The sequence below is a fragment of the Streptomyces sp. LN549 genome (assembly GCF_043203805.1).
Lineage (GTDB): Bacteria > Actinomycetota > Actinomycetes > Streptomycetales > Streptomycetaceae > Streptomyces.
In genome coordinates, this window is the sequence record NZ_JAZHRI010000002.1 from 3,831,070 (window position 1) to 4,749,042 (window position 917,973).

General features: G+C 70.3%; 793 protein-coding genes, 21 tRNA genes, 9 rRNA genes, 1 other RNA gene, 21 pseudogenes and 3 riboswitches (2 of these 848 cut by a window edge). Of the genes and pseudogenes, 385 read left to right on the plus strand and 460 right to left on the minus strand.

Annotated features, from left to right (window positions below; translation table 11 throughout):
* The 4 genes from SH922_RS17205 to SH922_RS17220 all read left to right on the plus strand — a co-directional run.
* A protein-coding gene (locus SH922_RS17205; RefSeq protein ID WP_393058837.1) for an aldehyde dehydrogenase family protein crosses the window boundary here: on the plus strand, positions 1-272 show its end. The gene continues 1,036 nt to the left of window position 1, outside the view; 272 of the gene's 1,308 nt are visible here — the last part of the coding sequence; its start codon lies beyond the left edge, outside the window; the stop codon is at positions 270-272.
* The gene (locus SH922_RS17210; protein WP_393058838.1) at positions 269-724 is read left to right on the plus strand and encodes a nucleoside deaminase; all 456 of its coding nucleotides are present in this window, start codon (positions 269-271) and stop codon (positions 722-724) included. Before SH922_RS17205 ends, SH922_RS17210 begins: the two co-directional genes overlap by 4 nt.
* A gap of 127 nt (positions 725-851) precedes the next feature.
* Positions 852-2,972: a hypothetical protein gene (locus SH922_RS17215; protein WP_393058839.1), complete on the plus strand. Its 2,121-nt coding sequence runs from the start codon at positions 852-854 to the stop codon at positions 2,970-2,972.
* On the plus strand, positions 2,965-4,533 hold the full coding sequence (locus SH922_RS17220) for an ABC transporter substrate-binding protein (protein WP_393058840.1): 1,569 nt from the start codon (positions 2,965-2,967) through the stop codon (positions 4,531-4,533). The genes SH922_RS17215 and SH922_RS17220 overlap by 8 nt, the downstream gene beginning before the upstream one ends.
* Positions 4,534-4,600: 67 nt before the next feature.
* Here the strand turns inward: SH922_RS17220 and ccsB are convergent, their stop codons facing one another.
* The 7 genes from ccsB to hemL all read right to left on the minus strand — a co-directional run bounded on the left by ccsB (position 4,601) and on the right by hemL (position 12,547).
* Positions 4,601-5,683, minus strand: a complete 1,083-nt coding sequence (ccsB, locus tag SH922_RS17225; RefSeq protein ID WP_393058841.1) for a c-type cytochrome biogenesis protein CcsB — start codon at positions 5,681-5,683, stop codon at positions 4,601-4,603.
* Entirely contained in the window at positions 5,680-7,467 is a 1,788-nt protein-coding gene (locus tag SH922_RS17230) for a cytochrome c biogenesis protein ResB (RefSeq protein WP_393058842.1), read from the minus strand. Before SH922_RS17230 ends, ccsB begins: the two co-directional genes overlap by 4 nt.
* 7 nt (positions 7,468-7,474) lie before the next feature.
* Positions 7,475-8,230: a cytochrome c biogenesis CcdA family protein gene (locus SH922_RS17235; RefSeq protein WP_393058843.1), complete on the minus strand. Its 756-nt coding sequence runs from the start codon at positions 8,228-8,230 to the stop codon at positions 7,475-7,477.
* 4 nt (positions 8,231-8,234) lie between these two features.
* Positions 8,235-8,843, minus strand: a complete 609-nt coding sequence (locus SH922_RS17240) for a TlpA family protein disulfide reductase (protein ID WP_393058844.1) — start codon at positions 8,841-8,843, stop codon at positions 8,235-8,237.
* A 67-nt stretch (positions 8,844-8,910) separates the two neighbouring features.
* Positions 8,911-10,173 carry a hypothetical protein gene (locus SH922_RS17245; RefSeq protein ID WP_393058845.1) on the minus strand — a complete coding sequence of 421 codons (1,263 nt, stop codon included), beginning with the start codon at positions 10,171-10,173 and terminating at the stop codon, positions 8,911-8,913.
* Between the two features lie 359 nt (positions 10,174-10,532).
* The gene (locus tag SH922_RS17250) at positions 10,533-11,234 is read right to left on the minus strand and encodes a histidine phosphatase family protein (RefSeq protein ID WP_393058846.1); all 702 of its coding nucleotides are present in this window, start codon (positions 11,232-11,234) and stop codon (positions 10,533-10,535) included.
* Positions 11,231-12,547 (minus strand): glutamate-1-semialdehyde 2,1-aminomutase, encoded by a 1,317-nt coding sequence (hemL, locus tag SH922_RS17255; protein WP_393058847.1) that lies wholly within the window; start codon positions 12,545-12,547, stop codon positions 11,231-11,233. Before hemL ends, SH922_RS17250 begins: the two co-directional genes overlap by 4 nt.
* A gap of 129 nt (positions 12,548-12,676) precedes the next feature.
* Between hemL and SH922_RS17260 the strand changes: the two genes are divergently transcribed.
* A complete protein-coding gene (locus SH922_RS17260; protein WP_393058848.1) occupies positions 12,677-13,261 on the plus strand; it encodes a hypothetical protein in 585 nt (194 codons plus the stop codon).
* A gap of 137 nt (positions 13,262-13,398) precedes the next feature.
* On the opposite strand, the gene SH922_RS17265 is transcribed toward SH922_RS17260, so the two are convergent.
* The 4 genes from SH922_RS17265 to SH922_RS17280 all read right to left on the minus strand — a co-directional run bounded on the left by SH922_RS17265 (position 13,399) and on the right by SH922_RS17280 (position 17,908).
* Positions 13,399-13,938 carry a hypothetical protein gene (locus SH922_RS17265; protein ID WP_393058849.1) on the minus strand — a complete coding sequence of 180 codons (540 nt, stop codon included), beginning with the start codon at positions 13,936-13,938 and terminating at the stop codon, positions 13,399-13,401.
* Positions 13,939-14,018: 80 nt separating this feature from the next.
* On the minus strand, positions 14,019-16,004 hold the full coding sequence (locus tag SH922_RS17270; protein WP_393058850.1) for a hypothetical protein: 1,986 nt from the start codon (positions 16,002-16,004) through the stop codon (positions 14,019-14,021).
* The gene (locus SH922_RS17275; protein WP_393058851.1) at positions 16,001-17,164 is read right to left on the minus strand and encodes a purine phosphorylase; all 1,164 of its coding nucleotides are present in this window, start codon (positions 17,162-17,164) and stop codon (positions 16,001-16,003) included. Before SH922_RS17275 ends, SH922_RS17270 begins: the two co-directional genes overlap by 4 nt.
* A complete protein-coding gene (locus tag SH922_RS17280) occupies positions 17,165-17,908 on the minus strand; it encodes an NUDIX domain-containing protein (RefSeq protein ID WP_393058852.1) in 744 nt (247 codons plus the stop codon).
* A gap of 209 nt (positions 17,909-18,117) precedes the next feature.
* Here SH922_RS17280 and SH922_RS17285 point away from each other — a divergent pair, with 209 nt between their 5' ends.
* The 3 genes from SH922_RS17285 to SH922_RS17295 all read left to right on the plus strand — a co-directional run bounded on the left by SH922_RS17285 (position 18,118) and on the right by SH922_RS17295 (position 19,915).
* Positions 18,118-18,843, plus strand: coding sequence for a helix-turn-helix transcriptional regulator (locus SH922_RS17285; RefSeq protein WP_393058853.1), 726 nt, complete (start codon positions 18,118-18,120; stop codon positions 18,841-18,843).
* A 48-nt stretch (positions 18,844-18,891) separates the two neighbouring features.
* Positions 18,892-19,428, plus strand: coding sequence for a DUF3291 domain-containing protein (locus tag SH922_RS17290; protein ID WP_393058854.1), 537 nt, complete (start codon positions 18,892-18,894; stop codon positions 19,426-19,428).
* Between the two features lie 169 nt (positions 19,429-19,597).
* Positions 19,598-19,915 carry a hypothetical protein gene (locus SH922_RS17295; protein ID WP_393058855.1) on the plus strand — a complete coding sequence of 106 codons (318 nt, stop codon included), beginning with the start codon at positions 19,598-19,600 and terminating at the stop codon, positions 19,913-19,915.
* Here the strand turns inward: SH922_RS17295 and SH922_RS17300 are convergent.
* Positions 19,848-20,420: a TIGR03086 family metal-binding protein gene (locus SH922_RS17300; RefSeq protein ID WP_393058856.1), complete on the minus strand. Its 573-nt coding sequence runs from the start codon at positions 20,418-20,420 to the stop codon at positions 19,848-19,850. The genes SH922_RS17295 and SH922_RS17300 overlap by 68 nt on opposite strands.
* An 89-nt stretch (positions 20,421-20,509) precedes the next feature.
* Here SH922_RS17300 and SH922_RS17305 point away from each other — a divergent pair, with 89 nt between their 5' ends.
* The 4 genes from SH922_RS17305 (at position 20,510) to SH922_RS17320 (ending at position 23,745) form a co-directional block, all read left to right on the plus strand.
* On the plus strand, positions 20,510-21,331 hold the full coding sequence (locus tag SH922_RS17305) for a DUF6597 domain-containing transcriptional factor (protein WP_393058857.1): 822 nt from the start codon (positions 20,510-20,512) through the stop codon (positions 21,329-21,331).
* Positions 21,332-21,360: 29 nt separating this feature from the next.
* Complete coding sequence (locus SH922_RS17310; RefSeq protein ID WP_393058858.1) at positions 21,361-21,891, plus strand: GNAT family N-acetyltransferase; 531 nt, start codon at positions 21,361-21,363, stop codon at positions 21,889-21,891.
* A gap of 182 nt (positions 21,892-22,073) precedes the next feature.
* Complete coding sequence (locus tag SH922_RS17315; RefSeq protein WP_393063595.1) at positions 22,074-22,913, plus strand: SDR family oxidoreductase; 840 nt, start codon at positions 22,074-22,076, stop codon at positions 22,911-22,913.
* Between the two features lie 73 nt (positions 22,914-22,986).
* A complete protein-coding gene (locus SH922_RS17320; protein WP_393058859.1) occupies positions 22,987-23,745 on the plus strand; it encodes a Mut7-C RNAse domain-containing protein in 759 nt (252 codons plus the stop codon).
* Here SH922_RS17320 and SH922_RS17325 read toward each other — a convergent pair.
* Positions 23,742-24,248, minus strand: a complete 507-nt coding sequence (locus tag SH922_RS17325) for a MarR family winged helix-turn-helix transcriptional regulator (RefSeq protein WP_393058860.1) — start codon at positions 24,246-24,248, stop codon at positions 23,742-23,744. The genes SH922_RS17320 and SH922_RS17325 overlap by 4 nt on opposite strands.
* Before the next feature lie 95 nt (positions 24,249-24,343).
* Entirely contained in the window at positions 24,344-24,865 is a 522-nt protein-coding gene (locus SH922_RS17330) for a hypothetical protein (RefSeq protein WP_393058861.1), read from the minus strand.
* Positions 24,866-24,954: 89 nt separating this feature from the next.
* On the opposite strand from SH922_RS17330, the gene SH922_RS17335 reads away from it, so the two are divergent.
* Positions 24,955-25,290, plus strand: coding sequence for a YnfA family protein (locus SH922_RS17335; RefSeq protein ID WP_393058862.1), 336 nt, complete (start codon positions 24,955-24,957; stop codon positions 25,288-25,290).
* A 54-nt stretch (positions 25,291-25,344) separates the two neighbouring features.
* The gene (locus tag SH922_RS17340; RefSeq protein ID WP_393058863.1) at positions 25,345-26,103 is read left to right on the plus strand and encodes an SDR family NAD(P)-dependent oxidoreductase; all 759 of its coding nucleotides are present in this window, start codon (positions 25,345-25,347) and stop codon (positions 26,101-26,103) included.
* Positions 26,104-26,175: 72 nt separating this feature from the next.
* On the opposite strand, the gene SH922_RS17345 is transcribed toward SH922_RS17340, so the two are convergent.
* A complete protein-coding gene (locus SH922_RS17345; RefSeq protein WP_393058864.1) occupies positions 26,176-27,369 on the minus strand; it encodes an RtcB family protein in 1,194 nt (397 codons plus the stop codon).
* 170 nt (positions 27,370-27,539) lie between these two features.
* Between SH922_RS17345 and SH922_RS17350 the strand changes: the two are divergent.
* The 3 genes and pseudogenes from SH922_RS17350 (at position 27,540) to SH922_RS17360 (ending at position 31,087) form a co-directional block, all read left to right on the plus strand.
* Positions 27,540-28,431, plus strand: a pseudogene (locus SH922_RS17350) (DUF3558 domain-containing protein).
* Positions 28,432-28,574: 143 nt separating this feature from the next.
* Positions 28,575-29,420, plus strand: coding sequence for a DUF3558 family protein (locus SH922_RS17355; protein ID WP_393058865.1), 846 nt, complete (start codon positions 28,575-28,577; stop codon positions 29,418-29,420).
* Between the two features lie 260 nt (positions 29,421-29,680).
* On the plus strand, positions 29,681-31,087 hold the full coding sequence (locus SH922_RS17360; RefSeq protein ID WP_393058866.1) for a DUF2637 domain-containing protein: 1,407 nt from the start codon (positions 29,681-29,683) through the stop codon (positions 31,085-31,087).
* A gap of 92 nt (positions 31,088-31,179) precedes the next feature.
* Here SH922_RS17360 and lysS read toward each other — a convergent pair whose 3' ends face one another.
* On the minus strand, positions 31,180-32,937 hold the full coding sequence (lysS, locus tag SH922_RS17365; protein ID WP_393063596.1) for a lysine--tRNA ligase: 1,758 nt from the start codon (positions 32,935-32,937) through the stop codon (positions 31,180-31,182).
* Between the two features lie 134 nt (positions 32,938-33,071).
* Here lysS and argS point away from each other — a divergent pair, with 134 nt between their 5' ends.
* Entirely contained in the window at positions 33,072-34,844 is a 1,773-nt protein-coding gene (gene argS / locus SH922_RS17370; protein WP_393063597.1) for an arginine--tRNA ligase, read from the plus strand.
* 313 nt (positions 34,845-35,157) lie between these two features.
* Positions 35,158-35,559, plus strand: a complete 402-nt coding sequence (locus SH922_RS17375; RefSeq protein WP_393063598.1) for an ATP-binding protein — start codon at positions 35,158-35,160, stop codon at positions 35,557-35,559.
* Positions 35,560-35,580: 21 nt separating this feature from the next.
* Here the strand turns inward: SH922_RS17375 and SH922_RS17380 are convergent, their stop codons facing one another.
* Together SH922_RS17380 and SH922_RS17385 are read right to left on the minus strand one after the other, a co-directional pair.
* Complete coding sequence (locus SH922_RS17380) at positions 35,581-36,819, minus strand: phosphatidylserine/phosphatidylglycerophosphate/cardiolipin synthase family protein (RefSeq protein ID WP_393058867.1); 1,239 nt, start codon at positions 36,817-36,819, stop codon at positions 35,581-35,583.
* A 379-nt stretch (positions 36,820-37,198) separates the two neighbouring features.
* Complete coding sequence (locus SH922_RS17385) at positions 37,199-37,627, minus strand: hypothetical protein (RefSeq protein WP_393058868.1); 429 nt, start codon at positions 37,625-37,627, stop codon at positions 37,199-37,201.
* A gap of 226 nt (positions 37,628-37,853) precedes the next feature.
* Here SH922_RS17385 and SH922_RS17390 point away from each other — a divergent pair, with 226 nt between their 5' ends.
* Positions 37,854-39,131, plus strand: a complete 1,278-nt coding sequence (locus SH922_RS17390; RefSeq protein ID WP_393058869.1) for a choice-of-anchor A family protein — start codon at positions 37,854-37,856, stop codon at positions 39,129-39,131.
* Between the two features lie 249 nt (positions 39,132-39,380).
* Here the strand turns inward: SH922_RS17390 and SH922_RS17395 are convergent, their stop codons facing one another.
* Entirely contained in the window at positions 39,381-40,847 is a 1,467-nt protein-coding gene (locus SH922_RS17395; protein WP_393058870.1) for a helix-turn-helix domain-containing protein, read from the minus strand.
* Positions 40,848-41,263: 416 nt separating this feature from the next.
* Between SH922_RS17395 and SH922_RS17400 the strand changes: the two genes are divergently transcribed.
* Positions 41,264-42,001 carry a DUF4232 domain-containing protein gene (locus tag SH922_RS17400; protein ID WP_393058871.1) on the plus strand — a complete coding sequence of 246 codons (738 nt, stop codon included), beginning with the start codon at positions 41,264-41,266 and terminating at the stop codon, positions 41,999-42,001.
* A 122-nt stretch (positions 42,002-42,123) separates the two neighbouring features.
* Positions 42,124-42,873: a DUF4232 domain-containing protein gene (locus SH922_RS17405; protein ID WP_393058872.1), complete on the plus strand. Its 750-nt coding sequence runs from the start codon at positions 42,124-42,126 to the stop codon at positions 42,871-42,873.
* On the opposite strand, the gene SH922_RS17410 is transcribed toward SH922_RS17405, so the two are convergent.
* Positions 42,867-43,298 (minus strand): DUF3224 domain-containing protein, encoded by a 432-nt coding sequence (locus SH922_RS17410; RefSeq protein WP_393058873.1) that lies wholly within the window; start codon positions 43,296-43,298, stop codon positions 42,867-42,869. The two genes, SH922_RS17405 and SH922_RS17410, sit on opposite strands and share 7 nt — an antisense overlap.
* 120 nt (positions 43,299-43,418) lie before the next feature.
* Here SH922_RS17410 and SH922_RS17415 point away from each other — a divergent pair, with 120 nt between their 5' ends.
* The gene (locus SH922_RS17415) at positions 43,419-44,228 is read left to right on the plus strand and encodes a HEAT repeat domain-containing protein (protein WP_393058874.1); all 810 of its coding nucleotides are present in this window, start codon (positions 43,419-43,421) and stop codon (positions 44,226-44,228) included.
* A gap of 25 nt (positions 44,229-44,253) precedes the next feature.
* Here the strand turns inward: SH922_RS17415 and SH922_RS17420 are convergent, their stop codons facing one another.
* A complete protein-coding gene (locus SH922_RS17420; RefSeq protein WP_393058875.1) occupies positions 44,254-44,649 on the minus strand; it encodes an ATP-binding protein in 396 nt (131 codons plus the stop codon).
* Positions 44,650-44,801: 152 nt separating this feature from the next.
* Here SH922_RS17420 and SH922_RS17425 point away from each other — a divergent pair, with 152 nt between their 5' ends.
* From SH922_RS17425 to SH922_RS17440, 4 genes are all read left to right on the plus strand, one after another.
* Entirely contained in the window at positions 44,802-45,587 is a 786-nt protein-coding gene (locus tag SH922_RS17425) for a Scr1 family TA system antitoxin-like transcriptional regulator (protein ID WP_393063599.1), read from the plus strand.
* Entirely contained in the window at positions 45,584-45,823 is a 240-nt protein-coding gene (locus SH922_RS17430) for a DUF397 domain-containing protein (RefSeq protein ID WP_393058876.1), read from the plus strand. Before SH922_RS17425 ends, SH922_RS17430 begins: the two co-directional genes overlap by 4 nt.
* 59 nt (positions 45,824-45,882) lie before the next feature.
* Positions 45,883-46,671: a DUF4253 domain-containing protein gene (locus SH922_RS17435; RefSeq protein WP_393058877.1), complete on the plus strand. Its 789-nt coding sequence runs from the start codon at positions 45,883-45,885 to the stop codon at positions 46,669-46,671.
* 122 nt (positions 46,672-46,793) lie between these two features.
* The gene (locus tag SH922_RS17440; RefSeq protein ID WP_393058878.1) at positions 46,794-48,761 is read left to right on the plus strand and encodes a transglycosylase domain-containing protein; all 1,968 of its coding nucleotides are present in this window, start codon (positions 46,794-46,796) and stop codon (positions 48,759-48,761) included.
* A 101-nt stretch (positions 48,762-48,862) separates the two neighbouring features.
* Here the strand turns inward: SH922_RS17440 and hemB are convergent, their stop codons facing one another.
* The 6 genes from hemB to SH922_RS17470 form a co-directional block, all read right to left on the minus strand.
* Positions 48,863-49,867 (minus strand): porphobilinogen synthase, encoded by a 1,005-nt coding sequence (gene hemB / locus SH922_RS17445; protein WP_393058879.1) that lies wholly within the window; start codon positions 49,865-49,867, stop codon positions 48,863-48,865.
* A gap of 153 nt (positions 49,868-50,020) precedes the next feature.
* Positions 50,021-51,688: a uroporphyrinogen-III synthase gene (locus SH922_RS17450; RefSeq protein ID WP_393058880.1), complete on the minus strand. Its 1,668-nt coding sequence runs from the start codon at positions 51,686-51,688 to the stop codon at positions 50,021-50,023.
* A complete protein-coding gene (gene hemC, locus SH922_RS17455) occupies positions 51,685-52,671 on the minus strand; it encodes a hydroxymethylbilane synthase (protein WP_393058881.1) in 987 nt (328 codons plus the stop codon). Before hemC ends, SH922_RS17450 begins: the two co-directional genes overlap by 4 nt.
* Positions 52,668-54,164, minus strand: a complete 1,497-nt coding sequence (locus SH922_RS17460; RefSeq protein WP_393058882.1) for a glutamyl-tRNA reductase — start codon at positions 54,162-54,164, stop codon at positions 52,668-52,670. The genes hemC and SH922_RS17460 overlap by 4 nt, the downstream gene beginning before the upstream one ends.
* Positions 54,161-54,934 carry a redox-sensing transcriptional repressor Rex gene (locus SH922_RS17465; RefSeq protein ID WP_393058883.1) on the minus strand — a complete coding sequence of 258 codons (774 nt, stop codon included), beginning with the start codon at positions 54,932-54,934 and terminating at the stop codon, positions 54,161-54,163. Before SH922_RS17465 ends, SH922_RS17460 begins: the two co-directional genes overlap by 4 nt.
* A gap of 272 nt (positions 54,935-55,206) precedes the next feature.
* On the minus strand, positions 55,207-55,482 hold the full coding sequence (locus SH922_RS17470) for a glutaredoxin family protein (protein ID WP_393058884.1): 276 nt from the start codon (positions 55,480-55,482) through the stop codon (positions 55,207-55,209).
* A 203-nt stretch (positions 55,483-55,685) separates the two neighbouring features.
* On the opposite strand from SH922_RS17470, the gene SH922_RS17475 reads away from it, so the two are divergent.
* From SH922_RS17475 to SH922_RS17485, 3 genes are all read left to right on the plus strand, one after another.
* Positions 55,686-56,639: an HAD family hydrolase gene (locus SH922_RS17475; RefSeq protein ID WP_393058885.1), complete on the plus strand. Its 954-nt coding sequence runs from the start codon at positions 55,686-55,688 to the stop codon at positions 56,637-56,639.
* Between the two features lie 363 nt (positions 56,640-57,002).
* A complete protein-coding gene (locus SH922_RS17480; protein ID WP_326736903.1) occupies positions 57,003-57,779 on the plus strand; it encodes an ECF subfamily RNA polymerase sigma factor, BldN family in 777 nt (258 codons plus the stop codon).
* A 225-nt stretch (positions 57,780-58,004) separates the two neighbouring features.
* Positions 58,005-59,207: a DUF5667 domain-containing protein gene (locus tag SH922_RS17485; RefSeq protein ID WP_393058886.1), complete on the plus strand. Its 1,203-nt coding sequence runs from the start codon at positions 58,005-58,007 to the stop codon at positions 59,205-59,207.
* Positions 59,208-59,241: 34 nt separating this feature from the next.
* Here the strand turns inward: SH922_RS17485 and SH922_RS17490 are convergent, their stop codons facing one another.
* The 12 genes from SH922_RS17490 to SH922_RS17545 form a co-directional block, all read right to left on the minus strand.
* Complete coding sequence (locus SH922_RS17490) at positions 59,242-60,270, minus strand: lysophospholipid acyltransferase family protein (protein ID WP_393058887.1); 1,029 nt, start codon at positions 60,268-60,270, stop codon at positions 59,242-59,244.
* Positions 60,271-60,285: 15 nt separating this feature from the next.
* A complete protein-coding gene (locus tag SH922_RS17495) occupies positions 60,286-61,365 on the minus strand; it encodes an NAD-dependent epimerase/dehydratase family protein (protein WP_393058888.1) in 1,080 nt (359 codons plus the stop codon).
* Between the two features lie 233 nt (positions 61,366-61,598).
* The gene (locus tag SH922_RS17500) at positions 61,599-61,697 is read right to left on the minus strand and encodes a 30S ribosomal protein bS22 (RefSeq protein ID WP_003948845.1); all 99 of its coding nucleotides are present in this window, start codon (positions 61,695-61,697) and stop codon (positions 61,599-61,601) included.
* A gap of 110 nt (positions 61,698-61,807) precedes the next feature.
* Positions 61,808-62,020, minus strand: a complete 213-nt coding sequence (locus SH922_RS17505) for a helix-turn-helix domain-containing protein (protein ID WP_123460011.1) — start codon at positions 62,018-62,020, stop codon at positions 61,808-61,810.
* A 128-nt stretch (positions 62,021-62,148) separates the two neighbouring features.
* Positions 62,149-62,964, minus strand: a complete 816-nt coding sequence (locus SH922_RS17510) for a phosphatase (RefSeq protein ID WP_393058889.1) — start codon at positions 62,962-62,964, stop codon at positions 62,149-62,151.
* Between the two features lie 100 nt (positions 62,965-63,064).
* On the minus strand, positions 63,065-64,237 hold the full coding sequence (locus SH922_RS17515; RefSeq protein WP_393058890.1) for an acetoin utilization protein AcuC: 1,173 nt from the start codon (positions 64,235-64,237) through the stop codon (positions 63,065-63,067).
* Entirely contained in the window at positions 64,206-65,411 is a 1,206-nt protein-coding gene (locus SH922_RS17520; protein ID WP_393058891.1) for an MFS transporter, read from the minus strand. The genes SH922_RS17515 and SH922_RS17520 overlap by 32 nt, the downstream gene beginning before the upstream one ends.
* Before the next feature lie 42 nt (positions 65,412-65,453).
* Positions 65,454-66,098: an HAD family hydrolase gene (locus SH922_RS17525; RefSeq protein WP_393058892.1), complete on the minus strand. Its 645-nt coding sequence runs from the start codon at positions 66,096-66,098 to the stop codon at positions 65,454-65,456.
* Positions 66,099-66,169: 71 nt separating this feature from the next.
* Positions 66,170-66,286, minus strand: a 5S ribosomal RNA gene (gene rrf, locus SH922_RS17530).
* 79 nt (positions 66,287-66,365) lie between these two features.
* A 23S ribosomal RNA gene (locus SH922_RS17535) occupies positions 66,366-69,490 on the minus strand.
* A 296-nt stretch (positions 69,491-69,786) separates the two neighbouring features.
* Positions 69,787-71,312: ribosomal RNA gene (locus tag SH922_RS17540) — 16S ribosomal RNA — on the minus strand.
* 641 nt (positions 71,313-71,953) lie between these two features.
* The gene (locus SH922_RS17545; protein ID WP_393058893.1) at positions 71,954-72,976 is read right to left on the minus strand and encodes a GlxA family transcriptional regulator; all 1,023 of its coding nucleotides are present in this window, start codon (positions 72,974-72,976) and stop codon (positions 71,954-71,956) included.
* Between the two features lie 74 nt (positions 72,977-73,050).
* On the opposite strand from SH922_RS17545, the gene SH922_RS17550 reads away from it, so the two are divergent.
* Positions 73,051-73,635: a cysteine hydrolase family protein gene (locus SH922_RS17550; protein ID WP_393058894.1), complete on the plus strand. Its 585-nt coding sequence runs from the start codon at positions 73,051-73,053 to the stop codon at positions 73,633-73,635.
* A 1-nt stretch (position 73,636) separates the two neighbouring features.
* Here the strand turns inward: SH922_RS17550 and proC are convergent, their stop codons facing one another.
* The 9 genes and pseudogenes from proC to SH922_RS17595 form a co-directional block, all read right to left on the minus strand.
* Positions 73,637-74,446 (minus strand): pyrroline-5-carboxylate reductase, encoded by an 810-nt coding sequence (gene proC, locus SH922_RS17555; protein WP_393058895.1) that lies wholly within the window; start codon positions 74,444-74,446, stop codon positions 73,637-73,639.
* Positions 74,447-74,505: 59 nt separating this feature from the next.
* A complete protein-coding gene (locus SH922_RS17560) occupies positions 74,506-75,291 on the minus strand; it encodes an ABC transporter permease (protein WP_393058896.1) in 786 nt (261 codons plus the stop codon).
* Positions 75,288-76,055 carry an ABC transporter ATP-binding protein gene (locus tag SH922_RS17565; protein WP_393058897.1) on the minus strand — a complete coding sequence of 256 codons (768 nt, stop codon included), beginning with the start codon at positions 76,053-76,055 and terminating at the stop codon, positions 75,288-75,290. Before SH922_RS17565 ends, SH922_RS17560 begins: the two co-directional genes overlap by 4 nt.
* Positions 76,056-76,126: 71 nt before the next feature.
* Positions 76,127-76,942 (minus strand): class I SAM-dependent methyltransferase, encoded by an 816-nt coding sequence (locus SH922_RS17570; RefSeq protein WP_393058898.1) that lies wholly within the window; start codon positions 76,940-76,942, stop codon positions 76,127-76,129.
* Between the two features lie 46 nt (positions 76,943-76,988).
* A complete protein-coding gene (locus SH922_RS17575; protein WP_393058899.1) occupies positions 76,989-77,561 on the minus strand; it encodes a hypothetical protein in 573 nt (190 codons plus the stop codon).
* A 193-nt stretch (positions 77,562-77,754) separates the two neighbouring features.
* Positions 77,755-79,605, minus strand: coding sequence for a dihydroxy-acid dehydratase (gene ilvD / locus SH922_RS17580; protein ID WP_393058900.1), 1,851 nt, complete (start codon positions 79,603-79,605; stop codon positions 77,755-77,757).
* A gap of 362 nt (positions 79,606-79,967) precedes the next feature.
* A pseudogene (locus SH922_RS17585) lies at positions 79,968-80,585 on the minus strand (TetR family transcriptional regulator); the annotation flags it as partial.
* Positions 80,582-81,406: a sugar phosphate isomerase/epimerase family protein gene (locus SH922_RS17590; RefSeq protein WP_393058901.1), complete on the minus strand. Its 825-nt coding sequence runs from the start codon at positions 81,404-81,406 to the stop codon at positions 80,582-80,584. The pseudogene SH922_RS17585 and the gene SH922_RS17590, both read right to left, overlap by 4 nt.
* 91 nt (positions 81,407-81,497) lie before the next feature.
* Positions 81,498-82,448, minus strand: a complete 951-nt coding sequence (locus SH922_RS17595) for a Ppx/GppA family phosphatase (RefSeq protein ID WP_393058902.1) — start codon at positions 82,446-82,448, stop codon at positions 81,498-81,500.
* 95 nt (positions 82,449-82,543) lie between these two features.
* On the opposite strand from SH922_RS17595, the gene SH922_RS17600 reads away from it, so the two are divergent.
* Positions 82,544-83,383 carry a hypothetical protein gene (locus SH922_RS17600; RefSeq protein ID WP_393058903.1) on the plus strand — a complete coding sequence of 280 codons (840 nt, stop codon included), beginning with the start codon at positions 82,544-82,546 and terminating at the stop codon, positions 83,381-83,383.
* Positions 83,384-83,438: 55 nt separating this feature from the next.
* On the opposite strand, the gene SH922_RS17605 is transcribed toward SH922_RS17600, so the two are convergent.
* On the minus strand, positions 83,439-85,319 hold the full coding sequence (locus SH922_RS17605; protein WP_393058904.1) for a hypothetical protein: 1,881 nt from the start codon (positions 85,317-85,319) through the stop codon (positions 83,439-83,441).
* Positions 85,320-85,503: 184 nt separating this feature from the next.
* On the opposite strand from SH922_RS17605, the gene radA reads away from it, so the two are divergent.
* Together radA and disA are read left to right on the plus strand one after the other, a co-directional pair.
* Positions 85,504-86,916 carry a DNA repair protein RadA gene (gene radA / locus SH922_RS17610; RefSeq protein WP_362552998.1) on the plus strand — a complete coding sequence of 471 codons (1,413 nt, stop codon included), beginning with the start codon at positions 85,504-85,506 and terminating at the stop codon, positions 86,914-86,916.
* A 123-nt stretch (positions 86,917-87,039) separates the two neighbouring features.
* Complete coding sequence (gene disA / locus SH922_RS17615) at positions 87,040-88,164, plus strand: DNA integrity scanning diadenylate cyclase DisA (protein WP_351003023.1); 1,125 nt, start codon at positions 87,040-87,042, stop codon at positions 88,162-88,164.
* 138 nt (positions 88,165-88,302) lie between these two features.
* Here disA and SH922_RS17620 read toward each other — a convergent pair whose 3' ends face one another.
* The gene (locus tag SH922_RS17620) at positions 88,303-89,085 is read right to left on the minus strand and encodes a hypothetical protein (protein ID WP_393063600.1); all 783 of its coding nucleotides are present in this window, start codon (positions 89,083-89,085) and stop codon (positions 88,303-88,305) included.
* Positions 89,086-89,554: 469 nt separating this feature from the next.
* Between SH922_RS17620 and SH922_RS17625 the strand changes: the two genes are divergently transcribed.
* From SH922_RS17625 to cseC, 5 genes are all read left to right on the plus strand, one after another.
* On the plus strand, positions 89,555-90,457 hold the full coding sequence (locus SH922_RS17625; RefSeq protein WP_393058905.1) for an A/G-specific adenine glycosylase: 903 nt from the start codon (positions 89,555-89,557) through the stop codon (positions 90,455-90,457).
* A 207-nt stretch (positions 90,458-90,664) separates the two neighbouring features.
* Complete coding sequence (locus tag SH922_RS17630) at positions 90,665-91,309, plus strand: SigE family RNA polymerase sigma factor (protein WP_393058906.1); 645 nt, start codon at positions 90,665-90,667, stop codon at positions 91,307-91,309.
* A complete protein-coding gene (locus SH922_RS17635) occupies positions 91,297-92,040 on the plus strand; it encodes a hypothetical protein (RefSeq protein WP_393058907.1) in 744 nt (247 codons plus the stop codon). Before SH922_RS17630 ends, SH922_RS17635 begins: the two co-directional genes overlap by 13 nt.
* A 10-nt stretch (positions 92,041-92,050) precedes the next feature.
* The gene (gene cseB / locus SH922_RS17640) at positions 92,051-92,755 is read left to right on the plus strand and encodes a two-component system response regulator CseB (RefSeq protein ID WP_393058908.1); all 705 of its coding nucleotides are present in this window, start codon (positions 92,051-92,053) and stop codon (positions 92,753-92,755) included.
* On the plus strand, positions 92,752-94,143 hold the full coding sequence (cseC, locus tag SH922_RS17645) for a two-component system sensor histidine kinase CseC (RefSeq protein WP_393058909.1): 1,392 nt from the start codon (positions 92,752-92,754) through the stop codon (positions 94,141-94,143). The genes cseB and cseC overlap by 4 nt, the downstream gene beginning before the upstream one ends.
* 79 nt (positions 94,144-94,222) lie before the next feature.
* Here the strand turns inward: cseC and SH922_RS17650 are convergent, their stop codons facing one another.
* Positions 94,223-95,794: an MDR family MFS transporter gene (locus SH922_RS17650; protein WP_393058910.1), complete on the minus strand. Its 1,572-nt coding sequence runs from the start codon at positions 95,792-95,794 to the stop codon at positions 94,223-94,225.
* A 124-nt stretch (positions 95,795-95,918) separates the two neighbouring features.
* On the opposite strand from SH922_RS17650, the gene SH922_RS17655 reads away from it, so the two are divergent.
* Positions 95,919-96,503, plus strand: a complete 585-nt coding sequence (locus tag SH922_RS17655) for a TetR/AcrR family transcriptional regulator (protein ID WP_393058911.1) — start codon at positions 95,919-95,921, stop codon at positions 96,501-96,503.
* Between the two features lie 21 nt (positions 96,504-96,524).
* On the opposite strand, the gene SH922_RS17660 is transcribed toward SH922_RS17655, so the two are convergent.
* From SH922_RS17660 to SH922_RS17670, 3 genes are all read right to left on the minus strand, one after another.
* Entirely contained in the window at positions 96,525-97,262 is a 738-nt protein-coding gene (locus SH922_RS17660) for a M23 family metallopeptidase (protein WP_393058912.1), read from the minus strand.
* A gap of 411 nt (positions 97,263-97,673) precedes the next feature.
* A complete protein-coding gene (locus SH922_RS17665; protein WP_393063601.1) occupies positions 97,674-98,837 on the minus strand; it encodes a PQQ-binding-like beta-propeller repeat protein in 1,164 nt (387 codons plus the stop codon).
* Between the two features lie 267 nt (positions 98,838-99,104).
* Positions 99,105-101,633 (minus strand): ATP-dependent Clp protease ATP-binding subunit, encoded by a 2,529-nt coding sequence (locus SH922_RS17670; RefSeq protein WP_350997971.1) that lies wholly within the window; start codon positions 101,631-101,633, stop codon positions 99,105-99,107.
* A 430-nt stretch (positions 101,634-102,063) separates the two neighbouring features.
* Between SH922_RS17670 and SH922_RS17675 the strand changes: the two genes are divergently transcribed.
* Entirely contained in the window at positions 102,064-102,684 is a 621-nt protein-coding gene (locus SH922_RS17675) for an SCO3374 family protein (RefSeq protein WP_393058913.1), read from the plus strand.
* On the opposite strand, the gene SH922_RS17680 is transcribed toward SH922_RS17675, so the two are convergent.
* The 10 genes from SH922_RS17680 to SH922_RS17725 form a co-directional block, all read right to left on the minus strand.
* Positions 102,663-102,998, minus strand: coding sequence for an Lsr2 family protein (locus tag SH922_RS17680; protein WP_350997977.1), 336 nt, complete (start codon positions 102,996-102,998; stop codon positions 102,663-102,665). The two genes, SH922_RS17675 and SH922_RS17680, sit on opposite strands and share 22 nt — an antisense overlap.
* 144 nt (positions 102,999-103,142) lie before the next feature.
* The gene (locus tag SH922_RS17685) at positions 103,143-103,700 is read right to left on the minus strand and encodes an amino-acid N-acetyltransferase (RefSeq protein ID WP_350997980.1); all 558 of its coding nucleotides are present in this window, start codon (positions 103,698-103,700) and stop codon (positions 103,143-103,145) included.
* A 9-nt stretch (positions 103,701-103,709) separates the two neighbouring features.
* Positions 103,710-104,219 carry a BlaI/MecI/CopY family transcriptional regulator gene (locus SH922_RS17690; protein WP_393058914.1) on the minus strand — a complete coding sequence of 170 codons (510 nt, stop codon included), beginning with the start codon at positions 104,217-104,219 and terminating at the stop codon, positions 103,710-103,712.
* A gap of 123 nt (positions 104,220-104,342) precedes the next feature.
* Positions 104,343-104,522, minus strand: a complete 180-nt coding sequence (locus tag SH922_RS17695) for a hypothetical protein (protein ID WP_393058915.1) — start codon at positions 104,520-104,522, stop codon at positions 104,343-104,345.
* A 43-nt stretch (positions 104,523-104,565) separates the two neighbouring features.
* Positions 104,566-105,150, minus strand: coding sequence for a hypothetical protein (locus SH922_RS17700; protein ID WP_393063602.1), 585 nt, complete (start codon positions 105,148-105,150; stop codon positions 104,566-104,568).
* 138 nt (positions 105,151-105,288) lie between these two features.
* Positions 105,289-106,086 (minus strand): type III pantothenate kinase, encoded by a 798-nt coding sequence (locus SH922_RS17705; protein WP_393058916.1) that lies wholly within the window; start codon positions 106,084-106,086, stop codon positions 105,289-105,291.
* A complete protein-coding gene (gene nadC, locus SH922_RS17710; protein ID WP_393058917.1) occupies positions 106,086-107,129 on the minus strand; it encodes a carboxylating nicotinate-nucleotide diphosphorylase in 1,044 nt (347 codons plus the stop codon). The genes SH922_RS17705 and nadC overlap by 1 nt, the downstream gene beginning before the upstream one ends.
* A gap of 2 nt (positions 107,130-107,131) precedes the next feature.
* Positions 107,132-108,868, minus strand: coding sequence for an L-aspartate oxidase (locus tag SH922_RS17715; protein WP_393058918.1), 1,737 nt, complete (start codon positions 108,866-108,868; stop codon positions 107,132-107,134).
* Positions 108,865-109,881: a pantoate--beta-alanine ligase gene (gene panC / locus SH922_RS17720; protein WP_393058919.1), complete on the minus strand. Its 1,017-nt coding sequence runs from the start codon at positions 109,879-109,881 to the stop codon at positions 108,865-108,867. The genes SH922_RS17715 and panC overlap by 4 nt, the downstream gene beginning before the upstream one ends.
* Positions 109,878-110,834, minus strand: a complete 957-nt coding sequence (locus tag SH922_RS17725) for a Rossmann-like and DUF2520 domain-containing protein (RefSeq protein WP_393058920.1) — start codon at positions 110,832-110,834, stop codon at positions 109,878-109,880. The genes panC and SH922_RS17725 overlap by 4 nt, the downstream gene beginning before the upstream one ends.
* A gap of 185 nt (positions 110,835-111,019) precedes the next feature.
* Here SH922_RS17725 and SH922_RS17730 point away from each other — a divergent pair, with 185 nt between their 5' ends.
* Together SH922_RS17730 and SH922_RS17735 are read left to right on the plus strand one after the other, a co-directional pair.
* Entirely contained in the window at positions 111,020-112,237 is a 1,218-nt protein-coding gene (locus SH922_RS17730) for a threonine aldolase family protein (RefSeq protein ID WP_393058921.1), read from the plus strand.
* Between the two features lie 80 nt (positions 112,238-112,317).
* Positions 112,318-113,436 (plus strand): DUF5937 family protein, encoded by a 1,119-nt coding sequence (locus tag SH922_RS17735; RefSeq protein ID WP_393058922.1) that lies wholly within the window; start codon positions 112,318-112,320, stop codon positions 113,434-113,436.
* 37 nt (positions 113,437-113,473) lie between these two features.
* Here SH922_RS17735 and SH922_RS17740 read toward each other — a convergent pair whose 3' ends face one another.
* The 3 genes from SH922_RS17740 to SH922_RS17750 form a co-directional block, all read right to left on the minus strand.
* Positions 113,474-114,082, minus strand: coding sequence for an AAA family ATPase (locus tag SH922_RS17740; RefSeq protein ID WP_393058923.1), 609 nt, complete (start codon positions 114,080-114,082; stop codon positions 113,474-113,476).
* Positions 114,083-114,085: 3 nt separating this feature from the next.
* Complete coding sequence (locus SH922_RS17745) at positions 114,086-114,760, minus strand: response regulator (RefSeq protein WP_385277380.1); 675 nt, start codon at positions 114,758-114,760, stop codon at positions 114,086-114,088.
* A gap of 84 nt (positions 114,761-114,844) precedes the next feature.
* Positions 114,845-116,053, minus strand: coding sequence for a sensor histidine kinase (locus SH922_RS17750; protein WP_393058924.1), 1,209 nt, complete (start codon positions 116,051-116,053; stop codon positions 114,845-114,847).
* Positions 116,054-116,149: 96 nt separating this feature from the next.
* On the opposite strand from SH922_RS17750, the gene SH922_RS17755 reads away from it, so the two are divergent.
* Entirely contained in the window at positions 116,150-117,157 is a 1,008-nt protein-coding gene (locus tag SH922_RS17755; protein ID WP_393058925.1) for an SAM-dependent methyltransferase, read from the plus strand.
* 174 nt (positions 117,158-117,331) lie between these two features.
* On the plus strand, positions 117,332-118,474 hold the full coding sequence (locus tag SH922_RS17760) for an NADH-quinone oxidoreductase subunit D (RefSeq protein WP_136326460.1): 1,143 nt from the start codon (positions 117,332-117,334) through the stop codon (positions 118,472-118,474).
* Positions 118,475-118,520: 46 nt separating this feature from the next.
* On the opposite strand, the gene SH922_RS17765 is transcribed toward SH922_RS17760, so the two are convergent.
* The 4 genes from SH922_RS17765 to SH922_RS17780 form a co-directional block, all read right to left on the minus strand.
* Positions 118,521-119,570, minus strand: a complete 1,050-nt coding sequence (locus tag SH922_RS17765; RefSeq protein ID WP_393058926.1) for a hypothetical protein — start codon at positions 119,568-119,570, stop codon at positions 118,521-118,523.
* 182 nt (positions 119,571-119,752) lie between these two features.
* Entirely contained in the window at positions 119,753-120,739 is a 987-nt protein-coding gene (locus SH922_RS17770; RefSeq protein WP_393058927.1) for an ABC transporter substrate-binding protein, read from the minus strand.
* 70 nt (positions 120,740-120,809) lie between these two features.
* Positions 120,810-121,484: an ABC transporter permease gene (locus tag SH922_RS17775; RefSeq protein WP_306070622.1), complete on the minus strand. Its 675-nt coding sequence runs from the start codon at positions 121,482-121,484 to the stop codon at positions 120,810-120,812.
* Positions 121,485-121,488: 4 nt separating this feature from the next.
* Entirely contained in the window at positions 121,489-122,202 is a 714-nt protein-coding gene (locus SH922_RS17780; protein ID WP_393058928.1) for an ABC transporter permease, read from the minus strand.
* Between the two features lie 129 nt (positions 122,203-122,331).
* On the opposite strand from SH922_RS17780, the gene SH922_RS17785 reads away from it, so the two are divergent.
* Positions 122,332-123,519, plus strand: coding sequence for a betaine/proline/choline family ABC transporter ATP-binding protein (locus SH922_RS17785; RefSeq protein WP_393058929.1), 1,188 nt, complete (start codon positions 122,332-122,334; stop codon positions 123,517-123,519).
* A 68-nt stretch (positions 123,520-123,587) separates the two neighbouring features.
* On the opposite strand, the gene SH922_RS17790 is transcribed toward SH922_RS17785, so the two are convergent.
* The gene (locus SH922_RS17790; protein ID WP_393058930.1) at positions 123,588-124,709 is read right to left on the minus strand and encodes an alpha/beta hydrolase; all 1,122 of its coding nucleotides are present in this window, start codon (positions 124,707-124,709) and stop codon (positions 123,588-123,590) included.
* Between the two features lie 140 nt (positions 124,710-124,849).
* Between SH922_RS17790 and SH922_RS17795 the strand changes: the two genes are divergently transcribed.
* The 6 genes from SH922_RS17795 (at position 124,850) to SH922_RS17820 (ending at position 129,804) form a co-directional block, all read left to right on the plus strand.
* Positions 124,850-126,691, plus strand: coding sequence for a phosphatidylglycerol lysyltransferase domain-containing protein (locus tag SH922_RS17795; RefSeq protein WP_393058931.1), 1,842 nt, complete (start codon positions 124,850-124,852; stop codon positions 126,689-126,691).
* Positions 126,692-126,784: 93 nt separating this feature from the next.
* Positions 126,785-127,582, plus strand: a complete 798-nt coding sequence (gene folP / locus SH922_RS17800; protein ID WP_393063603.1) for a dihydropteroate synthase — start codon at positions 126,785-126,787, stop codon at positions 127,580-127,582.
* Positions 127,579-128,061, plus strand: coding sequence for a nuclear transport factor 2 family protein (locus SH922_RS17805; RefSeq protein ID WP_393058932.1), 483 nt, complete (start codon positions 127,579-127,581; stop codon positions 128,059-128,061). The genes folP and SH922_RS17805 overlap by 4 nt, the downstream gene beginning before the upstream one ends.
* 234 nt (positions 128,062-128,295) lie before the next feature.
* Positions 128,296-128,655, plus strand: a complete 360-nt coding sequence (gene folB, locus SH922_RS17810; RefSeq protein ID WP_326736961.1) for a dihydroneopterin aldolase — start codon at positions 128,296-128,298, stop codon at positions 128,653-128,655.
* Entirely contained in the window at positions 128,652-129,263 is a 612-nt protein-coding gene (folK, locus tag SH922_RS17815; protein WP_393058933.1) for a 2-amino-4-hydroxy-6-hydroxymethyldihydropteridine diphosphokinase, read from the plus strand. The genes folB and folK overlap by 4 nt, the downstream gene beginning before the upstream one ends.
* 58 nt (positions 129,264-129,321) lie before the next feature.
* Complete coding sequence (locus SH922_RS17820; protein WP_393058934.1) at positions 129,322-129,804, plus strand: DUF3180 domain-containing protein; 483 nt, start codon at positions 129,322-129,324, stop codon at positions 129,802-129,804.
* Between the two features lie 31 nt (positions 129,805-129,835).
* Here SH922_RS17820 and folE read toward each other — a convergent pair whose 3' ends face one another.
* The 6 genes from folE to dacB (SH922_RS17850) all read right to left on the minus strand — a co-directional run bounded on the left by folE (position 129,836) and on the right by dacB (SH922_RS17850) (position 137,460).
* The gene (gene folE, locus SH922_RS17825; RefSeq protein ID WP_393058935.1) at positions 129,836-130,441 is read right to left on the minus strand and encodes a GTP cyclohydrolase I FolE; all 606 of its coding nucleotides are present in this window, start codon (positions 130,439-130,441) and stop codon (positions 129,836-129,838) included.
* 187 nt (positions 130,442-130,628) lie between these two features.
* On the minus strand, positions 130,629-132,653 hold the full coding sequence (ftsH, locus tag SH922_RS17830) for an ATP-dependent zinc metalloprotease FtsH (protein ID WP_393058936.1): 2,025 nt from the start codon (positions 132,651-132,653) through the stop codon (positions 130,629-130,631).
* Between the two features lie 195 nt (positions 132,654-132,848).
* Positions 132,849-133,388 (minus strand): hypoxanthine phosphoribosyltransferase, encoded by a 540-nt coding sequence (gene hpt / locus SH922_RS17835; protein ID WP_350998112.1) that lies wholly within the window; start codon positions 133,386-133,388, stop codon positions 132,849-132,851.
* A 99-nt stretch (positions 133,389-133,487) separates the two neighbouring features.
* Positions 133,488-134,570, minus strand: a complete 1,083-nt coding sequence (gene tilS / locus SH922_RS17840; RefSeq protein ID WP_393058937.1) for a tRNA lysidine(34) synthetase TilS — start codon at positions 134,568-134,570, stop codon at positions 133,488-133,490.
* Positions 134,571-134,771: 201 nt separating this feature from the next.
* Positions 134,772-135,905 carry a zinc-dependent metalloprotease gene (locus tag SH922_RS17845; RefSeq protein ID WP_393058938.1) on the minus strand — a complete coding sequence of 378 codons (1,134 nt, stop codon included), beginning with the start codon at positions 135,903-135,905 and terminating at the stop codon, positions 134,772-134,774.
* Positions 135,906-135,954: 49 nt separating this feature from the next.
* On the minus strand, positions 135,955-137,460 hold the full coding sequence (gene dacB / locus SH922_RS17850; RefSeq protein WP_393058939.1) for a D-alanyl-D-alanine carboxypeptidase/D-alanyl-D-alanine-endopeptidase: 1,506 nt from the start codon (positions 137,458-137,460) through the stop codon (positions 135,955-135,957).
* Between the two features lie 86 nt (positions 137,461-137,546).
* On the opposite strand from dacB (SH922_RS17850), the gene SH922_RS17855 reads away from it, so the two are divergent.
* Both SH922_RS17855 and SH922_RS17860 read left to right on the plus strand, forming a co-directional pair.
* Positions 137,547-138,041 (plus strand): inorganic diphosphatase, encoded by a 495-nt coding sequence (locus SH922_RS17855; RefSeq protein WP_123525235.1) that lies wholly within the window; start codon positions 137,547-137,549, stop codon positions 138,039-138,041.
* Between the two features lie 140 nt (positions 138,042-138,181).
* A complete protein-coding gene (locus tag SH922_RS17860; protein WP_393058940.1) occupies positions 138,182-139,879 on the plus strand; it encodes a threonine/serine exporter ThrE family protein in 1,698 nt (565 codons plus the stop codon).
* A gap of 59 nt (positions 139,880-139,938) precedes the next feature.
* On the opposite strand, the gene SH922_RS17865 is transcribed toward SH922_RS17860, so the two are convergent.
* Positions 139,939-140,655: a DedA family protein gene (locus SH922_RS17865; RefSeq protein WP_393058941.1), complete on the minus strand. Its 717-nt coding sequence runs from the start codon at positions 140,653-140,655 to the stop codon at positions 139,939-139,941.
* 147 nt (positions 140,656-140,802) lie between these two features.
* On the opposite strand from SH922_RS17865, the gene SH922_RS17870 reads away from it, so the two are divergent.
* Positions 140,803-141,168, plus strand: a complete 366-nt coding sequence (locus SH922_RS17870; protein ID WP_393058942.1) for a YbjQ family protein — start codon at positions 140,803-140,805, stop codon at positions 141,166-141,168.
* Positions 141,169-141,230: 62 nt separating this feature from the next.
* Here SH922_RS17870 and SH922_RS17875 read toward each other — a convergent pair whose 3' ends face one another.
* Positions 141,231-141,989, minus strand: coding sequence for a MerR family transcriptional regulator (locus tag SH922_RS17875; RefSeq protein WP_393058943.1), 759 nt, complete (start codon positions 141,987-141,989; stop codon positions 141,231-141,233).
* A 237-nt stretch (positions 141,990-142,226) separates the two neighbouring features.
* Here SH922_RS17875 and SH922_RS17880 point away from each other — a divergent pair.
* A pseudogene (locus SH922_RS17880) lies at positions 142,227-142,658 on the plus strand (ion channel protein); the annotation flags it as partial.
* A 115-nt stretch (positions 142,659-142,773) separates the two neighbouring features.
* On the plus strand, positions 142,774-144,198 hold the full coding sequence (locus SH922_RS17885) for a glutamate decarboxylase (RefSeq protein ID WP_393058944.1): 1,425 nt from the start codon (positions 142,774-142,776) through the stop codon (positions 144,196-144,198).
* A gap of 90 nt (positions 144,199-144,288) precedes the next feature.
* Here the strand turns inward: SH922_RS17885 and SH922_RS17890 are convergent, their stop codons facing one another.
* Genes SH922_RS17890 through SH922_RS17900 form a run of 3 tightly spaced genes read right to left on the minus strand, consistent with a single transcriptional unit; the run spans position 144,289 to position 147,362 of the window.
* On the minus strand, positions 144,289-144,921 hold the full coding sequence (locus tag SH922_RS17890; protein ID WP_393058945.1) for a PadR family transcriptional regulator: 633 nt from the start codon (positions 144,919-144,921) through the stop codon (positions 144,289-144,291).
* A 47-nt stretch (positions 144,922-144,968) separates the two neighbouring features.
* Entirely contained in the window at positions 144,969-146,426 is a 1,458-nt protein-coding gene (locus SH922_RS17895) for an aldehyde dehydrogenase family protein (RefSeq protein WP_393058946.1), read from the minus strand.
* Positions 146,427-146,480: 54 nt separating this feature from the next.
* Complete coding sequence (locus SH922_RS17900) at positions 146,481-147,362, minus strand: helix-turn-helix domain-containing protein (protein ID WP_393058947.1); 882 nt, start codon at positions 147,360-147,362, stop codon at positions 146,481-146,483.
* Between the two features lie 332 nt (positions 147,363-147,694).
* On the opposite strand from SH922_RS17900, the gene SH922_RS17905 reads away from it, so the two are divergent.
* On the plus strand, positions 147,695-148,195 hold the full coding sequence (locus SH922_RS17905; protein ID WP_393058948.1) for an ATP-binding protein: 501 nt from the start codon (positions 147,695-147,697) through the stop codon (positions 148,193-148,195).
* A 74-nt stretch (positions 148,196-148,269) separates the two neighbouring features.
* Here SH922_RS17905 and SH922_RS17910 read toward each other — a convergent pair whose 3' ends face one another.
* Entirely contained in the window at positions 148,270-148,512 is a 243-nt protein-coding gene (locus tag SH922_RS17910; RefSeq protein WP_393058949.1) for a DUF397 domain-containing protein, read from the minus strand.
* Positions 148,513-148,762: 250 nt separating this feature from the next.
* Here SH922_RS17910 and SH922_RS17915 point away from each other — a divergent pair, with 250 nt between their 5' ends.
* Positions 148,763-149,257 carry a hypothetical protein gene (locus SH922_RS17915; RefSeq protein WP_393058950.1) on the plus strand — a complete coding sequence of 165 codons (495 nt, stop codon included), beginning with the start codon at positions 148,763-148,765 and terminating at the stop codon, positions 149,255-149,257.
* A 33-nt stretch (positions 149,258-149,290) separates the two neighbouring features.
* Here SH922_RS17915 and SH922_RS17920 read toward each other — a convergent pair whose 3' ends face one another.
* The 3 genes from SH922_RS17920 to SH922_RS17930 all read right to left on the minus strand — a co-directional run bounded on the left by SH922_RS17920 (position 149,291) and on the right by SH922_RS17930 (position 153,768).
* Positions 149,291-151,438 (minus strand): FUSC family protein, encoded by a 2,148-nt coding sequence (locus tag SH922_RS17920; protein WP_393058951.1) that lies wholly within the window; start codon positions 151,436-151,438, stop codon positions 149,291-149,293.
* A 136-nt stretch (positions 151,439-151,574) separates the two neighbouring features.
* Positions 151,575-152,756, minus strand: a complete 1,182-nt coding sequence (locus SH922_RS17925) for a DUF2786 domain-containing protein (protein ID WP_393058952.1) — start codon at positions 152,754-152,756, stop codon at positions 151,575-151,577.
* Positions 152,757-152,856: 100 nt separating this feature from the next.
* On the minus strand, positions 152,857-153,768 hold the full coding sequence (locus tag SH922_RS17930) for an NADP-dependent oxidoreductase (protein ID WP_393058953.1): 912 nt from the start codon (positions 153,766-153,768) through the stop codon (positions 152,857-152,859).
* Positions 153,769-153,873: 105 nt separating this feature from the next.
* On the opposite strand from SH922_RS17930, the gene SH922_RS17935 reads away from it, so the two are divergent.
* On the plus strand, positions 153,874-155,583 hold the full coding sequence (locus SH922_RS17935; RefSeq protein ID WP_393058954.1) for a bifunctional 3'-5' exonuclease/DNA polymerase: 1,710 nt from the start codon (positions 153,874-153,876) through the stop codon (positions 155,581-155,583).
* Positions 155,584-155,720: 137 nt separating this feature from the next.
* Here the strand turns inward: SH922_RS17935 and SH922_RS17940 are convergent, their stop codons facing one another.
* The gene (locus SH922_RS17940; protein WP_393058955.1) at positions 155,721-157,079 is read right to left on the minus strand and encodes a carbohydrate-binding protein; all 1,359 of its coding nucleotides are present in this window, start codon (positions 157,077-157,079) and stop codon (positions 155,721-155,723) included.
* Positions 157,080-157,267: 188 nt separating this feature from the next.
* Between SH922_RS17940 and SH922_RS17945 the strand changes: the two genes are divergently transcribed.
* The gene (locus SH922_RS17945; protein WP_393058956.1) at positions 157,268-157,948 is read left to right on the plus strand and encodes a phosphotransferase; all 681 of its coding nucleotides are present in this window, start codon (positions 157,268-157,270) and stop codon (positions 157,946-157,948) included.
* A gap of 25 nt (positions 157,949-157,973) precedes the next feature.
* On the opposite strand, the gene SH922_RS17950 is transcribed toward SH922_RS17945, so the two are convergent.
* Complete coding sequence (locus tag SH922_RS17950; RefSeq protein ID WP_393058957.1) at positions 157,974-160,469, minus strand: ABC transporter permease; 2,496 nt, start codon at positions 160,467-160,469, stop codon at positions 157,974-157,976.
* On the minus strand, positions 160,463-161,197 hold the full coding sequence (locus SH922_RS17955; RefSeq protein WP_393058958.1) for an ABC transporter ATP-binding protein: 735 nt from the start codon (positions 161,195-161,197) through the stop codon (positions 160,463-160,465). Before SH922_RS17955 ends, SH922_RS17950 begins: the two co-directional genes overlap by 7 nt.
* 133 nt (positions 161,198-161,330) lie before the next feature.
* Between SH922_RS17955 and SH922_RS17960 the strand changes: the two genes are divergently transcribed.
* Together SH922_RS17960 and SH922_RS17965 are read left to right on the plus strand one after the other, a co-directional pair.
* Complete coding sequence (locus tag SH922_RS17960) at positions 161,331-162,650, plus strand: sensor histidine kinase (RefSeq protein WP_393058959.1); 1,320 nt, start codon at positions 161,331-161,333, stop codon at positions 162,648-162,650.
* Between the two features lie 2 nt (positions 162,651-162,652).
* Positions 162,653-163,294 (plus strand): response regulator, encoded by a 642-nt coding sequence (locus SH922_RS17965; protein WP_393058960.1) that lies wholly within the window; start codon positions 162,653-162,655, stop codon positions 163,292-163,294.
* A 58-nt stretch (positions 163,295-163,352) separates the two neighbouring features.
* On the opposite strand, the gene SH922_RS17970 is transcribed toward SH922_RS17965, so the two are convergent.
* Entirely contained in the window at positions 163,353-164,024 is a 672-nt protein-coding gene (locus SH922_RS17970; RefSeq protein WP_393058961.1) for a TetR/AcrR family transcriptional regulator, read from the minus strand.
* A 116-nt stretch (positions 164,025-164,140) separates the two neighbouring features.
* Here SH922_RS17970 and SH922_RS17975 point away from each other — a divergent pair, with 116 nt between their 5' ends.
* Together SH922_RS17975 and SH922_RS17980 are read left to right on the plus strand one after the other, a co-directional pair.
* Positions 164,141-164,431, plus strand: coding sequence for a hypothetical protein (locus tag SH922_RS17975; RefSeq protein WP_393058962.1), 291 nt, complete (start codon positions 164,141-164,143; stop codon positions 164,429-164,431).
* Positions 164,432-164,506: 75 nt separating this feature from the next.
* Positions 164,507-165,313 (plus strand): SDR family oxidoreductase, encoded by an 807-nt coding sequence (locus tag SH922_RS17980; protein WP_393058963.1) that lies wholly within the window; start codon positions 164,507-164,509, stop codon positions 165,311-165,313.
* A gap of 72 nt (positions 165,314-165,385) precedes the next feature.
* Here SH922_RS17980 and SH922_RS17985 read toward each other — a convergent pair whose 3' ends face one another.
* Complete coding sequence (locus tag SH922_RS17985) at positions 165,386-165,670, minus strand: hypothetical protein (RefSeq protein WP_393058964.1); 285 nt, start codon at positions 165,668-165,670, stop codon at positions 165,386-165,388.
* Positions 165,671-165,982: 312 nt separating this feature from the next.
* Here SH922_RS17985 and SH922_RS17990 point away from each other — a divergent pair, with 312 nt between their 5' ends.
* The gene (locus SH922_RS17990) at positions 165,983-167,716 is read left to right on the plus strand and encodes an MFS transporter (RefSeq protein ID WP_393058965.1); all 1,734 of its coding nucleotides are present in this window, start codon (positions 165,983-165,985) and stop codon (positions 167,714-167,716) included.
* A gap of 111 nt (positions 167,717-167,827) precedes the next feature.
* Here the strand turns inward: SH922_RS17990 and SH922_RS17995 are convergent, their stop codons facing one another.
* On the minus strand, positions 167,828-168,208 hold the full coding sequence (locus SH922_RS17995) for a hypothetical protein (RefSeq protein WP_393058966.1): 381 nt from the start codon (positions 168,206-168,208) through the stop codon (positions 167,828-167,830).
* Positions 168,209-169,056: 848 nt separating this feature from the next.
* Between SH922_RS17995 and SH922_RS18000 the strand changes: the two genes are divergently transcribed.
* The 4 genes from SH922_RS18000 to SH922_RS18015 all read left to right on the plus strand — a co-directional run bounded on the left by SH922_RS18000 (position 169,057) and on the right by SH922_RS18015 (position 171,730).
* Complete coding sequence (locus tag SH922_RS18000; RefSeq protein ID WP_393058967.1) at positions 169,057-169,428, plus strand: hypothetical protein; 372 nt, start codon at positions 169,057-169,059, stop codon at positions 169,426-169,428.
* Between the two features lie 66 nt (positions 169,429-169,494).
* Positions 169,495-169,875, plus strand: coding sequence for a hypothetical protein (locus SH922_RS18005; protein ID WP_393058968.1), 381 nt, complete (start codon positions 169,495-169,497; stop codon positions 169,873-169,875).
* Between the two features lie 75 nt (positions 169,876-169,950).
* On the plus strand, positions 169,951-170,322 hold the full coding sequence (locus tag SH922_RS18010; protein ID WP_393058969.1) for a hypothetical protein: 372 nt from the start codon (positions 169,951-169,953) through the stop codon (positions 170,320-170,322).
* Positions 170,323-170,491: 169 nt separating this feature from the next.
* Positions 170,492-171,730: a hypothetical protein gene (locus SH922_RS18015; RefSeq protein WP_393058970.1), complete on the plus strand. Its 1,239-nt coding sequence runs from the start codon at positions 170,492-170,494 to the stop codon at positions 171,728-171,730.
* Positions 171,731-171,980: 250 nt separating this feature from the next.
* Here the strand turns inward: SH922_RS18015 and SH922_RS18020 are convergent.
* The 15 genes from SH922_RS18020 to SH922_RS18090 form a co-directional block, all read right to left on the minus strand.
* Positions 171,981-172,054 (minus strand) — tRNA-Thr (locus SH922_RS18020).
* 142 nt (positions 172,055-172,196) lie between these two features.
* Positions 172,197-173,747: an alpha/beta hydrolase gene (locus tag SH922_RS18025; protein ID WP_393058971.1), complete on the minus strand. Its 1,551-nt coding sequence runs from the start codon at positions 173,745-173,747 to the stop codon at positions 172,197-172,199.
* 112 nt (positions 173,748-173,859) lie between these two features.
* Positions 173,860-175,065: a DNA polymerase III subunit delta' gene (locus SH922_RS18030; protein WP_393058972.1), complete on the minus strand. Its 1,206-nt coding sequence runs from the start codon at positions 175,063-175,065 to the stop codon at positions 173,860-173,862.
* Positions 175,066-175,393: 328 nt separating this feature from the next.
* The gene (gene tmk / locus SH922_RS18035; RefSeq protein WP_393058973.1) at positions 175,394-178,645 is read right to left on the minus strand and encodes a dTMP kinase; all 3,252 of its coding nucleotides are present in this window, start codon (positions 178,643-178,645) and stop codon (positions 175,394-175,396) included.
* 533 nt (positions 178,646-179,178) lie between these two features.
* Complete coding sequence (gene topA, locus SH922_RS18040) at positions 179,179-182,049, minus strand: type I DNA topoisomerase (RefSeq protein ID WP_393058974.1); 2,871 nt, start codon at positions 182,047-182,049, stop codon at positions 179,179-179,181.
* A gap of 311 nt (positions 182,050-182,360) precedes the next feature.
* Positions 182,361-182,558 carry a hypothetical protein gene (locus SH922_RS18045; protein ID WP_326737100.1) on the minus strand — a complete coding sequence of 66 codons (198 nt, stop codon included), beginning with the start codon at positions 182,556-182,558 and terminating at the stop codon, positions 182,361-182,363.
* 171 nt (positions 182,559-182,729) lie between these two features.
* Positions 182,730-183,563, minus strand: a complete 834-nt coding sequence (locus SH922_RS18050) for an ABC transporter permease (protein WP_393058975.1) — start codon at positions 183,561-183,563, stop codon at positions 182,730-182,732.
* A gap of 100 nt (positions 183,564-183,663) precedes the next feature.
* Complete coding sequence (locus tag SH922_RS18055) at positions 183,664-184,455, minus strand: ABC transporter permease (RefSeq protein ID WP_393058976.1); 792 nt, start codon at positions 184,453-184,455, stop codon at positions 183,664-183,666.
* Positions 184,452-185,525 carry an ATP-binding cassette domain-containing protein gene (locus SH922_RS18060; RefSeq protein WP_393058977.1) on the minus strand — a complete coding sequence of 358 codons (1,074 nt, stop codon included), beginning with the start codon at positions 185,523-185,525 and terminating at the stop codon, positions 184,452-184,454. Before SH922_RS18060 ends, SH922_RS18055 begins: the two co-directional genes overlap by 4 nt.
* A gap of 132 nt (positions 185,526-185,657) precedes the next feature.
* On the minus strand, positions 185,658-186,665 hold the full coding sequence (locus SH922_RS18065) for a winged helix-turn-helix domain-containing protein (protein ID WP_393058978.1): 1,008 nt from the start codon (positions 186,663-186,665) through the stop codon (positions 185,658-185,660).
* Complete coding sequence (locus tag SH922_RS18070; RefSeq protein WP_393058979.1) at positions 186,662-188,197, minus strand: methyltransferase; 1,536 nt, start codon at positions 188,195-188,197, stop codon at positions 186,662-186,664. Before SH922_RS18070 ends, SH922_RS18065 begins: the two co-directional genes overlap by 4 nt.
* Positions 188,198-188,347: 150 nt before the next feature.
* Positions 188,348-188,962 carry a small secreted protein gene (locus SH922_RS18075; RefSeq protein ID WP_393058980.1) on the minus strand — a complete coding sequence of 205 codons (615 nt, stop codon included), beginning with the start codon at positions 188,960-188,962 and terminating at the stop codon, positions 188,348-188,350.
* Between the two features lie 279 nt (positions 188,963-189,241).
* Complete coding sequence (locus tag SH922_RS18080; RefSeq protein WP_393058981.1) at positions 189,242-191,686, minus strand: sodium-translocating pyrophosphatase; 2,445 nt, start codon at positions 191,684-191,686, stop codon at positions 189,242-189,244.
* A gap of 442 nt (positions 191,687-192,128) precedes the next feature.
* Entirely contained in the window at positions 192,129-192,602 is a 474-nt protein-coding gene (locus SH922_RS18085) for an ATP-binding protein (RefSeq protein WP_393058982.1), read from the minus strand.
* Positions 192,603-192,993: 391 nt separating this feature from the next.
* A complete protein-coding gene (locus SH922_RS18090; RefSeq protein WP_003967428.1) occupies positions 192,994-193,347 on the minus strand; it encodes an STAS domain-containing protein in 354 nt (117 codons plus the stop codon).
* Positions 193,348-193,425: 78 nt separating this feature from the next.
* On the opposite strand from SH922_RS18090, the gene SH922_RS18095 reads away from it, so the two are divergent.
* Positions 193,426-196,017, plus strand: a complete 2,592-nt coding sequence (locus SH922_RS18095; RefSeq protein ID WP_393058983.1) for a DEAD/DEAH box helicase — start codon at positions 193,426-193,428, stop codon at positions 196,015-196,017.
* Here SH922_RS18095 and SH922_RS18100 read toward each other — a convergent pair.
* The 7 genes from SH922_RS18100 to ssd form a co-directional block, all read right to left on the minus strand.
* Positions 195,992-196,468, minus strand: a complete 477-nt coding sequence (locus SH922_RS18100; RefSeq protein WP_393058984.1) for an Rv3654c family TadE-like protein — start codon at positions 196,466-196,468, stop codon at positions 195,992-195,994. The genes SH922_RS18095 and SH922_RS18100 overlap by 26 nt on opposite strands.
* Entirely contained in the window at positions 196,465-196,812 is a 348-nt protein-coding gene (locus tag SH922_RS18105; protein WP_393058985.1) for a TadE family type IV pilus minor pilin, read from the minus strand. The genes SH922_RS18100 and SH922_RS18105 overlap by 4 nt, the downstream gene beginning before the upstream one ends.
* Before the next feature lie 106 nt (positions 196,813-196,918).
* Positions 196,919-197,116: a DUF4244 domain-containing protein gene (locus SH922_RS18110; RefSeq protein ID WP_393058986.1), complete on the minus strand. Its 198-nt coding sequence runs from the start codon at positions 197,114-197,116 to the stop codon at positions 196,919-196,921.
* Positions 197,117-197,181: 65 nt separating this feature from the next.
* Entirely contained in the window at positions 197,182-198,018 is an 837-nt protein-coding gene (locus SH922_RS18115; protein WP_393058987.1) for a type II secretion system F family protein, read from the minus strand.
* On the minus strand, positions 198,015-198,860 hold the full coding sequence (locus tag SH922_RS18120; RefSeq protein ID WP_393063604.1) for a type II secretion system F family protein: 846 nt from the start codon (positions 198,858-198,860) through the stop codon (positions 198,015-198,017). The genes SH922_RS18115 and SH922_RS18120 overlap by 4 nt, the downstream gene beginning before the upstream one ends.
* A 32-nt stretch (positions 198,861-198,892) precedes the next feature.
* Positions 198,893-200,041 carry a TadA family conjugal transfer-associated ATPase gene (locus tag SH922_RS18125; protein ID WP_393058988.1) on the minus strand — a complete coding sequence of 383 codons (1,149 nt, stop codon included), beginning with the start codon at positions 200,039-200,041 and terminating at the stop codon, positions 198,893-198,895.
* Positions 200,038-201,102, minus strand: a complete 1,065-nt coding sequence (gene ssd, locus SH922_RS18130) for a septum site-determining protein Ssd (protein ID WP_393063605.1) — start codon at positions 201,100-201,102, stop codon at positions 200,038-200,040. The genes SH922_RS18125 and ssd overlap by 4 nt, the downstream gene beginning before the upstream one ends.
* A gap of 565 nt (positions 201,103-201,667) precedes the next feature.
* Here ssd and SH922_RS18135 point away from each other — a divergent pair.
* Positions 201,668-202,507 carry an HAD family hydrolase gene (locus SH922_RS18135; protein WP_393058989.1) on the plus strand — a complete coding sequence of 280 codons (840 nt, stop codon included), beginning with the start codon at positions 201,668-201,670 and terminating at the stop codon, positions 202,505-202,507.
* Between the two features lie 533 nt (positions 202,508-203,040).
* On the opposite strand, the gene SH922_RS18140 is transcribed toward SH922_RS18135, so the two are convergent.
* A complete protein-coding gene (locus tag SH922_RS18140; protein ID WP_393058990.1) occupies positions 203,041-203,865 on the minus strand; it encodes an oxidoreductase in 825 nt (274 codons plus the stop codon).
* A gap of 102 nt (positions 203,866-203,967) precedes the next feature.
* Here SH922_RS18140 and SH922_RS18145 point away from each other — a divergent pair, with 102 nt between their 5' ends.
* Positions 203,968-204,963: an ATP-binding protein gene (locus tag SH922_RS18145; RefSeq protein ID WP_393058991.1), complete on the plus strand. Its 996-nt coding sequence runs from the start codon at positions 203,968-203,970 to the stop codon at positions 204,961-204,963.
* Between the two features lie 183 nt (positions 204,964-205,146).
* On the opposite strand, the gene SH922_RS18150 is transcribed toward SH922_RS18145, so the two are convergent.
* Positions 205,147-206,481 (minus strand): hypothetical protein, encoded by a 1,335-nt coding sequence (locus tag SH922_RS18150; protein ID WP_393058992.1) that lies wholly within the window; start codon positions 206,479-206,481, stop codon positions 205,147-205,149.
* A 284-nt stretch (positions 206,482-206,765) separates the two neighbouring features.
* Between SH922_RS18150 and SH922_RS18155 the strand changes: the two genes are divergently transcribed.
* The 6 genes from SH922_RS18155 to SH922_RS18180 all read left to right on the plus strand — a co-directional run bounded on the left by SH922_RS18155 (position 206,766) and on the right by SH922_RS18180 (position 215,438).
* Positions 206,766-209,606, plus strand: a complete 2,841-nt coding sequence (locus SH922_RS18155) for a bifunctional SulP family inorganic anion transporter/carbonic anhydrase (protein ID WP_393058993.1) — start codon at positions 206,766-206,768, stop codon at positions 209,604-209,606.
* A 208-nt stretch (positions 209,607-209,814) separates the two neighbouring features.
* Complete coding sequence (acs, locus tag SH922_RS18160) at positions 209,815-211,812, plus strand: acetate--CoA ligase (protein ID WP_393058994.1); 1,998 nt, start codon at positions 209,815-209,817, stop codon at positions 211,810-211,812.
* Positions 211,813-212,100: 288 nt separating this feature from the next.
* On the plus strand, positions 212,101-213,507 hold the full coding sequence (gene nhaA / locus SH922_RS18165; protein WP_393058995.1) for a Na+/H+ antiporter NhaA: 1,407 nt from the start codon (positions 212,101-212,103) through the stop codon (positions 213,505-213,507).
* 39 nt (positions 213,508-213,546) lie between these two features.
* Positions 213,547-214,077, plus strand: a complete 531-nt coding sequence (locus SH922_RS18170; protein ID WP_393058996.1) for a phage holin family protein — start codon at positions 213,547-213,549, stop codon at positions 214,075-214,077.
* Positions 214,074-215,129: an alpha/beta fold hydrolase gene (locus SH922_RS18175; protein ID WP_393058997.1), complete on the plus strand. Its 1,056-nt coding sequence runs from the start codon at positions 214,074-214,076 to the stop codon at positions 215,127-215,129. The genes SH922_RS18170 and SH922_RS18175 overlap by 4 nt, the downstream gene beginning before the upstream one ends.
* A gap of 105 nt (positions 215,130-215,234) precedes the next feature.
* Positions 215,235-215,438, plus strand: a complete 204-nt coding sequence (locus SH922_RS18180) for a hypothetical protein (protein WP_393058998.1) — start codon at positions 215,235-215,237, stop codon at positions 215,436-215,438.
* A gap of 45 nt (positions 215,439-215,483) precedes the next feature.
* Here the strand turns inward: SH922_RS18180 and SH922_RS18185 are convergent, their stop codons facing one another.
* From SH922_RS18185 to SH922_RS18205, 5 genes are all read right to left on the minus strand, one after another.
* A complete protein-coding gene (locus SH922_RS18185) occupies positions 215,484-216,689 on the minus strand; it encodes a MarP family serine protease (protein WP_393058999.1) in 1,206 nt (401 codons plus the stop codon).
* Between the two features lie 89 nt (positions 216,690-216,778).
* A complete protein-coding gene (locus SH922_RS18190) occupies positions 216,779-217,594 on the minus strand; it encodes an NUDIX hydrolase (protein ID WP_393059000.1) in 816 nt (271 codons plus the stop codon).
* Between the two features lie 61 nt (positions 217,595-217,655).
* Positions 217,656-218,489, minus strand: coding sequence for an endonuclease III (nth, locus tag SH922_RS18195; RefSeq protein ID WP_393059001.1), 834 nt, complete (start codon positions 218,487-218,489; stop codon positions 217,656-217,658).
* 184 nt (positions 218,490-218,673) lie between these two features.
* The gene (locus SH922_RS18200) at positions 218,674-220,113 is read right to left on the minus strand and encodes an MFS transporter (protein WP_393059002.1); all 1,440 of its coding nucleotides are present in this window, start codon (positions 220,111-220,113) and stop codon (positions 218,674-218,676) included.
* A 54-nt stretch (positions 220,114-220,167) separates the two neighbouring features.
* Entirely contained in the window at positions 220,168-221,163 is a 996-nt protein-coding gene (locus tag SH922_RS18205) for a hypothetical protein (RefSeq protein WP_393059003.1), read from the minus strand.
* Positions 221,164-221,896: 733 nt separating this feature from the next.
* Here SH922_RS18205 and SH922_RS18210 point away from each other — a divergent pair.
* Positions 221,897-222,571 carry a Crp/Fnr family transcriptional regulator gene (locus SH922_RS18210; protein ID WP_014046869.1) on the plus strand — a complete coding sequence of 225 codons (675 nt, stop codon included), beginning with the start codon at positions 221,897-221,899 and terminating at the stop codon, positions 222,569-222,571.
* A 76-nt stretch (positions 222,572-222,647) separates the two neighbouring features.
* Here the strand turns inward: SH922_RS18210 and SH922_RS18215 are convergent, their stop codons facing one another.
* The 4 genes from SH922_RS18215 to SH922_RS18230 all read right to left on the minus strand — a co-directional run bounded on the left by SH922_RS18215 (position 222,648) and on the right by SH922_RS18230 (position 225,149).
* Positions 222,648-223,478 carry an MBL fold metallo-hydrolase gene (locus SH922_RS18215; protein ID WP_393059004.1) on the minus strand — a complete coding sequence of 277 codons (831 nt, stop codon included), beginning with the start codon at positions 223,476-223,478 and terminating at the stop codon, positions 222,648-222,650.
* Positions 223,475-224,377 carry an NUDIX hydrolase gene (locus SH922_RS18220; protein WP_393059005.1) on the minus strand — a complete coding sequence of 301 codons (903 nt, stop codon included), beginning with the start codon at positions 224,375-224,377 and terminating at the stop codon, positions 223,475-223,477. Before SH922_RS18220 ends, SH922_RS18215 begins: the two co-directional genes overlap by 4 nt.
* A gap of 143 nt (positions 224,378-224,520) precedes the next feature.
* Complete coding sequence (locus SH922_RS18225; RefSeq protein WP_393059006.1) at positions 224,521-224,991, minus strand: RidA family protein; 471 nt, start codon at positions 224,989-224,991, stop codon at positions 224,521-224,523.
* Positions 224,991-225,149, minus strand: coding sequence for a DUF4177 domain-containing protein (locus SH922_RS18230; RefSeq protein ID WP_017947820.1), 159 nt, complete (start codon positions 225,147-225,149; stop codon positions 224,991-224,993). Before SH922_RS18230 ends, SH922_RS18225 begins: the two co-directional genes overlap by 1 nt.
* An 82-nt stretch (positions 225,150-225,231) precedes the next feature.
* On the opposite strand from SH922_RS18230, the gene SH922_RS18235 reads away from it, so the two are divergent.
* Together SH922_RS18235 and SH922_RS18240 are read left to right on the plus strand one after the other, a co-directional pair.
* Positions 225,232-226,221, plus strand: a complete 990-nt coding sequence (locus tag SH922_RS18235) for an ArsA family ATPase (RefSeq protein WP_393059007.1) — start codon at positions 225,232-225,234, stop codon at positions 226,219-226,221.
* Positions 226,218-227,672 (plus strand): ArsA family ATPase, encoded by a 1,455-nt coding sequence (locus SH922_RS18240; RefSeq protein WP_393059008.1) that lies wholly within the window; start codon positions 226,218-226,220, stop codon positions 227,670-227,672. The genes SH922_RS18235 and SH922_RS18240 overlap by 4 nt, the downstream gene beginning before the upstream one ends.
* A 30-nt stretch (positions 227,673-227,702) precedes the next feature.
* On the opposite strand, the gene SH922_RS18245 is transcribed toward SH922_RS18240, so the two are convergent.
* Positions 227,703-228,053, minus strand: coding sequence for a WhiB family transcriptional regulator (locus tag SH922_RS18245; RefSeq protein WP_018551136.1), 351 nt, complete (start codon positions 228,051-228,053; stop codon positions 227,703-227,705).
* Between the two features lie 386 nt (positions 228,054-228,439).
* On the opposite strand from SH922_RS18245, the gene SH922_RS18250 reads away from it, so the two are divergent.
* Positions 228,440-230,686, plus strand: coding sequence for a transglycosylase domain-containing protein (locus tag SH922_RS18250; protein WP_393059009.1), 2,247 nt, complete (start codon positions 228,440-228,442; stop codon positions 230,684-230,686).
* Positions 230,687-230,780: 94 nt separating this feature from the next.
* Here SH922_RS18250 and SH922_RS18255 read toward each other — a convergent pair whose 3' ends face one another.
* Positions 230,781-231,245 (minus strand): GatB/YqeY domain-containing protein, encoded by a 465-nt coding sequence (locus SH922_RS18255; RefSeq protein WP_393059010.1) that lies wholly within the window; start codon positions 231,243-231,245, stop codon positions 230,781-230,783.
* 79 nt (positions 231,246-231,324) lie between these two features.
* Here SH922_RS18255 and SH922_RS18260 point away from each other — a divergent pair, with 79 nt between their 5' ends.
* The 3 genes from SH922_RS18260 to SH922_RS18270 all read left to right on the plus strand — a co-directional run bounded on the left by SH922_RS18260 (position 231,325) and on the right by SH922_RS18270 (position 233,876).
* Positions 231,325-232,266, plus strand: coding sequence for a metallophosphoesterase (locus SH922_RS18260; protein ID WP_393059011.1), 942 nt, complete (start codon positions 231,325-231,327; stop codon positions 232,264-232,266).
* Between the two features lie 95 nt (positions 232,267-232,361).
* Positions 232,362-232,435 (plus strand) — tRNA-Pro (locus SH922_RS18265).
* A 190-nt stretch (positions 232,436-232,625) separates the two neighbouring features.
* Positions 232,626-233,876, plus strand: a complete 1,251-nt coding sequence (locus SH922_RS18270; RefSeq protein ID WP_393063606.1) for a DNA sulfur modification protein DndB — start codon at positions 232,626-232,628, stop codon at positions 233,874-233,876.
* Positions 233,877-234,275: 399 nt separating this feature from the next.
* On the opposite strand, the gene SH922_RS18275 is transcribed toward SH922_RS18270, so the two are convergent.
* Complete coding sequence (locus SH922_RS18275; RefSeq protein WP_393059012.1) at positions 234,276-236,348, minus strand: sigma-70 family RNA polymerase sigma factor; 2,073 nt, start codon at positions 236,346-236,348, stop codon at positions 234,276-234,278.
* Positions 236,345-236,674 carry a YciI family protein gene (locus tag SH922_RS18280; RefSeq protein ID WP_328907351.1) on the minus strand — a complete coding sequence of 110 codons (330 nt, stop codon included), beginning with the start codon at positions 236,672-236,674 and terminating at the stop codon, positions 236,345-236,347. The genes SH922_RS18275 and SH922_RS18280 overlap by 4 nt, the downstream gene beginning before the upstream one ends.
* Positions 236,675-236,844: 170 nt before the next feature.
* Between SH922_RS18280 and SH922_RS18285 the strand changes: the two genes are divergently transcribed.
* The 3 genes from SH922_RS18285 (at position 236,845) to SH922_RS18295 (ending at position 239,259) form a co-directional block, all read left to right on the plus strand.
* On the plus strand, positions 236,845-237,561 hold the full coding sequence (locus SH922_RS18285) for a DUF998 domain-containing protein (RefSeq protein WP_393059013.1): 717 nt from the start codon (positions 236,845-236,847) through the stop codon (positions 237,559-237,561).
* 101 nt (positions 237,562-237,662) lie between these two features.
* The gene (locus tag SH922_RS18290) at positions 237,663-238,259 is read left to right on the plus strand and encodes a dihydrofolate reductase family protein (RefSeq protein WP_393059014.1); all 597 of its coding nucleotides are present in this window, start codon (positions 237,663-237,665) and stop codon (positions 238,257-238,259) included.
* Positions 238,260-238,872: 613 nt separating this feature from the next.
* Positions 238,873-239,259 (plus strand): hypothetical protein, encoded by a 387-nt coding sequence (locus SH922_RS18295; protein ID WP_393059015.1) that lies wholly within the window; start codon positions 238,873-238,875, stop codon positions 239,257-239,259.
* A gap of 561 nt (positions 239,260-239,820) precedes the next feature.
* Here the strand turns inward: SH922_RS18295 and SH922_RS18300 are convergent.
* Positions 239,821-240,747, minus strand: coding sequence for a serine protein kinase RIO (locus SH922_RS18300; protein WP_393059016.1), 927 nt, complete (start codon positions 240,745-240,747; stop codon positions 239,821-239,823).
* Between the two features lie 424 nt (positions 240,748-241,171).
* Between SH922_RS18300 and SH922_RS18305 the strand changes: the two genes are divergently transcribed.
* A complete protein-coding gene (locus SH922_RS18305; RefSeq protein ID WP_393059017.1) occupies positions 241,172-242,005 on the plus strand; it encodes a PIG-L family deacetylase in 834 nt (277 codons plus the stop codon).
* Between the two features lie 198 nt (positions 242,006-242,203).
* Here SH922_RS18305 and SH922_RS18310 read toward each other — a convergent pair whose 3' ends face one another.
* The gene (locus tag SH922_RS18310) at positions 242,204-243,205 is read right to left on the minus strand and encodes a helix-turn-helix transcriptional regulator (protein ID WP_393059018.1); all 1,002 of its coding nucleotides are present in this window, start codon (positions 243,203-243,205) and stop codon (positions 242,204-242,206) included.
* Between the two features lie 90 nt (positions 243,206-243,295).
* Between SH922_RS18310 and SH922_RS18315 the strand changes: the two genes are divergently transcribed.
* On the plus strand, positions 243,296-243,694 hold the full coding sequence (locus SH922_RS18315; protein ID WP_393059019.1) for a VOC family protein: 399 nt from the start codon (positions 243,296-243,298) through the stop codon (positions 243,692-243,694).
* 139 nt (positions 243,695-243,833) lie between these two features.
* Positions 243,834-244,805, plus strand: coding sequence for an ROK family protein (locus SH922_RS18320; protein WP_393059020.1), 972 nt, complete (start codon positions 243,834-243,836; stop codon positions 244,803-244,805).
* Positions 244,806-244,865: 60 nt separating this feature from the next.
* Here SH922_RS18320 and SH922_RS18325 read toward each other — a convergent pair whose 3' ends face one another.
* From SH922_RS18325 to SH922_RS18335, 3 genes are all read right to left on the minus strand, one after another.
* The gene (locus SH922_RS18325; RefSeq protein WP_393059021.1) at positions 244,866-245,897 is read right to left on the minus strand and encodes a LacI family DNA-binding transcriptional regulator; all 1,032 of its coding nucleotides are present in this window, start codon (positions 245,895-245,897) and stop codon (positions 244,866-244,868) included.
* A complete protein-coding gene (locus SH922_RS18330) occupies positions 245,894-246,259 on the minus strand; it encodes a hypothetical protein (RefSeq protein ID WP_393059022.1) in 366 nt (121 codons plus the stop codon). Before SH922_RS18330 ends, SH922_RS18325 begins: the two co-directional genes overlap by 4 nt.
* 155 nt (positions 246,260-246,414) lie before the next feature.
* Positions 246,415-246,894 (minus strand): carboxymuconolactone decarboxylase family protein, encoded by a 480-nt coding sequence (locus tag SH922_RS18335; RefSeq protein WP_393059023.1) that lies wholly within the window; start codon positions 246,892-246,894, stop codon positions 246,415-246,417.
* A gap of 181 nt (positions 246,895-247,075) precedes the next feature.
* Between SH922_RS18335 and SH922_RS18340 the strand changes: the two genes are divergently transcribed.
* A complete protein-coding gene (locus SH922_RS18340; RefSeq protein ID WP_393059024.1) occupies positions 247,076-247,996 on the plus strand; it encodes an RNA polymerase sigma-70 factor in 921 nt (306 codons plus the stop codon).
* 345 nt (positions 247,997-248,341) lie between these two features.
* Entirely contained in the window at positions 248,342-249,136 is a 795-nt protein-coding gene (locus SH922_RS18345) for an SGNH/GDSL hydrolase family protein (protein ID WP_393059025.1), read from the plus strand.
* Positions 249,137-249,210: 74 nt separating this feature from the next.
* Here the strand turns inward: SH922_RS18345 and SH922_RS18350 are convergent, their stop codons facing one another.
* Positions 249,211-250,620, minus strand: coding sequence for an MFS transporter (locus SH922_RS18350; protein ID WP_393059026.1), 1,410 nt, complete (start codon positions 250,618-250,620; stop codon positions 249,211-249,213).
* Between the two features lie 73 nt (positions 250,621-250,693).
* On the opposite strand from SH922_RS18350, the gene SH922_RS18355 reads away from it, so the two are divergent.
* Positions 250,694-251,254: a winged helix-turn-helix transcriptional regulator gene (locus SH922_RS18355; protein WP_393059027.1), complete on the plus strand. Its 561-nt coding sequence runs from the start codon at positions 250,694-250,696 to the stop codon at positions 251,252-251,254.
* 73 nt (positions 251,255-251,327) lie between these two features.
* Here SH922_RS18355 and SH922_RS18360 read toward each other — a convergent pair whose 3' ends face one another.
* Both SH922_RS18360 and SH922_RS18365 read right to left on the minus strand, forming a co-directional pair.
* A complete protein-coding gene (locus SH922_RS18360; RefSeq protein WP_393059028.1) occupies positions 251,328-251,717 on the minus strand; it encodes a nuclear transport factor 2 family protein in 390 nt (129 codons plus the stop codon).
* 74 nt (positions 251,718-251,791) lie between these two features.
* Positions 251,792-252,640: a class I SAM-dependent methyltransferase gene (locus SH922_RS18365; RefSeq protein WP_393059029.1), complete on the minus strand. Its 849-nt coding sequence runs from the start codon at positions 252,638-252,640 to the stop codon at positions 251,792-251,794.
* A 71-nt stretch (positions 252,641-252,711) separates the two neighbouring features.
* Between SH922_RS18365 and SH922_RS18370 the strand changes: the two genes are divergently transcribed.
* Positions 252,712-254,550, plus strand: coding sequence for a S9 family peptidase (locus tag SH922_RS18370; protein ID WP_393059030.1), 1,839 nt, complete (start codon positions 252,712-252,714; stop codon positions 254,548-254,550).
* Positions 254,551-254,693: 143 nt separating this feature from the next.
* Positions 254,694-255,548 (plus strand): SURF1 family protein, encoded by an 855-nt coding sequence (locus SH922_RS18375; RefSeq protein WP_393059031.1) that lies wholly within the window; start codon positions 254,694-254,696, stop codon positions 255,546-255,548.
* A 6-nt stretch (positions 255,549-255,554) separates the two neighbouring features.
* On the opposite strand, the gene SH922_RS18380 is transcribed toward SH922_RS18375, so the two are convergent.
* From SH922_RS18380 to SH922_RS18420, 9 genes are all read right to left on the minus strand, one after another.
* On the minus strand, positions 255,555-256,766 hold the full coding sequence (locus tag SH922_RS18380) for a hypothetical protein (protein WP_393059032.1): 1,212 nt from the start codon (positions 256,764-256,766) through the stop codon (positions 255,555-255,557).
* Positions 256,767-256,864: 98 nt separating this feature from the next.
* A complete protein-coding gene (locus SH922_RS18385) occupies positions 256,865-257,440 on the minus strand; it encodes a SigE family RNA polymerase sigma factor (RefSeq protein WP_393063607.1) in 576 nt (191 codons plus the stop codon).
* Positions 257,441-257,798: 358 nt separating this feature from the next.
* Positions 257,799-258,863, minus strand: coding sequence for an aspartate-semialdehyde dehydrogenase (locus SH922_RS18390; protein WP_393059033.1), 1,065 nt, complete (start codon positions 258,861-258,863; stop codon positions 257,799-257,801).
* A complete protein-coding gene (locus SH922_RS18395) occupies positions 258,860-260,131 on the minus strand; it encodes an aspartate kinase (RefSeq protein ID WP_326660415.1) in 1,272 nt (423 codons plus the stop codon). Before SH922_RS18395 ends, SH922_RS18390 begins: the two co-directional genes overlap by 4 nt.
* Positions 260,132-260,352: 221 nt before the next feature.
* Entirely contained in the window at positions 260,353-262,443 is a 2,091-nt protein-coding gene (locus SH922_RS18400) for a LamG-like jellyroll fold domain-containing protein (RefSeq protein ID WP_393059034.1), read from the minus strand.
* 145 nt (positions 262,444-262,588) lie between these two features.
* Positions 262,589-263,200, minus strand: coding sequence for a GNAT family N-acetyltransferase (locus SH922_RS18405; RefSeq protein WP_393059035.1), 612 nt, complete (start codon positions 263,198-263,200; stop codon positions 262,589-262,591).
* A 71-nt stretch (positions 263,201-263,271) separates the two neighbouring features.
* Positions 263,272-263,931, minus strand: coding sequence for a DUF5063 domain-containing protein (locus SH922_RS18410; RefSeq protein WP_393059036.1), 660 nt, complete (start codon positions 263,929-263,931; stop codon positions 263,272-263,274).
* A gap of 101 nt (positions 263,932-264,032) precedes the next feature.
* A complete protein-coding gene (gene recR / locus SH922_RS18415; protein WP_266780167.1) occupies positions 264,033-264,632 on the minus strand; it encodes a recombination mediator RecR in 600 nt (199 codons plus the stop codon).
* 100 nt (positions 264,633-264,732) lie between these two features.
* Entirely contained in the window at positions 264,733-265,068 is a 336-nt protein-coding gene (locus tag SH922_RS18420; RefSeq protein WP_393063608.1) for a YbaB/EbfC family nucleoid-associated protein, read from the minus strand.
* A gap of 393 nt (positions 265,069-265,461) precedes the next feature.
* Here SH922_RS18420 and SH922_RS18425 point away from each other — a divergent pair, with 393 nt between their 5' ends.
* Positions 265,462-266,241, plus strand: a complete 780-nt coding sequence (locus SH922_RS18425) for an SLATT domain-containing protein (protein WP_393063609.1) — start codon at positions 265,462-265,464, stop codon at positions 266,239-266,241.
* Positions 266,242-266,300: 59 nt separating this feature from the next.
* Here SH922_RS18425 and SH922_RS18430 read toward each other — a convergent pair whose 3' ends face one another.
* The 3 genes from SH922_RS18430 to SH922_RS18440 form a co-directional block, all read right to left on the minus strand.
* The gene (locus SH922_RS18430) at positions 266,301-266,951 is read right to left on the minus strand and encodes a hypothetical protein (RefSeq protein ID WP_393059037.1); all 651 of its coding nucleotides are present in this window, start codon (positions 266,949-266,951) and stop codon (positions 266,301-266,303) included.
* Positions 266,952-267,118: 167 nt separating this feature from the next.
* Positions 267,119-267,883, minus strand: coding sequence for a GntR family transcriptional regulator (locus SH922_RS18435; RefSeq protein WP_393059038.1), 765 nt, complete (start codon positions 267,881-267,883; stop codon positions 267,119-267,121).
* A gap of 83 nt (positions 267,884-267,966) precedes the next feature.
* On the minus strand, positions 267,967-269,328 hold the full coding sequence (locus tag SH922_RS18440; protein WP_393059039.1) for an aspartate aminotransferase family protein: 1,362 nt from the start codon (positions 269,326-269,328) through the stop codon (positions 267,967-267,969).
* Between the two features lie 169 nt (positions 269,329-269,497).
* Between SH922_RS18440 and SH922_RS18445 the strand changes: the two genes are divergently transcribed.
* From SH922_RS18445 to SH922_RS18460, 4 genes are all read left to right on the plus strand, one after another.
* Positions 269,498-270,094 carry a type 1 glutamine amidotransferase family protein gene (locus SH922_RS18445; protein ID WP_393059040.1) on the plus strand — a complete coding sequence of 199 codons (597 nt, stop codon included), beginning with the start codon at positions 269,498-269,500 and terminating at the stop codon, positions 270,092-270,094.
* Positions 270,091-270,615 (plus strand): MarR family winged helix-turn-helix transcriptional regulator, encoded by a 525-nt coding sequence (locus SH922_RS18450; protein ID WP_393059041.1) that lies wholly within the window; start codon positions 270,091-270,093, stop codon positions 270,613-270,615. Before SH922_RS18445 ends, SH922_RS18450 begins: the two co-directional genes overlap by 4 nt.
* A 107-nt stretch (positions 270,616-270,722) precedes the next feature.
* A complete protein-coding gene (locus SH922_RS18455) occupies positions 270,723-272,735 on the plus strand; it encodes a serine/threonine-protein kinase (protein WP_393059042.1) in 2,013 nt (670 codons plus the stop codon).
* Between the two features lie 198 nt (positions 272,736-272,933).
* Positions 272,934-274,922: a YncE family protein gene (locus SH922_RS18460; RefSeq protein ID WP_393059043.1), complete on the plus strand. Its 1,989-nt coding sequence runs from the start codon at positions 272,934-272,936 to the stop codon at positions 274,920-274,922.
* Between the two features lie 117 nt (positions 274,923-275,039).
* Here SH922_RS18460 and dnaN (SH922_RS18465) read toward each other — a convergent pair whose 3' ends face one another.
* On the minus strand, positions 275,040-276,164 hold the full coding sequence (gene dnaN / locus SH922_RS18465) for a DNA polymerase III subunit beta (RefSeq protein ID WP_393059044.1): 1,125 nt from the start codon (positions 276,162-276,164) through the stop codon (positions 275,040-275,042).
* A 368-nt stretch (positions 276,165-276,532) separates the two neighbouring features.
* Between dnaN (SH922_RS18465) and SH922_RS18470 the strand changes: the two genes are divergently transcribed.
* Positions 276,533-278,005 (plus strand): helix-turn-helix domain-containing protein, encoded by a 1,473-nt coding sequence (locus SH922_RS18470; protein WP_393063610.1) that lies wholly within the window; start codon positions 276,533-276,535, stop codon positions 278,003-278,005.
* A 65-nt stretch (positions 278,006-278,070) separates the two neighbouring features.
* Here the strand turns inward: SH922_RS18470 and SH922_RS18475 are convergent, their stop codons facing one another.
* Positions 278,071-278,964, minus strand: a complete 894-nt coding sequence (locus SH922_RS18475) for a glycoside hydrolase family 19 protein (RefSeq protein WP_393059045.1) — start codon at positions 278,962-278,964, stop codon at positions 278,071-278,073.
* A 313-nt stretch (positions 278,965-279,277) separates the two neighbouring features.
* Entirely contained in the window at positions 279,278-280,126 is an 849-nt protein-coding gene (locus SH922_RS18480; protein WP_393059046.1) for a glycoside hydrolase family 19 protein, read from the minus strand.
* A gap of 272 nt (positions 280,127-280,398) precedes the next feature.
* Here SH922_RS18480 and SH922_RS18485 point away from each other — a divergent pair, with 272 nt between their 5' ends.
* Entirely contained in the window at positions 280,399-281,934 is a 1,536-nt protein-coding gene (locus tag SH922_RS18485; RefSeq protein WP_393059047.1) for a substrate-binding domain-containing protein, read from the plus strand.
* Between the two features lie 64 nt (positions 281,935-281,998).
* Here SH922_RS18485 and SH922_RS18490 read toward each other — a convergent pair whose 3' ends face one another.
* Positions 281,999-283,282 carry an adenylosuccinate synthase gene (locus tag SH922_RS18490; protein ID WP_328894882.1) on the minus strand — a complete coding sequence of 428 codons (1,284 nt, stop codon included), beginning with the start codon at positions 283,280-283,282 and terminating at the stop codon, positions 281,999-282,001.
* Between the two features lie 186 nt (positions 283,283-283,468).
* Here SH922_RS18490 and SH922_RS18495 point away from each other — a divergent pair, with 186 nt between their 5' ends.
* The gene (locus tag SH922_RS18495) at positions 283,469-284,326 is read left to right on the plus strand and encodes a diacylglycerol kinase (RefSeq protein ID WP_393059048.1); all 858 of its coding nucleotides are present in this window, start codon (positions 283,469-283,471) and stop codon (positions 284,324-284,326) included.
* Positions 284,327-284,409: 83 nt separating this feature from the next.
* On the opposite strand, the gene SH922_RS18500 is transcribed toward SH922_RS18495, so the two are convergent.
* Complete coding sequence (locus SH922_RS18500) at positions 284,410-284,967, minus strand: GbsR/MarR family transcriptional regulator (RefSeq protein ID WP_393059049.1); 558 nt, start codon at positions 284,965-284,967, stop codon at positions 284,410-284,412.
* A 133-nt stretch (positions 284,968-285,100) separates the two neighbouring features.
* On the opposite strand from SH922_RS18500, the gene SH922_RS18505 reads away from it, so the two are divergent.
* On the plus strand, positions 285,101-286,027 hold the full coding sequence (locus tag SH922_RS18505; RefSeq protein ID WP_393059050.1) for an ATP-binding cassette domain-containing protein: 927 nt from the start codon (positions 285,101-285,103) through the stop codon (positions 286,025-286,027).
* A complete protein-coding gene (locus tag SH922_RS18510; protein ID WP_393059051.1) occupies positions 286,024-287,655 on the plus strand; it encodes an ABC transporter permease in 1,632 nt (543 codons plus the stop codon). The genes SH922_RS18505 and SH922_RS18510 overlap by 4 nt, the downstream gene beginning before the upstream one ends.
* A 91-nt stretch (positions 287,656-287,746) precedes the next feature.
* Here SH922_RS18510 and SH922_RS18515 read toward each other — a convergent pair whose 3' ends face one another.
* The 16 genes and pseudogenes from SH922_RS18515 to SH922_RS18590 all read right to left on the minus strand — a co-directional run bounded on the left by SH922_RS18515 (position 287,747) and on the right by SH922_RS18590 (position 304,569).
* Positions 287,747-288,982, minus strand: coding sequence for a cytochrome P450 (locus SH922_RS18515; RefSeq protein WP_393059052.1), 1,236 nt, complete (start codon positions 288,980-288,982; stop codon positions 287,747-287,749).
* A 217-nt stretch (positions 288,983-289,199) separates the two neighbouring features.
* Positions 289,200-289,877: a response regulator gene (locus SH922_RS18520; protein WP_393059053.1), complete on the minus strand. Its 678-nt coding sequence runs from the start codon at positions 289,875-289,877 to the stop codon at positions 289,200-289,202.
* Positions 289,874-291,187, minus strand: coding sequence for a sensor histidine kinase (locus tag SH922_RS18525; RefSeq protein ID WP_393059054.1), 1,314 nt, complete (start codon positions 291,185-291,187; stop codon positions 289,874-289,876). The genes SH922_RS18520 and SH922_RS18525 overlap by 4 nt, the downstream gene beginning before the upstream one ends.
* Before the next feature lie 107 nt (positions 291,188-291,294).
* Entirely contained in the window at positions 291,295-292,170 is an 876-nt protein-coding gene (locus tag SH922_RS18530; RefSeq protein WP_393063611.1) for an alpha/beta hydrolase family protein, read from the minus strand.
* A gap of 168 nt (positions 292,171-292,338) precedes the next feature.
* Positions 292,339-292,923, minus strand: a pseudogene (locus SH922_RS18535) (SUKH-4 family immunity protein); the annotation flags it as partial.
* A 125-nt stretch (positions 292,924-293,048) separates the two neighbouring features.
* Positions 293,049-294,245 (minus strand): kynureninase, encoded by a 1,197-nt coding sequence (gene kynU, locus SH922_RS18540; RefSeq protein WP_393059055.1) that lies wholly within the window; start codon positions 294,243-294,245, stop codon positions 293,049-293,051.
* The gene (locus SH922_RS18545; protein WP_393059056.1) at positions 294,238-295,086 is read right to left on the minus strand and encodes a tryptophan 2,3-dioxygenase family protein; all 849 of its coding nucleotides are present in this window, start codon (positions 295,084-295,086) and stop codon (positions 294,238-294,240) included. The genes kynU and SH922_RS18545 overlap by 8 nt, the downstream gene beginning before the upstream one ends.
* 165 nt (positions 295,087-295,251) lie before the next feature.
* Positions 295,252-295,665 (minus strand): DUF3151 domain-containing protein, encoded by a 414-nt coding sequence (locus SH922_RS18550; protein WP_350994768.1) that lies wholly within the window; start codon positions 295,663-295,665, stop codon positions 295,252-295,254.
* A gap of 65 nt (positions 295,666-295,730) precedes the next feature.
* Positions 295,731-297,245, minus strand: a complete 1,515-nt coding sequence (locus SH922_RS18555) for an MFS transporter (protein ID WP_393059057.1) — start codon at positions 297,243-297,245, stop codon at positions 295,731-295,733.
* A 179-nt stretch (positions 297,246-297,424) separates the two neighbouring features.
* Entirely contained in the window at positions 297,425-298,591 is a 1,167-nt protein-coding gene (locus SH922_RS18560; RefSeq protein WP_393059058.1) for a MalY/PatB family protein, read from the minus strand.
* Positions 298,592-298,684: 93 nt separating this feature from the next.
* The gene (gene fbaA / locus SH922_RS18565) at positions 298,685-299,716 is read right to left on the minus strand and encodes a class II fructose-bisphosphate aldolase (protein ID WP_393059059.1); all 1,032 of its coding nucleotides are present in this window, start codon (positions 299,714-299,716) and stop codon (positions 298,685-298,687) included.
* Between the two features lie 201 nt (positions 299,717-299,917).
* Entirely contained in the window at positions 299,918-300,457 is a 540-nt protein-coding gene (pyrE, locus tag SH922_RS18570; protein ID WP_393059060.1) for an orotate phosphoribosyltransferase, read from the minus strand.
* Positions 300,458-300,516: 59 nt separating this feature from the next.
* Positions 300,517-301,314 (minus strand): aldose 1-epimerase, encoded by a 798-nt coding sequence (locus SH922_RS18575; RefSeq protein WP_393059061.1) that lies wholly within the window; start codon positions 301,312-301,314, stop codon positions 300,517-300,519.
* A 21-nt stretch (positions 301,315-301,335) separates the two neighbouring features.
* Complete coding sequence (locus SH922_RS18580) at positions 301,336-302,280, minus strand: SRPBCC domain-containing protein (RefSeq protein ID WP_393059062.1); 945 nt, start codon at positions 302,278-302,280, stop codon at positions 301,336-301,338.
* Positions 302,281-302,361: 81 nt separating this feature from the next.
* Complete coding sequence (locus SH922_RS18585; protein WP_393059063.1) at positions 302,362-303,960, minus strand: polyamine aminopropyltransferase; 1,599 nt, start codon at positions 303,958-303,960, stop codon at positions 302,362-302,364.
* An 84-nt stretch (positions 303,961-304,044) separates the two neighbouring features.
* Complete coding sequence (locus tag SH922_RS18590; RefSeq protein WP_393059064.1) at positions 304,045-304,569, minus strand: DUF2617 family protein; 525 nt, start codon at positions 304,567-304,569, stop codon at positions 304,045-304,047.
* A gap of 748 nt (positions 304,570-305,317) precedes the next feature.
* Between SH922_RS18590 and SH922_RS18595 the strand changes: the two genes are divergently transcribed.
* Positions 305,318-306,496 (plus strand): pyridoxal phosphate-dependent aminotransferase, encoded by a 1,179-nt coding sequence (locus SH922_RS18595; RefSeq protein ID WP_393059065.1) that lies wholly within the window; start codon positions 305,318-305,320, stop codon positions 306,494-306,496.
* A 46-nt stretch (positions 306,497-306,542) separates the two neighbouring features.
* On the opposite strand, the gene SH922_RS18600 is transcribed toward SH922_RS18595, so the two are convergent.
* Together SH922_RS18600 and clpB are read right to left on the minus strand one after the other, a co-directional pair.
* Positions 306,543-307,112, minus strand: a complete 570-nt coding sequence (locus tag SH922_RS18600) for a YbjN domain-containing protein (protein WP_393059066.1) — start codon at positions 307,110-307,112, stop codon at positions 306,543-306,545.
* 141 nt (positions 307,113-307,253) lie between these two features.
* The gene (gene clpB, locus SH922_RS18605; protein WP_393059067.1) at positions 307,254-309,848 is read right to left on the minus strand and encodes an ATP-dependent chaperone ClpB; all 2,595 of its coding nucleotides are present in this window, start codon (positions 309,846-309,848) and stop codon (positions 307,254-307,256) included.
* Between the two features lie 226 nt (positions 309,849-310,074).
* Here clpB and SH922_RS18610 point away from each other — a divergent pair, with 226 nt between their 5' ends.
* Positions 310,075-310,479, plus strand: coding sequence for a pyridoxamine 5'-phosphate oxidase family protein (locus tag SH922_RS18610; RefSeq protein WP_393059068.1), 405 nt, complete (start codon positions 310,075-310,077; stop codon positions 310,477-310,479).
* A 30-nt stretch (positions 310,480-310,509) separates the two neighbouring features.
* Here the strand turns inward: SH922_RS18610 and SH922_RS18615 are convergent, their stop codons facing one another.
* Positions 310,510-311,382: a hypothetical protein gene (locus SH922_RS18615; protein ID WP_393059069.1), complete on the minus strand. Its 873-nt coding sequence runs from the start codon at positions 311,380-311,382 to the stop codon at positions 310,510-310,512.
* A 195-nt stretch (positions 311,383-311,577) separates the two neighbouring features.
* Positions 311,578-311,898, minus strand: a complete 321-nt coding sequence (locus tag SH922_RS18620; protein WP_350994739.1) for a (2Fe-2S)-binding protein — start codon at positions 311,896-311,898, stop codon at positions 311,578-311,580.
* A 488-nt stretch (positions 311,899-312,386) separates the two neighbouring features.
* Between SH922_RS18620 and SH922_RS18625 the strand changes: the two genes are divergently transcribed.
* The 3 genes from SH922_RS18625 (at position 312,387) to SH922_RS18635 (ending at position 315,406) form a co-directional block, all read left to right on the plus strand.
* Positions 312,387-313,235, plus strand: a complete 849-nt coding sequence (locus SH922_RS18625) for a helix-turn-helix transcriptional regulator (RefSeq protein WP_393063612.1) — start codon at positions 312,387-312,389, stop codon at positions 313,233-313,235.
* A 183-nt stretch (positions 313,236-313,418) separates the two neighbouring features.
* Entirely contained in the window at positions 313,419-314,399 is a 981-nt protein-coding gene (locus SH922_RS18630) for a LuxR C-terminal-related transcriptional regulator (protein WP_393059070.1), read from the plus strand.
* The gene (locus tag SH922_RS18635; protein ID WP_393059071.1) at positions 314,396-315,406 is read left to right on the plus strand and encodes a LuxR C-terminal-related transcriptional regulator; all 1,011 of its coding nucleotides are present in this window, start codon (positions 314,396-314,398) and stop codon (positions 315,404-315,406) included. The genes SH922_RS18630 and SH922_RS18635 overlap by 4 nt, the downstream gene beginning before the upstream one ends.
* A gap of 30 nt (positions 315,407-315,436) precedes the next feature.
* Here the strand turns inward: SH922_RS18635 and SH922_RS18640 are convergent, their stop codons facing one another.
* The 4 genes from SH922_RS18640 to dnaK form a co-directional block, all read right to left on the minus strand.
* Positions 315,437-315,883, minus strand: coding sequence for a heat shock protein transcriptional repressor HspR (locus tag SH922_RS18640; protein WP_356322301.1), 447 nt, complete (start codon positions 315,881-315,883; stop codon positions 315,437-315,439).
* A 1-nt stretch (position 315,884) separates the two neighbouring features.
* A complete protein-coding gene (dnaJ, locus tag SH922_RS18645) occupies positions 315,885-317,075 on the minus strand; it encodes a molecular chaperone DnaJ (RefSeq protein WP_393059072.1) in 1,191 nt (396 codons plus the stop codon).
* Positions 317,076-317,156: 81 nt separating this feature from the next.
* Positions 317,157-317,807, minus strand: coding sequence for a nucleotide exchange factor GrpE (gene grpE / locus SH922_RS18650; RefSeq protein WP_393059073.1), 651 nt, complete (start codon positions 317,805-317,807; stop codon positions 317,157-317,159).
* Positions 317,804-319,651 (minus strand): molecular chaperone DnaK, encoded by a 1,848-nt coding sequence (gene dnaK / locus SH922_RS18655; protein WP_393059074.1) that lies wholly within the window; start codon positions 319,649-319,651, stop codon positions 317,804-317,806. Before dnaK ends, grpE begins: the two co-directional genes overlap by 4 nt.
* A gap of 339 nt (positions 319,652-319,990) precedes the next feature.
* Between dnaK and SH922_RS18660 the strand changes: the two genes are divergently transcribed.
* The 4 genes from SH922_RS18660 to SH922_RS18675 all read left to right on the plus strand — a co-directional run bounded on the left by SH922_RS18660 (position 319,991) and on the right by SH922_RS18675 (position 325,468).
* Positions 319,991-320,689, plus strand: coding sequence for a sugar transferase (locus SH922_RS18660; RefSeq protein ID WP_393059075.1), 699 nt, complete (start codon positions 319,991-319,993; stop codon positions 320,687-320,689).
* A gap of 92 nt (positions 320,690-320,781) precedes the next feature.
* The gene (locus SH922_RS18665) at positions 320,782-323,049 is read left to right on the plus strand and encodes a (Fe-S)-binding protein (RefSeq protein WP_393059076.1); all 2,268 of its coding nucleotides are present in this window, start codon (positions 320,782-320,784) and stop codon (positions 323,047-323,049) included.
* Positions 323,050-323,235: 186 nt separating this feature from the next.
* Complete coding sequence (locus tag SH922_RS18670) at positions 323,236-324,414, plus strand: FG-GAP repeat domain-containing protein (protein WP_393059077.1); 1,179 nt, start codon at positions 323,236-323,238, stop codon at positions 324,412-324,414.
* Positions 324,415-324,523: 109 nt separating this feature from the next.
* The gene (locus SH922_RS18675) at positions 324,524-325,468 is read left to right on the plus strand and encodes a Yip1 family protein (RefSeq protein WP_393059078.1); all 945 of its coding nucleotides are present in this window, start codon (positions 324,524-324,526) and stop codon (positions 325,466-325,468) included.
* Positions 325,469-325,537: 69 nt separating this feature from the next.
* On the opposite strand, the gene SH922_RS18680 is transcribed toward SH922_RS18675, so the two are convergent.
* Both SH922_RS18680 and dcd read right to left on the minus strand, forming a co-directional pair.
* Positions 325,538-326,038, minus strand: a complete 501-nt coding sequence (locus SH922_RS18680) for a phosphoribosyltransferase (RefSeq protein ID WP_393059079.1) — start codon at positions 326,036-326,038, stop codon at positions 325,538-325,540.
* Positions 326,039-326,044: 6 nt separating this feature from the next.
* Positions 326,045-326,620 (minus strand): dCTP deaminase, encoded by a 576-nt coding sequence (gene dcd, locus SH922_RS18685; RefSeq protein ID WP_136326616.1) that lies wholly within the window; start codon positions 326,618-326,620, stop codon positions 326,045-326,047.
* Between the two features lie 507 nt (positions 326,621-327,127).
* Here dcd and SH922_RS18690 point away from each other — a divergent pair.
* The 5 genes from SH922_RS18690 to SH922_RS18710 all read left to right on the plus strand — a co-directional run bounded on the left by SH922_RS18690 (position 327,128) and on the right by SH922_RS18710 (position 329,184).
* A tRNA-Gly gene (locus SH922_RS18690) sits at positions 327,128-327,198 on the plus strand.
* Positions 327,199-327,393: 195 nt separating this feature from the next.
* Positions 327,394-327,642, plus strand: a complete 249-nt coding sequence (locus tag SH922_RS18695) for a hypothetical protein (RefSeq protein ID WP_393059080.1) — start codon at positions 327,394-327,396, stop codon at positions 327,640-327,642.
* Entirely contained in the window at positions 327,639-328,040 is a 402-nt protein-coding gene (locus tag SH922_RS18700) for a DNA-binding protein (RefSeq protein ID WP_393059081.1), read from the plus strand. Before SH922_RS18695 ends, SH922_RS18700 begins: the two co-directional genes overlap by 4 nt.
* 374 nt (positions 328,041-328,414) lie before the next feature.
* Entirely contained in the window at positions 328,415-328,726 is a 312-nt protein-coding gene (locus tag SH922_RS18705; RefSeq protein WP_393059082.1) for a hypothetical protein, read from the plus strand.
* 53 nt (positions 328,727-328,779) lie between these two features.
* Positions 328,780-329,184, plus strand: a complete 405-nt coding sequence (locus tag SH922_RS18710) for a thiol-disulfide oxidoreductase DCC family protein (RefSeq protein WP_393059083.1) — start codon at positions 328,780-328,782, stop codon at positions 329,182-329,184.
* Positions 329,185-329,298: 114 nt separating this feature from the next.
* On the opposite strand, the gene SH922_RS18715 is transcribed toward SH922_RS18710, so the two are convergent.
* The 5 genes from SH922_RS18715 to SH922_RS18735 form a co-directional block, all read right to left on the minus strand.
* A complete protein-coding gene (locus tag SH922_RS18715; RefSeq protein ID WP_393059084.1) occupies positions 329,299-330,471 on the minus strand; it encodes an HTTM domain-containing protein in 1,173 nt (390 codons plus the stop codon).
* On the minus strand, positions 330,458-331,006 hold the full coding sequence (locus tag SH922_RS18720; protein WP_393059085.1) for a DUF5819 family protein: 549 nt from the start codon (positions 331,004-331,006) through the stop codon (positions 330,458-330,460). The genes SH922_RS18715 and SH922_RS18720 overlap by 14 nt, the downstream gene beginning before the upstream one ends.
* Positions 331,007-331,387: 381 nt before the next feature.
* The gene (locus tag SH922_RS18725) at positions 331,388-332,728 is read right to left on the minus strand and encodes an ice-binding family protein (protein WP_393059086.1); all 1,341 of its coding nucleotides are present in this window, start codon (positions 332,726-332,728) and stop codon (positions 331,388-331,390) included.
* A gap of 861 nt (positions 332,729-333,589) precedes the next feature.
* Positions 333,590-334,189: a hypothetical protein gene (locus SH922_RS18730; protein ID WP_393059087.1), complete on the minus strand. Its 600-nt coding sequence runs from the start codon at positions 334,187-334,189 to the stop codon at positions 333,590-333,592.
* A gap of 458 nt (positions 334,190-334,647) precedes the next feature.
* Positions 334,648-334,986, minus strand: a complete 339-nt coding sequence (locus tag SH922_RS18735; RefSeq protein WP_393059088.1) for a MerR family transcriptional regulator — start codon at positions 334,984-334,986, stop codon at positions 334,648-334,650.
* Positions 334,987-335,923: 937 nt separating this feature from the next.
* Between SH922_RS18735 and SH922_RS18740 the strand changes: the two genes are divergently transcribed.
* Positions 335,924-336,583 carry an SMI1/KNR4 family protein gene (locus tag SH922_RS18740; RefSeq protein ID WP_393059089.1) on the plus strand — a complete coding sequence of 220 codons (660 nt, stop codon included), beginning with the start codon at positions 335,924-335,926 and terminating at the stop codon, positions 336,581-336,583.
* A gap of 252 nt (positions 336,584-336,835) precedes the next feature.
* On the plus strand, positions 336,836-339,889 hold the full coding sequence (locus SH922_RS18745; protein ID WP_393059090.1) for an FG-GAP-like repeat-containing protein: 3,054 nt from the start codon (positions 336,836-336,838) through the stop codon (positions 339,887-339,889).
* A 417-nt stretch (positions 339,890-340,306) separates the two neighbouring features.
* Here SH922_RS18745 and SH922_RS18750 read toward each other — a convergent pair whose 3' ends face one another.
* On the minus strand, positions 340,307-341,038 hold the full coding sequence (locus SH922_RS18750; protein ID WP_393059091.1) for an alpha/beta fold hydrolase: 732 nt from the start codon (positions 341,036-341,038) through the stop codon (positions 340,307-340,309).
* Positions 341,039-341,196: 158 nt separating this feature from the next.
* Here SH922_RS18750 and SH922_RS18755 point away from each other — a divergent pair, with 158 nt between their 5' ends.
* Both SH922_RS18755 and SH922_RS18760 read left to right on the plus strand, forming a co-directional pair.
* Positions 341,197-341,592 carry a winged helix-turn-helix transcriptional regulator gene (locus SH922_RS18755; RefSeq protein WP_393059092.1) on the plus strand — a complete coding sequence of 132 codons (396 nt, stop codon included), beginning with the start codon at positions 341,197-341,199 and terminating at the stop codon, positions 341,590-341,592.
* 57 nt (positions 341,593-341,649) lie between these two features.
* Positions 341,650-341,827 (plus strand): annotated as a pseudogene (locus SH922_RS18760) (IS5/IS1182 family transposase); the annotation flags it as partial.
* Positions 341,828-341,838: 11 nt separating this feature from the next.
* Here SH922_RS18760 and SH922_RS18765 read toward each other — a convergent pair.
* Entirely contained in the window at positions 341,839-342,696 is an 858-nt protein-coding gene (locus SH922_RS18765; protein WP_393059093.1) for a PQQ-binding-like beta-propeller repeat protein, read from the minus strand.
* Positions 342,697-342,840: 144 nt separating this feature from the next.
* On the opposite strand from SH922_RS18765, the gene SH922_RS18770 reads away from it, so the two are divergent.
* Positions 342,841-343,185, plus strand: coding sequence for a hypothetical protein (locus SH922_RS18770; RefSeq protein ID WP_393059094.1), 345 nt, complete (start codon positions 342,841-342,843; stop codon positions 343,183-343,185).
* Positions 343,186-343,657: 472 nt separating this feature from the next.
* Positions 343,658-345,238: a D-alanyl-D-alanine carboxypeptidase/D-alanyl-D-alanine-endopeptidase gene (gene dacB, locus SH922_RS18775; protein WP_393059095.1), complete on the plus strand. Its 1,581-nt coding sequence runs from the start codon at positions 343,658-343,660 to the stop codon at positions 345,236-345,238.
* 396 nt (positions 345,239-345,634) lie between these two features.
* On the opposite strand, the gene SH922_RS18780 is transcribed toward dacB (SH922_RS18775), so the two are convergent.
* The gene (locus SH922_RS18780) at positions 345,635-345,826 is read right to left on the minus strand and encodes a hypothetical protein (protein WP_393059096.1); all 192 of its coding nucleotides are present in this window, start codon (positions 345,824-345,826) and stop codon (positions 345,635-345,637) included.
* Positions 345,827-345,944: 118 nt separating this feature from the next.
* Entirely contained in the window at positions 345,945-349,544 is a 3,600-nt protein-coding gene (gene cobN / locus SH922_RS18785) for a cobaltochelatase subunit CobN (protein ID WP_393059097.1), read from the minus strand.
* 90 nt (positions 349,545-349,634) lie between these two features.
* Positions 349,635-349,710: riboswitch (cobalamin riboswitch) on the minus strand.
* A 104-nt stretch (positions 349,711-349,814) separates the two neighbouring features.
* On the opposite strand from cobN, the gene cobG reads away from it, so the two are divergent.
* The 3 genes from cobG (at position 349,815) to SH922_RS18800 (ending at position 353,350) form a co-directional block, all read left to right on the plus strand.
* Positions 349,815-351,125, plus strand: coding sequence for a precorrin-3B synthase (gene cobG, locus SH922_RS18790; RefSeq protein ID WP_393063613.1), 1,311 nt, complete (start codon positions 349,815-349,817; stop codon positions 351,123-351,125).
* A 90-nt stretch (positions 351,126-351,215) separates the two neighbouring features.
* Positions 351,216-351,842: a precorrin-8X methylmutase gene (locus SH922_RS18795; RefSeq protein ID WP_393063614.1), complete on the plus strand. Its 627-nt coding sequence runs from the start codon at positions 351,216-351,218 to the stop codon at positions 351,840-351,842.
* Between the two features lie 2 nt (positions 351,843-351,844).
* Positions 351,845-353,350, plus strand: coding sequence for a precorrin-2 C(20)-methyltransferase (locus SH922_RS18800; protein WP_393059098.1), 1,506 nt, complete (start codon positions 351,845-351,847; stop codon positions 353,348-353,350).
* A gap of 69 nt (positions 353,351-353,419) precedes the next feature.
* On the opposite strand, the gene SH922_RS18805 is transcribed toward SH922_RS18800, so the two are convergent.
* Positions 353,420-354,175 carry a cobalt-precorrin-6A reductase gene (locus tag SH922_RS18805; protein ID WP_393059099.1) on the minus strand — a complete coding sequence of 252 codons (756 nt, stop codon included), beginning with the start codon at positions 354,173-354,175 and terminating at the stop codon, positions 353,420-353,422.
* An 11-nt stretch (positions 354,176-354,186) separates the two neighbouring features.
* Here SH922_RS18805 and SH922_RS18810 point away from each other — a divergent pair, with 11 nt between their 5' ends.
* Positions 354,187-355,302, plus strand: a complete 1,116-nt coding sequence (locus tag SH922_RS18810; RefSeq protein ID WP_393059100.1) for a cobalt-precorrin-5B (C(1))-methyltransferase — start codon at positions 354,187-354,189, stop codon at positions 355,300-355,302.
* A gap of 29 nt (positions 355,303-355,331) precedes the next feature.
* Here the strand turns inward: SH922_RS18810 and cobM are convergent, their stop codons facing one another.
* From cobM to SH922_RS18825, 3 genes are all read right to left on the minus strand, one after another.
* Positions 355,332-356,081 carry a precorrin-4 C(11)-methyltransferase gene (gene cobM, locus SH922_RS18815; RefSeq protein WP_393059101.1) on the minus strand — a complete coding sequence of 250 codons (750 nt, stop codon included), beginning with the start codon at positions 356,079-356,081 and terminating at the stop codon, positions 355,332-355,334.
* Positions 356,078-357,385, minus strand: a complete 1,308-nt coding sequence (gene cbiE / locus SH922_RS18820) for a precorrin-6y C5,15-methyltransferase (decarboxylating) subunit CbiE (protein WP_393063615.1) — start codon at positions 357,383-357,385, stop codon at positions 356,078-356,080. The genes cobM and cbiE overlap by 4 nt, the downstream gene beginning before the upstream one ends.
* A gap of 509 nt (positions 357,386-357,894) precedes the next feature.
* On the minus strand, positions 357,895-358,314 hold the full coding sequence (locus SH922_RS18825; protein ID WP_393059102.1) for an SRPBCC family protein: 420 nt from the start codon (positions 358,312-358,314) through the stop codon (positions 357,895-357,897).
* Between the two features lie 223 nt (positions 358,315-358,537).
* Between SH922_RS18825 and SH922_RS18830 the strand changes: the two genes are divergently transcribed.
* Positions 358,538-359,359 carry a helix-turn-helix domain-containing protein gene (locus SH922_RS18830; protein WP_393059103.1) on the plus strand — a complete coding sequence of 274 codons (822 nt, stop codon included), beginning with the start codon at positions 358,538-358,540 and terminating at the stop codon, positions 359,357-359,359.
* A 202-nt stretch (positions 359,360-359,561) separates the two neighbouring features.
* On the plus strand, positions 359,562-360,062 hold the full coding sequence (locus SH922_RS18835) for a hypothetical protein (RefSeq protein WP_393059104.1): 501 nt from the start codon (positions 359,562-359,564) through the stop codon (positions 360,060-360,062).
* A gap of 59 nt (positions 360,063-360,121) precedes the next feature.
* Here SH922_RS18835 and SH922_RS18840 read toward each other — a convergent pair whose 3' ends face one another.
* A complete protein-coding gene (locus tag SH922_RS18840) occupies positions 360,122-360,901 on the minus strand; it encodes a polysaccharide deacetylase family protein (protein WP_393059105.1) in 780 nt (259 codons plus the stop codon).
* 289 nt (positions 360,902-361,190) lie between these two features.
* On the opposite strand from SH922_RS18840, the gene SH922_RS18845 reads away from it, so the two are divergent.
* The 3 genes from SH922_RS18845 to SH922_RS18855 all read left to right on the plus strand — a co-directional run bounded on the left by SH922_RS18845 (position 361,191) and on the right by SH922_RS18855 (position 363,983).
* Entirely contained in the window at positions 361,191-361,775 is a 585-nt protein-coding gene (locus SH922_RS18845) for a TetR/AcrR family transcriptional regulator (RefSeq protein WP_393059106.1), read from the plus strand.
* Positions 361,776-361,849: 74 nt separating this feature from the next.
* A complete protein-coding gene (locus SH922_RS18850) occupies positions 361,850-363,199 on the plus strand; it encodes an MFS transporter (protein WP_393059107.1) in 1,350 nt (449 codons plus the stop codon).
* 25 nt (positions 363,200-363,224) lie between these two features.
* Positions 363,225-363,983, plus strand: coding sequence for an SDR family NAD(P)-dependent oxidoreductase (locus SH922_RS18855; RefSeq protein ID WP_393059108.1), 759 nt, complete (start codon positions 363,225-363,227; stop codon positions 363,981-363,983).
* A gap of 65 nt (positions 363,984-364,048) precedes the next feature.
* Here the strand turns inward: SH922_RS18855 and SH922_RS18860 are convergent, their stop codons facing one another.
* On the minus strand, positions 364,049-364,501 hold the full coding sequence (locus tag SH922_RS18860; RefSeq protein WP_393059109.1) for a DUF5707 domain-containing protein: 453 nt from the start codon (positions 364,499-364,501) through the stop codon (positions 364,049-364,051).
* Positions 364,502-364,846: 345 nt separating this feature from the next.
* Here SH922_RS18860 and SH922_RS18865 point away from each other — a divergent pair, with 345 nt between their 5' ends.
* The 3 genes from SH922_RS18865 to SH922_RS18875 are packed head-to-tail and all read left to right on the plus strand — an operon-like array spanning position 364,847 to position 368,243.
* Positions 364,847-367,189 (plus strand): sensor histidine kinase, encoded by a 2,343-nt coding sequence (locus SH922_RS18865; RefSeq protein ID WP_393059110.1) that lies wholly within the window; start codon positions 364,847-364,849, stop codon positions 367,187-367,189.
* Positions 367,186-367,869, plus strand: a complete 684-nt coding sequence (locus SH922_RS18870; protein ID WP_393059111.1) for a response regulator — start codon at positions 367,186-367,188, stop codon at positions 367,867-367,869. Before SH922_RS18865 ends, SH922_RS18870 begins: the two co-directional genes overlap by 4 nt.
* A gap of 50 nt (positions 367,870-367,919) precedes the next feature.
* A complete protein-coding gene (locus tag SH922_RS18875; protein WP_393059112.1) occupies positions 367,920-368,243 on the plus strand; it encodes an SCO4225 family membrane protein in 324 nt (107 codons plus the stop codon).
* A gap of 35 nt (positions 368,244-368,278) precedes the next feature.
* On the opposite strand, the gene SH922_RS18880 is transcribed toward SH922_RS18875, so the two are convergent.
* The 4 genes from SH922_RS18880 to SH922_RS18895 form a co-directional block, all read right to left on the minus strand.
* Positions 368,279-369,556 carry a peptidase gene (locus SH922_RS18880; RefSeq protein ID WP_393059113.1) on the minus strand — a complete coding sequence of 426 codons (1,278 nt, stop codon included), beginning with the start codon at positions 369,554-369,556 and terminating at the stop codon, positions 368,279-368,281.
* Positions 369,557-369,819: 263 nt separating this feature from the next.
* Positions 369,820-370,797, minus strand: a complete 978-nt coding sequence (locus tag SH922_RS18885) for a hypothetical protein (protein WP_393059114.1) — start codon at positions 370,795-370,797, stop codon at positions 369,820-369,822.
* Positions 370,798-370,932: 135 nt separating this feature from the next.
* Positions 370,933-371,835: a helix-turn-helix domain-containing protein gene (locus tag SH922_RS18890; RefSeq protein ID WP_393059115.1), complete on the minus strand. Its 903-nt coding sequence runs from the start codon at positions 371,833-371,835 to the stop codon at positions 370,933-370,935.
* Between the two features lie 89 nt (positions 371,836-371,924).
* Positions 371,925-372,881, minus strand: a complete 957-nt coding sequence (locus SH922_RS18895; RefSeq protein ID WP_393059116.1) for an SMP-30/gluconolactonase/LRE family protein — start codon at positions 372,879-372,881, stop codon at positions 371,925-371,927.
* A 101-nt stretch (positions 372,882-372,982) separates the two neighbouring features.
* Between SH922_RS18895 and SH922_RS18900 the strand changes: the two genes are divergently transcribed.
* Positions 372,983-373,447, plus strand: coding sequence for an Lrp/AsnC family transcriptional regulator (locus SH922_RS18900; protein WP_393059117.1), 465 nt, complete (start codon positions 372,983-372,985; stop codon positions 373,445-373,447).
* Here the strand turns inward: SH922_RS18900 and SH922_RS18905 are convergent, their stop codons facing one another.
* Together SH922_RS18905 and SH922_RS18910 are read right to left on the minus strand one after the other, a co-directional pair.
* Positions 373,448-374,032 carry an HAAS signaling domain-containing protein gene (locus SH922_RS18905; RefSeq protein WP_393059118.1) on the minus strand — a complete coding sequence of 195 codons (585 nt, stop codon included), beginning with the start codon at positions 374,030-374,032 and terminating at the stop codon, positions 373,448-373,450.
* Entirely contained in the window at positions 374,019-374,432 is a 414-nt protein-coding gene (locus tag SH922_RS18910; protein ID WP_393059119.1) for a PadR family transcriptional regulator, read from the minus strand. Before SH922_RS18910 ends, SH922_RS18905 begins: the two co-directional genes overlap by 14 nt.
* 185 nt (positions 374,433-374,617) lie before the next feature.
* On the opposite strand from SH922_RS18910, the gene SH922_RS18915 reads away from it, so the two are divergent.
* Both SH922_RS18915 and SH922_RS18920 read left to right on the plus strand, forming a co-directional pair.
* Entirely contained in the window at positions 374,618-375,943 is a 1,326-nt protein-coding gene (locus tag SH922_RS18915; RefSeq protein ID WP_393059120.1) for an ammonium transporter, read from the plus strand.
* The gene (locus tag SH922_RS18920; protein WP_393059121.1) at positions 375,940-376,278 is read left to right on the plus strand and encodes a P-II family nitrogen regulator; all 339 of its coding nucleotides are present in this window, start codon (positions 375,940-375,942) and stop codon (positions 376,276-376,278) included. Before SH922_RS18915 ends, SH922_RS18920 begins: the two co-directional genes overlap by 4 nt.
* Positions 376,279-376,308: 30 nt before the next feature.
* On the opposite strand, the gene SH922_RS18925 is transcribed toward SH922_RS18920, so the two are convergent.
* Positions 376,309-377,670, minus strand: coding sequence for an SGNH/GDSL hydrolase family protein (locus SH922_RS18925; protein WP_393059122.1), 1,362 nt, complete (start codon positions 377,668-377,670; stop codon positions 376,309-376,311).
* 38 nt (positions 377,671-377,708) lie between these two features.
* The gene (locus SH922_RS18930) at positions 377,709-378,461 is read right to left on the minus strand and encodes a polysaccharide deacetylase family protein (protein ID WP_393059123.1); all 753 of its coding nucleotides are present in this window, start codon (positions 378,459-378,461) and stop codon (positions 377,709-377,711) included.
* Positions 378,462-378,819: 358 nt separating this feature from the next.
* Here SH922_RS18930 and SH922_RS18935 point away from each other — a divergent pair, with 358 nt between their 5' ends.
* On the plus strand, positions 378,820-379,788 hold the full coding sequence (locus SH922_RS18935; protein WP_393059124.1) for an alpha/beta hydrolase: 969 nt from the start codon (positions 378,820-378,822) through the stop codon (positions 379,786-379,788).
* A gap of 36 nt (positions 379,789-379,824) precedes the next feature.
* On the opposite strand, the gene SH922_RS18940 is transcribed toward SH922_RS18935, so the two are convergent.
* Entirely contained in the window at positions 379,825-381,012 is a 1,188-nt protein-coding gene (locus SH922_RS18940) for a PucR family transcriptional regulator (RefSeq protein ID WP_393059125.1), read from the minus strand.
* Positions 381,013-381,039: 27 nt separating this feature from the next.
* Here SH922_RS18940 and SH922_RS18945 point away from each other — a divergent pair, with 27 nt between their 5' ends.
* The gene (locus tag SH922_RS18945; protein ID WP_393059126.1) at positions 381,040-382,392 is read left to right on the plus strand and encodes a PHB depolymerase family esterase; all 1,353 of its coding nucleotides are present in this window, start codon (positions 381,040-381,042) and stop codon (positions 382,390-382,392) included.
* A gap of 46 nt (positions 382,393-382,438) precedes the next feature.
* On the opposite strand, the gene SH922_RS18950 is transcribed toward SH922_RS18945, so the two are convergent.
* From SH922_RS18950 to SH922_RS18975, 6 genes are all read right to left on the minus strand, one after another.
* A complete protein-coding gene (locus SH922_RS18950) occupies positions 382,439-383,089 on the minus strand; it encodes a response regulator (protein WP_393059127.1) in 651 nt (216 codons plus the stop codon).
* Position 383,090: 1 nt separating this feature from the next.
* A complete protein-coding gene (locus tag SH922_RS18955; protein ID WP_393059128.1) occupies positions 383,091-384,278 on the minus strand; it encodes a sensor histidine kinase in 1,188 nt (395 codons plus the stop codon).
* Between the two features lie 5 nt (positions 384,279-384,283).
* Complete coding sequence (locus SH922_RS18960; protein ID WP_393059129.1) at positions 384,284-386,371, minus strand: MMPL family transporter; 2,088 nt, start codon at positions 386,369-386,371, stop codon at positions 384,284-384,286.
* Between the two features lie 140 nt (positions 386,372-386,511).
* Positions 386,512-387,105 (minus strand): GNAT family N-acetyltransferase, encoded by a 594-nt coding sequence (locus SH922_RS18965; RefSeq protein WP_393059130.1) that lies wholly within the window; start codon positions 387,103-387,105, stop codon positions 386,512-386,514.
* Between the two features lie 46 nt (positions 387,106-387,151).
* On the minus strand, positions 387,152-387,928 hold the full coding sequence (locus SH922_RS18970; protein ID WP_393059131.1) for a peptidoglycan recognition protein: 777 nt from the start codon (positions 387,926-387,928) through the stop codon (positions 387,152-387,154).
* A gap of 123 nt (positions 387,929-388,051) precedes the next feature.
* The gene (locus tag SH922_RS18975) at positions 388,052-389,599 is read right to left on the minus strand and encodes a hypothetical protein (RefSeq protein WP_393063616.1); all 1,548 of its coding nucleotides are present in this window, start codon (positions 389,597-389,599) and stop codon (positions 388,052-388,054) included.
* Between the two features lie 306 nt (positions 389,600-389,905).
* On the opposite strand from SH922_RS18975, the gene crcB (SH922_RS18980) reads away from it, so the two are divergent.
* Genes crcB (SH922_RS18980) through crcB (SH922_RS18990) form a run of 3 tightly spaced genes read left to right on the plus strand, consistent with a single transcriptional unit; the run spans position 389,906 to position 391,040 of the window.
* A complete protein-coding gene (gene crcB / locus SH922_RS18980) occupies positions 389,906-390,322 on the plus strand; it encodes a fluoride efflux transporter CrcB (protein ID WP_393059132.1) in 417 nt (138 codons plus the stop codon).
* Entirely contained in the window at positions 390,319-390,669 is a 351-nt protein-coding gene (locus SH922_RS18985; RefSeq protein WP_393059133.1) for a DUF190 domain-containing protein, read from the plus strand. The genes crcB (SH922_RS18980) and SH922_RS18985 overlap by 4 nt, the downstream gene beginning before the upstream one ends.
* A complete protein-coding gene (gene crcB, locus SH922_RS18990) occupies positions 390,666-391,040 on the plus strand; it encodes a fluoride efflux transporter CrcB (protein WP_393059134.1) in 375 nt (124 codons plus the stop codon). Before SH922_RS18985 ends, crcB (SH922_RS18990) begins: the two co-directional genes overlap by 4 nt.
* A gap of 79 nt (positions 391,041-391,119) precedes the next feature.
* Here the strand turns inward: crcB (SH922_RS18990) and SH922_RS18995 are convergent, their stop codons facing one another.
* The 6 genes from SH922_RS18995 to SH922_RS19020 all read right to left on the minus strand — a co-directional run bounded on the left by SH922_RS18995 (position 391,120) and on the right by SH922_RS19020 (position 398,144).
* Complete coding sequence (locus SH922_RS18995) at positions 391,120-391,431, minus strand: SCO5918 family protein (protein WP_385283073.1); 312 nt, start codon at positions 391,429-391,431, stop codon at positions 391,120-391,122.
* Positions 391,432-391,485: 54 nt separating this feature from the next.
* Entirely contained in the window at positions 391,486-393,075 is a 1,590-nt protein-coding gene (locus SH922_RS19000) for a DEAD/DEAH box helicase (protein WP_393059135.1), read from the minus strand.
* A gap of 423 nt (positions 393,076-393,498) precedes the next feature.
* Positions 393,499-393,702, minus strand: coding sequence for a cold-shock protein (locus tag SH922_RS19005; RefSeq protein WP_015609674.1), 204 nt, complete (start codon positions 393,700-393,702; stop codon positions 393,499-393,501).
* Between the two features lie 364 nt (positions 393,703-394,066).
* Positions 394,067-397,096: an alpha-mannosidase gene (locus SH922_RS19010; protein ID WP_393059136.1), complete on the minus strand. Its 3,030-nt coding sequence runs from the start codon at positions 397,094-397,096 to the stop codon at positions 394,067-394,069.
* Positions 397,097-397,186: 90 nt separating this feature from the next.
* Positions 397,187-397,555 carry a hypothetical protein gene (locus tag SH922_RS19015; protein ID WP_393059137.1) on the minus strand — a complete coding sequence of 123 codons (369 nt, stop codon included), beginning with the start codon at positions 397,553-397,555 and terminating at the stop codon, positions 397,187-397,189.
* A gap of 250 nt (positions 397,556-397,805) precedes the next feature.
* Positions 397,806-398,144, minus strand: coding sequence for a MerR family transcriptional regulator (locus SH922_RS19020; RefSeq protein ID WP_393059138.1), 339 nt, complete (start codon positions 398,142-398,144; stop codon positions 397,806-397,808).
* 648 nt (positions 398,145-398,792) lie between these two features.
* On the opposite strand from SH922_RS19020, the gene SH922_RS19025 reads away from it, so the two are divergent.
* From SH922_RS19025 to SH922_RS19045, 5 genes are all read left to right on the plus strand, one after another.
* The gene (locus SH922_RS19025) at positions 398,793-399,239 is read left to right on the plus strand and encodes a hypothetical protein (RefSeq protein ID WP_393059139.1); all 447 of its coding nucleotides are present in this window, start codon (positions 398,793-398,795) and stop codon (positions 399,237-399,239) included.
* A 4-nt stretch (positions 399,240-399,243) separates the two neighbouring features.
* A complete protein-coding gene (locus tag SH922_RS19030; protein WP_393059140.1) occupies positions 399,244-399,804 on the plus strand; it encodes a toxin in 561 nt (186 codons plus the stop codon).
* Positions 399,805-399,852: 48 nt separating this feature from the next.
* Positions 399,853-401,115 carry an MAB_1171c family putative transporter gene (locus tag SH922_RS19035; RefSeq protein ID WP_393059141.1) on the plus strand — a complete coding sequence of 421 codons (1,263 nt, stop codon included), beginning with the start codon at positions 399,853-399,855 and terminating at the stop codon, positions 401,113-401,115.
* Positions 401,112-401,732, plus strand: a complete 621-nt coding sequence (locus SH922_RS19040) for a hypothetical protein (RefSeq protein WP_393059142.1) — start codon at positions 401,112-401,114, stop codon at positions 401,730-401,732. The genes SH922_RS19035 and SH922_RS19040 overlap by 4 nt, the downstream gene beginning before the upstream one ends.
* A gap of 81 nt (positions 401,733-401,813) precedes the next feature.
* Entirely contained in the window at positions 401,814-402,878 is a 1,065-nt protein-coding gene (locus tag SH922_RS19045) for an NAD-dependent epimerase/dehydratase family protein (protein WP_393059143.1), read from the plus strand.
* Between the two features lie 2 nt (positions 402,879-402,880).
* Here SH922_RS19045 and SH922_RS19050 read toward each other — a convergent pair whose 3' ends face one another.
* Positions 402,881-403,987: a sensor histidine kinase gene (locus SH922_RS19050; RefSeq protein WP_393059144.1), complete on the minus strand. Its 1,107-nt coding sequence runs from the start codon at positions 403,985-403,987 to the stop codon at positions 402,881-402,883.
* An 8-nt stretch (positions 403,988-403,995) separates the two neighbouring features.
* Positions 403,996-404,817, minus strand: a complete 822-nt coding sequence (locus SH922_RS19055; RefSeq protein ID WP_393059145.1) for a response regulator transcription factor — start codon at positions 404,815-404,817, stop codon at positions 403,996-403,998.
* Between the two features lie 123 nt (positions 404,818-404,940).
* Here SH922_RS19055 and SH922_RS19060 point away from each other — a divergent pair, with 123 nt between their 5' ends.
* The 3 genes from SH922_RS19060 to SH922_RS19070 are packed head-to-tail and all read left to right on the plus strand — an operon-like array spanning position 404,941 to position 407,179.
* Positions 404,941-405,693, plus strand: a complete 753-nt coding sequence (locus SH922_RS19060) for a glycosyltransferase family 2 protein (RefSeq protein WP_393059146.1) — start codon at positions 404,941-404,943, stop codon at positions 405,691-405,693.
* Positions 405,690-406,349 carry a DUF2064 domain-containing protein gene (locus tag SH922_RS19065; protein WP_393059147.1) on the plus strand — a complete coding sequence of 220 codons (660 nt, stop codon included), beginning with the start codon at positions 405,690-405,692 and terminating at the stop codon, positions 406,347-406,349. The genes SH922_RS19060 and SH922_RS19065 overlap by 4 nt, the downstream gene beginning before the upstream one ends.
* A complete protein-coding gene (locus SH922_RS19070; RefSeq protein WP_393059148.1) occupies positions 406,346-407,179 on the plus strand; it encodes a class I SAM-dependent methyltransferase in 834 nt (277 codons plus the stop codon). The genes SH922_RS19065 and SH922_RS19070 overlap by 4 nt, the downstream gene beginning before the upstream one ends.
* 331 nt (positions 407,180-407,510) lie before the next feature.
* On the opposite strand, the gene SH922_RS19075 is transcribed toward SH922_RS19070, so the two are convergent.
* Positions 407,511-408,755 (minus strand): molybdopterin-dependent oxidoreductase, encoded by a 1,245-nt coding sequence (locus tag SH922_RS19075; protein WP_393063617.1) that lies wholly within the window; start codon positions 408,753-408,755, stop codon positions 407,511-407,513.
* Positions 408,756-408,977: 222 nt separating this feature from the next.
* Here SH922_RS19075 and SH922_RS19080 point away from each other — a divergent pair, with 222 nt between their 5' ends.
* Positions 408,978-410,378, plus strand: coding sequence for a hypothetical protein (locus SH922_RS19080; RefSeq protein ID WP_393059149.1), 1,401 nt, complete (start codon positions 408,978-408,980; stop codon positions 410,376-410,378).
* A gap of 49 nt (positions 410,379-410,427) precedes the next feature.
* Positions 410,428-411,276, plus strand: coding sequence for a GNAT family N-acetyltransferase (locus SH922_RS19085; RefSeq protein ID WP_393059150.1), 849 nt, complete (start codon positions 410,428-410,430; stop codon positions 411,274-411,276).
* Between the two features lie 21 nt (positions 411,277-411,297).
* On the opposite strand, the gene SH922_RS19090 is transcribed toward SH922_RS19085, so the two are convergent.
* Together SH922_RS19090 and SH922_RS19095 are read right to left on the minus strand one after the other, a co-directional pair.
* Complete coding sequence (locus tag SH922_RS19090) at positions 411,298-413,016, minus strand: SpoIIE family protein phosphatase (protein WP_393059151.1); 1,719 nt, start codon at positions 413,014-413,016, stop codon at positions 411,298-411,300.
* A 105-nt stretch (positions 413,017-413,121) separates the two neighbouring features.
* Positions 413,122-414,596, minus strand: a pseudogene (locus SH922_RS19095) (MFS transporter).
* 69 nt (positions 414,597-414,665) lie between these two features.
* Here SH922_RS19095 and SH922_RS19100 point away from each other — a divergent pair.
* Positions 414,666-415,313 (plus strand): TetR/AcrR family transcriptional regulator, encoded by a 648-nt coding sequence (locus SH922_RS19100; RefSeq protein ID WP_393059152.1) that lies wholly within the window; start codon positions 414,666-414,668, stop codon positions 415,311-415,313.
* On the opposite strand, the pseudogene SH922_RS19105 reads toward SH922_RS19100, so the two are convergent.
* Positions 415,283-416,013 (minus strand): annotated as a pseudogene (locus tag SH922_RS19105) (alpha/beta fold hydrolase). The gene SH922_RS19100 and the pseudogene SH922_RS19105 sit on opposite strands and share 31 nt — an antisense overlap.
* 109 nt (positions 416,014-416,122) lie before the next feature.
* Between SH922_RS19105 and SH922_RS19110 the strand changes: the two are divergent.
* The 5 genes from SH922_RS19110 (at position 416,123) to SH922_RS19130 (ending at position 420,641) form a co-directional block, all read left to right on the plus strand.
* The gene (locus SH922_RS19110; protein ID WP_393059153.1) at positions 416,123-416,608 is read left to right on the plus strand and encodes a peroxiredoxin; all 486 of its coding nucleotides are present in this window, start codon (positions 416,123-416,125) and stop codon (positions 416,606-416,608) included.
* A 106-nt stretch (positions 416,609-416,714) separates the two neighbouring features.
* The gene (locus SH922_RS19115) at positions 416,715-417,224 is read left to right on the plus strand and encodes an NfeD family protein (RefSeq protein ID WP_393059154.1); all 510 of its coding nucleotides are present in this window, start codon (positions 416,715-416,717) and stop codon (positions 417,222-417,224) included.
* Positions 417,225-417,300: 76 nt separating this feature from the next.
* Entirely contained in the window at positions 417,301-418,740 is a 1,440-nt protein-coding gene (locus SH922_RS19120; RefSeq protein WP_393059155.1) for a flotillin family protein, read from the plus strand.
* A 171-nt stretch (positions 418,741-418,911) separates the two neighbouring features.
* Positions 418,912-419,382, plus strand: a complete 471-nt coding sequence (locus tag SH922_RS19125) for a cation:proton antiporter regulatory subunit (protein WP_393059156.1) — start codon at positions 418,912-418,914, stop codon at positions 419,380-419,382.
* 2 nt (positions 419,383-419,384) lie between these two features.
* Entirely contained in the window at positions 419,385-420,641 is a 1,257-nt protein-coding gene (locus tag SH922_RS19130) for a cation:proton antiporter (RefSeq protein WP_393059157.1), read from the plus strand.
* A gap of 36 nt (positions 420,642-420,677) precedes the next feature.
* Here the strand turns inward: SH922_RS19130 and SH922_RS19135 are convergent.
* Positions 420,678-421,211, minus strand: a pseudogene (locus SH922_RS19135) (MarR family winged helix-turn-helix transcriptional regulator); the annotation flags it as partial.
* 133 nt (positions 421,212-421,344) lie between these two features.
* On the opposite strand from SH922_RS19135, the gene SH922_RS19140 reads away from it, so the two are divergent.
* Positions 421,345-421,869 (plus strand): nitroreductase family deazaflavin-dependent oxidoreductase, encoded by a 525-nt coding sequence (locus tag SH922_RS19140; RefSeq protein ID WP_393059158.1) that lies wholly within the window; start codon positions 421,345-421,347, stop codon positions 421,867-421,869.
* 17 nt (positions 421,870-421,886) lie between these two features.
* On the opposite strand, the gene SH922_RS19145 is transcribed toward SH922_RS19140, so the two are convergent.
* Both SH922_RS19145 and SH922_RS19150 read right to left on the minus strand, forming a co-directional pair.
* Complete coding sequence (locus tag SH922_RS19145) at positions 421,887-423,431, minus strand: MFS transporter (RefSeq protein WP_393059159.1); 1,545 nt, start codon at positions 423,429-423,431, stop codon at positions 421,887-421,889.
* Between the two features lie 142 nt (positions 423,432-423,573).
* Entirely contained in the window at positions 423,574-424,659 is a 1,086-nt protein-coding gene (locus SH922_RS19150; protein ID WP_393059160.1) for a PucR family transcriptional regulator, read from the minus strand.
* Between the two features lie 304 nt (positions 424,660-424,963).
* Between SH922_RS19150 and SH922_RS19155 the strand changes: the two are divergent.
* From SH922_RS19155 to SH922_RS19175, 5 genes and pseudogenes are all read left to right on the plus strand, one after another.
* A pseudogene (locus tag SH922_RS19155) lies at positions 424,964-425,627 on the plus strand (hypothetical protein).
* A gap of 144 nt (positions 425,628-425,771) precedes the next feature.
* A complete protein-coding gene (locus tag SH922_RS19160; RefSeq protein WP_393059161.1) occupies positions 425,772-427,898 on the plus strand; it encodes a flotillin family protein in 2,127 nt (708 codons plus the stop codon).
* 138 nt (positions 427,899-428,036) lie between these two features.
* Positions 428,037-432,980, plus strand: coding sequence for a DNA repair ATPase (locus SH922_RS19165; protein ID WP_393059162.1), 4,944 nt, complete (start codon positions 428,037-428,039; stop codon positions 432,978-432,980).
* A 29-nt stretch (positions 432,981-433,009) separates the two neighbouring features.
* Positions 433,010-435,018: pseudogene (locus SH922_RS19170) on the plus strand (NAD-binding protein).
* A 69-nt stretch (positions 435,019-435,087) separates the two neighbouring features.
* Positions 435,088-435,663, plus strand: coding sequence for an exonuclease domain-containing protein (locus SH922_RS19175; protein WP_393059163.1), 576 nt, complete (start codon positions 435,088-435,090; stop codon positions 435,661-435,663).
* Here the strand turns inward: SH922_RS19175 and trpS are convergent.
* Both trpS and SH922_RS19185 read right to left on the minus strand, forming a co-directional pair.
* Positions 435,660-436,697 (minus strand): tryptophan--tRNA ligase, encoded by a 1,038-nt coding sequence (gene trpS, locus SH922_RS19180; RefSeq protein ID WP_393059164.1) that lies wholly within the window; start codon positions 436,695-436,697, stop codon positions 435,660-435,662. The genes SH922_RS19175 and trpS overlap by 4 nt on opposite strands.
* 253 nt (positions 436,698-436,950) lie before the next feature.
* A complete protein-coding gene (locus tag SH922_RS19185; protein WP_393063618.1) occupies positions 436,951-437,097 on the minus strand; it encodes a DUF6126 family protein in 147 nt (48 codons plus the stop codon).
* A 176-nt stretch (positions 437,098-437,273) separates the two neighbouring features.
* Here SH922_RS19185 and SH922_RS19190 point away from each other — a divergent pair.
* From SH922_RS19190 to SH922_RS19210, 5 genes and pseudogenes are all read left to right on the plus strand, one after another.
* A pseudogene (locus tag SH922_RS19190) lies at positions 437,274-439,093 on the plus strand (alkyl/aryl-sulfatase).
* Between the two features lie 13 nt (positions 439,094-439,106).
* Entirely contained in the window at positions 439,107-440,801 is a 1,695-nt protein-coding gene (locus SH922_RS19195; RefSeq protein WP_393059165.1) for a SulP family inorganic anion transporter, read from the plus strand.
* A gap of 77 nt (positions 440,802-440,878) precedes the next feature.
* On the plus strand, positions 440,879-441,976 hold the full coding sequence (locus tag SH922_RS19200) for an LLM class flavin-dependent oxidoreductase (protein ID WP_393059166.1): 1,098 nt from the start codon (positions 440,879-440,881) through the stop codon (positions 441,974-441,976).
* Between the two features lie 4 nt (positions 441,977-441,980).
* Positions 441,981-442,634 (plus strand): FMN reductase, encoded by a 654-nt coding sequence (locus tag SH922_RS19205; protein ID WP_393059167.1) that lies wholly within the window; start codon positions 441,981-441,983, stop codon positions 442,632-442,634.
* Positions 442,635-442,751: 117 nt separating this feature from the next.
* The gene (locus SH922_RS19210) at positions 442,752-443,174 is read left to right on the plus strand and encodes a universal stress protein (protein ID WP_328895011.1); all 423 of its coding nucleotides are present in this window, start codon (positions 442,752-442,754) and stop codon (positions 443,172-443,174) included.
* Positions 443,175-443,263: 89 nt separating this feature from the next.
* Here SH922_RS19210 and SH922_RS19215 read toward each other — a convergent pair whose 3' ends face one another.
* Positions 443,264-443,662, minus strand: coding sequence for a hypothetical protein (locus SH922_RS19215; protein ID WP_393059168.1), 399 nt, complete (start codon positions 443,660-443,662; stop codon positions 443,264-443,266).
* A 120-nt stretch (positions 443,663-443,782) separates the two neighbouring features.
* Between SH922_RS19215 and SH922_RS19220 the strand changes: the two genes are divergently transcribed.
* From SH922_RS19220 to SH922_RS19235, 4 genes are all read left to right on the plus strand, one after another.
* Positions 443,783-444,676 carry a hypothetical protein gene (locus SH922_RS19220; protein ID WP_393059169.1) on the plus strand — a complete coding sequence of 298 codons (894 nt, stop codon included), beginning with the start codon at positions 443,783-443,785 and terminating at the stop codon, positions 444,674-444,676.
* Positions 444,673-445,635: an endonuclease/exonuclease/phosphatase family protein gene (locus tag SH922_RS19225; protein ID WP_393059170.1), complete on the plus strand. Its 963-nt coding sequence runs from the start codon at positions 444,673-444,675 to the stop codon at positions 445,633-445,635. The genes SH922_RS19220 and SH922_RS19225 overlap by 4 nt, the downstream gene beginning before the upstream one ends.
* 90 nt (positions 445,636-445,725) lie before the next feature.
* A complete protein-coding gene (locus SH922_RS19230) occupies positions 445,726-446,688 on the plus strand; it encodes an NADP-dependent oxidoreductase (RefSeq protein ID WP_393059171.1) in 963 nt (320 codons plus the stop codon).
* 187 nt (positions 446,689-446,875) lie between these two features.
* On the plus strand, positions 446,876-448,849 hold the full coding sequence (locus SH922_RS19235) for an FUSC family protein (RefSeq protein ID WP_393059172.1): 1,974 nt from the start codon (positions 446,876-446,878) through the stop codon (positions 448,847-448,849).
* A 20-nt stretch (positions 448,850-448,869) separates the two neighbouring features.
* Here the strand turns inward: SH922_RS19235 and SH922_RS19240 are convergent, their stop codons facing one another.
* Positions 448,870-449,277 (minus strand): RNA-binding S4 domain-containing protein, encoded by a 408-nt coding sequence (locus SH922_RS19240; RefSeq protein ID WP_393059173.1) that lies wholly within the window; start codon positions 449,275-449,277, stop codon positions 448,870-448,872.
* A gap of 303 nt (positions 449,278-449,580) precedes the next feature.
* Here SH922_RS19240 and SH922_RS19245 point away from each other — a divergent pair, with 303 nt between their 5' ends.
* On the plus strand, positions 449,581-451,053 hold the full coding sequence (locus SH922_RS19245) for a VWA domain-containing protein (protein ID WP_393059174.1): 1,473 nt from the start codon (positions 449,581-449,583) through the stop codon (positions 451,051-451,053).
* Here SH922_RS19245 and SH922_RS19250 read toward each other — a convergent pair.
* Positions 450,987-452,198 (minus strand): sensor histidine kinase, encoded by a 1,212-nt coding sequence (locus SH922_RS19250; RefSeq protein WP_393059175.1) that lies wholly within the window; start codon positions 452,196-452,198, stop codon positions 450,987-450,989. The genes SH922_RS19245 and SH922_RS19250 overlap by 67 nt on opposite strands.
* A complete protein-coding gene (locus SH922_RS19255; protein ID WP_393063619.1) occupies positions 452,195-452,848 on the minus strand; it encodes a response regulator transcription factor in 654 nt (217 codons plus the stop codon). The genes SH922_RS19250 and SH922_RS19255 overlap by 4 nt, the downstream gene beginning before the upstream one ends.
* Before the next feature lie 148 nt (positions 452,849-452,996).
* Between SH922_RS19255 and metG the strand changes: the two genes are divergently transcribed.
* Positions 452,997-454,610 (plus strand): methionine--tRNA ligase, encoded by a 1,614-nt coding sequence (gene metG, locus SH922_RS19260; RefSeq protein WP_393059176.1) that lies wholly within the window; start codon positions 452,997-452,999, stop codon positions 454,608-454,610.
* An 86-nt stretch (positions 454,611-454,696) separates the two neighbouring features.
* Here the strand turns inward: metG and SH922_RS19265 are convergent, their stop codons facing one another.
* The 3 genes from SH922_RS19265 to aspS all read right to left on the minus strand — a co-directional run bounded on the left by SH922_RS19265 (position 454,697) and on the right by aspS (position 458,778).
* Positions 454,697-455,536 carry a L,D-transpeptidase family protein gene (locus SH922_RS19265; RefSeq protein WP_393059177.1) on the minus strand — a complete coding sequence of 280 codons (840 nt, stop codon included), beginning with the start codon at positions 455,534-455,536 and terminating at the stop codon, positions 454,697-454,699.
* Between the two features lie 318 nt (positions 455,537-455,854).
* Complete coding sequence (locus SH922_RS19270) at positions 455,855-456,820, minus strand: intradiol ring-cleavage dioxygenase (RefSeq protein ID WP_393059178.1); 966 nt, start codon at positions 456,818-456,820, stop codon at positions 455,855-455,857.
* 158 nt (positions 456,821-456,978) lie between these two features.
* Positions 456,979-458,778, minus strand: coding sequence for an aspartate--tRNA ligase (gene aspS, locus SH922_RS19275; RefSeq protein ID WP_393059179.1), 1,800 nt, complete (start codon positions 458,776-458,778; stop codon positions 456,979-456,981).
* A gap of 152 nt (positions 458,779-458,930) precedes the next feature.
* Here aspS and SH922_RS19280 point away from each other — a divergent pair, with 152 nt between their 5' ends.
* Complete coding sequence (locus SH922_RS19280; RefSeq protein WP_393059180.1) at positions 458,931-461,018, plus strand: SpoIIE family protein phosphatase; 2,088 nt, start codon at positions 458,931-458,933, stop codon at positions 461,016-461,018.
* 39 nt (positions 461,019-461,057) lie between these two features.
* Here SH922_RS19280 and SH922_RS19285 read toward each other — a convergent pair whose 3' ends face one another.
* The 3 genes from SH922_RS19285 to SH922_RS19295 form a co-directional block, all read right to left on the minus strand.
* A complete protein-coding gene (locus SH922_RS19285; RefSeq protein ID WP_393059181.1) occupies positions 461,058-462,143 on the minus strand; it encodes an AI-2E family transporter in 1,086 nt (361 codons plus the stop codon).
* Between the two features lie 85 nt (positions 462,144-462,228).
* Entirely contained in the window at positions 462,229-463,185 is a 957-nt protein-coding gene (locus SH922_RS19290) for a pirin family protein (protein WP_393059182.1), read from the minus strand.
* A gap of 148 nt (positions 463,186-463,333) precedes the next feature.
* Positions 463,334-463,774, minus strand: a complete 441-nt coding sequence (locus SH922_RS19295; RefSeq protein WP_136207169.1) for an SseB family protein — start codon at positions 463,772-463,774, stop codon at positions 463,334-463,336.
* A gap of 207 nt (positions 463,775-463,981) precedes the next feature.
* Between SH922_RS19295 and SH922_RS19300 the strand changes: the two genes are divergently transcribed.
* The 4 genes from SH922_RS19300 to SH922_RS19315 all read left to right on the plus strand — a co-directional run bounded on the left by SH922_RS19300 (position 463,982) and on the right by SH922_RS19315 (position 468,706).
* Positions 463,982-465,808: an acyl-CoA dehydrogenase gene (locus SH922_RS19300; protein WP_393059183.1), complete on the plus strand. Its 1,827-nt coding sequence runs from the start codon at positions 463,982-463,984 to the stop codon at positions 465,806-465,808.
* A 141-nt stretch (positions 465,809-465,949) separates the two neighbouring features.
* Entirely contained in the window at positions 465,950-466,615 is a 666-nt protein-coding gene (locus SH922_RS19305; RefSeq protein WP_393059184.1) for a hypothetical protein, read from the plus strand.
* Positions 466,616-466,676: 61 nt separating this feature from the next.
* On the plus strand, positions 466,677-467,345 hold the full coding sequence (locus SH922_RS19310) for a hypothetical protein (RefSeq protein ID WP_393059185.1): 669 nt from the start codon (positions 466,677-466,679) through the stop codon (positions 467,343-467,345).
* 62 nt (positions 467,346-467,407) lie between these two features.
* Entirely contained in the window at positions 467,408-468,706 is a 1,299-nt protein-coding gene (locus SH922_RS19315) for a M18 family aminopeptidase (protein ID WP_393059186.1), read from the plus strand.
* 54 nt (positions 468,707-468,760) lie between these two features.
* Here SH922_RS19315 and SH922_RS19320 read toward each other — a convergent pair whose 3' ends face one another.
* Positions 468,761-469,753: a GlxA family transcriptional regulator gene (locus tag SH922_RS19320; protein ID WP_393059187.1), complete on the minus strand. Its 993-nt coding sequence runs from the start codon at positions 469,751-469,753 to the stop codon at positions 468,761-468,763.
* Positions 469,754-469,909: 156 nt separating this feature from the next.
* Between SH922_RS19320 and SH922_RS19325 the strand changes: the two genes are divergently transcribed.
* The 3 genes from SH922_RS19325 (at position 469,910) to SH922_RS19335 (ending at position 473,808) form a co-directional block, all read left to right on the plus strand.
* Positions 469,910-470,500: an isochorismatase family protein gene (locus tag SH922_RS19325; RefSeq protein ID WP_393059188.1), complete on the plus strand. Its 591-nt coding sequence runs from the start codon at positions 469,910-469,912 to the stop codon at positions 470,498-470,500.
* Positions 470,501-470,643: 143 nt separating this feature from the next.
* Complete coding sequence (locus tag SH922_RS19330) at positions 470,644-470,862, plus strand: DUF6458 family protein (protein ID WP_350990434.1); 219 nt, start codon at positions 470,644-470,646, stop codon at positions 470,860-470,862.
* A 123-nt stretch (positions 470,863-470,985) separates the two neighbouring features.
* Complete coding sequence (locus SH922_RS19335; RefSeq protein ID WP_393059189.1) at positions 470,986-473,808, plus strand: BTAD domain-containing putative transcriptional regulator; 2,823 nt, start codon at positions 470,986-470,988, stop codon at positions 473,806-473,808.
* A gap of 52 nt (positions 473,809-473,860) precedes the next feature.
* On the opposite strand, the gene SH922_RS19340 is transcribed toward SH922_RS19335, so the two are convergent.
* On the minus strand, positions 473,861-475,672 hold the full coding sequence (locus SH922_RS19340; RefSeq protein ID WP_393059190.1) for an NHL domain-containing thioredoxin family protein: 1,812 nt from the start codon (positions 475,670-475,672) through the stop codon (positions 473,861-473,863).
* 64 nt (positions 475,673-475,736) lie between these two features.
* Between SH922_RS19340 and SH922_RS19345 the strand changes: the two genes are divergently transcribed.
* Positions 475,737-476,228, plus strand: a complete 492-nt coding sequence (locus SH922_RS19345; protein ID WP_393059191.1) for an LURP-one-related/scramblase family protein — start codon at positions 475,737-475,739, stop codon at positions 476,226-476,228.
* A 74-nt stretch (positions 476,229-476,302) separates the two neighbouring features.
* Here SH922_RS19345 and SH922_RS19350 read toward each other — a convergent pair whose 3' ends face one another.
* Complete coding sequence (locus tag SH922_RS19350) at positions 476,303-477,103, minus strand: carbon-nitrogen family hydrolase (RefSeq protein WP_393059192.1); 801 nt, start codon at positions 477,101-477,103, stop codon at positions 476,303-476,305.
* 183 nt (positions 477,104-477,286) lie between these two features.
* Between SH922_RS19350 and SH922_RS19355 the strand changes: the two genes are divergently transcribed.
* Positions 477,287-478,111, plus strand: coding sequence for a maleylpyruvate isomerase family mycothiol-dependent enzyme (locus tag SH922_RS19355; RefSeq protein ID WP_393059193.1), 825 nt, complete (start codon positions 477,287-477,289; stop codon positions 478,109-478,111).
* Positions 478,112-478,167: 56 nt separating this feature from the next.
* Here SH922_RS19355 and SH922_RS19360 read toward each other — a convergent pair whose 3' ends face one another.
* Together SH922_RS19360 and SH922_RS19365 are read right to left on the minus strand one after the other, a co-directional pair.
* A complete protein-coding gene (locus SH922_RS19360; RefSeq protein WP_393059194.1) occupies positions 478,168-479,478 on the minus strand; it encodes a nitrate/nitrite transporter in 1,311 nt (436 codons plus the stop codon).
* Entirely contained in the window at positions 479,475-480,149 is a 675-nt protein-coding gene (locus tag SH922_RS19365; RefSeq protein ID WP_393059195.1) for a GntR family transcriptional regulator, read from the minus strand. The genes SH922_RS19360 and SH922_RS19365 overlap by 4 nt, the downstream gene beginning before the upstream one ends.
* 208 nt (positions 480,150-480,357) lie before the next feature.
* Here SH922_RS19365 and SH922_RS19370 point away from each other — a divergent pair, with 208 nt between their 5' ends.
* Positions 480,358-481,257 (plus strand): D-alanyl-D-alanine carboxypeptidase, encoded by a 900-nt coding sequence (locus SH922_RS19370; RefSeq protein WP_327710159.1) that lies wholly within the window; start codon positions 480,358-480,360, stop codon positions 481,255-481,257.
* 106 nt (positions 481,258-481,363) lie between these two features.
* Here the strand turns inward: SH922_RS19370 and SH922_RS19375 are convergent, their stop codons facing one another.
* Positions 481,364-481,954: a TetR/AcrR family transcriptional regulator gene (locus SH922_RS19375; protein ID WP_393059196.1), complete on the minus strand. Its 591-nt coding sequence runs from the start codon at positions 481,952-481,954 to the stop codon at positions 481,364-481,366.
* A gap of 141 nt (positions 481,955-482,095) precedes the next feature.
* On the opposite strand from SH922_RS19375, the gene SH922_RS19380 reads away from it, so the two are divergent.
* The gene (locus SH922_RS19380) at positions 482,096-482,917 is read left to right on the plus strand and encodes an SDR family NAD(P)-dependent oxidoreductase (RefSeq protein WP_393059197.1); all 822 of its coding nucleotides are present in this window, start codon (positions 482,096-482,098) and stop codon (positions 482,915-482,917) included.
* The gene (locus tag SH922_RS19385; protein ID WP_393059198.1) at positions 482,914-483,858 is read left to right on the plus strand and encodes a DMT family transporter; all 945 of its coding nucleotides are present in this window, start codon (positions 482,914-482,916) and stop codon (positions 483,856-483,858) included. Before SH922_RS19380 ends, SH922_RS19385 begins: the two co-directional genes overlap by 4 nt.
* A gap of 166 nt (positions 483,859-484,024) precedes the next feature.
* Here SH922_RS19385 and SH922_RS19390 read toward each other — a convergent pair whose 3' ends face one another.
* Positions 484,025-484,918, minus strand: a complete 894-nt coding sequence (locus SH922_RS19390) for an NADP-dependent oxidoreductase (protein ID WP_393059199.1) — start codon at positions 484,916-484,918, stop codon at positions 484,025-484,027.
* 70 nt (positions 484,919-484,988) lie between these two features.
* On the opposite strand from SH922_RS19390, the gene SH922_RS19395 reads away from it, so the two are divergent.
* Positions 484,989-485,564 carry a TetR/AcrR family transcriptional regulator gene (locus SH922_RS19395; RefSeq protein WP_393059200.1) on the plus strand — a complete coding sequence of 192 codons (576 nt, stop codon included), beginning with the start codon at positions 484,989-484,991 and terminating at the stop codon, positions 485,562-485,564.
* A 4-nt stretch (positions 485,565-485,568) separates the two neighbouring features.
* On the opposite strand, the gene SH922_RS19400 is transcribed toward SH922_RS19395, so the two are convergent.
* From SH922_RS19400 to SH922_RS19410, 3 genes are all read right to left on the minus strand, one after another.
* A complete protein-coding gene (locus SH922_RS19400) occupies positions 485,569-486,726 on the minus strand; it encodes a serine hydrolase domain-containing protein (protein ID WP_393059201.1) in 1,158 nt (385 codons plus the stop codon).
* A 205-nt stretch (positions 486,727-486,931) separates the two neighbouring features.
* Positions 486,932-487,615, minus strand: coding sequence for a DUF4232 domain-containing protein (locus SH922_RS19405; RefSeq protein ID WP_393063620.1), 684 nt, complete (start codon positions 487,613-487,615; stop codon positions 486,932-486,934).
* A gap of 298 nt (positions 487,616-487,913) precedes the next feature.
* Positions 487,914-489,230: a S41 family peptidase gene (locus tag SH922_RS19410; RefSeq protein ID WP_393063621.1), complete on the minus strand. Its 1,317-nt coding sequence runs from the start codon at positions 489,228-489,230 to the stop codon at positions 487,914-487,916.
* Between the two features lie 234 nt (positions 489,231-489,464).
* Here SH922_RS19410 and SH922_RS19415 point away from each other — a divergent pair, with 234 nt between their 5' ends.
* Both SH922_RS19415 and SH922_RS19420 read left to right on the plus strand, forming a co-directional pair.
* Positions 489,465-490,163 carry an alpha/beta hydrolase gene (locus tag SH922_RS19415; protein WP_393059202.1) on the plus strand — a complete coding sequence of 233 codons (699 nt, stop codon included), beginning with the start codon at positions 489,465-489,467 and terminating at the stop codon, positions 490,161-490,163.
* Positions 490,164-490,461: 298 nt separating this feature from the next.
* The gene (locus SH922_RS19420) at positions 490,462-491,613 is read left to right on the plus strand and encodes a tyrosinase family protein (protein ID WP_393059203.1); all 1,152 of its coding nucleotides are present in this window, start codon (positions 490,462-490,464) and stop codon (positions 491,611-491,613) included.
* Positions 491,614-491,702: 89 nt separating this feature from the next.
* Here the strand turns inward: SH922_RS19420 and SH922_RS19425 are convergent, their stop codons facing one another.
* Positions 491,703-491,882: a DUF397 domain-containing protein gene (locus SH922_RS19425; RefSeq protein WP_393059204.1), complete on the minus strand. Its 180-nt coding sequence runs from the start codon at positions 491,880-491,882 to the stop codon at positions 491,703-491,705.
* Positions 491,883-491,884: 2 nt separating this feature from the next.
* Positions 491,885-492,763, minus strand: coding sequence for a helix-turn-helix domain-containing protein (locus tag SH922_RS19430; protein WP_393063622.1), 879 nt, complete (start codon positions 492,761-492,763; stop codon positions 491,885-491,887).
* Positions 492,764-492,970: 207 nt separating this feature from the next.
* On the opposite strand from SH922_RS19430, the gene SH922_RS19435 reads away from it, so the two are divergent.
* Both SH922_RS19435 and SH922_RS19440 read left to right on the plus strand, forming a co-directional pair.
* Complete coding sequence (locus tag SH922_RS19435; protein ID WP_393059205.1) at positions 492,971-493,432, plus strand: ATP-binding protein; 462 nt, start codon at positions 492,971-492,973, stop codon at positions 493,430-493,432.
* Between the two features lie 308 nt (positions 493,433-493,740).
* Positions 493,741-494,634, plus strand: coding sequence for an aldo/keto reductase (locus tag SH922_RS19440; RefSeq protein WP_393059206.1), 894 nt, complete (start codon positions 493,741-493,743; stop codon positions 494,632-494,634).
* Between the two features lie 21 nt (positions 494,635-494,655).
* On the opposite strand, the gene SH922_RS19445 is transcribed toward SH922_RS19440, so the two are convergent.
* The 4 genes from SH922_RS19445 to pdhA (SH922_RS19460) all read right to left on the minus strand — a co-directional run bounded on the left by SH922_RS19445 (position 494,656) and on the right by pdhA (SH922_RS19460) (position 498,907).
* On the minus strand, positions 494,656-495,210 hold the full coding sequence (locus SH922_RS19445) for a hypothetical protein (protein WP_393059207.1): 555 nt from the start codon (positions 495,208-495,210) through the stop codon (positions 494,656-494,658).
* A gap of 127 nt (positions 495,211-495,337) precedes the next feature.
* On the minus strand, positions 495,338-496,750 hold the full coding sequence (locus SH922_RS19450) for a dihydrolipoamide acetyltransferase family protein (RefSeq protein WP_393059208.1): 1,413 nt from the start codon (positions 496,748-496,750) through the stop codon (positions 495,338-495,340).
* 10 nt (positions 496,751-496,760) lie between these two features.
* Complete coding sequence (locus SH922_RS19455; protein ID WP_393059209.1) at positions 496,761-497,741, minus strand: alpha-ketoacid dehydrogenase subunit beta; 981 nt, start codon at positions 497,739-497,741, stop codon at positions 496,761-496,763.
* Positions 497,742-497,743: 2 nt separating this feature from the next.
* A complete protein-coding gene (gene pdhA, locus SH922_RS19460; RefSeq protein ID WP_393059210.1) occupies positions 497,744-498,907 on the minus strand; it encodes a pyruvate dehydrogenase (acetyl-transferring) E1 component subunit alpha in 1,164 nt (387 codons plus the stop codon).
* Positions 498,908-499,246: 339 nt separating this feature from the next.
* On the opposite strand from pdhA (SH922_RS19460), the gene SH922_RS19465 reads away from it, so the two are divergent.
* The 3 genes from SH922_RS19465 to SH922_RS19475 all read left to right on the plus strand — a co-directional run bounded on the left by SH922_RS19465 (position 499,247) and on the right by SH922_RS19475 (position 501,501).
* Positions 499,247-499,906, plus strand: coding sequence for a response regulator (locus SH922_RS19465; RefSeq protein WP_393059211.1), 660 nt, complete (start codon positions 499,247-499,249; stop codon positions 499,904-499,906).
* 100 nt (positions 499,907-500,006) lie between these two features.
* Entirely contained in the window at positions 500,007-500,441 is a 435-nt protein-coding gene (locus tag SH922_RS19470) for a pyridoxamine 5'-phosphate oxidase family protein (RefSeq protein WP_393059212.1), read from the plus strand.
* A gap of 58 nt (positions 500,442-500,499) precedes the next feature.
* Complete coding sequence (locus SH922_RS19475; protein WP_393063623.1) at positions 500,500-501,501, plus strand: phosphotransferase; 1,002 nt, start codon at positions 500,500-500,502, stop codon at positions 501,499-501,501.
* Between the two features lie 8 nt (positions 501,502-501,509).
* Here the strand turns inward: SH922_RS19475 and SH922_RS19480 are convergent, their stop codons facing one another.
* Positions 501,510-503,108, minus strand: coding sequence for a protein kinase (locus SH922_RS19480; RefSeq protein ID WP_393059213.1), 1,599 nt, complete (start codon positions 503,106-503,108; stop codon positions 501,510-501,512).
* Between the two features lie 295 nt (positions 503,109-503,403).
* Here SH922_RS19480 and SH922_RS19485 point away from each other — a divergent pair, with 295 nt between their 5' ends.
* The 6 genes from SH922_RS19485 (at position 503,404) to SH922_RS19510 (ending at position 511,176) form a co-directional block, all read left to right on the plus strand.
* Positions 503,404-505,056 (plus strand): protein kinase, encoded by a 1,653-nt coding sequence (locus SH922_RS19485; RefSeq protein ID WP_393059214.1) that lies wholly within the window; start codon positions 503,404-503,406, stop codon positions 505,054-505,056.
* A gap of 733 nt (positions 505,057-505,789) precedes the next feature.
* Complete coding sequence (locus SH922_RS19490; RefSeq protein ID WP_393059215.1) at positions 505,790-506,041, plus strand: hypothetical protein; 252 nt, start codon at positions 505,790-505,792, stop codon at positions 506,039-506,041.
* 85 nt (positions 506,042-506,126) lie between these two features.
* The gene (locus SH922_RS19495; protein WP_393059216.1) at positions 506,127-506,738 is read left to right on the plus strand and encodes a PadR family transcriptional regulator; all 612 of its coding nucleotides are present in this window, start codon (positions 506,127-506,129) and stop codon (positions 506,736-506,738) included.
* Positions 506,739-506,882: 144 nt separating this feature from the next.
* Positions 506,883-507,656: an ABC transporter ATP-binding protein gene (locus SH922_RS19500; RefSeq protein ID WP_393059217.1), complete on the plus strand. Its 774-nt coding sequence runs from the start codon at positions 506,883-506,885 to the stop codon at positions 507,654-507,656.
* Positions 507,653-510,496 carry an FtsX-like permease family protein gene (locus tag SH922_RS19505; protein WP_393059218.1) on the plus strand — a complete coding sequence of 948 codons (2,844 nt, stop codon included), beginning with the start codon at positions 507,653-507,655 and terminating at the stop codon, positions 510,494-510,496. Before SH922_RS19500 ends, SH922_RS19505 begins: the two co-directional genes overlap by 4 nt.
* Positions 510,497-510,627: 131 nt before the next feature.
* On the plus strand, positions 510,628-511,176 hold the full coding sequence (locus SH922_RS19510; RefSeq protein WP_326737359.1) for a bacterial proteasome activator family protein: 549 nt from the start codon (positions 510,628-510,630) through the stop codon (positions 511,174-511,176).
* Between the two features lie 158 nt (positions 511,177-511,334).
* Here the strand turns inward: SH922_RS19510 and SH922_RS19515 are convergent, their stop codons facing one another.
* From SH922_RS19515 to pdhA (SH922_RS19545), 7 genes are all read right to left on the minus strand, one after another.
* Positions 511,335-512,324: an NAD(P)H-quinone oxidoreductase gene (locus SH922_RS19515; protein WP_393059219.1), complete on the minus strand. Its 990-nt coding sequence runs from the start codon at positions 512,322-512,324 to the stop codon at positions 511,335-511,337.
* Positions 512,325-512,438: 114 nt separating this feature from the next.
* Positions 512,439-513,512 carry a potassium channel family protein gene (locus SH922_RS19520; RefSeq protein WP_393063624.1) on the minus strand — a complete coding sequence of 358 codons (1,074 nt, stop codon included), beginning with the start codon at positions 513,510-513,512 and terminating at the stop codon, positions 512,439-512,441.
* 20 nt (positions 513,513-513,532) lie between these two features.
* A complete protein-coding gene (locus tag SH922_RS19525) occupies positions 513,533-515,365 on the minus strand; it encodes a molybdopterin molybdotransferase MoeA (protein ID WP_393063625.1) in 1,833 nt (610 codons plus the stop codon).
* A 56-nt stretch (positions 515,366-515,421) separates the two neighbouring features.
* A complete protein-coding gene (locus SH922_RS19530; protein WP_393059220.1) occupies positions 515,422-516,270 on the minus strand; it encodes an NTP transferase domain-containing protein in 849 nt (282 codons plus the stop codon).
* Positions 516,271-516,487: 217 nt separating this feature from the next.
* Entirely contained in the window at positions 516,488-517,912 is a 1,425-nt protein-coding gene (locus tag SH922_RS19535; protein WP_393059221.1) for a dihydrolipoamide acetyltransferase family protein, read from the minus strand.
* On the minus strand, positions 517,912-518,943 hold the full coding sequence (locus SH922_RS19540) for an alpha-ketoacid dehydrogenase subunit beta (RefSeq protein WP_326737364.1): 1,032 nt from the start codon (positions 518,941-518,943) through the stop codon (positions 517,912-517,914). The genes SH922_RS19535 and SH922_RS19540 overlap by 1 nt, the downstream gene beginning before the upstream one ends.
* A complete protein-coding gene (pdhA, locus tag SH922_RS19545) occupies positions 518,940-520,103 on the minus strand; it encodes a pyruvate dehydrogenase (acetyl-transferring) E1 component subunit alpha (protein WP_393059222.1) in 1,164 nt (387 codons plus the stop codon). The genes SH922_RS19540 and pdhA (SH922_RS19545) overlap by 4 nt, the downstream gene beginning before the upstream one ends.
* 262 nt (positions 520,104-520,365) lie before the next feature.
* Between pdhA (SH922_RS19545) and SH922_RS19550 the strand changes: the two genes are divergently transcribed.
* On the plus strand, positions 520,366-520,872 hold the full coding sequence (locus SH922_RS19550; protein WP_393063626.1) for an Lrp/AsnC family transcriptional regulator: 507 nt from the start codon (positions 520,366-520,368) through the stop codon (positions 520,870-520,872).
* Between the two features lie 30 nt (positions 520,873-520,902).
* Here the strand turns inward: SH922_RS19550 and SH922_RS19555 are convergent, their stop codons facing one another.
* Positions 520,903-521,496 (minus strand): TetR/AcrR family transcriptional regulator, encoded by a 594-nt coding sequence (locus tag SH922_RS19555; RefSeq protein ID WP_393059223.1) that lies wholly within the window; start codon positions 521,494-521,496, stop codon positions 520,903-520,905.
* Between the two features lie 123 nt (positions 521,497-521,619).
* Between SH922_RS19555 and paaN the strand changes: the two genes are divergently transcribed.
* Positions 521,620-523,320 (plus strand): phenylacetic acid degradation protein PaaN, encoded by a 1,701-nt coding sequence (gene paaN, locus SH922_RS19560; protein WP_393059224.1) that lies wholly within the window; start codon positions 521,620-521,622, stop codon positions 523,318-523,320.
* Between the two features lie 154 nt (positions 523,321-523,474).
* Here the strand turns inward: paaN and SH922_RS19565 are convergent, their stop codons facing one another.
* The 3 genes from SH922_RS19565 to SH922_RS19575 are packed head-to-tail and all read right to left on the minus strand — an operon-like array spanning position 523,475 to position 526,334.
* Positions 523,475-524,209, minus strand: a complete 735-nt coding sequence (locus SH922_RS19565) for a TrmH family RNA methyltransferase (RefSeq protein WP_393059225.1) — start codon at positions 524,207-524,209, stop codon at positions 523,475-523,477.
* A complete protein-coding gene (locus SH922_RS19570; protein WP_393059226.1) occupies positions 524,206-525,465 on the minus strand; it encodes an HTTM domain-containing protein in 1,260 nt (419 codons plus the stop codon). Before SH922_RS19570 ends, SH922_RS19565 begins: the two co-directional genes overlap by 4 nt.
* On the minus strand, positions 525,462-526,334 hold the full coding sequence (locus SH922_RS19575; protein ID WP_393059227.1) for a DUF5819 family protein: 873 nt from the start codon (positions 526,332-526,334) through the stop codon (positions 525,462-525,464). Before SH922_RS19575 ends, SH922_RS19570 begins: the two co-directional genes overlap by 4 nt.
* 114 nt (positions 526,335-526,448) lie before the next feature.
* Between SH922_RS19575 and paaA the strand changes: the two genes are divergently transcribed.
* From paaA to SH922_RS19605, 6 genes are all read left to right on the plus strand, one after another.
* Positions 526,449-527,453, plus strand: coding sequence for a 1,2-phenylacetyl-CoA epoxidase subunit PaaA (gene paaA, locus SH922_RS19580; protein WP_393059228.1), 1,005 nt, complete (start codon positions 526,449-526,451; stop codon positions 527,451-527,453).
* On the plus strand, positions 527,450-527,740 hold the full coding sequence (paaB, locus tag SH922_RS19585) for a 1,2-phenylacetyl-CoA epoxidase subunit PaaB (RefSeq protein ID WP_219572877.1): 291 nt from the start codon (positions 527,450-527,452) through the stop codon (positions 527,738-527,740). The genes paaA and paaB overlap by 4 nt, the downstream gene beginning before the upstream one ends.
* Positions 527,737-528,438, plus strand: a complete 702-nt coding sequence (paaC, locus tag SH922_RS19590; RefSeq protein ID WP_393059229.1) for a 1,2-phenylacetyl-CoA epoxidase subunit PaaC — start codon at positions 527,737-527,739, stop codon at positions 528,436-528,438. The genes paaB and paaC overlap by 4 nt, the downstream gene beginning before the upstream one ends.
* Entirely contained in the window at positions 528,432-528,950 is a 519-nt protein-coding gene (gene paaD / locus SH922_RS19595; RefSeq protein ID WP_393059230.1) for a 1,2-phenylacetyl-CoA epoxidase subunit PaaD, read from the plus strand. Before paaC ends, paaD begins: the two co-directional genes overlap by 7 nt.
* Positions 528,951-530,009: a 2Fe-2S iron-sulfur cluster-binding protein gene (locus SH922_RS19600; protein ID WP_393059231.1), complete on the plus strand. Its 1,059-nt coding sequence runs from the start codon at positions 528,951-528,953 to the stop codon at positions 530,007-530,009.
* 208 nt (positions 530,010-530,217) lie between these two features.
* A complete protein-coding gene (locus tag SH922_RS19605) occupies positions 530,218-531,390 on the plus strand; it encodes an acyl-CoA dehydrogenase family protein (protein WP_393059232.1) in 1,173 nt (390 codons plus the stop codon).
* 163 nt (positions 531,391-531,553) lie between these two features.
* On the opposite strand, the gene SH922_RS19610 is transcribed toward SH922_RS19605, so the two are convergent.
* The 4 genes from SH922_RS19610 to SH922_RS19625 form a co-directional block, all read right to left on the minus strand.
* Complete coding sequence (locus SH922_RS19610; protein ID WP_393059233.1) at positions 531,554-531,898, minus strand: rhodanese-like domain-containing protein; 345 nt, start codon at positions 531,896-531,898, stop codon at positions 531,554-531,556.
* 48 nt (positions 531,899-531,946) lie between these two features.
* A complete protein-coding gene (locus SH922_RS19615; RefSeq protein ID WP_393059234.1) occupies positions 531,947-532,915 on the minus strand; it encodes a J domain-containing protein in 969 nt (322 codons plus the stop codon).
* 104 nt (positions 532,916-533,019) lie between these two features.
* Positions 533,020-534,471, minus strand: a complete 1,452-nt coding sequence (locus tag SH922_RS19620) for a DUF2252 domain-containing protein (RefSeq protein ID WP_393059235.1) — start codon at positions 534,469-534,471, stop codon at positions 533,020-533,022.
* A 115-nt stretch (positions 534,472-534,586) separates the two neighbouring features.
* Positions 534,587-534,934 (minus strand): winged helix-turn-helix transcriptional regulator, encoded by a 348-nt coding sequence (locus tag SH922_RS19625; protein WP_393059236.1) that lies wholly within the window; start codon positions 534,932-534,934, stop codon positions 534,587-534,589.
* A 124-nt stretch (positions 534,935-535,058) separates the two neighbouring features.
* Between SH922_RS19625 and SH922_RS19630 the strand changes: the two genes are divergently transcribed.
* A complete protein-coding gene (locus SH922_RS19630) occupies positions 535,059-535,670 on the plus strand; it encodes an FMN-dependent NADH-azoreductase (RefSeq protein WP_393059237.1) in 612 nt (203 codons plus the stop codon).
* A 302-nt stretch (positions 535,671-535,972) separates the two neighbouring features.
* Here the strand turns inward: SH922_RS19630 and SH922_RS19635 are convergent.
* Positions 535,973-536,055 (minus strand) — tRNA-Leu (locus tag SH922_RS19635).
* A gap of 314 nt (positions 536,056-536,369) precedes the next feature.
* Here SH922_RS19635 and SH922_RS19640 point away from each other — a divergent pair.
* From SH922_RS19640 to pknB, 6 genes are all read left to right on the plus strand, one after another.
* Complete coding sequence (locus tag SH922_RS19640; protein WP_393059238.1) at positions 536,370-537,278, plus strand: FhaA domain-containing protein; 909 nt, start codon at positions 536,370-536,372, stop codon at positions 537,276-537,278.
* A 10-nt stretch (positions 537,279-537,288) separates the two neighbouring features.
* The gene (locus SH922_RS19645; RefSeq protein ID WP_266780367.1) at positions 537,289-537,804 is read left to right on the plus strand and encodes an FHA domain-containing protein; all 516 of its coding nucleotides are present in this window, start codon (positions 537,289-537,291) and stop codon (positions 537,802-537,804) included.
* Positions 537,805-537,933: 129 nt separating this feature from the next.
* Complete coding sequence (locus SH922_RS19650; RefSeq protein ID WP_393059239.1) at positions 537,934-539,430, plus strand: Stp1/IreP family PP2C-type Ser/Thr phosphatase; 1,497 nt, start codon at positions 537,934-537,936, stop codon at positions 539,428-539,430.
* A gap of 23 nt (positions 539,431-539,453) precedes the next feature.
* Positions 539,454-540,863 carry an FtsW/RodA/SpoVE family cell cycle protein gene (locus SH922_RS19655; RefSeq protein ID WP_393059240.1) on the plus strand — a complete coding sequence of 470 codons (1,410 nt, stop codon included), beginning with the start codon at positions 539,454-539,456 and terminating at the stop codon, positions 540,861-540,863.
* Positions 540,860-542,323: a penicillin-binding transpeptidase domain-containing protein gene (locus SH922_RS19660; RefSeq protein ID WP_393059241.1), complete on the plus strand. Its 1,464-nt coding sequence runs from the start codon at positions 540,860-540,862 to the stop codon at positions 542,321-542,323. The genes SH922_RS19655 and SH922_RS19660 overlap by 4 nt, the downstream gene beginning before the upstream one ends.
* 167 nt (positions 542,324-542,490) lie before the next feature.
* Positions 542,491-544,479, plus strand: coding sequence for a Stk1 family PASTA domain-containing Ser/Thr kinase (pknB, locus tag SH922_RS19665; protein ID WP_393059242.1), 1,989 nt, complete (start codon positions 542,491-542,493; stop codon positions 544,477-544,479).
* A 76-nt stretch (positions 544,480-544,555) separates the two neighbouring features.
* Here the strand turns inward: pknB and SH922_RS19670 are convergent, their stop codons facing one another.
* From SH922_RS19670 to SH922_RS19695, 6 genes are read right to left on the minus strand one after another with little or no spacing between them, the layout of a single operon-like run.
* A complete protein-coding gene (locus tag SH922_RS19670; protein ID WP_393059243.1) occupies positions 544,556-545,284 on the minus strand; it encodes a class E sortase in 729 nt (242 codons plus the stop codon).
* 34 nt (positions 545,285-545,318) lie between these two features.
* Positions 545,319-546,704, minus strand: a complete 1,386-nt coding sequence (locus SH922_RS19675; protein ID WP_393059244.1) for a class E sortase — start codon at positions 546,702-546,704, stop codon at positions 545,319-545,321.
* A complete protein-coding gene (locus SH922_RS19680; RefSeq protein WP_393059245.1) occupies positions 546,701-547,339 on the minus strand; it encodes an aminodeoxychorismate/anthranilate synthase component II in 639 nt (212 codons plus the stop codon). The genes SH922_RS19675 and SH922_RS19680 overlap by 4 nt, the downstream gene beginning before the upstream one ends.
* Complete coding sequence (locus SH922_RS19685; RefSeq protein ID WP_393059246.1) at positions 547,336-547,518, minus strand: hypothetical protein; 183 nt, start codon at positions 547,516-547,518, stop codon at positions 547,336-547,338. The genes SH922_RS19680 and SH922_RS19685 overlap by 4 nt, the downstream gene beginning before the upstream one ends.
* Before the next feature lie 56 nt (positions 547,519-547,574).
* Complete coding sequence (locus SH922_RS19690) at positions 547,575-548,285, minus strand: class E sortase (protein WP_393059247.1); 711 nt, start codon at positions 548,283-548,285, stop codon at positions 547,575-547,577.
* A 25-nt stretch (positions 548,286-548,310) separates the two neighbouring features.
* Positions 548,311-549,078, minus strand: a complete 768-nt coding sequence (locus tag SH922_RS19695) for a DUF881 domain-containing protein (protein WP_393059248.1) — start codon at positions 549,076-549,078, stop codon at positions 548,311-548,313.
* A 141-nt stretch (positions 549,079-549,219) separates the two neighbouring features.
* On the opposite strand from SH922_RS19695, the gene crgA reads away from it, so the two are divergent.
* Positions 549,220-549,474, plus strand: coding sequence for a cell division protein CrgA (gene crgA / locus SH922_RS19700; protein WP_393059249.1), 255 nt, complete (start codon positions 549,220-549,222; stop codon positions 549,472-549,474).
* Positions 549,475-549,793: 319 nt separating this feature from the next.
* Here crgA and SH922_RS19705 read toward each other — a convergent pair whose 3' ends face one another.
* The gene (locus SH922_RS19705) at positions 549,794-550,693 is read right to left on the minus strand and encodes a rhomboid family intramembrane serine protease (protein WP_393059250.1); all 900 of its coding nucleotides are present in this window, start codon (positions 550,691-550,693) and stop codon (positions 549,794-549,796) included.
* Between the two features lie 154 nt (positions 550,694-550,847).
* The gene (locus SH922_RS19710) at positions 550,848-551,375 is read right to left on the minus strand and encodes a peptidylprolyl isomerase (RefSeq protein WP_393059251.1); all 528 of its coding nucleotides are present in this window, start codon (positions 551,373-551,375) and stop codon (positions 550,848-550,850) included.
* Between the two features lie 381 nt (positions 551,376-551,756).
* Here SH922_RS19710 and SH922_RS19715 point away from each other — a divergent pair, with 381 nt between their 5' ends.
* Positions 551,757-552,482 carry a DUF5324 family protein gene (locus SH922_RS19715; RefSeq protein WP_393059252.1) on the plus strand — a complete coding sequence of 242 codons (726 nt, stop codon included), beginning with the start codon at positions 551,757-551,759 and terminating at the stop codon, positions 552,480-552,482.
* Between the two features lie 90 nt (positions 552,483-552,572).
* Here SH922_RS19715 and SH922_RS19720 read toward each other — a convergent pair whose 3' ends face one another.
* Together SH922_RS19720 and SH922_RS19725 are read right to left on the minus strand one after the other, a co-directional pair.
* On the minus strand, positions 552,573-552,923 hold the full coding sequence (locus tag SH922_RS19720; protein WP_393059253.1) for a hypothetical protein: 351 nt from the start codon (positions 552,921-552,923) through the stop codon (positions 552,573-552,575).
* A 114-nt stretch (positions 552,924-553,037) separates the two neighbouring features.
* Complete coding sequence (locus SH922_RS19725) at positions 553,038-553,214, minus strand: hypothetical protein (protein WP_393059254.1); 177 nt, start codon at positions 553,212-553,214, stop codon at positions 553,038-553,040.
* 211 nt (positions 553,215-553,425) lie between these two features.
* Between SH922_RS19725 and SH922_RS19730 the strand changes: the two genes are divergently transcribed.
* Together SH922_RS19730 and SH922_RS19735 are read left to right on the plus strand one after the other, a co-directional pair.
* Positions 553,426-556,869 (plus strand): hypothetical protein, encoded by a 3,444-nt coding sequence (locus SH922_RS19730; RefSeq protein WP_393059255.1) that lies wholly within the window; start codon positions 553,426-553,428, stop codon positions 556,867-556,869.
* Between the two features lie 16 nt (positions 556,870-556,885).
* Positions 556,886-558,865: a helix-turn-helix domain-containing protein gene (locus SH922_RS19735; RefSeq protein WP_393059256.1), complete on the plus strand. Its 1,980-nt coding sequence runs from the start codon at positions 556,886-556,888 to the stop codon at positions 558,863-558,865.
* Between the two features lie 174 nt (positions 558,866-559,039).
* On the opposite strand, the gene SH922_RS19740 is transcribed toward SH922_RS19735, so the two are convergent.
* Positions 559,040-559,112 (minus strand) — tRNA-Ala (locus tag SH922_RS19740).
* A gap of 170 nt (positions 559,113-559,282) precedes the next feature.
* Between SH922_RS19740 and SH922_RS19745 the strand changes: the two genes are divergently transcribed.
* Positions 559,283-559,831 (plus strand): helix-turn-helix domain-containing protein, encoded by a 549-nt coding sequence (locus SH922_RS19745; RefSeq protein WP_393059257.1) that lies wholly within the window; start codon positions 559,283-559,285, stop codon positions 559,829-559,831.
* Positions 559,832-559,934: 103 nt separating this feature from the next.
* On the plus strand, positions 559,935-561,299 hold the full coding sequence (locus SH922_RS19750; protein ID WP_393059258.1) for a serine/threonine protein kinase: 1,365 nt from the start codon (positions 559,935-559,937) through the stop codon (positions 561,297-561,299).
* A 32-nt stretch (positions 561,300-561,331) separates the two neighbouring features.
* On the opposite strand, the gene SH922_RS19755 is transcribed toward SH922_RS19750, so the two are convergent.
* From SH922_RS19755 to SH922_RS19765, 3 genes are all read right to left on the minus strand, one after another.
* Complete coding sequence (locus tag SH922_RS19755) at positions 561,332-562,666, minus strand: hypothetical protein (RefSeq protein ID WP_393059259.1); 1,335 nt, start codon at positions 562,664-562,666, stop codon at positions 561,332-561,334.
* A complete protein-coding gene (locus tag SH922_RS19760) occupies positions 562,666-564,534 on the minus strand; it encodes a VWA domain-containing protein (protein WP_393063627.1) in 1,869 nt (622 codons plus the stop codon). Before SH922_RS19760 ends, SH922_RS19755 begins: the two co-directional genes overlap by 1 nt.
* A gap of 231 nt (positions 564,535-564,765) precedes the next feature.
* Positions 564,766-564,900: a DLW-39 family protein gene (locus tag SH922_RS19765; protein ID WP_003958712.1), complete on the minus strand. Its 135-nt coding sequence runs from the start codon at positions 564,898-564,900 to the stop codon at positions 564,766-564,768.
* 318 nt (positions 564,901-565,218) lie between these two features.
* On the opposite strand from SH922_RS19765, the gene SH922_RS19770 reads away from it, so the two are divergent.
* Complete coding sequence (locus SH922_RS19770) at positions 565,219-565,593, plus strand: DUF6344 domain-containing protein (RefSeq protein ID WP_393059260.1); 375 nt, start codon at positions 565,219-565,221, stop codon at positions 565,591-565,593.
* Positions 565,594-566,034: 441 nt separating this feature from the next.
* On the opposite strand, the gene SH922_RS19775 is transcribed toward SH922_RS19770, so the two are convergent.
* The 9 genes from SH922_RS19775 to dnaA form a co-directional block, all read right to left on the minus strand.
* Positions 566,035-566,108: transfer RNA gene (locus SH922_RS19775), tRNA-Ile, on the minus strand.
* Positions 566,109-566,185: 77 nt separating this feature from the next.
* The gene (locus SH922_RS19780) at positions 566,186-566,797 is read right to left on the minus strand and encodes a DUF3566 domain-containing protein (RefSeq protein WP_393059261.1); all 612 of its coding nucleotides are present in this window, start codon (positions 566,795-566,797) and stop codon (positions 566,186-566,188) included.
* 93 nt (positions 566,798-566,890) lie between these two features.
* Entirely contained in the window at positions 566,891-569,548 is a 2,658-nt protein-coding gene (gene gyrA, locus SH922_RS19785; RefSeq protein WP_393059262.1) for a DNA gyrase subunit A, read from the minus strand.
* A gap of 67 nt (positions 569,549-569,615) precedes the next feature.
* Positions 569,616-571,721 (minus strand): DNA topoisomerase (ATP-hydrolyzing) subunit B, encoded by a 2,106-nt coding sequence (gene gyrB / locus SH922_RS19790; RefSeq protein ID WP_393059263.1) that lies wholly within the window; start codon positions 571,719-571,721, stop codon positions 569,616-569,618.
* Positions 571,722-572,124: 403 nt separating this feature from the next.
* The gene (locus SH922_RS19795) at positions 572,125-572,694 is read right to left on the minus strand and encodes a DUF721 domain-containing protein (protein ID WP_393059264.1); all 570 of its coding nucleotides are present in this window, start codon (positions 572,692-572,694) and stop codon (positions 572,125-572,127) included.
* Positions 572,691-573,821 carry a DNA replication/repair protein RecF gene (gene recF, locus SH922_RS19800; RefSeq protein ID WP_350988397.1) on the minus strand — a complete coding sequence of 377 codons (1,131 nt, stop codon included), beginning with the start codon at positions 573,819-573,821 and terminating at the stop codon, positions 572,691-572,693. The genes SH922_RS19795 and recF overlap by 4 nt, the downstream gene beginning before the upstream one ends.
* A 134-nt stretch (positions 573,822-573,955) precedes the next feature.
* Positions 573,956-574,834 (minus strand): phosphogluconate dehydrogenase (NAD(+)-dependent, decarboxylating), encoded by an 879-nt coding sequence (gene gnd / locus SH922_RS19805; RefSeq protein WP_393059265.1) that lies wholly within the window; start codon positions 574,832-574,834, stop codon positions 573,956-573,958.
* Between the two features lie 146 nt (positions 574,835-574,980).
* Complete coding sequence (gene dnaN / locus SH922_RS19810) at positions 574,981-576,111, minus strand: DNA polymerase III subunit beta (protein WP_148022051.1); 1,131 nt, start codon at positions 576,109-576,111, stop codon at positions 574,981-574,983.
* Positions 576,112-577,116: 1,005 nt separating this feature from the next.
* A complete protein-coding gene (gene dnaA, locus SH922_RS19815) occupies positions 577,117-578,925 on the minus strand; it encodes a chromosomal replication initiator protein DnaA (protein ID WP_393059266.1) in 1,809 nt (602 codons plus the stop codon).
* Between the two features lie 380 nt (positions 578,926-579,305).
* On the opposite strand from dnaA, the gene rpmH reads away from it, so the two are divergent.
* The 9 genes from rpmH to SH922_RS19860 all read left to right on the plus strand — a co-directional run bounded on the left by rpmH (position 579,306) and on the right by SH922_RS19860 (position 586,155).
* On the plus strand, positions 579,306-579,443 hold the full coding sequence (gene rpmH, locus SH922_RS19820; protein WP_010985740.1) for a 50S ribosomal protein L34: 138 nt from the start codon (positions 579,306-579,308) through the stop codon (positions 579,441-579,443).
* Positions 579,444-579,464: 21 nt separating this feature from the next.
* Entirely contained in the window at positions 579,465-579,836 is a 372-nt protein-coding gene (gene rnpA / locus SH922_RS19825) for a ribonuclease P protein component (protein ID WP_148019659.1), read from the plus strand.
* Positions 579,833-580,192 carry a membrane protein insertion efficiency factor YidD gene (gene yidD, locus SH922_RS19830; RefSeq protein ID WP_393059267.1) on the plus strand — a complete coding sequence of 120 codons (360 nt, stop codon included), beginning with the start codon at positions 579,833-579,835 and terminating at the stop codon, positions 580,190-580,192. The genes rnpA and yidD overlap by 4 nt, the downstream gene beginning before the upstream one ends.
* A gap of 3 nt (positions 580,193-580,195) precedes the next feature.
* Positions 580,196-581,464, plus strand: coding sequence for a membrane protein insertase YidC (yidC, locus tag SH922_RS19835; RefSeq protein WP_393059268.1), 1,269 nt, complete (start codon positions 580,196-580,198; stop codon positions 581,462-581,464).
* Positions 581,465-581,478: 14 nt separating this feature from the next.
* The gene (locus SH922_RS19840) at positions 581,479-581,988 is read left to right on the plus strand and encodes a R3H domain-containing nucleic acid-binding protein (protein ID WP_362540011.1); all 510 of its coding nucleotides are present in this window, start codon (positions 581,479-581,481) and stop codon (positions 581,986-581,988) included.
* An 84-nt stretch (positions 581,989-582,072) separates the two neighbouring features.
* Positions 582,073-582,813, plus strand: a complete 741-nt coding sequence (rsmG, locus tag SH922_RS19845; protein ID WP_393059269.1) for a 16S rRNA (guanine(527)-N(7))-methyltransferase RsmG — start codon at positions 582,073-582,075, stop codon at positions 582,811-582,813.
* A gap of 292 nt (positions 582,814-583,105) precedes the next feature.
* A complete protein-coding gene (locus tag SH922_RS19850) occupies positions 583,106-584,182 on the plus strand; it encodes a ParA family protein (protein ID WP_326740680.1) in 1,077 nt (358 codons plus the stop codon).
* Complete coding sequence (locus SH922_RS19855; protein WP_393059270.1) at positions 584,179-585,309, plus strand: ParB/RepB/Spo0J family partition protein; 1,131 nt, start codon at positions 584,179-584,181, stop codon at positions 585,307-585,309. Before SH922_RS19850 ends, SH922_RS19855 begins: the two co-directional genes overlap by 4 nt.
* Before the next feature lie 228 nt (positions 585,310-585,537).
* On the plus strand, positions 585,538-586,155 hold the full coding sequence (locus tag SH922_RS19860; RefSeq protein WP_393059271.1) for a GNAT family N-acetyltransferase: 618 nt from the start codon (positions 585,538-585,540) through the stop codon (positions 586,153-586,155).
* Positions 586,156-586,251: 96 nt separating this feature from the next.
* Here SH922_RS19860 and trxA read toward each other — a convergent pair whose 3' ends face one another.
* The 7 genes and pseudogenes from trxA to SH922_RS19895 form a co-directional block, all read right to left on the minus strand.
* A complete protein-coding gene (gene trxA, locus SH922_RS19865) occupies positions 586,252-586,581 on the minus strand; it encodes a thioredoxin (RefSeq protein WP_219569130.1) in 330 nt (109 codons plus the stop codon).
* 41 nt (positions 586,582-586,622) lie between these two features.
* Complete coding sequence (gene trxB / locus SH922_RS19870; protein WP_393059272.1) at positions 586,623-587,585, minus strand: thioredoxin-disulfide reductase; 963 nt, start codon at positions 587,583-587,585, stop codon at positions 586,623-586,625.
* A 133-nt stretch (positions 587,586-587,718) separates the two neighbouring features.
* Positions 587,719-588,675: an anti-sigma factor family protein gene (locus SH922_RS19875; protein ID WP_393059273.1), complete on the minus strand. Its 957-nt coding sequence runs from the start codon at positions 588,673-588,675 to the stop codon at positions 587,719-587,721.
* Positions 588,672-589,376 carry an RNA polymerase sigma factor SigM gene (sigM, locus tag SH922_RS19880; RefSeq protein ID WP_393059274.1) on the minus strand — a complete coding sequence of 235 codons (705 nt, stop codon included), beginning with the start codon at positions 589,374-589,376 and terminating at the stop codon, positions 588,672-588,674. Before sigM ends, SH922_RS19875 begins: the two co-directional genes overlap by 4 nt.
* Before the next feature lie 72 nt (positions 589,377-589,448).
* The gene (locus tag SH922_RS19885; RefSeq protein WP_393059275.1) at positions 589,449-591,164 is read right to left on the minus strand and encodes a serine/threonine protein kinase; all 1,716 of its coding nucleotides are present in this window, start codon (positions 591,162-591,164) and stop codon (positions 589,449-589,451) included.
* 128 nt (positions 591,165-591,292) lie between these two features.
* A pseudogene (gene murJ / locus SH922_RS19890) lies at positions 591,293-593,459 on the minus strand (murein biosynthesis integral membrane protein MurJ).
* A gap of 49 nt (positions 593,460-593,508) precedes the next feature.
* A complete protein-coding gene (locus SH922_RS19895) occupies positions 593,509-595,806 on the minus strand; it encodes a DUF6049 family protein (RefSeq protein WP_393063628.1) in 2,298 nt (765 codons plus the stop codon).
* 181 nt (positions 595,807-595,987) lie between these two features.
* Between SH922_RS19895 and SH922_RS19900 the strand changes: the two genes are divergently transcribed.
* Positions 595,988-597,430, plus strand: a complete 1,443-nt coding sequence (locus tag SH922_RS19900; protein ID WP_393059276.1) for a CCA tRNA nucleotidyltransferase — start codon at positions 595,988-595,990, stop codon at positions 597,428-597,430.
* A 105-nt stretch (positions 597,431-597,535) separates the two neighbouring features.
* On the opposite strand, the gene SH922_RS19905 is transcribed toward SH922_RS19900, so the two are convergent.
* From SH922_RS19905 to SH922_RS19915, 3 genes are all read right to left on the minus strand, one after another.
* The gene (locus SH922_RS19905) at positions 597,536-598,795 is read right to left on the minus strand and encodes an MFS transporter (protein WP_393059277.1); all 1,260 of its coding nucleotides are present in this window, start codon (positions 598,793-598,795) and stop codon (positions 597,536-597,538) included.
* Positions 598,796-598,919: 124 nt separating this feature from the next.
* Positions 598,920-600,002: an inositol-3-phosphate synthase gene (locus tag SH922_RS19910; protein ID WP_136330864.1), complete on the minus strand. Its 1,083-nt coding sequence runs from the start codon at positions 600,000-600,002 to the stop codon at positions 598,920-598,922.
* 62 nt (positions 600,003-600,064) lie between these two features.
* Positions 600,065-600,769, minus strand: a complete 705-nt coding sequence (locus SH922_RS19915; RefSeq protein ID WP_393059278.1) for a PadR family transcriptional regulator — start codon at positions 600,767-600,769, stop codon at positions 600,065-600,067.
* 401 nt (positions 600,770-601,170) lie between these two features.
* On the opposite strand from SH922_RS19915, the gene SH922_RS19920 reads away from it, so the two are divergent.
* Both SH922_RS19920 and SH922_RS19925 read left to right on the plus strand, forming a co-directional pair.
* Complete coding sequence (locus SH922_RS19920) at positions 601,171-603,903, plus strand: transglycosylase domain-containing protein (protein ID WP_393059279.1); 2,733 nt, start codon at positions 601,171-601,173, stop codon at positions 603,901-603,903.
* 134 nt (positions 603,904-604,037) lie between these two features.
* On the plus strand, positions 604,038-605,534 hold the full coding sequence (locus SH922_RS19925) for a glycosyltransferase family 87 protein (RefSeq protein ID WP_393059280.1): 1,497 nt from the start codon (positions 604,038-604,040) through the stop codon (positions 605,532-605,534).
* Between the two features lie 20 nt (positions 605,535-605,554).
* Here SH922_RS19925 and SH922_RS19930 read toward each other — a convergent pair whose 3' ends face one another.
* The 3 genes from SH922_RS19930 to SH922_RS19940 form a co-directional block, all read right to left on the minus strand.
* Positions 605,555-606,586: an alanine racemase gene (locus SH922_RS19930; protein WP_136330867.1), complete on the minus strand. Its 1,032-nt coding sequence runs from the start codon at positions 606,584-606,586 to the stop codon at positions 605,555-605,557.
* Positions 606,587-606,719: 133 nt separating this feature from the next.
* Positions 606,720-607,838, minus strand: a complete 1,119-nt coding sequence (locus SH922_RS19935) for a peptidoglycan bridge formation glycyltransferase FemA/FemB family protein (protein WP_350988355.1) — start codon at positions 607,836-607,838, stop codon at positions 606,720-606,722.
* A 188-nt stretch (positions 607,839-608,026) separates the two neighbouring features.
* Positions 608,027-608,347: a hypothetical protein gene (locus tag SH922_RS19940; RefSeq protein WP_393059281.1), complete on the minus strand. Its 321-nt coding sequence runs from the start codon at positions 608,345-608,347 to the stop codon at positions 608,027-608,029.
* 279 nt (positions 608,348-608,626) lie between these two features.
* On the opposite strand from SH922_RS19940, the gene rpsF reads away from it, so the two are divergent.
* The 4 genes from rpsF to rplI all read left to right on the plus strand — a co-directional run bounded on the left by rpsF (position 608,627) and on the right by rplI (position 610,360).
* Positions 608,627-608,917, plus strand: coding sequence for a 30S ribosomal protein S6 (gene rpsF / locus SH922_RS19945; protein ID WP_018101872.1), 291 nt, complete (start codon positions 608,627-608,629; stop codon positions 608,915-608,917).
* A 74-nt stretch (positions 608,918-608,991) separates the two neighbouring features.
* Entirely contained in the window at positions 608,992-609,615 is a 624-nt protein-coding gene (locus SH922_RS19950) for a single-stranded DNA-binding protein (protein ID WP_393059282.1), read from the plus strand.
* Positions 609,616-609,658: 43 nt separating this feature from the next.
* Positions 609,659-609,895 carry a 30S ribosomal protein S18 gene (gene rpsR / locus SH922_RS19955; RefSeq protein ID WP_003967857.1) on the plus strand — a complete coding sequence of 79 codons (237 nt, stop codon included), beginning with the start codon at positions 609,659-609,661 and terminating at the stop codon, positions 609,893-609,895.
* A gap of 18 nt (positions 609,896-609,913) precedes the next feature.
* Positions 609,914-610,360 carry a 50S ribosomal protein L9 gene (gene rplI / locus SH922_RS19960; protein ID WP_073733221.1) on the plus strand — a complete coding sequence of 149 codons (447 nt, stop codon included), beginning with the start codon at positions 609,914-609,916 and terminating at the stop codon, positions 610,358-610,360.
* A 106-nt stretch (positions 610,361-610,466) separates the two neighbouring features.
* Here the strand turns inward: rplI and SH922_RS19965 are convergent, their stop codons facing one another.
* Positions 610,467-611,804, minus strand: a complete 1,338-nt coding sequence (locus SH922_RS19965) for an MATE family efflux transporter (protein WP_393059283.1) — start codon at positions 611,802-611,804, stop codon at positions 610,467-610,469.
* A gap of 459 nt (positions 611,805-612,263) precedes the next feature.
* On the opposite strand from SH922_RS19965, the gene dnaB reads away from it, so the two are divergent.
* Positions 612,264-613,742 (plus strand): replicative DNA helicase, encoded by a 1,479-nt coding sequence (dnaB, locus tag SH922_RS19970; protein WP_393059284.1) that lies wholly within the window; start codon positions 612,264-612,266, stop codon positions 613,740-613,742.
* A 147-nt stretch (positions 613,743-613,889) separates the two neighbouring features.
* Positions 613,890-614,219, plus strand: a pseudogene (locus SH922_RS19975) (hypothetical protein); the annotation flags it as partial.
* A 90-nt stretch (positions 614,220-614,309) separates the two neighbouring features.
* On the opposite strand, the gene SH922_RS19980 reads toward SH922_RS19975, so the two are convergent.
* Positions 614,310-614,756, minus strand: a complete 447-nt coding sequence (locus SH922_RS19980; protein ID WP_393063629.1) for a MarR family winged helix-turn-helix transcriptional regulator — start codon at positions 614,754-614,756, stop codon at positions 614,310-614,312.
* Positions 614,757-614,846: 90 nt separating this feature from the next.
* On the opposite strand from SH922_RS19980, the gene SH922_RS19985 reads away from it, so the two are divergent.
* The 5 genes from SH922_RS19985 to SH922_RS20005 all read left to right on the plus strand — a co-directional run bounded on the left by SH922_RS19985 (position 614,847) and on the right by SH922_RS20005 (position 618,780).
* Entirely contained in the window at positions 614,847-615,581 is a 735-nt protein-coding gene (locus SH922_RS19985; RefSeq protein WP_393059285.1) for an SgcJ/EcaC family oxidoreductase, read from the plus strand.
* The gene (locus tag SH922_RS19990; protein WP_393059286.1) at positions 615,578-616,150 is read left to right on the plus strand and encodes an SgcJ/EcaC family oxidoreductase; all 573 of its coding nucleotides are present in this window, start codon (positions 615,578-615,580) and stop codon (positions 616,148-616,150) included. The genes SH922_RS19985 and SH922_RS19990 overlap by 4 nt, the downstream gene beginning before the upstream one ends.
* A 12-nt stretch (positions 616,151-616,162) precedes the next feature.
* Positions 616,163-616,942 carry an SDR family NAD(P)-dependent oxidoreductase gene (locus tag SH922_RS19995; protein WP_393059287.1) on the plus strand — a complete coding sequence of 260 codons (780 nt, stop codon included), beginning with the start codon at positions 616,163-616,165 and terminating at the stop codon, positions 616,940-616,942.
* Between the two features lie 142 nt (positions 616,943-617,084).
* Positions 617,085-617,414: a hypothetical protein gene (locus tag SH922_RS20000; protein WP_393059288.1), complete on the plus strand. Its 330-nt coding sequence runs from the start codon at positions 617,085-617,087 to the stop codon at positions 617,412-617,414.
* The gene (locus SH922_RS20005) at positions 617,398-618,780 is read left to right on the plus strand and encodes a serine hydrolase domain-containing protein (RefSeq protein ID WP_393059289.1); all 1,383 of its coding nucleotides are present in this window, start codon (positions 617,398-617,400) and stop codon (positions 618,778-618,780) included. The genes SH922_RS20000 and SH922_RS20005 overlap by 17 nt, the downstream gene beginning before the upstream one ends.
* A 69-nt stretch (positions 618,781-618,849) precedes the next feature.
* Here SH922_RS20005 and SH922_RS20010 read toward each other — a convergent pair whose 3' ends face one another.
* The 3 genes from SH922_RS20010 to SH922_RS20020 are packed head-to-tail and all read right to left on the minus strand — an operon-like array spanning position 618,850 to position 621,007.
* Positions 618,850-620,013, minus strand: coding sequence for a winged helix DNA-binding domain-containing protein (locus SH922_RS20010; protein ID WP_393059290.1), 1,164 nt, complete (start codon positions 620,011-620,013; stop codon positions 618,850-618,852).
* Between the two features lie 44 nt (positions 620,014-620,057).
* On the minus strand, positions 620,058-620,510 hold the full coding sequence (locus SH922_RS20015; RefSeq protein WP_393059291.1) for a GNAT family N-acetyltransferase: 453 nt from the start codon (positions 620,508-620,510) through the stop codon (positions 620,058-620,060).
* Between the two features lie 38 nt (positions 620,511-620,548).
* Positions 620,549-621,007, minus strand: coding sequence for a MarR family winged helix-turn-helix transcriptional regulator (locus SH922_RS20020; protein WP_393059292.1), 459 nt, complete (start codon positions 621,005-621,007; stop codon positions 620,549-620,551).
* Positions 621,008-621,147: 140 nt separating this feature from the next.
* Here SH922_RS20020 and SH922_RS20025 point away from each other — a divergent pair, with 140 nt between their 5' ends.
* The 3 genes from SH922_RS20025 to SH922_RS20035 all read left to right on the plus strand — a co-directional run bounded on the left by SH922_RS20025 (position 621,148) and on the right by SH922_RS20035 (position 623,539).
* Entirely contained in the window at positions 621,148-622,362 is a 1,215-nt protein-coding gene (locus tag SH922_RS20025) for an MFS transporter (protein WP_393059293.1), read from the plus strand.
* Between the two features lie 50 nt (positions 622,363-622,412).
* Positions 622,413-622,838 carry a heme-binding protein gene (locus SH922_RS20030; RefSeq protein ID WP_393059294.1) on the plus strand — a complete coding sequence of 142 codons (426 nt, stop codon included), beginning with the start codon at positions 622,413-622,415 and terminating at the stop codon, positions 622,836-622,838.
* A 71-nt stretch (positions 622,839-622,909) separates the two neighbouring features.
* Positions 622,910-623,539: a hypothetical protein gene (locus SH922_RS20035; protein WP_393059295.1), complete on the plus strand. Its 630-nt coding sequence runs from the start codon at positions 622,910-622,912 to the stop codon at positions 623,537-623,539.
* Positions 623,540-623,595: 56 nt separating this feature from the next.
* Here SH922_RS20035 and SH922_RS20040 read toward each other — a convergent pair whose 3' ends face one another.
* The 6 genes from SH922_RS20040 to SH922_RS20065 all read right to left on the minus strand — a co-directional run bounded on the left by SH922_RS20040 (position 623,596) and on the right by SH922_RS20065 (position 628,478).
* Positions 623,596-624,504 carry a GNAT family N-acetyltransferase gene (locus SH922_RS20040; protein ID WP_393059296.1) on the minus strand — a complete coding sequence of 303 codons (909 nt, stop codon included), beginning with the start codon at positions 624,502-624,504 and terminating at the stop codon, positions 623,596-623,598.
* A 5-nt stretch (positions 624,505-624,509) separates the two neighbouring features.
* On the minus strand, positions 624,510-625,037 hold the full coding sequence (locus SH922_RS20045; protein WP_393059297.1) for a DUF2269 domain-containing protein: 528 nt from the start codon (positions 625,035-625,037) through the stop codon (positions 624,510-624,512).
* Positions 625,038-625,254: 217 nt separating this feature from the next.
* Positions 625,255-625,734, minus strand: coding sequence for an NUDIX domain-containing protein (locus SH922_RS20050; protein ID WP_393059298.1), 480 nt, complete (start codon positions 625,732-625,734; stop codon positions 625,255-625,257).
* A 63-nt stretch (positions 625,735-625,797) separates the two neighbouring features.
* Positions 625,798-626,694: a LysR family transcriptional regulator gene (locus SH922_RS20055; RefSeq protein WP_393059299.1), complete on the minus strand. Its 897-nt coding sequence runs from the start codon at positions 626,692-626,694 to the stop codon at positions 625,798-625,800.
* Positions 626,695-626,902: 208 nt separating this feature from the next.
* Positions 626,903-628,033: a cystathionine gamma-lyase gene (locus SH922_RS20060; protein WP_393059300.1), complete on the minus strand. Its 1,131-nt coding sequence runs from the start codon at positions 628,031-628,033 to the stop codon at positions 626,903-626,905.
* Positions 628,034-628,100: 67 nt separating this feature from the next.
* On the minus strand, positions 628,101-628,478 hold the full coding sequence (locus SH922_RS20065) for a phage holin family protein (RefSeq protein WP_393059301.1): 378 nt from the start codon (positions 628,476-628,478) through the stop codon (positions 628,101-628,103).
* A gap of 68 nt (positions 628,479-628,546) precedes the next feature.
* Between SH922_RS20065 and SH922_RS20070 the strand changes: the two genes are divergently transcribed.
* The 4 genes from SH922_RS20070 (at position 628,547) to SH922_RS20085 (ending at position 630,753) form a co-directional block, all read left to right on the plus strand.
* Positions 628,547-628,864 (plus strand): cupin domain-containing protein, encoded by a 318-nt coding sequence (locus SH922_RS20070; RefSeq protein WP_350988316.1) that lies wholly within the window; start codon positions 628,547-628,549, stop codon positions 628,862-628,864.
* 125 nt (positions 628,865-628,989) lie between these two features.
* On the plus strand, positions 628,990-629,202 hold the full coding sequence (locus SH922_RS20075) for a DUF5326 family protein (protein ID WP_393059302.1): 213 nt from the start codon (positions 628,990-628,992) through the stop codon (positions 629,200-629,202).
* A 241-nt stretch (positions 629,203-629,443) separates the two neighbouring features.
* Positions 629,444-630,214, plus strand: coding sequence for an IclR family transcriptional regulator (locus SH922_RS20080; RefSeq protein ID WP_393059303.1), 771 nt, complete (start codon positions 629,444-629,446; stop codon positions 630,212-630,214).
* Between the two features lie 101 nt (positions 630,215-630,315).
* Entirely contained in the window at positions 630,316-630,753 is a 438-nt protein-coding gene (locus SH922_RS20085; protein ID WP_114245561.1) for an SsgA family sporulation/cell division regulator, read from the plus strand.
* Between the two features lie 80 nt (positions 630,754-630,833).
* On the opposite strand, the gene SH922_RS20090 is transcribed toward SH922_RS20085, so the two are convergent.
* Positions 630,834-632,165 (minus strand): YibE/F family protein, encoded by a 1,332-nt coding sequence (locus SH922_RS20090; RefSeq protein ID WP_393059304.1) that lies wholly within the window; start codon positions 632,163-632,165, stop codon positions 630,834-630,836.
* Between the two features lie 70 nt (positions 632,166-632,235).
* Positions 632,236-632,369, plus strand: a riboswitch (TPP riboswitch).
* On the opposite strand from SH922_RS20090, the gene thiC reads away from it, so the two are divergent.
* Both thiC and SH922_RS20100 read left to right on the plus strand, forming a co-directional pair.
* Entirely contained in the window at positions 632,362-634,161 is a 1,800-nt protein-coding gene (gene thiC / locus SH922_RS20095; RefSeq protein WP_393059305.1) for a phosphomethylpyrimidine synthase ThiC, read from the plus strand. (Overlaps the previous riboswitch by 8 nt.)
* 100 nt (positions 634,162-634,261) lie before the next feature.
* Positions 634,262-635,953 carry a DUF885 domain-containing protein gene (locus SH922_RS20100; protein WP_393059306.1) on the plus strand — a complete coding sequence of 564 codons (1,692 nt, stop codon included), beginning with the start codon at positions 634,262-634,264 and terminating at the stop codon, positions 635,951-635,953.
* 27 nt (positions 635,954-635,980) lie between these two features.
* Here the strand turns inward: SH922_RS20100 and SH922_RS20105 are convergent, their stop codons facing one another.
* The 3 genes from SH922_RS20105 to SH922_RS20115 form a co-directional block, all read right to left on the minus strand.
* Complete coding sequence (locus SH922_RS20105; protein ID WP_393059307.1) at positions 635,981-636,805, minus strand: hypothetical protein; 825 nt, start codon at positions 636,803-636,805, stop codon at positions 635,981-635,983.
* A 181-nt stretch (positions 636,806-636,986) separates the two neighbouring features.
* On the minus strand, positions 636,987-638,045 hold the full coding sequence (locus SH922_RS20110; RefSeq protein ID WP_393059308.1) for a metallophosphoesterase: 1,059 nt from the start codon (positions 638,043-638,045) through the stop codon (positions 636,987-636,989).
* 173 nt (positions 638,046-638,218) lie between these two features.
* Positions 638,219-639,331 carry a LacI family DNA-binding transcriptional regulator gene (locus tag SH922_RS20115; RefSeq protein WP_326737456.1) on the minus strand — a complete coding sequence of 371 codons (1,113 nt, stop codon included), beginning with the start codon at positions 639,329-639,331 and terminating at the stop codon, positions 638,219-638,221.
* A 371-nt stretch (positions 639,332-639,702) separates the two neighbouring features.
* Here SH922_RS20115 and hisC point away from each other — a divergent pair, with 371 nt between their 5' ends.
* From hisC to SH922_RS20140, 5 genes are all read left to right on the plus strand, one after another.
* Positions 639,703-640,782: a histidinol-phosphate transaminase gene (gene hisC / locus SH922_RS20120; protein WP_393059309.1), complete on the plus strand. Its 1,080-nt coding sequence runs from the start codon at positions 639,703-639,705 to the stop codon at positions 640,780-640,782.
* Positions 640,783-641,057: 275 nt separating this feature from the next.
* Complete coding sequence (locus tag SH922_RS20125; RefSeq protein ID WP_393059310.1) at positions 641,058-642,566, plus strand: cytochrome ubiquinol oxidase subunit I; 1,509 nt, start codon at positions 641,058-641,060, stop codon at positions 642,564-642,566.
* A gap of 17 nt (positions 642,567-642,583) precedes the next feature.
* Positions 642,584-643,585, plus strand: a complete 1,002-nt coding sequence (gene cydB, locus SH922_RS20130; RefSeq protein WP_393059311.1) for a cytochrome d ubiquinol oxidase subunit II — start codon at positions 642,584-642,586, stop codon at positions 643,583-643,585.
* A 46-nt stretch (positions 643,586-643,631) separates the two neighbouring features.
* Entirely contained in the window at positions 643,632-647,216 is a 3,585-nt protein-coding gene (gene cydD, locus SH922_RS20135; protein ID WP_393059312.1) for a thiol reductant ABC exporter subunit CydD, read from the plus strand.
* Between the two features lie 63 nt (positions 647,217-647,279).
* Positions 647,280-649,112 (plus strand): GAF domain-containing sensor histidine kinase, encoded by a 1,833-nt coding sequence (locus SH922_RS20140; protein WP_393059313.1) that lies wholly within the window; start codon positions 647,280-647,282, stop codon positions 649,110-649,112.
* Between the two features lie 106 nt (positions 649,113-649,218).
* Here SH922_RS20140 and SH922_RS20145 read toward each other — a convergent pair whose 3' ends face one another.
* The gene (locus tag SH922_RS20145) at positions 649,219-650,085 is read right to left on the minus strand and encodes an HAD hydrolase family protein (protein ID WP_393059314.1); all 867 of its coding nucleotides are present in this window, start codon (positions 650,083-650,085) and stop codon (positions 649,219-649,221) included.
* 236 nt (positions 650,086-650,321) lie between these two features.
* On the opposite strand from SH922_RS20145, the gene SH922_RS20150 reads away from it, so the two are divergent.
* Positions 650,322-651,278, plus strand: a complete 957-nt coding sequence (locus SH922_RS20150; RefSeq protein WP_393059315.1) for an LLM class flavin-dependent oxidoreductase — start codon at positions 650,322-650,324, stop codon at positions 651,276-651,278.
* A 68-nt stretch (positions 651,279-651,346) separates the two neighbouring features.
* On the opposite strand, the gene SH922_RS20155 is transcribed toward SH922_RS20150, so the two are convergent.
* From SH922_RS20155 to SH922_RS20170, 4 genes are all read right to left on the minus strand, one after another.
* On the minus strand, positions 651,347-651,889 hold the full coding sequence (locus SH922_RS20155) for an RNA 2'-phosphotransferase (RefSeq protein WP_393059316.1): 543 nt from the start codon (positions 651,887-651,889) through the stop codon (positions 651,347-651,349).
* A gap of 154 nt (positions 651,890-652,043) precedes the next feature.
* Positions 652,044-653,009, minus strand: a complete 966-nt coding sequence (locus tag SH922_RS20160) for a MerR family transcriptional regulator (protein ID WP_393059317.1) — start codon at positions 653,007-653,009, stop codon at positions 652,044-652,046.
* Positions 653,006-654,778, minus strand: a complete 1,773-nt coding sequence (locus tag SH922_RS20165; RefSeq protein WP_393063630.1) for an SDR family oxidoreductase — start codon at positions 654,776-654,778, stop codon at positions 653,006-653,008. The genes SH922_RS20160 and SH922_RS20165 overlap by 4 nt, the downstream gene beginning before the upstream one ends.
* 5 nt (positions 654,779-654,783) lie before the next feature.
* Complete coding sequence (locus tag SH922_RS20170; protein ID WP_393059318.1) at positions 654,784-655,635, minus strand: M24 family metallopeptidase; 852 nt, start codon at positions 655,633-655,635, stop codon at positions 654,784-654,786.
* 286 nt (positions 655,636-655,921) lie between these two features.
* Between SH922_RS20170 and SH922_RS20175 the strand changes: the two genes are divergently transcribed.
* The 6 genes from SH922_RS20175 (at position 655,922) to SH922_RS20200 (ending at position 660,807) form a co-directional block, all read left to right on the plus strand.
* Positions 655,922-656,926, plus strand: a complete 1,005-nt coding sequence (locus SH922_RS20175; protein ID WP_393063631.1) for an ABC transporter ATP-binding protein — start codon at positions 655,922-655,924, stop codon at positions 656,924-656,926.
* A complete protein-coding gene (locus tag SH922_RS20180; RefSeq protein ID WP_393059319.1) occupies positions 656,916-657,824 on the plus strand; it encodes an ABC transporter permease in 909 nt (302 codons plus the stop codon). The genes SH922_RS20175 and SH922_RS20180 overlap by 11 nt, the downstream gene beginning before the upstream one ends.
* Positions 657,821-658,732: an ABC transporter ATP-binding protein gene (locus SH922_RS20185; RefSeq protein WP_393059320.1), complete on the plus strand. Its 912-nt coding sequence runs from the start codon at positions 657,821-657,823 to the stop codon at positions 658,730-658,732. Before SH922_RS20180 ends, SH922_RS20185 begins: the two co-directional genes overlap by 4 nt.
* 28 nt (positions 658,733-658,760) lie before the next feature.
* Positions 658,761-659,480, plus strand: coding sequence for an ABC transporter permease (locus SH922_RS20190; protein WP_393059321.1), 720 nt, complete (start codon positions 658,761-658,763; stop codon positions 659,478-659,480).
* A 283-nt stretch (positions 659,481-659,763) separates the two neighbouring features.
* Complete coding sequence (locus SH922_RS20195) at positions 659,764-660,459, plus strand: hypothetical protein (protein WP_393059322.1); 696 nt, start codon at positions 659,764-659,766, stop codon at positions 660,457-660,459.
* A 261-nt stretch (positions 660,460-660,720) separates the two neighbouring features.
* Positions 660,721-660,807: transfer RNA gene (locus SH922_RS20200), tRNA-Ser, on the plus strand.
* A 22-nt stretch (positions 660,808-660,829) separates the two neighbouring features.
* On the opposite strand, the gene SH922_RS20205 is transcribed toward SH922_RS20200, so the two are convergent.
* The 9 genes from SH922_RS20205 to SH922_RS20245 form a co-directional block, all read right to left on the minus strand.
* Positions 660,830-661,627: an HAD family hydrolase gene (locus SH922_RS20205; RefSeq protein ID WP_393059323.1), complete on the minus strand. Its 798-nt coding sequence runs from the start codon at positions 661,625-661,627 to the stop codon at positions 660,830-660,832.
* Entirely contained in the window at positions 661,624-662,913 is a 1,290-nt protein-coding gene (gene serS / locus SH922_RS20210; RefSeq protein ID WP_393059324.1) for a serine--tRNA ligase, read from the minus strand. Before serS ends, SH922_RS20205 begins: the two co-directional genes overlap by 4 nt.
* A 736-nt stretch (positions 662,914-663,649) precedes the next feature.
* On the minus strand, positions 663,650-664,585 hold the full coding sequence (gene pheA, locus SH922_RS20215) for a prephenate dehydratase (RefSeq protein WP_393059325.1): 936 nt from the start codon (positions 664,583-664,585) through the stop codon (positions 663,650-663,652).
* Between the two features lie 128 nt (positions 664,586-664,713).
* A complete protein-coding gene (gene efeB, locus SH922_RS20220; RefSeq protein WP_393059326.1) occupies positions 664,714-666,054 on the minus strand; it encodes an iron uptake transporter deferrochelatase/peroxidase subunit in 1,341 nt (446 codons plus the stop codon).
* An 8-nt stretch (positions 666,055-666,062) separates the two neighbouring features.
* Positions 666,063-668,096 (minus strand): copper resistance CopC/CopD family protein, encoded by a 2,034-nt coding sequence (locus SH922_RS20225; protein ID WP_393059327.1) that lies wholly within the window; start codon positions 668,094-668,096, stop codon positions 666,063-666,065.
* Between the two features lie 14 nt (positions 668,097-668,110).
* Positions 668,111-668,560 carry a copper chaperone PCu(A)C gene (locus tag SH922_RS20230; protein ID WP_393059328.1) on the minus strand — a complete coding sequence of 150 codons (450 nt, stop codon included), beginning with the start codon at positions 668,558-668,560 and terminating at the stop codon, positions 668,111-668,113.
* Positions 668,557-669,210 (minus strand): SCO family protein, encoded by a 654-nt coding sequence (locus tag SH922_RS20235; protein ID WP_393059329.1) that lies wholly within the window; start codon positions 669,208-669,210, stop codon positions 668,557-668,559. Before SH922_RS20235 ends, SH922_RS20230 begins: the two co-directional genes overlap by 4 nt.
* A 46-nt stretch (positions 669,211-669,256) precedes the next feature.
* On the minus strand, positions 669,257-670,000 hold the full coding sequence (locus SH922_RS20240) for a YcnI family protein (protein WP_393059330.1): 744 nt from the start codon (positions 669,998-670,000) through the stop codon (positions 669,257-669,259).
* A 177-nt stretch (positions 670,001-670,177) separates the two neighbouring features.
* Positions 670,178-670,981 carry a hypothetical protein gene (locus SH922_RS20245; protein WP_393059331.1) on the minus strand — a complete coding sequence of 268 codons (804 nt, stop codon included), beginning with the start codon at positions 670,979-670,981 and terminating at the stop codon, positions 670,178-670,180.
* 257 nt (positions 670,982-671,238) lie between these two features.
* Here SH922_RS20245 and SH922_RS20250 point away from each other — a divergent pair, with 257 nt between their 5' ends.
* Positions 671,239-671,853: an ATP-binding protein gene (locus SH922_RS20250; RefSeq protein WP_393059332.1), complete on the plus strand. Its 615-nt coding sequence runs from the start codon at positions 671,239-671,241 to the stop codon at positions 671,851-671,853.
* Positions 671,854-671,877: 24 nt separating this feature from the next.
* Here SH922_RS20250 and SH922_RS20255 read toward each other — a convergent pair whose 3' ends face one another.
* Both SH922_RS20255 and SH922_RS20260 read right to left on the minus strand, forming a co-directional pair.
* Complete coding sequence (locus SH922_RS20255) at positions 671,878-673,341, minus strand: aminopeptidase P family protein (protein ID WP_393059333.1); 1,464 nt, start codon at positions 673,339-673,341, stop codon at positions 671,878-671,880.
* Between the two features lie 122 nt (positions 673,342-673,463).
* The gene (locus SH922_RS20260) at positions 673,464-674,951 is read right to left on the minus strand and encodes a PP2C family protein-serine/threonine phosphatase (protein WP_393059334.1); all 1,488 of its coding nucleotides are present in this window, start codon (positions 674,949-674,951) and stop codon (positions 673,464-673,466) included.
* A 482-nt stretch (positions 674,952-675,433) separates the two neighbouring features.
* Here SH922_RS20260 and SH922_RS20265 point away from each other — a divergent pair, with 482 nt between their 5' ends.
* Positions 675,434-676,156, plus strand: a complete 723-nt coding sequence (locus SH922_RS20265; protein WP_393059335.1) for a bifunctional DNA primase/polymerase — start codon at positions 675,434-675,436, stop codon at positions 676,154-676,156.
* 887 nt (positions 676,157-677,043) lie between these two features.
* On the opposite strand, the gene SH922_RS20270 is transcribed toward SH922_RS20265, so the two are convergent.
* The 3 genes from SH922_RS20270 to SH922_RS20280 form a co-directional block, all read right to left on the minus strand.
* A complete protein-coding gene (locus tag SH922_RS20270; RefSeq protein WP_393059336.1) occupies positions 677,044-678,009 on the minus strand; it encodes a DUF5926 family protein in 966 nt (321 codons plus the stop codon).
* 252 nt (positions 678,010-678,261) lie between these two features.
* Positions 678,262-678,933 (minus strand): ATP-binding protein, encoded by a 672-nt coding sequence (locus tag SH922_RS20275; protein WP_393059337.1) that lies wholly within the window; start codon positions 678,931-678,933, stop codon positions 678,262-678,264.
* 85 nt (positions 678,934-679,018) lie between these two features.
* The gene (locus tag SH922_RS20280; RefSeq protein WP_393059338.1) at positions 679,019-679,864 is read right to left on the minus strand and encodes a glycerophosphodiester phosphodiesterase; all 846 of its coding nucleotides are present in this window, start codon (positions 679,862-679,864) and stop codon (positions 679,019-679,021) included.
* A 190-nt stretch (positions 679,865-680,054) separates the two neighbouring features.
* On the opposite strand from SH922_RS20280, the gene SH922_RS20285 reads away from it, so the two are divergent.
* Positions 680,055-681,548 (plus strand): S1C family serine protease, encoded by a 1,494-nt coding sequence (locus SH922_RS20285; RefSeq protein WP_393059339.1) that lies wholly within the window; start codon positions 680,055-680,057, stop codon positions 681,546-681,548.
* A 53-nt stretch (positions 681,549-681,601) separates the two neighbouring features.
* Positions 681,602-681,691: transfer RNA gene (locus tag SH922_RS20290), tRNA-Ser, on the plus strand.
* A gap of 166 nt (positions 681,692-681,857) precedes the next feature.
* Here the strand turns inward: SH922_RS20290 and SH922_RS20295 are convergent.
* Together SH922_RS20295 and SH922_RS20300 are read right to left on the minus strand one after the other, a co-directional pair.
* Positions 681,858-682,073 (minus strand): GrpB family protein, encoded by a 216-nt coding sequence (locus tag SH922_RS20295; RefSeq protein ID WP_393059340.1) that lies wholly within the window; start codon positions 682,071-682,073, stop codon positions 681,858-681,860.
* Positions 682,070-682,951: a bifunctional DNA primase/polymerase gene (locus SH922_RS20300; RefSeq protein ID WP_393059341.1), complete on the minus strand. Its 882-nt coding sequence runs from the start codon at positions 682,949-682,951 to the stop codon at positions 682,070-682,072. The genes SH922_RS20295 and SH922_RS20300 overlap by 4 nt, the downstream gene beginning before the upstream one ends.
* A 311-nt stretch (positions 682,952-683,262) precedes the next feature.
* Between SH922_RS20300 and SH922_RS20305 the strand changes: the two genes are divergently transcribed.
* The 8 genes from SH922_RS20305 to SH922_RS20340 all read left to right on the plus strand — a co-directional run bounded on the left by SH922_RS20305 (position 683,263) and on the right by SH922_RS20340 (position 691,425).
* The gene (locus SH922_RS20305) at positions 683,263-683,574 is read left to right on the plus strand and encodes a hypothetical protein (RefSeq protein ID WP_393059342.1); all 312 of its coding nucleotides are present in this window, start codon (positions 683,263-683,265) and stop codon (positions 683,572-683,574) included.
* Positions 683,575-683,790: 216 nt separating this feature from the next.
* Positions 683,791-684,996, plus strand: coding sequence for an acyl-CoA dehydrogenase family protein (locus SH922_RS20310; RefSeq protein WP_393059343.1), 1,206 nt, complete (start codon positions 683,791-683,793; stop codon positions 684,994-684,996).
* A complete protein-coding gene (locus tag SH922_RS20315; RefSeq protein ID WP_393059344.1) occupies positions 684,993-686,009 on the plus strand; it encodes a bifunctional MaoC family dehydratase N-terminal/OB-fold nucleic acid binding domain-containing protein in 1,017 nt (338 codons plus the stop codon). The genes SH922_RS20310 and SH922_RS20315 overlap by 4 nt, the downstream gene beginning before the upstream one ends.
* Before the next feature lies 1 nt (position 686,010).
* Entirely contained in the window at positions 686,011-687,045 is a 1,035-nt protein-coding gene (locus SH922_RS20320; protein ID WP_393059345.1) for an acyl-CoA dehydrogenase family protein, read from the plus strand.
* Positions 687,042-687,437, plus strand: a complete 396-nt coding sequence (locus SH922_RS20325; protein WP_393059346.1) for a MaoC family dehydratase — start codon at positions 687,042-687,044, stop codon at positions 687,435-687,437. The genes SH922_RS20320 and SH922_RS20325 overlap by 4 nt, the downstream gene beginning before the upstream one ends.
* Positions 687,434-688,600, plus strand: coding sequence for a lipid-transfer protein (locus tag SH922_RS20330; protein ID WP_393059347.1), 1,167 nt, complete (start codon positions 687,434-687,436; stop codon positions 688,598-688,600). The genes SH922_RS20325 and SH922_RS20330 overlap by 4 nt, the downstream gene beginning before the upstream one ends.
* 353 nt (positions 688,601-688,953) lie before the next feature.
* Positions 688,954-689,541 (plus strand): SigE family RNA polymerase sigma factor, encoded by a 588-nt coding sequence (locus SH922_RS20335; protein WP_393063632.1) that lies wholly within the window; start codon positions 688,954-688,956, stop codon positions 689,539-689,541.
* 234 nt (positions 689,542-689,775) lie between these two features.
* Positions 689,776-691,425 (plus strand): long-chain fatty acid--CoA ligase, encoded by a 1,650-nt coding sequence (locus SH922_RS20340; protein ID WP_393059348.1) that lies wholly within the window; start codon positions 689,776-689,778, stop codon positions 691,423-691,425.
* An 86-nt stretch (positions 691,426-691,511) separates the two neighbouring features.
* Here the strand turns inward: SH922_RS20340 and SH922_RS20345 are convergent, their stop codons facing one another.
* Positions 691,512-695,768 carry a PAS domain-containing protein gene (locus SH922_RS20345; RefSeq protein WP_393059349.1) on the minus strand — a complete coding sequence of 1,419 codons (4,257 nt, stop codon included), beginning with the start codon at positions 695,766-695,768 and terminating at the stop codon, positions 691,512-691,514.
* Positions 695,769-695,981: 213 nt separating this feature from the next.
* Positions 695,982-696,446, minus strand: a complete 465-nt coding sequence (locus SH922_RS20350; protein ID WP_393059350.1) for an SSI family serine proteinase inhibitor — start codon at positions 696,444-696,446, stop codon at positions 695,982-695,984.
* Between the two features lie 225 nt (positions 696,447-696,671).
* On the opposite strand from SH922_RS20350, the gene SH922_RS20355 reads away from it, so the two are divergent.
* The 3 genes from SH922_RS20355 (at position 696,672) to SH922_RS20365 (ending at position 697,802) form a co-directional block, all read left to right on the plus strand.
* A tRNA-Ser gene (locus SH922_RS20355) sits at positions 696,672-696,762 on the plus strand.
* 230 nt (positions 696,763-696,992) lie between these two features.
* Positions 696,993-697,065: transfer RNA gene (locus tag SH922_RS20360), tRNA-Arg, on the plus strand.
* A 320-nt stretch (positions 697,066-697,385) separates the two neighbouring features.
* On the plus strand, positions 697,386-697,802 hold the full coding sequence (locus SH922_RS20365; RefSeq protein WP_393059351.1) for a hypothetical protein: 417 nt from the start codon (positions 697,386-697,388) through the stop codon (positions 697,800-697,802).
* A gap of 275 nt (positions 697,803-698,077) precedes the next feature.
* Here the strand turns inward: SH922_RS20365 and SH922_RS20370 are convergent, their stop codons facing one another.
* The 3 genes from SH922_RS20370 to SH922_RS20380 form a co-directional block, all read right to left on the minus strand.
* Complete coding sequence (locus SH922_RS20370) at positions 698,078-699,286, minus strand: NAD(P)/FAD-dependent oxidoreductase (protein ID WP_393059352.1); 1,209 nt, start codon at positions 699,284-699,286, stop codon at positions 698,078-698,080.
* 93 nt (positions 699,287-699,379) lie between these two features.
* On the minus strand, positions 699,380-700,324 hold the full coding sequence (sigJ, locus tag SH922_RS20375; protein ID WP_393059353.1) for an RNA polymerase sigma factor SigJ: 945 nt from the start codon (positions 700,322-700,324) through the stop codon (positions 699,380-699,382).
* Between the two features lie 76 nt (positions 700,325-700,400).
* Entirely contained in the window at positions 700,401-701,801 is a 1,401-nt protein-coding gene (locus SH922_RS20380; protein ID WP_393059354.1) for an FAD-binding oxidoreductase, read from the minus strand.
* Between the two features lie 149 nt (positions 701,802-701,950).
* Between SH922_RS20380 and SH922_RS20385 the strand changes: the two genes are divergently transcribed.
* The 6 genes and pseudogenes from SH922_RS20385 to SH922_RS20410 all read left to right on the plus strand — a co-directional run bounded on the left by SH922_RS20385 (position 701,951) and on the right by SH922_RS20410 (position 709,749).
* Positions 701,951-702,886 carry a DUF2797 domain-containing protein gene (locus SH922_RS20385; protein WP_393063633.1) on the plus strand — a complete coding sequence of 312 codons (936 nt, stop codon included), beginning with the start codon at positions 701,951-701,953 and terminating at the stop codon, positions 702,884-702,886.
* Between the two features lie 33 nt (positions 702,887-702,919).
* Complete coding sequence (locus SH922_RS20390) at positions 702,920-703,795, plus strand: amidohydrolase family protein (RefSeq protein ID WP_393059355.1); 876 nt, start codon at positions 702,920-702,922, stop codon at positions 703,793-703,795.
* Between the two features lie 92 nt (positions 703,796-703,887).
* A complete protein-coding gene (locus tag SH922_RS20395; RefSeq protein WP_393059356.1) occupies positions 703,888-704,625 on the plus strand; it encodes a response regulator transcription factor in 738 nt (245 codons plus the stop codon).
* A complete protein-coding gene (locus tag SH922_RS20400; protein WP_393059357.1) occupies positions 704,618-706,210 on the plus strand; it encodes an ATP-binding protein in 1,593 nt (530 codons plus the stop codon). Before SH922_RS20395 ends, SH922_RS20400 begins: the two co-directional genes overlap by 8 nt.
* 26 nt (positions 706,211-706,236) lie before the next feature.
* Positions 706,237-707,583 (plus strand): glycosyltransferase, encoded by a 1,347-nt coding sequence (locus tag SH922_RS20405; RefSeq protein WP_393059358.1) that lies wholly within the window; start codon positions 706,237-706,239, stop codon positions 707,581-707,583.
* Positions 707,580-709,749, plus strand: a pseudogene (locus tag SH922_RS20410) (ArnT family glycosyltransferase). The gene SH922_RS20405 and the pseudogene SH922_RS20410 overlap by 4 nt, the downstream one beginning before the upstream one ends.
* Before the next feature lie 19 nt (positions 709,750-709,768).
* Here the strand turns inward: SH922_RS20410 and SH922_RS20415 are convergent.
* Positions 709,769-710,632 carry an endonuclease/exonuclease/phosphatase family protein gene (locus tag SH922_RS20415; protein ID WP_393059359.1) on the minus strand — a complete coding sequence of 288 codons (864 nt, stop codon included), beginning with the start codon at positions 710,630-710,632 and terminating at the stop codon, positions 709,769-709,771.
* 142 nt (positions 710,633-710,774) lie between these two features.
* Between SH922_RS20415 and SH922_RS20420 the strand changes: the two genes are divergently transcribed.
* Complete coding sequence (locus SH922_RS20420; RefSeq protein WP_393059360.1) at positions 710,775-712,298, plus strand: MFS transporter; 1,524 nt, start codon at positions 710,775-710,777, stop codon at positions 712,296-712,298.
* Between the two features lie 93 nt (positions 712,299-712,391).
* Entirely contained in the window at positions 712,392-713,189 is a 798-nt protein-coding gene (locus SH922_RS20425; protein ID WP_393059361.1) for a TetR/AcrR family transcriptional regulator, read from the plus strand.
* Here the strand turns inward: SH922_RS20425 and SH922_RS20430 are convergent.
* The 5 genes from SH922_RS20430 to SH922_RS20450 all read right to left on the minus strand — a co-directional run bounded on the left by SH922_RS20430 (position 713,183) and on the right by SH922_RS20450 (position 718,661).
* Positions 713,183-714,103: an NAD(P)-dependent oxidoreductase gene (locus tag SH922_RS20430; RefSeq protein WP_393063634.1), complete on the minus strand. Its 921-nt coding sequence runs from the start codon at positions 714,101-714,103 to the stop codon at positions 713,183-713,185. The two genes, SH922_RS20425 and SH922_RS20430, sit on opposite strands and share 7 nt — an antisense overlap.
* 17 nt (positions 714,104-714,120) lie before the next feature.
* On the minus strand, positions 714,121-714,591 hold the full coding sequence (locus SH922_RS20435) for a PPOX class F420-dependent oxidoreductase (RefSeq protein ID WP_393059362.1): 471 nt from the start codon (positions 714,589-714,591) through the stop codon (positions 714,121-714,123).
* A 24-nt stretch (positions 714,592-714,615) separates the two neighbouring features.
* A complete protein-coding gene (locus SH922_RS20440) occupies positions 714,616-715,434 on the minus strand; it encodes a YceI family protein (protein ID WP_393059363.1) in 819 nt (272 codons plus the stop codon).
* 201 nt (positions 715,435-715,635) lie between these two features.
* On the minus strand, positions 715,636-718,116 hold the full coding sequence (locus SH922_RS20445; protein WP_393059364.1) for a DHA2 family efflux MFS transporter permease subunit: 2,481 nt from the start codon (positions 718,114-718,116) through the stop codon (positions 715,636-715,638).
* 23 nt (positions 718,117-718,139) lie between these two features.
* On the minus strand, positions 718,140-718,661 hold the full coding sequence (locus SH922_RS20450; RefSeq protein ID WP_393063635.1) for a MarR family winged helix-turn-helix transcriptional regulator: 522 nt from the start codon (positions 718,659-718,661) through the stop codon (positions 718,140-718,142).
* Between the two features lie 603 nt (positions 718,662-719,264).
* On the opposite strand from SH922_RS20450, the gene SH922_RS20455 reads away from it, so the two are divergent.
* Positions 719,265-719,477 (plus strand): hypothetical protein, encoded by a 213-nt coding sequence (locus tag SH922_RS20455; RefSeq protein WP_326737519.1) that lies wholly within the window; start codon positions 719,265-719,267, stop codon positions 719,475-719,477.
* A gap of 39 nt (positions 719,478-719,516) precedes the next feature.
* Here SH922_RS20455 and SH922_RS20460 read toward each other — a convergent pair whose 3' ends face one another.
* The 9 genes from SH922_RS20460 to SH922_RS20500 all read right to left on the minus strand — a co-directional run bounded on the left by SH922_RS20460 (position 719,517) and on the right by SH922_RS20500 (position 725,288).
* Positions 719,517-720,386, minus strand: a complete 870-nt coding sequence (locus SH922_RS20460; protein WP_393059365.1) for a hypothetical protein — start codon at positions 720,384-720,386, stop codon at positions 719,517-719,519.
* Between the two features lie 57 nt (positions 720,387-720,443).
* Positions 720,444-721,310, minus strand: a complete 867-nt coding sequence (locus SH922_RS20465; protein ID WP_350988172.1) for an RNA polymerase sigma factor SigF — start codon at positions 721,308-721,310, stop codon at positions 720,444-720,446.
* 234 nt (positions 721,311-721,544) lie between these two features.
* Complete coding sequence (locus tag SH922_RS20470) at positions 721,545-722,369, minus strand: RNA polymerase sigma factor SigF (RefSeq protein WP_393063636.1); 825 nt, start codon at positions 722,367-722,369, stop codon at positions 721,545-721,547.
* Positions 722,370-722,658: 289 nt separating this feature from the next.
* Positions 722,659-722,952 carry a Dabb family protein gene (locus tag SH922_RS20475; protein ID WP_393059366.1) on the minus strand — a complete coding sequence of 98 codons (294 nt, stop codon included), beginning with the start codon at positions 722,950-722,952 and terminating at the stop codon, positions 722,659-722,661.
* 10 nt (positions 722,953-722,962) lie between these two features.
* Positions 722,963-723,127 (minus strand): hypothetical protein, encoded by a 165-nt coding sequence (locus SH922_RS20480; protein WP_187285206.1) that lies wholly within the window; start codon positions 723,125-723,127, stop codon positions 722,963-722,965.
* A gap of 462 nt (positions 723,128-723,589) precedes the next feature.
* Positions 723,590-723,674 (minus strand) — tRNA-Ser (locus tag SH922_RS20485).
* A 78-nt stretch (positions 723,675-723,752) separates the two neighbouring features.
* Positions 723,753-724,265: a tRNA adenosine(34) deaminase TadA gene (gene tadA / locus SH922_RS20490; RefSeq protein ID WP_393059367.1), complete on the minus strand. Its 513-nt coding sequence runs from the start codon at positions 724,263-724,265 to the stop codon at positions 723,753-723,755.
* 9 nt (positions 724,266-724,274) lie between these two features.
* Positions 724,275-724,829 (minus strand): hypothetical protein, encoded by a 555-nt coding sequence (locus SH922_RS20495; RefSeq protein ID WP_393059368.1) that lies wholly within the window; start codon positions 724,827-724,829, stop codon positions 724,275-724,277.
* A 249-nt stretch (positions 724,830-725,078) separates the two neighbouring features.
* Positions 725,079-725,288, minus strand: a complete 210-nt coding sequence (locus SH922_RS20500; protein WP_393059369.1) for a hypothetical protein — start codon at positions 725,286-725,288, stop codon at positions 725,079-725,081.
* Between the two features lie 103 nt (positions 725,289-725,391).
* Between SH922_RS20500 and upp the strand changes: the two genes are divergently transcribed.
* Positions 725,392-726,027, plus strand: a complete 636-nt coding sequence (gene upp, locus SH922_RS20505; RefSeq protein ID WP_145764628.1) for a uracil phosphoribosyltransferase — start codon at positions 725,392-725,394, stop codon at positions 726,025-726,027.
* A gap of 72 nt (positions 726,028-726,099) precedes the next feature.
* Here upp and SH922_RS20510 read toward each other — a convergent pair whose 3' ends face one another.
* A complete protein-coding gene (locus SH922_RS20510; RefSeq protein ID WP_393063637.1) occupies positions 726,100-726,696 on the minus strand; it encodes a LytR C-terminal domain-containing protein in 597 nt (198 codons plus the stop codon).
* Between the two features lie 145 nt (positions 726,697-726,841).
* Positions 726,842-727,138 carry a type II toxin-antitoxin system VapB family antitoxin gene (locus SH922_RS20515; RefSeq protein ID WP_073736427.1) on the minus strand — a complete coding sequence of 99 codons (297 nt, stop codon included), beginning with the start codon at positions 727,136-727,138 and terminating at the stop codon, positions 726,842-726,844.
* A gap of 309 nt (positions 727,139-727,447) precedes the next feature.
* Between SH922_RS20515 and SH922_RS20520 the strand changes: the two genes are divergently transcribed.
* Together SH922_RS20520 and SH922_RS20525 are read left to right on the plus strand one after the other, a co-directional pair.
* Positions 727,448-727,573, plus strand: coding sequence for a helicase HerA-like domain-containing protein (locus tag SH922_RS20520; RefSeq protein ID WP_393063638.1), 126 nt, complete (start codon positions 727,448-727,450; stop codon positions 727,571-727,573).
* Positions 727,570-728,112, plus strand: coding sequence for a helicase HerA-like domain-containing protein (locus tag SH922_RS20525; protein ID WP_393063639.1), 543 nt, complete (start codon positions 727,570-727,572; stop codon positions 728,110-728,112). The genes SH922_RS20520 and SH922_RS20525 overlap by 4 nt, the downstream gene beginning before the upstream one ends.
* 33 nt (positions 728,113-728,145) lie before the next feature.
* Here the strand turns inward: SH922_RS20525 and SH922_RS20530 are convergent, their stop codons facing one another.
* From SH922_RS20530 to SH922_RS20550, 5 genes and pseudogenes are all read right to left on the minus strand, one after another.
* Positions 728,146-728,766 carry an HhH-GPD-type base excision DNA repair protein gene (locus SH922_RS20530; RefSeq protein WP_393059370.1) on the minus strand — a complete coding sequence of 207 codons (621 nt, stop codon included), beginning with the start codon at positions 728,764-728,766 and terminating at the stop codon, positions 728,146-728,148.
* Positions 728,767-728,942: 176 nt separating this feature from the next.
* The gene (locus SH922_RS20535; RefSeq protein ID WP_393059371.1) at positions 728,943-730,190 is read right to left on the minus strand and encodes an RNA polymerase sigma factor; all 1,248 of its coding nucleotides are present in this window, start codon (positions 730,188-730,190) and stop codon (positions 728,943-728,945) included.
* On the minus strand, positions 730,187-730,600 hold the full coding sequence (locus SH922_RS20540; protein ID WP_393059372.1) for a YciI family protein: 414 nt from the start codon (positions 730,598-730,600) through the stop codon (positions 730,187-730,189). Before SH922_RS20540 ends, SH922_RS20535 begins: the two co-directional genes overlap by 4 nt.
* A 291-nt stretch (positions 730,601-730,891) precedes the next feature.
* On the minus strand, positions 730,892-731,188 hold the full coding sequence (locus SH922_RS20545; RefSeq protein ID WP_393059373.1) for a DUF3303 family protein: 297 nt from the start codon (positions 731,186-731,188) through the stop codon (positions 730,892-730,894).
* Between the two features lie 419 nt (positions 731,189-731,607).
* Positions 731,608-731,721 (minus strand): annotated as a pseudogene (locus tag SH922_RS20550) (TetR family transcriptional regulator); the annotation flags it as partial.
* A gap of 135 nt (positions 731,722-731,856) precedes the next feature.
* Here SH922_RS20550 and SH922_RS20555 point away from each other — a divergent pair.
* The gene (locus SH922_RS20555; protein ID WP_393059374.1) at positions 731,857-733,119 is read left to right on the plus strand and encodes an amidohydrolase; all 1,263 of its coding nucleotides are present in this window, start codon (positions 731,857-731,859) and stop codon (positions 733,117-733,119) included.
* A gap of 721 nt (positions 733,120-733,840) precedes the next feature.
* On the opposite strand, the gene SH922_RS20560 is transcribed toward SH922_RS20555, so the two are convergent.
* Positions 733,841-734,311: a MarR family winged helix-turn-helix transcriptional regulator gene (locus tag SH922_RS20560; protein WP_393059375.1), complete on the minus strand. Its 471-nt coding sequence runs from the start codon at positions 734,309-734,311 to the stop codon at positions 733,841-733,843.
* Between the two features lie 30 nt (positions 734,312-734,341).
* Between SH922_RS20560 and SH922_RS20565 the strand changes: the two are divergent.
* A pseudogene (locus tag SH922_RS20565) lies at positions 734,342-735,400 on the plus strand (GNAT family N-acetyltransferase); the annotation flags it as partial.
* 849 nt (positions 735,401-736,249) lie between these two features.
* Here the strand turns inward: SH922_RS20565 and SH922_RS20570 are convergent.
* The gene (locus SH922_RS20570; protein ID WP_393059376.1) at positions 736,250-736,957 is read right to left on the minus strand and encodes a response regulator; all 708 of its coding nucleotides are present in this window, start codon (positions 736,955-736,957) and stop codon (positions 736,250-736,252) included.
* The gene (locus SH922_RS20575; protein WP_393059377.1) at positions 736,954-738,195 is read right to left on the minus strand and encodes a sensor histidine kinase; all 1,242 of its coding nucleotides are present in this window, start codon (positions 738,193-738,195) and stop codon (positions 736,954-736,956) included. Before SH922_RS20575 ends, SH922_RS20570 begins: the two co-directional genes overlap by 4 nt.
* A gap of 140 nt (positions 738,196-738,335) precedes the next feature.
* On the opposite strand from SH922_RS20575, the gene SH922_RS20580 reads away from it, so the two are divergent.
* The 3 genes from SH922_RS20580 (at position 738,336) to SH922_RS20590 (ending at position 740,227) form a co-directional block, all read left to right on the plus strand.
* Entirely contained in the window at positions 738,336-739,514 is a 1,179-nt protein-coding gene (locus SH922_RS20580) for a serine hydrolase domain-containing protein (RefSeq protein WP_393059378.1), read from the plus strand.
* Between the two features lie 192 nt (positions 739,515-739,706).
* Positions 739,707-739,901, plus strand: coding sequence for a hypothetical protein (locus SH922_RS20585; RefSeq protein ID WP_393063836.1), 195 nt, complete (start codon positions 739,707-739,709; stop codon positions 739,899-739,901).
* Positions 739,883-740,227, plus strand: coding sequence for a DNA-binding protein (locus SH922_RS20590; RefSeq protein WP_393059379.1), 345 nt, complete (start codon positions 739,883-739,885; stop codon positions 740,225-740,227). The genes SH922_RS20585 and SH922_RS20590 overlap by 19 nt, the downstream gene beginning before the upstream one ends.
* A 148-nt stretch (positions 740,228-740,375) precedes the next feature.
* Here SH922_RS20590 and SH922_RS20595 read toward each other — a convergent pair whose 3' ends face one another.
* Genes SH922_RS20595 through SH922_RS20615 form a run of 5 tightly spaced genes read right to left on the minus strand, consistent with a single transcriptional unit; the run spans position 740,376 to position 746,585 of the window.
* Positions 740,376-741,287, minus strand: a complete 912-nt coding sequence (locus SH922_RS20595) for a polysaccharide deacetylase (protein ID WP_393059380.1) — start codon at positions 741,285-741,287, stop codon at positions 740,376-740,378.
* A 16-nt stretch (positions 741,288-741,303) separates the two neighbouring features.
* Entirely contained in the window at positions 741,304-742,077 is a 774-nt protein-coding gene (locus tag SH922_RS20600; protein ID WP_393059381.1) for an SDR family NAD(P)-dependent oxidoreductase, read from the minus strand.
* Positions 742,074-743,471, minus strand: a complete 1,398-nt coding sequence (locus tag SH922_RS20605) for an amidohydrolase (RefSeq protein WP_393059382.1) — start codon at positions 743,469-743,471, stop codon at positions 742,074-742,076. The genes SH922_RS20600 and SH922_RS20605 overlap by 4 nt, the downstream gene beginning before the upstream one ends.
* Complete coding sequence (locus tag SH922_RS20610) at positions 743,468-744,787, minus strand: MFS transporter (RefSeq protein WP_393059383.1); 1,320 nt, start codon at positions 744,785-744,787, stop codon at positions 743,468-743,470. The genes SH922_RS20605 and SH922_RS20610 overlap by 4 nt, the downstream gene beginning before the upstream one ends.
* 28 nt (positions 744,788-744,815) lie before the next feature.
* Positions 744,816-746,585 carry a PucR family transcriptional regulator gene (locus SH922_RS20615; RefSeq protein WP_393059384.1) on the minus strand — a complete coding sequence of 590 codons (1,770 nt, stop codon included), beginning with the start codon at positions 746,583-746,585 and terminating at the stop codon, positions 744,816-744,818.
* Positions 746,586-746,693: 108 nt separating this feature from the next.
* Here SH922_RS20615 and SH922_RS20620 point away from each other — a divergent pair, with 108 nt between their 5' ends.
* On the plus strand, positions 746,694-747,866 hold the full coding sequence (locus tag SH922_RS20620) for a M20 family metallopeptidase (RefSeq protein WP_393059385.1): 1,173 nt from the start codon (positions 746,694-746,696) through the stop codon (positions 747,864-747,866).
* 495 nt (positions 747,867-748,361) lie between these two features.
* On the opposite strand, the pseudogene SH922_RS20625 reads toward SH922_RS20620, so the two are convergent.
* Positions 748,362-748,550 (minus strand): annotated as a pseudogene (locus SH922_RS20625) (VapC toxin family PIN domain ribonuclease); the annotation flags it as partial.
* Positions 748,551-748,557: 7 nt separating this feature from the next.
* Between SH922_RS20625 and SH922_RS20630 the strand changes: the two are divergent.
* Positions 748,558-748,764 (plus strand): hypothetical protein, encoded by a 207-nt coding sequence (locus SH922_RS20630; RefSeq protein ID WP_393063837.1) that lies wholly within the window; start codon positions 748,558-748,560, stop codon positions 748,762-748,764.
* 267 nt (positions 748,765-749,031) lie between these two features.
* On the opposite strand, the gene SH922_RS20635 is transcribed toward SH922_RS20630, so the two are convergent.
* Positions 749,032-749,119, minus strand: a tRNA-Ser gene (locus SH922_RS20635).
* 132 nt (positions 749,120-749,251) lie between these two features.
* On the opposite strand from SH922_RS20635, the gene ffs reads away from it, so the two are divergent.
* The 6 genes from ffs to SH922_RS20665 all read left to right on the plus strand — a co-directional run bounded on the left by ffs (position 749,252) and on the right by SH922_RS20665 (position 757,833).
* Positions 749,252-749,348, plus strand: an RNA gene (ffs, locus tag SH922_RS20640) — signal recognition particle sRNA small type.
* A gap of 119 nt (positions 749,349-749,467) precedes the next feature.
* Positions 749,468-751,657, plus strand: coding sequence for a DNA polymerase III subunit gamma and tau (locus SH922_RS20645; protein ID WP_393059386.1), 2,190 nt, complete (start codon positions 749,468-749,470; stop codon positions 751,655-751,657).
* Between the two features lie 213 nt (positions 751,658-751,870).
* Complete coding sequence (purD, locus tag SH922_RS20650; RefSeq protein WP_393059387.1) at positions 751,871-753,121, plus strand: phosphoribosylamine--glycine ligase; 1,251 nt, start codon at positions 751,871-751,873, stop codon at positions 753,119-753,121.
* A 291-nt stretch (positions 753,122-753,412) separates the two neighbouring features.
* Complete coding sequence (locus SH922_RS20655; RefSeq protein ID WP_393059388.1) at positions 753,413-755,146, plus strand: hypothetical protein; 1,734 nt, start codon at positions 753,413-753,415, stop codon at positions 755,144-755,146.
* Positions 755,147-755,328: 182 nt separating this feature from the next.
* Positions 755,329-756,792, plus strand: a complete 1,464-nt coding sequence (locus tag SH922_RS20660) for a N,N-dimethylformamidase beta subunit family domain-containing protein (RefSeq protein ID WP_393059389.1) — start codon at positions 755,329-755,331, stop codon at positions 756,790-756,792.
* Positions 756,793-756,918: 126 nt separating this feature from the next.
* Complete coding sequence (locus SH922_RS20665) at positions 756,919-757,833, plus strand: phosphoribosylaminoimidazolesuccinocarboxamide synthase (RefSeq protein WP_393059390.1); 915 nt, start codon at positions 756,919-756,921, stop codon at positions 757,831-757,833.
* A 59-nt stretch (positions 757,834-757,892) separates the two neighbouring features.
* Here SH922_RS20665 and SH922_RS20670 read toward each other — a convergent pair.
* The 8 genes from SH922_RS20670 to SH922_RS20705 all read right to left on the minus strand — a co-directional run bounded on the left by SH922_RS20670 (position 757,893) and on the right by SH922_RS20705 (position 762,564).
* Positions 757,893-757,965 (minus strand) — tRNA-Gly (locus tag SH922_RS20670).
* A gap of 22 nt (positions 757,966-757,987) precedes the next feature.
* Positions 757,988-758,599 (minus strand): response regulator, encoded by a 612-nt coding sequence (locus tag SH922_RS20675; RefSeq protein ID WP_393059391.1) that lies wholly within the window; start codon positions 758,597-758,599, stop codon positions 757,988-757,990.
* Complete coding sequence (locus tag SH922_RS20680) at positions 758,596-759,885, minus strand: sensor histidine kinase (RefSeq protein ID WP_393063640.1); 1,290 nt, start codon at positions 759,883-759,885, stop codon at positions 758,596-758,598. The genes SH922_RS20675 and SH922_RS20680 overlap by 4 nt, the downstream gene beginning before the upstream one ends.
* A 19-nt stretch (positions 759,886-759,904) precedes the next feature.
* Entirely contained in the window at positions 759,905-760,714 is an 810-nt protein-coding gene (locus tag SH922_RS20685; RefSeq protein ID WP_393059392.1) for an ABC transporter permease, read from the minus strand.
* Complete coding sequence (locus SH922_RS20690) at positions 760,711-761,655, minus strand: ABC transporter ATP-binding protein (protein ID WP_393059393.1); 945 nt, start codon at positions 761,653-761,655, stop codon at positions 760,711-760,713. Before SH922_RS20690 ends, SH922_RS20685 begins: the two co-directional genes overlap by 4 nt.
* A 183-nt stretch (positions 761,656-761,838) precedes the next feature.
* Positions 761,839-761,911: transfer RNA gene (locus SH922_RS20695), tRNA-Gly, on the minus strand.
* 80 nt (positions 761,912-761,991) lie between these two features.
* Positions 761,992-762,063, minus strand: a tRNA-Gly gene (locus SH922_RS20700).
* Between the two features lie 165 nt (positions 762,064-762,228).
* On the minus strand, positions 762,229-762,564 hold the full coding sequence (locus tag SH922_RS20705) for an Lsr2 family protein (RefSeq protein WP_393059394.1): 336 nt from the start codon (positions 762,562-762,564) through the stop codon (positions 762,229-762,231).
* 384 nt (positions 762,565-762,948) lie between these two features.
* Here SH922_RS20705 and purS point away from each other — a divergent pair, with 384 nt between their 5' ends.
* From purS to SH922_RS20745, 8 genes are all read left to right on the plus strand, one after another.
* Positions 762,949-763,209, plus strand: coding sequence for a phosphoribosylformylglycinamidine synthase subunit PurS (purS, locus tag SH922_RS20710; RefSeq protein ID WP_030929711.1), 261 nt, complete (start codon positions 762,949-762,951; stop codon positions 763,207-763,209).
* The gene (purQ, locus tag SH922_RS20715) at positions 763,206-763,886 is read left to right on the plus strand and encodes a phosphoribosylformylglycinamidine synthase subunit PurQ (protein ID WP_393059395.1); all 681 of its coding nucleotides are present in this window, start codon (positions 763,206-763,208) and stop codon (positions 763,884-763,886) included. Before purS ends, purQ begins: the two co-directional genes overlap by 4 nt.
* Positions 763,883-766,132: a phosphoribosylformylglycinamidine synthase subunit PurL gene (gene purL / locus SH922_RS20720; protein ID WP_393059396.1), complete on the plus strand. Its 2,250-nt coding sequence runs from the start codon at positions 763,883-763,885 to the stop codon at positions 766,130-766,132. The genes purQ and purL overlap by 4 nt, the downstream gene beginning before the upstream one ends.
* 123 nt (positions 766,133-766,255) lie before the next feature.
* Positions 766,256-766,804 (plus strand): ArsR/SmtB family transcription factor, encoded by a 549-nt coding sequence (locus tag SH922_RS20725; protein WP_393059397.1) that lies wholly within the window; start codon positions 766,256-766,258, stop codon positions 766,802-766,804.
* Between the two features lie 93 nt (positions 766,805-766,897).
* On the plus strand, positions 766,898-767,767 hold the full coding sequence (locus SH922_RS20730) for a M23 family metallopeptidase (RefSeq protein ID WP_393059398.1): 870 nt from the start codon (positions 766,898-766,900) through the stop codon (positions 767,765-767,767).
* 303 nt (positions 767,768-768,070) lie between these two features.
* On the plus strand, positions 768,071-768,709 hold the full coding sequence (locus tag SH922_RS20735) for a TetR/AcrR family transcriptional regulator (RefSeq protein WP_393063641.1): 639 nt from the start codon (positions 768,071-768,073) through the stop codon (positions 768,707-768,709).
* A gap of 66 nt (positions 768,710-768,775) precedes the next feature.
* The gene (locus tag SH922_RS20740; RefSeq protein ID WP_393059399.1) at positions 768,776-769,576 is read left to right on the plus strand and encodes a sterol carrier family protein; all 801 of its coding nucleotides are present in this window, start codon (positions 768,776-768,778) and stop codon (positions 769,574-769,576) included.
* 37 nt (positions 769,577-769,613) lie between these two features.
* The gene (locus tag SH922_RS20745; protein WP_393059400.1) at positions 769,614-770,492 is read left to right on the plus strand and encodes an META domain-containing protein; all 879 of its coding nucleotides are present in this window, start codon (positions 769,614-769,616) and stop codon (positions 770,490-770,492) included.
* Positions 770,493-770,517: 25 nt separating this feature from the next.
* Here SH922_RS20745 and SH922_RS20750 read toward each other — a convergent pair whose 3' ends face one another.
* A complete protein-coding gene (locus SH922_RS20750; protein ID WP_393059401.1) occupies positions 770,518-771,972 on the minus strand; it encodes a sulfatase in 1,455 nt (484 codons plus the stop codon).
* 456 nt (positions 771,973-772,428) lie between these two features.
* Entirely contained in the window at positions 772,429-772,521 is a 93-nt protein-coding gene (locus SH922_RS20755) for a putative leader peptide (RefSeq protein ID WP_362540389.1), read from the minus strand.
* A gap of 519 nt (positions 772,522-773,040) precedes the next feature.
* On the opposite strand from SH922_RS20755, the gene purF reads away from it, so the two are divergent.
* Positions 773,041-774,567: an amidophosphoribosyltransferase gene (gene purF / locus SH922_RS20760; RefSeq protein WP_350988101.1), complete on the plus strand. Its 1,527-nt coding sequence runs from the start codon at positions 773,041-773,043 to the stop codon at positions 774,565-774,567.
* A 60-nt stretch (positions 774,568-774,627) separates the two neighbouring features.
* Positions 774,628-775,701: a phosphoribosylformylglycinamidine cyclo-ligase gene (purM, locus tag SH922_RS20765; RefSeq protein WP_393059402.1), complete on the plus strand. Its 1,074-nt coding sequence runs from the start codon at positions 774,628-774,630 to the stop codon at positions 775,699-775,701.
* 182 nt (positions 775,702-775,883) lie between these two features.
* Here purM and SH922_RS20770 read toward each other — a convergent pair whose 3' ends face one another.
* Both SH922_RS20770 and SH922_RS20775 read right to left on the minus strand, forming a co-directional pair.
* A complete protein-coding gene (locus tag SH922_RS20770) occupies positions 775,884-776,141 on the minus strand; it encodes a DUF3073 domain-containing protein (protein WP_030979949.1) in 258 nt (85 codons plus the stop codon).
* A gap of 379 nt (positions 776,142-776,520) precedes the next feature.
* Positions 776,521-777,612: a Leu/Phe/Val dehydrogenase gene (locus SH922_RS20775; protein ID WP_393059403.1), complete on the minus strand. Its 1,092-nt coding sequence runs from the start codon at positions 777,610-777,612 to the stop codon at positions 776,521-776,523.
* A 174-nt stretch (positions 777,613-777,786) separates the two neighbouring features.
* Between SH922_RS20775 and SH922_RS20780 the strand changes: the two genes are divergently transcribed.
* Together SH922_RS20780 and bldC are read left to right on the plus strand one after the other, a co-directional pair.
* Positions 777,787-778,632, plus strand: coding sequence for a hypothetical protein (locus SH922_RS20780; protein ID WP_393059404.1), 846 nt, complete (start codon positions 777,787-777,789; stop codon positions 778,630-778,632).
* 512 nt (positions 778,633-779,144) lie between these two features.
* On the plus strand, positions 779,145-779,351 hold the full coding sequence (bldC, locus tag SH922_RS20785; RefSeq protein WP_003949541.1) for a developmental transcriptional regulator BldC: 207 nt from the start codon (positions 779,145-779,147) through the stop codon (positions 779,349-779,351).
* 514 nt (positions 779,352-779,865) lie between these two features.
* Here bldC and SH922_RS20790 read toward each other — a convergent pair.
* The 3 genes from SH922_RS20790 to hrpA all read right to left on the minus strand — a co-directional run bounded on the left by SH922_RS20790 (position 779,866) and on the right by hrpA (position 784,812).
* Positions 779,866-780,561 carry a DUF6274 family protein gene (locus tag SH922_RS20790; RefSeq protein WP_393059405.1) on the minus strand — a complete coding sequence of 232 codons (696 nt, stop codon included), beginning with the start codon at positions 780,559-780,561 and terminating at the stop codon, positions 779,866-779,868.
* A gap of 140 nt (positions 780,562-780,701) precedes the next feature.
* A tRNA-Asp gene (locus SH922_RS20795) sits at positions 780,702-780,776 on the minus strand.
* 115 nt (positions 780,777-780,891) lie between these two features.
* Complete coding sequence (gene hrpA, locus SH922_RS20800; RefSeq protein WP_393059406.1) at positions 780,892-784,812, minus strand: ATP-dependent RNA helicase HrpA; 3,921 nt, start codon at positions 784,810-784,812, stop codon at positions 780,892-780,894.
* Positions 784,813-784,980: 168 nt separating this feature from the next.
* Here hrpA and SH922_RS20805 point away from each other — a divergent pair, with 168 nt between their 5' ends.
* From SH922_RS20805 to SH922_RS20815, 3 genes are all read left to right on the plus strand, one after another.
* On the plus strand, positions 784,981-785,370 hold the full coding sequence (locus SH922_RS20805; protein WP_393059407.1) for a hypothetical protein: 390 nt from the start codon (positions 784,981-784,983) through the stop codon (positions 785,368-785,370).
* A gap of 64 nt (positions 785,371-785,434) precedes the next feature.
* On the plus strand, positions 785,435-786,277 hold the full coding sequence (locus SH922_RS20810) for a DsbA family protein (RefSeq protein WP_393059408.1): 843 nt from the start codon (positions 785,435-785,437) through the stop codon (positions 786,275-786,277).
* Positions 786,274-787,176, plus strand: a complete 903-nt coding sequence (locus SH922_RS20815; protein ID WP_393059409.1) for a cytochrome c biogenesis CcdA family protein — start codon at positions 786,274-786,276, stop codon at positions 787,174-787,176. The genes SH922_RS20810 and SH922_RS20815 overlap by 4 nt, the downstream gene beginning before the upstream one ends.
* Positions 787,177-787,214: 38 nt before the next feature.
* On the opposite strand, the gene SH922_RS20820 is transcribed toward SH922_RS20815, so the two are convergent.
* From SH922_RS20820 to SH922_RS20835, 4 genes are all read right to left on the minus strand, one after another.
* Positions 787,215-787,291 (minus strand) — tRNA-Phe (locus SH922_RS20820).
* Positions 787,292-787,313: 22 nt separating this feature from the next.
* A tRNA-Asp gene (locus SH922_RS20825) sits at positions 787,314-787,388 on the minus strand.
* A 36-nt stretch (positions 787,389-787,424) separates the two neighbouring features.
* A tRNA-Glu gene (locus SH922_RS20830) sits at positions 787,425-787,497 on the minus strand.
* A 176-nt stretch (positions 787,498-787,673) separates the two neighbouring features.
* On the minus strand, positions 787,674-789,239 hold the full coding sequence (locus SH922_RS20835) for a metallophosphoesterase (RefSeq protein ID WP_393059410.1): 1,566 nt from the start codon (positions 789,237-789,239) through the stop codon (positions 787,674-787,676).
* Between the two features lie 85 nt (positions 789,240-789,324).
* Here SH922_RS20835 and SH922_RS20840 point away from each other — a divergent pair, with 85 nt between their 5' ends.
* The 6 genes from SH922_RS20840 (at position 789,325) to SH922_RS20865 (ending at position 797,210) form a co-directional block, all read left to right on the plus strand.
* Positions 789,325-789,675, plus strand: a complete 351-nt coding sequence (locus tag SH922_RS20840; protein WP_393059411.1) for a metallopeptidase family protein — start codon at positions 789,325-789,327, stop codon at positions 789,673-789,675.
* Between the two features lie 242 nt (positions 789,676-789,917).
* Complete coding sequence (locus SH922_RS20845) at positions 789,918-790,493, plus strand: hypothetical protein (protein WP_393059412.1); 576 nt, start codon at positions 789,918-789,920, stop codon at positions 790,491-790,493.
* 241 nt (positions 790,494-790,734) lie between these two features.
* The gene (locus tag SH922_RS20850) at positions 790,735-792,996 is read left to right on the plus strand and encodes a DEAD/DEAH box helicase (RefSeq protein WP_393059413.1); all 2,262 of its coding nucleotides are present in this window, start codon (positions 790,735-790,737) and stop codon (positions 792,994-792,996) included.
* A gap of 232 nt (positions 792,997-793,228) precedes the next feature.
* Entirely contained in the window at positions 793,229-795,370 is a 2,142-nt protein-coding gene (locus tag SH922_RS20855) for an FG-GAP repeat domain-containing protein (RefSeq protein ID WP_393059414.1), read from the plus strand.
* 70 nt (positions 795,371-795,440) lie between these two features.
* A complete protein-coding gene (locus SH922_RS20860) occupies positions 795,441-797,045 on the plus strand; it encodes an amino acid permease (protein ID WP_393059415.1) in 1,605 nt (534 codons plus the stop codon).
* Between the two features lie 91 nt (positions 797,046-797,136).
* Positions 797,137-797,210 (plus strand) — tRNA-Lys (locus SH922_RS20865).
* Positions 797,211-797,476: 266 nt separating this feature from the next.
* On the opposite strand, the pseudogene SH922_RS20870 reads toward SH922_RS20865, so the two are convergent.
* Positions 797,477-797,674 (minus strand): annotated as a pseudogene (locus tag SH922_RS20870) (FHA domain-containing protein); the annotation flags it as partial.
* A 237-nt stretch (positions 797,675-797,911) separates the two neighbouring features.
* Between SH922_RS20870 and SH922_RS20875 the strand changes: the two are divergent.
* Positions 797,912-799,363 (plus strand): NAD(P)/FAD-dependent oxidoreductase, encoded by a 1,452-nt coding sequence (locus SH922_RS20875; protein ID WP_393059416.1) that lies wholly within the window; start codon positions 797,912-797,914, stop codon positions 799,361-799,363.
* Positions 799,364-799,431: 68 nt separating this feature from the next.
* Here SH922_RS20875 and SH922_RS20880 read toward each other — a convergent pair whose 3' ends face one another.
* Positions 799,432-799,842 carry an SHOCT domain-containing protein gene (locus tag SH922_RS20880; RefSeq protein WP_393063642.1) on the minus strand — a complete coding sequence of 137 codons (411 nt, stop codon included), beginning with the start codon at positions 799,840-799,842 and terminating at the stop codon, positions 799,432-799,434.
* Positions 799,843-799,986: 144 nt separating this feature from the next.
* On the minus strand, positions 799,987-800,373 hold the full coding sequence (locus SH922_RS20885) for a hypothetical protein (protein ID WP_393059417.1): 387 nt from the start codon (positions 800,371-800,373) through the stop codon (positions 799,987-799,989).
* 451 nt (positions 800,374-800,824) lie between these two features.
* On the opposite strand from SH922_RS20885, the gene SH922_RS20890 reads away from it, so the two are divergent.
* The 4 genes from SH922_RS20890 to SH922_RS20905 all read left to right on the plus strand — a co-directional run bounded on the left by SH922_RS20890 (position 800,825) and on the right by SH922_RS20905 (position 804,997).
* Positions 800,825-800,898, plus strand: a tRNA-Met gene (locus tag SH922_RS20890).
* A 213-nt stretch (positions 800,899-801,111) separates the two neighbouring features.
* On the plus strand, positions 801,112-802,275 hold the full coding sequence (locus SH922_RS20895) for a PP2C family protein-serine/threonine phosphatase (protein WP_393059418.1): 1,164 nt from the start codon (positions 801,112-801,114) through the stop codon (positions 802,273-802,275).
* 280 nt (positions 802,276-802,555) lie between these two features.
* Positions 802,556-802,709, plus strand: a riboswitch (cyclic di-AMP (ydaO/yuaA leader).
* Positions 802,710-802,720: 11 nt separating this feature from the next.
* Positions 802,721-803,890 carry a M23 family metallopeptidase gene (locus tag SH922_RS20900; RefSeq protein WP_393059419.1) on the plus strand — a complete coding sequence of 390 codons (1,170 nt, stop codon included), beginning with the start codon at positions 802,721-802,723 and terminating at the stop codon, positions 803,888-803,890.
* A 162-nt stretch (positions 803,891-804,052) separates the two neighbouring features.
* Entirely contained in the window at positions 804,053-804,997 is a 945-nt protein-coding gene (locus SH922_RS20905) for an aldo/keto reductase (protein ID WP_393059420.1), read from the plus strand.
* Between the two features lie 36 nt (positions 804,998-805,033).
* On the opposite strand, the gene SH922_RS20910 is transcribed toward SH922_RS20905, so the two are convergent.
* From SH922_RS20910 to SH922_RS20925, 4 genes are all read right to left on the minus strand, one after another.
* Positions 805,034-806,683, minus strand: coding sequence for a PrsW family glutamic-type intramembrane protease (locus SH922_RS20910; protein ID WP_393059421.1), 1,650 nt, complete (start codon positions 806,681-806,683; stop codon positions 805,034-805,036).
* 107 nt (positions 806,684-806,790) lie between these two features.
* Positions 806,791-807,726, minus strand: a complete 936-nt coding sequence (gene trmB / locus SH922_RS20915) for a tRNA (guanosine(46)-N7)-methyltransferase TrmB (protein WP_393059422.1) — start codon at positions 807,724-807,726, stop codon at positions 806,791-806,793.
* Positions 807,719-808,975, minus strand: coding sequence for an L-2-hydroxyglutarate oxidase (lhgO, locus tag SH922_RS20920; RefSeq protein WP_393059423.1), 1,257 nt, complete (start codon positions 808,973-808,975; stop codon positions 807,719-807,721). The genes trmB and lhgO overlap by 8 nt, the downstream gene beginning before the upstream one ends.
* Positions 808,976-809,108: 133 nt before the next feature.
* Positions 809,109-810,815 (minus strand): sporulation protein, encoded by a 1,707-nt coding sequence (locus SH922_RS20925; protein WP_393059424.1) that lies wholly within the window; start codon positions 810,813-810,815, stop codon positions 809,109-809,111.
* Positions 810,816-812,118: 1,303 nt separating this feature from the next.
* On the opposite strand from SH922_RS20925, the gene SH922_RS20930 reads away from it, so the two are divergent.
* Complete coding sequence (locus SH922_RS20930) at positions 812,119-814,230, plus strand: asparagine synthase-related protein (protein WP_393059425.1); 2,112 nt, start codon at positions 812,119-812,121, stop codon at positions 814,228-814,230.
* A 74-nt stretch (positions 814,231-814,304) separates the two neighbouring features.
* A complete protein-coding gene (locus SH922_RS20935) occupies positions 814,305-817,661 on the plus strand; it encodes an ATP-binding protein (protein WP_393059426.1) in 3,357 nt (1,118 codons plus the stop codon).
* A gap of 54 nt (positions 817,662-817,715) precedes the next feature.
* Here SH922_RS20935 and SH922_RS20940 read toward each other — a convergent pair whose 3' ends face one another.
* Entirely contained in the window at positions 817,716-819,728 is a 2,013-nt protein-coding gene (locus tag SH922_RS20940; RefSeq protein WP_393059427.1) for a sigma-70 family RNA polymerase sigma factor, read from the minus strand.
* Positions 819,729-820,153: 425 nt separating this feature from the next.
* Positions 820,154-821,068, minus strand: coding sequence for a TetR/AcrR family transcriptional regulator (locus tag SH922_RS20945; protein ID WP_393059428.1), 915 nt, complete (start codon positions 821,066-821,068; stop codon positions 820,154-820,156).
* A 419-nt stretch (positions 821,069-821,487) separates the two neighbouring features.
* On the opposite strand from SH922_RS20945, the gene SH922_RS20950 reads away from it, so the two are divergent.
* Together SH922_RS20950 and SH922_RS20955 are read left to right on the plus strand one after the other, a co-directional pair.
* Positions 821,488-822,804 carry an NAD(P)/FAD-dependent oxidoreductase gene (locus tag SH922_RS20950; protein ID WP_393063643.1) on the plus strand — a complete coding sequence of 439 codons (1,317 nt, stop codon included), beginning with the start codon at positions 821,488-821,490 and terminating at the stop codon, positions 822,802-822,804.
* Positions 822,805-822,998: 194 nt separating this feature from the next.
* Complete coding sequence (locus tag SH922_RS20955) at positions 822,999-824,663, plus strand: SpoIIE family protein phosphatase (RefSeq protein ID WP_393059429.1); 1,665 nt, start codon at positions 822,999-823,001, stop codon at positions 824,661-824,663.
* Between the two features lie 28 nt (positions 824,664-824,691).
* On the opposite strand, the gene SH922_RS20960 is transcribed toward SH922_RS20955, so the two are convergent.
* The gene (locus SH922_RS20960) at positions 824,692-825,999 is read right to left on the minus strand and encodes an MFS transporter (protein ID WP_393063644.1); all 1,308 of its coding nucleotides are present in this window, start codon (positions 825,997-825,999) and stop codon (positions 824,692-824,694) included.
* A 146-nt stretch (positions 826,000-826,145) separates the two neighbouring features.
* On the opposite strand from SH922_RS20960, the gene SH922_RS20965 reads away from it, so the two are divergent.
* The 4 genes from SH922_RS20965 (at position 826,146) to rrf (SH922_RS20980) (ending at position 832,430) form a co-directional block, all read left to right on the plus strand.
* Positions 826,146-826,700: a MarR family winged helix-turn-helix transcriptional regulator gene (locus SH922_RS20965; RefSeq protein WP_393059430.1), complete on the plus strand. Its 555-nt coding sequence runs from the start codon at positions 826,146-826,148 to the stop codon at positions 826,698-826,700.
* Positions 826,701-827,287: 587 nt separating this feature from the next.
* Positions 827,288-828,813: ribosomal RNA gene (locus SH922_RS20970) — 16S ribosomal RNA — on the plus strand.
* A 296-nt stretch (positions 828,814-829,109) separates the two neighbouring features.
* A 23S ribosomal RNA gene (locus SH922_RS20975) occupies positions 829,110-832,234 on the plus strand.
* A 79-nt stretch (positions 832,235-832,313) separates the two neighbouring features.
* Positions 832,314-832,430 (plus strand): 5S ribosomal RNA (gene rrf / locus SH922_RS20980).
* A 276-nt stretch (positions 832,431-832,706) separates the two neighbouring features.
* Here the strand turns inward: rrf (SH922_RS20980) and SH922_RS20985 are convergent.
* Positions 832,707-832,781 (minus strand): annotated as a pseudogene (locus tag SH922_RS20985) (integrase); the annotation flags it as partial.
* Positions 832,782-833,038: 257 nt separating this feature from the next.
* Between SH922_RS20985 and SH922_RS20990 the strand changes: the two are divergent.
* Positions 833,039-834,148 (plus strand): transposase, encoded by a 1,110-nt coding sequence (locus SH922_RS20990; RefSeq protein WP_393063645.1) that lies wholly within the window; start codon positions 833,039-833,041, stop codon positions 834,146-834,148.
* Positions 834,149-834,207: 59 nt separating this feature from the next.
* Here SH922_RS20990 and SH922_RS20995 read toward each other — a convergent pair whose 3' ends face one another.
* From SH922_RS20995 to SH922_RS21005, 3 genes are all read right to left on the minus strand, one after another.
* On the minus strand, positions 834,208-834,741 hold the full coding sequence (locus SH922_RS20995) for a hypothetical protein (RefSeq protein ID WP_393059431.1): 534 nt from the start codon (positions 834,739-834,741) through the stop codon (positions 834,208-834,210).
* Between the two features lie 269 nt (positions 834,742-835,010).
* On the minus strand, positions 835,011-836,327 hold the full coding sequence (locus tag SH922_RS21000) for a protein kinase (RefSeq protein WP_393059432.1): 1,317 nt from the start codon (positions 836,325-836,327) through the stop codon (positions 835,011-835,013).
* Complete coding sequence (locus SH922_RS21005; RefSeq protein WP_393059433.1) at positions 836,276-836,821, minus strand: hypothetical protein; 546 nt, start codon at positions 836,819-836,821, stop codon at positions 836,276-836,278. The genes SH922_RS21000 and SH922_RS21005 overlap by 52 nt, the downstream gene beginning before the upstream one ends.
* A 100-nt stretch (positions 836,822-836,921) precedes the next feature.
* Here SH922_RS21005 and SH922_RS21010 point away from each other — a divergent pair.
* The 4 genes and pseudogenes from SH922_RS21010 to SH922_RS21025 all read left to right on the plus strand — a co-directional run.
* A pseudogene (locus tag SH922_RS21010) lies at positions 836,922-837,641 on the plus strand (DUF4037 domain-containing protein); the annotation flags it as partial.
* Positions 837,642-837,928: 287 nt separating this feature from the next.
* The gene (locus SH922_RS21015; RefSeq protein WP_393059434.1) at positions 837,929-838,486 is read left to right on the plus strand and encodes a GNAT family N-acetyltransferase; all 558 of its coding nucleotides are present in this window, start codon (positions 837,929-837,931) and stop codon (positions 838,484-838,486) included.
* A gap of 245 nt (positions 838,487-838,731) precedes the next feature.
* Positions 838,732-839,591, plus strand: a pseudogene (locus SH922_RS21020) (LLM class flavin-dependent oxidoreductase).
* A 365-nt stretch (positions 839,592-839,956) separates the two neighbouring features.
* Positions 839,957-840,739 carry a sulfite exporter TauE/SafE family protein gene (locus SH922_RS21025; RefSeq protein ID WP_393059435.1) on the plus strand — a complete coding sequence of 261 codons (783 nt, stop codon included), beginning with the start codon at positions 839,957-839,959 and terminating at the stop codon, positions 840,737-840,739.
* A gap of 429 nt (positions 840,740-841,168) precedes the next feature.
* On the opposite strand, the gene SH922_RS21030 is transcribed toward SH922_RS21025, so the two are convergent.
* A complete protein-coding gene (locus SH922_RS21030; protein WP_393059436.1) occupies positions 841,169-841,375 on the minus strand; it encodes a hypothetical protein in 207 nt (68 codons plus the stop codon).
* A 495-nt stretch (positions 841,376-841,870) separates the two neighbouring features.
* Between SH922_RS21030 and SH922_RS21035 the strand changes: the two genes are divergently transcribed.
* The 3 genes from SH922_RS21035 (at position 841,871) to rrf (SH922_RS21045) (ending at position 847,013) form a co-directional block, all read left to right on the plus strand.
* Positions 841,871-843,396: ribosomal RNA gene (locus SH922_RS21035) — 16S ribosomal RNA — on the plus strand.
* A gap of 296 nt (positions 843,397-843,692) precedes the next feature.
* Positions 843,693-846,817: ribosomal RNA gene (locus tag SH922_RS21040) — 23S ribosomal RNA — on the plus strand.
* Between the two features lie 79 nt (positions 846,818-846,896).
* A 5S ribosomal RNA gene (gene rrf / locus SH922_RS21045) occupies positions 846,897-847,013 on the plus strand.
* 75 nt (positions 847,014-847,088) lie between these two features.
* On the opposite strand, the gene SH922_RS21050 is transcribed toward rrf (SH922_RS21045), so the two are convergent.
* From SH922_RS21050 to SH922_RS21065, 4 genes are read right to left on the minus strand one after another with little or no spacing between them, the layout of a single operon-like run.
* Positions 847,089-847,754 carry a response regulator gene (locus tag SH922_RS21050; protein ID WP_393059437.1) on the minus strand — a complete coding sequence of 222 codons (666 nt, stop codon included), beginning with the start codon at positions 847,752-847,754 and terminating at the stop codon, positions 847,089-847,091.
* Entirely contained in the window at positions 847,751-849,025 is a 1,275-nt protein-coding gene (locus SH922_RS21055; protein WP_393059438.1) for a sensor histidine kinase, read from the minus strand. Before SH922_RS21055 ends, SH922_RS21050 begins: the two co-directional genes overlap by 4 nt.
* A 31-nt stretch (positions 849,026-849,056) precedes the next feature.
* Positions 849,057-849,872 carry an ABC transporter permease gene (locus SH922_RS21060; RefSeq protein ID WP_393059439.1) on the minus strand — a complete coding sequence of 272 codons (816 nt, stop codon included), beginning with the start codon at positions 849,870-849,872 and terminating at the stop codon, positions 849,057-849,059.
* The gene (locus SH922_RS21065) at positions 849,869-850,801 is read right to left on the minus strand and encodes an ATP-binding cassette domain-containing protein (protein ID WP_393059440.1); all 933 of its coding nucleotides are present in this window, start codon (positions 850,799-850,801) and stop codon (positions 849,869-849,871) included. Before SH922_RS21065 ends, SH922_RS21060 begins: the two co-directional genes overlap by 4 nt.
* A gap of 161 nt (positions 850,802-850,962) precedes the next feature.
* On the opposite strand from SH922_RS21065, the gene SH922_RS21070 reads away from it, so the two are divergent.
* Positions 850,963-851,520, plus strand: coding sequence for a GNAT family N-acetyltransferase (locus SH922_RS21070; RefSeq protein ID WP_393059441.1), 558 nt, complete (start codon positions 850,963-850,965; stop codon positions 851,518-851,520).
* A gap of 6 nt (positions 851,521-851,526) precedes the next feature.
* Here the strand turns inward: SH922_RS21070 and SH922_RS21075 are convergent, their stop codons facing one another.
* From SH922_RS21075 to SH922_RS21120, 10 genes are all read right to left on the minus strand, one after another.
* Entirely contained in the window at positions 851,527-853,047 is a 1,521-nt protein-coding gene (locus tag SH922_RS21075; RefSeq protein WP_393059442.1) for a type IV secretory system conjugative DNA transfer family protein, read from the minus strand.
* Between the two features lies 1 nt (position 853,048).
* On the minus strand, positions 853,049-854,467 hold the full coding sequence (locus tag SH922_RS21080) for an ATP-binding protein (RefSeq protein ID WP_385286120.1): 1,419 nt from the start codon (positions 854,465-854,467) through the stop codon (positions 853,049-853,051).
* Between the two features lie 42 nt (positions 854,468-854,509).
* On the minus strand, positions 854,510-856,060 hold the full coding sequence (locus SH922_RS21085) for an SCO6880 family protein (protein WP_393059443.1): 1,551 nt from the start codon (positions 856,058-856,060) through the stop codon (positions 854,510-854,512).
* A complete protein-coding gene (locus SH922_RS21090; protein WP_393063646.1) occupies positions 856,057-857,355 on the minus strand; it encodes a hypothetical protein in 1,299 nt (432 codons plus the stop codon). Before SH922_RS21090 ends, SH922_RS21085 begins: the two co-directional genes overlap by 4 nt.
* Positions 857,356-857,407: 52 nt before the next feature.
* Positions 857,408-858,271 (minus strand): hypothetical protein, encoded by an 864-nt coding sequence (locus SH922_RS21095; RefSeq protein ID WP_393059444.1) that lies wholly within the window; start codon positions 858,269-858,271, stop codon positions 857,408-857,410.
* Between the two features lie 179 nt (positions 858,272-858,450).
* On the minus strand, positions 858,451-858,759 hold the full coding sequence (locus SH922_RS21100; protein ID WP_072489575.1) for a hypothetical protein: 309 nt from the start codon (positions 858,757-858,759) through the stop codon (positions 858,451-858,453).
* 315 nt (positions 858,760-859,074) lie between these two features.
* A complete protein-coding gene (locus SH922_RS21105; RefSeq protein WP_393059445.1) occupies positions 859,075-859,779 on the minus strand; it encodes a DUF402 domain-containing protein in 705 nt (234 codons plus the stop codon).
* A gap of 141 nt (positions 859,780-859,920) precedes the next feature.
* On the minus strand, positions 859,921-860,505 hold the full coding sequence (locus SH922_RS21110) for a hypothetical protein (RefSeq protein ID WP_393059446.1): 585 nt from the start codon (positions 860,503-860,505) through the stop codon (positions 859,921-859,923).
* Positions 860,506-860,706: 201 nt separating this feature from the next.
* Positions 860,707-861,141, minus strand: coding sequence for a DUF6892 domain-containing protein (locus tag SH922_RS21115; protein ID WP_393059447.1), 435 nt, complete (start codon positions 861,139-861,141; stop codon positions 860,707-860,709).
* Positions 861,142-861,205: 64 nt separating this feature from the next.
* Positions 861,206-861,889, minus strand: a complete 684-nt coding sequence (locus SH922_RS21120) for a DUF5701 family protein (RefSeq protein ID WP_393059448.1) — start codon at positions 861,887-861,889, stop codon at positions 861,206-861,208.
* A gap of 290 nt (positions 861,890-862,179) precedes the next feature.
* Between SH922_RS21120 and SH922_RS21125 the strand changes: the two genes are divergently transcribed.
* Positions 862,180-863,034 carry a hypothetical protein gene (locus SH922_RS21125; protein ID WP_393059449.1) on the plus strand — a complete coding sequence of 285 codons (855 nt, stop codon included), beginning with the start codon at positions 862,180-862,182 and terminating at the stop codon, positions 863,032-863,034.
* Positions 863,035-863,174: 140 nt separating this feature from the next.
* Here SH922_RS21125 and SH922_RS21130 read toward each other — a convergent pair whose 3' ends face one another.
* From SH922_RS21130 to SH922_RS21140, 3 genes are read right to left on the minus strand one after another with little or no spacing between them, the layout of a single operon-like run.
* Positions 863,175-863,390 (minus strand): DUF397 domain-containing protein, encoded by a 216-nt coding sequence (locus tag SH922_RS21130; RefSeq protein WP_393059450.1) that lies wholly within the window; start codon positions 863,388-863,390, stop codon positions 863,175-863,177.
* The gene (locus SH922_RS21135; RefSeq protein WP_393059451.1) at positions 863,383-863,571 is read right to left on the minus strand and encodes a DUF397 domain-containing protein; all 189 of its coding nucleotides are present in this window, start codon (positions 863,569-863,571) and stop codon (positions 863,383-863,385) included. Before SH922_RS21135 ends, SH922_RS21130 begins: the two co-directional genes overlap by 8 nt.
* An 11-nt stretch (positions 863,572-863,582) precedes the next feature.
* A complete protein-coding gene (locus SH922_RS21140; RefSeq protein ID WP_393059452.1) occupies positions 863,583-863,705 on the minus strand; it encodes a hypothetical protein in 123 nt (40 codons plus the stop codon).
* 6 nt (positions 863,706-863,711) lie between these two features.
* Here SH922_RS21140 and SH922_RS21145 point away from each other — a divergent pair, with 6 nt between their 5' ends.
* Positions 863,712-864,083 carry an ATP-binding protein gene (locus SH922_RS21145; RefSeq protein ID WP_393059453.1) on the plus strand — a complete coding sequence of 124 codons (372 nt, stop codon included), beginning with the start codon at positions 863,712-863,714 and terminating at the stop codon, positions 864,081-864,083.
* A gap of 112 nt (positions 864,084-864,195) precedes the next feature.
* On the opposite strand, the gene SH922_RS21150 is transcribed toward SH922_RS21145, so the two are convergent.
* The 5 genes from SH922_RS21150 to SH922_RS21170 all read right to left on the minus strand — a co-directional run bounded on the left by SH922_RS21150 (position 864,196) and on the right by SH922_RS21170 (position 867,408).
* Complete coding sequence (locus SH922_RS21150) at positions 864,196-864,633, minus strand: DUF4259 domain-containing protein (RefSeq protein ID WP_393059454.1); 438 nt, start codon at positions 864,631-864,633, stop codon at positions 864,196-864,198.
* 54 nt (positions 864,634-864,687) lie between these two features.
* Entirely contained in the window at positions 864,688-865,668 is a 981-nt protein-coding gene (locus SH922_RS21155; RefSeq protein WP_393059455.1) for a transposase, read from the minus strand.
* Positions 865,665-865,964, minus strand: coding sequence for a hypothetical protein (locus tag SH922_RS21160; protein WP_393059456.1), 300 nt, complete (start codon positions 865,962-865,964; stop codon positions 865,665-865,667). The genes SH922_RS21155 and SH922_RS21160 overlap by 4 nt, the downstream gene beginning before the upstream one ends.
* Before the next feature lie 180 nt (positions 865,965-866,144).
* Positions 866,145-866,294: a hypothetical protein gene (locus SH922_RS21165; RefSeq protein WP_393059457.1), complete on the minus strand. Its 150-nt coding sequence runs from the start codon at positions 866,292-866,294 to the stop codon at positions 866,145-866,147.
* Between the two features lie 235 nt (positions 866,295-866,529).
* Positions 866,530-867,408 carry a metallophosphoesterase gene (locus SH922_RS21170; RefSeq protein ID WP_393059458.1) on the minus strand — a complete coding sequence of 293 codons (879 nt, stop codon included), beginning with the start codon at positions 867,406-867,408 and terminating at the stop codon, positions 866,530-866,532.
* Positions 867,409-867,829: 421 nt separating this feature from the next.
* Between SH922_RS21170 and SH922_RS21175 the strand changes: the two genes are divergently transcribed.
* Positions 867,830-868,222: a helix-turn-helix domain-containing protein gene (locus SH922_RS21175; RefSeq protein WP_393059459.1), complete on the plus strand. Its 393-nt coding sequence runs from the start codon at positions 867,830-867,832 to the stop codon at positions 868,220-868,222.
* 119 nt (positions 868,223-868,341) lie between these two features.
* Entirely contained in the window at positions 868,342-868,758 is a 417-nt protein-coding gene (locus tag SH922_RS21180) for a VOC family protein (protein ID WP_393059460.1), read from the plus strand.
* 77 nt (positions 868,759-868,835) lie between these two features.
* Here SH922_RS21180 and SH922_RS21185 read toward each other — a convergent pair whose 3' ends face one another.
* The gene (locus SH922_RS21185) at positions 868,836-869,600 is read right to left on the minus strand and encodes a DUF4232 domain-containing protein (RefSeq protein WP_393059461.1); all 765 of its coding nucleotides are present in this window, start codon (positions 869,598-869,600) and stop codon (positions 868,836-868,838) included.
* A 388-nt stretch (positions 869,601-869,988) separates the two neighbouring features.
* Here SH922_RS21185 and SH922_RS21190 point away from each other — a divergent pair, with 388 nt between their 5' ends.
* Positions 869,989-871,182 carry a hypothetical protein gene (locus tag SH922_RS21190; RefSeq protein ID WP_393059462.1) on the plus strand — a complete coding sequence of 398 codons (1,194 nt, stop codon included), beginning with the start codon at positions 869,989-869,991 and terminating at the stop codon, positions 871,180-871,182.
* Positions 871,183-871,223: 41 nt separating this feature from the next.
* Here the strand turns inward: SH922_RS21190 and SH922_RS21195 are convergent, their stop codons facing one another.
* Complete coding sequence (locus SH922_RS21195; RefSeq protein WP_393059463.1) at positions 871,224-872,486, minus strand: low temperature requirement protein A; 1,263 nt, start codon at positions 872,484-872,486, stop codon at positions 871,224-871,226.
* Between the two features lie 376 nt (positions 872,487-872,862).
* Between SH922_RS21195 and SH922_RS21200 the strand changes: the two genes are divergently transcribed.
* The 7 genes from SH922_RS21200 (at position 872,863) to SH922_RS21230 (ending at position 882,908) form a co-directional block, all read left to right on the plus strand.
* Positions 872,863-874,494, plus strand: coding sequence for a hypothetical protein (locus tag SH922_RS21200; protein WP_393059464.1), 1,632 nt, complete (start codon positions 872,863-872,865; stop codon positions 874,492-874,494).
* Positions 874,495-874,652: 158 nt separating this feature from the next.
* Positions 874,653-875,027, plus strand: coding sequence for a hypothetical protein (locus tag SH922_RS21205; RefSeq protein ID WP_393059465.1), 375 nt, complete (start codon positions 874,653-874,655; stop codon positions 875,025-875,027).
* The gene (locus tag SH922_RS21210) at positions 875,024-876,910 is read left to right on the plus strand and encodes an alpha/beta hydrolase (protein WP_393059466.1); all 1,887 of its coding nucleotides are present in this window, start codon (positions 875,024-875,026) and stop codon (positions 876,908-876,910) included. The genes SH922_RS21205 and SH922_RS21210 overlap by 4 nt, the downstream gene beginning before the upstream one ends.
* Positions 876,911-877,742: 832 nt before the next feature.
* Positions 877,743-880,094: an alpha/beta hydrolase gene (locus SH922_RS21215; protein ID WP_393059467.1), complete on the plus strand. Its 2,352-nt coding sequence runs from the start codon at positions 877,743-877,745 to the stop codon at positions 880,092-880,094.
* A complete protein-coding gene (locus SH922_RS21220) occupies positions 880,091-880,693 on the plus strand; it encodes a hypothetical protein (protein WP_393059468.1) in 603 nt (200 codons plus the stop codon). Before SH922_RS21215 ends, SH922_RS21220 begins: the two co-directional genes overlap by 4 nt.
* Positions 880,694-880,910: 217 nt before the next feature.
* Positions 880,911-881,903: an NlpC/P60 family protein gene (locus SH922_RS21225; RefSeq protein WP_393059469.1), complete on the plus strand. Its 993-nt coding sequence runs from the start codon at positions 880,911-880,913 to the stop codon at positions 881,901-881,903.
* Positions 881,904-882,176: 273 nt separating this feature from the next.
* Entirely contained in the window at positions 882,177-882,908 is a 732-nt protein-coding gene (locus SH922_RS21230; RefSeq protein ID WP_393059470.1) for a phosphatase PAP2 family protein, read from the plus strand.
* A gap of 36 nt (positions 882,909-882,944) precedes the next feature.
* On the opposite strand, the gene SH922_RS21235 is transcribed toward SH922_RS21230, so the two are convergent.
* Both SH922_RS21235 and SH922_RS21240 read right to left on the minus strand, forming a co-directional pair.
* Entirely contained in the window at positions 882,945-884,546 is a 1,602-nt protein-coding gene (locus SH922_RS21235; RefSeq protein WP_393059471.1) for an FAD-binding oxidoreductase, read from the minus strand.
* Positions 884,547-884,608: 62 nt separating this feature from the next.
* Positions 884,609-884,794 carry a hypothetical protein gene (locus SH922_RS21240; protein ID WP_393059472.1) on the minus strand — a complete coding sequence of 62 codons (186 nt, stop codon included), beginning with the start codon at positions 884,792-884,794 and terminating at the stop codon, positions 884,609-884,611.
* A 133-nt stretch (positions 884,795-884,927) separates the two neighbouring features.
* Here SH922_RS21240 and SH922_RS21245 point away from each other — a divergent pair, with 133 nt between their 5' ends.
* Positions 884,928-885,794, plus strand: a complete 867-nt coding sequence (locus SH922_RS21245) for a hypothetical protein (protein ID WP_393059473.1) — start codon at positions 884,928-884,930, stop codon at positions 885,792-885,794.
* Between the two features lie 130 nt (positions 885,795-885,924).
* Positions 885,925-886,119, plus strand: coding sequence for a hypothetical protein (locus tag SH922_RS21250; protein ID WP_393059474.1), 195 nt, complete (start codon positions 885,925-885,927; stop codon positions 886,117-886,119).
* A 34-nt stretch (positions 886,120-886,153) separates the two neighbouring features.
* Here SH922_RS21250 and SH922_RS21255 read toward each other — a convergent pair whose 3' ends face one another.
* On the minus strand, positions 886,154-886,540 hold the full coding sequence (locus tag SH922_RS21255) for a metal-sensitive transcriptional regulator (RefSeq protein WP_393059475.1): 387 nt from the start codon (positions 886,538-886,540) through the stop codon (positions 886,154-886,156).
* 200 nt (positions 886,541-886,740) lie between these two features.
* On the opposite strand from SH922_RS21255, the gene SH922_RS21260 reads away from it, so the two are divergent.
* Together SH922_RS21260 and SH922_RS21265 are read left to right on the plus strand one after the other, a co-directional pair.
* Positions 886,741-887,361: a DUF47 domain-containing protein gene (locus SH922_RS21260; RefSeq protein WP_148019498.1), complete on the plus strand. Its 621-nt coding sequence runs from the start codon at positions 886,741-886,743 to the stop codon at positions 887,359-887,361.
* Between the two features lie 5 nt (positions 887,362-887,366).
* Complete coding sequence (locus SH922_RS21265) at positions 887,367-888,365, plus strand: anion permease (RefSeq protein WP_393059476.1); 999 nt, start codon at positions 887,367-887,369, stop codon at positions 888,363-888,365.
* 122 nt (positions 888,366-888,487) lie between these two features.
* Here the strand turns inward: SH922_RS21265 and pstB are convergent, their stop codons facing one another.
* The 11 genes from pstB to mshD form a co-directional block, all read right to left on the minus strand.
* Entirely contained in the window at positions 888,488-889,264 is a 777-nt protein-coding gene (pstB, locus tag SH922_RS21270) for a phosphate ABC transporter ATP-binding protein PstB (RefSeq protein ID WP_393059477.1), read from the minus strand.
* Between the two features lie 24 nt (positions 889,265-889,288).
* Positions 889,289-890,371 (minus strand): phosphate ABC transporter permease PstA, encoded by a 1,083-nt coding sequence (gene pstA, locus SH922_RS21275; protein WP_393059478.1) that lies wholly within the window; start codon positions 890,369-890,371, stop codon positions 889,289-889,291.
* Positions 890,368-891,360: a phosphate ABC transporter permease subunit PstC gene (pstC, locus tag SH922_RS21280; protein ID WP_393059479.1), complete on the minus strand. Its 993-nt coding sequence runs from the start codon at positions 891,358-891,360 to the stop codon at positions 890,368-890,370. The genes pstA and pstC overlap by 4 nt, the downstream gene beginning before the upstream one ends.
* A gap of 169 nt (positions 891,361-891,529) precedes the next feature.
* On the minus strand, positions 891,530-892,666 hold the full coding sequence (gene pstS / locus SH922_RS21285) for a phosphate ABC transporter substrate-binding protein PstS (protein ID WP_393059480.1): 1,137 nt from the start codon (positions 892,664-892,666) through the stop codon (positions 891,530-891,532).
* Between the two features lie 382 nt (positions 892,667-893,048).
* Positions 893,049-893,465: an NUDIX hydrolase gene (locus tag SH922_RS21290; protein WP_393063647.1), complete on the minus strand. Its 417-nt coding sequence runs from the start codon at positions 893,463-893,465 to the stop codon at positions 893,049-893,051.
* A gap of 8 nt (positions 893,466-893,473) precedes the next feature.
* On the minus strand, positions 893,474-894,490 hold the full coding sequence (locus SH922_RS21295; protein WP_393059481.1) for a CHAD domain-containing protein: 1,017 nt from the start codon (positions 894,488-894,490) through the stop codon (positions 893,474-893,476).
* On the minus strand, positions 894,477-896,732 hold the full coding sequence (locus SH922_RS21300; RefSeq protein WP_393059482.1) for an RNA degradosome polyphosphate kinase: 2,256 nt from the start codon (positions 896,730-896,732) through the stop codon (positions 894,477-894,479). The genes SH922_RS21295 and SH922_RS21300 overlap by 14 nt, the downstream gene beginning before the upstream one ends.
* A gap of 243 nt (positions 896,733-896,975) precedes the next feature.
* A complete protein-coding gene (locus tag SH922_RS21305) occupies positions 896,976-897,971 on the minus strand; it encodes an ABC transporter permease (protein ID WP_393059483.1) in 996 nt (331 codons plus the stop codon).
* The gene (locus tag SH922_RS21310) at positions 897,968-898,864 is read right to left on the minus strand and encodes an ABC transporter ATP-binding protein (RefSeq protein WP_393059484.1); all 897 of its coding nucleotides are present in this window, start codon (positions 898,862-898,864) and stop codon (positions 897,968-897,970) included. The genes SH922_RS21305 and SH922_RS21310 overlap by 4 nt, the downstream gene beginning before the upstream one ends.
* Positions 898,864-899,271: a GntR family transcriptional regulator gene (locus tag SH922_RS21315; protein ID WP_393059485.1), complete on the minus strand. Its 408-nt coding sequence runs from the start codon at positions 899,269-899,271 to the stop codon at positions 898,864-898,866. The genes SH922_RS21310 and SH922_RS21315 overlap by 1 nt, the downstream gene beginning before the upstream one ends.
* Positions 899,272-899,361: 90 nt before the next feature.
* The gene (mshD, locus tag SH922_RS21320) at positions 899,362-900,297 is read right to left on the minus strand and encodes a mycothiol synthase (RefSeq protein WP_393059486.1); all 936 of its coding nucleotides are present in this window, start codon (positions 900,295-900,297) and stop codon (positions 899,362-899,364) included.
* 603 nt (positions 900,298-900,900) lie between these two features.
* Between mshD and SH922_RS21325 the strand changes: the two genes are divergently transcribed.
* A complete protein-coding gene (locus tag SH922_RS21325) occupies positions 900,901-902,745 on the plus strand; it encodes a bifunctional metallophosphatase/5'-nucleotidase (protein ID WP_393059487.1) in 1,845 nt (614 codons plus the stop codon).
* Positions 902,746-902,911: 166 nt separating this feature from the next.
* The gene (locus SH922_RS21330) at positions 902,912-903,805 is read left to right on the plus strand and encodes a phosphatidylinositol-specific phospholipase C (RefSeq protein WP_393059488.1); all 894 of its coding nucleotides are present in this window, start codon (positions 902,912-902,914) and stop codon (positions 903,803-903,805) included.
* 23 nt (positions 903,806-903,828) lie between these two features.
* Here SH922_RS21330 and SH922_RS21335 read toward each other — a convergent pair whose 3' ends face one another.
* The gene (locus SH922_RS21335) at positions 903,829-904,626 is read right to left on the minus strand and encodes an alpha/beta fold hydrolase (protein ID WP_393059489.1); all 798 of its coding nucleotides are present in this window, start codon (positions 904,624-904,626) and stop codon (positions 903,829-903,831) included.
* Between the two features lie 88 nt (positions 904,627-904,714).
* On the opposite strand from SH922_RS21335, the gene SH922_RS21340 reads away from it, so the two are divergent.
* The gene (locus SH922_RS21340) at positions 904,715-905,290 is read left to right on the plus strand and encodes a TetR/AcrR family transcriptional regulator (protein WP_393059490.1); all 576 of its coding nucleotides are present in this window, start codon (positions 904,715-904,717) and stop codon (positions 905,288-905,290) included.
* An 11-nt stretch (positions 905,291-905,301) separates the two neighbouring features.
* Here SH922_RS21340 and SH922_RS21345 read toward each other — a convergent pair whose 3' ends face one another.
* The 6 genes from SH922_RS21345 to SH922_RS21370 all read right to left on the minus strand — a co-directional run bounded on the left by SH922_RS21345 (position 905,302) and on the right by SH922_RS21370 (position 910,863).
* Complete coding sequence (locus SH922_RS21345) at positions 905,302-906,708, minus strand: sensor histidine kinase (RefSeq protein WP_393059491.1); 1,407 nt, start codon at positions 906,706-906,708, stop codon at positions 905,302-905,304.
* Positions 906,705-907,436 carry a response regulator transcription factor gene (locus SH922_RS21350; RefSeq protein ID WP_362552003.1) on the minus strand — a complete coding sequence of 244 codons (732 nt, stop codon included), beginning with the start codon at positions 907,434-907,436 and terminating at the stop codon, positions 906,705-906,707. Before SH922_RS21350 ends, SH922_RS21345 begins: the two co-directional genes overlap by 4 nt.
* A 57-nt stretch (positions 907,437-907,493) precedes the next feature.
* Positions 907,494-907,688 carry a hypothetical protein gene (locus tag SH922_RS21355; protein ID WP_393059492.1) on the minus strand — a complete coding sequence of 65 codons (195 nt, stop codon included), beginning with the start codon at positions 907,686-907,688 and terminating at the stop codon, positions 907,494-907,496.
* A 29-nt stretch (positions 907,689-907,717) separates the two neighbouring features.
* Positions 907,718-908,860 carry a S1C family serine protease gene (locus SH922_RS21360; RefSeq protein WP_393059493.1) on the minus strand — a complete coding sequence of 381 codons (1,143 nt, stop codon included), beginning with the start codon at positions 908,858-908,860 and terminating at the stop codon, positions 907,718-907,720.
* 125 nt (positions 908,861-908,985) lie between these two features.
* On the minus strand, positions 908,986-910,035 hold the full coding sequence (locus tag SH922_RS21365) for a LacI family DNA-binding transcriptional regulator (protein WP_393059494.1): 1,050 nt from the start codon (positions 910,033-910,035) through the stop codon (positions 908,986-908,988).
* 24 nt (positions 910,036-910,059) lie between these two features.
* The gene (locus SH922_RS21370) at positions 910,060-910,863 is read right to left on the minus strand and encodes a response regulator transcription factor (RefSeq protein ID WP_393059495.1); all 804 of its coding nucleotides are present in this window, start codon (positions 910,861-910,863) and stop codon (positions 910,060-910,062) included.
* Between the two features lie 301 nt (positions 910,864-911,164).
* Between SH922_RS21370 and SH922_RS21375 the strand changes: the two genes are divergently transcribed.
* The 8 genes from SH922_RS21375 (at position 911,165) to SH922_RS21410 (ending at position 916,818) form a co-directional block, all read left to right on the plus strand.
* Positions 911,165-912,040, plus strand: coding sequence for an alpha/beta hydrolase (locus SH922_RS21375; protein WP_393059496.1), 876 nt, complete (start codon positions 911,165-911,167; stop codon positions 912,038-912,040).
* 53 nt (positions 912,041-912,093) lie between these two features.
* Positions 912,094-912,348: a MoaD/ThiS family protein gene (locus SH922_RS21380; protein ID WP_393059497.1), complete on the plus strand. Its 255-nt coding sequence runs from the start codon at positions 912,094-912,096 to the stop codon at positions 912,346-912,348.
* 10 nt (positions 912,349-912,358) lie between these two features.
* Entirely contained in the window at positions 912,359-913,738 is a 1,380-nt protein-coding gene (locus SH922_RS21385; protein ID WP_393059498.1) for a hypothetical protein, read from the plus strand.
* Between the two features lie 147 nt (positions 913,739-913,885).
* On the plus strand, positions 913,886-914,581 hold the full coding sequence (locus tag SH922_RS21390) for a DUF2993 domain-containing protein (protein ID WP_393059499.1): 696 nt from the start codon (positions 913,886-913,888) through the stop codon (positions 914,579-914,581).
* Positions 914,582-914,837: 256 nt separating this feature from the next.
* Positions 914,838-914,945, plus strand: a complete 108-nt coding sequence (locus SH922_RS21395) for a putative leader peptide (RefSeq protein WP_351392369.1) — start codon at positions 914,838-914,840, stop codon at positions 914,943-914,945.
* 161 nt (positions 914,946-915,106) lie between these two features.
* On the plus strand, positions 915,107-915,952 hold the full coding sequence (locus SH922_RS21400; RefSeq protein ID WP_393059500.1) for a sulfurtransferase: 846 nt from the start codon (positions 915,107-915,109) through the stop codon (positions 915,950-915,952).
* A 50-nt stretch (positions 915,953-916,002) separates the two neighbouring features.
* A complete protein-coding gene (locus tag SH922_RS21405) occupies positions 916,003-916,290 on the plus strand; it encodes a DUF1416 domain-containing protein (RefSeq protein WP_018490348.1) in 288 nt (95 codons plus the stop codon).
* A 177-nt stretch (positions 916,291-916,467) separates the two neighbouring features.
* Positions 916,468-916,818, plus strand: coding sequence for a DUF3099 domain-containing protein (locus SH922_RS21410; RefSeq protein WP_393059501.1), 351 nt, complete (start codon positions 916,468-916,470; stop codon positions 916,816-916,818).
* Positions 916,819-916,849: 31 nt separating this feature from the next.
* Here the strand turns inward: SH922_RS21410 and SH922_RS21415 are convergent, their stop codons facing one another.
* Entirely contained in the window at positions 916,850-917,212 is a 363-nt protein-coding gene (locus SH922_RS21415) for a DsrE family protein (protein ID WP_326659397.1), read from the minus strand.
* A gap of 213 nt (positions 917,213-917,425) precedes the next feature.
* Between SH922_RS21415 and SH922_RS21420 the strand changes: the two genes are divergently transcribed.
* The gene (locus SH922_RS21420) at positions 917,426-917,647 is read left to right on the plus strand and encodes a hypothetical protein (protein WP_393059502.1); all 222 of its coding nucleotides are present in this window, start codon (positions 917,426-917,428) and stop codon (positions 917,645-917,647) included.
* 259 nt (positions 917,648-917,906) lie between these two features.
* Positions 917,907-917,973, plus strand: the beginning of a protein-coding gene (locus SH922_RS21425) for an FABP family protein (protein WP_350998230.1). 506 nt of this gene lie beyond the right edge of the window; the window shows 67 of its 573 coding nt (coding positions 1-67); its start codon is at positions 917,907-917,909; its stop codon lies beyond the right edge, outside the window.

A 917,973-nucleotide genomic window follows, 5' to 3' on the forward strand; every position in this document is an offset into this window, starting at 1 on the left:
GCGGTCTGGACGAGGCGATCGCGTTCATCAACGACCGCGACAAGCCGCTGGCGCTGTACGCGTTCACCGATTCGGACGCCGTACGTGAACGGCTGATCGGCGAGACGTCGTCGGGCGCGGTCGGCATCGGGCTGCCGCTGGCCCATCTCACTGTGTCGGACCTGCCGTTCGGCGGGGTCGGCGAGAGCGGGATGGGGAGTTACCACGGCCGGTACTCACTGGAGACGTTCAGCCACCGCAAGGCGGTCCTGGACACCCCGATGCCCGCATGAGCACGCCCGGCCGGGACGCGGCGTGGCTGGCGACCGCCCTCGACGAGGCGCGGGCCGGCCTCGCCGAGGGCGGCATTCCGATCGGGGCGGCGCTGTACGGCGCGGACGGCACGCTGCTCGGCCGCGGCCGCAACCGCCGGGTCCAGGACGGCGATCCGTCGATGCACGCGGAGACGGCCGCCTTCCGGGCCGCCGGGCGGCAGCGCTCGTACCGGGGCACGACGATGGTGACGACGCTGTCCCCGTGCTGGTACTGCTCCGGCCTGGTACGGCAGTTCGGGATCTCGCGGGTGGTGATCGGCGAGGCCGAGACCTTCCACGGCGGGCACGACTGGCTGGCCCGGCACGGGGTGGAGGTCGTGCTGCTGGGCGACGCGGCGTGCGTGGAGCTCATGCACGGTTTCGTACGGGAGCACCCGGCACTGTGGAACGAGGACATCGGCGACGGCTGAGCCCCCTTACCCCGCGCCGCACCCCCGCGCCGATCGTTCGAAAATCTTCACCCTCCTCCAACACCCGGCCGATATCCTGGTATTGACGGAGTGACAGCTCGGGGCGGGCGTCGGCACTGGGGGTGCTGTGGAGAGAGATCTGTACGGGCGCGAGGCACTTTTCGGAGACGACGGACTTGCGGCGCGCCTGACCGGTCTCACTCCACACGGTGCGCGGCGGGTCGCCTGCGAGCACGCCGAGGACCTTCCGGTCGTGGTGCTGACGGGCGGCCGCGGCATGGGCAAGACGGCCGTGCTCAAGCAACTGCGCAACCTGTACCGGGAGATCACCCCGCTCGCCCTGGTGGACTGCGAGGCCGTGCTGCCGCCCGCGGACCCGGGCCCCGGCTGGACACCGGTGACCGGGGTGCTGCCGGAGCTGGCCACACAGCTCACGGCACGGGTGCACGCGGCCCGTCCGGTGCAGTTCCCCCGCCTCAGTCTGGGGCTGGTCGCGGTGGCCTCGGTGTCCTGGCGGCGGGAGGACGAGTCGCGGGCCCAGCGCGATCTGCAGTCGCTCGGCCCGGTGCTGGCGACGCTCGACACCCGGGGCGACGCCGCGACGGGCTGGGTCACCAAGGTGCTGACCAAGCTGGCGGCCGGGGCGTTCGACTCGGTGGCGCCCATGGCGGGCATGGTGGCCGAGGCGACCGTGGAGACGGTGCTGGAGGAGACGTTCAGCCGGTTCCAGCGGCGGGCGGCGGACTGGTACGGAACGTATCCGCACGCGGGCGGCAACGGACGCATCGGACTGAGGCAGTTGGCGGTCGACTTCGAGCGCGGCGGCGACCTGCGCCGCCGCGCCGAGGACCATCTGGTGCTGGCCCTGGTCGCCGACCTGGTGCGGGCCTACCGCGGGATGGCGCGCGGTGCCCGGCGGTGCCGCCCGGTACTGCTCCTCGACAACGCGCACACGGCGCTGGGCCGGCAGCTGGTCGAACCGCTGCTGCGGCAGCGCGCGAGCGGGGTGCGGGACCAGATCGCGGTGTTCGCGTCCTCCCGCATCCATGACCACGCGGGGCTGAGCCATGCGGTGCGCCGGCGGCTGCCCGAGGTGGCACACGCCTCGCACTGGACGCGGGGCACGGAGATCACCTCCGGCATCCTGGCAGTCGGCCTCACCCCCCTGGACGCGGCCCATGTGCGCTCCGCGCTCGACCGGCACGATCCGCACGGCCGCACCGCCGCCGGGCTGGCGCGCGGGGTCCACCGGCTGACGGGCGGCCGGCCGCTCGGGGTGGCCCTGCTGGCGCAGGCGGCGGGTGAGTCGTCGGACCCGGGCGCCCTGGTGCCCGGGGCGCTGCTGGACAGCACGGTGGAGCTGCGGGAGGACCGGCCGCCGGCACGGGTGGCCGACGAGCTGCTGGAGCGGCTGCTTCCCGGGCAGCGTCCGGACGTGCTGAGCGTGCTGGCCGCCGCGCACGGCGAGGACTCGGCGCGGCTGCTGGCCACGACGCGGCTGCGCGGGGAGTCGCTGGACGGCGATGTGGCCCTGCGGGTGCGGGACGCGCTGCGGTCGGAGGACTGGCCGGTGGGGCCGGAGCACTTCGTCGCCGATCCGCTGCTGCGGTCGCTGCTGCTGCACCGGCTGCGGTTCCAGGACGACGACCCGCCGTACTACGCGGTGTGGCGCGCGGTGCACGAGACGCTGCGTTCGGCGTACGCCGCCGGGGGCAGGTTCCCGAGCGAACCGCACCGGCTGCACCAGGAGCTGGTTCTGGGCGGGACGGAGGACTGTGTGACGCATCTGCGGGTGCAGTTCGCCCGGCCCGACGTGCTGAGCTGGCTCGACGCACTGCGGTTCATCGCCTCGGCTCCCTTCCCGCGCCCGCCGGGCAGCTCCGGCCCCGATCCGCGGCGGGCCGTCGCGCTGGGGCGGGAGGCCGCTTCGGACGACGAACGGGCGGCGCTCGCCGGGCTCGACGAGCGGGCCTCCGAACTCCAGTTGCAGCTGCGGCGGTTGCTCCACGCCCTCTGGCTGCTCTCCGATCCGCTGGCCCTGCCCGACGAAGAGGTGATCGACAAGATGGCGCACGAGCTGCGGCAGTTGTCCGGCAGGCACGCGACGGGGCACGCGGTGCTCTGGGACGCGGCGACGCACTGGCCGCGCGACCTGCGGGACTGGCGGGCGCTGTCCATGCCGCCTGGCGCGCCCGCGCCGGCCCGGGCCGGATCGCACGGCCGGGGGGACGGTGGTCCGGATGCGTAATCCGCTGCGGTACCGCCTGTGGTGGACCACCCGGCAGAAGATCGTCACGTCGGTGGTGGTGGCCGCCCTGCTGGTCACGGCCGGCGGGTACGTGGTGGACCGCCTCACCGCGCCCGAGGACCGCTCCTGCGCGACGGGGGTGGAGAGGCCGCAGGGCAGCGACGAGTGCGTCGGCGTGTCCGGGGAGGGCTACGACTTCGGGCAGTCGCAGCTGACGTCGGCCGCCGCGGCGATCGGCCGGGAGAACCGCTCACTCAAGAAGGACGCCCCGTACGCGACGGTGGCGCTGCTGCTCCCGCTGACCTCGACCGACGCGTCCATGCGGACGAAGGTCCTGCATGAGCTCCAGGGCGCGTTCGCCGCGCAGTACCGGGCCAACCACCACGCGAACGGACAGGTCCCGCAGATCCGGGTGGTGCTCGCGAACATCGGCAACAACAGCCTGCAGTGGCGCCCGGTCGTGGACAGGCTGCTGACGATGACAGGAGCTCCGGACCGGCTGCGCGCGGTGTCCGGCGTCGCGATCAGCAGTACGCAGGCCAAGGAGGCGGTGAAGGAGCTGACCGGGGCCGGGATTCCGGTCGTGGGCTCCACCATCACCGCCGACGACATCGCCAACGGCCCGGCCGGCGACCCGTTCCCCGGCCTCGCCCGGGTGTCGCCGACCAACCGGGACGAGGCCCGCGCCCTCGCCTCGTTCGGTGAGGTGAAGGCGGACAAGGCGCTGCTGGTGCAGGACACCCGCAGCGGCGACCACTACACGGACACCCTGAAGTCGGCGTTCCGCACGCTGCTGAAGGGGTCGAAGTACGAGCCGGAGCTGTTCACCTCGCGGAAGGATCCGTACGACGAGGGGACCACCGCCAACACCTTCGAGCAGATCACCCATCTCATCTGTGACACGGACGCCGACACGGTGTTCTTCGCCGGGCGCCACGTCCAGCTGCGCCAGTTCGTCAACGCGCTGGGCGCGCGCGGCTGTCAGAGCCGCCGCTTCACGGTGCTCACCGGTGACGAGGGCTCCTACCTGGGTGACGACAAGAAGCTCGACCGGAACGCGCTGCGGCGCAAGGTGACGGTCCGCTACGCCTCGCTGGCACATCCGGACGCCTGGCCCGCGGTGACGGCGGGGAAGAAGCAGCCGACGGGCGGTTCGGCGGAGGACTACCGGGCGTTCACCGATCTGCTGGCCGAGGTGGGGAAGAAGCCGGTCGGCCCGGTCGGGCCGACCGCGCACGACGACCTGACCGACGGGCAGCTGATCATCGCCCATGACGCGATGACGCTGGCGGTGGCGGGGATCCGGCGGGCGACCGCCGACGGGAAGGAGCTGCCGGGCCTGGAGGACGTGGGCGGCCAGTGGCCCCGGGTGAAGGGGTCCCTGCGGGTGCGGGGGGCCAGCGGCTGGATCTGCCTGGACAACCACGGCAACCCGTACAACAAGGCCGTGCCGGTGGTGGAGCTGGCACCGGACCCGCCGCATCAGCGGTTCTCGGCGTTGGCCTGGCCGGAGGGGACGCCGCCGAAGGAGCAGTGTCTGCCACCGTCGTCGGCGCCCTGACCGGGATACGCGAACGGCTGCCCGCCCCCGCCGGAGCGGGGACGGGCAGCCGTGGTGTCCGTGCGGCTCAGACGCCGGCGTAGGAGTGCTTGCCGGTGACGAAGATGTTGACGCCGTAGTAGTTGAAGATCCAGCAGCCGAAGGCGATCAGTGCCAGGTAGGCGGCCTTGCGGCCCTTCCATCCGGCAGTCGCGCGGGCGTGCAGGTAGCAGGCGTACGCGACCCAGGTGATGAAGGACCAGACCTCCTTGGGGTCCCAGCCCCAGTAGCGGCCCCAGGCGTCGCCGGCCCAGATCGCGCCCGCGATGATCGTGAACGTCCACAGCGGGAAGACGGCGGCGTTGATCCGGTACGAGAACTTGTCGAGGCTCGACGCGGACGGCATCCGGGACAGCACGGAGTGGGCGAACGTGCCCGGCTCGCCCCCGTTCGCGATCTTGTTCTCGTAGCTGTCGCGGAAGAGGTAGATGAGGGTGCCGATGCCGCCGATGAAGAACACGGCGCCGCAGATGATGGCGGTGGAGACGTGGATCCACAGCCAGTACGAGTGCAGTGCGGGCACCAGCTGGTCGCTGGAGGTGTAGAGGACCGTGGTCGCGAGGCCGAGGTCCAGCAGGACGGCGGTGACCAGGATCAGGCCCATCCAGCGGACGTTCTTCTTCAGTGCGAGCAGGGTCAGGTACGCGCCGACCGCCACCGTGGAGAAGGTGATGGAGAACTCGTACATGTTGCCCCAGGGGGCACGCTGCACGGACAGGGCGCGGGCGACGACCCCGCCCGCCTGGACGAGGAACGCGAGCACGGTCATCGAGACCGCGATCCGCCCGTAGAGGTCGCCCTTGAAGGTGCCGCCCGCGGCACCGGGCCCGTCCGGCACATCGCGCGATCCGGCGGCGGAGCGGGTGATGATCTTCGGCCGCTCCAGTACGGCGGTGGTGCCGCCCTTCTGGGCGACCTGGACCTTCACCGTGCCGGCGGCGGCCTGTTCGGCGGTCAGCTCGGCGGCGGTGCGGCCGACCTTGCTGCGGGACCCGAACACCCACTCCGCGATGTGCGCGAAGAAGGCCAGGGTGTAGACGGCCATCGACGAGTAGATCAGCACATTGCTGGTGTGTGCCAGGTTCTCGTTGGTTGCGGCGGCGAGATTCACTTCTCAGCCCCTTCGGAAGGTTCTGCGGAGGACGCGGCGACGACGGGGGTGCCGGGGTCCGGATCGGGGTCGGGGTCGGTGTCTGGGCCGGGCGCGGTGGGCGCCACGGCGTTGAGCGTGACCGCGAGATCGGCCAGCTCCTCGGGAAGCTTCGCGGACTCGCTGCGGCCGAGCCCCGCCATTTCGACGACGGTGACGCCGTCGGCGCCGCGTACGGCACGGATCCAGACCCGGCGCCGCTGGATGAACAGCGAGCCGGCGAGTCCGGCGATCGCGCCGATGGCCCCGGTGAGCGCCCAGCCGCTGGCGGGCTGCTCGGAGATCTGGAAGCTGGCCCACTCCTGGAGGCCCTCGAAGGTGATCGAGCCGGCACCGTCGGGCAGCTTCATCGTCTCGCCGACGAGCAGCCGCTGCTTGAGCTGCTTGCCCTCGGGGTCCTTGAACTCCTTCATCTTCGACTTGTCGAGCTGGTACACGTTCTGCGCCAGTCCGGAGTCGACACCGAGCGAGCCGTGGAAGCCGTTGAGCGCCAGAACCGGCATGTCGGCGGCGGGGAACTGCGAGAACATCGTGCCCTTGCCGTTGCCGGCGAAGGTCGGCACGAAGAAGGCCTGGAAGCCCAGCTGGTCCTTCTTGCCGCTCTTGTCTCGGTAACCGTCCATCACCTTGATCGCACCGGACGAGGTGACGTTGTTGTCGATGGGCAGCAGCGGCACGGCGGCCTTGTAGACCTCCTTGCCCCTGCCGTCCTTGACGGAGACGACGGGCGCGTAGCCGTGGGCGTTGAGATAGACCTTCGTGCCGTCGACGACGAGGGGCTCGTTGACCTTGATGACGGTCTTCTTCGACTTGCCGTACGCGCCCTCGGAGTACGTGACGTGCGCCTCGTAGGTGCGGGGTGTGCCGATCTGCGGGCCGCTGCGCTCGTACGTACCGATGAAGTTGTCGAGGGTGAAGCTGAACGGGGTCAGCGAGTCGTTGTCGAAGAGCGAGCCGGACTTGAAGTCGTCGTACTGCGTGATGGTGTTGGAGAACCCGTCGCCCTCGACGACCAGCTTGGCGCCCTCCGACTTGAAGAGCTGACCCGTGGCGAAGGCCACCAGCATCACGATCAGCGCGATGTGGAACATCAGGTTCCCGGCCTCGCGCAGATAGCCCTTCTCGGCGGCGACCGCGTTCCCGTCGACATGGGCCCGGTAGCGGCGCTTGCGCATCATGTTGAGCGCTGCCTCGTGGACCTGCTCCGGCTCGGCCTCGGTGCGCCAGGTCGTGTACGCGGGCAGCCGGGTCAGGCGCTTGGGGGCGCCCGGCGGGCGGCTGCGCAGCTGGCCGATGAACGTGCCGGTGCGCGGCACGATGCAGCCGATGAGGGAGACGAACAGCAGGATGTAGATCGCGGAGAACCACACCGAGCTGTAGACGTCGAAGAACTGGAGCTTCTCGTAGATCGGCGTGACGGTGGTGTGGAGGTCCTTGAAGGTCTGCACCTTGAGCTCGTCGACGCTGTTCTGCGGGATCAGCGAGCCGGGGATGGCGCCGAGCGACAACAGGAAGAGCAGGATGAGGGCGACGCGCATGGAGGTGAGCTGGCGCCAGAACCAGCGCGTCCAGCCGATGATCCCCATGGCGGGCAGACCGGCCAGCGCCTCTTCCCGCGGGGCGGTGGAGAGCTGGGAGCCGGCGGCGCCGAGCTCACGGGCGGTCTCCCGGTCCTGCTCGGCGCGTACCTCCCGCTCGTCGGGACGCTCGCGCTCCGGGGACGGGTTGGACTTGGTGTTGCTCATTCGGTACTCAGATCCCCACCGTGAAGCCGGCAGACCAGCCCTGCAGTTCCTGCATCATGCTGCCCCACGCGCCGGTCAGCAGGAGCAGCCCGGTCACGATCATCATGCCGCCGCCGATGCGCATGACCCATGCGTAGTGGCGCTTGACCCAGCCGAACGCGCCGAGTGCCTTGCGGAAGGCGACGGCCGCGAGCACGAAGGGGATGCCGAGGCCGAGGCAGTAGGCAACGGTCAGTATCGCCCCGCGTCCGGCGGTTCCCTGGTCCATCGCCAGGATGCTCACCGAGCTCAGCGTCGGTCCCAGGCAGGGTGTCCAGCCGATCCCGAAGAGCGCGCCGAGCAGTGGGGCACCCACGAGGCCGGTCACCGGCTTCTTGTGGATGCGGAACTCGCGCTGGGTCATCCACGGCATGAGGCCCATGAAGAAGACCCCCATGAGGATCATCAGCACACCGAGGACCTTGGTGAGCGGCCCGCTGTTCGCCTGGAGCGTGTCGCCGAAGTAGCCGAAGAGCGCACCGCCGGAGACGAACACGGCGGTGAAGCCGGCGACGAAGAGCGAGGCGCCCGCGACCATGCGCCCCCGCCGGGCGTCGGCCAGGTCGGCGCCGCTGACTCCGGTGACGTAACTGAGGTAGCCGGGGACGAGCGGCAGGACGCAGGGCGAGAAGAAGGAGACGAGCCCGCCGAGCAGGGCGATGGGCAGGGCGACCAGCAGAGCCCCGCTCAACACGGTCTCGTTGGTTTCGGCGAGGGTGATCACCTGATCACTTCTCCGCGATCAAGGGGTCGATCATCTTGCGCAGGTTGGTGTCGTCGAGCGGGCCCACGAAGCGGGCGGCCAGCTTCCCGTCCCGGTCTATGACGACGGTCGACGGGATGGACTGCAGCTTGAACGTTCCCTTGGGGAAGCGCAGCAGGAGCTTCCCGGTCGGGTCGTAGAAGCTGGGGTAGGTGACCCCGAAGTCCTTCTCGAAGCTGATGGCCTGGGCCCGTTCCGGGTCGCGGGTGTTGACCCCGACGAACTGGACGCCCTGGTCCTCGGTGGCCTTGGCCACCTTGGTGAAGTACTTCGCTTCCAGCCGGCAGGGGGCGCACCACGATCCCCAGGCGTTCAGGACGACGACCTTGCCCTTGTAGTCCGCGAGGTCGAGCTGCTTGCCGTCCAGGCTCTCACCGTCGAGCTTCGGGGCGTCGGCCCGTTCGCCCTTGGCCGCGGTGGAGATTCCGCCATTGCCCGTGACGAAGTTCGTGTCGCCGCCGCCACCGGTCTTGTCGCCCGTGCCGCACGCGGTCAGCGTCAGTGCGAGCGCGACGGCCGCCGCGGGGGCGGCGAGCAGGGTGAAGCGGCGTCGGGATGCGCGGCCATAGCTCATGTGAAAAGTTTCGCATGGCGGTTTCGGGGATCTTGGGCACCCCCCTCGGTGCCCGTAAAGCCCGTTGTCAGGCTTGTTTAAAGAAGGTGTTCCAACCACCCTCGGGTGCCTGTCCGACCTCCAGCGTACGAAGCTTCGCAAGCACTGCCGGATCCTGCACGTCGAGCCAGTCGACGAACTGCCGGAAGGAGACGAGGCGCACATCCGGCTTCCCCGCGATGTGCTTGAGCGCGTCCTCGACCGCATCCATATAGATGCCGCCGTTCCACTCCTCGAAGTGGTTTCCGATGTAGAACGGCGCACGGTTGCTCTCGTACGCACGCTGGAAACCGCTGATGTACGACTGGGTGGCCTGGTCACGCCAGCCCGGATACCGGGAGGGCATTCCCCTGGTCGAATTCTGCGACTGGTTGGCCAGGATGTTGTAGTCCATGGAGAGGACCTCGAAGCTGTGCCCGGGGAACGGGATGCCCTGGAGCGGCAGGTCCCACACGTCCATGCGCTTGGTGGGCCAGACCTGGGTGCCGCCGGGCGAACTGGCGTCGTAGCGCCAGCCCAGCTTCTTCGCGGTGGGCAGCAGATTGTCCTGTCCGAGCAGACAGGGTGTGCGGCCTCCGACGAGTTCCTTGCGGTAATCGAAAGGCAGTGGATCGAGGTCGGTCCAGCCGGTGTTGGTGCGCCATTCGGTGACGAAGGAGATCGACTGATCGATTTCGCTCTGCCACTGGGAGGCCGACCAGTTGCCCACCGATCCGGACCCGCCGCAGAAATGCCCGTTGAAGTGCGTCCCGATCTCGTGGCCGTCGAGCCACGCCTGGCGCACGTTGTTCAGCGTCTCCTTGATGTGACCGTCGGTGAGATAACCGATGTCGGAGGCGCCGATGGGGTTGTTGGGCGGGCGGTAGAGGGTTTTCTTCGATTCGGGCAGCAGATAGAGCCCGGAGAGGAAGAAGGTCATCGCCGCGTCGTGCTGCTTGGCGAGTTCCAGAAAACGCGGGAACAGTCCGTTGCCGACCTCGCCGGCCCCGTCCCAGGAAAAGATCACGAACTGCGGCGGCTTCTGGCCGGGTTCGAGCGGAACGGGCGCGGACGGCTGGTGCGGCTGCCTCCCGGTGTCGGCGGTGGAACCGTCCCCGATGGTGCGGACGTCCTTCTTCGCGGGCCCGTTGCCCTTGACCGCACCATCGGCACCCTTCTCACCCTTGGCGCCCTTGTCCGGCTCGGGCCCACCCGCATGAGGGGTACCGGAAGAACTGCAGCCCGCCACCCCGACGGCGGCCGCGGCCCCAAGTCCGGCTCCGAGCAAACCCCTTCGGCTGATGTCGCGCATACCGTTCCCATCTGCGGTCGTTTTGCCCCAAGTCCATACAAACTGGCAAAGGCTTAGATGGGTGAAGCAACACGGAGGTTCCGCGAATTAGCACATAATTCTTTACGGAACCAGACCCTGACCATGACCGAACGCAAGATCGACCCCGAAGCACCCGAAAAACGGCAGGCCGAAACCCCGGACGGCTACATTCCGCCCGGTCGGCCCACAAATGATCAGCGACCGCATCTCGGACCGGAGCGGCAAAATCAAGCCCGTCCGACGATTGAGGACGAAGCGACCACCGGGTCGAACCCGGGCCCGCCCACAGGCCGAACCGGGGCGGACCCGAACCGAGAGACCCCCGGCCCAAGGGCCGGCTACGCGCCGAACCCCTTCGACGCCCCCTTCACCGGCTTCGCCCCCGCCAGCAGATGCGCCGGCACCAGGTCCCGGGCCGGCTCCGAGTACCCGACCGACACGATCTTGTCGCCCTGGTAGGTGAAGCTCGTCAGCGAGGCGAGCGTGCACTGCCGCTTGCGCGGGTCGTGCCACAGCCGCCGCCGCTCCACGAAGCTCCGCACGATCCAGATCGGCAGCTGGTGGCTGACGCACACCGCCTCGTGACCACGTGCCGCGTCGCGCGCCGCGTCCAGGGCGCCCATCATCCGGACGACCTGCTCGATGTACGGCTCACCCCACGAGGGCCGGAACGGATTCGTCAGGTGCTTCCAGTTGTCCGGCTTGCGCAGTGCCCCGTCGCCGACGCCGAAGGTCTTGCCCTCGAAGACGTTGGCGGCCTCGATGAGCCGCTCGTCGGTGGCGAGGTCCAGGCCGTGCGTCTTGGCGATCGGCGTCGCCGTCTCCTGGGCCCGCTCCAGAGGGGAGGCGACGACGTGCGTGATGTCGCGCTTGTCCAGGTGCTCGGCGACCCGGTCGGCCATCTGCCGGCCGAGCTCGGAGAGGTGGTAGCCGGGACGGCGCCCGTACAGCACGCCCTCCGGGTTGTGCACCTCTCCGTGGCGCATCAGGTGGACGACGGTGATGTCCTTGCGTCCGGTGTCGCTGCTGGTCTCGCTCATGCGGTGGCCTCCGATGCGGCGCGGGCTGCGGCGGGCAGCGCGGCGGCGATCCGCTCGACGGCCCGGGTGTCGTGGGCGGTGGAGACGAACCACGACTCGAACGCGGACGGCGGGAGATAGACGCCCTGCGCCAGCATCGAGTGGAAGAACGGCGTGAAGCGGAAGGCTTCCTGCCGCTTGGCGTCGTCGTAGTTGCGAACCGGGCCGTCCGTGAAGAAGACGGAGAACATGTTGCTCGCCGCCTGCACGGTGTGCGCGACCCCCTCCTTGTCCAGGGCCTGGCTCACCAGCCCCCGGATCTCCGCGGAGACCGCGTCGACCTTCGCGTACGCGGCGTCGTCCAGCAGACGCAGCTGGGCGAGGCCGGCGGCGGTGGCGACCGGGTTACCGGAGAGGGTGCCGGCCTGGTAGACCGGGCCGACGGGCGCCAGGTGCGCCATCACGTCGGCGCGACCGCCGAACGCCGCGGCCGGGAAGCCGCCGCCCATGACCTTGCCGAACGTCATCAGGTCGGGCCGCACCCCGTCGATGCCGAACCAGCCGGCCTTCGACGTACGGAAGCCGGTCATGACCTCGTCGGAGATGTACAGCGCACCGTTGGCGGCGCAGATCTCCTTGAGCCCCGCGTTGAAGCCGTCCAGCGGCGGTACGACGCCCATGTTGCCCGGCGACGCCTCGGTGATCACGCAGGCGATCTCGCCGGGCTGCGCGGCGAAGGCGGCCCGTACGGCCTCCAGGTCGTTGTACGGCAGCACGATCGTGTCGCCGGCCTGGGCGCCGGTGACCCCCGGCGTGTCCGGCAGACCGAAGGTCGCCAGCCCGGACCCGGCGGCGGCGAGCAGCGCGTCGACGTGACCGTGGTAACAGCCGGCGAACTTCACGATCTTCGCCCGGCCGGTGAAACCACGGGCGAGGCGGATCGCGGACATGGTGGCCTCGGTGCCGGACGACACGAGCCGTACCTGCTCCACAGGCTCGACCCGGGCCACGATCTCCTCGGCGAGCGCGACCTCGCCCTCGCCGGGCGTACCGAACGAGGTTCCGCGGGCTACGGCCTCCTGGACTGCGGCGATGACATCGGGGTGGGAATGGCCGAGAATCATCGGTCCCCACGAGCACACGAGGTCGACATACTCACGACCGTCAGCATCGGTGAGGTACGGACCGGTACCGGAGACCATGAAGCGGGGCGTACCGCCCACGGCCCGGAAGGCACGTACGGGAGAGTTCACGCCACCGGGCGTCACGAGGGACGCGCGGTCGAAAAGCGTCTGCGAAACTGGGGCGCTATAAGGAAAGCTCACACATGCCATGGTGTCAGAGCCACGGACAGTCTTGCGGTCGGGTGTTTCACCGCACGTCCTTGGGGGAGGTCACTGACACGATGATCGGGTTGCGCGGCGGGGGCTGTGTCTCCTAGTTAGTAGTCGGGTGGATGAGATATGCATCGCGGTGGCGGAGTGGGCGAAGGGACCGACGACCTGGGGCCCGAGCCTGCCCGGCGAGGTCGGCACCGGCGCGAGGCTGAGCGCAAGCAGGGCATACAGGCTGGCGCGCAGGTCGGAGCCGGAAGCAGGAGTGGTGGCCGGGTGGGGGTGACCTACAAGTATTTCGGGGCTCCCGACGGGGCCACTGCCGCACGCGTGCCCATTTCCATGCGCCCCGAGGAGCTCGGCGGCGACGAGCTGGGCATGGGCGGCCTGTTCACCAAGATCAAGCCGGAGACGGTGGCCGCGATGGTCCTCACCGGCATACAGGGCATACCCCTGCACAAGGTCCCGCCGCTGGAGCTGGTCGTCCTGCACCCCGACTACGCGGTGGTCAAGCTCCCCATGACGGTCGTGGACCCGCTGCGCGACGTGGGCGAGGAGTCCGTGGGTGCCGCGGCCTTCATCTGGTCGACGGTTCCGGACCGCGGTGGCCCGCGTGACGCGTTCAACGTCTACCAACTGCTGCACGAGTGGCAGGATTTCAGCCATCGTCTGCACGACGCGGGGCATCAGGCGTACTGCCTGGTGTGGCCCTGACCCTGAGGACCTGCGGGTAGTGGGCGGGGCTTCCGGGTCCCGCCCACACCGTGTGCCGGTAGGGGCTACCGGGCGGCCAGGGCGCATCGGGTTCCGCGGGAGAACCGATCTGCGCCGGCCAGGGTCGCGGAGCGTCACTACACATCCGCATAGCGCAGGAACTGCCAGCCCAGTACCGCCAGGGCGACTGTCTGTGCGAGGGAGACGATCACGAGTAGAGGCTGGGCGGCGGGAGAGCACCAGAACGCGATCACGCAGATCATCGGCAAGGCCACGTACGTGAACAGATCCACAGCGGTCTGCAGCCGCTTGCGTGTGGTGCGGCTCGCATCGTCGCGGTGGTAGGTCTCCCAGCCGAACACCGGGCCGCCGGCGCCGCTGAGCTCGGCCGGTCGCGGTCCCAGCCGGTCGCGGATGCAGCAGCCGATCGCCCAGATCTTCTCGTCGTTGACCAGGTAGGTCCACCCCAGGACCAGGCAGATCACGGGGACGTCGAGCAGCAGTTGAGCCCTGCCGCTCTGGACAGTGATCGCCAGGACCGTGGCGGACGCGGCGAGTGTGAAGTAGAGCAGGTTGTCACGGAATCCTATTCGGGTCTTCTGCTCCTCCTTGATGCGGTCGTACTCGGCCAGCAGCAGTCTGCTCTCGGTGACGTCTTCTGTGGAGGTCACGGCCATCCCTAAGCTCGGGTCCCGACTGGGCTGATGAGCGGGCGGGCAGGGCTCCGGCACCCGCCCGCCCGGACGGCACGGAAATTTCAGTCGGCAGCGCGGAAGGACGGCAGGTTGTTGGGGTTGTTCCGTTCGATCCAGCCCTTTCCGTCCGCCGCGATTCCTTCCAGGAGGCGGAACGTGTGAATGAAACCAGCCGCATTGAGGTTGATTTCGGCGATTTCCTGGGCGTTCTCGTCCGGCGCCATTTGATGGGTGTCGGCATCCTTGACACGAATGTTCCTGGCCGGCCCATTGGTGAGGACGAGCTCCAGGTCGTAGCCGCTGTGGGCGTGTTCCGTGACCTGCACGGAGGACAACGCGTCGAACCGGTAGTTGCTTCGCTGCTCGTTCCCACGTTTTGAGTCGGTGAAATCGAATTCGGTGCTGATCTCACGAACGCCATCCTGCGTGACCAGGAAAAGACGGAAACTGTAGCGCGAGTATCGCCAGGGTCCGCCCTTCGCGCGCCCTCGCTTGTAGGGACGTGCGGGTGTCATCAGGATGGTGTGGGTGATCAGGTCGCGCCAAGTGAGCTGGTAGTGGCGGAGTGCTTCGTCGACGAACAGCGTCTTGTCGCAGGTGAGCCAGGTCTCCATTTCCAGCTCACTGGGCCGTGTGGTGTCCAGGAACGACTTCCAGTTCTGGTACGCGACTTGCCGCGTGGTCAGCCGCTCTTGATACTCCTGGGTCTCCTCCGCCAGTCGACGCTCTTCACCCCGGGCTTCCAGCCACAAGGACGCAGCCGCGCGTCCGGACCAGATCGCACCGATCACCGCCAGTACGGCCAGCAGCGTCTGCGACGCGTCGGTACCTGAGGCCACTGTTCCGAACAGGGCCAGAGTCGTGATGCCGAGAGTGACGAGCGCGACCACGCACAGCGCCTTCGCTATCACCGGCGTCCGATCCTGGTGGCGGCGATCGAACAGAGTGCCCTTGTTGTGGCGGTCCCGGGCGTCCTCGGCAAGATGGCGAATCAGCCAGTTGACCCGGTCCACACTGATGCGGCTCTCGCGGTAGAGAAGTGCGATCTCGGCGACGAGGTTGTTGCGGATGTGGGCGGTGTGACCGAGCCATTCATGCGAAGCGAGTCCGTGGGGCACGCGGGTACTGAAGTAGTAGTCGAACGAATGACGGACGCGGTTGGTGAACCCTTCCCCGGCAAAGGCGGGATCGCCCGTGTACGGAATGTGGGACTCACGGTTCTTGGCCTTCTGCTGATGTTCCTGGTACCACCATCCGCGGCCGAAGTGAGCCGCGGTCAGGCCCGCACCGAGCGCTATCAGCAATTCGACGACCGCCGCGGCCGGACTCACCACCAGCGCCAGGATCCAGAGGAACGCGGTGACGACGACGAACAAGCCCGCCCGGGCCGGGAGGGCCGCCTGGGCGGCAGCAGTGGTGCTCGGCCGGGGCGGCAGGGCCCGTGGCCCGATGGGGTCGGGTTCGAAATAGGCCCAGACCCGTTGGACCCGGTCGTTACCGAAGCGGGCCGACTCGGCCCGCTCGCGGTTCTCGGCCCACAGGCTGTCCTTCAGCCCGCCGGTGAGTACGAGGTCGAGGTGGTGCAGGATCGCGTCACGCCGGCGGGGTGGCAGGGCTAGCAACCGCTCCAGTACACGTTCTGCGTCGCCGTCAGCGGTGCTGAGCATTGCCAGCAGTTCGAAAACGACGCTCAGAGCGTCTTTCCACTCTCCCTCGGCGTAGGTCCGTACGAGCCCGGAGGCATGGTGCAGCCGTTGGATTTCTTCGGTGCTGAGGTCGTGGTAGGCGCGTGCACTGAGCATGGCAAGCACCCAGTGGAAACGGACCTCCGCATTGTCGTGCCCGTGGGCCATCGCGTCACTGATCATGTCGCGAGAACGGCTGGGGATGCCATCCTCCAGAAACCGCACACCGACCTTGTACTTTTCCTGAGGCGATGCATCCGGATGGACGAAGTAGACGTTGGAGTTGTGTACGGTCTCGGCCTGGATTCCGACGGTGGAGTCGAAGGCGGCCGAATTGTGCGTGCCACTGCTGCCGTAGTTCATGACAAGTCACCCGCCGCGACAACCAGTGGCGCCAGCCTGGCCACCATCTCGGGGAACTCTGCGATCAGACCACGTAACCTCTTGAGTGCCATGGTCGCCTTCATGGACGATTCCGGAGTTTCCCCACCTGCCGCCTGACGGGCGGAGCGCAGCTCGGCCAGTGCCTCTCGGCAGGTGTCGTCGTCGAGGGTGCCCTCGACGTGGTGACGCTTCAGGTGCTCACGGAAACCGTCCAGTTCCGCGACCAGCTCCGCCGGACCGGTCACCTTCGGGCCCGCGTTCAAGTGGACGCTGCTCTCCCTGACCGAGCCGGCCATGATGCCGACGGTGCTGTTATGGGCGGTGTTGCTGACTTGCTCTTCGAGTCCGCCGGCCGTATGGGCCCTGTCTGCCTGGGACATTGCGATCTGCTCCTGTTCTCCCACCAGTTCCACGGCCAGCCGCGCGGCAAAAGCCGCCGCGTTCGCTGCGGCCCGCGGTTGCCAGTTACGGTCCTTCGCGCTGCTCTTCGTACCGTCGGCCCGGTCGCTGATGCCCCGGATGATGGCCACCGGTGCCCCGTTGAGATGACCGGCCTGCGCCACTCCGGCGGCCTCCATCTCGATGGCGAGCGCGTCGTTGTAGTGCTGCCGGATCCACCGCGCCTCGGCCGAGATCTTCGAGTTCTGTACGACCTCGCCGGCGGCGATCGCACCGAAGCGCACCTGCGGCGCACGCCCATGCCCCGGCGTGTCGTCGGCCCAGTCGTTCACACGAGCCAGGTGCGCGCCGAGCTGGCTGATACCGTGCGCCGCCTCCCACGCCCGGGGACGGGCCTTGAGGCCGTCGTCCTCGCTGGTCCCGCCGTGGTAGGCGTACACGTGTGTCGCCATCACCACGTCTCCCAGCCTGGCGCTCTCCCACAGGGCACCGGCGACGCCGACGAACAACACGGCCACCGGTGAGAACTCCTGCATCGCCCGCTCAGCGATCACCGCAGCCGAATGATTTCCCTTGTTCGTCAGACCGAGCGCGACACGACATGAAGTGCCCTGCACGGTTCCCACCTCGAACCGCGTTCCACGCTCATGACGGTGCAGCTGTGGAGCGGTCAGTTTCCGGCGCACGGCCTGGTACTCGAGATTGAGGGCGGTGAGAATCACCACCAGGTCCTTCGACATCTATTCCCCTTCACCCCTCGTGTCCTCTTCCGTCGTGGACGGCACAGGCCGGGCCAGTGGCGGGAGCAGAACCGTCTTCGGCCCGGCCCGGTACAGCCGCGCGGGCCGTCCTCCCGTGGTTCTGCGTCCCGAGCCGGCGGGGATGATGAACCCCTTAATCGCCTGGACTTTTCGGTAGAAATTGCGGGTGTCGAGTTCGGTGCCCCAAACCGCTTCGTACACCTGCTGCAGCTCGGCGATGGTGAAGAGTTCTCCGCAGAAGGCCGTGGCCAGCGCCGAGAACTCGATCTTGGTACGCGCGCGTTCGATTCCGTCCGCCACGATCCGGCGGTGATCGAAGGCCAGTTCCAGCTCGCCGGACAGGACGGTTTCCGCGGGAACCCAGGCAGCACCCACGGCATCCGTCCCCGCGACCGGTTCGGGGAGTCCCGGCGCGATCGCCAAGTGGGCCACGGAAACGACTCGACCCCGTGGATCACGTCCTGTGTCCCCGTAGGTGGCCAACTGTTCAAGATGCACCCACCCGGCAACCAAGGCCGTTTCCTCGCTCAACTCGCGGTGGGCCGCATCCAGAATCTCCTCACCGGCGTGATTGAGGAATCCGCCGGGGAGAGCCTGCGCGCCCCGGAAAGGATCCTCGCCCCGCTCCACGAGCAGGACGCACAGCCGCCCCTCACGCAGCGTCAGGATCACGAGGTCGACCGTCAGCAGAACAGGCGTGGGTGACCACTCGTCAACTTCCATGCGAATTAGGTTACTTCACTTCCTGTCACTTTAACAAGAAGGGTGACGCGGGGGCCGTCTTCGCTGTACGGCGGAGGCGCTCCGAGCGGTCACCTCGTCGGCCGCTCCGCGGCCAGGCGCGGGGCATCAGGCGTACTGCCTGGTGTGGCCCTGACCCTGCCCCTGCCAGGGACGCCCTCGTCAACCATCGTTGGTTATAGAGTCGTGCCGTGAGCAGCGAGGATGCCGCCCTGGAGGCGTTGGCCGCACTGGGGGATCCCGTGCGGCGTGGACTGTATCGGCACGTCACCGGGACACCGGGCGAGGTGGGGCGGGACGCTGCCGCCGAAGCGGTCGGGGTCTCCCGTTCACTGGCCGCGTTCCACCTGGACAAACTGGTCGAGGCCGGGCTGCTGGAGGTCTACTTCCGAAGGCTCACGGGGCGCAGCGGTCCGGGGTCCGGACGACCCTCGAAGCTGTACCGGCGAGCCGAGGGCGAACGCACGGTGTCGGTGCCGCCCCGGTCCTACGACACGGTGAGCCGGCTGCTGGCCGAGGTGGTGGAGCAGGCCGGGCTCGACGGGGAACTGCAGGCGGCGGCAAGGGCGGCCGGGAAGGCCGAGGGGGGCACCTGCGACGGCGAGGGGGATCCGGTCGAGGTCCTGCGGTCGCGCGGTTACGAACCGTTCTGGGACGGCGGGACGCTACGCCTGAACAACTGCCCCTTCCATGCGTTGGCCGATCAGTTCCCCGCCCTGGTCTGCGGGATGAACCTGGCCGGAATCGAGGGCCTGCTCGCCGGGCTGCCGGGCGGTCGGGACTGGAACGCGGCGATGGATCCGCTTCCGCACGGCTGCTGCGTGGCCCTCGAAGCCGCGGAGGGGAAGGGACTTGCACCGGAAGCCACGCCCGGAGGCGCACCGGAAGCCATGCCCGAAGCCAAGCCCGAAGTCTAAAAAAGCATCCGTTGACTTTAGAAGGTTCACCCGGGCATTCTTGCCCCCGTGAGCCAATTCCACCTTGCCCAAGTCAACGTCGGGCGCATCCTGGCCCCGCTCGACAGCCCCCAGCTGGCCGACTTCGTCGCCCAGCTTCCGGAGATCAACGCCGTCGCCGATCAGGCCCCCGGCTTCGTCTGGCGCATGGTCGACGACAGCGGAGCCGCCGCGACGAACCTGCGCCCCGAGAACGACGACGACATGCTCCTGATCAACTGCTCGGTCTGGGAATCGGTCGAAGCGCTGCGGAACTACACGTACCGCAGCGAGCACCTCAAGGTGCTGGCACGCCGCCGGGAATGGTTCGAGCGCCTCGCCGACTTCCACCACGCCCTGTGGTGGGTCCCCGCAGGGCACCGCCCGAGCGTCGCCGAGGCGATGGACCGCATCGCCCTGATCCGTGACATCGGGGAAGGCCCCGGCGCGTTCACCTTCCGGGCCCCGCACCCACCGCCGGCCGGCTCCCCCGGCGGATCCGGGCACGGCCACCACGACGGCCCCTCCCCCACTGAACACACTCCCGCCGAACACACACCCCGCTGAGCGGCCTGCCGCCGAACACACGGCCCAGCACGCGTCAACCGGCCGCCCACCTGCACGAAGGGCGTCCGTCAGCCAGCCGTATCCAGCCATTCATTGGCCGAAGAATGATCTTCAGGTGTCCTGCCGAACCTGCCGATGCAGGAGGCATCGACTCTGAAGGAGGCCTGCCGTGGGCGACACTCTGCTGGCTCTGTCCATTCCCGTGCTGGTCTTCGCCAGCGGCATCTACGCGGCATGTGAGAGCTGGTGGCGGCGCCGTCACCCGGCGCCGCCGTCCCCGTACACGCATCAGGCGGCCCGGCTCGCCGAGCACGCGATGCTCGTGGACGCCGAGCGGATCGTGAACGGCGCCTACGAAACCCTCGGCACGCTCTACGCCGGCCCGACGGCGGCGGACACGCCGGTTCCGGCCACCGCCGTCAGGCCCGGGGCGGCTGCCAGTCAGGATCACGACCGGTCAGCGCCAGCACCCGCGCAAAGGGGCTAGCCCCGTCCGGTACGGGGAACGGCTCGCCGAACATGTTGGCCTCGCGGGCCTTCGGCGCCATCCCCGCCATGGCGGGCGCGATCTCGTTCACCACGTCCGCGTCCGGCACGAACTCCTGACCGGTGGCCCGGGCCAGGTCCCAAGCGTGCACGGTCAGATCACCGAGCACCATGTGCCCCACCGTCCGGGCGGGGAACCCCATCGAGCCCGCGGTTCCCTCCTCGGCGCCCGGCACCGCCCACGCATCGACCAGCGCGGCCGTCTCCTCACCGAAGCGTTTCCGCCAGTCCCCGGTGACCGCGTCCGGGGTCTCGCCGAAGTCCGCGTCCTTCCTGGCCGCGAGCGCGGTGAAGTTGACGACCACCTGGACGAGGTGGCTGATCAGGGCACGGACGTCGTACTCCGCGCACGGTGTGGGGTCACCCAGCCGGCTGTCGTCGATCCCACGCACCACGGGCAGCGCACTGTCGGCGGCCGCATCCAGCAATTCGCTGATCTTCTTCATGCTTCGACCATGCATCCGGCGGCGGCCCGGGTCTTGAAGAAACGCGACAACCGGGACACGGAAGCGACCGCGTCATAGGATCGGCAGCCATGTCCGGCTCCCAAGGTCCCCGACGTGACACCCGGGGCATCGTCGACGCCCCCGAGCTGTTCACGCACGTACGCTTCCGGCGCCGCGAGCCCGCCCCCGCGCTGCGCCCCTACCTCGAGCACTACTGGCTGATCGACTGGGACCTGCGCGAGCCGTACGCCTCCCATCTGGTCCCGCACCCCAGCGTCAACCTGGTCTTCGAGCGGTACGCGGGCTGCGGCGACGAGGACGCCGGCTTCGCGGAGGTCTCGGGCATCGGCCTGGAGCTCTTCACGCAGAAGCTGGAGGGGCGGGGGCGGGTCTGCGGTGTGCAGTTCCGGCCGGGCGGCTTCCGGCCGTTCGCACCGGACCGGCCGGTGTCGGAGTGGACGGGGCGCCGGGTCCCGGCACCCGAGGTGTTCGCGCCGCCCTCCCCGCCGTCGGCCGTGCTCGACCCCGGGCAGGAGGACGCGCGGGTCGCGGCACTCGACACGTACCTGCTGGCGCTCGGCCCGGAACCGGATCCGCAGGCCGACAGGGCGATGGCCCTGGTCGACCTGGTGCGTACCGACCGCACGGTCCGCCGCGTCGACGAACTGGCCCGCACCGAGGGGCTGTCGGTGCGGTCCCTGCAACGGCTGTTCGCCACGTACGTGGGCGTCGGCCCCAAGTGGGTCATCCTCCGCTACCGCATCCACGAGGCGCTGGAACGCGCCGAGTCGGACCCGGCGGTGGACTGGGCGGGGCTCGCCGCGGATCTCGGCTACAGCGACCAGGCGCACCTGGTCAGAGACTTCACGGCGACGGTCGGCGTCCCGCCGACCGTGCTCGGTGCCCGCTGACTGTCAGAGGCCCGTCCTACAGTTCTGTCATGGAGCGGACCGACGCATCATCCGTACGGATCGAGCCCTGGTCGGAGAGCGACCTGGAGCTGCTCCGCCGTGCCAACGCACCGGAGCTGATGGACCACCTCGGCGGCCCCGAGTCGGAGGAGCAGGTCATAGGGCGCCACAGCCGCTATGTGGCGCTGAGCGCGGACCGGACGGGCCGGGGCAGGATGTTCCGCATCACGCTGCCCGGTGAGGCCGAGGGCGTGGGCACCATCGGTTTCTGGGAGCGCACCTGGCAGGGGCGGAAGGTCTACGAGACGGGGTGGGCCGTTCTCGCGGAGTTCCAGGGCCGGGGCATCGCGTCGGCCGCGACGAAGGCCGTGGCCGAGCAGGCACGCGCCGAGCACAAGCACCGCTATCTGCACGCCTACCCGTCCGTGGACAACGGTGCGTCGAACGGGGTGTGCCGCAAGGCGGGTTTCATGCTGATCGGCGAGTGCGAGGTCGAGTACCCGCCGGGACACCCGCTGCCGACCCACGACTGGCGGCTGGACCTCCACCCGGATCACTGACCGGGCAGAAGGCCGGGCAGAGGACCGGGGCGGCCGTACCGGCGGAGGCGTAAAGCATTTGACGGGCGTGGCCGCCTCCTGGATATTCATCTGCGTCACGCAGCTTATGCGTGACGCATCAAGCCATGAGCCATGGCTCATTCACCTTGGCCCATACGGGCCCCCTCACCGAGGAGCCCTCCATGCTCACCCTCGTCACCGGCTGCCGCGGCCGCGTAGGTTCCGCACTCGTCTCGCTCCTGCACCAGGGCGGCCACGCCGTGCGCGCCGGCTCCCGCAACTCGGGCGAGCTCTCACTGCCGGCGGGCGTCCCGTCCGTCGCCTGCGATCTCGGCGACCCCGGCACCTTCGCGGCCGCCCTGGAAGGCGTCGACGCCGTCTTCCTCTACGCCGAGCCGTCCCACATCGCCGAGTTCCTCGCCGCCGCGCAGACCGCCGGCGTCGCACACATCGTCCTGCTCTCCTCCAGTTCGGTCCTCGGCCCCGACGCCGGGTCCAACCCGATCGCCGCCTCCCACCACGCGGTGGAACAGGCGCTGAGCGGCTCCCCCCTCACCGCGACCCTGCTGCGCCCCGGCGCCTTCGCGGGCAACGCCTACCAGTGGTCGGAGTCCTTCCGGTCCGGCCGCCCCGTCGAACTGCCCTATCCGCACAGCGGGACCAGCCCCATCGACGAGACCGACATCGCCGAAGCGGCACTCGCCGTCCTCACCGACGCACGGCTGCAGGGCTCGGCGTACCACCTGACCGGCCCCGAATCCCTCACCGCCACCGAGCAGGTCGAGCTCCTGGCCGCCGCGTCGGGCAGCCCCGTCACCGCCCGCACCGTGAGCAGGGACGCCTGGAAGGAGTCCGTGTCCCCCTTCGTCCCACAGGAGATCGCCGAGGCGCTGCTCGACTACTGGGCCGCCACGGACGGGTCCTCCGCCGACGTCACCGCCGATACGGAGAAACTGACCGGCCGTCCGGCCCGTACGTTCGCGGCATGGGCCGCCGGGCACGCCGCTGCCTTCCGCGCCTGACGCCCGCGCGACTGCCCGCCCGCGATCCCGAATCCCATGGCCGGTGCCCCCGCCCCGATGGCATCCTGACCAGGTGAACGGACCCGAGATCCACCTCGAAGTCGCCCCCGGACTGCGCCTCTTCGTCGCGCACGAACGCCGCGGGGGCCGGACGACCGTGACCACCGACGGCTCGTCCACTCTCGGGCACGTCGTGGAATCACTCGGAGTCCCGCTGACCGAGGCGGGAGAGCTCCTCGTCGACGGGCGCCCGGTGCCGGTCTCACACATTCCCGCAGCGGGCGAGATCGTCGAGGTACGGGCCGTTCAGCGTCCGCAGAGCGTGCCGGGCGCACCCCTGCGCTTCCTGCTCGACGTCCACCTCGGCACGCTCGCGCGACGACTGCGGCTGCTCGGGGTCGATGCGGCGTACGAGAGCGAGGACATCGGCGACCCCGCGCTGGCCACCCGCTCGGCGAAGGAGCAGCGGGTCCTGCTCTCCCGGGACCGGGGGCTGCTGCACCGGCGGGAAATCTGGGCGGGGGCGTACGTCTACAGCGACCGCCCGGAGGCGCAGTTGCGTGACGTACTGGAGCGGTTCGCGCCGGACCTCGCCCCGTGGACGCGGTGCACGGCGTGCAACGGGCCGCTGACGGCGGCCGACAAGGACTCCGTCAGCGCGCACCTGGAACACGGCACCCAGCGGTCGTACGACGTCTTCGCCCAGTGCACGGAGTGCGACCGGGTGTACTGGCGCGGCGCCCACCACGCCCGCCTGGAGGCGATCGTCACCGAAGCGGTCCGCGAGTTCGGCAACGCCCTGTCCGGGCCGGGCCCGTCGGACAGGCCCTAAGCGCCGCCACCACCGTTGACGGCGTCGCCGTCGCGCAGCCTCTCGATCTGTACCGCGCTCAGCTCCACGGTGCGCCGCATATGGGTGATGAGGAAGGCGATCTCGTCGTCTCCGTACGCCTCGAACAGCGCAGTCCAACCGCTGTTCAACCGCTCCCAGACCGCACCGAACTCCGCCATGCGCTCAGGCACGGTCGCGACGAGCACCCGCCGCCGGTCCGCCGTGTCCCGCGCGCGGGTCACATAGCCGGCCCGCTCCAGCCGGTCGACGAGCCGGGTCGCCGACCCGGTGGTGAGCCCGGTCAGCTCCGCGACCCGGCCGGTGGTGACGGGCCCGGTCTCCAGGCCGAGCAGGTTCAGGCACTGCAGATCCGTGGGGTGCAGCCGCAGATGGTCGGCAACGGCCTGGTTGAACAGGGCGTACGAGGCCATGTAGCGGCGCGACGTGACGGCCAGCTCGGCCAGCAGCACACTGCGGCGCGGGGCGGATGACTTCTGCGGCATGCAGAGAGTGTACGAAGCAGGCATGGCCAGCACGGCCCACCGCCGCTCCTCCGGGCAGGAGGCGCCTGCGGCGCCCCCGTACGTCCCGCGACGGCTCAGAAGACGTACTCGTCCCCCGTGGCGGGCGCCAGCACCTCGTGCTCGCTGTTCTTCGCGTTCCGGTCCGTCGCCCCGTCGTTCCACACGGTGTCGATCCGGACGACCACCTCCGCCGGCCGGCCCGCGAGCTGAAGTTCGAGGGCGAGCTGCCGCTGCTCGGAACCGTCCGCGTGCAACGCACCCGTCCGGCACAGCACGGTCGCCCGATCGGCCTGGAGGCACTCCTGCGGCAGCTCCTGGCGGCCCGCCAGCGGTACGGAGACCCGCAGTCGCACGGTGACCCCGGCCAGATCCGCCGGCCCGCGGTTCTCGCTGCGCAGCCAGATCCCGAGCCCGGTACCCCACAACGAGACGTGTCCGTGGTGCGACACATCCGCCTCCGGTGCGATGTTCCGCCCCACGGGCGTACCGACGGGCGCGCCGACGGCCACGGCCGTCCCGCCCACACCCAGCGCCACCGTCGACGCCATTGCCGCCGCAGCGGATACCCCCAGCAGAGCCTTACGCGTCACTACCATGCCCTGAAGATACAGATCATCATGATTTATCCATATTTACCCACTGGTTCGGCGCGTCCTCGGGTCCGCGCCCGTGACACCCTGCCCCCATGTCCGTGGTCCGCTCCATCGCCCTCTTCGCCGTCGCCGCCCTCTTCGAGATCGGCGGGGCCTGGCTCGTATGGCAGGGGGTGCGCGAGCACCGCGGCTGGGCCTGGATCGGCGGGGGCATCATCGCCCTGGCCACCTACGGCTTCGTCGCCACCCTCCAGCCGGACGGCGAGTTCGGGCGGGTGCTCGCCGCGTACGGCGGGGTCTTCGTCGTGGGGTCGATCGCCTGGGGCATGGCGGCCGACGGCTACCGGCCCGACCGCTGGGACGTGACGGGTGCGCTGGTCTGCCTGGCCGGCATGGCCGTGATCATGTATGCCCCCCGCAACCACTGACCGCACCCCTGCCTATCCTGGGCCCACACCGATCAGCTGTCCGAGGAGCCCGCCATGGCCGCATCCCCCATCGCCGTCATCACCGGAGCGAGCAGCGGCATCGGTGCCGCGACCGCCCGGCAGCTGGCGGCCGCCGGCTTCCGCGTGGTGCTGACCGCCCGCCGCAAGGACCGCATCGAGGCGCTCGCAGCCGAGATCACCGAGGCGGGCCACGAGGCCACGGCCTACGCCCTGGACGTCACCGACCGCGCCGCGGTCGACGAGTTCGCCACCGCGTTCCGTACCCTCGCCGTCCTCGTCAACAACGCCGGCGGCGCGCTCGGGGCCGACCCCGTCGCCACCGGGGACCCGGCGGACTGGCGCCAGATGTACGAGACCAACGTCATCGGCACGCTCAACGTCACCCAGGCCCTGCTCCCGGCCCTCACCGCGGGCGGGAACGGCACGATCGTCATCCTCTCCTCGACCGCCGGCCTCTCCACCTACGAGGGCGGCGGCGGCTACGTGGCCGCCAAGCACGGCGAGCACGTCCTGGCGGAGACCCTCCGCCTGGAGATCGTCGGCACCCCGGTCCGCGTCATCGAGGTCGCCCCCGGCATGGTCAAGACGGAGGAGTTCGCCACCACGCGCTTCCGCGGCGACGCCGAGAAGGCCGCCAAGGTCTACGCGGGCGTCGACGCCCCCCTCACCGCGGACGACGTGGCCGACACGATCACCTGGGCCATCACCCGCCCCAGCCACGTCAACATCGACCTCCTGGTGGTCCGCCCCCGCGCCCAGGCCTCCAACTCCAAGGTCCACCGCACCGTCTGACGGCCCGCGCGCAGCCGAACGGGCGGGGTGAGGCTCCCCCCGTGAGCCTCACCCCGCCACCGGCTCGCGCGCTCAGCCCTTCACGCAGATGACCTGCTTCAGCTTCGCGACGACCTCGACCAGGTCGCGCTGCTGGTCGATGACCTTCTCGATCGGCTTGTAGGCACCCGGAATCTCGTCGACGACGCCGGAGTCCTTACGGCACTCCACGCCCCGCGTCTGGTCCTCCAGGTCCTTCGTCGAGAAGCGCCGCTTGGCGGCGTTCCGGCTCATCTTCCGGCCCGCGCCGTGCGAGGCCGAGTTGAAGGACTTCTCGTTGCCGAGGCCCTTCACGATGTACGAGCCGGTGCCCATCGAGCCCGGGATGATCCCGAAGTCACCGGAGCCGGCCCGGATGGCCCCCTTGCGGGTGACCAGCAGGTCCATGCCCTCGTACCGCTCCTCCGCCACGTAGTTGTGATGGCAGGAGATGACCGGCTCGAAGGTCACCTTGGCCTTCTTGAACTCCTTGCGGACCACGTCCTGGAAGAGCGCCATCATCACCGCGCGGTTGAGCTTCGCGTACTCCTGCGCCCAGAAGAGGTCATTGCGGTAGTCCTGCATCGGCGGGGTGTCCGCGAGGAAGACCGCCAGGTCGCGGTCGACCAGGCCCTGGTTGTGCGGCAGCGTCTGGGCCTGGCCGATGTGGAAGTCGGCCAGCTCCTTGCCGATGTTCCGGGACCCGGAGTGCAGCATCAGCCAGACCGAACCCGCCTCATCGAGACAGACTTCGATGAAGTGATTCCCTCCTCCGAGCGTTCCCATCTGCTTCGTGGCACGTTCCTGACGGAATTTGACCGCATCGGCCACCCCGTCGAACCGCTCCCAGAAGTCGTCCCAGCCGGTCGACGCGAGACCGTGCAGCCGGCCGGGGTCCACCGGATCGTCATGCATGCCGCGGCCCACCGGAATGGCCTGCTCGATCTTCGACCGGAGCGGGGACAGGTCCCCGGGCAGGTCGTTGGCGGTCAGCGAGGTCTTCACCGCGGACATTCCGCAGCCGATGTCCACGCCCACGGCCGCCGGGCAGACCGCACCGTGCATCGCGATCACCGACCCGACCGTGGCGCCCTTGCCGAAGTGGACGTCCGGCATCACGGCCAGGCCCTTGATCCAGGGCAGGGTGGCGACGTTGCGCAGCTGCTGCATCGCGACGTCCTCGACCGAAGCCGGGTCGGTCCACATACGGATGGGGACCTTCGCACCCGGTACCTCTACATACGACATAGTTCCTCGATTCCCCCGAAAAGTCTGAAAACGCAAAACCGGTGCCAAGGTCGGCAAATGAGTCGGCCGACCGGCATTCACAGCGGCGCGTGCGATACACATTGTGTCCACCGGCCGCCATCGAGCGGCAACCGTTTTTCGCGCGAAGGGAGCCCAGGACCGTGCGACGAATGGCGTACGTACCCGGCACCGTGCTGATCCGCAGCACTCGTCGCCGGCTGCAGTGCCGGCACCGATGGCGACGCATCCGCCAGCGACAGCAAACCCGGCACGCTGACCACCTCCGCCGCGCCCCCGGGCAAGTACCTCACCCTTCCCGAGGCCTGCCGGGCCATCCCCCTCGCCACGCTGAAGGACCTCCTGCCCGGCGCCGCGCAACTGCCCGAGGCCCAGCAGGACAAGGTGTACGAGGGCACGCCCGCCGGAACCTTCGACACGGACCGCCGAGTCGGCTGCCGCTGGACGTCCGACGCACCCGACGCCTCCCGCAGCGTCGCCATCGACTTCGAGCGCGTCGTCTCGTACGACCCGTCCGTGAGCGACGACGACCGCGCCCGCGAGGTGTACGCGAAGAAGGAGGACGCCGCGGACCTCCCCTCGGCCTCCCTCCCGCCCGACGACGCGGAGAAGGAGACACCCTCTCCCGAGGGCTCCCCGACAGGACGGGAGAAGGCCGGAGGCAAGAGCGCCGGCGGAACCGCCGGGAAGACGGACGCGAAGCCGGACGCCGGTACCGGCCCGGACGGCAGCGCGACCGGCAGCGCGGATGACGCCACGGGTGACACGGCGGAGGGCGGCACGGCCGGCAGCCCCACCGAGAACCTCCAGCCCCGCGTCCTCGACACGCTCGGAGACAGTGCCTTTCTGGACGATCTGCTCACCCGGGCAGGTTCCACCGCACAGCACCGCACGGTGAGCGTGGTATTCCGCACATCGAACGTCATCGTCACCATCGAGTACACCGCGCAGCCGGCCCTCTCCACCGAGGTCCCCGACAGCAAGGAACTGCAGGAGAAGGCCCAGGCACTGGGCGAGAAGCTGGTCGACACGTTCAGCGAATAGCCCCACCCCCGGCCGCCCTGGACGGGGCGTCCGCCACCCCGCGGGCCTTCCGGCCGAGGCGGCATCCGGCGCCCGTCCGTCGTACCGTGGCCCTCCGGAACCGCCCGTTCGGCCGACCGCCGCGCCACCCGAGTGAAGGAACCATGCACCGATCAGCCCCGCGACTCACCCGCATACTCGCCTGCGCCGCCGTCCCGGTGATGCTCGTCGTCGCCGGCTGCTCGTCGGACTCCGACGGCAAGAAGGACGACGCCTCGTCCTCGTCCGCCGCACCGGACGCGACGAAGACGGAAGCGGCCGTCGCGCCGGCGAAGTTCGCCACGCTGCCCGACCCGTGCAAGTCGATCACCGCGAAGACGGTCAAGTCCCTGGTCCCCTCGGCCAAGAACAAGAGCGGCACCCGCGGCAAGTCCAGCGACACCGCCGTCCGCGGCGGCTGCTCGTGGAACGGCCTCGACGACAACGGCGTCAAGGGCTCCCAGTACCGCTGGCTCGACGTCGGCTTCACCCGCTTCGCATCGGACCAGGCCGTGGGCAGCGGTGCCGACCGCGCCCAGGCGGACTACACGAAGCAGGTCGCCAAGGCCCAGGCGGCCGACGGCGCGAAGAAGCTCGCCACCGCCCCCGTCAGCTCCCTCGGCGACCAGGCCACCCAGATCACGTACGACCTCACCAAAACGGGTGAGGACTTCAAGTACGCGACCATCGTCGCCCGTACGGGGAACGTCGTCGTCACCCTCAACTACAACGGCGCGGGCTACGCGGGAGCCAAGACCCCGTCCGCCGCCGACATCCTGAAGGGCGCCCAGAAGGCCGCCAAGGAGGCGGTCGCCTCGGTCGCCACCGCCAACGAGGCCGCACAGCCCAGCGGCTCGCCGAAGCCCTCCCAGTCCGCCAAGGCCAAGGCCGCGACCAAGGCGACCGGCAAGGCGACGAGCAGGACGACCAGCAAGACGACCAGCAAGGCCTCGGCCAAGAAGACGGGCTGACCGCCCCTCCCCGCCCGCCCTGCACCCGGCAGCGGACGGCCCGCGAGGCGGCCCGCCAGGCATCCGGGCGCGGCAGCCGGTGGCCTCAACCCTCCTGCGCAGAAGCGGTCTTGCGAAGCCCGGTCCTCACCCGAGGACCGGGCTTCGCCCCTCCCCGCGCAACACACCGCGCAGGCATGTGCCAGGCTGTGCCCGCCAGAACTCGAAGTCGTCCCGCTGGACCGGACGTCGGAGACAAAGAATTTGGGGAGGGGTCGCGGGTGGCCGCGATGCAGCTGACACGCACGCACCGGATACTCATCGGGCTCGTGGTCGCCGGTGCGGTGCTCATCGCAGCGATCGGTTTCGCGGGCTCGTACGCGGCTGTGCGCGAGCTCGCCCAGCAGAAGGGCTTCGGCGACTTCTCGCTCGTCTTCCCGATCGGCATCGACGCCGGCATCTGTGTCCTGCTCGCGCTGGACCTGCTGCTGACCTGGCTGCGCATCCCGTTCCCGCTGCTGCGTCAGACGGCCTGGCTGCTGACCGCCGCGACGATCGCGTTCAACGGCGCAGCGGCCTGGCCCGACCCGCTCGGCGTCGGCATGCACGCCGTCATCCCGGTGCTGTTCGTCGTATCCGTCGAGGCCGCCCGTCACGCGGTGGGCCGGATCGCCGACATCACGGCCGACAAGCACATGGAGGGCGTCCGCCTCACCCGCTGGCTGCTCTCGCCCGTGCCGACGTTCCGGCTGTGGCGGCGGATGAAGCTGTGGGAGCTTCGGTCCTACGAGCAGGTCATCAAGCTCGAACAGGACCGGCTGATCTACCAGGCCCGCCTCCAGGCCCGCTTCGGCCGCAACTGGCGCCGCAAGGCCCCCGTCGAGTCCCTGATGCCGCTCCGCCTCGCCAAGTACGGCGTCCCGCTCGCCGACACCGGCCCCGCCGGACTCGCCGCAGCCGGCATCGAACCCGCCCTGCTGCCCCCGGCCGCCGCCGTCGCCGTGGAAACGGCCCCGCAGCCCGAACTCGCGTACGCGCCCCAGCAGGAGCAGTACGCCCAGACGGTCCCCGGCGAATGGGCCGAGGAGCAGGAGCAGCCCGCGGAGGGGCCCGTCACGCACGAGAGCCCGTGGTTCGCGGCGCAGGTTCCGGACGGGGCGTACGAGGGTTCGTACAACCCGACGTACGTCGAAGGTCTTGAGCCGACTCCGGTCATGATCCCGTCGGGCCCCGGTGGCCGCACGCGGCCGCTGGGCAACGTCGGCACGATCGGTGCCGTGCCCGGCCCCCGCACCGAGCGGATGCCGATGGCCCCCGAGGGCGACGAGGCGCGGGCCCCGGGTCAGGTCCAGATGCCGGTCCAGGAGCAGGTCCCGGCGCAGGAGCAGGTCCCCGTACCGGAGCAGGTCGCGGTCCAGGAGCAGCAGCCGCTGCCCGTCGTCGAGGCCGCCGACGAGTGGGCCGAGGAGTGGGCGCAGGAGGACGCGGAGTTCAGCGAGATCGCTTACGAGGTCTTCGCCGCGTTCGTGACGCAGCACAGCACGTACCCCAGCATCGAGGTCCTCGACATACACCTGTCGGACGGCCACAACGTGCGGCACCCGCGCAGCATGGCGCTGCTCCGCCAGCTGATCCAGGGCTTCAAGAACCGCTACCACGCCGAGCTCGAGGCCGACCACATCGCGTGAGCCGATGGGCCGCGGCACCCCGCACGCTCATGACGAAGGGCCGTCACCCGGTGATCCGGGTGACGGCCCTTCGTCATGCGATACGTACGCGGTTACGCGCCGAGCAGCCTGCGCACCCGGTCCGCCCCCACCGCGAGCAGCAGCGTGGGCAGGCGCGGGCCCGTGTCCCGGCTGACCAGCAGCCGGTACAGCAGCGCGAAGAACGACCGCTGTGCCGTCTTCAGCTCAGGCGTCGGCTTGGCGTCGGCCTCCAGCCCTGCCAGCACCTTCGGCACGCCGTAGACGAGCGTGGTCAGCCCGTCCAGCGACCAGTGCGAGTCCAGCCCCTCCAGGAGCAGCCGCAGCGACTCGCGTCCCTGCTCGTCCAGCGAGCCGAGGAGCTCCTTGTCCGGCTCGTCGCGGACGATGGTGCGGGCCTCGGCCGGGACCTGGGTGGTGATCCAGTTCTCGGCCCGGTCGAGCCGCGGCCTGGCCTCGTCGAGCGAGGTCAGCGGGTGCTCCGGGTCCAGCTCGCTGAGGATGCGCAGCGTCTGGTCCTCGGCCCCGGCGGTGATGTCGGCGACCGAGGCGAGGGTGCGGTACGGCAGCGGGCGCGGCGTGCTGGGCAGCTCACCGGCGGCCGTGCCGATCGCCCGGGCGTACGCGGCGGCGTCCGCCGGCAGCACGGAACCGTCGGCGACCTTGCGCCCCAGCGAGTCCCACTCGTCGTAGAGCCGCTGGATCTCCTGGTCGAAGGCGATCTTGAAGGACTGGTTGGGCCTGCGGCGCGCGTACAGCCAGCGCAGCAGCGGCGCCTCCATGATCTTCAGCGCGTCGGCCGGGGTCGGCACGCCGCCCTTGGAGGAGGACATCTTCGCCATGCCGGAGATGCCGACGAAGGCGTACATCGGTCCGATCGGCTGCACACCGTCGAAGACCTCGCGGACGATCTGGCCGCCGACGACGAACGACGACCCGGGCGAGGAGTGGTCCACCCCGCTCGGCTCGAAGATCACGCCCTCGTACGCCCAGCGCATCGGCCAGTCGACCTTCCAGACGAGCTTGCCGCGGTTGAACTCCTTGAGCCGGACCGTCTCGGCGAAGCCGCAGGCCGTGCAGGTGTAGTTCAGCTCGGTGCTCTCGTCGTCGTACGACGTGACCGTCGTCAGGTCCTTCTCGCAGTTGCCGCAGTAGGGCTTGTACGGGAAGTAGCCGGCCGAGCCGCCGCTGCCGTCGTCCTCGCTCGCCGCGCCGGAGCCCGCCTCGGCCTCCAGCTCCGCCTCGTCGACCTTCTTCTGCTGCGGCTTCTTGCCGCCCTTGGCCGCCGCCGGGTCCTTCTTGGTCCGGTAGCGGTCCAGAACGGCGTCGATGTCCGCACGGTGGCGCATCGCGTGCAGGATCTGCTCGCGGTACGTCCCCGCCAGGTACTGCTCCGTCTGGCTGATTCCGTCGTACTCGACACCCAGCTCGTCCAGGGCCGCCGTCATGGCGGCCCTGAAGTGCTCGGCCCAGTTCGGATACGCGGACCCGGCCGGGGCGGGCACCGAGGTCAGGGGCTTGCCGATGTGCTCGGCCCAGGACGCGTCGACGCCCTCGACGCCGTTCGGCACCTTGCGGTAGCGGTCGTAGTCGTCCCACGAGATCAGGTGCCGGACGGTGTACCCGCGGCGGCGGATCTCGTCGGCGACCAGGTGCGGGGTCATGACCTCGCGGAGGTTGCCCAGGTGGATCGGGCCCGACGGGGAGAGACCGGACGCGACGACGACCGGTTTGCCAGGCGCACGACGCTCCGATTCGGCGATGACCTCGTCCGCGAAGCGGGAGACCCAGTCGGTCTCGGTGCTGCTCTGACTCTGAGCCACGGTCGGCACGTCCTTCTCTCTTGTAGGACTCATAGGGGCACCGACCATTCTCCCAGGTACCGCCCACAGCGCGAAAACGGCTTTACAGCCCGTGGGATACTTGGGGTCATCCCTTGTACCCCTACGGAAACGGCAGCCAGCTCATGGCCTCGGTCAATTCCCTCGCTTCCACGCTCCAGCAGCAGCTGGCGGACGCCCTGACGGCAGCTCTGCCGGATGCCGGTACCGCGGACCCGCTGCTGCGCCGAAGCGACCGGGCCGACTTCCAGGCCAACGGCATCCTGGCGCTCGCCAAGAAGCTCAAGGGCAACCCGCGCGACCTGGCCGCCCAGGTCACCGGCGCCCTTCCGGCCACGGACCTGATCAAGGACATCGAGGTCTCAGGACCCGGCTTCCTGAACATCACGCTCTCGGACAAGGCGATCATCGAGACGCTCGCCGCGCGCGCCGCGGACGACGAGGGCCGGCTCGGCGTGCCGTACGACAGCACCGCCGGCACCACCGTCATCGACTATGCCCAGCCGAACGTGGCCAAGGAGATGCACGTCGGTCACCTGCGGTCGGCCGTGATCGGCGACGCGATGGTGCAGATCCTGGAGTTCACCGGCGAGTCCGTCGTCCGGCGGCACCACATCGGCGACTGGGGCACCCAGTTCGGCATGCTCATCCAGTACCTGATCGAGCACCCCGACGAGCTGAACCACGAGGGCGGCGAGGCCGACGGCGAGGCCGCCATGTCGTCCCTGAACCGGCTCTACAAGGCGTCCCGGGTCCTGTTCGACTCGGACGAGGAGTTCAAGGCCCGCTCACGGGACCGGGTGGTCGCGCTCCAGGCCGGTGAGCCGGAGACGCTCGCCATGTGGCAGCGGTTCGTCGACGAGTCGAAGATCTACTTCTACTCCGTCTTCGACAAGCTCGACATGGAGATCAGCGACCCCGACATCGTCGGCGAGTCCGGCTACAACGACATGCTGGAGGAGACCTGCCGGATCCTGGAGGAGACGGGCGTCGCCGTCCGCTCCGAGGGTGCGCTGTGCGTCTTCTTCGACGACGTGAAGGGTCCGGACGGCAACCCGACCCCGCTGATCGTCAAGAAGACGAACGGCGGCTACGGCTACGCGGCCACCGACCTCTCCGCGATCCGCGACCGGGTGCAGAACCTCAAGGCGGACACCCTGCTGTACGTGGTGGACGTGCGGCAGTCCCTGCACTTCAAGATGGTCTTCGAGACGGCCCGGCGGGCCGGCTGGCTGAACGACGGCGTCAAGGCGCACCAGCTCGCCTTCGGCACGGTGCTCGGCAAGGACGGCAAGCCGTTCAAGACCCGTGAGGGTGTCACCGTCCGGCTGGAGGAGCTGCTGGACGAGGCGGTCGAGCGGGCGACGGCCGTGGTCCGGGAGAAGGCCGAGAAGATCGGCCTGTCCGAGGAGGAGATCGTCGAGAACGGCCGGTACGTCGGCGTCGGCGCCGTGAAGTACGCGGACCTGTCGACCTCCGCCGTGCGGGACTACAAGTTCGACCTGGACCAGATGGTGTCGCTGCACGGCGACACGTCGGTGTACCTCCAGTACGCGTACGCGCGTATCCGGTCGATCCTGCGGAAGGCCGGCGACGCGAAGCCGGTCGCGCACCCGGAGCTGGAACTGGCCCCGGCCGAGCGGGCGCTGGGTCTGCACCTGGACCAGTTCGGCGAGGTGCTGTCCGAGGTGGCGGCGAACTACGAGCCGCACAAGCTGGCCGCGTACCTCTTCCAGCTCGCCTCGCACCTCACCACGTTCTACGACCAGTGCCAGGTCCTGAGCGACGCCAACCCGGCCGAGGTCGTCGAGAACCGGCTCTTCCTCGTCGAGCTCACCGCCCGCACCCTGCACCAGGGCATGGCGCTGCTCGGCATCAGGACCCCCGAGCGCCTCTGAGCGCCGCACGTCCGGACGGACGGGGACGGGGCCCGGCACACCGATGTGTGCCGGGCCCCGTCCCGTTCCGTACGCGGGTCCGCGTCACTCCGGCCGGCCGAGCGCCCAACCGGACACGTCGGACAGCCGCCCGCGCCACAACGGGAGCCGCAGCGGCGCCGTGTCACCCGTGCGCATCGGTTACGGATGTACGGGAGCTAACCGGGTACACGAACTCATCACCAGCCGACACGACCGGCCCACCGGCCCCACGGGGTGAATGCAGATGACCGAGCAGTGCTCCACACCGGGTTTCTCCACGACGGAGACCTCGATGAAAGTCTCCAGGCAATCCCCTGACAACTCCTCAGAGTCCGTGGCCCCGCCCCTGCGGGCTTCGGACGCCCGCGCGGCCGCCGCCGCCTTCGTCGCGAAACTGAATCCCGCACCGTCCGCCCGCGCGGTCCAGGATCTGCTGCTGCTCTCCTCGGAACTGGTGACGAACGCGATCCGCTACGCCGGAGCCGTCACCGCCCTCTCGTTCGGCGCCGACCGGCGCACACTGCACGTCCGGGTCGCCGACCCCAGCCCCACCCCTCCCCAGTGCCGCATCCCGGACATGACCGGCGGGACGGGCGGCTTCGGCTGGCCGATGGTCCTGCGCCTGGCCCACGACGTCAGCATCCACCGGCACGACGGCCGGGGAAAGACCATCCTCGCCACCCTGGCACGCTGACCGGTCCTCGGACGGCGCCCGTCACAGGAAGCGGCGGATCGGCAGTACGGACGCCTCCCGGACCCGCTGCAGCACCGAACGCCGCTTCCACCGGCGGCCCTCGATCAGCTCGCTCACCCGCACGTCCTGATCGAAGTGACCGTCCAGGGTTGCGGTGAACTCCGGGTCCATCACGGCGAGCATCACTTCCTCGTCGTGGTCCAGCGAGCGGCGGTTGAAGTTGGTGGAGCCGATCAGCGCGGCAGCCCGGTCGACGGTGAGGGCCTTGGTGTGCATCATCGTCGGCTGGTACTGGAAGATCCTGACGCCACAGGCGGTCAGGTCCTCGTAGTAGCGCTGCCCGGCGAGCTGGCAGACCCGCTTGTCCGTATGCGGTCCGGGGAGAAGGATCTCCACCACGACACCGCGGCGCGCGGCCGCACAGAGCAGCTCGATGAAGTACGCGTCGGGTGCGAAGTAGGCCGTGGTGAGCCGTATCCGCTCCTCGGCCGACTCCAGCACGACCCGGAGCAGCGTCTGCATGTCCTGCCAGCCGAAGCCTGCCGACCCGCGCACGACCTGTACGACCGCGTCCCCGCACGGCTCCAGCTCGACGAACCTGTCGCGTACGTCGAAGAGCTCCTCGTGGCACTCGGCCCAGTTCTGGGCGAACGCAGCCGCGATACCGTCCACGGCCGGACCGAACACCTGCACGTGTGTGTCGCGCCATTCGTTCTCGTTGCGCGCGTCCCCGCACCACTCCTCGGCGATCCCGACGCCGCCGGTGAACGCCGTCACCTCGTCGACGACGAGCACCTTGCGGTGGCAACGGTGGTTCTGCTTCAGCGGCGAGAGACGGACCGGCTTGCGGAACCAGGCCACCGAGACTCCGGCCTCCTCCATCGCCGCGAGCTGCTCCTTCTCGATCAGCCTGCTGCCGAACCCGTCCAGCAGAAGACGGACGCGCACCCCCGCGAGGGCACGCTCGGCAAGCGCGTCGGCGAACTCCTGGGCTATGTCGCCGCGCCAGTAGACGAACGTCATCATGTCCACGGTGTGCTCGGCGTGGCGGATGGCGTCCAGCATGGCGGCGAAGATCTCGTCGCCATTGCGGAGCGGGACCAGCCGGTTCCCCTCGGTCGCTGCGATGCCTATCAGCCGCTCCAGCCGGCGGCGCAGCCGCACCGTGCGTTCCGCGAGGAGCCCGGTCTCCGGCCCTGCCGGGCCATCGGACGCACCGGTCCGCAGGTTCTCCGGTCTTTCGTCCATGGTGCTGGTCATGCGTCTCCTCAACCATCGTCGGGCGGTTCCTCCGGAAGTGGCGCGGGGGCCCTTTCCTGCGAGTTCACCGGCCTCGCGCAGTCGCGATGACTGGTGGAGGACCGCCCTCGCCACCTTGGCAGGGCGCCCGGTCAGGACCGCCCCGGGCAGGAGCCGGTCACCGGCTCCTGCCCGGAAAGGCGGAGGTCCTCGGGCGTTCGGTGCCGCTCCCCGCGGGACCGGCACCGGACCACCTTCCCGGGCGGCGCCCCCTCCACTCCCCCCGGTCGGAGAGCGCCGCCACGACCGGCGACACGTGGGGGTCGGCCGAGGACGGCCCGGCGCAGGTCACACCGCATGGCCGGCCCCGGCCGTCCGCCTGTCCGTCTACGGGTCCGCGTCACTCCGGCCGGCCGAGCGCCCAACCGGACACGTCGGACAGCCGCCCGCGCCACAACGGGAGCCGCAGCGGGGCCGTACCGCCGAAGAGGAGCGTGGCATCCCTCAGGTGGATCCACCGGGGAAGCTGCTGCGCATGCTCGTCGGCGCCGAGTTCCTTGATGCCCTGGTCCACCGTCTCGGGGAACTCGGCGATGAGGTTGGCGCCCTCGCCCTCGACCTGCCGCAGGCTCCTGGACCAGTCCGCCTTCCAGGCCTCGTGCCCGATCACGTCACCGTGCAGCACACCGGCGGGGATGGTCAGCGTGAGCGGGAGCCCGGAGCGCATCTCCCTGTCGAGCAACTGGACCAGCAGCTGGAGCTGAAGGTCGGGTACCGGCTCGGTGATCACCGCAGTCGAGTCCGGTGCGGGGCGTGCGGACTCGTTCATGAGCTGTTCCCTTCGCCGCGGCGGTGCGCCCGGAGCAGATCCGCACGAACCACATGGTCTGGTCCCGCTCACCTTCCCCGAGGAAGGACCCGCACGCCTCCCGACCCGGCCGGACCCGCACCGCGCGAAATCCTCCATTGGACTTGACCAATTTTCAGATGACGGGAAATCATGACCGGAGTCGCCACAGAACCTTCATAACTGCTCCGCGGGAGAACCACGCATCATGCGTATATCCACCACCGCTGCCCTGGCAGCGATCGGCGGTGCCCTGGTACTCGGGCTCACCGTCGCTCCGGCCGCCCAGGCCACCCCTCCGACGGGCTGCACCACGGACGCCTTCGGAATCGCCGGTAAGTACGGCGAGTTCGTCCTCGGGGACGACGTCCACTCCCCCGACGCGGAGGGTGCCGTGGCCATCGGCGGCAACGCCGACTTCCGGGGCGGGTTCAGCGTCGCCAACGAGCTGTCGGCCGCCGAGGTCGACGCCCTGCCCGGCCGGGCGTCGCTCGTCGTCCGCGGCGACCTGCTCAACGGTGGTTCGGCCACCGTCGTGATGAAGGGCAACGCGGTCGTCGGCGGCAAGGTCACGGACCGCGCCGTCGAACTGCACAACGGCACCTTCAGCCAGAAGCCCGACCTCATCGACTTCGACGCCGAGTTCGCCAAGCTCAGGTCCTACTCCGCCGCGCTGGCCGAGGAGCCCACGACCTCCGGCGCGCAGGTGCGACTCGACGGGAACCGGCTGACGCTGGAGGGCGGCGACAGCGGCCGTAACGTCTTCTCCGTACCGGCGGACCAGCTGGAGAAGGCCAAGGAGGTCTTCATCAAGGTTCCGGCCGGGGCGACGACGATCGTCAACGTCACCGGCCAGGACTACGACATGGCGACCGCAGGCACCACCGGCTTCTTCCTGTCGGCCGGTCAGGACTTCGTCCTGGACGACAAGCTGCAGAGCGCGTCCGAGGGCAAGGTGCGGGCCAAGCTGCTGTGGAACTTCCCCGACGCCACCGCGGTCACCAAGAACAGCCAGGCCGCCTGGCCCGGCAGCGTGCTCGCCCCCAAGGCCCACCTGGAGCTGGGAACGGCGGCACCGGTCAACGGTTCGGTGTGGGTGGCCTCCCTGCACGGTTCGGGCGGGGCCGAGACGCACCACTTCCCCTTCACCGGCTGCCTCCCCGAGATCCCCGGCGGAAAGACCCCGACACCCGGCAAGACCCCGGGCGAGACCCCCGGAACGACGCCGCCGGCGACGGGCACCCCGTCGACCCCGGTGACCTCGCCGTCCGGGAACGCCACTCCGTCCGACAGCCCGTCAGGATCCACGACGCCCGGCACCCCGTCCCCGTCGGGCAGCTCCGTACCGGGCACCGCCGGCGGCGGTGACGGCGACCTGGCCTCGACCGGCAGCAACGGCACGATCCCGATCGTCATCGGCGGCGCGGCGGTGCTCGCCGCAGGCGCCGGCCTCGTCGTGATGGCCCGCCGCCGCAAGCAGGCCTGACGCACCCCGTACGACACGCGCCGGGCACGGATTCACCGTGCCCGGCGCCCTGGCCGCGGATCCGCTCGGCATGTACCGGATCCGCTTCGCCGCTGCCCGGTTCCGCTGGTGCACAGGCTGGTCATGGTGCTCGCGGAGGAGATCGTGCAGTTGCCGGGCGCCGCCTGGGCGGCGGGGGCCGCGGCCGGCAGAGTACCGACGGCGGTCATGGCAACGGCGGCGGTACCGGACCGAGGCGCCGGGCCGTCGTCAGTCGCCCTGCCCCTCCAGTGAATCCGAGATGTCCTCCCACTCGGCCGTATCGGACCGGTATTCGTACACGGGCCGGTTCCTCATACCGGCCGTACGGAACGGCTTGCCGTTGTCGTCGATGCGCAACGTCCCGCTCCGGTCCCCGCTGGACCACTCCAGCTCCAGGTACCAGGTCACATCGTGGTCCTCGGTGTGCGCGTCGAGGCGGAACACCTCCACGTCGGTGGAGCTCACCTGATACGGGAAGTTCTTCGCCGGTACGACCTTGCCGCCGTCCTCACCGGCGACCGGCCGCGATGCGGGCTGGCCGTCGTCCAGGTCGATATTGAACGTCTGCGGCATGATGCCGCTCCCGCAGCCCTCCCCCATCGAGTACGCGGGCCAGTCGGTCGCGGCCTCCTGCTTCACCACCCGGACATGGAGCGCCTTCAGGACGACCGCATCCTGCGACGCTCCCTGCAGGGTGAGTTCGAGCAGCATCTTCCCCCCGTCCACCCCTCCCAGCTGCGCCGCCCAGCTGCGCCTGGCCCTGTCCGCGGCGTCGGGCACCGGCGGCATGCCCCGGGGGTCCCGGTCGAGCAGGAAGTACTGTCCGCAGGGCCAGTCCCAGTTGTACGCACTGAGGGTGGCGGTCACCGGCACCCCCTGTGACCCGGCGCCCTTCTCTCCCTTCCCCTCCGCCCCCTGGGGGGCGGTGGACTTCGCGGTCGTGGCGGAGGGTGACGCGGAGCCGCTGGTCGCGGAAGGCGAGGGCTTCGAAGGACTCGGCGACGGGGACGTGCTGCCTTTCCGGCTCGGAGTCACCGGTGCGCTGCTGCGGGGCGTGTCCATACCCTCCTCGTGGGTGCGGTCGCCCGAGTAGTGGCTGATCGCCAACGCGGTGGGCACGGTGAGCGCCACGACCGCGACGGCCGCGAGCAGAACACGCAGCCGCTTGCCGGACAACCGGCGCGGGGCCGGCGCGGGGCCGGCGCTCCGCGCATCCGGCGTCACGTCCTCGGCCGCCACTGAGCCGAGGGCCGTATCCGGCTCCGCTTCCGCTTCCGGTCCCGCTTCCGGTTCTGCTGCCGGTTCTGCTGCCGGCCCCGGTCCGGGCTCTGCTGCCGGTCCCGGTCCGGGCTCATACAGGTTCACCGGCTCCGGCGGCGGGGCCGCGAGCTCCGACGTCACCAACGACGGCTCGAACGCCCCGGCAGCCTCCGGCTTCCGGGCGCCTCGCCGCTTCGCCTCGTCGGCCAGGATCCACTGCCGGTGCAACGCCACCAGTTCGTCCGACCGCGCACGGCACACGCGCGCGAAGCGTTCGACCGGCGCGTAGTCGTGCGGGACCGCCTCCCCGTTGCAGTACCGGTGGATCGTGGAGGTGCTCATGTGCAGCTTCTGGGCGAGCGCTCCGTAGCTCAGCCCCGAGCGCTGCTTCAGCCCCCTGAGCAATGCGGCGAAGTCCTGGATCTCCGTGCCCACCCTGACCGTTCCCCTCTACTGCCCTCCCGGAACGGCGTCCCAGGCAGGTGATGTCATCGCAGGTCAGAGGCCATTTTTCCGTTCCAGCGTCCCGTACCGACCGGCAATCGTTGCCACCGGATTCGCGGACCGGACACGATGTTGGAACACACCGCAGCGGCACCCCGGCAAGGGCGAGCAGCGCGACTCGTACATCCACCACTTGCCCGTCCCCGGGAGCAGCCGTGCGTACTCGTCCTCAACTCAGCCTGACCGATGCAGTGGCCACAGGAGTTCTGATCGCCTCTGTCGCGACCGTCCTCGCACTCCTTTGGCACCTCTGACCACACGTCATTGTCCAGTACATCGGTCATCACCCGGTGCGCCAAAGCGGCGCCCCACACTCCGCACCACTCAAACGAACGGAAAAACATCTCATGCGTACCCTCAACTTCCGCCGCGCCGCCCGCACCTCCGCCCTCGGCGCCGTCGCACTGATCGCATCCCTGTCCCTGACGGCCTGCCAGGGCGACGAGCCCGTGCCGTTCGACGACCACGCCTCCGCTTCGGCCGACTCGTCCTCCCGGACCCCGGCGGAAAGCTCCGGCGCCTCCGGCGAGAAGGAGACGGCGGCCCCGACCACCGACCAGGGCAAGGGCTCCGCCGGCTCGAACACCGGCTCGGGCTCCGGCAGCGGCGCATCCACGACCAAGCCGAAGGAGGGCGGCGGCGACAGCGGCGACAAGGTCACGGAGACCTGCACCGGTGCGAACACCAAGCTGTCGATGACCGAGGTGAGCCGCCCCGTCAACCACATGCTGCTCACGATGACCAACACCGGTTCGAAGGCCTGCAACGCCTACTACTACCCGTACCTGAAGTTCGGCGAGGCCCAGTCCGTGCCGAACACCTTCGAGGACAGCAAGCCGCAGGCTGTCACGACCATCAACCCGGGTGAGTCCGCCTACGCCGGCGTCATGACGTCGATGGCCGACGGCAGCGGCTCGAACGGGTACTCCACCAAGGACCTGAGCGTCAGCTTCCAGAACCGCGACGGCAACTCCGACAACACCGGCTCGTCGGTCAGCGTGCCGCTCTCCAAGAGCGCCTACGTGGACAGCAGCCTGAGCGTCACCTACTGGCAGATGAGCATGAACGACGCGCTCCAGTTCTGAACTGCCCGGAGGATCGGATGGCCATCGACGCAGTGAGCACGACCGGCTCCCTCGTCGTGGCCCTGATCCACCTCCACTGAACGCCACAGACCACACCACCGCACTTCACGGGGAGTAACACCATGCGCAGCAACCGCATCCGCACCACCGCCCTCGCCGCCACCGCCCTCCTGGCGGCCCTCTCCCTCACCGCGTGCAGCAGCGACGACGGCAACAGCGACAGCACCAAGGCGGGATCGGCCGCTCCGGCCGCCCACACGGCCGTCAAGCAGTCCCCGTCCCCCGCCTCCGCGCCGGACAGGAACACCACCGACGCCGACACGGGCACAGACACCGGCACCGGCAGCACGCCCAAGAACCCCGCGCCCCCCACCAAGACCAACGGGAAGACCGACGGGAAGAACACCACCGGCTCCACGAACCGCGCAGGCAGCACCACCAACCGCACACCCGTCACCTGCGACAGCAAGAACACCAGGACCGGCGTCACCACGGTGAGCCGCCCCGTCAACCACCTGCTGCTGACCCTGACCAACACGGGCGGCCGCCCCTGCTACGCCTACTACGCGCCCAAGCTCCAGTTCGACGACGCGCAGGCCGTCTTCCCGATCCTCGACGACAGCCGGCCGCAGGCCGTAGTGACGCTCGACCCGGGCCAGTCCGCGTACGCCGCCATCGGCCTGACCGGCGAGCCCGGTGCCGGCCCGGCCCCGCGCAAGGCCACCCACCTTCAGGTGCACTTCTCCGGCAGGAGCCCCGAGGGCTCCACGGGCACCCCGGCCGAGCTGACGCTCCCGTCCGACACCTACTGGGACGACAACGGCTTCGTCACCTACTGGCAGACCGAGATGGCCGACGCGCTCAGCTACTGAGCCCCGTCCGCGGGACCGGCCTCGAAGTCGAAGTCGAACCAGATCCGGTGCCGGCCGTCCTCATCGACGGCCAGCCCGCCGCCCCCACGGATCCCGGCCAGCGCGCCGGTTCCGCTCGACGGCGCGATCGCGAAGAACTCGTTGGCGCGGTCGTCGCCGCTCGTCGCGGCCGAGTGCACGAAGTTGAACGTCCCCTCCCTGCCGCCGACCGCACCCTCGAAGGCCTCCATGGCCACGTACGTGCCCACGCCGGTGGCCTGGTCGAAGGCGGCGGTGAACAGGGTCGTCGAATGCCCGGTGATCTCGCCCTCGAAGCTCTTCACGATGGTCGCGACGCCCATCGGAAGACGGGTTTCGACCTCGGGGACGGGCTTCAGATCGGACGGGACGAACGAGGAGACGGTGAAGGTGCCGGAAGCTCTCATGCCGTCGATCGTAGGGACGCCCTCGGACATCCGGCCGAGAAACCGCAGGGCCGAGAAACCGCAGGGCCCAGACGGCAGTCACCGGCAGTACACCCCTTCCACTCCCCTACGATCGGTGCCATGGCCATGTTCGTCCACCTGACACCCGCCGCGAACGCCGGCCGCATCCGGAAGTCCGGGATACGGGCCGCCAGCCACGGCCGCGACGGTGACAAGGGCCTGTTCTGCTTCCCGGTCCTGCCGTCCTACACGCTGACCCACCAGTGGCTGCGCGAGCTCGCCCGCCACGGCGGCCCGCGCGGCCTCGTCGCCGTCCAGTTGAGGCTGCCGGACGACGAACCCGTCACGGTCGGCCACTACAGCAACCGCCCGGGCCGGGCCCACACCCGCACCACAGCGAGCGATGCCGTGCAGCGGGTGGCCTCGCTGGAGGACCCACGCGGCTGGGAGGTCTTCCTCCCACGGGCCGCGTCCCGGGCCGAGATCCACCGCGTGCGCACGGTCCGCCAGGTCACCGGCTGGCGCTACTTCCCCGACTCCAACGGCAAGGCGCCCTGCACCTGTTACGGCTGCCGGGTACGCGGCGAGTACGGCTCACAGCGCCTGCGCCGCCGCCGGCCGCACCCCATCGACGGCCCGGCGCCCGCAACGCCCGTCCTGCTCGCCCGGATCGCCGAAGCGGGCGACCCCGGCGACGCCGCACAGCTGTGCGCGACCCTGCACTGGTTCGGCTTCCGCCGACGCGGACCGGTTGGCCAACTGGCCCATCTCGCCGACCATCCCGACCCCACCGTCCGGGTGGCTCTGGTCGAGGCCGTGGCCCGATGGCGGACCCCCGGAGTCGACGCGCTGCTCCAACGGCTGGCCGAGGACCCGGACGAGGACGTACGCGAGGCCGTCGGCTTCACGGACCGGCTGACCCCGGCCTGACCCGGTCCGCCAAGCACGGCCGGCCTCAGTCGAACTCGCACCAGACAACTTTCCCGGGCACCCGCTCCCCCACGCCCCACCGGTCAGCCAGCGCCTCGACGATGACCAGTCCCCGCCCCGACTCCCCGTCGGGCTCACGCACCCCGGGCTCCCCGTCACCGCTGTCGTGCACCTCGACCCGCACCTGCCCCTCGTCCCGCAGCCACAGCATCACCCGGTACCCACGCCCCGGCGGCACCCCGTGCACCAGCGCGTTGGTGGCCAACTCGCTGACACACAGCAGCACGTCGTCCGCCCGCACCTCCCCGAACCCCCAGTCGGCCAGCGCACTGCGCACGAACTCCCGGGCCTCCCGGACCGACCGGCGCTCCCGCCGGAAGAACCGCTCGCGCAGCAGCGGGAGTTGCATCGTCTCGTTCATGGAACGAGCGTCACACTCGGTGACTAAGCTGTCGCAGTGCGCGCCCCCGTACACATTTCTTGTACGGGTCGCGCGCGCGTGAAGTACGAACGCGGGCGGGAAGTGGGGACCGTATGCAACCCAGGAAGCGGCAGCGCAAGAACGCGTCGGCAATGAGGCTGGTGGGCGCGCTGGTCGCCCAGTTCCGTACCGCGGCCGGGATGACCCAGCGCCAACTGGCCGAACACACATGCACCCAGCCGGAGACCATCGCCTCCATCGAACAGGGCAGACGCGCCCTCCAACTGCCGCTGGCCCGCCGCATGGACACCCTGCTGGAGACGAAAGGGGCGTTGGCGACGGCGGTGGAGAACCTGCCGGAGGTGGACCTGATCCCGGCTTGGGCGGAGGAGTACATGGACCTGGAGCGGGAGGCACTCGCACTGTCCTGGTACGACAACCAGGTCGTTCCCGGGCTCCTCCAGACGGAGGCGTACGCGCGTGCGGTGTTCCGCAACAGGGTCCCGGTCTTCAGCGAGGAAAAGATCGGGGACCAGACCGCAGGGCGCTTGGGGCGGCAAGAGATCCTGCGACGCGACCAGCCCCCGACGATCAGCTTCGTGATCTGGGAGCCGGTCGTGAGACTTCAACTCGTCGACGACGAGGACCATGCGGAGCAACTGCGACACCTGCGCTTGTGCGCCGCACTCCCCGGCATCTGCCTCCAGGTGCTCCCCCTGAACCACCGCACGCATGCAGGCCTCAACGGGCCCTTCATCCTGCTGGAGACACCGGACTACCAGCACATCGCCTACTCGGAAACACAGCGCGGGAGCCTGCTCGTCTCCGACCCCGATGAGATCAGCATCCTGTCCCAGAAATATGCGATGCTGCGGGCTCAGGCCCTGAGCCCCGAAGACACTGTGGGCCTGTTGGACAGCCTGCTGGGAGAGCAATGAGCACTGCACGCGCGTGGTTCAAGTCCAGCTACAGCGGCGACGAGGGCGGCGCCTGCCTCGAAGTCGCCTACGACTGGCAGAAGTCGAGCTACAGCGGCAGCGAAGGCGGGCAGTGCGTAGAGATCGCCGCCCACCCCGCCGTCGTCCACGTCCGCGACTCCAAGAACCCCGAGGGCCCCACGCTCACCCTCGCCCCCGCCACCTGGTCGGCCTTCGCCGCGCACATCGGCTCCTGAGCGACGAACAACGAGCGACGCGCGGCCGGTTGTCAGTGGCCGCCCGTACGCTCCTCGACATGGCGACGCTTCCGAACCCGCTCCCGTCCCTGGCCACGTCAGGGCTCCAACTCCCGCCCGGCACCCTCGTGGACGCCACGACCGACGGGCCGTGGCACGAACCGCTGCTCTGGTACGCGGACGGGCCCGCGGCCCCCGCCAGCTGGACCGCCCTGCGCGACGCGGGGCGGGGCCTCGGGCTGCTGCCCGTGCTCATCGACCGCGGCAGCCGCGACCAGGGACCCGAGACATGGGACCTCGACCCGGCCGGCACGTCGTACCCCGGCGACCATGACGCAGAGGAAGTCCTGAGCGAGGTCTGGGACGCGTACGCGGCAGACGAGCTCGACACCGAGAACGCATGGCCGGGGCTGGCACCCACGCCCGTGGCGGACGGCCCGGACAGTCCGGAGACGTTGGCTGCCGACATGGCGGACATGCTGACGGATGACGGCATGGCGCTGGAAGACGCACGCCTGGCGCTCGTGCCGGCGAGGCGCAGTGCGGACATCCCGGCCGCGATCGGCTGGAGCGGACCGCTCAACCACGAGAACGACGTCGCCCGGCTCTGCGCGGTCCTGCGCTCCTGGGAGGACCGCTTCGGCATACGGGTCGTGGCGCTCGGCTTCGACACCCTGACCGTCAGCGTGGCGCGCCCGCCCACCACGGAGGCGGAGGCCCTCGCCCTGGCCGCCGAGCACTTCGCGTTCTGCCCGGACAACATCCACCAGTCCGCGCTGGACAGCCTGGAGAAGTACGCGGAGGAGGCACTGCTGGGCCGGGAGACCTGGTCCTTCTGGTGGGACTGAGGCGCACCGGTGGCCTGCGCCGCCGGAATCCCGTCAGGCTCCAGACAACCTGCTCGTGATCCGGAACATCTCCTCTCACAAGTCCGTACCCCCGCTGCGGACGGTGAACGAGGAGCTGAAGCATGCCCCGACGCCTCATCCGCACCATCCGCCCGAAACTCCCGCACGGGCGCCGGATCGACTACCCCCGCCGGGGGAGAACCAACTGGCGCCGCTGGGTCCCCTCGTGGCGACAGGTGCTGAGCGGGGCACTGCTCGGAATCGGTGTGCTCGCCGGGCTGTTCGCCGCGATGTACGCGTCCGTCGACATACCCGACGAGAACATCGATGCGCGCAGGCAGGGCACCGTCTACTACTGGGCGGACGGCAGCCAGTTGGTGAGCGTGGGCGCGGTCAACCGGCAGAACGTCACGCTCGCCGACATACCCGATTCGATGGAGAACGCGGTCATCGCCGCCGAGAACGAGACCTTCTACTCCGACGCGGGAGTATCGATGACGGGGATCGCCCGCGCGGCCGTCAGCATGGTCGAGGGCGGTGAGACCCAGGGCGGCTCCACCATCACCCAGCAGTACGTGAAGAACACCTACCTCAGCCAGGAGCAGTCGGCGACCCGGAAGTTCAGGGAGTTCTTCATCTCGCTCAAGCTGAGCAACAAGCAGAGCAAGGCGCAGATCCTCCAGGGATATCTGAACACCAGCTGGTTCGGCCGCGGCGCCTACGGCATCCAGGCAGCGGCGGTCACGTACTACGGCATCCCGGCGAAACAGCTCGACCCCAGCCAGGCGGCGATGCTCGCGTCGCTGCTCAAGGGCGCGGAGCAGTACGACCCCGCCGGCGGCAAGGGCAACCACGAACGCGCCGTCGAGCGCTGGAAGTGGATCCTGGACCGGCAGGTCGAGATCGGCATGATGACGCAGGGCGAACGGGACGCCTACACGGAGTTTCCCGAGCCGCGGAAAGCCGTCAAGCCGACCAGCCTCGGCGGCCAGACCGGCTATCTCGTCGACATCGCCAACAAGTACATCAAGAAGCGCTCGGGCCTCACCGCCAAGGACCTCGCCCGGGGCGGCTACCGGGTGCACACCACCTTCGAGAAGGCCAGGGTTCAACAGCTGGAGCGGGCCGTGCGGAGCGTGCGCAAGCGCGACCTCGACCCCAAGAAGCGCCCCGAGGACAAGTACGTCGAGGTCGGCGCCGCATCCGTGCGGCCCGATGACGGGGCCGTGGTCGCGGTGTACGGCGGAGCCGACGCGACCACCCGCTTCGCCAACAATGCCGACACCGCGGGCGTTCCCGTCGGCTCGGCCTTCAAGCCCTTCGTGCTGGCCGCGGCACTTCAGAACGGCGACGGAATCACCCTGGACAGCGGCTATGACAGCACCGGGCACCTGATCAGGAGCGGCACGCCCACGGTGACGCCCACGGACCGGCCGGGTGCCGTCGCGGTGCCGGTCGCGGTGTCGACGACCCTGCGCGATGCGCTGATCAGGTCGGCCAACGTCACCTTCGTACGACTCGGAAAGCACATCGGGCTGAAGAAGGTGAAGGAGATGGCGGTCGCGGCCGGGCTGCACGAGGAGAGCCTGGCCCGCCTGGACAAGTCCTTCCCCCTGGGCACGTCCACACCGAGCGCGGTCAGGATGGCGGACGCGTACAGCGCCTTCAGCAATGAAGGTATGAGGGCGGACCCCTACTCGGTGACCAGGATGACGCGGGACGGCGAGACGGTCGAGGGCTTCGGAAAGCCGGAACCGCAGCGCGCGATGGACGCCTCGGTGGCCAACGATGTGAGCAACACCCTGGGGATCGCGGCCTGGACGTCACTGGCGCGGGACGGCCAGTTCGACGCACTGTCCGGTTCCAGGGCGCTCGACGACCTCTCGGGCGGCGCGACCGATGGGGACGACCGGATGAGGTCGGCCTGGTTCATCGGCCACGCCGAGGGACTGACCACGGCCGTGACGATGTTCCGCAACAAGCCGGGCACCCCCCAACTGCTGGGAATGCAGGGCGTGGGCGGCGACGACGCGGAGCGCGGCAATGCCCTCCCGCTCCGGATCTGGACCTCCTACGCCACCGGAAAGTAGGCCCACCGGCCCGGCGAACCGGACCCGTCACGCGAAAGTCCCGCCCGGCCCGGAGTACGTCACGGGCCGGGCGGGACTGCCACGTACTTCGCGTACACGCCTCAGGAGCCGGCGCGCCCCAGCTTCTGCGCGACCTCGGTCGCCCAGTACGTCAGGATCATCTGCGCCCCGGCCCGCCGGATGCCCGTCAGGCTCTCCATGATCGCCGCGTCCCGGTCGATCCAGCCCTTCTCCGCGGCGGCCTCGATCATCGAGTACTCACCGCTGATCTGGTACGCGGCGACCGGCACGTCCACCGAGTCGGCGACCTTCGCCAGGATGTCGAGGTACGGTCCGGCCGGCTTGACCATGACCATGTCCGCGCCCTCGTCGAGGTCGAGCGCCAGCTCGCGCAGCGACTCGCGGCTGTTGGCCGGGTCCTGCTGGTAGGTCTTGCGGTCGCCCTTGAGCGAGGAGCCGACGGCCTCGCGGAACGGGCCGTAGAAGGCGGAGGAGTACTTCGCCGTGTACGCGAGGATCGCCACGTCCTCGTACCCGGTCTGGTCCAGCGCGTCGCGGATCACGCCGACCTGGCCGTCCATCATGCCGCTGGGGCCGACCACATGGGCGCCCGCGTCGGCCTGGACCTGGGCCATCTCCGCGTACCGCTCCAGCGTCGCGTCGTTGTCGACCCGGCCGTCCTCGGTCAGCACACCGCAGTGGCCGTGATCGGTGGTCTCGTCCAGGCAGAGGTCGGACATGACGACGAGATCGTCACCGACCTCCTCGCGCACCGCCCGCAGACCGACCTGGAGGATGCCGTCCGGGTCGGTGCCCGCCGTGCCGCGGGCGTCCTTCTTCTCGTCCAGCGGCACACCGAACAGCATGATCCCGGAGACGCCCGCCGAGACCGCGTCGACCGCGGCCTTCCGCAGGGAGTCCAGGGTGTGCTGCTGCACGCCGGGCATGGCCGAGATGGGGACAGGGGCGCCGATGCCCTCGCGCACGAACGCGGGCAGGATCAGGTTCGCCGGGTCGAGCCGTGTCTCGGCGACCATCCGCCGCATCGCGGGGGTCGTCCGCAGCCGTCGGGGGCGAGAGCCGGGGAAGTTTCCGTACACAGTCATCCTTCGAGACTAGACCCGTACACATCACGCTCTTACCGACACCTCTGCCGGGAAAAGAGGGCCGGGAAAGGGCCGGGAATGAGGGCCGGGAGAACGGGCGGGGCCCGGCCGCTTCGGGGAGAAGCAGCCGGGCCCCGCACTCGTCACGACGGATCAGGTCGTCGTACGCCTCCGACGCGCACCCGGACGGCGCTCGCTCGGCCGCGTCACCGGGTCACCGGCCTCCTTCGCCGCGTCCCGGCGCTGCGCGCCGAACTCGGCGAGGGCGGCGGCCAGCTTGTGCACCGAGGGCTCCGGCGACAGGACGTCGACGCGCAGGCCGTGCTCCTCGGCGGTCTTCGCCGTGGCCGGGCCGATGCACGCGATGACCGTCACGTTGTGCGGCTTGCCGGCGATGCCGACGAGGTTGCGCACGGTCGAGGACGAGGTGAAGAGCACCGCGTCGAAACCGCCGCCCTTGATGGCCTCACGCGTGTCGGCGGGCGGCGGCGAGGCGCGGACCGTGCGGTACGCGGTGACGTCGTCGACCTCCCAGCCGAGCTCGATGAGACCGGCCACCAGGGTCTCGGTGGCGATGTCGGCGCGCGGCAGGAAGACGCGGTCGATCGGGTCGAAGACCGGGTCGTACGGCGGCCAGTCCTCCAGCAGACCCGCGGCGGACTGCTCACCGGAGGGCACCAGGTCGGGCTTCACACCGAAGTCGACGAGCGCGGCGGCGGTCTGCTCGCCGACGGCCGCGACCTTGATCCCGGCGAAGGCACGGGCGTCGAGCCCGTACTCCTCGAACTTCTCCCGGACGGCCTTCACCGCGTTGACACTGGTGAAGGCGATCCACTCGTAGCGGCCCGTGACCAGGCCCTTGACCGCGCGCTCCATCTGCTGGGGCGTACGCGGCGGCTCGACGGCGATCGTCGGGACCTCGTGCGGCACCGCGCCGTACGAACGGAGCTGGTCGGAGAGAGAAGCGGACTGCTCCTTCGTCCGCGGGACGAGCACCTTCCAGCCGAACATCGGCTTGGACTCGAACCACGCCAGCTGGTCGCGCTGGGCGGCAGAGCTTCGCTCCCCGACCACGGCTATGACGGGCTGGTGCCCGTCCGGCGACGGCAGGACCTTGCCCTGCTTGAAGACCTGGGCGATCGTGCCGAGCGTCGCCGTCCAGGTGCGCTGGCGCGTCGTCGTACCGGCGACCGTCACGGTCAGCGGGGTGTCGGGCTTGCGGCCGGCCGAGACCAGCTCGCCGGCGGCCGCGGCCACCGCGTCGAGCGACGTCGAGATCACGCACGTGGAATCGCTCGCGCCGACCTCGCTCCAGCAGCGGTCCGAGGCGGTACGGGCGTCGATGAAGCGGACGTCCGCGCCCTGCGCGTCGCGCAGCGGCACGCCGGCGTACGCGGGCACGCCCACGACGTTGGCGACACCCGGGACGACCTCGAAGGGAATGCCCGCGGCGGCGCAGGCCAGCATCTCGCTGCCCGCGTTGCCGTCGAGTCCGGGATCACCGGAGACGGCACGGACGACCCGCCTGCCGCCCTTCGCGGCCTCCATGACAAGATTGACCGCATCCCTGAGAACGGGAACACCGGCGGCTGTTGACTGCGCGTCAACAACCGTCAGCTCAGGCGTGCTTACGCCTGCCCGCGCATGGCAGCGGACGACGCCGAGAACCTCCGGCTCGGCGACAAGAACGTCCGCGCTCGCAAGCGCCTCGACGGCGCGCAGAGTCAGCAGTCCCGGGTCGCCGGGACCGGCGCCGAGGAAGGTGACGTGCCCTGCGGACAGGACCGGGAAATCGGATGCGGCGTGGCCGGTGGGGCTCAAAGTGCTCGCTCCCCCATAAGACCGGCCGCACCCTTGGCAAGCATCTCGGCCGCGAGTTCGCGACCGAGGGCCGCCGCGTCGTCGTGCGACGTGGGGACGGGACCGGTGGTGGACAGCTGAACCAGCGAGGAACCGTCGGTGGAACCGACGACACCGCGCAGGCGCAGTTCGTTGACAGCCTGACCGTCGGCCAGGAGGTCGGCCAGCGCACCCACAGGTGCGGAGCAGCCGGCCTCCAGGGCGGCGAGCAGGGCACGCTCGGCGGTCACGGCGACCCGGGTGTACGGGTCGTCGAGCTCGGCGAGCGCGGCGGCGAGGTCGGCGCTGCTGGCAGCGCATTCGATCGCCAGTGCTCCCTGGCCGGGAGCGGGCAGAACGGTGTCGACCGACAGGAAATCGGTCACCTCACCGCTCCGTCCGAGGCGGCTGAGGCCGGCCGCGGCAAGTACCACCGCGTCCAGTTCACCGCTTCGTACAAATCCGATACGCGTATCGACGTTGCCCCGGATCGGCACGGTCTCGATGTCGAGGCCGTGACTGCGGGCGTACGCGTTGAGCTGCGCCATCCGGCGCGGCGAACCCGTGCCGATGCGAGCACCGGACGGCAGCTGCCCGAAGGTCAGCCCGTCCCGCGCCACCAGCACGTCGCGCGGGTCCTCGCGCACCGGCACGGCGGCCAGCACGAGGTCCTCCGGCTGCGCGGTCGGCAGGTCCTTGAGCGAGTGGACGGCGAAGTCCACCTCGCCGCGCAGCACCGCGTCGCGCAGCGCGGCGACGAAGACGCCGGTTCCGCCGATCTGCGCGAGGTGCTCGCGGGAGGTGTCCCCGTACGTGGTGATCTCGACGAGTTCGACGGCGCGCCCGGTCACCTCGCTGACCGCGTCGGCCACGAGGCCGGACTGCGCCATGGCGAGCTTGCTGCGCCGGGTCCCCAGCCTCAGCGGCCGGTTGGCCCCCGCGCCCAGGGGTGAGTTGTCGGTCATGACCGCCCTCGATTCGGGTCGTTCAGGTCTGCCCGGGAGACGGCGGCGACCGTCTGCGGGTCGAGGTCGAAGAGTTCCCGCAGCGCATCGGCGTACCCGGCGCCGCCGGGCTCGCTGGCGAGCTGCTTGACCCGCACGGTGGGCGCGTGCAGGAGCTTGTCGACGACGCGGCGCACGGTCTGCGAGATCTCGGCGCGCTGCTTCTCGTCCAGGTCGGGGAGGCGTCCGTCCAGCCGTGCGATCTCGCCCGCGACGACTCCCGCGGCCATCGTGCGCAGGGCTACGACGGTGGGAGTGATGTGGGCGGCGCGCTGGGCGGCACCGAAGGCGGCGACCTCGTCGGCGACGATGGTGCGCACCTGGTCCACATCGGCGGCCATCGGGGCGTCCGCGGACGCCTCGGCGAGCGACTCGATGTCGACGAGGCGCACACCGTCGAGGCGGGCGGCGCCGCCGTCGATGTCGCGCGGCATCGCGAGGTCCAGCAGGGCCAGGCGGACGGGGCCGGTGGACTGGGCCGGGATCCGGCGCACGGCCTGGGCCTGCGCGGTCGCGGTGGCGGAACCGTTCTCCACCCACGCGGCGTGCTGCTCGTCCGGATCGGCGGCCGGTGCCGGTACGAGCGCGGCGGGCGCGGCGGCCACTGGGTCGAAGTCCAGCCCGAGCGCCCCTGCGACGGCCTCGGCGCTCAGCACGAGCCCGGTGGCACCGGTGCAGGAGACGACGACATCGGCACGTGTCAGTTCGTCGGAGACCGCGGCCATCTCCACGGCGTGGGCGGCCACCCCCGTACCGCCGGCCTGGTTGAGGATCTCCACCAGGCGGTCGGCGCGGGCGCGGGTGCGGTTGGCGACGACGATCTCGGCGACACCGGTACGGGCAAGGGTCGCGGCGGCCAGCGAGGACATCGAGCCCGCGCCGATGACCAGGGCACGCTTGCCCTTCGCCCAGGCCCCGGTGTCGCGCCCGTCGGCGAGCTGCTCCAGACCGAAGGTGACGAGCGACTGCCCGGCCCGGTCGATCCCGGTCTCGCTGTGGGCGCGCTTGCCGACCCGCAGGGCCTGCTGGAAGAGGTCGTTCAGCAGCCGGCCCGCGGTGTGGAGCTCCTGCCCCAGCGCCAGCGCGTCCTTGATCTGGCCGAGGATCTGGCCCTCGCCCACGACCATCGAGTCCAGTCCGCAGGCCACCGAGAAGAGGTGGTGGACGGCCCGGTCCTCGTAGTGCACATAGAGATACGGAGTGAGCTCGTCCAGACCGACGCCGCTGTGCTGGGCGAGCAGCGTGGACAGCTCGGCGACGCCCGCGTGGAACTTGTCCACGTCGGCGTACAGCTCGATGCGGTTGCAGGTGGCGAGGACGGCGGCCTCGACCGCGGGCTCCGCGGCGAGGGTGTCCTGCAGCAGCTTGGCCTGGCTGTCGGCGGACAGCGAGGCCCGCTCCAGCACGGAGACGGGTGCGCTGCGGTGGCTCAGCCCTACGACAAGGAGACTCATGCCGGCATCACGGCGGGCATGTCCCCGTCGGGTCCCTTCCGGCCACTGGTCGTGGCGCGCACGGGCGGCGCGGCCGGGTCCGGGCCGCTGTCGGCGGAAGCGGCCTCCTCGCCGGCCTTGCGCTGCTCGTGGAACGCGAGGATCTGCAGCTCGATGGAGAGGTCGACCTTGCGCACGTCGACGCCGTCGGGCACCGAGAGCACGGTCGGGGCGAAGTTCAGGATGGAGGTGACACCCGCGGCGACGAGCCGGTCGCAGACCTGCTGGGCGGCGCCGGGCGGCGTGGTGATCACACCGATCGACACCCCGTTCTCGCTGATGATGCGGTCCAGGTCGTCGGCGTGCTGGACCGGGATCCCGGCGACCGGCGTGCCGGCCATCGCGGGATCGGCGTCGATCAGCGCGGCGACCCGGAACCCGCGGGAGGCGAAGCCGCCGTAGTTGGCGAGCGCCGCGCCGAGGTTGCCGATGCCGACGATGGCGACAGGCCAGTCCTGGGTGAGGCCGAGTTCGCGCGAGATCTGGTAGACGAGATACTCGACGTCGTAGCCGACGCCGCGCGTCCCGTACGAGCCGAGATAGCTGAAGTCCTTGCGCAGCTTCGCGGAGTTGACTCCCGCCGCCGCGGCGAGCTCCTCGGAGGAGACCGTGGGGACCGAGCGCTCGGAGAGCGCGGTCAGCGCACGGAGATACAGCGGAAGTCGGGCGACGGTGGCCTCGGGAATTCCTCGGCTACGGGTCGCCGGTCGGTGATTTCGGCCAGTTGCCACGGTGCTCCTGCGGGATGAGCGGGGCTGCAGGCGGCCGTATGTCCCAAGACCGCCCCGTCGAATGCAGGCTATGTCTTTGTGAACGCGTGCACAAAGATAGTGTCCGTTTTGTCCGGTCAAAGTGACCGGGGTCACGCGCATCCGTCGCGCGATCCAGGAACCACGGATCGCATCAGCCCGTTGCAGGCCCGAAGGGGGCAAAGCGGAACACACTCCTCACAGCCACGCCCCCGAGACCACTCAAAACGCCCACGATGGTAACCGGGTTTCACTCAGGAAAGCAGCGCGCTGCGCAGTCTCGCCGGGTCCACCCGCCAGAACGTGTGCTGTTCGTTATCAACGAGGACCACGGGGACCTGCTCCCAGTACTCCCGGTGCAGCTCCTCGTCCTGGGTGATGTCCTTCTCCTCCCAGGATGCGCCGGTCTCCTCGCAGACCGTCCGCACCACCAGCCTGGCATCGTCACAGAGGTGACACCCCGGTTTCCCGACAAGGGTCACCACGCGGTCGGCGGGCTTCTTCTTCGTACGACGCAACAAAGCACTCATGCCTTTCATTCTGCGCCGCCCCCGGACCGGTCCCGCCCTTGATCCGCCCTTGATCCGGCCTTGGTCCGTCCTCGGTCCGGTCCCGATCCGGCCTTGATGCGGTACGCCCGGAATCGCCCGTTTAACGTGTCGGCCGCCGAGAGTTCACGCCACCGCATCCCGGCAGGTCGGGAAGGAGCGGGGCAACTGGCTATGCTCACGGCATGGCCGCTCTTGGATGGCTCACACCGCGTAGGCGTTCCGCGACAGCACGCAGCGTGCTGGCAGGCGAAGCGGCGGCGGAGGCAGCACGGAAGTCCTCACTCGCCGCCGAGCAGTCCGCCGGCGCCGAGGACGGCGCCGCCCCCGGCGCGCACGACGGGGAACCCGAGTTCCCTGTCGTCGGCGACGACCGGGCCGCTGCCTTCTTCGACCTGGACAACACCGTCATGCAGGGCGCGGCGATCTTCCACTTCGGCCGCGGGCTGTACAAACGGAAGTTCTTCGAGCGCCGCGAACTCACCCGGTTCGCCTGGCAGCAGGCCTGGTTCCGGCTGGCCGGCGTCGAGGACCCCGAACACATGCAGGACGCGCGCGACAGCGCCCTGTCCATCGTCAAAGGCCACCGCGTCTCCGAGCTGATGTCGATCGGCGAGGAGATCTACGACGAGTACATGGCCGATCGCATCTGGCCCGGCACCCGCGCGCTCGCCCAGGCCCACCTCGACGCCGGCCAGAAGGTCTGGCTGGTCACCGCCGCGCCGGTGGAGACCGCCACGATCATCGCCCGCCGGCTCGGCCTGACCGGGGCGCTGGGCACCGTCGCCGAGTCGGTCGACGGCGTCTACACCGGGCGCCTGGTCGGCGAACCGCTGCACGGCCCCGCGAAGGCCGAGGCGGTACGCGCCCTGGCCGCGGCGGAGGGTCTGGACCTGGCCCGCTGCGCGGCGTACAGCGACTCGCACAACGACATCCCGATGCTGTCCCTGGTCGGGCACCCGTACGCGATCAACCCGGACACCAAGCTCCGCAAGCACGCGCGCGCCCGGGACTGGCGGCTGCGCGACTACCGGACCGGCCGCAAGGCCGCCAAGGTCGGTATCCCGGCCGCGGCCGGCGTGGGCGCCCTCGCCGGCGGCACCGCAGCGGCCGTGGCCCTGCACCGCCGCCGCCGCTGAGAGGCCGCCGGACGGCCCGCCCCGCGTGATCCACCGGGGCCGGGCCACGCCCGGCCCCCTGCCGCCAATCGGGACCCCATACCCAGCGACCGCTCCCGCCAGTCGGATTACCCCCACCCGACCACAACCTGTCGCCCTCGCAGACAGATCCGGAAGTAATCCGATCAATAACCGGTCACGATGCGCTACGTGATGTGTCGAATAGTCGCTACAGAAGCGACGTAATCGGTGATTTGAGCAACTGGGTGTAGCACTGCCTGTACGAAGCGTTATTCTCCTCAGACGCATTCGGAACCCACCACTCACTACGACGAGTGACGGTTCCGCACTGCACGTGATGGAAGCTCTGCCTCTGGGAGTCCCGTGTACCCACACGTCGGGGTTGACGCCTCGGGCCTGGCTACGCTGCGCGCAACGGTCGCCGACCGCTTGCGCGGCTTCGTCCCCACCGCGTACGCCGTACCCGCCTTTGCCACCCCTGCACCTGCCGGCCCCTGCTACGCCCTGGCCGAACGCGGCGCGGCGGTCGGAAGACGCAGCAACCGCGGCGCAACGACCACGTCCACCGTTCGTCGGCCGACCGCCGACAGCGACAGCGCGCGCATGATGGATCTCGTCGAGCGCGCACAGGCCGGTGAGGCTGACGCCTTCGGCCGCCTCTATGACCAGTACAGCGACACCGTGTACCGCTACATCTACTACCGGGTGGGCGGCAAGGCGACGGCGGAGGACCTCACGAGTGAGACCTTCCTGCGCGCCCTGCGGCGCATCTCCACGTTCACCTGGCAGGGCCGCGACTTCGGCGCCTGGCTGGTCACCATCGCTCGCAACCTGGTCGCCGACCACTTCAAATCCAGTCGCTTCCGACTGGAAGTGACCACCGGCGAGATGCTCGACGCCAACGAGGTCGAGCGCAGCCCCGAGGACTCCGTCCTGGAGTCCCTCTCCAATGCCGCACTGCTCCAAGCCGTGCGCCGACTCAACCCCCAGCAGCAGGAGTGCGTGACCCTGCGCTTCCTGCAAGGCCTCTCGGTCGCCGAGACCGCCCGGGCGATGGGCAAGAACGAGGGCGCGATCAAGACCCTGCAGTACCGCGCCGTCCGCACCCTTGCCCGGCTCCTTCCGGACGATGCCCGCTGACCTCACACCGGACCGAATCACTCTCGGCAATATGTTCATCACGCACTGGTCCGATCATCTTTCGTGCGTAACCCAAGTGCCGCACCGCTCGTTGTGCCGGTTGCAGGCCCCCTGTCGTCACCCCATGTCCGCGGACACTCACTCATTCGTGTGGATGCGCTCAAGGTGTGCAACCTTCCGGACCCACAGGGGAGTCGACCGTCATGACGAGAGGAGGTGCCGCCAGTGATCGCAAACGTTTCGGCACACCGGCGGGCGAACGCCTTCGCCCAGGCCCTGGAGGAGCAGTCGCTCCGCGGTGCGGCGGCCGTACAGCCCGAGGACCCGGCCGAACAGGCCAACCCCGGACCGCTGTTGGCCCTGGCGAACGGCCTCGGTGAGCTACCGAAGCCGGAGTTGGATCCCGAGGTCAAAGTGGTGCAACGAGCCCAGCTCGTCGCCGCCATGGAGGCCATGTTCGCCGAGGGCGGCGCAGCCGCGGACCCTACGGTGCCCGAACAACGGGGCAAGGGGGCCCACCGGGCCTCGCCACTCCGGAAACTGCGCCCCAGATCGCGCTGGACGAAAGGCCTCGCAGCCGGCGGGCTCACCGTCGGTGTGGCCGCCGGGGCCTTCGGCGGAGTGGCGGCTGCCAGTTCCGACGCCCTGCCGGGTGACTCCCTCTACGGGCTGAAGCGCGGCATGGAGGACATCCACCTCGGCCTGGCCGACGGCGACGCGGACCGCGGCGAGGTCTACCTGGACCAGGCCTCGACCCGGCTCAGCGAAGCCCGCAGGCTGATGGAGCGCGCTCGCTCCGGCGACCTGGACCACGAGCAGCTCGGCGAAGTCAGGCGCACGCTCAACGGCATGACCCACGACGCCACCGAGGGCCACCGCCTCCTCCACGCCGCCTACGAACGGGACGGCACGATCGGCCCCATCCAGACCCTCGACTCCTTCTCCCGCGCACACCGCGACAGCTGGAGCAGCCTCCGCGACCGCCTCCCCGTACAGCTGACCGACGTCGGCGACCAGGTGAGCTCGGTCTTCGCGGCCATAGACGAAGAGGTCGGGCCGCTGCAGTCGCTGCTCCCCCGTCCCCCGGAGACGAGCAACGGATCCCAGGAGTCCGGCACCACCGGCACCGGCTCCGGCTCCGCCCCGTCCTCCCGTTCACACGCCCCGTCGCCCTCGTCCCCCTCCGGCACGCACGACAGCAGTACGGGCACCAGCTCCTCGCCCAGGCCGTCGGGCTCGGGCAGCACCCCGGCGGACAGCCTGATCAGCGGCGGCACGGACGGGCTCTTCGACCCGCCGTCGCCCGGCGCCACCACACCGACGCAGGACACACCGAGCACCACCCCGTCGCCGGACGTCACCCTTCCGCCGCTGATCCCCGGCCTGATCGGCGGCCTCGGAATCGACGCCGAGGACGACAAGAGCTGACCTGTCGCCGGCCCCGGCACGCCCGGGGCCGGCGTCAGAAGAACACCGAACGCCGCTGCACCAGCAGCTTGTACAGCGTGTGCTGAATCTGCTCCCGCACCTGATCCGTCAGGTTGAACATCAGCATCGGATCCTCCGCCGCCTCCAACGGATACCCGTCCGTGGGAATCGGCTCACCGAACTGGATCGTCCACTTCGTCGGCAACGGCACCGCGCCCAGCGGCCCCAGCCAGGGAAACGTCGGCGTGATCGGGAAGTACGGCGTACCCAGCAGCCGCGCCAGCGTCTTCGAGTTGCCGATCATCGGGTAGATCTCCTCCGCCCCCACGATCGAGCACGGCACGATCGGCACCCCGGCCCGCAACGCCGTCGAGACGAAACCGCCGCGCCCGAAGCGCTGCAGCTTGTACCGCTCGCCGAACGGCTTGCCGATGCCCTTGAAGCCCTCGGGCATCACCCCGACGACCTCGCCCTTCCGCAGCAGCCGCTCCGCGTCCTCCGCGCAGGCCAGCGTGTGCCCGGCCTTGCGGGCCAGCTCGTTCACGACCGGCAGCATGAAGACCAGGTCCGCGGCGAGCAGCCGCAGATGCCGCCCCGCCGGATGGTTGTCGTGCACCGCTACCTGGAGCATCAGCCCGTCCAGCGGCAGCGTCCCCGAATGGTTGGACACGATGAGCGCCCCGCCGTCCGACGGGATGTTCTCGATGCCCTTCACCTCGACCCGGAAGTACTTCTCGTACACCGGCCGCAGCATCGACATCAGCACCTGGTCGGTGAGTTCCTCGTCGTAGCCGAACTCGTCGACGTCGTACTCACCCGTGACCCGTCGCCGCAGGAACGCGAGCCCGCCCGCGATCCGCCGGTCCCAGCCACCGTCTCCCGCATCCTCAGAGGCCACCACGGCGTCCTCCTGCCCCTCCGGCGGCAGCGCGGCCTCCAGCTGCCCGGGCAGGGCGCTGACGGACCCTGTGCCGCGTCCTGAGGGCCGCCGGCGCGCGGAGCGCGACACACCCCCGGACCGCGAACGGTCGTCGTCGAACGGAATGACCTTGGCATCCGCCATCGTCGGTGCGCTCCTCTACCTGACGCTCGGAGTCGGGTGTGTGTCGCCGTCGGCCCCGGTGGCCCCGCCGGCGAACGGCATGGCGGCCAGTCTGTCGACGGCCCGGCCCACCGCCGCGGGCGGCAGCAGCCCCGGCCCACGGCTGCGCGCGAACTCGGCGAAGGTCTCCGCCGTGGAGAACCGCGGACGGAAGCCCAGGGTCTCGCGCATCTGGACCGTGGAGACCACCCTGCCATGGGTGAGCAGCCGGATCTGTTCCGGCGAGAAGTCCGTCATACCGACGGTACGCAGCGCCTGCCCGACCCACGTGACCGCGGGCAGCAGCAGCGGCATCGTCGGCCGCCCCAGCCGCCGCGAACACTGCGACAGCAGCAGCACCCCGTCCCCCGCGATGTTGAACGTGCCGCTGTTCAGCGTCCCGCGCCGCGGTTCGCCCGCCGCGATGCCCAGCACGTCGATGACGTCGTCCTCGTGGACGAACTGGAGCCGCGGGTCGTACCCGAACACCGTCGGCAGCACCGGCAGCGACAGATAGTCGGCGAGCGGCGAGTCAGGATCGGGGCCCAGGATGTTCGCGAACCTCAGCACGCACACGGCCACGTCCGGCCTGCGGCGCGCGAAGCCCCGTACGTACCCCTCGACCTCCACCGCGTCCTTCGCGAAGCCCCCGCTGGGCAGCGACTTGGGCGGAGTCGTCTCGTGGAAGACCGCCGGATCGCGGGGGGCTGAGCCGTACACCCCCGTACTGGACTTGACCACCATCCGCCGGACCGACGGCGACTTCTGACAGGCACCGAGCAACTGCATGGTGCCGATGACGTTGGTCTCCTTCACCGCGGTACGCCCCTGGGCCCCCAGCGCCTTGGCGCTGACGTCCAGGTGGACGACCGTGTCGACCGCATGCTCGGCGAGCACTCTGGCGATGGCGGGCTGGCGGATGTCCGCGCGGACGAAGACGGCGTCGCCCAGCTGGTGCCCGGGCGCGACCGCGTCGACGGCGATCACCCGGTCCACTTCCGGATCACGCTGGATACGCCGCACGAACCGGCCGCCCAGCTGCCGGGCCGCTCCCGTGACGAGCACGACCTTCCCCAAGATCAGCGCCTTCCGTCGGTCTCCCGTGAGGTGAGTGAAGGGGGGCGCCCGCGAAAAGGCACTCCCCCGGTCGTCACCGTAGCGGGTGGATGTTGCCCTGTGGCGACTGCGCGGCGGCCTTCCCCCGCGTCTTGGCCCGAATGTGCGCACCCTTCACGCACACACCCCGTACAGCACCGCAGCCCTCCCGCCTGATCGGCGGGAGGGCTGCGGATTTCACGAACTGCGTTCGCTTACTTCTTGTTGCGACGCTGAACGCGCGTGCGCTTGAGCAGCTTGCGGTGCTTCTTCTTGGCCATCCGCTTACGCCGCTTCTTGATAACAGAGCCCACGACTACCCTCGCTCACTTCTTCTTCACTGGTGCGGGGCGTCTGGGCCCACACGACCTACGTCGGCCTAGCCTACCCGCCACCGCGTGAGGTACGTAATCCGAGGGGAACGTCAGGCCGTCCCCACCCCCACGAAGGACTCGCGGAGATACTCGTGAACCGCTTGCTCCGGCACCCGGAAGGACCTGCCCACCCGGATCGCCGGCAGATGACCACTGTGCACCAAGCGGTACACGGTCATCTTCGACACTCGCATGACCGAGGCAACTTCCGCCACAGTCAGAAACTTGACCTCGTTGAGAGGCCTCTCGCTGTCAGCAGCCATGACCCACCTGTACCTTCCGCACGAGACGCGCACCGGCTTCCCCTCCGGTGACTCTTCGTCGTTGTGCGCTCACTCCCCAGATTAGGGGCGGGTGATGCGAGTGGGGAAGAGGAGAGACGATCGGCCGCCTACTGTGACAGACACGCCCGATTGAGTACATAGCGCGTGAGCGGCAGGTAGTACGCGGACCGCACGGCGTCGTCGAGCGGAACGGCGACCGCCACCCGGCCCTCCGCCTCCCCGACGAACAGCGCCGGATCGTCCGTATCGGCCAGGCCGATCGCCTCGATACCCAGCTGACCTGCCCCGCAGACCCAGCCGTGGTCCCCCACGACGAGTGCCGGCAGCGGCCCCCGGGCATCCGCGGCAGCCTCCAGTGCCACCCTCAGCGGCAGCGGTGAGTGGGTGTGTGCGCCGGTGTCACCACCGGGCACCCGCACGCCGGGTTCGCGCACCATCGCAACTCCCCGTACGTAGTCGAGGTTGTACGTACGTACGCCGAACCGGGTCGTTATGTCGATACGTCGCCCCTGCGCGGGGGTGAGCACGGTGCACCCCACCGCCGACAAGGCGTCTGCCAGCGCTGCGTAGAAGCCGAGCAGACGGTGCGGATGACCCGTCCCGAACAGCACCGGCGCCCGCCGCGCCGCAGCATCCGACAACCGTTCGGCAAACGCGTCCAGCCCCGCCAGCGTCCGCTCCGGATCGATCACATCGGGACCCGAGACATGCGCGGGATCCTCCGAGACCCCGCACTTGTCGGCCATGAGCCGCAGCAGGTCCCGCTCCCCCCACACCCGTCCGGGATCGAGACCGAGCGTCACCCGCGGATCCCTGGCCGCGAACAGCCGATAGCTCCGCAGACTCAGTTCCCGCGAGGTGGCCACGGGCCCGGCCAGCCGGGCCGCCAGCAGATGCGCGCGCAGCGCTCCGGTACTCAACACCCTGCCGATGCTGCCCGACCAACCGCGCCCAGGGACCAAAACCCGGATTACGCCCCACAGTTGGCGTAACCCCGGCACAACACCCGCACCCGGGCCCGCCTCAGGTCAGCAGCCCCCGCAGCGGGAACGCCGCACGCCTGGTCGCGAGCACCGCCTGGTCCAGCCGGTCCGCCGGGTCGTAACCGTCCTCCCAGGCCTTCCACGACGGGGTACGCCCGTCCGTCATCCGGGCCGGCCCGAGCTGCCGGGTCCGGGCGTAGACCTCGTCCCGCCACGACGACGGGATCACCGACTCGGGGTCCACCGGCGCATGCGCGGCGATCCCCACCAGATGCGTCCAGGACCGCGGCACCACGTCCACCACCGCATAACCGCCCCCTCCGAGCGCCACCCATCGCCCGCCGTCCGCGTACTCGTGCGCCAGGTCGTGGCAGGCGGCCATCACGGCCCGCTGCGCGTCCAGCGACACCGCGAGATGGGCCAGCGGGTCCTCGAAGTGCGTGTCGGCCCCGTGCTGCGTCACCAGCACCTGCGGCCGGAAGTCCGCCAGCAGCTCGGGCACCACCGCGTGGAACGCCCGCAGCCACCCCGCGTCGCCCGTACCGGCCGGCAGCGCCACATTGACCGCACCACCCTCACCGGCCCCCGCCCCGGTCTCCTCGGGCCAGCCGGTCTGCGGGAAGAGCGTCCTGGGGTGCTCGTGCAGCGAGACGGTCAGAACCCGCGGGTCCTCCCAGAAGACCGCCTGCACCCCGTCGCCGTGGTGCACGTCCACATCGACGTACGCGACCCGCTCCGCCCCCAGCTCCAGCAGCCGCGCGATGGCGAGCGCCGGATCGTTGTAGATACAGAAGCCCGCAGCCCCGCCGGGCATGGCGTGATGGAGCCCGCCGGTGAAGTTCACGGCGTGCCCGGTCTCCCCCCGCCACACGGCCTCGGCCGCCGCCACCGACTGCCCGGCGATCAGCGCCGACACCTCGTGCATCCCGGCGAACGCCGGATCGTCCGTCGTCCCGATCCCGTAGCTCTGGTCCGCGGCCCGCGGATCGGCGGAGGCGGCCCGCACCGCGGCCACGTAGTCCGACCGGTGCACAAGCCGCAGCGTCGAGTCCCCGGCCGCCTTGGCCGCCACGACGTCCACTGCCCGGTCGAGACCGAACGCCCGGACCAACCCCATCGTCAGGGCGAGCCTGACCGGGTCCATGGGATGACTGTCCCCGAAGTCGTATCCCGTTACTGCGTCATCCCACATCAACTGTGCGCGGCCGCTCATGCCCGCCACCGTATCGGGCAGGCTCCGCGCCGAACGACTTGGCGTACGCCAGCGTCGCGAGCACCAGCACCATCGGGACGAGCATCGCGCCCCGGTAGCTCCACGCGTCCCCGAGCGCCCCCACGAGCGGCGAGCCGACAAGGAATCCCACGTAGTTGAAGATGTTCAGCCGCGCGATCGCGGTGTCGCTCGCCCCGGGGAACATCCGCCCCGCGGCCGCGAAGGTCTGCGGCACGATCACACAGAGCCCGAGCCCCAGCATCGTGAACCCGAGCATCCCCACCCAGGCCCCGCCGGCGACAGCCACCACACCGAACCCGGCCGCGGCCAGCACACTCCCGGACCGCACCACGGCCACGGCCCCGAACCGCCGCACCCCGAAGTCCCCGACAGCACGCCCCAGCAGCGTCGTCACCATGTAGACGTTGTACGGGACGGTCGAGAGCTGCTCCGAACTTCCCAGCACATCCTGCAGATACTTCGCGCTCCAGTTGGAGACCGTCGAATCCCCGATGTACGCGAAGCACATCACCAGACAGAGCGGCATCAGCAGCTTGAAGGAGACCGAACCGGCATTCCCCCGCGCACCACCCTGCTGCCCCTCTTCCTCCTGCTTGCCCTCGACGTACCACCGGCTCCCGGCGAGCGCGACGGGCAGCAGCACCACAACCACCGGAAGGTACGAGACCAGCAGCGACAGATCCCAGTGCGCCCCGGCCCACGCCATGGACGCCCCGGCAATCCCGCCCAGGCTGTACGCGGCATGGAAGCCGAGCATGATGGAACGCCCGTACGCCCGCTGGAGACTGACCCCCATCATGTTCATGGAGGCGTCCAGCGCACCGACGGACAGCCCGAACACACCGAGCGCCAGGGCCGCTTCCCACACCTCGCTCCCGGCACCGACGCCGAGCAGCGCAAGCAGCACAACCGGCTGCGCCCACCGCAGGACCACCCTCGGCCGCACCCGAGCGACCACCTTCTCCGTGACCACGCTGCCCACGCCGGCCAGGATCGGCACGGCGGCAAGGAACACGGGCAGCAGGCCGTCGGATATCCCGTACCGGTCCTGAATCGCGGGGATCCGGGTGACGAGGAGAGCGAAGGTGACGCCCTGCACGAAGAAGCTCAACGCAAGGGAGGCTCTGCCGTGCCGCAAACGTGCATCTGTCATGTGCGCGAGCGTAGAGCCAGTCTCTACCCATGGGTAGACGCGTCAGGCAAGCAATTCCCGCAGCTGTCCCATGTCGGAGAAATGCCCGGTCACCCCGGCCAGCCGGTCCGCCGGCATCATCGACGTGAACCCGTACACATCCATGCCCGCGGCCCTCGCCGCCTCCACTCCGAGCGGGCTGTCCTCGATGACGACGCACCGTTCGGGAGCCACGCCCATCCGTTCGGCGGCGAGGAGGAACAGATCGGGCGCCGGTTTCCCACGGCCCACGTCCTCCGCCGAGAAGATCCACTCCTCCTCGAACCACTGGTCGAGCCCTGTCTTGCGATGGCTGACCCGGATCCGCTCGTGGCTGCTGGAGGAGGCGACACAGTACGGAATCCCGTCGGCGACGAGCTCCCCCAGCACCTCCTCCACGCCGGGAACGGGTTCCAGCTCCCGCTGGAACCCTTCAAAGATCCGTGCGTGGAGCGTGTCGTCGAAGTCCGCGGGCAGCTTCTCCCCGCCCCGTTCCTCGACGAGGTCGTGCACCCGGTGCACGGCGGACCCCATGTAGTCGCGGAGGGACTCCTCGTACGAGGTGGGGTGCCCGAGCTCTGTGAGGTAGCCGGCCAGGATGGTGTTGGCGATCGGCTCGCTGTCCACGAGCACACCGTCGTTGTCGAAGATGACCAGTTCGTAGCGCATGTCACGACCTTAAACGGTCGGAACGCAGAAAAGCCCCGTGCCACAAGGGCACGGGGCTTTTCATAAAAGGAGTTCGGCGGCGTCCTACTCTCCCACAGGGTCCCCCCTGCAGTACCATCGGCGCTGAAAGGCTTAGCTTCCGGGTTCGGAATGTAACCGGGCGTTTCCCTAACGCAATGACCACCGAAACACTATGAAATTAACCAACACCGGAACAAAACACGGCCGTTCGTTATTTCAGAACTAACACAGTGGACGCGAGCAACTGAGGACAAGCCCTCGGCCTATTAGTACCAGTCAGCTCCACCCGTTACCGGGCTTCCACATCTGGCCTATCAACCCAGTCGTCTACTGGGAGCCTTAACCCTTCAAGAGGGTGGGAATACTCATCTCGAAGCAGGCTTCCCGCTTAGATGCTTTCAGCGGTTATCCTTTCCGAACGTAGCCAACCAGCCATGCCCTTGGCAGGACAACTGGCACACCAGAGGTTCGTCCGTCCCGGTCCTCTCGTACTAGGGACAGCCCTTCTCAATATTCCTACGCGCACAGCGGATAGGGACCGAACTGTCTCACGACGTTCTAAACCCAGCTCGCGTACCGCTTTAATGGGCGAACAGCCCAACCCTTGGGACCGACTCCAGCCCCAGGATGCGACGAGCCGACATCGAGGTGCCAAACCATCCCGTCGATATGGACTCTTGGGGAAGATCAGCCTGTTATCCCCGGGGTACCTTTTATCCGTTGAGCGACAGCGCTTCCACAAGCCACTGCCGGATCACTAGTCCCGACTTTCGTCCCTGCTCGACCCGTCGGTCTCACAGTCAAGCTCCCTTGTGCACTTACACTCAACACCTGATTGCCAACCAGGCTGAGGGAACCTTTGGGCGCCTCCGTTACTCTTTAGGAGGCAACCGCCCCAGTTAAACTACCCATCAGACACTGTCCCTGATCCGGATCACGGACCCAGGTTAGACATCCAGCACGACCAGAGTGGTATTTCAACGACGACTCCACAACCACTGGCGTGGCCGCTTCAAAGTCTCCCACCTATCCTACACAAGCCGAACCGAACACCAATATCAAACTATAGTAAAGGTCCCGGGGTCTTTCCGTCCTGCTGCGCGAAACGAGCATCTTTACTCGTAGTGCAATTTCACCGGGCCTATGGTTGAGACAGTCGAGAAGTCGTTACGCCATTCGTGCAGGTCGGAACTTACCCGACAAGGAATTTCGCTACCTTAGGATGGTTATAGTTACCACCGCCGTTTACTGGCGCTTAAGTTCTCAGCTTCGCCGACCCGAAAGTCAGCTAACCGGTCCCCTTAACGTTCCAGCACCGGGCAGGCGTCAGTCCGTATACATCGCCTTACGGCTTCGCACGGACCTGTGTTTTTAGTAAACAGTCGCTTCTCGCTGGTCTCTGCGGCCACCCCCAGCTCACCGAGTAAATCGGATCACCAGTGATGGCCCCCCTTCTCCCGAAGTTACGGGGGCATTTTGCCGAGTTCCTTAACCATAGTTCACCCGAACGCCTCGGTATTCTCTACCTGACCACCTGAGTCGGTTTAGGGTACGGGCCGCCATGAAACTCGCTAGAGGCTTTTCTCGACAGCATAGGATCATCCACTTCACCACAATCGGCTCGGCATCAGGTCTCAGCCTTAATGTGTGACGGATTTACCTACCACACGGCCTACACCCTTACCCCGGGACTACCACCGCCCGGGCTGGACTACCTTCCTGCGTCACCCCATCGCTTACCTAGTACAAGTCTGGTTCGTCGGCTCCACCACTACCCTCAACTCCGAAGAGATCGGGCCGGCTTCACGGACTTAGCATCGCCTGATTCAGTATTGGGCGTTTCAAAGCGGGTACCGGAATATCAACCGGTTGTCCATCGACTACGCCTGTCGGCCTCGCCTTAGGTCCCGACTTACCCTGGGCAGATCAGCTTGACCCAGGAACCCTTAGTCAATCGGCGCACACGTTTCTCACGTGTGTATCGCTACTCATGCCTGCATTCTCACTCGTGAACCGTCCACAACTCGCTTCCGCGGCTGCTTCACCCGGCACACGACGCTCCCCTACCCATCCCAGCCCCCGTTGGGGGTATGTGCTGGAATGACACGACTTCGGCGGTACGCTTGAGCCCCGCTACATTGTCGGCGCGGAATCACTTGACCAGTGAGCTATTACGCACTCTTTCAAGGGTGGCTGCTTCTAAGCCAACCTCCTGGTTGTCTCTGCGACTCCACATCCTTTCCCACTTAGCGTACGCTTAGGGGCCTTAGTCGATGCTCTGGGCTGTTTCCCTCTCGACCATGGAGCTTATCCCCCACAGTCTCACTGCCGTGCTCTCACTTACCGGCATTCGGAGTTTGGCTAAGGTCAGTAACCCGGTAGGGCCCATCGCCTATCCAGTGCTCTACCTCCGGCAAGAAACACACGACGCTGCACCTAAATGCATTTCGGGGAGAACCAGCTATCACGGAGTTTGATTGGCCTTTCACCCCTAACCACAGGTCATCCCCCAGGTTTTCAACCCTGGTGGGTTCGGTCCTCCACGAAGTCTTACCTCCGCTTCAACCTGCCCATGGCTAGATCACTCCGCTTCGGGTCTTGAGCGCGCTACTAAATCGCCCTATTCGGACTCGCTTTCGCTACGGCTTCCCCACACGGGTTAACCTCGCAACACACCGCAAACTCGCAGGCTCATTCTTCAAAAGGCACGCAGTCACGACTGCATGTGCAAGCACATACAGCGACGCTCCCACGGCTTGTAGGCACACGGTTTCAGGTACTATTTCACTCCGCTCCCGCGGTACTTTTCACCATTCCCTCACGGTACTATCCGCTATCGGTCACCAGGGAATATTTAGGCTTAACGGGTGGTCCCGCCAGATTCACACGGGATTTCTCGGGCCCCGTGCTACTTGGGTGTCTCTTAAACGAGCCGTTGATGTTTCAGCTACGGGGGTCTTACCCTCTACGCCGGACCTTTCGCATGTCCTTCGCCTACATCAACGGTTTCTGACTCGTCTCACAGCCGGCAGACCGTGAAAAAGAGATCCCACAACCCCGCATGCGCAACCCCTGCCGGGTATCACACGCATACGGTTTGGCCTGATCCAGTTTCGCTCGCCACTACTCCCGGAATCACGGTTGTTTTCTCTTCCTGAGGGTACTGAGATGTTTCACTTCCCCTCGTTCCCTCCACACTGCCTATGTGTTCAGCAGTGGGTGACAGCCCATGACGACTGCCGGGTTTCCCCATTCGGACACCCCCGGATCAAAGCTTGGTTGACAGCTCCCCGGGGCCTATCGTGGCCTCCCACGTCCTTCATCGGTTCCTGGTGCCAAGGCATCCACCGTGCGCCCTTAAAAACTTGGCCACAGATGCTCGCGTCCACTGTGCAGTTCTCAAACAACGACCAGCCACCCATCACCCCACCCTTACAGGCGAGTTCACTGGGGCCGGCAACCGAAGGACGACCTTTACGGCCGTACCTTCAGATACCCAACAGCGTGCCCGACCCGACCGATCACCCTCACGTTCCACGCCGAAGCAGTACTAGTGAAAACAACCTGTCGTGCCGAATAGTCAACGTTCCACCCATGAGCTGACCACCGCCGAACATTTGCCGGCGTAGTGGCTCTGGATTCCTTGCGGAATCTAGATGCTCCTTAGAAAGGAGGTGATCCAGCCGCACCTTCCGGTACGGCTACCTTGTTACGACTTCGTCCCAATCGCCAGTCCCACCTTCGACAGCTCCCTCCCACAAGGGGTTGGGCCACCGGCTTCGGGTGTTACCGACTTTCGTGACGTGACGGGCGGTGTGTACAAGGCCCGGGAACGTATTCACCGCAGCAATGCTGATCTGCGATTACTAGCAACTCCGACTTCATGGGGTCGAGTTGCAGACCCCAATCCGAACTGAGACCGGCTTTTTGAGATTCGCTCCGCCTCGCGGCATCGCAGCTCATTGTACCGGCCATTGTAGCACGTGTGCAGCCCAAGACATAAGGGGCATGATGACTTGACGTCGTCCCCACCTTCCTCCGAGTTGACCCCGGCAGTCTCCTGTGAGTCCCCATCACCCCGAAGGGCATGCTGGCAACACAGAACAAGGGTTGCGCTCGTTGCGGGACTTAACCCAACATCTCACGACACGAGCTGACGACAGCCATGCACCACCTGTATACCGACCACAAGGGGGGCACCATCTCTGATGCTTTCCGGTATATGTCAAGCCTTGGTAAGGTTCTTCGCGTTGCGTCGAATTAAGCCACATGCTCCGCTGCTTGTGCGGGCCCCCGTCAATTCCTTTGAGTTTTAGCCTTGCGGCCGTACTCCCCAGGCGGGGAACTTAATGCGTTAGCTGCGGCACCGACGACGTGGAATGTCGCCAACACCTAGTTCCCAACGTTTACGGCGTGGACTACCAGGGTATCTAATCCTGTTCGCTCCCCACGCTTTCGCTCCTCAGCGTCAGTAATGGCCCAGAGATCCGCCTTCGCCACCGGTGTTCCTCCTGATATCTGCGCATTTCACCGCTACACCAGGAATTCCGATCTCCCCTACCACACTCTAGCCTGCCCGTATCGACTGCAGACCCGGGGTTAAGCCCCGGGCTTTCACAACCGACGCAACAAGCCGCCTACGAGCTCTTTACGCCCAATAATTCCGGACAACGCTTGCGCCCTACGTATTACCGCGGCTGCTGGCACGTAGTTAGCCGGCGCTTCTTCTGCAGGTACCGTCACTTTCGCTTCTTCCCTGCTGAAAGAGGTTTACAACCCGAAGGCCGTCATCCCTCACGCGGCGTCGCTGCATCAGGCTTTCGCCCATTGTGCAATATTCCCCACTGCTGCCTCCCGTAGGAGTCTGGGCCGTGTCTCAGTCCCAGTGTGGCCGGTCGCCCTCTCAGGCCGGCTACCCGTCGTCGCCTTGGTAGGCCATTACCCCACCAACTAGCTGATAGGCCGCGGGCTCATCCTTCACCGCCGGAGCTTTTAACCTTCCCCCATGAGAGGGAAAGTGTTATCCGGTATTAGACCCCGTTTCCAGGGCTTGTCCCAGAGTGAAGGGCAGATTGCCCACGTGTTACTCACCCGTTCGCCACTAATCCACCCCGAAGGGCTTCATCGTTCGACTTGCATGTGTTAAGCACGCCGCCAGCGTTCGTCCTGAGCCAGGATCAAACTCTCCGTGAATGTTTTCCCGTAATCGGGTAGACACCACGAGAGCGGAACGACCAGGTCGGAATATGACCGATCGTCCACTGAATCCTCGCTGTGTGCATTGCCTACCAGGCCAGAGACCTGTTAGGACTTTTCAAAGGAACCTCGAACCTGCCGAAGCAGGTCGGGGTATCAACATATCTGGCGTTGACTTTTGGCACGCTGTTGAGTTCTCAAGGAACGGACGCTTCCTTTGTACTCACCCTCTCGGGCTTTCCTCCGGGCGCTTCCCTTCGGTCTTGCGTTTCCGACTCTATCAGACTCTTTCGTGTCCGATTCCCGGTCGAAGCGGGCCTCGCATTTTCGCTTTCCAGTTCTTCGCTTTCGCGTTTCCCTTTCCGGCGAGACCGACTCTATCAGATCCTGTCGGGCCTGATTCCCAGTCAGCGGGGCTTGTCCTCCCGGCTGTTGGGCCGTTCCGACGAGTGAGACGTTAGCGGAATCCAGGGCCTCGACGCTAATCGGGGTCGCGTTCCTTCGAACGCGGATTCCTCATTTCGCAAATGCGCACGCAGAGACAGGCGACACGTGTCGCTCACTCGTTGTGGTTACTGCGGAATGGCTGTCCGGGGACCGACCGGGGTCGGCGCTCACGTCGGACAACTCGGAGCACACTACGGATGCGGAGTGGGAGTGTCAACCCCGGTCCCCGCCGGGGTCCGGTGGAAGGCGCGGCGGTAGTCGCGGGGGCTGGTTCCCAGATGGGTGGCGAAGTGCTGGCGCATGGTGATCTCGCTGCCGAAGCCCGTGCGGCGGGCCACCTCGGGCAGGGGCAGATCGGTGCGCTCCAGCAGCTTCTGAGCTGCTGCGATGCGCTGGGCAATCAGCCACCGCAGCGGAGTGGTCCCCGTACTCGCCTGGAAGTGGCGGGCGAAGGAGCGCGGAGACATGCCCGCCCGGGCGGCCAGCTCCGCCACCGTATGCGGATCCGCCAGACGGGTCAGGGCGAAGGCGCGTACGGCCGCGAGCGTGTCGGCGTCGCGGTCGGTGTGCGGTGTGGGGTGCTCGATGAACTGGGCCTGGGTGCCGGTACGGAAAGGGGCCGTGACCATCGAGCGCGCGATCGTCGCCGCGGCCTCGGCGCCATGGGTCCTCCGTACGAGATGGAGGCAGAGGTCGATACCGGCTGCCGTGCCGGCGGACGTCCAGAGGTTGTCGTCGTGGACGAACAGGGCGTCCGGGACGACGGTCACTGCGGGGTGGCGGATGCGCAGGAGGTCCGTGAGGTTCCAGTGGGTGACTGCCTGGCGGCCGTCGAGGAGGCCGGCCTGGGCCAGGGTGAAGGCGCCTCCGCAGAGGGCGGCGATCGGCGTGGCGCGGGCGTGGGCGCGGCGCAGCGCGTCCAGGACCGCTTCGGGTGCCGGTGTCACATGGTCGTCGAGGCCCGGGACGACGATCAGGTCGGCCCGGGTCAGCCAGCTCAGCGTGCGGTCCGGGGTGAGGGAGAGTCCGCCGCGCAGCGGGATGGGGCCGTCGGTGGCCGCGGTGCGGCGCAGGACGAATGGCGGGACTCCGCGGTCCGTGCGGTCCACGCCCCAGACCTCCGTGATGACCGAGACGTCGAAGGCGCGGACTCCGGGGAAGGAGACGAGGGCGATCCGGGTGGCGGCGGGGTGGGGTTTCTCGGTCGCGGTCATGGTGGCAGTAAAGCATCGGTCGATGACTTTTTGACCTCTGGGCGGCCTGAGGTCGGGACGGCAGGATCGGAGCCATGGAGATCGCAGAGAACGCAGCGCTGGTCGTGGTGGACGTGCAGCAGGGGTTCGAGGAGGAGGACTACTGGGGGCCGCGGAACAACCCCGCGGCGGACGAGAACATTGCCGGGCTGATCGATGCCTGGCAGTCGAGCGGGCGGCCCGTCGTCTTCGTACGGCATGACTCGCCCAAGCCCGATTCGCCGTTGCGGGTGGGACATCCCGGGAACGACTTCAAGCCGTACGTGGAGGAGCGGCGGGGGAAGGGCGGCGGGGAGGAGCTGTTTCTGACGAAGAGCGTGAACTCGGCGTTCTACGGGACGCCGGATCTGGGCGCGTGGCTGCGCGCGGGCGGCGTGCGGCAGATCGTGGTGGCCGGGATCCAGACCAATATGTGCGCGGAGACGACGGCGCGGATGGCGGGGAACCTGGGGTACGAGGTGTTCTTCGCGCTCGATGCGACGTACACGTTCGACGGCATCGGTCCCTGGGGATGGACGCTCGGTGCGGAGGAGCTGGCGCGGGCCACCGCCGTGTCGCTGCACGGCGGTGGTTTCGCGAAGGTCGTGCGCAGTGCGGAACTGATCGCTGCCGCGGAGTAGGTCAGCCGTTGCCGGAGGCGAGCTCGCGGCTGCGGTCGCGGGCGGCTTCGAGAGCCGCGATGAGGGCGGCGCGTACGCCGTGGTTCTCCAGTTCGCGGATGGCGCTGATGGTGGTGCCCGCGGGGCTGGTGACGGCTTCGCGGAGCTTGACCGGGTGCTCTCCGCTGTCGCGGAGCATCACGGCGGCGCCGATGGCGGCCTGCACGATGAGGTCGTGGGCCTGGGCGCGGGGCAGGCCGAGCAGGATGCCGGCGTCCGTCATCGCCTCGACGAGGAAGTAGAAGTAGGCCGGGCCGGAGCCGGAGAGGGCGGTGGCCGCGTCCTGCTGGGACTCGGGGACGCGCAGGGTCTTGCCGACGCCTCCGAAGATCGCCTCGGTGGTGGCGAGGTGGTCGGTGGTGGCGTGGCTGCCCGCGGAGATGACGGACATGCCCTCGTCGACCAGGACGGGGGTGTTCGGCATGACGCGGACCACCGGGGTGCCCGTGGTGAGGCGCTCCTCGATGAAGGCGGTCGTGATTCCGGCCGCGGCGCTGATGACCAGGCGGTCCGCGGTGATGTGTGCGGAGAGTTCGTCCAGGAGTCGGCCCATGTCCTGGGGCTTGACCGCCAGGATGAGGATGTCGGCGCGCTTGGCTGCCTCGGCGTTGGTGACGGCGTCGACTCCGTAGCGGTCGCGGAGCTCCGCGGCACGCTCGGAGCGGCGGGTGGTGACCAGCAGGTTCGCCGGGCGCCAGCCGGCCCGGATCATGCCGCTGAGCAGGGCCTCGCCGATCTTGCCGGTGCCGAGGACTGCAACTGTCTGGGTCATGCGCTTCACCCTCCGGGCTGTGCTCACTGTTCTCGTGGCGCCATCCTCGCACCGGGCTGTCAGGCGGTGCGGCGGCGGAGGGTGGCGGCGCCGAGGGCGAGGACGAGGAGGGCGCAGCCGGCCACGATCGCGATGTCGCGGACGAAGTTGCCGGTGACTGCGGTGTGGTGGAGGACCTCGTTCATGCCGTCGACGGCGTACGACATGGGCAGTACGTCCGAGATCGCTTCGAGCGCGGGTGCCATCCGGTCGCGGGCGACGAAGAGTCCGCAGAGCAGCAGCTGCGGGAAGATCACGGCCGGCATGAACTGGACGGCCTGGAACTCGGAAGCCGCGAAGGCGGAGACGAACAGGCCGAGTGCCGTGCCCAGGAGTGCGTCGAGCAGGGCGACCAGGAGCAGCAGCCATGGCGATCCGGTGACGTCCAGGCCGAGGGCCCAGACCGAGAGGCCCGTGGCCAGGAGCGACTGGACGATGGCTACGGCGCCGAAGGCCAGGGCGTAGCCGGCGATCAGGTCGCCCTTGCCGAGCGGCATCGCGAGGAGGCGCTCCAGGGTTCCCGAAGTGCGTTCGCGCAGGGTGGCGATCGAGGTCACCAGGAACATCGTGATCAGCGGGAAGATGCCGAGGAGCGAGGCGCCGATGGCGTCGAAGGTCTGCGGCGCCCCGTCGAAGACGTACCGCAGCAGCGTGATCATCACGACCGGGATCAGCAGGAGAAGTGCGATCGTGCGCGGGTCGTGCGTCAGCTGGCGCAGGACCCGGGCGGCCGTGGCGAGGGTGCGGGCGGCCGTCAGCGGGGACGCGCCCTTGGCCGCCGGGGGTGTGGGTGCGTGTGTGCTCATCGGGCGTTCTCCTGACGGGTGGCGGCCGCGTCGACCAGGTGGAGGAAGGCTTCTTCGACGGTGTCGGTGCCGGAGCCCGTGCGCAGGGCCTCGGGGGTGTCGTCGGCGAGGATCTCGCCTTCGCGCATCAGGAGCAGCCGGTGGCAGCGCTCGGCCTCGTCCATGACGTGGGAGGAGACGAGCAGGGTGGTGCCGCGGTCGGCGGCGAGGCGGTGGAAGAGGTTCCAGAGGTCGCGCCTGAGCACCGGGTCGAGGCCGACGGTGGGTTCGTCGAGGACGAGCAGTTCGGGGGTGCCGAGCAGCGCCACGGCGAGGGAGACCCGGGTGCGCTGGCCGCCCGAGAGGGTGCCGGCGAGATCGTCGGCGTGGCTGGTCAGGTCGACCTCGGTGACGGCGCGGGTGACGGCCTCGCGGCGGGCGTCCCGGTGGCGGCGGCCCGGCTGGAGGATCGCCGCGAAGTAGTCGAGGTTCTGCCGGACGGTGAGGTCGGTGTAGACGGACGGAGCCTGGGTGACGTACCCGATGCGCGGGCGCAGGGTGGGGTGGCCCGCGGGGCTGCCCAGGACGTCGAGGGTGCCGGTGACCTTGGCCTGGGTGCCGACGACGGCCCGCATCAGGGTGGATTTGCCGCAGCCGGAGGGGCCGAGGAGGCCGGTGATCCTGCCGGGTTCGACGGTGAAGTCGAGTCCTTTCAGGACGGTGCGGCTGCCTCGTACGACGGTGAGGCCACGGGCCTCGATGGCGACGCCCGAAGAATTCATCATGCGATGAATTTTGGTCCCGGCGGGACCCCGCCGTCAAGGGATCGCGCGTCGGCGGGGCGGGCGGGTGCGGTTCAGCGGACGGCCACGCTCAGGTCGACGACGTACGTCTCCTCGACCGTGCCGTCCTGGACGAGCGGCGCGAGGTGCTCGCGCTCCTCGTCGAGGAAGCGCAGGGTGGGCTCCTCCCCGAGGACCAGGAAGGCGGAGTGGCTGCCGAGGTTGGCGAGGTGGGTGGCCAGGGGGACGCGCCGGGTCCACCGGACGAGGCGGTGCGCCAAGCCGAGGCCTGGCGGCAGATTGCGGTGGTTGACGGGCGAGCCGTGGGCGCTGGTCTCCGCGGCGCCCGTCCCGGCCCCGAAGAAGCGGCGCAGCCGGTCGTCCTGGGCGGCGATCCACGGGACGGTGTGGTCGGCGGTGTTCCACCAGAGGGCGAGCGCGCCGCCCGGCCGCAGGACGCGCCGGGCCTCGGGAGCGGAGCGGGCCGGGTCGGTCCAGTGCCAGGACTGGGCGTACGTGATCAGGTCCGCCGAGGCCGTGGCGAACGGGAGGTGGTTGCCGTCGCCCCGCACCAGCGGGACGCCCGGCAGGGCCCGGCGCAGCTCGGCCGCCATACCGGGGCCCGGCTCCACGGCGACGACGTGGGCGCCGCGGTCGTGCAGGCTACGGGTGGAGATGCCGGTGCCCGCGCCCACGTCGAGGGTGCGGGCACCGCGCAGGGGGCGGCCGGCGAGCTCCTCGACGGCGTCGAACAGGGCGGCCGGGTAGCCGGGCCGGGCGGCGGCGTACTGGGCGGCCGCCCGGTCGAAGGACAGGGCGCGCGGGGGTGCTGCGGGCGAGGGGTGCGGCGTGCGTTCCGGAACGGCGTCCGGGGAGTTCGTTGCGGTCATCGGGCCATCCTGGCCCTCGCGGTCCGCTCCGGGCGACGGGTCCCGCTTACTTGCGGCGCGCCTTCTTCGCCTTGGCCGTCCTGCGGGCCGCCGGGTTCCCGGTCCGGGCCGAGCGGCGCTTCGCGAACCGGACCTGGGCCGCCTCGTACTCCGCCCGCCGGAGCTGCTCGCCCGGTGCCTCGGTGAACGTACGGAAGAAGTAGGCGAGGAGCGAGCCGATGAAGCCGATGGTCTTGAGACCGCGCAGCGTGTCCTCACGGCCCGGGTCGGCCGGGCGGCGGCTGAAGCCCTCCCACGTCTTGCGGAAGGCGACGGCGCTGCAGATGGCGAACATCAGGACGACCAGCATGCCGACGAAGCTGCCGACGTCGGCGATCTCCAGGCCCTGGTAGGCGAATCGCAGCACGAAGCAGGAGGCGACCGCGGCGGCGAGCGAACCGAGGGCGGCTCCGGCGCGGCGGAGCCCGTAGTTGCCGTCGTGGGCGACCCAGGACGTGCCGAAGAAGCGGATGGGCTCGGGCTGCGGGCCGGGGGCGGTCGCGGGGGCACCGGTGGGCGTCGTGCCGGACTCGGTGGTGCCGGGAGCCGTGCTGTCGGGGGTGTCGCTGTTCTCGGTCACGAGGCCGATTATCCCAGGGACGGGGCGGAGCCCGGGGCAGCGGTGCGGGTGCGGCTCAGCCGTGGCGTTCCCAGGAGCCGGGGCAGGTGTACGTGCCGACACCCGCCTCCACCCGCCGCGGGCCGGTGTACGAGGAGTACGCCCCCTGGTCCTGTGTGCGGCCCCTCCGGGAAGGGGCCGCACACAGGGTGGCTCAGCCCAGTTTGGAGACGTCGCGGACGGCGCCGCGGTCCGCGCTCGTCGCCATGGCCGCGTAGGCGCGCAGCGCCGCCGAGACCTTGCGCTCGCGGTTCTTCGGCGCGTACACGCCGTTCAGCGCCTCACGGCGGGTGGCCAGCTCGGCGTCGGGGACGAGGAGCTCGATCGAGCGGTTCGGGATGTCGATCCGGATCCGGTCGCCGTCCTCGACGAGCGCGATCGTGCCGCCGGACGCCGCCTCGGGCGAGGCGTGGCCGATGGACAGGCCCGACGTACCGCCGGAGAAGCGGCCGTCGGTGACGAGGGCGCAGCTCTTGCCGAGACCGCGGCCCTTGAGGAAGGAGGTCGGGTAGAGCATCTCCTGCATGCCTGGACCGCCGCGCGGGCCCTCGTAACGGATGACGACGACGTCGCCCTCCTTGATCTCCTTGCGGAGGATCTTGTCGACGGCCTCCTCCTGGGACTCGCAGACGACCGCCGGGCCCTCGAAGGTCCAGATCGACTCGTCGACGCCGGCCGTCTTCACGACGCAGCCGTCCACGGCGATGTTCCCCTTGAGGACCGCCAGGCCGCCGTCCTTGGAGTACGCGTGGGCCACGTCGCGGATGCAGCCGCCCGCCGCGTCCAGGTCGAGGGTGTCCCAGCGCTCGGACTGCGAGAAGGCGGTCGCGGAACGGACACAGCCCGGAGCCGCGTGCCACAGCTCGACGGCCTCGGGGGACGGCGAGCCGCCGCGGATGTCCCAGTTCTTGAGCCACTCGGCGAGCGTGTCGGAGTGCACCGAGTGCACGTCCTCGTTGAGATGGCCGCCGCGGTGGAGCTCACCGAGGAGGGCGGGGATGCCACCGGCCCGGTGGACGTCCTCCATGTAGTACGTACCGCCGGGGGCCACGTTGGGGGCGACCTTGGAGAGGCAGGGGACCCGGCGGGAGACCTCGTTGATGTCGTCGAGGTTGTACGCCAGCTCCGCCTCCTCGGCGGCGGCCAGCAGGTGCAGGATCGTGTTGGTCGAACCACCCATGGCGATGTCCAGCGCCATCGCGTTGTCGAACGCGGCGCGGGTGCCGATGGCACGCGGCAGGACCGTCTCGTCGTCCTGCTCGTAGTAGCGCTTGGTGATCTCGACGACCGTGCGGCCGGCGTCCTCGTACAGCGCCTTGCGGGCGGTGTGCGTGGCGAGGACGGAGCCGTTGCCGGGGAGGGAGAGGCCGAGGACCTCGGTCAGGCAGTTCATCGAGTTGGCGGTGAACATGCCGGAACAGCTGCCGCAGGTGGGGCAGGCGTTCTCCTCGATGCGGAGGATGTCCTCGTCGGAGATGCTCTCGTCGACCGCGTCGCTGATCGCGTTGACCAGGTCGAGCTTGCGGACCGTGCCGTCGACGAGGGTGGCCTTGCCGGCCTCCATCGGACCGCCGGAGACGAAGACGGTGGGGATGTTGAGGCGCATCGCGGCCATCAGCATGCCCGGGGTGATCTTGTCGCAGTTCGAGATGCAGATCAGCGCGTCGGCGCAGTGCGCCTCGACCATGTACTCCACGCTGTCGGCGATGAGGTCGCGGGAGGGCAGGCTGTAGAGCATGCCGCCGTGGCCCATGGCGATGCCGTCGTCCACCGCGATCGTGTTGAACTCGCGGGGAACCGCGCCCGCCGCCTTGATCGCCTCGGAGACGATCCGGCCGACCGGGGCGAGGTGGGTGTGGCCGGGGACGAACTCGGTGAAGGAGTTGGCGACCGCGATGATCGGCTTGCCGATGTCCTCGCTCGCTACGCCCGAGGCGCGCATAAGGGCGCGCGCGCCCGCCATGTTGCGGCCGTGGGTGACAGTGCGGGACCTCAGCTGCGGCATCGTCTCTCGCTCCTTCGACAGAAAAGACTGGCTTCGAGCGTACGCCTCCCGTGCCAGGATCTGGACAGGGTGTCCGGAATGCGGGATGCGGTGCTCAGGGGGTGGGCGGGTGCGGGGTGCGGGTGCGGGGTGCGTGCGGGAGGTGGGGGGTTTCGGGGCTCCGCCCCGGGCCCCGCTCCTCAATCGCCGGAGGGGCTTGATTTGCCTGGCCGGTCCGGAGCGGTGGAGGGGCTTGAGTTGCCCGGCCGGCCCGGAGCGGTGGAGGGGCTTGAGTTGCCCGGCCGGTCCGGAGCGGTGGAAGGGCTTGAGTTGCCTGGCCGGTCCGGATTCGTGGAGGGGCTTGAGCTACCGGCGGGGGTTGAGTCGGTCAGGTAGCGCTGCAGGGTCGGGGCCACCATCGCGATGATCTTCTCCGGGTCCGCCGATGCCAGGGGCTCCGCCCGGAGCACATAGCGCAGCATCGCGATGCCCACCATGTGCGAGGCGGCCAGTTCCGCGCGGAAGGTGGGATCGGGTACGTCCAGCTGTTCCGCGATCCTTCCCAGCAGGCGCCGCAGGACGAAGCCGCGCAGTACGTTCGCCGCCGCCTCGTGGGTCAGGGCCGAGCGCATGACCGCCAGCAGCGGGGTCCTGGACGCCGGGTTCTCCCAGACCGCGATGAAGTAGCGGGCCAGCCGCTCCCCCAGGCCGTCCTTGTCGCTGCCCAGAATGGCCGGAATCACCAGGGCGGGCTCGAAGGAGAGCTCGATCGCGGCGGCGAAGACCTCGTCCTTCGTACCGAAGTAGTGATGGACCAGGGCGGCGTCCACACCTGCCGCCTTCGCGATGCCGCGGACCGACGTCTTGTCGTAGCCGCGTGCGGCGAATTCGGCGCGGGCGGCCTCCAGGATGCGGGTGCGCGCGTCGGGACCGGTCGTCGCCGTGGTGCGGGAGGGGCGGCCGCGGCGCCTGGGGCCCGGGGCTTCGGCGCCCGGGGTCATGAGCGCGGCACCTGCGCCGAGGAGGCGAGGTGCAGCCGGGTGAAGGCGAGGGCTTCGGCGAGGTCGGCCTCGCGTTCGGCGGTGGACATCGCCCGGCGGGTGTTGACCTCGATGACGACATGTCCGTCGAAGCCGGTCCGGGCCAGCCGCTCCAGCAGTTCGGCACAGGGCTGGTCGCCGCGGCCCGGCACCAGGTGCTCGTCCTTGCCGGACCCCTTGCCGTCGGCCAGGTGGACGTGGGCCAGCCGGTCACCCATCCGGTCGACCATGGCCATGCCGTCCGTACGCGCCGTCGAGGTGTGCGAAAGGTCGACCGTGAAGTGGCGGTAGTCGTCGTTGGCGACGTCCCAGTCGGGGGCGTACGCGAGCATCTCGCGGTCCCGGTAGCGCCACGGGTACATGTTCTCGACGGCGAACCGCACATCGGTCTCGTCCGCCATCCGCCAGATTCCGGTGACGAAGTCACGCGCGTAGTTGCGCTGCCACCGGAACGGAGGATGGACCACGACCGTCGACGCGCCGAGCTTCTCCGCCGCGGCGCGGGCCCGCTGGAGCTTGACCCAGGGATCGGTGGACCAGACCCGCTGCGTGATCAGCAGACAGGGAGCGTGAACGGCCAGGATCGGCACCTGGTGGTAGTCCGAGAGCCGACGCAGGGCCTCGATGTCCTGACTGACCGGGTCGGTCCAGACCATGACCTCGACGCCGTCGTACCCCAGGCGCGCGGCAATCTCGAAGGCCGTCGCCGTCGACTCCGGATAGACCGAGGCCGTCGACAGGGCGACCTTCGCATCCGGGATGCGCACCACTGGTTCTGCCACGCAGACAGCGTACGGGCAGCGGTGCGCGTCGCCGAGGGAGTCCGGCGGAAAGTGAGAAGGGCCATCACGGTGACACGCCCGGGGCGGCCCGTCAGTTCAGGGCGACGTCCTCGGTGGACGTCAGGTGGTCCAGGCGGCGCAGGATCACTCCCTCGCGCAGCGCCCAGGGGCAGATCTCCAGGTCCTCGACGCCCAGGAGGTCCATCGCGCCCTCCGCGACCAGTGCGCCGGCCAGCAGCTGGGCGGACCGGCCCTCGGAGACGCCGGGGAGGTTCCCCCGCTCCTCGACCGTCATCGCGGCCAGCTTCGGCACCCACTCCTCCAGGGCCTTGCGACTGAGGGTGCGCTGCACGTACAGCCCCTCGGTGGAGCGTGCGGCGCCCGCGATCCTGGCGAGCTGCTTGAAGGTCTTGGACGTGGCCACGACATGGTCGGGGCGGCCGAAACGAGTGAACTCGCCGACACTGCGGGCGATCCGCGCCCGCACGTGGCGGCGCAGCTCCTTCACCTCCGCCGGGTCCGGCGGATCGCCGGGCAGCCAGCCGGCCGTGAGCCGGCCGGCGCCCAGCGGCAGCGACACGGCGGCGTCCGGTTCCTCGTCGATCCCGTACGCGATCTCCAGCGAGCCGCCGCCGATGTCCAGGAGGAGCAGCTTGCCCGCCGACCAGCCGAACCAGCGCCGGGCGGCGAGGAAGGTGAGGCGGGCCTCCTCCGTGCCGCTGAGGACGGCGAGGTCGACGCCCGTCTCGTCGCGCACCCGGGCCAGCACCTTGTCGGCGTTGCTCGCCTCCCGCACCGCGGAGGTGGCGAACGCCAGCACGTCCTCGCAGCCCTTGTCCTCGGCGGCCTGGAGCGCACCGGCGATCGTCGTCACCAGCCGGTCCACGCCGAGCGGGCCGATCGCCCCGTTCTCGTCGAGGAGCTCGGCCAGACGCAGCTCGGCCTTGTGCGAGTGCGCGGGCAGCGGGCGGGCACCGGGGTGCGCGTCGACCACCAGCAGATGAACCGTGTTCGACCCCACGTCGAGGACTCCGAGTCTCATATGCAGAACGCTACTGCGGCTTCGGGCGGGGCCGGACCGGCGCATCCCGTGCCACCGCGCCCCGCCCATGCGCCCCTCGGTCTTACTCTGGGCGCGTGCCAAAGACGAAAAAGGCGAAGCCGGGCAAAGTCACGAAGAAGCAGAAGACGAAGCAGGAGATGCAGCAGCCGCAGACAGAGGGACCCCAGGGGTCCGACGAGACCGGGATCGACTTCGCGCGGGCGTGGGTGGAGTTCCCGGACCCCGCCGACGACGAGCAGGTCTTCCGCTGTGACCTGACCTGGCTGACGTCCAGGTGGACCTGCATCTTCGGCAGTGGCTGCCAGGGCATCCAGGCCGGTCGCGCGGACGACGGGTGCTGCACCCTGGGCGCCCACTTCTCGGACGAGGACGACGAGAAGCGGGTGGCCGGTCACGTCGCCCGGCTCACTCCCGAGCTGTGGCAGTTCCACGACGTGGGCTCGGAGTCGGGCTGGGTCCAGACCGATGACGACGGCGAGCGCCAGACGCGGCGCTGGGAGGGGTCCTGCATCTTCCAGAACCGTCCCGGGTTTGCCGCGGGGGCCGGCTGCTCGCTGCACATCCTGGCGCTCCGGGAGGGCAAGGAGCCCCTGGAGACCAAGCCGGACGTGTGCTGGCAGCTTCCGGTCCGGCGTACGTACGACTGGATCGACCGGCCCGACGACACGCGTGTGCTCCAGGTGACGATCGGTGAGTACGACCGCCGGGGCTGGGGACCGGGCGGCCACGACCTGCACTGGTGGTGCACGTCGGCGACGTCGGCGCACGGTGCCGGGGAGCCGGTGTACGTGTCGTACCGGCCCGAGCTCACGGAGCTGATGGGCAAGGAGGCGTACGACCGGCTGGTCGAGCTGTGCGAGGAGCGGCTCTCCTCGCTGCTGCCGATGGCACCGCATCCGGCGGACCCGGCATAGGACCCAGGGCCCGCCGGCGGGGTGCTCGGGCCCGTTCCTCCCGGGACTGGGCCCGTCAGTCCGCCGCCGGCGGGGTGCTCGGGCCGCCCTGCCCCGGGTCGGTCGGGGACGGGGAGTCCGTCGGGTCCGGGGACGGGCTCGGTGAGCCCGGGTCCGTCGGCGTCGGGGTGGTGTCCGTCGGGTCGGGTGTGGGGGTGGGATCGGGGTCCGGGGAGGAGGGCGACGGCTCCTGCGGAACGGTCGGGTGCGAGTGGGACGGGCCACTCGGCACCGGGGGCCGCGGCGAGGCGGAAGGTGCCCGCCCCCCGTACCCGTGCATCGCCACGACCGAGCCCGAAGGGGCGATGGCGACCCGTGCGGTCCAGTACCCGGCGGGTTCGCGCGTGTGGTCCACGAGGACGCGGACCGTGATGCTGTCGCCCGCCGCGAGCGTGCCCGAGGTCCTGCTCAGGCGCAGCCAGGACCGGCCCGTGCCGGCCGACCAGACGACCGGGCCCGCCTTCGACGCGGTGAGCGTGATCATCGTCGTGCCGCCGGCCGACCGGACCTCCACGGTGAGCCGGCCCGCGCTGTCCCCTCCCCCGTCCCGGTCCGGGTCCGCGCCCACACTGATGACCTCGGCCGAGACGTCCGGGAGGCGGTCGCCGTCCGTGAAGCCCGGGCCGGGCTCGGGGCGGGCGTTGCCCGCGTTCTCGTAGTGGCCGTACGGGTCGTCGGCCCCGTGGACGTCGTCCGTCTCGGTCGCGGTGACCGCCGACCCGTCGCGCCCCTCGCCGGTGAGCGGCGCGCCCCGGTAGGCGGACCACAGGGCGATCACGGGGGCGGCGACGACCGTGGCGACGACCGTCGTCGTCATGACCCTGGACCGCAGCCGGTCCCGGCGCGCGGCGTGGTCCTTCGGGTCCATCGGGAAGCCCGTCCGGTCGAACCGGGGGGTGGCGGACCGATTCTTCTGATGCTTCTGAGCGTGCAGCATCGCCACATAGGCGGAGGGGCGCGGCGCCTCGACGACCGCCAGCGCGGCCACGGGCGTGACCGCGGCCCCCGGCCAGGGGCCCTGGGCGCCGGCCCGCTCGGCCGCGCGTCGGCAGCTCGGGCAGTCGTCCACATGCCGTACGAGTTCGCGGCGCAGGGTGGCGGAGAGCAGCACGCGATGGTCGCCGGTGAGCCTGCCGACCGCGGGGCAGTTGCCGTTCTCCACGACGGCGAGGGCGGCCCTCGTCCGTTCCACCTCGCAGGCGGCCGCGGCCAGGAGCTCCCGGGCGGTCGCGGGTTCCAGCCCGAGGACTGCGGCGACCGCGCGCGGGGTGAGCCGGTGGCGCACAGCGAGCTCCAGCGCCTCACGCTGCTCGGGGGTGGTGCCCGCCGCCTCGGGCCAGGCCAGCTGGGCCAGTTCGCGGCGGTGCGCCTCGGCGGCCGCGGGACTCTCCACAGGGGAGGCGGGCGAGGCGGGAGCAAGGGACGCCGTCGTGGCGGACCGGGGCACGGAGGGCGTGAGCGGTGGCGCGACCGCGGCCTTCGAGGTGTGCGCGGGCGTGCGCCGTCCCGCGCGGGCTGCCGGTGCGGCGGGACCGCGATGGTCGTCCTGCCTGCGGGCCCGGGCCCCGTCAGGTCTGCGGTGCGCCTGGCGGCCCTGCTTCTGCTCGCCGAGCCTGCGCAGACACATCCATCTGGCCAGTGCGTACAGCCAGGCCTTGCGTTCCTCCTCGTCCGCGGGACACCGCCCGCCCTGCCGCTCCGCCAGCGCCAGCACTCCGCCGAGCGCCTCTGTGGCGGCGTCGTGGTCGCAGAGCACGGAGAGGCAGTACGTGAACAGGCCGTCGAGATGCGGCTCGTAACGGACGGGAGGCTGCTTCGGCGAGGAGTGGGGCGCGCGGTGCTGCGCCCGGTGTGCGCCGGGGGTGCTCGTTGGGGTCTCCAGCCTGCTGCTCGTCACCTTGCGACCGTAGGCAGGGCAGGGCATGCCCCTCGCACCGCTTGAGCACATTTAACCCTTACGGGTGAATGTATCGCTCAATAAGGGACAGGAATCCGCGATTCCGCCCATCGTGGCGGTGCCCGGCCCCCGCCCGCGCACCGCGCCGGGCTCCGCTGTCCGACCTCACCTATACGGTGGCGCCATGGCTGCCCGTACGAAATCCGCGAAGGACCGGCCGTCCTATCACTGCACCGAATGCGGCTGGACGACCGCCAAGTGGCTCGGCCGCTGCTTCGAGTGCCAGGCCTGGGGGACGGTCGTGGAGTTCGGCGGCGCCCCTGCGGTCCGGACCACGGCGGCCGGCCGTGTCTCCACCGCCGCTCTCCCCATCGGCCAGGTCGACAGCCGCCAGGCCACCGCCCGCTCGACGGGCGTCGGCGAGCTGGACCGGGTGCTGGGCGGCGGCCTGGTGCCGGGCGCCGTCGTGCTGCTCGCGGGCGAGCCGGGCGTCGGGAAGTCCACGCTGCTGCTGGACGTGGCGGCCAAGGCGGCGAGCGAGGAGCACCGCACGCTCTACGTCACGGCCGAGGAGTCCGCCAGCCAGGTCCGCATGCGCGCCGACCGGATCCGGGCGATCAACGACCATCTGTACCTGGCCGCCGAGACCGACCTGTCCGCGGTCCTGGGCCATTTGGACGCGGTCAAGCCGTCCCTGCTCGTCCTGGACTCCGTCCAGACCGTCGCCTCCCCCGAGATCGACGGCGCGCCCGGCGGCATGGCGCAGGTCCGCGAGGTCGCGGGAGCGCTCATCCGCGCCTCCAAGGAGCGCGGCATGTCGACCCTGCTGGTCGGCCACGTCACCAAGGACGGGGCGATCGCCGGGCCGCGGCTGCTGGAGCACCTGGTCGACGTGGTGCTCTCCTTCGAGGGCGACCGCCATGCCCGGCTGCGGCTCGTGCGCGGCGTCAAGAACCGCTACGGGGCGACCGACGAGGTCGGCTGCTTCGAGCTCCACGACGAGGGCATCACCGGTCTCGCCGACCCCTCCGGCCTCTTCCTCACGCGCCGGGACGAGCCCGTGCCCGGCACCTGCCTGACGGTGACCCTGGAGGGCAAGCGCCCGCTGGTCGCCGAGGTGCAGGCACTCACCGTCGATTCGCAGATCCCCTCGCCCCGGCGCACCACCTCGGGTCTCGAGACGTCCCGGGTGTCGATGATGCTGGCCGTCCTGGAGCAGCGCGGCCGGATCAGCTCGCTGGGCAAGCGGGACATCTACAGCGCCACGGTCGGCGGTGTGAAGCTCTCGGAGCCGGCCGCGGACCTCGCCATCGCGCTCGCCCTGGCCAGCGCGGCAAGCGACACACCGCTGCCGAAGAACCTGGTGGCGATCGGCGAGGTCGGTCTCGCGGGGGAGGTCAGAAGGGTCACGGGAGTCCAGCGCAGACTGGCCGAGGCACACCGTCTGGGCTTCACCCACGCACTCGTTCCGACCGATCCGGGGAAGGTCCCGGCCGGTATGAAGGTCACGGAAGTCGCCAACATGGGCGACGCCCTGAGAGTGCTCCCCGGCCGCTCTCGTACACAGGCCCCACGGGAGGACGGCGCACGCCGGTAGACTTTGCCCTGGTCTCGCCCGTCCGTACGAACGGTACGAGGGACATGGGGTCCTCCGTTCGGATCAGGTCTGATCCGAACGGAAGCCCTGAGGGCACCGCAAACCTGTGACCGGAGGAGTGCAGTGGCAGCCAGCGACCGGGCAGCATCGCCCGGAAAGTCCGGCCAAGGCACCGGTAACGAGGCGCTGATGCGCGCCTCGTTGACCGCCGTCGCGCCCGGAATGGCCCTGCGGGACGGCCTGGAGCGCATTCTCCGTGGCAACACCGGCGGGCTGATCGTGCTCGGCATGGACAAGACCGTCGAGTCGATGTGCACCGGCGGTTTCGTGCTGGACGTGGAATTCACCGCGACCAGGCTGCGCGAGCTCGCCAAGCTCGACGGGGCATTGATCCTCGACAAGGACATGACCAAGATCCTGCGAGCCGGCGTCCAGCTGGTCCCGGACGCCTCGATCCCCACCGAGGAGACGGGCACCCGTCACCGCACGGCGGACCGGGTCTCCAAGCAGTGCAATTTCCCGGTCGTCTCGGTCTCGCAGTCGATGCACCTCATCGCGCTGTACGTGGACGGGGAGCGCCGGGTCCTGGAGGAGTCCGCCGCGATCCTCTCCCGTGCCAACCAGGCCCTCGCCACGCTGGAGCGGTACAAGCTCCGGCTCGACGAGGTGGCGGGCACGCTCTCCGCTCTGGAGATCGAGGACCTCGTGACCGTCCGGGACGTGACCGCCGTCGCCCAGCGCCTGGAGATGGTCCGCCGGATCGCGACCGAGATCGCCGAGTACGTGGTGGAGCTCGGGACCGACGGCCGGCTTCTCTCGCTCCAGCTCGACGAGTTGATCGCGGGCGTGGAGCCGGAGCGCGAGCTGGTCGTGCGCGACTACGTGCCGGAGCCGACCGCGAAGCGCTCGCGGACGGTGGCAGAGGCGCTCACCGAGCTGGACGCGCTGTCCCACACCGAGCTGCTCGAACTCCCGGTCGTGGCACGGGCGCTGGGGTACAGCGGCTCTCCGGAGACGCTCGACTCGGCGGTGTCTCCGCGCGGCTTCCGGCTGCTGGCGAAGGTGCCGCGGCTGCCCGGGGCCATCATCGACCGGCTGGTGGAGCACTTCGGCGGTCTGCAGAAGCTGCTCGCGGCGAGCGTGGACGATCTCCAGACGGTCGACGGGGTCGGCGAGGCACGGGCGCGCAGCGTGCGCGAGGGGCTGTCCCGGCTGGCCGAGTCGTCGATTCTCGAGCGGTACGTGTAGGCGGTACGCCTCGGCGCGTCCGGGTCGTTACGCCGGGCCGTCATGCCGGGCGCGGCTGCGCGGGACCCTCCGGAGACTTCTCAGAGCTCAGATACTCAGCCCCGGCCGCCCGGCCCCACGCTCCGGCGTGCCGCCGCGTCAGTCCTTCGCGAGGACGAACGAGGCGCGCTGTACGGGCTCACCCGGGGCCTTGGCCTCGACCAGGTACGTCCCCGGGCCCACGTTCCCCGCAGGCGGGGTCGCGCACTTCGGCGCACTCTTCGCGCGGTCCCACTCCACGGCGTGCTCGACGGTCGCCTTCGCCGGTACCTCCAGCAGCACGGCGGCCGCGTTGCGCGGGCAGTCCTTGGAGGACCACACCTCTTCGTCGTCACCGCCCGCCTCGGTGACGGTGAGGACCGCGGCCTTCGGGCCGAAGTCGGCCTTGCACGCGGTGGACGAGGTGTTCGTGCCGATCAGCCGGAACTTCGGCTTCTCGCCGGGTCCGTAACGGAGGTCTGTCTTCAGGGTCAGCCGCAATGCGGCGGGCGCGCAGTCGGGAAGCGAGGAGCCGGCCGGGAGCTGCTGCCCAGCGGTTCCGCCGCCCGATCCGCCGCTCGCACCGGAACCGGCTTCCGTCTCCGAGCCGTTGCCGTCGTCGCCCGCCCCGTCGCCCGCCCCGTCGGAGCCCGCGTCCGAACTTCCGCCGTCGCTCCCGCCGCTGCCGCCGGTGTCACCCGACTCGTCACGCCCGCCCGGCTGTTCACTGATCGCCGGGCCGGAACCGGAGGGTCCCGGCGTGATCGAGTCCACGGGACCGGAGCCGGGGGCCCGTGAGTCGTCGTGATTTCCCTTGCCGCCACCGGAGGTGACGGCCCATACGATCAGCAACGCGAGCAGCGCAATCAGCGTCGCCGCTACCGCCCTCCGTCGCCAGTAGATGGTGGAGGGAAGCGGCCCGATCGGATTACGCAGAGATCCCACGGCGCAAACTGTACGAGAGAAGAGCGCCAACTCCCGCCCCACCCGCCGCCACAGGCCCCCAAGTTTTGCCGATCATCATCCTGGGGCGGCTTGTTACCGCTCCGGACCGCATCGCGAGCACCTTGAGTGATCATATGACTGCACTATGCGACCTTCCCGGAGCGACGGCCGCCGCACCGGGAACGGGCACGGGAACGGGCGCGGGAACGGGCACCGGGAACGGGCGCGGCAGGGCCGCGGTGCCCGGAGGCGATCCATGGGGCCAGTTGCCGCAACGGCTCGCGGGGCGTGCCGCCACTTGCCGGAACGCGGGTCCGGCAGGGCTGGGGAAGACGGGTGTCCCTATCACTCCAAGGGCTCTTATGAGGGGCGACACCCCCGTCCCCCTGACCCTCGTCTGCCCTTCCATGCCAGGATCGGCAATGCGATGACTGCCACAACTGCGACACAGACGCCCCCCACCTCCCTCCACACTCCCGTCATCGGGTGGTTCGACCAGCACGCCCGCGATCTGCCCTGGCGCCGCCCCGAAGCGGGCGCCTGGGGTGTGATGGTGAGTGAGTTCATGCTGCAGCAGACCCCCGTCAACCGGGTCCTCCCGGTGTACGAGCAGTGGCTGGCCCGCTGGCCGCGACCCGCCGACCTCGCAGCACAACCGCCCGGCGAGGCGGTCCGCGCGTGGGGCCGGCTCGGCTACCCGCGGCGGGCCCTGCGCCTGCACGGGGCCGCCCAGGCCATAACGGAACGCCACGGCGGCGACGTACCGAGCGCGCACGCCCAGCTGCTCGCACTGCCCGGGATCGGCGAGTACACGGCAGCCGCCGTGGCCTCGTTCGCCTACCGGCAGCGGCACGCCGTCCTCGACACGAACGTCCGCAGGGTGTTCGCCCGGGCCGCGACCGGCATCCAGTACCCGCCGAACGCGACCACCGCCGCCGAGCGCAAGCTCGCCCGTGCGCTGCTCCCGGAGGAGGACGAGCAGGCGGCACAGTGGGCGGCCGCGACGATGGAGCTCGGCGCCCTCGTCTGCACCGCGAAGAACGAGGACTGCACGCGCTGCCCGATCGCCGGCCAGTGCGCCTGGCGGCTGGCCGGGAAGCCCGCGCACCAGGGACCCCCGCGCCGCGGCCAGACCTACGCCGGTACGGACCGGCAGGTGCGCGGCAGGCTCCTCGCGGTGCTGCGCGATTCGGTGACCCCGGTGCCGCAGTCGGCGCTCGACGCGGTGTGGGAGGAGCCGGTGCAGCGGGCCCGTGCGCTGGACGGTCTGGTCTCCGACGGCCTGGTCGAACCGCTCGCGGGCGGTCAGTACCGGCTGCCGTTGACCTGACGGACCGGGCGGAGCCGTTCCGCTCCCCCGGCCCCCTTTGTCCCTCTCCTCCTGCGCTGTTACACAACCGATGGGCAGCCGTGCGTCTGCGTACGGCTGCTCCGCACAGCCTCGTGACAACAGCTCCGTAGCGTCACCGACGTCAGCCCGACGACCAGGCGGCTGACAGTGGTTCTACGGGGTTTCACGGGGACGGAGGCGGTTGTCATGGCGCAGGGTGAGGTGCTCGGTTTCGAGGAGTACGTGCGTACCCGGCAGGACGCGCTGCTGCGCAGTGCGCGCCGGCTGGTCCCCGACCCGGTGGACGCACAGGACCTCCTGCAGACCGCGCTGGCCCGCACCTACGGCCGCTGGGACGGCATCGCCGACAAGTCCCTCGCCGACGCCTATCTGCGCCGCGTCATGATCAACACCCGCACCGAGTGGTGGCGGGCGCGCAAGCTGGACGAGGTCCCCACCGAGCAGCTCCCCGACGCCAGCGTCGAGGACGGCACCGAGCAGCGTGCCGACCGCGCCCTGCTGATGGACGTCCTGGGCGTGCTGGCTCCCAAGCAGCGCAGCGTGGTCGTGCTGCGACACTGGGAGCAGATGAGCACGGAGGAGACGGCCGCGGCACTCGGCATGTCGGCCGGTACGGTGAAGAGCACCCTGCACCGGGCACTGGCACGACTGCGCCAGGAGCTGGAGAGCAGGGAAGCGGCGAGCCGTGCGGAGCGGAACCGTGAGAACGGGGACCGCCGGGCGGCCGTCCGCGTCGCGGCGCCCCGGAACCCGGCGCCGTCGCGGGCACAGGCAGGGGCGCCCCCCGAGGGGCGTCATGACGAGCGGGGGCGGGAGCGGTGCGCGGCCTGACAGGCAGCGGTGAGGGCGTCGGCGGGAGCGGCGGCGGTGTCACCGGAGGACCCACGGGGGACGGGGCCGGCAGCGGGCACGGACGTCGGCTGACCGGCTGGGCGGCGAGCAGCACGGCTCTGGCCGGGCTCGCCGTCTTCGGTCTGTTCGCCGTCAGCTGCTCCACCGGCGGCACGGGCACGCGCGACGAGGGCCCGGCGGGCACCCAGCCGGTCGCCCAGGTCACGCCGAGCACCACGGCCCCGTCCACGGCGAAGCCGACGCCCCGGGTCGACGCGGTATCCCTGCTCAAGGCGGATTCCGAGGTGAGCGAGCGGGTCAGGACCGACCTCAGGCCCTGCACCGGTGACGAGTACCCGGTGGACACCTCGTACGGCACCCTGACCGACGGCCCCTCCGCGGACGTGGTGGTGAACGTGATGACCTGCGGGGACTCGGTCGGCGTGGGCACCTATGTGTACCGGCCGCGGTCCGACGGCACATACGAGAACGTGTTCACCATCGAGCAGCCCGCGGTCTACGGGACCATCGACCGCGGCGATCTGGTGGTGACGACGCAGGTGTACGAGAAGAAGGACGCGGTCGCCTACCCCTCGGGCGAGGAAGTGATCACGTACCACTGGGCAAGCAGCCGGTTCAGCGAGCAGGACCGGGTGCACAACGACTTCAACAGAGCCGTCGGGACCGGAGAAGGGGACTTCCCGGAGCCCGCGGAACCGACGAAGAACTGAGAGCAGTCCGATGGCCGAGACCCATGTCCTGTTCGTCGAGGACGACGACGTCATCCGCGAGGCCACCCAGCTGGCGCTGGAGCGGGACGGCTTCGTGGTCACCGCGATGCCCGACGGTCTCCTCGGCCTCGAAGCGTTCCGGGCCGACCGGCCCGACATCGCGCTGCTCGACGTGATGGTGCCCGGCCTCGACGGGGTCAGCCTCTGCAGGCGCATCCGGGACGAGTCGACGGTTCCCGTGATCATGCTGTCGGCCCGGGCCGACTCGATCGACGTGGTGCTGGGCCTGGAGGCCGGCGCCGACGACTACGTGACGAAACCGTTCGACGGCGCGGTCCTCGTGGCCAGGATCCGGGCGGTGCTGCGCCGCTTCGGCCATGCCTCGGGGAGCGGGGCGGGCGGCGGCGAGACCGCGGCGGGGCCCGAGGGCGGCGGGCTGGTCTTCGGCGACCTGGAGATCGACACCGAGGGCATGGAGGTCCGCAAGGGCGGCGAGCAGGTGGGTCTGACCCCCACCGAGATGCGGCTGCTGCTGGAGTTCTCGTCCGCGCCCGGCACGGTGCTCTCCCGCGACAAGCTGCTGGAGCGGGTCTGGGACTACGGCTGGGGCGGGGACACCCGGGTCGTGGACGTCCATGTGCAGCGGCTGCGCACGAAGATCGGCCAGGACCGGATCGAGACGGTCCGCGGCTTCGGCTACAAACTCAGGGCATGAGGCGCCCGGCCCTGCGGACGGGTGTCCGCTGGAAGATCAGCATCGCGATCGCCTCGGTCGGCGCCCTGATCGCGGTGGCGCTGAGCCTGGTCGTCCACAACGCCGCCCGGGTCTCCATGCTGGAGAACGCGCGCGAGGTCCAGCTGGAACGGCTGACCTACGCCCAGCTGCTCTACGAGGCGACGAAGACGAAGAAGGCCGATCCCCGCTTCGGCGCGAAGCTCAACGATCCGACGATGCCGAAGAGCCTGCGCCAGGAGACCCGGCGCAACCGGCGCGCGACGCATGTCGAGGACGGCGGCGGAGTGCCCGACGTCTGGGCGGCCGTACCGCTGCCCGGCGGCGACGTGCTCTCGCTTCACACCCGGTTCGCCGACCGCTCCGCCACGATCCTGGGCGATCTCGACCGGGCCCTGATCATCGGCTCGGTCTCGGTGGTCCTCGGCGGCTCGGCACTGGGCGTCCTGATCGGCGGCCAGCTCTCGCGCCGGCTGCGCAAGGCGGCCGCCGCGGCAGGAAGGGTCGCGCAGGGCCAGACCGACGTACGGGTCGGGGACGCCGTCGGCGGGGTCGTGCGGGACGAGACCGATGAGCTGGCCGGCGCGGTGGACGCCCTGACGGACGCGCTGAACGAACGCATCGAGGCCGAGCGCCGGGTCACCGCGGACATCGCGCACGAACTGCGCACGCCCGTGACAGGGCTGCTGACGGCTGCCGAGCTGCTGCCGCCGGGGCGGCCTTCGGAGCTCGTACGGGACCGGGCGCAGGCGATGCGCACGCTGGTCGAGGACGTGCTGGAGGTGGCCCGGCTGGACAGCGCCTCCGAGCGGGCCGAGCTGCAGCAGCTCGCGCTGGGCGAGTTCGTCAGCCGCCGGGTGGCGCTGCTGAACCCGGAGGTGCGGGTGCAGGTGGTCCACGAGTCGTGGGTCAGCACCGACCCGCGGCGGCTGGAGCGCATCCTGTTCAATCTGCTGGGCAATGCCGCCAAGCACGGCTCCACGCCCGTGGAGGTCACGGTCGAGGGCCGCGTGGTGCGGGTCCGCGATCACGGCCCGGGGTTCCCGGCGGCGCTGCTGCGGGAGGGGCCGAGCCGGTTCCGTACCGGATCCACCGACCGGGCCGGGCAGGGACACGGGCTGGGGCTGACGATCGCGGCCGGTCAGGCGCGGGTGCTCGGTGCCCGGCTGACCTTCCGCAACGCGGCCCCCGCGGGTGCGGCCGAGGGCGCCGGCGGGGCGATCGCCGTCCTGTGGCTGCCCGAGCACGCGCCGACGGACACCGGCAGCTTCCCCATGCTCCAGCTGGCCGAACAGCGCCACCCGGCGCCGGGTGGCAGGAAGGCCGCCGGCAGCGGCGCGGACCCGCGCGGCGGACGGCCGGAGCGCTGAGCCGTCCGTTCACGACAGCGCCAAGGCCCCGGGGTGCACCACGCACCACGGGGCCTTGGCGTGTCTGCGGTACGGACGGTCAGGCCTCCACGACCGGGGCCTTCTCCGGTCCGGCGCCCCGCAGCGGCACCTCCTTGACGAACAGCGCGGCGACCACCGCGATCAGTCCGACCGAAGCGCCCACCAGGAAGGCGATGTGCGTGCCGGACGCCACCGCGTACTCGTACGCCTCGCGCACCGGCTTCGGCAGCTTCGCCAGGCTCGCCGCGTCCAGCTGGGCACCGTGCGTGGTGGCGCCCGCACCGCCACGGACAGCCATCTCGTCGTTCACCCGTCCGGTGAACAGCGCGCCCATGATGGCGACGCCGAAGGAGCTGCCGAGCGTACGGAAGAGCGTGGTGGAGGACGAGGCGACGCCCATGTCCTTCAGCTCCACGCTGTTCTGCGCCACGAGCATCGTGATCTGCATCAGGAAGCCCATGCCCGCGCCGAGCACCGCCATGTAGACGCCGGACGTGAACCGGGTGGTGTCGGTGTCCATCTGCGAGAGCAGAAAGAGGCCGGTCACCATCAGGATGGAGCCCATGATCGGGAAGATCTTGTACCGGCCGCTGCTGGTGGTCACGCGTCCGGCGATCAGCGAGACGATCATCATCGCCAGCAGCATCGGCAGGAGCAGCAGTCCGGAGTTGGTCGCGGACGCGCCCTGGACGGACTGCTGGAACAGCGGCAGGAAGAGCACCGCCCCGAACATCACGAAGCCCGCCATGAAGCCGACCACGGACATCAGCGTGAAGTTGGCGTTGCGGAAGATGTGCAGCGGGATGATCGGCTCGGCGGCCTTGGTCTCGACGAAGAGGAATCCGGCCAGCGCGGCGACGCCGATCGCGATGAGCTCCATGATGACGGCGGAGTTCCAGTCGTACTCCGAACCGCCCCAGGTGGTCACCAGAACGATCGCGGTGATGCCGACGGTCAGCAGTCCGGCGCCGAGGTAGTCGACCTTCGCCTTGGTGCGCTCCCGCTTGGGCAGGTGCAGCACGATGGTGACCATGGCCAGGGCGACGGCGCCCAGCGGCAGGTTGATGTAGAAGCTCCAGCGCCAGCCGAGGTGGTCGGTGATGGTGCCACCGACCAGCGGTCCGCCGATCATCGCGATCGCCATGACGCCGGCCATCATGCCCTGGTACTTGCCGCGCTCGCGGGGCGGCACGAGGTCACCGATGATCGCCATGACGCCGACCATCAGACCGCCGGCGCCCAGACCCTGGACGGCCCGGAAGCCGATCAGCTGGCCCATGTCCTGGGACATACCGCTGAGGACCGAGCCGATCAGGAAGATCACGATGGACGTGAGGAAGATGCCCTTGCGCCCGTACATGTCGCCGAGCTTTCCCCAGATGGGGGTGGAGGCGGCGGTGGCCAGGGTGTAGGCGGTGACGACCCAGGACAGGTGCTCAAGACCGCCGAGGTCACCGACGATGGTCGGCATCGCGGTGCCGACGATCAGGTTGTCGAGCATGGCCAGCAGCATGGCGATCATCAGGGCGAGCATCACCACCCGCACGCTGCGCTGCTGCGGTTCGGATTTTCCCGCGCGTCCGGCCGGCGCGTCCGCCTTCCCGTCCGCCGCCTTCATCAAGTCCGCCATGTTCCCCAACTCCCCAGATCCCCTGTACACCGAGCCCCTTACTTGCCGCCCGGCTAGTTGACTACACTAGGGGAAAGTAACCCCGTAACTAGCCGGGCGTCAAGTAAGTTTTTGGGAGAGCACCATGGGCAGCACGCCGCAGCCACGCCGGGGCAACACCCGGCAGCGCATCCAGGACGTCGCTCTGGAGCTCTTCGCCGAGCAGGGTTACGAGAAGACCTCGCTGCGGGAGATCGCCGAGCACCTCGATGTCACCAAGGCCGCGCTCTACTACCACTTCAAGACCAAGGAAGACATCCTGGTCGGCATCTTCGAGGACCTCAACCGCCCGATCGAGGAGCTGATCGCCTGGGGCATGACACAGCCGCGCACCCTGGAGACAAAGAAGGAGATCCTCAACCGCTACAGCGAGGCGCTGGCCGGCGCCGCCCCGCTCTTCCGCTTCATGCAGGAGAACCAGGCGACCGTGCGTGACCTGAGCATCGGCGTGACGATCAAGAACCGGGTCCTGGCACTCGTGGACCTGCTCAAGGATCCCGACGCACCGCTCACCGACCAGGTGCGGTGCTTCAGCGCGCTCTTCACGATGCACGCCGGAATCTTCGCGCTGAGAGACGTCGACGGCGACCCCGAGGACAAGCGGAAGGCCGCCCTCGAAGTCGCCGTCGAACTGGTCACCCGGGCACACGACCCGGGTTCCGCCCAGTAGCGGGGTGGTGTCCCGGTCGGATCAGACCGAGACGCCCTCCTTGTGCAGGTAGTTCACCGGGTTGACCGCGGAACCGTAGTTCGCGGTGGTCCGGATCTCGAAGTGCAGGTGCGGGCCACTGGAGTTTCCGGTGTTACCGGAGAGGGCGATCTTCTCACCCTTCTTCACGTGCTGGCCGATGTGCACGTCGATCTGCGACAGGTGCGCGTACTGCGAGTACGTGCCGTTGCCGTGCTTGATCACGATGGCGTTGCCGTACGCGGGACCGTCGCCGCCGCCGTTCGGGCCGGCCTTCACGATGGTGCCGGTGTGCGCGGCCTCGACCTTGGTGCCGATCGGCACGGCGAAGTCCTGGCCGGAGTGCTTGTGCGCCCAGCGGCTGCCGTCGTTGCCGAAGCTCGCGCTCAGCTCGTAGTGGTTGACCGGGGTCTCCCAGGCAAGCTTCGCGGCCCTCTTGGCAGCGGCCTTCTTCTTGGCGGCCGCCTTCTTCTTCGCCGCGACCGCCTTCTTCTTGGCAGCCTCGGCCTTCTTCGCCGCGATGTGCTCGGCCGCCTTGCCCTGCGCGGCCGCCTGCTGGGCGACCGAGTCGGCGGTGGCCGCACTCGCCAGGCTCGCGGTGCCGGTGGTACCCGTCGTGCCGGCCGCGAACGCAGCGCCCGCACCGAGAACCATCGACGTCCCCAGGCCGGCTGCCACCACGGCGCCACGGACACGGGAAGCGGACGGGCGGCGGGACTGGAACGTAGCGCGCTTCGACATAAGCGGAAAACCTCCGGAGATGACTGGACCCGGCGCTGCGCCGGGCTGGCCATACCTTGGTAACCCGCAACCCCGGATGCACTCAAACCCCCCATCTACGAAGAAAAGCCGTAGTTGGATGCCCGGGAATTCGCCGCCACCGGTCCCGGAGTGTGCCCCTCACCCGACTCCGAAAGTCCCCGCCGGAACAGGTTTAAGCCCAGTTCCAAACCGGCCTAATCGGACAAAGTGCCGCTGGCCGGGCATGCGGCTCCACACCCCTGAAGGTCCCCCCGGACGCGGGGCCGAAGGTCCCGTCCGCGATCACCGCCATTCCTCCTAAGGGGCCTAGTAGGCCTCCAAAGGGCTGTGCGCCTTGTCACCGGCGGTGGGACCAAGGGCTGTCCGTTTCGGGACCTTCGGCCCGGTGTTCTAGACGGCGGGCAGCCCCGTCACCTTCTTCGCGTGCAGGGCCACCAGCTGCTTGCCGCCTGCCGCCAGGTACCACCGCTGGAGGTCGCCGGTGCCGTCGTTGTACGTCCAGCGCAGCTTCCCGCTGCCCGCGTCGTAGGAGTGGATGCCGCCGTGCTCGTCGAACTCCGTCGCCCCGTAGAGGACGTCGCCCACCTTGGCGAACTGCCAGGGAGCCGCGACGTCCAGGCTCCCCTTGTCGTGCCAGTGCTTCTTCCCGGTCGCGGGGTCGGCCGCCCAGAGGCCGTGCACGCTGTCGGAGACGTAGAGGACACCGTCCAGGACCGCCGGATCGTTGAACCGGCTGAACTCCTCGGTCGCGAAGGACCAGCGTTCCTTGCCGTCGGCCAGGTCGTGGGCGCGTATCCGCTGCCCGTTGGCGAGGATGGCGAGGCCGTCGTGGACCACGAAGCCGCGGTTGTTGGACGTGCCGATCTTCTTCGTCCAGACCTGACGGCCGGTCGCGGTGTCGCGCACCGTGAGGTTCTCCCGGAAGTCCGTGTAGACGAGACGGTTGCCGACCACCTCCGCGGTGATGCCGTTCTCCTCCGTGCCGTGGTCACGCTTCTCGCGCCAGACGACCTTGCCCGATGTGGTGTCGATCGCGGCGATCACGTTCTCCGGCGTCCTGAAATCCTTGTCCAGGATTCCCGCGACGACGTAGACGTGGTTCGCGTCCGCGGCGATGGGCCGGGGCTGGGAGTACTGGTCCCCCAGCCGGCTCCGCCAGGTGTCCTTGCCCGTCGCCGGGTCCAGGCCGACGATGTTCCCGTCGTACCGGGCGCTCGCGAGATAGAGCGTCCCGTCGCCGATGAGCATGTTGGCGCCGGGGGTGGTGACCTCCGCGCGGGACCAGATCTCCTTGCCGGTGGATATGTCCCGGGCCACCAGCGGGTCACCGGAGACGAGCACCACGTCGCCGACCACGGCGACCGCGGAGATCCATGCCAGTCCGTCGAACGTCGAGGCCTGCTGCCAGGTGGGCTGCGGCTTGGACCCCGGCGCCGGGGTGCCCGTCGCCTTCCCGGGCTTCTCCGTTCCACCGGCGGCCGGCTCGTCCTCCGGCCCACAGGCCGATGTCCCGGCCCCCAGCAGCACCAGCCCGGCTCCTGCCAGCTTCATCATCTGCCTGCGTGACACATCGCTTCTGCGCATGTTCTGCCCCGCCCCCCTCGCTGTTCGTCCGCGCCCGGACGACGCGTCCGGAGCCGGGCCAGACTAACCAGCGATTTTCTGCCACTCCACGGCACGGACTCGACCGGGACATCCCTGTGACGCGCCCGTCACTATGTACGCAACAGCAAAGAGGCGGCCCCGAACCAGTCGAAACCGGTTCGGGGCCGCCTCTTCGTACGCTCGCGCGCTAGGGCAACGAAAGACCCTGGGCGCCGCTCACGCTTCCTTCGTCATGTTCGGGCCGGCGCCGCCTGCCGCCTGCTCGATCGGGGGGACGTCGGGCAGAGCCGACTTCTCCTCGCCGCGGAAGGTGAACTTCTGCTCCTCACCCTCGCCCTCGGTGCCGACGACCACGATGTGACCGGGGCGCAGCTCACCGAAGAGGATCTTCTCGGAGAGGATGTCCTCGATCTCGCGCTGGATCGTCCGGCGCAGCGGCCGGGCGCCCATCACGGGGTCGTAGCCCTTCTTCGCCAGAAGGGACTTGGCGGCCGGGCTCAGCTCGATGCCCATGTCGCGGTCCCTCAGGCGCTCGTCCACCTTGGCGAGCATGAGGTCGACGATCTGGATGATGTCTTCCTCGGTGAGCTGGTGGAAGACGACCGTGTCGTCGACGCGGTTGAGGAACTCGGGCCGGAAGTGCTGCTTGAGCTCTTCGTTGACCTTCGTCTTCATCCGCTCGTAGTTCGTCTTCACGTCACCCTGGGCGGCGAAGCCCAGGTTGAAGCCCTTGGAGATGTCCCGGGTCCCGAGGTTGGTCGTCATGATGATGACCGTGTTCTTGAAGTCCACGACCCGGCCCTGGGAGTCGGTCAGGCGACCGTCCTCCAGGATCTGGAGCAGGGAGTTGAAGATGTCGGGGTGGGCCTTCTCGACCTCGTCGAAGAGGACGACGGAGAACGGCTTGCGGCGCACCTTCTCGGTGAGCTGGCCGCCCTCCTCGTATCCCACGTAACCAGGAGGAGAACCGAAGAGCCGCGAGACCGTGTGCTTCTCGCTGAACTCCGACATGTCGAGGGCGATCAGCGCGTCCTCGTCACCGAAGAGGAACTCGGCAAGCGTCTTGGACAGCTCGGTCTTACCGACACCGGACGGACCGGCGAAGATGAACGAGCCACCGGGGCGCTTCGGGTCCTTCAAGCCGGCTCGCGTACGGCGGATCGCCTGCGAGAGGGCCTTGATGGCGTCCTTCTGGCCGATGACGCGCTTGTGGAGCTCGTCCTCCATGCGCAGCAGACGGGAGGACTCCTCCTCCGTCAGCTTGAAGACCGGGATGCCGGTGGCGGTGGCGAGGACCTCGGCGATGAGCTCGCCGTCGACCTCGGCCACGACGTCCATGTCGCCGGCCTTCCACTCCTTCTCGCGCTTGGCCTTCGCCGCCAGCAGCTGCTTCTCCTTGTCACGGAGAGACGCCGCCTTCTCGAAGTCCTGGGAGTCGATGGCCGACTCCTTGTCGCGACGCACGCCCGCGATCTTCTCGTCGAACTCGCGGAGGTCCGGCGGCGCGGTCATCCGGCGGATGCGCATCCGGGAGCCGGCCTCGTCGATCAGGTCGATCGCCTTGTCCGGCAGGAAGCGGTCCGAGATGTAGCGGTCGGCCAGCGTCGCGGCCTGGACCAGCGCCTCGTCCGTGATGGACACGCGGTGGTGGGCCTCGTAGCGGTCGCGCAGACCCTTGAGGATCTCGATGGTGTGCGGCAGCGACGGCTCCGCGACCTGGATGGGCTGGAAGCGGCGCTCGAGAGCGGCGTCCTTCTCCAGGTGCTTGCGGTACTCGTCGAGCGTGGTGGCACCGATGGTCTGGAGCTCGCCTCGCGCCAGCATGGGCTTGAGGATGCTCGCCGCGTCGATCGCGCCCTCGGCGGCACCCGCACCCACCAGGGTGTGGAGCTCGTCGATGAACAGGATGATGTCGCCGCGGGTGCGGATCTCCTTGAGCACCTTCTTCAGGCGCTCCTCGAAGTCACCGCGGTAGCGGGAACCGGCGACCAGCGCACCGAGGTCGAGGGTGTAGAGGTGCTTGTCCTTGAGGGTCTCGGGCACCTCGCCCTTGACGATGGCCTGCGCCAGGCCCTCGACGACCGCCGTCTTGCCGACGCCGGGCTCGCCGATGAGGACCGGGTTGTTCTTCGTACGGCGGGACAGCACCTGCATGACCCGCTCGATCTCCTTCTCGCGCCCGATGACCGGGTCGAGCTTGGATTCACGAGCGGCCTGGGTGAGATTCCGGCCGAACTGGTCGAGCACCAGCGACGTGGAGGGCGTGCCCTCCGCGGGGCCGCCCGCTGTGGCCGCCTCCTTGCCGCCCGAGTAACCGGACAGCAGCTGGATGACCTGCTGGCGCACCCGGTTGAGGTCGGCGCCCAGCTTCACGAGGACCTGGGCTGCGACGCCCTCGCCCTCGCGGATCAGGCCGAGCAGGATGTGCTCGGTGCCGATGTAGTTGTGGCCGAGCTGAAGGGCCTCGCGGAGCGACAGCTCCAGGACCTTCTTGGCTCGGGGTGTGAAGGGGATGTGCCCGGACGGGGCCTGCTGGCCCTGACCGATGATCTCCTCCACCTGCTGGCGGACCGCCTCGAGCGAAATCCCGAGGCTCTCCAGGGCCTTAGCGGCGACACCCTCACCCTCGTGGATCAGGCCCAGGAGGATGTGCTCGGTGCCGATGTAGTTGTGGTTGAGCATCCGGGCTTCTTCCTGAGCCAGGACGACAACCCGCCGCGCGCGGTCGGTGAACCTCTCGAACATCGTTAATCGCTCCTCAGAGCGGTCAGGCAGTAAGGGGTCGGTCCCCTCCCTGTCCTTCCGCAGCTTAGTCCCGCAAGCGGGGACCGCTCATTTCAACTGCCGACACCCGTCGATGGCCTCCTGCCCCGAACGCCGACAACTGCTCCAACCCGATCCTGCGAGACGATGTTCCCGCAGGCCAGGCAGATACCCCTATCGCCAGTACGCCGATGGCGAACGTGAGACGTCCGGTGGCTTGCGTGTCGCCCGTCCCACTAGGGATGTCTTACCCGCAATTACAGACAGTCCATGCGGCGTACGCGGGTTCCCTCCGCTACGGGCGAACATCTTCGTACTCCCGAATGCGCCCGTACGCCCCTAACCCGGACACACTATGCGTTCGATCAAGGACTCTGCGTAACTCTTGGCACGGATCGGGAGTTCTTCCGTCATGACCCTCACCGTCCCGCCTCCCCGCACCGCGCTCCCCGCAGAGCGGGGCGGCCGTGCCGATGGTGCGTCACGGGGCGCGTGCGCCCGGTGGTACGAGAAGGAGCTCGGCTGGGCAACGGCCGGCAGCTCACCGGTGCGGCTGCTGACCGGGTTGCGGTTCGACGCGCTCGTGGTCCCTGCCGACGCCGGGCACGCGGCGCTGCGGCGAGTGGGCAACACCGGTCCTGTGGCACTGACGGGCCGGCGGATGAGTCTGCTGGTGGCGCCGGGGAGCGCCGACGAGCTGCCCGGGCTGCTCGACTGGCTGGAGTGGGGCGGGGTCGCCCTCGCGCTGACCGCTGTCGGCTCGGGCGGACGGATCACCGCACCGCCGCCACCGGGCCGGCCGGGTCCGCCGGGGGCCGCCGTATGGCTGCGGCCCCCCTGTCCAACGCACGAGCAGGAGGGGGAACCGGTGTTCCCGGCCCTCTCCGGCTTCGGGAGCAGGGGTGGGGATGCTCCCGATCTCATCCGGCTCGTGGACGCCGTGGCGACGGAATGCCACCGGGCCCGCTTGACGCGTGCCCGGACGGGGAAGCCCCCCGATGAAACGGCTGATCAGCCGTTGGCCTTCTCGTAAGCCTCACGGATCTCCGCGGGAACACGGCCACGGTCATTCACATTGTGGCCGTTCTCGCGCGCCCACTTACGGATCTCGGCGGTGTCCTTGTTGCCGCCGGGAACGGCACGGCCCTTGCCGCGACCGGACGCCGCACGGCCACCGGTACGCCGGCCGCTCTTCGCGTAGGGCTCAAGAAGACTCCGCAGCTTGTCCGCGTTGCCCGTGGTGAGGTCAATCTCGTACGTCTTGCCATCGAGAGCGAACGTCACGGTCTCGTCCGCCTCGCCGCCGTCGAGGTCGTCTACAAGAAGGACCTGAACCTTCTGTGCCACCGGATTTCCTTTCATCGAAAATGGAGTACGCGGAAAGGAAACCGCTTTTCCCCGGAAAACACAAACCCCCGGGAGAGGTTCAGGAGCGCAAGAAGCCGGGAAACGTGCGCGATTCGGACATAGGGATCGCGCTTCTTCCGACGGTCACAGGTGCAGAAGCATCCGGCTGTTACCCAAGGTGTTCGGCTTCACTCGTTCGAGACCGAGGAACTCCGCGACTCCCTCGTCATAGGAACGCAGCAGCTCGCTGTAGACATCTCCGTCGACCGGCGTCTCTCCGATCTCCACGAAGCCGTGCTTCGCGAAGAAGTCGACTTCGAAGGTGAGACAGAAAACCCGTCGCACACCCAGCCAGCGGGCGGTCTGCAACAACTTGTCCAGCACTTGATGCCCGACTCCGGCCCCCTTGATGCTGTGGTCAACCGCGAGAGTACGGACTTCGGCCAGGTCTTCCCACATCACGTGCAGTGCGCCGCAGCCGATGACCCGGGCATCCTCGTCGCGTTCGGCGATCCAGAACTCCTGGATGTCCTCGTAAAGCGTCACCGTCGCTTTGTCGAGCAGGATGCCTTCTCGTACGTAGCCGTCGAGGAGACGCCGGACGGAGGCCACATCGCTCGTCCTCGCACGGCGGACGGTGATGGCGACGTTTATAACCGACGGATCGGTCTGGAAATCGGTATGCGGAAGCTCTGAGGACATACCCCGACGCTATCGCCCGGTGTCCGGCGCCGCGCCATCGGCCGCTTCAGCACCTTCCGCAGCACCTTCCGCGGCACCTTCACCCTCCGCTTCACCGTCCGCTTCACCGTCCGCTTCACCGTCCGCTTCAACGGTCGGCTGCACGATGTCCTCGGGAAGAGTGGGCAGAACGATCCTCATGGCGTCCCGAAGGGCCTCACGCTGCTCGGCCGACATCATGCCGAAGAACGCGACCAGCGCGGCGGCGGGGTTGTCGCTCTGTGACCATGCTTCGTTCATCAGTGCGGCCGAGTACGCGGCACGGGTGGAGACCGCTGTATATCGATATGCGCGGCCGTCCACTTCCCGGCGTACCCAGCCCTTCTGATGGAGATTGTCCATAACCGTCATGACGGTGGTGTAGGCGATGGACCGCTCCTGCTGAAGGTCCTCAAGGACTTCCCGCACGGTGACCGGTCGGTTCCATTGCCAGACCCGCGTCATCACGGCGTCTTCCAGCTCTCCCAATTGGCGGGGCACAGCGTCACCCTAGTGCCAGATGTCTGGAATGGCCGGTTATTTACACAGCAAAAGGGCGCACGGCTCTCGGAAGCCGTACGCCCTTCGTACGTGTGCGGTGCGCGAGAAGCGCGGGCCCTGAGTTCAGACCCCGTCGGCGCGCGGCGTACGCGGCGCCGATTCCGCGTGGCTGATCGCGGCGTCCACGGCCGCGTCCTCCTTGGCCTTGTTCGGTCCGCCCTGGCTCTTGACGATCGTCACGACCAGGCCGATGAAGAAGGCGGCCATCACCACGGGGGGCACGAGCGCGGATACGTAGTCCATGGCGTCCAGAGTAGCGATCCCTCACCGGACCCGGTGAGAGGCCCTACCCCGCGGCGCGCTGCTGCGGTGGGGGAACCGGGCGACGGCGGGGCGGGAAGACCTCCGAGGGCTTCGGCGCCGGGCGTTCGGACGGCGCCGCCGGACGTGCCGGGGCCGCCGGGGCCTCCGGGGTCTTCGGCTTCTCGGGCTCCGCGGCACGGCCACCGGGCAGCGCGAGCAGCCGGCTGCGGGGCGCGGGTGCCGACGCGGACACCGAGCGTCCGGCGAGGCGGGCCCGCACCGAACGCTCCGCGAGCACCTGACAGCGCTCCAGGAGCGCCGCGGCGACCGGTCCGCCGCGCAGGGCGCGCAGCGCGGCGAGATCCTCGGGGCGGGGGTCGTACCCGGCGGCCAGGGCGTCCTGGAGGCGCTCCAGGTACCCGCTGAGGGAGCCGGGGAGGGCGTTTCGGTAGCGGACGAGGTCGGCGAGGAGGAAGGCGCGCAGCCGTCCGGCCTCACCGACCGCCTCATCGACGGAGCCCGCTAGCCGCAGGCAGTCCTGGACGTCCTCGTCGGGCAGGGGCGCGGGGTGGAGGGCGATGGCGAGGGCACGGCGGAGCACTCGCAGCTCGTCCGCGCTGAACGCCATACCGCCGCGTGATCCGTAGGGCGTGGGCATAGCGCGACAATACGTGCTAAATGGACAAAATCCGTTTAACTGGCCGTCGGCGGCGCGGCGGCTCCGTGAGCCACCGCGCCGGGAACCTCCGGTCAGGGCCGCGCGTCGCTACAGGCGCGCCACGTTGCGCTCGTACACCAGGCGCAGCCCGATGAGCGTGAGCCAGGGCTCGTGCTCGTCGATGACGGAGGACTCCCCCAACACCATCGGAGCAAGGCCGCCCGTCGCGATGACCGTGACGTCGTCGGGGTCGGTCGCCAGCTCCTTCTTCATGCGCCCGACGACACCGTCGACCTGGCCGGCGAAGCCGTAGATGATGCCCGCCTGCATGGCCTCGACGGTGTTCTTCCCGATCACGCTGCGTGGCCGGGCCAGCTCGATCTTGCGCAGCTGGGCGCCCTTGACGCCGAGCGCCTCGACCGAGATCTCGATGCCGGGTGCGATGACGCCACCGGTGTACTCGCCCCGGGCGGAGACCGCGTCGAAGGTGGTGGCCGTGCCGAAGTCGACGACGATCGCCGGGCCGCCGTACAGGTCGACGGCGGCGACCGCGTTGATGATGCGGTCCGCGCCGACCTCCTTCGGGTTGTCCATCAGGATCGGCACACCGGTCTTGATGCCCGGTTCGACGAGGACGGCGGGGACGTCGCCGTAGTAGCGGCGGGTCACCTCGCGCAGCTCGTGCAGGACGGCCGGGACGGTCGAGCAGATCGCGATGCCCTCGATGCCGTCGCCCAGCTCCATGCCCAGCAGCGGATGCATGCCCATCAGGCCCTGGAGCAGCACCGCGAGCTCGTCGGCGGTGCGGCGGGCGTCGGTGGAGATGCGCCAGTGCTCGACGATCTCCTCGCCGTCGAACAGCCCGAGGACCGTGTGGGTGTTGCCGACGTCGATGGTGAGCAGCATCAGACGCCGGCCCCGTCGGTGTCGCGGAAGTCCAGACCGATGTCGAGGATCGGCGAGGAGTGGGTCAGCGCGCCGACGGCCAGGTAGTCCACACCGGCCTCGGCGTAGGCGCGGGCGGAGTCCAGGGACAGCCGGCCCGAGGACTCCAGGACCGCGCGGCCGCCGACGAGCGCTACGGCCTCGGCCGTCTGCGACGGGGTGAAGTTGTCCAGCAGGATCAGATCGGCACCGGCGTCCAGGACCTCGGTGACCTGCTGCATCGTGTCGACCTCGACCTCGATCGCGAGGTCCGGGAACTCCTTCCTGACCCGCTTGAACGCTTCGGCGACCCCGCCCGCCGCGATCACGTGGTTGTCCTTGACCAGTGCGGCGTCGGACAGCGACATGCGGTGGTTGACCCCGCCGCCGCAGCGCACCGCGTACTTCTCCAGGGCGCGGAGGCCCGGAGTCGTCTTGCGGGTGTCGCGGACCTTGGCCTTCGTGCCCTCCAGCACGTCGGCCCAGGCGCGGGTGGCGGTCGCGATGCCGGAGAGCCTGCACAGCAGGTTGAGCGCGCTGCGCTCGCCGGTGAGCAGGTCACGGGTGCGGGTGGTGACGGTCAGCAGCTTCTGGCCGGGGACGACTCGGTCGCCGTCCTCGACGTGCCGCTCGACCTCGAACTCGTCCGTACAGACGATGGAGAGGACGGCCTCGGCGACCCGCAGGCCGGCCACGACACCCGCCTCGCGGGCGGTGAAGTCGCCGGTGGCCACCGCGTCCTCGGAGACGGTGGCGACGGTCGTGACGTCCACCCCGCCGTCGAGGTCCTCCTCGATGGCGACGTGCGCGACGTCCTCGACGGTGACCGGGTCCAGGCCCGCCCCGGCGAGGAGCTGGGCGAGCGCGGGGTCCAGGCCGCACTCCAGGGCGTCCAGGTCGTAGCCGTCCTCCCCGCCGCAGCCGCAGCCGTCACCGCAGCCGCCCGCGGCAGGTGCGGGCGCGCCGATCTGGATCAGCGGTACGTCCACGGGTGTGGGGCGCGGATTCTCTTCGGGCGTGCTCACGGTTACGGCTCCTCGGGAGTGGGGTGGGTGGTGCCTGTTGCTGCGCAGTCTGCTGCCCCGGACGGGCGTACGGGCCCGAATGCCTCGGTATCCGTCCGACGGAGGACGAGCTGCCGGTCGGGAGCGAGCCGGACGACGAGGTGGCGGCGCCAGTTCTCGTCGTCGCGCTCGGGCCGGTCCTCGCGCCAGTGGCAGCCGCGGGTCTCCTCGCGCTGCCGGGCGGCGGCGACCAGGACCCGGGAGACCAGGAGCAGGTTGGTGACCTCCCAGGCCTCGACCCCGGGCACCGCGTCCTTCGGCTCGGCGGCCCCGGCCTTCAGGAAGGCGCTGCGGTGCAGGTCCTCCAGTTGCTCGGCGGCCCAGGCGAGGCTGTCGGCGGAACGCACGACGCCGGCGCCGCGGGTCATGATGCGCTGGATCGTGCCCCGGGCCTCGGGGGGCAGCAGCGGGGAGGGCGCGGGACGGGCGGCGACGGTGCCGGTGCCGGCCCGGGGCCGGTCGGCGACGATGTCGGCCGCGATGCGCTCGGCGAAGACGAGGCCTTCCAGGAGCGAGTTGGACGCCAGCCGGTTCGCGCCGTGCACCCCGGTGCAGGCGACCTCGCCGCAGGCGTACAGGCCGGGCACGGTCGTACGTCCCCGCAGGTCGGTGCGGATGCCGCCGGAGGCGTGGTGCGCGGCCGGGGCGATCGGGATCGGCTCGGTGACCGGGTCGATGCCATGGGCGCGGCAGGCCGCCAGGATGGTGGGGAAGCGCTGCTCCCACATCTCGGCGCCGAAGTGACGGGCGTCCAGGTACATGTGCTCGGTGCCGTGCAGCTGCATCTGGCGGGTGATGGCCTTGGCGACGATGTCGCGCGGGGCCAGCTCGGCCAGCTCGTGCTGCCCGAGCATGAAGCGCGTGCCGTGTGCGTCGACGAGATGGGCGCCCTCGCCCCGTACCGCTTCCGACACGAGCGGCTGCTGCCCCTCGGAGTCGGCGCCGAGGAAGAGCACCGTGGGGTGGAACTGGACGAACTCGAGGTCCGAGACCTCCGCGCCGGCGCGGAGCGCGAGTGCCACGCCGTCGCCGGTGGAGACCGGCGGGTTGGTGGTGGCGGAGAAGACCTGGCCCATGCCGCCGGTGGCGAGGATGACCGCGGGGGCGTTGACCGCGCCGACCCCGTCGTGCTGGCCCTCGCCCATGACGTGCAGGGTGACGCCCGCTGTACGGCCTTCGGCGTCGGTGAGCAGGTCGAGCACGAGGGCGTTCTCGACGGTGTGCAGGGCGGCTTCGCGGACCGCTTCGACCAGGGCGCGGGAGATCTCCGCGCCCGTCGCGTCACCGCCCGCGTGGGCGATGCGGCGGCGGTGGTGGCCGCCCTCGCGGCCCAGCGCGATGGTTCCGTCGGCCGCGGTGTCGAAGAGGGCGCCGGTGCCGATCAGCCGGCGTACGGCGTCGGGGCCCTCGGTGACGAGGGTGCGGACCGCCGCCTCGTCGCACAGGCCGGCGCCCGCGACCAGGGTGTCGTCCAGGTGCTGTTCCGGAGTGTCACCCTCACCCAGGGCGGCGGCGACGCCGCCCTGGGCCCAGCGGGTGGAGCCGTCGTCGAGGCGGGCCTTGGTGACGACGACGGTGGCGAGGCCCGCGGCGGCGCAGCGCAGCGCGGCGGTGAGTCCGGCCACGCCGGAGCCGACCACCACGACATCGGCGTCGATGGACCAGCCAGGGGCGGGGGCGGTCAGCCGTATTCCGGTCACGCGATGGCTCCGAAGGTCAGCGGGATGTTGTCGATGAGGCGGGTGGTGCCCACCCGGGCGGCGACCGCGAGGATCGCGTCGCCCGCGGTGCGGTCGTCGGGGATCTCGGTGAAGTCCGCCGGGTCCACGAGCGCCAGGTAGTCGAGGGCGAGCGGGGGCTGTTCGGCCGCCGCGTCGTCCAGGACCGCGCGGGCCGCCGCGCGCACGGCCGCGGGACCGCCGTCCGGGCGGGCCCGGGCGACCGCCTGGGCATCGGCGGCCAGTCTGGCCTCGCCGAGCCGGGTGAGTCCGGCGGCCCGGCCCTCCGTCGCGCCCGCGGTCTGCGCGCGGGCGTGCAGTGCCTGCTGGGCGGCGAGCCGGTCACGGGCCGCGAACAGCGCGCGGGACAGGGCGAGCGCGGTGTGGCGCTCGTGCGGGTCGAGGAAGCGGTTGCGGCTGGAGAGCGCGAGACCGTCGGGCTCCCGGGCCGTCTCCACGCCCACGATCTCCACGGGGAAGTTCAGATCGCGCACCATGCGGCGGATCAGCGCCAGCTGCTGAGCGTCCTTCTGCCCGAAGAACGCGACATCGGGGCGGGTGAGGTGGAGCAGCTTGGCGACGACGGTGAGCATGCCGTCGAAGTGCCCTGGGCGGGAGGCGCCTTCGAGGCGCTCGCCCATCGGGCCCGCGGAGATCCGGACCTGCGGTTCGCCGCCGGGGTAGACCTCGTCGACGGACGGCGCGAAGACCACGTCGGCGCCGGCCGCGCCGGCCACCGCGAGGTCGGCGTCCAGGGTGCGCGGGTAGCGGTCGAGGTCGGCGCTCTCCCCGAACTGGAGCGGGTTGACGAAGACGGTGACGACGACCTGTCCGGCCGGTCCGACAACCGCACGTGCGGTTTGTATCAGGGAGGCGTGGCCCTCGTGCAGAGCGCCCATCGTCATGACGACGGCACGCTCGGCCCGGTCACCTTCGGGGGCGTACCCCGCCAGCTCGGCGGCGGTGCGGAGCAGGGTGGCGGCGGATGCGGTCATCGGGACTCCTCCGGTCCGGTACCTGCGCTGCCGGATGCGCCCGAGCCGTCGGCCAGGACGTCGAGCAGGTCCGCGGCGAGCTCCGGCTTGAGCATGCCGTGGGCGAGCGCGCGGTCGGCGGTGGCGCGGGCCATCGCGACGTATCCGGCCACCGTCTGCGGGGCGTGGGTGCGCAGCTCGCCGATGTGCGCGGCGACCGTGCCCGCGTCACCCCGGGCGACCGGGCCGGTCAGGGCCGCGTCGCCGGAGCGCAGGGCGTTGTCCAGGGCGGCGCCGAGCAGCGGGCCGAGCATCCGGTCGGGAGCGGCGACCCCCGCCGTGCGCAGCAGCTCCATCGACTGGGCGACGAGGGTGACGAGGTGGTTCGCGCCGAGGGCGAGCGCCGCGTGGTAGAGCGGTCGGGACTCCTCGGCGATCCACTCGGGCTCGCCGCCCATCTCGATGACCAGCGCCTCGGCGGCGAGCCTCAGCTGCTCGGGGGCGGTGACCCCGAAGGAGCAGCCGGCCAGTCGCTGGACGTCCACGGAGGTGCCGGTGAACGTCATCGCCGGGTGCAGGGCCAGCGGCAGGGCGCCGGCCCGCAGGGCGGGATCCAGCACCTTCGTCCCGTACCGCCCCGAGGTGTGGACGATCAGCTGTCCGGGGCGGACCGCACCGGTCTCGGCAAGGCCCTCGACGAGCCCCGGCAGGGCGTCGTCGGGCACGGTCAGCAGGACCAGCTCCGCGCGCGCGAGGACCTCGGCGGGCGGCACCAGGGGGACGTCGGGAAGCAGGGTGGCGGCGCGGCGCACCGAGGCGTCGGAGACGCCCGACACGGCGACCGGGCGGTGCCCGGCGAGGGCCAGGGCCGCGGCGAGGGCGGGGCCGACACGGCCCGCGCCCACGACGCCGACGGTGAGCCGGGCGGGGCGGTCCCTCGCGTCGAGGGGCTCCTTGGGGCTGGTTGCATTCACGCGACGGTGGCCTTCCGTTCCAGTCCGCGGGGGGTACCGGACGATTTCTCTGCATGCTACGCCAGCGTTCCGTCCGGGCCCCGGCTGTCCACAGGCTGTGGACAGTCCCGGCCGCGCCCGAACCTGCGGGCCGGGGGCGTCCATACCCTGTGGGCAGGGGCTGCGTTCTGCGTGATGATCGTCCCATGGCAGACAGACACGAGCAGGTGCACGACGGGGCGACGGACGGACCGCAGGTCCTCCTCGGAGACGGGGACGAGGAGGCCGATCCGCAGCGGCTGCGCCGCATCACCGCGTGGCGGCAGGCCGACCGGCTCCTGTCCCGGGTGCCGGTGGACCGTTCGCTCGGCGAGCTGCTGGCGTCCCTGACCGAGGGCGCGCCCACGGTCACCGATCCGGACCGGCCGGCCGACATCTACGGCAACGGCATCGTCGCCGAACTGGAGGAGCGGATCGCCGGGCTGCTGGGCACCGAGGCCGCCGCGTTCTTCCCGACGGGGACGATGGCACAGCAGGTCGCGCTGCGCTGCTGGGCCGGGCGCACCGGCAACGCGACGGTGGCCCTGCATCCGCTCGCCCACCCCGAGGTGCACGAGCGCGGCGCCCTGGCCGCGGTCAGCGGGCTGCGTACGGTCCACCCGACGACCGAGCCGCGGCTGCCCACGGCGGACGAGATCCGCGACTTCGCGGAGCCGTTCGGCACCCTGATGCTGGAGCTGCCGCTGCGTGACGCGGGCTTCGTCCTGCCCACCTGGGAGGAGCTGGAGGCCGTGGTCGCGGCCGCCCGCGAGCGCGATGCGGTGGTGCACTTCGACGGCGCGCGGCTGTGGGAGTGCACGTCCCGTTTCGGGCGGGAGCTGCCGGAGATCGCGGCGCTCGCGGACAGTGTGTACGTGTCGTTCTACAAGACCCTCGGCGGGATCTCCGGGGCGGCGCTCGCCGGTTCCGCCTCGCTGGTCGAGGAGGCCCGCACCTGGCGGCACCGGTACGGCGGCCAGCTCTTCCAGCAGTTCCCGGCGGCGCTCGCCGCCCTGATCGGTCTGGACCGGGAGCTGCCGAAGCTGCCGTCGTACGTGGCACAGGCCAAGGTGGTGGCCGCGGCGCTGGCCGAGGGGTTCACCGAGGCCGGTGCCGGGTGGTTCCGGGTGCATCCGGAAGCACCGCACACCCACCAGTTCCAGGTCTGGCTGCCCTACCCGGCGGACGTCCTGGAGGAGGCGGCCCTGCGGCAGGCGGAGGAGACGGGCGTGGCCCTCTTCCGCCTGTGGCACGCGGCTGCCGCGGGCCCGCCCGGGGTGTCGTTCACCGAGGTCACGGTGTCGGAGGCGGCGCTGGAGTGGACTGCGGCGGACGTCCGCGCGGCGGTGGCGGAGTTCCTGAAGCGGGTGGCTCAGCAGCAGTGAGGCGGGCCCGGCGGGCCGCCGATTGACGCCGGCCGTCAATCGGGGTCCGGACCGTCCCGCTCACCCCGCACCATGGACGGGTGAGCGTAACCATCGACATCGCGGGGCTCGACCCCGGCCTCGTCGTCTTCGAGACCTCCCCCCTCGTCGAGCTGGGGGTCGCCCTGCACGCGCTGGCCGAGCCGGGGCACCACCCCGGGCTGCACGGCTGGACGACGGCCACCACCACGTCTCTGGAACCGGATCTGGCCGACCGGCTGCACGAGGCGGACTTCCTGTGGCGGAACACGTTCTCGGACATCTTCATGCCGTTCGCCGGCGTCCTCGGCGGCAAGGGGAGGACGGGCGCCGACCTCGCCGAGGACCTGGACATCCTGGACCGGCTGGACGACGAGCGGTTCGTCTCCGCAGCCCTGGAGTTCACCTGCGCGAACCTGTACGGGACCGGCGCGGCCTCCCCGCTCCGCGATCCCGGCATGCGGGCCCGGGCCCTGGACATGGCGGCGGCGCGCGGCCCGCAGCAGGTGGAGTTCACCCAGCGGCTGCTGGCCGACCCCGCCCCCGTACGCCGCTGGATCCGGCGCCTGTTCGAGGACTGCGACCAGGCGTTCTTCGCGGACACCTGGCAGCGGGTGCGGGTCCAGCTGGTGGCCGACGCGCGGCACAAGACGGATCTGCTGCGGCACAAGGGGCTCGCCGAGGCCGTGCGGGCCGTCTCTCCCGCACTCTCGGTCGACGAGGACGGTGAACGGATCAGCGTCGACAAGCTGACCGAGGGCTCGACCGACGCCACCGACCCCGCCGTCGGCGCGGGACTCACCCTCATCCCGACCAGCTTCGGCTGGCCGCATCTGATGGTGCTGCACGCCCCGGGCTGGCGACCGGTGATCCACTATCCCGTGCACCGGCCCGAGCTGCCCTCGCCCGCCTCCGTGGAACTGCTCCAGCTCCGGATGGAGGCCCTGGCCCACCCGATGCGGATGCGCCTGTGCCGCAACATCGCCCGCTCGCCCTACACGACGGGGGAGCTCGCCGACACGAACGGGATCACCGCCCCCGAGGTCTCCCGCCATCTCACGGTCCTCAAGAAGGCGGGCCTGGTCACGACGCGGCGCCGCGGCAGGTACGTGCTGCACCAGCTGGACCTGACCGTGGTGGCGCGGCTGGGGAGCGACTTCCTGGAGGGGATCCTGCGCTGAGCCCGGGGCGGGCCGGTCGGCGGTGTGGCCGGTCGGTTCAGTCGAACCGGATGTGCCGGATGCCCGTCCAGGTCCGCCGCACCCGGTGCCGCAGCGCGCTGTCCGTGTCCGGCAGCAGGGTGAGACCCGCCGACTCGGCGATCCGGTCGGCGACCTGGGGGACCGTCAGCCGGTCGGTACGGATGTGCTCGGCGAACTCCGGGCCCGCGAGCCGCTCCAGACAGTGGTCCAGTTTGGCGACGGCGAAGCTCTCGCGCTTGAGTCCGCGCCCCAGCCCGCGTTCGCGCAGCCGTCGCAGCACCGTCGCGCGCTCGGCGAGCAGGGCGAAGTGGTGCACCGGGTGCCCGTCCTCGCGCAGCCGCCCGATGATCTCCGCGAAGTAGCCGGCGTCGACCAGGGTCATCGGGGCGATGACCGTGCCGGGGTGCCCGCGCAGGGCGAGAGCGAGCATGTCGTGCACCCCCTGCCGCCAGGCCGGCAGATCCTGGAAGTCCCCGCGCAGCGCGGGCGGCAGCATCCGGTGCAGCCCGAAGCCGACGCGCTCCGGGTCGCAGACCGCGCTGCCGGGCAGCCGGCGCTGCAGCTCGTACGCGGTCTGTGTCTTGCCGCCGCCGAACGGGCCGTTGACCCACACCAGTGCGCCCACCGCTCAGCCCGCCCCGCCCCCGGCGCGCACCAGCCCGGTCTCGTACGCGAGGACGACGACCTGCACCCGGTCGCGCAGGCCCAGCTTGGTCAGGATGCGGCCGACATGCGTCTTCACGGTCGCCTCGGAGAGCACCAGCCGCCCCGCGATCTCACCGTTCGACAGGCCCTGCGCCACCAGGAGCATCACCTCACGTTCGCGTTCGGTGAGCTTGGCGACGTCCTTGTGCTGCGGCTCGGCCGTGCCGCTGGGCAGCATCGACGAGAAGCGGTCGAGCAGTCGGCGGGTGGTGGACGGGGCGACGACGGCGTCGCCGCTGTGCACGGAACGGATCGCGGCCAGCAGTTCACCCGGCGGCACGTCCTTGAGCATGAAGCCGCTGGCCCCTGCCTTCAGCCCCGAGAACGCGTACTCGTCGAGGTCGAACGTCGTCAGGATGAGCACCTTGGGCGCATCGGGCTCCGCGCAGATGCGGCGGGTGGCCTCGACACCGTCCAGCCGGGGCATGCGCACATCCATCAGCACCACGTCGACGGCGGTGGAGCGGAGGTTCTCGATCGCCTCCGCTCCGTCGCCGGCCTCGGCGACGACCTCCATGTCCGGCTGCGCGGCGAGCACCATCCGGAAGCCGGTACGCAGCAGCGCCTGGTCGTCGACGAGCATCACGCGGATCGCCATGGGGTCCCTGTCTCCTGTTCGTTCTGCGGTCGGTTCGGCGTCCGGACGCCCTGGGGCCGTCCGGACGGATCAGGCTCCGAAACCCTAGTTCGCGGCCTTGAGCGGCAGCAGCGCGCTGATCCGGAATCCGCCGCCGGGACGCGGTCCGGCGTCGAGCGTGCCGCCGACCATGCCGACCCGTTCGCGCATGCCGATCATGCCGTGGCCCGCGCCGTCGGCGCCGCCGTCCTCGTACAGCTCGTGCGCCGCACCCCGGCCGTCGTCCTCCACCAGCAGGCCGAGACCGTCGTCGAAGTAGACCAGCCGCACGCTGGCCCCGGCGTTCGGACCGCCGTGCTTGCGCGTGTTGGTCAGGGCTTCCTGCACGATGCGGTATGCCGTCAGCTCCACGCCGCTGGGCAGCGGGCGCGGGGTGCCCTCGATCTTGAAGTCGACGGCCAGACCGGCCGCTCTGACATGGTCGATCAGGTCCTCGATCTGGTCGACGTCGGGCTGCGGAACGTACTCCCCGCTCTCCGGGGCGTCCCCCGTGCGCAGCACCCCCAGCAGCCGCCGCATCTCCGCGAGCGCCTGCCTGCCCGTGCTGGAGATGGTCTCCAGCGCCTGCCGGGCCTGGTCGGGGGCCGCGTCCATCACATAGGCGGCGCCGTCCGCCTGCACCACCATCACGGAGACGTTGTGCGCGACGACGTCGTGGAGCTCGCGGGCGATACGGGCCCGCTCGGCCGCCACCGCGACCTTCGACTGCGCCTCGCGCTCCCGCTCCAGCCGGGCGGCGCGCTCCTCCAGCTGGTCGAAGTAGGCCCGCCGGGTCCGCATCGAGTCGCCGAGCACCCAGGCCAGGACGAACGGCACCGTCATCACGACGACGAGGAAGACCTGCTGCGCCCAGCCGTCCGCATCCGTGTTCGGCCAGCGGATCTGGGCCAGACCGGCCGCGCACAGACTGCAGACCAGGGCGAGCCGGGACGCCCAGCGTTCGCCGACGGTGGCCACGGTGAAGGTGATCACCAGCATGGCGAAGTTCGCGAGGGTCGGTCTGACCCCGAACACCAGCTGGGCCACGCCCGTCGCGATGGCGAGCAGCAGCATCTTCTCGGGCGCGCGCCGGCGCAGCGCGACGACGGCGCAGAGCCCGATGACGATCGGCACTATGGCGATGCGCTCTCCGCGGCCGCTGTCCCCGGCCCCGCCGACCACGATCGTCATGCCGGAGATCCCGAGGAGGAAGACGGCCCAGAAGCTGTCGACGCCCGTCGGGTGTCTGCGGATGAAGTCGTAGAGGCGCTGCACGTAACCCAGCGTAGGGAAAGCCAATGGGTGCGTGGGTCAGCCGAAGGGCCGATCCAGGTCCGGAGACCGTACTCCCCAAGGTGGAGACTTGGGAACGTGACGGATGAGTGGCGTGGGTGGCAGGAGGCGGCCGAGACCGCTTTGTACGGGGACGAGGGGTTTTACCGGAGCCCCGAAGGGCCTGCCGGGCATTTCCGTACTTCCGTGCACGCCTCCCCGCTGTTCGCGGCGGCCGTCGCCCGGCTGCTGGTCAGGACGGCCGCGGAACTGGGGGTGCGGGACGTGGACCTGGTGGATCTGGGGGCGGGGCGCGGAGAGCTGTTGACGGGCGTGCTCGCGGCGCTGCCGGCCGAGGGCGGCGACGGCCTCACGGTGCGGGCGTACGCCGTGGAGCTCGCCGCCCGCCCGCCCGGTCTGGACCCGCGGGTGGAGTGGTGCGCCGAGCCGCCGCAGGGCGTGCGCGGGCTGCTGTTCGCCAACGAGTGGCTGGACAACGTGCCGGTTCCGGTCGCCGAGACGGATCCGGACGGCGTCGAGCGGTACGTCCTGGTGCGGACGGCCGACGGTACGGAGCGGCTGGGCGAGCCGGTCAGCGGGGCCGACGCGCAGTGGCTGCACCGCTGGTGGCCGTCGGCGGGGCCGGGCAGCCGGGCGGAGATCGGCCGCCCGCGCGACGAGGCGTGGGCGGCCGCGGTGGCCACGCTGTCCGCCGGGCTCGCGGTGGCGGTGGACTACATGCACGTACGGGAGGAGCGGCCGCCGTTCGGCACGCTGACCGGCTTCCGGGCCGGGCGGGAGGTGCCCCCGGTGCCGGACGGCAGCTGCGACCTCACCTCGCACGTGGCCCTGGACGCGTGCGCGGCGGCGGGCGGCCCGGGCGCGGAGATCCGCACCCAGCGCGAGGCACTGCGGCAGCTGGGCGTCAGCGGTGAACGCCCGCCGCTGTCCCTGGCGTCGGGCGACCCGGCCGGATACCTGCGGGCACTGGCCGCCGCGGGCGAAGCGGCAGAACTGACCGCCCGCGGCGGCCTGGGCGACTTCGGCTGGCTGACACAACGGGTGCCGCTCCGTCCGGGGCCATATCCCAGCCCCTCCGGCGACTGAGCCGCGGGGTCCGGGGCAGCACCCCGCGGCAAATCCCAGCCCCGCCGGCGATTGAGGCACGGGGTCCGGGGCAGCACCCCGGGTTCGGGAAGGGGCGGGTAGGGGAACAGGCCCGCCGCAGGCGTTCCACCCCGCACCCCACGGCATCACCTCCCGCAGGGAATACTGTCCCGCATGACGGAGACGACAGTCGGCATCGGCGGCGCGGCGGAGAGCACCGACATGGTGCTCAACATCGGCCCCCAGCACCCCTCCACCCACGGCGTGCTCCGTCTGCGCATCGTCCTGGACGGCGAACGCATCCAGCACGCCGAACCAGTCATCGGCTACATGCACCGCGGCGCGGAGAAGCTCTTCGAGGCCCGCGACTACCGGCAGATCGTGATGCTCGCCAACCGCCACGACTGGCTGTCGGCGTTCTCCAACGAGCTGGGCGTCGTGATGGCCGTCGAGCGCATGCTCGGCATGGAGGTCCCGGAGCGCGCGGTCTGGACCCGCACCCTGCTCGCCGAACTGAACCGGGTCCTCAACCACCTGATGTTCCTCGGCTCGTACCCGCTGGAACTCGGCGGGATCACCCCGGTGTTCTACGCGTTCCGGGAGCGCGAGGAGCTCCAGGCCGTGATGGAGGAGGTCTCCGGCGGCCGGATGCACTACATGTTCAACCGGGTCGGCGGACTCAAGGAGGACCTCCCGGCGGGCTGGCTCGGCCGCGCCCGGGACGCCGTCGCCTCGGTCCGCTCCCGGATGGACGTCTACGACAAGCTGGTGCTGGGCAACGAGATCTTCCGGGGCCGTACCCGCGGGGTGGGGGTGCTGTCGGCGGAGGCCGTACACGCCTACGGGGTGTCCGGCCCGATCGCCCGCGCCTCGGGCGTCGACTTCGACCTGCGGCGCGACGAGCCGTATCTCGCCTACGGGGAGCTCCAGGACACCCTGAAGGTCGTCACCCGGACCGAGGGCGACTGCCTGGCCCGGTTCGAGTGCCTGCTGGACCAGACGCACAACGCCCTGGACCTGGCGGACGCCTGCCTGGACCGGATGGCGGACCTGGCGCCCGGTCCGATCAACCAGCGGCTGCCCAAGGTGCTGAAGGCGCCCGAGGGCCACACCTACGCCTGGACCGAGAACCCGCTCGGCGTCAACGGCTACTACCTGGTGTCCAAGGGCGAGAAGACCCCGTACCGGCTGAAGCTCCGCTCCGCCTCGTTCAACAACATCCAGGCGCTCACGGAACTGCTGCCGGGCACGCTCGTCGCCGACATGGTGGCGATCCTGGGCTCGCTGTTCTTCGTCGTCGGCGACATCGACAAGTAACCGTCGCCCGCCCCGGGCCCCCGGGGCGGCCGCCGCCCGTTCCGTCCTACGAGATCGCGCTGCGCAGCTCCGCCACGTCCAGCTGCTCGGTCTCGTCGTGCGCGGTCAGGTCGATGACCTTGCCGACGGCCCGGTTCTCGGCCGTGCCCGTACGGTGCGCGGCCAGCGCCTCCTCGCCCACCACATCGGCGAGGTCCTCGTTCTGTACGGACTCGATCGCGGCGTGCGCCTTCTGCGTACCGAAGAAGTCGAAGCTGCCCTGCGGCACCAGGTGACGGCGGGACGCCGCGTACGGAACAACCGCGCTGGCGGCCTGTACCGCACGCGGTGCGGGCAGGGCCTGGGACGGCCGGGTCGCGGGCAGGGCGGACTGCGGCAGGCGGCGCTGCTCGGCGCCCGGGCGGACGTCGGCTGCCTGCCCGTCGGCTGTCCGGGAGCCGGCGGCCGCCGCGTGCTTCCCCTGCGGCTCCTCCGCCTCCCTGGTCCGCTCCGCGAGATCGCGCTTCCTGGCCTGCTCGGCGGTACGCCGCGCCTCCTGGAGCGCCCCGTTGCGCGTGAGGTCGTCGAGGGCCTGGGCAGCGCGCAGATACGCGGACGGGGTGGGGGTGCTGCGCGCGGCGGGCAGTTCGCGGGGCGGGGCGGCCGCCTCCAGCGCGAGCTGCCGACGGCTCTCCAGCACACTGGCGCGCTCGGTCTCGGCGTTGGCGTACCGCCGCAGCAGCGCGGCGTGCTCGCCCCGCAGCCCGGCGAGCTCCACACGCTTGCGGCGCAGCTTCGTCTCCAGGCGGGCGCGCAGCTCGCGCGACTCCTCCAGATCGGCTTCCAGTTCCGCCACGCGTTCCTCGGTGCGCCATTCGTCACTGGCGCGGGCACGCGTCAGCTCCGCGACACGACGGCCCGCCTCCCGGTCCCAGCTGCGCATCAGGTACGCGCCGGTGACCGCGGCGGCCGCCGCGGCGGCGGCCAGTCCGCGCAGGACCAGCGGCTCGGCGAGCAGCCAGGCTCCCGCGGCACAGAGGACCGCGGCTCCGGCGACGGCCGAAGGCGGAAGGATTCTGTGCAGAGGTGGCGAATGGCGATGGCGTCCACGTGGCATGGCCTGAAATTTACCGTGCGTACGGGCCGCTTGGGGGGCCGCCCGGCAATCTGTTCCCGGCCAGTTACCTGACGGCCCCTGAATCACTCACTCCACTCCTGCCGGAGGGAGTTCCCGTACGCCTTCCGGGCCGCTGCGGAGCTCGCCCCGCACGGCCCTTTGGGGGCCTTGCGGGGCGTTCACTACTTCTTGATCAGACCTTTCGTCTCCAGGTATTCCTTGGCCACATCGGCGGGCTTGGCACGCTCGGCGTCGACCTTGCGGTTCAGCTCCGCCAGATCCTGAGTGGTGAGTGCGTCGGTGAGCTTGCCGAGGGCGTCGGCGATGTCCTGGGCACCGGCGTCCTCGGCATTGAGGACGGGCAGCACGTTGTCCGCGTTCTGGAGCTTCTTGTCGTCCTCCAGGAAGACCAGGCCGAAGGTGTCCAGCACCGCGTCCGTGGTGGTGGTGAGGACCAGCTGGTCCTTGCCGTCCTTCACCGCCTGCTTGGACTGCGGGGTGCCGACCCCCGTGGGGTCGATGCCGGTGACGTCGATGCCGTACGTCTTCTTCAGGCCGGGTGCGCAGAACGGCCGCACCTCGCACTCGTCACCCGCCGCGATCTTCACCTTGATCTTGGAAGCACCGAGATCCGAAAGAGTCTTGAGCTTGTTCTTGTCCGCGAATTCCTTCGTGACCGCGAAGGCGTTCTGGTCGACGGCCTCACCGGCCGGCAGCACCTTCAGACCGCGCGGAGTGGCGAGCTTCTCCAGAGCGGCGACCGTGGCCGCGGTGTCGCCGGAGGCGACGGGCTTGGACTCGGCCGCCTTCGCCCCGTTCACCTTGGCGTTGAGGAATTCCGCGATCGTCGCCGCGTATTCCGGGACGACGTCGATCTCGCCCTTCTCCAGCGAGGGTTCGTAGAGTTCACGGTTCTTCACGGTGGTGATCGAGGTGCTGTATCCGGCGTCGGACAGAACTCCGGCGTACAGCTCCGCGAGCACCTTGGACTCGGTGAAGGCCGCGGCGCCGACGACCAGCGAGCCCTTCTTCCCCGAGTCGTTGTCCCCGGCGGACGCGGCGGATCCGTCCTTGTCCTTCTCCAGGCTGTCGCCACCGCAGGCGGCGAGCGAGCCCGCGAGCGCGACGATGCCGATGACCGCGCCGGCTATGCGCGAGGTCCTGCTCATGATGTTCTCCGTCCACGGCAACGAGGCCATATGCGATAAGGGTTATCGGTGGGGTGGGGCGTCCGGACGCTCATGCCGTCCGACGGCGGCGCAGCGGCGACAGCAGCCGGTCGATGCCGACCAGGGCCGTCTCCACCAGCAGGGCGAGCACGGCGACCAGCAGGGCGCCTGCGACCACCTGCGGGGTGTTGTACGTGTTGAAGCCGGCGGTGATGATCCGGCCGAGGCCGCCCTGGCCGACCATCGCGGCGATCGTCGCCGTGGCGACGACCTGCACCGCGGCCGAACGCAGCCCGGTCATGATCATGGGGTAGGCCAGCGGGAGTTCGACACGGAGGAAGAGCTGGCCGCCCGACATGCCCATGCCCCGCGCGGCCTCCGCCACCGAACGGTCCACCTCCGTCATCCCTACGTAGGCGTTGGTCAGCAACGGCGGCACGGCGAACAGCACCAGGGCGATGATCGTCGGTATGTATCCCGCGTTGCGCAGGGGCGAGACCATGAAGAGGGCCAGCACCGCGAAGACCGGGATCGCGCGCCCCACGTTGGAGATGTTGACGGCGAGCGCACCGCCCTTCCCGATGTGTCCCAGGTACAGGGCGATGGGCAGCGCGATGGCGCAGGACAGGGCGAGCGCCACTCCGCTGACGTACAGATGCTCACCGAGCCGGTGGGCCACCCCGCTCTCCCCCGACCAGTTGGCGCCGGTGGTGAGCCAGGTCCAGGCCTCGCCGAGAACTCCCATGAATTCAGACCGCCTTCGCCGGGACGGCCGCGCTCACGACATCGCGGGTGGCCGGTATTCGGGTCCACGGGGTCAGCAGCCGCTGCACACCGAGCAGCAGCAGATCCGCGACCACCGCGAGCAGTACGCAGAGCACCGAGGCGGCCAGCACCTGGGCCTTGAAGAAGCTCGGCAGGGCGTCCTCGATGAGATTGCCCAGGCCGCCGCGGCCGACGATCGATCCGACCGTGGTCAGCGCGATCGTGGACACCGTGGCGATCCGTATACCGGCCATCAACGCGGGCATCGCGAGGGGGAGTTCGACCTCCCACAGCAGCCGCACCGGGCCGTAGCCCATGCCCCGGGCGGCTTCCTTCGCCTCCTGCGGAACCGCCTCCAGGCCCGCCAGGATGTTCCGCACGAGAATGGTCAGCGAATACAGCACGAGCCCGGTGACGACGAGCGCCGCGGAGAGCCCGAACAGGGGCAGCAGAAGGGAGAACATCGCCAGCGACGGCACCGTGTAGAGCACCGTCGTCAGCCCGAGAACCGGTCCGGCGAAGCGCCGGCCGCGGCGGGCGAGCAGCGCCAGCGGAAACGCCACGGCGACCCCGATCGCCACCGAGACCGCGGTGATCCAGATGTGCTGAATCGTCGCGTCGGTCAACTCCTGACTGCGGGAACGGAGATACTCCCCGCAGATCCAGTCGTTCGTCACCAGGCAGTTCTGTCCGGCCATCCGTCCCCCACCTCCCGATCGCCTCTCGTACTGATGTCCGGCGAGCCTATCCTCGACCACTGACAATCGCCGAGGCCGTTGTATTCCAGCAACACGTCCTTCACAGAACACGCGCCACAATGGGGAACCATGATCCGTTTCGAGCACGTCACCAAGCGGTATGCGGACGGCACCACCGCCGTCGACGACCTTTCCTTCGAGGTCGCCGAAGGTGAACTCGTCACGCTGGTCGGACCGTCGGGCTGCGGCAAGACGACCACCATGAAGATGGTGAACCGGCTGATCGAACCGACCGAGGGCCGGATATTCCTCGACGGGGACGACATATCCGCCATCGACCCCGTACAACTGCGGCGCCGCATCGGCTATGTGATCCAGCAGGTCGGCCTGTTTCCGCATCGGACGGTGCTGGAGAACACCGCGACCGTCCCCCACCTCCTCGGCTGGAAACGCGGAAAGGGCCGCGCCCGCGCCGCGGAACTCCTCGACCTGGTCGGACTCGACCCCTCCGTTTATGGCGACCGCTATCCGGAACAGCTGTCCGGCGGTCAGCGCCAACGCGTGGGTGTGGCCAGGGCATTGGCGGCGGACCCGCCGGTTCTGCTGATGGACGAGCCTTTCGGCGCGGTCGACCCGGTGGTCAGGGAACGGCTGCAGAACGAATTCCTGCGGCTTCAGGCCCAGGTCCGCAAGACCGTGCTGTTCGTCACCCACGACATCGAGGAGGCCGTCAGGCTCGGCGACCGTATCGCCGTCTACGGACAGGGCTCGATCGAGCAGTTCGACTCACCGGCCACCGTGCTCGGCGCCCCCGCCACCGACTACGTCGCCGACTTCGTGGGCGCCGACCGCGGGCTCAAGCGGCTCTCGGTCACCCCCGTCGAGGAGAGCGACCTCGACCGGCCGCCGGTCGTCCACCTCGACGACCCGCTGGCCGAGGCGACCGAGCGGCTGCGCGCGGACGGGGCACGGTGGGCCGTGGTGCTGGACGGCGGCGGCCGGCTGCACGGCTGGATCCCGGCCGGTGACGCGCTCGCCGGCGCCGAGGGCACGGTCCGCGAGCACGCCCGGCGGATGGAGGCCTGGCTGCCCGTCGGCGCACCGCTCAAGCAGGCGTTCGCCACCATGCTCCAGCACGACGCGGGCTGGATCGCGGTCATCGACGAGAAGAGCGAGGGCCGCTTCCTGGGGGTGCTCACCCCGGCCCGTCTCCACGAGGCGCTGCGTCGTTCGATCAACGCGGACGACCGGGCCGTACCGCGCGCCGAGGTGGCCGTGGAGAGCGTGGCGGGCGTCACGAAGACCGCGGCGGGCTGATCCGGCCGGGTCCGCGGCGGGGCCCGGCCGGTTCCGGCAGGCCGGCTGCATCCGCCGCGCGGCCCGGGTCAGTTCTCGCTGAGCCGGCTGCTCATCCAGTCCAGGGTCGCGGGGATCTCCCGGCGCCAGGTGTTGAAGTTGTGCCCGCCGCTGTCGAGCACGATCGACGAGACCTGGGCGGGCCGCTTCACCTTGGCCAGGAACTTCCGTGTGTCGGCGTAGTTCGACTCGCCCCTGCGGGACGTCGTCACGAGGAAGGACGAGTCGGGCTGCGGCCGGTTGTCCAGGGACCACAGCAGGTCGGCACGCTCGCGCGCCCCCTGGTCACCGTGGAAGAGGTCACCGGTCGTCGGGTCCTCGGCCGCCTTGTAGTACGCGGAGAGTCCCGCGCTCGCCGTGAAGCGCGCAGGATGGTGCAGACCGATCTTCAGGGCGCAGTAGCCACCGGTCGAGTTGCCGATGATGCCCCAGTTGCGGGCATGCCGCCCGACCCGGTAGCCGGCCGAGATCGCGGGCGGCAGGTCGTCCGCGAAGAACGTCTCGGTCTTCGGACCGCCCTTTATGTCCACGCACTCGGTGTCCCGCGGCGGCGCCAGGGTCGGTCGCAGCATCACCAGGATCATCGGCTGCGAGCGGCCCGCCCGCACCCGTTCGAGTGAGGTCTTGGGATAGGCGAGCCCCTTGATGAGGTTCTCCGAGGTGCCCGGGTATCCGGTGAGCACCACGACCGCGGGGAACTTCCGCCGGGCGTACGCCTCCTGGAAGTACTCCGGCGGCAGGTACACGTACGCCGAGGTCTCTATCCCCGAGTGCCGCCCCGCGATCACGACCTTGTCGATCCGGCCGGCCGAGGCGGGCCGCGAGCCTCCCGGCACGTCGGGCCGCTGCGTCCCCACCCGGACGATGTTCTTCTCCGCCAGGGTCCCCTGGGCATGGTCGGTCACCACGCCCAGCTCCTGCTTCTGGCCGAACAGGTCGGCCCAGGAGCCGTAGAAGAGGAACGAGTTGTTGGCCATCAGGCCGACGGAGACGAAGACCGCCACCTGGGTGGCCAGCAGCAGCCCCACCCTGCCGAACACCGCGGAGACGCTGCGCCGTGCGAGCCTCGGCCAGAACCAGATCGTGACGGCGAACAGCGCGACGGCAAGCACGATCGCCAGGATCAGAACTGCGTTACCGGTAAGGCCCATGGCGGTTGAACTTTCTTGTCAGGAAATTTCCGGGTCACGGGTGAACCCGCAGCCCGGAAGCCTCGTCCTAGAGGTCGCACATCGTCCGCAGGGCTCCGGCCGACGGACTCCAAGAATCTCTCGCGGAACCACGGGAAGCGATGTCTGTCACGCTAGATGGGGATAAATCGGGATTGGTTCCGAACGGCGTACGCAAGTTCGCACACGGACCGCGACCCGAGACCGTGCCGGCACTCGTCGGCACCGCCTGCGCAGCCGTCGGCCTGATCGACGTCGCCGCGGGGGTCTTCCCGCGCTTCCGGCACAGCCGGATGCACACCCTCGCCGAGGTGCTCCCCGGAGCCCTCGGCCCCTTCGCCGCCGCGCTCTCGCTGAGCGCCGGCGTCCTGCTGCTGCTCCTGGCCCACGGCCTGAAGCGGCACAAGCGACGGGCCTGGCGGGCCGCCGTCGTGCTGCTCCCCGCCGGTGCGGCGGCCCAGTTCGTCTACCGGCACTCGGTCCTGGGCGCCGTCGTCTCCCTGGCGCTGTGCGGTCTGCTGGTACGCCACCGGAGTGAATTCGCCGCGCTCCCCGACCCGCGCAGCCGTTGGAGGGCACTGGCCAACTTCGTCCTGCTCGGCGCGGGTTCGCTCGGCCTCGGCCTGGTCATCGTCAGCGTCCACCCGAGCCGGCTGGTCGGGAACCCCAGCATCGCCGACAGGCTCCAGCACGTGCTGTACGGGCTGTTCGGCTTCGAGGGCCCGGTCGACTACGCCGGCGACACCTCCTGGACCGTGGGCTACTCACTGGGCGCGCTCGGACTGCTGACCGCCGTCACCACGATCTACCTCGCGTTCCGGCCCGAGCACCCGGCCGCCCGGCTCACCGAGGACGACGAAGCCCGGCTGCGCGCCCTGCTGGAGCGGCACGGCGGCCGCGACTCGCTGGGCCACTTCGCGCTCCGGCGCGACAAGGCGGTGGTCTTCTCCCCCAGCGGCAAGGCCGCCGTCTGCTACCGCGTGGTGTCCGGGGTGATGCTGGCCAGCGGCGACCCGATCGGCGACGTCGAGGCCTGGCCCGGTGCCATCGAACGCTTCATGGACGAGGCCAGGGCGCACTCCTGGACCCCCGCCGTGATGGGCTGCAGCGAGATCGGCGGCGAGGTCTGGACCCGCGAGACCGGACTCGACGCCCTGGAACTCGGCGACGAGGCGGTGGTGGATGTCGCGGATTTCTCGCTCGCCGGACGCGCGATGCGCAACGTGCGCCAGATGGTGAAACGCATTGAGCGCGGCGGGTACGAGACGCGGGTCCGGCGCGTGGCCGACATCGGCGAGGTCGAACTGGCCCGCGTCCGGCGGGCCGCCGCCGACTGGCGCGGCACGGACAACGAGCGCGGCTTCTCCATGGCGCTCGGCAGGATCGGCGACGGCGCCGACCAGGACTGCTTCGTCGCCACCGCCCACAAGGCCGAGGAGCGGGACGCGGACTCCCCGTACGGCGATCTGAAGGCCGTGCTCCACTTCGTCCCGTGGGGCACCGACGGGATGTCCCTGGACCTGATGCGCCGCGACCGCGCCGCGGACCCGGGGATGAACGAGCTGCTGATCGTCGCCTCCCTGCAGGCCGCGCCCCGGCTCGGCATCACACGCGTCTCGCTGAACTTCGCGATGTTCCGTTCCGCCCTGGCCCGCGGCGAGAAGCTGGGGGCCGGACCGGTGCTGCGGGTCTGGCGGGGGCTGCTGGTCTTCCTGTCGCGCTGGTTCCAGATCGAGTCCCTGTACAAGTTCAACGCCAAGTTCCGGCCCCGCTGGGAGCCCCGGTTCGTGGTCTACCGGACCGCCCGCGACCTGCCCCGGATCTCCCTCGCCGCCATGCAGGCCGAAGGCTTCGTGAACTTCGCGCTCCCCCGCCCCCTGGCCCGCCGGCTGCCCGCGGGCGGGCGGCGCCCCTGTGCGCATGTCCTGGCCCACAACGCAGAGCAGGGCGTCCACCCGGTGTGACCTCGCTCCGCACGGGCCTAGGCTGGTCGTATGAGTACGTTGCATGGACGAGGCACGGTGCAGGGCCTGCCGGAGTGGGACCGCTGCGCGGTCATGGGTGTCGTCAACGTGACCCCCGACTCCTTCTCCGACGGGGGTCGCTGGTTCGACACCACGGCGGCCGTGAAGCACGGCCTCGACCTGGTCGGCGAGGGTGCCGACCTGGTCGACGTCGGTGGTGAGTCCACCCGTCCCGGCGCGAGCCGGGTGGACGAGTCCGAGGAACTGAGGCGCGTGGTCCCGGTGGTCCGCGGCCTGGCCTCGGAAGGGGTCACGGTCTCCGTGGACACCATGCGGGCCCGGGTCGCCGAGCAGGCCGTCGCCGCGGGAGCGGTCCTGGTCAACGACGTGAGCGGCGGACTCGCCGACCCGGACATGGTCCCGGTCGTCGCTGCCGCCGCCGTGCCGTTCGTCGTCATGCACTGGCGTGGCTTCAGCGAGTCCATGAACAGCAGGGCGGTGTACGGGGACGTCGTCGCCGAGGTCGTCGAGGAGCTGCGGATCCGGATGGACGCCGTGGTCGCCGGGGGCGTCTCCCCCGAACGGGTCGTGATCGACCCGGGCCTCGGCTTCGCCAAGGACGCCGCCCACGACCTCTCGCTCATCGCCCGGCTGGACGCGCTGCACGGCCTCGGCCGCCCGTTGCTGGTCGCCGCCTCCCGTAAGCGGTTCCTGGGGCACGTACTGGCCCGTGAGGGCGCCGCCCCGCCCCCCGCCCGCGAGCGCGACGCGGCCACCGCCGCGGTCTCCGCGCTCTCCGCCCGGGCCGGTGCCTGGGCCGTCCGGGTCCACGAGGTACGGGCCACCGCCGACGCCGTCCGGGTCGCCCGTGCGGTCGAGGGAGCCGAGTGAACGAGCCGCAGGACGAGCAGGCCTCCGCCGCCGACGACATCGAGGCGGTCGAGCGGGCCAACACCGCCTTCTACGAGGCCCTGGAGCGCGGCGACCTGGACGAGCTGACCGGGCTCTGGCTGCCCGGTGAGGACCTCACCGTCTCCTGCGTCCACCCCGGCTGGCCGGTGCTCACCGGACGCGGCGAGGTCCTGCGCAGTTACGCCCTGATCATGGCGAACACCGAGTACATCCAGTTCTTCCTGACGGATGTCGGGGTCTCCATGACGGGCGACACCGCGCTGGTGACCTGCACCGAGAACATCCTCAGCGGCGGTCCCGCCGAGGAGGGCAGCTCCCTGGGGCCGCTCGTCGGCCAACTGGTCGTCGCGACCAATGTGTTCCGCCGCACTCCGGAGGGCTGGAAGCTCTGGTCCCATCACGGCTCGCCCGTCCTGGCCGAAACCGACGAGGAAGAGGACGAGGACTCCCCGTCCTGAGCGGGTACGAGGCCGTCCTGAGCGGGTACGAGGCCGACAGAGGCACGCAACCCCGCCCGGGCGGGGTTGGAACGGCGGACATCGGGGTATCAGCGGCTACCAGTCCCGTGCCGCCGTGTCCATAGCCCCCGCGAGGGAGGACTGTCGGCGCTCGCAGGTAGATTCGGAAAAGGGTACGCAGCCGCCCGCACGTGGCCCCGCGCCCCTTCGACAACAACATCAGGAGTGATTCGCGTGGATCGTGTCGCGCTGCGCGGCCTCAAGGCCCGTGGGCACCATGGCGTCTTTCCCCGGGAACGGGAAGAGGGACAGACGTTCATCGTTGACCTGGTGCTCGGCCTCGACACCCGCCCCGCGGCAGCCGCGGACGACCTCACCAAGACCGTGCACTACGGCGTGGTCGCCGAAGAGGTCGTCGCAGTGGTCCAGGGCGAACCGGTCGATCTGATCGAGACGCTCGCGGAGCGCATCGCCCAGCAGTGCCTCAAGCACGAAGGCGTCGAGGAGGTGGAGGTCGTGGTCCACAAGCCGGATGCGCCCATCACCGTCCCCTTCGACGACGTCACCGTCACCATCACCCGGAGCCGAGCATGACTGCATTTTCTACCGAGGGGCAGAGCGACCCGACCGTACAGCCGGTTCCCGCCTCCGTGGTCGAGCAGGTGGACGCCGCGGACATCACCCTCTCCAACCCCAAACGCGCCGTGATCTCCCTGGGCTCCAACCTGGGCAACCGCCTGGAGACCCTCCAGGGCGCCATCGACGCCCTGGAGGACACCCCGGGCCTTCGGGTCAAGGCGGTCTCCCCGGTGTACGAGACGGAGCCGTGGGGCGTCGACCCCGGTTCCCAGCCCTCGTACTTCAACGCGGTCGTCGTCGTGAAGACGACGCTCCCCCCGTCCTCCCTCCTGGAGCGCGGCCAGGCCATCGAAGAGGCCTTCGACCGGGTCCGTGAGGAGCGCTGGGGGCCGCGCACCATCGACGTGGACATCGTCGCGTACGCGGACGTCGTCTCCGACGACCCGGAGCTCACCCTCCCCCACCCCCGGGCCCGTGAGCGCGCCTTCGTCCTCGCTCCGTGGCACGACGTGGATCCCGAGGCCCAGCTGCCCGGCGCCGGCCCGGTCGCCGATCTGCTGGCCGGTGTCGGGCGCGACGGCGTACTGCCCCGCGCCGACCTGGAACTCCGGCTGCCCGAGTAGTCGTTAGGCTCCAGGGAGACAGCAGGACATCCACAGGCGGCGAAGGGCGGCTCATCCGGTGAAGCAACTAAGGCTCGGAGTACTGGCCGGCCTCTTCGCCGCCGCCGGGGTGCTGTCCTGGGGCGGCGCCCGCCTCTGGGACTCCCTCGGCACCCTGCCCAGCGTGCCGCTGGCCGCGCCCATCGTGCTCGCGGTGATCGCCGTGGTCCTGCTGGCGACGGCGCTCTCCCTCCGTTCCCGGCTGCGCGCCCAGCGCGAGCGCCGGCCGGGAGCGAAGGGCGTCGAGCCCCTGATGGCGGCCCGGGCCGTGGTCTTCGGCCAGGCCAGCGCCCTCGTCGCCGCCCTGGTCTCCGGGATGTACGGCGGCACGGGCGTCTTCCTGCTCGGCTCCCTCGACATGCCTGCCCGCCGCGATCAGGCCATCTACGCGGGCTTCGCGGTCCTGGCCGGCATCGCGGTGATCGCGGCGGCCCTGTTCCTGGAGCGCGTCTGCAAGCTCCCGGACGACGAGGACGACAACAAGAACGCGGCTGCGGCGTAGGACACCGCCCTCCCCCGTACGGGCAGGTGTGTCAGCGCGCGATGATCAGGCTCATGGCCTCGGCGCGCGTCGCGGGGTCGCGGAGCTGTCCGCGAACCGCCGAGGTCAGCGTCTTCGCCCCGGGCTTGCGGATCCCGCGCATCGACATGCACATGTGCTCGCACTCGACGACGACGATGACGCCGCGCGGCTCCAGAATCTGCATCAGGGACTCGGCGATCTGCGTGGTGAGCCGTTCCTGGACCTGCGGCCGGCGGGCGTAGACGTCGACCAGACGGGCCAGCTTCGACAGGCCGGTGATCTTGCCGCTGGTCGCCGGGATGTACCCGACGTGCGCCACTCCGCGGAACGGCACCAGGTGGTGTTCACAGGTACTGAACACTTCGATGTCCTTGACCAGCACCATCTCGTCGTGACCCAGGTCGAACGTGGTCGTCAGGACGTCCTCGGGCTCCTGGTACAGGCCCGCGAATATCTCCTTGTACGCCCGTGCCACCCGCCCCGGCGTCTCCCGCAGCCCCTCCCGGTCCGGGTCCTCCCCGACGGCGATGAGCAGCTCGCGTACGGCCGCCTCGGCCCGCTTCTCGTCGAACTCGCCGATCAAACCCTCGCCGTCCAGCGTCACCGGGTCGGTCATCTGTGCCTCGTTCCTCTGAGCTGTCACTGCGTGGACATCCACGCAGGTGTGGGGCCTGTCCGGCGGATCAGGGCCGGACAGGGCCCAAGGGAAAAGCCGCGCCCCCACAGGCTAAAACCTGGGGGGCGCGGCATCCATTCCGGGCCCGGTGAAGCCCCCGTGACAGGGGCCACACCGGAGTCGGCGTCTAGCTCTCGGGGCGCTCCTCGGGGATCGCCTCGGTCACCGGAACCGTGTCCGTGACCGAGCCGTTCGCCGTGGTGGCGCCGTTGGTGAGGGCGAGCTCCTTCGGGGAGAGCACCGGCGGCCGGGTGGACGGCGTGCGCCGGGCGGAGCCGGTCCACGCCGGACGTGCCGGGCGCTTGACGATCGGAGCGAAGATCTCGGCGATCTCCGCCTTGCCGAGGGTCTCCTTCTCAAGGAGCTGGAGAACCAGGGCGTCCAGAACGTCGCGGTTCTCGACGAGGATCTCCCACGCGTCGTTGTGCGCGGTCTCGATGAGCTTCTTGACCTCTTCGTCGACCAGCGCGGCAACCTCTTCCGAGTAGTCGCGCTGGTGGCCCATCTCGCGGCCCACGAAGGGTTCGGTGTTGTCGCCACCGAACTTGATCGCGCCGAGCCGCTCCGTCATGCCGTACTGCGTGACCATCGCGCGGGCCGTTGCCGTGGCCTTCTCGATGTCGTTCGCAGCGCCGGTCGTCGGGTCGTGGAAGACCAGCTCCTCGGCCGCGCGCCCGCCCAGCATGTAAGCCAGCTGGTCGAGCATCTCGTTGCGCGTCGTGGAGTACTTGTCCTCCTCCGGGAGCACCATCGTGTAACCGAGGGCGCGGCCGCGGGAGAGGATCGTGATCTTGTGGACCGGGTCCGACTGAGGTGAGGCCGCCGCGACCAGGGCGTGTCCGCCCTCGTGGTACGCGGTGATCTTCTTCTCCTTCTCGGACATGATCCGGGTCCGCTTCTGCGGACCCGCCACGACGCGGTCGATGGCCTCGTCGAGCATGTTGTTGTCGATCAGCTTCAGATTGCCGCGCGCCGTCAGGAGCGCCGCCTCGTTCAGCACGTTCGACAGGTCGGCACCGGTGAAGCCGGGCGTACGACGGGCGACGGCGCCGAGATCGACGTCCGGCGCGACCGGCTTGCCCTTCTGGTGGACCTTGAGGATCTCCAGACGGCCCAGCATGTCCGGGCGGTCGACCGCGATCTGCCGGTCGAAACGGCCCGGGCGCAGCAGCGCCGGGTCGAGGATGTCCGGACGGTTCGTGGCGGCGATCAGGATGACGCCACCCTTCACGTCGAAGCCGTCCATCTCCACGAGCAGCTGGTTCAGCGTCTGCTCGCGCTCGTCGTGACCGCCACCCATACCGGCACCTCGGTGCCGGCCGACCGCGTCGATCTCGTCGACGAAGACGATCGCCGGGGCGTTCGCCTTGGCCTGCTCGAAGAGGTCACGGACACGGGAGGCACCGACACCGACGAACATCTCGACGAAGTCGGAACCGGAGATCGAGTAGAACGGGACGCCCGCCTCGCCCGCGACGGCGCGTGCGAGCAGGGTCTTGCCCGTACCGGGAGGCCCGTACAGCAGGACACCCTTGGGGATCTTGGCGCCGACGGCCTGGAACTTCGCCGGCTCCTGGAGGAACTCCTTGATCTCGTGGAGCTCCTCGACCGCCTCGTCGGACCCCGCCACATCGGCGAACGTCGTCTTCGGGGTGTCCTTGGTGATCAGCTTGGCCTTGGACTTGCCGAACTGCATGACCTTGGAGCCGCCACCCTGCATCTGGTTCATCAGAAACAGGAAGACGACCACGATGAGGACGAACGGCAGCAGCGAGAAGAGGATCGAGACGAACGGGGACTGCTTCGACGGCGAGACGGTGTAACCCTTGTCGATGTCACCGCTCTCGAACTTCTTCTGCAGCGTGTCGGCGAGCTGGACGCCCTGGTCGCCGATGTAGCTCGCCTGGAACTTGCTGCCGGACTCGCCGGAGAGTTTCTGGCCGTCCTTCAGCTCGATCTTGATGATGTGATCGTCACCGGTGGTGAGCTTGGCCTCATCCACCTGGTTCTTACTGATCGCCTGGATCACCTTGCCGGTGTCCACCGTCTTGTAGCCGCCACCCGAGCCGACGACCTGCATCAACACGACCACGGCGAGGACGGCCAGCACGATCCACATGACCGGCCCACGGAAGTATCGCTTCACGTCCATCCATACGGAGCGAAGTCGCCCCGTCCCTCCTGCCCGTAGGTAAATGCTGCTGTGAGTTAAGAGTGTTCTTCGGACGGTACCCCAGCATTGTCACCGACGACCGCCGAGGACGTCTGTCAAACCCGCCTTCGAAGGCTCAACGGCGGGAGAACGGTGAGGGTTCCCGGAGCCGGCGCGGGTTGCGCCGCGCCGCGGTCAGCCTCCGTAGACGTGCGGGGCGAGGGTGCCGACGAAGGGGAGGTTGCGGTACTTCTCCGCGTAGTCCAGCCCGTAGCCGACGACGAACTCGTTGGGGATGTCGAAGCCGACCCACTTGCAGTCGAGCGCGACCTTCGCCGCGTCCGGCTTGCGCAGCAGGGTACAGATCTCCAGCGACGCGGGCTCGCGCGAACCCAGGTTCGACATCAGCCAGGACAGGGTCAGGCCCGAGTCGATGATGTCCTCGACGATCAGGACGTGCTTGCCCTTGATGTCGGTGTCCAGGTCCTTGAGGATCCGGACCACACCGGAGGACTGGGTGCCCGCGCCGTACGACGAGACGGCCATCCAGTCCATGGTGACGGGGGTGGACAGCGCGCGCGCCAGGTCCGCCATGACCATCACCGCGCCCTTGAGGACTCCGACGAGGAGCAGGTCCTTGCCCGCGTACTCCGCGTCGACCTTCGCGGCCAGTTCGACGAGCTTCGCGTCGATCTCTTCCTTGGTGAGGAGCACCGACTGAAGGTCGGTGCCCATGTCCTTCTCGTTCACCCGCGTCTCTTTCTTTGCCTGCCGGGTCCGGGATGGTGTCCCGGGCCTGCGCGGCCGCTCGCCTGCATGTCAGCCGCTTGTGCGTCAGCTCTGCCGAATCACCAGTCTGCCACCCTGGCGCAGGGCTTCGACGCGGCCGGGGAGGTTGATGGCCTGCTGGCCGCGCCAGCCGGTGATGAGACGGTCGACTTCCTCGATGTGCCGGGCGAAGAGGGAACCGGCCGGGGAGCCCGCCTCTATGGCCGCCCGGCGCAGGACACGGCGGCGGACGGCGGACGGCAGCGCGTGCAGCTTGGCGCACTCCAGCCGGCCCGCGTCGTCGCGAACGTCACGTCCGGCCTCGGCGGCCCAGGTGTCCAGGGCGTCTGCGTCGTCGCGGGAGAGCTGCGCCGTACGGGCCAGCGCCTCGACGACTCCTTTGCCCAGCGCCTTCTCCAGGGCGGGCAGGCCCTCGTGGCGCAGCCGGGAGCGGGTGTAGGCGGGGTCGATGTTGTGCGGGTCGTCCCAGACGGGCAGGGACTGGGCCAGACAGGCCGTGCGGGCGGTCTGCCGGTCGAGCTGGAGGAAGGGGCGGCGGTAGCGGCCGGCCGGTCCGGACGCGGCGGCCATACCGGAGAGGGAGCGGATGCCGGAGCCGCGGGCGAGGCCCAGCAGCACCGTCTCCGCCTGGTCGTCGCGGGTGTGGCCGAGGAGGACGGCAGCGGCGCCGTGCCGTTCGGCGGCGGCGTCCAGGGCCGCGTAGCGGGCGTCGCGGGCGGCGGCCTCGGGCCCGCCGTCGTGGCCGACGCGCACCGCGACGGCCTCGACCGGGTCGAGGTCCATGGCGGTGAGGCGGCCGACGACCTCGGTGGCGCGGGTGTCGGAGCCGCTCTGGAGGCCGTGGTCGACGGTGATGCCGCCGGCCCGGACGGCGAGCTTACGGGCCTCGAAGGCGAGGGCGGAGGCGAGCGCCATGGAATCGGCGCCGCCGGAACATGCGACCAGTACCAGGGGGGTATCGGTGCGTTCGGGAAGTGCGGGGCGCCGCCTGCCCGGCCCGGCTTCGGCGAGCTCGGGGTGCGGGGCGTGCCCGGTGCGTTCGGTCTGATCGGCGAATTCGGTGAGTACGTCGTGGAGTACGCGGCGGACCGCCAGGCGTATCGCCGCGACCGCAGGATGGGGACCCATGTCCGGTGCCCTTCGTGAAGTTCTGGAGAGGTGCCTCCGAGTGCCGGGACGGAGAAAAGTGCCATCACTCAGAGTGCGTCGATGGTGACAGAGCAAAGCCGTTCATCGAGCATTGCACGCCTTCCCATGCCCCTACGGTCCCTCGGATGGGTGATTACCGGCGCGTTACTCTCGGGTCCCCGCCCTGAGCGCGGGCCGTGATCATGACTCTGCCTTACGGTGCACCCGCGCGATCCAGTCCTCCGGTTTGGCGATCTCGGCCTTGGTCGGGAGGGTGTTGGGCGAGGTCCAGACCCGGTTGAAGCCGTCCATGCCGACCTCGTCGACCACGGCGCGCACGAACCGCTCGCCGTCCCGGTACTGGCGCAGCTTGGCGTCGAGCCCCAGGAGCTTGCGCAGCGCCAGGTCGAGACGGCTCGCGCCGCGCGCCCTGCGCTGCTGGAACTTCTCCCGGATCTCGCCGACGGAGGACACCACCTCGGGGCCGACGCCGTCCATCACGTAGTCGGCGTGCCCTTCCAGCAGTGACATCACCGCGGTGAGCCGACCGAGGATCTCCCGCTGGGCCGGCGTCTGGACGATTTCGACGAGGCTGCGTCCGCCGTCCTCGCCCTCCTCGCCCTCGGGCCGTCCACCGGCGAGCGACTGGGCGGCCTCGCGGAGCCGTTCGAGCACCGTCATCGGGTCGACGTCGGTCTCGTCGAGAAATGACTGGATCTCACCCTGCAGATGGTCGCGGAGCCAGGGCACCGCGGTGAACTGCGTGCGGTGCGTCTCCTCGTGGAGGGCGACCCAGAGGCGGAAGTCGTGCGGGTCGACCTCCAGCTCCCGCTCGACGTGGACGATGTTCGGGGCGACCAGCAGGAGCCTGCCGCCGCCGTCGGCCGAGGCCGGGAGCTCGCGGGTGGCGGGGGCGAACGTCTCGTACTGTCCGAGGACCCGGGAGGCCAGGAACGACAGCAGCATCCCCACCTCCACACCGGTCACCTTGGAGCCGACCGCGCCGATCACGGCGCCGCCCGTGCCACCGCCGCGCCGCTCCTCCATCTTCTCCAGAAGGGGGCGGAGCAGTTCCCGGAAGCCCGCGACGTTCGCCTTGATCCAGCCCGCCCGGTCGACGACCAGGACCGGGGTGTCCTCCGGCTCGGTCCCTTCCGGGATCATCCGGGTGAAGGAACGGACGTGCTCCTCCGCCGCCTTGGCATGCCTGCGCAGCTCCGCGACGACCTCGCGGGCCTCCTCGCGGCTGATCTCGGGACCCGGCCGTACAAGCCGGGTCGCTGTCGCGACCGCGAGATTCCAGTCGACCATCCCGGCACCACCGATGCTCGTCATGCGCCAACCGTACGTGCTCGGCCCCTGATGCGGTGGGGTGTTGAGCCTCTCATCGCCTGCCGGCGGCCAGGGCGGTCGCCAGCGCGTCGAGGGCCGACTGCGCCTCGGACGGGGCGGTGGTGCCCGACGCGAGGAAGGCGAACGCGAGCAGCCGGCCGTGTGGATCGACGACCGTGCCGGAGAGGCTGTTGACGCCCGTGAGGGTGCCCGTCTTGGCGCGGATCAGCCCGGTGCCACCTGACTTCGTGGTGTATCGGCCGCTGAGCGTGCCGCTGAAGCCGGCCACCGGAAGTCCGGTGAGAACGGGCCGCAGCTCCGGGTGGTCCCGGTCGGCCGCGCGGGCGAGGAGTCCGGCGAGCAGGGCGGCGGTGGCCTTGTCCTTGCGGTTGAGCCCGCTGCCGTCGGCGACGACCACACCCTTCAGCGGCAGCCCCAGCTTCCTCAGCTGCGCGGTGACGGCCCGTCGGCCGCCCTTGAAGTCGGCCGGTTCGCCCGTGGCGAGCGCGGTCTGCCGGGCGAGTGCCTCGGCGATGTCGTTGTCGCTGTTGGTCAGCGCCCGCTCGACGAGAGCGGACAGCGGGGCGGAGAGGTGCGTGGCCACGGGCCGGGACTTGGCAGCCGCCCGGCCCGGGGCCGGGCTGTCGGCGGTGGTGATCCCGGCCTCGTCCAGCAGTTCAGCGAAGGCGTCCGCGGCGTCCCGGGCCGGGTCACCGCTGCGTGGCGCGGGTCCGCTGGAGGTGTCGTCGAGCCGTCCCTCGTCGACCATCAGGGCGCTCACGGGAGCGATGTTCTCGTTGGGGCCGATCGGGTGGAGTGCGGGCCCCGAGTAGCCGGAGGTGTCGTACCGCAGCCGCACCGAGCGGACCCCGCCGTCCTTGAGGGCGCGGGCCGTGTCGGCGGCCAGGGCGCGCAGGGCCGCCCGGTCGAGGGTGGGGTCGCCGCCGCCGACCAGCGTCACGGTGCGCAGGTCGGCGGAGGCCCGGACGGTCGTGGGGATGCGGTGGGCCGGGCCGAGTGCGGTCAGGGCCGCGACCGTGGTGGCGATCTTGACGGTGGACGCGGGCGTCATGGGAGCGTCGGCTCCCAGCCCGTACAGCCGCTTGCCGGTGGCGGTGTCGATGACGACGGCGCTGCGCCGGGTGCCGAGCGCGGGGTCCTTCAGCAGCGGGCCCAGCACGGCACGCAGTCCGTCCGCTGCTCCGTCCGGGGCAACCGCGGCGTTCGGCGCGGAGTCGTCGGCAGCGGTGCCCAGCGCCGCGAGTACGGCCGGGGCGCTGGGCGCCGGGGCCGGTCCGGAGGGTGCGTCGGGCTCGTGATGTACGCCACCTGTGCGGTCCTGGGAGGCCGCCCAGTCATGCTCGGCCTTACGCTGACCCGAGTCCCAGGGACCGGCGGCAAGGACGGCGCCGGCTGCGAGCGCCAGGCCCAGGACGGCGGAAACGGCCGTGAACTGCCGGTTGCTCAGTCCGTTGCGCATGCCCAGGCGGTCCGTGAGGGTCGTCCTGTCAACGCGAGAGAACGGGTTGATCGACGGTCTTTTCACCGGCTCGGCCACCGTTGAACAGCCCCTTTCGCGAGCACACATCTCCGTGGGGGACACTTAACCATCAGTCGTATGTGTTGATCATGGAGGAGCCACCCGTGGAGTTCGACGTCGTTATCGAGATCCCGAAGGGTTCGCGGAACAAGTACGAGGTGGACCACGAGACCGGTCGGATCCGCCTGGACCGTCGACTCTTCACCTCGACCAGCTACCCGGCGGACTACGGTTTCGTCGAGAACACCCTCGGCGAGGACGGCGACCCGCTGGACGCGCTGGTCATCCTGGAGGAGCCGACGTTCCCCGGCTGCCTCATCAAGTGCCGCGCGATCGGCATGTTCCGGATGACGGACGAGGCCGGCGGCGACGACAAGCTGCTGTGCGTGCCGGCCTCCGACCCCCGGGTGGAGCACCTGCGCGACATCCACCACGTGTCGGAGTTCGACCGCCTGGAGATCCAGCACTTCTTCGAGGTCTACAAGGACCTGGAGCCCGGCAAGTCCGTCGAGGGCGCCGACTGGGTCGGCCGCGTCGAGGCCGAGGCCGAGATCGAGAACTCGTACAAGCGCCTTGAAGCGCAGGGCGGCGCGCACTGACGTTCCGCTTGCGGTTCTGAGCAGCTGCCGGGCGGTACACCTTCACGGGTGTGCCGCCCGTTCGCATGCCCGCCCATGGGCGTGGCCATACTGGGCAGGAGCGCAGCCGAGGACGCGCAGCCGATGAGGAGCGAGGTCGAGTGGTGGCGGAACCGGGCGGTCCCGATGACCAGAAGCCCCAGTCCGACGAGGCGCGCAGCGCCTTCTCCCAGCCCGCCGGGGTCGGGAGGTCCGCCCCGCCGTCGGACGACGACCATCCGACGTCGGAGTTCTCCCTGCCGTCCGGTCTGACACCCGAGCCACAAGGTCCGGCGTCCGGCTCGGGAACGGGTTCCGCTTCCGGCTCGGACACGATCGGCTCCGCCTTCGCCCCGCCGCGCACCTACGACGCCCGGAACTCCCCGCCCGCCTTCACGCCCGCCCACGGCATCCCGATGATCCGGCTGACCAAGGAGGCCCCTTGGCAGGACCGGATGCGCACGATGCTGCGGATGCCGGTCGCCGACCGCCCGGCCCCGGAGCCCGTCCAGCGGCATGACGACGCGGGCCCCGCGGTGCCACGCGTACTCGACCTGACCCTGCGTATCGGGGAGCTGCTGCTCGCAGGCGGCGAGGGGGCCGAGGACGTCGAGGCGGCGATGTTCGCGGTGACCCGCAGCTACGGTCTCGACCGCTGCGAACCGACGGTCACCTTCACGCTGCTGTCGATCTCGCACCAGCCGTCGTTGGTCGAGGACCCGGTGACGGCGAGCCGTACCGTACGGCGCCGCGGCACCGACTACACCCGGCTGGCCGCGGTCTTCCGGCTCATCGACGACATCACCACCGAAGAGGGCGAGATCTCACTGGAGGAGGCCTACCGGCGCCTGGCCGAGATCCGCCGGAACCGGCATCCCTACCCCGGCTGGGTGCTCACGCTGGCGGCCGGCGGGCTGGCGGGCGCGGCATCGGTGCTGGTCGGTGGCGGGCCCGTGGTGTTCCTGATCGCCGCGCTCGGCGCGATGCTCGGTGACCGGCTGGCCTGGCTGTGTGCCGGAAGGGGGCTGCCGGAGTTCTACCAGTTCGTCGTGGCGGCGATGCCACCCGCCGCGATGGGTGTGGCACTGACCCTCACCCACTGGTCTGACGTACGGCCGTCGGCGGTGATCACGGGTGGCCTGTTCGCGCTGCTGCCGGGACGGGCGCTGGTCGCGGGCGTGCAGGACGGCCTGACCGGCTACTACATCACCGCATCGGCGCGGCTGCTGGAGGTCATGTACTTCTTCATCGCCATCGTCGCCGGGGTGCTGCTGGCTCTCTACGGGGGGCTTCAGCTGGGTGCCGAGCTCGACCCGGAGGCGCGGTTCATCACCCATGACCGGCCGGTGGTGCAGATCCTGGCGTCGATGGTGCTGACCCTCGCCTTCGCGATCCTGCTCCAGCAGGAGCGGGCCACGGTGCTGGCGGTGACCCTCAACGGGGGCGTGGCCTGGGTCATCTACGGGGCGATGGCGCGGACGGGCGGCCTCTCCGCGGTGGCGGCCACCGCCGCCGCGGCCGGTCTCGTCGGGTTGTTCGGGCAGTTGTTCTCGCGCTACCGCTACACCTCGTCGCTGCCGTTCATCACGGCTGCGATCGGCCCGCTGCTGCCCGGCTCCGCCACGTACTTCGGTCTGCTGGGCGTCGCGCAGAACGAGCTGGACCGGGGGCTCGCCTCGCTGTCGACCGCGGTGGCGACGGCGCTGGCCATCGCGATCGGGGTGAACCTGGGAAGCGAGATCTCCCGGCTGTTCATGCGGGTGCCGGGGGCGGTCGGCGGAGCGAACCGCCGCGCGGCCAAGCGGACGCGCGGCTTCTGACGCAAGGGCCGGCAGCGGAAGGCGTCACGGGCTTCCGTGCCCGCTGACCGGGACCGGCCTCAGCGCTTGGCGTGGCGGCCGCCGCGGCGGCTCGCGACCGAGCTGCCACCGGTGGCCGGGCCCTGGTCCTCGCCCTCGCCCGCCACCGCTTCCTTCTTCGCCTTGCTGCGGGCGCGCAGGAACTCGATGCCGATCGGCACGACCGAGATCAGCACGATCAGGACCAGCATCGCCTCGATGTTCTTGTGCACGAACTCGATCTGGCCGAGCCCCGCACCGAGGAGCGTCACCCCGACGCCCCAGAGGACTCCGCCGATGATGTTGAACGTGATGAACGAGCGGTAGTTCATCCGGCTGACACCGGCGATGATCGGCGTGAAGGTCCGCACGATGGGCACGAAGCGGGCCAGGATCAGCGACTTCGGCCCGTACTTCTCGAAGAACTCGTGGGCCTTCTCGACGTTCTCCTGCTTGAAGAGACGGGAGTCCGGCCGGTTGAAGAGCGAGGGGCCGACCTTGCGCCCGAAGAGATAGCCCACCTGGTCGCCGATGATCGCCGCCAGGGCGACCAGGACACAGACCAGCCACAGCGGCGTGTCCAGCTTGTCCGTCGTCACCAGCAGACCCGTGGTGAACAGGAGCGAGTCGCCGGGCAGGAAGAACCCGATCAGCAGCCCGGACTCGGCGAAGACGATGACCAGCACACCGATCAGCCCGAACTGCCCGATGAGATGGTCCGGGTCCAGCCAGCTGGGTCCGAGCGCAAGCGTATTCAAGGGTCCGGACTCCAGGATGTGGTCGATGGCGGCTGCGTGGCCGCCCAAAGCTATCAACGCCTATGAGCGCCTCCGGGTTCCACTGGCCCCCGTGGAGATGCACACGGGATGAACCAGGGCAAAACTCGTCCCCAGGAGGTGCCACCCATGGGCATTGACGATTACGGCGGCGGTCAGACGGCACAGTCCGATGTGCTGGTCGTCACCACCAATGACGTACCCGGCTATCAGGTGACCCAGGTCATCGGCGAGGTGTTCGGCCTGACCGTGCGCTCCCGCCATCTCGGCAGCCAGATCGGCGCCGGTCTGAAGTCCATGATCGGCGGCGAGCTGAAAGGACTGACCAAGACGCTCGTCGAGACCCGCAACCAGGCCATGGAACGGCTGGTCGAGCAAGCGAAGGCGCGCGGCGCCAACGCGGTGCTGATGATGCGGTTCGACGTCTCCGAGGCGGCCGACGTGGGCACTGAGGTCTGTGCGTACGGAACCGCCGCGGTGATCACCCGCGCCTGAAGCGGTCACGGGGCGGGGCGTCCCCCGACCGCCCCGCCCCTGCCCCCGACCGTCCCGTGCGCCTACTCCAGGCGCTGCGCGTTGGCTTCGATCGCGTCGCGCAGGTGCTCGGCCAGTCCCGGCCGCATCGACTCGTAGAACGCCTTGAACTGCGGATCGGCGACGTACATCTCGCCGAGCCCCCGGTGGATCTGCGGCGTGCAGTCGTAGAACCAGGTCGTGATGTGGAGCCGGTGCTCCTCGGCGAGGTCCATCGCCCGCTCACCGGTGGCCGGCTCACCGGCCTCCATGAGCGCGTTATAGCGCTCACCCCAGGAGGCGACCTCGGCCTTCATCCGCTGCCAGTCCTCCTTGGTGTAGCGGGCGGCCCGGCGCTGCGACTCGGCGTACGTGTCGCTGCCGCCCCAGCGGCGCTCGGCCTCCTCCGCGTGACTCTCCGGGTCCTTGTCCCCGAAGACCTCGAACTTCTCCTCGGGCGTGAGGTTGATGCCCATCTTCCGTGCCTCCATGGCTGTCTCGACGGCTGTGGCCATCCGCTGCAGTTCGGCGATCCGGTGCGACAGCAGCGCGTGCTGTCGGCGCAGGTGCTCCTGCGGGTCCGCGTCCGGGTCGTCGAGCAGTGCCGCGATCTCGTCGAGCGGGAAGCCGAGCTCCCGGTAGAACAGGATCTGCTGCAGCCGGTCGAGATCGGCGTCGTTGTACCGCCGGTGACCCGCGTGACTGCGCCCGCTGGGCGAGAGCAGTCCGATGCCGTCGTAGTGGTGCAGGGTGCGCACCGTGACTCCGGCGTATCCGGCCACCTGTCCCACGGAGTGCTCCATGGCCTCCCGCTCCTTCCGTGTGGTGGGTACGTGTCCGAGCCTCGGCCCTGACGTGACGTGAGGTGCAAGTCCGAAGTACGGCAGATGCTGACCCATTTGAGGGGTTATACGCCTTTTGCGTCGCCATGGTGAGCCGATGGCCACCGAATCCGCTGCCGGTTCCCCCGCCTCCGCCGACCGGCCCCCGTGCGCCGCCTGCTGGGCGGGCCGCCGGTTCGCGCCGAGTGCCCCGGCAGAGCGCTGGGCGGGCACCTCACCCTGTTCAAGGGGCTGGCCGAGGTCAAGGTGCTCGCCGCCGATCCGGACGGCTGGTCGGCGGGCGAATTCGGGGGCATGGCGGTGGTGAAGACCGTCGCCCTGGTGATCGCGGCGACCTGCGGCTTCCGGGGCGGCCGGATCTTCCCCGCGGTGTTCCCCGGCGTCGCACTCGGCCTGTGCGCCCACGCCCTGGTCGACGGCGTGCCGGTGGCCCCCGCGGTGACGTGCGGGGTGCTCGGCATCCTGCTCGCCATCACCCGGCAGGGCTGGCTGAGCCTGTTCACCGCGGCCGTACTGGCCGCCGACATGAACCTGCTCCCCCTGCTGTGCGTCGCCACGCTGCCGGCCTGGCTCCTGGTGACCGGACGGCCGCAGACGCAGCTGCACGCGGACGGCACGCCGCTGCGGTGAAACCCGCGCGGTCGAGACCGGAGCCGCCCGCCCGACGCGCCGAACACCCCCCATGTCCGTATGGTCTTGTTCGTCCGGCCTCGCGCCACCGAGAACCGAGAAGGGCAGGTCTGCGATGCCGCTTCACAAGGGCTCCGCACACAGCACCGAACCGTCCGACGAACGGCGCCGGCTCGCGCTCAACCCGTTCTTCGGTGAGGCCGATCCGACCGCCGGGATGGAGTCCGCACCGCCCCGGCACAAGCTGCCGGACGGACCGCTGCCGCCCGCCACCGCCTACGGTCTCGTCCATGACGAGCTGATGCTCGACGGCAATTCGCGGCTCAACCTCGCCACCTTCGTCACCACCTGGATGGAACCCCAGGCCGGTGTGCTGATGAGCGAGTGCCGCGACAAGAACATGATCGACAAGGACGAGTACCCGCGCACCGCCGAGCTGGAACGGCGCTGCGTGGCGATGCTCGCCGACCTCTGGAACGCCCCCGACCCCGCCACGGCCGTCGGCTGTTCGACGACCGGGTCCAGCGAGGCCTGCATGCTGGCCGCCATGGCGTTCAAGCGCCGCTGGGCGGCCAAGAACGCCGACCGCTATCCGGCGACCGCCCGGCCCAACCTCGTCATGGGCGTCAACGTGCAGGTCTGCTGGGACAAGTTCTGCACCTTCTGGGAGGTCGAGCCGCGCCTCGTCCCGATGGACGGCGACCGCTTCCATCTCGACCCGCAGGCCGCCGCCGACCTCTGCGACGAGAACACCATCGGTGTCGTCGGCATCCTCGGCTCCACCTTCGACGGCAGCTACGAACCCATCGCCGAGCTCTGCGCGGCCCTCGACGCCCTGCAGGAGCGCACCGGCCTCGACATCCCCGTCCACGTCGACGGGGCATCGGGTGCGATGGTGGCGCCGTTCCTGGACGAGGACCTGGTGTGGGACTTCCGTCTCCCCCGGGTCTCCTCGATCAACACCTCCGGGCACAAGTACGGCCTGGTCTACCCGGGCGTCGGCTGGGCGCTGTGGCGCTCGCCCGCCGAGCTGCCCGAGGAACTCGTCTTCCGGGTGAACTACCTGGGCGGCGACATGCCGACCTTCGCGCTGAACTTCTCCCGGCCGGGCGCCCAGGTCGTGGCGCAGTACTACACCTTCCTGCGGCTGGGCCGGGAGGGCTACCGGGCCGTGCAGCAGGCGTCGCGGGACGTGGCGACGGGACTGGCGAAGAAGATCGAGGAACTGGGCGACTTCCGCCTGCTCACCCGGGGCGACGAACTGCCCGTCTTCGCGCTGACCACCAAGCCGGAGGTGACGTCGTACGACGTGTTCGACGTGTCCCGCCGGCTGCGCGAACACGGCTGGCTCGTGCCCGCGTACACCTTCCCGGCCAACCGGGAGGACCTCTCCGTGCTCCGGATCGTGTGCCGCAACGGCTTCTCGTCGGACCTGGCGGAACTGCTGCTGGAGGACCTGCGGCTGCTGCTGCCGGAGCTGCGCAGCCAGGACCACCCGTTGAGCGCCGAGCACGGCCCGGCGACCTCGTTCCATCACTAGGGCCTCTCGTCCGGATCATGCTGGGTTCGCGGGGTCCGGCACCGCACCCTGATCCGGCCTGATCCAGGCGAAAGACCCTGGGAAGAGCGGTCAGCGGTCGTCGGCGGAGCCGGTCGCGTACGGGTTCTTCTCGCCCTCGGCCAGCACGCCGACGAACGGGTCGCCCTCGCCCGCGAAGGTGTACGCCCCGCCCTCGATGCGCTCGATCAGCCCCAGGGTCCACTCCGCACCCGCGTCCGCGGAGTGCACCCACATGTTCATGATCTCGCCGATGTGACCGATCGACTGCGGTCCCGCCTCCGGCGTGTAGTACTCGGTGACGGAGCTCCGCCACCGGGTGAGACCGGCCACCCGCTCCTTGAGCAGGGCCACCGCCTCGGCCCGCTCCAGGTCCACGATCCCGCCCAGGCCGGCCGACAGCACGTCCAGCTTCTGGTCGTACGAGGTCAGCGCCGCGCGCAGCAGCGCGAAGTACTCCTCGTCGCCCTGCTCGGTGATCTCGTACTCGGTGCGCGGCGGACCGCCCACCGTGCTCGGGGCGACCTCGTGGGCGAGCAGGACGCCCTGCTTCGCCATCTGCTTCAGTGCGTGGTAGATCGATCCGGGCTTGGCGTGGGACCACTCGTGCGCGCCCCAGTACTCCAGGTCGTTGCGGATCTGATAGCCGTGCGCCCGGCCGTGCTGCCGCACGGCACAGAGGACCAACAACCGGATCGCGGACATCCCACCCACCTCTCTACTCAACTTTGACGAGAGTAGTGGTGTGCCGGTCAGAGCGGGAAAAGGCTCCGGCCGTGCTGGATCGATATCCACTTCTGGGTGGTGAACGCCTCCACGGTCGCCTCGCCGTTCAGCCGGCCGGTCCCGGACTTCTTCTCGCCGCCGAAGGCGACGAGCGGATCGTCCTGGACGGTGGCGTCGTTGACGTGGAACATGCCGCTGTCGATCCGCTGGGCGAAGCGCACCCCGCGTTCGGCGTCGGCGGTGTGCACGGCGCCGCTGAGCCCGTAGGGGCTGTCGTCGGCGATCCGTACGGCCTCCTCCTCGCCGTCGAACTCCATCAGCAGCGCCACCGGGCCGAAGATCTCCTGGGAGAGCAGCGGAGAGCCGTCCGGGAGCCCGGTGAGCACGGTGGGCTCGACGAGGTTGCCACGAGTGCGGCCCCGGACCAGCGCCGTGGCTCCCTCCGCGAGCGCCTGGTCGACCAGGGCGGTCAGCGCGTCGGCATGGAAGGTGTCGATGACCGGGCCGATCTGCGTCTCCGGGTCGCGTGGGTCACCGGCCCGGAGCGCGGCCACCCGGGCGACGAACTTCTCGGTGAACTCGGGGGCGACGGCCCGGTCCACCAGGATCCGGTTGGCGGCCATGCACACCTGGCCCTGATAGACGAAGCGGCTGAAGACGGCGGAGTCGACGGCGTAGTCGATGTCCGCGTCGTCGAGCACCACCAGGGCGCTGTTGCCGCTGAGTTCGAGAATGGTGCGCTTGAAGAGCGCGCCGGCTGTCGCGGCGACATGGCGGCCCACCCGGTCCGACCCCGCGAAGGAGATCACCTTGGGGACGGGGTGCTCGATGAACGCGTCGCCTATCTCGGCTATGTCGGTGACGACGACGTTGAGCAGCCCGGCCGGCAGCCCGGCCCTCTCGAAGATCCGGGCGATCAGCCCGCCGCCGGTGACCGGCGCGTTCTGGTTGGGCTTGATGACGACCGCGTTGCCGAGCGCCAGGGCCGGCGCGACCGACTTCATCGTCACCAGGAAGGGGAAGTTGAAGGGGCTGATGACGCCGATGACGCCGACCGGCAGCCGGTAGAGGCGGTTCTCCTTGCCGTCCACCGGCGAGGGCAGGATCCGGCCCTCGGGGTGAAGTGCCTGGTGGGCCGCCTCACGCAGGAAGTCCTGGGCGGCGCCGAGCTCGTACAGCGCCTTCGCCCGGGTGCCGCCCAGTTCGTCGATGACCGCCTCGACGATGTCGTCGGCCAGTTCCTCGGTGATCCGCACGGCCCGCTGCAGAACGTCCCGGCGCTCGTACGGACTCACGTCGGCCCAGTCCCGCTGGGCGCGCTCGGCGGCGCGGTAGGCGAGGTCGACCTCATCCACGGTGGCGATGGTGACGGCGGCGAGCTTTTCCCCGTTGTAGGGATTGAAATCGATGATGTCCCACGAACCGGTGCCGGTGCGCCATTCACCGTCGATGTACTGGGCGGCCAGCTCGTGGAAGAAGGACATGCGATCCCTTACTGCAGGTGCAGACTCCTGTCGGTACGTCATCGTACTGAAATGTCAGGAGAGTTGGAGAAGTCCCCGGAGCAGGTCCCGGCTCTCCTCCGGCCCCGGGCTGTCTGCGTGAAGCCGGACCATCGCCTTTTCGTACTGGGCGACTTCTTCGGCCTTGTCCAGATAGAGCGCACTTGTCAGCTGCTCCAAATAGACAATGTCCGACAGATCGGATTCCGGGAACCGCAGCATCGTAAAGGAGCCACTCTCGCCCGCGTGCCCGCCGAAACTGAACGGCATCACCTGGAGGGTGATATTCGGCTGCTCCGACATTTCGATCAGATGCCGCAATTGGGTGCGCATCACTTCCCGCCCGCCGTAGGGGCGGCGCAGTGCCGCCTCGTCCAGTACGGCGTGGAAACGGGGGGCCCGTTCGGAGACGAGGGCCTTCTGCCTGGCCAGGCGCAGCGCGACCCGGCGGTCGATCTCGGCGGCAGGGGCGCCGCGCATGCCCCGCGAGACGACCGCGTGCGCATAGTCCTCGGTCTGCAACAGACCGTGCACGAACTGGACTTCGTAGATCCGGATGAGCGAGGCCGCACCCTCCAGACCGATGTACGTCTGGAACCAGCCGGGCAGCACGTCCCCGTAACTGTGCCACCAGCCTGCCACGTTGGCCTCACGGGCCAGTCCGAGCAGGGAGTCGCGCTCCGCCTCGTCCGTGACTCCGTACAGCGTGAGCAGGTCCTCGACGTCCCTGGCCTTGAAGCTCACCCGTCCCAACTCCATGCGGCTGATCTTCGATTCGGAAGCCCGGATGGAGTAGCCGGCCGCCTCACGGGTGATGCCCCGCGAGTCCCTCAGTCGCCTGAGCTGAGAACCCAGCAGGATGCGCCGCACCACGGATCCACTCGACTCGCCTGCCGCCACCGGTCCAACCCTCCCCATCGCTTCCTGGGCATCGGGGTCCCCCCGAACCCCAAGAGCCGGATTCTGCCATCAAAATGCTTCAGCCCGTACACATTCGATTACGGAAATGGGAAGACTTCCCCGAGGTCTCGAAACTCCGTACAGGAAGAAATGACCAAGAACCGGCACGGTATCGGACAGGTCAGGCGCGTGCACGTGCATCTGCCCTTGCATCTGCTCTGCGCATTCGGAACCATGGGCCTCGCGCACCTGCGTGCTCGTTCGTGTTGTGCCGCTGTACCCGTGTACCCGCAGTACCGATACAGCCGCGAATCCCGGGAGTGCCTCGCATGGGGACGAATGGATCGACGATGCTCGAGCCCTTACGACAGGGGCTCCCTCCCATCGATCCCTCCGCCGTCTCCGGGTCGGCCACCTGCGCCCTGCCCGCTCACTACGAATCCGTCGGCGGGGCAAGGCAGTTCACCCGGACGACGCTGAGCGGCTGGGGTCTGGGCGAACGCTTCGACGACGTCGCGCTCGTCGTCTCCGAACTGGTCACCAACGCCCTGCGGCACGCCCTGCCCGCCGAGACCACGCGCGAGCCCCAGGACCCGCCCGTCCGGCTGCACCTGATGCGCTGGACCTCACGGCTGGTGTGCGCGGTGCGCGACCCCAGTCAGGCGAGCCCCGTCGCGTCGGAGGCCGCGGACTGCGCGGAGTCCGGCCGCGGCCTGTTCCTGGTGGACTCCTTCAGCGACTGCTGGGGCTGGCACCCTTCACCCGTACTGACGACGGAGAGCACCCTCGCCGGAGCGGCGCCGCGCGGAAAGGTCGTCTGGGCGCTCTTCCGGCTGTCCGACCCCGCCTGACATACGGGCGAAGAAACGGCACGCGGACGGGGATGCGCCGCGCCGCCGAAGAACGACGCTCCGGCAGACGGTGCTCAGGCCTCCGCCACGAGGTGGTCGAACTCGCCGTCCTTCACGCCGAGCAGCAGGGCCTCTATCTCCGCGGGCGTATAGACCAGCGCCGGCCCGTCGGGGTGCCGCGAATTGCGCATCGCCACATCGCCGCCGGGCAGCTTCGCGAACTCCACGCAGGATCCCTGGGAGTTGCTGTGCCTGCTCTTCTGCCATACGACTCCGCGAAGCTCTGTGGCCGCCATGCCGTTGTACACGTGGTCCACAGGACGCTCCCCGAGTTGCAAAGTGCAAGTGTCAACTGTCTCGGATCATAGCTGTGTTCGATATCCGCTGCATGAGCGGATGCATGAGCAGATGCACGTGCACGCGGGGTGTTCCCTCGGTTACAGCGCTCCGCAGGGATAGACGAACGAGAGGCCTGTTCCGCTCCCGATTCCGGGAGTTGACCGTTCCACCCCGGTTGCGACTCACTGGTAGCTTGGACGGTCATTCGTCATCCAGGGGGAATTCAGCATGTACAAACTCGTACGTACCGGCGCCGTAGTCGCCACCGGACTGCTGACCGCTCTCGCCCTCACCGGGTGCGGAAGCGACAGCGACAAGAGCGGCACGGACAAGGCATCCGGCTCCACCGCCACCCCGGCGCCCACCGCGAGCGGCAGCAAGGACTCCGGCTCCGGAGCGGACGGCGACACCGGCGGTCTCAAGGCGCTGGAGGGCGCCTGGGCCGGGCAGACCGACGGCAAGGCCGTCGTGCTCTCCGTCGCATCCGGGAAGGCCGTGATCGTCGCCGAATCCCACGTCTGCTCGGGCACTGCCAAGAACATGGGCAACAAGCCGATGCTGGCCCTGACATGCGCCGACGGCGACACCGACCGGACCATGGGGGCCATCGAGTCCAACGACGGCAAGACCGTCGTCGTGTCGTGGGACGGCGGCACCAAGGACACCCTCGCCAAGACCGACGCCGACTCGCTCGAGGGGCTGCCCGACCTGCCGACGCCATGACCCGCGGGCGACGGACGGGTCCCTGACGCCGCCTCAGTCGTCGTCGGACGGACGCGGCCGCGAGCCGCTGTCCAGTCCCTGGGAGAACTCCTCCAGCGCTTCGAGCAGGAGGTCGGCCCCGTTCCGTACGACGGGGTCCGCCCCTCCTTCACGCATCCGCTCCTCCTCGTCCCACTTCTCCAGCGCCTCCCGCACCGCCGTCCAGTCCGGTACGCGCCGCTCTCGCACCGCCTTCGCGCCCTGCTCGGTGGCCCGGCGCAGCGCCTCGGCGAGCGGGGCGGCGGCCGGTACGGGGGTGGCGCCGCCCTCCGGCAGATGCGCCTCCATCAGCATCGCGACCCGGCCGAGCTGGGCGAGCGCGTGCTGGGTGTCGTCGGCAGCGGTATGCGAGAGGCCGCGGTGGCGCACCGGTTCGTGCTCGGCGGTGGCCACCGCCTCCTGCCAGGCGACGCGGGCGTTCCGGGTGGCGAGCAGCGCCTGGCGGACGTCGTCGTGGCCGCGGTCGGCCGGATCGGCGTACTGGTCGACGACCGCGGCCGCGTAACGGCCGTCCTCCTTCAGCCAGTCGCCGAGCCGGCCACGCAGCCGCGGGGTCTCCCACGCCGGGTAGACGGCGTACGAGATCATGGCCAGGAGACCGCCGAGGAGGGTCAGGAGGACCCGTTCGAGCACGGTCTGCGACAGGTCGTCGCCGGCCATGCCGAGCAGGAAGACCACGTACGCGGCGACGCAGGCCTGGCCGACGGCGTAGCCGGTGCGCATCAGCAGGTACATCAGCAGGGCGCAGGTCACGGCGAGCGCGGCGGACAGCCCCGCGCGCGGGGCGGCGACCTGGACGATCACGCTTGCGGCGAAGACCCCGACGACGGTGCCGCCGAAGCGTGCCACGGACCGTTCGTACGTCCGGGAGAACTCCGGCCGCATCACCATGACGCCCGCCATCGGCACCCAGTAGCCGTGCCCGTACGGCAGCGCCAGGCCCAGCAGATAACCCACCGCGGCGACGACGGAGATCCGGATCGCGTGCCGCAGGATCGGGGAACCGTGGTGCAGTTCGCGGCGCATCAACCCGATCACCACCGGGACCAGCCGCAGCAGGGTAGGCCGCCGGTGGTGCTCGGCGGGGACCTGGCCGCCCCGCCCGGCCTCGATGGCGTCGGCGGCCTCCGCCGCCCCGGCCCGCTCCTCCTTCGTGCCGTCGCCCTCGGCGGCCTCGATGACGTCGGAGAGCAGGGCGGCCAGCCGGTCCGCGGCGCGGAGCGGGGGGCCGGTGAGCAGCGCGCCGGTGTCGGGGGTCTTCAGCGCGGCGACGGCGGGCGCGGGGAGCCGCACCGGGTCGCCGTGGCGGATCGCCCGGGCGGCCGCGTCGAGCAGGGAGCCTGCGGCGGCGAGGAGCTCACGCACGCGGTCGCGCTCCGGGCCCTCGGACGGGACGCCCATCGCCGGGTCCGCGAGCGAGGCGAGCACCGGTCTGATCCGCTCGGCGACCCCGCGCGAGCCGTGCAGCTCGGCGGGGCGGCGGCGGGCCTGGCGCTCGGTGACGGCGGCGGCCCTGCGGGCCTCCATCAGGGGGACCGGATCGAAGTGGGCGACCGGGTCATGGCGCAGCCTGCGGGCGTAGTCGGCCTCGGCGGCCAGCGCGTCAGCCAGCGCGTCGCGCTGGGCGCCCCATCTGCGGACGGGGAACAGCACGATCAGTACTGCCTGGACCACCCCGCCGAACGTGATCATCAGGGCATGCAGGGCCGCCTCGGCGACGGACGTGGGCAGCGTGACCGTCACCAGCATGATCGCGACGTTGGACGCGGCGATGATGCCGCCCGTCGGACCCGCCGCCCAGGCCAGCCCGGCGATGAAGGTCCAGAGCACCAGCAGGGTCAGGAAGAGGGGGAGGTGGGGGCCGGTGACGTAGCCGAGGAACGTCGAGACGCCGAGGCTGAAGCCGGAGACCAGGGCGAGCACGGGGCGGGGGCGCCAGCTGCGCTGGAAGGTGGCGATCGCCGCCTGGTACGCGCCGAACGCGGAGCTGGCAGCGACCACCGGCCCGAAGAGGGCGAGGCTCACCCCGATCACCAGGGCGAGACCTGCCGCGCCGCGGATGGCGATCAGCGGTTCGAGACGCGTCCTCTCGATCGTCAGCCCCGAGCGGGCGGTCTCCCTCAGCGCCCGGAGCCAGCTCATGCCCAGAGCCTAACCGGATTTACCGATATGCCCGAGTTGTCGGGTTGGGTTACCGGCCTCGCGAACCCGGTCCGGGCGTACCGCCGGGGGCAGGTCCGGGAGACGGGGAGGTACCGCAGCGGGCAGGGCACCGGCCTCAGCCGGAGATCTCCGGCTTGCGCCCGCCCATCCTGGCCCGGTCCGCCGCGGCCGTCCCGTGGGTCCAGCCGTCCAGGTCCGTGGCGCCGCGGACCCGGGTGGTCGTGGTCGCGGGGAACATCTTCTCGGCGGTGTCCGTGACCGCCACGTCCCGGGCCGCCAGCACGGGCAGCAGGCCCGCCCCGGCCACGGCGGACGGCGCACCGGTGGTGACACCCTCGGCGTGGGCCTCGGCAGTGGCGCGGGCGGTGCCGTCGGCCAGCCGGCGACCCAGCCGCTGGGCGTAGGCCATCAGGAAGGACTGCCGGAAGGTCTTGGTCCGTTTGCGGCCGCCGGCCCGCTGGCCCGCTTCGGCCCGGGTCATCGCCGCCGTGCCCTGCACCAGCAGCGAGGTGTGAAGCAGCTCCACGGCCTCCAGGTCCGGCTCGAAGCCGACCACCGTCGAGAAGCCGAGGTCGCTGTTCCACACGGCACGGCAGCGGTTCGCCGATGCGACGGCGTCGAGCAGGATCGCCTTGGCCGTCTCGTAGGGGGCGTCCACCCCGATCCGGCAGGCGCCCGGCACGCTGCCGCTGTGCGTGCGGGCCGCCAGCAGGGCCTCGTCGATGCTGTGCCGGGCCATCAGCTCCTGGGCCTTGGTTGTGAGCGCCTCCGCCTCCTCGGGGAATCCGGTCGCCTCGGCCTTGGCCAGCAGCGCGCGGATCCGGGTCAGCATGCGCGGTTCGTCGTGCGCGGGCGGCAGGTGCAGGGTGTCGCGCAACGCGCCGGGCGGGGGCCCGACGGGCTCGATCGCCGGCAGCCGGAGCAGCAGCCGGTAGAGCCCCAGGAGTGCGGAGGCGTACGAGAAACGGTCCGGCCGCCCCGCCGGCGGCGGGGCGGGCAGCTCGTCGAGCTGGGCCTGCCAGCGGGGCGGCAGCACCTCGTGGCGCCGGACATCCGAGCCGATCAGCCCGGCAGCCAGACCGGCCGCGTGCTCGTCGAGCTCGCGGCGGACGATGCGTACGAGATCGGCGGGCAGCCAGCCTCGGTCCCAGGCACGCCGGACGAACTCCTCGCCGCGGCGCAGCAGCTCGGCGTCGGACGCCGGGTCGGCGGCGAGGAGGGACGCGCCTGTGTCGAGCCCGGCGTCGCCGTCCGAGTACAGGGCTGCCGCGAATGCCTGGTCGATCACCGGTTCCATGAGGTCAGGGTAGGCATGGCGGGCTCGGCGGAATTCATCCACACCCTGTGGACAACTTTCACCGATCCGCGGCGCGCACCTGATCGCGACCGGCCTCCCGTCACGGCAGCAGGACGACCTTCCCGCGTACGTGCCCCGCCTCGCTCAGTTCCTGCGCCCTGGCCGCCTCGTTGAGCGGGAGCGTCCGGGCGACGGGGATCCGCAGCTCGCCGTCGGCCGCGAGCCGGGCGTGCCCGGCCAGTTGCTCCCTGGACCGGGAGCCACCGCCGGAGAAGGCGACGCCGTACTTCGCCGCGTCCGGGTCGGCGATGGTGACGATCCGGTCTGTGGTGGAGCCGCGCAGCTCGATGGAGTCCGGCAGCGCGCCGCGCCCCGAGGCGTCGAAGACGGCGTCCACACCTTGTGGAGCGAGCTCGCGCACCCGGCCGACCAGCCCGTCCCCGTACTCCACCGGGGTCGCGCCGAGCACCCGCAGATAGTCGTGGTTGCCCGGGGACGCCGTGCCGATCACGGTCGCGCCGCGGGCCGCCGCCAGCTGGACCGCGGCCGACCCGACGGCTCCGGCCGCCCCGTGCAGCAGCAGGGTCTCCCCCGCCTCCACGGCGAGTTCGTCCAGCACGCGCTGGGCGGTGCTCGACGCGATGGTCAGCGCGGCCGCGTCCGGCCAGCTCAGCTCCGCGGGCTTGGGCGCGACGAGAGCGGCGTCGGCCAGGGCGTACTCGGCGTAGGAACCGGTGGCGCTCCAGCCCAGCACCTCGTCGCCCACCGCGACATCGGTGACGCCCTCACCGGTCACGTCGACCACCCCGGCGAACTCCACGCCCGGGACGGCCGGGAGCGACGTCGGGAACACGTCCTCCATCCAACCGCGCCGGATCTTGTAGTCCATCGGGTTGACCGCGGCGGCCCGGACCTTCACCCGGACCTGCCCGGGACCGGGATGCGGGTCCTCGACCCGGGCCGGATGCAGCACCTCGGGCCCGCCGAACTCCTCGAAAACGATCGCTTCCATCGTGTCGTCTGCCTCCTCGGTGGATGAGCCGTTTCCGATCCTTCCAGCCAGTGCCGCCCCGCGCCCAACGCTCGGTTGTCAGTGCCGGGTGCCAGACTCGGCCATATGACCGAACGCTGGGCGCTGGCCGTCACGGAGAGCGGTGGCGCGCGCCTCGCGCCGCTGGACCGGACCGGCCGCCCCACCGCCCCTGTCGTGACCGAACCGGACCTGGCCGAGGCCGTCCGCTCCCGGCCCGACGTCACCCGCTGGGTGTGGCGTTCGACGGCCGAGGTCTACCCCCGGCTGCTCGGCGCCGGAGTGCCGGTCGCGCGGTGCTACGACATCGAGGTCGCCGAGACCCTCCTGCTGGGGCACGAGGGCCGGCTCGGCGAACCCCGCTCCGCCGCTGCCGCCCACGCCCGCCTGCTGCATCGCCCGGTGCCACCCGACCCGCCGCCGCGCTCCGCCGTGCCGGGTTCCCAGTCCTCCCTCTTCGAGCCCCGGTCCGGGACGGACCTGCCGTTCGACGCCCTGCTCCAGGTGTACGCGGACCAGCTCGCCCGCCACGACGCCACGGACCGGCCGGGCCGGATGAGCCTGCTGACGGCCGCCGAGTCCGCCGGCATGCTGGTCGCCGCCGAGATGAACCGCTCGGGTCTGCCGTGGCGGGCCGACGTCCACCGCGAGGTGTTGCACGAGCTCCTGGGCGAGCGCTACGCGGGCGGCGGCGAGCCCCGGAAGCTGGCCGAGCTGGCGGACGAGGTCTCCGCCGCGTTCGGCCGCCGGGTCCGCCCGGATCTCCCCGCCGATGTGGTGAAGGCCTTCGCGCAGGCCGGAATCAAGGTGCGGTCGACCCGCCGCTGGGAGCTGGAGGAGCTGGACCATCCGGCGGTGCCGCCGCTCATCCAGTACAAGAAGCTGTACCGGATCTGGACGGCCCACGGCTGGAGCTGGCTCCAGGACTGGGTCCGCGACGGCCGCTTCCGCCCCGAGTACCAGCCGGGCGGCACGGTGAGCGGCCGCTGGACGACCAACGGCGGTGGGGCGCTGCAGATCCCCAAGGTGATCCGGCGGGCGGTGGTCGCCGACGAGGGCTGGCGCCTGGTCGTCGCGGACGCCGACCAGATGGAGCCGCGGGTGCTCGCCGCGATCTCCCGCGACCGGGGCCTGATGGAGGTGGCCGGGCATGACGGCGACCTGTACACCGCGCTGTCGGACCGCGCCTTCCACGGCGACCGCGACCACGCCAAGATCGCCCTGCTCGGTGCGGTCTACGGCCAAACGTCGGGGGACGGCCTGAAGAATCTGGCGGCCCTGCGCCGGAGGTTCCCGCACGCGGTCGCCTATGTGGACGACGCCGCGAAGGCCGGCGAGGAGGGCCGTCTCGTACGGACCTGGCTGGGCCGGACCAGCCCGCCCGCCGCGGGCAGCGGGGACGACGGGGAGGCCGGCATCCCGCAGGAGGACGACGGGCCACCGGCGGACGGCTCCGAACCGGCGGACGGCGGATTCGCACCGGGTTACGCCTCCTCCAACGCCCGTGCGCGCGGCCGCTTCACCCGTAACTTCGTGGTGCAGGGCAGTGCGGCCGACTGGGCGCTGCTGCTGCTCGCCGCTCTGCGGCGCTCGATCGCGGCCGCCGGGCTCCGGGCCGAACTGGTCTTCTTCCAGCACGACGAGGTGATAGTGCACTGCCCCGAGGAGGAGGCCGAGACCGTCGTGGAGGCGATCCGGGCGGCCGGTGAACTGGCCGGCCGGACCGCTTTCGGTGACACGCCGGTGCGCTTCCCGTTCACCACGGCGGTGGTGGAGCGCTATTCGGACGCGAAGTGACCGGGCCCGGGCAGCCGCCCTGACGCGGCGGGGATCGCACGCGGCAGGGCGGCGGACCGGGCCGAGCGCGGCGCAAGCCCCGGGAAGCGAGCCCGGGGCATGCGCGCGCGGCGGTGGTACCTCGCTTGTCCGCCCGTCTACGCGCGCTCCCACAGCGCGGGGACGTTCGGCGGCTCCCAGCCGGTCAGGGCGGTGTGAGCCTGCAGACAGCGGTAGGTGACCCCGCCGTACGTGACGCGGTCACCCGCGTTGTAGAGCGTTCCGACCGCCCAGCTGCCGCCCGGATCGGTCGGCGGGTCCGTCGGGCCGGTCGGCGGATCGGTCGGGGTGCCGCTGGTGACCAGGGTGAGTCCGTACGCCTGGAGCGCCGGGTTCACCGGCTGGAAGTACGTCGTACCGCCCTGGGAGCAGTTGCCGGTGCCGCCGGAGGTGACTCCCTGGGCCTGGCTGCCGGAGATGAACGAGCCCCCGGAGTCGCCTGGTTCGGCACACACGTTGGTACGGGTCACCCCGGAGACGGTGCCCTCCTGATAGGTGACGCTGCTGTTGCGCTGCTGGACCGTGCCGCAGTGCCAGCCGGTCGTCGAGCCGGAGCGGCAGACCGACGAACCCTCCAGCGCCTCGGTGGATCCGGTGACCGTCACGTCGCCGTTGCCGTAGCCGTTCACCAGCGGGCGCGGGGTCCAGTTGGTGTTCGCGGCGACCCAGGAGTAGTCGCGGCCGGGGAAGGTGGAGCCCTGGAAGGAGCCCTGGGCCTGCTGGTTGTAACCACTCGTGCTGACGCCGGGGGTTCCGCAGTGCCCGGCGCTGACGAAGCCGCCCTGAGTGCCGCGCCTGACGGGGAAGCCGATGGAGCAGCGCCCGGAGCCGTTCATGTAGTACGCGTCACCGCCCCGCAGGTCCGTGAACGTGCGCGGCTCACCGGTGGACTGAGTGATCGTCACCAGCTCGCGCGCGACGCCGGCCGCGGCGAGGAAGGTGTCGGCGGCGGCTCCCCGGCCGGCCTGGACGACGACGCGATTGGTGGCGACGTCGACGTACCAGGCAGGCACGTCCTTCGGCGCCCTGCGCAGCGCGACCCGGTCGAGGGCGGCCTTGGCGGAGGTGAGTTCGGCCAGGCTGTGGTCGACGACGACGGGCCTGGCACCCGCCTCGGCGATCCGTCCCGTGTCCGCGGCATCGGTCGTGGCGACGGTCAGCTCCGCCTCGTCTCCGCTCACCCGGGCCCCGGCGAATCCGGTGCCGAGTGAGCGCCGCAGCACCGCGGCCACGGCGGTCGCACGGGATTCGTTGCCGATCCGTTCCGTCGCCTGGTCGGCGGTGAGTCCGAGATCGCGCTGCACGGCCTTCAGCAGGCCGGGCGAGAGCCGGTCCGCCCCGGCGGCGGGGACGCGGGGGGAGGGGTCGGCGGACGCGGTGCCGGTCAGTCCGGCCAGCGCGAGCACACCGACGGCCACGGTGGCGGTACACGCGGCCAGTGCACGTCTGCGGAGCATGGATCTCTCCACGGAACTCTCCTTGACTTCGGGGGAATTGCCGACAACGTAGCCGCGTACACGTCAGCTACAGGAGATCCCGTCCGCCCCATCGCGTCGCGTTATGGGGCTGTCCTGACCGGCTGCGATGCGCGGGAACACGCGCGAACGATCTCCCCGTGGGCGCCCATCACGAGTAGGTTCCACCCATGCGAATAGGCCAATTGCTGGGCAGCGGACGCGACGCCGACGTATACGAACTGGATGAGGCGTGGGTCCTGCGCCGCTACCGCGACGGGCTGGACGCCACTCCTGAGCTGCCCGTCATGTCCTACCTCTCGGCCTCGGGCTACCCGGTCCCCCGGCTCGGCCGGCAACCCCCGTCGGCCGGCCCCGGCGATCTGGTCCTGCAGCGGCTGACCGGCCCCACGATGCTGGAGTCCATGCTCGGCGGCGGCATCGACGCCGCCGAGGGCTCCGCCCTGCTCGCCCGGCTGCTCGCCGAACTGCACACCGTCCCGGCCCGGCTCTCGCCGGATCCCGAGGACCGGATCCTCCACCTCGACCTGCACCCGGACAACGTGATGCTGACGGCCGACGGCCCGGTGGTGATCGACTGGAGCAACGCCGAGGAGGGCCCACCGGCCCTGGACCGGGCCATGTCGGCGCTGATCCTGGCCCAGGTGGCGGTCGATCCGGCCAACCCGGCGGCGGACGGCGGACGCGAGCTGCTGACCGCCCTGATGCCGCACCTCGCGGCGGACGGCGGCGTCCCGGCCCGCCATCTCGCCGACGCGGCGGCCCGCCGGGACGCCAACCCGACGATGAGCCCGGCCGAACGGGACCTCATCGGCGAGGCGGCGGCCCTGGTCACCACGCTCTCCCGCTGAGGCCCCGTTCGGCCGGGCACCCGAACTACTCCCGCGCACCCGCCAGTTCGACCGGCCGGACGCGCAGCGCGAGCGAGGCGGGCAGCACCGCGAAGACCACGGCCAGGAGCGCACTCACCGCGACGACCGAGCCGATGGTCCCCCATGGGACGACAACCTCCGAGTGGACGTCGAGCAGTCCCAGTGCGGTCCGTACGCCGAACAGGTTCAGCGCGGCCACCGCCCCGCCGAGCACCGCACCCACCGCCACCACGACCAGCGCCTCCGTCCCGACCAGCCGCAGCACCTGCGCCTTCGTCGCACCGGCCAGCCGCAGCACCGCCAGGTCGCGCACCCGGTCCGAGGTCGCCATCACCTGTGTGCCGGCCAGCGCGATGCCCGTGTACACGAGCGCGATGAGAAGGATCATCAGCAGTCCGAGACGGGTGTTCTCACCGGACCGCCGGTGGTTCTCCGCCAGCCACCCGGCCCTCGTCGCCGCCTCGGTGCCCGTCGCCCGTCCGGCCGCCTCCAGCTGCTCCGCGACGGCCGAACGCCCGGTGTTCCCGACGACCTTGACGTCGACCCGGTCGACCGCGGCACCCCCGGCGTTGCGCGGGGTCACGTACACGCCGTTGTTCCCGGTGCCGGTGCTCAGCACGGCCGCCACCCGCAGGGTGACCTTGCGGCCGTCGGCCAGCCAGACGCCGACACGTTCGCCGACCGTCGTGGTCATCCACTCCTCGTTGACGACGATGGAGCCGTCGTCGAGGCCCGCAAGGCTGCCCGCCACGACGGGCAGCGCCGACACCGCCGCCGCATCGGCCGGGTCCACGGCCCGCGCCTCGGAGCCGACCAGTGCCGTGCCTTCCTCCAGCACGGTCACGGAGGTGGACCGCGAGGCGCTGACGACGACGCCCGGGATCTGCCGGGCCCGCTCGACGAACTCCGGCGGGAGGGCGGTGCCCTCGCCGCCCGCCGTGACCACGAAGTCCGAGGTCACCTGAGTCCGCGCCTCGGTGGCCCTGGCCTCGTCAAGGGTCGCCGTCGTGCCCATCAGCGAGGCGGCCAGCGCCACCGTGACGATCACGGGCGCCGCGACCGCCGCCGTTCTGCGCAGCCCGGCGGAGGCGTTCTCCCTCGCCAGTACGCCGGTGGCGCCCGGCAGTTGTGCGGGCAGCCAGGTGAGGAAGCGGGTGACGGGCCGCACGAGGACGGGTGCGAACAGGGCGAACCCGACGATGAGCAGCATCGGCTGGGTGACGTACGTCTTGCGCTTGAGGACACTGCCGGGGTCCTGCACGAGAGCGATGCCCAGCAGTACGGCGCCGGTCAGCAGGACGGCGGCGCCCAGCAGCACCCGGATCGGCGGCATCGAGCCGCTGTCGACGGCGGATTCGCGCAGCGCCTCGGCCGGCCCCACCCTTCCGGCCCGGCGCGAGGCGGCGGCCGCACCGGCCAGCGCCACGGCGAGTCCGGTCCAGAAGGCGGCGTACAGCGGCCAGTTCTGGTCGCCGACCGCGAACCAGCGGGGCGCGATCCCCTCCCCGACCATCCAGGACACGAGCCGGGGCGCACCGAGGACGCCCAGCCGGCAGCCCGCCACCGACGCCAGTACGCCGATGACGACCGCTTCGACGTACACCATCCGCCGCACCTGTCCCGGGGTCGCGCCGGCCGTGCGCAGCAGACCGAACTCGCGGCGGCGCTGGGCGACCGCGAAGGAGAACGTCGAGGCGACCACGAAGACGGAGACGAACGCGGTGATGCCGGCGGCCGTACCCAGCAGCGCGTTCACGGAGACCAGCGCCTCGGCGTCCCGGTCCGGGTCGGGGTCGGCCCGCCGGCGGTCGTCGCCGGTGAGCACCGCCATCCGGTCCTCCCGGTCCGCCACCGCACGCACCACGGCCGGATCCGCGTGCACCACCACGGCGTCGACGGCCGGGGAGATCGTGGCGGCCTCGGCCGCGGTGAAGAACACGGCGGTCTCGAAGCCCGCGGGGCGCACCGTGCCGACGACGGTCCGGAGCGCGGTCCCCGCAGCGGTGGCGACCGTGATCCGGTCTCCCGTACGCACATCGGAGCCGTCCCCCGCGGTGACGACGACCTCGCCGGCGGCGGCCGGGGCCCGTCCGGCGGCCAGCCGGTAGGGGGTGGCGGCCGCGACCGGCCACGGGTGGCCGACCGTTCCCTCGCCGTCCCCGTCGAGGCGGGCGTCACCGACCGAGACGGGGAACGTGCGGTCCTCGACCGTACGGCCGAGCTCCGCGAGGGCGGTGACGAGCTCCGCCGGGACCGACCGGGGCGAGGTCAGCTCCTGGGTCCGGACACCGATCGCGGTCCGGACCCGCAGCTGATCCTCGCCCCGGACCACGACGGGCGCGGCGGCGAACCGCTCGGGGCCGTGACGGGGGGCGTCGAACGTGGCCGCGAGGGCCATCCCGGTGGTGGCGACGATCCCCACTCCGAGGGCCAGCGCGAGGAAGGAGCCGACGAAGGTGACCCAGCGGGTCCGCATGCCGCGCAGCGAAAGGCTCAGCACGGGACCGCCGCCATCCGCGTCATGCGCGCGGCGACCTGCTCGGCGGACGGGGACGCCAGTTCGTCCCGCACCCGGCCGTCGGCGAGGAACAGCACCCGGTCCGCATAGGAGGCGGCGACCGGGTCGTGCGTCACCATGATCACGGTCTGGCCGTCGTCGACCATGGTGCGCAGCAGCGTCAGCACCTGGCGTCCGGTCGTGGAGTCCAGGGCGCCGGTGGGTTCGTCGCCGAACAGCACATCGGGCCGGGTGACCAGGGCGCGGGCCAGGGCCACGCGCTGCTGCTGGCCACCGGACAGCTCACTGGGCCGGTGCCCGGCCCGTTCGCGCAGCCCCACCCGTTCCAGTACGTCCAGGACCTCGGCCCGTTTCGGCCGACGGCCGGCCAGCCGCAGCGGAAGGGCGACGTTCTGCTCGGCGCTGAGCGAGGGAAGCAGGTTGAACGCCTGGAAGACGAAGCCGATGCGGGTGCGGCGCAGCAGCGTCAGCTTCCGTTCGCTGAGTCCGGTCAGCTCGGTGTCACCGAGGAACACCTGCCCGCCGGTGGGCCGGTCGAGCCCGGCGGTGCACTGCAGCAAGGTGGACTTGCCGGATCCTGACGGGCCCATGACGGCGGTGAACGTGCCCCGGGGGACGTCGAGGCTGACCGCGTCCAGCGCGGTGACCGCGCCGGTGTTCCTGCCGTAGGACCGGGTGACCGAGCGGAGTCGGACAGCTGCTTGATTCATGGACACCACTCAACCGGCGTCGCTCTTCGGGCACATCGCAGCGAGAGGGAGTCTCCGGGGTGGAGACAGCTCCACCCCCGGAGTCGACCTCACCGGGTGGTCCGCCTCACCGGGCCCGGCCTACGGTTCCCCCATGCCCTCCCCCGCTGCCCCCTCCGGTGACGCCCTGCCCTCCCCCGGTCTCCGGCAGGTACTGCGACAGCGCCGCTACATACGCACCGCCTGGCCGTGGCGCGCCACGCTCTACCTGCTGACGAGCGTGCCCGTGGGCCTCGCGACACTGACCGCGCTCCTCCTCCTGGCCGTCGCGGGCAGCGCGCTCACCGTGATCCTGATCGGTGTCCCGCTGCTCCTCACCCTCGTGCTGGCGGGCATTCCGCTGGCCGCCCTGGAGCGGCGCAGGCTGCGGCTGCTCGACCCCCGGCCGATCGCCGCGGCGCACCGGGAACCGGACGGCACCGGTCTCTCGTCCTGGCTGCGCACCCGGCTCCAGGAGCGGGCAACGTGGCGGGAGCTGGGCTACGCGCTGCTGTTCGCCCTGGTGCTGTGGCCGCTGGAGGCGCTGGCCGTGGGGACGGCCTTCCTCGTCTGCGGCGGGCTGATCGCCGCTCCCCTGATGCTGGCGGCGAGCGGCGGCGAGGAGGCCCGCGTGCTCAAGATCTGGCTCGTCGACACCTACCCGCCCGCCTTCGCGGCGCTGCTCGCCGGACTCGTGCTGATCCCCCTGTTCGCGTATCCGCTGGGGGTGTTCGCGGCCGGCCGGGCCGCGCTGACCCGGCAGTTGCTCTCCGCGCCGGAGGCCGGACTGGACTCCCGGCTGCGGGAGATGGGCCGCTCCAGGATGCGGCTGGTGGACGCCTTCGAGGCGGAGCGCCGGCGGATCGAACGCGATCTGCACGACGGTGCGCAGCAGCGGCTCGTCGCCCTCTCCATGACGCTCGGCCTGGCCGGGCTGGAGAGCCCGGCAGAACCGCTGGCCGGACTGCTGGCGAAAGCGCACGCGGAGGCCGGGGTCGCGCTGGTGGAGATCAGGGAGCTCATCCAGGGCATCCACCCCCAGGTCCTCACCGACCGAGGGCTGGTGGCGGCGGTGGAGGATGTGGCGGACCGTTCGGTGGTCCCGGTGGAAGTGGACTTCGATCTGCCGGACCGGCTCTCCCAAGCGGTCGAGACGGCGGTCTACTTCGCGGTCTGCGAGGCGCTGGCCAATGTGGCCAAGCACAGCGGGGCGGATCGCGCCCGGGTGACAGGCCGGACGGAGAAGGGCCGGCTGGTGGTGGAGGTGTCGGACGACGGGGTGGGCGGCGCCGACACCGGCGGCGGTACGGGGCTCCAGGGCGTGGCCGACCGTGTCTCGGTGCTCGACGGCCACCTGCTAGTGTCCAGTCCGCCCGGCGGGCCCACCGTGTTTCGGCTGCAGGTCCCCATGTCACCTGCGGAAACAAGGACTTGAGCGTGCGCATCGTACTGGCCGAGGACAGTGTGCTCCTGCGGGAGGGACTGGTCGGTCTGCTGGAGCGGTTCGGTCATCAGGTGGTCGCGGGCGCGGGTACGGCGGACGAGCTGATCGCGGCCGTGGCCGAGCACGGCCCGGACATCGTGGTGACCGATGTACGCATGCCGCCCGGCTTCTCCGACGAGGGCCTGCGCGCCGCGATCCAGCTGCGCACCCGGCAGCCGGGGCTGCCCATCCTCGTACTCAGCCAGTACGTCCAGCGCGCCTACGCCGAGGATCTGCTCGACTCCGCGGACGGTACGGGTGTCGGCTATCTGCTCAAGGAACGCATCGGCAACGTCGAGGAGTTCATCGACGCCCTGCACCGGGTCGCCGCCGGGAACACGGTCGTGGACCCCGAGGTGGTCCGCCAGCTGATCCGTCGCCGCCGGGACCCGCTCGCACGGCTGACCGCACGCGAGCAGGAGGTACTGGCCCTCATGGCGGAGGGCAGGTCCAACGCGTCGATCGCCGCGGCGATGACGGTCAGCGAGGGCACGGTCAGCAAGCACTTCGGCAGCATTCTCGGCAAGCTCGACCTGTCGCTGGACGACACCACGAACCGCCGGGTGCTGGCGGTTCTGGCGTACTTGCGGGGCTGAGCCGCCCCGGAACTCCCGTACAGGGACCGGCGTACGGACCGCCGGCGTACGGACCGGATCAGGCCGTGGTGGATACGACGGACGCGGAGTCACCGTTCGTTACGGGTGCGGAGTCACCCGCCGCGACGTCCCCGGAGACACCGGCCGCCAGGACCGACGGCGTCCCGGACAGGGCCTGGCGGGCGAACGCCACCACATGGCTGCGCAGATCCGGCGCCCCTGCGTCCGCGCCCCCGATGATGAGCCGGGCGAGCTGCGGCACCGCGCTCGGCCAGGCGGCGAGCCCGATCATGCTCATCAGACAGGCCGCGACCCGCGGTGACGCCTCGGTTCCGAAGGTCTCGGCGAGGGCGGCGATCTTCTCCTCGTAATGCCCGCGGCGCCGGTCCTCCTTGGGCAGCGCCCCGTCGCGGTGGTGCAGCCCCTCCCATAGGAAGAGCCTCACCAGGACAGGGTTGTCGCGGTGGAAGTCGTACACCCGGCCCACATACTCCGCGGGGTCGTCGCCCGCCGTGAGCGGGACGGCCTCGGCAAGCTCGTCGAGCGCGCTCCCGACGACGGCATCGAACAGCTTCTGCTTGTTGCCGAAGTAGCCGTAGATCCGCTCCTTGTTCACACCGGCCAGCTCGGCGATGCGATCGACTCGGGCGCCGGCGATGCCGTGAGCTGCGAATTCCTCCTTGGCAGCGGCGAGGAGCCGTTCCTTGGTGCGGTTCGTGTCCGAGGTCATGACCCCAGCGTAGAGCGCAGGAGCCACGCTACCAACCAACTAGATGGTTGACTTCCAACCGGTTGGTTGGTTCAGTGGAGCACGATCGGTCCACCAACCCATGGATGGGAACGCCTATGACCACGGCCACGCCCTGCACCACCGCTACCGAGGCCGCGACCGAGGCCCGGCCGGCGCACCACCTGCCCTCCATCCACATGCGGGCCCTGCTCACCTGGATCGCCGTATTCACGGCTCTGTCCGTCGTCCAGCTGGTGATCGGCCCGTACGTCGCGGGGTTCCCGATGCCCCTGCGCACGCTGGCGCTCACGGCGGTCGTCGTCCCCACCGTGGTGTACGGCTTGGTGCCCACGCTGCTCAAGGCACGCGCCGCCGTGCTGCGCCGCAGGCCGTCGACGGGTTCCTGACGCCCTGGCGCCCGGCGTCCTCACGCCCGTAATGATGTTGCCAAGCTGTGCACCCGTGGCGGAGGATCCCGCCCTGTGACCACAGCCGAACAGCACCCCGAGCCGTCCGAACCGCCGCCGGGGGCCGTGCCGCAACGCCCACTCGCACTGATCACCGGCGTCGGCCGCACGATCGGCATCGGCGCGGGCATCGCCCGCCGGCTGGCGGCCTCCGGCTGGGACATCGCCTTCACCTACTGGACCCCTTACGACAGGCGCATGGCCTGGGGCGAGGAGCAGGGCGCGTCCGCGGCGATCGACGCGTCCCTCGCCGAGCAGGGCGCACGCACCGCGGCGATCGAGGCGGACCTGTCCGACCCCGACGCCCCGGCCCGCGTCTTCGACGAGGCCGAACGCCGGATCGGACCGGTCACCGCGCTCGTACTGAGCCATGCCGAGTCGGTCGACTCCGGTCTCCTCGACACCACCGTCGAGAGTTTCGACCGGCACTTCGCCGTGAACACCCGCGCCACCTGGCTGCTGATCCGCGAGTACGGGCTCCGCTTCCGCGCCGCCCCGGGGTCCGGCCGGATCGTCGCCCTCACCAGTGACCACACGGTCGGCAACCTCCCGTACGGGGCCAGCAAGGGAGCCCTGGACCGCATCACCCTGGCCGCCGCCCACGAGTTCGCCCACCTGAAGGTGACCGCCAACGTCATCAACCCCGGCCCCGTGGACACCGGCTGGATGAACGAAGAGCTCTCGGGACTCGTCCTCGGCGGCACCCCGCTGGGGCGCCTGGGCACCCCGCAGGACACCGCGCACCTGGTGGACTTCCTCTGCTCTCCGCAGGGCCAGTGGATCAACGGCCAGCTACTGAAGAGCAACGGCGGATCGGCGTAGGCCGCCCGGCGGGACCGGGTTCCCTCACGCCGTGACCGCACCCAGCCGGCCGCCCCACAGGGCAGGGCGCGGTCACGGCGTTCCGCAGACAGCGGCCGGCTCAGCCGCCGGTTCCGCGAGCCGCGCCCTCGTCCCCTCCGGGCCGAACACCTCGACCCGCGCACCCAGACCTGCCGGCTGCGAGGCCAGCACCTCCGCCGACGGCCCGTCCACCTCGATGCCGGGCCACCCGTCGGCCCGCGCCGGACCGATGCGCAGCCGGCCGCCGAACAGCCGTAGCAGAACGACCTCGGCGCCTGGTTCGGGCCCAGGACCCGAACCTCCTCCTCGCCCGCCTCGACCGCTGACACCGGACACGTAGCTCCGCACTCACATGGCCCGAATCCGCGCCCTCCGCTCAGCCCCGGGCCCGGTTTCGGGCCATTCCCGCGCCTGCGGCGCCCCCGGCCGTGCGGCCGCTCGGACATCTGCGTAGGGTCGCGAGGACCGCGATGGGGGGATCGGGGCATGAGTTCATCCGTTCCGCCGCGCGCCGAGAGCGACATGACGGGGTGAGCTCCAGTGACGACCGTGCAGCCTGAGCGGGGCACGCCTCTCTTACGACGGCTGCGCCGGCGGTCCGGCGACGGGGCGGCGCCAGGGGCCTGGCGGCCTTGGCGGAATGGACGCGTGGCGTCCTTCCTGCTGCGGCCGGTACCGGCGTCGGTGCTCCTGGCGGCCGTACTGCACCTGGTGTGGGTGTACCTCGTCGCCAACAGCGGCGGAGATCTGGCCGCTCAGGACGCCTGGGCTGAGTTCGCCGCGCGGCATCCCGGTTCGGCGTACAACTTCAGCTGGTACGGAGGGATACACCCCGTCTCGTACAGCGTGATCTCGCCCTACTTGATGGCCCTGCTGGGTGTACGGACCACGATGGTCCTCATCGGAGTGATCTCGGCGGGGCTCCTGGCGCGGATCGTGGAAGGGTGTCGCGGGGTGCGGCGCCCACTGCTGCCGTCCCTGTGGGGCGCGTTCGCGCTCGCCTGCAATGCCGGTTCCGGGCGGGTGACGTTCGGGCTGGGGCTGATGTTCGCGCTCGCGGTGGTCGCGCTGGTTTTCACAGGGCCGCCGATCCGGCTGCGGATGCCGGCTGTCGTGCTGTGCTCCGCGCTGGCCACCGCGGGCAGCCCGGTCGCCGGGCTCTTCCTCGGCGTGGTGGCGGCGGCCCTGTTCCTGCAGCGCCGGCGGCGGATCGCGTATGCGGTCGCACTGCCCTTCCCCGTGGTGATCGCGCTGTCGGCGTGGCTGTTCCCGTTCCAGGGAGTGCAGCCGATGCCGTGGCTCTCCGGGCTGATCCCCATCGGATGCAGCCTCGCCGTGTACGTGCTGAGCCCGCCGCAGTGGCGGACGGTGCGCATCGGTGCGGTGGTCTACGCGGCCGGAACCCTGGCCACCATGATCGTGCCGTCCCAGGTGGGGCTCAACGTCGAGCGCCTGGCGCTCATCTTCGGGGGTACGGCGCTGCTGGCGGCGGTCGACCACAACCGCAGACGCCGGCAATGGCGCACCCGGTATCTGGCCGCCGTGTGGCTGGCGTTCGCGGGACTGGCGAGCTGGCAGACGGCCAAGCCCGTGGTGGATGTGGTGCTGACCACCCCGACCGTCGCCTGGACCGACGCGGACCTGGCCCCGCTGATACGTCAGCTGAAGCGGGTCGATGCGGACCGCGGCCGGATCGAGGTGGTGCCGGTACGCAGCCACCGCGAGGCCGCGGCGCTGGTGCCTTACGTCAATCTGGCCCGCGGCTGGAACCGGCAGGCCGACCTCGACCGCGACGCACTCTTCTACGACGGCACCCTCGACCGGCGCAGCTACCGGGCGTGGCTGAAGCACTGGGCGGTCCGCTATGTGGTGCTGCCCGTCGAGGACAGGCTGGACACCGGGGCCGCGGAGGAGGCGGAGCTGATCTCGTCCGGTCTGCCCTATCTGGAGCAGACCTGGTCGGACGCCAACTGGAAGATGTTTCGCGTGAAGGACCCGACGCCGCTGGTCGAACCGCCTGCCGCCGTCGAGCGGGCCGGCGCGGACGAGCTGGTCATCAACGTGACGTCCGCGCGGGACGTGCTGGTCCGTGTGCGGTACTCGCCCTGGCTGGGCCTGGTCGATGCGGCGGGCAAGGGTGTGGAGCAGACGGAGGTGCTGGACGGCGAGCGGCTCCGCCAGGTCGGCCCCCATTGGCATCCGCTGCCGGGGCAGAGCGAGGGCATCGTGCCGGAGCGGAGTGAGAGCGGTGTTCCGTATCTGAACCGGCACGGCTGTCTGACGCGGGCCGGCGACTGGACCCGGCTGCACGTACCCCGTGCCGGGACGTACAGGATCGCCGCTCTGTACCAGGTGCCGCGGGGGACGCCGTGCCCGGAGTAGCCGGGCTGCCGTGGCGCCCGCCGCCTGCCCCGACGAGCACCGCCGCCGGCTGGGGGTGCCCAGCCGGCGGCGTGAAGTGCCCCCGTGATCGCAGCAGTCCTGGCTTCCGGATTACTCGTTGAACCACTCGGACTTCACATCGCCGCCGCCACCGTTCCAGGAGAGCTGCATCTGGAACGACCCGGACTGCCCGACGTCGTAGCCCTTCTTGTCACAGCCGGCGTCGCCGCCGTCGTCGATGTAGATCTTCTCGTTGTAGGTGTTGTCGATCAGGCGGCCCGCGACGCCGTGGCCGTCCGCCTTGGTGTCGCAGACCTGGAAGACGTCCCCGTCATCGATGAAGGTCATCGTGCCCTGGCCGCCCGGGAGGGAGATGGTCTTGTTGCTGTCGAGGACGCCGACTTCGGTGGCCTGGGCCGTCGACATCGTGCCGGTGAGAACTGTGGCAACGGCCGCGCCGGCCACGGCTATACGGGCGAACGACTTGATCATTGGTTCCCCTGATTCTGTGCAGGCGAAGCAGCCTTGAAGGCTCCGCTCGATCGGCACCGACCTTAGACACAAGGCATCAGGCATTACACGGACTTGAGGTTTCTCTGAGCTGATGCGGTAATCCGAGCCGTCCACGGAAGGCGACCGGAACGGCGAATTCCATGCACCAATGACGCAATAAAGAGGCACAGAAACCAGACCGATCCGACCTCGGCGCCCACACGCTCCGGGTACGGACGGCTCGCGAAGGTGACCCGCATCACGCCACCCTGACCGACCTTCAGGACTTTGGCAGTTGCCGCCGAAGAGCGATCCGGCGATGCATATGCCGCGCACAGCCCGTCACTTCATGCGACTCCCGCACCGGAATGAAGGTCTCCACATCGAGAGCAAAACGTCTCAATCGCACGGAAGTTGACCTCATCGACCGCACGGAACTTGACCTCATCGACTTGGACCGCTTTCGACAGGGCCACCCTCCACAGTCCGGCAAATCGCCGACGCCGCAAGATTTCCGGCCGGTTCGGACCCATTCGGTCGCCGCCATCAACCCTGAAGCCCTGGAGGTGGATTGAAAGGATGTGATCTAGATCACATTCGGAGAGTGTTCACCATCAGAGCGTGTACCGGCGACGTCCGATTGCACTCGTTTCTGTGCCCCTTTATTGCACCATCGTCGTGTGGAATTCACTATTCCGGTCACCTTCCGTGAACGGCTCGGATTCTCGGCTTACCTCAGAGCAACCTCAAGTCCGTGTACCGGCTCATGCCTTGTGCCTAAAGTCAGTGCCGATCGAGCGGAGTTCCCGTCGAGTTGCTCCGCATGCACGGACAAAGGGGAACCACTGATGAAGTCGTTCGCGCGTATAGCCGTGGCCGGCGCGGCCGTTGCCACAGTTCTCGCCGGCACAATGTCGACGGCTCAGGCCACCGAAGTCGGCGCCCTCGACACCGACAAGACCATCAGCAGCTCGCACGGCAAGATGATCTACCACGACGACGGCGACATGTTCGAAGTCTGTGACACCAAGGCAGACGGCCACGGCGTGACCGGATATGTAATGCGGTATCCCACCGACATCATGCTCAGCGTTGACGACGGCGGCGACTCCGGCTGCGACAAGGACGGCGTCGACATCACCAACACCAGCGATTACATGATGGTGCTCGAGTGGAACGGCGACTACTCCCGGGTGGCGAGTGGCTGGTTCAACGAATAGGCCTGCTCCTGCAGTTCGAACGCCCAACGACTGCATTCCACAGTCCCGACCCAGATTGAGGATCCCATGGTCAAATCGTTCGCCCGTATAGCCGTGGCCGGCGCGGCCGTTGCCACAGTTCTCGGCGGCACAATGTCGACGGCTCAGGCCACCGAAGTCGGCGCCCTCGACACCGACAAGTCCATCAGCAGCTCGCACGGCAAGATGATCTACCACGACGACGGCGACGTCTTCGAGATCTGCGACACCAACGCGGACGGCTACGGCGTGGTGGGTGCGCTTTACATCAGCAAGACCGCCCCTCACCTGGTATTCGCCATTGACGACGGCGGCGACGCCGGCTGCGACAAGGGCGGCTACGACGTCACCAACTCGTCGGACTACCAGATGGCGCTCATGTGGAACGGCGGCGGCGCCACCATCACCTCCGCGTGGTTCAACGAGTAGGTCACGCGCCCCGGTTGATTCAAGGGCCATTTTCCCGAACGGTCCTTTCACGATTCTGCAGAGAAAGAGGAACCGATGGTCACATCGTTCACTCGTCTAGCTGTAGCGGCAGCAGCCGCCGCGGTGATGGCCGCTACCGCGTCGCCGGCCATGGCCGCCGAGTCCGGCGCCCTCGACACAAACAAGACCCTCAGCAACAGCCACGGCCACATGACCTACATCGACGACGGCGACATGTTCGAGGTCTGCGACACCAAGGCGGACGGCTACGGCGTCGAAGGACAATTGATCAGTCACAAGCAGACGGAGCTCTACGTCAATGACGGCGGCGACGCCGGCTGCGACAAGGGCGGCTTCAACGTCGGCAACAGCGGTCCGACCTACCAGATGCAGTTCTGGTGGAGCGGCGGCGGCGCCGTCCAGTACTCCGACTGGTTCGACGAGTAGGCCGTAACCAGGACGCTTGTGGAGTGGAATGCCTTGTACGGCATTCCACTCCACTCGCGGCCGCAGCAACTTGCAGCAGCGGACAGTTCTTCATCCGCCGAATCCTTTTGAGAGTTCTGGTTGTGTGCGGGCGCCCCAACCCAGTCTTCTCTCCCGTGGAGGTAATGCCATGCAACCCGGACAACTCGACCGCGAAGGCCTCAAGGAGACTGCAGCGGACGTGCAGAGGGCACACAGGCTCGGCGAGGCCGCCGAGCGGCTGCGCACGTCGCGGCGCCGCCGTGGCATACGCGGTCTTGTCGTGAGCGGGGTCGTGGCGGCAGTCGTCGCGACGGGAGTCGCGGTGGCACTCGTCCTGGACGATGACGACGGGCAGGTACGGCCCTCGGGCGTGACCGACTCCCCACGCGTGGACGTGACGGCCCACCCGGACCAATCGCCGCCGCGGGAGCTGATCTCCGCCGGCAGGGTCGCCGTATCGGCGTACTACACGACGAAGTCCGTGAAGCAGCCGAACGGTGACGCGGTCGGCACGTACCGGTGGAGCCTGCTCGACGCCGCCACGGGGCGCTACGAGAAGACCGGCTGGGCCTGGCTCGATGTCGCGCCCGGGATGCGGACCGCGGCAGTACTGGAACGCGGTCTGCCCGTCGATCGCATCGGCCTGCTGGACCTGACCTCGGGCAGGATCCAACGCTGGATCAGGGCCGACAGGGGCGTCGGCAGTGTGCAGTTCTCGCCGGACGGCAAGCAGCTGCTGGCAACGGCGTACGGCCTCGACCCGGACGGCCTCTTCAAGGACGCGTCATACCGGCTGAACGACAAGACGGTGCCGGGGCCGAAGCAGAGCCGCACCGGCTACTACGTGATCGATGTCGCCTCCGGCCGCACGGACTTCACCGAGCGGCCGTACAGGAAGAACGCACAGAGGCCCCTCACCGCCGGCGGACGCCAGGACTTCCTCTGGAGCCGTGACGGTTCGCTGGTGTGGGAGCCCTGGTCCAACAAGGCCGGGGGGATCTACTACGACGTGCACGGCAAGGAGGTCCCGCACCCGCCCAAGAAGGCGTCGCTGCCCTACCAGGGCGCCGTCGTGTCTCCTGACGGAAACCTGGTGACCGGCGCCTTCGCAGGGGACGGCGACCAGATCGTCTCCGAGGTCCTGGATGTCAGGACGGGCAAGCGGGCCGCACTGGTGCCCGGTCAGCAGCTGGTCGCCTGGGCCGACAATGATCACGTCATCGCCTGGCGGTGCGACCCGGACGAGTGCAGCCCCGGCAAGGGCGAGTTCCGCAACCAGCTCCTCCTGGTCAGCCTGGACGGCAAGCAGACAACCCCTCTGTCGGGCTTCCGGAAGGCGACCTTGCGCTACGACGGCCGGTGGACCCCGGTGTTCACCCGGCGCTGACCGTGTGCGGCGCCGGCCACCACCCCAACTCGCAGGCGCGCGAGTACCGCGTGGTGGCACATGCAGGGGTGGTACCGGCGCCGGCCTCGCCCCGGTCGTGGTCCTCACCACGGGGACGGGTACTCCAGCAGTCCGTCCCCACGTGACCGGCCACGGCGGACCTCCATCGGCTCCGCGCCCGGCGGCGCCGCCGCATCCAGTAAAAGCAAAAGCCCCAGGTCACGGCGAGTGAGTCCTGGGGCTTTCACGGAGCCGCCTTCGGGATTCGAACCCGAGACCTACGCATTACGAGTGCGTTGCTCTGGCCAACTGAGCTAAGGCGGCACGCCCTGTCACACCATGGTGCGATCAGCAGCGTCGCCAAGTCTACACAGTTTCCGGGGGTGCTCCGTACCGGCCCGTCGTACGGCCGTAGTCGCAGGTCAGTGGGCGGCTCAGCGGGCAGGTGGTGGCGGGGTGGGCGGAGTCAGGAGCACTTCTTTCCGTCGGCCGGCGGGGTGCCCTCCAGGAGGTACGTGTTGATCGCCGTGTCGATGCAGTCGCTGCCGCGGCCGTACGCCGTGTGCCCGTCGCCCTCGTAGGTGAGGAGCGTGCCCGAGGAGAGCTGGCCCGCGAGAGACCGGGCCCACTTGTACGGGGTCGCCGGGTCCCGGGTGGTGCCGACGACCACGATCGGGGCGGCACCCTCGGCCTTGACGGGGTGCGGGGTGCCGGTGGCGGGGACCGGCCAGTAGGCGCAGTTCAGGGAGGCCCAGGCGAAGCCCTTCCCGAAGACCGGCGAGGCCTTCTCGAAGGCGGGCAGGGCCTGGGTGACCGCCTTCGAGGTGGCGAACGCGGGCGGGAGGTCGAGGCAGTTCACGGCCGCGTTGGCGTACATGAGGTTCGCGTACGTACCGTTCGGCTCGCGCTCGTAGTAGCTGTCCGCCAGGGAGAGCAGCCCCGAGCCGTCACCCGCCTTCGCACCGGCTAGTGCCTCGCGGAGCTGGGGCCAGGCCGTCTCGTCGTACATGGCGGCGATGACGCCCGTGGTGGCGAGGGACTCGCCGAGCTTGCGGGACTCTCCCGTGGGGATCGGCTTCGCGTCGAGGTCACTGAACAGCTTCTTCAGGTTCGTCGCCGCATCGGCGGCGGACGTCGTGCCGAGCGGGCAGTCCGCCTTCTTCACGCAGTCCGCCGCGAAGGACTGGAACGCGGTCTCGAACCCCGCCGTCTGGTCCCGGTTCATCTCGACCGACGGGAGCGAGGGGTCCATCGCGCCGTCGAGCACGAGTCGGCCCACGCGCGCGGGGAAGAGCTCGGCGTACGTCGCGCCCAGGAAGGTTCCGTACGAGGCCCCGACGTAGTGCAGCTGCTCGTCCCCGAGCAGTGCACGCAGGATGTCCATGTCGCGGGCCGTCTCCACGGTCGAGACGTGCGGCAGGATCTCGCCCGAGCGCTGCTCGCAGCCCGTGGCGAACTTCTTGAAGGCGCCGCTCAGCTTCGTGACCTCGGCCGCGTCGTCCGGGGTCTGGTCGACCTGCGTGTAGTCGTCCATCTGCGAACCGGTGAGGCATTCGACGGGTTCACTGCGTGCCACCCCGCGCGGGTCGATGGCGACCATGTCGTAGCGGGCGCGCACCTGGGCGGGGTAGCCGATCGCGGCGTAACCCTGGAGATAACCGATGGCCGATCCGCCGGGACCTCCCGGGTTGACCAGGAGGGAGCCGATCCGCTTTCCGGGCCCGGTGGCCTTCTTGCGGGAGACGGCCAGTTTGATCTCGTCGCCGCCCGGCTTCGCGTAGTCGAGTGGCGCCTTCATCGTGGTGCACTGGAATCCGGTCACACCGCAGTCCCGCCAGCTCAGGTGCTGGTCGTAGAACGCCTTCAGCGCAGCCGGTACGGCGGAGGGGGAGGCCGAGGCCGCCTGCGCGGGCGACGAGGCGCCCGTCGTCGAACTCCCGCTGGTACAGCCGGAGATGAGGAGGCCGGCAGTGCCGAGCGCAAGGGCGAGGGTGCGGAGCGGGCGCCTGGTGTGCATGTCCGGAGCGTAGCCGCCGGGCGGCGACTCGCCCGTTTCCCTGCTCTTTCGGGTGATTCGGTGAGCGATCGGGCTGTGCGACAGCCGCGTTGTGCAGCCGTGACCGGCGGCCTCAGCCCGCCCGCAGCGCCATCGTCATCGCCTCCACCGCGAGCAGCGGGGCCACATTGCGGTCCAGCGCCCGGCGGCAGGCGCTCACGGCCTCGATCCGGCGCAGGGTGCGCTCGGGTGTGGACGAGCGGGCGATGCGGTCGAGGGAGTCCTGGGCGTCCGCGTTGGCGATGGCGATCCGGGAACCCAGCTGCAGGGCGAGCACATCGCGGTAGAACCCTGTCAGTTCGGTGAGCGCCAGATCGAGGCTGTCGCGCTGGGTACGCGTCTTGCGGCGCTTCTGCCGGTCCTCCAGCTCCTTCATCACCCCTGCCGTCCCCCGCGGCATCCGGCCACCGGCGGAGGCGCCGAGCGCGGCCTTCATGTCTTCCGTCTCCTTGACGTCGACATCCTCGGACGCCTGCTTCGCGTCGTCGGTGGCCGTGTCGATCAGCTCCTGCGCGGCCTTCAGACAGCCGCCGATGTCGTCGACGCGCAGCGGAAGCTTCAGGACGGCCGCCCTGCGGGCACGGGCACGCTCGTCGGTGGCCAGGCGGCGGGCCCTGCCGATGTGTCCCTGGGTGGCGCGGGCGGCGGCCGCGGCCCGCTCCGGATCGATGCCGTCGCGCCGGATCAGGACATCGGCGACGGCGTCGACCGACGGGGTACGCAGGGTGAGGTGGCGACAGCGGGACCGGATCGTGGGCAGCACGTCCTCCAGGGAGGGCGCGCAGAGCAGCCACACCGTGCGCGGCGCGGGCTCCTCGACCGCCTTCAGCAGCACATTGCCCGCACCTTCGGTGAGGCGGTCGGCGTCCTCCATGACGATGACCTGCCAGCGCCCGACGGCCGGCGAGAGCTGGGCGCGGCGGACCAGCTCCCGGGTCTCCTTCACACCGATGGAGAGCAGATCGGTGCGGATCACGTCGACATCGGCATGCGTACCGATGAGGCTCGTGTGACAGCCGTCGCAGAAGCCGCAGCCCGGCGCCCCGCCCAGGGCGCGGTCCGGGCTGGTGCACTGCAGGGCGGCGGCGAAGGCCCGGGCCGCGGTGGACCGGCCGGAGCCCGGAGGGCCGGTGAACAGCCAGGCATGGGTCATCCTCGAACCGGGTGGCACCGGCTCCCCCGTGGAATTGGCGGTGACCAGCACGTCGGCGTCCCGGGCGGCGGCACCGAGCTGCTCCTGCACGCGGTCCTGGCCGACCAGGTCGTCCCATACGGACATGGGTCACCGCCCTTCCGGTGGTGTGCGGCCGCGCCGCCGTTCCGTGGAACGGCGGCGCGGCCCTGTGTGGCTCACGTCACGGCTCTCGCCGTGGCCTTCGTCGATCCGGCTTCCCATTGTGGGGGACGGGTCTGACAATCCCGACAGACGGACGAACCGGCCGTGGCAGCCGGCCCGGTGGGGGGCCGCACCGTGGCAGCCGGCCCGGTGGGGGGCCGCACCATGGCAGCCGGCCCGGTGGGGGGCCGCACCATGGCAGCCGGCCCGGTGGCCGCGCCGGACGCCGACGGTCCTGCGCCTGTTCGCGCAGGACCGTCGGCGTACCAGGTCAGCGGCGCGGGCGACGCCCCCGGCCCCTGCTCTCGGGGCCCTCGTCGTCGTGGTCGCCGAGCAGCTCGTCCGCCAGCGTGGGCAGATCGTCCAGCGGGGTCTCCTCCGCCCAGTCGGGGCGGGGACGGCGCGACCGGGGGGACGCCTCCTGCTGATCCCGGTCCGCGTGCGGGTCGGTGATCTGCGGCAGCTCACGGGTGCGCTCGTTCTCGCCCTCCGGTACGGAGTCCGCCGGGCGCTCGTCCCGGAAGATGCCGCGCGGCACCCGGTCCGCGGGGTCGGCGTCGCGTCCGGAATTCCGTCCGGAGTCCCGTCCCGTGTCCCGTACCGGCGGAAGCACCGCCGTCTCGTCCGCCGCACCGGGATGTCCGGACGTGTCGGAGACCTTCGGGATCATCGCCGTCTCGGCCTCGTCGGAAGGCCACGGCGCGGACTGCGAAGCGCTCCGGGGCCGGTCGGAACCGGACTGCGGGTCCACCGGGGAAGGCACCGGCTGCGTGATCTCGTTCGGGTTGACGATCGGGGTCGGCACCGTCAGCTCACTGTCCGAAACGGACGGCCCAGACGGCTTGGACGGCCCGGCGGCACGCGAAGCCCTCGCTGCCGCAGCCGCCTCGGCATCGGCTTCCGCCTGGGCGGCCGCCGCCCGGTCACGGGCGCTCTCCGCGGCCGCGGCCGCCTCGGCCTCTGCCTGCCTGCGCGCCGCCTCGGCGCGGAGCAGCGCCTCCTCCGCCTTGCGCTGCTTCTCCAGGCGCCGGGCCTCGGCCTCCTGGCGCAGTCGGGCCTCCTCCTCGGCCTGGCGGCGCAGCCGCGCCTGCTCGGCCTCGCGGGCCGCGTCCTCGGCCTCGACCCGGGCGCGCTCCTCCTCGGCGATCCGGCGGGCCTCCTCAGCACGCTGCCGGGCCTCCTCCGCCTGGCGTTCGGCCTCGCGACGGCGCGCTTCCTCCTCCTCGCGGCGCTTGCGCTCCTCCTCCTCGGCGCGGAGCTTGGCGAGCTGCTCCTGCCGCTCGCGCTCCAGGCGCTCCTCCTCCGCCTTGCGCGCCGCCTCCGCCTCGGCGAGGTGCCTGGCCTCTTCCTCGGCGGCCTTGCGCGCCTCTTCCCGGGCCTTGATCTCGGCCTCGGAGAGCGGAAGGAGCTGGTCGAGCCGGTGACGTACGACCGTGGTGATGGCCTCCGGTTCCTGGCCCGCGTCCACCACCAGGTAGCGCGTCGGATCGGCGGCGGCCAGCGTCAGGAAGCCGGACCGCACCCGGGCGTGGAACTCGGGCGGCTCGGACTCCAGCCGGTCGGGCGCCTCGGTGAACCGTTCCCTCGCGGTCTGCGGGTCGACGTCCAGGAGCACCGTCAGGTGCGGTACGAGCCCGCTCGTCGCCCAGCGCGAGATCCGGGCGATCTCGGTCGGCGCGAGATCGCGGCCCGCACCCTGATAGGCGACGGACGAGTCGATGTAACGGTCGGAGATGACGATCGCACCCCGCTCCAGCGCCGGACGCACGACCGAGTCGACGTGCTCGGCGCGGTCGGCGGCGTACAGCAGGGCCTCGGCCCGGTTGGAGAGCCCGGCCGACGACACGTCGAGCAGGATCGAGCGCAGCCGCTTGCCGACCGGGGTCGCGCCCGGCTCACGGGTGACGACGACCTCGTGGCCCTTGGCGCGGATCCACTCGGCGAGCGCCTCGACCTGGGTGGACTTGCCCGCTCCGTCACCGCCCTCCAGGGCGAGGAAGAAGCCGGTCGCGGCGGGGGCGACCGCCGGGTCGCCGCCGCGCAGCGCCTCGCGAAGGTCTCGGCGCAGCGGCACTCCGGAACGGTCGTCCGTCTTCGCGAGGACGATCGCGGCGACCGGCAGCAGCAGCGCGCCGATCAGCATCAGGGTGAACGCGGCCCCGCCGTGCGCGAAGACGAAGTCGCCCGCGGTCAGCCGGTGGGTGCCGATGGCGGCGGCCACCAGCGGGCCGCCGACAGCGCCGAGCGCGATCAGGACCCGGACGACGGCCTGAAGGTGCTCGGTGGTGCGGGCCCGGCGGAACTCCTCGGTCTCCTGGTCGACGAGCACATGGCCGGTGTTCGCTGCGACACCCGCCGCGTATCCGGCGAGTACGGCGACGAGGACGACGGTCGCCGTGTCCGGCACCAGGCCCATCGTCAGCAGAGCCACTCCGGTGACGGCGGTGGCCAGGAAGAGCAGCCGCCGACGCGACAGGGCCGGCAGCACCTTCTGCGCGGTGCGGATGCCGACGCCCGTACTGCCGGTCAGGGCGAGGATCAGCAGGGCGAAGGTGACGGGACCGCCGCCGAGGTCGGCGGCGTGCAGCACGGCGACGGCGGCCGCGGCCGCGATCGCTCCGGCGACCGCGGCGCAGGTCGCGACGACCAGCGGGACGGCGCCGGTGCGGCCCTTGTCCGGTCCGCTGCCGGCGGACGGCCGGCGCAGCCCCTCCAGGGGCGAGCGCGGACGGGGCGTCGGTGAACCGGGCAGTTCCAGGAAGTACAGGGTGGAGATGGAGGCGGAGAACAGCCCGGCCGCGACGTACGAACCGAGGGCCGCCTGGTGGAAGGAGAACCACTCCAGGCCCGAGCCCAGCAGGTTGCCGATGAGCGTGGCGACCAGCAGAACGGCCGCGGCGGCGGGAACGGCCGCGAAGTCCGTACGCAGGGAGAGTCGGCGCAGCGTGTCGAGGTGGTCCGGCAGCGGGCGCACCGCGGCGCCCTCGATCGGCGGGGCGGGCAGCAGCGCGGGCGCGGCGCTGTCCTTCGCGATCGTCCACAGGCGTTCGCCCGCACCGGTGACGAAGACGGTGATCAGGATCATCATGAGCGCCTTGTCGGGCGTCCAGTCGATCCACAGGGGCGCGACGACCAGCAGCGCGAGCCGCAGCCCGTCGGCGCCGATCATCAGCCACCGCCGGTCGAGCGGCCCTCCCGGGGCCGTCAGGGTCGTCAACGGCCCCAGGAGTACGGCTCCGAAGAGCAGGGTGGAAATAATCCGGGCCCCGAAGACGGCGGCGACGGCGAAGGCCGCCCCGCGGTATCCGGATCCGAATGAGCCCTCAAGGACCGCCGCTTGCAGCGACAGCAACACCATCACGAGAAGGGCGAGTGCATCGCCGGTACTGCCGACGAGCTGGGCGCTCCACAACCGCTTCAGCGGGGGAACACGCAACAGGGCTCGTACGGCGCGCTCGCGTGAGTCTGCGGCAAGTGTGTCGGAGGTGGGGCTCACGACCGTTGGCTGCTCGGCTCGCGTCATCCGCCCAGCCTATCGGGAGCGGGCCGGTGCCCGGGGCCCGCGTCCGAACATACGACCGCAGACCCGCCGATCCGGCCTGCCGACCGGAACAGTTTCCACCCCTCAGGGCCTCTCCTCCGGCCCCTCAGGAGCTCTCACCCCAGACCCTCCGGGACCTCTTACCCCCCAGCCCCTCCGGGGTACCTTCCAACCTCCCCCGGCGTACTTCCGTACTTCTCAGCCCCTCCCGCGTACTTCTCAGCCCAGCCCGTCCCGCGTGCCTGCCGGCCCCGTCCCGCGTGCCTGCCGGCCGCCGGTCCCGTCCCGCGTACCTCCCAGCCCCTCCGGCGTTTGAGGAGCGGGGTCCGGGGCGGAGCCCCGGTTACGGGAAGGGGCGGGTAGGGGGAAAGGCCCGCCGCAGGCGCCCCACCCCCGCACCGCCCGCACCCAGCCAGGCACCCCGCACCGGCCCCAGGAACGCAGCAACGCCGGGCGGCCTGGACACACGTCCAGTCCGCCCGGCGTTGCAGGAACCCGTCCCGGGCCCCGGAAGGTCAGTCCTCCGCAGACGCCGCGGAAGCCGTCTTCGTCGCCGCGGTCTTCTTGGCCGCGCCCGTCGTCTTCTTCGCCGCGGTCTTCTTCGCCGCAGTCGTCGTCTTCTTCGCGGCCGTCGCCGTCTTCTTCGCCGCGGTCGCCTTCTTCGCCGGCGCCTTCTTTGCCGGAGCCTTCTTCGCCGTCTTCTTCTTGGCGGGCCCCTTGGCACGCTTCTCGGCGAGCAGCTCGTAGCCGCGCTCCGGCGTGATGTCCTCGACGCTGTCGTCGGTCCGCAGCGTCGCGTTCGTCTCGCCGTCGGTGACGTACGCACCGAAGCGCCCGTCCTTGACGACGACCGGAGCCCCGCTCACCGGGTCGGTCCCCAGCTCCTTCAGCGGCGGCTTCGCCGCGGCACGGCCACGCTGCTTGGGCTGGGCGTAGATCGCCAGTGCCTCTTCGAGCGTGATGTCGAAGAGCTGGTCCTCGGAGGTCAGCGACCGCGAGTCCGTGCCCTTCTTCAGGTACGGGCCGTAGCGACCGTTCTGCGCGGTGATCTCGACGCCCTCGGCGTCCTCGCCGACGACGCGCGGCAGCGACATCAGCTTCAGCGCGTCGGCCAGCGTCACCGTGTCGAGCGACATCGACTTGAACAACGAAGCCGTCCGCGGCTTCACCGCGTTCTTGCCGGTCTTCGGGGTGCCCTCGGGCAGCACCTCGGTGACGTACGGACCGTAGCGCCCGTCCTTGGCGATGATCTGGTTCCCGCTCACCGGGTCCGCACCGAGCTCGAAGTCGCCGCTCGGCTTGGCCAGCAGCTCCTCCGCGTACTCGACGGACAGCTCGTCGGGCGCCAGCTCCTCGGGGACGTCCGCGCGTTGGTGGCCCTCGGAGTCCTTCTCGCCCCGCTCGATGTACGGGCCGTACCGGCCGACCCGGAGCTTGATGTCGTTGCCGACGGGGAACGAGGAGATCTCCCGGGCGTCGATCGCACCGAGGTCGGTGACGAGCTCCTTGAGCCCACCGAGGTGGTCGCCGTCGCCGTTGCCCGCGTCGGAGGCCTTTCCGGCACCGGCCGTGTCGTCCCCGGCCTGCGCGCCGAAGTAGAAGCGCTTCAGCCACGGCACGGACTGGGCCTCACCCCGCGCGATGCGGTCGAGGTCGTCCTCCATGCGGGCCGTGAAGTCGTAGTCGACGAGCCGGCCGAAGTGCTTCTCCAGCAGGTTGACCACGGCGAACGACAGGAACGACGGTACGAGCGCCGTGCCCTTCTTGAACACGTAGCCGCGGTCGAGGATCGTCCCGATGATCGAGGCGTACGTCGACGGGCGGCCGATCTCGCGCTCTTCGAGCTCCTTGACCAGCGAGGCCTCGGTGTAGCGGGCCGGCGGCTTGGTGGCGTGGCCGTCGACCGTGACCTCGTCGGCGGTCAGCGCGTCGCCCTCGGCGACCTGCGGCAGCCGGCGCTCACGGTCGTCGAGCTCGGCGTTGGGGTCGTCGGCGCCTTCGACGTACGCCTTCATGAAGCCGTGGAAGGTGATCGTCTTGCCGGACGCGGAGAACTCGGCGTCCCGGCCGTCGCTCGCCCGGCCGCCGATCTTGACGGTGACGGAGTTGCCGACCGCGTCCTTCATCTGGGAGGCGACGGTCCGCTTCCAGATCAGCTCGTAGAGCCGGAACTGGTCACCGGTGAGGCCGGTCTCGGCAGGGGTGCGGAAGCGGTCGCCGGAGGGGCGGATCGCCTCGTGCGCCTCCTGCGCGTTCTTGACCTTGCCGGCGTACGTGCGGGGCTTGTCCGGCAGGTAATTCGCCCCGTACAACTGCGTGACCTGGGCCCGGGCCGCGGAGATCGCGGTGTCCGAGAGGGTCGTGGAGTCGGTACGCATGTAGGTGATGAAGCCGTTCTCGTACAGCTTCTGCGCGACCTGCATGGTGGCCTTGGCCCCGAAGCCCAGCTTCCGGCTCGCCTCCTGCTGGAGGGTCGTCGTACGGAAGGGGGCGTACGGGGAACGGCGGTACGGCTTCGACTCGACGGATCGCACGGCGAACGCGGAGTCGGCGAGCGCGGCGGCCAGGGCGCGTGCGTTCGTCTCGTCCAGGTGCAGGGTCTGGGCGGAGCCGGCCTTGAGCTGCCCGTCCGGACCGAAGTCGCGGCCCTGGGCGATGCGGCGCCCGTCGACCGCGCTGAGGCGGGCGGTGAGCGTCGAGGGGTCGGAGGCGTCACCGGTGCGGCCGGTGGCGAAGGTGCCGGTCAGGTCCCAGTACTCGGCGGAACGGAAGGCGATGCGCTCGCGCTCCCGCTCGACGACGAGGCGGGTGGCGACCGACTGGACGCGGCCCGCCGAGAGCCGCGGCATGACCTTCTTCCACAGGACCGGCGAGACCTCGTAGCCGTAGAGGCGGTCGAGGATACGGCGGGTTTCCTGGGCGTCGACCATGCGCTGGTTGAGCTCGCGCGGGTTGGCGACGGCGGCCCGGATCGCGTCCTTGGTGATCTCGTGGAAGACCATCCGGTGGACGGGGACCTTGGGCTTGAGCACTTCCTGCAGGTGCCACGCGATGGCTTCGCCCTCGCGGTCCTCATCGGTGGCGAGGAAGAGTTCGTCGGACTCGGCCAGCAGCTGCTTGAGCTTCCTGACCTGGGCCTTCTTGTCGGCATTGACGACATAGATCGGCTGGAAGTCGTTCTCGACGTCGACGCCGAGACGGCGTACCTCGCCGGTGTACTCGTCCGGCACCTCGGCGGCGCCGTTCGGGAGGTCGCGGATGTGCCCGACGCTCGCCTCGACGACGTATCCGGGGCCGAGATAGCCCTTGATCGTCTTCGCCTTGGCAGGCGACTCGACGATGACGAGTCGGCGGCCGCCCTGTGCGGTCTCGCTGGTCGGGGACAACTTCGCTCTTCTCTCCGGTCGACGCTCGGTGGGCATCAGGGCAGCGCGATGACGCTGCCGACAGTGCTGTCGCTGCGGAGTGTGACGGTACAACCCGCCCCCGTGTCAAACGGCAAAAGCCCGCAACGGCCACTCGAACGGTAACCCGACTTCCGCCATTCCTGCCGCCCGGCCCGCTCGGCGGGCCATGCGCAAGGCCACTGCCTGCGGGTTTCGGCGGTGCTGCGGCCGCTCTGCGGGTACGGGGGTCGAGCGGCGGGCAGCCCGGGCGTGTTCCCGGGCCGACGCGGGCGGCCGGGACCGGAGCGGCTTCAGATGCGAGTGAGGCACCACACCCCGAGGACGAGGAAAAGTACGCCGAACACAGTCGCGAGTGCGGTGGAGACGGCGGGGCTCACCCCGTGCGCCACCGGCGCACGGTGCAGCACGCGAGCCCCCGTCCACAGCAGCAATGCGGCGCCGAACAGTGCGAACACCGTTCCGGCGAAGACAGCAGGTCCGCTCTCCATACCCGTACGCCTCCCTGTCCCTCTGGCGCGGCCCGGCATCGTCTGCCCGTGCGGTACCGCCCCGGTTCCGGGGGAGACTCCCACCGCGGAACGTCGCCGGCACGAACGCCGGGTGAACAGCCGAGCCCGGCTGGACAGGTCGGCGCACATGCGCGGCGACCATGGCCGAATTCACATCACGTCGAGGGTCGCGCGCCGCCTGCTGCCGCGTTCGAACACCGTCAGCAGTACGACGGCGAGCACGACGTACCCCGCCCCCGTCACGAGCTCCGCGGCGATGCCCCGGCCGTCGAGACCTTCGCCTGCGGACAACTCACGTGCCGTTTCGGCCGCGTGGGTCATCGGCAGGACGTCCCCGACGGCCCGCATCCACTCCGGCAGGTTCTCCCGCGGCACGTTCGCGCCGGTCAGGAGCAGAAGCCCGGAGCTGGCCACATTCGAGATGAGGAAGACATCGCGGAACCGCAGACCCAGCGCCCCCAGCGCCAGGCCGAAGGCGGAGCACCCCGCCGCAGCCGCCAGCAGGACGGCTGCCAGCCCGGGCAATGCCCCAACCGGAATCCGAAGCCCGAGCAGCAGACAGGCTGCGGAGAGCGTGAAGACGCTGATGACAAGGCCGTTCAGTACATACGGCAGAGCGCGGCCGAACCAGAGCGGAGCTCGATTCCGGGGGCTGAGCAGCACGGCTCCGAGCGTCCCGTACCGGCGTTCGTTGGCGATGGCCATCGTGCCGCCGTACACGCAGGCGGTCGACGCGGACACGACGGCGTTGCCGAGCAGGTAGAAGTGGTCGTCGGCGACGTGGAGCTCTCGTCCCAGGAAGACGAAGAACAGCAGTTGCAGCAGCGGCCCGACCAACAGGGTGCCGATGAACATGGGCGGCGTGGTCCAGTTGAAGAGGGCCCGGTAGGACAGGCCGCCACCGATCACGACGAGCCGCAGAGCGGAGAGGGTCCTCCGGCGGGGGCCGACGGCGCGGCCGGGGTCCAGTGTGTGCGCAGGCATGCGGGGCAACTCCTGGTTCGAGCAGGGGAGGCGGGGGCTGGGAAGGCAGGGGGCTTCAGTCGTGGTGGCTTGGGGCGAGGGGACCTGAACCGTGGCTGCTTCACGCGAGGGAGAGGGTGGCGGCGGCGCGCGCACGCTGTTCGACCCGCCCCAGGACCAGGACGGCGACCACGGCGTACAGCGTGCCGAGGGCGAGGGCCACGGCCATCGGAACCAGCACCTCAGCGGCTCCCGCCCCGCCCGAGGTCGCCGCATGCACCGCGCGCGAGCCCCAGGTCGTGGGCAGCGCCCAGGAAACCGGACGTGTCCACTCCGGCAGCACGGTGACGGGCACGAGCATCCCGGACAGCAGCCACACGGGGGCGTCCAGCGGGTTGGCGAGCGCGTTGGCGTTGCGCAGCAGCACGAACGTGGCGGCGAGCAACAGCCCCATCATCCCGAGCGACAGGACACACACCGGAACGGCGATCAGGAAGAGCAGCGGGTGCGCGAAGTCGAGCGGCACGTCGAAGAGCACGGCGCCCCAGATCACCGTCGCCCCCATGGCGTACGTACCGATGACGGCGGTGGCCAGGGTGATGGGCAGCAGCACGAGAGAGAGCGGGGTGGGCGAGGCGACCAGGGTCTCCAGCGTGCCGAGCCAGCGCTGGTTCTGCACGGCTCCGCCCGATCCGAAGAGCACCGAGGACCAGATGCCCATCAGCCCGGCGCCGACGGCCGCCGTGAGCAGGTGGTCGGGGTCGTCGGCGGCACGGAAGAGATAGACCGCGAGTGTCGCGTACACCAGCGGTACGAGGACGGCGAAGGTGATTTCGAGTGGTGAACGGCTCATGTACGAGACGTGGGTACGCACGCCGACGGTGATCAGGCGCAGGGCCCGCGCGGCGGTCATGCCGCGGCCTCGTCGGTGGACCGGACCGTCTCGGCAGCCTGGACGGGAACGGCCGGCGGTGCGACGGCCACGTCCGTCCGGCCGTCCACCGGGATGCCCGTCTCCGCCTCCTCGACGATCGCGATGTAGGCGTCCTCCAGCGTGGGTTCACGTGTGACGACCCGTCCGACCCGCACCCCGTCGAGCGCCGCCAGCACCTGCGTGTGCAGCTCCGCGCCGCGTTCCGTCTGCACGATGACGGCCTGTCGGCTGCCCCGGTCCTCGGCGGCCACCCCGTGCACGCCTGCCAGGTCCCGGATGCGGTCGAGGTGTTCCTCGCCTGCCCCGTACGCCTCGATCTCCAGGATGCCGCGCTCCTGGACCCTGGACTTGAGCCGGTCCGGAGTCCCCAGCGCGCGGATCGTGCCGCCGGCGATGACCGCGATCCGGTCGCACAACTCATCCGCCTCGGCCATGTAATGAGTGGTCAGCAACACGGTGGTGCCGCCGGCCCGCAGATCGGCGACGGTGCGCCGCAGGTCGCGCGCCGCCACCGGGTCGACGCCGATGGACGGTTCGTCGAGGAACAGGACATCGGGCCGGTGCAGAAGTCCGCGCGCGATGTGCAGCCGTTGCCGCATCCCGCGCGAGTACCCCTCGACCCGTTCCTTCTCCCGGCCCGTGAGGCCCACGAGATCGAGCAGCTCGGCGATCCGCCGCTTCTGCTCGCGTGGTTCGACGGCGTACAACTCGGCGAAGTAGCGCAGGTTGTCGAGGGCGGAGAGCCGGTCGTACAGGCCCCGGTCGCCGCCGAAGACGTAGCCGATCCTGCGGCGTACGGCGACGGGGTCGGACGCCACGTCGTGGCCCAGCACCCGGGCGGTGCCGGAGGTGGGCAGCAGCAGGGTGTTGAGCATCTTGATGGTGGTGGTCTTGCCCGCCCCGTTGGGGCCGAGGAGCCCGAAGAGCTCGCCGCGCGCCACCTCGAAGGTGATCCCGCGCACGGCTTCGGTCTCGGTGCGGCGCGGACGCAGGAAGCCGGTCCGGCTGGTGTAGGTGCGGCGTAGGTTCTTCGCCTCGATCGCAAGCATGGCGGGGACGCTAGGCCCGGCCGTGCCGCACCCGCCATCGATTCGGGGGCCGCCGAATCGTCCCGGCCCCCTGCCGGACTGGGCCGTCACCCCACCGGCATGCCCGGGCCGTCACCTCACCGGCATGCCCGCTCAGGACACCGCGCGCAGCACGTCCTCCCCGGAGAGCAGCGCGAGCAGGGCCCGGCCGGTGTCCGTGAGCTGGTAGTACACGCTGCGGCCTATCCGGTGCCGGGTGACGACGTCCGCCTCGGCGAGGACCGACAGATGCTCCGAGACCGTGCTCGGCGCGAGCCCCAGCCGGTCGGCTATCCCGGCCGTGGTGAGCGGCCCGCCGAGCTGTCGCAGGACCGAGGCGCGGCCCCGGCCCAGCAGCAGGCCGAGCCGGTCACCGCTCTCGGGGTGCTCCACGGCCCGTTCGCGCAGCGCACCCGCACCGCGTGCCTGGAAGGAGACCGTCAGGACCTCGGGGTCGTCGGTGGAGTAGAGCCGGCAGCCCTCGGCGAAGACGAGCGGGACGAGCAGCAGCCGGCGCTCGCCGGCCCGGTATTCCGCGTCGATGTGCTTCGTCAGCTCAAGGACGGGCGGCGTCCACTTGGCGCGGCTCTCCAGACCGGTGAACAGCGCGTCGATGCCTTCGGTGGCGAAGGTCCGGGCCCTGATCAGGACCTCGTCCTCGACGAGCCGGCGCATGGTGGGCCAGTGAGCGGCCATCGCGCCTTCCCAGTACGCCGCGTACGCATCGGCGAGGGCCGAGCAGGCCGCCTCGGGGTCCGCCAGGTACGGGCGGATGCGGGGGTGGTCCTCAAGCCCCGCATAGTGTTCGGCGACCCCTGCCCGTACGACATCGGCCGGTGTGGTCCGGACGGCCTCCAGCTCCGCCTCGACCGACGTGGCCCCGACCGGACGGGGCAGCAGGAAGTCCGGGAAGTTGTGCGGGCCGTCGATCAACAGCCGCAGCGCATCGGTCCGCTCGTCCTCCCGCAGCACCTCGCGGGCACGCACCACCCACTCCTCGTAGGGCCGGGAGGGGGTGCGGTGCGGCATGGCCAGATGCAGGCTGCAGAACGCGTCCCACAGCGGGCTGATTGCGATCCGGGTCGCGCCGAGCGACGCCTCGTCCAGCTCGATACGGATCATCCGGCCATCCGCCCGGCCGGGGGCAGGGGCTCCAGGAATCCCTCCTCGACCAGCAGCCGGATGGCCTGCGGGGTGCGGTCGCGCAGCAGTACCGGGTCCTCGTTCATCAGCTGGGCGATCGCGTCCAGGATCCGGCCGGCGGGCAGCGATCCGTCGCACACGCCCGCGAATCCGGCACCGACCGCGTCGACCTTCGTCGCGCGACGCATGCCGCGGTTCTGACGCAGCACCACGTGCTCGGGGTCCTCCGCCCCCGGCAGCCCCACCTGCTCCTGCACGACCTCGGCGGCGAGGGTGAAGTGCGCGGCCAGCAGCCCGGCGTCGTCCTGCTCCCGCAGGTAGTCCTGGCGGGCGAAGTGCGCCTCGACTGCCGGTCCGAGCGGCTGCTCCACGGCGTGCGGCCACTCCTCGATCACGATCGAGGGCTCCCCGGCGGCGGCCGCGGCGGACTTCCGCAGCGTGATCCAGCCGAAGCCGACCCCCTTCGTCCCGTGGGCCTCGAACTCGTCGAGCCAGGCGTCGTACCGCGCGGCGTACTCCGCGGGGTCCGTGCGGTGGTCCCCGCTGTCGCGCAGCCAAAGCTCGGCGTACTGCGTGACGTCCTGCACCTCACGCTGCACGATCCAGGCGTCGCAGCCGTCCGGAACCCAGGACCGCAGCCTGTCCTGCCACTCCTCGTCCTCGGTGTGCTGCCAGTTGGCCAGGAAGTGGGCGTAGCCGCCCTCGTTGAGCCGGTCGCCGGTCTGCTGCACCAGGGTCCGGCACAGGTCGTCGCCCGCCATGCCGCCGTCGCGGTAGGTGAGACGGGCGCCGGGCGAGATGACGAAGGGCGGGTTGGAGACGATGAGGTCGAACGTCTCGGTGCCGACGGGCTCGTACAACGACCCCTCGCGCAGGTCGGCGGGGGCGGCGCCGGACAGGGCGAGGGTCAGCCGGGTGAAGTCGAGGGCGCGTGGGTTGAGATCGGTGGCGGTGACCCGGGTGGCGTGCTGCGAGGCGTGCAGCGCCTGGATGCCGGAGCCCGTACCGACGTCCAGGGCGGAGCCGACGGGCCTGCGGACGGTGATCCCGGCGAGGGTGGTGGAGGCCCCGCCGATCCCGAGGACGACGCCCTCCTCGTGCGAACCGATCCCGCCCGCGCCGCCGACCGCGCAGCCCAGATCGGAGACGATGAACCAGTCCTGGTCCTCCGGCCCGCTGTACGGGCGCACGTCGACCGTCGCCCGCACCTCGCCGTCCGCCTCGGTGAGCCAGCCGTCCGCCACGCACTCCACCAGCGGCAGCACGGCGGCTGCCCGCCCGGCGGGGACAGGGCGCTGGAGCAGGAAGAGGCGCACGAGCGTGTCGAGCGGCGCATCACCCCTGGTGGCCCGAAGCGCCGGGACCGTCTCGCTGCGGGCGAGCGCGGCGTAGGCAGGTGCGCCGAGCAGGTCGAGGAGCCCGTCGGCGGTGAAGGCGGCGGCGAGCAGGGCTTCGCGGAGCCGGGTCGCGTGGTCTGCTGCGGGAAGGCTGGTCTTACTCACATGACCCATTGTGACGGCTCCCACTGACAACGGCAGCGGCCCGGCAGCCCACCAGGGGCGCCGGGCCGTTCGTACGACCACCGGGTGGCGGGCGTACAGCCGCTGAGCAAGGGTCCCGCGGCCGCGGCCGGAGCTGCCCGGCCACGGCTCATTGCCGGGCTAGGCGGATGCGGACGCCTCCTTGGACGGCGTCGCCTTCTTCGAGGAGCCGGCCGAGGGCGATGCCGAGGCCTTCGGCTTCTGGCAGCCCGGCTGCTTGGCCATCGCGGTACCGACCTCGCCGGACTGGAGCTTCTTCAGCGCCTGGTCACCGTTGGTGCTGATCTTGTTCAGCTCGTCCGCGATGCCCTTGAGGCCGTCGGCGAACTTCGCCTGGTCCTTCGTGTCCAGGTCATCGACCTTCTTCTGCAGGTTCGCATAGGCCACGGAGGAGGCGTTGAGCTCCTTCACGGCCTCCTTCTGCGTCGTCTCGCCGTCGTCGACCGGCGGCGGACCCGCCGAGTCGACGGCCGCGCCCAGCGCCTTGTACGCCTGCGAGATCTGCTGGAAGGCGGCCGAGTCGGTCTTCTGGACGTCGGCGGGCTTGCTGTTGTCGGCGGTCTGCTGCTGGATGGAGGCGTTGGCGTTCGCGATCTTCTGCAGCTGGGGCTGGACCTGGTCACAGACCTTTTTGGCCCAGTCGTTCACCTTGTTGTCGCTGTCGTCGCTGCAGCCCGACAGCGTAAGTACCAGTACCGCACCGCCGGACAGCGCGGCCGCAAGCTTCTTGTTCACCGGATTGGTCCCTTCCAAGGCTCTCGGCCCCGGAACTTACACGCCGGACGCCCTCCATCCGGGTGTCGGGCGTCCGGTGGATGACCTTTTGCAGCCATTTGCACCAAGGGAAATGAGGGAGATACCACTCACCCGCACGGCCCCCGAGCACGAGAACACCAGAACGATCCACCACTCGTACGGACATGCGGACGGGCGGACGCGGCATCAGGATGCCGCGCCCGCCCGTGCCCTGATCAGGCGTCGCCCAGTGACGCCGTACGCGGTGCGGATTCCGGCTTACTGAGCGGCCGCCGGGTCGGCCGGCCTGGCGCTGCCCTCCCCGCCGTCACCGTCCTCACCGTCGGAGCCGCCCTCGTCCCCTACCGCGATCCCCCGCCGTTTGGAGACGTAGACCGCGCCGACGATGACCGCGACGGCCAGCACCGCCACCACCGCACGCACACCTGCGCTCGCGTCCTCGCCGTAGCTGAACTGCACCACCGCGGGTGCGATGAGCAGCGCGACCAGGTTCATCACCTTGAGCAGGGGGTTGATCGCCGGCCCGGCCGTGTCCTTGAACGGATCACCGACCGTGTCACCGATGACGGTCGCGGCATGGGCGTCGCTGCCCTTGCCGCCGTAATGACCGTCCTCGACCAACTTCTTGGCGTTGTCCCAGGCACCGCCGGAGTTGGCGAGGAAGACGGCCATCAATGTCCCGGTGCCGATCGCGCCCGCCAGATACGAGCCGAGTGCGCCGACACCGAAGGTGAAGCCGACCGCGATCGGCGCCAGCACCGCCAGCAGACCGGGGGTGGCCAGCTCGCGCAGCGCGTCCTTGGTGCAGATGTCGACGACGCGCCCGTACTCCGGCTTCTCCGTGTAGTCCATGATCCCGGGGTGCTCGCGGAACTGCCGCCGCACCTCGTAGACGACGGCACCCGCGGACCGCGACACCGCGTTGATGGCCAGTCCGGAGAAGAGGAAGACCACCGCGGCGCCGAAGATCAGACCGACCAGGTTGTTGGGCTGGGAGATGTCCAGACTCAGCCCCATCTCCCCGGCCGAGGCGCCCACATCGTCGACCGCGGTGGCGATCGCGTCACGGTACGAGCCGAAGAGCGCCGCTGCCGCCAGGACGGCCGTGGCGATCGCGATGCCCTTGGTGATGGCCTTGGTGGTGTTGCCCACGGCGTCCAGGTCGGTGAGGACCTGCGCGCCGGCTCCGGTGACATCTCCGGACATCTCGGCGATGCCCTGCGCGTTGTCGGAGACCGGGCCGAAGGTGTCCATGGCGACGATGACGCCGACGGTGGTGAGCAGCCCCGTACCGGCGAGTGCCACCGCGAAGAGCGCCAGCATGATCGACGTACCACCGAGCAGGAACGCCCCGTAGACGCCGAGCCCGATCAGCAGCGCGGTGTAGACGGCGGATTCCAGACCGATGGAGATACCGGCGAGAACGACGGTGGCCGGTCCGGTCAGTGAGGACTTGCCGATGTCCCTGACGGGGCGCCGGGTGGTCTCGGTGAAGTAGCCGGTCAGCTGCTGGATCAGGGCTGCCAGCACGATGCCGATGGCGACGGCGACCAGCGCGAAGACCCGCGGGTCCCCGCCGTGCGAGGTGATGGCCGCGTCGGTGACCCCGTCCAGTTCAGCGTACGAGGACGGCAGGTAGACGAAGACCGCGACGGCCACCAGGACGAGCGAGATGACGGCGGAGATGAAGAATCCGCGGTTGATGGCGGTCATCCCGCTGCGGTCGGAGCGTCGCGGGGCGACCGCGAAGATCCCGATCATCGCGGTGAGCACGCCGATCGCCGGCACGATCAGGGGGAAGGCCAGCCCCGAGTCGCCGAAGGCGGCCTTGCCGAGGATGAGCGCGGCGACCAGCGTGACGGCGTACGACTCGAAGAGGTCGGCAGCCATGCCCGCACAGTCCCCGACGTTGTCGCCCACGTTGTCGGCGATCGTCGCGGCGTTGCGGGGGTCGTCCTCGGGGATGCCCTTCTCCACCTTGCCGACCAGGTCGGCGCCCACGTCGGCGGCCTTGGTGAAGATGCCTCCGCCAACCCTCATGAACATCGCGATCAGCGCCGCACCGAGCCCGAAGCCTTCCAGCACCTTGGGCGCGTCGGCGGCATAGACGAGCACCACGCAGGAGGCACCGAGGAGCCCGAGACCCACGGTGATCATGCCGACCACGCCGCCCGTACGGAAAGCGATCTTCATTGCTTTGTGCGAAACCGCGGTGAGATCCTTTTCCGGTTCGCCTTCTGCGGGGGTCGCCTCACGCGCGGCGGCCGCCACCCGGACATTGCTCCGTACGGCCAGCCGCATGCCGATGTATCCGGTGGCTGCCGAGAAGAGCGCACCCACCAGGAAGAACAGCGAACGGCCCGCACGCTGCGACCAGTTGTCGGCCGGAAGCAGCAGAAGCAGGAAGAAGACCACGACGGCGAATACGCCGACGGTGCGCAACTGCCGGGCCAGATAGGCATTCGCGCCCTCCTGGACCGCCGCCGCGATCTCCTTCATGCGCTCGGTGCCCTCGCCCGCCGCCAGCACCTGGCGTACCAGCAGCTGGGCGACGACCAGTGCGGCGACTGCGACGACCGCGACGACGATCACAATGACGCGGTTGTCATCGGTGAGGACCGCGGCCGCGAGAGTGGTGGGTGGGTCGGAAAGTGCGGAAAACTGCGTCAGTTCTGCCAGTGGTGTGGTGCCGAACCCCGCCATACGTCCTCCTTGACGCTCAGCGCTCAAGACGTGGACGGATTGTAGGGAGAGGAACACGATCAAAACAGTGCGCGGTAAATGTAATTGACCTTCATCCACCGAACGGCAATTGATCGAGATCTCCGCCTGGACCGAATGCAGTAATGGGGCAGAAGCATTTCCGTAAGATCACTGATCGGGCAGAACCGAAAAAAGGCCCTGCTCAGCAGGGCCTCGGAATCCGGATCAGGGGTGACCGACTACGCCGTCGGGGTGACTGAACGACCCCGGGACCGCGCCGCCTCAGGGAGAACGGGTGGCCGACGTCTTCAACCGGATCGGAGACGGTGGCCGGGTCTTCGGCCAACTCGATGTCGGTGGCCGGCCTCTGCCGCCGACCAGGAGCACGACGGCCGGCGTCTTCGGCCAACTCAAAGCACGGCAGCCGGCGTCTTCGGCCAACTCAAAGCACGGCAGCCGGCGTCTTCGGCCAACTCATACGGATCACTCCGCCGTCCGCACCGGACCTGACCTCGACGTCGTCGACCAGACCGCTGATGACCGCGAGGCCCATCTCGTCCTCGCCGTCGCCGTCGGCGTCCGGTTCCGGTTCATCCAGTCCCACGCCGGGCGCGGCGTCGCGGCGTCCGGACACGCCACCGGGCACGGACCCGTCGGCACCCGGGCCGGGCACCTCGTCGCCGACCTCGATGGAGAAGGACTTCTCCTCCTCGATCAGGACGACCGTGACAGGCGCTGTGATGCCGTGGCTGCGGTGCAGCCCGACCGCGCGGCTGCAGGCCTCGCCCACGGCGAGTCTGACCTCGTCGAGCACGGCCTCATCGACCCCGGCCCGGCGCGCCACGGCGGCCGCCACGAGGCGGGCCGTTCTGACGTGTTCGGGCTGGGCGCTGAAGCGGAGTTCAACGGTGGCCATGCGATCCCCCTCGAACGTACGTATGTGCATCCGCAGGAGCCGGACGCTCGGCCCGGTACTCCTGACTCTGCCTGCGAAAACCGCTGGCCGATCGGACGATCCGCCGACCGACGACGCCTCCGGCCAGCCGGCCGTCAAACGACGTGCAACCACCGTCCGTCCGACAGCCGCCGAACTGCTGAGCGGATCGCATGCCGACCGGCCACCGGCCGACAAATGAATGTCAGCCGCAGACCGCCGAACGAGTGACGGAAGCGTGCCGAACACCAACCGCCGGAATCACCGGCCGCCGATGAACGGCCGCCGACACTTCGGCTGTCCTGGTACGGACCGCCGTCGCACCGACCACCGCCGGACCGGCCCCAGGGCCGGCCCGACCGCGGGCGGTACGTCAGTCGGTTGCCGCCACGGCCTCATCGACCGTGGTGTGGATCGGGAACACCTTGGTGAGACCAGTGATCCGGAAAATCTTGAGAATGCGCTCCTGGTTGCACACCAGTCGCAACGAGCCCTCATGGGCCCGAACACGCTTCAAGCCGCCCACGAGCACGCCGAGGCCGGTGGAGTCGAGGAAGTCGACACCTTCCATGTCGACAACCAAGTGGTAGCTGCCGTCATTCACCAACTCGACCAACTGCTCGCGCAGCTTGGGCGCGGTATACACATCAATCTCGCCACCGACCTCGACGACCGTACGGTCGCCACCAGGGCCGGACACATTGCGAGTCGACAAGGACAGGTCCACGGATCCTCCAGCACCTTGCTATCGAGCGGTCGCCCCTCGGTCTCCCCGGCGGAGCCAGGGGACGGATCGCCAGCCGCGATGGCATTCAATCACTTACGGGCAGCCATGCACGACGCCTTGGGACCATTGTCCGTCCTGCCAGTGACACACTCGGTGCCGATGGCCAAGAATCACCGCCCCAGTCGACCGCCCGAGAGCGGGGGTTCCCGCCCCTCTCCCGACCTGGTCCTCGACCGGCTCGCCGCAGGGGCGGGCCGGTCCGCGCGCATCACTCATACGGAGCACTTGCCCCCGCGTACGGGAACCCATGCCATCTGGCCCGATCGCATCCGTCCGGAAGTGATCGCCGCCATCCAGAAGGCCGGTATCGATCATCCCTGGGCCCATCAGGCCGCCGCGGCGGAGCACGCGCTTGACGGCGAGTCGGTCGTGATCGCCACCGGCACGGCGTCCGGCAAGTCGCTGGCTTACCTCGCCCCGGTCCTCAGCACCCTCCTGGACGGCTCCGAAGCCCCTAACGGCCGTGGGGCAACGGCCCTCTACCTCGCCCCCACCAAAGCCCTGGCCGCCGACCAGCGGCGCTCGGTGAAACAACTCGCGACTCCGCTGGGCAACGCGATCCGGCCCGCTGTCTACGACGGCGACACTCCGGTCGAAGAACGTGAATGGGTACGCCAGTACGCCAACTACGTCCTCACCAATCCCGACATGCTGCACCGGGGGATACTCCCGTCCCACCCCCGCTGGTCCTCCTTCCTGCGCGCCCTGCGCTATGTCGTGATCGACGAGTGCCACACCTACCGAGGTGTTTTCGGCTCGCATGTCGCCCAGGTGGTGCGCCGGCTCCGCCGCCTGTGCGCCCGCTACGGCGCCGATCCGGTCTTCCTCCTCGCCTCCGCCACCTCTGCGGAGCCCTCGGTCGCGGCAGGCCGTCTCACCGGCCTGCCGGTCACGGAGGTCGCCGACGACGCCTCCCCGCGCGGCGAGCTGGTCTTCGCCCTGTGGGAGCCGCCACTGACCGAGCTGTCCGGCGAGAAGGGCGCCCCGGTGCGCCGTACCGCCACGGCCGAGACCGCCGATCTGCTCACCGACCTGACCGTGCAGGGTGTGCGTTCCGTCGCGTTCGTACGCTCACGGCGCGGCGCCGAGCTCATTTCCGTCATCGCCAAGGAACGCCTCGCCGAGATCGACCGCTCACTGCCCTCCCGGGTCGCCGCCTATCGCGGGGGCTACCTCCCCGAGGAACGCCGCGCCCTGGAACGCGCGCTGCACTCCGGCAGCCTGCTCGGCCTCGCCGCCACGACCGCCCTCGAACTCGGCATCGACGTCTCCGGCCTGGACGCCGTCGTCATCGCGGGTTACCCCGGCACCAGGGCTTCGCTGTGGCAGCAGGCAGGCCGCGCAGGCCGGGCCGGCCAGGGCGCCCTCGCGATCCTGGTGGCCCGCGACGACCCGCTGGACACCTTCCTCGTCCACCATCCCGAAGCGCTGTTCCAGCAGCCCGTGGAGTCGACCGTCCTCGACCCGGACAATCCGTACGTCCTGGCTCCCCACCTGTGCGCCGCCGCCGCGGAGCTGCCGCTCACCGCATCCGACCTGGAACTCTTCGGCCCCGCCGTGGCCGAGCTGCTCCCGCAGCTGGAAGCCGCGAAGCTGCTCCGTAAACGGGCCTCGGGCTGGCACTGGACCCGGCGGGAGCGGGCCGCCGACCTCACCGACATCCGGGGTGAGGGCGGCCGGCCCGTCCAGATCGTCGAGGAGGGCACCGGCAGGCTGCTGGGCACCGTCGACGAGTCCGCCGCGCACACCGCCGTCCACGAGGGCGCCGTCCACCTCCACCAGGGCCGCACCTATCTGGTCCGGAAACTGGACCTGGAGGACTCGGTCGCGCTGGTCGAGGAGGCCAACCCGCCGTACTCGACGACAGCACGCGACACCACGGCCATCACCGTCCTGGAGACCGATACCGAGGTCCCCTGGGGCGACGGACGGCTCTGCTACGGCTCCGTGGAAGTGACCAATCAGGTCGTCTCCTTCCTCCGTCGCAAACTGATCACCGGAGAGGTACTCGGCGAGAGCAAACTGGATCTTCCGCCCCGCACCCTGCGCACCCGGGCCGTGTGGTGGACGGTCACCGAGGACCAGCTCGACGCGGCACGGATCAACCCGGAGTTCCTGGGCGGCGCGTTGCACGCCGCCGAGCACGCCTCCATCGGGATGCTGCCGCTCTTCGCCACCTGCGACCGCTGGGACATCGGCGGGGTGTCCGTGCCGCTGCATCCGGACACCCTGCTGCCGACCGTCTTCGTGTACGACGGCCACCCCGGCGGCGCCGGTTTCGCCGAACGCGCCTTCCACACCGCCCACGACTGGCTGACCGCCACACGCCAGGCGATCGCGTCCTGCGAGTGCGAGGCGGGCTGCCCGTCATGCATCCAGTCCCCCAAGTGCGGCAACGGAAACGAGCCCCTGCACAAACGAGGCGCCGTCCGCCTGCTCACGGAACTCCTCCGATCCGCTCCGCCCGGCCCCACCGGCAACGACAGCACCGACGGGACCGACGAGACGGACAGGACCGCCGGGACCGACAGGGCCGACAGGGCCGACTCCGCTGAGGAGCCCGGTCCTCCGGGGCAATCTGGCCTTACGGAGCAGTCCGGCTCCCGCTAGAAGTCAGGCCCTCTGGAGGAAGAACCAAGCTCCCCGGAAGCCTGAGCGGCCGGGCGGGCGCCGCCGTCGGCGGGCCCGCCCGCGACCTGACCACGGACGCGTACGGCCCACCACGGACCCGGGCCGTCACATCGGCGATCTCCCCCTGGACGGTGCAACGCACCACCTCCGCCCCCTGCGCCGCTGCCACCTCCCGGGCCGAATGGCAGGCGGCAGCGGCTCCCTCCAGGGCCCGGTCGGCCGCAGCCAGCACGGCCAGGTCGGCCGCTCCCCCGGCCCGGTGCCGGATGACGACCACCTGTCCGAGGGCCAGGATCACCGCGAAGACCACACACAGCGTCGCCGTGGTCACCGCAGCCCACACGGTCGCCAGCCCCTGATCCCGCCGCTGCCCGGACGCACGCAGCCGTCCCGGCCACCGGTCCGGCCTCCGAGGGCCGGGCCGCTTCATGGCGCCGCCCCCACCGTGTCCTCGACCCCCACCATGTCCTCGGCCGCCGCCGCTGCCTCCGAGCTCAGCGTCACGGCCAGCGGCCCGGGACCGGGCGCCGGAGCCACCACGGTGACCCGCCACAGCTCCCCGGCCCGCTCCACCTCGACCCGGGCCCGGTCGGGCGCCGCCGAAAGGGCGGTGTCCCTCACCTGCGCCTCCGGTTCGGAGCGGGCTGCCGCCCGCGCGCCGGCACGAGCCGCGTCCACACACCGGATCTGGGCCGAGGCGGCCATCAGCGCCCACATCAGGGCCAGCGCGAAGATCACCAGTACCGGGATCGCCATGGCCGCCTCTGCCGTCACCGCCCCGCGGTCACCGCACCGCCCCGCCGCCCCGGCGGCCCCCTCCCGGGCGCGTGTCTCCCATCCGGTTCCTCCCCCTGAGCACTCCGTCGCCCCAGCTCCCCCATCAGAATTTCGCATCGAGTGCGTCCTTCAGCAGCGATTGCAACTGCGCCATGACCGGCGGGCTGGTGACCACCTTGTAGAGCACTGCGGCAAACGCACAGGCCGCGATCGTTCCGACCGCGTATTCGGATGTCGTCATTCCGGCATCTGCCCGTACCTTGCGTGCCACGGTTCGCATCCAGCGCATGATTTTCCGCATCACTTCAAACCCCCGTCAATTTGCATTTCTGGGACAAATTGCCTTTACCTGAATTTTCTGGTCCATCAGGGCTGCAGCAGCCCCCCTGCCAGCCCGATCACCACAGGCGCCACGCCCACGGTGAGGAAGGCCGGAAGGAAGCAGAGCCCGACAGGTGCGGTGATCAATACGGCGGCCCGCTGGGCACGCGCCACCGCCGCGCTCGCCCGCTCGGCCCTCATTGCCTCGGCCAGCCTGGTTACCGGCTCCGCCGCAGGAGCGCCGGTCGACCCGGCCCGGTCCAGACAGCGCGCCAGAGCGGCAGCACCCGGTATCTCTCCGAACCTCCCCCAGGCCACCGCGGGATCGCCGCCGAGCCGGATCTCCGCCGCCGTACGCGCCAGTTGTTCACCGACCGGCCCGCCCAGCGACTCACCGACCGCCTCGGCCGCCTCGCGCGGACCGGCCCCTGCAGAGATGCACGCCGCCAGCAGGTCAGCTGCCAGCGGAAGCCGGCGCATGGACTCCGCTGTGCTCGCCGCTTTCTCGGCAGCGGCTCGCGGTGCCTGCCCAAGACGCGCGCGCTGCCACCTCCACGCACCGCAGGCCGCCGCCAGGCCGACCGCCCACCCCGCAGGGCCACCCACCAGAATCCAACCCGCCAGAACGGCGCTCAGCGCCGCTGCCCACTGCTTGGCGCCGGCAACGAAGCCCGGCCACCGCACAAGGCCCTGGCGCATGCCGACCCGCCGGCCGAAGTACACCGGAGCGACGGGAGCCACAGCGAGGAGCGCCAGACCTCGCCGCCGCACCCGCTGCCCTGTCCGGCGTCGCGCCAGAACCAGAGCCGACTGGACACACACACCCAGCAACAGCCCCACCACCCCCAGCCTGTGGACAACCTCGGCAGCCAGGACACTCATGCGACTTCCGCCTTACGGACGATCCGGGCGGCCCAGACCAGCCCGGTCGCTTCCAGCGATGCCCCCGCCACCAGACAGGCCAGTCCGGCGGGACTGTGCAGCAGCACCCCCAGCGGGTCAGCCCCGAGCGCCGCTCCCAGCCCCAGGCCCAGCGCCGGCAGCAGGGCCAGCACCACAACCGTCGACCATGCGCCGGCCAGTTGGGCCCGCAGCTCCTCGCGCCGACGCCGCTCGGCTCGTAGCGCGCCCTCCAACCGGTCCAGCCCCGCCGCAAGACCGGCACCGCCATCCGCTGCCACCCGCCAACAGGCAGCCACTCCTGCGAGCCCCTCCAGGCCCGGCTCGCACGCCGCCTGCCCCAGCGCTCGCGGAACATCGCCCCCGAACCGCGCCGCGGCCGACACCACAGGGCCTGCCGCACCCAGCGCCCCCGTGCCGTGGACCGCGACAAGCAGTGCCTGTCCCGGCTCTTGCCCGGCCCTCAGCTCGCCCACCACGGCGCCACACAGGTCCACCACGCCTTCGGCCCGGCGCTCCCACTCCTTGCGTAGTTCCCTTCTCCGCAGCCACCGCCGCACCACAGGGACAGCGGCCACTCCCGCAATCACCGGCAGCACGGAGTCGCCGAGGACGGCCAGAACCAGCGCCACCGGCAGGCACAACCACTCCCGCCGCCCCCTCAGCCACCCGCAAAGCCGGCTCCGCCCGGTCTCCCAGCCCTCCCGAAGGGGCTCCTGTCCCACTCCGTCACCGAACAGCACCGGCGCTCTCCGGCGTCCTCGGCTTCGCTCAGCAGTCCCCAGCCCGGCAGCCGCCCCCGCGCACAACGCGGCCGCATACATCGCTTCCGGCACCCCCGGCGGCGCACCAACGCTCACCGTTCACCCCCGATCAACGCCCGAAGCCGCTCCCAGCCCCGCTCGCGCTCGAATCCGGCCGGCCCCCAGCGCAGCGCAGGCACGGTCACCACCAGCCCCGATCCATCGCGCTCCAGCACCTGGACCTCGGAGATCCTTCGCCGCCCGGTCCGGTCCCGTACGAGATGGACCACCACCGACAACGCCGCCGCCAGCTGACTGTGAAGAGCCGTCCGGTCCAGACCCGCAGCGGTCCCCAGCGCCTCCAGCCGGGCCGGAACGTGTTCGGCAGCGTTGGCGTGGACCGTTCCGCAGCCGCCCTCGTGCCCCGTGTTCAAGGCCGCCAGCAGTTCGGTGACCTCGGCACCTCGCACCTCTCCGACCACCAGCCTGTCGGGGCGCATACGAAGGGCCTGCCGCACCAGGTCCCGGAGGGTCACCCGCCCGGCACCCTCCTGATTCGCAGGGCGCGATTCGAGGCGCACCACGTGCGGGTGGTCGGGCCGGAGCTCGGCCGAATCCTCGGCGAGCACGATCCGTTCCTGCTCCCCCACCACACCGAGCATGCTGGACAGGAGTGTCGTCTTTCCCGCTCCCGTTCCGCCGCTGATGAGGTAGGAGACCCGGGCCTCCACCAAAGCCCGCAAGACCCGGTCGCCGCGCGGCGGCACCGTCCCAGCGGCAACCAGCTCCCGCAGCGAAAAGGCCTTCGGCCGGACCACCCGGAGCGACAGGCACGTCGATCCGACCGAGACCGGTGGCAACACGGCGTGCATCCGCGTCCCGTCCGGAAGGCGGGCGTCCACCCAGGGCCTGGCATCGTCCAGACGCCGCCCCGCAACGGCCGCCAGCCGCTGCGCCAGCCTGCGGACCGCCGCCGCGTCGGCGAAGGCCACCGAGGTGAGTTCGAGCCCACGGCCCCGGTCCACCCATACCCGATCGGGTGCGGACACCAGCACATCCGTGACGGCCGGATCGGCGAGCAGCGGCTCGAGCACGCCGGTCCCGATCAGTTCGCCACGCAACTCGTCCGCCGCACCCAGCACTTCGACGTCGCCGAGCAATCGTCCCTGGGCCCTCAGTGCGGCCGCCACCCCTGCCGGTGTCGGCGCCGCACCGCTCTGCGCCAGCCGCTGCCGCACCGCATCGAGCAACGCCTCGGTCATGACGCACCTCCCCCGGCGGCCGGGCCCCCGGCCGCCTCGCCCGCAAGGGCCCGGTCCCAGAACGCCGAACAGAACCTGGCCAGCGGGCCACGGGGACTCCCGCCGGGCGGCTCTCCCATGTCCTGCTCGGCCAGCAGCCCTGGCTCCAAGGGGAGTTCACCGGCGAGCGGAAGCCCCATGGCGCGCGCCACCCACTGTTCGTCGAGTCCGGATGCGTACGGTCCGCGCGCCACCACGCGGAGGTCCTCCAACACCATCCCGGCCATCGATGCGACCCGTTTCGCCGCAGCGACTGCCCGCAGTTCCCCGGGCACCACCAAGAGCCCGAGATCCAGCTGTGCCAGGGCTTCGGCCACCGCCTCGTCGACCCGGCGCGGCAGATCGACCACCACCACTCCACCGAGCCTGCGCGCAGCGCCAAGAACCGCCTGCATGGCCTGAGGCGGGATGACCACCCAGTCGTCACGGCCCCAGCTGAGGACCCGCAGCCCGTGCAGAGCGGGCAACGACTCCTCCAGTGCTCCGCCACCGACCCGCCCCTTGGAATGGGCGAAATCAGGCCACCTCATCCCCTCGGCCCGCTCCCCACCGAGCAGCACGTCGATGCCACCGCCCAACGGATCGCCGTCGATCAGCATGGTCCGCTGTCCGGCCCTCGCCGCCGTCACCGCCAGCGCACAGGCCAGGGTGGATGCACCGGAACCGCCCCGGCCACCCATCACCCCGACGGTCAGCGCAGGCCGGCCGACCCCCTCGGCCGCGTTGGCGATCTGGCCGACCAGCCAGTTCTCCGAGTCGGGCAGCCGCAGCACATACTCGGCCCCGATCTCCACCGCCCTGCGCCACACGTCGGGGGCGTCCTGGTCGCGCCCCACGAGCATCACGCCGCGCCTACGAGCCGCCCCGCGGCACCGCGCCGCCGCGTCGTCCCCCACCAGAACCATGGACGCCTGCTCCCATCCCCCTCTGCGGTCGGGCAGCGTGTGATGGACCTCGGGCTCCGCTCCGGCGGCTGCGCACAGCCTCAGCAGATCGTCGAGCAGTTCCACATCCTCGGTCACGATCAGCGGTCCGCCCGGCCGCGCCTCGGCGGCCGGCAGACGATCCCGTGCGCTGGATTCAGCCACGATCTCCGCCCCCTTCTTCACTCACCTTCACCGCGGTTCGCGGCGTTCTCGGAGCGTTCCGAGAACGGTGATTCCGGAACCCGTGAACTTCACGGGTGGAATCACGGTGCAGCGCTTCGGGAAATCGTGTGGATCTTGCTCCAGAACTGTGGACAACTCCACCGTTGTGAATAACTCCGTAGCTCGCACCGGTGACTTCCGAGAGCAGCCCTTCAGTCACGCACCGTGACGGTGCATGCTGGTGCGAGTCGAGCGCAGATGTAGGCCGTCACGGCCGAAAAGGAGGAGAAATGCTTCATTCCGAGCGGCAGAAGCGCGTCCGGACATGCGACGACCCCCGCCGGGGGGGAGAGCGGGGGTCGTCCCCACGGCCGACTCGGGGGGGGAGGAGTCGGACCGGGTTAGCACGGTCGCGAACGATCCGTGACTTCCATGGTGTACCCGAGGGCCTTCTCAGGCAAACCCACGCGCCGGGGTTTACGCCGAATGGTGGGCCCCTATGCTCTGCCTTGTGGAAAACCGCTTCTTGCCGCGCACAGCCGCCTTCTTTGACCTGGACAAGACGGTCATTGCGAAGTCATCGACGCTGACCTTCAGCAAGTCCTTCTACCAAGGCGGGCTGATCAACCGCCGCGCCGTACTGCGCACTGCGTACGCACAGTTCGTGTTCCTGGCCGGGGGCGCAGATCACGACCAGATGGAGCGGATGCGCCAATATCTCTCATCGCTCTGCAAGGGCTGGAACGTGCAGCAGGTGAAGGAAATTGTCGCCGAGACCCTGCACGATCTGATCGACCCGATCATCTACGACGAAGCCGCGACACTCATCGAGGAGCACCACACCGCCGGCCGCGATGTGGTGATCGTGTCGACCTCGGGCGCCGAAGTCGTGGAACCGATCGGCGAGCTGCTGGGCGCCGACCGCGTCGTCGCCACCCGAATGGTCGTCGGCGATGACGGATGCTTCACCGGAGAGGTGGAGTACTACGCGTACGGACCGACGAAGGCTGAGGCCATCAGGGCTCTCGCCGTGTCCGAGGGCTACGACCTCACCCGCTGCTACGCATACAGCGATTCAGCCACCGATGTACCAATGCTCGAATCCGTCGGCCATCCGCACGCGGTCAATCCGGACCGCGCACTGCGGCGTGAGGCGACTCTGCGGGAATGGCCGATTCTCGTCTTCGACCGCCCGGTCCGGCTCAAGCAACGCCTGCCCGCGCTCTCGATGCCGCCACGGCCGGCACTCATGGCGGCTGCGGCTGTGGGCGCCGCGGCCCTCACGGCCGGACTCGTCTGGTACACCGCCCGCCGCCGCGCCACCACTGCGCCGGCGTGACTCGGCTCAGCGCAGGGGAACGGCAGCATTCACGCCCTGCGCGGAGGCCACACCCCGGCCCGCGCCGGGCGCCACGCTCACCGGCGCGGAGCCTGCCCTGAACACCCCTCACCTCGCACATTCCCGTTTGAACCGACTCATCCGTAATTGAACCTAAAAGTAAAGAAGTCCGGCCAGCACTTCCGCTCACCCGGCCGCTGGAGTACAAAGGACTCAACGGCCCGCGAGACCAAGGACATCCGAGAGGATGACCTGTAACGCAGAGAAGGCCCCACGGACCGCGCATGAATGCCGGGCACCCACGCGACGTCGACCCGTCGATTACGGGCCAGCCGCACCAGGGACGGGCAAAGCACCCGACCTGATGGGCATATATCGAGGACGCTTGGTAACTGGGCGGACATGCCAGCGGCGGTACCGACGACGGTACCGCCGCAACCCTTGCCACCTGACCCACAAGCGACATACCGGCATGCCGGGCGGGCCGAAGCCGGCGAGAACCAGCAGCAGACCACCCCACGGCGAGCGCCCCGCTACGCGGCTCCGCGCTGAAGCGCCTCGCATACCGCCGTCGACTCCCTGACGCCCAGCTCCGCCGCCCGCCCGCAGTGCGCGATCCAGGCGGCCACACCCTCCGGCGTCCCCGACAGATATCCATCGAAGGCTGCGACGTAAGCGGCCCGCCCCTGTTCGGCATGGCCGACTTCGGCCGGGCAGATCGACTTGGGGTCGAGCCCGCTCCCGATCAGCACGATCCGTTCAGCGGTCCGCGCCACCAGGCCGTTGTACGAGCCGAAGGGGCGCAGCGCCAGCAGCTCACCGTGCACGACCGCAGCCGTCACCAGAGCGGGAGCCGCACTCCCTGAAAGAATGAGCCCACTGAGCCCCTCGAGTCGCCCCGCGACCTCCTCGGCGTCCGGCAGGGGCGCCTCGATCAGCGGCTCGTCCACCGGCTCACCCGCCAGCCGGGGCCGTCCGACCGCATCCTCGGGCGCCGCACCTCCGGCCGCCACCAGATGAAGCCGCGCGAGGACTCGCAGGGGCGACTGCCGCCAGATGGAGAGGAGTTGGCCCGCTTCGGCCGTCAACCGCAGCGCTGCGCCGATCACGTGCGCCTCACCGTCACCGCTGAAGTCGGTGCGACGGCGCACTTCCTCAAGATTCCAGTCGGCGCCGGAGAGGGCGGCCGACCCGCGGGCGCCCCGCAAAGCCGCCTCGGCAGTCACCTCATTACTGCGGCGCCGCATGACGCGGTGGCCGTAGACCCGGTCGACGGCCTTGCGTACGGAGTCCACCGCATCGGGCACGCCTGGCAGGGCACCCAGGGCGGCGAGCGGGTCCGAGGAAGTCGTACTCATAAGTAGCGAGGCTACGCGCCCCTTGCACACCTGCCGGTCCGGAGTGGCATTCTTCACGAACTTCGACAGCGGAACGCGATCATGCGACTACCCTAGGTGAACATGAAGATCGCTTTCGTAGGGAAGGGCGGCAGCGGCAAGACCACGCTGTCCTCGCTCTTCATCCGCCACCTTGCCGCCAATGAAGCTCACGTCGTCGCGGTGGACGCCGACATCAACCAGCACCTCGGGGCCGCACTCGGTCTCGACGAGAAGGATGCAGCGGCCCTGCCCGCCATGGGGGCGCAGTTGCCACTGATCAAGGAGTATCTGCGGGGCAGCAATCCCCGCATCGCCTCGGCCGAGACGATGATCAAGACGACACCGCCGGGCGAGGGTTCTCGGCTGCTACGGGTGTGCGAGGACAACCCCGTCTACGACGCCTGCGCCCGCACGGTCGGGCTCGACGACGGGGACATCCGGCTGATGGTCACGGGGCCCTTCACCGAATCGGACCTGGGCGTGGCCTGCTACCACTCCAAGGTCGGCGCGGTCGAGCTCTGCCTCAACCACCTGGTCGACGGCCCCGAGGAGTACGTCGTGGTCGACATGACTGCCGGTTCGGACTCCTTCGCCTCCGGAATGTTCACCCGCTTCGACATGACGTTCCTGGTCGCCGAGCCCACCCGCAAGGGCATCTCGGTCTATCGCCAGTACAAGGAGTACGCACAGGACTTCGGCGTTGCGCTGAAGGTTGTCGGCAACAAGGTGCAGGGAGAGGACGACCTCGAGTTCCTGCGCGCCGAGGTCGGCGACGACCTGCTGGTCGCCATCGGACACTCCGACTGGGTGCGGGCCATGGAGAAGGGCCGCCCCGCCCGCTTCGAGCTGTTGGAGGCGGACAACCGGATGGCGTTGCAAGCCCTTCAGGACGCTGCGGAGGACTCGTACGGGCAGCGGGACTGGGAGCGCTACACGCGGCAGATGGTGCACTTCCATCTGAAGAACGCGGAGAGCTGGGGCAACGAGAAGACGGGGGCCGACCTGGCCGCCCAGGTCGACCCCGCCTTCGTACTCGACGAGCGGTACGCGCGGGCCGAGGCCGCCCAGCCCGCCTGAGCCGCCGCCAGGGCCTGCCCCGCCCCGGTCCGCCGGACGTGACAGGGCAGGGCAGGCCCCGAGCGCTGTCCGCTCCAGGATGAACCGGGGGACGCCGTCCCCGGCCGGGCCGACAATCGCCGGCCCGGCTGCCCGGCAACCGCCGTCCCCGGCCGGCCCAACAGCCGGCGTAACGGGTGCCTTTCAGTCGGCCTTGTGCCCCGCGGACCCGGCCGGCACCTTCGCCTCGGACTGGTCCTGGTACTGCCCCTCGTCCTCACCCTTGCCAGGGCTCGCGGACCCGCCGAGGAACGACGCCCAACTGGTCTTCGGTGCCTTGCCGACCTTCAGCGTGCCGAGCTTCGCGAGCGTGGCCGGGTCCTGTGCGTCCAGCCAGTCCGCAAGCTGCTTGAACGACACACAGCGCACGCCCTCCTTGGTGCATACCGTCTCGATCGTCTCCTCGATGGCACGCATGTACGTGCCACCGTTCCAGGACTCGAAGTGGTTGCCGATGATCAGAGGGGCCCGGTTCCCGTCGTACGCGCGGTCGAAGGCCTGGATCAGGCCGTCCCGCATCTGATTGCCCCAGTATTCGTGCTGGTCCGGATCGCCCTGCGTCGTACCGGACTGGTTGAACATGAAGTTGTAGTCCATCGACAGGGTTTCGAACTCGCGCCCCGGCACCGGGACGAGCTGCATCGAAAGGTCCCAGATGCCGTCCTTCTTCTTCGGCCAGACCTGGTCGTTGACTCCGCTGGAGTCGTAGCGGAAGCCCATCGACCGCGCCGCCGCGACCATGTTCTTCTGCCCCTCCAGGCAGGGCGTCCGGCCTCCGATGAGTTCCTTGTCGTAGTCGAAGGGAAGGGGCTTCGCGTCCTTGAGGTCCGGATCGTTCGTCTTCCAGCCCTTCACGAAGGACTTGGCCTGACTGATCTCGCTCTTCCACTCATCGACGGACCAGGTGCCGACCCCGCCGTCCGTGCCGCAGAAATGGCCGTTGAAGTGGGTGCCGATCTCATTGCCGTCCAGCCATGCGCCACGGACCTGGGCAAGGGTGTCCCGGATGCCCTCGGTGTCGTTGAAGCCGATGTCGGAACTGCCCGCGTTGTGCTTCGGCGGGTCGTAGAGCTCGCGCTTCGCCTCCGGCAGCAGGTACACGCCGCTGAGGAAGTACGTCATGTTCGCGTGGTACTTCTTGCCCACCTCACGGAAGTGCGAGAAGAGCCGCTGGCCGTCCTCCCCTGCGCCGTCCCAGGAGAACACCACGAACTGTGGGGGTTTCTGACCAGGCGCCAGGCGGCGCGCGGCCGGCTGCCCCGGCTGGGCACCCGTGAAGGCGGTCGACCCGTCGCCGATGAGCCGGACCGCACCCTTGGGGGCCGCTTCGGCCGCCTTCTTCTTCGCCCCTGCGGCGCCGTTTGCGGCGCCGGGTCCGGAACCGCTCGGACCGGAACCCGCACCGGCGCAGCCGGCCACTCCCGCGACCAGGGCAACGGCCATGACACCCAAGGCGAACCTCTTCGTGGCGGCCATCATCCGCTCACCCTCTTCCTTGCAGGTAACTTGCGCTGAAGTGCCGACGCGGCGCGGCCAAAGTGGCATGCATTGCATATAAATCCGGGCGACAGGCCGCATGAAAAGCTGCCTATTCACTGGAACGGGTGCTTGGACGGCCCATTTGCCCTCAATCATGGACATGCATCTTTACTCTCCATTACGATCTGTTTACCGAGAGTTGAGATATCCCGCCGCTGCACGCCGTGACCCACGGCCGCGTCCCCACGTTCCGCGACCGCGCTGCCCCGGAGGAGACGGGAAACATGTCTGCCTGCGTCCCCACTCGTCATGACCACTCAGCCCGCAGTTCGCGCCCTCCCCGATCCTCGGGAGTCAAGCGACCTCACAGCCCGCCACCACCGCACCGCGGCGGACGATTCCGCATCGCGGGCGCCGACCTGTCCGCATCGATCACTGTCTTCCTTCTCGCCGTCCCCATGTCGCTCGGCCTGGCCGTCGCCATGGACGCCCCGCTGGAAGCAGGCCTCATCTCCGCCGCAGTCGGCGGCATCGTCGCCGGACTGCTCGGCGGCACCCCCCTGCAGGTCTCCGGCCCGTCCGCCGGACTGACCGTGGTGACAGCCGAGCTGATCCAGATCTACGGCTGGCGCACCACCTGCGCGATCACCATCGGCGCAGGTCTGCTGCAAATCGTGCTGGGCTCGCTGCGGGCCGCGCGCAGCGCGCTGGCCGTCAGCCCCGCCATCGTCCATGGCACGCTCGCCGGTATCGGCGTAGCGATCGCACTCGCTCAACTGCACATCGTGCTCGGCGGTTCGCCACAGAGCTCGGCCGTCTCCAACGCCCTCCACCTGCCTGCCCAGTTGGAGCGCGTGGGACCGGCGGCACCGTTGATCGGCGGGCTCACCGTCACGATCCTGGTGCTGTGGCCGCGGCTCCCGGGACGGGCCGGACGGATCATGCGGAGAGTTCCGGCAGCCCTGGCCTCGGTGGCCGTGGCAACCGCGGTGGCCGCGCTCGCGGCACCCTCCATCGCCCGGGTCGACCTGCCGTCCTGGCGCTCGCACGCACTGCCCGAAATGCCCCAGGGGCCTGTGCTCGGCCTGGCCACGGCCGTATTCACGATGATGCTGGTGGCCAGTCTGGAATCCCTGCTCGCCGCCGTCGCAGTCGACAAGCTGACGGCCGACCGGAACCGCGAACGGTCGACCGGGCCAGCGCTCGAGGCCGAAAGCGGTCAGCCCGGCGGAAGCGCCGCCGATGCCCCCGAGGCGGGCTCAGCCGCGGCCGCCCCCCGGGCCAAACGCTCCGATCTCGACCGGGAGCTACGCGCACAAGGCATCGCCAACACCGTGTCCGGCCTGCTCGGTGGGCTGGCGGTCTCCGGCGGCGCGGTGCGCAGCTCGGCAAACATCCGGGCCGGAGCGACCGGGCGCGCCTCCACCGTGCTGCACGGCGTCTGGGTCCTGCTCGCCACCGGTCTGCTGGTCACCGCGCTGGAGCGGATCCCACTGGCCGCCCTCGGCGCGCTCGTCATGGTGGTCGGCATCCAGATGGTGAACTTCGCCCACATCCGTAACGTTCACAAGCACCGGGAATTCCTGGTGTACGGCGCGACGATCACCGGCGTACTGCTCTTCGGAGTGCTCAAGGGTGTGGCTATCGGTATCGCTGTGGCGGTGGCCGTCGCCCTGCACCGGCTGACCCGTACCCGGATCACTGTTTCCGACCACAATGGAAAGCATCTGCTGGTCGTGCGGGGGCAGTTGACGTTCCTCGCCGTGCCCCGTCTCAGCAGAGCGCTGGGCCAGCTGCCTCAGGACGCCGACGCGGTCGTCGAGTTGGACGGCTTCTTCATGGACCATGCGGCATACGAGCTGATCCATGACTGGAGCAGTGCCCATGCCGCCCACGGCGGCCGGGTCGCCTTCACCGGCAGGTCCGGGGGCAGAATCGCCGAACCCGCCTCTGCCGCGCATTCCTGCTGTCGCCCCTGGACCCCCTGGCGCAACCACCACTGCCACGACCGGCCTGAGCATGTGCCCGTCGCCGGCGCGAAAACGAGTGCACATGCGGATAGCGGTACGGGCACGAATGCGGAGGTGCCCGTGACTGCTGTGACTGCTGCCGCACCTGCGGCCGACGCCATTCCTGTCCACCCCACCGCCGGCGCACCGGAGCCAGCACCCACAGTTGTGCATACAAAACGGCACGCAGAACGGCACACACAGGACTCGGACGAGACGCGGTCCGATTCCTTCCCCACCCCCGAAGCACTCGGTCACACCGAGGCACACACGCCGGGACACGCGCCGACACTCACACCGGGACACACGCCGGGTCCCGCACCGGATCACGCAGGCGATTTCGAGCCCGACCATGTGGCTGCCCGGCCGCGCCCGACCGGCAGTCAACGTCTGGTCAGCGGCCTCAGCTCGTTCCAGCGCAATACTGCTCCGCTGGTCCGTGAGGAGCTGGCGCGACTGGCCAGGGAAGGGCAGCACCCCTCGCAGCTGTTCATCACCTGCGCGGATTCCCGACTGGTCACGAGCATGATCACGGCGAGCGGTCCCGGTGACCTGTTCACGGTCCGCAACATCGGCAATCTCGTGCCCCCTCCCGACTCCGAGGCCGGCGACCACTCGGTCGGTGCGGCCATCGAGTACGCGGTGGATGTGCTGGGAGTCGAGTCCATCACCATCTGCGGGCACTCCGGATGCGGTGCGATGAACGCATTGCTGGGCGTCAGGCCGGGCGGCCCGGAGACCTCTCTCTGGCGCTGGCTCCGGCACGGGCTCCCCAGCGTGAAGCGGATGGCCTCACGCGACCGGGCCTGGGCCCGGATCTCCGGCCGGCTGCCTGCCGATGCGGTGGAGCAGCTCTGCCTCACCAACGTCGTCCAGCAACTCGACCATCTGCGAGCCCACCCGTCGGTGTCACGACGCCTCGCCGAAGGCACTCTCCAGCTCCATGGCATGTATTTCCACGTGGCCGAGGCTCAGTCGTATCTGCTGACCGAGGGCGCGGATGCCGACAGCGGGCTCGACGAGGTGTTCGACCCGATCAGCCCGTCCCACCCGTCTCCTTCAGCCGACCCGGTCGGTCCATCCCATCCGGCCGAACTGGCGCCTACCGGCGCCTGAACCACATCCCCTCCGGGCCCGTGAGACCTTGTGGTCCCGCTTCCGCGCCACCGCACACCGCGTCACCGCACATCAGCACCACGCACGAGCAACCTGCACCACCCCATCACCCCGCCGCGGAAGCGGGATCGTGCCTCCATACACGAAGACACAGGTCTAAACCAATTCCCGGCAGACACTTGTCACCCGGCCCCCGGCCTGATGAGCTATGCCCCGGGACACAACGGACACCCTGGGACTGGGAGATGTCGTGAGCAACGAAAGCTTGGCCAATCTGCTTCGTGAGGAGCGGCGGTTCGCACCGCCTGCCGATCTGGCCGCGAACGCCAACGTCACAGCGGAGGCGTACGAGCAGGCCAAGGCGGACCGGCTGGGCTTCTGGGCCGAGCAGGCCCGCCGCCTGACCTGGGCCACCGAGCCGACCGAAACGCTCGACTGGAGCAACCCACCCTTCGCGAAGTGGTTCGCGGACGGCGAGCTCAACGTCGCGTACAACTGCGTGGACCGTCACGTCGAGGCGGGCAACGGCGACCGCGTCGCCATCCACTTCGAGGGCGAGCCCGGCGACAGCCGTGCCATCACCTACGCGGAGCTGAAGGACGAGGTCTCGCGCGCCGCGAACGCGCTGACCGAGCTCGGTGTCGGCAAGGGCGACCGGGTCGCCGTCTACCTCCCGATGATCCCCGAGGCCGCCGTCGCGATGCTGGCCTGCGCCCGCATCGGTGCCGCGCACTCGGTCGTCTTCGGCGGCTTCTCCGCCGACGCCATCGCCACCCGCATCCAGGACGCGGACGCGAAGGTCGTCATCACCTCCGACGGCGGCTACCGCCGCGGCAAGCCCTCCGCGCTCAAGCCCGCGGTCGACGACGCCGTCTCCCGCATCGACAGCGTCGAGCACGTCCTCGTCGTCCGCCGCACCGGCCAGGACACCGCGTGGACCGAGGGACGCGACGTCTGGTGGCACGAGATCACCGCCCGCCAGTCCACCGAGCACACCCCCGAGGCATTCGAGGCCGAGCAGCCGCTCTTCATCCTCTACACCTCCGGCACCACCGGGAAGCCCAAGGGCATCCTGCACACCTCCGGCGGCTACCTCACGCAGGCGGCGTACACCCACCACGCGGTCTTCGACCTCAAGCCCGAGACCGACGTCTACTGGTGCACCGCCGACATCGGCTGGGTCACCGGACACTCGTACATCGTCTACGGCCCGCTGGCCAACGGCGCGACGCAGGTCATGTACGAGGGCACGCCCGACACCCCGCACCAGGGGCGCTTCTGGGAGATCGTCCAGAAGTACGGCGTCACGATCCTCTACACCGCGCCGACCGCGATCCGCACGTTCATGAAGTGGGGAGACGACATCCCCGCCAAGTTCGACCTGAGCAGTCTCCGGGTCCTGGGTTCGGTCGGTGAGCCGATCAACCCCGAGGCGTGGATGTGGTACCGCAAGCACATCGGCGCCGACAAGTGCCCGATCGTGGACACGTGGTGGCAGACGGAGACCGGCGCGATGATGATCTCGCCGCTGCCCGGTGTCACCGAGACCAAGCCGGGCAGCGCCCAGCGTGCCCTGCCCGGGATCTCCGCCACCGTCGTCGACGACGAGGCGCGTGAAGTACCGGACGGCGGAGGCGGCTACCTCGTCCTCACCGAGCCGTGGCCCTCGATGCTGCGCACCATCTGGCGCGACGACCAGCGCTTCCTCGACACCTACTGGTCCCGCTTCGAGGGCAAGTACTTCGCGGGCGACGGCGCCAAGAAGGACGAGGACGGCGACATCTGGCTCCTCGGCCGCGTCGACGACGTCATGCTCGTGTCCGGCCACAACATCTCGACCACCGAGGTCGAGTCCGCACTCGTCTCGCACCCCTCGGTCGCCGAGGCAGCCGTCGTCGGCGCCGCCGACGAGACGACCGGCCAGGCCATCGTCGCCTTCGTCATCCTGCGCGGCACCGCGACCGCCTCCGACGAACTCGTCGCGGAACTCCGCAACCACGTCGGCACCACCCTCGGCCCGATCGCCAAGCCCAAGCGGATCATGCCGGTCGCCGAGCTGCCCAAGACCCGCTCCGGCAAGATCATGCGACGCCTCCTCCGCGACGTCGCCGAGAACCGCGCCCTGGGCGACGTCACCACCCTCACCGACTCATCGGTGATGGATCTCATCCAGACCCAGCTGCCGCAGTCATCCTCCGAGGACTGAGACCCCGGGAAGGGAAGCGAGGGCCAAAGCCCCCCGGAACCCGAAGACCAAGGCCCTGGAGCCCTGGGACCCCGGAAACAGCACACGCCCCGAAGGGCATCCGGCAACGCGCCGGATGCCCTTCGGGCATTTAGGGTGATGATCACCGGTCACAGCCCCGCGCACCCCGGGTACAGTGGCAGCTGATCAATAAAACGATAAGAAATCTCCACAGGGTGTGCCGGGAAGTCTGGTCGGCAAGTGCATCAGCCATGCCATCGCTGCCGTACCGACCCGGAGGTCTCCCCCGTGGCCACGCCCACACCCGCGCCACCCTCCCCCCGCCGCACCTTCCTGGGACGCCTGCCGCTCCCCGAGCGCAACTACCTCACCGAGGCCCTGCGTACGGAGACCGTCGGCGGAGTCATCCTCCTGGTCGCCGCCGTGGCCGCCCTCGTCTGGGCGAACACCCTCGCATCGAGCTACTCGACCGTCAGCGACTTCCATTTCGGGCCGGAGGCGCTCGGCCTCCATCTGTCCGTGGCGCACTGGGCGGCCGACGGACTGCTCGCGGTCTTCTTCTTCGTCGCGGGAGTCGAGCTCAAGCGCGAACTCGTCGCGGGTGAACTGCGCGACCCGAAGGCGGCCGCGCTCCCGGTCGTCGCCGCACTGTGCGGCATGGCCGTGCCGGCGGTCGTCTACACGCTGGCGAATGTGGTCGGCGACGGTTCCACCGACGGCTGGGCCGTCCCCACAGCCACCGACATCGCCTTCGCGCTCGCCGTCCTCGCCGTCATCGGCACCTCGCTGCCTGCCGCGCTCCGCGCGTTCCTGCTGACGCTCGCCGTCGTCGACGACCTCTTCGCGATCCTGATCATCGCGGTCTTCTTCACCGACAACATCGACTTCGTCGCGCTCATCGGCGCCTTCATCGGCCTGGCCGTCTTCTATCTGCTGCTGCGCCTGAACGTGCGCGGCTGGTACGTCTACGTACCGCTCGCCCTGGTCATCTGGGGGCTGATGTACAACAGCGGGATCCACGCCACCATCGCCGGTGTCGCCATGGGCCTGATGCTGCGCTGCACCCGGCGCGAGGGCGAGGAGCGCTCCCCCGGCGAACGCATCGAGCACCTGGTACGCCCGCTGTCGGCCGGTTTCGCCGTGCCGCTGTTCGCGCTCTTCTCCGCCGGGGTCTCCCTCTCCGGCGGCGCGCTGGCCGGCGTGTTCACCCGGCCCGAAACGCTCGGTGTCGTCCTGGGACTCGTCGCCGGCAAGACGATCGGCATCTTCGGCGGTACGTGGCTGGCCACCCGGTTCACCAAGGCGGAGCTGAACAAGGACCTGGCCTGGGCCGATGTCTTCGCGGTCGCCTCGCTCGCCGGCATCGGGTTCACCGTCTCGCTGCTGATCGGGGAGCTCGCCTTCACCGGCGACGACGACATGATCAACGAGATCAAGGCGTCGGTTCTCATCGGTTCCCTGATTGCCGCCGTACTCTCCGGTGTACTGCTCAAACTGCGGGTACGCACATACCGGGCGCTGTTCGACGCCGAGGAACTCGACGAGGACGCGTCCGGGGTTCCGGACATCTACGAGCAGGACGATCCGGAGTACCACCTGCGGATGGCCGCGCTGTATGAGAAGAAGGCGGCCGAGCACCGCCGCCTTGCCCAACTGGCGGGGGCAGCGAGCAGCAAGCCGGACAGTCCGGCATGATCTGACATCGGATGTGTTGAACAGGAGAGGGAGTCAGGGATGAGCGACCCCGGCAATTACGCGGGCAGCGCCGACCGCAGTCTCGGCCAGCTGGTCGCCTCGGCGACGGCCGAACTGTCGGCGCTGGTGCACGACGAGATTGCCCTGGCCAAGGCCGAGGTGCGACAGGACGTCAAGCGCGGCGTCATCGGCAGCGCGGCGTTCATCGTCACGGGCGTGCTGATTCTGTTCGCGATCCCGGTGCTGAGCTTCGCGGCCGCGTACGGAATCCACAACCTGGGGCTGGGGCTCGCCTGGTCGTTCCTGATCGTGGGCGGTGCGTTCATCCTGCTGGGGATCCTGCTCGCCCTGTTCGGCTACGCCAAGTTCAAGAAGGTCAAGCCGCCGGAGAAGTCCATCGCCTCGGCCAAGCAGACCGCCGCCGTCCTGCAGGGTGTCAAGCCGCACCCGCGGGCGAGCATCGGCGCCGACGCGATCCTTCCGGCGGGCGGCAGCACACTTGCGGACAAGGCCATCGAGAACCGTCCGGTCCAGGACAAGGCGTCAGCTGTGGCACGCTCATCCACATGACGGTCCCCGATTCCAGCGCATTCCGCCCTGTGAGCCCGGAAGACCGGGCAGGCCACGAGAAGCCGGCCGGTCCGGCGGGCCCCACCCCCGCCCCGGCCCCGGCCCCCGGTGGTCCGCCGGGCCCCGCTGCCGCGGCCGGCGGCCCCGTCCGCATCGACGGCCCCTGGACCCACCGGGACGTCGCGGCCAACGGCGCCCGCTTCCACATCGCCGAAATGGGGGAAGGGCCACTGGTCCTCCTCCTGCACGGCTTTCCGCAGTTCTGGTGGACCTGGCGCCACCAGCTCCCGGCACTCGCCGACGCGGGCTTCAGGGCCGTGGCGATGGACCTGCGCGGGGTGGGCGGCAGCGACCGCACGCCACGCGGTTACGACCCCGCCAACCTGGCGCTCGACATCACCGGCGTCATCCGCTCGCTCGGCGAGCCGGACGCCGCGCTGGTCGGCCACGACATGGGCGGCTACCTGGCCTGGACGGCCGCGGTGATGCGTCCGAAGCTGGTGCGCCGGCTGGTCGTCTCCTCGATGCCGCATCCGCGCCGGTGGCGCTCCTCGATGCTCTCCGACTTCGCCCAGTCGCGCGCGGGCTCGTACGTCTGGGGTTTCCAGCGGCCTTGGGTGCCGGAGCGTCAGCTCGTGGCGGACGACGCGGCGTTGGTCGGGCGGCTGATCCATGAGTGGGCGGGCCCGGGCACGGCGGATTTCCCCGACGACGCGGCGCTGGACGTCTACCGGCGTGCCATGTCCATCCCGTCGACCGCGCACTGCTCGATCGAGCCCTACCGCTGGATGGTGCGTTCGCTGGCGCGCCCGGACGGCATCCAGTTCAACCGGCGCATGAAGCGGCCGGTGCGAGTGCCGACCCTGCATCTGCACGGTTCACTCGATCCGGCGGTCCGCACCCGGAGTTCGGCGGGGTCCGGCGAATATGTCGAGGCACCGTACCGTTGGCGACTTTTCGACGGTCTGGGGCACTTCCCCCACGAGGAGGATCCGGCCGGGTTCTCGGCCGAACTCATCAGCTGGCTCAAGGATTCCGAGCCCGATCGCTAGCCGACGCGCACACACGTCCGACGAACAGCCACTTGCCTGCCGCATAGGCCAATTGGCTGGCAGATGGGCGGTTACCGACCATGCGTCACGGGCAGACGTCGAGGTATGGGCTGGACGCACGACTTCGGTGACGCAGCACGCAATCGTCGCTCGACCGCCACGGCGGCTCCGGGCACTCATGAGGGGAGCGGCCCCCAGGGCCGGGTGCACGCTATGCATGTTCTGCATGATCCCCGGCTCGGCATTCCGCGCATCCTCCGCCGCCGGGCCCGCTGGGTCTCGGCGCGGCTGCGCCACCCGCGCGGATGACCCCCGGTCCCGCCACCCCGCAGGCGGGACCTCCGACCCACTCTCCTAAAGCGCGCACCCCTGACTGTCGACCTGCTGGTTGGCGGTACGGCCCTGCGTGATGTCCTGCCGGATCTCGTCGGCCGTGAGGGCGTAACCGGTGTCGGGGTCGTCGAGCGATTTGGCGAAGACGACTCCGTACACCTTCCCTTCGGGTGTCAGCAGCGGGCCGCCTGAGTTGCCCTGCCGGACCATCGTGAAGAGTGAGTAGACATCGCGGCGGACGGTGCCACGGTGGTAGATGTCGGGCCCGTTCGCGTCAATGCGGGCCCGGACGCGCGCGGAGCGTACGTCGTACGAGCCGTTCTCCGGGAACCCCGCGACGATCGCGCTGTTCCCGGTCGCGGCGTCGTGGTCGGTGTCGGTGAACCGCAGCGGCTTCGCATCGAGGTCCGGCACGTCGAGTACGGCGATGTCGCGCCGCCAGTCGTAGAGGACGACCTTCGCGTCGTACAGCCGTCCCTGACCACCGATCTGCACGGTCGGCTCGTCGACGCCGCCGACGACGTGGGCGTTGGTCATCACCCGGCGGTCGGAGAAGACGAATCCGGTGCCTTCGAGGACCTTGCCGCAGCTCGGGGCCGTACCGACGACCTTGACGATCGACTGCTTGGCGCGGGCCGCGACGGGGCTGCCGGCCAGGGCCGGGTCGGGGGCCCTGACCTCGGTGATCGGTTCGTTGGCGAACGGGCTGAAGACCTGCGGGAAGCCGTTCTGCGCGAGGACCGAGGAGAAGTCCGTGAACCAGGTGGAGGCCTGGGGCGGCATCACCCGGGAGATGCCGAGCAGGACGGAGGAGTTACGGACCTCCTTGCCCAGCGTCGGCAGGGACGTACCGGCCAGCGCGGAGCCGATCAGCCAGGCCACCAGCAGCATCGCGACGACGTTGACGAGGGAGCCGCCCGTCGCGTCGAGGGCGCGCGCGGGCGACCATGTGATGTACCGGCGGAGTTTGTTCCCCAGGTGGGTGGTGAAGGCCTGGCCCACCGAGGCGCACACGATCACGACGACGACCGCGACGATGGCCGCGGTCGACGAGACCTCCGAGCCGTCCGTCACCTGGTCCCACAGGATGGGGAGCAGATAGACGGCGACGAGACCGCCGCCCAGGAACCCGATCACCGACAGAATGCCGACGACGAACCCCTGGCGGTAGCCGATGACCGCGAACCACACGGCGCCGGCCAGCAGCAGGATGTCCAGCACGTTCACCGTCTATTGCCTCGCAGATTCGTCACCGGGCCCGTACGTCTCCCCGTGGCCGGGAAGGCCCGGAGCAGCGGAGCACGGAAGTCAGCCTGTCATGCGCGCCAGTCGAGCGGCACCTGCTTGGCCCTGTCCCAGGGGCGCTCCCAGCCCGCGAAGTGCAGAATCCGGTCGATCACCCCTGCCGTGAACCCCCATACGAGTGCGGATTCGACCAGAAATGCCGGGCCCCGGTGGCCGCTGGGATGGCGCGTGGTCACCCGGTTGGCCGGATCCGTGAGATCCGCCACGGGAACCGTGAAGACCCGGGCGGTCTCGGCGGGATCGACGACCCCGACCGGACTGGGCGAACGCCACCAGCCGAGGACGGGCGTCACCACGAAGCTGCTCACGGGGATGTAGAGCCGGGGCAGCACGCCGAAGAGCTGCACCCCGTGCGGATCGAGGCCGGTCTCCTCCTCGGCCTCGCGCAGCGCGGCCCGCAGCGGTCCCGTCGTCTCCTGGTCGCCGTCGGCGGGGTCCAGGGAGCCGCCGGGGAAGGAGGGCTGGCCCGGGTGGGAACGAAGGCTCCCGGCGCGCTCCATCAGGAGCAGCTCCGGCCCGCGTGCACCCTCGCCGAACAGGACGAGCACGGCGGACTGCCGCCCGGCACCGCTCGCGGGCGGCAGGAAGCGGCTGAGCTGCTGCGGCTCGACGGTCCGCGCCGCTCGGGCGACGGGGTCCAGCCAGTCGGGCAGGCCCTCGGTCGTGATGTCGATCGCGACTTCGCCCCGGGAGACGTCCCGGGCATCGTCTGCGGTGGTGCGGGCGGCGCCGCGTGCGGCGTGCGCCGCGTCCTGTGCGGCCGCAGCACCGGGCTCGTCCCGTGCTGCGGCCGAGGCCGCGTCCGTGCTGTGTTCATGCGTCTTCATAGGCACCCCTCGTTTCACAACGCCTGTCCTCACGCATTTCGTTCCGGCGCGGCCCGCCGTGTCAGCCGGCGCCCAGGGCGGGGGCGGGTCTGCCCGGGTAGTCCGAAGGCGGGCTCAGTCGCTGTCCCGGCTGACCCCCCATCTCGTACTTCAGCAGCTTCCGGGCCTTCTCCGGGTCGGTCTCGCCCTCCCCGTACGAGGGACAGAGCGGGGCGACCGGACAGGCGCCGCAGGCGGGCTTGCGGGCGTGACAGATGCGGCGGCCGTGGAAGACGACGCGGTGCGAGAGCATCGTCCACTCGCTCTTGGGGAAGATCGCCGCGATCTCGGCCTCGACCTTCTCCGGATCCTCCTGCTCGGTCCACTTCCAGCGGCGGACCAGTCGGCCGAAGTGCGTGTCGACCGTGATGCCCGGGACGCCGAAGGCGTTGCCGAGGACGACGTTGGCGGTCTTGCGGCCGACCCCGGGCAGTGTCACGAGATCCGCCAGGCGTCCCGGCACCTCGCCGCCGAAACGGTCCCGGAGGGCGACGGAGAGGCCTATGAGCGACTTGGTCTTGGCGCGGAAGAAGCCCGTCGGCCGAATGATCTCTTCCATTTCCTCCGGGACGGCCATCGCCATGTCCTCCGGAGTGGGGTACTTCGCGAACAGCGCCGGCGTCGTCTGGTTCACCCGCAGGTCCGTCGTCTGCGCCGACAGCACGGTGGCCACCAGCAGCTCGAAGGGCGTCTCGAAGTCCAGCTCCGGATGCGCGTACGGATACGTCTCCGCCAGGACGCGGTTGATCTTCCGCGCCCGCCGCACCATCGCCAGATGCGACTCCGGCTTCTTCGGCTTCGCAGCCGCCTTCACCGCCGGTTCGACCGCGGACTTCCGGACCTTGCTCTCTGCCATGCACGAAGGCTACGCCGACGGGGCGAACCCAAGGGGCCGGTTCATGAGCCGGTCACGATGTCGGCCTGCCCCGTTCGTAGCCGCGGTCCGGAGGTTCCGTCGTATCCACGATCCGGAGGTCCGGCGGCATGTGTCAGGACGCCGGCCCGTGGTTCCGGGCCGGCGTCCTTGAGGATCACCGGGGTCAGCCGACGGACGAGGGTTCCTCGGCGACGGCGGCGGCCCTGTCCGGGGTACGCAGGGTGAGGGCGGAGGCGAGCGCCCCGGCGAGGGCAAGGGCTGCTGCGCCGAGGAAGGCCGCGGAGAAGCCGTCGGTGAGGGCCTGGGGGTCGCCGAGTTCACCGGCACCGTTGGCGGCGGCGACGGCGGTCATCGCAGCGAGACCGAGGGCCGAACCGACCTGGTAGCTGGTGTTGACGATGCCGGAGGCGAGGCCGCCCTCCGCCGGGTCGGGGATGGCGAGCGCGGTCCCCAGTGAGGGGATGAAGGCGAGCGACATGCCGACCGCGGCGAGCAGCGAGGCGGGCAGGACGTCCACGACGAAGCTGCCGTCGGGCCGGACGAAGGAGAGCCAGACCATGCCGGCCGCCAGAGCCAGCAGACCGGTGACGATCAGCGGCTTCGGCCCGAAGCGGGCGATCAGCCGGGGTGCCAGCACGATCATCATCAGCATGATGGCTGCGGTCATCGGCAGCAGCGCGGCGCCCGAGGCGAACGCTTCGAGTCCCAGCACCTGCTGGAGGTAGAGGTTGAGGAAGAACCACATCGGGATCCACGCGGCCGCCATCAGCAGCTGGGCGAGGTTGGCGCCGGCCAGGTCGGGGCTGCGCCAGATGCCGAGCCGCATCAGCGGTGCGCTGCGCCTGGCCTGGATGGCGACGAACGCACCGATCAGCAGCAGTCCGCCGGCCAGTACCAGCCATGTGCCTGCCGAGCCCCACCCGGTCTCCGGAGCCCGGACCACGCCGTAGACGGTGACGGCCAGGCCGAGGGTGACGGTGATGGCACCGAGCCAGTCGACCGAGCCCCGGCGGGCGGCGCCTGCCGGCATCACTCCGGGGGTGGCGAGCAGGACGCCTAGCGCGACCGGGATGTTGATCCAGAAGACCCACTGCCAGCTGGCGTACTGGGTGATCAGTCCCCCGAGGAAGACGCCGGCGGTGCCGCCGGCCGGCGCGGCCGCGCCGTACAGGGCGAATGCCTTGGTGAGCTCCTGGGGCCGTCCGCCGAACAGGGTCATCAGAAGGGTCAGCGCAGCGGGTGCGATCAGCGCGGAACCGGCACCCTGGACGGCCCGGCCGACCAGTTCGGCCCAGGCCTCACCGGCCAGCCCGGCGACCGCCGACCCGACGGCCAGGACCACCCAGCCGGCCACGAACAGTCGCTTGGCGCCGAACAGATCGGAGAGGCGGCCACCGAGCAGCAGCAGTCCGCCGAAGGCGACTACGTAGGCGTTGAAGACCCAGGACAGGTTCTCCTGCGAGAAGCCGAGCGCCGTCTGCATCTCGGGCAGGGCCACGCCGATGATCGAGGTGTCCATGATCACCATGAACTGGGCGAGGGCGATCAGGGCGAGTGCCGTCCAGCGTCTGGGTGCGGGTGCGGGTGGGTTGAGGTCGGACATGACCGTGTACTCCTGTTCCGGGAGAGAGGGAAGCGACTCGGGCTGCGCCGCGCTTCAGTGCTGGTGGTCGCCGTCGTGCTCCGCGCGCGCCGACGCGGACGGGGTGGCCGGTCCGGCTGCGTTCGCCGGGCCGTCGGCGGCGGTGACCGTGAAGGCGGCGGTGCGGACCACGCCCCCGTGCCGGAAGTCCAGGAAGAGGCGGTAGCCGCCCCGGCTCGGCGCGGTGGTGGTGAAGGTGATGTCAGGGCCGGGCGCGGTGCCGGCGTCACCCGGCTCACCGTCCGGATGGACGTGCAGGTAGGCGAGGTCGCCGGCCCGCAGGGCGACCAGGTGGCCGTATGCGCCGAGATGGGGCTGGAGATCGGTGACGGGCCTGCCGTCCTTGGCGACGGCGAGGCTGAGCCGCGTGGAACGGCCGGGGGTGAGGTCGCCGGTCAGGGTGACGCGGTAGCCGTCGACGGTGACGGTGCGTCCCGTATCGGCCGGGCGTACGGGACGCAGGTCGCCCGCTGCGTGCAGGTCGGCGCCGAGGGTAAGACCCTGCGAGGCGCCGGCCGGGGTGAAGTCCGCGAAGACGCGGTACTCGCCGGCGGCGGGCACAGCGGCCGTGGTGCGCCAGGTGCCGTCGGCGGCGCGGGTGGGATGCAGGTGCTGGAAGGTGGAGAGGTCGCGCGGGGCGACGATGAGGTGCAACTCCTTGCCGTGCGCGGGCTGGTAGGCGGTGACGGGCCTGCCGTCCGCTCCGAGGATCCGGAAGCGCAGGTCGACGGGGGCGCCGGCGGTGACGTAGGAGTCGCTGAGGCTGAGTGTGTAGCCGCGTTCGGAGATCTGCAGGCCACCGGGCAGGTGGCCTGCGCCGCCCGACGCGCCGTCGCCGTCGCCGTCCGAGGAAGCCGGTCCAGAAGGCGCGGCGGCTGATGCGTGCCCCGCGTGGGCGGCGGTGGACGGCCTCGGGGACGTGTCGCCGGTGGCGTGGCCGATGCCGTACGAGGTGCCGAAGACGGTGGCGAGGCCGGCGGTGAAGGCGGTGATCTTCAGGGCGGTGTTCATGGCGGACTCCTCAGCGGATTCGGGGAGGGGAGATGTGCGGGTTCAGACGTGCATCAGGCGGGCGACGGTCTGCGCAGCCCGGCTGTGGCGCGCGGGCCGTCGTCTTCGTGGCAGCTGGGCATGCGGGGCCTCCTCGTTCCGGTGGGCGTCGCGGCAACACACGCATTACATACCCCCTAGGGGTATGCGGTCAACCCAAATCCGGATACAGGTAGGGGGTATGTAGGTCCCGCAGTTCCAGGCTGCCGAACGGTCGCGAGCACCCCTCCGGCCCCCGACCCTCCGCCCCTCCTGCCGCTTCGGCCGCCAGGCGGCCGGTCCACCCCGAGCAGTCACCGCCCCGCCCCCGAAGGGACCCCCGAGCAGTCACCACCCCGCCCCCGAAGGGACCCCCACGCGGTCGCACCCGCCCCGCGCCGCCCATGTGCCCGACGGGGCATTTGCGGCACTTCTCCGAACCTTGACGACCTGTTCGCCCACAGCGGAATCGCGACCCGCCGACACCCCGTCAGCCCCCTTGGCCTGCGCTCCCACCGGCGTTCCGGCCACCCGTCCGGCCCAGCGCCCACCCCCGGCATCCACGCCGCTCACCGGCGATCCGCCCCCAATCGGCCCCCTGCCGTACGCTCCGGCACGCGCGTGCGTCAAACTGGTTTGTGATTGATCGCACTGTTTTACCGTCCGGCATGATGGGGACCACGGTTCCCTGAACAGGCCGACAAGGAGAGAACTCGTGGACGACGTTCTGCGGCGCGCCCCGCTTTTCGCGGCGCTCGATGACGAGCAGGCCGCGGAGCTCCGCGCCTCGATGAGTGAGGTGACCCTCGCGCGCGGAGACGCGCTGTTCCACGAGGGTGACCCGGGTGACCGCCTCTATGTGGTCACCGAGGGCAAGGTGAAGCTCCACCGCACCTCACCCGACGGACGCGAGAACATGCTGGCGGTCCTCGGCCCCGGCGAACTGATCGGTGAGCTGTCGCTCTTCGACCCGGGCCCGCGTACCGCCACCGCGACCGCGCTGACCGAGGTCAAGCTCCTCGGCCTCGGCCACGGCGACCTTCAGCCCTGGCTGAACGCACGCCCCGAGGTGGCCACGGCCCTGCTGCGCGCCGTCGCACGGCGTCTGCGCAAGACCAATGACCAGATGTCCGACCTGGTCTTCTCCGACGTGCCGGGCCGTGTCGCCCGCGCCCTCCTCGACCTGTCGCGCCGCTTCGGCGTCCAGTCGGAGGAAGGCATCCACGTCGTGCACGACCTGACGCAGGAGGAGCTGGCCCAGCTGGTCGGCGCCTCCCGCGAGACGGTCAACAAGGCCCTCGCCGACTTCGCCGGCCGCGGCTGGCTGCGGCTGGAGGCCCGTGCGGTGATCCTGCTGGACGTGGAGCGGCTGGCCAAGCGGTCCCGCTGACCCGCCGTCGTACGCAACCGAGGGGCCCCGCCGACACCGGCGGGGCCCCTCGCGTACGTATCCGGGGCGGGTCCCGTCAGATCAGCCCGTGCTCGGTCAGGTATTCCATCTGCGCCCGCACCGAGAGCTCCGCCGCGGGCCACAGGGACCGGTCCACGTCCGCGTACACATGCGCCACGACCTCCGACGACGTCAGGTAGCCGGACTCCACGGCCGTCTCCACCTGGGCCAGCCGGTGCGCGCGGTGGGCCAGGTAGAACTCGACCGCGCCCTGCGCGTCGTCCAGCACCGGTCCGTGTCCTGGCAGCACCGTGTGCACCCCGTCGTCGACCGTCAGCGAACGCAGCCGCCGCAGCGAGTCGAGGTAGTCCCCCAGCCGGCCGTCCGGGTGCGCCACCAGCGTCGTCCCGCGCCCGAGGACCGTGTCCCCCGTCAGCACCGCGCGGTCGGCGGGCAGATGGAAGGAGAGCGAGTCCGCGGTGTGGCCCGGGGTCGGCACCACGTACATCTCCAGTCCGCCGGTCGTGATCACGTCACCCGTGCCCAGCCCCTCGTCGCCGAGGCGCAGCTCCGGGTCCAGGGCCCGCACCTTCGTACGGGTCAGCTCGGCGAACCTGGCCGCGCCCTCCGCGTGGTCGGGGTGGCCGTGGGTGAGGAGGGTGAGCGCGATCCGGCGGCCCGCCCGCTCGGCCGTGTCGATGACGGCCCGCAGATGGGCTTCGTCCAGCGGGCCCGGGTCGATGACCACCGCGAGGTCCGAGTCGGGCTCGGCGACGATCCAGGTGTTGGTCCCGTCCAGCGTCATCGCCGACGCGTTCGGCGCGAGGACGTTGACCGTACGGGTCGTGGCGGGGCCGGACAGCACCCCGCCGCGGGGCTGTCCGGGCAGCGCGGCCGCGTCGCTCATGCCGCCCCGCCGTCCGTACCGCCCGCACTGCCCGTCGGGATGTGTTTGGTGAACTCCTCGTGCCCCGGCCAGCTCAGCACCAGCTCGTCACCCTCCAGGCGGGCTTGTGCGAGCACAGGGGCGAGGTCCTGGCCCGATGCCGCCTCCAGCGCCTGCGCGGCGGTGGCGTACGGCCTGAGCGCGCGCAGCGTGGAGACCGTCGGCGGCATCATCAGCAGTTCGCCGCGGTCGTATCCGTCGGCCGCCTCGCCCGGACCGATCCACACCGTGCGGTCGGCCTCCGTCGAGGCGTTGCGGGTGCGCTGTCCGGCCGGGAGCGCGGCGACGAAGAACCACGTGTCGTAGCGGCGCGGTTCGAACTCCGGAGTGATCCAGCGCGCCCACGCGCCGAGCAGGTCCGAGCGCAGCACCAGTCCGCGCCGGTCGAGGAACTCCGCGAACGACAGTTTCCGCGCGACCAGTGCTTCGCGGTCGGCCTCCCAGTCCGCACCGGTGGTGTCCGTGACGACCGTGCCGGCGGTCGGGCCGGCGAGCAGAACGCCCGCCTCCTCGTACGTCTCACGGACCGCCGCGCAGACGACCGCCTGCGCCTCGGCCGGTGTACCGACACCGAGCCGCCGCGCCCAGCTCTCCAGCGTGGGTCCGGCCCAGCCGACGAGCCGGTCGTCGTCGCGAGGGTCGACCCCGCCACCCGGATAGGCGTACGCCCCTCCGGCAAAGGCCATGGAGGTGCGCCGGCGCAGCATGTGGACCGTGGGCCCGCCCCCCGTACCCGCGGCGGCGTCCCGGAGCAGCATCACGGTGGCTGCCCGCCTGGGGGTGGCTGCCGTCAGTTCGCCTGCGGCGAGGGCCCGGATCCGGTCGGGCCATTCCGGTGGGTACCACTGACCATTGGACATGGCCGGAGGCTATCCGGAACCGCGACGATGTTCGAGGGGCACGGTGATCCGTACATGCCCCGTACACAGATGATCCCGCCCGGTCACGACGACCGGACGGGATCCTCGCGCAGCCGGCTTCCGAACGCCGGCCGCGGTACGGCTCAGGCTCCGGTCAGCTCGACCTGGACCTCGACCTCGACCGGCGCGTCCAGCGGCAGCACGGCGACGCCGACGGCGCTGCGGGCGTGCACGCCCTTGTCACCGAGCACCGCGCCGAGCAGTTCGCTCGCGCCGTTGATCACTGCGGGCTGGCCGGTGAAGTCCGAGGCCGAGGCGACGAAGCCGACGACCTTCACCACGCGTGCGATCCGGTCCAGGTCGCCCGCGACGGACTTCACGGCGGCCAGCGCGTTGAGCGCGCAGGTCTTCGCCAGCTCCTTGGCCTCGTCGGGCGTGACCTCCGCGCCGACCTTGCCGGTGACGGCGAGCTTGCCGTCCACCATCGGCAGCTGGCCCGAGGTGTACACGTACACCCCGGACTGCACGGCCGGCTGATACGAGGCGAGCGGCGGCACGACGTCCGGCAGGGCCAGTCCGAGTTCGGCGAGCTTCGCCTCGACTGCGCCCGCCACTACGACTTCTCCCGCTTCAGGTAGGCCACGAGCTGCTCGGGGTTGTTCGGGCCGGGAACGACCTGGACCAGCTCCCAGCCGTCCTCGCCCCAGGTGTCCAGAATCTGCTTGGTCGCGTGCACGAGAAGGGGCACGGTCGCGTATTCCCACTTGGTCATGGCCCGACTGTAATGCCTGTGCAATCCCCGGCACGCGCAGCCTCGTGCGTAGCCTGCGGCGCGACTGGTTAGGCTCGAATACGTGAGCAGGTTCCAGGTCGTCAGCGGCAAGGGCGGTACCGGTAAGACCACGGTCGCCGCCGCCCTCGCGCTCGCCCTCGCGACCGAGGGCAGGCGCACCCTCCTCGTCGAGGTCGAGGGCAGACAGGGCATCGCCCAGCTCTTCGAGGCGGACTCCCTCCCCTACGAGGAGCGCAAGATCGCCGTCGCGCCGGGCGGCGGCGAGGTGTACGCCCTCGCGATCGATGCCGAGCGCGCCCTCCTCGACTACCTCCAGATGTTCTACAAGCTCGGCAGCGCGGGCCGGGCACTCAAGAAGCTCGGCGCGATCGACTTCGCCACCACCATTGCGCCCGGTGTCCGGGATGTCCTGCTGACGGGCAAGGCGTGCGAGGCCGTGCGCCGCAAGGACAAGCATAACCGGTTCGTCTACGACTACGTGATCATGGACGCTCCGCCGACCGGCCGGATCACCCGCTTCCTCAACGTGAACGACGAGGTGGCGGGGCTGGCCCGGATCGGCCCGATACACAATCAGGCGCAGGCCGTGATGCGGGTGCTGAAGTCTCCCGAGACCGCGGTGCATCTGGTGACCCTCCTGGAGGAGATGCCGGTCCAGGAGACCGCCGACGGCATCGCGGAGCTGCAGGCCGCCGAACTGCCGGTGGGCCGGGTCATCGTGAACATGGTGCGCCCGCACCTGCTGGACGAGGACGCGCTGCGCACCGCTGCGGGCGGTCGGCGCAAGGAGATCGCCAAGACGCTCACCCGGGCGGGAGTGACCGGCTCGGCAGGGCTCGTACGTCCTCTGGTCGAGCAGGCGACCGAGCACGCCCAGCGGGTGGAGCTGGAGCGTGAGCAGCGCGCCGTACTGGCGGAGCTCGGGCTGCCGGGGTACGAACTCCCGCTGATCGGCGAGGGCGTGGACCCGGCCGGGCTGTACGAGCTGGCGATGGAACTGCGCAAGCAGGGCGCGGGCGAAGGGGCGGCGGAACAAGGGGTGGGTTCATGACAGCGGCCGCGGACACCGGCAGCGACACAGGCACAGAAACCGACACCGAACCGGACGCGGGTACGGCCACGGCCACGGCCCCCGCCCTGGACACCGACGCCCTGCTCGACGACCCGGACATCCGGATCGTCGTGTGCTGCGGCTCGGGCGGCGTCGGCAAGACGACGACCGCGGCGGCCCTCGGCGTACGCGCGGCCGAGCGCGGTCGCAAGGTCGTCGTCCTCACCATCGACCCGGCGCGCAGGCTCGCCCAGTCCATGGGCATCGACTCCCTGGACAACGTCCCCCGCCGGGTGCAGGGCGTCGGGACCGAGGGTGCCGGTGAACTGCACGCCATGATGCTGGACATGAAGCGGACCTTCGACGAGATCGTCGAGGCGCACGCGGACGGGGAGCGGGCCCGCGCGATCCTGGAGAACCCCTTCTACCAGTCCCTGTCGGCCGGTTTCGCGGGCACGCAGGAGTACATGGCGATGGAGAAGCTCGGTCAGCTGCGGGCGCGCGACGAGTGGGACCTGATCGTCGTCGACACCCCGCCGTCGCGATCCGCACTGGATTTCCTGGACGCGCCGAAGCGGCTGGGCTCGTTCCTGGACGGAAAGTTCATCAAGCTGCTGATGGCCCCGGCGAAAATGGGCGGCCGGGCCGGAATGAAGTTCCTCAACGTGGGCATGTCGCTGATGACCGGGACGCTGGGCAAGCTGCTCGGCGGCCAGTTCCTGCGTGATGTACAGACCTTCGTCGCCGCGATGGACACCATGTTCGGCGGGTTCCGCACCCGCGCCGATGCCACGTACAAGCTCCTCCAGGCACCCGGCACGGCGTTCCTCGTCGTCGCGACACCGGAGCGGGACGCGCTCCGCGAAGCGGCGTATTTCGTGGAGCGGCTGGCCGCGGAGGACATGCCGCTGGCCGGTCTGGTGCTCAACCGGGTCCACGGCAGTGACGCCGCCCGGCTCTCCGCGGAGCACGCGCTGGCCGCCGCAGAAAATCTTGATGCCGACGGCATTGTGGATCAGGGCGCCGGGAAGGCTGGACTTCGTGAGCCCGCCGAATCCCCCGCGGCCGGTTCCGCACAGACCCCGGACCCCGCAGGAGCCGCCACCCCCGAACCGTCCGAGCATGCCTCGGAGCACGAGCCCGCCGACATCCCGGACGTCCATGCCGACGCCCGCACGGCCGTCGTGACCACAGACGACCCGCCCGCAGACGCCGTGACCGCAGACGCCGTGACCGTCGAACAACTGACGGCAGGTCTGCTGCGTCTCCATGCCGAACGGATGCAGGTGGTCGCGCGCGAACAGAGCACACGCGACCGCTTCACCGCACTGCATCCCGAGGTGGCCGTGACCGCGGTGGCCGCGCTGCCCGGAGATGTCCATGACCTCGCAGGGCTGCGAGCCATCGGCGACCGGCTCGCGACCGGTTCCGCCTCGGCCGGAGCTGCGTAGTCACCCCGTCGTCCGTCCTGCCGCCCGGGTCTACCCCACGGCGGCGAACGTCTCGTGCAGTTCGTCGTCCTCCAGCCCGATCGCCACGGGCAGGATGCCCGTGGACCGCTCGTACTCGCTGCGTGCGGTCTCCAGCAGCCGGCGCCAGGACGTGACCGTCGGGCGCCGGCGCAGCAATGCGCGGCGCTCCCGCTCGGTCATTCCGCCCCACACGCCGAATTCGACGCGATTATCCAGCGCATCGGCCAGGCATTCGGTCCGCACCGGACATCCGGTGCACACCGCCTTGGCTCTGTTCTGCGCTGCCCCTTGTACGAACAGTTCATCCGGATCGGTAGTGCGGCAGGCTGCCTGCGCACTCCAGTCGGTTACCCAGCCCATCCCGGCGCCGTCCTCTCCCGAATCGAGGCTCCCCCACGGCGGTAGCGGCATATTCACCGCTGCCAGTTGAGGACGTTACGGAAGGTGGCGACAGCACAACACCCCCTTCGGGCCCAATCTTGAATGGCCCGAACGGACTATGCGTATGCGGCAGATCACCCAGGGGAGTGATGCGAGGACATGCGCGACTATCCCGTCAGAATCGGGACAGATCACCTGAGTCACAACGGACGTTCGATGACACACGAGGCGATTTCGGGAGCGCCTGAACTCGTGGCCGGGCAGTGCAGGGGGGTTGATACGGAACCGGACTGCTGTGACAGTTGAGAGCAGCTTAGGCCAAGGCATATACGTGTGTCCGGCGAATGAGAACGTAGGCTGCCCCCATGCCAAAGAAGCGCTCGGGCGGGGGTCTCACGACGACCCAGCAGGCCGCCAAGTTCCTCGGTGTCGCCGCACTCTCCGGAGTGGTCCTGGCGGGCATCGCGCTGCCGGCCGCCGGAGCACTGGGTCTCGCCGCCAAGGGAACGGTCGACGGGTTCGACGAGATCCCGGCCAACCTGAAGACTCCGCCGCTGAGCCAGCGCACCACGATCCTGGACAACCAGGGCGGCCAGATCGCCACGGTGTACTCGCGGGACCGCACCGTTGTGCCGCTGACGAAGATCTCCCCGTACATGCAGAAGGCGATCATCGCGATCGAGGACGCCCGCTTCTACGAGCACGGCGCGGTCGACCTCAAGGGCATCCTGCGTGCGATGAACCGCAACGTACAGGCGGGCGGGACCGCACAGGGCGCGTCGACCCTCACCCAGCAGTACGTGAAGAACGTCTTCGTCGAGGAGGCGGGCGACGACCCGACCAAGGTCGCCCAGGCCACCCAGCAGACGCTCGGCCGCAAGGTCCAGGAGCTGAAGTACGCGATCCAGGTCGAGGAAGAGCTCGGCAAGAAGAAGATCCTGGAGAACTACCTCAACATCACCTTCTTCGGGCAGCAGGCGTACGGCGTCGAGGCGGCCTCCCAGCGGTACTTCTCCAAGTCGGCGAAGGACCTGAAGCTGGAGGAGGCGGCGATGCTGGCCGGCATCGTGCAGTCGCCCAGCCGCTACGACCCCGTCAACGACACGGAGGAGGCGACCAAGCGTCGCAACACCGTGATCCAGCGGATGGCCGATGTCGGGGACATCTCGCAGGAGGAGGCCGACAAGGCCAAGAAGACCCCGATCAAGCTGAAGGTGAAGCGGCCGAAGAACGGCTGCATCACCGCGGTCAGCGGTTCCGGATTCTTCTGCGCCTACGTATACGAGATCGTCACGAACGACCCGGCCTTCGGTAAGACCGCCAAGGAGCGCGCCAAGCTCTGGGCGACCGGCGGACTGACCATCAAGACGACGCTGGACCCGCGTTCCCAGGCCGCCTCCAACGAAGCAGCCACCTCCCGCGTCAACGAGACCGACAAGGTCGCGGCCTCGGTGGTCCAGGTCCAGCCCGGCACCGGTCAGATCATGGCGATGGCCCAGTCCCGTCCCTACGGACTGGACGCGTCCCAGCACCAGACCATGCTGAACCTCTCCGTCGACCACAAGATGGGCGGCAGTTACGCCGGCTTCCAGGTGGGATCGACCTTCAAGCCGATCACCGCGGCGGCCGCGCTGGAGAAGGGGATCAGCCCGGCCCAGAGCTTCACCACGGACTACAAGCTCACCCTCCCCGCCGACGGCTTCCGCACCTGCGAGAACGAGCCTGCGGACACCGTCCCGTGGAACATCGAGAACGAGATGGAGTCGGAGAAGGGCACCTTCGACATGACCAGCGCGCTGGGCAAGTCGATCAACACCTACTTCGCCAAGCTGGAGCAGCAGGCAGGCCTCTGCGAGACGCTCACGATGGCGAAGAAGGTCGGCTACATCCGCGGCGACAACAAGCCGCTTCGCCAAGCCCCCTCCACCACCCTCGGCGGCCAGGAGTCGACGCCGCTGGCCATGGCTTCGGCATACGCCACCTTCGCCAACCGCGGCACGTACTGCTCCCCGATCGCGATCCTGTCGGTGACCAAGCCGGACGGGAAGAAGATCGACGTACCGAAGTCGACGTGCAACAGCGCCATGAGCGAGCACACGGCCGACACCATCAACCAGATGCTCAAGGGCGTCGTCGAGGACGGCACCGGACAGTCGGCCGGTCTCAGTGACCGTGACAACGCGGGCAAGACCGGTACGACCGACGAGCGCATCAACGCCTGGTTCGTCGGCTACACGCCGAACCTGTCCACGGCCGTGTGGGTCGGCAGCGACGGCGCCCACCAGATCCCGATGAGCAACATCACCATCGGCGGCCAGTACTACGAGGACGTCTGCGGTGGCTGTCTGCCCGGTCCGATCTGGCGGACGGCGATGACCGGTTCCCTGAGCGCCTCCGAAACCCCTTCCTTCACCCCGGTCGACGTCCCGCGGGCGAAGCCCAAGGAGGACAAGGACAAGAACAAGGACCGGGACAAGAACAAGCCGGGCGAGGGCGACGACAAGCCCGGCGACGACAGTCCCTTCCCCGGCATCAGCATTTCGCCGGACCTGATCGGCGGAAACGACGGCAACGGCCGCGGTCAGAACGACGGCGGGACCAACGGCCCCTGACCTGGCCGGTCCTTGCTCACGTCAGACATGAAGGTGGGGCGCCCCCGGTCCGGGGGCGCCCCACCTTCATGTCTGCCTGCTGAACCGCGCGGCCTCAGCCGGCGAGGAGCTTCTTCACCGTGGCGGCCACCCGGCCGCCCTCGGCGCGCCCCGCGACCTTCGGGTTCACGATCTTCATGACGGCGCCCATGGCACGCGGCCCCTCGGCCCCGGCGGACTTCGCCTCGTCGACGGCGGACGCCACGATCGCGGTCAGCTCGTCGTCGCTCAGCTGCTGCGGGAGGTAGGCGTCGAGCAGCTCGCCCTCCTTCTTCTCCCGCTCGGCCTGCTCGGCCCGGCCGCCCTTGGCGAAGGCCTCGGCCGCCTCGCGGCGCTTCTTGGCCTCCTTGGCGATCACCTTCTGCACCTCGTCGTCGGAGAGTTCGCGGGCAGTCTTTCCGCCGACCTCCTCCTTGGTGATCGCGGTGAGGGTCAGCCGGAGCGTGGACGAGGTCAGCTCGTCGCGCGCCTTCATGGCCGTGGTGAGGTCTTCCTTGAGCTTGGACTTGAGCGTGGTCATGGGGTGATTGTGGCAGGTGCGAGGTGTCCGCCGCCCGCCGGTTTTCCCGTGGGCACACACCGTCTGCGACGATGGGCGCATGCGCGCACGCTACGGAGTACCCCTGAAAATCACGGCGGTCACCGCCGCGGCCGGCGCCGCCGGTCTCGCCTACGCAGCCGGATTCGAGGCCCGCTCGTTCCGTCTGCGAAGGGTCGCCATCCCGGTACTCCCGCACGGGGCACGCCCGTTGCGCGTCCTTCAGGTCTCCGACGTCCACATGGTCAGCGGCCAGCGCAAGAAGCGCGCCTGGCTGCAGTCCCTGGCCGGGCTGCGCCCGGACTTCGTCGTGAACACCGGCGACAACCTCTCCGACTCGGAGGCCGTACCGGAGCTGCTCGACGCGCTCGGTCCGCTGATGGAGTTCCCGGGTGTGTACGTGTTCGGCTCCAACGACTACTACGGCCCCAAGCTCCGCAACCCCGCCCGTTATCTCTTCGAGAAGGCCGCGGGCAAGCACGGGCTCAACGGGAACGCCCCGGCCGTCGGCGTCGTCCACAACCCGTGGGAACCGATGCGCGACGCCTTCGACGACGCGGGCTGGCTGAACCTGTCCAACACGCGGGGCCGCCTCAAGGTCGACGGCCTGGAGCTGGCCTTCACCGGCCTCGACGACCCGCACATCAGGCGTGACCGCTACGCCGAGGTGTCGGGCGGCCCCGAGACGGGCGCCGACCTCTCCATCGGCGTGGTCCACGCCCCCTACCTGCGCTCACTCGACGCCTTCACCGCGGACGGCTACCCGCTGATCCTGGCCGGCCACACCCACGGCGGCCAGCTGTGCATCCCCTTCTACGGCGCCCTGGTCACCAACTGCGACCTGGACACGGACCGCGTGAAGGGCCTCTCCAGCCACACGGCCGACGGCCACCGCGCCTACCTCCACGTCTCGGCCGGCTGCGGCACCAACCGCTACACCCCGGTCCGCTTCGCCTGTCCCCCGGAGGCGACCCTGCTGACCTTGACGGCGCGAGACGTGTGACGGACGGCGGCCGCACGATCGGCACAAAAAGCGGATTTCGTCTCCGGGCGCCGGTGGGCTAAAGTAATCGATGTCGCCGGGAGACCGGCGGCGATCGGGGTGTAGCGCAGCTTGGCAGCGCGCTTCGTTCGGGACGAAGAGGTCGTGGGTTCAAATCCCGCCACCCCGACAGCCGTAAGACCAGGTCAGGGGCCTGATCCACTTAGTGGATCAGGCCCCTGAGTGGTTTCCGGAGATCGTTTGGGCGAAGCCCGGGAGAAGATCTTGGTCGAGGTCTCCCAAGCGGAAGCAGCCCCCTTCCTGCTCACCGTGTGGCGACATCTATCCCTCGTGTGCGCATCCGCGAACTTGATCTCAGGCTGGCACCTCCTCCAGCGTCGCGCCGACCACCCCCAAGAAGGGGTGCCGACCGCGCGCAGCAATCGCACCGCACGGTGTACAGCGTGCGCGTCCCCCTCCTCGACCTGCCGACGATCCTGCCCGTCCCCGATCCCAGCAACGTCGACAAGGACAACCGCAAGGTCGACCGCCTCCACGCCAAGCACTTCGGCGAGTACCTCGACACCAAGCAGGACTGGGTCGCGCCCGCCCTGCTGGCCCGGGATAGCGGCGGATGCACCTTCGAGAAGGTGGACGACCAGGGCGCCGTCGGCTACATCGACGTTCCGTGGGCGATTGGCGGCACCTCCAGCTTGCGGACCATCGACGGCCAGCACCGCGTGCTCGGTGTAGCCATCGAGAAGCAGCGCATCACCGACGCCATCTCTGCCGTCGATCGCGAAATGGCTCGCAAGGTAAGCCCAGAGAAGGCCGCGAAACTCGCGGCCGAACGCGAAAAGCTCATCGGGCAGATGAACCGCCTCAAGGCCGAGTACGTCGGCCTTGACATCTATGTCGAGCCAGACCCGATCAAGTCTCAACAGATGTTCGTAGACGTTACCGACAACGCCAAGGGCATCAGCAGCGCCGTCCGCGCTCGTTTCGACAGCTACAAGGTTGCCAACCGAACCCTGTCCGACGTCATCGACCACCCGCTGCTTAAGGGCCGGGTCGACGCCGAGCAAGATCGCATGACGCTTAAGAACCCCAACTTCATGGGCGCCAAGCACGTCGCCGACGTCACCCGATCCGTCATCGCCGGTGCTGGTGGCCGGATCAGCAAGAAGGCCGAGCAGACTCTTACCGACGGCGAGGTGATCGAGCAGGTTAAAGACTTCCTCGACGTTATCTCCACCGCCTTCACCGACCTCGCCTCTCTCACCGAAGACGATCCAGAGGCGGAGCATCAGCCTGGAGAACTGACCATGGCCCAGGAGGTACGCCGGTCCTCGCTCCTCGGATCGGAGGGCATGCTCCGCGTTCTCGGTGGCGTATTCCGAGAGCTGCGGGCGGGCGAGAATCCTGCCGAACTCGACGACGTCACCGACTTCTTCAAGCGACTCGACCCGCACATGGCCGCGCCGGTCCCCGAGACCAGCATTTGGCGTACCACCGCAGCCAACATCGACTTCGAACCGAACGCTTCGGCACCGATCATGAGGACGCAGAACATCGTCCATCTCGTGAGCGTGATCACCGATTGGCACAAAAAGGCCCCCACTAGCCTTTAGGGGCGCCTATCAGGACAAAGCACACCGATCTTAAACGCCGGACTTTGTCCGAACTGGGGCGGCTTCTGCCCGGTGCGAGTGGTCCATCGGGCAGCTTCGCAGGTCGCTAGGCTGCCGCCCGCAGCCTCCTCTGCAACAGCTCATCGAGCACGACAACGGGCGAACTAGCTGGTAGAGCGTGGCCACCTCATCACACGCCTCTGACATCACTATCGGTGAGATCCCCACAGAGAGTGGACCAGAGCCGGCAGTCGTGGACAAAGCCACTGCGGCCCTCGTCGGCGTGGGTGTGGTCGCACAGGCAGGTGCACCGCTTGTGGTCGACTTCCCAGCCCAGTCCGGTAGGGCCGTCGCCCAGGAGCCGGATCAGGTCGGGACACGGGGGGCCGGGTTGGTTTCTCAGGGTTCGGTGCCGTCCCCGTCTCTGCCCCCGTCCCCGTCCCAGTCCCGCAGTTGGCGCAGCGCGAGGCCGGTTGCCGACTTGCACAGGAACTCTGCGCGCTCGTAGGACAGTCGCCCTCGGCCGCTCTGCGGGCAGACGTCGGCCGCGCCCAGGATGCCTGCCCGCGCCGGACCCGGGCGTCGGTCGGTGAGGAACACCGGGCCCTGGGTCCGGCCGTCCAGGAGTTCGGACAGGAGCGCGGCCGTTTTCGATCGCCAGGTGATCCACGCGCCACGCCGGTCCGACCGCCGGTCCGCGAGGCAGGCTCGTCGCTCCGGCAGGTCCAGGTCCTGGACGTTGAGGGCCAGCAAGGCCGTGACGGTGGAGCCCGACTCGTGCAGCAGCGTCCACAAGGTGCGCTCCCGCAACGAGGCTTCCACCTCTCCCGGCCACGCAGTTCCTGGCGGGACCGGGGCGGGTACGGGCGCCGGTGCGCGGCAGCGCCGGGGCATCCGCTGGGGGATGGCCGCGTCAAGGTCCGGGGTGTCCGTCCACGCACCGAACGCCCTCACAGCGGCGCGGTGCCGGTTCCACGTGGACGCCGCCACGCCGCCCCACGAGAGGCGGAAGGCACCGGCAATCTGATCGGCCGTCAGCGAGGTGAGCGGCATCCCCACTCCCAGAGCCAGCCGCAGTCGCCACAACGTCTGTCCGTACGAGCGGGCCGTCGCCGGTGCGAGCCGGTCCTGGGCCAGGAACGCGTCGATGGCCTCCCCGAACGTCGGCGTGGACGCGTCCCCGACCGGGATCGCCTCGGCACGACGCGTCAGGTACGCGCTTTCGGCGGCGTTCCGGGTCAGCAGCGCCGCACGCTCGAACTCGCGGCGGGCTTCTTCGCCGCGCCCCAGGCGCAGCAGCAGGTCGCCGCGCACGCCGGGGAGCAGGTGGTAGTCGCGGAGCGCAGGGTCGGGGGCGAGCGTGTCGACGAGGGCGAGGCCGGCTGCGGGGCCGTCCGCCATGCCCACCGCGACCGCCTGGTTGAGCCGCACCACGGCGGTGGGCAGGAGGCGGGCGAGGGCGGCGTACAGTCCGGAAATCCGTGCCCAGTCGGTCTCCTCGGCGGTGCGTGCCTGGGCGTGGCAGATGGCGATCGCGGCCTGCAGTACGTAGGGACCTGGCTGGCCGGGTGTACCGGCCGCGCGAGCCCGCAGCATCGCCGCGAAGCCGCGACGGATGAGCAAGGGGTCCCAGCGTCCCCGGTTCTGCATGTGCAGCGGAACCGGTTCGCCGGCGGGGCCGGTGCGGGCCGCCGTGCGGGAGGCCTGGACCTCCATGAGCGCCACCAGGCCGTGTACTTCCGCCTCGTCGGGTACCGACCGGGCGAGCAGGCGTCCCAGCCGCAGCGCCTCCAGGCACAGGCCGGGCCGCATCAGGTCGTCGCCCGAGGTCGCCGAGTAGCCCTCGTTGAAGATCAGGTAGACGACCTCCAGGACGGAGGCGAGGCGTTCGGTCAGCTCGGCGCCGTCCGGGAGTTCGAACGGCACCCGCTCCTCGGCGAGTGTGCGCTTCGCCGTGGCGATGCGGCGGGCGATCAGCGGCTCAGCGGTGAGGAACGCGCGGGCGATCTCGGACGCGGTGAGTCCGCCGAGCAGCCGCAGGGTCAGGGCGACGCGTGCCTCGGTCGGTAGGACCGAGTGGCAGGAGACGAACATCAGCCGCAGCACGTCGTCCTGCTCTGAGGCGGGATCGGCGGACTCGGCGGACTCAAGATCGTGGTCGACGCCGCCGTCGCCATCACCGTCGAGCCGCTGCTGCTCGGCCAGTTCGTGCGCGAGCGTCTCGCCGTGCTCGGCCAACCGCCGGTCGCGGCGGATGTGGTCGACGGCGCGGCGCTTGGCGACGGTGGTGAGCCAGGCGCCCGGATTGTCCGGGATTCCAGACTCGGGCCACCGTTCCAGCGCCGCGACCAGCGCGTCCTGTGCCAATTCCTCGGCCACGCCGACGTCGCGCACCATGCGGGTGAGCGCGGCGACGATACGGGCCGACTCCATCTTCCAGATCGCGTCGACCGTGCGGTGGACGTCCGTCACGGACCGAAGACCTGCTGGATCATGCTCTCGCCGTCACCGACGATCTTCCGGAACCGGCGGCCCAGTTCCACCGCCTCCTCCTGGGAGCGGACCTCGATGAGGGCGAAGCCGACGACGGCCTCCTTCGACTCGGCGAACGGGCCGTCCGTGACGGTGATGACGCCGCCCTCGGAGACCAGCCGGACACCTCCCGGTTCGAGCCCGCCGGTGGCCAGCAGCGCACCTGCGGCGCTCAGCTCCTCGATGAAGGCGCCCATCTCGGCGAAGAGCTTCTCGTCGGGGACCTTCGCCGTCTCCGAGGCCTTGGTCGTCATCAAGTAGCGCATGGTGTCTCTCCGGTTTCGTCCTGCCCGGCCGGATCGCCGGGGCGTACTGACACGTCGTACCGACGATGTGACAGGGAATTCGCTGATTCCCTGTTGTATCAGCGGATCGACGTCGGTGTGAGCCCCACGGAAGAAGTCCGAGGCCCGCCCGCCCCTCGAAGGAGCCCGTCGTGACCACCAGCACCCGCTTCCCGCACGCCACAGCCACAGCCACCACAGCGGCAGCGGCCGCCGACCAGGCTCGCCCCGCTGCCCGGCGCGGCTCGGTCGGCACCCGTCGGCTGCTCGCCTGCGCTGCCGTCGCCGGTCCACTGTGGGTGGCCGTGTCGGTCGCCCAGGCACTCACCCGCGAGGGGTTCGAGCCGACCCGGCACGCGCTCAGCCAGCTGGCCACCGGATCGCTCGGCTGGCTGCAGATCACCAACTTCGTGATCGCCGGGATCCTGGCCACGGTGGGCGCGGCCGGACTGCGCCGGGTCATGCAGGGGACGGCCGGTGGTGTCGCGGTGCCGCAGCTGGTCCGGGTGGTCGGGGTCGGCATGGTCGCCGCCGGGCTGCTCACGATGGACCCGGCGGACGCCTTTCCGGTGGGCACGCCGGAGGGCATCCCGCAGTCGATGAGCTGGCACGCGTACGGACACATGGCCGCCGGGTCGATCACCTTCGCCTCGCTGATCGCCGCGGGCTACCTGTTCGGTCGGCACTTCTCCCGGCTCGGCAACCGGCGGCTCGCGGTGGTCTCCCGCGTCTCCGCCACGGTGATGCTGGCCGGCGACGCCTGGTCGATGAGCGGTGGTAAGGCGGGCGCGCTGACCATGGCCATTGGCACGACCGTCATGTTCACGCTGCTCGCGTACGTGGCCGCGCAATACCGGCGTACTGCCTGAGGGCCACCGCCAAAGGTCTCCATGACCAGCAACCAAGTCACCAGCAACTAAATGACCAGCAACCAAATCATCAGCAACCCACGAGGAAGCGAGACAGTTCGATGCGCATTGTGATGGGTGAATTCGTCAGCCTGGACGGCGTCATGCAGGCCCCTGGCGGCCCCGACGAGGACACCGACGGAGGGTTCACCCACGGCGGCTGGACGCACCCGTTCTTCGACCCGCAGGTGATGGGCGGCGCCCTCGCCGAGTGGGCCGCCGACACCGACGGGCTGCTCTTCGGACGCCGCACGTGGCAGACCATGGCCGCGGCGTGGCCGGAGCGGGCCGGTGACCCCTTCGCCGACCACATGAACTCGGTAGCCAAGTACGTCGTCTCCAGCACCCTGGGCGAAGCCGACCTGACGTGGAACAACACCACCCGCATACCCGGCGACCAGGCACTCGACCAGATCCGGAAGCTGCGTGACACCGAGGGCCGGGACCTGGTGGTGATGGGCAGCCTTACGCTCGCCCGCACCCTCCTGACCGAAGGGCTGGTCGACGAACTGCGGCTCATGATCATGCCGGTGCTGCTCGGCGGCGGAAAGACGATCTACCCGGCCGACGGCGCGCTGCGCACGCTTGAGCTGATCTCGACCGTGGTCAGCAGCACGGGCGTGCACGTGTGCACCTACCGACCGGCGGCTGCAGGGTAGCCCGCGCCCGGGATGGGGTTCTCACCGCGCGGCCGGGTACGCACCCGGCCGCGCGGTGGCCCACCCGAGCGGCCTGGTGGGCATCAACTCTCTCCATCGAATCGGCCGTGAGACGCTGCAAGCCATGGGAATCGTGGACGGGCTGTCATCGCCTGCCGGTCGAGCTCACAACCTGCGTGCCCATGCGACCCCGTCACCAAGGACCACTCGTCCAGCTCGCCTTGCGGAAGCCGCCCGCACCACAGTCCCGTACCAGGCACGACCGCTGACCCGCATGGGCCCGCGGTGTCCAGGGACAAGTTCCCAGGGGCGTGCGTTCGCCGATGACGAGCTCATGATTGATCTTCCACTGGTGTCCAGTCGGCTGGCCGGGCTGCCGCGTGAGGCGCGTGGCTATCCGGTTTCTGCGGAGAACGGCAGGGTACGGGCCAAGCCGCAGCTGGCGCTCCAGCTGCTACCGACTCGCGCAGACCCGGGCCCGGGCCCAACAAGCAGCGATGGTCTGACTGTGGATGATCACGTCATTCCCCAGGAGCTGGCCAATGGGCCTTCGGGCGGAGTGTCCATTCTGCGTGCATGGGAAAACCTTTCGACGAGCCGGGCCGGACCGACCATGATCCGCACTCGTGACGGTGCACAAGCAGTTCCTGGTCCGGGCCGCGGCTCCGTACGAGAGTGGAGCGACCCCTGCGACGAGGAGAGCCCCGGCGACGAATCGCCCGGCTCGCCGCCGCAGAAGGAGTTCTGCGGCCCCGCCCTTGAGTACGCCGTCCCGCTGACCGTGTACGCCGGGGCGGAATGTTCCACGCTCGGCTGGTCGTACGGCGCAGCGCCCTGGCACGCCGAGGGATTGGACGCAGACCAGGAAGGCGCCCGGACTGAGAATGCGGCCCTGCCGACGGGCGAGCTGGAGACATTCGGGCGTGACCGCTGCCCGCGCGACTTTGCGACCGAGCGTGGACGCGACGCTCACCGCCGACAGAGCCACCCCGAGGGATGAGCTGACCAGTACGCAGAGGAACGTCGCCTCGCCGCCTGGGGGCTTGTGATGACCCGTCGTCAACAAACCACCGCTATTCTCCGTCCTGATTTCCGCACGCAGGGGGCGATCTGTCCAGATGTCCGTACGCCGCAGTCGAACCCCAGTGGCCTGAATTTGTCGTGCCGCATGGTCGATTCTGAATCGGAGCCGCTTACACACCCTCTCGTCCCACCAGGAGTACCGCCAGGCATGGGCCTGCCCAGTAATCCCGATGAGGCTCTCCAATAGCAGGTCGGAACGCCGAGCCCTACGCCCTGCAAACTCGGGACCAGCCGCATAACGCATGGCAAATACCCCTGCCGACCCTGACCGACTCCACCTCACCCGCTCTTCCCGTCACCCGCGCGGACGCACGGCGACGGTCGAGCAAGCGGGTCGGTCCTGCCGCACACGTACCAGCGGGTCAAGGCGGGCAATCACGTTGATGGACTCGTCGACGCCTGCCCTGACCCGCTGATTCCGCTGGTTCTCCTTCTGCAGAAGGAGTCCGCAGAAGAAGAACGTGGGTTGGAACGCCCCTCAGAAGACCATCGTCAGGAGATCGGCGAAGAGTTCGTGCTCATCGACCTCCAGGCCGCGGTTGGTGAACCACGTACATACGTTGTGGCAGTCCCGCATCAGGAAATCCATCCCCTTCGGATTGCCGACGATGTCGACCACCTGGGGCAGATCGATCATCACGATCCGGTCGCCCTGCGCCAGCACGTTGTACGGCGACAGGTCTCCGTGGGCCAGCCCCGCCCTGGCCAATTCGCGCATCCCGTCCCCAAGCTGCTCGAAGTACGACGCGAGCAGCTTCCCCTTGGGCCGGACCTGCGCCAGCCGTGGTGCCGCGCCGCCGTCGCCGTCGTCGATGAACTCCATCAGCAGCTCGGTGCCGTCCACCTGCACGGGGTAGGGAACGGGAACTCCGGCTTTCCAGAGCCGGCAGAGTGCGTCCCACTCCGCGTAGGCCCATTGCCCGGCCGCGACGCTCCTGCCGTGCGAGGTCTTCTTCGCCATCGCCCGGCTGTCGCGGCTGTTGCGGGTACGCCGGCCTTCAAGGTACGAGTCACTGCGGCGGAACGAGCGGTGTTCCTCGGTCCGGTACCGCTTGGCGGCCAGCAACGACCGTCGTGCCGGGTTGTCGCCGACCTGTTCCACTGCTCGTTCGAGCAGGAAGACGTCGGCCTCCTTGCCGGTCTTGAGGATGCCGAGCTCGGTATCGATCGCGGCCTGTTCCGTCACCACCCAGTCGGGCCGTGGCTCCGGGCCGCGAGAACCGCGCTCGACATCCAGCCAGGTGGACCAGCGTTGATCCGGGCCGAGCTCTTCCGGGATCGTGTCGAAACGGAAGACGAAAGCGTCGGCGATGTCCGGTTCGGACCTGTCGCCGGCCGTCGCGGCACAGCGCTCGTCGGTGAGGTCAGAGAATTGGTGCTCGGTACGAAAGACGTCGGAAGACATCGGATGTGCTCCTGGAGAGAGAAGTGAGACTGACGCGGGCATGCCGCAGCGCAGTGACAGACATCCGTTCAGCCCTCCTTATCCCCAGGCAGCACTCGTAGCTGCACAGTTCGCTCAAGCATGCAGACCGGCTCGGACCCGCGCAACTGAATTGACCGCACCGGCCCAGCAGGGATCGTGGCGCTGGGACGTACAGGTCGCCCGCACCTCGTTCACGTGGAATCGCCGACGCCCGGAAGACCGAGCGGCCGCGTCGGGAACAGCCGGTCGGGCTCGCGCGGTTGCATCGACCGAGGGGCCGGCGCCGTACGGGCGGGGACACGGAGACCGCAAGGTCATCCGCCCTGGCAGGATCCGGCCCCGGAATCGCGGTACGCCCGCCGCGCACTCGGACCAAGACGTATTTCTGCAGGAGGACTGCTTCATGACTGACCGGCCCTTGACGCTCATGGCAGTACACGCTCACCCCGACGACGAGGCCACCGGAACCGGAGGAGTCCTCGCGCGGTACGCGGCGGAAGGCATCCGCACGGTGCTCGTGACCTGTACCGACGGCGGTTGCGGTGACGGAAAGGGAGGCGTCAAGCCGGGCGATCCCGGGCACGATCCGGCGGCCGTCGCCTTGATACGCCGCCAGGAACTCGAGGCAAGCTGTGACGTCCTGAAGGTCAGCGATCTGGAGATGCTGGACTATGCCGACTCCGGGATGGCGGGCTGGCCGAGCAACGACGCCCCCGGGTCCTTCTGGCAGACCCCCGTCGAGGAAGGCGCAGCGCGACTTGCGGAACTGATGCGGCACTACCGGCCCGATGTCGTCGTCACCTACGACGAGAACGGCTTCTACGGTCACCCCGACCACATCCAGGCCCACCGCATCACGATGGCGGCACTGGAGATGACCGCGCTGACACCGAAGGTGTACTGGACGACGATGCCCCGATCGATGATGCAGCGGTTCGGGGAGACCATGCGCGAGTTTCATGAGGACATGCCGGAGCCTGACCCCGCCGAGGCCGCCGCGATGGCCGAGATCGGCCTCCCCGACGATGAGATCACCACGTGGGTGGACACCACCGCGTTCAGCGGTCAGAAGTTCGATGCACTGGCCGCACACGCCAGTCAGGGCGAGAACATCTTCTTCCTCAAGATGGGCAAGGAGAGGTTCGGCGAGTTGATGGGCGTGGAGACCTTCGTACGCGTCAAGGACGCCACCGCCGTGGCCGTACCCGAGAACGATCTCTTCGCCGGACTGCGCTGATCCGCTCCAACGCCCGGCGGGCGCACGGTCGGCACGCGCAGTCGGCGGCCGGCGTGCGGCACCCTGGCGGCCCGCCTGGCTTCGCACCCGGGACCGGCCTCGACCGGGCGCGCCACGCCCTCGTTCGTGCCGGGCGGCACTTGTCGCCCGACCAGATCCTGGCCGGGCCTCCGGCTGTGCGGACAGCCCGTCCGACCCTCATTCGTGAGGCAGGCTCCGCCGGGCTGAATCCATGAGCCGTTCGGCGAGGGCTACGACGAGGCCTCGGAGTTCGTCCGGGCGTTCGATGACGAAGGGCCGGTCCAGCGAGGCGAGTACGGCGGGCAGCCAGTCGAGCCGCTCCACACGCAGGTCGACGCGGGCCCAGCGCTCGGCCTCCGGTCCGGCGTCGTCCGGGGACGGCAGCTCCTCCACGATCGCGATGCCGGCGGGAAGCCGGGCGTGGATCTGCTCGGCCGTCCCCTGCACCCGCAGGGTCACCTCATACCGGTAAGGAGCCGTGGCGAGCCCGGTCAGCACGCGCTTCGCCGGGTCGAGTCCGGCGGGTGGTTCGAACGAGCCGGGCAGGGCCCTCACGCCGCTGATGCGGTCCAGCCGGAACGTCCGGTCCTCGCCGGCCGCGGGATCGGCAGCCGTGACGTACCACCTGCCCGAGTGGGCGACGATCCCGTGCGGGTGCAGGGTGCGTTCACTGCGCCGGCCGTCGGCGGCGGTGTACCGGACGGAGATCGGCCGGTGGCGGGTCACCGCGTCGGCGATCGGGAGCAGCACCGCGGAGTCCGGGGCGTCGGCCTCGCCGGGCGGAGCCGTGAAGGCGAGGGATCCGAGCACGGCGTCGAGTCTGAGTCTCAGCCGTTCGGGCAGCACGCGCCGGATCTTGGCCGCCGCCGTCTCGCCCGCCGTGCCCGTAGCCGTGGCCAGGCCGGATCGGCGGCCTGCCACCAGGCCGAGCAGTACGGCGAGCGCTTCGTCGTCGCTCAGCATGAGCGGGGGCATGCGATAGCCGGGTTCGAGCCGGTAGCCGCCGTAGCGGCCTCGTACCGACTCGACGGGCACGTCGAGGTCGATGAGGTGGCCGGCATAGCGCCGCACGGTGCGTTCGTCGACGTCGAGCCGGCCGGCGAGTTCGGCCACGGTGCGGATGCCACCCGACTGCAGGAGCTCCAGCAGGGTGAGGACGCGAGCAATGGGGCGGGGCATGCCCAGAAGTCTCCTCCTCATACCGGGCGGGTTCCGCCCGGTATTCCTCGTAGCGTGCGTTGGGAAGCACCGACCGACCAGGAGAAGACCATGGATTTCGTCTCTGTCCGCATCATCACGGGCGACGTCGCCCGCCTCGTCGCCTTCTACGAACGGGCCACCGGCGTATCCGCCCACTGGTCCACCGAGGACTTCGCCGAACTCAGGACCACCTCGGCCACCCTCGCGATCGGCAGCACCCGCACCGTTCCGCTCTTCGCGCCCGGCTCGGCCCGTCCGGCCGACAACCACAGCGTGATCCTCGAGTTCCTCGTCGACGACGTGGACGGCGTGTACGAGAATCTGACCGGCTTCGTTGAGGACTTCGTCAACGAGCCCACCACGATGCCCTGGGGAAACCGCGCGCTCCTGTTCCGCGACCCCGACGGCAATCTCGTCAACTTCTTCACCCCCGTCACGCCGTCCGCCGTCGAGAAGTTCGCCCGCTGATGCCCATCGAAGATGCCCGGCAGCGCATGTGCATTACTAAACCTTGACCTAAACTAAACAGTTTACTAGACAACGTTGTCATCACCCGTCACAGTGTGCTTCGAAGCGAAGGGAACCCGCTTCCTTCAGGAAAGGTGTGGTGGACGTGGCGGTGTACGGAGCACTGGACATCGGCGGCACGAAGATCGCCGGAGCGCTCGTGGACGAGGCGGGCCACGTGGTGGTGCGCGCGCAGCGACCCACTCCGGCGCAGGAGTCGGCGGACGAGCTCATGGCGGCGGTGGCATCGGTCCTCGACGAGCTGGCGGTACACCCGACGTGGGACCGGCTGACCTGCCTCGGCATCGCCAGCGCCGGTCCGGTCGACACCGCGGCAGGCACGGTCAGCCCGGTCAACATCCCCGCGTGGCGACGCTTCCCGCTGACCGCGGAAGTGGCAGCGCACGCGCGGCTGCCGGTGGGACTCAGACCGGTACTGATCGGCGACGCGGTGGCCATGGCCGCGGCGGAACACTGGCTGGGCGCCGCACGGGGGTTCGAGAACGCGCTCTGCATGGTGGTGTCCACGGGCGTGGGCGGCGGACTCGTCCTCGGCGGGCGGCTCCACACCGGCAGAACGGGAAACGCCGGCCACATCGGGCACATCACGGTCGACCTCGACGGTTCGGTGTGCCCGTGCGGAGCTCCCGGCTGCGTCGAAGGGCTTGCCAGCGGTACGGCGATCGCCGCCCACGCCCAGGCTGCCGGATGGTCCGCGCCGCCCGGGGTGGCACCGACGGCGGCAGCGGTCGCGGACGCGGCGCGGGCCGGCGATCCGCGGGCCCAGTGGGCGTACGAACGGGCCGCCCAGGCACTGGCCGCCGCCATCGCCGCCGCGGCGGCCCTGGTCGAGCTGGACGTCGTGGTCATCGGCGGCGGCGTGGCACAGGCCGGAGAGACGCTCTTCGCCCCGCTGCGGCGGCGCATGGCCGACTACGCCGTCCTGGACTTCACCCGCGGGCTGCCCGTCGTACCGGCACTCCTGGCGCTCGACGCGGGGCTCATCGGTGCGGCCGCTGTCGCCTCCTCGCAGGCCGGTGCTCCCCCGCTCGCAGCAGCGCTCCGTTCCTGAACCCCCGCCGGATCCACGGCCCGTACCGACCCGTCCTCCATCACCTGCCAGCTGCTGGCCTCAACTCCGGGCGGGTGCCTGTGCGGTGGAGCCTCGCGGGGTGAGGGACGGGGTCGGCACCTGCACGGAACCGGCGTGCTGACCCTCTATGACCGTGAACAGCGTGCGGGCCACCTGCGCCCCGAAGCTGTGCACATCGTGGCTCATGGCCGACAGCGTGGGATGCGTGATCCGGCACAGCTGCGAGTCGTCCCAGGCCAGCAGCGACACGTCGTCGGGAACCACGAAGCCCATTTCGGCGGCGACGCCCGCTCCCGCGACGGCCATGATGTCGTTGTCGTAGACGATGGCCGTCGGACGCTCGGCCGACATCAGCAGGGACCGGGTGGCCCTGGCCCCCTCGCTTCCGTCGAAACCCGTCGCGACCTGCCGGCCCTCCTGGAGACCCAGCTCCCGCATCGTGGCCGCGAACGCGGTGGCCCGGATGGCACTGTGCCCGAGACCGACCGGACCGCCGACGCGGGCGATGCGCCGGTGCCCCAGCGCCGCCAGATAGCGCACCGCCTCGGCCGCGGCGGTGGCGTCGTCCGTCCACACCGCGGGAAACGAACCGGTGAGGGACGGATGCCCGACGGCCACCGCCGGCAGCCCGATCGACTGCAGCGACGGAACCCTCGGATCACTCTCGCGGAAGTCGACCAGAATGGCGCCGGCGATCGTCTGACTCCGCCACCAGGACTTGTACTGCTCGATCTCCTCGTCGAGATCCCGCACCAGCCTCAGAAGCAACGAGTACGACCGTTCGGCCAGGACGCTCTCGATACCGGAGATGAAGTCCATGTAGAACGGCTCGAGCCCGAGCAGCCGGGCGGGACGGCACAGGGCCAGGCCGATGATGTCGACCCGCTGACTGGAGAGGCTGCGCGCGGTGAGGTTCGGCGCCCAGCCCAGCTCCTTCGCCGCCTCGAAGATCCTCCGGCGGGTGGCATCCGAGACACCCGGCTTCTGGTTGAACGCCAGCGAGACCGCCCCCTTGGACACACCTGCCCGGGCGGCGACATCCCTGATCGTGACACGCGCCGGACCGTTCACCTCGCGTCCGTGCAGAAGAGGGCCGCCCGCGCCCTCTTCCGGTTCACGGAACCGCAGCCCGTCACACGGAACCGGGCCTGCTCGCCGGGCAGCAGCGTCCGCAACCCCTGGTCGGCCGCGGCGTGCAGGTCGAGGCGGTCGGCTTGAAGGAGGAGGTCTCTCAGCAGAGTGTGCGCACTTACCACGACGTCGACTGTATCGTCCCTGCCCGCCACTGATTCCACGGTGACGTCGTACTGCGGCCGCGGAGAGGCCGATCCCTTTTCCGGCACCGGGAAATGGAGGGCCCGCAGGCCGTCCGCCTCCAGCCGTCGCAGGGTCACCGAGGTCCTTGAGCCGGCCGTCGCCACCGTGGTCGCCATCAAGGGGATCACCGTGCACAACGGCTTCGTCCAGGCGCGGCCACGTGGCCGCGCCACGAAGGCGGAAGCCGGAACCGCGGTCCGGGTGCCTGACTGCTCGCGTGGACCAGACACCCGGACCGCTGTTCAGGCGGACGAACCGCCCTCCGGTCGGATCAGTTGTCCAGGCCGGCGAACGCGCCGGGCTCGTACGAACCCCCCGCGTTGTGCACGATCACGTTCATCCGGGTGGCCGCGTTGATCAGGGCGACCAGGCAGACCAGCGCACCGACCTGGTCGTCGTCGTAGTGCTTGCGCACCCCGGCCCACGTCTCGTCGGACACCCCGTCGTCGCCGAGCCGGGTGCCCTCCTCGGCAAACGCCAGCGCGGCCCGCTCGGCCTCGGTGAACACGGTGCTGTGGCGCCAGACGGCGACCAGGTTGAGCCGGAGCGCGGACTCACCGGCGGCCGCCGCCTCCTTGGTGTGGGCGTCGACGCAGAAGCCGCAGCCGTTGATCTGACCGACCCGCAGCTGCACCAGTTCCCGCAGGGCCTTCGGCAGCGTCGACTGCTCCAGGGCCAGCGAGGTGTTGTAGAACCGCTTGGCGACCTTCGTGGCGGTCGGGCTGTCGAAGAGGTTGAAGCGAGCTTCCATGACTGCGTCCTCACTCGTGTGGTTGCGTGCCGCGGCACTGAACGAACACAAGATGCCGAGAGCCCGGTTCCTGTGACGATGCGCAGTTGTGACGTGCCCCACCGGCCGTGGGTGTCACAGAACGGCGGTCGCCGGCGTCTCGTGTACGACGCAGCCGGGAGTCGACGGGCAGGAGCCGGGGATGAGCGACCGACCGAAGGACACCGCCGGGCGGCAACCTGCCCCTGGCATCCGTGGGGACGGTGTCACCGAGGCCTTCGTCGCCCACCGCAATCTGCTGTTCACCGTCGCCTACGAGATGCTCGGCTCGGCCGCCGACGCGGAGGACGTCCTCCAGGAGACCTGGCTGCGGTGGGTGGGCGTCGACCCCGGCACCGTGCGGGATCAGCGGGCCTACCTGGTCCGGATCACCACGCGTCAGGCACTGAGCCATCTGCGCACGCTCGGCCGGCGCAAGGAGTCCTACGTCGGCCCCTGGCTGCCCGAGCCCCTTCTGACCGCGCCGGACGTGGCCGAGGACGTCGAACTCGCCGACAGCGTCTCGATGGCGATGCTGCTGGTGCTGGAGACCCTCGCACCGACCGAGCGGGCGGTGTTCGTCCTGCGCGAGGTGTTCGATCTGGGCTACGACGAGATCGCGGAGGCCGTCGGCAAGAGCCCCGCCGCAGTCCGTCAGATCGCCCATCGGGCCCGGGCCCACGTCGCCGCGCGCCGGCCCCGGGGAAGTGTGTCCGCCGCCGAGGCCGGCCGCACGGTCGAGGCGTTCCGACGGGCGGTCGAGACGGGCGACCTGCAACGCCTGCTCGACGTCCTCGCACCCGACGTCGTCCTGCTGACCGACGGTGGCGGAGTCGTCCGGGCCGCCCTGGCGCCCGTGGTGGGAGCGGGCCCGGTGGCCGGTGTGCTGTGCAGGATCGCCGCGGCGATGACCTTGCAGCGGGCCCACGTCAACGGTGATCCGGCGCTGATCATCCGGCTCCACGGCGAGATCGACACCGTCGTGGCGATGCGCGTCGACGAGGGCCTCATCACCGGGCTCTACGCCGTGCGCAACCCCGAGAAGCTGTCACGCGTCGGGCGGGAGACCGCGGTCAGCCGCTGAGCGTCAGGTCCGGAGGCGGCCGCCGCGGGCGAAGACCGTGCCGCAGGGGCGGCAGCCGCCAACACCTGCTTCGCGGAACTCCAGTTGTGCCAGGCACGCAGCGTTTTCTCCTCATAAGGCCCTCGCGCCGCCACCTGTGAAGTGACGAGCGGGTGGTCGTAAAGCCTTTATTTCAGGGCGAGTTGCAGGTTTATCTACGCGCGGAGCTACGACTACCGAACGATCATTCGGGCAAATCCGGCACGTTCGCGCATGACTATTACCGGCGGGTACTGGAAGCTGCTACAACAGGTGACGCCTCACCAACCCCCCACCCACCCCCCACACTTCGGAGGGCTGACAGCTATGTCAGTACGGAGATTCTGGGCGTCCGCATCCACTCTGCTGCTCGCCGCCGCGGCCGCTCTCGGCATGGCCCAGCCTGCCTCGGCCGCCGCCGGCGGGTACGTCGCCCTGGGCGACTCGTACTCGTCCGGCGTCGGTGCCGGGAGCTACCTGTCCGACAGCGGTGACTGCCGCCGCAGCACCAAGTCCTACCCCTACCTCTGGGCGGCGGCGAACTCCCCTTCGTCGTTCGCCTTTGTCGCCTGTTCGGGCGCCACCACAAGCTCGGTGGCGAGCGGCCAGCTCGGCGCACTGAGCTCGTCCACCTCACTGGTCAGCGTCACCGCGGGCGGCAATGACGTCGGGTTCGCCGACGTCATGCAGGACTGCGTACTGTCCAGCGAGGCGACCTGCGTCGCCAGTGTGAACTCGGCCGTCGGGCAGATGAACAGCGCGCTGCCGTCCCGGCTGGGTTCGCTCTACACATCGATCCACTCCAGGGCCCCGCAGGCACATGTCGTGGTGCTGGGCTACCCGCGCTTCTACAAGATCGGCGGCAGCTGCATCGCCGGTCTCACGGAGACGGAACGCACCGCCATCAACAACGCGTCCGACGTGCTGAACGGCGTCATCGCCAAGCAGGCGGCGAATGCCGGATTCACCTTCTCCAGCGTCGTCGACGAGTTCACCGGGCACGAGCTGTGCTCCGGTGACGCATGGCTCAACAGCGTCTCGATCCCGGTGTACAACTCGTACCACCCGAAGGCCGTGGGACAGTCGAACGGCTATCTGCCCGCGTTCCGTTCGGTCGCGTAAGGCCGAGCGGTCACAAAGGCGCGGCATCGCTCCGGAGTTCCCGGCTCCGGAGCGATGCCGCGCTGCTGTCGCGCTCAGGTTCGGCCGTCGGCTGCGCGCCGGTGCAGCGCGAGGGTGGTCGCTGCCGCCAGTACCGCGGTGGCGGCCGCCGCCCACCAGCCGCGGCGGAACGCCTCCAGGGCGAGTACCGGGGTACGCGGGGCGCCCAGCAGGGTGACCATCAGCGCGACGCCCAGGACCGAACCGGTCTGGCGGGCCATCGTGGTGATGGCCGAGCCGGTGGCGAACCGGGTCGGCGGGAGGGCCGCCGCGGCGGCACCGACGAGGGTGGGGAGCGCCAGGCCGACGCCGACGCCGGTGATCATCATTCCGGGCAGGAAGCCCGCCGCGTAGTGCGGAGCCGGGTCGAGCGCGACCGCCCACCAGGCCAGGCCCGCCGCGAACAGCAGGCACCCCAGGGCGGCGGTGCGGCCCGCTCCGAGACGGCGGACCACCGGGCCGGAGGACACCGCCAGCAGCGGGACGACCAACGGCCCCGGGGCGATGGCCAGTCCGGTCCGGATCGCCGAGTACCCCCAGACCTGCTGGCACCAGAGCACCGAGGTCAGCAGCATCGCCGCGAACGCCACGGTGAAGAGCAGCGCGGCGAGCGTCGCGGCGACGAAGGACGGCGTGCGCAGCAGGGGCAGCTCGACGACCGGGGCGGGATGCCGGGCCGACCGGAGCCAGAAGGCACCGGTGAGCAGCACCGCGGCCGCCAGCGAACCGAGTACGCGCGCCGAGCCCCAGCCCCAGGCGTCGGCCTTGACCAGGCCGAGCGCCAGGGTGCCGATGGCGAGGGTGAGCAGGGCGGCCCCGGCCAGATCGGGGAAGGGGCCTTCACGGTGCGGGCGGACGTCAGGCAGCAGCCGTGCACCCGCGATCAGACCGATCACGCCGACCGGCACATTGACGAGGAACACCCAGCGCCAGTCCGCCTCCACGAGTGCTCCGCCGGCAACGGGCCCGAGCCCGGCGGCTATCCCGCCGATCGCGGCCCAGCTGCGGATGGCCCGGGGGCGGCGCTCGGGCGGGGTGTTGACGAGCAGCAGGGCGAGCGAGGTCGGCATGAGCGCGGCGGCCCCGACGGCCTGGAGGGCGCGGGCGGCGACCAGCCAGCCGACGCCGGGGGCGAGCGCGCAGAGCGCGGAGGCGACGGTGAAGAGCCCGAGACCGAAGAGGAAGCCCCGCCGGTGGCCGTAGCGGTCGGCGAGCCGGCCCGCGACGACGAGCAGGGCGGCGAAGACGATCGCGTACGCGTTGAGGACCCAGGAAAGCGAGGCGAGGGAGCTGCCGTCGAAGGCGTCACCGAGGGCGGGGACCGCGACGTTGACGATGAACAGGTCGAGATTCACGACGAAGACGCCGGCCGAGATGATCCACACGGTGGCGCGCGAGGTGGTGGGAGCGCCGGGAGCCGCAGCTGCTTCGGGGAGCCCCGGCATGAGTGAGTTTGATTTCCCAACTGTCATGGCGGCAAGGTAGCGCCAGTGAGTTTGAGATGGCAACCTTGTAGGGATGAGTGCCGCACGTGATTCCGACGCCCCCGCAGACCCGACTGCCGTCCTGACCGCCCCGCTGCCGGGCCGTCCCTGTTCCGCAGCGGCCGCGCTGCATGTCGTGGGCGAGAAGTGGGCGCTGCTGGCGGTGCGGGAGATCTTCTTCGGCAACCACCGGTTCGAGGCGATCGCGCGCAACACGGGTGCGCCGCGCGACCGGCTGGCCGCCCGGCTGCGCTCACTGGAGCAGGCGGGCGTGGTCGAACGCCGGCCGTACAACGAACGGCCGCCGCGCTACGAGTACCACCTCACCGAGTCGGGGCGCGCTCTCGCTCCGGTGATCCGGGCACTGCTGGACTGGGGTGACCGGTGGGTGCTGGAGGAGCGGCCGGTGGTGATGGTGCATGAACCGGACGCCGGAGACGGCCGTAGCGACGCGGGCCACGGAGAACGGCACGCGCACGATCTCGACGCGGCGTGGGTGTGCCGGACGTGCGGCGAGGAGATCGCGATGAACACACTCAGCGTGGACGTCCGCGCCCCTGGGTGGGACAGGGCGGGACCGGTACCGCCCGCCTGAGCGTCGGGCCAGGGCCAGGGCCTCGACCGCGTCCCAGCCCCCCTCTGCTCAGCACCGCCCAGAGCCGCTCAGCTCAGTACCGCTCGACGAGGTGCTCCCGGCCTGCCGGGGGCTCGTACGGTTCGGGCCAGAAGTCGACGACCTCGCTGATCCGCCCCTGCGCGTCGAACGTGAAGAAGTGGACGGCGTGCGACTCCTGCCCGCCGTCCGTGAACAGCGTCCGGACGGCGACCTGCCGCCCGCCCGGGTCGGCCACGATCCGCTCGACGCGCACCCGCCACTCCCCCGGGTACTCCCGGTTGAACGCCAGATACCGCTCCTTGCCGCGAATGCGCTCACGGGTCTGCGGCAGGTCGTACAGCACCTCGTCGGCGAGTGTCGCCGCGAAGGTGTCCCAGTCACGGAGGTCGGCCGCGATCCAGTAACTCTCGACCGTGGCGCGCAGTTCAGCAGTCGTGGTCATGGTTTCAGTCTGGCCCCGGCCACTGACAATCGGTCCTGCCCCCGACGAACGGCCCCGCCGAGCGCTCCCTTGCGCTACCGGCCACTGCCAGGGTCGTCCGGCCGGGTGGCCTTGATCGAGTACATCAGCGGAATCCGCGGCCGATCCGCCGGGAAGCGGTAGAAGCCGTCCGGCCGGCGCTCCAGCACCGGGAAGCGGGCGAAGAGCGAGGCGTCGTGCTCGTGCAGGAACTCGATCCGCAGACCGGCCGCGGCCAGCGCGGAGACCACACTCCCCACCGGGTGCTGCCATTCGACGCTGCGGTTGTGGACAGTCGGCGCGTCGAAGTCCGCGTACGTGCCCGGCGTCTCGTCCACCCACGCGTCGCGGCTGAAGTAGTCGTGGACGATTCTCGAACCGGTCGCGTCGTCGAGGCAGTCGGTGAGCGGGTGGAACTCGGCCAGGTAGAGGAACCCGCCGGGCGCGACGAGCGACGCCGCCGTCTCGGCCCAGCGGTCGATGTCGGGCAGCCAGTTCAGCGCGCCGATGCCCGTGTAGACGATGTCGTACGAGGAGTCCGGCACGGCCTCGGCCGCGTCGTGGACGTCCGCGGCGACGAACGCCGCCCGGTCCGGACCCAGGCCCAGATCCTGCGCGAGCCCGCGGGCGGTCTCCACGGCCGCTTCGGAGAAGTCGAGGCCGACGACCTGCGCGGCGCCGTGCCGGGCCCAGGAGAGGGTGTCGACCCCGATGTGGCACTGCAGGTGCAGCAGCGTCCGGCCGGTCACGTCCCCGACCTCCGCCAGTTCGAAGTCCCGCAGGGCGTCCTTGCCCGCGCGGAAGGAGTCGAGATCGTAGAAGTCGCTTTCGGCGTGGATGGGCACACGCTCATCCCACATCGCGCGGTTGGCCTCGCGCCAGTCGGCAGGTATCGGAGCAGGCATGCCGGCGAGGTTATCCACAGGCTGCGGACGACGCGAACGGTTTGTCGGCCGTCCGGCGCAGAATGGGGGGCATGACTGAGACCACTGGTTCGACGAACGATTCCGTCCCGGCGTGGGAACAGCGCTTCCGGGCCCCCCGGGTGTCGCTGCCCGACTGGGCGGAGGATGCGCCGGACCGCGCATTGTTCGTCTCCAACGCGACGGGGACGTACGAGCTCTACGCATGGGACCGGTCGACGGGCGAGCAGCGCCAGGTGACGGACCGGCCGAACGGGACGACGGACGGCGTGCTGACACCGGACGGCGAGGCCGTGTGGTGGTTCAGCGACACCGACGGGGACGAGTTCGGGGTGTGGATGCGCCAGCCGTTCCGAGCCCGCAGCGAGGGGGCGGAGGACGAGCCGGCGGCCCCCGGTCTTGAGCCGTCCTACCCGGCCGGGCTCGCGATCGGACGCGACGGGACCGCGGTGATCGGCCGTTCGACGGACGAGGACGGCACGACGGTCCACGTCGTACGGTCCGGGGCGGCGCCCATGGAGATCTACCGCCACCGCGAATCGGCGGGGGTGGGCGACCTGTCGCACGACGGCTCGCTCATCGCGCTGGAGCACACCGAGCACGGCGACGCGATGCACTCCGCGCTGCGCGTGGTGCGCCCCGACGGCAGCACGGTCGCGGAGCTGGACGACACCGAGGGGGGCACGAAGGAGCTCGGTCTCGCGGTCCTCGGCTTCGCACCGGTCGCCGGGGACACCCGGCTGCTGGTCGGGCACCAGCGGCGCGGCCGCTGGGAGCCGATGATCTGGGACCCGGTGGCGGGCACGGAGACGGACCTCGCCATCGATCTGCCCGGCGATGTCGGCGCCGAGTGGTATCCGGACGGCTCCGCGCTGCTGGTCGAGCACGGCTTCGAGGCCCGCAGCGAACTCTGGCGGTACGAGCCGGCCGCGGCCGGCGGGGCCCTGGTGCGGGTGGAGACGCCCGCCGGTTCGGTCTCGGGTGCCACGGCCCGGCCGGACGGCACGGTGGAGTACCTGTGGTCGTCGGCCGCGGAGCCGCCCGTGGTCCGCTCCACGACCGGTGCGGTGGTGCTCGATCCGCCCGGCGCGAAGGCCCCGGTGTCCGTCCCGGTCGAGGACGTGTGGGTGGACGGGCCCGGGGGCCGCATCCACGCACTCGTCCAGCGGCCGGCCGGCCCGGCCGAGGGCCCGTTCCCGACCGTCTTCGAGATCCACGGCGGACCGACCTGGCACGACAGCGACGCCTTCGCGGCCGGTCCCGCCGCCTGGGTGGACCACGGCTATGCCGTCGTCCGGGTCAACTACCGCGGCTCGACGGGCTACGGGCGGGCATGGACGGACGCGCTCAAGCACCGGGTCGGCCTGATCGAGCTGGAGGACATCGCGGCGGTGCGGGAGTGGGCGGTGAAGTCCGGCCTCGCGGACCCGGCGAAGCTGGTCCTGGCCGGCGGCTCCTGGGGCGGCTATCTGACCCTGCTCGGCCTCGGCACGCAGCCCGACGACTGGGCCGTGGGCCTGGCAGCGGTCCCGGTCGCGGACTACGTCACGGCGTACCACGACGAGATGGAGGCCCTGAAGGCGATGGACCGCACCCTGCTGGGCGGAGCGCCGGAGGAGGTGCCCGAGCGGTTCGAGGCCTCGTCACCCCTGACCTACGTCGACGCCGTGCGGGCGCCCGTCTACATCTCGGCGGGCGTCAACGACCCGCGCTGCCCGATCCGCCAGGTGGAGAACTACGTCGACCGGCTGAAGGGCCGCGACGCCGTGCACGAGGTCTACCGGTACGACGCGGGCCACGGCTCGCTCGTCGTGGAGGAGCGGATCAAGCAGGTGCGGCTGGAACTCGACTTCGCCCGCCGGCACCTGGGGGATGCGGAGGGCGGCGCGTAAGGGCGGGCGGGGCCGCGCCCGCACTGCGAATCGCTGCGAAGGGCTGCGGAGAGCTGCGGAGAGCTGCGTAAAGGCCGGATAAGAGGTGGCTTCGCGGGTGCCCCCGCTCCGGTGGGCCGGAGCGGGGACCGTACCGTGGAGGGGTGTACCGGTTCCTGCTGACCCCGCGATGGTGGGGGATCAACCTCTTCGTCGTGCTGGCCATCCCGTTCTGCGTGTTCATGGGCACCTGGCAGCTCGGCCGCTTCGAGGACCGCGTGCAGACGCACGAGGCCGCCGAGAAGCAGCCCTCTCCGGGCACGATGGCAGCCAAACCGCTGGACGAGCTGCTGCCCGTCGACACGGTGACCTCCGGCCGTCCCGCCACCGCGAGCGGCCGGTACGCCGATCAGTTCCTGGTGCCCGGCAGGAAGCTGGAGGACCGCAGCGGCTTCTACGTCCTGGACATGCTGCGCACCGACACCGGCAAGGCCCTGCCGGTGGTACGCGGCTGGCTGCCCGGCAAGGCCGGACACACCCCGGTGCCGGCCGCGCCGACCGGCCGGGTCACCGTGACCGGCGACCTCCAGGCCTCGGAGAACACGGGCACCGACGGGGTCGACGTGAAGGGCGGCCTCCCCGACGGCCAGGTCGGCATGATCAGCGCCGCGTCCCTGGTCAACCTCGTGCCGTACGACGTCTACGACGCCTGGGTGACGCTCCAGGAGACCGACGCCCGCACGGGTGCGTCCGGGACCGACGCGTCCGGTACCGCCGACGCCGTCCTCACCGACACCCCGGGCAAGAGCGGCGGTGAGCTGCGTCCCGTACCGGCTGCCGCGCCCCAGGGCAGCGGGCTCGACCTGAAGGCGTTCCAGAACCTCGGCTACACGGGTGAGTGGTTCGTCTTCGCCGCGTTCGTGGTCTTCATGTGGTTCCGGCTGCTCCGGCGCGAGGCCGAAGCAGCCCGGGATCTGAAGCTCGGCCTGATCGACGACGAGAACACCCCCGCGAGCTGACCGCCCCTACGACGTGGCTTCGAGCACGCCCGTCCGGTAGATCGTGCCCGCGCAGGCGTTGGCGATCGTCGTCTCGGCGACCGGCGCCCCCGGTTCCGGCGTGTGCTGCACGGACACGGTGCCCGGTGCCGTGCCGTCACCCTCCTCGCTGCCGAACTGCGTCTCCGTACCCGCTTCGCCGTCCGTGGTCCCGCTGCCCGTCGTGGACCCGGCCGCGACCCCCGTACTGCCGGCTGCTCCGTCAGTGGGGCTCGGGGAAGGTGAACTGCCGGTGGTCGGGCAGGTCTCCTGCGGCACCCAGGCGAACATCACCTCGTAGGCCATGTCCGGCTTCAGAAGCACCGTCGCCTCCTCCTGGGCAGGATCGGGCAGTCCGGACGCCGGGTCCCCCTGGGTGTGCCGGACGACCATGATCTTGGCCGGGTCGGCCGCACCCGTCGCCGCGAAGCCCACCGTGCCGCTGCTGCTCACCGAGCAGTTCTTGCCCGACACGTTGGCGATGCGGAAGCTTCCGTACACCGTGCCGTCGGCGCCGGCCGTGCCGGTGCTCGCCGAGGCGACTCCGAGCTGGTCGGGGGCGCAGGCCGGCATGGCGGCCTGCGCAGTGGCGGCCGGGTCGTCCGAGGGACCGCCGGCCACCTTCTCGTCCGCGCCCTGGCCGCTGCCGTCGGACGGCGTTGCCGTGCTGTCCGGGAGGCCCTGAGCACCGCTCTGCTGCCCGTCGCCGCCGGTGCCGCCCCCGTTGCCGGATTCCGCGTCGGGGTCCTCGCCGTTGCCGCCCTGCGCCTGCTCGCCGTGACCGGCGATGGCGGGGCTGGCGGTGCTCGAGTTCTCGGAGTTGGCGACATGGACGAATGCGGGGACCGCGGTGCCGATGAGCAGCGCGGCCGCCGCCACCCCGACGAGGGCCTGCCGACGACGCGCACGCCGGGCGGGCACCGCGCGGAACAGATGGTCGAGGGTTCCGTCGCTCGGTTCGAGGTTCTGCACGGCACCGTGCATCATCCGGCGCAGCGCGGCCTCGTCGAGGGAATCACCGCCGGAGGGACCGGAGCCCTGGCCGAAGAGACCGGACGGACCCTCGAATCCCAGGGTGTCCGCGCCCCCACCGGACCTGTCGGACCGGTCGTCGGAGGAAGCGGCGCCGGAGGCACCGGGGTGCGTACCCGCCCCCGCGTCGCGGTCCGTGTGCGAGGTGTTCTCCGGCCCGTGGTTCACAATTCCGTTTCCAGTCCGGTCATTCCGATGTCCGCGAGCAGGCCTGCGCAGGTTCCCGTTCCCGTCCTCGCGCCCGTGATCGTCGTCGTGACGCCGACTCATGCCTGCGCCTCCATCACCACGCGCAGCGCCGCGATGCCCCGGGAGCCGTACGCCTTCACCGAGCCCAGGGATATCCCCAGCGTCTCGGCGACCTGCGCCTCGGTCATGTCCGCGAAGTAGCGCAGCACCAGCACCTCCCGCTGGCGCCGTTGCAGCCCCCGCATCGCCTTGATCAGCGCGTCCCGCTCCAGCTGGTCGTACGCCCCCTCTTCCGCGCTCGCCATGTCCGGCATGGGCTTGGAGAGCAGCTTCAGCCCGAGGATGCGGCGGCGCAGCGCGGAGCGGGAGAGGTTGACGACGGTCTGACGCAGGTACGCAAGCGTCTTCTCCGGCTCGCGTACCCGGTTGCGCGCCGAATGAACGCGGATGAACGCCTCCTGCACGACGTCCTCACAGGAGGCCGTGTCGTCCAGCAGCAGGGCGGCGAGGCCGAGCAGCGAACGGTAGTGGGCGCGGTAGGTCTCGGTGAGATGGTCGACGGTGGTTCCGGCTGCCACGCTCTCCTCAGCGCCCTCGCGCTGCGACGGCAGCCGCGCAGGCCGCGCTGCGGGCATGGGCGCGATCACCGGCATACCGCCGGCCGCGCGGGGCCGTCTGAGCGGTCGCACCGAAGCGCCGCGCAGGGGGCCCACCACTGTGATATCGAGAACCTCTGCCACGCCAGTTGGACACGTTTCCCCCCGTCAGGGTTGTACGCATACGGCACCGCGTTTGACACCATGCGATATGCCCTCATACGACCCGCTCTTCCCCGAATGCCCCGAATATGCGCCCCGCCGCGCAGGAAGTGACCACTGAGACGCCTGCCACCCGGCCGGCGGTTGCGACGGACCGAAAGGTCATCGTCGGCCACCGCGATACCCCAGCTCAAGAGGTTCAGACCAGCAACTTGCTCACAGGACGTTCACAGAGCGTACAGAACAGGTTCGATCAGGACCGGGGAAATTCGGCAGCCACCGCTTCGGCGATCTGCGCGACGTTCAGGGCCGCCCCCTTGCGGAGGTTGTCCCCGCAGAGGAAGAGCTCCAGCGCCCTGGGGTCGTCCAGCGAACGACGGACCCGGCCGACCCAGGTCGGATCCGTGCCCACTACATCGGACGGGGTGGGGAAATCTCCGGCTCCCGGGTTGTCGTACAGCACGACGCCCGGTGCGGTTGCCAGGATCTCGTGGGCCCGGTCGACCGCGACCTCGTTCTCGAAGCGGGCGTGCACGGACATCGAGTGCGTGGCGATCACGGGTACGTACACACAGGTCGCCGAGACCTTCAGGGCGGGCAGATCAAGGATCTTGCGGCACTCGTCGCGGATCGCCAGCTCATCGGACGACCAGCCGCCGCCCGCGTCCGTACCGGCCCACGGCACGACGTTGAGGGCGACGGGTGCGGCGAACGGGCCGTCGTCCGTGTCGCCCACCACGCGGCGTACGTCGCCCGGCTTCGTACCGAGTTCGGTGCCGGCCACCATCGACAGCTGTTCGCGCAGTACGGCGACGCCGTCGCGCCCGGCCCCGCTCACTGCCTGGTACGAGGAGACGACGAGCTCCCGCAGCCCGAACTCGGCGTGCAGGGCGCCGACCGCGACGATCAGCGACAGCGTCGTGCAGTTCGGGCTCGCGACGATGCCGCGCGGCCTGATCCGTACGGCATGGGGATTGATCTCGGGGACGACGAGCGGCACGTCGACGTCCGTCCGGAAGGCGGCGGAGTCGTCGATGACGACGGCGCCCTTGGACGCGGCGAGCGGCGCCCAGAGGGCGGAGACCTCGTCGGGCACCAGGAAGAGCGCCACGTCGACGTCGTCGAAGACGTCCTCGGTGAGGCCGAGGACCTCGGCCTCCTCACCGCGCACGACCAGCTTGCGGCCGACGAGACGCGGTGAGGCGATCAGTTTCACCTCGCCCCAGACATCCGCGTGTTCCGAGAGGATCTGGAGCATGACGCCGCCGATCGCCCCGGTCGCGCCGACGACCGCGAGCGAAGGGCGGCGTGCGGTCATCGGCCGGTGCCCCCGTACACGACTGCCTCGTCGGAGTCGCTGTCGAGACCGAAGGCGGTGTGCACGGCGCGCACGGCCTCGTTGACGTCGTCTGCCCGGGTGACCACCGAGATGCGGATCTCGGAGGTCGAGATCAGCTCGATGTTCACACCGACGTCGGACAGCGCCTCGAAGAAGCCCGCGGTGACGCCCGGGTTGGTCTTCATGCCCGCGCCGACCAGGGAGATCTTGGCGATCTGGTCGTCGTAGCGCAGCGACTCGAAGCCGATGCCGGCCCGGCTGCGCTCCAGGGCGTCGATGGCCTTGCGACCCTCCGCCTTGGGGAGCGTGAAGGTGATGTCTGTCAGACCGGTGGACGCGGCGGAGACGTTCTGCACCACCATGTCCATGTTGATCTCGGCATCCGCGATGGCACGGAAGATCGCGGCTGCCTCGCCCGGCTTGTCGGGCACGCCGACGACCGTGACCTTGGCCTCGGAGACGTCGTGGGCGACTCCGGAGATGATGGCGTGCTCCACCTGCTGGTCCCCTTGCGGCTCGTTGCTGACCCAGGTCCCGCGCAGCCCCGAGAAGGACGAACGGACGTGGATCGGAATGTTGTAGCGGCGTGCGTACTCCACACAGCGGTGCAGCAGCACCTTGGAACCGGACGCGGCCAGCTCCAGCATGTCCTCGAAGGAGATCCAGTCGATCTTCTGGGCCTTCTTCACGACCCGCGGGTCGGCGGTGAAGACACCGTCCACATCGGTGTAGATCTCACAGACCTCGGCGTCCAGCGCCGCCGCGAGCGCCACCGCGGTGGTGTCGGACCCGCCGCGGCCGAGGGTCGTGATGTTCTTGCCCTCCTGGCTGACGCCCTGGAACCCGGCGACGATGGCGATGTTGCCCTCGTCGATCGAGGTCCGGATGCGGCCCGGCGTGACATCGATGATGCGCGCTTTGTTGTGGACCGAGTCGGTGATGACACCGGCCTGGCTGCCCGTGAACGACTGGGCCTCGTGGCCCAGGTTTTTGATCGCCATCGCCAACAGGGCCATGGAGATCCGCTCTCCGGCGGTCAGCAGCATGTCGAACTCACGCCCGGCAGGCATCGGAGACACCTGCTCGGCGAGATCGATCAGCTCGTCCGTCGTGTCGCCCATCGCTGACACCACGACAACCACCTGGTTGCCGTTCTTCTTGGCGTCGACTACTCGCTTGGCGACCCGCTTGATGCCTTCGGCATCGGCTACGGAGGAGCCTCCGTACTTCTGCACGACAAGGCCCACGTGCGCTCCTCGCTCAATCCATTTATCGCGGTCGGCTCAGTCTAACGAGCAGCCCGGAAACGCCCCGCCGATACCACATGCTGAGATGTCCCGCTCACCACGTGATCATCGGCGTGTCGCCCCCGAACTGCTCGTACGAGGCTGCTGCCCGCCGATCACCGCGGCACTCCCTTATGTGGCCCAACCCACACGGGGAGGGCTGGGCCGCACAAGAGCCGTGATCAGCAGGTGAGGCAGGGCTCCGCGCCGTGCCCGAGCTGGTGAACGGCGGTCTCGCCCAGCGCCCCGGAGAAAGCCTGCACCTCGTCGACCGATCCGTGCAGGTACTCGCCCCAGCCGTCAGCCGTGTGGCCGCGCCCCACCTGGAGGCCGCCGGTGCTCGTCCAGGACGAACGGAAATCCACGCCATCACTCGGCTGGCCGTCCACGTACAGCGTGACCCCATCAGATGCGGCGTCGTGGACGACCGCGATGCGGTGTCCCCCCGATCCGCCGTCGTCCGCCAGCGCCATGATGCTGACGACCGTCTCGTCGGCTCCCTGCGCATCCGCGTGGCTCATCACGAGCTCGAACCTCAGCGCCGAGGGCACGTACCGCACCTTGAACGCGTCACCGTGTTCCCCGCCCTGCGAGAGCACCGTCATGGGATGAGCGGGCTCCTGGTCCGCGAACTGGACCACCGCACCGATGGTGAAACTGTCACCGGTGTCGACGACCGGGCTGTCCGTGGCGGCATACCCGCCGGCCCCGTCGAGATCCAGATGCCCGGAATCGACGAGTGGATAGGCGGGCGGCACGCATTCCGGGTCGGCAATCGGGTCACACGCGTCGGCCGGCAGGTTGTAGACCGAAGCGCCGGCCGCGAGCTGCATCGGCTCACCGCCGTGGAGCTCCGGGCTGAGACCGTCGGACGCGGTCTCCAGGGACCAGTGCCCCCGCTCCTGCGGGACGCGGCGGGCCAGCTCCGCGGCCTCATCGGGGACGACGACCCGGTCGTACGTCCGGACGTCGCCGATCTCGCCCTGCCAGCGGTCCCGGTAGCCGGCCTTGCCGCGTGCGCGGCCGATCTGGAAGTCACCGGTGACCGTCGAGGGTGCGGACTCGGTGGCGGTGCCCGCCTCCTGGCCGTTCACGTACAGATGCGCCAGCCCCGTCTCGTCGTCGTACAGGCCGAGCACATACGCCCACTCGCCGGTCTCGGGACGGCCGCCGCTGACGCGCGTACCGCCGATACCGAACGACCAGACCGGGTCACCGTCTCCGGTACGGGCTCCGAGAGTGAACCCGGGCGCGCTGCCCGCGTCCTGGCTGGCGAGCGTCATGTCGTGGTCCAGCGCCGCAGGCCGCACCCATCCGCCGACCGCGAAGGTCTTTCCGGTGTCGACGACCTGCGCGGCGGGCGTCAGGAAGCCGTGCCCCGTCCCGTCGAGCGTCGCCGTGGACGTCAGCGGGGTCCCCGAGGGCGCCGGGCCACCGAAGGTGACACCCGTGCCGGCACGGGCCGCGGGCCCTGCCGTGGGTGCGGCGGACTTGGAGCCCGCAGGATCGGCCAGTGCCCACTGCCCGACCGGGGAGCGGCCCGCCTGGACGAAGAAACGGTAGTAGGTGGTCGCACTGCGACGGCCTGAGCGGTCGTTCGCGGAGACCTCAAGGCGGCCCGGTGCCGTTGACGTCGGCATGAAGCGGATCTCCGCGGAACCGTCCGGCCCGTCCGCCTTCACCGTCCCGTACGGACCCCCGACGAAGTAGTACGTGTAGTCGACGACGTCGTCCGACGGGGAATCGAAGTGGAACGTCCCGTAGACCCCGACGCCGTCCGACCGGAAGACGTCCTCCGGGTATTCGGCCGAAGTGACCGTGGGCTTCTCCGGACTCACATCGTCGATCACGAACTCGCAGGCTGCGCCACTGGCATCGGCCGCACTCCACGGCGAGACGGCCTCGCCGTCATCGGCCCGCACCCGCCAGGAGATGATCGTCGACGCCGGAAGGTCCGAGGGAAGCTGCCACGCCGCGGCGGAGCCTGAATCCACCAGCCCCCGAGAGTGGTAGCTCCGGCGCTGCTCGACGCCGTCCCCGTCCGTCCACCACGCCTCGAACTCCCCGGTGACGAAGTTCCCCTCCGCGGGGCCGTCGTCCTCCACCGGGTCGTTCAGCACCGCCGCGACCCGCGGGGCCGACGACACGTACGGCCGGTCATCCCCCGCGGCACACGCCTTCGAACCCGTCGTCAGATCCGCGACGACCGGCTGGAGCGGCGGCAGATTGTCCGCGGCCACGGCCGCGTTCGGCGCCGCCATCACGACCGCCACACCGACCGACAGTGCCCCGAGCCACCGGGCTCTCCTACGTCTTATCCCGCTTGTCATGCTTTCGAGTCCCCTCCCCTGCAAGGCCCGTGGTGATCACGGGCTGGGGGAGGCTAGCAGCGGGCACCGACACCGGCCCCGGCATTTTTCACACGCCGAGCGGAGGTCGCTGTCGGGCGGCTCCCCGAACCTCTCGTGGGCCCGAACCCTGCGCGACCGAACCCGGCCACTCCGCGCGCAGCATCGCGAACAGCACGGTGTCGTACCGCTTGCCCGCCACCAGTACGGTCTCCCGGCGCCGGCCCTCCTCCCGGAAGCCCGCCTTGGTGAAGGCGCGGACGGCCCGCTCGTTGCCGCTCCAGGTGTCGAGCTCGATCCGGTGCAGGCCGAAGGCCCCGAACAGGTGCCCCACCAGCAGCCTCAACGCCTCCGAGCCGTACCCGCCGCCCCAGTGGTCCCGGCTGCCGATGGTGACGCCCACCGTGACCAGCCCGGCGAAGGGGTCCAGGTCCCGGTAGTCCACCATCCCGATCACCGCGCCGTCGGTCAGATCCTCGACCGTGAGGACGGCTGAATCCCTCGGGCTCAACCGCAGCATCGTCTCGAAGGCATTTCCGATGGCCTCCGCCGTGACCGGCCCGAAGACCGGGTCACCACCCGCGGCCCAGTGCACCACCTCCGGGTCGTTGCGCCAGCGGAAGTGATGCTCTGCGTCCTCCGCGCGCAGCGCGCGGAGCCTTACCGACATACCTTCGATCATCGGATGATCGTAGATCTTGGGCGGACCTGCGGCGATCTTGTTTCGAACCACCCGGCCCGAAACCCCCGCGGCTACTTCACCGGCCGCAGCCCCAGCGGGCCCGCGATCTCCTCGACCATGACGCGGCCGGCCTCCTCGGCCAGGTCGTCGTCGCCGGCGTCCTGGTCGGTGTCCAGGCCGTCGAGCTCCTGGAGGGGCTGGTTCAGCCGGATGTGGGCGATCAGCGACTGGAGGGCGCGCAGGGCGGCGGAGGCGGTGGAGCCCCAGTTGGAGAAGTAGGAGAACTGCCACCACCACAGGGCCTCCGTGGTGCGGTCCTCCTCGTAGTGGGCCAGGCCGTGGCGCAGGTCCGTGACCAGGTCGGCCAGGTCGTCGGAGATGCGTGCCGGGACCGGGGCCTTGCGGGGCTCGTACGGGTCGAAGACCTCGGAGTAGACGTCGATCGGCTCCAGCAGGGCCGCGAACCGCTCGCGCAGGCCGTCCGCGTCCGGCTCGGCACCCAGGTCCGGCTCGTAGCGCTCGTCGGGAAGGATGTCCTCGTACGCGCCCAGCCGGCCGCCGGCCAGCAGGAGCTGGGAGACCTGGAGGAGCAGGACCGGGACGGCCTCCTCGGGCTCCTCGACCATGGACACCTCGGTGACCGCGACGATGAACGTCTTGATCTGGTCGGCGATCTGGACCGCGAAGTCGTCGGGGTCCTGCGTGACAGTGTTCAGCGTGGCGTCAGACATCGAGGAGACCTCCCGTGGGCACGGTCGCAGACGGTGAGTAGAAGATAGCTGCGCTGAACGTAAAGCCGTCGTGAGACCGCCGGTCGACGGCTGGAAAACGATCAGACATCGAGCAGGCGCCTCCCCTCGAAGGCGCGGCCGAGGGTGACCTCGTCCGCGTACTCCAGGTCGCCGCCCACCGGCAGCCCGCTGGCCAGCCGGGTGACGCGCAGGCCCATCGGCTTGACCATCCGCGCCAGGTACGTCGCGGTGGCCTCACCCTCCAGGTTGGGGTCGGTGGCCAGGATCAGTTCGGTGATGGAGCCGTCGGCGAGACGGGCCAGCAGCTCGCGGATGCGCAGATCGTCCGGGCCGACGCCCTCGATGGGGCTGATCGCCCCGCCCAGGACGTGGTAGCGGCCCCGGAACTCGCGGGTCCGCTCGATCGCCACGACGTCCTTCGGCTCCTCGACCACGCAGATGACCGTCCGGTCGCGGCGCGGGTCCCGGCAGATCCCGCACTCCTCCTGCTGTGCCACGTTGCCGCACACGGCGCAGAAGCGGACCTTGTCCTTGACCTCCAGGAGCGCATGGGCGAGACGGCGCACATCCGTGGGCTCCGCCTGCAGGATGTGGAAGGCGATCCGCTGCGCGCTCTTGGGACCGACGCCGGGCAGCCTGCCCAACTCGTCGATGAGGTCCTGAACCACGCCTTCGTACAACGGAACGCCTTTCGGGCCGGGTCGGCTGCGTCGTGGTACGTACCGTAGGGGGTACGTACGGTCTTGGGTACGTCCGCGGTCGTAAGCGGTACGTCCGCGGTCAGAAGGGGAGGCCGGGCATGCCGCCCAGGCCCTGGGCCAGCGGGCCCAGCTTCTGCTGCTGGATCTGCTGGGCGTTCTCGTTCGCCGCCTGGACCGCCGCCACGACGAGGTCCGCGAGCGTCTCGGTGTCCTCCGGGTCCACCGCCTTCGGGTCGATCACCAGGCCGCGCAGCTCGCCGGAGCCGGTGACCGTCGCCTTCACGAGGCCACCGCCCGCCTGACCCTCGACCTCGGTCCTCGCGAGCTCCTCCTGCGCCTCGGCGAGGTCCTGCTGCATCTTCTGAGCCTGCTGCAACAGCTGCTGCATGTTGGGCTGACCACCACCGGGAATCACGGTCACTCCAGGCATTTCGACGACAAATGTTTCGGTAAGCCGAGCCTACGTGGTCCCCGGGCGGCGCGCTCCACCCACTGGTGAGCAACTCTTTCGAGTGAGTTCGGGCAGACCGTGGCGAGCCTCCTATACCTGACCAGAGGCCCTGCGCACCCAGGAATACCGCGATTTCGACCCCACGGCCCACCATTCGGCGGTAGGAAGGGGGGCGTCCCGGTACGCCCACGCCCATCTCCCGTCACGCAAGGTTACGCACGGGGGACTGCGGGTCGCGCCGGGGCCAGTGAGCAGCGAGTGCACAGAGAGCAGAGATCCGCCCATCGTCGAGTACGCGGTCGAGAACACGCGTCGCTATGCAGCATGCAGAGGAGTACCCCGGTGAGTCAGCCGGAGATGCAGCCCGAAGGGCCGCCCCGCAACGAATCCGGTGTGCCCGGTCCGGTCACTTCCTCCGGTGCGGGCTCCGGCGCTCGGAGCCGTGAGACGCAGGGCAGGGACCTGACCGGGACGCCCTTCCCGCTCGGTGACTGGGGCGAACCCGCCCAGCGGCTGGACGAGCTGTACCGATGGGTAGAGGCCGACGCGCTGCGCACCGCCGACTGGTATCTGGGCGACCGGGTGTGGAAGCGGCGCGGCGCCAGGGCGCTGCGGCTGGGGACCGCGGCCGGAGCGGTGGCGGGCGCCGCGCTGCCGCTGCTCGACCTGACGGGCGCGCTGCACGGCGCGGCCGGCTGGGGCTACCTGTCGCTGCTGCTGGGCGCCGCGTGCATGGCGTGCGACCGGTACTTCGGGCTGACCTCGGGCTGGATAAGGAATCTGGCCACGGCGCAGGCCGTGCAGCGGCGGCTCCAGGTGCTGCAGTTCGACTGGGCCTCGGAGTGCGTGCGCGAGGTGCTCGGCCCGGCCGAGGGGACGGCGAGCGAGGCGGCCGAGCGGTGCCTGGGGGTGCTGCGGCGCTTCTCGGAGGACATCACGGAGCTCGTACGGTCGGAGACCGCGGACTGGATGGTGGAGTTCCGGGCCGGTCCCGCACCGATGGGGATGCAGACGCTGGTCTCCGGCGGCTCGGGCGGTGGGCGCACGGAGCCGGGGGCGCAGCCGGGAAGGTTCCCGCTGCAGTCGATGGGCCGGCCGAACATGCCGCGGCAGCGGCCGCCGGAGTCCCCGCGGTGACCGGTCACCGGTGAGCACCGCGGGGAGCGGCGGGGTCCGCACCCGGCAGCCCCGGTCCCTCAGCTGAAAATGATCATCGAGCCCTGGGCGAGGCTGCGGGTGACCGCCGCGTGCAGGCCGAGCCAGACGTGGCGTTCCCGGGCGAACGGGTTGTCGTCGTACGGGATCGGCAACGCCGGTTCCTCCAGCGCCGTGGGCGCGGCGGGCGGCAGCGGGGCGGGCGGCGGGTTGGCCGGATCGATACCGATGGACGGGGCGACGAACTGCAGCTCCCGCAGCAGGCCGTGCGCCGAGCCGAGCGGACCGCCGCCCTCCAGCAGGGCGTCGGTGGACAGCGGCCCGGCAAAGTCCACGGGGACGTACGCGCCCGCGTGGTCGTAGTGCCACACCAGGTGCGACTGCTGGGCGGTCGGCTCGAACATCTCCAGCAACTGCTCGTAGTCCCCGCCCAGTTCGTCGACCGGGGTGACGGCGAGGCCGCTGAGGTGGAGGAGGTAGGCGCGGCGCAGGAAGTGCAGCGCGTCATAGTCGAAGCCCGCGACCGGGGCCACGTCACCGGTAAGTCCGGGCATGTACGCGTAGACGGGCACGGGCGGCAGCCCTGCCTCGACGAGCGCTTTGTCGTAGACGGCTATCTCTTCGGCGAAGGGGTTGTCGGGGCTGTGGCACAGCACATCGACGAGGGGGACCAGCCACAGGTCACAGGCCACGAAGTCTCGCTCTCATACGGGGATGCGTGCGGTGGTGCGATGGTCGGGACAGCGTAATGCGGTCGGGACGTCGCGGACAGTGGTCCCTCACGACCGGCTCGGCTCAGCTCGCTCAGTCGGCTCGGCTCAGCTCAGTCGGCTCGGCTCGGCCCGTCCGTCCGGATCGGTCAGGTCCTCGGACGCCCCTGGGCCGCGGGACCGTCCGGCCCGTCCGGCCGTGGTGCGTGTCCCGGATGAGCCGGGTCTCCGGCGGCCAGCCGGTCCGCCCAGCTCAGGGCGTGGCCGTTGTAGTCCGCGACGGCCCGGCGCAGCGCCTCGCGGTCGCGGTGCGAGATCGCGGCGACGAGTTCGGGGTGCCCGTTCCACAGCCAGTCCCGTACGTCGGCGTCACCGCGCAGGTACGGGACGGCGAACACCCAGGCCTGGACGCGCAACCGGTGCAGGAAGTCGGTGATGTAGCTGTTGCAGACGAGCGCGCCCAGCTCGCGCCAGAAGCGCAGGTCGTAGCCGATGAGGATGTCCAGGTCGCCGCCGCGCGCCGCACGGGAGGCCTCCTCGGCCCGGCGGCGTACGGAGACGAGCGCATCCCGGTAGGCGGCCTGCTCCGGCGGCGAGGGGGGCGGTCCCGTGAAGACCTCCCGGATGACCCCGTCCATGACCAGGGTTCGGGCCTCCACCATCGCGCGGTAGTCCGCGACGGTGAACTCGTGGACCCGGAATCCGCGGTGCTGGTCGGATTCGAGCAGGCCCTGTGCGGAGAGGTCGAAGAGTGCCTCGCGGACGGGTGTCGCGGAGACGCCGTACTGCTCGGCGATCTGTTTGACGGTGAACTCCCGTCCCGGCTGCAAACGCCCGGCCAGCACCTCGTCACGCAGCGCGTCCGCGATCTGCTGCCGCAGCGTACTGCGGGTGACCGCTCCGCTCGCGCGCATGGCGCCCCTCCCCATTTCGGCCTCGGGTCACCTTAGACGAGGGAAAGGGGAGGGGCGCGGGCCGACGTCGCTCGCGGGCGTCGTTACGCGGTGTGTTCGTCGGCCACCGACAGTGCGGCGTCGAGAGCGGCCAGGCCCTCCTTGGCCTCGGCCTCGGTGACGTTGCACGCAGGAACGGCGTGTGTGCGGTTCATGTTGATGAAGGGCCACAGGCCGTTCCTCTTCGCCGCAGCGCCGAAGGCCGCCATCGGCGCGTTGGCCTCGCCCGTCGCGTTGTAGGGGACCAGCGGCTCGCGGGTCTCCTTGTTGCGGACCAGCTCCAGCGCCCAGAACGCGCCGAGGCCGCGGACCTCGCCGACCGACGGGTGGTTCTCGGCGAGCTCGCGCAGACCGGGGCCGAGGACCGTCTCACCGATGTGGGCGGCGTTCTCGATGACCTTCTCGTCCTCCATCACATGGATGGTGGCGACCGCGGCCGCGCAGGCCAGCGGGTGGCCGGAGTAGGTGAGGCCGCCCGGGTAGGGGCGGGTCTCGAAGGTGGCGGCGATCTCGGCCGAGATGGCGACGCCGCCGAGCGGTACGTAACCGGAGTTGACGCCCTTGGCGAAGGTCATCAGGTCGGGGGTGACGTCGAAGTGGTCGGCGGCGAACCACTTGCCGGTGCGCCCGAAGCCGGCCATGACCTCGTCGAGGACGAAGACGATGCCGTACCGGTCGCAGATCTCGCGGACACCGGCGAGATAGCCCGGCGGCGGCGTCATGATGCCGGCCGTGCCCGGGATGGTCTCCAGGATGATCGCGGCGATGGTCGAAGGACCCTCGAAGGCGAGGGTGTCCTCCAGGTGCTGGAGCGCGCGGGCGCACTCCTCCGCCTCGGTCTCGGCGTAGAACGGCGAACGGTAGAGGAACGGGGCCCAGAACCGTACGACTCCCGCCGAACCGTTGTCGGACGCCCAGCGGCGCGGGTCGCCGGTCAGGTTGATCGCGGTGGAGGTGGCGCCGTGGTACGAGCGGTAGGCGGACAGCACCTTCGTGCGGCCGGTGTGCAGCCGGGCCATCCGGACGGCGTTCTCGACGGCCTCGGCACCGCCGTTGGTGAAGAAGATCTTGTCCAGGTCACCGGGGGTGCGCTCGGCGATGAGGCGTGCGGCCTCGGAGCGCGACTCGATCGCGAAGGCGGGCGCGAAGGTCGTCATCTTCGCCGCCTGCTCCTGGATCGCGGCGACGACGGTGGGGTGCTGGTAACCGATGTTGGTGTAGACGAGGCCGCTGGTGAAGTCGAGGTAGCGGTTGCCGTCGTAGTCCCAGAAGTACGACCCCTCGGCGCCGGCGACGGCGAGCGGGTCGATCAGGCCCTGGGCGGACCAGGAGTGGAACACGTGCGCGCGGTCGGCGGCCTTGACGGCCGCGCCGGCGGCGGAGTCGACAGGGGGATGAGGGGTCATGCGGCGAGCGTAGGCGGCGGCGGGCGGCGGCGGGTATGGCCACCTTGTATGGCGTGGGCCGCCTGGTTCGGCAGGGTGTCGGGTCGCCGCGAGCTCTCCAGCTATTGACAACATGCTGTCGAAGCGACAGCATGTTGTCATAAGCGTTCTTCCCGACGAGGAGGCCGTCATGACCCGCAGGACAACCGCACACCTGGCCGTGTACGACACATACGCCGACTGGGAGCCCGGGCACACGACCGCCCACCTCGCCCTCAACGGCTTCACCGTCCGGACGGTCGGCCCCACGACCGCTCCCGTCACCAGCATGGGCGGGCTGAGCGTGCACCCCGATCTGGTGCTCGCGGAGCTGCGCCCCGAGGACAGCGCACTGCTGATCCTGCCTGGCGCCACGCTGTGGGACTCCGGCGAGGCGCTCGCCCCCTTCGCCCGCACCGCGCGCGCCTTCCTGGACGCGGGCGTGCCGGTCGCCGCGATCTGCGGGGCGACGGCGGGCCTGGCCCGCGAGGGACTGCTCGACGAGCGGGCGCACACGAGCGCGGTCTCCTTCTACCTGGCGGCCACCGGTTACGCGGGCGGCAAGCACTACACCGACGCCGACGCCGTCACCGACGGCGACCTGATCACCGCAGGCCCCACCGAACCGGTCGCGTTCGCCCGCGAGGTCTTCGCCCGCCTCGGGGTGTACGACGAGAAGAAGCTCGACGCCTGGTTCCGGCTCTTCCACGATTCGGACGCGAGCGCGTACGAGGTGCTTCAGGGATGAGCGACGCGGACCAGGACCGGCTGAGCCGGACCGCCCTCGGGATCTTCCACCTCAACGGCCGGTTCCTCTCCGTGGCGGAGAAGCTGGCCGCTCCGGCCGGACTGACCGCCGCGTGGTGGCAGGTGCTCGGCGCGGTGATCACCGAGCCGCTGCCGGTCTCCGGAATCGCCCGGTCGATGGGTATCACCCGGCAGGCCGTGCAGCGCATCGCCGACCTGCTGGTGGGCAAGGGCCTCGCGGAGTACGTCCCCAACCCGGCCCATCGCCGCGCGAAGCTGCTCCGCCCGACGGAGGAGGGCCGCACGGCGATGTCCCGGATCAACCCGGGCCACGCGGAGTTCGCGGCGCGCCTGGCGCGGGAGCTGGGAGACGAGGGCTTCACGGAGACGGTGCGGGTCCTGGAGCGCCTGACCCGGGCCATGCAGACGCTGACCGGTCCCGACGCCCCGGGCCCGGCCGGCTCATCGGGCCCTTCCGACTCTCCGGGTTCTTCCGACTCCCCGGGTTCTTCCGGCGATTGAGGGCGCGGCCCGAGCACGGACCCGGCACCGCGGCCCCGTCCCCGCACACCCACGCCGCTATTCTCGACCCGTCCGGCGTGTCGCCGTACGGGGGAGGACTGCACACCATGGAGAAGCTCGGGGCCACCGATCCGCAGCGCATCGGCGCCTACCGCCTGCTGGGCCGGCTCGGCGCAGGCGGCATGGGCCAGGTGTACCTGGCCCGCTCGGACCGCGGACGCGTGGTCGCGCTCAAACTGGTCCGCGAGGAACTCGCCGAACAGCAGGAGTTCCGCGACCGGTTCCGGAAGGAGGTGCAGGCCGCCCGCCTGGTCGGCTCCACCTGGACCGCCCCCGTACTGGACGCCGACACCGAGGCCGCCGTGCCGTGGGTCGCCACCGGATACGTCGCCGGCCCTTCCCTCCAGGCCACCGTCTCGGGGCGCGCGAGCACCTCGGCGGGCCCTGCCCCGGGGGCGTACGGCCCACTGCCCGACCGCTCCGTCCACATCCTGGGCACCGGTCTCGCCCACGCCCTGCGGGCCATCCACTCCGCAGGGCTCATCCACCGCGACCTCAAGCCGTCCAACATCCTGCTGACGATCGACGGCCCGCGCGTCATCGACTTCGGCATAGCCCGGGCCCTCGACACCATCACCGACGGCGGCCTCACCCGCACCGGCGCCCTGGTCGGCTCGCCCGGCTTCATGTCACCCGAGCAGGTGCGCGGCGAGCGCGTGACGCTGGCGTGCGACGTGTTCTGCCTGGGGTCGGTGCTGGCGTACGCGTCGACCGGGCGGCTTCCGTTCGGTGCGGCGGCCAGCGGGGTGCACGCTCTGCTGTTCCGGATCGCACAGGAGGACCCGGACCTCACCGGGGTGCCGGTCGACCTCGTGGAACTGATCCAGGACTGCCTCCGCAAGGACCCCGGGGCCCGTCCGTCCACGGACGAGATCCTGGAGCGGCTGGACGAGGGCGACAGCGCGGAACCCTGGCTGCCGGGCGCACTCATCGCCCAACTCGGCCGCCATGCAGTGGGGTTGCTGGACTCGGAAGACCCGACGGGCACGGTCCCGACGGACGCGGTCCCGACGGACGCGGTTCCGACGGACGCGACCCCCGCCGACCCCGCACCCATCGACGCCGCGCCGAAGGACACCGTCCCGAACGGCGCGCCCCCGGACAACGCGCCCCCCACCGCCCAGGCACCGGCCGAGGCCACACCACCGGCACCACCCGCGCCCGCGCAGCACCCCGCGCCCGGTAGCGTCCAAGCAGTCCCCACCATGGTCGCCACCCCCACGCCCACCGGTCCGCCGGCCGGACCGCCACCGCCCGGGACGCCCACCCCCACGTACGGCTATCCGCAACTGCCCGCCCAGCCGCACCCGGGCCAGGGGTACGGATATCCGCACCAGCAGAACCCCGACCAGGGCTATGCGTACGGCTATCCGCAGCAGCCGGGCTTCGGCCCCACGCCCCCGTACGGCCCGCCCCACCCGACCGGCATCCAGCCACCCGTCCCCGCGCCCCCACGCCGGAGCGCCGGCTCGACGGTCGCCCTCGTCGCGATCGCGGTGCTCGTCGCCATAGGAGCCGGCGGGTCCGTCTACGCGCTCATGAGCGATCACGGCGCGACCACCACCGCCTCCCCCACCGGCTCGGCCGACCCCTCCCCGACGGGCGGTTCCTCCGACTCGCCCTCCCCCGAAGGCGCGCAGGACCCGTCGGCCGACGACAACGGGCAGAGCGGCGACGACGAGGAGAACGGCAACGAGGAGGGAGACATCCCGGAGGGGTATCTGGGCACCTGGTCCGGCAGCATCGACAACGCCACCGGCCACTCCACCCGCGAACTGGTCATCCAGCAGGGCCAGGTGGGCGATGCCGTCCTGAGCCTCACCGCAGAGGGGCCGCTGGACGGCGGCGGCACCTACCGCTGCGTCTTCCAGGCGGACCTGGCATCCCAGCCGTCCGACGGCGAACCGGTCAGCCTCGGCCCGTCCACGGTGACCACGGGCGATCCGATGACGTCCTGCACCCCGGGCAGCCCCACCACCCTCACCCTGCTCCCGGACGGCACCCTGAGCCGGGTGAACACGGACTCCGGCGAGTCGCTCACCTACACGAAGTCCGGCTGAGCCGGACCAGGTTGCACACCGAGAGGCCGACACCGGCGGCCGGGACGGCCGGTCCACGGACGCGGCAACGGGCCCCTGCGCCGTATATGTGCACGCGCTGTGAAGATCATGCCTTACCCTGCGACCCTGGGCCGTACCCCTTTCTCGTCTTAGGGTGCCACGCGGCCCACATTCACCGTGGGGGTAGACGTCATCATCATGCGTACACGAAGAATCTCCACCGCGACCTCGCTCGCGGTCCTCTTCAGCTCTGTAGTGCTGGTCGGCGGTGCGGCGAACCCGGCCGCCGCCGACTCCAGCAAGATTCTTCCTGCCGCGTCCGTCGGCGACATCGTCACCGACGGCGTGCACAAGCGCGTCTTCATCAGCGACCCGACCGACGGCAAGGTCCTCGTCACCGACTACAACGGTGCGCTCGTCGCGACGATCCCGTCGCTTCCCGGGGTGACCGGGCTCGACCTGTCCGCCGACTCCGGCACGCTGTACGCCGCCGTAGCGGGCGCCGATGCCATCGTCACGATCGACACCGCGGCGCTCACGGAGTCCGCCCGGTACGACACCGGCAGCGGCACGGGCCCGAAGTACCCGGCGCTCGCGGGCGGCAAGCTCTGGTTCGGATACGGCTCGGCCGGCGCGGGCCAGATCGGTTCGCTCGACCTGACCGGCGCCGAGCCGGTCGTGAACCTGGGGCAGGAGACGGACGGCACCTGGTACGCGGCGCCGACCCTGGCCTCCACTCCGGGCGCACCCGACGTGCTGGCGGCCGGTATCGAGGGCCAGAGTCCGGTGGAACTGGCGACGTACGACGTGGCCTTGGGAACGGCCACCCGGACCGCGTCCACCCGCACCGATGGGAGCAACCTGGGCGACCTCGCGCTCACCCCGGACGGCACTCAGGTCGTCGTGGCCAGCGGCGCTCCGTACAAGCACCAGGCGTACCGGACCTCGGACCTCGCGCCCGCGATCGCGTACCCGTCCGACGCGTACCCCAACGCCGTCGACATCGCACCGGACGGGACGGTCGCCGCCGGCATCTTCGGCTGGTACGACCCCGATGTCTACGTGTACAAGCAGGGCGTCACCACCGCGCCCGTGCGAACCTACGAGTTCCCCAACACCGGGAACTCCAGCGGTTCGGACACCCTGGATCCGGCAGGCCTGGCCTGGGCGCCGGACACCAGCCGGCTGTTCGCCGTCACCGTGAACAGTCTCGGTGTCCACTCGCTGCGGGTGCTCACCGACCCCAACCGGTCCGTCACCACGGTCACGGTCACCGCCCCGCCGAAGGCGACGCGCGGCAAGAAGGTCATGGTCACCGGCAAGGCGGTGTCGAACGCCCCGTTCACCGCAGGCGCCACGGCCACGGTGACGCGTACCGACCTCGAGTCGCCCACGGGCAAGGTCCTGCCTCCCGTGGCGCTGAAGCCGGACGGCGCGTTCCATTTCGTCGACACGCCGCCCGCGGGCAGCACGGTCACGTACAAGGTGTCGTACGCGGGTGACGCCACCCACTCCCCCGGGTCGGGCAGCGACAAGGTCACCGTCTCCCGCGCGGCCACCTCGCTGACCCTGAACCGCAACAAGGGGCTGTACGCGTACGGCACCGATGTGTCGTTCACCGCGCACCTCGGCACGACGTACAAGAACCGCGCCGTCGAGCTGTGGGTGGATCCGTTCGGCGCGGACAAGCCCAAGAAGCTGGTGAAGACCGGCAAGGTCGACTCCAAGGGAAATCTGTCCACCACGGTCGACATGACGCGGGACACCACCGTCACCGCCGTCTTCAAGGGTGACGCCCGCTACGCGCCCAGGACGGTCACGTCCACGGCGTACGCCAAGGTGGCGGTCTCGACCTCCATCTCCAAGCAGTACAAGAACGTCAAGATCGGCTCCACCACGTACGCGTACTTCCACAAGAAGACCAACCCGGTCTTCACGACGAAGATGACGTACTACAAGAACCGCAGCCACCTGCTCTCCCTTGAGCTCTACTACGCGGGCAAGTGGTACGACGCGGGCTCGCAGTACTTCAAGCTCGGCACCGGGGGCTCGATCGTGACGCTGAGCGGCACGCATGAGACGGGCTACCGGATGCGTGTCCGCGCCTCGTACGTGAACAACACATCGGGCGACAACGTGAACTCGACGACCCACGGGGCCTGGAAGTACTTCTACTTCACCAAGTAACCGCGCAGGCAGGCCGGATGGCTGCGGGGCCGGGCGTCTTCAGTCCAGCCCCGCAGCCGTCGCCCTTCGCCCGGCCCCGCAGTTGTGACCGTTGGGCGGAACCCGGTCGGAAGTGCCCTACATCAGCGGCTTGACCGACATGAGCAGGTGCTGGTGGGACGGCTCCGCCGTGCCCGCCGCCTCCTCCCGGTCCGCGTGCCCGGTGACCATGGCGCGCTGGCCGGGGCCCATCAGCTGGAACCGGATGACCGGGGTGTCGAACGAGGACAGCGCGTCCATCAGGTACGAGGGGTTGAACGCGACCGTCAGCTCATGGGCCCCCGCCAGTTCGGCAGGCAGCCGCTGGGATGCCACGTCGTCCTCGTAACCGGCCTGGAGAAGCACCGAGTCCGCGCTGAAGGCGAATTGGAGCGGGCTGTCCCCGTCCGCCACCACCGAGACCCGCTTCACGGCCTCGACCAGCGGTTCGCGCCCGGTCACCGCCGTGACCGGGTCGGACAGCGTGAACAGCTTGTCGTGGCGCGGCAGTCGACCGTCCAGGAGCCGGACCGTCGTCCGCATCCCGTCCAGCTCGAACCCGGCAGAACCGCTGTCCAGCGCGAGGCTGACCGTGCCCGCCCGGCCGAAGGAGCGGGCGATCTCGGAGAGCCGGCGGGACGGGACGACGACATCGGCCGAGACGTCCGCCGCCGCGGGCTTCCACGCCAGCCTGCGGACCGCGAAGCGGTACCGGTCCGTGGCCGCCAGGGTCATCCGCTCCCCGTCGAGCCCCAACCGGACCCCGGTGAGCGTCGGCAGGGTGTCGTCCCGGCCCGCGGCCACCACCACATCGGCGACGGCATCCGCGAACTCCTGGCCGTCCACCGCCCCGAGCACCTCGGGCAGCGGCGGCAGAGCCGGATAGTCGTCGAGCGGCAGCACCGCCAGACCGAAACCGGCGCCGCTGCCCGTCACGGTGAACCGGGACCCCTCGACCGCGCATTCCACCGCCCCCTCGGGCAGCACCCGGCACACATCCAGCAGCCGGCGGCCCATGACCAGCACCTTGCCTGCCCGCGCGGTCTCGGCCGGCACCTCGATGCGGGCGGACGCCTCGTAGTCGAGGCCGGAAATGCGGAGCCGGCCCTCGGCCGCCTCCAGCAGCAGACCGCCCAGCACGGGGACGGGCGACCGCGTCGGCAGCACCCGGGCCGCCCAGGCCACCGCGTCCGTCAACTCGCCGCGTTCGATCCGGAACTCCATGGTGGTGACCTCTTCCTCGCGCGCGGACCGTCTCCGGTCTCCGACGCTAAGGGGCACCACTGACAACGCAACGCTGAGGCGGCTGCGGCCGACGGCAGCGGCCACCCCCGTGAGCCGCTGCCGTCGTCCCCCGTGCCTCTCCCCCGAAAGGCCCGCAACCGCGTTCGGACTCTAGGTCGCGGGGCAGGAGAGGGAAAGATTCAGTTCGCACTGTGTGGCCGAGCAGAGGTATCAGTTCGCACAGCCGAACCGGTACGCTGCACTCCGGTTTTTGGCGGGACCAGGGACCAGGGACCACTGAACAGGGACCAAGGGACGGGGGCGGCGGCAAAGTGCACGCTCGGATGCGGGCGGACGACGTCATACGGATGCACGGCCTGGCCCGGTCGGGCGGCACGCAGGAGCTGCTGCGCTGGGTGTCGGGGCGTGCGGACGGCTGGGCGGGGCTGCTCGGCGGCGACGGCACCGTCCTGCACGGCGTCACCCGGGTCCCCGATTCCGCGGGCGTCGGATCGGCCGCACTCGCGGCCGAGTGCGCCAGGGAGCTGACCGCGCTCGGTGCCCGCTCCTTCTCCCTCGACAAGGGCACGCACACCGCGCTGCTGTACTCCCTGGAAGCGCCGCCGAACGTTCCCGCGCCGGTGCTCGCCGTGGTCGGCCGGCGTCCGCTGCCCGACGGGCTGGCCACGCTCCTTGCCGACGCGGCCCTGCCGCTGGCCATGTGCTGGGCGGCCGAGACCGTCGAGCGCAAGCGCCGTCGCGTCGACCTGGCGGAGTCCCGCGGCCGGGAGGCGGTGCTGCATCTGCTGATGACCGGCCAGCTGTCGATCGCGCACCAGGTCGCGGGCGCCCTGAAGCCCAGCCTGCCGGACCCGGTCCGGGTCTGCGTCGTCGAGTGCTCGGGCCGCGACCGGGACGAGGTGGCCCGCATCTGCGCGGACCTGTCCGGGGGGCGGTCCTGGATCGTGCGGTGCCCTGTGTACGCAAGCCACCTGATCCTCATCGTGCCCGCGACACCCGGGCAGGCGGACGGGCGTCTCGGCCCGCAGGTCGCCTCGGTGGTGGACGACTGCTTCGTCGGCAGCAGCGAGGACGTGACGCTGGCCGACACGGCGACCGCGTACCGCCAGGCGTTCCATGCGCTCGCCGTCTCCCGCGGGCTTCCGAAGCGGCACGCCCGCTTCGGCTCCGCTCCCGAACTCGCCCTGGTGGCCGGTGCCGAGGGCGCCCGGTGGGCGGACGAGCTGCTGGCCCCGCTGCTCGCCCATCTGCCGCGGCGCGGCCAGGACCCGGGCAGCCAGGAACTCGCGGCGACGCTCGCCTCCTGGCTCGCGTTCTCCTCGCACGCGACCGACCATCTGAAGATCCACCGCAACACCCTGGCCGCGCGCCTGCGGCTGATCGGTGAGCTGTTGGATCTGGACCTGAACAAGCTCGCCGACCAGTCCGCGATCGACCTGGCCCTGCGCATCCGCGCCACGCCCGCCCTGCCCCGGCCTGCCCGGCGGGCCGGGGCTCCTCCGTCGGAGCCCGTGCGCACGCTGGACGAGATCCTGCGCGTACCGGCGGTCCACTCCTGGGCGGTGCAGCAACTGCGGCCGCTCGGTGGCCCGGGGGCTGCCGGCAGCCCCGCGGATCCGCACACCACACTCCGCACCTGGCTGGCGTGCGAGGCCCAACTCGGGCCTTGCGCAGGGGCGCTGGGTATCTCCGTGCCCGGGGCGCGCAAGCGGCTGAGCCGGCTGGAGACCGTGCTCCAGCGTTCGCTGCTGCGGACGCCCAGCGCCCGGTACGACCTGTGGCTGGCGTTCCGGGCCCTGGACCTCGCGGACGGCGGATGACGGCGACGGGGGGCGCGCCGGGCCGTCGGGCCTGACGCACCCCCCGTTCCAGGGGAGTTCAGCCGTCAGCAGCTGAGGTTCGACCCTGCCGTCGTACCGAGGATCTGCACGAAGGCCTGGTACTTGTCGATCCGGCTCTGGACCTGGGCGGGGTTGCCGCCGTTGCACTCCAGGGAGCCGTTGATGGAGCGGATCGTCTCGCCGAATCCGGCGCCGTTCACCATGGCGTTGTGGGCCGTCATGGTGCCGGGGCCGTTCTGGGTGTTCCAGTACCAGAGGCCGGTCTTCCAGGCCACGGACGCGTCCTGCTCGACCAGGTAGGGGTTGGCCAGCAGGTTGATGCCGAGCGCGTCACCGGCGGCCTTGTAGTTGAAGTTCCAGCTGAGCTGGATCGGCCCACGGCCGTAGTAGGCGGCCTGGCCCGCGGGGCAGCCGTAGGACTGGCTGGTGTCGCAGTAGTGCGGGTAGTTGGCCGTGTTCTGCTCGACCACGTACACCAGGCCGCCCGTCTCGTGGCTGACGTTGGCGAGGAAGGCCGCGGCCTCCTGCTTCTTCACCGTGTCGCTGCCGGTGTTGGCGAAGCCCGGGTAGGCGCTCAGGGCGGCGGTCAGACCGCTGTACGTGTAGAAGGAATTGCGGCCAGGGAACATCTGGTTGAACTGCGCCTCGCTGACGACGAACCCGTCGGACGAGCCCGGGCCGCCCGGGTCCGTACCGCCGCCTCCGCAGCTGCCCTGGTCGGCCCAGACGTCGGAGCTGCCGGGGGTCTCGTTCTGGGTCCACCACTTGGCGGTCCAGTTGTGCCCGTTGTACGAGGCGGCGCCGCCGCCCGTGTAGACGGAGGAGGAGTTCCAGGCAGCCGCGCACTCGGCCGCGGAGGCGGTGGTGGCGGGGAGTATGACGACCATCGCGACGACCGCGCCCAGCGCGGCGAGCAGGCCCATGATGCGTTTGATCATGCGAGCACTCCTTCGGTGCGGCGCACCGAGCTCGTCGGCGCGCCGCCATGGGGGGTGACGCCACTCAAGCGCTGCTGGTCTGAACCTGTCAAGGTCTAGACCAACACGAAGAAGCCTTCCCCGCGCCGCCCCCGCAACGGCCGCCACCAGCTGCCCCGTTACGCGCACGACCCCTCAACAGGCCCGATCCGGAGGGAGCCCGTCCAGAACGGCACGGGTTCCGAGGGCGGCTCCGAGGGCAAAAACCTTCGGACCCGTCCAGCATGCGGGACACCGCCTGCTCGGCCATCGAGTGCCGCACGGCGGTGCGGCATCAACAGGTGAGACGCGAGCCGGGGTTCGTGCCGATGATCGCGGTGATCCGCTCGTACTTGGCGACCCGCGCCTGCACCGAGGCGGGGTTGCCCCCGTCGCACTCCAGGGACCCGTTGAGCGACCGGATCGTCTCGCCGAAGCCCGCGCCGCCGACCATGGCGTCGTGCGAGGTCATGGTCCCGGGGCCGTTCTGGGTGTTCCAGTACCAGAGCGCGGTCTGCCAGGCGACCGACGGATCCCGCTCCACCAGCCACGGGTCGTTCAGCAGATCGAGGCCGAGCGCGTCGCCCGCCGCCTTGTAGTTGAAGTTCCAGCTGAACATGATCGGGCCGCGCCCGTAGTACGCGGACTGCCCGGCCGGGCAGCCGAACGGCTGGCTGTAGTCGCACTTGATCCAGTAGTTGGCCTCATTGATCTCCTTCACGTACTGCAGGCCGACCGATTCGAAGTCGGCGTGCGTCAGGAAGGCCGCGGCCTCCCGGCTCCTGGTCGCCTCGGTTCCGGTGTTCGCGAAGCGCGGGTAGGCGTGCAGGGCGTCGATCAGACCCTGGTACGTGTAGAAGGCGTCGCGGTCCGGGAAGATCTCGTCGAACTCCGCCTCGCTGATGACGAAGTCGGAGACCCCGCCCGTACAGGCGCCGCGGTCCTCCCAGACGCCGGCGGCACCCGGGTTCTCGCCCCGCGTCCACCACTTCGCCGTCCAGTTGCGGCCGTGGTGGGCGACGGTGCCGCCGGCCGCGTAGGAGGTCGAGGAGCTCCAGAGAGGTGCGCACGCGGCCGAGGCGGCGGATGCGGCGTTCGCGGCGGCGTTCGCGGTGACGGGGAGGAAGGCCGCCGTCGCAATCACGGCACTCAGTACGGTCAGAACGCTCTTGATGCGGTTCAGCGCTGCTCACTCCTTCGGCAGGGCACCCCGAACAGGCTCCGGCATGCCGTCGGGCATCCCGACACCCAACCCCGATTGGTCTGGACCTGTCAAGGTCTGGACCAATCACCCCCTGCCCGAACGGCGGGCGAACACCTGGCGACAGAAGCGGGTACTCACCATCGCCCGCGCTCCCGGCTGCATACGGTGACCCGCACTCGTACAGACGTCCGGCAGCCGAGGGGGAACGGGTCGTGGAGTGGTTCAGCGCCGAGAACATCGTGGCCGTACTCACCGCAGTGCTGGGCGTCCTCGCCTCCGTGGGCGTGCTCTGGTACGAGCGCCGCGTCCCACGCCGCAAGCGCATCGGCTACCGGGTGCAGATGGACACGCCGATCGGCAGCGAGGTCAGCCAGGCGCGGGCCAACGTGCGACTCGGCCTCTTCGACGAGACCCCGGACATGGCGGACGCCACCCTCGTCCTGCTCCGCATCGAGAACGACGGCTCGCAGTCCGTCGACCGCGGCGACTACACCGGACCGGACGGACAACTCCACGGACTGGTCGTCGAGTTCACCGAACGCCGGGTGCGCGGCATCGCCGTCACCCACTCCCCGGGCGCCGAACACCTCATGGACCACTTCACCCCGTCCGAGGGACTCCGCGGCAGCGGGTCGCTGATCCGGCTGCCGCGCGTCCCGCTCAACCGGGGCGAGCACTTCAAACTCCTGGTCCTGCTCACCGGTTCACGCGTGGGCAGCCCCATCCGCATCACCGGGGGCATCCGGGACGGCGAGGTACGGACGAACACCGCGGCCCGCCCGGACGAGAAGCCCCCGCTGTTCGGCCGGGCCGCCCGGTTCATCACCGTGGCCCTGACCCTCTGCGTCATCACGCTGGCCTCCATCATCCTGGTCCGGGACGACACCCCGCCCCCGATCGGCTGCGCCCGCGGCGAGCTGACCGTGACCGGCTCCACCGCCTTCGAACCTGTCCTGCGTGAACTGGCGGAGAAGTACGGCAAGGCGTGCGCGGGCGCCACGATCACCGTGGACCCGCACGGCAGCACCGCCGGGATAAGGGAACTGGCCGAACGGGGCGCCGAGGCCGGAAAGGCCGGCTCACCCGCCCTCGTGGCCCTCTCCGACGGCCCGAAACCGAGCGGCTTCCCGCAGCTGCGCGAGAACCGCGTCGCCGTCTCGCTCTTCCGCCTGGTCGTCAACGACAAGGTCCCGCTGAAGAACCTGACCACCGACACCGTCCGCGCCGTCTACCGCGGCGACATCAGCAACTGGAAACAGCTCGGCGGCCCCGACCTGCCCGTGCTGCTGGTCAGCCGGGACGCCAACTCCGGTACCCGCGAGGTGTTCCAGCGCCGGGTCCTGGGCCGCAACGAACCCGCCCAGTCCTCCCGCGACTGCACCACCAAGGACGACCCCGAGGCCCCGGTCGTCCGCTGCGAACTCGACTCCACCGACCAGGTCCTGGCCGAGGTCGGCCGGCTCGACGGCGCGATCGGCTACAGCGAACTGCGCACGGGGACCAAACCGGCCGGGGCGCACCAGATCGCCATCGACGGTGCCACCCCGTCCGTCGACACGATCGGCACCAGCACCTACCCGTACCGGGAGATCGAGTACGCGTACACGTACGGCAGCCCGCCCGCCGACTCGCTGGCCTCCAGCTTCCTCTCCTACCTCAGCAGGGGCAGCGGCCAGGACGTCATCCGCACCCACGGCCACCTGCCGTGCGCGACGCCGGAGGGACTGCGGATCTGCGGCGAGGACTGAGGGCGGGTACGCGGGAGGGCCGGGGCGCACTCGGCGGCCCGGCCCTCCTTCCGCTCCTGTGGACCTACAGGAACGAGTTGATCTCGATGGTCTCGGTCCGGCCGGGGCCGACACCGATCGCGGAGATCGGGGCGCCGGACATGTCCTCCAGCGCCTTCACGTACGCCTGGGCGTTCTTCGGCAGGTCGCCGAAGGTCTTCGCCTTGGTGATGTCCTCGGACCAGCCCGGCAGCATCTCGTAGATCGGCTTCGCGTGGTGGAAGTCGGTCTGGTTGTACGGGAGCTCCTCGACGCGCTTGCCGTCGATCTCGTACGCCACACACACCGGGATCTGCTCCCAGCCGGTCAGGACGTCGAGCTTGGTGAGGAAGAAGTCGGTCAGGCCGTTGACCCGGGTCGCGTACCGCGCGATCGGGGCGTCGAACCAGCCGCAGCGGCGGTCACGGCCGGTGGTGACACCGCGCTCGCCACCGATCCTGCGCAGCGCCTCGCCGTCCTCGTCGAGCAGCTCCGTGGGGAACGGACCGGCGCCGACGCGGGTGGTGTACGCCTTGAGGATGCCGATGACCCGGCTGATCTTCGTCGGACCCACGCCGGAACCGGTGCAGGCGCCGCCCGCGGTCGGGTTCGACGAGGTGACGAAGGGGTACGTGCCGTGGTCGACGTCGAGCAGCGTGCCCTGACCGCCCTCGAAGAGGACGACCTTGCCCTCGTCGATGGCGTTGTTCAGGATCAGCGTCGTGTCGGCGACGTAGGGCCTGATCTGCTCCGCGTACTGGAGCATGTCCTCGACGACCTTGCCGGCCTCGATGGCGCGCCGGTTGAAGACCTTGGCCAGAAGCTGGTTCTTCTGCTCCAGGGCCGCCTCGACCTTCTGCTCCAGGATCGACTCGTCGTAGAGGTCCTGGACGCGGATGCCGACCCGGTTGATCTTGTCCGCGTACGTCGGGCCGATACCGCGGCCGGTCGTACCGATCTTGCGCTTGCCGAGGAACCGTTCCGTCACCTTGTCGACCGTGACGTTGTACGGGGTGATCAAATGAGCGTTACCGCTGATCAGCAGCTTGGACGTGTCCACGCCGCGGTCGTTCAGCCCACTCAGCTCGGAGAGCAGGACCGCAGGGTCGACGACGACACCGTTACCGATGACCGGGGTACACCCCGGTGAAAGGATTCCGGAGGGGAGGAGATGAAGTGCGTACTTCTGGTCACCGACGACCACCGTGTGGCCGGCATTGTTGCCGCCTTGGTAGCGCACCACATAGTCCACGGATCCACCGAGGAGGTCGGTGGCCTTTCCCTTGCCCTCGTCACCCCACTGAGCACCGAGCAGCACAAGTGCGGGCACAGGCGTACACCCCTTCCGGGCGGGGCATGTCCAAGGTCAGGGGGCGTACGTAAACGCCGTACATGCCGCACGACGTTGTACGACAAGGCCTGAACCGTCGAACCGGGTGCCCCGGAATAGACGAAGCCCCTGGCGCAATAGCGCAAGGGGCTCTTGCACCAAGATGCTACCCGAGGAAGGACCGAGGTGTCGGCTGCCCAGCCCCCCGGTAACGGTGCGCCCCATCTGCTGGTGGTGATCGATCCGGTCGCCCGCCGGACGGACGGCGAGTCCGTCCGGATCGCAAAGGACGTGTTGAGCGCCGGTTCGCACGCCAAGATCTGTCTCCCCGACGGGCCCGAGGAGTTCGCCCGGGCCCTGTCCCGCCGGGGTACCCGAAGGCCCGTGGTGATAGGCGACGACCGGGCGCTGCGGCGTGCGGTGGCCCTGCTCCACCGGGAGCGAGAACCAGCCATGAGCGCCCTGTCGCTCATCCCGGTGGGGGCCGCGGCGGCGCTGGAACTCGCGCATTCGCTCGGCGTGCCGAAGGGCGCGGTGGCGGCGGCGCGCACGGCGCTGGACGGGGCGGTGCGCCGGCTGGATCTGCTGGTCGACGACAGCGACGGCGTCGTCCTGGGCGCGCTGCGCATCCCGCCCCTCAGCGGCGCCCCGGGCACGCAGTCGGACCGTACGGGCGTCACCGCTGTCTGGGACACCTGCCGCTCCCTGGTCCGCACCCTGGTACGCCCCGCGCCCCCGGAGTCGTCTGCCGCGCCGGTCACGCACCGGCTGCGCGTCGAGGCGGACGGTGTCGTGCTGAACGATCTGGACCGCCCGGTCGAATCGGTGACGGTGACCTCGGGCTGCGGCGACGGCGGCCTCGCCGAGGTGACGATCCACGCGCCGGACGGCGACCCGGTGACCACGGAGGCCAAGGCCGTCACGGTCTCCGGCGCGGACTTCCGCTACCGGGCGGACATACAGGTCGGCGGTCCGGTGCGGACCCGGACGTGGACGGTGCGGGCGGGCGCCTGGGGGCTGATGCTGCCGGTGGCGGAGGGGTAGCACGGACCGGGGCCGGGGGCGGGCGGAGGCCGCGAGCCCCCGTCCGCCGGCCATCGGGTCTCCCGCTCTCGGGCCTCCCGCTCTCAGCTCTCCCGCGAGCCCTCGGCCGCCGGCAGGTCGAGGGTTTTCCGGTGGGCCTCCCAGCGGTCCATCATGGCGCCCAGCTCCGACTGCATGAACTCGAAGAACGCCGCCGTCTCGGCGATCCGGGCACCCGCCGGCGTGTGCTCCCCCAGCGTGCGCGCCCCATCCCTGAGGGTCTGCTCCCAGCGGGTGAGCACCCGGTCGCGGCTGGCGAAGGTGGTGTACCAGATCTCGTTGTGCAGGCGGTAGCGGTCACGGCGCGAGCCCGGGTCGCGCTCGCGGCCGACCATGCTGACCTGGGTGAGGTAGTTGATCGCGCCGGACACGGCGGCGGGGCTGATCTGCAGGGCCAGGGCGAGCTCGGCCGAGGTCATGGAGGCGTCGTCGTCGGCGAGGAGCGCGGCGAAGACGCGGGATGCCATCCGCTGCATTCCCGCTTCGGTCATCTCGGACGCGAACCTCTCGACGAACCGCGCGACCGCTTCCGCGTCCCTCTCCTCGCGCCCCTCGACCGCACCCCGCGGTTCGCGTGCACCTTCTGCGGATTCGCTGCTCATCGACCCCTCGTCCTCACTGCGTCCCCGGCCTCTGTCACAGTCCCCGGCCACAGTGCCCGGCCTCTGTCACACCTTTGAGTTTATACGCTTCCTTAACTTCACAAGTTTGTGAAAGTAGCGTACGTTCAGAATCATGACGAAGGCAATCACCGTGGCCGGACTGCACAAGTCGTTCGGCCGGACGCATGCACTGGACGGGCTCGACCTGGCCGTCGAGTCCGGTGAGGTCCACGGCTTCCTCGGGCCGAACGGATCGGGGAAGTCCACCACCATCCGAGTCCTGCTGGGCCTGCTGCGGGCCGATTCCGGCGCCGCCCAGCTCCTCGGCCGCGCCCCCTGGCGCGATGCGGTGGAGCTGCACCGGCGCGTGGCGTACGTCCCGGGGGACGTCACCCTGTGGCGCAACCTCTCCGGCGGTGAGGTGATCGATCTGTACGGGCGGCTGCGCGGCGGTCTCGACGACGCCCGGCGCGCCGACCTCGTCGACCGGTTCGAGCTCGACCCGACCAAGAAGGGGCGGACGTACTCGAAGGGCAACCGCCAGAAGGTGGCCCTGGTCGCCGCGTTCGCCTCCGATGTGGACCTGCTGATCCTGGACGAGCCGACCAGCGGGCTCGACCCGCTGATGGAGGAGGTCTTCCAGAGCTGCGTCGCCGAGGAGCGCGACCGCGGGCGGACGGTCCTGCTCTCCAGCCACATCCTCAGCGAGGTCGAGTCGCTCTGCGACCGGGTCAGCATCATCCGGCAGGGCCGGACGGTGGAGACCGGATCGCTGTCCGGTATGCGCCACCTGACGCGCACGAACATCACCGCCGAGCTGGTGGACTCCCCCGACGGCCTGGCTCAACTGCCGGGGGTGCACGACCTCGACGTCCGGGGGCGTCAGGTCTCGCTCCAGGTCGACACGGACAAGCTGGACGCCGTCCTCAAGTCGCTCTCCGCGTCCGGGGTCCTGTCCCTGACCAGCGCGCCGCCCACGCTGGAGGAGCTCTTCCTGCGGCACTACACGACGGACGTGGAGCAGGACACGCAGCAGGGCGCGGAGGTGGCGGCGCGATGACTGCCGTGACCATGACCGCGACGGCCCGCACCGGGCGCCGGGCCGGGACCGGGCAGCTCGCGGGGACCTGGACCCTGCTGAGGCTCGCCCTGCGGCGCGACCGGGTCATCATGCCGGTCTGGGTGATCGTGCTCGGCGGGTCGTTCTCCTCCGTGGGCCAGTCCATCTCATCGCTCTACGGGACGGCCGCGCAGCGGGCCGAGCTGGCCGCGTCGATGAACGGCAACAGTTCGGTGCGCGCGATGTACGGGCCGGTGTTCGACGACTCCGTCGGCGGGCTCGTCAGCTGGCGCATGATCGCCTTCGGCGCCGCGCTGGCCGCGGTGATGAGCCTGGTCGTCGTCGTGCGCCACACCCGGGAGGAGGAGGAGACCGGCCGTCAGGAGTTGCTCTCCTCCGCCATGGTGGGACGCCGGGCCCCGCTCACCGCGGCGCTGCTCGCCGCACTGATCGCCAACGCCGCACTCGCCCTGATGATCGTGGCGGGGATGGCCGGGTCGGGAGCGGGCGGAGCCGGGGCTGTGGCGCTCGCGCTGTCCGTCGCCGGGGTCGGAACGCTGTTCGCCTGCACCGCCGCGATCGCCGCACAGTTCACCGAGAGCGCACGGCTCGCGAAGGGGCTGACGGCTGCGGTGATCGGCGCCGCGTTCGTCCTGAAGGCGGCGGGCGACTCCGCGACGGACGACGGCTCGTCCGTCTTCACCTGGCTCTCCCCCCTCGGCTGGGCGGAAAACGTCCGGCCGTACGCGGACGAACGGTGGTGGGTGCTCCTCGTGATCGCCGGCGCCGTGGCCGTGCAATGCACCGTGGCGTACGTGCTGACCGGGCGCCGCGATGTCGGCATGAGCTTCCTGGCGACGCGGCCGGGGCCCGCCAGGGGCCGGATCTCCACCGCCCTCGGCCTCGCGGTGCGTCTCCAGCGCGGTGCGCTCCTGGGGTGGACGCTGTCGTTCGCCGTGGTCGGCGTCGTCTTCGGCGGGCTGACCGGCGGCGCGGCCGATCTCGTCGGGGACAACGAGAAGACCAAGGAGATCTTCGAGCGGATGGGCGGACAGTCCGGTCTGACCGACGCGTTCCTCGCCTCGATGGTCTCCGTGCTCGGCACGGTGGCGGCGCTGTACATCGCCTCCTCGGTACTGCGGCTGCACGGCGAGGAGACCGCCGGGCACGCGGAACCGGTGCTCGCGGGCGGGGTCGGCCGGATCGGCTGGGCGGCCGGCCATCTGCTCATGGCCTTCGGTGGCGCGGCTCTGATCATGGCGGTCGGCGGCCTCGGTCTTGCGGTGGGTTACGGACACGAACTCCCCGCCGTGCTCGGTGCCTCGCTGGTGCAGCTGCCCGCCGTCTGGCTGCTGGGCGGGGTGACGGTCCTGCTGTACGGGGCGCTGCCGAAGGCCGCAGCTGCGGGCTGGGGCCTGGTCGGGCTCTGCCTGGCGCTGGGCTGGATAGGCCCCGCCCTGGATCTGCCGCAGCCGGTCATGGACGTATCGCCGTTCACACACCTGCCGAAGCTTCCGGGGGCGGCTGGCATGGAGTGGGGGCCGGTGGTGCTGCTCACCGCGGTCGCGGGGGCGCTGGTGGCCGGCGGCCTGGCGGCGCTGCGGCGGCGCGACATGCTGAGCGGCTGAGGCGCCGGACGAGGGAAGGCGCCGGACGGGGGAAGGGGTTCGGGGGACGGGGAGGGGACGGCGGCCGCAAGCCGCCCCCTCCCCCTCCTCGTCAGAGCTCGACGCGCAGTTCCTTCACACCCCTGATCACATAGCCCGGGTTCCACTCAGGTTCCGCCACCAGCCGCATGCCAGGCGCCTTGCGCAGCAACTCACCGAAGGAAGCGGCCAGTTCCACCCGGGCCAGCGGCGCCCCGAGGCAGAAGTGGATGCCCGCACCGAAGGTGATGTGCGGGTTCTCCTGCCGGGAGAGGTCCAGCGTGTCCGGGTCGGTGAAGCGGGCCGGGTCGCGGTTGGCCGAACCGAAGAGCAGGGCCACCTCCGAGCCGCGCGGAATGACCGTGCCGTCGATCTCGATGTCGTCGAGCACCCAGCGCTCGAACATCTGCAACGGGGTGTCGTACCGCATCAGCTCCTCCACCGCGGTGGGAAGCAGCCCATGGTCCGCCCGCAGCGCGGCCAGCTGTTCCGGGTGGCGCAGCAGCGTCCACCAGCCGTTCACGGTGGTGTTGACGGTCGCCTCGTGTCCCGCGTTCAGCAGCAGCACGCACGTGGAGACCATCTCCTGCTCGGTCAGCCGCTCGCCCTCGTCATGGGCGGCGATGAGCGCGGAGATCAGATCCGTACCCGGGTTCCCTCGCCGTTCGGCGATCAGCTCGCGCAGATATGCGGAGAAGTCGAGGGAGGCGCGGACGGCGGCGCGGGCCGTCTCCTCGGACGGGTTGAGCTCGAACATTCCGCAGATCGCCGCCGACCAGGGCCGCAGCGGCGCACGGTCGGACTCCGGGATGCCGAGCATCTCGGCGATCACGGCGACCGGCAGCGGCTCCGCGACCGCCGTCAGCAGATCGCCGCCGCCCTGCGCGACGAAGTCGTCGACGAGTCCGGTCGCCAGTCGCCGGACGGCCGGGAGGAGCTGTTCGACGGTGCGCGGGGTGAATGCCTTGGAGACGAGCCGGCGGATCCTCGTGTGGTCCGGCGGCTCCAGGTCCAGCAGCCCCTGCCCGTTGAGCGTCTCGAACGGCTCGTGCGCGGCGGGAGGCGGTGTCCGGCCGAACTCCTCGTGCGTGAACCGGTGCAGATAGGTCCGCCCCAGCCGCCGGTCGCGCAGGAGTGCCGACACATCGGCGTAGTGCGGGACGAGCCACTGGCCGGTCGGCTCGAACCAGTGCGCCCGGCCGGTGGCGCGCAGTTCGGCATAGGCGGGGTACGGGTCGGCGACGAACGCCGCCGACCAGGGATCGAACGGGGCGTCGGGGCCGGAGTCGGGGCGCGTGGGCTGGTCCATGGACCGACGCTAACCGGCCACCCGCGCCCGGGCCAGCCCTGCCCCGGTCCGCGGCCCGCCTCGCAACGCGGCCCGCCTCACGACGCACGGCCCCGCCTCACAACGGCCCGGCCCGCCTCACGACGCACGGCCCCGCCGCACAACGGCCCGGCCCGCCTCACGACGCACGGCCCCGGCTCACGACGGCGTGACCAGCCTCACGACGCACGGCCCCGGCTCACGACGGCGTGACCAGCCGGGCCTCGTAGGCGAAGACGGCCGCCTGGGTGCGGTCGCGCAGGCCCAGCTTCACCAGGATGCGGCTCACATGGGTCTTGATGGTGGACTCGGCGACCACCAGATGTGAGGCGATCTCGGCGTTCGACAGCCCCTGGGCGATCAGGACGAGCACCTCGGTCTCGCGCTCCGTGAGATCACCGATCTGGGCGAGAGCCGGGGGCCGCGGGGCCGCCGCGAGCTTGGAGAACTCGGTGATCAGGCGTCGGGTGACCGTGGGGGCCAGAAGTGCCTCTCCGGAGGCCACCACCCTCACACCGTCCGCGAGTTGCCGGGCCGAGGCGTCCTTGAGGAGGAAGCCGGACGCACCGGCGCGCAGAGCCTGGTAGACGTACTCGTCGAGGTCGAAGGTGGTGAGAACCAGCACCTTCGCGTCCGCGTCGGCGGCGACGATCTCACGGGTCGCCTCGATGCCGTTGAGCTCCGGCATCCGGATGTCCATCAGCACCACGTCGGGCCGGAGCGCCGCGACCTGGGAGACGGCCTGGCGCCCGTTGACCGCCTCGCCGACGACCTCGATGCCCGGCATCGCGTTGAGGAGGACCGAGAAGCCCTCGCGGACCATCATCTGGTCGTCGACGATCAGCACCCGGATCGGTGCGGCGGCGGGAGCCGTCATGACTGCTCCTTGGAGGCGCCGGAGGGCGCGTCGGACGGCGCGGCCTGCACGGGGATGAAGGCGGTGACCTCGTAACCGCCGTCCGTGGTCGTCTCGGCCGTCATCTCACCGTTCAGCATCGCCACCCTCTCCCGCATGCCCGTGATCCCGTGCCCGGCGCCCGGCGAAGGCTTCACCGGACCGGTCGGCGGACCGTTGACGACGCGCAGCCCGAGCCCGCCCAGCACATAGCCGATCTCGACCTTGGCGGTCGCGCCCGGTGCGTGCCGCAGGCTGTTGCTGAGGGCTTCCTGGATGATCCGGTACGCCGACAGCTCGACGCCCTGCGGCAGTTCGCGCACCGCACCGGTCACCGTCTTCTCCGTCGGCAGCCCGGCCTCACCGACATTGGCGAGGAGCCCGTCCAGCTCGGCCAGGGTGGGCTGCGGGGCGTCCGGCGCCTCGTAGTCCTCGGCCCGTACGACGCCGAGCACCCGGCGCAGTTCGGTGAGGGCCGCGACGGCGTTCTCCCGGATCGTGACGAAGGCCTGTTCCAGCTCGGGCGGCGGGTTCTCCACCCGGTACGGGGCGGCCTCGGCCTGGATCGCGACGACCGACATGTGGTGGGCGACCACGTCGTGCAGTTCGCGGGCGATGGTGGTGCGCTCCTCCAGCAGCGTGCGCCGGTCGCGCTCGACGGCGGTGACGGTGCGCTGCACGGTGACCTCGCGCTCCGCCTCCCGGCGGACCTGCACCACGGTGACCAGGAGCAGTGCGAACGCGGAGGCCACCGCCATGGCCGCGGTGGACGGCGCCGAAGCCCAGCCGCCGGCGTTCTCCAGGAGCGTGCCGACCAGCACGGTCAGGCCCCACATCCAGGTGGCGGTGCGCGGCCGGGTCCTCGCGGCGACGACGACCAGCACCACCAGGTGCGCGAAGAAGGTGCTCGGCGCCCACGGCCCGTCGATGCCTCCGGCGACCATGCTCACCGGGATGAGCGCCATCGACATCCAGAACGCCCCGACCGGCCGGACCAGCGTCATTGCGATGCACGCGGCGGGCAGCAGCCCCGACACGAGGACTCCGGCGTTGCCGGTGATGGAGAACCCCATCATGAAGGCGAACAGCGCGGCCGCCAGGACCACCGCGTGCGGAGTCCACTGGGCGCGCGCCCGCAGCCGCTCCGGCAGCCTCCGGGTCAGCGCACCGTCGGTCCGCATCGGCGGCAGCGGGCGGTAGGCGAACGCGTCATGGATGAGGTCCTGCCGCAGGCCGACTATCGCCCCTGCGGCCACCCGGAGCTCGGGGCTTCTGGTCTTGGTCTCGGTCACGTTTCCACGGTAGGGGGCGCGGCGCCCGGGGTCGTCAGCAGTGATACGGATCCTGAACCGTCCGTCGCAAGTACTACCCGGGTCCGTCGCGGCGCCACGGCGCAGGCCTACCAGGCCAGCTGGGCGATCTCCTCGGCGACCACCGCGCACGCGTCGGCCGCCGGATCGATCAGCGGGAAGTGCCCGACGTCCGGCAGCAGCGTCAGCCCCACCGTCTCGCCCTCCTTCGCCGCCGCGTCGACGAACGCCTCCGAGACGGCCTGCGGCACGGTGAGGTCGGTGCTGCCCTGCACCACCACGGTCGCGATGCCGGTGGGCAGCAGCAGGGCCGGGTCGGCGTGCGCGCTCCGCTCGGCGAAGTCCTCCTCCCGCCCCAGGAACTGCCCGATGGCACCGGAACACACGTCGAGCCCGATCGCGGAGGTGAAGTCCGCGATCGGGGCGAGCGCGACCACACCGCGCAGTGCGGGCGGGCGCGGCAGCCGCCACGGCGAGCCCTCCGGCAGGACGTGCCGGGCGGCGGCCCACAGGGCCAGCTGCCCGCCCGCGGAGTGTCCGGTGACGACGATCCGCCGGGCGTCCGCCGCGGGCAGTTCCCGCGCCAGCAGGTCCGGCAGTGCGTCCATCGCGGCCGCGACGTCGTCGAAGGTCTCCGGCCAGCGGCCCGCGACGGGGCCGGAGCCCCGCTGCTGCGGGAGCTCGCTGCCGCGCCGGTACTCGACGCTGGCGACGGCGAAGCCGCGCCGGGCCAGGAAGTCCGCGAACGGCGACACGTGGAGCCGGTCGTACGGAGCCCGCCACGCACCGCCGTGCAGGACGACCACGACGGGGGCGCCGGCGCGCCCGTCGCGCGGGGCGTAGAAGTCGATCACCTGGTCCGGGTGGCTGCCGTAGGCGGCACAGACATCGGGGGCGACCACCGGATGCGAGAACGCCGACTCGGTCTCGGCTGCGTCCTGATCACGCGCGGCAGAATCCGACATGCTGCTCCAACCGTCCCTGTGACATGCCCAACTGGCTTGACCTGCGGGGACGGTATCAGTACGGAGCCCTTCTCCTCCCCGGCGGCGGTCGGTCCGCCCTCGGACCCGGCCGGGCCGGGAGTAGTACGTGCTGTACAGCCCGTCCCGGAGGTCGCCGAAGAAGTGGATCCAGAGGCTCTCCCTGGAGTCCTCGTCGGAGAAGGCCACCGGGTCGACGCGTGCGAACTCGTCCTGGATCCCGCCGGCGAAGCGGGCGAGCTCGGCGTACGGCGCGCTCTGATCGCCGCCGGTCCACTCGCGGTCCACCTTCAGCACCCGCCGGTGCAGCAGTTCCAGCAGGTGCCGGAGCGAGGAGAGGTCCGAGTGGACCAGGCGCAGGTCCCCGTCGAAGAGTTCCATCTCGTCGGGGATGGCGTGCACCGTGCCGTCACCGAGGTGGAGGAAGAGGTACCAGCCCTGGACCGCTCCGAAGAGCAGCAGGACGCCGGAATCCTCCTCGATCATCTCCACCTCGTCACCGAGGTCCACGACGGGGCGTCCCCCCTCGACCGCGCAGCCGTCCGCGGCGAGGGCCGGGGCCATCCAGAAAGGGCGCTGCGGAAAGCCGATGCCGCACAGTGCGCGCAGATCCTCCGGGCGGCTCACCACATCGGCGAGGACCGTGTGCGAGGCCCGTACGTAGCGGGAGCGGTCGCTCCCGTCCTCGCCGTCGCCGCCGATATCGAAGAGCATCTGGTGCGACCCCCTGGCCATCGGCTGTCGTTGCACCCGTTCTGATGCCCTCACGGCGGCCCAGGACCCGTCCGGCTGATGCCCTCACGGCGGCCCGGGACCCGTCCGGCGACCGGGGCGAGCCGGTCGCCGGACGGACCGGCAGCCTACGCGGCCGTACCGGTCAACACGTCCGCGAGCACGCGCGCCGCACGTTCCGCGTCGGCGAACCCCACGTACAGCGGTGTGAAGCCGAACCGCAGCACGTCCGGCCGCCGCAGGTCCCCGACGACACCGCGCGCGATGAGCGCGCCCATCACGGGCTCGGCGTCCTCGCACCGCAGCGCGACCTGGCTGCCGCGTTCCGCGTGGGCGGCCGGGGTGACCGAGGTGACCCGGCCCTCGGGGGCGTACGCGTCGACGCACTCCAGGAAGAAGTCCGTCAGCGCCAGGGACTTGGCCCGTACCGCCTCGATCCCGACGCCGTCCCAGACGTCGAGGGACGCCTCCAGGGCCAGCATGGACAGGATGTCGGGGGTCCCGACCCGGCCCCGTACTGCACCGTCCGCGGGGGCGTAGCCGGGCGTCATCGCGAACGGGTCGGCATGCGACGTCCACCCCGGCAGGGGCGAGTCGAAGGCCGCTTGGTGGCGCTCGGCGACGTACAGGTAAGCGGGCGAACCGGGGCCGCCGTTGAGGTACTTGTACGTGCAGCCGACCGCCAGGTCCACCCCGTGGGCGTCCAGTCCGACGGGCAGCGCACCCGCGCTGTGGCACAGGTCCCAGACGGCGATCGCGCCTGCGGCGTGCACCGCGCCGGTGAGGCCGGGCAGGTCGTGGAGCCGGCCGGAGCGGTAGTCGACGTGGTTGAGCAGCACGGCGGCGGTACGCGGTCCGAGCGCGCCCGGCACGTCGGCGGGGGCGACCGGGACGATCCGGTGGCCGGTCATCCGGGCCGCGGAGGTGGCGATGTACCCGTCGGTGGGGAACGTGGAGGCGTCGACCAGGATCTCGTCGCGGCCCTCGGGCGCCAGCCGGCTCGCGGCGACGACGGCCTTGAAGACGTTCACACTCGTCGAGTCGCCGACGACGATCTGTCCCGCCGCCGCCCCGACGATCGGGGCGATGCGGTCGCCGATCCGCTCCGGCGCGGTCCACCAGCCGCTCTCGTCCCAGGACCGGATGCGCAGCTCGCCCCACTCGCGGGTGAGGACCTCCTGCAACCGGGCCGGCACATGGCGGGGCAGCGCGCCCAGGGAGTTCCCGTCCAGATAGACGGTGTCGTCGAGGGTGAACAGGTCGCGCAGCGGAGCCAGTTCGTCGGCGGTGTCGAGCGCCTGTGCGCGCTCGTAGAGGTCAGACATGGCTGCGGGCCGTCCAGAGCTCGGGGAACACGTTCTTCGTGGCGCGCTTCTCCAGCCAGGCGACGCCGGCCGAGCCGCCGGTGCCGGTCTTGGAACCCATGGCCCGCCGGGTGGCGACGAGGTGGTCGTTGCGCCATCGCCACACCAGCTCGCCGACGTCGGTGAGTGCCTCGCCGAGACGGACCAGCTCGTCGTGCTGATCGGGGTTGGCGTATATCTCCGCCCAGACGGCCTCGACCTCGGGCGACGGCTCGTACTTCCGGGTGAGGTCGCGGCCGAGCACGGCCTCGGGGACGGCGTGGCCGCGCCGGGCGAGCAGGGCGAGCGTCTCGTCGTACAGACCCGGCTCGCCGAGCGCCTTCTCCAGCTCTGCGTGGACGCGGGGCGCACCCCGGTGCGGCACGAGCATGGATGCGGACTTGTCGCCGAGCAGGAACTCCATACGCCGGTACATCGCCGACTGGAAACCGGAGCCCTCGCCGAGCGCGGACCGGTAGGAGTTGAACTGGGCGGGGGTGAGCTGGGCGAGCGGCGTCCAGGAGGCGTTCAGCGCCTCCAGCTCCCGCACGGACCGCTTCAGCGCGTCGCGCGCGACGCTCAGCCGGTCCTGGCGCAGGGCGTGCGCTGCGGTCTCCCACTCATGGACGATGACGGTGAACCACAGCTCCATGACCTGGGTGGTGACCAGGAAGACCATCTCGCCGGGGTCGTCCGAGCGGAGGTGCTGGAGGTGGGTCAGGACATCCGCCTGGACATAGTCCTCGTACGGAGTCGTTCCCGCGAAGTCGAGGTGCGGGGTCTGCGCACCGGTGGCTTCGGGGTCGGGGTGAATCGTCGACATTGCTGTCTCCTCGACACGAGCTTCCGGGTAGCGGTCCGCCCCCACCGTGAGGTGGTGGAGCTCCGGTCCCCTGCCCGCATCCTAAGCGGAGATCCGGACACCCCGACAGCGCACGGGCCCCGCGGACGGCGATCGTCCACGGGGCCCGGTGGGTGGGCGCGGCGGCTAGCCGAGCGTCTGGGCGGCGGTCGGCGAGGAGTCGCGGAGGAACGTCGAGCAGCGCTCGTACTCCTCCTGCTCACCGATCGACTGAGCGGCGCGCGCGAGGGCGTGCAGGGCACGCAGGAAGCCGCGGTTCGGCTCGTGCTCGAACGGTACGGGGCCGTGTCCCTTCCAGCCGGCCCGGCGCAGGGCGTCCAGGCCGCGGTGGTAGCCGGTGCGGGCGTAGGCGTACGACTCGATGACCCGGCCGCCCTCGAACGCCTCGTCGGCGAGCTGTGCCCAGGCCAGCGAGGAGGTCGGGTACTTCGCCGCGACATCGGCGGGCGCGGTGCCGGCGGCCAGCATCTCGCGCGGCTCCGGGTCGTCGGGCAGGTGGGTCGGGGCAGGGCCCCCGAGCAGGTTCTCGTGGATCGACATGGGTTCAAGTGTGCCTGGCACCGGGGCCACCCGGGCACTCGGAGCGCACAATGGCCGCGAAGGTGCTAGCGATACCGTCCGGTTTCCGGTGCGGGTTCCAGTGGGGGGCTCGTGACGCCGCAGTTCACCGTGCACTCCGGCTGCGCGGTCTCCTTCACAGCGGCAGGCGGCGTACGGACGGTCGCCCAGGCGATGAGGGCGCCGAGCACCAGCAGCCCGGCGCACATCGGCATGGCCCGCCGGAAGGTCTCGGCGAACTCCCCGGCGTCCCGGTAGGCCTCCGGCCCCATTCCGGCGAGGAGGGGCAGGGCGGCCACCGCGATCAGCCCGGCGGCGCGGGCCGCAGCGTTGTTGATCCCGCTGGCGAGGCCGGCCCGGGTGGTGTCCACGGAGGCCAGGACCGTCGCGGTGAGGGGTGCGACGAGGGTGACGAGGCCGACGCCGAGGACGGCGACGGCAGGGAGTACGTCGGTCAGGTATCCGGTCACGGAGTCGGACCCCGGTCCCACGCGCAGCATCAGCAGCATTCCGGCTGCGGCGATCAGCGGACCGGCGGTGAGCGGGATGCGGGGGCCGATGCGCCGGCCCAGTTCGCCGGACCAGGCCGAGAACAGCAGCATCAGGACGGTGGTCGGCAGCAGGGCGGTGCCCGCGCCGAGCGCGGAGTACCCCGCCACGACCTGGAGCTGGATGGCGGAGAGGAAGAAAAAGCCGCCGAGCGCCGCGTACACGCAGAGGGTGACGATGTTGACGGCGGTGAACTGCCGGGACGCGAACACCGACGGCGGCAGCATGGGGTCCGGCCGCCGCCGCTCGACCTGGACGAACGCGGTGCCGAGCAGCACCCCACCCACCGCCGCACCGATCACCGCCGGGGACGCGCCGCGCGCCGGCGCCTCGATCAGCGCGTACGTCACCAGCGCGAGCGCGAGGGCACCGAGAGCCGCCCCCAGGACGTCGAAGCGGCCGTGCTGGTGCGGGTCCCGGGACTCCGGTACGTGGCGCAGGGCGACGGGCACACAGATCGCGGCGAGCGGCAGGTTGAGCAGGAACACCCATCGCCAGCCGGGCCCGTCGACGAGCCACCCGCCGACGAACGGTCCGACGGCGGCGCCGACCCCGCCGAGCCCCGACCACAGCCCGACCGCGCGGGCCCGGTCGTCCGGGTGGAAGCTCGCCTGGATCAGCGCCAGCGAGCCGGGGGTGAGCAGGGCGCCGCCGACACCCTGGAGGGCACGGGCCGCGATGAGCACGTCGGCGTCGGGCGCGATCCCGCAGAGCAGCGAGGCGGCGGCGAACCACACCACGCCGATCACGAAGACCCGCCGCCGTCCGTAGCGGTCGCCGAGCGCTCCCCCGAGGAGGATCAGCCCGGCGAGGGTCAGCATGTAGGCGTTGACGGTCCACTGGAGGGCGGCCAGGCCGGTGCCGAGGTCCTCGCCGATGCGGGGCAGGGCGACGTTGATGACGGTGGAGTCGAGCATGGCCATGCTCGACCCGAGCACGGTCGTGAGGACGACCCAGCGGCCGGTGGGGGAGGCGACACGAATGCCGGTGGGGTCTGCTGCTTGCTCCGCCATGGCCTCAGCATTGACGCCGAGGGACCGAAGGGCCACCCGGCACGTTCAAGGCTGCGGCCGGCGAGACCAAGCCTCTCCGGCGTTTGAGGAGCGGGGGTCCGGGGACAGCGCCCCCGGACCCCGGGGCAGCGCCCCCGAAACGGCCCGCGCGCCCGCGCCGCCCACCCCTCGCACCGCCGCTACGCGCCGACCCGCACCGCCTCCACCCCCCGGATCAGCGCCTCCACCCCGGCCTCCACCTTGCTCCGTGCACACCCCACGTTCAGCCGTACGAAGCCTTCCGCCCCGTACACGCTCCCCGGCATCACAGCGACCCGCTCCCGCTCGACCAGCACGCGCTGAAGCGCCTCGTCGTCCTCGACGCCCGCCCGTCGCAGGTCGATCCAGGCCAGGTACCCGGCCTGCGGCGGCTCCCACCCCAGACCGGGGAACGCGGCGTTCAGCCGCTCCGCGACCAGCGCCAGGTTCCCGGCGACATACGCGCGCACGGCGTCCAGCCACGCGGCGCCGTCCCGGTACGCGGCGATGTGGGCGGTCAGCGAGAGCACCGCCGGTGAGGCGAGGCCCTCCGCGGTCTCCATCCGGCGCAGGAACTCCGTCCGGTCCTCCGCGCGGCCGATGAGCCCGTACGAACCGGTCAGTGCCGGGAAGTTGAACGCCTTCGAGGCCGAGGTGATGAGCGCCCAGCGCCCGTCACCCCCCACCCGCGTCCACGGCACGTGCGGGCGCCCGGCGTGAACGAAGTCCGCGTGGATCTCGTCGCTGATCACAGCGACCCCGTGCCGTGCCGCGAGGGAGGCCATCTCCGCGAGCTCCGCCTCCGTCCACACCCGCCCCGACGGGTTGTGCGGCGAACAGACCACGAGGACCTTGCTGTCCTCCCGCGCGAGCTCCCGCTCCAGCGCGGCCGTGTCCCCGAGACCCACGCCCCGCAGTTCACGGCCGAGCCCGGTGATCGCCTTGCGGAAGCCGTCGTACGTCGGGGTGTGGACGACCACGCCGTCCCCCTCGGCCGTCCACATCTGGAGCAGTTGCGACAGCTGACTGAGCACGGACGGCCCGTACACCAGCCGGCCGGTGTCGATCGTGGTGCCGTACCGGGTCGCGTACCAGTGGGCGATCGCCGAGCGGAAGTCTTCCTGCCACCAGTCCGTGTAGCCGAACACGCCGTGGTCGAGCCGGTCCCGCAGCGCGGCCAGCACCTCGGGAGCCGTCTCGAAGTCCATGTCCGAGATGGTGAAAGGCAGCAGTCCGTCCACACCGAACCGGTCCGCGACCCCGTCCCACTGGACGCACCAGGTGCCGCGGCGGTCGATCACGGTGTCGAAGTCGTAGGACGCGCTCACAGGTGTTCCCTCACATCGTTCCTGCCGGGTGCGGACATGCCATGGGCCCGGCATCCCAAGGGATACCGGGCCCATGCAGACATCTGTACGGAACTACTTCAGCTTGGTGCCGGTGGACCGCAGGTTGGCGCAGGCCTCCGTGACGCGCTTGGCCATGCCGCCCTCGGCGGACTTGCCCCAGCTGCGCGGGTCGTAGACCTTCTTGTTGCCGACCTCGCCGTCGACCTTCAGCACACCGTCGTAGTTGCGGAACACGTGGTCCACGATCGGGCGGGTGAAGGCGTACTGGGTGTCGGTGTCGAGGTTCATCTTCACGACGCCGTTCTCCAGCGCGGTGGCGATCTCCTCGGCGGTGGAGCCGGAGCCGCCGTGGAAGACGAAGTCGAACGGCTGGCTGCCGGCCGGCTTGCCGTACTTGGAGGCGACGCCCTCCTGGAGGTCCTTGAGGAGCTCGGGGCGGAGCACGACGTTGCCCGGCTTGTAGACGCCGTGCACGTTGCCGAAGGACGCGGCCAGCAGGTAGCGGCCCTTCTCGCCCAGACCGAGCGCCTCGGCGGTGCGCAGCGCGTCGTCGACGGTCGTGTAGAGCTCGTCGTTGATCTCGTGGGTGACGCCGTCCTCCTCGCCACCGGTCGGGGTGATCTCGACCTCGAGGATGATCTTGGCGGCGGCGGCCTTGGCCAGCAGCTCCTGGCCGATGGCCAGGTTGTCGGCCAGCGTCTCGGCCGAGCCGTCCCACATGTGGGACTGGAACAGCGGGTTCAGACCCTTGGCGACACGCTCCGCGGAAACCTCGATCAGCGGACGGACGTACGTGTCCAGCTTGTCCTTGGGGCAGTGGTCGGTGTGGAGCGCGACCGTGATGTCGTACTTGGCGGCGACGATGTGCGCGAACTCGGCGAGGGCAACGGCGCCCGTGACCATGTCCTTGTTGTACTGGCCGCCCAGGAATTCCGCCCCACCGGTGGAGATCTGGACGATGCCGTCGCTCTCGGCCTCGGCGAAACCGCGCAGCGCAGCGTGCAGGGTCTGCGTCGACGTCACATTGATGGCCGGGTAGGCGAACTTGCCTGCCTTCGCCCGGTCGAGCATCTCGGCGTAGACCTCGGGGGTTGCGATGGGCATCTGTCCGCTCCTTGGGATGTGCGGGTGTGCGTTGCTGGTTCCCTGACCTGGGGGCGACGTCATCGTCGCCCCCATCTTCCCAGACTCTCGTCCCGGCTCCACCCGGTGTACTCCCCCAGCGTTCCCGGGCTCCCGCTGCAGAGATACGACAAGGGGGGCCGGTTTCACGTGAAACCGGCCCCCCTTGAGGGAAACCACAGGTCAGGACAGGTCGAGGTCCGGGACCGAGAAGACGTGAACGTACGGAAGGCCCGCCTCGGCGATGGCCGGAGCCGCACCCCGCTCCACGATCACGGCGACGGCGACGACCTCACCGCCCGCCTCACGCACCGCCTCGACGGCGGTCAGCGGCGAACCGCCGGTCGTCGAGGTGTCCTCGACGACCAGGCAGCGACGGCCCTTGACGTCCGTGCCCTCGATCCGGCGCTGCATGCCGTGGGCCTTCTGTGCCTTGCGCACCACGAACGCGTCCAGTTCCTGCCCGCGGGCGGCGGAGGCGTGCAGCATCGAGGTGGCGACCGGGTCGGCACCCAGCGTCAGCCCGCCCACGCAGTCGTAGTCCAGCTCCGCGGTGGCATCGAGCATGACCTGACCGACCATCGGAGCGGCCTTGCCGTCCAGCGTGATGCGGCGCAGATCGATGTACCAGTCGGCCTCGAGACCGGAGGAGAGCGTCACCTTGCCGTGAACCACGGCCTTGTCCTTGATCTGCTGCAACAGCTCAGCACGTACGTCAGTCATGGCTACGAGGATAAGCCGCCCGGTAGCGCCCCGTACTCATAGCCTGCGGCGCCCCGCTCTCACAGCCCGCGCCAGCTCCAGGTCGTCGCGATCTCCAGGGGCTCGATCGGGGTGACATAGCGGGGCGTGGTGTTCAGTCCGTTCGGCGGGCCCGACTGCGGCTCCACACAGACCGCCTCGTCCTGCTCGTCGTAGACCACGACCCACTCGGTCCGGCTCTTCACGGTGAGCTCCAGCTGCTCCGGCCAGGTGAGGGTCACATCGACGCCGTCGGGCATGCCGAAGCAGTCGTCCCACGGTCCGGCCAGGGGAGGGATCCGGCGGCCGGTCGGCAGGTGGTTCTCGCCCCGCTCCTCCTGCCATGCGGCATCGAAGTCGATCCGGACGTCCTCGCCGCTGCCGAGGTTGCGCCGGAACCACGGATGCCAGCCGGCCTGAGCCGGGAAGGAGTCCCCGTACGTCTCGACACCGAACGCCAACGTCAGCGAGGACTCGGTCAGTTCGAAGGTCTGCGTCACCCGCCCCGGGTACGGCCAGGGGTCGGTCAGGTCGTAGTAGAACGCGGCTTCCGTCCCGCTCGCCCGCGCGGTGCGCCAGGCCGTGTCACGGCCCGTGCCGTGGATGGCGTGCGGCGGAGCGGTCAGCGGCAGCTGATGCAGCACGCCGCCGTTGTGGAACTGGCCGTTCTCGGTCCGCCCGCACCACGGCACCATCGGGAAGCAGCCGTACCGCTCCCCCTGCCGCAGCAGTTCGGTACCGCCGATCCGCAGGCTGCTGATACGGCAGCCGTTGGCGGGGTTCACGGTCAACTCTGCGTCGCCGACGGACAGCCGGACGTCCTTCTCGCTGCTGCTCACACGACGACCCTACTGGCGCGGCTACCTCCGGCGCCGCAGTGCCCGGCCCACCACCACGGCGGAGGCGAGGGCGAGCGCGGCCGCAGGGGCCACCCAGCGGAGCGTGGCGCCCGCACCGGTCGAATCGGGTGACGGCACGGGGGCGTACCGGCCGCGCGGCGGAGCGTGGTCGACCTCCTCCGCGCTGCGGCCGATCATGGTGCGCCGGGCATGTGCCGCCTCGGCCGGCGGCCCGTCCGGGACGGTGAACTCGATCCCGGCCACCGGATCCAGCGACGACGGCGGCACCGGGGTGTCGAAGACGGAGGCCTGGTCCGACGACTGCTCCCCCGCCGACGCCTCGTCCTCCTCGTGCCGGGGCGCGGCCTCATCGGCACCCGGGATGTCCGCCTCCTCGGCCGCCTCCTCGATGGCCTGTTCCACCGCTTCCCCGACGGCCTGCTCATCGGCGGCGACGGCGGCTTCGGCGGGCTCGCCCACGTCCTGCACCGCACCGCCCGCCCCCGCATCCCCGGCGAGGGACTCCGTCACCAGCTGCTGCGCGAACCGGTCCAGCAGACGGTGGGCCGACGACAGCGCGGCCGCCGGGTCCAGCTCCAGCAGGCGGCCGTCGCCGCTCACCGTGCCCTCGAAGGCGATCGCCGTGCCGCCGTCGCGTTCGGTGAGGCGGACGGTCAGGGCCAGCTTCGCCGAACCGCTGCCCCGCGCCTCCGTCCCTTCGCCCGCCACGGAGAGGCCGTGCGCAGCAGTCCCCTGCGGGGGTTCCGGCAGCGGAGTGAGCCGCAGCGCTCCCCGGTAGGTGATGGTGTGGCCGCCGACCCGGACCTTGAGCCGGCCTGTCAGCGGGCCCGCGGACGTGTCGGCGTCCTGTTGAAGCCCCGGCACACAGCGCGCGACCCGGGCAGGATCGCCCAGCGTCCGCCGAAGGGCCGGGACCGGAACCGGAACGAACACCTCATGCTCCATGGAAACCGAGCCTACTCAGCCCCGGCCACCTCGTCAGCGCTTCGGCGCCCCCGGAGAGCCGCTGCCACAGGCCCGGCACGCTCACCGCTCCTCCCAGTACCGCGGGTGCACGAGCGTCGAGGGTGCCTGGCCCCGCAGCCGCCCGGACTCCGCCCGCCGGCCCGCGTCCCGCAGCGCCGAGCCCGTCAGGGACCGCAGCCGCGGCGCCCCGGAGTCCAGGCCGAGGGCCGGCGCCGCGGCGGGGCCCGCCAGCACGAACCCCCAGCCGTGCGCCTGTGCCGTCCGGTCCGTCGCCCGGTCGGGGCCGGCCGCGAATCCGGCGTACCGCCCACTGATCCGGTAGGGGCGGGTGTGCAGCCCCGCCGCCCGCATCGACGCCTCGACCGTCCAGTACGTCCGGGGCCGGCTCACCGCCGGCCCCGCGTGCACCACCAGCCGGCCGCCCGGCGCGAGGGCCTGGGCGACCAGTCCGTAGAACTCCGCCGAGTAGAGCTTCGTACTGGCCGAGATCCCCGGATCCGGCAGGTCCGCGATCACCACGTCGAAGCGGTCCTGCGTCATCCGCAGCCAGCTGAACGCGTCCCCCGTCACGGCCGTCAGCCGTGGGTCGCGGTAGGCGTGCGCGTTCAGCGCGCAGAGCACGCGGTCCGTACGGGCCAACCGGGTGACGGCAGGGTCCAGCTCCACCACGGTCGCGCTCCGTACGTCCGGGTAGCGCAGCACCTCGCGGGCCGCCAGACCGTCGCCGCCGCCCAGGATCAGCACCCGGGCGTGCGACCCGTTCATCGCCGGGTGCACCAGCGCCTCGTGGTAGCGGTACTCGTCGCGGGAGCTGACCCGCAGTCGCCCGTCCAGATAGAGGTCGAGGGAGCCCCGGTCCTCGCCGGTCAGCACGACCTCCTGGACCTCGGTCTGCACCGCGACGCGGACCTGGTCCCCGTACACCGCCCGCCGCGCCGCCCGCTCGAAGTCGTCGGCCAGCACCGCGGCCGAGGCGAGCACCGCGATCACCGTCACGTTGGCGGCGATCAGCAGCCACCGGGAACGGGCCGTGAGATCCCGCCGGAACACCCACAGGACCAGCGCACCGCCCGCCGCCGCGTTGACCGCCCCGGTGAACAGCGCACCCGTGAGCTGCCCGAGCATCGGCAGCAGCAGGAACGGGAACGCCAGCCCCCCGACCAGCGCGCCCACGTAGTCGGCGGCGAAGAGGTCGGCCACGGCCCCGCCCGCGTCCTGCCGGTCCACCCGCTGGATCAGCGTCATCAGCAGCGGGATCTCCGCACCGATCAGGATCCCGATCGCCAGCGAGAACCCGACCAGCGCGTACCGCGACTCCCCGATCCACGCGAACGACGCGTAGAGCACCAGCGCGGAGAAGCCGCCGACCAGGGCGAGGGCCGCCTCGATCAGCCCGAAGCCGACCGCGGCGTGGCTGCGTAAACGTTTCGCGAGGAGCGAGCCGATGCCCATGGCGAACACCATCACGGACAGCACGACGGACGCCTGGGTGACCGAGTCACCGATCAGGTAGGAGGCGAGTGCGACCAGTTCGAGCTCGTACACCAGTCCACAGGCGGCGCAGATGAAGACAGTGGCCAGCACGAGGTATCTGCCGGTCCTCGGTCGCACGGGAAGCCGCGCCGCGGCCCCTCGCAACGGCACCTCCTGGTCGATCATGCCGCGAACGCTACGTCACTGAAACGTCGCCGCTTGTCACCCACAAGGGTGTAATCGGCGCACTCCCAACGGAGTTGGCGCCGGTCACAGCGCCGCCGCTGCCGGCAACCGCACGCCCACCCGGGTCCGCGTCACCACCAGCCGGCCCTCCTGCGGGTACGCGTGCCAGGTGCGCCACCGCACCTGGTCCTCGGTCCGCTGGGCGAGCATGGCGGTGAAGGCGTGCGGGCTCCCCGGGAACGTCCCGGCCAGTCCGTGGGGATGATCGGCGACGAGCGCCAGCAGCTCCTGCGCGCGACCCGCGAAGGATCCCGCGCCGAGGGTCTCGACCCGCGCCGCGAACTCGTACTCCCAGTCCCCCAGCCGCTTGGAGACACCTAAGGGCAGTGGGGTGCTGCTGCCGGGGATACAGGCGACGGTTTCGGAACAGCTGCCGCGCTCTTCCTCCAGAAGCACCTGGTGAGAGGCGCCGAGCAGGCGCAACTGCAGTTGTGCGCCGCCGAGCTGGAGGTCGAGGACGGCCAGCGCCGGGAGCGGTTCGCGCCCCAGCGCCCAGGCCAGATCGGCGGCACAGGTGTCGGAATAGGCCGTATGAAGGGTCGTGAGCATGGGTCGGCTCCGCAAACACACATGGACACGTGGACATGGGGCGCCCCGACGTGGTGCACGTGGGAGGTGGGAAGCGCCCGATCAGGTCCAACTGGGGTCCGAGGGCTGGATGTTCTCTCAACCGAGGGAATCACGAACTACGCCACACTCGCAGCGTTTTTGCCCAACTTGGCGTGGTTTCCATCCCCGCGGGGGCCTGCCGGTTCAGGTGTTCACCGGGGACGCGCCGCGCAGCCCGAGAAAAAGATGCCCGGCGGGACTCAGGGAGCTTCCCCCGAGCCCCGCCGGGCACCGGCCGGCCGTCCTGCCCGGCCGCGGACCAGCTGCCCCGTGTCAGCTGCCTCCGCCGCATCCACCCCCGCCGCCGCACGACGAACCTCCGCCGCACGACGAACCCCCGCCGCACGAGGAACCTCCGCCGCACGAGTGGCCACCGGAGTGTCCACCGGAGTCGCCGCCCCCGGCCCACGCGCTGCCGCCGGCGTCACCGCCACCCGCACCGCCCGCCCTGCGCCGCCTGGGCGGCCGCCCGCGGTGGTTCCCGACGTTCCCCCTCACCAGAACGGCGATCATGACCGCCACGACCACGGTCAACGCTATGCCCACACCCACGGACCTCACGTCCTTCCGTCCCCCGAAGCGAGCCCCCCGCTCCGCACCGATTCCCGCGTGCCAGGGGGATGCCCCCGCCCCCGTACGGCCAAAGCAGACTTGAGCAACTCCAGAGGTTCCGCGCAGGATGGCGGTCATGACACAGGGACGACCGCTGCTCAACCGCCGCCTCGCCGAGTTCGGCACGACGATCTTCGCGGAGATGTCCGCGCTGGCCGTCCGTACCGGCGCCATCAACCTCGGCCAGGGCTTCCCCGACACCGACGGCCCCGAGGAGGTCCGCGAGGCCGCGGTCCGTGCCCTGCGCGCCGGGCACGGCAACCAGTACCCGCCGGGGCCCGGTGTCCCCGAACTGCGTACCGCGATCGCCGGCCACCAGCAGCGGCGCTACGCCCTGACGTACGACCCCGACACCGAGGTCCTGGTCACCGCCGGCGCCACCGAGGCCATCGCAGCCACCCTGCTGGCGCTCCTGGAGCCCGGCGACGAGGTCATCGCGCTGGAGCCGTACTACGACTCGTACGCCGCCTGCATCGCCATGGCGGGCGCCACCCGCGTCCCCGTGACCCTGCGCCCCGAGCCCTCCAGCGGCACCTACCGGCTGGACCTCGACGAACTGCGCGCGGCCGTCACCCCCCGCACCCGGCTGCTGCTGCTCAACACACCGCACAATCCCACCGGCACCGTCCTGACCCGCGAGGAACTCGCCGAGATCGCCGAGCTGGCGTGCGAACGCGACCTCCTCGTCGTCACCGACGAGGTATACGAACACCTGGTCTTCGAGGGCGAACACCTGCCGCTCGCCGGCTTCCCCGGCATGCGCGAGCGGACGGTCGCCATCAGTTCGGCCGGCAAGACGTTCTCCTTCACCGGCTGGAAGATCGGCTGGATCACCGCGAGCCCCGAGCTGGTGTCGGCGGTGCGCTCGGCGAAGCAGTATCTGACGTACGTCTCCGGGGGGCCGTTCCAGTACGCCGTAGCCGAGGCCCTGCGGCTTCCCGACAGCTTCTTCGACGGGCTGCGCGCGGATCTGCGGGCCAAGCGGGACCTGCTGTGCGACGGGCTCACCGAGGCTGGTTTCGCGGTCTACCGTCCGGCCGGCACGTACTTCGTCACCACCGACATCCGTCCGCTGGACAGCGGCGGTGACGGCATCGCGTTCTGCCGCTCGCTGCCGGAGCGCTGCGGCGTCGTGGCCGTCCCCAACGCCGTCTTCTACGACCACCGGGACCAGGGCGCACCCTTCGTCCGCTTCACGTTCTGCAAGCGCACGGAGGTGCTGGAGGAGGCCGTCTCACGGCTCAAGGGCCTCTGAAACAGCACGGCGCGGGGAGCGGTCCGATGGGACGGTCGCGCGTGGCTCAGGCGTCGGGAGCGGCCTGCTCCGTGCCTTCCGCGCCGTCCGCCTTCTCCTCGGCCGGTGCCAGGCCGAGGCGCTCCAGCAGCCACTTGTCGAACTCGATGGAGGCACGCACCCAGCTGACCGTCGAGGAGACGAAGTGCTCCAGGGCGACGCCGGTGCCGATGAGCATCTGCGCCTCACCGATCAGCCGTACCGAGGTGCCGGTGTCCTCGGAGCCCTCCTCGGGCTCGTGGGTGTGCGTGTAGACCTTGGGCCACAGGGTGCGGCGGTTCCAGTCGTCGATCGCGTCGAGGAGGACCGGGCGCTGGTCCACGTCGTGCGGGCGGTCGTAGAACGTACGGACCGAGAAGACCTGCTGCTCGCCCTCGCCACGGAACATGAAGTACGTGCGGAATTCTTCCCACGGCGCCGCGAGGTCGCCCTCGTCGTCGACGACGTACTTCAGCTCCATCTGCTCCAGGAGCTGCTTGACGAGGTCCTGGTCAGGGACGACGGGGCCCTCCGGTCCTGCCGCCTGCGGTTCGGGCTGGCCCCCGAAGTTAGGAATCGAGGACGGATCGATGCTCACCGTAATTTCCCTTCGTGCGGTTGGCTGCCATCCTCTCCCATGCCGGGCGGGGCATGGCAAGCCCGGACGGCCCCGATCCGCCACAAGCTGATATCCAGCCGGTGGGGACCGGGGCCGCCGGTTACGCCACATGTGTTCCGGTCAGGTCGCCGGCCCGACGGTCAGGCCGTCACCCTCCCGGTCGACGCGGACCGTGTCGCCGTCCGTGATCTCGCCCGCGAGGATCTCCTTCGCGAGCCGGTCACCGATCGCCGTCTGGATGAGGCGGCGCAGCGGCCGGGCACCGTAGGCCGGGTCGTTGCCCTCCTCGGCGAGCCAGGCCAGGGCGGCCGGGGTGACGTCGAGGGTGAGCTGCCGGTCGGCGAGCCGCTTGGCGAGCCGGTCGATCTGGAGCCCCGCGATGTGAGCGAGCTCGTCGCCGGACAGGGCGGAGAAGACGACCAGATCGTCGAGCCGGTTGAGGAACTCCGGCTTGAAGGACGCCCGCACGACCTCCAGGACCTGCTGCTTCTTCTCCTCGGGCTTGGTCAGGGGGTCGACCAGGTACTGGCTGCCGAGGTTGGACGTCAGGATCAGGATGGTGTTGCGGAAATCCACCGTCCGGCCCTGTCCGTCGGTGAGCCGGCCGTCGTCGAGGACCTGGAGCAGGATGTCGAAGACCTCGGGGTGCGCCTTCTCCACCTCGTCCAGCAGGACGACGCTGTACGGGCGGCGGCGGACCGCCTCCGTGAGCTGGCCGCCCTCCTCGTAGCCGACGTACCCGGGCGGGGCGCCGACCAGCCGGGCCACGCTGTGCTTCTCGCTGTACTCGCTCATGTCGATGCGGACCATGGCCCGCTCGTCGTCGAAGAGGAAGTCGGCGAGCGCCTTCGCCAGCTCGGTCTTGCCGACACCGGTGGGGCCGAGGAAGAGGAACGAACCGGTGGGCCGGTCGGGGTCGGCGATACCGGCCCGGGTGCGGCGTACCGCGTCCGAGACGGCCTGCACGGCCTCGGTCTGCCCGATGAGGCGCCGGCCCAGCTCCTCCTCCATGCGCAGCAGCTTCTGGGTCTCGCCCTCCAGGAGGCGGCCGGCCGGGATGCCGGTCCAGGCACCGACGACATCGGCGATGTCGTCCGGGCCGACCTCTTCCTTGACCAGGGTCTCCTTGGGCTCCTTCGCCGCTTCCTGCTCGGCCTCGGCGGCCTCGGCCAGCTCCCGCTCCAGGCCGGGGATCTCCCCGTACAGCAGCTTGGAGGCGGTGTCGAAGTCGCCGTCGCGCTGGGCGCGTTCGGCCTGTCCGCGCAGGTCGTCGAGGCGTTCCTTGAGGTCACCGACGCGTTCCAGGCCCTGTTTCTCCTTGTCCCAGCGGGCGTTGAGACCGCGCAGTTCCTCCTGCTTGTCGGCGAGGTCGCGGCGCAGCTTCTCCAGCCGCTGCTTGGAGGCCTGGTCCGTCTCGTTCTTCAGCGCCAGCTCCTCCATGAGCAACCGGTCGACAGCGCGCTGGAGTTCGTCGATCTCGACGGGCGAGGAGTCGATCTCCATGCGCAGCCGGGAGGCCGCCTCGTCGACGAGGTCGATGGCCTTGTCGGGGAGGAAGCGGGAGGTGATGTAGCGGTCGGAGAGCGTGGCGGCGGCGACCAGGGAGGCGTCCGCGATCTGCACCTTGTGGTGGGCCTCGTAGCGGCCCTTGAGCCCGCGCAGGATCGCGATGGTGTCCTCGACGGACGGCTCCGCCACCAGCACCTGCTGGAAGCGGCGCTCCAGGGCGGGGTCCTTCTCGATCCGCTCGCGGTACTCGTCGAGCGTGGTGGCACCGACCATCCGCAGCTCACCGCGGGCCAGCATGGGCTTGAGCATGTTGCCCGCGTCCATGGCGGAGTCGCCTCCGGCGCCCGCGCCGACGACGGTGTGGAGCTCGTCGATGAACGTGATGATCTGGCCGTCGCTCTCCTTGATCTCGGAGAGGACGGTCTTCAGGCGCTCCTCGAACTCGCCGCGGTACTTCGCGCCCGCGACCATGGCGCCCAGGTCCAGCGAGACGAGCCGCTTGTTCTTCAGGGACTCGGGGACGTCGCCCTTGACGATGCGCTGGGCGAGCCCTTCGACGACGGCGGTCTTGCCGACGCCGGGCTCACCGATGAGCACCGGGTTGTTCTTGGTACGGCGTGAGAGCACCTGGACGACGCGGCGGATCTCCTGGTCGCGCCCGATGACCGGGTCGAGCTTGCCCTCGCGTGCGGCCGCGGTGAAGTCCGTGCCGAATTTCTCCAGGGCCTTGTACTGACCCTCCGGGTCGGGTGTGCTCACCCGGCGCCCTCCCCTGCTCTTCTCGAACGCGTCCAGCAGCCTCTTCGCACTGGCACCCTGCCCGTCGAGGATCTCACCGGCACGGCCGCCCTCGGCCGCGATGCCGATGAGCAGGTGCTCGGTGGAGATGTAGTCGTCGCCGAGCTCCTTCGCCCGCTGGGCGGCGTCGGAGATGACGGCGAGCAGCTCACGGTTGGGCTGCGGCGGCGCGACGGTCGACCCGGTCACGCTGGGCTGCGCGCCCAGGAGCTGCTCGGTCTCGGTGCGTACGGCGATCTGGTCGGCCTCGACGGCGGCCAGCAGATCGACGAGGTTCTCGTTGTCCTCACCCGAGAGCAGCGCGAGCAGCAGGTGCCCCGGGGTCAGATCGGGGTGCCCGTCCTTCACGGCCCTGTTGGTGGCCGCGTTGATGGCGTCCCGGCTCCTGTTGGTCAGCTCGGCGTCCACGTGCGCTCTCTCCTCCTTGCGGTGACTGGTCCGTCCTCACTACTGACACGATCAACGTGCACAAAGTTGAGTCTATTCCACTCAAGGCAAAAGTGGACCACTTCCAGGGCCCCGCTTCCAGGACCCGCTTCCAGGGCCCCGCTCCCCCTGCTTCCGTTCCGAGTGAACGGGCCGCTCCGGCCGCCCGCCACCGCAGGGCGGTCCCGGGACTGCCTACGCTGACCCCATGGCAGTCGACGTACGCAACCCCGGCCCGGAGTACCTCGCGTTCTGGCGCGAGTCCCACATCTGCACCCTCACCACACCCCGCCCCGACGGCACCCCGCACGTGGTGCCCGTGTGCGTGACGTACGACCCCGAGGCGGGCCTCGCCCGCATCATCACCAACAAGAACAGCCGCAAGGTCGCCAACATCCTGGCCGCGGGCCCGGACGGTGCCCGGGTCGCGGCCTGCCAGGTGCACCGGCGCCGCTGGGCGACCCTGGAGGGCGTCGCCAGGGTGCGCACGGAGCAGGACAGGGTCGACGAGGCGGTACGCCGCCACATGGAGCGCTACGAGCGCACGCCGTCGCCCAACCCGGACCGGGTCGTCATCGAGATCAGCCTGGACCGGGCGCTCGGCCGGGGGTGACCGGAGCCGCCACCGGAGCGGCGCGTGCCGTCAGCTGCCGCCCTCCGCCCAGGGCCGGCGGGGCGGCACGGGCGGCGGCGCCATCGGCGCGGGCGCCTGCGCCTGCGCCGGGAGGGGAGCCGCGATGTCCTCCTCGATCGGCGGGAGACCGTGCGGGAAGGCCGGTTCGGGAGCGACGGAGCGTCCGTCGACGGCGGCGTACAGCCCTTCCCGGGCGGCGGCGTGCAACGCCTCCCGCATGGCGCGCGGCGGCTCGGTCCGCATCATGACCTTCTCCATGTCGGTACCGCCGAAGCCCCGGATGAAGTCGGAGAGGAACTGCCCGACGAGTTCGGTGCCCCGCCGGTTGCGCCACATCACCCAGCCCAGGTAGAGGCTGGTGCCGTAGGCGAACACCGAGAGGTACGCGACGTAACTCCCGTCCCGGAGCACCATCCGGTGGGTCACGTGGGGGTGCTCACCCTCGGTGCGGATGCGGCGGAACACCGGCAAGACCGGCAGCCGGCGCTCCTGCACGACCCTCGCGATCTCGGTGTACGCCGATTCGGCTCGCGTCCCCCGGTCGGCCAGCAGGACCCGCCACTCACCGATCGGTTCGGCGATCTTCGACGCCAGGAAGACGGCGACGAAAGCGATCATGGCGATCTGCAGACCGATCCCCATGATCCCGAGGCCGCTCCGCGGATCCCCGGCCAGGGTGATGAGCCCGACGAAGCCGAAGAGGAGGAGCACGCCGAACGCCACGGCGGCGGCCCGCAGCCACACCGCCAGAAGCACCTTCCAGTTCACCGTGTCGTCGAAGGAGACCTCCACCTCGCGGTGGAGCAACGTCTTGTCGAGGTATGCGGCATCGCCGCCATCTCCACACCGGCCCGGCAGTTTTTCGACCTCGTGTCCGCTCATGAATGACCCTTGGGGTGGGAGGGCGGAGCATGGAGGACCGTGTCCCCACCCACACATCTGGTGCATTTTGACACCTTCTGCGCTGCTCCGACCGGAATGTCTCCGGGAGAAGCACAACGGCGCCACCGTGTTCAGGTCACGGTGGCGCCGTTGTGTGGGGGAGTGTCTGAGCGACGTGGAACGACGGGGGATCGCTCAGGCACTGCGGGGGGTGGCGGAGATGGCTTCGGTTTCGAACAGCTGGTGATCGCGCTGCGCGAGATTCACAAAAATCATGTCGTACCTAATGGCGCAGCGCACGGGCTGCGGCGCTCCGCGCGGCTTGCGGAGGCAACGGTAGGCGCGGAGTTCCCCGTCGTCCTCACGAGCAACGACGACCGGGTCACCGAACAGAGTGACCATCAACGAATCACCACGGTGGGGAAGTGCCGTGACGAGGTCGATGAAATGCCACCCTGAGCGGTAGGCGGTTGCCATCTCACGCCGGAAGGTCCGGTCGTCCGGCGGCGTAGTCATGTCAGGCGCCCGCCGAAGTCGACGTGAAACCCCACGTGATGTCGCCGTTGGCATCCTTCGGCGCAACGCCGCCCCACGTGATGTCACCGACAGGGGCTGCCGTGACGCGACTCGTTGCCGAGTCGGGCGCGACCTCCCAAGTAATGTCAGTGGCACCCAGCACGCCGTAAGCCAAGGCCCCCGCAAACGCAGTGGCAAGCACCGAGCGAAGCATTCGCTTATACATTTCGGCTTCGTCCTCACTTGATGGGTCATCTCCCCCGCACGTAAGACGATGTCCCACCCAGGGACGCGAACACCACTGGGTCGATGCATCATGTTCCTGCTGGTTCAAGAACATGGGGGGTGGAGATATGGCCACAAGTAGACCGAATACGGGACATCCTCATGGGATCACCGACCTATGCGAAGCAGGGCAGCGCCTTTATGCCAGTGCACTGCGATCGGGACGGATACCTCGCTCTGACGTGGCGCCCGCACCGTGCCTGATGGACTTCGCCCTGCTGCACCCGGACCCCGACGACCCCGAGTGGCTCCGTCCCGTACCTCCGTCGGCCGCACTCGCACAGCGCCTCCACCCCATCGAGCGGGAGATCCAGGACCGGCGTCGACGCTCCCTCGAACTGGCGGAGTCCTTCGAACCGTTCATGGACATCAGCGCCCAGGACGCACCGACCACGCACGCCATCACCGTGCTGGAAGGCAACGCCAGAATCAATGCCGCCATTGACGTCGCAACGGCCGAGTGCACCACCGAAGTCCTCACCATCCAGCCGGGTGGCGGGCGCAGTGAGCTCATTCTCAGTAAAGGCGTCGAGCGCGGACAGGCCGTGATCGACCGCGGCGTCAGCATTCGCACGCTCTATCAGCACACCGTCCGCCACCATCATGGGACGTATGCCTACGCCGAGCGTCTGGCGGAAGGCAAGGTCGAGATCCGCACCCTCGAAGAACTCGTCGAGCGCATGCTCGTCTTCGACCACACGGTGGCCTTCATCCCTGCCCAGGAGGATGCGGAAGTGGCACTGGAGTTGCGCCACCCGGGCCTGGTGGCATACCTGACCAGAGTCTTCGAACAGCTCTGGCAGCGCGCCACCCCGCTTCTGGAGGACGTGCGGTACGACCCCACCCCGGAGGGCATCAGCGGTGTCCAGCGCTCCATTGCCCAGCTCCTCGTAGAAGGACACGTCGACGACTCGATCGCCCGGCGCCTCGGCATGAACGTGCGCACCTGCCGGACTCATATCGCCAAACTGAACGCAGCCCTCGGCAGCAAGAGCCGGACGCAACTCGGTTATCTGATCGCCCGGTCAGGAATCCTGGAACAGGATTCCTGACCGGCCGGCACCCAAAGTTCCCCACCCCCGGGCCGGGGGCGCAACCACGCAACGGGGGAGAGCATGGCTGTGCCCTGAATCAGCCGGGGGAGTTCCCGGCTCCCCCAACGGGTCAACACTCCCCCGGCCGCTAGGGTTTCACCACCGTCATCTTGTTGCACTGCAAAGAATGAGGGGGTCCAGATGGGCACGGAAACGGGCATACCAAATCACCCGCACAGCGACTCCGAACTGTGCGAGCCGGCAATCCGGCTCTACTCCGAATCCCTGCGCCGCGGGCGCCTCCCACGAGCGGAGATCTCACCGGCCCCCTGCCTCGTCGAGATGGCCCTGCTCCACCCGGACCCCCGGGATCCGGCGATGCTGTGCCCTGCCACGCCTTCGGCCGCGCTCGCCCATCTGCTGCAGCCCATCACGCGCAACGTCTATGAACAGATACGCCGCAGCGCGGCACTGGTCGACTCCCTCGCCCCCTTGGCGGCCATCGCGAGCGAGGACCCCAACCTGTCCATCACCGTGCTCGAAGGCAAGAGGCTGATCGACGCTGCTCTCCACGAAGCAGCCGCCGTCGCCGAAACAGAGGTGCTGACGGCTCAGCCAGGCGGCTACCGATCGCCCGAGCAGATCGAGCAGGGCCTCGCCAACGGTCTGTCAGCTGTGGGCAGAGGAGCCCGGCTCCGCCACATCTACCAGCACCCAGCTCGCTACAGCGCCCTCCTCAGAAGCTACCTGGAGCAGATGCCACCAGGACAGGTGCAGGTCAGAACGATGGAACAGACTATCGACCGGCTCATCGTCTTCGACCACGCAACAGCGTTCATCCCCGCGACGGCCGACCGAAATGTGGCTCTCCAGATCCGGCATCCGGCGCTGGTCCGTTACCTGGTGCAGGTGTACGAAGTCCTGTGGGCGCAGGCGACTCCGATCGCCGAACACCTGCAGACAGCCGCCCCGGGCACTCCCGTCACCGCCGTCCAGCTCAGCATCGCCCGGCTCCTGGTCCAGGGACACCACGACGAGGCCGTGGCAAGGAAGCTGGGCTTCAGCGTCCGCACCTGCCGTACGCATATCGCCAAGCTCATGCAGACCCTCGACGCCACCAGCCGTACCCACCTCGGCGCCCTCCTCGTCCAGTCCGGGATCGCCGGACACACCGAGACATGACAGCTGTACCCGTGCACGCGCACAGCGACCTCGATCTGTGCGAGGCGGCTGTCAGCCTCTACACCGAAGCACTGGCCAAAGGCCGCCTCGCCCGGTCCGCCGCCGAGGCAGCGCCCTGCCTGATCGACACGGCGCTCCTCCTGCCCGACCCGCACGACGGCCGCCTCCTGCTCCCCGTACCGCCGTCAGCCGCCCTGGCAAGTCTGCTGCACCCCCTGGCACAGGGGCTACTGGACCAGGTCCGGACCTCCGACATCCTGGCCAAGGCGCTCGTCCCGCTGGCCGCCTCCTTCAGCGGTGCCCCGCACCTCGCCATCACCGTCCTCGTCGGACCGGCGGCGATCCAGGCGGCCATCACCCGTTCCCTGGGGGAGGCGGACGACGAGATCCTTACGATCCAGCCCGGCAGCACGCGGCCGCCCCAAGAGCTCCGGACGGCGCTGTCCGGCACCCTTCCCACGGTTGAGCGAGGTGTCCGGCTGCGCCACATCTACCAGCACTCCGCGCGCTACAGCCCCGCACTCAGGACGTACATGGGCCAACTGCCCAGCTCCCTCCTCCAGGTGCGCACGCTGGAACAGGCCATCGACCGCCTCCTCGTCTTCGACCGCAAGGTCGCCTTCATTCCCGCCAACCCCGACCGCAGCACCGCCCTGGAGATCCGCCACCCCGCCCTCGTCGCCTTCCTGGCCCAGATGTACGAGACCGTCTGGACCCTGGCCACCCCGTTCACCCAGCAACTCCCCACAGCCGTCCCCGGCGCCCCCGTCACCGCCGTCCAGCAGAGCATCGCGCGCCTCCTGACCGAGGGAAACCAGGACGAGGCCGTCGCCCGCACACTCGGCATCAGCGTCCGCACCTGCCGCGCCCACATCTCCAGGCTCATGCAGACACTCGGCGCCACCAGCCGAACCCAGCTGGGCGCCCTCCTCGTCCGCTCCGGCATCGCCGAGCCCGCACCGCCGCGCACAGCAGAGGAGCCCGTCACCCCCGACGTTGCGGGGTGACGGGCTCCTTGCACGGGAAGCAGTCCCTGTTCAGTCCTTCGGCCTCTTCGGCCGCCAGACCACCAAGGCGCTGGTCTGCTGCACATCCTGATACGGCACCAGGTCGCGCCGGTACGACGCATGCACCTGCGCCTCGCGCTGCTGCATGGCCACCGCCGCCCCGTCCACGGCCGCCGAGAGCTCGGCGACGCGCTGCTGAAGGGCCGCGACCTGGTTCTCCAGTTCGATGATGCGCTTGATGCCGGCCAGGTTGATGCCCTCGTCCTGCGACAGCTGCTGCACGGTGCGCAGCAGCTCGATGTCGCGGGCCGAGTAGCGCCGTCCGCGTCCGGCCGTGCGGTCGGGCGAGACCAGGCCGAGGCGGTCGTACTGGCGCAGCGTCTGAGGATGCAGGCCCGAGAGCTGGGCCGCGATCGAGATCACGTACACCGGGGATTCATCGGTGAGTTCGAACGGATTACGTCGTCGGCCGTCCACCTCAAGCTCCCTTCGCTGCCTGGAACAGCTCCGCCCGCGGGTCCTGGTCCGCGGTCGCCTTTCGGTAGGCCTCCAGGGCGTCCCGGGCCTCGGGGCCCAGGTCCGTGGGGACCGTCACCTCGACGGTGACCAGCAGGTCGCCGCGGGTGCCGTCCTTGCGGACCGCGCCCTTGCCCCTGGCCCGCATGGTGCGCCCGTTGGGCGTGCCGGCCGGAAGCTTCAGCGTGACCGGCGGTCCGCCGAGCGTGGGGACCTTCACCTCGCCGCCGAGCGCCGCCTCCGTGAAGGTGACGGGCACGGTGACCGTGAGGTTGTCGCCCTTGCGGCCGAAGACCGGGTGGGCGTCGACGTGGACGACGACATAGAGGTCACCGGCCGGTCCGCCGCGCTCGCCCGGGGCGCCCTTGCCGCGCAGCCTGATCCGCTGGCCGTCGAGAACGCCCGCCGGAATCCTGACCTGCATGGTGCGGGACGACTTCGCCCGGCCGCTGCCCTTGCAGACCTCGCAGGGGTCCTGGGCGATGAGGCCCCGGCCCTTGCAGTCCACGCAGGGATCGGTGAGCGAGAACCCGCCGCCGCTGCCGCGCGACACCTGGCCGGTGCCGACGCAGGTCGGACAGACCCTGGGGGTGCCGTTCTTGTCGCCGGTGCCGGAGCACGCCTTGCAGGGCGCCTGGCTGGACATCCGCAGCGGGACCGTGGCCCCGTCGACGGCCTCGGTGAAGCTGAGCGTCACCTCGGACTCGATGTCCTGGCCGCGGCGCGGCTGCACCCGTGTTCCGGTGCTGCTGCCGCCCCGGTTGAAGAGGCCGCCGAAGACATCTCCCAGGCCGCCACCGCCGCCGAACCCGCCGGCACCGCCCTGGCCCCCGCCCGGGGCACCTCCGAAGAGGTCCCCCAGGTCGAAGTTGAAGTTGCCCTGGGCTCCGCCGGGTCCGGCGCGGAAGCCGCCGTTGCCGAAGAGGGCGCGTGCCTCGTCGTACTCCTTGCGCTTCTTGGTGTCACCGAGGATGTCGTTCGCCTCGGAGATCTCCTTGAAACGCTCCTCCGCCTTGTCGTCGCCCTTGTTGGCGTCCGGGTGGAACTCGCGGGCGAGCTTCCGGTACGCCTTCTTGATCTCGGCGTCGGTGGCGTCCTTCGGGACGCCGAGAACCTTGTAGTAGTCCTTCTCGACGAAGTCCTTCGTACTCATCGACGTCCCTCCTTCCGGACGACCGGCCACATGGCCGGGCGGATGGGCGAGCGGTGTGGTGCCAGGTGGTCGGACGGAATGTCAGACCTCCTCGCCGCCACCGCTCTCCTCGTCGTCACTCTTCTCTTCCTTCGCGGCCGCGGGCGTGGCCCCCGGCTGGGGTTCGGCCACCGCCACCCGCGCGGGGCGGATGGTGCGCTCGCCGATCCGGTACCCCGGCTGCAGGATCGCCACGCAGGTCGTCTCGGTGACGTCCGGCGCGTACGAGTGCATCAGGGCCTCGTGGATCGTCGGGTCGAAGGGCTCGCCCTCCTTGCCGAACTGCTGCAGTCCGAGCTTGGCGACGATCGTCTCCAGCGATTCGGCCACCGACTTGAACCCGCCCACGAGCTCACCGTGCTCGCGGGCCCGGCCGACGTCGTCGAGCACGGGCAGGAGCTCGGACAGGAGACCCGCGACTGCGATCTCCTTGACCGTGACCCGGTCCCGCTCCACGCGGCGGCGGTAGTTCTGGTACTCGGCCTGGAGCCGCTGGAGGTCGCCCGTGCGCTCGGAGAGCGCGGTGCGGACCTGGTCCAGCTGAGCGGTCAGACCGGCTGTCTGGTTCGCGTCCCCGGCCGGGGCCGCCGCCTCCTCCGAAGAGGGGGTGGCGGCCTTCGGCTCGGCGTCGTCAGGGGTGGCGCCGGAGGGGACGTCGGGCTTCTCCTCGAAGCCCGGAGTCTCCTCGGTCACGCCGCACCGCCCTTGGAGTCCTTCTCGTCGTCGACGATCTCGGCGTCGACGACATCGTCCTGGGCCTGCTCGGCACCGGGCTGCGCGTCGGCCTGCGGGCCGCCCTCGGCCTGGGCGTTGGCGTACATCGCCTGGCCCAGCTTCTGGGAGACGGCCGCGACCTTCTCGGTGGCGGTACGGATCTCGGCGGTGTCCTCGCCCTTGAGCTTCTCCTTCAGCTCGGTGAGCGCGGTCTCCACCTCCGTCTTCACGTCGCCGGGGACCTTGTCCTCGTTGTCCTTGAGGAACTTCTCCGTCTGGTAGACGAGCTGCTCGCCCTGGTTGCGGGACTCGGCGGCCTCGCGACGACGGTGGTCCTCGTCCGCGTACTGCTCGGCCTCTTCGCGCATCCGGTTGACCTCGTCCTTCGGCAGCGAGGAGCCACCGGTGACGGTCATCTTCTGCTCCTTGCCGGTGCCGAGGTCCTTGGCAGCGACGTGCATGATGCCGTTGGCGTCGATGTCGAACGCGACCTCGATCTGCGGCACACCACGCGGGGCCGGCGGCAGACCGGTCAGCTCGAACATACCGAGCTTCTTGTTGTACGCCGCGATCTCGCGCTCGCCCTGGTAGACCTGGATCTGCACGGACGGCTGGTTGTCCTCGGCCGTCGTGAAGATCTCCGAGCGCTTGGTCGGGATCGTGGTGTTGCGCTCGATGAGCTTGGTCATGATCCCTCCCTTGGTCTCGATACCGAGGGACAGCGGGGTGACGTCGAGGAGCAGGACGTCCTTGACCTCGCCCTTGAGGACACCGGCCTGGAGCGAGGCGCCGATGGCGACGACCTCGTCCGGGTTCACACCCTTGTTGGCATCCTGACCGCCCGTGAGCTCCTTGACGAGCTCGGCGACGGCCGGCATACGGGTCGAGCCGCCGACGAGAACGACGTGGTCGATCTCGGAGAGCTGGATGCCCGCGTCCTTGATGACGTTGTGGAACGGGTTCTTGCAGCGGTCCAGGAGGTCAGCGGTGAGCTGCTGGAACTGCGAGCGCGTGAGCTTCTCGTCCAGGTGCAGCGGGCCCTCGGCCGACGCCGTGATGTACGGCAGGTTGATCGAGGTCTCCGTCGAGGACGACAGCTCGATCTTCGCCTTCTCCGCGGCCTCGCGGAGACGCTGGAGAGCCATCTTGTCCTTGGACAGGTCCACGCCGTGACCGTTGGCGAACTGCTTCACCAGGTAGTCGACGACGCGCTGGTCCCAGTCGTCACCACCGAGGTGGTTGTCACCGTTGGTGGCCTTCACCTCGACTACGCCGTCGCCGATCTCCAGGAGGGACACGTCGAAGGTGCCGCCACCGAGGTCGAAGACGAGGATCGTCTGGTCGTCCTTGTCGAGCCCGTACGCCAGCGCGGCGGCCGTCGGCTCGTTGACGATACGCAGGACGTTCAGGCCCGCGATCTCGCCGGCCTCCTTCGTCGCCTGACGCTCGGAGTCGTTGAAGTACGCCGGGACGGTGATCACCGCGTCGGTGACCTTCTCGCCCAGGTAGGACTCGGCGTCACGCTTCAGCTTCTGCAGGATGAAGGCGCTCATCTGCTGCGGGTTGAAGCTCTTGCCGTCCAGGTCGATCTTCCAGTCAGTGCCCATGTGGCGCTTGACCGAACGGATCGTCCTGTCGACGTTCGTCACTGCCTGGCGCTTGGCGACCTCGCCGACCAGAACCTCGCCGTTCTTCGCGAAGGCGACGACGGACGGCGTGGTCCTGGCGCCTTCGGCGTTGGTGATGACGGTGGGCTCGCCGCCTTCGAGAACGCTGACGACGGAGTTAGTCGTGCCCAGGTCGATGCCGACCGCACGTGCCATTTCAATTCCTCCAACTGACTACTTGAGTGGATCTGACTCAAGGATGCACGACACCCGCCCCAGAGTCAACAGACCTGAGTCGAGTCGACTCAACTATCGTGCACACACCGCGCGCCACCGGGCAGAACGCCGAGATTCGCGACGGCGGACACACGTCGCATACCGGCGATCGGCGGCAAATCCGGCCCGCTTACGGGCGACACCCGCCCGCCCCCACGGGCCACACGGCCCCCACCATCATCGCCTCATGGGATTGTTCTGTCACAAAATGCCGTGAGCCGTACAAAACCGGCACACGGTCCGCCGACTCCAGTCAGCCGACCCAGGCAGGTGCGCACCATGCAGACGCAGAGGCAATGGCAGAGTCACGGGCCGTGGCAGCGACGGAGACCGGCCGGGCGCCCCTGGCGGCCACCGCGAGCCTCCCGCCTCGCGGCGGCCCGCACGGCCCTGAGGTCACTGGCACCGGCGGTCCCGCCCCGCCCCACCGCGAAGCGCGCCCTGGACCTGACCCTCGGCTCGGCCCTCCTGATCCTGGCCGCCCCGCTGCTCGCCGCGGCCGCCCTGGCCCTTGCCGTGCAGCGCGGCCCCGGAGGCGTACTGACGCGCTCGACCCGGGTGGGAATGGACGGCAGGCCCTTCGTCCTGCGGTCGCTGCGCACCCGGCGGCTGCGTCTGCACGTGATCTCCCGGCTGCCCCATGTCGTACGGGGCGAGCTCTCCCTCGTGGGCCCGGCCCCGCTCACGCCGGGCCGCGTGCACGCACGGCCGGCCGGTACGCGAGACTGGCGGCGGGAGCTGAAGCCCGGCCTGACCGGCCTGGCCCAGATCCGCCACCGCTCGACGATGCCGTGGGACGAGCCGGATCTCCTCGACCAGCACTACGCCGAGCACCATCGGCCGGGTCTGGACCTGGCGATCCTCGCGGAAGCCGTCGGCGCACCCCTGCGCAGGGCGGCCCGCGGTCTCGCCCGGCGCGGCAAGGCAGACCTGAGCGACACAAATCACCGCCTGCCCGGCTACAGGACGGCGGAATAAGTGGATAGTGTCAGCACAGACTGATTAAGTTACCGCTTAGTAAGCAGCATTCATCGCTGGATCCCACCCTCGCAGGCCCGAGGAGCCCCCAAATGCAACTCGCCGCGATCATCGTGTCGCTGGTGCTGACCGTCGTCGGCGTTGCGCTCATCGCCCGAGCGGTCGCGCAGATCTACCGGTTCGTCCGCCTCGGACAGCCGGTACCGGCAGGCAGCCGCACCGACGACCCCAAGCAGCGCACGATCACCCTGGTCAAGGAGTTCCTCGGCCACACCCGGATGAACCGGTGGGGCATCGTGGGCTTCGCGCACTGGTTCGTCGCCATCGGCTTCCTGACGCTGCCGCCTACGCTGCTCCAGGCGTACGGACAGCTCTTCAAGGCCGACTGGGTGCTGCCGATCATCGGTGAATGGCTGCCGTTCGAGCTCTACATCGAGTTCATCGGCCTGATGACGACGGTCGGCATCCTCGTGCTGATCGCCATCCGGCTGCTGAACCTCCCCTCCCGGGCCGGCCGCAAGTCACGGTTCGCGGGCTCGAAGGCCTGGCAGGCGTACTTCGTCGAGTACGTCATCCTCGTCATCGGCCTCGCGATCCTGACCCTGCGCGGCCTCGAGGGTGCGATCCACCACGTCGGCGGCTACGAGGCCGCGTACTTCGTCTCGTACCCGCTGGTCCTCGCCTTCAAGGGACTCGCACTCGGCACGCTGCAGAACCTCATCTACTTCGTCGCGATGATCAAGATCGGCACTTCGCTGATCTGGATGATCACGGTCTCGCTCAACACCAACATGGGTGTCGCCTGGCACCGCTTCCTCGGCTTCCCGAACATCTGGTTCAAGCGGAACGCCGACGGCGAGGTCGCACTGGGCGCGCTCCAGCCGATGACCTCGGGCGGCCAGGAGATCGACTGGGAGGACCCGGCGGAGGACGCCGTCTTCGGTGTCTCCCAGGTCGAGCAGTTCTCCTGGAAGGGCATCCTCGACTTCTCCACGTGTACGGAGTGCGGCCGCTGCCAGTCGCAGTGCCCCGCCTGGAACACGGGCAAGCCGCTCTCCCCGAAGCTCCTGATCATGTCCCTGCGCGACCACGCGCACGCCAAGGCCCCGTATCTGCTGGCCGGCGGCGGCAAGGACATGGAGGGCAACGAGAAGGCGACCGAGGAGCAGCTCAAGGACGTTCCGGCCGCCGCCCTCGCGGAGGCCGAGCGCCCGCTGATCGGCACGGTCGAGGAGAACGGCGTCATCGACCCGGACGTGCTCTGGTCCTGCACCACCTGCGGTGCGTGCGTGGAGCAGTGCCCGGTCGACATCGAGCACATCGACCACATCGTCGACATGCGCCGCTACCAGGTGATGATCGAGTCCGCGTTCCCGTCCGAGGCGGGCACGATGCTCAAGAACCTGGAGAAGAAGGGGAACCCCTGGGGGCTCGCCAAGAAGCAGCGCGTCGAGTGGACCAAGGAGGTCGACTTCGAGGTCCCGATCGTCGGCAAGGACGTCGAGGACCTCTCGGAGGTCGACTACCTCTACTGGGTCGGCTGCGCCGGCGCCCTGGAGGACCGGGCCAAGAAGACCACCAAGGCCTTCGCGGAGCTGCTGCACATCGCGGGCGTCAAGTTCGCGATCATGGGCGGCGACGAGAAGTGCACGGGTGACTCGGCCCGCCGCCTGGGCAACGAGCCGCTGTTCCAGCAGCTCGGCCAGGAGAACGTCGCGATGCTGAACATGGCGTTCGGCGAGGACGACGAGGACGACTCGACGAAGAAGGCGAAGGCGTCGAAGAAGATCGTCGCCACCTGCCCGCACTGCTTCAACACCATCGCGAACGAGTACCCGCAGCTCGGCGGCGAGTACGAGGTCATCCACCACACGCAGTTGCTCCAGCACCTGGTGGACGAGGGCAAGCTGATCCCGGTGACGCCGGTCGAGGGTCTGATCACGTACCACGACCCCTGCTACCTGGGCCGTCACAACAAGATCTACACGCCCCCGCGCGAGATCATCGCGAAGGTCCCGGGTCTGCGGAACGAGGAGATGCACCGCCACAAGGAGCGCGGCTTCTGCTGCGGCGCCGGTGGTGCCCGGATGTGGATGGAGGAGCGGATCGGCAAGCGCATCAACAACGAGCGCGTCGACGAGGCCCTCTCCCTCAACCCGGACATCGTCTCCACCGCCTGCCCGTTCTGCCTCGTCATGTTGACCGACTCGGTCAACGGCAAGAAGAACGACGGCAAGGCGAAGGAGTCGATCCAGGTGGTCGACGTGTCGCAGCTGCTGCTCGACTCCGTGAAGACCCCGGCCGACCCCGCGGGCGAGCCGGAACCGGCGGACGCGCCGGAGCCGGAACCGGTGAAGTAACCGGAACCGCGCCACCGCGTTGCACAAGCGGCCGGACCTGCCTCGGGGGCAGGACCGGCCGCTTCTGCTTTGCCGCCCCGGTGACGCATCATGTGGGGCGGTCGTGAGGCGCATGCGCGCCGGCGGACGGCCGGGACCGACGAGACGTACGAGGTATTCCCACGGGGATACGTACCGGAGGTATCCGTGCGGATACGCAGGACAGAAGCAGGGGCAGGGGCGGGAGCGACAGCGCGAACCGGCGGACCGGCCGGCGCGGCAGCCACCGCGGCGATCGGCTGCGCCTGCGTACTCCTGCTGACGGCCTGCACGGGCTCCCCCGCCTCGCCGGCCCCCAAGAACGGCGACACCCCGCCCACCGCCCTCTCCGGCCTGGCCGGTGCCGAGCGCCACGCCGTCCCGCACGGCACCGGCAGCCACACCCCCGACGACTTCAACGGCGACGGTCACCGCGACCTCGTCCTCGACGACCTGGTGAAACCGGCGGCCGACAGCCACGGCGACGACGCCGGGATCGGCATCGTGTACGGCTCGGCCACCCGCGGACTCGACCCCTCGGTACGCCAGCTGCTCAGCGCGCACAGGAACGCCGCCAGGATCGGCGACACCCTCCCCTCGGCGTTCGACGCCGAGGCGTCGTGCGACCTGGACCGGGACGGCTTCACCGACCTGATCGTGGCCACCGACCCCCCGTACAACGGCATCGGCCGCCCGCCCGTGCCCCTGCAGATCCTCTTCGGCTCCCCCGCGGGCCTCACCGGCAAGGCGGTCACCCTGCGGATCCCGGACCGGGCCCGCTTCGGCAACGCCTGGCCGGACCACCCCGTCTGCGGCGACTTCGACGGCGACAGGAAGCAGGACCTGGCCGTGACGGCGAGCTCGGGCCGGTTCAGCTTCCTGCGCGGCCCCTTCACCCACGACGGCCGCCCGCACACCGCCGGCTCCACCGTTCCGGGCGCCGGTCCCGCCCTGTCCGCCCCCGAGCCCCGGACGGACACGAACGCCGACGGCTACGACGACCTGGTGTACACCGCCCTCCCCCACGAACCCGGCACCGCCGGCAAGGGCACGCTGCTGCTCGGCAGCCCCGACGGACCGGGCCGCCCTGGCGGCGCGTACCGCTTCGGGGCCCCGGCCGCAGACCTCCCGACGGCACCGCTGCGCAAGACCGCCGGCAGCACCGCAGCGCCCCGTGCAGAAACGACCCTCCTCCAGCGGTACGCCGACTTCGACGGCGACAAGAAGCCGGACACGGTGGTCCGTACGCACCGGGGCGAAACGGCGGACCTGATCGCGCTGTACCCGGCGGCCACACCGGACCGCCCACTGATCACGTTCACCAGCGCCCTGTTCACGGCGGGCTGAGGACAGCCCCCCAGGGTTCCCTTAGGGGATGTCACAGCTAGGCGGCAAAGGCGGCCCAGTTCCCCCGCCTCGCCCACCCGACCCGCGCGGACCAGGTACGTTCGATTACGTGGCTGGATTCAGGATCGGACGCGGCCGGGACAACCGCACCCCGCAGCAAGCGCAACAGCAACCGCGGCAGCAGCCGTACGGCACTCAGGCACCACCGCCGTACGGACAGCAGCAATGGCCGCCGACGGGAGGCAACGGCGCCCCGCCCCAGGGCGGCGGCTACAACAACACCCCCGGCTACAACAGCGGTGGCTACAACGCGGGCGGCTACAACGGCGGCGGGGCCGACGAGCCCGAGTACTTCGCCGATCCGTACCCGCAGCCCCACCACCCCCAGCACCCCCACCAGGGCGACCCGTACGCGAACAGCCCCGGTCACACCCAGGCCTTCAGCATCAACGAGGACCCCTACGGCGACGGCAACACCTACCGCGCCGGCCAGGCCCCCGCCCAGCCCGCAGGCCCGCGCCTGCACTGGAAGCAGCTGCTGAGCGGCATCGTGACGCGCCCCAACCCGACGTTCTGGCAGATGCGCGACTACCCCGTCTGGGGCCCGGCGCTCGTCGTCACGTTCCTCTACGGCCTGCTGGCGCTGTTCGGCTTCGACCAGGCCCGCGACGACGCGATCAACGCACCGGTCGGCAACGCCATCCCCTACGTCGTCATCACGGGCATCGGCTTCGTGCTCGGCGGCCTCGTCCTCGGCGCGGTCACCCACACCCTCGCCCGCCAGCTCGGCGGCGACGGCGCGTGGCAGCCGACCGTGGGCCTCTCCATGCTGATCATGTCGATCACGGACGCCCCGCGCCTGGTCTTCGCGCTCTTCCTGGGCGGCGAGAACTCGCTGGTCCAGATCCTCGGCTGGCTCACCTGGCTGGCCGCCGCGGCCCTGCTCACCTCGATGGTGAGCAAGTCCCACGACCTGCCGTGGCCGAAGGCGCTGGGCGCGTCGGCGATCCAGCTGCTCGCCCTGGTCTCGATCCTCAAACTGGGCACCATCTGAGAGAGAACAAGGAACCCCCGGGGCCATCGATGGCCCCGGGGGTTCCTTGCTGCGCGCTCACGAAACCGGTCAGGCGTCGAGAACCTGCCCGTTTCGCCGTACGACGGGCTTCTCCACGCTCCACGGGAAGTTGATCCAGCGGTCGGTCTTCTTCCACACGTACTCGCACTTCACGAGCGAATGCGACTTCTCGTAAATGACGGCGGACCGCACCTCGGCGACGTGGTCGATACAGAAGTCGCGCACCAGCTTCAGCGTCTTCCCGGTATCGGCGACATCGTCGGCGATCAGGACCTTCTTGTCCGAGAAATCGATCGCGTTGGGCACGGGCGCCAGCATGACGGGCATTTCCAGCGTGGTGCCCACACCCGTGTAGAACTCCACGTTCACCAGGTGAATGTTCTTGCAGTCCAGCGCGTACGCGAGACCGCCGGCGACGAACACCCCGCCGCGCGCGATGCTCAGCACCACATCCGGCTCGTACCCGTCGTCGGCCACGGCCTGTGCGAGCTCCCGCACAGCATGCCCGAAGCCGTCGTACGTCAGGTTCTCCCGCACGTCATCGCTCACCGGACATCACACCTGCGTCCGGTGGAAATTCATGAAGGACCGCGACGCGGTCGGCCCGCGCTGCCCCTGGTACCGCGACCCGTACCGCTCGGAGCCGTACGGGAACTCCGACGGAGAACTCAGCCGGAACATGCACAGCTGACCGATCTTCATCCCCGGCCAGAGCTTGATCGGCAGCGTCGCCAGGTTCGACAGCTCCAGGGTCACGTGCCCGGAGAACCCCGGATCGATGAACCCGGCCGTCGAATGCGTCACCAGCCCGAGCCGACCGAGCGAACTCTTGCCCTCCAGCCGCGACGCGAGATCGTCGGGCAGCGAGATGACCTCGTACGTCGAGGCGAGCACGAACTCACCGGGATGCAGGATGAACGCCTCGTCCCCGTCCGGCTCGACGGTACGGGTCAGATCGGCCTGTTCGACGGCGGGATCGATGTGCGGATAGCGGTGGTTCTCGAACACCCGGAAATAGCGGTCGAGCCTCACATCGATGCTCGACGGCTGCACCATCGACGCATCGAAAGGATCAATACGTACGCGTCCGGCGTCGATCTCGGCCCGGATGTCCTTGTCTGAGAGAAGCACCCACCGAGGATACGCAGAACGCGCGGGCCCGCCCCCATCGGGCCGCCCCGCGCGCCTGTCGCCTGCTCCCGCAGGCCCCTGCCGCTCGCTCTCCTACCGCTCCTCGAACCCCACAGGCACGGCATGCCGCAACCGCGCACAACGAGGACAGCGGATGAGCCGCCCGGGACCGATCCGCCCGGACCCGAGCTGCTGCATCGGGAACGAGCTGGTAGCGAAAACGTGCCCTTCGGCACAGCGGACGACGGTGCGCTCCATGGAGTCCATCAAGTCCCTTCCCCATCAAGCCGTGGACGAGAAAGCCACATTAGGGGATGAACGGGACGCCGCCGCACGCGGCACTCCGACCACCCACGCTACGCCCCCAACTCCCGCCCGGCACACCCTCATCCACCACCCCACACCCCACCGGGCCCCCACCACGCCTCACACCCGGGCTCACGCCTCAGGGGGTCTGCGATGGGGTACAGTGTGTGACGATGCGCAGCTGGTCAGCCAGTGCGTTACGCGGGTGTAGTTTAATGGTAGAACATGAGCTTCCCAAGCTCAGAGCGCGAGTTCGATTCTCGTCACCCGCTCTTTGATTAAGGCCCTGGTCAATGACTGGGGCCTTTTGCTTGCCGTCCAGCGGCGCCGACCCGGAGCCTCACTCGCTACGGACGGCCGGAGAGCGACCACCCCCATGCCTCCACCCGGATCATGCGACCGCGGGCATCAAGGCTGGGGTCCTGAGACCCGAGCCAGCATGTGCATACTCCAGTATGCTTTGACTTATGTCCTCCACGACTCGCATCACCGTCACGCTCCCCAGCGACCAGGTGGCGGAGCTCCGCAAGCTCACGGACAACGTCTCCGGCTATGTAGCGGAAGCCGTGGCCCGCCAGATCCGGCACCAGCTGCTCGGCGACGACCTCCGCCGCCACGAGGAAGAGCATGGAGGCTTCAGCGACGAGGAGCTCGCCGAGGCCCGCGCGAGGATCTTCGGCTCCGCCGGCTCTTCCAAAGACGCGAACGCCGCGTGAGCGAGCGCATCGAGACCGTCGTCCTGGACTCGGAAGGACTGTCCGCCTGGATCGCGCAGGACCGCAAGCTCCTCGCCATGCTGCAGGTCTTCCACGACATGGGAGCCGACCTGGTGATCGGGGCCAACACCATCGTGGAAGTCACCCACTCCCGCACCAACACGCCTCGCCTCAACTGGGCCCTGTCCCGTGTCAAGGTGGAGCCCGTCACCGAGCAGGCGGCGAAAGCGGCGGCTGAGCTCCTCAAAGGCGCCGGGCTGCACGGGCACAAGTACGCCATTGACGCCACGGTCGCCGAGGTCGCGCTCCGCCAGCCGAAACCCGTCGCCCTGCTGACCTCCGACAGCGATGACATGACCAAGCTCTGCGGCAACCAAGTCCGCATCGTCCCCCTCTGACCAGTCGGCCCGCCCCGGAGCACGCGTCGCGCTGCCAGCTCTCGTGCCCCATCCGTGCCCAGCAGAGCGGACAACAGCGGTCAGATACGGCTCCCAGGGGCCGGGAGCCATCCACCTGCCCGTTCCGAAATCGCAGGTCAGAACCCCTCCAACAACGTAAGAACCGTTGATTCCCAAGCTCAGAGCGCGAGTTCGATTCTCGTCACCCGCTCCATGAAAATGCCCCAGGCCGTCAGCCCGGGGCTTCTTCACTGTCTACGCCTCTCTGCGGGCACCGCGCTTCCGCGTGCGACATCCTGCGGAAAATGCCCTGCCTGAGGGGCATCGGCAAGCCACTGGGGCCACCCGGGCGAAGAGTTGCCGCGAATGGCGACATGACCAACTTCGACGTACTGGCCGCGCGAACCAGCCTGGTCGATCAGTTCACGTGCTGCTACGACCGGACCGTGCCCGACGTGGAGTTCGGGATGGCCTACCAGCCATCCAGAGATCCGGCTCACTCTTCCGCCGGCAATGCGGGACCACGGTTCCGGAGTGCCGGCATGACCTCTCGTCCAACACCGGCCGTTTCAGCAGACGCCCCGCAGGCGGGAAATGTACAGGCCGGCACGGTAGCCCGGGTAGCATTCCATGCTATTGCGGTATGGGCTGGAGTTCTGGCCGTTTTGCTCGCCAATCAGCTTTGATCATCGCACACAGAGGATCCTCACCGTCCCTCCTCCAAGGAAAGTGAGCTCAGATGGCAAGCCAGCCGACTCTGTTGTTTGACGGGGACTGCGGTTTTTGTGGCAGGACAATCGAGATTGCTAAACGCACAATTAAACCACGCGTGCAATTCATCCCATGGCAGTATGCCGACCTCGCCGCCCTGGGTGTCACCGAGGACAGAGCCGACCGCGAGGTCCTTTGGATCAGCCCGATCGGCGGCAAGGTATACGGCGGACCGCGCGCTCTGTCCGCCATGCTGATGTGCGGACGAAGGCGCTGGAGGTGGCTCGGGATTGTTCTTAGGATGCCGCCTGTCAACTGGATGGCACGAGGCGCCTATCAGGTTGTCGCAAAGAACCGCCATCGTCTGCCGGGCGGCACGGTCGCCTGCTCCCTGCCGGCCCATATGCGTCACGAACCGGACAGACACATCTGATCGGCTGGCGAGCCCGTCAAAGAGCTACGCCACGACAGGGGGCGCTGGTGGTCGTAGCGGCCCCTGTCGTCATACCCGGCCAGGTAACTGGGCTTCAGAGAGCGTTTCGGTTCATCACTGGGACGTGGGGGCAACGGGCTCGACCTGCGGGTTCGTGTCGCCGACCGGTCCGGACTGGGACGGAACCGCTGCGCGTGCTGTCCCGGGCGAGGCTCCCGTTCCCGCGACACCTGTGCGCTTGACGGCACGCCGCACCACCCGTCCCACTGCGCGGTAGAAGCGGTCCGGCAGGAACACTGCGTCCGCGACGATCATGGCGCCGGAGAAGAGCGGCAGCCCCATGAGCACCGCGATATTCACATGCATGCCCAGCAGCACGATCAGAACGGGGTATTTGAGCCTGCCGAACAGAACAAACGGAAAGGCGACCTGCACCAGCACCGTCAAATAGCCGACCATGGCCAGCAGCACCTGGTGGCCGTCGATCATATGGGACAACTCGGGCCAGGGCCGGAACAGGTCGATGTTCAGGACGTAGTGGAGGGCGGTGCCGTCACCCCACTTGAGGCCCTGCACCTTGTACAAACCTGCGCATCCGTAGAGGAAGCAGACCTGGGCGGCGATGACGAACATGCCGCAGTTGTGCAGCACGATGGTCAGGGTGTTGCGGGCGTCGGCGAGATGGCGCCGGAGATCGTTGCCGCGCGGGCCCGCCGTCTTGCCCACCGACACCTGGAGCCGGATCCTGCGCGCGTCGAGGGACCAGCGCCGGCCGCACGAGGTGAGGACGAGGTAGACGGCCATGAGGACCATGAGATTGTCCCCGCCATCCGCCATGAAGATCGCCTTGGCGTGGAACGACACCACCACGACCGCGAACAGCACGGACACCGCCCGCGTTCGCCAGCCCAGCAGGAACAGCGCGCACGTGACGAGAGCCATGGCGTAGCAGACTTCGAAGTACACCCGGCTGTCGGACAGGGTGAGGACGCTGGCCCACCCACTCTGATCGAACATCTGCCTGGCCAGCGCGGGAGTCCACGGTGAACCGGGGCCCCACATCTCGTCGCGGTGTGGAAACTCGCGGAGCAGGAAAGCAAGATAGAGCAGCCCGTACCCAATGCGTAGCGCCGCCGCCGCGTACAGGGAGACCGGCCGCTCGGTCAGGAGGGCGAAGAACGCATGGACCCGGTCGAGTACGCGCTGCAGCGTGCGTACGGCCACCCGCTCGGTGGTGCGTCGGGGCGCTCCGGGCGCCGCGACCGGGGTCAGCTCAGTCCGTTCCATGCGAGGCCACCTTCCACCAGGGCAGATACCGGGTTTGGCCACGCGCCGGTGCTGCGGCGGCACGGAGTCCATCCGCTTCACTGGGCGCGGCGATAGGCAGCGTGGTTACCCGTAGTTGGATGGAGTCGAAGGTGCCGCCACGTTGTGCGCTTACACGGTCCGCTGCGATGTTGCGCAGATACTTCTGGATCATCAAAGCCCGCTCGGAATGCGGATGGTCGTCACTGCCGTGCGTTTTGAGGTAAGAATTCCACGCCTGGCGCAGGATGTTCTGTGCCGTATGACTCGGGAAGACGCTGTGCTTAACGGCGGAATCGTCCGCGGCGCTCAGATTGATCCAGTCGCTCACCCGTGTGGTGCCGTCCGGTGCTGACTGCCTGATCCTCGCCGAGATCTGCCGGTTGGCCGACTGGGGATTCGGGGCGAAGAGCCGCCAATTCTGCTCGAACACGGGCCGGACCCACGCGTTGGTCTGTTGGCTGTACACCTTCGAGATGGCGTTCGGGGGCGCCACGTACAGAAACACCAGGAGCACATGGACCAGAGTCGCTGCCAAACACAGGGCCACTGCGGCTCCCGTTACCGCTGTCAGCAAGCGGGGCGGCCCTGAAATCCCACAACCCCCACGCGCCCCTCCGCCCCCGTCCTGCGCTGCCGGCTCAGCGCCGTTCCGTTGCGATTCCTTCACATTCGTCGACTCAACGCCGCTCAGCACGGCCCCACCCGGCCCTTCCCATCCCGACTGCTCGCACCTGCATCTCCTGCTTCCGCGGGTGGCGCGCGACGGCATCGACGACGATCCGCCGCGCACCACCCGTCTTACTCGCGCGTGAGGGCGCCCACCCATGCGAACGCTCCGGCGAAGGGGCCTACACGCGATTCACTGCCCCCAGCGAACTGCGAGGGAGGACTTCACTCAGTGGTCGTAGTGGGCCAGCTTGGACTTCTGCTCGTGCTTGCCGTGCTTCACCGGCTTGCCGTGCTTGCCGTGCTTGCCGTGCTTCACCGGCTTATCGTGCTTCTCGTGCTTGCCGTGCTTCACCGGCTTATCGTGCTTGCCGTGCTTGCCGTGCTTCACCGGCTTATCGTGCTTGTCGTGCTTGCTGTGCTTCCCCGGCTTGTCATGCTTGCCGTGCTTCCCCGGCTTGTCGTGCTTGCCGTAGCAGCCACACTCTTCGTGTCCGCCCGTGGCGTCACCGGTCGCAGCGTCACCCGTCGCGGCATCACCCGTCGCAGCGTCACCCGTCGCGGCATCACCCGTCGCAGCGTCACCGGTCGCAGCGTCACCCGTCGCGGCATCACCCGTCGCGGCATCACCCGTCGCGGCATCACCCGTCGCAGCGTCACCCGTCGCAGCGTCACCCGTCGCGGCATCACCCGTCGCAGCGTCACCCGTCGCGGCATCACCCGTCGCGGCATCACCCGTCGCGGCATCACCCGTCGCAGCGTCACCCGTCGCGGCATCACCCGTCGCAGCGTCACCCGTCGCAGCGTCACCGGTGGTCGTGGTGGTGGTGTCGTCGCACATTGGCCTGGTGATCACGTTGTCGTCCAGTGTCACGGCCCCATTGCGGGCCAATGCCCGCCCTTGGATGGTCGTCCCATTAGTGACAGTGATCGAGGTGAGCGCCATGAGGGTGCCCACGAAGTTGGAGTCAGTTCCGAGCGTGGCCGATTCGTCGGTCACCCAGAACACGTTGCACGCCTGGGCGCCGTTCTGAAGGACCACGCTGCTGGAGGATGCCGTTGTCAGGCCCGCAGGAATCTTGAACACCCAAACGGCATCGGGGTTGTTCTGTGCGTCCAGGGTCCAGGTGCCATTGAGCCCGAGACCGGACGTGACTGCGTAGGTGCCCTGAACCAGCGTGGGGTTCACGGGCGCCGCAGAAAGGTTGAACTGCGTGGGCTGACCGAAGGCGTTGTCGTATGCAGTGACCAGGTCGGCCTTCGCCTGCATGGCCACGCCGTCCGCCTCGTGGATCGTCCCGCCCGCTACCAGCCCGGGCGGGAATCCGGTGACGTCCGACCCCGGATGTACGCCGACATCTCCGGTGACTACGGAGAAACCGTCGTTCGTGACCGTCGAACCAGCCAGCACCGCGAAGCTTTCCGCGGTGCCCAGAGGTACAAGTGTTGCTGCAGTTGCTCGTGTAGGCGTCACTGCCACAACGGCAACAGCGACCAGCAGGGTGAGCACCCCCGCGATCCAGGCTGTCATTGTGCGCCGATGCGGCGCATCGGGAATGTTCAGTACCATCGAGGACCCAACTCCTGTGGGGGGTGGTGAAGTCCGGCGTTCCTCGCCAAACGGAATCGCCTCTCCTGTCGGCGGAATATTACGCAGATGGCCATCCCTGGTTACGCTTCACCGGGTAATGTCGCCGAAATCCATCAATATAGATCACGAAATATATGACAAATGTTGAGCCGACTGGCTGTCACTTGTTCATGCGGCGATCCGTTGCCAGCACAGTCAATTCCTCCCGTCACGCCGATCACCCGCCACTGCCCGTCAACAGACAGGGATGAGTCGACGATCCCGCCACCCTCCGCATTCGTCGCCAGTCATACATGCGACGACACTCAGACGAGAAGTCATCAGTTCGAAACACATGACCTGGATCGACCCCAGGACACCTGAAAGCCTGGCGCCTTGGCCGGTCTCGCAACGCCGAGCAGGCCGTGCCACAACGTGCCAATTGGGGTGGTGAACACCAGTCACCAGAGGGCATTTTGAAAGCCGCCGCGCAGCCTCACCGGCCGGCATGCCCGCAGGTCAGCCACCGCATACGACTCAATACACCGAGGCATTCCCGAGCTCAGAGCGTGAGTTCGATTTTCGTCACCCGATCCATGAAAAAGCCCCAGGCCAACGGCCGGGGGCTTTTTGTTGTCCAGACCTCTTGCGACCCGCATGCTTCGCATGCCAGTCGCCCTACCGAACCCCAGTTGACCAGCAGGTCCACCTGCCCGGACGAACCTGAACCAGCGCACTGGAAATATGGACCCCGCCGCGACAATCGGGCCAGTGGCCTGCCCACACGCCCCGGCAAAGAAGAAGAGCCCGTCAGCAAGCTGGCGGGCTCCCGCGAAGGATCGAGGCTAACCTGCCATCAGGTCAGATCGTCGGTGTTTCGTCGACGATCTCCTTGTGCGGTTCGACAATGAACCTCCAGCCATTGCTGGGCTCCAGGAACCGCACGCGGGTCGGGTAGATGTCCAGGGCACGACGGTCGCGGTTTTGGCCATTCGTGTTCTTCCGCCCCCGGGCCGGTTCCTCGTACAGGTCGACCTTGACGTCCGGCACCGCAACGGCTTCCTCGCTCCACCGCTGAACGATCCCCGCACCGAATGCGTCCCGTGCGGCGGAGTAGAGCGATTCCAGGGATTCCTGGTTCCCATCGGGCACGAAGAGGGCGAGGTTCAGGAGTACGCCGGCACTCTGAAGAACCTCGATCTCTTCCCCTGCTTTGTCGGAAATCCAGATTCCGCACTCCTCGGCATTGTCCGGGAGAACATGAATTTCATCACCGAAGATCGTCTTCGCAGCGAAGGACTTCCCCTCGAAATTCTTACCCGGCTCCGTAAGGAAAGCCGGGGCGTAGCAGTCGAGAGGAAGGCCATTCATCTCCGCCGAGACAAAGATGCCGTCCTGGAGGCCCAATTCCGAAGCCTCTTCGGCCGTGAGACGTCGAGCCGTAACCTTCTCGGTATTCACGCCATTCCCCTTTTTTCGTGGCGCCCTGTAAATTCATTAGGACTATACCATGAAAACGAACAGCCAGTCCCTTTACGCACACCTTCGCACGAACAACAATACAGTCGACCCTCCGATTAATTTCTTCCGGCAGGACAGCGGACAAATCCTCTCGCACCGCCGACGAAAAGCAGTCCCCGTAGAGAAATATGGCGAAACCCAAGAGGTGACTCACCGATTCGGCGGAGATTTCGGAACCAAGTCAGCCGCCAAGTGAAATATGAGCGGCCTTCGCCCGGTCCAGCGCGGCCTTGCGGACGGTCTCGACCAGCAGAGCACCCCGGCCTGGGACACCACAAGTGACGCTGCCGCCTCACGCCCGCACGCCCGCACGCCCTGGCGTGAGAGGAAGCGAGCCGTACGTCCCGCCCCCGACATGGGTGTGCGCACCGGCCGGTACCCGACGGGCGCGCACCACTTCAGCCGGCGGGCAGTGGCTCCACCGATCCGGCGGTGCTGCGGTATTCGGCGTTGATGCGCTGGGCTTCTTCGAGCTGGTCTTCGAGGATGACGATGCGGCAGGCGGCCTCGATGGGGGTGCCCTGGTCGACGAGTTCCCGGGCGCGGGCAGCGATGCGCAGCTGGTAGCGGGAGTAGCGGCGGTGGCCGCCCGCGGAGCGCAGCGGGGTGATCAGGCGGGCCTCTCCGATGGCGCGGAGGAATCCCTGGGTGGTGCCGAGCATCTCGGCGGCCCGGCCCATCGTGTAGGCGGGGTAGTCGTCGTCATCGAGACGACCGAACGAATCATCTGCTGTCATTGCACCTCTTCCATGGAACGCGTGGAGGGGCCCTGGTGCCATATGGCACCAGGGCCCCGAAGGAACTTCTACACCATCTGCCGACCCCGGTACTGCGTCGGCCTTCTGTGTCCGCTGACCCGACCAAGGTGCTGTCGGGGATGCGGGGATCGCGGTTGCTCGACCGGAGACCACCTCACTATCGATGTCCTGCGGTACCCGGGCTCAGTCATTCCGCCCGGGCGATCCTGATGGCGCGGGGCTCCTCCGTTCTTCCCTCTTGATCAACTACTACCGACGGGGTACTGCGTACTGCTGGTACTGCTAACTGCTCGTGACCTCGGACAGCGCCACTCTTCGGCAGCCAGCCCCGTCGCCCGTCCTGCATCTGCTCTGGCTTGGAACCCCACTGCCGAACCTCCCGGCACGCGCGCCCGCAGCCGACGCCTTTACCGAGGAACCACTGACAAACCGCACTGCTGGAACTGCGAACCGCACAGCTGAACTACTACTGCGGTCCTCTCACGGCAGCCCCTGATAACTGCGGGCCACCCGGTCCGGTCGTCAGTCCCGTCGCCGTCCTGCAACAACCCTGGCTTCAGAACTCCACCACCGCACCGTCCTGCGCACTGCAACTACGTGTACCGCTGCCTGGCAGTTCATCTCTGCCGGGCCTTGCTCGATCTCGGCTACGAGAGAAACCATAACCACCGCACCACCCAATGTCTACGATCGTCGCCATAGATTTCTATGTGCTGGACAGAGAGATAGTCGGCCTCGGCCGCCGAAGGGGCGCGGGCGGACCAGACCGGCCGAGGACACCTCCTCCGGCCTCCGACCTGGTTCCTGCCATCGCAAGCGATCACGCCCGCGTCGGCCGAGGACAGCGTGTGCTGCGCACTCGTGCTGCACGGTAAATCCCGTGTCGGTACGGTGCGACCCGCCCTAACGTGTACCCATGAGTGAGGACACGTGGGCGGGAGTGCGGGAGCGGGTGCTCCGGCTCGCCGAACACCCCGGAGCAGACAAAGTCTTCGGGGCACAGGGGCATGGCTTTCGCCTCGGTCCGGTCATGAGCGAGGAACGGCTCCGGGCGCTGGAGGCGGACCTGGGCGTGGGTCTGCCCGCGCAGTACCGGAGTTTTCTACTCCATGTAGGAGGAGGGGGAGCCGGCCCCGACTACGGCCTGATGACACCCACCTCGGGTGTTGGTGGGTGGCAGTGGCGCGGCATCGGGCTCACCTACTCTGCGCAGCCGACCACCGCCGAGTTCGCCGGACGGCCCTTCGTGGCCGAGGCGCTGCGGAGTGAGCTTGCCGCGCTGGAGGACCAGGAGCCCGAGAGCGACGCCTGTGCGGACGAAGAAGAGTTCCGACGCGCGTACGCGGCCTGGGATGCGCGCTACGAGGAGCTGTATGACGCGCAGGAGGCGGGCGCGGTGTTCCTCAGCGAGCAGGGATGCGGCTATGCGTCGCTCATAGTGATGACGGGCCCGCACCGAGGTGCCATCTGGGAGGACCTGAGACCGATGGACCGAGGGATCGAGCCGACCGGGCACGACTTCGCGTACTGGTACCGAAGTTGGCTCGAGCGCACCGAGCAACGGCTCGAAGCCTGACACGGTCAGCACCGTGCAGTACTGCGAACGCCATGAAGTGCAGGGACCTGGGACTTGTTGTAGTGCGCGGTGATCAGTCATCAGCGCCGCTCCGGGGCCCGTAGGTCATGCGCAGGTAAAGTGCTAAAGTCCGGCCATTCGCCTGGGGGGATGGCTGAACGTCATATGTGCCGCGCGTCCATGACCTGCGGCTCAACGGCGTACGCACAAGTCTCTCCAAGCCTTCGACTACCGTCCCCGGAGAGGTCCTGCATGGGCAGACGTGCGCTCGTACGAGGCGCCACCGCCGTCACTGTTTCCTTCACGCTCGCCCTCGGGCTCGGCCCGCTCTCGGCCGGCAGTGCGCATGGGGAGACAGTCGCCGGAGAGGTGGTCGTGCCGGCCACCACGGCCATGGTTCCCCGGACTGGCCTGCTGGGCGCGGGGTCCTCGGGGTTCCTCCGGTACGAGGAGGGGCGGGGCCAGCTGTGGACGACGTACGACGGTGTCGACACGGTCGTCGACGCCTCGGGCACGGACGCGTACGGCGTCACGAGTGCCGGCGCGGGCTCGGACGTCGTCGCCCGCTACGACGACTCCGCCCGGACCGTGACGCTGCGGAACATGACGTCCGGCCAGGTCAGCACGGTCGCGCTCCCCGACGGACACTCGTACTTCAGCACCCTCGGGTCGACGGTCGTCACGACGGCGGGAGCCCCGGGTACCGACTCCGTGTGGCATCTGCTGGACGCCCGGGCCGACGGCTCCGTCACCGACCGCACGGTGGAAGGCGTCCCCGCCGGCGTCTACCTGTGGTCCGCCGCCGGGCTGGGCGACGCGCACGGACAGGTCGTGCGGTACCGAAAGGGCGACGACGAAGTCACCGGATGGCTCGATGTCGAGCAGGGGCGCTTCACCGCCCTGCCGTACACCGTGCAGTCGTGGCACTACCTGGTCGCGCTCAGCGCCACCCACCTGGTGTGGTTCTACGACGGCACCCTGCACGTCGCCTCCCGCCAGGACCCGGCCGCCGCCGTGCGGACCGTTCCGGTCGGCGACATCGCGCAGGTACTGGGCCTGGTCGGGGACAACGTCATCGTGTCCCGGTACGACTCCTCCCTGGGCCGCTACGACACCAGTCGCGCGGTCTCGCGGGTCGAGGCCGTCCCTCTCAACGGCTCCGCGCCGCGGACGCTGCTGGCCAGGACGTCGCGGCAGGCCATGCCGACTCCGGGCGGCGGGCTACTGGTCGCGGGCGGCGCCGACCCGGACCACTGGGGCGTCTCTCTCATCGAGGCCGCCGGGGGCGGCGGGGTCACCGTGCGCCGGATCGCGGACGCGTACCCCCGGCAGACCGCCCGCACCGTCTCCCAGCTGTCCCTCGCCCAGGGTCGGTTGACCACCGTGGAGCAGGATCCCGTGGGTGACTGGACGTATCTCCACACCCGTGAGACCGGAGTGGCCGGCTCCCCCACGGCGGGGGCACGCACCACCCGCGGCCGTATCGCGCCGGAGAACTACTCGGAGGGCCGTCCGCGTCTCATCGACACCGGCGACGGCCGGACGGTCACCTCCGGGTACGGCACGAGCGCCGCCCAGCAGCCCCAGCTCCTCGGTGCCGCCCAGTCGCTGCCCGGCACCCGGATCGACAGCTCCCGCAGCTACCAGGCCGCGACCGCAGCGGGCGGCCGCTTCGCCGCCCTGACCAGGCCGTACGACAGCACCGGCGCGGCGGAGACCCGGATCGTCGACCTCGACACCGGGCGCACGGTGTACACGACGACGGAGACCGTGCGGGCGATGTGGGGCACCACCGTGTGGGTGATGTCCGGCAACGACACCGTGGTCCCCGTGGATCTGCTGACCGGGAAGCAGGGCGAGCCGGTGTGGTTCGGGCGCGGCTGCCTGCTGAACGACTTCCAGGCGGTCGGTCGGTGGCTGCTGTGGAACTGCGTGCTCAACTCGGAGGGTCAGGGCGTCTACGACACCGTCACCAAGCGGAACCTGACCCTCGTCTCCGGCTCCGGCTGGGAGCAGGCACAGCTCGGCGACGGCTTTGTCGCGACAGCCGAGGCCGGCCGGCTGAAGGTGATCGACGTCCGCAGCGGGACGCCCGTGTCGCACACCGCCGGGAAGTTCGAGGGGAACGCCTGGGACGTCGACCCGTACACAGGCGTGATCGCCCAGCTCCGCTCCGACAACACCATCCGTCTGACCTCCAGCGATGTCCCCGTCTCCGCCCTCGTCCAGCGCGACGCCACCGTCGCCGCCTCGGTGGACGTCAAGGGCGGCGAGGCGCAGTGGAGCCCGAAGTGGTGGCTGAACAAGCCCGCGGCCAGCTGGAAGCTCGTGATCAGCAACAGGGCCGGTACGGCCGTGCGCACGCTCTCCGGCGGCCTGGCACGCGGTGTGGTGATCCCGGCCTGGAACGGCAAGGACGGCTCCGGCCGACTGGTGCCCAACGGCGCCCATACCTGGAAGCTGACCGTCACCCCCGCGGACGGGCAGGGCGCGGCGCTGACGAAGACGGGCACGGTCAAGGTCACCGGAGCCGCTGCGGCCCGTCGCGACTTCGTCGGATCGGACGGCTTCGGCGAGCTGATGACACTGAACGGCTCGGGCGGACTGACGTACCAGTACGGGACGGGGAAGGGAACGTTCACCGGGAAGCGAACGGGCTCCGGGTGGCCGACCACGGTGAAGGCGGTGCCCTTCGGCGACCTGAGCGGTGACCGCTGCAATGACGTGCTCGTTCGGTTCAGCAGCGGCGCGTTGCGCGCCTACCGGCCCGCGTGCGGGGCGGCGGCGACGCCTTCCACCGCGTCCACCTCGCTGGGCACGGGCTGGAACCAGTACGACGTGCTGACCTCGCCAGGGGACGTCAGCGGTGACAACCGGGCCGACCTGATCGCCCGCCGGTCCTCGACCGGCGACGTCTACCTCTACAAGGCGACGAGCACGGGCAAGCTCTCCGCCAGCGTGAAGATCGCGTCCAAGTGGACGGGATACAAGAAGATCCTGGGCGCGGGCGACCTCAACGGCGACGGTTACGGCGACCTGCTGGTGCAGGACAGCTCGAACGAGCTGTGGCGCTACGACGGCACCGTGACCGGCAAGTTCAAGAGCCGCGTGAAGGTCTTCGACAACTGGGGCTCGTCGTACAACGTGATCGTGGGCGTCGGCGACATCACCGGCGACGGCAAAGCCGACATCGTCTCCCGCGACACCTCCGGCACCGCCTGGCGCAACAACGGCAACGGCAAGGGCTCCTTCGGCGGCCGTACGAAGATCGCCACCGGTTGGCAGGGGTACAAGGCCCTGTTCTGAGCCGGCCTTTGCCACTGCCCCGCGGGCCCGGACGACGTGTTTCGTCCGGGCCCGTTCCATGCCGCATGCCCAAGACACCCCGGCCACCGCTGCCCGGCGAACGAACCACGGGTGAATTCCGGCTCCGCCCCCAAAGGCTTCTTCCCCGGCCTTCTCGCAGGCGGTGCGCCCAAGGTTGGCCTGCCCGCTCGCGACCTCCCGCCGTCGTTCAAGGTCCGAGCGCTGCGAACATGCGCACAACGATGCGGGCGCCGCGGCCCTGCCACGCCGCAGCTCGTTGGGAACTTCCTCGCGACACGCGTGGCTGTCACAGAGGCCCCATGGCGCCTCTCGCGAAGCGGGCGGCTTGGTGGCCCGGTTCGCAGTCCGTCGGTGGCGGGCCTTCTCCAGCTCACTGCCGCAGTCACGGTCCGGACGCTACCGAAGGGTGGATTCAAGCAGCAGTTCGCTCAGCTCCGACGGCATGGTGATCATGCAGTCGTGTCCGGTCGGCAGTTCCCGTATCCGTGCCGGGAGGCCGTTGGGCTGTGTCGCGGGGACGGGCCGCCGCACGATGCCTTCCGGCTCTGCGCCGACACAGTGAATGTATGTACGCGGAACCGACTCCAAGGCGGGGTTGTCCAGCCGGACCGGTTGCTGCAGGCAGCGCACTGGCTGGTCGGAGAGGCTCGCACGCAGCCATGCGATGTCCGCCGGGTCGGTGACCCCGAACAGACCGAGGGGCGGAGGCATCTCGGGCAGCGGTGGAATGCGCCAGCTGTCTTCGGACTCGGCGGCCAGGTCGATCAGGTTCTGGGTCATGGGCTGCACGTCGACGGCGGTCTCGCCGTGCTCCGGGACCATCGCGTCCAGGTACACCAGATGAGCGATCCGTTCCGGTACCTCGTTGGCCACGGACGAGACGACCAGCCCCGCGTAGCTGTGACCCACGAGCACCACCTCGGTCAGGTCCTCCTCGTGGATCAGCTTCACGACGTCCTCGACGTGCGTGTCGAGCCCCACCTCGGGGCCGAGCAGGTGTGCCTTGTCGCCGTAGCCGGTCAGCGAGGGCGCGAATACACGGTGTCCGGCCGACACCAGCAGCGGGACCACCCGCTCCCAGGACCGGCCGCTGTGCCAGGCACCGTGTACCAGCAGAAAAGTTGACATGAGGGGAGTTCTTTTCCTCTTCGGGGCGTGGAGGCACGGGAACATTACGGTTCCTGTTCGTGCCTCAGTACTCTTTGAGAACCGACATCATCGTGCTGCACCTGCCACACCCCGATCAATAAGGCACATTTAGGTGCCCCGGTTCTCTGGAGGTAACCATGAGCGGCACAGCGGGCGGCGAGTCGCGGCCGGCACGGCCGGAGGACCCGTGCCAGGTCCGTGAAGTGCTCGGCATCGTCGGCGACAAGTGGTCGCTGCTGATCGTGCGTAACCTCAGCCAGGGGCCACGCCGCTTCACCGAACTGAAGCGGGCCGTCGACGGGATCAGCCAGCGCATGCTCACCGTCACCCTGCGCGACCTGGAACGCGATGGGATCCTCACAAGGACCGTACGCAATGTCATGCCACCGCACGTCAGTTACGAACTCACTCCGATGGGCAGGGCCCTCCGCAAAGCCACCGCACCCCTGTTGGAGTGGAGCATCACGCACCTGACGCACATCGATGCCGCCCGCGCCGTGTACGACGCCCGCCCCGACACCCCGCCCGCCTGACCCCTGCCCCGGCTGCGCGCCACCCGGCGATCACCATCGGCCACGCAGCCCAGGTACGGCGGACTGACCACCAAGACCCACCTGGCCTGCGACGGCCGGAGCCGCCCACTCGCCCATGAAGATCCGCTCCTACCTGCGCAGACGCGGCATCAAGGCGGCCGTTCCCGAACGGATCGACCAGATCAACGGCCGCCTGCGGCGAGGCGAGAGCCGGTACCGACTCGACCGCGAACTGCCGCTGGGGTGCTAATCCTTGGACTCCGGAGCGCCGGGTGCAGCGACCGATCCGGTGAATCCGCTCTGTGCCGTGAGGTAGAGGACCCCGCCCAGGCAGAGCGGCTCGGCGAGCGGGCCCAGGTCCAGGCGCAGGCCCGCGGGAGTGGGCAGGCGTACGGTCCCGGAGGTGGAGCCGTCGGCGATATCCAGGGTCCGTAGCTCTCTGCGTCCCACGGCGAGGACGCGGTCGTCGGCGAGCGCGAGGCCACCGGTCGCCGCCGGCGCGGGGCGGTTCCAAAGAGGCTTGCCCGTAGGCCAGTCGAAACCGTTCAGGCGTCCGCTCGTATCCCGTAGGACGAGGATGTCGCGGTCGCCTGCCACCGGCGCGGTGGCGGGAGTGACCGACGGGGCCAGAGTCCGCTGGGTCGAGAGCGTGCCCGGGGCGAGGAGGATGACGCCGCGGCGCCGGGTCGACCAGCACAGCAGTGTGTCGTCGTGCGCGAGCAGGCCGGAGCAGTCGACGTCTTCGCGGATCCGCGGCTCCGGCACGGCTTCCGTGGTGTCCAGAGCGGCCACCGATCCGTCGGCCAGTGGCAGATAGACCTGCTCGTCGTGGACGACCAAGGGGCCGTTCGCATCCGGAAGACGACCCGTCCATTCCTGGGCGCCGTCCCTCGTGCGCAGGCCCTGCACTTCGATGAGTTCGGCATCGGAGGTCGCTTGGTCGTCGATGTGCGCCACATACAGTCGGCCGGCCGCGTAGGTGAGTGCACGCATGCCCGTGTAACTCATGCGCTGGTAGCGCCACTTGACGAGGCCCGTCGCCGCGTCCACGGCGCTGACCCCGGCCTGCGCGGGCACGAAGTGCACGGTCGCGCGCGGGCGCACGGGGGAACCGGGGCCCGATAGAGCCGAATGCGCGGGAAGAACGATTCCTCACACCTCGTTCGGGCGACGCGCCGCTTACCTCCCTGGCAGTCCGGGCATCGCTTGCCGTGATCTCCGTACGCCCACGAAAAGGTGAACACCCCTATGCGTCTCCGCTCCGCCATGGCCGCATCGGCCGGCGCCCTCCTGCTGCTCCTCGCCACCCCGGGCTCCGCCTCGGCCGCCAACGGCCAGTTCCGCTACACGTACGTGACCTCCGACGGCTACGAGGCCGTCGGCTTCTTGAACGACCCCGACAGCGGTACGTGCATCAACATCCAGGGGCCGGGATCCGAGCCGGGCTCCGCCGCCAACGCGCCCAAGAACCGGACCGACGCGACGGCGACGGTCTTCCTCGAAGCGGACTGCACCGGCGACGCCTACTTCACCCTGCGCCCGGGCGGCGGCGCCTCGGACCGGCTGCTCGTGCGCTCGGTCGTCTTCTCCTGAACCCGGTGTGGAACCGCGTACCAGCATCACCGCCCGACACACGTCTCCACGATCCTCCTGAGCTGACGGGTGACTAAGCCTGCTTGACGTATGAGCAGGTGGACGGGCGTCGATGCTGGGAACGCGTTCCCAGGGGCCGGATCGGCACGCGCCGGGCCGCGTACCACCTCCGGTTCACGAAGCACCCTGCCTCTGGCGGCGGCACGGTCACACGCCTTGCGGCGGGCCGTCCGAGCCGTTGAGGGCAAGCGCCTGAAGGCTGAGCCCGGCCGCGGTCGCTGACCGGCTGCCTCGGCCGGGCGTGCGCGGCGCATTTCGACGAATGCGCCGTGCCTTTCGGGTGACAACCGTTCGCGCCGCCCGTATCCGGCGTCCATGGGGGTCCATACCTGACCCCATGGACAGGAAACTGCCGAGACGAACGGTGCGTGTTGCAGTGCGAGGAAAAGACTTCGGATCCCTTCGGCAGCGCGTGGCCGCCGGATGCTGTGCCCTGCTGCTCCTGGCCGTGGCGTCGGGTACGGCGGCCCAGGCGGCCTCGTCGCCCGACGGCGGCGGTTCCGACCGGCTGGACCCGCGGATCACAGCGATCATGCACAAGCCGGACTACCCCAACGCCCAGTGGGGCCTGCTCCAGCAGGACCCGGACAGCGGGCGGGTCATCCACAGCCGGTTCGCCGAGCAGTTCTTCATCCCCGGTTCGGTGGCCAAACTGTTCGGCACCTCCGGGGCGTGGAACACCCTCGGCGGCGACCACCGCTTCAGGACACCTGTCTACGCGGTCGGCGAGCGCCGCGGGAGCACGTTGGACGGCGATCTCGGCCTAGTCGCCCAAGGTGACCTCACCATGGGCGGCAGGACCCGTCCCGACGGCACGGTCGACTACACCGATCTCGACCACACGTACGCCAATGACTTTCCCGGCGCCACGCTCACTCCGGAGAACCCGCTCGCCGGGATCAACAAGCTCGCGCAGCAGGTGCGGCGTTCCGGAATCACCCGTGTCGAAGGGAACGTGATCGTCGACGACCGGCTCTTCCGGCCCGAGCCGGTGTTCATCCCCGTCCCGACCCCGCTGATCATCAACGACAATCTCATCGACCTGCTGACCACCCCCGGCGCCCGCCCCGGCGCCCCCGCACAACTGGACTGGCGGCCGAAGGTCGCCCCGTACCGTGTCACGTCGACGGTGAAGACCGTGGCGGCGGGCAAGCCGACGAACATCGAGGTGACGAGCTCCGACAACGGCACCCGGATCCGCCTTTCCGGCACCATCGCGGCCGGCTCCGAACCGGCTCTGAAGGTGTCGCCCATCGCCGATCCGGCGGCCTTCGGACGCACCGCGCTGATCGAGGCGCTGGGGCGGGCCGGGGTGAAGGTGACGGCGAAGGCGACCGGCGCCAACCCGGTCGGGCAACTCCCCGGATCGTACGAGGGCCGGCCGCGCGTGGCTCTGTACACCTCGCCGCCGTTCGCCCAGTACGCCAAGCTCATCTTCAAGGTCAGCCACAACCTGGGCGGCAACCTCGCCATCTGTCTGATGGCGGTCGCGACCGGCAGCAAGGACTGCATGGACGGTTTCCCGGTGCTGGCCGACTTCCTGGACCGCGCGGGCGTCGACCGCAAACAGGTCCAGCTCCTGGACGGCCGTGGCGGCAACCCCGTCGACCGGACCACGCCCAAGGCCGTCGTGCAGTTGCTGACGTACTGGCAGCACACGTCCGAGGCGGCGCGCTTCCGGAATGCGCTGCCCATCCTCGGCGTCGACGGCCTGCTGGCAGACAACTGCACCGACTGCCCCGCGCGCGGCAAGGTGTTCGCCAAGACCGGCGCCGCCGTCGGTCTTGACGCGCTCAACAACCGTCTGGCCGTCGGCGCCATCACGATCGCCGGCTACCTGGACAAGGGCAACGGCCGCTTCGACGCCTTCTTCGCCGGCGTGAACGGCGCCTCGACCCCGACGACCGACGTCAACGGTGTGCTGGACATTGCCGATGACCTCGCCATGATCTCCGCGTACTTGCAGGAGGCTGCGGCGCGGCGAGAAGGCTGAGAGCACCGCATCGCGGCTGTTGAGGGGACTCGCACACCGCGCAGCACAAGCGGCTGCAACACCCGACGGACGGTGTTGCAGCCGTTCGGCTTGCCTGCCCCGGTAGTCGCAGCCGCCTCTGGCCCTCCCGTCGGGTGGCTCGCACCGGCCTTTCCCGCCACTGTTGTCCGAGGTCCCGGCACCTGCATCGCCGGAAGGTCGGCCGCTCTGGACCGTGCAGCCCTCGGAACGCCGGTTCATCCCTCTCTGAGTCACCGGCCCCGAGGGCTGGATGTGCGTCCGGCCCGCCTTCAACTGTGAGCGCGAGTTCGACTCTCGTCACCCGCTCCACCAGAAAGCCCCAGGCCATGGCCGACCAGGAGGTACGAGGTGGCCACCGCCCGGAGCCTGACGGGTTCAGCTGCGGCCTGAGCTGATCCACCGCCACTTCACCGTGCAGACCACTACGGGTGCGACGACCATGGCCAGCATCCACAATCCCACGCTCGCCGGCGAGTAGATGTAGTACTGCAAGCCCTCGGGCAGGGCCGACGGCGCAAGCAGGAGAACGGTCAGCGTGACCCATGTGACCAGCACGGATGCCACCATGCGTACCGCCACCATCCCTGTCGTCCCCTTCCGTGCTGGTGCCGCTTCTTCGAGTGCTCATGGGCCGGCTGGGCGTTCGGGCCGCGCCGGCCGACGCGGGCCGTGGGGTCCTTCGGGCTCAGTCCTCGCCCTCCAGACTGCCTTCCGTCTCCAGGTAAGCCTGGCGCAGCGCGTCGAGCACGGAAGGGTCGGGCTTGGCCCACATGCCGCGGGACTCGGCCTCCAGGAGGCGTTCCGCGATGCCGTGGAGGGCCGAGGGGTTGGCTTGTCGGAGGAACGCGCGGTTGACCGGGTCCAGGACGTACGTCTCGGTGAGCTTGTCGTACATCCAGTCGGCCACCACGCCCGTCGTGGCGTCGTAGCCGAAGAGGTAGTCGACGGTGGCGGCGAGTTCGAAGGCTCCCTTGTAGCCGTGGCGGCGCATCGCCTCGATCCACTTGGGGTTGACGACCCGGGCGCGGAAGACGCGGGAGGTCTCCTCGACCAGGGTGCGGGTGCGGACGGTCTCGGGGCGGGTGGAGTCGCCGATGTACGCCTCCGGGGCACTCCCCTTGAGAGCGCGGACCGTCGCCACCATGCCGCCGTGGTACTGGAAGTAGTCGTCGGAGTCGGCGATGTCGTGTTCGCGGGTGTCGGTGTTCTTCGCCGCGACCGCGATGCGCTTGTACGCCGTCTCCATCTCCTCGCGGGCCGGGCAGCCGTCGAGTTCGCGGCCGTAGGCGTAACCGCCCCAGACCGTGTAGACCTCGGCGAGATCGGCGTCGGTGCGCCAGTCGCGGGAGTCGATGAGCTGGAGGATTCCCGCTCCGTACGTGCCGGGGCGGGAGCCGAAGATACGGGTGGTGGCCCGGCGTTCGTCGCCGTGGGCTGCCAGGTCGGCCTGGGTGTGGGCGCGTACGTGGTTCTGCTCGGCGGGCTCGTCCAGCGAGGCTGCCAGGCGGACCGCGTCGTCGAGGAGGCCGATGGTGTGAGGGAAGGCGTCGCGGAAGAAGCCGCTGATGCGGAGTGTGACGTCGATGCGCGGGCGGCCGAGTTCGGCTGCGGGGATCGCTTCCAGGCCGGTGACGCGGCGCGAGGCGTCGTCCCAGACCGGGCGGACGCCGAGGAGGGCGAAGGCCTCGGCGACGTCGTCGCCGGCGGTGCGCATCGCGCTCGTGCCCCACAGGGACAGGCCGACCGAGGTGGGCCAGTCGCCGTTGTCGGTGCGGTAGCGCTCCAGGAGCGAGTCGGCCAGGGCCTGGCCGGTTTCCCAGGCAAGCCGGGAGGGGACCGCCTTGGGGTCGACGGAGTAGAAGTTCCGGCCGGTCGGCAGGACGTTGACCAGGCCGCGCAGCGGGGAGCCGGAAGGGCCGGCAGGGACGAAGCCGCCGTTCAGCGCGTGGACGCAGTGGTCGAGTTCGTCCGTGGTGCCGGCCAGCCGCGGTACGACCTCGCGGACGGCGAAGCCGAGGATGTCGCCGACGGCCTCGGGGTGTCCGGCGGCCACGTCGGCGACGGCGTCCGCCGTCCAGCCGGCGTCCTCCATCGCCTGGACCAGGGCGCGGGCCTGCTCCTCGATGTCGTCGGCCGCGGTGCGGGTGGCCGCCGACTCGTCCAGGCCCAGCGCCTCGCGCAGGCCGGGCAGGGAGGTCGTACCGCCCCAGATCTGGCGGGCCCGCAGGATCGCGAGGACGAGGTTGACCCGGGCGGGGCCGGTGGGTGCGCCGCCCAGGACGTGCAGGCCGTCGCGGATCTGGACGTCCTTGATCTCACAGAGCCAGCCGTCGAGATGCATGATGAACTCGTCGAAGCCCTCGTCCTCGGGGCGGTCCTCGAGTCCGAGGTCGTGGTCGAGCCTGGCCGCCTGGATCAGGGTCCAGATCTGGGCGCGGATCGCCGGAAGTTTCGCCGGGTCCATAGCGGCGATCTGGGCGTGCTCGTCCAGGAGTTGTTCCAGCCGGGCGACGTCGCCGTAGCTGTCGGCGCGGGCCATCGGCGGTACGAGGTGGTCCACCAGCGTGGCGTGCACGCGACGCTTGGCCTGGGTCCCCTCCCCCGGGTCGTTGACCAGGAAGGGGTAGACGAGCGGGAGATCGCCGAGCGCCGCGTCGGGGCCGCAGGCCGCGGACAGGCCGGCGTTCTTGCCGGGCAGCCACTCCAGGTTGCCGTGCTTGCCGAGGTGGATCATCGCGTCGGCGCCGAAGCCGCCGTCCTCGGCACCGGCGGCGATCCAGCGGTAGGCGGCCAGGTAATGGTGCGAGGGCGGCAGATCGGGGTCGTGGTAGATCGCGATCGGGTTCTCGCCGAATCCGCGCGGCGGCTGGATGAGGATGAGCAGATTGCCGCGGCGCAGGGCGGCGAGGACGATGTCGCCCTCCGGGTTGCGCGAGCGGTCCAGGAACATCTCGCCGGGGGCCGGGCCCCAGTGCTGTTCGACGGCTTCGCGGAGTTCGGCCGGCAGCATCGCGTACCAGCGCCGGTAGTCGGCCGCCGGGATACGGACCGGGTTGCGGGCCAACTGCTCCTCGGTGAGCCACTCCTGGTCGTGGCCGCCCGCCTCGATCAGGGCGTGGATCAGCTCGTCGCCGTCGCCGGAGGCCAGGCCGGGCACCTCCTCCGTACCGAAGTCGTATCCCTCGGAGCGGAGCCGGCGCAGCAGGGCGACCGCGCTTGCGGGGGTGTCGAGGCCCACCGCGTTGCCGATCCGGGAGTGCTTGGTCGGGTAGGCGGACAGGACGAGTGCGAGGCGCTTCGCGTCGTTCGGGATGTGGCGGAGCCGGGCGTGCCGTACGGCGATCCCGGCGACCCGGGCCGCCCTCTCGGTGTCGGCGACGTACGCCGGGAGGCCGTCCTCGTCGATCTCCTTGAAGGAGAACGGGACGGTGATCAGGCGGCCGTCGAACTCGGGGACGGCGATCTGGCTCGCGGCGTCCAGCGGCGAGACGCCCTCGTCGTTGCCCTCCCAGTCGGTGTGGGAGCTGGTGAGGCAGAGCGCCTGGAGGATCGGTACGTCGAGGCCGGTGAGAGCGCCGGCGTCCCAGGACTCGTCGTCACCGCCCGCCGACGCCTCGGCGGGTCGGGTACCGCCCGCCGCGAGGACGGTGGTCACGATCGCGTCGGCGGCCCGCAGGGCGTCGATGAGCTCCGGCTCGGGGGTGCGCAGCGAAGCGACGTACAGCGGCAGGACGCGGGCGCCCTCGTCCTCCACGGCCCGGCACAGGGCCTCGATGAACGCGGTGTTGCCGCTCATGTGGTGCGCGCGGTAGTAGAGCACCGCGACGGTGGGGCCGTCCTCCGCCTCACGGGGCGTGCGCTCCAGCGGCCCCCAGGAGGGTGCGGGTGCGGGTGGCTCGAAGCCGTGGCCGGTGAGCAGAACGGTGTCGGACAGGAAGCGGGCGAGCTGCTCCAGGTTGGCGGGTCCGCCGTGGGCCAGGTAGGCGTGGGCCTCGGCGGCGATCCCGATCGGGACGGTGGAGGCGGCCATCAGCTGTGCGTCGGGGGCCTGTTCCCCGGTGAGGACCACGACCGGGCGCCCGGTGGCGAGGACTTGACCGAGGCCGTCCTCCCAGGCACGGACACCGCCGAGAAGACGTACGACGACCAGGTCGGCGCCGTCCAGGAGCTGAGGAAGATCCTGGAGCGGGAGCCGGGAGGGGTTTGCGTAGCGAAAGGCGACCGGGCCGTGGGAGGCGCGGGCGCTGAGCAGGTCGGTGTCGGACGTCGACAGGAGCAGGATCATGCGGCGTCTGGCCTTCCTCGGGGTGTCCACGCCCCGGGCGGTGTCGAAAGGATCTCCCCTGCCCGGCCTGCGCCGAGAGTGAGGGGAAGGGAGTTCCTGACTCGCCCGGCCGGTGGGACCGGGCTCACAGTGGCGGGACCGCGCCGGAATCGCACCGGGCTTCCTCCCCTGTCGCCGCGTGCGGCGACGACGTGCCGGATGGCCCGTCACTAGGCATAGTAAGGGTCCCTCGCCAACTGCGGGTCATACGGATCTGATGAGATGGTCGGTATGCTCGCCGCCATGCCCCCGCCAGCCACCACGCCTGCGCCGCCCGGAGACGCGTCCGTCCGGGCCCGTGGTGATGCCTGCCCCGGGACGTTGCGGCTGCACCGGGCGGACGACGGGTCACTGGCGCGCATCCGCGTTCCCGGTGGCGTACTGACCGCGGACCAGGCCGACGTGCTGCGGGAGTTGGCCGTCCGCCTGGGCGATGGTGAGCTGCATCTCACCTCACGCGGCAATGTGCAGCTGCGCGGTCTGGGGCAGGAGTGCGGCGCCGAACTGGTCTCCAGGATGAGCGAGTCGGGGCTGCTGCCCTCCGAACGGCACGAGCGGGTCCGTAACGTCGTCGCCTCCCCGCTGTCCGGGCTCGACGGCCGCGGAGAGCGGGACATCCGGCCGTGGCTGTCCGCGCTGGACGCCCTGTTGTGCGCGAGTGACGCGGCGGCCGGTCTGTCCGGGCGGTTCCTGTTCGCACTCGACGACGGCCGCGGCGACGTGGACGCGCTCGGCGCCGATGTGACCCTGCGGGCGCTGAGCGACGGGGATGCGATTCTGCGGATCGGCGCGGAGGAATCCGTGGTGCGGATACCGGGTGCCGGGGCGCCGCAGGCAGCGCTCATCGCCGCCGAGACCTTCCTGGAAGCCTCGCCCGCTTCCGGTGCCTGGCGTGTGACGGATCTGCCGGCGGGTGCCGAGTCCCTCCTCGACGAGGTCGCGCGGCGGTTGGGGCCGGCCGGAACGCGCACCGTCGCCCCGGTGGGACCGCAGGGTTCCACGGCTCCGGCCCCCGGCATGGTGACCGGCCCCCGGGACGTGGTCGCACTGTCGGTCGGCCTGCCTCTGGGGCGCATCGGCGCAGGGCAGTGGCAGACGCTGACGGACATCGCCAGACACCGGGGTGACGGCGAACTGCGGCTGACCCCGTGGCGGGGCGTCGTCGTTCCCGGGACCGGGCGGGAGCAGGCCGCCGAGCTGCTGGACTCGCTGGGCGCCGCCGGCCTGATCGTCGGGCCCCGCTCCCCCTGGACCGGCGTGGGGGCATGTATCGGGCGGCCGGGCTGCGCGAAGTCCCTGGCCGACGTACGGGCCGAGGCGGCGGCCGCCCTGGGGCCCGTGGGTGCGCTGCCGGTGTACTGGTCGGGGTGCGAACGCCGGTGCGGTCATCCGCAGGGCGAGTGGATCGACGTCGTCGCCACCCCGGACGGCCACCAGGTCGCTCTCGTACGGGACGGCCGGCGAGACGCCCCGGTGAGCATCGACGACAGCCCTCCCGCTCTCGCCGCCGCGGTATCGGCGGCCCGTGGCGCCCTCGACTGAGGCGCCCTGCCCCACACCTCGACGCCCAGGACCCCCGCGGCCCCCGCGACACCCCACCGTTCCATGCCCGATGAAGAGAGCGAAAGCACTGTGCACCAGTACGAGAAGGACGGACCGGCCATCTATCGCCAGTCCTTCGCCACCATTCGCGCAGAGGCGGATCTGACGGGCCTTCCCGCGGACGTGAGCCAGGTCGCGGTCCGGATGATCCACGCCTGCGGCATGGTCGACCTGGTACGCGATCTCGCCTTCACCCCGGACGTGGTGGCCCGCGCCCGCGAGGCACTTCGGGCGGGCGCCCCCATCCTGTGCGACGTGGCCATGGTCGCCAGCGGTGTCACCCGCAAGCGGCTGCCCGCGGACAACGAGGTCGTGTGCACCCTGTCCGACCCGGCGGTGCCCGGACTCGCGGCGGAGCTCGGCACCACCCGCAGCGCGGCCGCCCTGGAGCTGTGGCGCGACCGGCTCGAGGGTGCGGTCGTCGCCGTCGGCAACGCGCCCACCGCCCTGTTCCGGCTGCTCGAAATGATCGAGGAGGGTGCACCGCGACCCGCCGCCGTCATCGGCGTCCCGGTCGGTTTCGTCGGCGCCGCCGAGTCCAAGGACGCCCTGGCCGTACACCCTTCGGGACTTGAGCACCTGATCGTGCGCGGCCGTCGCGGCGGCAGCGCCATCGCGGCCGCCGCCGTCAACGCGATCGCCAGCGAGGAAGAGTAGCCGTGAGCGAGCAGAAGACGGGCCGGCTGTACGGGGTCGGGCTCGGCCCCGGCGATCCGGCCCTGATGACCCTGCGCGCGGTGGAGATCATCGCCGAGGCCGATGTCGTCGCCTATCACAGTGCCCGGCACGGACGGTCCATAGCGCGGTCCATCGCGGCGAAGCACCTCCGCACCGACCACATCGAAGAGGCGCTGGTCTACCCCGTCACGACGGAGACCACGGACCACCCGGGCGGCTACCGGGGTGCGATGGAGGAGTTCTACACCGAGGCGGCGGCCCGGCTGGCGGTGCACCTCGACGCCGGCCGCACGGTCGCCGTGCTGGCCGAGGGCGACCCGCTCTTCTACGGCTCGTACATGCACATGCACAAGCGGCTCGCCGACCGGTACCCCACCGAGGTGATCCCCGGTGTCACCTCCGTCAGCGCTGCGGCCGCCCGGCTCGGTACGCCGCTCGCCGAGGGCGAGGAGGTGCTGACCATCCTGCCCGGCACCCTTCCGGAGGAGGAGCTGACCGCCCGTCTGTCCTCCACCGACGCCGCCGTGGTCATGAAGCTGGGCCGCACCTTCCCCGCTGTGCGCCGGGCGTTCGAGGCGTCCGGGCGGCTGCCCGAGGCCCGCTACGTGGAGCGCGCCACGATGGCCGGGGAGCGCCTGGGCAACCTGGCCGGCACCGATGCCGAATCCGTGCCGTACTTCGCGGTCGCCGTCCTGCCCAGCAGGATCGGCGCGCCGCGTCCCGGACGCGCCCCGGGCGACGGCGAGGTCGTCGTGGCCGGCACGGGCCCGGCCGGCCCGCTGTGGCTCACGCCCGAGACCCGCGGCGCCCTGGCCGCAGCCGACGACCTGGTCGGCTACACCACCTACCTGGAGCGGGTGCCGGTCCGCCCGGGGCAGGTGCGGCACGGCTCCGACAACAAGGTCGAGTCGGAGCGGGCCGAGTTCGCCCTGGACCTGGCCCGGCGCGGGCGGCGGGTGGCCGTGGTGTCCGGCGGCGACCCGGGGGTGTTCGCCATGGCGACGGCCGTCCTGGAAGTGGCCGCCCAGAAGGAGTACGCGGACGTGCCGGTACGGGTGCTGCCGGGCGTGACAGCCGCCAACGCGGCCGCCGCCCGTGCGGGCGCACCGCTGGGCCACGACTACGCCACGATCTCGCTCTCCGACCGGCTCAAGCCGTGGGAGGTCATCGCGGAACGGCTGCGCGCGGCCGCCTCGGCGGACCTGGTGCTCGCGCTGTACAACCCCGGTTCCCGCAGCCGGACCCGGCAGGTCGGCAAGGCCCGCGATCTGCTTCTGGAGCACCGTTCGCCGGACATCCCCGTGGTCCTCGGCCGGGACGTCGGCCGACCCGCCGAAAGCGTACGCACCGTAAGTCTGGCCGATCTCGACCCGGCCGAGGTCGACATGCGCACGATCCTGATCGTCGGGTCCTCGCAGACCCGCTGGGGGCGGCGGGGCGACGGTCAGCAGATCGTGTGGACACCGCGCCGCTATCCGGAGGCCTGAGCACCGAGGACGGCACCGAGGGCCTGTCATCAGGACCCGGCGAGCCCGGCCCGATCCGAACGAGACCCCCTACGCCGGGCGGCAGCCGAGTGCCCGCAACCAGGCGACGGCCCTCTCCGGGGCTTCGGCCACCGTGACCCCTTCGGGGACCGGCGGCCGGCGCACCACGACGACGGGGATCCGTGCCTCGCGGGCGGCCGTGAGTTTGGGGGCGGTGGCGGCGCCTCCGCTGTCCTTGGTGACGAGGACGTCGATGCGGTGGTGGCGGATCAGCTCGCGTTCTCCGTCGAGAGTGAACGGCCCCCGGTCGAGGAGGGTCTCCATCCGTGCCGGGTGCGGAGGTTCGGGGGCGTCCACCGACCGCATCAGGAACCACAGGGCGTCCAGTCCGGCGAAGGCGGCAAGCCCCATGCGTCCCGTGGTGAGGAACACGCGCCGCCCCAGTGCGGGCAGCGCCCCGGCCGCCTCGGCCAGGGAGGCGACCGGGTGCCAGTCGTCACCGTCGCCCGGCACCCATCCGGGCCGCCGCAGCATGAGCAGGGGAACATGGGTGGCAGCGGCTGCGGCGGCCGCGTGGAAACTGATCGTCCCGGCGAAAGGATGGGTGGCGTCGATGAGCGCATCCACCTGGTGCGTACGCAGCCATGCCGCAAGCCCGTCGGCACCGCCGAAGCCTCCGACACGGACCTCTCCCGGCGGAAGTCTCGGACTGGCCACCCGGCCGGCGAGGGAGCTGGTCACCCTGGTCCCGGCGGGAAGCTCCGCCATCAGCAGCCCGGCGAGACGGCGGGCCTCCGTCGTCCCGCCCAGTATCAGAACGTGCATCGGATCCATCCATGAGTGAAGCGAAAGGCGGGCGCAGCGCCCAACTCAAACACACCGGTCTGCGCCCCGGCTGGACGACCGGTGCCTGCGCCACCGCGGCCACCACGGCCGCGTACACGGCGCTGCTGAGCGGCGACTTCCCCGACCCGGTCACCGTCACCCTTCCCCGGGGCCAGACCCCGGCCTTCGCCCTGGCGGTGGAGGAACTGGCCGAGGGGCGGGCGACGGCCGGGGTGGTGAAGGACGCGGGCGACGACCCCGACGTCACGCACGGCGCTCTCGTGCGGGCCACCGTGCGGGCGCTGCCGCCGGGCTCGGGTGTGGTGTTCCGGGCCGGTCCGGGCGTGGGTACGGTCACGCTGCCCGGCCTGCCGCTCGACGTCGGCGAGCCCGCGATCAACCCCGTACCGCGGCGGATGATCCGCGAGCACATCGCCCGGGTCGCGGCGGCACACCGCGGTTCCGGGGACGTCGAAGTCACCGTCTCCGTGGACCACGGCGAGGAGATCGCCCGCTCCACCTGGAACCCTCGGCTCGGCATCCTGGGCGGGCTCTCGATCCTCGGCACGACCGGCATCGTGGTGCCCTACTCCTGCTCGGCGTGGATCGACTCGATCCGCCGGGGCGTGGACGTGGCCCGCGCAGCCGGACACACCCATGTTGCGGGCTGCACCGGCTCCACCTCCGAGAAGACCGTGGTGGCCGAGTACGGGCTGCCCGAGATCGCTCTGCTCGACATGGGGGACTTCGCGGGCGCGGTGCTCAAGTACGTCCGCCGCCACCCCGTGGAACGGCTCACCGTCTGCGGGGGGTTCGCCAAACTGTCGAAGCTCGCCGCCGGCCATCTCGACCTGCACTCCGGACGCTCCCAGGTCGACAGGACCTTCCTCGCGGGACTGGCCCGGCGAGGCGGCGCGGACGAAGCCCTCGCCGCCGAGGTGGCGGCCGCCAACACCGGCCTCGCGGCACTCCAGTTGTGCCAGGCGCGCGGTGTCCCGCTCGGTGACCTGGTGGCAGTCGCGGCACGGGACGAGGCGCTCTCGGTCCTGCGGGGCGCGCCGGTCGCCGTCGACGTCATCTGCATCGACCGGGCCGGCACGGTCGTCGGGCGCAGCAGCGTGCGCTGAGGGCCTGCCCGGCCGATGCGACGTCGCGGTCAGCAGACGTGCCGCTCGCGTCCGGGCGAGTAGAGGTGGCTGTCACGGAACTGCTCGGCGCCCAGCGTGCGGCCCACCATGATGACGGCGGTACGGATCACACCCGCCGCCTTCACCTGCTCCGCGATGCCGTCGAGAGGGCCGCGCAGGATGACCTCGTCAGGACGGGAAGCCAGCGCCACGACCGCGGCCGGGCAGTCGGCCCCGTAGTGGGGCAGCAGTTCCTCGACGACGCGGTCCACGTACTTGGCGGCGAGATGCAGGACGATCAGGGCCCCGCTGCGCCCCAGGGTCGCCAGGTCCTCGCCCTCGGGCATCGCGGTGGCCCGGTTGGCCACTCGGGTGAGGATGACGGTCTGGCCGACCGTCGGCACGGTCAGCTCCCGCTTGAGTGCCGCCGCGGCGGCCGCGAACGCGGGTACTCCCGGCACCACTTCATAGGGCACACCCGCCTCGTCGAGGCGCCGCATCTGCTCGTTGACCGCGCTGAACACCGAGGGATCGCCCGAGTGCAGCCGCGCCACGTCGTGACCCGCCCGGTGCGCGTCCGTCAGCTCGGCGGTGATCTGGTCGATGTCGAGCTGCGCCGTGTCCACCAGACGCGCATCCGCAGGGCACTCGGCGAGAAGCTCGCGGGGCACCAGGCTGCCCGCGTACAGGCACACTCTGCAGGCGGCGAGCGTGCGCGCACCACGCACCGTGATCAGGTCGGCCGCACCCGGACCTGCGCCGATGAAGTACACGGTCATCTGTCGTCTCCTGAGGGTTCTGCGGGGGCTTCGGCCGAGCTTTCCGCGGCGGGGCCGATCGAGGGTTTGCGTACGGACCACTGAGTGACCGGCATCGCCTGGCGCCAGCCGGTGAAACCACCGACCGGCACGGCGTGCGCGACTGCGAGGCGGACCAGGTCACCGCCGTGCCGGCGGTATCGCCCGGCGAGCAGCGCCTCGGACTCCAGGGTGACCGTGTTGGCGACCAGCCGGCCGCCGGCCGGCAGCACCTCCCAGCAGGCGTCCAGCAGCCCGGGCGCCGTGAGCCCGCCGCCGATGAACACGGCGTCGGGCGTGGGCAGTCCGTTCAGACAGTCGGGGGCCCGGCCGGTGACCACGCGCAAGCCGGGCACACCGAGCCGGTCGGCGTTGTCCGTGATCCGCTGCGCCCGTACGGGGTCGTGCTCCACGGTGATCGCCCGGCAGGAGGGATGGGTCCGCATCCACTCGATCGCCACGGACCCCGAACCGCCACCGATGTCCCACAGGAGTTCGCCGGGGGCGGGGGCGAGCACGCCGAGGGTGGCGGCCCGGACGTGGCGCTTGGTGAGCTGGCCGTCGTGTGCGTACGCCTGGTCGGGCAGGCCCGGGACGGCGCCCAGGCGCAGGACGTCGGGGGCGCTCAGGCATTCGATCGCGATGACGTTCAGGGGGTCACCCGGCGGGCGCGTCCAGGCGTCCGCCGTACCCTCGGCACACGCTTCGTTCTCGCCGCCGAGCTGTTCCAGCACCCTCATCCGGCTGGGCCCGAAGCCGTGTTCACGCAGCAGTGCCGCGACCACGCCGGGAGTGGTGGCGTCCGCGCTGAGGACCAGCAGCCGGCGGCCCTCGTGCAGGGCAGCGGCCAGCCGGGCCGGAGGGCGGCCGACCAGGGTGACGACCTCGGTGTCCTCCAGGGGCCAGCCGACGCGGGCGCAGGCGTAGGAGACGGACGACGGGTGCGGCAGGATCCGCAGCCCCGCGGACCCCAGCACTTCGGTGAGGGCCCGCCCGATGCCGTAGAACATCGGGTCGCCGCTGGCCAGTACGGCGATGCGGCTTCCCGCGTGCGCGGCCAGCAGGCCGGGAACCGCGGGCCGGAGCGGCGAGGGCCACGCCACGCGGCGTCCTGCGCACTCCGGTGGGAGCAGGCCCAGTTGGCGCTCGCCGCCGATCAGGACCTGTGCGCCGATGAGCTCCGAGCGTGCCGTTTCAGGGAGTCCCGCCCATCCGTCGGCGCCGATCCCCACCACACTCACTGCAGGTGGAACGGGGTGCACGGCGGGTTCGGGGGTCACGGACAGTACCTCGGGTCTTGGGGGCTGACGCACCCGAACTCTACTGTCCGGGCTCGGCCGGACACCGGTCAGGTGGCCTCCTCCTCACCCTCACTGCCCGCCCGGCACCGCTTTGCGCAAAGGACTGAAACTCTTGCACGCAGCCTTGACGCGTACACGCCTGGACGGCAGGCACCGACGCGGAATCCCCCACGGCAGCTTCCCCCACGAGTAGCTGCCTCCCTGGGCACGGCTGTGCCCGATGCGGGCACAGCCGTGCCCGCGAGGATCAGTGTGGCGGTGCGGGGGAGGGTGCGAAAGTGCCGGTGCGACGGTGTGGGGGCTCGCATGAAGCTCGGCGCCGCCCTCGCCGTCGCCCCCGGGCACGCGAGTGCCGCCGGCCGCGGGGACGAACCAGGCGGCGCCCCAAGTGACTTGTCGTCTCAGCGCCGGGTGCTGGGCCGGGGCCTGCTCCCCGCCCCACGCCGGGTGTTGGGCGGGGGCACCTCCTCCGCCCGGCACCCGGCGCGAGGCCCCTACCTGTCCGTCGTGGCCGCGGCGGCCTTCAACGTGTCCTGCATGACGTGCGCCCCCTGCTCGACCATCTCACCGATGGAGGCGACGAGTTCGTCCGGCGTCACGTCGATCGTCCAGACGAACCGGCTGCGCCCTTCGGTGGCGTCAAGCACCTGCATCGAGGCGTGATGATGCTTCGGCGCCAGCGAGCCGCCGACCACCGCGTAGGCCACCCGGCGGGCCGCATCGTCGATGTCGACGATCAGCTCGTGCACGACGACACCGTTGGCGAAGGTCACGATCCTGGTGTCCGCCTCCATGCGGGTGTCCGTGACGAAGCCAGGCGCCAGGCGCCGGTGCACGGCTCCGACCTCGCGCAGGGCCGCCCAGACGTTCTCCGGGGAGTTGTCGATCAGGAATTCCTTGTGGATGTGAGCCATGTGGTCTTCTCCTGTCAGGTGATCGGTCGGGCGCCGGTGGCGAGGCAGGGCGGGTGCCCCTCGGGATCGGTGAGGACGACCCACCGGTCCCTGCCCGGCTGGACCTCGGGCCTCTACGCGGTACGGCGTGAGGTGCGACGCCGCTCAGCCTGCTCGCCCCGCCCCTGCCCGGTCTTGAAGATCCTTGCGCGGGAGTGTCGGACCCCCGGCGTAGCGTTCAGGAGTGCTCACCTCCACCGTCCTCGCCACCCGGCCCGACTTCTGCGTCACCGCCGTCAACTGCCGGGACGACCACACCCGCTGGTCACCGGCGGAGGTGCGTGAGGACTACCGTGTGGTGCTCGTACGCCGCGGCCGGTTCCGCAGGCAGACAGCCGGCGCCCCTTCCGAGGTCGACCTGACGATGGCCTATCTCGGCGTCCCGGGTGAGGAGGAGCGTTTCGCGCACCCGGCCGGCGGAGGCGACGAGTGCACGTCGATCAGCCTGACGCCGGGGCTGTGGAGGGTCGTGGCGGGTGAGGACGCCCGCCCGGTTCGACGGACCGTGTACGTGGGCGCCCGCCTCGACCTGGCCCACCGCCGCGTCCTCGCGTCCGCGCGCACCGGCGACGTGGACCATGCGGTGACCGAGGAGCTCCTCGGCCTGCTCTCCGCCGCCATCGGCCAGGCCGTCGGCGGAGCCGGTCCGGCCGGTGTCCGTCCCGGCCGGGACGAGGCGATGCTCGTCGCCGCGGCCCGGCATGCGATCGGCGAGGCCCACCCCGCCTCCGAAGGGCTTCTGCCGCTTGCGGAGCTCCTCGGCGTCTCGCCCTACCGCCTGAGCCGCTCCTTCACCCGTGAGCTGGGCGTCTCACTGACCCGCTACCGCAACCGGGTCCGTGTCGGCCGGGCCCTCGACCGGCTGGACGCGGGCGAGGAGAGCCTCGCCGCCCTCGCCGCCGACCTGGGCTTCTCCGACCAGGCCCACCTCTGCCGGACCATGCGCCAGTACCTCGGCCACACACCGACGGCACTGCGCCGGCTTCTCACCCCGCGATCGCCTTGAGGTGACAACGCCCGGGCAGCGGGCCTCGGCCGGGGCCGGCGCATGATCACCGAGCCCGGCGGGCGAGGGAACCGACTGACACAGCGTGGCGTCTGGCACAGGACGATCAGGACTCCCGGACGATCAGGACTCCAGGACGATCAGGACTCCAGGACGATCAGGACGTCGGCGGAGGCAGGGAAGGCCCGAAAGGCGGCGCACCATGCTGGTCCTGTTGATGTACGGCGCCATGCTCGCCGTTCCGCTCTGGGGCATTGCGGTAGCCGTGAAGCTGATATCCGCCGCCCTGCCTGGACGCCGGCCCGACTGGGCCGGGGACCTGCTGCGTTGGAGCGCAGGCATGGCGGCTGTCGCAGCCGCCATCGTGTACTCGATCGGGCTCGGCTCGGTCCAGTGGGACGCGAGCGAGGCAGAGTCCGGCGCGAGCAGCTCGCCGGCCGCCCCCTGCCGCTCCCTCCCGCCCGGCACGCTCGACCGTCTCGCCGGGCACGAACCGTCCTACTTCCCCCTGGGTTTCGACTGTCGGCTGGACGACGGGAGCATCGTCGCGGCCGACGGCTCCTACGGCCTCCTCAACGCCCTGACCGCCTCCTTCGCCCTGGCCGCGGTGCTGTTGATGCTCTCGGTGGGGTTTGTGAACGAGTACCGGGCGCGGGCCGGGACGAAGGCGGGGAGGGTGGCCGAGCCCCTGGAAGCGCCCTGAGAGGTTCGGGGCTGTCTGCCGTCACCCGAGGGTCTGGCCGGCAGCGGGGCAGGGCTCACTCACCGCACGGGGAAGCCGAAGGAGTACCCCTGCTGCCTCAGCCAGGGCAGGACCTCGCGCAGAGCGGCCAGGGTCTGGGAGCGGTCCCCTCCCGCGTCGTGGAAGAGGACGGTCGGCCCGTTGGAGATCTCGCTCTTGACCGTGGCGACCATGGTGTCCACGCCGGGACGCTCGAAGTCCTTGGTGTCGACGTTCCAGCCCAGCGGCCGCATTCCCCGCGACGCGGCGAGGTGGCGGCTGTACGGGGTGAAAGCGCCGCCCGGGGCGCGGTAGTACTGCGGCCGGACGCCTCCGGACGCCTTGGTGATCATGCGTTCGGCATCCAGGATCTGCTGGGACTGGTAGGCCTCGGACTTGGTGTCCATGGCGGTGTCGTGCGAGACGGTGTGGTTGCACAGCCGGTGCCCGCCGGCCACGACCGCCTTGACCAGGTTCGGGTACGCCTCGGCCTGAGTGCCCACCATGCAGAACGTGGCCTTCACGCCGTTGTCCTTGAGGAGTTGCAGCACCTGCGGGGTCCAGACCGGGTCCGGTCCGTCGTCGATGGTGATGTTGACGCCCTTGGCGCCGCGGTCCGAGGCGTGCGCGATGTCCGCCGCCACCTTGGCCACGGTCCGGTCCTGGGGCTTGGCGCCCGGCGCCGAGATGGGCGCTCGGGGGCCCGCTGCGACGGTGCCGGCCTGCGCGGTCCACAACGAGGTGGCAGCGGCCATCGCCGTCACCCCGAGTGCCGCCGCGAGAAGCTTGGTGTGCCATCCCCTTCCCTTGTGCTTTGCCATGTCCGCCCGCCCCTTTGCCGTCTCCGCCGATGCCCTGCCCTGCCCTCATGAAGACACACGAACGCACCTACGGGCTGCCTCTGTTACCGATCGCAGACGAATCCGCAGGCGACCGGCGACAATCCCGGGAGCCCCGCTCCGAATGGGGGCAGCCACCACCGGGGGCAGCACCCGGCCGGCGCCCGCGGCACCGAGGCGGCGGGAGCGCGACCGCGTGCGGCGACGCGCGGCGACCTACAGCGCTCGGAGTTATTGACCGATCGTTCTGCATGGGATTACAGTCTTCACTGTGGCCAGGACCAAGGAATTCGATCCGGAAGCCGCGCTCCAGTCAGCCCTTGAGCTGTTCTGGCGGCGGGGCTACGAAGCGACGTCGATGGCCGACCTCGTCGAGCACCTCGGCATCGGCCGCGCGAGCATCTACGCCACCTTCGGCAACAAGCACGAGCTGTACCTGAAGGCCATGGACCGGTACTCCGAGTGGCGCGATCCACTCCTCCTCGCCGAGCTCTCCCAGCCGGGACCCACACTGCCCGCCGTGCGGGCGGTGGTACGCCGGTTCGCCTCGGAGGCCGCCTCGCCCGAGGGCCGGCTGAACGGCTGCCTCATCACCAACACAGCGGCCGAGCTGGCCCCGCACGACCCCGCGGCCGCGCGTCGGGTCGAGATCAGCTGGGAGCACCTCGAAACCCCGCTGCACTCCGCGCTCGTACGCGCCCGGGCCCAGGGAGAGCTGCCCGAGGATCGCGACCCTCACGCACTGGCCCGCATGCTGCTCGTCCTGCTGCAGGGCGTACGGATCGTCGGCAAGGCGTCCAGCGACCTGGCCCGGGTGCGGGACGCGGTCGAGCAGGCGCTGACCCTGCTGGACTGAATCACCCCCGGAGCCGCCACGCCCCTCCCGCGCGCCCAAATAATGGACCGATCATTCAAGAATGAGGGAGGGTCATGACCGTCGAGGGAGCCACCCCCGTCGTCAAGGTGCAGTACCGGTACGCCTTCGCCCTTCTCGGCAGCATCCAGATCACCCTGATCTTCACGCTCTCGGCGATCGCTGTACCTCTGCCGCGCATCGGCCGGGAATTGGGCTTACAACGGCCCGACTTGATCCTGCTCAGTGCCGCGTACGGACTGACCTTCGCCGGACTGCTGCTCTTCGGTGGCCGCCTTGCCGACCGCTGCGGCGGGCGGCGCACCCTCACCGCGGGCCTTGCCCTCTTCGCCGCCGCCTCCGCCGTCGCCCCGTTCGCCACCGGCATCGGGGCCCTGATCGCGGCCCGCTTCGCACAGGGCGCCGGCGCGGCCCTCGTCGCGCCCGCTGCCATGGCGGTGCTGCGCGTCACCTTCTCCTCCCCCGTCGCGTACCGCAGGGCGATGGCCACCTGGGGCGGGCTCTCCGTGCTCGGCGCAACGGCCGGCAATCTGCTCTCCGGCGTCATCCTGTCGCTGCTGTCGTGGCGTTGGACCTTCGCACCACCGCTCGTGGTCGCGGTCGCAGCCCTCACCCTCACCTCGCGGTCACTGCCGCCCACCCCTCCGAGCCGGGACAGGGCTCTGGACCTGACGGGGGCTCTGCTCGCCACCACCGGGATCATCCTCACCAGTTACGGGCTCGTCGTCACCGACACCCGGCCCTGGTCGTCGGCCGCTGTGCTCGCGCCACTGCTCGGCGGCACCGCACTGCTCGTCGCGTTCCTGTACGCCGAGCGTCGCGCCCGCGACCCACTGCTGCCGACCGCCTTCCTGCTCAACCAGCGGCGCGCCCTCGCCCTCATGGCCATCGCGCTGAGCGCCTGTGGGACCGCGATGACCTTCGTGGTCCTCTCGCTCCACCTCCAGCAGGTCCGCGACTGGTCACCGCTGCAGACCTCGGCCGCCTTCGTGCCCTTCGCCATCGCGCTGATCGCCTCGGGCCGGGCGGCGGGACCACTCATCGTCCGGTACGGGGCCCGGGCCGTCACGACCGCCGGGCTCGGCACCGGCGCGGCCGGGCTCGCTCTCCTCGCCTTCACCGGACTCCACGCGCACACCCCGTACGCGTACGGACTGCTCCCGGGCCTCGTGCTGTTGCCGGCCGGTGCCGCGGCCTCCTTCGGAGGAGCCGCCGTGCTCACCGCCGAAGGCGTACCGCAGCAGCAGACCGGGCTCGCGGGCAGTGTGCTGAACAGCGCGATGGAGCTCGGCCCGACCGTCCTCCTCGCCGTCCTGCTCACGCTCGGCAGCGACGCCCGCTCCCTCGGCGCGACAGGAATCGCCCTGGCCGTCGCCGCCCTTCTGAACCACCGCAGTACCAAGTAATCGCTCACTCAAAGGAGTTGTCGAAATGCAGCGCTTCGCTGGAAAGACCGTGCTCGTCACGGGCGCGGGATCCGGTCTCGGCCGCGCCATCGCGCTCGCCTTCGCCACCGAGGGCGCGTCCGTGGTCGCCGCAGGTCGCACCGCAGCCTCCCTGGACGAGACGGTCGGCCTCATCGAGGCGGCCGGCGGCACGGCTGCCGCCGTCACCGCCGACGTCACCGACTCCGGCCTGCTCCGCAACCTCGTACACGCCACTGTCACCCGATTCGGCGGACTCGACATCGCGGTCAACAACGCCGGGATTCTCCGCGGCACCGTACCGGTCGCCGAGGTGAGCGAGGAGGACTGGGACGCGGTGCTGCGGACCAATGTCACCGGTGTCTGGCTGGCCATGAAGCACCAGATCGCCCACATGAAGGAGAACGGCGGCGGGGTCATCGTCAACATCTCCTCCAACCTGGGCGCACACATGCGCATCCCGAACGCCGCCGCGTACATCACCTCAAAGGCGGCGGTCTCCGCACTGACCCGCGCCGCCGCTCTCGACCACATCCACCAGGGCATCCGCATCAACGCGGTCAGCCCGGGCGCCTCCGCCGCTCCCATGTCGCTACGGCCCGGCGAGACCGAGGCCGACCGTACCGAGAGGGTGAGGTCGGAGAACCCGCTCGGCCGGGTCGCTGAGGCCGATGAGGTGGCGGCCGCCGTGCTCCACCTCGCCTCGCCCCTGTCCGGCGCGATGGTCGGGACCGACCTGGTGATCGACAGCGGCGCATCGGCCTGACGGTGCCGGGGCAGGGGGCGACATCCCCGGGTGGGGTTCACCTCGATGCCGACCGCGGTGGCGGGTCAGCGGGCGATGTCGACGGAGGCGGCGCGGGGCAGGAACAGGGTGTCCCCGTCCTTGGCCGTCGCGAGGACCGAGATGTGCCACGTTCCCCGGTCCAGTCCGGCGGCCTCCTCCTTCGTCACCGTCAGACGGTAGGTGCACCGTGAGTTCTCGTCAGAGAGGCTCCGGCAGGTGGCGTCGTCCACCTCGCGGAGCTCCGCCTCCGTGGGGTCGAGCCCCGAACTCGCGGGCCATGCAATGACCTTCAGGCCTCGGATGCCCGAGTCGTCGCTCACCTTCGCGGTGAAGGTGAACGTGCCCGCGACGGTGTCGGTCGGAGCGGTGTAGCGGACCGATCCGTCGTTCAGCACAGGCTTCGAGTCGGTCGTGGAGGCCATGGCGAAACCGCCGACGGCCACCGCGCCGATGGCGACGGCACCGATGAGGGACGGGACGAGGATGCGCTTGGACATGGGAGATCCCCCTGGATCGTGTATGCGGAGCGGGCTCGGTGCCCGTGGTCATCGTCGGACCGCGATGCACCACGACGTGTGGAACGACCGCTGGTGGAGAGGGTGAGGGGCCGGCTGCGGATTCCTTGGCGGATCCGTCGGCGGGCCGCTCTCCCGATGTGATCGAGACTATGGGCCGGAGCGTGGCGCGGGCCTCGGGCGCCGGGATGACCGCCCCGTCCAACCAGAGGTGGAGGACCGCTCCCGCAGTCGTCCTCCACCCGCTTCTGCACCTCAGGTAAGAGACCGGAATCCGCCTTCAGCCGGAGCCGGTACGCCGGGCTGCGGCCCTAGCCTTTACCTGTCATGAAACAAACCGACGACCGGGTGATCCCGGTGCTGCTGATCTGCGTCCAGGCCCTGGTGTGGCCGGGGGGTGCGCTGCTGCGCGGGGAACTTCCGTCCTCGTCCGACCTCCTCGTGGCGGCCCTGGTCGCCGGACCGGTGACGGCCGCGCTCGCCCTGCGCCGCGACCGTCCGGTGACCACCCTCGTCCTGACCGCTGCCGCCTGCGCGCTGGGAGCCGGTCCGCTGCCCGCCGGGGCGATGGCGGTGCTCGGGACCGCGGGCGTCGCGCTGGCCCTGTTCACAGTGGCGGTCGAGCGTGACACCTTCACCGCCGTGCTGTGCGTGGTGGCGCTCGCCGTCTGGCAGTTGCTCCAGGGGCTCAGCCTGCACGGGCTGCGCGAGGGAGACGGGCTCGACCTGGTCCTCACCGCCCTGCTGTACGCCGCCGCCTGCGGTGGCGGCCTGCTGGTACGGCGGAGCCGTCGTGCGCGGCGGGCCGCCGAGCAGCGGCTGAAGCGGGCCGAGTCCGAACGGCACCGGCTCCCGGCAGCCGAACGGCAGCGCATGGAACGGGAGTTGCACGATGTCAGCGCCCACCACCTGACGGCCGTGGTGGTCACGGTCGGCGCGGCGGTCGGACTGCGTGACCGCCGTCCCGAACTCGCCGACGAGGCTGCCCGGTTCGCAGTCGAGACCGGCCACGAGGTCACCCGGGCGCTCGGCTCGGTACGCGCGCCCGCACCCTCCCGCACGGAGCAGCCCTCGCCGCGGGAGCGGCTGCTGGATCTGGTCGCGGGGGTCCGCCGACTGGGCCAGGAGGTGGACTGCGAGATCGACGCCCTGCCGGACGGCGGCGTCGCGGACGCGGCGTACGGCATCGTGCGCGAGGCGCTGACCAACGTGGCACGGTACGCCCCGGGCGCACACACCAGGGTGCTGTGCCGGTACGGCGACGCCCGTACGGAGGTCGTGGTCACCAGCGGGGCGCCCCTGCCCGGCACGGTGGCACACGGCGCGGGCCTCGGCGGGGGACGCGGCCAGAACCTCCTGCGGTCCCGGGCACGGGAGGCGGGCGGCACCCTGGCCACCGGACCGACCGCGGAGGGCGGCTGGGAGGTGCGCGCGACCCTGCCCGGACGGGTCACCGCCACGGCGGAGCCGTCCGTACCGCGGAGCTACCGCGTGGCACAGCTGACGGCTGCCGTCGGCCTCGTCCTGCAGCCGCTGCTGCCGGCGCTCGTCATCAGGGCCGAGACCGTGGCGCCCGGTGCGCAGGTGTCCGCGGGTGTGTTCTTCGCGTTGCTGGCCGCGGCCCAGGCGGTCACGCTCCTGTGGCTGCGCCGGGCGCCGCGTACCGCCCAGGGTGTCCTGTGCGCTCTGGCCCTGCTCTGGCCGGTGGCGACGGCCACGGGTGACTACACCGGACCGGTCGTCCTCCCGCCGGCGTTGAGCCTGCTGGCCACCTGCGCGGCGCTCGCCGCGGATGCGGCCGGCACCGCCGGTGGCCGCTCCCGCCCTTGCCTGCCGGCCGTGGCGGTGGCGGTGCACGCGGTGGCCGCGACCGCCGCGGTCCTGGAGCGGGGCACGGCGCTTCCCCCCTGGGCGGTCGCCGCGCTGTCCACGGCCGGGGCGACATCGGCCGTCTGCGCGGCCCGGTGGGCCGGAACCCTGCGCGGGCGGCGGGACCTGGCTGCCCGCCGCGCGCGGGAGGAACGGCTCGCGGGCTGGACCGGAGAGGCCGTCCGGGACGCGTGGGGCGAGCGCCGCCGCATCGCCGCCGGACTGGAGACCACCGTCCTCGCGCGCACCGCCGACATGGTCGTGGAGGCGCAGGCGGGCCGACTCGAAGCGACGGCGGAACGCGCCCGTGAGGCCCTGGCCGCGATGCGCGCCCTGCTCGACACGGCCCGCGAGGACGAGTCCGGGCAACAGCTGCGGCCGCAGCCCACGCTCCAGGCTCTGGACCTGCTCGCCCGCCAGTGCCGGGCCACCGGGCGCGAGGTGGAGATACGGCTGACCGACCGCGTGCCGGAACGCCTGCCCACCGCTGTGGACCTGGCCGCCTACTACGTCGCCGAGACGGTACTGGCCGCAGGCGGCGAGGAGCCGGCCGTGATCGAACTCGACGCCTTCGAAGGTACGTTGGTCCTCACCGCCACAGGGGTGCCGCGTGCCGTCCACCCCGCCGTGCAGGAACGGCTGGCTGCACGGGTCTCGGCTCTCGACGGCACCGTGACCACCCGGCCTGCAGGCACGGTCGGCCTCCGACTGCCCTTTGCTCCGAGCCCGACGGGCCGGGCCGCCACGGACACACCACCGGCCGTCGCCGAGCAGGGCGACGGGGAGCGGAGGACGCCATGAGCATCAGCGTGCTGGTCGCCGACGACCAGGGCATCGTACGGGCGGGGTTCGCCGCCGTGATCGACGCCGAGGAGGACATGACGGTCGTCGGTGAGGCCGCCGACGGCGCCGAAGCGGTGCGGCTCGCCCAGGAACTCGTACCCGACGTGGTCGTCATGGACGTCCGGATGCCCGAACTGGACGGGATCGCCGCCACCCGCATCATCACCGGCCACCAGGACGCGCCCCGTGTCCTGGTGCTGACCACCTTCGACCTCGACGCGTACGTCTTCGACGCGCTGCGCTCCGGGGCCTCCGGTTTCCTGCTCAAGGACGTGCACGCCGCCGAACTGCTGGACGGTATCCGGGTGGTGGCCGCCGGCGAGAGCGTGCTCTCGCCGTCCGCGACCCGCCGGCTCATCGGCCACTACGCCTCCGCGGCGGACACCGGACCCGGCGCCGGAAGCACGGTGACCGAGCTGGGCAGCCTGACCGGCCGTGAACGCCACGTCCTGGCCCTGGTCGCGTCCGGACTCACCAACGCGGAGATCGCCGGCCGGCTCGGCATCACCGTCGGCACGGTGAAGTCCCATGTGAACGCGCTGCTGCGCAAGCTCGGGCTGCGGGACCGGGTGCAGGCGACGATCCTCGCGTACGACCTCGGCCTCGCCCGCCCGAACCCGCCCGGCCACCATCCGTGACCCTTTCCGATCTCCGGATCATCTCCAGGACGACCGAGGAGTCCACCACCGTGCCTGCTTCTTCCGACCGGTCCCCCGCCCGTCGCCCGCGCCTCGCCGCCGGCGACGTCATCGCCCTCGTCTACCTCGTGATCTGTGCCGCACTGCTCGTCTGGGCGTTCGTGGTGTCCGCCGGTGACGACTCCGGCGAGTCCATGGCGGGAGTCATTCCGCTGCTCGCGACGGCCCCGGCCAGCCTGGTCCTGCTGATGCTGCCGGGGGGCTCCGTGGTGATCGTCGTCTCTGTCGCCGTCGGCGCCCTCGCCAACGCCGCGGTCATCCGGTGGTGTGCCCGCGCACTGCGGCGCGGCACCGACCAGGACCCGGCGCCCTGAAGCCGGGATGCCCGTTCGGCATCCCGGCCCATGCGTCAGAGGCGGGAGCCGGCCTTGCGACGGCGTACGACGAACATCGCGCCTGCGCCGATCACCAGGGCTGCGCCGCTCGCGAGGGCGAGCTGTGACGGCTCGGCGGACGAACCCGTGGCGGCGAGGCTGCCGTTCACGGGACCGGCCGACGAACCGCTCTGCGGCGTGAGGTCCGAGGTGTTCGGCTCGGTCGCACCGGGCTTGGCGTGGCCGGGCTTGCCGGGCTTGCTTCCCGCGGTGGCGATCACGAAATCGGGCCCGTGGGTGTTCGCGGTCGTGCCGCAGGTGCCGTCGACGTTCCAGTAGCTGCCGGAGACGAGGGTGGCACCGTTGCCCGCGGGGGCCGAGGCGTCGATCGTGAAGCGCATCTTGACGTCGACGTGGGCGCCGGCCTTCAGCGGGCTGATTTTCTCCATGTAGTGCTCGACGTCGACGTTCTTCCACTTCGAGGCGGCGGCGGACCACCGCTGCAGGTGCACCAGGTGGTCGAGGGGTTTGTGTCCGCTCCGGGAGGTCGCGCGGATGTAGACGGACGGAAACAACCGATCAATCGCCTTGCCGGTGCCGTTGGTCACCCGGAACGTGAAGTCGACCCTCTTGCCGGCGACGACCGTGGACGGCAGACCCGTGATGACCGTGGTGAGCTCGGTCTCGAGGACGCAGGTGTCGAGGTAGTCGCCGCCGTGGAGCTCCTTCGCCTTGGCCAGCGCCTCGTCGGCGGCGGTCCTGGCTGCGAGCGCCTCCTTGGTGACCTCCCGCGCCAGGGACAGGGCCCGGGCCGCGCCGACCCGTTCGTCGTCACGCGCGTCGTCGGCCTCCACCGCCTTCGCGTCGGCGGCGGCCTTGGCCTCGGCGGCGGCTGCCGCGGCGGCTGCCGCCTTGGCGAGAGCCGTCGCCGCGGCGGTCCTCTCCGCATCCGTTGCCGTCTCCGGGAGGCCGTCAACCGCCGCTCTGGCGTCGGCGGCCGCCCGGTCGGCCTCGGTCTTCGCGGTGGCGGCGTCGTCCGCCGCGGCCTTGGCCGCCTTCGCCGCCAAGGCCAGAGGAGTGGTGTCGGAGAGAATCACCTTCAGAGCCGCAAGGGTGGTGGCCTCGGCTGCTACGGCGTCGTCGTACGCCGTCTTCGCCGCGGCGGCGGCCTTTTCCAACTCCGCGACGGACGGCTTGTGCTGGGTCTGCGCCGCCGGCTTGTCGTCGGCGAACGCGGGGGTGACTGACAGCAGGAGAGCAGGCGTGGTCACTGCGGCGGCAACGGCTGTGGCAAGAATCCGGCGAATCTTCACAAGAGCCCTTCGGGGTCCGAAAGCGAGAAGAAGGGGCACTGCGGAATGGGACACGCAGAGGCGACTTGAGCCGATCGTATGACCGGAACAGCAGATGGCCCTCACACCTTCTTCACCGGTTCCGGCCGGCACCGGAACACCGGGACGGACACTCGAGACGAAACGGCGCAGTTGCTTTCACTACCGGAGCAATCGCTGTGACGAATGCCACATGCCCGGTGCTGTGAGCGTCTCGTTCCATGACGCTCAGAGCAACGAGCATGTCAGCGGCGGCCGTTGAAGCGTGCACGCAGCAGGTTGGGGTCGGTCTTCGTCGCGTAGGCGGCGCTGAGCACGTACACGTGGTCGTGGTGCAGGGCGATGGAGGTGGGGCCCTGGAGTCCGTCGGCGGCGTCGAGAAGGGTGGTGCTGGCGCCGTCGGGCCAGATACGTACGACCTCGTTGGGACCGTTGAGTGCGGCCAGGACCTGGTTGCCGTGACCGGTGAAGGCGAAGTCGTCGATGCCGACGAGGCCGGACGCCCTGGTCTGCGGTGCGCCCGCCCGGTTGCCGGGGAGGACGGGGATGCGCAGGAGGGTGCCCCGGTCGAGGTTGCTCACCCACAGCGCGCCGTTGTGCACCTTCGCGCCGTTGGCGCCGAGAAAGCCGGTCGAGGCGAGTTCAGGTGCGGTGGACCAGGCGGTGGGGGTGCCGCCGGTCACGGGGACGGTCCATACGGTGCCGAGGACCGAGTCGGTGATGTAGAGCCGCTTGCCGCGCTCGTCCAGGGCGAGCCCGTTGGGCAGGCCGTCCGCGGGAAGTGCGGCGATGCGCTGCGGGTCCTGCCCGGGGCGGATCCGCCACAGGCCCGTCAGGTCGGAAGTGCCGGTGGCGTACAGCACGTACACGGTGCCGTCCGCGCTGCGGACGATGCCGGTGGTCAGCGCGAAGCCCAGGACGGGCGTGTGGACTCCGTCGTCGGCGGGTGCGGGCAGTGTGGCCAGGATGCGGGTCGCGCCGCGGGGGGTGATGCGGGCGACCTGATGGGCACCGGCGAAGGTGACGTACGCCGTGCCGTCGGGCAACAGGGCGACGTTCTCCGGCTGTTGGCCCGCCAACAGGTCGAAGTGGCCGGCGATCCGGATGTCGGTCAGCGGCCTGCCGCCGCTTCCCGGCGTCGCGCGGGCCGGTGCGGCAGCGGTGAGGGCTGCGGCGGCCACGAGGACGGCCGACAGGGTGGTCATGAGGGTTCGCTTGGACATGGTTCCTTCTCCGGTTTCGGGCATGCGGCAGCCGCGGTGCGGCGCGATGCCTCAGTCATGGGGGTGCGTCCCGGGGGCGGTTGTACTGCCGGCCGGTGGGCGCGGGAGTGGGCTGAGCGGCGCGGAGGGCTCGGGTCAGCCGGTGGTGCGGAGGTGCGCGTCGAGCCGGGGCCGGGCCGCTTCCCGCGGTGCGACGGCACGGGCGAGCAGGGTCAGAGCGGTCGCGGAGGGCGAGCCGGGGGTGGCTGTGGCCACCACAAGGGCCGGGCCGTCGCCCTGAGGGCTCTGCAACGTCTGCTGGGTGACGGTCAGCGTGCCGACCAGCGGGTGGCGCATCTCGTAGTCCGCGGTGTCGCAGGCCAGGATCCGGTGGTCCGCCCACATCGTGGCGAACTCCGTACTGCGCATGGTCAGTTCACCGATCAGCGCGGCCAGCTGCGGATCGTCCGGATGCCGCCCGGCGGTCAGGCGCAGGCTGCCCACGACGGCCCTGGCCTTGGCGGTCCAGTCGGTGTAGAGGTCGCGGGTGTGCGCGTCGAGGAACACCAGCCCGGCCATGTTGGGCCGTTGGCCCGGGTCGTCGGGACCGCCCGGATCGAGATGGCCGGCGAACAGCGCGTGTCCTTGGCGGTTCCAGGCCAGGACGTCGCTGCGGCGTCCCAGGACGATGGCGGGTGTGCCGTCGATGGCGGCCAGCAGGGCCCGGGTGGCATCGGAGATCCGCTCGGGTCTCGGCCGGCCGGCCGGTCTGCCTCCTCTCGGTGCGCGGGCCAGGGCGTACAGGTGGGCTCGTTCCGACTCGTCCAGCCGCAGAGCACCGGCGAGGGCGTCGAGCACCTGGGGCGAGGCGTTGTGTGACTGCCCCTGCTCCAGGCGGGTGTAGTAGGGAGCGCTGATGCCGGCGAGCATCGCGAGCTCCTCCCGCCGCAGCCCGGGCACGCGGCGCCGCTCACCGTAGGTCCGCAGTCCGACGTCCTCGGGCCGCAGCCGGCCTCTGCGTGCCTGGAGGAAGTCGGCGAGTTGCCCGTGCTTCTTCATGCGACCGAGTATGCGCACCTTCGGCGGCCCCTGCCTCACCCTGCCGGGGTACGGCTCCGAGCGGGCAGGGGCCCACGCGCTCGACTCGTTCAGGCCCGAGCGTCCAGCCACGGCCTGCGCCCCGGGCCGGTCGGGTGGGTCCCCGTCACACCCATGACGACCGAGTAGAGGCTGGTCTCCGCGGCGATGAAGAGACGGTTGCGCTTCGCCCCGCCCCAGGAGATGTTCGCCACCGCCTCCGGGACGTCGAGCCGGCCGATCAGAGTGCCGTCGGGGTCGTAGCAGTGCACTCCGTCGTTCATGGCGGCGGCCCAGAGCCGTCCGCCGTCGTCGAAGCGGAGGTTGTCGAAGCGGGCTGCCTCGCGTGCCCCGGCGGCCGCGAAGACGTCACCGTCCGACAGGGTGCCGTCGTCCCGTACGTCGAAGACACGGATGAATCCGGCCCGGGTGTCGGAGACGTACAGCTGCTGCTCGTCCGCGGAGAAGACCAGCCCGTTCGGTGCGCCGAAACAGTCGGCGACCAGGCGCACTTCGCCGGTGGCCGGGTCGATGCGGTACACGTTGTTGGAGCCGATCTCGCTCTCCGCGCGGTAGCCCTCGTAGTCGCTGGTGATGCCGAAGTCCGGGTCGGAGAACCAGATCGAGCCGTCGGACTTCACGGTCGCGTCGTTGGGACTGTTCAGCCGCTTGCCCTGCCAGTGGGCCGCCAGCACCGTCAGCGTGCCGTCGTGCTCGGTCCGGGTGACGCGCCGGTTGCCCTGCTCGCAGCTGATGAGCCGGCCCTCGCGGTCGAGCGTGTTGCCGTTGGGGTGGCCCGCGGAGCGCCGGAAGACGCTCACCGCCCCGGTCTCCTCGTCCCAGCGCAGCAGCCGGTCGTTCGGGATGTCGCTCCAGACCAGCTGCCGCCAGGCGGGCACGTAGACCGGCCCCTCGGCCCAACGGCAGCCGGTGTAAAGAACTTCGAGGCCGTCGTCGCCGTTCATGCACCGCCCGGTACGGAACCGGTCGTCGAGGATCTCGTACAGCTCAGTCCGCTCGGTGGTCATGGATATCCATCCCTTCCGACAGGGGCCGAATCATTTTCGGCTTCGGTCGCAGATTGCCGGATGAGATATGGTCACATCAAGTAGATGTCGAATGGAGAGTCGTGGATCACATCGACCGGGCGCTGCTGGAGCAGCTCCAGCAGGACGCGACACAGTCCTATGCGGCGCTGGGGCAGGCGGTGGGCCTCTCCACCGGCGCAGCACACGAGCGGGTCCGCAAGCTGCGGGAGCGCGGCGCGATCCGCCGGACCGCGACCGAGGTCGACCCGGCGGCGCTGGGATACGGCGTACTGGCCTATGTGACGGTGGACTCGACCCGCTGGATGGGTGACACGGCAGAGGAGTTCGCGGCGCTCCCCGAGATCGTCGAAGCCCACATCATCGCCGGCAACGCCTCGGTGCTGGTGAAGGTCAGGACCGCCACCACCGAGCAACTGCAGGACGTACTGCGCCGGATCCACGCGATCGAGGGCGTCAACGGGACCCGGGCCACGGTCGTGCTGGAGTCGCTCTTCGAACGTCCCGTCTCGCCGTACGGCACCGGGCCGGCGCAGCGCTCCTTGTGACTACGCGCGGCGCCTGTTGCGCCACAGCCACCCGGTTCCCACCAGCGTCAGGAGGAACACCAGGGCGACGAGCGTCCAGCGCGCCACCGGTTCCGCCGCGCTGCCGTGGTGGGGAACGGGGGAGAGGTACCAGGCGACGTGCGCGACGACCGGCACGATGACACTCAGGGTCAGGCCGGTCCACTTCTGGGCCACCGTCCAGTGGCGGGCGCGGCACACGATCACGACGGCGGCGACCCTGACCGCGAAGCCGATCCAGAGCGCGATCCCCCCGAGGTACGGCAGCACGTCGCCCACCACCAGGAGCACGAGCGGCAGCCATGCCGGGGAGCGGCGGCGGCCGGACTTGCGGGCCGGTACGCCCGCGGTCCCGCCGAGCTCCTGGAGGGCCGTCGCGGCGATGACGCGCGGGTCGCCCACCTCCCGCAGGATCTCGTGCACGCTGCCGGGCCGTTCGGCGAGCGCGACCTCTATGTGTTCGCCGAGGTCGGCGATGAGCTCCTGACGGGCCGCGGCCGGCAGCGTCGACGTCTCGCGTTCGACTGCCGCCAGATACTCGCGCGTCAGCGTTTCATCGGTCTTCAAGGTGGTGCCCTTCCCTATGCGCACCGAGCTCCTCGCCCGGCATGACGAGGTCGTCGACGGCGTGCCGGAATCCCGGCCAGACTGCGGCGAACCGGGCGAGCGCGGCACGACCGGCCTCCGAGAGCGCGTAGTAGCGCCGCGGCGGCCCGGACGAGGACTCCTGCCAGGTGGTGACGACGAGCTCCTCCCGTCGCAGCCGTGACAGCAGGGGGTAGACCGTGCCCTGGCCGGTCGCCAGAGCGCCCGTCGCCTCCAGTTCGCGCAGCAGCTGGACCCCGTACTTCGGCTCGTCCCGCATCAGCGCGAGCACGCAGTACTCCAACACCCCTTTGAGCAGCTGGCTTTCGATCCTGCCCGTGGTCGGGCCATCCGCCTGACCACTTGCCTTACCGGGTTCCATGCAAAGCAAGGTAGCAGACCGAAGTGGTGTGCTCACCGATCCTTCACATCTCCCGGCGCCGGTGAGACTTCGGCAACCTCCGCGCAATGAAATGCGCCGGAAACATCCGGGCCCCAGTTTCGAAACGCGCACCGGTCACGCTCTCAGACGCCCGCACCGCACGCGCCCCGAGGAGGGACTCCCCCGTGACCCCCGTGACCGTGGCCGCGGCCGGCATCGACACAGGTGACACCGCCTGGCTGCTCGCCGCCACCGCACTCGTTCTGCTGATGACGCCCGGGCTCGCACTCTTCTACGGCGGCATGGTCCGTACGAAGAACGTACTCAACATGCTGATGATGAGCTTCGTCTCGATCGCTCTCGTCACCGTCGTCTGGCTGCTCGCCGGGTACTCGCTGGCCTTCGGCGACGATGCGTTCGGCGGGCTCGTCGGGAACCTGCGGCACGTCGGCATGGCCGGGATCGGTCCCGACACCGTGACCGGCAGCGTGCCGACCCTGCTGTTCACCACGTTTCAGCTGACCTTCGCGATCGTCACCGCGGCACTGATCAGCGGTGCGATCGCGGACCGTACGAAGTTCGCCGCATGGCTGGTCCTCGTGCCGGTGTGGACGCTGCTCGTCTACGCCCCCGTCGCCCACTGGGTGTGGGGTCCCGGCGGCTGGATCAAGGACTCGCTGGGCGCGCTCGACTTCGCCGGCGGGCTGGTCGTGGAGATCGCGTCCGGGGCCTCCGGGCTGGCGCTCGCGCTCGTCGTGGGGCCGCGCATCGGGTTCAAGAAGGACGCGATGCGCCCGCACAACCTGCCCATGGTGATGCTCGGCGCCGGGCTGCTCTGGTTCGGCTGGCTCGGCTTCAACGGCGGCTCCGCGCTCGGCGCCAACGGTCTGGCGGCCGCCTCCGTCCTCAACACCCTGGTCGCCGGCTGCACCGGTCTGCTCGGCTGGCTCTTCGTCGAACAGAAGCGCGACGGCCACCCCACCACCTTCGGCGCCGCCTCGGGCGCGGTCGCCGGACTGGTCGCGATCACCCCGGCCTGCGGCACCGTCGGCATCCTGGGCGGCGCCGCCGTCGGCCTCACCGCGGGGGTCGTCTGCTCGTACGCCGTCGCCTGGAAGTTCCGGTTCGGCTACGACGACTCGCTGGACGTCGTCGGCGTGCACTTCGTCGGCGGCATCGTCGGCACCCTGCTCATCGGCCTGTTCGCGACGGCCACGATGACCGGTGGGACGGACGGGCTGCTGTACGGAGGCGGGTTCGGCCAGCTCGCCCGGCAGACCCTCGCCGTACTGGCCGTGGCGGCCTACACCTTCCTCATGACGTACGGGATCGGCAAGGCCGTCGACCGTTGCATGGGCCTGCGGGCCTCCGCGGACGAGGAGCTCACCGGCCTGGACCAGACACTGCACGCGGAGAGCGCCTACGATCACGGCGCCCTGGGTCATGGCGCTCCGCAAGCCGCGCCCGCCCGGCCGACGCCGCTCTCCAAGGACAGGAACTCCGCCCCATGAAGCTCATCACCGCCATCGTCAGACCGCACCGCCTCGACGAGGTGAAGACCGCGTTGCGGGAACTCGGCGTGCAGGGGCTCACCGTCACCGAGGCCAGCGGCTACGGGCGGCAGCACGGCCACACCGAGGTGTACCGGGGCGCCGAGTACCGGGTCGACCTGGTCCCCAAGGTCCGGATCGAGGTCGTCGTCGCCGAACCGGACGCGGACGCGGTCATCGACGCGATCGTCCGCGCAGCCCGCACCGACCGGATCGGCGACGGCAAGGTGTGGATGCAGCCGGTCGAAACGGTGGTGCGGGTCCGCACGGGCGAGCGCGGGCCGGACGCGCTGTAGGGGCTCCCTCACGCAGGGCGGAGGCAGCCCTCAGCGCAGGAGCCGCAACGGCACCGCCTTCGCCATCGCCTCGGCGCCCGCGTCGTTCGGGTGGAGGTGGTCGCCGCTGTCGTAACGGGCCAGGAGACGCTGCGGGTCGGACGGGTCGCGCAGGGCCTTGTCGAAGTCGATGACCCCGTCGTACTCGCCACTGGTCCTCAGCCAGTGGTTGAAGGTGGCGCGTGCGGCCTCGTTGGCCGGGGAGTAGAAGCCGAACGTGTCGCCCTTGAACGGCAGGATCGTGCCGCCGTACGCCTTCAGCCCGCGCTCATGGGCCCGGGCGACGATCTGGCGGTGTGCGTCGATCAGCTCCGCCGCCGAGACCCGTTCGGACTCCGGGGCCACCGTGCCGGGGTGGCCGAGGTCGTTCACGCCCAGGAGCACGATGAGACGGCCCGCTCCCGGCTGGGCGGCAACGTCGCGGTCGAAGCGGCGCAGCGCGCTCTGGCCGAAGTAGGCCGCGAAGTTCTCCGCGTCGGACCCGGCGGGCGGATTCGGGTCGTGCAGCAGGCGGTTGCCGCTGATCCCCTCGTTGAGCACGCCGCGCGCGTACGGCCCGTAGGCGGTGCGCAGGCGCTGGGCCAGGAAGTCGGGCCAGCGGTGATCGGCGCCCGGCTCGGTGTTCGCGCCGTCCGTGATGGAGTCGCCGAGGGTGACGACGGCCGAGGGCCGGGCCGCCCCCTGTGCCAGGCCCGTGGTCACGCTCACGCCGGTCAGGAAGTACCAGCGGTCGTTCGTGGACGTCGCTTCGATGTCGGTGCGCCCGGTGACGTTGCCGGAGGCGACGTAGTTCTGCCGGAGCGCGAACGCGTGGAGTGTCGAGCCCGCCGTTCGCTCGGGCAGATGGATGCTCACCACGAGGTCGGACCCTGCGGGCACCCGCAGCGCCACCGGGTCGCTGAGCGCGGGTGCGCCCGCCGGGATCGTCACCGAGGTACGGCCGCCGAAGGTGAGCGGGCGGTCGGTGCGCGGGTCGATGCGCGAGTCCGGTCCGCCGGTGGCCGGGCGGGCGACGCGCGCCTCGCCGATGACCAGCGGCCGGTCACCGAACTCGTTCGACAGCCGGATGCGTACCCGGTCGCCGCCGATGCTGACGCGCACGGTCTGGCGGAGGGTCTCGTCCTCGAACGCGGTGGTGTCCGAGGCCGGGGTCTCGGTGGGGGTCGTGGCCCATGTGCCGGTCCAGGACGGGGTGGTGGGCCGATGGGTGGCTGCGGAGGCGGCTGCCCCCTGTGCGGGTTGCGTCGCGGCGGTGGTCGGCCGGACCGTGGCCAGCAGCAGGGCTCCGGCCAGCAGGGCCACGAACCGAGCGCCGGAACGGCGCGTCCGGAACCGTACGAGGTGCTGTCTCATGCGAGTCTCCTGAAGGTGGGCGTCGGGGTGAATCGGCCTTACGCGCGCCGGGCCGGCCGCTCGAAGCGCCAGCCCTGTGCCCTGAGTTCCGGCACGATGCGGTCGACGGCGGCCACCGTCCGGCTGCGGTCGCCTCCCCCGTCGTGCAGCAGCACCACGGAACCGGGCGTGATCCCCTCCTTGATGCGGCGGACCAGTTCGTCGGTGCCCGGCGGCTCCCAGTCCCCGATGGCCAGCCGCCAGCCCAGCGGCTGCATCCCCAGACCGCTCGCCACTTCGGGGCTCTGTCCCCAACTTCCGTACGGGGCACGAAAGTAGGGGATTCTCACACCGGGTGCGGCCCGGTGGATCTCGGCATTGGCGGCTGCCAGATCGGCCCGGATCCGTTCCGGCGTCCAGGAGGCCAGGTCCTCGTGGCGCATGGTGTGGTTGCACAGCGTGTGGCCGCCCGCGACGATCGCGCGCACCAGCTCCGGGTGCTCTCTCACGTGGTCACCCCACAGGCAGAACACCGCCTTGACGTGGTGCTTGCGCAGGACCTTCAACAGCTGCGGGGTGTCGGTGGGGTTCGGGCCGTCGTCGAAGGTCAGGGCGAGTGTCCTGCCGCCGTGCCGCGTCGAGTCGACGATGCCGGTACCGGCCTGCTCGGCCCGGGCGGTGCCCGTGGTCACCAGTGCGTTCAGGCGCAGCCCGCCGGAGAGCAACAGGGGCGCCACACGGCGGGCCGGGCCCGGGCGGCGGGCGCAGCGTCCGTCGGCGGATGTGGCGTCGGTGCTCTTGCTGGTGGTCAATGCCGGCCCCGGTTCCGCGTATCGACGGCTCGGCTCTCCGGACCCTCGGGCCCGTACACCTCAACCGTCGTGGTCGAATGTTTCGGATGTGTTCGCGATCGAGCGGGGTGAACATAGAGAGGTTCCCGGGCCCCGTCAAGAGGGCCCACACGTCCCACAATTCTCATGTCTTCGCAGCTCACAAGCCGTCTCCTTGCGCCCGCCAAGCGATATTCCGCCCGAGAAGGCGACGGGAAACGCCACCGTGTCGGGCGCCGGCGCCACTTCTCCCGACGTACGTCTGATGACCTGCGGGAACATGCCGTGAGAGCGTCGCAACACCACCCCCACGGGACTCGTCCGGGACCGGAGGAGAGACATGCGTTCACCGCACACTTTCGATCCCGAGCTCGCCGCCGCGCTCGCGATGATGCCCGAGGTCGACATCACCGACCTCGTCTCCGCCCGGGCGGCCCAGGCCCGCCAACTGGCCGCGGCACTCGCCGCGTCGGACACCGCCGGAGTCGAGGTGGGCGAGCTGCTCGCCCCCGGCCCGCCCGGCGCCCCGGACGTGACGCTGCGCGTCTACCGGCCGCGGCGCCACGCGCGACGGGCGGGCACGCTGCCGGTCGTCTACGGCATCCACGGCGGCGGCTTCGTCCTCGGGTCACCGGACGTCGACCACGACTGGAACCTGCTGCTCTGCCGGGAGTTGGAGGTGCTCGTCGTCTCCGTCGACTACCGGCTCGCGCCCGAGCACCCCTTCCCCGCTGCCCTGGAGGACTGCTACGCAGGGCTGTGCGCACTGGCGGACCACGCCGGCGAGCTGGGCATCAGGGCCGATCGCATCGCCCTGTGGGGAGACAGCGCCGGCGCGGGTCTCGCCGCCGGACTGACGCTGCTCTGCCGGGACCGGGGCGGACCCACGGTCTGCTTCCAGCACCTGTGCAGCCCCGCGCTCGACGACCGCCTGGAGACCCCGAGCGCCCGGCTGTTCACCGATACGCCGGTGTGGAACCGGCACAACGCGCGCCTCAGCTGGGACGCCTATCTGGGGGCGGGCGTACGGGCCACCGCCGCGGTTCCCGCGTACGCCGCCCCCGCACGCGCCACGTCCGGCGCCCTGGCCGGACTCCCGCCCGCGTACATCTCGGTGATGGAGTTCGATCCACTGCGGGACGAGGGCGTCGACTACGCCCACGCGCTGACGAGCGCCGCCGTACCCACCCGGATCCGCCTGCTCCCGGGCACCTTCCACGGAGCGTGGGCGGTGGAGCATGCCGCCGTCATACGGGACGCGACGCAGGAGGCGATCGACGTGCTCGGTACGGCACTCGGGCGGCGGTGACGTGATGACGGTACGCGTGCGGAGGACCGGCATCCGTCAGACCGCGGAGCCCTCCGCCTCATCCTGGTTACCAACCAACCGCCACGCATACACCGCGAGTTGGGCCCGGAAGCGGTCCTGCGGATCGCGCAGGCTCCAGCCGAACTCCTTCTCCACGTGCGCCAGCCTTGCGGCCACCGAGCTGTGGTGCAGGTGGAGTTCGGCCGCCGCCTGCCGCAGGGTGCCCGTGCGGCAGAACGCGGACAGGGCCGCCAGGAGGCCGCCGCCCTGCGCCGCCCGTTCGCCCCGCTCCCCGCAGGCGAGCCTTCCCAGCCGCTGTACGTCCTCCTGGGCCCGCAACCGCTCGGCCGGGATGTCGGCCAGGAGGGCGACAGGACCGAGTTCGCCGTGGTCGGCCACCGCGTCCTGCGGGGTGTCAGCCACAGCGAACCGCAGGGCGGACCGCGCCTGCGCCCAGGAGGTCCGCGCGTCCAGCGGGTCCGTACCGCCGCCGACGCCCACCCGGATCCCGTGCTCGGGCCGACGGGACGCACCCCGCTCCCGGTCCCGCTCCCTCAGCGCCTCCCGCAGCTCCGCCGCCGCACCGGCCTCGCCCCCGTCCCCGTCCTTACGCTGCACCAGCACCGCTCCCAGCGCACCGACCCGCGCCACCCTGACCGTGCCCCGCAGCGCCCCGCGCCCCAGCAGCGCCACCGCCTCCACCCCGGCGTCCGCGCCGGGCCGCCCGGCCACCGCGACCACCCGCAGCTCCACCTCCGGCGTCAGCCCCAGCAGCCGCAGCGCGCGGACCCGGTCCGGGGCGTCCTCCCGGCCGGACAGCACCAGTTCGACGAGGGCGGGATCGGCCGCGCGGAGCACCTGGGGCTGCCAGGAACGGCCGGCCAGCACCCGTGCGGTGATGGCCATCCACTCCAGGACGAGCTCGTCGAACGGGCCCGGGGTTCCCGGCCGTTCCAGCCAGACCCCGCCGGACGGCTCCAGGCCCACCCGCCCCGAGACATGGACCGGCTCTCCGGTCAGGGCCGTCCCGTCGGACCCGAACCGTGCCGAGCGGCCGTCGGGGAGTTCGAGCCCCGCCGCGCAGCCGGCAAGACCCGCGGTGGACCGCGTCAGGGACACCGGGTCCGGACCGCTGCCGAGCAGCGCCTCGAAGTGGGCGATCACGCGTACGGCAGTGGCGGCGTCCGCGTCCAGCGCCGACAGCCGCAGCAGCAATCCCTTCACAGCAGGCAGTCTAGGAAGGACAGGGACATGACCAACAGATCCATGACCGACGGATCCACCACCAAGCGCTCCACGCGCGCACCGGCGACCGGGAGGCGGTCGCCGAGAGCGCTGCTGACCGCGCTCCTCGGATGCGTCCTCCCCCTTGTGTCCGCCCTCCTCCTCGCCGTGGCGCCTCCCGCGTCCGCCGCCACGCTGACGGAGGTGACGAGCTTCGGCAGCAACCCGAGCAACCTGCGCATGCACCTGTACGTGCCGGACAGCGCCGGGGCGCGGCCGGCGGTCCTGGTGGCGGTGCACTACTGCACGGGTTCGGGTCCGGCCTTCTACTCCGGTACGGAGTTCGCCTCGCTCGCCGACCGTTACGGCTTCATCGTCGTCTACCCGTCGGCGACCAGGAGCGGCAACTGCTTCGACGTGTCGTCCCCGCAGGCGCTCAAGCGGGACGGCGGCAGCGACCCGGTCGGCATCAGGTCCATGGTGAGCTACGTCCAGCAGCGTTACGGCTCCGACCCCGGCCGGGTCTACGTCACCGGAGCGTCGTCGGGCGCGATGATGACCAACGTCCTGCTGGGCAACTACCCGGACGTGTTCAAGGCGGGCGCCGCCTTCATGGGCGTACCGCACTCGTGCTTCGCCACCACCGACGGTTCGGGGTGGAACAGCGCCTGCGCCAACGGCACCGTCGACCGTACGCCGCAGCAGTGGGGCGACCTGGTCCGTGCCGCCTACCCCGGCTACAGCGGCGCCCGGCCCCGGATGCAGGTCTGGCACGGCACCGAGGACGCGACGCTGCGCTACCCGAACTTTAACGAGGAGATCGACCAGTGGACCGACGTCCTGGGCGTGAGCCGGACACCCGCGTCGACCGACAGCCCGCAGTCCGGCTGGACCCGTACGCGCTACGGCAACAGCGGCGCCCAGGCACCGGTGGAGGCGATCAGCGTCCAGGGCGTCGGCCACACCCTGCCGACTGCCGGGATGGCGTCCCGGGCCATCGCCTTCTTCGGCCTTGACTCCACGACACCGACGGACCCCGACCCCGGCACCGACCCCACGCCGGGAAGCTGCCGGGTGGGGTACGCCGTCAGCGCCTGGAACACCGGGCTGACCGCGACGATCACCCTCACCAACACCGGCAGCACACCCCTCACCGGCTGGTCGCTCGCCTTCACCCTGCCGGCCGGCCAGACCATCACCTCGGGCTGGGGCGCGAACTACAGCCCGGGCAGCGGTGCGGTGACCGCCACGGGGCTCGCGTACAACTCGACGGTCGCACCCGGTGCCACCGTTCAGATCGGCTTCCAGGCCACCCACTCGGGGAACACCGGGAAGCCCGCCGCGTTCACCGTCGGCGGGTCCGCCTGCAGCACCGGCTGACCCGGGGGCCTGTCCGGACGGACGGATCCCGTCCGCCGGGCAGGCCCTAACACCCTTCCAGCAGACCCGCGTTCATGGCGACCACCACGGCGCGCGTGCGGTCGTTGACGTCGAGCTTGGCGAAGATCCGCAGCAGATGCGTCTTCACCGTGGCCTCGCCGATGAACAGCCGCCGGCCGATCTCCCCGTTCGACAGCCCGTCCGCCACCGCCCGGAGCACCTCCGACTCGCGGGCGGTCAGGGTGACGGGCTCGGGCCGGCGCATCCTCGCCACCAGGCGTTGCGCCACCCGCGGGGCCAGTACCGTCTCACCCCGCGACGCCGAGTGGATCGCTTCCACCAACTGCTCGCGGGTGGCGTCCTTGAGCAGATAGCCGGTGGCACCCGCCTCGACGCCCCGCTCGATGTCCGCGTCGGTGTCGTACGTCGTCAGGATCAGCACCCGGGTGGGGGCCTCGCCCGCGACGATCTCCAGGGTGGCACCCACCCCGTCCAGTACCGGCATCCGCAGGTCCAGCAGCGCCACATCGGGCCGGAGCCGTTCGACCAGGCGGACCGCCTCGCGGCCGTCGCCCGCCTCGCCGACGATCTCGACGGTGGGTTCCGAGGACAGCAGCGCGACGAGTCCGGCGCGCATCACCGTGTGGTCGTCGGCCAGGACGATCCGCAGCGGCGGGGTGGTCGTGTCGGCTGTCATGTCACACCTGACCGTCGGGGGCGAACGGGATGGTGGCGAGGATCCGGGTGCCGTCGCCGAGCGAGCTGGTGACGGTGAGGCCGCCGCCGAACTCGGCGAGCCGTTTGCGCATGCCGTCCAGACCGAAGCCGTGGGAGTCCTCGACGACGAACCCACAGCCGTCGTCGGTGATCTCCAGCTCGACGGTGTCGGGTCCGTGTGCCAGGACCGCTCCCACCGTGGTCGCCGCCGCGTGCTTACGGATGTTGGCCAGGGACTCCTGTGTGCAGCGCAGCAGGGCGATCCGGGTCGGCTGGTCGCACTCGATGTCGGCGAGCTCCGCCGTCACGTCGAGTCCGGTGTCCTCGGCGAAGCGGTCCAGCGTGCGGCGGAGCGTCGCGGCGACCGATCCGGGGACCACGCCGCTGCTGGGGGCGGCGCCGACCAGGACCCGGGCCTCGGCGAGGTTCTCCCGGGCCGTCTGCTCGATGGACTGGAGCTGCTGGGCGCTGCGGCCGACGTCCACGGCCAGCTGGGACCTGGCCGCCTCGGCGAGCACGATGATGGAGGCGAAGCCCTGGGCGAGGGTGTCGTGGATCTCCCGGGCGAGGCGTTCGCGTTCCTCCGCCGCGCCCTGGCGCTGGTAGACCTCCGCCAGCTCCAGCTGGGTGCTCCTCAACTCGGCTCGCAGTGCCGCCCGTTCGTCGCGCTGAGCCAGCGCCCTGGGAGTCAGCAGCGCCATCACGACGGCCACCGCCCAGACCCCGAGGGAGGAGAGGGTGTTGGTGAGGAACACCTCCCCCTGCCCGCCCTCGCGCACACTGCCGCCGATCGTGATCGCGAGGGCCCCGAGGCCGCTGAACAGGATCGCGCCCCGAGGGCTGTCGGCGAAGACGATGAACTGAGTGAGCGTCACGGCGTAGAGGACCCCGAAGCCGTCACCGAGGTACGAGAGCGGCCCCAGCACGACGACGAGGACGCAGAGGTAGCCGTATCCCCCCGGCAGCCGGGCGCCCGGGCGCCCGCGCACCGATACGTAGCAGAGGGCGAGCACGGCCGTCAGCGCGAGGATCCAGAGTTTGCGGTCCGTCGGGGTACCGCCCAGCATCGTGATCAGGGTGACCAGGGCGATCAGCCCCCAGGAGAAGACCTCCCACCCATGGAGCACCCAGATCCAGACGGGATCGCCGCGCCGAGGCCGTTGAAGCATGCCGGTCAGCCTACGTGGGGGAGGGGCCGGTCAGCCGGGGCCGAGGGGGCTCCGGCGGCCCTGCGGCGCGACGGCCGCAGCGGACGCCAGGCGCGCTCGCCGAGGAGGAGCAGTGCGGCGGGAAGGATCATCATCCGGATGACCACGGCGTCCAGCAGGACCGCGACCGCCAGGCAGAAGCCCATCTGCTTCATCTCGGTGAGGTGCAGGAAGACGAAGGCCGCGAAGATCGTGACCATGACCAGGGCCGCGCTCGTCACCACCTTGGCCGAGCGGGCGATGCCGTCGAGTACCGCCTCGCGGGCCGTCATGCCCTGTGCCCAGGTGCCCTGGAAGACCAGGACGAGCGCGCCGAGCGCGGCGGCCGCGGAGAGCAGGTTCAGTACGACTCCGAGCAGGCCGACGACGACCGAGCGGAACGCCACGGCGGTTGTCACGAAGGTGAGCAGCAGCAGGAATCCGATCACCAGCGGCAGCTTGCTCCGCTCGTGGTGCACATAGTCCTGACCGCGGGCCACGTCACCGCTGACCGCCGTGTCCACTGCGGTCAACTGGCCGACCGTCGCGGGGATGTAGCGGTGGCGCAGGTGGTCGAGCGATGCGATGGCCTCGTCGGAGGGTGCCGGGTGCGGGACCGCCAGTTCCAGCACGCTGGTCCTGCCGTCGGCGGAGGTCCGCACCACGGGCTCGGCGGTGCGGGCGAAGAGCGGGTCCGCCTGGGCGTTCCGGCCGAGCTCGGCCAGCGCCTGCCTGACCCGGGGCGCCCGGCCGGGGGTGCTCCGGGCCACCACCTCGTGCTTGACCAGGAGTTCGGGGAACGCGGCGGTCAGCCGGTCGTAGACCCGCATGGCCGGGATGGAGCGGGAGAAGGTGTCCTTGCCCGGGTCGATGAGCTTGAGGCCCAGCGCGGGCGCCGCCACGGCGAGCATGACCAGGACCGAGACGCACAGGGTGATCGCGGGACGGCGCTGCGCGGGGCGCATGAGGGCACCGAAGATCCGGCCGTTCTCGGGCTTCGCCGCCTTCGTACGGACCGGCTCACCCCGCTTCACCCGGCGGGCGGCCTTCTTCGCGGCGCGGCGTTCGGCGCGGTGGCCGAGCTTCACGAGCAGCGCGGGCAGCACGGTGAGCGAGCTGAGGACGGCCACGGCGACCACGAGGACGGTGCCGGTCGCGAGCGAGGAGAAGATGACGTCGGTGGCCAGGTAGAGGGTGGCGGTGCAGACGATCACCGCGAGGCCGGATACCACGACGGCCCGGCCGGCGGTCGCCGCGGCGAGCTCCACGAGTGCCTCGGGGCTGAGCCGGCCGGCCGCCCGGGAGCGTTCCTCGCGTTCGCGCTTGAGGTAGAAGAGCGTGTAGTCGACGCCGACCGCGAGCCCCATGAGCAGGATCATGTTGGTCCCGACGCCGGGGTCGGGCATCAGGTGCGAGGCCAGCATGGCCAGGCCCATCGTCGCGGCGATCGAGGAGAGCGCCAGCAGCAGGGGCACGCCCGCCATGACGACCGAGCCGAACACGACCAGCAGGATGACGAGCGTCACCGGCAGGGAGAGACGCTCGGACAGCGCGAGGTCCTCTCCGCGCTGGTCGTTGACGCCTTTGCTGATGGCGGGGGAACCGGTCTCCTCCACGACGAGGTCCGGGTGGGCGGCGGCCACCTCGGCGGTCCGGTCGATGAGCGGGACGACGTTCTTCCTGGCGTCGAGCTCGGCGCCCTTCATGACCACGGTCACCCGCAGGGCCGTGCCGTCCTTCGAGCGGACGGGCGACGCCACACGGTCCACCTCGGGCAGCGCGTCCATCCGGGCGGTGAGGTCGCGGGCCGCGGCGGTGGCCCGTTCCGTGTCCAGGGGGCCGGACCTGGCACGGATCAGGACGTGTTCGGTGGGCCGGCGCTGGAGGCCGCCGTCGGTGGCCATCGACTCGGCACGGCCCGCCTCGCCGACCCAGAAGTCCTTGGTGGTGGCGGGGTTGTTGCCGGCTGCGATGCCCGCGCCGAGACACAGCAGCACGAAGACGAACCAGCCGACGATCGCGCGCCACGGATGCCGGGCGCTCCAACGGGCCATACGTACGGGTCGCATTCTCATGCGTCCATGCTGGTTCGCGGGGCCCTTCGCCCGGCAGCCCCGCCCGGTGGAACCCCGTGTCCACCGGCCGGTGGACACGGACCCGGGGGCCTGCCCCCGTACGGGCGTCGACAGCCGGCCGCGTACGGATCAGCGAGGGGTCAGAGGCGGGCTTCCAGGCGGGCCTTCGCCTCGGGCCATTCGTCGGCGAGCAGCGAGAAGTAGACCGTGTCGCGCCAGGTGCCGTCGGGGCGGCGGCGGTGGCGCCGCAGTACCCCTTCATGCCGGGCACCGAGCCGGGCGATCGCCTTCTGCGAGCGGACGTTGAGATGGTCCGTCTTCAACTGCACTCGCCCCATGCCGAGTTCATCGAAGGCGTGGCCGATCAGGAGCAGCTTCGTCTCGGTGTTGACGGCCGAGCGCCAGTGGGCGCGGCCGTACCAAGTCGATCCGATCTCCAGGCGTTCGTGGGCCGCGTCGACGTCCATGTACGTGGTCCAGCCGACCGCCCGGCCGCTCGCGAGGTGGATGACGGCGAACGGGACGTACTCACCGCGCCGCGCGGCCGCGAGCAGCGCCGTGAGCTTCTCGCCGAGTTCCTCCGGCGTCCGCGGGGTCGGCCCGCCCTGCCAGCGCCAGACCTCGTCGTCACCGCCGCCGGCGGCGAAGAGGTCGTCGAGGTGGTCCGGGGACAGCGGCTCGACGCGGACGTGGCGGCCGGTCAGGGTCACTGGAAGCGGGGTCGTGGCAGGCATGGCGGAATGCTAACCCATTTCGAACTAGGCACAACAGTGATATGCACTAGTGCGAAACCCGGGGAGGGCTCTCCGCGTCCTCCGTGCCCGTCCGCGCCTGGCGCAGGGCCGCCGCCGCGGCCCGGATCGCGGGCAGTTCCGCGTACAGCGCCTCGCCGGGACAGTTGGTCTGGTAGGCGTCGCGGTGGCCCGATATGACGTGCAGCACGGCCGCCTTCCCCTTCGGGTACCTGCTCGCGCCGTTCGTCGAGACCAGCCGCACCGTGCCGCGCGGATCGGACCCGGGCCGCAGCTTCCACGCGGCCACCTCGGCGAGAGCCCGGACGATGACCCGCGGCACCTCGGCCCCGCGTCCGTAGTTGCCCAGCACGGCTATGCCCACGCTGTCGGCGTTGAAGCCCGTGGTGTGCGCCCCGCGGACCTGCCGCGTGATGCCGCCGGCCCGGCCCTCGTAGATCGTCCCGCACCGGTCGACGAGGAAGTTGTAGCCGATGTCGTCCCAGCCGTTGCCCTTGATGTGGGACTCCTCGACCGCCCGCAGCATGCGCGGCACGTCGGCGCAGTCATAGGTGTTGGACTCCCCCGTGTGATGGATGAAGACCGCCCGCACGGCGCCCGTGTAGACCGCGTGCTCCCGCACCATGCTCTCGTCCGCGTGCCAGCCCGCCCGGGTGACGATCGTGGGCTGCGACACCCCGTGCGCCCGCTTGTGCACCGGGGCTTCCGGCGGGGGCAGCACGAGGCGCACCGGGGCGTCCCGCAGCATCAGAAGGGTGAGCGGGAGGACCGCGGCGGCCGGCCAGAGTCGGTGACGGAGCCACATGGAACCACCCTGCGGCCTCTCCGCCCGGCGCGCAGATACGGTGGCCGATCGGGTGAAACCGCTGGTCCGGACCGCGCGCCGTGCAGGGCGGGCAGCCCTTGTCGTAGCGGCAGGAACGCCGCCTCAGCAGCCGTCGCCGCGCGACAGCCGGTACGCCGAGTCCAGGCGGTACGTCCCGCCCTTCGGTACGGTCAGCCTCGTCCAGTCACCGTCCTGCCGCAGGCAGCCTCCGGTGGCCCCGTCCACGCCGCGCACCCGCAGCCACGGTGAATGGGCGACGCGGATGGTCACCGATCCCGCCTCGGGCATCCGCACCACCAGCTCGGCGTCATTGCCGCCCGCGACCTCGGCGGGGGCCTCCACCAGCGGCTTCGCGTCCCGCACCCGGTAGATCGTCCACCCGGCGTCCTGCCACACCTTCTTCAGCCAGGGCTGCCCGGCCCTGATCAGCGCCGCCTCGGCCTCGGCGGGGCCGTCGGGCTGTCCGTGGTGCAGCACCACGTAGCCCACGGCCCACCGGTCCAGCCAGGCCCGGTAGGCGGCGGGGGACAGCGACCCGTCGTAGAAGAGCCGCCCGCGTTCGACGTCGAGCTGGCGGTTCCAGCCACGCGCCATGTTCACGTGCGGAGCAAGTGCGGCCGCCTCGCGGTGGTTACGGGCCGGGACGACCTCCACACGGCCGAGACCGGCGTCGAGGCGGTCGAGCTCTCCGACCACACCCTCGGTACGGGACGCCCAGGACGGCACGGCGGTGGACACCCGGAGGTCGTCCGCGGTCTTGTCGACCAGCCAGTTGGCGGACAGCACGAGTGCCACCGCCACCACGGCCGTCCGTACCCACGCCTTCTCCCGGACGAGGGCGAGGACGGCCATGAGCAGCACGGGCACGGCGACGAGACCGAGCAGCCGTTCCACGTTCGTACCGATCGGGGTGGCGATGAGGTAGGTGAGGAGCACGCCGACGGCGTACACCAGGGCGCCGTACCGCAGCAGACGCCATTCCCGCCCCACCGGGGCCGCGACCGCGAGGACGGCGCAGACGACGATCGGCATCCACAGCCTGTTGGCGGCCATGGGCTGTTCGCCCTGGAACGGGAAGAGCACCGTGGTGGCGCCCACGACGGCGAAGAACGGCACCATCAGCACCGCGCCCTTCCGCCACTGCCGGTCCAGAAGGTATGCGGCCCCCGCCACCACGAGGAACAGCCCCGCTACTGGACTGGCCATCGTCGCCAGCGCCCCGGCCACGAGGGCCGTCACCGAGCGGTGGACCCAGAGGCAGGCGACGAGCCCGACGGCGACGCCGAGCGCGAAGGTCGTACGCCCTGACGCGACGTTGCACCACAGGGCGAGCGCGGCGAGAACCGCGGGAAGGAGAGCGTGCGGCACACCCCTGCGGGCGAAGAGGAGGGCCATGAGCCAGGTGCCCGCGATCCCGGCGGCCACGGACACCGCCCGGACGCCGAAGAGGGCCATCAAGTACGAGGAGAAGACGCTGTAGTTGGCCGTGTGCGTCCCTCCGTACCAGGAGAGGTTGTAGGCCGCACCCGGGTGGCGGGCGGTGAACCCCGACCAGGCGAGCTGTGCGGCGAGGTCACCGCCGCCGGTGGCCAGGACGGCGGCCCACACGGCATAGAGCGGAATCACGACGGCCACGGCGACGACCGGCACACCGTGCCGCCGCCACCACGGCTTCCTGGGTTCCGGCTCCCGCCCCCGCTCCCGCTGCCGGGGGATGCGCCCCCGCTCTATGTTCCCGACTGCTGTCCGCAACTCCCCGTTGGCATACACCCGCGCAACCCTAGGACAACGATCCCCCGCGGCACACGGGCGATATCCTGAGGAGAGCGGGGACCGGTGACGGCCGCCGCACGGCGGTGGGGCCCGCCGTACCCGAACCGCGGCAAGCCGCCAACGGTCCCTACTTGCGTACGTGCGAGCCCGCGTCCGGCGGGCGCCCCGGCAGGTAGGAGACGTGTGTCCGCGAAGACCCCCAACCCGCAGACCGCCGCCGTCGCGGTGGTCGCGCTCGGCGGCGCGGTGGGCGCGTCCGCCCGCTACGGTGCCGCCCTCCTGTGGCCCGCCGCGCCGGGCGGATTCCCGTGGACGACCCTCGTGGTGAACGTCGTCGGCTGCGCGGTGATCGGTGTGTTCATGGTGGTGATCAGCGAGGCGTGGACGGCCCACCGCCTGGTGCGCCCGTTCTTCGGCACCGGGGTGCTGGGCGGGTTCACCACCTTCTCCACGTACGCCGTGGACATCGAGCGCCTCGTCGACGGCGGCCGGGCCCGTACCGGCCTGGCCTACCTGGCACTGACCCTGCTCGCGGCCCTCGTGGCGGTGTGGAGCGCGGTGTGGACGACCCGCCGCGCACTGGCCTGGAGGCAGACATGACGACTTCGCACACGACACCGGGTCTGCGGCTGACCGTCCTGACCGGCGAGTCCGACACCTGGCACCACCGCCCGGTCTGCACGGAGATCGTGCACCGGGCGCACGCGGCGGGACTGGCGGGCGCCAGCGTGTTCCGGGGCGTCGAGGGCTTCGGCGCCTCCTCGATGATCCACACCCAGCGGCTGCTGTCGCTCAGCGAGGACCTGCCGGTCGCGGTGGTGATCGTGGACACGGAGGCGAGGATCCGCGCGTTCCTGCCTCTGATCGCCGAACTGGCCTGTGGCCCGGTCACGCTGGACGCCTGCGAGATCGTCCGCCCGGCGCCGGATCCCGGGGAGCGCCGGTGAACTGGCTGCTGGTGATCATCGGCGCGGCGGTCGGTGCCCCGCTGCGGTACCTGACCGACCGGGCGGTGCAGTCCAGGCACGACACCGTCTTCCCGTGGGGGACCTTCACGGTGAACGTGAGCGGCTGTCTGGTGCTGGGCCTGCTGACCGGCGCGGCGGCGGCCGGCGCCGCGTCCTCGCACCTGCAGCTGCTGCTAGGGACGGGGCTCTGCGGGGCGCTGACCACGTACTCGACGTTCAGTTACGAGACGCTGCGGCTGGCCGAGGGCGGGGCGCGCTTCTACGCGGCGGCCAACGCGGTGGCCAGCGTGGCCGCGGGTCTCGGCGCGGCGTTCGCCGGCGTCACGCTCGCCGAGGCGCTCTGGACCTGACACCGGTCCTGGCACCGCACGCGCCGAGGCCCGGCCTCCCTCTCGGGGAGACCGGGCCTCGGTGTGTGACGGGGCGGGCTCAGGCGTCCTGGCCGGGTGTCCCCAGTGCGGCCGAAGCCGCTTCCAGGGGACTGAGCACCACGGGTGCGGCGGGGGCCGGGACGGACCGGCAGGTGAAGCCGAGGCGCGAGAGCGCCCTGGTCACCTCACCGGCCGAGAAGTCGCGGCGGTCCTGCCGGGTGATGACCTCGCCCACCTGCTTGACGGGGTACACACGACGGCTGATGATCACCGATTCCCCGGTGACGGGTTCGGGCTTGATGCCCTTCATCGATTCCTCGACCTCGTGCTTGAAAAGGTCGAACGGGAAACGGGCGATGACGCAGCGCATAGTGCCTCAACGGGGTCGGGGACGGAACCGGGCGGGGAACGCGGGTGCAGCCACTCAGGCGGCGCGGTCGCCGGAGGAGCGGCGCGGCGCGCCGCCGCCCCGCGACTGGGAGGAGGACGACGACGTGGAGGACGACGAGCGGCGCGCCTGGGACGGCCGGCTGCGCCGGCCGCGGGAGGAGGAGCCGCCCTTGGGCCGCTCCGAGGGCGGCGAGGTGATGGTGACGGGGATGCCCGAGGGCGCCTGCGCACCGGTGATCCGGCTCAGCTCGGCCTCGCCGGAGCGGACCTCGGCGACCTGCGGGGTGATCCCGGCGTCGGCCATCAGGCGCGTCATCTCACGGCGCTGGTTGGGCAGCACCAGCGTGACGACGCTGCCGGACTCGCCGGCCCGGGCGGTGCGGCCGCCGCGGTGCAGGTAGTCCTTGTGGTCGCTCGGCGGGTCGACGTTGACGACCAGGTCGAGGTTGTCGACGTGGATGCCGCGGGCCGCGACGTTGGTGGCGACCAGCACCGTGACGTGTCCGGTCTTGAACCGGGTCAGGGTCCGGGTGCGCTGCGGCTGGGACTTCCCGCCGTGCAGCGCCGCCGCCCGTACCCCGCTGCTGAGCAGGTGGTCGGTGAGCTTGTCCACGGCGTGCTTGGTGTCGAGGAACATGATCACCCGGCCGTCGCGGGCGGCGATCTCCGTCGTGGTGGCGTACTTGTCGGCGCCGCGGACGTAGAGCACGTGGTGCTCCATCGTCGTCACCGCACCGGCGGCCGGGTCGACCGAGTGAACGACCGGGTCGTGCAGGTAGCGGCGGACGAGCAGGTCGACGTTACGGTCCAGGGTGGCCGAGAACAGCATCCGCTGGCCCTCCGGCTGCACCTGGTCGAGCAGCTCGGTGACCTGCGGCATGAAGCCCATGTCGGCCATCTGGTCGGCCTCGTCCAGGACGGTGATGGAGACCCGGTCCAGGTTGCAGTCGCCGCGCTCGATCAGGTCCTTCAGCCGGCCGGGAGTGGCGACGACGACCTCGGAGCCACCGCGCAGGGCCGCGGCCTGCCGGCCGATCGACATGCCGCCGACGACGGTGGCCATCCGCAGCTTGAGCGAGCGGGCGTACGGGGTGAGCGCGTCGGTGACCTGCTGGGCCAGTTCCCGGGTGGGGACGAGGACCAGGGCCAGCGGGCGGCGGGAGTCGGCGCGCCGTCCGTCGATACGGGCCAGCAGGGCCAGACCGAAGGCGAGCGTCTTGCCGGAGCCGGTGCGGCCGCGGCCGAGCACGTCACGGCCGGCGAGCGAGTTCGGCAGCGTGGCCGCCTGGATCGGGAAGGGCACGGTGACGCCCTCGGTCGCGAGCGCCGACAGCAGCGGCGCGGGCATGTCGAGGTCGGCGAAGGCCTCGACGGCGGGCAGTCCCGGGGTGATGGTCTTCGGCAGGGCGAACTCGCCCTGCTTGGCGGCGGGGCGGCGGCCGTAGCCACCGCCGGAGCGCTGGGCCGGGGCGCCGAAGCGTCCCTGGCCGCCGCCCTGGCGGCCCGGGGCCTGCGAGCGGAAGCCGCCGCCACCCGAACGGGAGCCGCCGGAACCGGGGGCTCCACCGCCGCGGGTGGTACGGGAAAAACGGTCGTTGGAGCGAGCTGTGCGATCGCGGTTCATACAGAACCTTTCCTCGATATGGCGCGTATCGAGGAATTCATTGCGGCGACGAGCGGCACAAGAATCGCAAGAACGGGCCGTTGGCATACGTGAACGAAGCCCGGCAGCCGGTCTTGAGCCGATACGGGCCCGGCAGAACCGGGTCCGGCGCTTCGCAATGACGGACGAGCCGGCCCGGGATGCGGGCCTGCGGGTCTCGTCACGGGGCTCCGGCGGACCGGTGGTCCGGGAGCCATGGCGGATCGTCCGCCGCACGGTGAAGAGCGTGGGTCCTGTGCGCTTCCCCGGCGGCTCGTGGCGGTGGTACCGGCACGGCGTGCACGGGGGCGGACCCGGGAAAAGCAACGAGCTGGGGCCCGCACCCAAGGTGCGGGCCCCAGCTGTGGATGCGCACTCAGCGCGTGAGCGCCGGTGTCATCGGATTCACGCGGGGGTGATGTTCTCCGCCTGCGGGCCCTTCTGGCCCTGCGTGACGTCGAAGTTCACCTTCTGGCCCTCCTGCAGCTCACGGAAGCCGCTGGCGGCGATGTTCGAGTAGTGGGCGAAGACGTCAGCGCCGCCACCATCCTGCTCGATGAAGCCGAAGCCCTTTTCCGCGTTGAACCACTTGACGGTGCCAGTAGCCATGTTTTATCTCCTTCTGGGGCAGAGCCCGGGGACTGGCACTGTGCCAGTCCCGCGTCGCCGCGATGATTACCCCATCCGGATAATGAACCGGAAAATACAAAAGCGCACCCACCGGCCCATTTAGCCGAGGAGAGCACTTGGAGTCTTTGGGAACCACAACTGCAACTGAGATCTACAGTAGCACAATGAATGCGAGCGGGCGCGGCAAGTAATTTCACTCCGCCCGGTGCGTCATAAACCTTCACCGGGCATTGCATAAAATTCTGTGCTTGCGGCTATAGATATTCGTCGCTCCGTGCTACGGCATCTCGGGGCCGGTGCACCGCCCTCCCTCCGGTCCAGGACCGGAGGGAGGGCGTACGGGTCAGCCGCACGCGAACCTCAGGGTGACCAGCTCGAAGGGCCGCAGCGCCAACTCCACACCGCTGTCGCGGAGTTCCGGCACCGCAGCGTCGGCGGACGGACGCTCCAGCAGGTCGCACACCGCGACGCCGCCGGCCTCGTAGGCCGTGGCGAGCCGGACCTTGGCGCGTCCGCCCGTCGACTCGTAGAGGCGGACGACGAGGTCGCCGCTCGCGTCGTCCGCCAGTTTGACCGCGCTCACGACGACCGCGTCGTTGTCGACGGCCACCAGCGGGGCCACCTCCCGGTCACCGGTGACCCGGCGCTCCCGCAGGTTGATACGGAAGCCCTCGCGGACCGCGTCACCGATCGCCGCACCGGGGACCAGGGCGTGCCGGAAGCGGTGCACGCCCTGGTCGGTCTCCGGGTCGGGGAATCGGGGAGCACGCAACAGCGAGACCCGCACGGTGGTGGTCGTACCCGCGTCGGAGTCGCGGACCGTACGGGTCACGTCGTGGCCGTACGTCGAGTCGTTGACGAGCGCCACGCCCCAGCCCGGCTCCTCCAGGTGGACGAAGCGGTGGTTGCAGGCCTCGAACTTGGCGGCCTCCCAGCTGGTGTTGGTGTGGGTGGCCCGGTAGAAGTGCCCGAACTGCGTCTCGGAGGCGTACCGCTCGGCGTGGACGTCCAGGGGGAAGGCGGCCTTGAGGAACTTCTCCGTCTCGTGCCAGTCGACCTCGGTGTCGATGTCCAGCCGCTTGGCGCCCGGCGCCAGGGTCAGCAGCTGGGTCACCTTCGAGTCACCGAAGCTGCGGACGATCCGTACGCGGGCGGCGGCCGCGTCCTCGACGGGGGTGAGCTCGTCGAGTTCCGTCAGGTCGGTGACCGTGTTGCGGTAGAACTCGTCGACGTCCCACGCGTCCCGCATGTTCGGCAGGTCGGGGTGGATCTGCAGCAGGTTCGCGGCACGGCCCGGTGCCACCGTCTCGCGTTCCGCGCCGATGTCGTACGCCGAGACGACCAGTCCGCGGGCGTCGATCTCCACCCGGAGCAAGCCGTTGTCCAGCACGTGGCCGCCGCCCTCGCGCGGGGCCGGGGCCGGGCAGCTGCCCGCGGGGACGGCCGCCGCCGCGCCGGCTGCGACGCCGCCGCGCGCGTGCGGGGCGGAGTTGAAGACGAGAACCCCGCCCGTCGCGGAGTCGCCGGCCAGCTCCCGCTGGGCGGCGTCGATGATGCCGTTCAGCTCCTCGGCGACGGCCGCGTACGTCTTCTCCGCCTCGCGGTGCACCCAGGCGATCGACGAGCCGGGCAGGATGTCGTGGAACTGGTGCAGCAGCACCGTCTTCCAGATCCGGTCCAGCTGCTCGTACGGGTAGGCGGACCCGGTCCGCACCGCGGCGGTGGCGGCCCACAGCTCGGCCTCCCGCAGCAGGTGTTCGCTGCGGCGGTTGCCCTGCTTCGTCCTCGCCTGGCTGGTGAGGGTGGCGCGGTGCAGTTCCAGATAGAGCTCGCCGACCCACACGGGTGCGTCCGGGTACTCCGCCTGCGCCTTGGTGAAGAAGTCGGTGGGGGTCTCCCACGTCACCGTCGCCGAGCCCTCCAGGCTGCGCATCCTGGCGGCCTTGGCGATCATCTCGCGGGTGGTGCCGCCACCGCCGTCGCCCCAGCCGGTCGGGGCGAGGGAGTGCCGGGCGACTCCCTTGTCCTTGAAGTTCCTCGCCGCATGGGCGATCTCGCTGCCCTTCATCGAGCAGTTGTAGGTGTCGACGGGCGGGAAGTGCGTGAAGATCCGGGTGCCGTCGATGCCCTCCCACTGGAAGGTGTGGTGCGGGAACCTGTTGGTCCGGCTCCACGAGATCTTCTGGGTCAGCAGCCACTTGGAGCCCGCGGCCTTGATGATCTGCGGCAGACCGGCCGCGAAGCCGAAGGTGTCGGGCAGCCACGCCTCGTCGTTCTCGATGCCGAACTCGTCGAGGAAGAAGCGCTTGCCGTGCACGAACTGGCGGGCCATCGCCTCGGAACCCGGCATGTTCGTGTCGGACTCGACCCACATACCGCCGGCCGGCACGAACCGCCCCTGGGCCACGGCCCTCTTGACCTTGGCGTAGACCTCCGGCCGGTGCTCCTTGATCCAGGCGAACTGCTGGGCCTGCGACATCGCGAAGACGAAGTCCGGCTCCTCGTCCAGGAGCGCGGTCATGTTGGACGTCGTACGGGCGACCTTGCGGACCGTCTCGCGCAGCGGCCACAGCCAGGCGGAGTCGATGTGTGCGTGGCCGACCGCGCTGATGCGGTGCGCGGACGGCTGGGCGGGCGTCGCGAGGACCTCGGCGAGCTGCTCCCGCGCGGCGGCCGCGGTGCCGTTCACGTCCTGGAGGTCGACCGCGTCCAGGGCGCGGCCGATGGCGCGCAGGATGGCCCAGCGCCGGGCGCCGTCGACGGGCAGCTCCTGCATCAGTTCGCCCAGCACCTCCAGGTCCTGGACGAGGTTCCACACCTGCTCGTCGAAGACGGCGAGGTCCATCCGGGCGAGGGTGTACTGCGGTTCGTCGCCCGCGGTCCCCTTGTCGCCGAGCGTGGTCGGCACGAAGGGGTGGTGATCGAGGATGACCGGGTTGGAGGCCGCCTCGATGTGCAGCACCACGACCTCGCCACCGGCGGCGGGGGCTCCCACACGCACCCACTGGTTGCGCGGGTTGAGGCCCTTCACCGGAGTGCCGTCGGGGCGGTAGACGAGGCCCTCGCACTGGAAGCCCGGCATGTTCTCGTCGAAGCCGAGGTCGAGCAGCGCCTCGACGGTCCGGCCGGCCCAGGCCTCGGGGACCGTCCCGGAGACCCGGAACCAGCAGGTGCCCCACGGAGCGCCCCACCGGTCGCCGACCGCGATCGGCCCGGTCGGACCGGCCAGACCCTCGGCCACGGGGACGGGCTCGCCCGGTGCGTTCCAGACGGCGACATCCAGCGGGACGGATTCCGGGTATACGGCCGGCCGGATGCGCTCGTCGAGAACGCGCTTCAGACGGGCTTCGGCCAGACCGCGGTCGTCGTGCATGAGGGGGCTCCGTTGTGAGGTGGGCGCCGGTGGGGCGTGTGTGCGGCGCTTACCGGCGGTGCGCGGTTTTGGTGGCGGGCCCGGGCGTGGTCATCGGACCTGTTCCGGAGTCACTACCCCGGTGATACCCCGGGCGGCCAGGTGCTGCGCGTCGTCGGCGTTGCTTGCGAGGGCGGCCATGGGACGGACCCCGTCCGCGGTGAGCCCGGCGACGGCTTCGAAGACGACACCACCGGGGGCACGCGTCGAGCGGCGGGGCGCGGTCGCGTCGTCACCGGCGCCGACGACGACGGCCGTGGTCCGGAGAGCGGGGCGGCGGGTCCTGCCGCGGTGCTCCTCGACGGTCCGGGCGATGACCCGGCGGGCCGGCCTGACCTGCCAGCTGTTGATCAACGGGCCTAGGCTGTAGTCGAGTTCGAGAAGTCGGCCGGCGAGCGGGACACGTTGCGCGAACACCATCGGGTGACGCCCCACACGTCCACGCGGTCCAGGGCTTTCCCGATGGTCGCCTCCGCGAACGAGGCGACGTGCTCGGCGGGAATCGGCGGGGCGGGGACGCGCAGGGATCAGCGGGGCGGGGACGCACGGGGCGGCGGGGCGGGGACGCACGGGGCGGCGGGGCGGGGACGACGGGGCGGCGGGGCGGGGACGACGGGTGCGCGACACCGCGCTTGAAGGCGGGGCGCGCGCGTGCGGTGCCCGCGCCCGCTCAGGCCGTGTCGCGGCCCGGGGTGGGCCGGCGCAGCTCCTCGTTCAGCCGGAGCGCCTCTTCGAGCTGGTCCTCCAGGATCACGATGCGGCACGCGGCCTCGATCGGCGTTCCGCCGTCGACGAGTTCACGGGCGCGGGCCGCGATACGCAACTGGTAGCGGGAGTAGCGGCGGTGGCCGCCCTCCGACCGCAGAGGGGTGATCAGTCGGGCCTCACCGATCGCACGGAGGAATCCGGGCGTGGCGCCGATCATCTCCGCGGCGCGTCCCATGGTGTAGGCGGGGTAGTCGTCGTCATCGAAACGGTCAGTGGCCTGCGGAGGGGTTTCGGGGGGCATGTGCACCTGCCGCGTATCGCTGACTTCGTTGACCGAAAGAGGAACTCTCATTGTGCGAGCCATCGTGTCTAGCATAGTCGCGACAGATTTACCGGGCCGGTCGGGGGAAATAATCTGATCCGCCCCGGTCCCGGCACCCTGCGGCCCGTCGCGGAACCCCTCGCGGGACCTGCCGCCCGGACGCGTCCCGGCGCGCCCGAGGGGCAACGCGACCGCGCTCTGCGGGACGACCGGCCGGGGGCTCACCAAGAACGCTGACCGGCCGGTCAGTTGATGACTGCCTGGCCAGAGGTCATAATGCACGCGTAGCCCTTCACGCATCCCCCGTCGTGAAGGGCTACACCCATGTGCGCGCCGGACCCTCGCGCACGAGGCGGGTTCGCGCAGGCGTTTTCACGGGCAAGGGACTCCCCTCGTGGTCCCCTGCCCATGTTTTTTCGAGTTAACAGTGACGTAGAGTGTTTGCGCAAGCCCGCTCCGGACACCGGAGCAGGATGCTCCACTTCATCCCTTTACGGCGTCCCCCTCAGGGCTCCCGGTTGGCGGACGAGGCGTCGGGGTTGGTTACAGTACGAGCCCGTTGACCGAATCGAGCACCGCCCGGAGCCGGACAGACGCCCGTGCGGTGGACGTGAACGTGGGGGCCGGATGGACAACGGCGAAGAACGCGCGCCGGAGCTGCGAACGCTGCGGCAGAAGGTCGAGTACATGGTCGAGAAGACCTTCCCCGGCCGCAAGATCTCGGGACGGCTCTTCGCCGACCTGGTCAAGGAGCGCGGCGGGTCCCTCTCCCACAGCTACTTCTCCAACATCCTGGCCGGCAAGGTCACCCAGCCGTCCGAGGACATCCTCAAGGCACTCGGCCTCGGTTTCGGCGTGGACTGGCGCTTCTTCAAGGAGGAGTCCGAGGTCGTCGACGACGTCGTCGCGGGGCTGCAGTTCCTGGCGAAGCGGCGTACCGGCGAGATCAGCGGGCTGGCCGGGCGGGGGCTGGACGAGGACGGACTGCCGCCGGAGCTGCTGCAGTTCGCGCTTGCCCTGCTCCAGGACGCCAAGGACCGGCAGCCACCGGCCGACGGCCGACCACGGAGTTAGCGCGGTGTCCATGCGCGAACTGCGGAAGGAGTGCGAGGCCGGGCTGGCCGGCCTCCCGCTTCCCTCCCCCTTCACGGTCGAGGGTCTGGTGGCGAACATGGAGGCGGCCCGCGGCCGCACCATCGTGCTGCACGAGATGCCCGACCGGCTGGCCCGTGTCAACGCCGCCTGCGGGCTGCGGCTGAAGGCCGGCGGGACCAGCGTCGTGCTCTACCGCCGGCGCCCCACCGTGTACCAGACCCAGCACGTCATCCTGCACGAGCTGTGCCACGAGTGGTTCGACCACGGCACCTCGCTGGACGCGGAGCAGCTGCGGCGGCTGCTGCCCGTCTTCGACACCTCCCTGATCGCCCGCGTCGTCGGCCCGGACGCACTGGACAGCCCGGACGCCGTGCAGGCCCGCGCCCAGTACGACACCCACGACGAACGCATGGCCGAATTGGGTGCCTCGCTCATCCCCCGCATGGCCAGGGACGTGACGAGCGATGACATGGTGGGGCGGCTCGCCAACTCGCTCTCGCGACCGGTCGCCCACCGCCGCCGCGGCCTGTTCCGCCGTACGTAGCGCCGCTTCGCCCGATCCCCGTCCCCCCACACCACAAGGACCTCCGCCGTGACCCCGCTCGACGTCGCCGGCTATCTGATAGCCGGCCTGATGACAGCCGTCGCCCTGTGGCGCATGCCTGCCGCCCTGTGGGGCGACGAGGAGGACCGGCGCCGCCGGGCCCTGTGGGGCTGTTACGCCGGATTCGCCGCCGCGCTGTGGACCAAGACCCGTGCGGTGCGCATCGGGCTCAACGACAGTCCGGTCACCGACCTTTCGGTGCTGATCAAGCACTACACGGCGACGATCGCGATTCTGGCCATTCTCAGCTACATCGTGGCGATCTACGGCCAGTACGCCGATGCCGGGGCCGTCCCGCGCCACGTACGGTTCGCGCGGATCGTCCAGCAGGTCGCGACGAAGGCCTCCGTCGCCACGCTCGTCCTGCTGACGGTGCTGTTCTTCACCGTCGTGGACCGGTCCGCGCCGTCGGACCGCTTCGTCGCCGACCATGCCGGGCAGTGGGGCGCGACGCTCTACATGAGCGTGTTCTACCTCTACCTCGGCGCCGCCTCCGCCGTCTGCGCCTACCAGTGGGCGCTCGCCACAGCCAGTGCCGAGCTGCGCCATCTGCGGGTGGGCCTGGGGATGATGACGTTCGCCATGTTCATCGGCGTCGGCTACACCGTCAGCCGGACGCTGTTCCTCTGGGTCAGCGTCATCGACCGGCCCGGCGAGGCCTTCGCCCTGAAGTTCGACGAGGTCACCGAGGCCTCGCAGGTGGCGCTGTTCGCCTTCTTCGCGATCGGCGCCTCCATCCCCGCGCTGAGCAACGTCCGCCGCCGGGCGAAGCTCTGGCGCGCCCAGATGCAGCTGCACGCGCTCTGGTACGAGCTGATGGCGGCCTTCCCCGACCAGCCCTTCGACCCCCCGGCACCGCTGCTGCGCGAGCTGACCCGTTTCGGCACCCCGGCCGACCTGCGGGTCGACCGGTGGGCCGCGGACATCGCCGACGCGGTGGAGAAGCTGCGCCACTACGTGCCCGACGCGCTGCTGCCTGCCGCCGAGGCCGCTGCCGGGAGCGCCGACCGGGAGCAGGCCGGGCCGCTGGCCGACGCCTACTGGATCAAGGCGGCGCTCTCGGCCCGGAGCGCCGGGGCACCGGCGGGCGACGCGGCCGCCGTCGGTACCCAGCACGCCACCGACCAGGACGGCGAGGTCGCCTGGCTGGTCCGGGTGGCGACGGCGTACCGCACGGTCACGCCGGAGCGGGCCCGGCAGGTCCTGGAGGAATCCTCCGCGGCGGTCAAGGAGCAGGAGCAGCAGGCATGAGCACCACCCCCGACACCACCACCCCCGACACCGGGACGAGCGGCATCGCCGGCACGTCCGCCGCGCGCACCGTGACCGACGTCTTCCAGCCCCGCAACGTCCTGCTGGCCGGCATGCTCGCCATCGGGCTGGCGGCAGCCGGCCACTGGACCGGGCTGCTCTGGGGATTCCTCGGCGCCCTGTGCGCCGGGCTCGTCCCGGCCGGCTACATCGAGTGGGAGCGCGGGCGCGGCACCTGGGGCGACCGCCATGTCGTCGACCGGACCAAGCGGGCCCCGATCTTCCTCGTCATCCTCGGCTCCATCGGCACCGGTTCGGCGGTCATGGTGCTGGGCGGCGCCCCCTCGGGCATCCTGACCGCGATGCTCGGGCTGTGGGTGATGACCGTGGTCCTGCTGGCCGTCAACACGGTCTGGAAGATCTCGGTGGACGCCTCGGTCGCCTCGGCCGTGGTCGCGCTGCTCGCCTCGGTGCACTCGCCGTGGTGGCTGTCCGGGTACGTGATGACGGCCGCCGTGTGCTGGTCGCGGGTCGCGCTCGGCTATCACACGGTGGGCCAGGTGACGGCCGGTACGGCGCTGGGCGCGGCGACGGCGGGCGCGTTCCTGTTCGTCTGACCGACCGGCCCCTCTTACGGTCCCGTGACGTGCCGACGCGGAAGCCGCGCCCTCAGCCGCCGGCGCCCTAGCGTGGCCGTCATGCGTGTACTTGTCACCGGCGGCGCCGGGTTCATCGGTTCGGAGATCGTCAGGACTCTCACCTCGGCCGGCCACGAGGCGGTGGTGCTGGACGCCTATCTCGCGTCCGCGCACGGCGGGGCGGCCGTCCCAGGGGGCGGCGACGGGACGATCGTCGGGGACGTGCGCGACCGGGCCGCGGTGGACGCGGCGCTGCGCGGCATCGACGCTGTGTGCCACCAGGCGGCCATGGTCGGCCTGGGGAAGGACTTCGCGGACGCCCCCGCGTACGTCGGCTGCAACGACCTGGGTACGGCGGTGCTGCTCGCCGCGATGACCGAAGCGGGCGTGCGGGACCTGGTGCTCGCCGGGTCGATGGTGGTCTACGGCGAGGGACGCTACGACTGCCCCCGCCACGGCACGGTCCGGCCGGGCCCCCGGTCCGAGGGCGATCTGGCGGCAGGCCGCTTCGAACCGCGCTGCCCCTCCTGCGGTACGGAACTGACGCCCGGTCTCGTCTCGGAGGACGCGCCCGCCGACCCGCGCAACGTGTACGCCGCCACCAAGCTCGCCCAGGAACACCTGGCCTCGTCCTGGGCCCGCGCCACCGGCGGGCGCGCGGTGTCGCTGCGCTACCACAACGTGTACGGACCGGGTATGCCGCGCGACACCCCGTACGCCGGTGTCGCCTCCTTCTTCCGCTCCGCCCTGGCCCGTGGCGAGGCGCCGCGCGTCTTCGAGGACGGCGGCCAGCGGCGTGACTTCGTCCACGTGCGGGACGTGGCGTCGGCGAACGCCGTGGCGCTGGCGGCCCTCGCGGGCCGGGAGCCCGGAGCCTTCACCGCGTACAACACGGGCAGCGGGGAGCCGCACACCATCGGCGAGATGGCCGAGGCCCTGGCGTCGGCGCACGGCGGCCCGTTCCCGGTCGTGACCGGCGAGTACCGGCTCGGGGACGTACGCCATGTCACCGCCGACTCGGGCCGGCTGCGTGCGGAGCTGGGCTGGAAGCCCGGGGTGGGCTTCGCCGAAGGGCTGGCCGCGTTCGCGTCACAGCCGCTGCGGGGCGTGCCCGCCGGCCGCTGAGTTCAGGCGACCGGGAGCGTGACCTCGAAGCAGCAGCCGCCCCGCACGTTGCGCACCGCCGCCCGGCCCGCATGGGCCTCGACGATGCCGCGCACGATGGCAAGTCCCAGGCCCGCTCCGGCGGGTGGGGTCCGGGCGTGGCTGCCGCGCCATCCGGTGTCGAACACCCGGGGCAGGTCCTCCTCGGGAATGCCGCCGCAGCCGTCGGTCACCGAGAGCACCACCCCGTCGCCGTCACGGTGCGCGGCCACCGCGACCGTGCCGTCGGCGGGGGTGCGGCGGATCGCGTTGATCAGCAGGTTGCCCAGGACCCGGCTCATCTCCTTGCTGTCGACCTCCACCGGCACGGCCTCGATCCCGTCGCCGACCAGCCGCACACCGTGCGCGCGGGCGAGCGGGTGTGCGCCCGCGAGAGCGTCCCCCACCAGGTCGTACACGGAGGTCCGGGCCACGGCGAGGGCCAGCGAACCGGCGTGGATCCGGGAGAGTTCGAAGAGGTCGCCGACCATGTCGTTCATCCGCTCCACCTCGGTGCGTATCTGCCGCAGATAGCGCCCCGAGTCGGCGGCCAGGCCGTCCTCCAGCGCCTCGGACATGGCCCGCAGTCCGGCGAGCGGGGTGCGCAGGTCGTGCGAGATCCAGGCGACGAGTTCCCGCCGCGAGGTCTCCAGCGCGCGCTCACGCTCGCGGGAGGCGTCGAGCTTGTCGCTGGTGGCGGCCAGTTCGCGGGTGAGGGCGTCGAGTTCGGCGTTGGCCTGTCCGGCGGGAGCGGCGAAGGTGCCGCCGTCACCGAACGAGCGCGCCGCCAGAGTGAGGTCGCGGCTCCTGGCGGCGATCCACCGGCCGAGCAGCATCGCCGTGGCCAGCGAGACGGCGGCGGCCATCGCGACGACGGTGGTGACCACGCTCAGGTCGTGCGGTGACAGGAACATCGCCCAGGCGACGGCGAGCGTCCCCGCGAGCATCGCGGTCACTGCGACGGCTGCCACCACGGACAGCGAGACGACGAGCGAGCGGTGCCGGAACAGCCGCAGGGCGAGCGCCCCGAGCAGTCCGGCGGCGGCCGCGCCGAGGAAGGCGAAGAGGGCGATGAGGAGGAAGTCGGCCATGGCGCTGCTCAGGCTCCGGGGGTGGGGGCGGGGAGACCGGGCGGGTCCGCGGGGGCCGTCGGGGGCTCGTCGGCGGGGACGTCCAGGCGGTAGCCGACGCCCCAGACCGTACGGATCCGTTCCGGGCGGGCCGGGTCCGTCTCGATCTTGCCGCGCAGGCGGCGGATGTGGACCGTCACCGTCGACAGGTCACCGAAGTCCCAGCCCCACACCTCCCGCATCAGTTCCTCCCGGGTGAACGCCCGGCCCGGGTGACGCAGGAAGAAGGCGAGCAGGTCGAACTCGCGCAGGGTGAGCGCCAGCGTGCGTCCCGCCCGCGTCGCCTGTCGCGCGGCGGGGTCCAGGACGAGCCCCGCGCCCTCCAGGAGCGCGGCCGGCACGCCGGCCGGCGAGGCACCGGCGCGCCGCAGCACGGAGTCGACCCTAAGGACCAGTTCGCGCGGGCTGAACGGTTTCGTGACGTAGTCGTCGGCCCCGGTCTCCAGGCCCAGGACACGGTCGTCCTCGTCGCCCCGCGCGCTCAGCATGATCACCGGCACCGGCCCGTGGGCACGCATCCGACGGCACACCTCGAAACCGTCCATGCCCGGCAGCATCAGGTCCAGGACCACCAGGTCGGGGCGGTGGGCCGCGAACCGTTCCAGCGCGGACGCCCCGTCGTCGGCACGCTCGACCTCGTAGCCCGCACCGTTCAGATAGCCCGCGACGACCTCGGCGACCGTCGGGTCGTCGTCCACGACCAGGACCCGGCCGCCGCGCGGGCGCGGGCCGGGGGACGGGGCCGGTCCTGGCCGGGGGTCCTCACCGGGGGTGTCCGGGATGTTCTGCATCCCTCCACCTTGGCACCCGGGCGTCTCGCGCCGGGCGCCGTGGGACGCCCAACCGTGCGACGTCCACGTTTCGTAAGAACCTGGAGTCCGGAATGCCGGTTTCGGCTCCGTAGGGTGAGCGGCGTGACCGACTCCTCCCCGTCGAACGCCCCCCACCGCCCCGCTTCAGCGCCCGCGCCCGTGGCCGATGTGGTCCTGCCCTGCCTGGACGAGGCCGCGGCCCTGCCCGGCGTGCTGGGCGCGATCCCGGACGGCTGGCGCGCCATCGTCGTCGACAACGGCTCCACGGACGGTTCGGCCGAACTCGCCCGTTCGCTGGGCGCCACCGTGGTGCACGAGCCGCAACGTGGCTTCGGCGCCGCCTGCCACGCGGGACTCCTCGCCGCCGACGCGGAATACGTCTGCTTCTGCGACTGCGACGGATCGCTGGACCCCGCGCTGCTGCCCGGATTCGTCGGGCGCCTCGCCGCGGGCGAGACCGATCTGCTGCTCGGCAGGCGCCGGCCGCAGGGCCGCGGCGCCTGGCCGCTCCACGCCCGGCTGGGCAATCTGGCGCTGTCCCGGATGCTGCGCCGCCGCACCGGGCTGCGGCTGCGCGACCTCGGCCCGATGCGGGCCGGACGCCGGGAGGAACTGCTGGCGCTCGGCCTCACGGACCGGCGCAGCGGCTACCCGTTGGAAATGGTGGTCCGCGCCTCGGACCACGGGCTGCGGGTCGCCGAGACGGATGTGCCGTATCTGTCCCGTACCGGCAAGTCGAAGGTGACCGGCACCTGGCGGGGCACCTGGCAGGCAGTGCGCGACATGCGCGGGGTGTTGCGCAGGCCGCCCGCACCGGCCGGTGTGTCCACCGTGCGGCCCCCGGTGTCGCGATGAGCGCCGGGAAGAGGCCCGGCGGGCCGGCCACGCTGCTGGTCATCGCGAAGGAACCGGTGCCCGGACGGGTCAAGACCCGGCTCACTCCGCCGTTCAGCCCCACAGAGGCGGCCCGTCTCGCCGAGGCCTCGCTCGCCGACACCCTGGAGACCGTCCTGACCCTGCCCGCGTGGCGGCGCGCCGTCGTCCTGGCCGGGGCCCCCGGCCCCTGGCTGCCGGCAGGCGTCGAGGTGATCCCGCAGTGCGGCGGCGGCCTCGACGAGCGGCTCGCGGCGGCTTTCGGCGCCTGCGTCGGGCCGACCGTGCTGATCGGCATGGACACCCCGCAGGTCGACGCGGCCACGCTGGCGCCCGCGCTCACGGACACCGCGTGGGACGGCTGTGACGCCTGGTTCGGACCGGCCGAGGACGGCGGCTTCTGGGCGCTGGGTCTGGCCGCCCCCGACCCGGAACTGCTGCGCGGTGTACCCATGTCCGCGCCGGACACGGGTGCCGTGCAGCGCGCACGCCTGACCGCGGCCGGGCTCCGCGTACGCGACCTGGTACGGCTGCGGGACGTGGACACCGCGGCGGACGCCGTGGAGGTGGCCGCCGCCGCGCCGCACAGCCGGTTCGCCGCCACCCTGGCACGGCTGACCGGGGTGGCGGTCCGATGACGGCGGCCCCGCAGCGCACCACGACCCCCACGGCTGCGTCGCCGCCCGGTCCGAACGCCGCGCCATGGGGCACCGACCCGTATGCCGACGCCCTGCGCAACGGACACGGCCCGCTCTTCCTCCGCCGCACCGACGGCTGGCTGCTGCCGCTCGACGTCGAGCGCTGGTGCGCGGGCGCCGACGCGGCGGACCGGTCGGCGCTGCGACGCTGCGAGGGACCCGTCCTGGACATCGGCTGCGGCCCGGGGCGTCTGGTCGCCGAACTGGCCGCCCGGGGCCACCGCGCCCTCGGCATCGACGTCAGCGAGGCGGCGGTCGCCCGCACGCTGCGCCTGGGCGGTTCGGCGCTGCGACGCTCCGTCTTCGAACCGTTGCCGGGCGAGGGGCGCTGGGGCACCGTGCTGCTCCTCGACGGAAACATCGGCATCGGCGGGGACCCGCGCCGGCTCCTGGACCGGGCGGCCGGCCTGCTCGCCCCCGGCGGGCTGCTCATCGCCGAGACCGTGCCGCAGAACATCGACGAACGGGTCAGGGTCCACCTCGACGACGGACGCGGCGCGGGCGCCTCGCCGAACGGCATCCAGCCGGCGGCGGAGGAGCCGTTCCCGTGGGCGCGGCTCGGGACGCCCGCCCTGCTCCGCCACGCCGGGTACCCGGGGTGGGAGCCCGTCGATCAGTGGGAGGCGGACGGCCGCCCCTTCGTCTCCCTGCGACGGACCCCGAACATCCTGGCCGTCAGCCAGAGCGCCGACACGACGCACAGCGCCGCCGTGATGAGCAGCCAGTTGCCCAGGAACACATCGGGGGAGAGCCCGCTCGCCGGTGCGTAGCGCTCCGCCTGACGGGTGATCAGCGGGAACCAGATGAGCAGCAGGAGACCGGAGAGAAAGGCGGGCACCCGCACGAAGTTCACCAGCCCGGTGCGGGGGCCGCCCGTCGCCCTGCGCAGCGCCAGATCGACGGTCGAGTACAGCGGGACCAGCACCAGGTCATGGAGCAGCGCCGCGCCGACGAACCAGATGAGGACGCCGACGGTGTCCCCCGCGAGCAGCCGTACGCCCGCGTAGCCGGCGAGCGCGAACGAGGCGGCCAGCAGAAGCAGGTGCAGCGGCCCCTCCCCGTACCAGCGCCGGAACATCTGCCGGGGACTCATCCTGTTCGTCACAGCTCTCCGAAGGTCAGCCGGGCCACCCATTTGGTGTTGAGTACGCCGGGGGCGGCCGGGACGATGATCCGGGCCGGGTACCCGTGGTCCGGCGACAGGTCCTCGCCGTTGACCTGGAGGGCCAGCAGCGAGCGCGGATCGCGCACCTGGTTGTCCCGCAGCGCCGCCCGGCGGAACGCGCCCCGCCGCTGCACCGACTCCACCAGCACCCCCGGCGCCGAGTGCGGACAGCCGGCGAGCGACGCCAGGTCCCGCAACCGCACGCCGCGCCACCACTGGTCCGAGGTCGACCAGCCCTCCACGCAGGCGATGGGCAGGGCGGCGCTGAACTGGTCCATGGCCAGCAGCTGCGCCCGGGTGAACCTGAGGTCTCCGGCCGGACCGCTGACCGTGAGCCACCAGCCCTCGCCGGTGTCCGACGGGGTGATACCGACGGCCGCCGCGGTCTTGTTGATCTGGAAGCCGTTCGGACCCGTGCCCGGTTCGGCCGCGCCGTGCGGGGTCAGCGCGGCCAGCTGCCGCAGCGGCCCGTCGAAGCTGCGGCCCGCCGAGGTGACGAACAGCACCAGCGAACCTGCCCCCACCATGGCGAGGGCGCCGCGGCGGGAGAGCGTCGGCTCGGCGGGGTCGGGCGAGGCGAGCGGGTCGTCCGCGGTGTTCAGGCGCAGCCCGCCCTCCCTCAGCACCCGAACCGCCGTGGGCATGCGCAGCCCCACATGGGCGAGGAAGGCGGCGAAGAACACCCACGCGCCGTAGAAGTGCAGCGGGTAGAAGGAGCCCGGGAACACGTACTCCAGCTGGATGTTGAGCAGTCCGGTGACGAACTCGAACAGCACCCCGCCGACCAGCAGCAGCAACGACAGCCGCTCCAGCGCATGCCCCACGGACCGGGCGGGCGGCAGCGCGAAGAGCTTCGGGACCACCGACCAGAGCTTCGCCAGCAGGACGGGCACGAGCACGATGCCGCCGGTGACGTGGAGCCCCTGCGTCAGCCGGTACAGCCAGTGCGGCCCGGTCGGCCAGGAGAAGAGGTAGAAGCCGAGGAGCCCCTTGTCCGGGGTCTTGTCGTTGACCGGTGCGAGGTCCGGGTTGTACGCGGCGTACGAGAGCAGGCCGGTCACGAACAGCAGCGTGATCCCGGCCAGCAGGACCAGCCCGAGCACCGCCGTGAACCGCACGCCGCGAACCGGGCTGCGCCAGAAACCGGGTGCGGACGGGGTCCGTTCGAGTACCGCGGCCATGCGTGCGGCAACGGGACCGTGCGGCCCGCTGTCATGTCGTTCGCCCATGGCGCGACGCTATGCCCGCGGTTCACCGTGGACAGGGGTACGACTCCTGACGAAAGTCTGACGTCACTCCGCTGCCGGGCCACTCCGGTGGCCTCCGGGAGCCGGATCTGACGGTTCGGTGACGCGTGCGGGCGACACGCCACGGCGAGCACCTCCCCCGCATAACGTGCCCGGGTGAAGACCGAGGACCGCACCGCACCCCATACCGAGGACCCCGACCCCGTCGCCCCGCGCACCGGCACCCGTGGTGATCTGATCGCCGTCGCCGGGGCCGTCGCACTGGTCACCGCCGCCGTGCTCATCGGCCAGGCGATCGAGAACGCCGACCACACCCTGGTCGTCCACTGGGCGCCCCTGCTGGCGACCTGGTACCCGCACATCGGTCCGGGCACGGCGGCCGCGCCGGCCGTCGCCGTGGCCGTGATCGCCTACGGTCCGGCGCTCGCCGCCCGGCTGCGCTGGCGGGCGCTCCTGTTCACCGGCTGGGCCGCCTCGCTCGCCTGGACCTTCTCGCTGGCGCTCATCGACGGCTGGGGCCGTGGCATCGCCGAACGGCTCACCACCAAGCACGAGTACCTGCGGGTCATCGACCGGTTCGACGACATCGGCGCCGCTCTGCGGACCTTCGACAGCCACATCCTGATCGGCCCGCCGGGCAACTGGCCCGCGCATGTCGCGGGGCACCCGCCGGGCGCCACACTCACCTTCGTGCTGCTGGACCGCATCGGGCTGGGGGGCGGGGCCTGGGCCGGCGTCTGGTGCATCGTCGTCGGCGGTCTGGCCGCGGTGGCCGCGCTGGTCGCCCTGCGGGCGCTCGCCGACGAGGACACCGCCCGGCGCGCCGCCCCCTTCCTCGTCCTCGCCCCGGTGGCCGTCTGGGCCGGCACCTCCGCCGACGGCTACTTCACCGCAGTGGCGGCCTGGTCCGTAGCGCTCCTGGCCCTGGCCGCGCGTCGCACGGTCCGCGCCCCCGCCGTCGCGGCGCTGGGCGCGGGCCTGCTGTACGGACTGTCCTGCTACCTCAGTTACGGTCTGACGCTCATCGTCATGCCACTGCTCGCCGTCCTCGTGCTCACCCGTACCGCCCGGCCGCTCCCGCTGTTCCTGCTCGGGGCCGTGGTCGTCCCCGTCGCCTTCACCGTGGCGGGCTTCGACTGGTGGTACGCCTACCGCGTGCTGGTCGAGCGCTACTACCAGGGGGCGGGCGGCATCCGCCCCTACGGCTACTGGATCTGGGCCAACCTCGCCTGCACGGCGGTCATCATCGGACCGGCCACGGTCGCCGGGCTGCGCCGCGGCGTGGCGGGCGCGCCCGGAGCCGTACGCGGGCTGCGCGGCGGGACCACCGCCGCCGAAGGGCGGCTGGTCCTGCTCGCCCTGGCGGCCCTGCTCGCCCTGCTGGCCGCCGACCTCTCCGGCATGAGCAAGGCGGAGACCGAACGGATCTGGCAGCCCTTCGCCCTGTGGCTGCTGCCGCTGGGCGCCCTGCTGCCCGCCGGCACCCGGCGCAGCTGGCTCGCGGCCCAGGCGGCCCTCGCCCTGGCGGTCAACCATCTTCTGTGGACCGGGTGGTGACACGGCGAAATGATGGCGGGCCGGCCTTCCACGGGGTAGACGTGGTCGGGTGCCGACATTCGAGATCACCACAGCAAGCGCGGACGACATCAGGATGATGGCGGACTGGGCCCATGCCGAGAACTGGAACCCCGGGCTGACCGACGGTCAGGCGTTCTTCGCCGCCGATCCGTGCGGATTCCTGATCGGCCGCCTCGACGGGGTGCCCGCCTCCTGTGTCTCCGTGGTCCGCTACGGCGCGGACTTCGGCTTCCTGGGCTTCTACCTGACCCGCCCGGAACTGCGCGGACAGGGGTACGGGAGCCGGCTCTGGGCCGCCGGGACGGCGCGGCTGGCCGGACGGAACACCGGTCTCGACGGAGTGGTCGAGCAGCAGCCCAACTACCGCAGGTCCGGCTTCCGTCCGGCCTGGACCAACCTGCGGTACGAGGGGCTCGTCCCGGTCGATGTCGCGCCGCCGCCCGGCGTCACCCTGGTGGACGCCCGCACCCTGCCCTTCGGTCAGGTCACCGCGTACGACCGCCGGTTCTTCCCGGCGGAGCGGGACAGCTTCCTCGCGGCCTGGACGACCACGCCCGGACGCACCGCGCTGGTCGCACTGTCCGAGGGCGAGGTGCGGGGGCTCGCCGTGCTGCGCGCCTGCCGTACGTCCTCGCGCATCGGCCCGCTGTACGCGGCCACGCCGGAGATCGCGGGCGCGCTGGTGAGCGCGCTCGCGGCCACCGATCCGTCCTCACCCGTCGCCGTCGACGTACCCGGCATCAACCCGGCGGCGATGCGCCTGGCCGAACAGCTCGGTCTCGCCCCGTCGTTCGAGACGGCCCGCATGTACACCGGTGCGGCGCCGGACGTCGAGCACGCCGGGCTGTTCGGCATCACCAGCCTCGAACTGGGGTGATCCGCCGGACCGGCCCGGGGCTCAGCCCGTCGCGCAGTCGTCGGCCGGGAATGGCACCCGCGCCCGGGATGCCATCACCGCGATGTCGTCCTCGGCCCCCGGGCCGAACCGTTCGAGCACCGCGTCCAGCAGCTCCTCCAGGTCGCCGCTCTCCGGCAGATTCAGGTCCGCCAGCCGGGCGACGGACACGTCGATGTCCTCGCCGCGCCGCTCCACCAGCCCGTCGGTGTACATGAACAGCACGGTGCCGGGTCCGCACTCCACCCGCGTCGTCCGGTAGCCGCCGAACCCGGTGCCGAGCGGCGGGCCCGCCGGCACGTCGCCCAGCCAGGTGCCGGCCGGGCCGGGGTCGATGAACACCGGCGGCAGATGCCCGGCGCTCGACACCTCGCACACCCCGCCGGTCCGGTCGACGACGGCGATCAGGCAGGTCGCCGCCCGGTCGAGCCCGGACCGCTCGACCATCCGGTCGAGCTGCTCCAGGATGCGGTGCGGCGGCAGTTCCTCGTCGGCCAGCAGCCGCAGCAGGGAGCGGTAGTGGCTCATCGCGACGGCCGCCTCGACGCCGTGCCCCATCACATCGCCCATCGCCTTCAGATGGCGTCCGTCGGGCAGCGGGATGACGTCGAACCAGTCGCCGCCGACCAGCACGCTCCGGTCGGCCGGCAGGTAGCGGGTGGCGATCTCGATGTGCGGGTGCGGCGGACGCGGCTCGGAGAGCAGGGAGCGCTGGAGTTCCAGGGCGATGGTGTGCTCATGGGTGAAGCGCCGCGCATGGTCGAGGTGGACGGCCGCCCGGACGGCCAGCTCGCGGGCGACCACCACGTCGTCGTCCGTGAAGACGGGTGATCCGCATGCCCTGAGCAGGCCGAGCACGCCGATCGGGGCCCCTCGCACGGCGATGGGTACGGCGATCGCCGAGTGCAGGCCGAGCTCCCGGTAGGCGGCGACCCGCTCCGGGCTGGGAGCGGCGCGGCTCAGCCGCTCGTCGCCGGTGAGGTTCTCCACGACCGGCTGATTGGTGACCAGACAGCGCGGCACGGCCGCGTCCTGCTGGTAGTCGATGTAGTCGCCGGCCACCCCGAACTGCGCGATACCCCGGCTCAGCCCGCGCACCGACGAGATCGCCGCACGTCGCATCCGGACCACGTCGGGCGGCGCGGGGCGCACCGGCGGGGCGACGTCGGGCGGGAAGACCTCGACCGTGGCGACGTCGGCGAGGCCGGGGACGACGAGTTCGGTCAGCTCGGCGCAGGTGGTGTCCATGTCGAGCGTGGTGCCGATGCGGGTGTTCGCACTGTCCAGAAGGCTCAGGTGGCGCTGGGCCTGGGCGAACCGGTGCTGTTCGGCGTCGGACGCCATGACCTCCAGCACGATCCCCACGACGCCGACGACCCGGCCGGCCACCTCCAGGCGGTGGTAGGCACCGTGCCAGTAGCAGCGGGCGGTGCCGGACTCGGCGGGCAGCCGGCCGCTGGAGGTGACCTCGCGCGCCCGGCCGTCGGCGAGAACGGCGCGCATGAGGTCCTCGCGGGCGTCGATGTCGGGCAGGACCTCGCTGGGACGCCGGCCCAGGTGGGCGGCGGGCAGGAGGCCGTTGTGGCGGACCAGCGCCGGGTTCACGTACAGATAGCGCAGCTCGGTGTCGAACACGGCCACGCCCGCCATCGTGCCGTCGAGAGCGGCGGCGGCGAGCGCCGTCTCGTCGATCGACCGCGGGTGGTCGGCGTGAACCGGCAAGGCGAACCTCCTGAGGCAGGGCGCGGGCCGCCCGTCTGCCCGGCCCTTCATCGTCGGACGGCCGCAGCGCCACCGCATCCGCAGACACCCGCCGCACCGCTCGTTTCAGTGCACCGGCATCGCGCCCCCGGTCTCCGGCTTCCCCCGGGGCACCAGCACCGCGGACACCGCCGCGCAGCCGCCCGCGGCCACCGCGCACACGAGGAACGCGTCCGCGAAACCGGTCACCGTGCCCGCCACGCCGCCGATCCCCGCGGCGGCCACGGTGGACACGACCGCGACACCGATCGACCCGCCCACCTCGTGGAAGGTGTTGACCACCCCGGACGCGAGCCCGGCCTCCTCGTGCGCGACCATGCCCAGCGCCGTCGTGGTGGCGGTGACGAACACCGCGCCGAGACCGAACGCGGCAACGGCGAGACCCGGCAGCAGCACCCCGTACACACTGCTGTCCGCGTCGAGCCCGGCCAGCGGGGCGCAGGCGGCGGTGGCGATCACCATCCCGCCGACCGCGGTGGCCCGGCTCCCCACCGATGTGACGAGCCGCGAGCCCAGGTGCGCACCGACGCCGACGGCCACCGCCACCGGCAGGAAGACGAGCCCGGTCCGCAGGGCCCCGAAACCGCGGCCGTGCTGGAGGTAGACCGAGCCGAGGAAGAAGAACGCGATCAGCAGTCCGGTCGCGATCAGCATCAGGAACGACCCGGCGAGCACCGGCCTGCGGGTGAACATCCGCAGGTCCATCAGCGGCTCCCGGGTCGCCCGCTCGACCGCCGCGAACCCCGCGTACAGCACCACGGCGGCCACGAGCGGAAGCAGCGTGGCGGGGGCGCCCCAGCCGCCGCCGTCCCCGGCCTTGACCAGTCCGTAGATCAGCGCACCGGTACCGGCCGTGACGAGCACCGCCCCGGGAACGTCGAGCCGGGCCGACGGCCGGGGTGCGCGCGCCGGAACGAAGACGGGGAGGGCGGCCAGCAGGGCGATGCCGACGGGCACGTTGACGTAGAAGACCCAGCTCCAGCCGGGCCGCCGGCCAGCGCGCCGCCCACCAGCACCCCGATCGCCGATCCGGTACCGCCGATCGCGGCCCACACCCCGAGCGCCTTGTTGCGTGCGGGGCCGTGGAACGAGGTGGTGACGAGCGACAGGGCCGCCGGTGACAGCAGCGCGGCGCCCACGCCCTGCGCGATCCGGCCGCCGATCAGCATCGAGGCGCTGCCGGCGAGCCCGGAGACAAGCGAGGCCGCGGTGAAGACGGCCAGACCGGCGAGCAGCGTGCGCCGGGCCCCGAGGGCGTCGGCGAGGCGCCCGCCGAGCAGCATCAGCCCGCCGAAGCAGAGGGTGTAGGCGGTGACCACCCACGTCAGCGCGGTGCGGCTGAGGTGCAGGTCGGCGGCCATGTCGGGGAGCGCGACGTTCACCACGGTGACGTCGAGCACCAGCATGAACTGGGCGACGCAGATGAGCGCGAGCATCACTCCGGGACGGCGGACGGCGGGCGGCCGGTGGTGGCCGTGGCCATGGCCGTGCGGAGGGCTGTCGCCGGGCACGGAGGTCTTCCAGGAGGTGTCATGAGTCATGAACTGAACTGTACGGCTCAGTACACATGAACTCAACTGTTCAGTTCAGGTCGCTGTTAGCATCGCTCCATGGACATCAAGCCCCGCCCCGCCGGACCTCGCGCCGAGGCCAAGCGGCAGGCCATCGTGAAGGCGGCCCGCGAGGCGTTCCTCCGGGACGGATTCGGCGTCGGAATGGACACCATCGCCGCCGGGGCGGGCGTCTCGAAGGTGACGGTCTACAACCACTTCGGCAGCAAGGAAGCGCTGTTCACCGCCGTGATCGCGGGTGCGCTGGACGAGCCGCTCGGCGGCGCGTCCACGACGGCGCTCGCCACCCTCGCCGACGCCCCCGACCTGCGTGCCGCCCTAGTCGACGCGGCCCGCACCTGGGTGGCGGCCGTCCGCGGCAACGCCGATGTGATCGCCCTGCGCAATCTGGTGGCCGCCGAGCTGCACCGCTTCCCGGAGATCGCTCAGGCCTGGCAGGGCCACGGCCCCGAGGGCCACCACCCCGCCGTCGCCGACGCCCTGCGCGAACTGGCCGGTCGCGGCCGGCTGGTCATCCCCGACCTGGAGACGGCGATCATCCAGCTGTACGCGCTGCTGGTCTTCCCGCACCTGGTCTTCGGCTCGTACGGCACGACGATCGACGACGACGCCGCCGACCGGCTGATCACCCACGGGGTGGACATGTTCCTGGGCTACTACGCCCCGCCCGTACCGCCCGAGGCGTAGGACCCGGGCGGGAGCAGCCGGTCCAGGTCCACCGTCCCCTCGCCGGCCGTGGCCCCCGGCGGCAGCAGCAGCGCCTCGGCCACGGGCCCGGGGAGCGGTGCCCGGTCCAGCAGCCCGGCGACCAGAGCGGTCGTCAGGCGGTGCCAGGCAAAGGCGCGTCGGAGCATCGCATGGTCGCCGCCGTTCACGGTGACCAGACAGGTCCGGGCGCCGTCCTTCCTGGCCCGTTCGGTGAGCGCGCGGGAGTCCGCGGGGTTCGTGACACGGTCGCGGATGCCGTGCACCAGGACGACGTCCCGTCCGGCGAGCTGGGCGACCGGGTCGCCCTCGGGGCACCACGGGGCGAGGCCGACCACGGCCCGGACCAGCGGATGTCCGGCGGCGGCCAGGGCGGCGCGGCCGCCCATCGAGTGCCCGAGCAGCACGACCGGGACCTCCCCCGCCGTACGCCGCAGCTCGTCCAGGGCACGTACGGCGTCGTGCAGCGGATCCGCCCGGTCACCGTTCCAGCCCCGATACCCGTACCGGACCGCCCACTACCAACACGTCGCCGGGCAGCGCCGCCCCGCAGGCCGCGCGCGAACGGCCGCATCCGCACGGCGGGCAGGTTGAGCGGGACGGGCGGCGGCACCCCGAGACCGGTCTCCCGGCCGCCGTGCAGCAGGAGCACCGCGGCCGCCGGCGGGCGTGGTTGCGTCATGCGTACCTCCGGGTGCGGTGATCGATTCCGTACCGAGCATGCTGTACGGAGCACGGGCAGCACCGTCACGCAGCACCGCCCACCAATTGCCCACCTCTAAGGACATCACATGGGATCGTCACTCCAACTCGGTCAGCCGGTCCAGGACTTCACGCTCGCGGGAGGCGTCCTGGACGGTGACTCCTTCGAGCGCCGCGACTACACGCTCTCAGCCGCGCGCGGCCGGGCCGTCGTCCTCGCCTTCTACCCGGGCGACAACACGGCCGTGTGCACCAAGCAGCTCTGCTCGTACTCCTCGGGCATGGAGACCTTCGAAGGGCTCGACGCGGAGGTCTGGGGAATCAGTCCACAGGATGTGGACAGCCACGAGTCCTTCGCCCGCGGCCATCAGCTGCGCATGCCGCTCCTCGCGGACCCGGGCCGTGAGACGGCCCGTGCCTTCGGGGTGGCGGCACCGGGGATCGGGGTGCGTCGCGCGGTGTTCCTGATCGACGCCGACGGTGTGCTGCGCTGGAAGCACGTGGCGCTGCTCGGTGCCACGTTCCAGTCACTGGACACCCTCGCGGGCCACCTCTCCGGCATCAACAAGGCGTAAAAGACTGCCGGATCCCGGCAGTGTCGCAAGACGGCCAGGTATGGGATCATCCAGCCAGTTCGACGGAAATGTTCGGGGGGGTTCCGCAGCCGGGAGGGGTGATCACGTGACCTTGTTTCTCGGTCTCGGCATTGCGGGAGTCGCACTGCTCGCCCTGTCACTGATCTTCGACGGGATCCTCGAAGGGCTCTTCGGGGGCGTGCTGGACGGTCTCTTCGACGGGCTGCTCTCCCTTCCGGTGATCGCCGGTTTCGTCTCGATGCTCGGGTTCGGCGGCGCCATCGTGCTCGGCACGACCGGCGTCGGCACGATCGCCGCCACTGCCGCCGGGGTGCTCGCAGGGCTGGTCGCGGCCGGACTGACCTGGAAGTTCAGCCGGGCCCTGATGCGGGATCAGACCCATGTCACGCCGCGGGACGAGGACCTCGTCGGCACGTCGGGTTCCGTGGTCACGGCCATTCCGGCCGACGGCTACGGCGAGGTGCTGCTGCGACTCGGGGGGCAGCCCGTGAAGCTCTCGGCGAAGAGCCCGGTACCGGTCGAACGCGGCACCGAGATCTGGGTCGAGGCGACGCTCTCGACCACCTCGGTCTCGGTCCGTCCCGTCGAACGCTGAGCCGGCACGCCGGCCCGCACGCCACCGCTCGCCACAGAACTGCCGTCCCCGTCGGGAGGCAGAGGGGGACATCCTTATGAGTCCAGTCCTGATCGCCATCGTCGGAGTCGTCGTACTCCTCTTCCTGCTCGCCCTCGCCGTCATCACCCGCTACAAGGTCGCGGGACCCAGCCAGGCGTTCATCATCACCGGCCGCCGCGGCAAGAAGTCCGTCGACCCGGTGACCGGACGGGCCAGCATCGACAACAGCGGCCAGAAGGTCGTCGTCGGTGGCGGCGTCTTCGTCGTGCCGTTCGTCCAGCAGAAGTTCACCCTGGACCTCTCCAGCCGGCACATCCCCGTCGCCGTGCGCGGGGCCGTCACCCTGCGCGGGGTCAAGTCCCACCTGGAAGGCGTCGCGATCGTCAAGGTCGGCGGCAGCGAGGACGCCATCCGGGCCGCCGCCCAGCGCTTCCTCCAGCAGCAGAACGGCATCGTCGGCTTCACCCAGGAAGTGCTCTCCGGTGCGCTGCGCGCCATCGTCGGCCGGATGTCGGTCGAGGACATCATCCGCGACCGGGCCGCCTTCGCCGGCCAGGTGGCGGAGGAGGCCGAGGCGAGCCTGTCCGGGCAGGGCCTGATCCTGGACGCCTTCCAGATCCAGGACATCACCACCGAGGGCTCCTACCTGGAGGACCTGGGCCGCCCCGAGGCCGCCCGCGCCAAGCAGGAGGCGGACATCGCCGAGGCGATCGCCCGCCGGGCCTCGGAGCAGGCCCGGCTGAAGGCCGCCGAGGAAATCGCCATCGCCGAGCGGACGTTCTACCTCAAGCAGGCCGAGATCAAGGCGGAGACGGAAGCGGCCGCCGCGAAGGCGAACGCCGCCGGTCCGCTCGCCGAGGCCGCCCGCCAGCAGGAGGTCCTCCAGGAGCAGGAGAAGGTCGCCCAGCGCCAGGCCGCCCTGACCGACCGCGAGCTCGACACCAAGGTCCGCAAGCCCGCGGACGCCGCGCGCTACCGGGCCGAGCAGGAGGCGGAGGCCCGCCGCATCGCCCAGGTCAAGGAGGCCGAGGCGGACGCCGAGCGCTCCCGGCTGACGGGTGAGGGCGAGAAGCTGCACCGCTCGGCGCTCGCCGAGGCCGTGCGCATCGAGGGCGAGGCCGAGGCCGCCGCGATCGCCGCCCGCGGTTCGGCCGAGGCCGAGGCCATGCAGAAGAAGGCCGACGCCTTCGCGCAGTACGGCGACGCGGCCGTCCTCCAGATGCTCGTCGAGGTGCTCCCGCAGGTCGTCGCCAAGGCGTCCGAGCCGCTGAGCGCCATCGACAAGCTGACCGTGATCTCGACGGACGGTGCGAGCCAGCTGTCGCGCACGGTCACGGACAACGTCGCCCAGGGCATGGAACTCCTCAGCTCCACCACCGGAGTCGACCTCGCCGCACTGCTGCAGAACCTCAAGGGCGCGGGCCCGAAGCCGGAGGTCCCGGCCCAGCAGGACACCGCCACCGCGCAGAACGGCAAGATCGAGATCGCCGACTGACGCCTCGCGTCGACCACCGCGTGCCCGGCCGGCTGCGCACCGGCCGGGCACGCGTGCGTGCGGGTCCGGAAGACCGGCCACAAAGGCGGCGGGAGCCTCCGGATAAGGTAATGGGCAGCTAAAGAGATCGCCAAGTACGTCAGAGCACACCGCGCTCCTCGGGAGGAAGCCATGGGAACCCACCGCACCACGCTGCCCGGAGTCGGCGTGCAGTACGACTACACCACCGAGTCGGGACAGCACATCTCCGTCGTCGTGCACCACGACGGACGTCGGTTCATCGGCTTCTACGACCAGGGCGACCCCGATTCCTGTCAACTCTCGGTACCCCTGACTCCACAGGAGGCCACCGGGCTCGCCCACCTCATCGACGCGGCGCCGATCGACGCCGTGCGGACCGAGGGCATCGACCTGGTCACCGAGCACATCCCGCTCGGGACGCGTTCCCCGTACGGCGGCCGGCTGCTCGGGGACACCCGGGCGCGGACCCGGACCGGGGCCTCGATCGTGGCGGTGCTGCGGACCCACAGCGCACATCCGTCACCCGGGCCGGACTTCCGGCTCGCCATCGGGGACACGCTCGTCGTCGTCGGTACGAGGGAGGGCGTCGACACGCTCTCCGAGATCATTGCGGAGGGCTGACCGTGCACGACACGACCGCACTGCTGGTGGAGCTCGGCTCCGTCATCCTGGGACTGGGCATCATCGGCCGGTTCGCCGGCCGCGTAGGACTCTCGCCCATCCCGCTGTACCTGCTGGCCGGGCTCGCCTTCGGCGAGGGCGGGCTGCTGCCGCTGGGAGCGAGCGAGGAGTTCACCGCCGTGGGCGCCGAGATCGGCGTCATCCTGCTGCTGCTCCTGCTGGGTCTCGAATACAGCGCCTCCGAACTCGTCACCAGTCTGAAGACCCAGTACCCGTCCGGCGCCGTGGACTTCGTACTCAACGCGACCCCGGGCGCCGTCGCGGCCCTGCTGCTCGGCTGGGGTCCGGTGGGCGCCGTGGCCCTGGCCGGGGTCACCTGGATCTCCTCGTCCGGGGTGATCGCCAAGGTCCTCGCGGACCTGGGCCGTCTCGGCAACCGGGAGACGCCCGTCATCCTCGGGGTGCTGGTCATCGAGGACCTGTCGATGGCCGTCTATCTGCCGCTGCTCACCGCGATGCTCGCGGGCGTCGGCTTCGCCGGGGGCAGCATCGCGCTGCTCATCGCGCTCGGCACCGTCGGGTTCGTGCTCTACCTCGCGCTGCGGCACGGCCGGCTGATCAGCCGGGCCGTGTCCTCCGACAATCCGGAGATGCTGCTGCTCGTCGTGCTCGGGCTGACCGTCCTGGTCGCCGGTGTGGCCCAGCAGTTGCAGGTGTCGGCGGCCGTCGGCGCGTTCCTCGTCGGCATCGCGCTCTCCGGAGAGGTCGCGGAGGGTGCGCGCAAGCTGCTGACCCCGCTGCGGGACCTCTTCGCCGCCGTCTTCTTCGTGTTCTTCGGGCTCTCCACCGATCCTGCGGAGATTCCGCCGGTGCTGCTGCCGGCCGCGCTGCTGGCCGTCGTCACCGTCTTCACCAAGATCGCCACCGGCTGGTACGCGGCCCGGCGGGCGGGCATCGGATCGCGCGGGCGCTGGCGGGCGGGCGGCACGCTCGTCGCCCGCGGTGAGTTCTCCATCGTCATCGCCGGTCTGGCCGTGGCCACCGAGCCCCGGATCGGGCCCATCGCCACCGCGTACGTCCTGATCCTCGTGATCGTCGGCCCGCTCACCGCGCGCTGGACCCAGCCGGCGGTCGAGCTGATCCGGAAGTGGCGCGGCAAGGGCGACGGCCCGGCCGCCACGCCCGGTGAGCCCGGCGTGGTCCCGGCCGCGCGGGCGGCGGCGGCCCCCAAGGAGGAGCTCGCCACGTCCGCGGACTGACCCGCGCCCGGGCCGCCGTCGGCTGCCGTGGGGGGGGGGGAGGTCGGGCGCCCAGCCCAGGGGGTAGGCGTCCGCGCCGCCCCCGGGCACGGCCGGTTCACCGCCCGCCGCGCTGAACGCCGTCAGCCCGTCGATCAGCGCGGTGCACTGCTCCGGCGCGAGACGTTCGACGATGGCGGCGACCTCCCGGCGGCGGGCGGACGTGACGTCCTCCACCAGCCGGCACCCCTCGGGGGTCACCCGCAGCGAGGTCTCCCGGCGGTTGGCCGGTTTGACCTGGCGTTCCGCCAGACCGGCGGCGATCAGCCGGTCCACCATGCGCATCGCGGTCGACGGGTTCACGCCGAGCCGCTCGGCGAGCGAGACGAGCTTGGCGTCCCCGTGCGTGGCGAGCACCACGAGCAGCCGGAACTGGGGCAACGTCACCCGGTCCTCGACCGTCGCCAGTGAACGGGCGGACACCGCCACCAGCAGTCGCGACGCCGTCAGCACCGCACGCGTCACCGCGTCGACGTCGTCCCCGCCCGGGGCGGACGGTCGTTCCTCGGGTGACTGTTCCTGCGCGGCCATGCCTCTTTGTACCGTGCGGGACGGCCGTACTCGAATCCGGACCGCACCGAGGCCGAAACGGTGTCGAACCGGTACCGAATCCATGGCGCAAGCCTATGAAACCACCATTGGACTGTGCAACGTTTGCACAGTGATGCCTGAACCCGCACCTTCGCCCGGACCGCAGCGCCCGCCGCTGCCGACCGGACTGCGGCGCACCGCCGCCCGGCTGCCCGTCCACATGTTCCGCGCGGGGCTGGGGCCGTTGTTCCGGGGCCGTCTGCTGCTCCTCGTCCACACCGGGCGCACCACGGGCCTGCCCCGGCGGACGGTGATCGAGGTCGTCGAGTCCGCGGTCGTGGACGGCCGGCGGAGCTGGACGGTCGCCTCCGGCTTCGGCCCGGGCGCCGACTGGTACCGCAACCTGCTCCGTACACCCCACGCCGCCGTGCAGGCCGGCCGCAGGTTCCACGCCGTGACGGCGCACGTCCTGCCGGCCGAGGAGGGCGGCGAGCTGATGGCGCGGTACGCGCCCCGCCACCCCCGGACCGCCCGCCGGCTCTCCGCGTTCATGGGGTTCACGGTCGACGGCAGTGCGCGGGACTACCGGAGAGTCGGCGAGTCGATCCCGTTCGTCACGCTGGTGGAGGGCACCGGGGCCGGCGGGCGCGGCCGCTGAGGGGCGAGCCGGGTGCGTCAGGCCGGTGCCGCCTCGGTCTCCTCCACCAGGTGGGGCCGGGGCACGCCCCGGCGGTAGAGGATCACCGTGACCAGCAGGCCGAGGCCGAAGAAGCCCGCCGACCACCAGTACGCGGTCGAGTAGCTCTCCAGCTGGGCCTGGGCGACGGCTGCCGGAGTGGGCTTGCGGCCCACCAGGTAGTCGGTGGCTGCGCTGGTGGCGAGGGTGTTGAGCAGCGCCGTACCGATGGAACCGCCGACCTGCTGGCTGGTGTTGACCATCGCGGAGGCCACCCCGGCGTCGCGGGGCGCCACCCCGGCCGTGGCCAGGTTCATCGCCGTGGCGAAGATCATGCCGAGGCCCAGGCCCAGGCAGATCAGCGGGGGCAGCACATGGGCGAGGTAGCTGCTGCTCAGATCCAGGGTGGTCAGCCACACCATCGCGGCCGCCGAGATGCCCATGCCGAGCGGCACGATCGGCTTGGCCCCGAACCGCGGCACCAGCGTGTTGGTCGTCGTCACGGACGTCACGATCATGACGGCGACCATGGGCAGGAAGGCCGCGCCCGTGGAGACCGGCGAGTACAGCAGGCTCTTCTGGAGGTAGTAGGTGAGGAACAGGAACACGCCGAACATGCCGGCGCCGGAGATGAACATCGCGAGGAACGACGCCGCACGGTCCCGGTCCAGCACCACGCGCATCGGCAGCAGGGGATGCTCGGCCCTGGTCTGCCACCACGCGAACGCGGACACGAGCACCGCACCGGCCAGCAGGAAACCCCAGGTCTGGGGCGAACTCCAGGGATTCGTCTCGGCCTTGGAGAAGCCGAACACGATGCAGAAGAGTCCGGCGGAGACCAGCAGGGTCCCCGGGATGTCGAGCTTCGGGCGGTCGGCGGGCGCGCCCGCGGTGAGCAGGCGCGAGCCGCCGATGAAGGCGAGAGCCGCGAACAGCAGGTTCACGTACAGGCACCAGCGCCAGTTCAGGTACTCGGTGAGCACCCCGCCGAGCAGCAGCCCCACCGCACCGCCCGCCCCCGCGATGGCGCCGTAGATCCCGAAGGCCTTCGCCCGCTCCTTGGGCACGGTGAACGTCGTGGTCAGGAGCGAGAGCGCGGCCGGGGCGAGGAGCGCGCCGAACACGCCCTGCAGGGCGCGGGCCAGCACCAGGATCTCGAAGCTCGGGGCGGCGCCGCCGATGGCCGAGGCGACCGCGAAGCCGACCAGCCCGGTCAGGAACACCACCCGGCGGCCGACCAGGTCGGCGATGCGTCCGCCGAGCAGCAGCAGCGAGCCGAAGGCGAGGGCGTACGCCGTCACGATCCACTGACGGTTTCCGTCGCTGAAGCCGAGGTCCTGCTGGGCGGAGGGCAGCGCGATGTTCACGATCGTCGCGTCGAGGACCACCATCAGCTGGGCCAGCCCGATCACCCCCAGCACCCACCACCGGTGGGAGGGCCCGCGCTCCTGGCCGGGAGCCGCCCGGGACGCCGGCTCGGTGACCACCCTCCCCCGCTGTCCGCCCTCGGCCGGTTCCCCTGACTGACGTGCATGACGGGCCATGGTGCGGTTCTCCCTCGCTGCACCGGAATCCCCCGACTGATCACGCTAGGCGGAGGTCGGCGTCCCCGCATGCGGGGACGCCGGCGACGGGCAACGCTGCCGGAACCCGGCAGCAGGGGAGCGGTCGGGCGGTCTTTGGGGCTCAGACCTCCTTGGCCGGCCAGTCCAGCAGCCGGGCCCCGATCACCGCGGTCTGCAGGGTGTAACGGTGCATCGGGTCGGACGGGTCGGAGCCGGTGAGCTGGTGGATCCGCTCCAGCCGGTACGTGAGCGCCCGCACGCTCAGCGCCAGCCGCCGGGCCGTCTCGGCCGCGACACAGCCCGCGTCGAAGTAGACGGAGAGCGTCTTCAGCAGCGGCTCCGCGCCGCCCCGCGCCTGCTGGAGCGGGCCGAGCTCGCTGCGCACCAGATCGGCCATCGCCTGCCGGTCCCGGGTCAGCACGGGGTAGACGAGCAGATCAGCGGCGTACAGCACGGGGCCATCCAGGCTCATCCGGTCCGCCAGGTCGAGCGCGTCCAGTGCCTCGTCGTACGACTGGACCACACCACCGGGACCCCGATGGGGACGGCCGACCGCCACCCGGCCGCCGTCCGTCGCCGCGTGCGCCTGCTTGGCGAAGTACCGCAGGACATCGGGCTGGCTGCCGGGCGCGATGCAGATCAGCCGGCCGTCCTTCGTCGTGAGGAGGATCTTGCGGCCGCTGAAGCGGGCCAGCAGCGCCGACTCCACCTGCCGCGGCTCGGCGTCGGTCTCGTTGTACGCCGCCGGGCCCGTCGCCACCGCGACGGCGTGGGCGCGGGAGAGCCGCAGCCCGAACCGGGTGGCGCGCTCGGCGAGGCGGCCCAGGTCGCTGCGTCCGTACAGAAGGTCGTCGATGAACTCACGGCGGGCCGCCTCCTCCCGCCGGATGGTGAGGCGCTGGGCCCGCTCGAAACCCTCGGCGAACGCGTCGACGGCCTGCTCCACCGCGGCCAGCACGCTCTCGGTGGACGCGGCGGCGGCAGCAGCCGGCGCTCCGGGGACGGCGGCCGGCCAGGCGGTGCGGGTCTCGGCCAGATGCATACGGACCAGCGCGCGCAGTTGGTGTCCGGCCTCGGCGGCCTGCCTGCCGAGGGCGCGGCGGGCGTCGAGCTCCTCCCGGGTGAGCCGACGGCCGGAGACGGCGACCTCGCCCAGGATCCGGGCGTAGTCCTCCAGGAAACTGCCGGGTATCTCCGGTTCCGCCACGCGCCCGCCCTCCGCTGCTGATGCGTACCTGATATTTGCACAACGCGTATGCGCGCATGCCGGTGCCCGGCATCGAGCGTGCGGAAAGACTGCCGGAATCCGGCAATGCGGCCGGCCGGCCGTGGATGACACGATCCTGTCAGCACCAACCGGGGGACCACGGGGGAAACGCGGGGGTGCAGGGGGACGGGGGAAGACCCGGCTGCCGCGGTGCCGTTGGGACGGCGCCGCGGCTCCGGGGTCACCGCCGGACCCCGCACGGACGCCGGCCGGACTGCCGGCACGGCGGGCAGGGGGTGGACCTATGCAGGAGTTTCTGACCGCGGCGCAGTCCTTCCCGGCCGTGCTCTTCTCCGCGGCGCTGGTCGTCGTCATCGCCTTCTGGCTGCTCGTCCTCGCCGGTGCGGCCGACCACCACTCCTTCGACGCGGACCTCGACACCGATCTCGCCGGGATCGGCGGCGTTCCCGTCACCGTCTCGGTCTCCGTGATGGTGGCCGTCGGCTGGTTCACCGCCCTGACCGGTTCGGTCCTGCTGCACCGCAGCGACGCCACCGGAACCGCCCGGGCCGCGCTCGCCTTCGGCGTCCTCGCCGGCGCGCTGCTGGTCGCCTGGGCCGTGGTGCGGCTGCTGGTTCACCACTTCCGCCGCTTCTTCGCCGACCAGCCTCCTCCATCGCGCCAGGACTTCCTGGGCCGCGTCTGCACGATCCGCACCGGCTCGGTCGGTACGGACTTCGGTCAGGCCGAGGTCGCCGCGGCCGACGGATCCACCGCGATCGTCCAGGTACGTCAGCTGGCACCGGCCGACACCGCGTTCACGGCGGGGAGTTCGGGGGCTGCTGTACGCGTACGACGAAGCGGGCGAGTTCTTCTGGGTTTCCCCGTACGACCGCGCGCTCGACCCTGGACCGCCTCCGGCCCTGCCGCGTCCGCACCGCCGTACGCCGCCCGGCCGCACCGCCTGATCCGGGCCTCCGCCCGGGCCCGGCACCACACGCCTCGTCGTGCCGCCCCGTGCTGCCCGGCAGGTGCCGCCCGGCCCGTGCGCCGCGCGCACCCACGTCACCTCACCCTTTCCGTTTCCGTACCACCAGCCGCCAAGGACTGTCATGGAAGCCATCTCCTTGGGCCTCGGCCTGCTCATCGCCGTGGTCCTGCTCATCGCGATCGCCCTGCTCCTGGTCGTCACCCGGCTCTTCCGCAAGGTGGAGCAGGGCAAGGCCCTGATCATCTCCAAGACCAAGAAGGTCGACGTGACCTTCACCGGTGCCGTCGTCCTGCCGGTGCTGCACAAGGCCGAGTACATGGACATCTCGGTGAAGACCATCGAGATCCGGCGCACCGGGCGCGAGGGCCTGATCTGCCAGGACAACATCCGCGCCGACATCCACATCAACTTCTTCGTCCGGGTCAACAAGACCGTCGAGGACGTCATCAAGGTCGCCCAGGCCATCGGTACGGAACGGGCCAGCGACAAGGTGGAGATCCAGGAGTTCTTCGCCTCGAAGTTCTCCGAGGCGCTCAAGACCGTCGGCAAGCAGCTGGACTTCGTCGACCTGTACACCAAGCGCGAGGAGTTCCGGGACCGGATCATCCGGGTCATCGGCACCGACCTGAACGGCTACCACCTCGACGACGCGGCGATCGACTTCCTCGAGCAGACGCCGATGACGCAGCTCGACCGCGCCAACATCCTTGACGCACAGGGCATTCGGAAGATCACCGAGCTGACGGCGATCGAGCACGTACGGACCAACGAGTTCCAGCGCACCGAACAGAAGGAGATCACCCGGCAGGACGTGGACGCCCGGGAGACCATCCTGGAGCTGGAGCGCCGGCAGGCCGAGGCCGAGATCAAGCAGCGCCGCGAGGTGGAGACCCTGCGCGCCCGCGAGGAGGCCGCCACCGCCCGGGTCCAGGAGGAGGAACGCCTGGGCGCCCAGGCCGCGTTCATCAGGACGGAGGAGCAGCTCGGTATCCAGCGGGAGAACCAGGCGCGGGAGATCGCCGTCGCACAGAAGAACCGCGAGCGGGTCATCGCCGTGGAGAACGAGCGCATCGAGAAGGACCGCATGATCGAGGTCATCGGGCGCGAACGGCAGACCGAACTCAACCGCATCGCCGCGACGAAGGAGGTCGAGGCGGAGCGCCGCGAGGTCGCCGACGTGATCCGCGAGCGCATCGCGGTGGACCGTACGGTCGCCGAGCAGGAGGAGTCCATCAAGACGCTGCGGACCGTCGAGGAGTCCGAGCGCACCCGCAAGTCGGTGATCATCGCCGCGGAGGCGGAGGCCCAGGAGAAGCTGGTCAAGGACATCAAGGCGGCGGAGGCCGCCGAGGCCGCGGCCACGCACCGGGCCGCGGAGCAGCTGACGCTCGCGGAGGCCCGGCTGAAGACAGCGGACCTGGACGCACGGGCGAAGCTGCGGCTGGCCGAGGGGGTCCAGGCGGAGTCGGCGGCCCCCGGACTCGCGGACGTGCAGGTGCGGGACGCCGCGGCCGAGGTCATCGAGAAGACCGGCCTGGCCGAGGCCGAGGCGACGTCCGCCCGGCTCAGGGCCGAGGCGGAGGGCTCCCGGCTCAAGGCGCTCGCGGCGGCCGAGGGCACGCAGGCCCAGGCGACGGCCGACGCGGCGATGATCGGCGAGAAGCTGAAGGCCGAGGCGGCGGGGCTCACGGACAAGGCGGCCGCGATGGCGGCACTGGACGACGCGTCGCGCGGGCACGAGGAGTACCGGCTGCGGCTGGCCGCGGAGAAGGAGATCAGGCTCGCGGGGCTGGAGGTCCAGCGCCAGGTCGCCGAGGCGCAGGCGACGGTGCTGGCCACGGGCCTGGAGAACGCCGACATCGACATCGTCGGCGGGGAGTCGGTCTTCTTCGACCGGCTGGTCTCGTCCATCTCGATGGGCAAGAGCCTCGACGGGTTCGTCGAGAACTCGGACACGGCGAAGGCGCTCGGCGGGGCGTGGCTGAACGGCACGTCGTCGTTCACGGACGACCTGACGCGGGTGCTGGGTTCGGTGTCGTCGGGTGACGTGCAGAACCTGACGGTGTCGGCGCTGCTGATGCGGATGATGGCTGCGCCGGGGGCGGGCGGAGCGGGTGCGGACCAGGTGCGTCAACTCCTGGACCACGCGCGGTCGCTGGGCCTGGCGGATGTGCCGGTGGGCACGGTCCCGAACCCGTCCCCGAACCCGTCCCCGGCCCCGGCCCGGAACGGTACGCCGGTGGGGTAGCCGGACCCCTGGTCCTCAATCGCCGGACGGGCTGGTTCGGGCCGGACCCGCCCGGCCGGCGATTGAGGACACACGCCGGCCGCAGGCCACCGATCCCCCAGGCCACCGATCAGCCCGCCCCGTAAGGAGCCGCCCCGCATGGACACCGCCACCCCGCCGCCCCCGGACGGCCCCGAGGACGGGGCCTACGACGTGCTGCGGCGGCGGCTGCGCACCCAGGCCGCCGAGCTCGCCCGCCGCGCCGAGGCGCTCAACGAACGCCGGACCGAGGAGTTCGGCTCCACCGGACTGCGGCTGCTCGGCAGCGAGCAGGTCCGGACCGCGCAGCCCTCCGTCCCCCGCGACCTCGTCGCCGTCGGCGGACAGCTCCTGTTCGGCTTCGAGCGCGGTCCCGGCCGGACCGACGAACCCGCCGTCGACGACGTACTCGCGCTGTACGGCGCCGACCTCGCCCCCGGCACCCACCCCCTCCTCGCCGACGAGGACTTCGTACGCGAGTTCAGCGGACTGCACCGCTACTACCGCGACGCCCGGCTGCTGCGGCTGCGCCGCATCGAGGGCCGGCTCCTCGCCGTGTTCCGTACCGGCGAAACCGCCGAGGACATCCGCGTCCTGCGCTGGGCGCTCGACGCCGACGGCTCACCCGGCGCCTTCCTCGACGCCCGCGGCGAGCGCGACCACGTGTTCCCGCCGTCGCACGACTTCAGCTGGACCGTCGCGGGCCGCGAGACGCACATCGCGGGCCCGCATCCGCACATCGCCGTCGGTGGCCCCGGCGACGGGGCGCGTGCCCCGCTCTTCGTCTCCACGCTCGGCGGGCATCTCACGCTCAAGACCGTCGACGACACCGGATCCCCCGACGGGATCTACCGCGAACCGGTCACCGAACCCCTCCAGTCGCTCGCCGACGCCGAGGTCGAGTACGCGGAGTCCGGCCCGCTGGTGCTGCTGCGCATCCGGCCCTACAAGGAGGAGGCCTGGCGCCATCTCGTCTTCAACGGACTCCTCGGCACCGTGCAGCGGCTGGACGGAATCGGTCCCGCCTGCCACCGGCTTCCCGAGGAGCAGGGGATCATCTTCCCCGGCGGCTACTACCTGACCGCCGGCACCGCCAAGACCTTCGACATCGCCCTGCCGCTCACCGACCCCGTCTTCGAGGGTGCCGTCCGCTCCCCCAACGGCGAGGACGTCCTGTACGCGTTCCGCTCGCGTCAGGACGGGCGCAGCCTGCTGCTCCCGTACAACGTGATCCGGCAGGAGGTCGCCACCCCGCTCCAGGGCCGCGGCCACGCGCTGCTCGACGACGGCTCGCTCGTCGTTCTGCGGGACCCGGTGGAGGGCCCGGACGGCGGTCCGGCCCGAGTTCATCCCGTGCAGCGCTGGCAGACGCCGTACGTCTCCGACACCTACGCCGCCTCCCGCCCCGTCGGGACGGGCCCGCTCGCCCGGGTCGGCAACGCCGATCTCGTGCGCGGCATCTCCGACTGTCTCGCGCTCGCACACAGCGCCGACGGGACCACCCCCACCGCTGCCGTGTACGCGCAACTGGTGGCCGACTGTGCCCGCGCCGCCGACCGGTACCACTGGCTGGACGAGAGCGAACTCGACGGCCTCGGCGAACCTTTGGCCGCACTCCGCGACACCGCGCAGCAGATGCTCGCCGAGTTCGACGCCGTGCAGGAGCAGACCCGACGGGCCGCCGAAGCACTCGCCGAGACGGCGGACCGGATCACCACCCTCGTCCGCCGGATACGCGGCGAGGCCCCCCGGTCGGCCGCCGAATGGGTCGAGCGACTGACCGAACTGCGCGCAGCCCACGGTCACTTGGCGACCCTCGGAGAGATGCGGCACGCGGACACCGGACGGATCGCCGAACTCACCGTCGCGACCGCCGACGACCTCACCGCCGCGGGCCGGCGTGCGGTCGCGTTCCTGTCCGGGGACGACGCGTTCGCCGGCTACCACGAGGACGTCGCCCGGCTCACCGAGGAGGCCTCAGGCCTCACCACCGTCACCGACGCCTCCGCGCTCGGCGAGCGGCTGGCGGGGATGACGGACGGGCTGAGCACGGTGACGGACGTCGTCGCCGGGCTCGACATCGGTGACGGCATGGTCCGCACCTCGATCCTGGAGCGGATCGCCGAGGTGCTCGGCGGGGTGAACCGGGCCCGCGCCACGCTCGACGCCCGTCGGCGAGCGCTGCTCGACCAGGAGGGGCGGGCCGAGTTCGCCGCCGAGTCCGCCCTGCTGGGGCAGGCCGTCACGGCCGCACTGGCCGTCGCGGACACCCCGGACGCCTGTGACGAGCAGCTCGCGCGGCTGCTGCTGCAACTGGAGAACCTGGAGGCGCGGTTCGCCGAGTTCGACGACTTCCTGGCCGAGCTGGGCGAGCGACGGACAGAGGTGTACGAGGCCTTCTCGGCCCGCAGGCAGACCCTTCAGGACACGCTCGCCCGCCGGACCGAACGCCTCGCCGCGTCCGCAGCCCGGGTGCTGGAGACCGTCGCGCGCCGCAGTTCCGCGCTGCCCGACGCGGACGCCGTGCACACCTACTTCGCCTCCGATCCGATGGTCGCCAAGATCCGCCGCACCGCCGACGAGCTGCGCGGACTCGGCGACGCGGTCAGGGCCGAGGAGCTGGAGGGGCAGCTGCTGGCCGCCCGCCAGGAGGCGGGGCGGGCGCTGCGCGACCGCAGCGAGCTGTACGCGGACGGCGGGGCGACGATCCGGCTGGGCCGTCACCGCTTCGCGGTGAACACCCAGCCGTTCGAGCTGACGCTGGTGCCCCAGGGGGACGGGCTCGCCTTCGCCGTCACAGGAACCGACTACCGGGCTCCGGTCACCGACCCGGACTTCCGGGCCACCCGCCCGTACTGGGACCAGCTGCTGCCCTCCGAGTCCCCGTCCGTCTACCGGGGCGAGCACCTGGCCGCCCGGCTCCTCTCCGAACACGGCTCGGACCGGCTGAGATCCCTGGAAGCGGGTGAACTGGCCCAGCTCGTGAGGGAGTCGGCCGCTGCCGCATACGACGAGGGGTACCAGCGCGGTGTCCACGACGAGGACGCCACGGCGATCCTGGCCGCCCTCCTGCGGCTGCACGCAGCCGCGGGGCTGTTGCGCTTCCCGCCCGGCGTGCGGGCCGCCGCCCAGCTCTTCTGGGCGTACGGGACGGACGACGTCCGCCGGACGTCCTGGACGCGCCGGGCCCGCTCCCTGGCCCGGGCCCGCGACACGTTCGGTCTCGCCCCGGCCGTCGCCGCGCTCCAGGAGGAGTGGGCCGAAGCCATCCGGGGGGACGGCCCTCGCGCCGTCGCCGCCTACCTCTTCGAGGAGCTGACGAGCGGCCCGGAGGGGTTCGTCACAGGCGAGCCCGTTCGCACCTTCCTGGACAAGTTCCGTCGCACGACCGGCACTTCGGCGTACGACGAGGATCTGGCCGCGCTTGCGGACGATCTGCCCGCCCGCCGCCAGCTCGTCGAGGGCTGGCTCACCTCGTACGCCCGGGCGAGCGGTACGGACCTGGACGCGGGCGATCTCGCGGAGGCCGTCGCCGTCGAGCTGTGCCCGGAGCCGGTCCTGGCCCGCTACGAGGGCGACGCGCCCCTCACCACGACCGTGGACGGCCTCCTGGGCGTCCACCCGCGCATCGAACGGGGCCGGCTGACCGTCCGGATCGATGAACTCCTGTCCCGGACGGAGGAGTTCCGTACGACCACCGTCCCCGGCTTCCGCGCCTACCAGCGCCGCCGCACCGCCCTGGTCGCCGCCGAACGCACCCGGCTGCGACTGGACGACCACCGGCCCCGGGTCATGTCCGCGTTCGTCCGCAACCGGCTGCTCGACGAGGTGTACCTGCCGCTGATCGGCGACAGCCTCGCCAAGCAGATCGGCACCGCCGACGCCGACCGGCGCACCGATTCGCAGGGCCTGCTGCTGCTCGTATCGCCTCCCGGTTACGGCAAGACGACGCTCATGGAGTACGTCGCCGACCGGCTCGGCCTGGTCCTCGTCAAGGTCAGCGGCCCCAGCCTCGGCCACGACGTGACCTCGCTGGACCCCGCCCGGGCCCGCAGCGCGACCGCGCGTCAGGAGATCGAGAAGATCAACTTCGCGCTGGAGGCGGGCAACAACACCCTGCTGCACATCGACGACATCCAGCACACCTCACCGGAGCTGCTCCAGAAGTTCATCCCGCTCTGCGACGCCACCCGCAGGATCGAGGGCGTGCGGGACGGCGAACCGCGCAGCTACGACCTGCGGGGCAAACGGTTCGCGGTGTGCATGACGGGCAATCCGTACACCGAGTCCGGGGAACGGTTCCGGATCCCCGACATGCTCGCCAACCGGGCCGACGTCTGGAACCTGGGCGAGGTGCTGAGCGGCCGCGAGGACGTCTTCGCGCTGAGCTTCGTCGAGAACGCGCTGACGGCCAACCCGGTACTGGCCCCGCTCGCCGGACGGTCACGCGAGGACCTCGCGCTGCTGCTGCGGCTCGCCTCCGGCACCGACGCCACCGCCCGGGCGGACCAGCTCCAACACCCCTGCGCACCGGTCGAGGTGGACCGGATCACCGCCGTGCTGCGCCATCTGCTGCACGCCCGCGACACCGTCCTCTCCGTCAACGCCGCGTACATCGCCTCGGCCGCGCAGACGGACACGACGCGCACCGAGCCTCCGTTCCGCCTGCAGGGCTCGTACCGCAACATGAACCGGATCGCCGAACGCATCGTGCCCGTCATGAACGACGCCGAACTGTCCGCCATCATCGACGACCACTACACGGGCGAGGCCCAGACGCTCACCACGGGCGCCGAGGCGGCCCTGCTGAAACTCGCCGCCCTGCGCGGAACGCTCAGCCCCTCGCAGGCGGAGCGCTGGTCCGCCGTCTCCGCCTCGTACGTACGCACCCAGGCGCTCGGCGGACCCGACGGCGATCCCCTGACCCGTGCGGTGGCAGCACTCGGGCTGCTCGCGGACCGGATCGCGGCCGTCGAATCGGCGATCAGCCGGGCGGCGGACCCGCGCCATCTGCTCACCCGGCCACCGTCCGCGGCGCACCCCGGGACACACGAGGACCACTGACCGTACCGATCACCGGAAAGGAGCAGGGCATGCTGGGACACGTGCCTCCTCTTCCCCAGCAGCCCCAACGCTCCCCGTTCTCCGGACACATGGTCGTCTGCGGCGACGACGCGCTCGCCCAGCGGCTCGCCGTGGAGCTGCGTTACGTCTACGGGGAGCGCGTCACCCTGGTCCTGCCACCTGAGCCCGGCGCGGCCAGACCGGAGCTGGCGCTGACGGGGCGCGGCCGGGCGGCCGCCCTGTTCGGCCGGATGTCGTCGGCGATGAACCGCAACGGCGGACTCGGAATCGGCAACGGCGGGACCGGCGGCGGGGACGGCGACACCAACGCCGGAGTGGAGGCGGTCCGCATCCTCCAGGCGGCGGAACCCTCCGACGAGGCCTTCGAGGAGGCGGGCGTCGACACGGCCGCCGCCCTGGCCCTGGTCTACGACGACGACGAGCGCAACATCCGTGCCGCACTGACCGCCCGCAGGCTCAACCCCCGTGTCCGGCTGGTGATCCGGCTCTACAACCGCAAGCTCGGCCAGCACCTCGAGGCCCTGCTCGACCAGGCGGCCGCCGTGGCCTCGCCGGGGCTGGACCCGGCCGCGCTGGACGCCTCCACCACGGTGCTCTCCGACGCCGACACCGCGGCCCCCGCCCTCGCGGCGACGGCGCTCACCGGGTCCAGCAAGGTGATCCAGGCGGAGGGCCTGCTCCTGCGCGCGGCCGAACGCACCCCGCCCCGGGCCGGCCAGGTCGCCGACCCGGGCCTGTGCACGCTGGCCCTGCTCTCCTCCACCGCCGCGACCCGGCCGGCACCGAGGGCTCCGACAGCAGCGGCGACGAAGGCCCCCGGCTCCTGCCCGACCAGGCGCAGGTGTCCGCCGCGACCGGGCGCGGCACCATCGTGCTGGAGGCCGTCAGCCAGCCGGGCCCCACCGGCAGGAAGCGCCGAATGCGCGGCCGGGGCGCGCCGCTGAGCCAGGTCTTCTCGCGGCGGTTGCGCTGGTCCGCGCTGGGCGTCGGCCTGGCCGTTCTGGGCCTGGCGGTGGCGTCCTCCTTCACCACCGGGGACGATCCGCTGCACGCCACCTACCTGACCCTGCTCGACCTGTTCGCGATGGGCGACCCGGCCATCGGTGACCCGACCGCCCGTCAGATCATCCAACTCCTTTCGGGTGTAGCAGGGTTGATGCTGCTGCCGCTCCTGGTGGCCGGGGTGCTGGAGGCCTTCGGATCGCTCCGTACGGCCTCGTCCCTGCGCCGCCCGCCGCGCGGCCAGTCCGGGCACGTGGTGCTGCTCGGACTCGGCAAGATCGGCACGCGCGTCCTCGTCCAGCTGCACGAACTGGGCGTTCCCGTGGTGTGCGTGGAGGACGACCCGGATGCGCGGGGCATCCCGGTGGCGCGGCGGCTGCACGTGCCGGTGGTCCTCGGGGACGTCACGCAGGAGGGCGTGCTGGAGGCTGCGAAGATCCGGCGCTCCCGCGCGCTGCTCGCCCTGACCAGCATCGACACCACGAACCTGGAGGCCGCGCTGTACGCGCGCTCGGTCAAGCCGGATCTGCGGGTGACGCTGCGCCTGTTCGACGACGAGTTCGCCACCGCCGTCTACCGCACGCTGCGCACCGCCCACCCGCAGGCCCTGACCCGCTCCCGGTCGGTCTCCCATCTGGCGGCGCCGTCGTTCGCCGTCGCCATGATGGGCCGGCAGATCCTCGGGGCGGTGCCGGTCGAGCGGAAGGTGATGCTGTTCGCCGCGGTCGAGGTCGCCGGGCACCCGCAGCTGGAGGGCCGGACGGTGGAGCAGGCGTTCCGGTCCGGGGCCTGGCGGGTCCTCGCCCTGGACACGGCCCCGCCCGCCGACCGCCGGCCTGACCTGGCCGCTCCCGCCCCGCCGTCGCAGGCCCCCGCAGCCGGCCCGGCCGGCGGCCTCGTCTGGAACCTGCACCCCGGCTACGTACTCCAGCCCACCGACCGCGTCGTGATCGCCGCGACCCGCCGCGGACTGGCGGAACTCCTGGGCAGGCGCGGTTCGATGGCCCGGCGCTGACGGCAGGGCGCCGGGTACCCCGCGATATCCGGGTGCCCGGCACAGCCCCGGCCTCCTACCCTGCCGACCATGGACAAGGAACCGGGGCGGGAACTCCTCAACGTCATCGACATCGAGGCGACCTGCTGGGACGGGCAGCCGCCGCCGGGAGCGGTGAGCGAGATCATCGAGATCGGGCTGACGGTCGTCGACCTGCGCGCACGGGAGCGCCTCGCCCGCCACCGCGTCCTGGTCCGGCCCGCCCGGTCCACGGTCAGCGCTTTCTGCACCGAGCTGACGGGCCTCACCCAGGCCGAGGTGGACACGGGACTCTCCTTCACCGACGCCTGCCGGCTACTGGCGGCCGAGCACGAGGCCGGTAGGCGGCCGTGGGCCAGCTGGGGCGATTACGACCGCAACCAGTTCACCCGCCAGTGCCGGGCGACCGGCACCCCGTACCCCTTCGGCCGCCGCCACACGAACGCCAAGATCCCCTTCACCGCCACCCATGTACTGTGCAAGCGCCCCGGCATGGCGCAGGCGCTCCGGATCGCGGGGCTCCCGCTGGAGGGCCGGCACCACAGCGGCGCGGACGACGCGTGGAACATCGCGGCGCTGATCCTGGACCTGGCGGCCCGCGACGGCTGGCCGTCGCCGCGCCCTTAGACCAGACCTCCCATCGCCTCCCGCACCTGCGCCAGCGTCGCGTGGGCGAGCGCGTTCGCGCGCTCGTTGCCGGCCCGCAGCACGGACCGTACGTAGCCCATGTCCCGTGCGTACTCCGCCCGTCGGGCCCGCACCGGCGCCATCCGGATGTTGACCGCGTCGGTCACGGTCCGCTTGAGGGCCGCCGCACCCCCGCCCCCGATCTCCGCGGCCACGTCGTGCGGGTCGCGGTCCAGACAGAGCGCGGCGAGCTGCACCAGTCCGGACACCCCGGGCCGGCCCTCGGGGTCGTACGTGATGTGGCGCTCGGCGTCCGTCGTCGCCCCCTTGATCAGCCTGGCGGTCGTGTCCTCGTCGGCGCTCAGGGCAATGGAGTTGGCGCGGCTCTTGCTCATCTTGGTGCCGTCGGTACCGAGCAGCTGCGGCGCGACGGAGAGCAGCGCCTCGGGTTCCGGGAAGACGGGTCCGTACCGCTCGTTGAACCGCCGGGCGACGGTCCGGGCCACTTCGAGGTGGGGCAGCTGGTCCTGGCCGACCGGCACCAGATTGCCCTTGCAGAACAGGATGTCGGCCGCCTGGTGGACCGGGTAGGTGAACATCAGGCCGCTGACGGCCGCCTGCCGGGAGTGCGCGATCTCGTCCTTGACCGTGGGGTTGCGGCTCAGCTCGGCGACGGAGACCAGGCTGAGGAAGGGCAGCAGCAGCTGGTTGAGCGCGGGCACGGCGCTGTGGTTGAAGATCACCGAGCGTTCCGGATCGATGCCGACGGCCAGGTAGTCCAGCAGCAGCCCTTCCATGGTCGCGGCGAGCCGCTCGGCGACGTCCCGGTCGGTCAGCACCTGGTAGTCGGGGATGACGATGAACGTCTCCACCCCGAGGTCCTGGAGTCGCACCCGGTTGTGGAGCGTGCCGAAGTAGTGGCCGAGGTGCAGCGCCCCGGTGGGGCGGTCACCGGTCAGGACCCGGAAGGCGGCGGGGTCCCGGTGGATCCGCTCGTCGAGCGTGGCGGCGGCGTCGGCGTAGGTCGTGGTCATGGCTGGTCTCTCCTCGCGATGGTGTGTGCGTGGAGGACGGCCCCCGCCGGGCTCGGAGCCCGTACCGGAAGAGGGCAGAGAAAAAGGGCCGTCCGTGACGAACGGCCCTGGTCCCGCGCTGAAGAGGTGGCCGCTCCTAGGAGGAGCGCCACCAATTGCGGCACGGTACGGAGGTCATGGGGCGAGCTTAGCCGAGCACGGGCGCGCGAGCGCGCGGATTGTCCCGTCAGGGGTCGGACCACCGCTCACTTCACTACTTCTTCGCGTGCTCGCCCACGTGGAAGAGGATCCAGATGAACCCCGCGAACAGGTGCGTGGCGAAGACGTAGACGAAGACGCGCAGCGCGACGCCGCGCCCCTTCCAGTCCTCGCTCCCGGCCCCGCCTCCCTCAGTGCTCACACGCTCGGAAGGGGCCCCGCCGCCGTTCTCCGCTCCGGTGCCGCTCATGCCTGCCTTCCTCCGCCCAGGCCTCGGGCGGCCTCCGCATCCATTCAGCGTACGGATCGACTTGCCCGAGAATTCCGGCAAAGAGGGTGAAGTGCATAAATAACCCGACCGGGTTCTACTGAGTTGTCATGAGCGATCTTCCGTTCCATGACAAGACCGACTTCGAGAACGCCGACCGCGGCTTCGTCGCCGCGCTCGAACCCGCCGTGGTGAAGGGCGAGGACGGGCGCGTCGTCTGGGACAACGACGCGTACGCGTTCCTGGACGGCGACTGCCCGGACACCGCGCACCCCAGCCTCTGGCGGCAGGCGCAACTCTGTTCCCGGCAGGGGCTGTACGAGGTGGCCGAGGGCATCTACCAGGTGCGCGGGCTCGACCTGTCGAACATGACGCTGGTGGAGGGGGACACCGGCGTGATCGTCATCGATCCGCTGATCTCCGCCGAGACCGCCGCGGCCGCCCTCGCCCTGTACCGGCGCGAGCGCGGCGACCGTCCCGTCACCGGGATGATCTACACCCACTCGCACGGCGACCACTTCGGCGGCGCACGCGGGGTGCTCCCCGAGGGGCACACGCCCGTACCGATCCTCGCGCCCGCCGGGTTCCTCGAACACGCGGTCAGCGAGAACGTGTACGCGGGCAACGCCATGACCCGGCGCGCCGTGTTCATGTACGGCGACCGGCTGGCGAAGGCGGCCGACGGCCAGATCGGCGCCGGCCTCGGCATGACCACCTCCACCGGGACGATCACGCTCATCCCGCCGACCGTGGACATCACCCGCACGGGGCAGGAGGAGACAGTCGACGGTGTGCGGATCGTCTTCCAGATGACCCCGGGGACCGAGGCGCCCGCGGAGATGAACTTCCTCTTCCCGGACCGCCGCGCCCTGTGCCTGGCCGAGAACGCCACGCACAACATGCACAACATCCTGACCCTGCGCGGCGCGGTCGTCCGCGACTCCCGGATCTGGTCGCGGTACCTGGACGAGGCGATCGGCTCTTCGGCGACGCGCTGGACGTCGCCTTCGCCTCCCACCACTGGCCCACCTGGGGCAGCGACAACGTGGTGTCCTTCCTCACCACCCAGCGCGACCTGTACGCGTACATGCACGACCAGACGCTGCGGCTGCTCAACGCCGGACTGACCGGCCCCGAGATCGCGGAGGAGATCCAGCTGCCGCCCGCGCTGGAGAACTCCTGGCACGTCCGCGGCTACTACGGCTCGCTCAGCCACAACGTGAAGGCGATCTACCAGCGCTACATGGGGTGGTTCGACGGCAACCCTGCCCATCTGTGGGCGCAGCCGCCCGTCGAGGAATCGAAGCGCTACGTCGAGTGCATGGGCGGCGGTGACGCCGTCGTCGCAAAGGCGCGGACGTACGCCGACAGGGGCGATCTGCGGTTCGCGGCGACGCTCCTCAACCACGTGGTCTTCGCCGACGAGAGCCACAGCCGGGCGCGCGCCGATCTGGCAGCCGTCTACCGGAAGCTCGGGCACGGCTCGGAGAACGGCACCTGGCGGAACTTCTATCTGATGGGTGCCATGGAACTGGACGAGGGGCCGAGCGCCGCCCTGCTCGACGCCGCCAACCCCGAGATGGCGATGGCCCTCACCGTCGAGCAGCTCGTCGACTCGATCGCGGTCCGCGTCGACGGTCCGCGCGCCTGGGACAAGAGCCTGGTCATCGACCTGGACGTCACCGATGAGGGCACCCGCCACCGTCTCACCCTGCACAACGGAGCCCTGACCCAGCGCGCCGCCAAGGACGCCTCCCCGGCCAGGCCCCCTGCCGACCTCACCCTCACGCTGACGAAACCGCAGCTGCTCGGCGTGCTCGCCGGGCGTGGGCTGGACGGCGTCGGGACCGAGGGCGATCCGAAGGCGCTCGCCACACTGTTCTCGCTGCTGGCCGAGGTCGACACGGCCTTCCCGATCGTCACACCGTAGGGAAGGCCCTTCCTTGCGCGTCAGAAAGCGGGACCTGGGCCGGCCGACACCTTCCGATGTGTCGGCCGGTCTGGTCACCGGCCTCTTCTCCATTCCCGAGGGCATGGCCTACGCGGCGATCGGCGGCTTCAACCCGGTCACCGGCATCTACGCGGGCGTCGTCCCGACCATCCTGGCCTCCGTCTTCGCGCGTACCGTCCTGATGGTCACGACCCTCACCTCCGCCATCGCCCTGACCTCGCAGAGCGTGCTGTCCGGGGCGCATCTGGACCCCAAGGACGCGGGGAACACCGCCACGGTCGCCGTGCTCGCCGGGCTGATCATGGTGGTGCTCGGCCTGCTGAAGCTCGGTGCGGTGATGAGCTTCGTCTCCAACGCCGTGATGACCGGCTTCTCGACCGGGATCGCCCTCCAGATCATCACCGGCTCGCTCGACGACGCCACCGGCTACCAGCCCGACGGCCACAACCGCCTCACCCAGTTGGCGAACTGGGTGATCCACATCGGCGACTGGAAGCTCACCACCACCCTGACGGCCCTGGTCACGGTCGCCGTGTGGGCGCTCGTCCGGCTGGTCAAGCGGCTGGAACCGGTGTCGATCCTCGTCGCCCTGGTCGCCGTCAGCCTGGGGGTCGGGCTGCTGTCCGTCGACGTGGAGCTGGCCCGGGACATCGCGCACATCCCGGCGGCGCTGCCACACTTCACCGCCCCGGACCTGTCCGTCGTCGGCTCGCTGCTGCCCGGCGCCTTCGCCGTCGCGCTCGTCGCGCTGGCCCAGGCGGCGTCGATCGGCCCGACCGTCCGCAACCCGGACGGCTCCAAGTCGTCCGTCGACGGCGACTTCGTCGCCCAGGGGATCGGCAACATCGGCGGCGGGCTGTTCGGCGCACTGCCCGCCGGCGGTTCCATGTCCCGTACCGGGGTCGCCGTCAGCGCGGGCGCGCGCACCCGGTGGACGGGCATCTTCGCCGGGCTGTGGCTGGCGCTGCTCGTCCTGACGCTGGGCTCGCTGGCCGAGCGGATCCCGATGCCGGTCATCGGCGGTCTGATCATCGTGATCGGCTGCGAGCTGATCCGGGGACGCCGCAAGGACATCCTGCTGGTGCTGCGTACGTCCTGGCTTTCGGCCGCCGCGATGATCGTCACCTTCGTCGCCACCACTCAGCTGCCCCTCCAGCAGGCCATCGTGACCGGGGCGCTGCTCTCGCTGCTGCTGTACTGCGTGCAGGCGGCCCGGCAGAGCGGACTGCGCGGGCTCGAACGCGGCTCCGGCCCCGGGAGCTGGCGGTTCACCGATCCGCCCGCGCGGATCGGGCCCGGCGAGGTGACCGTCCTCTTCTATGCCGGGACCAGCCTGTTCGCCGAGGCCCCCCGGATCGACGCCCAGTGGCCCGACGTCTCGCAGGCGCGCGGCTCGGCCGTGGTGCTGGCGCTGCGCACCACACCCGAGGTGCCCTCCTCCGCGGTGGTGAAGCTGCTCAGCCGCTACGCCGAGGAGCTGGAGGCCCATGGCGGCCGGCTCTATCTGGCGGGGGTGCAGCCGACACTGCTGGCGGTGCTGCGCCGCACGGGTCTCACCGTGGAGCTCGGCGACGACCGGGTGGTGCCCGCCCGCGAGGAGATCTTCGGGGCTCAGCGCGAGGCGATCGACCGGGCCACGCGGTGGGTGGAGGAGCAGCGCGGACGGGGTCCGGTGGCGGCGGAATAGGGAGACGGGGTGCTCCGTTGTAGGGTGTGTTCAGATAGTTCAACGTTCAACCACCTGATCACCTGGAGGCGGGCGCCATGCAGTTCGGGATCTTCACCGTCGGAGACATCACCACCGACCCGACGACCGGCACGACGCCGAGCGAGCACGAGCGGATCAAGGCCACCGTCGCCATCGCGCGGAAGGCCGAGGAGGTCGGCCTCGACGTGTTCGCGACCGGCGAGCACCACAACCCGCCGTTCGTCCCGTCCTCGCCGACGACCACCCTCGGCTACATCGCCGCCCGCACCGAGCGCATCATCCTGTCCACCTCGACGACCCTGATCACCACCAACGACCCGGTGAAGATCGCCGAGGACTACGCCACGCTCCAGCACCTCGCCGACGGCCGCGTCGACCTGATGATGGGCCGCGGCAACACCGGACCGGTCTACCCCTGGTTCGGCAAGGACATCCGCCAGGGCATCCCGCTCGCCGTCGAGAACTACGCCCTGCTGCACCGGCTGTGGCGCGAGGACGTCGTCGACTGGGAGGGGAAGTTCCGTACGCCGCTGCAGTCCTTCACCGCGACCCCGCGCCCGCTGGACGGCGTACCGCCGTTCGTCTGGCACGGATCCATCCGCTCCCCCGAGATCGCCGAGCAGGCCGCGTACTACGGCGACGGCTTCTTCCACAACAACATCTTCTGGCCCATCGAGCACACGAGGAAGATGGTGAACCTCTACCGGCAGCGCTACGCCCACTACGGCCACGGCAGCGCCGAGCAGGCCATCGTGGGTCTGGGCGGGCAGGTGTTCATGCGCAAGAACTCGCAGGACGCGGTACGCGAGTTCCGTCCGTACTTCGACAACGCACCGGTCTACGGGCACGGGCCGTCGATGGAGGACTTCACCCAGCAGACGCCGCTGACCGTGGGCTCCCCGCAGGAGGTCATCGAGCGGACCCTGTCCTTCCGGGACGCCGTGGGCGACTACCAGCGCCAGCTGTTCCTGATGGACCACGCGGGGCTGCCGCTGAAGACGGTCCTGGAGCAGCTCGACATCCTCGGCGAGGAGGTCGTCCCCGTGCTGCGCAAGGAGTTCGCCAGCCTGCGGCCGGCCGGGGTGCCCGAGTCCGCGCCGCTGCACCCGGCCGTCACCGCGGCCGCCACCGCCACTGCCGCGAAGGAGAGCTGACACCGTGTTCGCCACCGAACCGCTGAGGATCGTCGCCGTCTCGGCCGGGCTGAGCAGCCCTTCGTCGACCAGGCTGCTGGCCGACCGGCTGGCGGCGGCCACCCGGGAACGGCTGGACGCCGAGCAGGACCGGCCGGTCGAGGTGCGGGTGATCGAACTGCGCGACCTGGCCGTCGACATCGCGGGCAACCTGGTGTCCGGGTTCCCGTCGGCCAGGCTGGAGGAGGCCATCGGCGCGGTGACAGGGGCCGACGGACTGATCGCGGTCACCCCGGTCTTCACCGCCTCGTACAGCGGACTGTTCAAGTCGTTCTTCGACCTCGTCGAGAACACCGCACTGACCGGCAAGCCCGTCGTCGTCGCGGCGACCGGTGGCACCGCCCGGCACTCGCTGGTGCTGGAGCACGCGATGCGCCCGCTCTTCGCCTATCTGCGGGCCGTCACGCTGCCGACGTCGGTGTACGCGGCGTCGGAGGACTGGGGATCGTCGGGCGACGAGTACACCGAGGGCCTGCCGGCCCGGATCCGGCGCGCGGGCGGCGAGCTCGCGCAGGCGGTCACCGGCGGCCGGGCCGTCTCCGGGGCCTCCCGGTCCCTCGGGCTGGACGACGAGGTGGTCCCCTTCGAGCGACAGCTGGCCGATCTCCGCTTCGACTGACCACCCCGGAGACTTCACTTTCGTCCGGTTTGACTAGAGTTGCGGGAGAAGGTGCGTCGTGCGGGTATTCGGCACGACGCGTCCGCATGACCAAGTGGAACCGAGCTGGAGGCAGATATGGGCAGGATCGTGGTGGGCGTTGACGGCTCCGAGTCGTCGATCAAGGCACTGCACTGGGCCGTACGCCAGGCGGAACTGACCGGTGACACGGTGGAGGCCGTCAACAGCTGGGAGTACCCCGCGACCAGCTGGGCGTCCATGATGCCGGGCATGCCGGAGGACTTCGATCCACAGGCCCTGGCCACGGTGTCGCTCACCGAGGCGCTGGAGGAGGCCGTCGGCGGTGCGCGCGCGGCCGAGATCAGCAAGGTCGTGGTGATCGGCAATCCGGCCCAGGCCCTGCTCGACCGGGCCGAGGGCGCGAATCTGCTGGTGGTCGGAGCGCGCGGGCGCAGCCCCCTCAAGGCGACCCTGCTCGGCTCGGTCAGCCTGCACGTCACCCAGCACGCCCCGTGCCCGGTGACCGTGGTCCGCGGCTGACGCGGATGACCGCGGCTCCGGCCGACCGGCACCACGACGGGCCCGCGCGACTGAGGCGCGGGCCCGTCCGGCGGGGAGCTGCGCGGGGCTCAGTCCGCCCGGGTGTAGAAGACGTAGAACGCGGCCACCAGCATGCCCGCCCCGGTCAGCAGGCCAAGCACCGATGCGGCCAGCACGCTCTTGCCTGACAGGCTGTAGAGGAAGCCGATCGAACCGCCGAACAGCGCACCGTACGAGGCTGCCGCGAGTTCGGGCGGCAGGCGCTTCTGCACCCGGCCCAGGCCGAAGCAGAGCGCCGCGAGCACGGCGCCGGAGACCAGTCCGAGCGCGAGCTGCGTGCCGGTGAGCACACCGCCGCCGCGGACGATGGATGTCGCGTACCAGCCGAGGATCACGCCGAGCGTGACAGGGACGGCCCAGCTGAGCATGGAGTGGCGCTGGGCACGCGCGCGCATTCCGCGTGCCTGCACCGAAGCGTGTGCGGCCATGGCAGAGAGCTCCTTCCGTCGCCCCCGCTTTCCTCCAGAGCACACCCGGCAGGGCAGCCCGGCAACTCGGATGGCCCACGGCCCGGGGCGCAGCGCCGGCATCCGCGGTTCCCTGGTGGTGTGCGGACCTACTTCTCGGCGGCTCTCTCGGTGGCATTCCTGGTGCTGCTCGCCGTCCTGGTGCCGCTGAGCGCGCTCTCCGCCTGGGTCGACCTGGAGATCGACGACACGGACCGTTACGTGGCCGCGGTGGCGCCGCTCGCCTCCGACCCCGATGTGCAGAACACGGTGGCCGACCTGATCACCGACGAGGCGATGAAGCAGATCGACGTCGGCCCGCTCCAGGACACCGTCCGCGACTTCCTCCACCAGGCCGTGCAGTCCTTCACCACCACCGACGCCTTCCAGGCCGCGTGGAACGCCGCCAACCGCACGGCCCACGAGGCCGTCACGGCGGCGCTGGACGGGGACAGCGGCGAGAGCGTCACGATCGATCTGGCGCCCGTGACGGAGAAGGTGAAGCAGAACCTGGTGGACAACGGGGTGCCGTTCGCCGACCAGATCCCCGTCCAGCACACCGACATCCAGATCATCTCCGCCGACCGCGCGGACCAGTTGCGCCAGAGCTTCCGGTGGCTGCGGGCCGCCAGTGTGTGGCCGGCCGTCGGCACGCTCGTGTTCGCGCTGCTCGCCGTCGTCCTGGCCTGGGTGCGCGGCGGACCCGGCCGCCGGGGCTCGGCCCTGGCCGCGCTCGCCGCCACCGCCGTCGCCGGGGCCGGCTTCGCCCTCGGCGCGCTGGTGCTGCGCGGGGCGATCGCCCTGGCCCGCAACCGGGTGCTGGCCGAGGTGCCCGGCAGTGACACCGACGGGGCTGCGGCGGTGTACGACGCGCTGACGGGATCGCTGCGCACCACGGTGTGGATCGTCTTCGGTACGGGCCTGGCGGTGGCCGTGTGCGCGGTGGCGGCGCGGGTCTGGGCCCAGCGGGTGCTGCCGGTACCGTCCGGGGCATGACGGAACCGCTCCGCCGCCTCGCGCTCTGCGGGGCCGTGCTCCTCCTCGCCGGAGTGAGCCTCGTGATCGGCTTCCGTGCCGCCGGCGCCGACGGCACGACCCCCGTCCCGCAGGCCCTGGCCTTCCTGCCCTGGCTCCTGGTGCCAGGCGCCGCCGGTCTCGGACTGGCCGCACTGGCCCGGTGGCGCGGCGGCCTGGTGTGGGCGGCGGTGGCGCTCGCGCTGACCGTGTGGTTCGTGCGCCCGTACGGTCCCGGCACCACGGGCTCCCATGGTCCGGTGGTGGCCCGGCTGGACGTCCTCACCTCGAACGTGGAGTTCGGTGACGCGACGGACGCGCTGATCGCGACGGTCCGCCGCGAGCGCCCCGATGTGGTCTTCGTCCAGGAGTGCGACTTCGCGTGCGCGGACGCGCTCGCCGCCCGCGTCCCGGCCGCCTCGTACCCGTACCGCGATGTCGTCAGGCTCGACGGTTCGCTCGGCTCGGCGATCCTCAGCAGGTTCCCGCTGCGGCCGGCGGGCCGGATCGAGGGCGCGATGGCGATGCCCGGATCGGTCGCCGTCGTGGCGGGCCGGGACGTGCGGCTCCAGCTCGCACACCCCATGCCGCCGGTCCCCGGCGGGGTGTCCGTATGGCGCCGCGAACTCGGCCGGATCCGCGACTTCGCCGCCGCCGTCCGGGCGGAGCCCGCCGTCGTGGCGGGCGACTTCAACGCCTCCCAGGACCACGCCGCCTTCCGGGCCGTCCTGGACGCGGGCGGCCTCCACGACAGCGCCCGCCTCGCAGGCTCCTCCCGTGCGTACTCCTGGCCCGCCGACCGCACCACACCGCTGCGCGCCCAGATCGACCATGTGCTGGTCAGCGACGAGTTCTCGGTCCGCTCGGCCCGCTTCCTGCGGCTCGCAGCCACCGACCACCGCGCGCTGCTCGTCGCCCTGGAACTGCACGAAGGCGGCTGAGCTCCCCGGTCCCCGCGCCGAGGTGCGGGCACCGGCGGGCCGGGGAAGAGTGGAGAGGGTGACTGCCGGGGCTACTGGGAGGTCTTCCGTATGCGAGCCATCGCCGTCAGCACGTTCCGGTCCGATCCCACCCTGGTCGTGGTCCCCAAGCCGGATCCGGGACCGGGCGAGGTCCGGGTCAGGATCGAGCACGCCTCGGTCAACCCGCACGACTGGCAGCTCGCGGACGGCACCCTGGACGGCCTCGCCCCGCAGGTCTACCCCCTGGTCGTCGGCATGGACTACGCGGGCCGGGTGGACATGATCGGCAGCGGCGACAACCGCTTCCGGGTCGGCGACCACGTCTTCGGCCGGTCCGGCGGTCCGGCGGCCGGCGCGGGCACGTACTGCGACTACGTCTGCGTGCCGCAGGACTCCGCCATCGCCCTCGTCCCTCGCGGCCTCGACTCCCGGATCGCGGCTGCGCTGCCGTCCGCCGGGATGGCCGCCGCCCAGATCCTGGATGCGGTGGCGCTGCGCGGACACGAGAGCCTGCTGGTCGTCGGGGCGGCGGGCGGCGTCGGCAGCTGTCTGACCCAGCTCGCCAAGGCCCGGGACGTGCGCGTGATCGCGGCGGTGCGGGGTGACGAGCGGTCCAGGATGGGCTCGTTGGGCGCCGCCGCCACGATCGACACCACGCGGGACGAGGTGGCTGACGCGATACGGGCCGCCTGCCCGGACGGCGTCGACGCGCTGGCCGACCTGGCCTCCGCGACCCCCGAAGCGTTCGCCGCACACGCGGCGGCGCTCCGGCCCGGCGGCATCGCGCTCTCCACCCGCGGCGCCGCGGCCGGGGCGCCGCTCCCCGACGGGGTCCGTGGCGTCGACTTCCGCATCGACCCGAGCCCGGTCCTGCTCGACGTGCTGGCCGCGGGCGCCGCGGAGGGCATTCTGCGCGTGCCCATCGACATCGAACTCCCCCTGGAAAAGGCCCCGCAGGCCCTGGACCGCAACCGGACCGGAGGGGCGCGCGGCAAGACCGTCATCGTGCTGCGGGAGAACGGGCACTGCTGAATCCGGTGCGGCTGGGAGAAAGCCGCCATGGACGACGGGGAGGCGACGGGAGCGGGTGCCCTGTCCGCCGGGGAACAGGCCTGGGTGCATACGCTGGAGGTCCGGCTCGATCAGTGCCGGCCCGGGTCCACCCGCGAGGGGGGCCAGGGATGGCGCAGCCGGCCGCTGAGCGGCGGAGGGGGACGCATTGACCGGCACCGAGGCCGACGAACCCGCCCCGTCCACCGTGGCGCACCGGCGGGGGACACCGCCCGTCTGGCTCCGCTACGGCCTGCGCCCCCAGCCCACCCCCATCCCGTGGGCCGCCGTCGCCCGCGCCTCCGTGGCGCTCGCCGCACCGCTCGCCGTGGGATTCGCCGCCGACCGGCCGGTGTACGGGGCGCTGGCCTCCATGGGCGCGCTCTCCGGTGTCATCGGCGACACCGCCGACGCGTACCGGATGCGCATCCTCAACATCGCCGTGCCGCAACTGTTCGGCGCCCTCGGCATCATGATCGGCACGCTCGTGTACGGGACGGGCTGGGCGGCCGTCGTCGTGCTCACCCTCATCGGCCTCGCCTCCGGGATGATGTCGACGATCGGCGCCGTCGCCTCCGTGTCGGGGCTGCTGCTCCTGCTCAACTCCGTGGTGGGCGCCGGGCTTCCGATGCCGGATCCGTGGTGGGTGGCGCCGCTGCTGCTGACGCTGGGCGGGCTGTTCGTCCTCGCCCTGACGCTGCTGGCCTGGCCGCTGCGGCGGAAACTGCCGGAACGGGTCGCGGTCACGGGCACCTATCTCGCGGTCGCCGACCTGCTCGCCGCCGCCGGCACCGACGCCTACGAGGAGAGGCGACAGGCCGTCACCGACTCCCTCAACACCTCCTACGACCTGATCCTCGCCCGCCGCGCCCGCTACCACGGCCGCAGCGGCGCCATGGTGCGGCTGCTGTCCCAGCTGAACGTGGTCATCCCGCTGGTGGAGGCGGCGCCCGCGGTCCACGTGCGGCGCTGCCCGCTGCCCGACGTCATCCCGGCAGCGGTGCGGGAGCTGGCAGCCGACGTGTCGGAGGGCCGCACCGGCGGCGACGAACCCGCCCTGCCCGCACCGGACTCGCCCGCCACCCGGGCGGTCGACAGCGCACTGCGCCATGCCTTCGCGGTCGTTCACAAGGCCGAGCCCGATCCGTACAACGTCGACGACCGGCTGGGCCGGCCGGCCGCACTCGGCGTGCGCGTCCGGCGCGCCACCCGCAGCGTCCTGCTGTCGGGACCCTCATGGCGGTACGGGCTGCGCCTCGCCCTCTGCATCGGACTGGCCCAGGCGCTGACCTCGCTGGTCGACGTACCGCGCTCCTACTGGGTGGCGCTGACCGTCACGTTCGTCCTCAAGCCCGACTTCGGCTCGGTGTTCTCCCGCGCCGTGCTGCGTTCGGTGGGCACGGCCGCGGGGCTCGTCATCGCGGCGCCGGTACTGGCGAAAGTGCCGATCGGCTGGTGGGACGTCCCGGTGATGGTCCTCCTCGCGGCGCTGATCCCGGCGCTCACGGCGAAGGGCTACGCCTTCCAGACCGCAGCCGTCACCCCGGTCATCCTGCTGCTGTCCGATCTGCTGAACCACCAGGGGGTGCACCTGGTCTGGCCGCGCTTCCTGGACAGCCTGATCGGCTGCGCCATCGTGCTGGTGGCCGGCTATCTCCTGTGGCCGGAGAGCTGGCACACCCGGATCGGACACCGGCTGGCCGACGCGGTCACGGACATCGCGGACTATGTGGCGTACGCGTTCGAGCCGGGCGGCGACGGCGACCGCGCCGAACGGGTACGCGTCCGCCGCCGCATCTACCGGGATCTGTCGTCCGTACGCTCCGAGTTCCAGCGCGCCCTGACCGAACCGCCCCCCACCGGCACCCGCGCCGCCGCGTGGTGGCCGCTGGTCGTGGCCGTGGAACGCATCGTGGACGCCACGACGGCGGCCCGGGTCCGCGTCAACCACGGGGCCCCGGAACCGGAACCGGCGGAGGTGGCCCTGGTGCGGCGCCAGCTCGTCGAACTGGCGGAGGGGCTGCGGGCCAGCGAGGTCCTGGTGGAGGTGCGCGCCGACCTTCCGGGCGACGACGAGGGCGTACTCGCCCCGCTGCGCCAGGAGGTGGCGGCGGCCAGGGCCATCGCCTCACCCCGGCCGTAGGACCGCGCGCCGCGCCCCCGTCACTCCGAGGGCTCGGGACCCGCACCCCGCAGCCGGTCCATCTCCCGCCGGTCCCGCTTCGTCGGCCGGCCCGCGCCCCGGTCCCGTACCGGAACCTGGATCGCGGTCTCGCGCGGCGGCGGGGGCGGGCTGTTGTCGACGAAGCACTCCACCGCCACCGGCGCCCCGACCCGCTTCTTCACGATCTTCGACACGACGACGACCCGGTCCCGGCCGTCGTGCCGCAGCCGCACCTCGTCGCCTGCGCGCAACGCCTGGGCGGGCTTGGCGCGCTCACCGGCGACCTTCACATGACCCGCGCGGCAGGCGGCGGCTGCCTGCGCTCGGGTCTTCGTGAGCCGGACCGACCAGATCCAGACATCGACCCGAACGCTGCCTGCCGCCTGCGGCGCCTCACCGGAAACCATGGGTCCGACTCTAGTGCGGTGGGCGCGCGCGGGACCGGCCGAAGCCGCTGATCGCCTCTTTCGCGGGGTAGTTGTGTCCCCTCCACCTGCACGACCCGGTCCGCGTCATCCCTCTTGTCGCATCTGCCGATAACCGGCAACGGGACTCGGTCCGGGATCGGTTGCGGCTCAGTTGTCCCACGGGCGGGCCGCGCCGCCGATGGGCCGGATCCGGCCGCTAACCTTACGTATCCGCCCTGGCCAGGGATCAATTCCCGCAGTACGGACATTCATCGCACCCAACTCACGCGAAAGGCCTCGCCCATGGGCATTCGGAGCTTGCTGCGCAAGGTGTTCGGCCGTGACCGCACGGAGCAGGACGAGCCGACGACGGCCACGGTCCCGCCCCAGGGCGAACGCACCCGGGCCACGGAGTCGGTGACGGTGGACGAGCCGGCGACCGAACCCGCCTCGGCCGTCAAGGCATCGGTACCGGCCCCGGCCTCCTCGGAGCCGGCCCTGACCACCGCGTCCCGGTCCACGAAGGACGACGGCGGGCTGGCGGCGGACCTCGTGGCCGAAGCCTTCGACAAGGCCGCCGCGCCCGCCCCCAAGACCACGCCCACGGTTCCGTCACAGGGTTCCGGGTCCCGGACGAAGGCCGCCGAGCCCGTGCCCTCGCCCGCCTCGGTCACGGAAGCGGAAGTCGAAGCCGAGGCCACGGTCGTGGCTCCGGAGCCCGTGGAGGCACCGGCCGAGACCCCTGCCGCCGTGTCCGAGCCGGAGCCGGTCGCCGTGCCCGAGCCGGAGACCCCCGCCGCTGCGGAGCCGGTCGCCGTGCCCGAGCCGGAGACCCCCGCCGCTGCGGAGCTGGAGCCCGAGCCGGTCGCCGCCGAGGCCGCCCCCGAGCTCCTCACCATCGACATGGACCCGGAGCCCGAACCGGAACCGGTCGCCATCGCCGTGGAGCCGGAACCCGAGCCCGAGCCCGTTCCCGAACCGGAACCGGCCGCCATCGCCGCCGTCGAGCCCGAGCCCGCACCGGAACCGGCACCCGAGCCCGTGTCCACGGCCGACGCAGCCGCCCCGGCCGCCGAGGCCGCCGGAAAGCCCGCGCTCACCCTGGCCAAGGTCAAGGCCCGCGCGCCCGAGCTCGTGGGTCCGTACAAGGCAGCCCAGGCCGGGCTGAAGGCGCACGGGCTCACCGGTCTGCGCGCCACCGTCTACCTGGTGCTCGACCGCTCCGGTTCCATGCGGCCGTTCTACAAGGACGGCAGCGCCCAGCACCTGGGCGACCGCACGCTCGCTCTCGCCGCGCACCTCGACGAGAGCGCCACCGTCCAGGTGGTCTTCTTCTCGACCGACATCGACGGCACCGGCACGGTGGAGCTGGACGGTCACGAGGGCCGGATCGACGAGCTGAACGCGGGCCTCGGCCGGCTCGGCCGGACGAACTACCACCGCGCTGTCGAGGAGGTCGTCGCGCACTACGAGAAGTCCGAGGCGACCGGACCTGCGCTGGTGATCTTCCAGACGGACGGCCCGCCGGACGTCAAGCAGGCGGCCCGCCAGGCACTTGCGGACGCGGCACGGCTGCCGCTGTTCTTCCAGTTCGTGGCGTTCGGCGACGAGGACGCGAAGGGCTTCGACTTCCTGCGGAAGCTGGACGCCCCGAACGCCGGCTTCTTCCACGCCGGCCCCGCTCCCCGCGAGGTCGCGGACGCCGCGTTCTACCGCGAGGTCCTCGCCGCTCCGGCCGCCTGGGCCGCTGCCCGCGAAACGGCCGCCGGCGCCTGATCGGCCGGCAGGCGTACGGTCACGGCGAGCCCGCCCTCCGGGCCCGGCACCGCCGTGACCGTACCGCCGTGCGCCACAGCTATAGAACGCACGATCGACAGGCCGAGCCCCGAGCCCGGCCCCATCCGGTCCTTGCCCTCACCGCGCCGGAACGGCTCGAACAGTCCGGGAATGTCCGCCGCGTCCACCACCGGACCGGTGTTGCGCACCTCCAGCAGCACCCCGCCGCCCGCAGGCACCAAGGACACCTCCACGCTCCCGCCGGGCACGTTGTACGTCACCGCGTTGGCCAGCAGATTGGCCACCAGCTGAGCCAGCAGCAGCCGGTTCCCGAGCACCGCACAGCGTCCGGCGTCGACCGCCACCCCCGGGTGCCGGCCCGCCTCCTCGGCCACCACACGGGCCAGGTCCACGGTCTCCCGCTCGCCCTTCGCGAGCCCCCGCTCGCTGCGCGCCAGCACCAGCAGCCCCTCGATGAGCCGCTCACTGCGCCGGTTGCTGTCCAGGAGCGTCTGCCGGGTCCGTACGAGATCGTCCGGCGTCGGATCGTCCAGGCCCACCTGGATCGCCGCCCGCTGGGTGGCCAGCGGGGTGCGCAGCTCGTGCGAGGCGTTGGCGATGAACCGGCGCTGGCTGTCGAACGCCTTCTCCAGCCGGGCCAGCAGCGCGTCCAGGGTGTCGCCCAGCTCCTTGAGCTCGTCGTCGGGGCCGCTGGAGGCGATCCGCTCGTGCAGCGTGTGCTCGGAGAGCCTGCGCGCCTTCGCGGTCATCGCGTGCACGGGCCGCAGGACCCGCCCCGCCGTCCACCATCCGACGCCGACCGCGCACGCCGTCATCACGAGCAGGGCGGCCGCGGACCAGATGAGCAGCTGGTGCCCGGCCGCGTCGCTGACGTGGTCGGTGAGGTCGTAGACGGTCGGCGGCCCGAGACTGCGCCGGGTGACGAGGGGGCCGTTGACCGCGTAGCCCGGCTGGACGACCGCGGCCGTGTGGGCGATGTCGCGGGCCTGCGAGTCCGTGCCGGCCCGGAAGGCCAGGTTGACCGTGACGAGCAGGCCGGTACCGAGGACCAGGAACACCCCTCCGTACACGAGCGCGATCCTGGTCCTGATCGTGGCGTGCGGGACCCCGGCCGGACGCCTCACAGGGCGTACCCGACACCCTGCACGGTGCGGATGACGGCGGGCTCGCCGAGCTTTCCGCGCAGCTTGCTCATGCAGACGCGTACGGCGCCGGTGAAGGGGTCGGCATTGGCGTCCCAGGCCCGCTCGAGGAGCTCCTCCGCGCTGACGGTCCCGCCGTCGGCCTCCAGCAGCAGCTGGAGCACGGTGAACTCCTTCGGCGAGAGGTCCAGCTCCCGGCCGTCCCGGGTCGCGGTGCGGCGCACGGTGTCGAGCCGGATGCCGTACCGCACCAGCTGCGGCGGTACGGGGCGGGCGCTGCGCCGGCGCAGGGCGCGGACCCGCGACACGAGCTCGGGGAACTCGAACGGCTTGCCCAGGTAGTCGTCCGCGCCCAGGTCGAGCCCGGAGACGCGGTCCTCCATGGACCCGGCGGCCGTCAGCATCAGGATCCTGGTCCGGGAGCCGGAGGCCACCAGCCCGCGGGCCACGTCGTCCCCGTGCACCCGGGGCAGATCACGGTCCAGGACGACGACGTCGTAGTCGTGCAGGCCCAGGTAGGCCTGGGCGGCATCACCGCTGTACACCGTGTCGACGGCGAACCCGGCCCGCCGCAGCCCGGTGGCGACCAGCTCCGCCAGGATCTCCTCGTCCTCGGCGACCAGTACCCGCATCGTGATGTCCCCTGCCTCGTGCACGCGTGTCCACTCCCTCCCAGGATGCGTCTTTGTTACGGGAAGGGATGTTTCGCAAAGCTCTCCGCGCACGCAGCGGGTTTTATCGGTGTGAGTGGATCTCCCAAGGACCGTTAGGATTTCGACCATGGCGGCCACTGGATCCGAGAAGCAAGGGGGCGACGGCGTGAAGAGTTTCTACGTATCGACCCCCATTTACTACGTCAACGACGCTCCTCACCTGGGCCACGCCTACACGACCGTCGCAGGCGACGTGCTCACCCGCTGGCACCGCCAGCGCGGCGAGAAGGTGTGGTACCTCACCGGCACGGACGAGCACGGTCAGAAGATCATGCGCACGGCCGAGGCGAACAACGTCACGCCCCAGGCGTGGTGCGACAAGCTCGTCGAGGAGGCCTGGAAGCCCCTCTGGGAGCACCTGAACATCGCGAACGACGACTTCATCCGCACGACGGAGAAGCGGCACACCGACCGTGTGCAGGAGTTCGTGCAGGACCTGTACGACAAGGGCGAGATCTACAAGGGCGGATACGAGGGCCCGTACTGCGTGGGCTGCGAGGAGTACAAGCTCCCCGGCGACCTCGTCGAGGACGAGGACGGCGTCAAGCTGTGCCCGATCCACAAGAAGCCGGTGGAGATCCTCAAGGAGGAGAACTACTTCTTCAAGCTCAGCGAGTACGGCCCGAAGCTGCTGGAGTTCTACGCGGCCAACCCCGGCTTCATCCAGCCGGAGTCCGCGCGCAACGAGGTCGTGAACTTCGTCAAGCAGGGTCTGCAGGACCTGTCGATCTCGCGCTCGACGTTCGACTGGGGCGTGCCGGTCCCGTGGGACGACAAGCACGTCATCTACGTGTGGGTCGACGCCCTGCTGAACTACGCCACGGCGGTCGGCTACGGCGCCAACCAGGAGAAGTTCAACGGCACGTTCCCGGCGAACGTGCACCTGGTCGGCAAGGACATCCTGCGCTTCCACGCGGTGATCTGGCCGGCCATGCTGATGGCGCAGGGTCTGCCGCTGCCCGGCCGGGTCGCGGCCAACGGCTGGCTGATGGTCGGCGGCGAGAAGATGTCGAAGTCGAACCTGACGGGCATCAAGCCGCAGGACCTGACCTCGCACTTCGGTGTGGACGCCTACCGCTGGTACTTCCTGCGGGCCATCGCCTTCGGAAGCGACGGCTCGTTCTCCTGGGAGGACTTCACCGCCCGCTACACCTCCGAGCTCGCCAACGACTACGGCAACCTGGCCTCGCGCCTCGCGGCCATGGTCGGCAAGTACTACGGCGGTGCGCTCCCCGGGGCCACGGCCGCGGGCGAAGCCGAGCAGGCGGTCCAGCAGGGCCTGGCCAAGGCCGTCGCCACGGCCGACCTGAAGATCGGCGAGGAGCTGGACTTCCAGGGCGGCATCCTGGCGATCTTCGACTTCGTGAAGCAGGTCAACGGCTACATCACGGAGCAGGAGCCGTGGAAGGTCGCCAAGGACGAGTCGCCGGAGGGCAAGGCCCGCCTCGCGACCATCCTGTACACGGCCTCCGAGGCACTGCGCGGTGTAGCGGTCCTGCTGAACGCCGTCATGCCGGAGACCTCGCAGAGGCTGTGGGAGTCCCTGGGCGCCGAGGAGTCCCTGGGCGCGCTGTCCGACCAGCGCGTGCAGGACGCGGGCACGTGGGGTCTGCTGCAGCCGGGTGCCACGGTGACGAAGGGCGCGGTGCTGTTCCCGCGCCTGGAGGAGAAGCCGGCGTAACGGCTGTACGTACGAGGGAGGGGCGGGACCGCACTTCGGTCCCGCCCCTCCCTCGTTACGGGCCGGGGACCGGGTGCGCTGTCGCTTCAGCGGCTCAGGGAGGCCGCGTCCCCCATCACGATGACCGGCTCCTGCGCCGGGTCGAGCACGCCCAGCAGTTCCTTCATCCGGTCCTCGGTGACCGAGACGCAGCCCTGGGTGGGGCCGCCGTGGTCGACGTGGATCCAGATGCCGCCGCCGCGTTCGTCGCCCAGGGGGCGGGTCTGGTCCAGGGGCGAGGCGCCGGGGACGCGGTTGTAGTCGATGGCGATGACGTAGTCGAACGACCCCTCCAGCGGCTCCCCGTGGAAGCCCTCGCCCTCCACCTTGAAGTCCGGGCTCAGGTCGTACGGGAAGGCCGTGGCCGGGGGGTCGAGGCGGCCGCCCGCCGCTGTCAGGGTGAAGACGCCGACGGGTGAGCGCAGATCACCCTCCCAGTGCTCGGCCGTCCAGCCGTTCAGGGCGTTATGGGCGGGCCAGGGAGCCAGGGTGGCCCGCCAGCCCACCGCGGGGTCGTCCCGGGTGTAGAGCACGGCCGTGGAGCGGTTGGAGTCCGAGGACTCGCCGGTGACGACGAACGCCTGACGGGCCCCGGCCGGGATCTGCGCCCGGGTCTGCGGCCCCAGCCCGGGAATCTCCCTCGGCGGGACGAACGGCGGTGACGGAGTGGCCGGTACGGCGGCGGCCCGGTGCTGCGCGGGTGCGCCGGGGGCTCCGGCCACCCCGGGCGGCCCCGGTACGCCGGTGGCGTCCGCGGCCTTCGTGGTGCCACCGCTCCCGTCCATACCGGCCAGGGGCCCCACCCCGCACCCGGCCAGCAGCAGCAGGAGGGCGGCGCAGAGGACGAACGGGAGGCGCAGCGGAACGCGCGAACGGGGCACGGGCACGAAGGGCTCCTCAGCGGTAGGTGGCCGGGTGCGGGCTCTGCGGACACGGGCCGGGGGGTCCGCTGTGCCGGGGTCGGCCCAGGCAGTCTTTGCCGCAGCCGGAGCCCGCCAATCCGGCGCCGGGGCCATCCGGGTCTAACCGTTCGGGTGATTCATGTACTTGTATGCGCACAGCCATGTGTCGCCGCGCAGCACGAAGGGCCCGGAACCGGGTGCTTCGGTTCGGGGCCCTTCGTCTCCGCGGGGGAACGGAGGCCCGGGGAGGCTGCGGCGGTGCGTGCGGATCAGTGCGGATCAGTGCGGATCAGTGCGGGGTGATCACATCCCCGTTCCGTCGTGCGTCTCGTCCGGGTCCACGCCCATGGTGATCGAGCCGACGACGCCGCGCTCGATGTGCTTCTTCCGGTACGAGAGCTTCAGCAGCCCGCCCGTGACACCGCTCTGGTCGTAGATGGTGTCCTCGGTCAGGGTCGTACGGGTGGTGGTGCTGGTGGAGTACGGGGCGACCTTCGCCGAGTCGAGGACCGCGGACTCCGCGAAGAAGAACTGGCCGGTGTGGCAGGTGTGCCCGCCCTCGTAACCGGCGTCGGTCATCTTCCCGCCGACGTGCACCTTGGTGTGGATGTGCACTGCGCGGCCCTGGTACCAGCCCGGGAAGATCGTCTCGAACTCCACGTAGCCGTGCTTGTCGGTGAGCCGGGTGCCGCGCAGATAGCGCTCGTCGTCGGTCGGTTCACTGTGTCCGCCGCCACCGCCGGGGCCGCCGGACGGGGGCGTGCCGGTCGGGGGCGTGCCGGTCGGGGGCGTCCCGGTGGGGGTGCCCGTCGGGGTACCGGTCGGAGCGTCCGTGGGGGCGCCGCTCGGCGGGGTGCCACCGCCGCCGCCGGGGCCGCCCTGGCTCATGTTCTCGTAGCCGGAGTAGACGCCCAGGGCGTCGCAGTGCCAGATGTCGACGGCCGCCTGCTTGACGGGCTTGCAGGTGTCGGTGTCGATCACCTTGAGCCGGAGGGTCATCGGGATGCCCTCCTTGTCCTCGGTGATGTCCTTGCGGATCTTGTCGGCGTCGATGTAGTACGGGCCCTCGGTGGTCTCCGAGGTGAGCCGGTAGCACGCCTCGCCCTGTTCGGCGGCCTGCTTCCCGCTGCCGCCACCGCCTTCCCCTGCCGAGGCGTTCGCGACGGCCCCGGCACCTATCCCGGCTGCGGCGACGACCGCGCCGCCGGCGATGACCATCCGTCGTCGGGTCAAGTCCTTCTTGTGTGCGGGTCCCTGATTCTCTGTCATGCCGGGGAGGTTAGGCAGCCCAGCTGGCAGGGACGTGAGCGCGGGCTGTGCGTTCCTGTGTGACTCCGGGGAGCCCCTGGACGTGAAACAGCCCCCGGCGGGTGCGCCGGGGGCTGTTTCACGTGAAACCCGTTGAATGCGCCGGTGAGCGCGGCGGGCTACTTCTCGGTGGCGTCCTTCTCGACGGCACCCTTCGCGGGCGCGACCGGCTTGCGGAGCTGGATGTTCAGCTCGCGCAGCCGGGTCTCGTCCAGCTCGCTCGGGGCGCCCATCATCAGGTCCTGCGCGTTGCCGTTGAGCGGGAAGGCGATCGTCTCCCGGATGTTGGGCTCGTCGGCCAGCAGCATCACGATGCGGTCGACGCCCGGGGCGATGCCGCCGTGCGGCGGGGCGCCGAGGCGGAACGCGCGCAGCATGCCCGCGAACTCCCTCTCGACGGTCTCCGCCTCGTAACCGGCGATCCCGAATGCCTTCAGCATGACCTCGGGCTCGTGGTTACGGATGGCGCCGGAGGACAGCTCGATGCCGTTGCAGACGATGTCGTACTGCCACGCCAGGATGTCGAGCGGGTCCTTCTCCTCCAGGTCCTTCATGCCGCCCTGCGGCATGGAGAACGGGTTGTGCGAGAAGTCGATCTTCCCGGTGTCCTCGTCCTTCTCGTACATCGGGAAGTCGACGATCCAGCAGAAGCGGAAGACGTCCTCCTCGAAGTGGCCGGCGCGCTTGGCGGCCTCGACGCGGACGACGGACATGATCTTGGAGACCTCGTCGAACTCGCCCGCGCCGAAGAAGACGGCGTGGCCGGGGACGAGGGACAGACGCTCGGTGAGGGTCTTGATGTCCGTCTCGGTGAGGAACTTGGCGATCGGGCCCGCCAGCGTGCCGTCCTCGCCGACGCGGACCCAGGCCAGGCCCTTGGCGCCGTGCTCGACCGCGTACGCACCGAGGCCGTCGAAGAACTTCCGGGACTGGCCCGCGGTGTCCGGCACCGGAAGGGCGCGGACGTGCTTTCCGGCGAAGGCCTTGAACTCCGAGTCCGCGAAGATGTCGGAGATGTCGACGAGCTCCAGCTTGGCCCGCAGGTCCGGCTTGTCGTTGCCGTACTTCAGCATCGACTCGCGGAACGGGATGCGCGGGAACGGCGAGGTCACGTGGCGGCCGTTGCCGTACTCCTCGAAGAGCTCGGTCATGAGCTTCTCGATCGGCTGGAAGACGTCCTCCTGCTCGACGAACGACATCTCGACGTCGAGCTGGTAGAACTCGCCGGGCGAACGGTCGGCGCGGGCGTCCTCGTCGCGGAAGCACGGCGCGATCTGGAAGTAGCGGTCGAAGCCGGAGATCATCAGCAGCTGCTTGAACTGCTGCGGCGCCTGCGGAAGGGCGTAGAACTTGCCCGGGTTCAGGCGGGACGGGACCACGAAGTCACGGGCGCCCTCGGGGGACGTCGCGGCGAGGATCGGGGTCGCCATCTCGTTGAAGCCGAGGGCCACCATCTTGGAGCGGATGGAGGCGATGACCGACGAGCGCAGCATGATGTTGCGGTGCATGCGCTCGCGGCGCAGGTCGAGGAAGCGGTACTCCAGGCGCCGCTCCTCGTTGACCCCGTCCTCGGCGTTGATCGTGAAGGGCAGCGGGGCGGCCTCGCCCAGCACCTCGACCTCGGTGACCTCGATCTCGATCTCGCCGGTCGAGAGCTCCGGGTTGACGTTGTCGGCGCCGCGGGCGGAGACCTTGCCGTCGATCCGTACGACGGTCTCCTTGGTCAGCTTCGCCAGGGCGTCGTTGCCGGGGGTACCGGGGCGGGCGACGAGCTGCACCAGACCGTAGTGGTCGCGCAGATCGATGAAGAGGATGCCACCCAGGTCTCGGCGATTGTGCAGCCAGCCGCTCAGCCGGACGTCGGTGCCGACGTCAGAGGCGCGGAGCTCGCCGCAGGTGTGGGACCTGTACCGATGCATCGTCGTTCATCCAGTCTTCGCGGTTGGGGGATGATTCAGCCACCCCAGGCTACCGCCCGCGACCGGACCGTTTCATTGTCATTGTCCGTATCAAGATCGCCGACAGGTCCTCGGCGCTGTCCCGCACGCACAGGCCGGTTTAAAGTGGGGCAATGCGCACCGACGATGTCCTGGCCGCGACCGCGACCGGACTTTGGCGCTGGGACAACGGAGCCGGGACGGTCACGCTGGACGCGGAAGCGGCCCGGATGCTCGAGCTGCCCGCCGAGGCCGGTGTCTTCCGTGAGTCGGAAGTACGCTCCCGCTTCCATCCCGTCGACTGGAACGAGATCTACGGGGTGGTGAACCTCGCGGTCGCCGAGGGCACGCTCGCCGAGGCCCGGCTGCGGATCGTGGACGAGCGCGGCCGGGTGCTGCGTACCGTACGCAGCCGCTCCAAGCCGCTGCCGCCCGAGCGGGGCAGCGAGGCGGACTACGTGCTGGTCGGCACCCTCCAGGAGGTCGCCGAACCGCAGCCCGGCTCCACCGGGGTACACACCCCGATCACCGGCGACTGGCGGCGTTCGCGCGAGGCGTTCCTGCTCGACGCGGGACGGGCACTGGCCGAGGCCCGGTCGACGGCGGAGGTGCTGCGGGTGGCCTACTCGCTCTCCATGCCCGGCTTCTCACCGGACGGGCTGGCGGTCTTCGGGGTCGAGGGCGAACGGCTGACGATCGTCGGGCACCACGGGCACAACATGGGCGACGAGGGCCCGTTCAGCGACATGCCGCTGGAGACCGACTACCCGGCCGCCGAGGTCGTGCGGACCGGGCGGGCGGTCTATCTGCCGTCACCCGACGACTACCGCGACCGCTATCCGGCCTCGTGGCCGCTGGCCCGGCGGTTCGGACGCCGTTCCTGGGCCTTTCTGCCGCTGGTCGCGGCGGGGCGCACGATGGGCACCTGGATGGCCGGTTTCCGGCATCCCGTGTCGTTCTCGCCGGACGAGCGGTCGGTGCTGACGACCGTCGCCCGGATGCTCGCCCAAGCGCTCGCCCGGGCCGGGGTCGCCGATACGGAGCGGGAGCTTTCGCTGGGGCTCCAGCGCTCGATGATGCCGTCCCTGGGGCCCGACATCCCGGGGATGACGGTGGCCGCCCGCTACGTCCCGACCGGGGGCGGCCTCCAGGTCGGCGGCGACTGGTACGACATGATCCCGCTCCCCAACGGCCGCATCGCCCTCGTCATCGGCGACGTCCAGGGCCATGACGTGCGCGCCGCGGGGCTGATGGGCCAGTTGCGGATCGCCCTGCGCGCGTACGCCTCCGAGGGACACCGCCCGGACGCGGTGCTCTCGCGCGCCTCCCGCTTCCTGTCCGGGCTCACCGACGCGTACGAGGAGGGCGAGCAGACAGGGGCTCGCTTCGCGACCTGTCTGTACGCGGAGGCTGACCCGGCCACGGGCACCCTGGACATCGCGCGGGCCGGCCATCCCGACCCCGTGGTCATGACCGGCGACGGGACCGCCCTCATCCGCCAGACGGAAGGCGGGCTGCCGCTCGGCATCGAGGCCGACGCGAACTATCCCACGACCCGGATCACGCTGGAGGCCGGAGAAACGATCATGCTGTGCACGGACGGGCTGATCGAGACCGGCGGGCACGACCTGGCCACCGGCTGGGTCCGGCTCCGGCCGATCCTGGAGCGACACAACGGCGATCTGGAGAAGCTCGCGGACGAGCTGGTACAAGCCGTGCACGGACCGGCCTCGCACTACACGACGGGGCCGCTCGCCGACCGGCGCGAGGACGACATAGCGGTCCTGCTGATGCGGCGCGAGGTCTCCACCGTGCACCCGACCGCGCCCCGGCGGACCGCGCTGACCATCGCCCAGGCCGAACCGGAACGGATCGCCGCGGCCCGGCAGCTGCTGCGCGAGATGCTGCACGACTGGGCGGACCCGGAGCAGGTCGACTCGGCCGTGCTGATGGTGTCCGAGATGGCCACGAACGTGCTGGTCCACACGGACGGCGACGCGCTGATGGTCGCGCAGGCGATCGGGGAGCACGGGGGGCGGCGGCTGCGGGTCGAGGTGTCCGACGGCAGTGACGAGCTGCCGCACAAGCGGCGGCCCGGCGAGATGGCGTCCAGCGGCCGGGGCCTGGTGCTGATGGAGATGCTCGCCGATGTCTGGGGGGTGGATCCGCGGGGCGCGGGGAAGTCGATCTGGTTCGAGCTGTACGAGTCGGCGGAGCCGTAGCAGGAGCCGTAGGAGCCGTGGAAGCCGCTGCGGACGGCCCTACGGCGGTGACGCCCCGGACGGTCCGGCGGATGCCTCCGGGGCCTCGGTGCGGTCCTTGCGCAGTTCGCCGATGATGCCGAAGGCCGCGGCGCACACCGGAACCGCGAGCAGCATCCCCAGCAGACCCGCCACGCTCGCCCCAGCTGTCAGCGCGATCATGATCATCGCGGGGTGCATCTGGACCGTCCGGCTCTGGATCATCGGCTGCAGCACATGTCCTTCCAGCACCTGGACGGCCAGGACGACCCCGAGCGCCCAGAGCGCGATCACCACCCCCCGGTCCGCCAGTGCCACCAGGACCGCGACGGCCCCGGAGATGAACGCACCGAGGTACGGGATGTAGGCCCCGACCAGGACCAGCGCACCGAGCCCCACCGCGCCGGGCACACGCAGGATCAGCAGGCCGACCGTGATGCACACGGCGTCGATCAGGGCGATGAGCGTCGTCCCGCGCATGAAGCCCTCGACGGCCTCGAAGGCCCGCCGGCCCATCGCCTCGACCAGGTCCCCGGTGCCGCGCGGGGCGATGGTGTGCGCGAGTTTCACGGCCCGGTCGGAGTCGCGCAGGAAGAAGAAGGTCAGCAGCAGGGCAAGGACGCTGGTGGCGATGAGCGAGCCGACCAGGGTGAGCCCGCTGAGGAGCCCGCCCGCGGCACTCGCGCCGAACTTCTCGACGAGTTTCCTGGCACTGGCCGCGAGATCGACGACGTTCACGCCGTCAGCGACCCCGAAGTGGTCGACCACCCATTGTCCGGCGTCCTTCAGCGAGTCCACGATCTGGGAGCCGGTCTCGATGAGCGCCGAGACGACGATGTACCCCGCTCCGCCGACCACGGCGACGAGCAGGACGCAGGTGACGCCGGCGGCCACCGAGCGGTTCACCCCGTGAGTGGTCATCCGCCGGTGGACCGGGCCGAGCAGCGCCGTACCGAGCAGCGCGAGGAGGACCGGTGTGACGGCGGTCTTGAGGATGATGCACAGGAAAATGGCGACGGCCGCGACACCGGCGACCAGCAGGACGACACCGCACCAGGCAGCCGTGCGCCGGGCCACGTCGGGCAGGAGGGGCTTCTGGGTCTGCACCCTCTCACCCGATCACAGCAAGGGTGCGGTGTCCCGGCCCGTGCCGCCGTACGAGTGATGAACCGTCATACGGCGGCTGCGCGGCTCACATTCCGTGGACGGCGGGCACGGTGCCGAGGCGGCCGGCCTGGAAGTCCTCGAAGGCCTGCTTCAGTTCGGCCTGGCTGTTCATCACGAACGGCCCGTAGTGCGCCATCGGCTCCCGGATGGGACGGCCGCCGAGCAGCACGACCTCCAGGTCCGGGGTGTTGCCGTCCTGCTGCTCGTCCGCGCGGACGGTCAGCGAGGAGCCGGTGCCGAAGACCGCGGTCTGGCCCATGTGGACGGGACGGCGCTCCTCGCCGGCGGTGCCGCGGCCGGCGAGCACGTACGCGAGGCCGTTGAAGTCCTCGCGCCACGGCAGCGTCACCTCGGCGCCGGGGCGCACGGTGGCGTGGATCATCGTGATGGGGGTGTGGGTGACGCCCGGACCCTCGTGGCCGTCGAGCTCGCCCGCGATCACCCGGAGCAGCGCGCCGCCGTCCGGGGAGGCGAGCAGCTGGACCTGGCCGCCGCGGATGTCCTGGTAGCGCGGGGCCATCATCTTGTCGGCCTTGGGCAGGTTCACCCAGAGCTGGAGGCCGTGGAAGAGGCCGCCCGACGTGACGAGCGACTCCGGCGGCGCCTCGATGTGCAAGAGCCCGGATCCGGCGGTCATCCACTGGGTGTCGCCGTTCCGGATGGTGCCGCCGCCACCGTTGGAGTCCTGGTGGACGAAGGTTCCGTCGATCAGGTAGGTCACGGTCTCGAAGCCGCGGTGGGGGTGCCACGGAGTGCCCTTCGGCTCCCCGGCGGCGTACTCCACCTCACCCATCTGGTCCATCATGATGAACGGGTCGAGGTGCTTGTAGTTGATCCCCGCGAAGGCGCGGCGGACCGGGAAGCCCTCGCCCTCGAACCCGCTCGGCGCCGTGGACACGGCGAGCACGGGACGGGCCACGGCGTCGCCTGCGGCGGCGACCTTCGGCAGGGTCAGCGGGTTTTCGACGGTCACTGCGGGCATGGGAGCCACCTCCGGGGGACTGTTCTGGAACCAATTTAGTTGAATGGTGAACATCCTGCAAGGCGGCATCCATTCCCGCACCGGCCGGAGCAGCAGAAAGGGGCCCGTACCGCCGAGCGGTACGGGCCCCTTTCTCGAAGGTCGCCGGTCAGCCGTACATGCGGCGCATCGCGAAGTCGACCATCTGCTCCACCGCCTTGGCGTCGAAGACCATGCGGTGCTCACCCTCCATGTCCAGGACGAAGCCGTAGCCGGTGGGCAGCAGGTCGATCACCTCGGCCCCGGTGATCACGAAGTACTTGGACTCCTTGCCCGCGTACAGCCTCAGCTCCTTGAGCGTGGTGAACATCGGGATCACGGGCTGCTGGGTGTTGTGCAGCGCGAGAAAGCCCGGATTGTCGCCGCGCGGGCAGTAGACCTTCGACGTCGCGAAGATCTGCTGGAAGTCCTCGGCGGACAGCGAGCCGGTCGTGAAGGCCCGTACCGCGTCGCCCAGCGAGGGCGGCGAGGGTTCGGGATACAGCGGCTGCTCGCCGTAGCCGCCACCCATCGGCTGCTGTGCGCCCTGGTTCTGGTCGTAGCCGTACATGGAACAAAGAGTAATCGGACACATCTGCCCCTTGAGGGGTTGCGTCTTATTACTGACGGGTAGCATCATCGTAGAGGTCAGCTGATACGCCTGGGCCCAGCCAGGTCCCCGGCAGCGCGGCAGACCGGTATCCCGCCAGCCCGTCGCCCGATCCTCACCCCTCCACGGGGCGCTGCGCGCCACTGCTATTGATTACGGAGCCTTCCCATGGGGCACTACAAGTCGAATCTCCGCGACATCGAGTTCAACCTCTTCGAGGTCCTCGGGCGCGACAAGCTGTACGGCACCGGTCCGTTCGCGGAGATGGACGTCGAGACCGCGAAGAGCATCCTCGACGAGGTCGCCCGCCTCGCGGAGAACGAGCTCGCCGACTCCTTCGCCGACGCCGACCGCAACCCGCCGGTCTTCGACCCGGAGACCAACACCGCACCGGTCCCGGACTCTTTCAAGAAGTCGTACCAGGCCTTCATGGACTCCGAGTACTGGCGCCTGGGCCTGCCCGAGGAGATCGGCGGCACCACCTCGCCGCGCTCCCTGATCTGGGGTTATGCGGAGCTGCTGCTCGGCGCCAACCCGGCCGTGTGGATGTACTCCTCCGGCCCGGCGTTCGCCGGCATCCTCTTCGACGAAGGCAACGAGGCGCAGAAGAAGATCGCCGAGATCGCCGTCGAGAAGCAGTGGGGCTCGACGATGGTGCTGACCGAGCCGGACGCCGGTTCCGACGTCGGCGCGGGCCGGACGAAGGCCGTCGAGCAGGAGGACGGCTCCTGGCACATCGAGGGCGTGAAGCGCTTCATCACCTCGGGCGAGCACGACATGTCCGAGAACATCATTCACTACGTGCTGGCCCGCCCCGAGGGTGCGGGACCCGGCACCAAGGGCCTCTCGCTCTTCATGGTCCCGAAGTTCCACTTCGACTGGACCACCGGCGAACTGGCCGAGCGCAACGGCGTGTACGCGACGAACGTCGAGCACAAGATGGGCCTCAAGGCGTCCAACACCTGCGAGATGACGTTCGGCGACCAGCACCCCGCCAAGGGCTGGCTGATCGGTGACAAGCACGACGGCATCCGCCAGATGTTCCGCATCATCGAGTTCGCCCGCATGATGGTCGGCACGAAGGCCATCGCGACGCTCTCCACGGGCTACCTCAACGCGCTGGAGTACGCCAAGGAGCGCGTCCAGGGCACCGACCTGTCGCAGTTCATGGACAAGACGGCCCCCAAGGTCACCATCACCCACCACCCCGACGTGCGCCGCTCGCTGATGACGCAGAAGGCCTACGCCGAGGGCATGCGCTCCCTCGTCCTGTACACCGCCTCCGTCCAGGACGCGATCCAGGAGAAGGAAGCCGCGGGCGAGGACGCGAAGGCGCTGCACGGTCTCAACGACCTGCTGCTCCCGATCGTGAAGGGCTACGGCTCCGAGAAGTCGTACGAGCAGCTGGCGCAGTCGCTCCAGACGTTCGGCGGCTCCGGGTACCTCCAGGAGTACCCGATCGAGCAGTACATCCGTGACGCCAAGATCGACACGCTCTACGAGGGCACGACGGCCATCCAGGGCCAGGACTTCTTCTTCCGGAAGATCGTCCGCGACCAGGGTGCCTCGCTCAACACGCTCTCCGAGGAGATCAAGAAGTTCCTCGCGGGCGCCCAGGGCAACGAGGAGCTGTCCGGCGCGCTGGACCACCTCGCGAAGGCGGCCGTGGACCTGGAGGCGATCGTCGGCACGATGATCACCGACCTCACCGCGACCGGCGAGGACGTCAAGAACATCTACAAGGTCGGCCTCAACTCGACCCGCCTGCTGCTGGCTTCCGGCGATGTCGTCGTCGGTTACCTGCTGCTCAAGGGCGCGGCCGTGGCCGCTGACAAGCTGCGAGACGCCTCCGCGAAGGACGTCGCCTTCTACCAGGGCAAGATCGCCGCCGCGAAGTTCTTCGCCGCGAACATCCTGCCGGGCGTCGGCGCCGAGCGCGCGCTCGCCGAGGCCGTCGACAACTCCCTGATGGAGCTGGACGAGGCCGCGTTCTGAGGCTTCGCCCGTAGAGATCCTCACCACAGCACCGCCACCCGGACCTGTTGCCGGGTGGCGGTGCTGCGTGATGCCTTCTCTATGATCGAACCTGGGCCCGGGCGAGCCCAGTTGTGGAGTTGCCGAGGGGGAGGGTGACACGTGAGCGGTCTGCGCAAGCGGTGGTGCATGCGGAGCGCGGCCGGAGCGGCCGCGCTGCTGCTGGCCGGCTGCGGGGGTTCGGACTCCGGTTCCTCCTCCGGTGCCGCCGAGGACGCCAAGGCTGCGTGGATCGACCAGAGCCGGATGCGGACGGTACTGCCCGACGCACAGGCCATGCCCGGCTGGAAGGCGACTGCGGCGCTGTCGACCACGCCGATGTCGGACCCGATGACGAAGAAGCTCATCTGCCCGAACGTCACCCAGACGGGTTGCGAACGGGCCCGATTCCTCGGCTCAGTGAACTTCCGGCGCGACGACGACCGGGCCGAGACCCGGTTCTGGCTGGTCACCTACCAGGAGGAACGGGACGCCGACCTCGCGTACGACATCCTGTGGAAGGACACCTGGGGCAAGAACGGCACCCAGAACGTCGACATCGGCACAGTGGGCGCGGAGCGCGGCGCCACCGGGGGCGCCGCCGGCCGGCACGCGGACGGGTTCACCGCCCAGATCCGCGTCGGCACGGTGATCCTCTGGGTCGGCAGCTCCGCCGCGACGGGCGCGGCCGGCAAGGACTTCGCCAAGGACGTCACGGCGATGTTCGCCGAACGGGCGCAGCAGGCGCAGAACGGCGAGGAACCCTCGTCGGCACTCGACGCCGCATAGAACTCACCCGGCGGCCCTCGGGGCAGGGTCTGCCGGCAGCCAACCGAACGGGGACCGGATCATGACGAAGCAGCGGTGGTACATACGGGGTGCGGCGACCATGGCGGCCGCGCTGCTGCTCGCGGGCTGTGGCGGCGGGGACGGCGACAGCGGCGGCGGTGCGAAGGCGCTCGGCAAGGCGGAGGTCTCCTCGGTCCTGCCGGACGCGAAGGCGGTACCGGGCTGGCGGAGCGTGATGACGCCGGCCGCCCAGGAGCCGAACCCGGAGTTCCCGCCGTCGGTATGCCTGTCGGTGAACAAGAAGAAGCGCGCGACGGCCTGCGACCACGTCACCTACTGGGGCGCCTCGGCCTACGCGCGGAAGCCCGACGGCACCTCACTCAACTTCTGGACGCTCGCCTACAAGGACGAGAAGTCAGCCGACGCCGCCTATGACGCACTGGCCGAGTACTACGGCGGGGACCGGGTGGGCGTGGGCGCGGTGCCGGTCGACATCGGCGAGCCGGGCGCGGAACACGTGGCCAACCGCGCCGAGATGGGCACGATGGGCGGGCCGGCCACCATCGCGCAGATCCGGGTCGGCACGACCGTACTCGGCATCAGCACCGGCACCCAGGGCAAGAAGGCCGTCTCCGACCAGGAGGTGACGGCCTTCGCCGCCATGTTCGCCGAGCGCGCCCAGCAGGCGCAGGACGGCGAGAAGCCCTCCTCGGCGCTGCCCGGACGATAGCTGCGCGGGGAGCGGGGGGCGACGGTGAATCCTCCAGGCCGGGGCTGGTTACAGTGAAGAACATGAGTTCCTCCCCCCGGTTCGACCGCGGCCACACCGACGATCTGATGGCCTTCCTGATGTCCGCCCCCTCCCCGTACCACGCCGTGGCGAGCGCCGCGGCGAGGCTGGAGAAGGCCGGTTTCCGGCAGGTCGAGGAGACCGCGGCCTGGGACGGGACCACCGGCGGGAAGTACGTCCTGCGCGGCGGCGCGATCGTGGCCTGGTACGTGCCGGAGGGCGCCGGGGCGCACACCCCGTTCCGGATCGTCGGCGCGCACACCGACTCGCCGAACCTGCGGGTGAAGCCGCTGCCCGACACCGGCGCGTACGGCTGGCGCCAGATCGCCGTGGAGATCTACGGCGGCACGCTCCTCAACACCTGGCTGGACCGCGACCTCGGTCTCGCCGGGCGGATCTCACTGCGCGACGGCACGCACCGGCTGATCGACATCGACCGGCCGCTGCTGCGCGTGCCGCAGCTGGCCGTGCACCTGGACCGCTCGGCCAACACCGACGGGCTCAAGCTCGACCGCCAGAAGCACATGCAGCCCATCTGGGGGCTCGGCGACGTCGAGGAGGGCGACCTCATCCGCTTCGTCGCCGAGGAGGCGGGCGTCGACGCCGAGGACATCGCCGGCTGGGACCTGATGCCCCACCCCGTCGAGGCACCGTCCTACCTGGGCCGTGACCGCGAGCTGGTGGCCGGTCCGCGCATGGACAACCTGCTCTCCGTGCACGCGGCGACCGCGGCGCTCGCCGCCGTCGCCGGGCAGCCCGACTCCGAGATCCCGTACATCCCGGTGCTGGCCGCCTTCGACCACGAGGAGAACGGCTCGCAGTCCGACACCGGGGCGGACGGACCGCTGCTCGGCACGGTCCTGGAGCGCTCGGTGTTCGCCCGCGGCGGTACGTACGAGGACCGGGCCCGCGCCTTCGCCGGCACCGTCTGCCTCTCCTCGGACACCGGCCACGCGATCCACCCCAACTACGCGGAGCGCCACGACCCGACGCACCACCCGGTCGTCAACGGCGGACCGATCCTCAAGGTCAACGTCAACATGCGGTACGCGACCGACGGCGGCGGCCGGGCCGTGTTCGCGCAGGCCTGCGAGAAGGCGGGCGTGCCGTGGCAGACGTTCGTCTCCAACAACGCGATGCCCTGCGGCACGACGATCGGCCCGATCACCGCCGCCCGGCACGGCATTCGGACGGTGGACATCGGCGTGGCCATCCTGTCCATGCACAGCGCCCGTGAACTGTGCGGCGCCGACGACCCGTACCTCCTGGCGAACGCGCTGGCGTCGTTCCTGGCCGGCTGACGACACACACCCGGTGGTTCCCCTGTCGACGAGTGACAGACAGGGGAACCTCTGTCATTCCGGGCCGGTCCGGAACCGGCGCCGGTAGTCGGTCGGTGTCGTGTCGAGCCTGCGGCGGAACGCCCTGACCAGGGTGTCGACGGTGCCGAACCCGCAGGCGGACGCGATCCGTTCGAGGGTGGCGTCGGTGGACTCGAGCTGGTTGCGCGCCCTCTCGACGCGGACCGACTCGATGTAGGCGTGAGGCGTCGTGCCGAGTTCGTTCTTGAAGATCCTGGTGAGCTGACGGTCGCCGATATGGCCGTACGCAGCGAGGTCCGCGACCGTGAGCGGTTCGCCGATATTGCGCATGATGTAGTGCCGCAGATCCTCGATGCGCCGGGTCGTGGCGACCTGTTCCAGCGGAACGCTGAACTGGCTCTGCCCGCCCGGCCGCTTCAGGTACATCACGAGCTGTCTGGCGACCCGCAGCGCGGCGGCCTCACCCAGATCGTCGGCGATGAGGGCGAGCGACAGATCGAGGCAGGCGCTGATCCCCGCGCCGGTCCACACGTCTCCCTCGCGGACGAAGATCGGATCGGCGTCGACCTCGACCAGCGGGTGGTCGGCGGCGAGCTGCTGTGCGGTCGACCAGTGCGTGGTGGCCCGCTTGCCGTCCAGGAGTCCGGCGGCGGCGAGGAGGTGCGCGCCGACGCAGACGGACGTGATCCTGCGCGTGCGCCCGGCGAGCTGTGCCACCCGGCGCACCACGGCCGGGTCGGTGAGCGGCTGCACGCGGCCCCGGCCGTCGACCTCCACAGCGCCGGGCACGAGGAGGGTGTCGATACTCCTCGCCGCCAGGTCGTCGAAGGTGAGGTCGGGGAGGATCCGGACCCCGGCGGCGGTGGTGACCGGGTCCATCGTCTCGGCGGCGAGGACCACGTCGTAACCCGCCGCTTCGTCCGTCTCGCGGCGCGCGAGGGAGAACACCTCGGGCGGTCCGGTGACGTCGAGCAGGTCGACGCCTGCGAAGAGGACGATGACGACCAGTCGTTCGACGGTGTTCACAGGCTCCCGGGCCCCCTGTCCTGGCACAGCCGCGGTGTCGGTTTCTGCATGTTAGACGACATTGCCGACACGCCGGGGTGGGTCATAGCGTCGTGAGCGCAGGCCACCGAACCGGTGGGCCCGCTCTCCCCGACCCGAAACCCAGGTGCCACAGCCATGCCTCGAACGACGCTCCGCCGGCTCAACGGCTTCGACGACACCCCCGCGAAGCTCGCCGACTCGACCCTCGTCCTCATCGACTACCAGAACACCTACACGACCGGCGTGATGGAACTGGACGGCTGGCAGTCCGCGCTCGACGCCGCCGCCCGGCTCCTGGCAAGCGCCCGCCGGGCGGGCACCACGGTCATCCACGTCATCAACGACGGCGGTGAAGGCACCCCGTACGACATCCGGGCCGAGATCGGCCGGATCCACCCGAGCGTCGCACCGGCCGACGGCGAGACCGTCGTCGTCAAGCACGCACCGGACGCGTTCTTCGGCACCGACCTCGGCGCGCACGTCGAAGCCGCAGGCAGGAACGACCTCGTCATCGCCGGCTTCATGACCCACATGTGCGTCGCGTTCACCGCCCAGGGCGCGTTCCTGCGCGGCAACCGGCCCACGGTCGTGGCCGAGGCCTGCGCCACCCGTTCCCTGCCGGTCGCCGGCACCGAACTGGACGCCGGCCAGGTGCACCACAGCGCCCTCGCCACCGTCGCCGACCTGTACGGGGTCGTCGTCCCGACACAGAAGTCCCTTGCCTGAGGCGTGTCGCGGAGGGCTGTGGGGCGGGCACCCGCACTCGACGGCGGGCCCGCCCCTCAATGCCCAGGAGCATGGGTGCGGGCAGGCCGGGTACCCGCTGCTTACACGGCCCGGAGCTTCCGGCCGTCGAGGAGGCAGAACTCATGGGACTCGGAGGATGCATCATCCTCATCGGTGCAGGGGCGATACTCGCCTTCGCGACCGACTGGGAACTGGACACCGTCAACGTCGACATGGTCGGCTGGATCATGATGATCGTCGGCATCATCGGCGTCTTCGTCTACGCGAGCGTGATGCGCCGGCGCCGCATGGTCGTGCCGCCCACCACCACGGTCGTGTCCGAGGACGAACGCCGTCTGTGACCTGGCAGGGTGCGCCCCGCCGGCCGGGCGCACCCCTGGACCACCGACTCACGATCCCCGATATTCTGGGAGCTTGTCCGTGACCCGGAACCGGGCGCGTCACACCCGGAAGGGGAGCCGCTCGTGGAGTTCCGGTTGCTCGGCACGGTCTGCGTCGACACGCTGACCGGGCCGCTGCCGCTCGGCCCCGCCAAGCGCCGCAGCCTGCTCGCCGCACTGCTGCTGCGCGCCAACACACCCGTATCGATGGCGTGGTTGACGGACTGCCTGTGGGACGACGCCCCGCCGATGCACGCCCGGACCGTCATCCAGGGCCATGTCTCCCGGCTGCGCGCCCTGCTGATGGGAGCGGACGCGGAGGCGTACGGGGTCGAACTGGCCACGCTCGGGGACGCTTACGTGCTGCGGGCGCCGGAGACCCTGCTGGACTCCCAGCGGTTCGAGGAACTGCTGATGCTGGCCCGGGAACAGCGCAGCCCTGCCGACACCGTGCTCATGCTGAAGGAGGCCCTGTCGCTGTGGCAGGGGCCCGCACTGACCGGTACGTACGCGAGCGGGCCGCTCCAGGCTGCCGCGCACGCGCTGGAGGAGTCCCGGCTGGCGACGGTCGAGCAGCTGGCGCGGTCCTACGCCGTGCTGGGGGAGCACCACCGGGCGGCGGCGGTGCTGCGGGCCGAGGCCGTCGCCCACCCGATGCGGGAGTCCCTCGCCGCGGCCCTGATGACGGCGCTGTACCGGTCGGGGCGCCAGTCCGAGGCGCTGGACTGGTTCCACCGCACCCGGCGGCTGCTCGCCGACGAGCTGGGCATCGACCCCGGGCGCGAGCTGGCCGACGCCTACGCGCAGATCCTGCGCGGCGATCCGGACCCGGCAGGCGACCGGTCCCCGGGTGACCCGGGGCAGGCGCCCGCGGCCGGCCGCGCATCCGGGACGCACGGCGGTGCCACAACCGCCCCGGCCCTCGCCGAGGTCGCCGCGCCGCCCCGCTCCCCACGGCTCCCGGCCCAGCCGCTCCCCGGCACCCCGCCGCACCCCACCGATCTGCTGCCCCGCGCTCCCCGCGGCTTCCACGGTCGCGGCGCCGAACTCACCGCGATCTCCCGGGCCGCGGCGGGCGAGGCGCCCGTCTGCCTGGTCACCGGACCCGCCGGGGTGGGCAAGACCGCACTGGCCCTGCACTGGGCGCGCCGGTCCCCCGCGGCCTTCCCGGACGGACGGCTCTACGCCGACCTGCGCGGGTTCAGCGACACCGGAGAGCCGACACCCCTCGAAGTCCTGCGCGAGTTCCTGCTCGCGCTCGGCGTCGCGCCCCGCCGGGTCCCGGAGTCCGTCTCCGGTGCCGCGGCTCTGTTCCGCTCGCTGACCGACCGGCTCAGCCTGCTCGTCGTCCTCGACAACGTCCGCGACTCCGCCCAGGTCAGGCAGCTGCTGCCGGGCGGCGCCGACTGCGTCACGCTGATCACCAGCAGGCACCGGCTGGAGGGGCTCATCGCCTCGGACGCCGCCGTCCCGGTACCACTGGACGTGCTGGAGCCGCCGGACGGCACCGCGCTCCTGGCCGGGGTGCTGGGCGAGGAGCGCGTCGCCGCCGAACCGGTGGCGGCCCGGCGGCTCGCCGAGCTCTGCGGCGGACTGCCCCTGGCCCTGCGGGTCACGGCGGCCCGGCTTGCGGGCCGCCCGCAGTGGACCCTCGCCGACATGGCCGACGAACTGGCCGACGAACGCAGCCGGCTGACGTATCTCGCCGTGGAGGACACCGGGGTCTCCGCCGCGCTGCGGCTGACCGTGCAGCAGCTGCCGCCGGACGCCGTTCACCACTTCACCCGGCTCGGTCACCATCCGGGCAGCCACTTCGGCCCGTACACGGCCGCCGCCCTCGCCGGCAGCGACCCGGTCGTAGCCTCGGCCGCGCTGGAGCGGCTCGCCGCCGCCCATCTGGTCACCGAGGCCGGACCCGGGCGCTGGATACTGCACGATCTGGTGCGGCTCTACGCCCGCGGGCTCGACCCCGCGGCCGGGCCCGACGCGCTGGCCGGTGTGCTCGACCACTACATCGCCACCGCGCTCGCCGCCGCGGACACGGCCGAACCCGGGGGTGAGCCCTGCTTCGTGCTGCCGGACGGCTTCCGCCGGCCCGCTGCCGTACGGGACTTCACCGACCGGGCCGCGGCGATGGACTGGCTCACGGCCGAGCGCGAGGACCTCGCTCTGGCCGCCGCCGCTGCCCGCGCCGCCGGACTGGAGGACCGGGCCTGGCGGATCATCCTGCTCCAGTGGCCGCACGTGGTGTGGCGGCCGCGGGACGGCTGGGCCCCGATGCTGGAACTGGCCCTGGCCGCGGCGGCCGCGCGCAGCGATCCGTACGCCGAGTCCCGGGTGCGCAATCTGCTGGGCTGGGTGCTGTCGGAAGAGGGCAGGACCGCCGAGGCCGTGGCCCTCCTGGAGCCCTCGCCCGGACTCGCCCGACAGGCCGGAGACCGGCTCGGGGAGGCGACGGCACTGATCAACCTGGCGATCGTCCAGGCCGAACAGGGCGGTCTCGACGTGGCGATGGAGGGTTGTGGCCAGGCCCTGGAGCTGGCCAGGAAAGAACCCGACGCGCACACCGAGATGCTCGCGCTCCAGCACCTCGCCCGCATGCAGCTCACCGCGGGGCGCCCGCAGGACGCCCTGGACTCCGCCCGCGCCGCCTTCGAGCTGGGTCCCGAGCACGAGGAAGCGGCCCGCCGGGTGTTGCTGACGACCGTGAGCGGCGAGGCCCAGCTCGCCCTGGGCGATGAGGACGAGGGGATCATGCTGCTGGACCTGGCGGCCACGGAGGCCGAGCGGGCCGGCTACGACGTGGGCGCGGTGCGGGCCCTGGAGGCGCTGCTGCGCGTGGCGGCGGCGCCGGAGTACGTCCGGCGGTACGAGGAAGCGGTGCGGCGGCTCGCCGACGGCGGGTGAACCGGGCGGGCGGGTGTGACGCTCCCCGCCCGCTCCGCCCGGCTTCCCCTTCTCAGCCCTGCTCGTCCATGCCCGCGAGCACCAGCGGCAGCCGTGAGGTCCCCTCGGCGGTCACGCTGACGGGGACACCCCAGTCCTGCTGGTGGACGTGGCAGGCCGGGTACTCGTTCGCCGGGTCGTCGTCGCAGGACGCGGCCATCGCCGAGACATGCAGGACGCCCTCGGTGACGCCGTCGGCGAGGACCAGATCGCGGAAGAGGTCGGTGCCCGCCCCTTCGCCCCCGGCCAGCAGTTCCGGCGGGGTCGAGGAGACCAGCAGCCGGGTCGAGGGCCCGTACCGGGTGTCCAGCTTCTGTCCGGCGGGCGCCTGGAAGACGACGTCGAGCCGGAGCGTGCCCGGCGCGATCCCGGTCGCCGCGCGCTGGGTGCGGTGCGCCTGGTCCGCCACGCGTACCGCCTCCTCGGGCAGCCGCAGCCGGGTCAGGCGGTGCCGGGCGGACTCGACGACCACGAGATCGCCGTCGACCAGCACGGCGTCGCTGGGCTCGCGCAGCTCCGTGGCCAGCGTGGTGACCTCGTCGCTCGCCGGGTCGTAGCGGCGCAGGGCGTGGTTGTACGTGTCGCAGACGGCGACGGATCCGTCCGGCAGCGCGGTGACGCCCAGCGGGTGCTGGAGCAGGGCCTGCGAGGCGGCCCCGTCGCGGTGGCCGAAGTCGAAGAGCCCGGTGCCGACGGCGGTGTGCACGGCGCCCTCCCGGTCGACGTAGCGCAGCGCGGACGTCTCCGAGTCGGCGACCCACAGCCGGTCCTCGGTCGCCGCCAGCCCGGACGGCTGGGCGAACCAGGCCTCCGCACCCGGACCGTCGACGAGTCCTTCGTTCGTCGTGCCGGCCGCGACACGGACGGTGCCGTCCTCGGGGTCGTACGTCCACAGCTGGTGCACGCCCGCCATGGCGATCCACAGCCGGCCGTCGAACCAGGCGACGTCCCACGGCGAGGAGAGGTCGACCTCATGACCCGCGCCACTGGTGGGCGCCCCCTGCCACCACTGGCGGCCGGTCCCGGCGAGGGTGGTCGTCGTGCCGGTCGTGAGGTCGAGGGCACGGATCGCGTGGTTGACCGTGTCGGCGACGGCGATCCGCCCGTCGGGCAGCAGCGCCAGCCCCTGCGGCTCGCTGAACCTGACGTCGTCGGGCCCGCCGTCCACGAGCCCCCGCTCGCCGGACCCGAAGTGGCGGCGGACGCTCTCGCCGTCCGCGTCCAGCTCGACCAGCCGGTGGCGGGTGGTGTCGGAGACCAGGAAGCCGCCGTCGGCGAGGAGCAGTGCCTTGCCGGGGAACCGCAGATGCGTGGCCACCGGCTCGGGCGCCACGTAGGGCCCGTCGCCGCGGCGCAGGGTGCCCTTGGCCGCGTGCTCGGCCTCCAGCTCCTCCACCAGCTTCTCGATGGCGTGGGCATGGCCCTCACCCGCGTGCTGGGCGACGACATAGCCCTCGGGGTCCACGACGACGAGCGTCGGCCAGGCGCGCACGGCGTACTGCTTCCAGGTGGCGAGCTCCGGGTCGTCGAGCACCGGGTGGTGGACCTCGTACCGCTCGACGGCGTCGACGACGGCCTGGTGCTCCGCCTCGTGGACGAACTTCGGCGAGTGGACACCGATGATCACCACGGTGTCCCGGTGCTTCTCCTCCAGCTCGCGCAGCTCATCGAGGACATGCAGACAGTTCACACAGCAGAACGTCCAAAAGTCCAAGATCACAATGCGTCCTCGCAGGTCAGCGAGGGTGTACTGCCGGTCGCCTGTATTGAGCCAGCCGCCCTTGCCGATCAGTTCGGGGGCCCTGACGCGCGCTCGTGTTGCCATGTGAACAGTCAACATCACCGTGGCGTCCACGCATTCCGCAGAGGGCTCGGGGAACCTGTGAGCCATGAGACTTCTCGTGCGTGAGCGGCTGTTCGGCATCGGCGACGACTACTGGATCGAGGACGCGGACGGCCGCAAGGTCTTCCTGGTCGACGGCAAGGCCATGCGGGTGCGTGACACCTTCGAGCTGAAGGACGCGCAGGGCCGGATCGTGATCGAGATCCGGCAGAAGCTGCTCAGTCTGCGCGACACGATGCTCATCGAGCGGGACGGCGAGCAGCTCGCGAAGGTCAAGCGGAAGCGGCTGTCGCTGCTGCGCAACCACTACCGGGTGACGCTGGTGGACGGGACCGAGCTCGATGTCAGCGGCAAGATCCTGGACCGCGAGTTCGCGGTGGACTACGACGGGGAGCTGCTGGCCCAGATCTCGCGCCGCTGGCTGACCGTCCGGGACACGTACGGGATCGATATCGTGCGCGAGGACGCCGATGCGGGCCTGCTGATCGCGGTGGCGGTGTGCGTGATCGTGCTCGCGGAGAAGGAGCACGAGGACTGAGGGGCGCCCCCTGAGCACGTGAAAGTCGGTCCGGCCCCTGTTTCACGTGAAACAGGGGCCGGACCTGCGCCCGGCTACACCAGGTTCGCCGGCGGAGCGAGCCCCAGTCGGCGGTCCTTGAGCGCGGGGAACTGCTCCCGGGTGGTGGCGACCTTGGCCGGGTCGAACTCCACGGTCAGCACCTCCTCGTCCGCTCCCGCCTCGGCGAGCACCTCGCCCCAGGGGTCGACGACGATGCTGTGGCCGGCCTGCTGGATCCCGGCGTGGGTGCCGGCGGAGCCGACGGCCAGGACATAGGCCTGGTTCTCGACGGCCCTCGCCTGGGCGAGCAGCGTCCAGTGGGCGCGGCGGCGCTCCGGCCAGCCGGCCGCGACGACCAGGACCTCGGAGCCCGCGTCGACGAGGCCGCGGAACAGCTCGGGGAAGCGCAGGTCGTAGCAGGTGGCGAGACCGAGCGTGGTCTGCGGCAGGGCGAGCGTCACCAGCTCGTCGCCGGCGCCCATCATGACCGCCTCGCCCTTGTCGAAACCGAAGCGGTGGATCTTGCGGTACGTGGCGGCCCGCTCGCCCTTGGGCGTGAAGACGAGCGTGGTGTTGTAGAGCGTGCCGTCGTCGGCCCGTTCGACGAAGGAGCCCGCGTGCAGCCAGACCCCGGCGTCGGCGGCGGCCTTGGCCATCACCTCGTGCGTGGGGCCGTTCAGCGGTTCGGCCTCGTCCTCGAACGCCGTATAGGCGAAGGCCCCGACCGGCCAGAGTTCGGGCAGCACCACCAGATCCGCGCCCTGCTGGGCCACGACGAGTGAAGCCGCGCGTTCCCTGCGGGAATTGACGGATTCGTCCGGGTCTACTGCGATCTGGATGAGGGAGGCGCGCACACTACCACCGTCCTGGCATTCGAGCCGTCAACACGGGCCTACGATCGTCACACGAAAGCACTGCCGGGGTGCCTGCTCGCAGCGTAGCTTGGACCGACCGAACCTCACTGCCCGGCAGCCCGCAGCCCGCCGTCCGAGCCCAGTTCTCCAGCCCATGCACCGCAGAACCGCACGAGGGGTCCCGTGACCGTCCATCCCAGCCTCCAGACCTACGCCGACGCCTGGACCCACTCCATCGAGTCGATAGCCGAGCTGGTGAGCCCGCTCACCGAGGGGGAGTGGAACGGCCGTACGCCATGCCCCAACTGGTCGGTGCGCGACATCGTCTCGCACATCATCGGTATGGAGTGCGAGCAGCTCGGCGATCCGCGCCCCATCCACACACTTCCGCGCGATCTCTTCCATGTGCAGAGCGACTTCGCCCGCTACATGGAGATGCAGGTCGACGTGCGGCGCCACCACACCGCTCCGGAGATGACCTCCGAACTGGAGTACACGATCATCCGCCGGTCCCGTCAGTTGCGCAACGAGACGCGTGACCCGGAGACCATGACGCGGGCGCCGCTCGGCACCGAGCAGACCCTCGAACTGGCGCTGCGGATGCGCGCCTTCGACGTCTGGGTGCATGAGCAGGACCTGCGTACGACGCTGGGCAAGCCCGGCAACCTGGATTCCCCCGGCGCGGCGATCGTCCGGGACACGCTGCTCCTGGCGCTGCCGAAGGTCGTGGCCAAGGATGCGGGCGCGCCGCCCAACTCGGCGGTCGTGCTGGATGTGCACGGGCCGGTGGAGTTCCTGCGCACGGTCAGGGTCGACGCGGAGGGCCGCGGTTCGGTGGACGGCGCGCCGTCGCTGGGCCCCGCGGTGACGCTGGCGATGGACTGGGAGACGTACGTCCGTCTCGCCTGCGGGCGGGTGCGGGCGAGCGCGGTGGCGGACCGGATCAAGGCCGAGGGCGATCAGGACCTGGCCGCCGCCATCCTGCAGAACTTCGCCGTCACCCCGTAACGACCGCATCCGGCGGCGCCCGCCCCGGCAGGGGACGGGCGGCGCCGCCGTAGCGGTCACACGGGCACGTGCACGGCCTCCACGCGGCTGATCACATGGTGCTCCCGCTCCCGGTGCGCGGCCTTCAGCCGCAGCCGCAGGATCTGTACGACGCCGAGCGCCTCCAGGACGAAGACCGAGGCGAACGCGATGCGGTAGTTGTCGCCGCTCGCGTCGAGCAGCACACCGACGGCGAACAGCGTGGTCATGGAGGCGACGAAGCCTCCCATGTTGACGATGCCCGACGCGGTGCCCTGGCGCTCCGGCGGATTGGCCGGGCGGGCGAAGTCGAAGCCGATCATCGAGGCGGGCCCGCAGGCGCCGAGCACCACGCACAGGGTGATCAGCAGCCACATCGGGGCGTGATCCCCGGGGTGGAGGATGGCCGACGCCCACAGCAGGGCCGTCATCGCGACCGTCCCCAGCGCGAGCGGAATCCGGGCGGCGTGGTGGCGGGCGATGACCTGCCCGTAGACGAGGCCGACGGCCATGTTGGAGAGCACCACCAGGGTGAGCAGCTCCCCCGCGGTCCCCCGGCTCAGCCCCTGGTCCTCCACCAGGAACGGCATGCCCCACAGCAGCAGGAACACCATGGCCGGGAACTGCGTCGTGAAGTGCACCCACATCCCGAGCCGGGTGCCGGGCTCCCGCCACGCGGCGGCGATCTGCTTGCGCACGTATGTCGCTCCGGCGTGCTCCGCGGGCGGCGGCTCGAATCCTTCGGGGTGGTCCTTGAGGAAGAGCAGCAGCATCACCAGCACCACGACTCCCGCCAGGGAGCTGCCGGCGAAGGTGGTGGTCCAGCCGAAGCCGTGCAGGGAGCGGGCGATGACCAGCGTCGAGACGAGGTTGCCCGCCATGCCGAAGAGGGCGGCGACCTGTCCGATCAGCGGACCGCGCCGGGCCGGGAACCAGCGCGCCCCCAGCCGCAGCACGCTGATGAACGTCATCGCGTCGCCGCAGCCCAGCAGGGCGCGGGAGGCCAGCGCGGTGCCGTACGAGGGGGAGAGCGCGAAGCCGAGCTGCCCGAGGGTGAACAGGACGGCCCCGAGGGCGAGGACCTTCTTGGTGCCGAGCCGGTCGACCATCAGGCCGACGGGTATCTGCATGCCCGCGTAGACGAGCAGTTGGAGGATGGAGAAGGTGGAGAGCGCCGAGGCGTTGACGTCGAAGCGGTCGGCGGCGTCGAGGCCGGCGACGCCCAGGCTGGTGCGGAAGATGATCGCCACGAAGTAGACGGCGACACCGATGCCCCAGACCCAGGCGGCACGCCGGCCGCCGGGCGGGTCACCGGGCAGGGACAGGGTGGGGGCGGCGGCAGAGCTCACCGGCCCTCACCCCGGACCAGCACCTTGACCCGGCTGACATGGCGGCGTACGACCTGCGCGGCACCGTCCGCGTCACCGGCTCTGATCGCCTCCAGCAGCTCACCGTGCTCGGCGATGTTGGCGGCGATCCTGCCCGGGTGGGCCTCCATGACGGCGACGCCCATCCGCAGTTGACGGTCGCGCAGCTGGTCGTAGAGGCGGGACAGGATCTCGTTGCCCGCGTGGCGGACGATCTCGGCGTGGAAGCAGCGGTCCTTCACGGAGACTGCGGCCAGATCGCCGGCCTCGGACATCTGCCGCTGCTCCTCCAGGAGCTCCTCCAGGCGGGCGATCAGGTTCGCCGACGCGGGCACGGCCCTGCGCACGGCGAACTCCTCGACCAGCAGCCGGGTCTCCACGACATCGGCGATCTCCTGGGCGGAGACGGCGAGCACCAGGGCGCCCTTCTTCGGGTAGAGCTTGATCAGCCCCTCGACCTCCAGCCGCAGCAGCGCCTCGCGCACGGGCGTACGGGAGACCCCCACGGCCTCGGCGAGATCGCCCTCCGTCAGGAGCGTCCCGCCCTCGTAGCGGCGGTCCAGGACCGCGTCCTTGATATGGGTGTAGACGCGTTCGGCGGCGGGTGGCTGCTTCCCGGGCGGACGGACGGGCGACGAGGCTGGGGCAGGCATGCACACAGCATAGATACAACATGCACGCAACGAGGGATTCATTCCACGATGCGGACGCCCGAATCTCTGTGCGGACCGGAATCCGGGCCCCCGGATTTCGTAGGAAAGTCACCCCTCACACGCCACAACCATTTATCGGCCCCATAAGTCTCATCAGCGCGCGGCACCACTATGTGGCCGCATTCCAGGGGCATTTGGAGCATTCAACTTGAAACTCGGCATTCAGCGCATAAGGCGCGCATCCGCCACCGCTACGGTGGCCCTCACCGCAGGTGCCGTCATCGCGGGCGGCGCGTTCGCCTCCACGGCACAGGCCGCCACGCCGCCGACTCCCACGCTCGTCGCCAAGGGCGGCTACGTGATGAACAACGGCACCGGGAAGTCCCTGTTCAGCAAGGCCGCGGACACCCGTCGCTCCACCGGCTCCACCACGAAGATCATGACCGCCCGGGTGGTGCTGGCCACGAAGGGCCTCAACCTGGACTCCAAGGTCACGATCCAGAAGGCGTACAGCGACTACATCGTCTCCAAGGGCGCGTCCTCGGCCCGCCTCATCGTGGGCGACAAGGTCACGGTCCGTCAGCTGCTGTACGGTCTGATGCTGCCGTCCGGCTGCGACGCCGCGTACGCCCTGGCCGACAAGTTCGGCTCGGGAACCACGCGCGCGGCCCGGGTGAAGTCGTTCATCGGCAAGATGAACAGCACGGCCAAGACCCTCGGCCTGAAGAACACGCACTTCGACTCCTTCGACGGCATAGGGAACGGGTCCAACTACTCGACCCCGAAGGACCTGACGAAGATCGCAAGCAGCGCGATGAAGTACTCCACGTTCCGCACGGTCGTGAAGACGAAGTCGACGAAGCAGAAGGTCACGACGAAGAGCGGTGGCTACCGCTACATGTCGTGGACCAACACGAACAAGCTGCTGGGCACCTACAGCGGCGCGATCGGCGTGAAGACGGGCTCCGGCGCGGTGGCCAAGTACTGCCTGGTCTTCGCGGCGACCCGCAACGGGAAGACCGTCATCGGTACGGTCCTCACCTCCACCTCGGAGGCGACCCGCACGGCGGACGCGAAGAAGCTCATGGACTACGGCTTCAAGAAGTAGCCCTGCGGTACGAAGGTGCCCGGCGCGTGCAGCCTCGCATGTGCCGGGCACCTTCGCGTTCACCCACCGCCGGCCCGTCCCGTGAAGGCGCCCGGACGCTCCCGGTTCAGGCGCGCGGCCCCGCACCGTGCAGCAAGGTGTCGATGATGCGGGCGGCGAGTGCGTCGGGGTCCGCGCCGTCCGGGCCGGCGCCGTCCGCGTTGCCGCGCAGGGACTCCCCGATGAGCGCGTAGTAGACCCGGCGCACCCACTCCAGATCGGCCGCCGCGTCGATGACCTTTTCGGCCTGGGCCCGCTGCAGCACGGCGACGCAGCGGCGGTCGATGTCCTGCTGGAGGGCGGCGGCCTCGCTGTCAGGATCCGCCGGCAGCCCCAGGGCGAACGCCCAAGCACCCTTGACCTGAAGCACATTGGCCGTGATCCGGTGCATCGCCACGAGCGGCGGCGCGGTGTCCGGCCTGCCGTCGTCCACCGCCTGGGCGAGCTGACGGGCCGCGGACAACGCCAGCGCCTCGATCAGCGACTGCCGATTGGCGAACCGCCGGTGGATCGTCGTCCGGGCCACTCCCGCGGCCGCGGCGATCTGCTCCATGGACGCGCCCGGGTCCTGGGCGAGCACGCGCTCGGCCGCCTCCAGGACCGCGCGCACACTGCGCTCCGCGTCCGCCCGCAACGGCCGTACCGGCATCTCGCCCATTACGCCTCCCACTCGACCACTTGCCTCGCAACACAGTACATCCCAGATGCAATCTCCGCTCTATCTGCATCACACCTGTTGCATCTTCTCGAATTACTAGTACTGTCACGTCTCAGTTACCGCCGATCGAAGGAGGAACTCATGCACAGCACCGCCCTCATCACCGGAGCGTCGTCCGGGCTCGGCGCGGAGTTCGCCGAGCAGCTCGCCGCCCAAGGGCACGAGGTGATCCTGGTGGCGCGGTCAGGCGACCGGCTCGCCGCGCTCGCCGAGCGCCTGATCGCCCAGCACGGCGTCCGCGCCCATGTACTGGTCCAGGACCTCGCCGAACCGGACGCGGCCCGCCGCATCGCCGACGAGCTGACGGAACGCGGCCTCAGCGTCGATCTGCTGGTCAACAACGCCGGCTTCGGCACCTGCGGCCGTTTCGAGGAGATCTCCTGGGCCCGCGACCACGACCAGCTCATGGTCAACGTCGTCGCCCTCGTCGACCTCACCCACCTGCTGCTGCCCGGCATGCTGGAGCGCGGCAGCGGCGCGGTCGTCAACGTCGCGTCCAACGCCGCCTTCCAGCCGTCCCCGTACTTCGCCGTCTACGCCGCGTCCAAGGCCTTCGTACTCAACTTCGGCCTCGCCCTGCGCCAGGAGTACCGCCGGCGCGGCATCCGCGTGCTCACCTTGTGCCCGGGACCGGTCGAGACCGCCTTCTTCGAGACCATCGGCACCCGCAAGGCGGCCGTCACCGGCTCCATGACCACCCCGGAGCCCGTCGTACGCGCCGCCCTGCGCGCGCTGGACCGCGACCGCGGCTATGTCGCCCCCGGTCTCGGCAACGCCCTCGGTGCCCACCTGACACCCCGCCGCCCCCGCACCGTGGTCGCCGCCATCGCCGAACGTGTCACCCGCAAGGTCCTTGCCGCCCCGTCGGCCGCCGCCTCGACGCAGCGGGAGCACGCAGCATGAGATCCGCCTCCATCGGCGCCGCCTCGGCCATGCTGCTCGTCGGAACCTCGACGGCCGTATCCGCCACCATCGCCGACTACCCGGTCTTGGCAGGACAGGCCCTGCGCTATGCGCTCGCCGCGACGATCCTGCTCCTCGTCTTACGCCACCAGCGGCTGCCCCACGTCCGCCTGACGGCACGTGACCTCGTGCTCCTGGCCGCACTGTCCGCCACCGGCCTGGCCGGCTTCAACCTCTTCCTCGTCGCAGCCACCCGGCACGCCGGCCCCGCCATGATCGGCACCGTGGTCGGAGCCGTCCCGCTCGTCCTCGCCCTCGTCGGGCCCTTGATGGAGCGCCGCCGCCCGGCCCCGCACACCGTCGGCGCCGCGATCGTGGTCGCACTCGGCGCAGCCGTCGCCGCCGGACTCGGCTCGGGCAGCCTGCAGGGCCTCCTGCTGTCCCTGGGCGCGCTCGTCTGCGAGGTGGCCTTCTCCCTGCTCGCCATCCCGCTGCTGCCCAGGATCGGGCCCCTGCGGGTCGCCGCCTATCCCGCCGCCCTGTCCGTGCCCCTGCTGCTGGCCGCGAGCCTCGCCCTGGAAGGTCCCGGCGCCCTGCGGCTGCCCGCACCCGGTGAGGCCGCCGCCTTCACCTACCTCGGCGCGATCGTCACCGCCGCCGCGTTCTTCCTCTGGTACGACGCGCTGCGCCGCCTCGGCGCCGACCGTGCGGGCCTCTTCGCCGGCCTCGTACCCGTGGGCGCCCTGCTCACCACCGTCGCGCTCGGCCTCGGCCGGGCGGGCCCCGCCGACGTCATCGGTGCGCTGCTCGTCACCGCGGGCGTCGTCCTCGGTCTCCGGCAGCCCGGTCGCGACCGCGACCGCCGAGGACCGCGCCGTTCCCGGGGTGCGCTCGGCGAACCGGCGGACGGCGGATCACCGCGGACGCCGCAGAACGCCTGATGCGCGATCCGCGGAGGCCGCGAAGCGACCACCGTCCGCACCGGCTCACCCCTGCGGATGACCACGTGCCCCGGGGCCCGGGGCCGGCCGCCGCCCCGTGCCGGCGGGCCCCGGTCCGCCGAGCCCTGCACCCTGTGCGGGACTCGGACCCGGACTCGGACTCGGATCAGACGACCAGGACCCTGCGCCCGCGGGTGTGGCCTGCCCGGCTGTCCACGTGGGCCGCCGCCGCGTCGGCGAGCGGGTACGCCTTCTCGACCGGGATGTGGAGCCTCCCCCGCGCGATGAGGCCGGCGGCTTCCGCGAGCGCGTCCGGCACGCTCCCGGCCACCCCGGAGAACCGGACGCCGAGTTCCGGTGCGGCGAGATCGGCGATGGAGACCACCCTGTGCGGGTCCCCGGTCAGCTCCACGAGCTCCCGGATCACGCCCGAGCCGGCCACGTCGAGCGCCGCATGGACAGGCCCGAGCCGACGCACCCGCTCGACCCAGCCCTCGCCGTACGTCGTGGCGAGGGCGCCCAGGCCACGCAGGTAGTCCTGGTTCGCGGCCCCGCCCGTACCGATCACCGTGATGCCGCGGTCGCGGGCGATCTGCACCACCGCCGATCCGACTCCTCCGGACGCACCGCTGACCAGCAGCGTCTGCCCGGGTTCCACACCGACCTCGCGGATGATGCGCAACGCGGTCTCCACCACGGAGGGGTATCCGGCGGCCTCCTCGAACGTCAGCCCCTCGGGCATGGCCGCCCACGCCGACAGCACGGCGAACTCGGCATAGGTGCAGGAGCCTTCGCCGAACACGGGGTCACCGATCTCCACCCCTTCGACCCCCTCGCCGACCTCGTCCACCACCCCGGCGGCGTCCAGCCCGACCCCTGCGGGCAGCTCGATCGGATGCGCCCCCAGGACCTGGCCCTCACGGACCCTCCAGTCGACCGGGTTCACCCCCGCCGCCCTCACGGCGATGCGTATGCGGCCGGGGCCCGCGTGGGGCTCCTCGGCGTCGAGGAGTTGCAGAACATCGGGACCGCCGAACTCGGCGAAGCTCACTCTCTTCATACCGGCGAACGTAACACTAACGGTTAGCCTTTCATACCGGTTACGTTTTTGTGGCTGATAGCGTGAGGCCATGACCGACCCGTCCGGGCGCCGCGAGCGCAAGAAGGCCGCGACCCGCCAGAAGATCGCCGACACCGCCCTGCGGCTCTTCCTGGAACGCGGGTACGACGCAGTGGGCATCCGTGACGTGGCCGCCGAGGCGGACGTGGCCGTCACCACGCTCTTCTCCCACTTCGCCTCCAAAGAGGCCCTGGTGTTCGAGCAGGACGAAGACTTCGAACAACGCCTCACACAGGCGGTCACGGGACGGGCGCCGGACGAGCCGCTCATCCCCGCCCTGCGCCACGAGATCCGCGCCCTGGTGCGCCATTGCACGGCCAACGGCGGCACCCCGATCTGGCGCATGATCGACGCCTCACCCGCCCTGCGGGACTACGAGGAGACGATGAGGCTGCGCCACACGGAGTCGCTGGCGACAGCCATCGCCGCCGGTCCCGGCCTGTCACGGAGCACGACGGCCTGCCGGACGATCGCGAGGTTCGCGATCGACGCCCATGCGCTGGCCCGGACGGCGTCCGATCCGGACGCCGCGGTGGACGAGATCTTCGAGATGATCGAGGCGGCCTGGGACGTCACCTCGCCCTAGCGGGCTACTTTCCGGTGGCGGAATCCCCGCACAGCTCCTGGTCCACGAGCGTCCTCATGGCCTGCTGCGTGTCCGGGCCGCCGTCACTCGTGGCGTACACCACGGCCGTCCTGGCCCCGTCCCGGGTGATGCCGGCCCAGGTGCGATAGCCGAGCAGTTCGCCCGGGTGACCGAAGTACGTGCCGCCGCAGGACAACGGGATCTCGCCCAGCCCGAGTCCGTAACTGACACCCATCCCGGGTGCGGACACCGTGGCCGTCATCTCGTCCAGCTCCGCCGGTTCCAGCAGACGCCCGCCGAGCAGTGCGGTGTAGAAGCGGCTCAGATCGTGCGTGGTGCTGATCACCGCGCCGGATCCGACGGCCATGCTCGTGTTGAGCGCCGTGACGTCGATGCCGGTGGCGGTACCGAACGCGGCGTAGGCGCGGGCATGGGGGCCGGGAATGAAGGGCGAGGTGCCGGGCGTACTGGTACCGCTCAGTCCCAGCGGTCGGATGATCCGGTCCTCCACCTCCCGGTCCCAGCTCCGGCCGGTCACCTCACGGATGATCATCGCGGCGAGAATGTAGTTGGTGTTGGAGTACGACCACGCGGCCTCGGTCGACACATCCTCCGAGCGCCGCATCGCCAGCCTCGCCAGCTCCTCCGGGGTGTACGTACGGAAGCGCTCGGCCCGATACCCGTCGGCGCTGCCCAACGCGGCGATCTCCGGCAGGACTTCGGGGATTCCACTGGTGTGCTGCAACAGCTGCCGCACGGTGACGGAACTGCCGTCGGGGCCGCCGCCCCCCACCACTCCCGGCAGCCACCTCTCGACGGTGTCCTCCAGGGACATGCGCCCCTCGCCGACGAGTTGCAGCACGACCGTGGCGGTGAACGTCTTGGTGGCACTGCCGATCCGGAACCTTCCGCCCGGAGGCATCGGCCGCCTGGTGCCCCTCTCGGCCACCCCGGCCCGCGCGACGGCCCGTGTACCCGGTGACGTCACCTCGGCGGACACACCGACCACCCCGGTGTCGTGGATCGCGTCCACCCGCCGCTGGAGCGGATCGGTGTGCTGCGCGGACGCGGCAACTGTCGGGCCGCCCGATGTGGCCAGGAGGAGCGCGGCCAGGCCGGTCAGGACGAGCAGTCGTCGCCGACGCCTTCGTAACACCTGCATGAGGGACCCCATTTCCGCCCTCGGCCCGCGGCCCTTCAGCGCCCGGATCATCCGAGGGACGTGCCCATCCCACCAGGGAAGAGGCGGCCGTCCCATCCTGCCCGCCCCCGGTCGCAGGGAGGCGCTGCCGTCAGTACGGTCCCGGGGGCTACCCCGGGGGGAACGGCCTGGGGCCTGCCCCCCGCCCGCGCCCGAACCGGCCGGGTCAGCCGCCCTGCCCGGCACTGCCGATCGGGCCGACCAGCACCGGGGAGCCGGAACCGTCCGTGACGGGCAGCGAGCTGTTGCCCGGCCAGTCGAGGGTGACCGACTTCGTCTCGTTCGGCGGGGTCACCACCAGGCCAGTGATGCGGACGCCTGAGCCACCCGATTCATTGAGCGGGTAGCTGACGTAGAAGTCGACTTCCTTCCCGTTCTTGAGGATGTACGGGTCACCGGGCTCGCCCTTGCGCGTGGCGGAGATCGTCCCCGCGTTGGTCTTCAGGTCGACTCCCGCGAACCCGGAGATCACGCAGTCGGCGCCGCTGCCGTTCGTCAGCCCCACCACGACGCTGCCATCGGGGTCGCCCTCGATGAAGCCGTCCTGCGCCGTGATCTTCAGCCCGTCGGTGGTGCACTTGGGGGCCGTGCCGCTGTCTCCGGAGCCGGAGCTGGAGCCGGAGTCGGCGGGGGCTGCCGTGCCCTTGCCGTCGGAGCCGGCGGTGTCCTTCCCGCTGTCCTGTTCCGAACCGCCCGAGCCCGAACCGCCTCCCGAGGAGGACGCGGCGGAGGCCGAGGACGCGGACGACGGGTCACTCGCCCCCGTGGCGTCGTCGTCGTTCTGGCAGGCGGTGAGCGAGAGGCCGGCGGCAACGACCAGGGCGGCGAAGGTGATCCGGTGAGCGCGCATCATTTCTTCCTCAGCATCGGTGAACAGGGCCGGCCGCTCCGTACGGTCAGGTACGAGCGAGCGTTACTGATCAACAAGACCGGTGGCCCCGCCGCGCCGTTCCGCCGAACCGCCGCCTAAGACATGCCTGTTACACGTACAGCCTGCCCACACCCCCCTCCGCACCGGCTGCGCCGAACCGGAACACCCCGCCAGGCCCGCCCAGAGGGCACTTCCCGCCACGGTTCCGCACCCGATCGCGGCCGCCGCCCGCTGGGACAGACCCGTAACCCAACACACCGGATGAGGGCGTGGCATCTCATGACACCCTCTGCTCCCGCAGAACGGCGACCGCCGCGTCGAAGGCCGAGTCGCGGTCCGTCGCGAACTCCTCATCGGTGAAGACCGGTGTACGGATGTGGGGCGGGATGCCCGCGCCGTCGAAGGCCTGCCCCCGCCGGGTGAGGAACTCCTCGTTCGGGAGCCAGACCGCCATGCCGTTGGGCAGCGTGCGGTCCAGGGTGTCGGAGAAGACGCCCTGCGTGTTCTCCCCGATGCGGACGGCCCCACCGGGCCGGTCGATGAGGGCCTGGGTGAACGTCTCACCCGCGCTGAACGTCGTCGCGGCCGTCAGCACGGCGACAGGACCGGCGTAACGGGGGACCCCGCGAGCAGGCTTCACAGGGACGGGCTGCGGCCGGGTGTACTGGGTGCGCTTGCGATAGGCGGTGTACGAGGAGTCGGTCAGGCGCTCGGCAAGGTGCAGGCCGAGCGCGTCCGCGCCCCCGCCGTTGATTCGCAGGTCGATGACGAGACCGGTGAGCGCGGCCGTGCGCTCGGCGGTGAAGACCACATCCAGCGCCTTGTCGAGCTCAGCCAGCTCCGCGGCGTACGAGGGCTCGTCGGCGCTGCTGTAGCCCGCGAACCCGGAGAGCCTCAGATAGCCCTGCCCGCCGGGCAGATCCGCGTAGCTGATCCGGCCGTTCGCGAACTCCAGCAGCGGCTCGCCGCCGAGGTCGCTCCGCACGACGTAGTCCTTGACCTTGGTGTCCAGATCCCCACCGATCACGGCTGTACCCGGGCGGACCTGGGAGAAGTGGCGCTCACCGTCGAAGACAGCGACGTGTGCGTCGTACAGCGGCGTCACCATCTCGCTGAAGAGAGCGAAGAGTTCGTCCCTGGTCGTGTCGGCGTGCACCTTCGGCCGGTACGTGTCGCGTACGGCATGCCAGTCGATGCCCTTGGCGGCAAAGAAGGGGTAGTTCTCCTCGAAGGACTGCCAGAAGACGTCGAACGTCGTCACCGGGTCGTCCGTGGACGTGGACATGGGCTGCTCGCAAGCCGCCGGCAGCCTGTCGAGCCGGCGCAGTTCCCGGTACCCGGCCGAACCGGACAGCCGCAACGACCCGGACGCCCGTACGGTGAACAGCGTCCCGTCGCCGGACCTGTACACGCCCGGTGCGGTCTGCTGCGCGGGTTCGCCCCTGAGGCAGCCCAGCGCGGTGGTCTGGTACTGCTGAAGCCGCCCGTGCGCGATGGACAGGACGGTGCCGTAGCCGTTCACGCGCCAGCCACCGTCGACGGTGGGCCGTGGCGCCGCCGCTGCGGGAACCACCGCCCCACCGGCAAGGGCCATGATCACAAATGCCGTTGCCGCCTTGAAGATCCCGTTTCGCACAGTCTTCCTCTCCCCGTACGCGCTCTGCGTCAGGGAATCGACGATCGTCGACCGCGCGACAGGTGAACATCCGGCGGGCCGGTGGATCAGAAGGGGGATATCCACCCCTCGCCGCCTCCATGACGCCCTCGCGGTGTTCGCCGTCGGCCGAGCCGGGCGCGAGCGGTGGCCGTACGGCGAGAGGATGCCCGTATGCAGCCGCTCTTCGTTCTCGTCCACAGCCCCTCGGTCGGGCCCTCGACCTGGCACCCGGTGGCCGAATGGCTGACCGCCGCTGGACACCGGGTGCGCGTGCCGTCCCTGCTGGATGTGGGCACCGGCGAACCGCCGTTCTGGCCCCGGGCAGTCGCCGCGGTCCAAGACGTTCTACGCGGCATTCCGGCGGATCAGCCCCTTGCGCTGGTGGCCCACAGCAACGCCGGCCTGTTCCTCCCCTCGATCCGCGCGGGCCTGGCCAACCCGGTGACCGCTTCGGTCTTCGTCGATGCCGCGCTGCCGGCCCGCACCGGCCCCACACCCGTCGCACCACCCGAACTGCTGGATTTTCTCCGCCCCCTGGCGGTCAACGGAACCCTGCCGCGCTGGACAGACTGGTGGGACGAGGCCGACATCGCGCCGATGTTCTCCGAACCCACGATGCGCCGACAGGTGACCGACGAGCAGCCAAGACTTCCGCTCGCCTACTACGAGCAGCACGTCCCGGTCCCCGACGGCTGGGACGACCACCCCTGTTCCTACCTTCTGTTCGGCCCCCCGTACGAGGACCTGGCCGCCGACGCGGGCGAACGCGGCTGGCGGGTGGCGCATCTGGCGGGTGCGCACCTGCACCAGACCGTCGACCCGGCCGGCACCGCCCGGCACCTGATCGAACTGACGGGGTGCGAGGGCTGACACCGGCGGCGAGGGCACACTCGACGTCCACAGCTCGTGTCCGGCCCGGACTCGGCCCGGACACGTGAGCAGAGGGCCGCGTGTGCCGGAGCACGACGGCCCCGTCGTGGTCGAACCTCATCCCCGCCCGCGCCGGGCGGAGGTGTCACCCGAACGGCCTCACTCGGGTGGCGAGCGGCATGGCGTGACTCACCGTGGACGTCAAGGAGAGTTCACCGACCAGCCCTTACGAGAGGGGTGATCGCCCGTGAATCAATCCGCGAACGATGGCCCGCGCGTGCGTAGGAACCAGGCATGGATGTGGCCGCAAGAGAAAGCCCGGTACTCCCAAGCGGTCCTGTCGAGCAAACGACTGGGCTTCTACGACTGGTACATCGACGAGCACTCCCGGCTCGGACCCTGGGGCCACGGAGGTCCCAGCTTCCTGCCGTGGCACCGGCAGTTCATCCGGCAGTTCGAACTGCAACTGCGCGCACTCGACTCGGGTGTCACCCTGCCGTACTGGGACTGGACCGTCGACCAGGACATTGCCGGATCCACTCTGTGGAGCGAGTACTTCATGGGCGGCACCGGCAGAGCGGGCGACAACCAGGTCCTGAACGGGCCGTTCACGTACGCCAACGGGAACGGTTGGGTCTGCCGTGACACCGAGCGGCCGTACCTGCGGCGCCAGCTGGGCGGGTTCAACAACACCGTCAAACTTCCCACGGAAGACGACGTCAAAGCCTGCCTGGCGCAGGTGCCGTACGACCAATCGCCGTGGGACAACACCGACCATCCCAGTTTCCGCAACTACCTGGAGGGCGGAATCGGTCCGGGCATCCACAACGTGGTGCACGGCTGGGTCAGCGGGAACATGGGCGACGTGCTCAGCGCGCCCAACGACCCGGTGTTCTTCCTGCACCACGCCAACGTCGACCGCATCTGGACCCTGTGGCAGAAGCGGAACCCCAACGCCTACGCCCCCGTCTCCGGCGGCCCACAGGGCCAGAACCAGCCCGACGTCATGCATCCGTGGGAGCAGCTGTCGGTGCGGATCAGCTCCGTGCTGGACCACGCGGCGCTGGGCTACGTCTACGACACCGAGGAGCCGACGGCCCAGGGCAACGGCATGCTGCCCGGAGACGTCCTCCGCCCGCGGGACCGGATCTACTCCCCGAACGGCGCCTACGCGCTGGTCTACGAGGAGCTCGGCGGCCGTCTGACGCTGTACGACAACGTCAACGGGAACAGGCTTCTGTGGCAGGTCCCGCAGAACCCGACGAGCCTGGGGAAGGTCATCATGGACACGGACGGCAGCCTGATCGTCTACAACGCCACCGGTGTCGTCTGGTCCAGCAACACCCCGCACCAGCCCGGCAACCGGATGTACCTGTCGATGACGGGCCAGGTCCAGATCTACAACATGGCTCAGAAGCTCGTGCCCTGGGCAGCACCTGAGCCGGCCTGACCGATTCCGGGCGCCGCCGGATCTCGCGCCGACGCCAACCACCCTCTCTGGGGCCTGAGCCCTGGCCGACAGGATTCGCCGGCCAGCGCTCAGGATCGGCGCAGCCCGGCCCGGAAGGCGTTCCATGCGGCGGGGGTGAGGAGGATGAGGGGGCCGTCGAGCTGCTTGGAGTCGCGGACGGCGACGGTGTGCGGAATGTTGCGGGCCACTTCGACGCATTCGCCATTGCCGCTGCTGTAGCTGGACTTGACGAACTCGAAGTGCGGCACGACTACAGCTCCTTACGAATACGCTCGATGAGAGCGAGGGAATCGTGGGGAGCGAGCCCATTTCTCGCGATGTGCCCGAACGTGGTGTTGTGGCGCGCGGCGTCCGTCTCGCTCTCCAGCCACAGCGTAGACGACGTGGTGTCCATGTAGACCACGTCCACCGCGCCCGGTTCGCCGAACGATACGACGCTAAAAGCGCTGGTCATGCCAGGGTGAGAGCCAGCCAGGAAGGGGACAACCTGCACCGTGACATTTGGCGCGGCAGCAGCCTCCACCAAACGCTCCAACTGCGTACGCATCACCTCGCGGCCACCGACCAACTGGCGTAGGGCGCCCTCGCCCACGATGGCCCAGAGGGCGAGCGGGCTACCGTCCGTGAGGCGCACTTGGCGGGCGATCTTCGCCTCGACGAACCGCTCGATCTCATCCGGGTCGTCCCAGTCCGCATTGCCGACCGCAAGCGCCCGAGCGTAGTCCGGTGTCTGAAGCAGTCCAGGCACGAAGGCCCCTTGCCATGTCCTGACCGCCGTTGCGATGTCTTCGAGCGCGACGTACTCGACCAGCGAGCGCAGTTCCGGGTACTGATTCCACCAACCCTTTGCCTTGCGGCGTTCCCTGTCCAGCCGAGCCACCTCCAGCAGCCGGCCGACAACCTTCAGATCCTCAAGGCCGTAGAACTCGCAGAGAGTTCGAATGTCCGGGTCCCTCATGGGAACCCACCCGCGCTCCATCTTCACGATCTTCGAGTTGGTCGCACTGATGACCTGGGCAGCCTGCTGCTGTGTCTTCCCGGACGCGTCCCGCAGACGCAGCAGCTCGCTACCGAGCCTGCGCCCCAGAACAGTTGACGACCTATTGCCTTGCGGAGTCGCTCGATTCACCGCATCAGTGTCGCTCTCCACGGGGCCAATCGTCGACCACTATCCCCCGTTGGGGACAAGTGTCCCCGTTTCACTTGCATCCATGCCAGTTGCATCGCTACGTTCAGCTGCACACCGCTCACATAGCGGAGCCAATCGGCGGAAGTGCACCGTCCTGCCCAGCGCAGTGCGGCATTGCCACCGCCCGCACCTGAGGAGCTCGCGACCATGACCGCAGCCCAGGAGATCCCCACCCCCGAGCCCTCACCTCACGAGGACCGACTCGACTACACCCCCACCGCTCGCAGCGTCACCCTCGCCCGCCGCCGCGCCGCGCGCCTGGTCACCGAGTGGGGGCACCCGCACCACGCGGGCGAAGCCGCGCTCCTCGTCAGCGAGTTGGCGACCAACGCCTTACTGCACGGCTCCATGCGGGGGCGCCTCTTCCGCGTCCACCTCACCCTCACCCCCACCACCCTCCGCATCGAGGTCAGCGACCCCCGCGGCGAGCGACTCCCCGGACTGCGCGAGGCGGGCGCCGACGACTGCTACGGGCGCGGGCTCCTCATCGTCGCCCAGCTCGCCGACCACTGGGGCGTCGAGCCGCGCACCGTCGGGAAGACCGTCTTCGCCGAACTGACCGTGCGGCCGAGGAGGGACACGGCAGCAGCCCCCGCACCCGTCCGGTGACGAGTCACCCCCTCTCACCGCCAGGGAAGTGGATAGCGAAGTGGGCGCGCCCGAGGCCCTGTGCGCGCAGAAGTGCGTCCACATCACTCCCAACTCCGGTCTCCGCCCAACTCGGGCTGCTATGATGCCGGTGTTACGTGAGCCTTCTCGGCGCGGATTCCTTCCGCCGGGGAGGCTTTTTTCGTTCCCGGACACGCCCGGCTCGCCCATCGCCGGCGAACCGCCCCGATGGGCCCACCGAAGGGCCCAAGGCGTTCCGCGTGCCCGGCGACGGCTTCCACCACCCACCGCAAGAGGAGATCGCAGTCATGCATGCACGAACAAACCCGGCCGAAGAGAGCGGAACCTGGCGACTCGGTGACCTGACGGTGCGCCGCGTCGGCTTCGGCACGATGCGCCTGACGGGTACCGAACCCTTCGGCAAGGGCGTACCCCGTGACCGTGAGCGGGCGATCAGTGTGCTCCGGCGGGCGGTCGAGCTCGGCGTCAACCACATCGACACCGCCGCGTTCTACTTCTCGGCCACCCGGTCCGCCAACGAGCTGATCAACCGCGCGCTGGCGCCCTATCCGAAGGATCTGGTCATCACCACCAAGGTCTGGCCGGGCCGCGATCCTTCGGGCGCCTGGTGGTGGGCCGAGCCGGCACAGTTGCGCGCCCAGGTCGAGGAGAACCTCCGGCAACTGGGCCGCGATCATCTCGACGTGGTCAACCTCCGGGTACCGCCGAGCGGGCGGACCGGCTCGATCGGCGAGCACTTCGGCGCGCTGGCCGAGCTGCGGGAGGCCGGACTGATCCGCCACCTCGGCGTCTCCAACGTCACGTCCGCCCAACTGACCGAGGCCCTGGACATCGCCCCGGTCGTCTGCGTCCAGAACCCCTACGGGATCGGCGCGTCGAGCGAGGAGCGGGACCTCCTCCGGCGCTGCGACGAACTCGGGCTCGCCTTCGTCCCGTTCTTCGCCATCGCCGGCCCCGGACGGGAGGCAGGGCCCACGGCGGGTGACGACGAGGCGGTGGGCGCCGTCGCCCGCGCGCACGGGGTCTCGATCCCGCAGGTCCGGCTGGCATGGACCTTGCAACAGGGCCCGCACGTCCTCGCGATCCCCGGGACGAGCGACCCGGACCATCTCGCACAGAACGTGGCGGCCGGCGCACTGCGGCTCTCCGAGGAGGAGATGGCACGCCTCACCTCGCTGTGACGAGCCGTCGTCAACTGACCCCTACGACTCATCCGTCCCGTCCGCGCGGGACAGCGCCTCGGCGATCATGCGGGTGGCGAAGTCGCGGTCGTCCGCGATGCGGTTGATCTGCTCCGCGAGGAGAAACGCCGTCGCCTCCAGCGAGTTCATCTCCGCCTCGGTCCACTCCCCGTACTGCTTGCGCCACAGGTTGGGGCTGAGGCCGGTGCCCGCGGCGACGACCAGGCCGGCCATGGTCGGGATGGCCTCGGGCCGGATGCTCCTCGGCATCAGGCGCAGGGAGGCCACGAGCGTCGGCGCGACGTACTCGATGACGTCCTTGTCGTGCGCTTCGTGCGCCTGCCGCAGCCAGGTCATGAACATGTAGACGATCGTGCAGGTGCCGTCGAGTACGTCCTCGGCACCCCCGGGGCCCAGGGAGGCGACGAACTGCTCGACCAGTTCACGCTGTTCGCGGCCGGTGTCGGCGTCGTCGCCCTCGCCGTCGTAGATGCTCTTGAGGCGGGAGTCGATCATCATGAGCGCCGCACCCACGTCACCGGCGGCAGCGTACTGGGGGTCACAACTCGAAGACACGGGCCCTCCTCGGACGACCGCGCCGGGTAGCGCGGCACTTCCGTAGAGTAGCGACCTGTCCGGGGTGCAGGAGTGGGCCCGCGCAGAATGCGCACGGGCCCACCTCACACACGTACCGCCGGGGCGACTACGCCCAGGTGATCAGCCGCTTCGGCTGCTCCAGGATCGCGGCGACGTCCGCCAGGACCTTTGAGCCGAGCTCGCCGTCGACCAGGCGGTGGTCGAACGACAGGGCCAGCGTGGTCACCTGACGGGGCTTCACCTTGCCCTTGTGGACCCAGGGCTGGAGCTTGATGGCCCCGACCGCGAGGATCGCGGACTCGCCCGGGTTCAGGATCGGCGTGCCCGTGTCGACGCCGAAGACGCCGACATTGGTGATGGTCACCGTGCCACCCGCCATCGCGGCGGGAGACGTCTTGCCCTCGCGGGCCGTGGAGACCAGCTCGCCCAGGGACGCGGCCAGCTGCGGCAGCGTCTGGTCGTGCGCGTCCTTGATGTTCGGGACGATGAGTCCGCGCGGGGTGGCGGCGGCGATGCCCAGGTTGACGTAGTGCTTCTGCACGATCTCCTGGTTCGCCTCGTCCCAGGCGGCGTTGACCTCGGGGTTCCGCTTGATCGCGACCAGGAGGGCCTTGGCGATGATCAGGAGCGGGTTGACCCGCACCCCGGCCATGTCCTTGTCCTCCTTGAGCTCCGCCACGAGCTTCATCGTGCGCGTCACGTCGACGGTCACGAACTCCGTGACGTGCGGCGCCGTGAACGCGCTGCCGACCATCGCCTGCGCGATGGCCTTCCGTACGCCCTTGACGGGGATACGCGTCTCGCGGGCGGTCACGGACGGGGCCGGAGCCACGACCGGCGCCGGGGCCTCGGCCTGCACCGGTGCGGGGGCGGGCGCCGGCGTCGCCGCCGCGTGCACGTCCTCGCGGGTGATGACGCCGCCCTCACCGGTCGGGGTGACCGTCGCCAGGTCGATGCCCAGGTCCTTGGCCAGCTTGCGCACGGGCGGCTTGGCCAGCGGACGGCTCTCGGCGACCGCGGCGTGGCCGGTGCCGTGGCCGTTCATCTCGCCCTGGATCGCGGCGGACGCGGCGGCGGGAGCCGCCTCGGTGCCCTTGCGGGCGCGCCGCTTGGTGGAGGACTCGGCCACGCCGTAGCCCACCAGCACGGGCTGGCGGCCCTTGGGCGCCTCAGGTTCGGCCTCGGCCACCGGCTCCGCGGCGGGCGCGGGCTCGGGCTCGGCTGCGGCGGGAGCGTCGCCGGAACCCGGCGCCACGTCCACCGCGATGATCACCTGGCCGACGTCGACGGTCGTGCCCTCGGGGAAGCGCAGCTCGTGCACCACGCCGTCGAACGGGATCGGCAGCTCCACGGCCGCCTTCGCCGTCTCGACCTCGCAGACGACCTGGCCGTCGGTGACGGTGTCGCCCGGCTGGACGAACCACTTGAGGATCTCGGCCTCGGTCAGTCCCTCGCCCACGTCGGGCATCTTGAACTCACGGAAGCGAGCAGCGTTGGAAGTGTCGGTCATCGTTGTCACGTCCCCGTCCTCAGTACGCCAGCGAGCGGTCGACGGCGTCGAGCACGCGGTCGAGACCCGGGAGGTACTCGTCCTCCAGCCGGGCCGGCGGGTACGGGGCGTGGTAGCCGCCGACCCTCAGCACGGGTGCCTCCAGGTGGTAGAAGCAGCGCTCAGTGATGCGGGCGGCGATCTCCGCGCCGGAGCCGTAGAACACCGGCGCCTCGTGGACCACGACCAGCCGGCGGGTCTTCTCGACCGAGGCCTGGATGGCGTCGAAGTCGATCGGGGACATCGAGCGCAGGTCCACGACCTCGATCGACTTGCCCTCCTCCTCGGCGGCCGCGGCGGCCTCCAGGCAGACCTTCACCATCGGGCCGTAGGCGACGAGCGTGAGGTCCGTGCCGGTACGGGCGACGGAGGCGCGGTGCAGCTGGCCCGGGATGGACTCGGTGTCGACCTCGCCCTTGTCCCAGTAGCGGCGCTTCGGCTCGAAGAAGATGATCGGGTCGTCGCTCAGCACGGCCTGCTGCATCATCCAGTACGCGTCCGACGCGTTGGACGGCGAGACGACCTTCAGCCCGGCGACGTGCGCGAACAGTGCCTCGGGCGACTCGCTGTGGTGCTCCACGGCGCCGATGCCGCCGCCGTACGGAATCCGCACGACGACCGGCAGCTTGATCTTGCCGAGCGAGCGGGCGTGCATCTTCGCGAGCTGCGTGACGATCTGGTCGTACGCGGGGAAGACGAAGCCGTCGAACTGGATCTCCACGATCGGCCGGTAGCCGCGCAGCGCCAGGCCGATCGCCGTACCGACGATGCCGGACTCGGCGAGCGGGGTGTCGATCACCCGGTCCTCGCCGAAGTCCTTCTGGAGTCCGTCGGTGATCCGGAAGACCCCGCCCAGCTTGCCGACGTCCTCACCCATGATGAGGACCTTGGGGTCGGTGTCGAGGGCCTTGCGCAGCGACTCGTTGAGCGCCTTCGCGATGGACATCTTTTCCATGGCCATGGCTACTTGCCCTCCTCGGCGAACGATGCCTGGTAGGCGGCGAACTGGGCGCGCTCCTCGTCGACGAGGGCGTTCCCGTCGGCGTAGGCGTGGTCGAAAATGGCCAGCCGGTCCGGCTGGGGCATGGACCGTACCGCTTCGCGCACCCGCTTGCCGAGGGTCTCGCTCTCCTCGTCGAGAGCGGTGAAGAACGCCTCGTCGGCGGCGCCCTCGTTCTCCAGGTAGGTGCGCAGGCGCAGGATCGGGTCCTTGGCCTCCCAGGCGACGCGCTCCTCGTCGGCCCGGTACTTCGTCGGGTCGTCGGAGGTGGTGTGCGCGCCCATCCGGTAGGTGAACGCCTCGACGAGGGTGGGCCCCTCGCCCTGGCGGGCCCGCTCCAGAGCCGCCTTGGTGACGGCCAGGCAGGCCAGTACGTCGTTGCCGTCGACCCGGACGCCGGGGAAGCCGAAGCCCTGGGCGCGCTGGTAGAGCGGCACCCGGGTCTGCCTCTCGGTCGGCTCGGAGATCGCCCACTGGTTGTTCTGGCAGAAGAACACGACGGGGGCGTTGTAGACCGCGGAGAAGGTGAACGCCTCGGCGACGTCGCCCTGGCTGGAGGCGCCGTCACCGAAGTACGCGATCACGGCCGAGTCCGCACCGTCCTTGGCCACGCCCATGGCGTAGCCGGTGGCGTGCAGGGTCTGCGAGCCGATGACGATCGTGTACAGGTGGAAGTTGTTGCTGTTCGGGTCCCAGCCGCCGTGGTTCACACCGCGGAACATCCCGAGCAGATTGGTCGGGTCGACGCCGCGGCACCAGGCGACGCCGTGCTCGCGGTAGGTCGGGAAGACGTAGTCGTCATCGCGCAGCGCCCGGCCGGACCCGATCTGAGCGGCCTCCTGGCCCAGCAGCGAGGCCCACAGGCCCAGCTCGCCCTGGCGCTGGAGCGCGGTGGCCTCGGCGTCGAAGCGACGGGTCAGGACCATGTCCCGGTACAGACCGCGCAGCTCCTCCGCGGTCAGGTCGATCGAGTAGTCCGGGTGCTCGACGCGTACGCCCTCGGGCGTCAGCAGCTGTACGAGCTCAGGTCCGGAACTCTGTGGCGTCTTCGCGGGCGTCTTCGCGGCGCTGGTCCGCTTGCTGCTGCGTCGCGGTTTACGCGCGGCAGCAGTGCTCTCCACGGTCACGTGCGTGCTCCTCCGTCGGTCCGGCCCCCGGGGTCTGCCGGGTGACCAGTGCGGCTCGCCTGTGTCCGTACCCGTGCACGGGGTGGGTGCCGCTCGGTCCGGGAACAGGCGTGACAGGTGCCCCGGCGAGCGCCCTGTCCAATGCACGTTACCCAGTGCTTCGCATAACTGCGAAACCCTTCCTGACCTGCGATTTTGCTTGGATATCCAAGTAAATCGAGGAATTCGGGAACTCTCGCTGGTCACAGCACTGGTAACAGCCTTGCAGGCCGCCGGAACAACGGCACGTTATCCCGCCGGACAGCGGCAGGGAAGAGGGGAGTGTGTGAGACTGCGATTGTGCGCAAAGAAGGAAAAATCACTGTTTTTCTGCTGGATGACCATGAAGTCGTCCGCCGCGGAGTCCACGAGCTCCTCTCGGCCGAGGACGACATCGAAGTGGTCGGCGAGGCCGGTACGGCCGCGGACGCGTTGGTACGGATCCCCGCGACCCGTCCCGATGTCGCCGTCCTCGACGTACGGCTGCCGGACGGCAGCGGAGTGGAGGTCTGTCGCGAGATCCGTTCCCAGGACGAGTCCATCAACTGCCTGATGCTGACCTCGTACGCCGACGACGAGGCACTTTTCGACGCCATCATGGCGGGCGCCTCCGGATACGTGCTCAAGGCGATCCGCGGCAATGAACTGCTGAATGCCGTACGGGACGTGGCGGCCGGAAAATCGCTGCTCGACCCGGTGGCCACCGCGCGGGTGCTGGAACGGCTGCGCGACGGAAAGAAGGGCCGCAGCGACGACAAGCTCGCGGGCCTCACCGATCAGGAGCGCAAGATCCTCGATCTGATCGGCGAGGGGCTGACGAACCGGGTCATCGGCGAGCGGCTCCACCTCGCCGAGAAGACGATCAAGAACTACGTCTCCAGCCTGCTGTCCAAGCTGGGCATGGAACGGCGCTCGCAGGCCGCCGCCTATGTGGCGCGGCTCCAGGCCGAGAAGCGCTGAGCGGTACGCCCCCGGGGCCCGGGTTCGGGACTTTGGTCCCGGCCCACCCGGGGCCCCGGCCTCTTATTCCGTCCCACACGGGTGACGGACAGTGGAAGGCATGTCCTCCGAGGAACTCCACGCAATCCAGCTGCTCGGCCGGGTCCCCTACGGCCGGCTGGCGACGAGTATGCGAGCCCTCCCGATCCTGACGGTGGCCCGGCACATCGTCACCGACGGCCGTGTCGTCCTGCGCATGCACAGCGGCCTCGGCTACCACGACGCCTGCGACGGCGCGGTCGTGGCGTACGGAGCGGACAACTACAACGAAGCCACCTCGGCCGGCAGCCGCGACCTGTGGTCCGTGCAGTTCACCGGGCCCGCGCAGATCGTCGACCCGACCGGCGCCCAGCGCGAGCTCTTCGGCCCCGCACCGGTCGAGGTCAACGGGGAGCCCTTCACACCGGCCTACCTCCGGCTCGACCCGCACTTCGTCACTGTGCACACTCTGGACTTCCACGCAACTCCGCAGATCCGCAACGCAGCGTTGATCTAACATCTGGCGAGTGCCGCGCTCATCTGTAACCTTCCCGCCTGTTCCCCCTGTCGGCGAGGTGCTGCGCCGCTACCCGGACACCGGTGAGCCGCTCGCCTGCGAACCCCTCGACCAGGGGCTGCTCAACCACGGTTACCGGGTGTCCACCACCCGCGGCTCGTACTTCCTCAAGCACCACCTGGACGACTCCACCGGCGACCGCGCCACGATCGTCCGCCAGCACCGGGCCACCCAGCGGCTCCAGTCACTCGGAGTCCCCGTCGCACCACCCGTCGTGGACAGCGAAGGGGACACCGTCACCGAGATCGGCGGCCGCTGCTACGCCCTGCACCCCTGGGTCGACGGACTGCACCGGGCAGGCGCCCAGCTCACCGTCGCCCAGTCGCTGCGTCTCGGGGCGCTGCTCGGAGCCGTACACACAGGTCTTGAACAGGTGATGGAGGCGGGCGCCGGGGCGGGCGCGGGGGCCGGGGGGCGGTCCTGCCACGCGAGCCGCGACCCCTCCGACACGTTCGCGCTGATCGACGAACTGCTGGCCGCCGCGCGCGGCCGCCGGCCCCGGGACTCCTTCGACGAACTGGCCGAACACCGGTTACTTGAGCGGCGCACCCTGCTGGAACAGCACGCGGACCGCCGCCCTCCCGCCCCGGACGGTCCGGCGACCGGCTGGGTGCACGGTGACTTCCACCCGCTGAACGTGCTCTACCGGGGCGCCGAACCGGTGGCGATCCTGGACTGGGACCGGCTGGGGGTGCAGCCGCGCGCGGAAGAGGCGGTACGGGCCGCGGCGATCTTCTTCGTGCAGCCGGCCGGGGAGTTGGAGCTGGGAAAGGTGCGGGCCTACGCGCGCGCCTACCGGCGGGCGGCCGGTGCGGGGGCGGACGAACTGGCCGCGGCGGTGCACCGGGTGTGGTGGGAGCGGCTCAACGACTTCTGGATACTGCACTGGCGCTACTGCCTGAACGACCGAAGGGCCGACCCGCAGTTCCCTGCGGTGTCGGCCCTGGCGGTCTGGTGGACCCGTGAGTACGAGGCGGTGCGCGACGCGTTCACGGGGTGAGGGCTGGGTTACGGGTTGGCGCCCGCCGCGCCACCGGCCACATCTGTTCCGGCGTCGGTGCCCTCGGTGCCGCCCGGCTCGCCGCCGTTGCCGCCCGGAGTGCCCGGCTCGGTCGTCGGGTCGGTCGGGGGCGTGGTCTCGTTACCCGTGCCCCCGTCGTCCGTTCCCCCGTCCGACGCCGGGTCCGTGTCCGTCTCGGTCGGCGTGCCCGTGGGCGTCGGCTCGGCCGTCTCGCTCGGGGTGTACGACGGGGTGTACGACGGCTGCTCCGGCGTCTCCTGCTGATCGCCGGTGGAGTTGCCGGGCTGCTCGGTGTCCTGCGTCGTCTCCTCCTCGGTCGGCGTGGCCGAGGTCTTCGTCGGGGAGGGGGTGCTGGACGTCGAGGTGGTCGGTGCCTCGGGCTTCCCGCCGCTGTCCCGTGCCGCGTTGACCGCGAAGGCGACACCCGCACCGATGGCGATCAGCGCGAGCACGACGAACAGCCACATCTTGCCGCGGCCGCCACCGCCCTGCCGAGTGCTGCCGCCGTCGTAGCCACCGTCGTCCGGGTTCATCGGCGGCAGGATCGGGCCCTGCGACGTGTCCCCGTGGTACCCGCCGTGGTTCATCGCACGGGTGGAGCCGGTCATGCCCCTGGGCGGGGTGCCCTGGCCGTCGTTCATCACGACCGGGCCGGTGTTCCACGTACCGGTGTGGCCGCCCTGCACCTGGAGCATCTGCAGGCTGTACTGGACCAGTCCGCGCATCTCCTCGGCGCTCTGGAACCGGTCGTCCGGGTCCTTCGCGAGCGAGCGCATGACGAGCCCGTCGAGCTCCGGCGGCACCCCGTGCGAGATCTCCGACGGCGGAACCGGAATGTCCTGAACGTGCTGGTACACCACGGAAAGCGGAGTTTCACCGGTGAACGGAGGCCGCAGCGCGAGGAGTTCGTACAGCAGACACCCGGTGGCGTACAGGTCGGAGCGGTGGTCGACGGCCTTGCCCAGCGCCTGCTCGGGGGAGAGGTACTGCGGCGTGCCCATGACCATGCCGGTCTGGGTCATCGTCGACTGCGCGCCGTGCAGCGCACGGGCGATGCCGAAGTCCATCACCTTGACCGCACCGGAGTGCGTGATGATCACGTTGGCCGGCTTGATGTCCCGGTGCACGATCCCGTGCTGGTGCGAGTAGGCCAGCGCCTCCAGCACCCCGGAGACGATGATCAACGCCTGCTCCGGAGGCGGGGCCTCGGCGTTGAGCAGGAGGTCACGGATGGTGCGGCCCTCGACGAGCTCCATGACGATGTACGGGACCGTCTGGCCGGCCACGGTGTCCTCGCCGGAGTCGTACACCGCCACCACCGCATGGTGGTTGAGGCCGGCGACCGACTGCGCCTCACGCGTGAACCGGGCCTTGGAGACCGGGTCCTCGGCAAGATCGGAGCGCAGCAGTTTCACCGCGACGGTACGTCCCAGCCGGACGTCCTCGGCCGCGAAGACCTCGGCCATGCCGCCCCGGCCCAGGCGGCCGGTCAGCCGGTAACGTCCGTCGCCGACGACACCGCCGATGCCCCAGGAGTCGGTGCCATCCGGAACTCCGCCGCCGTTTGCTTCGGGTTCGGGTGCCATCAGTCCTCGCCGTCGTTTCTGTCCGCGCGTCCGCGGGTTCTCACGGTGCCTAGCTGCATTGCCACGTCACGCTACAGCCTCCGTCGGACACACCGGTTTCGAGAGGGACGGGTCATCCAACCGGCTGGCGCGCCAACCGCGCAAATTCCATGCGGTTCCTGTAACGCTTCCGAGACGCTTCTTGTGCGTAGGGTCACGGAACGGGCACCTGGCTTGACGTGTCGTACCCCTCGGGCAGACTTGGCCAGTAATACGGATCTTCGCGCGGTCGCGCGGCCCTAGGGGGAAGCAAGTCATGAGCCAGGACGGCGCACACGGTGCCCAGGGTCGCTACGCGGGCGGTTCGGTCGCCGGCGGCCGTTACCAGCTGCGTGACCTGCTGGGCGAAGGCGGGATGGCATCCGTATACCTGGCCTACGACTCCGCGCTCGACCGGCAGGTCGCGATCAAGACGCTCCACACGGAGCTCGGCCGCGAGCAGTCGTTCCGCGAGCGGTTCCGGCGCGAGGCGCAGGCGGTCGCCAAGCTCCAGCACACCAACATCGTCTCCGTCTTCGACACCGGCGAGGACGAACTCGGCGGCGCGCTGATGCCGTACATCGTCATGGAGTACGTCGAGGGGCAGCCGCTCGGCTCCGTCCTCCAGGCCGACATCCGCAACTACGGCGCGATGCCCGCCGACAAGGCACTCAAGGTGACGGCCGACGTGCTGGCCGCCCTGGACACCAGCCACGAGATGGGTCTTGTCCACCGCGACATCAAGCCCGGCAACGTGATGGTGACCAAGCGCGGCATCGTGAAGGTCATGGACTTCGGCATCGCCCGCGCCATGCAGTCGGGCGTCACGTCGATGACGCAGACCGGCATGGTCGTCGGCACCCCGCAGTACCTCTCCCCCGAGCAGGCCCTGGGCCGTGGTGTGGACGCCCGCTCCGACCTGTATTCGGTCGGCATCATGCTGTTTCAGCTGCTGACCGGCCGCATCCCCTTCGACGCGGACTCCCCGCTCGCCATCGCGTACGCGCATGTGCAGGAGGAGCCGGTGGCCCCGTCCACCATCAACCGGTCGCTCACCCCGGCGATGGACGCCCTCGTCGCCCGCGCCCTGAAGAAGAATCCGAACGAGCGCTTCCCGAGCGCCGCCGCGATGCAGGACGAGATCGCGCGTGTGCTGAACGCGAGCGGACAGACGGGCGCCCCCGTGATCGTCAGCGGCGCGGGCGCTCCGGCGAACAGCGGCTCGGGTGTCGGTTCGGCCGTCTTCCCGCCGGTCGACCAGTCCACCCCGGCGCCGAACGTCCAGACGCCGTACCAGCCGGGCCCCTACCAGTCGCAGCAGCAGCCCGGCCCCTACGGCGTGCCGACCCCGGCGCCCGCCCCGGCAGCGTCGTACGGCTACCCGCAGTCGGCTCCGGCGTACCAGACACCGGCGGCGATGTCGCCGATGCAGCAGCAGGCCCCGGCGCCGTACACGATCTCTCCGCAGACGCATTCCACGTCCGCGGCCGGCGGCTCCAAGCGGAACATGCCGGTCATCGTGGGCTCGATCGTGGTCGCCCTGATCGCGGTCGGCGGCCTGATCACGGCGCTCGCGCTGAAGGACGACGACCCGGGCAAGGGCGGCACCGAGGCCTCGTCGAGCGAGTCCCCTTCCGGCGACCACAAGGATCCGGAGCGGAACCGGACGATGGACACCGACAAGTGCACGGAGGCGTACGAGGACGACGACGACCCGAACAAGGTCGACGCCCCGAGCTTCCTCTACAAGGACATCCTCTCGGTGCGCGCCTGCGCGGACGCGGCCGGCTGGACCATCAAGCAGATCAAGGTCCCCGGGAACGCGTACGCGGAGGACCAGGTCATCGACCAGTTCCCCACGTCCGGAACCGCGGTGCCCAAGGTGGGCGCCCACTTCGAGCTGCGCATCGCGACGGGCGACCCGGCGTAGGGCGCAGGCGTACGGCGTAGGCGTAGGCGTAGGGCGCAGGCCCAGGCGTAGGCGCAGGGCGTAGGGATGCGGTTGTACGGCCGCTGCTCCTGCGGGGCGCTGCGCCGATGTCGTACCGCCATCCGTCCGCATCACCGGAGATGCCGGGCATACCGTCACATGTGACGCTGGCCTCATGGCTTCAGGACACCTCGCCTCGCGGCGCTCACGGTGTGTGGCCTGCCTGGCATTGACGGCAGCCGCGACACTGGGGGCGATGACGGGCGGGGAGGCTCAGGCCGACCAGCGCGCATCCGCGCGGGGCGCGGCGACGGTAGACGTGGCGGCGGTCGGCGCGTCCGGGTCGCCGAGGGCGCCTCTCCCGCCTCTTCTGCCTCTCCCACCCGGGGCGTCGCCGGGACTCACGGCTGCGCTGTCGTCCGCGCTGCCGTCCGTATCGTCATCCGCGCTGCCGTCCGTATCGCCGTCCGTATCGCCGTCGGGTCCGTCGTCCGTTCCGTCGCCGGCAGCCCCTTCTGTTTCGCGCTCCGGCGCACCCGTCACCCCGTCGAACGCGCCCGCGCACCACGCGCCCCTGCCGCCCTCCTCCATTGCCTCCCCCGCGGCTTCCGCATCCTCGTCCGCCGCCTCCGTGCCGCCTTCGCCCGGTGCCGGATCACCGCGACCGGACGACGTCGGGGCACCGTTGGCCGGGCGGCCCGCCGGGGAGGGGCGGCAGCGGCCCGGAAGGACGATGACGCCCAAGGAGCTCGCCCGGGCCGACGCCCTCGACGAGGCCGAGAAGGAGCCACCGGCGACGCAGCCCGCCGCCGTGCCGTCCCTCACCCCGGAGCCGAGTACGTCCCCCGGAACCGGCCGGATGTCGCAGCAGGCCCTGGAGGGACCGGCCGTCGAGCAGGTCAAGCAGGTGTCGCTCGGCGCGGGAATCGCCCTGGTCGGTCTGGGCCTCGGCTTCCTCGCCTTCCGCCTGCGCCGCTCCGACTGAGCACCGCCCGGCGGAGGGGTCAATCGGCTCAGCGGCGGGCCGCGGCGACTTGCATCCAGCAACATACTCGGTATACATACTCAGTATGTCGATCCGCCATGGGCTTCTGGCCCTACTGGAGCGGGGGCCCCGGTACGGCTCCCAGCTCCGCACCGAATTCGAGTCGCGCACCGGCTCCACCTGGCCGCTCAACGTCGGGCAGGTGTACACGACGCTGAGCAGACTGGAGCGCGACGGCCTGGTCGTCCAGGACGGCGAGGACGACCAGGGGCACGCCCTGTACTCGATCAGCGACGACGGACGCGCCGAGCTGCGCGCCTGGTTCGAGACGCCGGTCGACCGCAGCAGCCCGCCCCGCGACGAATTGGCCATCAAGCTCGCCATGGCCGTCGGCGCCCCCGGCGTCGACATCCGGGCGGTCATCCAGTCCCAGCGCCACCACACGGTGAAGGCGATGCAGGACTACACCCGCCTCAAGGCGCAAGCTCTCACCGAAGTCCCCGCCAACCGCGACGAGGTCGCCTGGCTGCTCGTACTGGAACAGCTGATCTTCCAGGCCGAGGCCGAGGCCCGCTGGCTGGACCACTGCGAGTCCCGGCTGGCCCGTCTCGCCGACGCCGCCGCCACCGAACCCGAGGCGCCCACGTCCCCGCGCAGCGGTTCACGCACCACCTCCCGGCCCCGCGCCCGCCGCTGAACCCACCACGGCAGCCGCAGGCCGTACCGCCACTGAGCGACCGCTCGGACCGCAGACCGAACGCCGCCGAGCCGTGGCTCCGGCGACCGCCGGGCCACACACGCAGACCGACCACAGACCCGTTCCAGGGGGGAACCCACCGTCATGTCCCCGCACATCCCGTCCCCGTCCCCGGCCGCTCCGCCCCTGCCGGTGGACGCACCGGTGCTCGAACTCCGCGACCTCACCCGCACCCATGGCACCGGCATCGCCGAGGTGCACGCCCTGCGCGGGATCAACCTGTCCGTGCACCCCGGTGAGCTCGTCGCCGTGATGGGCCCCTCCGGCTCGGGCAAGTCGACCCTGCTGACCCTGGCAGGCGGTCTCGACACCGCGACCCGTGGCCAGGTCGTCATCGAGGGCCAGGACATCTCCGCCCTCGGCCGCAAGGGCATCGCCGCTCTGCGCCGCCGCAGCGTCGGCTACGTCTTCCAGGACTACAACCTGATCCCCGCACTGACGGCCGCCGAGAACATCGCCCTGCCGCGCGAGCTCGACGGGGTCTCGGTCCGCAAGGCGCGCAAGGAGGCCCTGGCCGCCCTGGAGGAGATGAAGCTCCTGGACGTCGCAGACCGCTTCCCGGACGAGATGTCCGGCGGCCAGCAACAACGCGTCGCGATCGCCCGCGCGCTGGTGGGGGACCGGCGCCTGGTGCTCGCCGACGAACCGACCGGGGCCCTCGACTCCGAGACCGGCGAGGCCGTCCTCGCGCTGCTGCGCAACCGCTGCGACCAGGGCGCCGCCGGAGTGATGGTGACGCACGAGCCGCGGTACGCGGCCTGGGCGGACCGGGTGGTATTCCTTCGGGACGGCTCCATCGTCGACCAGACACTGACCGTCGGTGCCGATTCGCTGCTGGCCGCCGGGAGCGCCGAGTGAGCCCCTTCACGGGGTGGCGCGCCGCCCTCCGGATCGCCCGCCGCGACGCCATGCGGGCGAAGGGCCGCAGCGCCCTGGTGGTCGCGATGATCGCGCTGCCGGTGCTCGGGGTGACTGCGGCGGACGTCACGTACCGCAGTGTCGACTCCACCGAGGCCGAGCAGCTGACGGCCCGGATGGGCTCGGCCGACGCACTGTTCAGCGACCCGGGCATGGGTCCGCTGCAGCAGATGCCCGACGGGAACATGTACGACGCCGTCGGTGACGCCGCGCCCGACGGGGATGTCCCGCCGATCGACATGCGCACTGCCTTCCCCGAGGGCGCGCGGGCGATCAGCATCCGGTCCGTGCCCGCGAGCGTCACGACCGCGTACGGGCTCACCAACACCGACATCGTGGAGTTCCGGACCGCGGATCCGATGGCCCGCGGCAAGGTCGACCTCGTCGAGGGCAAATTCCCGGGCGGCACCGGTGAGATGGTGGCGACCAAGCCGTTCCTGGAGTCGGCCGGGCTGCACATCGGCTCCCGCACCACGGTGAACAGCTCCGACCGCACGTACACCATCACCGGCGTGGTCGAGCAGCCCGACGATCTGAAGTCGCAGAAGCTGTACGCCGATCCGGGCGCCGTCATCGCCCCGTGGCAGGCCGCGGCCGACCGCGACAAGAAGGTGCTGCCGCCCAACACGGGCTCGGCCGAGTGGCTGGTCTCGGGATCCGGTGCTGCGGGCATCGGCTGGGGCGACGTCCTCGCGGCCAACAAGGCCGGCGCCCTCGTCGTGTCCCGCCAGGTGCTCATGGACCCGCCGCCGGACTCCGAGATCCCGTTGGCGCAGTCGGTGAGCAACTACGACACGGACGACTCCGCCGAAGCGAGCGCGGCCGTCGTGACCGTGGTGGCCATGGCCCTCCTGGAGATCGTCCTGCTGGCCGGACCGGCCTTCGCCGTCGGTGCGCGCCGCTCACGCCGTCAGCTCGGACTCGTCGGCACCTGCGGCGGCGACCGGCGCCATGTCCGCGCCGTGGTGCTCTCCGGCGGGCTGGTGCTGGGTGCCGTCGGGGCGGTGACCGGTGTCGCGGCCGGGCTGCTACTCACGGTGGCGTTCCGGCCGCTGATCGAGGACTGGGCGGGGCAGCGCTTCGGCTCCCTGGTCCTGAAGCCGACGGAGCTCCTCGTCGTCGCCGCGCTCGGTCTGGTCACCGGGCTCCTCGCGGCGTTCGCCCCGGCGATCGTGGCCGCCCGGCAGTCCGTACTGGAATCGCTCACCGGACGGCGCGGCGTGCGCCGCAGCTCCCGGGTGCTGCCCACCGTGGGCGCCTGTGTGCTGGCGCTCGGCGTCGCCGTCGCCGTGTTCGGCGGTACCAGCGGCTCGTCCACGCTGGTCGCCGGTGGCTCGGTCGTCGCCGAGCTCGGGCTGCTCGCCTGCATTCCGGTGATCGTCGGCCTGCTGGGCCGGCTCGGCCGCAGGCTGCCGCTCTCGCCGCGGATGGCGCTGCGCGATGCCGCCCGCAACCGCGGCCGCACCGCTCCCGCGGTCGCCGCCGTGATGGCGGCCGTCGCGGGCTCGGTGGCCATCGCGACGTACATGTCCAGCAGTCTGGCCGAGTCCGACCACGACTACACGCCCATGCTGGCCACGGGGACGATGGTCCTGTCGTCCACCGACGCCAAGTCGGCCGAGCGCCTCCCGCTGGCCCGGGCATCCGTCGAGCAGAACATGACGGTGACCGGCGGCCACGCCGACTTCTCCCGGGTCTGGGCGGGCAGCGACTGCAACGTCTACTACGAAGAGGAGAACGGCTGCGGGACCATGAAGCTGGTCAAGCCCACCGGCAAGGGCCACACGTGCCCGCTCAACACGAAGGGCGCCAAGGACCTCGCCGCACGGCTCTCCGCGGAGGAGCACCAGCAGATGATGCGCTCCCCCGCCTGCGTGGACGAGTACATCTCCTCGGGCAGTTTCAGCTCGGAGTCGAACAACATCGTGGTGGGCGGCCCGGACCTGCTCCGCACCTATGCGAAGCTCGACGACCCCGCGGCGGCCGCAGCGCTGAAGGCCGGCACCCCCGTCCTGCTGAACCAGGCGTACGCGAAGAACGGCGAGATCACGCTCAAGGCCGTCCACTCGTACAACGCCAAGGACAAGAAGAACCGCAAGCTGCACCCGGGGCCGGCCCGTACGTCCACGGACCGGCTGAAGGTGTACGTCGCGGACGCCGAGTACGCCGCCACTCCCGGCATCCGCATGATCCTTCCCGAGCGGACCGCCGAGCGGCTCGGCCTGCACACCCAGCCGGCCGGCAGCGTGTACGCCGTCCCCCACCCGCCCACGGACGCCGAGGACCAGCGAGTCTCGGCCGCCATCGACCAGGCCGGCGGCGGACTCTGGCTCCAGACCGAACACCGTCCCGGCGATCGGGAAAGCATCATTCTGCTGATCCTCACCCTGTTCGCCGGCGTGGTGACCCTGGGTGCGGCAGCGATCACCACCGGCCTCGCCAAGGCCGACGCGGAGGCCGACCTCACCACGCTGAGCGCGGTCGGCGCACCCCCGCGGGTACGACGGACCCTTTCCGGCTTCCAGTGCCTGGTGGTGGCGCTCACCGGGGTGCTGCTCGGCACGGCGGCGGGCCTGGTGCCCGCGGTGGCGCTGCGCATGGTCGACCTGCGTAACTCGATGGACGCGATGCGGAAGGAGCCCATGGAATCCGCCTTCACACCGATCGTGCTGCCCTGGGCGACCATCGGGCTGCTGGCCGTGGTCGTCCCGCTGCTGGCCGGGCTCCTGGCTGCGGCGCTCACCCGCTCCCGGCTGACGCTGGCCCGGCGCGCCGGGTGAACCGGCACAAGGCCGCGGCGGCTGCCTGACCGGCTGCTCCGATGCACATCCGGTGCCCCCGGAAACGGTGGATCATCCGTTTCCGGGGGCACCACCATGTTGTACGGCGCGTGTGCGAGACAATGGGCGGCATGGAGATGCCGAGGAATGAACGGTCGCAGGAGCACCCCCAAGTCCTCGTAGTGGGACAGGACGGAATGGCGATCGGCGGCGGTGGCACTGACGACGAGTCGCGGGAGGTCCCGGTGACGGAGATGGTCGAACAGCCCGCGAAGGTCATGCGCATCGGCAGCATGATCAAGCAACTCCTGGAGGAGGTCAGGGCGGCTCCCCTCGATGAGGCGAGCCGAGTGCGCCTGAAGGAGATCCACGCCAGCTCGGTCAAGGAGCTGGAGGACGGCCTCGCGCCGGAGCTGGTGGAGGAGCTGGAGCGGCTCTCCCTTCCGTTCACCGAGGAGTCGGTCCCCTCCGAGGCGGAACTCCGGATCGCGCAGGCCCAGTTGGTCGGCTGGCTGGAGGGTCTTTTCCACGGCATCCAGACGGCGTTGTTCGCCCAGCAGATGGCGGCCCGGGCGCAGCTGGAGCAGATGCGCCGCGCGCTGCCTCCCGGCAGCGGTCATGAGGAGGAGGACGGCGGCGCGGACCCGCACGGGGCGCTCCGCTCCGGCCCGTACCTGTAGCCCTGGCCCGTACCTGTACTCGTACTCGCACCAGTAGCCGTCTGTACTCGTCCGGAGCCGTAGTCGTATCTGTCGATCTGCCGATTCCGCGTGAAGGGCCCGGCACACGAATTCGTGTGCCGGGCCCTTCACGCGTTCTTGGGCTCTGCGGGGCGGGATCAGGCCGTTGCAGGCGCCTGCAGGAGGACCTTGCCGACGTGGGTGCTGGACTCCATCACCCGGTGGGCCTCTGCCGCGTCCTGCATCGGCAGTGTGCGGTCCACGACCGGCCGGACGACGCCGTCGGCGATCAGCGGCCAGACGTGTTCGCGTACGGCGGCCACGATCGCGGCCTTCTCGGCAAGCGGGCGCCCGCGCAGCGACGTCGCCGTGACGGCAGCCCGCTTGCTCAGCAGGGCACCGAGGTTCAGCTCGCCCTTGGCCCCGCCCTGGAGACCGATGATCGCGAGCCGCCCGTTGACGGCGAGTGCCTGTACGTTCCGGTCCAGGTACTTCGCGCCGACGATGTCGAGGATGACGTCCGCACCCGCCCCGTCCGTCGCCTTGCGGAGCTCCTCGACGAAGTCCTGTTCCCGGTAGTCGATGAGGATGTCGGCGCCGAGCTCCGCACAGCGGGCCAGCTTCTCCGGCCCTCCGGCGGTCACGGCGACCCTGGCGCCGACGGCCTTGGCGAGCTGGATCGCCATCGTGCCGATACCGCTCGACCCGCCGTGCACCAGCAGCGTCTCGGCGGGGCGCAGATGGGCCACCATGAACACGTTGGACCAGACGGTGGCCGTCACTTCGGGCAGCGCCGCGGCGAGCGTGAGGTCCAGCCCGGCCGGTACGGGGAGCAACTGCCCGACGGGGACGGCGACCTTCTCCGCATAGCCACCGCCCGCGAGGAGCGCGCACACCTCGTCGCCGACCGACCAGCCGACGACTCCGGGGCCGAGGGCCGAGATACGGCCCGCGCACTCCAGACCGGGATAGGCGGACGCACCGGGCGGCGGGTTGTAGAAGCCCTGCCGCTGGAGCACATCGGCCCGGTTGACCGCGCTGGACACGACATCGACGAGGACCTCGCCCTCGCCGGGTACGGGATCGGGCACCTCGGCCCACACGAGCGCCTCGGGGCCACCGGGTTCGGGGATCGTGATCGCATGCATGGCCGCGAGGCTACTCCGTGGCGGGTGGACGGCCACGTTGCGCGGTGGTGCGGCGCGGGACAGCCGGCGGATCCGCGCCGCGCCTGGCGGGGGACAGCCGGCGGTCCGCTTCGCTCAGGCGCGCGGGGCCGCCTGCGGCGGGTGGTTCAGGGGCGGTTCGTTGGAGGCGCGCACGATGGTGATCAGCCGGTCCGTCAGCTGCAGCGGACTGGCCGCCGGATCGTCGTACCCCAGAAGCCGGTGTCCGCGCAGGACGCTGACCACCAGGTCATCGGTCTCCCGGACGCTCTTGCCCACCTCGGCCTTTATGACCGGCCGTTCGACAAGATCGAGTCCACTGCCCTGCTGGATCAGGTCCTCCATCACCGTGCCCGCACTGGGGCTGAGTACGGAGAGACCGAGCAGCCGGCCCGCCGCGCTGGCGCTGGTGATGACGGCATCGGCGCCGGACTGCCGCAGCAGGGGAGCGTTCTCCTCCTCGCGCACCGCGGCCACGATCTTCGCGCCGCGGTTGAGCTGACGTGCGGTCAGTGCGACCAGCACCGCCGTGTCGTCGCGCTGGGTGGCGATGATGATCTGCCGCGCCTTCTGCAGCTCGGCCCGCAGCAGCACATCGCTACGTGTCGCGTCCCCAAGCACGCCGGTGAAGCCCTCGGCGTTGGCGATCTCTATCACCTTGGACGCCGGGTCGACGATGACGATCTGGTCCTTCCGCAGCCCGGTGGCGCAGAGGGTCTGGATAGCCGAACGGCCCTTCGTGCCGAAGCCGACGACGACGGTGTGGTCACGCAAGTTGGTTCTCCAACGCTTCAGCCGGAAGTCCTCGCGGGTCCGTTCCGTAAGGACCTCAAGGGTGGTGCCGACCAGGATGATGAGGAAGAGGACGCGCAGCGGCGTCACCAGCAACACGTTCACGAGCCGGGCGCTGTCGCTGTACGGGGTGATGTCGCCGTATCCGGTGGTGGAGAGGGTGACCGTCGCGTAGTACACCGCGTCCAGCAGGTCGACCTTGCCGTCGGCGGCATCGTGGTAGCCGCCACGGTCGACCCAGACGATCAGCACCGTCACGGCAAGCACCGCCAGAGCCATCATCAGCCGCTTGGCGACCTGGCGAGCCGGTCCGTCGACGACCCTGCGCGGGAGCATCACCCGGGTGGGGACGACATGTTCGTCGGCGTGCCTGGCCATCGCGTCATGGCCGGGAAGTTTCACGTGAAACACCCTTCAGTCCACGGCGTCGCCGGGGCCCACGGTAGATCGAGGATCTCCACCTCGGTGCCGGACCGTACCCCGCCCGGCTCCACGACGGCCAGCCCGTCCGCGGCGGCGACGCCACGCAGCATGGCAGGACCGTTGTAATGCAGGGGTACGACGTGATCCGCACCGCTTCCGGTTCCCTTGCTGTCGCGGCGAGTTGCCGAACCGGGAGCGTGGCCGGTGGCGGGGGCGTCGGCTGTGCGATGGACCACGGGGACCAGACGGGTGTCGTGCGGATGGCCGTGCACGTCGTCGCGTATGGCCACCCGGTAGGCGTCCTCGGGGGTCCGGCCTGCCAGACCCCCGAGCAGCGGCTCGGCCAGGGTGAGCAGCCCGGACACTGCGGCCAGTGGGTTGCCTGGCAACCCGACCAGATACGGACCTCCGGCTGCCAGCCGGGCCAGCAGCATGGGGTGGCCAGGTCGCACGGCCACCCCGTCGACGAGCAGCTCGGCACCGATCCGCGCCAGGACGGGGTGCACATGGTCGACAGGTCCGGCGGCGGTGCCTCCGGTGGTGACGATCAGGTCGGCGTCGGAGCCGGTGACGGCCTGCTGAAGGGCCTCCGCGTCGTCGCCGAGGCGGCGCGGCGCGGAGACTTCGGCACCCAGCGCGCGCAGCCAGGGGCCGATCATCGGGCCGAGCGCATCCCGGATCAGGCCGTCGTGCGGCAGCCCGGCAGTAAGGAGTTCGTCGCCCAGCACGAGGACGTCGATGCGTGGCCGGGGCCGGGTCGGGAGTTCGTCGTACCCGGCGGCTGCGGCCAGTCCGAGGACGGCGGGCGTCACCAGCGTTCCGGCAGGGAGGAGTTGGTCGCCCGAGCGGCACTCCTGCCCGCGCGGCCTGATGTCCTGCCCGGGACCCACCTGCCGCTGGGCGTGCAGCAACCCCTTGGCCCTGTCGGCGTAGGCGTGTTCGCTTCGGATGACGGCGGTGACGTCCGCCGGGATCCGGGCTCCTGTGGCGATGCGGATGGCATCCCCGTCGGGGATCGGGGCAGGTGTGGCGTGGCCGGCGAGGATCCCCTCGCTGTCCCGGATGGTCCACGGTCCCGGCCCTGCGACGGCCCAGCCGTCCATGGCGGAGGTGTCGAAGGGCGGCAGGTCGGTGAGAGCGGCGAGCGGCTCGGCGAGCACGTGCCCGAGCGCCTGGTCGAGAGGAAGCCGCACGGTACGTGGAGGAACCGCCCGCCCTGCCCTGGCGGCAACAGCACGGGCCTCGCCCCACGGAGTGGCGCGGGTGTGCGGCCGGTCGTGGGGGGCGGGCCGGTCCCGGTCGGGCGCGGGAGAGGGCTCAACGCGGTCAGGGGGGTTCGGGCCGGCGCTGTGGGCGGATGCGGTGGAGCTCGCGTGGCGGGGAGAGGCGATGGGGTCCCCGTGCCACGGGGAGGCGGCTGGATCGGTCCGGGCCGGATTCGAGGGGTGGGGCTCGGCCCCAGGCCCTCCCGATGGGGCTGCTCCCGGGTCCGGCCCCGGGTCCGGCTCTGGGTCTGCTCCCGGGTCTGGTCCTGGGGGCGCCTGTCGGCCGACCAGGGCGAGGGCCTGCGCCACGGCCCGCTCCTCGTCGGCCTCGGCCTCGGCAGCGCTGTTCCGTTCGGCGACCCGGCCGGGCTCCGGAGCCCCGGCCGTCCCGGCCGTCCGAGCCGTCCCGGTCGTTGCTGCCGTCGCGCCCGACCTGCCCGCCGCGCCCGCCGCGCCCGCCGCGTCCGTCGCGTCCGCCGCGCCCGTCGCGTCCGTCGCGCCCGTCGCGTCCGTCGCGTCCGTCGGGGGAGGGAGCCTTCCCATGGCCGGAGGGAGCGGGTCCGTATCGGGCGACCGTTCGTAGCCGCCGCTGGGGCCCGTCATGGCGTCTCGGTTTCGTCCGCCCACCGGAGGGCGAGCGCGGCAGCCTTCCGGGCGGCCTCAGCCACTGCCTCGGGGCCGCCACCGTCACCGCTCGCCTTCGCCGCCGCGTAACCGACCAGGAAGGTCGTCAGGGGCGCGGCAGGGCGGGCGACACCGTGGGCGGCATCACGGGCGAGGTCGAGCAGGACGCCGGTGTCGACGTCGAGTTCGATGCCCAGTTCGTTCTTGACTGCGGTGATCCATTCGTCGAGCACGGTCCCATGCTCCCTGATCCGGGCCCGGGCCGAAGCGATGTCCTCCCAGGTGTCGCAGTCGAACGAGGCGAGCGGGTCCGCCGCCACTCTGGACAGCTTCAGTTCGTGGGTGAGCAACCGCAGCGGCAGACCGGCCAGACCGCCGTGCTCGGTGGCGATGAGCGCCAGTTCGCGACGCAACGGCTCCGCCCGGTAGACGGCGACCAGCGGCTGGTCCCGGCCGTCCTGATCGGTGCAGACAGCGCCCTCCACATCCCCTTGGTCAGCCGCTCCCAACAACGCACCGACCGTGTCCGCTCCCAGGAACGGCAGATCGGCGGAGAGCACGAGTACGCGCTCCGCCGACGTGTGCCGCACTCCCGCACCGAGCGCGGCCAACGGGCCGCCGCCCTGAGGTTCTTCGCGCGTCCAGGTCACCGCGCGCGCGGTGGGCCGCCTTCCCCCCACCACCACGGTGGTCCCGGCACCGGCACAGGCGCCGAGCACCCGGTCGAGCAGCGCGCGGCCGCCGACCAGGACCCCGGGCTTGTCTGCGCCGCCGAGCCGCTTGGCGGCACCTCCGGCGAGAACGATGGCGTCATACGCGGTCATGCCCCCGAGTATGCGTGCCACACCGCCCGGTGGATCCTCCCGGTCCACGGTCCCGTGGCCCCACACGGAACAGATGGGGAACGGGACAGACAGGGAACGGGGAGCACCGGATCACCGGAGTTCCGAAAGAACAACGAACGGGCCCCGGCCGCCCGGCGCACAGCCGAACTACGCCTGACCGCCCGGCCCACAGCCGAACTACACCCGCCCGTGCGCCCTACAACGTCCGCAGCAGCACCGCCGGCTGTTCCACGCAGTCGGCCACGTAGCGCAGGAAGCCTCCCGCCGTACCGCCGTCGCAGACCCGGTGGTCGAAGGTCAGCGAGAGCTGGACGACCCGTCGCACGGCCAGCTCGCCCTCGTGCACCCACGGCTTGGGGACGATCCGGCCGACGCCGAGCATCGCCGCCTCCGGGTGGTTGATGATCGGCGTCGATCCGTCGACCCCGAACACCCCGTAGTTGTTGAGCGTGAACGTGCCGCCGGTCAGCTCCGCCGGCCTCAGCGTCCCCGTCCTCGCCGCCTCGGTCAGCCGGGCGATCTCCGCCCCGATCGACTCCGCGTTGCGCTCCTGCGCGTCCCGGACGACCGGGACGACCAGCCCGCGCTCGGTCTGGGCCGCGAATCCGAGGTGGACCTCCGGCAGCCGGACGATCTCACGCGCTTCCACGTCCACCGTGGAGTTGAGCTCGGGATACCGGGCCAGGGCCGCCGTGCAGATACGGGCGAGGAGCGCGAGCACCGACACCTTCGGACCCGCACCTGGACCGCCGATGCTGTTCATCGCTGCCCGGGCCGCCATCAGCTCGGTGGCATCGGCGTCCACCCAGCACGTGGCGTCGGGGATCTCGCGCCGGCTGCGCGCCAGCTTGTCGGCGACCGCGCCCCGCACACCGCGCAACGGAATCCGTTCGCCGAGGGTGCGTGCCGACGGCCCGGCCGCCACCGCGGTCCGTGCCGCAGGCGTCGCGGTCCGTGCCGCAGGCGTCGCGGCCGACGTCCCGGCCGATGCGGCGGGCGGGGCCGCAGCCGCCGACCGGATGGCGGACTCGACGTCGGCCCGCAGGATCAGCCCGTCGGGCCCGGATCCCGCGAGCTGCCGCAGATCGAGGTCGTGCTGCCGCGCAAGCTTGCGCACCAGCGGGGAGACGACGGCGACCGGCCCCCGTACGCCATCCGCACCCCGGCCGGGGACGGCAACCTCACCAGGGGCCGCAGGGGCGGAGGCAACAGTGGCTGCGGCAGGAACCGAGAGCCCCTCCGGCCGGACCCGCCGACGCCGCACCGGCGGCGCCCCGGTCCCGTACCCCACCAGCACATTCCCGGACCCGGACGACTCCGCCCCAGCGTCCGCCGCGTCGGAGCCGGTGCCGGTGCCGGTCACCGACGGTTCCACACTGCCGACGGCGACCGTCAGCAGCGGCGCGCCGACGGGCAGTTCCGTGCCTTCGTCGCCGAAGCGTGCGGTCACCACGCCCCCGTACGGGCACGGCACCTCCACCATCGCCTTGGCCGTCTCGACCTCGACGACCGGCTGATCGATGGCGACGACGTCGCCGACCTCCACCAGCCAGCGCACGATCTCCGCCTCGGTCAGCCCTTCACCGAGGTCCGGTAGCTTGAACTCGAGTACCTGAGGCATCAGTTGTCCGCCTCCCACTGCAGTCGTGCGACGGCATCGAGCACCCGGTCCACACCAGGCAGATGGTGGCGCTCCTGCATCGGCGGCGGGTACGGGATGTCGAAACCGGCGACGCGCAGCACCGGCGCCTCCAGATGGTGGAAGCAGCGCTCGGTGATCCGGGCGGCGATCTCGCCGCCCGGACCGCCGAAGCCCGTGGACTCATGGACGACGACCGCGCGCCCGGTACGCCGCACCGATGCGGCGACGGTCTCGTCGTCGAACGGCACCAGTGACCGAAGGTCGACGACTTCGAGGTCCCAGCCCTCCTCGACAGCGGCCTGCGCCGCCTCCATGCAGACCGGCAGCGACGGTCCGTACGTGATCAGCGTCGCGCTGCGCCCGGGGCGGCGCACGACCGCCCGCCCGATGGGTTCGACCGCGGCGGGTGCCTGCGGCGACCAGTCCGCCTTCGACCAGTAGAGCCGCTTGGGCTCCAGGAAGACCACCGGGTCGTCGGACGCGATCGAGGCCCTCAGCAGCCCGTACGCATCCTCGACCGTGGCGGGCGTGACGACATGGAGGCCCGGGGTCGCCATGTAGTACGCCTCCGAGGAGTCGCTGTGGTGCTCGACGCCGCCGATTCCGCCGCCGTAGGGGACCCGGACGGTGATGGGCAGCGGCATCGCGCCCCCGGTCCGGTTCCGCATCTTGGCGACATGGCTGATGAGCTGCTCGAACGCCGGATAGGCGAAGGCGTCGAACTGCATCTCCACGACGGGCCGGAGCCCGTACATCGCCATGCCGACGGCCGCCCCGAGGATGCCGGCCTCGGCCAGCGGGGTGTCGGTGCACCGCTCGTCGCCGAACTCCTTCGCCAGACCGTCGGTGATCCGGAAGACCCCGCCGAGCGTTCCGACATCCTCACCGAGGACGTGCACGGAGGGGTCCTCGGCCATCGAGTCGCGCAGCGCGCGCCCGAGTGCCTGCGCCATGGTCGCGGGCTTGGCCTTCGCCGTCCGCTCCCGGGCCGTGGCCGCTGCGGTGGTCATCGCCCTGTACCCCTGTCGTCCGTACCCTGCTGGTCGTTCTCCGCGTCCAGCTCGACCCGCAGGCGGGCCGCCTGCTCGCGCAGTTGTGTGGTCTGCTCCGCGTACACATGGGCGAAGAGGTCCATCGGGTCGAGCACCGGGTCCGCGTTCATCCGCTCCCTCAGCTGCGCCGCCATCTGCTCCGCGGCCACGCGTGCCTCCTCGATGCCGTCGTCGCCGAGCAGTCCGCGCCCGGTCAGCTCGCGCTCCATGAGCTGGACCGGATCGTGTGCCCGCCAGGCCTCGACCTCGCTGTCGCCGCGGTAGCGCGTCGCGTCGTCGGCGTTGGTGTGCGCGTCCATCCGGTAGGTGACAGCCTCCACGAGCGTCGGGCCGCCGCCGCTCCTGGCTCGTGCCACCGCCTCGGAGAGCACCTGGTGCACGGCGGCCGCGTCGTTGCCGTCGACCAGCCGGCCGGGCATCCCGTACCCCACGGCCTTGTGGGCCAGGGACGGTGCCGCGGTCTGCTTGGCCAGGGGTACGGAGATGGCGAAGCCGTTGTTCTGCACGAGGAAGACGACCGGGGCCCGCCAGACGGCCGCGAAGTTCAGCGCCTCGTGGAAATCGCCCTCGCTGGTGCCGCCGTCACCGACCATGGCGAGCGCCACCACGTCGTCCCCCTTGAGCCGCGCCGCGTGGGCCAGACCCACGGCATGCGGCAGCTGGGTGGCGAGCGGGGTGCACAGGGGGGCGATGCGGTGCTCGCGTGGGTCGTACCCGGTGTGCCGGTCGCCGCGCAGCAGGGTCAGGGCCTCGACCGGGTCCAGTCCCCGTGCCACGGCCGCGAGCGTGTCGCGGTAACTGGGAAAGAGCCAGTCCCGCTCCTCCAGCACGAGGGCGGCCGCGACCTCGCAGGCCTCCTGCCCGGTGCTCGACGGATAGACGGCGAGCCGGCCCTGCTTGGTGAGGGCGGTCGCCTGTGCGTTGTACCGCCGGCCGCGCACGAGCTCCGCGTAGAGCCGCAGCAGCAGCTCGGGGTCTGCGGCGGCCACGGCGTCCGTACCGAGCACGCGGAACGGCTCGGGGTCCGGGAGCAGGGGCGCGGGATCGGTGAGCGGCTTCCAGGCCGGGGGCGGCGTGGGCCGGTAGGCGGCCGCGCCGGGCAGCTCTTGGACCGTCATGACAAGCACCTCCTGGCGTCGAGGGGTATCGAGCGACATCCGGCGGCATCAGGGGTGCCCGATGCCGAGGGGTGTTGATATATGTCGAAATAACGAAAGCCGTGCGAGGCACGAATGTGGTGCGCCTCACCTACCGATTGTTCGGTCGCGAGCGCATTTTGGCTACAGGCACCGCCAGCCTGTGGACAAACGGTTCTCCACAGCCTGGGATGGGCACAGGTCGTCCAGGACGGGGAGGCACGCGAACATGGCAGCTGAACAAATGGCCGACGGGGGCGAGGAGCCCGGCCGGGTTCCCCCGGCGCGCCCGCTCGACGCCGTCGACGACGCCATCCTCCGACTGCTCCAGACGGACGGCCGTGCCTCGATACGGTCGGTGGCCGACCGCGTCCATGTATCGCGGGCCAACGCGTACGCCCGGATCAACCGCCTCATCGACGACGGTGTGATCCGCGGCTTCAGCGCGCGGGTGAACCATGAGCGGGCGGGGCAGGGAGCCTCCGCTTACATCACGCTCAAGATCGTCCAGAATTCCTGGCGCACCGTGCGGGAACAGCTCCAGGCCTTGATAGGAGCCACGCACATCGCGCTGGTCAGCGGCGATTTCGATGTTCTGCTGCTGGTGCACACCCCGGACAACCGGTCGCTGCGCGAGCTGGTCCTGACGAGAATCCAGGCCATTCCGGAGGTGCTCTCCACCCGCACACTGCTGGTGTTCGAGGAGACGGATCTGGCCCCGGGCTCCGACCGGCCCACGGAACTCACATGAACCGGGGTGCCCCGGTGGGCGGCCGACGGCTCAGCGGCTGGACTTCATGCCTTCGAAGGCCAGCTGTACGACGGTGTCGGCGAGCCGCTCCCCCTCCGCGCCGCCGTCGGACAGCGGCCGGAACCACTCCACCAGCGAATTGACCATCCCGAACAGCAGCCGCGTCGCCAGCCGTATGTCCACGTCGGAGCGGAGATCACCGTCCGCGACCGCCGCCTTGAGGAGATCGGCCACACGCTGGTCGAACTCACGCCGCCGCTCGAGCGCCCAGCGCTCCGTCTTCGTGTTGCCCCGCACCCGCAGCAGCAGCGTGACGTAGGGAAGTTCGGCTATCAGCACCTCGACGGTGCGCCGCGTGACGTACTCGACGCGCTCGATCGCACGGCCCCGCGTCGCGCCGGACTCGTCGAGGATGCCGAAGAGCCCGTCCAGTGCCCGGCTGACCGCGCGCCGCAGCAGTTCTTCCTTGCCGGCGACGTGATGGTAGATGGACGACTTGGAGATGCCCGCCGCCTTCGACAGGTGCTCCATCGACGTGCCGTCGTAGCCGCGCTCGTTGAAGACACGGACGGCGACGGTGAGCAGAGTCTCCGGGGTGTACGTGTCCCGCTTGGCCGTGGTCATGCCCGCGATCCTCCCCTACGAGTTGTCCACAGGTTTCGTGGGCCCCCTTGTCCCGACCGATCGTTCGGTTACTCTAACTCTGTCCGCCCGCCCCTGCCCAGCTCGATGAGGAGTTGGTCCGTCATGGCCGCCGAGCTCTCCCCGCACCTGCTGTCCGAGAAGCACCGCCCCACGCTCGACCGGGCCCTCGACGCGATCCGCTCGCGTGCCTACTGGTCGCCGCATCCCGAGCACCCGAAGGCCTACGGCGAGGGCGGCGCGCCCGGCAGCCTGGGCGCCGCCGAGGGCAAGGCCGCCTTCGACGCCTTGCTGCACACCCGTCTCGACCTGGGCCAGCCCGGGACCGACGGGTGGACGGGCGGCGAGATCTCTCCGTACGGTCCGGAGCTGGCCGTCGAGTATCCGCACGCCGACCTCGACGTGCTGCTCCCCGCGATGCGCGCGGGTGTCCCCGCCTGGCGCGAGGCCGGCCCCGAGACGAGGGCCCTGGTCTGCCTGGAGATCCTGGCGCGGATCAGCGCCCGCACCCATGAATTCGGTCACGCGGTGATGCACACCAGCGGCCAGGCCTTCATGATGGCGTTCCAGGCCGGCGGCCCGCACGCCCAGGACCGCGGCCTGGAGGCGGTGGCGTATGCGTACGAGGAGCAGATGCGCACGCCCCGGACCGCCGACTGGTCGAAGCCGCAGGGCAAGCGCGACCCGCTCGACCTGCACAAGACGTTCACCGCGGCCGGACGCGGCATCTCTCTGCTGATCGGCTGCAACACCTTCCCCACGTGGAACGGCTACCCGGGCCTCTTCGCCTCCCTCGCCACCGGCAATCCGGTCCTGGTCAAACCGCACCCCCGCGCAGTGCTCCCGCTGGCCCTCACCGTCCAGCTGGCACGCGAGGTGCTCACCGAAGCGGGCTTCGACCCCAACCTGGTCGCGCTGGCCGCCGAGCACCCGGGCGAGGGCATCGCCAAGACCCTGGCGGTCCGTCCGGAGATCAGGATCATCGACTACACCGGCTCCACCGAATTCGGTGACTGGCTGGAGGCCAACGCCCGCCAGGCGCAGGTGTACACGGAGAAGGCCGGGGTCAACACGATCGTCCTGGACGCCACGGACGACTACCGCGGCATGCTGGCCAACCTGGCGTTCTCGCTCTCCCTCTACAGCGGCCAGATGTGCACCACCCCGCAGAACCTCCTGATCCCCCGGGACGGCATCACCACGGACGTCGGCGACAAGTCGTACGACGACGTGGTCACCGACATCGCCGCGGCCGTCACCGGACTCCTGGGCGACGACGCCCGGGCGAACGGCCTGCTGGGCGCCCTGGTCAACCCGGCGGTGAAGGCCCGCCTGGAGGCGGCCGCACAGCTGGGCGAAGTGGCTCTGCCCTCGCGGGAAGTGACCAACCCGGACTTTCCCGATGCGGTCGTCCGTACACCGCTGATCGTCAAGCTCGACGGCAGCAAGCCGGACGCCGATTCGCCGTACTTGTCGGAGTGCTTCGGCCCGGTCTCGTTCGCGGTCGCGGTCGATTCGACGGCGGACGCGGTGGAACTGCTGCGCCGCACCATCCGCGACAAGGGGGCGATGACGGTCGGCGCCTACACCACCTCACCGGAGGTGGAGCGCGCGGTGGAGGACGTCTGCCTGGACGAGTCGGCCCAGCTCTCCCTGAATCTGACCGGTGGGGTGTACGTCAACCAGACGGCGGCGTTCTCCGATTTCCACGGCTCGGGAGGAAACCCCGCGGCAAACGCGGCGCTGTGCGACGGCGCCTTCGTCTCCAACCGCTTCCGCACCCTGGAAGTCCGCCGCCAGCGCTGAGACCCACGCAGGCCAACCTGCCCCTTCCAGAACCACCCGCCCCCCTCCAGCCCCTCCGGCATTCGAGGAGCGGGGTCCGGGGTGGATCCCCGGTTACGGGAAGGGGCGGGGAGGGGACGAGACCCGCCGCAGGCGCCCCGCCCTCCCCCTTCCCCTACGCTCCCGCCCCCGGAATATCCGCGTACCGCTGCACCCACGCATGCATCGCAATCGCCGCCGCGGCCCCCGCATTGATCGACCGCGTCGACCCGAACTGCGCGATCGAGCACACCATCGAGGCGTGCTTGCGTGCCTCCTCGGTCAGGCCGGGCCCCTCCTGCCCGAACAGCAGCACACAGCGCCGCGGCAGCTCGGTTCGCTCCAGCGGCACCGCGCCCGGCAGATTGTCGATGCCGATGATCGGCAGTCCTTCGGCCGCCGCCCAGGCGGTCAGGTCGGCGGTGTCCGGGTGGTGACGGACGTGCTGGTAGCGGTCGGTGACCATCGCTCCGCGACGGTTCCAGCGCCGCCGCCCCACGATGTGCACCTCCTTGGCGAGAAAGGCGTTCGCGGTGCGCACGACGGAGCCGATGTTGAAGTCGTGGCCCCAGTTCTCCACCGCCACGTGAAAGTCGTGCCGCCGCAGGTCGAGATCGGCGACGATCGCTTCCCGCGTCCAATAGCGGTATGCGTCGCCCACGTTGCGCCGGTCGCCGTGGGCGAGCAGCTCAGGGTCGTACCGCTCGCCCACGGGCCAGGGCAGTGGATGCGGCCCGACGCCGATCTCCGTCCCGAACCCCTCGTCGTACTGTGCCGGCTCGTCCGTCGCCGACTCCACGGACGGCTCGGCCGCCCCGCCCGCACCACCGGTGCAGTCTGTGCTGCTTGTACTGCCTGTCTCACTGCTCACCCGACGAGCGTATGGCCCCCGTCTTCGCGGTGCTGCCACGCCTCCCGGTCCTCGGCGCCGGCGGCGGCACCGGCACCGGCGTCCTCCCCCGCACCGTCCCGCGGCCCCGGCACCTTGCCGCGCCGCCGGAACAGCAGATCCCGCCCGAGGGCCGCCCTTCCTCCGAGCCACACCAGAAAGACGGTCGGCAGGAAGACGGCATCCGCGGCGATCATGGCCATGGAGAAGAAGGGGAGCCCCAGCAGCAGGGCGATACCGAGGTGCTCGCAGATCATCGCCACGAGCAGCACGTTCTTGACGCGCCGGTTGAACAGGGTGAAGGGGAAGGCGACCTGTACGACGACCGTGGCGTACGTCAGCACCATCACCATCACACCGCTGGACGCCAGAAGGTCCGAGAGGCCGGGCCAGGGCGTGAAGTAGTCGAGATTGAGCGGGTAGTACAGCGCAGTGCCGTCCTGCCAGCGCGAACCCTGGATCTTGTACCAGCCCGCGGTCGCGTAGATCAGACAGACCTCAGTCATGATCACGACGAGTGTGGCGTTGTGAGCGAGGTTGGCGATGACGTCGAGCAGAGTGCGCGGCTCGCTGTGCGGTGCGTACCGGTTCACGGCCCACCAGACGCCGTGCCCGATCCACAGGACCCAGAAGAAGACCGGCAGCCAGGCAGTCCCGCCCAGGTTCTCCGTGACCGTGGCCCAGATGAGGACCGCGCCGAAGGCCACCCACAGCAGCGGACCGGCCACACCACCCGGGCGAGGGTCTCCGGCGGCCGTGCGCCGCGCCCGGCGGGCGTCCAGGGACCAGACCTGTCCGCATCGGGTCAGCACCAGATAGATCGCCATGAGGTGGATGACGTTGTCGCCGCCGTCGCCCATGAAGATGCTGCGGTTCTGCAGGGAGAGCACACCGACCATGAACAGCACGGACATGGCCCGGGTGTGCCAGCCCACCATCAGCAGTGCGGAGGCGACCAGCGCCAGCGCGTACACGACCTCGAACCAGGCAGCGCTGTCCGACCACATCAGCGTGGTGAAGGCCTGATTGCCGGAGATCAGCTGCTGCCCCATGTCCCAGCGCCACGGGCCGTCGGGGCCGTACATCTCGTTCCGGTGCGGAATTTCGCGCAGCAGGAACAGGAGGTACGTGGCGGAGAAGCCGATCCGGATGACAGCGCTCTGGTACTGCCCCAGGGACGCGGCAGTGATGCGCTGGATGCCGCGGGCGAGCGTGCGGTCGAAGCCGGGTGTGCTCACTGGTCCGCCTCCTCGGCGTCGGCCGAGCCCTTGGGGAGGTCGGCCGCGGTGACGGTCCACCAGGGCAGTACCCGGAAGGACGGCTTGGTGCTGATCCTCTCGTCACTCCACGTGGGGGCCGCGACCGACCGGACCTCGGACCGGACCTGGATCCTCAGAACGTCGCCGCCGTAGTCGTGGCCACTGAGGCGCAGCATCACGATGCGCCGAATGTACTGCTCGGAAAGTTTGCCGCGCAGGCCGTTGGCCCGGTTCTGGCTGTCGTGCGAGCCGAGGTAGAAGTCCCAGCCCCGGCGGAGTTCGTTCTGCTGGACGTGGCTGGGCAGCAGATTGCCGCGTATCGCCTCGCCGTCCTCGCCGGAGAGGTTCATCCAGGGGGTGGTCCGTCGCTTCTCGGGGCCGGATATCTCGGCGCGCACGTGCACGGCGATGTTCTGCTGCAGAGGATTGGGGGCGAAGAGCTTCCAGTTCTGCTCGAACTCGGGGTAGATCCATTGGTCGACCGCCTCGCCGTGCTGTTTGGTCAGCGTGTTCGAGGGGGCGACGTGCAGGAACACCATGGCCAGCTGGATGCCGGCGATCAGCCCGATCACCGACAGCGCCACAGCGGCGACGACCTGGTACGGAAACGAGAGCCCGGCCATTCCGACGCGCGGCTCGGCGCCGGTGAGGTGGTGGTCCGCATCGGCGCGCAGGCCCGGATCGGGCCGGGGCTCAGAGTCGGTACGGGGCTCACGCTCGGCACGGGGCTCAGGGCCGATACGGGGCTCAGGAACGGTCCGCGCATCGGGGTCGCCCACGGCCTCGCCTCCGCCGCCGACCTTCCCACCGACACCCCCGCCGACGCCCTTGTCGTCGTACGAATCCATCCCGCCCCGATCCCCGTCGATCCCGGTCAGTTATCCACAGGGTTGACACCCTACGGGCCGCAGACTCACCATTGAAGACATTGAACCGAACGATCGGTCGGTAGGGAGTCCGGGATGGCGGCAGTGACTGCGGGCCAGACAGCGCAGGCGACAGCAGGCAGTACCGATGGGGCGGACGGAGCTCTGGAGGCGGCCTTCGACGCCGCGGTGGCGGCCGACGAGCGCATCGAGCCACGCGACTGGATGCCCGACGCCTACCGCGCCTCGCTGGTCAGGCAAATGGCCCAGCACGCACACTCCGAGATCATCGGCATGCAGCCGGAGGCCAACTGGATCACCCGCGCTCCCTCGCTGCGCCGCAAGGCCATCCTGATGGCCAAGGTGCAGGACGAGGCGGGACACGGGCTGTATCTGTACAGCGCGGCGGAGACCCTCGGCACGAGCCGCGAGGAACTGCTCGACAAGCTGCACGCGGGGCGCCAGCGGTATTCATCGATCTTCAACTACCCGACCCTGACCTGGGCGGACGTCGGCGCCATCGGCTGGCTCGTGGACGGCGCCGCGATCACCAACCAGGTCCCTCTCTGCCGCTGCTCCTACGGCCCCTACGCCCGGGCCATGGTCCGCATCTGCAAGGAGGAGTCCTTCCACCAGCGCCAGGGTTACGAGCTGCTGCTCGCCCTCGGCCACGGGACACCGGCGCAGCACGAGATGGCCCAGGACGCCGTGAACCGGTGGTGGTGGCCGTCCCTGATGATGTTCGGCCCGCCGGACGACGCCTCGTCGCATTCGGCGCAGTCGATGACCTGGAAGATCAAGCGCCATTCCAACGACGAGCTGCGACAGCGCTTCGTGGACATCTGCGTGCCGCAGGCCGAGGTCCTGGGCCTCACCCTCCCCGACCCTGACCTCCGGTGGAACGAGGAGCGCGGTCAGCACGATTTCGGGGCGATCGACTGGACGGAGTTCCAGGAGGTCCTGAAGGGCAACGGACCGTGCAACGAGCAGCGCCTCACTCAGCGCCGCCGGGCTCACGAGGAAGGCGCCTGGGTCCGGGACGCGGCCGCCGCGTACGCACAGAAGCAGACGGATGTACCGAACGGGGAGGCAACAGCATGAGCAGCTCGACCGACTGGCCGCTGTGGGAGGTGTTCGTGCGCTCGCGGCGCGGGCTCTCCCACACCCACGCCGGCAGCCTGCACGCCCCGGACGCCGAGATGGCCCTGCGCAACGCACGCGACCTGTACACGCGCCGCTCCGAAGGCGTCTCCCTCTGGGTGGTGCCGTCCAGCCAGATCACGGCGTCCTCACCGGACGAGAAGGACACGTTCTTCGAACCGGCGGGTGACAAGCCCTACCGGCACCCGACGTTCTACGCGATCCCGGACGGGGTGAAGCACCTGTGACCGCGGCCCTCGCACTCGGCGACGACGCTCTGGTGCTGTCGCACCGGCTGGGGGAGTGGGCGGGCCATGCTCCCGTGCTGGAGGAGGAGCTCGCCCTCGCCAACATCGCCCTGGATCTGCTGGGCCAGGCCCGCGTCCTGCTCTCCCTGACCGGCGACGAGGACGAGCTGGCCTATCTGCGCGAGGAGCGAGCCTTCCGCAACGTCCAGCTGGTCGAGCAGCCGAACGGCGACTTCGCCCACACCATCGCCCGTCAGCTGTACTTCTCCGTCCACCAGCACGGGCTGTACGAGCAGCTGGCGGCCGGTGACGGCGAGTTCGCCGGACTGGCGGCCAAGGCCGTCAAGGAGGTCGCCTACCACCGGGACCACGCCGAGCAATGGACCCTGCGCCTCGGTGACGGCACGGCCGAGAGCCACGAGCGCATGCAGCGCGGGGTGGACACCCTGTGGCGCTACACCGGCGAGCTGTTCCAGCCCGTCGAAGGCGTGGACGTGGACTGGCAGGCACTGCACAGTCGCTGGCTGGACTCCATCACCGCCGTGCTGGAACGGGCCACGCTGACCGTGCCCGCTGGACCACAGTCCGGCGCCTGGACGGCCGGCGCCGGCAGGCAGGGCATCCACACGGAGCCCTTCGGCCGGATGATCGCCGAGATGCAGCATCTGCACCGCAGCCACCCGGGGGCGTCATGGTGACCTGGACGGCTCTGGAGGAGGAGCTGCGCAGCCTGGCGGGCTCCGTCCCCGATCCGGAGCTGCCCGTACTGACCCTGGAGGAGCTGGGCGTGCTCCGGGGCGTGGAGGTGCTCGCACCGGGCCGCGTCACGGTACGGCTCACCCCGACCTACACCGGATGCCCCGCGATAGAGGCCATGTCCACGGACATCGAGCGGGTGCTGCACGACCACGGCATGATCGAGGTCTCCGTGGTCACCGTCCTCTCCCCGGCCTGGTCCACGGACGACATCAGCGCGGAAGGACGGCGCAAGCTCGCCGAGTTCGGCATCGCGCCCCCGCGGCCGCACGATGCCGTGTCCGCCTCCACCTCTGCCTCCGCAGGGCCCGTACCCCTCACCCTGTCGGTGCACTGTCCGCACTGCGGCTCGACCGACACGGAGCTTCTGAGCCGGTTCTCGTCGACCGCCTGCAAGGCGCTGCGGCGCTGTGTGTCGTGCCGTGAACCGTTCGACCACTTCAAGGAGTTGTAGATGTTCCATCCGCTCCGGGTCAGCGCGATCGAGCGGCTCACGGACGATTCGGTGGCCGTCACCTTCGCCGTGCCGCCCCAGCTTCGCGAGACCTTCCGCCACAAGCCCGGCCAGCATCTCAATGTCCGCTACACCGTCGGTGGCGAGGAGATCCGGCGCTCGTACTCGATCTGCGCACCGGCCACCGAGCAGCCTGCCGAGCCGGCGCTGCGAGTGGGCATCCGGCTCGTCGACGGCGGCGCGTTCTCCACGTACGCACTCAAGGAGCTGGCGGTCGGCGACCAGATCGAGGCGATGCCTCCGATGGGGCGCTTCGTGCTCGCCCCGCGGGCCGGGCAGTTCGCTGCGATCGTCGGCGGCAGCGGCATCACCCCGGTGCTGTCCATCGCGGCGACCCTGCTGGCCCGGGAGACCGATGCCTCGTTCTGCCTGATCCGGAGCGACCGGACCGCCGCGTCGACGATGTTCCTGGATGAGGTCGCCGACCTCAAAGACCGCTATCCGGACCGATTCCAGCTGGTCACCGCGCTCTCCCGGGAGGAACAGCAGGCGGGTCTCCCCTCCGGCCGGCTCGATGGCGAAAGGCTCACCGGCCTGCTGCCGGCACTGCTTCCGGTGACTGAGGTCGATGGCTGGTACCTGTGCGGTCCGCTCGGCCTGGTCCAGGCCTCCGAGGGCGCGCTGCACGGTCTCGGCGTCGACCGGACCCGCATCCACCAGGAGATCTTCCACGTCGAGGACAGCCTCGACGCATCCACCCGGCCACGGGTCGTGGCTTCCACCCACAGCACGCTCACGGCAACCCTGGACGGCCGCTCGGGCACGTGGCCGGTACAGGAGGGCGAGTCGCTGCTGGAGACGGTGCTCCGTAGCCGTTCCGACGCGCCGTACGCCTGCAAGGGCGGGGTGTGCGGGACCTGCCGGGCCTTCCTGGTCTCGGGCGAGGTGCGGATGGACCGCAACTTCGCACTGGAGCCGGAGGAGACGGACGCGGGGTATGTGCTGGCCTGCCAGTCCCATCCGGTCACCGGGGAGGTGAAGCTCGACTTCGACCGCTGACCCGTTGCGGCCGCGGGTCTGCCGACGGCTGGGCGGCAGCGCCGCACACCCCGCCGAACACACGCAGCACTCAGCCGGCACCCCGCACCCCCACGCCACCCCACCCCACCCGGACTGTTCCCTTCTTGTAGAACCTGTTCTATCTTGACGCTCCGTCAGGTCCGGGTACGGCTCATACGGCTACAGCGGTTCGCGGGAGGCCAGGACAGTGGACTTCACCTTCACCGAGGAACAGCAGGCAGCCGTCGAGGCGGCACGGGCGGTCTTCTCGGGCGTCGCACTCGATGCGGTGCCCAGCCCCGCGCTCGTACCAGGGGCGGTGGCCGAGGACATCGACCGGCCGCTGTGGGCCGCTCTCGCCACCGGCGACCTGCTGAGCCTGACACTGGCTCCGGAACACGGCGGGGCGGGCCTCGATCTGGTCGCGCTCTGCCTGGTGCTCCGCGAGTCCGCGAAGGTTCTTGCCCGGGTTCCGCTGCTGGAGACGTGCGCGGTCGCCATGGCGCTCCAGCGTCACGGCGACAAGGGCCTGGCAGCCGAACTGCTGCCCCGCATCGGCCGGGGGGACCTGGTCCTCACTGTCGGCGCCAACGGCCGCACCGGCCACGACCCGGCCGAACTCGCCGTCACCGCACGGCCGGACGGCACCAGCAGCGGCACCGCCGCCGGGACGGACTGGGTGCTCGACGGCGTGCAGTCGGGGGTGCCGTGGGCACAAACCGCGGACTGGATCGCGGTGCCCGCCCACACCGGCCACACCCACACCGGGGACGGCCGCGCCGTGCTGGCCCTGGTCCGCCAGGACGACGACGGTGTCACCATCGCCGAGCAGGTCTCCACCAACGGCGAACTCTTCGGCGAGGTACGGCTGGACGGGGTTCGGATCGAGGCCCGCCGGCTGATCGACGCCGCGGGCGCCTGGGAGTGGCTGCGCTCCCTGCTCACCACCGGAACGTGCGCGCTCGCGCTGGGTCTCGGTGAGGCCGTGCTGGCCATGACGAGCCAGTACACCGGCAAGCGCGAACAGTTCGGCTTCCCCGTGGCGACCTTCCAGGCCGTCGCCGTGCAGGCGGCGGACCGCTACATCGACCTGCGGGCCATGGAGGTGACCCTCTGGCAGGCGGCCTGGCGGATCGCAGTCGGCGGGACCGGAGCGCTGCCACCGGCAGGCGATGTCGCGGTGGCGAAGATCTGGGCGTCCGACGGGGTGCGCCGGGTCGTGCAGACGGCACAGCACCTGCACGGCGGCTTCGGCGCGGACACCGACTACCCCTTGCACCGTTTTCACGCGTGGGCGAAGCAGATCGAGCTCTCGCTCGGTCCGGCAGCGGCACACGAAGAGGCCCTGGGCGACCTGCTGGCCGCACACCCCCTCGACTGACACCACCCCGGGCAGCCACGAGGGCACGAACCCGGGACACCTGCCGCGCCCGGGACGACAAGGCCCGCCCTACGCCGAAGCCCGGGCCTCTCGACGAGGACCCGGGCCGGCCGAACAACAACAGCGAAGAGCAATCAGAGAACAGGAACAGCGAACAGCGAGGTCAGGCGACGAAGGCGGGGGCGCCGTTGTCGGTGACCATGGGGCGTCCCGCACCGTCCCAGGCGAGCATGCCGCCGTCGATGTTCACGGCATCGATCCCCTGCTGCACCAGGTACTGGGTGACCTGGGCGGACCGGCCGCCGACCCGGCACATCACGTGCACGCGCCGGCCGTCCTCCACCGCTTCGGTCAGCTCACCGAACCGGCCCACGAAGTCACTCATCGGAATGTGCAGGGCGCCGTCGACATGCCCGGCCGCCCATTCGTCGTCCTCCCGGACGTCGAGCACGAAGCCGTCCGCCGGCACCGCCGTGACGTCGACCGCGGGAAGCGGGGCGAAATTCATGGGTCATGCCTTCTCTCGTTTAGATGCGCACTGAAGTCACCGGAAACGCTAATGCACCAGACCCGCCAGCTCGGTCTCACGCTGTGATACCTCGCCGAGCAGTTGCTCGGCGATCTCTTCCAGCAGGTGATCCGGATCGTCCGGTGCCATCCGCAGCATGGCGCCGATCGCGCTCTGCTCCAGCTCCTGGGCGAGCACCGTCAGCAGTTCCTTGCGCTGGGTCAGCCAGTCCAGCCGGGCGTAGAGCTCGTCGGCCTCGCTGAGCTCCGCCTCGGGCAGGACCGGCCCGGCCGCCCACTCCTGGGCCAGCTCCTTGAGCAACGCCTCGTCCCCACGCCCGTATGCGGCGTTGACGCGGGTGATGAACTCGTCCCGGCGGGCCCGCTCGTTCTCGTCCTGGGCGAGATCCGGGTGGGCCTTGCGCGCCAGTTCGCGGTACAGCTTGCGCACCTCGTCGGTCGGCCGGACCCTCTTCGGCGGCCGGACCGGCTGCTCGGTCAGCATGGCCGCCGCCTCGGGGGACAGCCCGTCGGAATCGATCCAGTCGTGGAACAGCTCGTCGACCCCCGGCATGGGCATCACCATCGACCGCGCGTCCTGCGCCTTGCGCAGATCCTCGGGATCGCCCGTTCTGGCGGCCCGCGCCTCGGCGATCTGCGCGTCGAGCTCGTCGAGCCGTGCGTACATCGGGCCCAGCCGCTGATGGTGCAGCCGGGAGAAGTTCTCGACCTCGACCCGGAACGTCTCGACCGCGATCTCGAACTCGATCAGAGCCTGCTCGGCCACCCGCACGGCATGCGCCAGCCGTGCCTCGGGACGCGCCTGCTCAGTGGTCTCGCCTGCCGAGGCCGCATCGGCTGCCGCACCAGCCGTCGCACCGGCGGCATCTCCCGCAGCGCTGTCGCCGCCGTCGGCGGACACAGCGGCAGGGGAGCCGGGCTGCTCGTCCTGCAAGGCGTCGTCCTGCCGGGCATCGTCGTTCCGGGTGGTCGGCACCCCGGGGGCTTCGTGGGTCACCCGTCCAGCGTATGGCCACGGCCCGCGTACCGAGGACACGCGGTCATCACAGCAGGCCCCGCACCCCCCGCACAGCAGACCTCACACCCCCCGCACGGCAGACCTCACACCCCCTGCTCAGCGGCTATCCGCCCTGCACCGATGGCCTGCACCAGCTCCGCGTGATCCGCCTCGGTACGGTCCGCATACGTCACCGCGAAGGCCGCCACCGCCTCGTCCAGCTCGTCGTTCTTCCCGCAGTACCCGGCGATCAGCCGCGGATCGGCGCTGTGCGCATGAGCCCGCGCCAGCAGCGCGCCGGTCATCCGGCCGTAGTCGTCGACCTGGTCGGCCGCCAGCGCTGCCGGGTCGACGCTGCCTTTACGGTTCCTGAACTGCCGCACCTGGAAGGGCCGGCCCTCCACGGTCGCCCAGCCCAGCAGGATGTCGCTGACGACCTGCATCCGCTTCTGCCCGAGCACCACCCGGCGCCCCTCGTGCCCCACGTCCGGCACATCGAAGCCCACGGCGGGCAGATAGGGCGCCAGCACCGACGGCCTGGCCTCCTTGACCTGCAGGACCAGCGGCTCACCCCGGTGATCCAGCAGCAGCACCACGTACGACCGGGTGCCCACGCTCCCCGTGCCGACCACCCGGAACGCCACATCGTGGATCGCGTACCGGGCCAGCAGCGGGACCCGGTCCTCCGAGACGGTGCCCAGATAATCGCCCAGCCCCGCCGCCACGGCTGCGGCCTCCGCGTCCGGCACCCGGCGCAGCACCGGGGGCGCGTCGACGAACCGGCGCCCACCGTCCCCGGAATCCTCCGTGGACTTCGCGGCGAAGCGGGCGCTGGTGTTGTTGCGCGCCTTCTCCGACACCCGCTCCAGGGTGCCCAGCAGATCCCGCGCGTCCGTGTGCGAGACCAGTTCCTCGTCGGCGATGGCGTTCCACGCGTCGAGCGCGGGCAGCCGTGCCAGCAGCCTCATGGTCCGCCGGTACGCGCCCACCGTGTCGTACGCGCCCCTGCGGCAGGTGTCCTCGTCCGCACCGGCCTCGCGGCCCGCGAGCACCAGCGAGGTGGCCAGACGCTTGAGGTCCCACTCCCAGGGGCCGGCCACGGTCTCGTCGAAGTCGTTCAGGTCGATGACCAGGCTGCCCCGGGCGTCGCCGTACAGCCCGAAATTCGCCGCGTGCGCGTCACCGCACAGCTGGGCGGCGACTCCGGTGACGGGCGTACCCACCAGGTCATGGGCCATCAGGCCCGCCGAGCCCCGCAGAAAGGCGAACGGCGTGGCGGCCATCCGCCCCACCCGTATCGGTGTGAGACCCGGCACCCGGCCCTGATTCGACTCCTCGACCGCCCGCACCGCGTCGGGCCGCCCCTCAGGCAGAACCAGGGAGCTGTGGGAGGAGCGGGGCACGTGCCGGCGCAGAGCCTTGCCGGCATCCCTCGGCGACAGCGGTGCGCTCCGGTCCTCCGGGTCCGCTCGGCGGGCGAACCCGGGCACGACCGGAATGCGCGCACCGTCCTTCGCAGCCCGCTGCGCCGGCACCGTCGCTTCGATCTCGCTCATGGCGTGCAGCCTCCCCCGACCGCACCCGGCGCCGCCGTCGGCGTCCGGCGTCCCGGTCCAACATCAACTGCCGAAGACGGTACCGCTGTCCACCGATCCCCCGCCCGGACTCCGGCTAACAGCCACCGAGGTCGTTCTTCAGGTGGGTTTCGGCCCAGGCCCCCAGTTCCTTGAGCGCGGGTTCCATAGCCGCACCGGCCTGCGTCAAGCGGTACGACACCCGCAGCGGCGGCCCCTCGTCGACCTCGCGGACCACCAGGCCCGCCGCCCCCAGTTCGGTCAGCCGGTCCGAGAGCATGCGCTCGCTGATGCCGGGAATGGCCCGTCGCAGGTCTGCGAAGTGCACGGGCTGTTGCATCAGTACGGAGACGATCGGCCCCGTCCAGCGCTTACCGAACAGCTCGAAGACGCGGCTGATCCCCACGTCCACCCGCCTGCACGCCTGCTCGCTGTGATCCGCCATATGCCCAGAGTACTGCGCGAGAGTTGGGTGCTTACTATTTGTAAGCCACTATGTTATTACTAGGTACGCACGAAATATCGGGCCCTCGCACCGCCCCGCCCCTCACCGAACCGTGGAGACCCTCATGGCCACCCTGCTGCACCTCGATTCCGCCGTCTTCCCCCAGGGCTCCGCGTCACGCGAGGTCACCGCCGCCTTCGTGCAGACCTGGCGCGAGCAGCACCCCGACGGGAAGGTCGTCTACCGCGACCTCGCCGCCGAACCCCTGCCGCATCTGAACGCCGAGGCCGTCGGAGCCGGAGCCGAGCACCCGCTGCGCGGCGAGCTCGCCGCGGAACTTGCCGCCGCGGACGCGGTTCTGATCGGCGCCCCCATGTACAACTTCACGATTCCGTCGACGCTCAAGGCATGGCTCGACCACGTGATCATCGTCGGCCACAACGTCGGCCCCGACAGCCCGGTGGCCGGCACCCCGATCACCGTCGTCGCCAGCCGCGGCGGCTCGTACGCGGCGGGCACCCCGCGCGAGGACGCCGAGTTCGTCCAGAACTATCTGGGGAAGCTGTTGACGTCGATGTTCGCCGCCGAGGTCGACTTCATCGTCCCGGAGCTCACCCTGGCCCACACCAATCCGCAGATGGCCGAGCTCATCCCGCTCGCCGACTCCTCCCGCGCCAAGGCGCTCACCGACGCCTCGGAGAAGGCCAAGGCCCTCGCTTCCCGCCTCGCCGCCTGAGACCGCCCGAGACGAGCCGGTGCGCCCCGAGACACAGGGCGCGGAAGACAGGAAGGGCCGGGGTCCGCAGACCCCGGCCCTTCCTGTTCGGCACCCCGGCTTGACCGCGGCTCCCCCGAAAGCCCCCGAAAGCCCCTGAAAGCCCCTGAAAGACTGTGAAGGCCGCGAAGACCCACGAAGGCCTGCGAAGACCCATGAAGGCCCGAATCGGGCGTTTCACGTGAAACCAAACCCTCAGGCAGCCACTCGACCCCAAACTGAAGAAGCCCCACAGGCCATTGGCCTGTGGGGCTTCCTTCTTGTGCGCGAGGGGGGATTTGAACCCCCACGTCCCTAAGGACACTGGCACCTGAAGCCAGCGCGTCTGCCGTTCCGCCACTCGCGCATGAGTGGTGTTTCCAGACTCTCACTTGTGTGGTGAGCGCCTGGCGACAAACGGAAGATTAGCACGCTGGACAGGGTGGATTCACATCCGTTTGTTTCGCCGAACGTCCGGAGGGAACCGGGAACCCGGAGCCGCCGCCCCCCACTCCTCCTGAGTGCACCCAAGGTGCGGGACACTGTCAGGAGGCCGCCTCTACGATCCGTGTGAGGGGGGACACTCATCCACAGTGCAGACAAGGGGAACCAGCCGATTTCCCGACGCGTGGATACGATCAGTAAGCAGTACAGGGACGACGACACCGGAGGAGGTGCCCCATGGGAGTCATGAAGCGTTTCGAGCAGCGTCTCGAAGGTCTGGTCAACGGCACCTTCGCCAAGGTGTTCAAGTCCGAGGTCCAGCCGGTCGAGATCGCCGGCGCCCTCCAGCGGGAGTGCGACAACAACGCCACCATCTGGAACCGAGAGCGGACCGTCGTCCCCAACGACTTCATCGTGGAACTCAGCGCCCCCGACTACGAGCGCCTCAGCCCGTACTCCGGCCAGCTGGGCGACGAGCTCTCCGGGCTGGTCAGGGACTACGCCAAGCAGCAGCGGTACACCTTCATGGGACCCATCAAGGTCCACCTGGAGAAGGCGGACGACCTCGACACCGGCCTCTACCGGGTGCGCAGCCGCACCCTGGCGTCGAGTTCGTCACAGCAGGAGCAGCACGGACAGCCCGGCCACCAGCCCGGCCAGCAGGGATTCCCCAACCACCCGGGACAGCAGGCCGCACCGCCCGCCCGCCCCGGACACGGACGCTCCCAGGCCCCCGGTGGCTACGGCTACCCGCCCAGCTCCCCCCCGCCCATGCCCGCGGCCCCGCCGCCGGGCGCCAGGCACGGCGGAGCCCCAGGACCCGACCGGCGTCCGCCGGCCACCCCCAGCCCCCTGCCGAACACGCAGGTGCGACGCTGGATCGAGATCAACGGCACACGTCATCAGATCTCCCGGCCGACGCTGGTGATGGGACGCAGTACCGACGCCGACGTGCGGATCGACGACCCCGGCGTCTCCCGCCGGCACTGTGAGATCAGGACCGGAACGCCCTCGACGATCCAGGATCTCGGGTCTACCAACGGCATCGTGGTAGACGGGCAGCACACAACCCGCGCTACGCTCCGCGACGGCTCGCGGATCGTCGTGGGCAGCACCACCATCGTTTACCGGCAAGCCGAAGGGTGAAGCGGGGGCAATGTCAGAGCTGACCCTTACGGTCATGCGGCTAGGATTCCTGGCTGTTCTGTGGCTATTCGTGATCGTGGCCGTCCAGGTCATTCGAAGTGACCTGTTCGGAACGCGCGTCACTCAGCGCGGCTCACGCCGCACTGCTGCTGACGCACGGCCTCCACAGGCACGCCAGACCGCTGCGGCACCGCCGCAGCAACGCCAGCAGCCCGGCCGCCAGCGCCGGGGAGCACCGACCAAACTGGTCGTGTCCGAGGGGACGCTCACCGGCACCACGGTGGCTCTCCAGGGCCAGACCATCACGCTGGGCCGGGCCCATGATTCAACGATCGTGCTGGATGACGACTATGCGTCCAGCAGGCATGCCAGGATCTACCCCGACCGTGACGGCCAGTGGATCGTCGAGGATCTCGGGTCCACCAACGGCACGTATCTGGACCGGACCCGTCTCACCACCCCGACGCCTGTTCCGCTGGGCGCGCCGATCCGGATCGGCAAGACCGTCATCGAGCTGCGGAAGTAGTACGACAATGAGCGAGCGGAGCGAGCGAGCCGCGGTGGCCCGGGCATCGAACCCGGCCGGGCTCCCGACCGGAGGGTGGGCAGTGTGGCTCGAGACCGGCTGTACCCCGAACCGACGGGCGAGGTGCGCATGAGTCTTTCCCTGCGCTTCGCCGCCGGATCGCACAAGGGCATGATCCGCGAGGGCAACGAGGACTCCGGCTATGCCGGACCGCGTCTGCTCGCCATCGCCGACGGCATGGGCGGCCAGGCAGCCGGTGAGGTCGCCAGCTCCGAGGTGATCTCCGCGCTCGTCCAGCTCGACGACGACGTGCCCGGCTCCGACATCCTCACCTCGCTCGGTACGGCGGTCCAGCGGGCCAACGACCAGCTGCGCATGATGGTCGAGGAGGACCCCCAGCTGGAGGGCATGGGCACCACGCTCACCGCGCTCCTTTGGACGGGCCAGCGCCTCGGCCTCGTACACGTCGGTGACTCGCGCGCCTATCTGCTGCGGGACGGCGTCCTGACACAGATCACCCAGGACCACACCTGGGTGCAGCGGCTGGTCGACGAGGGCCGGATCACCGAGGAGGAGGCCACCACCCACCCGCAGCGCTCCCTGCTGATGCGCGCGCTGGGCAGTGGCGACCACGTCGAGCCCGATCTCTCCATCCGTGAGGTCCGGGCCGGCGACCGCTATCTGATCTGCTCCGACGGGCTCTCCGGCGTCGTCTCCCACCAGACGATGGAGGAGACGCTCGCCAGCTACCAGGGCCCGCAGGAGACCATCCAGGACCTCATCCAGCTCGCCCTGCGCGGCGGCGGTCCGGACAACATCACCTGCATCGTCGCCGACGTCCTCGACGTGGACGGAAACGACAGCCTGGCCGGTCAGATCAACGACACCCCGGTCATCGTCGGAGCCGTCGCGGAGAACCAGGCCGCCCAGCTGAACGACGGCGGCGCCATGGAGACCCCCGCCGGACGCGCGGCCGGCCTCGGCCGCCCCGTCCCGCCGCCCGCGGGCGGCTTCGGCCCTCCCGGCAGCGGTGACGACGTCGGCTACGACGGAATGCCGGACGGGTCCTTCGGGTCCTACTCCGACGACGACTTCGTCAAGCCCGGCGGCCGCAAGTGGCTCAAGCGGTCCCTGTACCTCGTGCTCGCCCTGGCGGTCGTCGGCGGCGGTCTGTACGGCGGCTACCGCTGGACCCAGACCCAGTACTTCGTCGGCACGAAGAACGACAACGTCGCGCTGTACCGGGGCATCAGCCAGGACCTCGCATGGGTCTCGCTCTCGAAGGTCGAGACGGACCACCCCGAGATCGAACTCAAGTACCTCCCGCCCTACCAGCGCAAGCGGGTCGAGGCGACGATCGCCGAGGGCAACCTGGCCGACGCCCGCCGGAAGATCACCGAGCTCGCCACCCAGGCCACGGCCTGCAAGAAGGACGCACAGCGCCGCGCAGCCGAGAAGAACGCCCCCAGCGACGAGGGCCAGGCCGGCGGTACGGACACGGACGCCGCCAAGACGTCCGCGACGTCCGGCACCACCAAGACCAAGCAGACTTCAGCGACTCCCACTCCCGGTCCCAGCCTCTCGGAGGAAGAGAAGAAGCTGGTCCCGCAGTGCGGTAAGCAGTAAAGCCGTAGGGGGCCTTCAGCACCATGAGCGTTGTCACCAACACGACCACGATCGGCGCGATCGACGCACCGAGCCGGCGCAACACCGAACTGATGATGATGGTCTTCGCCATCGCCATCTCGGTGTTCGCCTACGCCAACGTGGGGCTTGCCATCGACGGCAAGATCCCGTCCGGCATGTTCGGATACGGGGCGGGGCTCATCCTGCTCGGCGGCGTCGCGCACCTCGTGGTGCGCAAGTTCGCCCCGTACGCGGACCCGCTGCTGCTGCCTCTGGCGACCCTGCTCAACGGGCTGGGGCTGGTGCTGATCTGGCGGCTGGACCAGTCGCAACGGCTGATCGACCGTGCCGAGTACCTGTATGGGTCGTACAGCCCGGATGCTCCCAAGCAGCTCCTGTACTCGGCGATCGGTGTCGCTCTCTTCGTCGCTGTACTGATGATCCTCAAGGACCACCGCATCCTCCAGCGCTACACCTACATCTCGATGGCCGCGGCGCTGGTCCTGCTGGTCATCCCGATGTTCTTCCCCGCGGTGAACGGCGCGAAGATCTGGATCAGCCTCGGCCCGTTCTCCATCCAGCCGGGTGAGTTCGCCAAGATCCTCATCGCCATCTTCTTCTCCGGATACCTCATGGTGAAGCGTGATGCGCTGGCCCTGGCCAGCCGCCGCTTCATGGGGCTGTACCTCCCGCGCGGACGCGACCTGGGCCCGATCATCACCATCTGGGCCCTCTCGATCCTGATCCTGGTCTTCGAGACCGACCTCGGTACGTCCCTGCTGTTCTTCGGCCTGTTCGTCGTCATGCTGTACGTCGCCACCGAGCGCACCAGCTGGATCGTGTTCGGTCTCGCGATGTCGGCGGCCGGCGCGGTGAGTGTCGCGTCCTTCGAGCCTCACGTGCAGGACCGTGTGAACGCCTGGCTCGACCCGTTCTCCAAGGCGACGATGGCGCAGAGCGACCAGATCGCCCAGTCCCTCATGTCCTTCGGTTCCGGCGGCACACTCGGCACCGGACTGGGCCAGGGCCACTCGGACCTGATCATGTTCGCCGCCAACGCGGACTTCATTCTCTCCACCGTCGGCGAGGAACTGGGGCTGGCCGGAATGATGGCCGTCCTGCTGATCTACGGTCTGATCGTCGAGCGGGGCGTCCGCACGGCACTCGCCGCCCGCGACCCCTTCGGCAAGCTCCTGGCGATCGGCCTCTCCGGCGCCTTCGCGATCCAGGTCTTCGTGGTGGCCGGCGGTGTCATGGGACTCATCCCGCTGAGTGGTATGACCATGCCGTTCCTCGCCTACGGTGGTTCGTCCGTTCTGGCCAACTGGGCACTGATCGCCATCCTCATCCGGATCAGCGACACCGCCCGCCGCCCCGCCCCGGCCCCCGCTCCTTCCTCCGACGCCGAGATGACCCAGGTGGTCCGCCCGTGAACAAGCCCCTGCGCCGGATCGCGATCTTCTGCGGAATCCTCATCCTCGCCCTGCTCGTCCGCACCAACTACCTCCAGTACGTGAAGGCCGACGAGCTCAACACACGCGACGAGAACCGCCGCGTCCGCATCGAGCGGTACGCGAACGAGCGCGGCAACATCATCGTGGACGGCGGAAAGTCGGTCACCGGGTCCGTCGAGACCAAGAGCGGCGACTTCAAGTACAAGCGGGTCTGGCAGAACGGCCCCATGTGGGCCCCCGTCACCGGCTACTCCTCGCAGGCCTTCGGCGCCACGCAGCTCGAAAGCATCGAGGACGGCATCCTCACCGGCAACGACGACCAGCTCTTCTTCGACCGCACGATGTCGATGTTCACCGGTGACAAGAAACAGGGCGGCAACGTCGTCACCACGCTCAACAGCGCCGCCCAGAAGGCCGCTTTCGAGGGACTCGGCAACAAGAAGGGCGCCGTCGCCGCCCTCGACCCGCAGACCGGCGCCATCCTGGCGCTCGCCAGCACCCCCTCGTACGACCCCTCGACCTTCGCGGGCAACTCGGACAAGGACTCCAAGGCCTGGCAGAAGCTCCAGAAGGACAAGGACAAGCCGATGCTCAACCGGGCATTGCGCGAGACCTACCCGCCCGGCTCGACCTTCAAGGTCGTCACCGCGGCCGCCGCTCTGGAGAACGGGCTCTACACCGACATCGACGCGGCCACGAAGTCGCCGCTGCCCTGGCGCCTTCCGCTGACCACCGGGAAGCCCCTGGCCAACGAAGGCAACATCCCGTGCGAGAACGCCTCGCTCCGGGAAGCACTGCGGATGTCCTGCAACACCGTCTTCGGCAAGATCAGCGATGACCTGGGCAACCAGAAGATGATCGACGAGGCCGACAAGTTCGGCTTCAACGAGGAGATCTTCACCCCGGTCCGCTCCGCCGCGAGCATCTACCCCAAGGACAACCGCCCGCAGAACGCCATGGCCGGCATCGGGCAGGCGTCCAACCGTGCCACCCCGCTCCAGATGGCCATGGTGGCCGCCGCGGTCGCCAACGACGGCAAGCTGATGCAGCCTTACATGGTCGCCAAGCGTCAGTCGCCCGGCCTGGACGACATCTACACCCACGAGAAGGAGCAGCTCAGCCAGCCGCTCTCGGGTGAGAACGCCCAGAAGCTCCAGCAGATGATGGAGACCGTCGTCGACTCCGGCACGGGTGGGAACGCCAAGATCCAGGGCGTGACCGTCGGCGGCAAGACGGGTACCGCACAGCACGGCCTCAACAACAGCGAGAAGCCGTACGCCTGGTTCATCTCGTACGCGAAGACCGACAGCGGCTCCCCCGTCGCCGTAGCCGTGGTCGTCGAGGACAGCAAGGCCCTTCGCGACAACATCTCCGGTGGCGGCCTGGCCGCCCCCATCGCAAGGGCGGTCATGAAGGCAGTCATCGACAGCGAGAAGTGACGCCGCTCACACCGGGCGCCGTATCTGCACATTGGGATACCGGTCAGGTATCAGGTATTGCCTGCGGGCTGATCACGTAGTGCGCGGCCGGTAGCGTATGCGCGAACAGCACACCGCCGGACCGCACACCGGTGCGGTCAGGACTGACGGAGAGGGCTGGAACAGTTATGGAAGAGCCGCGTCGCCTCGGCGGCCGGTACGAGCTGGGCTCGGTGCTCGGCCGTGGTGGCATGGCCGAGGTCTACCTCGCTCACGACACCCGGCTCGGCCGCACCGTAGCTGTGAAGACGCTCCGGGCGGATCTCGCCCGCGACCCGTCCTTCCAGGCCCGGTTCCGCCGTGAGGCCCAGTCCGCCGCCTCGCTCAACCATCCGGCGATCGTCGCGGTCTACGACACCGGTGAGGACTATGTCGACGGGGTCTCGATCCCGTACATCGTCATGGAGTACGTCGACGGGTCGACGCTCAGGGAACTTCTGCACTCCGGTCGCAGACTGCTGCCCGAGCGCACCCTCGAAATGACCGTCGGGATCCTCCAGGCGCTGGAGTACTCGCACCGCGCCCAGATCGTCCACCGCGACATCAAGCCGGCGAACGTCATGCTGACGCGCACCGGCCAGGTCAAGGTCATGGACTTCGGCATCGCCCGCGCCATGGGCGACTCCGGCATGACGATGACCCAGACCGCGGCCGTCATCGGCACCGCCCAGTACCTCTCCCCGGAGCAGGCCAAGGGCGAGCAGGTCGACGCGCGCTCCGACCTGTACTCCACCGGCTGTCTGCTCTACGAGCTGCTGGCCGTCAGGCCGCCGTTCGTCGGGGACTCACCCGTCGCGGTGGCCTACCAGCACGTGCGGGAAGAGCCTCAGCCGCCCAGCAACTTCGACCCCGAGATCACGCCCGAGATGGACGCGATCGTGCTGAAGGCCCTCACCAAGGACCCCGACTACCGCTACCAGTCGGCCGACGAGATGCGTGCCGATATCGAGGCCTGCCTCGACGGTCAGCCGGTCGCGGCGACCGCGGCGATGGGCGCGGCCGGTTACGGCGGCTACGGCGGTTACGACAACGACCAGCCCACCACCGCCCTGCGGGCCGCGGACCAGCACGGCGACCGGACGTCGATGCTGCCGCCGGTCAACCCGGACGACGGCGGCTACGGCTACGACGACCGCCCCGACCGCCGCCGGCAGAAGAAGGGCAACACCTCGACGATCCTGCTGGTCATCGCGGGCATCCTGGTGCTGGTCGGCGCGATCCTCATCGGCAAGGCGGTCTTCGGCGGCGACGGCGACAGCGGCGACGGCACGTTCAAGGCGCCGAACATGGTCGGTTCGACCATCAAGGAAGCGCGGCTGCTCGCGGACAACACCAGCACCATCCTCAAGCAGGGCCCGAAGGAGGAGTGCGAGGAGCAGCCCGCGGGCAAGATCTGCCGGCAGACGCCGTCGAAGGACCAGACGGTCTCGGAAGGCGACACCATCACGGTCTTCGTCTCCAGCGGTGCGCCGAAGGTCAGCGTCCCGGACGTCACGGAGAAGTCCGAGGAGAACGCGCGCAAGGTCCTCGAAGACCAGGGATTCACGGTCACCGTCAAATCGGTCGAGTCCTCCGCGGCCCAGCCAGGCACCGTCGTGGACCAGTCCCCGAAGGGCAACGCCAAGGCCGAGAAGAACTCCGAGGTCAAGCTCTCGATCGCGACGGAGAAGCTGATTCCGATCCCGCCTGTGACCGGCCGTACGTACGACGCCGCGGTCGCTCAGCTCACCGGAAACGGCTTCACGAACATCGGCAAGTCCGAGGTCGACAACGACAAGCCCGCGGGTGAGGTCGTCGGCCAGAACCCGGAGCCCGGCCAGAAGGTGGGCAAGGACACCGCAATCATCCTCCAGGTGTCCAAGGGCCCGACGCAGCCTGCGACCGTCCCCGTGCCCGAGGTCAGGACCAAGAAGGTGTCGGAGGCCAAGCAGTTGCTGGCCCAGTCCGGCTTCACGAACATCCAGTTCGCGGAGGGCAGCTCACCGGACGACAACGCCATCGTCACCGGCATCGACCCGCAGCCGAACACGCAGGCCGACCCGGCCACCGCCGTCATCACGCTCACCACCATGGGCGGAAACGGGAACGGCCTGCTCGGCGGGAACAACGGCCACTAGCCGGCAGTCACGGCACAGCGCAGGGCCCCGGTCACCTCATCGGTGACCGGGGCCCTGTCGCTTGTCGGCGCCCGTCTCAGCGCAGCTCCGCCGGCTTCGTACGGTCGCGGTCGACCTTCTCCGTACGCACCAGCTCGCCCCACACGATGTAGCGGTACTTCGACGTGAAGACGGGCGTGCACGTCGTCAGCGTGATGTAGCGGCCGGCCTTCTTCGCACCCGAGCCCTTCGGGACCGCCTGGAGCACGTCGACGTTGTACTTCGACGTCTCGGGAAGCTCCTTGAAGACCTTGTAGACGTACCAGGTGTCCTTGGTCTCGAAGACGATCGCGTCCCCGGTCCGCACCTTGTCGATGTTGTGGAACTTCGCCCCGTGGCCGTCCCGGTGGGCGGCCAGGGTGAAGTTGCCCTCCTTGTCGGAGGGGAGCGCCGACTTCACCGGATCGGTGTAGTAGCCGGCGATGCCGTCGTTGAGGTTCTCGGTGTCGGTGCCCTTCTTGACGAGCACCTCGCCGTTCTTCATCGAGGGGACGTGCAGGAAGCCGATGCCGTCCTTGGTGTCCAGCGCGCCCGGGCCGCCGGCCCAGCGGTCGCGGACGGTGTGGCCCTGCTTGGTGGCCTCGCGGTCGGCGAGCACGTTCGTCCACCAGAGGGAGTAGACGACGAAGAGCCCCAGCACCAGGCCTGTGGTGATCAGGAGTTCGCCGAAGACACTGACCGCAGTCGCGACGGGATGACGGCCCCTGGGCCGCGTCGGCGGCGCAGACTCACCGATCTGCTCTTCGTCCTCGGTCCTCGCTGCCACCGCACCGCCCCTGTCGTGATGTCGTTCGGCCCGCTCAGTCCAGGAGCGCGTCGGGCTTTCCCTTGCTACGCGGCCGTTCGTCGACCATCTTGCCCCAGACGATCAAACGGTACGTACTCGTGAATTCGGGCGTACAGGTCGTCAGGGTGATGTAGCGGCCGGGCTTCTTGAACCCCGACTGCGGCGGAACCGCCCCGATGACCGACACGTTGGACGGCGAGGTCTGGGGAAGGACGCTCGTCATCTCGTACGTGTAGTAGGCCTCCTGCGTCTCCACCACGATCTTGTCGCCGGGGGTCAGCCGGTTGACGTAGCGGAAGGGCTCGCCGTGCGTGTTGCGGTGGCCGGCCAGGGCGAAGTTGCCCTGCTTGTCCGAGGGCATCGCCGTGCGCAGTGGTTCCTCGCCGTAGTGCCCGACCATTCCTCGGTCGAGGACCTTCTCCTTGCTGATGCCCTCGGCGATCGGCGTGACCACGTCGAGTTTCGGGATGTGGATGATGGCGAAGCCCTCACCCGGCGCGAAAACGCCCGGGCTGCGTTTGCCCTTGGCCCAGTCGTCCTGGATCTTGTGCGTCTCCTGGCCGGCGATCTGATCGGCGCGCACGTTCGTCCACCACAGCTGGTAGGTGACGAACAGCAGCATCAGAACGCCCAGCGAGATGAACAGCTCGCCGACCACCCGGCTGACGACGACCGCGGGGCTGTCCTTGGCCGCCTTGGCGGCCCGGCGCGCCTCGACGCGCGACATCGGCTTCGGGGGTGTGGCGCCCGCACCATCGGCCCCCGCCGTCGCGGCCTCCGACGCCACGTCGCCGCGCCTGCGCCCCCGGCCCTTCGCCGCCCGGCGCCGCTCGGCCCGCCCGCCGGTGGACGGGGTGGAGGTGTTCGGTTCCTCGGCGTCCCCGGGACCGGAATCCCGATCGCGGTCCGGGTGCGGACGGATCGTCGTCACCGGCAGGACCGCCGTCACCGCCTCGTCGGCGACGACTATGCGCCGGGGTTCCGCCTTCCGCAGCGCGACGGTCTCGTCGTGGCGGGGCAGCGGCTCGGCGGGTGCGACGGGCGGCGCGGCGACGGGCGGAACCTGCGCGGGCTCCTGATGGCCGTACCAGTCCCGTTCATAGCCCTCGGGGTCGTACCACTCCCGCGGAGGGTCCTGGGCCGCCTGCGGCCCGTGTGGCGCCTGCGCCGACGCCGTCCCGGTGCCGGGTTCCGCCGCCGTGCCGCCGTCCTCGGGCGCCGGCGCCGCGGGCGTGCTCTCCGCCCGGAACCACGGCGACGCGTGGCGCCCCGGCAACGGGTCGTTCAGCGGGTCCGCCAAGTGGTCGACCGCCGCCTCGAACGCGCCCGCGGCCTCGAACCCACCCGGTTCGTACGGGCCGTCCCGTCCGGCATCGGAACCGTGGCGGGGTGGCGTCACGCGGCGGCCTTGCCCACCACCGGCGCGAGTCCCGCCGACCTCTCGACGGCTCCGGCGTCACCGCACTGCGCCAGCCAGTTCGCCAGCATCAGATGGCCGTGCTCGGTGAGCACCGACTCCGGATGGAACTGCACTCCCTCGACCGCCAGCTCCCGGTGGCGCAGCCCCATGATGATGCCGTCGGCCGTCCGAGCGGTGACCTCCAATTCCTCGGGGACCGTGTCCGGCTCGGCGGCGAGCGAGTGGTAGCGGGTCGCCGTGAAGGGTGAGGGCAGGCCGGCGAAGACGCCCCTGCCCTCGTGGAGCACCGGGGACGTCTTGCCGTGCAGCAGCTCGGGGGCGCGGTCCACCACGCCGCCGTACGCCACCGCCATCGACTGCATGCCCAGGCAGACACCGAAGACCGGAACACCGGTCGCCGCACAGTGCCGCACCATGTCGATGCAGACGCCCGCGTGCTCGGGGGTGCCGGGTCCGGGCGAGAGCAGGACGCCGTCGAATCCGTCCTGGGCGTGGGCCGTGGTCACCTCGTCGTTGCGAAGCACCTCGCACTCGGCGCCCAGTTGGTAGAGGTACTGGACGAGGTTGAAGACGAAGCTGTCGTAGTTGTCCACGACCAGGATGCGGGCGCTCATCGGACGGCCCCCATCGCGTTCGTTCCGTCCACCGTCACATCGCCGAACGGAAGCAGCGGCTCCGCCCACGGGAAGACGTACTGGAACAGGACATAGACGACCGCCAGGGCGAGCACGAGCGAAATGATCCCTCGCACCCACGCGTTGCCCGGCAGATGCCGCCAGATCCAGCCGTACATGCTGACCCCTCCATTCGGTACGGGACCAGACTAGAGCCTGCCCCGAGAGCCGTGGGTCAGCTGTGGAAAGCCGCGGGCCTGCCCTTGGTCACGGGCTGGGTCGCATCAAGGTGCGCCCAGGCGATCAGCCGGTGGCTGCTGCCCCATTCGGGATCGCAGGTGGTCAGTGTCAGATAGCGGCCTGGCCCGTCGAAGCCGGACTTGCGTGGAACCGGGTCGATGACGCCCACGTCGCTGGGCACGGTCCGGTAGGGCTTCTTGTCGATGCGGTACGTGAACCACGTCGTCCCGTCCGTCAGGAGCACCGCGTCACCGGGGCGCAGCTTCGGGAAGTCCTTGAACGGATCGCCGTACGTGCGCCGGTGCCCGGCCACCGCGAAATTGCCGGTCGCACCCGCCGCCGCGGTCCCGCGGTAGTGCCCGAGCCCCTTCTGCAGGGTCTTGACCTTCGTGTTCTCCAGGACGGGCCACTCCCAGCCCTTCCCGAAGCGGGGTATGTAGAGCATCGCGAACGGCTTCCCGTCGCGATACGCCTTCGGAGCGGGCGCCGGGGCCGTGGGCTTCGGGGTCCCCGCGGATCCCTGTGGCGCGGGTGTGGCCACCGCCCCGTGCGCCCACTGGTTCTGCAGGTCGTCGATCTGTCCCTCGGTCGCACCGGCGGCCTTCACCCCGGTCCAGAACAGGACGTACACCACAAAGAGGATGATCAGGGCACCGATGGTGATGCACAGCTCGCTGAACGTCCTGACGATCAGTCGCACCGACAACGGTCGGCCTCCCCGCAGCTGCTCGCTACTTCACCGGCTCCGCATAGTGGAGATCCACTGTGCCCGAGTAGCCGGGAAGAGTCACCGCCCCGTACTCGTCGACTTTCCAGCCGAGCCCGTACGCCTTCACGTACAGCAGGTAGTTCTGGATAGCCGGGGAGGCGTCGAGGGCCCCCTTCAGCTTTCCGGGATCACCGACGGCGGTGATCTTGTACGGCGGCGAGTAGACCCGCCCCTGGAGGATCAGGGTGTTGCCGACGCATCGCACCGCACTGGTGGAGATCAGCCGCTGGTCCATGACCTTGATGCCGCGGGCGCCGCCCTGCCACAGGGCGTTGACGACCGCCTGCAGGTCCTGCTGGTGAATGACCAGGTCATTGGGTTGCGGATCGGGGTACCCGGGGCTCGCGGTGGCGTTCGGCGGGGCGTCGTCGAGCGTGACGGAGACCGCGCTGCCGGAGAGCTTCGCGGTGCCTGCGGCGCGTTCCAGCGCCTTGAGTTTGGCGTCCTCCGCCTTGGTGCTGCCGTCGTCGCGCTGGGCGAGGGTGTCGATCTCCTCGCGCACGGAGGCGGCGGACTCGTCCAGGGAGGCGTTCTTCTCGCTGCGTTGCTGGATGAGGTCGGAGAGCTTCAGCAGCGAGGAGTCCGTGCGGATATTGGTGCCCTTGGCGGTATTGGCACTGGTGACGAAGATGAGGCCGGCCAGGGCGAAAACGGCAGCGGTGAGCACTTTGGCCGGATGCCGGAAGGTGCGCCGGACCGGCCCTGGGGGAGAGTCGGCAGAATTGCTCAACGTACCCTTATCTCCTTAGGCGCCACGGAAGCACTACGCTAACGGACGCCCGGGGGAGGCAGCATTCCCCCTCGCGCCCAGCCCCGGCGCCAGCCACAGTTCCCTGCGCGGTCACGCAGCGCATCGACAGGAGAGTTCCTCGTGCCGAAGTCACGTATCCGCAAGAAGGCCGACTTCACGCCCCCTACGGCGAAGCAGGCAACCAACATAAAGCTGACCAACCGCAGTTGGGTGGCGCCGGTGATGCTGGCGCTGTTCCTGATCGGTCTGGCCTGGATCGTCGTTTTCTACGTGACCGACGGCGACCTGCCGATCAAGTCGCTGGGGAACTGGAACATCGTCGTCGGCTTCGGCTTCATCGCAGGCGGCTTCGGCGTCTCGACCCAGTGGAAGTAGCTCCGAAGACCGCTTAGGACCACAGCGGGCACCCGTCCCGCAACCCCTGCCCTGAGTTACCCACAGCGTTATCCACAGGCGGGGGAAAAGGTCAGACGATCTGTGGATAACTCCTCGGCCGTTGACGCCGGTGTGACTGCAGCCACCCCTCGAAGCGGGCGGCACGCCCCTTGTCCTAGCTGGGGAAAGCTGGAGAATCCCAGCTCAGCGACAAGGGGCGCAGTTATATCCGCAGAATGCACAAGATCACGTGCACGCTGTGGACAACTTCGATCACAAACAGTCCATACCGGGCTTGCTGCTTGCGTGGCCTCGCCACTTATGTCAACGAGGCCGTTCTGGCGACCACGATCAGGACCACTACGGCCAGGGCCACGGCACAGGTGCCGTACTGCACGAGATTCCGCCGCTCACGTGGCGCGTGAACCATGCCGATCGCGATCAGCGCGCCCGCGATCAGCCCCCCGACATGTGCCTGCCAGGCGATTCCGCCCCAGGGGTTGAAGGTGATGACCAGGTTGATCGCCAGGAGCATGAAGACCGGGCGCATGTCGTAGTTCAGCCGGCGCATCAGCACCACAGTGGCGCCCAGCAGGCCGAAGATGGCTCCCGAGGCGCCCAGCGAGGGCTGGTTCGGCGCGGCGAGCCAGTAGGTCAGAGCGCTGCCCGCCAGCCCGGAGAGCAGATAGAGCGCGAGATAGCGGGCGCGGCCGAGCGCCGCCTCCAGCGGGCCGCCGAGCCACCACAGCCCCAGCATGTTGAAGGCGATGTGCCACACCTCCTGGTGCAGGAACATCGACGTCACCAGCCGGTACCACTGGCCCTCCGCGACGCCCTCGGGTGGGCCGCCGTCGTAGTAGACGGCCCGGCCCAGCAGCGCCAGATCGTTGGCCAGTGCTTCGTTGGCCAGCACCGCGACGAACACCGCGACGTTGATCCCCAGCAGGATCTTGGTGACCAGGCGGGGGTCGGCCGCGACCGTGCCGCCGGCGAGCGTGCGCGGCCGGCTGGCGGCCGGGTGGTGTCCCGTACCGGACCCCTGGCGCACACAGTCCGGGCACTGGAAGCCGACCGAGGCGCTGACCATGCAGTCGGGGCAGATCGGGCGGTCGCAGCGGGTGCAGCGGATCGCCGTGCCACGGCCCGGGTGGCGGTAACAGCTGACCGGACCGTCGACAGGCGGGGTCGGCTCCTGGCCGCCCGGCGGCTGCTGGTCCATCGGTCCCATCACTCCCGGTCCCCTCTGTCCTCGTCGTGGCAGAGCGCACACGGCACCGCCCTGCACGTCCGCTCTCATACTCAAGTACGGACAGACAGGGCGGTTGGTTCCCGAAGGGAAGGCCGGAGAGTGACCGAACGGTGACGGCAGGCGATCAGCGCTTCTCGACGACGACCGACTCGATGACCACGTCCTGCACCGGGCGGTCGGTGCGGTCGTTGGTCTGAGTGGCCGCGATGACGTCCACCACCTTCTGGCTCGCCGGGTCCACCACCTCGCCGAAGATGGTGTGCTTGCCGGTCAGCCAGGCGGTCGGCGAGACCGTCACGAAGAACTGCGAGCCATTGGTGCCCGGGCCCGCGTTGGCCATCGCCAGCAGGTACGGCTTGGTGAAGGCGAGGTCGGGGTGGAACTCGTCACCGAACTCGTAGCCGGGACCACCGGTTCCGTTGCCCAGGGGGTCGCCGCCCTGGATCATGAAGCCGCTGATGACCCGGTGGAAGACGGTGCCGTCGTAGAGCCGGTCCTTGGACTTGGCCCCGGTCGCGGGGTGGGTCCACTCGCGCTCACCGGTGGCGAGCTCGACGAAGTTCTTGACCGTCTTGGGCGCGTGGTTCGGCAGAAGCCGGATCTCGATGTCGCCCTGATTGGTCTTCAAGGTGGCGTAAAGCTGCTCGGCCACGATCTGCCTTCCGTAAGTCTGCTCTGACGTCAACCGATCCTCGCACGGACCTCCCCGCCCGGCGCCCGGCCCGACTGCGACGCACGAACCCAGTGCACCGATACGCCCCCCTTCAGGGCCGCCCGCCTGCGGGTTCTCCGCCGGTCGCCGGAAGCGGCGCCGGAACACATGCGGCCAAGTGCGCGACGAACCGACGCGTGGCGGGCCGAACCGTGGCATTGTCGTCGGCAGGCTCCCCTTGCACCTGCTTGCCCCGAGGCATCCCTGATGGCCTGAATGACCCGGATGCCCGCCCCACGTGCCGCACAGGTCCCCTGCAGGCATGATCTCGAACTGGGTGGAAAGGCGGAGTACCTACCCGCCACCAAGGAGGAGGATCCCGTGACCCGCATCGACAGCGTGCGCGCCGCAACCGACTCGGCGAGGGACAGCGTGCAGCACGCCGCGGTAGTGGTGGCGCCCTACGCCGACTCGGCCAAGGAACAGGCCGTTCACTATGCGCACGAGGCTCGCACACTGCTCGCGCCGAAGGTGTCGAAAGCAGCTCAGCAGGCCCGTGTCCAGTACGACGCACACCTCGCACCACGTCTCGAACTCGCCCTCGCACACGTGCCCCCCAAGGTCGACGAGGCTGCGCAGCGCGCCGCGCTGCGCACCCGCCAGGCCGCCCGGAGCGCTGCGGACTACACCGTCCCCCGCTTCGAGCACGCCATCGCCACCGCGCAGCCCGTGGCCGAGGAGGCCACGGCCCGCAGCGCGGCCGCACTGGCCGCTCTGCGCGGGCAGGTCACGGCGAAGGAGATCAGGAAGCTGGCCCGCAAGCACGAACGGCGGGCCAAGTGCGGCCAGGCGTTCAAGGGGCTGGCCGTGGCCGGCCTCCTGGCGGGCGCCGCCTACGCCGCCTGGCGGTGGTGGGACAAGCAGGCCAACCCCGACTGGCTGGTCGAGCCCCCCGCCCCCACCGAGGTCGACGACCGTGACCCGCTTACCTCGGTCGACGGCAGCGGCCAGACGATCCTGGATCCGGAGGTCCGGGCCAAGCAGTCCGACGCGGAGGCGGAGGGACTGGACGCCCCGGACGGACAGGACCCGGACGACCGCCCCTGACCAGCTGCCGGCTTCCGTTCCCACAAACGGACAGCACGCCGAACGGGCGCCGGAAGACCTCGGAGTCTTCCGGCGCCCGTTCGGCGTGGACTACGCGCGGCGGCTGTCCCGGACCAGTCGCAACCGACCGGCGCCGACGCCGACGTACAGCACGACCACCACTCCGAGTACCAGGTAGAGCCAGTTGTAGGCCTCCCCCTTGAAGAGGGCGGCCCATGCCCCGTAACCCGCGACGGATCCGGCCACCACCAGCAACACCGAGGCGACGATGCGCAACGCCCGCGCAGCCCCGGGCCGCCGGTCCTTGAGCAGCTCGGCTCCCGCACCGAGCGCGACCAGCGCGGCGAAGACGTGGTGCGGCTCCGGACGCCCCGACCCGACCATGTCCACGATGTTGATCAGAGCTCCGATGGAGCCGACGACCAGGGCTCCCTGTGACATACGCCGGCTCATCAGTCCCCCGTCGACAGTCAGGCCTAGTGGCAATGGACCTTCATTGTCGCAGGTCAGCCGTGGGTGGGTGGGGCCGGCCGGAGTCGGGTCACAGGGCAGCCCTCAGCGCCGGCACCACCATTCGAGCAGCGCCGACAGCGTCGGCGCGGCCGCTCCTGCCAACCCGAGCAGGACTCGGCGGCGGGCCTCCTGCCACAGCGGCCGGGACCGGCCCTCCCCTCCTTCCCCCGCCAGGCCCGGCACGCAGTCGGGTGTGGGCTTCTCGTGGTTACGGCACATGTGGAACCCCTCGGGTCTGAGGTGCGATGGCTGCCGTACCGGAACCGCGGCCCGGTAGGGCACCCACACCCTGGCTCCGCGTACCGGCGCATCCCGCGGAATCCGGGTGTACCGGGCAGCCGGCGAACTACTCTGCTGGTCGACGCCACCACGGGACATCGCCCGAAGCGCCCGTTGCGGGTGGCCCGGGCAAGGGGGAAGGCGCACACGGATGGGTTCGGCCGAGGCGCGCGTGTGGGAGTTGCTGAGCAGATTGCGTCAGCGTGCGGAGGCGCGCCGGAAGGCTCAGGGGCTGTCGTCCAGCCAGAGCACGGTGGAGACGGCACTCAAGGCGCCATCTGCTCCTCCCGGCGCTCGGGGCTTCTCCAGGAAGCGGATCAGCGACTGGGCGCCGCGGGACGCGGCCGCGTTCAAGCTGCCCCAGTCGGGCAGCGACGACAAGGTCTTGGCCCTGGCAGCCCTTTGGGCCGACTGGGCGCAGGAGCCCGCACCAGGACGCGAGCTGCGGAACCTGCTGGAGGAGGCCCGCGACGAGCAGGCGCGAGAGCGCCGCATGCCCTCAGGGGAACATCCGGAAGAAGAAGAATCGGTGTCGGACCTGACGGCTGAGCAACTGGAGGTGCACGCAGCCCCCTTGCCTGCGGCAGGGCACCGGATGCTGCCCCCTCTGTCTCCGTACCTGAGCCGTGACCTGGACGGAGAGGTACGCACCCGGGTCAGGGAGGCCCTCTCCGGCAGATCTTCAGTTCTCCTGGTGCTGACCGGGGAGTCCTCGACGGGAAAGACGCGCGCCCTGTACGAGGCGGTGAGTGAAGTGGCCCCCAGCCGACCGCTGTTGCGGCCCGCAACCGCGCAGGACCTGCTGTCTCTGCTCGCCGATGGCGCGGTACGTCCCGGAACCGTGCTGTGGTTGAACGAGTTCCAGCGGATCCTGTACGACAGCGAGGGTGAGCGAGCCGCTGCCCACCTGCGGCTGTTCCTGGACCGGCACCAGGGAGTGGCGGCCGTCGCCACCCTGTGGCAGAACCCGTACTGGCAGGAGCTGACCGCGCAAGGAAGGCCCCGCGACCCTCATCCGCATGCCCGGGCCCTGCTCATCGGCGCCCATGCGTACCGGATCCGAGTGCCGGCCGAGCTGTCTCCCGAGGAGCGGGAACAGTGGCGAAGGCTTGCCGAGCGCCACGAGGACGCTCGCCTGAAGTATGCCGAGCGGGCCGGCGCACAGGACGGGCGCGTCGTGCAGCATCTCAGCGGCGGCCCCGAACTGCTCGACGCCTATCTGAACGGTCCCGACGACCACTTCACGCGCCATGAGCACGCGTTGATCACCGCAGCGCTCGACGCCCATCGGTTCGGCCATACCGCGCCACTGCCCGCCGCTCTCCTGGCGCAGGCCGCTGACGGCACGCTCGCCCCGCACCACCGGGCAGCACGCGAGGACTGGGCGGCGCCCGTCCTCGACGCGCTGACCGGTGGCGAACGAAGCGATGGCACACGCACCGACATCCGCTGCACGCTGACGCCGTTGAGGGCCCGACGGGACGCCGCCGGGAGCCCTCCCCTGTACGAACCCACGGAGTATCTGCGCCAGCACATCCCCGGCGTCCGCGCCGACCGGGCCGGTTCCGCTGCACTGTGGGATTCCCTCTGCTGTCACACCACGGACGTCACGGGTCTCGAAAGGCTTCAGAAATCCGCTTGGAAGCGCGGGCTCTTCCGGTACGCCCTCGCCCTGGATCGCAAGGCAGCCCTCGCGGGCAGTGGCAATGCTCTGGTTCGGATCGTCGAACGCACCGCAACGCACCCGGACGCCGGCAGGTTCGCCCGCTGGACAGCGGAACAGGCCGACCTGTCCGGGCAACAGCAAGTGGACAGGCTCTTCGCAGCATTGGGCGCGGCTGGAGCCCAAGGAGCCATCGACACGCTCGCCCACAGGCTGGTCGATCAGACCGACCCGGCGGATGCGTGGGCTGTCGGTTCCTTGGCCGCAGACCTGTCGGGCCAGGGAGCGTCTCCCGAGATCGTCCACGCCCTGGTGGACGCGCTGGCGCTCCGTGCCGATCAGCTCGCCCCTCGTGCCCTCGCCTTCGCCCTGCCCCACATCGGGAGGGTCGCCACGGACAGTGCCTTCCGGTCGCTGGCGCAGCGCGCTGTCGACAGTCTCCTCCTCGACCCGGAGGACATGGGGCCGGTCACCTCCCTGATCCGGGCTCTGAAAGCAGCCGGTGCCTCCGACCTCCTGGAGTCCTTCGCACGCCGAGCAGTCACCGAGGCCCCGGACTTGGACCCCGACGACCTTCCCTTCCTGATGAAGGAGTTGTGGCACGCAGGGGCCAGGGCGGCCGTACGGTCGCTGGTATCCCTCACACCCGAGTCCCGGATCGGGCTGACTGATGTGTCCCCCGCGCTGAGCCTGCTGCAAGTCCTGCACGCGGCCGGGGCCGACGACGCCGTCCGGACGCTGTTGAACCGCGGCCCGGCCCGGCACGTCGGACTCGTGGCCCCGGACGATGTCGATGTCGATGTCGAAAGCGGCGTCTGTGACTTGCTCGGCTTCCTCCAGGAGGTGGGCGCCATGGGCGAATTCGCCGTTCTGGCCGATCGCGCCTCGGCCGAGATCAGCCTGGAGGACCCGGGCGTCGTCACCGCGATCCTGGAACTACTGCACTCGACCGGCCACGAGCAAGCCCTGTCGAAGCTGCTGCAGCGGGATCCACCCGCTCACGTCCAGTACGACGATCCGCAGGAAATCCAACCCCTGCTCACCGCTCTACGGAACATCGGCGCCACCGACGTGTTCGAGGCCATGGGCGAGAAGCTTGTCGACGATGTCGACTGGCACGTATCAGAGTTCTTGCAGGAAGTCGTCGAAGTCCTGGTGGCAGTCGGCGCCGAGCGCACCATCGACGTCTTCGTAGCCCGCGCCAAGGCGGAAGCGAACACGGGGCACGGACTGCTCTCGGTGCTCGCCCTGTCCGACGGAGGCGCCCGGGAGGCCGCGCAGGAGCTGGCTGAGTACAGCGTCGCCCGGTCCACCAGCACGGACTTGGACGATGTCAGTCTCCTCGCGTGGTACTGCCACATCGCTGATGCGCCGGCCGCCGTACGGAAGCTGCTCGACCGCGGTGTCGTGGACCGAGCCGACGTCACCTTCACCATGGAACCCGACGCGCATTCAACGCTCCTGGAGATCATGGGTGCCGTGGGGGCGGACGAAGCCGCTCGTTCATTCGCCGAGCGTGCCGCCGACGGCATCGGCCTCGACGACACCATGGGAATCGCTGCCCTGCTGACGGCCCTGAACACCGCGGGGCTGTCGGGTCCGCGCGGCATCCTCGTCCGGCGCGCCACGGGTGCGAGCCTCAGGCACCCGAACAGTGTGACCCGGCTCCTCGAAGCGCTCATGGAAGCCGGAGCGGACGAGGCGGTACAGGACCTTCTGCGCCGGGACCCCGCCTCGCAGGTCGACCTCAACTGGGGCACCTCCGCCTGCGGCGAGCCCCTCCTGGCGGCCCTTCGGAAGGCCGGCTCCCTCAAGACCGACGACCTCGCCCGCCGGGCCCGGGCGGCAGGGTGCCTCCCCGTGGAATCACTTCTGCCCTACGGACTGGACGCCGAGGGCCGCCCCGCCGCCCCGTGGTCCTGGAGCTGGTAGGAGTTCAGGCCGGGACGTGGCCGGCGATCCGCCCTCGATCATCTCCCGCACCACCTCGGTGTACGGCCTCGCCCTCCGCAAAACCCATTGCCACGTGGCGGCGCGCCCGGATACTGATCCGATGGCGGCAACTGATCTTCACGAAGCCCGCTCAGCTCTCCGCGCCGGTCGCCCTGTCGCTCTCCTGGGACTGCGCGAGTGCTCCTGGCTGGACGCCAAGCGCGAGCCGTACAAGCTCAAGGATCCCAAGCACGTCGAAGAGCTGGCCAAGGACGTCGCGGCGTTCGCGAACACGCCCATCGGCGGGCTGATCGTGCTCGGGATCAGCACGCGCGTGGAAGACGGAGCGGAGATCCTCGACCGGCTGGTGCCCTTCGACCGCTCCTCGGTGAATCCGAAGCAGTACAGCGATCTCATACGAGAACGGATTACGCCGGCTCCGCGAGGAGTCACTGTCGAATGGAGCGACTGCGAAGACGGCCCGTCCGTCTTCTTCATCGACGTGCCGGAGCAGCCACCGGCCAACTTCCCCTACGTCGTCGCAGCCCCGGTGGGTAAGCCGGGCAAGGTGAACCCCTCCACGATCGCGGTTCCGATCCGCGAGTCCGACAGCACCCACTGGCTGCCGAGGGAGGAGATTCATCGCCTCTTGCACACCGGGTGGACAGCGGCGGGCATGCCCAGCCTTGAGAGCCTGACGCAGCTGGTACAGGAAGCGGTGTCCAGCACGCAGGAAATGCCCTCTGCACCGCTTCCCCGGATCGGTCAGGGGATGGGGGCAGGCACGGCGGACTTTCAAGCCGCGTATGCCGCCCTGAGGCGCACGACTCCCGTGGGCGCGGCACTGTCCGAGGTGTTCTGGGACAGAGAGGGACGCGGTGCCTTCCAGCACTTGGCCTCCGCGTCGCCTTCCCATCCTGCCTGGGTGCTGTGCAGTGTCCCCTCTCACCGGCCGATGGCCATCGCGCAGCCGGTCTGGGACGCGCTCATGGCCGCTGGTGGAGGAACAACCGCCACAATCGGGTACCCCGACACCGGGACCGATCGGGACTTTGGACCAGCTGTCATCAACGAGGACGTCAAAGTCGTCGACGTGACGGCAGGAAAGTGGGGACCTGGACGTCTGGTGCGCCGCGCCGAACACAAGTGGGCATGGGAGCCGAAACCGAGCATCGGCTTCGGGATCAGTCGTGGCGCCAGGAATTGGACGGCAGACGTTCAGCCTCCGCAGCTCCGGATCCGGGCGCTCGTCACGCTCCCGCTTGCGAACGGTTCCGATCTGGAGATCACAGCAAGAGCGCGCCGCGGCCTCGTGAACGCCGACTCGCTCGGCATCTTCACGAACGTGCTGGCCCAGCTGAACGAGCACCGAGGGCGGTCGAACACTGCTTCCTGGTCACGCACCGCTTCGAGGTGGGAAGCGGGACCGCATCGGAACGCGCTGGATTCGGCGAGCTATTCCAGCACCGTTCCGTTCATCCGCGGCTCCAGCGCGACCGCCGAGGCCATGGTGGCCCTGCCGCACTCGCTCGATTCAGCGATGGTGACGTGTGTCGAGCTGCGGTTGGACGGCGTGAACGGGTGGCGCCGGACGAGTACTCCACCGCCCTTCGGCCGGTACTCCGAGGAAGAACTGTCAGGCACCCGACTCTCCCTGGAAGAGCTCGTCGCGATCTTCTTCACCGCCTGGACGATCGCGGCGCAGACGCTGCCGACTCTGTCCGAGGTGAACCTGGACGCACCACAGTGGACAGGTCCCCCGACGGTCGAGTTGAGGCTCAGTGCCGAACGCTCGAGCAACGAAGCGGAGCCGGATCTCAAGGAGCTGATCGACTTCTCTCGGTTCGGACCAACCGACCGGAAGGCTCTGCCCGAGATGGCGGTCACGGTGACCGCGCCACCCTGCATGGAAGTTGAGGCGCGGCTGCTCCTCGTCGAGCAGGCACTGGTGCGCATGGGACAGGCCTTCGGATTCGTCGAGGCCGAAGAGCTGTGAGGGGTTTGGCTGCTGCCGATCCGAGCCGCCCTCCCTGCTGCGGGGAAAGCCCGCAGGCCGTGGAGGACCGAGATCTGCCGGGAGCAGACAGGCCGCTCCCTCGAGCACGGGGAATCGGGACAAAAAAAACACCCCCCTGACCGCGTTTCCGCAGGCCAGAGGGGTTTCTGAGTGTGGAGCCTAGGAGATTCGAACTCCTGACATCTGCCTTGCAAAGGCAGCGCTCTACCAACTGAGCTAAGGCCCCGAACAGCAGGCAGCACCCGACACCGAGCGTCGTGGGCCACCGCCGGAGACCAGAGTACCGGGTGACCCCCTGAATCCTCCAAAAGGATAGGGACTCCCGGTTGGCAACCACTCTCCGTAAGATGCTCGTCGAGGTTCGCAGCAGCGAAGCCGCAGCGAAGGGGAGACGCCATGGATGCAGCGCAGCAAGAGGCAACGGCCAGAGCCAGGGATCTTCAGCGCAGCTGGTACGGGGAGCCGCTCGGCGCACTCTTCCGACGGCTGATAGATGACCTCGGCCTGAACCAGGCCCGGCTCGCCGCGGTGCTCGGGCTGTCCGCCCCCATGCTCTCCCAGCTCATGAGCGGCCAGCGGGCGAAGATCGGCAACCCTGCGGTCGTCCAGCGCGTCCAGGCGCTCCAGGAACTGTCCAGTCAGGTCGCGGACGGCAGCGTCAGCGCGGGAGAGGCGACCGACCGCATGGAAGAGATCAAGAAGTCCCAGGGGGGTTCCGTGCTCACCGGCACCGGTCAGACCACGACGACCGGCGGTGCGCCCACTGTGCGCCGCGTGGTCCGCGAGATCCAGTCGCTGCTGCGGTCCGTCGCGGCCGCCGGTGACATCATCGATGCCGCCGACTCCCTCGCCCCGACCCACCCGGAACTGGCAGAGTTCCTCAGGGTGTACGGCGCAGGGCGCACCGCGGACGCGGTGGCGCACTACGAGGGCCACCAGAACTAGACGAGACAGACCGGGCACCCGCCCGGCAGCCGGAGCATCCGGGTCCGTGCGCAGGCACAAGGGCGCACGGACCGAGACAGGAACGGGGAGCGGGCGCAGCGCAATGGGTGAGGTCTTCGCTGGTCGGTACGAACTGATCGATCCGATCGGACGTGGTGGGGTCGGCGCTGTCTGGCGTGCCTGGGACCACCGGCGCCGCCGCTATGTGGCGGCCAAGGTCCTCCAGCAGAGCGACGCGCACACGCTGTTGCGCTTCGTGCGCGAGCAGGCGCTGCGGATCGAGCATCCGCATGTGCTCGCCCCTGCGAGCTGGGCGGCGGACGACGACAAGGTCCTGTTCACCATGGACCTGGTCAGCGGCGGTTCGCTGGCCCATGTCATCGGCGACTACGGCCCGTTGCCTCCGAGATTCGTCTGCACACTGCTCGACCAGTTGCTGTCGGGGCTGTCGACGGTGCACGCCGAGGGGGTCGTGCACCGGGACATCAAGCCGGCCAACATCCTGATGGAGGCCACCGGCACCGGCCGGCCGCATCTGCGGCTGTCCGACTTCGGCATCTCCATGCGCAAGGGCGAGCCCCGCCTCACCGAGACGAACTACGTGGTGGGGACGCCGGGTTACTTCGCCCCCGAGCAGATGATGGGAGCCGAGCCGGACTTCCCCGCGGACCTCTTCGCGGTCGGCCTCGTCGCCCTGTATCTGCTCCAGGGCAAGAAGCCCGATTCCCAGGCGCTCGTCGAGCACTTCGCGTCGTTCGGGACGCCCAGCGCCCCGCAGGGCATCCCCGAGCCGCTCTGGCAGGTCCTCGCGGGGCTGCTGCAGCCGGACCCGCAGGCCCGCTTCCGTACCGCCACGGGCGCGCGCAAGGCCCTGACGGCCGCCGTGGAGATGCTGCCGGAGCCCGGGATCGGCGAGGAGCCGGTGGAGGTCTTCGACCAGATCGGCCCGCTGCCCGCCGGATTCGGCCCCACCGGACCCGAGCAGGCCCCGCAGCCCCAGGCCCCGCAGCCCCAGGCCCCGCAGCCCCAGGTCCCGCAGCCGGCCGCCCAGCCCTCCGGACAGCAGGCCACCGGGCAGCAGTCGTCGTACGCACAGCCCCCGGCCGCGATGTCGGAGACGGGCAGCTTCCACCTTCCGCCGCCCCCGCAGCACAGCGCCCCCGCGCCCCAGGCTCCTCATCCCCTCACCCCGCACCCGGCGACCCACACGACGGCCCCCTTCCCCGCCGCCGTACCGGATCCCTCGCAGGCCCCCACCTCCGCTGTGCAGCACGAACAGCAGCTCACCCGTGCCTACACCGCCCAGCACCAGCAGGCCCCGGTGGCGGCGGCCTCCCACACGCCTTCGCCCACGCCGCACACGGCCCCGCAAACGCGTCCGGGACCGTCCCCGAAGGTGGCGGTCCCGGTGCTGCTGGTGGCGCTGATCTGCTTCGCCGTGGGCATCTGGGCGCTGACCCAGGCCTGAGCGGAGGCGGGCCCGGTCAGGGCCGCTGCCGGCTACCAGGCCTGCGGCGGCCCTCCGTACGGGGGCTGTCCGGCGTCGGCGGTGGTCGCGCGGCGCCGCGCGATCAGCATCCACGCGCCCAGCGCGAGAACCAGCACGGCGCCCGCCCCGATACCGGCCGCTCCGACCAGCTTCATGGTGTTGCTCTTGCTCTCGGCCGCCTGCGGGCCGCTCTGGCCGCTCTCGGCCAGGTCCTTGTCGTTCTCCGTGACCGCGAAGATCCCGGCGTCTCCCGCGTACGGCGTCTTCCCGGCCGTGCCGTCGACCTTGACGGACAGCGTCAGCGGGAACGGCTTGTCGCCGTAGTCCTTGGCGACCTCGGGGCTCAGCGAGACGGACAGGTAGTACCAGCCCGCGAAGCGCATGGCGCTGACGCTGCTGCTCGAGTCGAACCTGTTCCGGTACGCGACCGGAGGCACCGGATCCAGCGAGACGGAGGCCGGCTTGCCCGCGTACGACATCGGCGACGCGTCGTCGACATGGCCGTGGGCCGGGTTGTCCAGGGACATCGCGAGCGCGTTGCCGATGTACTCGTCGGAGGCGGGGCTGTTGCCGAGGCCGGCCGTGGCGAAGATCTGCTGCCCCCAGTCCACCGGAACGCGGTAGAAGAGGGTCTGCCCCGGCTCGATCTCGTCCTTCCACTCGCCCGTGTTCAGACTCGTGGCGTCGTAGTAACTGGTGCCGCCGTGCCTGCGGTTGTCGGTAGCGGGCGTGGGCGGCACGGGCGACGCGGACGGCCAGTCCTCCGGTGCGTCGGTCGGCATCGCGGCGCCATCGGCGAGCTGCGGCTCCGACGCGTACCGCAGTTCCAGCTCCCAGTCCTCCGGCCCCGAGGTGGCCTTGCTCTCCCGCTCGACCAGGACGTTGTACGTACCGGCTCCCTGGCAGCTGCTGCTGTCCTTCTGCACGACCCGGTAGGCGTACGCGGCGATGGGACGCGGGAACTCCGCAGACTCGAAAAGGGCGTCCTCGGAGCTGCACTGCAGATCCGAGCTGTCCCTGATGCTGACCGTGATGCCGTCCCCGTAGGCGACCTTGCCGCCGCCCTCGGGCACGACGACGGCCGAGACGTACGCGTTCGTCGTCGCGTCCAGGTTCAGGCGGTAGTACAGCTTCTCGCCGACCTTGATCGTGCTCTTGTACACCGAACCGGCCTTGAGCTCCGTCGCGTCGGTGTTCACCTCCGCGCCGCTCACCGCCTTCGCCTCCGGGTCGAAGGTGTACGGAGCGGCCTCACCGGACGCGTACGCCTGTCCCGGCAGCGCCGCCACCGCGCACATCGCCGCGACCGCGGCCAGCGTCACCCGGCCCCTGCTGCGCTGCCTCATCACGCGCTTCCCCTCGTCGTCCGTGCGGCTGCCCCGCGGCGGCTGCGTACATATACGAACACGGCGACCAGCACGGCCATGACGGCCGCCCCGGCAGCAGCCGCGATGCCGGTCCATCCTGCCCCTCCCGCACCACTGCTGTCTGCGGACGCGATCGAATCGCCCTTCTTGTCCGCATCCTTCGCGGCCTCACCGCCGGACTTCTTCGCCGCCGCGGGGGCGCCGTGCTCCGGACCGGTCCGTTCGTCGCCGAGCACCGACACCCTCAGCACCAGACCGATCTGCGGATTCTCCGCGATCTCGGCGGCCTGCGCGCCCAGCGTCACCGAGATGTAGAAGCCGCCCCGGGCGTGGACCGGCTGGACGTCGGTCCGGTTCTCGTAGCGGTTGGTCCAGGCGACCGGAACCCCGCCCATCGCCACCGCCGAAGGACGGCCGCTGTACATCGTGCTCGGGTTGAACTCGCCGCCCCCGGTGAGCGGGTAGCGGGCCGGCGTGTAGAGCTGGGTCGCACCGTAGGAGAGCGTGCCGGTGGTGCGGTCCACCGTGGGCTCGTTCGCGAACTCCACGTCGTAGCGCACCTGCTGGCCCCAGCCCGCCGGAACCCTGTACCAGAGCGTCTGGGACGGCAGGATCCGGTCCCGCCACACGCCCTGTCCGATCGTCTCGGCGTCGTTGAACCCGGTGCCGCCGCGCACGTCACGGGGGTCGCCCGTCGGCAGCGTGGCCTCCTTGCCGCCCGGACCGTACTCCGTCTGCGACTGGGCGGGCGTCACGCCCTTCGCCAGCGGCGCCTCGACCCCGTACACCAGCTCGAGGGGCCAACGCGCGGCATCGGAACCCTTCTTGCTCTCCCGCTCCACCACCAGCCGGTACCGGCCCGCCCGGTCGCAGGTGCGGGTGCCCTCCTTCGAGCGGATGCGGGCGACCGCCGAAGTCAGCGGAACCGCCCCCTCCTTCTGCAGGAAGCGCTCGGTGTGCGTCCCGCAGGATCCGTACTCGTCGTACTCGATCCTGGTGCTCAGCGCGTCGAACGTGTCCACGGCCGCCCCGGGTTGCGGCACCGCCGTCGCCGCGAAGTCCACCGTGGACGCGGCGTCCAGATCGACCGTGTAATACCGCTTCTCGGCCGGCCCGATGGTGTCCAGATACTGCCCGGGTACGAGCACGGGCGCCCCGTCGGCGGTGGCCGCGCCCGCCACCCGCTCGCCCCGGAGGCGGTAGCCGTCGGCGGAGAGCTGGGAGGCACGCTGGAGCTGACGGGCCAGTGCCTTGGCGTCCGGTGCGTCGTAGTAGCGGCCGTTGCCCGCGTTCGCGATGCACTCCAGCTGCTTGCGGGCCGCGCCCTTCACCTGGAAGCCGACCGTGTCGATCCGCAGCCCGACCCCCTCCTTGCCGAGCTGCTCGGCGACCTCGCAGGGCTGCGGCGTACCGCAGTTGTCCTCGCCGTCGGAGATCAGCAGGATCGTGCGCGTACCGATGGCACCGCCCGCGGGCTCCGGCAGGTCCTGCGCCGCCTTCTGGAGCGAGAGCCCGATGGGGGTGTCCCCTCGCGGGCGTACGGCCGCCACGGCCTGCTTCATCGCCGCCCGGTCGAGCTTCTGCACCGGGCGCGCGAGCCGGGTGTCCGTGCAGCCCTGCGGGTGATCGGCCCCGTACACGCGCAGACCGGTGGGAAAACCGTCGGGGAGGCCGTCCACGACCGTGCCGACGGCCGTGCGGGCACTCTCCATCCTGGTCCGCCCCGTGCCGTCGTCGTCCCCCATGGAGCCGGATGAGTCGAGCACCATGACCAGGCTGCCGCTTCCGTCGGACCGGGCTGCGGCGGGTGCGTCAACGGCGCCGGGCGGGTCCGCCAGGGCCGGCATCGCACCTGCCACCAGAGCGAACAGCGCCCCGCCGATCAATGTCCCCAACCGTGCCGTGCGGTGGTGATTGCGTGCCCTCACGCGTGCCCCCTCGACCGAAATCCCGGCTCCTTTGCTCAAGCAACCTATTGATTTGCTTAGGTGAACTCAAGGGCACAGGTGTCACGGTCCCGCAACAGCACGAAGCCCCGGCCGCTTCTGCGACCGGGGCCCGCGACAGGCTGTTCTGTCTCACACACCCGAACCTGCGGGCACGGAGTCAGTCGCCTCCGTCCACAGATCCTGCTCGGCGCGATCCGCCTGGATCTGGCGGTACACGAGGAGCCCGCCGATGGCGGCCAGTGCGACCAGGAGAAGCTTCTTCACCGCGCGACCTCGTCTTTCCTTGGCATTGGGGAGTTCTGCTGCCCGACTATACACATCGGCCGATATCGACCGGTGACCTCCCCGCAACCCAACTGGCGCCTGGGGAAGAGCGATCGTCGGAAGATTGTGCATCGGCCGCCGCCAGGTGCGGACGGCCACCGGGAGACCGCCCGGACACCGCATCCCGGCACCGGTTGCACCATACGAGTGGTGTTCATCTGAAGAACGGCATAACGGTGGCGTCGGTCCACGAAATCGCGAGCCGGATCCACATCATCAGGAAGGTAAGCAAACCGGACCACCTGAAAGTGAGGGGCCATGAGCACCTTCAAGGCCAAGAGCATCTGGACCGCCTTCATCACCGCGTTCTTCGCACTTCTCGCGTCGCTGGGCCTCGCAAGCTCCGCCGCCGCGGCCACGGAAGCCACGGTCACGGAGCCGGCGACCACGAGCCACGAGCACAGGGCCGCGACTGCGGCAACTCCGACCGCCCCGTCGGTGCGATGGACCCTTCCGCGTGACCGGGCGCTGCCGCCCACGATGAAGCAGCGCATCCGCGCCGAGGCACACGGTTCCTCACCCGCCAGCCGGACACTCGCCCCTGACACCCTGGACACGGCCCGCGCCACACACGGCGCCCACGCCGCCCTCGGCCACGCACAGGACCAGGACGGGGCTCCGCTGCCACCCTGAGCGCACAGCGCCTGACACCGCAAGGCCCCTGGACCGGATTCCCCGGCAGGGGCCTTCTTCATGCCCGCACACCTGCGGGCTGCCGCGCACGACAGACATGTCGGGCAACACCCCGTCGACGAGCCGGTTCGTGGAGAGACGGCGGGTGTCCCGCCCTTCGCACCGCGGGCAGCCAGGCCGCCCTGCCGGGTGCACGCGCCTGCCACGGCTCCGTCTCGGCAGCCGAGAGGGGCAAGGCACGTGTGATCAGGCTCCAACGCATCGGCGGGAACACCGACCGGGCCGTGGGCCAGGTGTCCGGGCTCACCGAACCCACCATGACCGTGGACCGGGAACGTTCGGACTCGACAGGCTCCGCCGGATCCCGTAGGCCCTCCACCCGTGGTGGCCCGGCACACGCGAAGGCCCCCAACCATGATCGGTTGGGGGCCTTCGTACAAGTGGGGCTAACAGGATTTGAACCTGTGGCCTCATCCTTATCAGGGATGCGCTCTAACCAACTGAGCTATAGCCCCGCCGCGCTTTTGTGTCGCGCTGACGTGAAGAAGATTAGCGCACGTCGGGGCCAGTCCCAAAATCGATACCCGCGTCGCTACTCGTCCTCGGCCAGTGTGAGCTCGACGCCGCCCACGAAGCCGGCCGACAGGTTGTAGATGAAGGCGCCCAGCGTCGCCAGCGCGGTGGCCAGCACCACGTCGATCACCGCGATGACCGAGGTGAAGACCAGCACCCGCGGCAGCGACAGGAACGACTGCAGGTCGAAGCCGTTGCCCTCGTTGGAGCCGGTCGCCTCGCTGATGGTGCCGCCGACGGTCTCGAAGACGCCCATCGCGTCCATGACCATCCACAGCACCGCCGACGCGACCACCGTGCAGATGCCGAGCGCGATGGACAGCAGGAAGCTGACCTTCATCACCGACCACGGATCGGCCTTGGCCACGCGCAGACGCGCCTTACGGGTACGCGGAGTGGTCCGCGCCCCCGTCCGCGGTCTGCGGGTCGCCTGGGCCGTTCCTGCGCCCGGCACGGCTCCCTGCCGCCCCCCGTGGGACCGGCCACCCTGGGTCCCGCCCGGAGGGGGCGAGGGGTAGGCCTGCGGGGGGTGGTACGGGCCCGCCTGGCCCGGTGCGGGTTCCCGCTCACCGGGCAACGGCCCGGTCGCGTAACCCTCGTACTGGGGCTGAGGGCCCCGGGTATCCGTCACAGTGCCCCCTTGGGAGTCCGTGGCAGGGCCACGGGCGCCGTTCCCGCCGGCTTCGGAAGCGGCCGAACCGGCGCCCGTGGCTCCACTCACGCTCTACTCCTCGTGCTCCCCGGTCGAGGACGTGTTGCCCTCGACTGTGCCCTCGGCAGTTGCGTCGGCCGTGGTGGCCTCTGCTGTCACTGCCTCGGTCGTCTCGCCTTCGGCGTCAGCGTCGACGGGACCGTCGACCTCTTCGGCCTCGCGACCTGCCTCGGCGTTGCGCGCGATACCGACAACGGCGTCTCGCTTGCCCAGATTGATCAGTTGGACGCCCATGGTGTCACGGCCCGTCTCCCTGACTTCATTGACTCGCGTACGAATCACACCACCGCCGAGCGTGATGGCGAGGATCTCGTCCGTCTCCTCGACCACCAGCGCACCGACCAGCGAGCCCCGGTCCTCCACGATCTTGGCGGCCTTGATGCCCAGGCCGCCGCGACCCTGGACGCGGTACTCGTCGACGGGGGTCCGCTTCGCGTACCCGCCGTCAGTGGCAGTGAACACGAAAGTACCGGGCCTGACGACATTCATCGAGAGCAGTTCGTCTCCCTCGCGGAAACTCATGCCCTTGACACCCGAAGTGGCGCGGCCCATCGGGCGCAGCGCGTCGTCCGTCGCAGTGAACCTGATCGACTGGGCCTTCCTGCTGATGAGCAGCAGGTCGTCCTCGGACGACACCAGCTCCGCACCGATCAGCTCGTCGTCCGAGCCGTCGGCCGTCTCGCGCAGGTTGATGGCGATGACGCCGCCGGAACGCGGCGAGTCGTAGTCCTTCAGCGCGGTCTTCTTCACCAGACCACCCTTCGTGGCCAGGATCAGATACGGCGCGGCGTCGTAGTCGCGGATCGCCAGGATCTGCGCGATCTGCTCGTCCGGCTGGAAGGCCAGCAGGTTCGCCACGTGCTGACCGCGGGCGTCGCGGCCGGCGTCCGGGAGCTCGTACGCCTTCGCCCGGTAGACCCTGCCCTTGTTGGTGAAGAACAGCAGCCAGTGGTGCGTCGTCGACACGAAGAAGTGGTCGACGATGTCGTCTTCCTTGAGCTTCGTGCCGCGCACACCCTTGCCGCCGCGCTTCTGCGAGCGGTAGTCGTCCGTCTTCGTGCGCTTCACGTAACCGCTGCGGGAGATCGTGACGACGATGTCCTCCTCGGCGATCAGGTCCTCGATGGACATGTCACCGTCGAAGGGCACGAGCTTGGAGCGCCGGTCGTCGCCGAACTTGTCGACGATCGCCGCCAGCTCCTCGCTGACGATCTGCCGCTGCCGCTCCGGCGAGGCGAGGATCGCGTTGTACTCGTTGATCTTCGCCTGGAGCTCGTCGTGCTCGGCGGTGATCTTCTGGTGCTCCAGCGCGGCCAGCCGGCGCAGCTGCATCTCCAGGATCGCGTTCGCCTGGATCTCGTCGATCTCCAGCAGGCCCATCAGGCCCTCGCGCGCGATCTCCACGGTGTTGCTGCGCCGGATGAGGGCGATGACCTCGTCGATGGCGTCCAGGGCCTTGAGCAGGCCGCGCAGGATGTGCGCGCGCTCCTCGGCCTTGCGCAGCCGGAACTTCGTACGCCGGACGATGACCTCGATCTGGTGCGTCACCCAGTGGCGGATGAACGCGTCGATCGACAGGGTGCGCGGCACCCCGTCCACCAGCGCCAGCATGTTGGCACCGAAGTTGGTCTGCAGATCGGTGTGCTTGTACAGGTTGTTCAGTACGACCTTGGCGACCGCGTCCCGCTTCAGCACGACGACCAGGCGCTGGCCCGTACGCGACGAGGTCTCGTCACGGACGTCCGCGATGCCGCCGACCTTGCCGTCCTTCACCAGGTCGGCGATCTTCTGCGCGAGGTTGTCGGGGTTGGTCTGGTACGGAAGCTCCGTGACCACCAGGCACTGGCGGTTCTGGATCTCCTCGACCGCCACGACCGCGCGCATCGTGATCGAGCCACGGCCCGTGCGGTACGCCTCCTCGATACCCTTGCGGCCCACGACGAGCGCACCCGTCGGGAAGTCCGGACCCTTGATCCGCTCCAGGAGAGCGTCCAGCAGCTCCTCCTGCGTGGCCTCCGGGTGCTCCAGGTACCACTGGGCACCCGACGCGACCTCGCGCAGGTTGTGCGGCGGGATGTTGGTCGCCATGCCGACCGCGATGCCCGCCGAACCGTTGATCAGCAGGTTCGGGAAGCGCGCCGGCAGGACCACCGGCTCCTGGTTGCGGCCGTCGTAGTTGTCCTTGAAGTCGACGGTCTCCTCGTCGATGTCCCGGACCATCTCCATGGACAGCGGCATCATCTTGCACTCGGTGTACCGCATGGCGGCGGCCGGGTCGTTGCCCGGGGAACCGAAGTTGCCGTTGGAGTCCACCAGCGGCATGCGCATCGACCAGTGCTGCGCCAGGCGCACCAGGGCGTCGTAGATCGAGGAGTCGCCGTGCGGGTGGTACGTACCCATGACGTCACCGACGACGCGGGCGCACTTGTAGAAGCCCTTCTCGGGCCGGTAGCCGCCGTCGTACATCGCGTACAGCACCCGGCGGTGGACGGGCTTGAGGCCGTCCCGCACGTCGGGCAGGGCACGCGACACGATGACGGACATCGCGTAGTCGAGGTAGGAGCGCTGCATCTCCGTCTCGAGCCCGACGGGCTCGACACGCATGCCCACGCCCTCGACGGGCGGGACCTCTTCGGGCGTCACGGGGGCAGGGGTGTTCTCGTCGGCCATTGCTGGTCAAAGTCCTTTCGCGCTGCGGCTTGGAGGGTCGCCGGACCCTCCTCCTTGTACGGCCGACTCAGATGTCGAGGAAGCGGACGTCCTTGGCGTTGCGCTGGATGAACGAGCGCCGTGCCTCGACGTCCTCACCCATCAGCACCGAGAACAGGTCGTCGGCCTGCGCCGCGTCGTCGAGCGTGACCTGGCCGAGCACACGGTGGTCTACGTCCATCGTGGTGACACGCAGCTCCTCGGCGTTCATCTCGCCGAGGCCCTTGAAGCGCTGGATCGAGTCTTCCTTGATCCGCTTGCCGTTCTCCTTGCCGAGCACCACGAGGGCGTCGCGCTCGCGGTCCGAGTACGCGTACTCGAAGTCGTCCCGGCCCCACTTGATCTTGTAGAGCGGCGGGCGCGAGAGGTAGACGTGCCCGGCCTCGACCAGCGGGCGCATGAAGCGGAAGAGGAACGTCAGCAGCAGGGTGTTGATGTGCTGACCGTCGACATCGGCGTCCGCCATCAGAATGATCTTGTGATAGCGGAGCTTCTCGATGTCGAAGTCCTCGTGGACCCCGGTGCCGAAGGCCGAGATCAGCGCCTGGACCTCGGTGTTCTGCAGGATCTTGTCGATCCGGGCCTTCTCGACGTTCAGGATCTTGCCGCGGATCGGCAGGATGGCCTGGTACATCGGGTTACGGCCGGACTTCGCCGAACCACCGGCGGAGTCACCCTCGACGATGAAGATCTCGCACTTCGTCGGGTCGTTGGACTGGCAGTCGCTCAGCTTGCCCGGCAGCGAGGCGCTCTCCAGGAGCCCCTTGCGACGGGTCAGGTCACGCGCCTTGCGGGCCGCCACGCGGGCGGTCGAGGCGGCGATGCCCTTGCGGATGATGTCGGCGGCCTCGTTGGGGTTCCGGTCGAACCAGTCCGTCAGCTGCTCGTGGACGACCTTCTGCACGAAGGTCTTGGCCTCCGTGTTGCCCAGCTTGGTCTTCGTCTGGCCCTCGAACTGCGGCTCGCCGAGCTTCACCGAGATGATCGCCGTCAGACCCTCGCGGACGTCCTCACCGGTGAGGTTGTCGTCCTTCTCGCGCAGCAGCTTCTTGTCACGCGCGTACCGGTTGACCAGCGAGGTCAGCGCCGCACGGAAGCCCTCCTCGTGCGTACCGCCCTCGTGCGTGTGGATCGCGTTGGCGAAGGAGTAGACCCCCTCGCTGTACTGCGTGTTCCACTGCATGGCGATCTCGGCCGAGAGAAGACGGTCCTTGTCCTCGGCCTCGATGTCGATCACCGACTGGTGAATGACGTCGCCCTTGCGGGAGTTGAGGTACTTGACGAAGTCGACGATGCCGTTTTCGTAGTGGTACGTGACCGTGCGGGTCGTCTCCTCCTCGGGGACGTCCACCGCCTCCGCGCTGTCCGCGCCGGCCGTCGCCTTCGCCGACTCCCGCTCGTCGGTGAGCTTGAGGGTGAGGCCCTTGTTGAGGAAGGCCATCTCCTGGAAGCGCCGCGAGAGCGTCTCGAAGGAGTACTCGGTCGTCTCGAAGATGTCCCCGTCGGCCCAGAAGGTGACCGAGGTGCCCGTCTCGCCGGTGGCCTCGTTCTGGGCCAGCGGGGCGGTCGGGACGCCGAACTTGTAGTCCTGGGTCCAGCGGTAGCCGTCGGTCTTGACCTCCACGGCCACCCGTGTGGACAGGGCGTTGACCACGGAGACGCCGACACCGTGCAGACCGCCGGAGACGGCGTAGCCGCCGCCCCCGAACTTGCCACCGGCGTGCAGCACTGTGAGGACGACCTCGACGGCGGGCTTGCCCTCGGAGGGGACGATGCCCACCGGGATGCCACGGCCGTTGTCGATCACGCGTACCCCGCCGTCGGCGAGGATCGTGACGTCGATGGTGTCCGCGTGTCCGGCCATGGCCTCGTCGACCGAGTTGTCGACAACCTCTTGCACGAGGTGGTGGAGACCGCGCTCACCGGTCGAGCCGATGTACATGCCAGGCCGCTTGCGGACCGCGTCCAGACCCTCGAGCACGGTGATCGCGCTGGCGTCGTACGAGGCTTTCACCTCACCCGAAGCCTTCACCTCGGCCGGGGCGGGAGCAGCGCTGCTCTCACCGGGGGTGGACGGAATGTTCTCGTTGGGGTTGCCGGAATCGGCCACGAAGCGCCCTTTCTGGCACAGCACAGGCCGTTCTCCGGGCAGGCGGGAGCGGCTGCGTCATTCGGCTTGTATCGACGAATCCCGCAAGGACGCGGGATTGTCCACCAGTCTACCGGTAGCGCCGACCCGAATGGGGGTTTGCCGGTACCTGAGTCCGCATGTGCCGCCCTGAATGAGCGCCTGACGACTCCCCATATTCGGGAAGGGGCCTCAAGAGGCTCACACGGGCATTGAGCGCTTCGGCCTGTCAGCCTCCCGCTACGGTGAGGGACGCCTGCTCCCCGCCGTACGGTTTCAACCACCGCACACCCCTGCAACAGGGGTATCGGGGTCATCGGCGACAACCAGGGCACATCACGCCCTGGGCCTCTCGCGGCCAGCACCGCGATCGCGGTTGTTCAGGGGAAAAAGACCAGGTCAGGCGTGGTTATCCGTAGGTGTCGCCCGGGCCTGTGCTCCCCGGTGCGCGCAGCGGACCGTATCTGCGCTGAGGCCCTCCGGGCCCCAGGACCTTGATCAGCCTCACGGTGCCGTGCCCCAGATCCGCGTTCAGCCGGGCCACCAGCTGCGGCGCCAGCAGCCTCAGCTGGGTCGCCCACGCCGTGGAGTCGCACTGCACCGTCAGCACCCGCTCATCGGGGTCCTCGTCGTAGCGCAACGGCACACAGTGATTGGCAAGATCGTCACCCACGATCTGCGGCCACCGGCCCATCACACCGCCCACCGCGGCCGGCGTCTCCCAGCCGCGCTCGGTGATCAGACGATTGATCGCGGCCCCCAGCGGCAGCGGATCCCGGCCGTCCGCCCGCGCGCCGGACCGCAGCCCGCCGCCCCGCCGAGCCTGCTTCTTCTGCTGCGCGGCCGCACCGCGCGCCCGCGCCTGCTCCTTCGCCGCGCGCAGGGCGACCCGCGCCAGGTCCACACCCGAGGGCTCCGGCTGCTTCGCCGGGTCCCCGGCCGGCCCGGCCGGTTCCTTGCCGTCCCCGTCGCCGCTCACAGCCGCTCCACCTCGCCGGCGGACACCGCGTACCGCGTCCCCGCGAGTACCCCGGGGACGTCGTCGTCCACCGCGGCCGTCACCAGCACCTGCTCACCGGGCGCCACCAGCTCAGCCAGCCGCTCGCGGCGACGGGCGTCCAGCTCGGCGAAGACGTCGTCCAGCACCAGCACCGGTTCGTTGCCCTCGGAGCGCAGCAGATCGTACGAGGCCAGCCGCAGGGCCAGCGCGTACGACCAGGACTCCCCATGGCTCGCGTACCCCTTGGCCGGCATCCCGCGCAGGCCCAGGACCAGGTCGTCGCGGTGCGGGCCGACCAGCGTCACGCCCCGCTCGATCTCCTGCTTGCGCACCTCGGCGAGGGCCGCGATCAGCTGCGCGTACAGCTCGTCGCGCGTGCGCGCGGGCTCCACCTCGGCGCCCACCGAGCTCCGGTACTCCAGCGTCACCGGACCGCCGCCCGGCGCCACGTCCGCGTACGCCTTGTCGGCCAGCGGCTGGAGCGTCGCGATCAGGTCCAGCCGCTGCGCCAGCAGTTCGGCACCCACCCGGCCCAGATGCTGGTCCCACACGTCGAGCGTCGACAGGTCCATGGAGCGCCCGCCGTGCCGGCGCGCCATCGCCGCGGATTTCAGCAGCGTGTTGCGCTGCTTGAGGACCCGCTCGTAGTCGGAGCGCACCCCGGCCATCCGGGGCGAGCGCGCGGTGACCAGCTCGTCGAGGAACCGCCGGCGCTCGCCGGGGTCGCCCTTGACCAGCGCGAGATCCTCCGGCGCGAACAGCACCGTGCGCACTATCCCCAGCACGTCACGGGGCCTGACCTGCGAGGACCTATTGATCCGGGCACGATTGGCCTTGCCCGGATTCAGCTCGAGCTCGACCAGCTGGGACCGCTCGCCCTGGGTGACGGCCGCCCTGATGACGGCCCGGTCGGCCCCCATGCGCACCAGCGGTGCGTCGGAGGAGACGCGGTGGCTGCCGAGCGTCGCGAGGTAGCCGACGGCCTCGACGAGATTGGTCTTGCCCTGGCCGTTGGCCCCCACGAACGCGGTGACGCCCGGGTCGAGAGGAACCTCGACCCGGGCGTACGAGCGGAAGTCGGCCAGCGACAGATGCGTGACATGCATGGTGTACGCCGACCTTCCCGGCTTCCTGCTCCGTGCTCCGTAGTGCGGGACGGACCGTCCGTCCGGCCCGCACCTCGTTGCGGATACTTCTTGGTGCGGCTGTCTCTTGCCGCGTTACTGCTTGCGCTCGGCCGCTACTTCTTGTTCTCGACCGCGTGGCCGCCGAACTGGTTGCGCAGCGCGGCGATCATCTTCATCTGCGGGGAGTCGTCCTGGCGCGAGGCGAACCGCGCGAAGAGCGACGCGGTGATCGCGGGCAGCGGCACGGCGTTGTCGATCGCGGCCTCCACCGTCCAGCGGCCCTCGCCGGAGTCGGCGGCGAAGCCACGGAGCTGGTCCAGGTGCTCGTCGTCGTCCAGCGCGTTGACCGCCAGGTCGAGCAGCCAGGAACGGATGACCGTGCCCTCCTGCCAGGAGCGGAAGACCTCGCGCACGTCAGTGACGGAGTCGACCTTCTCCAGGAGCTCCCAGCCCTCGGCGTAGGCCTGCATCATGGCGTACTCGATGCCGTTGTGAACCATCTTCGCGAAGTGGCCGGCGCCGACCTTGCCCGCGTGGACGGAACCGAAATCACCCTCGGGCTTCAGGGCGTCGAAGACCGGCTGGACCTTCGCGACGTGCGCGACGTCGCCGCCGTACATCAGCGCGTAGCCGTTCTCCAGGCCCCAGACGCCGCCGGAGACTCCGCAGTCGACGAAGCCGATGCCCTTGATGCCCAGCTCGACGGCGTGCTTCTCGTCGTCGGTCCAGCGGGAGTTCCCGCCGTCCACGACGATGTCGCCGGGCGAGAGCAGCTCGGCCAGCTCGTCGATCGTGGACTGGGTCGCGGCACCGGCCGGGACCATGACCCACACGACGCGGGGGCCCTTGAGCTTGCCCACAAGCTCTTCGAGGCTGTGGACATCGGCGACGTCCGGGTTGCGGTCGTAACCGATGACGGTGTGGCCGGCGCGGCGGATGCGCTCGCGCATGTTGCCGCCCATCTTGCCGAGACCGACGAGACCGAGCTCCATCAGAGATTCCTTAAGCGTTGTGCCGATTCGTACCCAGGACCGAGCCTACGCCCGGCAGGGGACAGGACGACGGGCATGCTCGGCGCTGAACGTGCCCGTCGGGTCCTGCCGCGATTCCTGGAGCGTCGGCAGGACCGGTGACCGGATCAGCCGGAGAGGCGGACCGGCATGATCAGGTACTTGTAGGCATCGTCCGCCTCGGCGTCCACGGCGGGCCGGCCGCTGAGCAGCGCGGGCTTGGTGGACGTCGTGAAGGAGAGCTGGGCGACCGGGGAGTCGATGGCGCTCAGGCCGTCGAGCAGGAAGGTCGGGTTGAAGGCGATCGAGATGTCGTCGCCCTCCAGCACGGAGTCGACGCGCTCCACAGCCTGTGCGTCGTCGCTGGAACCCGCTTCCAGGATCAGGACGCCCTGCTCGAAGCTGAGCCGCACCGGGGTGTTCCGCTCGGCCACCAGGGCCACGCGCTTGACGGCCTCGACGAAGGGGGCCGTCTCGATGACCGCGACCGAGTTGAACTCGGTGGGGAAGAGCGTGCGGTACTTCGGCAGGTCGCCTTCGAGCAGTCGGGTGGTCGTACGCCGCCCCGCGCCCTCGAAACCGATGAGACCTTCACCGGCACCGGAGCCCGACAGCGCGAGCGTCACCGTGTCACCGCTGGTCAGCGCCTTGGCGGTGTCCAGCAGCGTCTTGGCGGGCACCAGCGCGACGGCGGAGGCGTCGGCGTTCTCCGGCTTCCAGAGGAACTCGCGGACCGCGAAGCGGTAGCGGTCGGTGGAGGCGAGGGTGACGGTGTCGCCCTCGATCTCGATGCGCACACCGGTGAGCACGGGCAGCGTGTCGTCACGGCCCGCCGCGATGGCGACCTGGGCGGCCGCCGAGGCGAAGACCTCACCGGGCACGGTGCCGGTCGCGGTCGGCATCTGCGGCAGTGCGGGGTACTCCTCCACAGGAAGGGTGTGGAGTGTGAACCGCGAGGAGCCGCAGGCAACGGTCGCCCGTACACCGTCTGTGGAAATCTCCACCGGCCGGTTGGGCAGGGCACGGCAGATGTCGGCGAGCAGCCGGCCGGAGACGAGCACCGTGCCGTCCTCCTCGATCTCGGCATCCACCGAGACCCGGGCCGAGACCTCGTAGTCGAAGCTCGAGAAGCTGAGGGCTCCGTCCTCAGCCTTCAGCAGAAGGCCCGCAAGAACGGGCGCCGGCGGACGGGCCGGGAGGCTACGGGCCACCCAGGCCACAGCCTCCGCGAGTACATCGCGCTCCACCCGGATCTTCACCGGAACCGCCTCCTGCTGTTGCTCGCTCGCCCTGCTGGCCTTCGTCGTCTGGTCGGGTCGCTCCACCGATGCCGGGGGGAGGACGCCGGGGACCAGTCTGACGTACGGCACCGACACTCGGTGCTGCTCGGGGTCAAGTCGCGACAAGAGGTTCGGAGAGCTCCGGCGCCGAGTTGTGCACAGGCCCCACTTCGAAGCGGATTCCGGGCTAACTATAGGTGGCAGTAGTAGTAGGGCCTGTGGAAACGGTGGATAACGTCGTTTTCGCAGGTCAGACCCACTTTTTTGTCCACCGACCCTGTGGGTGGCACCGGTGGACAACCCGGTGTTTCTGTGGACACCAGAAAGTTCTGCACAACCGGTACACAGGGCAGGGGGGTTTCTCCCCAGGCCTGTCCCCAGCTTTACCCACGTTCCCCACAGCCCAACCGACCCTCTCGGTGTGACGCCTTTCACTCGGGGCGGTGAAAGCGGGTGTTGCGTTGCCGAACAGTGGACAGCGGTGTGGAGAAGCCTGCCCTTCCTGGGGAAAACGGCCGCCGACCTGTGGGCCGACGGTGGACAACATCGAGGGGGTCCTGTGGACGAAAAACTTGTCCACAGGCTGTGGATCATTGTTGACCACAAATCCCCAGGCCTCTGAGCTGCCCTGATGGAGTATCGGCCGGCCCGCCTGTGGAAGCAGTATGGACAACTTTTGGATCCCCAGGCTGTGGAGGGAAAATTCTCCCCAGATCTGTGGAGAACAGCCCTTCCGCGGCAGGTAATCGAACAGCTCGGACGGCCGGAAGGCCCTCTCGCTCCCCTGAGGAAGGGTCACGGACCGCCGATCGGGCCGCTCGTGGAGCGTTCTGGGTGCCGTTCAGGACCGTTCACGGCGACGCACGGCTGCCTCCTGAGCGGCCTCACGGAACGCAGAAGGGCGCCCGCAGACTCTTCGGGAGTCCGCGGGCGCCCTTCTCGGTGGTGCCCTGACGTGTGCCGGTGACGGTGCGGGAGGGCCCGTCAGCCGTTCTTGATGCGGTTGGTGAGCTCGGTGACCTGGTTGTAGATGGAGCGCCGCTCCGCCATGAGCGCGCGGATCTTGCGGTCGGCGTGCATCACCGTCGTATGGTCCCGGCCGCCGAACTGCGCACCGATCTTGGGCAGCGACAGGTCCGTCAGTTCACGGCACAGATACATGGCGATCTGGCGCGCCGTCACCAGCACACGGCTGCGCGAGGATCCACAGAGATCCTCCACCGTCAGACCGAAGTAATCGGCGGTCGCCGCCATGATGGCCGTCGCCGTGATCTCCGGAGCCGAGTCCTCGCCACCCGGGATCAGATCCTTCAGCACGATCTCGGTCAGCCCGAGGTCCACCGGCTGACGGTTGAGGCTGGCGAAGGCCGTCACCCGGATGAGAGCGCCCTCCAGCTCACGGATGTTGCGGGAGATGCGGGAGGCGATGAACTCCAGGACCTCCGGCGGGGCGTTGAGCTGCTCCTGCACTGCCTTCTTGCGCAGGATCGCGATGCGCGTCTCCAGCTCCGGAGGCTGCACATCGGTGGTCAGGCCCCACTCGAAACGATTCCGCAGCCGGTCCTCCAGGGTCACCAACTGCTTGGGCGGGCGGTCCGAGGACAGCACGATCTGCTTGTTGGCGTTGTGGAGCGTATTGAAGGTGTGGAAGAACTCCTCCTGCGTCGACTCCTTGCTCGCCAGGAACTGGATGTCGTCGACCAGGAGGATGTCGACATCGCGGTAGCGCTTGCGGAAGGTGTCGCCCTTGCCGTCGCGGATCGAGTTGATGAACTCGTTGGTGAACTCCTCCGAGCTCACGTACCGCACCCGGGTACCCGGATAGAGGCTCCGGGCGTAGTGCCCGATGGCGTGCAGCAGGTGGGTCTTGCCGAGCCCAGACTCCCCGTAGATGAAGAGGGGGTTGTACGCCTTCGCGGGCGCTTCGGCGACGGCGACCGCCGCGGCGTGCGCGAACCGGTTCGACGCCCCGATCACGAAGGTGTCGAAGAGGTACTTCGGGTTCAGCCGGGCGTGCGGTTCGCCGGGGCCGGGAGCCGGTGCGGGCTGGGCGCCCATGGGGCCGGTGCCGCCGCCGGGCCGGCCGGTACCGCCGCCCTGCCGGTGCTGGGGCTCCTGCATGTCGTGGCGCTCGGGGCGCTGCGACTCGTACCCCTGGCGCTCGGGCGGCTGCGGACGGTAGTCGTGCTGCGGCTGCTGCTGCTGGGGGCGGCCGCCCCCGTACGGCTCGCGCCACTGATCGGCCGACGGATCGCGGTCCTGGAATCCGCCGAGCCGGGGCTGCTGCCAGGAGAGGTCCTCCTGGGTGCGCGGCCAGGCACCGGGCTCGGGGCGCTGCTGCTGGTAGTCGGGGTAGGCGGGCCGGGCCGTCGGCATGCCGTCGTCCGAGGGCCGATGGCCGTATCCACCGTCGTAGGCGTCGCTGTGCTGACGCTCGTCGTGCTGAGGCCCCTGATAGCGGTGCTGCTGCGGCTGCTGGGACTGGTGCATCGGGGGCGCCGGCGGGTTCGGCGGTTCGCCGGCGGAGTCGTCGACCGTGATCGCGATCCGGATCGGCCGGCCGCACTCCCGGCTCAGCGTCTCGCTGATGAGCGGTGCGAGCCGGCCCTCCAGGACACGCTTGCCCCATTCATTGGGGACGGCGAGCAGTGCCGTGTCGGCAACCAGGGCGAGCGGCTGACAGCGCTCGATCCACTGCTTGTCCTTCGGCTCGATGCCCTGCTGGCCCTCCCCGAGGAGTTGCTCCAGCACTCGTGGCCACACTGCGGCAAGATCGGCAGGTACGTCAGCCACAAGGCACGCTCTCTCGCTGGTCCCACGAATGTGTGTTTCTCGGGACGTATGGGTCGGGATGGGTGAGGACCGGCAGGCGGGAAGAAAAAGAACCGGGGTTCAGCCACGGTAGGCGGGCCGACCCATGCGGTTCAAGTCGTTGTCCACAGGCTGTGCACAATGGGGGGTCAGACAGGGTCGGTTTGACCGGATGGCGTAGCCGCGCGTACCGTGACCAGGTCGAGTTGTCGATGGCTGCTGCCGCCTGCCTCCGATGGGCAAAGATCACGATCTGTGATTGTGAAGCGGTGCAACTAGGGCGTTTACGCGAGTCTCTCGTGGGCGCACGGTGACAGCCAGGCGATGTCCCGCCAATACACGATCATTACTGGAGCCCCCGAGTGAGCAAGCGCACCTTCCAGCCGAACAACCGTCGTCGCGCGAAGACCCACGGCTTCCGTCTGCGTATGCGGACCCGTGCCGGCCGCGCGATTCTCGCGTCCCGCCGTGGCAAGGGCCGCGCCAGCCTGTCCGCCTGATCGCGTACAGGTCGTCATGACGTGCTGCCTACCGAGAATCGGCTGAGGCGGCGCGAGGACTTCGCGACCGCGGTACGACGAGGACGCAGGGCCGGCCGCCCTCTACTCGTCGTCCATCTACGCAGCGGTGCAACGGACCCGCACGTGACTGGGGAGACTGCTCCCCCGCCGCGTGCGGGTTTCGTTGTCAGCAAAGCAGTGGGTGGCGCGGTCGTCCGCACAGCGGTGAAGCGAAGGCTTCGCCATCTGGTCCGCGAACGGCTTGCCCTGCTGCCCCCCGGTAGCCTGGTTGTCGTACGCGCGTTGCCCGGTTCGGGTGACGCCGACCATGAACAGCTGGCCCGAGACCTGGATGCCGCCTTGCAGCGGCTGCTGGGAGGGGGCGCGCGATGAAGTACCCGCTGCTGGCTCTCATCAAGCTGTACCAGTGGACGATCAGCCCACTTCTCGGGCCTGTCTGCCGTTACTACCCGTCGTGTTCCCACTATGGATATACGGCGATCGACCGGCACGGAGCGATCAAGGGAACGGCGCTGACGGCCTGGCGCATCCTGCGATGCAATCCGTGGTCACCCGGCGGCGTGGATCACGTTCCACCACGCAAACGTCCGCGTTGGCACGAACTGCTGCGTAGTGCCATGCGCGGCAGCAAGGGCGGGGACTCCGCCGCTGATGTGCCTCCCGGGAGGTCGGCAACCGATCTCCCGAGCTCGGCCGCAGAGACTTCGCCCAATGCTCAAGGAGCCTGATTAGTGGACACGATTGCCAGTCTGTTCAGCTTCATCACGTGGCCTGTTTCCTGGGTCATCGTCCAGTTCCACAAGTTGTACGGGGCGATCTTCGGCCCTGACACGGGATGGGCCTGGGGTCTGTCCATCGTGTCCCTCGTGGTGCTGATCCGCATCTGTCTGATCCCGCTGTTCGTCAAGCAGATCAAGTCGACGCGGAACATGCAGGTGCTCCAGCCGAAGATGAAGGCGATCCAGGAGCGCTACAAGAGCGACAAGCAGCGTCAGTCCGAAGAGATGATGAAGCTGTACAAGGAGACGGGTACCAACCCGCTCTCCTCGTGCCTTCCCATCCTGGCGCAGTCGCCGTTCTTCTTCGCCTTGTACCACGTGCTCTCGGCCATCGCCTCGAACAAGAAGATCGGTGTCATCGACCAGTCGCTGCTGGACAGCGCGCGTCAGGCACACATCTTCGGTGCTCCGCTGGCTGCCAAGTTCATGGACAGCGCCGAGAAGGTCCAGGCGCTCGGTGCCTCGCTCGTGGATGTCCGGGTCGTCACCGCGGTCATGATCGTGATGATGTCGGCTTCGCAGTTCTTCACGCAGCGCCAGCTGATGACGAAGAACGTCGACCTCACGGTCAAGACGCCGTACATGCAGCAGCAGAAGATGCTCATGTACATCTTCCCGCTGATCTTCGCCGTCATGGGTATCAACTTCCCCGTCGGTGTCCTCGTCTACTGGCTGACCACGAACGTCTGGACCATGGGTCAGCAGATGTACGTGATCAACCAGAATCCGACCCCGGGCAGCAAGGCGCAGGAGCAGTACCTCGGACGCCTGCTGAAGAGCGTCACCGCACACGGTGAGGTGCGGGGCCGGACCCGGCGCAACACGGTCAAGCGGATCTTCGCCAAGGGCCCGGACCGCAACGACATCGAGCGGAAGTTCGTCACGGGACTGGCCAAGCTCGGCCTGGCCCCGCAGGAGGACGGCACGGTGGCCAAGAGCGATACCGCTGTCGCCGAGGCCGAGGGCGGAGCCGCGCAGCGGCGTCACCAGCCCAAGCGTCAGACGAAGGCGAAGCGCCAGACCGCAGCCGGCCACCCGGCCGGGGCCAAGGACACCGATTCCATCGAGTCCGAGTCCGAGCCCAAGACCTCCCTGCAGAAGAGCGCACCGCAGGACGACAAGTCCAAGCCGGCGGGCAAGCCCGCGTCCGGCTCCTCACGCCAAGCCAAGTCCGGACAGCGCAAGGGCCCGCAGCGGCCCAAGCACCCGTCCAAGAAGTAAGAAGGAGTCCATCCGTGACGGAAGGCACCACCTCCACGGCCGCTGAGGGCAGCGACACCTTGACTCGTCTCGAGCAGGAAGGGGAGATCGCAGCGGACTACCTCGAGGGCCTGCTCGACATCGCCGACCTGGACGGCGACATCGACATGGACGTCGAGGCGGACCGGGCCGCGGTCTCGATCATCAGCGATTCGGCACGTGAACTGCAGAAGCTCGTGGGTCGCGACGGTGAGGTGCTGGAGGCACTTCAGGAGCTGACGCGGCTGGCCGTGCACCGGGAAACCGGTGACCGGAGCCGTCTGATGCTGGACATCGGCGGTTTTCGGGCCAAGAAGCGCACGGAGCTTGCCGAGCTGGGTGCCAAGGCCGCGGACGAGGTCAAGAGCACCGGTGAGCCGGTGAAGCTGGACCCGATGACGCCGTTCGAGCGCAAGGTTGTGCACGATGCGGTTGCGGCCGCAGGTCTGCGCAGTGAATCGGAGGGCGAGGAGCCGCAGCGCTTCGTCGTCGTCCTTCCGGCCTGACCGGACCCTCTCCTGTCGGCCCCGTCTGTTCGCAGGCGGGGCCGATCTTTGTCAGCCTGATAGTCAGCCACCCATGGTGCGGTGATGCGGTATGGAAGGACGGTTCCCGTGACGGAGGAAGTAGCGCTTCCCCAGGCGCCCGACGAGGCCCGGGAGGTGTTCGGCGAGTGCTTTCCCGAGGCTGTCCGATACGCGGAACTGCTGGCCGATGCCGGGGTCAAACGAGGGCTCATCGGTCCGCGTGAGGTCCCGCGCCTGTGGGAGAGGCATCTGCTGAACTGTGCGGTGCTCTCCGAGGTCGTTCCCGAGGGCGTCACGGTCTGCGACGTGGGTTCGGGTGCCGGCCTTCCGGGCATTCCGCTGGCGCTTGTGCGCCCGGATCTGAAGATCACCCTGCTTGAGCCGTTGCTGCGGCGGACGAACTTCCTCCAGGAGGTTGTCGAGCTCCTGGGGCTGGAACATGTGACGGTCGTCCGTGGCCGGGCCGAGGAGGTCCTGGGCACGCTTCAACCCGTGCATGTGGTCACGGCCCGGGCGGTGGCCCCGCTGGACCGTCTGGCGGGCTGGGGAGTGCCCCTGCTCCGCCCGTACGGGGAGATGCTGGCGCTCAAGGGTGATACCGCCGAGGAGGAGATCAACGGGGCGCGAGCGGCTCTCAGTAAGCTCGGGGTCGTGGAGACCGAGGTGCTCCACGTGGGCGAAGGGGTCGTCGATCCGATGTCCACGGTGGTGCGCGTGGTGGTGGGCGAGAGCCCAGGTGGTGTGAGGTTCGCCGCAAAGCGAGCCAAGGCCGCGAGGGTCAGTCGGACACGTCGTCGTCGCTGAGTAGCGCGATTACGCTACGCATCTGACTGTTACCTACCGTTTGATCCCGATCTCGGTCATGTGTCAGTCAAGGAGCTGTGCGTACCCCGCGCGGAGTGTCGTGCCCCTGTAGCTACGCTGCAGGGGCATCGTGTTTCACGTGAAACGTCGCTCTCTGCTGCATGGAATCATCGGCCGCGGTCGTGCGGCTGCCGCCCCTCGCCATCGCAGGCCCGTTAGGGCTACGGAGTTGTCCACAGAAGTGGATTCATCCACAGAAGAGCGGGCCTCGCTGGTTCACGACCCCGAAACCATGGCAGGCTCTGCTCATTGCGAGCCTGAAGTCGAGGAGAGTGAATCCTTGCGGTCCGACGCCAACATCGCGGGACCGATGACCGATCCGGTCCCCGGTCCCCGAACCGAATCGGCGGGGGACGGTGTTTCACGTGAAACACCGCCGCCGATGGATGACACACCCATCGGTCGTGCGGCCCAGCTGGCGGTGGAGGCCCTCGGCCGTGCCGGCGAGGGTCTGCCGCGGCCTGACCAGACGCGGGTCATGGTGGTGGCCAACCAGAAGGGCGGGGTGGGTAAGACCACCTCGACGGTCAACCTTGCCGCGTCACTTGCACTTCATGGTGCACGTGTTCTGGTGGTCGACCTTGACCCGCAGGGGAACGCCTCTACGGCTCTGGGGATCGACCACCATGCCGAAGTCCCCTCGATCTATGACGTCCTGGTGGAGAGCAAGCCGCTCTCCGACGTGGTTCAGCCCGTTCCGGACGTAGAAGGTCTCTTCTGCGCCCCGGCCACCATCGATCTCGCCGGTGCGGAGATCGAACTGGTGTCGCTGGTGGCGCGGGAGAGTCGACTGCAGCGGGCGATCCAGGCATACGAGCAGCCGCTCGATTACATCCTGATCGACTGCCCGCCCTCGCTCGGCCTGCTGACGGTCAACGCCCTGGTGGCCGGCGCCGAGGTGCTGATCCCTATTCAGTGCGAGTACTACGCGCTGGAAGGGCTGGGACAGCTGCTGCGCAACGTCGACCTGGTGCGGGGGCATCTCAACCCCGATCTCCATGTGTCGACGATCTTGCTCACCATGTACGACGGCCGGACCAGGCTTGCGTCGCAGGTGGCGGAGGAGGTGCGCAGCCACTTCGGCAAGGAGGTGCTGCGGACCAGCATTCCTCGTTCGGTGCGCATCTCCGAGGCGCCGAGCTACGGGCAGACCGTGCTGACCTATGACCCGGGTTCGAGCGGGTCCCTGTCATACCTCGAAGCAGCTCGTGAGATCGCGCTGCGCGGGGCCGGGGTCCAGTACGAGGCCCAGCATGCCCACACGGGCAGTCGGAACAGCCAGCAGAATTCTTCGGAGGGGATCCAGTGAGCGAGCGTCGTAGAGGTTTGGGGCGAGGGCTCGGTGCCCTGATCCCCGCCGCTCCGCAGGAGAAGCAGATGCCGCCCGCCGGGATGGGTACGTCCTCGCCCGGGACGAGGCCGGTGTTGACGTCCGAGCGGGGCGTGGCCGTTGCGAAGGTGACCTCCGGTGGCGCTGTGGTGCCGGAGCCGAGCGCACCTGTTTCGGTGTCCGATGGGGCCGGTGGGCCGGCAGAGGTGGCCGGGGCGTACTTCGCCGAGCTTCCCATCGACTCGATCATGCCGAACCCTCGTCAGCCCCGCGAGGAGTTCGACGAGGATGCCCTTGCCGAGCTGGTCACCTCCATCAAGGAGGTCGGTCTTCTCCAGCCCGTCGTTGCACGGAAGACGGGGCCCGGGAGCTTTGAGCTCATCATGGGTGAGCGGCGTTGGAGGGCGTGCCGTAAGGCCGGTCTGACGCAGATCCCAGCGATCGTCCGGGCGACGGACGACGAGAAGTTGCTCTTGGATGCGCTCCTGGAGAACCTTCACCGGGCTCAGCTGAACCCCTTGGAGGAGGCGGCGGCATACGACCAGCTGCTCAAGGACTTCAAGTGCACCCATGACCAGCTGGCCGACCGCATTGGGCGTTCGCGGCCGCAGGTGTCCAACACCTTGCGCCTGCTGCGGCTGTCGCCGCGGGTTCAGCGCAGGGTCGCGGCCGGGGTGCTGTCGGCGGGACATGCGCGGGCGCTGCTCTCGGTGAACGACTCCGAGGAGCAGGACAAGCTGGCCCATCGCATTGTGGCCGAAGGGCTTTCGGTGCGGGCGGTCGAGGAGATCGTGACGCTCATGAGCTCCAGGCCCACGAGCACCGCAAAGCCCAAGGGGCCGCGGGCCGGGGGCCGGCTGTCGCCGGCGCTGACCGACCTGGCGTCCCGGCTCTCCGACCGGTTCGAGACCAGGGTGAAGGTCGACCTCGGGCAGAAGAAGGGCAAGATCGTCGTCGAGTTCGCCTCGATGGAGGATCTGGACCGCATCCTGGGCAGTCTCGCGCCGGGCGAGGGCCGCGTTCTGGACCGTGCTCCTTCGGAGGAGGCGGCCAACTCGGAAGAGGCGGCCCCCTCTGAGAAGACGGCCGAGGGCGACGAGGGCTGACGTTCTGAGTGGAGAGTGGCGGGTTGTCTTCCGGGGAGTGGCGGAGGACAACCCGCCTTTTGCTTTCCGCGGAAGACGGCCCGCCCTTTGCTTTCTCACGGTGTCGGCTTGATCCCCTGGTGGATACGATGCGTTCTGGTAGAGCACATCCAACTGATCCACCTCCGTGAACGGAATGCACCGGCCGTCGCGCGATGCGGCGGGTGAGGGAAGTGAGGAACGACCTTCATGGGGCGTCGGCTCGTACCGCTCACGCTGGACAACCTCTCCGATCTCCCCCAGCGCTGTCGCTCATGTGTGTTCTGGGAGCTCGATCCGGTGCGTGGTGACGCCGCGGTCAAGGCCGGGAGGGCAGAGCAGGAAAAGGAAGCCTGGATCTCCGCCGTTCTGCTGGAGTGGGGGTCCTGCGGCCGCGTGGTTTATGTCGACGATGTGCCAGTCGGCTTCGTCCTCTACGCCCCGCCGGCCTACGTGCCGAGAGCGACGGCCTTTCCGACGAGTCCTGTTTCCCCCGACGCGGTTCAGTTGATGACCGCCCTGATCCTTCCGGGCTACCAGGGTCAGGGACTGGGCCGGGTGATGGTGCAGACGGTTGCCAAGGACCTGCTCCGCCGAGGGTTCAAGGCAATCGAGGCGTTCGGGGACGCCCGGTGGAAGGAACCCGCTTGTCTGCTGCCGGCGGATCACTTGCTGGCGGTGGGATTCAAGACCGTTCGGCCCCACCCGGTGCACCCGCGGCTGAGGTTGGAACTGCGTACGACGCTTTCGTGGAAGGAAGACGTCGAGATGGCGCTGGACCGGTTGCTGGGGGCTGTGCAGAAGGAACCGGCGCTGCGGCCGCTGTGAGCGGTGGTGCGGGGCCAGGAATGCGAAACGGGCCCATCCCCTCAGGGATGGGCCCGTTTCATGTTTCACGTGAAACAGCGGGACTGCTGTCCTGCCCTATTCGGTGATGAAGCCTTCGAGGTCGCGGAGGATCGCGGCCTTCGGCTTGGCGCCGACGATGGTCTTGGCGACCTCGCCACCCTGGTAGACGTTCAGCGTCGGGATGGACATGACGCCGTACTTCGCAGCGGTGGCCGGGTTCTCGTCAATGTTGAGCTTGACGATCTCGATCTCGCCGTGCTCGGCCGCGATGGCCTCCAGAGAGGGGGCGATCTGACGGCACGGGCCGCACCAGGCAGCCCAGAAGTCCACCAGCACGGGCTTGTCGCTCTTCAGGACGACCTCGTCGAAAGAGTCGTCGGTCACGTTCTTCAGGGCGCCGGCCACGGCGGCCTCCTTAACTTCGCGGGGTGTGGGTGAGGCGTGGATCAGACGGTGGCTGCAGCGGCCTTCTCGTCGTCGGCGAGCGCGGCCAGGAAGCGCTCGGCGTCGAGAGCGGCGGAGCATCCGGTGCCGGCAGCGGTGATGGCCTGCCGGTAGGTGTGGTCGACGACGTCGCCGGCACCGAAGACACCGGTGAGGTTGGTGCGCGTCGAGGGGGCGGCGACCTTGAGGTAGCCCTCGTCGTCGAGGTCGAGCTGGCCCTTGAAGAGCTCGGTGCGCGGGTCGTGGCCGACGGCGATGAACAGGCCGGTCACGGGGAGCTCGGACGTCTCACCGGTCTTGGTGTTGCGCAGGGTGAGACCGGAGAGCTTCTGCTCGCCGTGCACACCGGCGACCTCGCTGTCCCAGGCAAACTTGATCTTCGGGTCGGCGAACGCGCGGTCCTGCATGGCCTTGGAGGCGCGCAGGGAGTCGCGGCGGTGGACGATGGTGACCGACTTGGCGAAGCGGGAGAGGAACGTGGCCTCTTCCATCGCGGTGTCGCCTCCGCCTACCACGGCGATGTCCTGGTCCTTGAAGAAGAAGCCGTCGCAGGTCGCACACCAGGAGACGCCACGTCCGGAGAGGGCGTCCTCGTTGGGCAGACCGAGCTTGCGGTGCTGCGAGCCGGTGGTGACGATGACGGCCTTGGCGCGGTGAACCGTGCCGGCGGTGTCGGTGACGGTCTTGATGTCACCGGTGAGGTCCACGGAGATCACATCGTCGGGAACGAGTTCGGCACCGAAGCGCTCGGCCTGGGCTCGCATGTTGTCCATGAGCTCCGGGCCCATGATCCCGTCCTGGAAACCGGGGAAGTTCTCCACGTCAGTGGTGTTCATCAACGCGCCGCCGGCAGTGACGGCGCCCTCGAACACCAGCGGCTTCAGCGAGGCGCGCGCGGTGTACAGGGCGGCTGTGTAGCCCGCGGGGCCGGAGCCGATGATGATCACATTACGCACGTCGCTCACGGGTTTCTTCCTCGTCTCTGCAGACTGCCTACTGTCCACGCCTACTGGGGTCGGTTCAACGACTCTCACCCCACCCAACGGATCCTACGGGGGATGCATTCCCGACGTGCCCGGTCGGCGTCCGGCGGGATTCTCAGGGGCGTGCGTAGGCGTGCGTCAGAAGGAGTTTCCCCTTGGCCGCGGGCTCGGCATCGACGCAGGACGCGTCGACGACGTAGGCCTGGACCTTGCTGGTGTCCGTGGGATGGGGCAGGACGACGAGGTAGGCGGCGGTGCCTTCGTAGATGCCTCGCTGGAGGGCAAGGGCGGGGGTATTCCGCCCGATGCCCTGCTCGACACAGGACGGGACGGCCACGGTGGGGGCGCGGAGCGGGTTCTTGGGTGACGCGGATTGAGGAGACGCGGAATCCGTAGAGGCCTGCGATTCGGGTGCGGTCTTCGTGTCGGTGGATGGAGCCTGCTTCTCGCTGCCGGAGTCCTGAGGGCTGGCCGCTTCGGTACGGGAGCCCAGGAGGCTCTGTACCCGCCCTTCCAGAGTGGACGGCGAGAAGGTGTCCGAGGCGGACTTGGACAGAGCAGCTCCGCGGTCCATCGCACTACTGTCGGAGCTCTGGGAGAGCTGGACGTTCTGCAGCAAGAAGATGCTCACGCCGACCACGGCAGCGCCGAGGGCGGCGCCAAGTACCGCAGTGCGCCGACGCCGCCGCGCAGGCCGACGGCCGGGACCCGTTGCGGCGCGGGCGTGCCCGGCGGGTCGGTCCGCGAGCTCCGGAGAAGGCGCCGCGGAAGCCGGTTCGGTTTCACGTGAAACATCGGCTGACGAGTCCTGCGCTGTGCCAGTGGAGCGGGCCTCCTTGACCAGCGCCGCGTTGATGCGATCGGCGATGTCGGTGGGCATCGGCTGCGGGGCCGGCAGGGCGCTGAGCAGACCGCGGATCTCTATCAGCGAGGCATGAACGTCGGCGCAGAGCTCGCAGCCGGCCAGGTGGCGTCGGACATCAGCCGTGCGCGAAGGGGAGAGCAGGCCCTCGGTGAGATCGGAGATCTCCGAGACGTCCGGGTGCTGGGTCGTATCGGTCGTCGATGTCATGCGCGTCCACCTCCGCCCTTCGCTGCCGCTGGATCGCTCGTGCCTGCGTCTCTTGGTCCCGCTGCCGGTGGGACGGATGCTCTCGGCGTCCGGTTCCCTTCTGCCCCGGGCTGCTCACCGCCGCCGTTTCCGCTGCGGAGATGAGTGAGCTGAGGTGCCAGCCTGGCGCGTCCCCGCGCACAGCGGCTCTTCACGGTGCCGACCGGCACATCAAGGATGTGGGCCGCCTCCGCCACCGGGTATCCCTGCATGTCGACGAGGACAAGTGCGGCGCGTTGTTCGGCGGGGAGTGTGGCGAGGGCTGCGAGCAGTTCACGCTGAAGGTCCTGGCGCTCTGCGGGCGCTTCGGCGGATTCGTGCGGTTCCAGGAGCTGGTCGAACCGCTCCGGGTCATCGACCGGTGCGGTCCTCCGGGAGGAGGCCTTGCGGACCCGGTCGAGGCAGGCGTTGACCGTGATGCGGTGCAGCCAGGTGGTGACGGCGGACTGGCCACGGAAGGTGTGGGCGGCGCGAAACGCGGAGACCAGGGCGTCCTGCACGGCATCGGCCGCTTCCTCGCGATCCCCCAGGGTCCGCAACGCCACGGCCCACAGCCGGTCGCGATGCCGGCGTACGAGCTCACCGAAGGCGTCCGGTTCACCGGCTACGTGGCGAGCGAGGAGGTCTGAGTCGCTGAGTTGTTCGGACGGCTCGGCGGCCACCTCCCCCTCCCTCCCTCTCTGAATCAAGGTCCGTCTGTCTATCACGGTTCAGGTGGGGAGGGGGAGGGCCGATCAGCCGAGAACGGAGATCTCCGAAATTCCTCCGCGATATCCGCTGCCGGTGTCGTCCTGCGGGAGCTCCGTGACGTGGATCAGGATGTAGCGCGTCCGCACCGGCTTGGCGAGGGTTTCCTTGAGACTGCTTCCTGTCGTTCCCAGCTGGGTGAGGTGCTGCGGGAAGTCCGAGAGGGACGAGGGCGCGGAGGCGTTCTCGTCGGCCGCCAGAACCTCGGCCTTCTGTCCGCTGCGGTACATGGCCACGTCGATGCCGGATACGTCTTTCACGCTGCCGAGGTCTACGACTATCCCGCTGCCGTCCTTGCGGTTCGGATAGTTGCCGAAATTCGGGAAGCCCAGGTAGCGCGGAGTGATCCATGAGGTGCCCGGCTTGCCGTCGACGGCGTTCGGTGCCTCGGCCTGGCTGATGCCCGAGCCGCTGGGCATGAACTCCGCGGCATCGACGATCTGCAGCGGCGCAGCGGGCCGGGACTGCGCCTTGTCGCCGTTCTCCGGGTTGGTCTGCGTGGTCCCCGGGTCGTCCGAACCGTTGTCGTGGTCGAGGAGCGTCTCGGCGAGCTGCCAGCTGCCGAGACCCAGCGCGGCGATGAGCAGCGCGGACACGGCCCATTTGAGGGCCTTCCCGGTGCGGCTCTGCAGCGGGGCAGGGGGTGCGACGACGGGCTGGGCGACGCCGGCACCGGGTACGGCCGGGCGCCCGTAGGTGCCCTGTTGGTACGTCGTCCGCTGGTACTCGGGCGGTGCGGTGAACGTGGGCTCGGGCGGACGGATGCGCGGCATCGCCGCAACGACCTTGGCGAGCTCGTCCGGGGTGGTGCACGGCTGTTCCTGGCGGGAGGCCGTGGCCCCGTCATTGGCGAGAGCCCGCATGGCGATCTCGGAGAGACCGCGGTGGACTCCTGCCCGCACCTGATCCGGTGCGATCAGCCCCACGCCCTTGGGGAGCCCGGTGAGGCCGTAGGCATCGCTCTCGTACGGCCAGCGCTGGGTCAGCGCGGCGTACAGAAGGGCCCCGATCGCCTCGGTGTCGGCGCGCTGCGGTCCGTCGGAGGTGATCCCACGCAGCGCGGCGTTCACGGCGAGACCGCGGATGCGGTACTGGCCCGAGGAGCTGCGCAGCACCGCTCCGGGCGTGAGCCTCAGATGGGCCAGTCCCTCACGATGTGCGGCCGCCATGGCCTGGGAGATCTGGCTGACGAGCTGGTACGCGTCGTGAGCGTCCATCGGCCCCGCGCCCAGGAGGGCGGTCAGTTCGGTGGCGTCGGGAAGCCACTCGTGGACGACGTAGACGAGATCGTTCTCCTCCACGGCGTCGAGGACCTGCACGAAGCGGGGATCGCCGAGCAGAGCGGAGGAGCGGGCTGCGGCCAGCACCGAACGGGCCCGCGGATGGTCCGCCGGCAGGAGATGTACGCCGACCGCGCGGCGCAGTTTCTCGTCGACGGCGCGCCAACTGCTGAACCCGTCCAGACGGGTGACGCACTCCTCGAGCCGGTAGCGCCCGGCAAGCTTGTGACCGCTGTGCAGATCAGGGGTCGGCACGGCGGTTTCGGAGCCGCTCGGCTCACTTTCCGCGTCCTGAGGGCCTGGGCCCGTTGAATCCTGAGCTTCTGCTGCACCGTCGCTCGTGGCCTCGTCCGCCTTCGCGGCCAGCGGCTTGTCGCCACTGTTGTCGGCCACGTCGACAGCAGCCGTGCTACGTTCCGCCACCGTCGTTCCTGCCTCCCCATCCGTTGGGCGATGCCAGCCAGCCCCGCACAGTCACGCCAATTGTGCCCACACTCCGGCGCTATGCACGACACGCGGAGACCGGCGATGGTTGTGCGGGCCGGTGATCCTCAGCGGCCGAGCCGTCCTCGGACCATGCCGACCATGCTGTTGATCTCTTCGATCCGCATGCGCTTCGCCGCGACGAAGAAGACTCCCAGCAGCACGACCCCACCGCAGACCAGCGCGATGAGTGAGCCTCCGGCGCCGTCGCCCAGCCCTTGGAGAAGAGCGAATCCCACAGCGCCGCCGACCACGGCTGCAGGGATCGCAGCGAGGCACAGTCGAGCGTAGGTGCGCAGCACGTGGGCGCCGTCCAGATCGCCGCCCAGCCGGTTGCGCAGCCGCCGCCAGGCGATACCGACCCCTACTGCGTAGGCGAGCCCGTACGAGGCGGCCATGCCGACCACGGCCCACTGGGCAGGCAGCACCACGTAGCAGATGGCCGAGGCAGCCGCGTTGACCAGAGCGACGATGACCGTGTTGTAGAAGGGCGTCCGGGTGTCCTCGTACGCGTAGAACCCCCGCAGCACCACGTACTGGACGGAGTAGGGGATCAGGCCGAGGCCGAAGGCCATCAGGATGAAACCCATGGAGCGGGCGGCCTCGGGGCCGCTGGAGGCGTAGAGCAGGGTGCACATCGGTACGCCCAGGGCGAGGAACGTGAAGGCGACCGGCACGATGGCCACCGCCGAGTTGCGCAGACCCTGCGAGATGTCGTCGCGGACCGCGCCCGGGTCGTTGTCGTGGGCGGCACGGGAGATGCGCGGCAGCAGGGCGGCCATGACCGAGACGGTGATGATCGCCTGCGGCATGCCCCAGATCAGCTGTGCGTTGGAGTAGGCGAGGAACCCCGCCCCGTTCTGGCCGGACGCCTTGCCGGCGGAGGTCGCGAGCTGGGTGACGACCAGCACACCGGCCTGGTTGGCGAAGACGAACAGCACCGTCCACTTGGCCAGCTTGACCGTCTTGCCGAGCCCGTGGCCCTTCCAGTCGAAGCGCGGACGGAAGCGGAATCCGGCCTCGCGCAGATACGGGATCATGGCCAGGGCCTGGACGACGAGGCCGAGCAGGGTGCCGATACCCAGCAGCCGGACACCTTCCGGCGGGATCGTCTGGACGCCCATGTGGGACTCGTGCGAGGTGCCGTAGACCCAGATGAACAGGCCGAACGTGAAGATCATGACGATGTTGTTGAGGACCGGGGTCCACATCATCGCGCCGAACTTTCCGCGGGCGTTGAGGATCTGGCCCATGACGACGTGCACACCCATGAAGAAGATGGTGGGCAGGCAGTACCGGGCGAAGGTGGTGGCCACGTTGTTGGCCGGCGGGGTCGTTGGCGATCGTCGATGACATCAGCCGGATGAGGAAGGGCGCGGCGAAGACCGCGAGGGCGACGATCAGCCCGAGCGCGACCATCACGAGAGTCAGCAGCCGGTTCGCGTAGGCCTCGCCGCCGTCCTCGTCGTCCTTCATCGAGCGGACGAGCTGGGGCACGAAGACCGAGTTGAGGCCGCCGCCCACGGTGAGGATGTAGATCATCGTCGGCAGCGTGTACGCGATGGTAAAGCTGTCGCCGAGGAGAGCGGCACCGAGCGCGGCGGTGATCACCAGGCTGCGGATGAAACCGGTGAGCCGTGAGACGAGGGTGCCGGCGGCCATGATCGCGCTGGACTTCAGCAGACCGGACGCGCGGCCACCGCCGGACTTCGGCGGCTGGGCGGCGGGAACAGGGGCCGGCTCGGGCCGGTCCGGGGCCGGGGACCCGGCCGGACCCTCCTGATCCCGGAAGAGATGGGCGAAGGCGTCCGGCTCCTCACGGTTCGTCGACGCCTGGGTGACGAGATCGTCCACGCCCACGAACTGGGTGGTCGCGGCGTCGTCCCCGTACGGCAGGTGGCGCGACGGGCCGTCCGGCTCGGGGGGCGGGGTCTGCGCCCAGATCCGGGGGTCGGGTGCGTACGGGGCGGCCGGCGGCTGCTGATAGAGCGGCTGCGGCTGCTGGTAGTAGCCGGGAGGCGGCGGCGGATGCGCGGCGCGGTCGTACAACGCCTCGCTCACCGGGTCCTGGGCGGAGAGATCCTGGGACCGGTAGGGGTCGTAGTCGTAGGCCGCCTGCAGGTAGGGATCGGGGGGCGGGGGCATCTGCTCCGGCCCGGGCGGCACCGGTGGCCCGCCCGAAGACCCAGCTCCGCCCGTACCCTGACCGCGGTCACCGTCGTACGGCGCGTTCATCGAAACCCCACCTCATCGTCCCCGGCCGACCGGCCACGACAGACATCGCTCAACGGTCCACTTTCTCACCCGTGCCCGGCGGCTTCGTGCTTTCGGGACCGGTGTCCGGCGTCGGGTCACTCGGCTGCTCGGGTTCACTGCCGTCGTCGCCCGCCGCGCCGCCCGCGTTGGCTCGCTTGCGATGTGCATACATCCGGATGCCGGCGAGAACCAGGAGCAGAAGGCCCCCGGCGATCACGAGCAGCACGGTCGGGGTGAGCTCGGACACCTTCACGGTGAACGCCATCTCCGCGCCGTACGGCCTGCCGTCCTCCGTGTAGAGCTGCGCGGTCATCTGGACCTGACCGTTGATGTTGGCCGCGGCGTCGAATTTCACGGACTGGCTGTGGCCGGCGCCGATCAGGATCGGCTGCTCGGCCACGGCGCCGCCGTCGTTCAGCTCGAGCCGCGTCGCGTTCTCCGACTTCAGCCGGAGCACCAGGTGCTTGACGTCCTGGAGCAGTCTGTTCTGCACCGTCACGGGAATGGTGGCGCTGCGTCCGGACAGGGTGACATCCGACTTCGAGATGAGCTGGACCTCGTTGATGAGGCCCTGGAGATAGGTGCGCACGGAGTCCCGGTACTGCTGGGCCTCCAGGGGCTTGCCCCGCCACGACGTCGACATGGAGCGGTTGATCGCGTTGCCGAAGGGGGTCACCACCCGCTCGGGCTGGGTGAGGATGACCCGGAAGTTGTCGAGGGAGGCCTGGGTGGACTTGATGTCCTGGAAGGCCTGGGTGGGCAGCTCCTGGCTGCGCAGCTTCTTCGGGTACTGGGACGTCCGGGGGACCGTGGTGGTCGCCTCCGCGTCGGGCTTCGCGGCCGCGGCCTGCATCAGGGTCTGGGACTGCGTCCAGCGCCCGTCGTCGAGGGTGTGAAGCGCACGGGCCATCGACTGGGCCTGGGCGATGGTCGGCATCCGCTGGGGCGCCACGACGATGCTTCGGTCCTTGTCCGTGTCCTGCTCGGACAGGGCGAGCGTGAGGGCCAGGAACTTCTGCACGGCGAGCGTGGAGTCCCCTGGCTTCGCCATGTCGCCCTGGAAGGCCGTGGAGAGCCGGGCGTCGGAGACCACCGCGGTGGTGCCGCCGCCGATGGGCCGTGCGGCGGTCGGCGTGTAGGACAGGCCGGCGGTCTCCTGAAGGCTGTCGCTGCGGGCGATCACGTTGTGGGCGCCGGTCGAGGTGGCGACATCGACGATGGACGGGTCGATCGCACCGTCGACGGGCCAGGCGAAGTCGGTCGACGGCTTGAGATGGAGGATGGTCTCCACGGTCATCCCGGCGACCTCGCTGGCCGTCTGGAGATGGCTGAGCGTGCCCGACACGTTTTTGCCGCGGTGCGCGATGGACGCGAGATCGGGGTCTCCGAAGGGCAGGGCGACGACCTTGCCGTCGGCCACCGCCGCTTCCAGTGAGCTGAGCCACTTCTTGGCCACGGCCTGGTTCGTCCCGGCGACCGTGGTGTCACCCGACTTGACGCGATAGTTCTTGGTCATGGCGTCGACACTCGCGAGCAGATCCGGGTCGACGACCCAGGTCACGGGCAGTTGGCTGCCGAGCGACACCATCCGTTCGAGCCGGCCGCCCGGTGCGATCTCGGCGGCCAGGTCGTCATCGGCGAACACCGGGGTCTGCTGCTCGTCGGAGCCGGTTTCCGCGGTGAGATGTGCCGACGCGATAAGCGGCCAGAGGTAGCTGATTCCGGTCTTGGAGTCGCTGTCCTTGTCCTGCCAGGGCAGGAAGGTCCGCTTGATGCCGAGCACGTGGTCGTACTGGGCGCGAGCCGTCTGGCCCGACAACGAGACGCCCAGTTGGTAGACCCCCTCGTCGCCGAGTTCCAGCTTGCTGACGGGGACGGACAGCGTGAAGTCCTGGCTGATGCCCGAAGCGAGCTTGGCGATCTTGACCGTGTACTTGCCCCCGAGCGGATAGGGATCCGTCCCCGGTACGTACCCGGTGCGCTGAGCGGCCGCGTCGATCGAGGTCCTGCCGTAGAGCCGCGGGCCCACGCGCAGATCGACCTGCGCGTCGGTGACGGTTTCCTTGCCCTTGTTGGTCAGGGTGCCGGAGACGGTGAGCGTGTCCCCCTTCACAGGGGCGCTCGGCGTCAGCGTGTCCAAGGACACCGAGACGGTGCTGGATCCGGTCGGAGCCTGGCTCGTCCCGCCGGCCTGCGCCTGCGGGGCGGCCACCCCGGCCAGCAGAGCGGCGACGAGCGGTGCGCCGGCCAGCGCTGCGGCGGTGCGCCGCAGCCACCGGCGGGCAGGAGAGGGACTCATCCCCTGAATGTCTGCCGCCTCGGCCACGCGTATCCGTCCCTCGTCGTCGTCAGCTGCTGTCACTCGTCGTCCGTTGCTGCGTCCCCGCATGGTAACGATCTGCGCCGTGGCCAAGTGCCGGGGAGTGCGCCACGTGATCGGGAGAGTCTCGCAGGGCGAGCGGAAACCATGACGCCCGGGCCGGTCCGGGCACGTACCCTTTTCTGTTGTGCCGAACGCCAATGAAGACAACTCCAGCGCCCTGACCCAGGTGCAGCTCCGTGCAGTCAGCGAACTGCTGCGGGTGTCCCCGGTCGCCGACGATCTCGCCCGCCGATTCCAGGATGCCGGATTCAGTCTCGCCCTGGTCGGTGGCTCGGTCCGGGACGCGCTCCTCGGCAGGCTGGGGAACGACCTGGACTTCACGACCGACGCACGTCCCGAGGACGTACTGAAGATCGTCAGGCCATGGGCGGACTCGGTATGGGAGGTCGGGATCGCCTTCGGCACGGTGGGTGCCCAGAAGGACGGTTACCAGATCGAAGTCACCACATACCGGTCCGAGGCGTACGACAGGACCTCGCGGAAGCCCGAAGTTTCCTACGGTGACTCCATTGAGGAAGACCTCGTCCGCCGCGATTTCACGGTGAACGCGATGGCGGTCGCGCTGCCGCAGAAGGAGTTCGTCGATCCGCACGGCGGCCTCGCGGACCTGGCGGATCGGGTACTGCGTACCCCTGGAACGCCCGAGGATTCCTTCTCCGACGACCCCCTGCGCATGTTGCGCGCTGCGCGTTTTGCCGCACAGCTGGACTTCGAGGTTGCTCCGGACGTCGTCGCCGCGATGACGGAGATGGCGGTTCGGATCGAGATCGTCTCTGCCGAGAGGGTGAGGGAGGAGCTCAATAAGCTCCTGCTCTCTTCGCATCCCCGTAAGGGGCTGGCGCTGCTTGTCGACACGGGACTGGCCGAGCAGGTCCTTCCCGAGCTCCCCGCGCTCCGGCTGGAAAGTGACGAGCATCACCGCCACAAGGACGTGTACGAGCACTCCCTGACCGTCCTGGAGCAGGCGATCGGCCTGGAGGAGGACGGCCCGGACCTCGTTCTGCGCCTCGCTGCCCTTCTCCATGACATCGGCAAGCCGAGGACCCGCCGCTTCGAGAAGGACGGACGGGTCTCGTTCCATCACCACGAGGTGGTGGGCGCCAAGATGGTCAAGAAGCGAATGACCGAGCTCAAGTACTCCAACGACATGGTCAAGGACGTCGCGAAGCTGGTGGAACTGCATCTGCGCTTCCACGGATACGGCGACGGGGAGTGGACGGACTCGGCGGTGCGTCGCTATGTACGCGATGCGGGGCCGCTGCTGGAGCGGCTCCACAAGCTGACGCGCTCGGACTGCACCACGCGGAACAAGCGCAAGGCCAGTGCCCTCTCGCGGACCTACGACGGGCTGGAGGAGCGCATTGCCCAGTTGCAGGACCAGGAGGAACTGGACTCGATCCGACCGGACCTGGACGGGAACGAGATCATGGAGATTCTGAGCGTCGGACCGGGGCCGGTCATCGGCAAGGCGTATGCGTTCCTGCTTGAACTGCGTCTGGAGAACGGGCCGATGGAGCACGACGCGGCCGTGGCCGAGCTCAAGAAGTGGTGGGCAGGGCAGAGCTGAGGTCTCGAAGACCCATTCCGCCCTGAGAGCTGCAGGGCATGTTTCACGTGAAACATGCCCTGCAGCGGATATGCCGACGGCGCTGTTTCACGTGAAACAGCGCCGTCAGTCGTTCCGGCTCCACCGGAACAACATCGCGGCCGCCAGGGCGTACAGCGCGGCCACCCCGATCACCACCGCTGTCGATCTCCCATCAGCAGGCAGGAGCAGTGCGGAGGCTCCGGCGGCGCCCACGAAGGCCACGTTGAACAACACGTCGTAGAGCGAGAAGATCCTGCCGCGGAACGAGTCGTCCACGGCTGTCTGTACCACCGTGTCCGTCGCGATCTTCGCTCCCTGGGTGACAAGGCCGAGGATGAACGCCGCGATGAGTATCGGTACGGGCCGGAACCAGAGGCCAAGTGCCGGCTCCAGCACAGTGGCGGCCGCGGCGCAGACCGCCATCCAGCGAAACCTGCCCAGTCGTCCCGCAGCCCAGGGGGTCAGTACGGCCGCCGCGAAGAACCCCGCACCGGACACCCCGACCGCCAGGCCCAGCAGTGCCAGCCCGTCGGAGTCGTTGTCGGCCCAGGCGTACCGGCACAGCATCAGGACCATGACCGTCAGTGCCCCGTAACAGAAGCGGAGCACCGTCATGGCGGCCAGCGCCCGGGCAGCCTTCCGGCGCTCCGCGAGATGGCGCAGTCCGTGGCCGAGTCCGCGTGCGGTGGTGGCCAGAGCCGTCCGCAGGCGAAGGTGGCTTCCCTTCCTGTCCGGTCCCAGCAGGCCCGCAGCAAGGCTCAGGGAAGCCAGTGCTGAGGCGAGGTAGAGCCCTGCGCCCAGGAGTACCACCGCGGCGTCGGAGTCGGCGAGGAGTAGCCGCACGGCGAAGGCGAGACCGCCGCCCGCGGTGGCGGCCAGGGTGCCCGCGGTCGGTGACAGCGAGTTGGCCATCACCAGCAGATCTCGGTCGACAACGCGTGGCAGTGCGGCGGAGAGGCCGGCCAGGACGAAGCGGTTGACTGCCGTGACGCAGAGCGCCGAGGCATAGAAGAGCCAGTCGGGGGCGGAGCCGAGGATCAGAAGCGCGGTGCAGCAGGCGAGCGCGGCGCGCAGCAGATTGCCGTAGAGGAAGACTTGCCGACGCGGCCAGCGGTCCAGCAGCACACCGGCGAACGGGCCGATGAGCGAGTAGGGCAGCAGGAGTACCGCCATCGCGGAGGCGATCGCGCCGGCGGACGCCTGCTTCTCCGGGGAGAAGACGACGTGTGCCGCGAGGGCCACCTGATAGACGCCGTCGGCCGCCTGGGACAGGATCCGCACGGTCAGCAGACGGCGGAAGTTCCGGAGGCGCAGGAGTATGCGCAGGTCACGCACGACGGGCATGGAAGCAAGGGTCACATACGTTGAGGGTCCCCGGGCGGATTGCCCGGGGACCCTCAACGGTGCGGCAGTCAAGGAGCGTTGCCGCTCTTCACCACGCCGCGCCGACGCACCGTTTTCCGGTGGGTCAGTTGGAGACCTCGCCGCGGATGAACTTCTCGACGTTCTCGCGCGCCTCGTCGTCGAAGTACTGGACCGGCGGGGACTTCATGAAGTACGAGGACGCGGAGAGGATCGGGCCGCCGATGCCGCGGTCCTTGGCGATCTTCGCAGCGCGGACGGCGTCGATGATGACACCGGCCGAGTTCGGGGAGTCCCAGACCTCGAGCTTGTACTCCAGGTTCAGCGGAACGTCACCGAAGGCGCGGCCCTCAAGGCGCACGTACGCCCACTTGCGGTCGTCCAGCCAGGCCACGTAGTCCGACGGGCCGATGTGGACGTTGTCCGCACCGAGCTCGCGGTCACGGATCTGCGAGGTGACGGCCTGCGTCTTGGAGATCTTCTTGGACTCAAGGCGCTCACGCTCGAGCATGTTCTTGAAGTCCATGTTGCCGCCGACGTTCAGCTGCATGGTGCGGTCCAGGACGACGCCCCGGTCCTCGAACAGCTTCGCCATCACGCGGTGCGTGATGGTGGCGCCGACCTGCGACTTGATGTCGTCGCCGACGATCGGGACACCGGCCTCGGTGAACTTGTCGGCCCACTCCTTGGTGCCGGCGATGAAGACCGGGAGGGCGTTGACGAATGCGACCTTGGCGTCGATGGCGCACTGCGCGTAGAACTTCGCAGCGACCTCGGAACCGACGGGCAGGTAGCAGACGAGCACGTCGACCTTGCGGTCCTTGAGGATCTGGACGATGTCGACCGGGGCCTCGGTCGACTCCTCGATGGTCTCGCGGTAGTACTTGCCCAGGCCGTCGTGGGTGTGGCCGCGCTGGACGGTGACGCCGGCGCTCGGCACGTCGCAGAGCTTGATGGTGTTGTTCTCGCTGGCGCCGATGGCGTCCGAGAGGTCGAGGCCGACCTTCTTCGCGTCGACGTCGAAGGCGGCGACGAACTCGACGTCCCGCACGTGGTACTCGCCGAACTGGACGTGCATCAGGCCGGGCACCTTGCCGGCCGGATCGGCGTCCTTGTAGTACTCGACGCCCTGGACCAGCGAGGCGGCGCAGTTGCCCACGCCGACGATGGCTACGCGAACCGAACCCATTCCGGTTGCTCCCTGTGTGTAATGGATGTTCTTGATGAGGACCCCGCGGATCTGCGGAGAACTCACTTGGCGGTGTCGCCGGACGGATCCGGCGGGTTGTTACCCCGCCGGGGCAGGCCGTCCGGCTCTCCTGCGGTGTCCTGCTGAGCTGAGCCCTCGGGCGAGGATCGTTGCTGATCCCGTCCCGATCGCTCGCTCTCGATGAGCTCGTTCAGCCAGCGCACTTCGCGCTCCACGGACTCCATGCCGTGTCGCTGCAGCTCAAGTGTGTAGTCGTCGAGGCGCTCGCGGGTGCGGGCCAGAGAGGCGCTCATCTTCTCGAGACGCTCCTCCAGCCGGCTGCGACGGCCTTCCAGCACCCGCATCCGCACGTCGTGCTCCGTCTGCCCGAAGAAGGCGAAGCGAGCAGCGAAATGCTCGTCCTCCCAGGAGTCGGGGCCGGTGTGCGAGAGCAGTTCCTCGAAGTGTTCCTTGCCTTCTGCCGTCAGCCGGTAGACGATCTTGGCGCGGCGCCCTGCCAGTGAAGAAGCGGGTGCGACCGCACGCCCGGCGCCGGGCGGAAGGTCTGCCGGAACATTTCCCGGCTCCTCGATCAACCAGCCGTTGGCGACCAGAGTCTTGAGGCAGGGGTAGAGGGTTCCGTAGCTGAAGGCACGGAAGATCCCCAACGAGGTGTTGAGGCGCTTGCGCAGCTCGTAGCCGTGCATCGGGGACTCGCGGAGCAGTCCGAGGACGGCGAACTCGAGGATGCCTGAGCGTCTGCTCAACCTCGCCTCCTCCTTCTCCGAGTGCTCTCGCGTGGCCCTGTGCAGAGCCGATGTACCGAGTCGATGTACCGAGCTGATGTATCGACTCGATACATCAGCACGATAGATCGGACTCCGGGCTGCGACAAGGGGGACCTTGGTGAGCGGCGTCACATCACTAATTCGTAGCAACCGACTTGCGTATTTTGGGGTGAAGTTCGGCGTCAGGAGGGTTTTGACCGTGCGTAGTCTGTGCGGCATGCAGACCACCGGGAACCGTGTGACGTCCGAGCGCGTCAGTCTTCGCGGACTAGCCGGATGCACTGCGGATGAGCCTTTCGCAGGGCTGGTCCGTAATTCGGGGGACCGGATCTCAACTGCCGCTTCCAGGCGCTCTCGCCTGCCCGAGGAGTAGTCGTTCGATGAGCGAGCACCGTCGCAAGATGCCGCAACCGCAAGGTGGCGGACGTGCCGCGGCCAGACGAGCCGCCCAGCAGTCCTCCGGACGACGCGCAGCGCCGTCACGCGGAGTAACCTCCGAGTCACCTTCCGGCGCTTATGGCGAGGAGAGTCCGTACGGCGGGCGCGCTGCTGCCAGACGGGCCGCCCAACGGGGCGGCGGTGGCCGCGGTGGATCCGACGGCGGCGGTGGCCGGCGTCGCGGAGGCGGGGACGGCGGCGAGGAAGGCCCCGGCCGGGGCCGTGGGCGCGGTAGCCAGCGCCCGGCCAAGAAGCGCTTCATCGACTACCCACGCTCCGGCAGGCAGGGCCTGCGGCGCTGGATGCCGTCGTGGAAGCTGGTCTCCGGCCTCTGTATCGGTTTCCTCGGCGTTCTGATGGGGCTTGCCGGCCTCGCCTACGCGATGGTCGCCAAGCCCCAGGTCCAGGCGGCCGCGAAGGCGGAGAACAACGTCTACTTCTGGAAAGACGGCTCGCAGATGGTGGCCACCGGCGGTGAGGTCAACCGTCAGATCATCGACTACGCCCAGATTCCGGAAGCGATGCGCAACGCCGTCATCTCCGCCGAGAACAAGACCTTCGACACCGACCACGGCATCGACCCGATGGGTATCGCCCGGGCCGTGTTCAACATGGCCAAGGGCGGTCAGACCCAGGGCGGCTCGACGATCACCCAGCAGTACGTGAAGAACGCGCAGCTGTCGCAGGAACAGAGCCTGAGCCGTAAGTTCCAGGAACTCTTCATCACGCTGAAGGTCGGCAGCGAGATGGACAAGAAGGAAATCATGGCCGGGTACCTCAACGTCTCGTACTACGGACGAGGTGCCTCGGGGATCCAGGCGGCGGCGCGCACGTACTACGGCAAGGACGCCAAGGACCTCAATCCGAGCCAGTGCGCCTTCCTGGCCACCCTGCTCAAGGGCGCCAGCTACTACGACCCCGCGGGTGCTCCGGAGATCGACTCGGTGGAGGCGACCGCGCAGAAGAACAGGGACCGGGCCGAGAAGCGCTGGCGTTGGATCCTCGACGAGGAGGTGAAGGACGGCCGGATGGAGCAGTCGGAACGCGACAAGTACACGAAGTTCCCGATGCCCGACAAGCCGAAGAAGAACGCCCAGCTGGGCGGGCAGATCGGCTATCTCGTCAATACGGCCAAGACCTACATCGTCGAGAACGACAAGGACATCACCCGCGAGAAGCTCGCTCAGGGTGGCTACGAGATCCACACGACCTTTGACAAGAACAAGGTCGAGCAGCTCGACAAGGCCGTCAAGAAGGTCTACGAAGAGAAGATCGACACCAAGAAGCGCCCGAGGACGGACACCCACGTCCAGTTCGGCGGCTCCTCGGTCGATCCGAAGACCGGTGCCATCGAGGCCATCTACGGCGGTGCGGACGCGACGAAGCACTACACCAGCAACGCCGATCCCACCGGTGCCGCGGTTGGTTCCACCTTCAAGCCGTTCGTGCTGGCCGCCGCGATGGAGTACGGCAAGCGGGACCCGTCCGGGGGCACGGAACAGGGCGAGTCGGAGCGTACGAAGGTCTCGCCGAAGAGCATCTACAACGGCGACGACAAGCTGAAGATCAAGAAGTACAACGGCGAGATCTGGACCGACGAGAAGGGCAATGAGTGGCTCCAGGCCAACGACGGCCACGAGTCGAAGGGCAACATCACCCTTCGTGAGGCGATGCGGGTGTCGGCCAACTCGCCCTATGTGCAGCTGGGCATGGACGTCGGTACCGACAAGGTGAAGGCAGCCGCCATGGCGGCCGGCCTGAAGGACGACAAGTACATGGCGAACGCGAGCGTCCCGTCGTTCTCCATCGGCACCTCCTCACCCAGCACGACCAGCATGGCGGGCGCGTACGCCACGTTCGCGGCCAGTGGCCAGCAGCGTGAGCCCTTCTCGGTGACCGAGGTGAAGAAGCGTGGCGAGGTGGTCTACCAGCACAAGGTCGTTGCCAAGAGCGCCTTCTCCAACGTCATCGCCGACAACGTGACGGACGTCCTCAAGAACGTCGTCGAGAAGGGAACCGGTACGCCCGCCAGGCTTCCCGGACGGGATGTCGCCGGCAAGACGGGTACGACGGACGACAACCTGTCCGCCTGGTTCGTGGGCTACACCCCGCAGTTGTCGACCGCGATCAGCATGTACCGGATGGACGACGACGACAGCCACAAGGGCCGCGCGTTCGAGAAGATGTACGGCACCGGTGGCGAGAGGACCATCCACGGCGCCTCGTTCCCCGCCCGGATCTGGCACGACTACATGGCCGAGGCGATGGAGGGCCAGGACAAGGTCTCCTTCCCGAAGCCGGAGCCGATCGGTGACACGGTCTACGGCGGCGGCGCGAAGAGCCCCACCCCGACCCCCACCCCGATGCCTACGCCCACGCCTTCGCCTTCCGAGACGGCGACGGTCACCCCGTCGCCGACCACTCCTGAGGTTCCGACGCCCGACCCGACCGACACCTGCAGTACGTGGGACGTGGCCTGCCAGAACAACAACGGCGGCAATTCCACCGGCTGGACCGACGGCGGCACCGACACCGGTACGACCGACGGAAGCACGAGTGGCACGGACGCCGGGACCACGGACGGGACCGACGGAGGCGCCAGCCCCTCACCCGACACAGGTGGCAACGGGAACGGGAACGGCAACGGCAACGTCTTCGGTGGCCCGGCCGGGTAGCGCCCGGCAGACAGCTCGTCCCACGCGTCCGCCAGGGCGGCACAGGTGAGCCGAGGAGTATGACGAGGGCCGCGGCACCACAGGGTGCGGCGGCCCTCATCGTTTCCACACGCCGGTACGGCAGGATGTGCGGCATGCCAAGCGCAGAGGACACGAACGTGCACCAGGAACGGTCCGTCGTACGGCCCACGCACCAGGACGAGGTCGCCGTGGCCGGCAGCGAGCTGATCGGCGGGAGGTCGGGCCGCTGGGCGCGGCTGGGCAGCACCGCGCTCACGCCCGTGGGTGCCGTCGCGCTGGTGGCGATCGGGATGTTCGCGCTCGGCATGGTGCAGAAACTGCCCTGCTACAACTGGGCGTGGTTCAGAGGCGCCGGCTCCCAGTACACCCATGCCTGCTACTCCGACATCCCGCATCTGTTCGCGGGACGCGGCTTCGCCGACGGGCTGGTGCCGTACTTCGACCGGCTGCCCGGCGACATGCAGTTCCTGGAGTACCCGGTTCTCACCGGCGTGTTCATGCAGATCGCCGCCTGGTTCACCCCGGGCGGCTCCATCCAGGAGCAGGAACAGGCCTACTGGCTCGTCAACGCGGGCATGCTGATGATCTGCACCGCCGTCATCGCCGTGTGTGTCGCACGCACGCACCGGCGCCGGCCCTGGGACGGTCTGCTGGTGGCGCTGGCGCCCGCGTTCGCCCTCACGGCCACGATCAACTGGGACCTGCTGGCGGTCGCCCTGACGGCCGCGGCGATGCTCATGTGGTCCAGGAGCCGTCCTCTGGCTTTCGGCATCCTGATCGGGCTGGCCACGGCCGCCAAGCTCTATCCCGTGTTCCTGCTGGGCCCGGTCTTCGTGTTGTGCTGGCGGGCGGGCAAGTGGCGGGAGTTCGCGGTGGCGACGCTCGGTGCCGCCGGCTCGTGGCTGGTGGTCAACCTGCCGGTGATGGTGTTCGCGCCCGAGGGCTGGAAGAAGTTCTACACCTTCAGCCAGGAGCGCTCGATCGACTTCGGCTCCTTCTGGCTGGTCATCACACAGCGCACCGGCGAATCCATCGAGGTCTCCACGGTCAACACCGTCTCCACGCTGGCAACGGTCGCCCTGTGCGCAGCGATCGGGGCGCTGACGCTGACCGCACCGCGCAGGCCGCGGTTCGCGCAGCTGGCCTTCCTTGTCGTCGCGGTGTTCATCCTCGTCAACAAGGTCTACTCACCGCAGTACGTGCTGTGGCTGATCCCCCTCGCCGCGCTGGCCAGGCCGCGCTGGCGGGACTTCCTGATCTGGCAGGCGTGCGAGGTCATGTACTTCCTGGGGATCTGGATGTACCTCGCCTACACGACGAGCGGGGACAAACACCAGGGGCTGCCCACCGAGGGCTATCAACTGGCGATCGTCCTGCACCTGCTGGGCACGCTCTACCTCTGCGCCGTGGTCGTACGGGACATCCTGATGCCGGAGCGCGACGTGGTGCGGCGTGACGGTTCGGACGACCCGTCGGGCGGAGTGCTCGACGGGGCCGAGGACGTCTTCGTACTGGGTCACGCGGCGGCGCACCGGCCGCGCCATGCCGCGCTGGCCGAGGCGGGACCGCGGGTGGAGTGGGGCACGGCGGGCACACCGGCCGCCGACTGAGCGACCGGCGGCCCGGGGCCTCAGCGGTCGACGAGCCGGTCGAACTGCGTGGTCGTGTGACGCAGATGGGCCACCAGCTCGTCGCCCACCCGCGGCTCCTCGGCGTCCGAGGGCACGAACAGGATCGACACCTGCATGTGCGGCGGCTCGGCGAACCAGCGCTGCTTGCCGGCCCAGACGAACGGCGACAGATTGCGGTTGACGGTGGCCAGCCCGGCCCGGGCGACCCCCTTGGCGCGTGGCATCACACCGTGCAGGGCCTTCGGGGCTTCCAGACCCACGCCGTGCGACGTGCCGCCCGCGACGACGACCAGCCAGCCGTCGGAGGCGGCCTTCTGCTGCCGGTAGCCGAACCGGTCGCCCTTGACGACGCGCGTGACGTCGAGCACCGCGCCCCGGTACTCCGTCGCCTCGTGGTCGCCGAGCCACAGCCTGGTACCGATGCGGGCGCGGAAGCGGGTCTGCGGGAACTGCTGCTGCAGCCGGCCCAGTTCCTCGGCACGCAGATGGCTCACGAACATCGTGTGCAGCGGCAGCCGCGCCGCCCGGAGACGGTCCATCCAGGCGATGACCTCTTCGACCGCGTCCGAACCGTCCGTGCGGTCCAGCGGCAGGTGCAGGGCGAATCCCTCGAGGCGTACGTCCTCGATGGCGGCGTGCAGCTGCCCGAGCTCCTCCTCCTTGACCCCGTGGCGCTTCATCGAGCTCATGCACTCGATGACGACACGGGCACCCACCAGGGCGTGCACGCCGTCCACGGACGAGACGGAACGGATGACCCGGTCGGGCAGCGGCACCGGCTCCTCGCCCCGCCGGAACGGCGTGAGCACCAGCAGGTCACCGCTGAACCAGTCCTTGATGCGGGCCGCTTCGTAGGTGGTGCCGACCGCGAGGATGTCGGAGCCGAAGCGGATCGCCTCGTCGGCCAGCCGCTCGTGGCCGAAGCCGTACCCGTTCCCCTTGCAGACCGGCACGAGGCCGGGGAACTGGTCGAGTACGGATTTCTGGTGCGCCCGCCAGCGCGCGGTGTCGACGTACAGGGAGAGCGCCATGGCCGGTCCGGAACCTTTCTGGTGGCTGCGGTGGTGTCAGAGGAGTGCGGAGCTTCCGGAACAGCTTCCGGAAGAGCCCATTGAAACGAATGAAGCCGGTTTCGTCAGCCTTGCGCGGCGGAACAGCGGCCGGTCAGCGGCGGGACATGTAGATGTCGAGCGCCTTGTGCAGCAGCTTGTTGAGCGGGAAGTCCCACTCACCGAGGTACTCCGCGGCCTGGCCGCCGGTGCCCACCTTGAACTGGATCAGGCCGAAGAGGTGATCGGTCTCGTCCAGCGAGTCGGAGATGCCGCGCAGGTCGTAGACGGTGGCGCCCATCGCGTACGCGTCGCGCAGCATCCGCCACTGCATCGCGTTCGAGGGGCGGACCTCGCGCTTGTGGTTGGCCGAGGCGCCGTAGGAGTACCAGACGTGCCCGCCCACGATCAGCATGGTCGCGGCCGCGACGTTCTCGCCCTCGTGGCGGGCGAAGTAGAGCCGCATCCGGTTGGGGTCCTCGTTGTTGAGGGCCGTCCACATGCGCTGGAAGTAGCCGAGCGGACGCGGCCGGAAGTGGTCGCGCTCCGCCGTGATCTCGTACAGCCGCTGCCACTCGGCGAGCTCCGCGTAGCTGCCCTGGACGACCTCGACACCGGCCTTCTCGGCCTTCTTGATGTTGCGCCGCCAGAGCTGGTTGAAGCCCTTGTGGACGTCTTCGAGGGAGCGGTTCGCCAGCGGCACCTGGAAGATGTAGCGGGGCTGTACGTCACCGAATCCGGCGCCGCCGTCCTCGCCCTGCTGCCAGCCCATCTTCCGCAGCCGGTCGGCTACCTCGAAGGCGCGGGGTTCGATGTGGGTGGCCTCGACGTCGCGCAGACGCTTCACGTCCGGGTCCTGGATGCCGGCCTTGATGGCGGTGGCGTCCCAGCGGCGGATCACGACGGGCGGGCCCATCTTCACCGAGAAGGCACCCTGCTGCTTGAGGTGCGCCAGCATCGGCTGCAGCCAGTCGTTCAGGTTGGGGGCGTACCAGTTGATGACCGGGCCCTCGGGCAGATACGCGAGGTATCGCTTGATCTTGGGCAGCTGCCGGTAGAGCACCAGACCGGCGCCGACGAGCTGCCCGCCCTTGTCGAACCAGCCCAGACTCTCCGAGCGCCACTCGGCCTTCACATCCGCCCATGCCGGGACCTGCATGTGACTGGCCGCGGGCAGACTCTGGATGTACGCCAGATGCTGCTCTCGGCTGATGGTCCTCAGGGTCAGGCTCATGCGGGGCGCTCCTCGGCAGGTGTGTCCCCATCGGTCAGGGGCTCCGGCTCTCGCGCCGAAGCCTACTGTGACCGGGAAGCGCGCGGTCTGGCCCCGTCGTACCCGTGCGGTCCCGGTACGGCGTAGGGGGCGGCCCCGTACGTGAACGGAGCCGCCCCGGAGGCTGCCGGGACGGTGCTGCGCCGCGGTCAGCTGATCACGCCGCCGAAGAGTCCGCCGTGGGCCATACCGAGGAAGAACCCGAGGCCGGCAGCGCCCATACCGACGAACAGCGGGAACCTCTCCCGTGTGGTCGCGGAGATGTACAGCCCGTACCCACCCGTGAGGATTCCGACGAGTCCGGCCCACGAGCTGATCAGATGCAGGCTGTGGAACATCGCCGTCACGAACGCGAGGGCGCCGAGCACCACCGTCACGGCCACCAGAGTGTCCTGGAGGGGGTGGGGCCTGCCGTCCGTCGCGAAGAGGGAGACGGAAGAGCGGGAGCGGGATCGCATTGCTTGTGCCATGGAGTACCTCCTGGCCGAAAGGCGGCGCATCGTGGCGCCGCTCACACCCGATGTGTACAGATTGCGTCTCCTGACCACCGGATTTCAACCGGAAGCCTGTCTACGGGTACTCTGTACGGTCTGCACCGGTGTCTGCCCAGGCCAGCACAGTCAGCCCCTTCTCGACGGAGGGCGTTGTCAGTGGCGGCTGTTTTACTCGGAGACACTGTTGCTTACGCATCACGACCCTCCTGCCACGGAACGACCGTGGCCGCTGAGTCCAAAGGAGGTGGGTTCCACATGCGTCACTACGAGGTGATGGTCATCCTCGACCCCGATCTCGAGGAGCGAGCAGTCTCCCCGCTGATCGAGAACTTCCTCTCCGTCGTCCGTGAGGGCGAAGGAAAGGTTGAGAAGGTCGACACCTGGGGCCGTCGTCGGCTCGCTTACGAGATCAAGAAGAAGCCCGAGGGCATCTACTCGGTCATCGACCTGCAGGCCGAGCCTGCGGTCGTCAAGGAGCTCGACCGCCAGATGAACCTGAACGAGTCGGTCCTCCGGACCAAGGTCCTCCGTCCCGAGATCCACTGAGCTTCTAGCTCAGTGGTCATCGGGTTCGAGTAGCAGCAAGCAGCCAGAAGCAATCCCCGCCGAGAGGTTCATCCATGGCAGGCGAGACCGTCATCACGGTCGTCGGCAATCTCGTCGACGACCCCGAGCTGCGCTTCACCCCGTCCGGTGCGGCGGTCGCGAAGTTCCGCGTCGCGTCCACACCCCGCATCTTCGACCGGCAGACCAATGAGTGGAAGGACGGCGAAGGCCTGTTCCTCACCTGCTCGGTCTGGCGTCAGGCGGCGGAGAACGTCGCCGAGTCCCTCACGCGAGGCATGCGCGTTGTCGTGCAGGGCCGGCTGAAGCAGCGGTCGTACGAAGACCGCGAGGGCGTCAAGCGCACGGTCTACGAGCTGGACGTCGAGGAAGTCGGCCCCAGTCTCAAGAGCGCCACCGCCAAGGTCACCAAGACCACCGGTCGTGGTGGTCAGGGCGGCCAGGGCGGCCAGGGTGGATACGGCGGCGGTCAGCAGGGTGGCGGTAACTGGGGCGGCGGTCCCGGTGCTGGTGGCCAGCAGGGTGGTGGCGGCGCTCCCGCCGACGACCCGTGGGCCACGAGCGCGCCGGCCGGCGGCCAGCAGGGCGGGGGCCAGCAGAGCGGCGGAGGCGGTTGGGGCGGAAGCTCCGGCGGTTCCGGCGGTTCTGGCGGCGGCTACTCGGACGAGCCGCCCTTCTAGGGCAGCTCGTACCCCCACTTCTTGATCACACAGGAGAAACACCATGGCGAAGCCGCCTGTGCGCAAGCCTAAGAAGAAGGTCTGCGCGTTCTGCAAGGACAAGACCCAGTACGTGGACTACAAGGACACGAACATGCTGCGGAAGTTCATTTCCGACCGTGGCAAGATCCGTGCCCGCCGCGTCACCGGCAACTGCACGCAGCACCAGCGTGACGTCGCCACGGCTGTCAAGAACAGCCGTGAGATGGCGCTGCTGCCCTACACGTCCACCGCGCGATAAGGGAAGGGTGACCGAATCATGAAGATCATCCTCACCCACGAGGTCTCCGGCCTCGGTGCTGCTGGCGACGTCGTTGACGTCAAGGACGGGTACGCCCGTAACTACCTGGTTCCGCGTGGCTTTGCCATCCGCTGGACCAAGGGTGGCGAGAAGGACGTGGCGCAGATCCGCCGCGCCCGCAAGATCCACGAGATCGCCACGATCGAGCAGGCCAACGAGATCAAGTCCAAGCTCGAGGCCGTGAAGGTCCGTCTGGCCGTTCGCTCCGGCGACGCCGGCCGTCTCTTCGGCTCCGTCACCCCGGCTGACATCGCTTCGGCGATCAAGGCTGCCGGTGGCCCGGATGTCGACAAGCGTCGCGTTGAGCTCGGTTCGCCGATCAAGACGCTCGGCGGACACCAGGTGTCCGTGCGTCTGCACCCCGAGGTCGCTGCGAAGCTCGGCGTCGAGGTTGTTGCTGCCTGATTGGGCCGCACCTCAGCAGAACAGTGAAGGGCCGCACCCTCTGGGTGCGGCCCTTCGCCGTTGCCGGGTCGGCCTGTTTCACGTGAAACAGGCTGTTGTGACGGGCTCAGCGGGTTGCACCGGTGACCATCCACGCACCGGAACGGGCGCGAAGCCAGAGCGTTGCCATGCGGACGAGCATCATGAGGGCCATCGCACACCACAGCGCTGTCAGGCCGCCCCCGAGGACGGGAACCAGCAGGGCCACCGGGGCGAAGACAGCCAGGGTGATGACCATGGCCCAGGCCAGATAGGGTCCGTCCCCGGCGCCCATCAGGACGCCGTCCAGGACGAAGACGACCCCGGCGACCGGCTGGGTCAGGGCCACCACCAACAGGGCCGGGAGCAGCGCGTCCTGCACGGACTGATCGTTGGTGAAGAGCGGTACGAACAGGGGGCGTGCGAGAACGATAAGGGCTCCGAAGACGACGCCGGAGACGATGCCCCACTGCACCATACGGCGGCAGGCCTCGCGAGCGCCCTTGGTGTCACCCGCTCCAAGGTAGCGACCGATGATGGCTTGTCCTGCGATGGCGATGGCGTCCAGCGCGAAGGCCATCAGACTCCACAGCGACAGGATGATCTGGTGCGCGGCGATGTCGGTGTCGCCCAGCCGGGCGGCGACGGCGGTGGCGATGAGCAGGACGGCACGGAGCGACAACGTACGGACCAGGAGGGGGACGCCTGCCTGGGCGCTGGCCCTGATGCCTGCGATGTCGGGGCGCAGCGAGGCCCCGTGGCGCCGGGCGCCACGGACCACGACCACGAGATAGGCGATGGCCATCCCGACCTGAGCGATCACGGTGCCCCAGGCGGACCCTGCGATGCCGAGCCCGGCGCCGTAGACGAGGCCCGCGTTGAGGGCCGCATTGGCCGCGAATCCGCCGATGGCGACGTAGAGCGGGGTGCGGGTGTTCTGCAGGCCCCGAAGCACGCCGGTCGCGGCCATCACCACGAGCATCGCGGGGATTCCGAGGCTGGAGATCCGAAGATAGGTGGTGGCGTAAGGGGCTGCGGTGTCGGAGGCGCCGAAGGCCTCGACGAGCCAAGGGGCCAGGGGGAGAGTCAGGGCGATGACGGCAACGCCGAGCAGGATCGCCAGCCAGATGCCGTCCATGCCCTGGCGGATCGCTGAGGCCAGATCGCCGGCGCCGACCCGTCGGGCGACAGCTGCGGTGGTGGCGTAGGCGAGGAAGACGAAGATGCTCACGGCCGTCGTCAGCAAGGCTGCGGCAACGGCCAGACCGGCCAGTTGCGGAGTGCCGAGATGGCCGACGATGGCACTGTCGACCATCACGAAAAGGGGCTCGGCCACGAGCGCGCCGAAGGCGGGTACGGCGAGCGCGATGATCTCGCGGTCGTGCCGCCGACGACGAGACGGCGGGGTCGCCGGTGCCTGGATCATGGCAGTCAATCTAATCTTCCACAGGTAATAGATGCAAGCCTAAAGCGATCCTTACAATTACTGCGGGGTGGTGTTCTGGCATGTGCCGGTTGCCGGGATCTTGTGGCGACCTGGAAAGTTTTTCTCCCCCACAGCCCGTGTACGGAGTAACCGCAGGTCAGGGGGATGATGATGGCGTTGCTATGAGTTTGTCCACAGTGCTGTCCCCCGGTCCGTGCACAGGTTCTGTGGAGTTCTCCACAGCATCTGGTCCGTCGTCCACATGCCCTGTGGATAACCAGATTGGCTGACGCTTCCGGGACGCCTACCGTGGTCCGGCGCCCCCACCTCGTTTCGGCCCTGGAAACCCGCAGAACCCGACACACCGGAACCGGAGTCGGGCGTCCTGATTGTCGGTGCCGTGCCGTAAGAAAGAGTGGCACGGCTAGGTCCGCGGAGCGGACGGGAGGAGGTGGCCGGATGAGCATTTCCGAGCCTTTGGACGACCCCTGGGCCGACACCGGTCCCAGCGACCGTCTGCCTGTTTCCCGCCAGCGACGGGGCGAGGGCCGGGATCGCGGTGAGCAGCACGACCGAGGCCGGGAAGGCAACAGCTGGGAGGGCGGCTCCCCCGGTTTCGAGCGGGTCCCGCCCCAGGACCTCGACGCTGAACAATCCGTCCTCGGTGGCATGCTCCTGTCCAAGGACGCCATCGCCGACGTCGTAGAGATCATCAAGGGCCACGACTTCTATCGCCCCGCGCACGAGACCGTCTACCAGGCGATCCTCGACCTCTATGCCAAGGGCGAGCCGGCCGACCCGATCACGGTGGCGGCCGAACTGGTCAAGCGCGGCGAGATCACCAAGGTGGGCGGAGCCCCGTATCTGCACACCCTGGTCCAGTCGGTGCCGACCGCGGCCAACGCTTCGTACTACGCGGAGATCGTTCACGAGCGCGCCGTCCTGCGGCGACTCGTCGAGGCGGGCACAAAGATCACGCAGATGGGATACGCGGCCGACGGCGACGTGGACGACATCGTCAACTCCGCCCAGGCCGAGATCTATGCCGTCACCGAGCAGCGGACCAGTGAGGACTACCTACCGCTCGGCGACATCATGGAGGGCGCGCTCGACGAGATCGAGGCGATCGGTTCACGCAGCGGCGAGATGACCGGTGTGCCGACCGGATTCACCGACCTCGACGCCCTGACCAACGGCCTTCACCCTGGCCAGATGGTCGTCATCGCGGCCCGGCCTGCCATGGGTAAGTCCACCCTCGCCCTGGACTTCGCTCGCGCCTGCTCGATCAAGAGCAACCTGCCCAGCGTGATCTTCTCCCTCGAAATGGGGCGGAACGAGATCGCGATGCGACTGCTGTCCGCCGAGGCAAGGGTGGCGCTGCACCACATGCGCTCGGGCACCATGACGGACGAGGACTGGACGAGGCTGGCGCGGCGGATGCCCGATGTCTCGGCGGCCCCGCTCTACATCGACGACTCCCCGAACCTCTCCATGATGGAGATCCGGGCCAAGTGCCGCCGTCTCAAGCAGCGCAACGACCTCAAGCTCGTGGTCATCGACTACCTGCAGCTGATGCAGTCCGGTGGTTCGAAGCGTGCCGAGAGCCGTCAGCAGGAGGTCTCGGACATGTCCCGAAACCTCAAGCTGCTGGCCAAGGAACTCCAGCTGCCGGTCATCGCGCTCTCCCAGCTGAACCGTGGACCGGAACAGCGCACGGACAAGAAGCCGATGGTCTCCGACCTCCGTGAATCCGGATCGATTGAGCAGGATGCCGACATGGTGATCCTGCTGCACCGTGAGGACGCCTACGAGAAGGAGTCACCGCGTGCGGGAGAGGCGGACCTGATCGTGGCCAAGCACCGTAACGGTCCGACGGCGACGATTACCGTCGCCTTCCAGGGGCACTACTCGCGCTTCGTGGACATGGCGCAGACCTGATCGGGGACCGTGTAGGGTCTCAGATTTCGCTGCACAGTCTCACGCTCCGCTTCATATCGGCTGCACTTATGAATCGGCCGTGAGACAAGCAGGTCGGCGCGTCCACTCTTTCGGGCTGCTTGGTTCCAAGCTCAGGCGTCTGCTTTAGACAGCTGGTTCTACTTCGAGGTCGACGCCGAAGGCTGGGTGCTCCGGCGGGTCGAACTCGAAGGGCCTGAGCTGACCCCGATCGCAGCTGCCTCCCTCGCCGAGTGGCAGAGGGCCTACGACGCAGACCGCCTCGACGAGTACGACAGCAGATTCGGGATCACAGCCGAGCTGCCCGTCTCGGAATGGGAAGGTCACGCCCCCGAGCAACTTACCTTCGAGGAGTTCGCGGAAGTCCTGCCCGAGGACGGGCCCGGCACCCCTGGAAACGATCCGGGGTGCCGGGCCCGTCCGCTGCTGGGGCGCAGCTCCTGCTACTGCTCGCGGTGACGGCCGAAGAGACGCCGCGCGCCCACTAACCAAAACCGCCCGGTAGCGCCCGCCGCTCTTGGCAGAGCGCAACGGCGCCGCGTCGGCGCTTCAGCCGGCGTTGTGGGTGCGCAGCTGCGCGGCGGCTTCCTGGTAGGCGTCGGTGGCGCGGGTGAAGTAGTCGAAGAGGACTTCGAGCTGCTCGGGCGAGTAGCCCCTGAGGAGCTCGCCGATCCGCTGCCGGGCCGGGGCCATGACCCGGTCGAGGTCGGCGGGCTTGCCGATCGGTTCGACGATCACCTTGCGGCGGTCTCCGGGGTCCGGGGCCCGGCGCACGTAGCCGGCCTGTTCGAGGCGGTCGATGAGGCGGGTGGTCGGCCCGGTGGTGAGGCCGGTGCGGGTGCCGAGCTCGCCGGGGGTCATCGGGCCGGTCAGTTGAAGGATGTTCAGCGCGTAGAGGTCGGTGGCGCCGAGCTCGCAGGCCTTGGCGCTGGCATGGCCGTGCAGCATCACGGCGCTCAGGTAGCGGCGGTAGACCTCACTCGCATCGGATGGCACGGCAGGCGTTGACACGGGCTCCCTCATTCCCTAATCTCTTCCTCAACGAAGAGAAATCTTCAACGAAGTAACTTCTGCAAAGAAGTTATCATGGAAGGGGAGACCATGAGCGCCGTCACCACCACCGAGGCGACCGACCCGACGGGCGAGCCGACCGACCTGAAGGGCGACCCAACGAGCACCGGGAACGGCCGACGCACCAACCGTCGACGCACCGTCAAGCGCGCCCTCGGCATCACCGCTCTCACCCTCGCCGTCGCCGCGGCCGGCGGGTACTTCTGGCTGGACGCCACGTCCGACGTCCGCAACCTCGGCCAGACCGACTGCACCGCCGTCACCCCCGCCGTCACCGCCACCCCGGCCGGCACGCCCACCGCCGACGATCACCGTGCCGTCTGCGACACCATCCGCGCTCTCACCGACGCCTGGGGCCGGGGCGACGCCACCACGTACGGCGAGCAGTTCACCGTCGACGCCACCTACACCACCTACGTCGGCACCCACTACCAGGGCCGCCGCGACATCGCCGACGCCCACCGCGCCCTGTTCGACGGATTCGTCAAGGACACCAAGCTCGCCGACTCCTTCCTCGGCATCCGCTTCTACGGGCCGGACACCGCCGTCGTCACCAGCCGCGGCGACACCTACAAGGGCGGTACGCCCAAGAAGCCGTCCGAGCTGACCAAGACGCAGTCCTACACGCTGGTCCGCCAGAGCGACCAAAGCTGGCGCATCGCCGCCTTCCACAACACCCAGCGCCAGAACGTGATGGAGCGGCTCTCCTTCCTCTGGGACTCGGCGACCATGCCCGAGGCCGAGAAGTGACCGACCGGTTCCGCCCGCACACCGGCACCCCCCGCCTGCACGCCACCACCACCGCGCACCCCAACCCGGAGGACGACACCGTGACCGCCAACCACCACACCACCGCCCCCCGCCTGACCGACGCCGCCGCGATCCGCGCCCTGCTGGAGCGCGGCGCCGCAGCCTGGGCCGACGGCGACGGCACCGCGTACGGCGCCTGCTTCACCGAGGACGCCACCGACGTCACCTACGTCGGCACCGTCTACCACGGCGGCGACGAGATCGGCCGCGCTCACCAGGCCCTGTTCGACAGCTTCCTCAAGGGCACCCGGCTGATCCTCGACATCACCGACCTGCGCTTCTACGGCACCGACGCGGCCGTGGTCGTCACCCGCGGCGACGTCCGCAAGGGCGGCACCCCGGAGCAGGACGGCAAGCAGGGCAAGCTCGGCAAGCTCGCCACGTACACGGTGGTGCGCGAGGCCGACGGCCGGTGGCGGATCGCCGCCGTCCAGAAGACCCAGCGCAGGCCCCTGATGGAGGCCGCCTCCTTCCGCTTCCAGCCGGCCACCCGACCCGCCGCGAACTGAGACGCAGCCATCATGACCACCACCCAGCCGACCGCCGCGACAGCTCGGTCGTCCGACACCGCCCACCGCCCCACCGCCCTGGTCACCGGAGCCAGCGCCGGCATCGGCCGCGCCTTCGCCCGCCGCCTGGCCGCGAGCGGACACCGGGTGATCGCCGTCGCCCGGAACGAGGAGCGACTCCAAGCCCTGATGGCCGAACTCGGCCCCGGCCACGACCACCTGGCCGCCGACCTCGGCGACCCCGACGGCCTCCACAAGGCCACCCAACTCCTCGCCGACCGACGCGTCCACCTCCTGGTCAACAACGTGGGAACCGCCACCACCGGCCCTTTCGCCACGACCCCACTCACCCACGCCCACGAGATGCTGCGCCTCAACTGCGAGGCCCTCGTCACCCTCTCCCACGCCTTCCTCGCCCAGGCCCGCCCCGGCGACGCCCTGCTGAACGTCTCCTCCACCCTTGCCCACACCCCGCTGCCGGACCTCGCCGTCTACAGCGCCACCAAGGCGTTCGTCACCGCCTTCTCCGAGGCACTCTGGTCCGAGCACCGGGCATCCGGCATCCACGTCCTCGCGCTCTGCCCGGGCATGACCGCCACCGAGTCGCAGTCGCACGACGACGCACCGGCCGCCCTGGTGCAGACCCCCGAACAGGTCGTCGCCACCGCCCTACGCGCCCTGCATCGCCGCAGCCGCCCCACGGTCGTGCCCGGCACGGCCAACCGCCTCCTCCTCGCCGCCGCCCGCACCCTCCCCCGCCACCGCATCCTCACCACCCTCGCCCGCACCTGAACCACCCGCACAAACGCGAAACAGGCCGGTCTCCGAGCAGCCCAAGACACCGCCCGAGCGGAAGTCCGGCAGGCCGCCGCGGAGGCGACGGCACCATCTCAGGGCGCTCCCCTACCGCTGCTCGAGGGACGCATGGACGGGGATGAACGACGCGCCGGCCGACGGGCTCGCCGACGTCACCTACTGGGGCGGCCGGTACGAGGACGACGCGCATGCGCAGTTGGGTGGCGAGCGGATCGCGCAGTACGGCGCCGACGGACCGCACGGCTGGCTCGACCTTCCGCTGGCCGAGGCAGCCGCACGCGCGGCCGAACTCACCGCCTGGCGCGACCGATTCCACGGCAAGGGCCTCATGGTCTCGATCGAGAAGCGCACCGACTTCCACCGTGGGGTCTCGGACTCCGGTGCGGGGAAATGGAGTCGCCATGCGTCGGTGCGGGAGGTAGTTGTTGACGATGACTTCTCCTGCTGAACAATTGCTCCCGGGTACACAGCGCGCTCTGCTGCACCGCATCGCCACCGCCCAGTCCGAAGGGCGTTCACCTTCCATGGTCGCTGCCGTGCAACGGCAGGGTCAGGTCGTCTGGAACGGCTCCCGCAGCTGTGTCGACGGCCATGCCCCGGATGCCGATACACAGTTCAGGATCGGTTCCCTCACCAAGACGTTCACTGCCGTGCTGGTTCTGCGCCTGCGGGACGAAGGCCTGCTGGATCTGGGCGATCCCCTGGAGAAGCACCTGCCCGGTACGGGCGTGGGTGACGTCACCATTCATCAGTTGCTCGGCCACAGTGCGGGGCTCGGCGCCGAGTCGCCAGCGCCTTGGTGGGAGCGGACGCCTGGCAGTCTGCGTCCCGGCCTTGTGGATGTGCTCGGCGATCAGAGCAGGATGCACCCTCCCGGCCGTCGGCATCACTACTCCAACCCGGGCTACACACTGCTCGGAGCGCTGATCGAAGCGGCGCGCGGAGCGTCGTGGGCAGAGGTGCTGCGGAGCGAGGTGCTGGAGCCACTGGGCATGCACCGGACGAGCCCGCAGGCGCAGGCCCCGCACGCCGGCGGCTGGGCCGTCCATCCGTGGGCGGACGTCATGCTGCCCGAACCGGCTGAGGACCTCGGTCTTATGGCGCCAGCCGGCCAGCTCTGGTCCACCACCGCCGACCTTCTGCGCTTCGCCGCCTTCCTTGCCGAAGGAGACGACCGGGTGCTCGCGGCCGCGTCCGTGGCAGAGATGAAGGAGCCGGCGTCACCGCCCGAGTCGGGGGACTGGGACGGCCATTACGGCCTGGGCCTACAGGTGGTCCGGAGGAAGGGGCGCACACTCATCGGACACACGGGGTCCCTTCCCGGCTTCCTGGCGGCGCTCTGGTTCAGTGCCGAGGACGATGTGGCTGTTGTCGCGTTCGCCAACGTCACGTCCGGGGTGATGATCGGTGAGGTGGCTGCCGAACTCGTGGACATCGTCGCCGAGTCCGAACCCCGCATCCCGGAGCCGTGGCGCCCGCTGCCCGAGGTGGATGCGGAGCTTCTGGCACTGACAGGCCCTTGGCACTGGGGGACGCGTACGAACATCCTGCGGCTGACTCCCGATCGCGGGCTGGAGTTGCGGCCCCTGAACGGTCAGGGCCGAGGTGCCCGGTTCAATGCCCGTCCGGACGGTACCTGGATCGGGCTGGACGGTTACTACGCGGGGGAGACGCTGCGAGTTGTGCGGAACGACGACGGCAGCGTGAACCATCTGGATCTCGGTTCGTTCGTTTTCACGCGTGAGCCGTACGACCCCGCAGCGGCCGTTCCGGGTGGTGTGGACGCGGACGGTTGGCGCGGCCTGGAGGGTTGAGTGGCCCGGTGGTTGAGCTGCCCGGTGGGTTGAGCGGCCCGTTTCACGTGAAACGGCGCGACCTGCCGTTCAGGCCGTCAACTCCCTTTCCAGCGGCGTGCGGAAGCGCGGTGTGATCCGGGTCTCGCCCACCCAGTCCGCAAGCCGGGATGCCTCCGTCTCGATGGCGGCGGAGGCATCCCGGCCTGCGTCGGTGAGAAGCCGCCAGACCGGCTCGCCGTCGGCGCGCAGAGCCCAGCCGCCCACGATCCGGCCGTTCCACCACACGGTTGGGCCGGCGTTGCCGGAACGGTCGAAGAGCGCTGCCCGGTGTTCGGCAGGAAGGTGGAATCCGCGATCGGCCCACCCCATGGCGCTCGGGTCGAGCGCGGGCAACAGCGCGGCCCAGGGCTCGGGTGCCGGATCGGACCCGTGGTCCTGCGGCGCGACCCAGGCCGCGGCGCCGCTGTCGAGCCGTACCTCTTCCGCTCCTGCGGTTGCGAGCGCTTTGCGTACCTGGCCGAGCCCCCAGCCCGTCCACCACTTGAGGTCGCCCTCGGATGCGGGGCCGTACGAACGGAGCCAGTGCAGGGCCAACTCCGCCTGTGCCCCGGCGGTTTCCTGTGCCGGGCGGGGCGCGGACGCCGTCCAGCGGAACTGGCTGGAGGTCCAGGAGCCGCGTGGCCGGTCCCGGCGGATCCGTCCTTCGGCGGCCAGCACGCGGATGACCCGTGAGGCCACGCCCTGCACCGTCTCCTGCTTCTTTCCGGGGAAGACCGTGATCTTGGTGCGCAGGGCGGGAACGGCCGTGGAGAGCTCGCTGCCCGTGGCGGAACCCCGGGCGGCCACGGCCGCGAGGACGGACTTCTCGGCGCCGGCCAGCCACCGGTCGTCCAGCCCGTTGCCGTCCTCCGCCAGGTGCCTGAGAAGGGTCCGGCGTTCTTTGGCGGCGACGGCGCGCGCATTCGACGCCTCCACCCGTGGGGCCATCTCCGCCGACACGACGAACAGGGTGTTGCGCATGGAGAGCAGTCGGATCAGCGATACGTCCTCGTAGAGGTTCTTCTCCACGGCGGCGATGTCCGGCACGCGGAGCCGTGCGCACGCGGAGAGGAAGACGGTGGCCGCGTCGGTGGCGTGCAGGGCGACGACGGCGTCGGCCACGGCCACGGGGGACTCCGACCGCACCGAGGGGGCCAGCAGATGGCGACGGCCGATCCTGATGCGGCGCTGTTCGTCGCTGATGCGGTGCACAGTCGATCCCTTGGCAGTCGGGGCCGGGGGCAGAGGGTGAGCCGTCAGAGGGTGAGCTTGAAGCCCACATGGCTGGCCACGAAACCGAGCCGTTCGTAGAAGCGATGCGCGTCGGCCCGAGTCGCATCGGACGTCAGCTGGACCAACTGGCATTCCTGCCGCCGTGATTCATCCACGGCCCACTGGATCAGCTGCGTACCGAGACCGCTGCCGCGCTCGTCCGCGTGGACGCGGACGCCCTCGATCACCGACCGGGTCGAGCCGCGCCTGGAGAGGCCGGGGATCACGGTCAGCTGGAGCGTTCCGACGATGCGGTCCGCGCGTATGGCGACCATCACATGCTGATGGGGATCGTCGGCCAGCCGGTGGAACGCCGTGAGGTAGGGGGTGAGATCGTCCGGCGACTCGCGCTGGGCGCCCAGCGGATCGTCGGCGAGCATGGCCACGATCTCGGAGAGATCGCCGACGGCCGCAGGACGGATTTCCAGATCGCTCATGATCGGCAGCCTACGCCGCGACCCTGCGGCTGGGCCCTCTATGCGGGAACCTTCAGCTCCTCGACCGCTCGGACGAGTGGGACCAGTTCGGGGTTCTTCGCGGCCTCGTCCAGCGCGGCTCGCAGGGCGGTGTCATTGGTCGGCCGGGCCTCGGAGAGCAGCCTGAGGCCGGCTTCGGTGACATCGGTGTAGATGCCCCTTCGGTCGGTGTCGCAGAGATACCGGGTCAGCAGGCCCCGGTCCTCGAGGCGGGTGACCAGACGGGTGGTGGCGCTCTGGCTGAGCACGACGGCGTCGGCCACCTGCTTCATCTGAAGATGACCGCCCGGTCCGTTGTGCTGTCGGCTCAGGACGTCCAGCAGGGAGTACTCCCGCACGCTGAGGCCGTGCCCGGTCTGCAGGGCCCGCTCGATGTGGGCCTCGATCTTCCCGTGGAGCAGGGAGAGCGCGCACCAGCCCTGGGAAAGGGCGGTCAGTGCCGGGTCCGTCGCTGTCATGGGTCTCTCCTCCGTGCCGGAGTTGCTTGCGTCCAGGATAGGCGACGAGTGCAATAGCCCGCGCTTGCAATTAACCCGCGCCTGCAATTATTGTGGACGCTCGTAAGGCGCAGACGCAATCTCCAGGGAAGGTGAAACCCATGCCGCTCGCGCTCCTCGCCCTCGCCATCGGGGCATTCGGTATCGGAACGACCGAGTTCGTGATCATGGGGCTGCTCCCCGAAGTGGCTGCGGACTTCCAGGTCTCGATCCCGACCGCAGGCTTCCTCGTCACCGGCTATGCGCTCGGTGTCGTCATCGGGGCCCCTCTGATGACCCTCCTCGGCACCAGGGTCAGCCGCAAGCGCATGCTGATGATCCTGATGGCGCTGTTCGTCATCGGGAACGTGGTCTCCGCGACCGCCCCCGTCTTCGGAGTGATGCTCGCGGGCCGGGTGATCGCTTCGCTCGCCCACGGCGCCTTCTTCGGCATCGGATCGGTGGTGGCAGCCGGTCTGGTCGCCCCGCACAAGAAGGCCGGCGCGATCGCCATGATGTTCACGGGCCTCACCGTCGCCAACGTCGTCGGTGTGCCGCTGGGCACCTACATCGGTCAGAGCGTCGGCTGGCGGAGCACGTTCTTCGTTGTCGCCGCCCTCGGTGTCATCGGTCTGCTCGGTGTGGCCCGGCTCGTTCCCGACCAGCCCCGCCCCGAAGGCGTCCGGCTCCGCCACGAGCTCGCAGCCTTCCGCAACGTGCAGGTACTGCTCGCCATGGCGATGACCGTGCTGGGCTTCGGTGGGGTCTTCGCAGCGATCACGTACATCACGCCGATGATGACGGAGATCGCCGGCTACTCGGCCTCCTCCGTCACCTGGCTGCTGGTGCTCTTCGGCCTCGGCATGGTCGGAGGCAATCTGATCGGTGGCAGGTTCGCCGACCGTCGTCTGATGCCCCTGCTGTACGTGTCGCTGGGTGGTCTCGCGATCGTCCTGTCGCTGTTCACGCTGACCGCCCACAACCAGATCGCGGCAGCCGTCACCATCTTCCTGATCGGTGGTCTGGGCTTCGCGACCGTGCCCCCGCTGCAGAAGCGGGTGCTCGACCAGGCGGCCGGCGCCCCGACTCTCGCCTCCGCGGTGAACATCGGCGCCTTCAACCTCGGTAACGCCCTGTCCGCATGGCTCGGCGGCATCGTCATCGCCGCCGGTCTCGGCTATACCGCACCCAACTGGGTCGGTGCGGTGCTCGCCGCCTCGGCCCTGGTGCTCGCCGTCGTCTCCAGCTCCCTGGAGCGCCGCACGACCACCCGGAGCGGCCTCGTGACCACCCACGCCCCTGAGCCGTCCGCCGTACCCGCGGACGCCCGGCACTGACCACCCCGTATCCCCCACCCATCACCGCACCACACCAAGGAGCCCCCCCCATGAGCACGCTCACTGCAGCTGTAGCCCCCCTGACCACGCAGGACGCGGAGGCACTGATCGAGGCGGCCCGTACGGCCGCCGAGGCCGCAGGCGTCGCGGCAGCCGTCACCGTCCTGGACGCGGGCGGTCACCTGCTGGCCTTCCGCCGCGACGACCGGGCCGTCCTCATCGCCGGTGAGACCAGCACCCGCAAGGCGTACACGGCGCTGCAGCTCAACGCCCCCACGGCCGACCTCGTCGAGGCGGTCCAGCCGGGCGGTCTCTTCCACACCCTGCCGACCGCGCTGGACCGGCCGCTGCTCTTCATCGCCGGTGGTGTCCCGGTTCACCGCGACGGCCGGCTGATCGGCGCGATCGGGGTCGGTGGCGGTGCTCCCGAGCAGGACCACGGGTTCGCGACGACCGCTGTCGCCGCTCTCCTCTGAGGCCCCATCCGCCCTGCATCCACAGGTAATTCGCTGGTGTCAGCTCCCATGTGTCCGGAGAATCTCCGCACATGGGAGCTGACATTCACGGGTTCATCGAGTGCCGGTCGCGGTGGGCGGAGCCGGAGGACGCGTGGTCGGCGGCCGTCGATCTCGACCTCGTGTACCTGGGACGGGACTACGACGCGTTCGGCTGCCTGTTCGGCGTGCGCAATCACGCAGGCTTCGCTCCTCTTGCCGCGGAACGGGGGCTGCCCGAGCTGGCCTCCGACGCCGCACGCGCGGATTTCGACGACTGGGCCTCCAGCGCGCACAGCCCCAGCTGGATCGCGTGGAGTGAGTTGAAGTGCGTCGACTGGGACGAGCCGGCCAGGACCACGGACCAGCGGATCCATGAGTACGAAGCGGTGGACGGTACGTGGGTCCTCGTCTCCAAGGCGACCTGGAGTGCCCGCTTCGCCAAAGCGGCGGGGCTCCCGGCCGATCCCTCAACCCGCGCCGGCGATCACTACGGCCGGACGGACTGGCCCGAGGGAACGGAGTGGCGGGACGGCGACCGCCTCTACCGGCTGGAGCGGATGACCAGGCGTGACGCTGTGCCGCCGGAAGGTGAGTGGAAGCCGGTGTGGTCCGTGATGGAAGCCCTCGCCGCCGTCCACGGGGACGAGAACGTCCGGCTCACCGTGTGGTTCGACAACTGAGCAGGGGGACCGAACCGGGGCGGTGATCCCGGTGGTTCGAACGGATCTGCCAGGCGTCAGCCCGTCGCCACGCTCAGTGGCGCGAAGCTCCGAGTCCAGTCCCCCGACGGTGGCGGGTTCCCGAGTCGCATGACCGTGGTCGCCGAGCCGGGCTCCAGACCACACGCACCGAACCAGGCCAGCAGCTCTTCGTGACGGGCGTCGATGTCCGCGCGCAGCGGCCGGTCCGTCGCCCCGGCGAGCGAGACGACAAGCAGCTTCGCCGTGGCGGTGTCCCGTGCGATCAGCGGCCCGACCACATGATTCTCCGCGCTGGGCCACAGCGCGGCGTACCCGACGAGTTCCCCGCCGTCCTCGGCGACCCGCAGATGGTCGGCGAAGGCGGGGAGACGGGCCAGGAGCTGCATCCGGTCGAGGCCGAAGGCCTCCGAGTCCAGACGGAGCATGGCCGGCAGATCCCCTGCTGTGGCCCGGCGGACAGTCGGGCCCGCGTCATCGGCCCGACCCGGGTCAACCTCCGTTCCGCGGCTCCCCGGCTCCGCGGCCGGCCGCAAGTACCCGCTCACCCGCTGGGTCCGGCCCACCGACCTGAATCCCAGCTTCTCGTAGAGCGGTTGGCCTGCCGGCGTCGCGTAGAGGCCGAGGGGAGCGCCCCCGGTCGAGTCGATCACCCGCTCCATCAGGTACCGCGCGACCCCCTGACGGCTGTAGCGCCCGGCGACCAGCAGCATGCCGATGGCGGCCATGTCCGGACCGTATGAGGTCACCACGCAGGTGGCCATCAGGCCCTTGCCCTCGGGGTCGTCGATGCCGTACGCCGTCCCCGCGGTGAGGAGCAGCCCCCACCGGTGCTCATCGCGCGGCCAGCCGCGGTCCTCGCTGAGATCGGCACACGGGACCAGATCGTCCCGGGTGAGACGCCGGACGGGTAGGTCGGCGAGCGGGCGGGGCAATGAGCTGGGCATAGGGGTCAGGCTGTCCGACGCAGTGATCGCTCGTCCACCGCTTTAACGGATCTGGTCGAGACACGCAGCCGTTGGCCGCGTCGGGTCGGCCCCCAGGGCTTCAGCACGGAGATCGCGGTGATGAAGACGTACGTCGCGGTGGCCACCGACGGAGCGATGACGAGGCTGATGTCGACAGCCCCGCGCTCCGCGGCCTCGTTGATGCCGGGGCGCAATGAGAAGACCGACAGTCCCGTCGTGACCAGGGTGAGCCAGAACTTCGTCCAGACCCAGCGATGTCTGGCCAGTCCCCATGGCGTGCCGAGTGACAGGATCAGGCCGCTGATCAGGGCAGCCATTGCGACCGGAACGACAAGCCAGTCACCGAAGATCTTCATGGCCCGGGTGGCGGCCTGCGCGGTGACCGGATCGCCGGTCGCGAAAGCGGTGATGCCGAGCGTCAGCAGGCCGACGGTGAGACCGAGCCAGCTGACGGATACCGACACATGGGCGACGAGGAGGCTTCTGCGGGTGCGGCGCTTGAGTGGTTTCACGTGAAACACGGTGCAGCGGTCCGCGTGACGGGTCATCTGCCGAGGGGAGTATCCCCGCGTACTGGCTTGGGCGTACGAGGAACTTGGGAGCGGGCCTGCTACGGGGCCCCGCCCGCCCGAAAAGTGAGCTCCCGCCCCAGGGAACGGCCCGAGGCTGCAGGGTAGGGGCCACCGCGCGTCGATAAGCTGCCAACCGTCCCGGCCACGCCCTCGCGGATCAGCCCAGGTCGGGCGCGTGCATCGCTCGGACACCCTCGATGTTGCCGTCCAGGTAGTGCCGCAGTGACAGCGGTACGAGGTGAACGGCGGCGATCCCGACCCTGCTGAACGGAACGCGTACGACGTCGTACTCCCCGCAGGGGTCGTCGATCTCGGGGCCGTGGCGCAGGGACAGGTCCATCGATTCGAGTCGGCAGACGAAGAAGTGCTGGACCTTGACGCCCTTCACCCCGTTGCTCTCGATGTGTTCCACGGTGTCGACGAAGCAGGGCACCACATCAGTGATCTTGGCGCCGAGCTCCTCGTCCAATTCGCGGTGCAGGGCTTCGACGACGGTTGCGTCCTCGCGCTCGACCCCGCCACCCGGCGTGAGCCAGTAGGGGTCCACCCCCGGCTTGGTGCGCTTGATGAGGATGAGGTCGTTGCCATCGAGCAGGACGGCGCGTGCGGTGCGCTTGACCACAGGACGTTCGGTCATGGCAAGAGAGTGGCCCGCAGAACCGGTTCTGAAACACCTGATGCCTGCTGGGCCGTCCTGCGGTCACCAGTCGGCTGCGGCACGCAGCAGCAAATCGTGCGCCCGAGCGAGGTGCGGAAGCGCGAGCGTGCCGGTCCGCGCGGCCAGGAAGTAGGTACGCAGGGGTGGCACCGGTGGATCGAGGAGCGCCACCACCTCCCCCCGTTCCAGTGCGCCCTCGCACAGATAGCGGGGTAGCACGGCGAGCCCTGCCCCCGCCGCCGTGCATTCCAGGACCGCCCGCAGATCCGGAGTGATGACGGCCCCGGCCGCCGCGGGACGGCTGTCGAAGACCGCCGCCCAATAGCGGGAGACGAGGGGCAGGCTCTCGTGCACCTCGACCACCGGCAGCTGCTCCAGGACCACAGGTCCGTTGCGCCGTAGCGTTCCCGGTCCCAGACGTCCGGCCCACCGGGGTGCTGCGACCAGGATGTGCTCCTCGTCGCAGAGCGGGGCGGCGGTGAGCAGCCCGCCGCGCGGCCGGGCCGTCACGATGGCCAGGTCATGGTGCCCGGCGGCAAGACCGTCGAGCGTCTCGTCGGTGTCTGCGGAGAACGAGCTGCGCAGTGCGAGCCCCTGGGCGATGAGCGGGGTGAGGGCGGGCAGAGCCCGCAGTGAGGTGAACTCCGGCGGTCCCGCCAAATGCAGTGTCCGTACGCCCGACTCCTCGTCGAGCTCGGTCTCGGCGATCTCGACCAGGGCGTCCAGATGGGGAGCCGCCCGGTGCGCGAGCTCGTCGCCGATGGTGGTGGGCGTCACGCCGCGGGCCCGGCGGAGGAAGAGCGGACGGCCCAGTTGCCGTTCCAGGGTGCGGATCTGCGAGGTCACGGCGGGCTGGGAGAGGCCGAGGAGTGCGGCGGCGCGGGTGAACGAGCCGGCGCGGTGCACGGTGACGAAGGTGCGCAACAGGGCCAGGTCCATGTCCGTCCCCTCTCACCCGTGCGACCCGTTGGACCAGGACAACTATAAATATGTCGATAGGTCGCTGCCGCTACTGTGATTGGACACTGACGCAGAGTCAACTAGCCTTGTCGAGGCGGTTCTTCGCGAGGAGAAGGCGGAGAACCGGGGCGGTCCGAGCCACGAGGGGGGAGGCTCGGACCGTCCTTGCCGTACTGCTGTGGGGAGCTCAGCTCCCGGTCACCGCCTCGGCCAGCGCCCGTTCGACGTCGGCCACCAGGTCGGCAGCGTTCTCGGCCCCGACGGAGAAGCGGATGAAGCCTTCCGGTACCGCGTCGCCGCCCCAGCGGGCCCGGCGTTCGGCGGTGGAACGTACGCCTCCGAAGCTGGTGGCGTCCTCGGCGAGATGCAGCGCCGAGAGGAAGCGCTCGGCGGTCCCGCGATCCGCCAGGACGAACGACACCACGGAGCCGAAGCGCCGCATCTGCCGCACGGCGTTCGGGTACGAGGGATCGGTGGGCAGACCGGGGTAGCGCAGTCCGCTCACCTCCGGCTGCTTGGCGAGGGCCTCGGCGAGCACGAGGGCGTTCGCACACTGCCGCTCGATCCGCAGCTCCAGCGTGGCCAGGGAGCGGTGAGCGAGCCAGGCCTCCATGGGGCCGGGGATCGCGCCGACCACCTTGCGCCAGCGCCGCACCCCCGCCGCCAGCTCGGAGTCGCGGCAGGTCACATGGCCGAGCAGGATGTCGCCGTGGCCGGTCATGCCCTTGGTGTCGCTGGCCACAGAGAAGTCGGCGCCGAGTTCCAGGGGCCGCTGGCCGAGCGGGGTGGCAAGCGTGTTGTCGACGGCCACCAGTGTGCCGCCCGCGTGCGCCGCCTCGACGAGCCGACGCACGTCACAGACATCGAGCCCGGGGTTGGACGGGGTCTCGATCCACAGAAGCCGGGCCCCCTCCAGGAGTGCCAGCTGGGCGTCGCCCCCCGTCGGGGCGGTGCGCACCTCGACGCCGTAGGCCTCCAGCTGCGCACGTACCAGCGGAAGAGCCTGGTAGCCGTCGTCGGGCAGCACGACGACATCGCCGGTGCGCACCTGGGACAGCAGGACCGCGGAGATCGCCGCCATGCCGGAGGCGAAGACCGTGGTCTCGACGTTCTCGCCCGGCGCTTCGAGTTCCCCGATGGCCCGTTCCAGATGGGTCCAGGTCGGATTGGTGTCACGCCCGTAGGTGTACGGCCCGGTCGGCTCGCCGGACAGGTGGAAGTGCGCTGCGAAGACAGGACCGGGGAGAGTGGGCTCGTACTGCTGCGGTTCCGGCAGGCCCGCACGTACCGCCCGGGTTCCGTCGCCCATGGTGCTCATACCGCTTCCTCGCTTCTCTCCCCGGTCGGTCACCGGTCCTGCCTGCACTGTTTCAGGTGTTCGCGGTTCAGTCCTCGTCGGGCAGGACGACGTTCAGCGCCCAGGACACGATCGAAATGATCAGACCACCGAGGATGGCGGTCCAGAAGCCGTGGACATGGAAGCTCAGATCCAGCACGTCGGCCAGCCATGAGGTCAGCAGCAGCATCAGGGCGTTCACCACCAGGGTGATCAGCCCCAGTGTGAGGATGAAGAGCGGCAGTGTGAGCAGCTTCACCACCGGCTTGACGAGGAAGTTGACCAGGCCGAAGATCAGCGCGACCACGATCAGGGTCATTATCTTGCGGCCGGTGCCGCCACCGGTCAGCGTGATGTCCTGGAGCAGCCAGATGGCCACGGCCAGCGCACCCGCGTTGGCGATCGTCTTGACTACGAAATTCTTCATGTGTCTGATCGTGGCAGACGTGATCGGTGGCGGACACCGGCAGGACAGAGGCAAGGGGCGGACGGGCCATGAAGGCATTCAGACTGGACGAACTGGAAGCGGAACGGGCCGCCAACGACGGCGCCTACCTCCAGTTCGTCCGCGAACGGAACATGTCTGTCGGTCTGTACGCCCTGGACGCCGGTGAACTCGACCCACAGCAGCCGCACAACCAGGACGAGGTCTACTTCGTCGTCAGCGGGCGCGCTTCGATCACCGTGGGCATGGAAACGACGCAGGTGGGCAGAGGAAGTGTCGTGTACGTACCGGCCGGCACCGCCCACAAGTTCCACCACATCACCGAGGACCTGCGAGTGATGGTGGTCTTCTCGCCGCCCGAGGGCTGAGCCGCACCTCGGGGATCCCTAGGGGATCGATCAGGGGAGTTCAAGGGCTCCGGAGCCCCGCAGCCCGTCCCCGCGCCTCTAGCATCGGAGCAGGAAGTCACAGAGACGAGGTAAGGACGATGGCCGTGCGGGAGATATTCGCGGGAATGCCCTGGTGGGTGAAGTGGATCGCGGTGCCTGTCATCGCGATCGTCGTGTTCGGCGGTCTGATCGCCAGCATCGTCGGGTTCGTGATCTGGCTGCTGTTCAAGGTCCTGCTCGTCGTGATCCTGGTCGGCGGGCTCGTCTTCGTCGTACGGAAGTTCATGTCGTCCTCCTCCTCACGGAGCGACTGGTAACCGCACGACCGGCCGGGCGATTAGCCCAGCTGAGCTAAGCGGAAGATGAAACGGCACCCGGCCCGGATGCTCCCGATACAGTGGCAGTCCGCTGCCGCCGCCTGGGAATGCACCGTCAGTCGCCACCCTGACCAGTGGTTTGTACGGCATCCGGCCTTCTGGACCCCAGGCCTGCGGCAGATCTGTGGGGGCGGCCCCCACAGGCGGGCTGACCGCCCGTCACCATGCCTGGGGGTGACCGTTGACCACGGCATCGAGTACCGCCGTTCCGACGTTGATCGGATCGGTGCAGCGGGCGCTGAGGCTGCTGGAGGCTGTGGGCACCCATCGCGACGGGGCTCCGGCCAAGCAGCTGGCCCGGGAAGCGGGACTTCCCCTTCCCACCGCCTACCACCTGCTGCGCACGCTGACACACGAGGGATATCTGCGCCGGGAGAACGGGGTCTTCCTCTTTGGCGCCGCCGCGGAGCGGCTGGTGGACGACGGCGCGCTGCAGAATCGTCGCAGCAGAATGACCCAGTCCCTGGGGCGGTGGCGGGACCTCATCGGCGCCCCGGTGTACTGCGCCGTCTACCGCGACGGTGAGATCGAACTCGTCGCGGTCGCGGACACCCCCGCTGCGCCGGCGGTGGAGGAGTGGGCGGCCTTCGGTGAGACGGGGCACGCCCATGCCATCGGCCAGTGCCTGCTGGGCCAGCTCGACGAGCAGGCCCGCGAGGACCACCTGGACCGGTATCCGGTACACCCGCTGACCCGCTACTCCGTGCGCGACCGCCCGGCACTTCTTGAGCGGCTGCGGTCGACCGATCGTATGGAACCTGTCATCGAACGACAGGAATACGCCCTCGGGACGGTCTGCGCGGCCATCCCGATCACGGCCGGATTCACGGCCGCCGCGGTGGCCATTTCGGTTCCTCTCGACCAGGCGGAACGGTTGCTCCCCGCAGTCGAACGACTACGTGGCGAAGTGGCCAGCCTCTTGCGTTCGTTCGTGTTCTCTATCAGTATCTGAAAAATCACTCCTTGTGATCTGCTATCGGGTGCACCACGATGGCGTCAATAGGGCCATGGGGGATCATTCCTGGCCAGATTCATCTACTGCGGGGTTGAACGATGCGCGAGTCGGTTCAAGCTGAGGTCATGATGAGCTTCCTCGTCTCCGAGGAGCTCTCTTTCCGTATCCCGGTGGAGCTCCGGTACGAGGTGTGCGATCCGTACGCGATCCGGATGACCTTCCATCTGCCCGGCGACGCCCCCGTCACCTGGGCTTTCGGCCGTGAGCTGCTGCTCGACGGTCTCAACAGCCCCAGTGGTGACGGCGATGTGCACATCGGGCCGACGGAGCCCGAAGGGCTGTCCGACGTCCACATCCGGCTCCAGGTGGGGGCTGACCGTGCGCTGTTCCGGGCCGGCACGGCACCTCTTGTGGCGTTTCTCGACCGGACGGACAAGCTCGTGCCGCTCGGGCAGGAGTGCACGCTGGGTGACTTCGAGGGCAATCTGGAAGAGGCGCTGGGGCGAATTCTGGCCGAGGAACAGAACGCCGGCTGACGAAGGCCGTGCCCATGGCCTGCATGCCGGTCGAACAGCACACCTGCCGAACGGGTGAATCGCTCTCCGTGTCCGGGCACTCAGGACCTCGCCCGGCGACGGCGTCCCCTGCCGCTCCGTACGGGCGCCGGAGCACCGGAAAACGCGGCGAGCCCGGTGCGGTCCGCGGAGACGACCAGTGCCGCGAGCGCGGTGGTCACCGGCACCGAGGCGACCAGTCCGATCGAGCCGATCAGTGTGCGCACGATCTCCTCCGCCACCAGTTCGCTGTTGGCCACCGTTCCCATGCTGCTCTGGGCGATCGAGAACAGCAGCAGCAGTGGAAGCGCGGCGCCCGCATAGGCGAGCACCAGGGTGTTGACCACCGAGGCGATGTGGTCACGCCCGATCCTGATCCCTGCCCGGTAGAGCTCCTTCGCACTCATCGTCGGATCCGCCTGGTGAAGTTCCCAGACCGCCGAGGTCTGGGTGACCGTCACATCGTCGAGCACCCCGAGGGAACCGATGATGACGCCGGCCAGCAGCAGTCCGCTCATGTCGATGTGCGGATACAGGCCGTGGATGAGGCCGGTGTTGTCATCGGTGTTCCCGCTGAGGCTCGCCCAGCCGATGAAGAGCGAGCCGAGCAGCCCGATCAGCAGCAGTGAGATCAGGGTTCCGATGACGGCGACCGAGGTGCGGGCGGTCAGCCCGTGGCAGATGTAGAGCGCGATCAGCATGATGGCGCCGGCCCCGACGACTGCCACGACCAGGGGGTTCGAGCCCTGCAGGATGGCCGGAAGGATGAACAGGGTCAGGACGGCGAACGACAGGGCGAGCGCCACCAGCGCCATGACCCCGCGCATTCTGCCCACGGCCACCACCACCAGGGCGAAGACCCCGGCCAGCAACAGCAACGGGAACTTCCGGTTCACATCGGTCACGGAGTACTGGAGGTCGTGGGGCGCGTCGGGGGCGTGCGCGAGGACCACCCCCTGTCCCTTCCGTAGTTGTCGGGGCGCGTCCGGCTGGACGACCTCGATGAATGTGCGGCCCTTGTCCTGGCCGCTCGTCACTTCGACGGTGGCCTTCTCGCACAGGCGGTCCCCGGTGGCCGGCTCGCCCGTGGGCGGCGATGTCTCACCGCTGACGGGGATCTGCGAGGCGCTCACGTCCTTGCAGTCGACCTTGCCGACGTTCACCACCTTGCCCTGCTGGGTCTGCCGGTCGAAACCGACACCGGTGCGCTCGTGCGCCGGCGCACCACCGGGCCAGAGCACCACGAGCCCGACGACGACCGCGGCCGCGAACGGAATCAGCACGGCGGCGATCACCTTGCGCAGATGGCCGGAGACGGGAGCGGCGGGGCCGTGGCTGTGCGAGTGCGCGTGCTGATGGCCCTGCGGTTCGCAGTCGTTATGAGGGGACGTCACCGGCCGATCATCGCAACAAGCAAGGGGCCCTCTGTTCAGCTTGCCGATCGGGGCGCTAGCGTGGTGGCACCTTTGCACACGCGGGAGCTCGGAGCACCGGGCTGAGAGGGCGCTGATCTCCGTACGTCCGTACGGGACAGGCTGCGCCGACCGCCGAACCTGTTACCGGGTAATGCCGGCGTAGGGAGTAGGTCTCATGACCACATCGGACGCACGCACGCCTGCCTCGAACCAGAGCGACGAGGCCGGGAAGTCCATCGGATGGCACAAGGGGTACGTCCAGGGTTCACGCCCGGACCTCCGGGTGCCGGTCCGTCAGGTGCACCTCACCAACGGCAAGGACGTGACGCTGTACGACACGTCGGGGCCGTACACCGATCCCTCGACCGAGACCGATGTCCGCCGCGGACTGGCACCTCTGCGGGAGAACTGGATCACCGCCCGCGGCGACACCGAGGAGTACACGGGACGTCCCGCACGCCCCGAGGACGACGGGCTCAAGCACACCTCACCGCGCGGGGGGCTGCGCAATCTGGACGCGGTCTTCCCGGGCCGTCCCCGCCAGCCGCGGCGCAGCCGGGACGGCCGGCCCGTCACCCAGCTCGCGTACGCCCGCCGGGGCGAGGTCACCCCGGAGATGGAGTACGTCGCGATCCGGGAGAACGTCGAGCCCGAGGTGGTGCGCGAGGAGATCGCGGCCGGCCGCGCCGTCCTGCCGGCCAACGTCAACCACCCCGAGATCGAGCCGATGATCATCGGCAAGCGGTTCCTGGTGAAGGTGAACGCCAACATCGGCAACTCCGCGGTCTCGTCCTCCATCGAGGAGGAGGTGGACAAGATGACCTGGGCGACCAAGTGGGGCGCCGACACGGTCATGGATCTGTCCACCGGACGCAACATCCACACCACCCGTGAGTGGGTTCTTCGCAACTCCCCCGTTCCGATCGGCACCGTGCCGCTCTACCAGGCCCTGGAGAAGGTCGACGGCAGGGCGGAGGAGCTGACCTGGGAGATCTACAAGGACACCGTCATCGAGCAGGCCGAGCAGGGTGTCGACTACATGACGGTTCACGCCGGCGTGCGCCTGCCGTACGTGCCGCTGACGGCCCGCCGCAAGACGGGGATCGTCTCCCGAGGCGGCTCGATCATGGCGGCATGGTGCCTCGCGCACCACAAGGAGTCGTTCCTCTACGAGAACTTCGAGGAGCTCTGCGAGATCCTCGCCTCGTACGACGTGACGTACTCCCTGGGTGACGGGCTGCGTCCCGGGTCGATCGCGGATGCCAACGACGAGGCACAGTTCGCTGAACTGCGTACGCTCGGCGAACTGAACACCGTCGCCAAGCGGTTCGGTGTCCAGACCATGATCGAGGGTCCGGGCCACGTCCCGATGCACAAGATCAAGGAGAACATCGACCTCCAGCAGGAGATCTGCGAGGAGGCGCCGTTCTACACGCTCGGCCCGCTGACGACCGATGTTGCGCCGGCGTACGACCACATCACCTCGGGCATCGGCGCCGCGATGATCGCCTGGTGGGGGACGGCGATGCTCTGCTACGTGACACCCAAGGAGCACCTCGGTCTGCCCAACCGGGACGACGTGAAGACCGGGGTCATCACCTACAAGATCGCGGCCCATGCGGCAGACCTCGCCAAGGGGCATCCGGGGGCGCAGGAGTGGGACGACGCGCTGTCGGACGCCCGGTTCGAGTTCCGCTGGGAGGACCAGTTCAACCTGGCCCTCGACCCGGACACGGCACGGGAGTTCCACGACGAGACGCTGCCGGCCGAGCCGGCGAAGACGGCGCACTTCTGCTCGATGTGCGGCCCGAAGTTCTGCTCGATGAAGATCTCCCAGAAGATCCGTGACGAGCACGGCGACGGGGCCACGGCTGTCCACACCGAATTCGACGCGGAGGCGCTGGCCGGCATGGCGGTGAAGTCCGAGGAGTTCGCCGCCCGGGGCAACCGGGTGTACCTCCCGGTGGCGGACTGACACCTGCATGGCAGGCGCTGTTCCGGATGGCCCCGAGGGCCGTCCGGAACAGCGCTCGGAGGCCTGGAGGAATGATCCGACGGCGCGTCAAGATGTGTCCATGGCAAATGAATCGGTCACCCCGCGCAGCCTCGCCGACCGTCACCTCGATCAGGTGGCCGCACACGATCCGATGACCTCCGCATGGCTGGGCCTGAAACCGGCAGACGATCGGCAACCGGACCTCTCGCCGGAGGGCTTCGAGGCCCATGCCGAGCTGGCCCGCCGCAGTCTCACCGCACTCGACGCCGTCCTTGTGCCGGACGACCCCGCTGAACAGGCCTGCGCCCGGCTGCTGCGGGAACGCCTCACCGCCGAGCTCGCGATGCACGACACCGGCGAGAACTACCGACAGCTGCGCACGGTGGGCGGGCATGTCGACCAGGTACGGGCGATATTCACTCTCATGCCCACGACCACAGACGAGGACTGGGCAGCGGTGGCCGGCCGGCTGCGCAACCTCCCCGGCGCCCTGGACGGCTACCGGGACACCCTCACCGAGGGGATCTCCCGCAGTCTGCTCGCTGCTCCCCGACAGGCCGTAGGGGTGATCGGCCAGCTTGCCGACTGGACCGGGGAGTCCGCCGGACAGCCCGGTGGCAGTGGCGCGGGCTGGTTCGCCGACTTCGTCGCGGACGGCACCGACCGGATGCGCCCCGAGTTGGACGACGCGGCCCGCCGAGCCACCCGCGCCGTATCCGAGTTCCGCGACTGGCTGCGCGACACCTACGTCCCGGCCACGGAGGGCACCCCGGACGCGGTGGGCCGGGATCGCTACCTGCGCGCCGCGCGGTACAACACCGGCGCCGAACTCGATCTGGACGAGGCCTACGCCTGGGCCTGGGACGAGTTCCACCGCACGCTGGCCGAGATGCGCGTCGAGGCCGAGCGCATCCTGCCGGGAGCCGGCCTCCTTGAGGTCATGCACCACCTGGAGGAGCACGGCCACGCGGTCAAGGGCGAGGAGGCCGCACGCGAGTGGCTGCAGCAGCTGATGGACGAGGCGGTAAGCACCCTCGACGGCAGTCACTTCGACCTCTCCGGACCGCTCCGCAAGGTCGAGTCCCGGATCGCGCCCGCGGGGAGCGCCTCCGGTCCCTACTACCAGAGCCCGAGCCTCGACTTCAGCCGCCCGGGACGCACCTATCTGCCGACCCTGGAGCAGGGCACCTACCCGACCTGGCAGCTCGTCAGCATCTGGTACCACGAGGGCGTCCCCGGCCATCACCTTCAACTCGCCCAGTGGGTCGCGGTCGCCGACCGGCTCAGCCGCTACCAGGTGACGGAGGGCATGGTCAGCGCCAACATCGAGGGCTGGGCCCTGTATGCCGAGCGTTTCATGGACGACCTGGGCCATTTCTCCGACCCTGCGCGCCGCCTCGGCTTCCTGGACGGGCAGATGCTGCGCACCATCAGGGTGATCGTCGACATCGGCATGCACCTCGGACTCGCCGTCCCCGCAGACTCCGGCTTCCACCCCGGCGAGCGCTGGACGGGGGCCCTCGCCGCGGAGTTCATGGCCACCTACAACGGCAGCCCCGCAGCCCGCCGCAACGCGGAGATCGACCGCTACCTCGGCTGGCCCGGCCAGGCCATCGGCTACAAGCTCGGTGAACGCGCCTGGCTACAGGGCCGTGAGGCGGCGAAGCGACGCCATGGTGCGGCCTTCGACCTCAAGGCCTGGCACATGAAGGCGCTGTCCCAGGGCTCGTTGGGCCTCGATGACCTGGTCGGCAACCTGGCGGCGCTGTAGGCCCGGACTGCCCGGCGCCGGCCAAGATCAGTCCAGCTCGTGCTCGGGCCCACCGAAGTCGGGGCTCGTGAAGTCCGGACTGGTGAACGTCGGGCGGGGCGCGGCAGCCGGGCCGTCGTCCGGGCTGGAGAAGTCCGGCCTGCTGTAGCCGATCTTCGGGATGCGGTTGGCCGAGCGGTGCGGGATGCGCGCGGCCGGGGCGGCCCCGGGGTCGGCGAGGGCGTCCCGGAGGAACGGCAGGATGCCGCGTTCCAGCAGGGCGTGGCGCCAGGCCTCTCTGGCTCGTGCCACATCCTCCGGCAGCTCCTCGCCCTGCTCCTCGGCGGCCACCGATGTCGAGCCGTTGCGCAGAGCCGTGACGAGGAGGCCGACCGCGGCCACGAGGATGGCGGCCGCGGTCGCTGCCGTGAAGAACCAGCCCGCGCCGACCATGGTGCGCGCGAACGACGGGGGCGGGTCGAGCGCCTCGAGGAGGTAGCCGATGAGCAGGAAGATCACCGCGGCGGTGCCTGCCAGCACCGGGGCCAGCACGGTGATGACGACCCCTATGCCGGCGCCCGACTGGTGGGCGCCGGCCGGGCCGACGTCGGCTTCACCGTCCTCTTCCGGGCCGGCGGCCGCGGCGCGGATCTCTTCGCGAGCCTTCACGTAGTGCTCGTACTCGGTGGCCGCCGCCGCCGTGATCAAGGCTGTGGCAGCCATTGCCATGGTGCGCAACTGCACCGGATTGAGCCGTTCGCCGACAGCGGCCAGATCCGGACGTTCATGGGCGTGACGCAGTGCGTCGTCGAGGATCCGCTCGTACTCGGGCCGGTCCTCGGTCAGCAGGTGCGGAGCGCTGTTCATGTGCATCCCCCGATGCTCCGTAGGGCCTGTGTGCCCGCTCGAACCGGGCAGTCGGGCAAAAACGGAGGAGAGCCTGCTACTGATACGCCGATGGTAGAGCGCCCACGGCACGGGGTGACAGGGGGTTTCCGTAAATAGGCCCAGTGACCGGCGTATTCAGGTCGGGATGCGTCTTCCCCGAAGAACGTCAGTCATGCAACGGGAGTTGAACCACGAGTAGCTTTCCGGCCATGGTCACTCCGCCGTCCATGGCGATGGCGAGCCCGTCCGCGTACACGTGCGGTCCGTCCACCAGCGGCCCTGACCTGTCCTCGCCGTCCTCGGAACCGACCTCGCCCAGAAGGTAGGGAATGGGGCTGTGGCCATGGACGACGCGTCGGCCGCCGTAGGCCGCCATGAGCTCCTGCACGGCCTGAGGACCCGATTCGTCGCGGAAGGCGAACCGCTTGGTCAGCTTGCGGAAGAGGTCCCAGCACTCATCGGCGTCGTTTCGCGTGAGAATGGCGTGCACCGTGTCGTTGACGTCCTCGATGGTGGATCCGTAGTCGAGGTACGCCGTCGTGTCCGAGTGCATCAGGAGGTGCTCGTCCTCCTCGACGACGGCGTCGAGTCGGGACATCCACTGGAGGTGGACGTCCTGGAGCCGCTCCATGTCCGTCTTCTGGCCGCCGTTGAGCAGCCAGGCGGCCTGGAAGGTGGCGGTGCCGGCACCGGAGTTGACCGGGGTGTCGCCGAACCGCTTGGCACCGATGAGCAGCAGCTCGTGGTTGCCCATCAGGGCCTTGCAGTAGCCGCCGGCGGCCGCGGCCTCGGCGGACAGCCGCATCACGAGGTCGATGACGCCGATTCCGTCGGGTCCCCGGTCGGTGAAGTCGCCGAGGAACCAGAGCCGGGCATTGCCCGCGGCCCAGCTGCCCTCGGAGTCGATCAGGTCCTGCTCGGTGAGGGCGGCGAGGAGCTCGTCCAGATAGCCGTGGACGTCACCGACGACGTACAGCGGTCCGAGACCCGGCTCGCGGGCGGGCCGCGGGTCGGGCACGGCCCGTACCTGGACGGTGTCCTCGCGGGTGATCACGGGGAGGTCGCGCGCGGTCGGTGTGTATCCCTCCGGCGGCTCGCCCCCCGGGAAGGCGTTGCCCGGGTGCGGTGGGGCGGGCGGCGCAGGGGACTGCGCATAGGGCGGTACGCGGAAGTCGCGCAACGTCGCCGTCCGCACCACGGGTTCCTGACCGGCCCCCTGTGTCATCGACCCCTCCACCACCGTCGTGCCGCCGTACACCTGACGGGCCCTGCTGGTCGGGGTGGTCCGCGGTGTCGTGCGCCCATCATAGGAATGAGGATCGTGCTCTGTGACGCACCAGGGGTGGTGAATCCGCGCGCACGCCAGGTTCATCGGTCGATTGGTCCCAATTGGCCTGATCAATCCCCTGCCGGGGAGCGTGGCGCGCTGACCGTGGTGCGTGGCGGACGGCGTTGCGAGGAGGTCCGGACGATGAGCTCCGTCGGTATGACCTGTTCCACCGGTCCGTCCTGGTCGACCCCTTCGATGGCGTCGATGAGCAGCTGGACGACCGCCGTACCGATGCGGCGCGGTTTGAGCGAGAGCGTGGTGATGGGCGGCTCGGTCGTCGCGTACACGGTGGACTCGCTGCAGCAGACCAGGAGCAGGTCCTCCGGGACGCGCAGGCCGTACCGGCGGGCGGCCGCGAGCAGATCCGTGCCGTTGGGGTCGAAGAGGCCGTAGACGGCGTCCGGGCGGTCCGGACGGGCCAGCAGGCGGTCGGCTGCCACCGCGCCCGCGCACGGGTCGTGGGCGGGGTAGGACTCGTACACCGGGTCCTGGCCGACGCGCTCGCACCAGTGGAGGTACGCGGTGGTGGACAGCCGGGTGTAGGTGTCGGTGGTGGTGCCGGTGAGCAGTCCGATGCGGCGGGCGCCGGCGGCGGCGAGGTGGTCGAGGAGGTCGAGGACGGCTGCCCGGTGGTCGTTGTCCACCCACGCGGTGACCGGCAGGGTCCCGGCCGGCCGGCCGTCGGAGACGACGGGCAGCCCCTGGCGTACGAGTTCGGTGACCACCGGGTCCTGGTCGGAGGGGTCGATGACGACGGTGCCGTCGAGCGCGACGTTCGACCAGACGTCGTGGCGTGAGGTGGCGGGAAGGATGACGAGGGCATAGCCGCGGGCGAGCGCGGCGGAGGTGGCGGCTCTGGCCATCTCGGCGAAGTACGCGAATTCGGTGAAGGTGAAAGGTTCATCCCCGTAGGTCGTCACGGTCAGGCCGATCAGGCCCGACTTGCCGGTTCGGAGCGTTCGGGCCGCGGCGGAAGGGCGATAGCCCAGGCGCTCGGCGACCTCGCGGACATGGCTGCGGGTGGCGTCCGGGAGCCTGCCCTTGCCGTTGAGCGCGTCGGAGACGGTCGTGATGGAGACCCCTGCGGCGGCGGCCACGTCCCGGATTCCTGCTCGTCCCTGCCGGCCGCCGCGCCGGGGGGTCTCCGTCCGGCTCACCTGGTGCTTCCCTGCTGCTGTCATGGCGAGCCGATAGTAGGGCTCGGGCGGGCACTTGGCCCGGTCGCATATGCACTCCTTGACAGGCACGTTTCTGCATGGTCATCAAGCCCCAATTGCCTTGATAACACAGGGTGTTATGGGGTGGTGCCATCGTGTGTCACGTGTCGGGCCGGATGGGCCTGCCGATAGGTCGATGTCTCGAAGAGGTCTCAACTCACCTCTTCGAGGGACGCGCGCCACGGAGTGAGCCACCGGCGCACGCCACGACGAGGGGCGCTCCCCCTCATTCCGGGGTCCACCGGACTAATCCTCGGTCCGCCCATTCGCACCGGCACTCAATCCTCATAAGGTGAGCAGTATTGATGTGTATGGACGGTCGAGGAGGACCTGCGGTGAGCGAGACGAGCCCCAAGCTGCGTGCCGAACTGGATGGCGTCCCCGCCTATGTGCCGGGCAAGCCGGCCGCGGCGGACGGACCGCTCGCGTTCAAGCTGTCCTCCAACGAGAATCCGTATCCGCCGCTGCCGGGGGTGATGGAGTCCGCGCTGGCCGCGGCCGCGAACTTCAACCGGTACCCGGATCTGGCCTGCACCGGTCTGATGAACGAGCTGGCGGACCGTTTCGGTGTGCCGCTCTCGCACCTGGCCACCGGCACCGGTTCGGTCGGCGTGGCCCAGCAGCTGCTGCAGGCCACCTCGGGTCCGGGTGACGAGGTCATCTACGCCTGGCGTTCCTTCGAGGCGTACCCGATCATCACCCAGGTCAGCGGGGCGACGTCGGTGAGGGTGCCGCTGACCGACGGCGAGGTGCACGATCTGGACGCGATGGCGGACGCGATCACCGACCGGACCCGGCTGATCTTCGTCTGCAACCCGAACAACCCGACCGGCACCGTGGTGCGCCGGGCGGAGCTGGAGCGGTTCCTGGACCGGGTGCCGGGCGATGTGCTCGTGGTGCTCGACGAGGCGTACAAGGAGTTCATCCGCGACGTCGAGGTCCCCGACGGCATCGAGATCTACCGGGACCGGCCCAATGTGGCGGTGCTGCGGACGTTCTCCAAGGCCTACGGTCTGGCCGGACTGCGGGTCGGCTTCGCCGTGGCCCATGAGCCGGTGGCGGCCGCGCTGCGCAAGACGGCGGTGCCCTTCGGTGTCAGCCAGCTCGCCCAGGACGCTGCGGTGGCGTCACTGCGGGCCGAGGACGAACTCCTGGGCCGGGTGGGCTCCTTGGTGTGCGAGCGGCAGCGCGTGTACGAGACGCTGGTACGGCAGGGCTGGACGGTGCCCGAGTCCCAGGCGAACTTCGTCTGGCTGCGGCTCGGGGACCGTACCGCCGACTTCGCCGCGGTCTGCGAGAAGGCCGGTGTGGTGGTCAGGCCCTTCGCCGGCGAGGGCGTGCGGGTCTCGATCGGGGAGGACGAGGCGAACGACCTGTTCCTGAAGGTGACGGAGTCGTACCGCAAGGATCTGTAGCGCCGGCCGCCTCCGGCCGCCGCGGCCCCGTACCTCGTTCCCGAGGTGCGGGGCCGTTTGCGTGGGTGGACGCAGGTGCCGGGGGTGTCTGCTTCGGGGGCAATGATGGGCTACGTCCCGGAGGGGTACCCCGGCCGTACCTCCCGAAAGCCTGTGCGCCATAATTGCTTGTGAATGTGAACGCGTTCACAAGCGTGTCCTGTTTCCTCCGTTGTTCAGTCGGATTTATAGGACAAACTGCCGGTGTATCGGCGGCGACGTAAGGAGAAGACGACGTGGAGCTGGCTCTGGCGCCGGAGACCCTGGCGCGATGGCAGTTCGGAACGACCACCGTCTACCACTTCCTCTTCGTTCCTCTGACGATCTCTCTCGCCGCGCTCACCGCCGGCCTGCAGACCGCCTGGGTGCGAACCAACAAGGAGAAGTACCTCAGGGCCACCAAGTTCTGGGGAAAGCTCTTCCTGATCAACATCGCCATGGGCGTCGTCACGGGCATCGTCCAGGAGTTCCAGTTCGGGATGAACTGGTCCGACTACTCGCGGTTCGTCGGCGACATCTTCGGGGCCCCGCTCGCGTTCGAGGCGCTGATCGCGTTCTTCTTCGAGTCCACGTTCATCGGCCTGTGGATCTTCGGCTGGGACAAGCTGCCGAAGAAGATCCACCTCGCCTGCATCTGGATGGTCTCGATCGGCACCATCCTCTCCGCGTACTTCATCCTGGCCGCCAACTCCTGGATGCAGCACCCGGTCGGCTACCGCATCAACAAGGAACGCGGGCGCGCCGAGCTCACCGACTTCTGGCACGTGCTCACGCAGAACACCGCGCTGGCCCAGTTCTTCCACACCATCACGGCGGCCTTCCTGGTCGGCGGGGCGTTCATGGTCGGCATCGCCGCCTTCCACCTGGCGCGCAAGAAGCACATCCCGGTGATGCGGACCTCACTGCGGCTGGGCCTGATCACCGTGGTGGTCGCCGGTCTGCTCACTGCCGTCAGCGGTGACCAGCTGGGCAAGGTGATGTTCAAGCAGCAGCCGATGAAGATGGCGGCGGCCGAGGCGCTGTGGGACGGGCAGAACTCCGCGCCCTTCTCGATCTTCGCGTACGGGGATGTCAGCAAGGGGCACAACTCCGTCGAGATCTCGATCCCCGGGATACTGTCGTTCCTCGCCGACGACAACTTCGACTCGTACGTCCCCGGCATCAACGACATCAACAAGGCCGAGCAGGAACGCTTCGGGCCCGGCGACTACCGGCCCAACATCCCCGTCGCCTTCTGGAGCTTCCGGTGGATGATCGGCTTCGGCATGGCGTCCTTCGGCCTCGGAATCCTCGGACTGTGGCTGACCCGGAAGAAGTTCATGCTGCCGCCGGGGATGCGCACCGGTGAGGACGAGGTGCCTCACCTGGTCCTTTTCAAGAACAAGGCGCTGAGCCCGAAGCTGGCCAAGTGCTACTGGATCGTCGCGCTGTGGACCCTGCTCTTCCCGCTGATCGCCAACTCCTGGGGATGGATCTTCACCGAGATGGGCCGTCAGCCCTGGGTCGTCTACGGAGTCCTGCAGACCCGTGACGCGGTCTCCCCCGGCGTCTCGCAGGGCGAGGTGATCACCTCGATGATCCTGTTCACGCTGCTCTACGCGGTCCTCGCCGTCATCGAGGTGAAGCTGCTCGTGAAGTACATCAAGGCCGGCCCGCCGGAGCTCACCGACGCCGACCTCAACCCGCCCACCAGGATCGGCGGCGACCACGACGACGCCGACCGGCCCATGGCCTTCTCCTACTGAGAACAGGGAGCCGAGAGATGGAACTCCACGACGTCTGGTTCGTGCTCATCGCCGTTCTCTGGACCGGCTACTTCTTCCTGGAGGGATTCGACTTCGGGATCGGTGTCCTGACCAAACTGCTGGCCCGGGACCGCAAGGAACGACGGGTTCTGATCAACACGATCGGGCCGGTCTGGGACGGCAACGAGGTCTGGCTGCTCAGCGCCGGCGGAGCGACCTTCGCCGCGTTCCCCGAGTGGTACGCCACGCTGTTCTCCGGCTTCTACCTGCCGCTGCTGATCATCCTGCTCTGCCTGATCGTGCGGGGTGTCGCCTTCGAGTACCGGGCGAAGCGGCCCGAGGCGAAGTGGCAGACCAACTGGGAGCACGCGATCTTCTGGACGTCGCTGATCCCGGCCCTGCTCTGGGGTGTGGCCTTCGGGAACATCGTCCGCGGCGTGAAGATCGACGCGGACATGGAGTACGTGGGCAACTTCTGGGATCTGCTCAACCCGTACGCGATTCTCGGCGGACTGGTCACGCTCTTCCTCTTCACCTTCCACGGAGCGGTGTTCGCCGGGCTCAAGACGGTCGGTGACATCCGGGCCCGGGCGCGCAGGCTGGCGCTGAAGCTGGGCGCGGTCACCGCGGTTCTCGCTCTGGGATTCCTGATCTGGACCCAGATCGACAACGGTGACGGCTGGAGCCTGATCGCGATGATCGTCGCCGTGGTGGCCCTGGTCGGGGCGATCGGAGCCATAGCGGCGGGGCGCGAGGGCTGGTCCTTCGCCTTCTCCGGGGTGACCATCGCCGCCGCGGTCGCCATGTTGTTCCTGACGCTCTTCCCGAACGTCATGCCGTCCTCGCTGAACGATGCCTGGAGCCTCACGGTCACCAATGCTTCGTCCAGCCCGTACACGCTGAAGATCATGACCTGGTGTGCGGGGATCGCCACTCCCGTCGTCCTGCTCTACCAGGGCTGGACGTACTGGGTGTTCCGCAAGCGGATCGGTACGCAGCACATCGCCGACGCGCACTGAACGCAGTGAGTGCCTTGACCGAGTCGAGCTCCATGGGGTGTTTCACGTGAAACCGATCGATCCGCGTCTGCTCCGCCACGCCCGTGCCACTCGCCTGTTCCTGGTGGCTGTGGTGGTACTCGGGCTGGCCGGAGCGGCGCTGGTCATCGCTCAGGCGATGCTCGTCGCCGAGTTGGTGGTGGGCGGTTTCGAAGACGGACTCACCGGTGCGGGACTGCGCACACCGCTCCTCCTGCTCGCCGCGGTCGCGCTCGGCCGGGCCCTGGTTTCCTGGCTCACCGAACTGGCTGCCTACCGGGCCGGTGCGGCCGTCAAGTCCGAACTGCGCGGGCGCCTTCTCGCCCGGGCGGCAGAACTGGGCCCGGACTGGCTGAGCGGGCAGCGCACCGGCTCGCTGGTGGCTCTCGCCACGCGGGGGATCGACGCGCTCGACGACTACTTCGCGCGCTACCTCCCGCAGCTCGGACTCGCGGTGGTCGTACCGGTGGCGGTACTGGCCAGGGTTGTCACCGAGGACTGGATCTCGGCCGCGATCATCGTGGTCACGCTGCCGCTCATCCCGCTCTTCATGATTCTCATCGGCTGGGCCACCCAGTCGAGGATGGACCGTCAGTGGAGGCTGCTCTCCCGGCTCTCCGGGCACTTCCTGGACGTGGTCGCGGGGCTGCCGACGCTGAAGGTCTTCGGCCGGGCCAAGGCCCAGGCCGAGTCCATTCGCACCATCACCTCGCAGTACCGGCAGGCCACCCTGCGTACCCTGAGGATCGCGTTCCTCTCGTCCTTCGCCCTGGAACTCCTGGCGACCCTGTCGGTGGCGCTCGTCGCCGTCACCATCGGCATGCGACTCGTGCACGGTGAGCTCGACCTCTACACCGGGCTGGTGGTGCTGATCCTCGCGCCCGAGGCCTACCTGCCGATCCGGCAGGTAGGCGCCCAGTACCACGCCGCGGCCGAGGGACTCTCGGCCGCGGAGGAGATCTTCGCCGTTCTGGAGACGGAGCCCAGCGAGCCGGGTACGCAGGAAGTCCCCGGCTCACTGCGGCTGGAGCTGGAAGAAGTGACCGTTCGGCACGCCGGGCGCACCGAACCCTCGCTCGCCGGGGCCTCGCTGGTGGTGGACGAGGGGGAGACCGTCGCCCTGGTCGGTCCGAGCGGCGTCGGCAAGTCCACTCTGCTGAACGTGGTGCTGGGGTTCGTGGCACCTGACGAGGGCCGGGTGCGGGTCGGCGGGACCGATCTGGCGGCCCTGTCCTCCGAGCGCTGGCGCGAGCGCATCGCCTGGGTGCCGCAGCACCCCCATCTCTTCGCGGGCACGATCGCGGAGAACGTCCGGCTGGCCCGCCCAGGGGCGGACGACAGCGCGGTGACGGCCGCGCTGCGGGACGCCGGGGCGTACGACTTCGTGTCCGGGCTGCCGGACGGTGCCCGCACACTCCTCGGCGAGGACGGTGCGGGGCTCTCCGCCGGACAGCGCCAGCGGCTCGCGCTGGCCCGGGCGTTCCTCGCCGACCGGCCGTTGCTGCTGCTCGACGAGCCGACCGCGAGCCTGGACGGCGAGACGGAGGCGGGCATCGTCGAGGCGGTACGACGACTGGCGGTGGGCCGGACCGTGCTGCTGGTCGTCCACCGGCCGGCGCTTCTGGCGGTGGCCGACCGCGTGGTGACACTGTCGCCTGCCGGATTGGCCGAGCGGGTGGCGGACGAGGCGTTCACAGCGGTGCCGGGGGTGGCATCGGCCGCGGCGTCCGGGACAGTGCCGGGGGCGGCGGCCGTTGCGGTGGCCGAGCCGGTGGGGGCGCAGACCGCCGCCGTGGCGCCCGAGCCGTCACGTGACCCCGAGGCGCTGCGGGACACCACGGCGTGGACAGGACACGTACTCGCCCGGGTGAGGGAGGCCGCCGGCGCACAGCGCGGCCGGCTGCTGCTGGCCCTGTTGCTGGGAAGCCTCGCGCTGGGCTCGGCTGTCGGCCTCATGGCCGTTTCCGGCTGGCTGATCTCCCGCGCCTCCGAACAGCCACCGGTGCTCTATCTGATGGTGGCGGTGACGGCGACCCGCGCCTTCGGGATCGGGCGGGCGGTCTTCCGCTACGCCGAGCGCCTCGTCTCGCACGACGCCGTGCTCCGGATGCTCGCCGAGCTCCGTGTCGCCGTCTACCGAAGCCTGGAGCGCATCGCGCCCGCGGGCCTGCGCCGGACCCGGCGGGGCGACCTGCTCTCACGGCTCGTCGCCGATGTGGACGCCCTTCAGGACTACTGGCTGCGGTGGCTGCTGCCCGCAGGGACCGCGGTCGTCGTAGGGGCGGGAGCCGCCGGTTTCACCGGCTGGCTGCTTCCGGAGGCAGGCCTCGTGCTGGCCGCCGGACTGTTGCTGGCCGGGGTCGGGGTCCCGCTCGTCAGCGGAGCCTGTGCCCGGCACGCGGAGCGCCGACTGGCACCCGCACGGGCCGATCTGGCCACCCGGATCACCGACCTGCTCGGCGGAACCGCCGAGCTGACCGTCGCGGGTGCGCTCCCGGGACGCGTGGCCCGGACCCGGGAGGCCGACGGGGTACTGACCCGGATCGCCGCCCGGGCGGCGGCCGCCACCGCGCTCGGCAGCGGTCTCAGCGCCCTGATCGCCGGCCTCACCGTGGTCGCGGCCGCCCTCGTCGCCCTTCCCGCAGTGGCCGATGGCCGACTGGCCGGGGTGGAACTCGCCGTGGTCGTCCTTACCCCGCTGGCCGCCTTCGAAGCCGTGACCGGCCTGCCGCTCGCCGTGCAGTACCGGCAGCGGGTCAAGCGGAGTGCGGAGCGGGTGTTCGAGGTGCTGGACGCCCCGGTCCCCGTGCAGGAACCCGCCGTCCCGGCCGAGGCTCCCACATCGCCCTTCCCGCTGGAGGTGCGGGGGCTTTCCGCCCGTTACGCAGGGGCGGGACACGATGCGTTGGACTCCATCGACCTCACGCTGGAGGCAGGCCGACGCATCGCGGTCGTCGGACTGTCCGGTTCCGGGAAGACCACGCTCGCCCAGGTCCTGCTCCGGTTCCTGGACGCGCGGACGGGGACGTACCGGATCGGCGGGGTGGAAGCGTCCGCGCTGGACGGGGACACCGTCCGGCGGATCGTCGGCCTCTGCGCCCAGGACGCCCATATCTTCGACAGCTCCATCCGGGAGAACCTGCGGCTGGCCCGCACCGGCGCGACGGACGGGGAACTGCGCGACGCCCTCGGCCGGGCCAGGCTGCTCGACTGGGCGGAGGCGCTGCCGGACGGCCTGGACACGCTCGTCGGTGAGCACGGCGCCCGCCTCTCCGGCGGTCAGCGTCAGCGGCTCGCGCTGGCCCGGGCGCTGCTCGCGGATTTCCCCGTGCTGGTCCTGGACGAGCCGGCCGAGCACCTAGACCTGCCGACGGCCGACGCCCTGACCGCGGACCTGCTGGCGGCCACCCAGGGGCGTACGACCGTACTGATCACTCACCGTCTCGAAGGGCTGGACGCCATCGACGAGGTGGTGGTGCTGGAGGCGGGTTCCGTCGTCCAGCGCGGCCCGTACGAGGCCCTCGCAGCGGTGGAAGGGCCTCTGCGCCGGATGCTGAAGCGCGAACGGGAGACCACTCTCGCTGCCGGCGAGCCGGTGGGCGCGCACGCCTGAGATGTCCTGTCGGCCTTCAGCTCTCGACTTTCCCTGGCAAAAAGGACTAACTACGCTCTGGGTATGTCAGAGCAGGACCCGAACCACCCGCAGCATTCGAAGGACCCGAATCACTCGGATCAACCGCTGAAGCCGTCGGGCTCAAGGGATCCGCTCGATCCGACAGGCCCCCTCGACCCGCTCGATCCGACAGGTCGGGCAGGCCCGACGGACTCGGTCGACGCCGCGACGGAGGCGACCCGCAGCCTGCAGGGCCTGTCCACCGAACTCACCGCCCGCGTACCGCGGCTGCTGGAAGCCATGCGGTCGGTGGGCACGGGGCTCGAACTCCACTCCACGCTCGACCGGATCTGTGAGACGGCTGCCGAGTTGGCGCACTCCCGCTATGCGGCCATCGGTGTCGTGGACGAGGATCGCAAGGGGCTCTCCGACTTCGTCACGTACGGAGTCTCCGATGATGTGGCGCGCAGGATCGGGCACAGGCCGGACGGGCACCGAGGGCTGCTCGGCGCCCTCATCCACGACCCGCGCCCGCTGCGTCTGGCCGACCTGACGTCTGACCCGAGATTCGCCGGCTTCCCGCCGGGCCATCCACCGATGCGTACGTTCCTCGGCGTTCCGATCCGGGTCCAGGGCGAGATCTTCGGCAATCTGTATCTGGCCGAAAAGACCGACGGCGGCGAGTTCAACGACTACGACCTGCACATGGTCCGCGTGCTGGCCACCGAGGCCGGCATCGCCATCGGCAACGCGCGGCTGTACGAGGCAGCCAGGCAGCGTGAGCGGTGGATCGACGGTTCGGTGGCCGTGACCACCGCCTTGCTGTCCGGCGGGGACGCCGACGACGCGCTCTCCGTCGTTGCCGAGCAGGCCCGCCATCTCGCCGGATCCGCGGCCGGCATCGTGCTGCTGCCGGCCGAGGACGGGGGACTGGAGATCGTCGCCGTCTCCGCGGAGGACCCTTCCGCCTCGCTCGGAGTGATCATTCCGGCGCACAGTCCTGTGGTGGCCAGGCTGCTGAGTGGCGAGGCGGTCTTCATCGACGACTCGGCCACAGACTCCCGCATGATCACCAGGCTGGCGCACCGGTTCGGCCCGAGCATGATGCTCCCGCTGCACAGCGGGGGCCGGGTGCTCGGTGCGCTCGCCACCCCGCGCGCCAGGGGCGGCCGGCCGTTCACGGAGACCGAGCGGACCCTCGCCACCCAGTTCGCCTCGCAGGCCGCCCTGGCCCTCATGATGGCCGAGGCGCAGCGCGACCGGGAGCGGCTCGCGGTCTACGAGGACCGCGACCGCATCGCCCGCGACCTTCACGACCTGGTCATCCAGCGGCTGTTTGCCACCGGGATGATGTTGGAGAGCGCGCAGCGCCGATCGGACGTGCCGGAGGTGCAGACCGGGGTGGGCAGGGCGGTCGACGAACTGGACGTGACCATTCAGGAGATCCGTACCGCGATCTTCGCGCTGCAGCAGGAGCCGGCCGAGGCACCTTCCGGGCTGCGGACCCGCGTTCTGCGCGAGATCAACATGGCTGCGGTCCCGCTGGGATTCAAACCGTCGCATCGTTTCCTTGGGCCGGTCGACTCCCTGGTCGGTGAGCTGACCGGGAAGAACCTGATCGCGGCGCTCCGGGAGGCGTTGTCCAACGCCTTCCGTCACGCCGGTGCGGCACGGATCGATGTGGTCGTCGACGCGACCGCCACGCTGCCCGACGGACGGGACGCGGTGCGGCTCTCGGTCGCCGACGACGGGGTGGGCATCCCGGCGGGCGGCCGGCGCAGCGGGCTGCGGAACCTGGCTCGCCGGGCGGAATCACTGGGCGGGGCCAGTTGGTTCGGGCCGGGCATCGGGGAGGACGGCGCCGGTACGACGGTGGTGTGGCAGGCGCCGCTCTGACCGCCGGGGGCGGGTGGGAATCGGCCCTGCGGCTCTGACCGCCGGGGGCCGGGTGGGAATCGGCCCTGCGGCTCTGACCGCCGGGGCAGCGCGGGGGCGTGTCCCCTCAGCGCTCCACGCGAGGGCGGGCGCGTTCGGCGATGATCCGCTCGATGACGACTGCGACGCCGTCCTCGTTGTTGGTGACCGTACGGCCGGAGGCCGCTGCCAGCGCGGCCGGGTGTGCGTTGCCCATCGCGTACGACGTGCCCGCCCAGCTCAGCATCTCCACGTCGTTCGGCATGTCGCCGAAGGCGACGACCTCGGCTGAGGAGATGCCGCGTTCGGCACAGCACAGCTCCAGCGTGCTGGCCTTGGAGACACCGGGGCCACTGACCTCCAGGAGTGCCGTGGGGCTGGACCGGGTGAAGGACGCCCGGTCGCCGGCCACCCTGAGTGCCAGGGCGAGGAAGTCGTCCGGGGCCATTTCGCCATGGTGGGCCAGGAGCTTCAGCACGGGGGCACCGCCACCCGGCGTCTCCTCGTGAAGCAGCTTCTCGGCGACGGCCACCGTCGCACCGGGGTCCAGGTGGAAGGGCGGGTAGGCCGGTTCGTAGTGAATGCCGGTGGCCAGTTCGACGGCGAACGAGGTCCCGGGGGCGGCCGCACGCAGCGTGCGTACGACATCGAGGGCCGTCGGCCGCTCGAGGGCCCGCACCTTCAGCAGCCTGCCTCCTGCGTGCAGGTCGGCGACGGCGGCGCCGTTGGCGCAGATCGCCAGGCCGTGGCCGTGCACATGGTCGCTGACGACATCCATCCAGCGGGCGGGACGGCCGGTGACGAAGAAGACCTCGATCCCGGCCTCCTCGGCAGCGGCGAGCGCCGCGACCGTGCGGTCCGAGACGGTCTTGTCGTCGCGCAGGAGGGTGCCGTCCAGGTCGGTGGCGATCAGCCGGGGAGCGGCAGGAACGGGCTGTTCGGTAGCTGAGGTCACCGGTCCATTCTCGCGTACGAGGGTGCACGGGCGTGCGCAGGGGCGCACATCTGAGTACGTACGCCCCTGAGCAGGAGAACGTTCCTCTGGCATATGTCGGGGGATTCTCGTGTGCCACGTTCCCCCTGAGGCGCCTGGTGGCGCCGGACGGCCGCCGACCCCTTCGCGGTGCTCAGCACCCAGTCAGGCCTTCGAGCGGGAGGTGTGGCCGACCGGCCCGCCGTAAACTGCGAGCCATGAGCACCACTCTGCGCCTCAGCACTGTCATCCTGCCCGTCCGCCGCTGGCACGAGGGCGGGCGCACGCAGTGGCAGCGCGCCGAGGAGTTGGGTCTGCACGCCGCGTACACCTATGACCACCTGGCCTGGCGTGCCTTCCGGGACCGGCCGTGGTTCGGCGCCCTCCCCACCCTGACCGCGGCTGCCTGCGTCACCTCGCGTCTGCGGCTGGGGACGCTCGTGACCTCGCCGAACTTCCGTCATCCGGTCACCCTGGCCAAGGAACTCATCTCGCTCGACGACATCTCGGGCGGCCGCATCACGCTGGGAATCGGAGCCGGTGGCAACGGGTTCGACGCGACGACGCTCCTGCGGGGTGACGAGGAGCCGTGGACCCCGCGTGAGCGGGCCGACCGGTTCGGTGAGTTCGTTCCGCTGCTGGACGGACTGCTCCGTGAGCCGGCCGGGCTGACGTCCGAGGGCCGCTTCTACGTGGCCAACGAGGCACGCAACCTTCCGGGCTGCGCACAGCTTCCGCGGCTGCCGTTCGCCGTGGCAGCCACGGGTCCGCGTGGACTCAGGCTTGCCGCACAGTACGGACAGGCCTGGGTGACCACGGGGGACCCGAGGCTGTACGAGTCGGGCAGCGCGGCGGAGTCGGTGGAAGCCATCCGTGGTCAGGTCGCCAGGCTGGGCAAGGCCTGTGCCGAGGGTGACAGGGACGTGGACGCGCTCGACAAGATTCTGCTCACCGGATTCACACCGGAGTTCAACCCGGCTCTCACCAGGGGCGGGCCGTTCGAATCCGTGGACGCGTTCGTGGACTTCGCGGGCAGGCATGCGGAGCTCGGCTTCACCGAGATCGTGATCCATGCACCGGTACCCGACGGCAGCCCCGAGTTCTCCGCCGCGGTGGCGGACGAGAAGCTCTTCGAGCAGATCGCGACGCAGGGCCTGGCCCAGCTCGCGGGCTAGCGACCGGCGCCGGGGCAGGGCCGGGGCGGCGACCGGTACGGACCCTGTGGGTCCGGGTGACGGCCGCGTCAGCCGGGCAGGCGCAGGAATTCCGGGGGTACGGCGGCGGTGAGCCAGACCCCGTTGGCGCTGACGTAGAAGGTGTGGCCTGCCCGGTGCATGGCACCCGCGTCCACGGACAGGACGACGGGACGGCCGCGCCGGGCCCCGACGCGGGTCGCCGTCTCACGGTCGGGCGAGAGGTGGACGTGTGTGCGGTTCATCGGACGCAGCCCCTCACCGCGGATCGCGTCCAGGGACCGGCCGACCGTGCCGTGATAGAGGTACGCGGGCGGGTCGGCCGGAGGCAGGTCCAGGTCCACGTCGACGGTGTGTCCCTGGCTCGCCCGGATGCGGTCGCCCGCGATGGCGAAGCGCTGCTTGTCGTTGGACGCGACGACATGGTCGAGCTCGGCACGGGTGAGCGGGAAGTGGTGGCGGGCAAGGGCCCGCAACAGCTCGTCGATCGCCACCCAGCCGTTGGCGTCCAGCGTGAGACCGATCCGTTCGGGCTGATGCCGGAGGTGTTTCGAGAGGTATTTGGAGACCTTGACGGTGCGTCTTTCATCCATCCCGACAGACTGCCCGTGACATCCTCTCCGCCGCATCCGGATTTGGCTCCCGATTTCCCTCAGGAATTTCTGCCCACAGGTTTGATCCACAGCCAACTCGCGTTATCCACAGGTAATTTGACGATCCTGTGGACAAGTGGCCTATGAATTAGCCTTATTGGTCAACTGTGGGCGTATTGCCATGACATGGAGCCAGTGCATCCAATCTCCGTGTATGTACCTCTCGTTCGGTGGCAGCTGCGATGAAGGCTGCGGCGTTCTCCCGCCCAACCAGGCGTTCCACAGCGCCGATCGTTTCGGCCGGAAGCGCGACGGACACCGGCGAAGGTGGGGCTGACAGGGCAGTGAAAGGGCCCTCGGCCGCGAGGTGGTGCTCCAGATGACGGGTGGCGAAAGTCCGCATGGCGCGCGCCAGTTCGGCGTCCACCGTCTGCTGAGCCAGCGGCCGCAGCCGACGGACCATCGAAGCCGCCTCGGCCGCGTCCGCGTCGGTCGGCGGGCGGTGGCCGAGATATCGGGCGAAGACGTGCTCCGTCGTGAACTCCAGGAAGCGGGACGCTATCTGCTCGACCTGACCGCGAAGCTCCCGCAGATGGCTGGATATTGCGCTCAGCGGAACGCCGGCGGCATGCAACTCCACTGCCACCGCAAGCTCTTGCGGACTGGGGACGAGGAACTCGTCGTCGCGGCCCGGGATGGGTTCGAGTACTCCCAGTTCCACTGCTTCGGCGACTGCCTCGTCGTCGGGACGCCCACCGAACTTCACGTTCAGTTCCGCGCGGGTGATGCGGTCGGCCCGCTCATCCGTCCACGGTCCGTGCACCTCGGCGACGAGCCCGAGCACACCGCCGAGTCCGCGTCCCGTGTCCCAGGCCTCCAGCAACTCCTTGATACTGGCCAGGGTGTAGCCGCGGTCCAGCAGGTCGGCGATCTGCCGGAGCCGGGCGAGATGGGTGTCCCGGTACACATTGGCCCGGCCCCGCCGTTCCGGAGTCGGCAGCAGTCCGCGGTCCTGATAGGCGCGGATGGTGCGGACCGTGGCGCCGCTGGCGTGCGCGAGGTCCTCGATCCGGTACTCGGCGGCTGCTCGGCCCGCCGGTGACGGCCCGGGGGCGCTCACAGCGGCGGCTTCAGCCGGGCGATCCCGCGCAGCACTCCCGGACTGAGCCGGGAAAGGAACCGGGCGCCATGGGACTCCGGCGTCACCGGAACGACGGCCTGGTTGCGCACGACCGCCCTGAGGATCGCGTCGGCGACCTTCTCCGGCGGGTAGTTGCGCATCCCGTACAGCTTGCTCGTCCGCGTGCGCAGCCGCTTCTCCTCCGCCGCGTCCGCCCCGGCGAAGCGCGTGGTCGCGGTGATGTTCGTGTTGACGATGCCGGGGCAGATCGCACTGACGCCGATCGACTTCTCGGCAAGCTCGGCGCGCAGGCATTCACTGAGCATCAGCACGGCGGCCTTCGACGTGCTGTACGCGGGCAGCGCACGGGACGGCTGATACGCCGCCGCGGAAGCCGTGTTGACGATGTGGCCGCCCTGGCCACGGTCGGCCATCTGCTTGCCGAACAGCCGGCAGCCGTGGATGACGCCCCACAGGTTCACGTCGAGGACGCTTCGCCACTCCTCGGCGGTCGTCTCCAGGAACGAACCGGAGAGCCCGATCCCCGCGTTGTTGACCAGTACGTCGACGATGCCGTACTCGGCGGCGACCTTCTCGGCCAGCTTCTCCATGGCCCTCTCGTCACTGACATCGACGGTCTCGGCCCAGGCGGCCGGGGCGCCGATCAGCCGGGCCAGCTCCGCCGTGCGGCTTGCCCCCTCCGCGTCCCGGTCCACGACCACCACGCGGGCGCCGGCCTCGGCGAACGCGAAGGCCGTGGCCCGCCCGATCCCGCCGGCCGCGCCCGTCACCAGGACGAGCTGCCCGCCGAACCGGTCCGCGTACGCCCCCTTGGGTGCGGCGTCCTGCACCGGAACACCACCTTGCGCGGCCGCCTCGTTGGCAGCGGCGAACTCGCCGATCCAGGAAGCCAGCTGGTCCGGCCTGGTGCGCGGCACCCAGTGCTTGGCCGGCAGCGAGCGGCGCGTCAACTGCGGTACCCAGGCGTCGAGTCCGTCATAGAGCTGTTCCGAAAGGAATATGTCACCGGTCGGGGTGATCAGCTGGACCGGTACGTGTGCGAACGCGTCGGCGCGCGGCCTGCGCAGCCGGGAGCGGACGTTGTCCCGGTAGAGCCAGGCCCCGTGCGCCGCGTCGTCGGGCAGGGACGGCGTCGGGTAGTCGCCCGGAGGGACCTTCTCCAGCCGCTCCAGGATTCGGGGCCACCGCTTGCCGAGCGGCCCCCGCCAGGCGAGCTCGGGAAGCACCGGCGTGTGCAGCATGTACACGTACCAGGACTTGGCTCCCTGGCCCAGCAGCTGGCCGACCCGGCGCGGGGTGGGCCGGGACATCCGCTGCTTGATCCAGTGCCCGAAGTGGTCCAGCGACGGGCCGGACATCGAGGTGAAGGAGGCGATCCGGCCCTCGGTGCGGTTGACCGTGGCGAACTCCCAGGCCTGCACCGAACCCCAGTCGTGCCCGACCACGTGCACCGGGCGGTCCGGGCTCACCGCGTCGACGACGGCCAGGAAGTCGTCGGTCAGCTTCTCCAGCGTGAAGCCGCCGCGCAGCGGCACGGGCGCCGTCGACCTGCCGTGGCCGCGCACGTCGTACAGCACGACATGCCACTGTTCGGCGAGCCGCCGGGCGACCTGAGTCCAGACCTCCTTGCTGTCCGGATAGCCGTGCACCAGCACGATCGTGGGCTGTGTCGCATCGCCCAGCTCGACGACGCACAGGTCGATACCGCCCGTGGACACCCGGCGCTCGCGCGCCCCCGGCAGATTCAGCAGACTCACGCCGCCACCCTTTCCTCGGCCCAGCGCCGCACATGCGGCAGATCGTCGTCCAGCCAGAAGGCGCTCTGTTCGGGATCCCGTGAGTCCGTGACGACCAGGATCTCCTCGAACTTCGCACCCGTGCCCCGGAATCCGAGGTGCGGCTCGACCGCCCACAGGCCCGGCTGCGGGGGATGGTCGGAGAAGCGGTACGGACTCCAGAGCGGCGACCAGCCCTCCCGGTGCCCGTGCACCGCATCGCTCAGCAGTCCCTTGAGCGACTGCGTACCGAACCCGAACACCTGGGGTGACCAACGCCGTTCGGCGACTCGGTCGACCTTGTGGGCGATGACCCCGAACGGGTAGGCGCGGTGGCGGTTGGCGTAGCCCTGCTGGACCATCAGGCGCTCGACGTCCTCATAGATCTCGCGCAGCGGACGCCGCTCGCGCACCTCGCGCAGGATCAGCCCGCGGTGCGCCTCCAGATCGGAGAGCAGCCGGTCGTGCAGCGGGTTGAGCCCGAGGCAGCCCGAGTACCCGATGTCCGCCGTGAATCCCTTGTACACCGGAGCCATGTCGAGGATGAACGGCATCCCCGGCTCCAGCCGTCGGTCGGTCGGGAAGAACTGCAGCGGCACCCTGAATCCGGTGAACGCCGTGCGGTCCCCGAACCAGGCGAACGGCAGATGGAACCAGTCGCGCACCCCGCGCTCGCGCAGCCACTCGCGCTGCATCCGTGCCGCCTCGCGCTCCGTCACCCCCGGTTTCAGACGGGCGGCGACGGCTTCCGCGCAGGCGTACGCGAGTCGTTGCACTTCCCTGAACCCCTGGAGCTCCGGGGCCCGTTCGTCCTTGACTCGCGAGGCCATGCCACCGTCCGTTCCCTGCCGTGTGCGGTACGTGCCCGTAACGTGACACTGATGAATGTGACAATGTCCGGCGGCTACGTCAAGGGGTGCGCACAACCTGTGGACAACCGCAGGTGCCACCCGGTCCGACGCGCCCGTTCCGCCCCGCGGTCCTCCTTCGTGGGGTCCCCCTACGGGTCCGTACACCTGGAGTCTGACGGGAATCCAGCCGCCAGGTCTGACGACCGGTGTGGCCCGCGCCACTACCGTCGATGACGTGACTGTGATTGCGACCGAAAGCCTGAGCATGCGGTTCCCCCGGGTGACCGCGCTTGACCGGCTCTCGTTGGACATCGGCCCCGGTGTGACCGGGCTGGTGGGCGCCAACGGAGCCGGCAAGTCCACGTTGATCAAGATCCTGCTGGGTCTGTCCCCCGCGACGGAGGGCCGGGCCGCGGTGCTCGGACTCGACGTCTCGACCAACGGCGCCGCCATCCGGGAACGGGTCGGCTACATGCCTGAGCACGACTGCCTGCCGCCCGACGTCTCGGCCACCGAGTTCGTCGTCCACATGGCGCGGATGTCCGGACTGCCGCCGACCGCGGCGCGGGAACGCACCGCGGACACGCTGCGGCACGTCGGACTGTACGAGGAGCGCTACCGGCCCATCGGCGGCTACTCGACCGGCATGAAGCAGCGGGTGAAGCTGGCCCAGGCGCTGGTCCACGACCCGCAGCTGGTCCTCCTCGACGAGCCGACCAACGGACTGGACCCCGTCGGCCGCGACGAGATGCTCGGCCTGATCCGGCGTATCCACACCGACTTCGGCATCTCGGTCCTCGTCACCTCACACCTCCTGGGCGAGCTGGAGCGCACCTGCGACCACGTCGTCGTCATCGACGGCGGAACGCTGCTGCGCTCAAGCTCGACCAGCGACTTCACCCAGACCACCACGACCCTCGCGGTCGAGGTCACCGACAGCGACACCCACCCGGACGGGACCGACGCCCTGCGCCAGGTCCTCACGGGCGCGGGGATCAAGCTGGTGGGACTCGACGGGCTGGACGCGGAGGGGCTGCCCGGGGCGGGCCACATCCTGCTGATCGAGGCGACCGGCGAGGAGACGTACGACCTGGTCCGCGACAGCGTCGCGGGCCTCGGTCTCGGCCTCGTCCGGATGGAACAGCGCCGCCACCACATCGCCGAGGTCTTCCGTACCGAAGAGGCACCGGCCGCGCACCCCGAGGCGCGGACCGCGTCCGTGGCCGCCGGGGCCGCACAGCAGAAGGGGAGCGGTCGCGATGAGCACTGAGACCGGCGCCGCGACCGGGAGCGAGACCTCCCGGATCCACAACATCGGCTACCGCGCCTACGACGGACCGCGCCTCGGCCGGGCCTACGCACGCCGCTCGCTCTACTCGCAGTCCCTGCGCGGTTCCTTCGGACTCGGCCGCTCGGCCAAGTCCAAGGTGCTGCCCATGCTGCTGTTCGGCGTGATGTGCCTGGTCGCGGCGATTCTCGTGGCGGTCGCCATCGCCACGCCGAACTCGACGAAGCTGCCGATCAAGTACACCTCGTTCGCGATCTATCTGCAGGCCGTCATCGGCCTGTTCATCGCGGCGCAGGCACCGCAGTCGGTCTCCAGGGACCTTCGGTTCAAGAGCGTCCCGCTGTACTTCTCCCGGCCGATCGAGCGCAGCGACTACGTCCTCGCGAAGTTCGCGGCCATGGTCTCCGCGCTCTTCGTCCTCACCGGTACGCCGCTCGTCATCCTGTACGCGGGCGCGCTGCTGGGGAAGTTCGACTTCGCCGACCAGACCAAGTGGTTCGCCCAGGGAATGGTGTCGGTGGCGCTGCTGTCCGTGCTCTTCGCCGGCCTCGGTCTCGTGATGGCTGCGCTCACCCCGCGGCGCGGATTCGGTGTCGCAGCGGTGATCGCCGTGCTGACGATCACGTACGGCGCGGTCAGCACGATCCAGGGCATCGCCTGGTCCACGGGGTCCACCGGTGCCGTGCCGTGGCTGGGACTGTTCTCCCCGATCACGCTCATCGACGGAGTGCAGACCGCGTTCCTCGGGGCGACCTCGGCCTTCCCCGGCGGGGAAGGACCGGGGGCCGGTGCCGGTGTGGTCTATCTGATCGTTGTTCTCGCGCTCGTCGCCGGCTCGTACGCCGTACTGATGCGCCGCTACCGGAGGGTCGGGCTGTGACCACCATCGAGATCGACCACACGTCCCGCTGGTTCGGAAACGTGGTCGCCGTCAACGACGTGAGCATGACCGTGGGCCCAGGGGTCACCGGCCTGCTCGGACCCAACGGCGCCGGCAAGTCGACGCTGATCAACATGATGGCCGGATTCCTAGCCCCGTCGACGGGCGCGGTCACGCTCGACGGCAAGGCGATCTGGCGCAACGAGGCCGTGTACCGGCAGATCGGCATCGTGCCGGAGCGGGAGGGGATGTACGACTTCCTGACCGGTCGCGAATTCGTGGTGGCCAACGCCGAGCTGCACGGTCTCGGCGATGCCGAGGCGGCCGCAGCACTGGCCACGGTCCAGATGGAGTACGCGCAGGACCGCAAGATCTCCACGTACAGCAAGGGCATGCGCCAGCGCGTCAAGATGGCGTCCGCGCTGGTCCACAACCCGTCCGTGCTGCTGCTCGACGAGCCGTTCAACGGGATGGACCCGCGCCAGCGGATGCAGCTGATGGAGCTGCTGCGACGGATGGGGGCGGAGGGACGCACGGTTCTCTTCTCCTCCCACATCCTCGAAGAGGTCGAGCAACTCGCCTCGCACATCGAGGTGATCGTGGCCGGGCGGCACGCCGCGTCCGGTGACTTCCGGAAGATCCGCCGGCTGATGACGGACCGCCCGCACCGCTATCTCGTACGGTCCAGTGACGACCGCGCCCTCGCCGCCGCGCTCATCGCCGACCCGTCGACGGCCGGGATCGAGGTCGACCTCGGTGAGAACGCCCTGCGCATCCAGGCCGTCGACTTCGGACGCTTCACCACGCTGCTGCCGAAGGTGGCGCGTGATCAGGGCATTCGGCTGCTGACCGTTTCGCCGTCCGACGAGTCCCTCGAATCGGTCTTTTCCTATCTCGTAGCGGCCTGAGTAGTGGCCTGAAAGGAGCTGTGACGTCATGTACGACCCCACAGTCGCCCGGCTCACCTACCGGGCCCTGCTCGGCCGGCGCCGGGCCGCCATCCTCTTCGTCCTGCCCGCGCTTCTGATCGTCATCGCGGTGGCGGTACGGATGTTCGCCGGGGCCGACGACCAGGTGGCCTCGGACGTGCTGGGCGGATTCGCCATCGCCACCATGGTGCCGCTGATCGGCGTGATCGCCGGGACGGGTGCCATCGGCCCCGAGATCGACGACGGTTCGATCGTCTATCTGCTGTCCAAGCCGGTCACACGGCCGACGATCATCTTCACCAAGCTGATCGTGGCCATCGCGGTGACGATGGTCTTCTCGGCGGTGCCGACCCTGATCGCCGGTCTGATCCTGAACGGCAACGGCCAGCAGATCGCGGTGGCGTACACGATCGCGGCGCTGGTCGCCTCGATCGCCTACAGTGCGCTGTTCCTGCTGCTGGGTACGGTCAGCCGGCACGCGGTGGTCCTCGGTCTGGTCTACGCGCTCGTGTGGGAGGCCCTCTTCGGCAGCCTGGTGCCCGGTGCGCGCACGCTCAGCGTGCAGCAGTGGTCCCTCGCGGTGGCGGAGAAGGTCGGCGGGGGCGGCGCGATCACCTCCGACGTCGGTCTCCCGGCCGCGACGGTGCTGCTGGCGGCGGTCACTGTCGTGGCCACCTGGTACGCCGGTCAGAAGCTGCGCACCCTGAAACTCGCCGGCGAGGAGTGAGGTCCTGCCTGGCATGCGACAACCCCCCTCCATCGGAGGGGGGTTGTCGCATGCCAGGCAGTTGCACGCGTGACTGTACGGTTATCGGTTCGTTGTCCACGATGCGTGGAGGCAACTGGAATCTGTGGCGTCGTAGCTTTCGTGAAATTCGGATAGCCGATGCGGTGGGGCATCCCCCCGGTCGGTCCTTGAGTGAGTGGCAACCGTGAGCGTCCTCCGCCCCTGAAGCCCGGGGAGAGGGCTGTCAGTCCGGCACCGGAACCCACGCACGGAAGGCATGCCCATGCCCACGGAAGTCGCCCTGCTGGAATCACGCGCGCTGCGCGTCGAACAGATGGGGCGCGTCGACGCCCTGGACAAGGTGAAGAGCCTTGTCATGCTCCCGGACGGAGTTCACGTTCGTACCGAGGACGTGGCCCGCTACTTCGAAGTATCCACAGAGGTCGTCAAAAAGGTGACCCAGCGCCATCGGACGGAGATGGCGGAGAACGGGCTCAGGCTGCTTCGAGGCTCTGACCTGCGAGTTTTTAATAGGGACATGATGTCCCTATTGGATGGCGGGCAGGGTGAAAGTTATCCACAGGCGCACGCCCAGCTCACGCTCTACACCCGCAGGACCGTCCTCAACGTCGCCATGCTTCTTCGCGACAGCGACATCGCCCGCTGCGTCCGAACGTATCTCCTCGATGCCGAGCAGGACCTGCGCGCGGGGTACGCCTCGCTCGAACACCGCGTCACCCGGGTCGAAAGCTGCCTCGCGGGAGTCGGCACCGCTCTGCAGGAGCTCGGGCCGGTCCTCAACCGGATGTCGCACCGGCTCGACAGCCTCGACCGGAGGCTGGAGGTCACCCATCAGGTGGTCGGCGCCGTGAGCGTGCGGCTGGGCGGGGTCTCCGAGGACATCGTCCGGCTCGACGGACGCATGGACGAGCTCGCACGCAACCTGAAGGACCTGAGCCGCCGCAACAGGAACCGCTGAGAGGACCCGATGGCCGGTGCCACCCGTAATTGGGTGGCACCGGCCATCGGGGGCACGGCACAGTAAGGGATACGGCACCCGCCGGGAACGGCACCACAGACCGGGAGAGGAGCGCGGCGATGACAGAGAGTCCGAGTCCGTCGAGCTCCCAGCAGGGCGTGCCCGAGCCGGCACCGGAGTAGTCAGCGACTGCTCCGCCGCGCCGCTCCGAGCAGCACGCCCGGGGCGGTCGTCCCGCGCTTGGCGCGCGGCCGCCCTCCCGGAGGATTGGCCGAGTGGTAAGGCAGCGGCTTGCTAAGCCGTCGTCGGGGCCGAAACCCCGCGCGCGTTCGATCCGCGCATCCTCCGCCTCAGCGACCCGCGCCGAAACCTAGAGCAACTGCTCCAGCACCACGGCGATCCCGTCGTTCTCGTTCGACGCGGTGATCTCCTGCGCGACGGCCTTCAGGTCCTCGTGCGCGTTGGCCATGGCCACACCGTGCTGTGCCCAGGCGAACATCGGGATGTCGTTCGGCATGTCGCCGAAGGCGATCGTGTCCGCCGCCTTCACGCCCAGCCGACGGGCCGCCAGTGAGAGGCCGGTGGCCTTGCTGAGCCCGAGCGGCAGGATCTCCACCACGCCCGGACCCGCCATGACCACGTCCACCAGATTGCCGACCGCCGCCCGCGCGGCCTTCGCCAGCGCGTCGTCGTCCAGATCGGGGTGCTGTATGTAGACCTTGTTCAGCGGGGCGGACCACATCTCGGCCGGGTCCTCAACGAGGACGGCCGGAAGCGGGCCTTCCTGTACGCGGTAGCCGGGGCCGACCAGCACTTCGCCGTCGAGCCCGTCGCGGCTCGCGGCCAGTGCCAGCGGACCGACCTCGGCCTCGACCTTGGAGAGCGCGAGGCCGGCCAGCTGCCGGTCCAGCGTCAGCGATGTCAGTAGCTTGTGCTCGCCCGCGTGGTAGACCTGCGCGCCCTGGCCGCAGACCGCGAGGCCCTCGTAGCCGAGGTCGTCCAGGATGTGCCGGGTCCACGGGACGGCGCGGCCGGTGACGATGATGTACGCCGCACCGGCCGCGGTGACCGCGGCCAGTGCCTCGCGCGTGCGCTCGGAGACCGTGTCGTCGTCACGCAGCAGCGTGCCGTCGAGGTCGGTCGCGACGAGCTTGTAGGGAAAGGTCACTTGGCGACCGGCTCCAGAACCTCACGCCCGCCCAGGTACGGACGGAGCACCTCGGGCACCCGTACCGAACCGTCGGCCAGTTGGTGGTTCTCCAGGATCGCCACGATCGTGCGCGGAACGGCGCAGAGCGTGCCGTTCAGCGTGGCGAGCGGCTGCAGGACCTTCTTGCCGTCGCGGTTGTCCCGCATGCGGACGGACAGCCGGCGCGCCTGGAAGCTGTTGCAGTTGGAGGCGGAGGTCAACTCGCGGTACTTGCCCTGGGTCGGGATCCACGCCTCGCAGTCGAACTTCCTGGATGCCGAGGAACCGAGGTCGCCGGTGGCGACGTCGATCACCTGGAAGGGCAGGCCGAGCGCGGTGAGCCACTGCTTCTCCCAGTCCAGGAGACGCTGGTGCTCGGCCTCGGCGTCCGCCGGGTCGACGTACGAGAACATCTCGACCTTGTCGAACTGGTGGACCCGGAAGATGCCGCGGGTGTCCTTGCCGTACGTACCCGCCTCACGGCGGAAGCAGGGCGAGAAGCCCGCATAGCGCAGGGGCAGCTTGTCCGCGTCGATGATCTCGTCCATGTGGTACGCGGCGAGCGGTACCTCGGAGGTGCCGACCAGGTAGTAGTCGTCCTTCTCCAGGTGGTACACGTTCTCCGCGGCCTGGCCGAGGAAGCCGGTGCCCTCCATGGCGCGCGGGCGGACCAGCGCGGGCGTGAGCATCGGGATGAAGCCGGCCTCGGTGGCCTGGGCGATCGCGGCGTTGACGAGGGCGAGCTCCAGCAGTGCGCCGACGCCCGTCAGGTAGTAGAAGCGCGAACCGGACACCTTGGCGCCGCGCTCCATGTCGATCGCGCCGAGCGCCTCGCCGAGCTCCAGGTGGTCCTTGGGCTCGAAGCCCTCGGCGCCGAAGTCGCGGATGGTGCCGTGCGTCTCCAGGACGACGAAGTCCTCCTCGCCGCCGACCGGCACGTCCGTGTGGACGATGTTGCCGAGCCGCAGCAGCAGGCTCTTGGTCTCCTCGTCGGCCTCGTTCTGTGTCGCGTCGGCCGCTTTGACGTCGGCCTTGAGCTGCTCGGCCCGCTTCAGGAGCTCGGCGCGCTCCTCAGGGGAGGCCTTGGGAATGAGCTTGCCGAGCGACTTCTGCTCGGAACGGAGTTCGTCGAACCGGACCCCGGACGACCTGCGCCGCTCATCGGCGGAGAGAAGGGCGTCGACGAGGGCGACGTCCTCTCCACGGGCGCGCTGGGAGGCGCGAACACGGTCGGGGTCCTCACGAAGCAGGCGAAGGTCAATCACCCCTCCAGGCTACCGGTGTCGGCTTCGGTAGTCCGAACCGATATTGCCAAGCGTGTCACTTTGCCCGAATTGCCGGTATTGGTAATGCTGGGGATGGATTCCGTGGCGGGCGTGAGGGGGCGTGTCAGGAAAGAGACCCTATTCCCCTAAATGGGGCAGAAGGGCTATGCGTCTTGACGTATCGGCCTTGCCTGAAAGGGGAGTTGGCCGTCGCTTGTCCACAGGGGTGGGCGGTTCGGGAAAGTTATCCACAGGCTGTGAGGAAGGTCTGTGGACATGGAGTAGATCATTCCGAAAGCCGCATGCCGGCTCGTGGATTCACGGTTCAAACCCCCTTCGCGCGCTCGTTCGGGTGGGAATTCCTCGCCCTAAAGAGTTGATCAATGGAATTGAGCTGACAAGGGGCGACCCATCGGCCTGTGGACCGATCTGAGCGAGGTGGGCAGATTTGTCGACCATGTCGCATTGCGGTGTCGACTTGTCCCCAGGTCGAGACGTGCGCCTGTGGATAACTTTCCACGGAGGACAATCGGCTGATCGCACCGGGTGTGTGGGTAGCGTGCGCTCGGCGGGAGGGGTGGTCGGCCCTCCCGGACCGAAACGCCTGGCGCACCCGCGATCGTCGGAGGTCCCGCCGCCGGAGGGCCCACAACCGCCGGAGCGACCGAAGCGGCCAGAGTGACCGGATTGCCTTCTGTGCCGAGGGAAGTCGCGGGTGTTCGGAGGGTCCAGGCTCTCAGGCCCGGCCGTCCTGATTCCGCGCCAGCCAGTCGGAGGCCTCGGTGAACGCCTCGTCCGACGTACCCGCACGCAAGGGCCGTACGTCCGCCGGTGTCACACCGGCTCGCGGATAGGAGCCGAGGAACCGCACCTTCGGGCAGATCCGCTTCAGACCCATCAGAGCCTCGCCGACCCGGCGGTCGGAGATATGGCCTTCGGCATCCACCGCGAAGCAGTAGTTACCGATTCCCGCGCCCGTCGGCCGGGACTGGATCAGCATCAGGTTCACCCCGCGTACGGCGAACTCCTGGAGCAGTTCGAGCAGCGCGCCGGGGTGGTCCTCCCCCAGCCAGATGACCACGGAGGTCTTGTCCGCACCGGTCGGCGCCGCCGGCCTGGCCGGGCGGCCCACCAGCACGAAGCGGGTCTGGGCGTTCTCCGCGTCGTGGATCTCGGTCACCAGTGGTTCGAGCCCGTAGGTCGCCGCGGCGAACTCACCGGCGAAGGCGGCGTCGTACCGCCCCTCCTGCACGAGCCGTGCGCCGTCCGCGTTGGATGCCGCCGACTCCCATACGGCCTGGGGGAGATGGGCCGCCATCCAGTTGCGTACCTGCGGCTGCGCGGCCGGGTGCGCGGTGACCGTCTTGACGTCGGACAGCTTGGTGCCGGGACGCACGAGCAGCGCGAAGGTGATGGAGAGGAGCACTTCGCGGTAGATCATCAGCGGTTCGCCGGTGGTCAGCTGATCGAGCGTGGTGGTGATGCCGCCCTCGACGGAGTTCTCGATCGGTACGAGGGCCGCGGCGGCCGTGCCGTTGCGCACCGCGTCCAGTGCCGCCGGTACGGAGACCATCGGGACGAGTTCGCGGGTGGCGGCTTCCGGGAGCGTACGGAGGGCGACCTCGGTGAAGGTGCCCTCAGGGCCGAGATAGGCGTAGCGCGTGGCGGACATACCGTCACCCTAATGCGCCGGGATGGCTCGGAACTCCAGTACGTGCTGCCCCGCGCCGGGGTGGGGCGCCCGCTGCCACCCGCGGTTGCTCAGGGCTCCGAGGCCCGCTGCCCGCCCCCTCGCGTGGCTCAAGACTCCAGGAGTCGTTGTCCCACGTACTCCCCGTCCGCCGCGCCGCCCGGCACCGCGAACAGGCCGCTCGCCTCGTGGCGGAGGAACGGGGACAGGGCGTCGCCCCGGTCGAGTTTGCGCTGCACGGGGACGAAGCCGCGCAGCGGATCCGCCTGCCAGCAGATGAACAGCAGTCCGGCGTCCGGGGTGCCGTCCGAGGAGATGCCGTCGTGGTACGAGAACGGGCGCCGCAGCATGGCCGCGCCGCTGTTGCGCTCGGGGGAGGAGATCCGGGCGTGAGCGTTGTCGGGAATCAGGAGCTTGCCGTCGGGACCCGCCTTGTCGAGGTCCATCTCGGTGGTCTCGGTGCCCCCGCTGAGCGGGGCGCCGTCCGCCTTGCGCCGGCCGATGACCCGTTCCTGACGCTCCACCGGGAGCTTCTCCCAGTCGTCGAGCAGCATCCTGATCCGCCGGACGACCGCGTACGAGCCGCCCACCAGCCAGTCGTACGCGGCTGCACCGCCGTCCTCCGCCACGAAAACGCGTCGGTCGAAGTCGCTGTCGGCCGGCTTCGGGTTGCCGGTGCCGTCGATCTGGCCCATGAGGTTGCGGGCGGTCATCGGCTTCGCGGTGGCACCAGGGGTGCGATTGAAGCCGTCCATCTGCCAGCGCACGGTGGCCGTCGAAGCCGCCTCCTTCTGCACGGCCCGCAACGCGTGGAAGGCGACGAGTGCGTCATCGGCTCCGATCTGTACCCAGAGGTCGCCGTTGGACCGGCCGGCGTCGAGATGATCGGCGGAGAACGGCGGCAGCGGGTCGAGCCCGGGCGGGCGGTGACCCGTCAGTCCCGTCCGTTCGAAGAAGGTGGCGCCGAAGCCGAAGGTGACGGTCAGCGAGGACGGCCCGGCGTCCAGCGCGATACCGGTGTCGTGCCCCGTACTGTCCGCCGCGCCGCCGGTGGGTTCACCGGCCATCAGCCGCTGTGCCGCGGCCGACCAGCGGCGCATCAGGGCCGCCGCCTCCTTGCGCCCGGCTCCGGGGGCCAGGTCGAAGGCGACGAGGTGGCCGCGGGCCTGAAGCGGAGTGGTGATCCCCGGTTGATGTTTCCCGTGAAACATCACCTCGGTGGAGCCGACGGAGGCCAGCGCGGCCGGCGCCTCGTCCTGGGCAGCGGCATAGCCGGTGGCGCCGCCTGCCGCCCCGAGGACGAGGCCGGTGGCACCGGCCGCTCCCGCGGTGCCGAGCAGCCGCCGCCGGGAGATCGCACCGGTCGCCGGTGGGCCGCCGTCACCCGTGCCCGTGTTCCTGCTGGCCGCACTGCTCGACGCGGCTGTGCTGTTCGTCTTGTTTCCGCTCACGGTCCTGCTCAGCCGATCTTCACGTTCTTGTCGACCGTGGTCTGGTCGATGTCCGAGGTCCGCACGGTGACCGCGACGCTCCAGTCGCCCGCGATCGGGATCTGGATCCCGGTGGAGGTCCAGTGCCCTTCGGTCAGCCGGACGGGGAGAGCCGGCAGGGGCCCGATGTCCTTGGACTTCAGGGTGAAGGCGAGCTTCACCTCGGGGACGTCCATGGCCTTCCCGTCGATGTCGTCGATCCAGAGGTGCACCACGTTGGCTCCGGTACGCCCGGGGTCGAGGTCCATGCGGACCGTGCCCTTGCCGTTCTTGCCGCCGGTGTCGAAGGGCAGGGTGAGGTTGACGGGGCCGCTTGCCACGGGCGCGGCGGCCGGTGCCGACGAGCGTGCCGCCTCCTCCTCGGTACGGCCGGGTTCGGTCGAGGTGAGGATGGTGGTCACCGCCAGCAGGGCTACCGCGACCCCCACTTCGGCCAGCACCGAGCGGCGCAGGCCGGACCGGTCAGGGTCGGCGTCACGTATCCGCTTCCTCTCCGTGGTCGCCACGGCGGCCTGCTGCCGCGCGAGCTGGGCGGCACGCGCGGGATCCTCGGGGGCGGCCGGCTCCGGAGTCTGGGTGACGGCCCCCTCCTCCTCTTCGTCCCTGCTCGCGGTGCCGGCAGTGGCGGTTGCAGTGGGGGTATCCGCGCCTCCATCCGCCGCGGCTTCCGCGCCACCCGCCGGAGCCTCCGCGGCTCCACCGGCCGGGGCTTCCGCGTCCCCACCCGTCGCCAGCCGGGCGGTCCACCGGCGCGAGATCCAGGCGACCCCGACGAGGACGGCGACCAGCCCCACCTTCACGAGCAGCAGCTGTCCGTACCCCGTGCCGGTCAGTGCGGACCAGGAGCCGACCTGGCGCCAGGACTGGTAGATCCCGGTGGCGGTGAGCACGAGCACGCTGATGAACGCGATCCGGGAGAAACGCCGTACCGCGGCGGCCGTGATGTCAGGGGTGCGGTACAGCGCGACCAGCAGGGCCGTGAGCCCGCCCAGCCAGGTGGCGACGGCCAGCAGGTGGAGTACGTCGACCGGCATGGCGATGCCTGGCTGGATCCCGGTCGACGCGTGCTCGGCCAGCGCCCAGGTCCCGGCGATCCCGGCGGCGACGACCGCGCCTCCGATGGCGAGCCCGAAAGCGAGGTCCTTCTTCTCGCGTTCGTCCTCGCGCTTCGCGTACGCCCCGAACAGCACCGCGATGAACAGCGCACTGGCACCGAGCAGCAGCAGTCGCGATACGAGCGCGGCGCCGGGCTTGGTGTCCAGGACGGCCTTCAGCCCGTCGAGGTCGAAGGCGTCGCCGAGCTTTCCGGAACCGGTGTAGGGGCTGCGCAGCAGCAGCATCGCGATCGTGGCCGCGGTGAGGGTCATCCAGCCGCGGACGACGAGGCGTTGGAGCGGGCGGGCGCCCGCCCCGCGCTGCCAGCAGGCCAGTACGAAGGCTGCGCCGCCCGCGAGCACGATGAAGCCGGCGTACGCGGCGTAGCGGGCGATGCCGTAGAGCGTGCCGACGAGGCCGCCGCCGGCCTCGTTGTCCGGGAGGGCGACGGTGGTCTCGGAGGGGGCGCCGATGGAGAAGGTGAAGGCTCCGGAGACGGGATGGCTGTCGGCGGAGACGGCCTGCCAGGCAACGGTGTACGTACCGTCGGGCAGCCCGGTGTGCAGGGAGACGCCGTACTTCACGGTGGAGCCGCTGTGCAGATCGCGCGGGGCGTCCTCGGTGTCCGCGCGCTTTCCGGCGGGGTCCAGGACCCGGATGGAGCCCTCCCCCATGGCAACCTGCTCGGAGAAGGTGAGGGTGACTGCCTTGGGCGCGGCGGCGACCACCGCCCCGTCCTGCGGATCGCTCCCGGTGAGCGCGGCATGCGCCGACGCGGGGCCCGCGAAGGCCAGCAGCAGGCCGAACACCACGCCGGTCAGCGCGGCGATGAGTCCGGCGACGGTGAGCGGCCTGCGCAGGGCGGACGCGGACGGGACCGGTCCGAAGGGCGGGGCGGTGGCTGTCATGGTGTGTCAGTCCCTCACTGCTTCTTCGGGTTGTGGGTGGTCTCCTTCACGGGAAGGTCGACCTTGATGGGGCCGGCCTTCTCGAAGTGCAGTTCCACGGACACCGTCTCGCCCTGCTTGGGCTGCTGCTTGAGCTTCATGAACATGATGTGGTTTCCACCGCGTTCCAGATCGAGCTCACCGCCCGCGGGTACGTCGAAGGACGACACCATGCGCATGGCCTGGTTCTTCGTCTCGTGGATCGTGACGTCGTCCGAGAGCGGACTGGTGACCGAGGTGAGCCGGTCGGAGCTGCCGCCGTTGTTCCGCACGACGAGGAAGGCCGCGGCCATGTCGTTGACGGGCTGCGGCATGAAAGCGCCCATGACCTTCAGCTCCGGTTTGCCGTCCGAGGACGAGCACCCCGCCAGCGTCAGACCCGTGGAGATGGCCAGGACGCCGGCGAGGGTGGTGCGGCGGTTCACGGGTTCTCCCCCTTGACGATCTTGGGGAGGTCCTTGGTGTAGTCGTCGGGCGTGGTGTCCTCGCTGTACAGCACGTACCCCTTGTCGGTCTTCGGTGAGAAGGCGATGACCTGGGAGCCGTGCATCGAGACGACCGTGCCGTCCTTCTCCTTCTTCGGCGCGTCGATACCGATGCCGATCTGCCGGGCGCCCGCCTGGATGGTCGGGAAGTCACCGGTGAGACCGATGAAGGACGGGTCCTGGGACTTGAGCCAGGAGCCCAGCGAGGCCGGGGTGTCCCGCTCCGGGTCGGTGGTGACGAAGACGACCTGGAGCTTTTCCTGGTCGGCCTTGGCGAGGGACTTCTTGGCGATCGCGATGTTGCTCATGATGAGCGGGCAGACGTCGGGGCAGTTGGTGTAGCCGAAGTAGATGAGCGTCGGCTTGCCCTTGGTCTGCTCGCGCAGGTCGTACTTCTTGCCGTGTGTGTCGGTCAGGACGAGATTCGGCTTGGTGAACGGCTGGTCGAGCACCGTCGCGGCCTGGGTCTTCGCCTCCACCGACACGTCGGCGATGGGCTTCTTGCTGTCGTTGTCACTGCCGCCGCAGGCGGACAGGGTGAGCGCGGCCGCGGCGACGAGCGCCGCGGCCAGCACAGACTTCTTAACCATGGAGCACTGTTCCTGATGGGTCGGTGTACGGGCGGGGCTTGGTTGATCAGGCGGTACGCCGACGGCCGGCCAGGATGCCGAAGGCGACGCCCGCGACACCGATGACGATGCCGACGATGCCGAGCACACGGGCCGTGGTGTCACTGGAGGAGGACGCCGAAGCCGTCGTCTGCTCGTCCTTGGCGTGCTCCGCCGTGGCGTTCTTGTCGGCGGAGTCCGATCCGGAGGCGGCAGTGGCGCCGTGCGCGTCCTCGGTTGCCGCGGTCAGCTTGAGGACCGGGGCGGGGCTCTCGGGCTCCTCCGCGCCGTCCTTCTGCTCTTCGATCCAGCGCACGACCTCCTTGTTGTCGTACGTCTGGATGGCCTTGAACACCAGCTGGTCGGCGTCCTCCGGGAGCTGGCCGACCGAGAGCGGGAACTGCTGGAAGCGGCCGGGCTCGATCTTGCTGCCGTCCGCGGTCCAGGTGACCTTGGAGACGGCCTCGTTGATCTTCTTGCCGTGCATGTCGAGCGGCTTGGCCAGCTTGCTCGTGGTGACCTTGATGTCCCAGCCGGGCACGGGCTGCGGCATGACGGACGCCAACGGGTGGTCGGCCGGGAAGTTGACCTCGAGCTTGGTCGTCGCGGCGTCGTCGCGCTCGTTGGGGACCTTGAAGTTGATGACGGCGTAACCGCCCTTGGCGGCCTCGCCCTGCGGCTGGACGCTGACGTGGGCGGAGGCCGTACCGGCGAGGATCAGCACGGTGGACGCGGCGACGCCGCCGGCGAGGGCGATGCGGGAAACGTTCATGGCAGGGATCACTCCACAGATGCACGAAGGAAGGGTGCCCCGGCGCGCGGGTGCGCGACGGGATCGCGACACCTCTTCTTCCTCACGAGCGGCGTGCGCACGAAGACCTGTACCGGCACCGCAGGGGTGCGTGGTGTGGGTCGCGTTGCGCGGGCATCGCGTGGAGAGGGCGTCGCGTCAGGCTGCGAGGGTGAGTACGGGCGGGGGCCCGCGCCTGATCACCATGTGCTGCAGAGGATCCCCGGTGGCGGGGGACGGTGCGTCCACGGCGGTACGGGGGATGCGTGGCCCGGTCGTCGGTCCGCCGGGAAGTCCGGCGCGCAGCGCGGCCACGAGGACAAGCGCGGCGCGCAACGCCCGCAACCGGGCCCCGGCCGCCACCTGCTGGGCGCCGTGGAGCGACAGTCGGGCGAGGCGGAACAGGGCGATCTCACCACGTCGCAGCAGCCAGCCGGCCGCCAGTGCGGCCAGCAGATGACCGAGCAGCATGGGCAGGTCCGGCAGCATCCCGGCAAAGTCGGCCGAGCCACCGGAGGCGGCGGTCATCACGTGCTGATGGGTCTGCTCGGTCACCGAGGCCGGGTCGATGCCCGCGGTGGTGACGATGCGGTGGGCGTCGGCGGCGTTCAACCGGTCGGGCCCGGCGCCGCAGACGAGGCTTGCCGCGAACCGGATCAGCGCGTCCTCGCCGGCCGGGACCCGGGGCGAGGCGGTGTGCGTACCCACACCGAAGAGCGTGTGCAGGACGATCTGTCCGCCGGCCAGGGCCGCGGCGATGGAAGGCAGTGAGCGTTCGCGTCCGGCGAGAGGCACCGCCACTGCGAGGATTCCCAGGAATCCGGCGAGCAGCGTCCACCAGGGGACGGTCGCGCAGGCGGCCAGCGCGTGCCCGGCTGCGGACAACGCGACACAGACCGCGGCGAACACCGCGGCCCTCAGCAGCCGCATACCGGCTCCGACGCGTCCCACAGACGTAGTCATGGCCGGGACATCATCCCACTGCGTCCCTTGCCTTCATACGGCAGGTCCGGAAGGTCGTCTTCCGCCCGAATAGGCGGGAGCCGGGCCGTTCGGACCGGTTACGGACGGGGCAGAACGGTTCTGTGGGCCGGGGGAGCACAGGTGTGGCGAGTGCGGGTATCCGCCGAATGAGCGGTCTCACATCCCGTCCGTGCTTACGAATGGCCTCGGGCGGCAATACGTATCGGTATGTCGAGCCGCAGCCAGGAGGCTGGAGCATGAGCATCTGGTGGTCACTCCATTTGCGGCGCGAAGCTGCGAGCGTTCCGCTCGCCCGTCGGTTCCTGCTCGGCACGATGGAATCCGCGGGCGTGGATCCGGACATCTCCTTCGACCTGTCGCTCGCCCTGAGCGAAGCCTGTGCCAACGCCGTCGAGCACGGCGGGGCCCATGGCGCCGGGGGCGATGTCGCAGAGCCCTGGGACGCCTGGGAGGAGCCGTCCGCTGCTGCCTGCGGGCAGTACCGGGTCACCGCGTATCTGGACGGCGAGAAATGTCGTATCGAAGTCGCCGATTCAGGACCGGGCTTCCCCGCCAGGCGCGTACTTCGCACCGCCGCACAGCAGCACGAAGCGCATCAGCAACATCAATCGAGTCGGCAGCACGAACCGCAGCAGCACGAGGCGACGCTGCCGCACGACACGAGGCAGTCGCACGGAACGCAGTACGCCGAGTGCTCACCGCTCACCGCCGAGAACGGGCGGGGTCTCTGCCTGATCGAGCAGCTCGCCGATCACGTCCACTTCGGCAACCGGCCGGGGCACGGCGGCGCGGTGGTGAGCTTCGACAAGGTCCTGAAATGGCGGGAGGGCGCCCTGCTCATGGTGTCCTGAGCAGGGCGCCCTCACGGCGCAGGATCAGCCCTTGAGCCGGGCCATCCACGCCTCGACCTCGTCGGCCTGTCGCGGCAGCTTGTCCGAGAGGTTCCGGTTGCCGTCCTCGGTGACGAGGATGTCGTCCTCGATCCGGACACCGATGCCGCGGAACTCCTCGGGAACCGTCAGGTCGTCGGCCTGGAAGTAGAGGCCGGGCTCGACGGTGAGGCACACACCGGGCTCCAGCGTCCCGTTGACGTACGACTCGGTCCGCGCGGCGGCGCAGTCGTGGACGTCCATGCCGAGCATGTGACCGGTGCCGTGCAGCGTCCAGCGGCGCTGGAGGCCCAGCTCCAGGACCTTGTCCACGGACAGGTCGCCGAACAGACCCCACTCGACGAGCTTCTCGGTGAGCACGCGCTGCGCGGCGTCGTGGAAGTCGCGGAAGTCCGCTCCGGGCTTCACCGCGGCGATGCCCGCCTCCTGCGCCTCGTACACCGCGTCGTAGATCTTCCGCTGCAGCGGCGTGAACGTGCCGTTGATGGGAAGCGTGCGGGTCACATCGGCGGTGTAGAGGTCGTTGGTCTCCACGCCGGCGTCGAGCAGCAGCAGTTCGCCGGAGCGCACCGCACCGTCGTTGCGCACCCAGTGCAGGGTGGTGGCGTGCGGGCCCGCGGCGCAGATCGAGCCGTAGCCGATGTCGTTGCCCTCGATGCGGGCGCGGAGGAAGAACGTTCCCTCGATGTAGCGCTCGCTCGTCGCCTCGGCCTTGTCGAGGACCTTCACGACGTCCTCGAAACCGCGCGCGGTGATGTCGCAGGCCTTCTCCAGCTCGGCGATCTCGAAGGCGTCCTTGACCAGGCGCGCCTCGGAGAGGAAGACCCGCAGCTCCTCGTCACGCTCCGCGGTGACCTTGTCGGTCAGCGCGGCTTCGATGCCGGCGTCGTGACCGCGGACGTTACGGACCGGGCCGGTGGCCTCGGTCAGCGCGGCGGGCAGCTCGCGGACGTCCTTCGCCGGGATGCCCAGCAGCTTCTCGGCCTCGGTCAGCGAGTGACGGCGGCCGACCCACAGCTCGCCCTGGCCGTCGAGCCAGAACTCGCCGTTCTCCCGGTCGGAGCGCGGCAGCAGGTAGACGGTCGCCTCGTGGCCGTCGCCCTTCGGCTCCAGGACCAGGACGCCGTCCTGGGTCTGGTCGCCGGTGAGGTACGCGTACTCGGTGGAGGCGCGGAAGGCGTACTCGGTGTCATTGGACCGGGTCTTCAGGCGGCCGGCCGGGATGACCAGCCGCTCGCCCGGGAAGCGCGCCGACAGTGCGGCACGGCGGTCGGCGGTGTGTCCGGCCTGGGCGATCGGCTCCAGGCCGTGCAGCTCGGTGTCGGCCCAACCGGACTTCATGCTCGCGGCGAGCTCATCGGAGACGCCCGGGTACAGGCCGTTCTTCCGCTGCTTGACCGGTTCTGTCTCTTCGGTCTCCGGGTTCTCCGGGGTGAGCTCCTCAGACACGACTTGTCTCTCCTTGATACGACACTGGACCCCCTCCATCGTACGGGCGTACGGAAGGGGGCCCAGGGCCGGAAGACCTCTTACACAGGGTGGCCCGCCGATACCGGCGGGTGTGGGACGGCTCAGTCGAAGCGGGCCGCGAGCAGGACCACGTCCTCGGTGCCGTCGCCCTGGTCGATCCCGTCGGGCAGAACGGTGCGCACCACGTGGTCGGCGACCGATCCGGCGTCGTGGCGCAGCGCCTTCGGGACGCTCGCCGCAGCCGAGTGAAGCCGTGCGAATGCCCGGTCCATCGAGTCACCGGCGCGGCGCAGCAGGCCGTCGGTGTACAGCAGGACCGTCTCGCCGGGCGCCGGGACGATCTCCACACTCGGCGCCTCCCAGCAGGCCAGCATGCCCAGCGGGGCGGAGAGGGTGGTCTCGACGAACTCGGTGCGCCGGTCGCCGACGATCAGTGGCGGGGTGTGCCCGGCACCGGCCAGCAGGATCTTGTGGCGGGCGGGCTCGCAGTAGGCGAAGAGCGCGGTCGCTGAACGGGCCGGCTCGGTCAGCCGCATCAGGAGTTCGAGGTCGGAGAGCACGGCGACCGGATCCTCGCCTTCCATCACCGCGTACGCCCGCAGGCCCGCGCGCAGCCGTCCCATGGCGGCCAGGGCGCTGGGACCGGAGCCGCCGACGGAGCCCACGGAGAGGCCGAGCGCACCCTCCGGCAGGGCCAGAGCGTCGTACCAGTCGCTGCCGCTCTGCGGTGCGGCGTGATGGCGTACGGCCAGCTGCACGCCGGGCACGCGGGGCAGCCGACTGGGCAGAAGTTCCTCGGTGATGGTGGCGACGTCGGTCCTGGCCCGCTCCAGTTCCAGCAGGCGGGCCAGATGCTCGGCCGCGTACCCGGCGTACAGCCCCACGAGATGGCGCTGACGCTCCAGCGGTTCGGCGGGTTCGTCGTAGAGCCAGACCGCGGCGCCAAGCCGTCCGGTGCGCTCGGTGGTGATCGGCAGCGCGTAGCTGGCGGCGTAGCCGAGGCGGGCGGCGACCTCGCGCCTGCGGGGGTCCAGGCTGGTGTCGCCGAGCAGATCGGGGGTGGTCAGCGGACCGTCGGCGTTGGGCAGACCTTCCAGGATGCGGCCGTAGGAGGTGGCACTCCTCGGCACTGTCTCGATCTGGCCGAGCTCCGCGTGGGCCAGCCCGAGACCGATGGTGCTGACGGGGCCGCGGAGGTCGGACGGTTCGAAGACGATCAGTCCGCGACGGGCGCCGACCAGAGCGGCCCCGGCGTCGAGAAGCTCGTGCAGGGCGTCGTCGAGGGTGCTGGTTCTGGCCAGCCGTTCCGTGAGCTCGTGCAGCGTGGTGAGGTCGGAGACCCAGCCGGCCAGACGGTCCTGGATGAAGGCGCCGGGCGCGGCCGGTACCTCGGAGAGAGGCCCGGCAGTGTGCGCCGAAACCGGAACTGTGGGATTGATTCCAGCCACTTTCGGCAGGTGTGGGGCGCTCATGGTCGCCGGCTTTCCGACTGGTTTGTTTCGTCGAATAGCATCGCAAACCCCCATGTCATTCTGCGCCGCTATCAGTGCATCCACATGTACACGCACAAGTAAGGCGATGTCCAGCATTGTCCCTATGGGTTTTGTGGTGTCCAAGGGGTAAGTAACTTGGCCAAAAACTGCACCCTGTGGTGGTCATTTGCGGTCGACTGGGTCTGCTCGACCGGTGGTTGCCCCTGGGGGGAAGTCCCAGGGGTAGCGTCATTCCGGGCATGCTGGGTACCTAAATCTGTAGATGACCAGGGGTGGTCCTGACCGCCTCCGGAACCTGACGGCGGGCCCGGGCGTCCTCACCTGTGACGGCCGCACCCCCTCCCCGAGTGGCGGGGCTGCACGACGGACGGCAGGCGCGGCAAGCGCCCTGCACCTCGCCATGATTTCGACTGGAACCGGCTCGATTCGGCTCGGCACAGCTCACGCTCGGTACCGAAGACCAACCCGTACCGCAGGCTCGACGAGCATGTACACACAGTGAAATTCCGCACACGTGGTGTAACGCGCGCGTGGTGTGATGTGGACCCTCGGCGTTCAACGGAAAGGAACGAGCGCTCATGCGCGAGATCCTCGGAAGGCGACGCAGGATGCGGTTCGGACGCAGGGGCGGGACCGCGCGTCTGGACGCGGCCCTGACCTGCGCCACCGCATGGCAGTGGCCCGTGCTCCCAGGGGTGGGCCTCCAGCCCGCCGGCAGTCGTGGTGAGCGTGGCCGCGGCTGTGCCTGTCCCGATCCCGAGTGCGCCGTGCCCGGCGCGCACCCCTTCGACCCCGGACTGCTCGCCGCGACGACCGACGCCCGGATGGTGCGCTGGTGGTGGACGAACCGGCCCGCCGCGCCGGTACTGCTGGCCACGGGCGGGCGTGCGCCGTGCGCACTGAGCCTGCCGGCGGTGGCCGGGGCCCGCGCGCTGACCGAGCTCGACCGGATGGGCATGCGGCTCGGCCCCGTGGTGGCGACGCCGACCCGATGGTCGCTGCTGGTCGCTCCGTACACCCTCGAACGGCTCGGTGAACTGCTGCACGCCCAGGACTGGGTGCCCAGTTCGCTGCGGTTCCACGGTGAGGGCGGTTATCTCGTTCTTCCGCCGTCCGAGATCGGCACGGGGCAGGTGCGCTGGGAGCGGGCGCCGGACCGGGATTTCCGGCCGGGCCCCGGGGGTGGAGCGCCGGTCCGGGCGGTGGCGTCGCCGTGGCTGCCGGATGTGGGGGCGGTTCTGGACGCGCTGGTCCAGGCGAGCAACAGTGCCCCGGACGGCGGAAGCCGGCTCGCGTACTGACCGACGGGCTGCCGGCCGATGCCGGCCGATGACGGTCGGGTTCGGACTGACGGGCCGGATTCCAGGCCAAGGGTGCCGGTTCAGGTGGCCGCGCGGGTTCGGCCTGGCGGGCCGGTTCGGGCTGTCGGGCCGAGGGGGTGGGCGGCCGGATGCCGCGGGAATGTCGGGTCCGGTGTGGCCGCGGTGGCGGGCGTTCGCCGTGCCGCTTCCGTTCTTGATCCGTTTCCGTTCTTCTCGCTCCGCCTTCATTGCTGAGCGTTGTCGGATCCCTGGCGTTTCACTTCCGGGTGAGGTGATCGATGCGGCTGTTTCGGTCATACGTTGAGGGCTGTTTCGGTCATGCAAAGTCTGCCGATGCAAAGTCCGCCGGTGGTCGGCTTTCTGATGCGCCTTCCGAAAGCCGTTCGAACTGTCTTCGAAGATCTCTTCGGGAGTTGCTTCGTGGCGTATTCGGAAAGGGAGCCGGCCGGCGACTTCTGTCCGATACCGAGCGGTCCGGTGACCGCGCGGCGCCGTTGTCGACGCCGGGTCCAACCAGGCTCCCTCGGCGGCGGGTTGACGCCGCGCCACTCCTGAAGCCGTCGCGGGGACGCGTGAAGGGCGGCAGGGGGCGGGACCGGGTCGGATGTGACGCCGAGGCTTGTCCAGGGGGCCTGTGCGGGGCCTGTGCGCGGTTCGTGCGCCGCGTGGTGCGCCGTGCGCGCCGGGCCCGGACATGAGGATGCCCGATCGCTGGCGACGGGGGATGCACCAGCGACCGGGCTTCTAGAACGGTAACAAGAGATCTGCCGTTCGCAAATTCGATCTCGCGTATTCGGACAGCGATTTACCTGTGAGTACGGTGAGTTGTGACGGGTGTCACCGTACGGTCCGGGTGATGGTCACTGTCAGCTGAGGGTCACTTGGCGGTTGGTGAGCCCGCCACGCGCCCGCCGCTCCTCGGCCGTGAGCGGCGTGTCCGAAGCGAGCGCCGTTGCGAGCCGCTCCGCGAACGCGGCGGCGGGCTTCTCGCACTCCTCGGCACCCATGGCGCTCGGCAGGTCCCAGACCGGGACCATCAGGCCGTGCGCGCGGAAGGAACCGACCAGCCGGGTCCCCTCGCCGAGCGACGAGGCGCCGGCGGCGTGCAGCCGGGCGAGGGCGTCGAGGAGCTGCTCCTCGGGGTGCGGCATGACCCAGCGCAGGTGGTTCTTCTCCGGGGTCTCGCACCAGTAGGCGGCGTCCACCCCGGAGAGGAGGACGGTCGGGATCGCCGCGTCATTGGCGCGCTCCAGGGACGCGGACACCTCGGCCGTGGCGTTCTCCGCGTCCGGTACCCAGAACTCGAAGCCCGGGTGCACGACCGGCGCGAACGGTGCGTCGGCGTCCAGGACGTCCTGGAGCCGGGGCCCTTCGGCGGGTACGCGCCTGGCGGCGACGGGCGAGCCGGGCTCGGCCTCCAGTGCTCGCTGGAGGGTGTCGGCGAGGTCGCGGCTGAGGTCGCCCGATGAGGTGTCGTTCTGCAGGGCGAGCAGGACCGAACCGTCGTCGCGGCGCAGTGCGGGCCACGCCATCGGGAGGACGGTGGCGAGCGTCACCGACGGCACGCCCTCGGGCAGTCCGCCCTTCAGCGTCAGTTCGACCGTGGCGGCGGGCACCAGTTCACGCAGTGCGACCCAGTCGCACTCGCCGGCCAGCCCCTGGAAGGGGCGCTGGACCAACTCGGCCACGGCCTGGGCGGCGGCGCGGCCGTGACAGGCCTTGTATCGGCGGCCCGAACCGCACGGGCAGGGCTCACGAGCCCCGACCACCGGGATCTCGCCGTCCGTGAGCTGCTGCTTCCCGGCCTTGGTCTGAGGGCGCTTCTTCGCCATGGTGGGCTTTCTCCCGATTGCGACAGTGCGGTCTGGGCCGCGAGCCTAGCCGCCCGTGCGCCGTCCGGGGGCACGGACGACCCGGGACCTGCGGACACGGCGCCGCCGCGGGGCTCCGTCGTGCCGGTTGCCTGTCGGCACGGAGCCGGGGCGCAGCCTGGAGACCGCGCTTGCCGGGGCCTGCGCGCAGGACGAACGGCCCGCCACTGGCAGTTCCTCGGGTGCCCCGTCGTCGCGGTGCGCCGCCCGGCTTCAGCCCGCGTCGTCGAACGCGCCGGCGAAGTCCAGCCCCTCGAGGTCTGCCGCACCGGTCGCTCCCGAGCCGCCGCCCGGCAGCCGTGTCACGCCCGGGGCCCGTCCATTGCTCCGGGCGCCCGGCCGTTCGTCGGGGCTGCCGTGCCCCTCGTTGACCAGCACCCAGACCGTGACCTCGCCGGACGAGTCGTCACGTACGCCCCATTCCTCGGCGAGGGCGCTGATGATGTTGAGCCCCCGGCCGCCGCGAGCGGTCACCGACGGAGTGGCCGGAACCGGCCGGGTCGGACCGCCTCCGTCCGTCACCTCGACGGTCAGCCCGCCCGTTCTGTCGACGCGCCAGGCGGCGCGCACGTCGCCGTCTCCCACGTCGGTGTGCCGGCCCAGCGGCCTGCCGTGCCGGCAGGCGTTGCTGAGCAGTTCGGAAAGGATCAATACAGCATCGTCGACGACCGAATCGGGCACCCCGTGGCTGCGCAACTGCTCACGCATCCGGTGCCGTGCCTGACCCACGCCCGCAGGGCCATGGGGTACGGCCATGCTCGACGACGTGGGCACTTCCTGTGCCACCACCAACGCCACCCCCGAGACCTCCTTTGCCCCACGCCAGGGAGTGGATGCCCCCCTGGACTGGACCGGAAACCGGCCAATGGCCTGCGAGTGACGCACTCGTAACGAACGGGTACGCGCCGAATGCGCCGGTGTACTCCCTGTGACCGGCGGTGAGGGGTGCCGCCCCTGTTGTGCGCAGGCTCTAAGCGCGCCCCAGCTGTGCCAGAACCTGCTTCGGGCGATTCGTGATGATCGCCTCGACGCCGAGCCGGATGCAGAGCTCGACGTCCTCCGGTTCGTTGACCGTCCAGACGTGCGCCTGATGACCGGCGTGGTGCAGGCGGTCGATGTACCCCGGGTGGCTGCGTACGATCCGCATCCCCGGTCCCGCGGTCCGGGCACCCGCCGGCAGCCGTCCGTCACGCAGCCGCGGCGAGACGAACTGCATCAGGTAGACGGTGGGCAGCTCGGGTGCGGCGTCCTGGATGCGGCGCAGTGACCGGGCCGAGAAGCTCATGATGCGGACCGGTGAGGGGCCGTCGGATGGCGGCACGTCGAGCTCGAAGCGCTTCAGCAGGTGCAGCAGCCGCTCCTCGACCTGGCCAGCCCAGCGCGTCGGGTGCTTGGTCTCGATGGCCAGCTGCAGCGGACGGCCGGCGGCTCTCGTCTCGACGAGGAGCTCAAGGAGCCGTTCCAGAGTGAGTACGGAGGTGAGCTCGCCCGGCACCGGATCCCAGTCCGGGGACTCCGCCTCCTCGCGGTCCTTCCATGAGCCGAAGTCGAGGGCCGCGAGTTCGTTGAGCTCCAGGGTGGAGACGGCGCCGCGGCCGTTGGAGGTGCGGTTCACCCGGCGGTCGTGTACGCATACGAGATGGCCGTCGGCCGTGAGCCGTACGTCGCACTCCAGGGCGTCGGCGCCGTCCTCGATCGCCTTCCGGTACGCGGCCAGGGTGTGCTCGGGGGCGTCGTCGGACGCGCCCCGGTGTGCGATGACCTGGATGGGATGCTGGCTGGGGCGCTGCTGCCGTGCTTGGGTCACCCGCATCATGGTGTCACCGGGAGACCATGGGTGGGTGCACCTGGTAGCGCGAGACCGTTTTGTCCGATGTAAAGGCTCGTGCACAGATGCACAGGTCCTGCTTACAGTGGCCTGACGTGCCGTGGGAAAAGCTGACTCCAGACACGTACACAGCGGATCTCTTGCCGAATCATGATGTGGAACCGAGGAGTAAAGAGCTGTGAGCACAGAGAACGAGGGCAACGAGGGCACCGCGGCCGAGGCCGCCCCGTCCGTTCCGTCCGCACCTCCAGTGCCGGCCGACGCTCCCCAGGGACTCCCCGAGAGCGCGCCCGCCGCCCCGCCGCAACCGGACGCGACGGCCACACAGCAGCAGCCGGCCTCCTCCGCCCAGGACCCGGCGACCGCCCCCATGGCCCCGGTCCCGGCGGCCGCGCCGCAGTACGCGCCCCCGCCCGCACCGCAGTCCGCTGCCGACGCCGGCTGGCCACCGCCTCCGCCGGCGGTCCCGGCCTACGCCCATGGGCACGGGGCGCAGGGCGGCGGCCCGGCATGGGGCCCGCCCGGTCAGCTGCAGACACCCGACGCACCGCGCAAGCGGGGCGCGGGCGGCCTGGTGGCCGCGGTGGTCGTGGCGGCACTCGTCGCGGGCGGAGTCGGCGGAGCCCTCGGCTTCTGGGCCGCGGACAGCAACAACGGCTCCGACTCCGCCGGTTCCACCACGGTCTCCGCGTCGGGCACTCCGCAGGACCTCAAGCGCGACCCGGGCACGGTTGCGGGCGTCGCGGCCAAGGCGCTACCCAGCGTGGTCACGATCGACGCGCAGGGCGGTGACGGGGAGGGTGGCACGGGCACCGGCTTCGTGTACGACAAGGAAGGCCACATCCTCACGAACAACCACGTGGTGGCCTCCGCGGCGGACAGCGGCCAGCTCACGGCGACGTTCTCCAACGGCAAGAAGTACGACGCCGAGGTGGTCGGCCGGGCCCAGGGCTACGACGTGGCCGTCCTGAAGCTCAAGAACCCGCCGCAGGGGCTCACCCCGCTGCCGCTGGGCAACTCGGACCAGGTGGCGGTGGGCGATTCGACGATCGCGATCGGTGCCCCGTTCGGTCTGTCCAACACGGTCACCACGGGCATCATCAGCGCGAAGAACCGCCCGGTGGCCTCCGGCGACGGCTCGGGCGGCAGTAACTCCTACATGAGCGCGCTGCAGACCGACGCCTCCATCAACCCGGGCAACTCCGGCGGCCCGCTGCTGAGCTCCGGCGGCGCGGTCATCGGCATCAACTCGGCGATCCAGTCGACCGGAAGCACCGGCCAGAGCCAGGCCGGTTCCATCGGCCTCGGCTTCGCGATCCCGATCAACCAGGCGAAGAACGTCGCCCAGCAGCTGATCAAGACCGGCCAGCCGGTCTACCCGGTCATCGGCGCGACGGTGACGATGGACGACAAGACCGGTGGCGCGGTCATCTCGGACCAGGGCGCGGGCGGCACGGAAGCGGTCCCGAAGGACAGCCCCGCGGCCAGGGCCGGGCTCAGGGCGGGCGACGTCATCACGAAGTTCAACGACACCGTCGTCGACAGTGGCCCGACCCTGATCGGGGAGATCTGGACCCACAAGCCGGGCGACAAGGTCAAGCTGACCTACAAGCGCGACGGCAAGACGTCCACGGTGGAAGTCACCCTGGGCGAGCGCAAGGGCGACAGCTGACCCGCTAGGCTGTCCTCCGCGTCGAAGCGGGTCTTCGTTGACCGTTGGCGCGAGGTGGGTTGCCCGAGCGGCCTAAGGGAACGGTCTTGAAAACCGTCGTGGCAGCGATGTCACCGTGGGTTCAAATCCCACACCCACCGCCAGGTCAGAGAAACAGCAGGTCACAGGGCGGGTCTCCGGTTGGAGGCCCGCCCTGTGCGTTGCTTGCGGGCGCCCGTATCCGGTTCTGACCGGTGGGTATACGGGCCATGAGCGGTCCGGACTCATCCACCCCAGCCGGATTCTGTGGCCCCCGCTCTGCCTCAGCCATCAGGACCTCTGTAGCGGGGGTCTTGATCTGCCCGTAGTCCAACAGGTCCGGGACGCTCGGTGCCAGCCGCTGCTTGAACGCCCCCACGCCCGGCGGGTGGCCTCGTCCGCGCGAAGGTAGTCCCGAAACAGCAGCGCGAAGCGGGCGTTGGGTCCGGCGTCCTCCCGCAGATGGACGTTGCAGGAGCGTGCGCCGACCGGGCCGTCGGCCGTCACCCCGGCGGCTCGCAGCGGGTGGTGGTGAGGCGGGCGGCCGAGGCGATGGTGGCCCGTGCCTCGTGTTCCGGGAGGCCGGTGCTGATCGCGGCCCGGGTGAGGGCGTCGGCCAACGCGTCTCCGAAGCCGTGTTCGTAGGCGCGGCAGGCCGCCCAGAAGAGGCGGGTGTTGCGCTGGCCCTCGTCCGCGGCCAGGACGAACTGGATCAGGCCCCGGCCTCGATCGTCGGGGTGGGTTTGCTGCCGGTGGGGGCGGGGCGGGGGCGTCAGCAGGTGGAGGAGGGCGCTCGGGCAGGGCGCGGGCGGGAGGGTGCCGGTGCCGGGGACGAGGCGGTAGGTGCCGTGGGTGGTGACCGAGCCGGGGCCGACCAGATAGCCGCCGGCGCCGCGGATGTCGATGCCGGGAGCGAGGCGGCCGGCCGAGTTCGGCACGACCGCGCCGGCTGGGCCGGACAGCCAGATGTGGCGGCCGCCGCTGGGGGTGAGCACCGTGACGGTCGGCGGGAGAGTGAACAGGTGCTGCAGGGCGAGGTGTTGCAGGGCTGCCACGGAGTCGGTGCGGCCGGTGGTGTCGATGTCGAGGTCGACGCCGATGAGGTGGTGCGGGGGGCGTCCGCACGCGATGCCGTAGCCGGTGGCCCAGGGGGCGGCAGCGAAGAGGGCGCGTATGGCGGCGGGGTCGGTGGTGGCGTCGTGGACGCCGTGCCCGGGCCGTCCGCAGGCGCCCCGGCAGCCGGACGAAGGGCGCTCGTCACGGTGTGGGGAGCGCAGGGCGGGGAGCTTGGTGGCGGACAGCGGGATGACGGGGAGCCCGTGCTCGGCGGCGGAGAGCGCGTGGGCCAGGGCCAGGGTGGCGGTTCGCCGGTCGGTGGTGGCCATGGTTCTATGTTCGTATGAATGTTCGAATAAGGGAAGAGGGTGAGTGCTCGAGGGTGGTGGCCTGGGGTGGTGACGGAACGCTTCTTCTCCCCCAGGGCGCGGGGTCTCCCGGCAGGCAGGGTTGACCTGGGAGTTTGTGGGATCTGGGGGTTTATCTTCTCTTCCTCATGCTTGCGGGGGAATCGGAAAGTGTGGGTGGTTCGCCGGTGCGGTGCTGGGCAGCTTTGTTCTCGCGACGTCGTGACCATCACCGGGGCGGTCGGCCAACTGGCCCGGGTTCAGCTTTGTTTCCGGTTCCTGGAGGAATAGACATGGCAAGCATCCGTACCGCTCGTGCCCTCGCCGTTGTTGCCGCGCTGCCTCTCGCCGCCGTCCTCTTCAGTGGTGTGGCCCAGGCCGACAACGGCTCGTTCGCGAACGACGGATCGAACGCGGGCGTGGCCACGATCAGCGGAAGCGGGGTCGGTGGGGACAACTTCGGGAATTCGTCCACCTCGCAGCAACAGGCCACCGGCTCCGGGGCGTCGAACCAGAGCAACTCCGCCCAGGTGAACGGCTCCGCGTTCACCGACATCGACCAGTCCACCCACAACGTGGCGGTGAACTTCACCAATCTCTGGTGACCCGGAGCCTGCTGCGGTCCGGTCGGGGGGTCGGGCCGCAGTGGGGGAAGTGCGGCCTGCGTGGCGCCACTGCGGTGGTGCACGCAGGCCGTTCGGTCTCCAGGGGCAGGCGGGGATCGGGGTGGGTCGGGCTGTCCGGTGCCTTGACAGTCGAGCGGAATCTGACGGACAGTCAGAAACCCTGATCCCCATGCCTGTCCAAGGGAGGCAGCCGCCGTGCATCTGGCCCCGACCGAGCGCCAGCAGGAACTGCGCGCCGAACTCCGCGCCTACTTCGGTGAAGTGATGCCCGCGGGCCGTGGACACGCCGGCCCCGCCGCCCAGGTCCCGGACGCCCAGGATCCGGACACCCAGGGCCCCGACGCGCAGCGGCGGCTGCTGCGACGTATCGGCGCCGACGGGATGCTCGGTCTGGGCTGGCCCGTCGAGTACGGGGGGCAGGGCCGCGGCGCGGACGAACAGTTCGTGTTCTTCGACGAGGCCTACCGGGCCGGAGCCCCGGTTTCCATGGTCACCCTCAACACGGTCGGTCCCACGCTCATGAAGTACGGGACCGAGGCGCAGAAGGAGTACTTCCTGCCGCGCATCCTGGCCGGTGAGCTCGTCTTCGCCATCGGCTACAGCGAGCCGGAGGCCGGGACCGACCTCGCCGCGCTGCGCACCAGGGCCGTACGCGACGGCGACTCCTGGGTCATCGACGGGCAGAAGATCTTCACCAGCAACGCCCAGAACGCGGACTGGATCTGGCTCGCCTGCCGTACGGATGCGGACGTGCCCAAGCACCGGGGCATCTCGATCATTCTCGTACCGACGGATGCGCCCGGCTTCTCCTGGACACCCATCGAGACCGTGGGCGGGCTGACCACGACCGCCACGTACTACGACGGCGTGCGGGTGCCCGCGTCCGCACTGGTCGGGGCGGAGAACGGCGGCTGGGGGCTGATCACCAACCAGCTGAACCATGAGCGGGTGGCACTCGCCGCGATCGGCATGCAGGCCGAGGACTTCTACGAAGTGGCGCTCGCGTTCGCCCGCACCCCGGACCCCGCGACGGGGAAGCGGCCGGCTGACGAGCCGTGGGTCCGCTCGCGGCTGGCCGAGGCGCATGCCCGGCTGGCGGCGACGCGCCTGCTCAACTGGCGCCTGGTGGGGGCCGTGGGAGCGGGAGCGCTGGCTCCCGGGGACGCGAGCGGCGTGAAGTTCGCGGGAACCGAAAGCGCCGTAGAGGTCTACCGAATGTGCCAGGAGATCACGGGAGACAGCGGAACGGTCCGGGGCGGTTCGCCCGGCGCCTTCGGGGACGGCGAGCTGGAGCGGATGAACCGGGCGGCACAGATCAACACCTTCGGGGGCGGGGTGAGCGAGGTGCAGCGGGAGATCGTCGCGACGATGCGGCTCGGAATGAAGAGGGGGAAGCGGTGACGGCCGGGCAGGGCGAGCGGGACGAGTTGTACGAGCGGCTCAGGGCGTACGAGGGCCGGGCGGCGGCCACGTCGGGCGTCGGCAAGGACCTGGTCAACGAGCCGATGATCAGGCATTGGTGCGAGGCGGTGGGGGACACGCACCCTGCCTACGGCGGACCTGGCGCTGTCGCCCCGCCGACGATGCTCCAGGCGTGGACGATGGGCGGTCTGTCGGGGCACACGGACCGGAGCGGGGCGTACGACGAGCTGTTCGGCCTTCTCGACGTGGCCGGTTACACCTCCGTGGTCGCGACCGACTGCGAGCAGGAGTACCTGCGTCTCCTGCGGCCCGGGGACAGGATCACCTTCGACGCGGTGATCGAGGCGGTGTCGGAGCGCAAGACGACGAAGCTGGGGACTGGCTACTTCGTCACCACGCGCATGGACGTCCGGGCGCAGGACGAACCCGCCGGGACGCACCGCTTCCGGATCCTCAAGTACCGGCCGGAGAAGCCGAAGCCGAAGCCGGAGGAGAGGGCGACGGAGAGGGCGGAGCAGAGGACGACGGAGAATGCTGGGCCGGAGGAGCAACCGAAGCCGAAGGACGGAAACGGGAACACGCTGCGGTCCAGGCCCGTGGTCAACCGGGACAACGCCGGATTCTGGGAGGGCGTCGCCGCCCACCGGCTGCTGATCCAGCGCTGCGCGGCGTGCGGCACACTGCGCTTCCCCTGGCTGCCCGGATGCAACGCCTGCGGGTCGCCCGAGTGGGACACGGTCGAGGCGTCGGGCGAGGGCACCGTCTTCAGCCATGTCGTGATGCACCACCCGTCCTTCCCCGCGTACAGCGAGAACGGCGAGGGCGGGCCGTACGCGGTGGCGCTCATTGAGCTCGCGGAGGGGGTCCGAATGGTCAGCAACGTACTCGGGGTGCCCTGCGACAAGGTGCGGGTGGGCATGCCGGTGCGGCTGGAATTCCTGCGGACGGACCCCGAGTCGGTACTGCCGGTCTTCCGGGGAAGTGAGGGCTGACATGGATTTCACGCCGAGCGAGGAACAGGCGGCGGCCCAGGGGCTGGCCGCCCGGATCTTCGGGGACCTGTCGACGCACGACCGCCTGGTCGGGGCCGGCAGCGGTACGGACGCCGAGCTGTGGAAGGAACTCTGCGCGGCCGGACTGCTCGGCGCGGTTGAGGAGACCGGACTCCTCGGGCTGGTGCTGCTGGCGGAGGAGCAGGGCCGGACGACCGCACAGGTCCCCTTCGTGGCGAGCTGTGTGTACGGGCTCCTGGCCGTCGCCGGGCACGGTACGGACGAGCAGCGCGGGCGCCTGCTGCCACCGCTCAGGGACGGTACGGCCGTGGCGGCGGGGGCCTTTTCTGCCCGTGACCAGGTGCATGCGGAGAAGGGCGGACGGCTGAGCGGCAGCGTCCCGTTGGTTCCGTGGCTGCGGGACGCCACCCATGTCCTGGTCGCGGCCGCGGACCGGAGCCTGTGGATCGTACGGACCGCTGATCCCGGGGTGCTGACCGAACCCGTGGAGACCACGGCCCCGTGGTCGGCCGGACGGCTCGTGCTGGCCGGGGCTCCCGCCGAGCGGCTGGGCGGACCGGGGGCGTACGAGGAAGTGCTGGGCAGCGCCCGGACGGCGTTCGCCGGAGTGCAGGCGGGCGTGTGCGCCGGCTCTCTGGCCCGTGCGGTCGAACACACCGGCGCCCGCGAGCAGTTCGGCCGCCCGCTGTCGACCAACCAGGCGGTGCTGCTTCGGGCCGCCGACGCGTACATGGACACCGAGGCGATACGCGTCACGGCGTACGAAGCGGCATGGCGGCACGACGAAGGGCTGCCGTACGGGGAGCAGGCGCTGACCGCGGCGTGGTGGGCGTCCGAGGCCGGAAGACGGGTCGTGCACGCGGGTCAGCATCTGCACGGCGGCACGGGCGCCGACCTCGACCATCCCGTGCACCGCCACTTCCTCTGGGGGCGTCAACTCGACGCGCATCTCGGCGGCAGCGGCACGGTGCTTCAGGAACTCGGCGAACTACTGGTGAAGGAGGGACCGGAGTGAAGACCGGCGAGGAACTGGCGCCGTTGGAGATCGCGGTGACCCGCACCCTGATCGTGGCGGGCGCCATCGCCTCCCGCGACTACCAGGACGTGCACCACGACGCGGAGCTGGCACAGGAGAAGGGGTCCCCGGACATCTTCATGAACATCCTGACGACCAACGGTCTGGTCGGACGGTACGTCACCGACCGCTTCGGGCCTTCGGCCGTGCTCCGACGGGTCGCCATCAGGCTCGGCGCTCCCAACTATCCCGGCGACACGTTGGTGTTGAGCGGAACGGTCACCTCGGTGGCGGACGACGGAACGGCCGAGGTGTCGGTCGTCGGCGTCAACGGAATCGGCAGGCATGTGACCGGTACGGTAACCGTCGGTGTGGCGGAGGACTCCGCATGAGCGTGCGCAGAGCCGATTCGCTCGGCGGGAAGGCGGCGGTGGCCGGGATCGGGGCGACCGAGTTCTCCAAGCAGTCCGGCCGCAGCGAACTCAAACTGGCCGTCGAGGCGGTGCACGCGGCCCTCGACGACGCGGGGCTCACGCCCGCCGACGTCGACGGGCTGGTCACCTTCACCATGGACACCAGCCCGGAGATCACCGTCGCGCAGGCGGCCGGCATCGGTGAGCTGTCGTTCTTCTCGCGCATCCACTACGGCGGCGGCGCGGCCTGCGCCACGGTCCAGCAGGCAGCCCTCGCCGTCGCCTGCGGGGTGGCCGACGTCGTCGTCTGCTACCGGGCGTTCAACGAGCGGTCGGGGCGCCGCTTCGGCTCCGGGGTGCAGCAGCGGGAGCCCACGGCCGAGGGGACCGCACTCGGCTGGAACCTGCCCTTCGGGCTGCTCACGCCCGCCTCCTGGGTGGCCATGGCGGCCCAGCGCTATCTGCACACGTACGGGCTGACTCCGGAGGCCTTCGGCCACGTCGCGGTCACCGACCGGCGCCATGCCGCGAACAACCCGGCGGCGTACTTCTACGGGAAGCCGATCACCCTCGCCGACCATGCCGCCTCCCGGTGGATCGTCGAACCCCTGCGGCTACTCGACTGCTGTCAGGAGACGGACGGCGGGCAGGCGATCGTCGTCACCAGTGCGGAACGGGCGCAGGACCTGCGGCAGCCGCCCGCGGTGATCGTCGCGGCCGCGCAGGGGGCCGGACGGGCGCAGGAGCAGATGACGAGCTTCTACCGCGACGATCTGACGGGGCTGCCGGAGATGGGCGTCGTCGCCCGCCAGCTGTGGCGCAACTCCGGTCTGGCCCCCGCCGACATCGACGTGGCGATCCTGTACGACCACTTCACCCCCTTCGTGCTGATGCAGCTGGAGGAGTTCGGCTTCTGCGGACCGGGTGAGGCGGCGGACTTCGTTGCCGCCGGCGCACTGCCCCTGAACACCCACGGCGGTCAGCTGGGGGAGGCCTATCTGCACGGGATGAACGGCATCGCGGAGGCGGTCCGGCAGGTCCGGGGGACGTCGGTGAACCAGATACCCGGAGCGGCCACCTCCCTGGTCACGGCCGGCACGGGGGTGCCGACCTCGGGGCTCGTGCTGGGCCGGGCGCGGTGAGCTGCCGGGCCCGCCCCGAGGAGGGTGGGCCGCGGGCCGGTTCCGCGGTCTCGGGTACGACCCTGAGTACGGGAGGACGGCCCCTCCACCTACAGGAGGTGGAGGTGGCCCCACTCCTACACCCTGAGGCGGACGCCGTTTCGGGACCTGGGGCCGATCCCCGCGGCAGCGCCCGCTCCTAGCGTGGAGCCATGACCACGCCAGTCTGCACGGGCGCCTCCAGGGGAGCCGCTGCCACCACCCCGGAGCCGCAGCGCAGCCCGCACGCGCCGACGCACACCGGGCACCCGCCGCGCGGGCAGCACACGTCGCCCGCGGCGCATCCGCCGCGCTCGTCGCTCGCCCCGTACACCGTGCCGCGCACCCCGGCAGTCCCGCGCGCCCAGGCCGCCACGCGCAGCCCGGCCACCGCGCGATCGCCCTACGGTGCGCGTGCGCCGTACGTCCCGTACCCGTCGTTCACGTCCTTCGTGAAGGCCCGCGGGCCGGTGCTGCTGCGTGCTGCCCGCTCGCTCACCGCGAATCCCAGCGACGCCGAGGACCTGCTGCAGACCGCGCTGACCAAGACGTACGTCGCCTGGGAGCGGATCGAGGACCACCGGGCGCTCGACGGCTATGTCCGCAGGGCCCTGCTGAACACCCGTACCTCGCAGTGGCGCAAACGCAAGGTCGACGAGTTCGCCTGCGAGGAGCTGCCGGAGCAGGAGACCGTGCCCGGCCCCGACCCGGCCGAGCAGCAGACGCTGCACGACGCCATGTGGCGTGCCGTGCTGAAGCTTCCCGACCGCCAGCGGGCCATGGTCGTCCTGCGCTACTACGAAGACCTCAGCGAGGCCCAGACCGCCGAGGTCCTCGGGGTGTCCATCGGGACGGTCAAGAGCGCGGTGTCCAGGGCGCTCGGCAAACTGCGCCAGGATCCGGAGCTGACTCCTGTCCGGTGACCTGCCTGTCCGCTGACCCGGCCCTCGGTGACCTGCAGGTCCTCGGTGACCTGCCGGCCCCCCGGCGCCGACGTGTCACGGACATGCTGAGGAGAGCTCTCCGGCCTGTCCGACTGGTGACGAATTTGCCGGACGCCACCGAATTCGTTCCCCCGGGAGTAGTGACATACCGCTTGGTATGTGCGCAGAATCAGCGGAACCTTACTGCCGCGTAGCGCCCACCGGGAGGACGCCGTGCTCAGCACCATGCAGGACGTACCGCTGACCGTCACCCGCATCCTGACCCATGGGATGACCATCCACGGGAAGTCGCAGGTCACGACCTGGACCGGAGAGCCCGAGCCGCACCGGCGCAGCTTTGCCGAGATCGGCCGGCGGGCCACCCAGCTCGCCCACGCCCTGCACGACGAGCTCGGCATCGACGGGGACCAGAGGATCGCAACCCTCATGTGGAACAACTCGGAGCACGTGGAGGCGTACCTCGCCATCCCGTCGATGGGCGCCGTGCTGCACACCCTCAACCTCCGGCTCCCCGCCGAGCAGCTGGTCTGGATCGTCAAGCACGCCGACGACAAGGTCGTCATCGTCAACGGCTCACTGCTTCCGCTCCTCGCCCCGCTGCTCCCCCAGCTGACATCGCTGGAGCACGTCGTCGTCGCGGGTCCCGGTGACCGCTCCGTCCTGGACGGCGCCGCGGTGCGGGTGCACGAGTACGAGGAGCTGATCGCCGGCCGTCCCACCAGCTACGACTGGCCCGAGCTGGACGAACGCCAGGCCGCCGCCATGTGCTACACCTCCGGCACCACGGGTGACCCCAAGGGCGTCGTCTACTCCCACCGTTCGATCTACCTGCACTCCATGCAGGTCAACATGTCCGAGTCGATGGGCCTGACGGACAAGGACACCACCCTGGTGGTCGTCCCGCAGTTCCACGTCAACGCCTGGGGTCTGCCGCACGCCACGTTCATGTCCGGCGTCAACATGCTGATGCCGGACCGCTTCCTGCAGCCCGCCCCGCTCGCGGACATGATCGAGCGCGAGCGCCCGAGCCACGCCGCGGCCGTCCCCACCATCTGGCAGGGGCTGCTGGCCGAGGTCACGGCCAACCCCCGCGACCTCACCTCGATGGCCAATGTCACCATCGGCGGCGCCGCCTGTCCGCCCTCCCTCATGGAGGCGTACGACAAGCTCGGCGTCCGGCTCTCCCACGCCTGGGGCATGACGGAGACCTCGCCGCTCGGCACCATGGCCAACCCGCCCGCGGGGCTGACCGAGGAGCAGGAGTGGCCCTACCGCATCACGCAGGGCCGCTTCCCGGCCGGCGTCGAGGCGCGGCTGACCGGCCCCGCCGGCGAGCATCTGCCGTGGGACGGGGAGTCGGCCGGTGAGCTGGAGGTGCGTGGCGCCTGGATCGCCGGTGCGTACTACGGCGGTGCCGACGGCGAGGCGCTGCGGCCCGAGGACAAGTTCAGCGAGGACGGCTGGCTGAAGACCGGCGATGTCGGTGTGATCAGCCCCGACGGCTTCCTCACGCTCACGGACCGGGCCAAGGACGTCATCAAGTCCGGTGGTGAATGGATCTCCAGCGTCGAGCTGGAGAACGCCCTGATGGCGCACCCGGATGTGGCCGAGGCCGCGGTCGTGGCCGTCCCGGACGACAAGTGGGGCGAGCGTCCGCTCGCGACCGTCGTCCTCAAGGAGGGCGCGACCGCCGACTACGAGGCGCTCAAGGCGTTCCTTGCCGAGTCGGGCATCGCCAAGTGGCAGCTGCCGGAGCGCTGGTCGGTCATCGCGTCCGTACCGAAGACGAGCGTCGGGAAGTTCGACAAGAAGGTCATCCGGAAGCAGTACGCGGCGGGCGAGCTGGACATCACCCGGCTCTGACCCCAGCGGCGCGGCGGACATGACGAGGGCGGTACGGGATCACTCCCGTACCGCCCTCGTTCGCGTGTTCCGCTGCCCGTGCGAGGTCAGTTCGTGCCGATCTTCGCGAGCAGATCGACGATGCGGGACTGCACCTCGTCGCTTGTCGAACGTTCTGCCAGGAAGAGGACCGTCTCGCCCGAGCTCAGCTTCGGCAGCTCCGAGCCGTTCATGTCGGCCGAGGTGTAGACGACCAGCGGGGTGCGGTTGAGCTGGCCGTTGGCGCGCAGCCAGTCGACGATCCCGGCACGGCGGCGGCGTACCTGCATCAGGTCCATCACCACCAGGTTCGGCCGCATCCGGGTCGCGAGCGAGACCGCTTCGCTGTCCGTCGCGGCGCAGGCGACCTGCATGCCGCGCCGCTCCAGCGTCTGTGTCAGCGCGAGCGCGATCTCCTCGTGCTCCTCGATCAGCAGGACGCGGGGCGGATGCTGTTCGCTGTCGCGCGGGGCGAGTGCCTTCAGGAGTACGGCGGGGTCGGCACCGTACGCCGCGTCCCGCGAGGCCTGTCCCAGACCGGCGGTCACCAGGACCGGCACCTCGGCCGCCACCGCCGCCTGGCGCAGCGACTGCAGCGCCTTGCGGGTGATGGGACCGGTCAGCGGGTCCACGAAGAGCGCGGCGGGGAACGCCGCGATCTGCGCGTCGACCTCCTCGCGCGAGTGCACGATCACCGGCCGGTAGCCGCGGTCACTCAGCGCCTGCTGGGTGGAGACGTCGGGGGCGGGCCAGACGAGGAGCCGGCGGGGGTTGTCCAGCGGCTCCGGGGGGAGTTCGTCGTCGACGGGCTGCGGGGAGGGGCGGTTGGCGACCTCGACGGCGCCGCCGGGGCCGTCGAGCGGCTCCGGTCCCTCGGCGGCGCCCTCGTCGGGCGCTCCTATGGCGTACGCGCGTCCTTCGGCCGCCGGAGCGGCGAGCAACTGCCCCGAACCCTGGCCCTGCACGGTGCCGCCCGTGCCACCGGGGCCGGTCTGCGGGGCCGGCGGCTGCGGCGCGGTGGTGGCCGCCGGCGGCAGGGCGGCGCGCTCGTCCCGGTCGCCCTCGGGCGGTGCGGCGAGCTTGCGGCGCCGGCCTGCCCCGCCACTGCCGCCGAGCGTCTGGTTCTGCGGGTGGGCGATGTGCTGGGCGAACGGCACGCCCTGCCCCAGCGTCCGCACGCTGAACGCCCGACCCTGCGTCGAGTCCGGCGACCCGGGCACGGGCGCCTCGGCGGGCAGCGGCTGCCGCCGCGCGTTGGGACCGGGCGACAGCGGCCGCGGGCGGCTCCCGTCGTGGGCCGTCGGGTCCGGAGGCCCTGCCGGGCCCGCAGGGCCGTCAGCGCCCTCGGGAGCGGCGCCGCGGGCGTTGCCGACCGCGGTCGTACCGGTGGTGTGCGTGGTCCGGCCGGACGCGGCCGGGCCGGGATCGGCGTCGGGTCCTTCCGGGGCCGCGGGGCCCTGACCCGAAGCATCGTCCGTTCCCCAGCCGCCGGGCTGTGCGGGCGGCGAGGGCTGACCGGACGGGCCGGCCGGCCCGTCCTGCTCGGGCAGCGAGAACGGCGCGGCCTGCTCCTCCTGCGGAGGCTGAGGCGCATCGCCGTGCCGGGCCCGGCGTCGCCCGGTCGGGACCGGGTGCGCCTGAGGCGGGGTGTGGTCGTGCTCCGGCGCGCCGGACACCGCGTCATGGCGCCCGGGGAGCGAGGCGTCGGCCCCGGCGGCGGTGGGCGGCACCCGGTCGGCGTCGGCGGGCGGGAGCGCGAAGGGGACGCGGGGACCCGCCTCGGCCTGGGCGGCCCGGTCCTGGGCGGCCGACAGGGCGCGACGGGCGCGCCGGCCGGTCGGCTGCTGCGCCGGCGCGGCAGCCGGTGCCTGTCCGTACGCCGGCTGTTCGGGCGTCGTCTGTCCGTACGGCGTCTGGCCGGGCACCGCGTGTCCGTGCGTCGGCTGTCCGTGCGTCCGGGCGGTGTCGTCGTGTCCGGGGAAGGCCGCGGGGCCTACGGCCTCCACGGCGGTTCCGGCGTTCCCGGCGGCCGGAAGCGCCAGTTGGTTCTCGCCGCCCCGGTGCGCCCGGTGCCCGCCCGCCGGTACTGGCGTCGGCGCCTCGGCCGGAACACCCTGCGGCGGAACGGTCTGGCCGCGCTGCGGACGGCCACCGGCCCCCTGGGCACCCTCGGCGGCCGTCACCACGGACCCCTCCGAAGGCGCGGGAGCCGTGGGCAGTGCGAGGGCCTGCCCCGGCCCCTGCTGCCCGGCGCCGGCCGGCTCGCCGTTCTCCGCCGGGCTGGGCCGGCCGCGCCTGCGCCCGGAGCCCCCACCCTGCGGGGCCGGGGAGAGTGCGTGCGGGCCCGCCACGTCGGTCGCGGGCATTTCGGCGGACTCGGGTGCGGGGTCGCCCCCCGCCTCCCGGCGCGCACGCCGGCGCCCGGTCGGCTCGGCCGCCCCGGCACCGGCCACTGCGGACTCGTCGGCCCCGGGCTCACCCGTGCCGTCGGAGCCGCCCACCGGGCTCTCCAGGAAGGCATCCGTGGAGGACCTGCGCGCCCGGCGCCCCCGCCTGCCGCCCTCGGTGACCGCGACATCACCCGAGGCACCGGAATCGCCCTGGGCCTCGGGGACCGGCGGGGCCACCTCCGCCTGGGGCGGCATCGGCGGCATGACGGTCCCCGAACCCGTGCCCAGCGGGACTTCGAGCACGTACGCACTGCCGCTCATCCCCGGCATCTCATGCGTCTGGAGCACACCGCCGTGCGCCCGCACGATGCCGCGCACGATCGGCTCGTGCACCGGGTCTCCCCCGGCGAACGGTCCGCGCACCTCGATCCGTACGACGTCGCCGCGCTGTGCGGCGGCGACGACGACCGTCGAGTCGACGTAGCCGCCGCCCGGCACCAGCCGGGCCTTGCCGGTCGAATCGACCCCGGCGACGTCCGCGACCAGGTGCGCGAGCGCGGTCACCAGCCGCCCCGCGTCGACCTCGGCCTCGATCGGCGGCGCGTGCACGGCGAACTGGGCACGGCCGGGCCCGATCAGCTCGACCGCGGCATCGATACCGGCCGTGACCACGCCGTCGAGCAGTACGTTCGTCTTGACGAGTGCTTCGGAGCCGCCGTCCAGGCGCTGGTAGCTCAGTACGTTGTCGACCAGCGTCGTCATGCGTGCATAGCCCGCGGCCAGGTGGTGCAGGATCTGGTTGGCCTCGGGCCACAGCTGGCCCGCGGGGTCGGCGGCGAGCGTGGACAGTTCGCCGCGCAGTTCCTGGAGCGGCCCGCGCAGCGACTCGCCGAGCACGGCGGTCAGCTGGGTGTGCCGGGCGGACAGGTCCGCCAGCCGCTCGGCCTGCTCCTCCAGTTCGGAGGCGTACCGCTCGGTGCGGTCCGCCAGTTCGGCCGCGTGCTGTTCCGTCAGTCCGGAGACCTCGGCGGTGTGCCGCTCGGTCAGGTCCGTGAGCTCGGCGGTGTGGCTCGCGGTCAGCTCGGCGACCTCGGTCCTGCGCTGCTCGTCGAGCTCCTCGTACGGTCGGCGGTCGGTGAACGTCATGACCGCGCCGACGAGCTGGTCGCCGTCGCGCACGGGGGCCGTGGTCAGGTCGACGGGCACCTGGGCGCCGCTCTTGGACCACAGGACCTGCCCGCGCACGCGATGCTTGCGCCCCGACTTGAGGGTGTCCGCCAGCGGCGACTCCTCGTACGGGAACGGCTCGCCCTCGGCGCGCGAGTGCAGGATCAGGGGATGCAGTTCCTGGCCGCCGAGGTCGCTGGCGCGGAAGCCCAGGATCTGGGCGGCGGCTGGGTTGACCAGGACGACCCGGCCGTCGGTGTCCGTGCCGACGACGCCCTCGGCGGCGGCGCGCAGGATCATCTCGGTCTGGCGCTGGGACCGGGCCAGCTCGGCCTCGGTGTCCACGGTGCCCGACAGGTCGCGCACGACGAGCATCAGCAGCTCGTCACCCGTGTAGCTGCCGCTGTAGGAGCTCTGGACGTCGGTGTACGCCGCCTGCCCGTCCTCCAGGCTGGCGCTCGTCACCTCGACGGGGTACTCGTTGCCGTCGGTACGCCGCGCGGTCATCCGCGTGGGCTTGGTCCGGCCCCGCTCGTCCGCAGCCTCCGGCCTCCGCATCGACCCCGGGATCAGCTTGGAGTCGAACTCCGGCAGCAGATCGAGCAGCCCGCGACCCACGAGCGCGGTGCCCGGCGTCTCGAACATTTCGAGGGCGATGGTGTTGGCGTTGACGACCGTACCGTTGCAGTTGACGAGCAGAAGCCCGTCCGGAAGGGCGTCGAGTATGGCTGCGAGGCGAGCAGCGCCTCGGGATGGCCTGCTGCTCACGACGACGCTTCCTCCCTGATTACTGCACCTTGCCGACAGCGGGCCCCATCTTGCCCCTCGGGCCTCAGGCTGTCACTGGAGGAGTCTAAAGGCTGGGGAGGGGCCAGGGGCGGCGGATGAGGGGGAGCTCTCACCAAGGTTCTGTGCATACGGTGTACGACTCTGGCCCATTACGTGCCCTGCGGGCCGCCCCGGAACGCGCCCAGCCGCAGCTCACCGGACGTTCGGGAGCACGGGCCGCAGGCTGTTCCAGCGCCCGATCTCGCACCCGTTGGTCCGCTCGAACGTGGAGTCGATGCTTCGCCCCTGCCACGTTCCGGTGATCCGGGCGGTGGAAGGTCCGCCGAACTGCTGTGTGCACATCGCGTCCCGGGACACCGGCGCGAACGGGTCCGCGCTCTCGCCCGGCAGCTGCGCCAGCCGGTCGCAGGCCTGCTGCGCCACGGGGTGGCTGCCGCCCGCCGGCTCGCACTCCAGCTCGTACGTGCCGTCGGCCTCCGGGTTGCCCGACCCGGAGACGACCACGGTGAGATGCGTGCCCGTGTCATCGTTCGGCAGCACGGGCAGCGGCAGCGACAACGGCAGCGGAAGGGGACCGGCCACGGCCGTCGCCGCGGGTGCGCCGGCAGCCAGCGCGGCCAGCGACACGACGGCGGTGAGGGCGAGACGACGCATCATGCGGGCTCCTGTGGTCGTGCGTGTCGTCGGCACCGGGCCGGCGACGGCGGGAAACGAAGGGCGGGCGCCCCGCCCTGACTAACGCTCCGGACGCCACGGCGTTGCGCAACCGCAGGCGCTTTGCCCTCGCGGCCGACTGCCTAGTACCGTAGGCATCGATTGGTGACGCAACACTCAGCTGTGTCATCATCTGCACGCACCACCCGCGTTCGCGCGGGGTGTGCTGGAGGCGTCGCCTAGTCCGGTCTATGGCGCCGCACTGCTAATGCGGTTTGGGTCTTAAAGCCCATCGAGGGTTCAAATCCCTCCGCCTCCGCTTGATCACCGAAGCCCCGTGCCACTGGCCGGGGCTTCGGTCGTTCCTGTGCCGGGGTGGCCCTGGGGCGGGGTCGGGACGGCGTCAGGACTGGGCCGATCGGGGGCGGCTCGAACCGGTGATCTCGCAGCTCAGCAGCGGTGCGGCTAATGGATTTCGCGTCACGGCGCAGGTCATGTAATGTTGTTCTCGCAACGCCGACGGGGCAGAAAAAAGCCCAGGACGCACAAGCACTCGTAGCTTAACGGATAGAGCATCTGACTACGGATCAGAAGGTTGCAGGTTCGAATCCTGCCGAGTGCACAGCAGGCCAGAGGCCCCCAGGAGAAATCCTGGGGGCCTCTCGCTTATGTCTTGACGGCAGTGGCGGCGCGCCCGCCTTCGTGGCTGATCTTCGGCGGCCGAATCGCCGGCAGCGCGGGCCGGCCGGCCAGGTCGATGAGGCGTTGGTCGTGCCTCAGCGCCTTGCGCGCCGGCGCGGCGCCCCGTTCAGCAGGCAGCGACCGCCACGGAGAGGGGATCGTTCCAAACACGTCACGGCATGTCATGACTCCGTCACCACCACGGCTCCGGCGCCACGCACCCCCCAACATGTCCCTACTCGAATCACGCCTGGGGGGACCATGCGCATCCGCACCACCACCGCGGCCATCGCCGCCGTACTCGCCTTCGCCGTCGTCGGCTGCAGCAGCGACAGCGACAGCGAGGCCGACACCACCACCAGGAGCAGCGCACCCGAGGCGTCGAGTCACGCGGACGACGGTGGCAGTGCCAAGGACACCGGCCTTCCGCCCGAGCCCACCGGTGCCGAGCGGGACGCCGTCCTTGCGGCCGTCATGGACGTCAACAGCAACCTCACCCATGACGAGGACAAGGCCATCGACGCGGCCCGCAACCAGTGCGCGGCCCTCGACGGCGGCGCCACGAACGCGGACCGCACTGCCGCGCAGCGGTTCTCCTACGACGGCATCACGCTGACCGATGACGACGGCAGCCACATCAACATCGGGCTGCGCAAGACGCTCTGTCCCGCATCCTGACCAGCCGGCAACTCCGGCCCGGCCGCGACCGAGTGTGGCCGGGCGGTGGAGCTCGGCGGCGGCTTCGACGCAACGCCGGCACGTAGTGGCGCTTGATCGCCAACGTTGGCGGCCGGTTCGGGGGCGGCCGAGGGCTCGGCGGGCCAGAGGCCCTCAGGAGGCATCCTGAGGGCCGTTCGCGTCGCCCGTTCAGCAGCGAAGTGCAGCAACCCAGTCAGCCGTTACCGCCCATCGCGTCAGGCTCGGCCCTTTCGTGTGAGGGTGGTTCCGGTCAGTCAGGCCGCTGACGCGTTGACGGCCGGGGAGCCTTCAAGGGCCGGTTCGCGCACGACCGGCCGGCGACGGGCCGGGATGCCGAGGGTCGGGTGGGCGACGCCCCAGGCCGCGCCCTTGCAGATCATTTCCTTGTAGGCGGCGGCGAGTTTGCCGGTCAGGGCTGCGCTGACGGCGCGGTCGTCGGCCGTGACGTACTGGATGAGGCCTTCCTTGCGCCCCAGCGAGATGCACTGGTTGAAGTAGCGGGGTGCGGTCTTCGGCAGCTTCGTGCCGGTCAGGCGTGCCGCGATGGCGTCGGCGGCCTGCCACGCGGTGGGGACGCCCGAGGCGCACGACATCCGCAGCGGCTTGTCGCCGGGGCCCGCCACCAGGGCCGCGTCGCCGATGGCGTACACGTCCGGGTGCGAGAGCGAGCGCATGGTGGCGTCGACCGCGATCTGGCCGGTGTCGGAGACCTCCAGGGTGGTGGCCTTCGCGATCGGGTGGACGGCGAAGCCGGCGGTCCAGACGGTGACCGAGGCGGGGATGGAGGTGCCGTCCGCGGTCGTGACGTGGTCGGCCGTCACTTCGGTGACGGCGGTGTGCTCGTGGACGGTGATGCCGAGCTTGTCGAAGACCTTCCGCAGGTGCCCGCGGCCCTTGGGTGACAGCGTGTCGCCGAGGCCGCTCCTGACGGCGAGGGCGATGTCGAGGTCGGGGCGGGCCTCGGCGAACTCGGTCGCGGCCTCCAGGCCGGTGAGGCCGCCGCCGATGACGAGCACCTGCTGGCCGGCGTCCAGGCCGGCGAGGCGTTCGCGCAGCCGGAGGGCGCCGGGGCGGCCGGAGATCTCGTGGGCGTGCTCGTCGGTACCGGGGACGCCCTGGCTGTTCCAGCCACTGCCGAGGGCGTACACGAGGGTGTCGTACGCGAGTTCCTCCGCACCGTTCGCGTCCACGACGGTGACGTGCTTGCGGTCGGCGTCCACAGCGGTGACCTTCGCGTACTTCAGTGCGACGCCGGTGCCCGCGAACATCTCGCTGAAGGGCCTGGGCGTCAGCGCATGGCCGACCGCCAGCTGGTGCATCCGGACGCGCTCGACGAAGTCGGGTTCGGCGTTGACGAGGGTGATCGCGACGTCTTCGCGGCGCAGTCGCTTGGCAAGGCGGCCGGCGGCGATGGCTCCCGAGTATCCGGCTCCGAGGACGATGATGCGGTGCTGCTGCTGCATTTCCCTGCTCCTGTCTCGCGCGGCTTCGTCCCTTGAACCGGGCAGCCCGCCGTTTCCTGACAGGTGGAGAGTGTGAGCCACGTCACAGTGCAGTCAGAAGGCGCTGAACAAGGGTTCCCCATGGTCGGAGGCCGCCCAGCGCCTGGTCGCGCGTTCGAGCTTGTCAGGGTTGACCTGGTTACGGAACGCGGCGATGCCGTCGGCGGTGATCTCCGGGCACATGATGCCGATGACCCGGCCGTCGAGGACCGCCACGACGGCGGGGACGCCGTTGGCGGTCGTGAGGTGGACGCCCGGAGAGCCGCCGGCGATGTCGCGCTTGGCCTTGCTGGGTTTGAACAGGCCGCGCATGAACTTCGCGACCGCGAGGGCGCCCTCGAACGCCTTGGCGCGGGCCGGGACCTTGCCGCCGCCGTCGCCGATCGCGACGGCGTCCTCGGTGAGCAGCCGTACGAGCGGCTCGGTCCGGCCGCTGGTGGCGGCCGCGAGGAACTCCTCGACGATCCGCCGGGCTGACGCCTCGTCGATCTCGGTGCGGGCCTTGCCGTCCGCGATGTGTTTCCTGGCCCGGTGGAAGACCTGCTGGGCGGCGGCCTCGGTGATGTCGAGGATCTCGGCGATCTCGCGGTGCGGGTAGCCGAAGGCCTCCCGCAGGACGTACACCGCCCGCTCGTTGGGGGAGAGGCGCTCCATGAGGGTGAGGACCGCGTACGAGACGGAGTCGCGCTGTTCGGCGGTGTCGGCGGGGCCGAGCATCGGGTCTCCGGCGAGCAGTGGCTCGGGGAGCCACTGGCCCACATAGGTCTCGCGCCGGGCGCGGGCCGAGGTGAGCTGGTTGAGGCACAGGTTGGTGAGGACCTTCGTCAGCCAGGCCTCGGGGATCTCGATCCGGTCCACGTCGGCGGCCTGCCAGCGCAGGAACGTGTCCTGCACGGCGTCCTCGGCCTCGCTCGCGGAGCCGAGGAGGCGGTAGCCGATGGCCTCCAGGCGCGACCGGGAGGCCTCGAACCGCTCCACGTCCTGCACGGTCAGTGGCATGGCCCGGATCTTAACGCTCGCGGCGCCCGCCCGGCCGGAGTGGTGGGGCCGCCCCACCGGGCGGCGGCCGGGCGTATCAGGCTGCCGCGGCCGGCGTGATGTTCTGGTTGGCGCGGAAGAAGTTGTCCGGGTCGTAGGTGTGCTTGGCCGCGGCCAGGCGGTCGTAGGTGCCGCGGTAGGTGGACCGGACGCGGTCCGGGGCCTCGGCCTCGCCCAGGAAGTTGATGTACGCGCCGCCCATGGAGTGCGGGTGCAGTTCGGTCCAGTAGTCGACGCACCACTGGCGGATCGCCTCGGCGTTGGCGGGATCGGGGTCGATGCCGGCGATGACGCCGGACCACACGGCGTCCCGGTAGGCCCAGGGGGTCGCGTCGGAGCCGACCCGGTGGGCCGCTCCGTCCACCGGGTACAGGTGCATCGTCGACAGGCCGGTGGGGAGGTTGCGGCCGTACTTCGCGTGCACCTCGATCGCCGCGTCCGAGATCGCGTCGAAGAAGTCGCCGCGCCAGTACCACTGGAGTCCCTTGGGGATCAGCTCGTCGAACATGGTCTGGAGGGCCGGGTACGGCATGGGGCTGGTGAAGTGGAAGGCGGGCGGTGCCGGGTCGTTGACCACCGACAGGGTCTCCTCCAGCCGGCCTTCCGCAAGGTCGCCGGTGTAGCACCAGACGACGCCGCACATCTTCTGTCCGTGGATCGCCTCGGGGAAGGGCGGCCCGGGCGGGACGGTCAGGAGGGCGAAGAAGCCGTACAGGTCGTCCGGTGCGGCGGGCATGAACTCCCGGTACCACCGCAGCACCTCCGCCGTGCGGTCGACCGGCCACACGGTCACCGCGACCCCGACCGTGTCCACCGGGTGCAGCCGGTACGTGAACGACGTGACCACACCGTAGTTGCCGCCGCCGCCCCGCAGCGCCCAGAACAGGTCGGGGTGCTCGGTGTCCGAGGCGGTGACGAAGGTGCCGTCGGCCAGGACGACGTCCGCGGCGATCAGGCTGTCGATCGTGAGGCCGTACGCGCGGGTCAGGTAGCCGTGCCCGCCGCCGAGCGTGAGGCCGCCCACGCCGGTGGTCGACATGATCCCGGCCGGTACACCGAGACCGAAGGTGTGCGCCGCATGGTCCAGGTCGCCCAACTGGCTTCCCCCGCCCACCTGTGCCGTTCGGGCCTCGGGGTCGACGCGCACCGAGCGCATCGGGGAGAGGTCGAGGGTCAGCCCGTCGTCGACCAGGCACAGCCCAGGCCCGCTGTGTCCGCCGCCGCGTACGGCGAGGTCGAGCCCCGCGTCCTGGGCGAAGGCGAGGGTGGTCCGCACGTCCGCCACGTCCACGCACTGGGCGATGGCAGCGGGGCGCCGGTCGATCATGGCGTTGTAGATGGTGCGGCTCTTGTCGTAGTCCGCGTCACCCGGCGTGACGACCGGCCCCCGCACGTTCGAACGCAGGCTGTCGAGAGCGGTGCCGTCGATGCTGGTCATGGTCGAACACCTCTGAGAGATCTGAGAGATCCTGGTACCGAGCCCACCACCTCTCCAGTGTGACGCGAATCACACAGGAGGGCGATATGTGGGATCACGGCGGGTTCGCGTCCATCCGTTTCCACGTCCAGGAGTCCGGGAGTTCACGCATGGGGTGGCAGTGCACCGGTCTCCGGTGGCCGGACGAACGGGGCGGGCCCGTGCTCGGGTGGCAGAAGGGCCGTCAGACACGGGGGAGCGTCCTGGCGTACGGGACGGAGCTCGGGTTCCGGGCCTCGGGGGAGCGGACCTGCGTCGGGGCTCGGCGGAACGCCTGCCCGGTGGCGGCCGTGGTTCCGGAGCGGAGCACGGGCGCGCGATGCGCCGAGTGCGGGCGGCTGGACCGGGCGCATTCGGTGGCGGCCGACACGATTCCCGACGACCCGCGTACGTACCGCGTGTACCTCGCCTGGTTCGGGGCCGGGATGGTGAAGGTCGGGATCACCGCCGAGGAGCGGGGTGCGGCCCGGTTGCGGGAGCAGGGGGCGGTGGTCTTCAGCTGGCTGGGGCGGGGGCCGTTGATGGCGGCGCGGCGGGCCGAGGAGGTGCTGCGGGCCGCGCTCGGGGTGCCGGACCGGATCGCGTACGCGCGCAAGCGGGCAGTACGGGCGGAGCTCCCGGGAGCCGGCGAGCGGGCCGGCGAGTTGGCGGAGCTGTACGGGAGGGCGGCGGCCCTCGATGGCGGCGGCTGGCCCGAGGCGCTTGAGCGGCTGCCGTTCGAGGCGGTCGACCACGCGTGGATCTTCGGGATCGACGGGCCGGGTGATGCCGACGGGCCGGGTGATGCCGACGGTCCGGGCGGGACCGACGGTCCGGGCGGTGCGGTGCGCGCGGTGACCGGGCTGGTGGACGGGGGCGTGGTCGCCGGACGGCTGGTCGCGGCGGCCGGGCCGGATCTGCATCTGGACACGGGTGCGGACGGGATCGTGGTCGTGGACACCCGGCTGATGACCGGCTGGGACCTGACGGCGGCCGGCTCGGGCAGTGGGGTGAGCGTGCCGACCGTGGCCGCAGGGGGCGGCGCGTCGCAGGGCGGACTGTTCTGACATCGTCGGAGGCGGTCGAAGGAGGAGCGCCTGATGAGTGACGATCGCGACGACGTGGTGCGGTTCTGGGAGCGGCTCGGGTTGCCCGGGATCATCGACGTCCACACGCATTTCATGCCGGAACAAGTACTGCGCAAGGTCTGGGCGTACTTCGACTCCGTCGGACCGCTGACCGGGATGGAGTGGCCGATCGCCTACCGGCACGACGAGGACGAACGCCTCGCGCTGCTGCGCTCGTTCGGCGTGCTCCGGTTCACCTCGATGCTCTACCCGCACAAGGCGGGCATGGCGCCCTGGCTGAACGGCTGGGCAGCCGACTTCGCCGGCCGGGTGCCCGACTGTCTGCACACCGCGACCTTCTTCCCGGAGGAGGGCGTCGAGAAGTACGTGGCGGAGGCCGTCGAGGCCGGGGCGCGGGTCTTCAAGTCGCATATCCAGGTCGGGGCGTACGACCCGAACGACCCGCTGCTGGAACCGGTGTGGGGGCTGCTCGCCGAGGCCGGTGTCCCCGTCGTGATGCACTGCGGGTCGGGGCCCGCGCCCGGCACGCACACCGGGCCTGAACCGATCGGCCGGCTCCTCGCCCGGCACCCCCGGCTGCGGCTGATCGTGGCGCACATGGGGATGCCGGAGTACGCGGAGTTTCTGGCGCTCGCCGAGACGTACCGGGAGGTGCGGCTCGACACGACGATGACCTTCACGGACTTCACGGAGGACTTCATCCCTTTCCCGGTGGCGGAGCGCGGGCGGCTCGCGGCGCTCGGGGACCGGATCCTGCTGGGGACGGACTTCCCGAACATTCCGTATCCGTACGCCCACCAGCTGCACGCCCTGGAGCGGCTGGGGCTCGGGGACGACTGGCTGCGGGCGGTCTGCCACGACAACGCGAAGGTGCTGTTCGCCCGCTGAGGCGGCGGTGGCCCGGCCGCCCCGATCGCTTTCTCAGGGAATTCACAGAATCGGGAAAGAACTCTCTCAGGGGCGTCTCAGAGGGTTGCGGCATGACGACGACCTCGCCCCAGGGGCGTACCGAACTGCTCAGGCCGGACCGTACCCCCGTCCGCGTCCTGGTCGTGGACGACGAGGCCCCGCTGGCCGAGCTGCTCTCCATGGCGCTTCGCTACGAGGGCTGGGAGGTCCGCAGCGCGGGGGACGGTGCCGGCGCCCTGCGTACGGCCCGGGACTTCCGGCCCGACGCGGTGATCCTCGACGTGATGCTGCCCGACATGGACGGGCTCGCCGTGCTCGGCAGACTGCGCCGGGAGCTCTCCGAGGTGCCCGTGCTGTTCCTGACCGCCCGGGACTCCGTCGAGGACCGGATCGCCGGGCTCACCGCCGGCGGCGACGACTACGTCACCAAGCCGTTCAGCCTGGAGGAGGTCGTCGCCCGGCTGCGCGGGCTGATCCGGCGGTCCGGCACGGCGGCGGTACGCAGCGAGTCGACGCTCGTCGTCGGCGACCTGATGCTGGACGAGGACAGCCACGAGGTGAGCCGCGGCGGAGCCAACATCCACCTCACCGCGACCGAGTTCGAGCTCCTGCGGTTCCTGATGCGCAATCCGCGCCGGGTGCTCAGCAAGGCGCAGATCCTGGACCGGGTCTGGAACTACGACTTCGGCGGCCAGGCCAACGTCGTCGAGCTCTACATCTCGTACCTGCGCAAGAAGATCGACGCGGGCCGGACGCCCATGATCCACACCCGGCGCGGCGCGGGGTATCTCATCAAGCCCGGTGAGTAGCCGCGTGAAACGGCTGACGAAGGGGCCGTGGACGCTGCGGACCCGGCTGGCGGTCTCCTCGGTGCTGCTGATCGCGGTCGTCGCGGCCGTGATCGGCACGGTCACCGCCATCGCCTTCCACACCTACATGTACGGGAAGCTGGACGGCCAGCTCCGCGACATCGCGGTACAGGCCGACCGGAAGCCGGGTGTGCCCGTTCCCGGCGGGCCCAAGGACCGGGAGCCGCTCGGCTTCATCGGTATGGGCGGCCAGCCCCTCAAGACCTTCGGTGCCCTCTCCGTGGACGGTGACATCACCGACTCCGTGGTCGTGAAGAAGGGCGGGTTCGACGCCGCGGAGAACTCCGAACCGCTGGCCGGCGCCCAGCAGGCCGCCCTGGAGGCGGCCGGAGTCCCCGCGGACAAGAACGCGCACGACGTCGAGCTGCCCGGACTCGGCGGCTACCGGGTGGAGGCCGTCCACGCGGCTGACGGGACGACCGTCCTCGTCGGCATTCCCACCACCGAGGTGAGCCGGGCCCTCACCACCCTGGTCCTCGTCGAGGTCTGCGTCACCGGGGCCGGGCTCATCGCCGCCGGGATCGCGGGCGCCGCCATGGTCACGGTCGCCCTGCGGCCGCTGCGCCGGGTGGCCGCCACCGCGACGCGGGTCTCCGAACTCCCGCTGCACAGCGGCGAGGTCGCCCTCTTCGAACGGGTCCCGGACGCCGAGGCCGATCCGCGCACCGAGGTCGGCCAGGTCGGTGCCGCCCTCAACCGGATGCTGGGACACGTCGGTTCGGCCCTGGACGCGCGGCAGAAGAGCGAGATGCGGGTACGCCAGTTCGTCGCCGACGCCAGCCACGAACTGCGGACCCCGCTCGCCTCGATCCGCGGGTACGCCGAACTCACCCGGCGCGGCCGGGAGAACACCGGCCCCGACACCCGGCACGCACTGGGTCGGATCGAGTCCGAGGCGCAGCGCATGACGGGCATGGTGGAGGATCTGCTGCTGCTCGCCCGGCTGGACGCGGGCCGGCCGCTCAGTTACGAGAGCACCGATCTCTCTCCGCTCGTCATAGACGCGGTGAGCGACGCACGCGTCACGGGCCGGGCCGCATCCGGGGACGGGGCCGGGCCCACCCATCACTGGCGGCTGGAACTTCCCGAGGTCCCGGCGACCGTACGCGCCGACCCGACCAGGATCCAGCAGGTGCTGGTCAACCTGCTGGCCAACGCCCGTACGCACACCCCGCCAGGGACCACGGTCACGGCCCGGGTGCTCGCGGAGGCCGGACATCCCTGGGTGACCCTGGAGGTCCGGGACAACGGTCCCGGCATCCCGCCGGAGCTGCTGCCGCACGTCTTCGAACGGTTCGCGCGCGGGGACGCCTCGCGGTCCCGGCACGCCGGGTCGACGGGGCTCGGGCTCGCCATCGTGCAGGCCGTCGTCACCGCGCACGGCGGGCTTGCCGAGGTGCGTTCGGTGCCGGGGAACACGGTGTTCGCCGTCCATCTGCCGGCGGAGCCCGGGTACGCGAACGGGCCGGGCGAGAGCGGTCCCTCCTACTCACAGCGGGACCACAGGCGCACCACACCGGTGTGACAGCGCGGTTGGCGAGTGTCGATGTCATGCAAACCGACACTCCTTGGAGCACCTTGCCGGCCCGGGACCACCTCCTGGCCGGCGCGGGCGATGCGGCAGGTGCCCCCGTACTCGATGTGGTGGTACCCGTCTACAACGAGGAGAAGGACCTGGAGCCGTGCGTGCTGCGGCTGCACGACCATCTGGCCCGCACGTTCCCGTACGCCTTCCGGATCACCGTCGCGGACAACGCGAGCACCGACCGGACCTCCAAGGTGGCGCAGCGCCTCGCACGCTCGCTGCCCGGGGTGCGCTCGTACCGGCTGGAGGAGAAGGGCCGCGGACGGGCGCTGCGCACTGTCTGGTCGCACTCGGACGCCCCGGTCCTCGCCTACATGGACGTGGACCTGTCCACCGATCTGAACGCGCTGCTCCCGCTGGTCGCACCGCTGATCTCCGGGCATTCGGACCTGGCCATCGGCTCGCGTCTCGCGCGCAGTTCGCGGGTGGTGCGGGGGACGAAGCGGGAGTTCATCTCGCGGGCGTACAACATCATCCTGCGCTCGTCGCTGGCCGCCCGGTTCAGCGACGCGCAGTGCGGGTTCAAGGCGATCCGGCGGGAGGTCGCGCAGCGGCTGCTGCCGATGGTCGAGGACACCGGCTGGTTCTTCGACACCGAGCTGCTGGTGCTCGCCGAGCGGGCCGGTCTGCGCATTCACGAGGTGCCCGTGGACTGGGTCGATGACCCGGACTCGACGGTCCACATCGTGCGGACCGCCACCGAGGACCTGAAGGGCGTGTGGCGCGTGGGGCGGGCGCTGGCGGTCGGCGCACTGCCGCTGGACCGGCTGGCCCGCCCCTTCGGCGACGACCCGCGCGACCGCGGGATCGGCGGGGTGCCGGGCGGACTGGCCCGGCAGCTGGTCGGGTTCTGCGTCGTGGGCGCCCTGTCCACGCTCTTCTATCTGGCCCTGTACTCGCTGTTCCGGCTGGGCGTCGGCCCGCAGATCGCCAATGGCGGCGCCCTGCTCGTGTCGGCCGTCGCCAACACCGCAGCGAACCGAAGGCTCACCTTCGGGGTACGTGGCCGGGGCAGCGCCGTACGCCACCAGGCGCAGGGCCTCGTGGTGTTCGCCATCGGCCTTGCGCTGACCGCCGGTTCGCTGGCCGCGCTGGGCGCGGCCTCCGGGGCGCCCTCGCACGGCACCGAACTCGCCGTGCTGATCGCGGCCAATCTCGCGGCGACGGTGCTGCGGTTCCTGCTCTTCCGCGCCTGGGTCTTCCCGGACCGCGACCGGGACGGTGACACGGCCCGCCCGGCGGACGCCCCGGCGCACCGCCAGGACGCCGCACCGGCCGACGACACCCACCACGAACTGAGGAACGTCCGATGACCACGCTCGACCACCTCCCGGCCCCGCCCCAGGCGGCGGGCTCGCCGAGCCACGGACGCCCCGGCACGTCGCTGCCGCACCGCGTGTGGCGCGGCCGGCACGAGGACCCCCGCTGGGCGCGCCCGGCCTTCCTCGCCATGCTGCTGGTCATCACGCTGGCGTACCTGTGGAACCTCGGCGCCTCCGGCTACGCCAACTCCTTCTACTCCGCGGCCGTGCAGGCAGGCAGCCAGAGCTGGAAGGCCTTCTTCTTCGGTTCGCTGGACTCGGCGAACGCCATCACCGTCGACAAGCCCCCGGCCACCCTGTGGCCGATGGCGTTGTCGGTGCGGGTCTTCGGCCTGAGCTCGTGGGCGGTCCTGGCCCCGCAGGTGCTGATGGCCGCGGCTACGGCCGGGGTGCTCTACGCCTCCGTACGCCGCCGGTTCAGCGCCGCCGCCGGGCTGATCACCATGGCGGTGTTCGCGCTCACGCCTGTCGCCGCGCTGATGTTCCGGTTCAACAACCCGGACGCGCTGCTCGCGCTGCTGATGACCGTCACCGTCTACTGCGTGCTGCGCGCGATGGAGAGCGGCCGCACCAAGTGGCTGGTGTGGGCGGGTGTCGCGGTCGGTCTGGCGTTCCTGTCCAAGACCCTGCAGGCGTTCCTGATCCTGCCGCCGCTCGCGGTGCTGTACGCGGTGTTCGCGCCGGTCTCCGTGCGCAAGCGGTTCGGCCAGCTGGGCCTCTCGGCGCTGGCGATGCTCGTCGCGGGCGGCTGGTGGGTGGCGATCGTCGAACTGTGGCCCGCCTCCTCGCGCCCGTACATCGGCGGCTCGCAGAACAACTCGTTCCTGGAGCTGACCTTCGGCTACAACGGGCTCGGCCGGATCAACGGCGAGGAGACCGGCAGCGTCGGCGGGGGTGGCGCCGGTGGCGGCGGTCAGTGGGGCGAGACCGGCATCGGCCGGATGTTCAACTCCGAGATCGGCAGCCAGATCTCCTGGCTGCTGCCCGCCGCGCTGATCCTGCTGGTCGCAGGTGTCCGGCTGACCTGGCGGGCGGAGCGGGCGGACACGGCGAGGGCGGCCTTCCTCGCCTGGGGCAGCTCGCTGCTGATGACCGCGGCCGTGTTCAGCTTCATGGCCGGCATCTTCCACCAGTACTACACGGTGGCCCTGGCCCCCTGCATCGCGGCGCTGATCGGCATGGGCGCCACGGTCCTGTGGGAGGAGCGCTCCCGCTGGTGGGCGGGAGCGGCGCTCGCGGGCACGGTGGCCGTGACGGCGTACTGGTCGTACGTGCTGCTGGGGCGGACCCCGGACTACCAGCCGTGGCTGCGGCCGACGGTGCTCGCCGTCGGGCTCGTGGCCGCCGTCGGCCTGCTGTTCGCGTCCCGGCTGGGGCGTCAACTGGCGCTCGCCGCCGTGGGCCTGGGCTTCGCCGCGTCACTGGCCGGGCCGACCGCGTACACCGTGAGCACCCTGAACACCGGGCACCAGGGCTCGATCGTCACCGCGGGTCCGTCCTCCGGCGGGATGGGCGGCGGCCCGGGCGGTGGCGGGGCGGCCGGCCCGGGGCGGTGGCGGTATGCAGCCGCCCGGACAGGGCACGCAGCAGGGCAACCAGCAGGGCGGCGGCATGGGCCGGCCCCCGACCGGCACCCCGCCCGGACAGAGCCAGAGCCAGGGCCAGAGCCAGGGCCAGGGCCAGGGCCAGGGCCAGACGCAGGGCGGCCCCGGCACCGCGCAGAACGGGCAGCAGCCCGGCGCCGTGCCCGGCATGGGTGAGCGCGCCGACGGAGGCGGCGGCATGGGCGGACTGCTCAACGGCGCGTCCGTCGGCGCCGAGGCCAAGAAGCTCCTGGAGGAGAACGCCGGCGACTACACCTGGGCGGCGGCGGCCATCGGCTCGCAGAACGCCGCCAGTTACCAGCTCGCCACCGGCGACCCCGTGATGGCGATCGGTGGCTTCAACGGGAGCGACCCGTCCCCGACGCTCTCCCAGTTCAAGAAGTACGTCGAGGACGGCCGGATCCACTACTTCATCTCGAGCGGCACCGGCGGCGGCATGGGCGGCAGCAGCGGCACCTCGTCGCAGATCTCCACCTGGGTGGAGAAGAGCTTCAAGAAGGTCACCGTCGGCAGCGCCACCTTCTACGACCTGACCCGGCCGACGAGCAGCTGACGGCTGGGACTCAGGAGGTTCAGCGCCGGAGCAACAGGTCGGCGACGACAGGGCGGTGGTCCGAGGCGAGCGTCTCGGCCACCGCCGCGTCGCGTACCCGCACGGTGTTCTTCGAGACCGCCACGTAGTCGATCCGCTGCAGCGGGTTCAGGGCCGGGTAGGTGGGGCCGCCGGGTTCCACGTCGGTGAGCGTCTCCCACAGCGGGGCCAGCTCCGGCGCCGCCGGTGCCGCGTTGAAGTCGCCGAGCAGGATCTGGTGCACCGGCCGGCGTTCCGACTCCTGGTCCTGCGCCATGATCCGGCGGGTGTCGGCCACCTGGGCGATCCGGACGGACGGGTCGCCGCGGTAGTCGAGGTGCGTCGCGTACACGTGCACGTGGACCCCCTTCACCCGCAGCACCACCTCGCCGAAGCCGGGTGCGGGCGCCGGGACCGGGTTCGGGTCCTGGGTGGAGAGCCGGGTGATGTCGTGGTTCTCGGCGTTCACGATCCGGTACCGGGACAGCACCGCGACGCCGAACTCGCGTCTCGGAGCACCCGCCGTCACCGGATCGAGGCTGTAGATCGGGGCGAACGACACCTGCATGCCCAGCCGCTCGGCCAGCTCGGCCGCCAGATCCCGCCCCTGACTGCGGTCGCCCCAGTGGACGTCGACCTCCTGGAGCCCGATCACGTCCGCGTCCAGCGAGCGGAGCTCGGCCACCTGCCGGTCGAGATCGAAGACGTTGTCCATGCCGGACCCCGCATGGATGTTGTACGTGGCGACACGAAGGGGCACCAGCTGCCCCGGACCGTGCGCCGCGGCCGCCGCGGGAGGCGCGAGCGCCGTCCCCAACAGGCCTGCGGCCAGCAGGACTTCCACCGTACGACGACGCAGTGACATACCACTCCAGCCCTTGTCGGATCAGCGACCGGCACCGTACCGCGGGAAAGTCGCTTGAAGGCCGCGAAGGATTGGCTATACGGTGTACAACCTCTTCCTTGTACACCGTATAGGGACCTGACCGAACGCCCCGGGAGTCCGAATGACGGCGACCGCCGCCGAGCAGAACCACCTCTCGCCACCGAGTCACCCGCAGCGCTGGCTGATCCTCGGCGTCATCTGCCTCGCCCAGCTCACCGTGCTGCTCGACAACACCGTCCTCAACGTCGCGATCCCCTCCCTCACCCGGGAGCTGGACGCCTCCACCGCCGATGTGCAGTGGATGATCAACGCCTACTCGCTCGTGCAGTCGGGTCTGCTGCTGACCGCCGGTAGCTCGGCCGACCGCTACGGACGCAAGAAGATGCTGATCGCGGGGCTCGCCCTGTTCGGCATCGGTTCACTGGTGGCAGGGCTCGCCCAGTCCTCCGGGCAGCTGATCGCCGCGCGGGCGGGCATGGGCATCGGCGGGGCCCTGCTGATGACCACGACTCTCGCCGTCGTCGTGCAGATCTTCGACGAGACCGAGCGGGTGAAGGCGATCGGTATCTGGTCGACCGTCAGCTCGCTCGGCTTCGCCGTGGGACCGCTGATCGGCGGGGTGATGCTCGACCACTTCTGGTGGGGTGCGATCTTCCTGATCAACATCCCGGTCGCCGTCATCGGGCTGGTGGCCGTGGCGCGGCTGGTGCCGGAGTCGAAGAACCCGAGCGGGGAGCGCCCCGACCTGCTCGGCGCGCTGCTCTCCACCATCGGTATGGCCGCGGTCGTGTACGCGATCATCTCCGGGCCGGGGCACGGCTGGACCTCCGGCCGGGTGCTGCTGACCGCCTTCGTCGGGGTCGCCGTCCTCACCGGCTTCGTGCTGTGGGAGCTGCACATCCCGTACCCGATGCTGGACATGCACTTCTTCCGCAACCAGCGGTTCATCGGCGCGGTGGCCGGCGCGATCCTGGTCGCGTTCGGGATGGGCGGCTCGCTCTTCCTGCTCACCCAGCAGCTCCAGTTCGTCCTCGGTTACGGTCCGTTGGAGGCCGGCCTGCGCACGGCGCCGCTCGCCCTGAGCGTCGTCGCGCTCAACCTCACCGGGCTGGGCGCACGGCTGGTGCCCAAGCTCGGCACGCCCGTCACCATCGCCTCCGGGATGGGGCTGCTCGCCGCAGGTCTGGCCGCGATCGCGCTGCTGGGCGGGGACGGCTACGCCGGGACGCTGCTCGGTCTGCTCGTGATGGGCGCGGGCATCGCGCTCGCCATGCCCGCCATGGCCAACGCGATCATGAGCGCGATCCCGCCCGAGAAGGCCGGCGTCGGCGCCGGGGTCAACGGCACCCTCGCCGAATGCGGCAACGGCCTCGGGGTCGCGGTGCTCGGCGCTGTGCTGAACTCCCGGTTCGCGGCGCTCGTACCGTCGGCCGTCGGGGCCGCCTCGCTGCCCGCGGCTCTTGCCGCCGCGGGCGGTGAGGGGGAGCGGCAGCGGATCACCGACGCCTTCTCCTCGGGTCTGGAGACCAGCATGCTGGTCGGAGCGGCGGCCGTACTGGCCGGTGGTCTGCTGGCCGCTGTGCTGCTGCGCCGGGCGGAGCGAGGAGAATCGGCTCAGGCTGACCCGGCCGCGGCAGCGGCATAGCATCAGGCAGGACGTACCGGACCGTACAGCTCCGTTTTCGGGGCACGGGGTACGCATCCGGTTCGTCCCGCCGGCGAGATGAGGGAGTGCGCCATGGTGTCCGCGGCCGACCGCGCGAAGGACCCTGCCCGGACCAGCGTGTGGCTGAACCACCGACCACCGTCGCGCGCCCGGAAATCGGACCAGCCCGCAGGGCTCGACCGCGACCGGATCACCGCCGCGTCGGTCCGGCTGCTGGACGCCGAGGGGCTCGCGAAGTTCTCCATGCGCCGGCTCGCCGCCGAGCTGAACGTCACGGCGATGTCCCTCTACTGGTACGTCGACACCAAGGACGACCTGCTGGAACTGGCCCTCGACTCGGTCTACAGCGAGATCGACCCCCCGCGGCAGGACGCGCCCTGGCAGGTCCGGCTGCGCGCGCTGGCGACCGCGTACCGGGAGCTGCTGGTCCGGCACGTCTGGGTCTCGCCGCTGGCCGGGAAGTTCCTCAACATGGGACCGCACGCGATGCTCATGTCGTACGCCATCCAGGACGTGATCCGCGCGACCGGTCTGCCGCCGGCCCGGCAGACCGGCGCGCTCTCCGCGGTCTTCCAGTTCGTGTACGGATTCGGCACCATCGAGGGCCAGTTCGCGCAGCGCAGCGCGGAGGCCGGGCTCACCCAGGACGAGTACTTCCAGCAGGCGATGTCGGCCATTCAGGACCAGCCGCAGCTGGGCCCGATCGTGGAGAACTCGCAGGAGCTCATCGCGGCGCGGGGCGCCGACACCGTGCACGAGATGCACGAGCGGGACTTCACGTTCGCGCTCGACCTGCTGATTGCGGGGATCGACGCGATGCGTGAGCGGGAGCGGTCCCCGGATGCCGAAGAGGCCCGTCCCCGTCAGTAGCCCCGGGCCGGGTCCACGGCGAGCGCCGGAATCCGCCCCGCCGTCAGTTCCCGCAGGCAGGCCGAGAAGTCCGTGACGACGTCGTCGTCCGCCGTGAGGCCCGCGGAGTGCGAGGTGATCACCGTACGGGGCAGCCGCCAGCAGGGGGCGCCGGGCGGGGCCGGCTCGTCGGGCAGCACGTCGAGCACCGCGCGCCCCACCGTGCCCGCGTGCAGCGCCGCCTCCAGCGCCACCAGGTCCACGGTCGCGCCCCGGCCCACGTTGACGAAGCTGGCCCCGCCCATGGCCGCGAACCGGTCCGCCCCGAAGTACCCGGCCGTCGCCCCGGTCAGCGGAAGGGCGGAGACCACCCAGCGGGCGGCCACCGGCTCGTCCACCGCGACCATGTCGTCGAAGCCGGGCGGGACCTCGCGCGGGGTGCGGGCCACGCCCACCGTCCGGATGCCGCACGACCGCAACAGCCCGGCGACGGCCGAGCCGATCCGGCCGGTGCCGTGCACGACGGCCGTCTGCCCGGCCGCGAGTTCCGAGGGGATACGGCGCCACTCGGCCCGGGCGTGCTGCGCGGCGAACTCCGGGACCGACTGGCATTCCGCCAGCACCCAGGCCAGCACGTACTGCGCGATCCGCTCGCCCATGCGGCCCACCGTCCGGGTGAGCAGCGCCCCGCGCGGCCACGGCCCGGCGCCCAGCAGGGCGTCCGTACCGGCGTTCACGCTGTGGAACCACAACAGGCCGTCCCCGCGCAACGCCTCGGGCAGCGAGGCCCCGACGTACGCGTAGGGGCCGTCACCGGCGGAGCCGCCGTGCTCCACGGGGCGCCCGGTGGCCCGCGCCAGTGCGTCCACCACCGCGGAGCCGACCTCGGGCCCGGCCAGCAGCCGGGCCCGGGTGAGCAGTTCGGGCCGGGGGATCGGTACGGCCACCGCGATCAGCTGCCCTGGGCCAGGTGCGCAGGGAAGCCGCCTGTGGCGATCGGCCCCCACCGCTCGGGGGTGATCCGGATGATCGACTTGCCCTGCTTCACCATCGCCGCCCGGTACTCGTCCCAGTCGGGGTGCTCCCCCGAGATGTTCCGGAAGTACTCGACGAGCGGCTCGACCGAGTCCGGTGAGTCGATCACCTCGGCCGAGCCGTCGATCTGTACCCAGGGCCCGTTCCACTCGTCCGACAGGACGATCACGCTCACCCGTTCGTCCCGCTTCGCGTTGCGGGTCTTGGCCCGTTCGGGGTAGGTCGAGACGACGATCCGGCCCGCGTCGTCGACGCCGCAGGTGAGCGGGGAGCCCTGGGGGCGGCCGTCGGACCGGGTGGTCAGCAGGATCGCCCGGTGCCGGGGCCGTACGAACGCCAGCAAGTCGTCGAGTTCCACGGCGGTGTTGGTCGCGATGTTCGATGCCATGGAACCGACCCTACGACCCTGCGGTCAGGCGGCCGGCAGGGAATCGCCCTGCACGGCCTGGATGTCGAGCTCCACCCGCAGCGTCGTCCCGATCGCCGAGATGCCCGCCTGGACCACTTGGTTGTAGTTCATGGCGAAGTCCTCGCGGCGCAGCTCGGCCGCGGCACTGAACGCCGCACGGACGCCGCCCCACGGGTCCGGGCCCGTGCCGAGGTAGGTCAGGTCCAGGTCGACCGGACGCTCCACGCCGTGCAGCGACAGGTCGCCGTGCACGGTCCAGCGGTCGGGTCCGGCCGGAGTCAGCCCGCTGGAGCGGTAGGTGATCTCCGGGAACCGCTCGGTGTCCAGGAAGTCCGGCGAGCGCAGGTGCTTGTCCCGCATGCCGTTGCCCGTGTCGATGCTGGCCGCGTTGATGACGGCGTCCACACGGCAGCGCTGGAGGTCCTCGGCGATCTCGATGCGGCCGCCGAAATCGGTGAACCGGCCGTGCACGCTGGAGATCCCCAGGTGCTGCGCGACCGCGCCCACCGAGGAGTGCACCGGATCCAGCGACCAGGCGCCCGGCGGCGGCAGCTCCACGCCGCCCTGGCGGGCCAGCACCACCGTGCCTGCCTCGACCCGGCCGCTCGCCGTGACGAGGGCGGTGGAGGCGGCGGGGGCGTACCCGACCGCCGTCACGATCACGGTGTACGCGCCGGCGGACAGCGGTGCGTCGGTCCGCACCGTTCCGTCCTCGTCGGCGGCGGCCCGCAGCACCTGCGTACCGGTCATGTCGGTGACCGTCACGACCGCGTGCTGGACGGCCCAGCCGTCCCGCGTGCGTACCTGTGCGCGAAGTCCCATCCCGTTTTCTCTCCTTGCTCAATGCCCCGCCCGCTCACGAACGGGTCACTCAATGAGTCGGGCCCCGAGGCGGGGACGGCAGGCCGTCCCCTGCCTGCCGTCCCCACCGCCGGGGCCCATTTTTCCGCCGGCCGGGACAGACTCTCCGCTCGAAGTGCCGTCCCGCCAGGGGTCTTGCGTATCCGGGATTTCCCGGACGGGTTACTCGCCCGGGTGGGCGAGCTCGATGTCGTGGCCGTCGACCCCGTGACCGGCCACGGTCAGGGCGCCCGCCACCGGCGGGTAGCCGGTCGCGATGACCGAGTACTCGCCCGCGTCCAGGTCGGCGAAGGCGTACGCCCCGTCCTCCCCGGTCGTCGAGGTGGCGATCACGTTGCCGGCCGCGTCGACCAGCGTGACGCGTGCGTCGGGCAGCGGCCGCCGGCCGGAACCGGCCCGCACCACGCCCTGCACCAGCGCACCGGACTGCAGTGCGACGTCGACCCGGGTCACACCCTGGCCGCCGATCTCCACCGGCAGCGCCAGCGGACGGAAGCCGGCCGCGTTGACCGCGACGGTCACCGCACCGGGGACCAGCTCGCCGAAGGTGAACTCGCCCGCATCGCCGGACTTGCCGGTGGCCAGCACGTCACCGCGCACATCGGTCACGATGACCATGGCGCCCTCGACCGGTGTGCCGCCCTCGGCGGCCCGTACGGCCCCGGCCAGGCCGCTCGTACCGGAGAGCAGGATGTCGTACGCGAGCGGCTCGTCGCCGACGACCACGGTGGACGCCTGCGGCTGGAAGCCTTCGGCCGACGCGATCAGCACGTACGAACCGGCGCCCGGGGCGTCCAGGCCGTAGCTGCCGTCGGCCTGCGCGACCGAGATGCCCAGCTGCCGGCCGCCCAGCGAGATCAGTGTGACGGCGGCCCGGCCGACGGGTGCGCCCTCGGCGCCGCGCACCACACCGCGGACCGCGGTGCCCTGCACGGTGTCCACCGGAGCGGGCTCCAGGGTGTCGACCGCGGTGACCCCGGCGGTTCCCTCGGAGACGAGCGTGGCGGTACCGGACGGAACCTCGGCGATCGCGGCCGCCTCGGCCGGAACCGGGGCGTCGTTGGCCGCGTTCGTCTTCAGCGCGACCTCCTTGATGAAGATCGTGATCAGGAAGGCGACCAGCGCGGCCGGAGCGGCGTACAGGAAGACGTCACCGACGCCGTGCCCGTAGGCGGACTCCACGACCGTACGGAACGGTGCGGGCAGCGCGTCCAGGTCGGGGATGCCCCCGCCGCCGGTGCCACCGTGGCCCATGGCCGCGCCCTTGGGACCGAGGTCCGTCAGACCGTCCTTGACGTAGTGGGTGACCCGGTTCGCCATGACGGCGCCCAGTGCCGAGACACCGATCGCGCCACCGAGCGAACGGAAGAACGTGACGACGGAGCTGGCCGAACCGAGGTCCGCGGGGTCGACCTGGTTCTGGGTGGCGAGCACCAGGTTCTGCATCATCATGCCGATGCCGAGACCCATCACGAACATGAAGATCGCGATGTGCCAGTACTCGGTGTCGTACCGGATGGTGCCGAGCATGCCGAGCCCTGCAGTGATCAGGAATCCACCGCTGACCAGCCAGGCCTTCCAGCGGCCCGTCTTGGTGATGATCTGGCCCGAGAGCGTCGACGAGAGGAAGAGACCCGCGATCATCGGGATCGTCATCACACCGGACATCGTCGGCGACTTGCCGCGCGCCAGCTGGAAGTACTGGCTGAAGAAGACGGTGCCCGCGAACATGGAGACACCGACGAAGAGCGAGGCGAGCGAGGCGAGCGTGATGGTCCGGTTGCGGAACAGCCGCAGCGGGATGATCGGCTCACTGGCCCGGGACTCGGTGAAGACGAAGAGCAGGGCGAGGACCACGGAGCCCGCGAGCATCGCTCCGGTCTGCCAGGACATCCAGTCGTACTTGTCGCCCGCGAAGGTCACCCAGAGGAGCAGCAGGGAGACGGCGGCGCTGATGAAGAAGGCACCGGTCCAGTCGACCTTGACCTCGCGCTTGACGACCGGGAGCTTCAGGGTCTTCTGGAGCACGACGAGGGCGATGGCCGCGAACGGCACGCCGACGTAGAAGCACCAGCGCCAGCCCATCCAGCTGGTGTCGGTGATGACACCGCCGAGCAGCGGGCCGCCGACGGTGGCGACGGCGAAGACCGCGCCGAGGTAGCCGCTGTAACGGCCGCGCTCACGCGGGGAGATCATCGCGGCCATCACGATCTGGGCGAGGGCGGAGAGACCGCCGACGCCGATGCCCTGCACCACACGGCAGGCGATCAGCATGCCGCTGCTGGTCGAGAGACCGGCGACGACCGAGCCGGCGACGTAGATGACGAGCGCTATCTGGACCAGCAGCTTCTTGCTGAACAGGTCGGCGAGCTTGCCCCACAGGGGGGTGGTCGCGGTCATGGCCAGCAGTGAGGCCGTGACGACCCAGGTGTAGGCGCTCTGGCCGCCGCCGAGGTCGGAGATGATCTCCGGCAGGGCGTTGGTGACGACGGTGGACGACAGGATCGCGACGAACATGCCGAGCATCAGCCCGGTGAGCGCTTCCATGATCTGCCGGTGTGTCATCGGCACGCCGCTGGAGGGTTCGTTCCCTCCGTGCTTGGCGTGGCCGCCCCGCACACCGGTTGGTGTGGTCGTAGCCATTTAGATCCTTCTCTTTGCTTCTGTTACACGGGTGTACGGGTGTACGAGCCGTCGTGGCTGTCGGTGGGCCGGGAGCGGCAGTCGCCGCTGTGCTTTCCGGGGGCGCACCCGCCGGAGCCGCGACAGGAGAAGCTGTCGCGCAGCCGGGCCAACAACGTGTTGAGCTGTCCGACCTCTTCGTCGGACCAATCCTGAAGGTTGTGGGCGAACATTTCGGTCGTCCGGCAGTTCAGATCGTCGAGCACGCCCGTGCCCGCGGGGGTCAGCCGCAGGATGCGGGAGCGCTTGTCCGCCGGGTCCGGGGACCGCTCGATCCAGCCGCGTTCCGCCACGTGAGCGACGTGTCGGCTGGTCACCGACATGTCGACCGAGAGGAGCTCCGCCAGTCTGCTGATCCGTATTTCGCCGTGCTGACGCAGCAGCGCCAGTACGGCGGCCGAGCCCGCAGGGCACTCAGCGGGGAGGATGCGGGCCAGGCCCCGTTTGACGGCGCCGACTGCGCTGAGCTGCCGGGCCAGTTCTTCGTACTGACTCCGCGCGGCCACGGGACCCCCAGACATTTCACCGGTCATCTTGTTGCTTAGGGCAACCATAGAAGCCGTTGGTTGCTGCAGGCAAACGAAAAGAGCCTTGCAGAAGTAAAGGAACGCAAAAGGCTGCGTAGGGCGCGGGTCAAACCCGCAGCGTGTGCGGTGCGCGGGTGGCGTGTGTGTCGTGCGCCACTGCGGAGGCGGGGGTGAAAAGGTCCGGGGCCCGGCGGGGGTCGGTCCGGGGTCGTCGGGGATTGGCCCGGGGTCGGTCGGGGATTGGTCCGGGGGAGGTTCGCCGCCGCTCGCCGGGTCTCCGCGTGCGTTGCCCGGCCGCCTGCCGAAGCTCCCTGCGGCGATGTGTGGCCGTCCCTTTCGCGTGCGGGGCGGCCGACCTTCGCGCATATATACGGGTGCGCGAGAGGTGTGTTGCGGGGCGCGACCTTCAACTGGAGCTGTGCGTGGGGTGGTTGCCGAGAACTGAACCGCCGCGGCTTCGGGAAGGGTGCGGCGGACCGGGCGGCATTCCCACTCCTCCTTCACCGGTTCCCCGGTTATGGTCTCGCGCCTTCACCGCCCGGGGGTTGGGCCCTTCCGCGGAGTTCGCTAGGGTCCTGCGACATGGCACACAATCCCCACGCTCCGCAGGGTCCCGAGGGCAACAGCGACCCGGCAGGCAACACCCAGATGTTCCGCGCCTTCGTCGACGAGGGTGAGCCGCAGCGCCGGCAGCAGCCCGCCGCCGTGTCGTCCGGACCGAGGACCGGGCTGATCGCCGCGGTCGTCGCGGTGATCGTCGTGCTCGGCGCGGTCGCCTGGCTCGCGCTCGGCTGACCGGCCCTCCGGCCGCTCCGCAGCCCTCTCAGTCGCCCGTCACTTCCAGACGGCGGTCACGTCCCGGGTCTCGACATGCATGCCCAGGGGCACCCGCCAGGCGTCCACACAGACGGTGTACGTCATCTTCCGCGCCGCTCCCGCGCCGATCGGTACGGGCAGCGGCGCTGTCGATTCCCGGGTCGCCCAGTCGATCCCCAGCCCGCCGATGATGTGCGTGGCGAAGGTGACGGTGCCCGATCGCGCCGGCGATCCGCCGGTGTTGCGGAACTCCACGGTCACCTTCTCGCACCAACGCTCGTCCGCCGCCGCGCGCACGGGGGCGCTCACGGTCAGCGCGGCGGGACCGGCGGGCGCGGTGGAGCCGGGCGCCGAAGGGGTGGCGGGATCCGGGGAGCCGCTTCCGGCGCCGCCCGAATCTCCGCTGCCGGTACTGCTGTCGCTGCCGGTGCCTGAGCCGGCGCCGTCCGAGCCGGTGCCGGCGCCGCCTGAGCTGTCGGTGGAGCCCGTGGTGCCGGTAGAGCCCTCCCCGCCCCCGGACGCCCCGGATGCACCGGACGACTGTGCGCTGCCACTCCCGGTGCCACCCGTACCGCCGGCAGCACCTTCTGCGTCGCCGCCCCGGCCCTCCGGGCCGCTTCCTGGCGCCGAGGAGCCCGGCCCCGGGTCCGTACCCCCGCTGCCGCCGCGCTTCCCGTCCAGCGGGACCAGGGTCACCTTCCCGGTGGGCGCCACCGCCCCGGTCGGTGTCTCCTCCGGCCCCGCACCCGCCGCGCCGACCGCGACATAGCCGTTGCCGCCCGCCGGGTCGCCACAGCCTGCCAGTGCCCCGCCCAGGCACAGCACGGCCGCCGAGGCGGCGATCGCTGTGCCCCGGCGGCCGGGCCTGCCGAATGTCTGACGTCGCATCGCGTCAGTGTGTCTGACGGGTCGTCAAATCGGAACCCTCGGGATCGGGCTTCCGGGTCAGTCGGCGATGAGCCCCTCCCTGAGCTGGGCGAGTGTGCGGGTCAGCAGCCGCGAGACGTGCATCTGTGAGATGCCGACCTCCTCGCCGATCTGTGACTGGGTCATGTTGGCGAAGAACCGCAGCATGATGATCTGGCGTTCGCGCGGCGGGAGTTTGGCCAGCAGCGGCTTGAGTGACTCGCGGTACTCGACGCCCTCCAGCGCCGCGTCCTCGTACCCCAGCCGGTCGGCCAGCGAGCCCTCGCCGCCGTCGTCCTCGGGCGAGGGCGAGTCCAGCGAGGAGGCGGTGTAGGCGTTGCCGACGGCCAGGCCGTCGACGACGTCCTCCTCGGAGACGCCGAGCGCCTTGGCCAGCTCCGGCACGGTCGGCGAACGGTCGAGCTTCTGCGCGAGCTCGTCGCTGGTCTTGGTGAGGGCGAGCCGCAGTTCCTGGAGCCGGCGCGGCACCCGCACCGACCACGAGGTGTCGCGGAAGAAGCGCTTGATCTCGCCGACGACAGTGGGCATCGCGAACGTCGGGAACTCCACGCCGCGTTCGCAGTCGAACCGGTCGATCGCCTTGATCAGGCCGATCGTGCCGACCTGGACGATGTCCTCCATGGGTTCGTTACGGCTGCGGAACCGCGCCGCGGCGTAACGCACCAGCGGCAGGTTGAGCTCGATGAGTGTGTCCCGCACATAGGCGCGCTCCGGAGTGTCCGTTCCGTCGGGGCCCGGTGCGGGGCCCAGTGCGGCGAGCCGCAGGAACAGGGAGCGGGACAGCGTGCGGGTGTCGATGGCTTCCGGCGAGCTGGTGAGCACAACGGGTGCGGGTGCGCTCTTGGTGAGCGTGAGCACCTTCGAGCTGCCCTGTTCTGCGGACATGCCACCCCCTTGAGGTCGCGGACGGTCGCGGTGGCCACGACCATCGGAGGAACGCAGCCTCCACCTGAATACCGGAGGGGAGGCTGCGGCAAACGCGGTTCCCGCAGAATGTCACATGTCGGCAACACGCTGTAGTGACTTGTCGACAAGTTCTGGGGGAGTCTGCGCAGTTAACAAGGGGTGTGCGGCTTTTGGCCCGCAGGGGACGCCGCGGGGCCGGTCTACCCGATCCGGTTACGCTTCGATCCTGTTTGCGGATCGAAGTCGGGCGAAACTTCGGGCCAGGAGCCTTGACACATGCATCTGGGAGACTCCCAGTTCGGCACTGATCTGGGACTGTGTCAGGTTGCTGTAGTAGCGGAGCATCAGGATCCGCTGCTCGCGTTCGGGCAGTTGTACGAGCAGGTGCCGGACCAGATCGCGGTGTTCGACGCCGGCCAGGGCGGGGTCCTCGTAGCCGAGGCGGTCCAGCAGTCCGGGCAGCCCGTCGCCCTCCTGCGCGGCTTCGAGCGAGGTTGCGTGGTACGAGCGGCCGGCCTCGATGCAGGCCAGCACCTCGTCCTCGGAGATCTTCAGCCGTTCGGCGATCTCCGCGGTGGTGGGGGAGCGGCCGTGAGCGGTCGTCAGGTCCTCGGTGGCGCCGGTGACCTGCACCCAGAGCTCGTGGAGCCGGCGCGGCACGTGGACGGTCCGCACGTTGTCCCGGAAGTACCGCTTGATCTCACCGACCACGGTCGGCATCGCGAAGGTGGGGAACTGGACCCCGCGTTCGGGATCGAACCGGTCGATGGCGTTGATCAGGCCGATGGTGCCGACCTGGACGACGTCCTCCATCGGCTCGTTGCGGCTGCGGAACCGCGCGGCGGCGTACCGGACGAGGGGCAGGTTCGCCTCGATCAGCGCCGCCCGGACCCGGCCGTGCTCGGCGGTGCCCGGCTCCAGCCCCTGGAGCCGGCCGAAGAGCACCTGGGTGAGCGCCCTGGTGTCGGCGCCACGAGTCCTGCCGGTCGGGACGGTGTCGTCGGGCGTCTCCGTCTGGATCGTCTGGGACGCCTGGATCGCCTGGGGCGGCTGGGATGCCGGGGGCGGCTGTGCCGCCGGCGTCGCCCTGGCGGCCTGGACGGCCTGGACGGTCTGGGGAGGCACTTGAGGTGCTGTACTGGCCGGCACGATGACGCCACCCCTTTGCGGTCAACTTCGGTCAACTCATCCGTCAAAAGCGGTCATAGCATCACAAGACATGTCCACTATGCGCAAGCACCGCATAGCGCCGTGTTGACCTCGAATCGGTTTAAACACAAAGAAAGCCCCTCACCGTCGTGGTGAGGGGCTCGCAGGGCCGAAGGTGTCAGAACGGATAGTCGGCGATCACCCAGGTGGCGAATTCACGCCACTGTCCGGCAGCCGCCTGGTGGGCCGGATGCTCGATGTAGCTCTTCAGCGCGGCCTCGTCGGCGACTGCGGAGTTGATGGCGAAGTCGTACGCGATCGGCCGGTCGGTGATGTTCCAGGCGCACTCCCAGAACTCCAGCCCGGGCACCTTGTCGGCCAGTCCCAGGAAGGCCTCGGCGCCCGCCACGACCCGCGGATCGTCCCGCTCGACACCGTCGTTCAGCTTGAACAGGACCAGATGGCGGATCATGGAGGTACTCCTACTTCACGAGCTCGGACATGAAGTCGCCGACGCCCTGTGCGGCATCCGAAACGCCCTCGAACCCTACCTGGACGAGATCCGCGGCCCGGGCGGGGGACGTGATGATCGTGTAGAGCACGAAGACGACTATCAAGTAGAGAGCGATCTTCTTTGCTTGCACCATCAGCCCCTGACTCCCCTTCGATCCCCTGTGCAGTCGGGCGAGTCTATCCGCACACACGGCCGTATCCGCCTGCTGTTTCCGATCACTCATGCGGTCTTTAGGGACCAAGGGCCCGGAGATCGGGGTCCTTTGCCCGCCCGTGTGGCTTCTGCGGAGCGGCAGGATGGTGGACGAGCCCAGCGGATCTGGCAGGAATCCGAGGGGCGAGGAACAGGGCCTCTCTGTGGGGTTCTCGCCGCGGCCTTCCCCCGATCGCGGCGAGGGCTGGTAGGGCCTGTTCTCATCGGGGGGAGCGGCTTGTCCCCCCGATGCCGCTTCCCCCGACCCAAGCGCACAGATGGCCCCGGGCCCGACCGTCGTCGGACCCGGGGTCATTGCCGTACCCGCTGCACCATCGCCGGGGGCAGCCCCGGGCGGAAAACCCGAAGGGCCCGACGCTGTGCGTCGGGCCCTTCACAAGAGCGGTAGCGGAGGGATTTGAACCCTCGGTGAGTTTCCCCACACTCGCTTTCGAGGCGAGCTCCTTCGGCCGCTCGGACACGCTACCGAGAGAGAGCTTAGACCATCTCGGCCGTCCGTCGAAATCCGATTCCCCGCACTGCCCCGAAGACGCGGGGAACCCAGGTCAGCGGTCGCGGAAGAAGGCCGTCAGGAGGGCCGCGCAGTCGGTCTCCAGGACGCCGTGGATCACCTCGGGGCGGTGGTTGAGCCGGCGGTCCCGTACGACGTCCCAGAGCGAGCCTGCCGCTCCGGCCTTCTCGTCCCGGGCGCCGTAGACGACCCGGCCCACGCGGGACTGCACCAGGGCGCCCGCGCACATGGTGCACGGCTCCAGGGTGACGACGAGCGTGCATCCGGACAGCCGCCATTCGCCGAGGGCGGCGGCGGCCCGGCGCAGGGCGAGGATCTCGGCGTGCGCCGTCGGGTCGCCGGTCGCCTCGCGTTCGTTGTGGCCCGCGGCGAGCAGGGTCCCGTCCGGGGCGAGGACGACGGCGCCGACCGGCACATCGCCGGCCGCCGCCGCCTCATCGGCCTCGTCCAGGGCTCGGCGCATGGGCGCCCGCCACGGGTCCCGTACGGGATCGTGCGGTAGGTGCTGCACTGGGGACGGGTCGTGCGGGTGCGGTGCTTCGGTCACCCGCGGACCCTAACGGACGGTCTCCAGGACCTCGGCCGCTCCCAGCGCGTCCGCGATCTCCGCCAGTGCGTCCGTCCGCAGCATCAGCAGCTCCGCCTCGGGGAGCCCGAGGTCGGACAGCACCCCGGTGTCACCGAGCGGACCCGCCGGTACGACGTCGGCGTCCGGTCCGTCGTCGTCGGTGTCGGCGTTGTGGTTGTCGGGGGCTTCCGGCTCGTCGTCCTCCGTACCGTCGAGGCCGACGAGCTCTTCGAGGGCGGCAATCGTGTCCTCGGCCCCGGGTTCGCGGCCGAGCAGTTCATCGGTGAGGAGGATCTCCCCGTACGAGGAGCGGGCGGCGGCGGAGGCGTTGGAGACGTAGATACGCGGGTCCTCCTCACCGTCCACCCGGACGACGCCGAACCAGGCGTCCTCCTGCTCGATGAAGACGAGCACCGTGTCCTCGTCCACCGAGGCGTCACGGGCCAGATCCGTCAGGTCGGACAGGGTCTCCACATCGTCGAGCTCCGTGTCGCTCGCTTTCCACCCGTCTTCGGTGCGCGCGAGCAGTGCGGCGAAGTACACCGTGACTCTCCCACTGGTCTTAGAGACTCTCGTTCGGAACAGGCCGGATCAGGAATCGGGGTCCGATCCCAACGAGAGACCCTGGGTGTGTCGGTCCGGCGGGAGGGCAGTCGGTGGTCCGGCTGCCCTGCGTCCCGCCCATCGGAATCGTGGCAGAAACAAGGGCTCCGCGAGAGCAGTTCCGCCGTTGCGTCGGCCATCAGTTCTCTCCGACGCCGCCACCTGGGGGTTCCTCCACCGGCCGGACGGCTACCAGCGGAACGTCCGCATCCGCATGGCCTGGCGCATTCTGGCGGCCTTGACCCGGCGCGGCTGGACCCGGTCGCGGAGCGCCTTGGCCTCGTGAAGCTCGCGGAGGAACTGGGCGCGCCGCCTGCGGCGCTGCGCGTCGGTCTCCGGCGCGTCCTGCGCGTCGTGCGGGTCCGGCGCGTCCCGCTCCTGCTTCGCCCCGTCCGGCATCGGCTCATCACCCCAAGGCTGGGTCCGTATGCCCCCACCTTCCCCCCGAACGTGCGGTTGATGCCAGCGCACGGGTGCGGGTGGCGCAGCTACTGTTGGTGGCATGCGGATCCACGTCGTCGACCACCCGCTGGTCGCGCACAAACTCACCACCCTGCGCGACAAGCGCACCGACTCCCCGACCTTCCGGCGCCTCGCCGACGAGCTGGTCACCCTGCTTGCGTACGAGGCCACCCGCGATGTGCGCACCGAACAGGTCGACATCGAGACCCCGGTGACACCCACCACCGGAGTGAAGCTGTCGTACCCGCGGCCCCTGGTCGTGCCGATCCTGCGGGCCGGTCTCGGCATGCTCGACGGCATGGTGCGGCTGCTGCCGACCGCCGAGGTGGGCTTCCTGGGCATGATCCGCGACGAGGAGACGCTCCAGGCGTCCACGTACGCGACCCGCATGCCGGAGGACCTCTCGGGCCGCCAGGTGTACGTCCTGGACCCGATGCTCGCCACCGGCGGCACGCTGGTCGCGGCCATCCAGGAGCTGATCAAGCGCGGTGCGGACGATGTCACCGCGGTCGTGCTGCTCGCGGCGCCCGAGGGCGTCGAGGTGATGGAGCGCGAGCTGGCGGGGACGCCGGTCACCGTGGTCACCGCCTCGGTCGACGAGCGGCTCAACGAGAACGGCTACATCGTGCCGGGCCTCGGCGACGCCGGGGACCGGATGTACGGCACCGCGGGCTAGGGCCTCTCGGACGACGTCGGCCGGCCGGGGTGCTCCAGGAGCACCCCGGCCGCCGCGTTCGGTCCGCGAACCTCAGCAGGAGGACGGCGCCGGGGCCGGCTTCGTGAGGGTGGTCAGCGCGGTGGCTGCCGCCTGCGGCGTGCTGAACGCCTTGAACTTCGCCCCGATGATCAGGTCGACGTCCGCGCCCTTGCGGGCGTCGGTCTTCGTCGCCGCGCCCGGCAGCTGCGTGCCGAGCACCGGGAAGGTGCCGTTGACCGCGGCCGGAGCGCCCAGCAGTATGCCGGTCCCGGGGACCTTCTTGTCGTACGCGGCGGTGGCGTTGCCCACCTTGCCGATGGTGAAGCCGCGCTTCTTCAGCTCATCTGCCGCAGCCTTGGCCAGTCCGCCACGCGGGGTCGCGTTGTAGACGTTGACCGTGATCTTCGCGGGCTTCGGCAGGACCTTCGCGGGCGCTGACGGCTTGGCAGCCGGGCAGTCCACCTTGCGGTCGGCGGCACTGGCCTGCTTGTCGCCGCCCGTGAAGACATCGATGAGCTGCAGCGTGCCCCATCCGGCGAGCCCGAGGGCGACCACGGAGGCGATGGCCGTGAGGACCAGTTTGCTGCGGCGGCGGGGGCGCCGCATGCGCGGGTACTTGTCACCCGTGATGCGGTACTTTCCGCCCATGCCGGGGGGAGTGAGCATGCTCATGGGCGCAGCGTAGTGCGACCCGGTGATGATGACTATTTGATGATCGACGGATCGCACCCGTCCGAGTGCGAAAGTGCACTCGAACGAACCCTGGTGGAGTCGAACGGGCCGGTGTGGAGCCTCAGCCGAGTTCGAGTACGCGGGCGTGCAGCACCTGACGCTGCTGGAGCGCGGCGCGGACCGCGCGGTGCAGTCCGTCCTCGAGGTAGAGGTCGCCCTGCCACTTCACGACGTGCGCGAAGAGGTCGCCGTAGAACGTGGAGTCCTCGGCGAGGAGCGTTTCGAGGTCCAGCTGGCCCTTGGTGGTCACGAGCTGGTCGAGGCGGACCGGGCGCGGCGCGACATCCGCCCACTGCCGGGTGCTTTCCCGGCCGTGGTCGGGATAGGGCTGCCCATTTCCGATGCGCTTGAAGATCACACGGAAAGCCTACCGGTCAAGGGCCTCCGGGCGCAGCCATGGGACGGGACTGCGATGCTGGCCGAGGAGGCATATAAGCCTCCATTCCGGAATTGAGGCCGTGATGAACGACGGTGACAGCACGGGCGGGGGCGCACCCGGGAGCACAGAGGGTGGTGCGAGCGGTGGCACCGGCGCGGACGGCGTACTGCCGCCGCAGGCGCGGGAGATCGCGGCCGGATATGACATCGCCGGGCCCGCTCTCGAACTCGGCGCACTGCTCTGGAGGGCGCGTGCCTGCCCGGCGCACAGATCCGTATCCCGCTCGCCATGCTCAACCGGCACGGTCTCGTCGCGGGGGCCACGGGCACCGGAAAGACCAAGACGCTCCAGCTGATCGCGGAGCAGCTGTCGGCGAACGGGGTGCCGGTCTTCCTGACCTGGAGGAGCTGCTGACCGGTCTCGGCACCGGCGAGGCGGTGATCACGGTGCTGAGCGAGCAGGGCGCGCCGACGCCGGTCGCCGCGACCAGGCTGCGTGCCCCGCAGTCGCTGATGGGGCCGTGCCCGGCGGCGGAACTGGACGCGGCGGTGAAGGGCTCCTCGCTGTACGGACGTTATGCGCAGGCCGTGGACCGGGAGTCGGCGTACGAGAAGCTGGGCGCCGCCCAGGACGCGGAGCAGCGGTCGGCCGCCGAAGCTGCCGACAGGGCCGCGGTGGAGGCGGCGGTCACGTCCGGCGAACCGGCGCCGGGCGCCCGGCGGGGCGGGCCCGGCGAAGGAGCGGAGTCGGATTCCGGTGCACGGTCGGATTCCGGCAGACGGTCGGATGCCGGCCAGCGGTCAGGGTCCGGTGAGCGGTCAGGGGACGACGCCTCGCTGGTGCAGCAGGTGGTCGGCAGCGGGATGTTCAAGTCGCTGGCACGGTCCGTGGGGACGCAGCTGGGCCGGGAGATCTCACGCTCGCTCTTCGGTACGGCCCGTCGCAGACGGTAGAGCGCCGCAGGCGGCGTGGTGCGCGGGGCGGTCTCACTTGCCCTTGGCCGCCGCCTTCACCGCCTTCGCGGCCTGTTTGGCCTCCTGCTTGAAGGCGCGGACCTCGGCTAGCGACTCGGGTCCGGTGATGTCGGCGACCGAACGGTGCGAGCCCGCCTCCCCGTACGGTCCCGCCGCCTCCCGCCAGCCCGGCGGCTGGACACCGAACTGCTTGCCCAGCAGCGCCAGAAAGATCTGGGCCTTCTGGGTGCCGAACCCGGGCAGGGCGTTGAGCCTTTTCCGCAGGTCCGCCCCGGTGGCGGCCTTGGTCCACACCGCGCTTGCGTCACCGTCGTACTGCGCCACCAGGTACTGGCACAGCTGCTGCACCCGCTTGGCCATCGAGCCCGGGTAGCGGTGCAGAGCGGGTTTGTCGGTGAAGAGTTCGGCGAAGGCTTCGGGGTCGTACGCGGCGATCTCATGGGCGTCCAGATCGTCTTCGCCCATCCGCTGCGCCAGTGCGTACGGTCCGGAGAACGCCCACTCCATCGGCACCTGCTGGTCCAGCAGCATGCCCACGAGGGCGGCGAGCGGGCTGCGCGCGAGAAGCTCGTCCGCCTCCGGCTGCTGAGCGATCCGGAGGGTGATGTCCCGGCCCTGGTTGCTGTCGGTCATGGACCCGATGATTGCGAGCTGGGGGTACGACGGCCAGTGAAACCACCGTCGGTGCAGCCGTTTGCAGCCGTTTGCCGCTGTTCTGTGTCGTTTTCGTTGCCTTCGTTGCCTTCGTTGCTTCCGTGCTGCCGGATTCCCGGGGCCGGGCATCAGGTGACAGGGAGTACGAGCCCGCATCAGCCGTCGAGGCGGTCCGCGCGTCTGTTCAGGTAGCGGGCCTCCGGGATGCTCAGGGTCCCGGAGGCCGCCGAGCGGTAGGCGGCGCGGGCCCCCTCCGTGTCGCCGGCCCGTTCCAGCAGATGGGCGCGGACGGCGTCCAGCCGGTGGTGGCCCGCCAGCCGGTCCGCGAGGGCGTCGGCCTCGACAAGACCGGCCTGCGGCCCGTGCACCATGGCCACGGCGACGGCCCGGCTCAGTTCGGCCATCGGCTCGGGGGCGATCCGTACGAGGACGTCGTACAGCGCCAGGATCTGCGGCCAGTCGGTGTCCTCGGCGCGGGCCGCCTCGTCGTGCAGCGCCGCGATGGCCGCCTGCACCTGATAGGGCCCGGCGGGTCCCTCGCGCAGAGCCTCCTCGACCAGGGCGGTGCCCTCGGCGACGGCCGCCGGGTCCCACCGGGTGCGGTCCTGCTCGTCGAGCGGGATCAGCTCGCCGTGCGGTCCGGTGCGCGCGGCGCTGCGGGCGTCGGTCAGCAGCATCAGCGCCAGGAGCCCGGTCACCGCGCCGTCCCTGGGCAGCAGCCGGCGTACCGAACGGATCAGCCGGATCGCCTCCCGGGCCAGACCCGCGCGGTGCAGGGCACGTCCTGAGGTCGCCGTGTAGCCCTCGTTGAAGATCAGGTAGAGCACCTGGAGCACGGCCGCGAGCCGCGCGTCCCGGTCGGCGGGAACCGGCTGGACGAAGGCGGCGCCCCGGATCCTCCGCTTCGCCCGGCTGATCCTCTGGGCCATCGTTGCCTCGGGCACCAGATGCGCCCGGGCGATCTCGGCCGTGGTCAGTCCGCCGACGGCCCGCAGGGTCAGGGCGACCTGGGCGGCCGGGGCCAGGTCCGGATGGCAGCAGAGGAAGAGCAGCGTGAGGGTGTCGTCCTCGGACGGCGCCCGGCTGCCGCCCGGCACGGGCCCGTCGGGCGCCGGAGCGGTGAACGCGTCCCGGGGCGTGAGCGCGGCCGCCGCCTCCTCACGCGCGCGCCGGGCGTCGTCGCTGCGGAGCCGGTCCACGAGCCGCCGGGAGGCCACCCGGATCAGCCAGCCGCGCGGATTGTCCGGCACCCCCTGCTCCGGCCACTGCCGGGCGGCGGCGATCAGGGCCTCCTGCACCGCGTCCTCGGCCGGGTCGAAGTGCCCGTACCGGCGCACCAGCGCGCCGAGGACCTGCGGGGCGTGCAGCCGCAACAGGTCCTCGACCTCGGTCGTACGCTTCACACATCGCCTCCGCCGCCGTCGATGGCCCGGATGACCACCGGGCGGACTGGCGCACCGGCGGGCGCCGGACACTGCGTGACGCGCGCGGCGATCTCGGTGACCCGCTCCAGGCTCTCGCATTCGAGCACCCAGTACCCGGCGAGCAGTTCCTTCGTCTCCCCGTAAGGACCGTCGGTGATCACCGGACGGCCGTCCTCGCCCGCCGAGACGTACCGGGTCTTCGCCGGTTCGACCAGGCCCTGGGCGTCGATGAGTTCACCCGTCTCGGCGAGATCGTTGTTGATCCCGCCCATGAAGGCGAACATGGCCTGTACGTCCTCCTCGCTCCAGGCCGGATTGCCGGCGGACGCGGTCCCGCGCATCGCCTCGTAGTCGGCCTGCGAGCCCTGCACCATCACCAGGTACTTCATGATTCCGCTCCCTCTGTGGTTCTGCCGCCCCTCGTGGGCGACTTTCACAGGGGACGTCGGAGCGGGGCGACGGTTCTCGACACCGCGCCGGAGAGTCTCCCGGGAAGCGACGAGAACTCCCGGAACGGCCCAGGCATCCAGGCGCCCTGCGCTACGGCGGTGCGCGCAGGGCATCGACCGGTTCCATGCGGCGGCGCGGCGCGACGGGTGGACGCCGGCGAGCAGGCCGGTGGTGGTCGACTCCGGCAGGAGCTGACCGGCGGGGGAGTCGCCGACGGCGACGGGCGGAAGTCAGCCCTGCTTCAGCGCGGCAAGGCCCTTCTGCATGTCCTCGGTGTTCATGACCGGCTGGATCTCGATCGTCGCGCCGAGCCCCTCGAAGAGCGGCTCCGCGATGGAGGGCAGCAGTGAACTGTCCTGCATGTCGAAGACGAAGGTGCAGCAGCGCTTGCCCTCGCTGGGGCCGAAGTAGGCCGCCTCCGGCTTGAGGTGTTCCGCGAGCGACTTCATGATCTTCGGCAGGGTGCCGTTCTTGACCGCCTCGTTCGCGAGCTGTGTGTTCAGCTGTGCTCGCAGCATGACCCTCATGGTGTGACTCCTTCCGTCATGCCGCGGCCGGCGCGGATCCGTCCGCGCTCGTGCAACCCCGGTGACGTCCCGCTCAGCGTCACCGCGAGCGGTCGGGGCAGCCAACATCTCGTCGACCATCGGAGGCGGTCCTCGTGCGGCAGCCTCGTGGAGAGGCGCCGTTCGACTACGGCTGGCCCGGAGCCGCCTGGCATCCGGAGGACGATCCCGAACTGGTCGTGCGGGCCCGGCAATGGGACGACGGCCCCTGGCGCTGGATCTCTTTGTACGGGGGACCCGCTCCCGGCCGAGGCGCTGAGGCGTATCCGGAACACCATCGAGTGGCGGCCCGCACAGGTGCTCAGACAGAGGGACCTCGAACTCCGGGAGTGAACGAACGACGAGGCCGGAGACTTGACCGGCGAAGCGGTCGCAGCCGCTCAGGCGCCGCGTGCCCGCAGGATTCCTTCGATGCCCAGGAGGAAGGTCTCGGAGATCAGTTGCGGGTCGAAGAGGCAGCCGGCGGCCGTGGCGCCGTCGCGGAGCATGACGCGCATGTCCCGCAGTTGTCGCAGAGGGCGGGCGCCGGCCGGTTGGCCCGGGCGTGCTCGAGGAGGCGGTCGTCGTGCCCGGCACCTGAATGCCCCAGCCCGCGGGCCGCGTCCGAGTGGTCCGCCGACCATGAGCACATGAGCGACGCGAACGAGACCACTGACACGACGGCACGTTCTCCCCTCCTGGCGAGACTGCCCGAGCTGAGGAACGGGCTCGCGGACTTCTACCGGGATCTGCACACCCACCCGGAACTGTCCTTCGCCGAGACCCGCACCGCCGAGGCCATCGTCGAACGTCTGCAGAGTCTCGACCTGGAGGTCACCACCGGCCTCGGCGGCACCGGTGTGGTCGGCGTCCTCGCCAACGGCGACGGCCCCCACATCCTGCTGCGCGCCGACTTCGACGCCCTCCCCGTCCAGGAGCGGACCGGACTGCCTTACGCCAGCACGACGGACGGCGTCATGCACGCCTGCGGCCACGACATGCACGTCACCTGTCTGCTCGGCGCACTCGACCTGCTGACTGCCGGACGCGCCCACTGGTCCGGAACGATCACCGCCGTCTTCCAGCCCGCCGAGGAGGTCGGCAGCGGAGCCCAGGCCATGGTCGACGACGGCCTCTTCGACAAGGTCGGCACCCCGGACGTGGTGCTGGGCCAGCACGTCGGCCCGTTCCCGGCCGGCTCGGTCGGCTGCCACCCGGGCCCGGCACTCGCCGCCACCGACGCGCTCAAGGTCACGCTGTACGGCAAGGGCGCGCACGGCTCACGCCCTGAGGCGGCGATCGACCCGGTGGTGATGGCAGCCTCGACGGTGATGCGGCTGCAGACGGTCGTGTCCCGGGAAATCCCGGGCGGCGACACGGCGGTGGTGACGGTCGGCGCGCTCAACGCCGGTACGAAGGACAACGTCATCCCCGACACCGCCGAGCTCAAGCTCAACATCCGCACCTACACCCCGGAGATACGGGCCACTGTCCTGGCAGCGGTGAAGCGCATCATCAACGGAGAGGCAGCGGTGGCCGGAGCCACCCGGACCCCGGACATCGAACCGATCGACACCTTCCCCGTCCTCATCAACGACGAGCATGCGGTCTCCCGCACCGTCAGCGCCTTCCGCAGTCACTTCGGCGACGACATGGTCTTCGATCCGGGCCCGGCGACAGGCAGCGAGGACTGCGGCGTCTTCGGCACCGCTTCGGGCGCCCCCGTCTGCTTCTGGTTCTTCGGCGGCACCGACCCCGACACCTACAGGACGGCAGCGGCGGCCGGAACGACGGCCCGCGACATCCCCTCCAACCACTCCCCGTACTTCGCCCCGGTCATCGAACCCACCCTCTCCACGGGCGTCGAAGCGATGACCACCGCGGCCCTCACCTGGCTGTCGACCGGAAAGTAGTGAACAGGCGAAAGCCGGTCCGAGGCAGTGGAGAGCGGCAAGGCCATCGGCTCTTCGTCGGCTCCTGGCCGGTTGCCCCTGTTCTTCCTGGGCGACCGGAACGCCAGGGACGAGACGAGGAACGTCGAAGGCCCCCGCAGCGAACTGCGGGGGCCTTCGACGTATTGCCCGGTGAGAGCAATGGCGGAGGATACGAGATTCGAACTCGTGAGGGCTTGCCCCCAACACGCTTTCCACATGTTCGCCCGGGTGTTCGGGGCCGGTCACTGGCGTTCCGACCTGCGGTGTGCCGAACGGGAGCGGTTGGGAGGGTGACCCGTGCGGTGGTCCGCCACGGCGTCCGGGGCGGTGGCCGCCTCATGGCGGCCGGATGCCTGCGTGCTCGGATCCGGCTGCTGCCTGCCGGACTCGGGGACCTCTTCGGCGTGTGGGGCGAAGTCCGCGAGCTCGTGGCTGAAGGCGGCGGGAGGAGTTCTTGTCGCCTCGACGCAAGTGTCCGTCCGTCCGCGGCCCCGTACCGGCATGTGACGAGCGCCGGCTTCGACGATGTCGCGCGGTGGCCGCGTGGAAGTGGTTCAGGACTCCGGGGTGAGCGGATCCGAGGGCTCCGAAGGGTCTCGTTGAGACTGCGGATTGAGGACTGCGAACGCCGAAGGGCTCCACCGCGAACGCTGGGGCCCTTCGACGTGCGAGGCGAGTTGTCCGGTTCCACGGTGTCCGCTCAGTCCGCGGCGGCCTCGATCCGGGCCGCGATGCGTTCGAGGGCGGCGAGATCCTCGGGGGCGAGCCGGTCGGCGAAGTGGCGCCTCACTGATGCGAGGTGGGCCGGCGCGACGTTCCTGAGCGTCTCCAGACCCTGTTCGGTGAGGATCAGGATGCACCCGCGCCCGTCCGCCGGGTCAGGCTCGCGCCGGAGAAGGTCGCGTGCCTCCATGCGCGTGGCGTGGCGGGACAGCCGACTGCGCGACCACCCCATCTTGGCTGCCTGCTCGTGCAGGGGGCTGGCGTTGCCGGGCCGCTCCGAAAGCGTGCTGAGCACTTCGTAGTCCGGTTCCGACAGTCCGTGCTCCGCCAGATCCCGCGTTGTGCGCACGTGCACGACGATCACCATTCGTCGGTACGCCCGCCAGGCGCGCTCTTCCTCGGCGTTCAGCCACGGAGTGGCGGGGTGGCCGGACGATCTCGTTGACATGTAACCAATCTAGCAGTTAGTCTCGTTTCCATGTCAACGAAAAGGCCGCTCATCCTCGTTCTCGTGTGCAGCACCCGCCCCGGCGCCCTCGGACCCGCAATCGGCAGCTGGATGGCCCGGACGGTCACGCCCCGAGCCCGCGAACTCGGCGTGGACCTGATGTCGCTGACCCTCGGCGACCTCGGCCTGCCCTTCCTGGACGAGGAGGAGCACCCCTCCACCGGCATCTATCACCAGTCACACACCCGACGCTGGAGCGCGACGGTCGAAGCGGCCGACGGCTTCGTCTTCGTGACGCCGGAATACAACTACGGGATGCCCGCGACGCTGAAGAACGCGCTCGACTACCTGGGCCCCGAATGGGCCTGGAAGCCTGTCGGCTTCGTCAGCTACGGGCACACCTCGGCGGGCACCCGGGCAGTCCAGCACGCCAAGCAGGTGGTGACCACGCTCCGCCTGGTGCCTGTAGGCGCCACCGTCGCGATCCGCATCGCGGACGCCGTGCAGGACGGGCAGGTCCGGCCGGACACCGCCCTCGCCGGAGCGGCCACCGGCGTCCTCGACGAGCTGGTGCGAGTCGCCCAGGCCCTGCGGCCCATGCGCGAGCGCGCCGCCGCGAGCTCGGTGACGGGGCCGCTACCGGGCTCATACGTACGGGCCTTGGCCCCCGACGACGCGGCGCAGGCCATGGTGCTGCAGCGGTGCTGCTGGGTCGACGAGGCCATGGTCAACGACACGCTGGCCGTACCCGCCCTGCACGAGTCGCTCGAAGAGGTGCGGGCATGGCTGACCGAATGGCGCGCCACGGGCATCTTCCTGGACGGTCGGCTGCTGGCGATGGTGCGGGCCCGCCGCAGCGGTGACGACTGGCACATCGGACGCCTCGCCGTCGCCCCCGACATGCGCGGGCACGGCCTCGGCCGGTGGTTGCTGCGTACTGCCGAGTCCGCCGCGGGGCAGTGCGACCGCGTGGTCCTCGCCACCGGCGCCGCCAGCCGCCACAACATCGCCCTCTACGAGAGCGAGGGCTACCAGCCGGTGCCGGGTGGCCCCGAGGGGACGATCAGTCTCGCCAAGAGGCTCCCCGCCGCAGACCCGGGCGCGGCTCCAGCCTCAGTACCTGCGGCCCGTGCCCGAGAGGCCGGACGAGGACCCGCCGAGGCCGGGACGCCGGCCGCCACTGGAGCCCCACACGCCGAAGGCCCCACCGCGGACGGTGGGGCATCGGGACGCGGTGGTGACGCCGCGGGCCGTGGTGACAGTGATGCGCCCGTCTGCCCCTGATCGACACCCGCCGGCCGGCTACCGCCGCGCGAAGGGCCTGATACTCCTCCACCCCGGGGAGGACCTGATTGATCCGGTGCATGGGCGGGAGGCTGGACCTCTCGCCCGCGCCCACCGGGTCGGTAGTCCGGAGGCCGGGTACCCGCCCCCGGGCCACAGGAGCCGGAGTGCGCGGGTGGGTCGACCGGCCGGAGGGCGGACCAGGAGAAGGTTGAACTCGGGCCGGGACCGGGGCGAAACAGTGGGACGCCTACCTGCCCGAGATCTCCTACTGGGAGACCTGCCGAGTCGGCTCGCCGTGTGAGGTCAGCTGAGCACTTCCTCGATCGCTCCTGAACGGTCGGTAGCCGCCAGGACCCGCAGGCGGCAGCTGCAACCGCATACGTCGAAGGCCCCCGCAGCAAGATGCGGGGGCCTTCGACGTATTGCCCGGTGAGAGCAATGGCGCAGGATACGAGATTCGAACTCGTGAGGGGTTGCCCCCGAAACGCTTTCCACATGTTCGCTTGGGGGTTCGGCGAGGGTCGTACTTGTCCTGAACCGCGGAGGAGAGTTTGGGATGGCCTCGTCCGAACAGCTTCGGACGGGGCTGAACGAGACCAGGACTGAGACCGGGGATCCTTGCGGGCGACCGTGAAGAGGAGCGGAAGCCGGTCAGCCGGCGAAGCCGGGGACCACCAGGCCGGACTCGTAGGCGATGACCACCGCATGGGTCCTGTTCTGCGCGCCGAGCTTGGTCAGCACGTTCCCCACGTGGGTCTTGACCGTCTCCAGGCTCACCGTGAGGGACTCCGCGATCTCCGGGTTGGAGAGCCCGGTGGCCATCAGGCGCAGCACCTCCTCCTCCCGGCCGGTCAGGGCGGCTTGCGGCAGGGCCTCTGCGGAGACCAGGGGGCGTGCGGCGACCATGCGGCCCAGTGCGGCCGGAAAGAGAACCGCTTCGCCCGCCGCCACCACCCGGACCGCCTCGGCGATCCGGCGGACGGGGAGTCGTTTGAGGACGAAGCCGCTGGCGCCCGCCCTGAGGGCGGCGGTGACGTAGCCGTCGTTCTCGAAGGTGGTGATCACCACGACCTTCGGTGGGTCGGCCGCTTCGGCCAGCAGTTGGCGTGTGGCGTCGATTCCGTTGCGACGTGGCATGCGCACGTCCATCAGGACCACGTCCGGTCGCAGACTCAGCGCGCGGTCGACCGCCTCGAGGCCGTCGGCGGCCTCACCGAGCACCGAGATCCCCGGCTGAGCGGCGAGCAGCATGCTCAGACCGCTGCGGGTCACCTCGTCGTCGTCCGCGACCAGGAGGGTGACGGCGGGGCCGGCCTGTGCGGGAGGGGGCATGCCTCCGTCCGCGGCGGATCCACTCATGCCGACGCCCGTACCGGCAGCCGGACGGCCAGCCGCCAGTGCCCCGTCCCGTCCGGGCCGGACCCGAATTCACCGTGCAGCAGCCGGACGCGTTCGGCCAGTCCGGGCAGGCCATGGCCGGACGTCGAGAAGGATCCCGGGTCCGCTCCGGTCCGCGCTCCGGTCCGGTTGGCCACCGCGAGGTCCAGTCCGTCCGGTCCGGCCGCCACCCGGACCTCGATGGGGCCGCCCGCCCCATGGCGCAGCGCGTTCGTCAGCCCCTCCTGGAGGATCCTGTAGGCCGCCCGGGAGAGCGTCCCCTGTACCCGTGCCAGATCACCCGACAGCTCCGGTTCCACCACCGCCCCCGTGTGCCGCATGCGTTCCAGCAGCTCGGGGAGGTCGGCCAGGGTCCGGGTCGGTGCTGTTCCCGACTGCTCCTCGCGCAGCACTCCGAGCGCGTAGTCCAGGTCCTCCAGCGCGGTCCTCGCCGAGTCCTCGATGCTGCGCATGGCGGCCCGCGCCGCAGCCGGGTCGGTGGAGAGGACCTCGCCCGCCACCGCCGCCTGGATGGTGGCCGCTGTCAGCGTGTGCCCGATCGAGTCGTGCAACTCGTGGGCGATCCGGTTGCGTTCGGCCAACAGCAGTTCCCGCTCGGCAGCCAGCGCGAGCCGTTCGGCCGCCGACGGCCCCAGCAACCGTGGCGCCGACCACCGCAGGGCTTTCGTGACCAGTACGCAGACGGCTGCCGCCAGCAGGATGCACACGGCCGCCACCACCCAGCTCCACCCGCCCGACACCCGGACCGACGTGCCGAACAGACTCGCCCGCGCCTCGCCGCCGAGCCAGTTCCCCGGCAGGGAGAGGCCCATGATGAACAGCACCCCGCTTGCCAGCGCCCCCGTCCACCCGACGGCCACGTGCAGCAACAGCCACAGCGGGGTCCGCCAGCGGTCGAGGCCGAGTGAACCGGAGGTCCGGCGACCGGCCGCCGGATCCGGCAGCGGCACCCGCAGCAGCCGGCGGGCGGACACGACCAGCGCCCGCCGTACGGGGCGCGCCAGTCCGACCACACCGACCAGTACTGCCCAGACCAGCAGGACCAGGACCAACTGCACGCTCTTGGGAGCGGATCGCCACGACAGCACCGGCAACAGGGCGAAAGGCAGCAGCGGAAGGCTCGCCAGCGCGCCGCAATAGGCGAACAGCACACCCGAATACGCGGAGCCGCGCAGCAGCGGCCGAATTCCTCTGATCATGGTCGCCAGTATTGCCGGGCAGCCCACCAGCAGCCTCCCCCGATCGGGGGAGCTATTTCTCCCGCCTTCCCGCGATGCGGTCAGAGGGCCCTGGGACCCAGGATCGTGCCCCGACCAAACGATTCCCCAGGAGTTGACTTATGCGTGCTCGGACCCGACAGGGCCTTCGTTCCTCGACCCGGCAGCAGGGCGGCAGGCGGCGACGAACCGTGTCGGCCGCGGCCGCGGTGGCCATCGGCGTCATGACGCTGGGTGCCCTCGCCCCGCCCGCCGCCCCCGCTGCTGCTGCCGCCAGGCCGGACGTCGTCCAGCGGAGCCTGAACGCGCTGGTGCGCGACGACGGGCTGCCCGCCGCGCTGGCGAGCGTCCAGGACCGTGACGGCCGCACCCGGACCTACACCGCAGGGCTCGGCGACCTGGCCACCGGTGCACCGGTACCCGTCGACGGGCAGGTCCGGATCGGCAGCAACACCAAGACCTTCGTCGCGGTCGTCGTCCTCCAGCTCGTCGCGGAGCGGAGGGTGGACCTGGACGCCTCCGTCGACACCTACCTGCCCGGCCTCGTCCGCGGGGAGGGGATCGACGGACGGCACATCACCGTCCGCCAGCTCCTCCAGCAAACCAGCGGACTCCCCAACTACAGCAATTACCTTGGGGACGACGTCCGGTACTACGCCCCCCGCGAACTGCTCGCCACAGCCCTCCAGCACCCGGCCGACTTCGCCCCCGGGACGAGTTGGAAGTACAGCAACACCAACTACGTGCTCGCCGGCCTGATCGTCCAGAAGGTCACCGGCCGCCCCCTGGCCGAGGAGATCGACCGGCGCGTCGTCCGACGCACTGGGCTGCGCCACACCTACTTCCCCGCCCCGGGTGACGCGAGCATCCGGGAGCCCCACCCCCACGGCTACTACCGGGAATCGGCGGACGCGCCGCTGCGCGACATCACGGAGATCGACCCCTCCTGGGGCTGGGCGGCAGGCCAGATGGTCTCCACCGGCTCCGACCTCAACCGCTTCTTCAGCGCACTCCTGGCCGGTCGCCTCCTGCCCTCGGCCCAGCTCGCCGAGATGCGCTCCACCGTCCCCGCCGAAGCGACCTTCGGCCCCGGTGCCCGATACGGACTTGGACTCGTCAGCAGGCCGCTGCCGTGCGGGGGCCTCTCCTGGGGCCACGGCGGCAGCTTCCCGGGGTACGAGACCCGGGGCGGCGCCACCGACGACGGCCGCGCCACCAACGTCGCAGTCACCATGCAGCTCAACGACGAGGCGGACCGGAGGCATCTCGAACGCGCCGTGGACACCGCCCTGTGCCGTTGAACCCCGCAAAGGGCGTTCCATGAAGCAGAACGACCGGCGCCGCGAGTTCAAGAACATATTGCCCGGTGAGAGCAATGGCGGACGATACGAGATTCGAACTCGTCAGGCTTTGCCCCCAACACGCTTTCCACATGTTCGGGAGGCCACGCGGGACGCTCCGCCGCAGGTCAGGACGTCCACGACCAGGTTCGGATGGCCGGATTACTCCCGGAGTCCGCGTTCATCACCGAGGCGGTGGAGCGCGAGCTGCGCGGTCTGATCTTGGGTGAGTACCTGGCCGACTACGAACGCCGTCAGGGGTCGATCTCCGAGCACGAGCAGGAGCGGGCACGGCGGGTCTTCGACGAGGTGTTCGCCCTGGAGGGGCAGTGGCCCGCCGCACGCTGATCCACGAAGGCACCCTCGTTCTCGACTGCGAGGGCCTGTCGAAGTTCGTCAGTGATCACGAGCCCGAAGCGGCGCATGGCCGGACAGACAAGGCGCGGCTCGCCTGGGTCCTGTCCGGCGTGCGGATCGTGCACATCGGTGACGAGGAAGCCAAGGCCGCGTCAGCCATGCTGATCAACGCTGGGTTGCATGGTCACAAATACGCGATCGAGGCTGCCGTGGCCGAGACGGCGCAGCGTCAGTGCCGCCCGGTCGTCATGCTCACCTCGGACATTGACGACATGACGAAGCTCTGCGGCGACAGAGTGCGCCTCGTCGCCGTGTAGTCGACGCCCATGACCCGAATGCTCGGGCTAGAAGATCGGCCCGTATGTCCTTGTCCGAGCGCGGCAGGAAACGACACGGCAGGCTCCCGGGCACACGCCCGGGAGCCTGCCGTGTCTTCCATACCGCTCCGCCTGTCCGCTCGACCGTTCAGACGGGCCGGTACTGTCCCAGCTCGGCCCCCGAGGAGACCCGGTCCGCGATCTGCTCGCACGTCACGAACTCGACGCCTCGCGAGGCGACTTCGTCGAGCCAGTGCTCCAGGGCGAGCAGCCGGTGGCCCCGGCCGATCACCTCGGGGTGCATGGTGACGGTCAGGACACCGTCCTCGAAGTCCCGCACCATGTAGTCCAGGTCCGCCGTCCAGTTGGCGAACATCTCGGCCGGATCGCGCAGCCCGGGCATGAGGCCGGACGGAGTCCGCAGGAACTCCAGGTACGGGAAGTCGTCCAGGCTCCAGGCGACCGGGATCTCCAGCAGACCGGCGGGTTCGCCCCAGCGGACCCCTGAATCGTCCAGGGAGTCCGGCGTGCGGCATGGGTAGGGGGCGTAGTCGTGGCCCATCAGACTGCTGTCGTAGGCCAGCCCGTGCTCGACGAGCAGGTCGACCGAGGCGTCGGACAGATCCCAGGCCGGGGCCCGGAAGCCGCGAGGCAGGGTGCCGGTGACCTCCTTCAGGGCGTCCAACGACCGCTGGAGCACGGCGCGTTCCTCGGCCGGCTCCAGTGCGGCGACGTTCTCGTGGGCGTGCCCGTGCACCGCCACCTCGTGGCCCCGCTGCATGAGTTCGCGGGTCAGCTCGGGGTACGTGAGGGCGGTGTGCCCGGGTACGAACCAGGTCGCGGTGATGCCCCGGGTCTCCAGGATGTGCAGCAGCCGGGGTACGGCGACGGCCGCGAACTCCCCACGGGAGCGCGGAGTCGCGGTCAGCATGCCCCGGGCCATCCAGGAGGAGAGGGCGTCGAAGTCGAAGGTGACGCAGACGTATCCGCGTCGCGAGGTCGACGAATCCACCTGATCGGTGACGGCGTTGCGGCTCGACGGAGTAGTCGGAGTCGTCATCGTTGTTCTCCTCCCTTCAGCTCAGAGGCAGCGCGGCGTTGCCGGTGCCCGCGCCGCCGTCCACGGACAGCGACACTCCGGTGATCCACTCGGCGTCCGGACCGCACAGGTAGGCGACCGCGCCGGCGATGTCCTCGGGGACACCCCCGCGGGGCCAGGGCTGTCCGCCGCGGATCGAGCGGACGTAGTCCGCGCCGAGCGGGTTCACCTCGCTGCCGACCTCGATGAAGCCCGGCGAGACCGCGTTGACGTGGATGCGGTGCTCCGCCAGTTCCAGGGCGAACGCCTTGGTGAGCATGTCCAGGCCGGCCTTGGACGTGCAGTAGTGGGCGGCGCCCCGGCGGGCCCGGGCGGAGGCGCCGGAGCTGATGTTGATGATGTGGCCGCCCGCACCTGCGTCGACCACACGCCGCGCGAAGGCCCGCGAAAGGGAGAAGACCGCGGACAGGTTGACGTCCATGACCTGGTCCCACTGGTCGTCGCGCATCTCCAGGATCGGGGCGCTCGGGTAGAGGCCGGCGGCATTGATCAGGATGTCCAGGCCGCCCCACACCTCCCAGGCGCGGTCGACGAAGTCGGGCAGCGAGGCACGGTCGGTGAGGTCGACCTCCAGGGCGGCGAACGGCCCGGAGTTCTCGGCGACGAGGGAGGCGAGGCGGTCGGCGCGGAGGTCCGCGAGGACCACCTGGACGCCTTCCGCGCTCAGACGCCTCGCGATGGCCGCCCCGATTCCTCCGGCCGCTCCGGTGACGAGCGCGATCCTCGGCTGTTTCCGCTCGGGGGTGCTCACAGTTCTCCTTCTGTCCCACGCGACGTGTCGTGGGCTCCGTCGTAGTGGGTCAGGCCGTCGAATCCGGCCCGCAAATCGCTGTACCGGTCGGCGGCGGGCCGATCGTCCGGTTCCGCCGCCGTACGCCGCTCGCGCCGGGCGAGGACGTCGTGCGCCCCGGCGGCGCCGTCGACCAGCAGGTCGATGACGCACCAGGCCATCAGCACGGCCGGTTCCAGCGCGGCCAGGACGTGGTCGGTCACCGCGTAGTCGACGCTGTGCGCGTCACCGGTGGCGCCCGCCGTGAAGGGGTGCAGCACCGGCATCACCGCACCGAGGTCCCCCATGTCGGTGGAGGCGCCCAGGTGCCTGCCGGGGGCCACGGCGCCCGGGCCGAAGAGCGCGGTCCCGTTGGTCCGGGCCACCTCCACCAGGGCCGGGTCCTGGTGATGCGGAAGGTAGTTCAGGGTGGTTTCGGTGGTCGCCTTGGCGCCCAGCGCCATCGCACCCGCCCGTGCGGCACGGTCGACGGCCGCACAGGCGCCGCGGAGGGCGTCCAGCGTGCGCGCCCGGATCACGCATTCGAGTTCGGCGCGGTCCGGTACTGCGGTGGGCGCGTCACCCCCGTGCAGTAGCACGGCGTTGACGCGTACCGCGTCCTCGTCGCGGAAGGTGTCGCGCTGGGCGTCGATGGCGCTGATCGCCAGCGTCGCCGACTTCAGGGCGTTCACCCCGCACCAGGGGGACGAACCGGCGTGGCTGGCCCGGCCGGTGAAGACGATCCGCTTCACCACCGAGCCATTGTGGCTGTCCCCGACGCTGAGGCGGGTGGGCCGGCCCGACGTGTGGCACAGCATCGCCATGTCCACATCGTCGAAGGCGCCCCGGGTGAGCAGGTCGGCCTTGCCGACCAGGTGCTTCAGCTCACCGGCCCGTACCCGCTCACGCCGCCACTCCAGTTCCACGCTCTCCTCGGCCGGCACCGCGAGGAACGCCACGTCCCCATCCAGGTGTTGCCGGACGGCGGCCAGGCCGACCGCCGCGCCGATCATCGACGCCACCTGCGCGTGGTGGCCGCAGGCGTGGGCGGCTCCGGTCTCCGGGTCGGCCAGCGGGTGCCGGGGCAGCACCAGGGCGTCCAGTTCGCCGAGCACGGCGACGGTGGGCCCAGGTGTGCGCCCCGACATCCGCGCCTTCACCCCGGTGAGGGAGAGGCCGCTCTCGAAGGGGAGCCCCAGCTCCGTGAACCACCCGGCCACCGTCGCGGCGGCCCGGTGCTCACGGAACCCGGTCTCCGGGTGGCGCTGCAGGTCCTCGCTGAGGTCCAGCAGCCGTTCCCGGCAGGCCTCGATCGCCGCGCGCGCCCGCTCCTTGAGCTGCGCGGCCGGTACGGGGCCGGGTAGGGAGGCAGTCACGCGACAGTCACCGCGACGGCCGGGGCGGACTTCTTCTCCGACAGGTCCAGGTGACGGCCGAGGCCGGCCCGGAACGCCTCGGGGGTCTGCGGGGTGACCAGCGCGCCGATGATCGCCAGGACGCAGCCGACACCGAGGAAGGAGAAAGCCACACCGTAGGAGAAGTGCTCCGCCAGGAAGCCCATCACGAACGGGGAGATGGCACCGGCCAGCTGGCCGCCGAAGTTCACCATGCCGCCGCCGACACCCGCGTACTCGGGCGGCAGCATGCGCAGTGGCAGGCCGAAGATCTGCATGTAGGCGAGGTACATCACGAGGGTTCCGCAGGTCTCCCAGACGATGAACTCGGTCGCCGAACCGGCGCGCACCATCATCACGAGCAGGCCGGCCGTTACCAGCATGACGGGGATGACCACGCGACGGTGGTTGCCCTGGAGGAAGCGGTCGAAGAGGTAGCCGCCGACCATCATGCTGATCGCCGCGGCGACCCACGGGACACCGGACATCAGACCGACGCCGGTGAGCGAGACGTGCTTGTTGTCGCGCAGGTAGGACGGCACCCAGGAGACCAGGCCCCAGCCGATGATGTTGAACCCGCAGAACATCAGGGTGAAGCGCCACATCATCGAGGACTTGAGCAGTCCCAGCGCCTGCCGCAACGACACCTGGGCCACCGGCTCCGGGGCGGTCTTCTTCCCGGACGCGGCGGCCAGCTCCTCGGTCGTCAGCGGCTTGGGCATCCCCTTCCACAGCACGAACACGATCATCAGGCCGAGGATGGACACCGCCCAGAACGCCCCGCGCCAGCCGAAGGCGACGATGAGAGGCGCGGCGACGATGGGGGCGATCGCGGAGCCCAGCGGGTTGGACGCGGACATGATGCCGTTGGCGGTCAGCCGCTGCTCCGGGGTGGTGCGCTCGCTCAGCGCCTTGATGGACGCGGCCGGGTACATGCCCTGGAAGACGCCGAAGACGGCCCGGATCGCGATCATCGACGTCAGGCCCACGGCCAGTCCGCTGGCGGCGGTGAAGATCGTCCAGCCGCCGGCGGCCACCAGCATGGTGCGGCGGGCCCCCTTGGTGTCGGCGAGGATGCCGCCGGGGATCTGCATCAGCGCGTAGGTGATGAAGAAGGCGGTGAGGATCAGCCCCTGCATCGTGGTGCCGAGGCCGAACTCGTCACCGATGTCGGGCAGGGCGAGGGTGATCACCAGCCGGTCGATGTAGTCGATCAGCCAGGTCATGAAAAGCACGGCGACGGCGGCCACGGCCACCCGCTTGGCTGAGCGCGCCTGGGAGCTCTTGCCCTCTGTCATCTTCCACCTCCACGCAGATTCCGGTAGTTCACGGCCCGGTACCGGTCGCCGGATCGTGGTCAGCAGTGTGCAAACCCGGCGTACCCCCACGGTTTGTGGAGGGCGAAGAGGTTTTCGGTATTTTCTCGTGCTCGACAACAAGTGCGTCCGGACCGAGGGCGAAGAGCTGCACGGCGGCGTTCAACCGCTCGTGGGAATCGCCCAGATCGAGCCCGGTCAGCTCACGAATGCGACCTATCCGGTAACGCAGGGTGTTCGCGTGGACGTTCAGCTGCCGCGAGGCGGCCGCGGTGTCCCCGAAGGCGTCCAGGTACGCCGCCAGGGTCTCGGTGTACGCGGTGCCACGCCGCTGATCGTGCGCGCGCAGCCGGTGCACGGGCCCCTCCTGGAGCTGCCGGTCGGCGGTGATGGCCTCGCCCAACAGCAGCAGGTTGGCCGTCCCGCGTACGTCCTCCAGGCAGGCGCTGCGGACCTCGCCGCGCCTGGCCAGGGCCCGTACCACCAGCTCCGCCTCCATCCGGCTGGCGGGCAGCTCCTCCAGGTGGCGCACGGAGTGGCCGATGCCGGTACGCGGTCTGAACCCGACCACCTCGGCAACGGCGCTGCCGAGCCCATCCGCCGCCCGCCGCATCCCGTCCCGGTCGGCCGGACCCACCAGGGCGAGGACGACCCGGGAGGGCCCGGTGGTGGCCAGCGCGCGCCACCGGTAGCCGGCGAGATGGCGCAACGCCTCCTCGCGGGCCCGGTACAGGTCGGCGGGGCCGAGGCGGGCGCCGTGCACGGACAGGTCCGCGACCATCACGGAGACCGGCGTGCCGGGTTCGACGGCCAGATGGGCCGCGGCCAGGCGCGGGTCGACGTCCCCGAGCAGGGCCCGGCCGAACAGTTCCTCGTCCCGCCGGCGCCGGGCCACCTCTTCCTGGTCGAGGCCGAGCAGCACACCGACGGCGACCGCGGCGGCTTCCGCGAGCAGCACAGCGGCGTTCCCGGCCAGCGGTTCGGCGCCCTCGGCCACCCAGATCGAGCCGAGGTTCTCCGTCCCGGCGCGCACCGCCGCCGCGAGCCTGCGTCCCGCGCCCATCTCGGGCACGGCCGCCACGTCGACCACCTCGGAGCCGGACCAGAGACGCCGGTAGACACCGAGTTCGACCAGTCGGGCCCGGTACCCGGCCGGGCCGTGCTGGTCGAGCACCGCCGCCCGGCGCATCTCGTCGTCCCCCGCGCCCAGGCGTGAGGCGGCGAGCAGTTCCTGACTGGGTGTGAAGATCATCACCGAGCCGTTGACGAGGCGGGAGAGGGAGTTGGCGAGGCTCACCAGGTCGTGCCGACGGCCGAACATCGCGGCCCGCCCGGTCCCGGGGCCCATGCGTACGGCGAGCAGGGCGCGCAGCCGTCCGATCAGGTCGGTCCAGTTCTGGTCGGCCGCCAGGGCGAGGACCGCCACCCCGTGCTCCTTGCCGAGAGCGCCCGCGTCGCGGATCCCGACAACGTCCCCGCCGTCCTTGACGATCACGGCGCTCGCACCGCTCCCGGCCGCCGCGCAGATCAGTTCCCCCGCCTCGCAGCCGGTCCCGATGCCCAGCAGCAGCCCCTCGGGCCGGGCCGGTCCGCTCCGGCCCGGCCCGGCCGGGCCCTCGTACACGGCCAGCGTGCGGACGGGCACTCCCAGACCGTGCGGAGCGGCCCACATGGCGACGGTTCCGGGGCCCAGGCAGTCCACCACGGTGGCCAGGGTCACGGGGGCGTCGGCACCCGTCTGCCCGGCATCGCCGGAATGCTCCGGGTTGTGGTCAGACACAGCCGATCAGCTCCAAAACTTGGGGGGTCGCACAAACCATCGCATGTCTCGGCGGGGCAATCATGCAGAGGCGTATCCCCACGGAAGCCGCACCGAAGGAGTCCCGCCGTGCCCGCACCCCATGCCCTCGATCCGCGCGATCTGCTCCACCGGCTCACCGCCGACACCCCGTCCATGATCACGGATCTGGAACGGCTGGTGGACGCCGAGTCGCCGTCCTCGGACGGGGAGGCCCTGGGTGCGTGCCGTGACGTCCTGGCCGAGATCGGCACCCGCCTGCTCGGCGCCGCCCCCTCGGTCCTGCCGGACGACCCCGCCAACGGGCGCCCCGGAGGGCTGCTGTGGCGGCTGGGCCCGGGCGACGCGCGACCCGTACTGCTTGTGGGGCATTTCGACACGGTTTGGCCGCGCAAGACACTGCAGCGCCGCCCGTTCCGGGTGGACGGCACCCGGGCGACGGGACCCGGAGTCTTCGACATGAAGGCCGGCCTGATCCAGGGCCTGTACGGGATCGCGCGGCTGCGCGAGATGTCCGGCGAGGACCCCGCCGTCGCGTTCCTGGTGACCGCCGACGAGGAGATCGGCTCCCCGGCGGGCGGTCGCGTCGTGACCGAATGGGCGCGCAAGTCCCGTGCGGCGCTGGTGCTGGAGGGTGCGGCGGACGACGGCGCACTGAAGCACGCCCGCAAGGGCTGGTCGTTCTACGACATCCGCGTCGAGGGTATCGCCGCGCACGCGGGCTTGGAGCCCGGCAAGGGCCGCAACGCTTTGACGGACCTCGCCCGGATCGTCGTCGCGCTGGAGTCCCTCGCCGCGGACGACGACCGGATCACCGTCACACCGACGATGGCCCGCGCGGGCACGTCGCAGAACACCGTTCCCGACCGTGCGTACGTCACCGTGGACGTCCGCATCCCCGATGTCGTGGCCCAGAAGGAGATTGACGCCGAGTTGCGCCGTCTCGTGGCCGAAACGGCGCAGCTCCCGTGCGAGATCACGGGCGGCCCCAACCGCCCGCCCCTGGAGGAGGCCTCTGCCACGGAACTGCTGAAGACGGCCCGCATCTGCGTCGACGACCTGGGCCTGGACTGGCCCGGCTCGGCGGCGGTGGGCGGCATCTCCGATGGCAACCTCTGCGCGGCGGCTGGCACTCCCACTCTGGACGGCCTCGGCGCGGTGGGCGGCGGACCGCACGCCGAGCACGAGTGGGTCGACGTGAGCCGCATGGCGGAGCGGGCGGCCCTGGTCGGGCGGCTGGTGGGGAGCCTGCCGGAGGAGTGAGCCCCGGGCGGGTTCGGGGTTCGGGGTGGGAGGTACAGCACAGCCCGGCAAAGTTCCGTGATGTGCGACCTGGTGTCGGTTGGACATGGACGGCGAAGCGTCGTCGTGGTTGAGCAGGTCGTGGCGGGCATGGGCGATGCTGGCGCGACCGGCGAGGCGGATCCTGCTGATAGCCACATTGCGAAGCTGGCCGGTGCGCGGGGCGCGGTGCCGGTTCTGACCTGGTAGTTGTCCTCGCGGATGGTGACATCGCGGACCCAATGGACCTTGTACTCGGTGCCCCAGTGCGCTCTTTGGCAGTAGTTGAAACTGGGCGGGCTGGCGAGGCCGGCGGGCAGCCTGGTGATGCCGAAGACGATTCGCTTTCCAAGTCTTCGCTCGGCCGTTCAGGCGCAGTCACGGGCGTCTGGAATGGTGGTGGAGCCGGCGGCTACAGGCTCGGTGAACTGTGATGAACACCTGCGAATGAGACCGGAACTGAGACCAGGCGCCCGCTCACTTACCGGACATCGGGCCGTACCACTGCATAGCTTGACCGGTGATTGTGGCGATACATTCGAAGTCGTGGTCGCGGTGCAGGAGGGTCAGTCCCTGGAGTTCCGCGGTGGCGGCAACGACGAGGTCAACAGCTCCCGCACTACGGTGCTGACCGCGCTGGGTCAGCAGCTCCTGAACCTGCCAGGCGCTGCCGGTGCACCTGCCCACATGGTCCGAGCAGAAGCGCATCGCTGGGGCACTTGGGGCGCTCGACGAGCAGATCGCCAGGCACGTGGAGGTCGCGCGGGCAGCAACCCAGGTGCACAAGGAGCTGGCCGAGCAACTGGTCGGACTTGTCGCCCTCCAAGGCCCGACTGCGCGTGCCTCAGCAGACACCTTCCCCGAAGGGACCTCCCGATGAGTGGTCTGCCCCCCCCCCGCCGCGAGGTTCGCGTGGCTCCTGGTCGTCCTGCTGTTCTCTGTCGTCGTCGCGTTAGCGGCCTTCATCTTGAAGACGCGAACCGGAACACGAGCAGCCGACGCTGCCCTCGTGGCAGGCTCGGCGTTCGCCGGCAGCGTGATCCTGAGTCTTGGCCTGATCGCTGCGGCCCTCGGCGTGTGACCGCCAACGTCGAAGGCCCCCGCAGCAAGCTGCGGGGGCCTTCGACGTATTGCCCGGTGAGAGCAATGGCGGAGGATACGAGATTCGAACTCGTGAGGGGTTGCCCCCAACACGCTTTCCAAGCGTGCGCCCTAGGCCACTAGGCGAATCCTCCGCGGCAAACAATACAAGACGTTGAGGAGTGCTCGCGAACCCGTTCCGTCTCGGACCTCTCCGGGCGGCCTCGGTGGGGTTCCCGGGTGCGGGGGAGGTGGACTTGCGGGGGTGGGGATCGGCTAAGGTGGGCGTCAGCCCCTCACGTGGCGCTATCTGACTGAACTCCCCCAGGGCCGGAAGGCAGCAAGGGTAAGTTGGCTCTGGCGGGTGCGTGGGGGGCCCTTGTGTGTCCGGCCCCGTCGCGGCCGGGCGTCCGGAGCCCGGATGACCTGTGGTGAGGTATCCCGCAGCCGTGGTGTGCCCGGTCCGGGGCCGGTTGTCAGTCGGCCCCGATAACCTCGTATGTGTGTCGTCCCTTGCGCTGTACCGCCGCTATCGCCCCGAGTCGTTCGCCGAGGTCATCGGTCAGGAGCATGTCACTGACCCGCTGCAGCAGGCCCTGCGGAACAACCGGGTCAATCACGCGTACCTGTTCAGTGGTCCGCGAGGCTGCGGCAAGACGACCAGTGCGCGCATCCTCGCCCGCTGTCTGAACTGCGAGCAGGGGCCCACGCCCACGCCCTGCGGGGAGTGCCAGTCCTGCCAGGACCTCGCGCGCAACGGACCGGGTTCGATCGATGTGATCGAGATCGACGCCGCCTCGCACGGTGGCGTGGACGATGCCCGTGACCTGCGGGAGAAGGCGTTCTTCGGGCCCGCGTCGAGTCGTTACAAGATCTACATCATCGACGAGGCGCACATGGTCACATCGGCGGGGTTCAACGCCCTGCTGAAGGTGGTCGAGGAGCCGCCGGAGCACCTCAAGTTCATCTTCGCGACCACGGAGCCCGAGAAGGTCATCGGCACCATCCGGTCGCGTACCCATCACTACCCGTTCCGGCTCGTGCCGCCCGGGACGCTGCGCGAGTATCTCGCCGAGGTGTGCGGCAAGGAGAACAGTTACGTCGAGGACGGGGTCCTCCCGCTCGTCGTGCGGGCCGGTGCCGGATCCGTGCGTGACTCGATGTCGGTCATGGACCAGCTGCTGGCCGGCGCGGGCGACGAGGGTGTGACGTACGCCATGGCGACGTCCCTGCTCGGCTATACGGACGGCTCACTGCTCGACTCGATCGTGGACGCCTTCGCTGCGGGCGACGGGGCCGCCGCCTTCGAGGTCGTGGACCGGGTGATCGAGGGCGGCAACGACCCGCGCCGCTTCGTCGCCGACCTCCTGGAGCGGCTGCGCGACCTGGTGATCCTGGCCGCCGTGCCGGACGCGGGGGAGAAGGGGCTGATCGACGCACCGGCCGATGTGGTCGAACGGATGACGGCCCAGGCGTCCGTCTTCGGTGCCGCCGAGCTGAGCCGCGCCGCCGACCTGGTCAACGAGGGACTCACGGAAATGCGCGGGGCGACCTCGCCGCGCCTCCAGGTCGAGCTGATCTGCGCCCGGGTGCTTCTGCCTGCGGCCTTCGACGACGAGCGTTCCCTCCAGGCCAGGCTGGACCGGCTGGAGCGGGGTGCGTCCTTCGCCACCACCGGGCCGGGGCCCTCGATGGGGTACGTCCCCGGCCCCGAGGCGCTGGCTCACGCCCCCGTCGCCTCGCAGGCCCACGCCCCGGCCGCACCTCAGGCGCCCGTGCCGCCCCCCTTCGCGCAGCCGGACGCCGGATCGGGGCCCGCCGCCGCGCGTGCGGCGGCACGCGGGGACGCACCTCCGCCCGCCCCCGTGCAGGCGGCTCCCGCTCCCGCTCCCGACCCCGTGCAGCCGCCGCCCGCCGAGGCGCCCGCGGCCGGACAGCGGCCCGGCGCCTGGCCCGCCGCGGCCGCGCCCGAGCAGGGGCGGAGGCCCGGAGGCTGGCCGACCGCCTCGACCCCGGGCCAGGCCCCCGCACCACAGGCCGCCGCCCCCGCACCGGCCCCTGCCGCACCCGCCGCCGCGCCGGCACCCGCCGCCGTGCCCGCTGCGGGCCTGACGCAGGGCGCCGCGCAGGTGCGCAACATGTGGCCCGACATCCTGGAGGCGGTCAAGGGCCGACGCCGGTTCACCTGGATCCTCCTCAGCCAGAACGCCCAGGTCACCGGCTTCGACGGCGCCACCCTGCAGATCGGCTTCCTCAACGCCGGTGCCCGCGACAACTTCGCGAGCAGCGGCAGCGAAGAGGTGCTGAAGCAGGCCCTGGCCGAGCGGTTCAACGCGCAGTGGAAGATCGAGGCGATCGTCGACCCGTCGGGCGGTGCCGGCCAGCCCCCGCAGGTCGGCGGCGGCCGCCCCTCCGCAGGCGCACCGCCCGCACCGCAGCGCCCTGCGGCCCCCGCGCCGCAGACGTACGAGCCCCAGCCCGCGCCGGAGCGCCGGCAGCCGGGCGGGGGTGGCTCCGCCCCGGAGCCCGCGCCCCCGTCGTACGCCGCTCCCGAACCGCCCCGGTCGGTCGCCCCCGAGGACGACACCCCCGAGGCCGACGATCCCGACCTCGTCGACTCGGCCCTGTCAGGACACGACCTGATCGTCCGCGAACTGGGCGCCACGGTCGTCGAGGAGTTCACCAACGAGTAGGGCGTGTGAGGTCGGGGCCCTTCGCTGAGCGGTCCGGGTCAGGCCCCCCTGATCTCCCTCGATCGCCCTGGTCTTCCCGGACTCCCGATCTCGCCCGATCTTCCCCGAGGCCGTGTGGCGGTCCCGTCTCCCCGAGCTTCACGGCCGGCGCCGTGGCGTCCACGGAGCGGCTTCCGTCAAGGGCGCCGCGCCCCGGCGGCTAGGCTGCACCACGTGAAGGTCCTCGTCATCGGCGGCGGCGCCCGCGAACACGCCCTGTGCCGCTCTCTTTCCCTCGACCCCGACGTCACCGCTCTGTACTGCGCTCCCGGCAACGCCGGCATCGCAGAGGTGGCCGAACTGCACCCGGTCGACGCCCTCGACGGCGCTGCCGTCGCGCGCCTCGCCACCGAACTGGGCGCCGAGCTGGTGGTCGTCGGCCCGGAGGCACCGCTTGTCGCCGGGGTCGCCGACGCCGTGCGCGCCGCCGGTGTCCCCTGCTTCGGCCCGTCCGGCAAGGCCGCCCAGCTGGAGGGCTCCAAGGCCTTCGCCAAGGACGTGATGGCCGGCGCGGGCGTCCCGACAGCCCGTAGCTACGTCTGCACCACGCCCGCGGAGATCGACACCGCCCTCGACGCGTTCGGCGCCCCGTACGTCGTCAAGGACGACGGCCTCGCCGCGGGCAAGGGCGTCGTCGTCACCGACGACATCGAGGCGGCCCGTACCCACGCGCTGGCCTGCGACCGCGTGGTCATCGAGGAGTTCCTCGACGGCCCCGAGGTGAGCCTCTTCGCGATCACCGACGGCACCACCGTGCTGCCGCTCCAGCCCGCCCAGGACTTCAAGCGGGCCCTCGACAACGACGAGGGCCCGAACACCGGCGGCATGGGCGCCTACTCCCCGCTGCCCTGGGCCGACCCGAAGCTGGTCGACGAGGTCATGCAGTCGGTCCTCCAGCCGACCGTCGACGAGCTCCGCCGCCGCGGTACGCCCTTCTCCGGGCTGCTGTACGCGGGCCTCGCGATCACCTCGCGCGGCGTACGGGTCATCGAGTTCAACGCCCGCTTCGGCGACCCTGAGACCCAGGTGGTCCTGGCCCGTCTGAAGACCCCGCTGGCCGGTGTCCTGCTGGGCTCCGCCAACGGGACCCTGGACGAGCTGCCCCCGCTGAAGTGGCGGGACGAGGCCGCCGTCACCGTGGTCATCGCCTCCCACAACTACCCGGAGACCCCGCGGACGGGTGACCCGATCGAGGGGCTCGACGAGGTCGCGGCCCAGGATGCGCCGCACGCGTACGTTCTGCACGCCGGGACCCGGCGGGACGGCGACACGGTCGTCAGCGCGGGGGGCCGCGTGCTCTCCGTGACCGCGACCGCCAAGGACCTCGCGGGCGCCCGTGAGCGTGCCTACGCGGCTGCGGCCAGGATCCGGCTCGACGGCTCGCAGCTCCGTACGGACATCGCCAAGAAGGCCGCGGAGGCCTGAGCCGTACCGCCACCCGTTCCGGGAGAGGGCTGAGCAGGTACCGGCCGAACACCGTCCCGACCACCACTGACGCGCCGCTGCCCTATGGACAGCGGCGCGTCAGCACCTTTACCCAAAGCCATTCCATCGAGTGACGGCTGAGCCATCCGGATGACGCCCGCCGAAGCCCCAACTAGGGTGCGGCGCAAGCGTTCCGGCACTTGGCCCACCGGCATTGCGATGTCAGTGACGGGTGCCACAGTGGGGGAGTGAGCAACACCGCCGTGGGGGCAGAGGGGGTGACGTCCGGCCGTGTCCGGTACCGGTACAGGTGAGGAGCTGGGTGCGCAGGCAGCGCGCGCCCGGGCTCTCGTCCTGCTGCGCATCCGCAGCAGGGCAACGGCAGTGGCACTGCTGCCGGCCGCGTTGGCCGTCGTGCTGTTCGCCGCAGGGGCGCAGGGCTTCGCCGAGGGCAGTGGCTGGGACGCGGCGCGCTGGGCCGTGACGGCCTGCGCCGTCGTCGTCCTTCTCATTGCCGCGGCCGTCGCGATCGCGGTCGTGCGGGCGAAGCCGGCGGTCAGCCCGACCGTCCCGCTCAGTGAGGAGACGGCCCCGGATCTCTACCGGCTGGTCCGTGACCTGGCGGAGCGGCTCGGAGTGCCCGCACCCTCGGCCATAGCTCTCACACCCGACTGCGACAGCTGGCTGGAGGACCGCACCCACCCGGCTGCGGACCGGGCGGCCGAGGGGGCCGCGCGCCGGGACCCGAGAGGTCCGGCGGACGGCTCGGGCCGTCATCCGGGACGCCGTCGCCGGGTGCAGGCGGCGCCCGTGCTGGTGATCGGCTCCCCGTTCCTCTGGTGGATGCGGGTCGCCGAGCTACGGGCGGTGCTCGCCCCGGTCGTAGCCGGCACCGGCCCCTCCGCCCACCCCGACATAGCCGCGGCCCGGCGGTTCGTACGCGGGCTGGACGGTGCGGTCGCCGATGCCGCAGCACCCGTTCGCGGGCCGCTGCGCAAGGTCCTGCGGTTGCCGGGCCGCTTCGTCGGCAGGATCGCCCGGCTGCTGCTGCGCAGCTGTCGTGGCCATGCCGCAGAGATGGAGCGTGGTGTCGCTGCCGCCGCGTCGACGCGCGCCCAGGCGGTCGACTACGGGCTGCGGGTCGTCGCCCAGGAACAGGTCGGTCTCGCCTACGCGGGCTGGGACCGGCTGCTCACCCGCGTCGCGCTTCCTGCCTGGCGGATGGGGCGCTGGCCCTCCCGGCTGAACGCGGGCGTCGTTTCCGCCCTCACCGAGCTCTCCCGGCGCGACCGGCTGGCCGAAGGGTTCACCACCCGGCTCGGCGAGCGCCCCGCCTGCGACCTCCTGGAGGAACCGGGAGCGGCCGACGAGGCGGCGTCCCTGCTGGCCGCACGGCTCTTCCACGGTGGCCCCGCGGAGACCGGGCCCGACTGGGCTCCGGTGGACTGGCAGCAGTATCCGGAAGAGGTAGTCGACCGGAAGTGGCGCACGGAGGCGGCCCGGCTGCACCGTGTCCTGGACACCATGGGCGTGCCCCCCGCCTCCGGCGCCGGAGGCGACAGTGCGGGCGTCGGGGTGCCCACGCTGGCGCGCGTCGTCGAGCACCTTGCCGCGGGCGGGGACGGGGGCGAGGAGCTCGCGGCCGGGATCAGCGCCGCCGTGGCCCGGGAGGAGGCGCAGGCCCCGCAGCAGGTCACCGGCGGTGCAGGGACCACGGGCGGCGACGTGCTGGACCTCTGGGGCCCCGACCCGCTGCCGCTCTTCCCGCTCCAGCCTCCCCGTACGGGGAGCGAGCTGCTCGCGGACCATGTCGCGGCGATGGTCTGCTGCGCCGCCGTCGACACGGCGGGTGCGGCGCCCGGACTGGACTGGCTCGACGGCCCGGCGCTGCTGGTCGACGGCGAACGCCGGGCCGACCTGGGCAGCCCCGTCCTCAGCCTCGTCGAGGACGGCGACGCGGGGCCGCTGCGGTCCTGGCTCGCCTCGGTCGGCGTGCGTACCGACAAGCCCGTCCGTCTCGTCTGAAACACGTCTGGACGGACGGCCGTTCACGTGGACCGGACACCTGATATCCGGAACATCAGGTTCCGTTCACGTCAATTCGCGACGAACGGTGACGGAGTGCGTGCGTTATGTGATGTGCTGGGGATCGGCGCTGACAGCTGGCGCACCTCTGTTGTTCCGGGGGCCTGAGGGAGGGATGCGTCATGGGGGCGGAGCAGATTCGCCGTTGGGAGTCAGGTGCCCTCGCGCATGCCGTCACCGACCCTTTCGGCCAGGGGCCCCTTCCCTGGCTGCGCGGCAGTGAGAACTACTTCGACGACACAGGGCAGGTCGTGCCCTGGTACGCCGACCCCACCCTGCCCCGCGGCTCCACCGGTGGGGGCACCCGCACCGCCGACGATGTCCGCCGCCAGATCAAGGGCTTCATCTCCACCGGTGCCGCGGCCCCGGGCGAGGCGATCGATTTCCACATCACCGTGGACCCGCCCCAGCAGTTCTCCGTGGACATCTACCGGATCGGTCACTACGGGGGCGACGGCGCCGCCAAGATCACCACGAGCCCGCGGCTCTCCGGGATCGTCCAGCCGGCCCCCCTCACCGCCGACCGCACGGTCTCCTGTCACCACTGGTGGCAGTCCTGGCGGCTGCAGATCCCCACGTACTGGTCGATCGGCGCGTATGTCGCCGTCCTCACCACGGTCGACGGCTACCGCTCCCACATTCCGTTCACGGTCCGCGACGACCACCCGGCCGACCTGCTGCTGGTGCTCCCGGACATCACGTGGCAGGCGTACAACCTCTACCCGGAGGACGGCCGGACCGGGGCCAGCCTCTACCACGCCTGGGACGAACGGGGCCGACTGCTGGGGGAGGAGGACGCGGCGGTCACCGTCTCCTTCGACCGCCCCTACGCGGGCGCCGGCCTTCCGCTCCACGTCGGCCACGCCTACGACTTCATCCGCTGGGCCGAGCGCTACGGCTACGACATCGCCTACGCCGACACCCGCGACCTGCACGCGGGCCGGATCGACCCGACCCGCTACCGGGGCCTGGTCTTCCCCGGCCATGACGAGTACTGGTCGGTGCCCATGCGCCGTACCGCCGAACGCGCCCGCGACAACGGCACCTCCCTCGTCTTCCTCTCGGCCAACACCATGTACTGGCAGGTCAGCCTCGCGCCGTCGCCTTCCGGCGTCCCGGACCGGCTGCTCAGCTGCCGCAAGCGCCGCGGCCCGGGCAAGCCCGCGCTCTGGCGTGAGCTCGACCGTCCCGAGCAGCAGCTGCTCGGCATCCAGTACGCGGGCCGGGTCCCCGACCCCCACCCCCTGGTCGTGCGGAACGCGGAGCACTGGCTCTGGGACGCGACCGATGCCGTCGAGGGTGACGAGATCGACGGCCTGGTCGCGGGTGAGGCCGACCGCTACTTCCCGCGCACCACGCTCCCCGAGCACGACAACCGCATCCTGCTCGCGCACTCCCCGTACCAGGACAGCGACGGCGTGACCCGTCACCAGGAGACGTCCCTGTACCGGGCCCCGTCGGGTGCGCTCGTCTTCGCCTCCGGCACCTTCGCCTGGTCCCCGGCCCTGGACCGCCCCGGCCATGTGGACCCACGCATCCAGCGGGCCACCGCCAATCTCCTCGACCGCATCTGCAAGCGCGCCTGAGGTCCCGATGCCCCCGGGGCCCGCTCCCGGCAACGCATCCGCACCCCTCCGCACCCCTCCGCAGCCGTCCGCCCCCGGATACGGGACAATCGGAACAGCTCCTGGATCAACCTACGCGGAGGCAGCGTGTCCGGATTTGTAGAAAAGCCCGAGCCCGTGCAGGTACCGGGGCTCACCCACCTGCACACGGGCAAGGTGCGCGACCTGTACCGGAACGAGGCGGGTGACCTCGTCATGGTCGCCAGTGACCGGATGTCCGCGTACGACTGGGTCCTGCCCACCGAGATCCCGGACAAGGGCCGCGTCCTGACCCGGCTCTCGCTGTGGTGGTTCGACCAGCTCGCGGATCTCGTACCGAACCACGTCCTTTCCACGGAGCTGCCCGCCGGCGCACCAGCGGACTGGGCCGGCCGTACGACGATCTGCAAGTCGCTGCGAATGGTCCCGGTCGAGTGCGTCGCCCGCGGCTACCTGACCGGCTCCGGCCTGGTCGAGTACAACGCGTCCCGTACCGTCTGCGGCCTCGCCCTTCCTGAGGGCCTCGTCGACGGCTCCGAGCTGCCGGCGCCGATCTTCACCCCCGCCACCAAGGCGGCCGTCGGCGATCACGACGAGAACGTGAGCTACGAGGAAGTGGCCCGCCAGGTCGGTGCCGAGACCGCCGCACAGCTGCGCCGCACGACCCTGGACGTATACAGCCGGGCCCGTGACATCGCACGCGAGCGCGGGATCATCCTCGCGGACACGAAGTTCGAGTTCGGCTTCGCGCCCACTGCCGACGGCGGTGAGGAACTGATCATCGCGGACGAGGTGCTCACCCCGGACTCCTCCCGCTTCTGGCCGGCCGCCGCCTGGGAGCCGGGCCGCGCCCAGCCGTCGTACGACAAGCAGTTCGTGCGCGACTGGCTGACCTCACCGGCATCCGGCTGGGACCGCAAGAGCGAGCAGCCGCCGCCGGCGCTGCCCCAGGAGATCGTGGACGCGACCCGCGCCAAGTACCTGGAGGCGTACGAACTCCTCACCGGAACGCCCTGGAGCTAGGGCCTCTCGGCGCACGAAGAAGCCCCCGGCCGAAAGGCCGGGGGCTTCTTGCTGAACCGAGCGGACGACCAGGTTCGAACTGGCGACCTCAACCTTGGCAAGGTTGCGCTCTACCAACTGAGCTACGTCCGCAAGCGCCGAAGCGCGAGAACTACTATACCCATCCCCGCTCGCGTGCGAGACGCACTGCGGCATGACGGTTCTCCGCCCCGAGCTTCGCAGCCGCCGCCGAGAGGTAGTTGCGCACCGTCCCCTGCGACAGGGACGCCCGCTCCGCGATCTCGGAGACCGGCGCCCCGTCGGCCGCCAATTCCAGCACCTCGGCCTCGCGCACGGTCAGTGGCGAATCCCCGGCGGCAATGGCGTCGGCCGCCAACTCCGGGTCCACATAGCGGTTTCCGGCATGCACGGTGCGGATGATCCCGGCCAGCTGGCGGGCGCTGACGGTCTTCGGTACGAACGCCCGCACGCCCGCCGCGAGAGCTCGCTTGAGATGCCCCGGGAGGCCATGACTCGTCACGATCATGGTTCGGCAGCCCGGGAGTTCGGACCGTATCGATGTGGCGACGCTCACACCGTCTGCCCCTGGCATCTCCAGATCCAGCACCGCCACATCGGGGTGGTGCGCTCGGGCCATGGCGAGTGCCTCGGGGCCGGTCGCGGCCTCCGCGACCACCACCAGGTCGTCCTCCAGTGCGAGCAGGGCGGCGAGTGCGCCCCGGATCAGGTGCTCGTCATCGGCGAGCAGCACCCGTACCGCGGTCATCGTCGTTCCTCCAGAAGGGCCGTACGCGATACGTCACTGGCCGCCGCATACGGGGCGCCAGCGGATTCTGTGCGGGCCAGCGGGATCCGCGCGCTCAGCCGGAACAGGCCGTCCTCTGCCGGGCCTGCGTCCAGCGCCCCGTCGAGTGCGCCGAGCCGTTCGCGCAGCCCGGCCAGCCCGGAGCCGCTTTCCCCGGTCGCGGCCGCGGGCGCCCCGTCGTTCTCCACGTTCAGCAGCACCGCATCCGCCGAGACGTCGAGCCGGACCGTGCACCGGCGCGGATCGCCGTGCCGCAGCACATTGGTCGCGGCCTCGCGCACCACCCAGCCGAGCGCAGACTGGACGGGCGCCGGCAACCCCGCACCGTCGTCGCCGGTCACCGCGCATTCGATGCCGGCTGCCCGCAACACCCCTTGGGCCCCGGCCAGTTCCGTACTCAGATCGGCCTTCCGGTAGCCCCGTACGACCTCACGTACCTCCTGCTGCGAAGCACGGGCTATCCGCTGCACCTCGACCATCTGGTCCACTGCTTCGGGCCTGCCGCGCTGTGCGAGCTCCACCGCCAGTTCGCTCTTCAGCGCGATCACCGCGAGGTTGCGGCCCAGTACGTCGTGCATGTCCCGCCCGAACCGCAGCCGCTCCTCGGCGACGGCGAGACGGGCCTGTATGTCCCGGGCCTCCTCTGCCTGCCACATCACGCTCAGGCTCCAGGCGCTGGGGCGTACCGAAATCAGGACCAGCACACAGCCGAAGAGCGTGGTCGGCACGACGCCGGCCAGGATTCCGCCCCGCACGCCTGCCGCGGCAAGGGCGCCGGTGGTCAGCGCGGTGAGGAGCAGCGATTCGATCACGAACGTGCGGACGGGGACCAGGAGCACTCGTGTGATCACGAACGCCATCGGTGTGTTCAGGCTCATGAGGAGCAGCCCGGAGCCGCCGACCCCGTCCACCCCGGCCAGCGTCGCCAGCAGCACTACTCCGAGCAGCAACAGGGTCAGGGGAGCGAGCATCCGACGCGTGGGGAACACGGAGGCGCCGAGGTAGTGCTCGTACGACGGACGTACGTTGCGGTTGCTCAGCAGGCACTGCGTCAGGCACACCAGAAGCAGCGCTGCGCCCAGCGCCAGCGGGAGCGGCTCATGGCGGATGTCTTCCTTGAAGGGTGCCAGTTGCCACGACAGGGTGAAGAGCCAGGGGATCGAGGAGATGGTGAACCGCGAATACAGGTCGATCCGCTCGAGCTTGCCGCGCTCCTGCCAGTTGCGGCGCCAGTTCGGTACGCGCATCAACACGGCACAGCCTCCCTCACCGTCGCGGATCCCAGCGGAACCACCGCTGCACAGCAAACACCGCGAGCGCCGTCCAGACCAGTCCGGTCAGTGCCGCTCCGAGCAGGTCAGCGCCTTCGGGGACGCCCAGCCAGCCCGACCGCACGAGTGTCATCACTCCGGTCAGCGGAAGGAACTCGCAGGCTGACGCGAGCGGGTCGGGGAAGATCTCCAGGGGGATGAAGAGCCCCGAGCCCATCATCGAGACGAGGAACAGTGGCAACGTGGTGAGCTGCGCCGTCTGCACGGTGCGCGTCACTATGGAGGTGGCTGCGGCCAGCACCGTCAACAGCACCACGGCCAACAGCAGTCCAGCGAGGAGCAGGTCGGGCCGTCGCGGTGCGGAGAGGCCGAAGAAGACCGTACCGGTCACGACGATCAGCGCGGACTGTGTCAGGGCCAGGGCGGCCGACGGCAGTGCGGTTCCGGTCAGGATCTCGCCGTCGCCTATCTCGCCGGTACGCAGCCGCTTCAGGACCAGGTCCTCGCGCCGCGCCACGTAGGCGGCGACCATGTTCATGTAGATGGCCTGGATGAGCACCGTTCCGATGCCGCCGGTGAGTGCTGCTCCGGCGACGGTCAGTCCGGTCCCGCCGAGGTCCACCTGCTCGAACGTCGACTTCATCGCCATGATCATGGCCGAGGGCACCAGCAGCGCGACGACGACGGCCGTCCTGTTGCGGGCGAGCAGGGTCATTTCGGCTCGTCCGAGAGCCATCAGGCGTCCTCGGGCCGTTGTCCTGGTCCGGGCCGCCGGAGCGGGCGCAGTGGTTGTTGCGGTCGTCATGACACGGTCACCTCTTCGGTCTGGGCCGCGGACTTGGCGATATCGAGGAATGCCTCTTCGAGGGAGGCAGACCGGGCATCGAGCCCGGTCAGGGAAACATCAGACTCCGCTGCCCAACGCAGCAATTCGGTGAGCGACTCCTGGAGCCGGTGGGTACGGATCTCGATCCGGTGGCCCTCGGCCGCGGCGCACAGGCTCAGCGGCAGCTGCCCCGCCGCGACTCCCTCGGGCAGCTCGAACCGGATCCGGGCCGGGCGGGCGGCCGTCACCTCGGCGGTGGTGCCCGTGGACACGATCCGGCCCCGGTGCATGATCGCCAGCCGGTCGGCCAGGGCCTCGGCCTCTTCCAGGTAGTGCGTGGTCAGCAGGACGGTGATGCCGTCCTGCTTGAGCCCTCGCACCAGCTCCCAGGTGTCGCGTCGCCCCTCGGCGTCGAGGCCGGTGGTCGGTTCGTCGAGGAAGAGCACCTCGGGACGGCCGAGCAGGGCCAGCGCGAGGTCCAGCCGTCGCCGCTCACCGCCGGAGAGCTGCTTGACCCGGACCGAGGCCCGGTGGCCGAGCCCCACCAGATCCAGTGCCTCGCCGGTCGGCCGGGCACCACTGGTGCAGCCCGCCCACATCCGCACGGTCTCGGCCGCGGTCAGGTCGGACGGAAAGCCGCCCTCCTGAAGCATCACGCCGATGCGCGGCCGGACGGCGGCACGATCGGCGTGCGGGTCGTGACCGAGAACCCGTATCGCGCCGCCGTCCGGCCGCGCCAGGCCCTCAAGGAGCTCGACGGTGGACGTCTTTCCGGCACCGTTGGTCCCGAGCAGGGCGAACAGCTCGCCGCGTGCCACGGAGAAGGAGATGCCGGCCACGGCCTCGAAGCCGCCCGCGTAGCTGCGCCGGACGTCGTCTACCTCGATCACACAGTCACGGGGAATCTCGTCGCTGGTCATGGACACAAGGCTCCCGTCCGGACGGGACCAGGAGCAGTGCGAGCTGTCATCGCTGCCCATGACAAACGTCATGCGTCACGGCTCATGACAAGGGGCATAGATGAAGGGGGCAGGAGGTGGATATGGCCAGGAATGGAATACGACGAAGGCCCCGGTCGAAATCGACCGGGGCCTTCGATCAAGAGCGGACGACCAGGTTCGAACTGGCGACCTCAACCTTGGCAAGGTTGCGCTCTACCAACTGAGCTACGTCCGCATTGCAGCCACTCGGCTCTCACCGGTGGAGCGAGCACTACTCTACCCGATCCACCGGAGTGGTTGAGAAGAGTGATGCAGAGCGGGTGACAGGAATTGCACACTGCGCCTTCCCCCTGGAAGGGGGATGTTCTACTACTGAACTACACCCGCACGCTGCGCGAGGTTTGGCTTTGCGGCCTGGCCCCTCGGCGTGCTCCAGACTCTAGCCGACCTGCGGGGGTGTCGCGCAAGTCGGCTCCGGCGTGGCGTCGCCCGGGTGGCCGGTGACGGGCAGTCCGGTGCCCGCCGGCCGACCGGCCGTCACCGCGCGTCCGCTCAACTCGCTTCCTGGAACGCCTCGTAGACCTTCTTGGGGATCCGGCCCCGGGCCGGTACCTCCATCCGGTGCGAGCGGGCCCAGGCGCGGACAGCCGCAGGATCGGGCGCGAGCGAGGTGTGCCGGTACGAGATGGGCACCTTGCCGTGCTTGCCTGCGTTTGTCTGCTTGCGGCCGGCCGCCACGTACGGCGCCAGGGACTTGCGCAGTTTCTTTGCATTGGACGGATTGAGGTCGATCTCGTACGACTTCCCGTCCAGGGCGAAGGTGACCGTTTCCGTCGCTGCTCCCCCGTCGATGTCGTCGGAGAGCGTGACCACTACGCGCTGAGCCACGGATATCGGTCCTTTCCTACGGCATCCGCGCCTGACATGCGTGGATGCCGGCCTTCCGGCTGTGAGCGCGGATGCGGGCCGACCGGTGTCGGCCGTTTAGGGGCAATGTTGCTTTCCCCGGTAATCATTTGTACAGCGGCGAGCACCGCATTGTGAAGCCCGCCCAATTACCTGCGCGTGTCAACCGGCTTTGTGTGCTGCTGGTGAGGATTTTTTTCGCAGGATTTTCCGCGCCTGTTGTCACGGTCGATATCTCGGCGTGATCTGCGCCGCTCGATATCTACCCGCGTAGAATTTCTGGCCAGGTACGCTGAGTGGACCCGCGGGGGTCTGGGGAACCCCCCGGAGAAACAGCCGCACCACACCACCACACCGGGAGTGCCAGTGGCACGCGTCGTAGTCGACGTCATGCTCAAGCCCGAGATCCTCGACCCGCAGGGACAGGCTGTGCAGCGTGCGCTGCCCCGTCTCGGCTTCGAGGGAATCGCGGACGTACGTCAGGGAAAGCGTTTCGAGCTGGAGGTCGAGGGGCCGGTCGATGACGCCGCCCTCACCCGTATTCACGAGATGGCCGAGACGTTCCTCGCCAACACCGTGATCGAGGACTTCACCGTGAAGGTGGAGAAGGCCGAGGAGTCGAAGTGACTGCTCGTATCGGAGTCGTCACCTTTCCGGGCACGCTCGACGACCAGGACAGCCTCCGGGCCGTACGGGTCGCCGGCGCCGAACCCGTATCGCTGTGGCACCGCGACAAGGACCTGCACCAGGTCGACGCGGTCATCCTGGCGGGCGGCTTCTCCTACGGCGACTATCTGCGGGCCGGAGCCATCTCCCGCTTCTCGCCGGTCATGGAGACGGTGATCGAGCAGGCGAAGGCGGGCATGCCGGTTCTCGGCATCTGCAACGGCTTCCAGATCCTGACCGAGGCGCATCTGCTGCCCGGCGCGATGCTGCGCAACAACCACCTGCACTTCATCTGCCGCGACCAGAAGCTCCGCGTCGAGAACGCGGAGACGTCCTGGACCTCGGACTACTCCGCGGGCCAGGAAATCTCCGTGCCGCTCAAGAACATGGACGGCCGCTACACCGCCGACGAGCGCACGCTCGACGAGCTGGAGGCCGAGGGGCGCGTCGCGTTCCGCTACGTGGACGTCAACCCCAACGGCTCGCTGCGCGACATCGCCGGCATCACCAACGCCGCGGGCAACGTCGTCGGCCTGATGCCGCACCCGGAGCACGCCGTGGAGCCGCTGATCGGGACCGGTCGTACCGACGGTCTCGGTTTCTTCACCTCGATCATCAAGAAGCTGGTCAACGCATGAGCCTGGACACGGTCAAGCACGCGGCCGAAACCCCGGACGTGGAGCAGCCCTGGAAGGAGCTCGGCCTCAAGGAGGACGAGTACGCCAGGGTCCGCGAGATCCTGGGCCGCCGCCCCACCGGCGCCGAGCTCGCCATGTACTCCGTGATGTGGTCCGAGCACTGCTCGTACAAGAGCAGCAAGGTCCACCTCAAGCAGTTCGGCGAGAAGGTCCCGGAGAACGACGCGATGCTCGTCGGCATCGGCGAGAACGCCGGTGTGGTCGACGTCGGTCAGGGTTACGCGGTCACCTTCAAGGTCGAGTCGCACAACCACCCCTCGTACATCGAGCCCTACCAGGGCGCGGCCACCGGCGTCGGCGGCATCGTCCGCGACATCCTCGCGATGGGTGCCCGCCCGGTCGCGGTCGTCGACCCGCTGCGCTTCGGTGCGGCCGACCACCCCGACACCAAGCGCGTCCTGCCGGGCGTCGTCGCGGGAATCGGCGGCTACGGCAACTGCCTGGGTCTGCCGAACATCGGCGGCGAGGTCGTCTTCGACGCCTGCTACCAGGGCAACCCGCTCGTCAACGCCGGCTGCATCGGCGTGATGAAGCACGAGGACATCCACCTCGCCCAGGCCTCCGGGCCCGGCAACAAGGTCATCCTGTACGGCGCCCGCACCGGCGGCGACGGCATCGGCGGCGTCTCGGTGCTGGCCTCGGAGACCTTCGAGTCGACCGGCCCGGCCAAGCGCCCGGCCGTCCAGGTCGGCGACCCGTTCCAGGAGAAGCTCCTGATCGAGTGCACCCTGGAGATCTTCAAGGAGAAGCTCGTCGCGGGCATCCAGGACCTCGGCGGCGCCGGGCTCTCCTGTGCCACTTCCGAGCTGGCCTCCGCGGGCTCCGGCGGTATGCGCGTCGAGCTGGACACCGTGCCGCTGCGCGACTCCTCCCTCTCGCCCGAGGAAATCCTCATGAGCGAGTCGCAGGAGCGCATGTGCGCGATCGTCGAGCCGCAGCACGTGGACCGCTTCCTGGAGATCTGCGAGAAGTGGGACGTCATCGCCACCGTCATCGGTGAGGTGACCGAGGGCTCCCAGCTGGAGATCTTCTGGCACGGTGAGCAGATCGTGGACGTGCCGCCGCGGTCCGTCGCCCACGAGGGCCCGACCTACCACCGCCCGTTCGCCCGTCCGTCCTGGCAGGACGCGCTGCAGGCCGACGACGCCGGCAAGCTGGCCCGCCCGGCGAACGGCGCCGAGTTGCGCGAGCAGGTTCTGCGGCTCGTCTCTTCGCCGAACCAGGCGTCGAAGTCCTGGATCACGGACCAGTACGACCGGTTCGTCCAGGGCAACACCGTGCTCGCGATGCCCGAGGACGCCGGCATGGTCCGCATCGACGAGGAGTCCAACCTCGGCGTGGCCATGGCGACCGACGGCAACGGCCGGTACGCGAAGCTCGACCCGTACACCGGTGCGCAGCTCGCGCTGGCGGAGTCGTACCGCAACGTCGCCGCATCCGGCGCGAAGCCGCTTGCCATCTCGGACTGCCTGAACTTCGGTTCGCCCGAGGACCCGGACGTCATGTGGCAGTTCGCCGAGGCCACCCGTGGCCTGGCGGACGGCTGCCTGGAGCTGGGCACCCCGGTCACCGGCGGCAACGTGTCCCTGTACAACCAGACCGGTGACACGGCGATCCACCCGACGCCGGTCGTGGCCGTGCTCGGTGTGATCGACGACGTCACGCGGCGTACGCCGGTCGCCTTCAAGGAAGAGGGCCAGCTCCTCTACCTGCTGGGTGACACGCACGAGGAGTTCGGCGGCTCGGCCTGGTCCGAGGTCGTCCACAACCACCTCGGCGGTATGCCGCCCAAGGTCGACCTGGGCCGCGAGAAGCTGCTCGGCGAGATTCTGATCTCGGCGTCCCGCGACGGCATGATCGACGCGGCGCACGACCTCTCCGACGGCGGCCTGATCCAGGCGGTCACCGAGTCCTGCCTGCGAGGCGGCAAGGGTGCCCGGCTGGTCGTGCCGGACGGTCTGGACGCCTTCACGTTCCTCTTCTCCGAGTCGGCGGGACGCGCGATCGTCTCGATCCCGCGCAGCGAGGAGCTCCGTTTCAACGACATGTGCGGGGCGCGGGGGCTGCCCGTGACCCGTATCGGTGTCGTGGACGGCGAGGAGATCGAAATCCAGGGCGAGTTCAGCATTCCGCTGGACGAGCTGCGTACGGCACACGAGGGGACGATCCCCGCGCTGCTCGCGTAACTCGACGGATACGTCCGTCACCCTTCGCACAAGCCCCCGCCCGGTCCGACCGGGCGGGGGCTTCTGCGTGCCGGTTTGGCGTTAGCTCTTGACGGGAATTACGTAATTACGTAATCCTTGGGTATGGAACTTGAGGAGCGGGTCTCGGAGCTGGAGCGGCGGCTCGAGGAGCTCGTGGGCGACGGCCGGCCGGATGCACCGCGCCCGACGGGGGCCGATTTCTGGGCTCTGGAGGGGCTGAAGCAGCAGCTCTCGGGGGCTGGAGCAACAGACGGAGGGGTGCTGTACACGGGCGCGGTGCGGCTGCCGACGGGTGAGCGGTACGAGTGGCAGTACGGCGCGTTGACTGAGCAGCTCCTCGGCAACGGAGCCCTTGGCGAGGCGGACGGTCATGACGGGGAGGCGGGCGCCGACTGGTCGGATACCGCCGAGTCGTTTGCCGCGCTCGGTCACCCGGTGCGGCTGCGACTGCTGCGGGAGATCCTCGGTGGCCGACGTACGGCCGCGGAGCTCGCGGCGCTCGACGAGACCGGGACGACAGGGCAGATCTACCACCATCTGCGTCTGCTGACCGGCGCGGGCTGGCTGCACACGAAGGGGCGGGGGAGGTACGAGGTTCCAGGCGCCCGGGTGGTGCCGCTGCTGGTGGTCCTCACGGCGGCGAGGCTCTGAGGCGGACACGCGAAGAATTCGGCAACCGACGACGAGGCCGGCGACCGCGCCGACGACGAAACCGGCGACCAGACCGACAGCCAGGGGGAAGTCATGTCTGTCCGTAAGTCCGTCATAGTGCTCTACCGGCTCTGCTGGGTCACCTTCTTGGCGATGGTCATCAGCTTCTCCGTCCATGCTTCGTTCCCGTACTGGCTGACCTGGGTGCCCGCGGCCGCCGCGTTCGCGCTGGTCCTGGCGGCCGGGCGCAAGGCTCGCGCGGCAGCGGCTGCCCCGCGGCCCGCGGTGGAGGTCGGGGCGCCGGTGTCCGGGCGGTGGACCGCGCTGAACAGCCCGGCGGACAAGGTGCCCAGCCACGGGGTGCACGCATACGGGCAGACGTATGCGATCGACATCGTGGCCGAGCCCGAGTCCGAGGGGGAGGGCCGCTCTTCCCGCCCGGCGTTCCGCCGTCTCTGGCCCGTCGCCCGGCGCAACCACCACTTCCCGGCCTTCGGGGCTCCGCTCCTCGCGGTGGCTGACGGCACGGTGGTGCACGCCTCGCACGGCCGGCGTGACCACCTCAGCCGCAACTCCATACCCGCCTTGATCTACCTGATGCTGATCGAGGGGTCCGTGCGGGGAGTGCTCGGTCCGGGCAGCGTTGTCGGAAACCATCTCGTGCTGGATCTGGGCGACGGCACGTATGCCATGTACGCCCATGTGCGACGCGGCTCGCTCCGGGTGCGCGCGGGGGAGGCGGTCCGGGCGGGACAGATACTCGCCGAGTGCGGCAACTCGGGGAATTCCACCGAACCGCACGTGCATTTCCAGCTGATGGACGATCCGGACCTGGGCGTGGCGATCGGAATTCCCTTCACCTGGCACGGTATCGGCGTGCCCGGCAACGGCGAGACGTTCATGGCCGGGGGAACGTCGGACGTGCGTCTCGTTCCGGAATCGGGCGCGGCTCAGGTCTTATGAGTGCGGGGGCCCAGGTGGTCGGGTGGCCAGGGCCGGGGCGGTCAGGGGCAGGGCCAAGGCGGGTCACGGGAACGGCGCAGCCGGAGCCCATGTCGGTCGAGGCGGCGAAGACGCCGACGGTCAGCCGGTGATCAGTGGGGAGGACCAGGTGTGGTCGGGGCCAGCTTCTATCATCGCTTCAGTTGTGGCAGGGCCTCCTCGGGAACGGCATGGTGACGCCGTAGCGGGCGGCACTCTCGAGTGAATATACTGAGTTAAATTTTCATCCAAGGCTAACTTTCATCCTGGTACAGTGATGGCATGCTGACCGAGGGGATGGGCCTGCGCGAGCGCAAGAAGATCCAGACGCGACGCCGACTGCTGGACGAGGCCATGCGGCTCTTCGGCGAGCGTGGGTTCGACCAGGTCTCGGTCGCGGAGATCGCGGAAGCGGCCGACGTGTCGAAGATGACCGTCTTCAACTACTTCGACAGCAAGGAAGATCTGGTTCTCGCTCCCATGGAGCGGCACATCGGCGATGTAGCCCGGGTGGTGCGGGACCGGGCCCCCGGTGAGTCGGTGGTGGCAGGCGTGCGGCGCCAGTTCCTGGCTGCAGTCGAGAGCCGCGATCCTGCGGTTGGGGTGAGCGATTCACCGGTGGTCCTCGGGCTCCTCCAGCTCATCCAACAGACGCCGGCTCTGCTCACCCGCGCCTATGCCTTCCTCGTCCGCACCGACGAGTTGCTCATCGAGGTCCTGGTCGAAGAGGGCGAGGAGCCGGCCGTCGCACGCATCGTGGCCGCTCAGCTGATCGGCACCCGTAACGCACTGATCACCGAGAACCAGCGGCGGCTGCTGGCCGGCGAATCGGCCGACGTGGTTGCAGCGGACGCCGCAGTGCTCGCCGAGCGAGGTTTCGACTTGCTCGAGAAGGGCCTGAGCGGCTTCGCGACCCGTGCCTGACCCGCACCTGCCGGGATCGGGGCCCGTCTCCGTCTTTGCCGGGGATGACGCCTTAGGCTCCCCTCCATGCCTCCGTCCCAGAAGCGCGCCCGCCGCTACGATCCGGTCAGGACCCGCGCCGCGGTCATGGCGCAGTTCGCACATGTCCGGGCCGCCGTAAGCACTCTGACGCTCCAGCAAATGGATGGGCCGAGCGGACTCGGTGCGTGGACGGTGCGTGAGCTCGCCGTCCACCTGACCATGGCGCTCTCGCACGTCAGCAGGAACCTGGAGCTCCCCGAACCGGCCCTTGCCAAGCCCGAGGTGACCTTGCTGGAGTGGCCGTTCTCCACGGCCGGGCGGGCCGGGCGGATCGCCGACGACACCGTGGCGCTCGCCGCCGCACACCCCGATGTGGACACCCTGTACGGAGAGGTGGCCGACCGCTTCGAGGCGCTGGTGCCGGGCGCTCCCGAGGACCGCCTGGTGGCCACTCGGGTCGGTGCCATGCGGCTCGGGGACTTCCTGGTCACCCGCACCGTGGAGCTCGTCGTCCACACGTACGACCTCAACGAGGCGACCGGAATCGGCGTCCCGTACGACCGTCAGGCGCTCGCCGCCTGCACCCGGTTGCTTGCTGACGCGCTGGCGGAGAAGGCGCCGGGGGGCTCGGTGGAGGTACGGGTCCCGCCCTTCGCGGTCGTCCAATGTGTCCAGGGCCCCCGGCACACGCGCGGCACGCCGCCCAACGTGGTCGAGACCGACCCGCTCACCTGGATCAGGCTCGCCAGCGGGCGTACCTCATGGGCACGGGAACTCGATGCGGCCAAGGTCAGCGCCAGTGGTGAACGGGCGGACCTTGCCGCACTGCTGCCGCTGATGGGGTGACGGGAACCGGAACGCCGGTGCGGACCGTCCCATGGCCATGCACCGTCAACGCCTGGCTGCCAGCGCCCTCGCCCTCGCGGCCCTCGTCGCCCTTGCCGCTTGCGGCACGGTGACGGGCTCCGGTTCCGCCGACAGCGACGGGCGGGGCACCAGCACCGGCACCGTATGGAGCGGCCCACCCCTCACCGGCACCCGCTGGGGAGTCGAATCGGTGACCGTCGGCGGGCAGCGGTCCGCCGCCCCAGCCGGTGCCCATGTCGAGATCGACGCCAAGGGTCGGGCAAGCGGGAACCACGGCTGCAACCGGTTCACCGCCGAGGTCCGGCTCGACGGCGACACACTCACCGTCGAGCCGGGCACGACCACCGAGATGGGCTGCGAGCAGGGCATCCACCGGTTCGAGGCCCTGCTGTCGCGCGCCTTCAGCGGCAAGCTCACCGCTGCTGCCACGGACAGCAACCTCACCCTCACCACAGTGAACGGTGACACCATCACCCTCACCGCGCGGCCCCCGGCCCCGCTCACGGGAACCCGCTGGCGGATCACCACCCTGGTCTCCGGCTCGATCGCCTCCTCCTTGCCCGCAGGTACGGAGAACAGGGCCCGCATCACGTTCGGCAAGGACGGCACTGTCCACGGCACCCTCGGCTGCAACAGCTTCCGCGGTACCGCGGACGTCTCCGGTTCCACCATCGTCTTCGGCCCGCTCGTCACCACCCGCAGGATGTGCCCGGACCCCGAGATGCGGCTGGAGCGCGCGCTGCTCGCCGTGCTCGACGGGAAACGGACGGCCTACGGAATAGCCCACCGCACGCTGTCCCTCACCACGCAGGACGGCAAGGGAATCGCGGCCTCTGCCCCGGAGGCCCCGGAGGCCCCGGCGGCCCTGAGGGAGGAAGAACAGCGGGAGCGGTAGGAGAGGCAGGAGAAGCAGGAGGGAATCAGGAGGCCTTCGGATACGGCAGCAGGCCGGCGTCCGTCCGTTCCCAGGCCGCCCGCAGTTCGGCCAGAAGCTCCGGTTCGGCGGCGGCCCGGTTGGCCTGCTCCCGCTGGTCGTGCGCCAGGTTGAAGAGCTGATCCGCCCCGCCCTTGCCCCGGTAGTACTTCCATTCGCCGCGACGCAGCGCACGTTCCCCGCGCACCCGCCAGAACAGGTCCCGTTCCTTCGGCTGCTCGCCACGCAGCAGGTACCCGGCCAGGCTGACGCCGTCCAGCGGGTATGCCGGATCGGGCCGGGCGCCACCGAGCTCCAGCAGCGTCGCCGTCCAGTCGGGCGAGAACAACGGCAGACCGCTCACCTGGTGCGGATCGATCCTGGCCGGCCAGCGCAGCACGGCCGGGACCCGGATGCCGCCCTCCTGGAGGGAGCTCTTGTTGCCGGAGAGCGGCCACTGGTACGAGAAGCGCTCACCGCCGTTGTCGCTGGCGAAGAAGACAAGGGTGTCCTCCTCCTGCCCGGAGCGCTTCAGCGCCTTCAGCACCTCGCCGACCGAGCGGTCCAGGTCCTCGACCATCTCCTTGTACTTGGCGACCGAGCCCCCGTCGGCGTGGAACAGTCCGCCGAGCCCGCCGTCCTTGATCTTCCGGACGATCTCGGCGCTCTCGGCCGTGTCGCCCTCCGCTATCCAGGGCCAGTGGGGGGTGGTGAAGTTGAGGTTCAACAGCCACGGCTTGTCGTGGTCGCGCTGTACGTACTCGCTCGCCCGCTCGGTGAGGATGCGGGTGTAGTACCGCAGGTCCTTGTACTCGGCATCGCCCTCGTAGAGGTCGTACTCGCCGCCGAGACCGAGCTTCGAGTAGTACTCCAGAGCCCCGCCGAAGTTGCCGAAGAACTCGTCCCAGCCCGACTTGGTGGGGCTGTAGTCCGGCAGATAGCCGCAGTGCCACTTGCCGATCAGTGCCGTCGCGTACCCGGCACCGCGCAGCAGCGAGGCGAGGGTCGGATGAGTGGGTTCGAGACCGACCGAGCGGTCCGCGATGGGTTCGGCGAGGCCGCCCTTCGTACGCCCGGGGTAGCGGCCGGTGTACAGGCTGAACCGGGTCGGCGAGCAGGTGGCGGACCCGGCGTAGGCGTCGGTGAACCGCACGCCCTGCCGGCCGAGCCGGTCCAGGTTCGGGGTGTGGATGTCCGGCGAACCGTAGGAGGAGAGGTCGGCCCAGCCGAGGTCGTCCCCGAGGATGAAGAGGATGTTGGGCCGCCGGGAGTGCCGTCCCCGGGCGGCCCGGAAGAGTTGCTCGTGCGCTGCCGATTCCGCCGGGGCGGCAGCGGCGGGCGCGGCCGGCAGCCCTACCGCAGCGGTGGCGGCCGTGGCGCCGACAGCGGCCCCGAAGGCGCGCCGCGTCAGCGGATTGCTGGAACGACTGTTCGAATTTGAAGCCGGTGTGACTGCTGACATGACTGCTCCAGGGCGGGGATCGGCCGTGCAGGGCGACGGAAGTGACGAGACCCGTCCTGCCTGTCGGCAGTGGGGAAGGGTGCGGACGCGGATGCGGATGAGAAGGCGCACGGAACCGGATACGGGCCCCGGCCCCGGACGCGGAGGCGTACGGAGCCGGATACCGGACCCGGGCGCTCACTGGGCCGGACCCGTACGGGCCGGCCGGACAGCTACGGACGTACAAGAGGCGCAGGGCGCACCTGGCGCGAGGAGGCCGCACCGCCCCTGAGGTCCGGCCGTCGGACGACGAGTCCGGGCGTCGGACGACGGGATCGGGTGTCGGACGGCCGAACCGGGTGCCGAACGACGAAACCGGACGGCCGAGGACGGAGCCTGGCAGCCTCAGAGGCGTCCGGGGCGGCCGGAAAAGGGGGGTGCGGGGAGAAAGCGGAACCCTCGCGTACGCCGAAGAAATCAGGCGCGGCGACAGATGGCGCTCGAGACACGTCCCAGATCGACGTGACGGCGCTCCACGAGCGTGACCGTGTGATCACCGAGGGGCTGCATGGGGCAGGAGCCTGCCAACGAGTCATGCGCCTGTCAACGCCGGTCTCGCACTCCGGACGGCGGCTTGCCATCGACACGCGACTTCGCCCGGCGTCCAGTAGCGACCCCGCCAGGGTTCCGCCTTGCGGCACAAGAGGTTCGGCCGGACGCCACAAGAGCTTCAGCCAGGCGTCACAAGAGGTCGCATACCGGTCCTCCTGGCGCCCACCCGGTGTGAGGCTCACCACGAAACGAGCGTTCGGCCACCCCGTGCGAGGCCGCGAGGAGCCCCCTCACGGAGCGCCATGAACCGGCCCGGCCGCCCTGTCCTTCCGTGGCTGGAACCCGTCGGTAACCAGCCGGTCATCCGGGCGACGACTGCCCCGAGGCGGCTACGGCCGCTCGTTCGGCACCGAGCGGTGTTCACTCCGCGTCACCCCGCCATACGCCTGCGGAGAGGGGTGCGGGGGCGCTTCTTCCGCAGTCCGGCGGGGCATCCCCAATTCGGACCAGTGGTCGATCTCGCCTACACTCGGTGGTGTGCCTCGTGGTGATGGACGACTCAACCACGACCTGCTCCCCGGAGAGAAAGGCCCCCAGGACGCTTGCGGCGTCTTCGGTGTCTGGGCTCCGGGCGAAGAGGTCGCCAAGCTCACCTATTTCGGACTGTATGCCCTGCAGCACCGTGGACAGGAGTCCGCGGGCATCGCAGTGAGCAACGGGTCCCAGATCCTGGTCTTCAAGGACATGGGACTGGTCTCGCAAGTCTTCGACGAAACATCTCTGGGATCGCTCCAGGGCCATATCGCGGTCGGTCATGCCCGCTACTCCACCACCGGTGCCTCGGTGTGGGAGAACGCGCAGCCGACGTTCCGTGCGACCGCGCACGGCTCGATCGCCCTGGGTCACAACGGCAATCTGGTCAACACGGCCCAGCTCGCCGAGATGGTCGCCGACCTTCCGCGCAAGGACGGTCGCGCCACCCAGGTCGCCGCGACCAACGACACCGATCTGGTGACCGCGCTGCTCGCCGGCCAGACCGACGCGGACGGCAAGCCGCTCACCATCGAGGAGGCGGCCACCAAGGTGCTTCCCGAGGTGAGGGGCGCCTTCTCCCTCGTCTTCATGGATGAGCACACCCTCTACGCGGCCCGTGACCCGCAGGGCATCCGCCCGCTGGTCCTCGGCCGGCTGGAGCGCGGCTGGGTGGTGGCCTCCGAGTCCGCCGCCCTCGACATCTGCGGCGCCAGCTTCGTCCGCGAGATCGAGCCGGGCGAACTCGTCGCCATCGACGAGAACGGCCTGCGCACCTCCCGCTTCGCAGAAGCGAAGCCCAAGGGCTGCGTTTTCGAGTACGTCTACCTGGCCCGCCCCGACACCGACATCGCCGGGCGCAACGTCTACCTCTCCCGGGTGGAGATGGGCCGCAGGCTGGCGGCAGAGGCCCCGGTCGAGGCCGATCTGGTCATAGCGACACCGGAATCCGGCACTCCCGCCGCGATCGGTTACGCGGAGGCCAGCGGCATCCCGTTCGGCGCCGGACTGGTGAAGAACGCCTACGTCGGCCGTACCTTCATCCAGCCGTCCCAGACCATCCGGCAGCTGGGCATCCGCCTCAAGCTGAACCCGCTCAAGGAAGTCATCAAGGGCAAGCGACTGGTGGTCGTCGACGACTCGATCGTCCGCGGCAACACCCAGCGCGCACTCGTCCGGATGCTCCGCGAGGCCGGTGCCGCCGAGATCCACATCCGGATCTCGTCCCCGCCGGTGAAGTGGCCCTGCTTCTTCGGTATCGACTTCGCCACCCGCGCCGAGCTGATCGCCAACGGCATGTCCGTCGACGAGATCGCCACGTCGATGGGGGCCGACTCGCTCTCGTACATCTCGATCGACGCGATGATCGAGGCGACGACGATCGACAAGCCGAATCTGTGCCGCGCCTGCTTCGACGGCGAGTACCCGATGGAGCTTCCGGACCCGGAGCTGCTCGGCAAGCAGCTGCTGGAGACCGAGCTGGCGGCAGGCCCTGCGGCGACCGCAGCGGCCGACGCGCTGCGCCGTCCGTGATCCGGACCGTTCGGCAGCCTTCCCACCAGCCCCGTATTTCCACACGAAAGATCCCAGGCAATGTCTGAGACAACAGGTGCTTCCTACGCGGCAGCGGGCGTCGACATCGAGGCCGGCGACCGCGCCGTAGAGCTGATGAAGGAGTGGGTGAAGAAGACGCAGCGCCCCGAGGTCGCAGGACTTGGCGGCCTCGGCGGCTTCGCCGGACTCTTCGACGCCTCGGCACTCAAGCGCTACGAGCGTCCGCTGCTCGCCTCCGCCACGGACGGCGTCGGCACGAAGGTCGACCTCGCCCGCCAGATGGGCGTGTACGACACCATCGGCCACGACCTCGTCGGCATGGTCGTGGACGACCTCGTCGTCTGCGGTGCCGAGCCGCTCTTCATGACCGACTACATCTGTGTCGGCAAGGTGCATCCCGAGCGTGTCGCGGCCATCGTGAAGGGCATCGCCGAAGGCTGTGTGCTGGCAGGCTGCGCCCTGGTCGGCGGCGAGACCGCCGAACACCCCGGCCTGCTCGGCGCGGACGACTTCGATGTCGCCGGTGCCGGCACGGGCGTGGTCGAGGCCGACCGGCTGCTGGGCCCGGACCGTATTCGCAAGGGTGACGCCGTCATCGCGATGGCGTCGTCCGGTCTTCACTCCAACGGGTACTCGCTCGTCCGCCACGTCGTCTTCGACCGGGCCGGCTGGACGCTGGACCGCCAGGTCGAGGAGTTCGGCCGGACACTCGGCGAGGAGCTCCTGGAGCCCACCAGGATCTACTCCCTGGACTGCCTGGCGCTGACCCGTACGACCGAGGTGCACGGCTTCAGCCACGTCACCGGCGGCGGTCTCGCCAACAACCTGGCCCGGGTCATCCCGGACTCCCTGCACGCGACGGTGGACCGCTCCACCTGGACGCCCGGCGCGGTCTTCGACCTCGTGGGCAAGGCCGGTCAGGTCGAGCAGCTGGAGCTGGAGAAGACGCTCAACATGGGCGTCGGCATGATCGCGATCGTCCCTGCCGAATCGGTGGACGCCGCACTGACGACCCTGGCCGACCGCGGGGTCGACTCCTGGGTGGCCGGCGAGATCACGGACCGGGGCGCGCACACGACGGGCGCGGAGCTCGTGGGCACGTACGCGCGCTGAGCCCGGGAGCGGTCCGGCGGACGCGCTCACCCAGGCGGCCGGCGAGCTGCGGGAAATCGAACGGAATGCCGGGCGGGCCGAAAGGTCCGTCCGGCGGCCGGACGCCGCATCGGCTCCGGACCGGGACAGCACAGAACCCGGTCCGGGACAGGCCCGGACCGGGTTGATGTGTCAGCGCGAGGTCAAGCGCCGCGGCGCTGTGACGACGGACCGGACTGGTCGTCCTCATCCTCGTCATCGTCGTCGTTGTACAGATCCGCGTACTGTGCGTACGGGTCATCTTCCTCGTCGTCGTCCTCGAACGGCTCTGCGTTCGGTGGCTGACTCGAAGGCGATGCGCCCAGCTCATTGGCCAGACGCGACAGGTCGGTCCCGCCGCTGCTGTACTTCAGCTGGCGGGCGACCTTTGTCTGCTTGGCCTTTGCCCGGCCGCGCCCCATGGCTCGACCCCCTCGGTGACGGGGCTCGACGGCCCCAGAGTCTTGACACGCGTTCATGTTTCAGAACGGACTCTCGGCAGAGAGACCGTGCCTGTAGTGCTTTAACGGTACCTGCTTCCGCGGCCATACGGTACGCCGCCCGCATCACGTGCCCCGGAAGAGGACCCGCGAGGAGCGTGTCCTCGCTGGTCAACTGCGATTTTAACCTCTTATTGGCGTGCGACCCGCCGACCGGAGTGAGTCTTGTCTCGCCGGTCGGCGGGTCGGCAGGCCGCACGCCGGTATGACGCCCCGCAGGGCCACCGGCGCACTCGGCTACGGCTGCCGGGGCGTTCGGCCGGGCAGCCGTAGCACTCGGGTACGGCCACGGGCGGCGCGCTCAGCGACGGCGGGCTTCGGCCATCCGGTGCTCGGCGATCCGGTCGGCGGCGGCGGCCGGCGGAATGCCGTCATCCTTCGCACGCGCAAAGATAGCCAGCGTCGTATCGAAGATCTTCGACGCCTTCGCCTTGCACCGGTCGAAGTCGAAGCCGTGCAGCTCGTCCGCGACCTGGATGACACCGCCCGCGTTCACCACGTAGTCGGGTGCGTACAGGATCGAGCGGTCCGCCAGGTCCTTCTCGACGCCCGGGTGCGCGAGCTGGTTGTTGGCCGCGCCGCACACCACCGAGGCGGTGAGCACCGGAACGGTGTCGTCGTTCAGGGCGCCGCCGAGCGCGCACGGCGCGTAGATGTCCAGACCCTCGGTACGGATCAGCGCCTCGGTGTCGGCCGCGACGGCGACCTCGGGGTGCTTCTCGGTGATCCGGCGCACGGACTCGGCCCGCACATCCGTGATCACGACCTCGGCGCCGTCCGACAGCAGGTGCTCGACGAGGTGGTGGCCCACCTTGCCGACACCCGCGACCCCCACTTTCCGGCCACGCAGCGTCGGGTCGCCCCAGAGGTGCTGGGCCGAGGCCCGCATGCCCTGGAAGACGCCGAACGCGGTGAGCACGGAGGAATCGCCGGCGCCGCCGTTCTCGGGGGAGCGGCCGGTGGTCCACCGGCACTCGCGCGCCACGACGTCCATGTCAACGACGTACGTGCCGACATCGCAGGCCGTCACGTAGCGCCCGCCGAGCGAAGCCACGAAGCGGCCGTAGGCCAGCAGGAGTTCGTCGGTCTTGATCTGCTCGGGGTCACCGATGATGACCGCCTTGCCGCCGCCGTGGTCGAGACCGGCCATGGCGTTCTTGTACGACATGCCGCGTGCCAGGTTCAGCGCGTCCGCGACGGCTTCGGCCTCGGTGGCGTACGGGTAGAAACGGGTACCGCCCAGGGCAGGGCCCAGAGCGGTGGAGTGGATGGCGATGACGGCCTTGAGGCCGGTGGCAAGGTCCTGGCAGAGCACGACTTGTTCGTGTCCCCCCTGATCCGAATGGAACAGGGTGTGCAGTACATCGACAGGCGCGCCGGTCACATCGGTCACTGTGGTGACTCCCAAGTACGAAGCGGCGGAGGACCCTCCTGACGGTGGGGAGGGCCCGAACAGACCGGCACGCCCGGTCCGTCCGGGCAAGAGCGTAATTCCTCGAAGCACGCAGATCTGTTCCAGTGCTGAGGATCACCCCCTACAGGAGTACGGGCGTGACACGATCGCTGCATGTCGGTGGTGTCTTCAGTGCTCGTCCCTTACGCGTCCTACCTCCGGGTGTACGAGCCACTGGCGGCCTTCCCGGAGGCCGAGCGTGCCCACTGGGCCCGCTATGCGGGCCGCGGGCAGATTCCCACGGCCCAGGACGAACTGCGTCGTTCCCTGGCCGACTTGGCGGCGACCCCGCCGGTCGGCGTGCCGGCACACGAGAGCGCCGACGCGTTCGTCGCCGAGGTGGACGGCGTGGTGTGCGTCTGCCCGTGGCGGACCCGGCTGCGCGGGTGGCTGGCGCTGGACGGGCTGGCGGACATGTTCCCCGGTGCGGTCCTCGACGCGGTGCTGCCGCCGGTGGTGCGCGGGCAGGCAGTGGCCGACCACGAGCGGTGGGCGGAGCGCAATCCGGATGCCCGGCCGTGGATCAGGACGGCGGTCTGGCAGGTCCCGGTGCGCTGGTTCGTCCTGTTCTCGGACGAGGAGCGCGAGTACCGGGAAGCGGGAGAGGGCGGCGAGCCACCCCTGCTGCGGTACCGGACGCCGATGGTCCAGGCGCGGCGCAGGCTGGCCCGGGGGCTGAAGACGCTGCGGGAGTCCATGGACGACGGTCCGCTGACCGAGGGGCTGGTGGACGTCGGGCGGTGGCTGGAGGAGTTCCATCCGCGCGCTCTCGTGGAGCTGGACTACGGCGGGCTGGTGCACGCCCTGCCGGCGGAGCAGCTCGCCGGCGACCGGAGTGCCGCAGATGTGGCGGAGGGCATCGCGGCGCTGGGTGCCGGGGACGCCGAGGGGGCGAGCGAGGCGTATGCCCGTCTTGCGGAGCGCTGGAGGGCCGTGAGAGACCGCCAGTTCGCGAACTGATGATCCATGAACCTGTGACCCGTGTGACACGTGAGGGTGAAGAGGCGGAACCGTACCCCAGTGGTCGTGGGACCTACGTCCCGAACCGGGCCTTTGCCTCAAGCGTGATGGATAGCACTTACGGGGCTCTTGCGTCCTTCCCTACTCCTCGTGCCAAAATAGGACAAGGAGTCCGGGGAGGACTCCATCCGTCCAAGTAAGGGCGGAATGCTCAGCATTGCACTCTATGGGGGGTCTGATGACTCCTGATCGCTCTGTGACTGATCGTCACGGTGGTGTGACTGTCCGCTATGGCATGGTCCATCGGCTTCCGTCGCTGATGAACACCTGGGAGGGCAATTCCATCGGTTTGGCCGACGTGGCTGGACGGATGGTGTAGTTGTAGTGCCGAGGACAAGCCGTTCGTCCTATAACCGACTCGGCCCGCGTCCGCCATTTCGGGCAACGCGGGTCAAGGTGCAGAATTTAGAGGAAAGAACCGAGATGGTTCGGTTCTCCCGAGGAGGCCGCTCATGACCGCTCGCACCCCTGATGCCGAGCCGCTGCTGACCCCGGCTGAGGTTGCCACGATGTTCCGCGTGGACCCGAAGACGGTTACCCGTTGGGCCAAGGCAGGCAAGCTCACGTCCATCCGCACGCTCGGTGGACATCGCCGGTACCGCGAGGCAGAGGTCCGCGCACTGCTTGCGGGTATTCCGCAGCAGCGCAGCGAGGCCTGACATACCCCTGTCGCCGCGTCACAACTGGGCTTTTGGGTCCCCCAACCCGCATAGCCCACCCATAGCTCCATATGACGGGCGCCCGCCCCAACGGGCGCCATACCTGTGCCATACGGGTGTCGTCATGAGATCGCGCTGGACTCCGCCGGGTCCAGCGCGATCTTTTTGTGTGCGCGGCCGGCGTCGATGCCCATGGCTTCCCTGGTGTCCGCCTGCCCGTCTTGCGCCACTGGAAACCGGGCGTCCGGTCGGCTCCGGACCGGGCTCGTGCGGACGCTCTCGTCTCTGTGAGGGGTCGCGCACCCTGGCCCCGTGAAGGGTGGATGAGGGCGGGGCGGGGGCTCCTCGGGGCGCCCCTGCCGAGGGGTGCAATTGCACATATTAAATTCGCCAGTTGTAGGAAGGGTGTAAAGCCACACCTTCTGAAAACTGATTCGGTGACACCCGTCACATGGCATGAGTCTTGCCAAGTACGAGCCTGCCACTGCGGTGGAGCGGAAGGCCAAGCCATTGGTCACGTGGCGGGAGGACTTTCGTCCTGTGCCCATGTGGGGTCGCGCCGGTCTCCGGAGCCCATTCCGGCGCTGCCGGGCGGCGTCGAAGCGGATGCGGGGGTGTGACGGGCCGGCGCCTGTGGGCGGTCGGACAGCCTCGCGAGGGTCGTATCCGACGGCTCGACGGCCTCGTGCGGGGCTCCGGGGCCCGTCCAGGGCTTCTGCCGCCCTTCGGGCTGCTCTGCCGCCCGTCCGGGCTGCGTGGAGGCGGCCGGGGGCTCCACCGGCTGTTCCGGCGGCCCGGGGGTCATCGCGGGCTCCATGGCCCGTCCCGGCAGCGTGAGGGCGTTCGCGGGCCCCACGGCCCGTTCCGACGGCCCGGGGCGCTTCACGGGCCGTGCGGTCTGTTCCAGGGCTTCGGGGGCCGCCACGGGTTCCGCCGTTCGTTCCGGCGGTCCGGAGGCCGCCAGAGGCTCCATGGCGAGCCGCAGTAACCGTGCGCAGACCGCGCAGTGCCGAGTGAGGTGGCGATAGGCCGAAGCCGCCGCCAGGTGGGCGCGCAGCAGGGCGTGGATCTCGTGCCGCGGCGTCCGCCTGCGAAGCGGTGCCGGGGCCGGGGCAGGGCCCGGGACTTGGGCCGGCACGACGAGGGCCCCGACCGGCTCGCGGGCGCCGGACCGGTCCGGCTGCAAGCCCTCGCCCGTGGATACCGCCATCCGCGCCACCTCCCGGTGGATGCGCGCCGCCCCGACCGGGAAAACCAGGGGCGGCCCTTGGTTTCTGAGTACTCGTCGGCGGACACCGGAGTCAAGACGCACGAAAGCCCGGATCCAGGGGATCCGGGCTTTCGTTACTGCGGTCCTGACGGGATTTGAACCCGCGGCCTCCACCTTGACAGGGTGGCGAGCACTCCAAACTGCTCCACAGGACCAGGTTTTCGCGGCTGCCTTGCGGCTGGCTGCGAAGACAGACTGTACAGGAGGTCAGAGGGTGCGGTCGACCTCACTCCTGGTGGTGGAGCCGTTACGCGCCCACCACCAGGCGCTCTACGGGGCGGCGGCGTCGATCGCCTTGACGATCCGCTTGTCGGAGACGGGGAACGCGGTGCCCAGGGCGTGCGCGAAATAGCTGACCCGCAGCTCCTCGATCATCCAGCGGATGTCCAGGACCTCCTGCGGAACGGGCCTGCCCTGCGGCAGTTGCTCCAGCAGCCAGGCGTACTCGTCCTGCATCTCGTGGACCTTCTCCATGCGCGTGGTGTCGCGCTGGACGTTCGTCGGCATCTGCTGGAGCCGGCGGTCCTCTGCGACCAGGTAGCGCATCAGATCGGGCAGCCTGCGCAGCCCGGTCAGGGTGACGAACCCGGGCGGTACGAGACGGGCGAGGTGATCCCGTACATCCGTGACGTTGTTGATCAGGACCAGGCTGTTGGTGGACTTCAGCCGGCGCTCGCAGGCCTGCCAGGCCGCCAGGATCTGCTGGACCTGGCCGATCGTGCGGACGGTCAGGTCCACCAGGTCGGCGCGCACCTTGTCGTACAGCTTCCGGAACGACGCCTCGTCCCAGGCCGGACCGCCGTGCGCGGCGATCAGCCGGTCGGCGGCCGCCGTCGCGCAGTCGTCGAAGAGGGCCTGGATGGAGCCGTGCGGGTTACGGGACAGAGCGAGCTTCTGCTGGTTGGTGAGCTTGTCCGAGGCGAACTTCGCCGGGTTCACCGGGATGTTCAGCAGGATCAGCTTCCGGGTGCCGCGCCACATCGCCTGCTGCTGCTCGGCCTCGGTGTCGAAGAGCCGTACGGCCACGGTCTCGCCTTGGTCGACCAGGGCAGGGAAGGCCTTCACCGGCTGCCCGGCCCTCCGCGTCTCGAAGACCCGGTCCAGCGTGCCGATCGTCCAGTCCGTGAGCTTCGAGCGCTCGATGGACTCCCCGGACGGCCCCGCGGTCGCCGCGGCGGCCTGGGAGAGGGCCTGACGGGCCTTGGGGCGCAGCTGGACCCGCAGCGCCTCCAGGTCCTTGTCCTCGGCGACCTTGCGGCGCCGCTCGTCGACAACCCGGAAGGTGATCTTCAGGTGGTCCGGGACCCGGCTCAGGTCGAAGTCGTCCGCGGTGACCGGCACGCCGACCATCCGCTGGAGCTCCCGGGCCAGCGTCACCGGCAGCGGCTCCTGCAGCGGTACGGCCCGGTCCAGGAACTTGTCCGCGTAGTTCGGTGCGGGGACGTAGTGCCGGCGGATGGGCTTGGGCAGGGAACGGATCAGCTCGGTGACCACTTCCTCGCGCAGGCCCGGGATCTGCCAGTCGAAGCCCTCGGACGTGACCTGGTTGAGCACCTGGAGCGGGATGTGGACGGTCACGCCGTCGGCGTCCGCACCGGGCTCGAACTGGTACGTCACCCGGAACTTGAGCTTCCCCTGCCGCCAGGAGTCCGGGTAGTCGTCCTTGGTGACGGCCCCGGCCTTCTCGTTGATGAGCATGGAGCGCTCGAAGTCCAGCGCGTCCGGCTCGTCCTTGCGCTTGTGCTTCCACCACGAGTCGAAGTGCGCGCCCGAGACGACGTGTTCGGGGATCCGCTGGTCGTAGAAGTCGAAGAGCGTCTCGTCGTCCACGAGGATGTCGCGGCGTCGGGCACGGTGCTCCAACTCCTCGACTTCGCCGAGGAGTTTGCGGTTGTCGTGGAAGAACTGGTGGTGCGTGCGCCAGTCACCCTCGACCAGGGCGTTGCGGATGAAGAGATCCCGCGAGGCCTCCTGGTCGATCCGGCCGAAATTGACCTTGCGCTGGGCCACGATCGGTACGCCGTACAGCGTGACCCGCTCGTACGCCATCACCGCCGCCTGGTCCTTCTCCCAGTGCGGCTCGCTGTAGGTGCGCTTCAGCAGATGGCCGGCCAGCGGCTCGATCCACTCCGGCTCGACCCGGGCGTTGACCCGCGCCCACAGCCGGGACGTCTCCACCAGCTCGGCCGACATCACGAACCGCGGCTGCTTCTTGAAGAGCGCCGACCCCGGGAAGATCGCGAACTTGGCGCTGCGGGCGCCCAGGTACTCGTTCTTCTCGGTGTCCTTCAGCCCGATGTGCGACAGCAGACCGGCCAGCAGCGAGGTGTGCACCGACTGCTCCGGGGCGTCGTCCTCATTGAGCTCGATCCCCATCTGCTTGGCGACCGTACGCAACTGCGCGTAGATGTCCTGCCATTCGCGGATGCGCAGGAAGTTCAGGTACTCCTGCTTGCACATCCGGCGGAAGCTCGAGGAGCCGCGCTCCTTCTGCTGCTCGCGGATGTAGCGCCACAGATTCAGGAACGCCAGGAAGTCGGACGTCTCGTCCTTGAACCGGGCGTGCTGCTGATCGGCCTGCGTCTGCTTCTCGGACGGCCGCTCGCGCGGGTCCTGGATGGAGAGCGCGGAGGCGATGACCATGACCTCGCGGACACAGCCGTTGCGGTCGGCCTCGATGACCATGCGGGCCAGCCGCGGGTCCACCGGCAGCTGCGAGAGCTGGCGGCCCAGCGGGGTCAGCCGCTTCTTCGGATCCTTCTCCTCCGGATCCAGCGCGCCCAGCTCCTGGAGGAGCTGTACGCCGTCGCGGATGTTGCGGTGGTCCGGCGGGTCGATGAAGGGGAACTTCTCGATGTCGCCGAGGCCGGCCGCGGTCATCTGGAGGATGACGGAGGCCAGGTTCGTCCGGAGGATCTCCGGATCCGTGAACTCCGGACGGGTCAGGAAGTCGTCCTCGGAGTACAGCCGGATGCAGATGCCGTCCGACGTACGGCCGCAGCGGCCCTTGCGCTGGTTGGCGCTGGCCTGCGAGATCCGCTCGATCGGCAGCCGCTGGACCTTCGTGCGGTGGCTGTAGCGGGAGATACGGGCGTTGCCCGGGTCGATCACGTACTTGATGCCGGGGACGGTCAGCGAGGTCTCGGCGACGTTGGTCGCCAGCACGATCCTGCGCCCGGTGTGGCGCTGGAACACACGGTGCTGCTCGGCGTGCGACAGGCGCGCGTAGAGGGGGAGCACCTCGGTATGTCTGAGATTGCGTTTGCCCAGCGCGTCCGCGGTGTCGCGGATCTCCCGCTCTCCGGAGAGGAACACCAGGACGTCGCCGGGCCCCTCCGACTGGAGCTCGTCGACGGCGTCGCAGATCGCGGTGATCTGGTCGCGGTCGGAGTCCTCGCTGTCCTCTTCGAGCAGAGGGCGATACCGCACGTCCACCGGATACGTACGCCCGCTGACCTCGACGATCGGCGCCTCGCCGAAGTGGCGCGCGAACCGCTCGGGGTCGATGGTCGCCGAGGTGATGACGACCTTCAGATCCGGGCGCTTGGGAAGCAGCCGGGCCAGATATCCGAGCAGGAAGTCGATGTTCAGCGACCGCTCGTGGGCCTCGTCGATGATGATCGTGTCGTAGGCGAGCAGCTCGCGGTCCGTCTGGATCTCGGCGAGCAGGATGCCGTCCGTCATCAGCTTGACGAAGGTCGCGTCCTGGTTGACCTGGTCGGTGAAGCGGACCTTCCAGCCGACCGCCTCGCCCAGCGGCGTGTTCAGCTCCTCGGCGATCCGCTCGGCCACCGTGCGGGCCGCGATCCGGCGCGGCTGGGTGTGCCCGATCATGCCGCGGACGCCGCGGCCCAGCTCCATGCAGATCTTGGGGATCTGAGTGGTCTTGCCGGAGCCGGTCTCACCGGCGACGATCACGACCTGGTGGTCGCGTATCGCCTCCAGGATCTCGTCCTTCTTCTGGCTGACCGGCAGCTGTTCGGGATACGAGAGGGCAGGCATCCGCCCGGCCCGCAGCGCGAGCCGCCCGGCTGACTTCGTGGCCTGGGCCGCGATCTCGTCCAGCACGGCCTGCTGGGCCTCGGGCTTGCGAATGCGGCGCGCGCCTTCGAGGCGGCGGCCGAGCCGGTGCGCGTCGCGGAGCGAGAGCTGCCCGAGCTGGGACTGGAGATCGGCAAAGGAAGTAGACATACGGATCCCAGGATCTCACCCGGGCCCGAGGAACGGCGAACGTATTTCGCGCGGCCTCCGTCACCGCGCCCGTACGGTCGGGGACGGCGCGATCACAGCACGTACCATTCCGGACAGCTGATCCCTGCTGAACTCTCCGCTGTTCCCTCTGCCGGAAGGCCCTCTGCCGTGTCCCGTTCGTCGTGGTGCTGCCTGGTGGCGGCCCTCGCGGTCGTCCTGGGGCTGTTCTGCGGACCGTCGACGGCCTCGGCGTCGACGGCCTCGCCGGGTCCGTCCGTGGCGGTGTCCATGAACGCCGTGTCCATGAACGCCGTGTCCATGAGCACCGGGCAGGGAGACGGCCTTCCGGGCTGTGGCAGGAAGGGCAAGCACGACGGCACCGAGCCGGCCGTTCCCGGGCGGGCCCGCGCGGCCCACGACCAGGCGCCGGGCCTCGCCGAAGGGGGCCTGCCCCCGGCCACCGGCCCCGGGCCGGTCCTGCGGACCGCGCCGCTGACGCTGCGCGGACCCGACGCGGCCGCGCCGACCCCGGTGGAACTCTCGGTACTGAGGGTGTAGACGGCCCGCCCCCTTCCCTGCCGTCCCTCCTCATTCCTCCCGCATCACCAGCCCGGAGTTCCGCATGCCCACATCCATGCCCAAGCCGTCCCCGAAGCCGTCGTCCCGGACATCCCGCAAGAAGCCGCTGGTCTACGGCGCCGGGGTCGTCGTCGCCGCCGCGCTGTTGGGTTACGTGTCCTACCGGGCGACCGCCCCCGATTCCCCCGACGCCCGTTCCTCGTCCTCGGTGGTGGCGGGCGTCACCGCGGACCCGGACGAGGGCGTCTACCCGGAACTGGCGAAGCTCGCCCGGCGTGACGCCGGCGACAAGCTGGCACTGGGCCGGGCGGACGCGCCCGTCGTCCTCATCGAGTACGCCGACTTCAAGTGCGGCTACTGCGGAAAGTTCGCCCGGGACACCGAACCCGCCCTCGTGAAGAAGTACGTCGACAACGGCACCCTGCGCATCGAGTGGCGCAACTTCCCGATCTTCGGCGCCGAGTCCGAGGCCGCAGCGCGCGCCTCCTGGGCCGCCGGGCAGCAGGGCCGTTTCTGGGAGTTCCACCGTGCCGCGTACTCCGAAGGAGCCAAGGAGAAGGGATTCGGCAAGGACCGGCTGAAGGCCCTCGGCCGCCAGGCCGGGGTGCCCGACCTCGACCGCTTCGTCCGCGACACGGACGGCTCGGCGGCCGCGGCAGCGGTGAGCAAGGACCAGGAGCAGGGGTACGGGATCGGCGCGACGTCCACCCCGTCGTTCCTGATCAACGGCCGCCCGATCGCCGGGGCGCAGCCGGCGGAGACGTTCACCCGGGCCATCGAGCAGGCGGCTGACCGGGCGAAGAACCTGGGCAGCGCCGGCCAGGACACGGGGGGCGCGGAAGACGCCAAGGGCACCGCCTCCCCCGACAAGGGCTCCGCGAAGTGACATCGGACATCGGCTACTTCGCCGCGTTCCTCGGCGGGCTGCTGGCCCTGCTCAGCCCGTGCAGCGCCCTGCTGCTCCCCGCCTTCTTCGCGTACTCCATCGACTCCGCCTCCCGGCTGCTCGCCAGGACCGGGATCTTCTACGCGGGCCTGGCCACCACCCTCGTCCCGCTCGGGGCCGCGGGCTCGTACGCCGGACGGCTCTTCTACAGCCACCGCGACGCCCTCGTCCTCGGCGCGGGCTGGCTGATCATCGGGCTGGGCGTCGCGCAGATCGTCGGTCTGGGCTTCGCCTCGCGCAGGATCTCCGCACTCAGCGGCCGGATCCGCCCCACCACCGCGCTGTCCGTCTACGCGCTCGGTGCCGTCTACGGCCTGGCGGGCTTCTGCGCGGGACCGATCCTCGGCAGCGTCCTCACCGTCGCGGCCGTCAGCGGCAGCCCGGCGTACGGAGGGCTGCTGCTTGCCGTCTACGCGCTGGGCATGGCGGTGCCGCTCTTCCTGCTCGCGCTGCTCTGGGAGCGGTTCGAGCTGGGCCGGAGGGCTTGGCTGCGGGGTCGTGTCCTGCGCCTCGGCCGCTTCGAACTGCACACCACGACGCTGCTGTCGGGGCTCTTCTTCATCGGTCTCGGCGCGCTGTTCCTCGCGTACGACGGAACGACGGCGTTGCCCGGTCTCCTGAACGTGGACCAGTCGTTCGCCGTGGAGCAGTGGGCCCGGGGCATCGGTGAGCATGTGCCGGACGCGGTACTGCTGGTCGCGGTGGTGGCCGTGGTGCTGTTGGTGCTCGCGGCGCGGTCCGGGCGGGGCCGGGGCGGGGACGGCCCCGACGGCACCGAAGGAACCGACGGCTCCGACGGCTCCGACAGGGCGAACACTGCGGACCGGGAGGGCGTCTGACACAACGAAGGCCCCGTCCACCGGACGGGGCCTTCAGGTGGTGGCTGGGGCCGGGATCGAACCGGCGACCTATCGCTTTTCAGGCGATCGCTCGTACCAACTGAGCTACCCAGCCACGCAGCTCATAAGGGCTGCAGCGGTCCTGACGGGATTTGAACCCGCGGCCTCCACCTTGACAGGGTGGCGAGCACTCCAAACTGCTCCACAGGACCAAGCTTTGTGCGACTAAGTGTCGCACAGGTTGTGCGTGCCCCCAACGGGATTCGAACCCGTGCTACCGCCTTGAAAGGGCGGCGTCCTGGGCCACTAGACGATGAGGGCAGAACTGCTGGTACAGCTTGCTTCTGCGTCTGTCGCCCGAAGGGAAAGTGAGAAGCCGGTGACTCCGCTTCCCCTCGAGAGGTTCGGCTTCTCCTTCAACCTATGAGGTTTCAGAACGGTCGAGCCCTGACCGGCGCCCTTGGGCACGTCGGAGACTGTACACGTGCGTTTCGGTGTCAGCCAAACCGAATAGGGGAGGGCGTCGCGTCGGGCCGGCTCTCCTTGGGCAGATGGCGGCTGACCTCGGCGGTAGTCAGGCCGAGGCCGCCCAGGGTGATCTCGTCCCAGGCCTGCAGACGGCGGGTGGAGCGGTCCAGGTAGAGCACCGACGCGAGCACCTGCTCCGGCTTCTCGTTCTGTACGGCACGCAGCCCTCCGCCACCCGTGGACCCCTCGACCATCAGCCGGGTGCCGCGCTTCATGAGCTCGTTCTGCCGGTGGTGCACATGGCCGGCCAGGACGAGGGGGACCGCTCCGTCCGTCTGCCGGGCCGCCTCCGGCTCATGGGCGACGGCGATGTCCGCCGGGGTGCCCGCACGCCGTTGGCCGTGCAGCGCGGCGGCGAGCCGCAGGCCCGCCGCCTGCTCGGCACCCTCGGCCTGCTCCGGACCCGTGCGGTCCGGGGTGAACTGCGGGTCCCCGATGCCCGCCACCCGCAGACCGCCGACGTTCACCGCCCGGCCCTCGTCCAGCACGTGCACGTTCCTGAAACGCTTGTTCCCCTCCAGATACTTCTGCGTCACCGCCGAGTCGTGGTTGCCGCGGACCCAGACGTAGGGCGCGCCCAGATCGCTGATCGGGTCGAGGAAGCTGTTCTCCACGGCTGCCCCGTGATCCATCGTGTCGCCGGAGTCGATGATCACGTCGATGTCGTACTGCTCGACGAGTGAGCCGATGATGCGCCACGCCGCGGGGTTGAGGTGGATGTCGGAGACGTGCAGGACGCGGAGGGTCGCGGGGTCCGGGCTGTACACGGGGAGCGTCGATGTGGCGTCGTACAGCTTGGTGACGTTGGTGACCAGCCGGGCGAGTTCCTGCTGGTAGATGTCGAAGTCGGTGACGATCGAGCGGGCGTCACCGACGACCGAGGGAGCACTGGAGAGCAGCCCGGAGAACTTCGGCTCCAGGACCGACTCGGGGTTCCAGGTGGCGTACGCCCCGACGCCCGAGGCGGCCAGCAGCGTGAGCGCGAGCCCCCCGGCGGCCAGGGCGCGCCGGGGCCTTCGGTAGACGGCGAGGCCGAGCGCGGTGGCGCCGGAGACGACCGCGACGCAGGAGCGCACGGCGAGCTCGCGGGCACCTGCGCTCACGTCGCCGCCGACCTCGTCCTCCAGGCCGGCGAGCCGTTCGGGGTGCTGGACCAGGGCCTCGGAGCGGACCGGGTCCAGGCGGTCGACGTCGACGTCGAGCCGGACCGGGGCGTGGTGCGAGTCCAGTTCGAGGGCGCCGAGCGGTGACACGTTGATCTTGGTGCCGCCGCTGAGAGAGGGCCGCAGGGTCATGGTCGTGTCCATCGGGCCCACGGGCGTACGGACACTGCCGACGGCCAGCAGCCCCAGCCAGGCGCCGAACAGCACGACGGCGACGAGGCCGAGCGCGCGGGCGAACGGACGCGGCGAGCCGGCGAGCATGCCGCTGTTGCGGGGGCGACGGCCGGGCCCCCGGCCGGAGCGTGGGCGTGGGCGGAGTCGGACGAGGTGCCGGACGCGGGCTGCTGCGGCACGGAACGGGTCGCGGGCCATTGGGCGCGTATGCCCCGGCCGGAAGGCGGATATGCGCTTACGGCACACCCGGGCGCTTCCGGCGCCCGTACGTGACAATGACGGGGTGCTGGAGATGACGCGGGAAGCGTTCGAGGAACTGGTCGGCGAGGCGCTGGACCGGATTCCGCCGGAGCTCACCCGGCTGATGGACAACGTCGCGGTGTTCGTCGAGGAGGAGCCGGAATCCGACGATCCGGAACTGCTCGGGCTCTACGAGGGCACGCCGCTGACCGAGCGCGGCGAGTGGTACGCCGGTGTGCTGCCGGACCGGATCACCATCTACCGGGGACCGACGCTGCGGATGTGCGAGTCGCGCGAGGACGTCGTCGCCGAGACGGAGATCACGGTCGTGCACGAGATCGCCCACCACTTCGGCATCGACGACGAGAGGCTGCACGCGCTCGGTTACGGGTGAGGGTGTGAGGCCGAAGGTGCCGGTCACGGGTGGTGGTGCGAGGTCGAAGGCGCCAGGTCACGGGTGACGGAGGGGGCCGGACGCGTTCGGGTCGGGTGAGATGCGGCACATCGCGAGGTGTGAACGAGGTGTGCGGGCCTGCCCGGGGGCGTGTCCCCGGCGGGGCGGCGGGAGTTGGGCACAGCGCTCCCGGCTCGTTTCCGTGATGCCCCGTCCTTCTTCGCGCCCCCGGAGGTGCCCCCGTGCGCCAGTTGCCCGTCCCCGTCCGCTGGGCGGCCGTCACTGCGGTGACGATCGCAGCGTCCACCGGCTGTATGAGCATCGGCTCCGACGGCGGGAAACCGGCGCCCTCCCGCTCCGCCGTACCCAAGGGATCGGTGGCCGAACCGGACGGATCCACGGTGGCCGGTACTGGTCAGGCCCGTACGGGGGGCGGCGCCGGGGCGCACTCCGAGCGCGAGGGCGCCCGGTCCGCCGATCCGAGCGCCTCCGTCGCCCCCTCCGGCAGCCCCGGCACCGAATCCGACCGGTCCGGCCCGGCAAAGGGCGGCCGTCCGCCGACGCAGCTGCCTTCCGCGCCGGGCCCCGGGGTCCCCGAGCAGCCTGAGTCGCCGGCTCCGTCCGACCCGGGACCCGGCACCCCCGAGACCCCGCGGCCGCCGGACCCGCCGGAGCCCGAGCCGGAGCCCTCCGAACCGGCGCCGCCGGTGCCCTCGGCCTCGCCTGCCGCTCAGTTCCGTAATGGCGCGGCGGGTGCGCCGGACGCCTTCTACGCGATGCGGACTCCGGAGGCATCACCGCAGGTGGGACCGGCTTGACGGGTCGGCCGGAAGGGGGCGGTTTGCGCAATGTGGGTGAGAGTGCGTATGGTGGTAGATCGTTTGATCCCATTGCCCGGCGCCGACACAGAAGAGCGCCGTGTGGCGCGTACTCTCCCTTGCCGTGGCTGGACCGCATTGAGGCGGTCGAAATTGCGAAAACACGGAGTTACGGGCGCGTGCCGAGACTCCGAGAGGTTTCGCATTTCGCATGTCAATTTCCAGTTCTGACCACACCGTCATGCCCGAGAACGTCGAGAACGACGTCGAGAGCGCCGAGCTCATCGAGGCCGCAGAGGCCGTCGTCGCCGAGGTCGCAGAGGCCGTCGAGACCGACGCCCCCCAGGCCGAGCAGGCCGAGCAGGCCGAGCAGGCCGACACCGACTCCGCCGCCGACGAGGCGGACGCCGAGCCGACCATCACGTTCGCCGAGCTGGGCCTGCCCGAGGGCATCGTCCGCAAGCTCGCGCAGAACGGTGTGACCGCGCCCTTCCCGATCCAGGCGGCGACCATCCCGGACGCCCTGGCCGGCAAGGACATCCTGGGCCGCGGCCGTACCGGCTCCGGCAAGACCCTCTCCTTCGGTCTGCCGACCCTGACCGCGCTGGCCGGTGGGCACACCGAGAAGAAGAAGCCCCGCGCGATCATCCTCACCCCGACCCGTGAGCTCGCGATGCAGGTCGCGGACGCACTGCAGCCCTACGGCGACGTGCTCGGCCTGAAGATGAAGGTCGTCTGCGGCGGTACGTCGATGGGCAACCAGATCTACGCGCTGGAGCGCGGTGTCGACGTCCTCGTCGCCACCCCGGGCCGGCTGCGCGACATCATCAACCGGGGCGCCTGCTCCCTGGAGAACGTCCAGGTCGCCGTCCTCGACGAGGCCGACCAGATGTCCGACCTGGGCTTCCTGCCCGAGGTCACCGAGCTGCTCGACCAGATCCCCGGCGGCGGCCAGCGCATGCTCTTCTCCGCCACCATGGAGAACGAGATCGGCACCCTGGTCAAGCGCTACCTGAGCAACCCGGTCACCCACGAGGTCGACTCCGCCCAGGGCAACGTCTCGACCATGTCGCACCACGTCCTCGTCGTGAAGCCGAAGGACAAGGCGCCGGTCACCTCCGCCATCGCCGCCCGCAAGGGCCGCACGATCATCTTCGTCCGCACCCAGCTGGGCGCCGACCGCATCGCCGAGCAGCTCATCGAGGCCGGCGTCAAGGCGGACGCACTGCACGGCGGCATGACGCAGGGCGCCCGTACCCGCGTTCTCGAGGACTTCAAGAAGGGCTACGTCAACGCGCTCGTCGCGACCGACGTCGCCGCCCGCGGTATCCACGTCGACGGCATCGACCTGGTCCTGAACGTGGACCCGGCCGGTGACCACAAGGACTACCTGCACCGCTCGGGCCGTACCGCCCGTGCCGGCAAGTCCGGTGTCGTCGTCTCGCTGGCGCTGCCGCACCAGCGCCGCCAGATCTTCCGCCTGATGGAGGACGCGGGCGTCGACGCGTCGCGTCACATCGTCCAGGGCGCGGGCGTCTTCGAGCCGGAGGTCGCCGAGATCACCGGCGCCCGTTCGCTCACCGAGGTCCAGGCCGACTCCGCGAACAACGCCGCCAAGCAGGCCGAGCGCGAGGCCGCCGACCTGACCAAGCAGCTGGAGCGCATCCAGCGCCGTGCCGTGGAGCTGCGCGAGGAGGCCGACCGCCTGGTCGCCCGCGCCGCACGCGAGCGGGGCGACGACCCCGAGGCAGCGGTGGCCGAGGTCGCAGCCGAGGCGGAGGCCGCACTGCTGGCCGCCACCTCCGTGCCGGAGCAGCCCGCAGCGCGCGAAGAGCGTCGCGACGACCGCGGCAACTACGAGCGCCGGGACAACCGCGGTGGCGACCGTGGCGGTTACCGCGGCGGCAACGACCGCGGCAGCGACCGTGTCGGCGAGCGCAGCGGCCGTCCGGCCGGCAGCAACGGCTACCGCGGCAGCAGTGACCGTCCGTCGTTCCGCGGCAGCAACGACCGTCGTGAGGACCGTCCCGTCGGTGGCGGTTTCCGCTCCGGTGGCGGCGACCGTCGTGACGACCGTGGCGGCCGCTCCTTCGAGCGCCGCGACAACGACCGCCCGGCGTTCAACCGCGACCGTCGTGACGAGCGTCCCTCGGGCGGTTTCCGCTCCGGTGGCGGCGACCGTCGTGACGACCGTGGCGGCCGCTCCTTCGAGCGTCGCGACAACGACCGTCCGTCGGGCGGCTTCAACCGCGACAACGACCGCCCGGCGTTCAACCGCGACCGTCGTGACGAGCGCCCGTCCGGTGGCTTCCGCTCCGGTGGCGGCGACCGTCCGTTCAACCGCGACCGTCGTGACGACCGCCCGGCGGGCGGCTTCCGCTCCGGCGGCGCCGGCGACCGCCCCACCGGTCGTCGTGACGACCACCGCTCCACGGGAACCGGCACGAGCACCGGCTCCTTCGGCCGTCGTGACGACAAGCCGCGCTGGAAGCGCAACGGCTGATCGTCCGATCGCCTGACTGCTGAACAGGGCCCGCACATCACCTCGGTGATGTGCGGGCCCTGTTTTATTGAACGGGTTCGAATTTCTCTGTCGGTGCCTGTGCGGCTGCTGTTAAAGTCAGCCGACTTGCACGGGGAGTTGGGGCCGGGGGGCTTTCACACTTCGCACAGACCCGCGGCATGAGCTGCCGCGTCCTCCTCGTGTTCGATCCATCGCCCGGGAGGGGACTGCTTTGACAGCATTTGTTCGTGGCCGTGTCGCACTGGTGGGGTCCGTGGTGGGAGCGACCGTCCTCGCGACGACCGTCGTACCGGCCGAGGCCGCCCCCACCGCGGCTCCAGCCATCGTGGCGACCGCCGGTACCTACGGCCTCGACTTCGCCGGTGGGCGGCTGAACACCGTGGAGCGGAGCCCCAGCGGTGACCGGGTGGTGTACGAGCGTCAGGTGTCGGCCGACAGCGTGACCGTGGGGGAGCGGGAGAGCCGCGGGTACACGGGCCCCTACGCCAACGGCGCTCACGTCAGGAGCGTGCCCTGCGACATGGGTGCCTGCGTGGAACTGGTCGGCGCGGGCAACGGGAGCTACGGCGTCGTGTTCGTCGACGGCGAAGGTGACGACGCCGGCCTGGAGAGCGTGCAGTACAGGACGTCGGGAACCTCGCACTTCGGGGGCACCCACTATCCGGCGGGTACCGCGAAGATCGTGGACCTGACCGGGCGCTCATGGGTCGTCAACGGCGGCTCGACCGCCGAACAGCAGGCAGGTGTGCACCCGAGCTACCGGTCCACCGCCGACCCCGTCGTCCGTAAGCCCACCGCTGCCTCTGTCTGGGGCACCACGCTCTGGGCGGCGACCTCCACCACCGGCGCGCTCTCCGCCACCGATCTGGGGCAGCGGAAGGTCGTGGAGACGGCCGCCACCGGTGCCCCCTGCGTCATCAAGGAGGTGCGCACGGTCGGACGCTGGATCTACTGGAACTGCGGGACGACCGGCGCGGCCGGGGTGTACGACCGTACGGCGAAGAAGTCGTTCACCGTGCCGTCCGGGCCCGCCCTCGTCGGTGACGGGTACCTCGTCCGGCACGACCGGACCGCCGGGAAGCTGCTGCTGACCGACTTCCACACGGGCAAGGCCGCCGCTCCCCGTGCGGTGGCCGACCTGCCCGCCGGGAAGACCGCCGACCAGCGACGGCTGACCTGGGCGGTGGACAAGTTCGGCGGGGACATCGCCTACGTGGATGCCGCCCAGTCCATCCACATCGTGCCCAGCGGTGTGCCCGCACAGCCCCTCACCAAGATGGCTTCCGATGTCGGTGAGGCCTACATGGACATCAAGGGCCTGAACGGCCCGGAGGCGTGGCTCAGCACCTGGCAGTTCAACAAGCCCGTCACCTGGACGTACACCGTCAAGGACTTGACCGGCCGTACCGTACGCACCCTCAAGGGCGGCTCCGGTACCGAGACGGGCGTCGAGTGGGACGGCCGGACGGACGCGGGGAAGTTCGCCGGTAGCAGCCGGCACACCTGGACCCTGCGGGCGTCCGCAGAGGACGGCTCGGGGACGTACACCACCAGCGGGTCCATCACGGTGAGCGGCGGCACGGCGGGCTTCCACGACCAGGGCTTTCTCAGCACCGGTGACCTGGTCACCCTCAACCCGTCCGGTGGGCTGACCGTTCAGTTCGGGCAGACATCGGGCAGCTTCTCGGGCAAGCAGACCGGTACTGGCTGGCCGGCCGGCACCCTCGCCGTCCCGTTCGCGGACACCGGCAGCGACCGGTGCGCCGAACTGCTCGTACGGATCCCGGGCGGCGAGCTGCGCCAGTACACCGGCCGCTGCGGCAACTCGGGTTACACACCGAAGAGCAGCCACACCACGATCGGCAAGGGCTGGCAGCAGTTCGACGTGCTGACCTCGCCCGGCGATCTGAACGGGGACGGCCGGGCCGACCTCCTGGCCCGGCAGACGACCACCGGCGACATGTACCTCTTCCCGGGGGCGGCCGGCGGGAAGTTCGCGCCGAAGGTCAGGATCTACACCAACTGGAAGACGTACGCCCAGATCACCGGCGTGGGCGACATCACCGGCGATGGCCGTGCCGACCTGCTCTGCCACGACCGCAAGGGCGGTCTGTGGCGCTACAACGGCCTGGGCAACGGCAGATTCGCGCCGCGTGTGCAGGTGTTCTCGGGCTGGGGGAGCTCGTACAACGCGATGGTGGGCGTCGGCGACCTGACCGGCGACGGCAAGAACGACATCGTCGTCCGCGACACGGCGGGCAAGCTCTACCGCAACAACGGCGACGGCAAGGGCTCGTTCGGGTCCCGTACGCAGATCGCCACCGGGTGGGGGCCGTACAAGGGGATCTTCTGAGGGGCTGACGGCCTACGCGGCCGGCAAGCGCGGCGCATGCCATGCCCCCGGCGAGGGAATCGCTGGGGGCATGACAATCAACTCCCGCGGCGCCCCGTCCGAGGAACCCGCTCCGACCGACGTAACCGACCCGGCAGACGCCCCCGTGGCCGAGGCCCCCGTGACCGAGGGCCTGTCCACTGGTCCGCTCGCCGGATCCGACGAGGCGAGACTGGCCGAACTCGGGTACACGCAGACGCTCGCCCGGCGTATGTCCGCCTTCTCCAACTACGCCGTCTCGTTCACGATCATCTCGGTGCTCTCCGGCTGTCTGACGTTGTATCTGTTCGGCATGAACACCGGCGGTCCCGCCGTCATCACGTGGGGCTGGGTCGGCGTCGGGCTCATGACGTTGTTCGTCGGGCTGGCGATGGCGGAGATCTGTTCGGCGTACCCGACCTCCGCCGGTCTCTACTTCTGGGCGCATCGACTGGCGCCGCCGCGCTCGGCGGCGGCCTGGGCCTGGTTCACGGGCTGGTTCAACGTCCTTGGCCAGGTCGCCGTGACCGCCGGGATCGACTTCGGGGCGGCGTCGTTCCTGGGCGCCTACCTGAACCTCCAGTTCGACTTCGAGGTCACGCCCGGCCGCACGATCCTCCTCTTCGCCGCGATCCTGCTGCTGCACGGCCTGCTGAACACCTTCGGCGTGCGCATCGTCGCGATCCTCAACAGCGTCAGCGTCTGGTGGCACGTGCTCGGTGTCGCCGTGATCGTCGGCGCGCTGACCTTCGTACCCGACTCGCACCAGTCGGCGTCGTTCGTCTTCACCGAGTTCGTGAACAACACCGGATGGGGCAGCGGCTTCTATGTGGTGATGATCGGGCTGTTGATGGCCCAGTACACCTTCACCGGCTACGACGCCTCCGCCCACATGACCGAGGAGACGCACGACGCCGCGACCGCCGGCCCGCGCGGCATCGTCCAGTCGATCTGGACCTCGTGGATCGCCGGTTTCGTGCTGCTGCTCGGCTTCACCTTCGCCATCCAGTCGTACGACGGAGCCCTGGCCTCCCCGACCGGTGCCCCGCCCGCCCAGATCCTCCTCGACGCCCTGGGCGCCACCACGGGCAAACTCCTGCTCCTGGTGGTGATCGGCGCCCAGCTCTTCTGCGGCATGGCCTCCGTGACCGCCAACAGCCGGATGATCTACGCGTTCTCCCGGGACGGCGCCCTGCCGTTCTCCCACGTCTGGCACACGGTCAGCCCCCGCACACGCACCCCCGTGGCGGCGGTCTGGCTGGCCGCCATCGGCGCGCTGGTCCTGGGCCTCCCGTACCTGATCAACGTCACGGCGTACGCGGCCGTCACCTCCATCGCGGTCATCGGTCTCTACATCGCGTACGTCATCCCGACCCTGCTCCGCCTCCTGCGCGGCGACGACTTCCGGCCCGGCCCCTGGCACCTCGGCCGCTGGTCCCGTCCGATCGGCATCGTCGCGGTGGTGTGGGTGGTGGTCATCACCGTGCTCTTCATGCTGCCCCAGGTCTCGCCCGTCACCTGGGAGACCTTCAACTACGCCCCGGTCGCCGTTCTGGTGGTCCTGGGTTTCGCCGCCGCCTGGTGGTTCGTCTCGGCCCGGCACTGGTTCCTCAATCCGGATCACAAACGCACGATCGCCCGCAAAACACCCCGCTGAACGGGGCTGCTGCCACGACGACGGGGCCCGGCAACCGATACCCGATCGGCGGCCGGGCCACGGCGGGCTATGCTCGGGGGTGATTCGCCGAGGGCCGTTAGCTCAATTGGTCAGAGCAGCGGACTTTTAATCCGTTGGTTGTGGGTTCGAGTCCCACACGGCCTACGCGAAGCAGGGCGGGGAAACCCATCTGACCTGCTACTCAGCGCCTCGATCGGTTTCGGCCGGTCGGGGCGCTTCGTCGTTCCCGGCTTCGTGCGTGAGCGATGGTCCGACCGCAGGGGCTACGGAGGGGGCTTACCGGAGCGGCGGCAGCTTCTGCGGCAGCCTGGTCGCCCGCGCCGTGCGATCGGTGGCCGACCGGTGTCGGCCAGGATGCGGCGGAGCGTCCCGGAGGCCGTCCGACAGAAGTCGAAGCAGGCCTTCGCGCCGGTGGGGTCCAGGGCGAACGCCGCGACGGTGCCTGCGCCCTCCAGCCCGCTGCGCTCGGCGGTCCGGAAGGCGTGCCGCGGTGCCCATACGTCGAAGGTGAGCAGGTCACCCGCGGCGGACAGGGTCACGCGCGACAGCTCGAACGGCACGGGCGCGTCCACGCGGCCCGGCGCGACCTTGACGTGTTCGCCGGCGCCCTACGGCTTCCGCCTATGACCTCATAGGGTCAACTCCGCCCCAGTGGCGTGAACTTCCTGAGGTGTGAGCGAGGCGGGCAGCGTAGGTGCGTTACGTCGGGGGAGCCCCGCCTGCACCGTTCACCGTCGGTACGAGGCCTGTTGGGGGACGGCGATCAGAACCCTGCGTCCGCCCGAGGGAGAGCCACTGCACCCTGGGCTACCGTGTATCGCCAACACGGATTCGAGGGAGCTGTATTGACGAGGGTCGCGGTGGTCGGTGGCGGGATCGGCGGCCTGGCCGTCGCGCTGTTCCTGGGCCGTCGGGGGCATGCGGTCACGGTGCTGGAGCGGGACGAATACCGGCCGGGGCGTGATCTCGACGCGGACTTCTTCGACTGGGGGCGCCCGGGGGTGCCCCAGGCCGTCCAGCCCCACGGGCTTCTGGCACCGGTCCGTACCGTGCTGCGCGCGGAGACCCCCGACGTGTACGAGGCGATGCTCCGGATGGGGGCGGGCGAACGCAACGAGCTGGACTGGTTCGCCGAGCGCCCGCCCGCGCGCCCGGGGGACGAGGACCTGGTCACGGTCCAGACGCGGCGCATCGTGCTGGAGGCGGCGCTGCACGATGCCGTCCACCGCGAACCGACCGTCGACGTCCGGCTCGGGGAGCCCGCCGAGGGGCTCGTCGTGGACCGGCACGGCGGCGCTCCTGGTGACGTCCCCCGGGTGACGGGGGTGCGGTCGCGGTCCGGGCGCCACGACGCCGACCTGGTGCTGGACGCCGGCGGGCGCCGGTCCCCGGTGCCCGGCTGGCTGTCCGCCGCGGGCTGCCGGGACGCGGTCGTGGAGAACCACCGCATCGGGATCGCGTACTTCTGCCGCTGGTACCGGCTGCCCCCGGACGGGCCGGGGAATCCGGGGCGGGTCAAGGCGGGATCGGTGGCGGCCTTCGCGGTCGGCGGGGTGTTCCCGTCGGACAACGGCACCTTCGCGGTGTTCCTGACCGTGTCCACCGCCGACCCCACCCGCGGCGCGCTCCCGGACCCCGAGGTCTTCGAACGGGTGGCCCGGACCTTTCCCGCCGTGGCCGCATGGCTGGACCTGTGCCCGGAGGCGATCTCCGGGGTGCTCGCGATGGGCGGCCTCGACAACCGCTGGACCGGGCTTTCCGACGCGGCCGGGCCCGTCGTCACCGGGCTGGTCGGGGTCGGCGACGCGGTCACGCACACCAATCCCACGATGGGGCAGGGCGTGGCGCTGGCCCTGTGGGCGGCGCAGTGGGTGGCCGGCCATGCCCCGGCCGCCGCCGACGACCCGGCGGCGTTCGCGGCCGGCTACCACCGCTGGGCCGGGCGGACACTGCGCCCCTGGTTCGACATCCAGGTCGCCATGGACCGGGCCAACGAGGCCGAACTCAGGAACCCCGAGCGGTGGTTGCCCCGGCAGCCCACGGCTGCGGCACGCGAGAAGGCCGCCCTGTCCGCATGCTCCTGGGACGACCCGGTAGTGATGCGGGCGCGGGCCCGGATCCGCCATCTCGTCCAGCCAGCCGATCAGGCCTACGGCACCGAGGAGGTACGCGCCCGCGTGGCGTGCTGGCTGGCGGAGCACCCGGACTTCACGCCCGGGTTCGACGGTCCCGCCCGCGAGGAGTGGGAGTCGGCCGTGCGGCGCACGGGGCCGACGCTCCGAGACCGGCCGCAGTGACCTGACACGACGGCACGGCGCCGGTGCCGGCCGTGAAGAGGCCGGCACCGGCGCCGTGTGCCCGGTGGTCAGACGAGGAGCTTCGTCTTCGCCCGCTGGTACTCCTCTTCCGTGATGGCGCCCTTGTCCTTGAGGTCCGCGAGTTTCGACAGATCCTCGACGTGGCTGCTCTTCGGCGCACCGTTCGCGTCGGACGTGCCCGCGGCCTCTCTCACGTACGCCTTGAAGGCCGCGTCCCGTTCCTTCGCGTCCTTCACGTCACGCGTCCCCATGGATTTGCCGCGTGCGATCACGTAGATCAGAACGCCCAGGTACGGCAGCACCAGTGCCAGGATCAGCCAGCCCGCCTTGGCCCATCCGCCGAGGTCGTCGCTTCGGAAGATGTCCATGATGACGCGGAACAGCAGGAAGAGCCACATGATCCAGAGGAAGAACCAGAGCATGGTCCAGAACAGGTTGAGCAGGGGGTAGTCGTCCATCGTCCACTCCAGGCGCCGCGTCGAATGGCTGAGTCTGAAATCAGTCATATCACCGCATTTATGCAGGCGCCCGTTGAGGTTTCCTGTGTTCCGCCAGGAGAGGGTTGGGGGAGCGGGCGGGTGCGGCGTGACGCGGGGCGACGCCTACTTCTCCGGCACGGAGGCGGCGGAGGCGGGGGCCTCTGCCGAGGCGGTGTCGGTGGAGCGCTCTACGGGTTCGGCCTGCTGCGGGATCGAGGATCCGGCCTGGGCCTCCGCTGCGCGTGCGGCCGCCGAGGTCTTCCGGCTGTGCACCAGGATGCCTATGAAGCCGGCGATGAACCCACTGATCAGGCCCGATATCGCGTGGTTGACCGCGTTGACCGATTCGCTGTCCGGGAGGCCGACGGCGGCGTAGTTCACCAGCGCGCTCATCACCGCCCCCATCAGGCCGCCGATGAGGCCGCTGATGACGGCGCCGCGCACGGGTGAGGACGGGGCGGCCGTGGCGGTCGGGGCAGGGGCGGGAGCGGGGGTGAGCGGTGCGGTCATCGTCGGGGCCCTCCAGACAGGCTGCGATGGGAGTCCGGGAGCGGCTTGACGGGCGCGGCGACATGCGCGCTCGGGGCCTGCTCGCACGGGCAGCCCACCGGTCCGGGGGATGCAGCAGTTACCTTGCGGCAGAACACGTGTTCCGTGCAACACCTTCTCGTTTCCGACACTTTGACGGCATGGTGAAGATCGCCCGCGGAAGTGGAGCGGTTGCCGCCGCCAAGGGGGCAGTGAGGGTGGTTTGTTCAGGTTTGGCGGTGCCGATCGGCTGTCCCTGCAATGTGGTTGGGGAGGGCTGGCCGTCGCTGTCGGCGGAGGGCCGTGACGGGCAGGTGCGCGGGCACCGTCCGGTCGCTGCGGGATCGGCGGCCCGGACCGGGTGCCGACTGAGGGGTGTGGACGCCGAGTGGTCATGAGCGTCTCGAACATGCCGTAGAGTTGTGTTTACCGACGCGGGGTGGAGCAGCTCGGTAGCTCGCTGGGCTCATAACCCAGAGGTCGCAGGTTCAAATCCTGTCCCCGCTACTGAAGAATCAGGCCCGGCATGCATACAGCGTGCCGGGCCTGATTCGTTTGTACGCCGTCGGCCCGCCGGGTCGCCGGCCGGCGCGGGCCGTATGCCGCGTACGTACCCCCATTGGCCGACGAGGAGTCGCCCCGCGACCCTGCTCCGGGAAGCCTGGGGGTGGTGCGCGGTACCGTCCGCGGCCGTGGGCGCACCGGGCAGGAGACCAGCAGGTGGGGAAGCGGGAGAAGCGGCGGAAGAGGCGCGCAGGTGGGGTGCGGACCCGCCGTTTCGTCCGGGCTCTGCCTGCGCTGATGATCGTCGGGGGCGTGCTGTTCGACGTCCTCACCCCGCCCGCCTTCACGGCCATCCCGTTGTTCGCGGCGGCGCCGCTGATCGCCGCACCGTTCTTCTCGCTGGCCAGTACCGTCCGCACCGGCGTCGCCGCGCTGCTGGCGGTCGCCGGGGTGCGGATCTACAGCGGCACCCTGATCCAGGTCGTGCCCTCCATCGAACTGCTCACCGTCCTCACCGTCTCCGTCCTCGCTGTCGTGATCAACGGGGTCGTGCGGCGCAGCAACGAGCAGCTGGCTTCCGCCCGGGTCATCGCGGAGACCGCCATGCGGGCGGTGCTGCCGACGCCGTCCGACCGGATCGGCGGGCTGCATGTCGCCGCGCGGTACGAGGCGGCGCAGGCGGACGAGTTCGTCGGCGGCGACCTGTTCTCGGTCACGGACACCCCGCAGGGGGTGCGGCTGGTGGTCGGGGACGTGCGCGGCAAGGGACTGGACGCCGTGGAGGCGGTGGCGGTGATCATCGGGGCGTTCCGGGAGGCGGCCGAGCAGGAGGAGTCGCTCGAGGGCGTGGCGCAGCGGCTGGAGCGTGCGCTGGCGCGCGAGGCGAGCACCCGCGGCGGCCTTGATGCGGTCGAGGGGTTCGTCACCGCCGTGCTGGCGGAGATCCCGCCGGGTGCGTCCGTGGTGCGGATCGTCAACCGCGGCCACCCCGAGCCGCTGCTGCTGCACACGGACGGGGCGCTGGAGGTGCTCGGGCCTTCGGTGCCGGCGCTGCCGCTGGGGATGGACCTGGGGGTGTGGCCGGACCGGGCCGACGAGTGGGAACTGCCCGCCGGGGCGACGCTCCTTCTCTATACGGACGGCCTCTCCGAGGCCCGTGACGCCGAAGGGGTCTTCTACGCCCCCGCCGAGCGGCTGAGGGGGCGGATCTTCCCGGGGCCCGAGGAGCTGCTGTCCGCGCTGACCGATGACGTGCGGCTGCACACGGGCGGTGAGTCGACGGACGACATGGCGCTGCTCGCGGTCGGCCGGCCGGCCGAGGGCCAGCCCGACCGGCGCAGGACCGTGAAGATCGTCGGCCTGGGGGACGGTGGCGGATGAGCCCGAGCCTGAGCCCAGGGCCGGGTGCGGTGGGAGCGGTTTGGCTGCGATGCCACCGTCCGTAACCGAAGGGCATCCCTCCGCATAACATTTGACGCAACGTCAGAAAGCGGGTAGTGGCTGAAGGGTGATCAACTCGTCCGTTTCCACCCGGTTGTGTCCCGTAAAGTCCAGGCCAAAGACCTGAACGATCAGTGGGAACGGCTTGGAATCGGACCCCGGTGTCTATTAACGTTCGATAACGCAGCGCGGTTGTCCCAGCCGCCGTCAGTGGCGGCACCGTGCGCGAGCGCCGAATTCCGCAAGGGAACCGGGGAACCACCTACATGGGGTGAATCGGGCATCTCTGTCTTGTGACGAGACGGAGGAACCCGTAGGAGACCTTCCTGCTCCGAACCCGTCAGCTAACCCGGTAGGCGAGAAGGAAGGAAAGGAGTGCGCCCCCGTGGCGTCCAACAAGCCTGCCCCCGAAGCTCCCTCCCGGTTCGTGTCCGAGTACGGCGATGACTTCGCGACCCGGCCCGGCACCGTTGTCGGTGCGGAGCACGGGGCCGCCTACGCGACCGATCACGGGACCGATCGGGGCAGCGGCTTCGGAATCGACTTCCGCGCCGACGACTCCGGGCCCGACAGGGCCTGGGAGGAATGGAATCCCACCGAGGACTCCGTCCGTCCCGTGCGCGGCAAGCACCGCGTCGCCAAGCAGCGCAACGGTCTGGCCCGTAGCTCCACCGTCCTCGGCGTCGGCGTCATCGCGGCCGTCGGTGCGGGTGGCATGGCCACCGCCCAGAGCAAGCCGCCGGTCTCCATCTCTCTTCCCGATTCCATCTCGGACAATCTCCCCGACGCCAAGTCCCTCCCGGGCGTCGGCGCACTGTTCTCGGGTGAATCCGAGTCCGCGGCGGAGAAGGCCGTGGCCGAGACCGCTTCCGCCCCGCTGACGACCGCCGGCATCACCACCGCCGAGGCCGAGCAGGGCACCACCGACGCGGGTGAGGCCCTGCGCGCCCGCATCCTCCAGCAGGCAGAGCAGCAGCAGGACGCCGCCGACGCCGAGGTCAAGGCCGCAGCCGAGAAGGCCGCAGCCGAGAAGGCCGCCGCGGAGGCGAAGAAGCAGCAGGACGCCGCCGAGGCCAAGATCGCCGCAGAGAAGAAGAAGGCGGCGGAGGAGGCGGCGAAGAAGGCGGAAGCCCTGCGGCTCGCCAAGCTCGCCGCCAGTTACGCCATCCCCACCTCCTCGTACACGATCACCTCGACCTTCGGCGAGGCCGGATCGATGTGGTCCTCCGGCTACCACACGGGCCTCGACTTCGCGGCGCCCACCGGTACGCCGATCAAGGCGATCCACAGCGGCACGATCAAGTCGGCCGGCTACTCCGGCTCCTACGGCTACCGCACGGTCCTGGAGCTGGAGGACGGCACGGAGCTGTGGTTCTGCCACCAGTCCTCGATGGATGTCAGCATCGGCCAGAAGGTCACGACCGGCGACACCATCGGACGCGTCGGCGCCACCGGCAACGTGACCGGCCCGCACCTCCACCTGGAGGTCCACACCCCGGACGGCACCGGCATAGACCCGATGCCCTGGCTGCAGGCCCGGGGCCTGACGGTCTGAGACCGTTCCTCCACGCCGGCTCCCCGGCCCGTGAAACCCCGGCAGCCCTGACGCTCACCCCCCGACGTCAGGGCTGCCGGTCTGTCTCCGTCCGCTCGCTGCACCGGATCAAGATGCACAGGCCACGGAATAGCGGAGCCCGCGGAAGTGGTTGTTCCACCCATGACTTCTCTTCGCAAGCTCGGCTCCTCCAGTCTCCAGGTCTTCCCGCTCGCCCTCGGGGGCAACGTCTTCGGCTGGACCGCCGACGAGGCGCAGTCCTTCGCCGTTCTCGACGCGTACGCGGCGGCCGGCGGCAACTTCGTCGACACCGCCGACGCCTACTCGGCCTGGGTCCCCGGCAACGAGGGCGGCGAGTCGGAAACCCTCATCGGCAAGTGGCTCGCCGCACGCGGCAACCGTTCGGACGTCGTCGTGGCCACCAAGGTCGGCGCCCACCCCGCCTACAAGGGGCTCTCCGCCACCACCATCAAGGCCGCTGCCGAGGAGTCGCTGCGCCGGCTGGGCACCGACCACATCGACCTCTACTACACGCACTTCGACGACGAGACGGTCCCGGTCGAGGAGATCATCACCGCCCTCGACCAGCTGGTGAAGGACGGCAAGGTCCGCGAGATCGCCGCGTCCAACATCAGCCCCCAGCGGCTGCGTGCCTCGCTGGACTTCTCGGAGCGCGAGGGGCTCGCCCGCTACGTGGCCCTGCAGCCCCACTACAACCTCGTCTCCCGGGACACGTACGAGGGCGAGCTCCAGGACACCGCCGCCGGTGCCGGGCTCGCGGCCGTCCCGTACTTCGCCCTCGCCTCCGGGTTCCTCACCGGCAAGTACCGTCCGGGCACGGCCGTGGAGAGCGCCCGCGCCGGGAGCGCGGCCACGCACCTGGAGTCGGAGCGCGGCCGGAAGGTGCTCGCCGCGCTCGACAAGGTGGCCCAGGAGCGGGACGCCGAGATCGCGACCGTGGCGCTGGCGTGGCTGGCCGCCCGGCCGACCGTCGCCGCACCGATCGCCTCGGCCCGTACCGTCGAGCAGCTTCCCGCGCTGGTGGCCGTCGCCGGACTGCAGCTGACGGACCAGGAGCTGGCGGACCTCACCGAGGCTTCCGCCTGAGGCCTGTCCGACCCTGATCCGCCGGCCCGGCCGCCCCTAACCCTGTTGTCCGTACCGCGGCTGGTCGTACGGAGGGTCGGTGCGCGGAGGGTTCGTGTACGTCGGTGCGCTGTAGGGCTGCCCGGCGTACGGGTATGCGGGGTGCGGATACGGGGCGTGACCGCCGTGGGGCGGGTACACCCCGTAGCCCGGGCCCGGGACCTGCCCCTGGGCCTGTCCTTGGTACGGCCGGCGCACCGGAGGCACGAACCGGGAGCGCAGACGGCCCGTGGCCTGTGCCGCGTACACGAGGGCGGGGCCTGCGGTCTCCCTGCGCTGCCACAGGTGGTGCAGCAACTCCCGCTCGCGTTCGGCGAAGTCCGGGCCCGCCGTGCCACGGCGGGCCTGTCGGCGCAGAAAGGCCAGCGAGGTCGCGAACGACTCGTACTCGGCGACCGTGCGGGCCGCCGCCCTGCCCTGGGCCTTCACCTCTTTCCGCTCCATCCGCGCCGCGGCGGGTATGCGGGCGTGCGCGGGGTGATGGGCGTGCGCGGGAGCGTATGCCGGGTGGAACGCGTGGCTGTGGGGCCTGCCGTACGGGCCGCCGGCCGCCGTTGCCGCCGCCGTGCGTTGGCGGGCGACACCCCTGGCCATGCCGCGGGCCCGCATCGAGGAGAGGGCGAGGGGTTCGGCCGGGGACAGCCAGCCGGCCGCGGCGTACGCCGGCAGCTCGACGCCGAGGGTGCGCAGCTCGCGCAGTCGGGCCCAGATCGCCAGCCAGGTCACCAGCCCGAAGACCGGGACCATGAACGCCCCGTACACGGCGTAGAAGCCGTACGGGCCGAATGCGGACGACCCGTTCCACAGGGCGTGCATGCCCATCGCGAGGAGCAGGCCCAGCAGCGGGAGCGCGATGCGCCGGACGCGCTGATGGCGCGCACTGCTTGCGGCGATCCCGAAACCGACACCGGTCAGAACGGTGAAGAGCGGATGGGCGAACGGGGACATCACCGCACGCATGAAGAAGGTCGCCGCGGTCACGGAGGCGAACCCCGAGCCCATCATCTGGTCCTCACCGAAGGCGTTGCCCAGATAGAGGATGTTCTCGGTGAAGGCGAAACCTGTCGCGGTGAAGCCGGCGACGACCACGCCGTCGACGATCCCGCCGAAGTCCCGTCGCCGGAAGAGGAAGAGCAGCAGGACGGCCGCCGCTTTGGCGCTCTCCTCCACGACGGGCGCTATGACCGTGGCGCCCAGCGTGTCCGCGCTGCCCGGGTCGGCCGTGGCGGTGGCGATCCACCGCGTCGCGAAGGAATTCGCGATGATCGCGACCAGGGCCGCAGCGCAGGCACCCCAGGCGAAGGCGAACAGCATGTTGCGCCACGGGCCCGGTTCGACCCGGTCCAGCCAGCGGAACGCCGTCATCAACACCGGAACGGGCAATACGGCCAGGCCCAGACCGACGAGGAACCCCTGCGTCCCCGTCTGGTCACGGACCAGGGCGAGGATCACCAGCCCGCAGAGCGCCAGCACGGAGAAGACGGCGACGACACGGAGCGTCCTGCTCCGCCACAGCATGCCGACGCGGCGCGGGCGGTAGCGCCACTGACCCCGGTCCGGCGCGGCAGCCAGGATCTCGCCGACGCGATGCTCCTCGAGCACCGGGACGGCCGGCTGTGACTGTCGCTGAACAGACCCGTCGGACACCCCACGACCCTAACGAGCGGGACTGACAACGGCCATGGCGCCTGGTCGGCTCCCGGTGCGGTGGCAGGCGCCCGCCGGCTGATCAGCGGCAGAAGCCCCTCGGCCGGTCAGCGGCGGGCGAACAGCAGGTCGTGCACCACGTGGCCCTTGTCCAGGCCCTGTCCCTCGAACCGGGTCAGCGGCCGGAAGGCGGGCCGTGGTGCGTAGCCGCCGTCCGCCGCCGTGTTCTCGAAGCGGGGGTGCGCGGTCAGCACCTCCAGCATCTGCTCGGCGTACGGCTCCCAGTCGGTCGCGCAGTGCAGGACCGCTCCGGGCTTCAGCCGCTGCGCCGCCAGGTCGAGGAACTCCGGCTGGATCAGCCGGCGCTTGTGGTGGCGCGACTTGGGCCACGGGTCGGGGAAGTACACCCGCAGCCCGTCCAGCGCGTCCGGCTCCAGCATCTCGCGCAGCAGGATGATCGCGTCACCGTTGGCGACCCGGATGTTGGACATGCCGTTCCGGTCCGCGAGACCGAGCAGGTTGCCCTGGCCGGGGGTGTGCACGTCGACGGCGAGAATGCCGGTCCCCGGGTCGTCGGCGGCCATCTGCGCGGTGGCCTCGCCCATGCCGAAGCCGATCTCCAGGACCACCGGGAGCCCGTCGAACAGCTCCGGCAGATCCAGGACGCGCAGCCCGTCGATGTCCAGGCCCCACTTCGGCCAGAGCCGCTCCAGGGCGTCCTGCTGGCCGGGTGTGACCCGGCTGCGGCGCGGCTGGAAACTGCGGATCCGGCGCTCGTGGTGCGAACCGGCCGGATCGGCCGCGGGGCCGCCGGGGAAGCGGGGCTCCTGGCGCAGCCTGCGCGCGCGGTCCAGGGCCGCGGCGCGCAGATCGTCCGGGATGCCGGCGGTCGCGGGCGCGGCGCCGCCCGGACCGGTGGCGGCCGTGCCGTCCGTCCCGGTGGCGGGCGGATCGGTGGGGAGCGCACCGGAGGGGAGCGTGCTGTCCGTCTCGGCGGCGGCGTCGCCGGGCGTCGCGGGGGAGGGGTTCAAGGGCTCAGACACAATGCCCTGATTCTACGGTGGGCGGCTTCCACCCCGTCCCCTGTGCCCGGAGCAGCGCCCTGCGTGCCACCTCCCGCCCGATGGGCAGCGCGGCCGTGGCGGCAGGCGACGGGGCGTTCAGCACGTGGACGGTGTGCGGGGCCTCGCGGATCAGGAAGTCGTCCACCAGAGTGCCGTCCCGCAGCACCGCCTGGGCCCTGACCCCGGCAGGCGCGGGGCGCAGGTCGGCCTCGGTCACCTCGGGCAGGAGCCGCCGCACGGCCGCCGTGAACGCGTGCTTCGACAGCGAGCGGTGCACCTCGCCCGCCCCGTACCGCCAGTGTCTGCGGGCGATCCGCCAGGAACCCGGCCAGCTCAGCGTGGAGAGCAGCTCGCGGGGGCTTACCACCGGCCAGCCGTATCCCTCGCGGGCCAGCGCCGGTACCGCGTTCGGCCCGACGTGGACGCTGCCGTCGTGGCCGCGGGTCAGATGGACGCCGAGGAAGGGGAACGCCGGATCGGGCACCGGATAGACCAGGCCGCGCACCAGCTCGGGCCTGGCCAGCTCGTAGTACTCCCCCCGGAAGGGCACGATGCGCATCCCCGGGTCGTCGCCCGCCAGCCGCGCCACCCGGTCGCAGTGCAGTCCCGCGCAGTTGACCAGCACCCGGGCCCGCACCACCAGGCCGTCCGCCGTCCGCACCGCGACGCCCCACGGCCGCCGGTCGATCGAGGTGACCTCCGCGCCGAACCTGATCAGGCCGCCGCCGCTCCGCACCTCGGTGGCGAGCCGCTCGGCGACCGCGCCGAAGTCGCACACCCCCGTCGTGCCCACCCGGATCGCGGCGAGGCCCCGCACCCGCGGTTCGTACTCGGCGATCTGCGCGGGCCCCAGCTCGCGCACGGGCAGCCCGTGCGCCCGGCCTCGCTGCACCAGGGCGTGCAGCCGGGGCAGCTCGGAGCGGCCCGTTGCGACGATCAGCTTGCCGGTCACCGCGTGCGCGATGCCGTGCTCCCGGCAGAAGTCGGTCATCTCCGCGGCGCCCCGCACCGCATACCGCGCCTTCAGTGAGCCCGGGGGGTAGTAGATGCCGCTGTGGATCACCCCGCTGTTGCGCCCGGTCTGGTGGCGCGCCGGGCCCCACTCCTTCTCCAGCACCGTCACCCGTGTGCCCGGTGCGGTCCGCGTGATCGCATACGCGGCCGACAGGCCGACGATCCCGCCGCCGATCACCAGCACATCGCAGTCGTACGCCGCGTGCGTCATCATCACGCCACCTCCCACCCCGATAGTGCACTGACCCACTGACAACGCACTCAAACCAGTACGGGCACAGCGTGGCGCATCTGGTGCCGGGCAGACGCGGGGCGCCGCCCCGGCAGCCGGGCCGGCGCAGGGGCGGCTACGCGGGGGCGACCAGCAGCGGGCGGGCGCGCTCCCGCAGCTCGACGACGCGCGGCTCGTCCCCGTAGGGCTCCAGCCGGTGCAGCAGGTCGCGCACGTACTCGGTGGTCCGGGCCGACGAGATACGGCCCGCCACCTCCACGGCCCGGGTGCCCGCCGCGCAGGCCGCGTCCAGGTTTCCCGACTCCAGCTCGGCGACGGCCGAGACGACGAGCCGCAGACCGTGCGAGCGGACGAACTCCTCGGTGGGCCTGGACAGTGCCTGCTCGGTGAAGCGCCGTACCTGCCGCGGCGCCTTCAGGTCGAGGTGGCACTCCGCGGCGTCGGCCGCGAACCTGTCGTACGAGTAGAAGCCCAGCCACGACGGGTCCGCGTCACCGTCCCGGGAGCGCTCCAGCCACCCCTCGGCGGCCTTCAGCGCGGCTCCGGCGGCCGGTGCGTCGTTCGCCTTCGCGTGGGCCCGGGCCTCCACGAGGCGGAAGAAGCTCATGGTGCGTGCCGTGGCGAGGCCGCGGTTGCGTTCGACCGCCGCCTGCGCGAGGTCGACGCCCTCGTCGGCGAAGCCGCGATAGGTCGCCTGAAGCGACATGGAGGCGAGGACATAGCCGCCGAGCGGTACATCGGCCGCGGCACGCGCCAGGCGCAGCGCCTGGATGTAGTAGCGCTGGGCCGCTTCCTGCTGACCGGTGTCGAAGGCCATCCACCCGGCGAGCCTGGTCAGTTCGGCCGCCGCGCCGAAGAGCGCCCGGCCGACCTCGTCGCTGTACGAACCCAGCAGCAGGGGTGCCGCGTCGACGCGTAAGCACTCCGGGACCATGGACGAACGCCAGTCCCCGCCGCCGTACTTGGAGTCCCAGCGGCGTGCGTCCTGGGCGGCCTCCCGCAGCTTGGACACATCGCTGTGGCCGACGCGCAGCGGCGAGACGTCGCGCGCGGAATCCGGACCGGGCTGGACGGGGATGGACAGGCCCTGCCCGGGAGCCGTCGGCGCGCCGTGGCCGGACAGCAGCGTGGTGCCGGGCCCCGCGGACGCGTGGCGTCCGCCGGCTGGTGCCGCCGGCTGCCCCGACGCGTCCTGCGCCGGTGCGGACCCGGACCCGCTCTGCTGCCCACGGGCTCCGGACGGAAGCGAAGTGTCCGGCGCATTCGGCGCCCCCTGCGCCCCCGATGCGCCCCGTGCGCCGTGTGTGCTGTGCGTGCCGAGGATCGCCGCCACGGCCGCCGTCGAGGCGCGTGCCACCGACGGGTCGGCGGGGGATATCAGCCAGCGGGACGCCGGGGTCGCGTACGCACTCACCGAGAACGAACCCGCCAGCGACTGCCAGATGCCGCCGCTGCCCGCCCGCCGCCCGGCCAGATCCAGCCGGTACAGCTCGGTCGCCGAACGGACCGCCTCACCCACATCGCGTGGGAACGCCAGCCCGACCTCCGGCGCCGGGTCGGCATCGGCCAGCCCGATCTCGTGCAGCGGGACCGGCCGGCCGAGCTTGGCGCCGATCGCCGCAGCGATGAGATGAGGCGCGGCGCCCTGGGGCACCATGCCCTTGGAGACCCATCTGGCCACCGAGGTCTTGTCGTACCGAAGTGTCAGTCCGCGCTGCGCCCCGAGGTCGTTGACCCGCCGGGCGAGCCCGGCGTTGCTGATTCCCGCGAGGGCGAGAACGGTTCCGAGTTTCTCGTTCGGCCCGCGTTGCTCCCTGGACATGCGCCACCCCTCGACACACAGACGGCAGCCGCGTCACCGATGCGGCGCGCGGCATTCGTACCGGGTTCTCCCCAGGGACGAACCCCGGCACTCCGGCCGCACACGCATTTGGCCGAGCCCCGAGGAATATGCCGCCCTGCTGAGAACATCAGTAAACCCAGCGTAGTTCGCCGCATCCCTACCGTTAAGGGCCGGACGTCCGTATGGCGGGATTGTTGTCCGTACCGGCCACCGCACGGTGAACAGTGGCGAGTCGGGTGGTGCGAGGGGCGGAAGGGGCGGAGTGGGCGAGCGGGAGGCGAATGCCGCGCGAAGGAAGGGCGGAGGAAAAGCGGGGGCACTGAGGAGACTCTGTGGAGCTCGCCCGCGCCCCTTTGCGGAGATCGCCGGGGTGACGCCCGGGAGGGGGTGGACGGCGGCCGCGGGCGTGGCGCCCGGAGCGGCGCAGGGGTGGGGTCCGGACCGAGACCCACCCGCCGACCAGCCCGAACCCGTGTGCGGGGGCGCGTCCGGGGCCCTGTCCGTACGGCCCCTGCGGCTCTCGCCGGAGCCCTCGTCCGGGGTGTCTGCGCGTGCTCCTGGTGTGTGGCCGTGCGCCCGGCCGTGCGCTCTGGCCCGGCCCCGGCGGGAGCGCTTGCATGGGTGCTGCGTGGGTCGGCCCGCTGCACTGGACGCGGTGGGCTGGGGGAACACCGTCGCCTCATTCCCCGCAGGCGGCGGGCCGGTCCGGGGGGCGGACCACGCCTCCCGGACCGTGTGTGGAGCCGGCGCGGGGCGGGCCGCGGGGGCCGGTCCGAGGATGACGGAGGAGCCCTTCCCGGGCTCGGGCAGGGCGTGCCGCAGACCCGAGCGCAGCTCGGAACAAACAGGGGCGAACAGGCGTAAAAACAACCGCTGTGTGCCGGCCGACCGGTTCCCGTGCCTTCTGAAATTGGCCTGATGTCGCCGGTCGGTCGAGGTTGGGCCGATGGGTCCGCGGACATCTCGGCGGCCGCCTGGCCGAGGTGTCGGCCGTGGCCGGATCCGGGCCGTTACTCCGCGACGCGTGCGGGGAACGCAACGCGCGGAATCCGTAACTCCGTTGCCGTCGGGGCCGACGCGCGCGGGCCGTTCGCAGAACGCCAGGTCCGGCGGCCCCTCTCCGGCCTTTGCCAGGGGCGCATGCGCTCACGACGTGCGCCGTCCGTAGCCACTCCTGCGCGCCGTTGTCGTGGCAGCATGTCCGCAACGGCGCCGCGCGTTACCGGAGTTCTCCCGTTACCGCCCTGCTGCGCCGTTTTGTCCACAGCCTGTGGAGGCGGCGATGCGTTGGTTGGTGGGTTGGAGCAGTATCGCCGCGAGCTTCGGCACGGTCGGAGCGGTCGGCGGCAGCGACGAGGGGCGCACGATGCACCCCGTGGGCTCCCAACTCCTGTGGGGAGACCCGGATCCGCTCTGGGCGGTGGGTGACTGGCGGCCCGACGAGATCCGTACCGTCCGGGTGGACACCGCCGAGGGGGCGCCCACCGCACGGCTCGCCGTCCTCGGTTGCTGCGGTGCGACGGACGAACAACTGCGCGTCGGCCTGCTCGCCGCCCGCGGCGGCGCGCTGCGCCACCTCACCGCATGGACCGGCAGCTACACGGCCGTCGTCCAGATAGGCCGACGGATCACCGTGGCCGGAGACCTCGCCGGAGCCCGCCCGGTCTTCTACACGCCCTGGGCCGGCGGCACCGCGTACGCCACCGCCGCGCTCCCCCTCGCCGATCTCATCGAGGCCCAGCTCGACATCGGCCACCTCGCCGCCCTGCTCGCCTGCCCCGAAACCCCGGAGGCGCTGCGCGACGGCACTCCGTACGAGGGGGTGAAGCGCATCCCGCCCGGGCACGCGCTGATCCTCCGCGAGGGCTCGCGGGAGATCACGGGGTACGAGGCGGTGGCCTCCCTCGCCGTGGCCGCGCCCGAACTCGACCCGGTGAGCGCCGTCGACGGGGTGCGCGACGCCCTCGTCGAAGCGGTGCGCGCCAGACTCCTGGCCCCGCGCCACGCCCCGGAGACCCTGCCCCCCGACCCCGGCCCCGTTCCCGGCATGGGCCCGGCCGAACGCCGTGCCGCCCGGGGCGCGCCCGTCCCCGGAATCGGCTCCGACCTCTCCGGGGGCAGCGCTTCGGCGACGCTCGCCCTGCTCGCCGCCGGGCTTCCCGGTCTGCCCGGCACGATCCTGGGCCACGGCACGGGAGCGGGGGAGCGGCTGCTCGCCGTCACCTTCAACGACTTGACGACCCGCGCCCACGAGGACGAGCTCGAACGCGCCCGCGTCATCGCCGCCAACCCGAGGCTGCACCATGTCGTGGTCGCGGCGGGCGAAGAGGCCCTGCCGTACGCCGACCTGGAGAACGGCCCGCTCACCGACGAACCCGCCCCCTCCCTCGTCCTCGTCGAGCGCAACCGCCGCCGCCTCTCCGCGGGCAGCGCCGACCATTTCGTGGGTGACGGCGCCCGGCAGGTGCTCGACGCCCATCCGGCCCGCCTCGCCGATCTGCTGATCGACCGCAGGCGCCGCCATCTGCTGCGACCGGTCGCCGCGCTCGCCAAGGCCGAACGCCCCTCCGCACACTCCCTGTTCGTGCCGCTGACGGTCTACCGGGCGGCCCGCCGACTGGCCCGTACGTCCTACCGCACCGGTCTCGAAGCGGCGGCCGACCGGCTGCCCGACGCCAACCGCCTCACCCCCGACCTCGACACCCCCGCCGACGCCTCGCTCGCCGCACTGGCCTGGTCGCGGCCCGGCCCCGCGGCCCGGTGGCTCACCGGAGAGGCGCTGGCTGAAGTATCGGTTCGCCTTCAGGAGGCGGCGATCCGTCCCACCTCCGTCCAGCGCCCCGGTGAGGCCCGGGCCAGAGCCTCTCTCGCCCGGCACGCCGCCAGCCACCGCATCCTGGAACAGGCCGCCGAGGTCCGCAGCCAGCGGCTGCACGCCCCCTTCCTGGACAACCAGGTCGTACGCGCAGCCCGCGCGCTTCCCGAATCCCTCCGGGTCCAGCCGGGCGCCCGCGCGGCGATCCTGCGCCGGGTCCTGGCGGGCGCCGGCATCCACGAGCTGCCGCCGGGCTGGGGCACCTCGTCCCAGGCCACCTCGACCGCCGTCACCCGGACCGGCCTGCGCGCCTCGCTGCCCGAACTGATCGCCCTCTTCGACGCCCCGTTGCTCGCCGACGCAGGTCTGGTCGAGGCCCGCGTCGTACGCAAAGCCCTGCGCGCGGCCTCCGAGGGCGAACCCCTCCCCCTGGACGGGCTGGCCGACCTCGCCTCCACGGAACTGTGGCTGCGCCGCCTCGTGTCGCGGCGCGGAACCTGCTGGACGGGGACGGCGGCGCCCCGGCAGCGCGCGGTCGCCGGCGGGGTGGCCCCGGCCCGGCGGTCGCTGCAGGGGTAGCCCGTGGCCGCAGCGCGTGGCCCGGTGAGACCGTCCGCTGCCCCGCTGCCCGAGCGGCGGGACACAATGGCGGGGTGCGGTATCTGATCCTGGGCGTCACGGAGGCGCGAGACGAGAGCGGCGCCGTGCTGCCCCTCGGCGGTACGCGCCTGCGCAGCCTGCTCGCCGCTCTCGCCCTGCGGGCCGGCCGCGCCGTGCCGGTCGCCGAGCTCGTCGGTGACGTCTGGGCGGACGAGCCCCCGGCGGACGCCACTGCCGCGCTCCAGGCCCTGGTCGGGCGGCTGCGCCGGGCGCTGGGCAAGGACGCGCTGGCCAGCGGCCCCGGCGGCTACCGCCTCGTCGCCCGTCCGGACGACGTCGACCTGTACGTCTTCGAGCGACTGGCCCGGCAGGGCGGCGCCGAGCTGGAGGCCGGTGCCCCGGCCGATGCCGCCCGCACCCTGCGTACCGCACTCGCCCTCTGGCGCGGACCCGCCCTGGCCGACCTGCCCGACGGGGACCACGGCCACGCCCTGCGCCCGGAGGCCCACCGGCTGGCCGCACTGGAGCGCCGTATCGAGGCCGACCTGCGCTGTGCGGCGGCGGAGGGGACGCAGTCGGCCGACCCACGGCGGGCCGCGGCCGAAGGGCCCCCGCGCGACGGCGGAGCAGCCCCGGCCCCCGCCGCCCTCGTCGCCGAGCTGACCGAGCTGACCGCCGCCCACCCGTACGACGAACGCTTCCGGGCCCAGCTCATCCGCGCCCTGCGCGCCGACGGCCGGCAGGCCGACGCCCTCGCGGCGTACGGGGACGCGCGCCGCACCCTCGCCGACGGCCTCGGCACCGACCCGGGCCCCGAACTGACCGCCCTCCACCAAGAGCTTCTCTTCGCCGTTCCCGGCCCGCCCGAACCAGCACCCGCCCGCGGCAACCTCCGGCCCAGACTCACCTCGTTCGTGGGACGCGAGCCCGAACTCCGGGCCATCCGCGACGATCTGACCCGGTCCCGGCTGGTCACCCTCACCGGCCCCGGCGGCTCGGGGAAGACCCGCCTCGCCGAGGAGTCCGCGGCCCACGAGAACCGCACGGCCACCGCCCCACGCGACGTCTGGCTCGCCGAACTCGCCCCGGTGGAGGACCCCGAAGCCGTCCCCGGAGCCGTGCTCTCCGCGCTGGGGCTGCGCGAGACGTCGCTGCTGCGGGACAGCACCCACGAAGGGCCGCTGCCGCGGACCGACCCGGTCGACGTGCTCGTCGACCACCTCGCGCACGGTTCCCGTGCCCGGTCCGTTCTCCTCATCCTCGACAACTGCGAGCACGTCATCGACGCGGCCGCCGCACTGGCCGAAACGCTGCTGACCCGCTGCCCGGACCTGCGCGTCCTCGCCACCAGCCGCGAACCACTCGGCGTCCCCGGCGAGTCCGTACGGCCGCTCGACCCGCTCCCCGCCGACCCGGCCCTGCGCCTCTTCACCGAACGTGCGCGGGCCGTACGCCCCGGATTCGACCCCGAACACGAGCCGGCGCACGATCCCGAGGCCGTCGCCGAGATCTGCCGCCGCCTGGACGGTCTGCCCCTCGCGATCGAACTCGCCGCCGCCCGGCTGCGGTTGCTGGGGCCGCGCCAGATCGCGGACCGGCTCGACGACCGGTTCCGGCTGCTGACGGGCGGCAGCCGCACCGTGCTGCCGCGCCAGCAGACCCTGCGGGCCGTCGTCGACTGGTCCTGGGACCTCCTCGACGAGGACGAACGCACCGCTCTGCGCCAGGTCTCCGTCTTCGCGGGCGGCTGGGACCTGGCCGCCGCGGAAGCCGTGGTCAGCACACCGCCAGGACCCGGGAAGAACGCCGCCGCCGACATCGCGGACCTGATCGGCGCCCTGGTCGACAAGTCCCTCGTCGTCGCCGCCCCGACCGGGGACGGCGCGATGCGCTACCGCCTCCTGGAGACCATCCACGAGTACGCCGCAGAGCGCTCCGCCGAGACCCCGGAGATACGGGAGGCCGCCGGGCACGCACACACCGCGTATTTCACCGCGCTCGTCGAGGAAGCCGAACCGCTCCTGCGCTCGGGCGAGCAACTGCCCTGGATCCAGCGCCTGGAGACCGACCTCGACAACATCCGCGCCGCTCTCCAGCGCACCACCGCCGCCGGTCTTCCCGGCGAGGTGGACGCGGGGCGACTGGTGCTGGGCATGGCCTGGTTCTGGTGGTTGCGCAACTACCGTCCCGAAGGCCTCACCTGGACCGAGCGCATCCTGGCCCTCGGCCCGGAACCCGCCGACGACACGGACCCCCGGTACTGGCCCCGGATGAATCTGCAGATGCTGCGGTTCTTCTTCGCCATGGACAGCCGGCCATCGGATCAGGACCAGGACGACCCCGGGGTCCAGGAGCTCATGGGCCGCTTGGCCGTGGCGTTCGCCGAGCCCGGGCCGCAGGGCGGCCGGTTCCCCGGACTTCTATGGCCGATGACCTCGTTCCTCACCTGGACCACGGTCGACGTACGGCGGAAGATCGATGTGGCCGTCGGCAACGCCCGTATCCACGGCGGGGACTGGGAGTACGGCGTCACTCTGATGTTCCGCACGCACATGGTCGTCGACATGCCCGGAGGCATGCCCGGCATCGACGAGGACCTCGCCGAACTGCGTGCGCTGAGCCGCCGCATCGGCGACCGCTGGATGCGCGCCCAGGTGGCGAGCGCCGCGGCCGAGGCGGGCATGATGCGCGGACGGTACGACGAGTCGCGTGCGGACTACGAGGAGGCGCTGCTGCTCGCCCGTGAGGTCGGAGCCCATGCCGAGGCCCCGTTCCTGCTGGCCCGGCTCGCCGAACTCTCCTACCGCACAGGCGACCTGGCCGCCGCCGAGGAGGGCCTGAACCGGTCGGAGGCCGAGGCGGAGCGCCACCGGACGCATGACGCCACTTCGTACGTCCACTACCTGCGGGCCCTCATGGCGCTCGACCGCGGCGATCCGGTGACCGCCAGGCTGCGGCTCACCTCCGCGCAGGAGGAGAACGGGCGCGGTGGCCCGGCGTCGCACTTCACCGTCATCCAGGAAGGGCTCTCGGCCCGGATCGCGATGTACGAACCGGAGCCCGCGGGCGGCCCCGCCGCCGGGGTGCGCGGGCTGTCGGCGGCCCTCGTCGCGGCGAAGGAGGCGCAGTGTGCCGAGATCGTCACGGGCTATCTGGCGGACGGCGCGGCGATCGCGCTGCCGAAGGTGGGCCGCCCCGCAGAGGCCGCACGCGTCCTGGCCGCCGCCGACAACTGGCGGCTGTCCAGCCACAGGTCCGCGGCGGAGCAGTCCGAGGTGGACGCCGCCGAGCGGCAGGCCCGCAAGGAGCTGGGAACGCTGCGGTACGAGGAGGAGCGCGCCGCGGGCCGCGAGCTGACCCTCGACGACGTCATCGGGCTGATGGAAGGCGTCGTCGCGGATCTGCCGTGACCCCGGAGGAAACGGCGGACCCGGCCGCCCGCGAAGGAGGCGGCTTCCGCCCGGTCAGCGGCAGCTGATGCGTGATTCGGCCCAGTCGGCGAGTGCGACACCGCCGAACGGGGTCGTCGGCTCCACGACGAGCCGGATCCGCTCCTGCCCCTCGATGCCGACGCTCACCGGAACGGCCGGGGCGTCGCCGTTCATCACCGGGGACTGCCACAGCCTCGCCCCGTCGCCGTTGAACACCGAGAACCGCACCGAGCCGAGCCCCATGGTCAGGTCGTCCACGCCGACCATCGCCTCGTAACGCGTGCACGGGCGGTTCAGCCGGATGTGGACCGAGGAACGGCTGTGGACCGTCACCCCGTGCGCGTACCGCGTGCCGCCGATGGACATGCCCGAACGCTGCCAGACCCAACTGCTCTCACCGAGCACCACCTCGGGGCCGGTGTGGTCGCCGAACAGGGTGTAGTCCAGCTCGCTGACCTGGTACACCTCCGGCGCGGGTGCGGGCGGGGGAGTCGAGGGCGGGGGCGGTGTGGGCTTCGGCGCGGGCGGGGGAGGCGGAGTGGGGGTGGGCGGGGGCGTCGGGGTCGGAGTCGGGGTCGGCGTCGGCGTTGGGGTGGGCGTGGGGGTCGGAGTCGGCGTTGGGGTGGGCGTCGGCGTGGGTTCCGGCAGTGAGGGTGCCGGCGGCGCGGGCGCGGAGGGTGTCGGCTTCGGCGTCGGTGGTGCGGGGGTCGGCACCGCGGGTGCCACGGCCGGGGGCCTGGCGACGGGCTTCGCCTCGGGGCGCGGCTGATCGTCCCCGACCAGCGCCCACACCAGCCCCGCCGCGGCCGCGACCGCGACGGCCGCCGCGATGCCGGCCTTCGCCGGAGCGCCGAGCCCCTCGGAGGCGGCGGCGCCACCGGCCGAACCCGCGGACGAGCTTCCTCCGGTCGCTGCGGCTGCGGCTCCCGCACCGGCGGCACCGGCAGCGCCGCCAGCCACGATCCCGGCGGCCTTGAGCGCGTATCCGGCGGCGAACCAGCCGATGACCGCGACCGGGAGCAGCGCGGGAATCCCGGCGTTGACATGGGCCAGTTCGCCCGCCGCGAGCCGGCACTTCGCGCACTCGTCCAGATGCCCGCGCAGGCCGCGCTCGGCCCGCATCCGCAGACCCCCGCGGGCATAGGCGCCGAGCCGGTCGGCATAGCGCGCGCAGTCGCCGCCGGAGGTGAGCGCCTGGCTCACATGGGCTTGCAGATAGGCCTGCTTGAGCCCTTCACGGGCGCGGCTGGCCAGCACCGACGTGGCATTGGCCGTCAGTCCGAACAGCGGGGCGATGTCGCTGGGCGACTCCTCCTCGACGGTGGTGTGCCACAGGACGGCCTGCCAGCGCTCCGGGAGGCTGCGGAACGCCTGCATCGCCATCGACTGCTCGGCCTCGTGCATCGCCATCACATCGGCGCCGAGATCGAGCGTGTCCGCGTCCGACACCTCCGAGGTGCGCGACGCCTGCGCGGCGAACACCGCGAAGTCGTCGACCAGGTGCTCGCGCTTCGCGGTCTTCGTCCACGCGGCGGCGACGTGCCGGACCGCCGTCATCAGGTAGGCCCGCACGGCCTCCTCGGGGCCCTTGCCGCCCCGTACCGCCTGCAGAGTCCTGGCGAAGACCTCGGCCGTCAGGTCGTCGGCCGTGTGCGCGTCCCGGCAGCAGGTGCGCGCATAGCGGCGTACGGCGTCGGAGTGGCGAAGGAACAACTCCTCGTACGCCAGGTCGTCGCCGTCCCGCATCCGCTGGATCAGCTGGGCGTCGGAGGGTGCGTCCCCCGCAGGTGTGCTGCTGGGCACCCGCTGCATGGGCACCGCGGCCGCGGCTGCCGCATCGATCGCGTCCGTGTCCGCCGGGTTCTCGACCGGAGCGGGCGGCCACGGTCCGGGCAGGACGGTGCCGCCGCCCTCTTCTCCGGTGCCCGAGCGGCGGGGACCGGCCTGGTTCGGCACCTGGTGCCCGGGCAGCCCGGCCGTCTCCGTGCCGCCGCCCGCGGTGGAGACACCGTCGAGCGACTCTTCCTGTTGCCCGTCACCGCTCATCGCGGACGCCCCCGTATGCGCTTTCGGACCAGAACACCGGGCAAGCGTGCCACAGAGTGCGGAAGCGGCGACCCTTCAGCCCCGCCAACCACTCATCCGGGGCGTTCTCCCGAATGCGAGCACTAGCGGGCACTCATTTGGGGAAGGAGTAACGGGGCGTGTTGACGGGGCAGTTGGGACGGAACGCGACGAGCGCGGCGGAAGCGTCCCCATCCGGACAGGGGCCGCCCCAGCCGGACGGGACCGCCCGCCGGACAAGGACCGCCCCAGCCGGACAAGGACCGCCCCAGCCGGACGGGGGCTGCCCCGACCGGACGGGACCGCCCGCCGGACAAGGACCGCCCCACCCGGAAGCGGTCCTGCTCCAACCGGACGGGACCGCCCCTCCGGACGAGGGCCCGCCCCGTCGCATCGCGAGGCCGTGTTCACGCAGGCCGCGAGCGCAGTCCCTCCAGCAGGATGTCCAGCAGCCGGGCCGAAGCTGCCGCCTGCTGAGCCGCGTCGGGCAGCGAGGGAGCCGCCGTCGCGATGACCAGCAGCACGTCGGCCACCGTCACATCACGGCGCAGCTCACCGGACGCCCGCGCCCGGTCGACCAGCCGGCCCACGACCTCCAGCAGCTCGGCCGCCCCGGCGCCGAGGTCCTCGCTCCCGTCCTCCGGTACGGAACGGCGTTCGGCCACCCGCGCACCCGCCTGGGCCGGAGCCTGGCCGGCTTCCTGGCGCTGCTGGGGCACCCGGGGTTCGCCCCAGGCCTCACCCGTCGACGCTTCCGACGCCCGTACGGCACCCGCGTCGTCGACCACCGCCGAGTCGTCGGCCTCCACGCCGACCCGCAGTATCTGCGGAGGCAGCAGCCGACCGGCCCCCGAGGCGACCGAGGTCCGCAGGAAGCGCGACAGCGCCGACCACGGCTCCTCCTCCTGGCCCAGCGCGGACCGGGCCTGGTCGGTCAGCCGGGAGGTCTCCTCCTCGGCTATCCGGCGCACCAGCACGTCCTTGCTGGGGAAGCGCCGGTACACCGTGCCGACACCGACCCGGGCGCGACGTGCCACGTCCTCCATCGGAGCGCCGTACCCCAGCTCGCCGAACACCTCGCGAGCGGCCCTGAGCACGTGCTCCAGATTGCGCTGCGCGTCCACGCGCAGTGGCGCCGAGCGGTTGTGGGCGCCGACTCCGCCGGCCTGGTTGCCGAGCGCGGCTCCCAGCGTGCTCACGGCCGCCGACGGTGCGATGGTCCCGCTGGACCCGACACCGCTCACCGTTCCGACTGCCCCGATCCGTCCGTTTCCGTCGGACGTGACCGCAGCAGTCGGCCAATGCGATTCCTGAATATGCATAACTTTTCCCCCGGTTATGACGTCTCCCCCCGGAGACTCCCGCCGTGTCAGTCGAGGGTGGACCGATGGTCACCGTCCGACACCCCGACGACATACGAACATAGTTGAGCCAGGGTCAATTCAGAAGGGGGCGGCCAGCCGGGAGCGCCACCCGATGGGGGTACCGACCGGCCGGTCACCGATCCGCGCCCCATCCAACGGCCTTCCCGCAACCCCTGACCTGCGCGCTTCCGCATATACGGCACGCACGCCGGTTGCGGGCCCGCAGAGAACCTCCGGTCACACAATTTGCCGGGGCTGTGGACAAACTCCTGCGCACGTTGCGTCATGGGGTGGTGATGGCTTCAGATTCCGGGGGAACACCCCCCGGCCCCCCGCCGGGTGTGCGCATTCTCGTCGTCGGTGGGGGCTATGTCGGTATGTACACGGCGCTGCGTCTCCAACGGAAGCTGAAGCAGAGACTGAGAAGCGGTGAGGCGGAGATCGTCGTCGTCACCCCCGACCCTTATATGACCTATCAGCCGTTCCTCCCGGAAGCCGCCGCCGGTTCCATCTCACCGCGCCACGTCGTCGTGCCGCTGCGCCGCGTCCTGAAGCACTGCACCCTCGTCGTCGGGGAGGCCCAGCGCATCGATCACGCCAAGCGCACCGCCACCGTCACCACGCTCGCCACGGGCGAGGACGGCACCGGCGCCGTCGAGATCCCCTACGACGAGCTCGTCCTCGCCCCCGGATCCGTCTCGCGCACCCTCCCGGTCCCCGGCCTCGCCGACCACGGCGTCGGCTTCAAGACCATCGAGGAGGCCATCGGCCTGCGCAACCACGTGATCGAGCAGATGGACATCGCCTCCGCCACCCGCGACCCCGCCATCCGCGACGCCGCCCTCACTTTCGTCTTCGTCGGCGGCGGCTACGCGGGCGTGGAGGCGCTCGCCGAACTGGAGGACATGGCCCGCTACACCTCGCGGTACTACCACAACATCAAGGCCGAGGACCTGAAATGGATCCTGGTCGAGGCGACCGGCCGCATCCTGCCCGAGGTCGGGGAGTCGATGGGCCGGTACGCGGTCCGGGAACTGCGCGGCCGCAACATCGACGTACGCCTCGACACCCGGCTGGAGTCCTGCGAGGACCGGATCGCCGTGCTCAGCGACGGTTCCCGCTTCCCGACCCGCACGCTCGTGTGGACCGCCGGAGTCAAACCCGCCCCGGTGCTCGCCGCCACCGACCTGCCCCTCGACGAACGCGGCCGGCTCGTCTGCACCACCCGGCTCACCATCGACGGGACCGAGCACGCCTGGGCCGCCGGCGACGCCGCCGCCGTTCCCGACCTGACCGCTGGAGAACCGGGCACGCAGACCGCCCCCAACGCCCAGCACGCTGTCCGACAGGCCAAGGTCCTCGCTGACAACCTCGCCGCGGCGATCGAGGGCCGTCCGCTCAAGGAGTACCGGCACAGCTACGCGGGATCCGTCGCCTCGCTCGGCCTCCACAAGGGCGTCGCGCACGTGTACGGGCGCAAGCTCAAGGGGTATCCGGCCTGGCTGATGCACCGCGTGTACCACCTGAGCCGCGTCCCGACGTTCAACCGGAAGGCCAGGGTGCTGGCCGAATGGACCCTTGCCGGACTCTTCAAGCGCGAGATCGTCTCCCTGGGCTCGCTGGAACACCCCCGGGCGGAGTTCCGAATCGCCGCAGGCAAGCGCCCCGGGCCGGAAGACGACGACTGTCAGTAGGGTCCGACACACTGGACGTGTGACCATAGGTGGGCTCACATCTGCACAGAGTGACCCGGCCGGCAGCGACCGACAGTGACCATCGAACAGGACCGTCCCGGGGGCAACAGACCGCCACCACATACTTGTGACGCCCCGGCAGAGGAAGCAGCCCGCCCGAGCGGACCAGACCGACACACGAGGCCAGAAATTCCGTGAACTTCACGCGTTGGAGCGCCCGCCTACCCGGTACGCAGCGTCGAGCCGCCCGGGACGACCGCAGTCCCGTACCGGCGGCCCGTGCAGAGTACGCACAGGCCGACACCGGGTCGGGCCCTCCGGACAGCGATCCGGACGGCCCCGCCACCCGGTCCGCCGCGCCCGCCCTGGAGAACCTCTCCGCCCGCGACATCCTCGGCCAGCTGCCCGCCCTCGTCGCCCTGGTGCACGGACCCGACCACCGCATCGCGTACGTCAACGACGCCTACACGGCAGCGTTCGGCCCCCGCCCCTGCGGTGCCCCCGCAGCGGAAGCGATGCCCGAACTCACCGAGCTCAGCCTGCTGCCTCTGATGGACCAGGTCCTGCGCAGCGGCACGCCGCGCACGGTCAAGTCCCGCAAGGCCGGCAGCGGAAGCTCGTACACCGTCACCTGCACCCCCGTACGGCGCGACGAGGGCAAGGGGCACGAGAGCGGCGTCCTCGTGTACGCCGCCGATGTCACCGACCACGCCGAAGCGGCCGAGCGGCTGCGCACCAGCGAGAGCCGCCACCGCGAAACGGCCGTCACCCTTCAGCGCTCGCTGCTCCCGCAGGAGCTGGAGCAGCCCGACGACCTGCGGATCGCCGCCACGTACCAGCCGGGCGGCACGGACGCCGCGGTCGGCGGCGACTGGTACGACGTCATCACCCTCGGCGCGGGCCGCACCGCGCTGGTCATCGGGGACGTGATGGGCCGCGGGGTGCGCGCCGCCGCGGTGATGGGTCAGCTGCGCACGGCCGTGCGGGCCTACGCTCGCCTCGACCTCCCCCCGCACGAGGTGCTCCAGCTGCTCGACGGGCTCGCCGCCGAGATCGACGCCAGCCAGATCGCCACCTGCGCCTACGCCGTCCACGACCCCAACGAGGGCCTGCTCGTCTACTCCTCCGCGGGCCACCTCCCGATCCTGGTGCGCGACGAGGACGGCACGGTCCGCCGCGCCGAGGACCCGACCGGCCCCCCGCTCGGCACCGGCGGCTGGATCCACACCTCGGGCACGATCGCGCTGCCGCCCGGTTCCACCGCCGTCCTCTACACGGACGGTCTGGTCGAGCGACGCAGCGAGGACATCGACGAGGGCATGGCCGCGCTGGAGCGGGCGCTGTCCGGTGCGAAGGGGGCGCCACAGGTGGTCTGCGACCGCCTGATGCGTTCCCTCGACATCACCGCGGAACACGATGACGACGTGGCGGTGCTGGTCGTCCAGCACCCCGCCCGCACGGGCGCGAGGGCGGAGCTGTTCCACAACGCCGCGCTCGATCTGCTCGGCGGCATCGAGGCGGCCCCGCGCGCCCGCGCCTTCGCGACGGGCGTGCTGACGTCGTGGCGCTTCCCGACGGAGCTGTGCGACCTGGGCGTCCTCGCCGCAGGTGAGCTGGTGGCCAACTCCCTGCAGCACGGGACGCCGCCGATGCGGCTGGGCCTGCGGCGCACGGACCGCCGGCTGATCATCGAGGTGACCGACGGCGACGACCACCTGCCGCGCCGCCGCCGCGCCGAACCGGGGGACGAGGCGGGCCGGGGCATTTCCATCGTCGCGTCGATCGCCACGTCCTGGGGCAGCCGCCGCACACCCGGCGGCGGCAAGGCGGTCTGGTGCGAGTTCGCCCTGCCGCAGTAGGCGGACCGGAGCCGGCGGGCCCGGCCCGTCAGTGAACGGCGGCGACCGGCGCCGGCCCCTCGGCGGACGCGTTCTCCGGCAGCGACACGGCCACCACCCGTGACGGCGCGGCCGCGAGCGACGGCTGGTCCTGTACCGGGGTGAGCCGTCGGCCGAGCCGCAGCGCCAGCACCGTGATGCCCAACGAGAACAGTACGAAGGTCACGATGTATGGACCGTGCAGCGAGGCCCCCATCGGACCGCCCACAGCCGGCCCGACAGCCAGCGCCAGCTGCTTGCACAGCGCGAACGCCGAGTTGTACTGACCGACCATGGACTCCGGCGCCAGATCCGCGACCAGCGGCGCGACGGTCGGCGACAGCATCGACTCGCCGAGCCCGAACAGTGCGTACGTGGAGATCATCGCGGCGGTCGCCATGGTCTGGCTGCCGTGCCCGAGACCCGCGTAGCCCGCCACGATCCAGGCGACCGCCCAGATCAGGCCGACGGAGGCGATGACCCGGCTGCGCTTGCGGTGCTCCACCAGGCGCAGCACCACGAACTGGGCCACGACGATGACGGCGGTGTTGGCGGCCAGCGCGATCCCGAGCGTCGAGGGCTGGATCCCGGCGGCCTCGGTGCCGTACGCGGCAAGCCCGGACTCGAACTGTCCGTAGCAGGCGAAGAACAACACGAAGCCCAGCACGCACAGCTGCACCATGGCCCGGTGCGACAGCAGCACCCGCAGCCCGCCGCGCGGGGCGGAGCCGTCGGCCGCCGCTTCCTTCACGACGGCAGGGGTACGCGGCATCCGCACGGTCGCCGCGATGGCGCCGAGCACGAGGAACATCACCGCTTCGATCAGGAACAGCAGGGTGAAGGACGAGGCCCGGCTCGTGTCCACGATCAGTCCGCCGACCAGGCCACCGATGCCGAGCCCCAGGTTCTGCAGGAAGAACTGCATCGCGAAGGCACGGGTACGGGTGGTGGTGTCGGAACAGCGGACGAGCATCGTGGCGAGGGCCGGCTGCATGACGGCCGTGCCCGCACCGAGCACCGCCGCCGACAGGACGGAGGCGGTGACCTGCGAGGAGAAGCCCAGTGCGACAGCGCCCAGGGAGGCGACGACCGAGGCGACGACCAGCACGGGCAGCGGCCCGCGGCGATCGATGACCCGGCCGGTGAACGGAAGGACGGCGAGCGCTGCCATGGCGAAGACCGCCAGTACGACTCCCGCCGTACCGGCGCCCAGATCCCGTACCTGCGCCACGTAGACGTACAGATACGGAACGGTGAACCCCAGCCCGAACGCGCTCAGCGCGCTCCCCAGCTGGATCCGCCGCAGTGCTGCACCCATTTCCCTGGTCACACTCACCTACCTCAAGGTCTCGAAACCACATACCGAACGACTCGAACCCGAAGACTTTAGCACTAAAGTTAGAAGCTCAACAATACAAGTCGAAGGACTTCGACGGCTACGGAGGGCGTGCCATACTGCCCGCCATGTCTGACACCACCGAGCCCGTGCTCCAGGAGCCGAGCCTCGACGAGCAGATCGCCGCTTATCAGCGCGAGTTCCACGACCTGGACCCACAGGTCGAGCAGGTCGTCTCGGCCCTCGGCCGGCTGAACCGCCGGATGAACGTGGCATACGGACGACAGGTCGCCGCCCTCGGCATCAGCAACGCCGAGTGGGAGGTCCTCAAGACCCTCGTCCTGTCCGGCGCCCCCTACCGACTGGGTCCCGGGGAGCTCGCCAAGCGGCTCGGCCTCACCCCGGCCGCGATGACACACCGCATCGACCGCATGGCGGGTGAGGGCCTGGTGACCCGCGACCGCGACGAGAACAACCGGGTGCGGGTCATCGTCGAGCTGACGGACGAGGGCCGTACGAAGTGGCTCGAGGCGATGCGGATGGCCTCCGACTTCGAGGAGGACCTGCTCCAGGACCTCTCGGGCGACGAGCGGGGAGTCCTCGGCGAGATGCTGATCCGCCTCCTGCGCCGCGTCGAGCACGCCCAGCCGGACGCCGGAGGCCGCCTCAGCGACCTGGGCTGAGACCGCCCGGCGAGGACCCTGCCCGGGGTGGCCAGGGAGGGGTTGACATGGTCCGCCGGGATCCGTAAGGTTCTTCGAGTTGTCACCGAGCCGGAACGGTTCTTCGACAACCGATCCGCCGCGAATGCGGCAACCAACTCTCAGTACGATCTCCCACTCGGGATCAATTTCGGCATGCCGGAATTCATTGCGAAGACTCGATTATGAGTCGCCGGGAAAATTCGCTAGAGTTTGGACGTCGGAACGGCCCAACAGCCGGGAAGGCAAACCCCACTGACTGGGAATCAGGCCCGAAAGAGTCTGATAGAGTCGGAAACGCAAGACCGAAGGGAAGCGCCCGGAGGAAAGCCCGAGAGGGTGAGTACAAAGGAAGCGTCCGTTCCTTGAGAACTCAACAGCGTGCCAAAAGTCAACGCCAGATATGTTGATACCCCGACCTGTTTCGGCAGGTTCGAGGTTCCTTTGAAAAGTCCTAACAGGTCTCTGGCCTGGTAGGCAATGCACACAGCGAGGATTCAGTGGACGATCGGTCATATTCCGACCTGGTCGTTCCGCTCTCGTGGTGTCTACCCGATTACGGGAAAACATTCACGGAGAGTTTGATCCTGGCTCAGGACGAACGCTGGCGGCGTGCTTAACACATGCAAGTCGAACGATGAAGCCCTTCGGGGTGGATTAGTGGCGAACGGGTGAGTAACACGTGGGCAATCTGCCCTTCACTCTGGGACAAGCCCTGGAAACGGGGTCTAATACCGGATAACACTTTCCCTCTCATGGGGGAAGGTTAAAAGCTCCGGCGGTGAAGGATGAGCCCGCGGCCTATCAGCTAGTTGGTGGGGTAATGGCCTACCAAGGCGACGACGGGTAGCCGGCCTGAGAGGGCGACCGGCCACACTGGGACTGAGACACGGCCCAGACTCCTACGGGAGGCAGCAGTGGGGAATATTGCACAATGGGCGAAAGCCTGATGCAGCGACGCCGCGTGAGGGATGACGGCCTTCGGGTTGTAAACCTCTTTCAGCAGGGAAGAAGCGAAAGTGACGGTACCTGCAGAAGAAGCGCCGGCTAACTACGTGCCAGCAGCCGCGGTAATACGTAGGGCGCAAGCGTTGTCCGGAATTATTGGGCGTAAAGAGCTCGTAGGCGGCTTGTTGCGTCGGTTGTGAAAGCCCGGGGCTTAACCCCGGGTCTGCAGTCGATACGGGCAGGCTAGAGTGTGGTAGGGGAGATCGGAATTCCTGGTGTAGCGGTGAAATGCGCAGATATCAGGAGGAACACCGGTGGCGAAGGCGGATCTCTGGGCCATTACTGACGCTGAGGAGCGAAAGCGTGGGGAGCGAACAGGATTAGATACCCTGGTAGTCCACGCCGTAAACGTTGGGAACTAGGTGTTGGCGACATTCCACGTCGTCGGTGCCGCAGCTAACGCATTAAGTTCCCCGCCTGGGGAGTACGGCCGCAAGGCTAAAACTCAAAGGAATTGACGGGGGCCCGCACAAGCAGCGGAGCATGTGGCTTAATTCGACGCAACGCGAAGAACCTTACCAAGGCTTGACATATACCGGAAAGCATCAGAGATGGTGCCCCCCTTGTGGTCGGTATACAGGTGGTGCATGGCTGTCGTCAGCTCGTGTCGTGAGATGTTGGGTTAAGTCCCGCAACGAGCGCAACCCTTGTTCTGTGTTGCCAGCATGCCCTTCGGGGTGATGGGGACTCACAGGAGACTGCCGGGGTCAACTCGGAGGAAGGTGGGGACGACGTCAAGTCATCATGCCCCTTATGTCTTGGGCTGCACACGTGCTACAATGGCCGGTACAATGAGCTGCGATGCCGCGAGGCGGAGCGAATCTCAAAAAGCCGGTCTCAGTTCGGATTGGGGTCTGCAACTCGACCCCATGAAGTCGGAGTTGCTAGTAATCGCAGATCAGCATTGCTGCGGTGAATACGTTCCCGGGCCTTGTACACACCGCCCGTCACGTCACGAAAGTCGGTAACACCCGAAGCCGGTGGCCCAACCCCTTGTGGGAGGGAGCTGTCGAAGGTGGGACTGGCGATTGGGACGAAGTCGTAACAAGGTAGCCGTACCGGAAGGTGCGGCTGGATCACCTCCTTTCTAAGGAGCATCTAGATTCCGCAAGGAATCCAGAGCCACTACGCCGGCAAATGTTCGGCGGTGGTCAGCTCATGGGTGGAACGTTGACTATTCGGCACGACAGGTTGTTTTCACTAGTACTGCTTCGGCGTGGAACGTGAGGGTGATCGGTCGGGTCGGGCACGCTGTTGGGTATCTGAAGGTACGGCCGTAAAGGTCGTCCTTCGGTTGCCGGCCCCAGTGAACTCGCCTGTAAGGGTGGGGTGATGGGTGGCTGGTCGTTGTTTGAGAACTGCACAGTGGACGCGAGCATCTGTGGCCAAGTTTTTAAGGGCGCACGGTGGATGCCTTGGCACCAGGAACCGATGAAGGACGTGGGAGGCCACGATAGGCCCCGGGGAGCTGTCAACCAAGCTTTGATCCGGGGGTGTCCGAATGGGGAAACCCGGCAGTCGTCATGGGCTGTCACCCACTGCTGAACACATAGGCAGTGTGGAGGGAACGAGGGGAAGTGAAACATCTCAGTACCCTCAGGAAGAGAAAACAACCGTGATTCCGGGAGTAGTGGCGAGCGAAACTGGATCAGGCCAAACCGTATGCGTGTGATACCCGGCAGGGGTTGCGCATGCGGGGTTGTGGGATCTCTTTTTCACGGTCTGCCGGCTGTGAGACGAGTCAGAAACCGTTGATGTAGGCGAAGGACATGCGAAAGGTCCGGCGTAGAGGGTAAGACCCCCGTAGCTGAAACATCAACGGCTCGTTTAAGAGACACCCAAGTAGCACGGGGCCCGAGAAATCCCGTGTGAATCTGGCGGGACCACCCGTTAAGCCTAAATATTCCCTGGTGACCGATAGCGGATAGTACCGTGAGGGAATGGTGAAAAGTACCGCGGGAGCGGAGTGAAATAGTACCTGAAACCGTGTGCCTACAAGCCGTGGGAGCGTCGCTGTATGTGCTTGCACATGCAGTCGTGACTGCGTGCCTTTTGAAGAATGAGCCTGCGAGTTTGCGGTGTGTTGCGAGGTTAACCCGTGTGGGGAAGCCGTAGCGAAAGCGAGTCCGAATAGGGCGATTTAGTAGCGCGCTCAAGACCCGAAGCGGAGTGATCTAGCCATGGGCAGGTTGAAGCGGAGGTAAGACTTCGTGGAGGACCGAACCCACCAGGGTTGAAAACCTGGGGGATGACCTGTGGTTAGGGGTGAAAGGCCAATCAAACTCCGTGATAGCTGGTTCTCCCCGAAATGCATTTAGGTGCAGCGTCGTGTGTTTCTTGCCGGAGGTAGAGCACTGGATAGGCGATGGGCCCTACCGGGTTACTGACCTTAGCCAAACTCCGAATGCCGGTAAGTGAGAGCACGGCAGTGAGACTGTGGGGGATAAGCTCCATGGTCGAGAGGGAAACAGCCCAGAGCATCGACTAAGGCCCCTAAGCGTACGCTAAGTGGGAAAGGATGTGGAGTCGCAGAGACAACCAGGAGGTTGGCTTAGAAGCAGCCACCCTTGAAAGAGTGCGTAATAGCTCACTGGTCAAGTGATTCCGCGCCGACAATGTAGCGGGGCTCAAGCGTACCGCCGAAGTCGTGTCATTCCAGCACATACCCCCAACGGGGGCTGGGATGGGTAGGGGAGCGTCGTGTGCCGGGTGAAGCAGCCGCGGAAGCGAGTTGTGGACGGTTCACGAGTGAGAATGCAGGCATGAGTAGCGATACACACGTGAGAAACGTGTGCGCCGATTGACTAAGGGTTCCTGGGTCAAGCTGATCTGCCCAGGGTAAGTCGGGACCTAAGGCGAGGCCGACAGGCGTAGTCGATGGACAACCGGTTGATATTCCGGTACCCGCTTTGAAACGCCCAATACTGAATCAGGCGATGCTAAGTCCGTGAAGCCGGCCCGATCTCTTCGGAGTTGAGGGTAGTGGTGGAGCCGACGAACCAGACTTGTACTAGGTAAGCGATGGGGTGACGCAGGAAGGTAGTCCAGCCCGGGCGGTGGTAGTCCCGGGGTAAGGGTGTAGGCCGTGTGGTAGGTAAATCCGTCACACATTAAGGCTGAGACCTGATGCCGAGCCGATTGTGGTGAAGTGGATGATCCTATGCTGTCGAGAAAAGCCTCTAGCGAGTTTCATGGCGGCCCGTACCCTAAACCGACTCAGGTGGTCAGGTAGAGAATACCGAGGCGTTCGGGTGAACTATGGTTAAGGAACTCGGCAAAATGCCCCCGTAACTTCGGGAGAAAGGGGGCCATCACTGGTGATCCGATTTACTCGGTGAGCTGGGGGTGGCCGCAGAGACCAGCGAGAAGCGACTGTTTACTAAAAACACAGGTCCGTGCGAAGCCGTAAGGCGATGTATACGGACTGACGCCTGCCCGGTGCTGGAACGTTAAGGGGACCGGTTAGCTGACTTTCGGGTCGGCGAAGCTGAGAACTTAAGCGCCAGTAAACGGCGGTGGTAACTATAACCATCCTAAGGTAGCGAAATTCCTTGTCGGGTAAGTTCCGACCTGCACGAATGGCGTAACGACTTCTCGACTGTCTCAACCATAGGCCCGGTGAAATTGCACTACGAGTAAAGATGCTCGTTTCGCGCAGCAGGACGGAAAGACCCCGGGACCTTTACTATAGTTTGATATTGGTGTTCGGTTCGGCTTGTGTAGGATAGGTGGGAGACTTTGAAGCGGCCACGCCAGTGGTTGTGGAGTCGTCGTTGAAATACCACTCTGGTCGTGCTGGATGTCTAACCTGGGTCCGTGATCCGGATCAGGGACAGTGTCTGATGGGTAGTTTAACTGGGGCGGTTGCCTCCTAAAGAGTAACGGAGGCGCCCAAAGGTTCCCTCAGCCTGGTTGGCAATCAGGTGTTGAGTGTAAGTGCACAAGGGAGCTTGACTGTGAGACCGACGGGTCGAGCAGGGACGAAAGTCGGGACTAGTGATCCGGCAGTGGCTTGTGGAAGCGCTGTCGCTCAACGGATAAAAGGTACCCCGGGGATAACAGGCTGATCTTCCCCAAGAGTCCATATCGACGGGATGGTTTGGCACCTCGATGTCGGCTCGTCGCATCCTGGGGCTGGAGTCGGTCCCAAGGGTTGGGCTGTTCGCCCATTAAAGCGGTACGCGAGCTGGGTTTAGAACGTCGTGAGACAGTTCGGTCCCTATCCGCTGTGCGCGTAGGAATATTGAGAAGGGCTGTCCCTAGTACGAGAGGACCGGGACGGACGAACCTCTGGTGTGCCAGTTGTCCTGCCAAGGGCATGGCTGGTTGGCTACGTTCGGAAAGGATAACCGCTGAAAGCATCTAAGCGGGAAGCCTGCTTCGAGATGAGTATTCCCACCCTCTTGAAGGGTTAAGGCTCCCAGTAGACGACTGGGTTGATAGGCCAGATGTGGAAGCCCGGTAACGGGTGGAGCTGACTGGTACTAATAGGCCGAGGGCTTGTCCTCAGTTGCTCGCGTCCACTGTGTTAGTTCTGAAATAACGAACGGCCGTGTTTTGTTCCGGTGTTGGTTAATTTCATAGTGTTTCGGTGGTCATTGCGTTAGGGAAACGCCCGGTTACATTCCGAACCCGGAAGCTAAGCCTTTCAGCGCCGATGGTACTGCAGGGGGGACCCTGTGGGAGAGTAGGACGCCGCCGAACTCCTTTTATGAAAAGCCCCGTGCCCTTGTGGCACGGGGCTTTTCTGCGTTCCCGACCAGAATAGACGGCTGGTCGGACTCCTACGGGTCGCCCAGAACGAGTACGGCGGGCTCTCGTCGCTCGCGCCCGGCCAGATCGACCGCCTCGCGGCGGCAGCCACCACCGCGGCCGTGCGAGGGACAGTTTCTGACGCACTGACGGGTGTCCCTGCTCCACTCGTGATGTACCCGGGCGAGCAGGGACACCCGGAACGACACCCGACGCGTTCGTGGCGTTCGCCGCCAGGACGTCCCGGTGACGGGCGTTGGTATTGCGCCGGCGCAGATACGCGTGCAGGGCCCGAGTCTGGACGCACGCCCGACAGACGCAGGCGCTGCGGGCGATGCTCACCTCGATCGCCTCTGCCTGGCGGGCCGTCCCGGCGCCCGCCTGGCGGCAACCCTCGCTGTTCGCATCGCCAAAGGCACGCTACTGGACCTGCTCCGCTCGGTTCCGCAGCCGCCGACCGGCCCCGTCAGGTTTCTGGAAGTGGACGATTTCGCTCTGCGCAAGGGCAACTCCTACGCGACGACCTGGTTGATCTTGAGGCCCGCCGTCCGGTCGATGTTCTGCCCGGCCGGAACGCCGAGTCGCTGGCAGCGTGGCTTCGTCGGCACCCGGAAGTGGAGGTGATCTGCCGGGATCGGGCCGGCGCTTACGCGGAGGGGGCACGAACCGGTGCCCCGCAGGCGATGCAGGTCGCGGACGCGTGGCATCTGTGGCGGAACATCGCCGAGGCGGTGGAGAGAACGGTCGGCTCTCACCACGGGTGCATCCGGGCCGCGTTCGCGGAGCCCCCGGTCATGGCGGAGGTAACCGCGAGGGACCTGGTCACGCCGGAGCCGTCTGAGGCGGTGGCCGTGCCGTTCGTCCCGCCGGACGGCATGCTCGACGTCATGGGCCGGCCCCGGCGCCTGGTGGCCCGTACGGCAGAGAGATACGCAGCGGTCCAGGCGCTGCTGGCCGACGGGCAGTCCCTGGCGGGGATTGGCCGGACACTGCGGCTGGACCACTCCACCGTCCGCCGTTTCGCCCGAGCCAGCAGCCTGGACGAACTCCTGGCCAAGGCCACCGGCCGGCTTTCCGTGCTGGACGAGTACAAGCCCTTCCTGCACGCCCGCCGGCTGGGGGGCTGTCACGACATTCCCCAGCTCCACCGGGGGCTGCGCGAGCGCGGGTTCACCGGGAGGGTTCAGTGCCTCCGCCGCTGCTTCCGCGCCTTCAGACCTCCCCGCCGACCAGGACGGAAGCAGCAGCCGGTCTCCCGGCCACAGCCCAGGCCGGTCCCGAAGCCCCGACGTGTCGTCCGCTGGATCATGACGAACCCCCAGCACTTCGCCCCCACGGACGCCGCCGAACTGAAGGAGATCCGCATGGCCTGCCCTCACCTCGACGCCGCTGCACGGCACGTCCACGACTTCGCCGAGATGCTCCACCACCTCCGGGGCGACGAGCTCCCGGACTGGATGGAACGCGTGCTTGCCGACAACCTTCCAGCCCTCCACTCCCTGGTCGGCAGCATGCGACGAGACTCCGACGCTGTCACCGCCGGACTCTCCACACCATGGAGTCCGGGCCAGGTCGAGGGCCACGTCACCCGGGTCAAACTCCTCAAACGCATGGCCTACGGCCGAGCCAATCTCGACCTCCTACGCCAACGCGTACTTCTCGCCCCATGACCGTGCGGAATCGCAAATGCCCGACAGAGCCGAATGACGCGAACCGTCCACCACACCCTTCAGATGTGGGACGTGAGGCCGGTAACAGGGTCGTGGGAGATCAGCGTCGGTAGCCCCGGGTCATACCGGACGACTTCGGCGGTCAGCAGGGCCCGTCGTTGACTGGCCGTCGCGACCTCGACCAGGAACCGCAGCACGGCGGCCACCCCCGCACCGTCAAGCACGTCCTCGGGCCAGACGGAGAACTCGATCTCCTCCTCTTCGTACGGCAGGGCGAAGAACCACACGGCGCCGAAGCGGGCCCGGAAGGCGAAACTCGTCCCCTGGCCCTCCGGCTCATCTGCCCAGACGCGGAAGAGGTCGGCGAAGTCCGGCCGCACGGGATCGAGCCGGGGGTAGGGGTGCTCCACCTCGGTCTCGTCGGCTACGACACGCAGGCTTTCGAGGACCGCGATCCACTCGACGCGGGTCGTGTCGAGGATCCGAATGTCCCTCAGGCTGCCATCGAGATGGAAGACATCGCACATCCACGGCTCGGGCAGGCACCGCGCGCGGGTACCGTGCTCACCGGCGTGGACGTCCTCGTGCGTCAACTCGACCCGCCCCTCGCGATGGTCCCTCCCATGGCGCCATGGATAAGAGGTCGCCACGGTACAGAAGGACCTGCCCGGACGGGTCTGCGGTGGGTGATCCTATGTTCGCCGTCCTGTGACATCACAAGATCCCCGACAGAGCCCGCAATTCCCCACTCCGAACTCCTTCGTCCTCGTCAGCGGCCGAACTCGCGAACACATAGGCACTGCGGAGCCGCTGGAAAGTCCAGAACCGGTACCCGCCCGGGCCGGTTGGTTGACTGTCGCACCTACACGCTGGACAACACCACAGCCAGGAGGCAGGCCGATGCCACGACAGCTCCAAGCCTGGTTGCGGCCTTGTCCGACAACCAGAATCCGGACAGATCCGCCAGGCCGTCTGACAGCGGAAAGGCCCCCAAGACGACGGCCATGGACCACCATCCGAACTTCTCCTCCAGTGAGGATTCGCCTGTGGCAAGCCCGACGAATGTGCCGACCATCACCACTGTCCCCAACAGTGCAGCGCCGACTCCCCACAACACTTTGCCGACGGTAGTCCTGCGCTCTGCCGGTTCTGCGGGAGACGGGTTCGGGGTGGTGCCCGCTACGGGCGTTACTGCGCCGGAGGACGGTGCAGGCGCGCCGGCGGACACCGTCGGTGAAGGCGGCAGGATGGTGGTGACGGCATCGCCAGGTGCAATCGTCGGACCCGGGGCGCGCAGTACGTCGGCGGCGGCGCGCAGGATCGCAAGGGTGACGGCCGGGGGCAGCCAGCCGGTGTCCGCGCCGATGTGGGTCGGCGACGGGGGCACCAGGCTGCGGGCCGCCGCGGCGGTGGGCCGGGCAACAGGGTCCTTCGCCAGGGCCGCCTCCAACAGAGGGGCGAGCGCACGCGGCACTCCATCAAGGTCGGGCGCCCGCTGGGTGAGGTTGGCGAACAGCACGGGAAGGGAATCGCCGGGAAACGGCGGCCGTCCGGTGGCGGCGTAGGCCAGGACCGCGCCGGCGGAGAACACGTCCGACTCCGGTCCGACGTTGGAGCGTTCGAACTGCTCGGGCGACATGAAGCCCATCGTGCCCACCGTCTGCCCCGTCCGGGTCAGGGCGGTCGACCCCGACAGGCGCGCGATCCCGAAGTCGATCACCCTCGGCCCGTCCACCCCCAGCATGACGTTGGACGGTTTGACGTCCCGGTGCACCAGCCCGGCGGTGTGGATGCCGGCCAACGAGGACAGCAGACCCGCCGCCAGCTCAAGGAGTGATGCCTCCGGCAGCGGCCCGAACCGCACCACCGCCTCGTTCAGGGTGATGCCCGGAACGAACTCCGTCGCCAGCCACGGCACTTCCGCGTCCGGGTCGGCGTCCACCACCGCCGCCGTGAACTCTGAACCCACCTCCCACGCCGCGTCTACCTCGCGGGTGAACCGGTGCCGGAATTCGTCCCCGTCACCGTTGAGTAGGTACTGGTGCACCATCTTCACCGCCACCGCCGCGCCGTCGGGAGCCCGGCCGAGGAACACCCGTCCCATTCCGCCGGACCCCAGCACCCCGATCAGCCGGAACCCGCCCACCTGCTGCGGGTCACCGACACCCAGCTCTTCCATGACACCCCCGTCATTGCGGCAACTCCCGTCCGCTGGGCGGCCGGTGCTGCACGATGCCCCCGACCATCGCACATCCGGTCGTATCGCAACCACTGTGTCGTGAGGCCGGGATCACGAAGATCGGCGCAACCACACTGGGGACGAAGGAGTTCGCGGTGGAGCTGGGGAATGTCGTGACAGACGTCCAGCCGGCGGGCGTGAAGGCAGGGCTTGTGCTCGTCCAGAACGGACAGTCGGCCGGTGGCCTTGGCCAGGAGTTCATCGAGGCTGTTGGCTCGGGCGAAACGGCGGACGGTGGAGTGGTCCAGCCGCAGTCTCCGGCCGATGGCCGCCAGGGGCTGCCCGTCGGCCAGCAGTGCCTGGACCGCTGCGTATCTCTCTGCCGTACGGGCCACCAGGCGCCGGGGCCGGCCCATGACGTCGAGCATGCCGTCGGGTGGGACGAACGGCAGGGCCACCGCCTCGGACTGCTCCGTGGCGACCGGGTCCCGCACGGTTGGCTCCGCTGTGACCAGGGGCTTCGCGAATGCGGCCCGGATGCAGCCGTGGTGGGATCCGACCGTCTTCTCCACGGCCTCGGCGATGTTCCGCGGCTCTTGGTTCACCACGCAACTGGGCTTCGACCCACGTACCGACATCACCCTGGCGGACTGGCTGGCCACCCCGGCTCAGCTCTTCGCCGAGGTCACTGCCGGTGCCGTCTTCCACGGCGGGCTCGGTGAACTCGTACCAGCCCGCGCCAACCTCGACTGGTACCCCCACGACCTCTGGCTCCACCTACTCGCCTGCCAGTGGCAGCGCGTCGCCCAGGAGGAAGCCTTCGTCGGCCGCTGCGGCGAAGTGGGCGACGAACTCGGCTCCGCTGTCGTCGCCGCCCGCCTGGTGCGCGATCTGATGCGGCTCTGTCTGCTCATGGAGCGGCGCTACCCGCCGTACAGCAAGTGGCTCGGCAGTGCCTTCGCCGGCACTCCCCAGGCGCCCGCCCTCACCCCGGTCCTCACGGCGGCGCTCGCCGCCACCGACTGGCACACCCGCGAGCACCACCTGGCCCGCGCCTATGAGGCCGTCGCGGCCACACACAACCAGCTGGGCCTGACCGACCCTGTCGATCTCGCCACGCGGCCCTACCACGCCAGACCATTCCAGGTCCTGCACGCGGAACGTTTCACCGCGGCGCTGAGCACCCGCATCACCGATACTGACATCAGAGCCCTGCCGAAGACGGGCGCCGTCGACCAGTTCGTCGACAGCGCGGACGTCCTCAGCGATCCGGGACTGACACGCGCTGCCACCAACGGTCTGCTCTCCCCCTGAGACCTCCATCCCAAAGCGATGGGGAGGAGAGCGATGCGTGGATCGGATTTGACTGCATCGGCGCCGTCCCCGCGCCTGGGGGGCCGGGTTCATTGGATGCGCGGCTGGTGCCTCGACCGAGGGACGACCTCACCCGTCCCGGCATTCTTCATGTGCGCCGTTCTGAACGCATGCTGTGCCGTCTCTTCTCCGCGGTTGCTGGGTAGGATCCGGGAGTTTTGCGCGAGCCAGGGGCCGGGGACGGGTGTGCCGCGACCCGACCCGCGAGACCGTCCGAAGGGCATCACATGAGGCAGCAGGGGACCATCGCCATAGCGCGCATGGACGGATCAGCCGCAGCGCAGGTCGAGAACGCGTTCAGGTTGATCTATGCCGAGGCGTTTGCCGAGCCTCCCTACAACGAGACCGAGGACGAGGTTGCCGGTGCCTTCCGCCGATTTCCCTCCCAGGCGCGCAAGCACACCTTCCGCGCCGCCTTGGCCCGTACCGAGGACGGCGAACCGATCGGCATGGCGTACGGCTACCCGCTCGACCCCGACACGGGCTGGTGGGACGAGCTGACCGAGCCAGTGTCCGACGACCTGCGACGGGAGGACGGGCGACGCACCTTCGGGCTGATGGAACTGGCCGTGCGCGGACCGTGGCGCGGGCAGGGCATCGCACGGCGTCTGCACGAGACGCTGCTCGACAGCATCGAGGCGGAGCGGGTGTTGTTGAACGTCCACCCGGACAGCAAGGCAGCGTCGGCTGCCTACCGGGCGTGGGGATACCGCAAGATCGGCGAGGCACGGCCATGGGGGACAGGCGCGGACCTCCACGACGTGATGCTCCTCGACCTGAGTTGAAACAGCCCATGAACTGAGCCCGCGGTCCCGTCGGGCGCACTGCTCGTGGGGGTGCCGCTTCAGGCTTGCCGGGGAAGGTCGGGCGGCCGGGGTAGGGCGAGGCGTCGTCGGCAGTGGGCGACCCGGAGCTGCCGGGGGACGACCGCGATGACTGCCAGTTCGACGGCGACCCCTGGCCGTGCGCCTGGGCTCTGGTCCAGTTCGTGTGGTTGCCTGGTCAGGTGGGGGCAGCCCACGATGCCCGGATGCGCTTCTCGATCAATATCCCGAACTTCGGTGACTTCGCCGACCCCCGAAACGTGGCAACCGTAGCGGCGGCGGCCGAGGAGTCCGGATGGGACGGGCTCTTCGTCTGGGATCACGTCCATTACCGGGCGTACTCGGGGCGTCCCTTCGGGGACGCGTGGCTGCTGCTGACCGCGGCCGCACTCGCGACGTCACGGATCCGGGTGGGGACGCTGCTCACTCCGGTAGCTCGTTATCGGCCGCAGCAACTTGCGCGGCAGGTGGCCACCTTGGACAACCTCAGCAGAGGCAGGGTCGTCTTCGCGGCAGGGCTGGGTGGGCCGGTCGATGACGAGTACGGCAGCTTCGGCGACTCCACCGATCGACGTGTGCTCGCCGAGCGGCTGGACGAAGGGCTGGAGTTGTTGGGGCGGTTCTGGACGGGAGAGGCCGTCGACCACCACGGTCGGCACTACCAGGCGCGGAACGTGAGCCTGCCACCGTGCAGCGGCCCCGGCCGCCGGTGTGGATCGGGGGATTCTGGCCGAACCGTCCGCCCATGCGACGGGCCGCGCGGTGGGACGGCGCGGTTCCCTTGTTCAAGAACGCCCTGCACGGATGCCCGCCGGACCGCGAGGACGTGCGCGAGTTGATCACCTATGTGCGCGGTCATCGAGAAGGAGACACCCAGCGCCCCTTCGACCTCGTAGTCGGCGGCGCCACTCCGGCGGACGCTGCCGGGGCCAAGGATGTGATCGGCCCGCTGCGCGACGCGGGTGCCACCTGGTGGGACGAAAGGCAACTCGATCCCGGCCCCGATGTGGACTGCCTGGCTCCGGTGCTGCGGCGCATCGAGGCGGGGCCGCCGGTACTCGAATAGGCGCCCCACACCAAGGCGCAGGTGCCAGCCTGCCAGGGTCGGGTGGCAGAACTCAGGCCTCTCCCCGCAGGAGAGCTGCACCCAACTGGGTTCGCCCCGAAGACTGGAAGCAATGGCGCGCGAACCTCAACCGTCTTCGCAGTGCTCGTCCCAGCGCCTCCCACCCTCGCGCTCATCGATATCGAGCCATAACGCAGCGTTACCCGCCACAAGAAGTGGACCAGAGCCCGAGTTTGGACAGCAGTTGTTCACCGGCTCGAGAGGCGGTTGGATCGAGGCGGGGTCGATGTTCACGAGAACGAACGGAAGGCACTTGATCCGGAGCCTGTTCCGGGTGCCGATCGGTCGGTACTGAGGGGATCGTTGTGGACTGGTCGACGGGATTGCTCGGGTTCGGCGCCGGGCTCCTGGTATCGGTGACCACCGCGCCCGTGGGCGTCTCCGGAGCAGTCTTCCTGCTGCCCGTTCAGGTCAGCGTGCTGGGAGTGCCGAGCCCGGCCGTGACACCGACGAACCTGCTCTACAACGTCGTGGCCGGCCCCGGTGCCCTTCTGCGCCACTGGCGAGCCGGGCGGCTGGGCGGTCCGCTGACCCGTCTGCTCATCGCCGGCACGATCCCCGGCGTCGTCGCCGGCGCGGTGATCCGTGTTTTCGCCGTTCCCGGGCCGCGTGTCTTCCGCCTCCTCGTCGCCGCCCTCCTGCTGCCGCTCGGACTGTGGTTGTGGCTGAGGACCATACGCTCGACGCCCTCGCACACCCCTGACCAGCCTTCGCCCCGCGCGACGAAGTCGCTGGCCTTGGCCGTCGGTGTCGTCGGCGGCATCTATGGAATCGGGGGTGGTTCTCTGCTGGGCCCGATCCTCGTCGGCCGCGGCATCCCGGTCGCCACCGTCGCTCCCGCCGCCCTGGCGTCCACCTTCGTGACCTCCATCGTCGGCGCGGCCACCTACGCACTGCTCTCCCTGGCGACTACGGGCGACGTAGCCCCCGACTGGCTGCTGGGCCTGACCTGCGGAGCCGGAGGGCTCGTCGGCGGATATCTCGGCGCACGCCTCCAGCCGCACCTCCCCGAGACCGCGCTTCGGCTCCTGCTCGGCACACTCGCCACCGGTGTCGGGGCCCTCTACGCAGTTCAGACCCTCCGCTGACCGTGCTGTGTCCCCTCGTCCCCCGGCACCCAGGTGCCGTCGATCCCGCGGGGTCGGGTGGCCGAGCGGCCTCTCGGCCGGCTCATGCACCGCCGCCTCGTAGGGCCACAGGCTGCCGCTGTTCCGCACCACACGGGCCTCGACCCACGTTCCATCGAAAGCAACCGGTGGTGAGGAGCGCGTGGACGGCCGGGTGCTGCTGTCCCAGGCCACGTCCCTCTTCAACATTCCACTCCACCTGATGCCGGCTGCCCGCATCCGTGGACCACCGCACCAGAGCGCCGCAGCGCCCACCGACTCAGAGCGCCCCCATGCCGTCGTAGGCCCGCCAGGAGCTCCTCGCACTGCTTGTTGTACTTGGACCAACACTTCGCAGTCATCCACGGCCGTGCTGCGCAACCGTCACTCCTGCCAGGACGGGACGCTTCTTCAGCCCGTGGTGACCAGCTGGGTGTCGTACGCCAGGATGACCGCCACAACGCCGTCCCTGATCTCCGCGGGCAGTGTGACCACGGCCAGGACCTCTGCCGCCTCGCGGATGCAGCGGTAGACCGTGGCGAACCCGGGGCCCGAATCCGCCGGCGAGTTGGACGTAGGTATCGTTGCTGCACAGGCCCGCCAGGACCACCGGGGCACGGTTGCCCCGCGTGACGTACCGTCAGCAGGCTGGCGTCACGACGACGATCAGCCGGACGACGGGTCGTCAGGGCCGATTCGGCAGTGGGAATCAGGCCCGAAATACTCTGGTAGAGTTGAGCTCGCTGGAAAGGGAAAGCGCGAAAGCGAAGAACTGGAAAGCGAAAATGCGAGACCCGCTTCGACCGGGAATCGGACACGAAAGAGTCTGATAGAGTCGGAAACGCAAGACCGAAGGGAAGCGCCCGGAGGAAAGCCCGAGAGGGTGAGTACAAAGGAAGCGTCCGTTCCTTGAGAACTCAACAGCGTGCCAAAAGTCAACGCCAGATATGTTGATACCCCGACCTGCTTCGGCAGGTTCGAGGTTCCTTTGAAAAGTCCTAACAGGTCTCTGGCCTGGTAGGCAATGCACACAGCGAGGATTCAGTGGACGATCGGTCATATTCCGACCTGGTCGTTCCGCTCTCGTGGTGTCTACCCGATTACGGGAAAACATTCACGGAGAGTTTGATCCTGGCTCAGGACGAACGCTGGCGGCGTGCTTAACACATGCAAGTCGAACGATGAAGCCCTTCGGGGTGGATTAGTGGCGAACGGGTGAGTAACACGTGGGCAATCTGCCCTTCACTCTGGGACAAGCCCTGGAAACGGGGTCTAATACCGGATAACACTTTCCCTCTCATGGGGGAAGGTTAAAAGCTCCGGCGGTGAAGGATGAGCCCGCGGCCTATCAGCTAGTTGGTGGGGTAATGGCCTACCAAGGCGACGACGGGTAGCCGGCCTGAGAGGGCGACCGGCCACACTGGGACTGAGACACGGCCCAGACTCCTACGGGAGGCAGCAGTGGGGAATATTGCACAATGGGCGAAAGCCTGATGCAGCGACGCCGCGTGAGGGATGACGGCCTTCGGGTTGTAAACCTCTTTCAGCAGGGAAGAAGCGAAAGTGACGGTACCTGCAGAAGAAGCGCCGGCTAACTACGTGCCAGCAGCCGCGGTAATACGTAGGGCGCAAGCGTTGTCCGGAATTATTGGGCGTAAAGAGCTCGTAGGCGGCTTGTTGCGTCGGTTGTGAAAGCCCGGGGCTTAACCCCGGGTCTGCAGTCGATACGGGCAGGCTAGAGTGTGGTAGGGGAGATCGGAATTCCTGGTGTAGCGGTGAAATGCGCAGATATCAGGAGGAACACCGGTGGCGAAGGCGGATCTCTGGGCCATTACTGACGCTGAGGAGCGAAAGCGTGGGGAGCGAACAGGATTAGATACCCTGGTAGTCCACGCCGTAAACGTTGGGAACTAGGTGTTGGCGACATTCCACGTCGTCGGTGCCGCAGCTAACGCATTAAGTTCCCCGCCTGGGGAGTACGGCCGCAAGGCTAAAACTCAAAGGAATTGACGGGGGCCCGCACAAGCAGCGGAGCATGTGGCTTAATTCGACGCAACGCGAAGAACCTTACCAAGGCTTGACATATACCGGAAAGCATCAGAGATGGTGCCCCCCTTGTGGTCGGTATACAGGTGGTGCATGGCTGTCGTCAGCTCGTGTCGTGAGATGTTGGGTTAAGTCCCGCAACGAGCGCAACCCTTGTTCTGTGTTGCCAGCATGCCCTTCGGGGTGATGGGGACTCACAGGAGACTGCCGGGGTCAACTCGGAGGAAGGTGGGGACGACGTCAAGTCATCATGCCCCTTATGTCTTGGGCTGCACACGTGCTACAATGGCCGGTACAATGAGCTGCGATGCCGCGAGGCGGAGCGAATCTCAAAAAGCCGGTCTCAGTTCGGATTGGGGTCTGCAACTCGACCCCATGAAGTCGGAGTTGCTAGTAATCGCAGATCAGCATTGCTGCGGTGAATACGTTCCCGGGCCTTGTACACACCGCCCGTCACGTCACGAAAGTCGGTAACACCCGAAGCCGGTGGCCCAACCCCTTGTGGGAGGGAGCTGTCGAAGGTGGGACTGGCGATTGGGACGAAGTCGTAACAAGGTAGCCGTACCGGAAGGTGCGGCTGGATCACCTCCTTTCTAAGGAGCATCTAGATTCCGCAAGGAATCCAGAGCCACTACGCCGGCAAATGTTCGGCGGTGGTTAGCTCATGGGTGGAACGTTGACTATTCGGCACGACAGGTTGTTTTCACTAGTACTGCTTCGGCGTGGAACGTGAGGGTGATCGGTCGGGTCGGGCACGCTGTTGGGTATCTGAAGGTACGGCCGTAAAGGTCGTCCTTCGGTTGCCGGCCCCAGTGAACTCGCCTGTAAGGGTGGGGTGATGGGTGGCTGGTCGTTGTTTGAGAACTGCACAGTGGACGCGAGCATCTGTGGCCAAGTTTTTAAGGGCGCACGGTGGATGCCTTGGCACCAGGAACCGATGAAGGACGTGGGAGGCCACGATAGGCCCCGGGGAGCTGTCAACCAAGCTTTGATCCGGGGGTGTCCGAATGGGGAAACCCGGCAGTCGTCATGGGCTGTCACCCACTGCTGAACACATAGGCAGTGTGGAGGGAACGAGGGGAAGTGAAACATCTCAGTACCCTCAGGAAGAGAAAACAACCGTGATTCCGGGAGTAGTGGCGAGCGAAACTGGATCAGGCCAAACCGTATGCGTGTGATACCCGGCAGGGGTTGCGCATGCGGGGTTGTGGGATCTCTTTTTCACGGTCTGCCGGCTGTGAGACGAGTCAGAAACCGTTGATGTAGGCGAAGGACATGCGAAAGGTCCGGCGTAGAGGGTAAGACCCCCGTAGCTGAAACATTAACGGCTCGTTTAAGAGACACCCAAGTAGCACGGGGCCCGAGAAATCCCGTGTGAATCTGGCGGGACCACCCGTTAAGCCTAAATATTCCCTGGTGACCGATAGCGGATAGTACCGTGAGGGAATGGTGAAAAGTACCGCGGGAGCGGAGTGAAATAGTACCTGAAACCGTGTGCCTACAAGCCGTGGGAGCGTCGCTGTATGTGCTTGCACATGCAGTCGTGACTGCGTGCCTTTTGAAGAATGAGCCTGCGAGTTTGCGGTGTGTTGCGAGGTTAACCCGTGTGGGGAAGCCGTAGCGAAAGCGAGTCCGAATAGGGCGATTTAGTAGCGCGCTCAAGACCCGAAGCGGAGTGATCTAGCCATGGGCAGGTTGAAGCGGAGGTAAGACTTCGTGGAGGACCGAACCCACCAGGGTTGAAAACCTGGGGGATGACCTGTGGTTAGGGGTGAAAGGCCAATCAAACTCCGTGATAGCTGGTTCTCCCCGAAATGCATTTAGGTGCAGCGTCGTGTGTTTCTTGCCGGAGGTAGAGCACTGGATAGGCGATGGGCCCTACCGGGTTACTGACCTTAGCCAAACTCCGAATGCCGGTAAGTGAGAGCACGGCAGTGAGACTGTGGGGGATAAGCTCCATGGTCGAGAGGGAAACAGCCCAGAGCATCGACTAAGGCCCCTAAGCGTACGCTAAGTGGGAAAGGATGTGGAGTCGCAGAGACAACCAGGAGGTTGGCTTAGAAGCAGCCACCCTTGAAAGAGTGCGTAATAGCTCACTGGTCAAGTGATTCCGCGCCGACAATGTAGCGGGGCTCAAGCGTACCGCCGAAGTCGTGTCATTCCAGCACATACCCCCAACGGGGGCTGGGATGGGTAGGGGAGCGTCGTGTGCCGGGTGAAGCAGCCGCGGAAGCGAGTTGTGGACGGTTCACGAGTGAGAATGCAGGCATGAGTAGCGATACACACGTGAGAAACGTGTGCGCCGATTGACTAAGGGTTCCTGGGTCAAGCTGATCTGCCCAGGGTAAGTCGGGACCTAAGGCGAGGCCGACAGGCGTAGTCGATGGACAACCGGTTGATATTCCGGTACCCGCTTTGAAACGCCCAATACTGAATCAGGCGATGCTAAGTCCGTGAAGCCGGCCCGATCTCTTCGGAGTTGAGGGTAGTGGTGGAGCCGACGAACCAGACTTGTACTAGGTAAGCGATGGGGTGACGCAGGAAGGTAGTCCAGCCCGGGCGGTGGTAGTCCCGGGGTAAGGGTGTAGGCCGTGTGGTAGGTAAATCCGTCACACATTAAGGCTGAGACCTGATGCCGAGCCGATTGTGGTGAAGTGGATGATCCTATGCTGTCAAGAAAAGCCTCTAGCGAGTTTCATGGCGGCCCGTACCCTAAACCGACTCAGGTGGTCAGGTAGAGAATACCGAGGCGTTCGGGTGAACTATGGTTAAGGAACTCGGCAAAATGCCCCCGTAACTTCGGGAGAAGGGGGGCCATCACTGGTGATCCGATTTACTCGGTGAGCTGGGGGTGGCCGCAGAGACCAGCGAGAAGCGACTGTTTACTAAAAACACAGGTCCGTGCGAAGCCGTAAGGCGATGTATACGGACTGACGCCTGCCCGGTGCTGGAACGTTAAGGGGACCGGTTAGCTGACTTTCGGGTCGGCGAAGCTGAGAACTTAAGCGCCAGTAAACGGCGGTGGTAACTATAACCATCCTAAGGTAGCGAAATTCCTTGTCGGGTAAGTTCCGACCTGCACGAATGGCGTAACGACTTCTCGACTGTCTCAACCATAGGCCCGGTGAAATTGCACTACGAGTAAAGATGCTCGTTTCGCGCAGCAGGACGGAAAGACCCCGGGACCTTTACTATAGTTTGATATTGGTGTTCGGTTCGGCTTGTGTAGGATAGGTGGGAGACTTTGAAGCGGCCACGCCAGTGGTTGTGGAGTCGTCGTTGAAATACCACTCTGGTCGTGCTGGATGTCTAACCTGGGTCCGTGATCCGGATCAGGGACAGTGTCTGATGGGTAGTTTAACTGGGGCGGTTGCCTCCTAAAGAGTAACGGAGGCGCCCAAAGGTTCCCTCAGCCTGGTTGGCAATCAGGTGTTGAGTGTAAGTGCACAAGGGAGCTTGACTGTGAGACCGACGGGTCGAGCAGGGACGAAAGTCGGGACTAGTGATCCGGCAGTGGCTTGTGGAAGCGCTGTCGCTCAACGGATAAAAGGTACCCCGGGGATAACAGGCTGATCTTCCCCAAGAGTCCATATCGACGGGATGGTTTGGCACCTCGATGTCGGCTCGTCGCATCCTGGGGCTGGAGTCGGTCCCAAGGGTTGGGCTGTTCGCCCATTAAAGCGGTACGCGAGCTGGGTTTAGAACGTCGTGAGACAGTTCGGTCCCTATCCGCTGTGCGCGTAGGAATATTGAGAAGGGCTGTCCCTAGTACGAGAGGACCGGGACGGACGAACCTCTGGTGTGCCAGTTGTCCTGCCAAGGGCATGGCTGGTTGGCTACGTTCGGAAAGGATAACCGCTGAAAGCATCTAAGCGGGAAGCCTGCTTCGAGATGAGTATTCCCACCCTCTTGAAGGGTTAAGGCTCCCAGTAGACGACTGGGTTGATAGGCCAGATGTGGAAGCCCGGTAACGGGTGGAGCTGACTGGTACTAATAGGCCGAGGGCTTGTCCTCAGTTGCTCGCGTCCACTGTGTTAGTTCTGAAATAACGAACGGCCGTGTTTTGTTCCGGTGTTGGTTAATTTCATAGTGTTTCGGTGGTCATTGCGTTAGGGAAACGCCCGGTTACATTCCGAACCCGGAAGCTAAGCCTTTCAGCGCCGATGGTACTGCAGGGGGGACCCTGTGGGAGAGTAGGACGCCGCCGAACTCCTTTTATGAAAAGCCCCGTGCCCTTGTGGCACGGGGCTTTTCTGCGTTCCCGACCAGAACGGGGAAAGTGGCCTCAGCCGGCCGCGACGAGGTGGGTGTCGTACGCCAGGATGACCGCCTGCACGCGGTCCCTGGCTCCGGTCTTCGCGAGGATGCGCGAGACATGGGTCTTCACGGTCGATTCGGCCACGTGGAACCGTTCGGCGATCTCAGAGTTGGTCCAGCCCTGGCCGATGACGGTGAGGATCTCTCGTTCCCGGTCGGTGAGTTTCGCGATTCGCGCGTCCGGGGTCGCGGGTCCGCCGGGGGTGGCGGGCAAGTGCTGTACGTACGCGTCCAGGAGACGACGGGTCAGGCTCGGGGCGACCACGGCGTCGCCGCTGGCCACCGCGCGGATGCCGGAGAGGAGCTCCTCCGGGAGTGCGTCCTTGATCAGGAAGCCGCTGGCGCCGGCGCGCAGACCGTCGTACGCATAGCGGTCCAGGTCGAACGTGGTGACGATGAGGACGCGCGTACGGGAGCCGGTCCTGATGATGCGACGAGTGGCCTCGATGCCGTCCAGCAAGGGCATGCGGATGTCCATCAGGGCGACGTCCGGCTGGTGTTGGGCGACGAGCTGGAGGGCTTCGAAGCCGTTGGCGGCCTCGCCGACGACTGTCATGTCGTCCTGGCTCTCCAGCAGCATGCGGAATCCGAAGCGTTGCATCGGCTGGTCGTCCGCGATGAGCACGGTCGTCACGAGAGGGAGTCCTCCAGGGGGAGTCGGAGCCGTACGTGCCAGCCCGTGGCGGCCGGCCGGCCCGCTTCGATTGTGCCGTCGTACAGGGAAGCGCGTTCGCGCATGCCTGTGATGCCCTGGCCGGTGCCGTCGGACGGGCCGGCGGTGGGGTGGGGTTTGCCGTTGTCCGTGATCAGGGCCTCCAGTTCCGTGGGACGGTACGTCAGCGTGACCTCGGCCGTCAGGGACGGATCCGTGTCCGCGTGCTTCAGCGTGTTCGTCAACGCCTCCTGCACCACCCGGTACACCGTCAGTTGCCGTCCAGGAGTGGGCGGGACGGCCGGGGGTGTACCGCGACGGTGCAGGCGTACGGGGAGGCCCGCCCGGCGTACGCCTGCGAGCAGGGTGTCGATGTCGTCGAGTGTGGGCTGCGGGGTGCGGTCTGCCTGGTCCGGGTGGTCGCGCAGGACGCCCAGCAGACGGCGGAGTTCGGCGAGCGCCTGGCGGCTGGTGGTGCCGATGGCGTCCAGGGCCTGGGCGGCTCGTTCGGGGCTCTTGGCCGCGGCGTAGGCGCCGCCGTCCGCGAGGCCCGTGATCACGGAGAGGTTGTGCCCGATGATGTCGTGCATCTCCCGGGCGATCCGGGTCCGTTCGGCGGCCGCCGCCAGCTGGGCCTGCTGGTCGCGTTCGAGTTCGAGCCGGTTGGCGCGGTCGACGAGGGCCTCCGTGTACTCCTTGCGCGTACGCACCACGATGCCGACCAGGGACGCGAACGCGAACGCGTACAGGTGAGGGGCGAAGAGGCGGTTCCAGTCGTCCGGGAAGTGGCCGGAGCCGATCACGAGCGGGGCGAGGACGATGCCACCCGACCAGGCAAGGGTGCGCATCGGCTGCCGCAGCGCGATGTTGAAGACGACGATCTCCTGGAGGAACGCGGCCTGGATGACCGCTCCCGTCCACACGTTGACCAGGGAGAACGGCGCCATGAACATCAGCACGGCCAGCGGATGGCTGCGGCGCCAGAGCAGCGGGGCGGAGAACGCGACGCTCATCCAGAGCACCAGCGTCGCCGACACGTCCTGGTTGACGGCGACCGTGCGCCAGCCGCCGGACGAGACGTCGAGGACGGCGAACAGCACCCAGAAAGTGGTGAGCAGTCCGTCCCAGACGAGCGGGCGGCGGCGGTCGGACGCGCGGACGCGCTGGAGCAGGCGCTGGATTTGACCGGTGAGGGGGAAGGGGCCCGCGGGCCGGTGCGTGTCGTCGTCGTCCGTCACTGGTTGGTCCGTCACTCGTCCATCCTCGCGTCCGGTCGCGTCCGCGTCATGCGTCCCGGCGTCGCAGGAGTAGGGCCGCTGCGATCAGTGTGGCCGCAGCCCACAGGACGAGGGCGAGCAGGGCCCCGCCGGTGGAGGCCGCGTCGGGGAGCGGTGTCGCGGAGCCGAGCACGCCGGCAGCCTGGGTGGGGAAGTAGCGGACGGCGGTCTCGACGGTGTCGTACGGGAGCATGGTGAGCACCTCCGGCAGGACCATGACGCCGCCGATGAAGGCGCCGATCGCGCCCGGGACCGAGCGGAGCAGGGCGCCGAGGCCCAGGGCGATGAGGCTGAGGAGGGTGGCGCCGGCGGCGTTGCCCGCCACGGCCCGGAGCACGCCGGGGTCGGTGAGGGTGGCGGCCTGGTCCGTGTCGTGGAGGAAGAGCTGTGCGACGACGAACGTGAGCAGTGAGGTGGTCAGCATGACGCCGAGGACGGTGGCGGTGAAGACTGCCGCCTTGGCCCACAGGACCGGGAGCCGGCGGGGGACTGCGGTGAGCGAGGCACGGATCATGCCGGAGGAGTACTCGCCCGCGGTGACGAGGATGCCCAGGACCACCGTGCAGAGTGTGCCGAGTGTGGTGCCGTAGAGGACCAGGATGACGGTGTCGACGTCGGAGTCGCCGCCGTCCGACGTGTAGGTGGCGCCCATGACGATGCCGACGGCGAGGACCAGGGCGGCGGCGGACCCCAGGGTGATCCAGCTGGAGCGCAGGGTGTGGAGCTTGTGCCATTCGGAGCGCAGTACCCGGGCCGGTGTGACGCGGTAGGGGTGCGGGGTGGGTGCCGGGGCGGGTGTCGAGGTGGGGGTCGCGGTGGTCATGCGAGGGCTCCGGTCGGTTCGGGGGCGGTGATCCGGTATTCGACCGACTCCTGGGTGAGGTCCATGAAGGCCTGCTCCAGGGATGCGGTGCGTGGCGTGAGTTCGTACAGGGGGATGGCGTGGGCGGCGGCGATGCGGCCGATGTGGGCGGCGTCCGTGCCGCGGATCTCCAGCTGCTCCGGTTCGGCTGCGTCGGTGATGTCGATGCCGGGGCCGCGCAGGAGGTCGCGCAGGGCGGAGGGCTGCGGGGTGACGACCTTGACGGTGCCGCCGCCCGCCGAGGCGACGAAGTCGGCGACCGTGGTGTCGGCGAGGAGCCGGCCGCGTCCGATGATGACGAGGTGGTCGGCGGTGAGGGCCATCTCGCTCATCAGGTGCGAGGAGACGAGGACCGTGCGGCCCTGGGTGGCGAGGGACTTGAGCAGGTTACGGATCCACAGCACGCCCTCCGGGTCGAGGCCGTTGACCGGCTCGTCCAGGATCAGGGTGGCCGGGTCGCCGAGCAGTGCCGCGGCGATGCCGAGCCGCTGGCCCATGCCGAGCGAGAACCCCTTGACCCGCTTCCCGGCCACGGCGGTCAGGCCGGCCAGGTCGAGGACGTGCTCGACGCGGCTGCGCGGGATGCCATGGGTGTGGGCGAGTGCCATCAGGTGGTGGAAGGCGGTCCGGCCGGGGTGGACGGAGCGGGCCTCCAGCAGGGCGCCGACTTCGGTGAGGGGTGCGCTGTGGGTGGCGTACGCGCGTCCGCCGATGGTGGAGTGGCCGCGGGTGGGTGTGTCCAGGCCGAGGAGCATGCGCATGGTCGTGGACTTCCCGGCGCCGTTCGGGCCGAGGAAGCCGGTGACGGTGCCGGGCCGGACCGTGAAGTCGAGGTCCTGGACGACGGTGGTGTCGCCGTACCGTTTGGTGAGTTCGTATGCCCTGATCATGCGGTCGACGCTACGGAGCGGGCGGGCGCGGGGCGTCGGACCGGGGGCGGGATGTGGCGGCGGGCGTAGTACCGGGGTACGACGCGGACCTCGGCGGACTGCGGCGGACCTCGGCGGGAATCACATTGCGCGGCCATGGGAGTGCGGGTCAGGATCGGTGCATGGACTACGTGATACGGGCCGTGCGTGCCGATGAGTGGCGGTCGGCGAAGGAACTCAGGCTGGCTGCACTGCAGGATCCGGCCGCTCCGGTGGCGTTCCTGGAGACGTACGAGGCGGGCCTGGAGCGGTCCGACGACTTCTGGCGGGAGCGGACGGTCGGTGCGTCTGAGGAGGGCGAGGGCCGGGTCCGGCAGTTCATCGCCGAGGCACTGGACGGAAGCTGGGCGGGCACGGTGACGGTCCTGATCGAGCGGCCGGACGGGGACACCGTGTTCGGTGAGGCGGCCGCGGTCCACCAGGCCCATGTCGTCGGCGTGTTCGTACGGCCGGAGGCACGGGGCAAGGGGCTGGCCGAGGAGCTGTTCCGGGCGGGGACGGACTGGGCGTGGTCGCTGGGCGAGCCGCTGATCGAGCGCGTACGGCTGTATGTGCACGAGGACAATCCGCGGGCGGCGGCCCTCTACCGGCGGATCGGGTTCGTGCCGACCGGGGAGAGCGTGCCGATGCCGAGTGACCCGACGGCCAGGGAGCTGGAGTACGCGGTGGCCCGCCCCTAGGGGGAGTCAGAGGGTGGTCGGGGTCTGGAGCTGCTGGGTCCAGCGGGCGCGGGCCTGTTCGCGGGAGCGGAGCAGGGCGACGGTGGGCAGGCCCTGTTCCTCGCCGGTGGCCAGGAGCTCCGGCAGCCGGGGCAGCGGCGCGACGGCCGCGATGTCGTCGAGGACGAGCGTCATTGGTGGGTCGAGCCGGCCGTCGGATGACCGTGCGGCCATGCGGCGGCCGTGCTCGACCACGTCTGCGGCGAGCGCGGTGAGCAGGGGCATCGCCCCGGGGCCCGAGCGCGGGTTCTCGATGGGTTCACCGACCACATAGAGGCTGCCCCCCTCGTCCGCGAAAGATTCCAGCGCGAGCGAATCGGCGCGGTTCGGTGTGCAGGCTTCCCGGATGTGGACCGAGGACAGGGCGCCGAAGGCCCGTACCGTCAGTTCCTGTGCCATCTCGCGGCGTTCGGGGTGGGCGGTGAGCGCGGACTCCAGCAGCCCGGCGAGTCCGGAGGCCGCTTTGGGGTGGGTGCGGAGCAGGCGCACCGGTTCGTGGGCGCTGCCGCCGAGGGCCCAGCGGTGGACCTGGCGGAAGGGGCGGCCGTCGATGGCGGCGGCGTGGAGCCAGCACTGCAGGAGGGTTTCCGCGGTGTCGGCCGTCGCCGCGTCGATGCGGGACTGCGGCCGTACGGGGGCGAGGAGTGCGGTGGATCGGGCGGCCGCGCGGTCGGGCTGTTCGCAGCCGGTGGTGGGGGCCCAGTGGAGCCGGGCCGGGGTGTCGCAGAGGTGGCCGGGGTCGTAGACGAGGACCGGGCCGAGCTTGGCCCGGGCGTCCTTCGTCTCGGCCCAGACGCTGGGGTCGGAGGTGACGACGAGCACGGGCCCGTCCGCCTCGCGGATGGCCTGGACGGCGGTGGGCCGGCGGGTGGCGGCGGGGCCGTAGATGACGAGGGGTGTGCGAGGCGAGGGGACGACGGGCGGGAGGGGAGCCAGTGCCTGGGTGGCGTCGGCCGGGGCCGCCTGTTCGGTGACCGGTTCGGCGGCGGGTTCCTGGTGGGGGGCCGGGGCCGGGGCCGGACGGGTGGCCCGTTCCTGGTAGGCGTACTCCTGGAGCGGCTCGCCCGGTGGCCGGCTCTGCTGCTCCAGCCGGCCGGTGCGCTGCCGTGCCCGTACGCCTCGCCAGCGGGCGACCACGCCCATCACGAACACGGTCAGCACCACCAGCACCATCAGTTCGCCGATGAACAGACCCCAGAACAGCCCGTAGCCGGAGAGCTCCCCGGCCGGGGTGACCGGCCAGGCGGCGGGCAGGTCGTGCGGGGCCTCCACCAGCCGGCGCATCGCCAACGGGGTCTCGGCGAGGGTGACACCCTCCGGCCAGGCGCCGTGGGCGAGGAGACCGGCAAGACCGGTGGCCGTCCAGGCCAGCAGCGTCAGGCCGAGGAGGAAGATCAGCAGCCCGATCAGCAGCCCGTCGGGGATGCCGCCGCCGTTCCCGTTCCTGTCGCCGCCGTTACGTACGTCGCCGCGCCCCGCACCCGCCATGTCATGCCACCGTTGACTCGGACGACTCGTTCAGCCGTTGCTGGTTCTCGATGCGTGCCGCGCGTTGCTCCGCCTCCAGCTCGGCGGCGCGTACGTCCTCCGGGAGCAGGTCGACGGCGGAGGACTCGGTCATGGCGCGGTCGGTGAAGACGAGGGGGCGTTCGGCTTCGGTGATCAGGTGTTTGACGACCTGTACGTTGCCGTTGACGTCCCAGACGGCGATGCCCGGGGTGAGCGTGGGGATGATCTCGACCGCCCATCGGGGCAGCCCGAGCACCCGCCCGGTCGCTCTCGCCTCGTCGGCCTTCTGGGCGTAGATGGTGCGCGTCGAGGCCATCTTCAGGATGGCTGCCGCTTCCCGTGCCGCGGCTCCGTCGACCACGTCGCTGAGGTGGTGGACGACGGCGACGAACGAGAGCCCGAGCCGTCGGCCGAACTTCAGCAGGCGCTGGAAGAGCTGGGCGACGAACGGGGAGTTGATGATGTGCCAGGCCTCTTCCACCAGGAAGATGCGTTTCTTCCGGTCGGGCCTGATCCAGGTGTGCTCCAGCCAGACGCCGACGATCGCCATCAGGATCGGCATGGCGATGGAGTTGCGGTCGATGTGCGAGAGGTCGAAGACGATCAGCGGGGCGTCGAGGTCGATGCCGGCGGACGTCGGTCCGTCGAACATGCCGCGCAGGTCGCCGTCGACGAGCCGGTCCAGTACGAGGGCGACGTCCAGGCCCCAGGCCCGTACGTCGTCTATGTCGACGTTCATCGCCTCGGCGGACTCCGGCTCCGGGTGGCGCAGCTGGTCGACGATGTCCATCAGCACGGGCTGGCGGTCGGTCGTCGTCTCGTTCACGTAGGCGTGCGCGACCTTGAGGGCGAAGCCGGAGCGCTCGTCGAGGCCGTGGCCCATGGCGACTTCGATGATGGTGCGCAGCAGGGCGAGCTGGCCGGTGGTGGTGATAGCGGGGTCGAGCGGGTTGAGGCGGATGCCGCCGTTGAGCGCGGAGGTGGGGTCGAGGCGGATGGGGGTGAGGCCGAGCTCCTGGGCGATGAGGTTCCATTCGCCGACGCCGTCCTCGCCCTGGGCGTCCAGGACGACGACCTGGCGGTCGCGGAACCGGAGCTGGCGCAGCACGTACGTCTTCTCCAGCGCGGACTTGCCGTTGCCGGACTCGCCGAGCACCAGCCAGTGCGGGGCGGGGAGCTGTTGCCCGTACAGCTGGAAGGGGTCGTAGATGTAGCCCTTGCCGGAGTACACCTCGCGGCCGATGATCACGCCGGAGTCGCCGAGGCCGGGGGCGGCGGTCGGCAGGTAGACCGCCTGGGCCTGTCCGGTCGAGGTGCGGACGGGCAGCCGGGTCGTCTCCACCTTCCCGAAGAGGAAGGCGGTGAAGGCGTCCGACAACGCGGACAGCGGATCTCGCATGGCGTGACCGACCTCCCTTTCGTCTCTCTCGGTCGTGTGCGGCTAGCGGCGGATGCCGGTGGCGAACGGCAGGGTGTTCACGAAGGCGCGGTGGTGCTCGCGGTCGCACCACTCCAGCTTCAGATACGACTTGCCCGCGGAGGCGCGGATCGTCCGCTTGTCGCGGGCGAGGGACTCGGGCGAGCGCGACGACACGGTGATGTACCCCACGAGGTTCACTCCGGCCGCGCCGCTCGCGAGATCTTCACCCCGCTGGTCGAGCCGGCCGTAAGCGGCGGTGTCGCGGGGGTCGACGGTGCGGTTCATCTTGGCCTGGCGGCTGGCCTCGGCCTCGTCGTTGGTCTTCTCGGTGAGCATGCGCTCGATGGCGATCTCGGTGGGTTCGAGGTCCATGGTGACCGCGACCGTACGGATCACGTCGGGAGTGTGGACGAGGAGCGGGGCGAGGAAGTTGACGCCGACGGGTGTCATCGGCCACTCCTTCACCCAGGCGGTGGAGTGGCACCAGGGTGCGCGGGTCGACGACTCACGCGTCTTGGCCTGGAGGAACGTCGGCTCGACCGCGTCCAGTTCGGCCGGCCAGGCGTTGCGCTTCGTCATGGCCTGGATGTGGTCGATGGGGTGGTCGGGGTCGTACATCGAGTGGACCAGGGAGGCCAGCCGGCTCTGGCCGAGCGGCTGGCGGACCCGGATGTCGGCCTCGGCGAGGCGGGCGCAGATGTCGGTGAGTTCGCGCGCCATGACGACGGCGAGACCGGCGTCCCGGTCGATCTTGCGGCCGGCGTGCGGGCGGGCGGCGCGGGCCATGGCGTGGGCCTCGGCGGCGAGCTCGCGGTTGAAGTGCATGCAGGCGACGAGGTAGGCGCGGTGCTGCTCGCTGGAGGTGGAGACCATGGACTGGAGCTGCTCGTACGACTCCTGCAGCCAGCCCGGCGAGCCCTTGTCGCCGCGCTGGGCGACGTCCTTGGCGTGGGCGTCGGGGTCGGCGGGCAGGGTGCGGGCCAGCATCTGGATACGGGTCACGAAGCCGTCGCCGTTGGCGACGTGCTTGAGCAGGGTGCCGAAGCGGTCGACGAGTGCTTCCTGGTCCTCGCTGTCGCGCAGCCCGACGCCGGGTCCCTCGATCTCGATGGCCGCGGTGACGGTGCGGCGGTCGGCGTGCAGCAGTACGGCGATCTCGTCCGGCCCGAAGGGTGCGGCCAGCCAGTTGATCCGGCCGATGCCGGGGGGCGGCCCGATCTCGACCTCACGCCCGTCGGCGCTGACGCCCGCCTCCATGGCGGTGGAGCGGTAGGACGTGCCGCGGCGCAGGGAGCGCTTGAAGCTGCGGTTGATCTCGAACCACTTGTAGAAGGTCCGGTGCTTGTACGGGACGTAGACGATCGCGAGGGCGAGCAGCGGGAAGCCGGTGAGCAGCACGATACGCAGGGACAGGACCGGGACGAGCAGCCCGCTCATCATGCCGAGGAACGCGCCGCCGATGATCAGGGCGATCTCGCCCGTCTCGCGGTTCTTGCCGACGATCGCGTTCGGCCGGGCACGGCCGATGAGATACGTACGGCGGGGCGTGATCGGATGGGACTGAGTGCTCAACGCCCGCCACCTCCTGTGCTCTTGTTACCTGAACTGCCTGATCCGCCGCGTGGGCCACGGCTGCTGTGCGGGGTGCCGGACGTCGGGCCCGAACCGCTGCGGGGCGGAGGTGCGGCGGAGGGGACAGATCCGCCGCCGACCCCGCTCCCGGAGTTGCGGGAGCTGTGCGCGGCGACTCCGCCGCTGACCGGGTTGGCGGGCCGCCCGCCGCCGCTGTTGCCACCGCCGCTGTCCTGGCCGCCGCCTCCGCGGCTGCTGTGGGTCTTGATGCCCTGTGAGACGAGAGCGGCGGGTGAGCTGATCATCGCGGCGGCCTGGGAGCCGTCGGTGGCCTGCTTGCGGTTGGTGCGGGCGCCCTGGATCTCGTCGCCGAAGCCGGGCACGAAGCGGTAGATCATGCCGGAGGCGAAGATCGCCAGCAGGATGATGGCCAGCCCGGACACGACGGCCGAGAACGCGTCGGGCCCGTCGTCCGAGGACAGGGCGCCGGCCAGGCCGAGCACGATGACGATGACCGGTTTCACCATGATCACGGCGATCATGATGCCCGCCCAGCGGCGTACGTGTCCCCACATGTTCTTGTCGACGAGCCCCGCGTACACGGCGGTTCCGAGGAGGGCGCCGACGTAGAGCAGGGCCGCGCGGATCACGAGCTCCAGCCAGAGGATGCCCGCGGCGAGGATCGACACGAGCGAGACGACGATCAGCATGATCGGCCCGCCGCCGATGTCGGCATCCTTCTTGAGCGCATCGGCGAACGACCCGAAGAAGACGTCGGTCTGGCCGCCGGAGGACGAGGAGATGACCTCGGTGACGCCGTCGGTGGCGGAGACGATCGTGTACAGGATCAGCGGCGTGAACGCGGACGCGAGCACGGTGAGCCACAGGAACCCGATGGCCTCGGAGATCGCCGTGGTGAGCGGCACCCCGCGGATCGCCCGCTTGGCGACGGCGAGGAGCCAGAGGACGAGCGTCAGCACGGTGGAGGCGGCGAAGACGATCGCGTACTGCTGGAGGAAGCGGGTGTTGGTGAAGTCGACGTTGGCGGTGCTTTTGACGGCCTCGCTGAGCTTGCCCACGATCCATGCTGCGGCGTCGGCGCAGCCGCGGCCGAGGGAGGTGAGGGGGTCGAGGGCGGGGTCGACGCTGTCGGGGGTTGTGGCTTTGGGGGCGGGGTCGCCTTCGCAGTAGTCCTTGGCCGGGCCGACGATCAGCGAGCAGTTCCCGTCACCGGACGGAGACGGGGATGGCGAGGGCGATGGAGCGGCTGCAACGCGGGTTGCCACGATCACCATCGTTGCTTGGACGCTGGCCAGGGTCGCACCCAACTTGAGCACGCTCAGCGATTTAGCGGGCATAGGTGAACCCTCCGTACTCCTCGACAGCCTTAGCGATCTCATCGGCGTTGGAGGCCGTACGGTCGGTGTTGACCGGCGCCGGGCCGTCCTTCTGGGAGAAGCTGTCGACCTTCCAGTCGTCGCTCTCCCACTGGAGCTTCAGCGTCATGGTGAACCAGTCGTTGCTCACGGGATTGGTGGAGCCGACACCAGCTGTGCCGAAGACTCCTGTGCACCACACCTCTACTGTGGCGGATGCATCCGCGAACTGAGTCACCTTGGTTCCGACAGGCGCGGTCCTCGATACGTACGTCATGCCCTCGGCGGCGTTGCCGCTCTCGTCGAGGCCGATCTTGTCGAGGAAGTCCTTGTTGTACGCCTGGTTGAATTTGGTCTCAAGCTCACCGACTCGACCAGTGACGAAGACTTGGCGCACGATCTGAGCTCGCTGGGCCGGTTTCAGGATGTCAGCGGATACAAGCGCCACGGAATAGTTCGCCGCGGCGCTCTCCGCCCCCTGCTGGTCATGCGCGAACCCGGAGGCGATCTCACCGTTCTTCCCCGTCACCGGCTTCGTCCCCGTAGCCGCAGTCGGCGCCGCGCCCGCCTTCTTGCCGTTGCTCCCCGACGCACCGTCACCGTCGCTTCCGTCGCCCCCGCCCATGTTGGCGAACGCGATGGCCGCGAGCAGCAGGACGATCACGCCGACGACCGTGACCAGTGAGCGCGAGTTCCGGGCCGGGCGGCGGGGGCCGTAGCCGTCGCCGCCCTCGCCGTCGGGGAGGCGGGTGCGGGTCTGGCGCGTACCGCCGATGGTGCTGTAGCCGTCACCCGTACGCCCCGAGTCGCTGCCGTAGCCGTCGTCGTGACTCATGCCGCGTACGCCCCCTCAACCGTTGCCTGAACCGTGCCTCTGTACGACGGTAGCCGTGCTGGTTTCCGCGTGGACGCGGTGTGGTGACTCGACATCAGGGAGACGCAACCTCTGCCGGTGGGCACGACGGACGGATGGTGAGGGGTGGGCGGGACTGCCCCTGGGCGGCCGACGGTCGGCTAGACGGCCATCCCGTAGACGATGGTGAACACGGTTCCCAGCGATCCGATGATGAACACACCGGTCAGGCCCGCGACGATCAGCCCCTTGCCCTGTTCCGCGCTGAACGTGTCACGCAGGGCCGTGGCGCCGATGCGCTGTTTTGCCGCACCCCAGACCGCGATGCCGAGGCAGAGCAGGATGGCGATCGCCATCACGACCTCGATCATTACGCGGGCCTCGTTGCCCAAGGTCCCGAACGGCCCCCAGTTCGGGGCGATTCCGCCGATGATGGTGGTGATGTCGCCCTTCTCAGCTGCCAGGATCATGTAAGTCACCGCCCCTGTTGGGTAGTTCGGTGCCCGTACCGCATGGCACGGGTCACCCTCTATCTTCGCTGATGAAACTGCTCTCGTACGACGACTTGGCGGCTCTCTTTACCCGGATCTCGTACATATGACCGGTCTGACCGCCCTGACCTGCGGATCGAATCGGTGTGTGAGGGATTTGCGTCTGGTTACTCTGTGTATCACGGAGGGTGACGCCGGGCAATGATCGCCATCGCGCCACCCTGGCCGAGACCTGCGAGGAAGGCCGAACCGCACCCATCGGGGGTGGTCCGGGGAGGTCGGGGTGGCCGCGGGTCACAGGAGCGGGTGGCGGGGGACCGGTGGACGGGGTGGGGTCCGCCAGGCCGACGGCGGCCGGAAATCGCACCAGGACCCGTCGAAGGGAAACGTTCCGGCCTCGGCGAGCCGGGCCACCCTGTCTCCTTCGGTCCTGATGGCCGCGGCCTCCTCGGCGGTCCAGTACGCGGGATGGCCGGTCTTCTCGGCGAAGGACTCCTCGTCCTTCCACTGCCAGGTCCGGTCCGGCGCCACGTTGATGTCGAGCTCGTGGTCGGCGATGTCGATGTCGTCGCCGTGGTGGACCCGGCGCTCCAGATTGACGTACCAGCCGCGGAACTTCTGTCTGCGGCCGAAGAGCCACAGGACGGAGTGCGCGGCGTCGGTCGGCTGGTAGAAGAGGGCGTTGCCCATCGGCCACCGGCCGGCGATCACGGGGTAGCCCCCGGCGGGGCGCTCGTGCGGGGCGATGTCGCGCAGGTGTGTGGCGCCGCGTGGCAGGGCCGTGTGCCACATCGGGGTGCCCGTCTCCATCCAGACGAGCTGACCCTCGGGCGTGCGTTCGACGAGACGCACGGGTACGGAGGCGCTCAGGTGGCCGCCTATGAAGAAGTTCCAGTGCAGGATCTGGCCCGGTTCGTCGCTCCCGCGGTTCCTCGTGCCGATTCTCGGATCGGCGGCTCCTGTGGCGCTGCTCGTGTGGTCCCGCTTGCCCACTTTCATGCGATTGATCATGCCCGCGGTCAGGTCTCCGGACACGTGTCCGGCCGTCCGGCCCTGACCGGGTGTCAGTGCCCGGTTCTGCGTTGGCGGCATGGCCGACTTCGGATCGCCGTCCAGTAGTCGGTGCCGTGGCCCGCCGGCTCAGTGGCCTCCCCGGTTCTCCACGCACGGCCCAGTTCCCGGCTGGGGTTCGGCGTAGGCGCCGTGCACCTTGATGGTCAGCTCCTTCTCCGTCACGTGCCCGGACACGCACACGTCCCCCGTGTGAACGCTGTAGAAGTCCTTCCAGATGTAGACGCCGTGCTCTTGCCCGCAGCCGAGGTGCTCCAGCGCCGTCGTGATCCGCTTCTTACTGACGTCGCCCTCCGTCCGGGCTTTCTCCAGCTCGTACTGGATGAGCGCTGCCGATGCCTCGCCCTTGGCGCGCTTGGCCGGGCTGAGCTCGGCCGACATGCGGTAGGCGTGGTTGTCGGCGTAGTTGGGCGGCCGGTCCTCGTTGTTTCCCTGTTGCGGAGTTCCGGTCGTGCTCGCGGTGGGCGATGAGGAAGCCTGGTTCGGGGGAGCCTCGGCGGGCTGGGCGCACTTCGGCCGGGGGGTGAACGACGGCCGCGGGAAAGGCGACTGAGCCTGCTGCTGCCCGGGGTGTTCGGTTCCGCACGCGGTCACGGTGAGTGCGAGGAGGGCGGCGGCTGCGGCGGATTGTCTGAGGCGCGTGGTGAGGGACATGACATAAGTCTCCCGGACCGTCCCACCGTGCAGGGGCGCGTGGCCGGTTGTGCCCTACGCGCTCAGTCCCACGACTCCCCGGCCGCGCCGATCAGTACGCTGATGTCGAGGCCCATGTCCGTCAACGTACCGATCGCCCGGACGGCAGCCCGAGAGTCCGGAGCCGCTTGCCGAGCTGCCCACGGACCGCCGCCCGCACCGTCAGTCGACGGCGATGCCCCGGGCCGCCAGTACCTCGGGATCGAAGGCCGCGCCCATTCCGCAGTTGTCGACACCCGTGATCAGCCGCAGGTTCGGCAGCAGGCCGAGGTCGTCGAGGGAACCCACGTCGTAGAGCTCGTCCTCGCCGTCCCAGACCGGGGAGCACTCCTGGTACACCTCAAGTCCGCCGTCGAGGTCGAGCGTCTCGACCGTCGCGAGCAGTTCCGTGCTGATCTCCAGTGCCTGGAAGTGGGCGCGGGCCTCGTCGAGCACGGTGTGCGCGAGATCGTTCTCGTACGCGTAGTCCTGCGGGTCGTCGATCCCCTTCGCTTTCAGGCAGTCCGCGATGCGGAACTCCGGGGTGAGGGTCTTGTCCTCGTACATGAGCTTCTCGATGACGAGCAGCTTGAAATTGAAGTCGCGGAAGGCAGGCATGCGGGGAGGGTAGCGGCGGCCCGCCGGGCCCGCGCCTGCCGGGTGGGGGGCCGGGGATCGCGCCTTACGCGCCCGTGCCGCGGCGGCCCGTCGCGGAGCCGAATCCCAGCCACGTGTGGCGGTTTCCTGCCCAGCACCAGCCGGCCTTCGGGGCGTTGCGCCGCTCGCGGCCGTCCCGCCCGGTGCCGTTGCTGATCCAGAGCGCCGGTGTACGGGCGTCCAGGGTGCCGTTGGGCTTGCGCAGCCGGGAGCCGATGGTCATGAAGCAGTGGTTGCGCTCCAGGGCGGCGGGCTGTTGCAGCACCCAGTGGATGCCCTCGGTGAGCAGCAACGGGGTGCGGCCCTGCGCGGTGAGGGCGGGCAGTGCCTCGTCCGGGCTCCAGTTGGCCATGTGGTCGCCGCGATCGACGCCGCTGAGGACGTAGAGCGGCGCGTCGGGGACCACGACGGTGTCGAGCGGGGTGAAGACATCGACATCGGGCATGTCGACGACGACGAAGCCCGGTTTGTCCTCGCGGCGGAGCAGCGGGGCGAGGGCGGAAGCGGGGGCCCGGTCCGGGTGGACGGCGAGCAGGCCGTCGTCGCCGTCGGCCTCGGTGGATTCGGCCGCTTTGGCGAAGTCGCGGATCTCGGCAGCCGACAGGCCGGCGATCTCGTGCACCCCGAGCCCGATCAGTGTCTCGGCCTGCGCACTCAGGGGCGGAAGCGCGGGGAGGGCGGCGGCGGTGACGGGAGTGGGTTCGGGCACGGTGCTCCTCGGGACGGCTGCTGGTGACGTGTACGGCCGCAGGCGTAACGAGAAGGTCCTACCGGAACGTTCCCTGCCGTGCGGGAGCATCGACCACCCTGCCACCGGCATCCACAGCGACTGTTCGGACTGCCCCGCCCACCCGGTCCTCGCGTCGCTCTCCGAGCCGGTTCCCGTACCTCCCCCCGAGGGATGGCGGCCGGGGACTCCGTCTCACAGGGGAGGGGATTTTTGTCGGTGACGGCCTCAACTCCCTTAAGGGCAGGCCGACATGGCGATACGGTTGGTGGATGTCAAACACGGATACCAGTGCGTCCGACGGCCAGCCGGGCCCGGATTCGGTGTTTGCCGCTCCCCTCGACAGGTGGCAGCGAACCGCCGCCGCGACCATCGGCCTCCTGCTGACCGTGGGCGGTGCCGTCTCGGTCTTTCGCGGGAAGAGTCAGGCGGGGAGCGTGGCGCTCCTGCTGGGAGGACTTGCGTTCCTGCTCATCGCGGTCATCGGGCAGTCCGTGCACCGCGTGAGGTTCAAGGAAATGGAGCTGTTCTTCGGCATACGCCAGCGCGAGCAGGTGAGCGACCTGGCCAATCGTCTGCCCCACAGTGAGGCGGTACGCCTCATGCAACTCCTCCAGGAGACCACCAGAGGTACGTCCTACGTCGAGCACCTGCTGACACTGATCGATTCGCTGCTCTTCGAGGCCCGGGTCCGGGACGCGGTCACCGAGTCCCTCGGCGATTCGGAGCGCGCCGAGGTGCACCCCGAGGCGGACGTAGGGGAACCGCTGCTCCATGTCGTGCGACCGGACGGCGCGAGGCTGGGCGTCTTCGCGATGTTCGCCCCGAGCGAGAGCGGGACTCTGCCGACTGAGTTCGACGACGATTTCATGGAGGTACTTCCGACGACCGGCTGCGACGCCGTCATCCTGATCACCTGCGTGCGGGACGGCGGCTACCTCGCGGCACTCGCGGAGAGGATCCGGCAGGAAACGGGGCTGCCCGTGGCGATCGAGAGCTGGAGGCCGAAGGGCGAAGCCCGCTCGCTGAGACCGTCCATCGACCGGCTCGGCGGCGAGATTCGTGCCACGGGCGCTGTGCCCCCGCCACAGTCCCGGACGGCGCCGGGACCGGGCGCCCGGTCCTGAGTGGACCGGCGGGGGCTCCTGAACGGCCGAGGCGCAGGGGGCCGTGGCGCTTCCGGCACGCCACTCCAGTACGTCGTTCTTGAGCGTGGGCGTCCGGTGGTCCGGTGAGCAGGTCGGACCCTGTTCGGGACAGCCGGTGGTCAGAGGCCGGCGAAGTGGTCGAACTCGCCTGCCCGGACACCCTTCGCGAAGGCCTCCCACTTGGTGCGGGTGGTCGTGACGACGTTCCCGGGGGCGCTCGTCTCGCGCAGGTACACGAGGTCGTCGCCCTCGCCGAAGGCGACCTCGATCCAGGGCCCGGGCTCGTCCTCGGGGGCGGCGCGGATCCAGGTGAGGGGTGCGGGGCCGTCAGCCATCGAGGTGCTCCTCCTTGAGCGTGCGGAGGAGGGCGCGGAGGGCGGTGGGGGTGGTGCGGAGTATCGCGCCGGTGGGGTCGCCCGATTCGGTCAGTCTCACGGTGCCGTTGTGCGAGGCCACATGGACACAGGAGTTGCCCTGCGCGCAGTAGGACGACTTCTGCCATATCTGATCGGTCATCTCGGGTCCCTTCACAGGCTGAGCGCGATGGTGTGGATGAAGTTCCTGGAGTGTTCCCCGCCGAGCGCAATGGTCTCCATTCGGCTCAGGAGGACCTGGTACTTCTCCAGTTGGGCGTCGGCGTCGAGGAACACGGGCCCGTGCGACTGATCCAGGTTGACGGCATGTCCGAACTCACCGAAACCGCCGAACTATTGGCGAGCGAACTCGTCACCAACGCCTACCAGCACTCCTCGGGCCCGTACTCGCTCCTTATGCGCGACGCCGGCCGAAATCGGATCCGGCTCGGCGTCTGGGAAACCGAACCGCACATCCCCGCACCCTTCCGCTGGAGCGCCCAGGCGCCGCAGGAACTCACCGAGCGCGGGCGGGGGTTGTATCTCGTCACGCTCTACGCGGAGAGCTGGGGCGCCTACCCGATGCGCGGCGGACTCCCCGGGCAGGGCGGCGGCAAGCTGCTCTGGGTGGAATGCGTCGCCAAGCCGGACGGCCAGTGGGCCGACCTCCCGTAACGGGGCCTGCTGAGCTTTGGCCCCGCCCCGGCGTCGACGAATCGGCGGTTGGCTTTGTCCACGAGATTGGCTTCTGGCTCAGGTTCTGTGGTCCGTGACTGTGGGTCACCGATTAAATCTCAGACAGGGCTTCCTCTTGTGGCGGGATCGGAGGGTCAAGGACGTCGCGGAGGCGGGTGATGTCCTGGCGCCACTTCGACCAGTTCGCGGCTTCGGCCCACAGCTCGGCGAGTTCAGACTGGTTGGAGACCACTTGATCCAGGGCGTCGACGGCGAGCATTCGAAGGTCTGCGGGCAACTCCGGTAGCGGCTCTGAAGGGCCATAGTTCGAGCACGGCCGATCGCAGTCAGAATGCTGGGCAACGACCAGAGCCGCCGCGCCCACGGCTCGCTCGCCGTCGTAGATACCCAGGAAGTCCGCGGGCCCGGCGGCACGCTTGAGCACGCCCCGGATCATGGCTTCGCGCTCTTCCAGTGCTGCCTCGTCCAGGTCACCGGCGAAGTCGGCGGCGGTGTCGTTGTCGAAGGGGCCGATGTCCCAGGTGCCCATGTCTCTCCTCGCGCGGTCGTCTGGGGATCGTCGCACTGGCCGCTGACAGTGCGCTCAGGAGGCAAGCAGCACCCGCTTGCGCAGGAGGTTGAAGCCAGCGCGTCCATACATCTGCCGCTTGATCATTTTGATGCGGTTGACATGGCCTTCGACTGCGCCCGAGCTCCAGGGCAGGGTGAGACCGGCGATGACGGCATCGCGGTCGCGGTCGATGCCGGCGGCAAGGGTATGGAGACTGGGCAGATCGTCCTGCCGGACGGCGAGGAGCCAGTCCGGAAGACGCTCGCCCTGGCGCTCGGTCAGCATGACGGCGAAGGCGCGGACGTGTCGGGTGAGCGCGTCGATCTCGGGGCAGTGGGTGCGCACGGTTTTGAGCAGCAGTTGTTCGGGCTCGGGAAGGGTTTCCGGTCGCCGGAGAATCCATCCGGCGACCGTTCGGGGTGAGGGCGGCCGGGCGACTACCGGTCGTGGGGAAGTGCGCTTCTTGTGCAGGTAGGCGCGGACGCGCTGGTAGCTGCCCTTGTAGCCGAGCGGCACGATCTCTTCCCACAGCTTCCAGGCGTTGGTGCAGCCCTCGTTCCACCGGTCGTCCAGGTAGGGCTTGTAGTCATCGAGGACCGAGGGCCGGTTCTGCCACTGGCCGGTGAACAGCTCCTCCGGAGCCTTGGCCTCGGCGAGCTGCTTGACGGTCCGCCAGGTCATGCCGAGCTGCCGCTGGACCGAGCGACGACTGTGCCCGGCTTCCAGCAGTGCGTGTACGTCGGCGTGCCGAGCCCTGGTGCGGTCGGCGAAACGATGACCGGTCGGCCATGGCGAGCCAGAGGAATCCTTCTCCGGCGCAGGCTCCGGATCGGGATCCGGATCGGGGGCGGCCGTAACAAGGGCGCGGAGGCAGCGGCGGTGCTGAGCGACAGCCCGTTCGGTAGCCTCGCTCACGTTGTGCCAGAGGTGCCAGCGGTCCGCGACCTGGACCGCCTGTGGAGCGCCGACGGTGGCACCGTCGGCGAAGAACGGCGCCCGGTCACGGCAGATCACCTCAACGCCCGGCCGCGCGGCGAGCCAGGCGGCCAGGCGGACGCCTCCCGGTCGGGCAGCAGGTCGATGGGGCGGCGGGTCTCGATGTCGATGAGGACGGTGCCGTAGTGGCGGCTCTTCCGGGTCGCGTACTCGTCAACGCCGACAACCCGTGGTGCGGCCACCTCGGGCTCGGGAAGCGCGTCCACCAGACGAAGCACCGTGCTGCGGCTGACGGAAACGCCGAGAACGCCGGCGATGCGGGCCCCGGCCCGGCCCGCGAGCGCCAAGCCGACCGACGCCAGGGTCGAGCGCAACCGTTCGGTCCGCTGACTGTGCCGGCGCGTCAGGCCCGGTATCTGCTCGACGAAGGTACGGCGTGCGCAGTCCGAGTTTCCACAGGTGAACCGTCGGACCTTCAATTGAAGGACAACCCGTCGGCCTCCGCTGGGAACATCAGCAGGAAACCGCAGGTAGGAACCGTGAACCCGGTTCGACTAGGTGCCACAGACCGGGCACGCGGCGCCGTCGGCGGTGCATTGTGCGTCAACGCGCACTATCGCGATGTTCACGTCTACCGACAGCACCGCGACGGCTGCGATCGACGGGAACAGCAACTCCTTGAGCCGGAGCAGGACCTCTTCCACGGCCCTGAACATTCAGCCCAACTGCGTTGCCCAGGGATCATTTTCAGGCGACTTCACCCACAGCTCGAAGAGGCCCAGCAGTCACGGAGAGTGGCCGTGTCACAGAAGTTGAGCCAGAGCCCGAGATTGGGCTGCAGTTGTTCAGCACTTCGGACAGCACCCAGACGGGCTCCCGATTCGAACAGCAAGCAGCCGTAACGAGGGGCAAGTGGGGGCGGTCAAGTGTGTCCCAGACTCAGGTCGGGCTCGCTGCGGAGGGTCCGAGCCTTCCGATGACCTCGCGCATCTCCTCTTCGTCGGCCTCGTAGACCGTCTCCCCCATTCGTGGATCCCGGGCGTGGAGCGTGTGGATGAGTGGCCCGTGGGGCGCTCCGAGGTGGACGAGGGAGGCCGACGGGCCGTGGACGGCGCGCTCGGTGCCGGGGCGGGCGGTCAAGTCGATGCGGCTCACGACGCCAGGCGTGACCGAGACGGTGGCCTGCTCCAGGCGCCCCAGGATCTGCAGGTGGAAGTGCCCGCAGAGGATGAGTTGGACGTCGGTCCCGCGGATCGTCTCGGCCAGTTCGGCGCTGTTCTGCAGGCCCAGCGCTCGCTGAACGTCGACGTCCAGTGCGACCGGCGGGTGGTGGAAGGCCAGGACGGTGCCCACCGGTGCCGCCGTGGCCAGCAGTTCGCGGAGCCAGTCGAGTTGGCCGCCGTCCAGCCGGCCGTAGCCCTTGCCCGGCACGAGCGTGTCCAGTGTGATCAGCCGCCATCCGTCCACTGTGCTCGCCCCCGCCCGCTCACCGGCCGCTCCCTCATATGCCGTCTCGGGCTGGAAGTGGCCGATGCCGAGCACGTCGGCGAATGCGGTGCGGTCGTCGTGGTTACCGGTCGTGTAGAAGACGTTAGCCCCTCGTCGGCCGGCGTAGTCGGCCAGGAGTTCACGCGCCCGTGCGTATGCCTCGCGCGAACCGTCGTCCGCGACATCGCCGGTGACCACCACCGCGCCGAGGTCGCGCAGATGGCCCAGTTCGGCCAGCAGCCCGCGCAGTGCCGCAGTGCCATCCGCGCCATCGGCGTCAGGGCCGCCGGACCGATCGAGATGGGTGTCGGAGAGATGCAAGATCCGCATGAGCTGACGCTAGCCTCCAGCACCCACGCCGAGCCAGGGCCTTTCTCACTACGCGCTCCCTCCCATCTGCCGACCCCGGCTACCCTGCCCCTGAAATCGAACGGCGACAGAGCTGGGTGCTGTCCGAAGTGCTGAACACCTGCTGCCCAATCTCGGTGGACAAAGCCAGGCGGTCGTCGATGTGTGCGCCGACGCCCACATCTCTTCCAACTCCGGAGCGGCGGTCACGGAGGGCGGAGCCATCGGGGTTGAGAGTGATGTGGGTGCCTCCCTTCCCGGTATCTCTCGCAGTACGGTGAGACTGCCGCCGAGCGCGGTACGCGACCGCTGCGCCCACGTCCAGGGGGCCTCGGCGGGTGCGGGTTCTCGGAGGGAGTCTCGGGTTGCGCGTGTTCCGCCGGTACAGGACCGGGGCGGCGGGGTGAGCCGCGCCTCGGAGGAGTCGAACCGCCGGATGCTGCGGGCAAAGGACGCGATGGACCGTGCGTACGCCCAGCCCCTCGACGTACCGGCCCTGGCCCGTCTCGCCTACGTCACCGAGGCGCACTTCTCGCGCACCTTCCGGGCCACGTTCGGCGAGACGCCGCACCGCTACCTTCAGCGGCGCCGGGTCGAGCGGGCGATGTTCCTGCTGCGGGAGACGGACCGCAGCGTGACGGACATCTGCTTCGAGGTCGGCTTCGGCAGCACGGGGACGTTCAGCCGGACGTTCCGCGACATCGTCGGCCGGTCGCCGAGGACGTACCGCAGGGAAGCGGTGTCCACGGGCGTCCCGACGTGCTTCACGATGGCGTGGACCCGGCCGAGCGCCTGAGCGTTCGCCCCGCTCGCCGCTCGCCGCTCGCCGCTCGCCGCTCGCCGGCTGCCGTTCTCCGGGGCGACTGAGCAGTTCTGGATAAGTTTTCGCGGGGCGGTCCCCGTAGCGTGAACCTCATGTTCAACGCAATCACGCACTCGCAGATGTACGTCCTCGACCAGGACGAGGCCCTCGACTTCTACGTCGGCAAGCTCGGGCTGGAGGTGGCCGCCGACGTCGACATGGGGTTCATGCGCTGGCTGGCCGTCAGCGTCCCCGGCCACCCGGAACGCCAGGTCCTCCTGGAGAAGCCGGCCGCTCCGGCGATGTCCGAGGAGACCGCGGCGCAGGTCCGCGACCTGGTGACCAAGGGGGCGACGGGCGGCTGGCTCATCCTCACGACTGACGACTGCCGGAAGACGTACGAGACGCTGCTCGCCCAGGGCGTCGAGTTCACCGAGGAGCCCACCGAGCGTCCTTACGGTACGGACTGCGGCCTCCGCGACCCGTTCGGCAACCGCATCCGCTTCACGCAGCTGAAGCAGGCCGGCTGAGCCGGCCGAACGGCAAAGCCTCCTGACGAGGCCGTCGCGGTCCGTCAGGAGGCTTTGCCGTTCCGGCCGGGCAGGAATCAGGACTTCGAGTCCGCCTGCTTCATGGAGCTCACCGCGTCGGCGATCGTGCTGCGGTACAGGCCCAGCTTCGGGTCGAGGACCTTCACGTCGGGGCCGAGCGGGAAGTTGAGCTGCTCCGCGTTGGGCATGTGGTCGCCGTCGGCCAGTACGTTCAGCTCGTTGATCCAGGTCAGGGCGCCGTCCGCACCGCTCGGGTTGAGGTCGATCACCGCGATGGCGGCGGTCTTCGGCTTGACCGGGTAGGCGGGGGCGCCGCCCAGGCCGCTCGGGACCAGCGGGGTGACGTCACCGCTGTGGTCCTGGGCGCTCGCGCTGCCCAGGCTGACCCGCGGGAAGTAGCTCAGACCGCAGGCGTTCGCACCGGTGTTGTTGACCTCGATCACCTGCTGGGTGGCCGAGCCCTCACGGGCGTACACGCGCACCGACAGGTCCTCGCTCTTGCACGGGTGCTTGTAGGCGTAGCTGTCGCTGGTGTTGCCGCCGGTGGTCGTGCCGGTCTTGGCGGTGCCGCTCTTGGACGTGCCCGTGTTGGAGGTGACCGTCTTCGCGGAGCCGCCGGTCGTTGCGGTGTCCGTGGTCGTGTCGGAGCCGGTGGGCTGCGAGGCGTCCGCCGAGGCGTTGGTCTTCGCGGCGTTGTCCGCCGGGCCGGCCGACTTCGTGCCGCCGCCGTCCCCACCGCAGGCGGTGAGGGCCAGGGCGAGCACGGCGGTGACGGCTGCGCCGAGGGTGGCGGTGCGCTTGCGGGAGTGGATCGTACGCATGTGAATTCCCCGAGTGTGTGGCGGTCGAGTGTGGAGGTGCTGCCGAGGCCCGGAACTTGCGGCGAACCGCTCCCCCTCCTGACCTGCTGACATGTGAAGCTTCCCGCCCGCCGCTCATGTTCTGCTAACGCCTCCCTGCCGTCCCGCTGACGTTCCCCGGAATGGCGGTCCCACCGGCCGTCACCGAACCGGAGCGCCGGGCAGGGGCCCAGGTCAGGGGCCGTCCGGCTCTGAGGGAGGGGGAGTGTCGTGAGCGACTACGTGCCGGCCCTCGTGCTGGATCTCCGGCATCTGCTGCACGCGTCGTCGCCTTGGGGACGGGGGCCGGGGCGCGATTGTGCCCCACGTCACGCGTGACTTCCGCGGTCTGATCACCGTTAGATGTGATGTGCCCAAGCCTGCCATCTCGGCCGAGACTGCTGCCGCGTCGCCTCCGCCCCCCGCGCCCCTGCCCTTTCTGCTGACGCCACGACAGGGGGAGGCTGCGCGTGAGCTCCTCTCGTACGTGGTCGGCCTGCCGCTGACTTCCGTGGACGCGCAACTCCTCGCCGTCGTCGTGGCGATCCGGGCCGCGCGGACCGGGGTCGGGAACCTCACCGGCACGGACCTGCGGTCGTTGCGGCTGGACGATCCGGAGCAGGCCGTCTCCGAACTGGTCGCCGCGGGATGGCAGGTGCCCGGCTCGCTGCTCGACGGGGATCCGGACAAGCCGTCCGGCATCGTCGTGCCGGAGATGACGCCGGGGCCCGACCACGTGCTGCCCCTGGGCAAGGGCACGCGGTCGAAGGTCTCGGGATGGGCCATGCGTACGCGGATGGCCAAGCCCGTGAAGAAGGCCGCGCCGGCCGCGCGGCTCGCCGCGCTGTTCCTGGCGGCCCACTGCACCGACGAACTCGTCGGAGAGGCCCCCGCCGACCTGCCCGTCGCCTGTTACGGGGCCGTGCCCGTCCTCCTCGACAAGGGGTTCCTGGCCGAGGTGTCCGGCCGGACGTACCGGCTCGGCCCTGCGGTGCGGCACCTCGCCGGCATGTTCCGTACCCCTGAGGAGGTCGCGGAACTCGCGGCGGAGGAGGCGGAGCGCAGGGCGGCGCGCGAGGCGGCGGCCGCGGCCGAACTCGTGGAGATCACCCCGGCCCAGTGGGCGGAGTGGAAGTCCGGCGTCAGCCCGGCCCTGCTGCGGCACGTGGAGGCCGTGGAGCAGTGCACGTTGTGCCGGTGCCCCTTCGGGCGGGTCGCGAAGGCGTTCATGTCCGCGCCGTCGCCCGTACCCGCGCCCCGGCCGGCGGCCGGCGACCACGACACGTGGAAGGAAGCGCACCCGGAGTGCGGCCGGGAGGCTGCCGCTTTCACCGTGGCCTTCCGCGCGGAGCACGGCCACGGGCCGTCGTACGGACAGCTGTGCAAGGGGCTGGGCTGGAAGAAGCTCTCGCGCTCGCTGCGCGGCCTCGTCGTGAGCGGGATCCTCGCCGACGGATGGCTGGCAGAGACCTCCCCCGTGCCGTGGACCCTGCGCCCGGGGAAGGCCGCCCAGGCGCAGGGGATCGTGCTGCCGGGTCAGGCGGCTGCCCGCAGTACGCGCTGAGTCGTGCAGGGCGGGCCGGTGTGCGGCCTGCGTGGGCGGATTCAGGAGCTCGGCGGCTGCGGGGTTCCGGGGGCGCCCTTGTCCGTGTCTTCGTGGGCGTCCGTCTTCGCGTTCCCGTGCGCCGTGGTTCGCGCGGAGAGGATCAGTGTCGCGGCGATGAGGAGTGCGGTGATGATGCCCGTGACGAGGACCGGGGACGGTCCGAACGTCGCGGCCAGGACGGCGACGACCGCGACGGGGCGGAGCGCGTCGACTGGACGGGACAGCCCGCCGGCGCGGTGGTGCAGCAGCCATACGAGGGTGACGAAGACGGCCACCGGGATGGTGTAGGCCGCCGCTGCGGCACGGTCGGAGAGGTGGCCGTGGCCGGTGGCGTGGGCCACGTTGACGGCGAGACCGGCGCCGACGGCCGCCGCGGAGGCGAAGACCGGATAGTGGCCGTACCCCCACAGCAGTGCCCTGCGCAGGGTGGTGAGCCGGTGGTGCGCGCTCTGCGCGAAGTAGAGCCACCACAGGGCGAAGACGGTCAGGATGCCCCCGACGACGAGCGCGGCGAGGTCGCCGAGCGCCGCGTCGGAGTCGAGCGCGGCGTGTACGGCTCCGGTGGCGGCGGTGATGGACTCGCCCAGCACGATCAGGGTGAACAGGCCGTACCGCTCGGCGATGTGGTGCGGATGCCAGGTGGTGGTGGCCGCGCGTTCCGCCCAGGCGGGGATGGCGATCTCGGCCACGACGAGGACGGCGAAGGTGGCGAGCCCGGTGTCCTCGGGGAGCGTCAGGCGTACCACCCAGCCGATCTGTACGAAGAGGATCCCCACGGCGTAGCGCAGGCAGGTGGCGCGCCGCTCGGGGTCGGACCGGGCGGCGCGCAGCCACTGCGTGACCATGGCGAGCCGCATGATCACGTAGCCCCAGGTGATGACCGTGAAGTCCTCTTGCTGCAGGGCCTCCGACGCCCCGGCGGCGAGCACGAGGGCGCCGGTGATCTGGACGAGGGTGAGCAGCCGGTAGGGCACGTCGTCGGTGTCGTAGGCGGAGGCGAACCAGGTGAAGTTCATCCAGGCCCACCAGATCGCGAAGAACACCATGGCGTAGCCGAGGACACCGTGGGCGATGCGCCCCTCCGCGAGCTCGTGTTCGAACGCCGTCGCCGCCTGGGCCACGGCCGTGACGAAGCAGAGGTCGAAGAACAGCTCCAGCATGGTCGCGGTGCGGTGCTGCTCGTCGGCGAGGCGGGCGACCATGGGCCGGCGCCAGGATGCGGGGGAGGGCGGGGAGGACGGGGAGGGTGGTGAATGGCTCATGGGGGCGCATTCTTCCCGCTGTTCCGGTCGGGAGAGTCCACCCCTCCCTTGCACCCGTCCTGCGCGCGGGCGCCGTCGGCGGTTGCCGGTCCTGCGCGCGGGCGCCCGCCGGCGGCGACGGCGAAATCCGCTGGTGCCGTGGCCGGGCTCCTGCCAGACTCCGCCGCATGACTCATGGAATCGAGCACAACCCCGCCCGTTGAGCGCCCCGGAAGAGCGCGAAGCGCTCACCCCCCGGCCCTCGTTGCACTCCTACGCTCTGCGCCTGCAACGCGCGGAACCCGATGGGCGGCTCCCTGAGAGGGGATACGCGCTGCCCGGTCCCCCCGCGCCGAAACGCAGGTTCGTCCGCAATTGGCGTGCGGCCCGCGCGGCTGTGGCGGACCTGCTGAGACCGCTGCTCGTCGCCCCCGACGCTGTCCTGGCTGCCGCGGAGGCCGAACTACGGATCGCCGCGATGGAGCCCGCGGTGAGGGACGGCCATGTCCTTTCCGCTGTGCGTGACGTGGTGCTGGAGGACGAGAACCGGGCGCGTGCGCTCGGGCGGTGCCTCGCACGTACGGGAAGCAGCCCTGCGGCCGTCTGCGTCGGCCTTGCTCTGCTGGCCCGGCTCGGTGAGCCGGCGGACGTGCCGTACCTCAAGACTCTCGGCGGCTTGCGCGACTTCGAGAGCCCGGCCGTGTACGCGCTCGACACCATCGACCGGCAGGCCGCGGCCCTGGTGTGGCTGGGGCATCACGCGAAGGGGCCGGAGCTGCGAGGGCTGGTCGCCGCGCTTGTGGCGGAGGACCGCACCGCTGTGCGCAGGGGACTGGCGGCGGTTCCCCGGGATCCCGGCATCGTGCGGCCCGAGACCGCGCGCAGGATCGTGGAGGCGGTGCGGCCGGCCGGCATTCTGGATGCGGGAGAGGTGGAGCTGCCGTCCATGCGTGGCGAGTTGGCCGCGCGCACCGGGTGGTTGCTGTTCCGCGCGACGAGCCTGCGCGACGACCGGGCCGAGATCCTCTACTGCTCGGAGGCCGTCAGGACGTACGAGGCGTTCGTTTCGTGCGCCGGAGCGCTGAAGCCCACGCTCGACCACTACGGGTTGCTGCTCTCCGCCAAGTTCGAGCTGCACAGTGGCCCGAGCCGGTTGCACGACTGGGGCCCGGGTCGGCGCGAGGCGTTGCTGGCGGAGCTGGAGTCCGTACTGAACCGGCCCGCATGGCAGGGCGTGCTGGAGCCGGGCGCCGAGCCCGCGGAGGGTGGGGACAGGGGCGAGCGCCGACGGTTCGAGTGGGCCCGGCGCAACGCGCGACGGCCGTTGGCGGGGCCCATGGGACCTGTGGGCCCTGCGGACCCTGTGGGGCGGCTCCTGCGGATCGAGACCGTCGTGCGCGATCCGATCGATTCCGACACCGTCGAGGTCCGCATACTGATCGACGGCCGGCCCTTGGTGGCGGAGGTGTTCGGCCGAGGGCCCGCGCACAGCCCGGAGTGGCTGTTGGACAGCGGCCGGCTGCGGGCGACGGAAGAGCCGCGGGAGGTGCAGCTCGCGGAGGCGTACTGCACCGAGGGCTGCTGCGGTGCGCTGCACGTCACGATCCGGCGCGACGGTGACGAGGTCGTCTGGTCCGACTGGCGCTGCCCGTCGCCGCCGGCCTCCCCGCTGCACGTGCGTGAGATCCCGGAACTCCGCTTCGACGGAGCCGCGTACGACGCGGAGATCACCCGCGCCGAGAACGACCACACGTGGACGTGGCCGGCCCGCAAGGCCGCCCGGCTGATCGCAGCCGGGCTGCGTGACCGGCCGGATCTGCTCAGCCGCTGGGGCATGGAACTGGGCTGGGTCGGTACGGACTTCCGGGACCCGGACATCACGGCGGTGTGCCTGATGTATGCCGGGGATGACGGCCACCAGAGGCACTGCATGTGGCACATCCCGGAGGACGGCACCCCGCCCGAAGACCGCGCGGCCGACGCGTTGTGCCGGCTCGCCACGGTGGACCCGAGGACGTACGGGGCGTAGCACCCGGTCCACCGTTCGGGTGATCTCCGTCGGGCGGCGATGCGTTGGGGGGCCCGGGGAGCGGGGGACCGGTCCGCTCCCCGGCGTCGGGGCGCGGCGTGTCGCGCCTGCCGGGTTTGGCACAGTGCCGCTCCACGATCAAGAACGGGGTGAGCGGTGTGCAGCAGAGGCTGAGCGATCTGGCGGGTGGTGGAGGCGGTCCCGCCGGTGGGGACCAGCTGAGGCACAGCGACGGGGCGTGGCTGAGGGCGGCCGGGGGCGCGGAAGGGATGGGGGTGCACCTCGGGCCGGTCGGCACGGAGTTGGCGACCGCGCACGAAGGACTGCTCGCGGGGACCGTCGGCCTGAACGCGCTGGCCGAGCTGGGTTCCGTACGCGAGTCGTGGGAGCGGCGCTTCGAGACCGCGCGCCGGGAGTGCGGGTCCCTGGCCGGCAATCTGCGGGCCGTCGCCCGGGCCCAGGGCGAGACGAACGAGACCGTGAAGTCTTCCTTCGCCCCGGTGGCGAGGAGGACGCGGGGGGTCGAGCGATGACGGTGGCGACCTCCGGGCTGACCTGGGCCCAGTTACGGGACCTGAAGTGCGCCGAGTTGGAGGGTGCGGCCGACGGCTGGGGCAAGGCGAGCAACCGGGCCGACGCCGGACGGGACCGGATCGAGAAGCAGCTGCTGACCGGTCTGCGCGAAACCCAGCAGGGCGCGGCGGCGGACGCGGCGGTGGTCAGGCTGCGGCAGCTGGGCCGGAACCTCCAGTACGTGTACACGGAGTGCGGCCTGGTCCGTACGGCCCTGAACAGCCTTGCGCACGAGATGAAGGCCCAGCAGCGGGCGTTGCAGGATGCGTTGGACGATGCGGCGGCGCTGAGGTTCACGGTGCACGCGGACGGTTCGGTGACGTACCCGGAAGCGGGGGAGGGCCTGATCGACGGAAAGCCGTTGGCGGGCGGGACCGCGTCGGTGGGGACGGCGCCGGGGCTGCTGCCGCCGTCGGGGCTGGTGGCCCCGAACCCCAACACGGCCAAGGCGCAGGACATTGCGGACCGGGTGGCGAAGGCGGTGCGGACGGCGGCGGAGATCGACTGGAGGTTCGCGCGGATCCTGCGGAAGCTGAAGGCCGAGGAGGGCCTGAAGGTCCCGGACCGGACGTGGACGGACGCGGCGGGGGACGCGGCTGCGGTCCGGGACGCGGCACGGGGCTACCTGAAGTCGGGCATCCCGCACGAGGCGGGTCCGGCGGCGCGGCGGGAGTGGTGGGCGGGCCTGACGGACGAACAGCGCGAGGAGTACCTCGCTGTCTACCCGGACCAGATCGGCAACCTGGACGGCATCCCGGCCCTGGTCCGCGATACGGCGAACCGGGACAACCTGCAGCTGTTGATCGGCAAGTTGGAGGGGCGGGACGGTGAGCGGGCGGAGACGCAGTTGGCGGGGCTGCGGGAGATTGACCGGCAGTTGCAGGCGGGGCGGCAGCCGCCGATGTATTTGCTCGGCATCGGCGATGAGGGGAACGGGCGCGCGATCGTTTCTTACGGGAATCCGGATACTGCGCGGAATGTTTCGGCTTATGTGCCGGGGTTGAATACGTCGTTGGATGCGGATTTTGCGCGAAATGATCTCAAGCGGGCCCGGGATACTGCTATCGGTGCAAGAGAGATGGACCCGAATTCATCGACTGCCTCGATCGTGTGGCTTGGTTACGACGCTCCACAGACATCAGCCGATGATGCCATGGGGAATCTGGATGTCATGGGTGAGTCGAACGCCAAGGCCGGCGCTGCTTCCTATAACAGATTCATGGCTGGGGTTGCCGCGACGAACGAACATGGGGACCCTCATGTGACGGCGATTGGACACTCCTACGGTTCGCTGACCGTTGGCCTAGCTGCTCAACAGAGAGGTGGAATCCCCGGAGCGGACGATGTGGTTCTGGTCGGAAGTCCAGGAACGGGTGCGAGTTCTGCGGAGGAGCTTGGTGTTGGGAAGGATCACGTATTCGTAGGAGCGGCCGAGAATGACCCTGTGACGAAGTTGCCTAACAGCCGAGAGGCGAGTGGCCTGGGAGCTGGGGCCGCAGGCGGGGCATCAGCGGGGTTTGCATTGGGGATGGGGGCGGGGCCCGTGGGGGCAGTGGTTGGTGGCGCGGTGGGAGGCATCGCTGGCGGGGTGGCGGGGTATGCGGCTCAGGACGCGCAGAGCGAAGAAAGCGACGTCTGGTTTGGTACTGATCCTGCGCATCGTGATTTCGGCGCAAATAGGTTCGCCGTAAGCGATGGGCCTCGGCTGCTGGAGCGAGGCCATAGCCCCACTGAGGCGCACTCGAATTATTTCGACCCGGCCAAGGATCAGATGTCTGCAGACAACATTGCGAGAATCGTGGCAGGGAAATCGGAAGACATTGAACGGGAGCGGCCCAGGTGAAGTTCAGAATGATTATCGCGTCAGTTGTCGCGCTGCTCCTTTCGGGCTGTGCTTCGACGAAGGACTTGCAGGTTACAAGTACCGAAGGAGGGCGAAGCGGAATGAATATGCAGGAAGCTGCGGATCGAGCGGACGAGATCCTCGACAGGACGTTTTCTGGTATCAAGCCGCCGGTTCAATGGGTGCATGGTGAGTCGACAGAAGGGGGCTGCGACGTGTCTCGCAGGAGGGCAGTTACTACGGTGATTTCGGAGAAACGGAGAGGGGGTTTTCTGGGTGTGGTGGAACGCGAATGGAAGGAAGCTGGATACCGGCAGCTTGGAGTTAATGCGAACTCTGCGAGCCCGGCAACCTATTTTGAGACGCCGGATGGGTTCCGAGTGAGACTCCTCATTGGCGGAGGTGGGCAAGCCTTCTTCGAGGCAGCAACGCCTTGCGTGGATCGGTCCTCAGTCTCCATGCCCGCCCCGCCGCCCGGCGGGGCGGAGCACGTCGGCGAGCCTGTGCCCGCCCCCAACGTCCACTCCGACTTCTGGTCCGCCGGCGCCCCCTGACGCCGCTTCCCTGCCCCCAATGACCGTAACGGCATGGTCGGTGGGGGTAAGGGATGGTCGTGACCGGATGTTGAGTCCGGCTTTGGGCCCTGGGGCCTATGCCGAACCCCGCAGTGTTGTGGTCGCATACGGATGCCGGGGGAACCATCGCTGCGCCTGCTCACAAAGCTGGGAGACTCGTCGTGTCTGGCATAGGAGAAGCGTTACCGGGTGGTGCTGACGTATGCGCCCCCGAAGTCAGTCCGGGCAGGCAGTCGCTGTCGCGCCCCTTGCAGGCCGTGCTGATTCTCGTCCGATTGCTCTTTGTCGTCACCATCGTGGGCGCGTTCAACGCGCTGCTCGTGGCCTCGTCGGTCGACGCGGTGGACGGTCGGCTGCTTGGCATGGTGCTGTACACCGTGCTGCCCGGCATCACCGGGTTCGTGTTGTCGCTGTATGTGCGGACCGGTGGCGTCCGGGTCTGGCGCGGGCTGCTCGCCGTGCACGGCTGGCTCGCGCTCGGTGCGCTGGCGACGCTCAACGATGCGGGCAGCAACCGGGGCGTGACGCCACTGGTTCTGCCCGTCGTCGTTCTCGTCCTCCTGTCCAGGCCCAGGGCGCGTGGATGGTTCAGGCTCGCGCCCGAACAGCGCGCTGAGCACCGGCCGTTCAGTTTCCCCCGGATGATCAAATGGCGTTTGGACACCGGGCAGTCCGCGCTGGAGTACGTGGGCCTGATCCTCGTTGTCGCGGCCCTCGTCGGTGGGCTCGTTGCCACGGGGATGGGCGGGCAGATAGCCGGCCGATTCGGCAATGCCATCTGTCAGGTGACCGGCGGTTCCTGCTCGTCCTCCGGGTCCGTCGCCGACGGCCGCAATGCCGGTAAGGGAAGCGGCAACGGCAGCGGCGCCAGTTCCGGGGCCGGGTTCGAAGGCGCCACCGTGGCCGGGGGAACTGACTCGGGCGGGTCCGAAGCGACCGGTGGCAGCGGCTCCGGCGGCAACGGCAACGGCAATGGCAATGGCAATGGCGCGGGCGGAAGTGGGTCCGGCGGAAGCGGGTCCGGTGGTAACGGTGCCGGCGGCTCCGGGACCGGTGGCAGCGGCGCCGGTGGGGCCGGCGCTTCCGGTGGCTCCGATACCGCCGGCGCGGTCGGTGGTTCGGATGAATCCGGCGGTTCTTCTTCAGCGGTCGACGCGGGTAGACAAGCTTCGACCACGGGATCCACCGGTGGCTCCGACGGCAACTTCTTCACCGGTCTCGTGGGCGGCGACGGTCTCCTGGGCGATGTCACCGGGGCCATCGACACGATCGCGCACCCCGTCGACACCGCCACGAGCGTCGTCGACCAGTACGCCCAGGCCGCGGACAGGTCGGGCGGCAAATGGGGCAAGGGCCAGTACGTGGCCGCCGCGTGGGACGTGGCCAAGGGGTCCGGTGGGGTCGGTGGCGCGCTCACCGGTCTGCCTGGGTCGGGTACGCGCGTCGAGTCGTCCGTACGGGACTCGGAGCGGCAGTACCTCAACGACCGCATCCCGAACGGGTCCAGCGCCGCAGGCCGGAAGGCGTGGTGGGACGGGCTGACGCAGCAGCAGCGCGATCGGTACCTGGAGCTCTCCCCGGACCGGATCGGCGGTCTGGACGGCATTCCGGTGGCGGACCGGGACACGGCCAACCGCCGGAACCTCCCGGGCCTGATCTCGGAGCTGGAGGGCCGCAGCGACAAGAAGTCGCAGGAGCAACTGGCCGGGCTCCGTGAGATCGACCGGCAGTTGAAGGAGGGCAGCCAGCCCCCGATGTACCTCATCGGCATCAGCGACGAGGGCAACGGGCGGGCGATCGTGGCCTACGGGAACCCCGACACCTCGCAGAACGTGTCGGCGTACGTACCGGGGCTGAACACCTCCCTCGACGAGGAGTTCGCGAAGAACGACCTCAAGCGCGCCCGTGACACGGCGATCGGCGCCCAGGGTTACGACCCGTCGAGCGCGGCGATCGTCTGGCTCGGGTACGACGCTCCGCAGACTCCGGACGGCTGGCAGAGCCTGGCCGTCGCGGGTACCGGCCGGGCGGAGAAGGGCGGCGCGGCGTACGACGACTTCATGGGCGGCATCGCGGCCACCAATCAGAACAAGGATCCGCACCTCACGGCGATCGGGCACTCCTACGGTTCCCGCACCGTCGGCGCCGCGACCCAGCGCCTCGGCGGGATCCCGGGGGTGGACGACATCATCCTGGTCGGCAGCCCAGGGGTGGGTGTGGACCAGGCCGTGGACCTCGGGGTCGGTGCCGCACACGTCTACGTCGGAGCGGCCGCCAACGACCCGGTGACCAAGCTCCCGTCCAAGACGCAGACGGTCGTGGGTTCGCTCGGGATGATCCTGGGCGGGCCGGCCGGTGCGTACCTGGCAGGGGACCTGGCCGATCCGGGCGATGACGACCTCTGGTTCGGCAAGGACCCGGCGAGCAAGGCCTTCGGGGCCGTACGGTTCCCCGTGGCCCCCGGCCAGCCACTCGTCAGCGGTGACGGTCTGAGCTTCGACGCACACTCGAACTACTTCAACCCGGCACGGGACGCCATGTCCGCCGACGCCATTTCTCTTATCGTGTCGGGACACGCTGACCGGCTCAAGATGGAGGAACAGCGATGAGCCGAAGGTTCCAGATCGTCGTCGTGGCTCTGGCTGTCGGCTTCACGCTGTCCGCCTGCGGGAGTGAGGAGGGCCCGTCGGGAGCGGCGGGCACCACCGTCACCGAGAGCCCCAAGGGCACCAAAGGCACCAAGGGGAACAGCATGGACATGCAGGAGGCCGCCGAGCGGGCCGACGGCATGCTCGACGCCGTACTGAAGAAGATCGACCCCGAGGTGCAGTGGGCCCACGGGCCCACGACCAAGGGCAGTTGCGACGTGACCCGCAGGCGCACCGTCATGACCATCGTGTCCGCGGACCGGAGGCAGAGTTTCCTGGACCAGGTCGAGAAGTTCTGGCGGACGAGCGACTACCGGATCAAGGCGAAGAACGACGACGCGGTGTTCCCGGCGGTGTACGCGGTGACGAAGGACGGATTCGGCATCAGCGTGAGCATCCGGGCCAAGGGGCAGGCCTTCTTCGAGGCGGACACCCCGTGCGTGAAGGAGTCGAAGGTCGCCGACTCCGCGTCCAAGCCGAACGGGCCGGCCTACCGGGGTGTCTACCCGCTCCCCAGCCCCAATGTCCGATCCGACTACTGGTCGGTCGGAGCATCCTGAGGGTCGGTCAGCGCGCCGGATGCCCGCCCCCGCGCATCCGGCGCACCGGAGGCCCGGCTCCCGCGCTCCGGCGCATCGGCTGCCCCGGCCCGGCGCATCCGGCGCGCCGGAACGGCCGGAGCGTGACCCCAATGCCTCGCACGACTCGTACACACCGTCGAAAACGCCCATGAACCCTTCCCCGATGGGGGATGGTTGAGGGGTGCGGAAATACTGGATGGCAGGTGGGATCGGCGTCGGCGTCGCCATGTGCTTCGTGGCGCTGCTCGTCGTCGGTACGTACTCCGCCGCCGCCGGCCTCGGGGGCGGCGGGGGTGGGGCCGTGGCCCTGGCCAAGGGGGCCGTGCCGGCCAAGTACCAGCCCCTTGTGCAGAAGTGGGGCAACCTCTGCCCGGCCATCAACCCCGCCCTCCTCGCCGCCCAGCTCTACCAGGAGAGCGGCTGGAACCCGCGCGCGCAGAGCCCGGCCGCCGCTCAGGGCATCGCGCAGTTCATCCCGGGGACCTGGGCCTCGCACGGGGTCGACGGGGACAAGGACGGTGACCGGGACGTCTGGGACCCGGCCGACGCGATTCCGTCCGCGGCTTCGTACGACTGCGAGCTCGCCGGGTATGTGAAGAAGGTCCCCGGGGACCCGACGGACAACATGCTGGCCGCCTACAACGCCGGTGCGTACCGGGTCATCAAGGCCGGCGGGGTCCCCGCCATCTCGGAGACGCAGAACTACGTCAAGATCATCCGCTCCCTGGAGAAGAGCTTCGCCCGGCCCGTCGGGCGGGTGCAGCCCTCCCAGCAGGCCGCGGGCGCCATCTACTTCGCCCAGAAGAAGCTCGGCACGAAGTACCTGTGGGGCGGCAACGGCACCGCGGAGCAGGGCGGACGGTTCGACTGTTCGGGGCTGACCCAGGCCGCGTACCGGACCGTCGACATCGAGCTGCCCCGGGTGGCGAACGATCAGTACAACGCCGGTCCGCACCCCTCGCGCGACGAGCTGCTGCCCGGGGACCTGGTGTTCTTCTCCGACGACCTGGCCAACTCGCGGGCCATTCACCACGTCGGTCTGTACGTCGGGGGCGGGTACATGATCAACGCTCCGTACACCGGTGCCGTCATCCGGTTCGACAAGATCGACACACCCGACTACTTCGGTGCGACACGCGTCACCAAGGACGGTGCCGCCGCCCTTCCGACCGCACAGCCGGCGGCGTGACCGTCGCGCAGAGGTGGCCGGAACTCTCTGTGAAGCCTGGGCCCTGAGCTGCGACGATGAGTCACTCTTCGATAACGTCATGGTGATCATTCGGTAGAGAGTGGAACGCACGCACGGGACGCGTCGTTCTCTGGTTGGACCGGGGCCGCAGCCGTTGACCTAGCGTCGCCCCGACACACGTAAGTGATCGAACCGAATGCGGGGGTTCGTCATAGCGGCGCACATGGGCGTGTGCCACAGGAGCAGACAAGACAAGGCAAGGGGCCGCGGCAGATGGCTGGACTCGCACTGGATGGGTCGAACCCCGATGTCAGCCTGCTCTACGACATCAACGGGCTCGCGAAGTCCGCTCCCACGTGGTTCGACCGGGTCATGGAGTTCGTCGGTGAGTACGGGATCATGCTCGGCATGGTCCTGGTGGTCCTGTGGTGCTGGTGGAGTGTCCGCCGGCGCGGCACGGCCGAGGACTCGGTGACCGCTGTCGCCGGGCTCGTCTGGGCGCCGCTCGCGGCCGGGATCGCCCTGCTGATCAACATCCCGATCCGTGGATTCGTGGAACGGCCGAGACCGTTCAAGGACCACCAGGGGCTGGACGTCCTGGTGGACGGGAAGAACGACTTCTCCTTCGTCAGCGATCACGCCACCATGGCGATGGCCCTCGGCGTCGGGCTCTTCGTGGCGAACCGGAAGTTCGGCATCGCGGCGATCGCGCTCGCCCTGCTGGAGGGCTTCTGCCGGATCTACATGGGCGTTCACTACCCGACCGACGTCATCGGCGGCTTCGCGCTCGGCACGGCCGCCGCGCTGCTGCTCGCGCCGCTCGCGATGATGCTGTTGACCCCGCTGGTGGGCGCCGTCTCGCGGTCCGGCCGGCTGGGCAGGCTGGTCAGGTCGCGCAGCCCGCTCGCGGCGGCGGCCGGGGGCAGCGGCGAGGCACTCGGGATTCCCGAGCCCCGACCCGGGTCGGGCGGGGGCTCGGAGGGTGAGAAGGGCCTGGCGGCCTGAGGGAGACCGAAGGGCCGGGGCGATGCCCCGGTCCGGTCACAGCGATTGCGGGTACGTGAAGAATCCCTCCGGGTCGTAACTCTTCTTCACCTCGCCGAGGCGGGCGACGGCCGAGCCGTAGTAGGCCTTGCGCCAGTCCGTCAGGGCCGGGTCCGTGTAGTTCTGGTAGGCCGCCCTCGATGCGTAACGGCGCAGCGCCGCGTGGGTGTCTTTCAGCCACTTCTGCTGAGCGGTGCCGGCCGTGCCCGGGCGCCAGGCACCGATGTACTGGGCGAGCATCCGTGAACCGCGGTGGACGAACGCGGTGGCCTGTGGGTCGACCCGGTTGACCGCGCCGCCCAGCGCGGTGAGCGCGACCGAGCCTCCGCCGCCCTGGTCCGCGCCGATCCGGGTGAAGGCCTCGGTCCGGTCGAGCAGGGCCTGGACGCCCGCCGGGGGCAGCGAGCGGTCGTAGAAGTCGGACGCCGCCGCGTAGGTCTCGCGCTGGAGCGAACCCTGCGGATCGCGGCCCGGCGTGGTGCCGGGCAGGTGGCACTGGGCGTCGGTGATGCCCGAGCAGCCCGCGTACACGAGCATCGCCTCCTGGTAGCTGCGGCGGCGCAGCGAGACCGAGGACGCGGAGGCGCCGATCCGGTCGGCGAGGCGGTCGACGGCGTTCTGGAGATCGTCGTAAGTGCCGAGGCTGAACGCCGAGACCGACACCGTCGGGTTGCCGCCGCCCGGCCCCGCCGCGACGTGTGCGGCGGACCAGATCTCGTCCGGCTGGTCCGGGCCCCACTCCTGCCAGGCCGTCACCACCGCCCGGGCGCGCGACCAGGGCCAGGACATGTAGGCGGAGACGGTCTGCGGGGCGGGACGGGTACGGAAGCGGAGTTCGGTGACGACCCCGAAGTTGCCGTTGCCCGCGCCGCGCAGCGCCCAGAACAGGTCCGGGTGGTGGGTGGCGTCGGCGGTGAGCGTCCTGCCGTCGGCGGTGACGATCGTCGCGGCCGTGAGGCTGTCGCAGGTCAGGCCGTACGCGCGCGAGGCGACGCCGTGACCGCCGCCGAGAGTCAGACCGGAGATGCCGACCGTGGGGCAGGAGCCGCCGGGGATCGTCAGGCCGTGTGCGGCGAGGCCCTGGTAGACGTCGAGGAGCCGGGCCCCCGCACCGATCGTGCCGTCCCGGTCGACGCTCTTGAGTGACGAGACGTCAATGACCAGGCGTCCGTTGCCACTGGACCAGCCGGCGTAGGAGTGTCCGCCGCTGCGGATGGCGACGGACACGGAGCTGCGGCGGGCGAACTCCAGGCACTCGCGGATGTCGGCCTCGTGCCGGACGTAGGCGACCGCGGCCGGTTTCTGGTCGTCGTAGCGGGTGTTGTAGAGCTGACGGGCGGTCGGATAGGCCGCGTCGTCGGGGCGTACGAGGGAACCGGCGAGGCTCTTGCCCAGGGCCGGCCAGTCCGCCGGAACGGTGGGCGAGGCCGCCGACGGCGTGGCGGGGGAGGGGGCCGCGGACGTGGCCGCCGACGTGGCCGGGGTGGAGCCTCCGGCGGGGGTGCCGGGGCCGGCGCTGTCGCACGCGGTGGCGGTGGCGCCCGTGAGTACGGCCGCGGCGCCGGCGGTCAGGACGGTGCGCCGGTTCGGCAGGGTCATCGGACCTCCGGGGGTGGGGGGAGAGGACGAGGACGGGGACGAGGAAGGGGGAAGACCGGGGGTCAGGCCGTCGTGCGGTGGTCCTCGGCGTCCGTGCGGGCCCGGTCGCGGGACCGGCGGGCCGGTCCTGACCAGCCGCAACTGCAGCGGGCGGTGCAGAACGAGCCGCGCTCGACGGTGGTGGCTTCGTGGGTGGTCCGGGCCGGTGGAACGGCCGGCGGGACCTCGGCGGTGTGTTGGTCGTACACGCCGCCCACGGTACTGGGCGGGGCCCTCCGATGGTGAGGGGTGTGCGAGCGGCGTGACGAGGGGGAGGGGCTGTCGTTATGCGGAACGGGTGGGGGGCACGGGCAGGCGGTCGGCGTTGGGGGTTGGCAGGCGATGGTGGTGCAGCAGCACAGGTCCGGAGGCGGGACGCGCGCTGTGTGCGCCCTCGCCGTGGTGGGCGTGATGGTGGCGGCCGCCGGGTGCGCGGTGGACGGCGGGGGCGGTGCCGCGGCCGACGACCGGTCGGGTCCCGCAGCCGTGGAAGCCGTGCGGCGCGCCGCGGCGGTGCTGGTGGGGGCGGGGCCCGCGGCCGGGAGCGCGGAGGTGGTCACGTCGATGGAGACGGCGGCCGGCGGCACCCGGGTGACGATCCGGGGCAAGGGGACGTACGACTTCCGTACCCAGTCCGGCCTCCTCAAGGTCGTGCTGCCGCAGGACGCGGCGGGCGAGGACGAGCACCGGCCCATCACGGAACTGCTGGCCCCGGGTGCGCTCTACATGATGAACCGCGGTGCCGGGGTGCCCGCGGACAAGTGGGTGAGGATCGACACGACGGCGCTGGCGGACGGCAATCTGGTGACCGGCGGCGTCACCGACCCGATGGCCGCGGCCGAACTGCTGGGCGGGGCGCGCACGGTGACGTACGTGGGTGAGACCGACCTGGCCGGGGTGACGGTGCGGCACTACCGGGGGACCGCCGACATCGCACGTGCCGCGCGCCGCGCCTCGGCTGCCTCGCGGGGTGCGCTGACGGCCGCGGCGAAGGGGTTCCGCACGGACACGGTGCCGTTCGACGCGTATCTGGACGAGCAGGGGCGGCTGCGCAAGGTGCGGCACCGGTTCAGCTTCGCCAACGAGGGGCAGGCGCGGGAGGTGGTGTCGACGACGCTGCTGTACGGGTTCGGGGTGGCGGTCTCCGTACCGCTGCCGGACGCGGGTGACATCTACACCGGCGAGATCGAACAGGGGCGGCGGGAGTGACCGGCCCGGGCCGTCGTTCTCAGCCTCTTCTAGGCATCTGGCGCGGCGAAATGGTCCGTCCGTGCCATGCGCGGTGTGTGTCGCGATCCCTACCCTGGGAAGTCGGCGACGGCAGTGAGAGGTGAGTGACGTGGTGACGCTCAGCCCGCGGACCGTATCGGACCATGTGGCTCTCGCCGAGATCGAGCTGTGCGGGGAGCTGATGATCGCGGCCTCGGCGGCTATCGGGGAGCGGCTGAGTGCGGACCGTATCGACGAGGTGCTCGACGTCAAGGTGATCACCGAGCGCACCACCGTCCCCCGGCAGGCGAACCACCGGGGGTGACGGGGTGGGCGGCGGGTGCGGGCCGAGGCCCTGATCAGGTGCGCAGCAGCCGGGCGATGGCCTTGGTGGCCTCCTCGACCTTCGCGTCGATCTCCTCGCCGCCCTTGACCGCGGCATCGGCGACGCAGTGGCGCAGGTGCTCCTCCAGGAGCTGGAGCGCGAAGGACTGGAGCGCCTTGGTGGACGCCGACACCTGGGTGAGTATGTCGATGCAGTAGACGTCCTCGTCGACCATGCGCTGCAGGCCGCGGATCTGGCCCTCGATGCGGCGCAGGCGCTTGAGGTGCTCGGCCTTCTGGTGGTGGTAGCCGTGGATCCCCCGGTCGTGGTCGGTCACGACCGCTTCGGCGGGAGCCGTGGCGTCGGCCGTGTCCGTGCCGTCCGTCGCGTCCGGCGCCCGATCCGCCTCGGTGGTGGTCATTGCTGCCTCCCGTTTTCCCTTTACCCTGCCGTTTATATACCCCTAGTGGGTATACCTTAACGAATTCAGCTGAAACGTGACCGGGGCCCCGTGCTGATCACTGTGCCTGATGCGCGACACTGAAGAATGCCGGTTAGCCGTGGCCGGATGATGCGCCTAGCATCAGCCTGACCGAATCCAAAGCACCCCGAGGACCCCACGTGCGCTTTCGTCTGACCCCCAGGGAGACGAGCTTCTACGACATGTTCTCCGCATCCGCGGACAACATCGTCACGGGCTCGAAACTCCTCATGGAACTGCTCGGGGCGGATTCTGCCTCCCGAGTCGAGATCGCGGAGCGCATGCGGGCAGCGGAGCACGCGGGGGACGATGCCACCCACGCGATCTTCCACCAGCTGAACTCCTCATTCATTACGCCGTTCGACCGCGAGGACATTTACAACCTCGCCTCGTCGCTCGACGACATCATGGACTTCATGGAGGAGGCCGTCGACCTGGTCGTTCTGTACCAGGTCGACGAGCTCCCGAAGGGTGTCGAGCAGCAGGTCGAGGTGCTGGCACGGGCGGCCGAGCTGACAGCTGCGGCCATGCCGAACCTGCGGACGATGGACAACCTCACCGAGTACTGGATCGAGGTCAACCGCCTGGAGAACCAGGCCGACCAGATCCACCGCAAGCTGCTCGCCCAGCTCTTCAACGGCAAGTACGACGCCATAGAGGTGCTGAAGCTGAAGCAGATCGTGGACGTGCTGGAAGAGGCTGCCGACGCGTTCGAGCACGTCGCGAACACGGTGGAGACCATCGCGGTCAAGGAGTCCTGAACCACGTGGACACCTTTGTACTGGTCGTGACCATCGGCGTCGCGCTCGGCTTCACGTACACGAACGGCTTCCACGACTCGGCGAACGCCATCGCCACGTCGGTCTCCACCCGGGCACTCACCCCACGAGCGGCACTGGCCATGGCGGCGGTGATGAACCTCGCCGGCGCCTTCCTCGGCAGCGGGGTCGCCAAGACCGTCAGTGAGGGCCTGATCGCGACGCCCGAGGGCGACAAGGGGATGGGAATCCTCTTCGCCGCACTGGTCGGCGCGATCATCTGGAACCTGATCACCTGGTACTTCGGCCTGCCGTCGTCGTCCTCCCATGCCCTGTTCGGCGGAATGGTCGGCGCGGCGCTCGCGGGCGGGACGCTGGTGCACTGGAACGGGGTGCTCGACAAGGTCGTCATCCCGATGTTCATCTCGCCGGTGATCGGCCTGGTGGTCGGGTATCTGGTGATGGTCGCCATCATGTGGATGTTCCGGAAGTCCAACCCGCACAAGGCCAAGCGCGGTTTCCGGATCGCGCAGACGGTCTCGGCCGCGGGCATGGCGCTCGGTCACGGTCTGCAGGACGCTCAGAAGACGATGGGCATCGTGGTGATGGCCCTGGTCATCTCGGGCCACGAGACGTACAGCGACCCGATCCCGGTCTGGGTGAAGCTCGTCTGCGCGCTGATGCTGTCGCTGGGTACGTACGCCGGTGGCTGGCGCATCATGCGGACGCTCGGCCGGAAGATCATCGAGCTGGACCCGCCGCAGGGCTTCGCCGCGGAGACGACGGGGGCGTCGATCATGTTCGGCTCGGCGTTCCTGTTCCACGCGCCGATCTCGACGACGCATGTGATCACCTCGGCGATCATGGGTGTGGGCGCTACCAAGCGGGTGAACGCGGTTCGCTGGGGTGTCGCGAAGAACATCATCCTGGGGTGGTTCATCACGATGCCTGCCGCGGCGCTGGTCGCAGCGGCGAGCTACGGGATCGTCCTGCTGCTGTTCGGCTGACCGCCGGCCCGCACACCGTACGAACGGGTCCGCCCCGCCCTCCGTGAGGAGAGCGGGGCGGACCCTTCGCCTTGTGGTGGCACCGCCATGCAGCACCCCAAGGCCGTCCTGGGAGGGACCGGTCAGCCGAAGCGGCCGGAGATGTAGTCCTCCGTGGCCTGGACCGACGGGTTGGAGAAGATGCGTGCCGTCTCGTCGATCTCGACGAGCTTGCCCGGCATGCCGACCGCCGCGAGGTTGAAGAACGCGGTGCGGTCCGAGACGCGGGCCGCCTGCTGCATGTTGTGCGTCACGATGACGATCGTGAAGCGCTCCTTCAGCTCACCGATCAGGTCCTCGATGGCGAGGGTGGAGATCGGGTCCAGGGCGGAGCACGGCTCGTCCATGAGCAGCACGTCCGGCTCGACAGCGATGGCGCGGGCTATGCACAGGCGCTGCTGCTGACCGCCGGAGAGGCCGGAGCCGGGCTTGTTCAGCCGGTCCTTGACCTCGTTCCAGAGGTTCGCGCCGCGCAGCGACTTCTCCACGATGTCGCCCAGGGCGCTCTTGCGGTACTTGCCGTTCAGCCGCAGGCCCGCCGCCACGTTGTCGAAGATCGACATGGTCGGGAACGGGTTCGGGCGCTGGAAGACCATGCCCACCGTGCGGCGCACGGTGACCGGGTCGACGTGCGATCCGTACAGGTTCTCGTCGTCCAGCAGCACCTTGCCCTCGACGCGGCCACCGGGGGTGACCTCGTGCATCCGGTTCAGGGTGCGCAGGAAGGTGGACTTGCCGCAGCCGGACGGGCCGATGAAGGCGGTCACGGAGCGGGGTTCCACGGTCATGGAGATGTCGTCGATCGCCTTGTGGCTGCCGTAGAAGGCCGACAGGCCACTGATGTCGATGCGCTTGGCCATCTGAATCACTGCTTTCTGCTGGCCCTATCGGCCGGTCTTCGGGGCCTTCCAGCGGGCGATGCCGCGGGCCACCAGATTGAGGATCATGACGAAGGCGATCAGGACCAGGGCAGCGGCCCAGGCGCGGTCGTAGGACGCGGCCTCACCGATCTTGTACTGCTCGTAGATGTAGAACGGCAGTGACGACTGGGCGCCTTCGAAGGGGTTCGGGTTGATCAGCTGGCTGCCGAAGACCAGCAGGATGATCGGTGCGGTCTCGCCGGCGATGCGCGCGATGGCGAGCATGACGCCGGTGGCGATGCCGCCGATCGCGGTCGGCAGGACCACCTTCAGGATGGTGCGCCACTTCGGGATGCCGAGGGCGAGGGAGGCCTCGCGGAGCTCGTTCGGTACGAGCTTCAGCATCTCCTCGGTGGAGCGGACCACGACCGGGAGCATCAGGATCGTCAGAGCCAGGGCGCCCATCAGGCCGGAGGGCTCCAGTCCCGCGATCAGCATGATCGAGAGGACGAACAGACCGGCGACGATGGACGGGATGCCGGTCATCACGTCGACGAAGAAGGTGACGGCCTTGGCGAGTGCGCCCTTGCCGTACTCCACCAGGTAGACCGCGGTGAGCAGGCCGAGCGGGGCGGAGATCAGCGTGGCGATGCCGACCTGCTCCAGGGTGCCGATCAGGGCGTGGTAGACGCCGCCACTGGCCTCGGGCCCGAGGACACCGGCCATCGAGTGGGTCAGGAAGTAGCCGTCCAGGCGTTCCGAGCCGCGGCTGATGGTCGTCCAGAGCAGGGAGGCCAGCGGGACGACGGCGATCAGGAAGCAGACCCAGACGAGGCTGGTGGCGAGGCGGTCCTTCGCCTGGCGCCGGTTCTCCACGACGCTGGTCGCGACGTACGAGATCGTGAGGAAGAGCAGCGCGGAGATCAGGCCCCACTGGACGCGGCTGTGCCAGCCGGCGGCCGCGCCGATGCCGGTGCCGAGGGCGATCGACACGGCGGCGAAGCCGAGCGGGGCCAGGCGGGGCAGGGCCCGGCTGCTGAGGCTGTTGGCCGGTGTGGGCGGTGCGGGCGTCGGGCGTTCCTGGACGCTCGTGGATGCATGGCTCATGCGTTGGCCCCCGAGTACTCCTTGCGGCGGGCGATGATGAGCCGCGCGGCGCCGTTGACCAGCAGGGTGAGGACGAAGAGGACCAGGCCGGAGGCGATCAGGGCGTCGCGCCCGAACGCGTCGGCCTCGCCGAACTTCGCGGCGATGTTCTGGGCGAACGTCCCGCCGCCCGGGTTGAGCACGTGCAGCGAGATGAGGAAGCTCGGCGACAGGACCGTGGCGACGGCCATCGTCTCGCCGAGCGCGCGGCCGAGGCCCAGCATCGAGGCGGAGATCACACCGGACCGGCCGAACGGCAGCACCGAGAGGCGGATGACCTCCCAGCGGGTGGCGCCGAGCGCGAGCGCTGCCTCCTCGTTCATCTTCGGGACCTGGAGGAAGACCTCGCGGCTCACGCTGGTCACGATCGGCAGGATCATGATCGCGAGCAGGATGCCGACGGTGAAGAGCGAGCGGGCGACGCCGATCTCGGTCTTCTCGAAGATGTACGTCCAGCCGAAGAACTGGTCGAGCCAGAGGTTCAGGCCTTCGAGATACGGCACGAGGACGAGCGCGCCCCAGATGCCGTAGACGATGCTGGGCACCGCGGCGAGCAGATCGATGACGTAGGCGATCACGCCGGCCAGCTTGCGCGGTGCGTAGTGCGAGATGAACAGGGCGATGCCGACCGCGATCGGAACCGCGATGACCATCGCGATGACCGAGCTGACGACGGTCCCGAAGAGCAGGACGGCGATGCCGAAGACGGGCGGGTCGCCGGCCGGGTTCCAGTCGAAGGTGGTGAGGAAGTTGCCCTCGTCCTCGGAGATGGCGATCGCGGCGCGGTAGCTGAGGAACACGGCGATCGACGCCATGATCACGAGCAGCAGGATGCCCGAGCCGCGGGAGAGGCCCAGGAAGATCCTGTCACCGGCGCGGCCGGTGGACTTGGCGCGGGTGCGCCTGCCCGGCGGGGCCGGTGGAATCTCTGTCTGTGTGGTGGAAGCCATGGTCTTTCCGGTCTGTGTGGGGGAGCTGAGGGGCTCCCCTGGCGGCGGTGCACCGGATGGGGCTGAGGTGGCGGGCCGGTCCGGAGGGGTGCACCGGACCGGGCCGCCTGTTGCGTCGTGCGTTGTTCGCTGTGCTCTTTTTCGCTGTGCGTCGTGCGGGGTGTGCGGGTTACGAGAGGCCGGCGACCGTCTCGCGGACCTTGGCGTTGATCGCCTCGGGGATCGGGGCGTAGCCGGCCTCGGTGAGGAGCTTCTGGCCGTCCGCGGAGGCGGTGTAGGTCAGGAAGGACTTGACCGTGCCGAGGGTGTCGGCCTTGTTGCCGGTGTCGCAGACGACCTCGTACGTCACCAGGACCAGCGGGTACGCGCCCTCGGCCTTGGTGGTGTAGTCGAGGTCGAGCGCCAGGTCCTTGCCGGTGCCCTTGACCTTGGCGGCGGCGATGGCCTTGGAGGCGTTCTCCGAGGAGGCCTTCACCGGGGCGGCGCCACCGGTGTTGATGTCGACCGTGGGGATCTGCTGCGAGGCGGCGTACGAGAGCTCGAAGTAGCCGATCGAGCCGTCGACCTGCTTGACCTGGGTGGCGACGCCGGACGAACCGGTCGCGCCCTGGCCACCGGGGGCCGGCCACTTCTTCTCGGCCTCGTACTTCCAGTCGCCCGGGGCCGCGGCGTTGAGGTACTTGCCGAGGTTCTGGGTGGTGCCGGAGTCCTCGGAGCGGTGGAAGGGCTGAATCGCCTTGTCCGGGAGCTTGGCGCCCGGGTTGAGCTTGGCGATCGCCTCGTCGTTCCACTTCTTGATCTTCGTGTCGAAGATCTTGGCGAGGGTGGGGGCGTCCAGGACCAGGCTGTCGACACCCTCCAGGTGGAAGCCGACCGCGATCGGGCCGCCGACCATCGGGAGGTTGATGCCCTGGCCGGTCTTGCAGATCTTCTTCGAGTCGGCGACCTCTTCGGGCTTCAGCGCCGAGTCGGAGCCGGCGAAGCCGACGGTGCCCTGGTTGAAGGCGACGATGCCCTCGCCGGACGAGGAGGAGTTGTAGTTGATCTCCACGCCGGAGCAGGCAGCCATGTACTCCTTGACCCAGAGGTCCATGGCGTTCTTCTGGGCGCTGGACCCGGAGGCGCGCAGCTGGCCCTTGGCGCCGTCGCACTTGACGTTGGACGCGGCCTTCGTCTGGCCGCCGTCACCGCCGGTGTCGCCGCCGCTGTTGTTGTCCGAACCGCACGCCGTGAGGACCAGGGCGCCGGAGACGGCGAGGGCACCGAGCGCGGTGGCACGAAGCCGGTTCTTGCGCTGAAGCTTCACTTTCGGGTGTTCCTTCCAGGAGCCGCCGTGGTGGTTTTCGTTCTACGACGGCGTGCGAGGTGATGGGTGGAGCGGAAGTCGTGGTCGGTGCGGTGTGTGCCTCGCACCGTGCACTGCCGAAATTAGGCAGAACAGGTGAAGCGGTCTGCGGGGGTGAGTGAACGGGAGGTGAACCGTGTCGGGCGGCCTGGTTCCGGGGCAGCGGGGCCCGTGGGCCCGGGGGCCCGAGGGCGGGGTGGGGTGCCCTGTGGCGTGCGCTCACATGGGGGCTGCCCGGTTCCGGGCAGGGGTTCCGTCATCGAACGCCGGACGGGCTGGAGTGGCCGGCCGCAGTCCGGGAATGGCGGCCGCAGTCCGGGAGTGGCCCGGCCGGGGTCCGGTTCTACGCGCGCGGCAGGGTTCGCAGGGCCGCGTCCAGAAGCTCGCGGTCGCGGGACTGGGTCAGGCGGTCGCGGGCCGTCGCAGGCGGGAGCCACAGCACGTCGTCCACCTCGCTGTTCGGCACGAAGGCGCCCGCAGTGGCCTCGGCGGACCAGTACGTGACCTCTTTCGGCCGGCCGTTCGCGACGTACCGGACCGTGGGCAGCACGGCGCCCGGCACACAGTGGTGGCCCGTCTCCTCCAGGACCTCGCGCAGGGCCGCGTCCCGCGGGGACTCGTCGCGCTTCAGCTTGCCTTTCGGGAACGACCAGTCGTCATAACGCGGACGGTGTACGAGGCAGAGCTCCACGCCCCCGCCGGCAGACGCGGGCGGGCGGCGCCACAGCACGCAGCCCGCCGCCCGCACCGTGCCGCCCACCGTCCGGGTCATGGCCGGATCGCCGCCGCAGTGGCGTACGGCCAGCTCTCCCGGAAGACCGACCGCGCCGCCTCCACCTCGTGTCGCTGGTCGGCGTGGAGCACCCCCAGGGCGTACGCCGTCGTCGGCGCGATGCGGGGGGTGCGGGCCGCCGCGGAGGCCGCCGCGGCCGCCTCCGCCGCGTCCCGGTGCAGATCGAGCGCGTGACCCGGGCCGGCCAGGACCGGATCGGGGGTGCCCCGGACCACCTCGTGGGCGTACCGGTGCAGGCGCAGCAGCAGCCGGGTCTGGTGCCAGGGCGCGTCGTGCGCCTCGTTGTACGGCTCGGCCGTCTCGTCCGAGGGGAGCGCCGCGACGGCGCCGAGCAGCCGTTGCTCCGCCCGGTCGGCGGGCTCGCGCAACAGCTCACCGGCGGGTTCGGCGGCCGCGGCGGACAGCGGGACCTCGGAGGCGAGCAGCGCGACCGCGTCGGCCACCGCGTGGAAGCGGGAGGAGCCGAGCGCCTGGAGCGCCGCGGAGTGGGCGCGGGTCCGGGCGAGGGTCAGCTGCCGTTCCAGCAGCGCGCCGGCGCGCGCCGCTCCGACGCCGAGGACGGCGCGCTCCTTGTCGACGACGGCGGAGGCGACGGTGGCGGCGGAGGTGCCACCGGACTCCGCCCGGGCCGACGGCAGCGGCGCCCCCGACAGCCCGTGCAGCGCTTCGAGGAGCCGCGTCAGCCGTTCCGCGTACGCGTGCTCGCGGCCGAGCGTGCCGGACAGCCAGGCCAGCTCGGTGCGCAACTGCTCGGCCCAGAGCGGGTCGAGCGCCGCCCGGAAGGTGTGCAGGGTGCCGCTGATGCGGCGGGACGAGCGGCGCAGCGCCCAGGCGGCCTGTTCGGCGGCCTGGGGTCCGGCGTCGCTGGGGGCACTGTTCTCGCGGTGCAGACGCAGGCTGCGCAGGAAGTCCGCGGCCTGTGCCCGCAGATACGGTGCGAGCACCGTCCCCGCGGTCACGTCCGTCTGTGTCTGGTGGTCAGGGCGTCGCACGCCGGCGCCTCCGGGCGTCAATGAGCATTTCCTGTACGTGCCGCAGGGGCCGGCCCTCCGCGTCCGTGGCGTGCCGGGTCCAGTTCCCGTCGGGACCCAGGTGCCAGGAGGAGGTGGTGTCGGCCATGCCGGTCTCCAGGAGGCGGCTGAGAGCGGCCCGGTGCGCGGGGTCGGTGACCCGGACCAGGGCCTCGATGCGGCGGTCGAGGTTGCGGTGCATCATGTCGGCGCTGCCGAACCAGACTTCGGGCTCGCCGCCGTTGCCGAACGAGAAGACCCGGGAGTGTTCGAGGAAGCGGCCCAGGATGGAGCGGACCCGGATGTTCTCGGAGAGGCCGGTGACGCCGGGGCGGATCGCGCAGATGCCGCGGACCCAGATGTCGACCGGGACGCCCGACTGCGCTGCCCGGTAGCAGGCGTCGATGATCGCTTCGTCGACCATCGAGTTGACCTTGATGCGTACGTAGGCGAGGCGGCCGGCCCGCTGGTGCGCGATCTCCTTGTTGATCCGGGCGATCAGCCCGTCGCGCAGCGACTTCGGGGCGACCAGCAGGCGGCGGTAGGTCTCGCGGCGCGAGTAGCCGGAGAGCCGGTTGAAGAGGTCGGAGAGGTCCGCGCCGACCTGCGGGTCGGCGGTGAGCAGGCCGAGGTCCTCGTACAGCCGGGCCGTCTTGGGGTGGTAGTTGCCCGTGCCCACGTGCGAGTAGCGGCGCAGGGTGTCGCCCTCCTGGCGGACGACGAGCGAGAGCTTGCAGTGCGTCTTCAGGCCGACGAGCCCGTAGACGACGTGGCAGCCCGCCTCCTCCAGCTTGCGAGCCCACTTGATGTTGGCCTGCTCGTCGAAGCGGGCCTTGATCTCGACGAGTACGAGGACCTGCTTGCCGGACTCGGCGGCGTCGATCAGGGCGTCCACTATCGGGGAGTCGCCCGAGGTCCGGTACAGCGTCTGCTTGATCGCGAGGACGTCCGGGTCGCCGGCCGCCTGTTCCAGGAAGGCCTGGACGGAGGTGGAGAAGGAGTCGTACGGGTGGTGCAGCAGCACGTCGCGTTCGCGCAGCGCGGCGAAGATGTCGGGCGCGGAGGCGGATTCGACCTCGGCGAGGTCGCGGTGCGTGCCGGCGATGAACTTGGGGAACTTCAGCTCGGGCCGGTCCAGGGACGCTATGCCGAACAGCCCGGTGAGATCGAGCGGCCCGGGCAGCGGGTAGACCTCCGCGTCGGACACCTTCAGCTCGCGGACGAGCAGGTCCAGCACGTACGGGTCGATGGACTCCTCGACCTCCAGGCGGACCGGCGGGCCGAAGCGGCGCCGCATGAGCTCCTTCTCCAGGGCCTGGAGCAGATTCTCGGCGTCGTCCTCCTCGACCTCCAGGTCCTCGTTCCTGGTGACCCGGAACATGTGGTGCGCGAGGACCTCCATGCCCGGGAAGAGCTCTTCGAGGTGGGCGGCGATGACGTCCTCGATGGGGACGTAGCGCTGCGGCGAGGCCTCCAGGAAGCGGGTCAGCAGCGGCGGCACCTTGACCCGGGCGAAGTGGCGGTGGCCGCTGACCGGGTTGCGCACGACGACGGCGAGGTTGAGCGAGAGGCCGGAGATGTACGGGAAGGGGTGCGCCGGGTCGACGGCGAGGGGGGTCAGCACGGGGAACACGCGCTGGCGGAAGAAGGTGAACAGGCGGGCCTGTTCCTTCTCGGTCAGCTCCGGCCAGCGGATCAGCTGGATGCCCTCGTCGGACAGGGCGGGGGCGACGTCCTGCTGGTAGCAGGCGGCGTGCCGGGCCATGAGTTCGCGCGAGCGGGTCCAGATCAGGTCGAGGACCTCGCGGGGCTGGAGGCCGGAGGCGGACCGGGTGGCGACACCGGTCGCGATGCGGCGCTTCAGGCCCGCCACCCGGACCATGAAGAACTCGTCCAGGTTCGACGCGAAGATGGCGAGGAAATTAGCCCGTTCGAGGAGCGGTGTCGCCGGGTCCTCGGCCAGTTCCAGAACGCGTTCGTTGAACGCGAGCCAACTGCGTTCCCGGTCGAGGAAGCGGCCCTGGGGCAGCTCGTCCCCGTCGACATCGGGTTCGTACGCGTCGGCGTCCGCATCGATGTCGGGGTCCAGGTCGGCCGCCGTGGACAGGGCGGCAGAGGAGGACGACGGGGTGGCGACGGCGTGCGGCCGGTGCGCGGCGAGGGAGCCGACGGACGGCTGGGCGGTGGGCTGGACCGGGACCTCGGAGCTGGGCTGCTGGCTCATGGGCCCATTCTTCCGCGCGGAGTGCTCCGGGGGCGCGTCGGAGGGGGTCGAGATCGCGGAGATCGCACGCTCGGTGCGCTCTCTGCCGGGATTTCTCCCGTTGCGGGGGGTCGGCACAGCTGGCTGCATCCTGAGAGGGTCGCAAGGGCGTCTGAATGCCCGGTAACGGCGACATGACATGCAGGAAGCCGTGTGGCCGTGTCCGGGGGCGCTGGGCGCCCCCGGACACGGCTGCCGGGAGGCTCAGCCGTGGCGGCGGCGCAGTACCCGGAAGGCGAGTGCGACCGCGGCGGCGGCGAGGACGAGCAGGATGCCGGTCTCGACGAGCTGGAGGGGCCAGAAGTGCGCGGCGGGGTGGTAGTCGGCGAAGTCGGTGACCCCGCCCTGGTTGCGCAGGCAGCCCGAGGGGTCCTCGGGGGTGACGAGGCCCGCGTCCCAGCAGTCCTGCCAGTAGATCTCCTTGCCGGAGGGGGTGACCATGCCCGATTCGATGTTCCAGGCGTTGTCCGGCCAGGCCTCCCTGCCGAAGCGGCGGGCGCTCGGCCAGAGCTCGTAGCGGCGTTTGCCGAACCCCAGCATGACCGTGCCGAGGACGAGGGCCGTGAGGCTCATGGCCAGGAGGGTGCGGCGTACGAGGACGGCGCACAGGGCGCCGACGGCCACGGCCAGCAGGGCGTAGGCGACGGCGGCCGGGCCGAGGGCGGGGAAGACCCCGCCCTCGTACCAGCCGAGTCCGTTGGCGTAAGCGTTGTCCTGTACGCCTGACCAGCCCCACCGGTAGACGAGGACCAGGACGGTCGTCGCGGCGGTCGCGAGGGCGGCGGGCAGGGCGATCCGGGCCGCCAGCCACTGGGCGGGCGACACCGACTGGGCCCGGACGAACCGGAACGTGCCGTTCTCCAGTTCGCGGGCGATCAGCGGACCTGCGACGAACACGCCGATGAGCCCGGCGAGCACCAGGAGGGCGGTGCCGCCGTCCGCCAGGTATATCTCGGTGGAGGTTCGGGCGTAGGTGGGCAGGTAGGTGCCGTCGCCGCAGCGGGTGGTGTCGCCGTCGGCGCAGCGTTCGGGCGAGGCGGCGACCCAGATCCGGAGCCCGACCACGAAGGCGATGCCCAGGGCCAGGAGTGCGCCGGCCGCCCACAGCGAACGGCGGTGCTGGTGGAGCAGGACACGGACGGGGCCCCGCAGTGCGGCGGGGGCGGTGCGGGCGCGGGTGCGCAGACCGGTGGTGCTCATGCGGCCGCCGCCTTGCTGCCGACCGCGGCGCTCGGTGTCAGCAGGTCCGGGGCCCCGGGCGAGCGCAGATGCGCCAGCAGCAGCTCCTCCAGTGACGGCTCGGCCGTCTCCCAGCCGTCGGTTTCCACCGGGCCCTCCTTCCGGACGAGTGCGGTCTGCAGCCGTCCCGTGGTGCGGGACTCGATCACGGTGTGCGGGGCGAGGTCGCGTACCGGGCCGGTGAGCAGGGTGTGCGCGGCGAGCAGGTCGTCGGTCTCGCCGCCGAGGCGGATGCGGCCGCCGTCGACGAGCAGGAGGTAGTCGCAGGCGCCCTCCAGCTCGGTGAGGATGTGCGAGGACATCACGATGCTGGTGCCGTGCTCGGCGGCCTCCGCCATCAGGGCGCCCATCAGCTGGTGCCGGCCGAGCGGGTCGAGGTCGGCCATCGGCTCGTCCAGCAGGAGCAGTTCGGGCCGCTTGCCCAGTGCGACGGCCAGGGCGAGCCGGGTGCGCTGTCCGCCGGACAGGGTGCGCACCTTCGCGCCCGCGGGCAGGGGTGCGGCGATGCGCTCGGCGGTGGTCTGGTCCCAGGTGGCGGGGTTCAGCTCGGCGCCCGCCCAGAGCGTCTCGGTGACCGTCAACTGCGGGTACAGCGGCTTGTCCTGGGCCACGAACCCGAGCCGTCCCCGGGCCTCGCCGGGGGTTGTGCCGAGGACGCTCACCGTTCCCTGCGTGGGGCGCAGGAACCCGGCCGCGAGGGCGAGCAGGGTGGACTTCCCGGCGCCGTTGGGGCCGACAAGGGCGCAGACACGTCCGGCCGGCAGCCGGAACGAGCAGTCGCGGAGCGCCCACCCGATGTCTCTTCGCCGGTATCGCATGCCGAGGCCGACGGCCTCGATCACAGCACCTGTCATCAGTTCTGCTCCCCTGGGAATGTGCGGTCCAGTACGGCGGTGAAGAGTGCGCTCACGTCGTCCCTCTCCAGGCCGGCCGCGCGGGCCCGGCCCGCCCAGTCGGCCAGTTCGGCGCGCAGTGGGCCGTCGTCGGCGGCGGCCGCGCCGCCGAGCGTCCGGGTGACGAAGGTGCCGAGCCCCCGTCGCGCCTCGACGAGCCCTTCGCGCTCCAGCTCGCGGTAGGCCTTCAGCACGGTGTTCGGGTTGATGGCGGTGGCCTCCACGACCTCGCGGGCGGTGGGCAGCCGGTCACCCGGCTCCAGCAGTTTCAGTCGAAGGGCCTGTTTGGTCTGCTGGACGATCTGGAGGTACGTGGCGACGCCGCTGCGCCGGTCGATGCGGAACTCGACCGCTGCGGACTGTGCCATGTTCACCCCTTTCACTAATTGAGTAGTGAAAGGGTGGCGTAAGGAAGGGGCGGCGTCAAGAGACGCCGCCCCCGGGTGCGTTGTGAGCGCTCAGGACTCCGTGCGGTACATCAGGTCGACCTCGTGGGTGGTGAAGCCCATCCGCTCGTACACGGACAGGGCGGCGGTGTTGTCCGCGTCGACGTAGAGCATCGCGGTGGGCAGCCCCTCGGCGGCCAGGTGGCGCAGCCCGATCGCGGTCAGCGCCTTGCCCAGGCCGTCGCCCTGCGCGTCGGGCCGGATGCCGACCACGTACACCTCGCCGAGCTGCTCCTCGGCGTGCACCTTCGTCCAGTGGAAGCCGATGAGCTCGGAGCCGTCGTCCGTTCCGCGCTCGGCGAGGAAGAACCCCTTCGGGTCGAACCAGGGCTCGGCCTTGCGGTCGTCCAGGTCGCGCTGGGTCAGCGAGCCCTGCTCGGGGTGGTGAGCGAAGGCGGCGCTGTTCACGGCGAGCCAGGCGGCGTCGTCCTCGCCCGGCACGAAGGTGCGGACGGTGACGCCCGGCGGCAGCGTCGGCTCGGCGATGTTCAGCGGGCTCAACGGGCGGCGCAGCTGCCGTAGTTCGCGGAAGAGCGAGAGGCCGAGCACCTGCGCGAGGTGGCGCGCCGCGGACTTCCCGCCGTGCGCCCAGACCCGCAGCCGCTTGCCGGTCGCGGCGAGCAGCGCCGCCCCGAGCGCCCGCCCGTGCCCGTGCCCGCGGTGCGACGGGTGCACGACCAGCTCGGCGGCCGGTGCCTCGACGGGGTCGGTGTCCTCCAGCTGCGCGTACCCGACCAGTACGCCCCCGGCGGTCAGCAGGAAGTGCCGTACGCCTTCCCGGTGCCCGCCCCGCAACTGCAGCCGCCCCTGCTCGGACACGGCCTGCCGGCCGTCGGACTGCGCGGCCTCGGCGAGCAGCTCGGAGACGGCGCCTGCCTGGTCGGGGGAGAGGGTGCCGAGCGTCTGGATCTCGCGTCCGGGGGCGGGGAGGGGTACGTCAGTCGTCATGTGTCGAGCGTACGGCGGAAGGCGGTGTTGTTGCCCGCCCCTTCCCGGGCCGGGGGGTTCCGTCCTCGATCACCGGACGGGCTTGGGTGCGGGTGCCCCGCGGGGTGGCGCGGTCCCTCGTGGTGGGGGTCCGGTCCCCCTCCGGGGCGTCTCCTCGGACGACGAACGTTCCGCGGGTACGTGAAGCGGCCCGGGTATCTGTTCGTCGTCCTGCGGGGACTCCCCTGCACGGCCCCGGACCGGCCGTCGCGCGTCTGCGACAGCAGTGCCACCGGCGTGCAGACGCAGGCGATGCCGGGTGGGGGCGTGCAGGGGAGTCCCCGCAGGAAATGGCGTACGACCCGGGTCCCCCACGGACCCGGGTGCACACGCCATTTCTGAGGAGACGCCCCGGAGGGACCCCACCCCCATCCACCGGACGTGGGCGTGCCGCCCCCGCGAAGCACCCGCACCGAGCCTGTCCGGCGATCGAGGACGGAACCCCGCGCCCCGCACCGGGCCGCCCTTTCGACCGGACGGCAACCTATTCGTAACCCTGAATGCCTGTCGCGCTACGCGCGTTGACTCTAGGCTGCGGCACGCAGTCAACTCACAAGGGGACCGATGTCAGCGACACCGCAGAAGAACCGCGCGTCCCGGCGGGTGCTCGCCGCCGCAGCCGGTCTGGCCACCGTCGGCGCTCTGGTCGCCGCCATGCCGGCCGGCGCGCACGGGCACGGCAAGGGCCACGGCCACCACACGCCGGCCCGGACCGTCGACGTGCAACTGCTGTCCTTCAACGACCTGCACGGCAACCTGGAGCCGCCGGCCGGCTCGGCCGGATCGGTCACCGAGACGCAGGCCGACGGCACGACGAAGGCGATCCCGGCCGGTGGCGTGGAGTACCTCGCCTCCTCGCTGCGCGCCGCGCGCAAGGGCCACCCGTACTCCATCACCGCGGCCGGCGGCGACATGGTCGGGGCGAGCCCGCTGCTGTCGGGCCTGTTCCACGACGAGCCGACCATCGAGGCGCTCAACAAGATCGACCTCGATGTGACGAGCGTCGGCAACCACGAGTTCGACGAGGGCGCCACCGAGCTGGGCCGCCTCCAGAACGGCGGCTGCCACCCGGTCGAGGGGTGCTACGAGCAGGGCAAGAAGTTCGAGGGCGCCGACTTCCCGTACCTCGCCGCCAACGTGACGGACGAGAAGACCGGCAAGCCGATCCTCAAGCCGTACACGGTGTGGAAGAAGAACGGCGTCAAGATCGGCTTCATCGGGGTGACCCTGGAGGGCACGCCGAACATCGTGACGGCCAACGGCGTCAAGGGCCTGAAGTTCCACGACGAGATCGAGACCGTCAACAAGTACGCCAAGGAACTGGACCGGCAGGGCGTGAAGTCCATCGTCGCCCTGATCCACGAGGGCGGCGCCCCGGCCTCCTCCTCGTACAACTACGGCTGCGACAGCCCGGCCGCCGGTGACGGCATCTCCGGGCCGATCACCGACATCGCGAAGGGCATCTCGCCCAAGGTCGACGCGCTGGTGACGGGCCACACCCACCAGGCGTACGTCTGCACGATCCCGGACCCGGCGGGCAACCCGCGCCTGGTCACCTCGGCCTCGTCGTTCGGCAAGCTGTACACGGACACGACGCTCACGTACGACCGTCGCACCAAGGACATCGTGCGCACCGCGGTGAAGTCCTCGAAGCACTCCCCGGCCGCGAACCCGGTCTCGGCGAACCACGTCGTCACCCGGGACCAGGCCAAGGCCACCGACATGACGGAACTGATCGCGCGCTGGAACACCCTCGCGGCCCCGATCGCGAACCGGCCGCAGGGCTTCATCTCCGCAGACATCAACGGCCGTGGCTCCACGGCCCCCGAGAAGCCGCTCGGCAACCTGATCGCCGACGCGCAGCTGGAGGGTCTGGCCCCGGCGGACAAGGGCGGGGCGGTCGTCGCGTTCATGAACCCGGGCGGCATCCGTGCCGACCTGGTCTACAAGGCGACGGGCAGCGAGGGCGACGGCGTCGTGACGTACGGCGAGTCGTTCACCGTGCAGCCGTTCACCAACATGATGAACGTCGTCGACCTGACCGGTGCGCAGCTGGTGTCCGCGCTCCAGCAGCAGGTCAGCGGTTCCAACGAGGCCAGCCCGAAGATCCTTCAGATTTCCAAGGGCCTCACCTACACCCTGGACATGACGAAGACCGGTGCGGCTCGCGTGGTCACCGACACGATCAAGCTGAACGGTGAGGCGATCGATCCGGCCAAGACGTACCGCGTCGCGATGAACGAGTTCCTGGCGGGCGGCGGCGACGGCTTCGCGGCCCTCGGCGCGGGCACCAACAAGCTGGTCGGCGCCTCCGACCTGGACCTGTTCAACGCCTACCTGGCCGCGCACTCCACGGCCGCGGCGCCGCTGGCTCCGCCGGCGACGGACCGGATCACGGTCGTCCAGTAGGGCGTACGGCACCGAGGATGCGCGGGCGGGGGCGAAGGCCCCGGTCCGCGCATCCGTCGTTTTCGCGCCGTCCGGGGACCTGCTCCGCACCGCCCTGTTCCCTGTGTGATGTGTACGGGTCATAATCCGGGAGCTGACCCCACACGGCACCCGGAGGCGTCCCCGCATGAGCCCGTACACCGCCAACCGCCGGACCTTCCTGGCCGGGGCGCTGGCCGCTTCCGCCACCGCCGTTCTCGGGGCGGCACCCGCCCGTGCCGCGGCCCGGCAGGCCCTCACCGTGCAGGACTGGATGAGCGGCATCGCGGACGCCACCGCGCTCCAGCGCCTCACCATCCCCGGCTCGCACGACTCCGGCGCCCGCTACGGCGGCCCCTGGACCGAGTGCCAGAACACCACGATCGCGGAGCAGCTGAACAGCGGGGTGCGCTTTCTCGACGTACGGTGCCGGATCACCGGTGACTCGTTCGCGATCCACCACGGCGCCTCGTACCAGAACCTGATGTTCGGCGATGTCCTCGGCGCCTGCTGGGACTTCCTGGCCCAGCGGCCCACCGAGACCGTGCTGATGCGGGTCAAGCAGGAGTACTCGGAGGAGAGCGACGCCGCGTTCCGCCGGATCTTCGACCTGTACCTCGACACCAAGGGCTGGCGCCCGCTGTTCCATATCGACAACGCGCTGCCGACGCTCGGCCAGGCCCGCGGCAAGGTGGTGCTGCTCGCCGACAACGGAGGTCTTCCCGGGGTGCGGTACGCCGACCCGGGGCTCTTCGACATCCAGGACGACTACATGGCGGAGCCGTTCGCCAAGTACCCCAAGATCGAGGCCCAGTTCCGCAAGGCGGCGGAACAGCCGGGGAAGCTGTTCATGAACTACGTGAGCACCGCCGCCCTGCTGCCGCCCCGCTGGAACGCGGACCGGCTCAACCCCCAGGTCCATTCGTTCCTCGACTCCTCGGGGACGGCCGGCTGGACCGGCCTCGGGATCGTCCCGCTGGACTTCCCGGCGACCCGGTCGGGGCTGGTGGAGTCGCTGATCCGGCACAACCCGGCGTCCTGAGTCACCGTTACGCGTCACGGCTTTCACAGGATCGCGAGGAACTCCCGTACCGCCTGCGCGAACCCCTTCGGGTCCTGGAGCTGGACGAAGTGATCCGTCTCCAGCGTGACGAGTGAGGTGCGAGACCGCAGTGACGCCATCGCTGCGGCCTGCTCGGCCGGCATGGCCTGGCTGGTACGGCCGTTGATCACCAGCGCGGGGCAGTCGCTCGCCAGCCACTGCGCCCAGTGGTCCCCGTGCACCTGCCGCTCGGAGTCGATCGTGTCCTGCGGGTGGAACGGCAGCCGCCAGCCGTCGCCGCCCGGCAGCGGCCGCAGCAGGGGCCCCACCATCGGGCCCACCGGACCGCAGGCGGCGATCAGTTCCTCCCGGGTGGGTGCGGTGTACGGGAATCCCGCGAGGAAGGCCAGCGGGCCGGGGTCCTGGTGCGGCAGGTCGACCGGGGCGTCGGTGTTGACGAGTGCGGCGACCGCGGCCGGCCGGGTGGCCGCGAGGTGCAGGGCGTTGATGCCGCCCAGTGAGTGCCCGAGGGCGACGACCGGGCCGGGGTCCAGATGGTCGAGCAGGGCGACCAGGTCGCGGACGTAGCCCTCGCGGCCGTAGTCGTCCGCGCGGTCGGAGTCGCCGTGGCCGCGCTGGTCGGGGGCGATGACCCGCCACTCGGGGCCGAGCTCGCCGGCCAGGTCGTCGAAGGAGGCGCCCTCGGAGAGATGGCCGTGCAGGGCGAGGAGCGGCCGGCCGGTGGAGGGGCCGTGGTCGAGGTAGGAGAGGCGGCGGCCGTCGATGGTCAGTTCACGTCGTGATGCGGTGTGCTGAGTCATGACAGAGACTGTACGCACGTATAGATCGCACGCGCAATACGTTTGTATAGATCGCTTGCCCAAGTCGCGGAGCCGTACGATCCCGGGCATGGGAAACCGCGAGGATCTGCTGGCCGGGGCGAGGCGCTGTCTGGAGGAGAAGGGCTATCTCCGTACCACCGTGCGGGACATCGCCACCGCTTCCCGGGTCTCGATGGCGGCGATCGGCTACCACTTCGGCTCCCGCGAGGCCCTGCTCAACCAGGCCCTGTTCGCGGCCATCGACGAGTGGGGCCAGGCGTTCGGTGCGGATGCGGGGGAGGGCGGCGGTTCGGCCGCGGAGCGGTACGCGGACATGTGGACGCGGGAGATCGCCTCGTACCGCACCGACCGCTGGCTCTGGACCGCCTCGGTGGAGGCGTTCGTCCACGCCCGGAGTTCCCCGGAGCTGCTGGCCCTCCTCGCCGCCGGTCAGCGCGAGGGCCGCCGGGGGATCGCGGCGCAGCTGACCGGGGTGCCGGAGGCGGAGGTCGCCGAGGCGGATGTGCGGGGGCTCGGGTCGGTGCAGCTCGCGCTGATGAGCGGCGTGATGATCCAGTGGCTGACCGACCCGGAGCAGGCGCCGGACGCCGCCGAGATCGCGGCCGGGCTGCGGGCGCTGGCGGGGCGGCTCGACGGGGCGTAGGGCTGCCGCCTCTAGCCCTGCGGCGGGTCCGGCGGTGGCTGGGGCGCTCCCGGGAGACGGATCGCGGCTTCCGTGCCGCCGCCCGGTGCTGGGCGCAGGTCGATCTCGCCGCCGGCCTGCTGGACCGTACGCGCCACGATCGACAGGCCCAGGCCGGAGCCCGGGAGCTGGCGGGCGGACGGGGAGCGCCAGAAGCGTTCGAAGACGTGGGGGAGTTCGTCGGCGGGGATGCCGGGGCCGTGGTCGCGTACCGTCAGCTCGCCCCGGTGCAGGACGACGTCGATCGTGCCGCCGTGCGGGCTGAACTTCACCGCGTTGTCCAGGACGTTGACGACCGCCCGCTCCAGGGCGGCCGGTTCGGCCCGCACGTACCAGGGGGCCAGCTCCGCCGTGATGGTCAGCTCGGGGCCGCGCAGACGGGCCCGTTGCAGGGCGGTGCGGGTGATGTCGTGCAGGGCCACTACCTGGAGTGGACCGGGCTGAGCCGCGTCCGGGCGGGCCAGCTCCTGGAGGTCGCCGATGAGGGAGGCCAGTTCCGTCATCTGCGCCTTCACCGACGTCATCAGCGCCTTGCGGTCGTCCGGCGGGATGGCCCGGCCGGTCTCGTCGCTGAGGGCGAGGAGTTCCACGTTGGTGCGCAGTGAGGTCAGAGGGGTGCGCAGCTCGTGGCCGGCGTCGGCGATGAGCTGGGCCTGGCGGTCGCGGGACGTGGCCAGCGAGGCGGTCATCGAGTTGAACGAGCGGGAGAGGCGGGCGATCTCGTCCTCGCCCTCCACCGGGATGCGGACCGTCAGGTCCTCGGTACGGGCGACGTGCTCGACCGCCTCGGTGAGCTCGTCGACGGGGCGCAGGCCGGAACGGGCCACCCAGAGACCGGCGGCGCCGGCGGCGATGACGCCGATGCCGGAGACGGTGAGCAGAACCCAGGCGAGGGTGGTGAGGGGCTTGTCGATCTCGCTCATCGGGCTGGCGATGGAGACGGCGAGGCCGGCCGGCCCCTTCACCGGGGCGGTGTAGACGCGCATCTTCGTGCCGTCCGCGTCGGTCGCCGAGTGCAGCGCGTTGCGCAACCCGCCCTTGGCCACCGCGAGGTCGACCGCGGCCACCGGGAGTTTCGATGATTCGGGGGCGAGACAGACCGTGCCCTGGGCGTCGATGAGCTGGACGGTGAGGCGGGAGTACGGGGGCGGCGGAGCCTGGGTGTCTCCCCGGCAGTAGTTGTAGAGGTTGGTCAGGTAGGCGTTGCTGACGTCGGAGCTGCGCAGCGACGCGTCCAGCTGGTGCTCCAGCTGAGCCCTCGTCACGAACCAGCAGGCGCCCGCCACCGCCGCCACCGCCACCGCCACCGCGGTCGCGACCAGCAGTGCGAGCCGGGAGCGCAGCGGCAGGGCGCGGATGCGGTGCAAGGGGCCCGTCATCCGTCCCCACCCCCCGACCGCAGCGCGTACCCCACACCCCGCACTGTGTGGACCAGGCGCGGTTCGCCGCCCGCCTCGGTCTTGCGGCGCAGGTACATCACGTACACGTCCAGCGAGTTGGAGCTCGGTTCGAAGTCGAAGCCCCACACCGCCTTGAGGATCTGCTCGCGGGTCAGTACCTGACGGGGGTGCGCCAGGAACATCTCCAGCAGGGTGAACTCGGTACGGGTCAGCTCCACGTGGCGGGTACCGCGCATGACCTCGCGGGTCGCGAGGTCCATGCGCAGGTCGGCGAAGGCCAGCACGTTGTCGTCGGGGAGGGGGCCGCCCGCCGTGGCCGCGTACGAGCTGCGGCGCAGCAGGGCCCGGATGCGGGCGAAGAGTTCGTCCAGCTCGAAGGGCTTGACCAGGTAGTCGTCGGCGCCCGCGTCGAGCCCGGTGACGCGGTCGCCGACGGTGTCGCGCGCGGTCAGCATCAGGATGGGCGTGGTGGTGCCCGTGGCACGGATGCGGCGGGCGGCGGTCAGCCCGTCCATCCGCGGCATCTGGATGTCGAGGACGATGAGGTCGGGGTCGTACGACTCCGCCTTCGTGAGGGCGTCGAGACCGTCCACGGCGACCTCGGTGCCGTATCCCTCGAACGCGAGACTGCGCTGCAGGGCCTCGCGCACGGCGGGCTCGTCGTCGACGATCAGGATGCGCTGCGGATCGTCTTCGGCGGGGCTCATCGCTGCTTCGTCCTCTTCTCGTTCCGTACGGGGCGGGGCGCTCCCGGCCCCCGGTTCTCAGCCTCGCACGGCCATGGCGCGGCGTCGCGCGGCACGGCGGCCGCGGCTGCCGGCGCCGGTGCGGAGCTCCGCGGCGCGGGGCTGCTCGTCAACGGTTCTGCCGGCGGGTGCCCGTTCGGCGAGGAACGCCACGAGCGCGAGCGGCAGGGCCAGGTCTGCGGGGCCTGCGGGGGTGTCGGTCTGGTGGTGCATGGGCTGTCTCCTCTGTCTCCGCCGTCACCTCAGGAGCTGTTGCCGGCCCGCAGTGCGTCGAGGTCGGCCTTGAGGGTGTTCACCGGGATGGCGAAGCCGAGACCGACGCTGCCCGCGCTGGAGCTGCCCGAGCCGCTGGACGAACTGGCCGAGTACATCGCGGAGTTGATGCCGATGATCTCGCCGTTCATGTTGATCAGGGCGCCACCGGAGTTCCCCGGGTTGAGCGAGGCGTCGGTCTGGATGGCCTTGTACGTGGTGGTGGAGTCGCCGGTGTCGCCGTTGAACTGCTGTCCGCCGAACTCGAACGGCCACTCCTGTCCGCCGCCCTGCCCGCCCTGGCCCTGCCCCTGGCTGCTGCCGCTGTCGCTGTCCTTGGCGACCGTGACATCGCGGTCGAGCGCGGACACGATGCCGCTGGTGACCGTCCCGGTGAGGCCTTCGGGCGAGCCGATCGCGACGACCTGGTCGCCGACGGCGACCTTTGAGGAGTCGCCGAGCGTGGCCGTCTTCAGGCCGCTCGCGCCCTGGAGCTTGATCAGCGCGAGGTCCTTGTCGGCGTCGGTGCCGACGACCTCGGCGGTGTACGTCTTGCCGGTGCTGAGGGTGACCTTGATGGACGTGGCGCCGGCGACGACGTGGTTGTTGGTGACGATCTCGCCGTCCGACGTGATGACCACGCCGGAGCCGGTGGACTGGCCCGCGGTCGAGGTCGCGCCGATCTCGACAATGGTCGGCGAGAGGGCCGCGGCCACACCGGAGACGGTGCCCTTGCTGCTCTGCGAGACGGTGGTGCCGGGGATGACGCTGCCGGCGGCCGTGCCGGAGGTGCCGTCGTCGGTGAGCTGTCCGATCACGGTGGCGGTGCCGCCGCCGACGATCGCGGCCGCGATGGCCACCGCCGCGAGGAGCGCGACCGGCCGCCGGGCCCGGCGACGGGGGGCGGACGGTTCGGGCGCCGGCTGCGCCAGCCCGTGCAGGCCGTCACCGCCGTGGCCCGCACCGCCGGAGTACGCGTCGGCCGCGCCGGGGGCGGGCCACACAGTGGTACCGGGGCCTGTGACGACCGGCTGCACGGGCTGATATGACGGCGGCGGCGGGTAGGACGCGTCGCCGTTGCCGTACGAGGGGTACATCGGGTACTCGCCGCTCGGGCGCTGGCTCTCTGTCATGTCTACGAGAGTGTCCAGCGAACATGAGAGCACCCTGAGTACGCCCTGAGAAGCCCGGCAGAACCTCGTATGCCCGATATAAGGACGTGTTCCCGGGGTCTGCCGTACGGACCGTACGAGAGGCCCTAGGTGAGCACCTGAGCGGCCGGCGGCTCCCCGCAGCCGCACGAGCGCCGGACCACCAGCGCCGAGGGGAACTGCTTCAGCCGCTCCCGTCGCGAGCCCGACACCCGCAGCGAGTCGTCGAGCACCAGGTCGACCGCGGCCCGCGCCATCGCCGGGCGGTCCGAGAAGACCGTCGTCAGCGGCGGATCGGTCAGTCCGGCTTCCTTCACGTCGTCGAAGCCCGCCACCGCGAGCTCACCGGGCACGTCGATCCGCAGCTCGCGCGCGGCCCGCAGCACCCCGATGGCCTGGTCGTCCGTCGTGCAGAAGATCGCCGGCGGGCGGTCGGGGCCGGCGAGGAGCCCCAGCGCCACCTGGTAGGCGTCGTAACGGTTGTACGGGGCCTGGAAGAGCCGGCCCTCCGTCGAGCGGCCCGACTCGTGCATCGCCCGGCGCCAGCCCTCGACGTGGTCGGCGACCGGGTCGCCGACCGCCGGGGTCGACTCCATGCCGCCGAGGCACGCCACGTACTCGTTGCCGTGCTCCAGCAGGTGGCGGGTGGCGAGCTGGGCGCCGCCGACGTCGTCCGTGACGACCGCGACGTCGTCGATCGCCTCGGGCCGCTCGTGCAGCAGCACGACCCGGGCGTCCCACGCCTCTATCTCCGCCGCCGCGCGCTCGCTGGGGCCCTGGCTGACCAGGATCAGGCCGGAGACGCGCATGCCGAGGAAGGCCCGCAGATAGTGGACCTCGCGCTCGTCGCGGTAGTCGGAGTTGCCGACGAGCACCATTTTTCCGCGCTCGGCGGCGGCCTGTTCGACCGCGTGTGCCATCTCCGCGAAGAACGGCTGCCGCGCGTCGGGCACGATCATGCCTATGAGGTCGGTCCGCCGCGAGGCCATCGCCTGGGCGACCCGGTCGGGCCGGTAGCCCAGCTCCTTGATCGCGGCGAGCACCCGCTCGCGCGTGGCCGGGGCGACCGGCCGGGGTCCGTTGTTGATGACGTAACTGACCACTGCGGTCGACGTCCCCGCCAGCCTCGCCACATCGTCCCGCGTCACCTTGGCCACGCGCGGCAGTCTACGCGGATGGAACTACCTCTTGGCAGGCCGGACCGGGGCTTCTTCCGTGACCTCCACTACCTCCGGCTGCTCCGAACGGGTGAGGGTTTCGGCAGCCGCCTTCGCGGCGGCGGTCTTGGCCTCCTCGGCGGCTGCCCGCTCCACCTTCTCCGGCGCGACGAAGCGGTAGCCCACGTTGCGGACGGTCCCGATGAGTGACTCGTGCTCGGGGCCGAGCTTGGCGCGCAGCCGCCGTACGTGGACGTCGACCGTCCGCGTACCGCCGAAGTAGTCGTAGCCCCAGACCTCCTGGAGCAGCTGGGCGCGGGTGAAGACCCGGCCCGGGTGCTGCGCCAGGTACTTGAGCAGTTCGAATTCCTTGAAGGTCAGGTCGAGGACCCGGCCCTTGAGCTTCGCGCTGTACGTCGCCTCGTCCACCGAAAGATCACCGTTGCGGATCTCCATCGGGGAGTCGTCGGCGGTGATCTGCTGCCGGCCGGTGGCCAGCCGCAGGCGTGCCTCGACCTCGGCGGGGCCCGCCGTGTCCAGCAGCACGTCGTCGATGCCCCAGTCCGCGGTGACGGCCGCGAGGCCGCCCTCCGTGACGACGAGGATCAGTGGACAGCCGGGTCCGGTGGACCGCAGCAGCTGACAGAGCGAGCGGACCTGAGGCAGGTCGCGTCGTCCGTCGACGAGGATGACGTCGGCACCGGGGGTGTCGACGAGGGCGGGGCCTTCGGCGGGAGCCACCCGCACGCTGTGCAGCAGGAGGCCGAGGGCGGGAAGCACCTCCGTCGACGGTTGGAGGGCATTCGTCAGGAGCAGCAGTGAACTCATCGCCGCCCACCTGCCTGGGTCGTCGGTCGATGATCGTGCACGGTTGGCTCGCCCATTACGTCGGTCCTCCTCGTTCCCTGCGAGAGGGGCACTCCCGGGTCGGACCCGGGGGAGTATGCGGCACTGCTTCGTACGCTTATTCGTGCGTGGTCGTACGACGTTTCGTCATACGGGCCTAACAAGTGCGACCCGCGCCCAGGAACGCTGAGCTTGTCGAAACGTCGTCGTAACAACGCGCGGAAAGCACAAAAGGACCCGGGGGCTGCTTTGCCCGGATCCTCTTCCCAGCAGAATAGCCCACATGACTTCTGTCTCCGAGGGGCGATTTCGGAGTTCCTCTGTTCCCTTGATCACGCGCGGTCCGCTGCGGACCACATTGCCGACCGATGACGGCGTCCGTATCGAGGCGGTGTACGAGCCGTGTACGGCCGGTGCCGGTACGGGCGCGCAGGCCGGCGGCGCCGGTACCGCGATCGTCGTCGCGCACGGATTCACCGGTTCGGCGGACCGCCCGGCGGTGCGGCGGGCCGCGGAGGTGTTCTCGCAGCGTGCGGCGGTGGTCACGTTCTCGTTCCGGGGGCACGGGCGCTCCGGCGGACGGTCCACGGTGGGCGACCGCGAGGTGCTGGATCTGGCCGCCGCGGTGGCCTGGGCGCGGTCGCTCGGGCACACGCGGGTCGTTACGGCCGGGTTCTCGATGGGCGGTTCCGTGGTGCTCCGGCACGGGGCGCTGTATACGGCCCCCGGCGCGGAGGGGGAGGGCGAGGGGCGCACGGAAGCGCATGGGGAGGCGCACGCGGATGCGGTGGTGTCCGTGAGCGCCCCGGCGCGCTGGTACTACCGGGGGACCGCCCCGATGCGGCGGCTGCACTGGATGGTCACCCGCCCCACCGGCCGGCTGGTCGGGCGGTACGGCTTCCGCACCCGGATCGACCGCAACGACTGGGACCCGGTCCCGCTCTCCCCGGTCGAGGCCGCCCGGCTGATCGCCCCGGCCCCGCTGCTGATCGTGCACGGCGACCAGGACCCGTACTTCCCGCTCGACCACCCGCGGATGCTCGCCGAGGCGGCGGGCGGGTCCGCCGACCTGTGGCTGGAGCACGGCATGGGCCACGCGGAGAACGCGGCGGACGAGACCTTGCTCACCCGCATCGCCGACTGGGCGATGACGCGGTGAATCATGATGGACAGCCGAAGCGTGAGCTGACGCGAGACGAGAGGAGCGCCGCCATGCCTGCGGGAACGATCCGCTACTGGGCAGCCGCCAAGGCCGCGGCCGGAACCGCGGAGGAGTCGTACACCGCTGCGACGCTCAAAGGGGCACTCGACGCGGTGCGCGAGAGGCACCCCGGTGAGCTGAGCCGCGTACTGCAAAGGTGTTCGTTCCTCGTCGACGGTGACCCCGTCGGGACCCGGAGCCATGAGACCGTACGCCTTGCCGAGGGCGGCACGGTCGAGGTGCTCCCGCCGTTCGCAGGAGGGTGAACCGCAGAACATGAGCAGCAGCGATCAGCAGCAGCCGTACCCGCAGCAGCAGCATCCGCAGTATCCGTACGGGCAGGAGCCGCAGCAGCAGCCGTACGGACAACAGCAGCCGTACGGGGACCCGTCGTACGACGGCCAGGCGTACGACGGCCAGGCGTACCCCGGCCAGGGATACGCCGACCAGGGATACGCGGACCCCTCCTACGGGCAGCAGGCGCCCTATGGGGGCGATGCGGCACCGTACGGGCCGCAGCAGGGCGCGTACGACCCGCACCCGCCCCAGCAGGCCGCCCCGTATCCGCAGGCCCCTCAGCCGGAGCCCGGAGCCGGCTGGCCGGCCGGTGACCAGGGGGTCGCCCAGACCTGGGAGGGCCAGACCTGGGACACCCAGTACCAGCCGACGATCCAGCCCGCTCAGCCCGCTCAGCCCGCTCAGCCCGCTCAGCCCGCTCAGCCGGCGCCTCCCGTGCAGGCCGCCGCCGACGACACCGCGTACCTGCCGCCGCTGGGCGCATCCGGCTCGTACCCGCTGCCCCCCGAGGCCCAGCCCGCGCCTGCCCCGGTCGCAGCCCCGGCCGCCGCTCCGCAGGGCGAGGACGGCTACAGCGCGCCCACCACGCTGGGCAACAGCCGCATCACCGACGCCCAGCGCGCCCGTGCCGAGGGCCGTTCGCCGATCATCGCGCCCGGTATGCAGCCGGCCGCGATCACCGCGGGACTCGGGCTGCTCCTCGCGCTCGGCGCGGCCGTCGGGCCGTACGCGCTGGTCGTTCCGCTGGTGCTGCTCCAGGCGGTGACCGCGGCCGGGTGGTTCCGGCTCAACGGCATGTGGCCGGCCCGGCAGGGCATCGCGCTCGCCTTCGCCGGCGGTCTCGTCGCCGATGTGGCGCTGCTCGCGGCCGGCCGGGAGAACGGTCCGGCCGCGATCCTGGGCACCCTCGGGATCTGGGTGCTGCTCACCGTCGTGCTCCAGCTGCGCAGCCGGGCCGGTGCAGACGAGCGGATGCAGGGGCTGATGGCCACGGTCGCCTCGGCCGCGCTCACCGTCCTCGCCGCCGGGCACCTCGCGGCCGTCCCGGACGCCGTGACGGTCGGCGGCGTGGCTGTCGCCGCCGCGGTGCTCGTCCGGGCACTGCCGCTGCCCGGACCGGCCTCGGTCGTGGCGGCGCTCGTCGTGGCAGCGGGTGCCGGTGCGGTGGCGGGTGCCGTCACCGACCTGGGGGCCAAGGGCGCACTGCTCGGTCTCGCGGCAGGCGGCTGTGCGCTGATCGGGCTGCGGGTGGCGAGCTATGACTACCCGTCACGCTTCGTGCACATGACCGCGGGAGTGGCGCTGCCGCTCACCGCGGCCGCCCCGGCCGTCTATCTGATCGGGCGCGCGCTCGCGTAGCCGTACCGCGTCACCGGCATGCCGAAGCCCTCCACGGGGAACCGTTGGGGGGCTTCCGCTCGTCGATCACCCGGGGCGTGACGTGTGGCCGCAGTAGGCTCACGGACGCCAGAGGTCCGAATGGACGTGGCGCGGGGGAGGACAGGCATGCGTGCACTGCGAATACTGCTGGTCGTCGTGGTGGTTCTGGCCGGCGTGTTCATCGCCGTGGACCGTGCGGCGGTGTATTTCGCCGAGTCGGAGGCCGCGGACCGGGTGGTGGTCTCCGGGGCGCGGACCGGGTCCACGGACGTCTCCATCAAGGGCTTCCCGTTCCTGACGCAGGTCGCCGGATCGGAACTCGACGAGGTCGACGTGAAGGTCACCGGGATCGAGGCGACCGCAGGCGGCCGTGCACTGCGGATCAGCACGATGGAGGCGGAACTGCACCAGGTGCGGCTGACCGACGGCTTCTCCGGCGCCACGGCCACCCGCGCCTCCGGCACGGCCGTCATCTCGTACGCGGACCTGACCAAGGCCGCCTCCGACGGCGTCGCCGTCGAGTACGGCGGCAACGGCAAGGTGAAGGTGACCGGCGCGGTCGAAATCCCCGGCATCGGCCGGACGGTCTCGCGCAGCGTCCTGTCCACCGTCACCCTGGTCGACGGTCACACCGTGCGGGTGCACGCGGACAAGGTGCCGGGCGAGGGGATCCCCGGCCTCGAGGGGCTCGTACGCGAGAAGACCGACTTCGAGCGCGAGGTCGGCAAGCTGCCGAACGGCCTGAAGCTGGAGAAGATCCAGCCGACCGCCGCCGGACTGGAGATCTCCGTGACGGGCACCGACGTACGCCTCGCCGGATAACACCCTCCGCAGCAGGGTAGGCAGCGGGTGGCCAGCGCTGTGTCCTCCCGCATGGGCCGGCCGGGCCGCCCAGCACCAGCCCAGCCACATATTGAGACGCCGGAGTCCGTTCCGCAGATGACTGACCGGCTCCGCGCCCCTGGCGGCGGTCCCGCAGCGCCCGCGTTCCCGCTTGCGTCTCACACTCCGGACGATCGTGTCTCAATATACGACACAACGGTGACATGTCCGCCCGTACGTCCCTACGATCGGTCCCATGCAGTGCTCTATTAGCGGTCTCCGACAGCGGGGACAGGCGGATCTCACGAAGCGGCGGGCAGTGGACCTGTGCCGCGTCGCCGCCATGCTCTGTCGCACTGTCTGAGCGGGATCCGTCGATTTCCCGCATTCCCGGCCCCTCGACCGCTCGTCGGGGCCATCCCGCCTGACGCCCGTGCACCGGCCCGCGCCGCGTACATCCGCATCACGCACCGTCCCGCACCACCTCGCAGCATCCCGCCGCAGACTGCCCCGGAGGAGAACAGAATGAGCCGCAGTGACGTCCTGGTAGACGCCGACTGGGTCGAGGCCCACATCGACGACCCGAAGGTTGCCATCGTCGAGGTCGACGAGGACACCTCCGCGTACGAGAAGAACCACATCAAGAACGCGATCCGGATCGACTGGACCAAGGACCTCCAGGACCCGGTCCGCCGTGACTTCATCGACCAGGCCGGCTTCGAGGAGCTGCTGTCGAACAAGGGCATCGGCAACGACACCACGGTCGTCCTCTACGGCGGCAACAACAACTGGTTCGCGTCCTACGCGTTCTGGTACTTCAAGCTCTACGGCCACCAGGACGTCCGCCTGCTCGACGGCGGCCGCAAGAAGTGGGAGCTCGACTCCCGCGACCTGGTCGACGGCGACCAGATCCCGTCCCGTCCGGCCGCGCAGTACAAGGCCCAGCCGCAGGACGAGTCGATCCGCGCCTACCGCGACGACGTCGTGAAGGCCATCGGCACCCAGAACCTGGTCGACGTGCGGTCGCCCGACGAGTTCAGCGGCAAGCTGCTCGCCCCGGCCCACCTCCCGCAGGAGCAGTCGCAGCGCCCCGGCCACGTGCCGAGCGCCCGCAACATCCCGTGGTCGAAGAACGCCAACGACGACGGCACCTTCAAGTCGGACGACGAGCTCAAGGCCCTCTACGAGGACGAGAAGGTCGACCTGGCGAAGGACACCATCGCCTACTGCCGCATCGGTGAGCGCTCCGCGCTCACCTGGTTCGTGCTGCACCAGCTGCTCGGCCAGGAGAACGTCAAGAACTACGACGGTTCGTGGACCGAGTACGGCTCCCTCGTGGGCGTGCCGATCGAGCTCGGCGCCAACAAGTAACTCCGCGCGACCCGGACCAGCACGCCCCCCGACCAGAAGGACAGAACGCCATGTGTGGAGCAAAGGCCGGCGGCCCCGACGCTTCGACGATCAAGCCCGGTGAGACCACCATCCAGGGCAGCGTGACCCGCGACGGTGAGCCCGTCACCGGCTACGTCCGCCTGCTGGACTCGACCGGCGAGTTCACCGCCGAGGTCCCGACCTCGGCGACCGGACAGTTCCGCTTCTACGCGGCCGAGGGCACCTGGACGCTGCGCGCCCTGGTCCCGGGCGGCAGCGCCGACCGCACGGTCGTGGCGCAGACGGGCGGCCTCTCCGAGGTGGCCATCGCCGTCTAGGAGCCGTCACCGAACGGTTCCGGAGCCCTCGCGGCTCTGCGGATGACCGGCCGAAGGGCCGTACCCCAGGGGGTTGGACGCTTCCTGAAACCGGGGTACGGCCCTTCGTGCCGTCCGGGCGGGACCCGGTCCGGCCCAGGACCGGCCGGGCGGGCCGATCGGGCCTACGCTGGACTCATGTACCGCCGCCGCCGGCGCGCCTACTTCCTGATGATGGGCGGATGCCTCGTCCTCTTCGTCTCGGCCTGGGCCTTTGTGAGGCTCTGGTCGATGCCCGCCGCCATCGCGATGTGCGTGGTCGCGATGGTCATCCCGCCCGTCGCGGCGATGGTCGCCAACCGGAAGGGTCCCGAGGACCGCTGGTGGGACGATCCCGCCCCGGGGACGCGGCCCGGGACCCCGCCCGGGCCCGGCAAGGGCGGCCCCGCAGGTCCCACAGGTCCCACCGGTCCCACAGGCCCCACGGGCGATCCGGAGTCCGACGCGTGGTGGGACGAGCTCGACGGCCGCAAGAAGCGCCGTCAGTGAGGGACCGGCGGCCTCGGCGGCTTCAGCCGCCTCAGTAGACGAGGGCCTGGACGCCGTCGGCCATGATCTCGCTGACGAAGACCTGCGCACCTGCGATCCGTACGCCCTCCAGGACGTCCTGCTCCGTGATGTCGCGGCGAGCCGCGCACTGGGTGCAGAGAGTGATCTGCCCACCCGCCTGAATCGACTCGATCAGATCCGGCAGCGGGGCCGCATGCGGGAGTTCGAACTCGGCGGCGCGCCCCGGCAGGGCGAACCAGGCGGACTCCCCGGTCAGCCAGAGCGACACCTCCACGCCACTGGCGACGGCGACCGCCGCGACGGTGAACGCCTGCGAGCAGCGCTCGGCGGAGTCGGCACCTGCGGTCACCTTGATCACGAGCTTCTTCGGCATATGCAGCACTGTAATCCTCGGTCGCGCAACCTCGTTGGGGGCTGACGGGTCAGTGGTGTGCGCAGGTAACGGAATCTGCGCCTCAGGTCTCGTGGGGGGACCCATTCTGAACCCGGAAGACACTGTTCCTGACGGGCCGGCCGAGCCGCCCGCGCAGGTCGAGGTGGCGGATCCGATGTGCCCGTCCCCGTGACGCCGCTCCCGGAAGCGCCAATGGATCTCGACGAGTCGTGGTCGGGCGACGGGAAGGTGGCGAACACCTCGTCGTACGTGTTCAGCGAGCCGAAGCCCCACGGCGCCGCCCAGGCGCGGCTGGGCAATCTGATCTCGGGCGACACCGTCGCCCTGGTCGTCCAGTCCCGCAAGGCCGGTGCAGGGACGCCGCACATCCCCTTCCACCAGACCCTGATCCTGCAGAACCAGCTGCTGGGCTGACCCGCCCCGCGGCACGCCCCGAACCGGCGGGCCGGGACCTCACCCATTAGGCTGGGGCCCGGCCCTGTACTGCCGCCATACCGCTCGTTCAAGGAGCTCCCGTGCTTGAGGCATTCTTCTCCGCCCTGCTGGTCCTGGTCTGCGTCGGCGTTCTCGCCTTCGCCGGCGTGACCGTGAAGAAGCTGTACCAGGGTCAGCGCTAGTCCCTTCCCGTTCCCGGCGTCCCCGCCTCCCGCCTCACAGATCGTCTGAGCCGCTCATGATCGAGATCCCGTCCGACCTTCACCCGGACCTCGTCCCGCTGGCCTTCCTCCTGGGCAACTGGG

What these genes read in the sequence shown, in the direction of transcription:
- SH922_RS19540 (WP_326737364.1), bottom strand. Translation starts at nt 518,943, where the DNA reads ATGACCACCGCAGCGGCCACGGCCCGGGAGCGGACGGCGAAGGCCAAG.
- SH922_RS17490 (WP_393058887.1), bottom strand. Translation starts at nt 60,270, where the DNA reads ATGGCGGATGCCAAGGTCATTCCGTTCGACGACGACCGTTCGCGGTCC.
- SH922_RS19325 (WP_393059188.1), top strand. Translation starts at nt 469,910, where the DNA reads ATGCCTCGAACGACGCTCCGCCGGCTCAACGGCTTCGACGACACCCCC.
- SH922_RS20140 (WP_393059313.1), top strand. Translation starts at nt 647,280, where the DNA reads ATGTCAGAGCAGGACCCGAACCACCCGCAGCATTCGAAGGACCCGAAT.
- SH922_RS17930 (WP_393058953.1), bottom strand. Translation starts at nt 153,768, where the DNA reads ATGGAAGCGATCGTTTTCGAGGAGTTCGGCGGGCCCGAGGTGCTGCAT.
- SH922_RS20250 (WP_393059332.1), top strand. Translation starts at nt 671,239, where the DNA reads ATGAGCATCTGGTGGTCACTCCATTTGCGGCGCGAAGCTGCGAGCGTT.
- SH922_RS18745 (WP_393059090.1), top strand. Translation starts at nt 336,836, where the DNA reads ATGGGCAGACGTGCGCTCGTACGAGGCGCCACCGCCGTCACTGTTTCC.
- SH922_RS17390 (WP_393058869.1), top strand. Translation starts at nt 37,854, where the DNA reads ATGCGTATATCCACCACCGCTGCCCTGGCAGCGATCGGCGGTGCCCTG.
- cobM (WP_393059101.1), bottom strand. Translation starts at nt 356,081, where the DNA reads ATGACCGTGTACTTCATCGGCGCAGGTCCGGGTGCGGCCGACCTGATC.
- SH922_RS19165 (WP_393059162.1), top strand. Translation starts at nt 428,037, where the DNA reads ATGGACACCGCCACCCCGCCGCCCCCGGACGGCCCCGAGGACGGGGCC.
- SH922_RS20465 (WP_350988172.1), bottom strand. Translation starts at nt 721,310, where the DNA reads ATGTCCGCAGAACAGGGCAGCTCGAAGGTGCTCACGCTCACCAAGAGC.
- SH922_RS17660 (WP_393058912.1), bottom strand. Translation starts at nt 97,262, where the DNA reads ATGTCGAAGCGCGCTACGTTCCAGTCCCGCCGCCCGTCCGCTTCCCGT.
- SH922_RS18945 (WP_393059126.1), top strand. Translation starts at nt 381,040, where the DNA reads ATGACCAACAGATCCATGACCGACGGATCCACCACCAAGCGCTCCACG.
- SH922_RS17410 (WP_393058873.1), bottom strand. Translation starts at nt 43,298, where the DNA reads ATGAGAGCTTCCGGCACCTTCACCGTCTCCTCGTTCGTCCCGTCCGAT.
- SH922_RS18385 (WP_393063607.1), bottom strand. Translation starts at nt 257,440, where the DNA reads ATGCCGGTGATCGCGCCCATGCCCGCAGCGCGGCCTGCGCGGCTGCCG.
- SH922_RS17785 (WP_393058929.1), top strand. Translation starts at nt 122,332, where the DNA reads ATGATCCGTTTCGAGCACGTCACCAAGCGGTATGCGGACGGCACCACC.
- SH922_RS19015 (WP_393059137.1), bottom strand. Translation starts at nt 397,555, where the DNA reads ATGGTGTTCGCGCAACGTGTCCCGCTCGCCGGCCGACTTCTCGAACTC.
- cydB (WP_393059311.1), top strand. Translation starts at nt 642,584, where the DNA reads ATGGAACTCCACGACGTCTGGTTCGTGCTCATCGCCGTTCTCTGGACC.
- SH922_RS17870 (WP_393058942.1), top strand. Translation starts at nt 140,803, where the DNA reads ATGGGCATTGACGATTACGGCGGCGGTCAGACGGCACAGTCCGATGTG.
- SH922_RS18110 (WP_393058986.1), bottom strand. Translation starts at nt 197,116, where the DNA reads ATGCGGAAAATCATGCGCTGGATGCGAACCGTGGCACGCAAGGTACGG.
- SH922_RS17280 (WP_393058852.1), bottom strand. Translation starts at nt 17,908, where the DNA reads ATGGAAGTTGACGAGTGGTCACCCACGCCTGTTCTGCTGACGGTCGAC.
- SH922_RS20115 (WP_326737456.1), bottom strand. Translation starts at nt 639,331, where the DNA reads ATGACAGCAGCAGGGAAGCACCAGGTGAGCCGGACGGAGACCCCCCGG.
- SH922_RS18120 (WP_393063604.1), bottom strand. Translation starts at nt 198,860, where the DNA reads ATGTATGCGGCCGCGTTGTGCGCGGGGGCGGCTGCCGGGCTGGGGACT.
- SH922_RS20745 (WP_393059400.1), top strand. Translation starts at nt 769,614, where the DNA reads ATGCACCGTCAACGCCTGGCTGCCAGCGCCCTCGCCCTCGCGGCCCTC.
- SH922_RS20020 (WP_393059292.1), bottom strand. Translation starts at nt 621,007, where the DNA reads ATGACAGCGACGGACCCGGCACTGACCGCCCTTTCCCAGGGCTGGTGC.
- SH922_RS19515 (WP_393059219.1), bottom strand. Translation starts at nt 512,324, where the DNA reads ATGCATGCGATCACGATCCCCGAACCCGGTGGCCCCGAGGCGCTCGTG.
- SH922_RS21255 (WP_393059475.1), bottom strand. Translation starts at nt 886,540, where the DNA reads ATGACCACCACCGAGGCGGATCGGGCGCCGGACGCGACGGACGGCACG.
- SH922_RS21080 (WP_385286120.1), bottom strand. Translation starts at nt 854,467, where the DNA reads ATGCGAGATCCGCTGTCCGCGTTGTCGGACGCCTTCACCGCCTTCCTC.
- SH922_RS18000 (WP_393058967.1), top strand. Translation starts at nt 169,057, where the DNA reads ATGAAGTCGTTCGCGCGTATAGCCGTGGCCGGCGCGGCCGTTGCCACA.
- SH922_RS17765 (WP_393058926.1), bottom strand. Translation starts at nt 119,570, where the DNA reads ATGCCACGTGGACGCCATCGCCATTCGCCACCTCTGCACAGAATCCTT.
- SH922_RS19770 (WP_393059260.1), top strand. Translation starts at nt 565,219, where the DNA reads ATGAGCACCTTCAAGGCCAAGAGCATCTGGACCGCCTTCATCACCGCG.
- SH922_RS17570 (WP_393058898.1), bottom strand. Translation starts at nt 76,942, where the DNA reads ATGACCGCAACGAACTCCCCGGACGCCGTTCCGGAACGCACGCCGCAC.
- SH922_RS20385 (WP_393063633.1), top strand. Translation starts at nt 701,951, where the DNA reads ATGGGGTGGCAGTGCACCGGTCTCCGGTGGCCGGACGAACGGGGCGGG.
- SH922_RS19310 (WP_393059185.1), top strand. Translation starts at nt 466,677, where the DNA reads ATGACGAAGCAGCGGTGGTACATACGGGGTGCGGCGACCATGGCGGCC.
- SH922_RS19440 (WP_393059206.1), top strand. Translation starts at nt 493,741, where the DNA reads ATGCATGCACGAACAAACCCGGCCGAAGAGAGCGGAACCTGGCGACTC.
- SH922_RS20065 (WP_393059301.1), bottom strand. Translation starts at nt 628,478, where the DNA reads ATGAAGAATTTCGTAGTCAAGACGATCGCCAACGCGGGTGCGCTGGCC.
- SH922_RS20680 (WP_393063640.1), bottom strand. Translation starts at nt 759,885, where the DNA reads ATGCGCGTACCGAACTGGCGCCGCAACTGGCAGGAGCGCGGCAAGCTC.
- SH922_RS20510 (WP_393063637.1), bottom strand. Translation starts at nt 726,696, where the DNA reads ATGGGCGGAAAGTACCGCATCACGGGTGACAAGTACCCGCGCATGCGG.
- SH922_RS18220 (WP_393059005.1), bottom strand. Translation starts at nt 224,377, where the DNA reads ATGTCCAATGGTCAGTGGTACCCACCGGAATGGCCCGACCGGATCCGG.
- SH922_RS20155 (WP_393059316.1), bottom strand. Translation starts at nt 651,889, where the DNA reads ATGGATGAAAGACGCACCGTCAAGGTCTCCAAATACCTCTCGAAACAC.
- SH922_RS21095 (WP_393059444.1), bottom strand. Translation starts at nt 858,271, where the DNA reads ATGAGTCACGACGACGGCTACGGCAGCGACTCGGGGCGTACGGGTGAC.
- dnaK (WP_393059074.1), bottom strand. Translation starts at nt 319,651, where the DNA reads ATGGCACGTGCGGTCGGCATCGACCTGGGCACGACTAACTCCGTCGTC.
- SH922_RS20405 (WP_393059358.1), top strand. Translation starts at nt 706,237, where the DNA reads ATGCAAACCGACACTCCTTGGAGCACCTTGCCGGCCCGGGACCACCTC.
- SH922_RS20330 (WP_393059347.1), top strand. Translation starts at nt 687,434, where the DNA reads ATGAGCGTGCGCAGAGCCGATTCGCTCGGCGGGAAGGCGGCGGTGGCC.
- SH922_RS20415 (WP_393059359.1), bottom strand. Translation starts at nt 710,632, where the DNA reads ATGTCACTGCGTCGTCGTACGGTGGAAGTCCTGCTGGCCGCAGGCCTG.
- SH922_RS20930 (WP_393059425.1), top strand. Translation starts at nt 812,119, where the DNA reads ATGCGTTGGTTGGTGGGTTGGAGCAGTATCGCCGCGAGCTTCGGCACG.
- SH922_RS17520 (WP_393058891.1), bottom strand. Translation starts at nt 65,411, where the DNA reads ATGACAGATGCACGTTTGCGGCACGGCAGAGCCTCCCTTGCGTTGAGC.
- yidD (WP_393059267.1), top strand. Translation starts at nt 579,833, where the DNA reads ATGAAGTACCCGCTGCTGGCTCTCATCAAGCTGTACCAGTGGACGATC.
- SH922_RS18055 (WP_393058976.1), bottom strand. Translation starts at nt 184,455, where the DNA reads ATGACCGCCGCGCGGGCCCTGCGCCTGATCACCGTCGGCGTGCGTACC.
- SH922_RS21360 (WP_393059493.1), bottom strand. Translation starts at nt 908,860, where the DNA reads ATGACAGAGAGCCAGCGCCCGAGCGGCGAGTACCCGATGTACCCCTCG.
- SH922_RS20280 (WP_393059338.1), bottom strand. Translation starts at nt 679,864, where the DNA reads ATGATGCGGGTGACCCAAGCACGGCAGCAGCGCCCCAGCCAGCATCCC.
- SH922_RS18360 (WP_393059028.1), bottom strand. Translation starts at nt 251,717, where the DNA reads ATGACCACGACTGCTGAACTGCGCGCCACGGTCGAGAGTTACTGGATC.
- SH922_RS18550 (WP_350994768.1), bottom strand. Translation starts at nt 295,665, where the DNA reads ATGTCGATCCACGAGAACCTGCTCGGGGGCCCTGCCCCGACCCACCTG.
- SH922_RS18330 (WP_393059022.1), bottom strand. Translation starts at nt 246,259, where the DNA reads ATGGCGACCACGGTGGCGACGGCCGGCTCAAGGACCTCGGTGACCCTG.
- SH922_RS17245 (WP_393058845.1), bottom strand. Translation starts at nt 10,173, where the DNA reads ATGCGCGACATCAGCCGAAGGGGTTTGCTCGGAGCCGGACTTGGGGCC.
- SH922_RS18520 (WP_393059053.1), bottom strand. Translation starts at nt 289,877, where the DNA reads ATGACGGCTCCCGCCGCCGCACCGATCCGGGTGCTGATCGTCGACGAC.
- SH922_RS20560 (WP_393059375.1), bottom strand. Translation starts at nt 734,311, where the DNA reads ATGTCAACGAGATCGTCCGGCCACCCCGCCACTCCGTGGCTGAACGCC.
- hemL (WP_393058847.1), bottom strand. Translation starts at nt 12,547, where the DNA reads ATGGCATGTGTGAGCTTTCCTTATAGCGCCCCAGTTTCGCAGACGCTT.
- SH922_RS19705 (WP_393059250.1), bottom strand. Translation starts at nt 550,693, where the DNA reads ATGGACCAGCAGCCGCCGGGCGGCCAGGAGCCGACCCCGCCTGTCGAC.
- SH922_RS20245 (WP_393059331.1), bottom strand. Translation starts at nt 670,981, where the DNA reads ATGACTACGTCTGTGGGACGCGTCGGAGCCGGTATGCGGCTGCTGAGG.
- SH922_RS20110 (WP_393059308.1), bottom strand. Translation starts at nt 638,045, where the DNA reads ATGACACAGGGGGCCGGTCAGGAACCCGTGGTGCGGACGGCGACGTTG.
- SH922_RS17305 (WP_393058857.1), top strand. Translation starts at nt 20,510, where the DNA reads ATGTCCGGCTCCCAAGGTCCCCGACGTGACACCCGGGGCATCGTCGAC.
- SH922_RS20940 (WP_393059427.1), bottom strand. Translation starts at nt 819,728, where the DNA reads ATGAGCGGTGACGGGCAACAGGAAGAGTCGCTCGACGGTGTCTCCACC.
- SH922_RS19160 (WP_393059161.1), top strand. Translation starts at nt 425,772, where the DNA reads ATGGAAGCCATCTCCTTGGGCCTCGGCCTGCTCATCGCCGTGGTCCTG.
- SH922_RS18725 (WP_393059086.1), bottom strand. Translation starts at nt 332,728, where the DNA reads ATGGTACTGAACATTCCCGATGCGCCGCATCGGCGCACAATGACAGCC.
- SH922_RS17595 (WP_393058902.1), bottom strand. Translation starts at nt 82,448, where the DNA reads ATGAGACTCGGAGTCCTCGACGTGGGGTCGAACACGGTTCATCTGCTG.
- SH922_RS19655 (WP_393059240.1), top strand. Translation starts at nt 539,454, where the DNA reads ATGAGCGTTGTCACCAACACGACCACGATCGGCGCGATCGACGCACCG.
- SH922_RS20950 (WP_393063643.1), top strand. Translation starts at nt 821,488, where the DNA reads ATGTACACGGCGCTGCGTCTCCAACGGAAGCTGAAGCAGAGACTGAGA.
- SH922_RS18410 (WP_393059036.1), bottom strand. Translation starts at nt 263,931, where the DNA reads ATGTCTGACGCCACGCTGAACACTGTCACGCAGGACCCCGACGACTTC.
- SH922_RS19405 (WP_393063620.1), bottom strand. Translation starts at nt 487,615, where the DNA reads ATGCGCGCTCACCGGATCACCTTCGCCGCCCTGGTCGTTGCCGCCGGC.
- SH922_RS19625 (WP_393059236.1), bottom strand. Translation starts at nt 534,934, where the DNA reads ATGGCGGATCACAGCGAGCAGGCGTGCAGGCGGGTGGACGTGGGGATC.
- SH922_RS20320 (WP_393059345.1), top strand. Translation starts at nt 686,011, where the DNA reads ATGGATTTCACGCCGAGCGAGGAACAGGCGGCGGCCCAGGGGCTGGCC.
- SH922_RS20225 (WP_393059327.1), bottom strand. Translation starts at nt 668,096, where the DNA reads ATGACAGCCACCGCCCCGCCCTTCGGACCGGTCCCGTCCGCGTCCGCC.
- SH922_RS17905 (WP_393058948.1), top strand. Translation starts at nt 147,695, where the DNA reads ATGCTCGAGCCCTTACGACAGGGGCTCCCTCCCATCGATCCCTCCGCC.
- SH922_RS17995 (WP_393058966.1), bottom strand. Translation starts at nt 168,208, where the DNA reads ATGATCAAGTCGTTCGCCCGTATAGCCGTGGCCGGCGCGGCCGTTGCC.
- SH922_RS21065 (WP_393059440.1), bottom strand. Translation starts at nt 850,801, where the DNA reads ATGATCAGGGCATACGAACTCACCAAACGGTACGGCGACACCACCGTC.
- SH922_RS18750 (WP_393059091.1), bottom strand. Translation starts at nt 341,038, where the DNA reads ATGTCAACTTTTCTGCTGGTACACGGTGCCTGGCACAGCGGCCGGTCC.
- SH922_RS20445 (WP_393059364.1), bottom strand. Translation starts at nt 718,116, where the DNA reads ATGGCTACGACCACACCAACCGGTGTGCGGGGCGGCCACGCCAAGCAC.
- SH922_RS18630 (WP_393059070.1), top strand. Translation starts at nt 313,419, where the DNA reads ATGGGCACGGAAACGGGCATACCAAATCACCCGCACAGCGACTCCGAA.
- SH922_RS18140 (WP_393058990.1), bottom strand. Translation starts at nt 203,865, where the DNA reads ATGAGTACGACTTCCTCGGACCCGCTCGCCGCCCTGGGTGCCCTGCCA.
- SH922_RS19295 (WP_136207169.1), bottom strand. Translation starts at nt 463,774, where the DNA reads ATGTACGGCTACGACCAGAACCAGGGCGCACAGCAGCCGATGGGTGGC.
- cseB (WP_393058908.1), top strand. Translation starts at nt 92,051, where the DNA reads ATGGCCGAGACCCATGTCCTGTTCGTCGAGGACGACGACGTCATCCGC.
- SH922_RS17525 (WP_393058892.1), bottom strand. Translation starts at nt 66,098, where the DNA reads ATGCGCTACGAACTGGTCATCTTCGACAACGACGGTGTGCTCGTGGAC.
- SH922_RS18840 (WP_393059105.1), bottom strand. Translation starts at nt 360,901, where the DNA reads ATGGCAAAGCACAAGGGAAGGGGATGGCACACCAAGCTTCTCGCGGCG.
- SH922_RS20060 (WP_393059300.1), bottom strand. Translation starts at nt 628,033, where the DNA reads ATGAGCACCATGGGCGACGGAACCCGGGCGGTACGTGCGGGCCTGCCG.
- SH922_RS19995 (WP_393059287.1), top strand. Translation starts at nt 616,163, where the DNA reads ATGACCACCACCCAGCCGACCGCCGCGACAGCTCGGTCGTCCGACACC.
- mshD (WP_393059486.1), bottom strand. Translation starts at nt 900,297, where the DNA reads ATGACGACTGACGTACCCCTCCCCGCCCCCGGACGCGAGATCCAGACG.
- SH922_RS21420 (WP_393059502.1), top strand. Translation starts at nt 917,426, where the DNA reads ATGGATCTCGACGAGTCGTGGTCGGGCGACGGGAAGGTGGCGAACACC.
- SH922_RS17565 (WP_393058897.1), bottom strand. Translation starts at nt 76,055, where the DNA reads ATGATGAATTCTTCGGGCGTCGCCATCGAGGCCCGTGGCCTCACCGTC.
- SH922_RS19500 (WP_393059217.1), top strand. Translation starts at nt 506,883, where the DNA reads ATGTCCCCGCACATCCCGTCCCCGTCCCCGGCCGCTCCGCCCCTGCCG.
- proC (WP_393058895.1), bottom strand. Translation starts at nt 74,446, where the DNA reads ATGACCCAGACAGTTGCAGTCCTCGGCACCGGCAAGATCGGCGAGGCC.
- SH922_RS19210 (WP_328895011.1), top strand. Translation starts at nt 442,752, where the DNA reads ATGGGCAGGATCGTGGTGGGCGTTGACGGCTCCGAGTCGTCGATCAAG.
- SH922_RS19025 (WP_393059139.1), top strand. Translation starts at nt 398,793, where the DNA reads ATGGACAACGGCGAAGAACGCGCGCCGGAGCTGCGAACGCTGCGGCAG.
- SH922_RS19225 (WP_393059170.1), top strand. Translation starts at nt 444,673, where the DNA reads ATGACGGAACCGCTCCGCCGCCTCGCGCTCTGCGGGGCCGTGCTCCTC.
- SH922_RS18635 (WP_393059071.1), top strand. Translation starts at nt 314,396, where the DNA reads ATGACAGCTGTACCCGTGCACGCGCACAGCGACCTCGATCTGTGCGAG.
- SH922_RS20945 (WP_393059428.1), bottom strand. Translation starts at nt 821,068, where the DNA reads ATGCATATTCAGGAATCGCATTGGCCGACTGCTGCGGTCACGTCCGAC.
- SH922_RS18200 (WP_393059002.1), bottom strand. Translation starts at nt 220,113, where the DNA reads ATGTCCGACCTCAACCCACCCGCACCCGCACCCAGACGCTGGACGGCA.
- SH922_RS18125 (WP_393058988.1), bottom strand. Translation starts at nt 200,041, where the DNA reads ATGACCGAGGCGTTGCTCGATGCGGTGCGGCAGCGGCTGGCGCAGAGC.
- SH922_RS17240 (WP_393058844.1), bottom strand. Translation starts at nt 8,843, where the DNA reads ATGAGCTATGGCCGCGCATCCCGACGCCGCTTCACCCTGCTCGCCGCC.
- SH922_RS19010 (WP_393059136.1), bottom strand. Translation starts at nt 397,096, where the DNA reads ATGCACGACGACCGCGGTCTGGCCGAAGCCCGTCTGAAGCGCGTTCTC.
- SH922_RS20770 (WP_030979949.1), bottom strand. Translation starts at nt 776,141, where the DNA reads ATGGGGCGCGGCCGGGCAAAGGCCAAGCAGACAAAGGTCGCCCGCCAG.
- SH922_RS20265 (WP_393059335.1), top strand. Translation starts at nt 675,434, where the DNA reads ATGCGCGAGATCCTCGGAAGGCGACGCAGGATGCGGTTCGGACGCAGG.
- radA (WP_362552998.1), top strand. Translation starts at nt 85,504, where the DNA reads ATGGCTGCCCGTACGAAATCCGCGAAGGACCGGCCGTCCTATCACTGC.
- SH922_RS17795 (WP_393058931.1), top strand. Translation starts at nt 124,850, where the DNA reads ATGTCTGTCACGCTAGATGGGGATAAATCGGGATTGGTTCCGAACGGC.
- paaB (WP_219572877.1), top strand. Translation starts at nt 527,450, where the DNA reads ATGAGCAGCTCGACCGACTGGCCGCTGTGGGAGGTGTTCGTGCGCTCG.
- lhgO (WP_393059423.1), bottom strand. Translation starts at nt 808,975, where the DNA reads ATGATGACGCACGCGGCGTACGACTGCGATGTGCTGGTGATCGGCGGC.
- SH922_RS20480 (WP_187285206.1), bottom strand. Translation starts at nt 723,127, where the DNA reads ATGGTGCAAGCAAAGAAGATCGCTCTCTACTTGATAGTCGTCTTCGTG.
- SH922_RS18215 (WP_393059004.1), bottom strand. Translation starts at nt 223,478, where the DNA reads ATGAGCGACGCGGCCGCGCTGCCCGGACAGCCCCGCGGCGGGGTGCTG.
- SH922_RS19985 (WP_393059285.1), top strand. Translation starts at nt 614,847, where the DNA reads ATGGAAGGGGAGACCATGAGCGCCGTCACCACCACCGAGGCGACCGAC.
- rplI (WP_073733221.1), top strand. Translation starts at nt 609,914, where the DNA reads ATGAAGATCATCCTCACCCACGAGGTCTCCGGCCTCGGTGCTGCTGGC.
- SH922_RS21070 (WP_393059441.1), top strand. Translation starts at nt 850,963, where the DNA reads ATGGACTACGTGATACGGGCCGTGCGTGCCGATGAGTGGCGGTCGGCG.
- SH922_RS20000 (WP_393059288.1), top strand. Translation starts at nt 617,085, where the DNA reads ATGAACGACGCGCCGGCCGACGGGCTCGCCGACGTCACCTACTGGGGC.
- SH922_RS17760 (WP_136326460.1), top strand. Translation starts at nt 117,332, where the DNA reads ATGACGGAGACGACAGTCGGCATCGGCGGCGCGGCGGAGAGCACCGAC.
- SH922_RS18885 (WP_393059114.1), bottom strand. Translation starts at nt 370,797, where the DNA reads ATGTCCAAGCGAACCCTCATGACCACCCTGTCGGCCGTCCTCGTGGCC.
- SH922_RS17270 (WP_393058850.1), bottom strand. Translation starts at nt 16,004, where the DNA reads ATGAACTACGGCAGCAGTGGCACGCACAATTCGGCCGCCTTCGACTCC.
- SH922_RS17475 (WP_393058885.1), top strand. Translation starts at nt 55,686, where the DNA reads ATGGCCGCTCTTGGATGGCTCACACCGCGTAGGCGTTCCGCGACAGCA.
- SH922_RS20395 (WP_393059356.1), top strand. Translation starts at nt 703,888, where the DNA reads ATGACGACGACCTCGCCCCAGGGGCGTACCGAACTGCTCAGGCCGGAC.
- SH922_RS18340 (WP_393059024.1), top strand. Translation starts at nt 247,076, where the DNA reads ATGAGCGACCGACCGAAGGACACCGCCGGGCGGCAACCTGCCCCTGGC.
- SH922_RS18910 (WP_393059119.1), bottom strand. Translation starts at nt 374,432, where the DNA reads ATGGAACCCGGTAAGGCAAGTGGTCAGGCGGATGGCCCGACCACGGGC.
- SH922_RS20015 (WP_393059291.1), bottom strand. Translation starts at nt 620,510, where the DNA reads ATGAGCGATCTGGAAATCCGTCCTGCGGCCGTCGGCGATCTCTCCGAG.
- SH922_RS18060 (WP_393058977.1), bottom strand. Translation starts at nt 185,525, where the DNA reads ATGCTTGCGATCGAGGCGAAGAACCTACGCCGCACCTACACCAGCCGG.
- SH922_RS20170 (WP_393059318.1), bottom strand. Translation starts at nt 655,635, where the DNA reads ATGGCCTCGCGAGTCAAGGACGAACGGGCCCCGGAGCTCCAGGGGTTC.
- SH922_RS19490 (WP_393059215.1), top strand. Translation starts at nt 505,790, where the DNA reads ATGACGCCCAAGGAGCTCGCCCGGGCCGACGCCCTCGACGAGGCCGAG.
- SH922_RS18890 (WP_393059115.1), bottom strand. Translation starts at nt 371,835, where the DNA reads ATGAAGAAGCACGGGCAACTCGCCGACTTCCTCCAGGCACGCAGAGGC.
- SH922_RS18150 (WP_393058992.1), bottom strand. Translation starts at nt 206,481, where the DNA reads ATGATGGCCGCCACGAAGAGGTTCGCCTTGGGTGTCATGGCCGTTGCC.
- SH922_RS19255 (WP_393063619.1), bottom strand. Translation starts at nt 452,848, where the DNA reads ATGCGGGTACTGGTCGCCGAGGACGAGGAGATCCTGGCGGAGCTGGTC.
- SH922_RS20440 (WP_393059363.1), bottom strand. Translation starts at nt 715,434, where the DNA reads ATGGGACTTCGCGCACAGGTACGCACGCGGGACGGCTGGGCCGTCCAG.
- pstB (WP_393059477.1), bottom strand. Translation starts at nt 889,264, where the DNA reads ATGGCCAAGCGCATCGACATCAGTGGCCTGTCGGCCTTCTACGGCAGC.
- SH922_RS18355 (WP_393059027.1), top strand. Translation starts at nt 250,694, where the DNA reads ATGAGTGCCGCACGTGATTCCGACGCCCCCGCAGACCCGACTGCCGTC.
- SH922_RS18580 (WP_393059062.1), bottom strand. Translation starts at nt 302,280, where the DNA reads ATGGAGCATGAGGTGTTCGTTCCGGTTCCGGTCCCGGCCCTTCGGCGG.
- SH922_RS18365 (WP_393059029.1), bottom strand. Translation starts at nt 252,640, where the DNA reads ATGCCTGCTCCGATACCTGCCGACTGGCGCGAGGCCAACCGCGCGATG.
- SH922_RS18280 (WP_328907351.1), bottom strand. Translation starts at nt 236,674, where the DNA reads ATGCGCTACTTGATGACGACCAAGGCCTCGGAGACGGCGAAGGTCCCC.
- SH922_RS19070 (WP_393059148.1), top strand. Translation starts at nt 406,346, where the DNA reads ATGACGGCGGCCCCGCAGCGCACCACGACCCCCACGGCTGCGTCGCCG.
- SH922_RS17770 (WP_393058927.1), bottom strand. Translation starts at nt 120,739, where the DNA reads ATGAGCAGGACCTCGCGCATAGCCGGCGCGGTCATCGGCATCGTCGCG.
- SH922_RS21315 (WP_393059485.1), bottom strand. Translation starts at nt 899,271, where the DNA reads ATGGCACAGTCCGCAGCGGTCGAGTTCCGCATCGACCGGCGCAGCGGC.
- SH922_RS19965 (WP_393059283.1), bottom strand. Translation starts at nt 611,804, where the DNA reads ATGATCCAGGCACCGGCGACCCCGCCGTCTCGTCGTCGGCGGCACGAC.
- SH922_RS20365 (WP_393059351.1), top strand. Translation starts at nt 697,386, where the DNA reads ATGCGCATCCGCACCACCACCGCGGCCATCGCCGCCGTACTCGCCTTC.
- SH922_RS18350 (WP_393059026.1), bottom strand. Translation starts at nt 250,620, where the DNA reads ATGCCGGGGCTCCCCGAAGCAGCTGCGGCTCCCGGCGCTCCCACCACC.
- SH922_RS19550 (WP_393063626.1), top strand. Translation starts at nt 520,366, where the DNA reads ATGGCCGACGGGGGCGAGGAGCCCGGCCGGGTTCCCCCGGCGCGCCCG.
- SH922_RS20610 (WP_393059383.1), bottom strand. Translation starts at nt 744,787, where the DNA reads ATGACAGAGGGCAAGAGCTCCCAGGCGCGCTCAGCCAAGCGGGTGGCC.
- SH922_RS19315 (WP_393059186.1), top strand. Translation starts at nt 467,408, where the DNA reads ATGAGTTCCTCCCCCCGGTTCGACCGCGGCCACACCGACGATCTGATG.
- SH922_RS18085 (WP_393058982.1), bottom strand. Translation starts at nt 192,602, where the DNA reads ATGGCCACCGTTGAACTCCGCTTCAGCGCCCAGCCCGAACACGTCAGA.
- recF (WP_350988397.1), bottom strand. Translation starts at nt 573,821, where the DNA reads ATGCATGTCACGCATCTGTCGCTGGCCGACTTCCGCTCGTACGCCCGG.
- SH922_RS20965 (WP_393059430.1), top strand. Translation starts at nt 826,146, where the DNA reads ATGTCTGACACCACCGAGCCCGTGCTCCAGGAGCCGAGCCTCGACGAG.
- paaA (WP_393059228.1), top strand. Translation starts at nt 526,449, where the DNA reads ATGGCGGCAGTGACTGCGGGCCAGACAGCGCAGGCGACAGCAGGCAGT.
- SH922_RS17385 (WP_393058868.1), bottom strand. Translation starts at nt 37,627, where the DNA reads ATGAACGAGTCCGCACGCCCCGCACCGGACTCGACTGCGGTGATCACC.
- SH922_RS18740 (WP_393059089.1), top strand. Translation starts at nt 335,924, where the DNA reads ATGAGTGAGGACACGTGGGCGGGAGTGCGGGAGCGGGTGCTCCGGCTC.
- upp (WP_145764628.1), top strand. Translation starts at nt 725,392, where the DNA reads ATGCGGATCCACGTCGTCGACCACCCGCTGGTCGCGCACAAACTCACC.
- SH922_RS19720 (WP_393059253.1), bottom strand. Translation starts at nt 552,923, where the DNA reads ATGTCACAGGGAGCCCTGGTCGTCGGCTCCATCGGAGCTCTGATCAAC.
- SH922_RS20580 (WP_393059378.1), top strand. Translation starts at nt 738,336, where the DNA reads ATGCGTGCTCGGACCCGACAGGGCCTTCGTTCCTCGACCCGGCAGCAG.
- SH922_RS21355 (WP_393059492.1), bottom strand. Translation starts at nt 907,688, where the DNA reads ATGCACCACCAGACCGACACCCCCGCAGGCCCCGCAGACCTGGCCCTG.
- SH922_RS17775 (WP_306070622.1), bottom strand. Translation starts at nt 121,484, where the DNA reads ATGGGAGTTCTCGGCGAGGCCTGGACCTGGCTCACCACCGGCGCCAAC.
- SH922_RS21000 (WP_393059432.1), bottom strand. Translation starts at nt 836,327, where the DNA reads ATGGAAGAGCTGGGTGTCGGTGACCCGCAGCAGGTGGGCGGGTTCCGG.
- SH922_RS20005 (WP_393059289.1), top strand. Translation starts at nt 617,398, where the DNA reads ATGACTTCTCCTGCTGAACAATTGCTCCCGGGTACACAGCGCGCTCTG.
- SH922_RS18850 (WP_393059107.1), top strand. Translation starts at nt 361,850, where the DNA reads ATGACCGTCGAGGGAGCCACCCCCGTCGTCAAGGTGCAGTACCGGTAC.
- bldC (WP_003949541.1), top strand. Translation starts at nt 779,145, where the DNA reads ATGACCGCTCGCACCCCTGATGCCGAGCCGCTGCTGACCCCGGCTGAG.
- SH922_RS20055 (WP_393059299.1), bottom strand. Translation starts at nt 626,694, where the DNA reads ATGGACCTGGCCCTGTTGCGCACCTTCGTCACCGTGCACCGCGCCGGC.
- SH922_RS21350 (WP_362552003.1), bottom strand. Translation starts at nt 907,436, where the DNA reads ATGAGCCCCGCCGAAGACGATCCGCAGCGCATCCTGATCGTCGACGAC.
- SH922_RS20025 (WP_393059293.1), top strand. Translation starts at nt 621,148, where the DNA reads ATGCCGCTCGCGCTCCTCGCCCTCGCCATCGGGGCATTCGGTATCGGA.
- sigJ (WP_393059353.1), bottom strand. Translation starts at nt 700,324, where the DNA reads ATGCCACTGACCGTGCAGGACGTGGAGCGGTTCGAGGCCTCCCGGTCG.
- SH922_RS19645 (WP_266780367.1), top strand. Translation starts at nt 537,289, where the DNA reads ATGTCAGAGCTGACCCTTACGGTCATGCGGCTAGGATTCCTGGCTGTT.
- SH922_RS20270 (WP_393059336.1), bottom strand. Translation starts at nt 678,009, where the DNA reads ATGGCGAAGAAGCGCCCTCAGACCAAGGCCGGGAAGCAGCAGCTCACG.
- SH922_RS17885 (WP_393058944.1), top strand. Translation starts at nt 142,774, where the DNA reads ATGCCGCTTCACAAGGGCTCCGCACACAGCACCGAACCGTCCGACGAA.
- SH922_RS19940 (WP_393059281.1), bottom strand. Translation starts at nt 608,347, where the DNA reads ATGGCACAAGCAATGCGATCCCGCTCCCGCTCTTCCGTCTCCCTCTTC.
- SH922_RS17515 (WP_393058890.1), bottom strand. Translation starts at nt 64,237, where the DNA reads ATGAGCGGCCGCGCACAGTTGATGTGGGATGACGCAGTAACGGGATAC.
- SH922_RS20475 (WP_393059366.1), bottom strand. Translation starts at nt 722,952, where the DNA reads ATGATCCGCCATCTGGTCCTGTTCAAGCTGAACGACGGTGTCGAGCGG.
- SH922_RS18825 (WP_393059102.1), bottom strand. Translation starts at nt 358,314, where the DNA reads ATGGCTCACATCCACAAGGAATTCCTGATCGACAACTCCCCGGAGAAC.
- hemB (WP_393058879.1), bottom strand. Translation starts at nt 49,867, where the DNA reads ATGACTGTGTACGGAAACTTCCCCGGCTCTCGCCCCCGACGGCTGCGG.
- SH922_RS18250 (WP_393059009.1), top strand. Translation starts at nt 228,440, where the DNA reads ATGCCAAAGAAGCGCTCGGGCGGGGGTCTCACGACGACCCAGCAGGCC.
- SH922_RS17545 (WP_393058893.1), bottom strand. Translation starts at nt 72,976, where the DNA reads ATGACCGCGACCGAGAAACCCCACCCCGCCGCCACCCGGATCGCCCTC.
- SH922_RS18450 (WP_393059041.1), top strand. Translation starts at nt 270,091, where the DNA reads ATGAGCGACGCGGACCAGGACCGGCTGAGCCGGACCGCCCTCGGGATC.
- SH922_RS19755 (WP_393059259.1), bottom strand. Translation starts at nt 562,666, where the DNA reads ATGAGGCAGCGCAGCAGGGGCCGGGTGACGCTGGCCGCGGTCGCGGCG.
- SH922_RS20150 (WP_393059315.1), top strand. Translation starts at nt 650,322, where the DNA reads ATGAGCACCACTCTGCGCCTCAGCACTGTCATCCTGCCCGTCCGCCGC.
- SH922_RS20835 (WP_393059410.1), bottom strand. Translation starts at nt 789,239, where the DNA reads ATGGCCCGCGACCCGTTCCGTGCCGCAGCAGCCCGCGTCCGGCACCTC.
- SH922_RS19050 (WP_393059144.1), bottom strand. Translation starts at nt 403,987, where the DNA reads ATGGCCGACTTCCTCCTCATCGCCCTCTTCGCCTTCCTCGGCGCGGCC.
- SH922_RS18305 (WP_393059017.1), top strand. Translation starts at nt 241,172, where the DNA reads ATGACTGACCGGCCCTTGACGCTCATGGCAGTACACGCTCACCCCGAC.
- cseC (WP_393058909.1), top strand. Translation starts at nt 92,752, where the DNA reads ATGAGGCGCCCGGCCCTGCGGACGGGTGTCCGCTGGAAGATCAGCATC.
- SH922_RS18695 (WP_393059080.1), top strand. Translation starts at nt 327,394, where the DNA reads ATGTCCTCCACGACTCGCATCACCGTCACGCTCCCCAGCGACCAGGTG.
- SH922_RS19200 (WP_393059166.1), top strand. Translation starts at nt 440,879, where the DNA reads ATGCAGTTCGGGATCTTCACCGTCGGAGACATCACCACCGACCCGACG.
- SH922_RS21195 (WP_393059463.1), bottom strand. Translation starts at nt 872,486, where the DNA reads ATGAGCCATTCACCACCCTCCCCGTCCTCCCCGCCCTCCCCCGCATCC.
- SH922_RS20455 (WP_326737519.1), top strand. Translation starts at nt 719,265, where the DNA reads ATGGCACACAATCCCCACGCTCCGCAGGGTCCCGAGGGCAACAGCGAC.
- SH922_RS20660 (WP_393059389.1), top strand. Translation starts at nt 755,329, where the DNA reads ATGGGGGCGGAGCAGATTCGCCGTTGGGAGTCAGGTGCCCTCGCGCAT.
- SH922_RS19525 (WP_393063625.1), bottom strand. Translation starts at nt 515,365, where the DNA reads ATGGGAAGGCTCCCTCCCCCGACGGACGCGACGGACGCGACGGGCGCG.
- SH922_RS18245 (WP_018551136.1), bottom strand. Translation starts at nt 228,053, where the DNA reads ATGGGCTGGGTAACCGACTGGAGTGCGCAGGCAGCCTGCCGCACTACC.
- SH922_RS19110 (WP_393059153.1), top strand. Translation starts at nt 416,123, where the DNA reads ATGGGATCGTCACTCCAACTCGGTCAGCCGGTCCAGGACTTCACGCTC.
- SH922_RS19610 (WP_393059233.1), bottom strand. Translation starts at nt 531,898, where the DNA reads ATGAATTTCGCCCCGCTTCCCGCGGTCGACGTCACGGCGGTGCCGGCG.
- SH922_RS17670 (WP_350997971.1), bottom strand. Translation starts at nt 101,633, where the DNA reads ATGTTCGAGAGGTTCACCGACCGCGCGCGGCGGGTTGTCGTCCTGGCT.
- SH922_RS20730 (WP_393059398.1), top strand. Translation starts at nt 766,898, where the DNA reads ATGTCTGTCCGTAAGTCCGTCATAGTGCTCTACCGGCTCTGCTGGGTC.
- SH922_RS20425 (WP_393059361.1), top strand. Translation starts at nt 712,392, where the DNA reads ATGGTGTCCGCGGCCGACCGCGCGAAGGACCCTGCCCGGACCAGCGTG.
- SH922_RS17230 (WP_393058842.1), bottom strand. Translation starts at nt 7,467, where the DNA reads ATGAGCAACACCAAGTCCAACCCGTCCCCGGAGCGCGAGCGTCCCGAC.
- SH922_RS17975 (WP_393058962.1), top strand. Translation starts at nt 164,141, where the DNA reads ATGACCACGGCCACGCCCTGCACCACCGCTACCGAGGCCGCGACCGAG.
- SH922_RS20595 (WP_393059380.1), bottom strand. Translation starts at nt 741,287, where the DNA reads ATGACGACTCCGACTACTCCGTCGAGCCGCAACGCCGTCACCGATCAG.
- SH922_RS18545 (WP_393059056.1), bottom strand. Translation starts at nt 295,086, where the DNA reads ATGTCGACGATTCACCCCGACCCCGAAGCCACCGGTGCGCAGACCCCG.
- SH922_RS19380 (WP_393059197.1), top strand. Translation starts at nt 482,096, where the DNA reads ATGCACAGCACCGCCCTCATCACCGGAGCGTCGTCCGGGCTCGGCGCG.
- SH922_RS19495 (WP_393059216.1), top strand. Translation starts at nt 506,127, where the DNA reads ATGTCGATCCGCCATGGGCTTCTGGCCCTACTGGAGCGGGGGCCCCGG.
- gnd (WP_393059265.1), bottom strand. Translation starts at nt 574,834, where the DNA reads ATGGAGCTCGGTCTCGTCGGTCTCGGCAAGATGGGCGGCAACATGCGC.
- SH922_RS21415 (WP_326659397.1), bottom strand. Translation starts at nt 917,212, where the DNA reads ATGCCGAAGAAGCTCGTGATCAAGGTGACCGCAGGTGCCGACTCCGCC.
- SH922_RS19280 (WP_393059180.1), top strand. Translation starts at nt 458,931, where the DNA reads ATGCGCACCGACGATGTCCTGGCCGCGACCGCGACCGGACTTTGGCGC.
- SH922_RS21235 (WP_393059471.1), bottom strand. Translation starts at nt 884,546, where the DNA reads ATGACCCTGCCGAACCGGCGCACCGTCCTGACCGCCGGCGCCGCGGCC.
- SH922_RS18625 (WP_393063612.1), top strand. Translation starts at nt 312,387, where the DNA reads ATGGACTTCGCCCTGCTGCACCCGGACCCCGACGACCCCGAGTGGCTC.
- SH922_RS17920 (WP_393058951.1), bottom strand. Translation starts at nt 151,438, where the DNA reads ATGAGCTGGCTCCGGGCGCTGAGGGAGACCGCCCGCTCGGGGCTGACG.
- SH922_RS18080 (WP_393058981.1), bottom strand. Translation starts at nt 191,686, where the DNA reads ATGGCGGGGTTCGGCACCACACCACTGGCAGAACTGACGCAGTTTTCC.
- SH922_RS20545 (WP_393059373.1), bottom strand. Translation starts at nt 731,188, where the DNA reads ATGAGGGTCATGCTGCGAGCACAGCTGAACACACAGCTCGCGAACGAG.
- rpsF (WP_018101872.1), top strand. Translation starts at nt 608,627, where the DNA reads ATGCGTCACTACGAGGTGATGGTCATCCTCGACCCCGATCTCGAGGAG.
- SH922_RS17675 (WP_393058913.1), top strand. Translation starts at nt 102,064, where the DNA reads ATGACCCTCACCGTCCCGCCTCCCCGCACCGCGCTCCCCGCAGAGCGG.
- hpt (WP_350998112.1), bottom strand. Translation starts at nt 133,388, where the DNA reads ATGGGCACCGACCTTCAGTCGGTGCTCCTCACCAAGGAAGAGATCGAC.
- SH922_RS20575 (WP_393059377.1), bottom strand. Translation starts at nt 738,195, where the DNA reads ATGATCAGAGGAATTCGGCCGCTGCTGCGCGGCTCCGCGTATTCGGGT.
- SH922_RS21220 (WP_393059468.1), top strand. Translation starts at nt 880,091, where the DNA reads ATGAGCCGAAGGTTCCAGATCGTCGTCGTGGCTCTGGCTGTCGGCTTC.
- SH922_RS17790 (WP_393058930.1), bottom strand. Translation starts at nt 124,709, where the DNA reads ATGGGCCTTACCGGTAACGCAGTTCTGATCCTGGCGATCGTGCTTGCC.
- SH922_RS21110 (WP_393059446.1), bottom strand. Translation starts at nt 860,505, where the DNA reads ATGTCCCTCACCACGCGCCTCAGACAATCCGCCGCAGCCGCCGCCCTC.
- SH922_RS18370 (WP_393059030.1), top strand. Translation starts at nt 252,712, where the DNA reads ATGACTGAGACCACTGGTTCGACGAACGATTCCGTCCCGGCGTGGGAA.
- pheA (WP_393059325.1), bottom strand. Translation starts at nt 664,585, where the DNA reads ATGTCCGCCACGCGCTACGCCTATCTCGGCCCTGAGGGCACCTTCACC.
- purL (WP_393059396.1), top strand. Translation starts at nt 763,883, where the DNA reads ATGAGCCTGGACACGGTCAAGCACGCGGCCGAAACCCCGGACGTGGAG.
- SH922_RS19400 (WP_393059201.1), bottom strand. Translation starts at nt 486,726, where the DNA reads ATGCAGGTGTTACGAAGGCGTCGGCGACGACTGCTCGTCCTGACCGGC.
- SH922_RS17375 (WP_393063598.1), top strand. Translation starts at nt 35,158, where the DNA reads ATGAAAGTCTCCAGGCAATCCCCTGACAACTCCTCAGAGTCCGTGGCC.
- SH922_RS19245 (WP_393059174.1), top strand. Translation starts at nt 449,581, where the DNA reads ATGGGCATTCGGAGCTTGCTGCGCAAGGTGTTCGGCCGTGACCGCACG.
- SH922_RS21345 (WP_393059491.1), bottom strand. Translation starts at nt 906,708, where the DNA reads ATGACGGGCCCCTTGCACCGCATCCGCGCCCTGCCGCTGCGCTCCCGG.
- SH922_RS21340 (WP_393059490.1), top strand. Translation starts at nt 904,715, where the DNA reads ATGGGAAACCGCGAGGATCTGCTGGCCGGGGCGAGGCGCTGTCTGGAG.
- SH922_RS18530 (WP_393063611.1), bottom strand. Translation starts at nt 292,170, where the DNA reads ATGTCGGATTCTGCCGCGCGTGATCAGGACGCAGCCGAGACCGAGTCG.
- SH922_RS19640 (WP_393059238.1), top strand. Translation starts at nt 536,370, where the DNA reads ATGGGAGTCATGAAGCGTTTCGAGCAGCGTCTCGAAGGTCTGGTCAAC.
- SH922_RS17960 (WP_393058959.1), top strand. Translation starts at nt 161,331, where the DNA reads ATGCCCTCCCCCGCTGCCCCCTCCGGTGACGCCCTGCCCTCCCCCGGT.
- SH922_RS18965 (WP_393059130.1), bottom strand. Translation starts at nt 387,105, where the DNA reads ATGCCTGCCACGACCCCGCTTCCAGTGACCCTGACCGGCCGCCACGTC.
- SH922_RS20570 (WP_393059376.1), bottom strand. Translation starts at nt 736,957, where the DNA reads ATGAGTGGATCCGCCGCGGACGGAGGCATGCCCCCTCCCGCACAGGCC.
- folE (WP_393058935.1), bottom strand. Translation starts at nt 130,441, where the DNA reads ATGACCGACCCGGTGACGCTGGACGGCGAGGGTTTGATCGGCGAGTTC.
- SH922_RS17935 (WP_393058954.1), top strand. Translation starts at nt 153,874, where the DNA reads ATGACCGAACGCTGGGCGCTGGCCGTCACGGAGAGCGGTGGCGCGCGC.
- SH922_RS17955 (WP_393058958.1), bottom strand. Translation starts at nt 161,197, where the DNA reads ATGAATCAAGCAGCTGTCCGACTCCGCTCGGTCACCCGGTCCTACGGC.
- SH922_RS19330 (WP_350990434.1), top strand. Translation starts at nt 470,644, where the DNA reads ATGGGACTCGGAGGATGCATCATCCTCATCGGTGCAGGGGCGATACTC.
- SH922_RS18810 (WP_393059100.1), top strand. Translation starts at nt 354,187, where the DNA reads ATGAGTGAAGCGAAAGGCGGGCGCAGCGCCCAACTCAAACACACCGGT.
- SH922_RS17470 (WP_393058884.1), bottom strand. Translation starts at nt 55,482, where the DNA reads ATGAGTGCTTTGTTGCGTCGTACGAAGAAGAAGCCCGCCGACCGCGTG.
- SH922_RS20740 (WP_393059399.1), top strand. Translation starts at nt 768,776, where the DNA reads ATGCCTCCGTCCCAGAAGCGCGCCCGCCGCTACGATCCGGTCAGGACC.
- SH922_RS18425 (WP_393063609.1), top strand. Translation starts at nt 265,462, where the DNA reads ATGCAGCCCGAAGGGCCGCCCCGCAACGAATCCGGTGTGCCCGGTCCG.
- SH922_RS18500 (WP_393059049.1), bottom strand. Translation starts at nt 284,967, where the DNA reads ATGAGCAGCGAATCCGCAGAAGGTGCACGCGAACCGCGGGGTGCGGTC.
- SH922_RS20240 (WP_393059330.1), bottom strand. Translation starts at nt 670,000, where the DNA reads ATGAACGTTTCCCGCATCGCCCTCGCCGGCGGCGTCGCCGCGTCCACC.
- SH922_RS18205 (WP_393059003.1), bottom strand. Translation starts at nt 221,163, where the DNA reads ATGAACACCGCCCTGAAGATCACCGCCTTCACCGCCGGCCTCGCCACC.
- SH922_RS20885 (WP_393059417.1), bottom strand. Translation starts at nt 800,373, where the DNA reads ATGACCGCACCGCTCACCCCCGCTCCCGCCCCTGCCCCGACCGCCACG.
- SH922_RS17420 (WP_393058875.1), bottom strand. Translation starts at nt 44,649, where the DNA reads ATGAACGAGACGATGCAACTCCCGCTGCTGCGCGAGCGGTTCTTCCGG.
- SH922_RS21370 (WP_393059495.1), bottom strand. Translation starts at nt 910,863, where the DNA reads ATGAGTTCACTGCTGCTCCTGACGAATGCCCTCCAACCGTCGACGGAG.
- SH922_RS18390 (WP_393059033.1), bottom strand. Translation starts at nt 258,863, where the DNA reads ATGACCGCACGCCGCCCTTCGCTCGCGGTCGTCGGCGCGACCGGGGCG.
- SH922_RS18895 (WP_393059116.1), bottom strand. Translation starts at nt 372,881, where the DNA reads ATGACCACCGAGCGGACTGAGCTGTACGAGATCCTCGACGACCGGTTC.
- SH922_RS21375 (WP_393059496.1), top strand. Translation starts at nt 911,165, where the DNA reads ATGACTTCTGTCTCCGAGGGGCGATTTCGGAGTTCCTCTGTTCCCTTG.
- SH922_RS17380 (WP_393058867.1), bottom strand. Translation starts at nt 36,819, where the DNA reads ATGACCAGCACCATGGACGAAAGACCGGAGAACCTGCGGACCGGTGCG.
- SH922_RS21305 (WP_393059483.1), bottom strand. Translation starts at nt 897,971, where the DNA reads ATGAGCACCACCGGTCTGCGCACCCGCGCCCGCACCGCCCCCGCCGCA.
- SH922_RS19100 (WP_393059152.1), top strand. Translation starts at nt 414,666, where the DNA reads ATGGACATCAAGCCCCGCCCCGCCGGACCTCGCGCCGAGGCCAAGCGG.
- SH922_RS18925 (WP_393059122.1), bottom strand. Translation starts at nt 377,670, where the DNA reads ATGAGACAGCACCTCGTACGGTTCCGGACGCGCCGTTCCGGCGCTCGG.
- SH922_RS21105 (WP_393059445.1), bottom strand. Translation starts at nt 859,779, where the DNA reads ATGAAAGTGGGCAAGCGGGACCACACGAGCAGCGCCACAGGAGCCGCC.
- SH922_RS18805 (WP_393059099.1), bottom strand. Translation starts at nt 354,175, where the DNA reads ATGCACGTTCTGATACTGGGCGGGACGACGGAGGCCCGCCGTCTCGCC.
- SH922_RS17890 (WP_393058945.1), bottom strand. Translation starts at nt 144,921, where the DNA reads ATGTCCGCGATCCGGTTGTTGGTCCTCTGTGCCGTGCGGCAGCACGGC.
- SH922_RS18260 (WP_393059011.1), top strand. Translation starts at nt 231,325, where the DNA reads ATGCGCGCACGCTACGGAGTACCCCTGAAAATCACGGCGGTCACCGCC.
- SH922_RS20520 (WP_393063638.1), top strand. Translation starts at nt 727,448, where the DNA reads ATGCTCAACCGGCACGGTCTCGTCGCGGGGGCCACGGGCACCGGAAAG.
- SH922_RS20195 (WP_393059322.1), top strand. Translation starts at nt 659,764, where the DNA reads ATGCCCACGGAAGTCGCCCTGCTGGAATCACGCGCGCTGCGCGTCGAA.
- pstC (WP_393059479.1), bottom strand. Translation starts at nt 891,360, where the DNA reads ATGGCTTCCACCACACAGACAGAGATTCCACCGGCCCCGCCGGGCAGG.
- SH922_RS18050 (WP_393058975.1), bottom strand. Translation starts at nt 183,563, where the DNA reads ATGCCTGCGCACACACTGGACCCCGGCCGCGCCGTCGGCCCCCGCCGG.
- SH922_RS21330 (WP_393059488.1), top strand. Translation starts at nt 902,912, where the DNA reads ATGAGCCCGTACACCGCCAACCGCCGGACCTTCCTGGCCGGGGCGCTG.
- SH922_RS17220 (WP_393058840.1), top strand. Translation starts at nt 2,965, where the DNA reads ATGCGTAATCCGCTGCGGTACCGCCTGTGGTGGACCACCCGGCAGAAG.
- SH922_RS17430 (WP_393058876.1), top strand. Translation starts at nt 45,584, where the DNA reads ATGAGCACTGCACGCGCGTGGTTCAAGTCCAGCTACAGCGGCGACGAG.
- SH922_RS18005 (WP_393058968.1), top strand. Translation starts at nt 169,495, where the DNA reads ATGGTCAAATCGTTCGCCCGTATAGCCGTGGCCGGCGCGGCCGTTGCC.
- SH922_RS20555 (WP_393059374.1), top strand. Translation starts at nt 731,857, where the DNA reads ATGAGCGACGCGAACGAGACCACTGACACGACGGCACGTTCTCCCCTC.
- SH922_RS19725 (WP_393059254.1), bottom strand. Translation starts at nt 553,214, where the DNA reads ATGTGCCGTAACCACGAGAAGCCCACACCCGACTGCGTGCCGGGCCTG.
- SH922_RS18920 (WP_393059121.1), top strand. Translation starts at nt 375,940, where the DNA reads ATGAAGCTCATCACCGCCATCGTCAGACCGCACCGCCTCGACGAGGTG.
- tmk (WP_393058973.1), bottom strand. Translation starts at nt 178,645, where the DNA reads ATGACGCGAGCCGAGCAGCCAACGGTCGTGAGCCCCACCTCCGACACA.
- SH922_RS17265 (WP_393058849.1), bottom strand. Translation starts at nt 13,938, where the DNA reads ATGGCCGTGACCTCCACAGAAGACGTCACCGAGAGCAGACTGCTGCTG.
- SH922_RS17415 (WP_393058874.1), top strand. Translation starts at nt 43,419, where the DNA reads ATGGCCATGTTCGTCCACCTGACACCCGCCGCGAACGCCGGCCGCATC.
- SH922_RS19420 (WP_393059203.1), top strand. Translation starts at nt 490,462, where the DNA reads ATGTGGCCGCAAGAGAAAGCCCGGTACTCCCAAGCGGTCCTGTCGAGC.
- gyrA (WP_393059262.1), bottom strand. Translation starts at nt 569,548, where the DNA reads ATGGCCGACGAGAACACCCCTGCCCCCGTGACGCCCGAAGAGGTCCCG.
- SH922_RS19065 (WP_393059147.1), top strand. Translation starts at nt 405,690, where the DNA reads ATGAGCGCCGGGAAGAGGCCCGGCGGGCCGGCCACGCTGCTGGTCATC.
- SH922_RS17625 (WP_393058905.1), top strand. Translation starts at nt 89,555, where the DNA reads ATGACTGCCACAACTGCGACACAGACGCCCCCCACCTCCCTCCACACT.
- SH922_RS18435 (WP_393059038.1), bottom strand. Translation starts at nt 267,883, where the DNA reads ATGCGCGCGAGCGGAGCGGTCACCCGCAGTACGCTGCGGCAGCAGATC.
- SH922_RS18595 (WP_393059065.1), top strand. Translation starts at nt 305,318, where the DNA reads ATGACACAGGGACGACCGCTGCTCAACCGCCGCCTCGCCGAGTTCGGC.
- SH922_RS17745 (WP_385277380.1), bottom strand. Translation starts at nt 114,760, where the DNA reads ATGGCGATCCGCGTGATGCTCGTCGACGACCAGGCGCTGCTGCGTACC.
- SH922_RS20675 (WP_393059391.1), bottom strand. Translation starts at nt 758,599, where the DNA reads ATGACCGCGGTACGGGTGCTGCTCGCCGATGACGAGCACCTGATCCGG.
- SH922_RS17900 (WP_393058947.1), bottom strand. Translation starts at nt 147,362, where the DNA reads ATGGGGAGGGTTGGACCGGTGGCGGCAGGCGAGTCGAGTGGATCCGTG.
- SH922_RS19575 (WP_393059227.1), bottom strand. Translation starts at nt 526,334, where the DNA reads ATGGATTCGTACGACGACAAGGGCGTCGGCGGGGGTGTCGGTGGGAAG.
- SH922_RS19750 (WP_393059258.1), top strand. Translation starts at nt 559,935, where the DNA reads ATGGGTGAGGTCTTCGCTGGTCGGTACGAACTGATCGATCCGATCGGA.
- SH922_RS19075 (WP_393063617.1), bottom strand. Translation starts at nt 408,755, where the DNA reads ATGGCCGCGGTACTCGAACGGACCCCGTCCGCACCCGGTTTCTGGCGC.
- ilvD (WP_393058900.1), bottom strand. Translation starts at nt 79,605, where the DNA reads ATGCCGCAGCTGAGGTCCCGCACTGTCACCCACGGCCGCAACATGGCG.
- SH922_RS18505 (WP_393059050.1), top strand. Translation starts at nt 285,101, where the DNA reads ATGACGAAGGCAATCACCGTGGCCGGACTGCACAAGTCGTTCGGCCGG.
- SH922_RS17340 (WP_393058863.1), top strand. Translation starts at nt 25,345, where the DNA reads ATGGCCGCATCCCCCATCGCCGTCATCACCGGAGCGAGCAGCGGCATC.
- SH922_RS19860 (WP_393059271.1), top strand. Translation starts at nt 585,538, where the DNA reads ATGGGGCGTCGGCTCGTACCGCTCACGCTGGACAACCTCTCCGATCTC.
- SH922_RS21075 (WP_393059442.1), bottom strand. Translation starts at nt 853,047, where the DNA reads ATGGCGGGTGCGGGGCGCGGCGACGTACGTAACGGCGGCGACAGGAAC.
- SH922_RS18170 (WP_393058996.1), top strand. Translation starts at nt 213,547, where the DNA reads ATGAGCGACCCCGGCAATTACGCGGGCAGCGCCGACCGCAGTCTCGGC.
- SH922_RS20750 (WP_393059401.1), bottom strand. Translation starts at nt 771,972, where the DNA reads ATGTCAGCAGTCACACCGGCTTCAAATTCGAACAGTCGTTCCAGCAAT.
- paaN (WP_393059224.1), top strand. Translation starts at nt 521,620, where the DNA reads ATGGCCGCCGAGCTCTCCCCGCACCTGCTGTCCGAGAAGCACCGCCCC.
- pyrE (WP_393059060.1), bottom strand. Translation starts at nt 300,457, where the DNA reads ATGACTGACGTACGTGCTGAGCTGTTGCAGCAGATCAAGGACAAGGCC.
- SH922_RS19555 (WP_393059223.1), bottom strand. Translation starts at nt 521,496, where the DNA reads ATGACCACGGCCAAGCGGGACACGTACACCCCGGAGACTCTGCTCACC.
- SH922_RS21015 (WP_393059434.1), top strand. Translation starts at nt 837,929, where the DNA reads ATGAGGCAGCAGGGGACCATCGCCATAGCGCGCATGGACGGATCAGCC.
- SH922_RS18970 (WP_393059131.1), bottom strand. Translation starts at nt 387,928, where the DNA reads ATGTGGCTCCGTCACCGACTCTGGCCGGCCGCCGCGGTCCTCCCGCTC.
- hrpA (WP_393059406.1), bottom strand. Translation starts at nt 784,812, where the DNA reads ATGTCTACTTCCTTTGCCGATCTCCAGTCCCAGCTCGGGCAGCTCTCG.
- SH922_RS18180 (WP_393058998.1), top strand. Translation starts at nt 215,235, where the DNA reads ATGGGCTGGACGCACGACTTCGGTGACGCAGCACGCAATCGTCGCTCG.
- SH922_RS17325 (WP_393058860.1), bottom strand. Translation starts at nt 24,248, where the DNA reads ATGCCGCAGAAGTCATCCGCCCCGCGCCGCAGTGTGCTGCTGGCCGAG.
- SH922_RS19005 (WP_015609674.1), bottom strand. Translation starts at nt 393,702, where the DNA reads ATGGCTACTGGCACCGTCAAGTGGTTCAACGCGGAAAAGGGCTTCGGC.
- SH922_RS18030 (WP_393058972.1), bottom strand. Translation starts at nt 175,065, where the DNA reads ATGTCCGTATGGGACGACCTGGTCGGCCAGGACCGCGTGCAGGAGCAG.
- paaD (WP_393059230.1), top strand. Translation starts at nt 528,432, where the DNA reads ATGGTGACCTGGACGGCTCTGGAGGAGGAGCTGCGCAGCCTGGCGGGC.
- SH922_RS17550 (WP_393058894.1), top strand. Translation starts at nt 73,051, where the DNA reads ATGGAGATCGCAGAGAACGCAGCGCTGGTCGTGGTGGACGTGCAGCAG.
- SH922_RS20420 (WP_393059360.1), top strand. Translation starts at nt 710,775, where the DNA reads ATGACGGCGACCGCCGCCGAGCAGAACCACCTCTCGCCACCGAGTCAC.
- SH922_RS21245 (WP_393059473.1), top strand. Translation starts at nt 884,928, where the DNA reads ATGGTGGTGCAGCAGCACAGGTCCGGAGGCGGGACGCGCGCTGTGTGC.
- SH922_RS19905 (WP_393059277.1), bottom strand. Translation starts at nt 598,795, where the DNA reads ATGCCCGTCGTGCGTGACCTGCGCATACTCCTGCGCCTCCGGAACTTC.
- SH922_RS18950 (WP_393059127.1), bottom strand. Translation starts at nt 383,089, where the DNA reads ATGACAGCCGACACGACCACCCCGCCGCTGCGGATCGTCCTGGCCGAC.
- SH922_RS20390 (WP_393059355.1), top strand. Translation starts at nt 702,920, where the DNA reads ATGAGTGACGATCGCGACGACGTGGTGCGGTTCTGGGAGCGGCTCGGG.
- pdhA (WP_393059222.1), bottom strand. Translation starts at nt 520,103, where the DNA reads ATGACGGTCCAAGAGCTGCCCGGCGCGGCCGCCTACCGGCCCACGCCG.
- SH922_RS20180 (WP_393059319.1), top strand. Translation starts at nt 656,916, where the DNA reads ATGAGCACTGAGACCGGCGCCGCGACCGGGAGCGAGACCTCCCGGATC.
- SH922_RS20435 (WP_393059362.1), bottom strand. Translation starts at nt 714,591, where the DNA reads ATGGCATCGAACATCGCGACCAACACCGCCGTGGAACTCGACGACTTG.
- cobN (WP_393059097.1), bottom strand. Translation starts at nt 349,544, where the DNA reads ATGATCCTGCTCCTGTCGACGTCCGACACCGACCTGCTCAGCGCCCGC.
- SH922_RS17335 (WP_393058862.1), top strand. Translation starts at nt 24,955, where the DNA reads ATGTCCGTGGTCCGCTCCATCGCCCTCTTCGCCGTCGCCGCCCTCTTC.
- SH922_RS21170 (WP_393059458.1), bottom strand. Translation starts at nt 867,408, where the DNA reads ATGCGGATCTTGCATCTCTCCGACACCCATCTCGATCGGTCCGGCGGC.
- aspS (WP_393059179.1), bottom strand. Translation starts at nt 458,778, where the DNA reads ATGCATCGGTACAGGTCCCACACCTGCGGCGAGCTCCGCGCCTCTGAC.
- SH922_RS18095 (WP_393058983.1), top strand. Translation starts at nt 193,426, where the DNA reads ATGGCATTCAATCACTTACGGGCAGCCATGCACGACGCCTTGGGACCA.
- SH922_RS20175 (WP_393063631.1), top strand. Translation starts at nt 655,922, where the DNA reads ATGCGGTTCCCCCGGGTGACCGCGCTTGACCGGCTCTCGTTGGACATC.
- SH922_RS21125 (WP_393059449.1), top strand. Translation starts at nt 862,180, where the DNA reads ATGTCAAACACGGATACCAGTGCGTCCGACGGCCAGCCGGGCCCGGAT.
- SH922_RS19435 (WP_393059205.1), top strand. Translation starts at nt 492,971, where the DNA reads ATGACCGCAGCCCAGGAGATCCCCACCCCCGAGCCCTCACCTCACGAG.
- SH922_RS18255 (WP_393059010.1), bottom strand. Translation starts at nt 231,245, where the DNA reads ATGACCACGCTCAAGTCCAAGCTCAAGGAAGACCTCACCACGGCCATG.
- SH922_RS18455 (WP_393059042.1), top strand. Translation starts at nt 270,723, where the DNA reads ATGGAGAAGCTCGGGGCCACCGATCCGCAGCGCATCGGCGCCTACCGC.
- SH922_RS19470 (WP_393059212.1), top strand. Translation starts at nt 500,007, where the DNA reads ATGTCCTCCGAGGAACTCCACGCAATCCAGCTGCTCGGCCGGGTCCCC.
- SH922_RS17440 (WP_393058878.1), top strand. Translation starts at nt 46,794, where the DNA reads ATGCCCCGACGCCTCATCCGCACCATCCGCCCGAAACTCCCGCACGGG.
- SH922_RS19485 (WP_393059214.1), top strand. Translation starts at nt 503,404, where the DNA reads ATGAGCCAGGACGGCGCACACGGTGCCCAGGGTCGCTACGCGGGCGGT.
- SH922_RS17330 (WP_393058861.1), bottom strand. Translation starts at nt 24,865, where the DNA reads ATGGTAGTGACGCGTAAGGCTCTGCTGGGGGTATCCGCTGCGGCGGCA.
- SH922_RS19390 (WP_393059199.1), bottom strand. Translation starts at nt 484,918, where the DNA reads ATGAAGAGAGTGAGCTTCGCCGAGTTCGGCGGTCCCGATGTTCTGCAA.
- SH922_RS18935 (WP_393059124.1), top strand. Translation starts at nt 378,820, where the DNA reads ATGCGTTCACCGCACACTTTCGATCCCGAGCTCGCCGCCGCGCTCGCG.
- SH922_RS21115 (WP_393059447.1), bottom strand. Translation starts at nt 861,141, where the DNA reads ATGCCTGCCTTCCGCGACTTCAATTTCAAGCTGCTCGTCATCGAGAAG.
- SH922_RS17260 (WP_393058848.1), top strand. Translation starts at nt 12,677, where the DNA reads ATGCATCGCGGTGGCGGAGTGGGCGAAGGGACCGACGACCTGGGGCCC.
- SH922_RS17845 (WP_393058938.1), bottom strand. Translation starts at nt 135,905, where the DNA reads ATGACGAGCATCGGTGGTGCCGGGATGGTCGACTGGAATCTCGCGGTC.
- SH922_RS20190 (WP_393059321.1), top strand. Translation starts at nt 658,761, where the DNA reads ATGTACGACCCCACAGTCGCCCGGCTCACCTACCGGGCCCTGCTCGGC.
- SH922_RS18555 (WP_393059057.1), bottom strand. Translation starts at nt 297,245, where the DNA reads ATGGCGGAGCAAGCAGCAGACCCCACCGGCATTCGTGTCGCCTCCCCC.
- SH922_RS19950 (WP_393059282.1), top strand. Translation starts at nt 608,992, where the DNA reads ATGGCAGGCGAGACCGTCATCACGGTCGTCGGCAATCTCGTCGACGAC.
- SH922_RS19145 (WP_393059159.1), bottom strand. Translation starts at nt 423,431, where the DNA reads ATGGCCCGTCATGCACGTCAGTCAGGGGAACCGGCCGAGGGCGGACAG.
- SH922_RS19530 (WP_393059220.1), bottom strand. Translation starts at nt 516,270, where the DNA reads ATGACCGCGTATGACGCCATCGTTCTCGCCGGAGGTGCCGCCAAGCGG.
- SH922_RS20380 (WP_393059354.1), bottom strand. Translation starts at nt 701,801, where the DNA reads ATGACCAGCATCGACGGCACCGCTCTCGACAGCCTGCGTTCGAACGTG.
- SH922_RS17940 (WP_393058955.1), bottom strand. Translation starts at nt 157,079, where the DNA reads ATGCTCCGCAGACGTGCACTGGCCGCGTGTACCGCCACCGTGGCCGTC.
- SH922_RS18585 (WP_393059063.1), bottom strand. Translation starts at nt 303,960, where the DNA reads ATGATCGACCAGGAGGTGCCGTTGCGAGGGGCCGCGGCGCGGCTTCCC.
- SH922_RS19120 (WP_393059155.1), top strand. Translation starts at nt 417,301, where the DNA reads ATGAGTCCAGTCCTGATCGCCATCGTCGGAGTCGTCGTACTCCTCTTC.
- SH922_RS19290 (WP_393059182.1), bottom strand. Translation starts at nt 463,185, where the DNA reads ATGCCCGCAGTGACCGTCGAAAACCCGCTGACCCTGCCGAAGGTCGCC.
- kynU (WP_393059055.1), bottom strand. Translation starts at nt 294,245, where the DNA reads ATGTCTGACCTCTACGAGCGCGCACAGGCGCTCGACACCGCCGACGAA.
- SH922_RS17705 (WP_393058916.1), bottom strand. Translation starts at nt 106,086, where the DNA reads ATGCTGCTCACCATCGACGTCGGCAACACCCACACGGTCCTCGGGCTG.
- SH922_RS21225 (WP_393059469.1), top strand. Translation starts at nt 880,911, where the DNA reads ATGGCAGGTGGGATCGGCGTCGGCGTCGCCATGTGCTTCGTGGCGCTG.
- SH922_RS18735 (WP_393059088.1), bottom strand. Translation starts at nt 334,986, where the DNA reads ATGACAGCAGATGATTCGTTCGGTCGTCTCGATGACGACGACTACCCC.
- SH922_RS19850 (WP_326740680.1), top strand. Translation starts at nt 583,106, where the DNA reads ATGGCAGGCTCTGCTCATTGCGAGCCTGAAGTCGAGGAGAGTGAATCC.
- dnaB (WP_393059284.1), top strand. Translation starts at nt 612,264, where the DNA reads ATGAGCATTTCCGAGCCTTTGGACGACCCCTGGGCCGACACCGGTCCC.
- SH922_RS18960 (WP_393059129.1), bottom strand. Translation starts at nt 386,371, where the DNA reads ATGAGAATGCGACCCGTACGTATGGCCCGTTGGAGCGCCCGGCATCCG.
- pknB (WP_393059242.1), top strand. Translation starts at nt 542,491, where the DNA reads ATGGAAGAGCCGCGTCGCCTCGGCGGCCGGTACGAGCTGGGCTCGGTG.
- SH922_RS20540 (WP_393059372.1), bottom strand. Translation starts at nt 730,600, where the DNA reads ATGAAGTACCTGGTGATGGTGCAGGGCTCGCAGGCCGACTACGAGGCG.
- SH922_RS20030 (WP_393059294.1), top strand. Translation starts at nt 622,413, where the DNA reads ATGAGCACGCTCACTGCAGCTGTAGCCCCCCTGACCACGCAGGACGCG.
- SH922_RS17915 (WP_393058950.1), top strand. Translation starts at nt 148,763, where the DNA reads ATGTACAAACTCGTACGTACCGGCGCCGTAGTCGCCACCGGACTGCTG.
- SH922_RS18710 (WP_393059083.1), top strand. Translation starts at nt 328,780, where the DNA reads ATGGCAAGCCAGCCGACTCTGTTGTTTGACGGGGACTGCGGTTTTTGT.
- SH922_RS18855 (WP_393059108.1), top strand. Translation starts at nt 363,225, where the DNA reads ATGCAGCGCTTCGCTGGAAAGACCGTGCTCGTCACGGGCGCGGGATCC.
- SH922_RS18295 (WP_393059015.1), top strand. Translation starts at nt 238,873, where the DNA reads ATGATCCGCACTCGTGACGGTGCACAAGCAGTTCCTGGTCCGGGCCGC.
- SH922_RS21060 (WP_393059439.1), bottom strand. Translation starts at nt 849,872, where the DNA reads ATGACCACCGCGACCCCCACCTCGACACCCGCCCCGGCACCCACCCCG.
- SH922_RS21150 (WP_393059454.1), bottom strand. Translation starts at nt 864,633, where the DNA reads ATGGGCACCTGGGACATCGGCCCCTTCGACAACGACACCGCCGCCGAC.
- SH922_RS19140 (WP_393059158.1), top strand. Translation starts at nt 421,345, where the DNA reads ATGCCTGAACCCGCACCTTCGCCCGGACCGCAGCGCCCGCCGCTGCCG.
- SH922_RS17970 (WP_393058961.1), bottom strand. Translation starts at nt 164,024, where the DNA reads ATGACCTCGGACACGAACCGCACCAAGGAACGGCTCCTCGCCGCTGCC.
- SH922_RS18955 (WP_393059128.1), bottom strand. Translation starts at nt 384,278, where the DNA reads ATGCTTCAACGGCCTCGGCGCGGCGATCCCGTCTGGATCTGGGTGCTC.
- SH922_RS19455 (WP_393059209.1), bottom strand. Translation starts at nt 497,741, where the DNA reads ATGGCCATGGAAAAGATGTCCATCGCGAAGGCGCTCAACGAGTCGCTG.
- SH922_RS19760 (WP_393063627.1), bottom strand. Translation starts at nt 564,534, where the DNA reads ATGCCGGCCCTGGCGGACCCGCCCGGCGCCGTTGACGCACCCGCCGCA.
- SH922_RS20235 (WP_393059329.1), bottom strand. Translation starts at nt 669,210, where the DNA reads ATGGTTAAGAAGTCTGTGCTGGCCGCGGCGCTCGTCGCCGCGGCCGCG.
- SH922_RS17730 (WP_393058921.1), top strand. Translation starts at nt 111,020, where the DNA reads ATGGCAGACAGACACGAGCAGGTGCACGACGGGGCGACGGACGGACCG.
- SH922_RS21180 (WP_393059460.1), top strand. Translation starts at nt 868,342, where the DNA reads ATGTTCAACGCAATCACGCACTCGCAGATGTACGTCCTCGACCAGGAC.
- SH922_RS18445 (WP_393059040.1), top strand. Translation starts at nt 269,498, where the DNA reads ATGACCCGCAGGACAACCGCACACCTGGCCGTGTACGACACATACGCC.
- SH922_RS20810 (WP_393059408.1), top strand. Translation starts at nt 785,435, where the DNA reads ATGCCCACATCCATGCCCAAGCCGTCCCCGAAGCCGTCGTCCCGGACA.
- SH922_RS18590 (WP_393059064.1), bottom strand. Translation starts at nt 304,569, where the DNA reads ATGCTCACGACCCTTCATACGGCCTATTCCGACACCTGTGCCGCCGAT.
- SH922_RS21390 (WP_393059499.1), top strand. Translation starts at nt 913,886, where the DNA reads ATGCGTGCACTGCGAATACTGCTGGTCGTCGTGGTGGTTCTGGCCGGC.
- SH922_RS18615 (WP_393059069.1), bottom strand. Translation starts at nt 311,382, where the DNA reads ATGAGCGGACACGAGGTCGAAAAACTGCCGGGCCGGTGTGGAGATGGC.
- SH922_RS20905 (WP_393059420.1), top strand. Translation starts at nt 804,053, where the DNA reads ATGACTTCTCTTCGCAAGCTCGGCTCCTCCAGTCTCCAGGTCTTCCCG.
- SH922_RS20790 (WP_393059405.1), bottom strand. Translation starts at nt 780,561, where the DNA reads ATGGCGGTATCCACGGGCGAGGGCTTGCAGCCGGACCGGTCCGGCGCC.
- SH922_RS20725 (WP_393059397.1), top strand. Translation starts at nt 766,256, where the DNA reads ATGGAACTTGAGGAGCGGGTCTCGGAGCTGGAGCGGCGGCTCGAGGAG.
- SH922_RS18175 (WP_393058997.1), top strand. Translation starts at nt 214,074, where the DNA reads ATGACGGTCCCCGATTCCAGCGCATTCCGCCCTGTGAGCCCGGAAGAC.
- SH922_RS19055 (WP_393059145.1), bottom strand. Translation starts at nt 404,817, where the DNA reads ATGCAGAACATCCCGGACACCCCCGGTGAGGACCCCCGGCCAGGACCG.
- SH922_RS19935 (WP_350988355.1), bottom strand. Translation starts at nt 607,838, where the DNA reads ATGAGCCTGACCCTGAGGACCATCAGCCGAGAGCAGCATCTGGCGTAC.
- SH922_RS17895 (WP_393058946.1), bottom strand. Translation starts at nt 146,426, where the DNA reads ATGTCCTTCTTCCACGAGCTGGCCGCCCAGTACATCGACGGTGAATGG.
- SH922_RS20925 (WP_393059424.1), bottom strand. Translation starts at nt 810,815, where the DNA reads ATGTCCAGGGAGCAACGCGGGCCGAACGAGAAACTCGGAACCGTTCTC.
- SH922_RS20880 (WP_393063642.1), bottom strand. Translation starts at nt 799,842, where the DNA reads ATGGACGACTACCCCCTGCTCAACCTGTTCTGGACCATGCTCTGGTTC.
- SH922_RS19415 (WP_393059202.1), top strand. Translation starts at nt 489,465, where the DNA reads ATGCAGCCGCTCTTCGTTCTCGTCCACAGCCCCTCGGTCGGGCCCTCG.
- SH922_RS19410 (WP_393063621.1), bottom strand. Translation starts at nt 489,230, where the DNA reads ATGGCCCTTGCCGGTGGGGCGGTGGTTCCCGCAGCGGCGGCGCCACGG.
- SH922_RS19125 (WP_393059156.1), top strand. Translation starts at nt 418,912, where the DNA reads ATGGGAACCCACCGCACCACGCTGCCCGGAGTCGGCGTGCAGTACGAC.
- SH922_RS17875 (WP_393058943.1), bottom strand. Translation starts at nt 141,989, where the DNA reads ATGGAGCACTCCGTGGGACAGGTGGCCGGATACGCCGGAGTCACGGTG.
- SH922_RS18100 (WP_393058984.1), bottom strand. Translation starts at nt 196,468, where the DNA reads ATGAAGCGGCCCGGCCCTCGGAGGCCGGACCGGTGGCCGGGACGGCTG.
- SH922_RS19215 (WP_393059168.1), bottom strand. Translation starts at nt 443,662, where the DNA reads ATGGCCGCACACGCTTCGGTGCAGGCACGCGGAATGCGCGCGCGTGCC.
- SH922_RS17925 (WP_393058952.1), bottom strand. Translation starts at nt 152,756, where the DNA reads ATGGAACCGGTGATCGACCAGGCATTCGCGGCAGCCCTGTACTCGGAC.
- SH922_RS18145 (WP_393058991.1), top strand. Translation starts at nt 203,968, where the DNA reads ATGAAGATCGCTTTCGTAGGGAAGGGCGGCAGCGGCAAGACCACGCTG.
- SH922_RS21185 (WP_393059461.1), bottom strand. Translation starts at nt 869,600, where the DNA reads ATGCGTACGATCCACTCCCGCAAGCGCACCGCCACCCTCGGCGCAGCC.
- SH922_RS20050 (WP_393059298.1), bottom strand. Translation starts at nt 625,734, where the DNA reads ATGACCGAACGTCCTGTGGTCAAGCGCACCGCACGCGCCGTCCTGCTC.
- folK (WP_393058933.1), top strand. Translation starts at nt 128,652, where the DNA reads ATGACTGCATTTTCTACCGAGGGGCAGAGCGACCCGACCGTACAGCCG.
- argS (WP_393063597.1), top strand. Translation starts at nt 33,072, where the DNA reads ATGGCCTCGGTCAATTCCCTCGCTTCCACGCTCCAGCAGCAGCTGGCG.
- SH922_RS18290 (WP_393059014.1), top strand. Translation starts at nt 237,663, where the DNA reads ATGCGCATTGTGATGGGTGAATTCGTCAGCCTGGACGGCGTCATGCAG.
- SH922_RS20960 (WP_393063644.1), bottom strand. Translation starts at nt 825,999, where the DNA reads ATGGGTGCAGCACTGCGGCGGATCCAGCTGGGGAGCGCGCTGAGCGCG.
- SH922_RS20350 (WP_393059350.1), bottom strand. Translation starts at nt 696,446, where the DNA reads ATGATGCGTCGTCTCGCCCTCACCGCCGTCGTGTCGCTGGCCGCGCTG.
- SH922_RS21310 (WP_393059484.1), bottom strand. Translation starts at nt 898,864, where the DNA reads ATGACAGGTGCTGTGATCGAGGCCGTCGGCCTCGGCATGCGATACCGG.
- SH922_RS17665 (WP_393063601.1), bottom strand. Translation starts at nt 98,837, where the DNA reads ATGATGAAGCTGGCAGGAGCCGGGCTGGTGCTGCTGGGGGCCGGGACA.
- SH922_RS18860 (WP_393059109.1), bottom strand. Translation starts at nt 364,501, where the DNA reads ATGTCCAAGCGCATCCTCGTCCCGTCCCTCATCGGTGCCGTCGCCATC.
- SH922_RS19365 (WP_393059195.1), bottom strand. Translation starts at nt 480,149, where the DNA reads ATGCCTGCCCCAGCCTCGTCGCCCGTCCGTCCGCCCGGGAAGCAGCCA.
- SH922_RS17250 (WP_393058846.1), bottom strand. Translation starts at nt 11,234, where the DNA reads ATGAGCGAGACCAGCAGCGACACCGGACGCAAGGACATCACCGTCGTC.
- SH922_RS17400 (WP_393058871.1), top strand. Translation starts at nt 41,264, where the DNA reads ATGCGTACCCTCAACTTCCGCCGCGCCGCCCGCACCTCCGCCCTCGGC.
- SH922_RS19270 (WP_393059178.1), bottom strand. Translation starts at nt 456,820, where the DNA reads ATGACAGAGAATCAGGGACCCGCACACAAGAAGGACTTGACCCGACGA.
- SH922_RS18835 (WP_393059104.1), top strand. Translation starts at nt 359,562, where the DNA reads ATGCTGGTCCTGTTGATGTACGGCGCCATGCTCGCCGTTCCGCTCTGG.
- SH922_RS21400 (WP_393059500.1), top strand. Translation starts at nt 915,107, where the DNA reads ATGAGCCGCAGTGACGTCCTGGTAGACGCCGACTGGGTCGAGGCCCAC.
- SH922_RS18470 (WP_393063610.1), top strand. Translation starts at nt 276,533, where the DNA reads ATGCACGGCCTGGCCCGGTCGGGCGGCACGCAGGAGCTGCTGCGCTGG.
- SH922_RS18660 (WP_393059075.1), top strand. Translation starts at nt 319,991, where the DNA reads ATGCAGACGCAGAGGCAATGGCAGAGTCACGGGCCGTGGCAGCGACGG.
- SH922_RS18335 (WP_393059023.1), bottom strand. Translation starts at nt 246,894, where the DNA reads ATGGAAGCTCGCTTCAACCTCTTCGACAGCCCGACCGCCACGAAGGTC.
- SH922_RS19020 (WP_393059138.1), bottom strand. Translation starts at nt 398,144, where the DNA reads ATGCCCCCCGAAACCCCTCCGCAGGCCACTGACCGTTTCGATGACGAC.
- SH922_RS18405 (WP_393059035.1), bottom strand. Translation starts at nt 263,200, where the DNA reads ATGATCGAAGGTATGTCGGTAAGGCTCCGCGCGCTGCGCGCGGAGGAC.
- trpS (WP_393059164.1), bottom strand. Translation starts at nt 436,697, where the DNA reads ATGACCACGACCTACGCCGACGCCGCCGCCACGCTCGACGAGCGGATC.
- SH922_RS20035 (WP_393059295.1), top strand. Translation starts at nt 622,910, where the DNA reads ATGGGAGCTGACATTCACGGGTTCATCGAGTGCCGGTCGCGGTGGGCG.
- SH922_RS18315 (WP_393059019.1), top strand. Translation starts at nt 243,296, where the DNA reads ATGGATTTCGTCTCTGTCCGCATCATCACGGGCGACGTCGCCCGCCTC.
- SH922_RS21210 (WP_393059466.1), top strand. Translation starts at nt 875,024, where the DNA reads ATGACGGTGGCGACCTCCGGGCTGACCTGGGCCCAGTTACGGGACCTG.
- metG (WP_393059176.1), top strand. Translation starts at nt 452,997, where the DNA reads ATGGCGGCCACTGGATCCGAGAAGCAAGGGGGCGACGGCGTGAAGAGT.
- SH922_RS19510 (WP_326737359.1), top strand. Translation starts at nt 510,628, where the DNA reads ATGGAGATGCCGAGGAATGAACGGTCGCAGGAGCACCCCCAAGTCCTC.
- SH922_RS18665 (WP_393059076.1), top strand. Translation starts at nt 320,782, where the DNA reads ATGCAACTCGCCGCGATCATCGTGTCGCTGGTGCTGACCGTCGTCGGC.
- SH922_RS18135 (WP_393058989.1), top strand. Translation starts at nt 201,668, where the DNA reads ATGCTCTGCCTTGTGGAAAACCGCTTCTTGCCGCGCACAGCCGCCTTC.
- SH922_RS17780 (WP_393058928.1), bottom strand. Translation starts at nt 122,202, where the DNA reads ATGGCCGGACAGAACTGCCTGGTGACGAACGACTGGATCTGCGGGGAG.
- SH922_RS20305 (WP_393059342.1), top strand. Translation starts at nt 683,263, where the DNA reads ATGGCAAGCATCCGTACCGCTCGTGCCCTCGCCGTTGTTGCCGCGCTG.
- nth (WP_393059001.1), bottom strand. Translation starts at nt 218,489, where the DNA reads ATGGCAGAGAGCAAGGTCCGGAAGTCCGCGGTCGAACCGGCGGTGAAG.
- SH922_RS18510 (WP_393059051.1), top strand. Translation starts at nt 286,024, where the DNA reads ATGACTGCCGTGACCATGACCGCGACGGCCCGCACCGGGCGCCGGGCC.
- SH922_RS20460 (WP_393059365.1), bottom strand. Translation starts at nt 720,386, where the DNA reads ATGCGACGTCAGACATTCGGCAGGCCCGGCCGCCGGGGCACAGCGATC.
- SH922_RS19930 (WP_136330867.1), bottom strand. Translation starts at nt 606,586, where the DNA reads ATGGCGCTCTCCCTGTACGTCGACACCGCGCGCTGGCGGGCGCACCAG.
- SH922_RS17405 (WP_393058872.1), top strand. Translation starts at nt 42,124, where the DNA reads ATGCGCAGCAACCGCATCCGCACCACCGCCCTCGCCGCCACCGCCCTC.
- SH922_RS19345 (WP_393059191.1), top strand. Translation starts at nt 475,737, where the DNA reads ATGAGACTTCTCGTGCGTGAGCGGCTGTTCGGCATCGGCGACGACTAC.
- SH922_RS21300 (WP_393059482.1), bottom strand. Translation starts at nt 896,732, where the DNA reads ATGAGCCAGCAGCCCAGCTCCGAGGTCCCGGTCCAGCCCACCGCCCAG.
- SH922_RS20685 (WP_393059392.1), bottom strand. Translation starts at nt 760,714, where the DNA reads ATGACGACCGCAACAACCACTGCGCCCGCTCCGGCGGCCCGGACCAGG.
- SH922_RS19520 (WP_393063624.1), bottom strand. Translation starts at nt 513,512, where the DNA reads ATGGCCAGGCACGCCGACGAACATGTCGTCCCCACCCGGGTGATGCTC.
- SH922_RS19745 (WP_393059257.1), top strand. Translation starts at nt 559,283, where the DNA reads ATGGATGCAGCGCAGCAAGAGGCAACGGCCAGAGCCAGGGATCTTCAG.
- SH922_RS18755 (WP_393059092.1), top strand. Translation starts at nt 341,197, where the DNA reads ATGAGCGGCACAGCGGGCGGCGAGTCGCGGCCGGCACGGCCGGAGGAC.
- SH922_RS21395 (WP_351392369.1), top strand. Translation starts at nt 914,838, where the DNA reads ATGCAGTGCTCTATTAGCGGTCTCCGACAGCGGGGACAGGCGGATCTC.
- SH922_RS19300 (WP_393059183.1), top strand. Translation starts at nt 463,982, where the DNA reads ATGGGGCACTACAAGTCGAATCTCCGCGACATCGAGTTCAACCTCTTC.
- SH922_RS17630 (WP_393058906.1), top strand. Translation starts at nt 90,665, where the DNA reads ATGGCGCAGGGTGAGGTGCTCGGTTTCGAGGAGTACGTGCGTACCCGG.
- SH922_RS18515 (WP_393059052.1), bottom strand. Translation starts at nt 288,982, where the DNA reads ATGGACCAGCCCACGCGCCCCGACTCCGGCCCCGACGCCCCGTTCGAT.
- SH922_RS17460 (WP_393058882.1), bottom strand. Translation starts at nt 54,164, where the DNA reads ATGAGTCTCCTTGTCGTAGGGCTGAGCCACCGCAGCGCACCCGTCTCC.
- SH922_RS18705 (WP_393059082.1), top strand. Translation starts at nt 328,415, where the DNA reads ATGACCAACTTCGACGTACTGGCCGCGCGAACCAGCCTGGTCGATCAG.
- SH922_RS20755 (WP_362540389.1), bottom strand. Translation starts at nt 772,521, where the DNA reads ATGCAGCCCCTCGGTGATCACACGGTCACGCTCGTGGAGCGCCGTCAC.
- SH922_RS18715 (WP_393059084.1), bottom strand. Translation starts at nt 330,471, where the DNA reads ATGGAACGGACTGAGCTGACCCCGGTCGCGGCGCCCGGAGCGCCCCGA.
- SH922_RS18015 (WP_393058970.1), top strand. Translation starts at nt 170,492, where the DNA reads ATGCAACCCGGACAACTCGACCGCGAAGGCCTCAAGGAGACTGCAGCG.
- SH922_RS17425 (WP_393063599.1), top strand. Translation starts at nt 44,802, where the DNA reads ATGAGGCTGGTGGGCGCGCTGGTCGCCCAGTTCCGTACCGCGGCCGGG.
- SH922_RS19600 (WP_393059231.1), top strand. Translation starts at nt 528,951, where the DNA reads ATGTTCCATCCGCTCCGGGTCAGCGCGATCGAGCGGCTCACGGACGAT.
- SH922_RS19535 (WP_393059221.1), bottom strand. Translation starts at nt 517,912, where the DNA reads ATGCCTCAGGTACTCGAGTTCAAGCTACCGGACCTCGGTGAAGGGCTG.
- thiC (WP_393059305.1), top strand. Translation starts at nt 632,362, where the DNA reads ATGACCACATCGGACGCACGCACGCCTGCCTCGAACCAGAGCGACGAG.
- folP (WP_393063603.1), top strand. Translation starts at nt 126,785, where the DNA reads ATGGGTGTCGTCAACGTGACCCCCGACTCCTTCTCCGACGGGGGTCGC.
- SH922_RS18870 (WP_393059111.1), top strand. Translation starts at nt 367,186, where the DNA reads ATGAGCATCAGCGTGCTGGTCGCCGACGACCAGGGCATCGTACGGGCG.
- SH922_RS19000 (WP_393059135.1), bottom strand. Translation starts at nt 393,075, where the DNA reads ATGAACCGCGATCGCACAGCTCGCTCCAACGACCGTTTTTCCCGTACC.
- SH922_RS19650 (WP_393059239.1), top strand. Translation starts at nt 537,934, where the DNA reads ATGAGTCTTTCCCTGCGCTTCGCCGCCGGATCGCACAAGGGCATGATC.
- SH922_RS19730 (WP_393059255.1), top strand. Translation starts at nt 553,426, where the DNA reads ATGGGTTCGGCCGAGGCGCGCGTGTGGGAGTTGCTGAGCAGATTGCGT.
- SH922_RS18345 (WP_393059025.1), top strand. Translation starts at nt 248,342, where the DNA reads ATGTCAGTACGGAGATTCTGGGCGTCCGCATCCACTCTGCTGCTCGCC.
- SH922_RS20040 (WP_393059296.1), bottom strand. Translation starts at nt 624,504, where the DNA reads ATGCCCAGCTCATTGCCCCGCCCGCTCGCCGACCTACCCGTCCGGCGT.
- rsmG (WP_393059269.1), top strand. Translation starts at nt 582,073, where the DNA reads ATGCGGTATGGAAGGACGGTTCCCGTGACGGAGGAAGTAGCGCTTCCC.
- SH922_RS20105 (WP_393059307.1), bottom strand. Translation starts at nt 636,805, where the DNA reads ATGCACATGAACAGCGCTCCGCACCTGCTGACCGAGGACCGGCCCGAG.
- SH922_RS18230 (WP_017947820.1), bottom strand. Translation starts at nt 225,149, where the DNA reads ATGACCAAGTGGGAATACGCGACCGTGCCCCTTCTCGTGCACGCGACC.
- SH922_RS17310 (WP_393058858.1), top strand. Translation starts at nt 21,361, where the DNA reads ATGGAGCGGACCGACGCATCATCCGTACGGATCGAGCCCTGGTCGGAG.
- SH922_RS20585 (WP_393063836.1), top strand. Translation starts at nt 739,707, where the DNA reads ATGGCCGGATTACTCCCGGAGTCCGCGTTCATCACCGAGGCGGTGGAG.
- SH922_RS20690 (WP_393059393.1), bottom strand. Translation starts at nt 761,655, where the DNA reads ATGACCAGCGACGAGATTCCCCGTGACTGTGTGATCGAGGTAGACGAC.
- SH922_RS17355 (WP_393058865.1), top strand. Translation starts at nt 28,575, where the DNA reads ATGCACCGATCAGCCCCGCGACTCACCCGCATACTCGCCTGCGCCGCC.
- SH922_RS17345 (WP_393058864.1), bottom strand. Translation starts at nt 27,369, where the DNA reads ATGTCGTATGTAGAGGTACCGGGTGCGAAGGTCCCCATCCGTATGTGG.
- SH922_RS17505 (WP_123460011.1), bottom strand. Translation starts at nt 62,020, where the DNA reads ATGGCTGCTGACAGCGAGAGGCCTCTCAACGAGGTCAAGTTTCTGACT.
- SH922_RS19040 (WP_393059142.1), top strand. Translation starts at nt 401,112, where the DNA reads ATGAGCACCACCCCCGACACCACCACCCCCGACACCGGGACGAGCGGC.
- SH922_RS18865 (WP_393059110.1), top strand. Translation starts at nt 364,847, where the DNA reads ATGAAACAAACCGACGACCGGGTGATCCCGGTGCTGCTGATCTGCGTC.
- dnaN (WP_393059044.1), bottom strand. Translation starts at nt 276,164, where the DNA reads ATGGAGTTCCGGATCGAACGCGGCGAGTTGACGGACGCGGTGGCCTGG.
- rpsR (WP_003967857.1), top strand. Translation starts at nt 609,659, where the DNA reads ATGGCGAAGCCGCCTGTGCGCAAGCCTAAGAAGAAGGTCTGCGCGTTC.
- tilS (WP_393058937.1), bottom strand. Translation starts at nt 134,570, where the DNA reads ATGGGTCCCCATCCTGCGGTCGCGGCGATACGCCTGGCGGTCCGCCGC.
- SH922_RS19375 (WP_393059196.1), bottom strand. Translation starts at nt 481,954, where the DNA reads ATGGGCGAGATGCCGGTACGGCCGTTGCGGGCGGACGCGGAGCGCAGT.
- SH922_RS17700 (WP_393063602.1), bottom strand. Translation starts at nt 105,150, where the DNA reads ATGGCGTTCAGCGCGGACGAGCTGCGAGTGCTCCGCCGTGCCCTCGCC.
- SH922_RS18610 (WP_393059068.1), top strand. Translation starts at nt 310,075, where the DNA reads ATGGCAGTCGACGTACGCAACCCCGGCCCGGAGTACCTCGCGTTCTGG.
- SH922_RS20300 (WP_393059341.1), bottom strand. Translation starts at nt 682,951, where the DNA reads ATGGCCACCACCGACCGGCGAACCGCCACCCTGGCCCTGGCCCACGCG.
- SH922_RS19340 (WP_393059190.1), bottom strand. Translation starts at nt 475,672, where the DNA reads ATGGCAACACGAGCGCGCGTCAGGGCCCCCGAACTGATCGGCAAGGGC.
- SH922_RS21100 (WP_072489575.1), bottom strand. Translation starts at nt 858,759, where the DNA reads ATGATCCTGGCAGCTGAGAAGGGCGACATCACCACCATCATCGGCGGA.
- SH922_RS19480 (WP_393059213.1), bottom strand. Translation starts at nt 503,108, where the DNA reads ATGGCACCCGAACCCGAAGCAAACGGCGGCGGAGTTCCGGATGGCACC.
- SH922_RS21410 (WP_393059501.1), top strand. Translation starts at nt 916,468, where the DNA reads ATGTACCGCCGCCGCCGGCGCGCCTACTTCCTGATGATGGGCGGATGC.
- SH922_RS19045 (WP_393059143.1), top strand. Translation starts at nt 401,814, where the DNA reads ATGCGTGTACTTGTCACCGGCGGCGCCGGGTTCATCGGTTCGGAGATC.
- acs (WP_393058994.1), top strand. Translation starts at nt 209,815, where the DNA reads ATGCCCCGGGACACAACGGACACCCTGGGACTGGGAGATGTCGTGAGC.
- SH922_RS18985 (WP_393059133.1), top strand. Translation starts at nt 390,319, where the DNA reads ATGACGACTTCGCACACGACACCGGGTCTGCGGCTGACCGTCCTGACC.
- dnaJ (WP_393059072.1), bottom strand. Translation starts at nt 317,075, where the DNA reads ATGAGTACGAAGGACTTCGTCGAGAAGGACTACTACAAGGTTCTCGGC.
- cobG (WP_393063613.1), top strand. Translation starts at nt 349,815, where the DNA reads ATGCTCGCCGCCATGCCCCCGCCAGCCACCACGCCTGCGCCGCCCGGA.
- SH922_RS19240 (WP_393059173.1), bottom strand. Translation starts at nt 449,277, where the DNA reads ATGGTTTCCGGTGAGGCGCCGCAGGCGGCAGGCAGCGTTCGGGTCGAT.
- SH922_RS18310 (WP_393059018.1), bottom strand. Translation starts at nt 243,205, where the DNA reads ATGCCCCGCCCCATTGCTCGCGTCCTCACCCTGCTGGAGCTCCTGCAG.
- SH922_RS20860 (WP_393059415.1), top strand. Translation starts at nt 795,441, where the DNA reads ATGACAATCAACTCCCGCGGCGCCCCGTCCGAGGAACCCGCTCCGACC.
- SH922_RS20260 (WP_393059334.1), bottom strand. Translation starts at nt 674,951, where the DNA reads ATGCTGGACATCGCCTTACTTGTGCGTGTACATGTGGATGCACTGATA.
- SH922_RS18010 (WP_393058969.1), top strand. Translation starts at nt 169,951, where the DNA reads ATGGTCACATCGTTCACTCGTCTAGCTGTAGCGGCAGCAGCCGCCGCG.
- SH922_RS18620 (WP_350994739.1), bottom strand. Translation starts at nt 311,898, where the DNA reads ATGACTACGCCGCCGGACGACCGGACCTTCCGGCGTGAGATGGCAACC.
- SH922_RS18770 (WP_393059094.1), top strand. Translation starts at nt 342,841, where the DNA reads ATGCGTCTCCGCTCCGCCATGGCCGCATCGGCCGGCGCCCTCCTGCTG.
- purM (WP_393059402.1), top strand. Translation starts at nt 774,628, where the DNA reads ATGTCTGAGACAACAGGTGCTTCCTACGCGGCAGCGGGCGTCGACATC.
- hemC (WP_393058881.1), bottom strand. Translation starts at nt 52,671, where the DNA reads ATGACCGACAACTCACCCCTGGGCGCGGGGGCCAACCGGCCGCTGAGG.
- SH922_RS19925 (WP_393059280.1), top strand. Translation starts at nt 604,038, where the DNA reads ATGCCAAGCGCAGAGGACACGAACGTGCACCAGGAACGGTCCGTCGTA.
- SH922_RS21230 (WP_393059470.1), top strand. Translation starts at nt 882,177, where the DNA reads ATGGCTGGACTCGCACTGGATGGGTCGAACCCCGATGTCAGCCTGCTC.
- SH922_RS19910 (WP_136330864.1), bottom strand. Translation starts at nt 600,002, where the DNA reads ATGGGTTCGGTTCGCGTAGCCATCGTCGGCGTGGGCAACTGCGCCGCC.
- SH922_RS21335 (WP_393059489.1), bottom strand. Translation starts at nt 904,626, where the DNA reads ATGACTCAGCACACCGCATCACGACGTGAACTGACCATCGACGGCCGC.
- SH922_RS19630 (WP_393059237.1), top strand. Translation starts at nt 535,059, where the DNA reads ATGGCCACCCTGCTGCACCTCGATTCCGCCGTCTTCCCCCAGGGCTCC.
- panC (WP_393058919.1), bottom strand. Translation starts at nt 109,881, where the DNA reads ATGACCGCATCCGCCGCCACCCTGCTCCGCACCGCCGCCGAGCTGGCG.
- SH922_RS18995 (WP_385283073.1), bottom strand. Translation starts at nt 391,431, where the DNA reads ATGCGCTGCGTCATCGCCCGTTTCCCGTTCGACCTTTTCAAGCACGAG.
- SH922_RS20530 (WP_393059370.1), bottom strand. Translation starts at nt 728,766, where the DNA reads ATGACCGACAGCAACCAGGGCCGGGACATCACCCTCCGGATCGCTCAG.
- SH922_RS21325 (WP_393059487.1), top strand. Translation starts at nt 900,901, where the DNA reads ATGTCAGCGACACCGCAGAAGAACCGCGCGTCCCGGCGGGTGCTCGCC.
- SH922_RS19920 (WP_393059279.1), top strand. Translation starts at nt 601,171, where the DNA reads ATGAGCGAGCACCGTCGCAAGATGCCGCAACCGCAAGGTGGCGGACGT.
- SH922_RS18025 (WP_393058971.1), bottom strand. Translation starts at nt 173,747, where the DNA reads ATGCACACCAGGCGCCCGCTCCGCACCCTCGCCCTTGCGCTCGGCACT.
- SH922_RS17685 (WP_350997980.1), bottom strand. Translation starts at nt 103,700, where the DNA reads ATGTCCTCAGAGCTTCCGCATACCGATTTCCAGACCGATCCGTCGGTT.
- SH922_RS17210 (WP_393058838.1), top strand. Translation starts at nt 269, where the DNA reads ATGAGCACGCCCGGCCGGGACGCGGCGTGGCTGGCGACCGCCCTCGAC.
- SH922_RS19875 (WP_393059273.1), bottom strand. Translation starts at nt 588,675, where the DNA reads ATGACATCGACGACCGATACGACCCAGCACCCGGACGTCTCGGAGATC.
- SH922_RS18155 (WP_393058993.1), top strand. Translation starts at nt 206,766, where the DNA reads ATGTCTGCCTGCGTCCCCACTCGTCATGACCACTCAGCCCGCAGTTCG.
- SH922_RS20850 (WP_393059413.1), top strand. Translation starts at nt 790,735, where the DNA reads ATGCCCGAGAACGTCGAGAACGACGTCGAGAGCGCCGAGCTCATCGAG.
- SH922_RS19620 (WP_393059235.1), bottom strand. Translation starts at nt 534,471, where the DNA reads ATGAGCGAGATCGAAGCGACGGTGCCGGCGCAGCGGGCTGCGAAGGAC.
- SH922_RS20780 (WP_393059404.1), top strand. Translation starts at nt 777,787, where the DNA reads ATGTCGGTGGTGTCTTCAGTGCTCGTCCCTTACGCGTCCTACCTCCGG.
- fbaA (WP_393059059.1), bottom strand. Translation starts at nt 299,716, where the DNA reads ATGCCCATCGCAACCCCCGAGGTCTACGCCGAGATGCTCGACCGGGCG.
- SH922_RS20085 (WP_114245561.1), top strand. Translation starts at nt 630,316, where the DNA reads ATGCGCGAGTCGGTTCAAGCTGAGGTCATGATGAGCTTCCTCGTCTCC.
- SH922_RS17315 (WP_393063595.1), top strand. Translation starts at nt 22,074, where the DNA reads ATGCTCACCCTCGTCACCGGCTGCCGCGGCCGCGTAGGTTCCGCACTC.
- ftsH (WP_393058936.1), bottom strand. Translation starts at nt 132,653, where the DNA reads ATGGACGTGAAGCGATACTTCCGTGGGCCGGTCATGTGGATCGTGCTG.
- SH922_RS17300 (WP_393058856.1), bottom strand. Translation starts at nt 20,420, where the DNA reads ATGAAGAAGATCAGCGAATTGCTGGATGCGGCCGCCGACAGTGCGCTG.
- SH922_RS17695 (WP_393058915.1), bottom strand. Translation starts at nt 104,522, where the DNA reads ATGGACTACGTATCCGCGCTCGTGCCCCCCGTGGTGATGGCCGCCTTC.
- SH922_RS21405 (WP_018490348.1), top strand. Translation starts at nt 916,003, where the DNA reads ATGTGTGGAGCAAAGGCCGGCGGCCCCGACGCTTCGACGATCAAGCCC.
- pstA (WP_393059478.1), bottom strand. Translation starts at nt 890,371, where the DNA reads ATGAGCCATGCATCCACGAGCGTCCAGGAACGCCCGACGCCCGCACCG.
- SH922_RS18070 (WP_393058979.1), bottom strand. Translation starts at nt 188,197, where the DNA reads ATGGGTCATGTGAGTAAGACCAGCCTTCCCGCAGCAGACCACGCGACC.
- SH922_RS20500 (WP_393059369.1), bottom strand. Translation starts at nt 725,288, where the DNA reads ATGCCGGACGGGGCGAAGCAGGAGCGGGACGCGCCGGACCCGCACGAC.
- SH922_RS20100 (WP_393059306.1), top strand. Translation starts at nt 634,262, where the DNA reads ATGGCAAATGAATCGGTCACCCCGCGCAGCCTCGCCGACCGTCACCTC.
- SH922_RS18240 (WP_393059008.1), top strand. Translation starts at nt 226,218, where the DNA reads ATGACAGCGGCCGCGGACACCGGCAGCGACACAGGCACAGAAACCGAC.
- SH922_RS19230 (WP_393059171.1), top strand. Translation starts at nt 445,726, where the DNA reads ATGCGAGCCATCGCCGTCAGCACGTTCCGGTCCGATCCCACCCTGGTC.
- SH922_RS17560 (WP_393058896.1), bottom strand. Translation starts at nt 75,291, where the DNA reads ATGAGCACACACGCACCCACACCCCCGGCGGCCAAGGGCGCGTCCCCG.
- SH922_RS18460 (WP_393059043.1), top strand. Translation starts at nt 272,934, where the DNA reads ATGCGTACACGAAGAATCTCCACCGCGACCTCGCTCGCGGTCCTCTTC.
- SH922_RS20370 (WP_393059352.1), bottom strand. Translation starts at nt 699,286, where the DNA reads ATGCAGCAGCAGCACCGCATCATCGTCCTCGGAGCCGGATACTCGGGA.
- SH922_RS18780 (WP_393059096.1), bottom strand. Translation starts at nt 345,826, where the DNA reads ATGGTGGCATCCGTGCTGGTCACATGGGTCACGCTGACCGTTCTCCTG.
- SH922_RS19175 (WP_393059163.1), top strand. Translation starts at nt 435,088, where the DNA reads ATGGACAAGGAACCGGGGCGGGAACTCCTCAACGTCATCGACATCGAG.
- SH922_RS17650 (WP_393058910.1), bottom strand. Translation starts at nt 95,794, where the DNA reads ATGGCGGACTTGATGAAGGCGGCGGACGGGAAGGCGGACGCGCCGGCC.
- SH922_RS18065 (WP_393058978.1), bottom strand. Translation starts at nt 186,665, where the DNA reads ATGATCCGTATCGAGCTGGACGAGGCGTCGCTCGGCGCGACCCGGATC.
- SH922_RS20070 (WP_350988316.1), top strand. Translation starts at nt 628,547, where the DNA reads ATGAAGGCATTCAGACTGGACGAACTGGAAGCGGAACGGGCCGCCAAC.
- SH922_RS21090 (WP_393063646.1), bottom strand. Translation starts at nt 857,355, where the DNA reads ATGGTGATCGTGGCAACCCGCGTTGCAGCCGCTCCATCGCCCTCGCCA.
- SH922_RS17945 (WP_393058956.1), top strand. Translation starts at nt 157,268, where the DNA reads ATGCGAATAGGCCAATTGCTGGGCAGCGGACGCGACGCCGACGTATAC.
- SH922_RS18300 (WP_393059016.1), bottom strand. Translation starts at nt 240,747, where the DNA reads ATGTCTTCCGACGTCTTTCGTACCGAGCACCAATTCTCTGACCTCACC.
- SH922_RS19680 (WP_393059245.1), bottom strand. Translation starts at nt 547,339, where the DNA reads ATGAGCGCCCGCATCCTGGTCGTGGACAACTACGACAGCTTCGTCTTC.
- SH922_RS17435 (WP_393058877.1), top strand. Translation starts at nt 45,883, where the DNA reads ATGGCGACGCTTCCGAACCCGCTCCCGTCCCTGGCCACGTCAGGGCTC.
- SH922_RS18045 (WP_326737100.1), bottom strand. Translation starts at nt 182,558, where the DNA reads ATGGAGAGCGGACCTGCTGTCTTCGCCGGAACGGTGTTCGCACTGTTC.
- SH922_RS18475 (WP_393059045.1), bottom strand. Translation starts at nt 278,964, where the DNA reads ATGATCAAACGCATCATGGGCCTGCTCGCCGCGCTGGGCGCGGTCGTC.
- SH922_RS21385 (WP_393059498.1), top strand. Translation starts at nt 912,359, where the DNA reads ATGAGCAGCAGCGATCAGCAGCAGCCGTACCCGCAGCAGCAGCATCCG.
- SH922_RS19685 (WP_393059246.1), bottom strand. Translation starts at nt 547,518, where the DNA reads ATGTACGGCTGGATCTGGCGGCATCTGCCGGGCAACGCGTGGGTGCGA.
- SH922_RS18440 (WP_393059039.1), bottom strand. Translation starts at nt 269,328, where the DNA reads ATGACCCCTCATCCCCCTGTCGACTCCGCCGCCGGCGCGGCCGTCAAG.
- SH922_RS17655 (WP_393058911.1), top strand. Translation starts at nt 95,919, where the DNA reads ATGGGCAGCACGCCGCAGCCACGCCGGGGCAACACCCGGCAGCGCATC.
- SH922_RS21380 (WP_393059497.1), top strand. Translation starts at nt 912,094, where the DNA reads ATGCCTGCGGGAACGATCCGCTACTGGGCAGCCGCCAAGGCCGCGGCC.
- SH922_RS18190 (WP_393059000.1), bottom strand. Translation starts at nt 217,594, where the DNA reads ATGAAGACGCATGAACACAGCACGGACGCGGCCTCGGCCGCAGCACGG.
- SH922_RS17275 (WP_393058851.1), bottom strand. Translation starts at nt 17,164, where the DNA reads ATGTCGAAGGACCTGGTGGTGATTCTCACCGCCCTCAATCTCGAGTAC.
- SH922_RS18115 (WP_393058987.1), bottom strand. Translation starts at nt 198,018, where the DNA reads ATGAGTGTCCTGGCTGCCGAGGTTGTCCACAGGCTGGGGGTGGTGGGG.
- SH922_RS19395 (WP_393059200.1), top strand. Translation starts at nt 484,989, where the DNA reads ATGACCGACCCGTCCGGGCGCCGCGAGCGCAAGAAGGCCGCGACCCGC.
- SH922_RS19385 (WP_393059198.1), top strand. Translation starts at nt 482,914, where the DNA reads ATGAGATCCGCCTCCATCGGCGCCGCCTCGGCCATGCTGCTCGTCGGA.
- SH922_RS21130 (WP_393059450.1), bottom strand. Translation starts at nt 863,390, where the DNA reads ATGGCTGACGGCCCCGCACCCCTCACCTGGATCCGCGCCGCCCCCGAG.
- SH922_RS21135 (WP_393059451.1), bottom strand. Translation starts at nt 863,571, where the DNA reads ATGACCGATCAGATATGGCAGAAGTCGTCCTACTGCGCGCAGGGCAAC.